The organism is Pseudacidobacterium ailaaui (assembly GCF_000688455.1).
Classification (GTDB): Bacteria; Acidobacteriota; Terriglobia; order Terriglobales; family Acidobacteriaceae; genus Pseudacidobacterium; species Pseudacidobacterium ailaaui.
Genome location: NZ_JIAL01000001.1, coordinates 1294042 through 2216787 on the forward strand (window position 1 = coordinate 1294042; position 922746 = coordinate 2216787).

The window sequence follows — 922746 nt, forward strand, 5'->3', positions numbered from 1 at the left end:
GCAGCAGCCATCCTCAATACTCCTTAAAAGAACTGGGATGCAGACTTAGGAGATTCGGTCGCCATGACTGGGAGGCTGTGAGATGACAAGAAAGCGGACCGCCGCAGAAGAGCGGTTTTTGGCCTGGTGCGGCACTCCGGGTGCAATTTGAAGCCCATGCCGTGCTGGAACCGTAACTACATCGTCGTCGAACTGCATGGTCAGCTCGCCTTCGAGCACGTAGAAGAATTGGCGCGAACGCGCATGTCGGTGGCGTTGCTCCTGCGCGCCGGGAGGCATACACTCTTCAATCACGCTGAGATTTTCGGTCCGCACCAGATGCCAGCCATCGCAGACTTCTCCCCAGATGTAATGCTCTGTGTTTGCGGTGCTCACGGTCTTGCTCATAGCGGAATGTTCCCGTGCTTCTTCGGCGGGTTCTTGTCGCGCTTGCCGTCGAGCATTTCGAGCGCGGTAATCAGGCGTCGGCGCGTTTCGTGCGGAAGAATGACGGCGTCCACGTATCCGCGCTCGGCTGCGATATATGGATTGGCAAACTGCTCGCGGAACTCACGTATCTTTTCAGCGCGCGCTGCGGCAAGGACCTCTTGTTTGCGCTCTTCGCTCAGCGGACCTTCTTTTGCCTCGGCCTCGGCAACCACCTGCGCAAGCTCGCGTCCATACACAATATTCACCGCACCTTCCGGCCCCATCACGGCGATCTCCGCTGTGGGCCATGCCAGGTTCACATCTGTGCGGATGTGCTTGGAACTCATGACGCAGTATGCGCCGCCATAGGCCTTGCGCGTGATGACGGTGAGCTTAGGCACGGTCGCCTCCGCAAAGGCAAAGAGCAGCTTGGCGCCATGGCGAATGATTCCGCCATACTCCTGCTGTGTGCCGGGAAGAAATCCAGGGACGTCTTCCAGCGTAATGAGTGGGATGTTGAAGGCATCACAGAAGCGCACAAAACGCGCTCCCTTGACGCTGGCGTCAATGTCAAGGACCCCGGCCAGAAATGCAGGCTGGTTGGCCACAATGCCCACAGGACGGCCATTCATACGGGCGAAGCCGACAACAATGTTGCGGGCAAAGTGCTCGTGCACCTCAAAGAAATAGCCGTCGTCTACAATGCGCGCGATGACCTGCTTCATGTCATAAGGCTGGTTTGACTCGGCGGGTACAATCGTATCCAGCTCGCGGTCGGCGCGGTCGATCGGGTCGCTGCATGGGCGACGCGGCGGATCTTCCAGATTGTTCGAGGGGACAAAGCCCAAAAGCTCACGAACCATGGCAAGGCACTCAGCGTCATCGTGCGCCATGAAGTGCGCCACGCCGGAGATCTCATTGTGCGTCATTGCGCCGCCCAGCTTTTCTTTGGTGACTTCCTCATGCGTAACGGTCTTGATCACGTCCGGACCGGTCACAAACATGTATGAAGTCTTGTCCACCATCAGCGTAAAGTCGGTAATGGCCGGGGAGTAGACTGCGCCGCCTGCGCAGGGACCAAGGATGGCTGATATTTGCGGCACGACGCCGCTGGCCAGCGTATTGCGCAGAAAAATATCAGCGTATCCGGCAAGCGAAACCACGCCTTCCTGAATGCGTGCTCCGCCGGAATCATTCAGTCCGATGATGGGAGCGCCGACGCGCATGGCCGTGTCCATGAGCTTGACGATTTTTGCCGCGTTGGCTTCAGAGAGGGAGCCGCCAAAAACGGTGAAGTCCTGCGCGAAGACAAAAACCGTGCGGCCATCGATCTTGCCGTATCCAGTGACAAAGCCATCGCCAGGGACACGCTTCTCGGCCATTCCGAAATCGGTGCAGCGGTGTGTGACCAGCTTGTCAGTTTCCTCAAACGTACCTTCGTCCAGCAGAAGATGGATGCGCTCGCGCGCTGAAAGCTTGCCTTCCCGGTGCTGGCGTTCGCGCCGCGCTTCGCCGCCACCCTCTTCCGCCAGACGGTTCCGGCGTTCCAGTTCTTCCAGCATCTCCGCTCGGAGGCTGTGGTTTGTGGTTTCCATGCACTGCGGATTATAGAGGAGACCGCGAAGGAATGTGCACGGTATATAAGAAATATCGAATATGCTAATATTATTGAAATGCCAGATACATTGCGTCGCTTTAAGGCCGAATTTTTCCAGGCGCTGGCCCATCCCACGCGCATTGCCATTCTTGAGCAGCTACGCGATGGTGAGCTTTCTGCCGGGGCGATCATTGAAAAACTGGGCATGGAGCAGGCGAATGTTTCGCAGCACCTTGCTGTCTTGCGCTCAAAACAGATTGTCGTAAACCGGAAGACGGGCAATCAGGTTTTCTATTCGGTGCGCGACCCTCTGATTATCGAGGTCCTTGACCTCATGCGGAAATATTTTCATGCCCATCTGAGCGAAGCGCTCACCATGCTGGAAGAGATGGAGGCCCATCGGTGAAATGGAAACACGAGTGGCTGCCGCACTCAATTCTCTGTCTTCGTGATTACTCTGTTTCGCAATTCCTACAGGACCTGGTGGCCGGAATCACAGTGGGCCTGGTGGCCCTGCCTTTGGCGATGGCTTTCGGCATTGCATCCGGCGTCACACCGCAAGCCGGCATGTATACCGCAGTTGTTGCCGGGTTCCTGATTTCAGCCCTGGGTGGCTCGCGCGTGCAGATTGGCGGGCCAACAGGAGCATTTGTCGTCATCGTCGCCGGGATCGTTGCGAAATTCGGCGTCTCCGGGCTTTCCCTGGTGACCCTCCTTGCCGGAGCATTGCTCGTCATCATGGGCGTCACCGGACTCGGGACCGCAGTCAAGTTTATTCCCCGTCCTGTGATCATCGGCTTCACCAATGGCATTGCGCTGCTGATTGCATCGACGCAAATCAAGGATTTTCTTGGCCTCAAGACGGGGCCTGTGCCCAGCGATTTTCTGAAGCGTATGCACGTGCTCATCGCGCATCTCAAGACGACCCAGTGGCAGACGGCCGCGGTAGGTTGCATCTCGCTGGCGATCATCATTCTGTGGCCGCGCTGGAACAAACGTGTCCCCGGGTCCATTCTGGCTTTGTTTGCCGCGACGCTTGCTGTGCCGCTGTTGCATCTTCCGGTAGAAACAATCGGCACCCGCTTCGGCGGAATCCCGCAAGGCTTTCCTCCCCTTACACTGCCTCACCTGCGTGCCGAGCAAATTCTTCCGCTACTGCCCTCGGCATTCACGGTCGCGATGCTGGCCGCAGTGGAAAGCCTGCTGTCGGCGGTCGTGGCTGACGGCATGAGCGGCAGCAGGCACAATTCGAATGTTGAGCTGGTGGCGCAAGGCGTGGCCAATCTGGCATCCCCACTCTTTGGCGGAATTCCCGCCACGGGTGCAATTGCGCGGACGGCCACCAACATCCGCTCAGGCGCACGGACGCCCGTTTCCGGAATGATTCACGCACTCACGTTGCTGGCGATTTTGCTGGTAGCTGCACCACTTGCGAAGTTTGTCCCACTGGCGGCCCTGGCAGCGGTGCTTTTTGTAGTTGCGTGGAACATGGGCGAGTGGCGCGAGATCGGCTCCATACTCCGGCTGGCGAAAACAGATGTCGCTGTGTGGCTGGCGACCTTTCTGCTTACGGTCGTTGCGGACCTGACGGTGGCTGTCGGCGTCGGAATGGCATTGGCGGCCCTGCTCTACATCTATCGCATTGCGGAAACGACCACTGTGGCCCCCGTCACGGAAGAATATCTGCGCGATGGGCAGGCCCATGTCCTGCAAGACAAAGAAATCCCGCCGAATGTTGCTATTCTGCGCATTCATGGACCATTTCTCTTTGGCACTACTGAGAAGCTGGCTGAAGCTACAGCAAATCTGAATGCATTCCCGGCGGTTGTGATTCTGCGCCTGCGGAATATGACGGCACTCGATGCGACCGGCCTGCACGCGCTGGAGACCTTTGCCGAGCGTCTGCACAAATCAGGCCGCACGCTGCTGCTCTGTGGTGCGCGCGAACAGCCTGCGGAATTGCTGGCCGCTTCAGAGTTCGTCGAACACATTGGACGAGAGAACATCCTTCCGCACGTGCAGGCAGCACTGGCGCGGGCCAGAGAAATCACCGAAGCCTTCAGCGGAGTCGGCCCCATCATGGCTGCGGAGTTAAGCCGGGTGTCTCTGTAAAAGGGGCGCAAAAAGCAGGTCCTTCGCTTCGGTCAGGATGACAAATATAACGTAAATAACTGAAAATAAACGATGTACTTTATTACAATGCTCATACAACCTATACACAGCCTCTAAGAATAGTGTTACATTATACAGGTTGTACGAAGAATCTACACGGAGACTACACACAACGGTGACGTAACTTCGATTGTGTAAAAGGCAGGAGGGTGTAAGGTGGCTTTGGCCTGACGAGCTAAAGCCGAACTTGAAAAGGAGCCTTACACCCATGGCGAAGATTGTATCGATCACCGAGCATTTTCAGCACTTCTTGACCAACCTGAAGGAGAGCTTCTGGGGCGACCTGGAGCAGAAGACGCAGGTGGCCTGGAAGCGATTTCTGGAAGCGGAATCGGAGCGGTTGCGCGATCAGTATGCAGTTTGGGACAGCTACGAACGGGGAACGCGCAAGCCGGGACAGTACCGTAACGGCTATTACGAGAGGGATTTTGTGACCCGCTTCGGCACCATCCGGCTGCGCGTGGCGCGGGCCCGCGGCAAGAGCTTTCTTCCCCGGGCGATGGAGAAGTTCCAACGCCGGGCGCCGGAGCTGGCCATACTCATCCGGGAGGCGTTTCTGCGCGGCATCTCTACCCGCCAGGTGGGTCGGCTGGTGGCCACTTTGACGGGCGAGACGATCAGTGCCCAGACCGTCTCGCGGCTGACGCGTGATCTGGATCAGGCGGTGCGGGAGTTTCATCGAGCCGCCCTGCAGGACGAATGGGCTTACCTGTTTCTGGATGGCGTGGCGTTGAAGGTGCGCCGGCCGGCGGGACGGCAGCATGTGCAGATGCTGGTGGCCTACGGCGTGCGCCGGGACGGCACCCGGCAACTGCTCGGCTTTCTGCGCACCCAGGGTGAGGGTCAGGCTCACTGGGAGGCGTTGCTTGAGGATCTCTACCGGCGCGGTCTGAAGGGCGACAAGCTGCTGCTGATCGTCACCGACGGCTGCCCCGGATTGGCTGCCGCCATCCAGACCGTCTATCCCCGCGTAGCCCATCAACGCTGCTGGGTGCACAAGATGCGCAATATCCTCGACAAGGTGCGCAAGCGCGACCATGATGCCGTCAAGCTGGATGCCCAGGCCATCTATCTGGCCGATAGCCGCCGTCAGGCCGAGGCTGCCGCGCGCGCCTTCAGCCGCCGCTGGCGCCGGGAATATCCCACCATGGTGCGGCAACTGGAACGCGATCTGCCCGACCTGCTGGTCTTCTACCATTTTCCCAAGCACCTGTGGCGCAAGCTGCGCACCACCAACATCATTGAACGCTGCTTCGTCGAAGTGCGTCGAAGAACCAGGCCCATGGTTTGCTTCGTCAACGTGCAGTCCGTGGACCGAATCATCTACTCCATCTTCCAGAGATTCAATCTGGAATGGAAAAACCGCACCCTCCGCGTATTTACACAAGCAGCTTGACGTCACCACACACAACGGAATCAACATCAGGATCTCTTCAGATGTTGATTCTGATTCGCCGCTGCCCCGCCGGGGCGTTCTTGACGGCAAATCTTCGCGCACGAGCCGCCGCTGACAGCTGTACTTGTGCGCTCTTGGAGTTGCGTATGTTCGATTGAGAATCGATGGAGAGTAATCATGTCAAACACGATTGTTTGTATATCTTGTGTCAAGTCAAAACAAACATTCCCTTGCGCCGCGAAAGATATGTACATAAGCCCCTTGTTTCGCAAGATGCTTTTATACGCGCAACAACTCCGGCCACAAAAGATTTTTATTCTATCGGCTGAATACGGACTTCTTAAGCCGGGCGACGTGATTGCCCCTTACGAAAAGACGCTCAAGACCATGAGCACCTCAGAAAGATCAGCATGGGCGGAGAAGGTTCTCTCAAGGCTTCGCCAGGAAGCAGACCTGCAAGTGGACAAGTTTATCTTCCTTGCAGGTGCGCCATACAGAGAGAACCTTGTGCGCCATATCAGGCACTATGAAGTGCCGATGGAAGGGTTGTCGCTTGGACGCCAACTTCAATGGCTGGCTGAGAGGCTGTGCACATGAGCGTATGCCAATTCCTACATGAGAGATTAAGGGAATTACCTCGTTTTAAGGCTGATTACGATCCTCGGGAAATTCCTGAAAACGGCCTGTACTTTGTCTTTGAGAAAGACGAGGCCGCGCATAACGGCGAACGCATCGTCAGAGTCGGGACGCATACAGGCCAAAACAACTTGCCGAAACGCCTGAAAGAACATCTCTACACGATGAACAAGGACCGCAGTATTTTCAGGAAGCATGTCGGCAGGTGTCTTCTTGCGCGGCTGGGTGACCCGTTTTTGGAATCCTGGGAAATCGACCTGACGACGCGACAAGCGCGTGCGAAGTTTGAGCACTTGGTCGATAGGGAAAGGCTGGATGAAGTCGAGCAGGAAGTCAGCGCCTACATGAACGCCAACTTTTCCTTTGTCGTTTTGCGTGTGGACAACAAGGCCGACAGGCTTGCGGCGGAGTCGGGCATTTTGAGCGTCATTGCCGCCTGCGACGGATGCCGCGCTTCGGATTCGTGGCTCGGACGGTATCACCCAAGCGCTGCAATACGCGAAAGCGGCCTGTGGAACATCCTGGGGCTTAAGGAAACGCCCATTACACAAGCCTTTGCAGAAAGGCTGACTTCCACTGGAGCCTTGTAGAAAACCGGGACGTAGACCTTGGCCACATCGGTTTACGCGATTACGGGTTGCGCCATTGAAGTTTCCGCTAATGGGTAGCGGCCAATACCGAAATGCGCGGCACTCGGATTCGATTCTCGTGCTTGCGCGTTTGGCAACGTCGTAAGACGACTGCATCCGCATCTCTTGAACCTCTTTCGAGACTCGAAATAACCGCGTCAAGGGGGGTCGTCGTCCGACTTCACCTTCACGTAGCACAGGAGGGGGATATCGGTGAGATCAACCAACCGAACCACATCCGAACGCGGTCGTTGCGCATGAGAACACGCCAGTACAGCGAAGTACCACTTGCTTTTTCTTCGTATGAACACCCACCCCAGGTTTTTGAAAGTATGGAACAATCACCGCACTAACTTGCCTTTACCTCGCCGTAAAACTTCCACTGCGTGTGGAAGTCTTTCGTCAGTTTCTGGTGGGTGAGGCTGGCGCGGATCATCTCAACAGGAATGCTGTTTTGTTTAAGCACTGCGTCGTGGAATTGCCGGTTGGTCATTTTCCCTGAACCGACAAGCTCCTTGTGCAGCGCATCAATCTGCATTCCGCCCAACAGATAGGCCGCCTGATAAAGCGGACCGTATCCGCCGCCCAGAGAGCGGCGCACCTCTCCGATGGCGGCCTGCTTTTCAAAGCCCACGCGGTCCACCAGCAGGTCAATGCATTGCTGCGGCGTCCATTTGCCGAGATGGAAATTCAGCGAGAAGATGATGCGGCCGCAGCGGTGCCGCCGCCATGCCAGCGCACCGACCCGCTCCTCCGGTGTGCGGTCAAAGCCGAGGTCCCATAGCAGCATCTCCCAGTACAGCGCCCAGCCTTCAACCAGAAACGGAGTGCCTCCGAAGGCCTGCCGGTAGGCCCGGAAGCGCTGCTCCATAAAGCCCTGAAGCTCGTGCCCAGGCAGCATCTCATGAAACACCGTGGCGTGGGACATGGCGATGTTATTTGCGCGCATGGTGGTGATGCGCTGCTCATAAGACATGGTGTTCGTCGGATAAGAAATTTGCAGTACTTCTCCGCCCAGGAAAAACGGCGAGACCAACTGCTGCTGCGGAGGAATCATCCTCATGCGCCAGGTCTCGCGTGCCAAAGGAGGAATGGTGACCAGATTGTTCTTGTCAAGAAAGTCCAGCGCCTGCAGGATGAACTTATGCGCGAGCTCGGTCTGTTTTCCGGGCTCTACATAAGTGTTCTTTACTTTTTCTAGCGCCTTCTTCCAGTCGTCGCCAAAACCCATCTCGCGCGAGGCCTTGATCATCTCCTTGTCGTTCCAGGCAAACTCTTTTTCCGCAATGGCGATGAGTTCCTCCGGCGTATAGGGAACCATGGCGAAATTCAGCTCGCGTATCAATGCGTCGCGGCCGATGGCGTGGCCGATAATGTCGCTGCTGTCACCTGGATGCGCCGAGGCCATCGATTGCTGATAGGCTTCTTCATCGCCTTCGCCGCTGGATGGAAGATTTTTTGCTTCAGGAGCAGGCCGCAGCCCGACCACTTTTTCTGAGAGAAACCTGCCATAGGCATCGAGCGCGGCATCGGCAGTCTTGTAGGGCTCTTCCGCCCACCAGGTAAACATGGGGTCATAGCCGTCGTAAAACTCAAACCAGTTGCGGAGCACATGGCGTAGGACCTGAAGGTTCTGCACAGCGCGGTTTGCGGCCTCGCGGCGGCGCTGGTAGGCAAGGCCTTTTGTGTCTTCTTTTCCATTGTTCAGGCTGGCTTCCAGATCTTTCTTCTTGTCTTTGCAGGCCTGTTCAATCTGTGCCAAAGTGGCCGCAGACTGCTTGCCGTCGATCGGCTCGATTGCGCGCTGCGCAAAGAAGAGCGCAATGATCGTGTCCGCAAAGGGAGTGTAAGGAGCAGCCTCGGCCTGGAACTGCGCGTCTTCCTCCATATGCGCCCGGACACGATCCAGATAATTGCGAAACAGAATGTAGTCCACACGCCCGTCTTCGCTCAGGCTGTCAAACGGTATGTCGTCCAGCCTGCCTTGCCACTCCTCATAAAATTTGCGCATTCGTTCGCGGGTCTGTTGCGCAAAGGGGATGCTGTAATAGCGCCGCAGCAGCTCCTCGTCCGCAGAGAAGCGTTCGATGTAAGGCCGCATCTCGCTTGAAGATGTATCTATCTCAGGGTTCGAGGCAGGTGTTGGTTTTGGCTCTGTGGACGCGAAGGCAAGCTTCGGTACAGTCATACTGAGCGCGGCTGCAGAAGGCACACTGCGAAGGAGGAAATTGCGACGAGTCGTCATGGCGTCTCCGGAAGAATAATTGTATACAATTTGAGATTCAATGACCCGCAAACTTTACGATATTCTGATTTTCAACCATGAAAGATCTTCTCCGGACTGTCGCGCCCCTTTTTACAGGCTGCCTGGTTCCTCTACTTTCCCTCTCAGCAGCAGCGCAGACACCGCGTCTACAGAAGACAGAGGCGCCGGCCACGCTGGTTCCGCTTGCGATGCACATCGGAGGCAGGGTGCTGGCAGTCAACAATGGGAAGGAGTACGAGTATCAGTGGCCGGGGACGTATTTTGAAACAGCCTTTCGTGGCAGAGAGGTCTACTTCCGCCTGGGAAAGGGCCGTGAAATTCTGCACGTCGTTGTGGACGGACAATCGCCCTTGGTCCTTACAAAACCGGCTCCTGGACTGTACCGGATATCGGGGCTGAAGGACGGCCCGCATCGGGTCCGTGTCCTGGTTGTTACGGAGAGCCAGGATGCGCCAAATTTCTTTGGTGGATTTGGAGCCATTGCCGGCGAAGAAGCACTTCCGCTGAAAAAGTCTTCACGGCAGATTGAGTTTATCGGCGATTCTCATACGGTCGGTTACGGAAATACCTCTCTCCAACGGGAATGCACGAACGAAGAGGTGTGGGCCACGACGGACACCTCACAGGCTTTCGGCGCGCTGATTGCCAGCCATTACAACGCTGATGATCAGATCAACGCGATTTCAGGACGCGGCATCGTCCGCAACTACAATGGCTTTGCAGCAGATACCCTGCCGCAAGCGTATCCCTATGTGCTGCTGGACAAAAAGCAGGAGTACCATGACCCATTGTGGAAACCACACATCATCGTGATTTCTTTAGGGACCAACGATTTTTCCACGCCGCTGAACCCAAGCGAAAAATGGAAGACCCGGGACGAACTTCACTCGGATTTCGAAGCAACCTACCTCCGCTTTCTTAAGCAGCTTCGGGCCAGGGACCCGGATGCTTTCTTCATCCTATGGGCCACGGACATGGCCCATGGCGAGATCGAATCGGAGGTGCAAAAGGTGGTGCAATTGGCCCAGGCGCAGGGCGAGGCCAGAATCGCTTTTTTGCCCGTCGACCATCTTCAGTTCAGTGGCTGCAACTGGCATCCCTCGCTTGCAGATGACAGGACGATCCGAGACAAGGTGGTGCAATTCATCGACGACCATCATCTTTGGCCGAAGGAATAGCTACGCGGGTTTCTTCTTTTCCACCAGCAGCAGGTGGTCACAAACCAGCACGGTCTCTCCCTTCTGGTTGATGACCTCGCAGTGTTCCACCACCATTCCATGATTGGGACGCTTTGCGTCTCCTCGCAGCTCCTGAATACTGACCGTCGCGCGCAATGTATCCCCGATAAACACGGGCCGGACAAAGCGCAGCCTGTCGTATCCATAGGAAATGGCGCGGGGGTTGATCTCTCCGGCAGTCATCCCTACAGCAATGCTGAAGACCAGCGTGCCGTGCGCAATACGCTGCTGAAAAGGTTGCGTCCTGCACCATTCGGCATCCATGTGGTGCGGATAGAAGTCCCCAGTCTGCCCGGCGTGCAGGACAATGTCTGTTTCCGTGATGGTTCGACCGCCGGTCTGACGTACCGCGTGAAGGGTATAGTCCTCAAAATATTTTTCAAAAACCATGGCTCGCCTCTTTCAAGAATCTTATCTTTATGAAAATTATTTTTGCATATAAAATGATAGGCGTTCGCATTCGTTCATACCCATGAGCCAGTCCATCACACTTCGGGGCATCACCTGGAACCACACACGCGGGCACCTGCCCATGGTGGCCACCGCACAGCGCTTTCATGAACTACACCCGGAGGTCTCTCTCATCTGGGAGGTGCGTTCTCTGCAGGCATTTGGGGACGCTCCCCTGAAAGAACTTGCCCGGCGATATGACCTGCTGGTGGTGGACCATCCCTTCATCGGACAGGCAGCCGAGCAGGGGCTGCTGTTGCCGCTCGATGTCTTTCTTCCGGCCGCATTTCTTGCAGACCAGGCGCAGAACTCCGTGGGAGCATCCCATGCCAGCTACCAATATGAGGGGCGGCAATGGGCGCTGGCCATCGACGCAGCCGCTCCGGTAAGTGGCTGGCGGCCGGACCTGTTGGAAAAATCTGGTGCTCGACCTCCCGCCAGCTGGGAGGACCTGCTGGAAATGGCCCGAGCAGGGCTGGTCCTCTTTCCCGCCGTTCCCATTGACAGCCTGATGCACTTCTATATGCTTTGCATCGCTTTAGGGGCAGAGCTGTTCAAGCAGGAGGGCCGTCTGGTGGAAGAAAATATCGGCGGCGAAGCCTTGCATCGGCTTCGGGAGCTTCTGCAACTCTGTGGGCCGGAATGTCTGCATCGTAATCCGATCACCGTCTGGGAAACCCTCGCCGCCAGTCATTCCGTTGCCTTTTGCCCCTTTGCCTATGGATATTCCAACTATGCCCGCACGGGTTATGCTGCGCAGGTCCTTGAATTTGGCGGACTGGTTCAGATGAATGGCGTGCCGCTTCGTTCGGTCCTCGGCGGCGCAGGGCTTGCCGTTTCGGCCCAGAGCACGAACCAGACCGCAGCGCTCCAATATGCACAGTTTGTGGCCAGCGAACGCTGTCAGCAAACGCTTTACTTTGATTCTGGCGGACAGCCGGGGCACCGCGGTGCATGGCTTGACGCAGAGACGAACCGTCGTTCCCACGGCTTCTTTTCAAGGACGCTCCCCGTCCTGGACGCTGCCTGTCTTCGGCCCCGTCATGCATGGTATCCATGCTTTCAGGAAGAGGCCGCAACCGTGGTACACCGATTTCTTGGCTCTGGCGGCAGTGAGATGCAGACCGTGCAGGAGCTGAACCATTTGTACCGGAAAAGCCGTGGAAGCAGGAGAGCATGAGACCTTTAGAAGGACTATTGATCGTCGATTTGAGCCAGTTTTTATCCGGACCTTCCGCCTCGCTGCGCCTCTCAGACCTGGGGGCGCGGGTCATCAAGATTGAACGGCCGCAGGGAGGCGACCTTTGCCGCCAGCTTTATATTTCCAATCTTGCTTTGGACGGTGACAGCACGCTTTTTCACTCCATTAACCGGAACAAGGAAAGCTTCGCCGCTGACCTGAAAAGTGAGGACGATCGAGAAAAACTGCGCTGCCTGCTTCGCCGCGCCGATGTAATGATCCACAATTTCCGTCCGGGTGTGATGGAAAGGCTGGGCTTTGATTATGAGGCGGTCCGCGCTCTGAATCCGCGCATCGTATACGCGGAAATTACTGGCTACGGCAAGGCCGGTCCCTGGCGCAACAAGCCGGGGCAGGACCTGCTGGTACAGGCGCTTTCCGGCCTGACTTGGCTAAGCGGAAATGCGGACCATCCGCCAGTGCCGTTTGGCATCGCCATTGCGGACCTATATGCGGGGGCGCATCTTGCCGAAGGCATCCTGGCCTGTCTGGTACGCCGCGGCATTACTGGTAAGGGAGGCCGGGTCGAGGTCAGTCTGCTTGAATCGATTCTTGACTTCCAATTTGAGGTCCTGACTACGTTTCTGAATGACGGCGGCAAACTGCCGCAGCGCAGCGCCATCAACAACGGCCATGCCTATCTGGGTGCGCCTTACGGCATTTACCAAACCGCAAGTGGCTATCTGGCCCTGGCCATGAACTCTGTTCCACGCCTGGGAGAACTGTTGGAATGCCCGGCCCTGCTTCAGTATTCCGACCCTCAGTCCCACTTTGAGAAACGGGACGAAATCAAACAGGTCCTCGCCGACCATCTGAAAAGTCGTTCCACAGAGTACTGGCTCTCCAAGCTGGAACCGGCAGATATCTGGTGCGCCGACGTACTCGGCTGGCCGCAGCTTGTGCAGCATGAGGCCTTTCAGGTCCTGGACATGGTGCAGGAGGTGTCTCGGGACGGCGGAGTGACCCTGAAGACGACCCGCTGCCCCATCCGAATTGATGGTGAAATCCTCAAAAGCAGTCGAGGCGCACCCCGTCTGGGCGAACAGACCGAGGAAATCACAAAAGAACTTATACTTGCACACGAGAAAAGCCGCGACCGCTAATTCATGAACGGAATGGCCCACGATGCGAAGAAAGATACAAACCAGTTACTCTGTTCCCGCTCTTGACAAAGGACTCGACATTCTGGAGGCGCTGGCCGCCGCGCAGACTCCACAATCACTTACGGAGATTGCCAAGACCCTGAAGCGCAGCCCGAGTGAGCTCTTCAGGATGCTGAACACGCTGGAGAAACGCGCCTATATCAGCCGCGACGTGGTTTCTGACCGCTACCGGCTCACGCTGAAACTTTATGAGCTGGCGCACACGCACTCTCCTGTGGACCAATTGCTCCGCGCCGCCACGCAACCCATGCGCGAGCTGGCGGAAAGCATCCGTGAATCCTGCCATCTGAGTGTGTTGAGCCGGCATATGCTCGTAGTCATCGCGCAGGAGGAAAGCCCTGAGCCGGTGCGGCTGTCCGTGGAGGTTGGCTATCGCGTGCAACCTTTGAATACAGCTTCAGGGCGGGTGCTGGTCGCCTTTCTGGAGCCGCAGGAACAGCAGTATTTCCTTGCCGGCGACGCCACGTATGCCGAAATGACCTCCTCAGAAAAGAAGGCCCTGCAGCGAGAGCTGGAACAGATCCGTGCCAACGGCCATCTGATGACCCTCAGCACACGCCGCACGGGCTATGACATCGCCTGCATTGTGGGGAATGCCCAGATTGGAGTCACAGCTGCCCTCGCTGTACCAGTGATTCCCGGCGGCACCAATGCCGGCAGAGAAAAACAGCTGGTCGCAGCCGTAAAAAAATGCGCACAACAGATTACTGCCTCCCTTGGGATCACTCAGTTTCCTGAAGGCTGACGGCCCGCGATGAAAAAACTGCTTTTCTGCCTTGGTCTTTGGCTGGCATATTCGCCCTTCGCGATACCGCAACAGACGGCGCCCGAAGGCCCTGCCGCCGACACGTCCTCTTTGCTGACAGGTGTGGCATGGTATCCGGAGCAGTGGCCCGAATCGCGATGGGAGACGGACTTGAGCCTGATGGAGGCCGCGCACATTCATCTGGTGCGCATCGGTGAGTTCGCCTGGAGCCGCATCGAACCACAGGAAGGCAGCTATGATCTGGACTGGATGGACCGGGCCATTGCGCTGGCAGCAAAGCACCATATTGTCACGGTGATCGGCACGCCAACCGATGCCCCTCCGGCCTGGATGACCCAGAGATATCCGGACATCCTGCGCGTAAACCTTAATGGCCAGCGCGATGAGCATGGCAACCGGCGCCAGTTTTCCTATACCAGTCCGCGCTATCTGGCCTTTTGCCGTAAAGTGGTCGAGCAACTGGGCCGGAGGTTTGGTCACAACCCGAATGTCATCGGCTGGCAGATTGGAAACGAATTTTCCTTCGACTCCTACGACAGCTACACAAAAAAACTCTTTCAGCAATGGCTGCGGGACAAGTACAAGACCCTCAGCGCACTGAACCAGCACTGGACCACCGCCTACTGGAGCCAGACCTATACTGCCTGGGAGCAGATTCCGCTGGAAGACACCCGGGGAAATCCTGGGCTGCTGCTGGACCACCGCCGGTTTGTAAGCGATGTGTGGCTCCATTTTGAGAACAACCAGATTGATGTGCTGCGTGCACAGATTACCCCTTGGCAATTCATTACGACCAATATTGGCGGCCTGGCCTGGAGCGACCGCTGGGACCACTACACCATCGCCCATCCGCTGGACCTGGCCTCCTGGGATGACTACGTGGGACAGGGCCAGGTGGACCCCTACAAGGACGGCGCCATGCACGACCTGATACGCGGGCTGAAGCAGAAGAACTTCTGGGTGATGGAAGCGCAGCCCGGCTTTGTAAACTGGGCGCCGATCAACAATGCTCTGGACCGCGGCGAAGTCCGCCGCATGGCGTGGGCCGCTGTAGGGCATGGCGCAGACGCCATCTGTTACTGGCAATGGCGCAGCGCCCTGAACGGGCAGGAACAATATCATGGAGCGCTGCTTGGCGCTGATGGAACGCCCAATCCTCTCTATACGGAAATCCAGCAGATTGGCGAAGAATTTCACCGCCTGGGACCGGAACTCTACGGGACCACTCCCCAGTCAGAGGTTGCCATTCTGCATGACTATGACAGCCGCTGGGCAATCGATTTTGAGCCCCATACGGCACGTTATGACCAGTTGCAGGTCCTGCTTGATTTCTACCGCCCTCTTCGCGACCAGGCCCAATCGGTGGACATAGTCCCTCCGGATGCGGACCTGGACCGCTATAAGCTGGTCGTGGCCCCCAGTCTGAATGTCATTCCGGACAAGTTAGGACAGCACTTACTCCGTTATGTTCAGCATGGAGGCCGTCTGGTGCTGGGGCCTCGCTCCGGCATGAAGGACGCATTCAATGCCCTCGATGTCCATCGTCAGCCTGGCCCTCTGGTCGCTCCGCTGGGCGGGCGCGTCGAGCAATATTACGCGCTGGAGGGTCCGGTTCCTGTGTCCGGAACATGGGGCACGGCCACTGCGGACATCTGGGCCGAGGCGCTCAGCACGCGTGATCCACAAACCCGCGTCCTGATGCGTTATGGCAAGAGCAATGGTTGGCTCGATGGCCAGCCTGCAGCCATCACCCGCCAGCTCGGCCAGGGCAGCATCACCTATCTTGGGACCCTGCTCGATGCCTCTGCAATGAATGCAGCCGTCCGCTGGATGCTGCACGGCAGCGGCGTACACCCAGTGTTCGGGCCGCTGCCCCACGGTGTAGAAGTGTGCCGCAGGACCCGACCGGGACATACCATCTTCATCCTCATCAACGAAAACCAGACACCTGTCACTGTTCCGCTTCCACATCCAATGAAAGACCTGCTCCACGCAGGTCCCTCATCGGCAAGAGTGGTTTTGCCTGTTCATGGAGTCGCCGTACTGGAAAGTAATCCCTAGAAGGTGAACCTTCCGGAAAATTCCATGATGCGCTGGTCGCCGGCGCCATTCACCGTCCCGAAAGAACCGCCGTTGGTCCCGCTCCATACCGTGGTCACCACTGTGTTGGGATGGTTGAAGACGTTAAACGCCTCGGCACGGAGCTTAAAATTGACCCGCTCCGTAAGGGGAAAGGTCTTGTCCGCCGCGACGTTGAAGGTAATGTCCTTCGGCCCGCGGATGGTTCCTGGTGAGGAGTCTCCAAACAGGCCATACGCCGGTGGCTGGAAAGCAGCAGGACTCACATAAGGCTTTGGATCAAATGGCTTGCCGCTGCCCGGATGTGTAATCTTTCCCACCAGGTTTGGCCGTGTTGCCAGACCCGTTCCCGCGGTGCCCAGGCTTGGGGTAATGGCAAACCCGCTTTCCAGCACAGCCAAACCCGAGGTCCCCCATCCGGAAAGAAGCTCCCGCGCAAACAGATTGCCGGAGTGACGGAAGAATGGCATCTGGTAGACCCAGGCCGAAGTAAAGACATGCGTGCGGTCAAAGTCCGGCAGACCGTAATCTGCGGCAAGGTTCCGCGGATTCTGCGGACTGGCCGCTTCGTCATAGCCTACCCCCGCGCCGTTCGCGCCCGGATTGCCGGGAATGACATTTGTCAGCGATTTGCTCCAGGTATATGCCAGATTCAGTTGCAGGTCGGTCAGGCGGTAGACCAGGCCCGTTTGCAGCGAGTTATAGTTTCCTGAACCTCCGCTGAATGAGCCGGACATGCTGGAATAGCCCGCGTAAGGACGGTAATACAGACTGGAAACCACACCGGTGTTCAGGCATGGATCAAACGAGTAATGCGTCACCGGCGGCCCGGCGTAAGTACCATACGCTCCGTTGGCAGGATTGGAAGCGCTGGCCGCGCAGCTTGGCGTGGTGGATGTGGACCCATTGACCGGGAAGTTGTAATCATACCCGCCCAGAGTGATGTGCCGGGTCACGCTTCCCGCATAAGCCACGCTGGCCACAGCATGAGGGGCCACTTCTCTTTCCACCGTAAGACTATAAGTGGAGGTCGCGACTGCGCGGGTCTGTAAACCAATCACGGAAAGTGAAGGAATCGGCGGTGCTCCAACCACCCCAATGGTTGGCTTGCTCAGCAGACTGTTATTGATGGTTGTGCTTTGCACATAAGGAGGGTTTGAGATGAGGTTGGCAATCTGTTCGTAAGCAACAGGGGTATAACCCAGACCATAACCGCCAAAGACAGAAGTTTTACCGTCATCGGTCAACTGATAGGCAAAACCGATGCGCGGACCCCAGTAGTTCTTGCTGCTGATAAAACCATACGGGGTCCCGCTCTGCCCGGAGAAAACCAGACCATTGGTGGGGTTGGCCACCGCGCCAGAGGCCGTCAGAGGCTGGTTGTTGGCATTCAGCGTTTCGTGGCCAGTGGTGCTGATGACCGGCGCCTCGGCCGGATTGAACGTCGCCGGGTTGAAATTTGTTACCTGAGCGCCGCTCATCGTCGTGGGCGCCAGGAAGGTCCACCGCAAACCCAGATTCAGGGTCAGGCGGGGCAATGCCTTCCAGTCGTCCTGAAAATAGGCCTCGGCCCAGCGGTTATGAAAGACGCCGCTGCGCTGCACGCTCGACTGCGTATAGCTGGTGTTCAGTCCCAGCAAATAATCTGCCGCGGGGTCGCCAGTGTGGATCCCCGTAAAACTGAAGTTCCCCATCGGGAAAGCATTGGCATTGGCCCGCCGAATGCCGAAAATGTAGAGCGCTCCGAATTGAAGCACATGATTGTTCTTCACCCAGCTCATGTCATCAGAGGCGATGCCCTCGCCCGTATGGTTGTAGTTGGGCTGCGCACCCACACCCAGCCACGCCCAGATGCCGGAAAGCGAAATGTCCGGAATCCGTCCCAAGGGGTCGGCGCCTGAAAACCGCTGCGCAATGCTGGCTCCGGCAGGCAGTGTGTAATCGGAGACCCCGAGCAGCCATTTGCTGTAGGTCTCGGCAATCTGCGCCGTATTGATGACGTTGGCAGAGACGTTGGTCTGCACCCGCAGCATGGCATTGAGACCACGACTGTAAACCTTTGATGTGGGTATGGGCGCAGGATCGTTATAGTTGCGCGGACGCAGGTCCAGCACCTCTTCCGACATCCAACGCCCGGTTACGATGTTCCTTTTCCCAATCCCCTGGTCGATTCTGTATGTTTGATCATTCTGCGTGTCGCTGTCCGTTCCGGTGTTGGTGTAGTTCACCGCAGCAAGATTGGCAGGGTTGGTTGCGTTTGGCAACGGCCAGTAGGCCTTCATCAGAGCCACCGCCGTCGGGTCCATGCAGGAGGCGGCAATCTGGTCCGGCCTGCCATCCGGTCCGTTGGTGATGCAGGTTGCCGGATTCAGCCCCTGGCTGGTCAGAAGGGCCTGACTGTTGGCATCAAGAACCAGCCCTTTCGCCGGCATCGTCGGACTCTGGCTGAAGTCTCCGTTGCGCATCGCCTGATAGAACATCGAGCGCGTGTGCGTACCATCGTAATGATGATTGACCCTCCACTCGCCCGCAGCAAAGAAATAGCTGTTCTTTGAGCGGTCGCTGTTATACACACCCGGAATCATGAGAGGACCTCCGAGTGCATAGCCGAAAATGTTGTAATGCAACGGCGTGTTTCCTGTGGTGGAGATAAACGGACGCGCCGTCGCAAACTGATTGTTGCGCAGATATTCGTATCCAGTCCCGTGAAAGGTATTGCCGCCGCTCTTGGTCTCTACCAGGATCTGTCCCGAGCCCGCCATGCCATAGCGTGCGCTGTAACTGCTCTTTAAAATACGGAATTCAGCAATGGCGTCCAGCTCCGGCACCACATTCACATTGAGCAGTCCGCTGGGGTCTGCATCGTAAACACCATCAATGGTGTAAGCAGACTTCTCCACCGATGATCCCCCCACAATCACCGCCGTCTGGCCCAGATATCCGCCGAACCCGTATTGCGGCAGACTGCCGCCGCCTGTAACAGCACTCACGCCGGGGACAATCTGCGCCAGGGTCTGGAAGTTCCGGCCATTGAGCATCAGGTTTGAGACCTCCTTGGCGCTGATGGTTCCTCCGCTCTCTGACGATTCCGTCTGCACCTGCACGGTATTGGCCTCTACCGTAATCTGCGTATTCACATCCCCTACCGCGAGCGACACGTCGACTCCCCGACGCTGGCCCGGGTCCAGATGAATGTTCTGGACCACACCCTGTTTGAAGCCTGGCCTGGAAACTGTCACCGTGTAATCTCCCCCGGGCAGAGCATCGGCCACATACACGCCCCTGTCTGAGGTCGTCAGCGTGCGGGTGAGCCTGGTGGCTTGATTGACCACCTGAACAGAGGCGCCGGGAACCATGGCTCCAGAAGAGTCTGTGACTGTGCCCTGGATCGCACCCAGGCTGGTGACCTGTGCTACCGCCGCTGTACAGATCACCAGCACAGGCAGCAAAGAGAGGTAATGAAGTTTGCGGCCGGCCTGATACTTCAAGATTTTATTCATAAAATAATTTTTCATATTGTCCCCGCATCAATTCCCTTCCTTATTTGCCCTGTCCCACTCTATCTTTCACAAAGATGGCCGTCACTTCTCAGTGACAGAGCTGAGCAATTCTGAAAAGAAATCTGGCATTCTGAGGAATTTTGGAGCACGATGAATTTCGTTCTCCAACCCGGCAAAAACTGTAGTACGTTGAAAATTGGGATGTCAATAGAAAATGTTTTTACTAATGAGAATTAGGATCCGACGAAGCCTTCCACTCCTCTGCCTGCCGCTATATGCGCTGCTTTATGTTTGCTCTGCGCCCCTCTTGCCGGCACAGGCCTCGCCGGGCGTCGCCTCCCGCATGGCACGGGTGGAGCGAGAGATCGAGCGAGGTCCTTTCCGTGCGGACTGGGCCTCGCTCGGGCGCTACACGGTCCCGGCCTGGTTTCAGGACGCCAAGTTCGGCATCTTCATCCACTGGGGCGTCTACTCCGTACCGGCCTTTGGCAATGAGTGGTATTCGCGCAATATGTACGTGCAGGGCTCTCCGGCCTACCTGCACCACATCGCAACCTATGGACCGCAGTCCCGTTTTGGCTATAAGGACTTTGTCCCCATGTTCAAGGCGGAAAAATTTGATGCGGACGCATGGGCCGCGCTCTTCCGCCGCGCCGGAGCAAAATATATCGTTCCTGTCGCCGAACACTGCGACGGCTTCCCCATGTATGCTTCTGACCTGACGCAATGGAACGCTCTGCGCATGGGGCCGAAGCGGGACATTCTGGGCGAGCTGGCCCGTGCGGCGCGAAAGGAAGGTCTGCACTTCGGTGCTTCCTCACACCGGGCCGAGCATTGGTGGTGGTATGACGGCGGAACTCAATTCGATTCCGATGTAAACAATCCCAGATTTGCCGGTCTGTACGGGCCCGCGCAGCCCATGAACCTGCCGGGAACGCCGAACAAGGGTGAACCCGACCCGGATCACCTGGAAAAATGGCTGCCGCCGGACCGGGCATTTCTGGAGGACTGGCTCGCCCGCACAACGGAGATCATTGATAAGTATCAGCCGGAGCTTCTCTATCTGGACTGGTGGGTCGGCCAGCCCGCCTTCCGGCCTTATCTTGAGAAGCTCGCAGCCTACTACTACAATCGCGCGGCCTCATCGAAGCAAGGGGTAGTACTGACTTACAAGCAGCATGATTTTCCGGAAAACGCGGCGGTGCTTGACATTGAACGGGGCAAACTGGACTCCCTGCGTCTGCTCCCCTGGCAGACAGACACCTCCCTCAGCATCCAGTCCTGGGGTTACGTCAAAGATGACCAATACAGAGACGCCCGGTCTTTGATCGACGAGCTGGTGGATGTCGTCAGCAAGAATGGCAACCTCCTTCTGAATGTCGGCCCGAAGGCCGATGGCACGATTCCCGAGCAGGCCCAGCATGTGCTTTTACAGATCGGTGACTGGCTCCGGCAGAACGGAGAGGCCATCTATGGCACACGTCCCTGGCTCGTTTTTGGTGAGGGACCGACCCAAGACGCAAACAGTACGGCCAAAGGCAAAGACATCAGGAATTACACCGCAGAAGACATTCGCTTCACCACAAAAGGCGGGACACTCTATGCCATTGCTCTGGGCTGGCCGCGCGGAGGAAAACTCATCATTCATACGCTTTGGAAGGGCACACCCTATTTGCGGCGTCCCATCTCACACGTCGATCTGCTGGGCTCTTCCAGCCCATTGCACTGGGAGCAGACTGCGACGGGCCTGGTGCTCGATCTGCCCGACCTGCCTCCCAACGATGCCGCCTATGTCTTCCGTATCCATATTCAAGGATGACTGCTGATGCACAGACTTTTTCTTACCCGGCGTAAGTTTCTCGCTCTTACGGCAGCCAGCGCCGTTGTGCCGCACCTGCGCGCCTTGACTCCCCAGGTCCACGTGCGTCTGCGAGAGTTCGGCTATGGCGACGTGCGCCTGACCGGAGGACCGCTCAAGGCGCAGTACGACCGCACCTTTGCCAGCTATCTTGCCCTTGAGAATGACCGTCTGCTCAAGGTCTACCGGCAGCGTGCAGGACTGCCGGCCCCTGGAGACGACATGGGCGGATGGTACGATGCCGACGGATTTGTTCCCGGGCACTCGCTGGGACAGTACATCTCAGGTATGTCGCGCTATGCCTGTACAACCGGAGAGCCGCTTGCTTACGCGAAAGTAAACCAGCTCGTTGCTGGCTTTGCCGCAACCCTGGGCAGCGACAATCATCCTTTTGCCAGCCCCGTGGCTTCCACCACTTGGCCCTGTTACATCCTCGACAAGCACGAAATTGGCCTGCTGGATGCCTTCCAGCTTGCGGGGGTCGAGCAGGCAAAGGAGCTTTTGCCGCGCGTGGTCCGGGGTGCGCTTCCGTATCTGCCAGACCACACCTATGACCGTGGTCCGCAAAGCCCGAAGAAGGCCCCCTACGATGAGACTTACATCCTCTCAGAAAATCTGTTCAACGTCTGGGAGGTGACCGGAGACCGTTTCTACTTTGACCTGGCCAAAAAATATCTTTTGAACACGGAATACTATCTTCCTCTGGCCCAGGGCAAAGACATTCTGCCCGGCAAACATGCTTACAGCCATGTCATCTCTCTGAGTTCGGCGGCCAAGGCGTATCTGGTGCTGGGCGATTCGGAGTATCTGGAAGCCATCCAAAATGCATGGCAGATGCTCGAAACCTCCCAGCGCTACGCCTCGGGTGGTTGGGGCCCCAACGAGACCTTCGTCAAGCCTCATGAAGGAAAGCTTTTTGAGAGCCTGACGACCACGCAGGACCACTTTGAGACTCCCTGCGGCTTCTATGCGCAGGCCAAACTGACACGTTACCTTCTGCGCTTTACCGCCGATGGCCGCTATGGCGACAGCCTGGAGCGCGCCCTCTACAATACCATTCTCGGCGCCCGAGACCCGGACGGCAGCGGAAACTACTTCTACTACTCCAGCTATCATCCCCTGGCACAGAAGGGCTATTACCAGAAGAAGTGGCCCTGCTGCTCCGGCACACTGGTCCAGGGCGTGGCCGACTATGTTCTGGATCTTTATTTCCACCACCCAGAAGGTGTTTTCGTAAACCTTTTTGCGCCCTCTCAGGTACGCTGGAGCTACGGCGGCATTCCTGTCAGGATCACGCAGAGCACTGCCTTTCCCTTTGGCGAAGAGGTCCGTCTCCATCTGGAAATGCCTGGCCAAGCTGAATTCTCCATTTCGCTTCGGGTCCCATTCTGGGCCAGAAGGCCGCCGGAGCTGCGCGTCAATGGAAAATCTGTGCAGGACGCTACGTTGCACAATGGGTTCCTTCACATCCGCCGCAAATGGAAGGACGGCGATACTCTGGACTACACACTTTCGCGCACGCTACGCGTGGAGGCCATTGACGATAAGCATCCGGAGACCGTCGCGCTTCTCTACGGTCCGCTCATGCTGGCGGCCGCAGCGCCACCAGCAGACCTGGCAGAAATCCCGCTGGACCTGCCCCGCAGCCTGAGGCCGCTCGCCGGCGCTGATTCGGTCTTTCTGTATGCTCTGCCGCAAACTGACGTTCAGCTCCGGCCCTGGTTCACACTGCAGGATGAGCGCTATACCACGTACTTCCGGTTACAAAAAGCACCCGCATGACCCCGTTTTGCTCGCGTGAAGGAGAAAATTTCTTCTGCGCTCTTCATGGATTGCCAGCGGTGGAAGAAGTGGTTTGGGCCGCGCTGGCTTTGTCTGATTTCGGATAGTAGCCGGTGCGTGTGCGTACGGTCAGCTTGCCGTGTTTCGGCGCACTGGCGACGACCTTGACCAGACGATATCCTCCCAGACTGGCGGGCTTGGTCGAGTGATACCCGATGGTGTATTGATTGCGGATGTCGCGCGCGACTTCAGCACAAATCTGGTCCACCTCAGAGAGGGAATGAGGAAAATAGGCCATTCCTCCGGTTTCTGTTGAGAGCAGTTGCAGGGCGCGTTTGGCCCGCCTCGCCTCGCGTCCTCCTCCGGAGTCACCAAAGAGCAGTCCAATGGAATAGACCACGGGGCCCTGCAGGTCCTGCACACGGCGGATGGTCTGCTCCAGGTTCAGACTGGAGGCGTTGTCCTCGCCATCGGTCACCACCAGAAGCACCTGTTTCGGACGCTTGGCTCCCTGGGCCAGATGGTCGGCCGAGGCCACAATGGCGTCGTATAAGGCCGTGCCTCCTTTGGAATCAATATGTGCAAGGCCGTCCTGGAGTTTATTGAGGGAGGAAGTGAAATCCTGGTCGATAAATGCCTCGTCAGAAAAATTGACGATGAAAGCTTCATCTTCCGGATTGGAAGCACGGACCAGGTCCAGGGCGGCAGAGTTCACGGCAGCGCGCTTGTCCCGCATGGAACCGGAATTATCAATGATGATGCCCATCGAAACAGGAATGTCCTGGTGCTGAAAAGAAGAGATGGTCTGGGGAACACCATCTTCAAAGACATGAAAATCGTCCTTGGTCAGATCATTCACCAGCCGCCCGTTGTCGTCGAGCACTGTGGCATTCAGGACCACTTCATCCACGTCGCGGCGGAAGGTGAAACCACCATGCTGTCCATGCTTCAGGTCCTCGGTGGAGGCGGCATTTCTTGCCGGATTGGCTGGATTGACCGGCTGGTTGTCTGCCGCATCGGGTGAAATGACGGGGTCGCGGTCCACATTCAGCGGAGGCTGCTGCTGTTGCGCAAACACGGGCAGCCACGCGACGAAGAAAAAAAAGAAGAAGAGGTTCCGCTTATTGCAAAGGCGCATAGTATCCGGTGCGAGCATGCACGGTCAGCTGGGGCAGTCCCGGAGGCGGCACCAGCTTTACTTTCAATTTACGCCACTTGCCATCTTTGCGGGGATCATCCGGTTTGTATCCGAGCACATATTCATTTCGCAACTCAGCACTGATTTTTTCTGCAATGTCTCCCATCTCGGACACATCGTCCACGCGAAAGAGACGGCCTCCTGTCTCGGAACAGATGTCATTCAGCAGGACCGGCCCCAACCGCTCCTCGGTGGTGGCTGCGTAAGGATCAAAGATGCCGATGGCGTAGATCTGCACGTTGGCCTCACGCACGGTGGCGCGTACCTCATTTTCGGTATAGCGGCTGCGGTTGTCTCCACCGTCGGAAACAATCAGCAAGGCCCTGCGTTCATATTTGGCCTGCTTCATCTTATTCAGACCGTAATAGATGGCATCCAGCAGGGCAGTTCGGTGCGCAGCGTGCACATTTGCCAGACGGGCCTCAATGTCCTGCGGGTTCGAGGTGAAGTCCTCAATCAGCTCCGGACGGTCATTGAATCCAATGACAAAAAATTCATCCTGAGGATTGGCCGTGTGCATGAACTGCAGGATAGAATCGCGTGCGCGGATGATCTTGTTGGCCATGCTGCCGCTCATATCAAAGATGATTCCGATGGAAACCGGCGCGTCTTCCTGCGAGAAAGTCTTGATGGTCTGGAGGCGGTTGTTTTCGTAAAGAAAGAAATTGCTCTTTTCCAGGCCCGTCACGAGGCGGTCCATTGGGTCGGTGACCGTTAAAGGGACCAGCACAAGATTCACATCCACGCGGATACGCTCTCCGCGCGAAGCGCTCATGGCGGCGTCACCCTCGACTGGCGGCGGCGGAGCATTGGCGTCTGGTTTGGGCGGAGGAGGCTGCACATGCACCGAATCTAATGAGTCTTCCTGAGCATGGGCCCGCGCCGGGAAAAATGCGGCAGGAAAAAGCGCGAAGAGCAGCAAAAATGCAGGGGCGGTCCGACAAACAATTCCTGCCCATCGAGCAGAAGTTTTTGCCGATTTGCGCCCTGGCACGAGCGCCATGACGTGCTTACCCCCGGGGTCTCTCTGTGCAAATGCTAGCACGCCCAGAAAAAGAGCGCTGCCAGACATTTCGATGACGCAGAAAGAAAAAGCGTTTGACCCGGAAAGACCAGAGCTTCACGCGCCCTTCTTGTCCACCCTCTGCGCCAGCGCAAATCGCCAGAAGGCAGCAGCCGGGCCCTCGGGAGCAGGCCCCAGCTTCCGCACCAGAGTGAGCTCACGCCATATCTCCAGGCCTTGCACTTCCACCCTGGCCACCGCGCCCAGACGCAGCGCCTTGGCCGCTGCCCATTCTGAGACAAATCCAAGCCCCAGTCCAGCCTCCACCCCGGAGAGAATGGCCTCACTGGAATCCAGTTCCATCGCAATCTGGAGCTGGCCCAGAGGCAAACCTGCCTTGCGGAAGGCCTGCTCGACCACCCGGCGCGAACCGGAACCCTGTTCCCGCAGCAGCAGCGGCACCTGGGCCAGAAAGGCCAGCGGAACGTTCCCCATCCCGCTCCACTCATGGCTGCGCGGCACAATCAGCACCATACGGTCATCCAGAAACTTTTCCGTATGGACCTCCTTTGACATGGGAGGCCCTTCAATCATACCCAGCGTAACGGACCCCTTCAGCAGCGAGGAGACAATCTGTTCCGTATTGCCGCTTACGACAGAAAGCGTGACCTTGGGATTGTCCCTGAGGAAAGCGCCCAGAATCCGGGGGAGGATGTACTGTGCGATGGTTGTCGACGCACCCAGGTGCAGCATACCGCTGACCTCACCCTCCAGCCGAAGCAGCGCCGTCTTTGCTTCCTCCAGCACACGGGCCGAGCGCTCAGCATATTTCAGGAGCAGCTTGCCGGCCGGTGTAAGCGCAATGCGCACTCCGCTGCGGTCAAACAGCCGTATCCCCAGCTCTTCTTCGAGCGCATGGATGTGCTGGCTCACCGCGGGCTGGCTCAGATGCAGCGCTTCGGAAGCCTTGCGGAAACTGGCCTGCGTGGCCACTGCGCGAAAGACCTTCAGACGAAAATTTTCCATGTTCTCCAGCACAAAGGCCCCGGATTGCCGGGGCCTCTGAGGTCATGACCGAAAAGCCGTTTTATACCGTAACTGCCTTGGCCGCTTCCGCCGGGGCTGCTGCGTTTGCCTTTACCTCGGTGGCCTTTTCATTTCCCGGCTTGCGGATGTCGATGCCGCCCTTGAAGAAGGCGCCGTCCTCAATCGAGATGCGCTGCGCAATCACATCGCCTGAAAGCGATCCTTCGCTGCGGATGTCCACACGGTCGCTGGCATTCACATTGCCGCGCACCTTGCCAAGCACCACGATTTCTCGCGCTGAGATGTTCGCCGTCACCTGTCCATTGCGGCCGACGGTCACCCGGTTTCCTGGCAGATTAATCGAGCCTTCCACCTTGCCGTCAATGTACAGCGATTCCGAGCCTGTGACTTCGCCTTTGATGATCAGGCTCTTGCCAATCGTCGCCTGGTCTGCGGAGGCCGATTGTGCCGCTGCGGGAGTGCTGCGTACGTTCTGTTCATAGCTGGGGGTTACGGGCGCGGCCGGACGAACTGGCTCACTGGGGGTTGATGAAGTATTTCCGCTCTGGTTTGGTTTCCACATCTGACTAAAGTTTCCTTTCTTCTCCTCTGAAGCTCACTCCGGGGTTCCCTCGCCCGGAATGTCGAACGTCGGACCTTGTTCCCATTCGAGAGATCTGCAAAAATCCCCCGAATCCGCGCAGTTGGCGCTGCCTGTCTGCATCTTAAACAGGGTTGCATGAAAAATGCACCCCATTGGCAATCTTTTTGTTGAAAGGGTGCTGAGATTGTCCTCCGTATCGAGCGCCTTTCCACCGGCTGGGCTACCCTCATTGTATGACTGACCGCGACCTCCTGCGCCAGATTGAGCGCGCCCCTGGCCAGAAAGCCGGATACAAGCAGCTTGTACGTGAGCTCGGTCTGGGGGGAGGCCGTGAACGCCGCCTGCTGCTCGAACAACTGGCCCGGTTGACTGCACGCGGCCAGCTTATCAAAATTGACCGGGAACAGTGGGCGGTCCCAAAACCCATGACACAGAAAGAGCACATGGTGGCCGGCCGCATGGACCTGCACCGTGATGGATATGGTTTTGTCCGCCCCAGCGGACGCAGCCGTACAGACGAAGAAGACATCTTCGTCCCCCCCAACGAACTGGGTGGGGCCATGCAGGGTGACCAGGTCCTGGTCGAACTCCTTCCCCCGCGGGCGGACGGACGCCGGCTGGGGCGTGTCCTGCGCGTGCTCACGCGGAACAATCCCACCGTTGTCGGGACCTTCCATTACGCACGCAGCGAGCGGGCGCAAGGACACTCCGTCGTCCCCCTGGATGGGCGCATGACCCAGCCCATTCTCATCCCCTTTGGAATGGAATTGCCTCCGGTGCTCCAGCCCACACCCCACCGCGTTTTAGGCAAAGAAGCGAAGCACCACCGCACCGGCGACGAGCTGGAAGGCATGGTCGTGGACGTGGAGGTCACCGAATGGCCCACAATGACCCGGCCGGCGCGCGGGCGCGTCATCGAGGTGCTGGGGGGCGAAGACGATTTCGGAGTGGATGTAGAGATTGTCATCCGCAAGCACCATCTGCCGCACGTCTTTCCCGAAAAGGTGCTCGAAGAGGCGCGGAGCGTTGCATTTCTGGAGCCTGAAACCATTCAGGCCCGACGCGATTTCCGTCACCTGCCCATCGTGACCATTGATGGCGAATCAGCCCGTGACTTTGATGATGCCGTTCTGGTGCGCGAACAAGACGATGGCAACTTCGAGTTGCAGGTGCACATTGCCGATGTTGCGCATTACGTGCGCCCAGGGACCGCATTGGACCTCGAAGCCCGTCTCCGCGGCAATTCCGTCTATTTCCCGGACCGTGCCATCCCCATGCTGCCGCAGGAGCTTTCCACAGACATTTGCAGCCTGCGCCCAAATGAGGACCGCCTGGTGCTTTCCTGCATCATGCAGATAGACAAACACGGCGAAATTCTGGGTTTTGAAATCGTCGAAGGCGTCATCCGTTCCGCTCGCCGCATGACCTATACCCAGGTCCATGCCATTCTCGAAAAAGACGAGGCCATGCGCGAACAGTTCCGCAATCTGGTCCCGGAATTTGAGCGTATGCAGCATCTGGCGCAGGTGCTGAACAAAAAACGCCAGCGGCGCGGCTCGATTGACTTTGACCTGCCCGAGCCCCTCATCGAGTTTGATGAATTTGGCGCGATGAAAAGCGTCACGCGCTCCGAGCGCAACTGGGCACACCGCCTGATTGAAGAATTCATGCTGGCCGCCAATGAATGCGTCGCCTCGTGGTTGCAACAGCAGGGTGTCGCCTCAATTTATCGCATCCACGAAAGACCAGAGCCCCGGCGCGTGGTGGAGTTTGAGGAGACGGCCGCCGCATTTGGCTACTCTCTCGGCATCGGAAACCTTCCGGTGCGCAAATTTCAGATCAAGTCGGAGCGCCGCGAACAGCGGGGACGCGGACGCAATCCCAGGCTGCACGAGGTCCCGGAGGAAATCAACGTGACGCCGCAGATGTATCAGCGCCTGACGGCAAAAATCGCCGGCAGGCCCGAGGAGCGCATTCTTTCCTACCTGATGCTGCGATCGTTGAAACAGGCCCGCTATAGTGAGAAAAATGAGGGCCACTTCGCGCTGGCTGCTTCATGCTACACGCATTTCACCTCACCCATCCGGCGCTACCCTGATCTGATCGTGCACCGCATTACCAAAGCGCTTCTGCATGAAAGAATCAGCGGCAAAGGTACGCTCCCTGCCAGTGGACCGCATGCGCCTCATGCCGTCGCAAGGTTTCCCCTGAGCGCCACGGACCGCGCCGCGGGCGAAGGCCTGGACAGCCACTCCCTGGCCAGCATTGCGCAGGAGAGCAGTGAAACAGAACGCCGCGCTGCCGATGCCGAACGCGAACTGGTTGAGTGGAAAAAGATCAAGTTTATGCAGGACCGCGTTGGTGAGGACTTCAACGCACTGGTCCTGACGCCAACCCGGTACGGCCTCTTCGTCGAGCTGGATGACCTTTTTATCGAGGGCCTGGTACCCATCCAGAGTCTCGGCCAGATGGACGGCGACTTCTACACGTATCGCGAAAACACACGGGAGATCATCGGCCAGCGCTGGGGACGCAAGTTCACCTTTGGCCAAAAGGTGCGCGTCATCCTCGACCGCGTGGATGCAAGGGAGCGAAGATTGCAGTTTTCCATTCTGGACGAAGGCCCCTCGCCCGGGGGGAAAGAACGCGCGCATTCGGCAGAAAAGAAGCCACGCAGACAGAAAAAAGCAAAACCCTTAGGACGAAAAAAACGACGCAAATAAGCAGAGGGCGGCATGTTCCCAGGCCGCCCTCGGTTTCCAGCTCCAGTCCTGATTTAGAACTGGAAGCTGGCTTTGAGTTGAATAATGCGCGGGGAAGCATCGCCGCCCAGACCATTGCCAAAGATGCTGGTTGGTGTGCTTACGACGCTGTTGATCTTTCCAAACAGCGGGCTGGAGATGTCACTCACCGGCTGCGCGAAGTTCGGATGGTTAAAGAGGTTGAAGAATTGCGCCCCCACATTCAGAGTGGCCCCTTCCCAGTGCGGGATGCCAAAACCCTTCTGCGCGGCAAAGTCCGTGTCCACATAATGCGGCCCAAAGAACTGGTTTCTCCTCTGGACATTGAACCCGGTGGGCGTGCTGAAGTCATTGACATCAAAGCAGGAAGTCCCTGCTCCGGTGGCCACATTGGCAACGGAGCTGGAGCTGCAGTGATGGTTCGGCGAGCCCGTCACAGCAGCGAACAGAGGACCATAGTAGTTCTGTCCCTCAAGCACCTGCCTGGTGGCCTGGTCGGTGATGGAAAATGGGAACCCCGTGTGATAGAAGACCGTTCCGCTAAATTGCCAGTGGTCGGTCAGCGCATGCGGCCCGCCCCAGTAGGGAAGCTGGACCACGTAGCTCCCGGTCAGATTATGGCGGACGTCATAGTCGGCGTTGCCATAGTTCTGGCTGAGGTCGTAGGGATTGTTCGGATTGCTGCTGTTGCCCGGATTAAAGGGCAGGAAACCGCCGTTGGAAATTTCGTCCAGGGCATGGCTGTAGGTGTAATTCAGCGTCACGGTCGCGTACTTTTCGCGATGGTTTGCCGTCACCACCAGTCCGTTGTAATTGGACGATGCTGCGCTCTGATAAAGCTGGACCTGGGCAAAGGACGGGGCCGGGGCCGACGCCGGCAGGCTGCCAAAACCATAGGCATTGGCGCTGTCATTGACAACAGGCTCATGATACCCGTGGTTCCCAACGTAGCCGATGGCCAGGGCCGTGTTATAAGGAAGCTGCCGTTCCAGCTGCACGCTCCACTCTTCATACTGCGGATACTGCATGTTCTGCATTCCGGAGACGAAGCTGGGGGCAGAGAACGTCGGGTTGGCTGCAGCAAGCGTATCGTAGCTGGCGCCCGTGGCAAAACCTGACCGGAAGGCGGCAGCATTGGCTGCGGCAATTTGCGATCCGCTGCCCGTAAGCGAGGGGTCCAGCAGCGCGCCAAAGATGGTGAAGTTCGGCTCCGTCGGCGGATTGGCAATCAGGCTGTCGGCCACGGTCCCCGGAAACACGTCGGCAAACATTCCGAAGCCTCCGCGCAGGACTGTGTTCTGCGAAAGAGACCAGTTGAACCCGATACGCGGCTCGACCATCACGTGCTGATAGCTATGGAAAACGCGGTGCTGGTTGGCAGAGATCAACTGGTTATACGGAGTACCGGTATCGGAGCTGAGTCCAAAAAAGTCCCCGTTGAAGCGCGCAAAAACATTCTTCAGGCTGATCGGGTTGGAGTTGTGCTCAATGCGGAGCCCCGCATTCAGCTTGAAGTTAGGACGGATGCTCCAGTCGTCCTGAATATATGCACCCAGTTGGTAGAAAGCCAGCGGCTGAGATTTGCTGAGCGGAAATGCCTGCTGCGTCAGATAAGCATATCCATTATCAAACGTATAGCCGGGGGCCGGACTTGCATTGGGTCCCAGGCCAATCAGCAGCGGCGCTGTGAACTCCATCGGGTCATAATCGCTGATATCATCGCGCCGGAAGGCAGCACCAAGCCGGATCGTGTGGCTTCCGCGGGTGATGTTCAGGTCGTCCAGAAAACCATATTGCGTGGCATTGCGCCCATTCGGAAAGAATCCGTACGGGTTGAGGGTCGTGAACTGGTCGGTATGGCCAGTGGTTTGATTCTGTGAATCCACGAACTCAAAGGTCCCCGGGAAGGCCGCCAGATTGGCTGCCGGGTCCGGCGCTTGGAAGATGGAGCGGTAATAGGACGCATTGAAGGTGAACTGGTTAATGATGTATGGCGAAAAGGTGTGCGTTTCTGCCAACTGGCCTTCATATTGTGGCTGATTGCTCACCAGGTTGAAGACCGGGTTGATGGGATCGGTAAAAGAAGGCTGGAAGCCTTTGTCCTGCTTATAGCGGACATACATTTTGTCGTTCGTGCCCAGGTTCCAGTCCACGCGCCCGGCCAGGATCCATTCATTCGCTCCGGAGGAAGCAGTCGAGCGGAAGGTGTTTACGTCCGGATTGACTCCGCCTGCATCGACAAAAGGCACTGCATTCACCGCTCCGGGAGCGTTGTTATACAGGGCAAACATCTTCTGATAGAAGGGAACCTCGCTCGGATTGTTTGCCGCAACCTGGCTCAGGATCCGGCTCTGATAAGAGGCGCTGGGAAGATAGACCGCCGTATTGGTGGGGAAGATCAGCCGGATGCCCTCGGTGTCCAGGAAGAAGAAGAGCTTGTCCTTCTTCACTGGGCCGCCAAGAGAAGCCGCCCACTGGTTTGCATTGTCAAAGGGCCGCTTGACTCCCTGCTGGTTATTGAAGTACTCATTGGCGTTCATGATGCGGCCATTCCACCAGTACACAAGGTTGCCGTGGAAGGCATTTGAACCTGAACGCGTAATTTCGTTCATCTTGGCTCCGCCCAGCCCTCCATATTGCGCAGCATAGGCATTGCTGATGACTGTGGCCTCGGCAATCTCATTGTTGCCCAGCAAAAGATTTGTGGCGCCGGAATTGTTGATGTTAAAGAAGGGATCGTTCTCGTCCGTGCCGTTGATCGTAAAGTTGTTGGATGTGGCCGGCAGACCAAAACTGGAGAAGTTGCCATAACCGAACAATCCATTGGTGGCCTGGGTAGTGGTGTTTATGATCGACCCGGGCGCCAGCTGCCCCATGAACGTCACATCATTGCCGGGGTTTGGCATGTTTTGGATCTGCTGCTGGTTAAAGCTGGTGGTAAGATTGGCGTCTTCAGTGTGGATCAAAGGCTCAGAGGTTGCGCTCACTTCCACGGTCTGCGCACTGGAGCCGACGCTCAGCTTCAGGTCTCCTGTCGTGATCGTGCCCGTATTCACGACTACCTGGACCGTCGTGTTCTGAAATCCTGCGGCCGAGGCCGTAATCTGGTAGCGTCCGGGTTTGAGCAGAGAGACACGATAAGAACCTGCGCTGTTGGTGCTTGCTTTCTGCACCGCGCCCGTATCCAGGCTCTTCACGGAAATCGTGGCGTTCGGCACAACTGCTCCGGTGGGGTCCGTAATCGTTCCCTGAATATCACCAGAGATGGACGTCTGGGCCACTGCCCGCTGCGTCCTGAAAGGAGTGACTATTCCGGAACCGAGCAGCAGGGCAAGTGTTGCCGCACAAGTGCTGAGACGGAATCTCAAGTTTACATTTCTCATAATACTGACTAAGGCAATATGATTGCCAAAAATAAAAGATTTAGCGTGGGATAGGCAAAAGTGATGTTAATTGCTTGATATTCGATAAATTAGTCATCACTTCCTCAGAGATATTTACTGGAAAGTTATCCTATGGACATCCTCATAATCCAGTTTTTTGTATATTTTCCTGCTTATGGGTTCCTGTTTCTATGAAATCTTATAGAATCCCATCCCCGGTGAGACGGGGGTTTCTTGCTCTGGAGCTTCCTTGCTTACAATGGGTCTAGAAGGACCTAACCATGGCACATACCGTTTTTTGCGCGCGCTACAAGCAGCAGATGGAAGGGCTGGAGGAACCGCCTTTCGACAGTGATTTCGGGAACAAGATCTACCATAACGTCTCAAAAAAGGCCTGGCAGGAGTGGCTGGAGCACCAAAAGATGCTGCTGAATGAATACCGTCTTCAGCCCTGGACGCCGCAGGCGCAGGAGTTTCTGGTGGAACAGATGGACCGCTATTTCTTTGGGGAAGGCTCGGAGCTGCCCAAAGAGTATGTGCCTCCCGCACGCTAGCGGCCTTCCGGACAAATCCCAGACGAAGGACTTCTTATGTTATCCACCGCACTTCAGGGCCGTGTTCGGATGCTCGAACGCGATGAGGTAGAAGGCGAAATTGCGGCCTTGTATGACAAGCTCTACGAGGAACGGGGCGTTGTTCCGAACATGTTCAAGACCGTGGCCCAGACGCCTGCTTTGGCGCTGGGATTTGCGGCCTTTCTCAAACCACTGATGTCGGACGGCGAACTTGCTGCCTGGTATAAGGAGCTGGTGGCGACCCGAGTGGCCTCCCTGAACCACTGCGAATACTGCATCTCGTCGCACCGTTTTCTGGCCCGGCTGCGCGGCGCTTCTGAGCAGCAGGTAGCAGCCGTGGACAGCTATGAAGACGGCCCCTTCACGGAAAAGGAAAAGGCAGGCCTTCGTTATGCAGACAAACTGCACCGCTCCGCTCACGCCATTGAGGACGTCGACTATGCCGAGGTCAAGAAGTATTTCTCTGACAAGGAACTGATTGAACTGACGGCCGTGGCAGCGGCCTTTGAATTTTTCCCCCGCTTTGTCTCAGCGCTCAAAGTCCCAGTGACGCCCCTTCCGCCGGAGACGGCCAGCTGATCATCCTTGAGCAAGGCCGACGGCCCGCTTAGTGCCAGCCAAAGGCACCCCGGAAGAGCTCAATTTCCGCAGTTTTGCCTCTTTCCAGATAGACAGAAAGAAGATCGAAGCGCACGGGCACGTCGTTCTGCGGAAGCTGCCGCAGGTAGTGCCGGGCCAGACGGCGCAGGGTGCGGCGCTTGTCCTCGTCTACTGCGGCCTCTGCCGTTGCGACGTCCCGCGTCGTGCGCGTCTTGACTTCGATGAAGCAGAGCGTGCCGCCCTCCCAGCCGATCAGGTCCAGGTCCCCCCGCAGCAGGCCAGCGCGCCATCCGCGCGCGGTGAGGACGTATCCCTGGCGGCGCAGATAGAAGTATGCGGCAAGTTCGCCATGCCGGCCGGTGGCCAGGTGCTCTGCTTCCCTGCGGCGGCGCGAAGCGGCAAAGACGAACTTCTCAAAAAGGCGGAGGCGGGTGCGTTCAAGCAAAGCCATCTGCCGCGATTATCTTGAAGGCAGAGGGCGCATGCCCAGAGCATTTCAAGGTGCTGCGCGACGCTTTCCTACACTTTGGTTTTCCCGGATGAAGTTTTTGAGGAGCTCGTACTGGTCGCTGGCGATATAGTCTACTCCGGCCTCAATCGCGGCCTTCCAGCGGACCTCGGCCGCATTCAATGAGCCGAAGTTGTACCCACTGAACCATCCATGGCAGCTTAGGTCCTGCTGATTGTCTACCCCGTCGAGGGTGTAGAAGCGGATCCACAGACCGTTCTGGTGTGCGTGTTCCACCAAGGCACGCAGGCGGAGGTCGTCGGCCCGGGTCCACTCCCCGGCCCTGGTTTGCCCACCCTGCTCGACGACACTCCACGGATTGTTCCACCACCGTCGATAGTTATTGGCCCGCTCTGGCTCCAGGGTTTCCGGCGGGGCCATGGGGTCCTCCTCATGGGTGTGCACCGCTCCAAAGACGAGGAGCTGGCCGCCCACGGGAATTTCGTGATAAAAGACCTTTTCCTGCGCGTCAGACTCGCCGGTAAGGACCAGAATGGGCCGCACGCTAAGCGGTTCTACTTTTGACTCTTCAGCCGTGCGCGGGGCCGTGGTGATCCAGTCCTGATATTCATGAAGCAAAGCCAGCACGGCACGGAGATGTTCCGGTTCCTCTGTCTTGAAGTCGAGATTGAGCGTAATCAGCGGCCAGTCGCCGTGATTGCCCTCCCGCAGTGCCTTCTCCACGATGGGCCGGACCCGCTCAAAAAAATATTGCTTCATCGTGGGTTCATGACCGCTCACGGGAATGCCATGCGTCACCACGGACCAGGATTTTCCTGTCTTTCTGTCGGTATACCAACCCAGGTCCTGTTCAATGGCCAGCGGAGTGCCTGCGGAAAGCGCCCTGTCGATGCGGTCCGCCCACCACTCATAATATGGGTAGCAATTGTGCGCATCCATGACCGAGCGGGCGCCGGGATGCGCCGCGTCCTGCGCGAAGAGTGAGGAGGCAAGAAGAACGGCAGCAGCAGTCATCGTGAACCTCTGCCGGCTTGCAGCAAACACATGGGCAACCTTCATCATCATTCTCTGCTTTCGGTGTAGTTCAGATAGATGGGATTTCCGAGAAGGACCAGCCTGCCTTCCGGGGTAACAACATCCGGACGCAGCCAGTGCTTCTTCCCATCTGCTTTCAAAGTCAATGCCAGCACTTGTTCCGTCTGCTGGATGTTTGTTTGCAGCGCATGGACCGGCTGGCCATCCAGCAGGAAGCGTAACAGGAGTCCCTGACACGCCACCAGATGCGCGGATATGGCAATTGTGGAATTTGCAGGCGCAGCCAGCGCGTCTCCCATCTTTGCCATCTGCTGATTGTCCGTGACCGAAACGTCGAGGATACGGTCGCGCGATGCGCTGAGGTCTACAAAAACATGGCCTTTGCGGATGGCGTCCAGCAGCGAAGGCACCGACAGATTGTCAGCATACACCACTGTTTCCGGACGGCCGATGGCATTGGTTTTTCCGGCCGGGATCTGTGCATTGTGATTATCGCTGCCTCCAATGGCAGTCACGCGCAGCCCCTGGTCCAGGTACTTCTCCCAGAAGCTGATACTTGCATGCGGACCATCTTCATCGCCGCCATTGACGGCCTCCATGACGTGGACCAGGCGCGGGTCAAACTGCTGCTGCGGGGTCCATCCGCAGCCCATGCATTCCTCTCCCGTGGGAGCATTCGGGTGGTTGATCGAAAGAATGGCGTGCAGTTTTTCCGCCCGCTCAAACAAGGTCCGCGTTGTGGTTGTATCTCCTACTCGGAAGTCGAAGAACTGGGTGGGTCCAAAAAGATTGGCGTGTCCCCAGAAGGTTGTAATCTCGCGTCCGGGAACAAAGAGCAGTTGGTCAAAGTAGGGCTGCAATTCGCGCAGAGCATCCTCGTGCGAATCCGTGTTATGGTCCGTGACTGCAATAAAGTCCAGTCCGCGCTCGCTGGCTGCTTGCGCGGTAAGAAACACGGGGCAGGGGACCTTGCGCCCGCTCTGGCTCAGGCAGCTTCCATCACTGTGCGCGGTGTGCATGTGCAGATCACCCCGATACCAGGCCGGCCCGTTGCGCAGGGGCTGGTCCGTAAACGACTCCTCCCCATCCTGACGGGCAAAATAGATGTCCGCTTCATACTGCGAAGTGGCGCCGGGGCGGATGTTGGGGACCCCGAGGATGAGCTTCCAGGTGCCGGGCAGAATGGGCCCCGGCAAATAAGACGGCGTGGCGTTGCTTTCGCTCACGGTGAAGGTGCTCTTGTTCCCGCCGCTCCATCCCCGGAAGCGCTGGGGGTCAAACAGACCCAGATCGATGGTCGTCCGCTGTTCATGCCCTGTGTAGTGAAATGTAACTGTAAGGGCTACAATTCCCGATGGAACGTCAAAGGGCACCATTTCATACGTATGGTTTTGTTTGCCTGTGATGGTCCCGCGCAGGACAATGTCTGGTCTCGGGGGAGACTGTGCGCAGGCAATGGAGGCAGCCAGCAAGCAAAAAAGTAGAGCAGAAACAGAGCGTATTTTCTTCATGATGAGAATCATGAAAATTCTAAGCCATGCTCAGGGAGCGTCCCTTCCTTACGCACAACAGATGCGGAAAGGACGGGACGCTCCGCTGCCTCAGAAAGAAAGCCGCAGCGCGAACTGCATGACGCGCGGATCTCCGGAGAGGGTAGTGATCTGACCAGCGGAACTACTGGTGATGTTCGTTCCGGGCTGTCCGAACTCCGGCGTGTTGGTTACGTTGAAGACCTCCCAGCGCGCCTCAAGATTGACGCGCTCGATCGGAATCTCACGCATCAGCGCCGCATCGAAGACGTTGATGTGCGGCCCGACCAGCGTATTGCGGCCGCTGTTGCCGAACTGGCCCGAAGGAGGTGCGGCATAAGCATCGGTGAGGCTGGAGGCGAGTTTGCCGCAGGCGCTGTTTTTCGAGATATAGAACCAACATGCCGGATCGCCCACAATATGCGGCTTGCCCACCAGGAAAGGTGTGGCCACTGCGTAGCCATAGGGATCAAGCGCATTGGCCAGCGTGCCCCCCGCGTTGACCGTGAAGGGATGCCCTGAATAAAAGGTGTAGACCCCAGAGGTATGAAAATCTCCGAAGATCCACGAGAGCGCGCCGTGGTTCAACATCGGCTTGCCATGTCCAAAAGGCAGCTCGTAAACATAGCTCACAGAGACACGGTTGCGGAAATCGAAGTCGCTGTTGCCATACCACATGGACGGGTTCCGCCCGTTTGGAGCGTCTCCGGAGTTGCTTTCCAGCTCCTCAGGGACGTCGTCCAGACTGTGCGAATAGGTGTAAGCGGCCTGGAAGCTCAATCCATTCTGGAAACGTCTTTTCAGGCTTGCCTGCAGGCCATTGTAATTGCCGTAACCAATCGCATCCGTATATTCAATCTGGCCAAAGTTGGCATAAGGAATGACCGGGACCGTCTGCCCAGAGCTGTTTTTGGTGGTCTGGACAGTATTGCCTTGAATGAACGGCTGGTTGTAGTCGCGGATAATGTCCAGATGCGTGGATTTGGTGCCGACATAGTCCACTTCCGCAGTCCAGGCATTGCCTACCGCGCGCTGGATGCCGAAGCTCCACTGCTGCACATACGGGGTTGGGTCATTGGAGTTCATGGCGCGGATATGAAATGCCGTGAGATTGTTCAGATTAATCGTTGAAGGGTCCAGATAATTCGAGGGGAAACCCTGCTGCGCAATCATCACCGGCGTCGTCGAAGTGGAGGCCGCCGACTGTGTTTTGTTAATCAGGTATGGAGGATTGAGCGAAAGCTGGTCTTCACTGCCATAGCGTTCAAAGACAGTGTAGTAGATGCCATAGCCACCGCGCAGGACCGTCTTCTGGTCAGGCGAATAGGCAAAACCAATCCGCGGACCAAAGTTCTTGTAATTTGGATTGACCAGAGAGCGCGACTTCAACCCTCCGGAACGGGCAAAGACCAGTGCTCCTGCCACGGGGTCGAAGTTCGCCATCTGTTCTTTTGCATTCAGCGCCGGCGTGGCGAACTCGTAGCGCAGGCCAAGGTTCAGCGTGAGTTGCGGCGTCACCTTCCAGTCATCCTCAAAGAAGCCCGAGAGCATCCACAGCCTCTGGTCCACAAAGTGGACATTTGTGAGCTGGTTGCTCTGCACCAGTCCGAGCAGACCATCTGCATACGGGAACCCTGTATTGGAAACGCACTGGCTGGACGCATTGCGCTGGCAAGTGAACTGTCCATTGAAGGTCAGATCGCCGCGCATTCCCGGCTCGTCCTGAAAAAGGTTCCGCATGGGCAGATAGAGCGAGGCCCCGACCTTGAAGGTGTGCGTACCGCGAGTGAGTGAAAGCGTGTCATTGTACTGGTACTGCTGCGGCACCTGCTGCTTGGGCAGAAAGTCGGGAGAACCAAGGAACGCCCCGATGGAGCCACTGAATGTGGTCAGCGGCACGCCACCGCCCACTGCTGGATTGATCGGAATACCGGGAACGTAGTCACCGGCATACTGCGTCAGCGCGAAGGGGTCCTGCTCGGCAAAGGCATAGTTGCGCACCCAGCCGAAGCGGAAGTCATTGACAAGATTCGGGCTGAAGATGTGCGTCCATCCCAGGACGAAACTATGGTTCTTCAGGTACTGCCTGCCCCAGGCTGAAGTGCTGCTGCCATCGGCCAGTCCGCCGAGATATCCGGGAATGAAGCGGAAGCGGTTGGAGTAGTTGTAGCGCGCAAAAACAGTGTCGTTGGACGAGGGCGTCCAGTCCACGCGGCCGTCATAGCTGTCCGTATTGTCCTGGGCCAGCGCATTGCGAAAGTAGTTGTTCGTTTCCGGGGTGAGGCCATTTACGGTGACATTGGGTTGCGGAAACAGTGCAATCAGTTTTGCGACGACTGGATCGATACGGGTCTGCGGGACCTGGTTATTGAGAAAAGGCTGTCCCGTCTGCGGATCATAAATGGTCGGATACTTGATGCCGATCTTTGCGCTGGTCGCCGGGCTGAAGTCGCCGATGCGTTCGTTGGGCAGCGGCACCGTGGAGGTACGCGTCACACCCTGTTTGATCCGTGTGCCTTCATAGTTAAAAAAGCCAAACAGCCGGTTTTTGATGAATGGACCACCGAGGCTGCCACCAAACTGGTTCTGATTGTTTTCCGGTTTACGCTGGCCATGCTGCTTGGTGAAGAAGTCCGTCGAGTCAAAATACTGGTTGCGCACATACTCGTAGGCCAGCCCGTGGATCTCATTCGTACCGCTTTTGGTATTTACCGAGACCACTGCCCCGGGAGCGCGTCCGTATTCAGCAGAGTAAGGGTTGGTGATGATGTTGAATTCTGCGATGACGTCCACCGAGGGATGGGCGGCCTCCGTGCTTAGCTCCTGCACGTTTTCTGAGAAGGTGTTGTTGTCAATGCCGTCCAGAATAAAGTTGTTCTGCAGCGAATGCACGCCGTTCACGTTGAAGTCGCCGGTGCGGCCCGCTGAAGTAGCGCCGCTCTGCTGGGTATAGCGAGAAATCTGCACGCCGGGCACGGTCCGCAGCAGGTCGTCCCAGTTGCGGAGATAAAGCGGAGTCTGCTCAATTGTATGCGCCCCAATCACGGTGCCGATCGAGGCATCATCCGGCGATAGCCCCTGGCCCTGAGCCTGCACCTCGACGGTCTGCTGTGCGGAGCCAACCTGAAGGGAAAAATCGCGGCGCCCCTTTTCTGCAACATTCAAAGTTACATTTTCTTCCACATTGCTGAAGCCGGCGGCCTCCACGCGCAGCGTGTACTGTCCAATCGGCAGGTTTTGGAAGGAATAGTATCCCGCATTGTCCGACTGGACTACGCGCTCGTATCCTGTAGCAGAATTTGTAGCTTTTATCGTTACATTTGGAATGGCTGCACCGCTCGGGTCCGTGACCAGTCCGGTCAGGCTGGCGGTATTCACCTGGGCGGGGAGAAACGCCGCGCCCAGCAGGGCCACAACGGCCAGAAAAACGTAACGATACCATGGCGGGGAACAGAACTTCTTCATGATGTGCCTCCTGAAGCAAAAACCACTGGATCCACGCACGCAGAGAAAGTGAGGACGTGCGCATAGAAACGCGTAAATTTACGCAGATATAGAAACGCTAAAGGTTAACTCTGAAAAAGTGGTGAAGGCAAGATGAATACGGAATGAATTTGTAAATAGACGGTGACAAAAAAGGGACCCTTACAATTTCTGCGAGCGCTGCACATCGCGCACACCGGCGACCCGCTTGAGCCCTTGCACCAGACGGTTCAGATGGCGTACATCCTCGGCCTCGACGACAAATTCCACGGTGGCATCATTGTTTGGGCCGGGCTTGGAGTCCACTGAGCGGATGTTCGTATTGTCGTCACTAATGACTGCCGTCATCTCCTTCAGCATTCCGGCACGGTCGTCACAGTAGACCGTCAGACGCACAGGATACGTTGTCTTTCGTCCCTGGGTCTCCTCTGCCGTGCGCGCCCACTCGACCGAGATCCGGCGGTCAGATTCATAGAGCAGGTTCTGCACATTCGGGCAGCTCCTGGCGTGGACTGCCACCCCCTTGCCACGAGTGACGTAGCCAATGATTTCCTCGCCGCGAATGGGGTTGCAACATCGCGCACGATAGACCAGAAGCTCATTCTGTCCTTCCACCTGGAGGGAATCTGTGCTGGTCCGCGATACGCGCCTGACCGTTTCTGAAGTCCCTGAGGCCGATACGGCGGTTTCCGTTTCCGGCGTCTGCTGCGAGGTAGACCCCGGCGACAGCCGGTTCAGCACCTGCCGCGCGGAGTATTTGCCAAAACCAATGGCGGCCAGCAGGTCACTCGGAGTGGCCATGCTGTAGTCTCGGGCCACCCGCTCATAGTCCGGCTCTTCAAATTTTGCCAGCGAGACTTTGTATTTGCGCGCTTCGCGCTCCAGCAGTTTTTTACCGATTTCAATCGCACGCTCGCGCTGGTGTTCATTCAGCCAGTGCTTGATCTTGTTGCGGGCGCGCGAACTTTTGACAAAAGTAAGCCAATCGCGGCTCGGTGTGTGTCCGTTCTGTGTGACAACTTCGACAATGTCTCCATTGCGCAGACGGGAGCGCAGCGGCACCATGCGACCATTCACCTTGGCCCCGACACAGGTATGGCCCACTTCCGTGTGGATGGCATAGGCAAAGTCCAGGGGCGTGGCGTCTTTGGGAAGCACCACAACCTTACCTTTGGGGGTAAAGGTGTAGACCTCTTCGGGATACAGGTCAATCTTGAGGGTCGAAAGAAACTCGTTCGGGTCGCTCATCTCGCGCTGCCACTCAACGAGCTGCCTTACCCAGGCCAGACGTTGCTCGTCCCGGGCGCTGATGGGCGAGCCGTCCTTATACTTCCAGTGCGCGGCAATCCCTTCTTCAGCGATGCGGTGCATCTCTTCGGTGCGGATCTGCACCTCGAACTGGTGCCCGCCTTCGCCCATCACCGTCGTATGCAGGGACTGGTACAGGTTCGGCCGCGGCATGGCGATAAAGTCCTTGATGCGCCCCGGCACAGGCCGCCAGATGCTGTGAATCAGGCCAAAGACGGCATAACAGTCCTGCACACTTTGCGTGATGACGCGCAGGGCCAGCAGATCATATACCTGGTCCACAGTAATGCGCTGCTTGACCAGCTTCTGATGAATGCTGTACAGGCGCTTGATGCGCCACTCCATGCGCGCCCGGATGTTGTGTTCCCGCAGCCTCTCCTGCAACAGCGCCTCCACGCCGGCAAGAAACTGCTCGCCTTCGCTGCGGCGCGCTTCCACTGCATCATGCACCTGCTGGTAGGCGTAGGGGTCCACGTATCGGAAAGCCAGATCTTCCAGCTCGCCGCGCACCTTGCCCATGCCCAGGCGGTGGGCCAGCGGCGCATAGATGTCCAGCGTCTCGCGCGCAATCACCTGTTGCTTTTCCGGGGGAAGGTGCTCCAGGGTACGCATGTTGTGCAGGCGGTCGGCAAGTTTAATCAGCACCACACGCACATCGCTGACCATGGCCAGCAGCATTTTGCGTACATTTTCGGCCTGACGGTCTTCCTTGTTGGCAAACTGGATCTTGTCAATTTTGGTGACGCCCTCGACGATATGTGCCACCTGCTCACCAAATTTGCTCGCAATCTCCGCCGTGGTGACGGGCGTGTCCTCTACGGCATCGTGCAGCAGTCCGGCGGCAATGGCGGTCGAATCCAGCTTCATCTCGGCCAGGACCACCGCAACCTCAAGTGGATGTAAAACAAAAGGCTCCCCGGAGGCCCGCCGCTGGCCTTTGTGGTGTTCCAGGCAGAACTCCCACGCTTTGCGGATGATCTCAGTATCGTCGTTGGGGCGATTGGCCCGGACCGTGGCAATCAGCTTCTGAAACTGGGGCGCAAAAGGATCGTGCGAAGCCGGGGCCGGAACGGGTTGGACCGACGCACTCTGCGCAGTTGCCATATCTGATTATATGCCGGGAAAATGGACCGCGTGGAAATGCCGCCGGCCGGCAGCAGCAGAAGCCGGATTCCCGAGGAGAGGCCCCACCCTGCCCTTATCCGCAGCAGCACTTTCCCCGGCGCGTCTCCCTGGCCTCAACGAGTACCAGAGGCACCAGCAGAAGCGCCGCGGCGGAGTCGGCCCAGGCCAGGCCCCAAAGGGCATTCAGGACCAAACCAGCCAGGGCAATCCATGCCAGAGATCCACATACCGAGCTCTGCGCAGCATCGGCCCGCAGGGAAGCACTCCCTGCTTTTGCAGCAAGAGCACGCTTTTTACGGCCCAGCCAGGGCATGACTGCGGCAGAAGCAGCCAGCAGGGCCATTCCTGCCCAGGAAGGCCGAGCGTGGGGAACGACTCCAGCCAGGGCAGCCATAGAACTGACCACGATAAAGACCGCCAGCAGAGAGAGAAGGGCTGCGGCCCGCCGTGCTGTCCGGTCCTCCTCATGTTCTCCCAGATAGAAGCGGCGCAGAACGATGGCCGCCGATAAGAGCTCGATGGCGCTGTCGCCCCCAAAGGCCAGCAGCGCGATGCTTTTCGCCTTCAGGCCAGAGGCCAGGGCCATACCAAATTCAAGGATCATCCAGGCCAGCGTCATCCATTGCAGGCGCAGCACAGCTGCCCGGGCAGAGAGGGCCTTCATGCAGCTGATTCTATACTTGAGCACGTGGACGCATGGACGGTCATGGCTGCCGGGCTGGCGCTGGTCCCCCTTTTGGGCATGGGCCTCTGGCAAAATGGGATGCGACGCTTTGTCCGGCAGCTTCCTCCGCTGGCTCGTCTGCTGTTCCCGGCGGTGTTTGTCCTACCCTATCTGCTGGTCACCCTGCCGCGGCACTGCTTTCATATCTGGTGGTTCCTGCTCTATACAGAACTGCCCGTCGCCGTTGGGCTCCTTCTGGCACTTGCTGCGCATCTGGATCCCGAGCAGAAAGGGCACTGGCTGGATGCTACCGTGCTTCTCTCTCTGGGGCTGGCCGCCGACCTGCGCTGGTTTGAAGCCGCATGGCCGCCCCGGCTTGTCGCCATGAATAAGCTGCTCCTGCTGGATGCCGGCCTTTATGGCTTCCATCTTGTCCGTTGCCTGCATGGTACTGGTCTTGATCTGCGCTGGCGGCTTTCAGACTGGAAGACCGGTATCCGGGAATTTTGCTTCTACGCACCGATGGCCATCCTCATGGGGCTGGCCATCGGCTTCCTGCACCTGCATCGTCAACCAGAACGTCCCTGGCTACTCCCCCTCGCCTGCATCTACACCTACCTTCTGATTGCTCTCCCGGAAGAGATCTTCTTTCGCGGCTGGATCCAGAACCTGCTGGAGCGCAGGACCGGACGAACAACGGCGCTGATGCTGACGGCAGCACTATTCGGACTGTCCCACTTCAACAAACGCGCGGCTCACTTCAACTGGCGCTATGTCCTGCTGGCAGCACTGGCCGGTGTGTTTTATGGACGCGCCTGGCGGGCCAGACGCCGCATTCCAGCCTCAGCCATCACTCATGCTCTCGTCGATGCGGTGTGGGGAGCATTTTTACAGTGATGCCAGATGGCCGCACAATCTCTTAAGCTAAAAACATGCTTGTTCTTGCTTCTGCATCGCCGCGCCGCCGTGAACTGCTGGCGCAGGCCGGCTTTTCGTTTACCGTACGTCCCTCCGCCATACCGGAGGAAATGCAGCCCGGAGAAAACCCGATTGCTTTCGCCATGCGCCTGGCCCGCGAAAAGGCCGACGCTGTGTTTAACGATCAAGCTGCCACCGAGACCCCAGAGGACCCTCTGCTCGTGCTGGGTGCAGATACGGTCGTCATTTCACCGTCCGGGGAGGTCCTGGGCAAACCTCTTGATGCCCAGGATGCTGCCCGCATGTTGCGCGCGCTTTCCGGTGCAACCCATGCGGTCGTGACTGGCGTTGCCCTGGTTTCACGTCTGGGAGCAGAAGTCGCCTCCGAGCTGACGTATGTGACAATGCAGACGCTCTCAGACAAGGAAATTGCCGCCTATATCGAAACGGGAGAGCCGATGGACAAGGCCGGCGCTTATGGCATCCAGGGGCGGGCCGCAGCTTGGATTCCGCGCATCCATGGCTGCTATTTCAATGTGGTCGGTCTGCCCCTGGCGCTGGTCGCGGCCATGCTGGAGGGCATACGGGACCGCTTGCGTGTGGAGACGGCACTCCTGGTCCGTCCCTAAAAATCCTCCCTTCTCCTCCGTCCTGTCCAGGACGTCTCCCGACCAAGGTCCCTAAGGGACTGCAGTAGGCCCATCGGTCATTGCATGGTCCGCCGGCACGTCCTCTCCAGACCAGATCCGCTTCTGTGTCCATGGGCGGGCTGGCGCCGTCCAGAAGGGGTCGGTGGGAGGCAGGCCGAGATGGAGCAGTCCCACCATACACAGATAAAGGCTTCCCGTAGAGATATATTTTTCGCCCAATTCCGGCTGGTGGCCAACCGCCCCGATCTGGAGCCACCCGTGCGCATCAAATGTGCCCGGCGCTTCGATCATCCTGCGGACCACAGCGGTCAGCGCCGAACGCACCGCTCCGGGATCCAGCGGGGCAGGGAGCTGGTGGAGCAAAGCCATTTCTGAGAGTGTCTGGAATGCACCGAAACGATAAGCGCTGGAGCGTCCCATCACTGGAAAGGTAGCATCGGGAGCAATCAAACGTTCCTGAATGACCGCATAGCGCTGCGCCCGTTCGAGCTCCACCGGATAGAGCCTGCCCAGCGGGTGCTGCTTTTCCGCACAGATGCGCAATACCGCGAGCAACATGGGATGGATGACATAGCTGTTGTAGTAGTCCCAATGGAAATGCGCGCCATCACCATACACGCCATCGCCCTTATACCACTCCATATGCTTGTGGACGGCGTATTCGATGGCGTTCTGGTTACACTCTCCGGTGAATTCCCAGAGCGCCGCTTCGATCGTTGCGCTAAAGAGCAGCCAGTTGCTCTCATAAGGATGGATCGTGCGCGTCTTTTTGAGTGCCGTGATGAGATGTGCCTTGTCGCCATCGCTCAGGTTCCCCCACAACTGCCTGGGCGCGCGCAGAAGGGCCAGTGCAAGAAAGGCTGCGTCCACTAAAGGCTGCTGGCCGTTGTCAAAGTTCATCGCGTCAGGTGAGGCAGGGTCCACGGCATGGGAAATTCCCTCGACTGCGAGCCGGATGTCATGCGCCCGCAACTTCCCCTCGGCGGTATCATCCGGTCCCAGTTCGAGCCATGGGGCCATTCCCGCCAGCAGACGACCCAGGGCCTCAAGATGTGTATAGGTGGCGCGGTCCGCCGGGCCTTCGACTGGCATGGTCTGCTTGAGCCTGTTCTCGCTGAGGGCTGTGAGCACAGGCCCGGCAATGCGCTGCATCACTGCTATCGAATCAGCGCGGTCTTCGGCCCCTGATCCGTCGGGCGGTGCGGTGCGGCTCTGGGACAATACCGAAAGCGCACAAAAGAATGCAGCCAATAGCCCGCACATGGCTGCACCAAAGCCGACTGTTCTCACGGAAGTCCCCGCAAAGTCGCGGTATCGCGTCCACCCAGCGGACCCAGCACGATCATCGTTCTGCACCTATCCAGTACTACTGGAAGCAGCGGACCTCACGCCATCATTTTTCGCGACACTGTCCTTGTGTCCGGTACAGGACGCCTTGCTCTGAGCGTGACAAGGACGCCTGCCAGCACCAGCAGCACACCCAGAAGCTGAAGCGCTGACAGGCGTTCGTCGGCCAGCAAAGCGCCAGCAATGAGTGCAATCACCGGATTGACATAGGCATAGCTGGCCACGCGGGAGGCCGGTTCATGCTCAATCAGCCACACATAGGCGGTATACGCCAGAATAGAAGCGGCAATCACCAGATAGGCCATGCAGGCCAGTATCCTGACGCGGAGAAGGACCTCTGCTCCGGGTACATGGCGCATCTCTCCTATGGCGACTGAGAGGAGCAGAAGCAAGGCCCCGCCGGTAGCCATCTGCCATCCTGCACTTGCGGTCGGTGGTTTTGGCAGAGCAAGCCGGCGCGACCACAGCGTGCCGCCTGCCCAGCAAAGCGTCCCTCCGGCCATGACAGCGATGGCCAGAGCAGAGGCGCGGCCCGCCGATGCCGTGCGCGATCCGCCAGCCAGAACAACCACTCCGGCAAACCCCAGCAGAATGCCAGCAATCGAGGGCACCGTCACCTTCTGCGTGCGCAAAAGGACCACCTCTCCGGCAAAGATCCATACCGGAATCATTGCCGAGATGACAGCAGCAATTCCGGAGGAGACCCGAACTTCTCCCCAGAACAGGGCCGCATACATGACGGTGAACATCAGGAAACCGAGTGCGCTGGCGTTGCGGATGGAGTACTTCGGGTATTGCGCTGCTCCTCGCAGATGGCTGTAGGCCACCAGCACCAGCCCGGCCAGAGTCATTCGGGACCCGGCAGCGAAGAACGGCGGCACATGGGCGACAAGGATGCGAATCGCCAGAAAGGAACCGCCCCAGAGAACATAAATTGCACCATAGGCCAGCAGCTTGCGGAGAGACATAGCTCAGGATACCGTCTCCCGTTTCTTGGAAGCGGTACCTTTTCTGTCCTCGCATACCTGTTCATCCACCAGTCGAATTCTTCAGCCTTCTGCTGACCTTAAAACCGGCCCACGCCATGATTTTTTTTTGTGACTGGATAACGAAGCCAGTCGTCCTACTGGCGGACAATTCACAACTACCGGAAATGACTGTGGACAGTTTCGCACTGCCCAGAATCTCCGGAAAGGAAGGACGCATGGCCTCTCAGCCTTTCAATGAAGATCACTTACGCAGACTGTTAGATCCAGGACACACGTTCGAGGCAAATGCTGAATCGCTGATACAGTCTACTGTCCACAGGGCACATCGGTATCTTGGGGTTCGTAACGTTCTCTCGCTGATATTTGGCCGCATCTGGCTTGCGCTTCTTGCCTTGTTTGCGCCAATGATCTCGCGACTTCACCGTCATCTCGCAGTCCAAAACACCTTCAGGAGGAATTAACTTCTATGCAAACAACCAACCAGGCTTGGCATTATCTTTCCGACCCAATTGTGGCTCTCGGTGACCGTTTCGCGGCAATTGCCCCAAATCTGCTGGGCGCACTTGTCCTTCTCCTTCTGGGATATTTGCTTGGCAAACTAACCGGCTGGATCGTACAGCGCTTTTTGCACCGATTGGGGTTTGACACCCTGGCTCAACGGGCCGGGATTCAAGAAATGCTGGAGCGGGCTGGCACACGACGCCATTCGTCTGATCTTCTTGGCGGCCTTGCCTTTGCCTTTGTATTTCTTGCCTTTACTCTATCAGCCGTGGATGCACTGGGACTGACAACTGCATCAGCAGCTGTGACTGAGATCCTACTTTTCTTCCCTCGACTCGCTGCGGCCCTTCTGTTGCTTATTCTAGGACTGGTAGTATCTCGCTGGCTGGCAAGTGGTGTGCGTAACATCGCAGACCGGGCTGGGGTGGAATATGCTTCTACATTGCAGCGCATTACAGAAGGCATCCTCATCTCTGTCGTAGTCTTGATCGCAATTGACCAGGTGGGGCTCCGCATCGCACTTCTGCATGAAGTCATTGTTGTCATTCTTCTTGCCCTCGGTTTGTCCATCGCCTTGTCCCTTGGTTTGGGGACACGTTCCTTATCTGGCGAGATGGTTTCAGGCGTGTATCTCCGTGATTTAATCCACAGCGGTGATCCCATCGAGTGGGAGAATCATCACGGCACAGTGGTCGAAGTAGGAACCGTGAAAACCACTTTACGGCTTTCGGATGGCCGCCTTCTGTCATTACCCAATTCGCGGCTCATCGCCGACCACTTGGTCATTGGGAGCGACAGGATCGAATCTGCCAGTCAGAAACTATGAACGACGGACCTGATGACCTGATACTCGTAAGACAGGCGCAGCAGGAACTCCCGTACCGGACAGCGGCCTTTGAACAGCTTATGTATCGCTATGCATCTCGTTTGCAGGCCGCTTGCCGATACTGGGTCCATAACCTTCATGACGCGGAAGACTTGGCGCAGGATATCATGCTCAAGCTCTTCTTTGAATTGCCCCGTTTTCGCGAGGAGTCCTCTTTTTCCACCTGGCTCTGGCGCATTGCCGCTAATCGCTGCATCGACCATTGCCGTAAACAAAAGCGAGAGGGAGTTACAGACTTGTCTCCTTCCGATTGCCTTCCCGGCAAGCAACGCCTCGAAAGTGAGGTATCCTCGCGCGTTGATGCAGAGCGCCTGATGGCAAAACTCGATGAATCCGAACGGATCGTGGTTACGTTGCGCATCTTTGGCGATCTTTCATTTGAAGAAATCGCTTCAGCATTACACATTGGACTCAGTGCCGCAAAAATGCGTTATTCGCGAGCACTGCAACGTCTGCGCTCCATGGTCGTTGAATAAGCCCCGTCTGGATGGGCCTATCTAACCCATCCAGACGGTCTTTGTGCGATTTACCTTTTTGGGCTTTCCCACTTTCTCCTACAGCTCAACGGCGAGGGCGACGGAATTTCCCCCACCCAGGCAAAGGGCCGCCACGCCCCGACGCGCGCCGCGCCGGGCCATCTCATAAATCAACGTCACCAGAATGCGCGCGCCGCTGGCCCCGATCGGATGTCCGATGGCCACCGAGCCGCCGTTGACGTTCACTTTGCTGTCCGGTATTCCCAGTTCGCGGGTGACGGCAATGGCCTGCACGGCAAAGGCCTCGTTCAGCTCAAAGAGGTCGACACTCTCCATGCTCCAGCCTGCTTTGGCAAGCACCTTCCGCACGCCGCTTACCGGAGCCATCATCACCCACTGCGGTTCGACCCCACTGGTGGCCTGCGCGCGGATGCGGACCATCGGTTCCAGCCCAAGGGCCTGTGCCCTGGCCGCCGACATGACGACCAGGGCCGCCGCAGCGTCATTCACTCCGGGAGCATTTCCTGCAGTCACCGTACCATCTTTCCTGAAGGCCGGCTTGAGCGCACGCAGTGCCTCAATGCTTGCATCCTCCCGCACCGACTCGTCCCGTTCAAAGACCGTAGATGTTCCATCTTTCTTCTTCGCCGGCAGCTCCACAGCAACCACCTCCGGGCGAAAGCGACCTTCCTTCCAGGCCTGTGCCGCCTTACGGTGCGAGTGCAGCGCATAAGCATCCTGCTCTTCCCGGCTGATTCCGTATTTCTCCGCTACATTCTCCGCCGTCTGGCCCATGTGGTAGTTGTTATAAACGTCCCACAGACCATCGTGAATCATGGCATCCACGACCCTGCCATCGCCCATGCGGAAGCCAGCGCGCGCCTGCGGTAAAAGATAGGGCGCATTCGTCATCGACTCCATTCCGCCGGCGACCACAATCTCTGCATTTGCCGTCTGAATCGCCTGTACCGCCAGGGCCACCGCCTTTAAGCCAGAGCCGCAGACCTTGTTGATGGTCAATGCTCCTACCGAGGAGGGTAGTCCGCCAAAGAGCGCCGCCTGCCGCGCCGGGTTTTGTCCCAGTCCCGCGGAAACCACGTTGCCCATGATGCACTCCTCCACCTGCGCAGGGTCTATTTTTGCGCGCTTTACAGCTTCGCGCACAGCAATTGCCCCCAGTTGCGTTGCGGAGAGGCCCGATAACGCACCCTGAAACTTTCCAACCGGCGTGCGCACTGCTGAGACAATCACTGCATCTTCCATCATCAAATCTCCACACCTTCCACAAATGGCGAACGGATGAAGATAGCAGACCGCCCGTGCAGCAATCAAAACCGGCCGGAAAGAATGAGCAGGACGCCGGCCTGCTGGATATAAGCAGGACAAAAGAAAGGCCTGTCTCTCTCCATGAGAAAACAGGCCTTCACAAGGATCTTGAACTCACCGGGGGGAACCAAAGGCATGGCCGAAAGTTCCACATCAGCACCAAATAGAGAAGGTGGGATGGGAAAAGGCAAAGACTGCGTGATGATTTCCTCTCGTTCTGTCTTTTCGAGAGGGAGCTGGCTCTCTCTTCCTATTTTTTCTACAGAAGAGAAATGGTCAGCAGGTGGATTCCCAGCAGCGAGAGGTTCAGCACGATGGGCAGTAAACCAGTCAGCATGGCTTTTTCTCCTTTCTTCCTGAAACAGGAATTTTTCGGTCTTACAGCACTGGGGTCGTCTCTTGACCGGCCCTCTTCCTCGGGGTCCATGGTCCAATGGAAGCACTTCGGGAAGCAGTCAAGCTGACCATGCCGGGCAGCCTGGCCCCCTTGCCCTCCCGAGGAAAATCCGGCAGCGCGGTGAAGTCGGTCTGCACAACTCCACAGAAATGGGTCCTGAGTCCTAGAGGGTCAGGGTCAGAAGAGTGATTCCGAGCAGCGTAAGAGTGATAACGATAGGCGTCATCGTATTCTCCTCCTTTCTCCCTTTTTGCAAAGGAAAATCAACTTCACCGCAAACCGAACCGGAAGAACATTGGAAAGCAATCATTAAGCAATGGTCAGGGTCAGCAGAGTGACGCCAAGCAGCGCAAGGCTAACAACGATGGGCAGCATGGACATTTCCTCCTTTCTTGCGATGTAGGGACGGGCAAGCTAGGTAACCAATTTTAGTAATATTATATTTAGTTACTTTCGCCACCATGCTTATTACCCTTTGCAATCTGTGGAAGTCAAGAAAAAACGTATCTCCAACAAAAAAATCCTGCTTTCGCTAGAGTTTTTGTTACCAGAGTAATAAAAATGAGTTTCGTATTACTTTTTTGTTGCGATAAGTAACCTGGCTGAGGTAACCTTGACCTCACCTGAAGAAAGGAGGATGTATGCATACTGTCTCTTCATATATTCCCGGCTCCTCTGAAACAGACCTCGGTAAGCCATACGCCAGACCTGAAATTGTGGAATACGGCTCTGTAGCACAGGTGACCAAAGCCAGCTGGCCCTTTGGAGTGCACGGTTTTCCTGAGCCGGAGCAGTCCAGTCTGTCCGTGGCCGTTACACTCGTCTAACTTCTGTTTTTGCTGAAGCTGTGCTTGCAGAATGCGCTATCTAGCCTTTGGTTCGTGCATAGAAAGCGATTTCGACCTAGGGCCACTGCCAACGGCGGAGAGTGCACCGGTGGTAGTGTCCCTACAGTTTTCTCGGGTCGCCGAGCTTCCTGTTCCTAGGGTCGCAAAGATCCGCACACACCGTGCGCAGGCCAGAGACATTGAGACTTTTGCTCAGGGCCACGATGTTTATCTGCAGATTGAGGGCCTGTTGCAGTTCCACCTGGAGTGGAAGCACGATGTCCTCTCCTGCGTTGCAACACCGGAGGCGAGCGACACGGTCGTCCGCTACTGGATCCTGCAACACGCTTTGCCTGTCTTTCTACTGCTGAGCGGTCGGGTGGACCTGCTCCATGCAGGTGCGGTCGTCATGGATGATTCTGTCGTGGGCTTTCTTGCTGAATCCGGCGTTGGTAAATCCACTTTAGTGGGCCATTTTCTCTCCTATGGTCATCAGCTATGTACGGATGAACATCTCGCCCTGGTCCGGGACAAAGAGGGGGCCGTGGCTCCGGCGATCCCCTATTACCGTCCGGGCAGGGACACAGAGGACCTGGGGAGATTTGTAGCTGGCTTTTCCCCTGAGCCACGCCCGTTGCGGGCCCTCTATCTGTTGCAGCCTGCCCCGGCGGAAGGCCCGGTGATGGTGGAAGAGTTGCGGGGAATAGCTGCGGCCTCTGTGCTTCTGGAATACAGCCAGTGCACCCTGGCCAATCCGAAGGTCCCTTCCTTCCGGCCCATTCTGCAGAGGCGTTTCGAGGACCTGACCCGGCTCTCTACCACCGTGCCTGTCCGGGTCTTGCGTGTGCCCAGAGCGCTCGATCGGCTTCCGGAAGTCTACCAGCACGTCTGCCAGGACCTTGGCCTGAAAGGAGCTGCGCATTGATCCGCTATGAGGTAGTCGGACTCCTTTACACCATGACCTGCCCGCTTACCTGTGCGCACTGCATCGTTGAATCGTCGCCGAAGGCCCAGGGCAAGATGAAAAAAGAGGTTGCCGAAGGCTATCTGCGGGTCATTCCTAAATACAGCGATACCGTCTGCTTCACAGGCGGAGAGCCATTTCTTTACTTCAACGAAGTGTTGGACCTTGTCCGGCAGGCCAAAGCCCTGGGCCTGAAGATCACCATGGTCTCCGGAGCAGGGTGGGTGCGCGTGGACAAGGCCGAAATTGCCCGCGAACGGGTTTCTCTGTTGAAGGAAGCAGGTTTGAACTCTCTGTGCATCAGTTGGGACGAGTACCATGAGGCCGGCGCCCCGCGAGAACAGCCCCTGCTGCTCGCTTCGCTGGCAAATGAATGCGGCCTGCAGGTCCTTGTGCGCAGCGTCATTCCCGCCACCTGCAATTATCAGGAGCAGGAAAAGGTCTTTGCCGGCATCCCGATCCACTATCAGCCGGTCAAACTGATCCAGCTTGGAGCGGCAAAAAAGCTGCCCAAAGAACAGTTTTATCAATATGACGGACTGCCCCGCGGGCGGTGCAGCGTGGTCTACTCACCCGCCATTGAGCCGGACGGCAATGTATATGCCTGCTGCGGTCCGGGAAGGTTCAGTCTTCCCTCGTCTCCGCTCATCCTGGGCAACACCAACCGGGAAGATCTGGACACCATCTTCGCCCGCGCTACAGCAGATCCTATCTTTGAGGCGCTTGCGTTGGTCGGCCCTTATGGCCTCCACGAAATTCTGAAGGACACGCCAGCGATGAAGGACCATTTTCATCCTCGGCGCCAGTACTCCAGTATCTGCGACCTCTGCATTGACATCTGCGACACGCCGGAACTGGTGGCCACGCTCCATGAGCGCATGAATGAGGCAGACTCGAAGGCCCTTCTGGTGGCCGCACGCCTTTGGTACGCGGAAAACCAGCGCCGGGAATCCTGTGGTCACGCTATTTCAAACGCCTGAGGTCAGAGATTTATGCTCGCAACCGCAAAGATCAAGGTCCCGGAAGGGGTCCTTTCCCAGTCACTCGAAAACGAAACCATTCTGCTGAATATGGACAGTGGCTTGTTCTTTGGATTGACCCCGGTTGCCAGCCGCATCTGGGCGCTGCTGGCCGCCGGACATACCCCGCTGGAGGTCCATCGGATGTTGCTGGAGGAATATCGCGTGGATCCCGCTGTCCTTGAACAGGACCTGGAAGACCTCCTGCACAGGCTGGCAGAAAAAGGTCTGATCCAGTACGTGGACGCCGCATAGAGGTCTGCGCCATGCCTCTCGATGAGTGCCGTCTTCTGCTTGCCTGCGTCCAGACTGCTTTGGGCCTTTCGCCACAAGAAGACGTATGCCTGTTGCTCGAACGGCCCTGCGACTGGGAGCGGTTCCTGGAGCTCGCAGGATGGCATGGAGTTGTGCCACTCGTCCATCTTTCTCTCAGAGAACAGGAGGCCGTACCCGCGGAGGTCCGCCAAAGACTGCACCGCTACTACACTCTGAACGCCCAGCGCTCTCTGCATCTGCTAGGGGCGCAGCTTCGCATCCACCAATGGATGACCGCGCGGGGGCTCCGCCTGGTTTCCTGGAAGGGGCCGATCATGGGAAAGCGGCTCTACGGAAACAACGCCTGGCGAGAGTCCTGCGATCTGGATTTTCTGGCCCACCCGAATGACTTTAAAAGGGTGCTCGAAGCATTCTTGCAGATGGGCTATGTTCACGGCGCTTCCCGCTGGACGGCTGAGCAGTTGTCCCGCTGGCATCAGGCCCAGCATGAAGCCAGGCTTTTCCATCCGGAAACACGTACCGCCGTCGAACTCCATGATGCCGTACTCCCGGAGTATTTTCTGCTAAAAAGGCTGAATGCGCCGGACCTGATCGTGCGTGCCCAGCCTTTGGAGGCACACGGTCATCTTCTCTGTCTCCAGCCCGAGGATGAGTTTCTTGCCCTGTGCGGGCACGGCACAAAACATAGCTGGGACCGCCTGAAGTGGATCTGTGACATAGTGCAGTTTCTGCGGACTTACGCCCATGCTCTGGATGCGCAGGCGCTGATGGACCATGCCCGGACCTATTGCTGCACAAATGTTGTGCTTCTGGGCACAGGTCTGGCCCAGGAACTTTTCCGTATCCCATTGCCACAGCCCCTTGAAAGCGCCTTGCAACGCCATCGCCTGATGCGCGGAGAGGCTGCACGGCTGGCCCAGCGCTTTCTCTCCGGAGGAATGGGCGCCGAGGATGACGCAGAGAGGTCCAGGCTGCATCTGGCCGTGATGCAGGGGCCGTTTTCTAAGGCAGGGTATCTCCTTCGCAAGCTGGTCTGGATCAACCCGGAGGTAATCCAGGATTATCGTTCGGACTGGCGCTGGCGCATTCGCTACTATTCCCGGAGGCTCCTGCACGTCACGGCCAAAGGGCTGCGGCTTATGCCGCGCTGAAGGACCGCCCTATGATTCCCCTGCAACGCATGTGGACGCTATTGCGGAAATTTCTCTCCCTACCGGGGGAAAGAAAATTGCAGCTTTTGCATTGCTGGCTGCTGCTTTGGGGCGTGCGAGGCGCTCTGCTGGTGTTGCCTTCGCAGGCCCTTCTGGCTTGGGCCAAGCGCAGCCTTCGTCCGGACCGCGTCTCCTCACCAGAAGAACGCAGGACAGAGGGCAGGAAACTTGCCGCGATGGTGGCCCGGTGCAGCCGTGCCGTGCCCGGGGCCAGATGCCTTGCCCGTGCACTCACCTTGCAGGTCCTGCTAGGCCATAGAGGACACTCCTGTGACCTGCACATCGGCGTCGCCCGCTCGCCTCGCGAAGGGTTTACTTCTCATGCCTGGATTGTGCTGGACGGCGAAGTGGTTCTGGGTGGCACCGGCGCTCCCCTCGCTTACCGTTCGATTCTGGTATCGGCCAGCAGCCGGACGCAGGCTTCCATACAGGGGTCCTAGTTGCGCCGCCGGTAGCGTATCTCAAACTCATATCCAGGATTGGGTGGAAACAGCCCGGCCACGTACCTCAGACGTTCGGCCAGGGCAGGCGCAGCCAGCAGAGGATACTCGCGCTCCCGCAGGTCCATGTAATCAAAGTCCATGGTGAGGGAAAGCATGTAAATGGCGATGACATCTGCAAAGGCCACCTCAAGAAAATAGCTCCTTGCCTTCTCATCTACAGGGCCGGGAGTGAGGGCGCGGCGGCGGTGCTCCCAGGCATCCTGGCTGGTCTCCCCGCGGACATCGCTTTGCACCTGCGCCCAGGCCAGGCTGCAAAAACCTTCCGGTACCCCGGCCTCCTCTACAAAATGACGGGCCACGTTGATAAAAAACTCAAAAGCCAGGGCAAAGCGGTCCTGCATCAGCCGCGTGGAAATGAAAATACATTCCGAGCTGCCAAAGCGGACATTGCGATGACAAATGGCGCGGTCACTCAGCTCCACCGAATACGCGGGCGCGACCAGTGCAGTATTTTCCTCACTGATGGCGAGAGGAACAAAATACCAAGCCCGCTGCTGCAGGGCCGAGGCCATCGAGGCAGGCACGGCCTGCACCATGTGCTCCAGCTCCTGCGCGGTCAGGTGGGTTTCTCCAAACTGCGTGTAGCAAAGACCATTGGGCGCCTGAAAGACCTGCGCGGTCTGCGCTACCTGATGTGCCGGCAGCAACTCAATCTGAGCGGTTTCAGCCATAGATTTACATTTATTCTAATGTGGGATGAACAACAGCAGGAATTTCGGCCTGGTGGCCAGCCTCTTACTCTCCATCTCCCTGGGTGTGGCGGCCTTCTTTGCTACTTGCTGTCTGGCGATTTTCGGCATCCTTTTTTATAACCTGGCCGGACACCGGGTAGACTTTGCAAACAGCTACAAATTCTTTGCGCTGCCCGCTGGAATCACCGTCCTGGGAATCAGTCTGGTGGTGCTTCTGGGTTCGTGGCTGCGGCGAAAATTGAGCAGGAGCTGATTCTATGGCAGTCGTTCCCATTTCCCTTGATGCCCTCTCCACACACACCCCCGAACAGGCGCGCCAGTGGTGCGCACAGCTCGAAGCCGGAGACATCCTCTATTTTCCCAGCACGCCCGTCCCGTTACCTCACGATGAAATCGACTTCTTGCTCGGCCAGCAGCAGACCGACAGCTCGCTGCATAAAAATATTGCCTACAAACCAAATCTGGACAAGCTAAGCGGTGTCGACACCAGTACCGCCGACGCGCAGGCCGTGAAACGCCTGCAGGAGGTCATGCGGCAATACTCGCAGCGCGTCACCGGCTTTCTGACACAGTTCCTCTCTCCTTACCAGTCCCGCTGGCAACTGGATTACGCCAGCTTCCGTCCGCAGGAAGAAGAAGGCCGGGACCTGCCTCTGCGCCGCCGGAATGATCTGCTGCACACCGATGCATTTCCCACCCGGCCGACCTATGGAGCACGCATTCTGCGCTTCTTTAACAACATCCATCCTTCGCGTACGCGTGACTGGGTCGTGAGCGATCCCTTTGCCGCCATCGTCAGACAGTTCGTCCCCCAACAGATTGCCCCGCGAAAAGATGGGCCTTTGGGCCGTTCGGCGAAGGTCCTGGGTCGAGCAATCGGACTGGGCGCCGCCATCCCATCGCTCAAACGCTCCCCTTATGACGACTTCATGATGCGCTTCCACAATTTCCTCAAAGAAAACTCGCGCTTTCAGGCCGAATGCCCGAAATACTCCTTCCATTTCCCCCCTGGTTCAAGCTGGATGGTCTACACCGATACCGTCCCCCATGCCGTGCTGGCCGGCCAATACGCTCTGGAGCAGACCTTTCTGGTAAAGCCGGAGGCCCTGGTCCGGCCGGAGATCTCCCCGCTCCGACTGCTGGAAGAGATCGCAGAGAGTCGGCTGGTGTAGCCGCCCTCAAGGCCCTCGGCTCCCTCCAGAAAAATCGTCTGGACCCGTCTAGCCAGGAGGAAGGATTCTGTATTAATCTAAATACGACTGATTTAGTCTTAATTTAAACCTCATCCCATCCATCTCTTAGGGATGCCTAAGGTCCGCGTGAAGCGGAAAGAATGAAGGCCCCCGCGGCAGTCTTTTGGCGAAGCACCGCGGAGGCCGGAGATCGACAACCCGAAGGCTGACGACTGTCTTTACTTTAGACCAGCCGGGCGCCTTCGGAAAGGAAAGGTGCCTGACTCATGAATTTTCGCTCTTTTCAGCTTGCCTCCATACGATTTGCCCTTTGGCTGCCGGTAGGATTTCTGCTTTGTCTGCTTTCCTGCTTTTTGCTGGCCGCGGCGCAGTGTGCCCAGGCACAGGGGCCCATGCCTGACACTTCTGTGGACGGAGCTTCAGCTCCGTGCACCGCTGAGGCCGGGGGACCTTCCCGAAGACTTTACGGGATGGTGACGGACCCATCAGGTGCGGGGGTGCCCCATGCCCAGATTGTTCTTGACTGCGGCAGTCTTCACATCACGGCTGCGGCCGACGCTACCGGGGCCTACTCGGTGCTGGCGCCCGCGGGCCGCTATCAGTTTTCTGCTGAAGCGCCCAACTTCGAGGTACTGCATCAGACGGTAACCATCGCGGACACGTCTGCGGGCACAGAAATGAATCCGGTACTGCAGCTTGGCCAGATGAAAAGCTCTGTCATCGTAACGGCCGGCAATGAATACGCGACAACAGCGACCAGCAGCGGCACGAAGACTGAGCTGCCGCTCAATGAAATTCCCCAGGCCATTACGGTCATCAACCGCGACCTGATGAACTCGCAGGATGTGGTCAAGCTCGATGACGCGCTTCGAAATGTCGCTGGAGTGATGCCGGGAGGTTATTACGATGGATGGGACTATTACCGGATCCGGGGCTTCGACGCCTCCTTTAACACCTATGTGGATGGCCTTCGTGGCGGCAATGGAATGATGGAGGAGACCTGGGGGCTGGAATCCATCGAAGTGCTGAAAGGGCCTTCCTCCGCGCTCTATGGACAAAGTGTGCTGGGTGGACTGGTGAATCTGGTCACTCGCAAGCCGGTACCGGAAAGCTTTGCTCATGTCCAGGTCACCGGCGGGTCCTTCAACTTTGTGGACCCTGCTATCGACGCCGGAATGCCGCTGAACACTTCCCGCACCTTGTACGGCCGCATGGTTGCGCTCTATCATTCTGCCGACACATTTGTGGACTACACCTATCGCCATCGCTATTATGTGGCCCCGTCTCTCACCTGGCATCCTTCCGCGGCCACCTACTTTACTCTTCTGGGCCGCGTGGAGCGGGACAATGGCCGGCAGCCCATGCCCTTGCCCGCCGATGGAACGGTGCTGCCCAATCCCAACGGACCGATTCCCATCAGCCGCTACATCGGAGAACTGGAGGCCCATGCCAACCAACTGGCCCAGGCCAACCAGCAGATTGGCTACCAGTTCAGCCATCAGTTTCACGAGCATCTTTCGCTGCACCAAAATGCACGCTTTGACTGGTACCAGCAGAATTGGAACCGCATCTACTACCCGGGTTATCTGGGAGCTGACCAGCGCACCCTCTATCGCTATCCGCTCAACTGGTACGGCCTCTGGCGCGATGATGAGGTGGACACGCATCTGGATGGACATGCCAGCTTCTGGGGCATGGAACACAGCGCCCTGGTTGGCTTTGACTTCTTCCGCAGTCCCGCGACCGCCATGGGCGAATCGATTGACTTCTCTGATCTGTCTCAGTACGAGCCGCTCGACCTCTTCGCCCCCGTCTATGGGGCCAATCCGGTGCGTCCGCTGTCTCTTTACACCACATCGAATACGGTGACCCAGTATGCCGGCACCTATGTGCAGGACCATATCGCCCTTCCCGGGCGCGTGACCATCACTGGAGGGGGCCGTCTGGATTTTGCGAAAAACGAGAGTAAAGGCTCTCCGAACCAGAACAGCACCGGGCTCACTCCGCGGCTGGGGATCACCTGGCAGGCCGTACCCTCAACGGCCCTTTATGCCAGCTTCAGCAAGTCTTTTCTGCCGCAATCCGGACAGGTATACAACGGGACGACAAGCGGCGCCTATCTGCCACCAGAGCGTGGCCAACAGTGGGAGGGAGGCCTGAAATCTTCTTTCTGGGACGGGAAGGCCCTGGCTACAATCGCGGTCTTCCAGCTCAACCGAAACAATGTCTCTACCACGGACCCGTCGCATCCGAACTTTTATCTTGTCACCGGTGAGCAGCGCAGCCGGGGCGTGGAATTTGAGGCCACACTCCACCCACTCACAGGCTGGAACCTCACCACAGCTTACTCCTACACAAATGCCGAGGTCCTGCATGATACAACCATCCCAGCGGGCACCCCGACCCTCAATGCACCCAGAAACATCTTCAATGTCTGGACAACGTATGAAATTCCGCGCGGATTCTTGCACGGTCTGCTCTTTGGCGTAGGCGGCCAGCACTACACTGACCAGGCCGGCGACCTGGAGAACAGCTTCCAGCTTCCCGGATATGGGCTGCTCAATGCATCCCTCAGCTATCATCATGGTCCGATGCAATGGCAAGTAAATGCGAACAACCTGACCGACAAGCGTTACTTCAGCGGATCATACAATGATCTTTACGTGAAGCCGGGTGAACCCCGCACCCTTCGCGGGACCATCTCCTGGAACTTCTGATTCCGAGAAACCCTGACCGCCACAGGAGCCGAGCGCCCTCCCCTTCGCGGGAGGAGCACTCTGCTCCTGTTTGTGTTTTTCGCCGCGGCCCTCATGCCCGGGCGATTTGCATCCGTGTAACATGTCCGTGTAAAACAACTTGAGAAGCGGCTGGCTCATCCAAGGGTAAAGTCGAGTCTGTCCTTCCCTAAGCTATATCCGGTTGCGACCTCCAGACCTGTGCCGCGAATGAGTGAAACGAAGAGTTTTTCCTACAGCTTTCAGGGCAACGGTGATGAGCAGGCCGCTGTCAACCTGACCAATTGTGACCGCGAACCCATCCGCATTCCCGGCAGTATTCAGGCCCATGGCTTTTTGCTGGGGTTGGACCACCGCAGTGATCGCCCCAGGGTCCTGCTGGCCAGCGAAAATGTGCCGGAGTATCTGGGCATCCCCCTGGACCGTGTGCTGGGCAGAGAGTTGCACGAGTTTCTTCCCTCTGAAATCGCTGCGTCCTTTGCCGAGGCCGAGACTGTTTCGGACGCTCGGATCGAGTCGCCCCGCTTCTGCGGGACCGTAGAACTTTCCTCGCAGCAGTTCCATGGAGTCAGCCACTGGACCGGCGGTCTTCGCATTCTGGAATTTGAAAAGGTTACCCCTGCCGCCGATGGCCGCGACTTGAACACCATCATTGCGGACTTTGTGACCGGACTGGAGCGGTGCCGGGAAGAAGAGGAGCTATGGCAGACCATTACCCGCCAGGTCCGGCAACTGACGGGCTTTGATCGGGTCCTGTTTTATTGCTTTGACGAAAACGGGCATGGAAATGTTCTGGCGGAAGAAAGGAACGACCGGCTTCCTTCCTATCTCGGTCTCCGCTTCCCGGCCAGTGACATACCCCGCCAGGCACGGGAACTATATGTCCTGAACCGGGTGCGTATTATCCCCGATGTTGAGTACCGGCCCTCGCCGTTGGTCTCCGCGGACCCATCCTTCGACCCGTCCAGACTGGACCTTTCGTTTTCCATGCTGCGCAGCGTTTCTCCCATCCACCGGGAATACATGCGGAACATGCGCACCCACTCTTCCATGTCAGTCTCGATCGTGATGGACGGACGCCTGTGGGGGCTGATCTCGGCCCATCATCGCGAAGCCAAAATGGTGCCTTATCTGGTGCGCTCCGCCTGTGACATTCTGGGCCGGATCCTGGCGACGCAACTGGCCGCCTTCCACAAGGCCCGGGAGATGGAGCACGCCATCCAATTGCAGAATGTTCATCGCCGGCTGCTGACCTACATGGCCGCGGGAGAAAACTACATTGACGGGCTGGCCAACCACGCCGATGAGCTGTGCGCGCTCACCGGGGCCAGGGGTGCAGCCATCATTGTGGGGGAACGGTGCGTCTGTCTGCGACAAACCCCGCCCCAGAAGGACGTCCTGGCCCTTTCCAACTGGCTCACTGACCGGCTGCAAAACAGCATCTTTGTTACGCATGAGCTGGGCTCGCTTTTTCCGGTGAGTGAAGGGCTGCGCACCCATGCCAGCGGCGTATTGGCCCTCTCGCTTTCCAAAATCCACCGGATGCATGTGCTCTGGTTCCGTCCGGAAATGGTGCAAACAGTCCACTGGGCCGGAGAACCAGACAAGGCGCCGGAAGTGGTGGACGGCGTGCTTCAGATCCACCCCCGACAATCCTTTGCTTCCTGGAAGGAGACGGTCCGCGGAAAATCCGAGCCGTGGAAGGCGGTCGAAGTAGAATCTGCACGGGACTTCCGCAATGCCGTGCTGGAAATCGTCCTGAAGAAGGCAGAAGAGCTGGCAGACATGGCCTTTGAGCTGGAGGTGGCAAACAAGGAGCTCGAAGCATTCTCCTATTCCGTTTCGCACGATCTGCGCGCACCCTTCCGGCACATCTCCGGCTTTGCCGAGCTGCTCTTGGCCAATGAAAACGAGCGCTTGAGCGAGCGCGGCCGCAGACACCTCGCTACGATTGCCGAATCGGCACAGTACGCCGGGATGCTGGTGGACAGCCTGTTGAACTTCTCCCGGCTTTCCCGCTCTCCGCTTGAGATGAAGCCTGTGGACATGCGCCTGCTGGTCGAAGACGTCTGGCGGGACATCCTCAAGCAGGAGGTGCTCGAACAAAAGGTCCTCTTTGAGGCCGCTGCGATGCCGGTTGTACAAACAGACCTGAACCTGATGCGCCAGGTCTGGTGGAACCTCTTGTCCAATGCTGTGAAATACTCCCGTAAGAAAGATCCCGCCATCATTCGCGTTGGCTTTGAACGCAAAAACGAAGAGCTGGTTTTTTCTGTCCATGACAACGGCATTGGCTTTGAAAACGAATATGCGCACAAACTCTTTGGTGTTTTTCAACGCCTGCACCGCCAGGAAGAATTTGAGGGCATTGGAATCGGCCTTGCCAATGTGCGCCGCATCATCACCCGCATGGGAGGCCGGACCTGGGCAGAGGGACGTCCTCAGCAAGGGGCCAGCTTCTCTTTCTCACTTCCGGCCTCGGCTGAAGTGACCGGGAACGGAGCAACAACAAAAAATAAAAGTACCAAGCACGAAAGTATATGAGCCTGTTGAAACCGATCCTCCTGGTGGAGGACAGCCTGAATGATATTGAATTGACTTTGGCGGCCCTGTCCCAGACCGGCCTCGCCAATGAAGTGGTTGTGACCCGCGATGGGGCCGAGGCCAGAGATTATCTCTTTCGCAAGGGGGCCTACCAGGACCGCCCTCCGGATTTGCCGATCGTTGTGCTTCTCGACCTGAAGCTGCCAAAAATTGACGGTCTGGAGCTGCTCCGCATCATCCGGGAAAATCCTGAAACCAAGAACCTGCCGGTCGTGATCCTGACCTCTTCCCGCGAAGAAAGAGATGTGGCAGCAGGATACGCTCTGGGCAGCAACGCCTATGTTGTAAAACCTGTGGCGTTCCATGAGTTCTTTAAAGCCATTCAGGACCTGGGGATCTTCTGGGCCGTTCTGAATGAACCCCCGCCGGGAGTCGCGAGGAAGAAAAAATGATGGGGCAAGAAGGGAATCCTTACCACCTGCTTTACATTGAGGACAACCCGCTGGACGTCGAGCTTGTGCTCGAAAGACTGCGCAGGTCGGGGCACCATTTTGATGCTGTGATCGCCAGCAGCCGTGCGGAGTTCGAGCAGCATTTTCAGGCGAACAACTTCGACCTGGTCCTGGCCGATTACGCCCTGCCCGACTTCGATGGTCTTTCTGCGCTGGCCATGGTGCGCGCACGCGACGAGCACCTGCCCTTCATTTTTGTCTCCGGGGTGCTGGGCGAAGATGTTGCCGTGGACACCCTGCACCGCGGCGCTACCGACTACGTACTCAAGCAGAAGCTGGACCGGCTGGCCCCGGCCATCCAGCGCGCCCTGGCAGAGTATGCCACCTTCTGCTCGCGGGAAAAGGCCGAGCATGACCTGCGCAAAGTCGAAGAGCGGTTTGAAAAGCTCACCAACAGTCTGCCCGCCATGGTCTGGACCAGCGACCAGGAGGGCCGGCTTACCTATACCAACCTGCTGTGGAAACAATGCATGGGAGAAGCCGCGTTCTGGCTGGAAGAAAGGCACATCCACCCCTCGGATTATGACCACTGCCTCCAGGTGTGGGAAGGGGCCCGGCAGCAGTCGCGGCCCTTTGAAATGGAATGCCGCTTTCGGCTGGCCCCGGCCCTCCATTATCACTGGCACATTGTGCGCGCGCTTCCCCTCGCCGTCAATGGACATCACCAGGAATGGTTGGGCACCTGCATTGATATCCAGGAGCAGAAAAGCCGCGATGCGGAACTGAAGACGGCCGAACGCCTGGCGCTCATCGGGCGCATGAGTTCGGTCATCGCGCATGAAATCAACAACCCGCTGGAAGCCCTTACCAACATTCTTTATCTTGTCAACTCAGACAAGACCTCGCCCGAGGAGGCCAAGGCCTATCTGGCCGATGCGCAGCATGAGTTGCTGCGCATCTCCGCGATTACCAAGCAGACGCTGGTCTGGTCCAGGGAAGAAAGCGCGCCCGTTGAGGTTTCAGCCGTGACGCTGATGGAAGAAGCCCTGAAGCTGTTTACCGGAAAACTGCGCAACAAAGGGCTGGCCGTACACAAGCACTTCCGCGGGACGCCCCGGATCCATGCTGTCCCGGGTGAGATCCGCCAGGTCTTAGTCAACCTCATCAGCAACGCCATCGACGCTACGCGGCCCGGAGGAAACATTCATCTGGCCGTCGAGCAGCCAGCTGGCTCCAGCTACGTGGAGTTTCATGTTCATGACGACGGCCACGGAATTGAGAACGCTCGCATGGAAGACCTCTTCCGTCCCTTCCAGACCACCAAAGGAAATCTGGGCAACGGGCTGGGGTTATATGTTTCCAAAGGCATCGTGGACCGGCACCATGGAGAGCTGAAGATCCTCTCCCAGCCCGGACACGGCACTCGGGCCGTGATGAGAATTCCCTGCGCAGCGTAAGGAGAGAGAGTGGAGATCCAGAAACTCAGAGAGGCCGTGCGGGAAGACCATGAGCGCGTGGAAAGAAGCTTTCCCATCCTGTCCCCATCTCTGACACTTTCCGCATATCGGGAGCTGCTCTCGCGGCTCTATGCGTTTGTCTCTTCGTGGGAAGATCTGGCCTGCTCCGCCCTTCCCGGAGAATGGAAGCAGCTGGCTAAGGCCCATGCGCGCGCCCCTCTGCTCGAACAGGACCTACGGACCCTCGGCATCTCGCCGGATGCAGACCTGCGTCCCGTGATGCCGCGCTTTACGGCGGTCCCGGAGCTGCTGGGCGGCATGTACGTCATGGAAGGCTCCCGGCTCGGCGGGCAGCACATCGCCCGGCATCTTGAGTCGAGATTCCAGGAAGAATTGCGCGGGGCCTGTCGCTACTTTCGCGGCTTTGGCACCGATACAGGGATGCACTGGCGCAATTTTCTGAAGAGGCTTGAGGCCCTCCCGGAGGAAGACACTCCCTCGGTCGTGCGCGGCGCAAAGGGCATGTTTACTGCCTTTGAACAGTGGGTCTGCGCCCGAAAGGCCTTGGCAGGCTGAAAGCCTGCACCTTTGGGGCGGCTGCGCGTCTTTGTCAGTCTTTACGCCGCGCCGATGAGCACTTTGGGCCCGGTGGCCTTGGGCACACCGCCCTGAGGCTCAATCGTTACCGCAAAGGCCTTGGCAGGAACGTCTTTCGGCAATGGGGGCAGAATCACGGTACCGTTTCCTCTGCTATCGGGAGAGAAGGTGCCGGCAGCGATGGGGTCTCCCTGAGGCGGCACCAGCCACAGCTCATAGACGCGGTCTGGCGGAAGTGCAGGCATGTTCTGCGCATAAAAGATGAGGCCGTGCTGCGGATGGTAGAAGACCCGTCCGGCTGGCTGCGGTTTTTCCGCCAGCGCGGTCAGCGTGACTTTCTGCGTCTCTCGGGCGTTGAGCAAATCCAGCACGGCACGGGCGCGCTCCACCTGCGCCTGCTGCGCCTCGGCGCGGGCGCGGTCCTGCTGCATCGTGGTCCGGAGCTGGTGCGCGTCCCAGGCAAAGAAGACGGCGAGCAATGCAAAGACTGCGGCGAAGGCCCAGCCAAAGGCGGGCCTGCTCCACCAGTAAACCCGCGGGGACGGCCCCTGCTTCTCAACAACAGCAGTCCGCGATTTCGTGCCATGGACCCGTTCCATGAGCTGGCGCTTTACATGGGCCGGGGGCTCCTGTTCCGGCAGCGTAAGGGCCACCAGAGAGACACGCTGCTGCGCCTGCGCGAGCTTTTCCCGGCACGCGGCACAGTTCTGAAGATGGGCCGACATCTCCGCGCGCTCGCCCTCGTCCAGGACGCCGAGCGCGTAGAGGTCAAAGTCCTCGTCGAATTGTGGATGCCCGTTCATCATTCAAAGGCCCGCCGCACGCTGGTCAGCGCCGTGCGCAGGCGTGTCTTCACCGTTCCTAAAGGTTGTCCCGTCTGGGCTGCAATTTCCGAGTGTGACAGTCCAGAAAAATATGCCAGTTCAAACAATTTGTTCTGCTCGTCCGGTAGCTGCGCCAGTGCGCTGCGCACACGGGCCACAATCTCTCCCTGCTCGGCTGCGGTGTCCTGCAGTCTCTGGCCGGAAGCGGCCCACGGCTCAGTCAGCTCGTCGAGCGTTTCATAGCGGGGCCGCCGCCTCAGATAGGAGATGGCCCGGTTCCGCGCCATCACCAGAAGCCACGACTGCAATGCGCCGCGTTCGGGGGAAAACCGCGATGCATTCTGCCACAAAAAGAAGAAGACGTCTTGCAGGACCTCTTCGGCTACAGTCTTGTCCTGCAAAATGCGCAGCAGCAGGGAAAAGACCGGACGGCTGTATCGGTCATATGCTTCGCTCAGCGCGGCCTCATCTCCGGATGCAATCCGGGCCATCAGACTTGCATCATCTGCATGGGGCCAGGAATTCTGCGCTTTCGTGGGCAAGCGAAGCCTCATCTCCTTGAGCGTACGTTCAGGATACATGATGAGATGCAGCGGGGAACATATGCCGGCATGGAGGCGCGTAAGCATAAGACTTTATCAAGCAAATTCGACCTTTATGTCATAGAAAAACTTTCCGACAATTTTTGAATGGCTGGAAAGAGGGTCCTCTCACATTCCAGCCATCCTGTCCGCCCTTAGTTTGGAAGCAGCACAGCATCCACAACGTGAATCACACCATTCGACTGATAGACGTCGGGGATGGTGACCGTGGCCGTTCCGCCCTTCTCGTCCTGTAAAACAATGTGTCCGCCCTGCATCATGGCCTTAAGGGTCTCGCCATTGACAGTTTTCAGCTCTGCGGTACCGTGGCCGGCCTTGATCATCTTTTTCAGCTCTGCGGAATTGATCTTGCCGGGCACTACGTGATACGTCAGCACCTTCGTCAGCTGGTCCTTGTTCTCAGGTTTCAGCAGATTGTCCACTGTACCCGCGGGCAGTTTTGCGAACGCCTCATTGGTTGGCGCAAACACGGTAAAAGGCCCTGGTCCTTCCAGCGTGTCCACCAGGCCTGCCGCCTTCACTGCCGCCACCAGAGTGGTGTGGTCCTTGGAATTGACGGCGTTCTGAATGATGTTCTTGGTGGGATACATCGGGGCGCCGCCAACCATAGGATCTTTCTGCGCAAAAAGTGTAGACGCAGCCAGTACTACAGCCAGCCCGTATGCTCCAAATTTCCATTTCTTCACTTGCGATCTCCTCTGTGAGTGAATTGCACTTCACTACCAATACGCAGAATGGCCCGGCATGGATTGCAGCCCAGCACGCAAAATATCGGCAAAAAAAAATTTCTTTTTTTCAATCCACTTGTGCATCGGCGGGCGTACTCCACACGTGATTTGCGACAAATCAAGCGCGCCGCAGATCACCAAATCCCACAAACATGAGGTGGCGCAATCGTGAAATCTGTAGATGATCTACTGAAACGGGGCGTGTCACGCCGCAGGTTTCTGGCAGGCGCTGGTGCTGGGGCCGGCGTAGCTGCCCTGACCCTGGCAAGCGGCTGTGGCGGAAGCAGCAGTTCCTCCAACCCAACCCCCACTCCAACCCCTACTCCGACCATCACCGACACAGACATTCTGAATTTCGCGCTCAACCTGGAATATCTGGAAGCTGAGTTCTATCTGCGCGCTGTCACCGGAGCGGGGCTTTCTTCTACCGATGCCGGATCGGGAGCTGGTTCCGTGACCGGCGGTTCGCAGGTGCCCTTCAAGACACCGGCGATCCAGCAATATGCACAGGAAATTGCGAACGATGAACTTGCACATGTGCGCTTCCTGCGCCAGGCGCTGGGGTCTTCGGCCGTACCCCGTCCTGCGATTGACCTGATGAACAGCTTCAACGCTGCGGCACAGGCCGCCGGTATCGGCTCTTCCTTCAACCCCTTTGCCGATGAAGACAGTTTCATCGTCGGTGCATTTGTTTTTGAAGACGTGGGCGTCACTGCATATCACGGCGCGGCCACTTTACTCTCCAGCTCCACCAACCTGGCTGCCGCGGCCGGCATCCTCGCCACAGAGGCCTATCACGCCGGAGAAATCCGCACGCTGATTACCCAGTTGGGCGGTGCATACCTGACCTATGCCAACCAGATCTCCGCGTTGCGTGCCAAAGCAGGTGGTGGTGCGGAAACGACCCTTTCCGCCAGCACCATCGTCAACGCCGACTCCAACTCGATTTCCTATGACCGCACGACCGACCAGGTACTGCACATTGTCTACCTGGCGCCCAGTCCCGGGGTCGTCAAAAGCGGCGGCTTCTTCCCCAACGGCCTGAACGGCACCATCACAGCGACAGCTTCCTAAAGGAGACAGGCGATGAGCACAATCGAAAAAGATTGCAACACCGTAGAAAATGGCAATGGATCTTCGCGCCGCTCCGCCATCCTGATGGGTGGGGCTGCGCTGGCGGGGCTGATGCTGGGCAGAAATGCTCTGGCGCAGTCTTCGAGCGTCTCTGATTCAGACATCCTGAACTTCGCCCTCAACCTTGAGTTTCTTGAGGCCCAGTTCTATACACTGGCAACCACCGGCCAAACCATCGATGTCGCCGCTGGAATTTCCATCAAAGGCGGCGATGGCAGCGCAGGGGGAACGGTCAAAGTCAAGGCCAACCCGATGGTCCCCTTTTCTGACCCTCTTCTGAAGCAGTTCGCAGCAGAGGTGGCCATGGACGAGCAAAACCATGTGAAGTTCCTGCAGCAGCAGTTGAGTACTTCCGCGGTTGCTATGCCCAACATTGATCTGCTCAACAGCTTCAATGCTCTGGCGCAGGCCGCGGGGCTCGGCTCCTCCTTCGACCCTTTTGCCAGCGACGTGAACTTCCTGCTGGGGGCCTTCATCTTTGAAGACGTAGGAGTGACCGCATATCAGGGGGCCGCTGGCCTTCTTTCCAGCAAGACCTTCCTGGACAAGGCCGTAGGCATCCACAACGTGGAGGCGTATCACGCGGCCGGCATCCGCACCCGCATCTTCCAGGCCGGGGCCACAGCACAGGCCGCCTCTCAGGCCATCGCGGCCACCCGGGCCAAGCTGGACGGCACCGGGAACGATGACATCGGAGTGGGTGTGACCAGCGGCGCGGCCACCATTGTGGACAACAACTCCATGGGCATGACCTATGCGCGCACCACCACGCAGGTGCTCAGCATCGTCTATGGTGGAGGCAGCGGCGGCGGTGCATTTTTCCCCAATGGCCTGAATGGAAAAATCAAGTAGACCAGAGCACCGGGCGCCGCTTGCATTTCCGGCGTCCGGACTGCCCCATCTCAATCTTTCATGACAACGTATCAGATCGAACGGGAACAACAAGTCTTCGGTACGCTATCGGAGGTCTTCGGCTTTTTCTCCAATGCCGAGAACCTTGCCGCTATCACACCGCCCTGGCTCGACTTTCATATCCTCACCCCCTTGCCCATCGAAATGAAGGAAGGGGCGCTGATTGCCTATTCTCTACGGGTCCATGGCATCCGCTTCCGCTGGCTGACGCGCATCGAGCGGTGGCAATCTCCTCTGGAATTTGTGGATGTGCAGCTCGAAGGCCCCTATCGCCTATGGAGACATACCCACTGCTTCATTCCTAATTCTGAAGGTGTGCTGGTCAAAGACTGTGTGGAGTTTGCGCTGCCCTTTGGAGTGCTGGGCCGGCTTGCCTATCATTTCCGGGTCTCACGCGATCTGAAAGAAATTTTCGATTACCGCGCACAGCAGATTGCCGAACGCTTTCCCCATCCCGGATAAAGCAGGCTGCACCCACAGAGACCGCGCCCACAGGCACCCTGTCAGAGACTCCGCGAATGCCCCGCCTTCGGGGATGCGGTGAGGACCGCTTTTCTTCGTCCCCGGTTCGGGGCCAGCAACTGCATCGTAATCCAGAAAGCAGGGAAGAGGAAGACCGTGGAGTTGGTGACCCACATAAATGCTCCGGCGGCCGCCTGGTCCGTAAGCGGATCCACACCCAAAAGCGGCGTTGTGACCGCATATGTGGGATAGACCACGCGCCCGGAAAAGCAGAGTGAAGCAGAGATAATGGTGTTGATCAGGTCAGAGGTCAGCAGATAGGGCAGAAGCATCCAGCTTAGTTTCTGCCGAGCGTCGGGCCACGGTCGAATGATGGGCCACCAGAAGAGAATGCTGGTGAAGAAGAAACAGGCATGCTCCAGGTTGTGCCAACTCTCTGACCGCAGGGCCAGCTCATAGGCAGCCGGAATGTGCCATCCGATGTAGGACAAGTTCATCAGCAGCCATGCTGGTTTCAGGCTGGTTAGGAGGTGCCCCAGTTTTTTCCACCATGCGGTCCGGAAAAGCGGTCCCAGGACACGGCGGATGACAGACCGAGGCAGTCCGCGTAGCAGCGGGACCTGTGGCAGCCCCAGCAGAAGCAGCGGCGGCGCTGCGGTCATGAACAGAAAATGCTGCCCCATGTGGGCGGAGAGTAATTGTCCGTCCAGGGTATCAAGAGGCGAAGCCACTGCCAGGAACAGCATAAACAGCCCCAGCAAAAAGCAGCCCAGCCGCCATACAGGAAACTGCCCGGGCCGGGTCTGTCCAATAAGCAGCCAGCCACGGAGATAAACGATCGCAGTCAGTAATAGAAGAAGGGTGGTCACCGGAGGGATGTTCCAGTTCAGCAGGGCGGATTGGAACTCTGGCGACATGCGAAGGGCTTTTTCTGCTCTTCCGCCCCAGCAAGCGAAGGGACAGAAGAGCAGCGGTTGGTTAGCGGCCTATCGGCCCAGCTGCGCCTGCGCCTGCTGGGCTGCGTTCACCGCCGCAGGACGGCCGGCTGGCTTTAGCGTTTCCAGAAACTGCACCAGCGCCGTGACTTCCGGTGGACTCAGGTTCTTGCCATAGGCGGGCATATTGCCGCCCCCTTGCAGCACCTGGCGGATCAACTGGTCTTCGGTCAACCGCGTGGCCACATCGTCGAGGGCCGGACCACGCTGTCCACCCTCTCCGCCAATCGAGTGGCAGTTACGGCACTGTTTGGCCTGGAAAACCACGGCCCCCTGTCGTTCCAGCGGAGTCTCACTGTGGACCAGCTTCTCTGGGACCGGATCACCGCTCCAGGCGTTCATGATGGGGCTCCATGGAGTATGCACCCCCAGGTGAGTAAAGATGCCCCACGAGACCGCAACCGTCACCAGCACCAGCACGGCAACCGGACGCCGGTGCCAGCTCTTCTCGCCAACTCCCGCAACAAAGGGCAGCGCCAGCAGGACTAGAATGCCGATGGCCGGGGCGATCAGCACAAACGGGGTCTCCATCTCCGGCGGCAGGTAAGAAAGCACCGCGAAGAGCCACAGGAAGAAAAAGTCCGGCTTGGGCGATGTCTGAATAATGGTCGGGTCCGGCTGCCCACCCGGTCCATAGGGGCCAAACACAAGGGCGCATAGCGCGACCGCAGCCAGAATGGCAGCAGAGAAGAACAGGTCTTTCCACAGCGCATCGGGAACAAACGGGACGCCATCCTTGTGCGTCAACTCGTTGTATTCCTGCAGGTAGGTCTCGCGGCGCACGATGCGTCCTGGCATGGGCCATTCATTGATGCCCAGCTTCAGCACCATCCACACATGCAGCCCGGTAAAGAGCAGCATGGCGCCCGGAATGACGAAGACATGCAGCGCAAAGAAGCGCGAAAGGGTCGCACCGGCAATGATGGGACCGCCCAGCAGAAGGTGCACCAGCGACCCGCCAATGACCGGCACCCGGCTCATAATGGAGGCGCCAATCCCCAGTCCCCAGTAGGCGTCCTGGTCAAAGCGCAGCACCTGCCCGGTAAAGGCCATGCCCAGCGTCATCAGAAGCAGGAAGACGCCCAGCACCCACGTCAGCTCTCGCGGGTATTTATATGCGCCAAACAGGAAGACCTGCGCCATATGGATGAGCACGACGGCGACCATGAAATTGGATCCCCATCCGTGCATGGCGCGTAGAAACCAGCCAAGATGAAGCTGGTTGTTCAGCTCATTCAGGGTCTGCCAGGCTTCGCTGCCGGAAGGCACGTAGATGATCGCCAGCAGGATTCCGGTGGCAATCTGCAGAAAGAGCAGCGTCATCGCGGCGCTGCCAAACACATACCACCAGCTCGCCGTGTTGCGCGGAACCGGATGCAGCGCGGCCTCTTTGACCGGCCCTTCCAGCTGAAGGCGGCTCTCAAACCAGTTGTAGACCTGCTTCAGCCGAGACATACCAGCTTCTCCTTCTGGTTCATGGCCTCATTGGCCAGGGTTGGCATCTGTCCGGCATTGATGTGCAGCTCGCCGCCCACAATCTTGTAATCGTACTGGAACAGCCCGCGCTCCGGAGGTCCCGACGCCCGGTCGCCATTGGCGTAATAAACACCACCGTGGCACGGGCACATAAACAGCTCGGACTGGGGAAACCAGCGCACCGGGCACCCCAGATGCGCGCAGTTGATGGCAAAGACCTGGAACTTATTTCCACTCAGGCGGCGCACCCAGCAGGGCGTCTTTGCCGTTTCGCCGTCCTGCGGACGCCGGAACGGATTGACAAACTCGGCCAGCCGCGTCTGTCCTTCAGGAAACTGGTTCAGGCTTCCGAGAGAAATCCACTGGTTGTAAGCGCCCTTGCGCTTCACCGGCGACAACAGGTATCCAATGACCGGAGTGGCAATGGCGATTCCCACGATCGCGTTCATCGCAATGCCGATCTTCATCAGAAGCGTCCGCCGTGTGACTTTCTTTTCTTCACTCATAACTTCTTCCCTGTTCCATCCTCTGCCTGCGGTGGATAAGGCTGTCCCGGTGTCTGCTGGCGCTGGCTGGCCATCCATGCCACCAGGTCGGTCACTTCCTGATCGCTCAAGGCGTGTCCGGGCTGCGCATTGCGCCAGTCCGGATGCCCCAGGTCAGGACGTCCAGCAATGATGATGGCGCGTAGCGCCTGGTCACTGATTAAGGCCAGAAAAGACCCGTCCGTGATCGAGCCGCCCTTGTTCGCCCCGGAAGCCGCAAGCGGCTGTGCTCCGGTCGAATGGCAGCGCGCACAGGCAGAAGCAAAAACCTGCTGTCCACGGGCCGCATCTCCCTGCTTGTTCGCCTGATATGGAGGCACCTCTGCTCCCTGCAGATACCCGGCTTTGAACCAGCGCGCCCGCATGCCCTTGACCAGCGCGTCTATCTGCGCATCCGTCAACATGCCACCTGCGCTCTGCGCAAAGGCCGGCATGAGTGTTCCTGCCTCACCATTCGCGATGACGTTGCGCAGTGTGCTTTCGTCCACAATGGCCTGGTATTCGGGATTGGCCAGAGCAAGGGCCGGCCCGTGCTGACCGTCCGCGCCGTGGCACCCGGAACAGTTCTGCGCGTAGAGGCGGTTGAAGTCGGTGACCTCATCCGGGCGGAGGTTTTCCGCACCAGTATGAGGTCCGGCCACAAAACGGCCGCATCCAGCAGCCAGAAACAGGCCCCCCAGCAGAATGGCCCCGCTGAAAAATTGTCGTGCATTCATGGGCGGCGGTCTTCTCCTTCTTCCACGTGCGGATGCAATCCGGACGCCTCAATTCCCATGCGCAGAACAAAAGGCATGGACTGGCTGGTATGGATCCGGCTCTGGTGCGCAACGACCCATCCGGCCACCAGACCATAGGTAAACTGCGAGATCAGAAACCATCCCCACTGGATGCGTTCATCAAAGGCCGGATTGATAATCCCCAGCGAGGCATGAAGGAGGCCGGTCCACAGCAGCGGAGCAATGATGCCGCCCAGAATGATGGGATGGCGCGGCAGCATCGGCAGCATGGCCCCGTAAAGCAGTCCAACCAGGATGCTGGCCGTAGCATGGATCACGATGGCGATGACCAGCGCCTGCGGGTGAAAGGCAGCAATCTCGGCCGTCGTCGGATGGGTCCAGTGGGCAACGCCGGCCCCGCCCAGCAGGTTCACCGGATACCAGATGCTGTGAAACCCGATGATCCCATAGAGCAGGGCTGGCACAATCATCGCCAGTCCGCCGGCAATGCCGCCCTTCAATCCGGAAAGCACCGGGTATGTCTCCAGAGGAAGGTGTGCGCGGTGCTCTTCCTTGATTTCAATGCGCGTCACATGCGTGCGCTCTGACTCGATTGTGACCTCGTGCTCGACCACAGGCACATCTTCATGTGCCTCGTGCGGCAGTACCTGGCGAAACCACCCTACGCAGGCAGTCACCAGCAGCACTGCGCCAAGGACGCTGACGGCTGCATGGGTCACCAGCCCGGCAAAGATCAGAGTGGCCCCAAAGGCAAGCACGATCGGCCACGCGGTTGGCGCAGGCAGATGGATCGTGTTGCCGGAATGACCGTGTTGTTCTTGCGGTTCCATAGATGCTTTTTCAAGGCTGGCCAAAACACCGGGGATTCAGCCTGGTGTATCAGCGCAGTCGTGCAAGGGGCCTCTGCCCCAGACAATCCTTGACCGCCTGTTCAGCGGCCGATGACGTAAACCACGGTGAAGACAACAATCCACACCGCATCCACAAAGTGCCAGTAAAGAGCAAGGACCTGGATGCGCTCCGCGTGCTCCTCACGCACATGTCCCGTTACAGTGAACAGAAGCACCACCAGCAGCGCAATCAGTCCCAGAATCACGTGCGAGGCGTGCAATCCAACCAAGGAGTAGAACGTGGTCCCAAACAGATTGGTGCTGATCGTCAACCCGTCCACTGTTATCAGCTTGTGCCATTCCACCCCGGTCCCGACCAGAAAGATCGTGCCCAGAGCAAAGGTCAACGCCCACCACAGGCCAAAGACCTTGATTTTTCCATGCTCCACCGCCCGCTCCGCCAGCCAGATGGTCAGACTGCTCGACAAAAGAAAGATGCTGTTCCATATCGGGACCTCCAGGACCTGCGGAGTCGGCCCGTACAGACTTTTGCCGAGGTTATAAATGTATGCGACGACGAAGATGGTGAAGATGGCCGACTCAGCAAGGATGAGGCAGAACATGGCGACGCGGCCCTTGGAGGGCTGCACCCATGCTTCGGCCTGCGCCTGTGCGACCGCTACGGAACTCATCACTCATATCTCCAGTCCGGGTCTTCCGGATGCTTGATGTCCCACAATGGACGGCGGCTGGTCACCACCGGATCTTCAGCAAAGTTGTAGGCCGGCGGCGGAGAGGGCGTTGCCCATTCCAGCGTCCAGGCATCCCAGGGATCGTTGCCCGCAGATTTTCCCTTGAAGTAGGAGTAAATCAGGTTGTAGGCAAAGACCAGGACGGCAATGGCCTGAATAAACCCGCCGATGGAAACGATAAAGTTCCAGGTCCCCCATCCACGGTCGGCTTCATAGGTGAAAATGGACCGGGGCATGCCCAGAATGCCAGGAATGTGCATCGTGTCAAACGTGACATGGAAGCCGATGACAAAGAGCCAGAAGTGCCACTTGCCCAGTTTTTCGCTCAGCATCCGCCCTGTGGCCTTGGGATACCAGTAATAGATGCCAGCAAAAATAGCGAAGACAATGGCCCCCACCAGTACATAGTGGAAATGCGCAATGACAAAGTAGGAGTTGTGCAACTGCCAGTTCCACGGGGCGACGGAAAGGATGATGCCGGTCAGCCCGGCAATCAGGAACTGGAAGAGAAATGCAGTGCAGAAAAGCATGGGGGTACTGAAACGGATTTTTCCGCCCCACATCGTCGCCACCCAGTTAAAAATCTTGATGCCGGTCGGAATACCCACCAACTGCGTGGAAAGCACAAAGAAGGCGTTCCCAACAGAGGTCATTCCGATGGAAAACATGTGGTGCGCCCAGACACCCAGACTCACAAACGCAATTCCTACCGAGGCCGCCACCATTGCCGGGTAGCCAAAGATCGCCTTGCGGGAAAATACGGGGATGACCTCATTGGCAATGGCAAAGCTCGGCAGCACCAGCACATAAACTTCCGGGTGCCCGAAGATCCAGAAGAAGTGGGCCCAGATCAGCGCCGAACCCCCGGCCTGCGTGTCAAAGAAGTGCCCGCCAAGATAGCGGTCGATCAGCAGCATCACCTGTGCCGCCGTCAGCGGCGTGACCGTAATCAGCGCCAGGAACGAGGTCACCATGTTCAGCCAGACAAACAAGGGCAGCCGCATCAGCGTCATCCCCTTGCAGCGCATGCAGAGCGCCGTGGCAATCACATTGATCGAAGCCCCGATGGTGCCGAAGCCGGTGATAATCAGCGAGAGCGCCCAGTAATCAGGAGCATGCCCAGGAGAAAAGGCGCGCTCGGTCAGAGGAGAATAGGCCCACCACATGGTGTCCGGCGCGCTGCCTGCTCCATAGAGGCCGTATCCGCCGATGAAGCTGTAGTAGAGCAGCAGACCGCCGAAGAAGGTCAGCCAGAAGCTCAAAGCATTCAGCCTCGGGAATGCCATGTCCCGCGCGCCCACCATGAGCGGAATCAGATAGTTGGCAAACCCGAAAATATAAGTCATGCCCACGAGAAAGACCATCGTGGTGCCATGCATCGTAAAGACCCGGTTGAAGACCTCCGGCGAGAGAAAATGCATCTCCGGCCGGATAAGCTGGATGCGGATCAGCATCGCCTCCACCCCGCCCACCAGCAGGAAGAAGATGGCGTACAGCATGTAGAGAATGCCTAGCTTCTTGTGGTCTACGGTGACCACCCAGTCATGCAGCCACGCAAGAAACGCGGTCTGCGACCACTGCCGCCTGGGCGCTGCGGCCCCGATTGCGCCTGGAACTGGAAATGTTGAATCTGCCATAATCTCTTCTCTGTCCTACCGCAATGTGGAAAGATAAGCGGTCACCTGGTCCAGCTGCTGGTCGCTCAACTGCATGGCCGGCATCAGCGATCCCGGCTTGAAGGTGTCCGGGTTCCGGATCCACTCCCGCAGATGGTCCGGCGTATTGCTCGTCGCCCCGGAGGCGAGGGTATCGCGGCTCATCAGGTGCGTCAGGTCCGGACCAAAGCGCCCCGTGGCCGCCGTGCCCGCAATGGTGTGGCAGTTCATGCACGCCTGCGTCTCAAACACATGCCGGCCCTCGGCAACCTTCGGATCATTCACCGCCTGCTGCTGCTGGTTCTTCACCCAGGCGGCAAATTGCTCGGGTGTATCTACATAGACGCGAAGCAGCATCTTGGCATGCTCCACACCGCAAAACTGCGCGCACTGCCCCACGTACAGCCCAGGGTGATGCGGATCAATCCACAGATGGTTCACCTTGTTGGGGACCAGGTCGGTCTTGCCGGAAAGCTGCGGCACCCAGAAGCTGTGCATCACATCTGCAGAAAGCAGGGTGAGATAGGTCGGCGTGGGGTGGTCCGCATCGCTCAGAGGCACATGCAGCTCATTCACAGCGTGGATCCCCAGCTTGGGATAATTGAACTCCCACCAGTACTGGTGTCCGACTACCGTCACATCCAGCGCAGACTTGGGCTTCGGCGCATCCTGGATCGCAAAGATGACCCGCGCCGTAGTCAGGAAGAGCACAACAACAATAAGGATGGGAATGACCGTCCAGGCCAGCTCAACCTGCGTGGACCCATAAATCTGCGCCGGCTCACTGGTGTCGTCCTGTCCGTGTTGGCGATAACGAAACGCCGCCCAGGCAATCAAGGACCCTACGGTAACAAAAATTCCGCCTGTAATGGCAATGACAAACAGAGACAACTCATAAATCGAGTTTGCAGGCGTCGAAGCAGGGGCAAATATGCTCGGCGTGGATTGTGGTCCCTCGGCAAAAATGGCCTGGCTCGCCAAAAACAGAAAAAGAAACAAAAACCATTTGACAGACCACTTCACGCATCGATAAGGTTCTGTGAGCATCGTTTCTTAAACTTCCTTCACCGCGCCTGATGGAGAGCGAAGACTGGATTTTGATGTGAAAAAGGACCAGTCCCTTCAAACAAAGGCGGAACCTCTGCAAAGAGACAGAATGGCTGCTCACATTCTGTAAGCAGCAGGAACCATTACTTATCTATCCTATCAGCAACGGAGTTTTTCTGCTCGCCGCGTCGAAGTCGGCACCGTTTCTTTGTGGATGAAACTTCTACCTCTCCGCAAGAGTTTTCATAAACAAAATATTCCTCGCAATCCGCCAGCATCAGGACGTTTCTTTTTCGCAGTCATTTCCGGACAAGCTTTCATTACAAATGGCGGTCCAAGAGTTGATCTTCCCGGAAGCTGCTTGAAAATTTGAAAGCGGACTATTTTTGTCGTATTTTAGGGAACATGGCGCTCAGCCTTTCCACTCTCCAAATGATTGAGAGGTACATCTAGGAATGACGATGGCTTTATGCACGGAACCGGCCGAGAAAGGCAGCGCCGCCCGTCGAGGACTGCTCTGGCGTCTGGTCCACCGTCCGCGCGAGACATTTCTGCGCCGCGCCCTCTTTCAGGTGCACCTTTGGGCAGGCATCGCGATTGGGCTGCTGACGACCATCGTGGGCATTTCCGGCAGCGCCATTGTTTATAAACACGATCTGGAAAGGCGCTTGACGCCTGCGCTTTACAGGACCACCAGCACTCCACGTCTTTCGGCCGATGCTTTAATGGCGCGCGCAGAAAATCTGCATCCAGGCTGGACCCTTGAATACGTCGCCACCGAAGAGGCATCCCCGTCGGCGCTCCCCGATCCGTGGATTCTGTATTTGGCCCCGCCGGGGAGCAAGTCTTTTGAAAAGGACGTGCTGGTGTACCTTGACCCCGGGACCGGAAAGGTCCTGGGTGAAACACGCCGGTCCACGGCGCTCCATCCGGCAAGTCTTATCGACTGGACCGCCGAGTTGCACTATCGCCTGCTTGCCGGAGAGACAGGGCTGGTGGTCAACGGAATTGGCGCGGCGCTCCTGTTTGTGTTGTGTGTGAGCGGCCTCATTCTCTGGTGGCCCGGACGGAAACACTGGCGGTCGCACCTGAAGGTCCACTGGCGCGCACGTTGGCCGCGCCTGAACTGGGACCTGCATAATGTCATCGGTCTGTGGACCACGCTGCCCCTTGCGGTGGAAGCGCTGACGGGAGTGCTTTTTTGTTTCTATCTGCCCACCGCCACACTGCTCGTCACTCTGCTGGGCGGAAATGCGCAGCAGCTCCGGGAATTGTTCTCTGCGCCGTTGTCTGCTGCTCCGCATACGCGGCAGGCCCTGGTCGAGCCCATGGTGAGGACTGCTCTTCGGGCGTATCCTGGTTCCTCGCTTTACGGCATCACACCTCCGGCAGATGCTTCCGGGTCTGTGCTCATACGCCTGGCCCCGCCCCACGCCGCAGACCGAGGCGACTTCATTCTGATGGCCTTCGACCAGTATTCGGGCCAGCTTCTGCGTCAGATGGATTCGCGCCAGATGGGATTTGCTGCGCGGGTCCTGCTCTTTATGGGACCGCTGCATTTCGGGTCATTTGCCGGCAATTTCTCCCGGATGGCCTGGGTCCTGCTCGGCCTCACTCCGGGCCTGCTCTTTTTCACCGGCTTCCTGATGTGGTGGAGGCGGGTACCGGCACGGCGCATCAGGCAGCAGTCCGTCCCATCTTAGACATAGCGCGAAGAGGGCTGCGCCGGGACGATACGTCGGCGTGAAAGACAAAACCAGGCCTGCGCAGCAATGATCTCGAATTCGGCAGACCGTAGTTCGACGATCTCCAGCTCCGGCTCCATGGCGAGGACCACTTCCCTTGCAGACCGGCGCGGAGGACCTACCTCCCGCGGCGGCCCTTCTGTGCTGCCAATCAAACTCAGCCACAGGCCGCCAGGGGCCAGCACAGCAGCCACCTGCTGGGCAAAGCGCCGCTGTTCCGCCGGATCATCGAAGACATGGAAGCAGCCGCGGTCAAACACAAATCGGAATGGGCCCTCGGGCGGCGGACTAGAGAGGATGTCCCAGACCAAAAACCGGCAACGGAGGGCGCGCCCTTCCATCTTTGCCTGCGCTCGTTGGACAGCGAGCGGTGCAATGTCCACCCCCAGAACATCAAAACCCCGCTCTGCCAGCCAGATGGCATTTGTGCCTGTGCCGGCCCCGATCTCAAGCGCTGGTCCAGGTGGGAGTCGACCCGAGGTGACAAATTCCATCAGCAAAGGGTCGGGCCGTCCCGTGTCCCAGGGCAGCTCTCCTCTGGCATAGCTCTCATTCCAGGATGCATGCGGCATCCTACCAATGTAGTTCCGGTATGGCTTCTGAGCAACCAAGACCAGACACCCTCAGCACTCAATCACATTCAGAGCCAGTCCCGCAAGCGAAGTCTCCTTGTAGCGCGACTGCATGTCTAATCCGGTGAGGTACATGGTCTTGATGACCTGGTCCAGCGAGACTTTGTGCTGCTCCGATTCATGCAGTGCGATGCGGCAGGCGTGGACGGCCTTCACCGAGGCCATGGCATTGCGTTCAATACAGGGAATCTGCACCAGCCCGCCAATCGGATCGCAGGTCATGCCCAGGTTGTGCTCCATCGCGATTTCCGCCGCGTGTTCAATCTGGCCATTGGTGCCCTTCATGGCCGCCACCAGGCCGCCTGCGGCCATGGAGCAGGCCACACCCACCTCGCCCTGGCAGCCGACCTCGGCGCCGCTGATGGAAGCATTCTCCTTATAAAGGACGCCGATTGCGGCCGAGGTCAGAAAATAACGCAGGATCCCTTCCTCGTCCGCTCCGGGAACAAAGTCGCAGTAATAACGCGCCACCGCCGGGACCACGCCCGCTGCCCCATTGGTAGGAGCAGTCACAACGCGGCCGCCAGCGGCATTTTCCTCATTCACTGCCATTGCATAGACGGTCACCCAGTCCAGCGGGGCCAGCGGGTCCACCGAGCCTTTCTCGCGCAATCGTGCAGCCAGCCGCGGAGCGCGTCGGCGCACGTTCAGTCCTCCGGGAAGAATGCCCTCTGTCTTCATGCCGCGCTCGATGCAGTCCTGCATCACGCTCCAGATATGCAGAATGCCCGACCGGACCTCTTCGCGCGGGCGCAGCGCGGCCTCATTCTCAAGCATCAGGTCCCAGATGCTGAGGCCCTTTTCCGCTGCCATCTGGAGAAGCTCGGCGGCGCTTCGAAAGGGAAAGGGCAGCGTTGCCGTCGTCATCGCTGTCGCGTTACCAGCACCCTCTGCATCGGAGACGATAAAGCCTCCGCCAATGGAAAAATAGACTTCGCTGGCCAGCAACGCCCCATCAGGGGAAAATGCGGAAAACCGCATCCCATTCGGATGCTGCGTCTTCGCCCCCTCCGGATACATCCGGTCGCGATGAAAAACCAGGTCGGTTTCTTCGCAGAAGGAGACCCGCTTGCTGCTCGCAAGCAGAATGCTGTGGCTGCTGTGAATCTCTCCCAGCTTCGGCCCAATGCTTTCCGGATCGATGGTGGAAGGTTCTTCACCAGAGAGGCCAAGCAGGACAGCGCGGTCCGTACCATGACCATGTCCCGTAAGGGCCAGCGAGCCGAACAGTTCGGCACAAACGCGACCGGTACGCTCCAGCGTTCCAGATTCCGCCAGACCGACAACAAAGCGCCGCGCCGCACGCATCGGCCCCATGGTGTGCGAGCTGGAAGGCCCGACCCCTACCTTGAACAAATCAAACAGGCTCGTTTTCACCCTACATTGTACGTCGTCTCGCAGAATGCTTTACAGCCATCTCATTCACCCGCAGATAGGAAGCCGCTGCCATAAAGCGCACGGCCGTCTTCTTGTCATTGAAGGCATTCATCAGGGCATCGTCTACATCTTTTCCATGGAATCCACCCAGAGCGCGCGCCGACGCCGCCCTCACAAAGTAGTCTTTATCGCCCAGGGCAGCGATAAAGTTCTTTTTGGTCTCTGGCGAATGGTCTTCCGCAAGCAGCGTTGCCGTCAGCACTCGCGCCGAATTGGCATGGTTGGATTTCACCATCAGTCGCGCGGCATCCAGACCAATGCCGAAAGGCCCCAGCAAGGCATAGGCCGCCTGCTTGGCGCCGATCCGGGCCAGCGCCGCAGGATCATGCAGGTCTTTGTTGGCCTCCCGCTCTCCACTCTTGATGAAAGAACTCTGCGTCCGCTGCTCTCCGGCAAGCACGCCATAAAGCACATTGGTCCCGGACGGATCATGCAGCTTCCACAGCGAAACAGCCGCGGCAAAATCCACCTCCGGGGCAGGATCGTCGAGCGCTTCGCGCAGGGCCGGGATCAGGTTTCTGTCTCCCGTCCCGCTGCTGGCGGCCACGGCGGCGACGCGCACATCCACATTCGTGTCCTTGAAGGAATCCTGCAGCAGCTTTTCCGATTGCCGCATTCCGCGCAGCGTGCCCAGTGCGTTCAAAGCATCAATGCGGACCTGCTCTTTCGGGTCCTTAAGCCCGTCTTCCAGCATCTTCCAGGCTGTCTTGGTCGCTGTTGCTGCATCCATCTTCACCGCAGGTTCGGACAAGGGCTGGTCCGGCTCTTCTCCGGCGTCGCCGACAATACCGGCATCGGCGTCCGCCGGCGGCTTCTGCTGTGGGTGGCTGGTCTGCGCAAATGAAGAGAGGGCAAGACAGACAAGACAAGCAGTGGTGAAACGAAAACGCATGGGCCTCCTTGCATGCACATCAGTATTCCAGAGCTTTGGCAATATGCCGAAAGTTTTTCCGCGCTCAGTTAAGATGCGCGAATTGTCTCCGGCGCGCTGGTTGCCGGGTGCTATACTCCAGCCGGAATCCTGAAAACATCATGCTTTTTAAGGCCCTGAGCGCAGCCGTTTATGGCATTGACGCCAACATCATTGATGTTGAAGTAGACTACTCCGGAATCAAGACCACAGAAGACCATTTCCATACCGTCGGCCTGCCTGATGCCGCCGTGCGTGAGAGCCGGGACCGCGTCCGCGCCGCCATCAAAAACTCCGGCTTCGATGTGCCTTCAACCCACATCACCATCAATCTGGCCCCCGCAGACATCAAGAAAGAAGGCTCCGGGTTTGACCTGCCCATGGCAGTCGGTATCCTGGGCGCCTATGGCGCATTACAGTTGCGCGACCTCAGCCAGTTCCTGCTGGTCGGCGAACTCGGCCTGGATGGCGCCTTGCGGCCTGTCTCCGGAATGTTGCCCATTGCTGTGGCCGCCCGCTCGCGCGGCATCCAGAACCTGGTCTTGCCGAAAGCCAATGCCCGCGAAGCCGGGGTCGTGGAAGGAGTGAATGTCTATCCGGTCGAGTCACTCCACCAGACCCTCGATCTGCTCAACGCCGCCGCCAACGGAGGCATCCACACCCCGCCTTTCCGCATGGCGGCCACCGAGATGCTGGGTGAGTTGCAGCACTTTCCATTGGACTACGCTGATGTCCGCGGCCAGCAGGGCGCCAAGCGCGCGCTGGAAGTTGCGGCCGCAGGCGGACACAATATTTTGATGATCGGGCCGCCCGGCTCCGGCAAGACGATGCTGGCCAAGCGCCTGCCTTCGATCCTCGCCCCGCTGACTTTTGATGAGGCCCTTGAAACGACAAAAATCCACTCTGTCGCCGGAGTGCTGGATGCCGAAGCCGGACTCGTCACCCAGCGCCCCTTCCGCGCGCCGCACCATACCATCTCGGACGCCGGATTGATCGGTGGCGGAGCGGTACCGCGTCCGGGGGAAGTCTCCCTTGCGCACAATGGCGTGCTGTTTCTTGATGAGTTGCCCGAGTTTCCCAGGAATGTGCTGGAAGTGATGCGGCAGCCGCTCGAAGACCGCCAGGTGGTCATTGCCCGCGCCTCTATGTCGCTGACCTTTCCCTCGGCCTTCATGCTGGCAGCAGCGATGAATCCCTGCCCCTGCGGCTACTTCAATGACAAATCGCGCGAATGCTCCTGCACGCCGCCCATGATCCAGCGCTATGTATCGAAAGTCTCAGGGCCGCTGCTGGACCGCATTGACATTCACATCGAAGTACCGGCGGTGCAATACCGTGAGCTGCGCGCGGGGGCGGCCAGCGAAAGCTCTGCTGCAATTCGCGCCAGAGTGCTCAAAGCGCGGTCCATTCAACGGGAACGCTTCTTTAAGGCGAAAGAGAAAATCTATTCGAACGCGCAGATGACCACGCGCCAGATCCGCACCTTCTGCGAACTCGGCCCCGACGCCGAGCGCCTGCTCGAACGCGCCATGCAGCAGCAGGGACTCACCGCCCGCGCCCACGACCGCATCCTGAAGGTGGCCCGCACCATCGCCGATCTCGAAGGGTCCCACTCCATCAGCGTGCCCCACATCGCCGAGGCCATCCAGTACAGAACACTGGACCGGAGCTACTGGAGCTGAAGCGAAACCATCTATGGTCCTGCGAAGACCAGATGAGGACCTGTTCATGCCCAGGCACCGGGCCGGTCGCCTAGGACGCTTTGTTTCGCCTTGGCAAATATCTCCGGCCAACAATTTCATATTCGCCGGAAAGGACCCGTGCAATGGCTTCCGGATAGGCCAGATGCTCCTGTTTGAGGATGCGCGAGGCCAGAGACTCCGCCGTGTCTTCATCGAGCACCGGAACGGTTTTTTGCAGCACGATGACGCCGTGGTCCAGCTCTTCGTCCACAAAATGCACAGTACAGCCGGAGACCCTGACGCCGTATTCCAGGGCCTGCCGCTGCGCGTCCAGCCCAGGAAAGGCCGGGAGCAGGGAAGGATGGATGTTCAGGATGCGCTGTGGAAAGGCGCGCACAAAATCTGGCGAGAGCAGGCGCATGTATCCCGCAAGACAAACCAGGTCCACTCTGTGCTCTCGCAGGCAGGCGATGATTTCCTCGTCATGCTCGGCACGCCTGCGGCCGCGGGCCTCAATGACCCGGGCCGGAAGGCCGCGTTCGGCCGCCACTGCGATGCCGGGCGCATCCGCTTTGTTTGAGATGACGATGGCAATGTCTGCACCGCGCAGTCTTCCTTCCGCAATGGAGTCAGCAATCGCCAGAAAGTTGGAGCCACGCCCGGAAAGCAGAATGCCCAGGCGCTGGGGCGCGCTCATTGGTAGATCACCTTGCGCTCGCCCTTAACGGTGCGTCCAATGACATAAAACTTCTCGTTGGCCCGCTCCAGGGTGGACTTGACCCGCTTGAATTTGTCCGCCGGTACCACACAGATCAGCCCGATGCCCATATTAAAGGTGCGCAGCATCTCTTCCTGCGGGACCCGGCCCAGCTCCTGGAGGTGCTCGAAGATTGGCAGGACCGGCCAGCTCCCCAGCTCGACCACAGCGGAGATGTTTTTCGGCAGGACCCGAGGAAGGTTCTCCGTAATGCCGCCGCCCGTGATGTGCGCCATACCGGTCACATGTTCGTTGGCGGTCAGCTTTTTGATCACGTTCAGGTAGCTGCGATGGACCTTCATCAGCGCGGCACCGGCCTTTTCCTTAAGAGCATTCACATACTGGTCGGCCTTGTATCCGGCCACTTCAAAAAACAGCTTGCGGGCCAGGGAGTAGCCGTTGGTATGCAGGCCGGTGGAAGGCAGTCCAATCAGAACGTCTCCGGCCTGAATGCCGGCCCCGGTGATGAGCTTGTCTTTTTCGACGATACCAACAATAAATCCAGCCAGATCATACTCACCATTGGCATAAAAGCCGGGCATTTGGGCCGTCTCTCCGCCAATCAGGGCGCAGCCATTGGCGCGGCAGGCATCGGCCAGGCCGCTGACAATTTTCTCAGTCACCGCTCCGTCGAGCTTGCCGGTGGCCAGGTAGTCGAGGAAGAACAATGGGCTGGCTCCCTGGACGGCAATGTCGTTGACGCAGTGATTGACCAGGTCGGCCCCGACGGTATGATGGATGCCCAGCTCGAAGGCCACTTTCAGCTTGGTGCCCACGCCATCCGCGCTGGAAACCAGTACGGGCTGCTTGTATCGTGCCGTATCCAGTTTGAAGAGGCCGCCAAAACCGCCGATTTCTCCTAAAACATTGCGGGTAAAGGTCTTCTGTGCGAGATACTTGATACGTTGTTTGGCCCGGTCACCGCTGGTGATGTCCACGCCGGCGTCGGCATAGGTCATGCTGGAAATTTGTTCTGGCAATGGTCCTTCCGTGAAAACAAGGTTGGGAAAAGCCAGTTTAGCACCTGCTCGGGGTCAAAAATACCTCGCTTCTCGGCGGAAAAGGGTGCAAAGCCTTTCCTGTTTTTCGGAATAAAAGTCTTTTCTGAGGGAAATTCCAGGGCTAGGCTAGTCGCAAGCGCAAATCTGCGCATTGGAGAGTACCGTGAAAATTCTGTTTCGTTTCCTCCTCCCTGCCGTCGTGGTGTGCCTGTCTGCCTCTTCCGCATTCGGCGCACAGAACCCTTTCGGTCCCGGCGACCCCTGCCCTCTGGGACACGTTAGCGCCGGACCGGGCGATCCCAATCCGCTGGGCCATATGGTCCCCGGACCGGGTGATCCGAACCCGCTGGGCCATTTTACCGAGTAGGACGGCGCCCAAAAAGTAGGCCCTTTTATGGGCTGAATGGACAGGTAATTTTAACCATGCTGTTCCTTGCGGAACATCGTAAGATTCGTGTATGCATTTCAACCTGCTGGACAATCTGCTCTGGGCCCTGAGCTTTGCCGGAAATGTTGTCCTGCTTGTTGTCCTGCTGATGAAGGAGCGGTGGAAGCAGTTTCCTGTCTTTACCTTTCTGATTGCTGATTTTGTAGCAGAGACCATCGCGCTCTTCCTGATCTATTCCTATGGATCGTTCCGGTGGTACACCATCATTTACTGGGCCACCTTTCTCCTCGATTTCCTTCTCCAGATTGCGTTGTTGTTTGAAATTGCCCGGATTGTGCTGCGTCCCACCGGCACATGGCTCCGGGACGCACGCTCTTCCTTTCTTCTATGGGCGGCCAGCGGGGCCATTGCCGCCCTGGCCCTCAGCTATGCAGTACGCCCTCCGGCGCAGTCCTGGCTGGCAGCGCTGGAGGTGCGCGCCATTCTCTTTACCAGCCTGTTGTTTTGCGAATTGTTCTTTGCCATGATGCTGGCCGCCCAGCGTCTGGGGTTGGTGTGGCGCAGCCATGTGATGCGGCTGGGGCAGGGACTGACTGCCTGGTCACTGGCGACGATGCTGGTCAATACCGCGCACAGCTACCTGGGCACCACCAACAAGCAGCTTTTTAATACGCTGGAGCATGTCCGGATCCTGGTCTATATTTTTGTAACAGCTTACTGGGCTGTAACCTTCTGGTCGCCAGAGCCGGAACGGCGGCCGCTTTCGCCGCAAATGCTGCAATATCTGGTTGCCTTACACGAAAAAGTGCAATACGATGCTTCCCAGGTTCGCGGTGCCCAAAATCCTCACTAAGAGCTGACTGTGGTTCCGATTCTGCTGCTGACATTCGTCGTTCTTCTGGCCGGGGGACTGGTCTGGTTACAGGTCAGTGCCCATCGCGCGGCCGCCAGGTCCTGGGAAGAGCTTGTTTCGCAGCTCCAGCACATCCCGCCGCGAGGGCTGGAAATTGTCGCCCTGGATTACATGGAACCGAAGCCCAACCAGTTGAAGCTGGAGCCGGAACATCTGTGGGCCCTGATTGGCGGCTTGGAGGGCCTGCGGGCGATGCGCCGCAACGCCAACCTGCTGATTGCGCTGGCGGCCTATGTGCAGCGCTGGAATTTTGACGAGGGCGTGATTGTGACCGAGCGGATGCGTCAGGATGCAATCCAGCTCAAACGCGCGCTCTTCCATATCCGCATGGAGAGGGTCCTGCGCCGCACGCCGCTGCGGACCCCTTTCTATCTTCAGCAGGCCGCATCCGCTTATTATCTGATGACGCGCCGGCTGCTGGCCCTCTATGCAACCAGCCACGCCGGGCTTCTGCCAGCACTCCGGGCAGCGATCTAGCCATTCTTTCTCTGCCCGTCCCGGTCCCAGGTATGCAAAAGATTTCACGGGTTTTTTGGACGAATCTGGTAGACTGGTAGCGCGTTAGAACCGACCGGGCAAACGCAGTACCTCGCCCACCAGCAAGATTCTGCCGGAAATTGGCTCCGTTCGCTCCAGCGCAATCCCAAACAGGAACAGCATCACATGGAACAAGGTACCGTAAAATGGTTTAACGACGCGAAGGGTTTCGGCTTTATTTCGCGGCAAAACGGCGAAGATGTCTTTGTACATTACTCCGCCATTGTCTCGAATGGCTTCAAGAGCCTTCAGGAGGGCCAGGCCGTTCAATTCAACGTCGTAAAGGGGCCGAAGGGCTGGCAGGCAGCGGACGTTCAGCCGCTCTAAGACGCGAAAGAACAAATTTCACTTGGATTTTTTATCAGAGGCGGGCCTGGCCCGCCTTCGCTTTATCTGGCCATCGAGGCTTCCAGCAGTTCGCGGTTGACGCGCGTCAGCCGGTTCACCACACGATAGCGGTCTCCGCGATAGACCGACCGTACGTGTTCGATGGGCTGGCCGCTCTGCACATAAGCAATCCGCGTAAACAGAAACGCGGGGTGGTTCTTTGCGGTCTTCAGCAGTTGCGCCTCCTGTTTTTTGGCAAACCCCACCTCGACCACCTCATCGGCAACCGCAATGTGGATCCCGTAGCTGCGGGACAACGCTTCATACAGCGAAGTAGAAGGATCGAAACGCTCCATCAGGTCCGGGCACAATCGCCGGGGCAGCGAGCAGTATTCAATGCCCAGCGGCAGCGCATCGGCCAGCCGAAGACGGGCCAGATGAAAGATCTCTTCCTCGGGCCCCAGACGCAGAGCATCGGCCACGTCCGGAGCCGGCTTGCGCACTTCAAACTTCAACACCCTGGTGGCCGGGACCCAGCCGCGCGCCTTCATGTCTTCCGTAAAAGAGAGAACCTGTCGGAAGTTTTTGTCTATCTTGATGCCAGAGACAAAGGTGCCTTTTCCCTGTTCGCTGTAAATGACGCCCAGCTCACAGAGGGACTTGATCGCCTGCCGGACAGTCATCGGGCTTACCCCCAGGGCCGACGCAATTTCCTGGGCAGAAGGCAAGGGTTCCCCCAGCTTGAAGACTCCGGCCTGAATCTGGCCCAACAAACGCTGCTGGATCTGGTGATAGAGGGGGATGACGCTTTCGCGGTCAAGTGGTGGCAGGGAAACCATTTCTGTTTGCGCGCTCTGGCTGACTTGACTATATAACACAAAGACGAGGCAATTTCCCAAAGAGAAATTCCTGCGGCCGGACCAATATGCAGGTACGGTCAAAAGGCCCTTGCGCAGGAAGCTGCACGAAACTTTTCAGAACTGTCCGGGTTACAAATGGCAGCGCCATTTCCGGCGCTGACCAAAATCCCAGCACTCTCTTGCCGGGCAGTGTTATACGTCCTTTCTTTCCGAGCGAGGAACCTTATTGATTCATCAAACGCGCGCTTCGCGCCAGGGGAAGACCGCGCCTGCAAGAGTCTGCGGAAGGAAGTGACCCACGATGTTACGCAAATCTTCTGGTAAGACGCTCCTGCTCTCAGTCCTTTCGGTCCCGCTTGCCCTCCTGCTGGTAAGTGGATGCGGCACCGCACCGTCTGGCTCCAACAGCTCCGGCGGCACCTCTTCCAATACTGCGCCGGCCTTTGTGATTGGTACCGATGCCCCACGCGCAGGGGTCACCTCGTTTTCCGTCCAGGTGATGAGCATCAACGCCCTGGACGCCCAAGGAAACAGCGTCTCCCTGCTCAGCGGATCGCCCACTGTGGACTTTGCCCGCTACAACGGCCTGCAGACCCTGCTGGATATGAATGACGTCCCGGCTGGCACCTACAACAGCATTGTGATTACGCTGGGAAGCGCCACCATTGGCTATCTCCAGACCCAGCAGGGTGCTCCTCCCACCATCCAGACCATGCCGGCCGTCCTGACGCAGTCCACCATCACTGAGACCCTCTCTTCGCCGCTGGTCGTGGCGCAAACCGGACCGGTCGGCATCCGGCTGGACTTTGACCTGTACAAATCCATCCAGGTCGACAGCAGCGGCCAGATCACGGGCCAGGTCACGCCCACCTTTGACGTAAAGGCCATTGGCCCCGATGACCCCGGCGCTTACATTGACGAGTTTGATGCCGGAGTGGTCAGCGTGAACGCCTCCGGGCAATCGTTCGTCATTCAGGGGCCGCACGGGAATCAGTTCACGGTCCAGGTGAATGGACAAACCGAATGGGACAATAACGAGAGCATCAATCAGCTTACAAGCAACAGCATCGTGCAAATCTCCGGCGTACTGGACCGCGCCGATTCCACCATTGATGCCGATGAGGTCGCCATCCTTTCGCAGGACGGCTTCTACGCATCCGGACAGATTACATATGTACAGCCCTCCAGCGGGACCGCTTCGAGTTTCGATCTTTATGTCCGCGGACTGCTGCCGGCCTCGACCGGTCTATCGCTGGGCCAGATTGCGCAGGTCAATCTTACCGGCAACGAAAAGTACTTCATCTACTGGATGCACAATCCGCTGAGCCAGTTCCTCTTCAACTCTGGCTCTCTGCTCCCCGGACAGCATGTCTCGATCGGAGGCCCGGCCAGCGGCGCCAGCAATCCGCAGGCAGTTACGGTCAAGCGCGTGGTGCTGCGCCACTGGGGCTATGTGGGAACGCTGGTCCCCAACAGCGTGAAGGGCAACACGTTCCAGATGAATGTGACGGGATTTGCCGGGCTGCTGGTGCCGGGGACCGTCACAGTCTACGTAACGGACGGTACGCACTACCGCGGCGGTCTGAACGGTCTCAATGACGTCAGTTCGGCGGCCACTGTCCGCGTGGTTGGCCTGCTCATCCGGGACCCGTTCTCCGGAAACCTGGTGCTGCTGGCCCACTATGTGGACGATATGGACTGAAACTCACGCCTGACAGGGCGTTCCTTGCCACTGAGGGCAGGAGCGCTCTGTCAGTTTTTTCTATGTGACTTTTGCGCGTCGCCAGCAAGGGTCGCGTCCCCCGCGCAGGCCAAAGCGCTCCTTAGACCTGGACCGCATGGGCAGGCACAATGGACGGCAGTCCGGCGGCCTCCACGGTGGCCTTCACCATGGCCTCAAATCCCATGCAGGAATTGAGCATCAGGTGGTACATCCGGTAGTCGTTCCATTCACGGTCATAGAAGCGGCGGACGTAGGCGGCGCGGCGCTTGTCTGTGGCCAGGATCTCCTGTTCGGCCTCATCCGCGTGGTCAGGAAAATTTTCCCGAAACCAGGCGACCTTGCGCTTCATGGAAGCATGAACAAAGACGTGGAAGACGCCGGGCATGGTGAGCAGGGCGGCCGTTGCGCCCCGTCCGACGATGACACAGTGGCCCGCCTTCACCTGCTCCTGAAAATATTCGCGTACGAATTTCACCATGCGTTCTGCGTCGAAGACGCTGCTCTCGTCCAGGGCAGGCAGACGCTCGATGGACCCATGCCAGAAGGCCTTTCCGAAGCGGTAATACCAGGGGTCGAGCCGCTCATCGCAGCTTTCGGCAAGTTTCTTGGTGATTCCGGCCTTGGCTGCAATTTCATCAATCAGGCACTGGTCAATCAGTTTCCAGTCAAGATATCGCGCCAGATGGTGCGCATAGGCCGCGCCCTGGCTGCCATATTCCCGTTCGACCGTGATGACCCGGATCATGCTTCGGCCCTCCGCGTTGCGTATCGTAGCACTGGCTGAGGGGATTTACAAAAGCTGCTTTTCTCTTTTTGAGCAGAGAAAAACCTGACCTCGCCTTAACTTCGCAGCTCGACCACCGTCGCCCCCGCGCCGCCTTCGGCCTGCGTAGGCTCGCTGATGGAAGCCACATGGGGATGCCGTTCCAGCATCGAGCGCAAGGCCCGGCGCAGGATGCCCATGCCGGTCCCGTGGACAATGCGGACGCGGGGTAGTCCGGCAAGATAGGCCCGATCAAGATACTTTTCCACCTCGTCGGTGGCCTCATCCACGGTCCGTCCGATGAGGTTGATCTCCGGGCGCAGGTCTTGGCTGGTATCTGCTACGGAAACGGACACACCACGCTTCCGCGCCGCTTCTATGGGACTTGGACGCGCAGCCAGGACCTCGGCGATCTCATCGCGGGCAATGCGCATTTTCATGGGGCCAACAGCGACTTCATAGGTATTGGCATCGATCTCGCGCTGCACGACCCCCATGCGGCCCAGGGTGCGCAGCTTGACGGTGTCTCCGGCAGCCACGTGACGGACGATGTGGGGCTGGGCGTGGCGGTCGCCTTTGTCTGCCCCGGTTTTGTCGGCCACGACAGCAGCGTGAAAACTCTCCTGAAACTCCCGTCGCAGTTTTGCAATGCGCTGCTCGGCCTGCTTTGAAAGCTTTTGCTGGGCCGCGCGGTCATCAAGGGCGCGGACGGTTTCTCTGGCGCGGAACTCGAAGTCTTTGAGGAGAGACTGGAGTTTCTGTTCCAGTTCGCGCACCTTGGCGCGCCACTCCTTCATGCCTTCTTGGGCCAGGCGGCTGCGTTCGCGGTTCAGCTCATATTCCAGATCGCGCACCCGCTTGCGCTCGGCTTCCAGCTCCTGTAATTGCTGATGGAGCCTGTCCAGAAAAGAGGCAATGTCCAGGGTCTGCGTGCTGAGCTGGGCCCGCGCCGCAGCAACGATCTCCGGCTGTAAACCAAGCCGCTGCGCGATGTTGATGCCTGCGGAGGCCCCGGGGACACCGAGGCGCAGTTCATAGGTAGGAGCAAGCGTCATTTCATCAAAGCCGACAGCGGTGTTGCGCACGCCGGGACGACTTGCGGCATAGACTTTGAGCGAGGTCAGATGGGTGGAGATGATGCTCCATGCCCCGGAACGGAGGAAGTGTTCTGCAATGGCGACGGCGAGCGCCGCCCCTTCTTCCGGGTCCGTCGCTGAACCCAACTCATCGAGCAGGACCAGCGAATGCGGTCCGGCAAGCTGCGCAATGTGGTTGAGATGGACGATGTGGGCGGAAAACGTAGAGAGGTCCTTCTCAATGGACTGTGCATCGCCAATATCGGCAAGCACCTGATGAAAGACCGGAAAGACCGCGTCTTCCGCGGGGACCGGCACTCCGGCCTGCGCCATGATGGCCAGCAGGCCCGCCGTCTTGAGCGAAACCGTCTTTCCTCCCGTGTTCGGGCCGCTGATGATGAGCTGCCGCTCGGAGCTGGAAAGTCCCAGGGTCATGGGGACGATGGCCTGACGTTCCGGGTGCTGAGAAGGGCCGGTCCGTAATCTTTTTTCAAGCAGGGGATGGCGCGCCTTCTTCAATTCCAGCTGCGCTTCCTGCTGCGGCGCAAAGCGCGGCTGCACGCAGGCAAAGTCTTTTGCAAACCGGGCGCGCGCCAGCAGCGTTTCCACCTCGGCCAAGATGGCCGCTCCCTGCTGGATGATGCCAGCATGGAAGCCAATCTGGCGCGTCATCTCAAGAAAAATTCGGTGGACCTCGGCCTGTTCGTCTTCGAGCAGGCGCACCAGGTCGTTGTTCAGCTCAATGGTTTCCAGCGGTTCCAGATAAACGGTCTGCCCGCTCGAACTGGCCCCGTGAATGACCCCCTGGACGCGGCGCTTCAGCTCGCTTTTGACCGGAATGACGAAGCGCTCGCCGCGGATGGTGATGAGGTCCTGCTGTGTGCTGCCTTCACTGGAAAGCCGCCGCAGTGCTGTATGGAGGCTCTCTTCAATGGCGCGCTGCTGCCGTTCCATTTCGCGCCGGATGCGCCTCAGTTCCGGGGATGCGTCGTCGGCCAACGTGCCGTCCGGGCCGATCTTCGCCCGCAGCGATTCCAGCAGGGGACCGAGGTCGGTGGAAAGCAGCGGAGCAGACAACTCCCGAAGACCCGCGACCTGCTCGCGCACGCGCTCGGGAGGCACGCGCATCAGTGCCGTCCAGGCCGTGATATCGGCGGCAAGGTCGAGTACCTTCAGGACCTCTTCAGACTCCAGCACTGCGCCTTCAATGCGCGCCTTGTTCAGAAGTTGTGTCGGGTCCAGCAAGGAACTGAGACCCGGGTGCACGCCCTCTTCCAGCAGCAGACGCATCTCGGCCACCAGAGCATGCTGTTGCTCGATCCATGCGCGGTCTGTGGAAGGCACCAGACCCAGGACCCAGGCGCGTCCCGTTGCAGAGACGGTATAGCCTGCCAGCAGGTCGAGAAATCTGTCCCACTCAAGCACCTGACGGCTATAATCGTCCACCTGGGACGGAATGTCTTTCACCCATGCCATATCTTCCATGGTAATCTTCGTGGGAACCGGCAGCGTCTTTCCTGCGTAGCAACGGATGGAGGTGGAACCCAATGTTCTGCTCTGGTTGTGGACAAGCCATGCAGGCCTTTGAACAGGTCTGCCCGCGATGCGGACGGCCCGTACCTCCGATGCCGGCGGCCCGCCCGGTCCCTTCTTCCCGCGTGCAACGTCATCTGCATCCCATGGCGACGCTCTGGATTGTCTGGGCCGTCTGGAACATGCTGGCCTGGATGATCGCGCTGCCGTTCTTTGCGGGCTTTATGGGCGGATGGCAGCATTGGGGTTCGCCGGGACATGGCTTCTATGCCTTTGGCCCTGGATTTCCCTTCATGCACATGATGTGGCTGCCCTGGGTCATCACTGCCACAGTGGTCCTTCGCTCGGCCCTGGCTGCTGCCACCGGGTTTGCTCTTCTCCGCCGCGCACCGTGGGGCCGCACGCTGGCCATCGTGACCGCTTTCCTGACGCTGATCAAACCAATCACCGGGACCATCCTGTCCATTTATACGCTGTGGGTGCTGCTGCCTTTTCCCTCCGGACAGGAGTATGAGCAGATGGCGGTGCATTAAGCTGCCGGTCATGGTCTCCATCATGGCCTCCATGAGGCCAGAAGCATCTCTTGGGCAAAGGCTGCGCGGTCCGGCACTCCACTCGGCCCCGCTACAATAAACACATGGAGTATCCTGTCACCCGCCTGCGCCGTCTGCGGTCGAGCGAAGCCATGCGCTCTTTTGTACGTGAGACCCACCTGGAGCCGGGTGCGCTTGTCTGTCCGCTTTTCATCTGTCCGGGAGAAGGTGTACGGAACCCCATCGCTTCCATGCCGGGGGTCTTCAATCTTTCCATCGACGAGGCCCTGAAGGAGGCAGAAAAGGCCGCCAGCCTGGGCATCGGAGGCTTACTGCTGTTTGGCCTGCCCGAGAGCAAGGACGAGCAAGGCTCCGGCGCATGGAGCGAAGACGGGATCGTGCAGCGTGCTCTTCGCGAGTTGAAAAAGAGCGCAGCGCTCCGGGACCTTCTGCTGCTTGCCGATGTTTGTCTCTGCGAATACACCTCGCACGGACACTGTGGTCTGGTGAAGAAGCAGGGCGAAGCATACGAGATTGAAAACGACTCCAGTGTGCGCCTGATTGCCCGCACCGCGGTTTCCCTCGCCCGGGCCGGTGCAGACATTGTGGCCCCAAGCGACATGATGGATGGTCGCGTGGCCGCGATCCGTGACGACCTCGACGAGGCGGGACTCGAAAAGGTCCCGATTCTTTCTTACGCCTCAAAGTTCGCCTCGGCCTTTTACGGCCCCTTCCGCGAGGCGGCAGATTCGGCCCCCCAGTTTGGCGACCGGCGCAGCTACCAGATGGATGGGGCAAACCTGCGCGAGGCCATGCGTGAAATTGAACTGGACCTGGCCGAAGGCGCAGACATGATCCTGATGAAGCCCGCCATGCCCTACCTCGATGTCATCCGCGCCGCGCGCGAGCGCTTTGACGTGCCCATCGGTGCCTATCAGGTCTCCGGCGAATACTCTATGCTGCAGGCCGCCTTTGCCAAAGGCTGGCTGGAACCCGAGCGGGCGATGATGGAATCGCTGCTCTCTATCCGCCGCGCCGGGGCGGGATTTATCGTGACGTACTTCGCCCTGGAAGCCGCGAAGTTGCTCGGTTAGACCCGGACCGGCAGGTGGGAGAAGCGGCCGTCAATACTCCCCCTGGACCACATTCAGCAGAGGCCCTCCGCTCATAAAGCGCAGCACCTGCTCGCCCGCAAACTGAAATGCACGCGGCATAAACAGCGGACTCGACCCACCGATATGCGGCGTCAGCAACAGGTTCGGCGCTTTCCACAATGGATGGCCGGGTGGCAGCGGCTCGGGATCGGTGACGTCGAGCGCGGCCCGGATGCGCTTTTCTTCAAGGGCCTTCACCAGGGCGCCAGTCTCGACCACCGGACCGCGGGCCGCATTGACCAGCAGCGCGCCCTGCTTCATTTTGGCAATCATCTCGGCGTTCATCAGGCCGCGGGTCTGCTGGGTGAAGGGTACAATCAGCACAACAATGTCGGCCAGCGGCAGCAGATGGGGCAGCTTGTCCACTGCTTCCACACCCGGACGGGCCGTGCGCGCAATGCGAAGGACATTCACCCCAAACGGAGACAGCCGCTCCTCAATCGAGCTCCCGATGGACCCATACCCTACAATCAGCACGGTCTTTCCTTCCAGCTCCTCAATCAGCACCGGAGGGTAAGGGCTGTGGTTTCCGCCGAAGACGGAATGGTAATGGGCATCGGCCAGCTCGCGCGTGATCCACTGCTGCTGCCGCTGCAGATCAAAATAAAACGGGAAGAATTTGGTCCAGGCGAGGATGGCGGCCACCGCCCACTCTGAAGTGGCGACGTTGTGGACGCCTTGTGCATCACAAAGCAGCGCGCCCTGCGGGACCAGACTGCGTAGCCAGTCCACTCCGGCCAGCAGCGACTGCACCACCTTCACCCCGCGCAGGTACGGGGCCACCGGCCCGGCCTGCCGCGGAAACAGGGGTGCAATCCAGAAGTCGATTTCCACCGGCGACGAAGGCTGCTCCGGTAAAACCACTATCTCCGCTTCAGCAGGAAGCTTGGCCAGAAGATCTTTGCTTGTCCAGTGTGGAACGCCGACCCTGATCATGCGCAGAAAATTCCCTCCTTCTCTGATGCTAAAGGAGATGTATTGGCAAAGACCGGGAGACGGCGGTCGCCGGAAGATTTTTTACTGCTTCTGATGAAAGATGGCGTTGTTGATGTCGGGCCAGAATTCCTTGAAGATGAACGTCATTCCATCCAGGCCGACATCGGTAAGCCAGTGCTGGCCGACTTTGGTCCAGGTGCGCTCCCTGTCCGGATAGTAGAGGCTGGAAATTCCGGAGGCGGCGCCGGCGCCGATGATCTCAGAAGCATTGAAGGTCTCATTGCCTGCATCAGTGCGTGTAATCAGGACCCGCGAAAACGAATAGGCCGTGCGCTTTACAATGCCACCGCGCCCCAGCGTGTAATAGCGGGAATCCTGCCGCAGGGCCGAGGGAAAGATGGCCTCGACCATATAATTTTCCACGGCCTGGTCGGCCAGCGTATGCCAGTAATAACGGCCATAGCCAACCGCGCCCTGATGAAATTCAGGATAGGAGTCCTGCGCCATGCTGATGCCTGCCAGGGCACCGGCAAAGATAAACGCCGAATAATCAAAGCTGTCTTCGGTCGCCGTGATGAATTTGTCTTTGGCCGACTGGGGAGGAAGTTTTTCATCGACAGATACGGACCGGAAATTCGGGATGACCCCCAGAATCCGTTTGGTCTGCTTGCCTTCCATACTGTCTGGAGTGCTCTGCTGTTGCGTCTGTGCAGCCGGCGCGTCAGGAAGTGCGCCCGCCGGGGATGCTGCCTGTCCAAAAGCAAGGCCTGCCCAGGCGAAAAAAGCCATGCCTGCAAGCTTTCTCACAAAACCACAAATGTACATGTGTTTTTAGACGGCAGGCGCCGGCCTTCGGGTGCAGAGAATTGCACAGCAAATCCTGTTATTTGAGGAATTTTGACAACGCCTCCAGTCCAGCCTCAATCGCCGGCAAGGGAACGGAGTAGCCAAAACGCACATGGCCTTCGCCCTGCGCTCCGAAGACCACGCCGGGGATGGTGGCCACATGCGCCTTTTCCAGCAGCAACGCAGCGGCCTTGCGGCTGTCCCTGTGGATCCTGGTAATCGACGGCATGGCATAGAACGCACCCGCAGGTGGATCGCATTCCAGGCCTAACGCATTGAGTCCCCGGACCAGCAGGTCGCGCCGCTGGCGGTATTCCTTCAGCCGGTCATCGAAGTAGCTCTGTGGCAGAGAGAGCGCTTCCAGCGCGGCCCACTGCGTTGGCGTGGAGACGCCGTTGGCCGAATAGAGCACCAGCTTGCGCAGCCCGGTCATGAACGGCTCCCTGGCTACGATGTAGCCGATGCGCCACCCGGTCATTCCGTAGCTCTTTGAAAAGGTGTAGGCAGTAATGGTGCGCTCCGCCATCCCGGGCAGCGATGCGATCGAAACATGTTCGCCTTCATACACCAGGTCCTCGTAGGCTTCATCGGCAATCACAATCAGGTTGTGTTTTTTGGCGAAGGCCGCGACTTCTTCAGCTTCCGCCCGGGAAAATACAATGCCTGTGGGGTTTTGCGGCGTGTTGTAGTAGATGGCTTTGGTGTGCGGAGTGGCGAACTCCTCAAGCGTCTTTGTAAGCCCGTTGCGGCGCGCCGTCGCGGTAGGCACCAACAGGGCGCGGGCCTGCGTTCCGGTCACCATGTCGCGAATGGGCGTCCAGTAGGGCGAAAACAGCAGCATGTCATCGCCGGGGTCCAGCACGGCCTGAAAGGCCACATAAAGGGCGTGCGCCCCTCCAGCGGTAATGAGCACATCATCACTGCTGACATGGAGCCGGTTGCGTCGTTTCAGTTTTTCTGCCAGCGCTTCACGCAGCACGGGAATGCCGGAAGAAGGAGCATACTTCGTCTTGTTTTCCACCAGGGCGCGGACCATGGCGAACTTTACCGCATCCGGTGTTTCAAAAAATGGCTCGCCCCCATGAAAAGCATGGACCGTCTGTCCGGCGGCACGCAGCTCCAGGACCTTATTGCGTATCTGAACAATATCAGAAAATCCGACTTCTTCCAGCCGTCTGGCCAGACGCAGGGTGTGTTTCTTCGTCGTCATGTTTGTTTCGTCCTCCCGGAATCCAGCGGGACTCTACAGCTTATCTGAAACCGGGAAAAAAAATGGAGGGAAATGGCCCGTCCCCGAAGCGAATGGTATGCTTCGCTGTATGCGACGCTCCTCGGTCTGGTTTCTGATTGCTGCGCTCTGGTTTGTCATCACCGTGGTCTCCACGGTGCGGCGCGTGTGGCCGCTGGCGGCGCTGCAGGGAGCGATTGCGCTCGTGTTTTTTCTGACGGGGACGTTTGTCCGGCGCCGCGAAAACCTCAGGTAGCCAGCGCTCCCGTATAGATGGCCATGCCGGCCACCGCATCCACTCCGATCTGGTCCAGAGCATCGATTTCCGCCTGCTCGCGAATGCCTCCGGCGACAATCAACTGCCGGTCGGTGAGCGCACGAAGGCGGCGTGCCGTTTCCAGGGGAAAGCCCTGCATGGTGCCCTCCGTGTCCACGTGCGTATAGAGAAAAGCGCCGCAAAAGGGCGAGAGGGCGAGCACGGCCTCGTCCGGGGTGATGGCGGCCTGTTCCTTCCATCCCCGGATCGCCACGCGGCCCGCTTTGGTATCAATGCTGGCTACGAATTGCTCCATACCAATGGCGCCTGCGATCTCCTGCGCGAGGGCAGTGTTGATCTGGGCCGGAAATAAGGCCGAACCGAAAATGACGCGCTTTGCACCGGCTGCCAGCAACTGCTTTGCGCGCTCCACAGTTGCGATGCCTCCGCCGACCTGACAGGGCAAGCGGCGAGCAATCTGCTCAATCAGCACTGCGTTGTCGCCCTGGCGCATGGCTGCGTCGAGGTCAATCAGCTGCACGATGGGGTAGGCAGAAAACTTCTCAATCCAGTATTCGAAGTCATCAAAGGCGAGTTTCAGCTTTTCGCCGCGGACAAGCTGGACGATACGGCCGCCCATCAGGTCAATGGAAGGAATCAGCATGGCAGCCTCACGGGAACGCCGCAGCGGGCGATCTCTGTTTTGAGTTCGCGGACATCGGCAATGCCGAAATGAAAGATGCTGGCCGCCAGGGCGGCATCGGCCTTGCCCTGAAGCAGCACATCGGCAAAGTGCTGCGCGTTGCCTGCGCCGCCTGAAGCGATGACGGGGATCTGCACCGCCTCACTGACCAGCGCCGTCAGCTCGCAGTCAAAACCGGAGCGGGTCCCGTCTGCATCCATTGAGGTGAGCAGGATCTCCCCGGCACCTCGCGATTCGGCCTCACGCGCCCATTCGATGACGTTGCGGCCTGTGGGCCTGCGTCCGCCGCTGATGAATACTTCGGCCCCTTTCACCGGGTCCCTGCTTTCCTTTGCGCGGCGCGCGTCAATCGCCACGATGACGGCCTGGGCACCGAAGCGCCCACCGATTTCTTCAATCAACTCAGGGCGCGCAATGGCGGCAGAATTGATGCTCACCTTGTCTGCGCCTGCGTCAAAGACAGCGGCAGCATCGTCCACGCTGCGGATGCCCCCACCGACCGTGAAAGGCACAAAAATCTGCTTCGCCGTTTTTCTTACTGTTTCGATAAGAGTACCGCGGCCCTGGTGCGTGGCCGTGATGTCGAGTAACACGATTTCATCAGCGCCCGCCTCGGCGTGGCGGCGCGCCAGTTCGGCAGGGTCGCCTGCATCCACAATGTCCACAAACTGCACGCCCTTGACGACGCGGCCCGCGTCCACGTCCAGACATGCGATGATGCGTTTGGTCAGCACAGATCAAAGCTCCACAAAGTTACGGAGAATGCGCAGGCCCGCTTCTCCTGATTTTTCCGGATGGAACTGCACGCCCATCACATTGCCGATTTCTACCGCAGCGGTAAAGGGGCCGCCGTAATCTGTAACCGCTACAGTGCCATTTGTGAGCGGAGCGCGGTAGGAGTGCGTGTAATAGACGAAGGTCCCGGACGAAATGCCGCGCAGCAGGCGGGAGGGCCGGACCTCAAGCGCATTCCAGCCCACGTGCGGTACCTTCAACCCCGCGGAAAAGCGCTCACACTGGCCCTTGCAGAGGCCCAGGCCCAGGGTCTGCGGCGATTCGGTACTGCCCTCAAAGAGCCATTGCAGACCAACGCAGATGCCGAGAAACGGTATCCCTTTGGCAATCTGTGCCTGCATGGCGGCCCTCAGCCCTTGCTTTTCCAGAAACTCCGTGGCGGCAAAGTGGCCCACACCGGGCAGGACGATTTTTTCCGCGCGCAGCACCCCATCCGCATCCTGCGTCACCCGAACATCGGCCCCTGCGGCATGGAGGGCCTTCATCACCGAGGTGAGGTTCCCGGCCTTGTAGTCTACGACAGCAATCACAGCAGCCCCTTTGTGCTGGGTAGCACGGCGCCCATTTGAACGTCCTTCATGCAGGCAAAGCGCAGGGCGCGCGCAAAGGCCTTGAAAAGCGCTTCCACTTTATGATGGTTGGAGCGGCCATACATCGTCTTCAGATGAACATTGGCCCGGGCGCCGCGGGCAAAACCCTCAAAGAAATCGTCCACCAGTTCCGATTGCAGGTCTCCCACCAGGCGTGTCTTCACCTTTGTGTCAATCACAGAGGCGACGCGACCGCTCAGGTCTACCGCGGCGATGCCCAGCGTTTCGTCCATGGTCATCAGGAAATAACCAGCACGCATGATGCCCTTTTTGTCGCCCAGGGCGCGATCAAAGGCCTCACCTAATGCAATGCCCACGTCTTCGACCGTGTGGTGCTGGTCTACGTCGAGGTCGCCTTTGCAGGAGAGATCAAGATCAAATGCCCCGTGGCGTGCAAAAAGCTCAAGCATATGGTCGAAGAAACGAATGCCAGTGCTGATTTTGTAGCGGCCTGCGCCTTCGATGGTAAGACGAAGGGCAATCTGCGTCTCAGCGGTCTTGCGGTGGATTTCTGCGGTGCGTTTCTTTTTGCTCATGCCTTCCATCCGATCTCAGCCAGCGATTCTTCGAGCGCTGCGATGCCTTTGCGTGTATGTTCGAGTACGCCGATGGTAATCCGTACGCAGCCTTCGCAGCCGGGGTCCGTCGAGCGGTCGCGCACCAAAACATCGCGTCGACGCATGGCAGCGACGAATTCCCGGTGCCTGGCGCCTATCTTTGTGAGTACGAAGTTTGCCTGCGAAGGCCAGTAGGGCAGACCCAGTCGGTCCAGGGCCGCAGTAAACAGGGCGCGACCCTCCCGTACCTGGGCCACATACCACTCCAGATAAGCATGGTCTTCCAGCGCGGCAGGCAGGCACGCAAGCGCCAACCCGTTTACGCTGTAAGGCGAAATCATGCGGCGGAGCCATTGCATCTGCTCGTGGCTGGCAATGAGTGCTCCCAGGCGTAGTCCAGCCAGCCCGTAAGCCTTGGAGAATGTGCGTGTTACAACAAGGTTCGGGGCGCGGCCCACCAGGTCCAGCACCGTCTCACCATAGAAATGGTAGTAGGCCTCATCGACCAGGACCATGGCCTGCGGGGCCCGCTCCAGCAGACGGAGAATTGTTCCACGTGGAACACTTTTCCCGGTAGGGCTGTTGGGGTTGGCCAGGGCAATCATCTTCGTTACGGAAGTAATGCGGCGGAAAAGTTCCTCCTCTGGGAAAGCAAAGTCCGCAGCGGCCGGAACAAAGACCATCCTGGCATCGGTGGAGGAACCGTAGACCTCATACATGGAATACGTCGGCACCGGAAGGAGAAACTCATCGCCCGCATCGAGGTAGGTCTGGCAGAGGACATGAATGGCTTCGTCCACACCGTTGGTGAGCAGGACCTGGTCTGGCATCACGCCGAGGTGCGCGGCCACCAGTTTTTCTGCGGGTCCGCGCTCGGGATATTTGGTGAGTTCGGCGCGGGAGATCCTGCCAAGTACTTCCAGCACGCGCGGGGAACAGGCAAGCGTGTTCTCGTTGAAGTCCAGGCGCACGCCTTCGCGCGAGCCCAGCGGCGGGTGATACTCCCTGGTGCGCAGGACGGCGGCGCGCGGCTTGATTCCCTCAGCCACGGGCGCCTCTTGCTCGGATGGCATCTGCATGTCCCTTTAATCCTTCGGCTTCCGCCAGTGTGATGGCCCGGGGCCCCAGGGTGAGCAGGGCCTTGCGGTCATACTTCTGCACGGTGATGATCTTTACAAAATCCTGAACACTCAGGCCGCCGCGCAAGCGCGCCAGGCCACCAGTCGGCAGAGTGTGGTTAGGCCCGGAGATATAGTCTCCCATCGGCTGCGCCGAATGGCGCCCGATAAAGACCGAACCCGCATTCCGGACCCACTCCAGATCGCGCTCCGAATCGACCGTGAGATGTTCCGGAGCGAGACTGTTGGTCAGGGCCCGCGCTTCTGCCACTGATTCGGTTACAAATATGACACCGTTGGCCTGCATGGCCTTTGCCGCGATGGGATTGCTCCGCACGCGCTGTTTGACTTCCGCGCTGACCTGCTTTGCCAGTTCTTTCTTGGTTGTAATCAAAATCGCCAGCGCGTCGGGGTCGTGCTCGGCCTGGGCGATGAGGTCGGTGGCAAACAATACCGGGTCGCCGCCTTCGCTGGTAATGACGATCTCGGTCGGTCCGGCGGGCATGTCTATGGCGCAATCAGAAGAAACGAGCTTCTTTGCCGCAGCAACATAAGCATTGCCGGGGCCAACGATCTTTTCAACGCGGGGAATGCTTTCTGTTCCATAAGCCAGGGCAGCAACAGCCTGGGCCCCGCCGATACGGTAAAACTCCCGGAGGCCAAGGAAGGCCGCTGCGGCCAGTGTTTCCTTGGCCGGCCTTGGAGAAACCACGGCAATGCGCTCGACGCCTGCCACCTGCGCGGGGATGGCGGTCATCAGAAGGGTCGAGGGCAGCGGATAGCGCCCACTGGGGACATAGCAGCCTACCGCGGTCAGAGGACGTATCCTCTGGCCTACGGTGAGACCGCGGACCTGCTCGAAGCTCCACTCTCTGGGTAATTGCTTCTGCGCAAAGCGGCGGATATGGCTTGCGGCCGTCTTCAGGGCCGCGCGGAAGGCAGGCGAGACTTCGTCCCAGGCCTGCTGCAGTTCCTGCTCGGAAATTCGTAACTGTGATTGTTCCGTAATGCCATCCAGGCGGGCCGCATAACGGCGAAGGGCAGCGTCTCCACCTTTGCGGACGGCCGCGAGGATGCGGCGGGCCACCGGAACAGCGTGTTCTTCCACACTGTTCCGGCGTTCCACAAGCTGTTGGACCAGCCTGTCGCGTCCTTTGGTGTACACGATGCGCATTACAGGACCACCTTGTTCAGCGGATATTCCACGATGCCAGTGGCGTTGGCGGCCTTGAGGCGAGGCAGCACATCGCGCACGACGCTCTCTTCCAGAATGGTGTTGACTGCGACCCAGGCGGGGTCGCTGAGCGCCGAGACCGTGGGCGAGGTCAACGCGGGCAACACGGAGAGGACGTTCGCCAGGTCGGTCTTCTGGACGTTCATCATCAGACCGACCTGTCCCTGGGCGGCGATGGCACCACGCAGCATGAGCGCGATATTGTCAATCTTCTCTTTTTTCCAGGGGTCTTCATAGCTCCGCGGATTGGCAATGAGGTGGGTCTCGCTTTCCATCACGGTGTCAATGATGCGGAGGCGGTTGGCGCGCAGTGAGCTTCCGGTCTCAGTGACTTCGACGATGGCATCGGCCAGGGTGGGCGGCTTGACCTCGGTCGCGCCCCAGCTGAATTCGACCTTGACCGGGACGTTTTTCTCGGCAAAGTATTTTCTGGTGACCTCGACCAGCTCCGTGGCAATGATTTTGCCAGCGAGGTCTTCGGCCTTCTGGTAAGGCGAATCATCGGGCACGGCCAGGACCCAGCGCACTTTCTGGCGGCTCTGCTTGGCATAGGTGAGGTTGATGATGCTTTTCACCTCGCGGCCGCTTTCGACGACCCAGTCAATTCCGGTGAGTCCGGCATCGAGCGCGCCGTGGTCCACGTAGCGGGCCATCTCCTGCGCGCGGACGAGGGTGCATTCGATTTCCGGATCATCAATGGCGGGAAAATAGGAGCGCCCGCTCGCATAGATGTTCCAGCCGGCACGTTGGAAAAGGGCAATGGTGGCATCCTGCAGGCTGCCTTTGGGAATTCCGAGCTTGAGTTTGTTTGCCATCAGCGGACCTCCTGGGCAGCATTGACTGCAATGGGCCGAGTGAAGCAGCTTACGGTGCCTTCGTGGCAGACCAGGCCGTCGCCCTCCACTTCCACACGGTAGAGCAAGGTATCGCGGTCGCAGTCTGTAGCGGCCTCGACGACGCGAAGGCGGTTGCCGCTGGTTTCACCTTTCATCCAGAGCTTCTGGCGGGTCCGGCTCCAGAATGTAACGAAGCCGGTTTCGAGGGTCTTCTGAAAGCTGGCTTCATTCTGGAAGCCGACCATCAGAACCTGCCCGGTCTTTGCGTCCTGCACGATTGCGGGGGCCAGACCGTCCATCTTGGCAAAATCAATGCTTGTGTCAGACATCTGCTTTTCCTCTTCTATCTTGCCGGGGGCCTGCGCCTGCGGGCAGATGCAAAAAGCCCGCCTGCGCTGGGCGCGTCGGCGGGCTTTTGGATTCCTTGATTTCCGGCTTTTACTTCAGGCCGTAAGGATTCGCCGACACGCTCGTCACGTGATGATGGTGATGACGATGATGGCGATGAATCCACATCTAGTAAAAAGCTACAGGTGCAGGGGGAAGATGTCAACCTTAGCAGGTGCCTCCGATACGGAAGTGTTCGAGTCCGGCACGGGCCGAGTGGGCCGTGATGGCAGCATTGATGTCGAGGGCAAGGGCCAGAGCAGCCCGGCCGTCCTCGCCAGAAACGGCGGGTGGTCTGCGCGTGCAGACAGATTCAAGAAACGACTCGATTTCCAGGCGCAAAGGCTCGGCCGGGGCGATCGAGGGCTTGCGCACTTGCAGGGCCGGGGCGAGTTCTTCCGGGGACCGGGGCTGCCGGGCAACATCAATCAGCAGCAGGTCCTGACGGGCATAGTCAATGGAAACATACTGGTGCGGCTGAAAGAAACGCAGCTTGCGCACACGCTCGGTACTGACGCGGCTGGCAGTGAAGTTGGCAACACAGCCGGAGGCAAATTCGACGCGAACATTGGCAATGTCTACCCGGGGCGAGAGGACAGGAAGGCCCACAGCATGGATGCTGGCAACCGGAGACTGCGCAAGCGTGAGAACGATGTCGAGATCATGAATCATCAGGTCGAGGACCACATCCACATCAAGCGAGCGCGGACTGAAGACGCTGAGGCGATGGACCTCAAAAAACATGGGACGGTCCAGGAACTGCTGGACGGCCATTACGGCGGGGTTGAAGCGCTCCAGATGACCCACCTGCAGGATGCGTCCGTTTTCCCGGGCCAGGCGGACCAGGTCCTCGGCCTCTTCAAGCGTGGCAGTCACAGGTTTTTCCACCAGTACATCCACGCCCTGGCGTAAAAAAGCAGCCGCAGTCCGGTAATGGTCCACGGTAGGAACACAGACAGAGGCGGCCTGGACTTTTGTCGTCTGGAGACACTCTTCCACGGATGTGTAGACGGGCACCCCCCACTCCTTTTCCAGCGAGGCAGCGCGGTCTGTGGCGGACTCGACAATGGCCGCCAGATGGACAGGAAGGCCGGAATACTCCAGGTCGCGGTAAATGCGCAGATGGTTGCGACCAAAGGCTCCTGCTCCACAAACGACGACGTTCTGGAGAGACGGGGTGACTATCGCGATGCTCCCTTCCCCTCGACCACCTGCAGGCAGCGGGAATAGAGTTCGAGCAATTGGTTTACATGGTCTTCCGGCCTGGGAGCGGAGGCGGCAACAAACCCGGTGGCGGGCGCGGAAGCACGGCCGATCCCTGTGGTGATGGCAACAAATTTCAGCAGATCAAGGGCGATGTCTTCATTGCGGCGCGCCCCGTTGACGGCAACGGATGGCTGGTCCATAAAAATTGAGTCCCTCCGATGCGATGCTATCAAAAAGCGGCGCCCTGTTCTGCGCGTGGAGCGGCAGGCTGGCCGCGTGCTTGCTTCTGCCAGCAATGCAGAGAGGAAGGCGCGGCGTGGAATGCATCGGGTTCACATCTGACCCAGAACGGCGCAGACCCGGCCAATGATGAACTTTGAGGGAAGCTCTTTGGGCCTGAGTTCCAGCAGCTCTACTGAGTGCTCCAGTTTTGCCGGACGCAGGACCAGGTGGCTCCCTTGCAGCGAGACATAGCGGATGAGGACCCCCGCACCCGAGTGCACAGCGTAGATGTTCGGCAGCGGAGGACGCCAAGGCGTCAGCGAAGTGTAATGGCGGTCGAGGACGAGGATGGCGTGCGGGAAGATGACCGGCATCATGGGACGGGCCTGGGAGTACTCGACACGAATGGCGAGAAAGCGGTCCCAGGAGCGGCGATCAGGAGAACGCCGGGAGACCAGGTGGTGCAGGAAACCAGAAGGTAACTGGATGAGTTCCAAAATGGAACTGGAATGGATGCGGGACTGATGAATGGCGGTGGCTTGGGCCACCAGGGGGACCCGGTCAAGGGATGCGGCAGGCTCCCGCACAGGAGTCCGGTGCACAAAATTTTCGATGTGCAGGTCCTGCGCGGCCAGGACCCGGTCGAGTGCGGCGAGACTGAGCTGGCGTTTTCCATGCAGAAAATTAGAGATATGCGCAGGATTGAGGCCTGTCTGCCGCGCAAGCAGCGTCCCGGTAAGCGTGCCGCGCTGAATGCGGCGCAGCAATTCGCGGCGGAGCTGCTCGTGTAGCTGAGAGACATTCATTGTGGAAATTTTTCTTAGAGCTATACATTGTGCGAGGGTGTGTTTGCTCAAAGAAAAGTAATTCTGATGCAGTCCCCTTTCTTTATGGAAACACCTGCGGGGAAGGATGCGTAAAATTCCGGTCCTTGCGGGGGAATGGTTGACCCGTATTTCCGGGGCAGATAGATTCTTTTTCACTTTCGCCCGAACTCAATCTGAAACCTGCCCATGCCCGGGGAGCGCTCCGGAAGGAGTCGTGTTTCTGCGCGCTGGACTGAAGGCGAGCGAAAGTGGATTGGCTGACCCTGATGATCTGCGTTTCTCTCTTTTTCCTGTTCCCGCGCACAGCGGGAAGATTTCTGCAGGGAACAACAGCGCGGCAGAACGCTGTGTTCTTTGCGTTGTTTTCTCTCTGCCTTGCTCTGAAAACCAGTCGCAAGCATTGCAGATACTGGAGACCCACACTATGTACATGGTGCTCAATCTGAAAGTGTGTGAGGGATGCGGCGGCCTCTGGCTGCGCATCCAGGAGTTGAACGAGGTCTATTGCGCGGTTTGCGCAGAAAAGCTGCGGGCATTTCCCAGACGGAAGACCCGGAGCGGGCGTCCCAGACGCCGCCCGCATCCTGCCGCGGCGGTGAAGGGAGGAGCACGATGAGCGCAGCGCTGGCATTGCCTTACGTCTGGGCCGAGACGGCCCGGGAACTCCCGCAGGACAATGGGATCGCCTTTTACAGAAGACGGACGGAGGAGCTTCTGCGGCGGTATGTCGTTGTTTCTCTGCAGACCGGACGGCTGCCTCTGGCGGTCGGCAACTGCGTGGTGCGAGGAAAGTCGTCGCACTACCGGATGCGGAGCTTTGAGGACGCGATTATTTTTCTATTTGACATCGAGAAGTGTCTGAAGCGGCTGGCTCCGATGGAGCAGGAACTGATCGCCCGGATCGCCATGCAGGAATACACGCAGGAAGAAACGGCGGGGCTGATGCGGGCCTCGGTCAGGACGGTGATGCGGAAATATCCGCAGGCGCTTGACAAGCTCTCGCAGATGTTTCTGGACTACGAACTGATGGAGTACTGAAAGATGCTGTCAAGGGCCCTCGGCTGTGGAAAATAACACAACCTACACATAAAACAGGAGATATTTTCTTGCTACGATTGTCAGGTCATTTCAGGCTGAAATGATATTCTGAACTTAAGAGTCAAGAAATCTGAAGGGAAGCAGCGATGACTGCTTCCCTTTTTGTTTTTCAGAACATGGCAAAGACAATCAGGGAAGAGGCGATGCAGGATGGGCCGGCGCTGTCGGATGGAAGCAGGTCCAGAAAAGCAGTAAAAGCGAAACACTTCAGAAAGGCCGCCAAAAACAAGGTGGAAAGCCATTATGAAATCATTCTGGAATCTCTTGCGGAAAAGGCATGTGCGGGCAGCATTCAACATGCAAGGATGTTGTTTGACCTGGGCGGAGTGAAAGATGAACTCGACGAAGCCAGCAAGGAACGGCGGCTGGGGCCGAGCCTGGGACGGCTCCTGCTGAAAGAAGCGGCTGCGTTCCGGAAGAGAAGAGAAGCTGAAAGAGCAGCGCGGGAGGCGGCCGCAGCTCTCGCCGCAGAGAGCGGTGGTGGACCGGGGCAAAAGCAGGAAGCGGCCCGCAGCATTGAACCCGTCACTGCATTGAACCGTCCAAATCCATCAAAAGATGTTCCTTAGACAGGTGCGCGTGATGCGAAAAAGCTTTGCTGAAACATGGATGAGATTGATGGCGCTGGCGGCGGCAGCCAGTGTCATGCTGCCGGGTCGAATCCAGGCACAAGTAAGTACAACCACGGTCCAGGGAGTGGTCTACCGCGCTGACGGAAGCCCGGCGACCGGGACGCTGATTGTAAGCTGGCCGGCATTTTCAACGGCGAACAATCAGGCCGTGGCAGCGGGCAGCGAGACGGTCCCCATTGGCCAGGACGGATTTGTGAGCGTAAACCTGGCCGCCAATGCAGGGGCTTCTCCCGCAGGGACCTACTATACGGCCATCTATCATCTGAATGACGGCACGGTGAACAAAGAGTACTGGGTGGTCCCGCAGGCGGCGAGTGCCTCGATTGCCTCTGTACGCGCGCAACTGGTACCGGCATCGGTGGCGGTGCAGAACGCGACCAAGCAGTATGTAGACGCCTCGATTGCTTCGCTTAGTGGGAACTATCTGCAACTGAGCGGGGGCAGTATGGTCGGCCCCCTGACCCTGGCCGGCGCCCCGGCAGCAGCCAATCAGGCCGCCACCAAGCAGTATGTAGACCAGGCGGTGCAAACGGCAGTGCCCTTGTCGGGCGGAAACATGACGGGAACACTGCGGACGCCAAATGCTGTTTCCAAATTACCGCGGGTGGATGTGCGGCACCCGGACTTTGCCGGGGGTGCAGACCCGACGGGGACCAACGATTCGACCGCAGCGTTTCAGGCGGCCATCAGTTTTGCCTTGTCCAACCCGATTGGCGCCAGTGGGGCCATACCGTGCATTTATGTCCCGGCAGGGCTGTATAAAATCAGCAACACGCTCAGGGTGCCATCCAACATTTGCATCAAGGGAGATGCAAGCGCGGAAAGCACGCTCCAACTGGTCTCTGCCAATACCAATCTGTTTACGGTCTACCAGGGGAGCTGTGCGGTGAATGCCACCTGTAATGGGCAGATCAGTGACCTGCAATTGTACGGCAATGGACATCTGAGCACCGGCACGCTGCTTGAAGTCGATGCCGCGGTACAGTTTCACATTGCCAATATCACCATGGCCAATCATGGCGGACGCGGCCTTCAGCTGAACAACAACAGTGAGCGTTTCCGGTCAGACAATCTGACCATTTCTTCTGTCCGCTGGCCCATCATTTTGTCCGGCGACATTAACGAAAGCTACTTTGTCAACACACAAATTATCAATCCGGGCGCAACCTTTGAACGCTATGGAGAAGAGTTCTATTGCTATGGCATCAACTGCCCCGGCAATAGCTACCCGACTGCGAACACGAGCAATCCGGCGCAGATAAGCCCCGATCCTCATGGGGCCATCACGGTGACCAAGGCCACAAATTACAGCTTCTATGGCGGCTCGATCAAACCGTTGAAGTATATGAGCGGCTTCCGGGTAAGCGGTTATGGGTCCATCAGGAATTTTTACCTGGAGGGCTTTCCTTATAACAATGAGCCAAGGCTGAATGCGGGCATTTATCTGGGCGGCGGGGTGATGGAAAAGACCACGCTGACCACGGCCTTGTCGTCCTCAGGGAACACGGCCTCCGTCCAGGACACCTCATGGATGCCCCAGTACTTTGAGAATGCGGCAGACATTGGCACAGGAGGTTCGCTTGGCGGCTCGGTGGTGTACTATGCGCTGCTGCCGCAGGACTATTCCTACGGCAGCACACAGCCATCGCAATATGCCGCAGGCGTGCAGCAGGGGCAGTTTGAAATTGTCCAGGTTGGGGGCTTCACAAAAGACGGGACCGTCCACATCTTGGCCAGGAACACCGCTGGTTCGACCGTGAGTGCGCCTGTGAATTGGCCTGCCGGTTCGATTCTGGAGGAGCTGCCGATTGGTTCTCATGGGAGTATCCATATCGAGGACACGCACGTGAACGCCATTCAGCCGCCGGGAAGCGGATACACAGACCATTGTGACCAGACAGGGACTTCTACCTGTGCGGAGATTGTTCTCGGCCCGGTGCCTGACGGGCTGATGGTGGGACGCGAGGGCGAACTCAATGCAATCGATGGATACGTGGGGGCGCTTGTTGACTTCAAGAACCTTGATATGTACGGCGGCAGCTATGCGCACCAGGCAGAGATCGCCGTCCATCGAGACCCTCAGGTGAACTTTGATGGTGCAAATTATGCACCGACCATTGAAAACGGAGAGGTGTTCGGGAGCAGCGGGGCCAGACTCAATCTTGGGGGAATCACAAACGGATATCTGACGGTACCGCTTTACGCCAATGGAAAGACCGCCCATCCTTACGTGAATGTTCCTGGAGCGGGAATCGCGTGGGACCCGGTAGCAGGACTGTTTCGTAAAAACGAGCAGCAAAGCAACCAAGGAACGCAAAATGGCGGCTGGATGGTGGGAACAAAGTTTGCCAGCAATTTTTGCTGGTTCGACACACCGCCGGCCGGGAGCAGCCAGTCGCTGAACCGGGTCTGTTTCCGCGGCTCCCCGAACAATGCGAATGGCGGGTATGAATACGATATCTGGAACGGGTCACAGTGGGTGAACGCCTTCACCGTTACGGGACAAAGCAATTCGACCGCGAATGTGGCCGTCACAGGCACGCTGGCGGCGGCGTCCCTCAATGGCGAGTTTACTGTGGATGGGAGCACGTATCCGACGCTCAATGCAGCATGGACGGCGGCGGTAAATGCGGCAAACTCTACCGGCCGCAACCAGACCGTGCGTCTGGGGCCGGGGACGTTTGCTGTGACATCGACGCTGGCAGAACCGTCCAATGGCACATGTGTGGACCTGATCGGATCTGGCGGGGCGAGTAGCGCTGCGGACAGCACAGTGAGCGCGACGACGCTGAATGTGACTTCCAACCTGAACGGAGACGTGATCTTTCTGGGCAATGCGGCACAGGCGCAGGGATGTGTTTTTAAGGACTTCACGGTCCTAGCCAATACCAACGCTACACATGGGCTGGAGTTGCAGTGGTTTCGCGGACTGCTGGTAGAAAACGTGGCAGTGAATGATACGACGGCCGAGGGCATCCTGCTGGGAGAAAGCTCGACGGCGAGTGGACACCAGGCTGGGTTCCTGATGCGGAACATCATGGTGAGCTACAGCGCTTCAGTGTTTACGCCGGCCAGCCGCCCTGCGTACGGGGTGCATTTGCAGAAGACGGCGATGGATGGGCATCTGGACACGGTACTGGTGCGGAATGCGCAGGTGGCAAGCATCTTTAACGAGGGCACGGGAAATACTGGATATATGGTCCACGGCTTCGGTTATCCCTACACCTGCACGACTGCGCCATGCAGCAATACGGCATCGAGCGCGTCGGCCAGCAATGCCTCGTATGCAACAAATTATGTGATTTACGACACGGGCGGGGCAGGCAGCGTGTGGACGGACACCTATGCTGACAGTCCGGCCATCGCGGCGTTTTACGTGGGCGCGAACGGGACGAACATCCACGGCGGGCACATCCAGTGGCCGGACACGACAAGCTTCCCCGCAGCGAACCTGGCGTATGTAGCAAATACGGTTACAAATGGGCTGGAGATCGCCGACATTGGATGTCTGGGGATGTCTTCGACCGCGAACTGGATCACCTATGCTGCCAGCTCGGGTGTGCCTCCGGCATTTGCCAGTGTGCACCATCTGACCGGGTGCGGCAATTATGCGCAGGCGCTGGAGCCGGAGACGACGACGGGATTCACTGGAGGGGGCGCGTCGAACAATGCTCCGGGAAATGGGGCCGTGGCCACGGTGTGGGCCGCCCCGAAGGCCGGGACATCCAACTACGAAGCCTATTCGGCACAGCTCTATAACGGATACCAGACCGATGTCTTTGAGGCGCATGTGGCCGGGCAGAACCCCTTCTTCAACGTGACCTATCAGGGGACCATCCGATCACAGGGTGGAATTGCTCTGTCAACCATCATCAATACAGCGTCTAGCTTGACGTTGACGGCGACCAATAAAAACGTGATTGCGAATGCAGCGGGCGGACCGCAGACGATTACGCTGCCGAGCTGCTACACGCAGTGGCCAGACAAGGCGCAGCCGACGGGCGAGGAGTTCACAATCGTCAAGTCTGACAGCAGCTCCAATGCTGTAACGCTGACGACGACCAGTTCCCAAACGATTAACTATTTGGGAGTGACGAGCACCTCACTGGCCATTACTTCGCCTGGAAAACGGACGCTGCTCTGCGGGCCGGACTATAACTGGTATGCCTATTAGCTGCCTGGGCCTGAGATCTCCGAAACCCGCACCTGTGCTTGATTCTGGACGCCCGGCTTTTTGCTCCCTTGCATGCGGACCGGCGGAAGCAAGGGCCGAGGGCAGCAGCAGCGAAGGGGCGTTCCTTTGTCTGGATTCTTCAACGATGGAATGGGTAGTTGTTTTTTATGGGAACTGCATGGAAAGGGGAGGACCATGATGAGGTGCTGCATCTGGGCGAGGTCTTCGAGGAGAGCCTCCCGCTGCTGTCGAATGCGCCGACGCCGCATTTTCTGTCAGAGGCGGTGCTGCGCATCCGCAACCGGGAGGGGAAACTGGTCCCGCTGCATCCGAACCCGGCGCAACTGGAGTTTGCGCGGCGTTGCGGGAGAGAAAACATCGTCCTGAAGTCGCGGCAGATGGGGATCAGCACCTGGGTGGCGGCCCGGTTTTTTCTAAAGACCATTACCCAGCCCGGCACGCTGACATTGCAGGTGGCGCACACGCAGGAAGCGGCAGAAGGGATCTTCCGCATTGTGCATCGGTTTCTCGAAAACCTTCCGCTCCGTATGCGGGTGGGGCCGTTGCGCACCTCACATGCCAGCGCGCGCCAGATTGTGTTCCCTGAAATTGACAGCGAGTATCGCGTGGAGACGGCAGGAGATGCGAATGCCGGCCGGGGGCTGACCATCCAGAACCTGCACTGCTCTGAGGTGGCGCGCTGGCCCGGCGATGCGTCCGAGATCCTGCAGGGGCTGCGGGCGGCGCTGCCTTCCACCGGCGAGCTGGTACTTGAGTCTACGCCAAACGGGGCCGAAGGGTGTTTCTGGGAGGAATGGAACAAAGCAGAAGAAACGGGAATGGTGCGGCACTTCTTTCCGTGGTGGTGGGAGCCGGCCTATCGCGCAGAGGCGGTGCCGGTGGAATCGTTGACGGAAGAAGAGCGCGAGCTGATGGAGCGGCACGGACTGGACTGTTCGCAGATCGGCTTCCGGCGCAGGATCCAGGCCGGGCTCCGCGGACTGGCAAAACAGGAGTATCCGGAAGATGCGCTGGAGTGCTTTCTGACCAGCGGGGAATGCTTCTTTGATGTGAAGGCCATTGATGCTCGGGCCAAAGAGGTCCCAGAGCCCATAGAAACGCGCCTGGGAGGGAGGCTACAGATATGGTTTCCTCCGGTACGGAGCAAAAGATACCTGGTCGCGGTGGACACGGCTGGCGGCGGCAGCGACGGCGATTACGCCGCCGCGCAGGTAATTGAACTGTCCTATGGACTGCAATGCGCAGAGTTGCAGGCCAGGCTGCCTCCGCTGGAGCTGGCGCAGCAGGTAACCGAGCTGGCGCGGGAATACAACAACGCGCTGGTGGTAGTCGAGCGGAACAACCACGGCTCGGGCGTACTTGCCTATCTGCACAGCGTGTGCCGGTATGGACGCATCTTTCAGCACAAGGGACAGGACGGGTGGCTGACCTCGCCCACAGAGCGTCCTTTTATGCTGAACCGGCTGGGTGCGGCCCTGGTTGAGACCCCGGAGATTTTTTCCAGCCGGAGATTGCTGCAGGAGTGCCGCAGTTTTGTGCGGCTGCCCAATGGCAAGGCCGGGGCAAAGAGCGGAGCGCATGATGATTGCGTGATGGCAATGGCTGTGGGTCTGGCGGCGCGCGAATTTGTGCACCTGGAATAAAAGTCTCCGGACGGTTCAGGAAAGAAAGGAGATGCCGGCAAAGACAGGTCCTTCAGGCGGCCGCGGGACGGCATGTGGACTTCTGTGCCAGACAACAAGCAGTACGCGCGTGCAGTTGGGCAAGCCGGAAGAACGACCTGTTGTTACAATCCGAAAGAAATGGAGGAGGATTGCCGGTCGTCGCAATACAGGCTGTGCGAAAGATGCGGGGCGGGGCGCAGAGCCATCTGATGCTCGGCGCGGACGGGCATCCCTATGTGGTGAAGTTTCAGAACAATCCGCAACATGTGCGGGTGTTGGCCAACGAGCTGCTGGGGACCAGGCTCGCAGCACTGGCAGGACTGAGTGTTCCGCCCTGCGACGTGATTGAAGTGAGCGAGTGGCTGATCCAAAACTCGGCGGACCTGGTCGTGGATTTTGGCCAGAGGCGGGAGCCTTGCCGCGCCGGACTGCAATTCGGGTCCCGACTGGTGGGCGGGCTGATGCCGGGACAGGTGATGGATTATCTGCCTGAGCCGCAGCTCACTGAGGTGAAGAACCTGCGCGAGTTTGCCGGAATGCTGGTGATCGACAAGTGGACGTGCAATGCCAATGGCCGGCAGGCCGTGTTCCTGAGGCGGCCGCGCGAGAAGCAGTACACGGCCACCTTTATTGACCAGGGATATTGCTTCAATGCGGGGGAGTGGAAATTCGCCGATGCTCCGCTACGCGGAGTGTATGCGCGAAACCTGGTCTACCGCGATGTTGTGAACTGGGAGAGCTTTGAGCCCTGGCTGACGCGGGTGGAGGAGATGGACCCGCAGCGGGTGTGGGCAGTGGCTGAGACGGTACCGCCTGAATGGTATGGCAGCGATGTGACAGAAATCGAGCGATTGATGGAACAATTGCTGGCAAGAAGAAAGCGCGTGCGGGAGTTGATTACACAATTTCGGGAATCCTCGCGAGGGCCTTTTCCAAACTGGATGAAGACACAGAAATTTGTGATGGATGGGCAGTTCACGGGGCCGAGTTGGGCCGATGAGGTCCGTGGTCCGGTCATGTGACGGCGGACAGCGAATCAGTTAAAAAGCTCTTTGCAGAATGGTGAAACGCAATCTCGATGAAGGAACGGTTGCAATGCGATTTCCTGCTGGTGCGGTATGTACCGGACCCGGTAAGGAATGAGTTTGTGAACATCGGCGTGCTGCTGCGTGAGGCGGGCCGCGCCGATGGCGCGTTGCTGCGTTTTACAAAGGACTGGGCACGGGTGCGCTGTGTGGACCCGGATGCGGACATCGAAATGCTGGAGGGGCTCGAAAGTGAGCTGCGGGAGAGGATCGGAGGGGAGCTGGCCCCGGGAAAACCGCTGATGCAGGTGCTGGAAGATTCGCTGTCGAATGCGATCCAGATCACACACCCGAAGGCGTACCTGGCCGAGTCCATGCAGGCGGGAATCGAAGATCTGATGCGCATTTATGTCGAGCCGCGCAAGCGGGAAGCGGCTGCGCGCAGGAGCGGCCGACAGGCGATCCATGCGCAGATGCGCTCGCAGTTTGAGCGTGCCGGCGTCTGGGACCTGATGCGCAAGCGCATTGCCGTCTCAGCCTATACCAGACCGGGAGATCCGCTGCGCATTGACTGCGGATACCGACCGAATGGCATCATCCGTATGTTTCACGCGGTCTCTCTGGAAGGAGACCCTGATTTGCCCAAGGTGCTGGCCTTCAGCGTCCCGACCATTCGCGAAGGGGTGGCGCGCGTAGAAAAAGCAGGGCTGGAGCTCACAGCGGTCGTCGAGCCGATTGCCGAGGTGAGCCATGATCGCAACGACCCGGAACGGGTGGAGCAATATCGCTTCGCCATCGAGACGATGGAAGCGCAGCAAATCCGCGTATTGACCGTGGGTGATCTTCCACGGATTGCCGAGACGGCGCGGCGTGAGCTGAGAGTGTAAACCGCGGGTCAACGATTGCTCGTCAGCGGTTTGGATTGAGTAAGAAACGAAATTTTGTGGTGGCAAAGGCATGGCTTTCGGGTCATGCCTTTTTCTTTGACCAAAAAGATCCCGGAGGTGAAGGCGTTGGGCATTACCGATTCGATTCAGAAGTTGTGGCGGCCAAAAGCTGCCGGAAGTACGGCGGAAACAGGCGGCACGGCCAGGCGCAGGACGCTGGCGCTGCCCTCCATCCTGACGCCCTACCGCGCGCCATCGCAGTCACTGCCGAAGCCGACGCCGGTGAATCTGCGGCGCTTTGCGGAAACACCGCTGGTACGCCGGGCCATCAATCTGCTCAAGGACCGCATTGCCAGCATGGACTGGCAGGTGAGGCTGAAGCGGGGATTCGCTTTGGCGGATGTTCCGGACGCGCAGCAGCGCATGCAGGTCCTGCGCCTGGTGCTGGAGGAACCAAATCCTGCGGACTCCTTCCGTACGCTGATGGAGCAGGTGCTCGAAGATGCGTTGGTGGGTGGTTTTGGCGCCATCGAGATGGAGCTGACCGGCGATCCGCAAAGGCCGGTCGAGATGTGGGCCGTCGATGGCGCCACAATCCAGATGGACCCCCATTGGGACGGAAATCCCGGGTCCGTGCGGTATGCGCAGACGACGGGGCTCCCGGGGGATGCGGGCCGCATTCCGCTGCGCGATGACCAGTTGCTCTATTTGCGGATGAACCCGCGATCGCACACACCCTTTGGACTGGGGCCGCTGGAGGTGGCCTTCGAGACAGTGAATTCGTTTCTGGCCGCACACCGTTTTGCCGGGAACCTGGCCAGCAACTCTGTGGTCCAGTATGCACTGTGGCTGAACGAGACGACGCCCGCCGAGCACGAACGCCTGATCCGCTGGTGGCAAGACGAGATTGAGGGCACCGGACGTGTTCCGCTGCTGAGCACAGAGCAGAAGCCCGAGGTGCTGCGCTTTGCCAATGGCACCGACGCCGACCTGCGGCTTGCCTGGCAGGAATTTTTGATTCGCATGGTGGCCAATGCCTTCGGGCTTCCGCCCATGCTGCTGGGGCTGGAACGCGAGGTCAACCGCACCACTGCTGCCGAGCAGGCCGACGAGGCCTTTCGCAGCGCAGTCGTGCCGCTGGCCAAGCTGCTGGCAGAGCAGCTGACGCGCGACCTGTTTGCAAAAAAGCTGGGTTGGCGTGAATTCGAGTTTGTCTTTAATGAGCTGGATGCCCCGGATGAAGTTGCAGAGATGCAGATCCAGACGGGGCTTCTAAAAGCCGGGGTCCTGACGGTAAACGAGGTTCGCGCCATGCGGGGGCTGGCCCCGTTGCCAGAGTAAGGAAGCGCAAGCCGGCAGAGGAGCGGGCCTTTTGGTCCCTGTCAGCGCAGGAAGAGCAAATCGAGAAGGCAAAGGAGGTGGAGCAAAATCTCTGTTCGCAAACAACTGAAGCAGTGCAAATACGAGTGATGGAGAGGGGATGAGACTGGAAGCAATGGCAATTGCCATGCCGGAGGTCGGCGAGCATCCAAACCGCGTCAGTTTTGAAGGGGTGCTGACGCTGGTGGATGAAGTCAGTACGCGGCCTCCCTCAGGCACACAGGGGCGGCGCGTGGTGCTCACCAAAAAAGCTGCAGAAGAGGCGCTGCCCTCGCTGCTGGGGATGGCGGTGGATTTTGCGCCGAAATGGGACCGGCACGATACGCGGGCCAAATGCGGAATCATCACGGAAGCAAACGTTGTGGGCAAAGAGCTGCGGGTGCGCGGCTACCTTTTTGGCCGCGATTTTCCTGACGTTGTGCAGCAGATTGCGGGCGCGGCCGCAGGCACGATGGGCATGTCCTATGAGCTGGCCGATGCACACGTCGCGGACCTGCGCGCCGAGATCTGGACGCTGACCAAGGCCACCTTTACCGGGGCGGCGATCCTGCTGCGCGAAAAGGCAGCCTATCAGAACACGTCTTTCCGGCTGGCCGACCGGCACCGGAGCAACAGCCGCCTGGCGCCGAGGGTGGCCGCAGAAACTTCATATTTTTATCAAAACGAAAGGGAGCGTAATGGAAACAGAAACTATGCTTGCTTCTCTGGGCGAAAGCATTGAGCGCCTGAATGCCGCAGCAGCGGCGCTGGAACGGACGGCCGCATGGATGGAGGAGACAGGCGCGGTGGGAAAGATTACGGCTGCGGTGGAGGGCCGTGAACAGGAGCTTCTGCGCAAACTGGAGGCCGCCGAGCAGCAGATTGCGGAATTACGCGCGCAGGCGCACCGCGCATCGCCTGCGCGGCAGACGGTCCCGGCATCCACCATGCAGTTGCTGGCCAAGCAGGGCCTCTCGACTGTGGATTCCATCCAGGCCGAGACGCTTGATGCTGCACTGACCGGGCTGAGCCTGGAGCAACGCATCGCCGTCAAGGCGCAGTTGATGCGCGCCGGTCTGCTGGCGCGCTAGGACAGCTCGGCGCTTGGCGTAAGCGGGCCTGCGAGTTGAAAGGCACACCCAAAACATGCCTGTTTCAGGCGGAAAGAAACTGAGGAATGAAAGCGAATTTCTACGATATCCACTCTGCTGCAGACTTTATCGGGCCTGGCGCCATCGAGGTCCCGTTTTATCAGACGGAGATCACCGACATTGTGCGCCGGCGCGGCATCTTCGGCCAGCGCATCAAGCAGGTCCCGGCCACGGGCCATCCTTCGCGCTTCTTTGAGGAAACGGGCATTCCTTCACCCGGGACCGCCGGTTTCGTAGACCCGCGCAACATTGTTGCCCCGGTTGTAAGCCCAACCCGCGTGGAACGCAGCGTGCCGCTCAAGGCGATTGTTGCGCAGCTCAATTACAACCTGTTTGATATTGAGCTGGGCACCCAGCAGAAGCAGTTCGCCTATCTGCAGGCCAAAGACCTGGTGGACACTGTGGAAGGTGTTCTGCACACGCATGACATTGCGCTGTGGAACGGCAATGATACCTCTCTCAGCAGTCCGACCACCACGCAGTACTTTGGCGCGGCCGCGCAGATTGCCGCAGGCGGCAACACGGTGACCATTGGTACCTCGCAGAGCATCGTGGATGGACTCAAGTCCACGGTGGCGCAGATGGTGTCAAACAGCAACTTCGCCGTGCGGCCCACGGCCATCTATGCCAATCCGGTGCTGCTCGACCTGATTGATCGCGAGATGAAGTCCGAGTTCAACGTGGTGCTGAACACGCGCGAAGTGGCTGGCTTCACCGTCAAGACCCTCTCGACCCAGGCCGGCGACCTGCCCCTGATTCCCGACTGGGCGCTGAGCTACACCGGCACGCCCGGATCCGGATCGGCCGTGCTTCCGGCATACATCGTGACCGAAGACATGATCGAGTACCACTGGCTGAGCGATCCAAACCCGCGCATCTTCCAACTGGGAGTGCCCGGTTCGCTGGCTTCGCAATATGTTGTGGTGAAGTTTGGCGGCGTGGTGGTAAAGGGCGCAAACTATGCGCACTATCAGGTGCTGGTAGACCGCTAGTCCACTGCGCCTCAGGCTGGCCTTCCGCGTTGAGGGCCAGCCTTGCTTCTTTTGGGCCGACCACTCCGATGAAAACGAGGACGACATGGGCTATCTGCAACCAACCGAATACACCAGCTACGGGCTTGCTGCCGACACCACCGATGACTGGATCACCCTGGCCTCGGCACTGATGGAAAACCATTGCCGCCGCGCAAGCTTGAATCCCACACAGTACACAGAGCGGCTGCGGCTAACCGCCGGCTCACAGACCGTGCGTCTCACCTATCTGCCGCTGGTGCCCATCGCACCGGCTACGTCTCCGTTTCTCAGTATTCAGGCGCGCTATGCACGCCCGCGACGCGGGCAATTGATCTGGCCCATGCAGGAGGAGATTGCCTGGGCCTTTGCTCTGCCCGGTAGCTGGACGCAGGTGGACCCTTCCACCGTGGACTTTGTCCCGGACACCGGCGAGATGGTCTTTCCCATGAATGTCTTTGGGCTTCCCTTCAATGAAGTGCAGGTGACCTACACCGCCGGACTGGCCACGATTCCCGATGCCGTCAAATCGGCCTGCGCGCTGATTGTGAAAAATGCGCAGTCCACTCCGGGGCTGAACATCAAGCGCAGCCGCTTAGACACTCTGCAGATGGACTATTTCTCCAGCTCATTAATTGACAGCACGGTAGAGGAACTGCTGCAGCCGTGGGTCGCCAACAGGTTAGGGTGAGCCATGAGCGATCTCAGTGTCCGGAACCCGAACTTCTCCCCGCTGCTGATGGCAGACTCGCTTCTGCGGGCTGCAGGCGGCATGAGCGTCTCTCTGCTTGTGGCCCCGGCCACTGGCGACAGCACTGATCCGGGACAGCTTGGCGTGGACCCGCCCAACTTTCAGCAGCTGGCCCTTTCTCCGGCCATCTTCCGGCAGGTGCGGGCGGCGATGAGTGAAGGACAGCTTCCGAAATATGAGCTGCTGGTCTCCGCCTCTGCCATACAGCAACAAGTGGGCGCGCTCCAGCTTACATCAGCCGATGCGTTGTTTGATTCTTCTGCGGGTGTGCTGGTCAACGGTGCGCCATACCTGATTGAATCGCGTTCTGTTTCCGAGGCGCTGGGAGAGGTGTATCTGTACCGGCTGCTGCTGCGGGAATCCCATGCGCTGAAACAGGCAGCAGATTAAAACCAGAAGCTGGCCCATCATCAGGACGATCCATCCATGGAAAATGCAAAAGACACTTTTTACATCACGCTCCGCAACCGTCTGGCAGCGCTGAATCCGCAGCGCGTCATTATGCTGCGCGGCGTGCAGCGTCCGGGAATTCTGCTGGAAGAGGCCGAGGCCCCCGCTGCGCAACCGCCCGGTGACGTCTTTGTGCTGCGCTGGACCTCCCTGAGCACAGATACGCAGCTGCCCGCCACGCTCGCGCAACTGACCTGCGAGGTCCACTACACAACCGGAGGCACCCAGACCAACAGCGGCCTCGACCGCGGACGTGCAATGGCGCAGATGGACGCAGAGCTGCTTTCCATCCTGCAACCTGCTTCAGCGCAGAAGATGGACTACGCGCAAGGCCCGGCAGCGCAGATGGAAACGCTGGTTTTCTGGAGCGCACCGGAGTTTTCTCCGCTCATCACTTCGCGGGAGCGGTTAACACGCGTGGCAAAGGTGAACGTCTTCGCATTCCAGGAGCCGGGTGAGCTATGAGTTCATCTACTGTTACAAATTTCATGGCGCTGCCTGTGGTCACGCGGCGTGTGCGCGCATATTTCGCCCCTGTAAACCGTGCTGTGCAAGTGCCCTCCATCTTTGACCCGGCGCAGAATGCGCAGTTTGCCCTCGACTCTCCCCCTGCGCCCTGGATAGACCTGGGCTGGATAGAAAACTTCGCGCGCAAGTCTACCAGCGCCATTGCAGCTCTGAACGGCGGTGTCCCCGCAACTACGCAATCTCAGGTACGGGAGAGTACAGGCGCTTTGGTGTCATTCCGCTTCAAGACCTGGAACAAGCTCACCATGGCGCTGGCCTGCGGCTCACAGCACATGAACCTGTTGCAACCGGCAAGCGGCAGCGCTGCGAATGGCTCCGGGTCCAAGGCCGTTCCTGCCGTCACCGTACAGTCCGGCTCAACTGCAACCTTCCTCGCGCTGAACGCAGCCGATACAGCGAACTTCAGTGCAGGGTCTCTCGTGGCCGTAGACCTGGACTACAGCGGGCAGACCGGGTTTGTCGGCAGTGGAGTTTCAGCGGCCTACATACGCAGCGCCGCGGCCGTCAACAACGATCCAGATTCCATCCGCCGCGTGACCTTCAACGTCGCGCGTGTTGCCCAGGTCACGTCCACAGGATTGACTCTGGCGCAGCCGCTGATTGCGGGCGTTCCAACTGCGGGAATGAAAGCGCAGCCCTTTCTTGGCTTTGTGGACCGCGAGGGCGGCAGCTTCTTTCAGGAGTGGTCCGCACTGTTCGTGATGCCCGGCGAGCAGGGCGAGCGCATTTTCTTTCACTATCCGCGCTTGCAGGCCATGCAGGGAGCACAGGAGGTCTGTGACAACCTTGCTCCGCCCCTCGGTCGGATGGCCCTGGATGCGGCCTTTCGTGCCCTGCCGGTCACGGACGCAAACGATGGCGAGCAGGTCGTCTGCTTCCGCAGCTTTCTGCCCGCGCCCATGACGCTTGTGTAAGGAGGAGACCGGTTGAAGCTGACCATTGATAATCTGGACGGCAAAGGCGCACTCGATTACACCAGCGCCCTGGCTGGAAAACCCTCGCTGCGCATTGAGCGCGAGTTGAACGCACCCAGCATCTGTTCTTTTGTCCTTGTACCTTCTGTCCTGGACCTTGCAGTTCCGCTCCGCTTTGGCAGGGTCGTAGTCTCAGATGACAGCGGGACTGTTCTCTTTACCGGATACATCGCTGTAGAGCCGGCGCTGGAGTTGGCCGGAGAAGGTCCGGCAGGCCCTGTCTATCAGGCGGTGGTCTCGGCCATCAGCGATGAGCTGCTGCTCGACATGCAGGGCGTTCCGCAAATGACCACTCTGTATGCCGAGCCAGCGGGAGAGGCCCTCCAGTCGTTTACCAGCGCAGTGGGGGCAGAGCAGTTTTCGCTCAACACCACGCAGGCCACGGGAGTTGCCGGAAGGTTCGTGGCGGAGCCTTCCGAGAAGTGGTCTACCAATGCTGGCCTTCTGGCATCGCACTCCCGCAACGCATATCGTGCCATGGCCGGCAGTGTCACGCTTGCGCCCATTGGCAGCACCACGCATTCATTAAGCGAGTCTGCTGGCACCCTGCAGATGGGCCGCCTGCAGGCTTCGCAGGTAAAAACGCTGGCCAATGACGTCACGGTCTGCGGCGAGGAGGAGCCCAGCGCCTACGTCACGGAAATTTTTCAGGGAGATGGCTCGACGACCCTCTTCGATCTGACCGAAGAGCCCTTCTTTCCGCCATCCTCCAAAACGCACCCTTTGGCAGACCTGTTTCAGGGGCCGTCCATCAACGCGTCCCTCTGGCAGGTCCAGGACCCTGGACAGCATCTCTCCCTCACGGCCAACGGTGTCACCTGTTCCGGAGGCAATGGCGCTGACGGACAGACCTTCGTATGCACCATCAGCAGCTTTGAGCTGGGCGGCTCGCTGGTCATCGAAGCAGGCGGCGTGCAATTCAGCAGCGGCAGCACTGGTGTGCTCAGCGGCCTTTATTCCGGCAGCGTCCTTTCCGCCAACTGCATCGCCGGTTTTCAGGTCACGCAGAACAACGGAAACAACTCGATTGCAGCCTTTGTCTCCGGGGCCGTTTCAGGAAATGCCTTCACACCCGTTGCCGGTCACGTTTACACGTTGCGCACACGCATCTATGCCAAAGAAATGCAGCGCGTCCTGCAGTCCTACTACTCTGTGGATGATACAGGCGTAAAACTGCGGGGCGGGACCGGGATTGCCTGTAATGTGAACTGCGTTCTTGAAGTGCAGGACACCACAAACGGTGTGGCGCAGACACCGGTGGTGCTCTATGACGGCACCCTGGCAGATGCTCCTGCCGTGGGCCTGTATGCGCCGCTAAACAGCGCCAGCCTCTTTTGCAGTATTCGCAGTATCACCATCACACAGCAGGGGCCGGAGTGGGTCACCAGTATTCCTCCCGGTGGCGGCACGGTCACGCGCCGCATTGGGACCACAGCCCAGGGCGCAGACTGCAAGATCGAACGCACGGGCAAGCTGCGGTTCTATACAACCAGCATTCCGCAGTCCGGTGAGTTGGTCTTTGTTTCATACCGGACGAAGCGTCGCGCCGTGGCCCGTCTGGCAAACAGCGTGGCGACCTCCTCCCAGGGGACCACGCAGATTCCGGCCACAGCGCGATGGCTGGGCACCGTGACCAATCCCAGACCGTTCAGCTCTGCGGACTGCGAGAACGCCGCTACCGCCATCCTCGATCTTGCCTCCAGCCGCGGGGCGGCATGGAAAGGCACCTACACCGGATGGAACTTTGAGACCCAGGGTGATGTCTGGCCCGGCGACCTGCTTGCCATCTCGGCAACCTCGTCCGGCATGGCGGCCAATGTTGTCGTGCGCAAAGTGCAGATCGAGATGCAGAATACGTCACCGCAACTGAACAAATACACGCTGTACTTCGCCAATGACTGGGCCGAGCCGCTGGCCATCAAAACTTCCTCCACGGTCCCGGCGGATGCCTGGCTTCCACAGCAGCCCCAAACCGCGGAGCCATTGAGTAATCTGCGCGACATGAGCGTGACTTCGGTAAGTTCATCGGCCATCCAGATCAATACAAACATGACACCGCCCGCTGGTGGCGGTTTCGAGGTGCGGCGCCGCGACTGGTCCTTCGGGCCGGGCACGGATTCGGACCTCGTGCTGCGCAGTCCGGTCAGTAATTTCACCATTCCGCGCGAAGCAGTGATGGAGCAGTATTACGTGCGGATGTATGACGGCTCCACTCCGCCGAACTATTCGCGCTTTTCCAGTGCGGTCTTTGTCAATGTGCCGCTGTAATCCTCTCTGAACAAAGGACCACCATGAATGTACCCACTAACCAACCTCAGTTCTTCTGGGCCGGGGCCGCAGCACTGTGGCTCTTTTCCGCTGCGGTAAGTGCAATGGATGCTCCGCGGCCCGACGACGGCCGTTTTTATCGCTGGCTCTACCGCTTTACCCACCTTCTTGCGGCGAATCTCGACAGGGCCTTTGGCGCAGTTTCAACCCAACAGAACACGGAGAAGAAATAAATGGCAAACATCCTTCTTGGCATTGAGCATGGTATCGAAGTGGCGGCAGAAGACATCTTAAAGTTTCTGACCAGTGCGAAAGAGCTGAGCAGCAAACTTGATCCGAACGCGATTGCCGGCCTTGGCGTATTGCTGGGTACGGTCGCCAAGGCAATGGAAGACGTGAGCGCGGCCGCTGCCAACCCCTTGAATCTTTCCCTGGATGCGACCACCGTCCAGGACCTGAAGGCGGTCTGGCCAGCAGTCGTGAAGTTCGCCGCCTCCATTGGAATCAAACTGTGAGCACCACCCATTCCAGTACGCCGGCTGCGCGTGCTGGAATGGGAAAACCGTTCGCTCCCTCTATAATCAATAGTTATGGAGCACGCCCCTCTTGTCGGCGTGGTGATGGGCAGCAAAAGCGATTATGAAGTGCTGAAGGCTGCCGTTGACCTGCTGAAAGAATTCTCAATTCCTTACGAAGTGCGAGTCGTCTCTGCCCATCGCACTCCCGATTGGCTTTTCCAGTATGCCTCTGAAGCGGAGACCCGAGGCCTGCGCGTCATCATCGCCGGGGCCGGAGGTGCGGCCCACCTGCCTGGAATGCTCGCAGCCAAGACGCTTGTCCCCGTGCTGGGTGTTCCCGTGCCTGCAACGATGCTTAACGGCATCGATTCGCTGCTCTCCATTGTGCAGATGCCGAAAGGCGTTCCGGTAGGGACGCTCGCCATTGGCCAGCCAGGTGCGGCCAATGCGGCCATTTTCGCAGCGGAGGTCCTGGCCACCACCGACCCTGCCCTGCGCCAGCGTCTGCGCGCCTGGCGTGAGGCCCGTACTCAGGAAGTGCTGGCCCAGGAGCTGCCGCAATGAGCGCTTTGCTTCCCGGTTCCACCATCGGCATCCTGGGCGGAGGACAGCTCGGCCGGATGACGGCCATGGCCGCCCGTTCGCTTGGATATCGCGTCCAGGTCATGGACCCCGACCCCTCCTGCCCCGCACGTTTTGTGGTCGATGCCTGCTTTGAAGGCGCATGGGACGATGCACGCGCCGCCGCCGACCTGGCCCGCGGCTCCGACGTCGTCACGCTGGAAATTGAGCAAGTCTCTCTGGCTTGCCTTGAAGCTGCGGCAAAATTCGCCCCGGTGCGGCCGGGCAGGGAAATGCTGCGCATCATCCAGGACCGCATTCTGCAGAAAACCTGGCTCTCGGAAAACGGCTTTCCTGTAGGCGAATTTCGCCCCATCCAGAGTGAAACAGATCTGCAAAACGCAGCCATCGCGCTGGGCGGACGGCTCTTTGTGAAAAGCGCGCGCGGCGGATACGATGGACGCAGCCAGGCCAAGATTGGTTTCGGCGAGAGCGCGCATTCCGGCCAGGCCGAAGTGGCTGAAACCTGGAAGCTGCTCGGAGAGCGTCCCGCCATTGCGGAAAAGGCGCTTGACCTCGACCGAGAGATCTCCGTCATGGTGGCCCGTGCCCCCAATGGAGAAACCAAGAGCTTTCCTGCGGCCACCAACCATCATGAGCGCCAGATTCTGGCCTGGAGCGTGATCCCTTCTTCGATTCCGGCGTCGCTGGAAGAGAAGGCGCAAAGGCTCGCCCGCAGCATCGCCGACAAAATGCACCTGGAAGGCATTCTCGCCGTCGAGATGTTTGTCACGCGCGATGACCGCCTGCTGGTCAATGAGCTTGCCCCGCGGCCCCACAACAGTTATCACGCCAGTGAGCGCGCCTGCGTCACCAGCCAGTTTGAGCAGATGGTGCGCGCCGTGTGTGACCTTCCATTGGGCGATACTTCTGTGGTTGTGCCGGCGGCCATTGTCAACCTGCTGGGCGATCTCTGGCTGGACCAGCAACCCCGCTTTGATCAGGCATTGCGCGTGCCGGGGGTGCGGCTGCATCTGTATGAAAAACACCAGCCGCGCAAGGGCCGCAAGATGGGCCACCTGTCCGCGGTAGGAAAGACCCCGGAAGAGGCCGTTCAGAGAGTGCTGGAGGCGAAGGACCTGCTGTAAAGGCAGTGTCCTTCACCTCGCGCAAGGATGTCGGGACCTACCCGATGTCTTCGTTCCAGTTTTCGAGGTACTTCTTCACCTCTGCCATGAATTTGCCCGCGTCCGCCCCGTCAATAATGCGGTGGTCGAAGCCCAGCGTCAGGTGGATCATGTGGCGGATGGCAATCGAATCGGTGCCGTCCTCATTCGTCACCACCGCAGGCTCCTTGAACAGGCCGCCGACACCGAGAATCGCACTCTCGGGCTGATTGATAATCGGAGTGCCAAACTGCTCACCAAAGATCCCGGGGTTGGTGATGGTGAAGGTGCCCGACCCGACCTCATCCGGCTTCAGCTTCTTGCTGCGGGCCCGCTCGGCCAGATCTGCAATGGCGCGGGCAATCCCCACAAAGCTGCGCTCCTCTGCCTGCTTAATTACGGGGACAATCAGGCCCCAGTCCAGAGCAACGGCAATGCCCAGATTGATGTTCTGGTGGTAGCGGATGGCATCGCCCTCCATCGAAGCATTGATGATGGGCATCTTGCGCAGCGTGGCGACCACAGCGCGCGAGATAAACGGCATATACGTCAACTTGACACCATTGCGCTGCTCATACTTCGACTTCTCTTTCTCACGGATCTTCACGATGCGCGTAAAGTCGATCTTGAAGACCGTGTGCACGTGCGCATTGGTACGCTTGGAATCCACCATGCGCTGCGCAATGATGGACCTCATCCGGCTCATCGGCACCAGCTCGCCCGGAAGCGCCGAGGTGACAGGAGCAGCAGGAGCAGCGGCCTTTGCTGCCGCGGGCGGGGCCGGTGCAGCAGAAGCAGAAGCGGACGCAGGAGCAGCAGCAGGGGTCGCGGCAGCGCCGTGCTTCTCAAGAAAGCCGAGCACGTCGTCCTTCGTGATGCGTCCACCTGCACCGGTTCCTGGCACCTGGGCCAGATCAAGGTTGTTTTCCTTGGCGATCTTGCGGACCAGCGGGGAAGAGCGCGGCGTCTCCTTCACCTCTGCAGATGCAGCCTGCGGAGCAGCAACCTCTGCCTTTGCCGGGGCCGGCGCCGCTGGGGCCGGGGCGGGCGCCGCCGGGCCGCTGCTCCCGCTTCTCCACCAATGACGCCGACAACGGTGTTGATCTGCACCGTCTGGCCTGCAGGGACCTTGATTTCCGTCAGCACACCGGCAGCAGGCGATGGGATCTCGGCGTCCACTTTGTCCGTGGAAATCTCAAAGAGGGGCTCGTCACGCTGGACCGTATCGCCCACCTGCTTGAGCCACTTGGTGATGGTGCCCTCAAAAATAGACTCTCCCATCTGCGGCATGATGACGTCGGTCTTTGCCTGTCCGTTGCCCGGGGCCGCAGAAGCAGGCGCGCTGGCTGTGGTCTCCGGACGGGCCTCTGCCGCGGGTGAAGCCGCAGGTGCCTGGGTCGGCGCAGCTTCGTTCGGCGCAGACGCAGCGGGGGACCCGGCCTCATCAATCACCGCAACCACGGTATTGATCTGCACCGTGGTACCTTCGGCGACCTTGATCTCCTTCAGCACGCCCGCAGCCGGCGAGGGAATCTCGGCGTCCACCTTGTCGGTGGAAATTTCAAAGAGCGGCTCGTCGCGCTGGACGCTGTCTCCCGGCTTCTTCAGCCACTTGGTAATGGTGCCTTCAAAAATAGATTCGCCCATCTGGGGCATGATGACATCAGTCGGCATCGGTTCCCTTTCCCTGTTTCATGCGCAAATATGGATTATAAATTCGGCAATCTGGCCGCGAAGTCCTGTGCTGACCAAACCTTTTAGTTTACGCGAAATGCGTTTCCTTCTCACCTGTGAGATGCTTCAGCTGCTTCGGAAAGGAGAGCGGCGTGTCCTGTGCAGGGCTGGCTGCGGGCGAGGGCAAAAGATCTTCCAGGGATTCCAGCCACAGGACCTGCTGTTCAAACACCTGCCCGAAATACCGGGCGACGGCATGCATCACACGTTCCATCGACGGTGCCGTGGCCGCCTCCAGCTCCATGCTGGTCACCTCACGGTCGGCAATCCCGCACGGGACGATTAGGTTGAAGTCCCGCAGGTCGGTCGTCACATTCAGCGCAAAGCCATGCGAGGTGATCCCGCGCGAAATATGCACTCCAATGGCAGCAATTTTCTTCTCCAGCACGGACCCGCCCGCCAGCGTCCAGACGCCGGTGCGGCCCGCAATGCGCTGCGTCGGAATGCCAAAATCGCCGCAGGCGCGGATCAGCACCTCTTCCACCTTGCGCACATATTCCACTGCGCCCAGACGCGGCGAGAAGCTGCGCAAATCAAAGATGGGATAGCCGACAAGCTGCCCCGGCCCGTGATAGGTCACATCGCCGCCGCGGTTGATCTCGTGCAGCTCTACCCCGCGCTTTGCCAGAAACTCATCGCTTGCCAGAATGTTTGCCCGGCTGGAGTTGCGCCCCAGCGTCAGCACCGGAGGATGTTCCAGCAACAGAAGCACATTCCCGGTGCGCTGCTGGTGCCGCAGTTCCACCAGCGTCTTCTGCAACGCAAGCCCGGTTGCGTAATCGAGGCGGCCGAGATCGAGGACAGAGAGGACCATGACTTCTTCTCAATGTGGGAGCTCTGAAACGGAAAGAGCAGTGAACATCACTCCGGCCGTGAGGTCCGCGCTTTCCGTTTCAAACCTTCGGCCCGGACCTTGACGCCTCCGGGCCCTTTCCCTTTAAACGTTGATGGCCATGCCCTCCACACTCCCGAAGGCGTCCAGCATGGCCTCTGACAGTGTTGGGTGCGCGTGGATGACATACATCATCTCTTCGACCGTGGCCTCCAGCTCCATGGCTGTGACGGCTTCGGCAATCAGCTCCGTGGCCTGCGGACCGATGATGTGCACGCCCAGGACCTCGCCGTACTTCGCATCGCTGACGATCTTGATAAAGCCCTCATGCGAATTGACAATGGTGGCCTTTGAGTTGCCCGTAAAAGGAAACTTGCCCACTTTGAGGTTCAGGCCCTTCTCTTTGGCCTGCGCCTCGGTCAGTCCGACGCTGCCAATCTGGGGTTCGGTGTAGGTGCAGGCCGGAATGCGCTGACGCTTGATGGGCCGCGCATATTTTCCTGCCACCTTCGCCGCCACCACCATTCCCGCCATCGCACCTACATGCGCAAGCTGGGGCAGTCCGGCCACGATGTCGCCAATCGCATAGACACCCGGCTCATCGGTCTGCATCCATTCATTGGTTTTGATAAACCCGCGCTCTGGCGCAATCTTGGTCTTTTCCAGCCCAATCTTTTCCGTCCGTGGAGCTCGTCCGACGGCCACCAGAACCTTTTCTGCCTCCTTGACCACCTGCTTGCCGTCCGAGGCCGTAAAGGTCACCTTGACGCCGGACTTTGTCTTCTCGACCTTCTCCACCTTTGCGCCTGTGTGCGTATCAATGCCGCGCTTGCGGAAGGCGCGCGCCAGTTCCTTGCTGATCTCCTCGTCCTCTGCCGGGACCAGACGCGGCAGATATTCCACCAGCGTGATCTCAGACCCAAAGCTGCGGAAGATCGAGGCAAATTCCACGCCGACAGCGCCGGCACCAATCACAATGAGCGATTTCGGGACCTGCGGCAGCGAAAGGATCTCAATGTTGGTCAGGATTTTGTCGTCCGCCTGAAGCCCAGGAAGCATCTTTGCATCCGACCCTGTCGCCAGCACCACGTTCTTGGTCTTTACCGTCGAGGTCTTTCCTGCAGCGTCCTTCACCTCAATCGAATGCACGCCATCCTTTGCCGGTCCGGTCAGACTGCCGAAGCCAGGGACCACCGTCACCTTGTTCTTCCGCATGAGGAAGTCGAGTCCCTTGGTGTGTTTGGCGATGATCTGGTTCTTGCGCTCCAGCACCGTCTTCCAGTTGATCTTCGCCTCGCCCTGGATCTCAATGCCATAGTCTTTGCCATGTTTCAGGTGGTCGAAGATTTCGGCATCAAAGAGCAGCGCCTTGGTCGGAATGCAGCCTACATGCAGGCAGGTGCCCCCGAGCTTGTCTGTTGCCTCAATGAGGGCGGTCTTCAAACCGAACTGTCCGGCGCGGATGGCACAGGTATACCCCGCCGGTCCTCCGCCGATAATTGCAATGTCATAAATGGTTTCTGCCAAGGGATGCTCCGTTCAAAAAGTGGAATCGGGTATGCAGGCGCACAAAACAGCGCCGAACTATTGATTCTATGCGAGAGCAAACGATTCATGCGAGTGGAGGGCGGGCTTTCCCGCTTGCCAGCCAGGCCGCTGCGGCCGTCCCTGCGCGGCCGAGGAACGCTGGCCGGGTCGTTACAATAGGAATGTCATGCTGCAACTTGCCGGCGCAGGCAAACGCTTTGGGCCAAAACTCCTTTTTGAAAACGCCAACTGGCTGATTACCCAGAACGAGCGCACGGCACTTGTTGGTGCCAACGGCACGGGGAAATCCACCCTGCTGAAGGTCCTGGCCGGACTGGATTCGCTCGACGATGGCAGCCTGAACCGCACCCGCGGCATGAGCATCGGCTATCTGCCGCAGGACGGCCTGGCTCTTTCCGGACGCACTGTTTTTGAAGAGTGCCTCTCGGTCTTTGAAGAACTTCGCGGCATGGAAGAGGAGCTGCACAGGCTCTCCGGCTCTCTGGCGGAACTCGACCCGGAGAGCAGCGCATACGCGGCGGCCGCTGAACGCTACTCCAACCTGAATGCGCGCTTCCATGCGCATGACGGCTATGCGCTCGACGCGCAGGTAGGCACCGTGCTCACCGGCCTGGGCTTCAGCAAGACGGACTGGACGCGGCGGACAGAAGAATTTTCCGGCGGGTGGCAGATGCGCATTGCACTGGCGAAGCTGCTGCTGCAAAAACCGGACCTGCTGCTGCTCGACGAACCGACGAACCATCTTGATCTGGAGACCCGCAACTGGCTCGAAGAATATCTGCGTGCGTATCCCAATGGCTTTGTCCTCATTTCGCATGACCGCTACTTTCTCGACGTCACCGTGAACAAAATCGTCGAAATCTGGAACAAGGGCCTCCACTTCTACTCCGGCAACTACGAGAAATATCTGCAACAGAAAGCCGAGCGGCGCGCCCAGCTGGAAGCTGCCTACCGCAACCAGCGCGAGCACATTGAGCACCTGGAGGCCTTCATCAACCGCTTTCGCTATCAGGCAACCAAGGCAAAGCAGGTCCAAAGCCGCATCAAGGAACTGGAAAGAATCGAGCGCATTGAGGTCCCGCAGGAAGAGCAGACCATCCACTTCCATTTTCCGCAGCCTGCGCCTTCAGGACGCACGGTGGTGGAAGTCTCTGGCCTCGCGAAAAGCTACGGAGAAAAGCAGGTCCTCACCGATGTGGGCTTTACCATCGAACGCGGCGACCGCGTGGCCCTCGTCGGCGCAAATGGTGCGGGCAAGTCCACGCTCATCCGCATGTTGTCCGGCCAGGAACCGCCCTCGTCAGGGCTCCTCAGGCTGGGGCACAACGTCATTGCCGACTATTTCGCACAGGACCAGTACAAGGTGCTTGACCCGGCAGCGCGCATGATCGACGACATTGGCCGTGTGGCCCCGCGCGTTCCCGAAACCGATTTGCGCAGCCTGCTCGGCTGCTTTCTCTTCTCCGGCGATGACGTCTTCAAACCGCTCGGCGTCCTTTCCGGCGGCGAGCGCAACCGCTACGCCCTGGCCCGCATCCTGGTCGGCCCGGCCAATTTCCTTCTGCTGGACGAACCGACAAACCACCTTGATCTGCGCGCCAAAGACGTCCTTCTCGACGCCGTCAGCAGGTTCACCGGTACCGTCGTCTTCGTCTCCCACGACCGCTACTTTATCGACAAGCTGGCCACACGCATCTTCGAGGTCGAAGGCGGACATGTGCATGTCTATCCGGGCAATTACGAGGACTACCTGTGGCGGAAGCAGAGCACTGTCCAGACAGAAGCGCCTGTGGCGGCGCTCCCCGCCTCATCTCCAGCCGCACCTGCATCGGGGCCGCCGGCGCCGGCGACGCAGGAAAAATCCCGCCGCCTGAACCCGATCCGCCTGCGCCAGATGCAGGAACGGCTTTCCTTCGTCGAAGAAGAAATTCCGCGCCTCGAAGCGGCCATTGCCGATACCGAGCAGGCCCTGGCAACGTTTGTCAGCGTGGAGGAAACCCACCGACTCACAGCGCAGCTTGAGGACCTGCGCAACCAGCACAAGCGACTTACAGCGGAGTGGGAAGAGCTGATGCTCCAGCTGGAAGAGCAGGCCGTCATCTGACTTACGCCCGTCTGCGCCAGAGACCCATCATCTGAAGGGCCAGCACCAGCAGCGCGCACCCGGCAAACACCATCACCCAGGGCAGATGCCGCTTCTCGACGGTCTGATATGCAATCCCGTGCGCCAGGGTCAGCGCAAAAGCACAATAGGCCCACCGCTGGAGCGACTTCCATCGCCGCGTGCCCAGCAACCGCAGCGAAAGGTCATTGGACAGCACAAGCAGCAGGAGAAAGAGCAGGGCCGCAGCCAGCCCTGTGTAATTGGCAAATCCAAAGAGCGTCTTCTGCACGGCAGGCGGATGCAATCTGCGGAAGAAATACATCCACATGCGCCCGCGCAGATGCACCGTAAGGCCGATGGCCGTGTGCCCAAGGGCCAGCAGACCGGCCCAGATGCCCACGTCGCGGCGCAGGTCAAAGCTCACCGGATTCGCCCTTCTCCGCAGCACATTCCAGGGCCCCAGCGCCAGCGAGGCCGCAAGAAACACCATCGCCGCATAGGCCGTGGCCAGGCTCAGGCGATGACGAAGGTCCGGCGGAGGCGTCGCTGCATACGCGATGGCCGCAATCGCAAAGGCCGTAAAGGCCAGCAGCAGGTGCCTGCGCCAGCGTCGCCTCCAGTACACCTTCATCCGGCCACCCACCGCACGCGCCAGCTCTTTTCTGCGGAGTGGAAAAGATACACGGCGAAGATGGTCATCAGCGGCTCCAGTGGATGCCGGAATCGCGCGTGCACCGTCACCAGGTAGTAGACCAGCGGCAGCAGGACAAAGGCCCAGGTAAACAAACCGGCCGCCGGAACACCTCGCTTCAGCGCCAGCGCCAGTCCCAAAAGCCCCACAATACTCGTGAACTGGAAGTTCAGCAGGCGGCCATATTCATCCAGTGGCCCTTCATCAAAAGGATGTGGCACCCCGAACCAGAAAAAGTACAGCCTCCGCAGGCAGAGGTTGAGAAAATGCACTGGGTCTTTGCGGATGTAGGCCTTCGCCAGCTCGCCGCGCCACTTTGCATACGCCAGCTCTCCCATGTGCCGGTAATGTTCCAGCTCGATGGGGTCCTGCGCCGGATGGTCGTATGCCATGAGCAGCCCAGTGGACTGCGGTCCATTGCCCAGGTAGAACTCCACGCCAAAGTTCCCGCGCATGGGAATGAAGTGATGAAAGGCGCGCCAGTTGCGGTAGGTCCAGGGAGCGATGCAGGCCAGAAACACCACTGTGGCCAGCATTGCATTTGCAAACTGTGCCCCAGGCCCTCCGCGCTGGTTCCTGTATCCAGCCACAATCCAGGCCCCATTGACGGGAAGAAACAGCAGCAACGATGGGTTGCTGAGCGCAATCAGCCCCCAAAGCAGCGCAAAGAGCAGCCATCGCCGCGTACTGGCTGCTGTCGCGGCCTCCTCCGGGGTCCCGCCAATGTTCCGCATCCGGAGCGACAGCGTCAGCACCCAGGCAAACAGAAAGGCCGTCAGCGTCATCTCCCAGATCCACTTCACCGCGTACTGCATCGCCGCCGGATACAGCGCCCAGAGCCAGGCCGACCAGCGCGTCACGCTTAGATTATTGAAGCAGCGCGCCGCAATCTCCCACACAAAGCGCACCATCAGCGCGTTCAGCAGGCAGTTGAGGGCAAGCAACACAAACGCCGACCGTGCCGTATAAATGCCAAACAGTTTGAAAACCGCCGCGATGATCAGGGGGTAAGCCGGACCGACCCAGGTCGTCGGCCCCGTGTGGCCGTGGAAAGGATCAGCAAAACCGTACCCGGTGACCAGGGCGCGGCCAATGCGGCCCATCTCCCACCCGAAGCTGAAGTGGTCCAGATAGGGACGGATGCGGTACATGTGCGCCAGAACCACATAGGCCAACCGCACCGCGAGCGCTACCCAAAAGAGACGGGAGGGCGCTGAATCAGGTCTTTTTTGCCGGGAAATCACTGCTCAAAATTGTAAATAATGGTTTGACCCTGACGCTGCGTCATCCCTGACCATCCTTTCTGGAGACAGTTTTATGAACCGAATCGTTGTGAACAGCAGCACTTCTCCCATGCGGATCCAGGAGTTTGCCCGCCGCACCGGAACCACGGTGCGCGCGCTGCATCACTATGACCGCCTGGGACTGCTGCGACCGCCGCGCACGCTCTCCGGCTACCGTTTGTATGGCGAACGCGAGCTGGTGCGCCTGCAGCAGATCACGACCCTGCGGTTCATCGGCTGCTCTCTGAAGGAAATCAAGGCCGCCCTCTCCGGACCCATTTCCTGCCTGGAAGAGGTCCTTGCCCTGCAGCACGAGGCGCTCAAGAGAAAGCGGAAGATGCTCGACCACGCCCTCCAGGCCGTGGAGCGGGCACAGAAGCTTCTTGCCCAAACCGGAAAGGCCGACTGGGAGGCCCTGAAACAAATCATCGAGGTGGTCCAAATGGAACAGAACAAGGAATGGATGAAGAAATACTTTACGCCGGAACAGTTGGCGGCGCTCCACGCGCGGCGCAATGCGGACCCGGAAGCCATCCGGCGCGGCGAAGAGGCCTGGGCAAAGCTGATTCCCGAGGTGGAAGCAGCCGCCCAGATGGGACTGGACCCCTCCAGTCCTGGGGCACGCACCCTCGCCCAGCGCTGGACCGATCTGGTGCGTGGTTTCACCGGAGGGGACGCCGGTATCCAGCAGGGCCTGAACCAGCTTTACGCCGACCAGCAGAACTGGCCACAGTCCTGGAAACGCCCCTATAGCGAGACGGCCGGCAGGTTCATCCACGCCGCCATGGAGGCTCATGGCCTGAGCTGCATGTAAAAGAAAAACGGCGTCCGGACCTCCGGGCGCCGTCTTTCTTGCCCTGCCGTGTTTCACAGCGGCTGCAGAAAGTCGGCCGCCACTGGGTTTTCATAGAGCGAGTAGTCGCGCGTCACCACTGTCAGCCCTGAGGGAGTCACAAAGTAGTTCCGGCGGTCTTCATTCTGGTCATAGCCGATCACAGTGCCCTCCGGCAGGTGCACGTCGCGGTCAATAATGGCCCGGCGGATGCGGCAATGCCTTCCGATATTCACATGCGAAAAAATAATGCTCGAATCCACTTCCGTGTAGGAATTCACGCGCACGTCCTGCGAAAGCACACTGTTGCGCACCAGCGCACCGGAGATAATGCATCCTGCAGAGACGATGGAATTGATGGCCATCCCCGTGCGCCCCGGCTCTCCGAAAACAAACTTCGCCGGCGGATACTGCCTCACCCTCGTGCGCATGGGCCAGTTTTTGTCGTAGAGATTGAAGATGGGTGAGACCGAGGCCACATCCATATTGGCTTCGTAGTAGGCGTCCAGCGTGCCTACATCTCTCCAGTAGAGGGCGTCCTGCTGGTTCTCATCCACAAAGTTGAAGGCGTACATCTTGTATTTGCCCAGCAGCGCGGGCAGGATGTTGTGCCCGAAATCATGCTTCGACGCCGGGTCTTCGGCGTCTTTGATCAGCGCGGGCAGAAGCACGTCCGTGTTAAACAGATAGATGCCCATCGAAGCATCAACCATCGCCGGGTTAAAAGGCGAGCGGATCTCGGTGGATTTTGGTTTCTCCTGGAAGCCGATGACTTCCCCAGACCGCGCTACCTCCACCACGCCGAAGCGAGAGACCTCCGACGGATCAATCGGCAGGGTGGCCAGAGTGACATCTGCGCCCGAGTCCAGATGCTGCTGCAGCATCTTGCCGTAGTCCATCTTATAGATGTGGTCGCCGGAAAGAATCAGGACATGTTTGGGCTGCTCCGACCCGATGGAGTAGATGTTCTGGTAAACAGCATCCGCCGTTCCCATATACCAGTTGGGGCTGACCCGCTGCATCGGCGGCAGGATCTCAATGAATTCCCCCAGCTCGTGCGCCACCACGCTCGTCCAGCCTTCGCGAATGTGCCGGTTCAGTGACAGCGCCTTGTACTGGGTCAGGATATAGACCTTGCGCAGCCCGGAGTTGATGCAATTGGAAAGCGTGATATCAATAATGCGATAGTTCCCGGCAAAAGGGACCGCCGGTTTTGCGCGATCGCGGGTAAGCGGGAAAAGGCGTTCGCCTGCGCCGCCCGCCAGAAGTACGCCCAGAGTGTCTTTCATCGGTTTGTGCCGCCCTTTGCTGGATTTGCGCTACAAGCAGTTATCTACCTTAAAACAGCGGTAGAGGGCAACCAAACCTTTACTCTGTGCTCCCATCATCATGCACGGCAATGCGGAGCGAGCGCAGAAAATGCACGTCCTGCGAGGAAAAGGTCCCGCTGCCTTCTGTCTGCTGGTCCTCGGCATTCGATGACTCAAATGCCGCTTCGGGTTGCTGTTCCAGCTCATTCAGGCCAATGGTGGCCTCCAGCATCAGAAGGACCTCAAAACCTTGTCTGCGAATGTCCTGCACGACGCCGGCAATGTGCTCCGATTCCGACACAGTTTCGTGAATGGCTTCTCCGAGTTGCTGAACGAGTTTACGCAGGTGGGCGTCCAAGATGCATCTCTCCGTTTCCGCAGGCGCGATGGCCTTACATTACTTCTGATGTCCACGAAGGGCAAGAAAGATTCGGGCAGGCTGCTAAACTTTTTTCATGGAGCCGAACACCGTCGGCCGCAAATTCGGAATCGGCGTCCGCGTCGCCTCAAAGATGCTCCTGGACCGCGCTGCGCGTTCCAGTCCACCTTCCCCGGCAGCGCAGGGCGCAAGCAGCCAGCCGCCTCTTTCTCAAGTGTACGCCCAGCGCGGCAAAGCTGTCGCCAGCGGGGCACGCCGTTTTGGCGGGGCCATCTGGAGGCCCTTTGCCCATGCCAGCGGCATCATCTGGCTCCAGATTACCGGCCTGTTCTTCTCCCTGTTTGCCATCGTCTTTGCCTCCAACGCCTACAAACTGCGCCAGGGCTGGGCCGCCGGCCCGGGACATGCCCGCTTCCTCACCTATTGCGCGGTCACCCTGCTCTTTGCCTGGTTCGCGTGCAGTTCGTTCTATCGCGCGGGCAAAAAGCAGAGGCGCGGACACCGCAGCTGAGGGCGGCATCCAGAAACACCCCCTCTGGTCTTCAGGCCCCTTTGGCTCGGAAGGCAAAAAATGCGCCTGCCAGCACGCAGAGAATGCCCCCCGCCTGCAGGGCAGAGAGCACACCGCCCGCCAGCCACACAGGAACGCCGCGGTACCGGTCCAAAAAGTACAACTCGGCCCCATAGACAAAGAGGAAGAGCGCGGCCATCTCCCCGGGGTACCGAGAACGCGGCAGCAGCAGGACCAGCACGACAAACAGCCCCAGGAGCACTGCCGCTTCATAAAGCTGCACCGGATGCAGGCGCACTCCCAGCGGCGTCCCGTACCACAGCCACGCCAGACGATGCTGATAGACCACTCCCCAGGGCGCGGTGGTAAGAGTGCCATAGCCCGATCCCCCCGCAAAGGCCCCCACCGCGCGGATGCCCAGGCCCAGGGCCGCTGCCGGGGCCACGCAGTCCAGCGTACGGCGCAGCGGCAAATGGTTCCAGAATATGTATCCGAAACAGATACAAATAGTCAGCAGAAGGCCCCCGTAAAACGCTGCGGGGCTGCGCACGGTCACCAGCCCCAGCATCCAGAACGGATGCGCCAGAAAGTCCCGCGGGTGTTCGAGCGCCAGCACCAGACGCGCACCCAGGAGCATGGTGAAAATGCCAGTCAGGCAGAGGTTCCAGGTCCTTTCCGGGTCCAGGGCCAGACGGCGCGCAGTCCACCCGGCCATCCACAGGGCCGCCAGGATGGAAAGCGCCACCAGGACACCTTCGGTGGGGACGGCGATAGCTCCGATCTGGAAGAGACGGGGATGCAAGGGCCTTCCGCGCGTAGGGGAAGCAGAGTACTTCCTGCTTTTGAAAACAAAACCGACCCGCGGGGCCGTGGAGCGATGCGCCGGTGAACCCGTCCTAAGACGGTGGGAACTCCCCGCGGTTCTTTAGGCATTCCGGACTGGCGGACACTGCTCACCGAACCGATTTGTCGAGTCGAGCTCCCTGTTCAATGAATGTAGGTTCAACCGGCATGGATCACAACCACCTGCTTTGCAGGCCGGTTTCTAACTGGATGCTAGCGGGTGTGGAACAGGATTGCAAGTCAGGCGGCTTTAGCCGATCTTGCGTTCCTCGCCCAATACGGAATCCAGCAGCCCCGTAAGTTTGCTGGCGCGGCTGCTGGCTGTCCCGGTCAGCTCCTGATACCGCGCCTCCAGGGTGGACAACTCATCGGCGATGTTCAATGCTGCCAGCACGGCCACGCGCAGCGAATCTACCGTCTTGCCCTGCGCGGCCACAGCACGCATCTTGGTGTCTACGATTTCCGCGAGCCTCTGGATATAGGCCGGGTCCTGTCCGCGCAGCCGGTAGGTTTGGTCGTAAATGTCCACGGTGACAAACCCTGTCGGGTCCTGCGGCTCTTGCTGGGAATGTGCCTTTCGCAACTGCTCTACTCCTGTTCCGGATTTCTCAGGCAGAAATTTCATCCAGTTGCTTCAACATACGCTCCACGCGCTGGCGCGCGGCCTCCCGTTCCTGTTCAAGGGCCCGCACCTGTTCCTGGGTCCGGCTCAGCTCCAGCGACTGTTCGTCCAGAAGCTGCTGCAGCGTGGCAGCATTCTGCTCTGCGGTGGCGCGCGCTTCGCGCTCTTTTTTCAACAGCTCAATGGTGCGCAGAACACGCTGTTCGAGCGCATTAAAATCATCGGCGGCAAGGGGAAGTTCAGCTTCTTTCAGTGCAACAGTGGACATCGGGTTACCTCTTTGACCTGGGGGAAATACAAAAGTGTTCTTCGCGCAGTATAGCTGGTTTTCCCCCCATAGGTCCGGCTGAAAATGCGCCCCATGCTGGCCGATGCCACTCATTGAATACTGCCTGCCTTCTCTTCCTGCAGCTTCAGCACCAGCAGTGTCATATCGTCGTGCTGGGGGGCGCCGGCCGTAAATCCATCGGCGGCGGCAAAGATGGTCTCCAGCAGCGTGCAGGCGGCCTGACCGTGCGCGCCGCGTGCAGCGGCAATCATGCGCTCCTCGCCCCACTCCTCATCTTCCTGGTTCATCGCCTCGCTGATGCCGTCGGTAAACAGCAGCAGCGCGTCGCCCGGGTACAGTTGCAGCCTCTGCTCCGTATAAGGAGCGGCGGGCAGCAGGCCGACGACAGGACCGTCCGGTTGCAGCCGCAGGACCTGTTGCCCGCGCAGCAGGACCGGCGGATTATGCCCCGCATTCACGCACTCCAGCACTCTTGTGGCCGGATCATAGGAGCCGAAGAAAAACGTGGCATAGCGGTTCGAGGCCGAGGCCTCATACACCAGCCGATTGACTTTGTGCATGAGCCTTGCAAAATCGCGCGGCCCGTCGAGCGTCACCCCGCGCAGAGAGGCGCGCAGGCTGGCCATCAGCAGCGCCGCAGAGATCCCCTTGCCGGAAACATCGCCTATCGCCAGCCCGACGCGGCCATCGCCAAGATCAATGACGTCGTAGTAGTCGCCGCCCACGCCCTGCGCCGGACGGCAGAAACCAGCAATGCTCGCTCCGGGGACCTGCGGCATCTCCTGCGGAAAGAGCCGCTCCTGCACCTCACGCGCGATCTCCATTTCGCGGTTCACGCGTTCACGTTGCGCGGCTTCAGCGGCCAGCGAGCGCGCCAGCTCACTTACTTCCAGCGCCAGCCCGGTCTGCGCGGCCACGGCCTGAAGCATTTTCATGTCCGCCGAAGAGTATGCCGCCTCCGAGCGCTTGGGCCCCAGCGCCATCACGCCCATCATGCCGTGGCGTCCCGGCAAGGGCAGCAGCAATTCAGCATTCAGTTGGTCCAGCGCAAAACGCTCCGCCGTACCGGCCATCAGATACCAGGCATCCGGGTCTTCGCGGTAAAGACGCGCCGGCTGGTGCGTGTTTGTCATATATCGCACTGCCGAGGCCTGCACCGGCAACGCCAGCCCGTCCTTTGCGGAAAGGCCGATACACTGCTGCAGCACGAACTGTTCCCCGCGCCGCAGAAGCATGGCGATCTGCCCTACGTGCAGCGTTTCTGCAATGCGCTTGGCGACGGTCTCAAGCAGCGGCTCGGTTTCTGTAAAGCGCCGGACCTCTTCAGCCAGATCATTCAGCACGCGCTCGGTGTCATAGGCCTCGCGGAAGAACCTCCGGTCAATCCATTGCTGCGCCCGCTTTTGCAGACCTGACCGCAGCAGCAGCACAATCACGAGAAACACCAGCACGCCGATGATGCCGCCGGCTCCCTGCTGCTTCTTCCCAAAGACAGGCAGCAGCAGCTCCACGGCCAGCACGCCGATCAGCGTAATCTGCACGACCCACAGCGTCGCCCGGGCCAGGGCATAACGTGCGCCCATGCGGATGAGGATGCGCACATCCATTGCGCGCTGCACGAGCACCACGTAGACCAGGGTAAAGGGCGCAAGCAGCAGGAACAGCACCCCCACATATGCAATCCAAAGCCGCTGCGGATCACTGGGCGTGATGCCAAAATGAGGCAGAAGAACAAAGATCAACAGCAGGGCCGTCAGGCCGGCTCCCATTCCCGCCGTCAGCACGCGCAACCTGCGCCGCGCATCTTCCGTGGATGCCGAGCGCAGCTTGTCCACCGTCAGCAGCAGATACAGCAGTACGCACATCAGGTTCAGGAAGTCCTGTACGTGTCCGGCCCACGTGGCCGCATGCGCCAGCCAGTCAGGATTGCCGCTGCCATAAAATTCCCCATAGGTGGCCGGCATTCCCACTGCAACACACAGTAGCAAAGGCACCAGCACCACCCATTTGAGCCACGGTATCTTCGCATCCAGGCGTGATGGCTCAGGAAAATAAATTCCAAACAGAAAAAGCGCAGGGGCCATGGCGCATTGCTGCAGAATGTACCAGACCTCCAGTGCATAGCCAGTCAGCCCGCTGGTAAGCCCGTGGCCGCTGAAGAAAATGACACTTGGCGCTGTGAGCAGCACCAGCAGCAGCCATGCGTTCCTTTCAAGCGGCTTGGCCAGCACCACCCAGAGGCCCATCAGCAAGCAGGCCAGCGAGACGGCAGAAAAGACCAACGTCTGGGCCCGAAACACCGCCGGAGAAGGAAGACGCGGGTCCTGGCGTAAGGTCACCAGAGTCACCACCGCTTCCCCCGTGCTTCCATCCCTGCGGCGGAAGCCGATGTCCATCATGTCGCCCGGGTGCGCACTGTTCAGTGTGCCGTCCCATTCGGCTGCCTGGTACGGAACACCGTTCAGCGACTGCAACACCGCCCCTTCCGGCACGCCCGCCGCGCGGGCCTCCGGCTGCACATCGCGGATGACAAGGTTGTCCCGGTTCAAGGAAAACGGATTGCGCACGTGGTCATCAGGATGCGCCGCGGCCGCCCATGTACTGAGCGCCAGCACCAGCCAGTACAGAAGACTGGCCACCCCATAAAGTCCCAGAAAAAACCACAGCAGGTTAGGAGATGTCTTTTTTACCTTCATCCGGTCTGGCCTTCATCCTACGCCCGCTGGCGCTTTCTTCGTATGAAACTTTTCCAGGGTCCACAGCAGCGGAGACACCTGCCCCAATCAATTCAGTCAAGGCCCTCCGAAGGACCTGGCCTGGGCCGCCCGCTATGGCAAAAACGGCTGCGTCCCTCCGGGGGTCCGCAGCCGCTGCAGAGAAGAACACTGTTTGCTCTCAGGCGCGAGACAGATACGCTCCTTCCGCCGTATCTACGCGGATCCGCTCGCCTTCATTGATGAACGGAGGCACCTGCACCACCAGTCCGGTTTCCGTCTTGGCCGGCTTGGTGACCGAAGAGGCCGTGGCCGACTTCAGTCCCGGCTCGGTCTCCACCACGGTCAGCTCCACGGTCGCCGGCAGTTCGATGCCCACCGGCTTTCCATCAAAAAAGGAGACGGTAATCTGAAGGTTGGGCGTCAGATATTCCACTGCATCGCCCAGCGTATCGCGCTTCAGATGCGTCTGCTCGTAGTTCTCCGTATTCATGAAATAGTAATCATCGCCGTCGTTGTAAAGAAACTCCATCGGCACCTCATCCACCACCACGCGGTCAATCGCGTCAGCAGAGCGGAAACGGTGCTCAAACATGGCCCCCGTGCGCAGATTGCGCAGCTTGGCCTGGATAAAAGCACGCAGGTTGCCTGGTGTGCGGTGCTCGACAGAAAACACCGCGTGTAGTTCATTGTTGTGCCGGATGATCATGCCCGGACGCATCTGTGTGGCGGGAATCGCCATAAAAAACTCCTTGCTCTTTGGTTCTGGGACCTTCTCAGGATGCGGGCGCTCAAGGCCACGCGGGAAAACTCTCCGAATATTGATTGTACCTTAGCGCTTTTACTCCAACAGGGCCGAGACCACTGCGGTCGCCGTCATCGCCGCCGTCTCTGCACGCAGAATGCGCGGACCCAGACTGACGGCCTTCCATCCTTCTGCATCAAACAGCGCCTCTTCCTCGGCCGTCCATCCTCCTTCCGGACCCACGGCCATGCGGATGGCCGGCATTTCCTCCCCCGCATTCCGCAGCGCCTCTTCCACGGCGTGACGCAGCGTCGTCGAGCGCTCCTGTTCGGCCAGAAGCAGCCGCACCGCTTCGGTGGCCTGGCGGGCGGCCGTCTTCAGCGGAACGACATCTTCAATCTGCGGAACGTCGGACCGCCGCGATTGCTGTGCGGCCTCCCGCGCGATGCGCCGCCAGCGTTCGACACGTTTTTCTGCCGACTGCACCAGGTGTTTTTCGCTGCGCCGCGCAACCATGGGGATGATCCGCTCGACGCCAAGCTCCGTCGCTTTTTCAATCGCCCATTCCATCCGGTCGAATTTGAAGACGGAAAGCAGCAGTGTCACCGGCAGCGCCGGATCGGCTTCTACCTCCGCAATCAGATTGAAGCGCACTGCATCGCCGCTGATGCCGGCAATCACGGCGTGCCACACGCGGTCTCCGGCCACAATGTCATATTCCGTGCCCGGCTGCGCGCGCAAAACGCGAATCAGGTGCGCGGCCTGTTCCCCGGTCAGCGAGGCCGTGCTTTCATTCCATGTATCGGCAATCCAGCGTCGACGTGTCATCTTCTCTTGATTCTCACAGAAACACGAAGGGGGACGCTCGGTGCGTCCCCCTTCTGTGTTGCCTGGAACGAAGTTATTTCTTTTTCGCAGGTTTCTTTGCTGCTTTCTTCGTTGCCTTTTTGGCTGCCTTTTTCGTTGCCATAGTTTCTATTCTCCCTGTTCGTGTACTGCGGAACTGCTTCGCCGCAGTTAACGAATGTATAGAGTGCTGTGAAACAAGTGTCAAGAAAAAAATAAAGGCAAAATCTCTTTGTGCTCCGCACCGAAACACGACGCAGCAGCGTTGCACATCTCACATCACGTGTGCGTGATGAAGCAGCATCAGCGCCACGCCTGAAACAATGTCATGCCACGCATGTGCCATCATTCCTGCGCGCAGACTCTTTCTGCCGATGGCCAATGCGCAGAACATCGCTCCATATGCGGTGATGGCAAGGATCCCTGCCACTCCTTCATATCCATGCGCCATGCCAAACAACAAAGAGGAAACCACCACACCCACCCACAGACGGTCCTTCAAGCTGGCAAACTGCTGGAGCAGATATCCGCGAAACACCAGCTCTTCACAGGTCCCGGCCGAGATGCTCAGGAGAATCCAAAGTGTCACTTCGGTCCCATTCCGCGGGGCCAGCAGCGCGAGCGTTTTCTGCGGAGAGGCGACATGAGCAAACTGCAGGAGCAGGCCAAGGACCGCCAGCACCATGCTGGCTGTAATCCAGAACGCAGCAGCAAGCAGCAGGTCTGTCTTCCACTCCGCGGCAGACGCGCGTCTTTCTCCCAGCAGTTTTCGCAAAGGCACACCGCGCAGCCGGATGCCCCACAGCACCAGCGCGGCCAGGACCCACTCCCACACCATCGTCAGCAGATACTGCAATCCATGGTGCTCTCCCGCATTCTGGCGCGCAGCGCGCTGCCCTCCCATCAGGGAGAAGAACAAGATTGGAGCAAGCAGCACCGCTGTGTGCCACCAGGGCGCCACCGGAGAGTACACTCTCTCACCAGGACTTCTGCCTGCGGCGCTCTCTTCCGGAAGGGGGAACACATCCGTTTCCATGTCTTGATGATAGACAGCCGCGCGCCCTTACCAGAAATAGGCGGCTTCAATCCTGGGCGTTCCCGGCTGCCCGCCGATGATCTCGGTGCTCAGGACAATCTCCATGTTCTGGCTGCTGCCTGCAGAGAAGCCCTTGGCCAGCGCATTGAGATATGCCGGCGTGGTCAGAAATTCTCCCGCCGCGATGGTCCCGCCTCGCGCGATCCCGGCCGCGACAATGGCCAGCTTTCCGGTCGTCGTGTCCAAAAAGCGCGCCACAATGGCGTAGTCGCGATAGTTGTTCGTGGCCTCCTGCTGCGTGCGGTCCACCAGCCACACCGGAGGCTGTTTGCTCGCAGCGTCTGCAATCCAGAACTTCGTCATCTCCGCGTTGTTGCCAAAGTGATAGCGCAGAGATTGGGTCAGACGCAGCGTCCAGGCATTATCAAATGCGCCGATGAAGACCGTCGGACCATTGCGCAGGTCGCTCAGCTCCGTCGTCCCCTCGCCCTTCAGGCTGTATTTTCTGCCATTGGCCTGCATCAGTCCTGCAATCTTCACAATCGCGCTCACGTCGTCCATGACTACCGCGCTCAGATTGTCCTTGAGCAGGCTCTGGCGGCTGGGGTCGGTCGCGTCCCGCAGGGCGATGACGGAATACTGGTTCTGGTCTGCGATGCACAGCAGGACGGGGTCTTGCGAATGCAGCACCGGCCCCCAGAAAACGTCCAGCGGCGAATGCTGCTCTGCCCGCCACAACAGTCCCGCTGCAAAAGCCAGCAGGGAGGCAAGGACAATTCCGGCCGTCCAGCGGGAAACGTGTCGCACATCTCTTCGCTCTGGAGAGGCCTGGCCCTCCGCAGCCGGAGCATCGTGCCGCTCCGGTTCTGTATGCTGCGCCTCGCCGGTCTTCTGCATCCACTGGAACTGGGGCACATAGGAGCCGGCCGGCAGCAGCACCCGCACTTCTTCCTCATGCCCCGGCTCCTGATAATACTGTGCGATCCGTTTGCGGATCTCCGCCGCCGTCACGCGGACAATCGGATCAGAAGAGGTGTCGTAGTCTGGCGCGCGACCAAAGATCTCGATGCCGAGCGTCCGTTCCTTCAGTAGCTCGGTTTCGCCCGCCAGCGTCTGCTGCGTTACAAAACGCAGAAAGGTAGGAAAGCGGCGACTATGGCTGAAGTAAGGACTGGCCAGCAGACGCTCTACCTGTTCCAGCACCGCTCTCTTCTCGGCCTCAGTCCATACCGGATGGCCCTCGGCAATCGAATCCGCCTGCATTTGCTTCCTTCAACCCGCCACAAAGGCCGATTATAGCGGACACGGCCTTCGACCGTACCTCCGGCTCCAAGTCCTTTCCTACAAGCATCTTCCAGCAGCTCTTAACGGTTAATTTTTCCGTATCGCTGCCGCAAGGAACTTCTCTCTTCTCTGTTTCGGCCCCTATAAAGCACTCCGGTCTTCAGAAAAAAATCGGAAGGCCCTTTATGGAGGCATGTCGATGCAGAAAACAACGATCAATCGAATCTGCCTGCTGTGCGTTCTCCCCCTGCTGCTCTCACTGGCAGTCGGCCGGGCGCTCGCACAGGTAGGTGCAGCATCTTTGAGCGGAATCGTACTGGACCAGAGTGGCGCAGTGGTCCCTGGCGCTGCCGTTTCGCTGCAGAACGCTCATAGCGGAGATCTGCGCATGGTGACCAGCAACGCATCCGGCGCATTCACCTTCGCCGCGCTCCCCAGCGGCGACTACAACCTCACCGTGGAAAGGACTGGCTTTTCCACCTTCGTCCGCAATGGCATTCATCTGGACCCGGGCGACAACCGCGCCGTCTCCGACATCCGGCTGAACGTCGGCAGCGCCACACAGACCGTCGCTGTTCAGGAGACCGTAGGCGGCATCCCTCTGGACAATGGTCAACTGAGCGCCACCATCAGCGCCAACCAGCTCGACCAGCTTTCCATTCAGGGGCGCGACGCGACCGAGCTGCTCAAGGTCCTCCCCGGCTTCGCCATCCGCAACCTTGGCCCCACCAACACCGCCCCGGATTTTTCGCAGGTGCAGATTGGCCAGCAGACCCCCTACGCCTCCGACGGTGCTCCGGTCGCTGGCATTACGCTCACACTGGATGGTGCCAACCTGACCGATGCCGGCAACTTCGGCGCCAATCTTCAGAACATCAATGACTCCATGGTCTCTGAGGTCCATGTGCAGACCTCAAACTTCGGCGCATCGCAGCCCAACGGTCCGGTGGTCATCACCGGAGTCACCAAAGCTGGCGGCCAGCATTATCACGGCTCACTGTATACCTTCGCCCGCGCGCCGCAACTGAATTCCAATGACTGGCTGGCGAACTTCAATGGCATTCCGCGCCCCGGCGACCGCTATGTCTATCCCGGAGCCACCTTCAGTGGTCCGGTTCCCCACAGCAGAAAACTGACCTTCTTCGCCGGCGCCGAATATGACGCCCAGCATGACATCTATGCATACGGCAGCGCTGGAAGCTCCATCATTCATGCCCTGGTCCCTACGGCCCAGATGCGCAAAGGCGACTTCAGCGCCTCCGAATTGCAAAACTATCTCGGCCCGAACTATCAGGGCGGTGCCTACGGCAACCTCACGAATGTTCCAACGGTTGCCAAAGACGGCTCCGCCATCACCAATGGGCAACTCCCCTCTGGACTGCTGGATCCCGGGGCCATGGCACTGATCAACAACCTGCTGCCGCTGCCCAATAAGCCGACCGGCACCGATGGCTACAACTACACGACGCAGAATCTGGTAAACAACAATCTCTGGCAGGCCACCGGACGCGTGGATGACGCCATCAACGAAAACAACCACCTCTTTGCTCGCTATACCTATGAGGAAGAGCGTCAGGGCCAGCCCCAGGTCCCTTATTATTCGCCTGGCGGTCCCATGGGCTCGGTCAACACGCCCGGAGGCGGTGTGCTGAATGACATTCACGTGCACACGGCGGCGGCCAACTATGTCACCATTTTTTCCTCCACCCTCACCAACGAACTCTCCGGCACCTTTGTCTATTTCACCCAGGCCTTTGACGCCAAGACGCCATCGGCACTCACCAGCGCGGCCATCCACTATCCCTACCAGGGCATCTACAACAACGGCAGCAAAAACTTCCCCCAGTTACAGGACTACGGCTATGATGGCCTTCCCCTTGCCATCCAGCCCGATTACTCCTACGGCTCGCCCTCGCTCAAGAAGTTCCAGCCCAGCCTGGGCGACAATCTGACCAAAGTCTGGGGGCAGCACACCGTAAAGACTGGCGTCTTTTTGGAGCGCATCACCAATAACCAGACCATTACCAACGGAGACTCCAACGGCGCCATCCGCATGTACTACTTTCCCCCTGCAGGCACTCCGTTCCATGACTACAACGGCCTCAACCCCGATGGCTCGCCGGCCTTTGGACCACAGTACTACACCAGCGGAAACTATCTGGCCAACTTTATGCAGGGCGAAGTCCAGAGCTTCGACCAGCAGAACTTCCTGCCTCGCACCAACCTCTATTTCTGGAACGTCGGCTTTTATGGTGAAGACACCTGGCGCATGCGCCCCAACTTTGTCCTGACCTATGGCCTGCGCGTAGAGCATCTCGGCGCTTGGCAGGATGCGCATGGCTTCGGCGCCGCTGTCTGGAATCCTGCCACGATCGCTGAACCGGCCTCACCACAAAACCCTCTGCCCGGTTTCACCTGGCATGCCCTGGATAAGTCCGTCCCCAACTCCGGCACTGGTTCGACTGCGCTCTTCTTTGAGCCGCGCGCGGGCTTTGCCTGGGACATCTTCGGCACGGGCAGGACTGTGCTGCGCGGCGGTTACGGCTCATACCGGATGCATGACTCCATTGTGGACGTGACCAATGCCTTCGCCAACTCCTCCGGCCTGCGTGAACCGAACCTCTTCGGCTTCGGCGGCGTCACCCTCGCCGGAATCAATACTTTGCATATGCCCATCACTGCTGGCGGCCTTGCCACCAGCACCTTCGGCCTGTATCGGGGAGACGATACAGAGCCAGTCACCAACAGTTACAGCGTGAGCTTTGCCCAGGAGCTGCCGCAAAAGGCCATCTTCCAGCTCACCTATGCCGGCAACAACAGCAACTCGCTCATGAACAATGGCTCCACCCAGTCTGTCGTGCTCAACAATCTGAATGCACTGCCCGTGGGCGCGCTCTATACACCGCATCCGGCGGGACTGGCCCCCGGCAAATGCGCCGCGGCCATCTGCACACCGCTGGAGGTGCAGGCCCTGCAGGCCAGCGATGTGCAGCTGTGGCGCCCTTATCCCGAATATCAGACCATCACCGTTCCCCGCCACAACACCTACGCAAACTACAACGCCCTGCAGGCCGTACTGCAACGGCAGTCGGGAAGGCTCAACTACGGATTCAACTACACCTGGTCCAAAGCGCTGGGCATCCTGGGCTCCGCGGCAAACTTTAACTGGACCGCGGCCATCGATCCCTTCAACATCCCCCACAACTATGGACCGATGAACTTCGACCATCGCCATATCTTCAACGCTACCTATTCCTATGCCCTCGGCAAATACGTGCAGCAGCCGGGCCTCGGACTGCTGGTCAACGGCTGGCTCATCTCCGGCATCACAGGAATACAGAGCGGTGGCAATATGCAGACCGGAATCAGTGCTAGCCCGGATTTCTACCTTTCCGGAAAACTTGGCCCCAATGGAGATCCAACCCAGCTCAGCGTCACCAACCAGGTCTTCCTCGGCACCCCGGACGTCAGCCTTCAGCCCGTCCTTAAATGTAATCCCGGCGCGGGTCTCGGCCGCCATCAGTACATCAATGGCAGTTGTTTCGGACTCCCGGAGATCGGGCACAACGGACAGTACATCCTCCCTTACGTCATGGGTCCGGCCTACTTCAACAGCGACCTTACGCTTGAAAAAAGCTTTGGCCTGGGAGGCGAGCGCGACCTCCACTTCCGCATCGCCGCCTTCAACTTTCTGAACCACCCGCTTAACAGCTTCGGGACCGGATACGCTTCACAGACCAATCTGACGCTTTCCGATCTCTCTCCGGGCGCAACGCCCTCCAGCGCAAAATATGATCCCGCCTCCGGCTTCGGCTTTGCGCCCTACAAACTTGGCCGGCGTCTGGTGGAGCTTTCCGCAAAATTCACCTTTTAACCTGTTGGGGCCGTCCTCACCGATGGCCCTCCTTTTTGGGATCTGTAACAATAACTGCAAATTCCGGAGCACCTGGACTTCAAGATGGCCCACCGCTTTTTTGCATCTCTATGCTGTTCTCTCTTCTTGTCTTTCACCGGCGTCGCCGCCTCGGCCCAAAGTACGGCCTTTGACCACATCACACAGACCCATGCGCTTCCCAATGGAGTGGACCTTCGCGACGGCGCTGCACGCATGGAGATCACCGCCCTGCGCGACAATGTTCTCCGCATCCGCATTTCGCAAACCGAGCAGCTTCCTGAGGACGCCTCCTGGGCCGTGCTCGATTCGGCACGGCACAGCACCGTTTCGGTGACCGCAGAAAACTCCGATGCCACCGTCGGCTTTGCTACTCGTTGGCTGCGGGTTGCCGTAGAGCGCAACACCGGAAGAATGACCATTCGTGACCGCGATGGCAATGTTCTCCAGCAGGACGCGCGGCCCGTCGAGTTTCATGGCAATGCCTTCCGCTTCTACAAGACAATGCCCCTCGATGAACACTACTTCGGACTGGGCGACAAGACCGGCCCTCTTGACCGCCGCGACCAGGCCTTTACCCTCTGGAACACCGACGCCTACGGCTTCCAGGAATCCACTGACCCGATCTATAAAAGCATCCCCTATTTCATGGGCTTCCGCTCAGGCCGCGCCTTTGGCGTCCTCATGGACAACACCTGGCGCAGCAGCTTTGACTTCGGCAAGCAGCTGCGCGATGTCTATTCCTACGGCGCGGAAAATGGCCCTCTGGACTGCTACTTCTTTTATGGCCCTGACCCGAAGCAGGTTGTGGAGACCTACGCCTGGCTCACCGGTACGCCCCCGCTTCCGCCCCTGTGGACCCTCGGCTTCCAACAGTCGCGCTACAGCTATGATTCCCAGGCGCGTGTCATGCAGATTGCAGACCGTCTGCGCAGCGACCAGATTCCCGCCGACGCTATCTATCTCGACATCGACTACCAGTACAAAAACCGCCCTTTTACCGTAGACAAGCAGCGCTTCCCAGACTTTTCTGGTATGGTCCAACAACTGAAGGCAAAACACTTCCACGTTGTTGCCATTACTGACCTGCACATCGCCAAGGCCCCAGGTGAGGACTACAGGCCCTATGACACAGGCATGGCGGGCGACGAGTTTGTGAAGAATCCGGACGGCTCGGTCTATACCGGCGTCGTCTGGCCCGGTCCCAGCGTCTTTCCCGACTTCACACGCCAGCAGACGCGCGCGTGGTGGGGCGGCCTTTATCACGACTTCTACCATCTGGGCATTGCCGGTTTCTGGAACGACATGAATGAGCCGGCCATCTTTGAGACCCCTACAAAAACCATGCCTCTCGACGTCGTGCATCGCATCGAGGAACCGGGATTCACAAAACGCACGGCCACCCATGCTGAAATCCATAATGTCTACGGCATGCAGAACACCCGCGGCACCTTTGAAGGACTCCTGCGGCTTGAGCCCAACCAGCGTCCCTTTGTACTCACGCGCGCCAGCTATGCCGGAGGTCAGCGCTATGCCGCCACCTGGACTGGCGACAACAGCAGCACCTGGAACCACCTGCGCCTGACCACCCCCATGCTGGAAAACCTGGGCCTGAGCGGCTTTGCCTTCAGCGGTGCAGACGTGGGCGGCTTTGCCGGCACTCCGCAAAAAGACCTCCTCACCAAATGGCTGGAGGTGGCCGCCTTTCAACCCATTGACCGCGACCACACAGAGAAGAACTCTGGTGACCAGGAACCCTGGGTCGGCGGCGCCGACGCGGAAGCCATCCGCAGACGGTACATTGAGGAGCGCTATCGCTTGATGCCATATCTCTATACGCTGGCCGAGGAAACCTCTCGCACCGGCCTGCCCATGGTGCGTCCGCTCTTTCTGGAATTTCCCGACGCCCTGCCGGACCGGCACCCCATCGACGTGGATGCCAGCGCCTCGCAGGAATTTCTCCTGGGCCCCGACCTCCTGATTGCCGGCGCCCCCTTTCCAGACAAAATGGACGATTACGACGTCGAATTTCCTTCTGCGCAGTGGTACAACTACTGGACCGGAGAGAAAGTAGGCAAACCCGCGGCCCTCAAAGGCAATGGCCAGCCGCAGAGCTCCTCCGGACCTGTACTGACCACTCGGGTCCGTCCCGACCTGGCCACGCTTCCTGTCTTCGTGCGCGGAGGTACCATCCTGCCCCTCGCCCCGCTTACGCAGAGCACCATGGACACGCCACAAGGCCCCCTCACGCTGCGCATCTACACCGGAGACCACTGTCACGGCAGCCTCTATCTCGACGACGGCACCACCTACAATTACCGCCGCGGCGAGTACCTCCGCATGGATTCCTCCTGCCAGCTCAACAGCACGGGACTCGAAGTCCATCTCGGCCCGCATCAGGGCAGCTATCCCGCCTGGTGGAAAGAGGTACGCATCGAGGTGTACGGCTGGTCTCCACAGAAGGACCAGGTTGCCGTCCAGAGCAGTACAGCGACGTTGCCTCTGGAAAAGTCCGTAAACTGCGTTTCCGTCACCGTACCGGACAACGGCCGCGGCGTGGACCTTCAGTTCCGTTAGAGCACACTGTGCTCATCTTGAGGTCATCGAAGGGGGTGCGGCATCCGGCGCGCTCCCCCAGTTCTGGTTCGGCGTGGGCCCCATCGTCAGCACCAGCGTAGCACCCTTGGCGATATCAGCATGGCTGAACCAGGGCTTGTTCCACGGTTTGCCATTCAAGGTTGCCGATTGAATATAAATGTTTCTGGATGAATTGTTTCTGGCTACGATCGTGAAATCCTTGCCATTGCCCATATGGATGACGGCGCGGCTGAAGATCGGGCTGCCCAGGATGTAGTCCGGACTCGAAGGGTCCACCGGATAGAACCCAAGCGCGCTCATCACATACCAAGACGAGGTTGCCCCCTGATCATCCATTCCCGGAAAAGCCAGTCCCGTGTGGTCGCTGCCATACATGAGTCTGAGGATGCGTCGCGTCAGCTCCTGCGTCTTCCATGGCTGCCCCGCCCAGTCATAATAGTAGGCTGCCTGCTGGTCCGGCTGGTTGCCCTGGACATACTGCCCGATCACCCCCGTGCAGTCGCGGCAGATCCCCTTTGCTGTGTATGGGGTCGTGAAAAATTCATCCAGCTTCGCGGCAAATTTCTCTCTTCCTCCCAGCAGGTCCATCAGGCCCTGAACATCATGCGGGACCAGCCATAGCGTGGACCATCCCGAAGCTTCCTTCATCATGAAGTTGTAATATGGCTCCCGCGGGTCGAAAGGTGATATCCAACTTCCATCTTCCGTTCTGCCGCGCATAAATCCGGTGGAAGGATCAAAGACATTCTTATAGTTGTGGGCGCGTTTCAGAAACATCGCGGCATCATCCGCTTTGCCCAGCTTCTGTGCATAGAGGGCCAGCGCATGGTCGTCCCAGCTATATTCAAGCGTCGTCGCCACTCCGGCCTTGCCATCCGCATACGGAGGACTGGGGTTCTCGTCCTTCGGAATGAAGTCTGAGATCCATCCCTTCTCCAGATATTCGGCCAGATAGGGCCGGGGACCATTCGGGTCCATTGCATTTTTGCGCAGATACTCATAGGCCGCGGCCCAATCAAATTGCAGTCCGCGCTCCCAGTCGCCCAGAAACATCAGGTCCGCATTGTCTCCGTGGAAAGACGTGCCCATGTAGCCTGTCTCGCGCGCAATGTCCAGTTGCGAACGCAGAATGTCGACCTTCGTTTCCGGTTCTAGCAGCGTCAGTAGCACCACCTGGTTCCGGCCCGTGTCCCACAGCGGCACCTGATCATAGCGGTCAAATTCGGCAGTATGCAGCTTTTTGTCTTCTCCGAAAAACCGCTCGCCTTTGCGCGCCAGCAGGTGCGGACTGGCAAAGGAGTGATACAGGCAGGAGTAGAACAGCATCTTCTCTTTTTCCGTACCACCCTCCACTTCAATTTGGTTCAGCTTTTTTGCCCATGCCGCCCTGGCCTCTTCCCGCACACGCTCGAAGTTCCAGCCAGGATCTTCTTGCTGGAGTCGTTGCTCAGCCATCTCATAGCTCAGGCCTGATGCCACCTTCATCAAGACCTGCTCGCCCTGCTTTGTGGCAAAGCGCAGATACGCCCCGGCAAAATGCCCTGAGATGCTGCGTTCCCCCGGCCTGACATCTGCCCACCCCAGAATGTCTCCCCGCTGCGGGTCTGAAGGCGGCTCCTGCCGGAAGGTCCCTGACATGCGGAATGGCCGCGAAAACTCCGCCACAAAATATCGGCTGCCATCTCGCGATTTCCCCCGCACCAGATGGTCATTCACAATCTCCACATCGCCGCCGCGCCGCCCCAGGTCCAGTAGGATGTGCGATTTCTCCGACTCTGGAAAGGTGAAGCGGAAAAGGGAAGTCCACGTGGTCGCCGTCACTTCCACCTGGACATCAAAGTCGTCCAGAGACACGCTGTAGTATCCGGGCGAGGACCTTTCTTTGCTCTTGTCATACACCGAGGCGCTGCGCTGCGGTGGCACCGTCCAGTCTCCTGTTACTGGCATCACGACCGGACCGCCTCGCACCCCGGTGCTGAACCCATAGATCATCCGGTTCGGGTAAAAGTATGGCGCGCGGACACCTGCCGGATATTCCAGGTCCAGATTTGCATTGATCGGCCCCGGGTCCGTTGCACCATGCGGCAGCACCGCATTCGGAGAAGTGAAGCCCGAATACAGCAGTTCCCCCGGTGGTGGAGCGTTTCCGATGAGCTTCTGCTCATCGAGCGGCGCCGTTCCCACCAGCCCGTTCACATAATCTACTGGCTTCTTCTGTTGCCCATAGAATCCCTGTCCTGCCAGCAATAAAGCAGCCAGCAACCCCCAACAGCACTTCCCCTGCATATGACCTCAATTCACCGGCTCCCCTTCCTGCCGGGACCAGCGCTCATTTCCAAAAGAAAAAGTCCCCTGCCGGAACCAGACCAATGTCGCGGCAAGGGACCCGGAAATCTCGTTCTAGAAACTGATCTTCCCTGAAATCTGAAGGATCCTCGGGAAGTTCTGCTGCGTCGGACCAACCGTTCCAAAACCGCTCCACCCGGAGGTGGGGCTATAGCTCGCCGGTCCATCTCCCGGATTGGTGTCCGGGCCGCCAAAGAGTACCGAGTTGAAGGCGTTGAATGCGTCCAGTCGAAGCTGGAAGTCCAGCTTGTCTGAGATCGGCACCGTCTTCTGCACGGAGGCGTCCAGGTTTGGCATAATCGGGTTCCGCACCTGTGCCGTGGTCCCCTTCAGATTCATCAGGCCCCATGCCGGAATACCCTGCCAGCAACTGGTATCGTTGCTGAACCAGCGTCCTTGTCCGACTGAGGTCCCGCCTGCCGGACGATAGCTCGTCCCCGGACACGTATACCACCAGCCCGTATTCACTCCTACAGGAAACCCGCTCTGAGCATTGAAGACGCTGCTCACAGTCCAGCCGCCAATCAGCGAGTCCACCAGTCGCGAAGCATTCGCCCCCCACATGCCCTTCCGACCAAACGGCAGGTCCCATACGCTGGTCAGCGAGTACACATGCGTGCGGTCCGTGCCCGCTAGCTGGTGGATCTGGAAGTAGTCCTGGAACGGCCACCCGTTCTGGTAACCGTCGCCATTCATCGTCTTCGAATACGTGTAGGCCATGTTGAAGGTCAGCCCGTGGCTGGCGCGTTTGGTCAGCTTTACCTCAAGTCCGTCATACCAATTCCGGCCCAGCGGAGCGTTGTATTGTCCCACCAGTCCCGTGCCGCCCGGCGAGCAATACTGCGACAGCGGCAGTATCAGCGCAATCGCCTCCACCGTCGAGGAGGTCCCGCACTGTCCCGGTCCGGAAATTCCCGGTACATTGAAGTACGGGTTCGGGACCTGCTGGTCCCAGATCTGCGGATTGGCCTGTGCCGCCTTCAACTGTGCCAGCGTCGCCGTCCCATTGATCCACAGGAAGGTGCGCAGACGGCTGCTGAAGTTTCCGGCATAGCGCGCATCGAGCACCATCGCCCACGGCAGCTCCCTCTGGATCCCAAACGAGAGGATCTGCTCCATCGGGACCTTGCGGTCCGGGAAGTCGACCTGTACGCCGCCATTGCCCAGGTCCGTGAGCAGTCCCAAACTGTTGCCTGTAGGCTTGATGAGTCCGCTTGCGAAGGGCTGCCCCGTCTGGAAGTAGTTGGTCGGGGTGTTCCCGCCATCCAGGGAGGTCGTGTAGTTCGTGGTCTGTGCCTCACCGATGCTCGAACCGCCCTCCAGCCCATAGGAGTACATCAGGCCCCATCCGCCGCGAACGACCGTCTTCGGATCCAGAACAAACGCAAAGCCAATGCGCGGCCCTACATCCGACCAGTCCGTGTCATATGCATCCCGGGACTGGCCGCCTGCTCCCGCAAACTGGACCCCGCCCAGCACCTGTTGCAGGGATGTGGGGTTAATACCTGCAGCCTGCCACGCCGCCACATTGGCTGCATTGGCTACATTGGCCTGATAGGTCGCGTCATTGGTCAGCGGATTGACGCAAGTCAGGCACATGCCCCGGTTCAGATGGTTGTAGCGCTCGCGTAACCCGCGCTGCACATCGTAGCGCAGACCCAGGTTCAGCGTCAGCCGATGGTTCACGCGCCAGTTGTCCTGGAAGTAGATCGCATAGACCGGATAACCTTCCATCAAGGAGTAGATCCAGTCAATGCCCCCGCCAGAAGGCAGTCCCAGATAAAACGATGCCAGCGAGGAACCGTTCGGCGTATTGGAAGAGCAGGTATTGGAGTTCCCGCTCCCCGGAACAATCGGATAGCAGTTTCCATTATGTGGATTGAACTGGGTCCACCCGGAGTTAAACCCAAAGTCGCCGTTCGGGTGACCGCCGCTATAAGGCCGTCCGCCATATTGGAACTCGTCGATCTCTCCGCCAAACTCCAGCGTATGCGCGCCCGCCGTCTTGGTCAGGTCCGCATTGAACGCATAGTTATTGGTCACATCTGAGTTGATCTGGTTGCCAAAGACCGTGTTCCCGCTCAGCAGCCCCGTGCCCCAGCCATCGCCCACGGTAAATTCCGGCAGATACTTGCCTGAAGTGGTGTCCGGCAGCGGCATCGCCAGCCCAATCGTGCTCGGGTCTGTCTGTTGTGAAAAATCGCCGTCCGGCGAGGATTCGTAGAAGCGGTCAAAAGCAATCTTGAAGTCTCCGACCAGCGTCGGCGAAAAGACATGCGTCAGGTCCTGCGTCGCCACCCAGTTCTGATGGATCCAGTTGATATTTCCATGCGAGGCGATCCCGGTCAGCCCGTTCTGGCTCCGGTTTTCATTGCCCTTCCAGTACAGGAAGTAGCTATACATCTTCGTCTTGTCCGTCAGGTTATAGTCCACCCTCACCTGCGGCTGGTTGTAGTTATATAGGTCCGGCGTATGCGCCAGATAGTTGGCCCCACGCGCCAGATTGTCAGTCCCCGGAATGTTCGGCAGCGGAATATATTTGAGTACCGCCGTGGCCGTGCTGTTGATCTGCGAGCCGGGAAGCGTGTTGTTCGGATACGGTGTCTGCACCACATGGTCGCTGCTGCAACTGGTCGCCGGACCTCCGTCCAGACACTGCGCCGTCCCCGGCTGGAAGATCGTCTCACCGTTCGGGAACTCCTGCGGGTCCATCTTCTGCACCAGTCCGAAATCCACTCCCGGGTTCCCGTTATATCCCGGCCGCAGATACGCAGGAGGGACATTGATCAGCGTGGAGCCGGCCAGCGACTGCCGATATCCCTCAAATCCGAAAAAGAAAAACAGCTTTTTGCGGATGATCGGTCCCCCTGCGGTGATCCACCATTGGTTTTGCACCTCGCCCTGCCGCGGAGACCCAGCCAGGTTGTTCTGGAAGGTGTTCGCATTCATGAACGACCCTTCATACGCATAGCGGGCACTGGCGTGATACTGGTCATCGCCGCCCTTCGTCACCACATTCACAATGCCGCCGCTCGTTCTTCCATATCGCGCATCGTAGGTCGTGGTCATGACATTTACTTCCTCGATGCTGTCAATGTTCGGCGAAACCGTCCATTCTCCCGGACTGTGATTGTCATACCCATACTGGCTGGTGATGTTTGTACCGTTCAGCGTGAACTGGTTGTTGCCGACAATGCCGCCGCCAATCGTGTAAGAGTTCGTCACGTCCCAGCCGCGCGTACCGGAATACCCACCCGTTCCAAACTGCGTCTGCGTAAACTGGCTGCCCGGTGTGGTCCCGATCAGCATGTACGACTGCCCGCCATTCAGCGGAACACTCTGCAGCGTGCGTTGGTCGATCACCGTTCCACCCGAGCCCGTCGTCGTCTCCAGTTGCGGCGGCGCTGTGTTCACCACCACCTGCTGGGCCACTGACCCCAGTTCTAGAGTGAAGTTCTGGTTGAAGGTCTGCGAAGCCAGCAGCAGCACCTTGTCCTGCACCGCCGTCTTGAAACCGTTTGCCTGTACAGTCACCGAATAGGTCCCCGGCAGCATGTAAGGAATGTAGTAAACACCCTTGCTGCTTGTCTGGACACTGTACGATGTGCCCGACGCAGTGTTCACTGCCGTCACCGTGGCGTTCGTCACCACCGCTCCGGAAGGGTCCGTGATGAGCCCTGTGAGCACAGAGCGGAATTCCTGTGCGCGTCCCGCAGCAAAAGACGAGAAAATTACGATTGCCAGAAACGCGGCCTTCCAACTGCCTATGCGCATGATCTGCCTCCAGTTACATCCTTGTTACGTTTTTGCTTTTGTATGGTAAGGATTCCATTCAACGATGGTAGCGATTCCACAAATCCAGCACCCTGAAGTTACGTGCTCGTTGCACTCTGTGGCAATATGTCAAATGACCTATTTACAAATAAGTCATTTGACATATCCTTATCTCAAACTGTCGTTGTGCGTCCGGCGCAAGCCGCAGATTCAAAAAGCATGAGGCCCCCGATCATGCGCTCGTCTTCATGGTTTCTTCTCACCGCCTGCACCGCTGCCGCCGCAGCGCTGTGGATCTGCTCCTGGCTCCGGCCCTTCTCCTCCGCCGCCCCCGTCCCTTGCTTGACCTATGACCTTCACTCCCCATCCAAGAACGAGTGGAAGCCCCTGGGCGGCAACTGGACCATCGGCGGCGGCACCGTCTCCAACCAGTCCTACGAACGCGGGGCCAAGCTGCTGACCGGCGCGCAGGACTGGCGCAATTACACCCTCACCGCGGAGATGAAATTCACCAGCCCCAATGCCGACATGGGGCTCGTCTTGCGTGTCCGCGATCCTGCAAAAGGTACTGACACCTACAGCGGCTACTACATCGGACTGCGTACTCTGGACGAAAGCCTGGTCATTGGCCGCTCTGATTTCGGATGGCGCGAAGCCCGCCCAGTTGCCGTACCGGGAGGCGTACAGCCCAATACCTGGTATCGGATGCGCGTCGTTGCCTATGACTGCAACCTCGCAGCCTCAGTACAAAATCTGGCCAGCGGCGCGACCGCCTGGATGGCCTTTGAGGAGCCGGGCTGCATCAGCAGCGGCCGCATTGGTCTTCGCTCCCTCAATCCCGGCGCCTTCTGGCGGAACATCCGTATTGCACCCGCCACCTGGAACGACTACCTCGACATCCAACGTCATGCCCCTTCCGTCGAGCACCCCGAAGATCTTCCTTCGCCGCCCTGGTGGACACCCGGGCACGTGACCGTCCTTTTCACCGGCATCCTCGCCGTCCTGCTGCTGTCCCAGCTCGTCTATTTTCGGCTCCGCCAGTGGAAGGTTCACACCATCGCCCAGGAACGTGAGCGCCTCGCACACGATATTCATGACACCATGGCGCAGAGCTTTGCCGGAATCGGCTACCAGATCCAGGGCATCTACCACAACATCACACATCGTGGTTCTGCGGACCTCTCCGAGATCGCAGAACAACTGAAGGTTTCCTATCAGTTGGTGCGCAGATGCCATGAAGAAGCCAGCCGGACCATCGCCATGCTGGGCTCGCCGCTGCCTTTTACCCGCGACCTTCTTGCCGCCCTGCGGGACATCGCCAGGACCCTGGCTGGAGACCGCATCCACGTGCTGGCCGAGTCCCTTGGACCCGTGAAACCCTTACCGTTGCGTCTGGCCGATGCCCTGCTACACATTGGCCGCGAGGCCATTGTCAATGCGGTCAACCACTCTGAGATGAATCTTCTTTTCCTGACCCTGGTTTACAGCAGAAATACTGTCGAGTTGGTGATTGAAGATGATGGCCGCGGCTTTGAGGTCCGCCCCGAGAGCACCGGTTTCGGCCTGCGGGGCATGCAGAAAAGGGCGCGGGACGTGGGCGCGGTTCTGCACATCCACAGCACGCCGGGAAAGGGCACAAGGGTGCACGTCATCGCACGCCTGCAACCGGAAAGGCCCCTGAAGCGCTTTTTCAGGAAGCTCCGCGGCAAGCTGCCGCCGGTCTCAGTGCCCGCCGCTGGTTAGCAAAGCGCTGCTGTAAAGTCCCTCTCGGGTTAGTCGGCCAGCTGGATCAGCCCGCGTTTGATGGCCGTTGTCACTGCCTCGGTCCGGTCGCTGGCGCCCAGCTTCACCAGACAGCTTGCCATGTGGTTGCGCGCCGTCTTGTCGCTGATGAAAAGCTGCTGCGCAATCTCCTTGTTCGTATGCCCTCGGGCCGCCAGCCTCAGTACTTCGATCTCCCGCTGCGTCAGCTCTTCCCGCGATACGATCTCCGCAAGACGGTCTTTGATCCTTTCCGGAAGATAGCGCTGATTGTCATGCACCATCTCGACGGCGCGCACAATTTCCGCCTGCGGCGTGCTTTTCAGCAGATACCCCATCGCCCCTGCCTGGAGCGCGCGGAGAATGTAATCGTCTGCCTCATAGTTCGTCAGCACCAGAATGCGCGTGTCCGGGCAGAGGCGCCGCAGTTCCATAATGCCTTCAACGCCCTCCATGTCCGGCATCCGCAGGTCCATCAGCACCACGTCGGGCGGCTGCTGCTTCACTTCCTCAATGGCTTCTGCTGCCGATTCCGCTGCCCCGGTTACAGTAATCTTCTCCTCGCTGTCCAGCATCGTGCGCAGCCCCACCCTCACAACAGGATGGTCGTCCACAATCAGCACCCGGATGGCATCCGGTCCCTTTCGCTGCCTCGCCATGCATGAGATTCTATCTCGCAGCAACCGCCCTCATCTTCCACCATACTGTTGCAGCCACTTCAGCTCTTCCCGCACCTTGATGTATCCGTGCCACGGATTTTTGCTCAGCGAATGGCCCTCACCCGGAAATACCAAAAAGGCATGAGGAATCCCCAGCGCCTCCAGCGCCCGCTCCATCAGCACATCTTCCAGATAGCTCACGCGGACGTCTGCATCCCCACCCACCAGATGTACAGGCGTCCTGACTTTGTTGAATTGAAACAAGGCCGCTTCTGACTGATAAAGGCCCGGGTCCTCCCACGGTCGTCCGCCCAGATACCAGGCATCGTCAAAGGTCAAATCGTCGTTGCCCCAGTTGGCCGCATGTTCGACTGCGCCGGCCCCGGTCACAGCGGCCCGGAAGCGCGTGGTCTGCGTAATCAGCCAGTTGGTCATGTAGCCGCCATAACTGTATCCGCCAATGGTCAGCCTCTCCGGATCGGCAATACCGTCCCGTACCAGCGCGTCCACTCCCTCCAGAATGTCCTTGCCCGGCCGCGACACCAGGTGCGGCGCAATTCCCAGCATGAAGCGGTCCCCATATCCGCTCGATCCACGGTAGTTTGGGCGGAAGACCAGCCACCCGTTGGCCGCTGCCAGTGTCGCCCAGTCATACCAGTCTGCGCCAAAGCGGTTGCCGTCCGCGTCTGCCGGGCCCCCATGAATCAGCGTCAGCATTGGCAGATGTTTTGCACCTTTCTTGCCCGGCGGATAAATCAGCACTCCCTCCACTGCGGTGCCATCCTCGGCCTTCCACCGGTACACGCTCCATTCCACCTGCGCCCGCTGCTGAAAGACAGGATTGAAGGCCGTCACCGCCTTGGCCTGCTCTAAAGCATGGCTTCCTTCTGCAAGAAAAACCTGGGTCGGCTCCGTCACCGTCGAGTGCAGCACCACAAGCCGCTGCCCTTGCCTTGCGGCATCCAGCCCGGAGTAAGTGCCGGCCAAACCCGGCACGGCCTCTGCCTTGTCTCCATCAATGGCGTACACCTGCTGTTCGGTGCCCAGTTGTCCCGTGGCCAGAAGCTGGCCATCTGCTGTGACCGTATAGCCTTCCCACGAGCCCTCAAAGCTGCTCCCCAGCCTTGCAATCTTTCCCGTACCGGGATCCAAAGCATAAAGCCGCCCCTGCACGTCCCGGTAGGGGCCCTCCACCGATCCACCCGCCGCGCGCACCAGAAAATACAGCCTCTTGCCCTCCGGAGACCAGCGCAGATTGCTCTCCAGCCCTTCATTGTGCGTCAGTTGCTGCACCGTCCCGCCCTGCATCTCCACCAGATACACCTCGGCTGCGTGCGGGTCTTCCATCCGGTGAGAGACGCTTTCCGTTTCAAACGCAATCTTCTCTCCATAAGGGGCAATCTCAGCAATGGCAAAATTGCTTCGCGCAATGACCTGCGCCGACGATGGCAGCGCCGACGCACCTTTCTCCTTCTTTTCATTCTCTGGCAATGAAACCTTTGTTGCTGCGTCCTTGGCCGCGTCCAGCCGAAGGGCCAGCAGAACATCGCCGCGCTCCTGCTCGCGCCACCGCACGACGTCCTTCCACTCCTGTTTCTGCTCCTGCTCCTGCGCCTCAGTCAACGGCTGCTGGACCGCGAACAGGATCCTGCTCCCATCGGGAGACCAGGCAAAGGCATGGGTCTCCAATTTTTCCCGATACAGCGGAAAGGCCTCGCCACCATCGGCCGCAATCGCCCACACACGCTCGGTCTCGTCCTTGTCCTTGTCCTCCTCATCCTCTCCGGTCAGCGGTCGCGAAGAGACAAATGCCAGATACTTCCCGTCCGGAGACCACTCCGGCCGCGCATCCGCTCCGCCTTCGGTCAGCAGCGCCAAGGCCCCGGTGCTCTGCCTCCAAAGCCACAGCTCCTCGCGGTAGCGGTTGTGGCGCCAGTCTGGAGCGGATATGGCCACCACCACCGCCTGCCCATCCGGAGAAATCTTCGCCGCACGAATTTCCGTCGTGCTCAGAAATTCATCCAGGGAAATCAGGGGCCGCGTCTGCTGTGCGCCTGCCGCGATGGCAAGCGCGCAAATGGCCCAGAAAATGGAGACAGCTTTGCGCATGGGTCTTCCGCCTGTTCTGCCGATTTTCCACCACGAGAGGGCCGGACCCCTGCAGCGAAAAACCGCACTCGGGCCAGTCCGGCCATGGTGAATCAGAAATCATACCGCAGTGAGAACTGCATGCGCCGCCCAAAGGAAAGCAGCGAACTGGCCACCCCCAGATTGCCGCTGCTGAGCGTGCTGCCAATCGATGCCGGATCAAAGCGCACCGTGTTGGTGACGTTGTATACCTCCCAGGCAAAGCGGAGGGTCCCGTACTCCTTCAGTCCCCAGCTCTTCCTCAGCCCTCAGGGTCCCGGCTGGAGAGGCCTCCCTCTTTCTCCTGGCTGGGTCCTGCTACTTCGGTTTGACCGCAATCACCTCAATCTCCACCAGCGCCGCGGGTGCGGCCAGCGCTGCCACCTGCATGGCGCTGCGGGCCGGTTTGTTGGGCTGGTCTTTTGTTCCGAAAAACTGCGAATACCCCTCCATGAATCCGGCAAAGTCCATCTTGCCGCCTTTGCCCGCATCTCCCGTCAGATACACGTGCATCATCACCACATCGCCCAGCGTGAGCTTCTGCGCCTCCAGCGCCTTCTGGATCTGCTGGAGAACATGGATGGTCTGCGTCTTCGTGTCCCCCGCTTCGCCATGCATCACGGAAGAATCAATCATGCCGCTCAGATACAGTGTGTCTCCTGCCGACACTCCCTGTGAGATGGGAAAGTTCGAGTTCGGCAACGGGATGCGCGTGGTCTGCGCCTTCGCTCCTGCGCTGCACAAGATTGTCATCATCCCCGCCGCAAACATGGCCCTCTTAAGCTGCACTCTCAGTCCCTCCCTTTTGCATCGCTGCACCAATCTGATGGATGGTCCGATAGGCGGAAAGCGCCGCACCCTCCTGCCATCCGATGAGTCTGCTCGTGTGGTCGCCGGCAAAGTACACCCGTCGGTCCGGAAGAATGATCCGCTGATAGATCTTCTCGTACTCCTCGTCCCGCCCGTGGATCCACGAACCATAGTTGTACGGAATCTCTCCCCAGTTCACATACACCGGGTTTTTCAGTTCCCGCGAATGCCCCGGATGCAGCTTCTCGATCGCTGCGCGCGAGGCCTCCAGCTTGGCCTGCATATTGGGCAACTTCCCAAACGGGGTCCCGTTCTCTATCGAATATCCGCCGATGATGATCCCCGTCTGCGAGAAGAAAGACGCGCTCGGATACCACACCACATCCACCGTCTGCTGCAAGTACGACAGGCCCCCATAGATGCTGTACTCCTGCTCCCAGAACCTCCGCGATTCCCACGCAATCTTGTAGCCCGAATCGTAGCTCACGCCTTCCAGCAGCGCCTTGATCTCCGGCGAAAAGTCTGCGTCCAGGTGCTTCACCACACTGAGGGGCATCGCGCAGATGCAATAGTCTCCCGTCACCGTTTCCATCTGCCCGGTCTTGGTATCGCGATACGTGACCGTGACCCCGCCCGACGATTGACGGATCCGTTTGACCTCCGCCCCGTACCGGACCACCTCTCCCAGCTTCTTCTCAAAGGCGGCAGGAATGCGGTCCATGCCCCCGATGGGCTGGAACATCGTTGCCTGCCAGTCAATCTGGTCTTCCACCAGCAGCCCGCGCCACAGGTCTGCATCGAGCAGCGCATGCATCGGCAGCGGGTCCTTTGGCTGCGGCTTTTCCGGCCCGGCCCCGGGATACACCTTGTATCCGGAGCGCAGCGACCCCCGGTAAACAAACTCCGGGTCCAGGTCGCCGTACTCGCGCAAGAACGCCATCATGCGCTCTTTGTCTTCGGCCGTCATCTCTTCATCAAGGGCGCCCTTTTTCAGGCTTTTCGCCAGCAGCTCGGCAACATGGCCGCGCGTATCATTCACCATCTGCCGCTGCTCGACCGCAGCGCCGCCATTCATCCGGTCAGACTGCAACAGCGTGCCCCGCGCCGTGTTTACCTCGACCTCCAGCGGAACGCCCAGCTCGCGGCAATATCCCAGCATGGTGGTGTGGATGGAAGGCAGACGCGCCGGGCCGGCATTGAAATAGTGGCCCTCCTCAAATTCGCACAGCTGCTCGGTGCCGTCTGCAAAACTCACCTTTGTCCCGCGGCGAATGCTCCAGTTCCTTCCCCCGACACGCTGCCGTGCTTCGAGCACCGTACAACGGTATCCCGCCTTGCCCAGCTCATAAGCGGAAACCAGGCCCGCAATGCCGCCGCCCAGGATCACCACCTTCGTACCCTTGCCGGCAACAGGCTGCAGCTTCTGCGCCTCAGCACCCGGCACCGGCAGCAGTCCCAGCTGCTGCATCACCAAAAAGGCAGCGCCGTATCCGCCGGCCTGCCCCACTCGCATCAGAAAGTCGCGTCGCGTCAGTCCCATATCAACTCCGTCTCTTGTTCAGCAGAAAGGGCGCCCCACCACTGCGGGCGTCCCTTCTGAAATCAGCCTGAGAGCGGCCCTCAGAAAATGATCTTCAGGCCCAGTTGTGTGTTGAATGGCTCACCTGCGCCTATGCCAGGAGCTCCGTTGTAGTCGCCAATCGTGTCATACAGAAGCCCCAGCTTCGACCCCACCGTGTTGATGGGAGGCGCAAAGTTGCTCTTGTTCAGCAGATTGAACATCTCCACGCGGAACTGCGTGTTCACGCGCTCGCCAATCGCCGTGTTCTTGAAGAAGGAAAGGTCCCACGATCCGTATCCCGGACCGTAATACTGGTTCCGTCGCGAGTCCCCAAAGGTATACTGGGCCGGGTCTGCAAACGCCGCCGGATTCAGCCACCGCTGCGTCGTGCTCGAATTGTGATGGATGCCCTGGTAGGGATTGCCCACCACATTGGCCCGCTGCACTCCCTCGTTGGTCCCGGTAGTATCACTCGATGACATCACGCTGAACGGTTGCCCGCCATGCAGAGACAGCAGCGAATTGGCCTGCCATCCCGATGTGAGCGCCTTCAGATGACTCGATCCCGGGATCTCATAGGAGAAGAACCCCACAAACGTATTCCGCGTATCGAAATCGCTGTTTCCGTAATCACCCTTGAAGTGATGGCTGTCCTGCGGCAGCGCACCACGGTAGGCCGTCACGATGTCCAGATTGTGGCTCCAGGTGTACATCAGGTTGGTGGTAAGCCCGTGCCAGCTCTGTGTCCGCAGCGTGGCCTGCAACGCGTTGTAATTTGAGGTCCCAATGCTCTCAATCTGGTTAATCGGATTGGTCCCCACCAGCGGATTGGCGCTCACCGAGCTTTGCACAAAGGTCGAGTACACTCCCGGAGTCACGCCCAACCCCGGGTCCACAAAGCTCTGGTTGATGTCCAGCAGGCTCAGCAAACGGCGGCCTTCGCTGCCTACATAGCCAATCTGCGCCACCATCTTGCTGCCCAGGCTCTGCTCCAGTTGCAGGTTGAAGTTCATGTTGTAGGCATTACGGAAGTTCTTGTCCACGGAGAACAGCGCGCACGGGCAGTCCGCATTGCTGCTGGTCGGAAACACTGGCACGCCGCTCTGGATCGGATGACTGCTCCCAATGTTCAAAGGCTGCACCGTCAGCACCGGACTCGGCCCGCTCGGATTTCCTTCCACGCCGTTCGGCGCCCCATTCCCCGGACGGTTGTCCAGAAACGGGTTCAGGTTGGGTGTATCAAAGTAAAAGCCAAACCCGCCGCGCACCACCGTGCTGTTCATCGCCTGGTAGGCAAACCCCAGGCGCGGGCTGAAGTTCAGCCAGCTTCTGTCATAGAGTGAGCTGATCTGCTGCCCCTGGAACACGATGCCGCCCAGTGATGGCCGAAAAACTGAGAGGTTTTTGTAGTCGTTGTGCAGCGGCCCTTCATAGTCATACCGGACGCCATAGTTAAAGGAAAATTTCGGTGTGATCTGCCATGCGTCCTGCGCAAACACATCAAAGGTGTTCACAAAAACCTGCCGGTCCGGGTTCCCAATGGCGATCGAAGACGCGGTGGGCGAGACATATCCCGCCATGAAATCGGCCAGCGGCAGCAGGTTTGTGTCTCCGCCGTAGGCAGCAAGGTCCGCGCTCGTCCACGGCCCCTGCGCTCCGTCGAAAGACAGCGCCCCCAGCGCGTGGCGGTGATAAAACTCATCTAACTGCGCCTGCCGGTACTCACCCCCGAACTTGAACTGGTGTTTTCCCACCGTCCAGGAAAGATCGTCCGTCAGGTGCCCGGTAATGTCGTTGCGTCCCTCCGGAGGCGTCATGCCTACGGGATCAAACTCTCCATTCAGCCCGATATTGATGTTGGGCGACCCGCTGAAAGGCGCTCCCGTCACCAGTCCCAGCGTGGCCGGTTCAAAGTCCGTTTCAAAATCATGGAAGACCTGGTTGAAGTAGTTCACCCCGGCCAGCACCTGGTTGGTCACGGCCGGCGTAAAGACATGGTTGTAGACCAGCGCATAATTCTGCACGTGGATCGGGGCCACTTCATAGTAAGGCTTCAGTACGGAACCGACCGGGGCCACCTGGTTGCCCTGTCCGCCAAACCAGTGCGCGGAAAGGCTGTTGCTCTCGTTGATCGTGTAGTCCAGCTTGATCAGCCCGTTGTAACTGTATCCATATTCCGGGTCCACGCTGGTGTAGTTGTTGCTTGTTGCCGGTCCATTCAGCGCATAGCTTGGCCACAGCCCTTTGGCGGAGCCGGTGCCGTTGATCAATGCCAGCGCCACCGGATTGACCGCAATCCCATGGTTGGCAAGGATCGCCTCGGCCTCCTGCTGATAAGCATGGGACGGCTCCGTCGCCTGTGCGGGAACGCCGATGACAAAGCGCTGCTTTTCAAAGGTCGTAAACCAGAAGAACTTGTCCTTGATAAAGGGGCCGCCTGCAGAAAACCCGAAGTTGTAATTGCGCACCTCCTGCTTGGTCGCCGTAAACGGGTTCTTCGCGCCCAGCGCCTCATTACGGTTGAAGTAATAGGCCGAGCCGTGCAGCCCGTTGGTCCCCGAGCGCAGGCTCAGATTGATCGTGCCGCCCGGGTTTCTGCCCGTTTCTGGCGGCGCCTGCGTCTGTGCAGAGAACTGCTCTACCGCATCAATCGGAAGCACAATGCCGGCAATCCCCGAGACGCCGCCCTGGTTCACCGCCGGTATGTTGTGCCAGAGGTCGTTGTTATCAATGCCGTCAATCTGCCAGTTCATCTGGTTGGCGCGCGTGCCATTCAGCGATCCATATCCGCCGCCCACATATCCGGCAAAGCCCGGCGTCAGTCCGATGAGCTGCGTGAAGTCGCGGCCATTCAGCGGAATGTCCTGCACCGCTTTCCCCTGTAAGACCGTCGTCTGTGTCGTGGACGTCGTGTCCAGCGTCAGCGCCGCCGCTGAGACCTCCACCGTTGTGGCCTGCGATGCCACCGTCAGCTTCATGGGCAGCGTGTAGAGGGTGCCCGCCGTCACCATCACCTTGCCCACCTTCAGCGTTTCAAATCCGCTGGCCGAGGCCGTCACCGTATAGCTGCCCAGCGGAAGGTCCTGAAAAACAAACTCGCCCGCGCTGGAACTGACCGTCGCATGGGAGACCTGGGTATCATCGGCCGTGGCCGTCACCTGCGCTCCGGCAATCGCAGCACCCGCCTGGTCGGTCACCACTCCGTTGATGCCTCCACGGAAGGTCTGCCCTCCTGCCGGATACCGCCAGAGGAACAGACCCGCAAACAAAATTGCCAGGAAATACAAACGTCTGGAAAAATCCATGCCCACCACCTCCAAAAGGGATGAAAGGTTTCAGTCTTTTTTCTGGAAGATCTACAGCTCAGCGGAAGAACGACAAGCGCGGCCGCTCCCAGGGAAATGCTTCCTTGGGATGACGCGCTGCATGAAACACCTGTGTGAGTTTCATACTTCCCACTTTGTGTGGACAGATTGGTTGTTTCAACAGAAAAACTGGCGCTATCGATAAAACAGCGGCACTGCCATAAAGAAAGCTAATCAAGGAAGCGGCGTTTCCCGACCGCACGCGCACCCAGCAGACCGCATACAAACCGCTCTTCTGTTTGCTTTTAAAGAAACCTGCCGGAGATGCCGATAACTCCGGCTTTTGAGGAGAGATAAATTTTCATGATTCGCAGCGATGCGGCCTGGTCCCCAGCCCCTCCAGCGCATCACAGGCCGCCGTAAGCCCGTCTTCCTGCTCCATCTCGCGCTGGATCTTTCGGGCGCGTTCCGCACTGCCCGCATCTTCCAGCAGCGCGCGCAAAACGCGCGCCACGCGCTCTGCCGTATAGTGCCTGCGCTGGATGATTTTCGCCACACCCATTCTGCGCACCCTCCGCGCATTATCAGGCTGATCATGGCTGTAGGGCATCACCACCATGGGACGGCCTGCGCGCATCGCCTGAGCCGTGGTCCCGATGCCGCCCTGATGCACAATGGCGCATGCGTGCGGAAACAGTCTTGAATAAGGAGCGTAGGGTGCAACACAGATGCTCTCAGGCAGCTGCGCTTTGGGCATGTTGGCCGGATCGCTTCCGGTAAGCAGCACCGCGCGCATGCCCAGCATCTGCGCGGCCCGCGCACTCTGCTCGTAGAAGTCGCCCGCATCCAGCACCGCCGCCGATCCCAGAGTAAACACGAGCGGCGGCGGCCCGGCAGCCAGAAAATCACCAAGGGTCGGCGGCAGCTCTGCCTTGCCTGCGTCCCCGTCATAGAAGACAAACCCCGTTACCTTTGTCTTTGCCGGCCAGTCCGGCTGGGGCGCTCCAAAGACGCGCGAGAACAAGGCCAGCACGAGTTGCCCAGAATGCTTCGCATCAAAGATCGGGTCCTTGCCCCGGCCCAGACCCAGCTCCCGCCGCAGTGCGTATACCGGCTCGGGCCAGCTGCGCGTTACCCGCCGCGCCACCCATGCCGTCAGATGTCCCAGCCAGGGCACGGCCAGCTGCGCCTTTGCCAGCGTCGGGAATGGCGGCAGCACTGGCGGATCATATGCAGAGAAAAAAGAGAACGGCGCCAGAACATAAGAGGCCCATGCAATGCCGGTCTTCTCAGCAACAACCGGCCCGGCATAGGCCAGCTCTCCGGTCACCATCAGGTCTGCGCCTCCATCGGCCTCTACCGCGCAGCGCAGGTCCTCATAGCTCTGCCGCAGCGCAGGGAAAAGAAACTTGCGCAGGCCATATTCGGTGCCCGTCTTCCGGTTATAGATCCTGGCAACAAGCTCCTTGTCCGTCTGGTCCTGGTCCGGACGCACCGGGAAAAACCCGATGCCCAGCGGCTCAATCTTGGGACGAAACATCTCTGGCACCGCCAGCACCGGGCGATGCCCGCGCCGCTTCATCTCCAGCGCAAGAGCAATCAACGGATTGACGTCGCCAAAAGTCCCGAAGGTTGAGAAGACAATGCGCATCTTCTTCGATATCACCTGCCACCAGCCCTTTGTCCTCCCGCGCACAGGCGCTCTGTCGTCCTGGGCGCCCCTGAGGGACCTGCATGACCCATCGTTTAATAGCTGGCCTCAAACCGATGAAAGCGCCGTTCCAGCTCCCATTCCTGCTGTGCCTTTTCGCTGGATTGGACAATTGCAGCGCAGGCCCCCATCGGGCTTTCACGTCCAAGCTGACCGCGGCATGGCGCCACAGGCTGCTCCAGTTTCTCCGGGGTCGAGGACTGCCACAGGCTGGCCCCGGGCAGGAAGCTGTGCTCGATGCTGGCCCGCGCCATCTGCTTCAGATCGCGGTAGTCCAGAGAATATGTAACCACAGCGCGTACATATTCATGCGTCAGATCAATGCGGGAAACACCCTCATCATCCGTAGACAATGCCACCGGCACTCCGTATCTGCGATAGATCCGGAATGGGTGGTCCTCGCCCTTGATGTTCAGAATCACGTCATTGCTGGTCAGGTTCACCTCTACCAGAACATGCTTTACCGCCATCTCCTTCAGCAGCGCATACGGCCTGCTCTCATACATCACGTCCACGCCGTGGCCGATGCGCTCGGCGCCCGCCACCTCGACCGCCGAACGGATATGAAAGCTCAGCCCGTCCGGAGGCACCATCCCCGGCGCCAGCTCGCCGGCGTGCAGCGTCACATGCACTTTCGGATAGAAGCGGTGCAGCACCGCAATCATGTCCATCTGCAGCTGGTAGTCCCTCATGCAGACAAAGCAGTCCTCCGGCTGTACCAGGTTGATGCCCACCACCTCCGGGTCCACCGAGGCGACTTCAAACCCCAGCAGGATCTGCGCAAACACTGCCTCCCGCGGCAGTCCGCGCAGTACCTGATAGATGTAGCGGACCTGGACCTTGCACGCGGGCTGCGCATCTTCTTTGCCGCAATGCTCACGCTGCTGCCGCGCCGCTTCGGCCTCATCGAAGAACGCCCGCGCAGCGGGAACAAAATTGCGGAACCCGGCTGCCAGCAGTTGCTCGCGATACTGCGCAAAGTCCGGCTGGAAGCCCACCTTGGCCGCCAGCACCGCCGCTGGTTTAAAGTCCGGCGTCTCCATCAGTTCCAGATACTGTTCGTTCTGCGATGCCGCGCGCGAGGCCACCTCATCAATCCACTCCGGTGTGTGGGCCTTGCTGGTGCCGCCAAACTTGTCAAAGGTGTTAAAGAAATGGTCATGCCCGGACTCGCCCGTCACCGGCACAAATGTGCGCATGGAAAAGGAGTCAATCAGCGCATCATAAAGCTTCTGGTCCTGCGGAACGGCGGCCGCAGAGACCTCGCCCGCTTTGCACGCTCCGTGCTCCGGACGCACAAATTCCAGCCTTACCGTGTCCACGCACAGACCGTCTTCGCCTGCGGCGCGGAGGAAGGACTCCGCATAGACGGCCCCGGAAAGATGCACATGCAGGTCGCCCCCCTTGGGCATTTCATAGAGAAATGCCCGCAGCGCCAACGGCCCCTCTTTGCGCGCCTCTTCAAAAGCACGCGCCGTCCGCTCCTCAGCATCTGCAACTCGGACTGGCCGCGCCGCCTGAGCAGCGGCCACAGCACACATCCATAAACACACAGCGAAGAATTGGCAGCGTTTGGCCCAATGCATTTACGATTTCCTTTTGGTGCGATTCATGACAAGTGTATGGTATTGGCGTCTTCTGGCGGTCCTCTTTTTCTTCCTGCCTGCTTCTGCCCAGTCCTGGCTCCGGCCCCTGGACCGGTTCCCCCTGAATGCCAGCCCGCTCACCATCCGTCAGCACGCGGAAGCGCAGAAGCCTTTCACCGTGGCCGGGGAGTGCGGCACCTTCGTCGGCCAGCAGGACGGCAGCTTCGAGGCCTGGATCTTCCCCGTCAAGCTGCTCAGCCACTTCCGCATTCAGGCCCAGATGCAGGACTATCCCATCCCCATCGACGTGAATGAGCAGGCCGCTGAAATCGAAGTCTCACCCGGCCACACCACCATTACCTACTCGCATGCCGCCTTCACCGTGCGGGAAGTCCTCTTCGCCACGCCCTGCACGCAGAACGGCACAGGCATCATGGCCCTCTTTCAGGTCGAGTCTGTTCGCCCCATCAAGCTGACTTTTTCCTTTACTCCGGAAGTCAAGCGCATGTGGCCCGCACCCAACTACAACGCGCCTTCTCCGGAATGGGTAAAACTGGGCCCCAGCGGTTACTACATCCTGCATACCGATTCCCCGGACCTGGCCGCGGCCATCGCCATGCCTGACGCGCAGCCCGGCATCCTTGCCCCCTACCAGGAGCGCCCCAGGTTCTGGCCGCTGCAATTTGTTTTAGACATAGACCCCAGGCACGATGCGGACAAATACTTTCCCCTGCTCATGGCCGTGGGCAACGATGAAACATCCGCAAAGGCCCCGGCGCTCACGGCGCAACTGGAGCGGCTCAGCGGGCAGGCCAGACAACTGTATTCGCAGACCGAGGACTACTACGACCATTTCTTTGACCAGCGCCTTACCGCTGAAACTCCCGACAGGAGCTTTGACGAGGCCCTGCGCTGGGCCGAGCTTTCCATTGACCAGCTCCGCGTGCGCCACGGCGAGGAAATCGGCCTCGTCGCAGGCTTCTATTCCTCCGGCGACTCCAACCGTCCCGGCTTCGGCTGGTTCTTTGGCCGCGATACTCTGTACACCCTCTACGCCGTCAATAGTTACGGCGACTTCGCCCTCACCCGCCAGGCCCTTGAATTCCTCATCCACCGCCAGCGCGCCGATGGCAAAATCATGCACGAATATTCACAGACCGCCGAGATGGTGGACTGGGCGCGATTTCCCTACGAATACGCCGCCGCCGACTCCACCCCACTCTTCCTCATGGCCATGGAAGATTACGTGAACACGAGCGGCGATGTGGACTTCCTCCGCCAGCATTGGGACTCGGTCGAGAAAGCATGGCAGTTCGAACGCACGCATGACAGCGACGGCGACGGCATCTATGACAATTCGCAGGGCACAGGCTGGGTCGAAAGCTGGCCGTCAGGAATGCCGCACCAGGAAATTTATCTCGCTGCCCTCGACCAGCAGGCCAGCGGCGCGTTTTCGCGCCTTGCGCGCATCATGGACCATCCGGATGCATCCAGCCAGGCCGCCGCCCGCGCGCAGAAGATCGCCAGCACCATCGAAGCAGAATACTCCGGGCCCATGTACGCTTTCAGCCGCAACGCCGATGGCTCGCTCGACAAAAGCGCGACCATCTATCCTGCCGTCGCCTGGTGGGACGGCCACTTCTCCCTGCAGCATCCGGATGCCATGTTCCGCCGCTGGGCCTCAGAGGAATTTTCTACCGACTGGGGCCTGCGCGATGTGGGCGACCGCGAGCCGTTCTATGACCCCATCAGCTATCACCAGGGCTCGGTTTGGCCGCTCTTCACCGGATGGGCCGCTCTGGCCGAATACCGCACTGGCCGCACGCTCTCCGGCTACGCGCACCTGATGCAGAATGCCGACCTCACCTGGGCGCAGGACCTCGGCGCGGTCACAGAGCTTCTCTCCGGAGCCTTCTTCCAGCCGCTGGGCCGCAGCACCACGCACCAGCTCTGGTCCTCCGCAATGGTCCTGACTCCTGCCATCCGCGGCCTCTTCGGCCTCGCCATCGATGCCGAGCACACGACCATCACCGTGACGCCGCACCTGCCCGCAGACTGGGACCACGCCACACTCCGCCATATCTCGGTTGGGGACCAAAGGACTGACCTCGAATTTCACCGCGAAGACGGCGCCTTGACCGTCCGCGCCAGTAACAGCAAGGTCAAACTGGCAGGGGAAAAAAACGGAGTGCTGCGCCTTGCTCTGCCTCCGGTTGAAGTGGGCGTCCCTCACGCGCTGCCTCTGCCCGGTGCGGAGACCCGACAACTGAAAGTCCTGAATCAGAAGCAAGACGCGCATTCTCTCACACTCGAACTCGAAGCCCAGGGCGGCAGCGCGTATGACTTGCCTCTGCGCCTGAACGGCCTGCACAGCCGGCCCCATGTGGAAGGGGCCAGCATCGCGCAGCCGGAGACGCCTTCTGCCCTTGGCCGTCTGCATGTGGTCTTTCCGGCAGGAGACGGATACCAACAACAGACCGTGCAGATCACATGGTGAGTCTTTGCTATACTAAGTGAGGTTGTTTGACGTCAGCTTGCCTCCAGAAGCGGTTCCGCCTGGGCAACTCGCCTTCTCAGACACACCACGCCGCGCGACAAGGCGGGGCGTTCCTTGGAATCTCCCCAAGGCCAGGTAGCTCAGTGGTAGAGCGCGGCCCTGAAAAGGCCGGCGTCGGCGGTTCGATCCCGTCCCTGGCCACCACCTGCACCCCATCCCAAGCACCCCATCCCAAGCACCCCATCCCAAAGACCTCCATCCCTGGCCGCGCTCTGTGTCGTGGCGCGCAGCGCCCAGACTAGGCCCGCGGCCCTGAAAAGGCCCCTTGTCGGCGGTTCGATCCCGTCCCTGGCCACCACCTGCACCCCATCCCAAAGACCTCCATCCCCGAGAGCACTGTTTAGAAAATCAGGATCTTACCTGTGAATCAGAGTCAGGGAGCGAGAAACTTCGATATTCGCTTTACTTCCACGAGGCCAGGAAATGGATAGCGACGCTCCTCCCTTGGGGCGGTTTGACGCCGTCACACTCCCACCATGCGCGCGCACTACGGCTTCAACAAAGGCAAGGCCAAGACCATGTCCTTTCGAGCCTCTTCCTTTTACCCGCTGCTCGAATATATGGCGGCTGATCTCTGCAGAAAATCCGGGCCCGTCATCTTCGACAATCAGTGTTGCAAGATCTTCGTTTGCGCTGAGTGTGATAAAGACGGTGCATGATGCTGGCAAATGATTTAGTTCATTATCCAGAAGATTGGCAATTACACGATGGAGAAGCGCCGCATCTGCCAATACCATAACAGGACCCGCACTGCGAAGATTGACCCTAAGCCCTTTTTCTGACATCGATGGCTCATACAGATCGATCATGACTCTCATCAGTTCATCAAGATCGACTTCTGTCAGAGACAGTCTCAGCGCATCGGCCTTTGCTTCAGCTACGTCGAGAGAAACATTCAGGTATTCCGTCAATCGATCCAATTCATCTATGGCCGAAACAAGGGGCTCGCTTTGCCCGGCCTTAAAGTCTCCACACAACGCTATCTCCAGCTTTCCACGAATCGCAGTTAATGGGCTGCGAAGGTCATGAGCTAGAGCCCCAGTAATGGTATGCAGTTGATGCATCGAACTTTCAATTCGATCCAGCATGTGGTTGAGCGTCTGGGCAAGATGCCCTATTTCATCGTTTCGCTTGCTGGTCGGGACTCTGCGGCTCAAATCAGATTGCCCAATTTGGGATGCAGCCTCGGTTATCTTGCGAACAAGGCCCAGCATACGTTTAGTAACAAAAAACACAATGGCTGAATCGAACAGAACAATCAGTAACCAGAGACAGAAAAATCGCAAGCGGAGATTCCTCAGTACACGCAATTCATCTCGCTCGGAAAGTCCGAGATAAATGCGACTCCCATCATCGAGTTGCACTGATGCGATTCGAAATGGAGAATCGAAACCTTTGACATGCAGGTCGTATGGAACTTCAGAAATGAACTTGCGCTCACGAATCGCTGCAAGATTTGCCAATCCATCCCCAGAGCCTACCCATAGCTTCAAAGCGCCGTCATTCCCGACTTGTAGAAAAAAAACGGAGTCGTTCTCATTGCTGTTCGAACGAAGCTTATAGGAAACCTCTCTGCTCGCAAGTTCTGCAACTTCGCCTACTACTCTGCTGTAGAGGCGATCCTTGGGCGTTCGCCCAGCCACATCACGGAGAACGGCAACTTCTCCCGTAAGCCATGCATCGCTTCTACTCTGAATATCATTCGCTATGAAGCGATGAAGCATAACAAAGATGAGCATGGTTCCCACTGCAAACGCAACCGTTCCCCAAAGAGAAATGTGCCATGCGGCGCTCCGCATAAGAGGATTAGCGGTCTTTGAGTACATATCCAATACCTCGTACGGTTCGGATGAGCGGTTCGCGGCCTTCTGTATCCACTTTGCCGCGCAAACGGTAGATATGCACATCAACAACGTTGGTGTTTGGCTGGAATCGCATTCCCCATACTTCGGAGAGCAGCATCGAGCGAGTGATGACACGACCCGCATGTCTACATAAATAAGCCAGAAGCACAAACTCCTGCGGGGTTAGATTTAGGACCTCTCCCCCGCGAGAAGCCCTACGATTGATGAAATCCAGTTCCAGATCCAGTACCCGGAGACGAGCTGCTTCTTCAATGGGAGCCGCATTGCGCCGCAAGAGATTGCGCAGTCTGGCCAACAATTCTGCCAGTGCAAAAGGCTTTGTCAGGTAGTCGTCTCCGCCTTGCTCCAGACCTTTGACTCTGTCATCCACTGATCTTCTGGCTGACAGTATTAATACTGGACTACGGATGCCGGATTGTCGGAGTTGGAGAATCAGATCAATGCCATCCTGATCCGGAAGTCCCAAATCAACAATGAGTCCGTCGTAGGCCTGCCTGGATGCCAACTGAGTTGCGGCACTCCCATTTTCTGCTGTATCTACTTCGTAGCCGGCCTCAACCAAAGATTGCTTGACAAAACTTGAAATCTCCGGTTCGTCCTCAACCAGTAGAAGTCGCATGATTCATGTTAAGCCATTTGATCCGCAATTCTCTTGCCTCGGAAGCCCTGAGGATCACGATTTGTTCATCATGCTTCACAGCATGATGGATCACCCCAAAAAACCGCCAATGCACAGGAGAGTCGAATCATGACTTCAGCCGCAAGATACGCAGGATAATAGATTTCTCAGGCCCGTACTTTCAATCATTTCTTCTTCCATGAACAAATCGTAATCCTATCCTCCCCCCTACAAGTGCTACCGAATGATCAATCTGCTCGTCTCATGGAGCAGCCATACTATGACAAAATATGAAGATTGTTCTCTCAAGCGTCGCCTGTCCAGCATCATCGTCGCTTCGTGGTTCGGCTTCTCCGGGTACAGAAAGGGTATGGAATGCCGGAAATTTGGGCTGGAGGTCGATTACCTATGACGACAGCGTATCTGAATCGCATTGCCACTGCCGTACCAGAACACGATATACATGACGCCTTCGTCGTCTTTGCAGAAAAGATGCTTGGCGATCAACGATTGCGTACGATCTTCCGACGCATGGCAAGCCGCGCCAATATTGCGCATCGCTACTCCTTCTTTGAGCCTCAGGAAGGATATGAAAAGTTCTTTTCACATGAAGTCAATGAGTCGTATCAACTTGGCAATCTGCCTAGTACCGCGCGGCGTATGGAGATTTTCGAGAAGAGCGCCCCTGTGCTCATGAAGATGGCCGTGGACCGTCTTGCGCTCAATGCACAGGAGCGAGCCGGCATAACACATGTCCTGGTGACCTGCTGCACCGGACTCTATGCTCCGGGGCTGGACTTTGAGATTGTCGATCATCTGGGGCTTTCCACAGACGTTGAACGAACCATGATCGGCTTCATGGGTTGCTATGCAGCGATCAATGCATTGAAGCTGGCACGGCATATCATACGTTCAGATCCTGAGGCCGGCGTTCTGATGCTCAATCTGGAGTTGTGCTCCCTGCATTTACAGGAGACACAGGAACTGGAGCAGGTGCTCTCCTTTCTGATCTTTGCCGATGGTGCGGCGGCGAGCCTGATAACTGCGCGTAATCAGGGCTTTGCTTTAGATAGCTTCAAAACAATCACCATACCTGGTACAAGGGGGTTAATTACATGGAAGATTCGTGGTCTCGGCTTTGACATGCTGCTCTCAGGACAAGTGCCAAGAGAATTAGGAAACGCGCTGCCTCAGAGCGGATTGATGGCCGAACGAGACGACATCCACCTGTGGGCAGTACATCCCGGCGGACGTTCTATTCTGGACGCCGTAGAGAAAGGATTAGAACTTCCTGCCGATGCGTTGAAGGCATCACGCGAAGTGTTGGCTTCCTTTGGCAATATGTCTTCAGCAACCATAATGTTTGTGTTACAGCGGATCATGCAGCAGGCGCGCCCTGGACAGCGTGGATGTGCGATGTCCTTTGGTCCGGGCCTGACTGCGGAAACGATGCGCTTCCATGCAGTCTAGTGCCAAAATCCATCTGCGTACTCAGACCCTTCTTCTCCAAGCATTGCGTTGGATGACCGGCTTGCCATCGGAGGCCAGGCTTGATTTCAATCACCGGGTCTCTCCTCACCAGTTGCCGGAACTAATGGATGGCGATTGTAGCTATGAAGATTTTTGTGATTGTCTGCGCAGCCTGGAGCAGGTGAATCGCTGGCTGTTAGGTTATCGACCAACATTGGCCTGGCTGAAGCGGCTGTCCCATGGATTGCCTCACCCCATACACATCGTCGACGTCGGTTGTGGCGGCGGCGATCTGCTGCGGAAGATTGCAGACTGGGCAGCGAAGGAAGGCGTTGCTGTCCAGCTTACTGGCATGGATCTGAATCCTTATTCTGCGCGAGTAGCAGCGGACTCCACTCCACAGAAATCTGGTATTACCTGGGTGACCGGCGATGCGCTGGCCTATCGGCCAGACAAGCCTGTCGATGTCATCGTGAGTTCACTGATGGCACATCATCTGGAAGACAGCGATATCGTTTTGCTGCTGCGATGGATGGAAGCGACGGCGCGACTAGGCTGGTTTATCAATGATCTGGAGCGGTCTGAGCATGCCTGTTTGATGTTCGCATGCATAGCGAAAGTGGTGAGATGGCATCCATTTGTGCGGCACGATGGGCCGGTATCTTTTAGGCGGGCCTTTCGAAAAGAGGATTGGATACATCTGCTGGCTGCGGCGGATGTACCTCAGGAGGCAATCACGATAGAACATTGGCGCCCGGGACGACTGTGTGTAGGGCGATGGAAATAAGGCTGATGGCTATACAGCGTCTGGTCTGTGCAGCAAGTGCCACCCAGCGCCTTCGCCCTTTTGGGACGCACCCCCTCATCTCAAATTCTCTGAGAGGCAAATCATGTCGACTTCTGCGCTAAGAGCACCCACCTCTTCCCGTTCCCGATTCAAGATGATTCTCTGGATTTCGCTTGGCCTTACTGTACTCTTTGTCTTCATTACCTCAGAGCTGCTACTCATCACCGACTATCCGATGTACCACGCCTACCGTTTACAGTTGATCGCCGACCGCGGTTTTCTCATTCCTCATACTATTGCTGGAATTCTTGCTCTTTTCATCGGCCCCATTAATTTCTCTTCGCGTATCCGAGAACGCCATACCCGACTGCACCGCGTCCTTGGCTGTATCTATACGATTTCTGTCTTTGTCGGCTCTTATACTGGGATTGCCCTCGCGGCTGGCAGGCCGGGGCTTCCCGGAACATCCATGCAGGCCGCTGCATGGATGGTGTGTACCACGGCAGCTTTTCTGGCCGCCCGCACTCGCCAGTTCACCATACACCGCCAATGGATGGCTCGCTCCTACGCCGTTACCTTTACCTTCATTTCCAGCCGCATACTGAATCTTTGGCCGGCCTACTGGAGACACCTTGGCGATGTCTTGTCCGCTGTTGGCGTGATCGCCTTCACACTTGCCTCGCTGCTAATCGTAGATATTGGTCTCGATTGGCGTGAACTTACCACCTGTCGTAACGAATCATCAGCCAATAGGTGTTACAAGAATTAACAGACAGACTTAGCCAGGGTCCCATTTCTAAAAGCTGGTCCCGACCAGGTCCGAGCTGATTACAGGTCCATAGCCACCGAGTTGTCCAACAATGACTGCCACCGCAGGCTCCTCTCCTTCCAGTACCCACACCCTCACGTCTTTTGGCTGTAGACCAAGTAGCCGCGCTATCAGTCTCACAAATCCGTTTATTTCCGGATGAATGCGAAACACTGTCGCAGGCAGGCCCTGCCCATTCAGGTACACGGTCTGCTCATCCTCTGGTGAGATTTGGAGCTGAATCAACCTTCCACCTCCGACTGGTGCCAGCATCCATACACGAAACGGTGTCGTATGGGAAGGAACATTCAGCAGCAATGTCCCTACCATACCGTTCGCGATGTCTTTCGGAAAATTCATATGCTTACTCTCGACGTGTGTCTTGCCATTCTTGTCCGTTGTGCGAATGATCACCATGCCGGTAGCAGCTTCTACTGTGAAATCAATGGGCCTTGTAAAGAACGGGCCTTCCTGGATGTGATGATTTCGCACCAATCGAAACGTACCCTGCTGCACATAGGTGGTCTCTTCATCATCGATCGAGCCATCAACAAAGCGATATGTCATGCGCATCGTCACCTCATCGCCTTGCACAACCTGCAAGAACTCCCCTCTGGCAATCGTTTTTCCATCCTCAGAGCGGGCCACCATGAATCTCTGCATGGGTCGTTGAATATGTCTCACTGGAATCTGTTCAGCAATGGCCACCATACCGATCGTCATCGCCCCCAAAATGACGATCAGGAATTTGTTTCTCCTCATGAAACACCTCGGTCTAACACCTTAGACGTCAAACGATTCCAGCTATATTGGATTCAATATGACGATTTAGACAGAATGGCCCGCCAAGCTGTTTTTTTGCGCGTCTACTAGAAGGATGGACTACAGGTTCACGGAATTTCCAATGACTAGGAGTGCCACTTTGCAAGAAGAAGTCCTCATCCTCGGTGGTGGAGTGGCAGGCTGCGCGGCTGCGATTGCGCTCGCTCAAAAAGGACGAAGCGTCACCCTCATCGAACGTGAGCGCACGCCGCGCCATAAGGTATGTGGGGAGTTTCTCAGTGGTGAGGCCCTCGAAGATCTGCATGCGCTCGGCATCGATGTCGTGTCACTTGGCGCCGTGCCGATCAATTACGTTCGCCTCGCAGCTGCACAGCGGGCCGCGGAAGCACCTTTGCCGTTTCCGGCCAAGTCGCTCACGCGCAAGGCGCTCGATAAAGCCCTCATCTCCAGGGCCATCGCCGTAGGAGTTCGAGTAGAGCTCGGTCGCAGCGTACAATCGCTCAACCGCACCGCAGCTAGTACATGGCAGGTAACTCTGGAGGATGGCTCTATACGTGAAGCTCCGACGGTCTTTCTCGCCACTGGCAAGCACGATCTCCGAGGTCACGCGCGTCCTAAGGACCCTCATCGGTGGGTTGCCTTCAAAATGTATTACCGGCTGTCTCCTGCTCAGGCGGATGATCTGGGCGACGCCTCTGAGCTTACGCTTTACTCCGGAGGCTACGGTGGCATTCAGCCTGTGGAAGATGGCATCACAAATTTTTGCTGTGTGGTGCAACGGCGGTATTTTGAGCGTGCCGGTCTTCGCTGGGAGGGTCTGATTGCAAATATGCAGAAGGACTGCCCCCACCTGGCTATGCGTCTCGCCGGAGCGCAACCGTTGCTCGATAAGCCGATAGCCATCACCCATATTCCGTATGGCTACCTCCGGCGCACAACTGAAGATAGCCTCTACTGCATTGGCGATCAGGCCGCCGTCATCCCATCGTTCACCGGCGATGGAATATCCGTTGCACTGCATACCGCCCGGTGTGCTGCCGCAGCCTATCTGGCCAGAGAGTCTTCGTCGGTCTTTCAACCAAAACTCCGTTCGGCAATGCTACCCCAGATGCGACTTGCCCAGGCTGCCGCGAATGGCTTAAACAACGCCCTTGCGCGCGCTGTGCTTCCGTTCTTTCTTCGCGTCTGGCCGGGTGCAATGCAGGTAACAGCCAGGCTCACCCGCGTCACCCAACCAGCTGCGCTTGCACCTTAGGCGTTCGCCAGTTGAACGGAAGCAGCAAAATCTGCTTAGGGGAGATAGGAAATGAAACTCTTCACAGTCTTTATTCTCACGGTCATACTTGCTCCTGGGGCTCACGCCCAGCGTCAAAGCTTCACTGTTGATCCCGATGCAAGTCAGGTCAGCATCACGCTCAATACAACCCACGAAGTCGTCCATGGAATGTTTCATATTCAATCTGGCCTGGTTGAATTTGACCGCAGCAGTTCTACGATGTCCGGCTCAGTGATTGTACTGGCGAACTCTGGGAAGACAGGGAACAGCAGCCGCGACAAGAAGATGGACAAGGACATTCTCAAGGTGGACCAATACACGAAGATTTCTTTTGCTCCTACAACCTTTGCCGGGACGATCGCGCCTTCAGGTAACTCAACCATTCAGGTCAGGGGTGTATTTACCTTGCTCGGCAATCCTCACGACCTGACGGTTCCCATGCAGATTCACATCGATGGCCCCAGGGCAACAGCAAGGGCGCAATTCACAATTCCTTATGTACAGTGGGGTCTCAGAAATCCGAGCTTCTTGTTCTGGAAAGCCGAGGATTACGTAGCGATTTCTCTGAATCTTGTCGGCAAGCTTTCCAACTAACAAATGGAGCACGCTGTTTCATCGCTATAACGGGCCTTTCCTTATCTGGAGGCTTTCCCAGACGGCAACACCCGCAAACACTTTCCTGGTCAACCCTCTTTTCTGCATCGAAATGCACATCGGAGCGAGGACAACGCTTTTCTGTATGTCTATTTCACCTTTTTGTTCAGAAAAGCCAGGATGTACCCTGAAATCGTCCCGGAATCCTCTTCCAGAGCAAAATGTCCTGAATCCACAAAGTGGATCTCGGCCTCAGGAACATCGCGCTTGAACGCTTCAGCGCCCGCCGGCAGGAAAATGGGATCATTTTTCCCCCACATCGCCAGCACCGGCGGCTTATATCTGCGCAGCGCTTCATGCCATTGCGGATATTGCTTTACATTGTTCTGGTAGTCATAGAACAGCGCAAGCTGGATCACATCATTGCCGGGACGGTCGAGCGTCATCTGGTCAAACATATAACTATCAGGACTCACATACTCCGGATGACTGTATCCCTGCGTGTACTGGTACTTCGTCACTTCAAGCGTGAGCAGGTCTCGAACCCTCTTCTCATTGGCCGGGCTTTTCTCTTTCCAATAGGGAATAATGGATTCGGCCCAGAAGGGGCTCAAGCCTTCTTCATATGCGTTGCCATTCTGCGTAATGATCGCCTGAATCCGCTCAGGGTGCCTCAGGAAAAGCCGAAACCCAATCGGAGAACCGTAGTCCTGGATATAAATGCTGTATTTGTTCACTCCAACCGAATCCAGGAAGCGGTCCATCACTTCCGCAATGTGGTCAAATGTGTAGTCAAACTGGTCGGAAGGCGGCTGGTCGCTGTAACCGAACCCCGGCATATCGGCGGCAATCACGTGATACTTTCCGGACAATTCCGGGATCAGGTCGCGGAACATGTGTGACGAAGATGGAAATCCATGCAGCAGCACAACGGTGTGACGAGACGGATCGCCTGCTTCCCGATAGAAAATCTTCACACCATCCACAGCTTGTGTCTTATATCGAATTTGTTTCATGCTTTGGCTCCTTTCACTTGCCAGCGCATTCAGTGCCATGATGAGGAACCCAATGCCAATGCCAATGCTAAGGTTCCATACAAATTTCATAATGTTGATCATCTTTCTTTCCGCAAGCTTCCCCGCTGTGGCCCGCAGGTAGAATGTGATTCATTCCCTCTCTGATTGGCCGTCCTAAGAAAATCCATTGTCGCCATTCTTCAGTTTGCGACCCAGCCTGACACGCATCCGGTCGAGTTGGTACTTACGTTTGCTATCTAGATGCCGACCAGTCGGTAAAGTTACAGAAAAATCCCTCAAAGGGAGACCTCAACGCACATGGCCGAAATTGCTGCTTTTCTGTCATGGCATGAAGTCACAGCCTCCGCTATCTTCATTCCTAAGAGGAAGAAATGATGAGCACTCCTTCACCCTACAACTCTTCTATTGCTGGCGTTAGTATTCCGGACTCCCAGCTAGCGCACGAAATTACAGAGTTCATACGGGATTCGGAAACAGAGCTGCTTTTCCACCACTCCAGCCGCGTCTACTATTTCGCCGCCTTGGCCGGAAAGCAGCGCGGCCTGGCCTTCGATCCGGAATTGCTTTACGCCAGCGCCATGTTTCATGACCTCGGCCTGATGCCGGACTACAGCAGTCCACAGGACCGCTTCGAAGTAGATGGAGCCAATGCCGCTCGCGACTTCCTGCAGGTGCGCGGAATCTCTCCAGAAGACCTCGGCATCGTGTGGACCGCCATCGCTTTGCATACCACACCTGGAATTCCGCAGTATATGCACCCCGTCATCGCGCTTGTCACCGCTGGCGTGGAAATGGATGTCCTCGGTCTCTCTTATGCGGAATACGAAGATGCGGTGCGCAATGCCATCGTCGCGCGTCATCCCAGGACCCCCCACTTCAAGGAGGACATCCTCCAGGCCTTCTACGATGGCATTCATCAAAAGCCAAAAACCACTTTTGGCAATGTCAAAGCCGATGTCCTCGCCGACAAAGACCCCGCCTTTCGACCCGGGAATTTCTGCCAAACCATCCGTAGTTCGCCCTGGGCCGGATAAGCCCTCTTCACGACCCGTAGCAGCGCGCTCTTACAATAAGAGGCGTATGCGCAGAGTCGTCATCAGCGGCCCTCCCCCTGTTCAGATTCTCGATGTAACCGGGCCGCTTGAGGTCTTTTCCTGTGCATCAGGCTATCAGGTACAGTTGGTCGCCTTTGACGACTCCGGCCATCTCCCCACCAGCCGTGGCTTCAGCCTCGCCGGGGCCATACCGCTTCAGCACATCTCCGGTCCCCTGGATACTCTTGTCATCGCAGGCGGTCCGGGCGCGGAAAATGGTCACTACGACGACACATATATCCGCTGGGTCGCGGCAATGGCGGCCCGTTCCCGACGCGTCGCTTCCATTTGCACCGGCGCTTTCGTCCTTGCAGCGGCCGGACTGCTCGACGGCAAAACTGCGGTCACTCACTGGAGCTTCTGCGATCGCTTTGCCCGCGAGTTTCCCAAAGTAAAGGTCCTCTCCGATCCCATTTTTCTTCGCGACGGGGCTGTCTATACCTCGGCCGGCATTACCTCAGGTATGGATCTCGCCCTCGCTCTGGTCGAAGAAGATCTTGGCCATCAGACCGCTTTGTCCATTGCGCGCCAGCTTGTCATGTTTCTTGTGCGTCCCGGCGGACAGGCGCAGTTCAGCCACATGCTCTTGCGGCAGGCAACAACCTTCAAGCCTCTGCGTGAGCTTCAGGTTTATATGCTTGAAAACCTCAAAGCCGACTTGTCCGTCGAAGCGCTTGCCGCGCGTATCGGAATGAGTCCACGCCACTTTTCCCGCGTCTGCTTGCGTGAGCTCAAGCTTAACCCCGGTCAGCTTGTGGACCATCTTCGCGTAGAGGCCGCCCAGCAGATGATCCATAGCTCTTCTCTCGGACTGAAAGAAATCGCTGATGTCTGCGGTTTCCGCTCACCCGATGTCATGCGGCGTGCTTTCCAGCGAGTGATCGGTATTACTGCTGCCGAGTATAGCGAAAGATTCACCCGCAGCTGACGTTGTTTCCACTCCGCTCATGGCTCCGAATACACCTGCCCCCTTCCTAGAGCCTGTTTCCCTGCTCCTGCTCCGAACACGCGCGTCAGGCAGATGTCAACATAGCCGTCGGAGCAGCTCCCGCGCTTAACCGACTGGTCGTACTTTTTATGGAAAGTTTTTTCTGTATCATATGTCGTGCCCGGTGCAGTCTCACCTTTACCGCCACCCGGGAAATGCGCAGCGCCCGCGCCGACTCATCGATCGTAAAATCATGGACTGCTCGCAACAAAAACACCTGCTGATACTTCAAAGGAAGACTCCGAATCGCTGTCCCCACTACCCTCAGCAGTTGTTGCTGTTCAAGATGTCTTGCCGGATCATATTTTGCGCCTGCCAGCAACGCCATAGGCGCCCCATCCGATGCCAGCTCGTCAATCGAATCCGATGGCATTCGCTTCGTTTTCCGCAGCCTCATCCGTGCTTCATTCAGAACAATGCTCAGCAGCCACGTGCCAAAGCTGGACTACATGCGAAACAGGCTGAGATTGCGAAAGGCCTTGATGCATGCCTCCTGCACCGCATCTTCTGCATCTGCATCATTCCGCAGCACAGAAAATGCCATCCTGTAGGCCGCCCGTTCATAAGGAACCATCAGTTCCTGAAAGCGTTCCTTTTCGCCACTCTGGATTGCGGCAATCAGATGGGCTTCGTTCCTCAGAATGCTTTCCTTCGTTTCTGCTGTCTGCTTCATTCTTCGTTCCTCTTCTTCTGTCCGAGGGCTTCAATCATTCGTGGAATGCTGGGCTTCTTGCCCATGCGTCCGCTCTGGATTTTGCTCTCATTTGGCCGTAACTCCTTTTCGGGTTTGCCCGGATTGCGCCGCACCTGCCTTCATACACCGCCATGCGACAAAACATGTATGATTGCTGCGTCCTGCGCAATCATCGCAATCCTGTGGCAGACAAAATTTACAAAGCTCATATGTTTCAACGTCGCTCTTCTAAAAAAAGGATGACCAGCAGGGGAGCAGAGAAAAAATCTGCCGGCCATCCTCAGGAAAACTGCGCCGTCACGCAGGTCTTCCCATCAGGCAAAATGGGAAGCTTAAACTTCAGGGGTTACCTGAATGCCCAAAGCACGCGCGACGCCCTCTCCATAAGCAGGGTCGGCCTTCAAACAGTTCCTGATATGGCGAAGCATGACCTCTTCAGAGGCTCCGCTTATCGCGCGGGCCGTGTTTTCAAACAACGTCTGCTGCTGGGCCGGTGTCATCTTACGGAACAGATTGCCCGGCTGCTCATAGTGGTCATCGTCCGCATAATGATCCCATCTGTCTGCATCTCCATGCAGTTCCAGTGCAGGCTCAGCATACTTCGGCTGGTTGTCCCATACACCTTGTGTGTTCGGGTTGTAGCTCACCGTTCCGCCCAGATTGCCATCCAACCGCATCGCGCCGTCCCGGTGATATGAGTGATGAAATGGACATCCTTTGGCAGAATTCACCGGTATCTGATTGAAATTCACGCCCAGCCGATAGCGCTGCGTGTCACCGTATGAGAACAACCGCGCCTGTAGCATCCGGTCCGGTGAGAACCCAATACCAGGCACAACATTTGCCGGTGAGAATGCCGCCTGCTCTACCTCTGCAAAATAATTTTCCGGATAGCGGTTCAGCTCCAGGACACCCACTTCCACCAGCGGGTAATCTGCTTTGGGCCACACCTTCGTCAGATCGAATGGATTGTGCTTGTGCTGCCTGGCCTGCTCTTCGCTCATGACCTGAATAAAGAGCGTCCAGCGTGGAAAATTCCCCGTGTCAATCGCGCTGAGCAGGTCCCGCCCATGTGTCTCCCGGTCTTGCGCCACCAGTGCTGCCGCCTTGGCATCTGAGAGGTTCTCAATGCCCTGCTGTGTGCGAAAATGAAACTTGACCCACACTCGCTGGTTGTCCGCATTGATCATGGAGAACGTGTGGCTCCCGAATCCATGCATGTGGCGGAAGCTCTTCGGGATTCCCCGTTCCGACATCACAATCGTCACCTGATGAAGCGCCTCAGGAAGACTTGTCCAGAAGTCCCAGTTGTTCTGCGCACTGCGCAGTCCGGTCCTCGGATCACGCTTGATCGCATGGTTCAGATCTGGAAATCGCAGCGGGTCGCGAAAGAAGAAGACTGGCGTGTTGTTCCCTACAATGTCCCAGTTCCCCTCTTCGGTATAAAACTTGATCGCGAATCCGCGAATGTCCCGCTCCGCATCAGCCGCACCGCGCTCCCCTGCAACGCTTGAAAACCGCACAAACAGAGGCGTCTGCTTTCCGATCTCCGAGAAAATCTTCGCCTTCGTATAGCGAGTAATGTCATGCGTCGTGGTGAATGTACCGTAAGCCCCCCATCCCTTTGCATGCATTCTCCGCTCTGGAATGACCTCGCGGTCAAAATGGGCCAGTTTTTCAATCAGCCATATGTCCTGCAAAAGTACGGGCCCGCGTGGACCCGCAGTGAGTGAGTTTGTATTATCGGCCACCGGCGCGCCGGTCGCATTCGTAAAGATTTTGTCTGCCATCGTCGTCCTCTCAGGTTCGTTGTTTTGTTCTTTCAGTGACCGGCTACCCTGGTTCGCCTTTCGACTAGTCAAAATGCCCGTAGTTTTCCATCTGCGCACCATAACAGGAGATACAGGATCGAAGATAGCTCTGCCAGGGTCCCATCACCATGACAGAAAAACTGCATTTTCGGACAACTCGTTTCTAGCAGCAGCTGCTTTCCGATATGATGTTGCGACCAGTCGGAAGTTTCAATTTCGCTGATCTGCTCTTCCACGAAGGGGGCTATGCCGCTGTTGGCATTCAGGGAATCGTCGAACGGGCGGGCATTGCTCTTCCGTGCCGCCTCTCTGGCGAATTTTCTCTTCAACAGCTGGGAAGGTGCCCTGATTAGAATGCGCACCCCAAAAAAGCACCATCCCTTGGCTTGAATTTCAACAGTTCCTCTTCGGCAAGCTTCTGCTTTGGTCTCCGCAGCTCTTGCCGGATCAGGTCATCAGGATGCGCCAAAATCTCACCCCGGTGAGGATTCGTTGTAACCTCTCCGCCTGGGTCTAAATCAACTCCGTAGACGAGGAGGATCTCCCATGTTCTTTCAGGCTCCGTCTATGCCACAAACGGACCATCAGGAAATCATCACCATGGTCTCCAGAGATACTACAACCGATGTAGGTGGGCCGGTCCGTTATCTCTCCACGCCTGCTCCTGAAGTGTCTTCCGTCATCCTCACCCTTCCCCCCGGAGGAAAAACCGACTGGATGACCCACCCTGTGCCAGGCTACATCTACATTCTGGAAGGTGAGTTGACCGTAGAGTTTGAGGATGGCCACCGTCTTCACTACCATGCCGGACAGGCCTTCATGCAGGCCCACACCCAATGGCACCGCGGAATCAATGAAGGCAAAACGCAGATGCGTTTTCTCGCCGTCTTTTTTGGTGAAAAAGGCACTCCTGTTGTCCTTCATCCCCCAAAAACGTCGCATTAAAAGCACTGTCTCTTCTTCCGTCCAGTCGGTTTTTTGTACCAGGTGTCTTTCTCTTTCCTGGTACATTTCTCCGGCTGGCCCCATAATGCCTTAACACCTTTTTATGCTGATCGAATTCAGATATAGCTGAAGATGCCGCCCCGCCGTTTGCAGACATCCTGCCTTTTTATCCAGGCGGTCTAGCGCCATCGCCCCCTCCAGCAGCGAGATCATCACGGCTGCCACTTCCTTGGGAACAATTTCAGGCTTAACTTCCTTCCGGCGCTGGCCTTCTTCCAACGTTCCCTCGATCAGCATCCTCCACTGCTTTAGCGCCTCTTTCGCGGCTTTTTTTAGTGCTGCATTGCCATCGTCGCTATCGGTAATGGTGTTCAGCAGCGGGCATCCGCCAGGAAAAGCAGGAAGGGAGACAACGTTCTCCAAATGGACCCTGAGTTTCGCAATAGCATCGGTTGCCGTGTCCATCCCAGCCATCCGGGCCTTGCTTGTTTCACTCCAGGCATGTTCAAAAGCGGCCACCGCCAGCTCTTCTTTTGTGGCGAAATGGCCGTATAGGCTGCCCTTCTCCAACCCAACCGCTTCTACAATGTCCTGCATCGAGCAGCCTTCATAGCCCTTCCGGTTAAAAAGCGGGGCCGCCTTCGCAATGATTCGTTTCCGGGTTTCTGCGCCTTTGCTCATATCGGTCTCAACTCGTCTGACTCTTTTAGTTTCACATGACGCAGTATTCCATATGGCTTCTGGTTCTCCAGGTTGCGCTCTCGATGCTGCACAGATATGGCGTTTCGTCTCCCTTTCCGCGCAGCACCATGCGCTATCCCTACCAGGGCAGTTCCTGTCCGTTGTGTACGAACTTGCCGCTCGGACCATCCGGTCCCAGCAAAGCATACACCACACTGGTCTTGGCGCCCTCTGCCACTTCCAATTGGGCGTACTGTGTGCCAAGCTCTGTCTTTACCCAACCAGGGTGTACCGAGTTCACCTTGATCTTCGTGTCCTTCATCTCGGCGGCAAGGTGCACCGTAAACTGGTTCAGCGCGGTCTTCGATGCGTTATAAGCAAATGCCTTCATCGGCGCAAATGGGGCTGTTCGGCATCGCTTGCAGGGTAAGCGAACCAAGAATGCTCGACAGATTTACAATCCGGCCTGCCGGACTCTTCTCCAGCAGAGGCAGAAACTCTCTCGTCACCGCAACTACCGAGAAGAGATTGGTCTGGAACACCCTCTGTGCAGCTCTTCCTCACTCGTCGTGATCGTGTGCGCGTTCAGCAAGCCTCCATCCCCGCCCATTCCCGCGTTGTTAATCAGAATATCGAGCTTCCCAAACTTATCGGTAACATAGGCCGCCGCTGCTTTGCGGTCCGCCTCCTTGTTCACGTCAAGGACAACCGGATAGGCCTCGATCCCCTCCGCCTTGAGCGTTTCCGCGGCTTCCTCCGCAGACGGTAGGTTCCTTGCACCCACCACAACTGTGACGTTCTTCTGCCCAAGCTGACGTGCTGTCTCCAGTCCTATTCCACGATTGACACCCGTAATGCGCGCTACCTTTCTATCCTTCGACATCATGTCCCTCCTGCTTATTCGATTGGGTTTTGTTTCCTGAGTTTAATAAAACGACCAGTCGGATGTTTGGAAGGTTATACTTTTGCACACTTCCCTGTGGTGGAGCGAAAGAAATTGCTTAAAGAAGAAGCCTTGTTGTTCTGCTCCGGCTTTCGTTGCGAAGATACAATCATGGGTGAGTGGAACAAAGAAGAACTCGTAGTCCAGTCCCTGAAATGCGCGCGCCCTCCCAAAGCAATCCGCTCCCATCGTCACCGCTCTTCTTGCCTACCATGAGAACAACGGCTTTTTCAGCAAATAGGAAGATGTTTGACCGGGATCAGGCTTGGTCCGTCTCGCAGGTTGTGCGTACCGGCGTGGGGCGCGGTCCCAAAGGCCCCTCGTCGGCGGTTCGGTCCCGTCCCTGGCCACCACCTGCACCCCATCCCAAAGACCCCCATCCCTGGCCGCGCCGTGTCCGCTCATGTACGCTCATTTAGACTACTGACACCCGATGCCCGTGCAACCCAATCTCCATCTCGACACTCTCCGCACACTCGTGGTGGCCCAGGAGCTTGGAAGTCTGGCGCAGGCTGCTGAGCAGCTTGGCCGCACGCCCTCAGCAATCAGCCTGCAAATGAAACGCCTCCAGGACGACCTTGGCATGGTCCTCTTCCGCAAGCATGGGCGTAATTTAGCTCTGACGGAAAATGGCGTGGTTGTGCTCGATTATGCGCGTCGGATTCTTGCCCTCAACGATGAGCTGCTCGACATCATCCAGGGGGCGGCCCTTGCGGGCGAAATTCGCCTGGGGTGTGCGCAGGATTTCGCCTCACTTCTTCCGCCGGTCCTGTCGCAGTTTTCTTTACTTTATCCGCGCATGAAGATCGAGCTTCGCATTGAAGGCAATACCGCTCTTGCCGACGCGGTTGAGGCATCCCAGATTGATTTTGCAGTCGTCATCGGACAGGAAGGCCGCGCCGCAGCCCAGACCATAGGTCATCTTGACCTGATGTGGATTGCCGCATCAGGCTTTGCTTTGCCACAAGATCAGCCGTTGCCCTTGGCTGCTCTTGGCCCGCAGTGTATCTTCCGCAAGCGCATGATCCAGCACCTCGATGAACGGGGGATACCGTATCGCATTGCTGCCACCAGTCCCAGCCTTGATGGTCTCTGGGCTTCCTTACTCGGTGGTCTTGGTGTTACGGCGCGTACTGCGCTGAATCTTCCAGACGGTCTGATTGCCTCTGGCTCGCTCTCTTCACTGCCTGAGCTTGGAAAGCTGCCCGTGACCCTGCAAAGGGGCGCCCGTTCTTCCAGCAAGGCCATGGACCGCATGGCCGACCTTCTCTTACAGTCGCTCCAGTTGGCCCTGGCATCCCGCTCCAATCGGAAGGCTCATGCGCATCAGAACAACAGCGTCATCGACATTTCTGCCAGCCCCAGGCGGAAACGTAAATTGCGCTCAACCATGGGTTGAGAAGAATCAAATTGTGCCGCCCTTGGTTGATTGCTACATTGGCCGCATGAAGACCAGATATTTCTCGCTTCTTCTTTTTCTCTCCATGGCGACCCTCGCTGCTGCGGCACAATCTCCTTCCCCCGCCGCTCGAAAATCTCCTTCCATTGTTGGCACATGGGTGCTGACCGCTGCGTACAAAATACTTCCCGATGGCATGCACGCTTCTGATTACGGAGATCATCCGCAGGGCCTTGTGATCTTTACCTCCGACGGCCATTACTCGGTTCAAATCTATCGTGCAACGCGTCTGAAGTTTTCCTCGGGAGATAAATTCAAGGGGACCGCTGAGGAATACAAACAGGCCTGTCTCAGTACGAGCGTCCACTTCGGAACTTACACTCTGGACCCTGTAAATCATACAATCACCTTCCACATTGAACATGCTTCCTTTCCCAATGAGGATGGCACCACACAAGTACGCCCTTATCAAATGAGCGGAAGCGAGCTTTCCTGGAAGGTTGCACCGAGACCCGACGGCTCTGTTCCGGTCACAGTGCTGCGCCGCTTTCCATAGAACGATGGTCCTCATGGAAACTCCAGCCCGCGCCACGAGGATGCACCGGGCTTTGGACCCGGTGACATCTCGATCCCCCAAAAGGTGGCTTCAGCCCGGCCTGTTGCCAGCGGCAGAGGCACCCGACTCCTGCATCATGGCCGCTTGGTCCCTTTTTCTTTTCGCTACGTTTCCTGAAAACTCTCAGTGATACCGTTCCAGCCAATATGCATAGGGCGGAGGCAAGGTCGTCCATGCGGCTTTCTCCACCCCCAATGCCTTCGCGGCCATGTAAGGCCAGTGTGGGTTCACCAACAAGGGCCGCCCAAGCGTAACCAGGTCGACCTTCTCTTCGCGGATTAAGCCATCGGCCTCCTCAGGCTGCGAAATATACCAGCTGGTCGTCACCGGTAGGCCTGTCGCACGGCGGACCGTCTGAGCAATATCAGCAAGAAGATGCGGCGCCCACGGGACCCTGGCCTGTGGCGTATTAAAACCGATGGACAGGTCCACCAGGTCCAGGCCCTCTTGCTTCATCTTCTTCAACAGCGCAATGGATTCCTCCAGCATCTCCTGGTCATGTTTTGGATCATCGTACTCCACCACACTCAGCCGCACAGTGAGCGGGCGGTCTTCTGGCCAAACCTTCCGCACGGCACAGAAAGTTTCCAGCAAATAGCGCGCGCGGTTTTCTGCACTGCCGCCATATGCGTCCGTGCGCCGGTTTGAAAGAGCAGAAAAAAAGTTTTGCGCCAGATATCCATGAGCAAAATGCAGTTGCATCCACTCGATGCCAAGATCTCGGGCTCGGATCGTGGCCTGGACCATATCTCCCTGCACACGCGCGATCTCTGCAACGCTCATCTCTTCCGGTACGCGCGGCCGGTTCCCTCCAAAGGCCACCGCTGAAGGAGCAATGGTCCTCCACGAGTTTGGCTCTCCTTGCGGGATATGATCGTCCCCTTCCCATGGACGGTTTGCCGATGCCTTACGTCCTGCGTGGGCCAGTTGTATCCCTGAGATGGCTCCCCACTTTTTGATTTCAGCCAGGACCGGAACCAAGGCTTCAGCCTGCGCGTCATTCCACAGTCCCAGGTCGGCCCAGGTAATGCGTCCCTCCGGGGAGATGGCCGTAGCTTCAAGAATGACAACGGCCGCCCCGCCCCTGGCCAGTGATCCATAGTGCACATAGTGCCAATCATTGGCCTTGCCGTCCTGTGCCATGTACTGACACATCGGTGAAACCACAATCCTGTTGCGCAGCTTTGCACTTTTTAAAGAATATGGGTCAAAAAGTCCTGCCATGCAGAAAAACAGCTTCCTCCTTCATAAAAAGGTATCTTCTGTTCTATGGATGCCAGAGCTGCCATAAAGTTCTAAATTTTGTTGTACTTACATTTTTGTCCTATACTTACAGAAAAGTAAGCATCATGAAATTGCGTCGCCACAAATACTACGAGCTTCATACAGGCTGCTCCGTCGAGGCATGTTTGGAGGTCATTGGCGGAAAGTGGAAAGGCGTGATCCTTTATCATCTGATGACCGCCCCTTCGGGCGTTCTCCGCTTCAGTGAAATGCAAAGACTCAAGCCTGAACTCAGCCCTCGCATCCTTACCGCACAACTCCGTGAACTCGAAGCCGATGGCGTCATCGTGCGCAAGGTCTATCCTGTTGTCCCTCCGCGTGTTGAGTATTCTCTGTCAAAGGCCGGAGAGTCGCTCCGCCCGCTGATCATGGCCATGCAAAAATGGGGCGATGCCTACCTTCTGCGCAGTCGTGCACCTTTGGGTCGCAATGCTGTTTCAGGCAAGGCCCCTCGTCAGAACGGGGTGAAGAAAGAAAAAATGCCTTTGCGCAATCAGCAATGACGTACCTCTACTGGATGCCGGCTCCTCCGCATCTCTGTTTCTGCCAAAGGTTGCCCCGGGCGGGCAAAAAACTTTTCTTTTCAGCTTCCAACCACGAGGCTCGCAACATCCTCAAAGAAAGCGTGTCACAACTACACGTGGGATGAGGGGACCCCACAGGAAGAAAGAAAGGCGCCAGGACGTTTCCTCGGAAGATCCACCGGCGAAGGATGCCTGGCAAGGTGCATTGTGAAAGCAAACGTAAAACGACTCCTTCAGATCTTTGTCCTCATCGTCTTCGCCGCAGGCCTCTCGGCCTCGGCCCGCGCACAGGTCAGTATCGGCATCTCGGTACGCATTGGTCCGCCGCCGCTTCCCGTCTACGAACAGCCATTCTGCCCCGGACCAAACTACATCTGGGTGCCCGGCTACTGGGCCTGGGACGGCTACGATTATTACTGGGTGCCTGGGACCTGGGTGCTTGCGCCGCAGCCCGGTTACCTCTGGACCCCCGGATACTGGGGTTGGAACGCCGGCTTTTATGTCTGGCATCCCGGATACTGGGGACCCCACATCGGCTTCTATGGCGGGATTAACTACGGTTACGGATACTTCGGCACAGGTTATGAGGGCGGTTACTGGCGTGGCGGTACCTTCTTCTACAACACGGCCATCAATCGCGTGAATACGACCGTCATCCGGAATGTGTACGTGAACAAGACCGTCATCAACAATGTGAATGTCACCCGCGTCAGCTACAACGGCGGACAGGGCGGCATCCAGGCGCGTCCGACGCCGCAGGAAATGGTGGCCGAGCGCGAACGTCACATCGGTCCTACCCAGGTCCAGCAGACCCATGCGCAGATGGCCCGCCAGGTGCCCGGCAACTTCTATAAGCAGAACCACGGCGCTCCGGTGGCCGCAGCTCTGGCCCGGCCCGCAACCTCGGTCAATGCTTTCCACCGCGATGCGGTACCCGCGCGCAATGCCTCCATGCCGGCCAAGAACAACCACATGCAAATGAACCGGCCCGGCTACACGGCCACTCCGCAGAACCGTCCGCAGAACATGCAACGGCCGATGCAGCAGGCCAACCGCCCGCAGCCTGAGAACCGTCCGCAGAATTACCAGCAACATCCGCAGAGCTTCCCGCAACAGCACCAGGAAGTCCGGCCGGCTCCGCAGATGGAACGTCCTCAGCCCCAGACGAGGCCGCAGGAGTACCACCCGGCCCCGCAGCAGATGCATCCGGAGAACCGCCCGGCCCCCGAAGCCCGTCCTCAGCCTCATGACGAGCCCCACGGCGGAGGCAGGTTCGGCCGCTAACATCCACCTGCAACAGAAAAGGCCCGGATTCGACCCCGGGCCTTCTTCTTGTCTGCAGTTTCCTTCTGACTGACTTCTTCTGAAAAATTTCCTTCTGACTTCTTTCCGATGTCCCCTCAGATCCTCATCGGCATAATGATGTAACGATATTTGTATTCGTCCGATCCGTCTTCCGGACGCATCTGTCCGGCAGACTGGGCGTCTTTAAATTCCAGCCGGACCTCTCCTGTGTTGCCTACGGCCTTCAGAAAATCCAGCAGGTATGAGGAATTGAACCCGACCACCAAAGGATCAAAGTGGTATGGCGTCTCAATCACGTCTTCGGATTCTCCTGCATCGGTCGATGAAGAGGAGATGCGCAGTTCGTTCTGCTCCAGCCGTATTTTGATGGCCCCGGAGCGCTCATCGGCAAACTGGGCCACACGCTGGATGGAGCTGGTCAGGTCCTCACTCCGCACCACGACAAATTTGTTGTTATCGCGCGGCATCACCGCCTCGTAATTCGGAAACTGACCTGTCAGCTTGCGGCTGGTCAGCGTGCGATGGCCGATGCGGAAGAACAGCGTCTGCTCATCATCAGCAAATTCCAGATACTCGTCTTCGCTCACGGACAGCAGCGATTGCAGCTCCTGCAGCGCCTTGCGCGGAATCAGCGTGCGCTTCTCGCCGCTGATATTGGAGAGTGTCTCTCCCGATTTCTCAATATGTGCCAGACGATGCCCGTCCGTCGCTACCATGGTCAGGCTCTCCGCCTTGAGCACCAGCAAAGCGCCGTTCAATGTATAGCGTGATTCCTCATTCGAGATGGCGAAGATGGTCTTTGAAATAAGGTTTTTCAGGGAAGAAGTCGGAATCCGGGTCAGGCTTGTCTCGGGAAACTCCGGCACCTGCGGAAAATTGGCCCGCGCCATGCCCACCATTTTCGTATTGGAGCGGCCCGCGCGGATCTGCACCCAGTGGTTTTCCAGCAGCTTGATGGAGATATCACCGTCCCCCAGCAGCTTGATATAGTCATACAGCTTACGTGCTGGAATCGTGCAGGAACCAGGCTTCTTTACTTTGGCCGCGCACGAGGTCTTCATGCTCTGGTCCAGGTCAGTGCCCGTGATGGTGAGCCGGTCGTTGTCCGCCTCCAGCAGAAAGTTGGAAAGGATCGGAATCGTCGTCTTGCGCTCAACTACGCTCTGCGTTGCTGTAAGCTCGCGCAACAACTCCTGCCTGCTGACGCTGATCTCCATCGCTCCCTGCGCTGTCTGTTTTTCCTGCTCCAAGCCTACGCCAGGCATACTTTGCCCCCTTTAGGGATTTGCCTCAATTTACACTACTGCGCGCAAAAGAATGAAGCGCACAGCCCTTTGGCATTCATTCTATTGATAAACAGCTTGAATTGTATCTGCGGAAAAACTGGGGCTGCGGAGGAAAATTTTCTGCGGGTCCTCGATTGCGCTGCGGTGCGAGTAAGGCTTTGATGAAACAAAATGACAGTTTTAACCAGCAGCCGCAGCAGATGGCTGCGGAAATGTGGAAAGATGTCCCGAAATCAATCCCTACAGCGGCATCCATCGGTACCTGTTTTAGAAAACCCGTCCCGAAAAAACGCAAAACTTGGATGAACGGACAAAAACACGGCAAAGCGTACCGCAATCTCCGCAACTCACACAGCCCGCATGGAAAACCCGATGTGGAAAGCTGCGTCTCACCGTGGAAACTGCGTCCCCGTGCAAGCCGTACAGGGGTCTCATGCACACCAGAAATCCACGGTTGTCGCAAAATCCGCAGCTTCCACAGTGCCGCAATTTGCCAGCGCTTATTCTTGTTTTGGGTGGTGCAGAAAAAAGGCCGCAGCGCGCGGAAGGCAAGGATTGCAACCATCTGCTGCCGCCTTGGCGCAGAAGGTCAAAGGTGCAGCGCTGCTTCAAGAAAGATGCAGCGTTCCCTCTGTTTCTCTGCCAGGACCGGCCGGCTTTCTGTCTAGCGACAGAGGAACACGGCAGAAAAAAAAAGAGGAGGGCCCTGGGAAACAGCAAGCGCTGCTCGCGCAAAAAGACGTGTGTCTTTATGGGAGAAGATGAGGAGAGAGTCAGAACAGGCAAAAATACCGTATCGGGGTATGTTACCCACTGAGCGTGAAAGGAAAGTCAGTGTACGCCCAGCATGTCAAGCAGCGTATCAAAGTCTTCCAGTCGCGAATATTCAATAATGACGCGGCCCCTGCCGTTCTTGTCTTCGATGGTGACCTTCATGCCGAGGGCCCTCTGAAGCAGGTCGCGGGCCTCCCGGACATTCGGATCAAGAGGTTCTTTCACCTTTTCTTCTCTTTTTTTCTGCTGCTCAGGGGTGAGGATATTCTGGATATAGGTTTCCGTCTGCCGTACAGAAAGGGAGAGCGCAGTGATCTTCCGCGCGGCTTCCAGGATCGACTGGGGGTCTTCAAGCGCCAGAAGGGCGCGGGCGTGTCCAAAACTGAGCTGACCGTTCTCGACTTTCTCCTGGACCTCGGGAGGAAGACGAAGAAGTCGCAGGAAATTGGCAATGGTGGCACGGTCCTTGCCCGTGCAGAGCGCCATCTGCTCCTGTGTAAACCGGAACTCGCGGCCCAGCCGGTCGAAGGCGCGGGCCTGCTCCATGGGATTGAGGTCGCTGCGCTGGAGGTTTTCGACGATGGTCATCTGCATGGCCTGCTCGTCGGAGACCTGGCGCACAATGGCAGGAACTGTCTTTTTACCGGCCTTCTGTGAAGCCAGCCAGCGCCGTTCCCCGGCAATCAGCTGGAAGCGACCATCGGGCAAGGGGCGGACGACGATGGGCTGCACAACTCCAGTGGCGGCAATCGACTGCGCGAGCTCCGCCAGCTGCTGTTCGTCCACCTGGCTGCGCGTCTGGTAGGGATTGCGTTCAATATCGCCCACTGGAATTTCGCGCGGCTTTCCGGTGGCTTCTTCCACGGTCGGCACGGCGTCCTGCCCAGTGGGGGTCCCAGAGTGCAGGCGGGGCAGCAGAGACTCAAGCCCCTTGCCAAGGGCGCGGCGTTTGGGAGCGTCGGTGGTTGTGCTCATCTTTGTGACCTCAGGATAGGATTTTCGCGAAAGCAGACGGGCCGGCCCTTACGCATACGGCCAGAAGCGCACCTCTTTTTTCTCTCGTTTGGCACCCGCATCTTTTCGTTCTCTGGCGCGAGGGCTTTCCATGCCGTTCCTTTGCAGGATCTCCTCGGCCAGGTTGCGATAGCTTTCTGCTCCGCGCGAGCGCTCGTCATATAACAGGACCGGCTTGCCATAGCTGGGGGCCTCGGCCAGGCGCACATTGCGGGGAATGGCTGTCTTGAGCAGCTTGTCCTTAAAAAATTCGCGCAGATTTTCGGTGACCTGTTGGGCCAGATTGGTGCGGTCATCATACATGGTGAGCAGGACACCTTCAATTTCAAGCTTCGGATTGAGGCCTGCCTTGACACGTTCGAGCGTCTGCATCAGCTCACTGATGCCTTCGAGAGCGAAATATTCAGCCTGCATAGGCACCAGGAGAGCATCGGCGGCAACCAGAGCATTCAGCGTCAGAAGGTCAAGCGCCGGAGGACAATCCAGGACCACGAAGTCGTACTGGTCTCGGACCGGAGCCAATGCTGTTTTCAGGCGGTCTGAGCGGTTGTCCTGCTGCACCAGCTCGACATTGGCCCCAATCAGGTTCTTGCTGGAGGGGACCAACTTCAGCGTCTCGATCTCTGTCGGCAGCAAGGCGTCGGCCAAGTCTGCCTCGCCCAGGAGAATGTCATAAGTGGATTTTCGCTCCTCATTCCGGGCAAAGCCATAACCACCAGTGGAGTTGGCCTGCGGGTCGCAGTCAATCAGAAGGCACCGAAGGCCTTCCAGGGCAAGCGCGGCCGCAAGATTGATTGCAGTGGTGGTTTTGCCGACCCCGCCCTTCTGGTTCACAACCGCCAGTACTTTTCCCATGACACCTTTGGGAAAAGACTAATGGCTGGGGGTGGAGAAGTTCAATCTCAGCCGCTGTGAAGAACTGGTACCAAATTGTGGAAGACTGAGGGGAGCGTCCAGGAAGAACCTTGTAAATTCATGAAAATAAATTAGATAAATGCCAAATTTTGAGGTCGCCAGGTTTTAGCAACCATTTGGGACCGGTGGAAAACTTCTGAGTGTTCCACGTGGAACAATGCCGCTATTTGCATCTCCCTGCGTGCGGGTTTCCTCGTGCCAGAAGGTTTTCAAAGCTGCCTGGGCCGGTCCTAATCAGGGCGAAAATGTTCCACGTGGAACATTTTGAGTGTATTACGCGGGGCGATGATCTGGAAGGCAATTCTTAGTTCCCGAGTGTTCCACGTGGAACACTCGAAATGCCAAATCGGAGACCAAGGCGTTCTGTTTTAGCGAAGAAAAGGCAAAATTGTTCCACGTGGAACAATTTTGGCCCTCTTAGGAAGGTCCAGAGGGAATTTCGTTAAGTCTTGGAGTGTCTACGAAAGGGAAAGGGTTTGCCAGGGACACCTTGCTCACATCCGATGGCCTCATGGGATTGTTCCACGTGGAACAATCCGCTGGCGCTTCGCGGCCCCAAAATCTTTGCAGCGCAGAAATGTTCCACGTGGAACATTTTCTGAGGGCAAGCTGGGTTGTTTCCATGGAAATGCTCGCGGAGGTCTTTCCCTCCTACAGCTTTTCTGTGGCCGCGCGGCAAAGAGAAGGCAAAATTGTTCCACGTGGAACAATTTCAGGGCTTTCGTCCTAACAGAAGTACACGCTGCTCCGATCCCGGAAGCGAAATGAATCTATCCCAGGCGATTTCGGGTAACAAGTCCTTGAGCTTTTGTGCGGCAGACAAGGTCGTCATCGGGGCCAGCCACCCTCCGGGGGCCACTTTATCGGCTGCCAGCCGACAGGCATCCTCCATTTTGTCGACTGCCCGGAGAGTGACCGCGTCCCATTTCCTCTCAAGGGCCTCGACCCGGCCAGCATGGACCTCGGCATTGGAGAGTTCCAGGGTCCGGACGGTTTCCCGAAGAAATGCCGCCTTTTTGTTCTGGGATTCTGCCAGAGTCACGCGAAGCTCCGGGCGGCATAGGGCCATGGGCACCCCGGGAAACCCGGCCCCAGAGCCAAAATCCAGAAGCGTAGGAATGCCTGCGGGCAAAGAACGCGCGGCTGCAATGCACTCGGCAAAGTGCCGCTGTACGATTTCCTGCGGAGTACGGACAGCGGTGAGGTTCAGGCGGGCATTCCACTTCATCAGCAGGTCGAGATAGGCCCCAAAACGGGCGAGCACCTCAGGAGGCAGCGATCCAACGCCGGTCTTTTGAAGGACTTCCTGGATCATCGCGCGATCGATTCCCGAACCTCGCGCGGCCTCCATGCGCGGGCAGCATCCACAAAAGCAGCAAAGATGGCCCGGGACTCGGCCTTCTGCTCAAAGCTCCGCTCCGGATGCCATTGCACACCCAGAACATAGTGGCTGCCCCGCTGCTCGACCGCTTCAATGGTCCCGTCGGGCGCCATGGCGATGACCTCCAGGCCATCCCCCGGCACGGCGATGGCCTGGTGATGACTGCTATTTACGGCGAGGGTCTGAGGAAGTCCTGCCAGACGCTGGGCCCCTGCTGCAATTTCGACCGGATGGGCTTCCAGGACTTCACGTCCTGCCTTGTGCTGGACCGCGGTTGCCAGATGCTGAACCAGGGTCCCGCCTTTCCAAACATTCAGAGATTGTGTCCCGTAGCAGATGCCCAGAAGGGGTTTGTGCAGATGAAAGGCATCCTGAAGCAGCAGCTCATCTATGGCTTCCCGGGCCGGGTCTGCTGCGGCGCACTCCGGAACAGGGCTTTGCCCGTATTTCTGCGGATTCAGGTCGGCCGGACTTCCTGGCAGCAGGACGCCGGAGCAGGAAAACACCAGATTGGCCACCTCGGCTGGCGGGGCAAGCAGGGAAATTCGCACGGGAAGTCCTCCAGCGGCCTCGACGGCGTGGGCATATTGCGGCCAGCTCCGCTGGTTGTATTCCAGCTGTGTGGAGTTCGGCTCCGGGATGGCGATGCGCGGACGGTCCTGGTTCATACAATGCTCTCCGGCGAGGGAGACAGTTCTTCCAGTGAGGGCTGCGCGGGTTCCCGCAAATAGGAGTGCGCATAATAAAGATGCGCAATTTTGTCCCGGAGCCGCTGGGTAAGCTGTTCAAGGTCACGCATGGAGTAAGACGACGTGTCGATCGGCTCGCCAATGGCCAGGGTGACAGGAACAGGATAAAACTGTCCTGTGTGGACAGGCAAAAGCTCATGCGTACCGACCAGGGCCATGGGGACGATGGGGACCTGCGCGCGCAGCGCCATGAAGGCTGGTCCATTTAGAAAAGGTTGGAGGTGGCCATCTTCACTGCGGCCCCCCTCGGGGAAGATAAACAGAGGCATTCCGGACTTCAGTGTTTTGACCGCGCTGCCCAGGCTTGCAATTGAGGCCCGCGGATTGTCCACGTTCACGGCCACCTGCCCGGAGCGCCGCAGGTGCCAGCCGATAAAAGGCAGCTTCCAGAGGTCATGCCGCGCCACAATCCGGAATTGAAAAGGAAGCGAGCTGAAGATGACCGGCGTGTCCATGTAAGAGAGATGATTGCAGGCATACACGGCAACAGGATGCCTGCGCAGATGTTCCGCTCCGACGACGGTGACGGGCACCGCGCTGATCCAGACCGAGACACGCGCCCAAAGCTGCGCAATCCTGTGCTGGAGGCGGCCATGCTTTTCAAACAGGGAAGCAAGGAGGGAAAGACTACCGAAAAACGCCGTTGCAGCAAAAAAAGCGGGTGCCTGCACACAGTTGGAAAAAAGGCGGTTGATGAGGGGCAGTTTTCGGGGCCGAGGGCCAAGAGGATGGACGATCACTGTGCCAGCTCCGCCCGCAGTTTCCCGACCAGGTAGACGGACCCGGTGCCGACGATGAGCCCCGAGGCAGGGACCATCTCCTGTGCATACCTGAGGGCCGTGCCTGCATCGGGCATCGCTTCATAGGCTGCGCCGGTGGCCTGCGCGGCAGCTTCCAACTCCGCCATGTCGGCTGCGCGGGGAGAATCAACAACCGAGAGCAGGACACGGTCAAAAAGAGGAAACAGGATTTGGGCCATCTCGAAGACGGGCTTGTCTTTCAGGCAGCCAAAGATGAGTACGCGGGGCTGTTCGCTGGTCTGGGCCAGGGCCGCGCGCAAGGCCCAGGCGCCGGCCGGGTTGTGGCCGACATCCAGCAGGATGCGTGCTCCAGAAATGGAGCGAAAAGACTCCAGACGTCCGGGCCAACGTGTATTTTGGACGCCCTCGGCAATCTGCGCGGGCGTCATTCTGTAACCGTGATGGTTGCTTAATTCAACAGCGGCGGCGATGGCCAGGGCCAGGTTCCGCTGCTGGTGCTGGCCGGCCAGCGGGGAGGCAATCTCGACCTGCTCGCCCAGGAGCTGTAGCGGATAAGGACCGGAGGCAACGGAGCGAGGAGGCAGATACTCTGCCGCATTGACGCCGCGCACCTTCAGGGCGGTGGCCACTTCGCCCAGCACCTGGTTGGCCTCTGGGTGCTGCGGCAGGGTGACCATGACACCGCCAGACCGCAGAATGCCTGCTTTTTCCCGTGCGATGGCGCTGATGGTAGGGCCAAGCCATTCGGTGTGGTCCAGAGAAATATCGGTGATGATGGAAAGCAGCGGATCGACGATGTTGGTGGCATCCAACCTGCCGCCCATGCCTACTTCGAGCACGGCGATGTCGAGTTTGGCCTGCGCAAAGGCGGAGAAGGCGAGGGCGGTCATGGTCTCAAAAAAGCTGGGTGGATGGGGCAGCCTGCCTTCATGCACGAGCCGGCGCGCCACATCGTCCACGGTGAAGTAAAGGCGGGCAAAGTCATCATCGCTGATCTCTGCCCCGTGAATGCGGACGCGCTCGTTGACGCGGACCAGGTGCGGCGAGGTGTAGAGGCCGGTACGGTATCCAGCGGCCTGGAGGATGGAAGCCAGTGTGGCCGAGGTCGAGCCCTTGCCGTTGGTCCCGGCAATCAGGACGGAGGGGAATTTACGCTCGGGATGCCCGAGTGCCTCGGCGAGCACGCGCATGTGTTCCAGATCGAACTTGCGCCGCCGCTGTCCCGGTGCAGAATGGAGCTCTCCAGCGAGCGCAAACAGGCTTTCAATGGCTGCCGCGTAGGACATGGTTTGATTTTAGTGGATTGCATTTATCGGCATCCCTGGTTTGCTGCCGAGGGCAGGGTGAGGAAAGTGATGCTGGCAGGCGGAAGGAGCAGAACGCCAGCCGAGACAGGACGGCCGTCCAATGCGGGAAGAGAGCCGTCTGGGGAGGCATGCAGCGGCGCTCCATTGAGCCAAACCTCGGTCGAATCGAGGGCAGGTGCGGTAAGGGTATAACGTTTTGCAGGGACGGGGATGCGGAGGCCCTGCTGCTGCGAAGTACTGGTATTCAATGCGAGGAGAGCAACGCCACCTGAGCGGTCCTTCAAACAATGGGCGTAGAGGCGCAGGGACCCTTGCGACGACGTGCCGGGATCGAGGACGACGGTGCCCATGGTCCGTTTCCAAAGCAGGGCGGCCCAGTAATTCGGCTTGGGCGTGAAGGTATTTTCCGTAAGGAGGCCGTAATCGCTGGCTGCCAGAGTGTTGTGCATGACGACCTGCACGCCTTTGCGGGCCAGGGCGCCGAGCTGGTTGAGGAAACGGAACGTATCCGCAAACTGGCCGGCAATCGGGTCGCCACCGCAGGCGGCCTCGGCAGTTTCCGTAAGCCAAAGCGGTTTGCCGGGCAGGTATGTCTGCTGGAGTTGCTGGTAGAAGGCCTCAGCGGTATTGGTCCGGTCAAGCCACTCGGCGGAGAGGGCCTGGCTGAGAGGGATGCCGGCGCCGCAGCGACGGGAGACCGCGCCATAAAAGTGATAGGAGAAGGCATCGTAGACCGGACCGGTGGCCTTCATCAGGTCCTCGGTGCGCAGCATTTTCAACGAGAGATTTCCTGGTGTGAGCGGCACGCCCTCGCCGGTGCCGCTGGGTCCTAAAAAGATGGTTTCTGGAGATTCCCTGCGCAGAAAGGCGCGAAAAAGACGGACGTCCTTGGCGTAGTCTTCCGGTCCATAGTGGGGCGGTGCGCCGCCGATTCCGGCGAAATTCGGCTCATTCATAAATTCCATTGCTGCAATTTGTGTATGAAGATGTCGGGTGTAATCGAGGAGCGCCCGGGCCTGGTCCGGCATCCAGAGACCGTTCGCATCCCGGGTGCCGGCACTGACGGCCGCGGAGGTGACAAGCTTTGCCTGGACTGCGCGGGAGAACTCGACGACGCTTCTCCACTCGGCCCGGGTGAGGACGCTGGCAAAGCCGCGGGGGGGCTGCTGCGGCGCAGGCGCATCCTTGTCCTGAAAGTAGGTGCTGTTGGCCCAGGTCCCGCTGACGCGCATGTAGGAAGGGGCCAGTGCCGCAGCGAGCCTGCGCAGGCGGGAGTTGTTCAAATCAATGGGTGGACGATACTCAAAGAGGTCAGACGGCAGGCCGGGGGCTGGTCCTGCTGCGTGGCGGCAGCAGTGACGGGACCCTGAGCAGAAGAGGGATAGGGTTTCCAGAAACGGCCTCCGGTGACCTCGACCATCTCGACGTTGAAAGACAGAAAGCGCGGACTGACGGTGCCCAGTGTGGGCATGGTAGCAGGGGAAAGATCCGTCTGCGCCCTGAGCGAAAGGGCGATGATGAACAGAAAGGCGAGAGAAAGAAAAGACTGGTACCTCGGTGTTCTCATGTCTGGATGATCTTCTCCGGGCACCATCGTACACCCCAGCAGGCTTAGAGGGCCCTTGAGTACCGCGGGAGGGGACAGGACGGCGGCGCGTTCCCCGAGCCTACTCGCGGTAGACTTCGACATCATCCAGGCCAGCCACGTCGCCCCCGCCGGGGAGTCCCTCGATGCGAATGGTATCGCCGGGGGCAAGAGGAAGAGGCCCGGTGATGTGCCGGGTGGAGGTGTTGCCGTCCATTTTGGAAGAAGGCAGCGTGTCATCTGCGGCCCACGCATCCATGAGCTTGCCATTTAAGTACAGGCGGAAATGCGCAACGCCGGTGTTCAAATCAAAATACTGTGCGGCCAGAGCGTAGCGGCCCGCATTGCCCTGAAACTGAAACGACGCCGAGCAGCCGCTGGTCCGGTTGCAGGCCACGGCCTTTCCGCCGGAGGCTGTTTCCCAGGGGGTGACGTTGACGGGTGTGTAGCCGTCAAGCTGCATGGATTCGGCTTCGATGCGGCCGGGATGGTGTCCGACGCGGCCTTTTTCGTCAGCGATGCCGGAGGTCCTCTGGAACCACTCGCAGATGGCATCGCGCCAGACGATGGCATGGCCCGCCTGATAGGTGAGCCGCTTGAGGACTTCGGCGTAGCGCTCCTCATCCACGCGGCCTTTGAGTGTCTGCCACTGCTGGACGAGATGGGCTGCATCTTCGGCGCCCTGGTAATGGGTGTCAAAGATGTGCTGGATGACGGTCTGGCCAGAATGCAGCTTTTCGGTATAGGGAACGTGGTGCATGAAGAGCAGCAGGTTGTCCGGACATGTTTTGAGCGACTCATACATGGCGGCAACGGGCCGATGATACTGGCCGATGTAGCCGGTGCCGGTGGCGACGGTGCGGTCCATGCCAATGCCTTGGTGGTCAGCGCGGAACCACTGGCCCCAGCCGTTGCGCTCGGCCGATTCAATGCCGGGTCCGTAGTGCGAGCCGAGGATGTCGGTCATGGTGCCTGCGCCCAGCGGTCCGGTATAGCTCTCATAGATGTGCCAGGAGGCGAGCTGCATGGCGGTGATGGTGCGGACCACCTGCGGGTCATTGCCGAAGGTGAGGCGCGTCCACTCTTCGGCGATCTGCTGCGCACTCAGGTCGGGGTCCCAGGCCAGCCGCGCGAACCCGTAAAGATTGGCCATGGCCAATGGATGGCCGAGCCAGTTGGGGTCTAGCCCCACGTTCGCAACGGCGACCATTCCACCCAGCGGGCGGTGAAAGGTCTTTCCCGCAATCAGGTCTTTGACGGGTGTGCCTGCGCGGTCCGCATGGAGGTCAAAGTCGAGCACCTCTTTCCACATGGGAACCAGAAAGCACAGATGACGCTGCTGTCCGGTATACTCCTGCGTGACCTGCACTTCCATGGCTTCGCTGGTGTGCTCAAGAGCGCCGAGCAGTGGCGAGACCGGCTCGCGCGTCTGGAAGTCGATGGGGCCGTGTTTGATCTGGAGCACGACGTTGCTGTCGAAGCGCCCATCAAGGGGATGGAAGATGTCATAGGCGGCGCGGGCGCGGTCGGCCTTCGGGTCGCGCCAATCCAGATGATGGTTGTAGACAAAGGTGCGGTATAGCACGATGCCGCCGTGAGGCCGGAGGGCGCGGGCCAGGGTATTGGCCGCATCCGCAGGCGAGCGGCCATAGTGCGAGGGGCCGAGCTGGCCCTCGGAGTCGGCCTTGACGGTAAATCCGGCAAAGTCGGGGATGAGGGAGTAGATTTCATCTGCCTTGCTGCGCCACCAGGCCGCAACCTGCGGGTCGAGCGGATCGAAAGTGCTGAGATGGCCGATGGTCTGCGGGCTGGCCATGCTGACAGAAAGGGCCAGGCGCACACCCCAGGGGCGGAAGGCGTCGGCGATGCGGGCAAGCTCGCGCAAGCTGCTGCTGGAAAGCACATCCGGAGCGGCATTGACGTTGTTCACATTGCAGCCGTTGATGCCGACCGAGGCCAGCAGGCGCGCGTATTCGGCTGCGCGGGTGAGATCGGTGCGGACGTGGCCCTGGTTGAAGAAGACGGAGCGGCCCGCGTATCCGCGCTCGATGCTGCCATCGGGATTGTCCCATTGGTCGACCCAGCGGATGGGAGCAGAGGGGACCTCGCGGTCGTCCAGGTGGCTGAGGTCTTGCTGCTGTGCGATGCGGCGGAGGAGCGCGAAGGTCCCGTAAAGGACGCCGCGGCTGTTTGCCCCGATAATCAGGACCTGGCTGCGTCCGCGCTGGCGGAGCGCTTTGAGCCAGAAGCCATCGCCGCCCATGGAGGCAGGCGTGAGCCAGGGAAAGTACTTCTGCGCTTCTGTAACTGTGACGAGTACAAATGCGTCCTCCGAACGGGGGACGTCCGTCACGGGCACTTCCCTGCCGAGCATCCCGCGCAGTCCTCGCTGGAGTTCGGAGGCGGCGCTTTGCGCCACGAGGCTGTGGTCGAGCAGGACGATGGAGTGCGGCAGCCAGACATCGGCCGGCTGATTTTCAACCGGGGCGTAGCGGAGCCAGGCGGCCTGGCCGGATTCGGCAGACAAGTGATGGACCAAGGCGAAGACGAGCAGCAGGCAGAGGAGACGGAGAAAGCGAGGAGCGGTCATCTGGTTAAAGCGATTTACTGAGCATGATTTCCTCTGGGGTGAAGGGCTGTCAATGCGTGGGGAAGAGGCGGGGTGGGAAATTCGGGAAAGAAGGAGCTTGTCAAGGGATTCTGTAAGCGCTTACACTGGGTCGCCAGAACCCAAAAAGGAGAGTCCTTCCCCATGTCTTTTCTCAAAGCGGCCGCTTTGGCAGCCGTATGTTCCTTCGCCCTAGCCTTTGGCCAGACGAACCCTCCGCTGCATGTTTCCTGGCCTGCAACTTACACGAACCCCCTAACGCTGAGGACGGCAAATGGGCCAGCGGAGAGCTGCCCGGACCCGGCGATCATCAAGCAGAGACAGAGCGGGTTTGACACCTGGTATTTGTACTGCACGGGTGATCCGCTCAACTCTGCTGATGTGGATGCTAACGGCAATCTCAGGCCGCATCTGATTCTGCAATTCAAGTCCTATGACCTGGTGCACTGGACGTATCTCAGCGATGCGTTCCAGAAGACCCCGGCATGGGTGGGAACAGCGACGGCGCAACTGTGGGCGCCGGCGGTGAAGCACTTCAACGGCAAATATTACCTGTACTACGTGGCGCCGAACACGATGCAGGGTGGCAGCGCCATTGGGGTAGCGACGAGCGCGAGTCCGGCGGGGCCGTGGGTGGACAGCGGCGCACCGGTGGTGGCGCCGGAGAACAATCCTTATAACAACGCGCCGGGGCGGGCGGTGATTGATCCGGACGTGATCGAAGACAATGCAGGGCAACGCTACATTGCCTATGGCAGCTTTAACGGCGGCATCAGCATTCGCAAGCTCTCGGCAGACGGGTTGACCTCAGACCCGGCCTCAGAGCAGCAGCTTGCGATTGACAACTACTACGAGGGGGCGAACTTCTGGAAGCACGATGGGTACTACTACCTGATGGTTTCCGCGTCCACATGCTGCGATGGTCCGCTGAGTGGGTACAGTGTGCGGGTAGGACGGGCGTTGACGCCGCTGGGTCCTTTTGTTGACAAGAACGGGGTGTCACTGAACACCTTTGCTCCGGGCGGGACGTTTGTGATTGCGGCCAATGGCAACCACTGGGGCGGGCCGGGAGGCAATGTGGTTTTTACCGACGACTCAGGGCAGGACTATATGCTGTACCACGCCGTAGACCTGAATGCGCCCTATTTTGATGGATTTCCGGGGGTGACGCGGCGGCCTGCACTGATTGATCCAATTGACTGGGTGGACGGATGGCCGGTGGTGCGCGGCGGACTTTATGCTTCTGCCGGGAAGCAGCCTGCTCCGGCGGCGCAGCCGTGGCAGTACAACACATATGTTGCGAAGGACGAGACAGTGATGGACCTTCCGGGACAGAAGATTGCCGCCTTGTCCGATGAGTTCAACAGCATGACGCTCTCGCCGCAATGGCACTTTGTGCATCCGCAGGCCAACAATACCTATACGCTGACGGGCAGTGCGTATGAGGTGCAGACGCAAGGGCCGGATGAAGCTTCAGACCCGGCGCAGGTTTCGATTCTGGCAGAGCCGGTGCCGGCAACGGGCGACTGGATGGTGGAAACGAAGGTGACGACGAGCGTGCCGTTTGACAACTCGTGCTGCTACAACTACGCGCAGGGGGCGCTGTTCATCTATCTGAATGACCAGAACAGCATCAAGCTGGATGTGGTGCCGATCTGGGACACGCGGCAAGTGGAGTTTGGCAAGCAGGTGGGTCCGGTGCCGCAGAATTATCCAACGTATGACCATCAGGTGGTGGGACCTCCATCGACGACAACGTGGCTGCGCATTGTGCGGCGGGGGCATGGAGATGCAGGCGAACTGTATACCGCCTACAGCTCTAACGACGGAGAGCATTGGGTGAAGGGGGGTACGTGGCAGCACCAGCTTGGGTCGAGCGCGCAGATCGGGATCTCGGCGGAGAATACGGCCGGCTTCACGATGGATTTTGATTATGTGCGGGTGTACCGGCTGAAATAAGGCCATCCAGGGCAGGATGCGGGGCCTGGCATTGCTGACAAGGCCGGGCCCCTGCACGGACCCGGCCCCGAGGGTTGAATTCGACCGCATGGCGGGGTGGAGTGTAGCATTTTTCTCTCATGAGGACGGGCTCTTTTGCGGAAAAGGGGATGCTGGCAACCGGCGCGCTGATTGGGGCTGCGGGCATCGGGATGCAGTTTTATTTCATGATGCAGGTCCCAGGCGTTTCACGGGCAGAAGCAGTGGTGCGCTTTTTCAGCTTCTTTACGATTCTGACGAACCTGCTGGTGACTGTGGGATATCTGGCGCCGCTGCTGGCACCGGGGACGGCGGTGGGAAGGGTGATGGCCCGAGCGGCGGTGCGTGGGGGGACCCTGGTCTATATCGTCGTGGTGGGAGTGGTGTACAACCTGCTTCTGCGGCAGCTTTATCATCCGAAGGGATGGGCAAAGGCGGCCGATGTTCTGGTGCATGACGCTGCTCCTGTTTTCTACCTTCTCTACTGGCTCCTGTTTGCCAGGAAGGCGGGGCTGCGTGCGGCCCATGCGGGCAAGTGGCTGCTGTATCCGCTGGCCTACCTGATCTATACGATGCTACGCGGTGCGGTCGTGGGGTATTATCCATATCCATTTGTGGACGCAGCGGTGCTGGGGTATGCGCGGGTGCTGATGAATGCGGCGGGACTGACGGCCGTCTTCTGGGTGCTGGGACTCATGGTGGTGGCCGCCGCCCGAGGGGCTGCGGACTAATCCGGAGTTTGCTGCGGGACGGTGCGCTGGGGCCGGAGGGTCAGTTGTCCAGAGGGGTGGTCAGCATATATTTCCATACGTTTTCAAAATCGGGAAAAAGGGTCGAGTTGTGGTGCATTTTCGTGGGCAGGTCGTTGACGAGGATCTGATGCGTTCCCACGATGGATGTGCCGGGGCTGACCATGAGGGGCTGAGGCTTGGTCAGATGCATGAGGGCCATGCAGTTGGCAATCTGATGGTCCACATTGAAGGGGTCGTGCAGGTTGAGAAAGGCGAAGAAATGGGAGGGCGGCGTTTCACTGCTGCGTGAAAGCCAGGGCGCAGGCCGATGCAGTTCATCCATGTAGTCCTGCGGGCCGGAGAACATGAGCACACGGTCCACGCGGAACAGCTGCCCGATGTAGGCGGCGTGGCCGGAACCCTGAGAATGGCCGGCGACGATGATGCGGTCCCAGGCAGGCTGGCCATCATGCACGAACTGCTCCCAGCCGCCAGAAGGGTCGTTCCTGACCAGATAAACCAGCAGCTTCCGGAACCTGTTCAGAATGGAGTTGGCGGGGTCGACTTCGACTTCGTCACTCACGGAGGCGCCGGAGAGGATCTCTTCGCGGTAGTGGGTAAAGGCGGACGGGTCGGAACTGTGGGCGCAGACCACGGTGATGACGTTGTTCTCGTAGTCGAGGCTGATGACGTGATAGCCCCATTGGGCCAGGATTGTGTCCATCTCCAGATTGCTGGTGGTTTTGCTGCGGGTACCGACCAGGAAGAGGACGAGCCGGTGGCGCGGTACGGCGCGGGGGTCGTAGAGGGCCAGATGCGGGGCATGGACCATCTCGATGCCGGGTCCGGTCAGGGCGGGGTCGATACGGAGGACTTCTGTCTCCGCGTGCAGGGGGAGTTGTTCCACGAACAGGGCCAGAAGCAAGGCAAGGAAGATGCGGGCAGAGATGTGTTTCGCCATCAGGGAACGCAACCTTTGTGCCGGATATAAGCCAGAATCGTAGCACACTCCCAGAAAGATGAGGCCCGCGAGGACGATGGGCGTAAGGACCAACAGCGCTTTTTCCTGCCAGGTCGTCTTTGGGAGCCGGCTGTGCACAACAATGCGCAAGCGCCTTTTGCGCATGGGCAGGAGAGGAGACAGGTGCCGGTCATAGCGGCGGGGGCGAGGGTCTACCGTTCAGGTCGCAGGCGCGCCAGAGATACCAGCTTGCCACCGAGCGCCAGGGGCGCCACTTTTCAGCGCGGCGGAGCATTTCTTTGGGCAGGGCCAGCATGGTGGCGTCAAACGGCCTGTTCTTCGGCAATCTGTTGAAGGTCAGGGCGAAGCCCTTGCGGACGCCGTAGTCGGTGACGGGGAAGACATCGGGGCGGCCGAGGCGGAAGATGAGCAGCATCTGGACGGTCCAGACACCGATGCCGCGCACCTGCGTCAGTCTTTCCACGATTTCCTCATCACTCATGCGGCGGATGGCGGCAAGCGTGGGAACGGTGCCATCCAGAGTTTTGGCGGCGAGGTCGCGCAAGGCCTTCATTTTGCTGGCCGAGAGTCCGGCCAAGCGGAGCATGTCGTCGCTGGCCGTAAGAAGGTGCTCGGGGCTGGGGTGGACCTCTCCAAACAAGGTGAGCAGGCGTTTTAGAATCGCTGCGGCGGCCTTTCCGTGAAGCTGCTGGAAGATGATGGATTCCAGCAGCGCTTCAAAGGGGGAGTGCTGGCTTTTGAGCCGCAGGGCGAACGGGCCGGCCCGCTGGATGAGGAGGCCGAGTTTCGGATCGGCGGCGGAGAGTTCGCGGCAGGCGAGTGCGGCATCGTATCGTACAGGGCGGCGTCCGTCAGTCATGACAAGGAGAGTGTACTTGAAAAGAGAAGAAATGGCGAAGAGTTCCAGCCCGGGTGCGATCGAACGCGGCTTTCTGGCGTGCGGACGGGAATTGCAGGAAGGCCGGGAGGTGGTGGTGCGGTCGCCGTGGGACCAGAGCGTGGTGGGCACGGTACGGGAGGCAAGTCATGGGGCCGTGATGGAAGCTGTGGGCAGCCTGGAGCGGTCATTGGCGGCGACGCGTAAACTTTCAGCGCATGAACGGAAGCGTATCCTGCTGGCCGTAGCGGAGAAGATCGCGGCGCAGAAGGAGGAGCTTGCGCGGCTGATTGTGGCCGAAGCAGGCAAACCGTTGAAGGCGGCGCGGGTGGAAGTTGAGAGGGCGGTGTTGACCTACACCACGGCGGCCGAAGAGGCGGTGCGCATGACGGGCGAGGTGCTGCCGCTGGACCTGCTGAAGGGAAATGAGGGCCGGTGGGGAATGGTACGGCGGTTTCCGGCTGGACCAGTATTTGCGATTACGCCGTTTAACTTTCCGCTGAACCTGGTGGCGCACAAGCTGGCCCCGGCAGTGGCGGTGGGGTGCCCGGTGCTGTTGAAGCCTGCTCCGCAGACGCCCTTGAGTGCACTGAGGCTGGGCGACTTTCTGCTGGAGGCGGGCTGGCCGGCCGAGGCGCTGGCGGTGATGTTGTTGTCCAACGAAGACGCGGAATTTTTGCTGGAGCAGGAGGAGCGGCTGAAGGTGCTGAGCTTTACCGGCAGCGCAAAGGTGGGTTGGAAACTGAAGCAGAAAGCGGCGAAGAAGCGCGTGCTGCTGGAGCTGGGAGGGAATGCGGCAATGGTGGTCCACGGAGACTGGGGCGATGTGGAGGGTGTCGCGAAGAAGGCCGTACTGGCCGGCACCAGCTATGCGGGGCAGAGCTGCATCTCAGTCCAGCGTGTGTATGTGGAGCGCGCGGTGTTTGACGATTTTGTTGCGCAGGCGGTGAAACAGGCGGGGAGGCTGGTGCTGGGGGACCCGGCGAATGAGGAAACCGATGTCGGGCCGGTGATTCGCGAGTCTGACGCAGAGCGGATTGAAAGCTGGGTGGACGAGGCCCGCGCGGGGGGCGTGACGGTGCTTGCCGGCGGCTCGCGCGAAGGCTGCGTAGTAGAGCCGACGCTGCTGACGGGCACGCGGCGCGGAATGAAGGTGCTCGATGAAGAGGTATTTGCGCCGGTGTTGGCGATCGAACCCTACGATGATTTCAATGCGGTCCTGGATGAGGTAAACCACTCGCCGTATGGATTGCAGGCCGGGCTCTTTACGCGCGACGTGGGGCGGATTTTCCGGGCGTATGAAACGCTCGACGTGGGCGGCCTGATTGTGGGCGATACGCCGACGTGGCGGATTGATCCGATGCCCTACGGCGGGGTGAAGGACTCCGGGCTGGGCCGCGAAGGCGTGCGCTACGCCATGGACGAGATGACCGAGCCGAAGCTGCTGGTGATGGCGGTGTGACGCTCGATTCAAAGGGTGAAGTATGATTTGGTTATGGCCACAATCCACATCTCGGAAGGAGAGGCGGTGCGCGATTTTGCCGGACTGCTGGCCCGGGTGCGCGCGGGCGCCGAGGTGGTCATTGAAAATGGTCCCATTGCTGTAGCTGTCCTGCATGCTCCGGTCCCACCGGCACGTTCTCTCACGGAATGCATTGCGTTGCTGCCGGAAGATTCGAAAGCCACCATCGATGAAGATTTTGCCAGGGACGTGGAATCGGCCGTGGAGGCCCATCGCGAGCCGTTGCATCCTCCAACATGGGACTGATTCTGGATTCCAGTGTTTTGATTGGCGCTGAGCGTAAAGGCCAGAATGCGCGCCAGGCCCTGACTGCGATTTTCCATCAGGTAGGCGGGGTGGAGGTCGCTGTCTCTGTCGTTACGATCATGGAGCTGGCGCATGGAGCAGCCCGCGCCGATAGTCCGGCACGTAAGGCAAACCGGCAGCAATTTCTAGAGGAACTTTTACTGGCCTTGCCTGTCTATCCCATCACCACATCCATTGCGCTTCGCGCGGGACAAATTGACGGTGAGAATGCGGCCAAGGGAGTCCGGCTGGCGCTTTCAGACCTATTGATTGGAGTCACCGCGCTGCAACTTGGATATCGTGTGGCGACCTCGAATGTGAGGCATTTCGGCCTGGTGCCCGGTCTCGATCTTGTACAGCTTTAGAATTTAAGACGATGGCCAGGAAACCTAGAGAAAGTGTGGTCCCGCTGGGGCCGGCGACGGAGCTGATTTACAACGACTGGTATCCGGCGATGCGCAGCGAGGGGTTGCGCGGCAAGGAGCTGGCGACCACGGTACTAATGGGCATTCCGATGGTGCTGGGGCGGCGTGCGGACGGGCGCATTTTTGCCATGCGCGACCTTTGTCCGCACCGGGGGATTCCCTTGTCCTATGGGTGGTTTGATGGTCAAAAGCTGACCTGCAAGTATCACGGATGGTCGTTTGAGCCGTGCAGTGGGCAGTGCGTGGAGATTCCGTCGCTGACCAGCCGCGACACACTGGACCCGAAGCGGATCTATGGAACGGCCTTTCCCTGCCAGGAGCGCGACGGGTATGCGTGGGTCTATGTGCCGGGGCCGGGAAAGGGACGGGTGACGAACGGGGATGCACTGCCGCCAGTCCCGGAGCTGCCGAAGTTCAGCGCGAAGTTCCGCAGCCAGCATCTGACGGCGGATCTGCCGTGCAATGTAGACCACGGCATTATCGGGCTGATGGACCCGGCGCATGGGCCGTTTGTGCACCAGTCCTGGTGGTGGCGCAAGCAGGCGAGCATCCACGAGAAGGAAAAGCACTTTGAGCCGATTGAGCAGGGTTTCCGGATGGCCTCCCATACGCCTTCGGCCAACAGCGCGCCTTACAAGCTGCTGGGGGTCTACGGGGAGGCCATCACGACGACGATTGATTTTGTGCTGCCGAACCGGCGGTATGAGACGATCCGCGCCGGAGATAAATGGTTTTCCAGTATCACAACTGTAACACCAACAGTTACGAATGCGTGCAGGATCGATGTATATGCGGCGTGGAACGTGTTTTATCACGTTCCATTTGTAACTGCCATTGCTACGTTTTTTGGACGACGATTTGTGGCCCAGGACCAGGTGACGATGGTGCAGCAGGCCGAGGGACTGAAGCATGATCCGGCGCTGATGCTGATTGATGACGCAGACCGTCCGGCGAAGTGGTATTTCGCGCTGAAACAGGCGCGTCTGGAGGCAGAAAAAACAGGTACGCCGATGAAGCACCCGATGGACGGCCCGGTGACGCTGCATTGGCGGAGCTAAAGAGCGCCACGATGAGGGGCCGTTTGTGAGGGGAATTCGCCGTGCATCAATAATAGTCGGCGCAGCTCAGATAGTAACCGCAGCGGGTGCAGACGAGCTTGCAGCGGTGCCCGGTAAGCCGGGTGGAGCAGTTTGGGCAGTAAACAGAATGGTGCTGCGGAGCGGGGGCCTCAGGCGGGTCCTGCGGGCGGGGCGGAAGAGCAGGGTTTTCCGAAGATGGGTAGCGAAGCATCATAGCAAGGTTAGCGCATTTTTCTCAGCCTGGGTGAGAGAAGACATGGGCCGGGGAAAAAGAACGGCATCGAAACAGGAAGCAGATTCGACGCTGAACGGCGGCGTTGATATGCTCAAAGTCGCAGAGTGATGAAATTCCGCGTCCTCGGCGCGGGACACGCAAGAAAATTTCTACCTTGAAAAGGAGCAATCCATGGAACGTACGGCGAGTGCTGTGTGGAAAGGCGGCCTGAAAGACGGCAAAGGCGTAATTTCAACCCAGAGCGGGGTACTGAAGGAGACACAGTACTCCTTTAGCACGCGGTTTGAGAGCGGAACAGGCACAAATCCGGAGGAGCTGATTGCAGCGGCCCATGCCGGGTGCTTTACGATGGCGCTGAGTGCGCAACTCAGCAATGCGAACCTTACGCCGGAGTCGTTGGAGACAACTGCCGCGGTGAAGTTTGAGAAGACGGACGCCGGGTTCACCATTACGGCCATCCATCTGACGACGCGGGCCAAGGTGCCGGGCGCCAGCCAGGAGGCCTTTGATACCGCCGCGGAGAACGCCAAGAAGGGCTGCCCGATATCGAGGCTCTTCCAGGGAAACACGGAGATCACCCTGGACGCGAAGCTGGTCTAAGGGCCGGGGACCTATGCCCTGTTCCTTGTGCTGCCTGATGAGGAACGGGGCAAGGCGGCTTACGCGGTAGTCTCCTGGCTGTGGGAGCGGACGTAATCGCGCAGTTCGCGGTTCAGGCTGGTGGCCTGCCGCACTCCCTGTTCCAACAACTGGTGCCATTGCTGCGCGGGGCCTTCGAGGCCGGCGGTGCCGAGCAAATAGCTGGTCTGAAGGATGATTTCAAGCGCGTTGCTCAGATCATGAAGCAGGCGGCGGATGTGGCTGGCCTGTTCGGCGGGAATCGAAGGCACAGAACCGGGGCTGAAGCTGGACATAGATTTGACTGCTCTCTTTCTTGTTTGTGATGCGATGATAGCGCAAGGCGAGTGAAGCGAGAGCCGATGTTTGACACATTCTGCCTGACTCCGTAATCTAAGAATTGCTGCTTCTCTTCCTACCCTTTGCCGAAGTGGCGGAATTGGCAGACGCGCATGGTTCAGGTCCATGTACCCGCAAGGGTGTGGGGGTTCGAGTCCCTTCTTCGGCACCATAGGCCCGTTCCGGGCTTGGCCCATCAGGAAAACAACGGGAAATGAAAATAGATCCAGAAACGGGGCGCGGATGGCGCTGCGGTTTCCTTTGCTTGGGAAATCAGACCGGACATGGGAAGTGTGGCGGAGCAGAAGCGCGATGGTAAAAAACTAAGCGGTGCACACCGGGGAGCGAGGAGAGCAAGTGGTATGCACCGGAAGGTCTTTTGGGAAGTAAGATCTGTGGGCTACAGCTTCTTTTTCAGGTCCCAGGCCATATTTTTATGGGCGGCGACCATGGTCTTGTTTTTGAGCACGGCGGCCTGGAACTTCTTGTCCTGTGTGTCTTTGGCCTCATCCTTGTATTCATCGTAGACCTTGGCGTGGTCGCTCAACATCTGGTCAATGTACTCCTTGTCGAAGTCTGATCCAGAAAGGCCGTTGAGTTTGTTCCAGGCCTTCTGGCCGTCTTCATCGAGGTCTGCAGGTGGCGTAACGCCCCAGGATTCAGCGAAGGGCCGGAAGTTTGCGGCCATGATTTTATGTTCCTTCACCATCTTGTTGGCGTAGGCTTTTACGGCCGGATTGGTGGCTTTCTGTTGTGCCAGTTCGCTGAGCTTCACCTCGTCGACATCGGCCTGGCTGACTTTCGCCAGAAATTTCTTGTCATCGTCGGACTGGGCGATGGCGTGGATGGGGAGAAGTGTTGCAGCTCCGCTGAGAGTCAGGGTCAAGCAACATAATGCTTTTTTCATTTTCATTGGATTGTCTCCATAACAGCTGTGGGTTTTGCGGGGAACACGAAGGTCGTTCCCTTCTGTAGGAGCGCAGGTCAAGAAAACAGGTTGCACGCTGATGCTGGAATGTTGGCCAAAAGAATGTCGCGGATGCAGAAGGCAACAGGAGAGTGACGGACAAGACCAGGAGGGACAACGGTTCAGCGTCTGCGCGAGGGCCTTTCAAAGAGGCCGGAAGAAGCCAGAGTGTGGACCATGTGCTGCACGAGGGGAGCAGGGTTTCGCCGGAGAAAAGCGAGGCCGATCTCGGAGCGAATGCGCTCGCGGGTGAGCGGAAGAACCACAAGGGAGCTTTTGTGGCGGCGGGCAATTTCCTGGGGCACGATGGCAACACCGACCCCGGCGGAGACCAGGGCCAGGACGGTTTCCATTTCCGAGGCCTCCTGTACGATGCGGGGAGTAAAGCCTGACTTGCGGCAAAGGCCCGTCCAGTGCTGAAAAAAGGCGGGGGCCTGCCGTTCACAGTAGGAAACAAACGGCTCCTTTTCCAGGTCGCGGAGAGAAAATTTCTGTTTCTCCCGAAGGGGATGCTGCCGGGAAAACACGACAGCGAAGGGTTCACTGAAGAGAGGAAAGATTTCGATGTCTGGTTCGTGGAGCGGCAGTCGTACGACACCGATGTCGATTCTGTGATCACGGAGAGCGTCAATCTGCTGCACGGTAGGAATGTTTTTCAGCGAGAGGGCGACTTTGGGAAAGGCCTTGTGGAAGATCTGGGTCATGCGCGGAATGACCGGGTGAGTTGCAGAGGCCACAAAACCAATTCTGAGCGTACCGATGGAACCTTTCGCGCTACTGCGGGCCCGGTGCCGGATGGCATCGGCGTGGTCGAGGAGCCGAACGACATCATCGAGAATTTCCTGGCCGGTTGCAGACAACCGGACGTTCCGGCGATCGCGAAGAAAGAGTCTGGTTTCAAGCTCCTCTTCCAGCAGGCGGATTTGGTGGCTGAGAGCAGGTTGGGAGATGTGCAGTCGATTTGCGGCCCGGCTGAAGCTGAGGGACTCGGCAACTGCAACAAATGCCCGCAGGTGGTTCAGATTCATGCTCATGATTGTGTGCTTGTTGAGGTCGTCGGGGACCTCCATTGCAAGGATACAAGCATAACAAAAATGAATGACAGCATATCAATCTTTGCATAAAAGAAGCAGAAACCTTTTGGTCCCCTGTAGTGTCTGGACGGATGTGACCCCGGAAGATCCGGGCGGGAAAGGAAAGCCATGAGGACAGACATCGAGCAGGATGCCGAAACCAGTCAGCAAAGGCCAGAACAAGGGGAGGAACAAGGTGTGAGTCGGCGGGCATTTCTGGGCGCTGCTGCTGTGGCGGGTGCGGGAGCGGCCCTTCAGGCGATTGCACAGACGCGGACGGAACTCGAGCGGGGACGCGCGGGAAGCAGTGCTTCAGACCCCGGTCCGGAAAACACTGTTTTGCTGAAGGCGAATCCGGACGCGAACCTGCCGCCGTTTACAGACCGGGGAAATATGCATCCCATCTGGTACTCGTTCGATCTGACACAGAAGCGTCTCCAGGCGGGGGGATGGACGCATCAGGTGACGTCGCGCGAGATCTCGCAGTCGCGGGAGCTGGCGGGCGTCAATATGCGGCTGACGGCCGGATCGTTCCGCGAGCTGCACTGGCACCTGGCGGATGAATGGGCCATCATGCTGACGGGAAGGGCGCGCATTAGCGTGATGCAGCCGGACGGAAAGATGTTTCTGGACGATGTGGGTCCGGGAGACTTGTGGTATTTTCCGGCTGGTTATCCGCATTCCATTCAGGGATTGGAAGGGGACGGATGTGAGTTTCTTCTGGTCTTTGATCAGGGAGACTTCTCAGAGGACGACACATTTCTTCTTTCCGAGTTTCTTGCCCACACGCCTCCGGAGGTCGTGGAGAAAAATACAGGCTGGACGCGCCAGGAGTGGGACCGGCTGCCCCAGACGGCCCTGTACATTTTTGAGGCTGCACTGCCCGGTCCGCTCGAAGAAGAAAGGCGTTTTCTGGGAAAACACCTGGAGGAAGAAAACCGGTACACCTTCCGGATGGGGGCCATGCCGCCGAGTTTTGCAGATGCTCATGGCAGTGTGCGGATTGTGGATGCAACAAATTTTTCCGTAGCAAGAAACATTGCGGCGGCCATGGTGAGCATTCAGCCGGGTGGAATCCGGGAGATGCACTGGCATCCAAATGCGAGCGAGTGGCAGTACTGGATCAAAGGCCAGGGCCGGATGACGGTGGTCGGAACGGAAGCCAAGGCGCGGACGATGGATTTTCGCGCCAATGATGTTGGCTTTGTGCCCGCCATGGCGGGCCACTCAATCGAAAATACGGGAACAGAAGAGCTGATTTTTCTGGAGATGTTCAAGGCATCGCGGTACCAGGACATTTCCCTGAATCAATGGATGTCCCGGATGCCGGATTCCATGGCAAAGGCGCATCTCAGGCTGCCGCTTTCCACGATTCGCCGCGCGCCCCAGGAGCGTGTTCCGATCCTTCCCCGGTGAGCAGAGAGACGGGACCTGATGCGCGCAAAATGTTGAGCCAAACAGGGGACGTGCATCAGGCCGCACCGAAGCGCAGGTAAGCCGAGGCAAGTAAAGCTGGATGAGCCAAGGCAAACATTCGACTGTGTCCAGCGGAGAGGAGCCGGACTTTGGCGGACCTGATGCGCGCACTGGCGCGACCTGGGTTTCTCCTGCGGAAAGGGGCATCTGTTCCTCATTCCTGCCTGCAAAGACTGTGCCAGCTTTAGTGGCTGGCGGTGCGGGTGTCGGAGGCGGCGCTGAGGATGTCTGTGATCGACGATGCATCGAGCTGATAGAGAATGTCTTCCCCCTGCCGGCGGGCAAGATCGTCCTTACCTGAGGTTGCAATCTGAATGCGCTCGACGCGCTTTCCGCCATCCGATGTCACGGAGAGCTCAATCTCCGGACGAGTGAATCCGGAGTGTACGAGCTTGCTTGCGGTGAGATCGCGCAGCTTTTCAACCAGGGACCCCATACGGACGCTGTCCATGCTTTTGCCTCCGGACGACCATGTGGAACCATTGCGGGTGAAGAGGAAGTCTTTGGCGCCGTCGTGGATTTCAATCTTTTCCGGTACGGCTTCTCCAAAGTCGAAGAGCTTTTTGCTGCGGAAGTCATCGAGGGCCTTTTCGACGGCCTGACCCAGGGCGGCATCTACTTTGTAGGCCCCTTCGAGGACGCTGGACCTGGCGTAATCGTTGTCTTTCTCTTTGCGGACCTCAAGCGTCTGACGGTCTGTATCGGTGATGAGCGTGACAGTTGCGACAGGAGCGGCCTGTGCAAATTTTGCAGAGACGTTGGCGGAGGTCATGGTCTGGCCCGATGCGATGGTGCTGCCGGTGAGTGTGGAGACAAGGTTGTCTACGGCAAAGGTGTCTGTGCGGAGTGGACGGGGACGGACGATCTGCCAGTCCTGCTTTTGCCGGACAAATACGATGTCCTGCGAGTTCCTGTGCAGTTCGACCTGACGGACTTTGTCTGCATTCAGGTCCAGCAGGTGCTTGTCGCGCAGATCATCGAGGTCTTTATCAAGACTGCTTTTCACATAGCTGGCGATGGTGAACAGACGGGGGTCTCCGGAAAGCATGGCGTAAACATCGCTTCCAGACGGGGTCGTATCGCCAAAGAGCAGCTTCCAGGCCGCTTTATTTTTGGCCTGGATGTCCACTTCGAGAGCAGGAGTCCTGATTCCATAGGCTGCAAGTGCAGCGGGCGAAGAGTGGTCTTCGAGAATACGATCGGGGACCAGAGGCGAGAGGGCCGAGAGCATGGAAGAGACAGTGTCCTGATCGGCGCGAAACGTCTGGGGACTACGAATTTGCCACTGTCCGGAGGGAGCTTTGACGAGCGTGATGGCCGGTGCGTCTTTTCTGTGGACCGTCAACTGCTCGATGGAGGACGGGTCCAGGGTGAGCACAGCGGACGGAGCAGCGGCATCGAGGGTGCTGTTCCGTGCAGAGGTCTTGTGGTGCTGCGACCAGAAGAGAAGACCACAGAGAATGGCCAGAACACCTGTTGCGAGAACCAAACGACGGACGCTCATAAGCACAAAAGGACTTCTTCTATCGTCTCTTCCACCACACCAGCAACCCGGCAACAACAACCAGAAGGGGAAGCCCGAACTGGCTGGTGAAGCGCACACGGCCCAATTGTGCGCGGGTCATGGTGATGCGCCGGTCATCGCGCTCTTTGGGGCGGATGGAAATCAGGTCTTCATCGGAGGTCAGCCAGTTGACTGCGTTCAAGGCGAGGTCTCCGTTGCCATTAAAGCCAAGAAAACGGTTTGCGGCCCAGCTGGAGCTTCCGGTAACAACAAACCTGCCCTGCAAATTCTCTTTGCCTGTGTTGTAGGTCCCGGCTGCGGCCAGCGGGAAGGGGCCCTTTTTGTTTTTCGGGTCATCCACGTTCACGGCCGCAGAGGAGAGGTTTGTGGTGGCAAGGCTCGTGCTGGAGGAACCGAACAGTTCTTCGACGCTGGTCTTGCTGGTGTCTTTGATTTGCAGAGAGCGGGCAAGAGGAAGGCCGACGGCCGTGCCCTTCAGGTCATTCACAATGGGATGAAAGCTGTAGCTGGTCACCAGGGCCACCTGCGGGCCGAGTCCCGCCAACTGGCCAATGGGGTTCAGGTCGAGGACCAGGTCCTGATCCAGGGTGATGCCCCAGGAGCTGAGGAGGTCAGCCAGAGCAGTGTTGGGGTCAATTTGTGAGCGGCCCAACTGGAAGGGCGGATCCAGCATGAAGAAGGCGCGTCCGCCATTTTCCACATATTTCCGGATGGCATCCACAGCAGACGGCTGATAGTCATGCGTTGGTCCGGCGATGACGATGGCGGTGCAATTGCCGGGGACCTCGGCCTTTTGCAGAAGGTTGATGGTCTGTGACTGATAGCCGTCCTTAGAGAGCAGGTCCCGGAAGCGGGAAAAGCCGTCGCGCTCGGTGTCATCGATCTGGTGTTCGCCGCTTCCGGTGGCGAAGCATACCGTGCGGGCCTCGCCCTTGATGGCAAGAATCAAGGCCCCGGTAATGCCTTCTTCCGTCATGCTTTTGGCGGTCTCTTTTCTGTCACCCATCTGCACGACGGCCGTGCCAAAGTCACGGACACCATCCTGCCGCGCCAACTGAGGGTCCTTGTCCGGGTCCACATACTTGATGTGCACGCGCGGCGACAGATCGGCGTATTCGTCAAGAAGGTCTTTTCCATCGCGGAAACGCGAACTCTGGTTGAAGTAGGTAATGGTGACGTCTTGTTTCAGTCCGCTGATGATCTTGCGGGTCTGGGCGGACAGGCTGTAGCGTTTGTTTGCAGTCGTATCCAGAGACTTGTTGTAGCGGTTGGCCAGAACGTTGAGGGCAACAACAATGGCCAAGACCAGCAGCACGTAGATGGACACGTAGGCAGCGTATTTTGTCTGTCTTGCTTTGAGCCACTGTTTCTCCATCTACGACCTCCAGCGCAGGGACTCAAGAGAACGCGCGGTCAGGAAGAGTCCCAGAAAGATTCCGGTGAGATAGAAAACGACGTCTCTGGAGGCGAGGACGCCTTTGGCAAAAGAATCAAAGTGCGTCAGTACGGAAAGATAGGACAGGACCGAAGCCCAGGTGGCGGACTCGTATCCGCTGACCCAGTCGCTCACCCAGAGAAGAAGACAGATGCCAAAGGTAAGGGCGCCGGCAATGATCTGGTTTTTGGTCAGGGTGGAAAGAAAGGTGCCAAGCGCCAGCAGCAGGCCGGCCTGTAAGAGAAGGCCCAGATAGCCGGCGGCGAGCGGCTTCCAGTCTGGATTGCCGTAAACAAAGAGGAAGGCGAAGTCGGCTGCGGTGAACAGCAGCAGGCAGGTGTAGAGGACCAGGGCCGCGAGCCATTTACCAAGGATGATTTCCATGTCCCGGACCGGAGATGTGGCCAGCAGCTCAAAGGTGCCAGACCGCTTTTCTTCCGCGAAGAGCCGCATGGTAATCATGGGGATGAAAAAGAGGCCCACGACACTGACGTTGGAGAGCAGGGGCCGCACAATCTGCTCATTGACATTCATGGGGAAGCTGGATCCGCGCAGCTGCATTTCGATGCCTTCAATGACAAAGAAACCAAGCGCATTCCAGAAGAAGAAACCAAAGATCAAACCGAACATCGTCAGCAGAAGATAAGCGATGGGAGAGGCAAAGTAGCTTCTCAGCTCCTTCTGGCAGATGGTCCAGATATTTCTCATGCGTTTGACTCTTTCGTAGTGTCTTCGGGAAGGAAAGAATTCTCCTTTCCGGTCAGTTCGAGGAAGATTTCCTCCAGAGAGAGTGCAGACCCGCGCAGCTCATTGAGGTCCCAGCCGGATTCGACGACGGCGCGGGCCAGGTCGCCGCGGACCAGTTTTCCGCGCTGGCCCTCGATTTCCACCTGCAGACCATGGTCTTTGTGGGGCCGGCAGATGGCCTTGTGGACCCCGGGGACCTGCTCAAGCTTCTGCTGCACGGCCGCGGCATCCAGTGTGCCGTTGCGCCCTCTGATTTCAAGAAGAAGCAACTCAGCACCACGGGCCCTGGCCTGCAGGTCATGGACCGAGTCAATGGCGATCAATTTGCCTTTGTTGATGATGATGACCTGCTCGCAGGTCTGCTCAACCTCGGGCAGGATGTGGGTGCTGAGAATAATGGTGTGGTCGCCGGCGAGGCTTTTGATGAGGTCCCGCGTCTCATTGATCTGCTTGGGGTCCAGGCCGGCGGTGGGCTCATCGAGAATGAGCACGTCAGGGTCATGAAGAATGGCCTGGGCCAGACCCACCCGTTGCCGGTAGCCTTTGGAAAGTTTTCCGAGCAGTTTGCTGCGAACATCACCGATAAAGCAGCGTCCGCAAACAAAGTCCACGCGCTTTTCCAGCTCTGCGCCCGAGAGGCCCTTGAGCTTTCCTGCAAAGCGCAGATATTCAGCGGTCTCCATTTCCGGGTAGATCGGCGGAGTCTCAGGAAGATAGCCGATGCGCCGTTTGACTTCCATCGGATTCTTGAGGACATCGAAGCCGGCCACATTCGCCGTGCCTGCCGTGGGAGGCAGAAAGCAGGTGAGAATGCGCATGGTTGTGGTTTTTCCAGCGCCATTGGGACCGAGGAAACCGACCACCTGTCCTTTGGAGACAGAAAACGTGATGTTATCAATGGCTGTGGTGTGAGCGTATCTTTTTGTAAGACCTTGGACCGCAATCATCGTTCACAATTTATGGACGTTTCGCGCAGGATGATTGGTATCAGACCCGATACAGGAACATCCTAAAAACAGCCTTTTTCTCATGTCAATGGAAGGGGTGCGATGCGCGAAAGCGGGGCGACCCACGGCACGCGCCGTCACGTGCCGTGTGCGAGGAGCTAACTGAGGATGCCCAGTCGGCGGGCGGTCTTTTCCAGCGTTTCCAGCGCCTGGTCAAGATGCTGGCGCGTGTGCTCGCTGGTCATGATGGTGCGAATGCGCGCCTTGCCCTCGGGCACGGTGGGAAAGGCGATTCCCGTGGCCATGACGCCTGCATCAAAGAGGGCGCGTGAGAACTCCATTGTCTTCTTGCCATCGCCAATGATGATGGGGGTAATTGGGGTTTCGCTTGCCGGTGTTGTTTTACCGCCGATGTCAAATCCGATGCGGCCCAGCTCTGCTTTAAAGTAGCGGGTGTTGTCCCACAGGCGCTCCATGCGCTCCGGCTCGCTTTCCAGCAGGTCAAAGGCGGCAATGCAGGTGGCCGCCACCGCGGGGGGATGCGAGGTCGAGAACAGAAACGGACGGGCGCGATGGTAAAGATAATCAATCAGGTCGCGGCTCCCGCATACGTAGCCGCCTAGTGCGCCGATGGCTTTGGAGAGCGTGCCGACCTGCACGTCCACACGGCCGTGGCAATGGAAGTGGTCTACAGACCCGCGTCCGTTGCGGCCTAGAACGCCGGAGGCGTGCGCGTCGTCCACCATCATAATGGCGCCGTATTTCTCGGCCAGGTCGCAGAGTTTGTCCACAGGTCCGATGTCGCCGTCCATGGAAAAGACGCCATCCGTAATGATGAGCTTGCGCCCAGGCTCATGGGCCACTTCCTGCAGAAGCTCTTCAGCATGGTCCACGTCTCTGTGGCGGAAGACTTTGATTTTCGCGCGTGAGAGCCGGGCGCCATCAATAATGCTGGCGTGGTTCAGCTCATCGGAGATGATGAAGTCCTCTTTGCCCAGGATGGAGGAGACGGTGCCGGCATTGGCGGTGAATCCACTCTGGAAGACGACACAGGCCTCGACGTTTTTGAAGCGGGCAATTTTTTCTTCCAGCTCCATGTGGACCTTCATGGTGCCTGCAATCGTGCGCACTGCGCCGGAGCCGACGCCATATTTCCTGGTTGCCTCAATGGCGGCCTCGCGCAGCTTCGGATGGTCACAGAGGCCCAGATAATTATTGGAGGCAAGGTTGATGACCTTTCTGCCGTCATAGGTGCAGACGGGGGCCTGCACATCTTCCAGCACGCGGAGTCTGAAGTAGGTGCCTTTTTGTCTGAGTTCATCAAGAGCGGCGGTCAGGTGCTTCAATTGCGGACGCTGGGAGAGTGCTGTGGACATAAAAATTTGCCTCACTTTACGAAAAATAGGCCAACCTAGCATCCTATCGTGGAGGGGTGTGGAGGGCGCAAGCGGGCCCCATAAGGAGAAAAGATGATCCGCAGAAAACAGAGTCCATTCATCGCACTTCTGCTCGCGGTTGTTCTGGGCACAGGATGCCACAAGAACGACAAGCCGAATCCGGAAACGCCACCAGCCAACACACCGGCGGCGGCACAGCCTGCCGCACCCGAACAGAGTGCGCCGAATGCAGCGCAGGCACCACAAACGCAGCCTGCTCCATCGCCGCAGGGGGCGCAGCTTTCTCCTGCGCAGTCGCAGGCGACGACCTCAGTTCCGGGACAGGCGGCCCCTGCTGGGGCCCCGGTGCAGGCGCAGTCACCAGCAGCGGCGCCTCTGCCAGTGGTCCCGGCAGGAACAGTGCTGCGCGTGCGCATGAACCAGACTATCAATGTGAAACACGCGTCCTCGGGCGAACCTTTCTCGGGTACCGTGGTTGACCCGATTCTGGTGGATGGCAACACGGTGGTCCCGGCGGGATCGACGGCCGAAGGCATTGTGGTGCGCGCGCACAAACGGGGCCGCTTTAAGGGAGCATCGGTGCTCCAGCTCACCCTGACTGGCCTGAATGTCAACGGGCAGCACTATCGCATTGAGACCAGCAGCCTGACGCGCACCAAGAAAGGAAAAGGCAAGCGCACCGCGGCCTTTATCGGCGGAGGCAGCGGCCTCGGCATGTTAATTGGCGGCGTGGCCACGGGCGGCGTCGGCCTCGTAGTCGGCGGCCTGGCCGGAGCTGGCGCAGGCACCGGGGTCGCAGCCTTTACCGGCAACAAAGACATCACCATTCCGGCCGAATCGGTGGTGAGCTTCCGCCTGGCCAATTCTGTCCACCTGCGCTGAAAGCTGTCTACGGGCGCGCCCATTCAGGCCCTTCTCCGGGGCTTGAATGGGTTCTTGCGACAACGTCTGTGAAGTGTGTGCGGTTGTCTCCATGCGCTGGCCCTCCGGTGGGCAGCGCATGGGGCCGATGGCCCCGATTCAGGCCTGGTGCGGGTTTTCCGCGCCAGGAGCTATGGGGCAGAGCTGCGGTGTTCGCCGGTCCTCAGGTCCAGGGCAAAGGGAAGGTCTTTGTCTGTCATCAGGTCCCAGCCCAGGCCGTGGAGTGTGTCTCCTGCAATCTCTGTAATCTGCACGCCTTCCCAGGAGAGGCGCTGAGATTCCCAGGCCCTTCCTTCGCGTCCCCAGGCGAAGATGGCGTGATGGCCGACGAAGAGCAGGAGCTGGTGGTCCGGTAAGGAGCGGACTTCCAGCACCGGGCGCCAGGGGACCATCTGCCACTCTTCGGGCTGCAGCGTATGGATGAGGTAAACGTAGCCTCCGGAGGCAGCGCAGAGCCAGTCTGGATGAGGGCAGCTCCACAGGCCATGTGGCACTGACGGATCGGCAAAGCCTCGGGCGCAGGTGGCCAGAAAGGGCGCTCCGGTGGCGGGCCGGACCAACAGCTGCAGGGCACCGCGTTCGACCTCCTCCACCTGTTGCGGGTAGACGAACTGTCGCGCGGGAGCAATCAGCGGAGGCCGGTCGAGGACCTCGGCCGACCAGCGGTGCGGAAACTCGGGATGAAGGAGGGCGCTCATTGCGAGAGAAACCGCTCCACTCGCTCCCGTACGCTGGCCACATGGGTGGGAAGCGCGCACTGGCTGCCTTCTTCCATGAGGGGAATGAGCTTGTCGAACTCAGGGCCGGAGTGTGCTCCGGTGAGCGCGATGCGCACGGGATGAAAGAGGTCCTTCCCTTTGGCTCCGGTTTCTGCCTTGATGCTGTTCATCCAGCTTTTAAAGACCTCCGGAGTGAGCGGTGCGGCATTTTCGCGGAGGCGCTGGGCAAAGGCGGCCAGGACCCTCTGTGCGGATTCCGTCTGAAGAATGGCCGTATTCTCCGGGTCAGTGCGGGCGGCCTCCACATCCAGATGAAAGAGAAAACGCGCTTTGTCTGGCAGCTGTTCCAGGCAGTCGACCGAAGGCAGAAAGAGCGCTACGAGTTTCGCGAACCAGGCCCCGATCTGCTGCTCAGCGTGGTCCTGGGCCGGCAACCAGCCAGATTTTTCAAAATACGGCCATGCCAGATGGAGAAGGCGCGCCGGGTCGGCCAGCTTGAGGTAATGCCGGTTCAGCCAGTGGAGCTTGTCGAAATCAAAGACCGCCGGGGAGGCCGTGACGCGCTCCAGCCGGAACTCGTGGACCAGTTCCTCAGCGGTAAAGGTCTCGCGTGTGCCACCCTCGGGGCCCCATCCGAGGAGGGCAAGATAATTGACCAGCGCTTCGGGCAGGATGCCCATCTCCCGGAAGCTGGCAATCGAGGTAGCGCCATGCCGCTTGGAGAGGCGTTCGCGGTCGCTGCCCAGGATGGTGGAAAGGTGCGCGAACTCCGGTACCGGCCATCCGAAGGCCTCATAGATGGCCACCTGTTTGGGCGTGTTGGAGATGTGGTCGTCGCCGCGAATGACGTGCGTGATCTGCATCAGGGCATCATCGATGGTGACAACATAGTTATAGACCGGCACGCCGCTGGAGCGGACCAGGATGGGGTCAGAGACGGTCTCATGGGGAAACGCGACCTCGCCGCGCACGATGTCATGGAAGCGCAGGGGTTTTTCCGGAATGCGCAGGCGCACGGCGAAAGGGGCGCCTGCTGCGGCGCGGGCCTCGGAGTCCTGCGGGGAGAGGGCGCGGCACTTGCCGGAATAGACCTGTGGGCGGTGTTCAGCAATCGCCTTCTGGCGCTCGGCCTCCAGCTCTTCCGGAGTGCAGAAGCAGCGGTAGGCCTTGCCTTCGCGCAGGAGCTGTTCTGTGTGGCTGCGATAAATCTCAAGACGCTCCGATTGACGGTAGGGCCCATGCGGACCACCGACCTCTGGGCCTTCATCCCAGGAAAGGCCGAGCCAGCGCAGGTCCTCGATGAGCTGGGTTTCGTGCTCTTCCCTGCTACGCTCCACATCCGTATCTTCAATGCGGAGGATGAATTTGCCCCCGGTATGACGGGCCACCAGCCAGTTATAAAGCGCCGTGCGCGCATTGCCTACATGCAGCAGTCCGGTGGGCGAAGGCGCAAACCGGACGCGCGTCTCCTTCTTTTCCATAGCTGATTTGAGGGTATCAGGACGGGCCCACCGGCAGCCACGCAGGTCTCCCCATTCGGTGGGGACGACACTTGGCGGATTGTGCCCAACTTCCGTCTTACAGATGGGGCAAGGAGGGAGTCTCCGTTTCGGCGCCTTCAGTCATCTCCGGAACAGAGGTCTGGGTGCGCGGGGAGGCAGCCACCAGGCCGAAGATAATCAGCAGTGAGACGGCCAGCAGGACGAATTCGATGAACTTCAGCATGAGACCTCATTCCAGCATGGCGGCCAGCAGAGCCGTACGCGGCGCCAGGTGTTCGAGCAGAATAGATTCGTGCGCGGCATGTGCGCCTTCTCCCACCGCTCCCATTCCATCGAGAGTGGGGACACCGAGCGCGGAGGTGAAGTTGCCATCGGAGCCGCCTCCGGTGGCTGCTTCCTGCAAATCGAATCCAAGCGCGCGGGCATGGGCAGCGGCCCGACGGAACAGTGCGACTGTACCGGGAGTACGCTCCATCGGAGGACGGTTCAGTCCGCCTTCCACGTGCAGCGTACACTTGTTATCAAAGACGCGCAGGGAACGAAAATGTTTCTCCAAGCGTGCGGCATCTCTGGCCCTCGCGATGCGGACATCCACTTCAGCATGGGCCTCGGCTGCTACAACATTGGATCGCGTGCCGCCCTGAATGGTTCCAATATTTACGGTAGTGCCGCGTTTTAAATCAGTAAAACCGGTGATACGCAAGGCCTGCCGCGCCAGTTCAGTGATGGCGCTGTGTCCACGCTCGAAATCCACACCGCTGTGTGCGGCCACGCCCTTTACGCTCACGCGATAATTGCCAATTCCCTTCCGCGCCGTCTTGTATGCGCCTTCGAGTCCCTGTGCAGGCTCAAGGACATAGACGGCTTCTGCTTTTGCGGCCAGCCTTTCGGTGACCGGACGTGATGTTGTGCTACCCACTTCCTCGTCGCTGTTGAGCAACAGGATGACCGGACGGCGGAGCCGCTTCTGTTCGTCCAGGATGGAGAGGGCCGTCAGCGCCATTGCCACTCCGGCCTTCATGTCCAGAACACCCGGTCCCCAGGCGCGCCCTTTGGCGATGCGGAAGGGCATACTCTTTAGTGTCCCCAGGGGCCAGACCGTATCGAGATGTCCGAGCAAAAGAATGGGCTTGCGTGTGCTTTTTTCCGGGCCGAAGCGGGCCTCAAGCAGGTCGCCAAAACGCTTCTGCCGATGAAGGCGGACACGGCCACCCCGATGCCTGCATTGCTCTGCGACAAAGGCAACACAGCGGTCCACGGCAGGCTTGTGGTCGCTGGGCGACTCGATTTCAACGAAAGCGCAGACCAGGCCGAGCAGTTCTTTCTGTCGGGCGCGGGCGGCCTTCAGAAGGGTATCCGTAGAGTAACTAGCTTTTGGTTCAATCATTTACTGCCTATATACATTTTTGGATGCGATGCGGTTCCGCCACGATGGTGTGGCAAAAATACAACAGCGAAACTTTCGGGTCCCAAAGTAGTCTATGTCGTTGTTGAGAAAAAACAGCAGAAAAAATTGTCCGGGAGTTCTTTTTGCCAGACCCATTGTTGCATTATGAGCAGACGATTGCTGCTCCGGTTGCATTTTCCGGTATCGGGCTGCACAGCGGGGCGGCGGTACGGATGCGTCTGCTGCCTGCTCCTGCGGGTTCCGGAATCGTTTTTCGACGGACGGACCTGGACAATTTTGAAATTCCGGCGACCTGCCGTAACGTTGCCAAGGTCAGCTATGCCACGAGCCTGATGCGCCAGAGTGTGCTGATCTCGACGACGGAGCATCTGCTTTCCGCGCTGATTGGCAGAGGCATCGACAACGTCATTGTGGAGCTGGACAATCTGGAGCTTCCCATCCTGGACGGCAGCGCCCTGCCGTACATTGAGGCTTTCGAGCAGGTAGGCGTCAAGACGCAGCGCAGAAAACGCGAGTATCTGCGGATCCTGAAAAAAGTAGAGGTGCGCGAGGGGGACAAGTTCATTGGGGTGTATCCGGGCGAGGGCTACAGTGTTTCGTATCATATCGATTTCCCCACCCCGATTGGACAACAGGCCTTTACTGTAGACCTGGCGGCGGGCTGCTACGGAACACAGATTGCACCGGCGCGCACCTTTGGCTTCAAGGAAGACGAGCAGATGCTGCGCAATATGGGGCTGATCCGCGGCGTTTCCGAATCGAGCGCCGTCATTCTGACGCGGCAGGGCGTTGTGAACGGGCCGCTGCGTTTTGCAGACGAATTTGTCCGCCACAAGGTGCTGGACCTGATCGGCGATCTGGCGCTGGCCGGACACCAGATTCTGGGCCGCGTCGTGGCCGAGCGTGCCGGGCACGCGATGCACACGGCCCTGGTGGCAAAGCTGCTGAAAGACCGCTCGGCGTGGAGACTGGTGACCCTGGCCCCGGAAAAGGCAAAAGAAAAACCGCTGCCGGTGCGGCCTGCTTCTTTGGTCACGGCCTGAGAGTTCCCGTCACTTTCTATCCTCCTTCCGTCTGCTTTTCCTGCATTTCCGCCTGTAGGGGATAAATGCGGCGAATTGTCCGTACAAATTTTCTCCATAGTCGCAAAAAAGGGTTGATTCCGCAGCTGGTCTCCACAAATAAATGAGTCAGCAGCGGGACAATTTCTTCCACACCTTCCTGCATCTTTCCCGCGCTGATGATTCGTTTTCAAGGGGGCACATGCTGGTCAAAACACGCAGGATTTTTGTCTTTTTCGCGGTCATGTTTGTATCGGTGGGGACTTGCTTTTCTCTACCTCCGGCCGTCCATCATCCGCTGGACGCGCTCACGCCGGGCGAATACTGGGCGGTGTACAAGATCCTGCGTGCGGACGGGCACGTGGAAGAGAAGACCATTTTTGCCAGCATCCTGCTGCATGAGCCTGACAAAAAATATGTGCTTGGCTGGAAGCCGGGCGATGCGATCGAGCGAAAGGCCGATGTGGTGCTCTTTGACAAAGGCAAGTCGTATGAGGCGCTGGTGGACATCTCCGGTAACAAGGTCGAGTCCTTCCGGGAGCTTAAAGATGCGCAGGCGCCGTTTACAGACGATGAGATGCATGAGGTGGAAGAGGCCATCAAGCATGATCCGCGCATCGTGGAGGCACTCAAGAAGCGCGGCATCACGGACCTGAAGCTGGTGCACTGTTATGCGGTGCCGGCGGGGCACGTAGGGCTGCCGGAGCAAGACGGACGGCGGATCGGATGGGGCGGCTGCGCTTATATTGAAGGCGCTACGGGAATGTGGGACCGAGAAGTGGGCGGCATTTTTTTCACCGTAGACATGAATGCAAAGAAGATCGTCCGCTTCAGCGATTACGGGGCCGTGCCGATGCCCGCACCTTCCAATGACTACGATGCCGATGGAGGGCCGGCGCTTCCCAACACGCAGCCGATCCTGGTGTTGCAGCCTTCGGGCCCGAGCTTTGTGGTGCATGATGGCGAGGTGTCCTGGCAGAACTGGCACTTCCGCTTCCGGCTGGATCCGCGCGTGGGCACGGTGCTGAATCTGGTATCGCTGGAGGACCAGGGCCGGCGGCGCTCTGTGATGTACGAGGGCTCACTTTCTGAGTTGTATGTGCCATACCAAGACCCAGAGGAGACATGGAACTCCCACGTATTTATTGATGCTGGTGAGTACTTCATGTATGACGGCGTTGGCACGATCAAGCCCTTGCAGGCGGGGATCGATTGTCCAGCCTACGCGACGTTTTTCAGCGCCACGTTTTACGACGCAAGCGGGAAACCGATTGTGCGTCCACAGATGGCCTGTCTGTTTGAGCGCACAGCGGGAGATCCGGCGTGGCGGCACCACGATGACACAGGAGTGTTTGGCCGTCCCAGCCGGGAGCTGGTGCTGCGGACGGTGGCCACTGTCGGCAATTATGACTACATTCTGGACTGGCGCTTTGAGCAGGACGGATCGATCAAGGTCGCCGTGGGAGCGACAGGGATCCTGGAAGTAAAACCGGTCAAAGACCAGAGTGCCGAAGGGCCGCTCTCCGATGGGATTGCCGCAAAGGATGAACAGGGTAAGGAGGTGGAGTTTGGGCAGTTAGTGGCGCCGGGGGTCGACGGCGTGGACCATGACCACTTCTTCAGCTATCGGCTGGACCTGGATGTGGATGGCACAGAAAACTCCTTCATGGCCGACCGACTGGTCCCTTATCCTCTGCCCGCGAACAATCCCAGTCCGCGGCGGGTGATCTGGGCGATGCAGCCGACGATGGTGCGGACAGAAGGCGAGGCGATGATGGACGTGGACCTGAAGCATCCGGCGATGTGGCGCTTTGTGAACCACCATGTGCATGATCCCTACGGTTATCCGACAGGCTTTGAGATCATGGCGGGGGAAACGGCGGCATCCCTGCTGCCTGACACGGAATGGCCGCAGAAGCGGGCCGGATTTTCTTCCCACCAGCTATGGGTCACACCTTATGACCGCAATGAGTTTTATGCAGGCGGCACGTATGTGGTGAACAGCAAGGGGAGCGATGGTCTTCAGGCCTGGGTAAAGAAAAACCGCAGCATCGAAGACAGAGACATTGTTGCCTGGTATACGGTGGGCTTCCACCATGTGCCGCGTCCGGAGGACTGGCCACAGATGCCAGTGATGTGGCATGACTTCATCCTCCGGCCATTTCACTTTTTCCCGAAGAACCCGGGAATGGACCTCCCGATGACTCCATAGATCGAGCCGGGAGAAAGAAAAAAGGACAGGGCAGAAACAGGGGCGCGACGGAAAGTCCGCCGGCATCGCGGGGTCCGCCATGCGCGGGCCACAGGAGAGTTCTACCCAAATTCCGATGGAGGTGCGGTCATGACGAACTTCAAGCTGTCCCAGCGCTTGCTGAGTGTTTTCGTGCTGAGCAGCATCGCCATTCTCTCGAACGCGCGAGGGCAGTCCACGTATGGATCGATTGTAGGTACGGTGAAGGATGCGACAGGCGCTTTGGTGAGTGGAGCACAGGTGCTTCTTACCAACACAGGGACGGGGGCCGTGTATAACGCCTCGACAGACGAGGAAGGAAGCTATGCAATTGTCAATCTGAATGCCGGTAGATACGAAATTGTGCTGATGGCGACCGGCTTTGAACAGGTGAAATTTTCCGACGTGGATTTGCAGGCGCGGGAGACCAAGCGTGTGGACGCTACGCTGCATCCCGGGGCATCGAGCGAAACGGTGGTGGTGCAGGGGGCCAGCACGGGAGTGATTACGACGGACGTTTCGAACATTGCAGCGACAAAAACGGGCCGAGAACTGGTAGACCTTCCGGTGGCGATCTATTCGCGATCGGCCGGCTCGACCAGTCCGATCTCAACGCTGACGACGGAGCCGGGCGTGCAGACTGACAGCAGCGGAGGGCTGGCCATTGCCGGGACCACTCCAGCGCTGATGTCTTACACCATTGATGGAATCAGCAGCGTGAATGTGGAGACCAGCGGGCCGATCAATGAGCTGTTCCCCTCCTTCAACTCCATCTCGGAAATCCGCGTAAGCGAAAACAACAACAATGCGGAATTCAGCGGCGTGGCGGACGTGACGACGACTTCAAGAAGCGGCACGAATGATTATCACGGAGGGATTTTTGAAAACCATGAGAACACGATCCTGGAGGCGGGCAATCCTTTTGTGGCTACGAAACCGAAATTGATCATGAACGATTTCGGAGGGTTCGCGGGCGGGCCGTTGAGCTTTCCCAAGCTGTACGATGGCCATAACAGGACCTTCTTTTTCGCCAGCTACGAAGGACTGCGGCTGCCCAAGGAAGACCCGATTGTGACCAGTGTGCCTTCCAATGAAATGCGCGCTGGGAACCTGTGCGACTATCTATCGAGCCAGGGCATAGCACAGGTGTATGAGCCGGACGGTGTGACGCCGATTCCCTGTAGCACGGTGCCCGTCTCTACAGTGGCTGCTCAGGCGATGAAACTGCTGATGCCGGTGGCAAACACCGGAGATGCGGCAGCATACCAGAAGAACTACCGCACCAATTTTCCTACCCCTGTTTCCAGCAACCAGGGGGACCTACGTCTGGACCAGACGATCTCCTCCAAGCAATCCATCTTTGCCCGGTTTACCTTCAAAAACCGGCAGGTGACGACAGCGCCCGTGGTCGATTGCCAGGGATTTTGCGCCACGGCCGGATCGCTGGCAACCGGGGCCTTCAGCCAGCCGGAGACAGACCAGGGAGTGACCGCAGCCTACAACTATACGTTCACCCCTGCCCTGCTCAACGAATTGCGCGCCGGCTTCAATGGAATGCATACGCGTACCAGCATGAATACTGCGCTGACTTCCGCGGAGTATCTGAAGAGCGTAGGGATCACAGGTATTCCGCAACCGGATGAGATCCCGGAGGTACCAAATCTCACCATTACCGGATTCATGCCTACAGGAGGGGGAAACCCGTCCCTGCAGCGGAGCAACATCGTGCAGGTCCTGGACAATCTGACATGGACAAAGCACGGGCACACCTTCAAGTTTGGCGAAGAGTTCCGGCGACTGACCGACCATGATGACAATGTTTTCGGAAGCTGGCGTTCGGGGCAGTATGTCTTTGACGGGTCCTCAAATGTGGGCCAGGCGATCGGTGATCCCTTTACGTCTTTTCTGCTGGGATATCCGGACTACACGATCCTGGCACAGGTGAACAATCCGGCGATGAACGGGCTGGGCCACTCGTATGCGTTTTTTGCGCAGGACGACTGGAAGATCACACCCAGCCTGACGATCAATTATGGTCTTCGCTGGGAGTTGCATCCTCCTTTGAAGGACACCTCCTACAATACGGCGGCGTTTCTGCCGGACTATTTCCAGAATGGGGTCCACGGGGCCGTGGTGGTGCCGAATGAAAAGGCGCTGAGTTATACGCAGCCCGGCTTTGCGGCGTCCATTGCACCGACGCCGATTTTGACGGCAAAGCAGGCGGGGATTCCAGAGACCCTGCGCTATACGGACAAAACTGACTTTGGGCCGCGCATAGGATTCGCCTGGCGTCCGCATGGAAATGACCGGATGGTGGTGCGCGGCGGGTGGGGAAGGTTTATTGAGCAGCCACTGGGCTTCTCGCTTGTTTCCGGATGGGCGGTGAGCGCAAGCTATGTTGCTTACTATGGGCAGGATTATGATGGAAGCGGTCATCCGTCCCTGGCCTTCCCCTCGCCTTTTCCGACGAACCTGAACCAGCCGGGCGGGGCCTCTTTCCAGTATGCTTTCCCAATCCATTACAAAGACCCTACCGTGGAGCAATGGAACCTTACCGTCGAACAGGACCTGGGGCACAGCATTGGTTTGCGTCTTTCCTATACGGGAAGCCACGGGTCGAACCTGGAAACGATGGTGGACCTGAACCAGGTGCCGGCCAACACCGTAGGGTATGCGGTGGCCGGAGCGCAGAGGCCGTATCCATTGTGGGGTTTTATTCAGAGCGTGATCAATGGCGCGGAGAGCAATTACAACGCTGCTACGGTGTCCGTGGAACGGCATTTTTCCAACGGTCTTCAGTTCCAGAGCAGCTATGTGTGGACGCGCGACCTTTCCAATGCTGCTGGGGCAAACCCCACGGCCTTTGCTGGTGCTGGAGGCAATATGGCGTCGGACCGTTTTCATCTTGGACTGGACTACGGCAATGTGGCCTATGACCGCCGCCATCGCTTTCTGACGACGTACCTCTATGAGCTTCCATTTGGGAAAAACAAGCCGTTTCTTCATCAAAGCGGCATCGTGCGCGGCCTTGCCGGAGGGTGGCAATGGGGAGGCGTGGTGATCTTGCAGTCCGGCCCCTTTCTGACGCCCTATCAGGTGACGACGGACCCGGCGGGTACAAATATGCTGACCAACGTGGGCTACACGCGGGCCAATCTTGTGCCGAATGTTCCGATGTATCTGCATCACGTGACAACGGCCGAAGGCGATCCGGCCTATCTGAACCCAGATGCCTTTGCGGACCCGCCGAACAACAGCGGCACATTCGGGAACGCGGCTGTGGGCAGTGTGATTGGCCTGGGGACGGAAGCGGTGGCGATGTCCCTGATGAAGTCAGTGTCTGTGCGGGAGAAGACCACGGTACAGTTTGGGGCCGAGGTGTCAAACCTGTTCAATCACCGCAATTACGATGTGCCGGACATGAATGTGGATGATGGTCCGGGCGCATTTGGCGTGATCACTTCCCTGCAGACGGCAGAGGGTGCAGGACCGCGCATTGTGCAGCTTTCAGCAAGGGTAAATTTTTAGTCCGCAGCAGGGTGCGCTTCGGACGGGACTATTTTTTGTGCCCGGAGAAGGCCTGCATCAGCACCAGAGCGAAGGTCCAGAGCAGAAAGGTCATCACAAGACCGGCGCCAATCCAGTAGATGGCGTTGGCAAATTGTCTTGCGAGACCTTTCCGGCTGGGCAGAGAGGGTCGTCTGGCCATCGTTGTTTTCCTCACTCCCGGGGCATTCCGGCTAGTTTTCAAATTCATCCAGACGCGGCGGCAGAACGTCCTTTTCACGCGCAATCCAGACGTAGAGCGTAGGCAGCATGAAGATGCTCATGACGAGGTCCGCAATCAGGCCACCGACGATGACGATGGCAAACGGGCGCTGGGAGTCTGATCCGATGCCGTGCGACATGGCGGCAGGCAGCAGTCCAAGCGTGGCCACAAGCATGGTCATGAGAATCGGACGCAGGCGCAGGACGGCGCCTTCAATGGCCGATTCTTCAATGGAATGGCCGCGGGCGCGCAGTTGGTTGATGTATTCGAGCATGATGACGCCGGTCTGCACGGAGACGCCAAAAAGGGCCAGGAAACCAACTCCGGAGGAAACACTGAAGTTCGTGCCTGTGATGAGAAGGGCAAGCAGTCCGCCGATACGGGCCAGCGCGACATTGGCCAGGATCAGCATGGCCCACTTGAAGGACTGATACATGGTGTACAGGATGATGAAGATCAACAGCACCGTAAGCGGCACGATGATAAGCAGCCGGGCCTCGGCGCGTTTTTCGCTCTGGTATTCGCCTTCCCAGCCGATGTGGTATCCGCGAGGGAGCCTGACCTGCTGGTTGACTTTGGCGATGGCTTCTTCCACGGCGCCGCCCAGGTCCCGCCCGCGCACACTGTACTTGATGGCGACATAACGCTGGTTGTTTTCACGATAGATTTCTGAGCCTTCATCGGCCTCGTGGACGGTGCAGAGCTGCGCCAGCGAAACCCGCTCGCCTGAGGGTGAGAGGAGGCGGATGTTGTTGATGGCATCCTGCGTATCACGGTACTGTGGCAGATAGCGCAGCACCAGGTCATAGCGGGCTTCTCCGCGCAGGACCTGGGTGAGCGCGTTGCCTCCCACGGCGGTCTGGATGGCGTCCTGCACATCGGCCACGTTGATGCCCCAGCGCGCGGCGGCCTTGCGGTCTACGGTGTAATCGAGGTCGGGCTGGCCGGTCACCTGGAAGACGCCGAGGTCGGTGATTCCCCTGACATGGCCCATGATTGCGGCCACTTCTTCGGCCTTCTGTTCGAGCAGGTGAAGGTCGTCGCCATAGATCTTGGTGGCAAGCTGGCCTTTGACGCCGCTGACCGCCTCTTCCATGTTGTCTTCAATCGGCTGGGAAAAGCCCCAGATGACACCGGGAAACTGTTTCTCCAACTGGTAGCTCATGGCGGCAATCAGTTCGTCCTTGTTCTTGTGGAAGAGGGGACGCCACTGCTCTTTTGGCTTCAGGTCGACAAAGTATTCGGTATTGAAGAAGCCGGTATGGTCTGTTCCGTCATCGGGGCGGCCGGTCTGGCTGGTGCACTGGGTCACCTCCGGGAAGGAGCAGAGCAGACGCCGCGCTTCATTGGCGACGCGTACACCCTCACTTGGCCCTGCGCTTTGCAGCAAAGTGCCGCGCACCCACAATGCGCCTTCATCCAGATGGGGCAGAAACTCTGAGCCGATGACGCCGCCAAAGGCAAGATAGATGGCCAGGAAGAGGCCAACGACGCCGGCGCCAATGGTGAAGCTGCGATGATGGATGGCCCAGTGGACGCTCCTGCGGTAGCGCACGGTAAGGAAGTCCATGACCGGGTTGTGCCACTCTTTTGCCCCCTTACGAAAAAGAAAGCTGGCCAGCACGGGAGCGATCACCATGGAGAACAACAGCGCGCCGAGCAGGGCGAAGGCGACGGTCCATGCCATGGGTTTGAAGAGGCGGCCTTCAACGGCCTGGAGCGTAAAGATGGGAAGGTAGGCGGAGATGATGATGCCGATGGCGTAGAAGACGGGCCTCTGCACCTCATGCGCGGCCTCGGCAATTTTTTCGATGGGCCGCCTTCCGTTTTCATTCTTGTGGCCAAGGTGGCGGACGATGTTTTCCACCATCACGACCGCGCCGTCCACAACCATGCCGAAGTCCAGTGCGCCCAAGGAAAGCAGGTTGGCGGGGATGTGCTTCAGGTCCAGGCAAATGGCGGCAAACAGGAGTGAAAAAGGAATGGTGAGCGCCACAATGAAGGCGCCACGCACATTCCCTAAAAAGAGAAACAGGATGATGACAACAAGAATGATGCCTTCGGTGAGGTTGTGCAGCACGGTGTGGGTGGTGAAGTGCATCAGGTCGCTGCGATCAATAAAGGGGACGAGCTTCACGCCCTGGGGAAGAATATGGTCGTTCAGCTCCTGGACTTTCTTATGGATGCCTTCGAGCACGGGGTCGGCATCGGCACCCTTCTGGAGCAGGGCGATGCCGGAGACGACATCGTCGTTGTCAATGATTTTTCCGTCTTCGCGGTGATAGGCACGGCCAAACTGGCCGAGGCGGATCTTCGGCCCCTGGGTCACGACGGCGATGTCTTTTACGCGGATGGCGGTGCCGTTTTTGGTGGTGATGACGGTGTTCTCAATGTCCTGAATGTCACGCACCAGGCCGACTTCGCGGATGTTGATCTGCTGCAGGCCGGATTCAATAAAGCTGCCGCCGCCGTTGGCATTATTATTGGTCAGCTGCTGCTCTACCTGGGCGATGCTCAGACCGTAGGAGACAAGCTTGTCCGGGTCCAGGCGCACCTGATACTCGCGGGTAGGGCCACCGAAATCATTTGTGTCCACCACGCCGGGGACTGATTTCAGGTTCTTGTCTACGACCCAGTCTTCGAGAGACTTTAGCTCCATCACGTCGTACTGGGGATTGGTGCTTTCGAGCGTATAGAAATAGATCTGGCCTACGGGGCTCCAGTCGGTGCCCATCTGGGGGACAACGCCGGCCGGCAGGGTGACCTGGGAAAGCCGTTCCAGGACGCGCTCGCGGTTTTCAAAGTCGGTGGTCTCTTCGCCGAAGACCAGTTCCACAGTGGAGAGGCCGAAGAGGGACCAGGAGCGGACATGGGCCACACCGGGGATGCCATTCATGGCAATCTCAATCGGAATGGTGACCTGCTGCTCAATCTGTTCCGCGGAGATGCCGGGCCACTGGGCAATGATGTCCACATAGTTGTTGGCCACGTCGGGATAGGCCTCGACAGGCAGGCGTTTGAAGGAGACAATCCCCCAGGCGAAGAGCAGGACCCCAATGGCCAGCACGAGAAAACGGTTCTGGAGCGCGAAATCAACCACCTTGCGGATCATTGCGCCTCCACGGTCTCTTCCAATTGCAGTGCGCTGTTTACGATCTGCTGGCCGGGTTGGATTCCGGAGAGGACCTCAAGCTGGCCGCCGGGCAGTGTTTTGCCGATATTGACTTCGACCCTCTGGAACTGGCCATTGCCGGCCGGAACAAAGACCCACTCGCGGTCGTGCAGGTGGAGGATGGCAGTCGAAGGCACAACGGCGTGGAGCTCTTTTTGCCTGCTTTCCAACGTTGCGGTCACGAACATGCCCAGGCGGAGAAGGTTGCCCGGATTGGGGACTTCGATGCGCACCTTGGCCGTGCGGATGGTGGGATCCAGGACCGGTCCGATGTCGCTGATATGGCCAGTCAGCACCTTATCGGGATATGCGTTGAGGTGGACCTGCGCCCTCTGCCCTAACTGTATTTTGGGCAGGTCATTTTCGTAGACATCACAGAGGATCCAGACAGTAGAGAGGTCAGCAATGGTGAAGACGTTCGGGGTCCCGGAGTAGGTGACACCCGCCGCAGCGGCATTGGTGACATTTTGGGCAACGATGACGCCCGAGATGGGCGCATAAACGTTGACGATGCTGGAGGGGTGGTCCTTCTTGACGCCAAGCGTTTCCAGCTGCTGCTCGGCCGCATTCAGATCGGCCTTGGCGTCATTCTCTGTGTCTTCGGCCTGTTCCAGCATTCCGAGAGAAATGGCCCCGTGGGCATAGAGGTCCTTGGCGCGGACATAGGCCTTGTTGGCCAGCAGCTCGTCGTTTGCGGCCTTGAGGTATGTATCGTAGGCATTGGTGATGTCCGGGCTTTGGACGCGCAGCAGCAGGTCGCCCTTTTTGACGTAGTCATCGAGGCGCGCGCGAATGTCCACGACGCGGCCGCTGGCAAGGGAAATGACGGGGACTTCGCGGGAGATGTCGGGATTGACGGTACCGGTGACGTTCAGCGTATTGACGTCTTCGATCTGCCCGGCGGCGGTGAGCGGGTACTGCTCGGGATGGTCGACCCGGACCAGACCGCGATTGCTGGTTTCAATCACCTGCGCATGCGGAGGCGCCCCATCGGCAGGGTTGAACTTCTTTTCACATGCGGTCAGAGCAAGGCAGATGGCGAGGCCGCCACCGAGTTGCAAGGCCCGGGTTTTCATCACTGGAGCACCTCACGTCCTACGGCAAGATTCAATTGGCCCGCCGCCGCAAGATACGAGCCGACGAGCTGCAGATAAGCCATCTGCACATTGCGGTAATCGCTTTGCGCATTCAGGAAGTCCATCAGGGAGGCCCCGCCGTGCTGCCAGGCATACGTGACCGTGTCGCGGACGCGCACAGCCTGCGCCAGATATTTTTCCCGGTAAGGCCGCAGCAGAAGGAGACTGCTGTTGACCTGGGTGTAGGCCGAGTCCACATCGCTGAAGACCTGCGCGCGGGTGGCGTCTGCCAGCTGCTGGTTGCGGTCAATGTCCAGCAGCGTGCGTTGTTTTTCGCCCTGGTTGCGGTCAAAGATGCGCAGCGGAATGCTGACGCTCAGTCCCAGTGTCTGGTTGGCATTGGGATTGTTGGTGGAGGCGTTCCAGGTGTACCAGCCGCTGAAGGTAGGGTCAGTGGAACCATTGGCCACAGCCAGCTTATGATTGGTTTCGGCCTGCTGCACAGACTGGAGGGCAGCGCGGAGGTCGGGGCGATTGTCGAGAGCCATCTGGTGGAAGGCCTGAAGGGGCTGCAACTGGTCAGAGAAATCGAAATTGCCCTGGACATCGAACTGGTCTACAGGGGTCCGGTCGTCCAGCAATTGAAGCAGCTGGATCTTCGCCGTGCGCAGGTTGACCTCTGCGGTCTGGAGGTCAGATTCATACTGCACACGCTGTAGCTCGATACGGTCGAGGTCAATCTGCGCCAGGTCTCCGCTTTGGAAGCGGGCACGGCTGATGTCGATGATTTTGTCGTAGTAGGCCAGCTCCTGACGGGCGAGGTCCACGATGGCCTTTGCCTGGAGCGTCTGGACGAAGGCGAGCCGGAGGTTGAAGAGCAGATTGCGTTCCAGGTCCTCATGCTGCGAGGAAGCGATCTGGGTCCCTTCCTGTGCGCTTTGAAGGCGCAGCTCACGCTTGTGGTCGCGCTCATGCAGGTAGCTGAGGGTGGGCACAATGAAGGTGCCATTCAGAGGCTGCCAGATTCCTTTGTTGGGAGCAATCTGGGTGCCATCGGCGGTGAGGCTGAAGGTGGGGTTGGGCCGCAGGTAGGCCGTGGTCTCTTCGGCCTTCATCTCCTGCACGTTCAGGGCGTCAGCCTTCAGTGTGGGGTTGGCGGCCTCGAACTTGTCTCGTACCTGCTCCCAGGTGTAGCGGGTCTGGGCGCAGGATGGACGTCCGCAGAGCAGCATACCGGCAAGCACAGCGAAACAGAGGAACAGATGGGCTGGTGTGGACTTTGTGTGGTTCATGATGCTGCTCAAAAACATTTGTCAACGGGGCGGAGCAAAGCCGCCATTCCGAAACCGGGCAGAGAAGAAAGATGTCTCTTGTAGGGTAGGGTCAGGAAAAATCCTTGAACATCCTATCTTTCAGGTGCCGCAGGCTATCTTTTGGTCTGGCTGCTGTTCCCGCTGGTGCGGTGTGGAGTGAAATAACAGAAGAGATGCTTTCCTTCCTGTTTCAAGGCAACCGGAAATCTGTCCTGGCGAGGGCCGTGTTCCTCATCGCGGCCATTGCGTTTGTGGATTGGCGCTCCACCAACGAGTTGCCCCTGGGGTTCCTGTATCTGCTGCCGATGCTGCTGGTCGGCCGTGTGCTGGCGCCCTGGCAGATTGCTGTGTTTGCGGGCCTCTGCACCTATCTGACAGAGGCGTTTGACGCATTTGTGTGGAGCTTTGCTACGGGCATGCCCCGCGACGTGCTGTATTTTGCTGCCTTTTTCAGCGTGGGGCTGTTTGTCTGCGAGAGCAACCGCAACCGGCAGATCGTGATGCGGCACCTTCACGCCATAGAGCAGGAGCGAGATTCGCGGCGTGATGCAGAAGAACAATTGAAGATACTGGTGGAAAGCAGTCCGGCGGCAATTCTCACCGCCGACTCAGAGGGGCGAGTATTGATGGCCAATGAAGCGGCACACCGGATGCTGGGACGAATGCCGGGGTCACTGGCGGGACGGTCGTTGCATCAGTACTTCCCTGCTCTGTCGAACATCTGCCGACGCGAACCGGACCGGCCCCTGTTCCGCGCCGTAATGCGGACGCGCGGACAGCGTGACGATGGCGAAGTGTTCCTGGCCGACATCTGTTTTTCCACGTATCACACAAACGCCGGCCCAAGACTGGCGGCGATGGTGCTGGACACATCGGAAGAACTGCGCAGTCAGGAGGAGTCCAGCCTGCAGCAGCTACTGGCCGGGTCGCGTATTGCTGTGGGTGCGGTTTCCCATGAGATACGAAATGTATGCGGTGCGATCGCGCTGGTGCACCAGAACCTTCTGCGCAGTGGGTTGTTGACGGACAACCAGGACTTTGAGGCCTTGGGAAGCCTGGTGCTGGCGCTGGAGCGCATTGCGGACGTGGACCTGAGGCAATCCTCGGCGCGGACGGCAGAGGTGGACCTGGCTGCTGTGCTCGATGATTTCCGGATTGTCATCGGGCCATCGCTGCGGGAAGAAGAGATTGAAGGTAGCTGGGAGATTGCGCCGGAGCTCCCTCTGGTATGGGCCGACCGACCTTGCCTGATGCAGGTGCTGCTGAACCTGGCAACGAACAGCATCCGCGCCCTGGACGGAAGAGAAAACAAGGCGGTGCGGGTGGCAGCGCGGGCCGAGGGACATCGCGTGGTGGTTGAATTTACAGACAATGCAGGCGGAGTGCCGCATCCTGAGCAACTGTTCCGGCCCTTCCAGCAGAGCGCCGAATCTACGGGCCTTGGGCTGTATCTTTCCCGCGCCTTTATGCGTTCCTTTGGAGGAGAACTGCGTTACCAGCCAGTAGCGGATGGGGCCTGCTTTGTGCTGGAGTTGACGGCAGTTCCGGCACCGGAGAAGAGCCTGTGAAAACAGCCATCTCCATTTTGCTGGTGGACGATCATGCGCTGTTCCGGGAGAGCCTGGTGCGGCTGCTCAAAAGCGAGGCCGGTTTTGAGGTCGTGGGGCATTGCGCGACGATCGGTGAATCCCTGCGGTATCTGGACAAGGAAAAGGTGGACGTAGTTCTGCTGGACTATGACCTGGGAGAAGAGGCGGGGACAGACCTGCTCAAAGACCTTGCTTCGCGCAGAGAGACGGCCCGAGTGCTGATGGTAACGGCGGGCATGACGCCAGGAACCACACGCAGCGCGCTGGAGGCGGGTGTGGCGGGGATCCTGTGGAAACACAGCGCTCCGGAACAGTTGATCGAGGCCATTCGTCGGGTGGCCAAAGGCGAGGTGTGGCTGGACCGCGACACCATGCAAGTCTTACTGGCAACAGAGGAGACGACCGCCGGGCCACGGCCCTCCTCGCCACATCTGACGCCGCGGCAGCGCGAGGTGCTGCGGGGAATTCTGGACGGATTGACCAACAAGGAAATCGCAGTGAAAACGCAGAGTTCCGAGAGCGCAGTCAAGGCGGTCATCCAGGAGCTCTTCCACAAGGCAGGAGTGCGCACCCGCAGTCAACTGGTACGCGTTGCCTTTGAAAAACATGCCCGGGACTGGCTGGAAGAGAAATGAGGGCCGACCTGGTTTCTGTATTTCAGGACGCGTGACCCGGACAACGCCGGCGCAGGAGTCAGTGTCCATAGCCGCCTTCACTGGAGGAGACCTTGCCGCGGAACATCCAGTAGACGACAGCAAAGTAGGTGAGGGCGAGGAGCATCCCGAAACTCCACCAGGCCAGGCCCACCCGGATGGCGTGTGCTCCGGAAAGTGCTTCGGAAAGGGTAATGCTGCGTGCGGGGTCTGCTGAAGATGGCAGAAGCACAGGGTACAATCCTGCCGCAGCCCCCACCAGCATCAAGATCAAATAAGCGCAGGAAGAAAGGAATGCGGCAAGGGGTCTGCCTTTACTGGACCAGAGGCGCATGCCCAGAAGGGAAAACAGGACCATGAGCGGCACAGCAAATAGCAAGGGATGGGCCTTGTAGTTTGCCAGAGTGCCGGGCCGGACCCAGATGGTGGCAGGCAGGCCCAGCAGCGTGAGAAAAAGCAGGCCCACCCAGGCGTGCCTGGCCCATTTGTTCGCGCGCTCTTCCAGAAGCCCCGTGGCCTTGAGGGCCAGATAGAGACTGCCATGCATGGTGAGGGCGATGAGGGCCAACGCTCCGCCCATGACGGTATACCAGTCGAGAATTCCCGGTTGCGGTCCGATACGCCAATTGGTCCAGAGCGGAAGAAAGAAATATCTGTCTGCCCCGAGAGGCACCCCGCGGACAACGTTGGCCAGGGCCACACCGAAAAAGAAGGCAAGCAATGCGCTGGAAGCAAAAAACAGACCATCAAAGAAGCTGCGCCAGACGGTGCTGTCTACGTGCGCGCGCAGCTCGATGCCGAGTCCCCGTAGAATCAGCAGCCAGAGAACGATCATCAGGGGCAGATAGAAGCCGCTGAAAGCAGATGCGTAAAGAAGCGGGAATGCGAAATACAGAGTTCCGCCAGCAGCAAGAAGCCAAACCTCATTTCCGTCCCAGACTGGACCGATGGAACGAAGCATGACGCGGCGGTCCTCTTCGCTATGCGCCAGCGGAGAGAGGATGCCGATTCCAATGTCAAAGCCATCGAGGACAACATACGCTGCAAGCATGATGGCCACAAGCCAGAACCAGAGGGTCCCCATCCTGTTTCTCCTTTCTTTTAAGCGGTGAGGCTGCTGGCCACCGGAGTGGCGATGCCGGGACCGGTGCGGATAAAACGATAGACCAGTACGATCCAGAGGATCGAGAGCACACTATACATGCCGAGAAAGCCAAGCAGAGTAAACAGGGCGTTGCCGGAAGAAACATGGAGGGAATATCCCTGTGAGGTGCGGAGCAGCCCGTAAACCAGCCATGGCTGGCGGCCGATTTCGGCAGTCATCCATCCGGCCGTATTGGCGATGTAGGGCAGAGGAAAGCTTAACAAAAGCGGCCACAGCACCCAGCGCGTCTGGTAGAGGCGGCCGCGCCATAACAGGAAGGCAGCGATGCTCATCAGCAGCGCAAAGTAGGTCCCGAGGCCGGCCATGATGTGATAGCTGTAAAAGAGCAGAGGCAGCGTGGTTGGCCACTGATCGGGTGGGAACTCGTCCAGACCTTTGACTTCGGCCGATGTTGTTCCATAGATGAGGAAGCTGAGCACATCATTGGCGACCAACGGATTATCAATGCGTTTTTGCTCATAGTCGGGCTGCCCCAGAATCACAATCGGTGCTCCCTTTTCTGTGTGAAACAGACCTTCCATGCCAGCAACGGCAGCTGGCTGGTGCCTCGCCATGTAGCGCCCATGCAGGTCACCGGTGGGAAAGATCTGTGCGATGCAGGAGATGACTCCGGCCGTGACCCCGATGCGGAGAAAGGTCCTGCCGAAAGCAAGGTCGCGACCTTCGAGCAGATAAAAAGCCCCGACTGCGGACATGACAAACGCCGCAGTAACCACAGCGCCGCACATATTGTGCGCATACTGCAGCCAGGCCCAGGGATTCAGAAGAAGTTTCCAGAAGCTTGTGAGTTCAAAAGTGCCGTCCGGCAGCAGGCGGTACGCGACAGGGTGCTGCATCCAGGCATCGGTAACAATAATGAAGAAACCTGAGATCCAGGAGCCAAGCCATACCATGCAGGCCGAGGCCCAGTGGGCCCAGCGAGGCAGGCGTTTTTCTCCGAAGAGAAAGAGGCCGAGAAAGGTGGATTCCAGAAAGAAGGAAAAGACGCCTTCCATGGCCAGAGGCTGGCCAATGATGCTGCCGGTCCGGCGTGAAAACTCCGACCAGTTGGTGCCGAACTGGAACTCCATCGGGATACCGGTGACCACGCCCAGCAGAAAGTTGACGGCAAAGATCTTTGCCCAGAAGCGTGCTGCCTGCGCAGCATGCTCATCGTGGCTGCGCAAGGCGAGTGTCTTTAAAACCACAATGAGCAGGGCCAGTCCCATGGTCAACTGCGGGAAGAGATAGTGATACGTGATGGTGAAGGCAAAGTGGATCCGGTGCAGGAGCAGTGCGTTCATTTTTACCTCACGCTTGCGGTTCCTGTTGCTGCCTGGGCGCGCTGCCCAGGCAGGGTCCTGTGAACGAGCGAAAGACCTAAGGGAGAAGCCTCTTTTTTTCCGGTGCCGGGCACGCATCCTTAAGGCCCAGGGAGCGCAAGATGGACATGGCCGGGCACCAGTTGGTGAAGGCCGATTGCAGCAGATTGAGGCCGACAAATGCGGTCAGCCATAACCAGCGCTGCGATACCCAGTGGGCCAGCGCCAGGGAGAACAAGATCATCATACCTGCAAGAAGACGAAGGCTGCGTTCCAGATTCATGCAGTAGCTCCTTTTGTGAACGGTTGAGAAGAATGTGGGTTTCGTGCGTGCAACATGAAATAAAGCACCGGCACGGCCAGACGAGAGAGCAGGGTGGAGGCCACCTCGCCTGCAATCAGGGAGAGTGCGAGGCCCTGAAAGATGGGGTCAGTGAGAATCACTCCGGCCCCGACAACCACGGCGGCGGCCGTCAGAAGCATGGGGCGGAAGCGGACGGCCCCGGCATCCACCACGGCCTCAGCCAGAGGCAGGCCCTGGCGTCGACGTAATTCAATGAAGTCAACAAGGATAATGGAGTTGCGGACAATGATTCCGGCCCCGGCGATGAACCCGATCATGGAGGTGGCGGTAAAAAATGCGCCCGTCATAGCATGTGCCGGCAGGATACCGACCAGCGTCAGCGGGATGGGGGCCATGATGATCAGCGGAACCGCGAAAGAACGGAACCAGCCCACAAGGAGCACATAAAGAAGCACGAGCACGACGGCGAAGGCCAGGCCCAGATCGCGGAAGACCTCGATGGTGATATGCCATTCCCCGTCCCACTTCATGGCGTAGTGGTCGGTGGATTCCGGCTGGTTGGCATTGTAGCGGGCCAGCGTATATCCGGCCGGGAGTTTCAGCGCATCGAGCTGCTTGTTCATCTTCAGGATGGCGTAGACGGGACTCTCCTCATCCCCGGAGACGTCGCCGGTCACATACACCACACGGCGCAGGTTCTTGTGGTAGATGGAGGGCCCAAGGGTGGTCTGCCGTACATTCACGAGTTCGCGCAGAGAGACCAGAGTGCCGTCCGAGCTGCGCAGTTGGATACTTTCCAGGGCCTGCTCCGAGGAGCGTTCTGGACGGGAGAATTCCACTACGAGCGGGACCATTTCTCTTGTGTTCTGCGTGTGCAGCAGACCGGCCGGGGCGCCGGAAACGGCCAGAGACAGGGCCTGAGTGACATCTGAGACAGAGATGCCATGTAAGGCGGCCTTGGCCGCATCGACCTGCATGATGAGTTTGGGCTGTGGATCTTCCACATACCAGTCGGTGTCCACGACTCCGGGCGTGCTCGCAAAGATGGCTTTCACTTTACGGGCCAGCTGGATCTGGCCGCTGAGGTCCGGGCCATAGATTTCAGCAACCAGGGTCTGGATGACGGGAGGTCCGGGCGGGACCTCGCTGACCTGAACGCGGCCGCCATAGGCGGCGGCAATCTTTACCAGTTCCGGACGCAGGCGTTTGGCAAGCTGGTGGCTTTGCAGTCGGCGCTGGTTGGCGGGCAGCAGGTTGACCTGGATGTCGGCATGGTTGGCGTCCTGCCGCATGTAGTAGTGGCGCACCAGTCCATTGAAGTTGTAGGGGCCGGACGTTCCGGCATAGATCTGGTAGTCCAAAACTTCAGGCTGCTGGCCAAGATAGCTGCCGAGGGCCTGCGCCACGCGCGTAGTTTGCTCAAGGGGAGTGCCGTCGGGCATGTTCAGGACAACCTGAAATTCACTCTTGTTGTCGAAAGGCAGCATTTTGACCAGGACCAGATGGAGCGGTACCAGGGCCATGGCCAACAGCAGCAGGGAGACGACCCCAGCCAGAAAAATCCAGCGGGTGCGCCTGTTGTAAATCAAAGGGGACATGATGCGGCGGTAGAGCCGTGTGGTCCAGCCTTCCTGCTGCCCTGCTCTTTTGTCAGAGGATTGCAGATGGCTGCCCAGCAGCCGGAGCGCCGCCCAGGGAGACACCACAAATGCCACCAGAAGAGAAAAGAGCATGGCGGCCGAGGCCCCTACGGGAATGGGGCGCATATACGGCCCCATGAGGCCATGCACAAAGGCCATCGGCAGAATCGCCGCGATGACGGCGAACGTCGCCAGGATGGTGGGATTTCCTACTTCTGCGACGGACTCAATGGCCACCTCCTTCAGCGGCCGGCCTGCATTCTGCGGCAGGCGGAAGTGGCGCACCATGTTTTCCACGATCACGATGGCATCATCCACAAGAATGCCGATGCTGAAGATGAGGGCGAAGAGGGTGACGCGGTTCAGCGTGTAGCCAAGGAAATAGAAGACGGCCAGGGTGAGCGCAAGCGTGACAGGGATGGCCAGCAATACAACCCCGGATTCCCTCCATCCCAGGGCAAGCGCCATCAGCAGGGTGACGGAAAAGGTGGCCAGCAGAAGATGTTCGAGCAGAGTGTCCGACTTTTGTTTGGCCGTAACCCCGTAGTCCCGTGTGGTTGTGATGTGCAGGTCAGCGGGGAGCGAGCTGCCCTGCATCTCCTGTACTCGCCGGAGCACGGCATTGGCAATGACGGTGGCGTTTGTGCCTTTACGTTTGGCCACGGTGATGGTCACTGCAGGCCATTGCTGCGGTCCTCCGCCGGCCTTGGCCGTGCCAAAAAGTACGTAGTTGGAAGGCTCTGCCGGGCCGTCAAGGATTTGACTGGCAACGTCGCGCAGTGAAACGGGACGGCCGTGGTCTACGGCCAGCACCGTATCACCCACCTCCTGGCTGCTGGAGAAGAAATTTCCTGCATCAACACGAATGAGCCGGTTGTCCTGCGCAAACTGTCCAGCATCCACCCGGGCATTGGCGGCCTGCAAGTGTGCGAGTACTGAGGCTGGAGAGATGCCGTAAGCGGCCAGTTTTCCACTGTCAAGAAGAACGCGTACTTCCCGCGGCTGCCCCCCAATGACGTCGGTCTCGGCGACATCCGGAATCTGGCGGACCTGGAACTGCACCTCATCGGCAAATTGGCGAAGCTGGCCAGCATCGTAATGCTCTCCCCAAAGGGTCAGCGACAGGATGGGTACATCGTCGATCGAGCGGGCGCGGACCAGCGGCCGGGAGGCTTCCGGCGGAAGGTGCTCCTGGCCGGAGTTGAGCTTCTCATCAACCCGGACGAGGGCCTCCTGCTGGGGAGTGCCGACGAGAAAGCGGACCACCACCAGGCTCTTCCCTGCGCTTGAGGTCGAGTACACATACTCAACGCCGGGGACCTCGTGCATGAGGCCCTCAATTGGGACCGTGACCCGCTGCTCGATTTCAGCCGGAGAGGCCCCGGGCATGGTCGTGATGATGTCGAGCATCGGGACGACGATCTGCGGCTCTTCTTCTCGCGGAATGGCGAGAATGGCCCATAGGCCCAGCATCAACGATGCGAGGACAAGGAGTGGTGTCAGCGGGGACGGAAGAAATGTGCGGGCCAGACGACCGGCCACGCCCAGCTTCTGGGTCATTGCAGCACCTCAATCTTCTTCCCAGAGAGGTCTTGGTCGCCGGGGGCATCCACGAGGGTTTCGCCAGAATTGAGCCCGGAGAGGACGGAGACGGACCCATCCGAGGTATTCCCTGTGGTGACATAGCGCAATTGTGCAGTTCCCTGCGCGTCCACCACGTAGACGTAAGACAGGGACCCTCGGGTCACCAGCGCCGTCTCCGGGATCGTGATGACGGTGTGCGTTCCATTCGCAATCCATGCGGAGGCGAACATGCCCGGCTTCAGTCCTGGGGAGGGAGGCAGATTGAGCTTGACAACAAAACTCCGGGTGGAGGGGTCGGCAGCCGGAACGGTGCGGTCGACCGTGGCTGTGATTTTGTTTGCGCCCGCTCCTGGGACCTCTACCGGGACACTCTGGCCCGGATGCACAGCAGCGATCAGCGACTCATCCACGTGAATGTCGAGTTGCAACGGCCCTGCTTTGTCCAGTTGCAGCAGGGGTGCTCCGGGCAGGGCGAGCGTGCCCGGGTCTGCGAGCCGGAGGGTGATCACACCGGCAAAAGGAGCACGCAGATGAGCATGGTCCTGCTCGGTTCTTGCGGCCTGCAGCACGGCCTGGGCGGCCTGGACCTGCGCCTTCAAGGCGGAGAGGCGCTGCTGCGCTGCCTGCGCGTGTTTTTCCACCTCATCGAACTCCTGCGGGCTGACGCTTTTCTCCTGTTGCAGAAGCTTGTAACGCGCCAGAGTGCCCACGGCCAGGTCGGCCTCTGATTGCGCGGCCTGTTGCTGGTCCCGGGCAGCAGCCAGGGCGGCCTGCGCCTGGGCCGTGCCGGCGCGGAGGGTCTGGTCATCAAGAACCAGCAGCAGTTGTCCGGCATGTACAGTGTCTCCTTCGCGCACCAGAACATTCAGGATGCGGGCGGAGATTTGGGCCGAGATGACGGCCGTGTCTCGGGCATGAATGGTTCCCGTCACACGCACCCACTGCGGCGCTTCGACTGCGCGGCTCTGGACTTCATGAGCGCGGACGACAGAAGACGCAGACGAGGAGGCCGGGGAAGGTCCATGACAACCCAGGCCGGACAGCAAGGCAAGGGAGGAAAAGAGAACGGCTTTCATTGCAGGTCCTCCGTGGATCCAGGCGTGAGAGATCCGGTCGCATAAAGCAACCGGGCATGCGCCATCGCGTTGTTGTACACAGCAAACCAATATTGGTTCTGGTTCTGCCGCTGCGCATCTTCGGCGCGCAACAGATCGGTGATGGTGGCCAGTCCGGCCTCATAGCGGTTGCGCGTGATGCGCAGTGCCTCAGCGGCCTGTTCCAGGGCGGCCTGCGCGGTCTCCAGTGAACGGGCCGCGGTCTGCTGCTGGGAGTGGGCGCGGCTGATGGCCAGGCGGAGCTGTTGTTCCGCAGCCTGCAGGTTGGCCTGCGCTTTGCGCTGCAGCGCGACCTGTTCTGCCAGGTCCGCACGTTTTGCCAGAGGCAGAATGTCCAGGTCCATGCGGACACCCACCACCCAGTTGTTTCCGCCGGGTCCGGCAAAAGAGGGGCGGTCCATTTCCCAGGTCCCATAAGTTTTGATCTCCGGGGCAAAGCTGGCTTTCGCAGCTTTCACCGCAGCGTGCTGGGCGGAAAGCCCTTCGTCCAGGGCGCGAAGATCGGGACGTGCCTTGAGCCCGGAAGCGATTTCATCGGCGAGTACGCCAGCGGGGAAATGGCGGGGCACAATCGGTTGCAGGGCAGGGCGTGGAACAAGAGGATGACCGATGGCGGTTTCCAGTTCCGACCAGGCCGTGTCCAGATCGCCCTCAGCGGCAATCCGATCCTGGCGCCTCTGGGCCAGATTGACCTGCGCAGCCATAAGGTCAGATTCGACGGCCAGGCCAGCCCTGACCCGAGTTTGTACCGTATCCAGCAGGGCCTGTGCCGTGTCACACTCATGGTCCGCCAGCTCGGATTGCTTCTGCGCATAAAGCACTGACTGATACGCCTGCACGACGTCGAGGACGACCCGCTGTTGGACGGCACCATCCTGAGCGGCAGCACCCTTTCGGGCAAAATCGGAAGAGCGGACCTGGTCTTCCGTCTTCAGCCAGTCAAAAACAGTCCAGGTGCCGGTGAATCGGGTGGCGAAGTTTCCCAGGGGAGAGGGGCGGTTGAGCGCGTCCAGTGCGAAGTCAGATTGGGTAAAGCGCTGCTGCCGCAGTCTGGTGCCGAAAGCATAGACCGGGTCATTGCCGCGCGTCGCGTCCTCGGTGAAGTCCAGACGGGGAAAGAGCGCGGTGCGGGCGAGTGCAGCGCGCGCCTCGGCCAGACTGACGTCGGCGCGGGAGGCAGCGGTCAGCGGACTTTGTTCCAGTGCAAGGCGGACGGCCTGTGGCAGGGTCAAAGTCTCCTGCTGGCCCTTGGCCGCGGCCACCCCCAGCAGGAAGCTCCAAGCAAGTAGACCTGTCAATCTTTGGATGTTCACTCTACACCTGTCCTCTGCAGTGCGGGCACCCGGAGCGGTGATCTGCTCACGGAGGGCCGCACTTCTGCTGAAAAGTGTTGTTCACCCGAACAAAGACAAAAGCGGGAAAAACGTTACAGAAAAATTTCAAAGCGGGTGCGGCGAAGACGGGTGCTGAAGCAGGCGCAGATACTCTTCCGTAAGCTGACGCCGGAGCGCGGCGCCCAGGTGGTCTTTTGTCGGCAGGTCCAGCGAACGGCAGCGGTCTATGGCCCTCTTCAGGTCCTGAATAAACAGCACACACTGTGGACAGGCCTCAATGTGGTCCTGGAGCTCGGTGCAATCTTTTTGAGGCAGCCGGCCGTCGAGATAGTCCGAGAGATTGGCAAAGATTTCGTGGCAGGCCGGTACACGTCCGGAACGCTGGCTCCTGGATTTTGCACTGCGTTTGCGGGCCGTCTTTCCGGACGTGGACCGATGACGGGAGAGTTGCTGGCGCACAAGCAGCCGTGCCCGATGCAGACGTACGCGGACGGTCCCGGGCTTCAGAGAGAGCACTTGCGCAATCTGCTCCGTATCGAGGTCCTCCATATCATGGAGCACAAGCACGATACGGTAGGGCAGTGGAAGGCCGAGGACCGCTTCCTGTACCGTCTTCAGGTCCTGCCTCCGAATCGACTCCGACTCCGGGTCTGAGGAGGCCCCAGTGCGCAAGGCCTCCAGTTCATCTTTGTCGGGCATCAGCTCTTCGAGGGTGAGAAGGCGCAATGGATGCGGGGACTTGCGCCGCTTCCGCCAGCAGCGGCGTTTGGCCGCTGTATAGAGCCAGACAGAAAGGGCACGGGGCTCCCGTATCTTTGCCAGATGTGGAAGTGAGCTGACCAGCACGTCCTGCATGGTGTCTTCTGCGTCCTGATGGTGCCCGCAGATTTTCATGCTGAAAGAGAAAAGGGTCTGCTGCAGGAGCCGGATGGCCTCCTGAACATTCTGAGGGCCGGGTTTCTGTAAATAGGTGACTGCCTGCTCCAGCTCCGGACGCATAAACCTCAAAGTTGCTTCAGGTTTTTGAGAAGCAATTGCCTCTTCTATTGTGTCAGGCACTCTCTTGTGAGGCAAAAGAGCATCTCGGAGAGGTGGTAAGCACCACTTATAAGACATCCAGAATCGCGATTGGACGGCCGGACCGAAGGGGGCGAAACTGGGTCCAGAAAAGAGAGGTAGAGCCATGAAAACGATGAAGACTTCCATCCTGTCCCTCCTGGTGCTTGCACCTTTTGCTGCGCAGGCAGCTGTACAACCGCGCACAGCGCATATCGTGATCGAGTCGCCAGACACCCGGCCAGTGCTGGCGGAGGCGCATCCGGAAGCAATGTACTTATATGACACGAGCGACGGGAAGACTGTCTTGTATGTCGAGGCAGAAAATGGCCATGTGCTGGATGCCCTGGATGTCACAGACCCGGGACATATCCGGAGGCTTGCGCAAACAGAAGTCGCCGCAGCAGGTGCTTATGACTTTGTCGCGCCCGCCGGGTCCCAGGCTGTACTGGTCCGCTATCGGGATGGATCGGGGACAGCCCTGCTCCAGCTGAAGCGGTATACAAACCCCACATTGGAGCCGCTCCCTGATGCAGGAAGCTACACAAAGGCGGAGCCTTTCGGAGAAAGCGGCCTGCTGCTCTTTTCCCCGGACCGGTCCACCGGAGATGCCGGCAGGCGTTTTTCCCAGGCCCATACCTGCAAAGTCGTGGACACTCGCGGACCTCTCCAGTCCGTGCTGCTGGCGACAGTACCCGATGTGCGCCAGAGAGTATTGAAGAGCGATACAGGCACATTGTTTCTGCTCACCGGGGAGGGCGTAACGGTCATCCGCAGGCCGCGTGTCGAAGAGGAGCACCAGATTGCGGCCGAGGCGCAATAAGCCATGACCTGCCGTCGAACCGGCACCCGATCCTTATCCCTTATAAGGAATTGCGATTGGACAGGTGTTCCACGTGGAACACATCTTGAAATCAAAAGATGCGATGGGAATGAAGGAAGAGAGATGAATGATCCAGCTGCACTCCATGAGCAACCAGTGCATCGCCTGAGTTTGCGTCAGAGGCTATTTGTTGGCCTGCTTCTTCTGCTGGGGGTAGTGCTCTCCTGGCTGATTGTCCGCTATGTAGACCCGACGACGGCCCAGTCGTCTCGGGTCTTTAACCAATCGCTTGAGGTCCGGGGATGAGCAGCAGCCAGAGCAGTCAACTGATTGCCGTCAGGCTGGTCCGGGCCCATGCAATCGCGGCTTTTTTCGGGCTCGTGGTCTCGGCCCTGTTTGGCCTGGCAGTATCGGTCAAATTCCACGTACCTGGGTTCCTGGGTGGTCATGGCTGGGACACCTGGGGGCGGCTCCGCTATGACCACACGCAGGGGATCCTTTACGCCTGGCTGGGGAACGCTTTTCTCGCATTTCTTTACTATGCGGCCCCGTTGTTGACCCGAAGGCCGATCACCAGCGTACGGCTGGGGTGGACGATTTTCTGGCTGTGGAACCTGGCCGCTGTATGTGGAGGATGGAGTCTGGTGTTGGCCGGACAGGGCCAGCCACTGGAATGGGCCGAATTTCCACTGGCGGTCGCGGCCGTGATCGAGCTGTGTCTGTTACTGCTGGTGGTCCAGTTCGGGCTGCCGTTCTGGAAGTGCGATGCCTCGGAACTCTATGTTTCCGGATGGTATTTCCTGGGCGGGCTGACTTTTACTGCGCTGGCGTATCCGGTAGGCAATATCCTGCCGCATCTGTTGCCTGGCGCGATGGGCGCAGCGTTCAGCGGACTCTGGATCCACGATGCCGTGGGGGTCTTTGTGACTCCTCTGGCGACAGCCATTGCATACTTTGTAATTCCAGCGGTGACCCGCAAGCCCATCTACAGCCATTTCTACTCGATGATTGGTTTCTGGCTGCTGTTTCTGGTTTATCCGCTGAACGGCATCCATCATTATGTTTACTCCTCGCTGCCGATGGGGGCACAACATGCTTCAGAAGTGGCATCCATCTATCAGGGCATTGATGTCATTCTGGTGGTCACCAACCTTCTGCTTTCCCTTGTGATTGCGAAGGACGGGGCGGTGGCGCGGGACATCCCTCTGCGTTTTGTGTGGACCAGCGTGGTGCTTTATCTGGTGGTGAGCATCCAGGGGTCCATCCAGGCGGTGATGGCGTTCAACAGCTATATTCATTTCACCGACTGGGTCATTGGTCATTCACATCTGGCCATGATTGGCTTTGCCTCCTTTGCTGCGATGGGCGGGCTGGCCCATGTATGGCAGAGGGTCCCCGGGGTGCGTCTCAACCAGCGCGCGCTGGCATGGTCATACTGGCTGCTGGTGATTGGGTTGGGACTAATGGTGCTGGACCTGACCGCAGCCGGTCTGGTCCAGGCCGATCTATGGCGCCAGCATCTGCCCTGGATGGAGTCGGTGCGCACCTCCCGGAGCTACTGGGTCTTCCGAAGCTTTGATGGGGGCCTGTTGCTTGCTGGCTTCGTCCTGTTTGGTGCAAGCTTCTTCAGCGGAGAGCGCAGCAAAGAGGCTGCTCCAGGCTGGACCGCGCCTGAGTACGGAAGTCCGGGCACGCAGAGGGCCGACATCTGGATCCGCCTGGCGAATGGGGCGACCTTTGGTGCTGGTCTGGTCTTCTTCGTCCTTTCCTTTCTTGCGCTCGGGGTCTTTCCGGCCATACGGTTACACCGAAAAATCGTCGAGACAACACCCTCCGGAGTGCGCGTTGGCCTGTCGGCCGAGGAAAAGCACGGCGAGGTCCTTTATGGCGAGAATGGTTGCGCCTATTGTCATACCGAGCAGGTGCGCTTTACGCCCGCCGACCGCTGGCGCTTTGGCCGACCGACGGAAGCATGGGAGACGCAAGAGGAGTATCCGCAGATGTGGGGCACGCGACGGATCGGGCCGGACCTCGCGCGTGAATCCGGAAAGCGTACAAAGGACTGGCAACTGGTCCATCTTTATGATCCGCGCTACGTAGTCCCCGATTCTGTGATGCCAGGGTATCCGTGGCTCTTCCAGGGTGGTCCGGACCGGCCTACCAAGGATGCTCTTGACCTGATTGCTTATGTGGAGTCGCTCGGGCGAGCAGCAGCACAAGCCGCAAAGGACGAGAGGGCCGCTCCTGCTGCCGGCAACGCAAGTGTTGCATGGATGCCGATGCAAGTGCATGACGATACCCGGAATTTTCCCGCAGAAGAACTGGAGGAGGGCCGGGCCGTGTATCTGGCAAACTGCTCAGGCTGTCATGGAGCGGATGGACGTGCCGATTCTCCCGGCGGGCGCGCCTTGCGTCCTGTGGCATTCAATTTGAGGGGTTTTCTGTTAAAGCCAGAAACCGTCTGGAGCGCTCTGCAGAATGGCGTGCCAGGTACGGCCATGCCGGCATGGAACGATCTGCCCCCGGCGCAGTTCAAGGCTGTTGGCGAATATGTGCAGACACTGGCCCGTGTTTCGGATTTGCCTGCGGACGAGCTCTGGGCCTCAACCGAGGTCCTGATGGAAGCAGGCAAGCGCATTTTTGAGACCCACTGTGTACGTTGTCACGGTGAGTCCGGAGGAGGGGACGGCCCGGATGCAGCCCAATTTCTTCCCCGGCCTGCAAACTTTCACGAGATGTTGCCTTCCTATGACGGAGGAGCGCGGGCGATCCATGAAGGAGTGCCGGGCAGCGGGATGCCGGCGTGGCCGCTGCTGACCCCGGCCGAGATCCAGGCGGTGACCTACTACATTCGCTCGCTGTATCAGGGACCCAGTCCGTCTGCGCCGGCAACTGTGAAAGGCGTCACGCACGCTCAGATGGGAATGGAGATGGAGCCATGATTGCCGGTCTGATCGGGGCCATTACGGCCCTTCTCCTGCTGTTTATTTTCTGGCGCGGCCGGTCTTCCAATCTGAAGGAGCGCTTTGAACGTCCCAAATTTCAATTCCTGAAGAACCTTGGGGTCGCCAGGTCTGGTCAGGAAGCACAACAACACAAAACCGAACAGGAGAAAACACATGCAAAACATGAGCCGTAGGACATTTGTGTCCTCAGCAACAGCAGGACTTGCGGCGCTGGGCGCTCTTTCTTCCGCAGCGGAGGGCCATGCTCAATTGGTCTGGACGTCAAAGAACTGGAAGCTGGCTGAGTTTGAAACCTTGCTCCGCGAGCCAGCGCGCATCCGGCAGGTCTATGACGTGACCCAGATCGGCGAGGGAAAGTTCCTCAACAATATCAAGAACTCATTGAATGGATTGCGCTTTGGCTTCAATGTTCCGGCTACGCAGATCAAGGTCGTGGGTGCGCTTCATGGTCCGGCGAACCTGCTGAACTACGACGATTTTATCTGGGAAAAATATGAGATCGGCGCATGGCTGAAGGTAAATGATCCTGCCACCGGCAAGCCTGCCGTCAGGAACCCGTTTTTCAAGAGCACAGTAAGCAACAAGAGTGAGGACCTGAGCAGGCTGAATGACAAGAACTCGTTTTATCAGGACACCAGTATGGAGACGCTGCAAGCGCGCGGGGTGACGTTTCTCAGCTGCCACACAGCGACGGAGGAGCAGGCACGTGTGCTGATCCAGAGGAACAACTGGGCAAAGGACCCGGAAGAGATTGTCCGCGAAATGCTGTCTCACATCCTTCCGGGAGTCCTGGTTGTGGCTTCCATGGTGGCCGCGATTGCATTGCTTCAGGCGGAAGGACACTACACGTACATCACAGTTTAAGGACCAGCAAAGGACGCAAAGACAATGATGAATCTGTTTCGAGCTTCTCTGGCATTGGCTTCTGTATTTTCCAGTGCCGTATATGGGTTTTCACAGGTTGCGCCTCCCTGGAGCCAGGGGGCCAATAATCCCGCCATCCAGAAAGGATATGAATTTCATGTGGCGGACATCGACAATGTGCCGGACCTTCATGGCAATCCTGCCGATGCGCAATTGGTGCTCTTTATCGGCGGAAACCAGTTTTTTGTCTTGCCCAGGCTCATTGCGGCCTTTGAGCAGAGACACCCCGAACTGCGCGGACATATTTTCTATGAGACGCTGCCGCCGGGCATCCTGCGGAAACAGATGGCCGCAGACGGCATCCTGACGCTGGGCAACCTCACCTTGCAGGTGAAGCCTGACGTGTATGAAGCAGGAGCGCGGGTGCTGCAGGAAATGCAGAAAGACGGCCAGGTGCAGGACGTTGTGGAATACGCGACGAACGATCTGGAAATTATGGTGCGTGCGGGCAATCCCAAAGGCATCCATTCATTGAATGACCTGGGACGCCCTGATGTACGCCTGTCCATGCCCAATCCCGAATGGGAAGGCGTGGCAAAGCAGATTGCCGCATCGCTGCGCAAAGCTGGCGGCGAGCCTCTGTACAAGAGTGTGTATGAGGACAAAGTAAAGAGCGGAGACACCAGGCTGACCGAGATCCACCACCGCCAGACACCGATGAGGATCCTGAGCGGGCAACTGGATGCAGGCGTGACCTGGAGCTCGGAGGTCCGCTTTCAGGAAAGCATCCACAATCCTATCGAGGGAGTCGCGATTCCGGCAGAACAGAACACGACGGCCATCTACGCTGCCGGAAAGGTCCGGAATGCTCCGCATCCGGAAAATGCGGCGTTGTGGCTTGAGTTCCTGAAGAGCGATGAGGCGCAGGCCATCTATCACGAATACGGCTTCCGCCCGGCAGCAGCCCATTCGGAGGGCAAGTGAGATGGTCGGAGTGAACCGCACCGTCGCCATGCTGGTTGTGTGGTTGGGGATTTCTCTTCTGTGCCTGTCCGGTGTCGGATGTTCGCGGAGTAGAACGCAAAGGTCCGCCGGACAGGCGTCCCCGGCAGAAAACAGGGCAGGGGAAATGCAAATTGTGCAGCAAGGCAAGAAGATTTTTGATGAGACCCCGAAGTATGCGGGCCAGTATGTGGGCAACAAGCTGTCCTGCAATGATTGCCACATTCAGAGTGGGACGGCGGCTTATGCTGCACCCATGATTGACCTGGCGGGACTCTTCCCGATGTATAACAAGCGCGCCGGGCATGTGATTTCGCTGCAAAACCGCATCCAGGAGTGTTTTGCGCGCAGCGAGGCAGGCAGGCCGCCCGCCGAAGACAGTCCAGAGATGCAGGCACTGGTGGCTTACGTCCGGTGGCTGTCGCGGGACCAGGTGAAGGGAAGGCCTTATCCGGGACGTGGGCTGGTAAAACTGCCGCCGCTGGAAGGGGACCCGGTGCGAGGCAAGGCCGTCTATGCCCGGGAGTGTGCCGGATGTCATGGAAGCGACGGTGCCGGCGTGCCCCCGGTACTGCCGGCAGTGTGGGGGCCGGACTCCTTCAACGACGGCGCGGGGATGAATGATCCCAACAAGATGGCAGCATTTGTGATCCATAACATGCCGCAGAACCACCCGGGGACGCTGACCCCGCAGGAGGCCTATGATGTCTCGGCATTCATTCACACCATGCCGCGGCCGAAGTTCAATCCAGCCTATAAAAACTATTAAATCGGGGACAGGAGCGGCCCATTTTTGATGGGCTGCGGGCCGGTCCAAGAAAACAGTTGACAATCGCAGAGGCGGTCTTCTAAAGTTGCGTTCGTCTGGAAACGATACCAAAAGGATTGGTATCGTTTCCAGATGCGAGAGACGAAAGGGGACGGCAAAAGATCGAATTTATCCGCTCATGCCGCCCTGAGACAGCGGACTCAAGACCTCTGGAGGTTGTGGGATGCAACGCCTTATCCATCAAGGTGCGCGCCTGTGTATGGCGCATACCGCGCTTCTTCTGTGTGTGCTGTTCCTGCAGTTCTGCACCGTACGGACCCTTCACGCACAGGCAAACGCCGGAATTACCGGCACCGTCACGGATTCGACCGGCGCCGTGATTGCGGGTGCCCAGATCACGATTACCAACCAATCCACTGGAGTGCAAAACCACGCTGTGACCAGTAGCTCGGGGACCTATACGGTCACGGGCCTGATCCCGGGCGCATATTCGGTTGAGGTGAATGCAGGGGGGTTTAAAACCTTCAGGATCAACAATATCAACGTGGAAGTCAGCACTACGGCCACCATCAACGCGACGCTGGCCACCGGAGAAACGTCAGAAACGGTGGAAGTCACGGCGAATCCGATTGCCCTGAACACGACCTCGCCCCAGCTTGGATCCACGATTGAGCCGACTGTGGTCAAGGCCCTGCCGGTCGAGGTCTCAGGCCGCGGACGTCAGGTAGACCAGCTGCAGTTTCTTGCCCCTGGTGTTACCGGCAACACCTTCTCGCACCGTGTGAATGGCGGCGTGGATTTCGAGCAGGAGATTGTCTACAACGGTGTTCCTGCGCCCCAGCCGGAGACCGAAGGATATACAACCAACTTCAATCCACCGTACGAAATGGTGCAGGAGTTCCGGGTCGAACGGTCCACTTTTTCCGCACAGTTCGGTTTAGGGCAAGGGGCGCTGACCTATCAGATGGCCTCGGGAACGAACCGGTATCATGGTGATCTGTTTGAGATCAACCGCAACAGCTTGTTTGACTCAGTCGGTTTCTTTAACGAAAAGGCGCAGGGCGGCAATGGCCAGGTCCCGGTGGACCATGAAAATAACTATGGTTTCACCGTAGGCGGTCCCATCTGGATCCCGAAGGTCTACGACGGCCATAACCGCACGTTTGGGCATTACAGCCAGGAATGGTACAAGCAGAACAACGAAAACACGGGAATCTCCACCGTTCCCAGCGCGCTTGAAAAGACCGGCGATTTCACGGATTTTGTAGACGGCGGCACGGGCCAGCAGATTCCGATTTTTGATCCGACGACGGGCAAGCAGTTTATGGGGCTGAAGAACGGAGTTCCAACGCCCAACGTGATTCCTTCCAACAGGATCAGCGGCAATTCGCAGTCCTTGCTGCAATACCTGCCTAACCCAGACCGTCCGGGTACGGGAATTGGCGGCCTGGACAGCAACAAAAGCTATGCCCCGTTCATCAACCCACATATTCAGCATGTTTGGGGATTCACAATCGACCAGGTCCTGACTCCGACGCAGGGACTGCACTACAGTCAATGGCGGAACAGCTTCAGCAATTACAGCTTTGATTACAGCCCGTTTGTGATTGCTCCGAATCCGCTGAACAGCATGAAGTTTGAGCCAGCACTAGGCAGCGGATTCCTGCTGACCTACAACAACACGGTCACACCCAATCTCGTCATGACGGCGGGCTTTGGGTGGATTGGCGAGATCAACAACCAGTTCAACATCACCAAGTACAGCTTTCCTGCGATTGCCGAGGGGGTGATTCCGCCCAATATCACCTTTGACGGACAGCATGCACCAACGAGCTGGGGTACCAGCGGCGCATGGCTGCAGTCGATTAACCGCAAGCTGGGACTGGCCCTGGTCAACAACTGGTTGTGGACCAAAGGCCGCAACACATTTAACATCGGCGGCGAATGGCGGCGTTCCTACCAGGACGACAACGAAGAGCAAACAGCAGGCGGACACTTTGCCTTCAGCCATCTGGAGACGGCCGATCCGAACAACCTGGACACGACGGGCAGCTCGTTTGCCAGCTACCTGCTGGGTCTGCCGGACTCGGCCAATCGCAGCAACTCGCAAGAGCTGCGTCTGCGCAACATGGACCTGTCGCCCTACATTCAGGACGACATCAAACTGACTCCAAAGCTGACGTTGAACCTCGGACTGCGTTGGGACATTCAGGTGCCGTTCACCGAAATGCATAACAATGTGGTCTTCTTTGATCCGAACAATCCGCGCACCAATCCGGCAGCAGGCGGACTTCCGGGTGCTTTGACAAAATTTGGGAACTGCACCGGGTGCGCCGGCTATGACCGTGCCTATATTCACTGGGGACATTTCGGGCCGCGGCTAGGCATGGCTTACCAGATCAACGACAAAACCGTGCTGCAGGCAGGCTACAGCGTTGCCTTCCTGAACGGCGGCGCGTATGAATACGGGACCAGCAAGGTGGCGGTGAACTATGGGAACCTCCTGGTAGGGTCCTTCGCCCAGAGTTCGACCGGGACCAATGTTTCCGCATACGGCAGCTGGGACACCCGCACGATGCCGAATCCCGGGCCGACGCCTTTCAGCCCCACGCTCGGCATTGGAGGTGTGCAGATTGATGCCTTCAGCTCGACAGACGGCTTTGCTCCCTACAGCCAGCAGTGGAACGTCAATGTGCAGCGCGAACTGCCTTATGACATCTTTCTGACCGCGGCCTGGGTAGGCAACCGGGAAATCCATTTGCCCAGCCAGTTGAATTCCATCAACCAGCTGGATCCGAAATACTTTGCTCTGGGTAATGATCTAAACCTGAGTTTCGCCGATGGTTCAGCACAGGCCAAGGGCTATCAGATGCCTTATCCGAATTTTGCCAATGATTTTGGCTCGGCGGCGACGGTAGCGCAGGCCCTGGTGCCGTATCCACAATATGGATTCATCTTCAACAACTTTGAAGGCTATGGCACAGCGTATTACCAGAGCGCGCAGCTCCAGGTGGAAAAGCGGTTCACGCATGGGCTTGCATTCCTGGCTGGATATACGATTGCGCGTGAATACAACAACACGAGCAGCGGGTTCACCAGCTTTATTTCGAATGCGCTGAACAAATACAACCAGAAACTGGAGTGGGCGCCCACCAGTGGTGCGCCTCCGCAGACCCTGAAAGTCAGCGGTACCTATGAGCTGCCGATTGGTCCCGGCAAGCGTTTCTTCAACAACAAGGGAGTGACCGGACAGATCCTGGGTGGCTGGCAGGTGGGCTGGATCACGGATTATGAGTCAGGCACTCCGTTTGGTGTATACCAGAACCTGTCCTTCCCCTATCCAAACGGGGGTGGGGAACGCCCGAACAGGAACCCTGCCGTAAAGCTCAGCACGGCTTCCTACAACCGCGAGAGAGACTACTTCCTGGGCAAGATCAGTTCCGCCCAGATCTTCAACCCGAGCGCCTTTACTGCCGCTCCGCTGTTTACGCTGGGCAACTCCATACGGAACTATAACGAACTCCGCAACCCCGCCTACTATAACGAAGATGCCAACGTCCGGAAGCACTTTTACTTTGGCGAGCGCTTCCAGGGCATCCTGCAGGTGGACTACTTCAACCTGTTCAACCGCGTGCAATTTAATGGGCCAGACAACAACATCAGTGATGGCACATTCGGGCTGGCGCAAAATGCGGGCCAGAACAATAGCAACCGGCAAGGACAGGTGATGTTCCGGCTGGAGTTTTAACGGGCAACGGACGCTGGCCGGGGCCTTTGTGGTCAGCGTCTTTCCACCATGAAACACTTGCCTCCATGCCGGACCGTCCACCACGGTCCGGCCCTTTCTTTCTTGCACATGCTGAGTTGGGTCAGAAATAATGGCACAGCGATGAATCCCCGGAAATCTGTGGTGCTTCTATTTTTCTGCTGTCTGCTTCTGGCGGCCCGCTTCTGCTGCGCGCAAACTGCGGAAGAGGAAGTGACGCCGCAGGTGCAATCGCTTTATGAACAGGCCAAAGCAGCGCAGCAGCGTGGAGACAATAGCACGGCGATCCAGAAATACCGCGCGATGGTGAAGCTGGCACCACATCTTGCGCCGGCCTACAACAATCTGGGGATGCTGTATTTCAATGAGGGCGATTATCCTCATGCGGTGCAGGCGCTGGAACAAGGGCTGAGACTCAACCCTGCGATGCCGACGGCCTCGGCGCTGCTGGGGCTGAGCTATGCACAGATGGGTGAAGACTCCAAGGCCGAGCCGCTGCTGGAAGCGGCAGTCCGCGCCAATCCAAACGACGATACGGCAACCATGGCGCTGGCGCACACGCTGGTCAATCTGAAGCGCCTGGATGATGCTATACCGTATTTAAGAAGCTATCTTGACCGCCATCCAAAAGACCAGCAGGCTTGGTATCTGCTGGGTAAGACCTATCTTCAGCTTTCAGAAGACGCTCTGGGACGCATCAACCAGATTGATCCCGACTCGGCCATGGCCCATATGGTTGCGGGTGAAATTGATGAGAGCATGAAGAACTACGATGGTGCACTTGTGGAATACAAGAAGGCCATCGACCTTGCTCCAAAACAGCCGGGGATGCATGAGCACATGGGGAATGTCTTTTGGGTGACGGGAAAGTGGGAGTCAGCACAGGCGGAGTTCCGGGCCGAACTGGCGAACAATCCAGGCAACTGCACCGTGCGCTGGAAGCTGGCCAATGCCATGCTGGAAGCGAATGCTTCCCCGCAGGAGGCCCTGACGGAAGTCAATCAGGCGATTGAGCGGTGCCCTGGCCTGATGCAGGCGCATGTGGACCGCGCGCGTGCGCTCATCAAGCTGGGCAAGCCAGACGAAGCACTTGCGGACCTGCTTCTGGCAGAAAAAGATTCTCCTGACGAGCCTTCCATCCACTTCCTTCTCTCTTCGGTATACAAGGCCGAGGGCAAGACTGCCGAGGCCCTGCAGGAGATACGTACCTACGGCCGCTTGCAGAGGCAGGCCAGCGAGGCCGTAGCGCAACAGGCAAGCGATGCAATTTCCATCAAAAACAGTGCACATTAGGGCCTTCGCAGCCGTGGCGGGTCTTGGATGCGTCCTGAGTGCTGCTGCACAGATGGGAGGCGTAAGCACAGGAGCTGCTGCTGCTCCGGTTTATGATGCCGAGCACCGGCCCATTACCGCAGGCGGGTTTGTAGACCACGGTCCGATTGTCTTTAGAGACATCACGAAAGAATCAGGGCTGGCGTCATGGCAGCATGTGGTTGGCACTCCGGAAAAGAAGTATATTGTCGAGTCGCTCGGCAGTGGTGTGGCGCTGCTCGATTATGACAACGATGGTTGGCTGGACATTTATCTGGTAAACGGCTCAACTTACGATGCAATGAGCGGAAAGGCGCCCCCGCCCCATGCTGCGCTCTTTCACAACAACCACGACGGAACGTTTACCAACGTTGCTGAGAGGGCCGGAGTCACGAATGATCGCTGGGGCGTCGGCGTAGCTGTGGGCGACTATGACAATGACGGCTGGCCGGACCTTTACGTCACCAACGTGGGCAAAAACCGTCTTTACCACAACAACCACGACGGCACATTTACCGACGTTGCAGAAAAGGCCGGAGTGGCCCTCGGTACATGGTCCACCAGCCCTACGTTTGGTGATTATGATGGCGACGGGCGGCTCGACCTCTTTGTTCCCGGATATACCAAATACGACTTCAGCAATCCACCCGCACCGGGTGCAACCTCCGTGGTCTCAAACACGTGTCAGTATCGCGGAGTACCAGTCTTCTGCGGTCCGCGCGGATTGAAGGGCGAGCAAGACCATCTGTTTCATAACAACGGAGATGGTACGTTCACCGACGTGAGTGTAAAGGCAGGTGTAGCCGATGCACCGGGATATTACGGTCTGGTCTCGCTCTTTGTCGATCTGAATGATGACGGCAGGCCCGATCTCTTAGTGGCCAACGACTCTACTCCGAACTATCTGTATCGCAACAAAGGCGACGGCACATTTGAGGACATCAGTTTTGAATCAGGCTACGCTGTGAACAATGATGGCCGGGAAACTGCCAGCATGGGCATTGCAGTCGGCGATTCTCTGAATCGCGGACGACTCGACATTCTGAACACGACCTTTTCCGATGACTACAAGGTGCTGTATCGAAACAATGGTGATTTTGATTTTACGGATGTCAGCAGTGAGGCGGGCATCGCAAAGGCCACCATACCGTTTCTAAGCTGGGGCGATGGCTTGATTGACTATGATAACGACGGATGGAAGGACATCTTTATCGCCAGTGGCCATGTTTATCCGCAGGCCGACCAGAACGACTGGGGTACCAGCGTGGCCGAGCGGCCGTTGCTCTTCAGGAACCTGGGCAATGGAAAGTTCGAGCTTGTTCCGCCTGTCAAAGGTACAGGACTCGCCGATGTCATTCGCGCCCGGGGCGCCGCTTTCGGGGACCTCTTCAATGATGGCAAGGTGGATGTTGTCATCAATAATGTAGATGGTCCGCCGACGCTGCTGCGCAATGTAAGCGACGACCACCATCACTGGATAGAATGCAGGCTTATTGGAGGGCCGAAGGGTCCGCGCGATGCGGTGGGAGCTGTGGTTTACCTTACAGCAGGAAAGATCAGGCAGCGAGGAGATGTTCTGAGCGGAGGCAGCTTCGCCTCATCGAATGATCCGCGTGTCCACTTTGGGCTTGGCGATGCCGACAAGATTGAGGACTTCGAAGTCCGCTGGCCGGATGGTGTACGGGAGAAGCTTTCTCCACCGGAGGTAGACCACATTTCTATCATTGAAGAAGGCAAGGGCATTCTGAAGGTGCAGAAGTGAGGCAGGACCGAATAGCACTCTGGCTTCTTCTCGTTCTTGCCGCAGGGGCATTCGCGCAGGAAACAGCCACGCCCGTCCGCGAAGCTGATGCAGTTTGCGCGCGGTGTCATCGGGACATTTTCAATGCATACCTGCAAACACCCATGGCCAATGCAAGCGGCGTTGCGATGGACAAGGCCATTCCCGGCGTGCTTGACCATAAGGCCTCGGGCACCGTTTACCGAGTGTTTGTTCAGGACGGAAACCTCATCCTGCAAATCCCGAAGACCGACAGTGAGTTCCGGCTGGAGTATTTCCTCGGCTCCGGACATTTGGGAACCACGTATCTTTACTCCATCCACGGCCACTTATTTGAATCACCGATCGCCTGGTACGCTGCTTCGCATTCGTATGACATGAAACCTGGTTTGGAAGGCGTAACTGCAATGCCACCCGCACTTCCCATGCAGGCAAGCTGCCTGCGTTGCCACATGAGCGCCGTGCAGAAGAGCGATGCAGGGACGATCAACTACTATGCCGGGCCGGCATTTGAGCATACGGGCATCACCTGTGAGGGGTGCCATGGAGACACCCAACAGCATGTGAGCAGCAACGGCAAGGGCCCGGTCGTCAATCCGGCAAAGCTGGATGCGGCGCGGCGCGATTCAGTCTGCATCAGTTGTCATCTGGAAGGGGACGTTTCTGTCGAAAAAGCAGGGCGTTCTTCCCTCGACTATAAACCTGGAGACAACATCGCTGATTTTCTGACTTACTTTGTCTATCAGGGGAAGAACCTGACCGAGCGCGGCGTCAGCGAGGTGGAGCAACTCGGCATGAGCCGTTGCAAGCGCGCCAGCGGAGACAGGATGTCCTGCACCAGTTGCCACGATCCGCATGTTTCGCCTGCGCCTGAGGAAAAAGCAGCCTTTTACCGGAAGAAATGTCTGGCTTGCCATACGGATGCGGCCTTCGCATCTTCCCATCACCCTGAGGAGCCTGACTGCACCCAATGTCATATGCCGCGCAGCAGCGCAGAAAACATTCCCCATGTTGCATGGACGGACCATCGCATCCGGAAAATTCCGGACAAAGTGGTCATGGCTGACCTGGACAATGGGGAGGAGCTTGTTCCCGTCTTCTCTCCGGAGGCAAACCAGCGCGACCTTGCGATGGCGTATTTTCAGGCTGCCATGGAGGGCAATGCAGCGCTGCATACGACTGCCCTGAATCTGCTTGAAAAGATCAGAGCTGGACTTTCAGACGACCTCGAAGCGCTTGCCGCCCTTGCGCTCGAAAGCGAGCGTCAGGGTGACTACAAACAGGCCGCGGATCTTTTCCGGGAGATACTCAAACGCGACCCGCAAAATCTTACCGCGCTTTCGAACCTCGGTACGCTTGAGGCCAGAGACGGCCATCTGCCAAGCGCCCTTATCTTCCTGAAACAGGCCTTCAGCCGGAACGAGAACATTGTGGGGCTGGCAAAAAATCTGGCGCAGGTGCAATGCATGAAGGGAGACGCAGCCTCTGCCAAGGCCACTCTGCAGGCGACCCTGCAATACAATCCAGGCCTTCCGGATGTGCAGCAGATGATCAAGCATCTTCAGTCCTGCGGCGACGCAAGGTCTGAAAAGAAACAGACGCAATGATAAGGCTGCTCCAATGCGGTGCTGTTCTGCTCTTCTGTGCACGGCTGGCGGCTGCCCAGTCTGACCCCCTGGCGAGCGCACACTCGCTTTTGGACCAGAAACAATTCATGCAGGCAGAAGCGCTCCTGCGCGGCTATCTCGCGGCACATCCCGCATCGGCGGATGCGCACTTTCTTCTTGGATACACCCTCTTCCGTGAAGGGCACCCCAGGGAATCCTTGGCTGAATTTACAGAAGGGGCAAAATACGAGCGCCCGAAAGCGGCGGACCTGAAGGTTGTGGCGGCCGACTATGTTCTTCTTGGCAGCTTTACCGATGCTGACAAGTGGCTGACGCTCGTCACAAAAGAAACACCAGAGGACGCAGATGCCTGGTATCTGCTGGGCCGCACCAAATATAACGAGAACCGCTTTGAGGAAGCCATTGAGAGCTTTCAGAGGACGCTGGCGCTTCGTCCGCATGACATCAAAGCAGAGAACAATATGGGACTCTCCTATCAGGGGCTGGACCAGACAGATGCGGCGAGAAAAGCATACGAAACGGCCATTGCCTGGCAGAAGGATGCATCCGCGAAAGATGCGCAGCCCTTTCTGAACCTGGGCAGCCTGTTGATGGAGCAAGACCAGCCTTCGCAGGCGTTGCCTTATCTGGAAGAGGCCGCTGTGCTGGCCCCGCACAACCCAAAGGTGCTGGAACAGCTTGGCCGGGCCTATGAACTGCTGGCCATGCATGGAAAGGCGGCAGAGGTCCTGGAACGGGCGGTGAGTCTTGCGCCCAATGCTTCTGCTCTGCATTACAGGCTGGGCCAGGTTTATCGCCATATGGGCAAGACGCAGCAGGCAGAGCAGCAGTTTGCCATCTGTGCCAAGCTGAACAGCACTCACTCTTCCGTGGAAACGCCCAATCCGGCGGAGCAGAAGTAGGGCTGCGGCGCTGCGGGAAGTTTTGGCCTGGGGACGACGAAGGACTGCGAAAGCCGCAGGGCGGAGCTTTTTTTCAACCATCCGGTGGAAGACAACGATCTGCGGCCGTAGCGATAATGAGCACCCGTAGCCAGTTCCTTTTTGCAGGTCATTCATTCATGTTTTCTTGTCCGTCTTTACGTCATCGGTGGAGGAGGTTCTATCTTGCAGTCTGCACGCTCGGTGTTTTTCTGCCTGTATTGTGGGCCTATGCCCAGCAGGCGGCATCACCTCCCATGTATGGTGGCAGTAAGGCGGCAGCCCCTATGGGCGGTTCCTCCACGGCCGGTGTATTTGCACCGGTCCTTGATTCTGAAAAGCGGCCCATCACCGCTGGTGGATTCGTAAAGAATGGGCCGGTCATTTTCGAGGACATCTCAGATAAGGCCGGGCTGACGGTGTGGCGCCATAAAATGGGCACCCCGCAGAAGACCTTCATTCTTGAGACCACCGGCTCCGGGGCCTGCCTGCTGGATTACGACCATGATGGATGGATCGACATTTATCTGGTAAACGGGTCCACCTATGAGGCTCTGGATGGCAATACGGAGCCGCCTCATGCAGCGCTCTTTCACAACAATCATGACGGGACGTTCACCGATGTTTCTGCAAAGGCAGGCGTGACCAACGACCGCTGGGGGTACGGTTGCGCCGTAGGCGATTATGACAACGATGGCTGGCCAGATCTTTATGTGACCAACTTTGGAAAGAACCGCCTCTTTCACAACAACCACGACGGCACCTTTACTGACGTTGCCGAAAAGGCAGGCGTCACACTCGGTAACTGGTCCACGGGAGCAAGTTTTGGCGATTTTGACGGCGATGGACGGCTGGACCTCTTTGTGCCTGGATATATCCATTACGACATCCAGCATCCACCGGTCCCAGGTTCGGCCGTGGTCGGTTTTGGATATTGCCAGTATCGGGGTGTGCCTGTGATGTGCGGACCGCGAGGCCTTGAAGGAGAGCCAGACCATTTATTTCATAACAACGGGGATGGCACATTTACGGATGTAAGTGAGAAGGCTGGTGTGGGCGATAAGAACCGCTACTACGGTTTCTCTTCGACTTTTGTGGATGTGAACAACGACGGCAAGGTAGACCTAGTGGTTGCCAACGATTCCACGCCGAACTACCTCTACATCAACCGGGGCGATGGCACATTTGAAGATGCGAGTTTTTATTCCGGTTTTGCGCTAAACCAGGATGCTCGTGAGACCGCATCCATGGGACTTGGAGTCGGAGACTATCTCAACAACGGGCGAGTGGACCTATACACCACGACCTTTTCTGACGATTACAAGACACTGTTCCGCAATGAAGGCGATGGGAACTTTTCCGAAATTACTCCGCAGATGGGGATCGCAGAAATCACGTTCCCTTTTCTGAGCTGGGCCACCGAGTTCATTGACTATGACAACGACGGTTGGAAAGACATTATGACGATCAGCGGCCATGTCTATCCACAGGCCGATGAAAACAACTGGGGCACAACCTTTGCCGAGCGTCCGCTGCTGTTCCACAACGTTGACCATGGCAGGAAGTTTGATGTGGTACCGGCAGTAGAAGGGACCGGGCTGGCGGATGTGATTCCGGGGCGCGGGGCCGCCTTCGGGGACCTCTTTAACGACGGGCGGATAGATGTGGTTGTGAATTGCATCGACCACACGCCCGTGCTGCTGCGCAATGTGAACGCCGATACGAACCACTGGGTCGCTCTGGTCCTCGAAGGTGGGCCGAAGGGGCCTCGCGACGCAATTGGCGCCACGGTATATCTGCGTGCGGGAGGCATCCGGCAGCGCGGGGACGTGATGAGCGGCGGCAGCTACGAGTCCTCCAATGATCAGAGGCTGCATTTCGGACTGGGACAGGCGACGACGGTCGAAGACGTGGAAATCCACTGGCCGGACGGGACTGTGGAACACCTTTCTGTGCCGAGTGTGGATCGTTTTTTCATGGTCGAAGAAGGAAAAGGGATCGTGCCCAGCGTTTATGACAGCGTTGTGGGGAAAGGCGTCTCCGGCACTGCTCCGGAGCGGGCGGCGAAACGGTGAGGCGTGGAAGGAGCAGAAACAGATACTGCCATGAAAAAGATCAGAGGCGTGTTTTCCATCACCGCAGCCTTTTTGCTGGCTGGTCATCTCGTTTCATCGCCGGCCGCCAGCCCGCAACAAGACCAGGCCAGCATCCAGAAAGCATATTCCAATCGTATCAGTAAAAGTTACAATTTTCGCTTTGGCAAAGACAAGCCCTTCGTGCCCGGGAACGCCGAAAGCCAACGCGGAGGATTTATCCAGCCAGGGGCCTTTCCTACGGCGGAGTATTGTGCGCATTGCCACCAGGAAGCGTACCAGCAATGGCGTCAGGCGCTGCACTCCAATTCCTTCCGCACTCCGTTTTATCGCACCAGCGTCAATCTTCTGATCCGCACGAAGGGCATTGAATTTTCCCGCCATTGCGACAGCTGCCATAATCCCATTGCGGTACTGTCTGGCGCGCTAACCGAAGATTCGCATGTGGACCGCAAGTTTGATGCGGATGGACTGACCTGCATGACGTGCCATTCGATCCAGGGGTTGCAATCCACCAATGGCAATGGAGGCTTTGTCATGGGCATTCCCGCAGTCATGGTGGATGAGAAGGGAAACCGTGTTCCCGGCGAGGTGCCTTATGAGGAAATTTTGAAGCATACTGACCGACATGCCGAAGCAGTGATGAAAGACTTCTACCGCACGCCGGAGTTCTGTGCAGCGTGCCACAAGGCGAACCTGCCGGAAACGCTCAACGACTACAAGTTTGTGCGTGCATTTACAACCTATGACGAATGGCAGAACTCAAAGTTTTCGCAAAGGAATCCGCTGACTTTTTATCCAGGCGATTTTACGACCTGTCAGGGATGCCACATGAAACGCGAGCCCAATAAGCTTCCGGACTACGGTGCGAAGCACGGAACGTTTGCCTCGCACCGATGGCTGGCAGGGAATACTGCGGTGCCTTTCTATTACGGCTTTGATGAGCAGCTGGAAAAAACGATCGAATTTCTGCGCTCGGGGAACTATCTTAACGTAGATATTTTTGGTATCCGGGTGTCAGGCAAGGAGAAACTGATTGCTCCGCTGGGCTCGGTTCCCTTCCACATAAACCCCGGCGATGTTCTGGAGACCTTTGTTGTGATCCAGAACCGGGGAATCGGCCACTCACTGCTTCCTGAAGTACGCGATCTCTATGAAGCCTGGGTGGAATTTACGGTGAGGGACGCCAGAGGAAAAGACGTCTACCACAGCGGCTTTCTGAAGCCGGATGGCTCCCTGGATGAGCATGCCCATAGCTTTACCAACCGGCCCGTGACGGCAAAGGGTGAGTTTGTGGACAACCACAAGGTATGGCTCATCCGTTCGGTGGCGTTTGATAATACCGTGCCTGCCGGAGGGGCTTCTCTGGTACGCTACCAATTTCGCCTTCCCGCTGACATACGAGGAAGCATCACCTTAACAGCCAGAGTGAACTACCGCCACCTTCGTCAGAGTTACCTGAACAACGTTTTCGGCAAAGAGCATCCGGCATATCCGGTGATCGAGCTGGCCAGCCGAACACGGACATTGCGGATTGGCAGCAACCTGCCGGAAAAGCCGGACCCCAGGGACAATCCGGACTGGATGCGCTGGAACAATCTAGGGATTTCCTATCTGGACCAGCTACCGGGAGTGGGTTTTCCGCCAGTCCGCACCGGCCATTATGCCGACGCCATCCAGGCCTTTGCTGAGGTAGTGAAGCTACGTCCTGACTATGCTGACGGATACACGAATATTGCGCTGACCGATATTGAGTGGGAGAAATACGACTCGGCGAGGAATGCGCTGGACCGGGCACTCTCGCTGAATCCGGACAGTGCCCGCGCACTGTACTACATGGCACTGGTGGAGCGGCGCACCGGCCATCCGGATGCAGAGATGGCTGACTTGAAGAAGGTGGTAGAACAGTATCCACAGTCGCGCGATGCCCGGCGTGAGCTGGGAATCACTTATTATCAGCAGCACAACTATACTGCCACCATAGAGCAGTTTGAAAAGCTGCAGGAGATTGACCCCGACGATCTTGCTGCCCATTACAACTTGTCCATTTTGTATCGGCGAATGGGCTGGAAGGACAAGGCGGCGCAGCAGCAGGCGATGTTTGTGACCAGGAAGTTTGATCCGAACTCGCCTACGTATTCTCTTACCTTCCTCCGCAATCACCCTGAGATCTCCAGCGAGAGCATTCCGTGGCACATGCACACAAGCCAGCCTCATGAAGGGGGGATATGTCCCCCCTGGCACCGATGGGGGGACAGGGTTACGGGAATCCAGGGGGCGGGAGTTATCAATGAGAAGTCCCCTGTTGCTGGTGCTCTTCTTTGCATGGTTCCCCGGTCTGTGCCGCGCGACAAGTGGGTGCCCATGGATCAACCAGGCGACGGCCCTGGGCGCATTGGGGACCCGTGAGGATTTGCCTGGGGCAAGCGCAGAGACGGGTCCTGCATCCTGCTATTTCGCTTATCACGATGGGAAGACTACCCGCGAGCTTCGTATCACGGTAGAAGATGCCGCAGTCCCGGAGCGGGCCTGGATGGCGGCCATGAAAACCCAGTGTGGCGCTCGAAGGATGGTTCTGCGCGCCATTGGCAATGAAGCGATCATGTGCTGGACCGGGCGATACGGGACAGGAGCGAGGGTTCTGGGGCGTGTTCGGGACAAGATCTTCACGATTGATATCAAGACCAGTGAAGAGAAGGCCTCGGAGATGAGCGAAGAAATCCTCGCTGAGAAGGCACGGCTTGTTGCCGAACAGGTATCCGGGAACCTGTTTTGATTCCTTCCAACGCGGGGAATGCGCCCTATCTGGGACTTTACTGGCGGAGGGAGAGGGATTCGAACCCCCGTTACCCTTTCGGGTAAAGCGGTTTTCAAGACCGCCTGTTTCAACCACTCACACATCCCTCCGCGAAAGGGAAAGTTTTCAGGCCATGGAAACGGGCAAGCGGACCCTTGCGGACCCTTCCGGATCCTAACTCTCATTGTACGATGCTCGGGCGCTCTTCTGGCGACCACAGGTTCGATAAAGGCCGCCAGGGCAGACAGAGGTCTGGCGCATCCTCCCGGTCTGGGAAAGTTGGAAGCCAGGTCCCTATTTAGGAAATAGCCCACGTTTCTTCCTGAGAAAAAAGACTTAAATTTTCCCCCCAAAAAAGGCTCTCTAGGATAGAGTGAAAGGACTCTATTGTGGAAATTCTGGCAAACCGGAGGCAGGGGACGCCAGGCCGGGAGGTTTCTGCTTTTTCGAGAAAGCGGGGACCGGCCGAAGGTCATGCCCGGCGCGTTGTGAGCTTCCAGGATGCAGACTGAGATGGACAATCCACAAAATTCAATGGAAGAGGAAGACGCCATGAACGCAGACGCTGAATTGGCACGCGACATTGCACGCCTGTATTCGTGGGCGAATGTAGAAGACGCTGCATATCACAGTTTTACCCGCAGGCGAAAGCCGCACTCCAATCGCAGCGGACCGTCCGTTGAGGAGCATGCCTCGGAGAAGATGGAACCGAAGGTGAGAATGGATTCTCACCACCTTGGGGAAGAGCCGGTGGGGACGCAGACAGCAGAAAAAGCGGTCCTTACGTCCGCAGCGCCGGTGGTTGAACCGATGCCGACCCCGGCGGTCCCTCCTCCGGCCTTCACCCACCTTCCTTCCCATGAGCAGGCATCGGTACCCGTAACCATGCCCTGGCAGGAAACAGCTTCCACCCCGGTATCGGTGGCCGTGTACTCGCTGGCGGGCGGAGTGGGAAAGACCACCCTTTGCGCAAACCTGGGCAGGATCCTTTGCTCGCTCGGCGAGCAGGTGCTGCTGGTGGATGCATCCGGATGCGGCCTTTTGCCTTTTTACTTTGGCGCCAGTGATTTCCGTCCGGGGCTGCGCACCTTCAAGGACCCGCAGCAGAGGTATGCTCCGGTCCGGGTGCTGGGGGCAGAGCAGATCACGCCGGAATGGTTTGAGTCCCAGGTGAAGCCGGCAATGCAGAATACGCAGCGGGTCATCTTTGATCTTGGACCGGCATCGGTCGAGGTCCTGCCGCAGGTCCTGGAAATGAGCTCTGTGGTGCTGATTCCGGTGCTTTCGGACTTAAATTCGATTCTGACGATTTCACGCATTGAGGCGGGGCTGAAGAAGATGCGCGCAGCGTCGCATACCATCCCTGCGCCCTATTATGTGTTCAATGAATTTGACGAGCAGAACCCGATTGACCAGAAGGCGCGCGCCCTGGTGAAGCGCCAGGTCGGCGAGCGGCTCCTGCCGTGGTCCATCCGCTACAGTACGGTCGTGGCCAACGCCATCGCCGACCGGATGACCGTCGCCGACCACGCGCCAGATTCGGCCGTGACCCACGACTTCATGGAGGTGGCCTCCTGGTTGCGGGTAACGGCCCCGGTGGCTGAACTTTCCGCCGCGGCCCACAGGCGGTGGAGTGAGCAATGAGATGGGTGCTGGGATACTGGAACTCTCTTGGCACCCGGTCCAGCCTTTTTGCCGCCCTGGCGCGCTACACCGTCTACGCCATCCTCTTATTTCTGGCTTTTGAGTGCATTACGATCCGGTTTAACTGGCCGGAGCAACTGGTCCTGGGCACGCTGACCATCCTGCTCACGTATGCGATCCATCGCATCTCGGATGCAGAGGTGGTCACGCTGGCCCTGATGTTTGCTTCCATGCTGGCGACCGCGCGCTATGCCTACTGGCGCGTTGCGACGGTGGTGGAAGCCGTGGCCAAGCAGGGGGGCGAGCTGGGATGGGCAAACATTTTCTTCATGCTGGTCCTGCTGTCGGCAGAGTTTTATGCCTTCAGCATCCTGTTTCTTGGTTACATCCAGACCATCCGCCCGCTGCGCCGTCGCCCGGTACCGCTGCCCAGAGACATTGACCAGTGGCCGCATGTGGATGTTCTGATTCCCACCTATAACGAGCCTCTTGCCGTGGTGCGCAGCACGGCCTTTGCCGCATTGAATATGGATTATCCGGAAGACAAGCTGCATGTGTATGTTCTGGATGACGGGCGGCGGGAGGAGTTCCGGAAATTCTGCGAAGAGGCCGGTGTCGGCTACATCATCCGCAAGGACAACAAACACGCGAAGGCGGGGAACATCAACCATGCGCTGACGCTGCTCGATTCGCCGTATGTCGCGATTTTTGATTGCGACCATGTGCCGACACGCAGCTTTCTGCAGGTGACGCTGGGCTGGTTTCTGAAGGACAAGAAGCTGGGCATGTTGCAGACCCCGCACTTTTTCTATTCTCCGGACCCATTCGAGCGGAACCTGCACCAGTTTATGTCCATCCCGAACGAGGGGGAGTTGTTTTACGGGGTGGTGCAGGATGGAAATGACCTATGGAATGCGACCTTCTTCTGTGGTTCCTGTGCCGTGCTGCGACGGGAAGCCCTTGAGCAGATTGGCGGCATCGCCACAGAAACGGTGACCGAGGATGCCCATACCTCACTGCGCATGCAGATCCATGGATGGAACACGGCCTATATCAACATCCCGCAGGCGGCCGGTCTGGCGACGGAGAGCCTTTCCAGCCACGTCGGGCAGCGCATCCGCTGGGCGCGCGGCATGGTGCAGGTCATGCGCACGGACAATCCGTTGTTTGCCAAGGGGCTGAAGTGGCCGCAGCGTCTCTGCTATTTCAATGCCATGATCCACTTCCTGTATGCCGGCCCGCGGCTGGTTTTTCTGACTGCGCCGCTGGTCTACATGCTGCTGGGCAGGATCAATATTCCCGGCTACTGGATTGCCATTGCTGCTTACGCTCTGCCTCATCTTTTTCTGGCCAACGTGACCAACTTTCGGGTGCAGGGCAAGTTCCGGCATTCTTTCTGGAACGAGGTGTATGAGACGGTACTGGCGCCATATATTCTGGGCCCTACCTTGCTGGCGCTGGTCAATCCGAAGCTGGGCAAGTTCAATGTGACGGCCAAGGGAGGCATTGTCCGGCGGAGCTATTTCGACAAGAGAATCGCCTTACCTTACATCACTCTGATTCTGCTGAATGTGCTGGCGCTGCTGATTGCCCCCATCCGGTATTTCTACTGGAATGCGGGCCATCCAGGCACGGTCATCATGAATGTTGTCTGGGTGCTTTTCAATATGGTCATTATCGGGACGGCAAATGCTGTGGCTTATGAATCAAGGCAGGTGCGCAGAGACGTGCGCATTTCGCTGAAGATGCCGGTGCAGATCAAGCTGGCCGACGGCAGGAGCTTTTTTGGCGAGACAGTGGACATCTCCCGCGGGGGGACCAAAGTAAAGCTGGAAGTGCCCTTGACGCTGCCGGCCGGGAGCCGTCTGCGCATCGTTTATCCGTTGCGCGGGCAGGAGGCGGAACTGCCTGCCAATGTCGTCAAGGGCGAGGGGCTGGACCTTCGGCTGCATCATGCTGAGCTTTCGCTCGAAGAGGAGGAGATGCTGACGCTGGTGCTTTATTCCGGCGCGGACACCTGGCTGAGCCGCAGCGAACAACGCGAGCCAGACAGACCGATGCGCAGCTTTCTGCGTCTGGTGCGGCTGTCCGTAAAAGGTGTGGCGCTGGCGCTGAAGGCGGTCGTGCCTTCAGGACGGGGAGCGCGCCTGAAAGCGGCGCGGGCCGAGGCGGCCATTTTGCTGACGGCGGTGCTGGCGGGCGGTTGCCTGTTCACCAGAGCACAGACCACACCTGCGCCTGCGGGCCCGACGGAGGGCACCTTTCACAGCATTTTTTCCCTCAAAGACATGGGGGTCCCGGAGGCGGTCGTCTTCCGCGGCGTGGCTTCAGGGCGGAACATCCCCTTTTCGCTGCCCCAGACCGATATTCCTCAACAGGCGTCGCTCAAGCTGCAGTATGCCTTTTCGCCGGGCCTGATTCCGCAGATGAGTCATCTGAGCGTGCTGCTGAATGGGACGCTGGTGGCCACGGTGCCCGTCCCGCAGAACAAGGACATCGAAAGTAACCAGACCGTGACGATTCCGCTGCCCGCTGAGCTGCTGGTCCGCAATAATGTGCTGGCCTTTCAGTTTGTAGGGCACTATACCCAGCAATGTGAAGATCCGGCCAATACCACGCTGTGGGCGCGGGTGGAAAACAGCTCGCAGGTAGAGGTCTCCGGGACGCTGCTTCCGCTGGCCGATGATCTGAAGATCCTGCCGCTGCCGTTTTATGACGGGGCCGTCAGCAGCACCTCTTCTTCGGTTCCCTTTGCCTTTGCCTCTTCAACGGCAGACCCGGCCGTCCAGCAGGCGGCCGGTATTGTGGCCTCATGGTTCGGGGTTGCGGCAAAGTCGCGGCCGCTCTCCTTTCCGGTGAGCACTGGAGACATTTTGCCGAAGGGAAACGTGGTCCTGTTTGCGGACAGTTTTTCTGATCTGCCACCGGGGCTGAACGTCAATGGCGACGGTGCTCTGGTAGCAGTGCGGGCCAATCCGAATGACCCTTATGGAAAAGTGCTGATTGTGGCAGGAAACAGTGGCGAGCAGCTGCTGGCGGCGGCAAGAGCGCTGGCGCTGGGCAACTCTCTGCTCCAGGGCAGGACGGCGAACATCTCGCAGATACAGCTGCCCCCGGCAAGGAAAGAGGACGATGCGCCTCTGTGGCTGAAGGCGGGACAGACCAACTCCTTGTGGGACTATGCCACCGATACTGAGCTGCAAAGCGACGGCTCCGGACCCATGGCGGTCTATCTGCGCGTTCCTCCAGACCTTTACTTTGGCGACCGGCAGGACGTCCCGATGCATGTGGACTACCGCTACAACGCCATCTCGCTGGCAAACGCCTCAACGCTGCGGATTACGGCCAACGGTGGTCTGGTAAACGAGCTGCCGCTGCCGCATGAGAACAATCCGAAGAAGACGCTCGCCTACGATGCCGCAATCCCGGTGGTGAACCTGCGACCGTTCGCCAACACGTTTCTGTTCAATTTCTATTTCCAGATTGCGAAGATGGGGAACTGCCAGGACACGCCGCCGATCAATCTGCAGGGGGCCATCCTGCGCAGCAGCTATGTGGACCTGCGGGGGATCCAGCATTGGGCTGCGATGCCCAACCTGGAACTGTTTGCCAATGCCGGCTTTCCTTTTACGCGCTTTGCCGACCTTTCGCAGACGCGGATCATTCTTCCCGCGCAGCCGAGCCAGCAGGAGATGGAGGCCTATCTGATGCTGCTGGCCTACTTCGGGGAGCAGACGGGGTATCCGGCGCTGCGGGTGAGCACCGGAGACGCTGCCAAAATGGGGGGAGACGAGGACTATTTGGTGTTGGGAACGGCCGGCGACCAGCCCGCCTTTGCACGCCTGAATGAACAGCTTCCGGTGCGGGTCCAGGACGGCGGACTGACGGTCCGGGACACGGGCGGGATGTTTGCTGCCATCAAGCGGGCCTGGTGGCAGGTGGCCGAGATGCGTCCGGACTGGTGGTGGAAGCTGGGCCGCTATGATCATGATGGCCTGATTGAAAGCCTGAGTCAGGCCCCGGAGACGCTGCTGCAGGGGATTGAATCGCCCTGGAAGCCGCACCGGTCGGTGGTGACGATTACCTTCCGCGACAATGATGCGGTCGGCGCCTTTGCGGCGGCCTTCTGGAAGGCGTCCATGTCGGGGGACATCAGTGAGTCGGTGAGCGTGCTGCATGGAAAGCAGTTCAGCTCCTACCGGCTGGGCGAGCGTTACTATCATGTGGGAGACCTGCCCCTGTGGGATCGCATCCGCTATATGCTTCGGAGCTTCCCCTGGCTGATTGTGGTCCTTACGTTTGTACTCGGACTTTTCATTGTTCCCTGGACGAAGTTGTGGCTGGACCGGCGCGCGCAGGCGCGTTTGGAGGCAAAGAACGTATGAAGCGGTGGTGGGTGCTGACGGCCCTGTTCTTTTTGCTTCGTGGGGACCTTCCGGCAGAAACGGGCTGGTCCTTGTGGGACGCATACGCTGCCAGTTTTATCAGCCCGCAGGGACGGGTGATTGATGCGGACCGCAATGCCATGACCACATCGGAGGGCCAGAGCTATGCGATGTTCTTTTCGCTGGTGGCCAACGATCGGGCAACCTTTGACCGCGTGCTGGGCTGGACGGAGAAAAACCTGGCCAGCGGCGATCTAGGGCGGCAACTGCCGGCCTGGAGCTGGGGCACCAAGAAAGACGGGTCCATGGGCGTGCTGGACCCCAATTCGGCCTCTGATGCGGACCTGTGGATGGCCTACACGCTGTTGGAGGCCGGACGGCTATGGAAAAATCCCTCTTATTCCCAAAAGGGAGGGGCGCTACTTTCGGTCATTTCCAGCCAGGAGGTCGACCATGTGCCGGGAATCGGACCGGTCCTGTTGCCGGGAAAGGTGGGTTTTCATCCCGCGGCGGAACAATGGTTTCTCAACCCGAGCTATCTGCCTCTGCCGGTCCTGCTGGGGGCCGCGCATTATGCACCCCGGGGCTCCTGGAAGCAAATGGCCGCAGCGCTTCCGGTGTGGTTGAAACAGGCCAGTCCGGCCGGGTTTGCGATGGATTGGGTAGAATGCGATGGCAAAGGTGTATTTCCGGCAGCGGTCCCGGGAGACCCTGCCGCCAGCGCCAAGGGTAGCTACGATGCGATCCGGGTCTATTTGTGGGCCGGGATGGCAGCCGATGAGATGCCGCAGAAGGCGCCACTGCTCGAAGATTTTGCCGCGATGGCGCAATATGTGAAGGCCCACGGGGCGCCCCCCGAGAGTGTTGCGCCGGATGGCCATGTTTTAAGCACGGCCGCCCCGCCGGGTTTTCTGGCGGCGATTTCCCCATTTCTGTTCAGTACAGGAGACCGCGTGACCGCGGAGACGCTGCTGCGCAATGTAAAGGCGCAGGTCTCGTCTTCGACAGGTTTGCTGGGAGAGCCGGCGCGGTATTACGACCAGAACCTGGCGCTTTTTGCGCTGGGATGGTATGAAAAACGCTTCCGGTTTGCGCCGGATGGAACGCTGAGGCCCGTATGGAAAAAATGACCCGCCACATCCTCCGTACGTTTACATTCACTGCCGCGCTGGCATTGCCGATGGGGATGTCCGTGCAGTTGCTGGCGCAGTCCGCTGCCGAAAAGGCGTTGCTTGAAAAGGCGCAGAAGCTGGCGGCGAGCGGGCATCCGGAGATGGCGGCGCAGACTTGGGAACAGGTGCTGCTGGCCGACCCCAACAATCGCGAGGCGCTGGCCGGCATCGCCCGGGCAGAGATGCAGCTGGGCAAGGCGGCCGAGGCCAGGCGGTATCTGGACCGTTTGCGGGCCAATGGCGGAAGCCAGCAGGAGATCAACCAGATCCTGCAGGTCCAGCGTGTGCAGCCGCGTTCCGAGCGCCTGGAAGAGGCGGGCCGTCTGGCGCAGGAAGGCAATTATGCCGGGGCGATGCAGATTTACCGGGAGGTTTTTGGAAACAAGCCCCCGGCGGGCGATGTTGCGCTGGCCTATTACGATACGGAGGCCGCAATTCCCTCCGAGCGCGGCCATGCCATTGAGGGGCTGCGCAGTCTGATGAAGCAGTTTCCCGGAGACTCCCGGTATGCCATCACGCTGGGGCGGGTGCTGACGTATGATCCGAAGACCCGCGCCGAAGGGATGGCCATCCTTCGGCAATACCCGCAGGTACAGGCGGCGCAGGCAGCGCTGCACCAGGCCGAGGCGTGGAATGCGCAAGGGGCCAGTACGGCAAATACCTTGACTGCGGGCCAGGAGGCGGCACCGCCGCGTCCGGCCGGAAACCCGCTGGAGGCGGCCGCCTACCGCGCGCTGAACAGCGGACAACTGGATGAGGCCCGGGAGAAATTTCAGGAGCTGCTGGCCAAGCAGCCGCGCAACGCCCAGGCCCTGGCGGGGATGGGATATCTTTCCATGCGGCAGCAGGATTTTGTCTCGGCCAGTGATTATTTTGAGCGGGCGCGCGCAGCCGGGGCTCATGGCCTGGAGAGTGCCATCAGCAATGCGCATTTCTGGCAGAAGATGACCGAGGCGGGCAATGAGCTGGGCAATGGCCACACGGAGGCGGCCATTGCTGCCTATCACGCAGCGCTGGCGCTCAAACCGAACAGCGTGGACGCGCTGGTTGGACTGGGAAGCGCCTTCCAGCAGGCCGGAGAGTATACCGATGCCGCGCAGACTCTGGACAAGGCCGTGCGGCAGGACCCACAGCGGGCCGACGCATGGCGCAACCTGTTACTGGTGGAAAGCGCAGCCAACGATCCTCAGGGGGTCGCCGATGCCAATACCCGCATTCCGCGCAATGTGCGGGCGCAGTTAAGCAGCGATCCGGACTATCTGCGCGTGCTGGCGCAGGCCTATCAGGCCCTGGGCCGCAAGGCCGATGCGGACAAGGTGATCTCCGAAGCACTGGCCCTGCCTTTCCCCAATGAAGGACGGGACATGCCGGTGTCCAAACAGCTACAGTATGCGGGGCTGCTGCTGGCAGCCAAGCGCTATGCACCTGCCATCCGGCTTTACCGCCAGGTGGTGGCGCAGGACCCGGAGAATGCCAGCGCCTGGCGCGCTCTGATTGCGGCCGAGCATGAAAGCAACCAGGATGAAGAAGCGCTGACCACGATCGGACAGATGCCGCAAACGCTGCTTGAACAGCAGCAGAATGATCCTGATTTTCTGGTGCTGGTCGGCTCGGTCTATCAGTCGCGGCACGATTATGGACGGGCAGCGAAATATCTGGAAAAGGCATTGACGGTGAATCCCAACGCTCCGCCGGGTGTTGCGCTGCAACTGGCGGACGTATACGCCGCGCAGGGGGCTACGCAGAAGGCGTACAACATTTACCGCAGCGAGCTGGACCAGGACCAGAGCAACCAGCAGGCGTGGCGTGGGCTGCTGAATGCCTTGCATCAGTCCGGGCGCGACCGCGAGGCGTTGCGGCAGATGGCCTCGATTCCGGAGGCCACCCGGCTGCGTCTGGAGGCCGACCCAGGTTATCTCCAGACGTTGGCTGCGATTGAGGTCTCAACCGGACAGGCCCAGGCCGCACTCAGGCATTTTCAGCGCGTGCTGGACATCTATCACGACCAGAACCAGGACGTACCCGTCGGCACGCAGATCCAATATGGCTGGGTGCTGTTGAAGGCCGGGGACGACCGGAGGCTGTATGCACTGGTTTCCAGCCTGGCCGATACGCCAGAGATGACCGATGAGCAGCAGGCGGATTTTCACAATCTATGGGCGGCCTGGAGCATGGAACGCGCCAACGCCCTGCTGGCCGCCGGTGATCAGCGGCGCGCGCTGGCCATTCTCCAGACTGCGGCCCAGGCCTTTCCCGCAAACAAACAGGTCTCCGCAGCCCTGGCCGGGGCCTATCTGAAGGCCGGAGATGCCCGGCAGGCGGTGGCGATTTATGCCTCCATGGACATGGAACATGCCACGCTGGCCCAGTATCAGGGCGCCATTGGCGCGGCGCTGGCCGCCCGGGACATGAAGCACGCGCAGGATTGGCTGGAGGCGGCCCTCGCGCAATACAAACATGACCCAGCCATTCTGAAGATGGCCGCCCAGTACGAGCAGGCACGGGGAAATTCTGAGCGCGCAGCGGCCTATTATCGCGCCGCCCTGGACGCCATGGGACCGGGGCCGCAGCACGACCTTCTTTCCCCTTCCGGGCCTTCCGCGACACAGCAACTGATGCAATTGCTGGCCCCGGCGGGACGTGCGGCGGTTTCCGTGCCGGATGAGACCCTTCAGCATGGTGTCGATGTTTCCTGGCAGAACGCTCCCAGCGAAACGACGCCGACCCTGGGTGATTTCGCAGAGACAGAGGCCGCCCAGACGGCCCCGGTGGGGAACGTGGAGCAGAACACGGCGACCCTGGACCGTTTTTCTGCCGGTGTGAACGAGGTCCCTCATGCGGCGGACCGAAATGCGGTCGATGTGGCTTCGGCCATACCGGCAGTCCCGGATGAGGCGCGGACTTCTGCCCGCATCGAATACCTGCGTCCGGCCCCGGCGGGCATGGCCTCTGTGCAGCCTGCAGCCGCGGCGCAGCAGGTACCCACCTACCGTCATCTGGGTTTCAGCAACGATCCCAATCCGGCGAGCCGTTTACAGGCCGCGGTGCAGGAGATGAATGGCCAGGCGCAGGAACCGGATTCCGGTGTCCCGGCCCCAGTGGAGCCCGCTCCGCAGAAAGACCTGCTGAGCACGCCCGCGTCCTCAGCAAAGACAAGCGAATTGCCTCCCCTTACCGGCCCCGCGCCGGCGCGAGCCGTGCGTCCCAGGACGGAGCGGGAGCAGATCGAAGACCAGTTGGCGATGATCCAGGGAGCTTCGAGCGGCTGGATCGGAGGCTCCTCCGGGGTGGACTATCGCAGCGGCCAGCCGGGATTTGACCGTTTGGCAAATTACACGACGCAGATTGAAAGCTCTGGAATGATCGCCCCGAACGTGCGCGCTACGGTCATCGCCCGTCCGGTGCTTCTGGATTCGGGCTCGGCCACCAGCACCACCACGTTTCAGCAGGGCACTCTGCCTGCAAATACGCTGCCCTATCTGCAATCGGCGGCGGGAATTGGCGGCGAGTTTCAATTGCGCGCCCCCTCTTTCGGGCTGAGTCTCGGATATACGCCGCATGGCTTTCTGATTGAGAACACCATCGGCAGCGTTTATGTCCACCCGCCACAATCGCATTTCACGCTCAACTTTGACCGTGCTCCTATTTTGGACACGCAACTCTCCTATGCCGGGCTGCGCGATCTTGGCAGCAAGGGGCCCACATATCTGGGCAATGTATGGGGTGGGGTTGTGGCCAATGGCGGGGAGCTACAGCTTGCCTTCGGAGATGCCCGCTCCGGATGGTATATCCAGGGCGGTGGACAGTACATTACCGGAAAACATGTGCAGGACAATCGCCGGATGGACGGAGATGCGGGGGCCTACTGGCAGGTCTGGCAGCATCCTGACTACGGTACGCTAACGCTGGGCACGAACTTCTTTGGAATGCACTATGACCATAACCTGCGCTACTTTACGTATGGGCAGGGTGGATACTTCAGTCCAGCGGCCTACATGCTGGCAGGCGTGCCCTTTACGTTCAACGGACACCACGGCCCACGCTTCCACTACCGGGTGATGGGCAGCTTTGGTGTGCAGGCGTTTCAGGAAAATTCCACGCCCTACTATCCGCTGGACCCCGCCATCCAGTACGCCCGGGACAATCCTTACTATCCGGAGAACACGAGCGTCAGCGGGAACTATAGCCTGGATGCAGAAGGCGCATATGCCATTGCAGAAAAGTGGTATGTGGGCGGGTATCTGAACTTTAACAATACGCGGGACTACGCAGAGAACAAAGTCGGCTTTTATGTGCGCTATCTCTTCCGTCCGCAGCCGACCGGGGAAAACGGCCCGACGGGCCTCTTCCCGATCCAGGGCCTGCGCCCGCTTCAAGTGCCATAGACCAGTGCCGTGTGCCGCCCCTGTCTCAGAGGCGAGCCGCGCGGAGGATTTTTGTGTGGCTGCAATTCGGCGATGCGCAGTGTTGAAGGATTCCGGGGCAGCATCGTATGAGTAAGAGTGGGTGGTCCGCTTCTGGTGGACCTGCCGGACCGCCCGCAGTCTATGGAAACAGCAATGGCCCCAGCTCCACAGACCGAAGCCCTGCCCGTTGTAGAACGCGACGGTTATCGCTTTCCTCCTGGCCTTGCCTACAACCTTCCGCTGTATGTTTTGCGGCGCTTTTTCAAAGTCGGCAATCCGATTCGGCTTTTTGAATACCTGGCGGAGACCTACGGGCCACATTCCTATTACCGGATTGGTCCCAGCCATGTCGTCGTGCTGCAGGACCCTGAGATGGTGCGGGAAGTGCTGATTGTGCAGCCGCAGAATTTCATCAAGGAGCGTACACAGCGGCGGATGAAGATCCTGCTGGGTGAGGGCCTCATTACCGCCGATGGAGAAGCCCATAAACGGCAGCGGCGCATTGTGGCCCCGGCCTTCCATCGTCAGCGCATTCAGGCCTACGCCGGCATGATGGTGGACCGCGCCGTCGTGATGCGGGAGCAATGGAGACCGGGGACGGAGATCGATGTGGCCGCAGAGATGATGCGGCTGGCGCTGCAAATCGTGGCGCGCACGCTGTTTGATACCGATGTTACGTCCGACGTGCAGCGCATCAACGACGAGGTCAACGCCATTATGCGGCTGTACAACTTTCTGGTGGCGCTGCCTCGGGCTGAGATCTTGCTCAACCTGCCGGTCCCTGGGTTGATGCGTTTCCGGCGCGCGCGTCGACGTCTGGACGAGGTGGTCTATCGCATGATTGCGGAGCACCGCCGCTCCGGTAAAGACTCAGGGGACCTGCTTTCCATGCTGCTGGCTTCAAGAGACGACGAGGCGGACCATTCCGGTATGAGTAACAGGCAGCTTCGCGACGAGGTGCTGACCATCTTTCTGGCTGGATATGAGACGGTCGCCAACGCGCTGGCCTGGACCTGGCTGCTGCTGGCAGAGAACCCGGATGCAGAGCGCCGACTGCATGAGGAACTGGACGAGGTCCTGCAAGGCAGGGTGCCGCAGCTTTCCGATATTCCCAATCTGCGCTATTGCGAAATGGTCCTGGCGGAGTCGATGCGTCTGTATCCGCCAGCCTGGGCGATGGGGCGTCAGGCCATCCGCGACGTGGAGCTCGGCCCCTACCGGCTGCCGGCCGGATGCTATGTTTTCTTCAGCCAGTACATCATCCAGCGGCGCGCGGAATATTTTCCCGATCCCCTGAAGTTCGATCCTGGACGTTTCACCCCTGAACAGAAGCAGCAACGTCCGCGGTTTGCTTATTTTCCTTTTGGTGGAGGAAGCCGGCAGTGTATTGGCGAGTCCTTCGCGTGGATGGAGGCCGTGCTGATTCTGGCGACGATGGCGCAGCGCTGGCGTCTGCGTCTGGTTCCTGGGCAGCGCATTGAGGTGCAGCCGAAGATCACGCTGCGTCCGAAGTATGGGGTCCGCGTGGTCCCGGAGCTGCGCTGAGCTGCCGGAACGGCAGAGGTCACTGTTGCCTCGGGACGATTTGGTCCAGCGCTGCCTGAAGGTGCAGGCAGACCAGGTCCATGTCCGCCTCTGAGAGGCGGTTGTAAAAGGGCAGCGCGAGTGTGCGCTGGCCCACATGTTCGGTCGTGGGCAGGGGTTGGGCCGGAAGGATGCTGCGATAGGCAGGCTGCAGATGTACTGGGGCGAAGTATCGGGCACAGCCGATGCCTGCGGCATGAAGAAGACGATAGACCGTGTCTCGGTCTGAGGGGCCGAAGGTGTCGGCGAGCCGGACCACATAGACAAACCAGCTCATACGTCCGCCAGGGAAGTCCAGCGGCGGCAGAATGAGGCGGGGATCACGACGCAGGCGCTGGTGATATCGCCCGGCCACTGCTTCACGTGCAGCGAGCATGCTTTCCAGGCGCCGCATCTGGCTGCAACCCAGAGCACAGGCCATTTCGGACAGGCGGTAGTTATAGCCCACGCGCCCATGCTCAAGCCACTCGCGGGAATCGTATCGGCCCTGGTTGCGAAGGGCGCGGCACTCCCGGGCCACCTCAGGGTGCGGTGTGAGGACCATGCCGCCTTCGCCGGTGGTGATCTGCTTGTTGGGGTAGAAGGCGAAGACGGAGGCATCAGCAAACGAGCCGGCCTTTTTCCCCTGATACTCTGCACCCAGGGCCTCGCAGGCGTCTTCGATGACCCTCAGGCGGTGTTTGCGGGCGAGGGCGAGCAGGGCGTCCATCGGTGCCGGGCGGCCAAAGGTGTGGACCACGAGGATGGCGCGGGTGCGGGGTGTGATGGCCGCTTCAACACGGGCCGGATCAAGATTCAGGGTCGCGGCTTCAATGTCTACAAAGACAGGCTTCGCTCCTACAAAGCAGACGGCGTTAGCAGCGGCAATAAATGTGAATGAGGGCAGGATGACTTCATCGCCTGCACCGATGCCGAGGGCGAGAAGGGCCAGATGGAGTCCGGCTGTGCCGGAGCTGACGGCCACAGCATAGGGCAGTCCGATGTATTCGGAAAAGAGTGTTTCAAATTCCTCCTGCCTGGGGCCGATGCTCAGGCGGGTACTGCGCAGCACAGAGAGCACGGCTTCGATGTCTGGGTCCTGGAGGTCTGGCTGCGAGAGAGGGACCTTCATGCCGTCTCCAAGATGTGACCGCGTTTGAACAGAAGTGTTTCTGGCCCCGGGAGGGTGGTCAGCACCTGGACGATGCGTTCGGCGGCATGGCCGTCTCCATAAGGATTGGTCATTGTCTGAATGGCCCGGAGAAAATCGGAAGACTGCGCCTGCCGGACCTTTTCAAGAATGGACCCTGCGTCCGGAGCGGCATCAAGAACGTTGGGACCGTGCTCGCGGCCCTGCTGTCGCATTCCCACATTGATGGTGGGCAGAGCAAACGATCCGGATTCCATGATGCCGCTGCTCGAATTGCCAATCATGAGGTGGACGCAACGCAGAAGGCCCCAGTAGGTGACCGCGGGAAGATTGATGAAGAGACGGCCATGTCCGCGCTGGTGAAGAAAGCTCCTGGTGCGTTCGATGAGATGGCGGCTCCCCGCATCGGCATTGGGGTAGCAGAAGAGGACCTGGTCGGGCAGAGCAGCCAGCGCTTCAAACAAGGCACTGGTCTCACTGGTGGTGTCGCGCAGCAGGGTCACCGGATGATAGGCGACGAGCACTGTGGGTACGGAGAGGTCGAGGTTGAGGGCCTGTTCCAGTTCCTCACGGGAAGGCAGGCGGCTGCGGCGGAGATGGTCAAGTGAAGGCGCTCCGGCACGATGAACGCGCCACGGCTCCTCGCCCATACGGATGACACGCTGGCGGGCGAGTTCGGTCGAGGTGAAATGGATGTGCGCCATTTTGGTGAGGGCGTTGCGGACGGCGTCATCAATGGCCCCTTCGCTGACCTCTCCACCTTCGATGTGCGCGATGGGAATGCGAAGGGCGAGCGCGACGGAGGCAGGCGCAAGCATCTCGTAGCGGTCGGCAATCAGCAGAAGCAGATCGGGGCGCATCTGTCCCAGCACGTCGGCCAGGGAAAGGATGCCGACGCCGATGCTCTTGGCCATGCCGATGTCGGTGTCTGAGCTGAGCAGGCATTCGAGCCGGGCCGCGATAGGAAAGCCATCGGCCTCAATTTCGCTGACGGTGCAGCCAAATTCGGGAGAGAGGTGCGCGGCGAGCACGATCAGTTTCAGGTCCACGCCGGGATGGGCCTGGAGGTCTTTGAGCGGCCAGTACAGATGGCTGTAATCAGCGCGGGAAGTTGTGATGACTGCGATTCGTTTCATGATGTGGGGACCTTTTGCAACAGGTCTGCGCTGGGGCGGTATTCGGGAACCAGGGCGGTAAGGGACTGAAGGAGCAGACCCAGGTCCCGCGTGCGGAGGGCCTGCTCCAGAGCATCCATCCGGAGCTGAAGCTCGGTTTCAGGCATCGAGCGGAAGAGAACACGCCGGAGGGTACCCTCTGGCTCTGTCTCAAGCGATTCGTCTTCCGAGAGCAGGGACTCCTGAAGCTTTTCACCGGGACGGAGCTGGGTGTAGAGGATCTCGACCGGGCGGTGATGTTTTTCCATCAGGAAGCGGGCCAGCTCTTCAATGCGGTGCGGGCCATTGAGTGGAGGAACCAGGACCGTGGAGTGCACGGACAGGGCCGCCGCGGCCTGAAGCAGGGAGACGGCTTCGGAAAGGGTCATGAAGTAGCGTGCTGCCTGTGGATGTGTAATGGTAACGGGGCCACCGCTGGCGATCTGTTTTTCAAAAAGCGGCACGACACTGCCGGAAGATCCAAGAACATTCCCCAGGCGGACGGCCTTGGCCTGTGTGCGGGAGTGGTTTGCGAGTACGAGAAGCTCGGCCACCCGTTTGGTTGCACCCATGACGCTGCAAGGGCCGGCGGCCTTGTCCGTCGAGAGCAGAATGAGCTGCTCTGCCCCATAGCGCGCAGTGGCGCGGAGGACCGATTGCGTGCCCAGAACATTCGTATACGCCGCAGTGAAGGCGTTCTTTTCCATCAGAGGAACGTGTTTGCAGGCAGCGGCATGGAAGACGACCTGAGGGCGGAATGCGGAAAAGACCTCTTCCAGCAGGGCCTCATTGCAGACATCACCGACCAGGCTGTGATGGCCGTCTCCCAGGTGCGAATCGAGATCGTAGATGCTTTTTTCTGAGGAGTCGAGCAAGACAAGGGCGGCCGGATTGAGATGCCTGCAGGCCTGGGCCAGGGAAGAGCCGATGCAGCCCCCCGCTCCGGTGATGAGAATGCGCTTTCCCGCCAGGGCCTTGCGGACCGTCACCGGACAGACGGTGATGGGGGGCCGGCGGAGGAACTCTTCCCAGTAGAATGGAATCTCAGTCATGCTTTGTACCACAGGCAGTCAGGCAAGCCTCCGCGGAGACATGGATCCAGTGCCCTCTCTTGAATTTTATCGGTCCCATCCCGAATTGCGGCGCGAAGGAAAAAGCTGATGACAGTGACGTTGCTGTCCGCTGTGGAGCAGCTTGCGCTGCTCCGGCAAAAAAAGATCTCTCCGCTGGAGCTGGTGGAAGAGCACATCACCCGCATCGCAAAGCTGGACCCCGTACTGAACGCGTTTGCCGACTTTGATGCTGACAGGGTGCGGAAGCAGGCGCGTGCGGTAAAGCAGGGCGTCCTCAGTGGACTTCCTGTCACCATTAAGGCCTCCATCGAAACAGCGGGACACCGCTGCGAGATTGGCAGCGTGCTGCTTCGGGGGCAGGTGCCGAAGCAGAGCGCTGTCGTGGTGGACCGTTTGTGCGAGGCGGGAGCCATGGTGCTGGGAACGACCAATTGTCCTGAGCTGCTGATGGCCTATGAGACAGACAATCTGCTGTATGGCAGGACAAACAATCCGTGGGACACCTCCCGCACCCCGGGCGGATCGAGCGGAGGCGAAGCGGCGGCCATTGCTGCGGGGCTTTCGGCCGCGGGGCTGGGCAGTGACAGCGGCGGATCGGTGCGGGAGCCAGCGCATTTTTCCGGAATCTGCGCGCTCAAGCCAACGCCGGGACGCATTCCCTCCGCGGGGCATCTGCCGCCATGCACGGGACCGTTTTCAAGCCTGGGGGCCATCGGACCTATGGCGCGCACCATCGCTGATGTTCAATTGCTGTTTGATGTCCTGGCCGGACAAGACCCATGCGATCCAACGGGCGCGCCGGTGGCGCGAAAATCCGTCCCCTGGGAAGAGGCGCGAGAGCTGTCGATTGGATGGTTGGAAGAGGACGGTCTCGTTCCAGTGACGGCGGAGACGCGGCAGGCCGTGCGGGACGCCGCTACCGCGCTCGAACGGAGGGGCTTTCGCGTGAAACCGTTCCGCCCGTCCGTGCTGGAGGCGGCGCGAAGGCTCTGGGACATCTTTTTTGTACAGTGCGGCGCCATGTTCTATGGGCCGCTGATTGCCGGGCGCGAAAACGAACTCAGCCCGGTCTTCCAGGACTTTCTTGCTATTGCGGGATCGAGGCCGCCCCTGTCGGCTGGTTCCCTGCTTCAGGCATGGTCAGAGTGCGATGGAGTGCGCCGGCGTTTTTTGGAGGAGATGCGCGAATGTCCCCTGCTGCTTTTGCCGGTCTGCTCCATCCCGGCCTTTCGGCATGGAGAGAGACAGTGGACGGTGGAAGGCAAACCGCTGGCCTATCTGGATGCCATGCGGTTTACGCAGTGGTTCAATCTGCTGGCATCCCCGGCCGCGGTGGTCCCGGTGGGGCAGTCTCCGGAGGGCCTGCCCATTGGCGTCCAGATAGCGGGCCGGCCCTATGAGGACGAGCGGGTGCTGGCAGTGGCCGCCGTGCTGGACAGTGAATTTGGCTATCGGCCGCCTCCGCTAGGCTGAGAGGACGCCGGCAGCATAGGTTCTGACTGCACGGGTCCGTAATGGAACTGGTAAAGCTGCCTGCGGTCACCGGATTCAAAGCGGTTGTTCCAGTCAAGCTGATAGCGCATGGACCCGTTGTCTTCCGGATAATGCTCGCTGGAGGGATACGGGTAGCGGCCCATACCATGGAAAGGCAGTGCGGCAACGGTGAAAGGCATGGCTTCATAGAAGTCCATGTCCTTCACGAATCCATTGGCATAGAAGAAGTAGTCACGCTTCCATCCAGGTGGAAGCGGGGGCAGGGGTGCGGTGCTGAATTCCGCATCGATGTCTTCGCCGCTGCCAAAGACGACATATTTGTCATCGATGTGCCGGAGCAGCGGTGTCACGTCCCCATAGCGGGTATAACTGCCCCGCTGCCACTGGAAAGGCCCGGTGGCGCTGATGTGGTCATAGCGGTAGGTCAGATCTCCGGGCGTGGCGCCTTCGATCTGCTGCGGATATCCACGGAAGGCGAGATGGGCCGAAGCCAGTGGCAGCTCGGTCTTGCGCACCTGAGCAGGGCCTTCCGGTCCGTTGTCCACCAGTACCTGGTCCCAGTAAATCTGGAGATTGGTCCGGATGCGGATGCGATGCACGCCTTCAGGCAGTCGATGCGTGAGGTCTACGACGATGGTGCGCGGAAGACCGGCGGGAAAGCCCATGTCATTCACAATGCGCTTCCAGCTTCCATCCGGCATCTGCGCTTCCACATAGGGGGAAACAGGCTGAAGTCCCGCCTGCCAGGCGGCATACATGGAGCTGGCGCTGAAGTACTCAATATAGCCGCGCATGAAAAGTCGCAGAGGGTTGCGCACAGACCAGTCGCCCAGGTCCAGGGTGAGGGTATGCAGGTTGGCGTATCCGGCGTACTGAAGATTGGTGAAGTCCCGCACGTACTGATGATCGGCGCGACTCAAGAGAGAGAGGACGTCGCGTCCCTGATCGTCCCATGCTCCGGCCAGCTGATGTGTCTGCGGGCTGGCAAGGACGGGCCTTCCGGAGGCAAAGGGAGGATCATTGAGAAAGCGCTCATCGGGATAGACTTCCGTATTCGCCGGGTGGTCGATGGCGACGAGGCGCAGCTGGTCAATGTAGTTGATCTCCTCCATCGGCTCGCCAAAGCGGAGGCTGAGGAAGCCGTTGCGGGGCCTGAGCTGGGAGCCATCGACTTTGACCCACTCATCGGGGTCCGGGTGGTTCGTCGAGGTCGGGGAGGTCCAGTGTCCGATGACAGCAGCACCGATGACGTCGGTGACAAATTCATATCCGCTGCCGTTCCAGGCAAAGAGCACCGGGCAGGAGCTGCCGCGGCGGTCCAGTTCTTCGAGGACCTGCGGTTTGTTTGCGGCCACATCCAGCTCGTCCTGCGGAACTCCAGTGGGCCAGAGCAGGCGCACGACATCGGCTTCGGTTGCCTGCCCAAGTCCGGCAAGGACCTCCAGCGGTCCCTGGCCCAGATAGCCGCTGCCCCCGGCAACTTCAAATTTCTGCACCTGTCCGTTGGCAAAGACCTCGACTTTGGTCCCGATGGCGGACTTGTTGTCATTCAGGCCGGCAAGCACGATGCGCAGAGAATGATTGCGGTTACCGCCATCATTGTGCAGCACCAGTGGCGGGGCGTTCCACTGCGTCACGATGAGGTCGGCGGCACCGTCGCCGTCCACGTCGGCAGCAATCAGAGAGCGGGGGTTGGAAAGCCTGATTTTGTCCGCACCCACAGCAGCGGTCACGTCCTCAAAGCCCTGGGGACCGCGGTTCCGCCAGACGCGCAGGGCCGGGCCCCCGGAGGTCTGGACGATGGCGGCCAGATCAAGCCAGCCATCGTTGTCGATGTCCAGTGCCGTAATTCCCCAGGCCGCGGAGATGCCATCGGCGGGCAGGGGGACGCGCTCAAACTGCTTGCCCTTCACGTTTTTCCAGAGGCTTACGCCGGGTGTTCCGGAGTGTGTGAGCGCGACGTCCATCCATCCATCTTTGTTGAAGTCGAAGACATACAGACCGCGCGTGGCCGGGAGCGGGTCGGGATATAACGGGACGGCCCGGAAAGCACCTTCGCGCTGGTTCTCATAGAGGACCGGGGCGGGAGCTGTTCCGGTGACGAGAAGGTCTACGGCGCGGTCATTATTGATGTCCGAAAGCATGGCGGACGTCGTATCTTGTGTCCCTGCCAGGCCCGTGGGGCCGGTCCACTCCGTAAAAGTGGAGTTGCCGTTATTGCGCCAGAGCACATTCGGGCCCTTTCCCTCAGAGAGCGCAGTTCCGGTGATGAAGAGATCGAGGTCACCGTCATGGTCGAAATCCACAAAAGTGAGGCCGGCGGGGTGATTGAGCTGGGAGATGCCTACAGAAGAAGTAACGTCAGAGAATTTTCCATGGCCCAGATTGTGGAACAGGACCACGCGATCGCTCAGGGCCACGGCCAGGTCTGGCAGCTTGTCGTTGTCGTAATCTCCGACGGCGCAGGCAATGCCGTGTCCGGAAAGCGCAAGGCCGGCCTGTTCTGCGGGAAATTCCGTCAGCGGACCGCTGGGCGAGGGGCGGTAGATGTGCAGGGCGTGGTCTCCGTCGGCCATTGCGACGATGTCTTTTTCTCCCTTGCCGAAGAGGTCAAGCACGCAGGAGCCGCCCACAGGGCCGTTGGGCGGAGCAGGAGCAGCCGAAGGTGCTTCCTGCTGGGCCACAAAGCGGACGGGAATCATCGGGGCCGCCGCCCGCTCCGGGGCGAGCATGTCCAGGGCGGTGGCATAGTGGCCCTGTTCTCCGTAGGTGACGGTAAAGGGTGTGCCGATCTTCGTCTGCGTGATGGTCTGGAACCGCTTCAGGTGCTGCCGCGCTTCGGCAACACGGCCGGAGCGCTGCAGGGCGCTGGCAAGTCCAAACTGGGCGGAAGCGTGAAGCGGGTTCAGTTTCAGAGCAGACTCAAACTGTTGAATGGCGCTGGGATAGTCTCTTAAGTTCAGATAGACCGAGCCAAGATAGTAGTGGCTATCGGCATCGTCAGGGTCAAGCTGGATGGCGTGCTGGAAGTCCTTGACGGCCTGTGCCGGGTTGTCGCCGGTCATATGCGTCAGCCCGAGACTGTACCAGATGTGGACGTTGTCGGGGTCCAGAGAGGCGGCCTTGAGGAAGGCCGCTTCGGCCTCCGGGAGCTTGCGCAGATAGAGCAGGGCGATCCCCTGGTTGATGATGGGTACGGGAGAGGCGGGGTCCAGCTTATGGGCCTCTGTGAATTTGTCCAGAGCTTTTTCCAGAAGCTGCTGGTTCATGAGGGCAACACCAGCATTATTGATTTTTGCCGCAGCCAGGGTGTTCTGGCTGGACGCCTGGGTCTGGGCGCGTCCTGCCCCTTGTGCACAACATGCCAGCAGGGTCAATAAAATCAAGAGGAAGGAAAAAGGCATCTGGGAAAAAGGCGTTCTACTATATCTGGACATGAGTCAAGGCGGAATGGATGGGCATCGCCGCGTTCGATTATACTTGACAGGAACGTGAACAGAGGACCGGATGCGTGAGAGTGGTTTCTTCCACCTCAAAACGGCCACTCAGCATGGAAACCAGAGCATCCAGCAAAGAGGCGCCAGTGCAGCAGTACGTCGAACGGGTCATTGATCTCATCGAGCCGGAAAGCAATCACATCTACAATCTGTCTGCTGAAGAAGCCAGACGCCTTCTGCTTGAGGGGCCGCCCGAGGCCGTCCGCAATATCCACGGGTCGTTTGCCCTGATTGCCCGGGCGGGCAAGACGGTGAAGATGGCGCGCTCTCTGGACCGCCCGATGCGCTACTTCCTGGCCAAGCACCACGACGGCCCGATCCTGGTGGTGGCGGCGCGCATGGACACGATCTACCAGTGGCTGCAAAAAGAGGGACTCGACCAGCAATTTCATCCCAGCTACACGCGTATGGTCCCGGCACATTATGTCGTGGAGATCCAGCTTGTCGGCTGCCCGGACCCAGACCCGGTGTATACCCGCTTCTTTACCCCACAGCAGGGGGCCCTGCCGCCAGATGTAGACCGGATTGGAGAGTTGTATCTCTCTGCGCTGGCCCAGGAGATCGCGCAGTGGCTGGACCGTGTGCCGGCACAGGAGCCGGTGGGTGTATGCTTTTCCGGCGGCATTGACAGCGGCAGCGTCTTTCTCACGGCATACCATGTGATGCGGAAGCGCGGCATGAACCTGGCCCGTCTGAAGGCCTTCGTGCTGGACCTGGGAGGCGGGCCGGACCTGCAGCAGGCGCGCGCCTTCTTGGACGCCCTTGATCTGGGGCTGTTTCTGGAGCCGGTGGAGGCCGACGCTTCGTCGCTCGATGTGCGGGAGACGATCCGGATTGTAGAGGACTATAAGCCGCTGGACATCGAATCAGCCACGATGGCAATCGCACTTTTTCGCGGCATCCGCCAGAGGTATCCGGAGTGGCGCTACATGCTGGACGGCGATGGCGGGGACGAAAACCTGAAGGACTATCCCATTGAAGAAAACCCGGAGCTGACCATTCGCAGCGTTGTGAACAACATGATGCTGTACCAGGAGGGGTGGGGCGTCGGGAAAATCAAGCATTCGCTCACGTACAGCGGAGGGCTGAGCCGTTCCTATACCAGAAGCTACGCTCCGGCACGGCATTTCGGCTTCCACAGCTTCAGCCCCTATACGCGGCCCGATGTGGTGGCCATTGCCGAGGCCATTCCGTTTGTCCAGTTGACGGACTACAGCGTGGAGCGTCTCTACGAGCTGAAAGGCGAAATTGTTTCCCGCGGCATCGAGAAGCTCACCGGAATGAAGATGCCGGTGTTTCCGAAGCGGCGTTTCCAGCACGGAGCTTTGCCAGCCGAAGCCTTGCGCCAGAAGCTGCCCTTCCGCGAGGCAGAATACCGGCGGCAGTTTCTCTCGCTCTATCAGTAAGCCAATGACCGAAAGGCCAGGGTATCCGGAGCGGCCTGCGGAGCGGGACCGCTGGGTGGTTTCGCTGCGTCCCGAACGGCCGCATCTTGACCCAGAGAGGCCCTATGCATCTCTGGTGGAAGAGGAGTGTTCCGCCTCTGGCGCCGTTGTACCGGTCGCGACCATCTTCCTGACCAACCGTGAATGTCCCTGGCGTTGCGTGATGTGCGACCTGTGGCGAAACACTCTAGCGGAGACGCTCCCGGTCGGATCCATTCCCCGGCAGATGGATTTTGCCCTTTCGCAGTTGCCGCCCGCCAAGCAGATCAAGCTATACAACAGCGGAAGCTTTTTTGATCCCCGCGCCATTCCTCCGCAGGACCATCCGGCGATTGCCGAACGCGCGCGCCAGTTTGAGAGGACGATCGTCGAGTGTCATCCGGCGCTGGTGGGCGAGGCGAGTGTGCGCTTCCAGCAGATGCTGGGCAGGCCGCTGGAAGTGGCGATGGGGCTGGAGACGGCCCATCCCGAGGTGCTGGAACGGCTGAACAAGCGTATGACTCTGGGCCAGTTCTCTGCGGCTGCGGAATTTCTGCATACGCATGGGATCGCCCTTCGGGTCTTTGTTCTGGTACAGCCGCCCTTTCTGCGGCCGGAAGAGGCCCTCCTATGGGCTGGACGCTCGGTGGAGTTCGCCTTTGACTGCGGCGCCACGGCAGTCACGCTGATTCCCACACGTGCGGGCAACGGCGCGATGGAAAAACTGGCGGTGATGGGGGAATTTACACCGCCATCTCTTGCGGTGCTGGAGCAGGCCTCTCTCCAGGCACTTGCGATGCGACGGGGGCGTGTCTTCGTGGACCTGTGGGACATCGAGAAGCGGGCCGACTTGTGTGTGCATTGTCTGGATCGCCGCATCGAACGGTTGCACCGGCAGAACCTGACCCAGCAGGCGGCGCCCTCTGTTTTCTGCGACAACTGCGGAGGAACGAGTTGAGGAAGAGATTTGACCTGGCCATCGTTGGCTCAGGCTTCGCTGGATCTCTGACGGCCATGATCGCGCGGCGCCTGGGAAGGTCTGTCATTCTGCTGGAGCGGGGAAAGCATCCGCGTTTCGCGATTGGGGAATCGTCCACACCGCTCGCCAATCTTCTGTTGGAAGAGATCGCGGAGCGCTATGATCTGCCGGCCATCAGGCCGCTGAGTAAGTGGGGTACCTGGCAGCAGGCTTGCCCGGAGCTTCCCTGCGGGCTGAAGCGCGGCTTTACGTTCTATCATCATGTTCTCGGACAACCGGATGCACCGGACCCGGAGCACAAACGGCAACTGCTGGTGGCCGCCAGCCCGCATGACCGGATTGCGGACACGCACTGGTATCGCGCGGACTTTGACGATTTTCTGCTGCGGCAGGCGCAGAAGCTCGGCGCGGAATACCTCGATGAAACCGTGATGCAGTCGGTGGTCCTGCTTCCGGACGCAGTTGAGCTGAATGGTGCGCGGCACGGCCATTCTGTCAGCATTGAGGCAGAATTTCTGGTGGACGCGAGCGGTCCGCGCGGCTTTCTGCACAGGATGCTCGGGCTGCCCGAGGAGCGGTTTCCGGATTATCCTGCGACGCAGGCGCTGTACAGCCACTTCTCCGGCGTGAAAAGACGCGACGCCATTGCGCCGGAGAAGGAAACGCCGCCGTATCCGGTGGAGGATGCGGCCGTGCACCACATCTTTTCCGGCGGCTGGGTCTGGATGCTGCGGTTTAACAATGGTCGCGTGAGCGCCGGGGTCGCGGCCACAGAGAAGCTGGCCGCGGAGTTACAACTGCATCAGGGTGAAGCGGCATGGCATCGTTTGCTTGAAAGACTACCTTCACTCCAGGAGCAGTTTGCCGCTGCGCGCTGTGAAGAGACCTTTTATTACACGCCGCGGCTGGCCTTTCTTTCCGGCGTGATGCATGGGGAAAGATGGGCGATGCTGCCCTCGGCAGCGGGCTTCGTCGATCCGCTCCTGTCTACCGGATTTCCGCTGACGCTGCTGGGCGTACTGCGGCTGGCAGAGATTTTCGCGGAATGCAGCAGGACCTCCTCAGCACGCCAGGCCATGTTGCAGGACTATGCGGGAAGGACCTATGCCGAACTCCATGCCACAGCGCGCCTGATTGCCGCGCTCTATGCGAATATGGATTGCTTCGAGGTCTTTTCTGCACTGAGCCTGCTGTATTTTGCGGCTGCAAGCTATTCAGAGACGGCGCGACGGTTGCAAAAGCCGGAGCTGGCGCAGTCGTTTCTCCTCTACGACCGGCCCGATTTTGGTCCGAAATGCGAGGAAATTCTCAAGCGTGCGCGGGGGCCGGCCTCCGAGGAAGAAAAGGCCGCTCTGGTGCAGGATGTGCTCCGGGCCATCGAACCGCTGGATGTGGCCGGACTTTGCCGCACTGACCGGAGAAACTGGTATCCGGTAGAGGCCGAGGACCTCCTGCGGGCCGCGAGCAAAGTAGAGGCCAGCAAGGACGAGATTGTTGCGCTGCTGCGCCGGTCAGGTTTCGAAGCCCTGCCTCTTTAAGGATGAGAGGGGGCGGAGGGAGAGAACAGGACCGGGTGGGATTCCACGATGCCCTGGCCTTCCTTCAGTGTGATGGACTGGTTCGGCTGAATGTTGGTGAAAGATTCCTTTTTGCCACTGGGCCAGACGATGTCCACGCTGACCGGGCCGTCCTCCCCGGGGCGTCCTAGCCCGAAGGTCACCGGCAGCTCGCTTTGTGACAAATAGCTGGACCCGTCCTTGACCATGGCAAAGAGGCGCTGACCGCGGCTGTTGCGCACGGTGATCTTTGCGCCGATACCGTCGCGGTTAGACCTGGTGCCGATGGTGGTGATCCGCAGCACATCATTCTGGTTGCCATTGTCATTGCGAAACAGCTTTGCCGGACCATTGCTGGTGGTGAGGACCAGATCAAGGTCGCCGTCATTGTCATAGTCCAGGTAGGCTGCCCCCCGCGCCACAATGGGCTGGCGCAGCGCGCTGCCCACCTTGTCCGTGACATTCTCAAATTTTCCATTGCCTCTGTTGTGAAAGAGCAGAGGAGGCTCAGCATAGTGGATGGAAGGGGTCACACTGCTGACATCGTCGGCAACGTGGCCATTGGCGGCAAAGATGTCGGGCAGGCCATCGAGGTCATAGTCGAAGAAAAATGTGCTGAAAGTAAGGGAACTAAGCGAGGCGGGGCCGAGTCCGTCGGTCATGGCATTGTCTACGAAAAGACCAGAGCCGTCATTTTTGTATAAAGCAAGGCCTTCATTGGCGAAGTTGCCAATAAGAAGGCCCTGATGTCCGGAGAGGTCGTAGTCCGCGGCATCGGCCCCCATTCCGGCGCGCGCCTTGCCCGCATCGCTGAAGGCCACGCCGACGGTAAAGGCCTCATCCGTGAAGGTGCCGTTGTGGTTGTTATGGTAGAGCTTGTTGGGCTGCGTGTCATTGGAGACAAACAGGTCCGGCCAGCCATCATTGTCATAATCCAGAAGGGCCACACCCAGGGACTTGCTCGTAGGGTCATAAAGGCCGGCCTTTCTGGTCACATCCTCAAACCGGCCATTGCCCAGATTGTGGAAGAGTGTGGCGCTCTGGCCTTTGTACAGCTCAGGCGTGCAGTAGGACTTGTGTCTGCCGTCGAGCGTGCAGTACTGGTCCGTTTCCTGTGACCATTGGACATAGTGGGCCACATAGAGGTCCAGCTTGCCGTCCTTGTCGTAGTCAAACCAGACCGCACCGGTCGCAAAGCCGGGATCGCGAACACCGGCCCGGGCGGTGACATCCACAAAATGACCATTGCCCTGGTTGTGGAAGAGGTGGTTTCCGTCAAGCGCTGTGATATAGAGGTCGTCGTAGCCGTCGTTGTCATAGTCGGCAGCGGCGCAGCCCATACCGTACATCTGAACAGCGAGGCCCGCCTGCTGCGTCACGTCGGTAAATGTGCCGTCATGATTGTTGTGGTAGAGGGCGGGATAGGATTTTTTGCCGGTCCCATGTCCCGGCCAGTCCATGGAGTTGACAAAGAGAATGTCCTGCCAGCCGTCATGGTCGTAGTCAAAGACGCAGACACCACTGCCCATCGTTTCCGGCAGATATTTCTTCCCGAAGGCCCCGCTGTTATGAACAAAACGGATGCCGGCCTGCGCGGTCACATCCGTAAATCGAATGGGCCCGGAGGGACGCGGTGCGGGCTGTGTGACGGATGCTGAGGGCAGAGGCGAGGTCTGCGGTGCGTGGGCCGAGACCGGTGGCTGAGATTGCTCCCGAGAGGCAGAAGAGGAGGGAGATTGCCTGCAGCCTGAGGCTGAAATCAGAAAAGCGGCCAACGGCAGAATGGTCCACGCACGTACAGACATGAAAGAAGCGTCCTTTGGTGAAGTCTTTCCCTAACAGATTATGTGGCCAGAACGGGTTTTGCATCTTTGCGGTGCACGACCCACATCTCAACCAGCATGGCCACCGGGCCCACCAGAAAGAGCGCATAGAGCGGCGCATAGATGCTCTGGTCCAGGCGCAGGAGAAATTCGACAAATGCAACACAGAAGGCCACGATGCTTTGACCGATGCGGGAGCGCACAGTGGTTTTTGGGTCCGTAATCATGAAGAAGATGAAGAGCTGATATTCCGGTCCCGTGATGGGGGAAATCTCTGACTGCCAGGGATCATGGGTGATCCAGGCCCGCAGAAAAGCAAAGGCGAGGAAAGAGACGACATAGGTGGCGCAGATATGAAAGCGGCGGTGCGTGGCAATGATGATCGTGCCCAGAAGCCAGATTACGAGCACAGCGGCAAGATTATTGCCCCACTGGATGCTGAGCGTGGCAACAGACTCCGATGCCAGAAAGAGCATTGCACAGATGCCGAAGTTCGAGGGGTTCCAGATATGACGGCCCTGGAAGCGCAGCACATATTTTGAGGTGATGGCGATCATCGCGCACAGCATATAGGGCCACATGGCGGGCGAGCGCAGCAGGATGCCTACGCTGATGCCGGTAATGTACGCGCTGGCCAGGTGCGGCCATTTCTTAAGAAAGATGCGCCCCAGTACGACCTCTGTGGCCATGCTGGTGCCGATGGCGAGCAGGGTCTTCTGGTAGCTTTCCAGGATGCCAAAACCCAGATGGCCCACCAGCAGGATCAGCGTGATGAAGAGAGGCGGGACAAAGCGCGAGTCGAGGTGCAGCCGGTGTTTCCGGCGGGGCGTGGCTGGCACAGTCATGGCCGGGACGCTCATTGGGGCTCCTTGATTGTATAAAGTTTCCCGGGGACAAGGCTGGTCAAAGTCTGGATTTGGCCGGAAGGCCAGCGTACGACGGCCTTTTCGATTTCCGGATGACTGCCCAGTCCAAAGTGCAGGCGGCGGTCATTCTGTGCTGCAAAGCCGCACCCTCCGGAGACCTCCTGGACCTGTTGCTGGCCGTTCCAGTACAGGGTGACTTCGGCGCCGATGGCGCTGCGATTGCTCTTTGTGCCTTCGAGGGCAAATTCAATCCACTGGTTCTGCGGCACCACGGTGTTTTTGTAGACCAGCAGAGGGCCACGCTGGTTGGCGACGACGACGTCGAGAACGCCGCGGTTCCACAAGTCGGCCATGGCGACCGAACGTCCATCGTGGGTGTCGGTTACGCCCACGGCCTGGGCCACATCCAGGAACTTGCCTGCTCCGTCGTTGATCCAGACATGCTTCTGCTGATATCCGGAGAGGCTGCGTCCGTTCATCGCCGGCCAATCTTTGGCGTCGGAGATGATGCTGGAGTTGCCGCCGGCGATCTTCGAGAAGTCATACCAATAGCTGCGCGACGGATCGAGGGAGACATAGCCGTTGGTGAGGAACAGGTCGAGGGTGCCGTCATTGTTCAGGTCGCCGAACTGCGCACCGAAGCTCCAGCCGCCCAGCTCCACACCCATGTCGCGGGCAAGGTTCTCAAATTGAATGTCGTTGCCGAAGGAGCCTTCCTTGGGTACCCACAGATTGTTGCCTTGGATGAGGACGCCCTCCTCCGAGATGTTGGACACATAGACGGAATAGCGGCCCTGGTTGAGGATGTCGCCGAAGGCCACATTCATGCCGCTTTTCGGAGCAAAGCCCACGCCCGTTTTTTCCCCTGCCTCGTGGAACCGTCGGCCATCGTTGAGGTAGAGTTCAGAGACGCCATAGTCGTTGGCGATGAAGAGGTCCTGATGGCCTGTACCGCGCAGATCGGCTGCGCCCGCCGCCAGCGCCCAGCGCCGGCTGGAAATGCCGACCTGAGCACTCACCTCTTCAAATCTTCCGTTGCCCAGGTTGTGGAAGAGATATTTCCGACCGCCGTTTTTGGCGTACTCGAAGCTGTCGGGCATCATTTTTGTGTTTTGCAGGTGCCAAAGGTCTACGTTCTCCGGATAGTAGCCGCCGACGAACAGGTCCAGCAGGCCATCGCCATCGTAGTCAAACCAGACGGCCGTGTTGGCATTGATCCAGGCCGGGAGGCCGGCCTGCGCGCTGACGCGGGTAAAGCCCTTGCCCTGGTCATTGTGGAAGAGTTCGGGCCTTCCCCACTTGATGAGGAAGAGGTCTTCGTAGCCATCATTGTCGTAGTCGCCCCAAACGGCACCCATGGAAACGCCGGTGCCGGGCTGGTTTACATCGGCAATACCCATCTGTTCGGCAACATCTCTGAAAGTGCCGTCATGCAGATTGCGATAGAGATGGTTTTTACTGCCCTCCTTGCTGTTGGTGACATAAATGTCCGGCCAGCCATCGCGGTCAAAGTCCACGATGGAAACCGAGGCCCCCATCGAAGCGACCTCAGGCATGATGGGGTCAAGCTTGGCGTCGAGGGTCGGTCCCTGATGGATGAAGTCAATGCCGGAGGCGTGCGAAACCTCCTCCAGAGAGAAGCCGTAACGTGCCAGGGCGGCGCTTCGTTCAAGAACAGCGGCGGAGGCCTTTCTGGCCGAGAGACGCCGGACCACAACCGGCGTGAGCAGCATACCGATAAACAAGACGGTAACAATGGTTCGTGCAATGGGGACGCGCTTCATGGCTCCGCGTGACTCCTCAGGGCGTGAGCAAAGGACTCCGGCGTAACATAACGGGTCTGCCAGTTCTGCCAGTCTTCTTTGTGATGTTGATACTCCCAGTCCTCTTCAAGGCCGCGCGGGGCCGCGTCGTAAAGCGTCCGGGCATGGTAAGGATACGGCAGAACGGTGCGGGAGTTGGTGGAGTTATAGTCACCGTCCTTGACCCAGCCGTCGCCGGCGATGATGAAATCGCGTACCCAGCCTGCAGGCGGCGGTGGTGGCGCGGCAAAGCGCAGGGCCAGCTCATCGCCTGCATTCATGATGACGTATCGGTCATCCACCTGGGAGAGCAGCGGACGCACGTCACCGTAGCGGGTGTAATAGCCTGCGAGGTCGCGCCAGATCTGCGTACTGGCGAGCAGGTGGTCGTAGTCCGGTATCTCCGGCGAGGACGCGTTGGCCTGCCGGACGACCGAGTATCCGCGATAACGCAGCTCAGCAACGGAAGGGGCAAGTCTGGTGATCCGGACCGCAGCGCCGGGAATTCCTCTGGCCCACTCGATGCGGTCCCAGTAGATTTCAAGGTTGGTGCGCAGGCGCAGATGATGCGGCGTTCCTGGGGGAAAGATCCCGGTGAGGTCAATCAGGCAGGTCTTGTTGCGCCCGGCCGGGAAGCCCAGGTTTGGTCTTACGGTCTTCCAGCCGCCACGGCCATCGGGGACCTCCAGACTCAGGGGACGGGGCGCTTCGTGGTGGCCTTGGGCCATGGCGATGTTGAGGGAGGAATCCGAGGGATGCAGCCAGCCTTGTGCGATGAGCCACACCGCTCCTGTTTCCGGAAAGTCTGGGCCAAGATCGATCTCTACGTAGTGGTCGCGCGTGACCCCCTGATATTGTCCGCGTCCGAAATTGTCGAGATATTTCCCATCGAGGGACCGGAGGATGCTGGTGACATCATTGTTGTTGTCGTCCACGGCGCGCGCGATTGGCTGCGGTTCGGCTGTGGTGGTCACGGCCAGCCGTACGGGAGGAACTGCGTAGCGCTCATCGGCAAAGATCTCCGTCCCGACGGGATGGTCCACGGCCATCAGTTGCAGATAGTCGTAGTAGTAGGTCTCCCAGAGTTCGTCGGTAATGCGGAGATCGTAAAAGCCATTGCGGGGAACCAATTGTTCGCCGCCGATCTTATACCACTCCTGGGTCGCCGCAACGCGGGCAGGGCCAAGGGCATTGATGCGAAGGCCCAGTGCCGATCCCCATGGGGCAGTGTCTTTCACAAAGGCCATCTGATGGCCGTTGTATGCGAAGAGAAAGGGGCAGGAACCCTTCAGCCGCTGCTCGGTCAGGACCTGCTGGTCGGCCTTGAGGGCAAACTCGGCGCGCACCGAGCCATTGGGCCAGACAATTCTGGCCACATCTACTCCGGGCTGGACGCCCAGGCCAAAGTGCAGTTCCGGGCCCGTGATGGGCTGCCGCTGCACCTGCAGTCCGGAGCGGACCTCGATGTCTCCGCCAATCCCAAAGGAGTTGACGCGCTGGTCGCCCGTGGTCTGGCGGGCGCGGGGACGGATGATCTGCCAGTGATAGGCCTTTGTGCCGCGGTTCCATCCTGTGAGGGGGGCGCCTGTAGGAGAGAGCTGTAACAGATCGAGCCGGCCATTTCCCTCAAGATCGGCAGCAGCAAAGGTCCGCGCCGGAGCGCCCGCGCCCGGCAGAAGAGAGAAATGGCCCTGGGCATCCTGGAGCCAGAGAAGAGTGCGTTGTGGCATCGCCACGGATGCAAGCAGGAGGTCTACTGCCCCATTGTTGTCAAAGTCCCCAGCCTGCAGGCGTACCGGGTGTGCCAGGGTCCCGGCCGCGTCTGGGACCTGGGCGATCTGAGTCGTTTTCCAGTGCGGGTCGTCATCTTCCTGCCAGAGGGAGACGATGGCGCCGTCTTCGCGTACTGCCAGCAGCGCAAAGGTGTCCGGGTCTGGAATGCAGCCTGCAGCGAGCGCCTTCAGATGTCCGAAGCCCGTTGGCACCGGTTGCTCATGAAAGCGGCCGGAACGGTCATTGAGGAAGACGTGGAGCTGTCCGGCGCCGTCCAGGAATGCGGCGTCAGGGTTTCCGTCCCCATTGAGGTCGGCCCAGACAAACTGCTGGATGCCGGAGACACCGGCAAAGGGATGCATCGGCTGAAAGGTGCCATCGCCATTGTTGCGCAGAACGGTGGGTAGACCGCTGGCGCTGCCGAGGACCACATCCAGGTCTCCGTCGGCCTCGATGTCTGCGGCCCACGCTCCGGTGTAGGCAGCCGAGAGGACGGAGGCAGGCAGATGGGTCTGCGTGGTCACGTCTGTAAACCTGGCAGCGGCATCCTGGCGTATCCAGCGCAGGCCGCCGGCCCCGGCGAGCACCAGGTCGGTTTTGAAATCGTAGTTGAAATCGATCGGCAGAACACCTTCTGGCGAAGGGGACGTTTTTTTGCTGCCGGGAAAGGGCATGGAAACACCAGTGGCCAGGTGGAGCTGCTGCGCATTGGCCACGGCGAGGGTGGGATTGCCGGAGCCATCCAGAGAGATGGCCCCGATCCAGTCCCATGGCCCGGCAGGGAGCGCGGCAACGGCTTGTGTGTCGAAAGAAAGTGCTGTATCCGGGGCAGCAGGATGAAATTCAGGTGTGGCCAGCCGCAGGAAATGGGTGAAGGGGACCGCTTCTTCTCCGGGCTGCGGCTTGATCTGTGCGAGGCTGGAGCGAAATTCCGGGACCTGCATCAGCACATTGCGGAGAAAAATCGAACGCATGGCCGCCGAATGGGGCTCCGGGCCGGATGCGGCGGCCTTCAACGCTGCCAGCTGCTGCTGGACGTCCTCGGGCCAGCCGGCGGACTGCGCAGAGATTTTGTCGATGGCCGTATGCAGGGTGGCCGTATCGCCCCGCTTGGCGGAGATGCGGGCAAGCTCAAGCAGGGCGGCCAGGTTCTCTGGCTGGGCCGCGACAATCTGCTGCATGAGCTTTTCAAAGTCGGCGTCGCTGCCTGGGGCACCCTGACGTTCGGTTTCCTGGGCCAGCAGATAAAGGGCGCGCAGATTGTGAGGGTTGAGGTGTACGGCCTGCTGCAGATCGGAGATGGCTTTGGGGGAGTTGCCCCGTTCGCTCTCAAGCAACCCCAGCAGATACTGGATGCGGTCATCGCCGGGGGCCAGCGAATGGGCGCGCTCCAGCCGCTGGCTGGCGGCATCAAAATTGCGCTGGCGCAGGGCGAGGATGCCCCAGTTGGCCCAGGCGGCAGGCTCGCCGGGCACCATCTGCGCGGCCTGGGAAAGGGTGGCCTCGGCCCGTACATCATCGCCCACGTCAAGCGCAGCCAGGCCCACATAAAAAGTGCGGACAAAACTGGCATAGGTTTCTGAACCCGGCGATGGCAGACGAGAATGACAGCCCCAGAGAAACACAAGCAAAGAAAGCAGGAGAGGCAAAGAACAGAAGGGCCTGCAACTTTCTTCAAGCCGGGTGATGACGCATGTGTGGGATCGGGCGGACCTCATGTAATTTTTTATTCTCAATGTTCCGGCAAACACTTCGCAACGGGCCGCACTCTGTGATGTGAGGAACCTTCCAGACTAAAGCCTACAGGTGGCCTCGTCTTCCATAGATAGATAGAGAAAAATCTCCACCGAAAGTTGGTTGACGGCAGCAGGGAGCGATATGAAATGCTGGGCCAACTTATGAAGAAAATCCTGTTCTCTTTTTGCCTTATGGCATTGGCAGGCCAGCTCTGCGCCCAGGAAAACTTTTATGAACGGTGGGAAGCCAGGACCTCACGGACGCAATCCAGGCAGCCTTCCTGGTCAGTGCCGGTCGTCGCGCCATATCCGATGCTGATCCAGGTCTTCCGCGCCGATTTCACGCGACAGGTCACTCCTACGCATACCGAGACGTGGAATTATGGAGGCAGCCGGGGCCTGAACCTGGTGCCTGGTTTCAACAGCGAATTTGATTTTTACTATCCGCCTTATATCCAGCACAACTCGGCCGCGAAAGACGGCTTCGGAGATGTGGGTTTTCTGTACAAGTACCGCTTCTTTTCCGGCAATGAGCAGCATGGGAACTACATGCTGAGCGCCCAGGTGTCGGCAACGATTCCTACGGGTAGCTACAGCAATGGCAGTCCTGATGCTTCGGTCTCCCCAGCGCTGCTGGCGGGCAAGGGCTTCGGACGCTTCGATGTCATCTCCACGCTGGGTGGATCTCTGCCTACGGGGGACACGGCAAAGATTGGCCGTACTGTGGCATGGAATACAGTTGCGCAGTACCATCTGGGCAAATATCTGTGGCCGGAAGTGGAATCGAATGCGACATGGTTCTACCAGGGAAAGAACGATGGCAAGATGCAGAATTTTCTGACTCCGGGGCTAATGACCAGCCGCTTTAAGTTCTTCCCCAACGATAAAAAGAGCCGCACAGGGATTGCTGTTGGAGCGGGAATGCAGATTGCCACTTCGCACTTCCATGCATACAACCACAATCTTGTGTTTACCGGCCGGTTCATTTTCTGAATTTGGGCAGGAGCTCCAGGTTGAAGCAGACATACAACTTTTGATGGATGCGGACAGTCTGCCGAATGTCTACACTTGTGGCGGACGGAAGCGTGATGGCCCCGGACCGGGGAAAGTGAAATCAGGGAAAGCGAAAGTGAGCAGTCTTCAGAAAAGCCGAAAGCCGGCAAGAGCAGTGGTCGCTCTTCTCCAGGTGCTGTTCATTGCTGGATTGCTGGTGCTGTGGGACATCGGAGCCAGAAGAGAGCCCGGACATCTTCTGCCCACACCATGGGGCACGGTCGAGGGCATTCTGGACCTGGTGCGCCACAATCTGCTGCTCAAATATGTCGTGGCTTCGCTGTTCCGCGTGACCTGGGGCTTTGTGCTGGCTGCGGCGCTGGCGATCCCGCTGGGACTGGCCATCGGCTGGTACAAGAGGGCAGAGATGGCACTAAATCCGATCGTGCAGATCCTGCGTCCGATTTCGCCGCTGGCGTGGATCCCGATTGCGATTCTGTGGTTCGGCGTAGGCGATCTTGCGGCCATCTTTCTCATCTTTGTCGGGTCATTTTTGCCCCTGTTGCTGTCGGCCATCCAAGCCACGCGGAGTGTACCGGCGGTTCACATCCATGCGGGACGGAATTTTGGCCTCAAGCCGGGCCGGCTGATTGCCCAGGTCATCTTTCCCGCTGTATTACCGCAATTGCTGGTTGGGTTGCGCATCACTCTTGGCGTGGCGTGGCTGGTCGTGGTCGCGGCCGAGATGATTGCGGTGAATTCAGGTCTGGGATTTCTGATTGTCGATGCGCGAAACGCCGGAAACCGTTATGACCTGGTGGTTGCCGGTATGGTCATGATTGGCGTCATTGGACTGCTGCTCGATGCGGGAATGCGTTCGCTGGGAAGGTTGAAGTCATTCCGCTGGAGTTATTCCGAGGATTGAGACTGTGCTTGTAAAAGAAACTACTGTTCCTAAAACTGCGTTGAAGACCAAGCTTTGCGTTGAGAATGTGAGCGTCACCTTTCAGCGCGACAAAGACCAGGTCCATGTACTTGAAAATGTGAGCCTGGAGGTGGGCGATGGCGAGTTTGTCTGCCTGGTTGGCCCTTCCGGATGCGGAAAGACCACCCTGCTGAATGCTATGGCTGGGTTTCTTGCGCCCACGGCAGGAGAGATCCGCGTGGACGGCGAAGTGGTGCAGGGGCCGGACCCGCGCCGTATCTTTGTCTTTCAGGAGCGGGGTGTTTTTCCCTGGCTTACGGTCGAAGGCAACATCGGCTTTGGGCTCTTCAGATTGTCCCGGGCGGAGCGCGAACAGCGCATCGCCCACTACGTGAAGATGGTCGGACTCCAGGGCTTTGAAAAGGCCTATCCCAGCGAGCTTTCCGGAGGAATGAAGCAGAGGCTGGAAGTCGCGCGCGCCCTGGCCGTGAATCCGGACATGCTGTTTCTGGATGAGCCATTCGGCGCGCTGGACTCGATTACGCGGCTGGTGATGCGTAAGGAACTGCTGCGCATCTGGGAGGCCGAGCGAAAGACGATCATCTTTGTGACGCATGATATTGACGAGGCCGTGCAGCTTGCCGATCGGGTGGTGGTGATGAGCTCGCGTCCGGCGACGATCCAGCAAATTGTGGACATCGACATTCCGCATCCGCGCAATCTCAGTTCGGCACGCTATCTGGAGCTGCGTGACGGAATCTTTCAACAGATTGGACTGGCGCACCAGATATGATCGGGACTGGTCAACAGCAAAGATGGGAAAGGTTTCTGTGGCCCGTGCTGGCCACTGGAGCGCTGTTGCTGCTCTGGCATTATGGAGTGCTCTGGAGCGGCACGCGGGTCTTCCCCTCCCCACATGATGTCGAGAAAGGCATGGGTGAACTTCTGCGCCACCATGTTCTGTGGGCCGACATACGAGACTCGCTGCGGCGCGTGGCCCTTGGCTTCGGGCTTTCTGTTCTGGCGGGCATCCCGGTGGGCCTGTTGCTGGGCTGGTATCCGGCGGCCAACGAGGTCGTGAATCCGGTCATGCAAGTGCTGCGCCCCATCAGCCCGATTGCTTGGATTCCTGTGGCCATCATCTTTTTTGGCGTGGGAGACAAGGCGGCCATCTTCCTTATTTTTCTGGGTTCCTTCTTTCCGATTGTGGTTGCCTGCATCAACGGCGTTTCCAATGTGCCGGCCATCTACCGGCGTGCGGGGCGCAACTTTGGCCTGACCCCGGCGCAGATTCTGGCCCGAGTGGTCTTCCCGGCGGCATTGCCACAGGTCCTGACCGGGCTGCGTATCGCGCTGGGCATTGCCTGGCTGGTGGTGGTGGCGGCAGAGATGATTGCTGTTGACTCCGGTCTGGGCTTTCTGGTGATTGATTCCCGCAATTCCGGAAAACGCTACGACCTGGTGGTGGCCGCCATTCTCATGATTGGCGTCATCGGTCTGGTCCTCGATACGGCCTTCCGCAGCCTGGAGAAGATGAGAGCAGTGCGATGGGGGTTTCGCAATGAATCCTAAACGAATTGCCATTCTGGGGCTGGCCTCATGGCTGGTCCTGATTACGGCCCTCCATGGATATCTCAATGTGAACTGGGGGGCGGTGCTTAATGACTTCCGTCCGCCGGAGAAGCGCAAGGTCGTGGTGGCGTATCTTCCTGTCACCTGCCAGCTTACCTGTCCGGTGACCGACTATATCTCAAAGTTTTCCGAAAGCGGTGAGATCTTTCTGCCCCGGATGTTTCAGGGTTTTCCCGAGATCAAAGAAGCGTTGATTTCCAATAAGGTGCAGGCGGCGTTTATTGTGGCGCCCCTGGCCATTGCGCTGGTCGCGCAAGGCGTCCCGATTAAGGTGGTCTACCTGGGCCATCGTTACGGGAGCGCGCTGGTGGTCAGCAAAAATGGACCGGTAAAACAGTTCACCGACCTGAAGGGCCGCACGGTTGCCATTCCCAGCCGCTTTTCCGATGAAAGGCTCATCCTGTTCCGCGCCATGAAGATCTGGGGAATGAAGCCAGGTGACATTCATATGGTAGAGATGGCACCCCCCGATGTCTCCGGTGCGCTGGCCGCAGGCGCGATTGATGGTTTTGTCATGGGCGAACCTTTTCCTTCCCAGGCGGAGATGGCAGGCTACGGCAAGGTGCTCTTCCAAGCGCGGGACTACTGGCCTGACTATATGTCCTGCATACTTGTGGTTCGCCAGGACCTGATTGACAAGCGTCCTGAGGCCGTCCAGGTGCTGGTCGACGGGATTGCGCGCTCCGGTCTATGGCTGGACAAGGGCAAACGTTACCGGGAAGACGCAGCGGACTTTGTAGGGCGCTACTACTATAACCAGAAGCCTGCCCTGCTGCGCTGGGCCCTGACCAAGCCGATGGACCGCGTCGTCTATTCTCCGCTGGCTCCGAGGAAAGCGGACTTTGACCTGGTGCGCGACCTGATGATGGAAACCGGCGTGCTGAATAAGAAGATAGAGTTTTCTGACTACACAGATACTCGTTTTTCAGACAAAGCCACGATGCAGACGCCCTGGAAGTATGAGCCGGGGATCGCCGCGGCCAATTAGCCGTTCCGGTAAGGAGGAGATATGTTACGCAGACACTTTCTTCAATTCATTGGCGCTGCCGGAGCAACGGGCCTGGCTGCGGCCGCAAAGCTGCACAGCGGGGAGGCCCGTTCCGTCGAGTACGCGGTCAGGGGCTTTACCTGCATCACCTGCGCCGTAGGTCTGGAGACCCTTCTGCAACAGAAGAAGGGCGTCCTTTCCGCCAAGGCAAGTTATCCGAATGCATCGGTCAGCATCCGCTTTGACCCGGAAAAGGTCACCGAGGAGCAACTGAAGGGCTACATCGCCGAGATGGGCTTTACTGCTACTCCAAAACACGCCTAGCTGCAGAAAGGGACCCCGTGACGGACTACTTGCGCATCGCTAAGGGGCTCATGCAGGACCTTTCCCTGCTGCACAGACCCGTAGCGGTATGCTTCACCGATGCCGTACCCGATGGTGTCCCGCAATATCCGGAGCGGGTCCCCGCAGGATGCCGTTTCTGGCAGGAAGGCGCTACGGCCAGCTTTGCGACCTCTGCCGTGGACCATGCCCTCTGCGCCATTGGAACCTATACGCACAACCTACAAGCCGGGCCAGCACAGCAGCAGGAACTGATGGCGGCGCTTCAGCTCTTCCGCGAACTTGATTACGTGCGGGAAGAAGACGTCGCCGCGCTTCCTGTGCTTCAAAAAAGTCCTAGGTATGTTCTTTATGCTCCGCTGGATGAGGCGAGGGTACGGCCCGATGTTGTGCTGTTGTTTGTGAACGCAAGCCAGGCGCTGCTGCTTTCAGAAGCGGTGCAGCAGGTGGAGCAGGGCCATGCTCCCGCCATGGGAAGGCCGGCATGTGCGGTGGTCCCTCAGGTGGCCAACACCGGACGGGCGGCGGTAAGCATGGGATGCTGCGGTGCGCGCGCATATCTGGATGTCCTGCGCGAGGACACGATGCTGTTTGCATTGCCGGGCGCAACTCTTGAGGCCTATGCCCAGCGGGTCGAGGTGCTGGCCGCGGCCAATCGGACGTTGTCCCGCTTTCATCAGATCAGGCAGCGGGAGCTGGCCGCAGGGAGACGGCCTTCCATCGAAGAACTGGTGGTCCAGGTCCAGACCCTGTAAGCAGCGTCTGGACCTGCTGTTTGCTGCGTCCTATTCGGGCAGCGTGACTGTGCCCTTCATTTCAAAGGTTCCGGCCACTGTTGGTGCTCCTGTGTTCGGCTGACCGCCTCCGGCAGAGACAGAGTACTTGCCTTCCGGAACGATGATCTTGCCGTCCTCAGTCACCATGCTCAGGTCACGCGGCTTCAACTCAAAGTGAACGGTCTCCGACTGGCCGGGGTTGAGATGCACGCGCCGGAAGCCGCGCAGCGCGCGAATGGGAGCGCCCTTCACATCCGGGAAGCTGAGATAGAGCTGGGCCACTTCGTCCCCTGCTACCTTGCCGGTATTGGTGACGGTCACCTCAGCAGTCAGCGGCTGGCCTGCAGTTACGCTGTCCGGCAACTTGAGGTTGCTGTAGGAAAAGGTGGTATAGCTCAATCCGTATCCAAAGGGATAGAGCGGCGTTCCCTCAAAGTAGCGATACGTGCGCCCCTTCATGTCATAGCTCTCGAAAGGCGGAAGCTGGTCCACGCCGGTGTAGAACGTCACCGGGAGGCGTCCGGCCGGATTGTTCTTGCCGGAAAGCGTTTCGGCAACGGCCGTCCCGCCCTCTTCGCCCGGATACCACGCATCGAGGATGGCATTCACGTGTTCTTTGGCCCAGTTGACGGAGAGCGCGCTGCCATTGGTCAGCACCAGCACGACCGGCTTCCCGGTGGCCACCAGGGCCTCCAGAAGGTCTTCCTCGGGCTTAGGAAGGTCGAGGCTGGTGCGGTCGCCACCCTTAAAGCCGGGCTCACTGACCTGCATCTCTTCACCTTCGAGTTCACTGGTGATGCCAAGGACGGCAATGACGACACCGGCGTTCTGCGCTGCTGTGATGGCCTCAGGTTGCGGCCTCATGTCCACTTTGGACCAGACCAGTTGCGCTGCCGGTGTTTCCTGCTCCGGCGGCGTGTATTCCACGCGGAGCGTGGAGGGCCTTCCGGCCTCCAGATGGACACGGCCCAGCTTGGCTTCGCTGGCATCACCGCTATAGGAAGAGGTGACATTTTTTCCGTCGAGCTGGATGCGGAAAAACCCGTTTGCCTTAAGGCCCAGATTGTAGTCACCCGTCGCCGGCGCGGTCAGTGTGCCTTCCCAGCGTATGGCCAGAGGGTGGACCTGGGCCACCTCGGCAGGGAGGGGCTGTGCAGAAACATCGATCGTCGAGACGTTCCGCTCAGCCAGCGGCTTCATGGCTTCGGGCCGGTTGATGTTCGTCATATCGAGCCTGGAAAAGCTCTCTTTGATGCCGCCCAATGCCGAGGCTGGTACCGGATCTGCATCGTGGTTGAGGAACTGTGTTCCGGGAACATACTGGATCGTGCTGGAGGCAAACTCCTTTCGCAGTCCTTCAAGAATGGAGACCGTATGCGTAGGGATGCCGTTGTAATTGCCCAGAAGCACCCGGGTCTGGCTTGCGAGTGGACCGATGACGGCAATCCTGAGGCCGCTGGTCTTCAGCGGCAGCGTTCCGTCATTCTTCAGCAGCACCATGGACTCGTCGGCGATCCTGCGCGCCAGTTCGCGATGCGCAGGGCTGTTCAGCTCTTCGGGGTCGATCTTCGTATAGGACACCATCTCCGGAGGGTCGAACATGCCGAGCTTCATGCGGGCGGTAAAGAGCCGGACAAGGGCGCGGTCGATGTCGCTCTCCTTGAGGTAACCTTCGTGGACGGCATCGAGATAGGGCTTGTAGTCGTGATCGTCCTTCACTTTGAAGGTGAAGTCTACACACTCATTGTCCATTCCACGTTGCAGGCTGATGGCCGAGGCCTGCGCCTGGGTCGGTTTGAAGTGATGGTTCTGGTAGATGTCTATCACTGCACCGCAGTCTGAAACCACGTAGCCGCCAAACTTCCACTTGCCGCGCAGCTGGTCCTGCAGCAGAAACTGATTGGCGCAGGCAGGCTCGCCGTTGATGCTGTTGTAGGCGCACATCACAGAACCGGCCTGGGCCTCCGTGACCGTGGCGCGGAAGGCAGGCAGGTAAGTGTCCAGCTCATCGTGCTTGCTCACAGTCACGTCCGCAACATGGCGGGTCGGCTCCGGACCGCTGTGTACGGCGAAGTGTTTCGGCGTGGAGATGACGCGGTAGTATTTCGGGTCTGTGCCCTGCATTCCGGTCACGAAGGCCACGCCCATGCGCGCGGTCAGGAAGGGGTCTTCACCGTAGGTTTCCTGTCCGCGGCCCCAGCGCGGGTCACGGAAGATGTTGATGTTGGGTGCCCAGAAATCGAGGCCGTGAAAGATGGAGCTGTTGCCGCCATTGGCCTGGACCTCCTTAGCATGAACAATGCGGCCCTCGGTGCCAATGACGACTGCCATCTTGTGGATGGCGTCTGGGTCAAAGGTAGCGGCAAGGCCGACAGGTTCAGGAAATTCTGTTGTGCCATTGACCGCTACTCCATGCAGCGCCTCACTCCACCAGTCGTAGGCGGGGACATGCAGACGAGGAATGGCGCGCGCCTGATTGACAAGCTGCGAGGCCTTTTCTTCAAGCGTCATGCGCTTTACCAGATCAGCTGCACGCTCTTCCGGCGGCAGGGCCGGATTCAAATAAGCGGGTGTTTGCTGCGCGAAGCTGCAGCGGCAGCAAAGCAGGCACAGCACAACGACCGCGGCTTGACGGAACTGGCGTATCCGAGAAAAAGCAGAGTTCCACCGAAAAGCAGACTGTTTCTGATGGTGCACGAATGTCTCTCCTGAGTTTGAGGCAGATTTCATTTCCAGAAATGGACCCAACCACTGATACTAAATTGATTTTCTTCTGTCAAATTAAAGCCAACGCTGCAACCTTTCCTCCTGGATTTCTAAGACAACCCGGTCCGTAAGAGTTCCCGGCAGGCTTTGAGGATTTGGTTTGCTCAAGACAGAGGCCGGAAAGGAGAAGACCGGTCCGAAAGCGTGGTTTTGTGTGAGCCGAGGCAGGGAGGTTTTCAGCCCGAGACCTTGCTCCTGCCTCTGCATCTGCGGGCAAGAAAGCGGCGTCTGCGCAGCTCCCACAGACCGGGGGTGATCACCAGCCACACCAGAGAAGCAAGGACGAGGCACAGAGCAGAATGCAGCCGCGGCAGCAGCTGCCAGAGGGTCCAGCCGAACAGAGACAGACCCACGCACCCCAGAGCGGCACCGGCGGCGTCGCTGGCAGCAGCCATCCTGCCGCGTAGCGTACCGTCTTTCCCGATGGCGCGCTTTTTTCTGCGCTCGTGCGACTCAATCAGACTCGCACCGGCAGGAAAAATTGCAGGAAAGGCCAGGAACAAGCCGCCGATCTCCGGGCCATAGCGTTTGGCCACCAGGCCAGCCAGCAGACTGCAGAGGCCGCCAAAGAGAAAACGCAGAAGATACTCGTGTGGTTTCGATTCCCGGAGTGCGGACGTGCGGATCTCAATCATCGGGCCGTGGCCATGGAAAAGAGTCCTGCGGTAGAAAAACTCACGACAAACCAGAGCGGCATCAGGAGGACCGTGGTCCACAGTGTGCTGGTCTTCCAGCGGCGCAAGGTCCAGCTCACCATGGCTGCATACACAAGAAAACCAAGCGCTCCGGGGACCATGGAACGTGCCTCAAGCGCAGCAGCATTTCTGCCCTCATGGACAATCGTCAGGGTGAGGGTGGCGAGGGCAATGGAAGGGGCGGCCCCGAAAAGTCCTGCGAAGCTTTTCGGCCTCAGCACGTCGGCCAGCATGGCGAAGAGAGTGACCAGAGTGCCGCCCAGAAGAAAACGGTACAGGGATTCCTGCATGTTTACCTCAATGCTTTGCGGGATTTCTGGATGAGTTTCATGGCGGTATCGTGTCCGCGAACGCCGAGCAGGCGGTATTTCTTTCCTTCCAGGTTGTGATAGTTCACAAAGAACTGTTCCAGCTCCGTAATCCAGTGCTCGGGAAGATCACCGAAGCGTTTGATCCGCGCGTATTCATGGGTCACGGCAGCCACGGCCAGCAGGCGGTCATTTCGCAGCCTTTTCTTGCCATCCAGCTGTTCCCCTTCGATGACGCCGATCAGACGTGAGCCTACGCAGATACCAGGGTAGGCCGGCTCGTCCATGAGCAGTAGCACGTCGAGCGGATCTCCATCTTCGGCCCTGGTGCGTGGCAGAAAACCGAAGTCATAAGGAAAGACCATGCCTGCCGGCAGAACACTTTTCAGAATGAAGATTTTCTGTTCGGGATCGAATGCGAATTTATTGCGGCTCTTTCTGGGGGTTTCGACCACAACCTGTAGAAGATGGCCCTTCTTGTCCAGAGGAGCAAGACGGACTGGATCTGCCAGCGCCTTCATCGTGCCTCCGTTGGTGAAAAATGGGCGCTGGCTTCAGGAAAAACGACCCCTGAGGTGGCCACGCCACACAGCCTTAGAGGCGGAATCTTAGCTGAACGTTGCAGGGGCGCGGCATTCAGCAAGTGCAGGACGTCGCTGGTTTTGACAGCTTGGACGATGCAACAGGAATTTTTTTCTCTCATAAAAAAGATTGCTGAGAGCATTCATCTTCTTTTTATGTTGTTGAACTAGCTAATGCACAGGGGTATAAATTCACGCAAGCTGAGCAGGGCACATCAATGAATGATGGTGCTCTCCGACAGCTGACGGCGGTTTCCGAACCAGATGGCCCCGGAAACGACAGGAGTGCAAGATGAGATACGCAAAAGCAATTTTTATGTTGCTGTTCCTTGCCAGTGCCCAGCAGCTCACGCCCATCGGATTTGCACAGCAAACACTCGGACGGATCAACGGGACCGTCAGTGATCCTTCGGGCGCTGTTATCAAGCAAACATCCGTAACTGTTACCAATATGCAGACAGGCGCAGTCCGCAAAGTGCAGACGCAAAGCAATGGGACCTATGTCGTGCAGGACCTGCCCATTGGTATGTACAGCCTGACTTTTGAACATGAGGGATTTTCCACGGAAAACATCTCCAATATTGCTGTAAAGGCGGACCGTTCGGTGACGCTGAATGTGCAGCTGAAACCAGGTTCGGTAAGCACCTCCGTGGAAGTCCTGGCGACACCTCTGCTGAACTCAGTCGATACCACCAATGGCTATGTGCTCGACAGTGGACAAATTTCCGCATTACCTCTGGGGACTGGAAGCTTCACGCAACTGGCGACCTTAAGCCCTGGGGTCAGCGCCGATTTCCTCTCCGATACCGGCACGAACACTGGACTGGGGAACCAGAACATCTGGGCCAACGGTCAACGCCTCTCCAGCAACACCTTCACATTTAATGGCGTAATGGCCAACAATCTGTTCAATGGCGCATCTTCAAGCCAGGTAAGCGCGAACCGTGCGGTGCTCAATACAGGCGAATCGTTCCAGAACGGAGGGACCATCCGGACCAACACCTCTATCTACGATGCGATTGGAGAGGCATTACCGACGCCACCGCAGGAGACCATCGCAGAGATGCGGGTAAATACCTCCATGTTTGATGTCTCTCAGGGAGACACAGCGGGCGCGCACATTGATGTCACGACAAAGTCGGGAAGCAATCAGTTTCATGGGGCGCTGTTTGGTACCTTTGGGAATGCAGCGCTCAATGCAGACCCATTCTTCTATAAACAAAACAGCCTGCCCACGCCAGACCTGCACCGTTATGACGCAGGCGCGGGACTTGGCGGCCCCATCAAAAAAGACAAGCTGTTTTTCTACGCGGCCTACCAATATACACGCGCCCGCGACCAGTTGAACTCTTTGAGTCAGTTCCATGTGCCCAGCTCGCTCACGGACGACCGCAGCGCCTCGGGGCTGCAGCCCTTGGTTGTGCAGGCGGGGCTGCCCGCGTCCACGCAGATTGATCCGGTGGCCCTTAAGTTTTTGCAGGCAAAGGTAGGGAGCGCCTATCTGATTCCATCGCCGACTACATCAGACCCGAATGCAGCCTACAACGTCACCATTGCAGGTCCTGCGTCCCGGTTTCAGGCCGACCGCGCATTGCTGAATATGGACTACGACATTACTAAAAGCGACACACTGACCGGGAAATATTATTACCAGCACGATCCTACCGAAAGCCCTTACTCAAGCACACCTCTGCTCGGCTTTCCGCAGACCTTCAATTCCGGAAGCCAGACATTTGCGCTGGAAAATACAAAGATCTTCGGCCCGAACCTCTCCTGGGACGCGACATTTGGTTTCCTGCGGATGGTTGTCGGGTCTTATACGGCCCAGCCCTTCGGGCCAGATGCGGTAGGCATCAACGTGTTCGGCAGTCCTTATCTTCCGGCGGTAAGTGCAAGAAATTTTGATACGAACGGGAACACGCTTGACATCGGCCCCAGCTCGAATTTTGCGAATACGGGCTTTGCGCAGAACACGTTTGAAGGCACGTCCAATCTGAACTGGGTCCTGGGCCACCATACCCTGACCTTTGGTGCGAACTACGATTTCACGCAGCTCAATATTCTGAACCGGGCCAACCAGGTAGCAACCCTGGGTTTTAACTCGCTCAAAAATTTTCTTCAAGGCGCCCCGCTGCGCTCTTCCAGCAGTGCCTATTTTGTAGGACCTACGAATCGCTACTATCGGGCCCCGCAGGTAGGGGCGTATGCGCAGGACAAATGGCAGGTGACGCCAAAGCTTACGATGACTGCGGGCATTCGTTATGACTACGATGCCGGCCTCTACGAGAAGTTTGGCCATCTGGTGAATTTCGACCCCAGTAAGTACCAATACGACCTCTCTACGGACACCATCACGAACAGTGGCCTTATTGTTGCTGCCAATAACAAGCAATATGCAACTCCCGGGGCCAGCAAGTCCACGCTGACCCAGCGGCAATGGGGCCTTGCGCCTCGCGTTGGACTGGCATACAGCCCGAGACCCAACATTGTCTGGCGGGCGGGATTCGGCATCTACTACGACCGCGGCGAATACTTTACCAATTTCTCTCCCAGTGCGGGGTTTGGATTCAACGGACCCTTTGGCGTGACCCTGCAGCCGCCTTTTGTGCAGCAAGTCACTTCGACTTCTTCGAGCACCTTTGAGAATCCTTTTGGCACGACGCCTCCGGTGGTGGATACGAATCCGGCGGACTTTATCAAGAACTTGCCAAATCAGCAGGCCCTGGAAAATGGCGCAACACCGTATCTGTTCGGCGCCTACGCTTTGAACAACAAGCTGCCATACACCGAAAACTGGAGTCTGGACTGGCAGTGGCAACTGCGCTCCGACATCGCAGTCACCATTGGTTACACCGGCAATCACGGAGTGCGGCAAACGATCCCGCTACCTTTCAATGAGCCGGAAGTGGCAACACCTTCGCATCCGGTCAATGGCCAGATCTATTCCTATGGCTATAACGCAACCGATGCGGCGGGAAACGTGCTGCTTTCCGAGCCTTACAATACCTCGACCGGAGGCAATACGGACCTGCGCGCTCCCTATATCGGCTATAGCCCCAACTCGGTGGCGTGGACGACAGCCGGAATCTCACATTACAACGCACTTCTGGCGTCGGCCCAGAAGACCTTTAAAAATGGCCTGAATTTCCTTGTTTCCTACACCTGGTCCCATGCGCTGGATGAGAGCAGCGGTTATGGCTTGTTCTATAACGGCAATGATCCGAGAAATCTGCGTTCAGGGTACGGGTCTTCTGATTTTGACCGCACCCATGTCGTGACAGCCAGTTATACCTATATGTTGCCGAAGTTTGTAAGGAGCAATTCTCTGGTAAGCAAAGTGGTGAATGGATGGGGCATGACTGGCATCGTCACATTTCAAAGCGGTCAACCTTATAACGTCTATGACTTCAGCGGTACGGTAGGTAGTATTTTCTTCGCCTCCAATGATTTTCTTACCAATCCAATTCTTCCGCTCTACCCCGGAGTGAGTCCTCATCAGGCACTTACCGGACACAGCGGTGCATTTGCCAACTTCAACGGCCAGACGGTCAATCCGCAGAACGTAGCTTTTAAGCCGAGCGCATTTACGTACCCTACACTGCAGCCCGGAGAATCGGGTGTTCCTCCCTGCGGGCCAACCACGGCCGGCACCATTGCGTGCGATACCTATGAATCCACATTTGCCACTGGCGGCCGCAACATCTTCCGCGGCGCCTTCCAGAAACGAGCAGATGTGTCCATCTTTAAGGAAGTGCAGTTTCGGGACCAGATTTCGGTGCGATTGGGTATGGATGTATTCAACGTCAGCAATACCCCGAGTTTCGACACACCGGGAAACAACTTCACCGGATCAGACTTCAACGACCCTCCAGGAATAACGCCCCTTGGTCCGGGAGCGGACCCGGCAACCTTCAGCAGTCAGGGGGTTGGCGTCATTACGAATCCGCTGGGGAGCCCCAGGCAGGTGCAGTTTACGGGCAGGGTCAGCTTTTAAAGAAGCCTGTCGCAAGGGGCAACCTCCCTGCGCGGAGATTTCACAAGAAGGCACCGCTCCAGTCCCCGCAAGAGTGTGACACCTGCGTCATGCAGGCACTCAAAGAACTTATCAAACATCAAAAAAATTGTGCTCCGGAGCCTGGACCCGCCAGCCTATACTGAGGTGTTTCGTCGTTTGTTTTGAATGCGCTTTATCAAGGCAGATCACTGGTGCTGAGGGGTCGCCGGAGAAGATATGTTTCGGTCGTTGCCATTTTGCCTAATCATGGGTCTTGCTCTGGGGCTCTATGGACAGGCAACGAATTCTGTTTCCCCGCGATCTCTGGTCCTTGTTCCTGCTCTGGTGGAAGAGGCACCGGGGAAAATTGCGTACGGACTTTCTGCGGGAGACTTTTTGGTCAAGGACAATGGTATCGAGCAGCGGGTCCAACTTGATCCTGAAGCCGAAATGCGTCCGATTTCCTTGCTGGTCCTGATTCAGACCGGACACAACGCAGCAGCCCAGTTCCATAAATTCAGTCATCTTGATGCCCTGCTGGACAGTATTCTCGTCCATCCCGAGGACCAGGTGGCCTTGGTTACTTTTGATGGCACGCCACACCTGGTCCGCGGTTTTGCGGCAGACTCTGACGATACGGCGAGCGCATTGAGCTCGATAGGACCCGGGAATGCGGAAGCTGCATTATTTGACGCCGTGCATCTGGCCGTGCGTGCGTTCAAAGGCGTCCCAGATGAAAATCGCCGGGTCGTCCTGCTGATCGCAGACGGACATGATCATGGCAGCAACCTATCTGATACGGCATCTCTTATCCGAGACGTTTCTGCCAGCGACCTTTCAATTTACAGTCTGTGCTACTCTCCCTCGCACCGGGACTTTCTCGGTACGCTCCGCTCACTGAACCCCCTGGCGATGACCGCCAGCCTGATGCAGCGGAACGCGGCAGATGCGCTGGCGCAGCTGACCGGCGGAGATTTTTACCGCTTCGATTCAGAAAAGGAGTTCGAAGACCGCGTCCTTGAAATCGCCAATCATATTCACAATGCATACAGCCTTGAGTTTCGACCCAGCAATCCACAGCCAGGCTTTCATTCTTTGCAGGTTGCATTGAGAAATGTAAGGGCGAATGTTGTTGCTGCGCGGAGTGGCTATTGGCTTCTTCCATCGTCTCCCTCAAAAGGCGCGGGAGGAGTGCAATGAAGCGTGAATCCAGGCACCGGGTCGTGGAAAGAGAGGCCCTTGCTCCTGCAGATGGCATGGTCTTATCGGAAGTACAGAACGGCCGCTTGCGGCAACGTTCGCCCTATCGACTGCTGGTCGTACTGCTCTTTCTGGCCGCGGCGGTCGTCGTCTGGGGGACCCGCTACAAAGTGTCCCTGTACCACTCGCAGCCGCACCACGCATTGCAGGGGACCGTCGCCAAGCTATGGCTGGGACCTCGTTCCGCTTCCTCTGTTTTGCTGAGCAGGGGTCCACACCACGGAATTGACGTCTGTCCTTTTACACTGCTTGTACTGCATCTTCCGCAACAAGCAAGTCCTTTGGGCCTTTCAGCGGATGCCGCCCTCCTTCTCGTGATTTTTCCTCCCCTCTGCTCACTGCGCGCACCTCCTTCTTCTCAGCTTCTTTGAGGGCCTTTTGCCGGGGCATATTGCTGAAGATTGATCAGCGAATGCTCGCAGCAACTGTTTTGTTGGAAAGCTTTCTCCATGAAGGAGTGCGGTCATGTACTTCATTTGGGTCTTGCTGGGCATGGTCCTCGTTGCCCTTATTTACTCGGCCTGCCAAGTATGGAAGCCCCGGAAACGCAGGCTGCCGGACTGCGTTTATCCTCTCTCGGCGGAGCTGGATCCGGCACTGTCTCGGGGCCATTCAGGAAGCCGTCCCGCGGTGAAGTGGATCGGGATGAATGATTTTCAGATACTGGCCTCCCGCCTGGATGCTCTGATTGTGATTGATTTTCGACCGGAGCAGGAAAAGCGGCCTTTGCCTCCGGAAGTAAAGCATGTTTTGCCAGTCTCTCCCGGGCAAGCGATCCGGGTGCTTGCTTCTGTGCCGCCGGAGTACTCGGTTGTCTTGTGTGGCGGATCTGATTTTTGCACCTTTATGGCTTCCGCCATCCGCAACCTGAAGGGGTTTGCCCCTGTTTACGCCTTGAAAGATCCACCGGACCGAAAGGAGGCAGCTTAGATGAATTGAGGATTTTTATCTGTCCAAACGGTGATGTTGAAAACGACTTCAGCGAAACGAGGAGAAAACCATGAATCTGACCCTACACCGCCTCACGGTATTTTTCAGAGGAGTGATGGCTGCAATCCTTTGTGTTCTATGGGCAGGAGCTGTTCTTACTGCGCGGGCACAGTCCCAGGGGTATTCCAGTTCCAGCGATTACAAGGCCTGGATGAGCGAAGACATCGACGGAAGTTCTGCGGGATACGGTGCTTCTGCAGCACCGCAATATGGTCAAAACAACGGACAGACTTCCTATGAGAGCCGTTGGAGCCACGTGGCGTTTGAGGCCGGCGGCGGTTTTACCGCTCCGATTGGCAACGACCATCCTTATGTTACTTATGGCGGTAATTTCAGAGTGGGCGCCGGTTGGAACTTTACCAGCAAGTTCGGGGCCCTGATTGAATATGAGTTTCACTCGAACAAGATCCCCGGGGCCACTCTGGCGGCCGTTGGCGCACCGGGCGGCCATGTGCACACCTGGGGATTCAGCGTTGACCCCATCTACAACTACTCGATTACCAGCAAGTTTGGAGGCTATGTTACTGGCGGAGGCGGGTTCTATCGCAAGGTGACCATCTTTACCTCACCGCAGCCAGTTGAGTTTTGTGATTATTTCTATGGTTATTGCGGTTATGGCTATCAGAATGTCACCATCGGGCACTTTTCCAGCAATCAAGGGGGCCTGAATATCGGCACTGGATTCACTTGGAAAGCATTCGGTCCTGACAGCAAGGCCAAACTCTACGCTGAGGCGCGCTATCTTTGGGTGGATTCGCCGCGGGCCAGCGCCCATCAGCAAGGCACGGGGACCGAAGGGCTGATTCCTGTGACCTTTGGAATCCGCTTTTAGGCATTCTGAAGCGCAGGGCGCCTGAAGGAAAGACTTTCGAGGAGGTTGTTTCTGCCCAATGAAGAGAGCAAAACTCTGGGGCCGGCGTATTTCCCTGGCAGGGGCCCTGTTCTGCCTGGGTCTGGTCGGGTGCGGCATTCACGTCAACAACACAAGTACGACCGCCCCGCAGCAGCCCCCTCCCAGCCAGCCTCCTCCGGTTGCAGGGCAAAGCGGCTCGGTGACGATCAGCCCGCAGTATGTGGCCCTGCTGCCGGGAGAAAAACAGCACTTTACGGCGGTTGCGCAGGGCGGCGGTACTCTGCAATGGTCAGTCAATGGCATTGCCGGCGGCAATGCCTCGGTTGGGGTCGTGGACAGCGAGGGAAACTACACGGCCCCATCAACGTTGCAGTTAAGCACGAATGTCACCATCACGGCTGCCCTGGCCTCGTCCCCTCAAGCCAATGATGCGACGGCGGTCGTTTCGATTATTGATCCCGGCATTGTGACTGCCACGCAGAACCCGCAGGTGGCTACATATTCCATCTATCTTCCCGCACCGGGAAGCGTCAGCATAAAATTTGGCCCGGATACGAATTATGGCCTGGTGACCTGGCAACAGTCGACGCCCTCTCCGAATGGCGGTGAGGTCAGCATTTACGTGGCCGGCATGAAGGGGCAGACGCTGTATCACATGCAGGCGCAGGTCACGCTGAACGATGGGGCCTCCCTCACCGATCGCGATCATGTGTTTCCCACGGGAACGCCGCCGATAACGGCCCCAGTCTCTGCCTCCACCTCCAACGGAGAGACGCCGCAGCCCGGAATTGAAATGTTCGATACCCTCATTCCGTATGAAAGCGCGCAGGCATTTGCCACAGACCTGCAAGGCAATGTTATCTGGACCTACAGTTACAGTGACGGGACCAGGATGGACGCAATCCAGCCGATCAAGCTGCTGCCGAACGGGCATTTTCTTGTGCTGATTTCCTATGCTTCTTCGATTGCGCTGAAAGGGGCCAAAATTCTGCCCGGTACGGTAGACGCCGTCCGCGAGGTAGACCTTGCAGGGAACACGGTCCGCGAGGTGACACAATCGGCGCTGGCGTCCGCGCTGGCCGCCAAGGGATATACGTTTGCTTTGGGAAGCCTGCATCATGACGTCCTCGCCTTACCCAATGGACATTGGGTCTTACTTGCGACGGTCAGCAAGACATTTGAAAATCTTCCTGGTTATCCTGGCACTACGAATGTGCTGGGAGATGTGCTTGTGGACCTGGACCAGAACAACCAACCGGTCTGGGTATGGAACTCCTTTGATCATCTGGACGTGGACCGGCATCCGTATCTTTTTCCAGACTGGACCCACAGCAACTCGCTGCTGTACTCCAGTGATGATCATGATCTTCTTCTTTCTGTGCGCCATCAGAACTGGATCATCAAAATTGATTATGCCGATGGCCAGGGATCAGGCAGGGTGCTGTGGCGTCTGGGCGAGGGCGGAGACTTTAAGCTGATAGGCGGGACAGACCCCACAGACTGGTTTTATGCGCAGCACGGCCCAGACTTCTTCAGCCCCAACACCTCGGGGGTCTTCCGCCTGGGAGTCATGGACAATGGAGACGATCGGGAATTTCCGGGCGGCATTCTCTGCGGCACGCAAGGTGCTCCGGCATGTTACTCCAGTGCTCCCGTCTACCAGATCGACGAATCGGCGATGACGGCCACGCTTCTTTCTCACTACACTTTGCCGGCAAATCTTTACAGCTACTTCGGAGGGAATGTACAGGACCTCGCAAATGGCGACCTGAAGGCCGATTTCTGCGCCACTACAGGAGGCTCACTGGTCCAGGAGCTGAATATGGATGGTCCATCGCCGCAGGTGGTCTGGCAGGCGCGGACGAGAGGCACGGTACAGTACCGGACAGAAAGGCTGCCGAGCCTCTATCCGGGAGTCCAGTGGTAGGCTGCGGCCCCAGCCCAGACCCAGACCAACCCAGACCAGGGCGGGCCTTTTTTATGCCAGGATAAGGACTGAAAGGTGCTTGACGCGCCTCCATCGGACATCCACGCGATGATGCTCTTCTCTCATCTTCGCTGGCCCGAACGCTCTTCATCGTTTATTCAAATGAATTTCATGGCGCATTCATTTGGATTGCAGCGGTGCATTTTTAAATGCAGACAGGAATCCAAATCTTTCAAAGGGTCCTGTCCTGTCTGTGCGCTGTTTCACTTCCATAAGAAACCAACGGCTACCGTTTTGCATTGGGGCGATGGCGCTGATGGTGTTTTTCTGGGGTGTCCTCTATAAAACTTCTCTGTATCACCCAGCAAAAGACAGGCAAGCAGCCGTTCCTCCGGCCAAGCTGTTGTCTGAGGCGGAACGTACTTCGGCGGCCCGCGCAGACGTTGCTCCATGGCTTCCTTCTGTTAGCGGGGATGGAATTGTGGCTGCTGCGGTTCTCATTTTCCTGCTGTCGGATGTGGAATCCGCGCGTTCGCGCTTTGCTGTGTTGCGGGCAAAAACACCGGCAAAGCCTCCCTCTTTGGTCCCCATTTCGGGGAGTTATTTTTTCCGTCCTCCTCCTTTTTCCCGCGCCTGATTGTCTCTCTTTCTTCGCATAGCAGCTTTGTAAGGCTTGCTCTTGCCAGAGGTTTTGTTTTCTGCCCGGGTGAAGCCTGAAGAGCTGGCTGACAGTGCGGTTGATGCATCGCGGGGTAAGCATCAAGAGCCATTTCTGTCCGATGTCTTTTCTGGTTTTGGAGGATGAAGTGCGTAAGTTTCAGTATGTCTCTTTTCTGTCGTTGTTCCTGGGGTTTGTGTTCAGTTTTGTGCCAGCATTGACGGCCCAGACGGCCAGCATCGCGGGCCGGGTAACGGACCCATCATCGGCTGCGGTCCCGGAAGCAACGGTCGTGCTGCTGCCGGCCACAGGTGCAGCGCCATGGAAGACCACGACAGATGCCAATGGCCAATACATGTTTACTGGTGTTGCGCCAGGCAGTTATTCGCTTCAGGCGACGAAGACAGGCTTCGCGAACTTTCGCAAGGACAACCTTCGGCTGATCGCTAGTCAAGTCCTGACGGTGGATGTGGCGCTCTCACTCACGGCGGTCGGAGAGTCCGTCATTGTGCATGGGGACGTGTTGAACGGCGTCACGCCCGCACCCACGCAGACCGAAGTTTTCCAGAGTAGCCAAAGCGTCCGTGTGCTCGACCGCAAGAAAATCGAGGTACTCGGGCCGGTGGCCGGCGCGGCCCAGATCATTTCCCTGACGCCAGGTGCCGACATCAATGGCTATGGAAACACTGGCGCTACTAAATACACGATCACCCTGAACGGGCTGAACCAGGGTTGGGGCGGCTACGGCGGCTACACAGGCGGCGGCGCACTGGCTGTAACCTTTGATGGTGTGCCGATCATGGACCCGGCGACGGGGTTGTGGCAATCCGACACAATTCCTGAAAACCGCATGGTCCAGAATGCGACGGTGACCTATGGGCCGGGGCCTGCGGTGGGACGGTGGTACACAAACATTGGCGGAGCAGTGGAATTTACACCGATTCAGCCGACGGCCCGTCCCCACGCGGATGTATTTCTCACCGACGGCAGCTACTTTCAGAAGAGTGCGGTTGTGAATTTGGCCAGCGGATTATGGAATGGCTGGTCGACTGTCCTTTCGCTGGGGGGCGGCAGCGGCAATGATTATCGGCGCAGCCCGGACGGCTTTAAGAACCCGGCCAAGGACCTGGAGATCTTTTCCAAGACCATTAAGACCTATGGGGACGATAGTTTCGAGCTCGGTGGCTATTATGCCCATAGCGGCGGTTACCGCTCGCAGGTGATTCCGACTACGCCGCAGCCTGGCCTCACAATGGACGGAACGCCCAACACGGTCCAGTATAGCCAGCAGACTTCAGGCTTCTACAGTACGCTGCCTTATGCCAGCTACTGGAAATACGACACAAACGATATGGCGCTGATTTATGCACGGCAGAACCTCCGCCTGGATGAAAACACCTCTCTGCAGAACCTGGGGTGGTTTATGCGCATTGACCGCACCCACTATCGGACGAACGACATCTACAGCTTGGGGCCGCAGGAAGAGGAGTGGAACAATCCGCACACAGACACGATTGGTGACCAGTTGCTGTGGAGCAAAAAGATAGGGAGCATGAATCATCTGTGGGCAGGGGGATACTTTCTTCATGCGCTCTATAACACGCGCAATAATTTCTTCAATACAACCAATGGAGGCAGCAAGACAACAGTCAATATCGGAGGCAAAGTGCGTGATGGCTGGTTTGATCAGGACGACTTCGCGCTGCTGCTTCAGGATGATTTTCGCCCGGTAAGCTGGCTGCGGTTGACTCCGGGCCTGCGATATGTCGGCTTCCAGACTGGCTATTCGAACCACGTATTGCAGGACTATCGCCTGGCCTCTGGAGTGGTCTTGTCACAGCGGGATTGCACAAACTTTTATAGCGGCACGCCAGGCAATACAAAAGACCAGGGCGCGAACTGCGGAGCGCAGGAGAACCGGAGCGGCGTTGAACCCTCGATCGACGCCAACATACTGGTAAGACCCTGGTTGACCCTTTATGGCGGCTATCAAGAGGCGCTGAAGGCCCCGCAGATGGGCGGAGGCGGCGGGCTGTTCCAGAGCGTGGATCCTTCGAGCTATTTGCTGGCCCGGGACCGCTACTATCAGGCTGGATTCAAGGTCCACTTTGAAGGAAATCAGGCCCTGAATACCTTCCTCGTCGGTTCTTCGTTTTTTCATCACAACTATGCCAACCAGGAAATTGACGTGACCCTGGGCAATGGTGACACCATCGCGAACGGGGGGACTTCGTCTTACCACGGCGTCAATATGTTTATAGAAGACGACCCCATTTCAAACCTGCATCTGTTCAGCAATGCAAGTTTGCAGCGTGCCGTCTATACCTCCTTCGTTACGGGAGCGCCCACGGTAGCGGCTGGAGGCGCGGCCTACAATGGCCTGCCTGTTCCCTATGTGCCGGCCTCAACCTTTAACATCGGGGCCTACTATCAGTTCAAAATCTCACAGGTGCCGGTGCGCCCCATGGTTGCATTTCAGGGTGTGGGAAGACAGGCCATCTTTAATAATGTGACCGTTCTGCCCAGCAGTCAGACCATGAAGGGTTATGGGACACTCAATTTTGGCCTGTCGGCCCCATATCGGCGGTTTGAGCTGGACGTGACTGGCGTGAACCTTACCGATAACAAGTACAACGCGTATGAATGGATCTCGTCGGGCGGCTACTTCGGGACGCCAACCAGCGGATATATCCTGGCTTATCCGGGGGCTCCTGCGACTGTGTTTGCGACCTTGGGAATCCACTTCTAAATTTCCATAGAACAAAAACTGTGTATCCAGGCGAAGTTTGAGTAGTAGGAAAGAGCGAGCGTCTGGATGCACAGATATATGAAATTTATCCCCTTTGATTTTGCGGGACAACACCGGAGTCTGGACTCCTGGCCATGACGGAAAGCATCTGGTCCGGAAGCCCAGACTTGCTAATCGAAATCAGGTAAAGCCGGCTGACGGAAACCGGGCAAAAATTAGGTATGGTTTGGGAAGCTTCTTTGCTGGCCCGCCGGGGTCGGATCGTGGAAGATGGTAGGCACGAGCGGATTCGAACCGCTGACCTCTACCGTGTCAAGGTAGCGCTCTAACCAACTGAGCTACGCGCCTGTTTGCAAGGGGAGGACTTGCTGCTTTCATGATAGCAAGTTTTGACCGAAAAAACAGGGCCGAAGGGGAAATCTCCGCGCTGCTGTTCTTCGGCAAACAAAGCCTTGAGTTTCTGCGGTATAGTCATTAGAGGAATGGCTTCCAAGGTCCAGGTAAGCGCAAGACCGGAGCAAAAGTCCTCCGGTGTCCCTTATTTAGCACTCATTCTGGGATGGCTGGTCCCCGGTCTGGGGCACGTTGTTACCAGGCACTGGGTCCGTGCGCTGTTGCTCTTTACTTCCATCACAGCCATGTTCATTCTTGGTCTTCTGATGCAGGGCAAGCTGTACCATGCCAACACAGGGGACACGCTGGAGATGCTTGGTTTTGCCGGTGATCTGGGCGGTGGAGCGCTTTACATCCTCGGACGTATTTTTGATTTCGGACATGGGGCCATCCAGATCGCTACGGCCGATTATGGAACGAAATTCATTGTGGTCAGTGGTCTTCTGAACGTCATCTCGGCAGTCGATGCGCACAATCTCTCGATTGGCAGGAAGCCCTCATGTTAGCGCTTTCGCATTTTTCCAGTGTTCTGCTTTTTGCCACGTTCGCTTCTGTTGTCTTCGGAATCACGCAGCGGGCTACGCCTAAAGCCATGTTCCGTTATGGACTCTACTGCTGGGCGCTCTTTGTTGGCTCGGTCATTGTCGCGAGCTGGCTGATGTGGTTCATCCGGCGTTAAGCCTGTCTTTGCCCGCCTTCGTCCCGCTCTGTTAGTCTAGGGAGTTTCATTTTCAGAACGGAGTCGTACTCGATATGGCCTTTCCATTTAAGGGCGTGGATTTCATCGGCTTTGACGCCCTTCTCAGCGAAGAGGAGCGCCTGACGCGCGATACCGCCCGTCAGTTCATTGAAGACAACCTCATCCCCATCATTGAAGAATGCAACCGCGAAGGTCGCTTTCCACGCGAGCTTGTGCCGCAAATGGGCCAACTCGGCTTCTTTGGCGCCAATCTGCACGGATACGGCTGTGCCGGAATGTCCAACGTGGAATACGGACTGGTGATGCAGGAGTTTGAAAGGGGCGACTCAGGCGTGCGCAGCTTTGTTAGCGTGCAATCGGCCCTGGTCATGTATCCCATCTATACTTTCGGCTCCGATGAGCAGAAGGACTACTGGCTTCCTTTGCTGGCCCGGGGGGAAAAGCTCGGCTGCTTCGGATTAACGGAGCCTGATTTCGGGTCCAATCCTGGCGGGATGAGGACGCGCGCCCGCAAAGTGGGCGATGAGTACATCCTGAACGGCGAAAAGATGTGGATCACCTCCGGGACCATCTCCGATGTTGCAGTCATTTGGGCCAAGGTGGACGACGAGGACGGTCGTGTACGCGGATTCCTGGTAGAGACGGACCGTCCGGGGTTTTCGGCCTACGATGTTCATGGAAAATGGTCGCTGCGCGCCTCGGTCACTTCGGGGCTTTCGCTGCAGGACGTGCATGTTCCAGTGAGCAACCTGCTACCCGGGACCGATGGCCTGAAGTCGGCGCTGATGTGTCTGAACCAAGCGCGGTACGGCATCGGCTGGGGGGCCATCGGCGCCGCGATGTCCTGCTATGACACGGCGCTGCAATACGCGCAGGTGCGCAAGCAGTTTCGCGACCAGCCGATTGCCAGCCACCAGCTTGTGCAGGAGAAGCTGACCTGGATGATTACGGAGATCACCAAGGCGCAGCTGCTTTCGCTCCAGGTGGGCCGCCTGAAGGATGCAGGCAAGGCCGAACACCAGCACATTTCCATGGCCAAACGGAACAATGTGTGGATGGCGCTTGAGTGCGCGCGGCTGGCACGCGACATCCTTGGCGGTAACGGCATTACCGACGACTACCCGATCATGCGCCACATGATGAACCTTGAATCCGTAAAAACTTATGAAGGGACGCATGATATTCATACGCTGATCATCGGCCAAAGCATCACCGGAATTCCCGCGTATTAACTCAAGCTTTCCCTTTGCATGCAGCGAAGGATCCAAAGGGCATGGCGGGCAGCAGGAGGTCTTACCGCCTTCTGCGGCCCGAATGGATGCCCTATGGATTTCTTCCGCTACGCGGCATCAGGAAACCATGCGCCACATGTCTCAGAGACAGCAACTTAGCTTAGATGGCCCATCTTCCCATCCTGGTAGTCCTGTACTGCCTGCATGATTTCATCCCGGGTGTTCATGACAAACGGGCCGTAACTAAAGACCGGCTCGTGGATTGGTTCTCCGCTCAGGAGCAGAAGCGTGGTGTCCTCTTTTGCTTCCAAATGGATCGCCGTTCCCTCCGGGCTGAGCGTGGCGATCTTTGCCTCGCCCCGGATGGAGTCTACGCCATTGAGTACCAGGTCGCCCTTCAGCAGGACCACCCCGGTATTGTGGCCTGCGGGAATTTGCAGCTCGACCTTGGTCCCCGCCTTGAGACGCACATCAAAAACATTCACCGGAGTGAAAGTCTGGGCGGGGCCTTTGGTTCCCTGCAATTCTCCGGCAATCACGCGGACATAGGAGCCATTGCCGAAATCTACAGAAGGAATCTGCTCTTTTGTGATTCCCTGATAGCGCGGCTGAGACATCTTTACGGCTTTCGGCAGATTCACCCAGAGCTGCACCACCTCGAAGGTGCCGCCATTTTTTGCGAACTCCTTTTCATGCATCTCTTCATGCACGACGCCAGAGGCAGCGGTCATCCATTGCACATCGCCCGGAAAGATGGTCCCGGAGTGGCCGGCAGAGTCACGGTGTTCGAGCGCACCTTGATAGACAATCGTGACCGTCTCAAAGCCACGGTGCGGGTGCTCGCCAACGCCATGCGACTGGGGCGAGGGCGGAAAGTGTTGCGGGCCGGCATAGTCTAGCATCAGAAACGGATTGATCTCGTCTCGCAGGCCGTTGGATGGAAAGAGATTGCGCACCGGGAAGCCGTCCCCTACCCAGTGGTTGGATCCTGGTCCGTAGACGCCCAGGACAGTTTTTCTTGCAGACATGGTTTGCTCCTTTACTTCTTACTTCTCTGTGCTGCACTGAGGCCGAGCCGGCGCAGCAAATTCACTAACGTTTTGCGTTCGTCTATGGAGAGGCCGCCCACAGCATCTTCCATGGCCTGCCTGTGGTTGGCAAAGGCCGCCTGGATGAGGGAACTCCCTTTCGGCGTAAGAGCAATCAGGCGTGTGCGGCCATCACCCACGGCAGGTCTGCGCTCCACCAGCCCCTTTGTTTCCAGGCGGTTGATGGCCGCGGTCATGGACCCGCTGGTAAGCAGGACCTTCTGGCCCAACTGACCGATCGTGAGGGGTCCCTTATGCAAGAGCGCTTCGAGCACCCCGAAGTCGCTGTAGGCCATGCCCAGACCAGCGATGCTGCGCAAAGCATGGGCTTCCACGGAATGGAAGGCCTTCCAGAGCACCAGCCAAAGGTGGATTCCGCTGGCGTCAGTCGTCGGTGTTTGGGTGGTGGGCCGCATTTCTCTTGATATCAAGATGTTTGTGCGGCTCAAAGGATTCAAATCGGTCTTAAGGGGCCGGGACCCAGCGTGGTCCCGAGGGGTCGTCGTGGAATGTTTTCATCCAGCGCAACTGCTTCCTGCTGGATGGTTTCTAATAAGAAAAGACAGAACGAAAGAGGGCCGCGCCGCAGTCGTTTTTCGTCTTTCTCTTATGCATCTTCCTAAGCCCCAGAGACAGCCCGAGCTTGATGCCCTGCGAGGGTTGTTTCTCGTCTGGATGACGCTGACGCACCTGCCGACGCGCTTCAGCGATTTTGTGAACCAGCCCATCGGCTATGTTTCTTCGGCCGAAGGTTTTGTCTTTCTTTCCGCCATGCTGGTAGGCCGCGTATACATGCGCAAGGCTTTGGAGGATGGAGCGGCCCTGCGGGCGACCTTGTGGAAGCGGTCGCTGCGGATCTACGCTTACCATCTGCTGATGCTGGCGCTGGCCTTTACGGTGGCGGCGGCCTACGCGGTAAGGACCCACCGCGCCGCCATCTATAATCTGCTGGATTTCTACATTGCCCATCCGGTGGTGGCCGTGGCCGGATCCGTGCTGCTGCTCTATTGTCCGCCGCTGCTGGACATTCTTCCGATGTATGTGATTTTTCTGTTTTTCTCGCCACTGGTGCTGACCTGGGCCGTCAGACGAGGGTGGGGCTGGATTCTGGCAGGGAGCATGGCTTTCTGGCTCTTTGCACAATTTGGATTGCGCGACGCCGTCCACAATGTGATTGTTCACCTCACGCACCTGCCGATTCCCCTACAGGAGACCGGGGCCTTTAATCTGTTTGCCTGGCAGGCGGTCTGGATTGCCGGCCTGTGGCTGGGTTCGAAGTCTGCACTGGGCGAAATGCCGCTCCGGCGCATTCCCGGCCAGGTGGTTGCCGTGTGCGCGGTGGTTTGTCTTTTCTTTATTGGGGTCCGTCATAGCTGGCTGGGACCGCACCTGACCCAGCAGGCGTTGGGGATGAAGCTGGACAAGTGGCAGATTGGCCCGCTGCGGGTGATGAATCTTGTCACCTTTACAGTGGTCTTTTACTGGCTGCGCAAATATGTACTGCGGCTGGTGGCCATTGAGCCGTTTTTGACGTTGGGGAAGGCCTCACTGCACGTCTTTTGCGCCCATGTCTTCTTTGTCTTTGTTGGATTGGCGCTGCTGGTGAATGATGTACCGGAGTTGCATGGCTGGCCTGCCGTCATACTGCTGGCGGGCACTTTTGCCGGTCTGATCCTGGTTGCGGTGCGTGAAGTGCGCAACCAGAGAGCAAAAAAGCACAGGCTGGAGCAGGAGAAACAGCGCAAACAGCAGGCGGCCCCGGTCTTCCATTAGGGCCGCGTCCGGTCTACTGGTTGACCCCGCTGGCCAGAAAGCCTCCATCCACCACCAGTACCTGTCCGGTAACGTAGGAAGCGGCATCGGAGGCCAGATAGATGGCCGCGCCGACGACCTCCTCAGTTTTGCCGAAGCGGCCCATGGGCGTGCGCATCAGCAGCTCCTTGCCGCGCGGGGTACTGTCGAGCAATTGTGCATTGAGCGCGGTGCGGAAGACCCCGGGGGCGATCGCGTTGACCAGTACCCCATGCCGCGACCACTCGACAGCAAGCGAACGGGTGAGCGAGGCCACAGCGGCCTTGCTGGCGGCATAAGCGGCCACTTCAGAGAGCGCGACAAAGCTGTTCAGCGAGGCGATATTGATGATGCGCCCGTAGCCGCGCTGGAGCATATGCCTTCCAAAGATCTGGCAGGCGCGCAGGGTCCCGGTAAGGTTTGTGTCCAGGATGCTCTGCCACTCATCTTCAGGAAAATCAAGAGTGGGCGCGCGCTTGATTTTCCCGGCGCAGTTGATGAGGATGTCCGCTTTGCCGAAATGTTCCAGCGTCTGCCGGAGAAGGTCTTCCAGCGAGGCGCGGTCGCTGACGTCCGAGGGCACGCGCAGGGTGCGCCGGCCCCGGGCCTCGATTTCGTTTGCTGTCTCTTCAAGTTGTTCCTTGCGGCGCGCTGAGGCGATAACATCAGCGCCGGCCTCGGCCAGGCCAAGACTCAGGGCACGGCCAATGCCTGAGGTCCCCCCGATGACGACGGCCGTCTTTCCTTCCAGACTGAGTGGATGGTTCATGCTTCTGGACCTTTCCCCAAAAATACCGGAGCGATGTGCCGCGCATAGAGGTTTTCCTTCACATTGCGGGCCACGATTGGCTCATTCGCCTCCAGCAGATCAAGATAACGGTTGCCCATTTTTGCGGCAATCTTAAAGCCAACGTGCAGAAGCTGGCGGAAGCTGCTGTTATAGGCCGGAGAGCGGGGATCATGACGCAGCGCCGAGGTGTACTGCTCAGGGGACCACTGCGCGACCTCCCTGGGCGCAGGCAGCTTTGCCGGATCAATATCAATGACCGTTGCATAGGGCGCACAAAGCTCCTGGCGATGATCGAATGCCTGGGCGTAAATCTCTTTGGCCAGCGCAAGTCCATCGCCGCCTGCCTCGGCCAGGCCGATGAGTTCTTCCAGCCAGGTGGTGCCTGCGGTCTTCAGGTGGACCCCGGCATTGAACTTTTTGAGGGTGCGGTGGATGGGCGCGTAGATGGAAAATTTGTCGCTCCCCGAGTGCACGCTCAGCTTTAGGTTCTGAGGCAGTCCGTAATGCCGCACGGCATAGGCGATGGCGGCGATGTCGAGGGCGAATTCTCGCTCAAATTGGGCCACGTCGCCCACATAGTCCACACCCTTGTTGAAGCGACCGCTGAACTTCGGAGCGATGGTCTGGAGGGGGATTTTTTCATCTGCGGCGGCAGCAAGAATAATGAGCAGCTCGGCAGGTGTTTGCGGGGAATCGGTTTCGTCCATGGAGACTTCCGTAATGAAGCTGCCTGCGCCTTTGGCGGCCTCGATTTTGCGGTAGATTGCGGCGGCCTGCTGGATGGCGGCAAGAAATTTGTTGGCCACCTGCTCCAGGAACTCGCGGGTGATGAGGAGCGGCTCTTGAATGCCTGCGACCCGGACCTCGCCGAGCAGCTCAGGGTGGCGCCGGATGAATGCGTCCACGGCAGACTTTTCCGCTGGTTTGCCAATCTCTTCGGCGACATCAATGGTGTAGAAGTCGCAGGCGGGCAGAAAGCGGTCCACCGTGGCCATGCCAATATGGTCGGCATCGCAGAAGTAGGGCAGCTTCCAGCCCAGGGCCTGTACGGCAGCATCGGCGGCAGCGCGGGTGGAGGCCGGTCCTGAACCAATGATGGTGTGCTCGCGGTTCGATTTGTTCCAGACTGGTATGACCTCTATGCCGGCCTGGAAGGCCTGGAGGCAGGCAGAGAGCTGCGCTTTGGCCTGGTGCGCAAACCGGTCGCCTGTCCCGATGGAATACTTCGGCAGCGTGAGTGAATGGCCCATGTGGAATGCTCCTGAAAAGTTTTATGAGTGAAACCGCCCGCGATCGGCCCAAAGGCCCAAACCAGGATTGGAAATGAAAAAGATCTCCTCGCCGTTGACGGTGTTCTGGCCGTTTTTAAGGGTGTCCGGGTTGTAACGTGCCGTCATGCTGGCGAGGTCGCCATAACGGAACCCGGCACTCTCGATCTCTTCCCGGGTCAGATGCCCAGGACAGTATGTAATGTGAAAACGGCCCTCAGAAGAGCCGTGAATCAGGTGTGCCGCGGCGCTCAGGTCAGAGGCCAACTCCGGGTCTTTTTCGACCGCGGCCAGAGTGGCAGGCGTTCCGCAGTAACCATATCTGCGGATGAGCCGGTCAATGGCCGGGTCTTCGCCAAATTCCTTAACCCCAGGGGCCAGGATGATGAGCTCCCCGCCATCGGCCAGGGCCATGCGCGTGCGGTAGATGGCCTTATTGCCCAGCCAGGTGCTTTTAAACTCATGAGGTTCAAGATAAACGACCGCTTTCTGTATGGGCCGTTCGAGCATCTCGAAGTTGACTTGCAGACTGAGGTCTGCAGCGCGATGGAAGCACTCTTTGTCGTCACCGACAAACAGACCGCGCACGACCAGATGGCCTTCTGGGTCGCGGCCGACCACGGTGTGGACATAGACCAGAGGGACGTCTTTCAGGAAATGGTCTGAAGCGTAATTGAGCACCTGGCGGACAGGGTTGTCTGCGCGGCCCATGATACGCTCCATGCCATAAACAGCGCCGAGATAGTGGCTGCGGTTGATGCCTTCGCGGCCGCCGGTGCCGACCAGAATGTTTTTGTTGTAGTTGGCCATGCCGATGACTTCATGCGGTACCACCTGGCCGATCGAGAGGACGAGGTCAAATTCTCCACTGGCAATCAGCTTGTTGACCTGCGCCGGCCACGCATAGTTCAGCTTGCCTTCGGATTTTTCATGAATGAATTCTGCCGGGACCTCACCAAGGGTGACGATGTCGGTCCGCCAGTTGTGGGCGCGAAAAAGCGACAGCGGGACCTCACCAAACATGCGCGCGATGGCGGCCGGGGACATGGGCGAATGGGTGCCCAGAGCAGGCAGAATGGCCTTCAGGTGGTCGCCGTAATATTCCCACACGTAGCGCGTCAGTTCGCCGGCGCGGGAGTGGGCGCGGGTCTGGTCAGGAGGGACGACGAGCACTTTCCGGCGAGGACCAAGCGAGTCCAGCGCCTGAAAGAGCATTTCCTTCAACTGCGGAGAGGTGAAACTGGCCGTGCTGTTTCCGGCGCTGAGAAAGAGACCCATGGCTTCCACAGTCAGTGTACGCCGAATGTAAGTGGTATGACCACTCAAAGCAAACGATATTTTTCTGCCCGTTTCGGGGAGTGGAACGGAGCAGCGCGTGAGAGGGGAATTTTTATCAAAAACAGGAAGAGTGAATACAATCAAAATTTGCTGTCATCTTATTCGCTGGCAAGAGATTTTCTGATTGGCCCGTTCGCGCATAACCCGTCGTGATTTGCTGCGCAATGCTGGCGCCTCCAGCGTGCTTGCCCTCGGTGTTCCGGTCATGGGGCAGAACCAGGCGCAGCCTCCGGCCGTGAAGCCGGGCCAGCAGCCGCAGACCGAACAAGAAGCAGCGCAGCAGTATCAGCGGGGTGTGGGGGTCTTCATCAACCGCCCGCTGACGCAGGTCTCCAGGCAGGCCGAGGCCTTGCTGGACGATCTGGAAGGCCGGGGATGCGATTACTTCTACAACGAGGCGCATCCGAAGACCGGGCTGGTGCGCGACCGCGCTCCGGCCGAGGGACGGTCACTGGGGCGGGTGGCCAGCATTGCCGCGACGGGGTTTGGCCTGACGGCGCTATGCATTGCCGCCAAACGCAACTATCTGCCGAAGCTGCAATGTGAAGAACGTGTTGAGAAGACGCTGGCCTTTTTGTTAGAAGATTGCCCGCATGAACACGGATTTTTGTATCACTTTATTGACATGGAAAGCGGCCAGAGGATGTTTGGCAGCGAGCTTTCCTCAATTGACACCGCACTGCTGTTGTGCGGGGTGCTGACCTGCCGCCAATACTTTGCCGGCAATGCCCGGATTGAGGCGCTGGCTACGACCTTCTACCGGCGCATTGACTGGCAATGGATGCTGAACGGCGGGACGACGCTTTCCATGGGCTGGCTGCCGGACCTGGGATTTTTGAAGCACCGCTGGGACATCTACTCCGAGCTGATGACCATGTATCTGCTGGCCATTGGCTCGCCCACCCATCCGATTCCGGCCGAGACGTGGAATGTGCTGCAAAGGCCATTGGTGCAGTTCGGCGGCATCAATTACATCAGCGGACTGGCGCCGCTGTTTATCCACCAATATGCCCATGCCTGGTGCGATTACCGCAATCAGCGGGACCTGCACGCCAACTACTTCACCAATTCGATTGCGGCGACGCGCGTCCACCAGCTCTGGTGCCTGACGCTGGGAGGCAAGTTTCCCTGGATGGACCAGGACCTGTGGGGCATTACCGCATCGGACTCGCGCGAAGGATATCGCGTCTGGGGCGGTCCGCCGGCCATCGGACCGCTGGACGGTACGGTCGTGCCGTGCGCCTGCGCCGGATCGCTGCCGTTTCTGCCCGCCGAGTGCTCGCACGTGCTGCTGACCATTCGGGAGAAATATGGTGCCCGGGCATGGACACGGTATGGATTTGTGGATGCATTCCATCCCAAGGCCAACTGGTACGCTCCGGACATTCTGGGGATTGACCAGGGCATCAGTGTGCTGATGGCAGAAAATCTGCGCACCGGCTTTGTATGGGAGCAGTTCATGAAGAACCGTGAAGTGGCCCACGCCATGCGTGAGGTCCAGTTTCATCCCGACCCGGATGTGAATTCGCAGGTGCTATAGAGGGGGATACTTCCCTGCAAAGTGTGTCTTTCAGGCAACAGAGAGTTCTTTCCTATACATCGAAGAAATGAGAACAGGTCCTGCCCGGTCCGCCTTGGGTTGCGAAAGAAGGTGTAAAGACAACCCGCGCATGGTCGATGAACCTTTCAAGCGGCAAAGCGGGAGCGGCGGGGCAAAAGGCAGGGGAGTAAGTCAATGCGGGTCTTCAGGATGCAGCCAAACCAGCCAGAATCGGAAGGAGCGCAGAGGCTTCCAGAGGCAACCAGGGACCTGCTGCGGGCCAACCAGTTGATTGCAATCGGACAACTGGCCGGGTCCATTGCGCATGAGATCAACAATCCACTGGAAGCCATTGCCAATCTTCTTTACCTGATGGAACAGGACAAAGACCTCTCCACGCAATCCAGGTCTTATTTAAAGCTGGCGGAACAGGAGCTCGGGCGGGTCATTCAAATCAGCAAACAGACCCTGAATTTTTATCGGGAAACGCCGTCTCCGGTCACGATGCAGGTGAGCGACCTGATGGAGGAAGTACTGGTGCTTTACTCGCGGCGGCTCCAGGAAAAGCAGATTCAGCTGCACCGCAGATATCATCCGCAGCAAAAGGTGGCGCTTTTCCCCGGGGAGATGCGACAGGTCTTTGCCAATCTGGTGGCGAATGCAGTGGAGGCCTGTCCGCGTGGTGGTGGACTCTGGCTGCGCGTGCATCCGACGGTCATGGGCAATGGGCAGCGGGGCGTGCGTGTGACGGTTGCGGACAATGGCAGCGGTATGGACCCTGCTTTGCTGCGCAAGATAGGCAGGCCCTTTTTTACGACCAAGGGGCAGCAGGGGACGGGCCTGGGCCTGTGGGTGACTATGTCGATTCTGTCGAGAAATGGCAGTAAGCTGCGTGTCCGCTCGCATACTGGGGCAGAGCGTCACGGAACCGTCTTCAGCATCCTGATACCGGCCGAAGCAGCCACAGTATCCCACCGAGAAAGTATGTGCCATCTTCCCCGGTGGCGTGTCGCCAGCTAATCTTCGAGAAGTTGCCCATCGGGAGGACTGCCCGAGCAGAATGGAGAATGGCCGCGTGCCCTTGCCATCGGCCTTTCGAGCCAATTGACTTTGGGCGAAAATTCCCTTATCCTGAAATCCTTGCGCAGTTCCGTATTTGTCCGCCTGTGGGTACAGGACAAGGCGGTGAAAGAAATTCGGAAGTATCCCGACTCATTGAGACTGCGCCAACCCTCACGCGAACAGAGACTGTCCGGCCGTGGGAATTTGTGACCATGGCCCGGTTGCGTGGGCGAAAAGCGTTTCTACGCAGAGATTTAGCTGGAGATAAGGAAGATGGCGACGTACATTCCGAGCGCGAAGGAAATCAGCCGCAAATGGTTCGTGCTGGACGCAAATGGCAAGACCCTGGGGCGTCTGGCGACCGAGGCTGCCCGTGTGCTCAGCGGCAAAAGGAACCCCAGATACACGCCCTTTATCGATATGGGAGATCACGTCATCGTGATCAATGCTGAGAAGGTCCGGTTGACCGGGCTGAAGAGCCAGAGCAAGATTTACCGTCGCTACACCGGGTTTCCCGGCGGTCTGCGCGAGGAATCCTTTGTGCGCCTACTGGAGCGTAAGCCGGAAAAGATTGTGGAAGAGGCGATCAAGGGAATGCTGCCCAAGACCAGGCTGGGCCGCCGGATGGCTTCCAAGCTGAACGTGTATCGCGGTGACCAGCACCCGCATCAGGCCCAGAAGCCTGAGGTGCTGGAAGTCAAGGCATAAGGATTCGGATTTTAAAGGACAACCATGGCAGATTTGGTCCAGTATTACGGAACGGGGCGGCGCAAGGCGGCAATTGCCCGCGTGTTTCTGCGTCCCGGAAGCGGCGATTTCAAGGTCAACGATAAGCCATTTGAGACATATTTTGTTACCGAGCAGCAGCGCGTATCGGCAAAGCGGCCTCTGGTCCTTACTGAAACGGCGAACACGTTTGATGTTGTCGTGCGGGTCAGTGGCGGCGGAGTGGCGGCCCAGGCCGATGCAGTCAAGATGGGCATTGCCCGTGCTCTGCTGGAGTTTAATGCGGAACTGCGCAAGACGGTGAAGGCCGATGGCCTGCTTACGCGGGATGCTCGTGTGAAGGAGCGCAAGAAGTATGGCCAGAAGGGCGCCCGCAAGCGCTTCCAGTTCAGCAAGCGCTAGTGCGCTGCGCTGGTGGACCAGTGAGAGTGAGGCCTTGGCAGCTGAAGGTTGCCGGGGCCGTTGGTGTCTGCCAGGAACCAGGTTTTTGAGCAAGTAAATCTTCCCAAATAGGGGAATCAATCCCGGCCCTCAACTGCCGGGATGCAATCCACGAAGGAGGCTGTTTGGCCACAATCACCATGAAGGAGCTGCTCGAAGCGGGCGTCCACTTCGGGCATCAGACAAAACGCTGGGACCCTCGCATGAAGGAATACATCTTCGGCGAACGGAACGGCATTTACATCATCGACCTGCAGAAGACCCTGAAGATGTTCAAGGATGCGGCGCGCTATGTGACGGAAGTTGCCGCCCAGGGCAAGATCATTCTGTTTGTCGGCACCAAGCGGCAGGCGCAGGACGCCATCGCTGAAGAAGCCACGCGCTGCGGCATGTTCTATGTGAACAACCGCTGGCTGGGTGGTTTGCTGACCAACTGGGTGACAGTGCAGAAGTCGGTCAAGCGCCTTCAGGAACTGGATGAGATGGCCACGGACGGCCGCTACGAACTGCTGACGAAGAAGGAAGTCATTCGGCTGGAGCGCGAGCGCAAGCACCTTCAGGCAAACCTGGCCGGTATCAAGAACATGAAGCGTCTGCCCGACGCCCTGTTTGTGATCGACTCCAACAACGAGGCCATTGCCGTGAAGGAAGCCCGCAAGCTGGGCATTCCTGTGGTTGCTGTGGTGGACACCAACTGTGACCCGACGGTGGTGGATTATGTGATTCCGGGCAACGATGACGCTCTGCGTGCCATCCGGTTGTTCGCCTCAAAGATTGCGGATTCGGTGATCGAAGGCGTGCAGCTTGTAGGCGACAAGCAGTTTGCGGAAGCTGTAGGCGGTACGGCGGCGGAGACCCAGGCAGAGGGCGAAGGTGCGGTGGAAAACATCACGGCCAGCAGCTCGGAGTATGACGAAGATGTGGACCTGGAGGCGGCTCTAAGCGGTGTAATCCGCAAATCTCCCTCCGTGGTCAGCTCATTGGATGAGGCTGAGGCGGCCGAAAGCAGCTACTGAAGATCCGGACCAGACTCAGGATGCCTGAAAGCGTGGCTGCGGTAGACATGGGCCACGCTTTCGTTGTGTCTGGATCTTTTCGCTTTCCTGATGGGACGAAGAGAAAAGCAGCTCCTCCGTTCCGTTGTTACGCGGCTCCGGTCGGAATGGCAAACTGAAATCATATCGCTCAGGAACGACCATCGTGAATGGTCCGGTGCGCGATATAGAAAGATTGGGAAAAGGGAATGGCAACTGTGACTGAAAAAATTGATGCAAAGCTGGTGAAGGACCTGCGCGAGAAGTCGGGTGCGCCCATGGGTGACTGCCTGAAGGCCCTGCAGGAAGCCAAGGGCAATATGGAAGAGGCGTTTGTAATTCTGCGCAAGCGCGGAATGGCCTCGGCCCAGAAAAAGGCCTCGCGCACCACAAATGAAGGTGCGGTGGGCACCTACATCCATGCCGGGGGCAAGATCGGCGTGCTGGTGGAAGTCAATTGCGAGAGCGACTTTGTGGCCCGCACCGCGGACTTTCAGGAGCTTCTGAAGGACATTGCCATGCACATTGCGGCAACCGACCCGCGCTATATCCGCCGCGAAGACGTAACGGCAGAAGACCTGGAGCGCGAGAAGGAGATCTTCCGTGCGCAGGCGGCCGAGACGGGCAAGCCTGCTCCGGTGATTGAAAAGATCGTGGAGGGCAAGATGAGCAAGTTCTATGAGGAAGTGTGCCTGCTCGAACAGCCCTTCATCAAGGACCAGACCGTTTCCATCAAGGACCTGATTGCGCAGAAGGTAGGCAAGCTGGGTGAGAACATCACCGTCCGGCGCTTTGCCCGCTTCAAGGTCGGAGACCCGAACTGGACTGTGGCACAGACCAAAGCTACGGCCACGGAAGAACAGCAATAACCGCAGGACCGTTCCTGGTCCGACAGCAGGACCGCGCACTCTCTCTTGTTTCCGCGAGCAAGGCAGAGGGGAGCGGTCCTACTGCTTTTGCGGGGTTCAGAGAATGTAGCGGGAAAGGTCCTGGTCTTTCACAATGGACGCGACCATCTGGCGGACATACTCTGCGCCGACGAGGGCCACTTTTTCCGTGCCGGATTCCGTTTCACGGTCTACGATCGGCAGCGGGACGGTGGCGCCGTTGTCCATCTCCTTGCCGTCGTTCTTTTCTTTTGCGGCCTTCATCAGGTCCGGTGCGAGGAAGCTGATCTCGTCCAGCACGCGTTCCATGATGGTGTGCAGGCGGCGCGCACCGATGTTTTCTGTTGTTTCATTTACGCGGAAGGCGAAGCGGGCCATCTCCTCGATGGCGTCGGGCGTAAATTCGAGCTTCAGTCCCTCGGTCTCAAGCAGTGCCGTGTATTGCTTGGTGAGCGAGGACTTCGGCTCGGTCAGGATGCGGACAAAGTCCTCAACGGTGAGCGATTGCAGCTCCACGCGAATGGGGAAGCGTCCCTGCAATTCCGGAATCAGGTCGCTGGGCTTGGAGACGTGGAAGGCCCCGGCGGCGATGAAGAGGATATGGTCTGTGCGCACCATGCCGTAGCGTGTGTTCACGGTGGTGCCTTCGACGATAGGCAGGATGTCACGCTGCACACCTTCGCGGGAGACGTCCGGGCCGTGTCCGCCTTCTCGTCCGGCGATCTTGTCAATTTCGTCAAGAAAGACGATGCCTGAATTTTCCACGCGCTCAACGGCGATACGTGTGACCTGGTCCATGTCCACCAGACGGTTTTCTTCCTCCTGCACCAGGTACTCGAAGGCCTCGGCCACCTTCATTTTGCGCTTTTTCGTACGCTGGCCAAAGAGGTTGGGCAGCACGTCTTTCAGGTTGATGTCCATCTCCTCCACACCCTGACTGGAGATGATCTCGAAGGCGGGCATATTGCGCTCGCGCACATCAATTTCTACCGTGCGGTCATCCAGCTTGCCCTCGCGGAACTGCTGACGCAGTTTTTCTCTTGTGCGCTGGTGTGAGTCAGAGGAGAGGGCGGTGCTCGTGCTCTGCTCTGCGCCCTGCGCTGCCGCTGCCGGTGCTGGTGGAGGAAGCAGCAGGTCCAGCAGGCGCTCTTCCGCGTTCAGCTCGGCCTTGTCTTCGACCTCTTCCAGCTTCTCCTCGCGCACCATGTCAATGGCAATCTCCACCAGGTCTCGCACGATGGATTCAACGTCGCGGCCCACATAGCCGACCTCAGTGAATTTGGAAGCCTCAACTTTGAGGAAGGGAGAGTTGGTCAGCTTGGCCAGCCGCCGCGCAATTTCAGTCTTGCCCACGCCGGTAGGCCCGATCATGATGATGTTCTTGGGCATGATCTCCTCGGCAAGGTCCGGGGGCAGCTTCTGGCGGCGCATACGGTTGCGCAATGCGATGGCGACGGCGCGTTTGGCCGCCTTCTGGCCGACGACGTATTTGTCCAACTCGGCAACGATCTCGCGCGGCGTCAGCTCTTCGAGCGCCAGCTCCTGGTCTTCAGCAGTTCCGGGTAAATAAATGGCCATGTGCCTGCTCCTTTCTGAGAGGCGCGCAGAAATTAAGCGTGCAGTTCTTCGATGGTGATCTGGTCGTTGGTGTAGATGCAGATCTGACCGGCAATGCGCAGTGATTTTTCGGCAATCTCGCGGGCGGACAGCTCTGTGTTCTGATACAGCGCACGCGCAGCGGCCAGAGCATACGATCCGCCGCTGCCGATGGCTGCGATGCCCTCGTCCGGCTCAATGACGTCCCCAGATCCACTGATGAGAAACGTCTGGTTGGGATCAGAGACGATCAGCAGCGCCTGCAGATTGCGCAGAATTTTGTCCGTGCGCCAGTCTTTGGCCAGCTCTACGGCAGCGCGGCCAACATTACCGGCATATTGTTCCAGCTTGGATTCAAACCGGCTGAAGAGTGAGAATGCGTCGGCAGTGGAGCCGGCGAATCCAGCCAGGATCTTGTCCTGATAAAGGCGGCGGATTTTTCTGGCCGAGTGTTTGATGACCGACTCGCCCAGCGTTACCTGTCCGTCCGCAGCCATCACGACGCTGCCGTTGCGGCGGACGCAGACGACCGTAGTAGAGCGAATACGCGGAGATGAGGCGGATACTTCCAGGCCACCGGAAGGTGTGCCCGCTGAGGACTTTGAATTCGACATGCTCAAATTCAAGTATAAGATAGCGTGCTTGAATTTGTCCGTTCCGGGCCGATGCAGGCCGCGGCCCTGCTGCCGTGCATGGCGCGCACGCGAGGCAGGGCCTGGCGGTCTGGATCAGGCGCCAGCTTGCCTGGCGGCAAATTCACCGATGAAAGGCAGTTTGAAGAATTCTCCCTTGCTTGCCTTCAGAATGGCCATCAGCCAGGCGAGGAAGAAGACCACGGCGATGCCCAGGTCGACCAGCACAAAAAGAAGCCCAATCAGGGGAACGACATGCAGCACGACCTGAAGGACCATGGTGGCCATCCACACAACAAACCAGGCCACATGCAAAGCAATGCACTGGATAGCATGGAATTTGACCAGACGCATCTTGTTGTAAGGCTCCATCACCAGAAAGACAATGGCGGGGATGATGGTGATGTAGGAGATGGCGGCGGCAGCATTGGCGGAGAGGCCACCGGCTGCGGCCGGCGTGACGGGAACAGCAGCGGTCCCGCCTCCGGTGGAAGCAGCAGCAGCCGCGCTGATGGGTGATCCACAAAAACCGCAGAATGTGGCCTGGGGGCTGACCTCGTTATGACACGAAGGGCACTGCATAGGATGGTTCTCCTGGAGTTGAAAATTTCTAAGGACTGAGCGGGGGGACCTGTCTCGGAACGCCAACAGCATACGCCTGTTTCAGCACGGTGAGCAGAAATTTTTCCCGGACTGTCCTTTGCGCTCTCAGAGATAGTTCCTGATGCGCGGCAGCCGTTTCATGGCATATTTTCGTGCCGGCCTGTGGAGAAGGGCCCTGCGAATCTGGGGTATTCTGCTATCAGGCACGAAGAGAGCAGGACATTTCCAATGAGCAGCCTATCTCTACGCGATCCGGATGTGATTGGGACGCTTACCGTTGCCGCGCTCTTCCTCGCTGGCGCGGGGGCCTGGTTGCTGTTGAGAAAACGGCCCAGTGCGGAGGAAATGGAACGTACGCGGCGGTCCTATCTGGTCAATCATGGCCGCATTATTGACGGCACTTTGCTGGATATTGCGGAGGTCGGGCCGGAAGAGGCCGGCCGACCAGCGGGGATGCATCTCATCCTTTACAAGTATGAAATCGGGGGCGTCGAGTATGAATGCTCCCAGGACGTGACCGCGCTGCGCGATATCGTGAACATCCATGACTGCCGTATCGGATTTCCCTGCTCGGTCCGCTACGACACGCACAGGCCGGAAAACAGCATTGTGGTTGCTGAGAACTGGAGCGGACTGCGGGACGCGGCCAGTCCTCTTTCCCTGCTGCGGCCGTTGCCGCGGCGCGTGCGCACCTGGCGGCCGACCAGATAAACTAGGCTCATGCATGTTCATGGCGCGCCTACGGGCAAAATGAAGCGCGTCCTGCGCCTTTCCTTGCTGGCGACGCTGGCTTATGTGGTCCTCACCTTTGCTGCCGGACTGCGCGCGCATTCCCTGGCCCTGATCTCCGAGGCCGGACACAATATTTCCGATGCCCTGGCGCTGCTGCTTTCCTTTGTGGCGGTCTATTTTCAAGGACGTCCGGCGACCGATGAGAAGACCTTTGGCTACCAGCGGGCCGGAGTGCTGGCCGGTTTTGTCAACGCGCTTTCGCTGATTGTGATCGCGGTGCTTCTGGGCATCGAGGCGGTCCACCGCCTGAGTGCTCCCGTGCAGGTGCAGCCCCGTCTGATGATGATGGTGGCCGCTGCCGGCGTGCTGATGAACGGCGTGATTGCCGCCCTGCTTTCGCGGGTCAATACCGATGTGAACATCCGCAGCGCCTTCATCCATATGCTGGGAGACACGCTTTCGACCGCTGCTGTGATTGCCGGCGGTGCGGCCATCCTCTGGACCGGCAGCACCTGGATTGATCCCGTCCTGTCACTGGGAATTGCCGCCCTGATCCTGTGGTCTTCGGTGGCCATCGTGCGCGAGACGCTGAACATCCTCCTTGAAGGAACGCCGCGCGGTATGTCCCTGTCAGAGATCCGCAAGGAGCTACAGAAGATTGAGGGCGTTGAGGACGTCCATGATCTGCACGTATGGAGCCTGGGTTCGCAGACGCATGCTCTGGCCAGTCATGTGACCATTGCCGACATTCCCCCCTCAGAGAGCGGACGGATTCTCACCCAGATCAAAGTGGTCCTGCATGAGCGCTTTCACATTGATCACACCACCATTCAGTTTGAAAATGCCGGATGCGAGGTGACGCATGGATGTGTGATGGCGGTAGATGCCTTTCATGCCCATTCCCATCATGGCCATGGCCACTGATGGCCCCCAGTTCTATCCGACCGGAGAAGAATTCATTGCGATTGTTCTAGGGCTTTGTCCGGCTGGGCATGATAAAGCTCCTCCACACGCTGCAGCGTGTCAATCTCCTGCACGGGTTTGTCGTTCCGGATGCGCAGGATGCGTGGAAAGCGCAGTGCAAAGCCGCTGTCGTGGCGGTCTGAACGCATAATGTTGTTAAATGCGACTTCCAGGACCACCAACGGCTCCACGGTGCGGAAGTGGCCGTGGTCTTCGAGCGTGTGTGCCTTAAAAAAGTGTGAAAGCTGCTCGATCTCGGCGTCGGTAAGACCAGAATAGGCCTTGCCGATGTTTTTCAGGCGATCCCCATCGCGGACGGCAAAAGTGTAGTCGCTCAACACGCCAGCGCGTCGGCCGTGGCCGTATTCGGCCGCGGTCACCACCACATCCAGCGTCGCCAGCTCGCGCTTCAGCTTGAGCCACGCCAGTCCGCGGCGGCCGGGCTGATAGGCACTGTTCCGGTCTTTGATCATGATGCCCTCATTGCCGCGTTCGCGCGCCTGGGTGTAAGCGCGCTCCAGTTGCTCTGCGCTTTCCAGCTGCATCGCCGGGGCCAGCAGCAGGCGTGGACATGGCGCGGGAGGGGCCTCAAACAGGGCCGCCTGTCCTTGCGGACGGACGTGCGATGTGGCGGGAGCGAGGCGCTTCACCAGCGTTTCCAGTGCCTGCCGACGCTCACGGAGTGGCCGCTCCAGAAGCAGCTCGCCGCCGAGGGAAAGCAAGTCGAATGCAATCCATACCACGGGAACACGTTCCCGCAACTCCTGTGCGACGCGCTTGCGCCCGAGGCGCTGCTGTAAGGAAGTAAAAGGCAGGGCGCGGTTTCCGGCGGGGTTCCAGGCGACAATCTCTCCATCCAGGATGACTGGCTCTGTGATTTGCGCGAAGGCCTCCACCAGCTCGGGAAAGCTCTCACTGATGTCTTCCCGGTTGCGGGAAAAAAGCGCGACGCGGCCCGGCTGGCCCGGATCGCCGCAATGCAGCTGCGCGCGGATACCGTCATACTTGTCTTCTACCTGCGCTTCGCGGATGGCCTCTGTGGGCCGTGTCTGGTGGCCGCCATGCTCTGCGCGCACCTCTTCCGTAAACCGCTCCAGCGCCTCTTCCACGGTGGCGACAGGGCTGGCGAGCATGAATCCCAGCGGATGGAAGAGACGCATTCTTGCCTGGTCCACGGTTCCGGAAATGGCCCGGACTGTGACCTCAGCAAGGTCGCCGGTGAGCATGAGGGCGCGGCGCACCTGCGAGAGATCTGCGTTATAGGCCCGGGCGATGGCCTCTTCGACAAGGCTTTGCTTTACGCCGATGCGCATATCGCCGGTGACGAGCTTGATCAGGTATTTTGCTTCAAGAGGCGTCGCCCGGCCCAGCAGGTCAAGGAGCAGGCGCATCCTGGATGCCGTCCCGCTGGCCGAGGCAATTTGGGCAAAACTCTGCTCCAGCTCCTCCATCGTAAGCGCTTGAGCGCAAGGGGGCTTCCGGGAGTTTGCCAGAAGTTCCTCGGCGGCCGCGCCCAGGTCGCCGTGGCGGCGATAGGCGGCAGAGAGCGTTTCGGGGTCGGCCCCGGTCAGCTCGGCAAGGGCCTTGGACAGCAGCGAGCCGCCCACCTGGAGGGTGCGGCTGTCGGCTTCGGCAAAGGGCCTTCCGGAAAGATAGAGCGCGGTCCGGCCCGCGTCCCGGGCAGAGAGCTGCCTGAGGGAATCCACCATGAGGTCGCGCTTTTCCAGCTTCCGGGATGTGGAGGCCAGCGACTGGCACAATCGGGCGAATTGCAGGAAGCTGGCACTCATGGTCCTCCGCGACAAAGGGGGAAATCTGGTTCTGCGTTAAAATAATAAAGATGCAACTGGCCTTGACCAACGACGCACTCCTCTAGCGGCAGCCAGCCGCCCATACCCGAGCCGCCCATATCTTTGTTCGTCTTTTTTGGAAACCCATCGAACCCCCTTGAGAGAAAGCTTGTATGTTTGAACGTCTGGACCAGATTGCCGCCCGCTACGAAGAGCTCGGCGAACAGCTCGCCTTGCCCGAAGTTGTCTCCGATCCGCAAAAATACCAGAAGATTGCCAAGCAGCACCGCGAGCTGGAGCCGGTGGTCGAGAAATACCGCGAATACCGGCAGGTGCAGAGCGGCATCAGCGATGCCAAGGCCATGCTGAATGAAAGTGATGCAGAGATCCGCGCCATGGCCAGTGAGGAGCTGGCCGCACTCGAACAGCGCCTGCCCAAAATAGAAGAGGACCTGAAGCTGCTGCTGCTGCCAAAGGACCCGAACGACGAAAAAAACGTCATTCTGGAAATCCGCGCCGGGACCGGCGGTGATGAGGCCTCCCTGTTTGCAGCCGAGGTCTTCCGTATGTACTCGCGTTTTGCCGAGCAGCACCGGTGGAAGGTGGAGGTGCTTTCCAGCTCGGAGTCTTCCGTGGGCGGATTGAAGGAAGTCATCGCCATTATTGAAGGCGACCACGTTTATTCGCAGTTGAAGTATGAGAGCGGTGTGCACCGCGTGCAGCGCGTGCCCGCTACGGAAACGCAGGGCCGCGTGCACACCTCCGCGGTGACCGTCGCCGTGCTGCCGGAGGCCGAAGAGGTGGACATCAAGATTGAAGCCAAGGACATCCGCATTGACACTTTCTGCTCTTCCGGCCCGGGAGGCCAGTCCGTCAATACGACCTATTCGGCCGTCCGGATTACGCACCTGCCGACCAATACGGTTGTAAGCTGCCAGGACGAAAAGTCCCAGATTAAAAACCGCGAGAAGGCGATGCGTGTGCTGCGCGCCCGTCTTTATGAGGTGGAAATGGAAAAGCAGCAGCAGGCGCTGGCCAAGGAGCGCAAGCAGCAGGTCGGCTCCGGTGACCGCAGCGAGAAGATCCGCACCTACAACTTTCCGCAGAACCGGCTTACCGACCATCGTATCGGACTGACCATTCACCAGCTGGCTGATGTGATGGAGGGCAAGCTCCAGCCTGTGATTGATGCCCTGATTGCGCATTTCAACGCGGAGCGGCTGAAGGCAGAGACAGCTTCTGCGGCGTAACGACTGGGACGCGCTAAGATGTCAGGCAATCTTAGATTGGACGCTGCGCTCGCCCAGGGTGCAGCCCGGTTAGAGCGGGTTTCCGCGGAGCCGCGGCGAGATGCGGAGCTGCTCCTTATGGAAGCACTCCAATGCACTCGGGCATTTCTGCTTACGTACCCGGAAGCGGTCCTCACCAGCGACCAGGCGGTAATCTACGAGCGCTGGCTGTGCCGCCGCGCACGACAGGAACCCATCCAGTACATTCTGGGCCGGCAGGATTTTTTCGGACTTACCTTTACAGTTACGCCGGATGTGCTCATTCCACGACCGGAAACCGAGCACCTGGTGGAGGCGCTGCTCAAGCGTTTGCCCCACGACCGCCCTCTGCGCATCGCCGACGTAGGCACCGGCTCGGGGGCCATTGCCGTGGCGCTCGCCGTCCACCTGCCTCGCGCGCAGATTACGGCACTGGACATCTCCCGGGCGGCCTTGGCCGTTGCACAGCAGAATGCCGCGGCCCACTCGGTTGCAGACCAGGTCCGCTTTGTTGTCTCTGACCTGCTGGACGCTGTCGGTGGCGAAACCTACGATGCCGTCGTCTCGAATCCTCCCTATGTGGCGGAAACAGACCGGGAAACGCTCGAAGCACAGGTGCGCGACTACGAGCCGCACCAGGCGCTGTTTGCCGGCCGTTCCGGTCTGGAGATTTACGAACGGCTGGTCCCCCAGGCGCGCGGGCGGTTAGTTCCCGACGGATGGCTGGCGCTGGAGATTGGATATGGGCAACAGAACGCACTGCTGCGTCTGCTTTCCGGTTGGAAACAGGTGGCCTTTCTTCCGGACCTGCAGGGTATTCCGCGGGTCGCCTGCGCCCAGCGATAGGCATACACTAAAACCATGACCACAGCAGCACTTGCCACTGAATCGCTTACGCACCAACAGAAACTCGACCGTCTTGCCGAAGTCGCCATCCGTGTCGGCCTGGGCCTGGAGCGCGGACAGGAACTTGTAATGACGGCATCGCTCGACGCTCTTCCGCTGGTGCGGCGTATCACCGAACATGCTTACCGCGCGGGGGCTTCCTTGGTCACGACGCTTTTCAGCGATGATGAAGCTACATTGATGCGTTACCGTTTCGCTCCGGATGAGAGCTTTGACCGTGCTCCGGGGTGGCTCTATGACGGGATGGGCGCGGCCTTCAAAAGCGGTGCGGCGCGGCTGGCCGTGGCCGGGACCAATCCATCGCTGCTCTCCAATGAAGATCCGGACAAAGTCGGACGCGCCAATCGTGCTGTTTCCCAGGCCTATCGTCCTGCTCTGGAACTGATTACGCGGCACGAGATTAACTGGACGATCGTCGCCAGCGCCACGCCTGCCTGGGCCGCAGCCGTCTTTCCCGAGGACACGCCGGAGATTGCTCTTGAAAAGCTATGGGACGCCATCTTCCGCGCCTCACGGGTCGATGTGGCCGATCCCGTCGCAGCCTGGAAGCAGCACGACGCTACCCTGCACAAGCGCGCTGATTTCCTGAACCACAAGCGCTACTCTGCCCTGCAATACCGCGGCCCGGGTACGGACTTCCGCCTGGGGCTGGCCGATGACCACCTGTGGCTCGGTGGTGGAACCACTGCGGGGAATGGTCTTTATTGCATTCCGAATATGCCGACCGAGGAGGTCTTTACCACTCCGCATAAGGACCGCGCCGACGGCGTGGTGACCGCCACCAAGCCGCTCTCTCACCAGGGGACAATGATCGAGGGCATCCAGGTACGCTTTGAAAAAGGCCGGATCGTCGAGGCCCGCGCGACCAAAGGGCAGGAAGTCCTGCAAAAACTGATCGACACGGACGAAGGAGCGCGCCGCCTGGGAGAAGTGGCGCTGGTGCCGCACTCCTCACCGATTGCATCGAGCGGACTGCTCTTTTTCAATACTCTGTTTGACGAGAATGCTGCCTGCCATATCGCACTGGGACAGGCTTACAGCTCATGCCTGCGCGACGGTGACAATCTCTCTCCGGAACAGTTGGCCGCACGCGGCGCAAACAGCAGTCTGATTCATGTGGACTGGATGATTGGCTCCGACAAGCTCGATATTGACGGCATCACCGCCTCAGGAGTGGCAGAGCCGCTGATGCGTCAGGGAGAGTGGGTATAAGGGCCGCATCTTCTGATACACTGGAAAAAGCTTGCAGAACAAAGCCAGTCCGCCCGGACTGGCCTGCATCTTCGGGGAGTGGCTCAGCCTGGTAGAGCACCTGGTTCGGGACCAGGGGGTCGGAGGTTCAAATCCTCTCTCCCCGACCATTCTTTTCCACGATAACCTTCATCGATCAAGTAGTCTTTTGTGCTGGATTTCCCCTGAGGCGGTATGTCCGGAGTGTTATCTTGCCTGCGGCGTCAATCAGAAGCCGAAGATCGATCGCGAATCCTCCCATTTTTGGAAGATTGAATACAAAAAGGTGTCGTTTCCACCGAAGCTATCAACTAAAGAACTACATATATAGATAACTTTTCATATGGCAAGGTAATTGCAAAGTAAATAGCTATATTTCAATTTCCCCCACGGCTTCGAAATCGTTTATTCCGCTCGTCTTCTGGAGGAACTGCCTATGTTACGCCGCCTATTTACGACGGTCTTGTTTTTGAGCGTAGCCTGTGTGTCCTTTTGGGCAAAGGCACAAACAACAGCCACACTCACGGGGGTGGTTACTGATCCCACTGGGGCGGTAATCCCAAACGTGACGGTTGAGATTACAAATCCCGCGACTGGGATCAGCTTTAAAGCTGTTACCAACTCTGCCGGATCCTATCGCATTGCCAATATTCCTCCAGGTCCCGGCTATCAATTGGTCTTTACCAGTCAGGGCTTTTCCCCTTATCGGGTGGACAACGTTTATGTGAACGTAGCCAGCACTGGGACGCAGAATGCTCAACTGACTCCGGGACAGCAGGTTGAGATTACTGTCAATGCCGGGGAGGGCGCGACTCTCAACACAGAAGATGCCTCCATTGGCAATAACGTGCAGGTTTCCAAGTTGAATGAATTGCCCGTCCAGAACCGACTCTCTCCTACCGCGTTGTTAACGCTGGAACCAGGCATCACTCTTACGGGCGCGACGACTGGTGCACGCGTAGACCAGAACAACATCACAGTGGACGGACTGGATGTGAATGACTTTGGCACCGGGAATTTCGGGTCCATTGTGGCAAATGCTCCCGTGGATTCTGTGCAGGAATTTCGTGGCACCGTAGGGGGTTACACCGCTAATAGCGGGCCCAGCGGAGGGGGACAATTTCAGCTTGTCACGAAAAGCGGCAGTAATCAGTGGCACGGGCAGGCAAACCTCTACCATCGTGACAATTCAACGACCGCGAATGACTGGTTTAACGACCTGGCCGGTCTGCGTGCTCCGAAACTGGTACAAAACCAGTTTGGTGGCTCACTGGGCGGACCCATCAAGCACGACAAAGCATTTTTCTTTTTCGACTATTACAACTCGCGCATCGCGCGTGCTGCTGCAACGCTGCGCACAGTGCCTCTGGCCTCCTATCTTGCAGGAAATGTCTCTTACATTAACAACAATCCTGGGTGCACTTACAGTAGTCGGCAAAATACAACGCCGAACTGTATCAGCTCGTTGACCCCTGCGCAGGTACAGGCACTCGATCCGGCCGGGATCGGAGAAAGTCCGGCGCTGTTCAGCCTCTTGAAGTCCCGGTATCCCGCGGTCAATGATCCAACTGCCGGAGATGGCATCAACACAGGTGGCTATCGATTCAATGCTCCGGAACCCCAATACATTACCTCTTACGTAGGCAAGATCAATTACAACTTGACCAGCCGGATCAACCTCTGGGGCCGAGGTACGGTCTCCCGGGAAAACCAGGTCAATTCCGTAGCGCAATTCCCAGGTCTTCCACCAGCTGCACAATTTGTGGACCGCAGCTATGCTTACGTCGTAGGCATGGATTGGCAGATTTCTCCGAATAAAGTCAATCAGTTCACATACGGTGCGACGGTGCAGGACTGGAGTTTCCCACGTCCGCAGAACCCCCTGGGGATTAATCAGATAGGTTTTTCCAGTGGAGTGACCACTCTTTTGGACAGTCCTTACTCCAGTCCTTCTAATTCACAGAGCCGTCATATTCCGATTCCTCAGATTCAGGACAATTTGAGCTGGAACCTGGGACGGCACTCGCTCTCGATTGGCGGCACTTACAAATGGATTACGGAAACCAGCAACACGGTCCTCGACTACAACTCTTACACAATTGGTTTAGGCGGTGAAGTGCAGGGCCTGGATGCTTCCATGCGTCCTGCGAATCTGCTGCGGCCTAGTTCTACGGCGCAGGTGACCTATGACAGTGCCTTTACCGCAGCTCTGGGCAGAGTCGGATCTGTGGCTACAACTGTGAACTATGATGCGGCGGGCAATCCGCTGCCGCAAGGGACCGGTGCAAGACAAAATTACAAGTATTACCAGACGCTGGTATACGTAAGTGATAGCTGGAAAATCACCCCGCACTTTACCCTGACCTATGGGCTGAATTATCAGTATTTCTCTGTGCCCTATGAAACAAACGGACTTGAAACCGTGCAGACCATGGGTTTTGACAAATACATGAGCGCACGTGTGGCGCAGAGCGCTGCCGGCATCAGCGGCCCCGGGTGTCATTCCCTTCATCACCTATGTACTCGGAGGCCCCAAGAATCACGGCCCCGCTTTGTACAACCGCGACCCCAAAAACTTTGGTCCGCGGGTGGCCTTTGCCTGGAACCCGAAATTTGACGAAAAGAGCGTCTTTAGCGGCGGTTTCGGGATTGTGTACGATCGTACCATCGTCAGTGCCGTGCAGTACCAGCAGGTCCAGTACTCCTATCTGTTTCAGCAGAACTTTACCCAAAACTATGGCAATGGGACGGACCCGAGGAACTCTGTAAGGACCGACCCGCGTTATGACGCACCACCGGCTGCTCCTGTTCCGGCAACGCCCAGGCCGCCTTTCCAGCCGTATGTCGATGCAACCGGGACCCCATATGGGTTGCAGAATGGAGGTGCTTTCAATGAAACGGTCGATCCTAACCTGAAGACCCCTTACTCCATGACCCTTAGCTTCAACTTCCAGCATCAGTTTCCGGGTTCTACGCTGATGCGAATTGGCTATGCCGGTCGTCTTGGTCGACGGCTTCTGGCGCAGGCAGATGCGAACCAGTTGGTAGAGTTTCCAGACAAGGCCTCTGGTCAGTTGATGTCTCAGGCCATGGGAAATGTTACGAAGGAGCTTCGCGCCGGTGCCGATCCCACGAACCTTCCTGCAGAGCCATGGTTTGAAAACCAATTTGCACCGGGTGCTGGTGTGGCCAACGGTTATCCCAATAACACGTCGTACATCGCCAGTGCGTTGCAGTCGCTCATGTTTAAAGGAGATTTTGCCGACACAATCCAGGCGCTCTCCGGAGGGCTGGGCTACAACGTTGGTATGGGTGCACAGTTCTCTGAGAACACCTTTTACACCAACAAAGGGTTTTCCACTTATCACGGTCTGCTGGTCAGCGTGCAGAAAAATCTGACCCGCGGCCTGCAGTTTGATGCCAACTATACCTGGTCGCATTCCATAGATAACGTGTCCGTGATCGCGAACAGTCCTGCGCTTGGCGGCTACGGTTTTGTATGCGACGTACTGCGGCCTCGCGCTTGCCGTGGAAACTCTGATTTTGATACGACACATTATCTCAACGGAGATTTCACCTACTCGCTGCCCTTCGGACGCGGGCGGGCCTTCGGAGGCAACATCCCCTGGGCGCTGAACGAGCTGATTGGTGGATGGGACCTGAGCGGCCTTGCTTACTGGCATAGCGGTACTGCTTACTCCACGGTTTCCAGTGCCTTCGTGGCTGGTTATGCCAACAATGCGCCTGCCATCTTTAATGGAGATGTCGGTGCCCTGCGGCATAAGATCCACAAGACATCCGGTGGACAGCTCTTTCTCTATGCGGACCCGCAGGCGGCAGTCAACGCCTTCCAGGGCCCGATTGGGTTTGAGATTGGAAGCCGCAACTCCCTTCGCGGACCTCAGTATTTCGACCTGGATTCCGGACTGGCCAAGACCTTTGCGCTCTGGCCAGACCGCGGATTGAACCTCAAGTTCAGGGCGGATGCATTCAACGTTCTCAACCATCCAAACTTCAGTTCGCCAGGCACAAATACCAATTACGATGACATTACACAGGCGAGCAATTTTGGCCAGTTGACGTCCATGAATGGAAGCCCTCGCGTCATGCAGCTGTCGGTGCGGGTGGAGTTCTGAGACATAAAATGCAGCCATCCCCATAAGCTGGGGAAGGTGGATTGGCAAAGCAGCCGTGGTCCGGGCCTGCCTCTTGTTTGAGGGGCGGGCCTATTTCTTTGGTGAAACTTGGGAAATGGAAGAGGAGATTGACAGTGCTGGTGCGGGGATGGTACTTTTCGAATGCTTGCGCAATCGTTTGCGCAGGCGGCGCCTATTTTTGTCGTACGCGCGCACCATCACGGGAGCAGAACTACAGGCGCGACGACGGTAGGTGGCTTAAAAGAAAGCAGCTTTCAAGGAGAGTCCGATGCAAAAGAGTCCTTTCCGTTATTTCCCTGCGCAAAACACAGCCAAGAGATCTGCCTGGGCCGCGTTGCTGCTGTTTGCGCTCGCATGGTTTTCACCAGCGGTGATGCAGGCGCAGTTCCGCGGATCGTTGCGTGGTGTCGTCACAGATCCGCAGGGCGCTGTGATTCCAGGTGCTACGGTCACGCTCGCGAACAAAGACACTGGCCAGAACCAGACGGCCACCACCGACAATAACGGATTTTATATTTTCAACGGCCTGGCGCCGGCGAATTACAGCCTAACCGTAGATGCCACCGGGTTTAAGCAGAAGGTGCTCGAGCATGTACAGCTCATTCCGGAACAATTGAACTCGCTGAATGTTCAGCTTGAGGTGGGCGGAGCGGCGCAGACGGTCACTGTCAGCGGGACAACTCAGGCCCTGGATTATGAAACGGCGACAGTGAGCGCCACGGTGAACAGCAATCAGATCCAACACTTGCCGTCGTTCAACCGCGACATCTTTCAGCTTGCACAATTGACGCCGGGGGTCTTCGGCGACGGTTCGCAGGCCGGCGGGGGAGGGACGTTCAATCTGCCGGGCAACCAGGGACCAGGGGGCAGCGGCAACGGGCAGGCAGGCATTTTTGCAACAGAAAACGGTCCGCAAATCCAGACGCGAGGCGGACAGTATGAAACCAATGGCATTTCGGTAGACGGAATCAGCACGGTCAGCGCGGTGTGGGGTGGGACTTCCGTCATTACGCCGAGTGAAGACTCGGTTGACAGCATGAAGGTCGTCTCCAATAGTTATGACGCGGAAAACGGGCGCTTCAGCGGCGCACAGATTGAAATCACGTCGAAGAGCGGCACCAATGACCTGCATGGGAGCGCGTTCTTCAAGATGTCGCGGCCGGGCCTGAATGCTTATCAGAGGTGGAATGGCGTCAGTTCCAATATTCCGGGCACGGCGGCCGAGCGCGGTGTGAACCGAGACAATGACCGGTTCAACAATTATGGCGGCAGCCTGGGCGGTCCAATCTGGAAGGACAGGATCTTTGCCTTCTTCAACTGGGAGAGCAGTCCATTGTCGGCAACCAACACGGCGCAGGGCTGGTATGAGACTTCACAGTTTGACAAACTGACTGGGATTGCTCCGATCGCGTCGAAGTACCTGCAGTATCCGGGTGAGGCCGTGTCGGCGACCGGAATCTTGCAGCGTACGTGCGCGTCCATCGGCCTGCAGGAGGGTGTGAACTGCGCCACTACCTCGCAGGGTCTTGACGTGGGTTCTCCGCTGAAGAATGGGGTGGGGATGCAGGACCTGAGCTATGGCGGCAACTCAAACATGCCCGGCGTTGGCAGTGGTCTGGATGGTGTTGCGGACCTGGCGTACTTCAACTCGATCAATCCTTCCAACACCTCGCAGAACCAGTACAACGGGCGTCTGGATGCGAATGTCACCCAAAAGGACCATGTGGCGTTTGCGATTTACTGGGTCCCGGTCAATTCAACCTTTTACAACGGGCCGGTGCGCTCTGCCAACCTATGGCACCATTCGCAGGTGAACGATGCATTTTCGCTGATCTGGAACCATACATTTTCGCCTACGTTGCTGAACCAGGCGCGCGCCAATGCCGCTGGATGGCGATGGAACGAGGTTGCGACAAATCCGCAGGAACCGTTTGGTTTGCCGCAGGACAACATTGACAATATTGGGAGCATTGGAAACCAGGGCGGCTTCCAGTTTTTTGGCGCTCCGGGACCGTCCAACTTCAACCAATGGACCTACAGCTACAGCGATGTGCTGACCAAGGTGATTGGCGGACACAGCATCAAGATGGGCGGGGAGCTGACGCGGCTCTATTATCTGAACAATCCGGTCTATGCGGCGCGGCCCAGCTTCAATTTCCATAACCTGTGGGACTTTGCCAATGATGCACCATATTTTGAAAGCGGACAGTTCGATTCCAAAACCGGCGTTCCTTTCGGCAACCGGCAGGACAACCGCGAAAACCTGTGGGGCTTTTTTGTGCAGGATGATTACAAGGTCCGGCCGAACCTGACCATCAACCTGGGTCTGCGCTGGTCTTATTTCGGAGCGTTCTATTCCAAGGAGAACAATCTGGGAATTCTCCGTTTTGGCAGCGGCGCCGATCCTCTGGACGGGCTGAATATCAAGATTGGAGGAGGGATTTACACGCCGCAAAAGAACAACTGGGGGCCACAGGTTGGCTTTGCCTGGCAGCCCAAGCAAGGCAATGGGAACATCGTGGTCCGTGGCGGCTTTGGTATCAACTATAACCAGAATGAAATTGCCATTACGGCCAACGGCAATGGCAATCCGCCATTCGTGGTGCAGGCGAACTATAGCTGCAACTATCCTTATACGAACAACCCTTCGTGCTCAGGCACGGGGATTGTGTATCAGACCGCGAGCGACATCCATTCCTTGTTTGGCTACGCGCCGAACCCGAATGCGATTACGAATTTTGGTCCTGATAATCTGCCGCTTCCTGGGGCCTCACCGATTTTTGTTACCGGGTTCCTGTCCAATCCGAAGACCATCGCGAATTATCACTATTCTCTGGACACGCAGTACCAATTGCCTTTCAATCTAGTGGCATCGCTGGGATATCAGGGGAGCCAGACACGCCACCTGCTGGTGCAGAACAACTGGAACGCCATTGCCGCGGCCCGGGGCCTGGCGCTGAACCCGAAGGTCAACTTTCTGGACTTTTACCAGAACACGGGGACCGGAAACTACAACGCGATGATTGCGACGCTCAACCACACCTTTGCCCACAACTTCCAGGCGGAGGTGATGTATACATGGGCGAAAGCGATGGATGAAAACTCCGGGCCTTATTCGGAGGACTTCTATCCTTACGACACCCATGCGGCGTATGGACGGTCGGACTACAACGTGGCCAATGCTGTGAAGATCTTCGGTCTGTGGCAGCCAGTCTTTTTCCACGGCAGCCATAGCTGGCTGGAGAAGGTGGCCGGCGGGTGGTCGCTGAGCGGCATCTGGAACTGGCACACAGGGTTTCCGTGGAACCCAGTCTATAACGCAACCGGAAGTCTGTATTATCCGGGAAGCGGTTATGGACAACTGCGGCCCGCGGCCAGATTGGGTGGATATGGAAGCAGCACCAGCAACAAAGTCTTCCAGCAGGCCACGAACCCCAATTTTGGCGGAGATGGAACCAAGTACTTCCCTGGTCCGACGTATGTTGCTGCTACGGGGTCCTCGTTCCTGGATACGGTGCCCGCGCCGCTGCCGGGGATCCAGAGAAACAGCTTGAACGGACCAAATTACAACGACGTGGATGCCAGTCTGAGCAAGGCCTTTGGTCTGCCAAATATGCCGATTCTGGGCGAAAACGCCAGGTTTGAAGTCCGCGCCGACGCATACAACCTGTTCAACAAAACAAACATTAACCCATCTTCGATTGACACCAATCTGGGATCGGTGAATCCGGATGGCTCCGTTTCACCCAATGCTGATTTCGGTGTGGCCGGTTCAGCTTTGGGCAGCCGGACGGTGCAGATCCAGGCACGGTTCAGCTTCTGATGAGCCTCCTTTCGTAGGGTGCGTCGCAAAGGCGCGCCCTTATTTTTCTTTCACCAGGCATCTGTGGGACGTACTTGCCTTTGTGTGCACAGGAGAGATCAGTTTGAGATTTTGGCGTTTATCCGTGGCTGTTCTGGCCCTGGAAGCTTTGCTTCTGCCAACGCACTGCATTTTCGCCCAGGAGCGAGTGGAGATCCATGCACAGGACCAAACCACGCCGTTGCCTCATTTCTGGGAAACCATGTTCGGCTCAGGGCGGGCGAACCTTACGCTGCGCGAGAGCTACCGCGAAGACCTGCGCGCGGTCAAAAAGATTACCGGTTTTCAATATGTGCGTTTTCACGCGATCCTGCATGATGAAAACGGCGTCTATAACGAGGACGAGCACGGGGACCCGGTCTACAACTTCCAGTATGTAGACCAGATCTATGACGGGCTGCTGAAGAACGGAGTGCGTCCGGTGGTGGAGATCAGCTTTATGCCGAAGAAGCTGGCGGCCAATCCGGACGCGCTGCACCCCTTCTGGTACAAGCAGAACGTTTCACCGCCAAAGAGCATGGAGCGGTGGGACGATTTGATCCGGCACTTTGCACAGCATCTGGTGGAGCGCTACGGCATCGCGGAAGTTTCGCAGTGGTACTTCGAGGTGTGGAATGAGCCGAACATTGATTTTTGGGGCGGGGTGCCACGCCAACGTTCGTATTTTGAGCTGTATGCGCACACGGCGCGCGCGCTCAAGGAGGTGAGTCCGCGCCTGCGTGTGGGCGGCCCAGCGACGGCGGCGGCAGCCTGGGTGCCGGATTTTCTGAAGTTCGCCTCAGAAAACCATGTGCCGGTCGATTTTGTCTCCACGCATGGATACGCAGATGATACGGTCGAGGACCTGTTTGGAACACACGAACAGGTCCCCATGGATGACCGCGTATGTCGGGCTGTGGCCAAGGTGAAGAGGGAGATCAAAGCATCGGCCATGCCGGGACTTCCGCTGCTGTGGACGGAGTGGAATGTGCCGGGCGAGATGGAGGCGCGCGACACAATCTATGTGGGACCCGCCCTGGCCAACACGATTCGCGAATGCGCAGGCGAAGGTGTGGAGGCGATGTCGTTCTGGACATTTTCCGACGTATTTGAGGAAAACGGACCGATTCCTGCTCCACTGACGGGACAATTTGGTCTGCGGGCCGAGGGCGGCATCAACAAGCCAAGCTTTTATGCTTTTGCGCTGCTGCATCAGCTCGGGGACCGACTGCTGCCGAATCCGGCCAAGGACGTGCTGGTGACGAAGACCGCGGAGGGTGGCTTGGCCGTGGCGGCATGGAACCTGGTGGACCCAGGAGAGCAGGGCGCAGCGAGGCAGATGACGCTGGTCTTTGACGGTGTGCGCCCGGATGCTCCGGTCACCATCCAGCGGGTCGATGAGGACCACGGCAATGTGCTGAAAGCGTATGCGGCGATGGGAAGGCCGGTGTATCTGACTACAGCGCAGGTGGAGGAATTAAACCGCGAAACCGCCCTGGGGCCCCCGGAAGAGCGTAGGCTGGACCATGGCAGACTGACGCTGGATTTGGGGCCGAATGCACTGGTGCTGATGAAGATTGCAAGATGAAGAACGTGAGCGTGTCCGTATGAAAGACCTTTTTCGTTTTGGCTCTTTTGCTTTGTTGTTGTGTTCCGTAGTTTCTGCCTTTGCTGACCGGAACGATTCGCAGCAGGTTTTCTTTGAGAACAGCCTTTCGCCGGATGCTTATTTCTACAGCGAGGGCCGGGTCTCGGCCCGAGCACATTACGGCTGGTGGACGGCAAACTGCCGGTCGAAACACAGGAGTTCATCAGCGGGCCCAACGCCCTGGAGCTGCAATGGCAATCGATGCCGAACGGCGGGTGGGACGCCGAGATCAAACTCTATGTTTGGCGTAATCGCACGGTGGACTTCACTGGTGACAGTCTCTTCCTGTGGCTGTATGCCAAGGATGGCATCCGCGCTCAAGACCTTCCCCGGATCGCACTGGTAGACCTGGACAACAATTTTACGGCGCAGCTCTCTTTGGGCGGGTTTACTCACGATCTTGCGGCTGGCAAGTGGACGCGGGTGCGTATCCCGATGGCGAAGTTCAAAAGCGCATCCATGCGCCCTTTTCATCCCGAGCGGACAAGCACTCTTGTGCTGGCCCAGGGCGAGGGGGACGCCACACCGCACACTTTGGACATAGATGACATCCGTATCGAAAACGCAACGCCGGAGGGCGGGCCTGCTCCAGCGGCGCCGCGGCTGGTGGAAGCCAGGGGGTGGGAGCGGCATGTAGACCTTCGGTGGGAGGCCGAGGACGGGCCCACGGTGGCGCAGTATGTGATCTACCGATCGCTTCGCGGCGGACCGTTCCGGCCGATCGGGGTGCAGCGGAACGGGGTCCACCGGTATGCGGACTACCTGGGTGATCCTCATGCCACGGCATCGTATCGGGTCTCGGCGCGGACGTCGTCACTGCGAGAGTCGGCGCTGTCGAATGTTCTTACGGCCTCCACGCATCCGATGACCGACGAGGAGCTGCTGACGATGGTGCAGGAGGCCTCGTTCCGCTACTACTGGGAGGCCAATGAGCCGCATTCGGGCATGGCGCGGGAAAACACTCCGGGCGACGATGACATCATTGCGCTTGGGGCAAGCGGCTTCGGCGTGATGGCGATGATCGTGGGCGCGGAGCGCGGGTTTGCTCCGCGGGAGCAGATTGTGGACCGGCTCCTACAGATCACGGACTTTCTCGCCCGTGCTGACCGCTTTCATGGCGCATGGCCGCATTTCCTCAGCGGACGGACCGGCCATGCGGTGGGAGTGTTTGACATCTTCGATGACGGCGCGGACCTGGTGGAGACTTCTTTCCTGATGCAAGGGCTGCTGGCTGCGCGGCAGTACTTCGGTGCTGCGAATGCGAAGGAGCAGCGGCTGCGGGAAAACATCACCAGGCTGTGGCAAGGCATTGAGTGGGACTGGTTCCGGGCCACGCCAAAGAGAGATGCCCTCTACTGGCACTGGTCGCCGGACTATGCCTTCCATATTGCCAACCGCCTGGAAGGCTGGAACGAGGTCATGATTACCTACATGCTGGCCATTGCTTCGCCCACGCATCCGGTACCGCCCAGCCTGTACTACACAGGCTATACAGCAGAGGGCACCGACCATGTGTACGGAGAAAAGCACACATACTTTGGTATCCAGTTGGACATGAACTATGTACCTGGATCGCCGGGGCCGCTCTTCTTCACCCAGTACTCCTATATGGGATACGATCCGCGCGGATGGCGGGACAAGTATGCAGACTATTTTGTCAACAACCGCAATGAGGCGCTGGTGAGCCAGGCATACAGCATCGCCAATCCACTGCATTGGAAAGGATACGGCGCGGACTGCTGGGGATTGACGGCCGTGGATGGGCCGGAAGGCTACCGCGAATACAAGCCATTTACAGAAGATGATGGCACGATTGCTCCCACTGGCGCAGTCAGCTCCTATGCGTATACACCACAGCAGTCATTGCTGGCCATCCGGCACTTCTACCGCGACCTGGGTGCGCAGCTATGGGACATCTATGGTTTCCGCGACGCCTTCAATCAACAGCAGGACTGGTATTCAGGCATTACGATGGGACTGAACCAGGCCCCGATGACAGTGATGATTGAGAACGGACGCACGGGCCTGGTGTGGCGAAATTTCATGGCCAATCCGGAGATCAGGAAAATGCAGCAGGCAATTGGGCTCAAGCGCGAGGGAACAGAAGCCGGCTCCGCTCCGTAGGAGAAGTAGATGACCACCAACCATGCGAACGCTGTTGCAAGACCGCGCCTGAAGGAGCTGGCCCGCCATCTGGGTCTTTCTGAGGCCACGGTTTCGCGTGTGCTGAATGGGGCGGCGAAGGAGCATCGCATTTCCAAAGAGACGCAGGAGCGGGTGAAGAAGGCGGCGGCGCAGTTCAACTACACGGCCAACACACTGGCCCGGGGCCTGCGCAGCAGGCAGAGCAGGACGATCGGCATCATGGTGCCGGAGATCAGCGAAGGATATTCGACCGCCGTGTTGGGCGGCGTAGAGGATGTGCTGCTCAATTCCGGATATTTCTATTTTGTCGTAAGCCACCGTCACCGCGCGGAACTCCTGCGGGAGTATCCGTCTCTGCTGCTGGCGCGGGCGGTCGAAGGAATGATTGCAGTGGACTCGGCACTGGAAGAGGACCTCCCGATTCCTGTGGTGGCCGTGGCCGGACATCACCGGCGGCCGTCGGTGGTGAACATTGAACTGGACCATCTGCTGGCGGCGCGCTATGCACTGGAGCATTTGCAGCGGCTGGGGCACAAAAAAATCGCCTTCATCAAAGGACAGCGCTCCAGTTCAGACACTCTGGTACGCTGGCGGGCCATTACAAAAGTGGCCGCAGAGACAGGCATTGAGATCAACGAGCACCTGGTGGCGCAACTGGAAAGTGACGTCCCCGGATCGGAGCCGGGAAAAGCGGCAACGGTGCGTCTGCTTGAACGGGGAGAGCCTTTCACGGCCATCTTTGCTTTCAATGACCTCACAGCGATCGGCGCCATTAGTGTGCTGCGCGAAATGGGGGTCCGCGTGCCGGAGCATGTTTCCGTGGTGGGGTTCGATGATATTCCGGGCGCGGCGACGAACATGCCGCCGCTGACCACGGTACGGCAGCCCATGCAGGAGATGGGGCGTGTGGCCGCCACTACGCTGCTGCGGATGATCCAGGGAGGCAGGCAGGAGTGGCCGAAAAGCCCGATCCGAATCCTGCCTGCATTTGTGGAGCGGCAGTCTACTGCACCTGCCGTTGCCAGCAAACCGAAAGCTTAAAGAAAAAGGAGCCTCTCTTGTTGCCTTCATTGTTTCGTACTGTGGTTCTGGGGCTGGGTGCAGCGCTGGTCTCCGGCGCGGCAGCGCAGAGCGTGCAGCCATCCAACCAGCAGCTCGCTTCGCCGGAAGTTGAGCGGAAAGTGGATGCGCTGCTGAAGCAGATGACCCTTGAGGAGAAGCTGGGGCAACTGGTGCAATACAACGATGCCGGGCATATTGCAGCGACAGCAGCACAACTGGCCATCAATCCTGAGGCGAAGGAACAGGTGGACGCGATGCAGCTGGCCGCCGAGGGCAGGCTCGGGTCCATGCTGAACACGGTCGGCGCGGAGCATACCAACGCATTCCAGCGCGCGGCCGTCGAGAAGAGCCGCCTGCATATTCCGCTGCTCTTTGGCGCTGACATCATCCATGGCTTTCGCACCATCTATCCGGAGCCGCTGGGACTGGCAGCAACCTTTGACCCGGAGCTGGTGAGAGAGTTGTCGCGCATGTCGGCCGAAGAGGCCACGACGGCAGGCATCCGCTGGTTTTATTCGCCCATGGTAGACATCTCACGGGATGCGCGATGGGGCCGCACGGCAGAGGGTGCTGGCGAGGACCCCTATCTGGGCGCAGCGATGGCCCGCGCCTACGTGCAGGGCTACCAGCAGGACGATTTGTCCAAACCGGACAGCGTGGCTGCTTGCGTGAAACACTTTGCTGCGTATGGCGCAGTGGAGGCGGGACGCGAGTACAACGCGACGGACATGTCGGACATCCGGCTGCGGCAAGTGTATCTACCGCCCTATCAGGCGGCCGTGGAGGCCGGGGCCGCGACCATCATGAGCGCTTTCAATGCGCTGAATGGCGTGCCGGCAACGGCAAATCCATACCTCCTGCAGCAGATTCTGCGCAAAGAATGGGGATTCAACGGCTTTGTCGTCAGCGACTACACCGCCGTCATGGAATTACAGAACCATGGCATTGCGCTCACCCCGGCGGAGGCGGCCCGCAAGGCGATTCTGGCCGGAGTAGATGTGGACATGATGTCCCACTACTATGACACGCAGCTGCCGGAGCTGGTCCGCACCGGGCAGGTCCCCATGAGTGTAGTGGATGAAGCAGTGAGGCGCGTGCTGCGCGTCAAGTTTGCTCTAGGCCTGTTTGAGCACCCTTATGCGCGGGGGACGGAGGTGACCTCTGCTGTGCCCGAACATCGCGCCCTGGTGCGGCGCGCGGCGGAAGAATCGTTTGTCCTGCTTAAAAACGAGCAGGACACGCTGCCTCTTGCAAAGAAGGCCCTGAAGATTGCACTGATTGGTCCGCTGGGCGACGATCCGCTCCAGATGCTGGGCGCGTGGTCAGGCGGCCCGGAACTGCGCGAAGTGGTCACCGTGCGCGCGGCGCTGGAAGCGCGTGCAAAACAATATGGTGGCAGCCTCACCGTCGTGAAGGGGACAGAGATCCAGGGCACCTCCAATGCGGGGTTTGCCCAGTCCGTGCAGGCGGCCCGGCAGGCCGACGTGGTGGTGATGGCGCTGGGAGAATCAGGGACGATGAGCGGCGAGGCCGGTTCCCGCGCTTTTCTGGGCCTGCCCGGAAACCAGGAGTCGCTGCTGGAGGCCGTGGCGCAGACGGGGCGTCCGGTGGTGCTGCTGGTCTTTTCGGGGCGGCCGCTGGAGCTGAGACAGGCAGCGCGTCATGCGGCCGCGGTCCTCGAAGTGTGGTTTCCCGGAACAGAGGCGGGCAATGCCATTGCCGATGTTCTCTATGGAGATGTGTCGCCCAGCGGCAAGCTGCCCATGAGCTTTCCGTGGACGGTGGGCCAGGAGCCGCTGTACTACAACCAGTTTCCGACAGGGCGGCCGCCTGCCCCGGGCATGGACCTGACGCAGCCTCCGGGACCGGACTCTCGCTTTGTTTCGCGCTACATCGATGCTCCGAATGCCGCGCTCTTTCCCTTTGGATTTGGCCTGAGCTATACCCGGTTTTCTTATAGCAAGGTCACGCTTTCCCGCAGGGCGGTGCCGCTCAGTGAGGCCACACGCGAGGACGCAAAAAAGCTGATTACTGCAACTGTTACGGTTACAAATACAGGAGACCGCGAAGCCACAGAAGTGGTCCAGTGCTATGTGCGCAACCTGGGAGCGAGTGTGGAACAGCCAGTACGCAGCCTGGAAGGCTTCCGACGGGTGACGTTGAAGCCCGGAGAAGCAAAGGTGGTTTCGTTTGATCTGGGCTTTCCCGAGCTTGCGTTCTACAACAAGGACAGCAGGAAGGTCATCGAACCGACGCACTACACGGTCTGGATCGGAGGGAGCTCGCTGGCCAATCAGGAAGCCAGCTTTGACATTACATCGGATGCGGGGGCCGGACACACTCCTGGCCGCTGAGTGACCAGAGGCCGAGCGGCCGCGGGCTTTTGGCCGGCGGCCTCCTCCGGCGCATCTTGTTTGCGGATAAATCTCTTCCTGCGAACAGGCAGGAAGGCAATCAGGCCGCTTCCTCGCCCTTGACGGTCACTTTAATGTGGGCCGTAACTTCACGATGCAGCCGGACCGGGATGAGGAACTCACCCACGGACTTGAGCGGTTCGTCGAGCTGGACCTTGCGGCGATCAATATTGAAGCCCTTGGCTTCCAGCGCCTGCGCGATGTCTGCCGATGTGACCGAGCCAAAAAGGTGATCATGCTCACCCACCTTGCGCTCGAAGACCAGAGCAACCTCATTGAGTTGAGCAAGAAGCTGTTCGGCCTCTGCCTTTTCCCGTGCGGAGCGGCGCACGGCGGCGGCCTTCATCTGCTCGATGACGGCCTTGTTGGCGGGCGTCGCTTCCAGGGCGAGCTTTTTAGGCAAAAGGTAGTTGCGGCCATAGCCGTCGGCCACCTTCACCACGTCACCGCGGTGGCCCAGGTTGTGAATGTCTTCTTTTAAAATGACTTCCATTGCAAAATCTCCAAAGAACGCTGGCAGCGCCGGACCGGCGCGCTGATGGGCTGACAACCTGCGCAGCAGGCGCTGGCCCGCAAAATACCTAGTACTTTACGGCAAAGGGCAACAGCGCAATGTTGCGCGCCTGTTTGATGGCCCGCGTCAGGCGGCGCTGATGCGTAGTGCAGACGCCGGTCAGGCGGCGGGGGACGATCTTACCGCGCTCGGCCACAAACTGCTTCAGCAGATTGACATCGCGGTATGAGATGGCGTCAATTTTTTCGGTGCAGAACTTGCACACCTTTTTCCGGCGGAAGAACTTCCGCGCACCTGGTGCTGCTGCGGCACCGGCTGCCGGGGCGGCGGCGGCGGCGCGCGGCGCTGCAGTTGCCGTTACATTCTGTGTGGTTTCGTCAGACATAATTCCTACCTTTTCTCCTGTGTCCCTGCCATAGGGCGGGGCACACTGTTCCTGATGGTGCTTTACGCGCTGGCCTGGGCTGCTTCTGCCGCCGGAGCTTCAGCGGCTTCCGGAGCAGGGGCCGGCTCGGCGCTGAGCTTCCTGCGCTGGGCGCGGATGGCCTTGATCTTGTCCAGGCGCTTCTGTTCTTCGTCCATACGCACGGTGATGAACTTGATCACCTGTTCAGAGACGCGGAGACGGCGCTCCAGCTCGTGCACCAGCTCTCCATCGGCATCAATGGTCATCAGAACATAATTGCCTTCGCTGAATTTGCGTACCAGATAGGCCAGCTTGCGCCGTCCGAGTTTTTCCGTCGAACGGACGGTCCCGCCGCCATTGGTCACCGTGGCTTCAAAGCCGGAAACCAGCTTGTCCAGCTCTTCGTCCTGCACATCGGGCCGGACGATATACATCACTTCATAAAAGCGTTGCATCGTTTCTCTCTTCTCTGCCGCCGCGTCTGCGGTTGCAACCGCGGAGCTCACAAATTTTCATTCCGCCTGGCTGTTTGGCTCCCGGCGGTTTAACTCGTTCATCGCAGCCGTAATGCCTTGCGACACAATCATCTCCACTGCTCTGGCCGCCTTATCGAGCACCGGATCCAGCTCGGCCAGATCTGCCTTCCGCATGGGCGTCAGCAGATAATCCTTTCCCCGGCGACCGTCCGTCTCACCCGGTCTGGGCCCGACGCCGATCCGGACCCGCGCCCATTCCTGTGTTCGCAGGGCGCCGTTGATGGACTTTGCGCCGTTGTGGCCGCCATCGCTGCCGCCAGTCCGCACGCGAATCGTTCCCAGAGGCAGCGCCAGCTCGTCATAGACCACAACCAGATCTTTCGCCGGGTCCACCTCCAGCTCGCGTACCAGCTCCTCTACGGAAATCCCGCTGAGGTTCATATAGGTCTCCGGCTTGGCCAGGACCACTTCGCGTCCCCCCAGCCGGATGGTTGCTGTTACCGCCCGGCACCGACGATTGATCACCTGCACGCCGAAGTTGTCTGCGATGCGATCAATCGCCAAAAACCCGGCGTTGTGCGGCGTGAACTGATACTCAATTCCGGGATTACCCAGACCGACGACCAGAAACACGCCTGATTCCACCTGCAATTACTTCTTCGCCTCGCCCTCGGTCGATTCCTGCTTGCCCTTCTTGGCCACTTCAGGCTCAACGGGAGTGGCCGCAGCCCCCGCTTCCGCAGTCGCCGGCACCTCTTCCTTCACAGAGACGATATGGGCCACGGTGGCGTTTTCGTCGGTGAGGAACTTCAGCTTGCCGGCGTGAGGCAGGTCAGAGACGCGCAGCACGTCGCCAAAAGCAAGGTTAGTAATGTCTACATCAATATGGCTCGGGATGTCTCCCGGAAGGCACTCGACTTCCACTTCGCGCAGCACCTGGTCCAGAATGCCGCCCTGGGTCTTGACGCCGACCGGCACGCCTACAAGTTGGATCGGCACTTCCACACGGATGGCCTTGTCCATCGCAATGCGCTTGAAGTCAATGTGGAGCAGGGAGCCTTTCACCGGCTCATACTGCCAGTCCACAATCATGGCCTTGGCCTTCTTGGCGCCAATTTCCAGGTCGAAGATCGAGTTGTGGCCGGCCTCGGAGTGCAAAATGCGAAGGATCTGCTTAGGGTCGACTTCCACGGCCACAGAAGGCTCCTGCGCGCCATACACCACAGCAGGGATCTTTCCTTTGGCGCGCACGCGGCGGGCCGCATTCTTGTTGAACCTGCCCTCGCGGGGGGTTGCTGTAACGACTTCCTGTGTAATCATGCTTTCCTTTCCCTTCGGGCACGGAGAAAAAAGTTCCTTTTCTCGTCGCTCCCTTTGGACTGCCCGGGCAGCCCGGTTTCAAATGTTTCGCCCTTAAGGCCGCGGCCCTGGCCCACGGCCCTGCGAAATCAGAATCTGTTTCCGCGGGCACATACAAGCGGCAGCCATACTAGCTGAACAACGTACTCACGCTCGTTTCCATGTGGATGTTCTCAATCGCTGCGCCTAACAGGCCGGCCACTGAGAGCACCCGGATCTTGGACACCTTTTTTGCCTCTTCACTCAAAGGAATGGAGTCGGTGACCACCACTTCCTCAAGTCTGGAATTGGCAATGCGCTCCACGGCCTGCCCGGAGAGCACGGCGTGTGAAGCCCCGGCATAGACCCTGGTGGCGCCCTTTTCCAGCAGCGCGTCCACGGTTTTCACCAGAGTGCCGGCAGTGTCAATAATGTCGTCAATGATCAGACACGTCCTTCCCTGAACATCTCCGATCACGTGCATCACTTCCGTCACATTGATGTCCGTCCGGCGCTTGTCCACAATCGCCAGAGGGACCCCCATTTTGGTTGCGAAGTGGCGCGCACGTTCTACGCCTCCCGCATCGGGTGAAACCACGGTCAGGTCTGGCAGGTCCAGTTCCTTAAAATGACTCACCATCACCGGACTGGCGAACACATGGTCCACCGGAATATTGAAAAAACCCTGGATCTGCGCTGCATGCAGGTCCATGAACAAAGCGCGGTTGGCCCCCGCCGTCGTCAGCAGGTCCGCCACCAGCTTGGACGAAATGGCCACCCGCGGACGGTCCTTCCGGTCCTGCCGGGCATAGCCATAATAGGGGACCACCACGGTAATTCTGCCGGCCGAAGCGCGCTTCAGCGCGTCAATCATAATCAGCAGCTCGACCAGGTGCTGGTCCACCGGATAGCACGTCGGCTGGACCACAAACACATCCGCGCCGCGCACATTTTCAAGCAGCTGGAAGTAGACCTCTCCATCGGAGAAGCGCTGCATTCTGGTTTCTCCCAGCGTCACCCCGATGTGCTTGCATATGTCCAGGGCAAGCTGGTGGTTGGCCGAACCGGAAAAGATCTTAAACCGGCGGCCTTCATGAAACCCGCGTGGCCGTTTGCGCTCTGCCGTTGGCTTTCCTCGTCCGTCCGAGGGTTCTTTTCCTGCAGCGGACGCAATGTCTTCTACCGGTGCTTCGTTCTTCACAAGAACCTCCCAAGCTGGTTTGCGTTGGTTGTCCTCATGCTGGCCATCTGCAAAAACCGGCCAGCGGCTTCTCAATCGGTTGTCCTGCTGCCCCATGATCGTTGGCCCTGAGGCAGCAGAAGCCAAAACTGGCTGGGCGACTAGGATTCGAACCTAGACAAAGTGCTCCAAAGGCACTTGACCTACCATTAGTCGATCGCCCAGTAACAAAACTTTTTACCGCCACAGCACTCGACCTACGGGCACCCATTCTGGCCAGCATTGGGCCGGAATGGGCAGGAAAGGCACTTGACCTACCATGAGTCGATCGCCCAGTAACAAAACTTTTTACAGCCACAGCACTCGACCTACGGGTCTCAGCGCGTTTCCACCATGGTCTGCCAATACTCCCGGCGAGACAACGTCTTCGTCCGCAAACAGGCCGTACCTTGTCCGGCCAGGGCCTCTTCCGCCTTTCGAGCTGCCTCCTCCGTCTGATAGAGGCCGAAAACAGCCGAGCCTGAGCCAGAGAGTGCTGCATACACAGCCCCTGGTTCCAGAATGCGCTTGATTTCTCCGAGAAAGGGATACTGACGGAAGACGACCTTTTCAAAATCGTTTTCAATCCCGGTCCGGACAAGCGCGAGAAGAGGATCCTCGGGCCGGCCTTCTTCTGTGAAGAAGGCACCGGAAAGGCCCGCGCTCAAGACGCGGCCTAACTCTTTGAGTCTATCGAAGTTGGCCTCTGCGGTCAATTGCTTCCCTTCTGTAAGGTCCCACTCCTGAAAAGCCAGCGGGGTGGAGACCCCGATGGAAGGCAGGGCCACGACGCAATGGATCGGTTCCAGATCGGGCATCGGATAGACCTCCTCGCCCCGGCCCAGGCCAAGAACGGTGCCTCCAATCAGGAAGAGCGGGACATCGGAGCCAACGGCGGCGGCGATTTCCAGGCGCTCGGCACCGGAAAACTGGCGCCGCAGCTCCCGTTCCAGGCCTATCAGGGCCGCTACCGCATTGGCTGACCCTGCCCCGAGGCCTCCCTGCACCGGAAGCCCTTTCTCAATATGCACGCTGACCTCGGCGGAAAATTCGGGGAGCAGCCGCTTCATTGCCTGGTCGAGCATCTTCCAGACCGTGTTGCGCGAGTCTGTAGGAACACGGGCATCATTGGATGTGAGGAGGACCCTGTTCTGCTCGGAGGGGTTTGCCTCTACTGTGACGACATCATGGGCTTCCAGGGTCTGGTAAAGGGTCACCAGTTCATGAAAGCCATCCGGACGCGGAGGTCCAATGGCCAGCCCCAGGTTGATCTTGGAAAATGAGCGGACACTCGTAGCCATGCAGATAAGGATTGTAAAGGCTAGGCCCTGTCACTCATAGCGGAGCGCCTCAATGGGATCAAGGTTCGCCGCTTTCCATGCCGGATAAATGCCGAAGACCAGCCCGATGAGACATGAGACGGTAAAGCCCACCATGGCCCAGAGGCTGGACATGCTGGCCGGCAGGGCGCTCACCAGAAAACGTATCAGCAGGGTCATGATGCCGCCGGCAAAGATGCCAATCACACCTCCGATGGCACACAGCGTGACTGCCTCAATGGTGAACTGGAGCAGAATGTTCCGTTTCGTTGCGCCAATCGCCTTGCGCACGCCAATTTCGCGCGTCCGCTCGGTGACCGAGACCAGCATGATGTTCATGACGCCAACCCCACCGACCATGAGTCCCACGCTGGAAACGGCAACCATGAAGATGGCAAGGCCGCCAGTGAGCTGGTTCCATAGGCGCGTGAGCGAATCGGGTGCAAAGATCTCAAAATCATCCGGCTGCTCCACCCGCACTTTGCGGCGGCGGCGCAGCAGCTCGCGGATCTCATCTTCTACCAGCGTGCGGTTGCGCTGATCGTCAAATTTCACGCTTACCCAGACCCCGCCATTGACGGCGTCTTCTGGATGCAGCTTCATAAAGGTGCCAATCGGAAAGAAGGCCGCATTGTCCTCCTGGTTGCGTCCGCCGCCGAAGACCTGCTTCTGCTTGTTGAAGACGCCGATGACCGTAAAGACGCTGCCCTCGATTTCCACTTCCTTTCCCAGGGCGCTGGCATTGCCAAAGAGGGTTTCGGCCGTGTCATAACCCAGGATCGTGACATTGGCGCGGCGGTCGGCCTCTTCCTGCGTCCAGACGCGGCCTTCCTTAAAGCTGAGATCGGCCACATCGGCAATGGCCGTGCTGTCCCCTTGCAGCATGACGCCCTGGGCCTTTTTGTTGCCGTACTTTACGCCAATGATGCCGGCCTGGAAGATGGGGTTGACGTGGCGCACGCCGCCATCGGCCGCCACTACATGAGGGAGCTGGCTGATGGCGGCAACATCATCAAAGGTGAGTCGTTTTCGCGCCAGCATTTCGGCCGTGGGACGCACACCAATGACCGGCATATGAAAGACCCACAGGACATTTGTTCCCAGAGAATTGACCCACTGCTGCACATTGTTGTTCAGGCCGTTGATGACGGACGAGATCGTGATCACCGTGGTGACGCCGATGACAATTCCGAGAATCGTCAGCCCGGACCGCAGCTTGTTGGCGCGCAGGGTCTCCAGGGCCATGCGCACGGCTTCACGCGAATCTGTGATTCTCATAGCTCCGACCTCAGCGCCACGATGGGGTCCAGCATTGCTGCCTTGCGCGCCGGATACACCCCGAAGAAGATACCAACGCCGCCTGAGACAAACAGCGCCAGCAGTACGGACCAGACCTGAATGTCGGAAGGGAAGCCGATGGCCAGCGTCACCATTTTGGCCACGCCTGCACCGCACAGCACCCCAATGGCCCCGCCAATCAGCGACATGGTGGCCGACTCAATCAGGAATTGCAGCAGAATGTCGGTATAGCGTGCGCCCAGCGCCTTGCGCACGCCAATTTCGCGTGTCCGCTCGGTCACGCTCACCAGCATGATGTTCATAATGACGATGCCGCCGACGACCAGGGAGATAGAAGCAATGCCAATCACGACAAAGAAAAACGTCTGGCTGATGCTGGTCCACAGGCCCACGAAGGTTGCGTTGGTGTCCAGGGAAAAGCTGTCCTCGGCCCCCGGCGCGTCGTGCCGCCGGGAACGCAGGATGGCGCGGGCCTCGTCAGAAGCGCGGTCAAGCGCAGCGCCCACTGACCCGGCCTTCACATAAATGATGATGCTCTTGTTGGTGCCATATTTGCGCTGGTACGTGGTAATGGGCACGGCGACATAATTGTCCTGGCTGACGCCCAGGGTCTTTCCTTGCCGTTCCCCGACGCCAATCACCGTGTACGGTTCGCCGTCCACGCGGATCTCTTTGCCCAGCGGATCGGTGTCTGGCATCAGGTTGTCTACAATGTCATATCCAATAATGGCGGTATGGGTCGCATATTGCTCGTCGGTTGGAGTGAAGCTGCGGCCCAGCACCACATTCAGATTGGAAAGCGCCGGCATGTTCCAGCTCCAACCGCGGATGTTTGTGTCTGTACTGGAATGCGATCCGTAGACGACCTTGCCTGTGGTGCTTTGCAGCGCCCCCACATCCACACAGGATTTGCAGAGGTCGCGGATGGCCTGGTAGTCCTCAAGATGAATGTCCTTGCGCTTTTGGTATTTCTCGTATTCTTCGTAGCTAAAGATGACGGAAGGCTGCTTGCTCAGCGTAAAAACGTCGGCCCCATAGCTGTATACCTTGGTGGCGACATACTTGTTCACGCCATTCGTCAGCGTAATGACGGCAATGACGGACGCTACTCCAATCACCACACCAATGAGGGTAAGAATGGAGCGCAGCTTGTTCGCCCACAGCGATTGGAGCGCAATCTTAATGGCCTCAATGAATTCCACAACGAGGGTCCTGGTTCCGCTGGAAAGACCGGCGTGTTCTTAAGCATACGCTATGCAGCGGTGCGGAGACACGCCTCATCATGGAGGAATACGCAGGCGGGGACGGTTTCGTTCCCTCCCGCCGCGCTCAGTGCTCGTGCTGCATGACTACGGCGGCCACGAAGGCATCCAGGGCGGAACTCTGGCTGCCTGCGCTTCCGGCGTCAAACGGTCCGGACCAGACCTGTCCAAATTCATGGTCCGGTCCTTGGGCATGTTCCCAGATGCTCTCTGCATTGGCCCGGGCAAACTTCGCATAACGGGGATTGGGAAATACCGCATCGAGCGCCATCAGGTTGCGCACAAAGATGCCTTTGAACTGCACCCCGTCGGCCCCGCAGTTGGGCTCACAGGTGTCGTGCAGGATGCCGTTGGCGTCGGTCAGGTGCGTAAGCGCGGCATCGGCAACCGCCTGCGCCGCTGCGGGAAGCGAGGGGTCCGGAGCAGCGCGATACAGCTCGGTCAGCCCTCCCAGAATGACACCCTGGTTATAGGTCCAGGTGTTCTGCTGGTTGTTATGGCACGATGAATCCAACCCATCATTGATGAGCTTCTGCTGGTTGATCATGCCGGAGTTGCTGAACCACTCCCACTCCTTCCGCGCCCAGGCCAGATATTGTCCGCGCTGGTCGGCCGTTGCCCGGCGCGCCAGATGGGCAGCCACGGAAAGAAAGAGTTCATTGGCGATGGCGTTCTTGTATTGCCTGTCCTTGTTCCACCAGATGCCGCCGCCGCAGGTCGAGTCCCAGCCTGTGGTCATGTCAGAAAAAATGGCCGCGGCCATTGCCAGATATTCCGGTCTTTGGGTCAGGTCATAGACGTCCACCCAGGCCAGCGCCCACCAGCCTTCATCGTCATAGTATTTGTTGAGGAACTGGGCGGAGGTCTTCTGGGCCTGCGTGAAGGTATTGGAAAAAACCGGCAGAAATTCCCGGCTGTGCGCCGCACGCGAGTAGTTGGCCAGGACCGTGATGGCGTTGGCGGCGTTCCACCAGCCTGTGGTCTGATAAAGTCCCGTCTCCGGCGCATACCAGGATTGCAGGGTCCGGATGCCGTCGCGGGCCTGTTCCAGCAGGTCCGGAGCAGGCTGCTGTGCGCAGGCGGCAAAGGGTGCGGCAAGCAGGATGGCGGAAAGAAGCAAGCGGGGGAGGGCCACCGTGTCTCCTTATGGGAACGTTTCCATCTACGCAGAAAGACTAGCCCCGGGCCAGAGGAATGTCAATCCATGCTTCCAGGAGCAAGGCTGGGGCTCCATGCATGTCAAATCTCATGTAGGCTTTTGCTCAGAAATGAATTTCTCAGCCGTCGAAATTGCGCAGCTTCAGGACCGCTACACGGCGCTGTGGCATGAGCAGGATGCTGTGATGCCGGAAGAGGACCTGCCGGCGGATTTTCTGAAAACGGTCGTGGCCCAGCATCGGGCAAATTTTGAGTTGTGGCATACCGAGGACCGGGCGCGGACTCCGGACGCGACAGACCACGATCTTGCTGCAGTAAAGCGGGCGATTGACCGCATCAACCAGAGACGCAATGATTTGGCCGAGCGCTGCGATCTGCTGCTGCTGGAGGCCCTTGACCGGCTTGGTCTGCCCAGGCCGGATGCGGAGCTGCATTCAGAAAGTCCCGGACTCATGATTGACCGGCTCTCCATCCTGGCGCTCAAGCTCTTCCATACGAAAGAGGAAATCCACCGCGCGGGCGCTCCAGAGGGCCATGCCGAGCGGAATCGCCAGCGCTATGCCATTCTGCAGCAGCAGCGCGAAGACCTGGTCGGCTGTCTGGACCGTCTCTGGCAGCAGACCCTGGGTGGCGAGCGTCGCTTCAAACTCTACCGGCAGCTCAAGATGTACAACGATCCGGCGCTGAATCCGGCGGTGTATCAGAGCAGGCAGAAGGAAAAATGAATGCGGTTGGAGTGAAGAGAGAACCAGGCGGGACACCTGAGATTTGACTCTGGCCCCGCTTCTGCGTATAAAAACGAGTTCAACGGGAAAATTTCCCACATGTGCGCGCACTAGCACGGCATGTTTCAATAAAAATCAGGGAAAATCATTAAGTATGCAAGAGATTCGTCAGGCTGGTTCCCCCCGGCGCAACGCCCGTGCCGTTGCCAGCCAGGGACACTCGACCATCGGCAAAGACCATGAGCAGGCACTCAAGCTGTATCAGGGCGCGGTACAACTGATGCAGGAGTCCAGGTTTGATAAAGCGCGCGCTGCGTTTGAGAAGCTGTTGCCGGTAGCGCCTCCGGAGCTGGTGGAGCGGACAAAGGTCTACCTTGCCGCCTGCGAGCGCCAGATGCGGCAGGAGCGCCGCTCCTTTGCGACGCTGGGTGAAGAGTATGATTACGCCATCTCTCTTCTGAACACGGGTGACTATGAAGAGGCGCGCGATCATCTGGAGGGTATTCTCAGAAAAGATCAGAACGCTGATTTTGCCCATTATGGCCTTGCCGTCCTGAACAGCATGACGGGTCAGGCAGAAGAATGCCTGGAGCATCTGGCCGCGGCCATTCAGTTGAATCCGCAAAACCGCATCATGGCCCGCACGGACTCCGACTTTCAGGACATGGCGGATGATCCGCGTTTTACTGAGCTGCTCTATCCGGAAGCGCCGTGAGAGGGGCGCACCGCATCCGCGTCACCTGCAGAACAGGAGCGCGCGCTGTTGAAGCCTACACCAGTCATGCATTCTGCCCTTTCCGCATCTGCGCCTGAAGCGGCCCCTTCGCCGGCACAGGCAGGGCTGCGGGTGGTGGCCCTCGGCGGGGGCACCGGTCTTTCTACGCTGCTGCGAGGGCTGAAAAAATATGCCCCGCCGGCAGGTGCACCCGCGGAAGATCATTCCGGGCCAATTCGCGACCTGGCGGCGGTGGTTACGGTCACCGACGATGGAGGGTCCAGCGGACGCCTGCGCAAGGACTTCAACATGCTTCCTCCGGGCGACCTGCGCAACTGCATGGTGGCGCTCTCTGAGGACGAGCACCTGCTTTCCCGCCTATTCAGTCACCGGTTTCAGTCTGGAGGCGATCTCGAAGGCCACAGCTTCGGTAATCTTTTCGTGATTGCGCTCACCGAGATGACCGGGGACTTTGCAGAAGCGGTCCGGCTTTCGGCGGAGATCCTGGCCACGCGCGGGCATATTTATCCGGCGACCACGGCCAACGTCACTTTGGCCGCAGAGATGGACGATGGCGAGATCGTGCGCGGAGAAACCAGAATCACGGCGTGTCGGAAGCAGATTGTTGAGCTGACCATGGAGCCGCCGGATGCGGCGCCCCTGCCGGAGACGCTGCATGCGATTGCTCATGCCGACCTGATTACGGTCGGGCCTGGCTCTCTCTATACCAGTGTCATCACAAACCTGCTGGTGCGGGGAATCCCGGAGGCCCTGGCCCAGGCGCGGGGCCTGCGTGTCTACATCTGCAACCTGATGACCCAGGCCAATGAAAGCCTGCATCTCACAGCATCGCAGCACATCGAGCGCATCTATGAACACACTGGGATGCCGGTTTTTGATTACGCACTCATCCATACGGGTGAGGTCTCAGAAGTGCTGCGGCAGCGCTACGCTGCAGAAGGGGCCGAGCCAATCCGCCCCGACATTGAGCGGATTGAAGCCATGGGGATCCGCTGCATCACCGGCGATTTTGCTGCTGAAGGCGATGTTCTGCGTCATGATTCCGAGCGCGTGGCCAAGCAGGTCCTGGATCTGGCGCTCAAAGCCAGGGCCGGGCGCTGAGTGCCTTTGCTGTACTGAGAGGGTATTTCTCCCTGTGCTTCTAAAATAGATTGCTGTGACGGCTATATCTGGGCTCCCTGTCCTGAACAACACAGTCCATTCGCATGAGAGTTTCCGCGCTTCGCAGGAGCTGGAGAAAAGGCTGCGGGCCGTGGTCCGCGGCGAGGTGCGTTTTGATGCCGGCTCCCGTGCGCTGTACGCGACCGATGCCTCCAACTATCGGCAGGTGCCGATTGGGCTGGTGGTTCCGCGGGACGCAGAGGACGTCATCGCTGCCCTGGCCTGTTGTCGCGAATTTGGCGCCCCGGTATTGGCGCGGGGTGGAGGGACGAGTCTGGCTGGACAGTGCTGTAACGTTGCCGTGGTGCTTGATTTTTCCAAGTACATGCGCGGCATCCACTGGCTTGATCCGGAGAGGAAGCTGGCGCATGTGGAGCCTGGCATCGTGCTGGACCGTGTCCGTGAAGCGGCCGAGGAGCACCATCTGACCTTTGCCCCGGACCCGGCCACCCACAGCCGGTGCACGCTGGGAGGCATGATTGGCAACAACTCCTGCGGCGTCCATGCCCTGATGGGCGGCAAGACGGTGGACAACATTCATTCGCTCGATGTGCTGCTGTATGACGGGACGCGCATGACGGTCGGCGCGACGCCGGAAGAGGAGCTGCAAGCCATCATGGCTGCAGGCGGCCGCAGGGGCGAAATCTATGCGGGGCTGCGCCGTATCCGTGACCAGTATGCGGAGCTGGTCCGCCAGAAGTTTCCACGCATTCCGCGCCGCGTTTCTGGATACAACCTGGACGAACTGCTACCGGAAAACGGCTTTCATGTAGCGCGTGCTCTGGTGGGGACCGAAGGGACCTGTGTGACCGTGCTGGGGGCCACGCTGCATCTGACGCCCAGCCCTCCGCACCGCCGCCTGGTGGGACTCGGCTTCGCCGACCCCTTCATCGCGGCCGACCATGTTCCGTTTGTGCTGGAATGGAAGCCCATCGGGCTGGAGGGCTTCGATGGAATGCTGGTGGACTTCATGCGCCGCAAGCGATTGGCGCTGGATGACATCACGCTACTGCCGGAAGGTCGCGGCCATCTGCTGGTCGAGTTCGGAGGCTGGACGCCGGAAGATGCCGAGGCCCAGGTCGATCGCTTTCTGACAGCAGTCAAGGAAGTCCCCACGCAGGCGCGCCGGTATACACAGGAAGAAGCGCCGCGGGTCTGGCATGTGCGCGAATCGGCGCTTGGCTCAACGGTATTTGTTCCCGGTGAGCCGCACGGATGGGAAGGCTGGGAGGACTCTGCTGTTCCGCCGGAAAAGCTGGGCGCGTATCTGCGGGAAATTTTTCATCTCCTGGACGAGTTTGGCTATCGCACGCCGATGTATGGGCATTTCGGGCAGGGCTGCGTGCATATGCGCATCAATTTTGACCTGGAGAGCGGGGCGGGCATTGGCAAATTCCGCGCCTTCCTCGACCGCGCAACGGACATCGTTCTGAAGCACGGAGGCTCGATCTCCGGCGAGCACGGTGATGGGCAGGCGCGCGGGGCGCTTTTGCCAAAGATGTTTGGCCCGGAGCTGATGCAGGCCTTCCGCGAATTCAAGGCGCTGTGGGACCCCGAAAACAGGATGAACCCCGGCAAGATGGTCGATCCGGTTGCCGTCTATGAGCCGCACGAAAATCTGCGCCTGGGGGCGGGCCATCGTCCGGCAAAACCAGAGACCTACTTCCAGTTTCCCCAGGACCAAGGCTCATTTGGCGAGGCCACGCTGCGCTGTGTGGGAGTGGGAGCATGCCGGAAGCAGGGGCCGGGAACGATGTGCCCGAGCTATATGGCGACGCGCGAAGAGATGCACTCTACGCGCGGACGCGCGCATCTTTTGTGGGAGGCGCTCGAAGGCGGAGTGCTCACGAAGGGATGGGACGACGACCACGTGCGGGAAGCTCTGGACCTGTGCCTTTCCTGCAAGGCCTGCAAGAGGGAGTGCCCCGTCAACGTGGACATCGCAACATACAAGGCCGAGTTCCTGGCCCACTATTATGAGCGCCACCGCCACCCCCTGCGCGACTATGCCTTCGGGTTCATGGACCGCTGGGCACATCTGGCTTCGGTGCTTCCTGGTCTCACGCCGCGGCTTGCAAACCTGCCGCTACGGCTGCCCGGTGTGAGTGACATGGCCAAGGGCCTGCTTGGCATCGCTCCACAGCGCAGGCTGCCGCGTTTTGCACCCCGCAGCTACCAGAGCGGATTGAGAGAAAACAACCGTCCTGCGCAGGTGCTACTGTGGCCTGATACCTGGAACAACTACTACCATCCAGAGGTGCTTGCTGCCGCCCGCCAGGTGCTTGAGGATGCCGGATTCTCTGTTACCAGCCCGAAACGGCATGTCTGCTGCGGGCGGCCTTTGTACGACTTCGGATTTCTTCGCCAGGCCCGCGCTTATCTGGAAAACACCCTGCGCCTCTTCGCCCGGGAGATTGATGCCGGAATGCCTTTTGTCTTTCTGGAGCCGAGCTGCGCCAGCGTCTTCCGCGATGAGCTGCAGAATTTTTTCCCGTCCGATGCGCGCGCCCGGCGGCTGGGAGAGCAGTCTTTGCTGCTCAGCGAGTTTCTGGTCCGGCACGCGCGGGAATACCGACCACCCTCGCTGGCCGGCAGACGCATCCTGCTGCATGGCCACTGTCACCACAAATCGCTGATGAAGATGAGAGATGAAGTGGCGCTGCTCCATGCGGCGGGCGCCGAAGTCGAGCTGCTTGATTCAGGATGCTGCGGCATGGCCGGCCCATTCGGTTTTGAGAGGGAAAAGTACGAGATTTCGCAGGCGCTCGGCGAGCGTGTCCTGCTGCCGGCCGTGCGTCAGGCGGCCCCGGAGACCTGGATCGTGAGCGACGGCTTCAGTTGCCGCGAGCAGGTGGCGCAGAGCACAGAGCGGCGTGCTCTGCACCTGGCCGAGGTGCTGGCGGCGGGATCGCGCTGAGAGGCCGTGCCGTTTGGCCGATGCAGTCGGGCGGTATATCATCAGAAATTGGGGTGTTACTCCCCCGCGATTCCGGCACAGACCCTCAAGCCTGCTTTTCGTTCCAGTCATCTGAACGCTCCAGCCGCAAGAGGGAAAGTGTGCAAAGCAGGCATTAGGGTGATGCGAGCAAAGACAGCGGTCGTACTGGGCGCCCAGTGGGGCGATGAAGGCAAGGGCAAGATTGTAGACGTGCTTTCCGGCGGATTTTCTGCCGTGGCGCGCTATGCCGGCGGGCACAATGCCGGCCACACGGTCATCATTGGTGGTCAGAAGTTTATTCTGCAGCTGATTCCCTGCGGCATTCTGCGTCCTGGCTGCAAGGCCGTCATCGGCAATGGCGTGGTGCTGGACCCCATGGCCTTCCTAAAGGAAGTGGGCAAGCTGCGCGAACTGGGCGTGGACGTGGACCGGCATCTGTTTGTCTCCAACCGCGCACAGGTCATTCTGGAATACCATCGCATGATCGAGCTGGCGGCCGAGAGTGCTCCCGGACGGCAGAAGATCGGCACGACCAGCCGCGGCATTGGCCCTGCGTATGAAGACAAGATGGCCCGCAATGGCCTGCGCGTGGTGGACCTGCTGAATACCAATCTGCTGAAGACGCACATTGAAAACGCCTGCCACGAGAAAAACACGATTGCGAATGCGCTCTTTGGGGCCAAGCCCCTCGATCCCGCCAAGATGTACGATGAGTACGCCAAGGCGGCCGAGCAAATTGCTCCCTTTGTGACCGATACGGCTGCGCTGCTGAACAAGACCATCAGCGAAGGCGGCAGCGTGATGTTCGAGGGTGCGCAGGGAACCATGCTCGACATCGACCACGGAACGTATCCGTTTGTGACTTCGTCGTCGGCGACTGCAGGCGGGGCCGTTACCGGCACCGGGGTGGGGCCGACGAAGATCGGCACCGTGATTGGCGTGACCAAAGCCTATGTTACGCGGGTGGGCGAAGGGCCTTTTCCGACGGAAATCTTTGACGGCGCCGGCGAAACGCTGCGCGCCCGCGGGCAGGAGTTCGGCGCGGTGACCGGGCGTCCGCGGCGCTGCGGATGGCTCGACCTGCCGCTGCTGCGCTACTCCAACCAGATCAACGGGACCGAGTGGCTGGTTGTCACGAAGCTCGACGTGCTCGACACCCTGGAAGAAATTCCGGTCTGCACCGGTTACAAGATCAACGGCAAGCTGGTGGAGACGATGCCGGCCGATGTCCGTGGACTGGAAGCCATTGAGCCTGTCTATACCAGGCTGAAAGGCTGGCAGTCCTCAACCGAAGGCATTACGGAGTTTGAGAAGCTGCCAAGGCTGGCGCAGGAGTATCTGCGTTTTCTGGAGAAAGAGTCGGGGGCAAAAATCGGAATGATCTCCACCGGCCCGGACCGCGACCAGACCATGCTGCTGCCGGAGTTTGCTGCGGCGCTCGCAGAAATACGCGGATAACGGGAAACGGTCCCGAAGCTGGCGGCAATTCCTACTGAAGGACGGTTACGCCGGAAGCATTGGCCTGCTCGTGCGCATGGTAGGATGAGCGCACCAGCGGGCCGGACTCCACATGGCGGAAGCCCATCTTGAGCGCCTCCTGCTTCATGAAAGCGAACTCATCCGGAGTATAGTAGCGGGCCATGGGCAGGTGGTCCCTGGAGGGCCGCAGGTATTGCCCGATGGTAAGCACATCGGTCCCCACTGCCGCCAGGTCGCGGTAGACCTGCAAGAGCTCCTCCATCTCCTCACCCAGGCCAACCATCACGCCGGATTTGGTGGTAATCGTCGGGTCCTGCTCCTTGGCGTATTCGAGCAGGCGAAGCGTACGCTCATATCGTGCGCCCGAGCGGACTGCGCGATAGAGCCGCGGTACGGTTTCGGTGTTATGGTTAAGGATCTCCGGACGTGCTGCAACGACCGTACGGATGGCCTCTTCATTTCCCTGAAAGTCGGGAACCAGCACTTCCACCTGGCATCCGGGTGCCTGTTTGCGGATCTCCTCGATCACCATGGCGAAGGCGCGCGCGCCGCCGAGGATATCGTCGTCGCGATTCACGCTGGTGATCACAGCAAACTTCAGTCCCAAAGTCGCGACCGCTTCGGCCACACGGCGCGGCTCATCAAAGTCAATGGCGTCGGGACGGCCCTTGGGTACGGCGCAGAAGCCGCATCGCCGCGTACAAGTGTTGCCCAGCATCATGAAGGTGGCCGTGCGATGGTTCCAGCATTCGCCGATATTCGGGCAATGGGCCGACTCGCAGACCGTATGCAGATGGAGGCTGCGCGCCAGCTTCTTAAGATCGTGATAGTTGTCGCCCATCGGGGCGCGGGCCTTCAGCCATTCAGGCTTGGGGGCGGGCTTGCGGGGAGCAAGATCAATCTGTACCAGTTCGACGGCTGTGGCCATGGCAACCTTCTATTGTACAAGGTCATTCGGACGGGCCTTTTTTCTCGGGCAGTACAGGGAAAGAAAAGCGCGGGTAATAAACCAGGTCCATCGTGGCGCGGCCTTCTTTGATATGGAAAGCCTGGTCCACTGCAACATGGGAAAAGACCTGCGTGGTCTTTGAGACGGGCCAGAAAATCTCCAGTTTCTCAATGGAAGCGGCCTTGCCCACTCCAATATGCTGGCGCAGGGGATTTCCTCCAAAACTGGAGCCATATCCCACGGTGCGATACACATGACGTACCGTGCCCTGATCGCGGAAGGTCAGCGCAATGCGTGCTCCAAAGGCTGCGCGGTTGGTCTGTACGCCTTCCAGCTTGAGTGTGATCCAGTGGTTACCGTGTCCGGGATTGCGATAGAGGACCGGCTGGTAGGTGTCGCCGGGAAATGCGCCGCCCATCTCTTCAATGACGTCTTCGTTGCCGTTGTTTTCGATGTCGGCAAAGGCGATGCCATGGCCTTTCTGCAGGTGGCCAAATCCGCCTGATGTTGTCACATCCTGAAAGTCCTTGCCGTTGTGGTTGCGAAACATGCGATTGGGAAGCAGTGCTTCATATTCCGGCTCTCCGGTACCGAGATAAATGTCGAGCCAGCCATCGTTGTCGAGATCGCCAAAGTTTGCGCCCATGGGAAGGATGGCGCGGTCAAGATGTGCTTCCTTTGCGACTTCTCTGAATGTTCCATCGTGATGGTTGAGATAAAGACGCGGCGTGCCAGCGCGAAAAGGGTTTCCAACTTCAAAGGCCCCTACGTCGTTCAGAGTGAAAGCGTAATAGCCAAGGTCAACGATATCGGGCCATCCGTCGTTGTTGTAGTCGAAAAACCACGCAGCAAAATGGTCGCCATGGTCTGACAGCTGCGCCTGCGCCGTCACATCCGTAAATCTGCAATTGCCTCCGGGAGCGGTCTCGTTGCGAAAGAGATGGTTGTCGCCGCCCTTGACGGAGACATAAAGGTCCGGGCGCCCGTCGTTGTTGTAGTCTCCCCAGGCCACGCCCTTTACATATCCGAGGTTGGCCAGCCCGCACTGCGCGCCCATTTCCGTGAATGTACCGTCGTGGTTGTTGTGGAAAAGCAGCGACGGTCGCGATTCGCGGCCGATGAAGAGGTCGAGCCAGCCGTCATTGTCATAATCCGCCCAGGCCGCCGTCTGCGTAGGTCCGTTGTAGAGCAGCCCTGCTTCCTCTGTGACATCATCGAATGTTCCGTTGCCGTTGTTTTTCAAAAGCGACACAGGATATTCGCCGAACTTGTCCCACCATCCCCCGCGCAAGACCAACACATCAGGATGGCCGTCATTGTTGTAGTCGGTCTCCACGATGTTGAGGCCGCCGAGTTCGCCGATGAGGCCTGCCTGGCGGGTGCGATCGCTGAAAGTCCCATCGCCGTTATTGTGGAAGAAGCGTATCTGGTCCAGCGGACCGGACGAGGAAAGCACCACATCCAGCAGGCCGTCGCCATCAAAATCGTCCACAAGGATGCCCCCGGCATGTTCTGTTACTCCCAGGTTCGCCTGCGGGGCCACATCTGGAAATTCACCAATGTCATCTTCAGAGGCAAAGCGGCTTTCCGGAACGAGCCACTGCTTGGGTACCTTCGCCGGATACTGTCCCAACTGCATGTAAGCAATGTTCAACAGCCATCGAGAAATGTCGTCCTTCGCATCATGCTGCAGAAGCCAGGTGTATTCGCGCACCGCGCCTTCGGCCCCGCGCGTCCGCATATGCACGCCTGTGCCTTTGATGGGGAAAATGCAGGACTTCTGCATGTGCATGTCATTACAGTTTTCTTGCTCGCCCAGACGCAGATAGGCGATGGCAAGACTTCTGTGCCAGTCGCGCTCGGCTTCGGGAGGCAGACGCAGGCCGCGCTGGCGGACGAAGCTGCCAAGCTGTTCGAGTTCGTCGACCGACGCGGCGCTGTCTCCGGCGCGCAAAAGCTCTTTGCCCAGTTCCAGACGAACGGTGAACTGTTGTTCCGGGGTCAGGTCTTTCTGTAACAGTGCGCGATAGTATCGCGTGCGCTCGGAAGGCTTGTTCGGATCGCTCTTCCAGTCGCTCTGCGCATAGATCCGGCGGAGCCGCGCCTCCATCTTCGCTGTTCCCGGCGACTGATAGAACCCCGCCTGCTGTGGCACCGCGGCCGCAGCCGCTCCGATGGCAAGGGAAAGGAACAGCGCGTAACGCATCAATCGAACTTTAGCACTGATGCAGCCATTATCGCAGCCGCTCCAGCACTTCCGGCCGCACCAGGTAGAGAAAGAAGATCAGGTTCACCACCACCATGACGATTAGCTGCGCCTGGTGGAACCGGAAGACCATATATGTCCCATAACACAGAGAAAGGAACGCGGCGGACAGGGCCAGCGCCCAGCCCCATCGCCGTTGCTGCAGCAGGCCGCTGGCCGCAGCAGCAAAAAGCGCACACACGATAATGACCATCCAGGGAAAGCGGTGTGTGATGACTCCAAACAGTCCGATGCCGCACAGCAGCAGCAGCCACAGTGCGATGACGGCCATTCCTGGAAGTGGACCTGAGATTTCTTTGTTCATAACGTATGCAGGTAAGCCAGAAGCGCCTGCAACTGCTCCTCGTCCATCGTATTCCCCATGGCGGGCATCATGCCGCGACCATGCTCAATGATATCGGTCACCCGATCATCGTTCGCAGGAGCACCGTTGCGCAGATATTTCTTTCGATACAGCCCAAAGAGCCCCGGCCCGTTCAGGCCGGAGGTGCTGTCTACACGATGGCAGCGTGCGCAGCGTCCCACAAAGACCTGCCTGCCTTGCGCTTCCAAGGGAGTGAGCTGGTCCAGCGGCTTGGATGGCGGCAGAGAGGGGCCGCATCCCAGCGCCGCCAGGACCATCAGCAAAACAAACCACCATTGCATGCGAAGCAAGCCAGGACCACCTTCTGATATCTTTACCGGATTTCGTCCAGAAACTGAAGCACCCGTTTCAGGACCAGCGTCGTCGCGGCTTCATCGTAGGAGGGAAGACTGCTGTCGGTAAAGATGTGTCCTTTACCCGGATAGAGGAACAACTCTGCCGCATTCGCATTGGCTACGAGTTTGCGTGCGGCAAACAGATCGCCGCCGTCCATAAAGACCTTGTCGGTGTCGTAGGCGTGGATCTGGACCGGCACGTGCAGCGGCCAGTAGGGGCCAAACTGGGACACCGGGGCGCATCCGTGAAAGAAGAGCGCTCCGGCCGCTCCCCGGCGGGTCTGCGCCAGTTTCTGAGCAGGCAGTACGCCGAGTGAAAAGCCAGCGTAAACCAGGTTTTCCGGCAGCATGTCGGCGGCCCGTACCCCGCGTTCCACAATGGCCTGGATCCCGATTTTCATCGCATAGTGAAGCCCGCCCTTCATCTCTTCAAAGATGCGGCCTTCGTAAAGGTCAGGGACATGTACGGTGTGGCCCGCCTGCCTGAGTCTTTCAGCGAACCTCAGGACGCCGGCTGTGCGCCCGTGCGCATGATGGAATAGCAGTACTTCGGCCAAGTTGGTCTTCTTTTCGGGGCTTTGAATCTTACAGTAGTGCGCGGAAGTCTCTCATTATTTCATGTTCAGAAGAATTTCTTTGGCGCAGATCCAAAGGGGGGTTAAAACGAAAGTAACGTCATCGGCCCTCGTTTTCAGCTAAATTTAAGCGATGCGTGGACCTGGTTTGATGAATCTGCGTTCCAAAATGTTCCACGTGGAACATTTTGAGTAAAGAACCAAATCTCCTGTCTCGGCCCAACGCTTGCTCCAATTCCAATATGGACGATTCCAGCTCGCAGCGTGGGGGAATGTTCCACGTGGAACATTTTATTGTGCCAGCGGAGGCGCACAATCGCAAAACTCAGTTCCCTGCGGCAATGGCCTCCGCGATCCTGTCCATGGCCTCGCGGGTGGTGTCTGTTCCGGGTGAGTGCTGATTGCACAGAATGGAAAACACCAGGGTGCGCCCGCTGGCAGCAATCAGATACCCACTTAAACTGCGCACCTCCGCCAGTGTTCCGGTCTTGGCAAAAATTCTGCCCTTGAGCGGGCTGGTTTGAAAACGGTTGGCGAGAGTGCCATCGACTCCTCCCACTGGTAACGACGAGCGGTAAACATCGCTCCAGGGCTGGTGTGCCGCATAGAGCAACAGAGTGGTGGCTGCGCGTGGCGTAATGACGTCCTGTGGTGAAAGTCCGCTTCCATCCACGAAGAAAAAATCCTCCGGAGAGACCCCGGCCGAGATGAGAAACTGCCGCACCACGCGCGCTCCCTGCGCAATCGAGCCGTCGTCGCCCTCGGCCTTGCCCAGGATGCGCAGGAGCATTTCGGCGTGCAGGTTCTGGCTCACTTTATTGACTACCGTCACAAGCTGGCCCAGTGGGGGCGAGGAGCGTTGGGCCACAATCTGTGCGCCTGCGGGTGGAGAGAAAGGCAGTTGCTTGTCCGTCCAGGGCCTTAGCGTAAGCGGCTGGTGGGTCTCTGCTGTAAAGTCCGTGGTATCTCCTGAGAGCCGGTGGGCCACCTGGACCAGGCCCGATGCGGGAATGCCCTTGGCCTCCAGTGCCTGCACAAAGGCCTGTCCGGCGAACCGGGCCGGGTCCTGTACGGCGATTCCGTATTCCTGCTGTTTGCTGCCCTCCGGGAGAGAGCCATAAATGCGCAGCAGGCGCTGGTCTACCTGCCGGTCCAGGCCCAGGTGCGGCTGCGGGCCCATCGGCGCGGTGACTGCTTCATTTTTGAGCAAGGTCGAGTCGTCCGGCAGCGCAGGGTCCCAGGCAGGAATGACCTCATCGCCTGCCCTGACTCCGGGACGGACCGTCAGCAGCCGCGCGTTGTCATTAAATGCCAGCGCGGAGACCGGCGCACCATAGTCCCACATCAGGTCGTCCTGCCCCCAGCCCTGCCCATAGCGCTCGTAAACGAAGAGACTGTCGTCGGCAACCAGGGTCCCGTCGAGTGCCCGGATTCCTTTCTCCGCCACCTGGCTGGCTAGCTCTTCAAGCGGTTGCAGTGCATCTGGCGAGAACTCGGTGTGACTGCTATAGGGGTAGGTCCGGCCGGAAAGCGAAGGGTCTCCGCCGCCGATAAGGCGCAGCGAACCGTGCAGATGTCCGGCGGGGTCTACCGGACCTTCAGCCACGACATAGGTGTTCAGACGGAAATCCGGTCCCAGCAGGGCGAGCGCAGCGGCCGTAGTAAAGAGCTTTGCATTGGATGCGGGCTGGAAGTACTGCTTGTCGTTCAGTGCGTAGACCGGCGTACCATCCAGTCGGACCACGGAGATGCCCCAGTGTGCGCGCGCCACCATCGGGTCACTCAGAATGGCCTGGACCTGCTGCGCCAGAGACTTTGGCTTCGCATGATGTCGCGTCTTTCCGCAGACCGGCAGCGTAGAGCCAAGAACCATCAGGCAGGCGAGGAAGGAGTGGAGGGCCTTCGTGAGCATTTTTGTCCTTGCCGCGAAGTGTAGCATTTTCCTATGGGCTTTACGCGGCGAGAAGAACTCTGCTGGAAGGTGCGGGGCCGCTCTCTGATGCTGGGCAGGCGGACGCTGGTCATGGGCGTGCTCAACGTGACCCCCGACTCCTTCTCTGACGGTGGGCGATTTTCGGACCCAGATGCTGCCATTGCCTATGGCCTGCGGATGCTGGAGGAGGGTGCCGACATCCTCGACATTGGCGGCGAGTCCACCCGCCCCGGTCGCGCTCAGGCCCTCTCTGCCGGTGAAGAGCAGGAGCGCGTCCTTCCGGTCCTGGAAGGCATTCTGAAGGCCCGGCCGGATGCCGTCGTTTCTGTGGACACCTACCGGGCATCTACGGCCCGGGCCGCGGTGCTGGCCGGAGCGGAAATCATCAATGACGTCAGCGGATTTCTCTGGGACCCGGAGATGGCCGCGACCTGCGCACAACTGAGGTGCGGCGTCGTACTCATGCACACCCGCGGCAGGCCGGAGGAGTGGAACCAGCTTGCCTCTCTTGCTCATTGCGAGGTCCTGCCCCTGGTCCTGCGCGGGCTGCGGGAGAGAATGCAGGCCGCCCTGGCGGCAGGCGTTGCGGAAGAGAACATCGTCCTCGATCCGGGATATGGGTTTGGCAAACGCCTTGACGAGAACTGGCCCCTGCTGGCCGGGCAGGACCGCCTTTTGGAGCTTGGACGGCCTCTGCTGGCCGGGGTATCACGAAAGTCGTTCCTGGCTGCTGCGCTGGGCCCTTTCTACAGGCAGAAGGATGTTCCGGTAGATCAGCGGCTCCATGCCACCGTCGCGGCTTCTACGGCAGCCATCCTGGCCGGGGCCTCTCTTGTGCGCGTGCACGATGTCCGTCCTGTTGCTGAGGCGGCGCGGGTGGCGGATGCCATTCTGGACGCCGCAGACAACGCAGCCACGCACCCGGGCTGCCGATAGGATGTGCTAGTGCTTTTCCCGCTCACCGGCATCGTGCATACGGCTGGCCTCAAAGCTGACGATTTTCCATTGCCCCAGCCTTCGGTTGTAGACCCGGGTATAGCGGTACTTTCCGCTGATGTCGCGCGAGCCATTGGTGCCGGTCAGATCCGCACGCGAGGTGACGACGGCAGTATCGCCATAGATGCGAACCTTCATGTCATTGAGGTCCAGCGACGTGATGTGAAGCGTCCCGGCGCGGCGTAAAGCCAGGGCCTCGGCCTTGGTTTCGATGGTGCCATTGGCGCTGATGCCGATGTAGTCCTCGGCCAGCAGCCGGTCCATCACACTCACGTCGTTGTTCAGTTGCGCCTGGCGCCATTGCATCTCCAGCGCCTCGATCTCTTTGTGTGCTTCACGCCCGCCGTGGTGCGGCAGAGAAGCCATGGCCGACTGGGGAGCGAGCCAGAGCCAGGCCGCGAGAAGAAAGAACAGGCCCCCCACGTCTTTCATGGCTGAAAGTGAGGTGCGGACGCGAAAAAATGTGCGCATGTGCGTATCGGATGTTATTCCGGATTTCCGCTGTGAGTCAAAAAGAAATTCCAGAGCGACCATTTTCGACTTTGAATGCGGAATCCAGTGGACTGGATGGAAACCAGTCAGCATATTCTCTTGGACGCGGCCCGCTGCGGTTCCGTGGTATTCGCCCGGCCCCGCTGCTTCCTGTTTAGGCAAGGCTGCGCGTCGCCAGGTCCACCGTGACCTGATCATCCGGGGTCTTGGTGGTGGCCCCATCATAGGCCGGGTGGTATTCCACGCGCAGGGTCTGCGGATTCACAACCACCCTCAGATAGCCATAATTTGTATCGTCATAACTCTCCAGCGTCAGCGAGCTGTCAATCGGATACGGCGTGCGTATCGGACTTCCATTGACATCTGTGCGCATTTTGGCCAGCGCATGGCCACCGTTTCCGCATACAAGATAGGGGACCTGCATATTGTTCACCCTCCGCGTGTAGCGCTGGTAGTTGTGGGCGTGTCCGGAAAAGACAGCGTGGGGCCAGAAGCCGGCCGCCTGCGCCGCTGTATCCAGGTCCTGCGACATCCGCGGGCTCCCGCCGTGATTGGTCCCGCCTGTATAGGGCGGATGATGGACCGCAACAATCACCGCTCCGGCGTAGTTTTCCGTCCTGCATCGGGACAGCGCCGCCTGCAGAAAGTTGAGCTGCACATCACTCAGAGGCCGCGTGCCGCCTTCGCTGGAAATCACTCCGGGGTCTTCCAGCACATTCGAGTACAGGCCGAGAATGCGCACAAAGGGCGCATCCAGGGTAAAGTACACTCCCGGCGCTGTCATCGCCGTGCGCAGCAGGCCCCCCGCTTCACTGGTGTGGGTGGGCGAACTGGCGCAGAAGTTGCGTAGAAAGGCATCGAGTGAAGGAGCGGAGTCGCCGGAATAGACCAGTCCATCATGGTTGCCGGCAATGGCGATGATCGGCCCCTGGTAGTTCCGATATGGCTCATAGAACTGGTCGTAATAGTATTTCGCCTCCCCGAAGCTGTAGACCACATCGCCCAGGTGGAAGAAGAAAGAGGGAACGTCGGCCGGATTGGATTCACTGAAATCGGAGACCATTTTGTCGGCCACCAGTGACTGGGTTTGGGGACCGATGACGCTGCCTGTGTCTCCCACAGAGTGAAAGACAATCTGCCCTGCCTGCTGGAGCGTACTTACTTTGGCCGCGCCCTGGCTCCCATAGACCTCCTCCAGCGTCAGCACCGGTTCCGTGGCTCCTCCGCGCGCTGTGGGAATGGGCTGCACCAGGCTGTTGTTGACCTTCTTGTAGAGGCCGGAGTCGGACGGGTGCGGCGTTTTGAAAGACGAAGGGTCTGGACTGGGCTGTGGTTGCCCGAAGACCGGGTCCGTCGCATCAAGAGTGGGCGAAGGGGTTGGCCTTTTCTCAGGGTGGGATTTTTTAGGGTGGGACGGTTTTTGAGAGTGGTGCGGCGGTGAGTGTTTTTTCATGGAAGTGCTTCTGGATTTAAGATGCTCAACCCTGAAGATACGCCCATCGTCATAGTGAAAGTCATGAAAAAAACGTGACACGTGTTCTATGGAGAAGGTTGCGCACTCTGCCGATGAAAGTGCTAAGAAAATTTGGCGGAATCAAAGAAGTCTCTTGTACTTTATGGAATTTTCATACATCACTAAACCAGGAAGAATGACTTTCCCGAGGAAAGAGGGTCCTTTTCGATAGGTGCTTTCCTCAGGCAGGAAGCAAGGAGGAAGTCAACGATGGTGCCAGAAGACCATGCCCTGCGCCAGTTCTTTCATGAAGTAGTGGGCGAGTGCTACAGCGAATATCTCCGCATGGAGGACAACGAAATTGCCGCCTATGTTGCAGATCTGCTGACGGATTTCTGCTCCGCTGACCGGTTGTATCCCATCCGGGACGCTGAAGGCCGGCGGCTGAGGGACGTAGGAGAGATGCTACTGGCATCTGATCCGGTGAACGGTACGGCCGCATCGTTTAATGTGGAGCGGCGCATCCGCAAGCATATCGGTGATTACGCACTCTTCTGCACAGGCATGTATCCGGAGGCGGTCCACAAATGGCGGGAAAACGAAAGCGCCAATCTGTACGAGATGATTCGCACCGGCAAGGAGAGCTACTACATCGTCTCTCAGTTTGACCTCTTTGAATATGCGGAGGAGGCCCCGCTTTTCGGACGCCTTTCAGAAAACTTTGAAAGCTGTATGTATGGTCTGAACTACGTGCGGGAGGAACTGGAGCGCAGGCTGCCGGGACGGCCGAATCCCGGCCAGAAATTTCTGATGTGATGGAAGCACAACCGGTACAGAAATGAAAGCCGCCTGGTCTGGCGGCTTTCGTCTTCATACCTGCATGATTTCGGCTTCCTTCTTTTTGGCCATCTCATCCATGCGTTTGATTTCCTCATCGGTGAGCTTCTGGATCTCTTCAAGCGAACGCTTCTCTTCGTCTTCTGAGATCTTCTTTTCCTTCGCTGCCTTCTTAATCAGCTCATTCCCATCGCGGCGGATATTGCGCACCGCAGTCTTGTGATCTTCCAGCACACGGCTTAGGTGTTTTACCACTTCCCGCCGGCGTTCTTCAGTCATGGGCGGCACAGGTACGCGGATGATCTTGCCATCGTTCTGGGGGTTAAAACCCAGGTCTGAGGCACGCAGGGCCTTTTCAATCTCGGCCAGAATGCTCACGTCCCAGGGCTGGATCACAATCGTGTTGGCGTCGGGAGTGTTCAACTGCGCCACCTGGTTCAGCGGAGTGGGCGTGCCATAGTACTCGACCTTGACCTGGTCGAGCATGGCCACGTTCGCCCGTCCGGTGCGGGTGGAGGCCAGATGCGCCTGAAAGTCCTTGACTGCCTTGTCCATGCGCGTCTTCAGTTGCTGATGCACTTCCTTGAGGGCCGGAATGCCGGCCATAACTGAAACTGCCATTGTCTTCTTCCTTTGAAATAAGAAGCTGCAAAAGCAGTATTTTACTTGTCAGACGGGGCCAGCGTCATCTGCCTGCCTGACTAGGGCTTGTCTTGCGTGTCTGCATCGTCGTCCTCCACCAATACCGCCGATGCTCCCATCAGATTAAAGCTCACTGCGGCCTGTCCGTCGGGCTGGAAGGTGATGCGCAAAGGCTCGCGCTGCCAGACGGGGGGCCCGCAAGCGCCAGCAGAGTGGCTGGACGGGTCCCAGGGGCCGAGCTTTTTGGCCAGCACTGGTTTACGCGCTGCCACCTGCGCCACAACGGCATACAACTGGCGTCCGCTGGCGGAGAGGCCGCAATAGGCAGCATAATCGCGAAACCAGGAAACACGGGAGACGGCCGGGTCGTAGTCCGGAAGCCTGACGGCGGTGATGTGTCCGGTGGACCGGTCTACAAGCAGCCACGGACCGCGCTGCCATATCCATTGCCCGGATTTGTCACCTGGCAGCGCATCGTTCAAGCGGAGTGCGCGGCGCACGGCAAAGGTGCGGTCGGTCACGTCGTGGACCTCGCCCGTAGTCCATTCCTTCAGTTTTCCATCTACCAAAAGGGGGCGCACGCGCAGCTCTTTCTCATCAGCGTTGGCTCCGGCTGGGTCGCCTTGCACCGAATAGGGCACCCGTCGCACCGTTCCCAGGCCCACAGTGTGAGACTTTGAAACTGCGAATGCAGAAATTGCAATCAGAAAGCAGAGGAGGAGCAACGGCCGGGTCATGCCCTTACAGGCTAGGGGCCGGAAAAAGCAATTCCAAGTTACGGAAGTGACTTGACGGACAGCGGGCAGCAGCAGGCCGTTTCGGAGTAAAGTATCGGCAATGAGGAAACACTGGGTATGGTGGGCCGCCGGAGTGGCCGTGCTGGTCCTTGTTTTCTACCCCAAGGAACTGATGGTTGTGCCTGCCTATCGTGTGACGCTGGAGGACCAGTTTGGCAAGCCGCTGGTCCATGCTGGGGTCAGCGAACTGTGGCAGCAGACCTCGGCAGAACGTCAGGAGAACCTGGCCCAGGCTTTTACCAACGCTCAGGGGGTGGTTGAGTTTCCAGAGCGCGCAATCCGCGCGTCCCTGGCCCGGCGCATGGTGGGATGCTTTGCGTACCTTGCCCGCGAGGGGCTGGCCGCAACCTGCGGTAACCGGTGGTCCATCACGGCAGCAGGGGACTACAAGGAGCTGGACCGCACGGAAACGGTGACCGGGATCTTCAGGAAAGAACACTCGCTGGTGCTGACGCTGAAGCAGTGCGACCTGAATGAGCCTGGGGTCTGCTAGCGACGGGACTGATACAATCATCAGTTCACTATGCCAGTTTCACCTGTACTGCTGGTCCACGGAGGCGCGTGGGCCATTCCCGATGAGATGACGGAAGCGCACGAACGCGGCGTCCGCCGCGCCCTTGAAGCCGGCCATGCGCAGCTGGCCCGCGGAGGCCATGCCCTGGATGCGGTGGAGGCTGCCGTCGCCGTTCTGGAGGACGACGATACCTTCGACGCCGGACGAGGCAGCTTTCTCACCCGGGACGGGCGTGTCCAGATGGATGCGTTGCTGATGGATGGTGCGACGATGCGCGCCGGCGGCGTGGCCTGCGTGGAACGGTTGCGCAACCCAATCCACGCGGCGCGTCTGGTGCTGGAAAAAAGCCCGCACGTTTACTTCGTCGGACCGGGCGCCGAGGAGTTCGCGCAATCGCATGGAATGGAGCTCATCCAGAATTCCGAGCTGGTGCTGGAGCGCGAACAAAGGCGTCTAAAAGAAGCGCAGGCCAAGGAGCGCGCCGGACTGCCTGACCTTACCTTTGCCGGTGACGATAAGTCCCCGGAAACTGCCGCGCATCTTGCCTCCCATGACACAGTAGGTGCGGTGGCCCTGGATGAAAAGGGAAATCTGGCTGCCGCCACTTCGACGGGAGGCACCCTGAACAAGGCCCCGGGCCGTGTAGGGGATTCCTCGCTTATCGGATGCGGATGCTACGCCGACAATCTGAGCGCTGCCGTGTCGCTGACAGGATGGGGTGAACCCGTCATGAAGCTGGTCTTAGGAAAATGGGCCACGGACCGTGTGCAGCAGGGCCGTTCGCCGGAACAGGTGGCGCCGGAGGCCATCGCTTATCTTTACAAACGTATGGGCGGACACGGCGGCATCATTCTGCTGGACCCAAACGGCCGGTATGGTCTGGCCCACAATACTCCGCGGATGGCCTGGGGAATTTATGATGCGCAGGGGATACGGACAGGGACCGCCATCGAATAGCGTCTACGGAGGGACGAAACAGAGGCCCTCGCCGGAACGAGGGCCTCTGTTTGCAGGGAGAAACCTGTTACTCAGTCGCGGCTTCGACGGCCACAAAACGACCAAGGTTTCCGCGGTCTACGAATTTGACGATGCCGTCAATCTTAGCGAAGAGCGTATCGTCACTGCCGCGGCCCACATTGCGGCCAGGCTTAATGCGTGTTCCGCGCTGGCGGACGATGATGGACCCGCCAGTGACGAACTGGCCGCCGAAGGCCTTCACACCAAGCCGCTGCGCATTGGAATCGCGGCCGTTACTGGAGCTTCCACCGCCTTTTTTATGTGCCATTTGCTAATCCCTCGTATCAAAAATCTGGGCGCAGCCTGTGCTACGCGGTATAGGTGTTGCCGTCCACCTGAATTTCGTTGATGCGGACCTGGGTGAATGCCTGGCGGTGCCCCTGCAGCTTTTTGTACTGCTTCTTCCGTTTGTAGTGGAAGACCAGGACCTTGTCACCACGTCCTTCACCGAGCACCGTAGCCACCACTTTGGCAGAAGAAGGCTTTGCTACTTGTCCTGCGTCTCCGGAGACGGCCAGTACATCACTGAACTCAATCGCGCCATTTTCGCCCGCAGCGGTTTTCTCAATCTTCACCACGTCGCCGGGTGCGACACGATATTGCTTACCACCTGTGCGGATGACCGCGTACATAAATCCTCCAGCGCCTGGCTACAGGCGCGCAAACTTATTGAAAAATGGGCAGATACATGCTTGCCTCGCAATCATCTGATGCGTCATCAGGAAGTGCGCAAAGCCTTAGGCGCGCACGAGGCAACAGGCAGGACCGCCAAACCAGATTAGTTTACTGGTTTCCGCGTCCAAGGTCAATTCAGAACGGCATTCGCGCTGAAAAGATCAGACCGTGGTCGTAGCTGTGGTAGGCAGAGGTGGCAATCTGCATTCCCGCTCCCAGAGTAAGCCCGACCCGGTGGTGGAGCGGCCAGCGGGACACAATCCCGGGCGTGACAAAGTTCTGGACCTTTCCGTCATTCGGGCCGCCCTTGAAGAAGGTGGAATTAAATTCCGTCTCCGGCCACCAGTGCGGATTCGCCTTCCATTGCAGCGTGGTGTTCCAGGCAATGGGGCGACCCAGTTTGTCTGCGTTGGCGACGGGCAGGGTAGCGCCCAGCGTAGATTGCACATCAAAGCGGCCGAAGCCTTTGCCGCCGGCCAGAGTGGGCGAGATGGTCGCATCGGTGCTTCCATTGCTGTAGCTTCCGGTCGGAATGCTTCCTCCTAGGAAGGCAGTCAAGATGGCATTGTGGGCCTCTTCATTGCTTGCGTAAAAGCGGTACTTCATGACAAAGGAAACGTCGCCGAAGCCGTCTTTCGCGGTGGGTGCGTTGTGCTGAATATAAGGAGGCACGTTCAGCAGCAGTTCGATCCGCCGCGCGGGGATCAGCTCCAGGCCCTTACCACCGCCGTAGTTCCAGGTGTCTGTATGCTTCGGCGTAATCTGACGGTTAAAGTCCGTGCGGAACTCCTGCTCCAGGCGCGGTGTAACAGTGGCCAGTGGAGTGACCCAGTGAGGTTGCTCGGACTGGGTACGGCTGACCCTCTGCTGCCAGCGGTCAACAAACGATTGCTGCGCATTCGCAGAAAACAGGGTGCAGACGGAAAGCAGGACGAGAAAAACTTTCTGGTGGAAGTTTTGCAAACTTAATCTCCCGGGAAGACTTAAAACGATTCTATACAAATTGAATCGTTATTCATGCATCATTTCAGCTTGTTTTCGATTGTTTGTCGCTATAGCGAAATGGAGAGGCCCTGCACACTACACAATTTGGGCGCCAAGTGGCATTCTGGAAGCGTCGAATCCTGCGTCTTGAGCGCATCTCCGAAATGTAGTCAGGCCAGACTACCCCAACCGCGACAAAGGACAAATGCATGTCTCCATCGCACGACTCCGAAGGATCCAGACCCGTATTCGGGAAATTTACCCGGCGTTCGTTTCTCACCCAGCTGGGTGCTGCCGGACTTGCTGTCACGACGGCGCCGCTGGCCAACGCTGCTCCGGCCGCCCCGCAGGCGGAAGCAGAGACTGCCACGACCATTCCTGGTGCCGTACCTGTCACGCTTAAGGTCAATGGGCAGGTGCACAGGCTGATGCTGGAGCCGCGGGTGACGCTGCTGGATGCACTGCGAGAAAATCTCCAGCTCCCTGGCACCAAGAAGGGATGCGACCATGGCCAGTGCGGTGCCTGTACGGTCCACGTGAATGGACGGCGCGTGAACTCGTGCCTGAGTTTTGCCATCATGCACCAGGAGGATGAAATCACCACGGTGGAAGGGCTGGCGCAGAATGGCGAGCTGCATCCGATTCAGGCAGCGTTTATCGAGCACGATGGCTATCAGTGCGGCTACTGTACCTCGGGGCAGATCATGTCTGCGACGGCCTTGCTGAAGGAGCCTGTCGGCAAGGAAGACAGCGATGTGCGCGAGGCCATGTCCGGCAACATCTGCCGCTGTGGCGCGTACAACAATATTGTTGCCGCCGTGCAGCAGGTGCGGCGCTCGGCCTGAAAGGAGAAGTGGCGATGCAGAGCTTTGAATATCGTCAGGCAAAATCGCTGGACCTGGCCGTCCAGAACGCCGGACAAACAACGCGCTTTATTGCAGGCGGCACGACCCTGGTGGACCTGATGAAGCTCAATGTGGAGAGACCGGCTTCGATCATCGACATCCATGGCCTGCCCCTTGACCGTATTGAGACCACGTCTGAAGGCGGGCTGAGGATTGGTGCCTTGGTCCGCAACAGTGACCTTGCCTGGAATGAGGAGGTAAAGCAGCGGTATCCGGTGCTTTCTGAGGCGCTGCTTTCCGGAGCGTCTCCGCAATTGCGAAATATGGCGACGACCGGCGGCAATCTGTTGCAACGGACGCGGTGTTACTACTTCCGTGACACAAATTACAAGTGCAATAAGCGCGAACCCGGCTCGGGTTGTTCCGCCATCGACGGACATCACCGCATTCATGCCATTCTGGGCACGAGCGAGCACTGCATTGCAACACATCCGTCTGATATGGCAGTGGCGATGATGGCGCTTGAGGCCACGGTACATACACGCGGGGCCAAGGGGGAGCGCAACATCGCGCTCAATGATTTTTATCTTGTTCCGGGCACGACACCGGAGAAAGAAAATGTGCTGGAGCCAGGCGAGCTGATTACTGCCGTTACGCTGCCAAAGCTGCCGCCCGGGACAAAGTCGCATTATCTGAAGCTGCGCGACCGGGCTTCCTATGAGTTTGCGCTGGCTTCAGCGGCAGTTGTCATCCAGACCCACGGCGGAAAGGTCCAGTTTGTGCGCGTGGCCCTCGGAGGGGTTGGGACGAAACCGTGGCGGTCCAGAGAGGCCGAGCAGGAGCTGCACGGACGCGAGGCGAACGAGCGCACTTTTCGCGCTGCGGCAGAAGCGGCGCTGAAACCGGCAAAGCCATTGCGCGACAACGCATTCAAGGTAGAGCTGGCCAAGCGTGTCCTGGTCCGCGCCTTGCAGACAGCAACCCAAACCGCGTGAGGAAAAGATGAGCACATCCATCATCGGAGCAGCAGTCGCCAGGGTGGACGGCAGGCTGAAGGTCAGCGGAGCGGCGCGCTATGCCGTAGACCATCCACTCGAAAACATGGCGTATGGCGCGGGTGTCTTCAGCACCATTGCGAATGGAAAAATTGTCCGCATCGACACCTCTGAGGCGGAAACGATGCCCGGGGTGATTGCCATTCTGCATCATGGCAATGCGGACCCCATCTACCGTCCGGCCGGGCAGTTTGAACACAGCCGTGCCAGCGAAGCGCGGCCTCCTTTTGAAGACGACCGTGTTTACTACTATGGCCAATTTGTAGCTGTTGTGGTTGCAAATACGCTTGAGCAGGCGCAGGACGCGGCTGCGCGCGTGCGGGTGAGCTATGCGGAAGAAAAGCCGCTGGTACGTTTGGAAGACGCGCCCTTAGGAGAACAGGTGGCCAGCTACTCGCGCGGGAATGCAGAGGGTGCCTTTGCCAGCGCCCCGGTGCAGATTGATGAGACCTACACGACGCCGGCCGAGACCCACAATCCAATGGAGATGCACGGCACCATTGCGGTGTGGAATGGCGACAAGGTCACTCTCTATGAAACAACGCAGGGTGTGGTGAACCACCAGCAGGTCATGTCCGAGATGCTGGGCATTCCGCTGGAAAATATTCATGTCATCTCCCCGTTCTGTGGGTCGGGTTTCGGAGGCAAGCTCTTTCCCTGGCCGCATTCCATGCTGGCGGCGATTGCGGCGCGAAGAGTAAAGCGTCCGGTAAAGCTGTATGTGCCGCGTGCGATGATGTTCACAACGGTGGGTCATCGCCCCTTCACCAAACAAAGGATGCGTTTGGGGGCAACCAGAGACGGCAAGCTGCTTTCCATACAGCACGAGGTACTCTCAACCACCTCGAAGGTCGATACATACGTTGAACATTGCACAGCGGCCACGCCCATGCTCTATAGCTGCCCGAATGTAAAAGCGGTGCAGCATGTGGTGCCGTTGCATATTGGTACGCCCACGCCCATGCGTGGTCCCGGCACAGTTCCCGGGCTGTTTCCACTGGAGTCAGCGATGGACGAGCTTGCCATCAAGCTGGAGATGGACCCCCTGGAGCTGCGCCTGCGCAATTATGCGGAGAAAGACGAAAGCCAGGACCTGCCATTTTCCGGTAAGCACTTGCGCGAGGCGTATCAGGCGGGAGCAGAGCGCTTTGGATGGAGCAAACGCAATCCGAAAGTCGGTTCGATGCGCAACGGCAATCTGGTACTGGGATGGGGCATGGCCACGGCCACGTGGCATGCGGGCCGCGGCGGAGCGACCGTGCGCGTCCGCCTGAATGCAGACGGCACCGCACGCGCTTCCAGTGCGACCCAGGACATCGGGACGGGGACCTATACGGTCATTGCCCAAGCGGTTGCGGACAAGACAGGAATCCCTCTGGACAAGATCGAAGTCGTACTGGGCGACAGTTCGCTTCCTCCCGGACCCATGTCTGGTGGCTCTACGGCAACGGCCTCGGTGATGCCTGCTGTGGCGGGCGCAACAAGCAATGCCGTCAACACGCTCATTCAGATAGCGCAGCGCACACCGGGCTCACCCTTTTATGTAAAGGAAACGCCGGGCGGCGATCCTCCTGCTCTGAAGATGACCCGAGGGTATATCCATGCAGCGGACAAAGCGCCTGACAGTGGCGTGCCCTTCCATGAAATTCTGGCCATGCGCAGACTGAGCGGGATTGACGGCGAAGCCAGGACGGGGCCTTCTGAAGAGATGCGCAAATTTTCCGGCCACAGTTTTGGCTCGCATTTCTGTGAAGTGACCTGGGACCCTGGTATTGCGCGTCTACGCGTTTCCCGCTGGGTGACGGTGATGGACGCCGGCCGCATCATCAATCAGAAGACGGCCAGAAACCAGATCCTGGGGGGCGTGGTGATGGGTATCGGTATGGCGCTGTTTGAAGAGACGTTTTATGATCCGCGCAACGGGAAGCCGCTCAATAACAACTTTGCCGACTATCTGGTTGCCACCAACGCTGATGTTCCGCAAATGGAGTGCATCTTCGTCGAATATCCCGATCTGAATCTCAATGAATACGGTGCACGCGGCGTGGGTGAGATCGGTTTGGCGGGCGTGGCTTCTGCGCTGACCATGGCTGTCTATCATGCCACAGGGGTCCGTGTGCGCAATCTGCCGGTCCGGATTGAGGACCTGCTCGAACATGCGTAGCCAGCACGGGGAAGGTTGAGCGGGGCGGAGTGCCTGCTTTCGGAGCCTGAACAGATTTGCTGCGACGTTACGGTGACTTCATCGACCATGTCTGAATTGAAGCAGATCGTCTCCCTCTGGCGCGCCGCGAAGGCGCGCGGCGAGGAGGTGTGCGTGGCCACAGTAGTCAGGACGGAAGGTCCGTCCTACCGCAAGGCCGGCGCACGTATGTTGCTTACCCGCAGCGGACAGCGCGCGGGCACCATCAGCGGCGGATGCCTGGAGGGCGAGGTCTCGAAAAAGGCATGGTGGCTTACCCAAGATGGGCCGACGGTGCAGCGCTATAGCAGCTTTTTTGATGATGATTCTCCTCTGCCCTATGGTTCCGGCTGCGGGGGAACGGTGTATGTTCAGCTTGAACGGGGAGCTGCGGCCCGTGCCGTGCTGGACGCCATGGAGGCCAGCTTCACAGAGCGGCGCGCATTCGTATCTGTCATTGATACAGATACCGGGGAGACCCAGATGGTGCAGCTAGGCAACGGCACCATCTTGTTTGGGGACAGCCAGCAGGCAGCAGATCTCGCCGAGCGGGCGCTTCGTCAACGCTGTTCCTTCTATGCTCCAGAAGTGCCGCACCGATTTGTGGAATATGCTGCACCTCCAGCGGCCCTGACCATCTTCGGCGCAGGCGATGACGCCAGGCCCCTATCAGAATTTGCCGAGAGCATTGGCTGGCATGTGATCATCGCCGACGGCCGCTCGCACCTGGCCAGGAAAGAGCGCTTTCCCGCGGCCAGCCGCGTGCACGTGCTTGATTATGCATCGGCCGCGCCGCTCCGGGAGCTGGACCCTGATCCGGAGAACGCTTATGTTCTGATGACCCACAGCTATGAGCAGGACCGCGCGCTTCTGCGCGAGCTGTTGCCGTTGGCGCCGAAATATCTCGGCGTTCTTGGCCCGCGGGCGCGTACGGAACGCCTGGTCTCCGAGGTCGGGCCTTCCATCGATCTCACCCCGGAAGAGTGCATGGACCGCCTGCATGCTCCTGTGGGATTTGATCTGGGCGCCCACTCCCCGGAAGGGATCGCTCTGGCCATTGCTGCTGAGATCTTTGCGACATTCGAGGGCCGGATGGCAAACAAGTTTGCAGTGCAGAACGCCCTCTGATGGCCCCGCCGATCCAATGGTCCACGCGCAGGCGCGACGGACTAGTGTGCTGCTGACGGGGCGATTTCTTTTGGCGTTACCTCACCCTTTCCTTCCAGAATCGAATAGAGGCGGTCCACAGCCAGATTGCTGAGCCTGTCTTGGGTGCCGGATGGCCAGCGAATTTCCACCTGATCAACTTTGGTGGCCGTTCCCAGTCCGAAATGGACGCGCAGATCATTCTGCGAGAGATAGCTGCCTCCGCTGCGGACTTCATCGGTCTGGGTCACCTTTCCTGCGGTAATGGTGATGCGGGCGCCGAGGGCGAGACGGTTGCTCTTGGTCCCGGCAAGTTCAAAGCTGATCCAATGGTTGTCGGGCACGCCCTGGTTGCGGAGAACCATTGGCTTGCCATCGATGTCTGAAACGACCACATCCATCTGGCCGTCGTTGAAGAGATCGGCCACGGCCAGCCCGCGGCTGACCCGGGGTTGCTGAAGAGCAGGGCCGGCCTGCAGACTGGCATCACAGAAGGTGCCGTCGTGCTGGTTCATGAAAAGATTTTTGGGCTGGCGGTAGCGCGCTCCGGAAGGAAGTGAATCCACCTGGGGGTAGACCTGGCCATTGACGGAGATGAGATCGACCCAACCATCATTGTCAAGGTCTACGAAGGCATCTCCCCACTTGACCCAGGGCAGCGAGGGCAGACCGACCCCGGCGTCATAGGAAACATCGCTGAAGTCATCATTGCCGTTGTTCTTGTAGAGGGCATTGTTTTCGTCGGCAAAATTGGTGACGTAAATGGAGAAGCGTCCGCTGTGGTCGTAGTCGCCGACAGTGACGCCCATAGAGCCCTGCTCGGAGCCGTCGGCACTGACGGCGGTCCCGGATTCAAGCCCAATCTCAGTAAATTTTCCATGGCCGTCGTTTCTGTAGAGAAAATTTGGCGTTGAGTCATTGGCGACGTAGATGTCCGGACGACCGGTGTGATTGAAGTCTGACCAGATGACGCCAAGACCGAAATATCCATTGGGATCATCCACGCCTGCGGCCTTTGAGACATCAGTAAAGGTGCCATCGCCATTGTTGTGAAAAAGGGAGTCGCCCGCCCCTTTCAGTCCGCGGGGACCGCACTGCACATCAATGCCGCGATATTTGCAGGTAGGCGCCTTGCCGAATCCGGGAAGGTCGTTCAGTTTGAAGTCCACATAATTTGTGACCATCAGGTCTACAAATCCGTCGCCGTCGTAATCTCCGAAGGCCGCGCCGGTAGACCAGCGGCCATCAGCGACGCCAGCCTGTTTGGTGACGTCGGTAAAGGTGCCGTCTCCGTTGTTGCGGTAGAGGACATTGCCTCCGAGGCAGGTGACGTAGATGTCGGGCCAGCCATCGTTGTTATAGTCGCCGACGGCCCCGCCCATGGCAAAGCATGGAGTGGCAACCCCGGCCCGGGTGGAGACGTCGGTAAAGGTGCCGTCGTGATTGTTGTGGTAGAGTGCGCTGCGGGCCTTTTCACCTTTGAGGGCCATGTCCACGGTAGGCGCATTGGTGAAGTAGATGTCCGGCCATCCATCGCGGTCGTAATCGAGGATGAGCACGCCACCGCTCATGGATTCGACGATGTATTTCTTTTCCGGAGCAGAAAGGTGCCGGAAGGTGATGCCGGCCTTGTCGGTGATGTCTACTAGCTGAGGCACGGGGCGGTCTTTGCAGACGCGGGTTTTCACGCCGGGAGGCGGAGGCGAGGCAGGACTGTGCGCCTGGGCAATCAGGCTGGCAGTCCATGCGGCTTGAAGCAGGCAGGCAATCAGAGGGCGGAGATGGATGGGCACGAATCCTATTGTTGCCAGCCAGGGCCTTGCCTGCAAGTGGCGACGGAAAGCGAGGGTCCCTGTACCGTGCGTTTCTCTGCTGCAGCAGACGGCCTGAATCATGTATCGTTTTGGGTGTGGAAGTGAAAGCGGTTTCATTCAAACGAGGGACACATGGACAGGCGTGATTTTATGAAAGCCAGCGGAGCGTTGCTGGCAGGGGCTGCAGTAGCCAGGCATGGGTTTGCGCAGCATGAGAAGCAAACACACGGAGGTCGTTTGGTGCTGGCCATCAACCGTGGCTGGCGCTATCATCCGAAATTTGTCGAGGGCGGCCATGAGGCGCAATTTGACGATTCAGGCTTTGATCGGGTGGTCGTGCCGCATACCAATGTCCGGCTGCCCTGGCATGGTTTCGATGACAAAGAATATGAATTTGTCTCCTTATATCGGAGAAAGTTCCGTCTGCCCGCGGAGGCGCGGGGAAAGCATGTGTTTGTGGATTTTGAGGGGGTGATGACCGCCTCGACGGTCTGGATCAATGGTCAGCGTCTGGGCGAATACAAAGGGGGATACACTCCATTTTCCTTTGAACTGACGCAGCATGTGGATTTTGATGGAGAAAATGTACTGGCCGTGGATGTGGATTCGACTGAGCGGCCCGATATTCCTCCTTTTGGATACCGGATCGATTATTTGACTTTTGGCGGAATCTATCGCGAGGTCGCGCTGCGCATCGTGCCCTCAACATTCATCGAGAACATTTTTGCCCAACCCAAAGACGTTCTGAGCGGAAGCCCTTCCCTGGATGTGCTGTGCTATGTGCAGTCCCTGGAGCCGGAGAGCGGGGCGCTCCAGCTCGAAGCCCTGCTGCTCGATGGCGATCACACCATCGCAAAGGCGACGCAGACGGTCTCTGCGCCAGGGGCCGTCGGCGAATCTGTGCCTTATACGGTTACATTTGCAAAGCTGAAGGGCATCGAGCTATGGGACCTCAACCATCCAAAGCTTTACACCGTCAAGATACGGATGCTGCGCAACGGCCAGATCATCGATGAAGATTCGCGGCGGACCGGCTTCCGCCATGCCGAATTTACAGACCATGGATTTGAGCTGAACGGCAGGGTCATCAAGCTGCGCGGCCTGGACCGGCACCAGACGTTTCCCTTTGTGGGGCAGGCCATGCCGGCACGGGTGCAGCGGCGCGATGCATATATTCTGCGCAAACAATTGCATTGCAATATTGTGCGCACTTCGCACTATCCGCAATCGCGGCATTTTCTGGATGCCTGCGATGAGTACGGGCTGCTGGTGCTTGAAGAGATTCCCGGCTGGCAGCATATTGGCGATCAGGCGTGGCAGGACCTTTCGGTGGACAATGTAAGCCGCATGATCCGACGCGACTGGAACCACCCTTCGATTGTGTTGTGGGGGGTGCGCATCAACGAGTCGCGCGACAATCACGACTTTTATACGCGCACCAACGCCATGGCGCATCGGCTCGATCCGACGCGGCAGACTGGCGGTATCCGCTATTTCCAGGAGTCGGAATTTCTTGAAGATGTGTTTACGATGAATGATTTTGGATGGCCGCTGAAACCGCCGAACCATCCGCGCTATCTGAACACGGAGTTTGTGGGGCACACTTATCCGGTCAAGACGGTCGATGACGACGAGCGGCACCGGGAGCACACCATCCGCCATGCGCGCGTGCATGATCAGCTGGCCTCCAACCCACAGTATGCGGGCGGCATTGGCTGGTGCGCCTTTGATTACAATACGCACGATGACTTTGGAGCAGGCGACCGCATCTGTTACCACGGCGTCATGGACATCTTCCGCGAGCCGAAACCGGCGGCAGGCTTTTACAAATCGCAGTGTGATCCGGAAGAGGAAATTGTGCTGGAGCCGGCCTTTCATTGGGCCTCCAGCGATGAGGCCACGCGCTTCAGCATCGCCATGGTCTGCTCCAACTGTGACCATCTGAAGTGGTATGTCCGAAACGGAGACGAATGGAAGCTGGCGGCGGAGACCGACCCTGACCACGAACAATTTCCGCACCTGAAGTATGCGCCCTTCAGCCTGGACCTGACCAAGGTGCGGCATCCCTGGGGGGACCTGCGCATTGATGGATATCTGAAGGGCAAGCAGGTCATCTCCCGGACTTTTTCAGGCCGTGGCGTGGACCGCAGATTTTCTCTGCGTGCCGATGATCAGGAACTGCTGGCCGATGGAGCCGATACAACGCGCGTTGTGATGCGGGTGACAGATGAATTTGATGCCATCCGTCCCTATGCCAACGATGCGATTGTGCTGACGCTGGAGGGCCCGGCCGAGCTCATCGGAGACAATCCGTTTGCTTTGTTTGGCGGGCAGGGTGCAGTGTGGGTCCGGGCCAAAGAAGAAGCAGGCACGGTACGGCTGACGGCCCGGCATCCAAGGCTGGGGACGCAGACGGTGGAAATTGCCGTGCGTCCCGCGGCCCAGGAGCAGGCCTGAGCGCGGTCTGAGGCCGTCCTGCATCAGATTTCTCTAACCTATCCTCCATTTTTCCGGCCCAGGTTTTGCATTCTTCACCTCAGTGAGGAATGAGATGCAGACCCTGGGCCTTTCCATGATTGTGCGCAACGGGGCCGAAGATCTCCGGCAGTGTCTGGCCAGCGTGCGGCCCGTGGTGCAGCAGATGGTGATTGTGGACACTGGGTCTACGGACGACTCCCCGGAGGTGGCCCGGGAGTTTGGCGCCGAGCTCGTGTGTGTTCCCTGGACAAACCATTATGCCGAAGCGAGGAATCGATCACTGAAGCACATACGGACGGACTGGGTGCTGGTGCTCGATGCCGATGAGGAGCTCTCAGAAGAGGCGCGGAGCGGGATCCCGTCTTTGCTCGATTGCGGCGGGCAGGTGGGAGGGTTTGCCCTCCAGCAGCGCAATTATCTGAGGCAGCGATATGTGCATTCGCTGGGGGTGCTTTCGCGCGAGATCGCCGGCAGCCATCCGCGGGCCACTGGAATGGGGGCCAAGTCTTTTATTGATAATCCCATCTGCAGATTGTTCCGCCGCCATCCGGAGATTTTCTTTGAAGGCCGGATCCATGAGATTGTGGAGAACCGTTTCCCGCGGGCCGGTTTCACTCTCACCCTTACTGGCTTTGTCATCCACCACTTCGGCCATCTGGCCGAAAAGGAGCGTCACCTTGAAAAGCAGGTGCGCTACCGTGAGATTCTCCGTCTGGCGCTTGAGGAGGCCCCGGGCGACAGCCGCTTATGGGTGCAGCTTGCCATCACAGAAGAGGTGCATTTTCGGAACAGCGACGAGGCGCTGCGGTGTTATCAGAAGGCAGCCAGCCTGGGGTATCCCCGGGCAGATGCCTGGGTAGGGATGGCGCAGATTTTGCAGAGAAAGGGAGAGAAGGAGGCTTCGCTTGCTGCGTTGGCGCACCTTGCCGACCAGGGGGACGAGGGGGTCCTGAAGCGGGAGTTGAGCGGCGACGCGCTGCACGATCTGGGGCGACTCGAAGAGGCCCGGCAGATGTACGCCTCTGCACTCAAGCGCACGCGGGAAGACCGGACGGCCTGCGCAACGGGCAGGGACGCGCAGATTGAAAGCAAGCTGGGTTATGTGGAAGTGCGCCTGGGAATGCATCGGCAGGGATTGAGAAGGTTACGTCGGGCCGTGGCGGCATGTCCCGGTCTGGCGGACCAGCATGACCGCCTGATCAAGGCCCTGGTGCTGATGGCGCGGGAGGCCGAGGCGGCCGAGGCGGCAGAAGCGGCGCTGCGCGATTGCATGCAGGAGAGGTTTGTGTCGCGCGCAGCGGCGCTTTATCTTCGCGCCGGGCAAACCAGGGAAGCCGAGCGGGTCCTGGGCCTGGGGCACAATGCCTTTCCTCATTCTGGGCAATTGCAGGCGTTGTCGGCCTCGATGGGAGCGCCTGCCGCGAGCAAGGAGTAAACCATTGGCAAATTATCTGATTTCCATCATGCGGCCGCCGGGCTATCTGCACAGCGAGGCCTTTCGCGAAGTGGCCGAGACGCTGCTCTGTGGGTTGCGCAATCTTGGGCACCGGGCGGCCATTGCGGAAAACACGGTGGACCCGCAGGTGACCAATATTGTGCTAGGGGCGCACCTGCTTACGGAAAGAGACGGCCGCAGCCTGCCTCCAGGCACGATTCTTTATAACCTGGAGCAGCTTGGCTCCCCGCATCTGCGGGAAGCCTACTACGCGCTGGCGGAGCGTTACCAGATCTGGGACTACAGCCCGATCAACCTGGCCCTGTGGCAGCAGCGACGCTGTTTGTTTCCGCCACAACTGGTGGAGATCGGGTATACGCCGGAGCTCAGGCGTATTGCTGCTGCGGAGCAGCAGGACATTGATGTGTTGTTCTATGGCTCGATGAATGAGCACCGGCTTGCCGTCCTGCGCCGGCTGCAAGAGGCGGGCGCACGTGTTCATGCCGTGTTTGGCGTGTATGGCCGGGAACGGGACGCACTGATTGCACGGGCAAAGATTGTCCTGAACATGCATTGCTACCAGGCCCGGCTGTTTGAGGTGGTGCGGGTCTCCTATCTGCTGGCAAATGGAAAAGCGGTGGTCAGCGAGAGTGCCTGTGATATGGGAGAGTACGAAAAGGCGATTGCCGTCTTTCCCTATGAGGAGCTGGCAGAGGGTTGTTTGGAGCTGCTGCGGGACGAACGGAGGAGAAGAGAGCTGGAAGAGCAGGGCCGCGAATTTTTTTGCAGGCGGCCCATGACCGATATTCTCCGCAGGGTGTTGCCGCCAGCACAAAGGCCGGAGGACGAGCTGCGCACGCTGTATCTGGACATGGTGCAGAAGTGCCTCATCAACGTAATTTACGAAGACCCCAACCAGAGCCAGTGGGCACCGGCGCAGTATGACCGTCAATTGCGCGAATATGGCAGGGACTGGCCCCTGCTGGCCCACAGTATGATTGGCAATGCAAGAATGAGCCAGCTGCGTCAGGCAGTGGAGGCTGTTCTTCAGCAAGGAGTGCCGGGGGACCTGATCGAGACCGGTGTCTGGAGGGGCGGGGCCTGCATTCTGATGCGTGCGGTCCTGAAGGCCTATGGAGTCACCGACAGGCGAGTCTGGGTAGCCGACTCATTCTGCGGATTGCCGCAGCCGGCACCGGGAGTGGAGGCCGATGCAGGAGACATGCACCATACGTTCAAGGAGCTGGCGGTCCCACTGGAGCAGGTCAAGGCCAACTTTGCCAAATACGGGCTGCTGGACGACCAGGTGTGTTTTCTGAAGGGATGGTTTTCCGAAACATTACCCACCGCCCCAATCGAACGGCTTGCCATCCTGCGACTGGATGGAGACATGTATGGCTCTACCATGGATGCTCTGACCAGTCTTTATGACAAGGTCTCCGAGGGAGGTTTCGTGATTGTGGATGATTTTGGCGCCGTGCGCGGCTGTCAGCAGGCGGTCATGGAATTTCGCTCTGCGCGAGGGATTACAGATCCGATCCTCAATATAGATGGATACGGGGTCTTCTGGCGGAAAGGCGCAGGCGCGGGGAGGACGCCTACGGTTTAAGATCGAAGATTGGTCCTGCTCTTCTGTCAGGGAGGTATTGCGGATGGCGTGGAGGCGGATGGTCCTGCTGGCGGTATTCCTGCCGGCCCTGCTCAAACCTGCGCAGGCGGAAACCATTGCGCTTCGTGATGGATGGCAGGTGCAGTCGGCGTGTGCATTGCAGGCCGAAGGCCCGCGGATCTCGACAGAGAGGTTTCGTCCCCAGGGCTGGTATCGGACGAGCGTGCCGGCGACGGTGCTGGCAGTCCAGGTCCATGCGGGTGTCATCCGGCAGCCTTATTTTGGCACGAACCTGCGCGCAATCCCGGGTACTACGTATCCGGTCGGGCATAACTTTGCCAATCTGCCCATGCCGGAAGGCAGTCCTTACCGGTGCGGATGGTGGTACCGCAGAGAATTCGTGGTCCCATCAGCGGGAAAAGGGCGCACTTGGTGGCTGCGTTTTGCTGGCATCAACTACCGTGCAGATCTCTGGATCAACGGCAGGCGTCTTGCGGACTCCTCACAGGTGGCCGGTGCATATCGCACTTATGAATGGAACGTGACGGACGCGGTGGTGTACGGCAGGCCGAATGTTCTTGCTGTGGAGGTCTTTGCGCCGACCGAGAAGGACCTCGGCATCAACTGGGTAGACTGGAACCCGTGTCCGCCGGACAAGGACATGGGCTTGTGGGGTGCGGTGGATTTGGTGACGAGCGGCCCAGTGGCACTGCGTTCACCGATGGCGGTCACGCATTTTCCGGGCGCGTCCCTCAGGCGTGCCGACCTGACCGTCTATGCGGAGCTCCAGAATGCAGCGCGGCGCCCGGTGCACGGAGTGGTGAGCGGGACGGTGGCAGGAATCCGGATTGAGCAGGCGGTGGACCTCAAGCCGGAGGAAGCCAAGACGATTGTCTTTGATCCTGGGAAATACACGCAGCTCCAGATAAAAGACCCGCAGCTTTGGTGGCCTTATCCGATGGGCAGGCCGCATCTGGAAGTGCTGGACCTGAAATTTGTGACCGGCGGTAGAGTTTCCGATGAGCAGAGGGTGCGTTTTGGTCTTCGTGAGATCACGTCGGAGCTCACTGACCAGGGACATCGGCTTTTTCGCGTGAATGGCCGCCCGCTGCTGGTCCGCGGCGCAGGATGGTCCCCGGACATGCTGCTGCGGCAGGACCCGGACCGATTGCGTGAGGAGCTGATGCTGGTGCGCGACATGTACCTGAACACCATCCGGCTGGAAGGAAAGCTGGAAACCGAAGACTTCTTCCGCCTGGCCGATGAGCAGGGCATTCTTGTGATGTTGGGCTGGTGCTGCTGCGACCAGTGGGAGCACTGGGACAAATGGACCCCGGAAAACTATCAGGTGGCCAAAGAGTCATTGCGTTCGCAGATGCTGCGCATCCGCAGCCATCCCAGCTTGCTGGTGTGGCTGAATGGGAGCGACAATCCTCCTCCCGCCGATGTGGAGCGGATGTATCTGGAGGTGGAGGCACAGACGCACTGGCCAAACCCGGTGCTGTCATCGGCGTCTGCGCGGGCCACCTCGGTGACTGGTCCCAGTGGCGTAAAGATGACCGGTCCGTATGACTATGTAGCTCCCTCCTACTGGTACATGGACAAAGGAAGTCACGGCGGGCCTGGGGCTTCAATACGGAGACCGGTCCCGGGCCTGCGATTCCCAGCCTCAGCAGCCTGAACAAGTTTCTGCCTGCGGCCCAGTTGTGGCCGCCGCACAGTCCATCATGGGACCTGCACAACGGCGGAGGAAAGTTCAGGACGCTCGACGTTTTCAACGAGGCCATGGATGCCACCTATGGTACGCCGCGCAATGTGCAGGAGTATGTGCGCATCGCGCAGACCATGGCCTACGATGGCGAACGAGCGATGTTTGAAGCGTATGCGCGCAACAAATACACGTCCACGGGCGTGATCCAGTGGATGCTGAACAATGCATGGCCTTCCAACATCTGGCATCTGTATGACTACTATCTCGATGCAGGGGGAGGATACTACGGAACAAAGAAGGCCTGTGAGCCGCTCCACGTGCAATATTCTTATGATGATCACAGCATTGTGGTCGTCAACAGCACGTACCAGGCATCCCCGTCGCTCCGGGTGAAGGCCACTGTGTATGACATTGGTCTAAAGAAGCTGTTTGAACAGCAAGCAGGGGTGCGCGTGGCGGCGGATGCCTCGCAGCGTGCTGTGCTGGTCCCGGATTCTGTCTTTTCTGAGGGTTCGAGTTTGTACTTTGTGGACCTGTCTTTGAGCAAGGAGTCAGGGGAGACCATCAGCCGCAATTTCTACTGGGTACCCTCGACCTTAACCCGGTTTGACTGGCAGAAGACAGACTATACGCATACGCCTGCGGCCCAGCATGAAGACATGCAGGCCCTGGCCCATCTGCCGGACGCCAAAGTGAAGGCGGAAGTCCAGGTTGTTTCTTCCGGCGGAAAGGAACGCATTGCACTGGGCCTGCACAACGTATCGAACGCACTGGCTTTTCAGGTGGTGGCCACGTTGCGTGACGCTTATGGAGCGGACATCACTCCGGCCGTTTGGTCAGACAACTATCTTGCCCTGTTGCCGGGCGAGTCGCGCGTCCTCTCCATTCAGCTGCCTGCTCATGTTCCCAAAGATGCAGTCGTTGTTGTGTCCGGATGGAACATTCCGAAGCAGACCCTCGCAATCAGGTAAGGCGATGAGACTCTTTACGGCCTTGGCCCTTGATCCGGAAACGGCAGAGGGGCTGCGCGCGTATGTGGCCGGCTTACGGCAAAAGTTTCCTCTCCTGAAATGGGCGCTTCCCGACGGCTGGCACGTCACGTTGCAGTTTCTGGGTGAAGGCCGAGAAGACAGCTACGCCGCAATCGTAAAAGAATTACGTGGAGTCTGTGCCGCGCCGGTGAAAGTGCGGCTGGGCCGGCCTGATTTTTTTGCGAGGGCCGGGATCTTTCACGTTGCCGTCGAAAGAACAGAATCGCTGCTTGCACTTTATGGGAAGACGACCGCGGCCTTGGCGCGCTGTGGCTTTGCTCCGGAAGCGCGACCTTACACACCGCACATTACCCTGGCACGGAGGAGAGGCGGCGCGCCCTCTTCGGACTTCCGACGATTGCAACTGGAAGTGGAGAAAAACGCCACCGTGAAATTCTCATCATTTGTAGCGCATGAATTTTTGTTGTACCAGAGTTTCACCGGGGGACCGGTGTCCCGATACGAAGTGCGCGAGCGGTTCCCACTGTTGTAATCTGCATGGCAAGCCTATGTCAGAAACAGCAAAGCATCTAGGGAAAATCAACCCTTCTGTGCCATGGAAGGAGCTGGTGCGCCGTCGCTGGGACGTCATCATTGTTGGCGCGGGGCACAATGGTCTTGCCTGTGCCGCGTATCTGGCTGGCGCCGGTATGCGCGTACTGGTGCTTGAAGCGCGAGAGCGCGTTGGCGGCGCATGCACGATGGAGGAGCCATTTCCTGGGGTGCGCATGTCTCCATGTGCCTATCTGGCCGGGTTGCTGCATCCACGGGTGGTAGAAGAGCTGAACCTGCCGCAGCGAGGATTTCGCTGGACGCCAGCGGTCAACGGCCTGTTTGTGCCATTTCTGGACGGAACAAGTGTCCAGCTTTGGGATGACGATGCCAGATGCGAGGAGGAAATCCGCCGGTTTAGTTTCCGCGATGTCGATGGCTGGAAGGCCATGTGCGATGTGATTCGCCGATTGCGTGATGCGCTGCGCCCCGCAGGAGATGGGGACCTGTGGATTGGCGAGGCACCCACACGGGAGCAGATTGAAGAGCGCCTGGGTCATGATGAAGAAGCCAAAAAAGTGCTCTTTCACTGGTCGATGGCCGAGTTTGTCGAGCACTATCTGCAGGATGAGCGTCTGCAGGTAGCCCTTCTCGGGCAGGGGGTCATCGGTACCCATGCCAGTCCATTCGACCCTGGCACGGCATCCATTCGTTTCCATCACTCCTCCGGACGCCTGGGTGGGATGCCGGGCATGTGGGGTTACGTGAAAGGAGGCATGGGGATGGTGTCCTTCTATTTTTGCGATGCGGCCCGGGAGGCGGGTGCCGTGGTAGCGACAGGTGTCCCCGTGGCTGCGATGGTGCCGGGCGAAGGGGTGCTGCTCATGGGAGGCGAGCACATAGCTGCTTCTGTTGTGGTTTCAAATGCAGACCCCAGGCGCGCGCTTGCCATGCTAGGGGACGCGGCCGATCCTGCATGGAAGGCCAGGGTCGAATCCATCCCCATGGAAGGCTGTACCGTAAAGCTGAATGTGCTGCTTCGTGAGTTGCCCAATTTCCATGCGCGTCCGGGTACGTGGGAGCCACACCACTTCGGGCAGATCAATGCACCGCTTTCCAAAGTGGAATGGAAGCAGGGGTTTGCGGCGGCCGAAGCGGGCCGGCTTCCGGAACATCTGTGGTGCGAATTGTATTTCCAGAGCGTGCACGATGACAGCGTCGCCCCCTCAGGCCTGCATACGATGAGCATCTTTGCCCAGTATGTTCCCTACCGGTTCGCAGAGGGGACCTGGGAGACGCGGCGTGATGAGGTCCGCAGGCTGGCCTTTGCTTCGCTGGCCAGGTTCTGCAGCAATCTTCCCGCCGCTGTGGTGGATGCACAGGTGCTGGGACCTCCTGACATTGAAGAAAAAGTGGGCCTCACCGGTGGACATATCTTTCAGGGAGAGTGTCTGCCGCCATATCTGTGGGCCAACCGCCTGAGCGCGCGGACCCCGATGCAAGGCCTGTATCTTTGCGGAGCGTGCACGCATCCGGGAGGCAGCGTCATCGGCATCAATGGGCGCAATGCGGCGATGGCGGTGCTGCAGGACCTACAGGCATCCTGCAAATAATTGTGGTTTTTGGATGGACCAGCCGGTATGCTGGCGCGAAGGCCTGCATGGACGAGAAGCCCACATCCAGCCTTGTGCGCGAGCTCACTTTCCGCGACCTCGTACTCTTCTATCTGGCCGGCGGGTTAAGCCTGCGCTGGATCGCGACGGCGGCAGCAGCCGGGCCCAGTACAGTCCTCGTCTGGATCTTTGCCTGCTGTTTTTTCTTTGTGCCACTGGCCGGCAGCGTGATGGAGCTTTCTGCGCGCTGGCCGCAGGAAGGAGGCCTGTATGTGTGGACCCAGCGGGCCTTTGGCGATTTTGCGGGGTTCCTCGCGGCCTGGACATACTGGATGAGCAACCTGCCTTACTTTCCCGCCGTACTGTATTTTGGCGCAGGCAGCGCGTTGTTTGCAGTTGGAAGGCACGGACAGCATCTGGCCAGCAGCAGGACCTACTATCTGCTCTTTGCGCTGGGATGGCTGGCCGTGATCACCGGACTGAACATCCTTGGACTGAAGCAGGGCAAGTGGCTGAACAACATCTGTGCGATGGGAGCGTGGACCTCAGTCACAGTGTTAGTCGTGCTGGCCTCTGTGGCGGCGAGCACGCACGGCGTGGCCACAGATTTTTCACTGCGCCATCTTCTTCCGCATCCCGACCTGCGGAATGCCATCTTCTGGTCCACCATTTTCTTTGCCTTTGGCGGCTGCGAAACGGGCTCGTTTATGGGTGAGGAGATCCAGGATGCGCGGCGTACCATTCCGCGGGCGCTCCTCTTTGCGGGCGCTGTGATGACGCTCAGCTATATGGCCGGTACCGTGGCCATGCTTGTGGCGCTGCCCAGTTCCTCGATCAGCGGAGTGCAGGGTTTTGCTCGCGCCATTGAGTCCCTCAGCGCTGAATTACAGTTGCGGTGGCTGGTTGTTCCGGTGATGGGGCTGATTGTCCTGAACAGCGTCGGCGGGGCGGCTGCGTTTTTGTCGTCCACCTCGCGACTGCCCTTTGTGGCCGGGATAGACCGGTATCTGCCCTCCGCATTTGGCCGCATCCATCGGCGCTGGCGGACGCCCTGGGTGGCGATCGGCGTCTATGGACTGGCCGGGATGCTGTGCGCACTGCTCAGTCAGGCGGGGAGTACGGTGCGCAGCGCGTATGACGTCATGGTGAGCATGTCCATCCTTACCTATTTCATTCCTTTTCTGTTTCTTTTTGCCTCCATGATCCGTCTGCAATGCGGGGCCATTCCTGCGAGCGCCATCCGCATTCCGGGAGGCAGACCGGCTGCGGTAGTGCTGGCCTCCATTGGCTTGCTGACCACGCTGCTGACCATTGTGCTGTCCATTGTTCCTCCGGATGAGGAGCCGCACAAGCTGCTGGCGATGGCCAAGGTGATCGGCTCCACGCTGTTTCTGGTAGGGGCCGGAGTGGTTGTGTATCTTGCTTCAGCGCAAAGGCGAAAGCAAACCGCGTGACTGCTCGGACCTTGCATTGTCCCTGCGAAGTTTGGCTTACTTCGCAGGGATGGGAAGGACCAGGTGCGAGGGGTGCTGGGCCGAGCCATAGATGCGCTGGGTGGCCGGTTTGTAGTCAGAGGGCGAGGCGGTCATGATGTTGGGCACAAAGGTTTGCGGGTTGCGGTCGTAGAGTGGAAACCACGTGCTCTGCACCTGCACCATGATGCGGTGTCCTTTCAGGAAGACGTGGTCGGCACCGTGCAGGCTGAACTTGTATTCTTCCGGCTGGTTTGCGGGAATGGCTTCAGGGTGCTCATAGCTCTTGCGGTAGCGGCCGCGGAAGATTTCGTCGGCAATCATCAACTCTGCCCCGGACATTTTGCCCAGCGAGGGATCGTCGGGATAGACATCGATCAGCTTGACGACCCAGTCAGAATCGGTGCCAGAGGTAGAGGCAAAAAGGTCTGCGACAACGTCGCCGGTAACCGTAACATCATGGTCAAGAACAGGCGTCGTCCAAGTGGCGATGTCTTTGCGGTTGCCCAGAAAGCGCTGGTCCTGGACAAGCCAGGTGTACCATCCTGAGCCTCCAGGGGCGTAGGTGGCTTCAATGGGACGCCGGCGGTAAGGCACAGGGTCCGCAGGGTCTGAGACATAGCTGAGGAAGCTGGATGCATCATCGCCCTTTGGCTTGTCGAAGCTGAGCGAGCCATCCGATGCAAGATAAAGGTCGCGCTCAACCGACTCCTTCGGGGGCCAGTGGCTGTAGCGCATCCAGCGATTGGTCCCGGTCTGGAAAGACGCGGTGTCCTCCAGGTCGAAGCTGCCTTCATCTTTGAGGTAGTGCGCAAAGAAGGGGGCTTCGATCTGCGCGCGAAACTGGTCGGTGGTGGCGGCGCCAAAATCCAGGTCTCCGAGATGGCGCGTCGTGCGCGCCCATTCTCCGTGGTTCCAAGGGCCGAGGACGAGAAAGACTTCGTGGTGCGCATCATGCGGCTTGAGAGCTGCGTACTCGGCCTGCGGGCCCCACATGTCTTCCTGGTCCCACCACCCGCCGACTTCGAGGGTCGGCACGTTTACTTTGGTCAGGTGGGTCTCCACGGCGCGCACCTGCCAGTAATGGTCATAAGCGGGGTGGTCGAGGAATCCCTGCCAGGTGGGCAGCACACCGACATTTGCTCTCCTGATATCGCCGGCAAGGGAGCCGGCGGAGAGGAAGAAATCATAGGCGTCTTCCTTCAGCTTGCTGAAGGCGTTTTCTTTGCTGGTCTCAAGGCCAATGGCATAGTCATATCCATAACTCTGGCGCCATGCGCCATTGTGGAAGAAATCGTCGCCGATCCAGAGGTTGGTCATGGGGGCCTGCGGCGAGATGGCTTTCACCGCCGGATGCGGGTCGATGCCGGACTCGATGGCTAGAAAGCCGGGATAGGAAATGCCTAGCACGCCGACGCGACCATTGTTGTCAGGGACATTTTTGATGAGCCAGGCGACCGTGTCGTAGGCGTCGGTGGTTTCGTCAATCCAGTTTTCGTTTGGGGAGTTGGGGTCGTGGTGGTCTGCAATGGGGCGGTTCATCAGGAACTTGCCCTCAGAGCCATAGCGTCCACGGATGTCTTCCATGACAAAGATGTAACCGCTCTGCGCCAGCTCAGTGTAGCGGGAGTTGATGGAATCAGAAGTGGAGCCGTCTACGCCGTAGGGTGTGCGCTGCATCAGGAAGGGAAGGGGCCGGTTCGTGTCCGTGGGGCGCAGGATGACAGCATGAAGGCGGACCCCGTCCCGCATCGGAATCATGACTTCCTCGCGGCTGTAAGGACGGAAATGGTTATGCTCCGGTTGACCGCTGATGCGGGTAGCAGTAGATTCTTCTTTGCCGTGGGGGCCTTCGACGATGTAACGGAGACCGCGGACCTCCCCGCCTGCTCCAGTGAGGAAGACAAAACGCGCCTTGTTTTCCGGCGCAGTAAAGACGTTCTGTGAGATGGCGTGCAGCGGCGTGCGCGGGATACGGCGGCCTTCAAGAGCAAGGTCCTGCCCTTCCTGGAAAAAGGAGTAGACAATCTCCGGCTCCGCATCGTCGCGATACTGGCCAACGTATTTACCGGATGATTGCGGATAGGCCAGGGGTGCGGAGCAAAGAGAGGAAGCCAGAAGGAGGGCGGCGAAACTGTGGCGGAGATCCATAAAGAAGAAACATAGCAGAATGCATCGAGAAAGCAGCGATTTTTCCTGGCGCGGGGCAAAACAAGTGCCAACCGTTTGTCTGTGGCACTGACAAGGGCAATCTTTGGTAATCTGTGCAGCCAGCCGGGGGCCGGGGTAGGGTAGAGGCACGCTTTGAGCCATGCGTGTTCTTCTTTGCCTTTGTCTCATATCAGGCGTGACCTTTGCCGGGACTGCGCGGAAGTGCTATGCCCCGGAGGAGGCGCTTCATCACGCGAACCAGGACGTGTGCATCCAGGCGCATGTCTATGATGTGGTGGAAATGGCCGATGGCACACGCTTTCTGGATGTTTGCCGGCCAGAGCTTCCGGATGGTTCCTGCCGGTTTACCATTCTGAGCCGGAAAAGGGACCGTAAGCAGGTGGGCGATCTGGAGGGTTACCGCGGGCAGGACATCACCATCCGGGGCACTGTCCATGCTTCCGAGTCCCAGGGAGTTCTGCTGCTGAATGATGCCCGGCAGTTCCACGGAGGGAAAGAACATTTTGAACCCAATCCGGCTTTGCTGCACGGCTTCTCAGCAGAGAATGGGGGGCCGGCTTTTTCTGATCCCGCAACACGAGGAGGCGGACGCCGCCGCAGTGTCTTCAAGACCGCACATTAATTCTGAAGGAAGGGGTTGGATTCGGCTTCTTCTTCGATGGTCGTAGCCGGTCCATGGCCGGGAACCACCCGGGTCTTTCCGGGAAGAACGAGCAGGCGGTCATGGATCGAGCGCAGGATTTTACGGTGGTCTCCTCCGGGGAGGTCTGTTCTCCCGATGGATCCGGCAAAAAGGGTATCGCCCGCGATGAGGAGATCCTGCGGCTGAAAGTAGAGGCAGATGCTTCCGGGGGTGTGGCCGGGGGTATGCAGAATCTGGGCCGGGTACTGTTCCAGCCCGATGATGAGGGCATCTTCGGCGCTGGCATCGGGTGGGGCCACGTCGGGGGTGGGTACGCCCAGCCATCCGGCCTGCATTTCCATCATCTGCAGGAGCGGGAGGTCATTCTGGTTGAGCAGGATGGGGGCCCCGGTGGCCTGTTTGAGCTTCTGCGCGCCGCCCACGTGGTCAATGTGCGCGTGGGTCACCACAATCTGCTTCAGTTTGAGGCGATGCAGGCGTAGCCGTTCCAGAATACGGGAGATCTCATCGCCGGGATCAATGACCAGGGCTTCGCCTGTATTTTCATCGCCCACGATGGTGCAGTTGCACTGGAGGATCCCGACGGGGAAGGTTTCCAGAATCATGCAAAATCCTTATGGGACCGGGGGCATGAAGGACGCGAACCGGTCGCTTCGGCCCCTGCACGCGGTCATCAACTGAACATTTCCTTTACTTTGGAAAACAGGCTGCGGGAGGTGGGCTTGTTTTCCACGGTGAGCGATTCGGAGAGCTGGCGCAGGAGCTCCTTCTGCACTTTCGTGAGCTTCTTCGGGGTCTGCACCACGACCTGGACGATGAGGTCTCCCCGTCCATGTTCATTGAGGTAGGGAATGCCCTTGCCGCGGATGCGGAATTCCTGCCCGCTCTGCGTGCCCTCGGGTATGCGGAGGACGGTATCTCCTTCGAGGGTCGGAATGCTGATCTCATCGCCCAGTGCTGCCTGTGGGAAGGACACCGGGACCACACAATGCAGATCATTGCCGTCGCGCTCAAAAAAGGCGTGCGGCTTGACCGAGAGCAAAATATAAAGGTCGCCGGAGGGGCCGCCATAGCGTCCCGCATCACCCTCTCCCTGATAGCGGATCCGCGTGCCCTCTTCCACCCCGGCAGGAACGGTGACCTGGATGGTGCGCTGGCGTTCGACACGGCCATCGCCGCGACAGGTGCGGCATGGGTCAGAGATGACGGTGCCGGAGCCGGAGCAGGCCGAACAGGTGCGGGCGATGGAGAAGAAGCCCTGCTGAAAGCGGACCTGGCCGCGGCCCTGGCACTGTGGGCAGACGGACGGTCCGCGCCCGTCGGCGGTGCCGGTGCCGTGGCAGCTTTCGCAGGCCTCCATGCGGCGGACGGTGACCTGGGTCTCCTTGCCGAAGACGGCGTCTTCGAATTCGATGGTCAGGTCCACTCGAACGTCGCGTCCCCGCTGGGCGCGCGAAGCACGGCGACCGCCCCCGCCCATGTTGAAGACCTCACCAAAGAAGTCCCCAAAGATGTCGCCCAGGTCCGGCATACCGGCGAAGGGGTCGCCATTGGAGGCAGCTGCACCACTGACGCCCGCATGGCCATAGCGGTCATAGGCGGCGCGCTTTTGCGGGTCTGAGAGCACCTGGTAGGCCTCGCTGCACTCCTTGAACTTCTCTTCCGCCTCCTTGTTTCCCGGATTGCGGTCCGGGTGGTACTTCATGGCGAGCTTGCGATAGGCGGCCTTCAGCTCCTGTTCAGAGGCGCTGCGGGAGACACCCAGAATTTCGTAATAATCGGCTTTTGTCACGTTGGATGTCCGGCTCATGCTTCTTTCTGCTGCGGATTGCTGACGACACGGACAAGGGCCGGCCGCAGCAGCCGCTCCTTCATACGATATCCGCGACGGACTTCTTCAAAGACCTGATGGTCCGGAAGGTCGGCGCGCTCGACTGTCTCCAGGGCCTCATGAAGGTGGGGATTGAACACGGTACCGACAGCTTCCACGGGCTGCACCTGGAGTGAGCGCAGGGCCTCTTCCATCTGCCGGACGATCAATTCCACGCCCGCGCGAAGCTGTTCGACCGTCCCGGAGGACTTGAGCGCGAGCTGAAAATTGTCCAGCACGGGGAGGAACTGCTCGACCGCACTGGCGGTGGCGAAATCGCGGAATTCCGCACGCTCCCGGGCCTCACGCTTGCGGTAATTTTCAAATTCGGCCTGGAGACGGGCAAGGCGGTCTACCAACGAGTCGCGCTCGGCCTTCAGGCGGTCATATTCCTCTTGTGGAACATGAGATGTTTCCACGGGCACGATGGGTTCAGGCTGCGTGTTTTCCGCGGTGCTGGCCTGCTGGTCCTCCGGAGCTGTCTGCGGGGCTGTTGTCTGGGGTGCTTCGACTATTTTCCTGCTCATATTTCAACCTTTACGCGGGCACGCGAGGGCGCCCGGAATCTGAATTCCTTCTGATGTTCCAGATGCTACTGCGGAGGCTGGAAGATCCTGTCTGAAAGCTGGGCGATATAGGAGACGGCGTTGATCGTCTCCTGATAGCGCATGCGGGTCGGACCAATCACAGCAACGGCGCCGAAGTGGCTTCCATCCAGCCGCGCAGGTGCGCCAATGAGCACCAAGTCCTGCATTTCCGGTAGGGTCTCTTCGAGCCCCACCACGACGCGGACGGTCTGCTGGCGGGCGTCTACGTAGGCATTCAGCAACTCGACGACCCGCTGCCTGGTTTCCAGGGCGCGCAGCAACTGCTGCAGGCGTTCGCGGTCCAGTTCGCTGGCCAGCAGATTGGCCACGCCCTCGACAAAAAGGCTCTGCCCGCTGGCATCGGTATGCAAGGCGCCCTTACGGTAAAGTTCGCCAAGAGAGCGCATCAGTCGGTCGTACTCGTTCCGTTCCTGTTCCATGCGTCGGACCAGCTCGGCCCGGATGCGCTCCATGGACCAGCCGTGGAAGTTCTCGTTGAGGAAGCGCGCGGCCAGCTCCAGTTCTGCCTGGCCCAGGTCATGGTCGAGGACCAGAACACGGTCCAGTACCAGGCCGGCCTTTGTGACGACCACGGCGAGGACGCGCCCGGCTGTGAGGCGGCTGAAGTGGATATGCTCCAGCGCGTGGAGGTCGGTGACTGGGGCCAGGGCCACGCCGACGCCGCTCGAAATCAGGGCCAGCACATGAGAGGTGCGCTCCAGGAACTGCTGGCTGCTGGTGATGCCGGCAAAGCTGTCCTCAATCTGCTCCTGCCTTTGCGGCGTGAGCGGCGCAGAGGCGGTGGTATGAGGAAGCTGGGAGACGTAGAAGCGGAAGGCGCGGGCCGTGGGAATCCGCCCGGCGGAGGTGTGAGGCTGCTCCAGTAGTCCGGCCTCGTCAAGGGAGGCCATGACGTTGCGGATCGTGGCAGCGCTCATGCCTTCCTTCTCGCCGCATTTGCGCGCAACGGCCTGCGAGGCCACTGGTTCTCCGGTGGCGATATAGATTTCGATGACGGCGTTGAGCACCTGCCGGTCACGCGGGCTGATCCGCAGCTCGGAAGACATGGTTTCCATGGACCACTTTTGGGTGGTCTCCTCCACTTTTTATTTTAAAGCAAGATGAGAGGCCGCAAGGTTTCACAGTTTGCAGGGGAGCGATTTGAAGGGGTCAAGTTTCCCGGTTCTGCGCTGTCTTTCGTTTCCTCGACCGTGAAATAATAGGGTTTCGGAACTTCCGCGCAGGGGTTGATGCATGGCTGCCTATCTTCTGGTTTTATTTGCGATTGTGAGCCGTTATGTGGTGGCGTCGCACCATGACTGGCTGAACTTTACTGCTATTGGCGGGTCGCTGCTGTTTTTCGGCGCGCGACGTCCGCTGGGACAGATGGTCCTTCCCCTGGCTGCTTTGATGGTGACCGACTATTTCATGACCGTCTCCTATTACAGCTATCCCTTCCATGCACAGGACTATCTGGTGACCTGGGCGTGGTATGCGGCGGTGATGGTCCTGGGACGCCTGCTGCTGCACCACCGGGTCTCCGCCGGAAGGGTAGCGGCGGCGGTGGTCCTTTCCTCGACGACCTTTTTTCTGGCCAGCAACTTTGCGGCATGGTCCATGCTGCAAGGGCTGTACCCGCGCAGCTTTGGCGGTCTGATGACGGCCTATGGCGCTGGACTGCCTTTCTACCGGAATGATCTGCTTTCGACCGCTTTGGTGACCGGACTCGCTTTTGGCCTGCCCGCGCTGGCGCACCGCTGGTCCGCCCTCCACTCGGCCGAAGGGCGGCACGTGGCCTGAGCGGTCTTCGTCTTTGCCCGGCGCAGCGTAGCTTTGCGAATATTTCCCGTGCCGCGTGTTTGTTGTACCTTCAGGCTTAGAGATGGAGAGTATGGTCAGCTTTACCGTTCGCATGCGTTTTGCAGAAAAAGACCGCGAGAAGATCAGTGAGGTCCTTAAGGAGCTGGCCCCTGCTTCCCGCCAGGAGCCGGGCTGCATCACATACATTCCACACTGGGTGGACGGCGAGGCCTGCACAGTGCTTATCTACGAACAGTACAAGGACGAGGCCGCTTTGGAGGCGCACCGTGCGACCCCTCACTTCCAGCAATATGCAATTGGCGGCCTGTACCAGATGATGCTGGAGCGCTCGGTAGAAAACCTGGTTGCGGTCATCTGATGCCGCACATGACCCGGGGAGACCAGACCGCGGTCATTCAAAGGGCGTTGCCCCGGATACCACAGCAGCCTGGCCGGAACGCTGGACCCAGTGCCCATTGTGTTTTTCCAGATAAATCCATTCTCCCTGACTGCACAGATTTCCGCACCAGTCGAGCTGGTAGACCAGGGCCGCGCGCTGCCTGGAATCAAAGTAAACATCACTAAAAAATGTGATTCCTGGGTAACCGGCATACTTTTGTTGCAGCGCGGAGCTGGCTGCGGCCGTGCCCAGTGTCTGCTTCATCTCGCTGATCTCGGCGGCAGAAAGCAGTGTGTAAGGCCGGTCGAGATGGAAGTGCCGGCCGAGCGTGAGCCTCTGATATTTGCGGGCATGGAAGTCCGCCAGCGCCTCTTGGAATGGCCGGGGATTGTCAGCCGGGGGCCTGAGCGCCGCATCCGGAGACAGCTTCGGGTTCATATCATCAATGTTGATTGTGGTGTCCGCGATGGCCCAGCGCTGATTGTGGTCCGGGCCCAAATTGGCCAGAACGGCGCCGGGCATCAGAAGCGAGTAGATGGCATAGACGTCCTGCTGGCGGGAGGCGTGGAGTGGGACCTGGCCCCGAAGTGGCCCCGCGAACAGGACAAGCAAGACCGCAATGGCCGGACGGAGAGTCATCATCCTATGATGCTGCAGGCCCGCTTCAGGGCAAATGCAGCGAGCACGTATTTTTCAAGCAACCCAATGCAGACCGCATCGTCTCAATGCGCGTCGGCGGTGTCCCAGGGCGTGGCCCCACGCGGAATGGGTTTCGTGTCGCGTCCTTTGACGCGATCGTAAAAGTAGTCCGTACTGGTGGTGCCAATCGACTCGTTGTAGTAGCTGGGTGCTCCAATGGCCTCCTTCAGCTCTTCGCTGAAACGGTGCAGGGCCTTCAGATGGTCGGCCGTGGCGGTGATTTCCAGACGGCTGGTTTTGAGAAACTTCTGGAAGCCGCGATCGAGCAGGTGTGCAATTTCGCCTCCCAGCACGATGCCCGGACCTTCCACAATGGAAGCGATATTGCCGTTGCGCGCGAGGATGGCGGCGCAGCCATTTTTCTCCACCCGGTATTGTCCTGCGACCCCGGACGCCTCACGGACATCAAACTGGAAGCTGCGAAGGTTCGCGAGGGCCTCGTCGAAAGTGGTCTGTTTTGTTTTTCTTGGCATAGTGTCAGGACGCGGCAAAGACCAGACTTGTTAAACTGGATGCAGGCTGCCGCTGTTTTCACTCTCGCACACTTTTGCGGCGCGCTGCAACGTATTGAATGATGGCAACCATGACACAATCGCTGGGGGCGACGCTGCTGGATCGCATCGGGAACACGCCCTTGCTGCGTTTGGAGCGCATTACCGCGCATCTGTCCGGGGTCCAGGTCCTGGGCAAGGCGGAGTGGGCCAATCCGGGCGGCTCTGTGAAGGACCGCGCGGCGTCTTCCATTGTGACGGCGGCCATCAGGCAGGGAAGATTAGGCCAAGGCCAGCACCTGCTGGACGCCACGAGCGGGAACACGGGCATCGCCTATGCCATGTTGGGCGCGGCGATGGGCTTTCCGGTGACGCTCTGCGTGCCCGCGAATGTGTCCCCGGAACGCAAGCGCATTCTGAAGGCCTATGGTGCAAACGTGGTCTGGACCGATCCTGGCGACGGCTCTGACGGTGCCATTCGCAAGGCGCGGGAGATGGCGGCCTCGGAGCCGGAAAAGTATTACTATGCCGACCAGTATGGCAATGACGCCAACTGGCAGGCGCACTATCGCACGACGGCCATTGAAATCTGGGAGCAGACGGCCGGACAGCTCACGCATTTTGTGGCCGGGTTGGGCACCAGCGGCACATTTGTCGGAACCACGCGGCGTCTGAAAGAATTGAATCCAGCAGTACAGTGCATCTCCATGCAGCCCGATTCGCCGTTTCATGGCCTGGAAGGGCTGAAGCACATGGCGACGGCGATTGTCCCGAAGATTTACGACGCATCGCTGGCCGACCGTGACCTGGAAATGCCGACCGAGACCGCTTACCGCATGGCCAAGCGGCTGGCGCGGACCGAGGGCCTGCTGGTGGGCGTATCGGCAGCCGGAGCGGTGGCTGCAGCGCTGCAAATTGCAGAAGAAGAGGCGGCCCGAGGCCGCGAGGCGATGATCGTGACCATCCTGCCGGATTCGGCAGACAAGTATCTCAGCGAACGCTTCTGGGAGGAAGAGTAAAAGCAATGCTGAAGCTCAGCGGACCAATCTACAACGCACTGCGGAAACATGGTGAAGAAACCTATCCGCATGAGTGTTGCGGTGTGCTGCTGGGCCGCTCCCATGAGGGCGTCAATGAGGTGGTGGAGGCCGTCCGGGCCGGCAATACCCGCACCGATTCGGCGCACAACCGCTACAGCATCGCCCCGCAGGAGCTGGTGCGCATCCAGCGGCAGGGGCGCGAGCGCGGTCTGGACATCGTAGGCTTCTACCACTCGCACCCGGACCATCCGGCGCAGTGGTCAGCGACAGACTTTGCGGAAGCCCACTGGCTCGGCTGCTCCTATGTGATTACTGCAGTCGAGAAAGGCATTGCAAAACAGACCAACTCGTTCCTGTTAACGGGAACGACCGAGGAAAACAAGTCCTTTGAGGACGAGGTCATTCAGGTAGAGGAACTGGTAGCGGAACGATGTTGACCGCCGGGTCACCCCGCTCCCTGCGCAGAGGCGTCCGTGCCTGCTGTGTCTGCTTCCATGAAATGGACCGAAGAAAGGATTTGTACTCTCATGAAGATTTTCATACCTACCCCATTGCGCGCCTATGTGAACAAGCAGGATGCTGTGCAGGTGGATGCAAAGACCGTTGGTGAGGCGCTGCAGGTGCTTACTGAGCAGCATCCCGACCTGAAGAAGCACCTCTACTCGGACGAAGGCAAACTGCGGGCCTTTGTCAACGTGTATCTGAATGACGAAGATGTGCGGTATCTGCCCGAGAAAGAAGCCACCAGCGTAAAGGAAGAAGATTCGCTTTCGATCATCCCTTCCATCGCAGGCGGGTACTAGGCCCTCCAGGCAATCACGCTTCGGCGTATCATTTTGGGAGAAATTTCATGCCAACATGCACAGAAGAAACGGTGGCCCAGCCACAGCTTACAAATGAAGAAATCGCCCGCTATTCGCGGCACCTGATTCTGCCCGAAGTCGGCCTGGAAGGGCAGAAAAAGCTGAAGGCGGCAAAGGTCCTCTGCGTCGGTACCGGCGGACTCGGCGCGCCGCTTGCCTACTATCTTGCCGCAGCCGGCATCGGGACGCTTGGTCTGGTGGACTTTGACAAAGTGGATGAGAGCAATCTTCAGCGCCAGATCATCCACAGCACCAAAGATGTGGGCCGCCCCAAGATTGACTCGGCGGCAGAAAAGCTCCAGGCGCTGAATCCGTATCTGAAGATTGTGAAGCATGAGACGATGCTCACCAGCGCCAACGCACTTGAGATTATCAAGGACTACGACATCGTTGCCGATGGCACCGACAACTTCCCCACGCGCTACCTGGTCAATGACGCCTGCGTGCTCAGCGGCAAACCCAATGCGTACGCCTCGATCTTCCGCTTTGAAGGGCAGGCCAGTGTCTTTGCCACCGAAGAGGGCCCGTGCTACCGCTGCCTTTATCCTGAGCCGCCACCACCAGGACTTGTTCCCTCCTGCGCAGAGGGCGGTGTGCTCGGTATTCTGCCCGGGCTGCTTGGGGTGATTCAGGCAACGGAGGTCATCAAGCTGGTCCTCGGCAAGGGTGAGCCACTCATTGGCCGCCTGCTGCTGGTCGATGCACTGGGAATGAAGTTCCGCGAACTGAAGCTGCGCAAAAATCCAGACTGCCCAGTCTGCGGAACGCATCCGACTGTGAAAAAATTAATTGATTACCAGCAATTCTGCGGGATTGTTCCCGAAGAAGAAGTGAAGGCGGCACCTGTGCAAAACGGCATTCCACAAATTACACCCAAAGAATTGAAGCAGCGTCTCGACGCGGGAGAGAACATCTTTGTCCTCGACGTGCGTGAGCCGCATGAATACCAGATTGTGAACATCGGCGCCTCCCTGATTCCGTTGGGCGAGCTACCGAACCGCATCAGTGAACTTGACCCCAACCGCGAGATCGTTGTCCATTGCAAGTCGGGTGGACGCAGCCAGAAGGCGGCCGAGTTCCTGCAGAAGAGCGGATTTAAAAACGTGTCCAACCTGGCCGGCGGCATCACTGCGTGGGCCAATGATGTAGATCCCAAGCTGCCAAAATATTAAGGCAGTTTTGCATCGGCCAGTGTGGGCGGCACATTGAGATAGAAGTGTCCGCCCCACAGGGCATCGTTCTTCTCTTTGCCGGTCAGGACTGGTTTTCCTCCGTTCAGCTCCCGCGCCACGGGGTCGTTCCAGATGGCCCCTACGTCTACTTTGGCCGGAGTTTTCGCCACCAGGTTATGGTTCAGCCGCCTCTGCTTGTTCACATAGGCCTCGATGACGCGGGCCGCCAGACGGCCAGCGAGGCGGCCGTGCTCTCCTGCTTCAAAGAGTGTGCAGACGACAATGTCAGGATTGCGTCGCGGGGTAAAGCCGACAAACCACGCGTTGTCGTGAACGGAGTGCGAATGTCCCAGCCGCGCGGCCAGGGCATTGCTCATCGTCTGCGCGCTGCCGGTCTTGCCGGCAAAATCAATTCCTTCCAGGTGTGCGCTGGGGTCAGTTCCGGCGGGACTCATGACCTCGACCATGGCATCGGTGATGGTCTCCCAGCTTTGCGGATCGAGGGGGACAACTTTGTCCCCGGAGCCGGGGTAGGTGTCCAGAATGGCCTTCCGGTAATCGGGAGGCAGCTCATCAGGAAACACGATATGGGGACGTTTCAGGACGCCGCCGGAGGCAATGCCTCCGATGGCGCGGGCCATTTGAATTGGCGTAGCGGCCACGGCGCCCTGGCCGATGCCCACCGAGATGGTCTCTCCGGCAAACCATTTCTGGTGAAAGTTGCGCATCTTCCACTCTTCTGAAGGCATGGTGCCGGCCGCTTCATTGGGAAGGTCCACGCCGGTCTTTTCTCCGAGGCCGAAGGCATGTGCCCATTTTGCGATCTTCTCGATGCCCAGCTTTTCTGCCAGCGTGTAGAAGAAGACGTCGCAGGACTGGTAAATCCCCTTGGTGATATTCACTTCGCCGTGGCCGCCATGGACCCAGCACTTAAAGTAGCGTCCGTAGAAGACCGCGCCGCCGCTGCAATGGACATTGAGGTCCTGCGCCACACCTTCTTCAAGACCAGCGGCAGCCATGATGATCTTGAAGGTGGAACCGGGAGCAAGCTGGGCCTGAATGGCCTTGTTCAGCAGAGGATGCTCAGGGTCTGTGATGAGTTTGTTCCATTCCTCGCGTCCGATGCGGACAGCAAAGTCGTTGGGATCAAAAGCGGGCCTGCTGACCAGGGCCAGGATTTCGCCGGTGTGCGGGTCGATGGCGATGATGGAGCCGTTATGGCCCTCCAGGGCGTTTTCTGCTGCGCGCTGAATATCAATGTCAATCGTAAGCCGGAGGCTTTTGCCGGGGACGGCATGTTCGGTGCCCAGCTTCCCGACCTCACGTCCGTGGCTGTCCACGATCACGTCGCGCGATCCGTCCTGTCCGCGAAGAATTGCGTCATAGGACTGCTCGACACCGGACTTGCCGACCACGTCGCCCGGCTCGTAATAAGCGTAACGTGGGTCGTTCAGCATCTCCTCGCTGACCTCACCCACATAGCCAATCAGGTGTGCGGCAAATCCGTCTTTGGGGTAGAGGCGGCGCTGCTCCTCGACTGTTTCCAGTTCGGGGAACTCATCGCGGTGGGCCTCAATGAACTCCTGCTCATCCGGCGTAATGTCCTGCTTGAGGGGCAGCGGCTGATACTTGGGCGCCGTCTGGTATTTCTTCAGAATGGCCTCAATCTGGTCTACGGTCATGTGGAGGCCACGGGCGATGCGCGGAAGGTCTGACATGTAGTCATGTCCCTGCTCGCGCACCAGGAAGCAGGAGACTGAGGGATAGTTGTCCACCAGAAGGCGGCCCTCGCGGTCAAAGATCTTTCCGCGCGGAGCCAGAATGGGGACTTTGCGGATACGGTTGGCCTCGGCCAGAGCACGGTAATTTTCCGCCCCCACCACCTGTAATCGCCAAAGCCCGAAAATGAGGACCAGAAAAATGCCCACAATCGCGTACTGGACGACAGTGAGTTTGAGAGATGGGAGCTTCTCTTCCCGGTTGAGCATGGTGGGCAACTTCTACCTTCAGGATACCCGGAAACCGGAGTCACCGGCGCTGTTTCTTTGCCCCGCGGGATCAACTTTGGCGCGACAGGGTTTGTTTGCGTTGTGTACTCTGGGTGGGACTGCGACCCATGAAGCTTTATCGAACAACCCGCGGGGTGCTGGTCGAGGAACAAGGGCGGTTTTTCCCGCTCCATGTTGGGGGGTGGGACGAGCTCATTGCCGGGGGCGACCTGCAGGCAGCGGCCCGCGCCGCAATCGGGGGCAGGCCCGCAGATGGACCGGGTCCGGGTACAGTCCTTGCTCCTATCGAGGGCCAGGAGGTATGGGCCGCTGGCGTTACCTACTATCGCAGCCGCGACGCCCGCATGGAAGAAGCAAAAGATGCCGGAGGGGGTGGCTTTTACGACCGTGTTTACACGGCAGAGCGTCCGGAGCTCTTCTTCAAGGCCACCGGTTCACGGGTTGTCGGACCGGGCGGGCCGGTGCGCATTCGTTCCGATGCATCGTGGTCGGTCCCCGAGCCGGAATGGGTGGTCCTGCTGGGGCCGGATGGCAAGATCATGGGCCACACGATTGGTAACGATATGAGTTCGCGCGATATCGAGGGGGAAAATCCGCTCTACCTGCCCCAGGCAAAGATCTATACCGGAAGCTGCGCCCTGGGGCCGTGTATTCTGCTGGATTCGGCCCCACTTGCGAAGGAGACCGGGATTTTTCTGGAGATCGAACGGCAGGGAGAAACGGCATTTTCCGGGAAAACCACGCTCGCCGCCATGAAACGGGAGCTGCAGGAACTTGTCGCATATCTGTTCCGCGACAATAGCTTTCCCCACGGCGTTTTTCTGATGACGGGCACCGGGATTGTTCCGGATGCGACATTTACTCTGCAACGTGGAGACGTGGTCCGCATCCGGATGGACGGTATTGGCACGCTGGAAAATCCAGTGGCCTGATGCGCAAACAGGACGCGGCTATTTCTGCAGGGCCTGCCGGATGGCGGCTTCGGCCAGAGGCGCCATGATTTCATATCCTCGGGCAGTCGGATGGACCCCATCGGAAGAAAGCCCGGGGCGCATTCCACCGCTGGCGTCGGCCATGGCCGAGTAGTAATCAAGATAGACCAGTCCCTCCCTGTCGCATAAATCCTTGAGCATCTGGTTCACCTGACGGATTTCTTCCGCGGGCTGAATGCCGGGTCTCCAGGGATAGGCGGCAGCGGGAAGGATGGATGCGATGACCATCCGGATGCCGTTGGCCCTGGCGATAGCAGACATCGAAGCAAAGTTATCGAGAATCATCTGCGGCGAAGAGGGGCCGGTGTTCCCCGCAATATCGTTGGTCCCTGCCAGCACCACTACCACAGCAGGATGCAGATGGACCACGTCCTGCTGAAAGCGCACGAGCATCTGCGGAGTGGTCTGGCCGCTGATGCCGCGGTTGACGTAGTGTTTGTCCGGAAAGAAAACGCCGGTGAGTCGTCCCCAGGCATCGGTGATGGAGTCGCCGTAGAAGACCACGCGCGGAGCTCCGGCGGAGACGGCAGGGAGTGCGGCATTTTCCTCCCGATAGCGGGCAAGCCCTGCCCAGTCGTCCAGTTTCGCACGCATCTGCTCCATCTGTTTACAGTCGCAGGCAGTAGAGGACTGCGGCGTCTGCGCAGGAAGTCCTGGCGTGCCGATGAAAGCAAAACAGCAAAGGGTCACTTTCCAGCAAAAGGATTTTTTCATTCCGCCATTATCGCTCCAGGACGTTGACCTATGCCTGTGCTACCAGATGGCTGATGTGGCTATTCCTCGACCACGGCCTTGACCAGGTTCCGCGGGCTGTCCACGTCGACGCCATGCAGGATGGCAGTGTGGTAGGCAAAGAGCTGGAGGGGCACCACTTCGAGAATGGTCAGCAGATACTCACTGGCGTTGGGGACGGAAACCGTGAAGTGCGCGATCCGGGGCACTTCGTCATCACCTTCCGTGGCGACGGCGATGATCTCTGCTCCCTGTGCCTGCATGTCTTTCATCAATTGCACCGTCTTTTCATAGCGCAGGACGGAGTCCGGGTCATTGCGGTCCTGGGTGGCCAGCATGAGGAGAGGGGCATCTTTGGTGACCAGCGCATTGGGACCATGCTTTAGTTCTCCTGCGGGGTAGCCTTCGGCCTGGACATAGGCGGACTCCTTCAGCTTGAGGGCGCCTTCACGAGCGATGGCGTAGTGGATCCCGCGTCCCAGAAAGAGAAACCCCTTCGCGCCTTTTGTCTGGGTGGCGATGTTGAGCAACTGCTCGTCCCATTGCGCAAGGGCGCCTTCAAGCAGCCCCGGGAGTTCTTTTAGCTGTTCGATATGCGTGGAGACAGAGTGGGTCGTCATGCGTCCACGAAGACGGGCCATCGCAAGCGTCAGCAGATAGAGCACGGCAAGCTGCGTGGTAAAGCTTTTTGTGGCGGGGATGGCCTTTTCTTTGCCGGCCACGGTTGGAAGAGAAGCATCGGCTTCTCGCGCCATCGTGGAAGCGGGGTTATTGGTAATGGCCACGGTGGAAAGGCCGCGCGATCGGCCTTCGCGCAAGGCCGCGAGTGTATCGGCGGTTTCGCCAGACTGCGAGATGACGATGACGCCAGGGTCCTGGAGCGTATGCGTTGAGCGATAGCAGTATTCGCTGGCGTACTCTACGTCCACGGTAAGCCCTGCCAGGTCTTCGAGCATAATTTCCCCGGCCAGCCCGGCATGGCGGCTGGAGCCGCTGGCGGCGATCACAATACGCTGGTGCCCGCGCAAAGCATCGGCCACGGCAGCAAATGCTTCAGGGGCGAGCGTCTGGTCTGAAACATAGTTCTGAATCGTGGCTGACAATGCTTCTGGCTGCTCATAAATCTCACGCAGCATTGCATGGGGAAAGGTTCGAGACATGGCTTTATTTTCTCTTAAAAGCAACCTGTATGGACAGCTATACCGCTAAAAATTTCTGCAAAAAAAAGAAGGCGCGGAAAACTCCGCGCCGCGATGGAAGCAAGACTTCTGTCAGAAGGAATACTTGAGGGCCAGCTGGATATGGCGCTCGGTGGAGGTGGTGCCGGTAATCTGCCCGAATGAAGAAGCCGTTACGTTGTTGTTGGGGGCCTGATAACTGGCGATGTTGAAGGCGTTGAAGAAGTCGCCGCGGAAGTTGAGCGTGTGCTCCTTCCATAGGGCGAAGGACTTGGACACCGACATGTCAATCTGCTCAAAACCGGGGCCGCGCAGTGACATCGGCCGGACGTTACCGAAGGTATTGCTGGGCTGGGCGCTGAAAACGCAAGGCTGTCCCAGCGAGTTAATGACCTGGTCTGACGCACACGCCGTGCCCTGGAGCGCCGTGCCCCAATACGCATTCAGGGTACGATTGCGTACATGCAGAGGCAGGTTCTGATTCGGGCGCGCCGAGCCGGTGAAGGCAAATACCTTGCTTGAGTAGTTGGCCGGAGAGCTGGCGGTGACGGGGAAGGCCGTATAGGTCACGTTCGTGCCTGACAGCTTCCAGCCGCCAATCACCGCATCCAGTACGCGGTTCATATTGCCGCCAAACTGCTTTCCGCGGCCAAAGGGAAGGTCATAGGTCCCGGTGACGCTCAATGCATGACGAATGTCAAAGCCGGCCGGGCCCCATTCCGCAGCCATGTCATAGGCATTCTGTTGATAATATTGGCCACTGATATTGGAAACGCCGTAGTAGCCAAAGCTGTCGGTCAGAGATTTTGCATAGGTGTAGTTGGCTGTAAGTTCCAGGCCTGCCGTCAGGCGCTGCCGGTAAATGGCCTGCAGGGCATTGTAGTTGCTGGCGGCATTTGTGGCACTGATTTTGATGACGCCACTCTGGCCCACGATGTTGGCATAGGGGGCCGTTGCTCCCGGATAGGGCAGCTGGTTGCCCCAGTAGGGGTTGGTGAGATGGTGTCCAAGAATGCCGACATATCCCACTTGCAGAGAGGAAGCCGAACTGACCTCATACTCTGTGGTCAGGGTAACTTCCTGTGTGGAGGAGGGCTTCATGTTTTTGGGCCACACGTAGAAGGTCGTGGTGGGCGGTGTGGTAGTGGGGAAACCATTGGATGCCTGATAGTAGACACCCGGATTGTATGTGCTGCCGGACCCGCTCGGCGCTGTTCCCTGCTCTTCAAAGTCCGTATGGAAGGGCGGGTTTTGGGTCAGGCGGAGGTTGGCTCCCATGCCCTCAAAATAGCTGGTAATTCCATAGCCGCCGCGGATGACCCAGCGCGGAGTAAATTGCCAGGCAAAGCCAAAACGCGGCTGTACCTGCGCATAGTAAGGATCATAGAGAGCGCGGCTGTTTCCATCCACGCCGGCATATTCAATCTGCTTGGTCGTCATATTGATGTTTGCCATCTTGTTGTTGACCTCATAGATGGGCTGGTCATACTCCCAGCGGACGCCAAGGTTCAGGGTAAAGGAGGGGGTGACTTTGAAATCGTCCTGGACGAAGATGCCGTCACGCCACTGGCGCTGGCCGGTCAGGCCCGTGACGTTGCCAATGGCGACGTCATAGGAGCGGTCCAGAAGGAAATCGGCAAAAGGATAGGGATTGGCCGAACCTGGCAGGGAGGAGTACTGGCCGTTGTAATTGAAGGAGCCCAGCTCACCATCATTCCCCGGATAGAAGCTGTTCTGCTGATAACGGGTGAACTGCACACCAAACTTAAAGAGATGACGCCCCTTTTGCCAGGTGAGGTTGTCGGCATACTCAAAGACGTTGTCCACAAAGACCTCCGGCGTCGGGTTGGTGCCAAAGCTTTGCGGATATCCGGTGGTGTTGCTGGTGGAGAAGGACTGCAGGCTGAAGCCCTGTGTCAGTTGTGCTTTGCTGGGGATGCCGACCTTGGCGTTTCCATCAAACCCAAAGATGCCGCTGGGATCGGTGGTGACGCCGCTGTTGAACTGGATGCGCGCATAGGAGGCGCGTGCATAGTTGACGACGGCAGGAGAAAAGGTATGTGTCCAGGTGATGTTTCCCAGATGGTCAGGATAGTTGGATGCGCTGGGGAAGATGACCGGGACCGGATCGCTGACGGTCGCATTCTGCGCATATCCCTGCGAGTAACGCGAAGAGATGACGTCCTTGTCGCGCAGGTGCCAGTCAATTTTCACATCGCCCTGATCATTGCGCACGAAGGTGTTGCTGGGGCCGACATAGTTGTTAAAAATGCCCAGTGGGTCTGTGGTTGCATTGTTGGGCGAGGGGTACGCCTCCGGATGTGCAGCAAGAAACAGCGCCACCGGGTTGTTCACCGGTATCTGGTTATTGGGATAGGGAGTTGGCTGGCCATTGGTAAGGTGCTGCGTATCATAAAGCTGAATGCCCTTGACGGTCAGCAGTGACGAAAGATCTCCCTTGAGAAACGCCGGAGGCGCAAGACTGAAGGTGGACTGGCCGCCGGTATGCTCCCGCACACCCTGATAATCCACAAAGAAGAAGAGCTTGTCCTTCACGATGGGGCCACCAAAGGTGCCGCCAAAGATGGTTTGGGTGTAGGGGTTCTTGGCGATGGGAACTACGTTGTTCTTGTTCGTCCAGCTATTGGCATCCAGATTGTAATTCTGCAGAAAGCCAAAGGCGCTGCCGTGGAAGCTGTTGCTTCCGCTTTTCATCACCATAACGACTTCCCCGCCATTCACATTGCCGAACTCGGCATTGGCGTTCGAGGAGATGACACGCACCTGGTCCAGAGCGTCCGGGCTGGGGCTATAGCCGATCGTATTGTTGATGTTTTCATTGATTTCCTGCCCGTCCAGCAGGTAGTTGTTGGATTGCTGGCGGCTGCCGTTGACATTCGGCTCATTGGTGTCCTGCGTCGAGCGCTCAGTGGAGTTTGCGGTGCCGAAGGAGCCATAGCCGGTGGAGACGGCGCCGGGAGTGAAGACGGTGATCTGCGCAAAGTCGCGGCCATTCAGCGGCACGCTGTTGATGGTGTTTTCCGTGAAGGTGGCGCCATTGGTGGCATTTTCCGTCTGCAGGATGGGCTGATAGTCTTCACTGACGGTAACGGTGGTGCTGGCCTGGCCTACGCTGAGAGGAATGTCAATCTTGGCCACCTGATCAATTTCCAGAGAAAACGGGCCATAAGTTGCAGTCTCGAAGCCCGGGGCCTCCACGGTGAGCTTGTACTGCCCAATCTGAAGAAAGCGGATCGAGTATTCGCCAGCCTGATTGGTGGTGGTTTCCGTGTTGACTCCGGTTGCCACATTGGTCGCCGTGACTTTTGCTCCGGACACAATCGCGCCGCTGGGGTCGGTGACGGTCCCGCGTACAGAACCTGTCACGGTCTGGGCCATTGCCGGCAAACAGGGCAACAGCAGGATACATATCAGCAACAGCGGCCATAGCGAACGGCGTATGGATGCTTGCATAGAATCGGACCTCCGGTTTGAGGAAAGATGTTGGACATCGCCGCAACGGGACTTGCGCCCGTTTCTGCAGCAGGAATTTTTAGGAGGCCGTTTTTTGAGTAGACGACCCCCTGGATTTCACTTAATGTATAGACAACTGTACTGTCTAGCAACAAAAAAGCGCAAGCAGACGAAAATTTATCTCCCCGATAAAGCGTGGTTTGCGGCGGTGAAACCAGGCGGGGTCAGTTTTTTATGGCTTCAAGGAAGCGTGTCGTGATCCAACCGGGTTGGGTGATGGCGGCACCCACGACAACGGCAAAGGCCCCAAGGTCCAGTGCTTTCCGCACATCCTCGGGAGAGCGGAGATGTCCTTCCACAATGACGGGAATCCTGAGGGATTTGACCAGCTGCGCCACCAGTTCCCAGTCCACTGAGCGCCTGCCTGCGGTTTCCGGCGTGTATCCATACATGGTTGTGGCTACGGCGGCGGCGCCGGCCTGCTCGGCAGCCAGTGCTTCTGGAAGCGTTGCGATGTCGGCCAGCACGGGCGTGTGCAGTTCGCTGGCGATGCGGTGGACCATCTCCGGCCACGGTCCCAGGGTCGTCGGGCGGTTGGAGCTGCAATCGACTCCGATCACGTCGGCGCCAGCAAGGGCGACGGAGCGGGCGGAGGCGAAGTCCGGGGTAATCAGCGGTTGGCCCTGGCGAAAGTGCTTCAGGATCCCGATGATGGGCAGCGAAGTCGCTGTGCGGAAGGCGGCAATGTGTTCCGGGCCGTTGGCGCGCAGGCCGCCTGCTCCGGCACTGAGCACGGAGAGGGCGATGCGCCGCAAAGTTTCGGTGTGGTCAAGAGGATCTCCGGGAAATGCCTGGACCGATACAATGAGTTTATTTTTTAAGCTGGCCGGAAATGCGGCTGGTAGTGTCATATATAGCTGCCGGGGATGAATGCATCTTAAATGATTCCGTCACTTCGGCAATCCGCAAGGACTGAGGGGAACAAAGTGGTCAAGGGCCGTACACCAAGCCAGGTAAGTTTTCATCCATTGGACAAAAACGGTTTCATCCCGCTCTATTACCAGATCCAACGCGCTCTGATGGAGAAAATCCAGTCCGGAGAGCTCTCCGAGGGCGATCCGCTTGCTTCCGAGGAAGAACTTTCTCGCCAGTATCAGGTGAGCCGTATGACGGCGCGTCAGGCGCTGCATGGGCTGAAAACCAGCGGCTACGCTTTCAGCGAAAAGGGCCGGGGCACCTTTGTGACGCGACCGAAGCTGGAAAAGAACATCATGCATTTGCAGGGGTTTACCGAGGAGATGCGGCAGCGCGGCATGAAACCAAGTTCCCGTCTGTTAGAGCAGGCCGTGATCACTCCGAATGATGACCTGGCCCAGCGGCTCAAGCTTGAGAAGGATGACAAAGTGCTGCATCTGCGCCGCCTGCGCCTGGCAGACGGGACCCCCATGGCCATCGAGGATTCACATATTCCGCTCAAGCACTTTCCCGGGCTTGAGCGTCTGGATTTTTCCCGGCACTCCCTTTACCAGACGCTGCGTGAGCGCTACGGCGTGCGCGTGGGCTACGCCGATGAAACCATTGAGGCGCTGGCCGCCACCAAGCAGGAGGCCGAATTGCTGACGATTCCTCGCAAGGCCAGCATTCTTTCCATCACGCGCGTGATCATGACCACACAGGAGACGCCGGTCGAAGCGGCCTGCTCGCGTTATCGTGGCGATCGCTACCGCGCTTCCATCCGGGTTCCGATGACGGCCATTGAATGATCGGCTGAACAAGCATGAAGGAGTGGGACGCGATTGTCGTCGGTGCTGGTCCCGCAGGCTGCGCCTGTGCCTATGACCTTGCCATCCGCGGGAGGTCTGTTCTGCTGCTGGACAGGGCGGTCTTTCCGCGCCGGAAGGCGTGTGCCGGCGGTCTGACTGTCAAGACGCTGCGCGCTCTGCGGTATCCCGTGTCGCCTGTGGTGCGCTGCAATGTCCAGAAGATTCATCTGGAGCGACCCGGTTACGCGCCCATGGTGGTGCGAAGTGGCAAGACCATCTGTGTAATGACGGTGCGCGAAGAGCTGGACGCCTACTGCCTCAGAAAAACGCTGGAGGCCGGGGCCAGCCTACAGAAGATTCACAGCATCCAGCGCATTGTCCGGGATGCACGTGGTGTTTCAGTTGTCACGCCGGAAGGTGAATGGCGGGGCCGTTTTCTGATAGGGGCCGATGGAGCAAACAGTACGGTGCGCCGTCTCATAGGCGATACGGGCTGGTTTCGCAGAGGCTTTGCTTTAGAGGCGCACGTTGTCACGGGCGAGCAAGACACAGGCCTGGTTTTTGATTTCTCCCCGGTCGAGAATGGGTACGGGTGGGTCTTTCCCAAAGGAGACCACCTGAACATCGGGCTGTATGCGGCAGGTCCTGTGTTGGGAATGGGCCGAAGCAAGCTGGCTGACTACATTGCCGGCCGTTCCGGCGCTGGGGCCAAGGCGGCAGACTTTTCCGGGCAGCATCTTGGATTCGGGGCCGCAGGGCACTCCCCGGCTGAGGACCGCGTGTTTCTGGTGGGAGATGCCGGGGGATTTGCCGATCCGCTGACCGGGGAGGGTATCTACGGCGCTGTTGTCAGTGGACAGGCTGCGGCTTCTGCGGTCCTGTCCGCCCTGGAACATGGCGTCGATGCGAAAGAGAGCTTTGTCGCGCTCACAGCAAAGCTGCGGGCCAATCTTGGCCTTGCCGAGCGGCTGGCAGCTTCTTTCTACCGACAGCCTGAAAATGGCCTCCGTGCGATGCGTCTCCCGCTTGTCCGCAGTGCGGTGCTGCGCAGTTATGCGGAGGGGTTCAATCTGTTCCGGATTACAAAAATGGTACGCCGCGTTTTCCCGTCCATTGCGGGCGAGCGGGGATGACATCCGGGAAAAATCTGTGCATGGTATGTGTGCGGCTTGATATGCTTCAAGCAGTGAAGCTGAAAGACCTCCCTCTTCCTAAACTCTGTTTTTCTGCAACGTTGGGGCTGCTGCTGGTTCCCGGCGGCTGTATGCGGAAGCCCTCTGCCGAGAATCCTGAAGCGGCAAAACAAGCACAACAGGCCCAGGCCAGCAAAAAGGCCCAGATGGATGCTGCGCGGGAAACCCTGGATGCGGTACCGCCTCCGGCAAAAAGCCGTTATATGGCGGTCCATGAGGCTGCCAACTGGAACAATCCATTTCTGATTGTGGGCAGTGAGAACCTTACGCTCCGCGTGGAGTATCCCGACCCGGTGCATAGCAACGCATTGCCCAGTACGATGCTGAAGCCGGCCAGGGCGCGCCGTCAGGAGCTGACGATTCGCATCGCCGACCTCCCCGACGCGCTCAGCTCGCTGCCTGCCGAGGAATGGCCCTACGGAAGAGTGGTGGCGGTGGAAGAAGACCCGGCCGAGACCCCCTCGAACCGTCTCCAGGTGCGCAGAAACATTGAGACGACGGTACAGATGCTGAACAATCTGGGTGTGGTCGTTTACGAGTGGCCCTTCAAGGGCTGAGTCAGCGGACCAGACGAAGCGATGGCGGCTGGCGTTTTGCCCGATGGAGAGTCGCTCTAGTGTTGCTGTGCACAACGGCCAGCTTTTCGCGGTCCAGGATCTTGCGCAATTGGTTGCGGGCGTGCGTTGCCCAGGGACCGATAGGGTCCAGTTTTAGATAGGCCGTCCAGTGGCGCAGTGCTTTTCTCCGCTGGCCGGTCCGCTCATAGGCAAGGGCCAGGTTGTAGTGGGCGTCCGCATAGGTAGGCACCAGGCGAATGGCGGTGGTGTAGGCTTCAATCGCTTCGGGCAGCTTCTTCAGCTCATCCAGAACATTGCCCAGATCAAAATAGGCCAGAGCATATTCCGGGTCCGCCAGAGTGGCCTGACGATAGAGGTGTTCAGCCTCGGTGAACTCGCGCTGATGATAAAAAATCGTGCCCAGGTTGATGCTGGCGGGCGCATGAGAAGGATCGAGGGCAAGAATTTCGTGATAGATGCGGACTGCGTCGCCGGTCTTACCCGTCTCCTCGCACCGTACCGCCTCCAGAAAAAGACGGGTTGTCTGGGCTTCCCGCTGGGTGGGGGTCAGAATGGAACCGCTCACGTTGGCGGGATCATGGCTATGCTCGCCGTCAAAATCAAAGACAAACTGGCGGGCAATGGGTTCCATGATGACGCCGGAGTGCCGGAAGATGAGCCGGGACCCGCGCCGCACGGTGCTGGCCTCAAGCAGAGGATTGGCCATTCCGGAGACTGAGCGCATGGCAGAGATCGAGGCGCGGATACTGGCCGCAGAGAGGCGCGTGGCGCGAAGGTCGCGCAGCTTGCGCAACTGGACAAGGTCCTGAAAGCTATAAGTTTCCCTGGGAGCTATAAGTCCGCTGCGCTCCCATCCGCGCAACTGCCTGGGATGGATGCGCAGGATGCGCAGCACATCCTGACGGCTATATCCAGTCACAAACCGCGTCTCCCCCTGTTCTGAGGCGATTATGCGTTGTCAAGGAAAAACACACAAGGGGTTGTATATGAAAATCAGTGGATAACCAGGTACTGAATCCGAATCCCAACCCCCTTTCCCAGGCGCTTTGGCCGTTCAGGGCCATCCATAGGTGGAATTTCCGCTTGAAAAGCGTATTGAAATACGATAACGTTCCATCCACTTCAGTAATCCGCAGGAAGGCGCTGTTGAGGTCCCCTGCGTAAACCAGGACGGAAGGGAGAATTGCATGTTCGTAATTATCTGGTGGATCATCGTCGGCCTGATTGCAGGATGGATCACCGGCAAGATCATGAAGGGTAGCGGCTATGGTGCGCTGATGGACATTGTCATCGGCATCATCGGGGCGCTGATTGGCGGATTCATTATGCGCCAGCTGGGCTTCGCAGGCCAGGGAGGCATGATTTACACCATTCTGGTGGCTGTGCTGGGCGCAGTCATCCTCACCCTGTTGCTGCGGCTGATCTCCGGGAGAAGAGCCACCTAGCCGCGCTCTTTTCCCTGCGAAATTTTTCGGGGCAGACGTGTCCGGACCTGTCTGCCCCGTTTCTGTGTTCTTGTTGCTGCTTAACTGGAAAGGCCCAGCTTGCGGAAGGCCGCTTCTGCCTTCGCAGCAACGGCCTCAGAGTTTTCTTCGAGCGAGTAGTGGATTTCAAGCACTCCGGCGGGGGTCCGAGGAGCGGACCGCAGTTCGCTCATGGTCTCTTCCCATGGCACTGTACCGTCGCCCGGCCAGAGGTGCTCATCGCGACCGCCTTTGTTGTCGTGCAGATGCGATGAGTAAATGTGCGGGCGTAGTTCGCTGAGGACGGGAGCAACGCCCTCCCCAAGGTGTGCGTGTCCAACGTCAAGGCAGACGCCGATGTCGCCAAAGTGGCCCACATTGAGGATTTCCAGAATATTTTGCGGCTGGGTCACCTCGTTCTGGATGTTCTCAACCAGCAGCTTGACGCCCAGGGGGTTGGCAAAAGCCCGGAGATGTTCCAGCGCGGTGAGCGAATTTTCCAGCGACCGCGTATTCCAGGTGTCCTCTCGCTCGCCCAGATGGAGGATGAGATAACGGAAGGGGACCTGCTCGGCGACCTCCAGCGCTCGCTTGATTTCATCCATGGCCTCGACACGCCGTGATTTTTCCGGGTGGATGACATTGACGGCTGGTGCACCGCCGCGTCCCATCTCCAGGTCGGGGAAGAGAGGTGCATGCATGGAGAAGGGTTCCACCGGGTTGGATTTGAACCAGTCGGCCATCTCCCGAACATGGGCACGGCTGGTGTAGTCAAAGTGCTGCCGGGCCGCAAAAAGCTCTACACCCTGTGCCCCGGCGCGGGCAAAGAGTTCCAGAAATCCAGGATGCAAACGGTGGCGCAGGAAGATGTGCGTGGAAATGACCTTAAGCATATGAAGGCAGTGCGTGTGCTGTTTCTATCTTCTCATTAAACCGGAGGCGCACCGTCCACGATGTGCACACCTGCCGGAGGCTGGAAAAGAAAAGCGCTGTCCGGGGCCGGAGCATTCGGGACCTCGTCACTGAAGAGAAAAGTGTTGACAATGCCATCCGTCTCCTCAATCCGCATGGACTGAATGGTACCGTCTGCACGCGCGGTAATGGAGACCGAGGCGATGCGCTGTTCCATCCCTTTGGGAACACCCATGAGGACATAGCTTCCATTTTCTGCCGGAGCCAGGCGCAGGGAGCCGAGCTCCTTCTCAAGCTGCGTATGTCCCAGCAGAAAGCGCAAGGGAGAGCGGAGGTCGTCGAGTTTTTTTACCGGAACCCGCGGGACCTCCGTGTCTCCGGGAGAATAAAAGTAGGCATTGTGCCCATCCAGCACAAAGAGCTTGCCGGCTGGGGTGGAATAGGTCCAGCGCATTTTCTGCGGCTTTTTCAGCAGGAGTACTCCGCTTTCGCTACGGTGCATGCCCATCCCATCGAACTTCTGCGTAAAGTGTACGGACAGAGAATGCAGCGAATTGTAGTGCCGGTCTACGACGGCTGCGAAAGCTTGCGGGCTAACAACCTGGGCATGCACACGCGAAGAAAGGCAAAGTGCAGCGAGCAGCAGAAGCCCACGTCGCTTTGCCGAGAAGCACAGGCGATGTCCTGCGCCTTGCCATCGGCTTTCCCGCTTTTGCCGGCCCATTTTCTCGTATTCTGTTAAATTTTTCAAAAATAAGGACCTGAGAAGAATGATGGAAAAAAGCGGCGTTCCGGCCGGAGATGGCACTCGAATGCGGTCCTCTCCGCGGAGCTTTCTTACGGGCGAACCTGGCCGCCCGGGGGGGCATACGAAGTAGGCCCTACTGGATCGGTACCGTACAGTTAGTGCCCCCCGCCGGATCGGCTTTAATTTCCCCGGTCATATCAATACAGAAGCCGCGGTGCCCGGTTTTGCCTACGGCCTGAGGGACCGCAGTGGCCTCATAGCTGGTGTACATGTCCTGATTATTCACCGTGGTTTTCTGGCAGTTGGTGATGTTGAAGGTGTATCCAGCCTTGGAGCCGGAGGCCAGATCGCGCTGAAGTAATTGTGCACTTTGCGCACTGGGAGGCCCGGCGCTGGCGTCACCGCCAAGGGCCTGCAGGGAGCAGGCAAAGCCATTGGCTGGGTAGTTGGTCTGGTACTGGATCTCCGCCTGATAGATGGCGCGCAGGGACTGGATGGCCGAAGTCTCGTTGGCCTGGCTGCGAAGATTGAGCATATTCGGGATAGCAATGAGCATGAGGATGAGCATGATGGAGATAACAATGAGCAGCTCCATCAAGGTGAACCCAGACTCAGGAAGGTTGCATCCGTCATACCGCCTGCGGCGCGGGGAAAGAGATTGGGTCAGCAGAGTGATCAAAGATTTGTGCATGTTGGGTGATACTTTCCGCCTGTCGAGAGAAATGCTAAATGAATAAGACGCGCAACGCCAGCCAAGCGCTCCATCAAAGGGCCTGGGATGCAGAATTCCGAAACTGGCCAGGCTGGACGCTGGCAGCGAACAGGAGTCCCCATCGCCCGTATGGTTTTCTGGAGCAATCGAGGAGATTGAAATACGGAATTCCATACATAAAAGCGGTGCTCTCTGCAGCCTGTATTTACGATTTCGTAAATATACTCATCTGCAAACTATTCTTTTTGAGCACTTTGCACTCTCATTTCAACGCAGTTAACGGTTTGGTACATCTGTTGCATAGTTCATTATTAGTTTAAAGGGCTGCGGCATTCGTTGTCCGTAGGTTCCGTATTCACACAAGTCAATTTTTTGCCGTAGTTCCTGGGACAGGGGGAAATGGTATGAAGAGTTGTTCTTGTGGGCGGCGCCTTCAGGCGCTCATCTTTGGCCTTGTGTTTCTCTCGTTCTGTTGGTTTCTGCCAACGCAAACGGCTTCCGCGCAAAATGTATATGCGGCAATCCACGGTACGGTGTCTGACCCTACCGGCGCGGTGATCCCGAATGCTAATGTCACGGTACTCAACACCAGTACGGGGATATCTTCCCAGCAGACGACCGATAGCAAGGGCTACTACATTTTCCCGCAGCTGGCCATTGGCGGCCCGTATTCGATTACGATCTCTGTTTCCGGGTTTCAGACATTCAAGGTTGCTGGACTGACGTTGCAGCTCAATGATAATCGCGAGGTCAATGCGGTCCTCAGGCCGGGCGAGGTCTCGCAAAGTGTAGAAGTGAATGCTGCGGCCGTACAGGTAGAAACCTCGGATTCTCAGGTAAAGGACACAATTACGGGCAGCCAGATTGTCCAGCTTCCTTTGCTGGGCCGTGATGCCACGGTCCTGCAAAAGATCAGCCCGGGCACGGTCGAGTCCTCAGACCGTTTTGGCAATTATTCGGCGAATGGGTCCCAGACCCAGGAAAACAGTTATTTGCTGGATGGGGCCGACGTCAACGATGCGCCTCTTCAGACCCAGGCACTCATTATCAATCCGGACGCAATTCAAGAGGTCACTTTTGTAACGGGCACGCAGAACCCGGAGTATAACCGCAATTCAGGCGCCATTATTAACCAGACGATCAAGAGCGGCACCAATTCTTTCCATGGAGATGCCTTCGAGTTTTACCGGGACACCTTCCTCAACAATGGAAACTACTTTTCTACTTCAAGGCCTGTATTTCACCAGAACCTTTTCGGAGGGACGCTGGGTGGTCCGGTCCTCAGAAACCGGTTGTTCTTTTTTCTCGCTTACCAGGGACTGCGGAATGCAACAGCGGCCACAACCGTCACGAGTGTGCCGACAGATGCGCAGCTGGGACGGAACAGCTCTGGCTATGCAGACCTGACCAACGACAACAATGTTGCGAACAATGGGACCAACGGCACGGTAGGACTGACGTCAAACCCCCTTCCCTTTGCTTTGCAGGGACCGAATGGGACCTGCCTGGCGGGGACACCGTGGAACAGTTGTTTTTCGGGGCCTGCGATCCATGTGCCGGTCACAAATTTCAACTCCATCTCTTCGACCTTGCTCAATAAATATGTGCCTTCTCCGAACTACAACGGGGCCTTTTATAACTTCAACGCCGCCAGTACGGCAGGCGCGGACCAAGGAGTGGTGCGGGTCGACGCAAAGCTGACGGACAACGATGCCCTGTGGGCCTCAAGCATCTTTCAGTCCAATCCCAGCGTCAACGCGCTGCCGTTTACGGGCGCTACCCTGCCGGGGTTTGCTCAGGATGCTGCACGGCACATCAAGATATTCAGCGCTTCGTGGACGCATACCTTCAACCCCACGACTTTAAATGAGCTGCGGGCCGGGTATTATCGCTTTAATTTCGCCGCGGTCGAACCAGTGGCGGTCCAGCCGCCTTCGAGTCTCGGGTTCCAGATTAACCCGCAGAATCCAGCGGCCGCTTCGATTCCGAAGATTAGTGTCACGGGATACTTTACGCTCGGTTTCAGCAACAATGGACCGCAGCCCCGGCTGGATGCAAACGAAGACTATGCTGACAATTTCACCAAGATTGTCGGAAACCATAATCTGATGTTTGGAGCGCATGTGGAGCGCTTTACGGTGCACAATCCGTTTTATGCCAACCTGAACGGGAATTACGGCTTTAGCGGCAGCGGCGCCTTTACCTCAGGCGATCCCTTGCTGGATTTTCTGGTGGGTATTCCCAGCTCATACGCGCAGGGTTCGGGTGCGGAGATTGATGCCCGCTCGTGGGAGATCTACGGCTACGCGCAGGACAACTGGAAAATCAATAGCTCGTTTACGTTGAATTTTGGCACCGGGTACGACATTGAGACCCCATTCGCCAACCTGCAATACGGAGGAAAAGCAGTCATCTGCTTTACGCCGGGTGCGCAATCCAAGGTATTTCCCACGGCCCAGCCGAGCCTGCTTTATCCTGGCGACCCCGGTTGCAACAACATGGGTGGTGCGACTACAAAATACGACCATTTTTCTCCTCGCGTGGGTTTCGTATGGTCGCCCTCAGGAGAGGCAGGATGGCTGACGGGTCCATCCGGAGCACACAAATTTTCAGTTCGCGGTGGATTTGGCTTGTACTTCAATCGGGATTCGGAAGAGGCCCAGTTGCAGAACCTGGAAGATCCTCCCTTTGGGACCACCAGCACCGGGGCCACAGATGTGGGCGGCAGCCCGAGTTTTGCCAATCCTTTCCAGGACGTTGCAGGACGAGCGGGCATGTCGGAACCAAACAAATTTCCTTACAGCTTCCCCACTGCCGGACAGACCATCAACTTTTCGCAGTTTGTGCCTTATGATCTGAGCACCATCTCGCCTTCCTACGATGTTCCGTATGCCTATAACATGATGCTTCAGATACAGCGGGAACTGCCCGGCAATCAGGTGTTGACGGTTGGCTACATCGGGTCACTCGGGCGGCATCTGGTCAGGGCATATGAAGCGGACCAGATTACTCCAAGTGGACATGCCGCCGCCGTGGCAGCTTGTAATGCCATGGGAGAAAGTTCCTGCTTGTCCAACCTGGCGGCACACCTTTCTTTAACGGCCCCGCAATGGTTTACTGAAACCTCAGGGAATTTCCTCTCAGTCGGGCAGGTCCGTACCGATGGCTCCTCCAATTACCACTCGCTGCAGGCGAGCCTGAATAAGCAGCTAAGTCATGGTCTGTATTACATCCTGTCTTACACATACAGCCATGCTCTGGACAATGGGTCCAGCTTTGAAAGTTCAGGCTTTGCCAACGGCAATGACCTTGCAGGTACAAACTGGGTTCCGGGGTTCCAGTATCTTAGCTATGGAAACTCGGAGTATGACGCACGGCATCGTTTTGTAGCGGCCTATGGTTATACCGTACCGCTGCCCCAGTCCTGGAAGGAAAACTACTTTGTAAACGAAATCCTGGGTGGATGGAACCTCTCTGGCATCACCACGCTTCAAACCGGGAACCCGGTTTCGATCGGTGATATTGGGCTGAACTCGTCGCTGTATTGTAATGATGCCAGTTTTGCCTTCTACGCCTGCCCTGATACACCTGTGACCTCGACCTTCCACATTGCTGTAAAAAACCCGCGGTCGGCCGGCAATTACTGGTTTGACCCCTCTGTATTTTCGCCCGAACCTCTGGGCACCTTCGGAAATGTGAAGAGGAATTTCTTCCATGGTCCTGGATTCAATTACACGAACATGGCCCTCTTCAAAGACTTTCCTTTGGGCCGTGCGGACAGCCCCAGGTATATCCAGTTACGGCTGGAGAGCTTTAACGTCTTCAACCATGCAAACTTTGCCGGGCCAGACGGGAATCTAACGGACGGTCCGCTGTTTGGAAAAATCACTTCTGTGATTACTCCGGTGGCGGACGGTGGCGCGGGAGATCCGCAACCAGGCCGTGCAGTGCAACTGGCTGCGAAGATCTATTTCTGAAGCCTGATCAGGGATGGAGTGCGGATCGAGGACGGCGATCAGCACTCCAACTGACTGCGCGTGAGTTTGACGCCGTCCAGACGGCCGAGCAGGGTGACGGCGACCAGCTCCGGCTGGAAGAGCTGGTTAGCCATCGCCATGACCTGATCTTCTGTAATGGACTCGACGCGGTCCAAAATCTCCTGCATACCAAAGAAATGGTCGAAATACATCTGCTGGCGCGCCAGGTTGGACATGCGCGACATCGAGCTTTCGAGTGAGAGCAGCAGGTTGCCCTTGAGCTGGTCTTTGGCGCGACGGAGCTCGTCGGAAGGCAGCGGTTCGGTCTTGAGGCGGCGGAACTGCTCCATGACCAACTGCACCACCTGGATGGCGCGGTCGGCCGATGTGCCAGCGTAAACACAGAGTGAGCCTGTGTCCCGGTATGGGTTCAGGTCGCTGTAAATGGAGTAGGCCAGGCCGCGTTCTTCGCGCACGGTCTGGAAGAGGCGCGAACTCATGCCCCCGCCCAGGATGGTATTCAGCACCAGAGTGGCATAGCGGGTTTCATCAGCGATGGGCGGAGCAGGCACGCCCAGGCAGAGCTGTACCTGTTCCAGGGCCTTCTTGTTCCTGAGGATGATGCGGGCCGCCGTACGGGGCGGGGCCTGTGCCGTCACAGGGGTCCCGGCAGGCAGCGATTCAAAGCGGCGGGTGACCTGCTCGACGAAAGCGTCATGGTCGATGTTTCCCGCGGCGGAAAAGATCATATTGCCGCCATGGAAGCGCTGTCCGTAAAAATCAAAGAGCGTGTCACGCTCAAAACGGCGCACGGTCTCGCGGGTGCCAAGGATCGGGCGCCCCAGCGGATGGTCTTTCCAGAAGTTCTGCGTAAAGATTTCATGGACGAGATAGTCAGGGTTGTCCTCGTCCATCTTGATTTCTTCAAGGATCACGCCGCGTTCACGGGAGATTTCATCGCTGGAGAAGACAGGATTGAGCACCAGGTCGGAGAGGATGTCGAGGGCGACCGGGACGTGCTCGTCGAGGACCTTGATGTTGAAGCAGACCGTCTCCTTGCCGGTAAAAGCATCAAGATTGCCGCCGATGGCGTCCACTTCGCGAGCAATCAACTGTGCGGAGCGGGACTTGGTACCTTTAAAGACCATGTGCTCCACGAAATGGGAGATTCCATTGATCTCCGGTGTCTCGTGACGAGAGCCGGTGCGGATCCATACGCCCATGGCGACGGAGCGGATGTGTCCCATCTTCTCGGTGAGGATGGTCAGCCCGTTGGGCAGGGTGGTACGGCGGATATTGCGTTCGTTGTCCATCGTGCTTTACATGGATGCTGCCGGGGCGTCAGGGAGATTCGGTGAAGGTTGCGTTATGCTGTCTCTATATGCCGCCGGGCAGGAAAAACTCTGTTACTATTTTAGACGCTCCGGCATCCCCTGCGTTCCAGACTCTTTTTGGCCTTAATTTTCAACAACTTGCACAGCTAACCCAAGGGCTTTCCGCCCCGAACTACCGGACCAGACAGCTTGCCGATGCTCTCTATCGTCAGTGGGTTGAAAGCCTGGATGAGGTCTCTACATGGCCCAGATCACTGCGCGAATCCCTGGCCGCAGCCGGATATCGCGTCGGATTGCCGCAGATTGTGGAGGTGTTCCGGTCCGTGGACGGAACAGAGCGCTATCTGATTGCTGCGGGTGATGGTCAGACGGTGGAGACAGTCTGGATGCCGGAGGGTGATGGCGGCGAGCAGGGCGATGGATCCGAGGCGCAGAATGATTTCCGGCGGGCAACGATCTGCGTCTCCAGCCAGATTGGCTGTGCAGTGAACTGCCAGTTCTGCCTGACAGCCAAGCTGGGCATCCTGCGCAATCTTACAGCAGGAGAGATTGCCGGGCAGGTGGTGGCCGTACTGAAGCGGCAGAGGTTTGCGATCGGCAGGCAGCGCATCAATCTTGTTTTTATGGGAATGGGTGAGCCGTTCCTGAACTATGACGAGCTGATGGCGGCTGTGCGTCTGCTGGTGGAAGAAGTCGGCATCCCGGAATCACGGATGACCGTTTCCACTTCAGGGATTGTGCCGGGCATTCTGCGCTTTGCACAGGAGAAGGTGAGGCCGAAGCTGGCGATCTCACTCAATGCACCAAATGACGGGATACGTTCGGAAATCATGCCCATTACCCGCAAGTGGAAGATTGCCGAGATCATAGAAGCAGTGCGGCAGGTCCCGCTGCGGCCCAAAGAAAAGATCACCTTTGAATATGTACTTCTAGGGGGACGGAATGATCGTCTGTCAGACGCCGATGAGGTGGTGCGCCTGGTGCGGAAAGCCAACCTCCCTCTGAAGGTGAACCTGATTGTCTGGAACCCAGGGCCGGAGATGCCGTTCCATATGTCGGATGCGGAGACAGTCGCACAGTTTCAGCAGCGCATTCGGGCGGGCGGTGTTCCGGCCTATGTCCGACGCCCTCGCGGTCGGGACATTTATGCCGCTTGCGGGCAGTTGAAGCGGACCGTGGAACTGTGAGGAAATGCCGCTCCTGCCCTAAGGAGAACTCTGCGGGTGCCTGTCAGCTGCGGCTGCGCAGATGGGTGAGGTCCTCCGGAGTATCCAGATCGAAGGCGCCTTCTGGGAAGTCCACGAAAGGGCTTTGCTGGTGATCGCGAGCGATGATCAGACGCGCGCCTGTATCTCCCGTGATTGCCTTCAGTTCAGCGAACAGCGTTCGGTGGAAGATGGCCGGGACGCCGAGCCGGTCCGCATAGCGGGCGGCGGTGACGGGAGCACCGGACTGCCGACTCAATTTCAGAAGAGACTGAAGGACCCCAAGCGAAAGATACGGCTGGTCGGAGAGCAGAAGAAGGACCCGCTCTGGCTGGGCCTTCTCGATGGCCTCGACGCCGCAGCGCAGGGAAGAACCCATTCCTGTGGACCATTTCGGGTTGACGACAGAGAGCACATCGAGGTCCTGGAGCGTCTTCCGCATCTGCGCGGCCTGAAAGCCGAGCACCACGACGACAGGAGAGGTGCCGGCCTCCAGGGCCAGGCGGGCCGAGCGGTGAAGCAGCGTTTCGCCATGAAGTTGCAAAAGCTGTTTTGGCTGTCCCAGACGAGCAGAGGCCCCGGCGGCAAGCACAATGGCGGCACACTCAGACATAAGACGCGGCCTGGTGGTCGAGCCTGCTGCGCAACTTCTGCATGGTATCCAGATAAAAGGCCAGATTGTGCAGCGTATTCAGTACTGCGGCCAGCGGTTCCTGGGAGGCCATCAGGTGACGGAGATAGGCGCGGGTATAGCGCTGGCAGACCATACAGGAGCATTGAGGATCCGGGGGGCCTGGTCTTCGGCGAAGCGGCGGTTCTTGATGTTAAGACGGCCTTCGGAGGTAAAAAGGAGGCCATGGCGGGCGGCTCGTGTGGGCAGCACGCAGTCCATCATGTCCACCCCCATTTCTGCATACTCCACGATTTCATCCGGATAGCCTACGCCCATGACATAACGGGGCTTGTCCTTGGGCAGAAGAGGCAATGTTTCAGCGATGATTTCTCGTGTCAGATCACGCGGTTCGCCCACGCTAAGGCCACCGATGGCGTAGCCGGGGAAGTCCATCTCGACGAGGCGCTCGGCTGCTTCGCGGCGCAGGTCTTTGAACATGCCGCCCTGCACGATGCCGAAGAGGCTGGGCATGGCGGAAGGGACCACCTCATCTCCCCAGGGGCGCTCTTGCCTGTGTGCGTCAAAATGGCGTTTGCTGCGCGCGGCCCAGCGCAGGGTGAGGTCAAGGGACGCGCGGGCGCGGTGGTACTCTGCCGGGTACTCGGTGCATTCATCGAAGGCCATGACAATGTCAGATCCGAGCGCAATCTGCACGTCCATGGAGTGTTCCGGCGAAAAAAAGTGCAGGCTTCCATCGAGGTGCGAACGAAATGCAACACCGTCTTCGCCGACTTTGCGTAGTTCATTCAGGCTGAAGACCTGGAAGCCGCCCGAATCGGTAAGAATGGGCCGGTGCCAACTCATAAAGCGATGCAGGCCGCCTAGACGCCGGATGAGTTCGTGCCCGGGACGCAGATAAAGGTGATACGTGTTGCTGAGGATGATCTGCGCGTGCAGCTCTTCGAGTAAGTGCTGCGGGACGGCCTTGACCGAGGCGACAGTGCCGACAGGCATGAAAACGGGTGTCTCGACTGCGCCATGCGGCAGCAGCATGGTGGCCCGGCGCGCTGTCCCCTGGGTGGAATGCAAATGGAACGTTAAGGACACTGAGAAAATTGTAGCGGGGATTGAACCCGGGTAGCGAAGGGGTTAATCTTCAGACTATGGTTCCCGTCTTTCCATCTGCTGTCAGGCGTTTCTGTCGCCGCTAAAGTCTGCGGTTTTTGGGCCTATTTTTTCCATTTTTCAGATTTTCAGGAAGGTCGATATGAGGACCCGTAGAACAGGTGTTTTTGCCGGAGTGTTGTTTCTGGCTGCGCTTTTTGCCACCGCTCAGGCCGTGGACACTCACTGGAGAGAGGAGCTTCTGCAATGGCGCGAGCAGCGGGCCAGGCAGCTTTCTGCTCCGGATGGCTGGCTGAGCCTGGTGGGGCTGGAATGGCTGAAACCTGGGCCGAATTCCTTTGGGTCGGCGGCAGACAACCGCCTTCGGCTGCAAGCACCGGTGGATCCGCATCTGGGGGTACTGGAGTTGCGCGGACAGCAGGTGTTTCTTTCCGCTCCTGCGTCCTCGCTGCTTGTGGATGGCGCCCCGGCGAGTCCGGGAAAAATCGAGACCGATGGCAGTCATCCTACGATCATGAGGGCCGGCACGCTGACACTTCTGGTGATCCATCGCGGCGACCGCTACGCACTGCGCATCAAGGACTCTCAGGCAGAGACCCGTATCCACTTTCAGGGGCTTCACTGGTATGCTCCGGACCCGCATTATCGCATTCTGGCAACGTGGGTTCCCTTCCACCCACCGCAAGAGGAAGCCATTCCGACCATCATCGGAACGACGCTGAAGCTGCCGGTACCGGGCATCGCGGAATTTACACTGGATGGACAGGCAGTGCAGCTAGAGCCGGTCCTGGAGGAGCCGGAGGCCCGACAGCTTTTCTTCATTCTGCGCGATACGACGAGCCGCTCCACGACTTATGGCGCAGCGCGTTTTCTTTATACAGATTTTCCGGACCACGGCCTTGATCATCCCGGACATCTGGTGTTGGATTTTAACCGGCTGCAGAATCCTCCCTGTGCCTATACTCCCTATGCGACCTGCCCGTTGCCTCCGGCAAGAAACAGGCTTTCGATCGCATTGCCGGCAGGAGAGATGCGCTATTCGCACTGAAGCAGCAAGCCATGAAAGCAAGGGGCTAGGGTTGCGGAGATGAGGGCGCGGAAGGGGAGGTAGTTCCTGGGCTGGAGCTGAAGGGGCTGGAAGTACTGCCCGATGCTCCGCTGCTTCCTGGGGTAGAAGAGCTGCTCCCGTTCAGATTAGTAGTTCCTCCGAAGAAATTGGCCCGCTGCATCTCTTCCAGAGGATCGTAAACGAACTCCCACTCGTTGTAATGCTTCTGTTGTTTGTACTCCTTGATGGAAGCCTTTTCCAGAGGGATGGCCACGCCCACAATCGGTGTTCCTCCGAAGGTCTGGCTCCCGCCGGAGCTGGAGCTGCCGCTGCTGGGAGAACTGCTGCCGGGCGAGGAAGTCCCTGCTGTACTGCTGTTCCCATTTCCAGCAGAAGAGGAACCGTCGGAGGAGCTGGAGTTGCTGCCGTCAGAGGATGTCGTGCTGCTGGACGAGGACGTCGGAGACGAGCTGAAGAGACCCGAAGGGCTTTGCTGGATACTGCCAAATCCCGTCCCCTGCGGCGTGCCTCCCAGGACGCTGCTGCCCGCCGTCCCGGTATTGGAGAGTGGTTGACCGAAGAGCCCCATAGCTTTTACATGCGCCTGGCCAAAACGGATGACCTTCCAGTCATCTTTACCGGTCATCGGGTCCAGGTAGCGCTTGCGCAGAAAGCGGATGTTATTTGTGTTCGTCAGTTCATCGATGGAGCCCAGATAGCGCCCGAACCTCCGGTAGTAGAGCCGGATGGCCTGACGGTATTGCAGACCGCGGTGAATCAGCTCCTCTTCCTTGTCCCGGCGAATGGCGGCAGCAATGCGCGGCGCAGCCACGGCCAGAGCTATCAGGATGAGCGCCACCATGAAGATGACGGCAAGCAGGATGAACCCTGATTCTCTGTTTGCGGATTGGTGCGGGCGGCCCATAAGGAAGTTTGCGGTCAATTCTGTGTCAACGGCAGCGGTTGTGCATTGTGGTAGGGGATGTCTTCAATCTCCACAGAGAACGGGTTGATCTTCAGCACCCGATAGCGGTGGTCGACCACATCGCCTTCTGAGGCAATGAAGACGTCATCCCCATGGAGCAGAAAGGCCTTGCGTGTTCCGTCCTTGTGCGCCTCATAGCCGAAGAATTTCAAATCAATGGGCGGAGGGGGGGGCGGCCCCTGCGGAAGCTGCGCTGCGCGCTGGCTGGGACGGATGGGAGCATGGACCCGTTCAATGACGGGAGGCGCAGAGAACTGAGAAAAGATGTTGCGTCCCGTGCCGGTGTATTCGAGTGACTCGGCCTGGGCCATCCACTCTGGATGCAGTGTCGGGTCGAGGTTGCCCCCTGCTCCGGGAAGCTTTGTAGCGGCGTGCTCGCCCGTTGTTGCGCGGGCCACAGCAGCGGGGGGCGTGGGCCGCGCCGCGGAAGGCGCAGGCGGGGGAGCTGGGCTTCCTCCGAAGAAATCCACCAGGAAGCGGACCAGCAACACGAGTACGACTGCACCCAGGACGCCGGCGAGCACGACCTTTTTTTTGTCTTCCGAACCAACTTTCAGGGCCATTCAGCGCACCTCCGGAGGGCCGAGCAGTGCGGCCTCTGCATGAGACTGCGCCGGTTCAAGCGTGGCCGGGGGCAGTCCGCTGCCGGAGCGCAGGTACGTGGTCATGCGCAGACGCACATTGACCAAACCGCCTTGCTGCCCATTGAATGCAATCTGGTTGATGATGAAGAAGACGTGATTTTTATCGCGTTCAATCCCATTGATGAACCGCATCAGTGGAGCATATTCGCCGCTCAGGCTGGCATCAATGCGGACTTCGGTCAATCCGTTGATGGCTGGAGAAGGCGTGTATTGCGCGCGGGTGAGCCGGACGCTGTTTTTGGCCGCCAGAGCACCCAGCTCACCGGCCATCGTGGAATAGTTAGGCGAAATCCTCTGATCAAAGAACTTGTCTGCATCGGTACGCGCCTGGTCCACCTTCTTGGGAAGGCCCTCCAGGTGCGACATCTGCGCCTGCAGCTGCATGTAAGTCATGTGCAGGGACCCATATTCTTCTGATTGGTCAGAGCCGGCGTCATGCCAGGCGAAGAAGAGCCGGGTCAGCAGAAACAGGTCAAGGGCCAGAAGGATGGCCACACCGGCCACATGCAGATGAAGCAGGGTAAAGAAACGGCGCAGGTTCATTCCGCCGCTCCTTTCCGTGATTGCCGTGCATCCGGGGGCAGGGTCTCGCCCGCGGAGGAAAGCGGACGGTAATCGGCCAGGATGTCAAAATTTACATCGTTCGACGCGCTTACGGGCATGGACTGGCTGGTCTGGTTGGATGTGGCCAGTGCTTCTCCGGCCAGCCGCGGAGAAGCGAAGTGCCTGGACCGCTCCAGGTTCTTTACCAGTTCGAGGGCCCGCTCGCGCTGTCCGGTGACCCTCATGCGGATGGTGACCCGTCCATCGGGCGACATCTGCGGGTCAATACTCTGTACCTGCACTCCGGCAGGCAGCACAGTTTCAAGGTCTGTCATCGTGGCCGTCCAGGAGAAGGACTTTTGCCGGAAGAGTCCATTCAGGAAATCCGATTGCTCCAGGACGGCGGCATTCTGCGGCTGGCGCATGAGCGCCTGGTAGCTTTGCTGCTGGCGCTGGAGCTGTTCCACGCGTTCCTGCATCGCGCGCACGTGGGCCGTGGCCGCGGCGGCGCGCTGTTTTTCAAGGTGCTGGAGCCAAGCCAGGGGCAGGGCGAGCGCGGCAAGGATGAACATCCACAGGCGCAGACGGGTGTAGATGGGACGCAGCTCGACATAAGGCCGCGAAGCGAGATTGATCGTGATGCGCATTCAGCCTGCCAGCGCTCCTATGACCCCGGCCAGAAAGCACCGGGGAAGGTCTTTGGATTCAGCCACTGCAGCGGCAGGGACCAGGTCGCGGATACGAAACTGCTCCTGCTCCAGAATACGCGCCAGCCCGGCCGCCCCGCCGGGACCGGCGTAAAAGATTTCCTGCGGAGTTGTGGCCAGAGTGTCCTCAAAGTAGGCGAGTGATACGGCCACCGCCTGACGCAGGTCCTCTGCCTGTCGCGCCTCCTCCGCCGGAAGGTCCAGGCTGCGATGCAGCAGGAGTTCTTCTCCCCGTGTGATGGCGGTCGTAACCGAATGACCATTCCGATTGACCACCAGGGCCGGGTCTGGCTGCGTCAACGCCGCCAGAGAAGCCAGTGTGGCGGGAAGGACCGCGCCCGGTTCAAGCCCCGCCCTACGGGCCACTTCTTCATATTCTGCCAGCACAGCCTGCGGCATGGCGGTCACCAGAACATGGGCCTCTTCGGCCGTCTGCCGCATCACCTGATAGCTGATGGCGGCGTCATCGGTATCAAAGGGAACAAGTTTCCGCAGGCGGAAACGCACGACTGCAAGGGCCTCGGCCGGCTTTGCCGGGAGCGTATCGAAATCAAGCAGCAGGACCCGGGCCGCAGCATCCGGGACCACGAGCGTGAGATTTCTTTCGCGCGATCCGAGGTCCTCAACTGCGCGCCGGAGCGCGGCGGCGGCCGCGGCCTTGTCAGCCAGGTTGGCGGCTTTCAGCGAAGGCGCAAGGGCGCCTTCCGGAAGCGGGACAAACGCCGCCGCAGGCTGGCCGGCCTGCGCCAGGTGCGCGGCCACAATGCCCTGCGGCAGAAACTCGCAGGCAAGCGGCGGGCGGCGATGTGTGTCTGGCATCAGGAAGGAGAAGGCCATCAGCGTGTTGCCTCAATAAATGTAACTTTGTTGATTTCCTTGAGCGTAGTGATCCCGCGCCGCACGCGGTCCAGAGCCGACTCGCGCAGAAAACGCATTCCTTCTTTCGCTGCCAGTTTCCGCACTTCGGAGCTGGGTTTTTTGTCCAGAATCATCTCGCGGATCGGATCGGTCAGGTCAAGCAGTTCGTGGATGGCCGTCCGTCCGCGATAGCCTGTGCCGCCGCATTCTATACAGCCTGCGCCTTCGCGGAAATCAAAGTCACGCCACTCGGCGGGATCCAGTCCGCTGTTGATGAGGGTCTCTTCGTCGTAGCGCACCGTGTGGCCACAGTATTCGCAGATGGTGCGCACAAGCCGCTGGGCCAGAATGCAGTTGAGCGCAGAAATGAAGTTATACGGCTCCACGCCCATGTTCAGGAACCGTCCCAGCACGTCGAAGACATTGTTGGCGTGGACAGTGGTAAAGACAAGGTGTCCGGTCAGTGCAGAGTTGATGGCAATCTGTGCCGTCTCCTGGTCGCGGATTTCGCCGACCAGGATCTTGTCCGGGTCGTGGCGCAGAATGGAGCGCAGGCCGCGGGCAAAAGTGAGGCCCTTCTTTTCATTGACCGGAATCTGCGTGACGCCGCGAATCTGGTACTCGACCGGGTCCTCAATGGTGATGATTTTGTCTTCATCGCTCTTGATTTCATTGAGCGCAGCATAGAGCGTGGTCGTTTTGCCCGAGCCAGTGGGCCCGGTGACGAGCACCATTCCGTAAGGCTCACGAATGTAGCGGCGGAAGCGCCGGAGGTCGTCTTCAGCGAAGCCGACGACATCGAGGGTAAGACGGCGGAACTTCTCGCTCATGGACTCTTTGTCGAGCACGCGGAGCACGGCATTTTCGCCGTGCACGGTCGGCATGATGGAGACGCGGAAGTCAATCAGGCGGCCCTTGTAACGTACGCGAAAACGGCCGTCCTGCGGCACGCGGCGTTCGGCGATGTCGAGCTCACTCATGACCTTGATGCGGGAAAGGATGGTCGAATGGTGTTCGCGGGCGATGGGCGCCATTGCCTGCTGCAGCACGCCATCAATGCGATATTTGACGATGACGCCGTCATCGTAGGTCTCGATGTGAATGTCTGAGGCGCGGCGTTCGAGCGCGGTGAAGATGGTGGTGTCCACCAGGCGGATGATGGGGCTGATGTCTTCCTCGGTGGTCAGCTTTTCGATGGTAAGATTTTCGTCCGCATTGTCTTCGCTGGAGAGCACATCGAAGGTCAGACCTTCGGATGCTTCTTCCAGAACGCGCTGTGACTGCTCGGTCTTTTTGAGCAGGTCCGTAATCTGCGATAGCGTGGCCACGCGGGTGACAATGCGCTGGCCGAGGAGGCTTGAAATCTCGTCGAGCACCATGAGGCGGCTGGGGTCGCTGACGGCGATCACCAGCCGGTCTTCCATTTGCTCAAGCGGAACGAAATTGTAGCGAAACATCATGTCCACGGGCACGGTGCGGAACAGGTCGTGCTGGATGCGGAAATGCTTCAGGTCTACAAATTCGCAGTGGTAGCGCGCAGCCAGACGCCTGGCGTGCTCTGCTTCGTCCTGCTCCACGGGAATGAATGCTGGTGCCTGTGCCATAGTACGTCCTTATGTCTGAAAGCCACTTGCCTGGCTGAGGGAGATGATGGGCAGATAGAGCGCGATGAGAATGATGACAACCACCACGCCCATCACAATCAGGATGGCGGGCTCAATGAGCGAAAGCGAAGCAGTCAGCGCGGTCTGCACATCTTCTTCGAAAAATTCAGCTACGGAATTGAGCATCTGCGGCAAGGCCCCGGTGGACTCGCCGACTTCGATCATCTCAGTGGAAAGCTCAGGGAAGACCCGGGTCCCTTCCAGGCTCCGCGCCAGGCTTTTGCCCTCGCGCACGCTGGTGACGGAGGAGAACACGGCCTTTGCAATGCGCTTGCTGGAGATCGAACGTGCTGCGGTTTCCAGCGAGGGCACCAGAGGAAGACCGCCAGAGAGCAGCGTGGAGAGGGTGCGGGCAAAGAGCGCCACCTGATACTTGAGCCAGATCTTCCCGAAGATGGGAAGACGAATGCGTACACTGTCGATGCGTTCCGCGCCAGAGTCTGTGCGACTCCAGCGGAAGAGGAGATAGCCGATGAGGGCAAGCGCTGGGAGCACGTAGAACACATATTTCTGCGCCGCATTGCCCAGCGCCAGCAGATACAGCGTAATGGAAGGCAGTTTGGTGCCAATCTGGTCGTAAAGCTGGGCAAAGCGGGGGACCACGAAGCTGATGAGAAAGATAAACAGTCCGAAGACAAGAGTAATCAGCAGTGCCGGATAAATCAGCGAGGCCTGGAGCTTTTTTCTGAAGGCCAGAGACACGCGCTGGAAGGCCAGATAGCGCCCGAGGACCTCTTCGAGATTGCCGCTGCGCTCGCCGGCCAGCAGCGTGGTGGTATAAATCAGGGGAAAGCCACCCTGTGCCTCAAAGGCCGCGGAGATGGATTCGCCGGTGCGCACGCGCGCGGCCACATTCTGCAACTGCGCCGCAAAGGCGGTGTTTTTTTGGTTTTTGGCCAGCATTTCAAGCGAGCCCAGAATGGGCAGGCCGGCGCGAATCAGCGTGAGGAACTGCTGGTTGAAAATCAGAAACGTCTCAAGTTTGACCTTTTTGCGGACCGTGGACAGCCCTCGCGGCTTGACCGAATAGACATAGTAGCCGGCTTGGGCAAAGCGCTGGCGCAGCTCCTCAGCGGAGGCAGCCGACTGCACCTGCTCCTGCACGTGTCCGCGCTCATCGGCCAGCTTGATGACAAACTCTGCCATGTTCTACCAAAATACCAGTTTTGCAGGCCGGACTCGCCTTTTGGAACTCTGTTTCCAGAGGGGCTTGGGGCCGCTTTTCAGGGTCTAATGAAAAGGACGCGCGAGGGGCCGGTTCCGCTCATTTTCTGGCAGGAAGTTGGCCCAGCTTGCCGATCCGGCCATGCGGACCAACGGCCCAGGGCAGGCTCAGTGCATTCCAGTTGCCGCTGTCAAGGGGCTGCCAGGTCTTGCCGCCATCGTAGCTGATATCGGAGCCATTGGTGCCGACGGCGATCCATAGCGCCTTCTTAAAATCGCCCACGGAGGCCGACTCTGGAACGATCTGGACCGCAGAGCGGTAGCCGCCGGGAGGTTTAGCGGCCGGCGTCCAGGTCCGGGTGGTTTCGTCCCACCAGGCAGCGGTACCCTGCCGCTCATCAGGACGGGTGTAATCTCCTCCCACGGCCACTGCATGATGGATGGTTTCATCTCCGTCAAGAACAGCAAGCGAGAAGACCCCGGCCGCGCTGCCGGAAGCCAAGGGAAGCCGCGTCGAAGCCACCCTCCAGTGGAGCCAGCAACGGGCCGGTTCGCGGTGATACGTCCTGGGGTCGCACTCGCTTTGTCCGGCAAAAACATAGGGGCCGGCCCTTCCTCCGGTGCCGAACCAGTAGATAAAGTTCCCGTCATCCAGAGAATGAAGCACCTGTGCGGCAAAGACGATCGAGGAGTTGCTTGCGGCAAAGGCGCCTACGCTGGAGGGGTCGGCGGCCAGCCCCGGGACCGTCGAGGAAGTGACGCGGGCCCAGTGCTGGCCCCCATCGCTGGTGCGGAGAAGGGTCAGGGACCCCCTTACGGCATCCCCAAGGATGATGCCCTGCCGTTCGTTGGCGAACTCGACGGCGTCCCAGAAGCCGTCCTTGTCGGGGTTCGTGTAGAGCAAGATCCAGTGTGAGCATCCGTCGGTGGTTTTGTAGAGACGAGACTGGTCACCGGGGCCGCTGGACATCACGATGGCAGTTTGTGCGTCCCGGGCCCAGACGCCGCGGAAGTCGAGCTTTTCAGCCCCCGGTGGCATGGCGCAGCTCTGCCACATGTAGCCGCCGTCTTCTGTGCGCAGGACGGTCCCGTTCGTTCCGCTGGCCCAGGCAACGCCGCCGCCGACTGCATAGATGCCGCGCAGACCCGCCGTGGTGCCGCTGTTTTGCATCTCCCACGGGCCGGACTTAGGGGCCTGCGCGGGGGCAATGACTGAGAAAAGGACGAAGGCCAGAAGCGAGGAGGCCGCCCTACTGGTTGATGTCTTCAAAAGCAAACCTTCCCAGATAAAAAGGATGCGAAACCTGCGGCTTATTGTCGACAGGATTTACGGGATAGGTGTCTGGCGTGTTTGTGGGAAATCCCCAGACCTTCCCCGTGCGCATATCAATGACCACGCGGCCATAAAGCTGTTTGCTGCCGTCGGGTGCGCGCAGCATTTGGGTCCCGGGCTCAAAATAGTACGGATAAGGCGCCATGGAGAAAGATTGCGCCCGCACCGGATGGGGCGCCAGATAAGGCCGGAGGGCAATGACCACCAGTGCCATCGCAATGATCAGCAGCAGAAGATTCGTAAAGATGTTTCGTTGCATGGGCCGGCTTCCCTCCATTCTCTCCGCCTTCTACTTTGGCCGGACGGCCTCGACCAGCGCAAGGAATTTCTCCAGCTCCTCGGGCAAGGGTGCGGAAAGTTCCAGGACCTTTCCCGTGCGGGGATGTGCAAAGGACAGCTCTGCGGCATGAAGAAAGTTCCGGTCCAGGACCACGGGCGCAGGTACGGGCTGCTCCTTGCGGCGGCCCGGTGGGGCGGCGATGCGCGCTGGGGCTCCGTAGAGCGTGTCCCCGACAATGGGGTGCCCGAGGGAGGCAAGATGCACGCGGATTTGATGGGTCCGTCCCGTCTCGATCCGCACACGGACCAGGGTGAATTTTCCCAGACCCGACTCGATGCGCCGCAGTACTTCATAGTGCGAGATGGCGACGCGGCCGCCGGTGGAGCGGCGTGTGGTCATGCGCGTCCGGCGGACCAGATCGCGACTGATGGCGGCATGGATGGTGCCGGTGTCCTGCTTGAGGTGGCCGTGCACCAAAGCGATGTAGGTTTTGCGGACCTGCCGGCGGGAGAACATCTCCGCCAGCTTGAGGTGGGTGGCATCATTGCGGGCAATCACAATCAGCCCGCTGGTCTGTTTGTCCAGACGGTGCACAATCCCGGGGCGGAGCTCTCCGCCGGCGGAGGAGAGCTGGCGGTAATGGTGCAGCAGGGCGTTGACCAGTGTGCCGCGGTTCCGCACCTCCTCGGTCGCGCCTGACCCGGCATGGACCATCATTCCAGCCGGTTTATTGATGACGGAAAGGTCAGCATCCTCGTAAACAATCTCTAGTGGAATCTCTTCGGCAAACGCCCGCAGCGGTGGGGGTACCGGGTCCCCCAGGACTTCCACCCGCTCGCCTCCGCGCAATTTATAAGAGGGCCGTGGCGTCTTACCATCCAGCAAGACCTGGTTCTGGGAAAGCAACATCTGCACCCGCGAGCGGGAGATGCCGGAAAGCTGGGTGGTCAGCCAGGCGTCCAGGCGCTGGCCTGCGGCTTCCGGCGGGACAATTGAAACGGTCTGCGGCATGAAAGAACATGATAACGGGGCGTCCGGTCATGGGACCTTCCGTGAGGGAGGGCCTCTTTATTTCATCTATCAACGTTCTTTATGCTGGCCATGGACCTCCGGCCCGGGTTATAAGCTGTATAAACAAGCCCTTTTGCCAAGCAAATCAGAAGAGGAAGTTGTGCGTGCATGGACTTTGAGCAGTTGAAGACCTTCCTGGAAGTAAGCCGGCTGAAAAGCTTTTCCCGGGCAGCCGATAAGCTGGGCGTGACCCAGCCTGCGATTTCGGCGCAGATCCGCTCCCTGGAAAATGAAGTCGGGGCCCGTTTGTTTGATCGCGATGGCGGAAAGGTCACCTTCACCGCTGCCGGACGCCTCTTTGAGCCATTTGCCGAGCATTGCCTCCAGGCCTCGAACCACATCATGGTGGCCATTGGGGAGCTGCACCGCTCGCCACGCGGGGAGATCTCCATCAGCGCCAACGAGGCCACCAGTCTTTATGTGCTGCCGGTGGTGTTTGCCCAATTCAAAAAGCAATACACCCGCGTAAACCTGTCGATTGTACGTGCCGACCGCTCCCGGACACTGGAGGCGGTCCTGAATCGGGAGGTGGATTTTGGGGTCGTTTCGCTGCCGGTGAAGGACCCTCGTCTGCTCATTGAGGTCATTCACAAGGATGAGCTGGCGCTGGTGGTCCCCAAGACGCATCCGCTGGTCAATCGTGAGCAGATCAAGTTTGCGGAGCTGCTCCAGTATCCCTTGCTGCTGCCGAAGCATGGCCGCCAGCGCGAGCAGATTGACGATCTTTTCCGGACGCACGATGTCCACCCGCGAGTGGCCATGGAAGTGGATTCAAGCGAGCTGTTGAAGCGACTGATCGGCGCTGGCCTGGGAATGGGTTTTCTGCCCCGGTCCAATGTTCGCGATGACGAGCGGGCCGGGCTTTTGAAGATGCTGAAGGTGGAGGGCGTGCGGCTGAGCCGCGAACTGGCGCTGGTCTTCAGAAAAGACAAAACCCTGACGCGCGCAGCACAGGCTTTTCTGGAAATTGCGACGGGAAGGGCCAGACCGATTCTGCTCCAGGCGGGGCAAAAACCGAGATGAAGGAGAGGCCGGGAAGCATGAGGACGCCGTGTGGCCTCTTCCCCCAGTGCTGATTACCTGGCTTCTTCCAGGCGGTAGGAAAACTCCTCAATCACGGGGTTGGTCAGCACTTCTCTGGCGATTCGTTCTACTTCCGCTTTGGCGGTGCCGGCGTCAAGAGAGCCATCCAGGTCCAGAACAAAATATTTTCCCTGACGGACGTCCTGGATTCCCTGATACTGCATCTTTTTGAGTGCATTGTGGATGGTCTGCCCCTGAGGGTCGAGCACCGTCCGCTTGAGCGTCACATAGACATGGGCCTTCATGATTTGTGATTATAAAGCGCCGGGCGTGGTACCGCGCGTGGTCATCGAACTCTAACAGGAATTGCGTACACTGGAAACGAATGGTCAATTATCTGGAACTCCCGATTGGTGACAAGGTCCCCGAGGTGATCAACAGCGTGATTGAGATCCCTTTTGAGGGCATTAACAAGTACGAGTACGACAAGCAGCTGCATGTCTTCCGTCTCGACCGCAACCTGTATTCGCCTGTGCATTATCCCGGTGACTATGGTTTTATTCCTTCAACCTTAAGCGACGACGGCGATCCGCTGGACGTGCTGGTGCTGGTCGATGCTCCCAGCTTTCCCGGCTGCGTGATGCAGGTCCGCCCGATTGGCCTGCTGGAGATGATGGACCAGGGGGTCCTGGATGAAAAGGTCCTTGCTGTAGGCCGGAACAATCCGCGCTACAAGGACGTCTGGAATTACTCAGAGATCTATCCGCACATGCTCAAGGAGATTACGCACTTCTTTTCCATCTACAAAGACCTGGAAGGCAAACGCGTGGAGATCCGCGGATGGCATGATGCCTCCTATGCCCGCGACCGGGTCCTGCGTGCGGCGGAGAACTTTGTAAACAATAAAGAAAAAAAGCAGGCTGAGGCGACAAAACGGTAATCCGGGCGGGTGCCGTTTCCCATGCCCCGGCCCGGCCAGATTGCTGGGCCGGGCAGCCCGGGCGTATGTACGGACCATGCGGGTCCATACCGATACAAAACAGTTGGGCTGTTTAAAGTGCTGTGCTTCCTTTCTAGCTCAGGTTGACTTGTGACTGAAGCTCAATTTCCAGGCGACACGTTTGCGGCGCCGTTCGCCAGCAACGGCGCATGTTCAGTCCAATCGCTGGCTTACCCACTCTATCTCACTTTAGGCTCTGCTTGCGGCTTTTTGCCATTTCTTCCATGGGCGGTTTTCCTTAGGAGCGTTTATGGAGTATGCCGTGGTGCTCGGCAACTTCAGTTTTTTGCGTGAATTTCAGGTCGAATTTCCGGTCAAAACCAATGCTGCCGGAAACCACACCGGCAACGTTTCCTCGGGAGATCTGAGATTTTTCCAGAACGAGCTGCGCATTGTGGATCGTGCCGCTGGCGCTCCACTGGTCGAAGTGTTCGAGCACTGCGGGAGTGGCGCCCAGCGAACCCTGTCTCCAGTCCCACTGGAAGCTGCCCTGGGCAGAGTGCTGCAAGTCTTCAGCCGAGTATCCCGAAAGGCTAAGGTGCATTTGCAGACCCACGGTGCCCGATGCTCGTTCCCCGTGCCATAGGTTGGCGATGGCCGTTGCACTGGCATGGGTCAATTGCGCGTCGAAGCTGTAGAGCGGCACGTCGGATGCATCCAGCGTTCCGGTGGCGTGGAGAACACCGTTGAGGGCATGGCCGTCCAGGGAAAGAAACTGTACCCTGCGTCCTGCAATCCGCAGATGGCTGCTTGCCTCATGCACGGCCAGCGGTCCCAGAGTGAAGGTGTTGGTCTCAACAGTACCCTCCAGCGACGGCCACTGGGGCCGGTCGTGTTCCAGCCGGGCGAGGATCTGCTGCAGGAATTCATTGTGCTCCCCCGCCCCGAGAAGCGCCGATTGCAGAGAGGCGGCGTCCAGTTGCTGTGCCGTAAGGAGAAACTGTGGTGTGCAGCTCTGGCCGGAGCAGCGCAAGGGTAAGGTCAGGGCCAAAGTGAAGGGGACCTTCTGGAACACGGCCGACACAGGAGAGAAGACGATCTGCGATGGGGAAAAGACTGCCTGCGCAGAGAGCACCTCAACCGGTCCGGAAAGAAACGCGGCCCGGTACAGAGTATTTTTGAAGTAAAGAACGCCCTGGGTGGAGGCCGTCGGTACAGGATTTTCTGAAATGCTGATGGGCTGTACCCAGGGGCCCTGCACCGTCAGATTCATCTCTGCGCTGCCCTGGGGAGCAAGTGCTGGCAGGATGCCGGATGCCAGATGCAGTCCTGCTGCTAGAGGACGAAGGCGCGCAACGGATGCAGTCCCTTGGAGGGTAAGGGTAAACCCTGAAGAACGAAAGCTGCCGGACAGGTTCAGAGGAGCGGACCCGCCAAGGGAAAGAGCGGCAGTCTCAAGCTGGAGCGATGCGGGAGATGGTGGAGGCGCCATCGCCTTCTTTTTTCTGCGCGGGGCCGGCTGGACCGGTGGCGAAACGAGATGCAGAGTCGGGAAGATGAGCGGGGCATCCATCTGTGGGAGGCGGAAGGACAAATGCTCGACAGAGATGGATCCGGAAAGCTGATGGGCATAGTCCAGGTCTCCCTGCACCGTACCTGAAACCTGAACAGAGGCGGCAAAGCTGTTGCGGACCAGCCGCAGGGCGGACAGAGCAAAGGCCGCCGGTACATCCTGGACGTGAAGATGAAGGGCCGGAGCGGGGTGCTCGACGTCCGGGACTGAGCCGGTCAGCAGCAGGTGACCGCCGTGGATGGGCCAGAAGCAGGTCAGATCATGGAGGGCATGCTGCGGCTGCTGGTAGGCACCTTGGCAGGTGGCGTCCACCTGAAAAGGCTCCAGAGGGGAAAACTCCTGCCGGTGGATGTCCGTCATGCGGATGCGTGTTTTGAACTGCGGCGCGGCAATGCTGCCGGTAATGTCACCTGTCATTTCAAGGTCCCCGCGCCAGCCAGATTCAGTGCCAAAGAGAAGGCGGCTAATCTGCCCGAGCGGTGCGCTGGTCCACTCAGCGTGAAGATGGACGGGCATATTGCCCAGTTCGGTGGCCCGCTGGAGGGAGCCTTCCACGCGCAGGGTCCCGGTATCGGCCAGGTCCAGATCAATGTCAGTGCGCACAGGTTGGGCCTCCAGCCGGATACGCCATTCGTCAGGATTTTCCAGCCACATGGCAAAGTCTGCGTTCAAAAGAGAGAAGGGCTTCTTCTCCTCCCCGATCTTGAAGTTTACGCGCGTGTTGGTGGCTTCAATATAGGGAAAGCGCGGCGACTGGCCCGCGTGCCTTTGTGCTGTGGGCGCATTGGGAATGTGTGAGGCCTGAAGGAGGACGGTCCCAAGGTTCCATCGCCCGGAAGCATCCCGGACAATGTTGACGCTGGCCTGGTCCAGGCTGATCCGTCCGATTTCGAGACGCCCTCGCCAGAGCGAGCTCAGCCGGATGGAGGCGTCCACGCTGGGGGCGCGCAGCGCCGGCTCGGCGCCGAAGGAAGGGTCCTCTTCCACGATAAAGTCGCCCAGCTCAAGGCCGGGACGCGGCAGCAGGCGCAGAGTCACCGAAGAAAGATGGACCGGACGGCCAATGGCGCGGCTGATGGCGGCGGCGATCTGGCCCTGGTAGCGGTCCAGATTGATCAGGGGCGGCAGAACGATGGCAAGCGCCAGCATTGCAACTGCGGCAAGGAAGATCCAGAATTTTTTTGGCGGCTTACCGTGGGTCTGGCTCATGATGCTCACTGCTGATTGCAACATATCATCCCGTAAAGATGAAATGGCGCTACTGTAGAGGTATGCCTGTTGCCGCCATGACCATCGAAGTCCGGATCGAGAGTGCCCAGTCGCTCAAGGACCGAAGGCAGGTGGTGCGCAGCCTGAAAGAGAGGCTGCGGAACGGATTTAACGTTTCCGTTGCGGAGATGGACCAGGCCATAACCTGGCAGTCGGCCACCCTCGGCGTGGCCGCTATTTCCAACTCGCGTTCGTATCTTTCCGGACTGATGCAACAGGTGGAAGAGACCGCCGTGCGCCTGGCCGGCGAGCTGGGGGCGCAGGTGGCAGACATCTGGTGGGAGTATCTGGAAGACTAGACCCCCTATTTTCGGGAATTTCCTCGTCTCCTTTGCACCTCTCGTCAGGCAAGCCTCGAAATCCGCCCCTCAAGTCTGATATTCTCAATCGTTTAACCAGGGGAAGCAGGAAATGCCGGAGCAACGGGCGCGTAAATATCATCAGGACCGCGTAGCGGAGACGCTACGCGAGGAGATCGGGGCCATGATTGAAGGTGAACTCTCCGACCCTCGCATCAGCTTTGCCTATGTCAGCCAGGTATTGCTGAATCCGGGTGGGAAGTCGGCGCAGATCTATGTGGCCGTGGATGGGGGCGTGAAGGAAGAAGAAGAAACGCTGGAAGGGTTGATGGCAGCGCGCGGATATATCCGGCATGAACTGCTGGAGCGCATGGGCGTGCGCCACGTACCCGATCTGGTCTTTCATATTGATCGGTCGGAGAAGATGAAGGCCCGGATTGATGAGCTTCTGGGAAGGGTGAGGAAAAGGAGCAAGACAGGCGGGGACTAAGAGCGTCTCGCGGGGAAACAGGAAAGCAGTATGGCAGAAAGGCACAATATCCACGCTGTACTGGATGCGATTGAGCGCGGCCGGAGATTTCTGGTGACGGCGCATGCGCGTCCTGATGGCGACGCCATCGGGTCCATGCTGGCCTGTGCCTCGATTCTGGAGCAGCTCGGCAAGCGTGCCGAGATGGTCTCCTGCGACCGCGTTCCGCTGATCTACCGCTTTCTGCCCTGTTCTTCTGCCATCCGGCAGATGGCGCGCGTGGAAGGCGAGTACGATGCCGTGATTCTGCTTGAATGCGATGGCATTGAACGTTCGCGTCTCCAGGGGCTGGAGGGGCGGTTTCTCATCAACATTGACCATCACTCCAGCGGAAAGGCCTTTGCCAACATCAACTGGATTGATCCGGAAGCCTGCGCCGTGGCGGAGATGGTCTACGAACTGGCCATGATGGCCGGAGCGCGCATGACTCCGGAGATGGCCACCTGTCTTTACACCGCGTTGCTTACCGACACGGGACAGTTCTGTTACGACGGCACCGACGCCCGCACCTTTGACCTGGCGGCGGAACTGGTGCGGCATGGGGCCAATGCTGCGGCTATCGCGCGGGACGTCTATTTTTCCCGGCCTACATCGAAGATGCTGCTGCTGGGGGCGGCGCTGTCCAATCTGCGACGGGAGGGACGCATTGCCTGGATGTGGGTGACGCACGAAGACATGCTGCGCACCCATGCAGCAGAAGAGGACTGCGAAGGACTGGTGAACTATGCCATCGCCATTGCCGGGGTGGATGTGGCCATCTTTCTGCGCGAGCTGCCTAATCATCGCGTCCGGCTTTCCCTGCGCAGCAAGGGCAAAGTCAATGTGGCCCATATTGCGGAGGCCTTCGGCGGCGGGGGACACCCCCATGCCAGCGGATGCACTCTGGACGGCCCGCTACCGGACGCTACCGGCATGATCCTGGCTGTGGCCCGTAAGATGCTTAGCCGGGCAGTCCACGAGGTCGCCTGACCAAATCTGATAGGCTAGCTTCGGAAGTAATTCGCCGGAAATCCATAAAAACGAACGTGCCGATTCCGAAAAGCCTCAAGACGCTGCGAACTGCGCCCACGACGCTCCTGAGCCGGTTTCCTTTCCTGGGAACTGCCCTGGAGACGGCCACACTTTTCCTGTTTACTGCCTTTTTCCTGTTTTACGGACTCGTGCCCATCTTCGGAGGGGACGGCATCGGGCTGGTGGGTGCCGATGAGCCCCGCTACGCGCAGGTGGCGCGGGAGATGCTGGCGCGGCACGACTACATCACGCCCATTCTCTATGGCAGACCCTGGCTGGAAAAGCCCGCGCTTTATTACTGGCGTGCGATGTTTTCCTTCCGTGAGTTCGGAGTGCATGACTGGTCAGCGCGCCTGCCTTCGGCCAGCTTTGCCTTTGTCCTCATTGTTCTGATTTATCTGCATATGCGCCGCTTCCGCCCTGGCGGGCAACTGGATGCAGCACTGCTGACGGCCTCCTGCGCGGCGATACTCAGCTTTGCCCGCGGCGCCTCGACGGACATGCAATTGGCGGCGCCCTTCTGTATTGGAATGCTGGGCTGGTACGCATGGTATGAAACTGGCAGCAAGTTCTGGCTCTTTGATCTTTACTTTTTTGTAGGAGCGGCCACATTGGCCAAAGGGCCCGTGGCCCCGTTTCTTGCCATTGTCATCATCACCATCTTTGCGGCGCTCAGAAAAGAGTGGTCCCTGCTGCGACGAAGCGTCTGGTGGCCAGGCATCGGGTTGTATTTCGCCATGGTGCTGCCGTGGTTTATCGCCGTGCAGAAGCGCAATCCTAACTTTCTGCGCGTTTTCTTTCTGGAACACAATATTGAGCGCTTTGCCACCAACCGTTTTGAGCACGAGCAGCACTTCTGGTACTACATCCCTGTCATTCTCCTGGGTCTGATGCCGTGGGCCGTCATCGCGATTGCCGCGCTGACTGACGCGGTGAAGGACTCAATTGCGGAATGGAAGGCCCGCCGGGCCAAGCACCACTACATGGGCCATCCGCGCGCCGGGGATGCCTTTCCGGAGTTTCTCGTACTTTGGGCGCTGATTCCGATTGTCTTTTTCACGTTTTCAGAATCCAAGCTGCCGGGCTACGTGCTTCCCTCCATCCCTCCGCTCACGATTCTCAGCGGGGATTATCTGAACCGGATGCGCGCCCGGGGCCTCCGGCCGTGGCTGCTGATTCTGCATGGGGTGGTCGTGGGGCTGCTGACCGTGCTCGTTCTGCTGCTGCCGCGGCTCATTCAGCATCCGGACCAGATGCCACCGGGAGCGGCGCTCTTTGCGGCAGGGACTACCGGGTTTGCCGCCACGATCTTCATCCTCATTACCACGGAGCGCTTTGGGCTGAAGCGGCTGCGCATCGCCACCATGGTGCCCATCATCATTCTGGTGCTCTTTTTGTATGGCATCGGACCTTTCTTCGGATTGGGCGAGGTAAAGTCTACCAAAGGCACCGTCCAGCTCATTGACTTCACTTACTCGGCGCGGCCGCTGGCCCGGATGCTGGAGCAGATTGTTCCCCCCGACGGCACGGTGGCGGTCTACAAGGTGCGGCGAGACATGGAGTATGGACTCTCTTTTTATCGCAACAGGAAAACGGTGAATTATGAGAGCGACGGGGTCCCGCCAGAACAACATATTCTTGTGGTCCGGGCGTCTTATGTGGACGAGTTGCGTCAAAAACTGAAGGGGAGGCGCTATGAGCCACTCTTCGTGTATCCTGCTCAGAACCTGGTCATCTATATGGTTGCTGCGCAATAAGATTGGCGCGGAGAAAGGCCCTGGCACGAGCGGCATGGTGCAGCGGCCATTTCTTTCAGGACCAGCAGAGACAACGTGAGTTCGGCATTACAGCTTGAGATCCTCGATCTGCGGCACTTTTCGGCCAACAGTCTGCGGCCTGTGCTCGAAGAAGAGAGCCGTGTCTGGAGCGAGCGTCTGCACTGGGACTACCGCTCCTCAGCCGACCTTCTGCTGCAATACCTTGATTCGCGCATTCTTCCTGGCTACGTGGCCCTGGAAAACGGCCGGATTGCCGGATATGCCTTTTGTGTTTATGAAGACCACAAGGCCATTATCGGGGACGTCTTTACCCTTCCGCATGTTTCGCCCGGGGTGGCCGAGGAGCTCCTCCGCCATCTGCTCGAACTGCTCCAGCATTCGCCCGGGATTGATCGGATTGAGTCCCAGCTGCTGCTGCATCGGCACGGGCTGCATGAGGACATCTTCCGGCGCGCGGGGTTCCGGCTCTTCCGCCGCCTCTTCATGGAACTGGACCTCTCCGCGTTTCGTCCGCTTCCGTCGCCGCCTCTGCCTGAAGGCCTGGAGCTGCTTCCCTGGCAGGAGAGCGACTATCACCCCTCCGGCCAACTGATTGCCGAGGCCTATGAGGGGCATCTGGACAGCTACATTAACGACCAGTACCGGACGGTCAGCGGATCGCTCCGCTTTCTGCATAACATTGTGCGCTTTCCCGGGTGCGGCCTCTTCGATGCGCAGTCCTCACGCACGGTCGTCCGGGTCAGCGACCATTCTCTGGCCGGAGTGCTGCTTTGCTCCCGGGTGCGCGAAGACGTGGCCCACATCACCCAGGTCTGCGTGTCGAAGCGCCTGCGGCGGCATGGCCTGGGGCTGCACCTGATCCAGGCCTGCGCGGAAAATCTGCGCCGGAGAGGCTTTGCCGCCTTGACGCTGACCGTGACGGAAGAGAATACCAGTGCGCTGGAACTGTATCGCCGCATCGGCTTTATAGAGAAGCACGCCTTTGACGCTCTGGTCTGGGACCGTCCCCGCCGCTGAACGCGCACACTGTAGAATGGGTTGTTCTCTTTGAGGAAATTCACCTTTCGAGGTATTCAGTGCGCCGCATCGCTGCTTTTGTGTTTCTCTGCTGGTCTGTCTGGCAACTTCCTGCCCATGCGCAAAAACAATGGTCTGTAGCAGACATCTTTACCGGCCGCGTCCAGACCGGCCGCCCTCCGGCGGAAATGTCCTGGGCGCCGGATGGCAAGCGCGCCATCTATATTGGCGACAACGGCGACATGATGCAGATGGACGCCGCCACGGGAAAGACCAGCAAGCTGCTGGATCACGAGAAGCTTGCCCCCATCATGAACGTCCAGCTTGGGGAAAAGGACCGCGACCATCGTGCGCGCTATGGCGAGCCGGACTACATCTGGGCCCCGGATTCGCAGCATCTGCTGTTTGACACCAATGGCACGCTCTGGCTCTATGACCTGAAGAGCGGCACAGGTATGGAAGTGGGCCAGACGGGCCAGGGCAGCGGGGATGACCCGAAGTTCTCGCCCAATGGGCAGTACATCTCCTATCTGCATGATCACAACCTCTACGTGGGCAGGCCCTCCGGACAGGCCGTGGCCCTGACCAGTACGCATGAGCCGACCCTGCTGAATGGCGAGGTGGACTGGGTCTATCTGGAAGAGCTGGACGTGCGTAGCAATTACTTCTGGTCACCAGACTCCAGGCAGATTGCCTATCTGCAAATGGACGAGGCGTCAGTGCCGCAGTACCCCATCGTGGACTGGATCCCCACGCATGCGAGTGTGGACGAGCAGCGGTATCCCCAGCCCGGAGACCCGAATCCTGGCGTGCGCGTGGGGGTGGTGAGCATCAACGGCGGCAAGACCACATGGATCCGGGTCCCCTTCGACCAGGGCAATGACTATGTCCCCCGCTTTGGATGGGTGGACCCTCATGTGGTCTGGATCGAGGTGCTGACGCGCGACCACAAGCACCTGAATCTGTACTTTGCGGACACGCGCACCGGAGACTCGCGGCTGGTACTGGCACAGAATGACGACAGGTTCTTCGACGAGGCCTACGATGTGCACTTTTTTGCTCCGGGCGAGTTCCTCATCACCAGCTGGCGCGACGGACACACCCACATGTACCGCTATACCTATGTCGCGTCGAACCCGCTGGCGGGCGAAGCGGAACTGGCCGGAGAGCTGGAAAAGGGTGATTACGAGGTCAGCTCTGTTAAGTCCATCGATTTGACGACGCGCACGGTCTATTACGTCTCCAATGAGGGTGATCCTCGTCAGCAACAGATCTGGAGCGTGAAGCTCGATGGTTCACAGAAACAAAAGGTCTCTTCCTCCGAGGGCTATCACGATCCGGACTTTGCCGAAGGCACCTCTACTTACTTTGATCATGCCTCCTCACTGATGACGCCGCCTTCCTTCAGCTTGTGCCATGCCGAGGGCGCATCCTGCCAGACCATCTGGAGGGGCAAATTGCCGGAAGGATATGAGCTTGTGAAGCCGGAGATGCTGGAGCTGAAGGCTGCGGACGGAAAAACCATCCTCTATGCTTCTCTGCTGCTGCCGAAGAAGAGCAGCGGTCCGGGAAGTGTGCCGCTGATCAACAATCCTTACGGCGGCCCTCATGCGCAGACTGTGCGCGATAGCTGGGGCGGGGCCATGTTCTTTTTTGACCAGCTTCTGGCCCAGCAGGGCTTTGCTGTGCTGCATGTGGACAACCGAGGGATGGGTGGCCGCGGACGCGATTTTGAACAGGCCGCCTACCGAAACTTCGGTCCGGTGCAGTTGAGCGACCAGCTCGCTGCGCTGGACCAGGTGCTGGCCCGGTATCCGCAACTCGATAGAAACCGTCTGGGATGGTGGGGTTGGAGCTGGGGTGGCACCTTTACTCTGAATGCACTATCGCACGCAGACCGCTTTCGTGCGGGAGTTTCTGTGGCTCCGGTAACAGACTTCCGCAACTACGATTCCATTTACACCGAGCGCTATCTTGGCCTGCCTGAGCAGAACAAGGAGGCCTACGATGCGGCCTCGGCCTTGGAGAGTGCGAAAAACCTCAAAGGGCGTCTGCTTCTGGTCCACGGGACAGGCGACGACAATGTGCACTTTGCCAACTCGATCCAGTACATCCAGAAGCTGATTGATGCAAAGATTGCGTATGATTTTCAGCCCTATCCGCGCAAGACACACTCAATTGCCGGACCGGTAGCGCACACGCACCTTTTCGAGCGCATCCTATGGCAGTTTGAGACATATCTGAAACCAACAGGAGCAGCCCAGTGAGTCATCCCGCAGAGCGCGCCGATTCGCATGATCTGGTGCGTGGACGCACCCATCTCGGCGACTTTGAACTGACCGTGCTGAGTGACGGATTTTATTTTCTCGATGGCGGGGCGATGTTTGGTGTGGTCCCGAAGACCATGTGGGAAAAGCGCGTCCCGGCGGATGAGCAGAACCGTATTCTGCTCGGCCTGAACACGGTCGTGGTGCGCACCGGAAAGCAGACCGTTGCCATTGAGACCGGAATTGGCAACAAGCTCAGTGAAAAACACCGGCAGATCTTTGGTGCACAGCAAAAGCTGCCCTCCGCCTTTGCTGCTGCTGGGATCCGGCCGGAAGATGTAGATGTGGTCATCAACTCGCATCTCCATTTTGACCACTGCGGATGGAACACCACGCGTACTGCAGACGGACGCATCCTTCCGACTTTCCCCAATGCGCGCTATTTTGCGCATCGCGGCGAAGTCGAGCATGGGCACCTGCAACTGGAGCGGGACGCTGTCAGCTATATCAGCGCCAACTATGATCCTCTGATTGAAAGCGGGCAGATGACGCTGCTCGACCTCAGACGAGGAGAAGTCCGCGAGATTGTGCCGGGCATCTCAGTCGAACTGTTCCCTGGACACACCGCGCAGCTGATGGCTGTGCATATCGAGTCAGGCGGCAGCCACGCCTGCTATATTTCGGATTTAATTCCCACCAGTGTCCACCTCGATATCACCTGGGTGATGGGCTATGACCTTGATCCGCTGACCTGCATTGAGGAGCGGAAACGCTTCTATGCGCGGGCCATTCCGGAGCAATGGCTTGTGCTGTTTACCCATGACCATCACACACCCTTTGGCCATCTTCGCTGGAATGACAAGGGCAAACCGGTCATGAAAGGGACTTGATCCCACCACCTTCCCGATGGCGGGAGATCATTCGTAGGCCAAGGCGTCGATGGGGTCTTTTCGCGCCGCCTTCAGGGCAGGATAAAGTGCGCCCAGGATGGACCCTGTAAAGGCAATGAGGGCAGCGTTGATGCGCCATCCCGGAGTGAGCGGAAAGGGGATGGTGGGGAACCGGTAACTCAGCCCCAGCTTCACCAGATAGGTCAGCGCAATGCCCAGCAGGATCCCGGCCAGGGAGACCAGGGCCGCCTCGCGAAGAATGACATGAGCGATATAGGACCGTGAGGCGCCAAGAGACTTCAGGATCCCGATCTCGCGGGTGCGTTCCATGACCGCCGTGTACATGGTCTGGAAGACCACAATGAAGCCCACAATCACTGCGATCCCGATGACGCTGTTCAGGGCCGGGGTAAAGCCCGGCAGATGTTCTGGTGTCATCAGGGACATCCATTCCTGGATGGTCTGTACCTGATACTGGCCCAAGCCGGGAACGGCCAGAATTTCCTTCCGGATGGTCTCCTGGTTTTTGAGGTCATCGCTCTTGATGTAGAACAGAGAAGCGTTGTCGGGATTTCCCATCAGAGCGCCCAGAGTGTGGATGGGCAGGAACTTGCGGCCACCTTTGCCGTGCTCAACGATACCGCAGATGCGGAAGGGATGGTCCTTGATGCGGATGATGTCGCCGACATGATGACCATGGTCAGCACGGGCGTACACGTCGTCCACAATCACGTCGTTTGCACCCTGAAACGGACCTCCGGCAAGAAAGACAAAGGGGCGCAGAGCATTAAAGCTCTGGTAGTCAATGCCCCAAAGGGTTTCCACCGATCCGGCCATATTGAAATCTGTGATGACAGGCGCAGCGACGGCAACATGGGGCAGCTTTGCGAGCACATCGGCAATTTTTGCCGGGACCGGAGCGCCGCCCACGCCCGTGACGAAACTTGCATTCGGCGGACGCACGATGATGTCTGCCCCGATGCCTCCGGTCTGGTTTCTGGCGTTGGAGACCTGTCCAATCATGATGCCGACGATCGAAAGAATCATGACGACTTCAACGGCAACGGCAAAAACGCCAATCAGGGTACGGAGCGGGCGGTGCAGCAGATTGCCGAGGACAAGCTTGTTCATGGAGACATCCTGAGGTAAAGGTCCGCTGTTCCCAGGGAAACAGCAGTGGGTCCTGCAAAATTTGAGTGTAACAAAGTGAGAAATGCTGCCGATTAGAGAGAAAAGGCCTTAAAAAGGGGCGAAAGATGCGGTCTGGGTGATATCAAAACGTAACAAATTGCAGAAATTACCCGATTTTTCTTTGACTTGTCGAGGCAGGAGTTTTATGGTTTGCACTAGAGGCTGGGCAAAATCCTGGCCGCGATAGTGTTTCGACCCCAGCAAGACTGCATGAGACTGTAGGCATGGGTCAGTTCGGCGAAGATTTACGCAAAGAACGCGAATCGCGCGGCATCACCCTGGAAAGCATCACGGATGCCACCAAAATCAGCAGTCGTCATCTGCTGGCCCTCGAAGAGGGGCAGTTTGATCTGCTGCCCGGCGGTGTCTTCAACAAGGGAATTGTGCGCAATTATGCCCGCGCAGTTGGTCTGGACGAGAATGTCTGGGTCGAGCGTTTTCTTTCTGCGTACCGGGAAAGCGGACACCTCAAAGACGAGGACGTCAACTGGATTGAGTTTGCCGAAAATGTCAGCAAGACCCGCCATGTAGAGACGGTCCGTTCCGGGCAGCGGCTGCGCTGGACCGGCGTGGTCGTGCTGCTGGTGCTGCTCTCTGTTCTCGGATGGTTTGTCTGGCGTTATGTGAGCGGACGCATTGCCACGGCCAACCTACGCCGGGTCCATTCCATGACCACTTCGGCCGCCATGCTTCTGACCCCGCAGCGCGGGCAGCCCAGCTGAGGGGCTGTTTTCCTCATCGCTGGTTGCCGTAAACTCATCTCCATGCCCCCGGCGAAAACCTCGCATGGCCCGGCAGACGTGACGGCGGCCACGCAGAAGTGGCGCATGTTGCGCTCGCTGTCCTGTGGTAACAAATTTGAAAATGCTGCGCGTGCGCAAGGCGCCACACTGGTCGCCGGTGTGGATGAGGTGGGCCGAGGGGCGCTCTTTGGATGCGTGGTGGCTGCGGCCGTCATCCTGCCGGAGAACACCCGCATTCGCGGCCTGCGCGATTCCAAGCAGCTCCTTCGTAAAGACCGCGAGCGCCTGGCAAGGCTGGTGGAGGAAAAAGCCATTGCGTTTGCGATTGAAGAGGTCGATGTGGAGACCATTGACCGCATCAACATCTACCAGGCCTCCCGGCTGGCGATGACGGGAGCTGTGGCAAGGCTGATGCCCCAGCCAGACCATCTTTTGATTGATGCCATGCGGCTGGATCTGCCCTGCGCACAGACCAGCATCATCTATGGGGATTCTCTTTCGATCTCCATTGCCGCGGCCTCGGTGCTGGCCAAGGTCTACCGAGACCAGCGCATGCGAGAGCTGCACGAAGTCTATCCTCAATACGGACTGGCCTCACACAAGGGCTACAGTACGCCTGAGCATCTGGCAGCGCTTGAAAAATACGGTCCCACGCCACTGCACCGCAGGAGCTTCCGACCGGTGGCGCAGTTCAGGCTCCCCTGGGACGCTCCATCGGAATCCATTTCCACCGACACAGCGACGGTGCCAGCAGAGGGCGGCGCCTGCTGATTTGCCCCATGATGTGCGGGGACGGCAAAATAAAATCAGCAGACCTCTTCCATTCAGCACGGATGAAAAGACCCTTCCAGAGCACGATATTTTTTTTGATTTTGATGGGTGTGGTTTCTTCCCTGGATCGTGCGGCAGGGCAAAGCGCCCCGGAAAGTCCAGACAAAATCTGGCATGGCAAAAGCGCCCAGGAGCTGAGCCGGTCACTGCCCACGCTTCCCGGCGCCGCCCTTTCCCTGGATGCGGCGCATGAGTACACGCTGGCCGAGCTGGTGGACCTGGCCGAAGAACATGATCCTGAGACGCGGGTGGCCTGGCAGCAGGCCAAGGCCCGCGCGGCCGCGCTAGGCATCGCACGGAGCGCATGGTATCCGGTAATTGCTGCCGTGGCCGTGGCCAACACGACGCGCACGCGGGTCCTGTTTGCTTCCGATTTTTATCGCCAGACCTATGGCACGTTTTCACCTGAGGTGCACCTGGAGTATCTGATCTTCGACTTCGGCGGGAGAAGCGGCGCAGTGGAGGCAGCAAAGGCCAACCTTCTCGCCGCCAATCTTGCCTTTAATGACACGCACCGGAAGACCATCTTTGCAGTGATGGCGGCCTACTACCGCCTGCTGAATGCCATGGGACAGCGGGCGGCTGCCGAGGTCAGCCTGAAGAATGCGCAGGCCGTAAAGGAAGACGCCGAAGAACGCCTGAAGCACGGGCTGGCCACAAGGCCCGATGTGCTGGAGGCAGAAGCGGTGGCGGCCCAGGCCGAATATGATCTGCAGGCGGCCACGGGGGCCGAGGAGATCGCGCACGGAGACCTGGCAACGGCGATGGGGCTTCCGCCGGGAACACCATTTCATGTCCAGGACATCAGCAAGCTCAGTCTGCCTGTGAGCCTGGCCGACTCCGTCGATGCTGCTATGACCCGGGCCCTCGAACAACGGCCGGACCTGCAGGCCCAATTTGCGCGGCTCAAGGCGGCCGACGCCGCCATCCGGCAGGCGCGTTCCAGCGATTTTCCCTCATTAAGTCTGAACGGGGACGGCGGTTCTGCGCGTCAGTTTGGCGTCCAGGATACGCTGCCTTCCGCTTATGCCGGTGGTGAGACCTGGAACGTGAGCCTCTCGCTGCGATGGACAATATTTGACGGAACGCGGCGTGAGCATGAAGTGGCGCAGGCGAGGGCGGAAAGAGCGGCCACGCTGGCCGAAATCGAGGCGACGCGGGACCGTATTTCCAATCAGGTCTGGGCGGCGTATTCCAATCTGAAGACAGCCGAGCGGCAACAGCAGGCGGCCGCAGCGCTGCTGGCAGCAGCCAATGAGTCCTATGCTGCGGCGCGCGAATCCTACAGCTATGGGGTCCGGAATCTGCTGGATGTGATTGCCGCCCAGAAGGCGCTGGCGCAGGCCGCCTCAGAAGATGTGTCTGCCCGGGCGCAGCTTCTGCTGCAATCGGCAAATCTCGCTTTTCAAACGGGGGACCTCATATACCTGCCGCCGGGCAAGATAGGACCATGAAAGAAGAGAGAAAAATCGAACGAAGGTCGGCGGCGGCAAAACCGTTTGCTGACCAGGGAAACGTCACAGGTATGCTGGCAGCGATGTCTGGCGTGCTTTTTTTTACCGTCGGATGCGGGCATGCTCCCACCTTCAGCATTCTGGGGTCATTTTTCCCGGCCTGGCTGTTCTGCATTGCTGCTGGTATTTTGCTGGCGGCGTTGTGTTATGGGCTTTTCGTCCGTCTGCAGATGGCCGGTGAAATCCGGCCTGCGATTCTGGTCTATCCCTGCCTGGCAGCATTTTTTGCTTTCACACTTTGGTTAATGTTTTTTCGCTGAGTACGATAGGTGCCTATGACTGAAGAAAACCGCCGCCGCACCGGACGCGCGATCAGCGTGGCTGCGATCGTGTGCGCCGTGATCACTGGCATGCTGGTCCTGCGCGAGACGACGGAAAATCCGCGCACAGACGATGCGGAGGTGTTCGCCAACTTTATAGGAGTCGCACCGGTTGTCAGCGGACCCATCATGAAGCTGAACGTCGCTGACAACCAGCAGGTGAAACAGGGTGATCTGCTTTTTGATATCGATGAGCGGCCCTATGCCTATGCTCTTGCCCGCGCCAAAGCCGAGCAGGCCTCATTGGAAGGGGAGATTGTCGATGAGGGTCGCACCATTGCTTCGCAGCGAAGTGCAGTGGATGTGGCCCAGGCAAACACCCGGAGCGCGGAGGCCAATGTGGCACGTGCCGCAGCTTCTATGAATGAGGCAAAGGCCGAGGTCTCCCACGCCAAGGCCGTCGTGGACCAAGCGGCGGCTGATCTGGCGTATGTAACGAACAACCTGCACCGTATTGAACCGCTGCTGGCCAAACAATACGTGACCGTGGACCAAGTAGACCAGGCGCGGACCCTGGTAGCCACCAGACAGCAGGCGCTTGAGCAGGCGCGCTCCCAACTGGCGCTCTCGCAGGCGAGGCTAGATTCGGCCGCGGCCCAGTACCGCCAGGCACAGGCCATTCTGGAACAGAGCCATCAGCAGGTGGCCCAGGCCGCCCATGCCGTCACAACGCTAGAGCCGCTGGTGGCACAGCGCCAGGCGCGTAGCTCGGCCATCGATATGGCCCAGTACAATCTGGACAACTGCCGCTATTACGCCCCTTTTGACGGACGGGTCACAAACCTGACCATCTCTGAGGGCGCGTATGCTCATGCCGGACAACAGGTCTTTACGCTGATTGATACGCGCACCTGGTGGGCCGTCGCCAATTTCCGTGAGACCCAACTGAAGCACATCCGCCCCGGGATGAAGGCCGATGTGTACGTCATGTCGCGACCGAATGTCCGTCTGCACGGGGTTGTAGACAGCATCGGCTACGGCGTGACTCCGGATGCAGACATTGTAGGAAGGCTTTCCCCGGGGCTGCCTGACGTGCAGCGCACGCTGAACTGGGTCCATCTGGCCTCGCGTTTTCCTGTCCGTGTGCGGATTGAAGATGCCCCCTCGGATTTGCTGCGCCTGAGCGAGTCCGCTGTGGTGGTGATACGGGGTAAATAAAGTGGTGGAGATACAGGGTCAATAAAAGTGGTGGAGATACAGGGTCAATAAAAGTGGTGGAGATACAGGGTAAATAAAGAAGATGGCCACTGCGGTTGCAGCCCCACGTACGGACACTCGGAGCTTTGCCGCATGGTTTGCGGACTTTCTGAGGCAGGAACTGGCGCCCTATCCGGGGCGAGGTTTGATGGTGGCCCGCATGGTGATTGCCGCCACCCTGACCATGGTCCTGGTGATGACCTTCCGTATTCCAGGCGGGGCCACTGGACCGCTGTATGCCTTTCTGATCTCACGGGAGAACCTGGTGTCCACGGCCCGTTCAGCTTTCAAAGTTGTGCTGGCCTTCGGAGTGGGAGGCGCCTTTGTACCGCTGGGTGCGGCGATGTTTGCCTCCATGCCGCTGACGCATTTCCTGTGGGAGGCGGCGAGCATCTTTCTGATCTTTTTTCTGATTCGCACGCTCGGAGACTACAGCGTGGCCAGCGGCGTAGGACTGATGGCGACCTCAGCCATCGCCATCTGGTATCTGCCTGGCCCGGCTGAGCTGAATGTGGAGCGGTCGCTCTGGCAGGTGGCCGCGCCCACTCTGGGCGCGATGGTCACCTTCCTGGTGGAGGCGGTCTTCCATGCCTTCCGCAAGGAAGACCAGCTTCAGACCGGATTACAGTCGCGCCTCCAGGCGCTCGAAGATCTGTTGCACAGCTATGCGCAGGGCCGTCCTGCCGCCCCGCAGACAGTCCGCAGCCTAACACAATATGCCATGGTGGGGGTGGGTTCTTTGCGCCGTCTGCTGGCGCACTCCAACCAGACGCCGCATGAGCTGGCGCGCATGACTGCCCTGGTCTCCATCGTGGGGCGGTCAATGGACTTTGCGGCGGCCATGCTGCATGCCCATCCTATGGTCCCGCCGGAAGACAGGCCGCTGGCGGAGAAGATGGCGCAGCAGCTTGCTGCCGTCCGGCAGTGCCTCCGCAGCGGCTGCGTGCCCGCGGTCCCGGAGGTCCGGGCCGAGGGGGCGCGTATTGTGCTGCTCAAGGAACTGGAGCAGATGATTGCGCTGATTCCGCGTGTCTTTGAAGGCTCCATTTCTCTTGAAGAATTTCGCGCATTTGCCCATGTTCCTGCCGAGAAAACGAGGGTCTTTGTCCGCGATGCCTTTTCCAATCCCGAACATGTGAAGTTTGCTCTAAGCGGCTGTTTGGCGGGAATGCTCTGCTATGTCTTCTACATGGGCCTGGGATGGCCCGGTCTTTCTACATCGGTGACCACCTGTGTGCTGACGGCGCTCTCCAACATCGGGGCGTCGAGGCAAAAGCAGATGCTGCGTCTGGCGGGGGCGGTCATCGGTGGATTTGTATTCGGGCTGGGCGCGCAGGTCTTTGTCCTTCCTTGGCTTGACTCGATTGCCGGGTTCGCCGTGCTCTTTGCTGCTGTTTCCGCCGTCGCTGCCTGGATTGCTACAGCCAGTCCGCGGCTTTCCTATTGCGGACTCCAGATTGCGCTTGCCTTTTACCTGATTCACGTCAATGACTTTACCGTGCAGACCTCGCTCACGATTGGACGGGACCGCGCAATTGGCGTGCTGTTGGGTATTGGGATGATGTGGCTGGTCTTTGAACGCCTCCAGCCGCGCACTGCGGTGGCCCAGATGGTTGCAAGCTTCACGGGAAATCTGCGCCTGATGGCCGATCTGACTACGCTGAAGGTTGCGCCCACCCATGCGGCGTCCATTGCTCGTGCCCGCCGGATGCGAGACCAGATTGTTGCGAATTTTACCGCTGTCCACGCCCAGGCCGATGCCGTACCGTTTGAGATTGGCCCGCGCCGGGCCATACACATGGCCGCACGCGACCGCATTCGCCGATGGCAGTCCATGCTGCGCACCTTTTACCTGCTGGACCTTGCCCTGCTGCAATACCGCATCTTCGGTCAACTGGACCAGCTTCCGGAGGAGATACGGAACGGCCTTGAGGAGTTCCATCAGTCCTGCGCGGGAATCCTGACGGAGATGGCGGCCCATCTCGAAATGCAGCGTGAGGAGGTGGCCGGGCCTTTCGCGGCAGGCATCCAAATGCCTGTGCTGCCAAAGTCTCTCAAGTACCACGGGACTTCGCCCCAGGCCGGCAGTATTGCCTCGATCACGCGCGAGATGACCGAGCTGCTGGAGCGCATCCGCGGCGAGATGCTGCAGGCCCCGCTCTTTGCTCTTGAGTAGCTGGAGTGTAAGGAACCTGATATTCGTTTTCCGCTGGAGTTAAGCTATTGTCCCCAGCAGCTCGTCCAGTAGAGGCACTTCCTCCTCGGGAATATCCTCTACCTTCCCCTTGTTTGGCCAGTTGATCTGGTTCAGCTTCGCGTGTACCTGGTCGCACATTACGATCTGGATTGGCCAATCCTCCGGACTGTGGTACAGGCCGATCTCGTACAGGTTCGGGTCTGTTTCCGGATTCACTGTTAGCCGATACTTGGCTTGCTGCGGGTTCTTCTGGATGAGAAACGCCAGACGGCTCATGAGCAGGTCCTGAAACTCCTGACGGCTGAGCGTTGTTTTCGCTCCGCGGTACGGGATGGACATCCCCAAGGTTGGGATTTTCCTGCTGCTGGGCCGCCAGACCCTTACCATATTGCTCATAAACATCCTCCCATGTTCCCGCACGCTGGATAGTTCCAGGCACTGGGGAAACTTTGTCGGAAGCAACACGCCCATGAATTGAGATGATGCGTACCGGCCAGCGAGCACCCTGCCTGCTATAAAGGCTTCCGTCTACTTCAAAATGGCTGGTCACATTGTAGTGGGAATAAAGCCAGTTGAAAAATACGCGATCCGCGTTGCTCACTCCACCGGCAGCCTTGTCCGCGCCTAGAATGAGCACAGCTTTGCCGTCGTCCTTCATGGCCTCAAGGGAACGCGCTGCAATTAGATGGTCAATCTTCCCCAGCTTATAGCCGTCTACGATGGCCTTTTCCTTGAGTGAACCGAAAGGCGGATTCGCCACAACAGCATCCACGCTTTTTGGAGCAATCTGCGGATTCTGAGCGTCCACCTCGGTAACGTGAAACCCTTGGGATTTAAGACTAGCTGCTCGCTGTGGGTTTAGTTCATTGGCAAATACATTGTTCGGCGAAGCAGTAATGAGCAGCATCCCATTTCCGGCGGTCGGCTCATACACGGTTGTGCTCTTATCGATGCCTGCCAGACGGTCGGCAAGAAAAGCCAAGGGCGCGGGGGTGGAATAAGCCTGGTTCTGAATGCTGGTAGAGGTGCGAACATTCAGGCTTGGCTGGCTCTCATAAAGCTTGACTAGCTTATCAAATACCTCTCTATCGTCATTCCCGGATGCAGCGATTTCCCGAGCATGGCGAACGATGGCAGATTCAAGCGCCTCTTGCGCCTCCTTCATGCGCGAATCAGAAACCGAACCGCCATCAAACTTCATCACCTGAGCACGCAGCATCAGGTTGTTTTTCGGCATCTCTCCTGCCGCAATCCGTTCGTAGAGATAGGTTGTAAGGTCTTTTGCTCCAGAGGCAGCAGCGCTGGGATTCTGCTTCGGATTTTCTACTGGGCTGGATTCTGAATGGGGTTCTCCTCGTCCTCCGGAAGAGGATAGCCCACGCTCTTCAGGTACTCGCGCACCTTCTGTGCCCTGGTCTGATACGGATGGCTGAGATAAATCTCCATTGACTTGTTGAGAATTTCTTTCCTCCTGTCCAGAGGAATTTCGTCCAGCTTGCGCAGACGCTCTTTCGAGTCCATCAATATATTCCTTTTCCGTTAGAGATGATCCAAAAGCGGACAGAGTCCAGCCCCTTGCGGTAAGCTGGAAAGGAGTTTTTTCCGGGCGCCCCGGGGCTGTGCGACAATAACTAAGTACGGAGGAAGTTCCTGCGCCAGGCGCAGGAGAGGATTCCATCATGCTGGACAATCTGCTTAAACCCGAGCACCTGCTGCTGATTCTTGCCATTGCTTTGCTGATCTTTGGTCCTTCCAAATTGCCTGGACTGGGCAAGGGACTGGGCGAGGCCTTCCGCGGCTTCAAGGAAGGCATTAAAGGGAGTGGTGGCTCTGAGAGCGAAAAACAGGAAAACGCTGCCAAGTCTGAAGCAACCACCGCGCAGACCAAATAGACCCAGACCTATACCCAGACATCGACCTGTAAGTACGCAGGGGGACGGAAGGGCCGCAGTCTCCCTCGCATCGATTCGCCAGCTTCCTGTCTACTTTCTTTGCACCCCGGAATCCATGGTTTCCCGCATGACTCTGCGCGAAGGTGCTTCTTTGGGTGTGGCCTGCGCCATCTCCAGAGCGTCGTCAACGTTTCGGGCAATGTGGATGAGTGCCCGGTTCTCCGGTCGAATGAAGCCCTGCTGGACGCCATGGTCCAGGAAGGCCAGAAACCCGTCAAAGTATCCGTTGATGTTCAATAGAATGCAGGGCTTCTGATGGATCCTGAGCTGTGCCCAGGTCACGATTTCGATGAACTCATCGAGGGTGCCGTATCCACCGGGGAGGGCGATGAAGGCATCAGCATGGTCTGACATAAGGGCCTTGCGCTCGTGCATGGTTTTGACAATATGAAGTCTGGTCAGGCCTTGGTGTGCGATTTCACGGTCCATCAGGACGTCAGGCATGACGCCGATGACCTCGGCGCCGCCTTCGAGTGCAGCGTCCGCCAGCACACCCATCAGTCCGACAGTCGCGCCGCCATAGACCAGGCCCATGCCAGCAGCAGCGATGTTGCGGCCCAGCTCTTTCGCAGCCTGAACATAAGCAGGCCCAGCTCCATTTGCCGAGCCGCAGAAGACGCAGATGCGGAATGGTTGGGAGGAAGGCATCAGGATGAGTGTAGCGTGACTGCGGCGGTGCTGCATGGGCCGCCCTCGGCCCGGATGGAGATACACTGGTAGAAGGGAACTCCTACCGAAACAGACTCCGAGAAAGCATTTGCAGCAGCTACTGGACAAGTTGAATCCGCAGCAGAGGGCCGCGGTAGAGGCCGTCGACGGCCCGGTTCTGATTCTTGCCGGCGCAGGATCAGGGAAAACACGTGTCATTACGCATCGCATCGCATATCTGATTGGGGAGCGCGGCGTGGCCCCGGATGCGGTCCTGGCCGTGACCTTCACCAACAAGGCCGCTGCCGAGATGGGCGAGCGTGTCGAGAAGCTCATCGGCCACTCGACGCTGGCCAAGCCGCTGATTGCCACGTTTCATTCCTTTTGCGTACGAATGCTGCGGCGGGACATTGAGGCCCTGCGCGTGGGCAATGAAGGACTGACGAAGACCTTCGCCATCTACGACGAAAACGATCAACAAAATCTGGTGAAGCAGATCATGCGGCGCATGGGCCTCGACGACAAGCAATTGACGCCGCGCGTGGTGCTTTCGCGCATCTCCTGGGCAAAGAACCACATGATGGATCCGCAGGAATATTTTCTGCAGTCGGCCGACCCCGTCAGCGAAAAAGTGGCGCACATCTTTGAGGCCTACAGGAAAGAGCTGCGCAAGAACAATGCCGTGGACTTTGACGATCTGCTGCTGGAGGCGGTGCGGCTGCTGAAGGTCTCTGCCGAAGTACGAGAGAAATATAATCGGCGCTATCGCTATCTGCTGATTGATGAGTACCAGGACACCAACCGTCCGCAGTATGAGCTGATGAAGCTGCTGGCAGGCGAGGCGAAAAATGTCTGTGTGGTGGGCGATGAAGACCAGAGCATCTACTCCTGGCGCGGCGCCGACATCCGCAACATTCTTGAGTTTGAGAAAGACTTTCCGAATGCGAAGGTCATTCGCCTGGAGCAGAACTATCGCTCGACGCAGGTCATTCTGGAAGCTGCCGGGGCGGTCGTGGCGCGCAATTCGCAGCGCAAGGGCAAACGCCTGTGGACGGCGCGCGAGGGCGGCACCAAGATTGGCTACTACGAGGCCCCGGACGGTGAAAACGAAGCGCTGTTTATTGCCGATTACATCCAGAAATATCTGCGCAAGGCCGGGCAGGAGCAGGAGGATGTTCGCATTGCCGTGCTCTATCGCACAAACTCGCAGTCCCGCCTGATTGAAGAAGCGCTGCGGCGGTATGGGATCAGCTACACCATGGTCGGGGGCTTTTCCTTCTATGAGCGCGCAGAAATCAAAGACCTGCTGAGTTATCTGAAGCTGGTACAGAACCCGCATGATTCCATTGCCTTGCAGCGCGTCATCAATGTTCCGGCACGCGGCATTGGCAAGGCGACCCTGGAGACCCTGGAACGCATTGCTCTGGAAACCGGGACCAGCACCTGGACGGCAATGGAGCGCGCGCTCGCAGAAAGACTTGTCCCCACACGGGCCTGCATTGCTCTGGACAGCTTCCGCAAGCTGATTGAAGACGCGCGGGCCATGCTGGCAGGACAATTTGCCGAGAAGCTGACAGCGGACATCGCAGAAGAGGCCGCGCCTGCATCCGACGAAGACACGAGCTTTGATTTTGGCACCGAAGACCAGCATGGCTTTGCATTTTCCGACGATGTCTCCTTCAACCCTTTTGAAGAAAGTTCAGGGTTGAAGGGTGAGATTGAGGAGATGGTTGAGGACAGGAAAGTCCCTGAGTTTCGCCAGCCAGGAGACGCGGCCACTCTGCCAGAGCTGATCCGCTTCATCATTGACCGCAGCGGATATATCCGCGCGCTGGAGGAAGAAGGGACTCCCGAGGCGTTCTCACGGATTGAAAACCTGAAGGAGCTGGCCAATGCGGCCCAGGATGCACAGGAGCGCGGCGAGACCCTGGATGAATTTCTGGACCACGCGGCACTTGTAAGCGACGCCGATCAGTATGATGCCAATGCGCGTGTCACGCTGATGACGCTGCACTCGGCCAAAGGCCTGGAGTTTCCTCTGGTGTTGCTGGCCGGGATGGAAGAGGGCCTATTTCCGCACTCACGAACGCTGAATGATCCGGAGCAGATGGAAGAGGAGCGCCGCCTTGCCTACGTTGGCATGACGCGGGCAATGGATGCACTGGTTCTGACGAGGGCGCGATATCGCAGGCGCTATGGGAATGACATGCCGGAAGCTTCGATGCCATCGCGATTTCTGGAAGAAGTGCCCCCACATCTGCTCGAAGACCTGAGTGGAGGGCAGCGTCCGGCAGCAAGCTGGGGCGGATACGCGGCTTCCTATACGCAGCAGCCTTCATGGATGCGCCGCCGCACTTCCAGCGACGATTTCGAGGGCAGCCGTCATTACAACTACGAGGACGAAGACCAGCGTCCGGCGCAGCGGGGCCGCGGTGAAGACTCCTTCGATAACATTGCGCAGTTTTTCGGGGCGCGCGGAAAGTCCGCCGTCCCGCGGCCCGTGGTGGAAGCTGCGGGGCCAAAGAGCACTTCCGGGCTGAAGAGCGGGCAACGCGTACGTCACCCCAAGTATGGCGAAGGCGTCGTCTTCCGGCGCGAGGGGGATGGGGAAGACGCCAAAGTCACGGTACAATTTACAAGGTTCGGTGTGAAAAAGCTGGTGGAAAAATTCGCCCAGCTGGAACGGCTATAGATGCAGGTCTTTCTACTCCGCTCAGAGCGGAAACACGCTGAGGTGGTGTGGAACAGGACCTTGTTTTAAGGAGAAGAATGGCAAATACAAAGAAGGTTGAGAACAAAGAGGAACGTAAAAAGCTGAAGCGTGCGGCGCGCAAGAAGGCAGCCCCCAAGGCAAAACGCACCACACCGCGTGGCTCGAACAAGAAGAAGGTAAGGAAACTGGCGCGCGGCCAGAGCAAGAGATAGTCCGTACTGTGCCTGTCCTGCGGAATTTTTTTCGCGGGACAGGCCCGGAGCAGGTACACTCCCCTCAGAGAAATGTCCGCAGGAGCCGACCCTGTCGCACCAAGTTTTCGCCCGGAAATCCATCGACAAGCTCATCAGCGATTCGGAAGCGCCCGAGCACAGCCTGAAGAAAACGCTGGGGCCGTGGTCTCTTACGGCGCTGGGCATTGGCGCAGTCATCGGCTCGGGCATCTTCACCGTCATCGGCACAGCCATTGCCGGCGAGCAGTTTGATGCTTCTTCCATCCTGAACACGCCGGTGCTGGACTATCTGGTGCATCATACCGCCCTGGTGGGGCGTCCCGGCGCCGGACCGGCGCTGGCCCTTTCCCTGGTCCTGGTGGCGATTGTCTGTGCCTTTACCGGCCTTTGCTATGCTGAGCTTGCTTCGATGATCCCGATTGCCGGATCAGCCTATACCTACACGTACGCCACGCTGGGCGAACTGGTTGCCTGGATCATCGGCTGGGACCTGATTCTGGAGTACGCCTTCTCCAACATGGCAGTGTGCGTCGGCTTTGCCGCGCACATTGTGGACTTGATGGACTGGCTCGGCATTCATCCATCGGCGCGATGGATCTCGCCGGCCTATCTTCCCAGCGGACTCCAGGACTTCCACGGGAACACCCTCTATGCGCCCGGATGGCACTTCGGTTTTAACTGGCCGGCATTTCTCATCGTCATGCTCCTGACCGTGGTGCTGGTGCGGGGCATCCGCGAGTCGGCGGAGACGAACAACGTGATGGTGCTGCTGAAGATTGCGGCCATCCTGATCTTCATTGCCTTCGGCGCACACTTTGTACACCCGTCGAACTGGCATCCATTTTCTCCCAATGGTTGGTCCGGACTTCTGACCGGCGGCTCCATCATCTTTTTCACCTACATTGGCTTTGATTCTGTTTCGACGGCGGCCGAGGAATGCAGGAACCCGCAGCGCGATGTGCCGATCGGCATCCTGGCGACGCTGTTGATCTGCACGCTGCTTTATATTGGGGTGGCGGTCGTTCTGACCGGGCTGGTCAAATGGAACACGCTGGTCGGCGATGCTGCTCCGGTGGTGAACACGCTACGCAAGCTCTCTGCAATGAACCATAGCGCGACCCTGCACTGGGGGCGCCTGGTGATCCTTATCGGTGCATTGCTGGGCATGATCTCGTCCATTCTGGTCTTCCAGATCGGGCAGGCGCGCGTCTGGTTTGCCATGTCCCGTGATCGCCTGCTGCCCGCGGTCTTTTCGAAGGTACATCCGCGTTACCGGACGCCGGCGGTCTCCACGTGGGTGGCCGGGATCGTCGTCGGGCTGCCGGCCGGATTGCTGGACATCGGCACCTTCTCTGACCTGTCAAACATCGGTACGCTTTTCGCATTTGTACTGGTCTCGGCCGGTGTGCTGATTCTGCGCTATAAGGACCCGCATCGGCACCGCAGCTTCCGCTGTCCCGGTGGTCCGGTCTTCCCGGTGCTCAGCATTCTCTTTTGTGTGCTGCTGATGGCTGGATTGCCGATCATGACTTGGCTGCGTTTCTTTATCTGGCTGGCGATTGGCCTGGTGATCTATTTCAGTTACAGCCGCAAGCGCAGCGAGTTCTGTCCGGAAGGCCCTGGGAAGTGACGCCGTCTGCCACAGCTTCCTTTCTGCGCCGTCTGCCCAAGGCCGAGCTGCATCTGCATCTGGAAGGGACCATCGCACCGGAGACGCTGGTGGAACTGAGCCGCAGACATGATCCTGAACCGCTGACGCTGGCGCAGGCCGAGGCGCTGTATCAGTACACGGACTTTACAGGCTTTTTGATGGCCTTCAAGGCCGTCTCAGATCGTCTGCGTACCCCGGAAGACTACGAGTTGATCACCTTCAGAATGGCTGAGCAGCTTGCAGCGCAGGGCATCGTCCATGCCGAGGTCTATGTTGCCGTGGGGGTCATCTACTTCTGGGGGCGTTCAGAGTTTGAGCCGCTGTTTGCGGGCATGGAACGCGCCCGTCTGCTGGCTGAAAGGGACTTTGGCCTGAGCCTGTTCTGGATCTTTGATGCCGTGCGTCATTTCGGCGTCGAGCCTGCCGCGCGCGTCTTCCGTAAGGCCGCCGAGATGAGGCGGGAATACCCCAGTATTGTGGGGATTGGTATTGGCGGAGATGAACGCCGCGGCCCCGCCGAGCTTTTTCGTGGTCTTTACAGTGAAGCGCGCGATGCCGGACTGCATCTGACCGTCCATGCCGGGGAAGCCGTAGGGCCGGAAAGCATCTGGGGAGCGCTGAATCTCGGGGCAGAGCGGCTGGGCCATGCGTTGACCGCCATCGAAGACCCAGAGCTAGTGCATGTGCTTGCCGAACGCCAGATTCCGGTGGAGATCTGCATGACCTCCAACCTGCGCACGGGCTGCTGTGCGCGCCTTCAGGACCATCCGGTGCGGCGATATTTTGATTCCGGCCTGCTGGTTACTCTGAACTCGGATGATCCGGCGATGTTTGGCAGCAATCTGGAAGGGGAGTTTCTTCTGGCCCACCAGGAGTTTGGCTTTACTGAGGAGCATCTGCGTGAGCTTGCGGCCAATTCGATTGAGGCCAGTTTTCTTCCGGCAGAGCAAAAAGTGCGCTGGTTACATCAAATCGAACAGAGCATTGAATGAGATATGGATCGCTGCCGATACGCACAATAATAGCGAAGTGCGCTATCATGACGGCATGAAGCCATTCAAGGAAAGGCTTTTTCGGTCGGGAAAGAAGGCTGAAGTGATTGTTATACCGTGTCTTAGGAAAAAGGACGAATCTGCTGTTGCCCTGAAGGCCATTGGCTGGAGTTCTGTAGCGCTCGGAGTGGTCGCCCTGGGTCTCTATGTTGGCCGCGAACTGCGTCAGCGGTACAAATTTAACCGGCGCACGCCGTATGATATGTATTCTCACGCCGGGGACCAGATGGCTGCGGCAGAATATGGCGTAGGGGTGTAAACACTCTGTCCTGGCGTTCCTGTGCAATCCATAGCAGACACAAAAGGCCCCGTTTCCTCCGGGGCCCTTTTCGTGTCTGGCCTTGCTTTACCTGGCCGCCAGCTGCCGCAGCACGTACTGCAGAATCCCGCCATTCTCGTAGTAAAGAATTTCCTGCGGTGTATCGATGCGCACCCGGGTCTCGAACTCTTTGACTTTGCCATCGGGTGAGGTGGCCCGGACCTTGAGGATGCGTCCATGGGCAAATTTTGCGTCAAGCAGCGCCTTCAACCCAGGAAAGTCATAGACTTCTTCGCCGGTGAGGCCCAGGCCTTCCGCATTCTGCCCGTCTACAAACTGGAGCGGGAGGATGCCCATGCCGACCAGGTTGGAACGGTGAATGCGTTCATAGCTTTCGGCAATCACAGCGCGCACACCCAGCAGGCGGGGACCTTTGGCGGCCCAGTCACGCGAGGAGCCGGAGCCGTATTCCTTCCCGGCCAGGATGATCAGCGGCACTCGGCGTTCGGCGTATTTCACGCTGGCGTCGTAAATGCTCATCTGTTCGCCCTCGGGCAGCAGGCGCGTCACTCCGCCTTCGGTTCCCGGAGCGAGCTTGTTGCGCAGGCGAACATTGGCGAAGGTGCCGCGCACCATGACTTCATGGTTACCACGGCGCGAGCCGTAGGAGTTAAAGTCTGCTGGCTTTACCCCATGTTCGGTCAGGTACTTGCCGGCAGGTGAGTTCGGTTTGATCGAACCAGCTGGAGAGATGTGGTCTGTAGTGACGCTGTCGCCCAGAACGGCCAGTACGCGCGCGCCATGAATGTCTTCTACGGGCACAGGTTTTGCAGGCATCCCGTCAAAGTAGGGGGCTTTGCGGATATAGGTGGAGTCCGCCTCCCACTGGTAGACGTTTCCGCCCGGAAACTGAAGTCCCTGCCAGTTGCTGTCGCCTTGTGTGACGGTGGCGTATTCCTTGCGGAAGCCATCGGAATCCACGCAGGCAGCGATGGTATCGGCGACCTCCTTCTGGGTTGGCCAGATGTCTTTGAGATAGACCGGCTGTCCGTCCCTGCCCTTGCCCAGAGGTTCTTTCTCAAGGTCCACGTCAATCCGTCCGGCCAGCGCATAGGCGACCACAAGTGGAGGCGACATCAGATAGTTGGCGCGGACATCGGAGTTGATGCGGCCTTCAAAATTCCGGTTTCCGCTCAGTACGGAGACCGCCACCAGACCGTGATCTTCGATGGCCTTGGATACGTCCGTCGGCAAAGGCCCGGAGTTTCCAATGCAAGTGGTGCAGCCATATCCCACAACATTGAAGCGCAGCTTTTCAAGATACGGCAGCAGGCCGGACTTCTCGTAATAATCCGTCACTACGCGCGAGCCCGGGGCCAGAGAGGTCTTCACCCAGGGTGGCACGCTCAGGCCCTTCTCGACCGCCTTTTTGGCCAGAATTCCGGCCGCCAGCATGACCGAGGGGTTCGAAGTATTGGTGCAGCTTGTGATCGCGGCGATGACGATGGAGCCGTGGTCCAGATATTTGTCCACGTCCACACCAAAGCGTTCTTTCACCGTAGTGATGGGTCCGGTCTCATGCGTACCCGCAGCAGCGTCCACGCTCTCGGCCGGATGGCCACCCTCGCCTTCCCAGCGCAGCACCTGGCGGACGCCATTCTTGTCCGCATTGGGGCCGAGCAGGTTGGGAAGCTGTTTTTTGAAGTTGGCTCCTGCCTCGCTCAGACGCACGCGGTCCTGAGGGCGCTTGGGGCCGGCCACGCTTGGCTCTACAGTGGCCAGGTCCAGCGAGATGGTCTGCGAATATTCGGCTTCCGGTGAGCTGGCGGTGTGGAAGAGTCCCTGTTCCTTGTAGTAGGCCTCGACCAGCTGGATCTGCTCCTCGCTGCGGCCGGTGAGACGCAGGTAGCGCAGGGTCTCGGCGTCCACTGGGAAGATGCCGCAGGTCGCGCCATATTCGGGGGCCATATTGCCGATGGTGGCGCGGTCCGCCAGCGGAAGTTCGCTGACGCCCGGGCCGTAGAACTCGACGAACTTACCCACTACGCCGAGTTTGCGCAGCATCTCAGTCACGGTCAGCACCAGGTCGGTGGCTGTCGCTCCTTCACGCAGCTTGCCGGTCAGCTTGAAGCCGACCACCTGCGGCACCAGCATGGAAACCGGCTGTCCGAGCATGGCCGCCTCGGCCTCAATACCACCGACGCCCCAGCCAAGAACGCCCAGACCGTTAATCATGGTTGTGTGTGAATCCGTTCCGACCAGCGTGTCAGGGTAGGCCAGCGGCTTTTCGCCGTTTGTGGTGAAGACCACACGGGCCAGGTACTCCAGGTTGACCTGATGGCAGATGCCCATGCCCGGAGGAACCACTGAGAAATTGCGAAAGGCCGACTGCCCCCACTTGAGGAAGGCATACCGCTCGCGGTTGCGCTGGAACTCCAGCATGGTATTGAGTTCGTACGATTTCGGCGTTCCGAACTCGTCCACCTGCACGGAGTGGTCAATGACCAGCTCGGCGGGCTGTAGCGGATTGATCTTCTGTGGGTCGCCGCCCAGTTGCTTCATGGCGTCACGCATTGCAGCCAGGTCCACAATCGCAGGGACACCCGTAAAGTCCTGCATCAGAACACGCGCAGGCATGTAGGCAATTTCGCGCGAGGGTTCGGCCTTCGGGTCCCACTTGGCGAGAAACTCAATGTCCTCGGCAGTCACGCTTTTGCCGTCCTCCTGCCGGAGCAGGTTTTCCAGCAGAATGCGCAGGCTATAGGGCAGACGCGCAAGGTTTACACCGGCCTTTTCGAGCGCGTCGAGGCGGAAGATCTCATAGGTACGGTTGCCGGACTTCAACTCCGACCGGCTGCCAAAACTGTTTCCAACCTGGCTCATAAATGTCCTTTCTATTGTGGCGAAGAGCAATGTTCCGCATCCGCGCGAGCGGCCGCGAGCGCTGCATGGGCCTGCTGCGCGCAGAAAAATACAATCTTCAGGGTGAGTCAGCGGACTGGCCGTCGTCCACGGTCCGGGCGGCCGCGACGAAAACGCTTCAGGCGTGGCGGGACGAGGTTCATGACTCTGAGATTATTTTAGCGCGGCGGCCGCGCCTCGGGCGCTGGGTAGGCCCTCAATCAAACCTCGGCAGGGGAAGCTGTTTTTATCCGATGTCCGGCCAAGGCAAAGAAAAGCACAACCAGGTAGCACACCAGCGGGACGAAGAAGGCGCGCTGGATACTGGCCATGTCCGAAATGCGGCCCATGACGGCCGGAAAGACCGCTCCACCCAGGATGGCCATTACTTCCATGGAGGCCCCGCGTTTGGTATACGGGCCAAGATGCCGGATGCTCAGTGCAAAAATCGTCGGAAACATGATTGAGTGGAAGAAGCCCAGCAGCACGATTCCGCCCAGGGCCAGCGGGCCATGCAGAAAGATGACGGGCAGCACACAAAGCAGACAGCTTCCGGCAAAGGCCGCGAGCATGTGCGCAGGCTGGATTTTCTTCATCAATGCTGACCCCGCAAAGCGGCCCAGCATGAAGCCCAGAAGATGCAGCTTGAGGTAATTGGCGGCAGAGGTGTCTAGTGTGCCCGGCTGGGTGTGTTGTACGTAGCGGATCACGAAGCTGGCCACGCCCACCTGCGCCCCAACATAGCAGAACTGTGCGGCCACACCCCAAAGTAGATGAGGAAAGGCAAAAATGCCGGAAAAACGGGGCGATTCCTCTTCGGCCTGCTCTTCCTGGATTTCTGGTAACCGGGCCGACCAAAACACCATCGCCATTAGGAGAAAAATGGCCACAATGAGGAGATAAGGAAGGCGGACCACGTCCGTCTCAGAGGCCGTGGCCTTGTGCGCTCGGGAAAGAATCAGGGCCGATCCGAAGATGGGGGTCACCACCGCGCCCACCGCATTAAAGGACTGCGCCAGATTCAGGCGCCGTTCCGCCGACTGTGGCGGTCCCAAAAAGGTCACATAAGGGTTGGCAGAGACTTCCAGAAAAGACTGCCCGCACGCCATAATGAACAGCGCCAACAAAAAGACCCAATAGGTCCGCATAGCGGCCGCAGGGAGAAATAGGAGTGCGCCCGTGGCGCAGATGATCAGTCCGCACACGATACCGCGCTGGTAGCCGATGCGCTCCATCAGCCTTCCGGCGGGCCAGGCAGCCAGGCAATAGCCGCCAAAGAAGGCCACCTGCACAAACGACGACTGGAAGTCCGTGAGATGAAAGGCGCCCTTCAGGTGCGGAATGAGAATATCGTTCAGATTGACGCCCACCGCCCATAGAAAGAACAGGCTGGTGACCAGGACCAAAGGGGCGATGAAACGCCGCTCAGTCAATGGGCCACCGGTTTGCGGTGGATGAGGAGACGAGATGCGCGTGATCGCCATTGGTGCTGATTATTCTCCGGCCACTACAGGATTCACCAGTTGTCCCAATCCTGCAACTTCGCACGTAACCGTCTCTCCAGGCTTCAGCCAGCGCTGCGGGGTGCGGCCCAGGCCCACGCCTGCTGGAGTGCCGGTGCTGATGATGTCTCCCGGAAGCAGGGGCACAATCGAGGAAAGATATGCAATCAGATCGGGCAGCTTGAAGATCAGTTCCTGAGTATTTGAGTGCTGCAGCAGCTCCCCATCAATAGACAGCCGGATGTCCAGAGCGTGCGGATCAGGAATTTCGTCTTTGGTGACAATTGCCGGGCCGAGGGGCGCAAAGGTCGGAAAGCTTTTGCCCAGGACCCACTGGGAAGTTGCGAGCTGCACATCGCGGGCGCTTACGTCATTCAGAATGGTGTAGCCAAAGACATAGTCCAGCCAGTTTTCCCTGGCAATGCGATGACCGTCCCTGCCAATGACACAGGCAAATTCCACCTCGTAATCCGGTTGGGAAGAAATGGAAGGAAGCCGGATGGCCTCGCCATGGCCCACCAGCGCAGTCGGCAGCTTTAAGAACACAGTGGGGACCTTCGGGACCTCCATCCTCGACTCCACCGCGTGGTCGCGATAGTTCAGCCCGATGCAGAAGATGCGCGGAGGATCTGGAATCGGGGCCAGCAGCCGCACCTCATCGAGAGAAAAACGCGAGCTGGCAGACTGCGCCAGATCTTCTGCTGTGCGAATGGCCTCTTCGCCGCCCAGAACCAGTGAGTGAATGCTGCGAAAACGGGAAGAAAGATCAACAGCCGTATTGTTCAGTAGCGCGCCGGGGCGAGGATTTCCATCGCTCCCGGCAAAGGTGACCAGTCTCATCTTTTAACTCCAGACACGTCCTGAGGGATAAGCATAATCGCGCAGCGTCTCCGGATAAATCTCTGCGCTGTAGCCGGGCTTTTCCGGCAACTGATAGTGTGCGTTGCGGATCCGGACCGGGTCCGTAAAGTGCTCGTGCAGATGGTCGACAAACTCGGTCACACGGTCCTCAAGCGTCGTGGAAACACGCAGGTAGTCAAACGCTGAGAGGTGCTGCACATATTCACAGAGTCCTACACCGCCCGCATGGGGACAAACCGGAATGTTGAACTTGGCCGCCAGCAGAATCACGGCAAGGTTTTCATTGACTCCGGCCAGCCGACAACTGTCAATCTGGCAGAAGTCCAGTGCCCCGGCCTGCATGAGCTGTTTAAACATCACCCGGTTATGGCAATGCTCACCGGTGGCAATGCGCACCTGCGGCACCTCGCGCCGGATACGGGCATGGCCCAGAATGTCGTCCGGGCTGGTCGGTTCTTCCATCCACCAGGGATGGACTTCAGCCAGCGCGCGTGTGCGTTCAATGGCTTCAGAAACGTCCCACTTCTGGTTGGCATCCATCATCAGTCGGCGGTCGGGGCCAATTTTGCTGCGTACCAAACGCGCGCGGCGCAGATCATCTTCGGGCCGGCCGCCCACCTTGAGCTTGAAATGCGTCCAGCCCTCGGCCAGCGCCTCATCGCACAGGCGCTCGATCTTTTCATCGCTGAAACCGAACCATCCCACCGATGTTGTGTAGGCCGGATAGCCGGTCTGCTGCAGGCGCTTGAGTCTTTCCTCCATGCCGGGGCGGCGTTCCCGGAGCAACTGCGTCGCCTCAGCAGGGGTGAGGGCGTCGCTGAGATAGCGGAAATCGATGGTGCGAACAATCTCTTCGGCCTCCATCTCTGCCAGCAGCCTCCATAGCGGCTTGCCTTGCACTCGCGCGTAGAGGTCCCAGACAGCGTTGATGAGGGCCCCGGTGGCCAGATGGATGACGCCCTTTTCCGGGCCCAGCCAGCGGAACTGGCTGTCTGAGGTCAGCTCGCGGTAAAACGCTCCCAGGTCATCTGTAATTGAGGAAAGAGGGCGGCCGACGGCATAACGGGAAAGATATTTGAGCGCTTCCACGCAAAGCTCAGTGCCGCGGCCCAGGGTAAAGGTAAGTCCATATCCGCTGGGTCCGTGGTCTGTTTCCAAAATGCAGTAGGCGGCTGAGTAATCAGGATCCACGTTGACCGCGTCGGAGCCGATGTGTTCCCGCGAGGTGGGGAAGCGCAGGTCAATCACTTGGGCGCGGATGATCTTAAGGTCACTCAAATGAAATTTTTCTCCTTATGCTAAGCGGCAGTCCATCCGCCGTCGATTGTCAGCAGGGACCCGGTCATGAATTCGGCCTCATCAGAGCAGAGATAGCGCACCATGGAGGCGACCTCTTCTGGCTTGCCCATGCGGCCGATTGGCTGCCGGGCATTCAGTTCGGCGATCATCGTTTCCTTTTCATGGGCGTGATACTTTTCGAGATAGCCTTCCACAAAGGGCGTGTACACCGTACCGGGACAGATGCAGTTGACGCGCAGCTCTTTGGGATAGTCCACGGCAAGCTGGCGCGTCATGGCGACCACGGCCCCTTTGGTAGTGCAGTAGGCAAAGCGCTGTTTCACGCCCACCAGCCCGGCCACCGATCCGATGTTCACGATCGAGCCGCGGCGTTCAAGCAGCAGAGGAAGCATGGCCCGCGTGACCAGATAAACAGATTTCACGTTGACCTCCATCAGGCGGTCAAAGTCGTTCTCCTCTACATGGGCAATGTTGCCGACATGCGCGATCCCGGCGTTGTTCACCAGAATGTCAAGCCTGGCAAGCTGCGCGGCGACAGCCTCAATGGAAGCGCGGCGGGTCACATCCATCTGTACGGCCTGAGCATGAGGCAGCGCGCTGGCAAGCTGCTGTGCTTTGGCAAGGTTGATGTCGGCAATCGTGACCGACGCACCGGCGCGGACCAGCTCCCGGCATGTGGCTTCACCAATGCCGCTGGCGCCTCCGGTGACAAGTGCGTGCTTCCCGTCAAGACGGAATGCCTCTTTAGCTTCGCTCATCGAAAGTTGATTCCTTTTTCTTGAATACGCTGTTGGGCCTTTTTCAGAATTTCCGCCGAAGGGACCTGTGAAGACAGGGCCTCAGTGGCCACGTCGTTCAGGACCTCAGCAAAGGCCGGGAGATTGCGGCTGCGCGGAAGTCTGCGCGCGCCCAGCGAGACTTCTTCGATCCTGCGGTAGGCCGGGGCCCGCTTCTGCAACTCAGGATTGCGCCAGGTGGAAAGCCGCACCCCGACCGTACCATGCTTTACGATTCCCAGGTCCAGTTCCGGCTGGGTAAGGAAATGGAGGAAGTCATAAGCGGCCTGCTTGTGCTTTGATCCCGTCCCGATGCCCATGGTCCAGAAGACAGAAAGCGAGGCAGCGGGCCTGCCTTCTGCTGCCGGGATGGGCGCGATGCCGACCCTGCCATTCAACGCAGAGCCTGGGCGGTCACATCTTGCCGCAAAGCCGAACCAGTTGACCATCATCGCCACTTTGCCTGAGAGAAAGACGTCGCCGGAGCGTGTGGAATCGTATTTTTCTGCCTCGGGGTAGCACATGGAGGCATCGCGAATGGTGTTGCGGTAGAAGTCCAGTGCAGCTACAGCCTCTGGCGTGTTCAGCAGCGCATTGCCATTTTCGTCTTCAAATTCACCGCCCCGGCTCCACAGTTGCAGGGCAAAATCATAGAGCGTATTGTGCCCGTCAGGAAATGCCGCGAACAGGGTGCCATAAAGGCCCTCTGCGGGCCGGGTGAAGAAGCGGGCCATGTCACTGAACTGTTTCCAGGTGGTGGGCGGATTTAAGTCGTAACCGTATTGGTTACGAAATGCTTGTTGCTCCTTTGGGGCCTCAAAAAGGTCTCGCCGGTAGATCAAGCACTCCGGTCCATCATGCCATGGAATCGAATAGAGGCTGTCTCCGAAGTACAACGGCTCCACGATCGACCGTGCCCAGCCCTGCGGCCAGTCCGGGACGGGTTTTTGCTGCATGTAAGGGGTCAGGTCTTCGAGCGCACCTTGGCCTGCGGCCTCGGCCAGCCAGTCTGTCGTGATATAGCCAATGTCCCATGTCCCGTTACGCAGGCCTTCTTTCTCAAAGAGTTCGGCGTATAGTTTGTGCAGGTCGAGGGGCACCGGATCAAACTCGACCTCCGCATGTTGCGCACGGTAGAGGGCGATTTCTTCGGCGAGCGCATTCTCAAAGTCAGAGAACTCACGGACGGCAATACGAAGACGTGTCTGGGGCATGGTTTACCTCGGGAGCGGGACTCCATCGCGTTCACTGGAAAGATAGGCAGCTTCGACTGTACGCATCGTGTCAATGGCGTCTTCCACGCTGGTCGGCAGCGTCTGTGCCTGACCGGAAAAAAAGGCCTGGAGTGAACCCATCGAGCCGATGAAGGCATCGGGAAACCAGTTTCCTCCGATGGACACACTGTGCCACGCGCCGCCGCGGCGGGCAATGCTGAGTGTGTCCGGCTTCCCCTTTGGATAATCCAGGTTTACGCCCATGACTGCGCGCAGCGCGCCCTCGGTACCTTCCCACTGCACATAGCTTTGCTGGGAACCCTCATACTGGTGGCCATGGTTGGTGGAGATGTAGACGCGCTTCCATTCGCCGTAATCCAGCATCAGGAGGCTTTTGGTGGCGGCAAGTCCTGGCGTCAGAGGATTGCGCACCGTCCGGGCCAGCACACGCTGCGGGTTCCCAAACCAGGAGCGCACCAAGTCCACATAATGGATGCTGTGATAGAGAATCTCCAGACGCGGAGCTTGAGCCAGAAAGGTCCACAGGTCCCACGGCATGTAAACATGGACCATCACTTCCATGTCATGGATTTCGCCCAGGAGTCCAGCTTCACAAGCACGTTTGGCCGCCAGCATGACCGGAGCAAAACGCAGCTGAAAATTGACCGCTGCCGTCAGGCCCTTCCTGCGGCATACAGCCAGGATCTGCTCCGCCTCGACCAGAGTGTTTCCCATCGGCTTCTGGATGAGCACTGCGGAGCCGTCGGGCAGATGCGGCAGCACATCCAGAATCGCGCCTGCGGGCACTGCAACATCAAAAACACTGCCTTGGGGCGACTTCCTGATTGCTTCTGCAATCGAAGTTACCGCCACAGGGACAGCGAATTTCTCGGCCACCTGTGTGGCGCGCTCCTGACTTGCATCTACCAGGGCCGCCACCGGAATTCCGGCTTTCTGATAGGCGGGCAGATGGGCATCGTGGACAATACTGCCTGCCCCAATCACCACCACAGGAAGAGGGTTTTTCGGAAAGGGTGGAGCAGTGTCCCTGAGGACCTGCTGCACCTGGGTTTCAAAGTCGGAGCTCATCGGGACCCAATGTTTACAATTTCTATAAATAAAAATCTACATTTGTCAATAAAAGCCAAGAGGGAGCCTACTTTGCTGGTATCAATCGGAAGCTGTAGGCGTATTCGCCCGGCGCCTTTTGGGGCAAATCCAGATGCAGGCCATCCTGCTGCTGCTCAAACCGGATGGCGGCATGAGAACCGAGCAGCGAAACCGAGGCCACTTTGAATCCGCTGCCGGTGCCTAACGAATGAATCACCAGATGTCTGTCAGAGGGCCATCCCAGCGCGATAGCGTACAGGGTATTGCCTTTTCTGGTGAATCGGATGTCCTGAGGGGTATAAGGCTGGGTAGCGGTGTCGTGAAACGAGCCGGCGACCACTTTGGTGGGGCCTTCACCATAGATGGTCCAGGGACGCGTGCCATAGATGGCCTCACCGTTTACCTTCAGCCATGCGCCCATACTGCGCAGAATACCGACCGCCTCTTCCGGAATGGTCCCGTCCGGCTTAGGGCCGATATTGAGCAGCAGATTGCCATTTTTGCTGACGATGTCCACCAGTTGCCAGACAAGGCTTTCCGGCGATTTGTAAGTGTCGCCCTTGACGTAGCCCCAGGACTTGTCACTTACCGAGGTGTCCGTCTGCCAGTGCTGCGGGCGGACATGGTCCAGTTGTCCGCGCTCAATATCAAGGACGGTGGTGCCGTCCGGGAAAGCATCATTTTTACGGAAGAGCACTACCTGCTGGCCCTTTTGGGCCGCCTGGTTGTAATAGAAAGCGGCAAAGCGCTTCAGGTAGGGCTGGAAGGTGTCCTGCTCGACCCACCAGTCAAAGTAGACAAGCTCGGGATGATAGCGCTCCACAATCTCGGCGCTGCGTGCAAGCCAGTCATCGAGGTAGGCGTTGTCCGGGTGGCCGGTGCCATTCTTTTCCGGGTCAATGCCAACGTGCGCGGGGCCATAAAACGAGGCATATTTCGGGTCCTGCACGTCAGAGGGGAATTCGCGTCCTCCGTTCATGAACCAGTAGTGTTCGGCGCGGTGTGAGGAGGCGCCGAAGTGCAGTCCTTCAGCCAGGATGGCCGACCGCAGCTCGCCGATGATGTCGCGGTGCGGTCCCATCTTTGCCGCATTCCAGTCACTCAGCTCTGACTGGTACATCTGGAAACCGTCATGGTGTTCGGCCACGGGAATTACATACTTTGCGCCGGATTCCTTAAAGAGGGCGGCCCAGGCCTTGGGATCAAAACGCTCCGCGTGGAACATGGGGATGAAGTCTTTGTATCCAAACTTGGTCTGCGGGCCGTAGGTTTCTACCTGGTGCTTGAACTCCGGCGTACCCTGGCGGTACATATTGCGCGGATACCATTCATTTCCGAAGGCCGGCACAGAGTAGACTCCCCAGTGAATGAAGATTCCGAATTTCGCATCCTGATACCAGGCCGGGATTTTGTATCCCTTCAGCGAGTCCCAGTCGGGCTGGAACGGACCTTCCTTTGCGGTTTTATCCACGGTGGCCAAAAACGATTGCCGTGTCTGGTTGAATTGGCTGACAGACTTCTGCCAGATCAGATCGTCGCGGTCAGGTTGTTGCGCGAATGCCGGGGCCGTAAGCGTGAGAAACGCAGCCATCCAGACCAGGGGCAGCCCTTTTGCGGGGCGGGAAGCTTTCATTTGGTCTCTCCAGGAAGACGAAAAACAATTGCCCTCTTTTTATACGCTAAAACAGCTTTTGATGAACAATTCCTGAAAGAGAAAATGCTTTTTTGCCCCCGGCCTCCACGCGATGCCCGAGGGTTTACAATTTCTGCTAATAAAAATCCTGCTTTTTCAGGACATGCACGTTGAAGACGATCAAGCGACGCTACCCAACCCCGGCCCTGGAAAAGGGGCTCGATATTCTTGAGTTGTTTGCCCATGAGCCTGCCGGGCTTACGAAAAGCGAGGTTGCTCGGCGGCTGAACCGCACAGTTTCGGAGATCTTCCGGATGCTGCTCTGTCTGGAGGAGCGTGGCTACATTGCCCGTTCGGAGGAAGATGAGCGCTTCCGGCTGACGCTCAAGATGTTCCGCATGTCGCTGGAGTATCCGCCGACCAAGCGGCTGGTATCAGAAGCGTTGCCCATCATGCAGGAAGTGGTGCATCAGATCCACCAGTCCTGCCACCTGGGAGTGCTGGAGGCCGGGCAGGTCGTCATTGTGGCGCAGGCCGATTCGCCAATCAGCCCCGGTTTCTACGTCAAGGCCGGCTCGGTTGTGGACCTGATGCATGCCGCTACCGGGCACGTGATCCTGGCCCACCTGCCCTCGGAAGCGCGCAACCGGGCGATTGAGACCTGGCAGGTGCGCACCGGGCATAAAGTTCCGCGGGACCTGGACGAGCATCTGGCAAAGATCAAGGCCCAGGGATATGAGGAGCGGGACAGCTATGAGATCCGCGGAGTCATCAACATCAGCTATCCGGTGCTGGATGAGCGCGGGAATGCAGTAGCAGCCCTCACGGTGCCGTATCTGGCCCGGATTGAAGACCCGACGACGCCAAAGCATGTCCGTAACGCCTTGCAGGAGGCCAGCGTCAAACTGACTGAGGCGATTGGAGGATTGGCCCACCCCGCGGTGCAGGGAGAAAAGAAGGCCGGGAAGAGATAGGGCTGGACCCAGCGCGCAGTCCGTCTTCGCTTAGCTCCGTGACCTGTATGTTCACCATTTGGTTGGCGGGAAGCGGAGCATGGATCTCCACACGAACAAAGTTGTCGGAAAGGGCTGGGGTGGTCGTATGGCCCCGGGCTTCCAGTGTGACCACACTCAAGGTTTGTCCGAGCTGAGATCGCCGGAAAGCAAGGGTTTTTTCTGCAATCAACCTGCGCAGTGCGGACATGCGCTCCTCAACAGCAGCGGCGGGAACGGGACATTCGCTGTGCAGCGCCGCAGCGGGCGTTCCCGGACGCGCCGAGAATGGAAAAAGATGCAGATAAGTAAAGGGCTGGGCGGCGATGAAATCATAGCTTTCCTGGAACAGCGTATCTGTTTCTCCGGGAAAGCCGATCATCACATCCGCGCCGATGCCCGCATCGGGCATCAGGGAATGGATACGGGCAAGTTTTTCTGCGTAGTGCCAGGGGCGGTAGCGGCGATGCATCCGGCGCAGCATGGTGTCTGATCCGGATTGCAGAGGAAGGTGCGCATGGCGGGCGAGCCTGCCCGTAGGCGCATATTGTGCGTAAATTGCCAGCAGTTCCGGTGTCCAGTCCATGGGCTCAATCGAGCTGAGGCGGAGCCGTGGCAGGGGCGTTTGTTCGAGGACCGCGGCAACAAGGTCTACGAAGCGCTGCTGCGGAGACAGATCGCGTCCCCATCGGCCAAGATTGATGCCGGAAAGCACCAGCTCCTGACCTCCGGCCTGCACAAAGCGATGGACAGCGGCGAGGCATTCTGCGAGTGGCAGCGAGCGGCTGGGGCCGCGGGTTTCCGGAATGATGCAGAAAGAGCAGCGATTGGCGCAGCCGTCCTGGACCTTCAGGTTAGGACGGGTCTGCTGCGAATCTTCTGCGAAGGGAAGCACAGAAAGTTCGGCATGGGCGAACTCCGGATCATGCAGAATGGGGACGGTATGAGTCAGCCGGGCCAGGGGCACAAAGTCCGAAGGCGCTGAGCTTTCTGGCACAACCAGCGACTTGTGGCTGTTGCCGATGACAACGCTGACGCCCTTGAGGGCGGCCACCTCATGAGGAGCGCGCTGGGCGTAACAGCCGGTGACGATGATCTTTGCCTGAGGATTCTTGCGATGCACGCGGCGGATGAAGGCGCGCGCCTCGCGGTCGGCTTCTGCCGTTACGCTGCATGTGTTGACGACGACGATCCGGGCGCTTGAAAGATCACTGGCGGAAGAGAGGCCGCGTCGGCGCAGTCCGGCAGCAATGGCCTCTCCATCGGAGCGGCTGGCGCGGCACCCGAAGTTCTCGACGTGATATCCTTCCACATGTTAAGTGTAACAACCGGACGGGAGTGCCTGCGCTGGGTCCGGAGTGCCCCATCCCAACCACCGACAGGAGTACCTATGAAACGGCGTATTTTGCTTGTGGATGATGAACTGGCGATTCTGCTGACGCTCAAGGCCGTGCTGGAAATCAACGGGTTTGAGGTGGAAACGGCGGCCTCCGCCCGCGAAGCAAAATCCAAGATCAAAAGCGGCCAGTATCACATGGTGATTACCGACATGCGCATGGAAAGCGAGACCTCTGGTCTGGATGTGGTTCAGGCGGCGCGAAAAGCTCCCTATCGCCCCGCCGTCGCTATGCTGACGGCCTATCCTGCGGCGGGCTCTGAGATGGAAGAAGGTGCCGATGAGGTGCTGGTAAAACCAATGAATACGCAGGACCTTCTGGTGCAGATTGAGGCGCTTTTGGTGACGCATGAGGACAAGAAGCATGTCCGCAGCGAAAGGGATCTGGCCCTGGCCGGAACAGCCAGAGAGACAGGAACGAAAAAGAGCACTGCCAAGGCCAGCAGATAGGGCCGTCCTGACTCCCGCACAAAACATCGGAGTGTAACGAGATCCTGAGGCCATCGCTACAGTGCTCACGGCTTTGTTTTTCTGTCCTCTTTGGCTTCACGCTGCCAATCGTCCGTTACATTTCAGCAGGTGGGTTCGATTTTGGGACCGCAGGGTCGGCCTGTAGTGTGCGCATGCAGCCGATTGGATGAAGGGCCTTCTGAGGGGCGAGGAAAGCCCGTCTGCGAACAAGCAAAGAACATAATAAGAAGAAAAAAGATATAGCACTGCATACTCCAATCAGGCATCCATAGTGTGGCGATGAATCCACTGATAAAGACCAACCGCGGCAGATAGCCCTTCAAGGACATCATTAAATAGGCGATCATGACCAGGTATGCTGTCATGCCCAGCACGCCGGAATCCGCAACGATACTAAAAATAGAAACTGCGTTGGTGCTTTTTGTAAAAACAGCAGGATAAGCCTGGGCCACCAGCGCCCCATACTGCCGTGCGCCAAAACCAATGAACAAATGGATGGGGTTCGAGGCGCATAGCCTCAAAAAGTAAAGAATGTGAAAGATGCGCTCGTCCAGAGACGCATAAGAAAATGCCTGACTTTGAAGTGCCTCAGGGTGCGAATAGATGCTGAAGCCGAGATACAGACTGCCGATGACAGATACAAGAAGCAGCCCTGTAAGCTTTAGCTGGAAGAATCTGCGATTGCGAAAAAGATAGAAGACGAAAAGTCCGGCAAGCACGCCTTTTGACGCGGTCAAGAAAATGGATCCAATGTAGACGAATTTTAATATCTTCCACCTGCTGCCCAGCATTTGTGTCTGTTGCATCCATAGCTCAAGCAGTAAAAGTGAAATGAGTATCAGCAAACCTAACTCCTGAGATTCTGCAAAGGTCCCGCCCCATTTGGGGACAAAAAAGACCTTTGAGCCAATCTCAACCCAGGATTGCGATAGGATTTCTTTACCGATTTGCGTGGTCCACTGAGATGGAAAGTTGACTGCAAACGCAAGGTCTCCTCCAATCAGCAGGATCAATTCCATCAGGCCAGGAAAAAGGAAGCTGCTTTAAAGCAGAGAGTCTGCACTCTCCGAAAACGGCATGTAGACTGGCCAGGACCAGGGGAGGCGCAAATACAAATTGAAGCACGACCCTGCTGATACCACCCAGCATCTCTCCCTCCTCCAGCCGGGGCGCGATCAGGGCATTTATCAGCGTGCAAAGCACATACACAAGTGCAAAACCTGTGAAATAGAGGCACAGGTGGAGATATTTGCGGTCAAATCGTAAGGTATTTGGATTGATGAACAAACGAAGAAGAAGAGACAGGAGGGCAATCAGGAGCAAAACCCCATATTCAGGGTAGGGCCAAATGGCACTGGGTAGGAACACCTTCACCTGTTTCGCTTCAACCAGTGCAAAAAGGACTGCAAGGGTCCATAAGGCCGACATAGTCTGGCGGATCAATGGCACTCCTCGACTACCGGGCAAAACTTTGCAAGGGAAATGGACTGAGGAGATTCGTCTGCTGCGATCACGCTGTGCCCCATATTCCTGGAATTTTCCTTCAAAAAACCTCAATCCGTCCTTGGAGTGTTGCCTTACAGATTCCGTGCTGCGGCCGCGTCGCAGCAGTGCGAGCAGCCATCCACCACAAAGGTGGTGCATTGCTACAGCGAATACAACAAGGGTAACCGATGCTTGGGTAGTAGAAGATGGTCGAACCTGAGTCCGTGACTTCGGGCCCGGTCCTGGCCGCCCCAGAGAAGTCCTGGGGCTTACCAGGATGATGGGTGGCCAGTTTGCGGGTCACCCTCACCGCGGCCGCCTGCTGCTAGCAGTCGGAGTCCGCGGTCCGGCTCTTCGTCGGAGCCGAACCTGAAGTCTCTGAGTCAAGTCACGAGCATCTCGGCCTTAGATCGCCTGGGGACCGCGCACGGGCGATGGAGCGCTGCCTGGAGGCAGGCTGCGCCTCTTCTGAAAGCACTGGCGACATAGAACAGGGCGTCCCTGGGTGGGCTTGAACGGGACGGTGGTCTCGGCCCCGCATTCAGAACAGACGGTCCGGGTTTCTGTGCGGGCAGTCACTGTTCCTGCGGTACGTTTGGCCTTGCATTGTTTGCAGCGTTTTGGGAGGTTTCGAAACTGCTTGTCATGGAAGAAGAGCTGTTCGCCTGCGGTAAAAACAAATTCATTCCCACAGTCCACACACTTAAGAATTCTGTCCGTGAAGTCCATCTTGGCGGAACCTCCGCCCGCTCTCCGGAGAGCGCAGGGATATGTTTCACAACAAAGACAGCTTGACTTGTGAAGGGGCCCATGCCGCGGTGAAGGCGGCGCATGCCAGAGACTGAAACCGGACTGGCAGGCATGCCGAAGGTGCATGCCGATCGGACTGCTGACTGCTTCTGTTTGGTGCGTCCCCGGGGCGCTTGACAGCGGCCTGCGGGGACTGTTTCTAACGGAGAGTGTTAATCCTGCTCTTTGCGGGCCTTCTTGCGGTTCCGCTTGCGCGCCAGGGCTTCCTTCATGCGGCGCTTTTCACCTGGCTTCAGATAAAAGGAGTGACGCTTTACTTCTTTAATAATGTCCTCCTGCTGCACTTTGCGCTTAAAGCGGCGCAAGGCATTCTCAAGCGGTTCGCCTTCCTGTACACGAACCTCTGCCAAAGGGACTACACCTCCAGACTTGCCCTGATAGGGCTTCTACCAGATTACCGGACGGGGTGCTGTTTTGCCTAGAGTGGATTTTCAGGGGCGGGAAAGAGGCAGGCCCGGACGGGTCCGGGCCTGGAAGAAAGGGGGAAGCGCTTTTTAGAACTCGAAGTGAAGCCCGTACTGGATCGTGCGCGAGTTTGCGCTGCCCAGCAGGCCGCTCGATGTTCCGAAGCCGGTTTGCAGGTCCTGGTGCGTCACGACGTTGTTGGACGCACTGCAAGGGTTATAGGCGGTCTTTCCCGTGGAATCGGTGAAGGACGGGCCGCAGTTGAGGCCGGCAATCGGCGATCCCTGGGAGAGAGACGACGGGTTGAAATTGGGATGGTTGAAGAGGTTGAAGAAGTCCATCTGGAACTTGATGTTCAACTTCTCAAATGCCTGCCAGTTTTTGCGGACCGAGAAGTCTGTGTCGTTGTAATTGGGACCGCCACAGAAGCCGCGCGGCTCCATGTTGCTGGGGATGGTGCCCAACTGATAGCCAATCAGAGTAAAGGCCCCGGGATTGATGATGGTGTTGCCGTGGCGTCCGGAGACACAGCTCTGCCCGGTGACGAGCGGACGGAGCGGGCTGGTGAAGCCGGTTTCGACCAGCGCGCCGTTCTGGTTGAGCTGGCTGGTGGTGCCAGAGGCCAGGTTGCTTACGTTCTCATGCGCTCCCTGGAAGATGGTGAAGTTGTTTCCGTTTTGGGCCGCGATGATGCTGGTCATCTCCCAGCCGCCAAGGACCCCACGCTCTACCCAGTTTGCACCCTGGAGTTTGGGCAGGAAGTAGGTGACGTTGGCGATGAACATATTGGGACGGTTTACGTCTGAAGTTCCATAGTCCAGACGAGGATCCGTGTAGTAGGTCCGGGCCTGAGAGCCGATCCCGCCGCTGGAGTCGTCAATCTGCACATCGGCCAGGGCGTGAGACCAGGTGTAGGCCGCACCCAGCTGGAGGGCATTGCCCACGCGGCTTTGCAGCATGATCTGCAGGCCGTTGTAATTGGAGCTTCCGCCGCGCGACCAGTAAGTGAGCGTGCCGTTATTGCCGCCTGCCGGGTAAGGACGCAGAAGATTGGTGGCCGTGCCGCTGTTGGCGAAGGTTGCAGCCATCCAGTTCTGCGGCGCGATGGAGTTCAAGTCATAGACGTTGGTGAGGTGGATGCCGCGGTTGCCCACATAGCCGATCTGGAAAGTCGTATTACGGGCCAACGCCTGTTCGACAGTGAAGTTCCACTGCCAGGAGTTGGGGATGACCGGGCTGGGGTCTTTGCCACCGGTGGGGCTTGCCGTGCCAGAGATGCTGGAAGGTGTGGCCCCATCCAGGGTGCGGGGATAGGCGCTCGTGGTCAAGGCAAAGGGAGCATTGGCCACCAGCGTATACTCTGAAACCCGCTCCCGCTGATAGAACTGGCCGGCGCCAATGCGGAAGACGGTCTGCCCGTTGCCGAAAGGATCAAAGATCATGCCGACACGCGGAGCAAAGTTGTGGTAGCCATTGCGGACCAGTGCTCGGTCCGGTCCTGGGGTGCCGCTGCTGAAATTGGTCCCGAACTGCTTGTTGGCTGCCCCGCAGGGGTCCTGGCCAGGGGCCACCCAGAGGCCATTGCAGGCGTCGGAGGCAGGCTTGCTCGGGTCATACAAGAAGGGCTGGAAGCTCGTGATCTGGTCGTTGGGTTGATAAGGCTGCAGTAACAGCGAATACCGGACCCCGTAGCTCAGGGTGAGCCGGGGTGTAAGCTTCCAGGTGTCGCCGGCGTAAAACTCATAATCGCGCCAGCGCAACTGGGCCCGGATGTTCGTGGAGGTCTCGCCGATATTGAAGACGTTGCCGGTCAGTTCGAGATTGGCCAGGGTATCACCGGTGTCAATGCCGCCGCTGGAAGTCGCCGGTCCACCTACGTTGGGACGTTCCCCGCTGGCACTGTTCACGTCTTCATTTTTGCCATTAAAGCCAAGGAAGGCCCCAAACTTCAGGGCATGTTGTCCCTTGATCCAAGTGAGGTCGTCACGGAAGCTGTAGAGGTCCAGCTCATTCTGCCACGGGGCCTGCATACTGGTGGTTCCGCCATAGACCCCGAAGTTGACCTGCGGCACGCCTTGTTTGGAGTGCTTAAGGGATTCAGGATAAAGCGTGGGAACGGCCGCCGTGACCTGCGCCAGCAAACCAGGGTTCGTCCCTCCGGGGGTGATCTGGATGCGGTTGTTGGAGTAGTTGAAGGCCGCATCATTGACCAGGGTGCTGCTGATGGTCGAGGTCCAGTGGGCAGTGATGGATTTGGAGGGCTGCGCCCAATTGCTGTTCAGCGCAGGATAAACGGTGTCTCCCCAGTAGCCGGCATTAAATGCGGGGTTGGACCAGGTGTCCTGCGTGTAGCGGCCCATAATGTGGTTGGAGTGGTTCAGGTCGTAATCAATGCGGACGTTTTCCTGCCGCCAGAAGAGGCCCGTGGGCAGAGACTCAGACCAGTTCTGGCCATTGGAGTTCAGCGCCCCGTTGGGGGTGTTGGGCAGCGGCAGCATCTGCAGCATGGTCGCGGTGGCTGGATCGACCGCGTTCAGCTTGAGTGGTCCGGCCATGTCGGCAGCGGGCACATGGCTGAAGTCAGGATAGCCGGCGGTATTGCAGCCCAGGGTTGAAAAGTCTCCGGCGCGTTCAGCAGCCGTAGGCACGCAGGCGCTCACCTGACGGCCCTTGATCCAGTGGTTCCATTCCTCGGACCAGAAGAAGAAGAGCTTGTCTCGCTTGATGGGTCCGCCGAGCGAATATCCCCAGTCATTGCGGCGGTCTTTCGCCTTGCCATTCAGGGGAAGCCCCTGGCCTGCTGTAGGGGCCGTGAAGTAATCGTAGGCATCCAGCGCATCGTTGCGGCCGCTATAGAACGCCGTGCCGTGGAAGGCATTGCTGCCGCTGCGGGTGACGATACTGATGACTCCGCCGGATGCCTGTCCGTATTCCGGGCCATAGCTGTTGGTCAGCATCTTGAACTCGGCGATGGCATCATCGGACGGATAGATGAGGATGGTGCGGTTGGAGCCAACGTCGTTGTTGTTCACTCCATCTACCAGGAAAAGGTTGTTTGTGGTGGGATTGCCGTTGATGGACATGTCTACGCCACCGTTCAGCCCCTTTCCGGTGTTCTGGAAGTTGTTGGCGGCAGAGACACCGGGCTGAAGTTGTGTCAGCTCAACGAAGTTGCGCCCATTCAGCGGGAGCTCGCGGACCTGAGTGCCATCGACCACCTCGCCAAGCGAGGCGCTGTCGGTCTGGACCTGAATGGCGTTGGCCTGGACGGTGATGGACTCACTGACGCTGCCCAGCTCAAGCTGCGGATTGACGTTGGTGGTGGTGGCTACGTGGACCACGACGTTCTTCGTGACCGATTCCTTAAAGTTCGGGGCCTTGACATCCACGGTGTAGGTGGATTCCGGCAGCTCCGGAACCGTGTATCCGCCCTGAGAGTCGGTCGTGACGGTGTAGACCTTGCTGGTTGCCGTGTTGGTGATGGTAACGGTTGCGTTTGGGACAGCAGCGCCACTGGAATCGGTAACGGTGCCGCTAATGGCCCCGGTGATCTTCTGCGCAAGCGCCGGACGCCACAGGAAGATGGCAGTCAGGCAGGCAAACACGAGCAAAGAACGGGAACGTCTCATATTTCTGGCCTCCTGTATCTGTACCTGGAAGGCATACCCTCCCGGTTTGGACGGGATGCCTTCTAAGTTGATTACCTGTATAGACTTACGAACTGTGTTTGACTTTTCATTCCAAGTCCGCGGAGTTCATTTTGTTTATCCGCGAAAAGTTTATGCAATGCGTGAAATGCATTTACTAAACGGTTTGAGCACAGCATCGATGCCGATACAAACCGCGCTGTCCATTAAGCCTGTTGAAAGATTCGACTGTCAAGCGAAAAAAGGAATCCAGGGGCCTGAGGGGACCGATAGTGTAGCTGGGACAGGCTGGTTTCTTCCTGTTCCGGCAGGTTTCTGGGCGGCATTCCAGGCTGGAGAGGCAGGGGAGGTGAGTGGGGACAATGGGAGGAAGTGGGCGGGGGATTTGTTCCTGCGATATACTGGCGCGACATCTATTTTTGTTCTGAGGAAAGACTTTGCAATGAATGGGAAAACGTTTGCTATCGCTTGTGGGCTGGCTGCGTCTCTGCTGGTCCCTGCGGCCTTCGGTCAGGGCTCTCCCGTATTGACGGTCCATGTGGACAAGACCGCGGCCAAAGTCAGCCCCATGCTCTACGGCCTGATGACCGAGGAGATCAACTACTCCTATGATGGCGGTCTTTATGCCGAAATGGTCCGAAACCGTACTTTTCGCAGCGACTGGTCGGGCATCCGGTACTGGTATCTGGTCGAAGGCGGCAAGGCTGCCGTCAAGATGTCCATCGACAAGGAGACCGGGCCCAGCAAAGCACTGGATGCCAGCCTGCGGTTGGACATTCAGCAGGCCGATGAAAAGAACAGGGCCGGGGTGCTCAATGAAGGGTACTGGGGTTTTGCTCTTCGTCCCAATACGACGTATGAAGGCTCTTTTTATGCAAAGGCCGATTCGGCTGCTCTTGGTCCGGTGACCGTCAGCCTGGTCCAAAATCAGAGCAATCGGGTTGTAGCCAGCGCAACGGTTGCCGGCATTGGAACAGACTGGAAGCAGTACCACTACACGCTGAAGACGGGCGCCATCCAGCCTTCTGCGGAAAACCATCTGGAGATTACGGTGGGGCATCCAGGAACACTGTGGCTCAACCTGGTCTCGCTTTTTCCACCGACCTACCACGACCGGCCCAATGGAAACCGGGTGGACCTAATGGAACTGCTGGCGGCCATGCACCCGCAGTTTTTGCGCTTTCCAGGCGGCAATTATCTGGAAGGCAACCACATTTCCGAGCGCTTTGAATGGAAAAAGACCATCGGCCCTCTGGTGGACCGTCCGACCCACCCCAGTCCCTGGGGATACCACTCCTCCGATGGAATGGGGCTGCTTGAATTTCTAGAGTGGTGCGAAGACCTGCACATGCAGCCGGTTTTGGCAGTGTATGCGGGTTACTCCCTGGAAGGGGAACATGTAAATCCCGGAGCAGATCTTGAGCCTTATATTCAGGATGCTCTGGACGAGATCGAATATGTGACAGGAGATACAAGCACCAAATGGGGTGCCGAGCGGGCCAGAGACGGGCACCCGCAGCCCTTTAAGCTGACGTATGTTGAGATCGGTAACGAGGACTGGTTTGACCGCTCTGGCAGCTACGACGCCCGCTATGCGCAGTTCTACAAGGCCATCAAGGCGAAATATCCTGATTTGCAGCTGATTGCCACCGCCCCGGTAAAGGGCATCCGTCCGGACGTCCTTGATGAGCACTATTATCTGCGCGCCACGCAGTTTTTCCACGATGCCAACCATTACGACAAGACGGACCGCAATGGTCCCAAAATCTTTGTAGGCGAATGGGCCACGCGCGAAGGTTCTCCGACGCCCAATTTTGGCGCCGCCCTGGGCGATGCGGCCTGGATGACGGGCATGGAGCGCAACAGCGACATCGTCATTATGGCCTCCTACGCGCCGCTTCTGGTCAACGTCAACGGGATGCAGTGGGAGACGGACCTGATTGGCTATGATGCGCTGCGCAGCTACGGGTCCCCGAGCTACTACGCACAGGTGATGTTTGCCAGTCATCTGGGAGACGAGCGGCCCGAGGCATCGTTTGAGGGCGTAGATACGGCGAATCCAAAGCTTTTTTATTCGGTCACGAAAGACACCCGAAAAAAACGACTTTACGTGAAGCTGGTCAATGCTTACTCGACTGCACAGAGTGTGGAAATCAGGCTGGATGGAGCACATCTGGCCCGGACCGGAAGAGTGACTACTTTGAGCGCTCCAGGAACCCAGGCCACGAATACGATTGATGCACCGAAGAATCTTGTTCCGGCAGAAACTACGCTGAAAGACGTCAGCAGTGATTTCCGCCACACCCTGCCGGCGTACTCCATCCAGGTGCTGGAACTGGACCTGCAATAGGGCCGGATACGACCCCTTGTTTGTTAAAGGGCATGGCGTCGGCCGTGCCTTTTCTTTTTTCCCTCGCTGCGAGAGGAAGGGAGGAAGAGGGCTTTGATTTCGTGAAAAGGGGCCGAGTCCGGACTGAAGGCGGAATCGAGAAACGAAAGAAACGAAATCGTCTTTTCCACATCTAAGTAAGTGGGAACCGAAAATTCCGGACGCGGGGAGTGTATGATAAAAAGCCCGTCCGTGATATCCTGTAAGTCTTTGGTGGACGTGCGCCTTTTTCCCGCGACCCGATTGCTCCGGGACATGCCTAATATGGCCTCAACCGCACCCCGTCCGCTCCAGGCAAAAGCAATAGGATCCGAAATTTTTCCCGGGAGAAACCCGTTTGGCGATGGAACACAAGTACGAGGATGACATCCAGAAACTGATTGATACAGGCAAGGAAAAGGGTTACCTGACCTATGGGGAAGTCAATGACCTGATTCCGAATGACCTGAACTCTCCTGATGATCTCGATGATCTGATTACCACCATCGGGACACAGGGCATTGATCTGCTTGACGAGGGCAGCCCCAAGTTTGGCGGTGGCTACGAGGAAGGCGAGGAAGGCGAAGATGTAGAGCTTGACCTGACTCCGGGCGCGCTGGAAAAGACCAACGACCCGGTCCGCATGTACCTGCGCGAGATGGGTACAGTGCCGCTGTTGACGCGCGAGGGCGAGGTTGAGATCGCAAAGCGCATTGAGCGCGGGCAACTGCGCGTCATGAAGGCCATTTCCCGCTCGCCAATCGTGATCCGCGAGATTGTCGCCCTGGGTGAGGACCTGAAGCGGGGTGTGCGCAACATCAAGGAAGTGGTGATCTTTGACGAGGAAGAGATCACCGAAGAGGTCTTGCAGGCGCGGGTCAAGCAGACCGTCGCAAAGATTGACACCCTGGTGAAACATCAGAAGAAGGCCGCGCAGCTTGAAGAAAAGCTGGCAGCAATTGCCGGACAGAAGAGCAAAGCAAAGGAACAACGCAAGCTCCGCTGGGCCATCGCCCGTGAGCGGATCTATGGCCATCGCATCATCCGTGAGCTGAAGTATACGAACCAGGAACGCAAGCGGCTGCTTGACAAAGTGAACAAAACAGTGGACTCGATGCGCATGCTCGAACGGCAGATCAAGTCCCTGGACCAGAAATATGAGGCCTCAAAGAGCGAAGAACTGAAGAAGGAATACCGCCGTCAGCAGAAAAACTGCAAGATCGACCTCGAAAAGCTGGAGCAGGAAGCCGGAGTGACCCTGGCCGAGCTGAAGCGTACGCAGCGTGAAATGATTCAGGGCGACATGGATGCCGAGCAGGCCAAGCGGGAGCTGATTGAGGCCAACCTGCGCCTGGTCGTCTCCATTGCAAAGAAATATACCAACCGCGGCCTGCAGTTCCTGGACCTCATTCAGGAAGGCAACATCGGCCTGATGAAGGCTGTCGACAAGTTTGAATACCGTCGCGGTTACAAGTTTTCGACCTATGCTACCTGGTGGATCCGCCAAGCCATTACCCGCGCCATTGCCGACCAGGCCCGCACGATCCGCATTCCAGTGCATATGATCGAAACAATCAATAAGCTCATCCGCACGTCACGCCAATTGGTGCAGGAACTTGGCCGGGAGCCTACCTCGGAAGAAATTGCCAAGCGCATGGACATCCCGGTGGCCAAGGTCCGTAAGGTGCTCAAGATTGCACAGGAGCCGATCTCGCTTGAAACGCCGATTGGCGAGGAAGAGGATTCCCATCTGGGCGACTTCATCGAAGACCGCATGGCCGTTTCGCCGTCCGATGCAGTCATCAGCGTGAACCTGAAAGAATACACCTCGCAGGTGCTGCGCACGTTGACGCCAAGGGAAGAGCGGGTGATCAAGATGCGCTTTGGTCTTGAAGATGGCTCCGAGCACACGCTGGAAGAAGTGGGCCAGAGCTTTCAGGTGACGCGCGAACGCATCCGCCAGATTGAAGCCAAGGCGCTGCGCAAGCTGCGGCATCCTTCCCGCTCGCGGAAGCTGCGCGCGTTTGTCGACGCTGTCGAAGAATAGTCCGGCCTAAAGAAAGAATATGCAGACCCCGCTCAGGCAGCGGGGTCAGTTTTTTGCGCGGTGTTGCGACGTTTTAAGGCTGAGGAGCCAGCAGCAATGACAGAGGAATACTGTTGGCCATGGCAGCGTATCCGGCGGGCGAGGGATGCAGATGATCTCCGGAGTCGTAGGCCGGGAGAAGACGCTCCGGATGGACGGGGTCGCGCATGATCTGGTCGAAATCGACGATGGCATCGAATTGGCCCGAAGCGCGGATCCAAGCGTTGACTGCCTGCCGGTCGGCCTCATTTGCAGCAGTAGGATGGTAGTAGCTGGATCCACCAAAGGGCAGGATCGTAGCGCCGATCACGCGAATGTTGTGCATGTGTGCCCGCAGAATGATCTGCTTGTAGGCGCTGAGAATGCTCTGTACAAGCGCCTGGTGCTGCGCGGGGGCAGCATCGGTCTGGCGCGTGAGCGTACCGATGTCATTGATGCCCTCAAGCACGATCAGCGTGCGAACGCCGGTCTGCGCAATAACATCATGGTCCAGCCGTGCCATGGCGTTTGGACCGAGCCCGTCCTCAAGCAGCCGGTTGCCTCCGATGCCCAGATTCAGGACCGCAATGTTTGCGGCCTGCTGTGTGGTTTGCAGTCTGCGTGCCAGTACGTCGGTCCAGCGGTCATTTCCGTTCGTTGTGGCGCCATGGCCGTCTGTAATGGAATCGCCTAGGGCCACGGTAGCAGAGGCGTTCGAGGATGCGGCGACATCGAGCCCGGCGATGTAGTACCAGTGGTCTGTGGTCTGTGAGCCATGAAGCTCAGGTGCGGCAACCTGGTCCCCATGCACAAAATAGGAGGTGGCGCGAGATCCGGGATGGCCGGTTTGCTCGGCCGGAGGCTGGTCGGTGTGCAGAGTGATGGCCACGTCCGACAAGGGTGGGACAGAAAAAGAAACTGTGTCGGATACATATTCTGCGCCTGCGGGGATGATCACCTCCGTTGCTCCAGAAAAGGTGAGTGCCTTGTCGCTTGTCGGCTGGATCCGGCTTGAAGAGGGTGAGACGGGCAGCGCCAGATGCACTGCGGTCAAATGAAGCGGGGTCTTTCCGAAGCGGTTGGAAAGCCGCAGCCGGAGCTTGCTGCCGCCGATCGAGAGATGCACGATCTGGCGCAGAGTCATGTCCTCGGCATCCTGGGGACTGAGTGCATTGCGCGGCTCCACCAGCTGCTGTGCCGCCGCCCATGTGCCTACCCAGTGGTCCTGTGCCAGGCAAAATACCGGTGCTGCAAAGAGCAGAAATGCGACTGTAAGGACGTAATTACGCGCTTTGCAGGGATTCAGGTCAAGGATGCATGTCGGCAACATGCATCCATTGTGTCATTCACCCTTTATGGGCTCAATCCTGTTTGCCACAATGTCGAACAAATGTCCATAACTCCATGCTTAGTCCAGGACCAAGGCCTCTTCACGGTCTCGTACCTTAAGCAAAAGGTGCAGAATCACCGCATTGAGAAGCGCCAGACCGCCATCGGTCAGAAGGCTGGACCATGCGGCTCCATGCCATCCATGAACAGGAATCAGGTAAAGATTCAACAAAAAATTAAACACACTTGCGACAACTTGGGCTGCGGTCCTGTAATTTTGTAACCCCGAACCCGTCAACGCGCAGCCATTGATGAGATGGATTCCGCGGAAAATTGGGATCCAGCACAGCCAGCGCAAAGCTTCTACGCTGTCCTGAAAGCCGTGGCCCAACACCTTCGGTAGCAATGGTGCAGCCAAGAACATGCCCAATGCAACAGCGGCACCTACAGTAACTACGCGCGCCAGCAGTTTGTTTGACAACTCTGCCGCCGAGGAGAGGCTCTCTTTGCCACGCTGGAAAAACTTCGGAATCGCGGCGGCCTGGATGGAAGAAATCGGCGTAGTGGCAATATCCACAATCCGATACGCCATCGTGTAAATGCCATTGGCCCTGTCCATTCCATAATGGCCGAGCATGGTCTTGTCCAAATCGTTGTAGACCGCCGTCGTGGATCCGGCAAAGGCAAAGCCTAAGCCCTCACTGATATTTCCAATCCAATTGGAAATGGAAACCCTGGGCATCCCGATTTGAAAACTTACCAGGCCGAAAGCCAGAAGTGCCGTAATGCCAGAAACAATGACTGACATGATGCTCCATTGCCGTGCCGTCGAATGCCTCTCAATCACGAACAGTACCCCGACTGCAATCAGCCGCGCAGCGTGAGTGACGGCATTAACTAGCGCGGTCAGCTTCAGCTTCTGAAATGCCTGGAAGACCCTGCCTGCCTCGACTGCGAGCTGCTGGAAAAAGCAGTTTGCAATGCCTGCAAAAACGATCAGATTCGCGCTTTCCGGCTTGAGTGCCTTTCGTCCCAGAAGTGTGATTCCACCAATTAGTAGTGTCCCGACAGTCAACAGCGTCAGGAGCACGCTTCCCCAGTAAGGCGCAAACTTTGAGCGGTCGATGGAAACATAGCGCAGCAGAACGGTACCGCTACCAAGCGCGCTGTATTGAGATGCAATCATAGCGAGCGCGAATGCAGCTACATAAATGCCGTATTCACGCGGCCCCAGCAGGCGCGCCAGCAGGACAAACGTAAAGCCCTGCATGATGATTCCAGTGCCGGTGCCGGCCATTACCCAGCCGGCGTTTCTCGCCATAGAACTTCTCTTTACTTTTAAACATTCCTGCTTAAGAAAATCCATGCGGTAATTTTCTTCCCGTTAAGTAGAGTCATTTTGGATGCACTCATCACATATCAAGCTCTGCTCAAAAATTTTAAAGATGTTGCCATGTTTCCTGAAAGAAGAGTGATCAAGACTACTGGACCATTGGACCCTTTAGCTAAAAGTTAAGAAACGTATGACTCGTCTTACCGTGGAAGATGCCTTCAGTACTACCCGAGATCAGTGACTTATTTCAGAACATCTGTCCTCCGAAACGGAAACGCCGATAGGTCTCTCAGGAACTCCACTCCTCATTTGAGAGTGCTGAGAGGCCACGAGCATGAAAACTCTTATAACTTGGCCGGTCATTTTCATCATCGTTGGTTGTGGAACTGTTTCGACGCAAACTTATGTTTCCAAATCGACATCTTCTTCAGCGGCATCGAGCTGGTTTGAATGTAATCAATACAGTAATGCAGATTCCCTTGGGATTAACATCAATAACTTAAGTTTTTCTGCATTGCAAAGTCCAAATCTTGTGGATGCACTACAGCAGTCGCATGTTGGGTGGATTCGGATTTCTTTGTTTTGGGCCTGGATTGAACGCCAGCCAGGCAACTTTGATTGGCGGGACGTGGACACTGGCTTGGCCATTCTTGCGAATTCGCATATTAACGTCCTTTTAACCCTTGCTGGACCAACCCCCTGTTGGGCTTTAACTGCCACCCCTGGCTGTATCGCCCCAGCTTATGTGGTTCCACCAACAGAGGAGTGGGCCAATTTTGTTAGACAAGCTGTATTGCGATATCACAATCAAGTTCATTATTGGGAAATCTGGAACGAACCAGATCTTTTCGAGGGCCTGAATGTGTTAGACCCAACATCTCGCTTACTTCAGTACCGGGACAACATTCTCGTTCCTGCGGCCCAGGCAATCCATCAAATTGATTCCAGTGCCAAAGTTGTTGCTCCTGCTCTTGCCGCAATTCCATCAGCTAATACCGCAAAGGGGCCTGAACTGGAGTCAGCATTGTCGTTGTTATTTGCGAATTCCGTTGGGAGCCTGGTGGATGTGATTTCGCTGCACTCCTACTATCCAGAGAGTTCTGTGGCCAAAGTTTTGACAATCCAGAATGTTTTGAACGCAACGGGAACCTCAGCAAAACCTTTATGGATTACGGAAGAAGGCGATGGAACGCTGAATATCCAGTCGGGTCAAACTGTTCAGGCAGATCAGGCGGAATTTATGAACAATGAAATTGACGCCGAAAAAAAAACTGCCAACATAGAAAAAGTGTTTTGGTTTGCACTTACGGACAGCCCAAATATAAATGGGCAACATGTGGATGACTATGGATTAATTAATAATCAGGATTATATAACATATAGCTGGACACCGAGGCCAACATTTACATTATTACGAACCGTGATTCAGCAAGCGTGCAGCAATAACTAATGCTAAATACTATTGGTCTGATAAAAAATGCGTAGATAGGATGGAACAATCGCGCTGTTAACAGGCAGGTTGCATCAGTCTGACATTGCTGGAGTGAACATTGCAATGCTTTGCCATCGGGAACGCCGTTATTTCCAGCGCAACAGTATTGATCCTCCCAGAATTTTCGCAGAAGCTTTGTATTGCCATCGATAGGGTTTAGAAGGTACAAAAAGGTATGTAGTAGCCCGTCAACACCTGTATGACGTCATAGGCTGTCAGCGGATCTAACGGTCGTCAACCTGGAGGGAAGGAGGAAAACGCCTCCGGCGTTTTCCTCCTTCCCTCCACAACCAACTTCAGCTAATTTCGTATTTACCAACGTGCGAAAGTGGGGGGGCGGGTTAAGGTCAAATTGCGATGGATCGAGAAGGTGGACTGGCTGTTTGTCTTCAGTTGCGCGGCGCACAACCTGCTCCGGTTGCCAAAGCTGATGGCCCAACCTTCAGCAAGCCTCAGGCCGCAGTGTGCCTGAGGCCTGGCCCAGAGCCTCGGGCATGATTCCCAAAGTCCCAAAACACCCCTATCAACACGGGCCAGAACCCCACTGCAAATAGATTTCAGACGGAAGGAAACAAATATCACCAGCAAAGACGCACTAATCAGACGAATTTCAACGAGTTCTTAGACAATACCAGGTCTTATCTTATCCTGCGTTCTTTTTACAGTGCTTGAAGATAAGGTCTTTGGGCAGAATTGCGAAAGCGAAGTGTCTCCTCATCGAGTGCTTTGTAAAAATTCTTCTCGAGATCAAGAAAATGAGCTTCCCATGTCCAATGAGTTAATACAAAATCACGACTCTTTCGACCAAGTTCGTCGCGGCGTTTTGAGTCATTGAGTAGATAAAGTACAGCTTCAGCAAATTCCCGGGGATGGCGTGCTTCAAAGAAGTGCTCTCCAGGTCGAGCACCGATCCCCTCATTGGCTACTGGAGTCGCCACGACAGCCTTTCCACAAGCAAAATATTCAATAAGTTTATTTTGCATACCGCCAGCTGCAAGCATGGGATTAATACAAACAGTCGCGGACCGGATCATGGCCCCCACATCGCTTACAGTACCCGTTACAGCAATACTGTCCTTACCATTTAACCGACGTATTGCAGAAACTGGATCTCGGCCTTGAATGATCAACTCAGCAGAAGGAAAACGGCTGAGAATTGTTGGCCAGCACTTCTCAATAAACCAAAGGATTGCCTGTACATTTGGGGTATAGAACATCGATCCGGAGAAGACAACTCTACCCGGAACAATATCATCAGGTGTGGCGGGGTAAAAACGGCATATGTCCGTGCCGTGAGCACCATATATCCAATTCGCGATCTCCGCTATGCCTTGACGACGGCATTCTGCCATGATCGCTCTTACATCTCGAGGTCCGATAAGTACTGAACGAGTGAAGCGCTTCCAGATCTGTGTCTCATATCTGCGCATCAAGTTCAGTTCTATACCATAAATAAGCTTTCCGAGTAGGCTCTTCTGTTTTCTATAAATTCGTTTGGTATTTAGGGTTTGGGAAAGCTGCATGGCGAGAAAGCTGACGACTGGATGACCAATCTTTTTGCTAAGGCAGTCAGCACTAAGGTTATTATCAATTACCTCAGCGGACCTCAGATAGTAGATATAGACAATATCATAAGCACCCGCAAGAATCCCAAGACGAACATCTCTATGAAGTGCCTTGTTGTAAAAAATGCTGACTTGTAGGGGAAGCCCTTTGAACAGACCTAGAAGAATGCCAAAAAGCTTTTGAAGCCTACCTTGTGGATAAATATTTACGGCATGGCATGAGGTTGTTAACCAGTCCCGTTGCATCTCCGTGAGGAAGCCATCTGTATCAAGTGTAAATAGGTCGACGTTATGACCACGACTTGCCAAAAAGCTTATAAGATGAGCTACGGTAAGCTGGTCACCACGCATCATCGGAAAGGGCATTCGACTGTATATTAAGGCAATCCTCAACCGACGTGGGGCCTGCTTGACCTCCATGATTTTGGGGAGATCCTCTGTTTTCTTCATTACCAGTCTCAACCCTCTACTTCAGCATATTGGCAAAGTAGCTTCGTTTGCCGTAGGACATTGATATCGAGAATGCGATCCGTTTTCAAGCAATAATTGTGGGCTATACTCCGGGTATCAATGACAAGATCGAATTGCTCAGATTCTGCCTGTTCACGGGAGATGAGCACCTTCTGCAATACCGGCAAATGCGAAAAAGCGTAACCAAGATTCTGACCTATTAACTTTTCCGGCTCAACGCAGGGGTCATGAATAGAAAGATTGTAGCCGGCCTGGAGTAGCTTTCGGGCCAGATCCACATTGGGACTTTCCCGAAGATCGTCACTGTCCAGCTTGAAGGAAAGACCCAGCATTAGTATTTTTGAGCCAGGGCGAAGGTGGCGTGAGCATAGCTCGAAGGCAAAGTGTTTGTGGGCCTCATTCGACCGCAAAATGGAATCAATGAGGTGCGTGTGTGCTCCTATATCGCCTGACAGATGCTGTAGTGCGCGAACATCCTTTGGTAAACAAGAACCGCCGAATGGTCCTCCGGGACGCAGATAATTAGAGGAAATGTTAAGCTTTGTATCTGAAATGAATATTTTATGAACGAGTTCTGTATTAATGCCAAGTTTTACACATACGCGCCCGATTTCATTTGCAAAGGCGATCTTAAGAGCATGAAAACTATTATCAACAAATTTGGTTATCTCAGCTTCACGATAATTGGTATAGAAAACTGGCGCCTGTAGTCCAGAATTTATAAGTTCGAGGTTTCTGCATGGCTTGGCATCTTTTGTGCCGATAACAATTTTCGGAGGGTTAAAAAAATCACTGATTGCAATTGACTCACGGAGGAATTCGGGGTTATAAACAAGCTCTACATTGTCGAGATTGTTTCCAAAGAACTGTTCGAAGATCGGCTGAATGAGTTCTTCCATTGTCCCAGGTCGAACGGTTGAGCGATAGACTACCGTCAAAACCTCGTCCCGCGTCTTCCCAATACACGTAGCGATTTGACGCGTTACCTCAATGATGAACTTCATATCATGGGATCCATCCGGGGCGCTCGGAGTGCCTACGCATACAATCGCCATGGCACAACTATTCAATTGATCCCTGGCATCTGTGGTGGCGCAAAGGAGGCCACGAGAAACTGCTTTCTCTACCAATTCCGGCAACCCTGGCTCTGTAATTGGGGACCGCCCAGAATTAACAATTTTGACTTTTTCCTCATTCGTATCCACCCCCAATACCTGATGCCCCTGGTGAGCGAGGCAGGCAGCAGAAGTTATTCCAACATAACCTAATCCAAAAACAGCGATTTTCAATGGCTCCTCCTAGATCTAGACGAAGAGTTATGCTCATTGCTTTGATTTCATGACTTCAGGCAGTCAACATAGCAGAGAAGCAGAATGCGATGTGTTTTTCCGTTCAGATTAAGCTAAAACGACATGCAAAATAAATTATTGCTATAGATAATTAAGTACATAACGCATGATAGGGGGAATATTCAAACAACCGATCGAAGGAGGCCCATATACTCAAGCCGACTAAAAGTATGACTCAAAATCGATAAACTGAAGCAGAAGCGGCGGCCGCCAGAAGAGAATTGATGTTAACAGCAATATTCCGTGTATAACTGAACGGCACATAAATAATATCATCAGCTTGCAACTGAAAATCCGAATGGCGGCCCTTCTGCATAGCACTTAAGGGTAACTTTATCACCACATACTCTCCATTTGGACCTTTTCTTATAAGCTTTGTGCTCGATGGGACAGCGCTTGGTTGCGTGCCTCCCGCGAGTGACACTGCTTGCAATACACTCAATTTGGAGTCATTTGTCGTCATAGGGAATCCTCCAGGACGCCCAACATCGCCTAGAACATAGACGATTTCTGCTTTGGGTACGTTTACAATGTCGCCCGGATAAACATAAACGCTGGTATCAAGCGCTTTCGATGATTGATTTGAATAGAAATATTTTATTTTCTCTTTGGTAGATCGGCGTTCTATCGTGATATTTCTGTCCGCAAGATCGGTAATTCCTCCAGCCATGGCCAGTACTTCAACCACAGACCGCGGTGTACCGATTGGATAACTCCCTGGAGAATGAACTTGGCCCATGATGGTTACATTTTGAGTAGCGGGCTGATCAATCAGCACCGTCACATGGGGATTTAGGAAATAGCCCTTTTTTATAAGCTGATCCCTGATTGCAAGAGCTGCTTCTGCAGGGGTCAATCCGGCAACCTTAACCTCACCACCCACCATTAATGATACGTTGCCGGAGTCAGTGACTCTAACGCTCTGTTCAAGTTCAGGAGCTTCGAGCACTTTAATATGGATCAGATCGGCCGGGCCGATTTTGATGCTTTCATCCTGAGCATAACCACATGCCACACACAAGAGCATTACCAGCCAAAGGCTAACGATTCGCATCATTACCCTCCTGGCGGTAATCGTATTTTCCGCCGCCATAGTACCCGTAATATCCGTAATATGCTGCCGATCTGGAAGAAACGAAATTGAGCACAACTCCTAGATTCGGGTTAGTCTGGTCTTTCGCATGTTGCAATAATGTCTTGTAACCGCGCTCCAGCGCAATTCGCGAAGTGGCTCCCACCCTAGCCAGGAGAATGGTGGCATCAACAAGCTCTTCAAGGATCTGTGCATCCGTAACTGGCAGTACTGGTGGGCAATCAATCAAAATGAAATCGTACATGGAGCGCCAGCTCTCAACAAGACGACGCATCTGATCAGATCCGATGAGTTCAGATGGATACGGTGGCGTCGGACCAGCAGCCAGTACATGCAAACCCAGAAGTTCCGGATTTAGCAAAACCGGCTTAAATTCAGCCTGCGCATCCGCAAGCAACAAACTCAACCCACCAGCAGCAGGATCCAGTTTGAGGCGAGTCCGATAAACCGGTCGGCGCATATCGGCCTCGACCAGCAACACCTTCCTTCCATATTGCGCCATCACGATAGAAAGGCCTAATGCAGTTGTCGACTTGCCTTCACCCGGACTTGGGCTGGTAATAAGGATGACCTGGGGTGGCCTACCGCTTCGCGATATCAGAATTGAGGAGCGCAGACTGCGAACAGCTTCATGATAGGCCGAAAATCTTGAATCCTGCTTAAACAGCGCCTCCCCATGCTCTGAAGCTGAAGAGTGCGGAAGAATTCCAAGTAAGCGCAGGCCCATTGCTTCAATTTCTTCGATGCCTTGTATTTTATTATCGGAAGCTTCGGAAAAGAACGCCGCAAAAATGCCTAAAATAAACCCACCCACAACACCCGCGGGAAGTATCAAGAGCACTTTCGGAGAACTCGGATCTGATGGGGGACTGGCCTTATCTACGATGGTCACATTTGAAGAATGCAATCCTTCTAGGATGCCAGCTTCCTTCAGGCGCTTTAAAAGATCCTGATACAGCTCTTCGCTCTGATTGGCTTCCCTTTCAAGGATGGCATATTCAATTGCCTTGTCATTTAATTTCTCAGCAGCAGCGCGATCAGCGTTATAGGCCCGCTGTGCTCCTTCCAGTGTAGAACGCGCCACTTCAGCATCATTTTTAGCGCGTTCGCTGATGCGGGCGATTTCATCATGCAGAGACTGACGGACCTTAGCCAGAGATGCCTTTTCCTCAATGAGCTTAGGATATTGAGGACCATAAACAGATGAATCCTGCGCAAGCTGTGCTTCAATCGTCGCTTCCTGGGCGCGCAACTGATGAATGAGATCGAGCGAGGTAGTTACTCCCATACTGCTTGAGCCAGCCAACGAGGTACCGGACAACTCGGATATTAATTCCGGATCTCCGGTCTTGACTATTTTGTATACCGATTCCTTGACCACCTCATTCAGCTGCGCCTGAGAAAGCTGTGCCGTAGACGTTTGTAACCGGTCTAGGACCGGGCTATAGATGATCGGCTTGCCCTGCAAGTCTGATGCACCCACTCCGAATAGCCCCGTCTCTTTTTGCATCGCAACGACCCGAGAGGCCAGGTCTTCACTCTGCTTTCTCAAATCACCTAATTGCCCAGTAAGCCAATCTGAGATTTGGCTGGTGGCCTTGTATTTTGTCTGGAATGTGAAGTCAATCAATGCCTGCACCAGGTGGTTCACCACTGCAGACGCGACTTTTGGGTCTGGATTTGTGTAGCTTACTTCAATTAGGCGAGTTCCTGACGTTACTTTGACCTTGAGATGATCCTGAAATACTTTGAGTGCATGTGCCCTCCGTCGTGGCGAGTTTTCCAGAGAAGCGCCTGCCGGATCTCCCGGGCCGCTCGGACTAATTAAGCGCAATGCCGCACGAATGATGCTGAATTTGGACTTAAAATCTGCATTTTGTTCGAGATTTAATTCTTGAATTACCTGCAATGCCAGCGTGTCTGACTGCAAAATACTCGCCTGCGTTTGCAACTCAATATTTTGCGTAAGAGAATCTCCGCCTCCGCCCAGAGCAGAACCCATCAAATCGCCCAAGTCAAGGTTTTCCGAGGAAGGCTTCTGAAGCTGAATTACGCCTTTCGCCTCATATCTTCTTGTCATGAAAATACAGGCCAGCAAAGCCAGAGCCACTACCGCTGCGAATGTGGCGAGAAAGACGTTGCGTCTGCGCCGCAGTATATTTACAAAGTCCTGTAATGACAGTTCTTTTTCAGAGACAGTATTCACTCTTCAGATTCCGTGGGGGGCTAGATTGATGACAACTTGGCCTAATTGTAACAGCATTAATCAGAATCTCTTTCACAATACATTTATATTTCGTCAATAAATGGATATCATATTCCGCCTACTATCCCTACTTCATGCAGGCGCTATGAACAAGTCCTTGAAGCGACAGAAACGCAGGTCGGGGTTTCCATGAAAAAGTTTTAAAGTCGCTGTTATCAATCAGTCCATAATGGTTCGTATGCGTGCCGGACCCATTGGTGCTGTCCGTTAATGCAAACCAGAATACTTTTTGTGCATTGCCGTGCGTAATCACGGTATTCAACTGGTCTGTTAGAAACTGGGCTTGCTTTGATTCAGCAAAGTTCAAATTGTCCAGACTCTTCAGGTTGCTCATTGCAATTCCTAGCTGGACCGTGTGAAGTCCTGCCTCTGTAATCCAGATAGGCTTGCTGTTCATTTCCATTCCAAGCATTGCATTGTGCACGAAAATTGCTTTCTGGTTAATATCTTCAGGATAGTAGGAGTGGAAAGACACAATATCGACCAAGTGCGCCCCCGCACCTTTCATCACCATCGTGAATGCATGGATCAGGTCTGGTCCCATACCCGTGTGCCCAGAAGGGATTGCGGCAAAAGCAGGTGCAACCACCTTCGCATTCGGATCAGCGCTATGGACCGCCTCCGCCCCCGGTATAAGTATGTCGTCTCTGTACTGGACAAGGCGCTGCGTTGCATCAGGCAGATCAATAGACTGAATCAAGTCGGGTTCGTTCCAGATTTCCCAATAGTGCACTTGATGACTGTATCTTTGTACAACAGCTGTAACAAATGCGGTCCACTCCTTTACCGGCGGTATCGTGTTTCTTGGAGATGTGCAGTTGGTGTTCGTTCCAAAGGCCCAACATGGCACCGGTCCTGTAATCGTAATCAGAACGGACATATGAGCAGCCTGGAGTTTGCTCAAACCCTGGTCTATCTCCTGCCAGTTAAATACACCTCTCTGGCGTTCTGTCCATCCCCAAAAGATACTGACCCTGACCCATCCTGCGCCGCTTTGGCTTAGGGCGGAAATGACCTGGTCAGAATTTAACGATGGAAACCCGATGTTATTCACGTTGATCCCGATCGCACCGGAGCGCCCGGAAGAGTCACATTGAAACTGAGGCTCTTTACCTCCGGTCCCGGAAGCGGATGACGCCATGCCATCTCGGAAGGCAAAACAGGCCATGACGAGCACCAATGCCGCTCTTGCCAGCGAAGCCTGCACGGATTGCCTTTTAAGAAATAAGGAAAGGGCATTCACTGTGGTTCATTCCCTCCATTCTCTTGCTGACACGGGTCAACGCTTTGCGTTGCGGTGCAAGACGGGCGGTTGATCAGAAAGTTGTTGGAATGAAAGCCATGCGCGCACCTTGCCCGTGTTGCGCTCAAAGCAATAATACATGACCCAGGAGATAGAAAGGACAATTATGCAGATCGCAGAGACCTTGATTAAAGAGACCAGAGTGATTGCCCACGGCTGCCAAACCGGCATAAGCAGGGCCGAAATAAAAACAAGCAACGGATAATGGACCAGATACAAGGTGTAAGACATGGATGAAAGGCCATGTGCGGAGGAGCGGTACAGGCCAGAGTCGCATGGCTCCTGCGCGTGCAGCACCGTCCACAAAAAAATTGAGAATATGAATCCTAGAACAACATCACTGAGCAGCAGTACAGGTTTGAATTTTATTTCAAGAAACATTGTCAGCAAGACTAATGTTCCGGAGATAGTCATTGCGGCCCTTCTCCAACGCGAAGGTATCGACAAGGGCAGCAAGGCAACTGCCACTCCCAACAACCATATGGAAAAATATCCGGAAATTCTCCATCCGAAAAATACCAGCAGAAGCAGCAGGACTAGGCCAGTCTTTACGCGCACCCGCGGGGAGTTTGACGCCATACAGATCGTGACAAGCAGTGGAAAGGCAATGTAATACCAGAATTCATAGGAAAGGCTCCATAAAGGAATGTTGGTACCGAAAGGAAATGTCAAATTTCATGCAAAAAAAAGACATTCCCAAGGAACACCGGAATCGTTGTCCGCGCGGCAAGCCCCGGAGCAATGTCAGTCCCGCTCAGACCGCTGTAAAGATTGTGGGCCCCGTGCCAAACGTGCATTCCGATTCCGTCCAGCGCCCCTCCAAGCAGAAGTGCAGGAAGCAGAACGACCCATAATATCGTAAGCCGTTGTTTTAAATATGGGCGCCAGAGAAAGCTGTTCTTTCTCATGGACCGCAATACGCTGCCTCCCACCAGATAACCGCTCAAGACAAAAAATACAATCACGGCCAGATGGCCTGTTGTTACATAGCCAAACCATAACTGGCTGACACGCCAATGTGTAATCATCATGGGTTCTGGAACAGAAGCAGGAGCCGACTGGAAGGTTTCTGTTTTCCCTACCAGGACATTGCGCAAGCCAGCCTTTAGAAAAATCGAGCGGGTATGGCTCAGAAACACGAATAGTGCAGCAAGGCCTCTGAGGGCATCCATGTGCACGGAAGCTTTGGAGACGGTGTTCATTGTTCCTGCGGGTGTCCCCATGCAAGAGACCTCCATTCAACATAGGTGTAAAGGCAGAAGGTCTACTGAAAGGTGTAAAGGCAGAAGGTCCGCTGCAAGCTGGTCTCGTATGTCAATTCTTTTCTGTGCAGTGCTTCATGCATCAGGCCGCTGAGGTGTCCGCAGCGTTGATCCTTGCATGGACAATCTCGTGGGCTTCCGGGAGTTTTGCGGCGCGTCGTACCTGCTTGTATTGCTTATACAAAGCTGCAGCCGTAAAAATCCCTACCCATCCCCCCGGGTTTACCACACCGCCGCTCATCGTCAGCACCAGGGCACATGCAGACAGAACAAAGAAGCGGTTGGGAACAGAAAGCTGCCCCAGAAGCTTCCAGATAAAGTACAGAACCAGGATGCTGCCCAGCAGTCCAAGGTCAATCCATATTTCCCAGAACTGGGAAGCGATCAGCTTCTTTGCGACTGAACGTTCTGAGAGCGCAATGTTGATCATGTCACGTTCAGCCTCTACCGAACCGCTGGCCACATCCAGGCCGTATTGAATCAGCATCCCAGAGCCTCCGAAACCAGTTCCGAACAATGGTTGGTGCCGAAGGGCCTGGGCGGCAATCAGAGGCGGCGCCAGCTCTCTCTGGAAGAAGCTGGATGTCTTACCATATGTGGTGGTGGCGGCTATAATGCCGGGAACAATCAGGATGGCAAGGAGCGCACTGATACTCAGCCCGATCATCCGTGCTTTTGGGACAAGCTCCTGGATGGGCAGCTCCAGAACAAAGAAGAGAAAGGCCACAAACAAGCAGACAAGGATGGTCGGCGAGCGGACCACAACAAATCCTGCGGCAGCCAGCAGCATGGCTGCACCGAATCGCCAGGCTCGATATTTACGACCCGAAAGAAACCAGAAAAGAATGCCGTAGCCGGTAGAGATGCCCAGGATCGAAGGCTCAGTGGCCAGGAAGCATGGTCTTATCCCTCCATACTCCGTGATATCGCGTGTCGCATAATTGTAGAGGTTCTCACTCTGCCAACCATTGACGGCCTGTCTAAAAGCATCGCTCACAGGCTTCAGGCCTGCGTGGACCTCCAACGTCGCCCCCAAAATCAAGATGCACGCCATCAACAGAAAGAAGCGGGAGGTCCGTTTCAGTCCCATCCTGCTGACCCCAACAAAGGTGGCGAAGGCAATCACCATGGAATACAGAAAAAGACCCGATGAGAGGATGTGCTGGGGCAGATCATGGTCGGCAAAGGAGGTAATGATGGCCATCACCAGGAGAACCACACCTAACCATCCATAGGTCGTGATTGTGGTAAAGGAAATGCTGTGAGCATTGGCAATCAATATCCCTACGGCGCCCACAATACAAAGTACGAATGGCACCAGCAGCTTTCCACCGGGGGCCAGCGCAATTGTGGTATGCAGGCCGAAGAAAATCAGAAAAAGCGAGAATTCGGTGACTAAAAGCTTCATGGATTTGACACCAGCTGTTCAGGATGCCCTTGTCGTTCGCTTGTGTTTCACAATGTAGATAAGGCAACTCCAGGCTTCAACATTACGGCATCATGCCGGAGGGTTGGCCTTTTAACCGTTCGAGTTCTTTATATTTTCGCCAGCCAGCAATGGCAGACGGAAGAGTTGCAATTATCATACAGGGTGCGGCAAACTGGAGCGCAATTTTGAAGCGCCACATTACAGCCAAAACAATCAGCATCGGCAGGCACATCAGGCATGGGAATACGATATTTTCCATGGCAAACTCGCGAATCGGCAGCTCTTTTGGAAGCGTGCGGCTGAAGTTATAGACAAAATTGGTCAGGATGCCTGTGACTGCGCCGATGGCCGTTCCCCAGGCGACTCCGATGGCGCCGATGAACTTTGCGAGTACGATGCTTGCAATAAGATTTGTGACGCCTTCGACAAAGGGGCTTAAGTAGACTTTCCGCTGCATCCCTGCTGCCAACAAATAGATTGAGTAAGGATCTGCTGAATAGCGAACGGCATTTGCAAAGATCAAAACTACAAAAATAGGAATGCCAGCCATGGCCACCTGGGGGCCTACCCATGCGCGGAACGCTGGATGCACTGGGAGGACTGCCCAACATGCGGAAACGAACAGGAGTATGGTCACAAGATAGGACGTACACTTTAGCGCTGTAGCCAGGCCCTGTCCATCTCCTTTTGCATTGTATTTTGTAAATACCTGGAGCAGAGGTGAAGTTACTGAATGAAAGAATCCCGTAAAAAGAGACACCACATTCGCGCTTACGCCGTATCCAGCAACATTTCGGAAGTCATAAATTCCCACAATGGTGGTATCGAGTCCTCGGATCAGTAGCATTCCTAGCGACCATGCCGATGAACTCAGACAGTAGGAGACCAATTCCCGACGCATTGCTGTATGAGCACCAGACAGATGTAGATGCCATCCGCGGCAAAACCATCGAAAAACGATGTAATGCAAGACATATCCAGCCATGCTAGCCAGGAAATAAGCGCCAGCAACGCTGGTCAGACTGTGTGTTTTTTGGGCTACGAGGATTAAAACAAGGGCCAGAAATCCCTTGGACACCAAAGTGATCCCGGCAGGGATATCATTACGTTGCAAGCCTACGAATACACCGAGAAATGCAGAGAATGGCAGACCAAGAGCCAAGGCACCGCCCACGCAGGTCAGCATGGTTCTTGCGGTTCCGACCATGCCATGATTGATCGTTTTGAATATGAAAGGCATTCCATAGGCTGTTGCAGCAATCACAATTAAAGCCAAAAGCGCCAGTGCTATAAGAATCTGCAAGCCACTGGCAAGCACTTCCTCTGCTTCCTTCTGGCAATCTCGGGCCAGTGCGTGCGTTACAAAGCGCCCCACCGCTATCTGTACACCGAAGTTCAAAAAGTTCACATACGCCGCCAACTGAAGCACTAAAACCCAGAGGGAAAATTCCAGTGGATTGAAGATCCGCACAAAAAAGTAGGGCAGCACCAATGCGATAACCGCGGAGGCACCACCGCTGACAACATTCGAAAGAGCATTCTTTATGAACCGTCGTGTGCCTGATAGCATTCTGTAGTGGGTTCCTGTGTTGGTAACTGTTAAAAACTCGCCTTTTGGAGACTGCGCTGCGAGATTGTATCAAAGCAGATACTCAGCTAGGGTAGTAAAGCCAATCATGAAAAAAGAGGAAGAATCGAAATCCCCCGTTTGTGAAACCAATGCTACGCTTAGCGAACGTATCTACCGTCTATCTTCCATTTTTCACCGCATCTGGACAATCATCCGTTATAGGCCTTTTTTTCCACTCTCTGGGGCCTCGCTCGCGAATTATCCATCCTATGCTAACTATGTAGTTGCAGGTCAGCCAGCCCGGCTCGTAAAGCGATATAATCCAGCAACCCGCAAGTGGGAGCGTGAAGTCCGTAGCAAGGGCAAGGCAAATTTGTAGCACTGGCGTCAATGTGTCTTGTCATCGGGTGGCGATCCATTTCTTGGTGGCGAAGTCGAAAGTCTTCACAAGTTTCGCAGGGCTCCCAACTACCATGGAGAATGGAGGAAAGCTTTTCGTCACAACGGAACGAGCGCCCACAATACAGTGATCCCCTAAGGTCACTCCAGGCAAAATGGTGCAGCCAAAGCCCACAAAACATCTTCTCCCAATTTTCACAGGACCTTTGGATGTGAGCTTCTGCTCCATAATGGGTGGTCCGAATGGATCAAAGCCATGCTCACAGTCGGTCAAATGTACGTGTTCACTGGGAACCGCACCATCACCAATCTCAATACAGTCCATAGCATGGATTTGCACCCATCGACCGATATAAATATCATCACCGATGATAATTCTTCCATTGAGGGGAACTCCTGCATAATCCTTTAAAGCAGACAGGACAGCAAATCTGCCAATTCTCGTCTTTTCACCTATATAAATTTGTGATGGACCGATGATCCAACGCGGCCTCCGAATCCCGGAGGTTTTTCCGATTGTCATGCCGCGTGGTTGATACAAGATCCGTCGCGCGAGAGACTTTAACCAGGATTTCAAGAATACCTCCATATCAAAGATGCTTAGTCAGCATGGCTGGCGCGCCAGCGACGATGAAATAGGTTTGCTGCCAGGTTGCGGAGCGGCCGAGTGGCGTTTTTTACTGCCGGAACACGGTTCTCCAGCATCAGACCGCACTGGCGAAGGTTGAGATAGATCAGTCCGGGGAGGACAGCACGCCAGACATCTTGAGGAAGGCGTGCGCGTAGTTCGTTGTTAAAACGCCGCATGGGCAGCGCCCAGTCCAACCATGTAGGGGTGAAACCGTCCGTGCGGCCGAAGCGGTGGATATAGTGCCCGAAGGCCTGCGCTTCTCTTTCGAGCAAGACCTCCTCCACCTCAAGATGGTCCCCATAAAGGAGGGTGAGGGCCACAAAAAGCCAGTCTGCTGCATAGATGTGCAGGCCCGCGGGAACGCTTGCCCGCAAAGCCTCGGTGCGATAGACCCCGTAGAGACGGCCGCAGCTGTCCATTAGCATGAACAGCCGCTTGATTCTCTCCGCCGGCGTTCCGGTCAGCGGGCCCGTGTCCGCCGCGAGCTTTCTTTCTCCAGAAGGAGAGAAATAGATGATCTTTGAGACGCTGCAGACGGCCTTGGGGTTGGCGTCAAGCAGGGCAATGTTCTCCTCGGCAAAGCGGGGAAGCCAGATATCATCGTGCGTGGCCCACATGAAGTAAGGGGTTTGTGCGCGCTCAAGGGTAATGCGAAAGTTCTCGTTCCAGCTGACCGTCTCGGCGTTGCGGTAATACTGCACACGTTGGTCGCGTCTGGCGTATGCAGCACAGATTTCGGCCGTGCCGTCGGTCGAAGCATTGTCATTCAGGACGAGCACGAAATCCGTAAAGGTCTGCTGCAGCAGGTTCTCAATGGAGCGCGCGAGCAGATTTGCGCCATTATACACAGGAAGTCCAATCGTTAACTTGGTCATGTTCTTTCCTTCTGGGCCTGAGATATGGTGGCCGCATGGAGTATGCGGATCCATTGCTCCAGGGTTTTGGCGAGGTCTGCTTTGGCAAAATCCTGAGGATAGATGCTGGTGTATTCAAAGGAATCCGGGTCCGGATCAGGACCATCCGGCCGAATCACGCGGCATGGCCTGCCCGTGACTCTTTCGGCCACCTGGGCGCACAGTTCCGCAAACGCCAGTACGCTCATGGAGTCTTTTCCTATGGGGTTGACGGCAGAAAACGGAAGAGGGTCTTCATGTTGATGCAACCACCCGTGGACGACCGAGGCAATGTCCTGGGCGCCTACAAAATTGCGTCTTTGCAGACCGCGCGAGGCCAGCGTGATGGTCCCTTTCACCACTGCTTCCCGGGGAAAACCAAAGGGGATGAGCGCCCAACGCCTGAAGCGCGACGTGTCTGGAGGAATGCCGAAGACAGCACAAGGCCGAAGCACCAGCACACAGAAATCAGACGACGCAGCGCGGCGCAGTATCTGTTCAGATGCAAAATGTGCAATCGCATAATCATGGAGCGGGTTGGGTGGAGTGGTCTCGTTAATGGTTCCATAAAATGGCCCGTAAATATGCGCTGAAGAGACATAAGCAAAGCGCTTAACGCCGGCGGATTTGGCTTTTTTCACAAGGGCGGCCATTCCCTGGGTCGCCTGACGAAACGCGCGGCCAGCATCCAGGAAGTCTTCATCCACGATCCCGGAGCAGTGCACTAACGTGCTGCTTCCGTCCAAATCAAGCGCTGCAATACTGTCTGGATCGGAGAGATCCACATGGCGGTCGTGAGCATTCCCCCGGCCGCAGGTAAGGACAGGATGCTCATGAACGATCCGGTGATAGACTGCTGCGCCAATGAGTCCAGTGTGGCCCAAGAATGCAACTTTCATATCGCCACCTCAAAGGAGTCCGCGTAAAGATTCCATGCCATGATAAACAGGGTCGAAATCAGGGTTGCCAGCATCTTTCTGCGAAATATGTTCTACCGGCAAAGGCCATTGAATGGAAAAACGAGGATCATTAAATCGAATACCACGCTCCTGGTCTGGGGAGTAGGGCGAGGAAACAAGATAAAAGACTTCCGTGTTGGCATCCAGCGTTATGAATCCGTGAGCGCACCCGCGAGGGATATAAAGCATGGTGTGGTTTGCGGCAGTAAGTTCGACACCAAACCATTGACCAAACGTGGATGAGTCAGGTCTTAAATCCAGCGCAACATCATAGAGCGCCCCAGATGTGCAGCGTACCAGCTTTACTTCTGCTGCTGCTCCCAGCTGGTAGTGCATTCCTCGCAATGTTCCCTTATTGATGCTGAGTGATGCATTGGCTTGTACAAATCTTGTTTCCAGTCTGTGGGCGGAAAACTCGGACTCGCAGAAAAGCCGGGCAAAAAAACCTCGGGAGTCACAGCGCTCCTCGGGACGGATTACAAAAACGCCCTGAATTGGTGTTTCCTGAAATATCATGCTCTCTCTATATAGCGTTGGATTTGTTCCAGCGAGACTTCGCGTGCATTTTCTCCGGCATTCACTCGACGATACCATTCCGCTGTCCATTCAAGCGCCTTGTGCGCTGTGAGGGCCGGTCGCCAATGGAGCGAGGCTGTTGCGAGACTGGCGTCAAGAGACAATACTGGCATTTCCGCAAAAACGGGGTCTTTCGATGCGACCCATCCGTGGGATGCCCCAAGGGACCTGGCCATGATGTCAGCCACCTGCGAAACCGTCAGCTCGTCCCCTGCGGAAGGCCCGAAGTTTAAAGCCTTAGGCAGATCTTTGTTCCCCGAAGACAATGCTTCAAGAAATACGAGGTAGCCAGCCAGAGGTTCAAGGACATGCTGCCAAGGGCGCGTAGCGTTCGGATAACGCAGTTCTACAGGCCTCCCTGTCATGACGGCTCTCCAGACATCAGGAATCAGCCTGTCCTCGGACCAGTCTCCGCCGCCTATTACATTCCCAGCGCGTGCAGTTGCTACTTCCACTCCAAGATCAGTGAAGTAACTATGCGTCCAGCTTGCAGTGACAAGCTCAGCCGCAGCTTTTGAAGCAGAATATGGATCGTGGCCTCCCAGTGGATCGTTTTCTGAAAAAGGCTTTCCGGTGGAAGTATTCCGATAGACTTTGTCTGTAGTAATAATAAGCACTGCTTTGAGACCTGGCGTTCCCCGCAAGGATTCAAGAAAATTGGCCGTCCCCATCACATTGACCGCAAACGTCTCCAATGGATCACGGTATGAGCGTCGGACCAGCGGCTGTGCTGCCATATGTATGGCGATCGTTGGTTGAAATGACTTTATTGCATGCCTGACAACATTCCGATCGCGAATGTCCCCAAACTCCGACGCTGACTTTTGAAAGGGGCTTAGAAGTTCAAAAAGGTTGGGTTGAGACAATGGCGGTAAAGAGAGGCCATACACTTCGGCGCCCATTTTTTCCAGCCACAGCGAGAGCCATGCTCCTTTAAAACCAGAATGACCAGTCAAAAAAACCCGCTGACTGGACCAGAAATCCTGCGCAGGCAGGCGGCTTACTTCCAGATTTTCCATGGTGCATTGCCCTTTTGCCATAGTTCCTCTAAATAATTTTTGTCACGCAGCGTGTCCATCGGCTGCCAAAACCCATCGTGTTTAAAGGCATCCAGTTGGCCGTCCCGCGCCAGTCCCTCAAGAGGCTCTTTTTCCCATACAGTAGAATCCCCCGCAATACGTTGGATCACGCTGGGCTCCAATACGAAGAAACCCGCATTGATTCGCGCTCCCTCATCGCTGGGTTTTTCAGCAAAGCGCACCACGCGGTCACCCTCAGTGACCACGACTCCATAGCGGCTAGGAGGCCGAACTGCAGTCAGTGTAGCTTCATGGCCGCCACGCTTGTGGAACGCTATGAGAGCGGAGATGTCCAGATCAGCCAGTCCGTCTCCATAGGTCATGCAAAAGGGTTCATTTGGAGAGAGCAGATGCCCAATGCGCCGCAGCCGCCCGCCCGTCATGCTCTCTGCTCCGGTATCTACAAGGGTGACAGACCACGGTGGAAGATAGTTGTTTCCGAGATAATCAACTCTTCCACGGCTGAGATTAATCTTTACGTCGGACCGGTGCAGGACAAAATTGGCAAAATACTCCTTAATTACGTATCCCTTATATCCCAGGCAGATAATAAAGTCATGAATGCCGAAGTGGGAGTAAATCATCATGATATGCCACAGTATCGGCTGTCCACCTATCTCTACCATAGGCTTTGGTTTTATCTGTGTCTCCTCGGCAAGCCTTGTGCCGAGCCCACCTGCAAGAATGACTGCTTGCACTTTACCCCCTTCTGGAAACTACCTATATAACGTTAACCTGCTTTTCGATGAAAAGCGGCTGAACCGGCATTTACGAGCAGCCTTGTGTGATACTGCTGGATTTCTCGGAATCACCTGGAATGAATGTTTGAACGCCACTTAAAATCAATCATCAATGAGCGAAACAGGCGAAACAAAGGACTGAACGAAATCATGCAAATTACCACCAGAAAACAGCATATTGCATATTCCTGCAGATTCCGCCGCTTTCATATCTGATTCTTTGTCACCTATGAGAACACTTGCCTCTTTTCTGACTTCCCAAACTCGTAAAAGATCTAAAATCATTCCAGGGGCCGGCTTTCGGCATTCTGAAATCTGCCGATAAGGTTCTTTAATACCATCAGGATGATATGGACAATAGCGAATGTCATCAATCGTTCCACCAAACTGCTGGACTTCCCCTACGATTTGATGATGCAGGGCCTGGACATCACTTTCCGTAAAGAATCCTTTTGCAACGCCTGCCTGATTGGTAACCACGAATGCGTGGAATCCTGAATCTGTCGCGAGTCGAAGAGCTTCTTTTGCCCCAGGAAGCCATTGAAAACGATCCCGTGTTCCGACCCATCCCAAGTCTTCGTTCAGAACCCCATCACGGTCGAAAAATATAGCTGGTCTTAGTAGACGCGATCGCAGCTCACGTTGTGAGCGCTCATAATCTTCCGGAATGCCAATATCAATAAAATAACCTCGTGCGATTCTTCCTGATAACCGGTTATCTTTGGCCAGCTTTGGAAGAACGTCACGTTCGAGTGAACAATTTGATTTCAGGTAGTTAAAAACACCCTTGTTAAATATGTAAATGCCGCTACTAATCAGTCCGTCCCTGGTTCGCTCAGTTTTTTCATGGAAGGCTACAACCTTAGAATCCCGCAGTTCCACTGTCCCGTATCGGCCGCAGTCAGCCATGTGCCGGAGCAGAATACTTCCAATGCCGTAATGATCTTGACGTTCATAATCAGCAAAAAACCTTGCAAGATTTGTGTCAAACCAAGAATCGCCATTAATCAGGAGAAAGGTATCGTCCAGGAGTTCGCGAGCATACCACAATGCCCCACCCGTGCCGGCCGGTGACGGTTCAACGGAAAGACGGATTTTTAGTGGCTTCGGAAGCGTGGAAATGACCTCTTGGCAAAAAGCTTTTACGGCCTCAGATCTATAACCTGCCAGTAAGACAACATCATCAATTCCAAAACGAACCAGCTCGCGCAGAATCCAAGCAAGAAAAGGTCTTCCGCCACAACTTAAAAGCGGCTTAGGTGTTTGGGCGGTCAAAGAACCCAGGCGGATACCCAGACCTCCTACAAGGACGGCGCATTGGCGGGGAATCGTCATGGAAGCTCTAAATCTCCGCTTTGCGTTGAAATATTTTGGCCTCAACAATGCCACACACCATGTGCGCAGCTGTCAGGTGAATCTGCTGAATGATTGCTGTTTTCTGAGAAGGGACCGCTAGAAGAATATCGCAAAGACCCGACATCGGTCCACCTTGTTTTCCTGTAAAACCAATGGTTTTCAGGCCGCGAGACCTTGCAGCAGCCAGCGCAGTAAGCACATTTGGCGATTTTCCTGATGTCGAAATGCCCAGGAAAACATCCCCGGGGACGCCTAAACCCAGTACCTGCCGCTCAAATACTTTTTCATATCCGTAGTCATTGCCTACTGCGGTCAACACCGATGTATCAGTAGTCAAAGCAATGGCTGGAAGAGGAGCACGATCAAAAAAAAGCCTCGAAATAAATTCGCCTGCGATATGCTGCGCATCCGCTGCGCTGCCACCGTTGCCTGCAACAAGCAGTTTGTGCCCGCTCCGAAAAGCCTCAGTGATTGCATTTGCAATCTCCAGGACGGAGTCCGTGCAGGTTTTTTCTCCTACAAACGCTTGAAGCGCCCTAAATGATTCTTCGCAATAAGAGGTTACAAATTCTGCATCGGACATATCCATGATTCTGCTCCGCTTGTGGTTAAATGCAGGTCCTCTGCATGGCCCCCCGATTCGTTGAGCGCGCGTATTACTGATACCCTTTTTTCGGGCGGGACCAAAAACATGATAAAACCACCACCACCGGCTCCAGAGACTTTTCCGGCGAGAGCTCCGGCATCGAGAGCTGCCATCATCATGCGCTCAATTTCGGGCGTAGTTACACCGGATGCAGTCTCTTTTTTTGCCAGCCATGAGCGCTCTAATATTTCGGCCATCTTCATGATATTTCCACGTAACAATGCCTGCTTCATCTCAATAGCGTCGGATTTTAACTGATGAAGTCCTTCAAGAGTGCTGGTCTTCTTCTCAGTCATACCTTGACGTTGCTGGTCAATAATGTTTTCAGAGCTTCTGGATATGCCCGAAAAGCAGGTAACTAGGGACGTCTCCAGTTCATTCTGCACAGATCTGGAGATGCGGAGCGGGTTGACAATGACGCGATCGCCCGCCATGAACTCAAGATAATTAATCCCGCCGAATGACGCGGCGTATTGGTCTTGTTTGCCTCCAGCCAGTTTAAGATCAATTCTCTCGATTTCAAATGCCAGATGCGCCACTTCATAAGGCCCCAACGGAAGCTCTAATAAGGCCCGAAAGGCCTCTACGAGTGCAACTACAAGAGCTGATGAGGAACCGAGTCCAGAACCTGCAGGAGCATCCACGGACGTGCGGACAGTGATAGCCAGCGGGCGCCCACCGCCAAACTCAGAAACCATCCTTCGATACACGGCGGCATGAAGGGGAAGGCGCGTATCCTGGATAGCCTCCATATCAAGAGGAAATGCTTCGTTTATGTTCAAGTCGCTGGCTACAAAACGGATTTTCCAATCGTCCGAAGGCTGGATAAATGTATAAGCGTGTCGATCAATAGTAAGATTCAGAACCGCGCCACCATAGTCCTCAGAATAAGGACTAACGTCCGTTCCGCCACCAGCCAGTCCCAGACGAAGCGGCGCGCGGCTCCTGATTTTATACTGCGGCTGTCCAGCACCGATCGTCTCAACATTTCGAGCCAGCGAATGGACAAATCGCGATGGTTTTTCAATCTCTTTAACGAAATCGCTCATCTTCTTCACCTATGGCTGATTCATACAAGGCAGGCGCCCAGATGGCCTCTCAAATATTAGTGCCAGAATTGACCGACACTTCAGAAACCTGCAATATCTTGCATGTTTGTACCCTTTCCACTTCTCGCATTCGCAGCATAAAAGGATAACTTGGTGTTAATTCACAGCCCGTAACTGTTTGATCTTCTTGGCCAATCTGGTACCGCGGTCTTGCCAGTTAAAAGAGTGTGCACAACTTTCCCAGCAGCGTTTCTGGAGTGCATTCAAATAAGGGATATCATCTATGGATTTCACGATTGCATCCACGAGTTCTTCCATGGTTTCACGGGCGATAAAATCATGATCAGGATCAATGGGAAGCCCGGCAACCTGAGATCTGACGGTAGCTACAGGAAGTCCAGCAAAAATATAATAGAGGTACTTGTGCTTAAATCCACCACCTACGTCATCAGGCATTAAGCCAATCCTTCCTTCTGTAAGATAGGCCCGGACGTCGTCTACTCTTCCTGTAAATTTACAAAATGAAAATCGAGCAGACATTTCATTGATAAATGTTTCAGGCGCACGGCCTACGATCAGAATGTCAATCCCAGCCTTTCGGAAAGGGTCTTCAGCCAGTTGGAGAAAGCGCCTCAGATTGGCCTGCTTGGCGATCCAGTCGAAGGCCCCCACAATAATGACACGTTTTGGACGCTGTTGGGTTAAAGGAGCAACGGGAGTAATTTCGCCATCATAAGCAGGGGTCAGCGTAATAGTTGCCTTTCCTGGAGAGTCATTCTCATAGAGCTGCTTGTCTTCGTCTGTATTTACTACGATGAGGTCACAAGCTGCGACGAGATCTTTCTCGAGTCGCAGCGCTTTACGAGCATCCATCATGAGAACTGCACGCATGATTGGATCCCTCATGCTTCGGGCAACATCGAATCTCAAGTTTGATTCATAATTATGAGAGATATAGATGATTAAAGGACGATTTCCGTTAACTGCAATACATTTTTTTATGAAAGGCAAGACCCAACCCATAGCAAAATAATCAATGATTACAAAATCAGGGCCGGTTTGCATCGCCTTCATGACTGCCTGGATGAACTCCGCGCTCTTGTGGCGATAGGAGTCACTGTGATATTTGGTCAGCAGACTAAGAGCTCGTACCTTCTTTTTTAAACGGACACTACTTACTTCGAGTCCCGGCAGAGTCACACCTCGTGCAGAAGCCCTTTCGAAGGCGACCAGAACCCCTTGAGCTCCATTCTCCAAAACCCCTCTAAGAAGCCCATTCGAATAAATAAGCAGGCCACTTTCAGGGTTAAATGGTACTTCCTTCATAATCCAGACAAATCTCATCGGTCGAATTTTCTTTTAAGGTTTAGGGCAAACAGAGTTTATATGAAACTCTGTTTGCTGTAGTTTGAATAAAACCTATACTTGATAATGACGCACCGATGGCAATGATAAAAATGACATTAAGAAATTTTGTGATAGGTGTTCCCACTCTGCGCGCCAATTAAATGTATCTGTAGACCAACTGATCCAGCAACCTGCTATTCCGATCTTTTTAGACCGTTGGGGGATTAGGGAAATGCGTGTTCCATTTTCTGCCACTCCGAAACGCTCGTAGTATTGAGTCGGCATGGGGCCTAAGAAGCTGCACTCGATGCATTTAAAGCTGACTTGCGGTATGGCTGTATTGTTTTGATGCTGAAACTGCGTCTGACTCACTGCTGACCAGTCTTTTCCAATGATAAAGTGTGTAAAGGCGGGCAATTCTTGGTTGCCTGCCCAGGAATCAACTATCAGCAGGCCCTTTCCTGGAACCAACCGAACAGCGCGGCCCACAATCACTCCCGCGTGTTTGTATCCGTCGTGCCATGCCGTGAAAGTCAGAGAGTTTTGGTCGGCATGATCACAAGGCAGTTTATATGCGTATCCTCGCCGACCAACCCGGAAAGAGCCCCAGAACTCGATTGGTTCCAGTTGCCCTACTGTGGGGCCATTGTGCGAATGTGCCGAGCGTGACCACTCTCTTGCCTTGCCTGCGCTATAGGTCGGAACTCCCGGGTCTACGATGAGTCTTTCGCCCTGAACTGATAATTCCAAAGACAGAAAGTCTGCATGAGCATGGCCGGGATTGTCATCAGGGCCACAAGGACCGAAATCAAAAACGACACTGTCCTTTCCGGAAGCCATCCGGACATACCCGGTATCGGGGAGTTCATTTTTTACCCGGCCATTCAGGGAATTCGCGGACCTTTCCAGGATGTTTGCCGGCATCGGCGCTTCCCCCATCCAACTATCATTAAACAGAGCAATTTCTCCATCCGGATGAGTCATTGCATGAACCGCCTGTTCTGCTTCAACAGATATTCGGCTGACAAGTTGGCTAACAGTAGGAGGCAGGACCCCGCTGTCGCGAAGAATACGGAGATCAAGCAGAGCGAGGACATGATACATGGGGCAACGTTCGGCTGGCCCGCCATCAGGCAGGAATTGTTGATGAATGAGCCGAACCAACGGCTTCGCCATCCGCGGAGAGAGTTTATCTACGTTGCTGGCACTAGCCAGCATTATCAGACTCACGTAGTTTTTAAATAGGTGATTGTATTGAAGATCCCGTTCTAAATTCGCGGAGACAAATGCTGCTCCCAGTTTAATTTCTTCAACCATCAGATTGATAACATGACTTGTATCTGCTTGTTCCATGTCTATGCCGGAAGCTGCTGTCAGGCTGAGACAGGTAAGTAAATTGATGATCCTGTGTGAGACTGAATAAGGATGCCACACGTCGCGAAAGACGCCGCGTTCAGACCAGGGATTTTGAATATGCATGCTGGTCAGAAGAGAATGAGCAATCTCCAATCCAGCACGAACATTACACTTAAAAATCGGCACTAGATATCCCATATAGGCGAGATTCATCCGCCAGAGACGATTGTTTCCCTCGCCTAGATCTTGGCGCCATTTCACCTGGGACAGTGATCCGAAATCGACCGTTCTATTCAGCAGGGTGAATTTCCCTTTGGCAATGTCTTCAAAAAAATCTCCATGTACAGCGGCCTGCAGTTGTATAACATGTTTCGCTGCCGATGCAAGCCGTGGAGACTCCGGAAGCGGGTTTGGCATCTTTTGTGCAGCCTTTAGATAATGCCGGTGCGCAACTTGTGGCCACTTCTCCATCAGCAGGAATTGGCCGCGGCAATAGAAGCGCCATCCCCACTGCTTGAACGTCAGATGTCGGGCGGTCCGGATTATCAGGCCGATAGACATTTATAGCCTATGCCTCCACCGAAATTGCGCGACCACACCTCAATGAATCGAGCACTAGAATGGTCGCCAGACTCGATTCAACAAATGACTGCTCATTTACTGGGGGATTACCTGATATGACACCCTCGATAAAAGCCTTGATTTGTGCAGCATGGCCTTTGTCCTGGGCCACGGAAGATTTTTTCAAAACCTGTTTTCCACTGGAAACAATCGTGACTTCACGAAAATTCTCAATCCGGCATACAGAGCCACCCTTGTAACATTCGATCAACTCTTTGCTAAATCTGGTGTCCCCCAAGGTGGTATATGCGATTACAGCTAAGCTGCCGTCTGCAAAGCGCAGACTAACAGCAACGTCCTCACATAAACCTCGCGAAGCTTCCGCTGCTTGAGCATCCACTGAAACAAGTCTGGTTCCGACCAGGTCCATGGCTAAGTCGACAAAGTGGCAGAGCTCACCAAGTATGCGTCCTTGCCCCTCATCTGTATCTCGCTGCCAGCTTTCCGGTGCCAATTGCCCTGCATTCACTCGAATAAACACCATGCTCTTGCCTGGCTTAGAGCTTAAATACTTTTTTACTTCTGCTACTTGCGGTGCAAACCTGCGGTTAAAACCAACCATAAAAAAACCAGGGGCTTCATTACGGGCATTCACGATACATTCAAGTTCCGCAAAGTTGAGGGCCAAAGGTTTTTCGACAAAGACGCTCTTGCCCGATTCAAGTGCCTGCACAACCAAACGCGCGTGCGATGAATGCGGAGTAGTAATCACGACACCTTTGATCTCTGGATTCTTTAAAATCTCATCAATTTCAGTCGCCGCGTTTGCAAATCCGAAGCGCTCACCTGCTCCTTGAGAAGACACTCCCCGGCTTGTAACCAATGTATGAAGGATGACCCGAGGGTCTTTTCTAAGAGCAGGAAGGATCATAGTTTTTGCAAAATTTCCAGCTCCAATTGAACCCAAGACACAGGGAGCACCTTCCGTTTTCTGCGCGGGTCTGAGGACTGTTTTCCGTTCGGGTCTCTTTGTGGATTGCTGATAATTAAGGACGACTCCTAAATGCGGCTCAGTGCCATCCAGCACCATCGCATATGCCTCGTCTGCACGCTCAAATTCAAACCGGTGAGTAATGAGAGATTTCACATCCAGCCGCGGAGAAATCGAAGGCGACATTAGCCGGGTGACTTCTCTCAGGTTTTCATGCTCAGTCCAGCGCACATACCCCAGGGGATACTTCATATGTTTGTTTTCATAGTCGCGGTCATAGCGCCCAGGTCCATAGGATCGAGAAACAACAATATTTAACTCTTTCTGCATGAATGGGCGATAAGGAAACTCAGTGCCCGTAATGCCAACTAAACATACTGTTGCTCGGTCTCGCGCAATTTCCGCAGCAGTTTCAAACGGCTCACTTGACTGCGTCGCAGCGGCAATCAGGACTTTGTCGCATCCAATGCCACGAGTAATATCCAGAATGTTTTCCTGCGGACTGCCGCTGCCAAGCTGGATGGTCGCTTCTGCTCCATTGGCTTTCGCCAGTTCGAGGCGCCGGGAATTGTAATCGAGAACAATCACCCGGCCGCCACCAAGCCTCGCTATTTGCGCAGCAACCTGTCCCACGAGTCCTGCACCGATGATTGCGACGACGTCCCCCAACTGCACAGAAGCAAGCCGTACAGCATGCATCGCGATGGAGCAGATAGTACTGAAGCATGCCTCTTCCGCAGGAACATCGTTTGGGACCGGGACCACAAGATTCCCGGGAACGACATTAAATTCTGCATGGTTTGCAATGCCTGCTCCCGCCATGGCTACAATTTGCCCAATCGTATATTGGCCTTCCAGTCCAGGGCCCACCTCCGCGACAACTCCTGCTGCGGAGTATCCAAGTGGCAACGGTTCGTCCAGTCGCGCCACAACAGATTTCAGAGTTGCGATTGCTCCATCTCGGCCCACTTTGTCGAGCACCTTTTTTACGAGATCGGGCCGTGCTTTTGCCTTAGCAACTATGTTGGATTGGGCAAAACCAACCATTTGACGTTCTGTCCCGGCGGAAATCAGAGAGCATAAGGTGCGGACCAGCAGTGTATTGGGCTGAACCCCCGGATCGGGAACAGTTTTAATTCTGAGTTTTCCTCCACGCGCATTCTGAACGACTTGCTTCAATGGCAATCTCCCTGCTCGCTAGCTATTAACCTAATTCGCCTTGCAAAAAGTTGTATCAGGCATTATTGACATCAAGACACATGGGTCGGGTTCAACCAAGGTGAGAAATAAATTTAAATGTTCAGATACTTTTTTTAAGGGATCGAATGCTCCCATAAAAAGGGGCTAGTTCAAGGTTGCATTTATCATAATCGATATCAGAGGTAATCTCATCTGGTTTTTGTCTGTCCGAACCTGCATGGAATTTTCTCTCTGCTTGAGGAAAATCATTCATCTATTTGTAAATCACGGCTAAATTCTTCTGATAAGACTGCTACATGGCATTCCGGGGCCGTTCGGGAAAGGTGGGTTGGTAGACGATCGAGCGCCAAATGTGAAGCCCGAGTGTTGTCCTGCCCCCTCTTCAGCGCACCCAAACACAGATTTTCCGCATCCTTTATGATGTGAGACGGAAACTGGGCCACGGAAGCCCGTAAATTTTCACCAAGCCAGTTTGAAGGAGGAATGCTTTGGCACACGAAGTTCCACCCCTACCCTATGACTATGCCGCTCTCGAACCTCATATCGACGAAGCGACCATGAAGCTCCACCACGACAAGCACCATCAGGCCTACGTCACAAACCTGAATGCTGCCATTGAAAAACATCCGGATCTGGCAAAGCACTCGGCAGAGGACCTGCTGCGCAACATCAACAATGTGCCGGAAGACGTCCGCACTGCCGTGCGCAACAACGGTGGTGGCCATGTGAACCACACCATGTTTTGGCAGATCATGAAGCCCAATGGCGGCGGTGAGCCCACTGGAAAAATCGCCGAACAAATCAAAAAGGACTTTGGCGACTTTGAGTCCTTCAAAAAGCAGTTCAACGAAACTACGGCCAAACAGTTCGGCTCCGGTTGGGGCTGGCTTATCTGGGACGGCGGCAAACTGAAAATCATGACGACCGCCAATCAGGATTCGCCCCTGATGCAGGGCCACTATCCGATTCTTGGAAATGACGTCTGGGAGCACGCCTACTATCTCAAATACCAGAACCGCCGCCCGGAGTATCTGGCCGCATGGTGGAACGTCGTCAACTGGGACGAAATCAATAAGCGATTCGAACAGGCGCAGAAATAGTCGTTCTCTGCTCCTCCGGACCCCTTCGGCTGGCTGTTCGCCATAGGCTTACGGCCAGCCCGGAAGGGCGCTCATGCTGTTTTGTTCGCATGCGGAGGCTCTTGCTGTCCGTACAGGTCGTCGTCCCCCGCGTCTTTCCCCGGATTTTCGGGTTTGTAAAAAACAGGAGGACCTTGCTCCTGCAATGAATTTTGCGAAAATTTTGTTTTGCGGCACGATGGTTATTTCCTCAGCGGCCTTTGCGCAGACGCTCTCTCCTGGCACTGCGACCTACCGAATCGAACAAAACGGAAAAGAGCTGGGCAACGCCAGCTATACCATTCAGAGCACGCCCAGGACGTATCTCATTACCTCGAACGGGAAGATGACCCTGGGCAAATTCAGTTATGCCTTTTCAAATACGCAGAAGCTGGACACAGCTCTGAACCTGATCACCGATCAGCTCAGCGGGGTGGTGAATGGCAAGGCCGTGAGCTTTCATGCCGCTTCTGATCCTACCGGGCGCCAGTTTCAGCTCGATATCTCAGCCAACGGACAGCAACAGCAGAACAAGGTAGACCGCGATGCCAATACCGTTCTGCTCACGGACCTGGACCCCGCAGCCTATTCTCTTCTCACACAGGTGGCACTCCGCAACCCCAAGGACGCCTGGGCGCTGATTCCAAAAGAAAATGGCTTTCTGGTTCCGGTCCAATTCACCAGGATGGAAGACACCAAGGCGACTTACCAGGGGCAGACCCTGATGGTGCATCACACAAGCGCTGCTGTCAGCACCCAGAATGCGATTACTGTTGAGCTTTTCTATTCCGAAGATGGGCAGCTGCTGGAAGCCGACCTGCCCGAGCAGAATTTCGATGTGATTCGCGACCAATTTCGGCTGCTACACCGTCCTAAGCCGCCGGCCCCGCCCCATGGACAGCCTCCTCAGCCGCCTCCAGGGCAGACCTCGACTCAGCCGCAGCAGCCATGAGGGTTCGCCGCCAAAACTGAGAAACACAAATGCCCCGGAATTGGACCGGGGCATTTGCAGTTTCTGGAGGAGGGTTTAAGCGCGTTCAATTTCCTTCAGGCGGGCGGCCTTGCCGCGGAGTTCGCGCAGATAAAAGAGCTTGGCGCGGCGTACGCGGCTGGAGCGGACCTTCTCGACCTTGTCGATGACCTTGGAGTTGAAGGGGAAGATGCGCTCGACACCCTGACCAAAGCTCATCTTGCGGACGGTGAAGCTGCCCTGCGGCCCATTCTTGCGGGCAATCACAATGCCCTCAAAAGCCTGGAGGCGTTCCTTGTCGCCTTCTTTGATCTTGACCTGTACGCGCACCGTATCGCCGGGGACAAAATGAGGCAGGTCCGTGCGGTTCAGTTTCTCGGCAAGGCGCTGCATGACGGGATGAATAGACATGGTTCTTTCCTGCAAATGAAGTCAGAACTTTCAGTTTACACGAAAAAGAGCGGTTCTGCACGAGAGGGACCTTGGTACAGCAGGAACCGGATCAGGCTTTCAAGCTGGAATTCCAACCTCGGACCCCGGTACTTGTGATACTGGGCGCGTTGGAGCCAAGTTTCACCCTCCGCTGAAAATCCTAGAGGCGGCCACCATGACAGCGGCGCGCGCTCCCGGAGTAGAGAACGAGTCCGGTTCGCTGGAGGTGGGCAAGCGCGCAGACGTGCTGCTGCATGCCAACCCGCTGGCCGAAATGCGCAACACGCGTGCTATAGGGCGAATAGTCGCTGCCGAAGTCGTTTCCGACCCCTCTTCTCTTTGCCAGAGGGTCGGGTTTGGGCCTTAGAAGGAAGGTCCTTTAACGGTCAACAGAAAGGCCCGGTCCTCTTCCGTCAGCGTCGCATTCTCCAGCAGGTCCGGCCGGTTCAGCAAAGTTTTTCTAAGCGCCTGTTCTCGGCGCCAGCGACGGATCTGCTCGTGGTTTCCACTGGAAAGCACCTCCGGGACCACAAGTCCGCGAAACTCCGCCGGCCGGGTATAGTGCGGATAATCCAGAAGTCCCCCTGAACCGTGTGTGGAGCGAGGCGGCCCGGTTTCGTCTTGCGGACAGGCAGCATCAGATTGGCCGAAACTCTCATAGGCGCTGGATGCTTCGTTGCCCAGCACTCCGGGGATGAGCCGCATGGTGGCATCAAGAACAACGGCAGCGGCCAGTTCGCCTCCGGAAAGCACATAATCGCCAATGGAAAGCTCCCGGTCGCAGAAAAGCTCGTTCACCCGTTCATCCACCCCCTCATAACGCCCGCAGATGAGAACAATACGCTCCAGTTTCGCCAGTTCGCGGGCCGTTGCCTGAGTAAACTTTCTCCCTTGGGCGGAAAGCAGGATGACGCTTTCAATTTGCGGATTGCGTTCGTCTTTTGCGGAAACTCCCAGTGATTCGATGGCTTCGCCCAGCGGCTCCGGTTTCAGGACCATGCCTTCCCCGCCACCGAATGGGCGGTCGTCCACCGTGCGGTGGCGGTCATGAGCAAAGTCGCGCAGATTATGGGCTTCAACGGAAAGCAGACCGCCGGCAATGGCGCGCCGTAGTACACCATGGGAAAAGATGCCTGAAAAGAAATCAGGGAAGATGGTGATGACGTCAAAGCGCATAAATTAACGTTTTCTCTTTCTATTGTAGAGACCACCCGCACCTTCAAAGGCACCTTGACTCACCTTGCTGACTTGCGGAGAGTGCTGTATGGTGGCCTATACTTTTCAGGACGGCATCCGTTATGCAGCAACGCGCGACGCGCAAAAAAGCCCCGGAAACGGCAGCCATTCCCGACAAGCTGTATTTTCGCATTGGCGAAGTGGCGAGATTGTGTCGTGTGCAAACCTACGTGCTGCGCTTCTGGGAGTCAGAATTTCCGCAATTAAAACCAAACAAAAGCGGAACCGGACAGCGCCTTTACCGCAAACGAGATGTTGAACTGGCGCTGAAGATCAAACGCCTGCTTCATGAAGAGGGCTATACCATCGCCGGCGCGCGGCAGGTGCTGCAAACCGAATCACGCGAAGCCAGAAAGCATGCCCCGCAACCGGAACTTCCTTTGAACAAGGAAACCAGCCAGAACCAGCAGAAGCTGGAGCGCCTGCGCGCGGAATTAAAAGATTTGTTGGGGATGCTTTCTGCCAGGGTTCCCGTAGCCACGCGAAACACAGCAAAGACAAAAAAGGGAGCCGCTTCTTCCGCGCCGAACTTGTTCGGTGAGTAACAGGTGGATTCAGTCCCGCAAATATGCCGGGACTTCCGGATCAATCTTTCCGCTGGACATGAAACGTTCCACGGCCTGCATGACGCATCCCTGCCCGCATAGGTGATACATGTCCGGATTCCGGCTTTCTGCAATGTTCCAGGGGAGCAGGGTAAAGCGCTGGGCAGGCTGGCCTTCCTCAAAGCAGGGAACATCTCCGAGCATCACCATCCACCAGTGATTGGCACCGCCCTTTTTCTTGCCGCATATGTCGCAGGTAAAGGAAACATCCCAAACCATTTTCTGACCCCCGTTACGAATGGCGTAGCACTAAAGTACTCCAGAACTGGTATAAATTTCCCTTATTTTAAAGAAAGAAAAAAGAAAAAACTCTCAAATTCACGATAAGCTAGGCCTCAAGTGCCCTGATTGGGCGCATCCTAAAGCATACCTATTGTGTTTCCAAAGAGGCAGAATTCCTATGCAGTGCCCAGAATGCAATGCATCGCGGTTGCGGCTCTCGAAGTTTCGCACGGGAGATGTGGGCCGGCTATTGCTCTTGCAGTATCCGCTGCGCTGTCGGGAGTGTCGCGCGCGCTTCTATGTTCTGCTGCCTCATGCGGTAAGGCTGGCGAGGTCGCACAGCCATGAACACCGCCAGCCTGCGTCCCGCTGACCAGGGCACGCAGCATCCATCTGCTCTCTGCTTCCGCACGGGAAGAAATATGTCAAAAGGGGCAGAAGCTCGGTGCATCTGCCCCTGGAAGCAACGTCAGGTTAAATGCTTCTGCGCGCCTGTCTTTCTCTCTCCACGCCGTCCAGCGCCGCCCAAAGTGAGGCCGAAATCTGCTCTACCGCGGAAAGGGCCTTCTCAGTTGCTCCCGGGTCTTGTTCGAGTTCCTGAGCAATCAGCTCGCGCCAGACATTTGCATGGTGAATGTCTGCTGTTTGGTGCAGGGTGAAGTAGCGGACAGTAGCGCTGTCAGCGCCGTAATGCTCTTTGAGACCACAGGCTTTCTCTCGGGCGATGGCGGGCACGCGCGATTCATAGGCATAAAATGCAGCGAGCGCGGCCGCTGTGGCCCCTTCTTCCGCGATCTTTCGGAAGGAGGCGATCAGTGCCTTTGTTTCTGGCTGCAGTGTGCGGCTGCGGACCGCAGACTCGTCCGCGCCCATGCCCCGGGCGAAATCCATCCAGAGGTCGCTGTGGGCGCGGCCATCCGGAGAGGTGATGCCTTCCTCGTCCGCCAGATTCGAGGCCACCATGCGCCGCGCAGGCCCATCTGCCAGTCGCGCATGAAGCGCACTCAGAGATGCGGGGAAGGCCGATACGTGATGCCAGTACTCGGCAGCATATTCGCGCAGGTCCTCGCGCGTCAGTTCGCCTGCCGTCCAGGCGGTGTAAAACGGATGTTTCAACAGGTCATAGCGCTCCATGCGCTCTTCGGCCTGCGCAAAAAATCTGTTGGTCAGGGTTTCCACAGCAGCCTCCTCCGATGAATGATGATGAATGCAGTGTAACGGTTAAGCCTCAATCACGGCGACTTTCGCTTTTTTCCCCACACGTACAATGATCCGGACCGGGCGCCTGGCTACTTCAATAAATTTTTCCGTGGACAATGTGCCGTCCAGGTGCACTCCCGCGGCAACCTGCTTCTCAGCTTCTGTGCGTGAGTTCTTCATGCCCAGCGCCACCAGCAGACGGGCCACGTTGACACGGACAGGGGTCCCGGCATCGGAGGGAAGATCGCCAGACATCACGCTGGAAAGCGGCACAGCCACCTCTTCGGTAATCGCAGCGGCATCCCTTTGCTGGAAGAGCCGTGACCAATGCTCGCCTGCTTCACCGGCCACCGCTGGCGAGTAGAACCCTGCGACAATTGTGTAGGCCAGCTTCTTCTTGGCTTCCATGGGGTGCAGCTTGCCGTCGGCCACATCGGCCTGCATTCTTTCAATCTCTGATTGACGCAGGTCGGTCAGCAGCGTCCAGTAGCGCCACATCAGGTCATCACTGATGGACATGAGCTTGCCATACATCTCCTGCGGAGGTTCATGCACGCCGATGGCGTTGCCCAGCGATTTGGACATCTTCTGTACGCCGTCCAGTCCTTCAATGATCGGCGTCATCAGGACAATCTGCGGTTGCTGTCCAAAATCACGCTGGAGTTCGCGCCCGGCAAGGAGGTTGAATTTCTGGTCGGTGCCCCCCAATTCCACATCTGCCTTGAGCGCCACCGAGTCGTAGCCCTGCATCAGCGGATACAAAAGTTCATGCAGAGAGATCGGCTGCTCTTCCTGAAAGCGTTTGTGAAAATCTTCGCGTTCCAGCATCTGGGAGACGGTGAACTTTGCCGCCAGGCGGATGACCCCTTCAAATCCCAGCCGGTCCAGCCATTCTGAGTTGAAACGGACCTCGGTTTTTTCGCGGTCAAGGATGCGGAAGACCTGGTCAGTGTAGGTCTTGGCGTTCCGTGTGATTTCCTCGCGGGTGAGGGGTTTGCGTGTAGCAGAGCGGCCGGTGGGATCGCCAATGAGGGCGGTGAAATCGCCAACCAGAAAGATGACCTGATGGCCGAGGTCCTGAAAGTGCTTCAGCTTGCGCATGAGCACGGTATGGCCCAGATGCAGGTCCGGGGCCGTTGGGTCAAACCCTGCTTTGATGCGCAGAGGGGTCCCCGTTTGGCGCGACTTTTCAAGACGCTCTCTGAGGTCGGCAACGCGAATGATCTCCGCCGCGCCTTTTTGAAGCAGGTCAAGCTGCTCATCTGCAGAAAGAAAACTGGACATGGTTTTTTCCCAGTATAAAGAAGCCCGCCGAACGACACCTCAATCGCAGGCTGCTTGACAACGGGCAAAGACGCCGCTAGTCTGGGTGCCGTCTGGAGTGGTAACGATTCCAGCATTGCATTTCCCTGGACCACCACGGACCGTTGTCTGGAGACTGATCATGCCTCGTTTCTCCAAAAGTGTTTTTTCTGCCCTCGCTGCATCCGCTCTCACAATCGGCAGCGCCGCGCAGACCATGCAGGCGCCTGACATCACCAAAGAGCCGACACTTTACGTCGTCCCCTACGCGCACCTCGATACGCAGTGGCGCTGGGAGTTTCCGCAAGTCATCAGCGAATATTTGCTGAAGACCATGCGCGTGAACTTCGACTACATCCAGAAATATCCGCATTACGTCTTCAACTGGACCGGCTCCAACCGCTACCGCCTGATGAAGGAGTACTACCCAAACGACTACGAAAAGATGAAGGAGTATGTCGAGAAGGGCAATTGGTTTCCGGCTGGCTCTTCTGTCGAAGAAGGCGATGTAAATCTGCCCAGTGCCGAGTCCATTTTTCGCCAGGTGCTCTACGGCAACACATATTTTCGGAAGGAATTCGGCAAGGCCAGCAATGAATATATGCTGCCCGACTGCTTTGGATTTCCCGCCTCCCTGCCGACCATCCTTGCTCATGCGGGCGTGAAAGGATTTTCCACCCAGAAGCTGAACTCCGGCTGGCAGCCGGCCCCGCAGGTCGGGGGGCCAGATTCGCCGGAGCACACGCCGGAGGGCATCCCCTTCAATGTGGGACTGTGGGAAGGGCCGGACGGCTCTACGGTGATGGCTGCGCTCAACCCCGGCGGATATGGCAGCCAGATCAGCACGGACCTGAGCAAAGAGCCGCCTGCGGGAAGCCGTGAGCAGGACTGGGTCCGACGCATCCACCTTGATGGCAGCGTCACAGGTGTCTTTGCCGATTACCACTACATCGGCACGGGCGACATCGGCGGTGCGGTCAATGAGGAATCCGTCAAACTACTGGAGGCCATGGTCACGCAGGGCATGGCTGTTCTTCCTGGTGATGGCCCCGCTCCTGTGCGCATGGGTGATGGTCCTGTGCATGTGATCTCGTCGGCGGCCGACCAGATGTTTAACGACATCAAGCCGGAGATGCAGTCCCGGATGCCGCGTTACAAGGGCGATCTGGAACTCATCAACCACTCCGCCGGGTCGCTGACTTCCGAGGCGTATCATAAGCGCTGGAACCGCGAGAACGAGCTGCTGGCCGATGCCGCGGAGAAAGCCTCCGTTGCTGCTGACTGGATGGGCGGACGGCCTTATCCACAAAAGCGCCTGAACGATGCCTGGACGCTGGTCATGGGCGGCCAATTTCATGACACAGCGGCAGGCACAGCAACGCCGCGCGCGTATGAGTTTGCCTGGAACGACGATGTGATTGCGTTGAACCAGTTTGCAGGCGTCCTCACCAGCGCGACGCAGGCCATCGCATCTGGCCTGAACACACAGGAGACCAAAGGCGTCCCCGTCGTCGTTTACAATCCGCTAAATCTTGAGCGCGAAGATGTCGTCGAGGCCACGCTGCATTTTCGAGGAGCGCAGCCAAAGGCCGTCCGCGTGACCGGGCCGGATGGCAAAGAAGTTCCGTCGCAGGTGGAGAACGGCAAGGTGTTGTTTCTCGCCAAGGCTCCTTCGGTTGGATACGCGGTCTACGACGTGCGTCCCGCTTCTGCTGCCCGGCCTTCCTCTGAACTGAAAGTCACAGCAGACTCGCTCGAAAATGCGCGTTACAGGGTCCGATTGAACAAGGATGGCGACGTCAGTAGCATCTTCGACAAGAAGCTCAACAAAGAGCTGCTTTCTTCGCCGATGCGCCTTGCCATCTCCACCGATGCACCGCACATGTGGCCTGCATGGAACATGGATTTTGATCAGGAACAGGCCGCTCCTCGCTCCTATGTCAGCGGCCCGGCAAAGGTCCGCATTGTGGAAAGCGGTCCGGTGCGTGTGGCCATCGAAGTCTCGCGTGAAACAGAAGGCTCAAAGTTTGTGCAGACCGTCAGCCTTTCTGCCGGTGATGCCGGCAATCGTGTGGAATTTGGCGAAGCAATTGATTGGCGTACGCTCTCGGCAAACCTGAAGGCGGTCTTTCCGCTGACGGCCAGCAATAAAATGGCCACCTATAACTGGGAAGTCGGCACGATCCAGCGCCCCAATGCATACGAGCGCCAGTTTGAGGTGGCCTCGCACCACTGGATTGATCTGACCGATGATAGCGGTGCGTTTGGTGCAACGATTTTGACCGGCCCCAAGAACGGTTCGGACAAGCGCGATGACCACACCATTCGCCTGACACTGCTGCGCTCACCCGGTTATCGTCCGGAAGATAAGCGCCACGCATATTCTGACCAGCAGAACCAGGACTGGGGACACCACGAAATTCTCTTCGGTCTGGCTGGGCACGAAGGCGACTGGCGGCAGGCGCAGACGGACTGGCAGGGCTATCGCCTGAGCTCTCCGCTCATCGCATTTGAGACGGAGAAGCATCCTGGGACGCTGGGCCGCACCTTTTCGCTGGTAAGCATCAGCAATCCGCGCATTCGCGTCCTCGCCCTCAAGAAGGCCGAGACGGGCGATGAATACATTCTGCGTATCGTGGAGCTCGATGGCCGGCCGCAGGAAAATGTGCAGGTAAAATTTGCTGGGCCTATCACCGAGGCCCGCGAGGTCAACGGACAAGAGCAGCCGCTTGGTCCGGCAACCGTGACAGATGGAGCGCTGCAAACGTCCTTCAAGCCGTATGAGCCGCGTACCTTCGCGCTGAAGCTGGGCCCGCCTCCGGCACATCTCGACGGCGTGCAGTCGCAGCCGGTCACATTGAAGTATGACCTTGCCGCCGCAAGCAATGACGACACAAAAACGGAAGGTGGCTTTGACACCAAAGGCAATGCTCTGCCTGCGGAAATGCTGCCAACAGAACTGCCCTTCCATGGAGTCACGTTCCAGCTTGCTCCCGCAGGAACAGGCAAGCCGGACGCGGTCATTGCTCAGGGACAGACCATCCAGTTGCCCGCCGGAAACTACAACAAGGTATACATCCTGGCCGCCTCCGATGACGGAGACCAGAAAGCCACCTTTGAGGTTGGCGGCAAAGCGGAGCAGCTCACAATCCAAAATTGGGGCGGTTTCATTGGCCAGTGGGACACCCGCCTCTGGAAACCCGCACCTGATACCGTGACGGTACGTCAGTTCCGCAACGGCGCGACAAAAGAGGTCGCCCTGCGCAAAGACTGGGCGGTCTCCGCAAACCATGCCACCTGGGACCTGAACGACCGCGGCTCGCCCGACTGGTCGCCGCGCTATCCGGAGGACTATCTCGGCCTCCGTCCGGGCTACATCAAGCGGGCTGAGGTGGGATGGTACGCCTCGCACCACCACACGCCGGAGGGACTGAACGAGCCGTATCAGTACAGTTATCTGTTTGCCTACGGGATCCCGCTACCACCGCACACGACCACGCTGAAGCTGCCTGCGAATGACAAAGTGCGCATTCTGGCAATTTCCGTGGCGCATGAAGGTCCCAGCGTCACTGCCGTGCAGCCACTCTATGACACGCTCAAGGAGGGCAGTCAAGTTCAGCCGGAGGAGTAATTGCGGCTTTTGTGTCCCCATGCTTTGGCACGACCAGGAAAGCATGGGGACTGCAGGGGCGCCTCCACCCAGGCAGGCTTGGTAAGCCTGAGGGCAAAGGCGAAGCTACTCCGGATGGGACCGGTGGTGGTTGCTGCTCAGATGGCCGCCACGACCGTAAGCAGTAAAACTGTCACCAGCCACCAGCCAACGACAGCCGCCGCTGCTTTGCCGCGTGCCACTTTTGCCACAATGGCCACACCGATCACGCTCAGGACCAGGGACCAGATCTCAAAAACATCCAGGTGTGTGCAGAAGGTCCAGAGCCAGCGCGGAGCATCGCTGCTGAGATAGAAGCCGATGTTTGTTCCTACGGAGTTCTGCAATTCAAAGGAATCCGGTGCCAGTCCGGCAAACAAAGAGATGACGGCAAGAATGTACTTCAGGTTGAGGACCAGGCTTGCATACATGTGTACGGCAAAAATCTGACCATATTTTGCTGTGCCTCCAAAGCCAAAGTTCACCGTGGCCCAGACCAGAAGAGACATGATGGCCGTGAAAAGAAGTGCAAAGGCCCAGTAGGCATAGGTCACAGCGGCCGTAATTTTGGCCGAGATGGCCTTCGTGGTTTCGGCCTGTTCCGGTGGCATCTGTGAAAAGCGTTCTTCCTGTTTCGGGTTCTGGTGCAGATTATTTTCAAAGACCCTCTCCCATCCCACCTTGGTCTGCACCGCGAAGGCGAAGAGAACGCTCATCACGATGAGAATGATCAGCGGGCCCCACCAGGAAGACTTGCGCAGAATGTCCGTAAATGTCTTTGTCGGCGCTACGAAAGTGTCTACAATGCGCTGTCCTTCGCTTAAGGGTATAAGTGCGGGTTGCGAAATTGCGTCTGCCACAAATGCCTCCATGCAACAGCAAGCTGCTTCAGCGCGATTGTACCCTGAAGCCCGCGGCCGGCGATGAAAAATCTGTCTGGCCCCGACGAGCGGTCTGCCTGACCTGTAGGGAAAGGGGGAACCCAATTGAATACTTTTGTCCTTCGGCCCTCTGGGGTACTCTGTAAAAGCTCTTGGAACCCTCCGCGGTCCCAACCAATGCGTTGTCTTTCTTTTTTCCTTGTCGCCGCCCTGCTCGCGAGCCAAGGGAGTTCTGCCTTTGCCGCCGGAAAGAGGCACCATCGTGCGCACGGGGCTGCGCACCGGCATATCCGCCACTCGCACCATGCCGCGCTTGTGACCAGCGAAGATTCTCCCCATGCCACGATCGCAGAGGTGCCGTTGAGACATGCAAAACTGCCGCTGCTGCCTCCACTAAAAGGGTCCCGCGCTTCCCTGGTCCGTCAGAACGAGCGAGCAGAGGCGGAGGGACTGGAACGGATTGAAGATGATGGACAACTGAATGAACTGCGCCGGACCCACGCCCTGGTAGCGCTGCCGGCTGGCGTGCCGCTCCGTGTGAATCCGGAGCTTCCGGCAAACCGGCGTTACTGCCGTCCATGGACGGCGCGCTTTCTGGCCGATCTGGCGAGAGTCCACTATGCGCGGTTTCACCGTCCATTACAGGTCAACTCCGCCGTGCGCACGGTGGAGTATCAGCGTCGACTCATAGAAATCAATGGCAATGCCGCTCCGGCCGATGGCGACATCGCCTCCCCGCACCTGACCGGGGCCACAATCGATATCGCCAAGAAGGGGCTCTCGCTTTCAGAGATTGCCTGGATGCGCGCTTACCTGCTGCCCCTGCAAACCGCCGGAAAGATTGACGTGGAGGAAGAGTTCTACCAGGCCTGCTTTCATATCACCGTGTATAAGTCCTATGCTTCCTCCAGACCAGGAACGCCGCAGCACAGAAACAGCAGCACACTGCTGGCAGCCGGCGTGCCATAGCGCTCCCATGGCAGGTCTGGAGGAGACGGCTGCTATTTGACCCGCAGTGCCTTCATGGGCTGGACCATGGAGGCACGCAGCGCGGGCACGATGCAGGCAAGAAAAGCCACCACAAGCAGTAACAGGCAGGCTGCAAGCAGCAGGAGGGGACTGCCCGCAGCTCCTTCCATCCAGTGCGCCATCAGGCCGCGGAAACCAAAGCTCAGCCCGAGACCCACCAGGACGCCGGCCCCTACACTGACGGATGCAGTCGCCAGAACATTTTGCACAATGTGCCGCCGCTGCGCACCCATGGCCATACGAATGCCAAATTCATTGGTCCTCTGGGAGACGCTGTAGGAAACAACGCTGTAAAGTCCTACGCTGGCCAGCAGCAGGGCAAGCGCGGAAAAGGTGGTGGAGAGGAAGGCAACCAGGCGTCCGCGCGCCCATTCTGGTTCATGCTCTACCCGGTCTGTCAGCGGAATCACTGGATAGCTGACCTGCTGTGCAGGGTTGACCTCGGCCACCCGCCGCCGCACGGCTTGTTCGACCGCGAGCGGCGATCCCTGGGTCCGGATAAGAAGCTGGCCGATGTCCACCATATAAAAAGAGAAGGGGAAATAGATTTCTGGCCTGGCGGGGCTGTCCAGGCCATTGTTGCGCGCATCCCCCACGACCCCGATAATCTGCGCCCAGCTGTCGCTTCCGTCCACGGTGAGGACGGCCGGCGGACTGCCGGTCAGCTTGGGCACACGGACGGAATGGCCCAGCACATCGCCGCCGGGGAAGTAACGTCTGACAAAGGCCTTGTTCACGATAGCCAGCCGCGCTCCCCGGCTGGCCTCGGTCGGGTCCCATAGCCGGCCCTGGAGCAGCGGAATGCGCAACTGCTGGAAAAATTCCGGACTGACGAAGTTGACATTGACCAGCTCTCCTCCCGTATCTCCACGGCCAAGAATTTCTGCTGGGAAGTTCCATTCACTGGAGGGAGGGCTAATCAGGGCCAGGGAAACCGACTCGACGCCGGGGATCCCGGCCACGCTGTCGCGCAACTGCTGGAAGTAGGTGGCCCGCGACTCCCATGTGGTGTATGCACCCTTATGGATAGGAATGCTGTAATTGGCAGTGTGGCTGGGATCGTAGCCCAGGTCGGTTTTCATCAACTGGCGGAAGCCCACTAGACCGGCCGCTGCCGCGGTAATCAGGACCAGTGCAAGCGCCATCTGCCCGGCGACCAGGACCCCGTGGATCCGCTTTCCGGCCACGCTGCCGGCCGCCTTGGAGGTGTTGGCCTGCATCACCTCGCGTATCTGCGGTCGGGCCAATTGCAGAGCGGGAAAAAGCCCGAAGAACATGCTGGTCAGCAGGGCGATGAAAATGCTGAAGACCAGGACGGGAAAGTTGATCGGAATATGGATGCCCCGCGGGAAGAGTTCAAATGGCAGCAGTGAAGCAAGATAGGGCGCGACGCCATACGTGATGAGGACTCCCGCCACAGCCCCCGTCAGGCCGAGGATCGTGGCTTCCGTCAGGAGCTGGCGGACAATGCGCCGGGTGCTGGCGCCCACCGCTGCGCGTATGGCAAATTCATGCTGGCGGGCCGAGCCGCGCGCCAACAGAAGCACGGAAACATTGACACAGGCGATGACCAGCAGCAGCAGGACCGCGGCGAAAAGTATAGAAAGCGTGTTGCCAAGAGAGCGCTGGAAACGCTCGTTAATACCAATGACCTCCGCCTTCATTCCTTCGAGCATCGAATGAGGATGGTCATGGATCATCTGCTGAAAGATGCCCAGCAGTTCGGTATCGGCCTGTGCGCGGCTCACGCCGGGCTTCAGACGGACCACCGTCATGTAGCTCCTGCGGTTGGATTGGCTGGTGTCCAGCGGAGCATAGACGTCGGCATCCCACCAGGTGAAGTTCTGCGGCATGACTCCAAGAATGGTGTAGGCCTTGCCATTGACGCGCAGGCTCTGTCCCAGCACCGCAGGATTGCTATTGAACCGCCGCTTCCAATACTGGTAGCTCAGTACGGCCACGGGCTGCTGGACGTCCGAGGGCAGAAAGACGCGGCCGAGCATCGCCGGAACTCCGAAGAAGGGAAAGGCATTTCCGGAAAGAAAGACCATGTCCACGTCCTGCGGGATGTCCGTGGTGGTATCGGCCTGCCACTCTTCCTCCATTTCCACCACGTCTTCCACGGAACGGGCCTGGCGCAGCTGAGCAATCTGCTCGCGGTAGATGAGGGGGGTGTATTCAAAGTCAGTTTTTGCCCGAATGTTGTACTGTACGATACGGTCTGCATCGCGATAGGGAAACGGATGCAGAAGTACACGATAGATCACGCTGAAGACGGCCACAGTGGCCGCGATTCCCAGCGCAAGCGAGAAAACGGCAGTGAAAGCGAAGCCAGGGTGTTTCCACAACTGGCGCAAAGCAAAACGAATGTCTTGGAGGAGTATCGCCACGGCGCCTCTGTATGAAGAAGAAATTGGACCGCAGACTGAGTGACTCTAAGTTTAAATGATTTTTTTGTTTCGGAAAGGGGAGTGGAAGCCTTTCCGAGCCTGGGCAGGTTTTCCATAGCATCTTCCACCAGCAAGTCGGACGATGAGGTCCATCTTGTGGACTACTTGCCAATGCAAAAAGTGGAAAAAATGAGGTTCAGGATGTCGTCCGGAGTGGTTTCGCCAGTCAACGAATCCAGATGCCGCAGGGCGCTATACAAGTCAAGCAGCAGCATCTCATGCGGGATCTTCTCAGCCACAGCTTTGCGTGCCGACGCAAGAGAATCCAGTGCGCCTGTGACCGCCTGGTGCTGGCGGGCGCTGGTCAGCATTGCGTCTTCCTGCGCGGGGCCCGGACCATGCAGCCAGGCCAGAAGGGCCTCCCGTAATGCTGCAATGCCCTCGCCGGTGAGGGCCGAAGTACGCACCGCTTGCACCCGGGGCGGGAGCCGGAGCTCTGGCAGTCCGATTTGAAGGTCACATTTGTTGATCGCCACCAGGGCACGCCGGTCCTCCAGTGAAGTGAGCAGGTCCATCTCCTCCTGGCTGAGGGGAACAGAGGCGTCCAGCACCACCAGCACAAGGTCCGCTTGGGCAAGCGCCTCCCGCGATTTCTCAATTCCGATTTTTTCGGCTTCATCGGAGGCCTCACGCAGGCCCGCCGTGTCGATCAGCTCAATCGGAATGCCGCCAATCGAGACGCGCTCCGTCACCAGGTCGCGCGTGGTCCCGGGCGTGGCTGTAACGATGGCTCGCTCGCGCTCGACCAATCGGTTGAAGAGCGAAGACTTGCCCACATTCGGCCGTCCGACAATGGCCAGGGCCAGCCCGGAGTGTATGATACGGCCCTGTTCAAAGGATCGGCCTAGTTCATGCAGAGGCGCAGCGATGGCTTCGATGCGACGAAGGATGTCAGGATCCTGGGCCACATCCACATCGTCTTCGGCAAAATCAATGCCGGCTTCCAGGACCGCAATGAATTCCACCAGCTTCTGCTTGATAGGGCGCACACGGCGAGACAACGCGCCATCCAATTGCTGCGCGGCGACCCGGGCCTGATACAGCGTCTGCGATTCGATAAGGTCGCGGACGGCCTCCGCCTGGGTCAGATCGATGCGTCCAGAAAGGAAGGCCCGCTCGGTAAATTCACCGGGACGGGCCAGTCGTGCGCCCTGTGCAAGCGAGTTGCGGACGAGCAGGTCCAGGATGACCGGCGAGCCGTGCGCCGCAATCTCAACAAGATCTTCACCCGTATAAGAGTGCGGCCCTGCGAAAAAGGTCACCAGGGCCTCATCAAGCTTGGTCTGGGTTACCGGGTCCAGAATCGCAGCAAACCGGGCGCGGGCGTGCTCCAAGTCCCCGCGCAGCTTTAGCAAAGGAGTTGCAATCTCAACCGCGCGCGGACCAGAAAGCCGCACAATGCCAATGCCTCCGCGACCGGGTGGAGTGGAAATGGCGACGATGGTTTCGTTGGTGTCTGCTTGCACAGCTTTTTACGTATCTACCCTTTGCCCTGCGCGTGCCCTTTGGGATAGGCCACCACATATCGGCGCAGTCCCTCGCCGCTGGAAGCAGTTTCGAGGTCCTCATAATCGCGGAAGACCAGATGCAACAGGCGGCGCTCGCGGGAACTCATCGGTGCGAAACTGAAGGGTTGTCCGGTGCGCCGCACCTTGTCCGCTGCGGTTTCAGCTGCAAGTTTCAGCTCTTTGGCCCGCAGGGCCTTGAAGTTGTTTGCGTCAAAAGAGACTTTTTCATGCTCATCGGCCTCAAGCCGGAGAATCTTGGCCGCAATATGCTCCAACGCGCGCAGAAGCTCGCCTCCTCGCTGTGTCAGCAAATATGCATCCGGGCCGGCAAGTTCTACATAGATCTCGCGTGCTTCCAGGCCGTCAGGGTCGGCCGCGCCAGATCCGGCCGTGATTTTGTACTTGACCCGTAAACCACCCAGGGTGGTGAGATTTTTGAGAAATGCGGCGATCTGCTGGGCCGCAGCGAAGTAATCAGCAATGGGCATCGGGTTAAGTATCTCATTGCGGATGTTTTGGCGACAATGCCGGACCTGGGCAAGACTGACTGCCTGCAAAGAAGAGCCACAGTTTGTTTATGCAGAAACAAACTTCTGGTTCTCCGCCTCATCTTAAGGATACGTCTGTTTCCTCTGAGGAGGACCCACGCAATGAAACAATATCTGCTACGTTCCTTGGTCCTGCCCTTGGCCTGCCTGCTGCTGGCGGGAGGCTTTTCTCGCGCGCAGGCCCAGTCCCGCTTAAGTGATAAAGACGTAGAGCACCTGATGGCCAATCTGCACGACGATGTGAAATCCTTCCGTCCTGTCTTCGATGCTGCGGTCAAAAAGAGCCCCATTCGCCGAACCAGTCAGGAAAAAGATGCGCGTCAGTTGGTCAAACAGTTTGAACGGCAGACGGGCGCGATGCTGGCAACCTTTAAGGACAAAAAGAAGGCTGATGGTGCCTTCCAGACGGTCGTGGGTACCGCACAGCAAGTCGATGGCGTTGTCCGTCAACTCGGCCCGCAGTCGCCTGCGGCCCCAGCCTGGGCGCGCGTCCAGGGGGATTTGAATGCACTCTACCCCGCGTTTGGCATGACAGCGCCAGTCTCTTATTAGTGCAAGGGCTGGGATTTATTTTCCTGCTCCTCCGTAAACGGAGGGCTCTCCCAGGCTGCCTTTCGGTGGAAGGTGTCGAATGTACAGGACCATCTTCCACATGTCCTCATCGGAAAATAAGCCCTGCGCCGGAGGCATCCCTGAGGGCATGATTCCGTTCTGAATGATCCACTTCAGCTGCCCATCGGAATAAGACTGCACTTCCCTTGAGTCCAGAGAAGGCACCGGCGGCGAAACTGTGTCTGCAAAAGGGACGCCAGTGTTCTGCCCATCCAGCCCATGACAGACGGAGCAATATTGCGTGAAGGCCTGCCGTCCTTCGTCCACATTTTCTGCGGTTGCTGGAAACGGGTTCCTGTCGTGGCTTCCGCCGACGGTGATGGAATGTTTCACCCAAGAGACGAAAGTGGTTTCCAGCGCGCTCGGTTTGGAAGCCTTGCAACCACAAAAGGCCCCTGCTGCGACCGCTACGCAAGCGGCCCAAAAGATCCCTTTCAATGCGCCTCCCTAGGCAGAAAACTCTATGCACATTCTTTCATTCGTACCGTGCCAAAGCGCAAATCCTTGCAATAACATCAAAAGGCAAACAGATGCTCGAAGGAGTTCCAAGCCGGACGGCCTTGGGTGTTGCGCGCAGACGCGCCGCGCACCAGTTGCTGGACGACCATCCTCTGGTCCTGAACGATCCTCTCGCCGTCCCCATCCTGGGGCCGGGCGCTGCCGACCGTATCCGCGCGAATGCGGAAAAGGACCGCCAACCTTTTTCTCTCGCCATGCGGGCCTTTGTAGTGGCCCGCAGCCGGTATGCGGAGGACCATCTCTACCAGGCTGTGCTGAAAAATGTGCGGCAGTATGTTGTGCTGGGCGCGGGTCTGGACACCTTCGCCTATCGGAATCCTCTTTCTGCGGAGCAGCTCAGGGTCTATGAGGTGGACCATGCGGCAACGCAGCAGTGGAAGCGCAGGCTTTTGGCCTCAGCCAACATTCGCGTTCCGAGAACATTGGCATTTGCTTCTGTGGATTTCGAACGCCAGACTCTGGAGGAAGGTCTGGCCGCTGCTGGATTTTGTTCCGAGCAACCCGCCTTCTTCTCATGGTTGGGAGTTACCCCCTATCTCACATTGAAGGCCTTTCGCTCCACCCTCCGTTTCATCGCATCGCGTCCTCCCGGTACTGGCGTCACCTTTGAATACGCCATGCCCCGCGAATCACTGACGTTCCAGGGAAAACTGGCCTTGGATCTGATTGCTGCCCGGGTAGAAAAAGCAGGAGAGCCATTCCGCCTTTTCTTTACGCCGGAGCAGATGCGCGATGAGCTCGACGATGCGGGTTTTAGCACAGTCGAAGGACTTTCATGCAGAGAAATCAATGTCCGCTATTTTCAGGGACGCAGAGATGGACTCCGCTTGTATGGGGAAGCTGCAAAACTGACCACCGCATGGGTGTAATCGGCTATGCGGGTCCTTGTGCACAGCCGAAAACAATAGCATCAGCGCCAGTGCCCTTCTACAAAGACCCATCCGCCGCGGCGAGCCACCCAATGTCCCGGGACCCAGACCGCACGAGGACGAGGTGGCAGCACATAATGTCCCGGCACCCAGACATACCGCACACCATCCCAGCGGTGATAGCCAGCAACCCATACGTAGCCAGGGTGCGGCGGAGGGCCTGGATGCTCCACCACAACCGGGGGTGGCGCAACACGAACAATGACCTGCGCAAACGAAGGCGCGGTCAAGGCAAAGGCGAGAACTCCAGCAAGGGCGATTTTCTTCATGAGGTCTTGTCTCTCCCAAAGAGAGAACACAAACTTTTCCGCGGAGTTGCACAAAAATGGCCCGCATCTTTTTTGTGGAACAGCCTCCAAGGTCTTTCTGACCACCGCGACTGCGGCATAATCAAACTATGCCCCTTCTTTGGAAACCAGAAAGCTGGCCACAGCGGCTGGCCGAACTTGAAGCGCGTTCAGGCGACTTGAAAGAAGTCCCCCTGCGGCGCGATGTGCGCTCACTTGGCATGTTGCTGGGTGAGGTGCTGCGGGAGCAGGCCGGTGAAGAGCTTTATGAAAAAGTGGAAGATCTGCGCACCACTGCGATCCGGCGCCGTGAAGCCCAGGCCGCAGGCAATGCTTCTGAAGCGGAAAAGCTGATGCAGCACTCGGTACGGAGCATTGCAGAGGTTTCTGTGGAGCGGGCCTATCAGCTCAGCCGCGCCTTCGCGTTTTATTTCGAGCTGATCAATCTTGCTGAAACCAACCATCGAAAACGCCGCCGGCTTTCCCTGCAATTGAGCGGAGGCGCCGAGGTGCAGCGTGGTTCTTTGCGCGGCACGCTTCAGGAGATGAAGCGGGTCGGCATTACAGCCAATGAGGCGCTGGACTGGCTGCGTCGCATCTTTATTGTGCCGGTCTTCACAGCGCACCCAACAGAAGTTGCCCGCCGGTCGGTGCTCTTCAAGCGCCGCAGGATTGGCGAATTTCTGGAGCAGCTGGACCGCATTCCTCTTCCTGACGAAGAAATTGCCCGTTTGGAAGAAGAGCTGCTGGCAGAGATTACAGCACTTTGGCAGACCGATGAGGTCCGCAGCCGCCGCCCCACGGTGAACGATGAAATCAAGATGGGATTGGACTACTACGACGTCTCCATCTTTGCAACGCTGCCCAAACTGTATGAAGAGGTCTCTGCAGCGCTCGCCAGTGTTTATGGCATGGATGTAGACATCTCCGATCTGCCGCTGCTGCTGGGTTTCGGGTCCTGGATTGGCGGCGACCGGGACGGAAATCCGTTTGTTACCCCGCAGGTCACCCTGGAGGCCATTCGCGCGGCCCGCACTCGCTTGCTGGCTTATTACGAAAAGCAGGTACAGCTCATCATTGACCTGCTGACGACCTCAGCGCAGCAGTTGCCGATCAGCGAAGAGCTGAGCCAGCGTCTGTATGGGTATCTGTCAGAGCTGCGCACCGGGACGCAGCAGGTCTTTGGCGCGCGCTTTGAGTATGAGATGTATCGCCGCTTCATGGTCTGCGTGCATGCCCGCCTGTTGCGCACCGCAGGCAAAGAGCCGCAGGACACCGACAGCCTGGAGGCTGCACTGGGCACCCTGCCGGCCTATTGCAATGCGCAGGAGTTTCTCGACGACCTGCTGATTCTGCGGCGCAGCCTGGCCGCAAATCAGGGACTGCGTCTGGCCCGCACCCTGGTGGACCCGCTCGTGCTTCTGGTGCGCACCTTTGGGCTGCACCTACACACGTTGGACATCCGCCAGCACGCGCGTCTGCATAAAAAGGCGCTTGAGGAGGCGTCTGCCTGGTGTGCTGGCAGCGTCACTGTTCCGCACACCCTGAGCCGCGAAAGCGCTGATGTGATCAATACCCTGCGTGCCGTAGCGGAAATCAAGCGCGGATGCAGCCCAGAAGCCGTGCGGCAGTACGTCATCAGCGGAGCCAGCGGGATCGAGGACATCGTAGGGGTGCTCTGGCTGGCGCGCCTCGGCGGCGTGGAGGTGGCAGGAAATGGCAGCGACCCGGGACTCATGCCGGTGCCGCTTTTCGAGTCGATTGAAGACCTCCGCAACGCTCCTCAGGTCTGCCGTAAACTATGGAACTTGCCCGAATACCGCAACCTGCTTGCTTCCTGGAACAACACACAGGAGATCATGCTGGGCTATTCTGACTCAAACAAAGATGGAGGGATGCTCACCAGCACGTGGGAGATCTTCCGCGCGCATCGTGCTTTACATGAAGTGGCCCGTGAGTGCGGTATCAAATTAAGGCTCTTTCATGGGCGCGGCGGCACCGTTGGACGTGGTGGGGGCCCGACCCACCGCTCCATTTACGCCCAACCGATGGGGGCCTTCGAGGGCCAGATCCGGATCACCGAACAGGGCGAGGTGCTCAACTGGAAATACTCTGACGTGGTACTCGCAGAGCGCAATCTGGAACTGATGATTGCCGCCTCTCTCGATGCGCTGGCCCGCCCCAATGCACTGGACCCCAATGGACACCAGTCCGGTGTGCTGCTGCCCGAGTGGGAAAAGGCCTTCGATGAATTATCAGAGACGGCCTTCCATTTCTACCGTGAGCAGATCATTGGCGATCCCGAAGTCTTTGAGTATTTTCAGCTGGCCACACCTGTTGGCGAACTGGAACATGCGCGCATTGGTTCGCGTCCTGCGCGGCGTAGCGGCAAACGCAGTTTTGCCGACCTGCGCGCCATCCCCTGGGTCTTTGGATGGACGCAAAGCCGGCTGCTGGTTCCTGGATGGTTCGGTGTAGGTCATGCCATCGAACAGTACACCCAGAGGCACACGGATGGCCTGAAGCTGTTGCGTGACATGATGGCCGAGTTTCCTCTATTTATTGACCTTGTCCGCAATGTAGAGATGGCGATGGCCAAAGCCGACCTGGGGATCGCCTCGCTCTATGCTTCGCTTGTGCCCGACCCGGCCATGCGGGAGCGCGTCTTTTCCAAGATTGAAGCTGAATTCCAGCGCACGATGAGTGCCGTGCTTGCCATCACGCAGCAGAAGGAACTGCTTGAGAACAACCAGGTGCTGGCGCGCTCCATCCGTTTACGGAATCCCTACGTTGACCCGATGAGCCTTATCCAGGTGGACCTGCTGCGCCGCAAACGCGCCGGCGAGGACACGGACGAGATCAATCGCGCCATCGCTGGGACCATCAATGGTATCTCAGCAGGACTGCGCAACACGGGCTGATTTTCATGCCTGCTGCATCTCATAGTCAGCGGTCTCGGTCGCATCCGTATCGCGCTTCTGGCCCATTGCATTTAGCAGCAGCGTGAACGCAAGCGATATCATAAGGTTCAGCAGGAGTGCCGGAATGGCGGCATACACCGCAAGTGTGTGTCCACCCATGTGCAAGGGATAGACAGAGCTTTTCAGGTCCCGTGCCCAGGCCATGCCTGTGCCTGCCGCCATGCCAGCAATCCAGCCGAGGAAAAGCGCGGTTCCCCGAAACCAGCGTGTGAACAGCCCCAGAATCACGGCAGGGAAGATCTGCGCGATCCAGATGCCGCCCAGCAGTTGCAGTTCGATCGCATACTGCGCGCGCACGAAGAGGACAAAGACCAGCGCCCCAATTTTTAAGAACAGAGAGACCAGCTTGGCCTGCGTGGCCTCCTGCCGCGGCGTCATGGATCGGCGGACCATCTCTCCGTAAAGGTTGCGTGTGAACAGATTGGCAGCGGCAATCGACATGATGGCAGCCGGGACCAGCGCGCCGATTCCAATTGCAGCCAGGCAGAACCCGGCAAACCACTCCGGAAACAGATGCACAAAAAGCAGCGGCACGGCGCTGGAGGTGTCTGCAGTGTGGATGCCTGCCGCAAGAGCAAAATAGCCAAGCAGGGCGATCAGTGCAAGCAGCAGGTTATACGCCGGTAGAAGCGCCGCGTTCCGTTTGATGACCCGACCGCTCGAAGAGCTGAGCACTCCGGTCGCCGTGTGGGGATACAGCACGATGGCTAGCGCTGAGCCAAAGGCAAGAGTGGCATAGCTCCAATATTGGGAGGGTTGCAGAAGGATTGAGGCGGGCGGCCGTTTTCGGGCCAGCTCGGCTGCGGCCGCGGAAAAGACATGCGCATAACCGCCAAGCTTTGCCGGTATGAGCAAGACCGCCGCAGCCACCATGATGTAAAGCATGATGTCTTTGACAATGGCAATGACAGCGGGAGCGCGCAGGCCGCTGGAATAGGTGTAAGCAGCCAGAATGACGAAGGCCGCAATCAGGGGCCATTCACCTTTCAGCCCCAGGGCCGAGATGACCTCCTGCATGCCGACAAGCTGGAGGGCAATATAAGGCATGGTTGCCAGGATTCCGGTAAGCGCGACGGCCATGGCCAGAGGACGATGCCCGAATCGGCCGCGGACAAAATCAGCAAGTGTCACATATCCGCGACGATGGCAGACCTGCCAAAGACGGGGCAGCACCAGCATCATGTAGGGATACAGCAGAATGCAGTAAGGAATGGCGAAAAAACCGGGAGCACCGGTCCCGTACATAGCTGCGGGGACAGCGATGACCGTATATGCGGTGTAGAAGTCCCCGCCGATCAGGAACCAGGTGATGAGTGTGCCAAAGCGTCGTCCAGCCAGGCCCCATTCTTCTAGGCTGTGCAGACTGGCCCGTCTCCAGCGGGCGGCCCAGAAGCCAGCGATGGTCACCAGCAGGAAGCAGGCGCAGAAGATTCCAGTTGCGATCACGTGCAGGGAAGAGGTCATTTTCGTTGGCGCTGTTTGTCATCATGCTACCAGCGAAGGGGTGGTGGGTCGTAAATTCAATTCCGAGGGACCGGCGCGCCGCAGCGGCTGCAAAATCTTACTCCGGCCACAAGGGGCGCCCCGCAGGAGGTGCAGTTCACCGTTACGGGTGGTGCCGAGGACACCGCAGCCGTTGTGCCAGTGGCGACGCTTTGCAGGCTTGCAGCAAGCAGCGCGGCCTGCTCTGCATTGTACTGGCGTACACGCCCAGGCATAAAAAAGCATTCAATCACGCCAAGGATGGCCGTGATTCCCGTCCAGAAAAAGAGCAGGTAGAGGATCCCCAATCCATTACGGCGCAGATAAAAATGATGCGCACCGAAGCCCCCCAGGAACAAGGCCAGCAGCACACCGACGACCTCATCTTTTTGGATCGCCGACATCTGCGCATAAAAGACCACACGCTGCTGGTCATTCAGGCTTCCGGCGATGGCTGGAATGGTGGTCATAGTCCTGGCTCCTTACCTGCTCATCCACGATGATAAATACGTGCGACAGGTTGGGTCGGTTCCGTCCAGCTAAGCATAATGCCCTAAGAGACTTCTCCGATCAGCTCCGGGCAGGCATGCCGCCCCGACCAGCGCCGAGGCCCCAAGACATCCGTCGGGCACGGGCGCAGCTGTTTGCATGGGGTCCTACTCCACCGTCACCGATTTCGCCAGGTTTCTCGGCTGGTCTACATCGCAGCCGCGGCGGACGGCGATATGGTACGCGAGCAGTTGCAGCGGGATAACATCGAGCACGGGCAGCAGCAGCTCCGGGGCCTGCGGTACATAGAGCACATGGTCGGCGACATGCGGAATTTCTTCATCTTCTCTGACGGCCACGGCAATCACTTTCCCGGATCGGGCGGTGACTTCCTGAATGTTGGAGAGGGTCTTTTCGTAGCGCAGACGGGAGTCGCGATTGCTTCGGTCCTGTGTGGCCAGCACGACGACGGGCAGCTTTTCATCAATCAGGGCGTTGGGGCCGTGCTTCATTTCTCCAGCTGGATAGCCTTCAGCGTGGATGTAGGAGATTTCCTTCAGCTTCAGAGCACCTTCCAGCGCGATGGGGTAATGAATACCACGTCCCAGAAAGAGGAAGTCGGAAGCAGTCGAGTAAGTGCGGGCAAGCTGCTCGCATGGCCCATCGATGGTGCGTAAGACTTCTTCGACTTTACCCGGAAGCAGCGTGAGTTCTTCAAGCAGCGCTCGGCTTTCATCGGCGGAGATGGTCCCGCGCGATTGCGCCAGATGCACGGCAAAGAGAAAGAGCGCGACCAGTTGCGCGGTGAATGCTTTGGTCGACGCGACGCCGATCTCCGGGCCGGCGTGGGTATAGATGACGCCGTGGGCTTCGCGGGTAATCATCGCCCCGACGACGTTGCAAATGGCGATGGTCCTGGATCCTTTCGCGATCATCTCGCGTTGTGCGGCCAGGGTATCGGCCGTTTCCCCTGATTGCGTAATCAGCAGGCCAAGCGCGTTCGGGTCGGCAATGGGGTCGCGGTAGCGGTATTCGCTGGCATAATCCACCTCGACAGGCAAGCGGGCAAGGCGCTCGATCATGAACTTTCCGGCGGTAGCGGCATGCCAGCTCGTGCCGCAGGCGGCGATGTGGATGCGGGTGGCGCGGCGGAAATCTTCTTCCGTCAGCTTCATTTCAGAGAGAAAGACCTTTCCTGTGTCCAGCGAGATACGGCCCAGCGTGGTGTCGCGGATGGCACGCGGCTGCTCGAAGATTTCCTTGAGCATAAAGTGCTTGTAGCCGCCCTTTTCCGCCTGGATCGGGTCCCACAGAATGCGCTGCACTGGCCGCTCAATGTGGTTGCCTTCAAAGTCGGTGAGGCGGACGCCTTCGGGGGTGAGCACGGCCATGTCGCCATCGGCCAGGAAGTAAAGATTGCGCGTGTGGTGCAGAATTCCCGGTACGTCCGAGGCGACGAAGTATTCCCCTTCGCCAAGACCGATGACGGCCGGAGGGCCGAACCGTGCGGCAACAATCTTGTTTGGCTCGTCGGCGCAGATCACGACAAGGGCAAAGGCCCCGGTCAGGCGGCGGACAGCGCGGCGCACAGACTCTTCGAGCACCATGTTCTTGCCGGTCTGCGCCGCGGAGGCCATTTCCTGCTCAATGAGGTGGGCAATGATCTCGGTATCTGTTTCGGTGATAAATTTGTGGCCTTCGGCGATGAGTTCCTGCTTGAGCGCCAGGTAGTTTTCCACGATGCCGTTATGCACGACGACGATGCGGCCGGTGCAGTCGCGGTGCGGATGGGCGTTTTCCTCCGTAGGACGGCCGTGGGTGGCCCAGCGCGTGTGCCCGATGCCGTAGGTCCCCTCTACAGGACGCTCGTGCAGCACCTCTTCGAGCTTGCGGAGCTTGCCCGGTGCCCGGCGCAGTTCAAGGCCACGACTGCCGCCGACGGCGATTCCGGCTGAGTCATAGCCGCGGTATTCCAGGCGGCGAAGCCCTTCAAGAATAACGGGGACGACTGGTTTGGGGCCGATATATCCGACGATTCCGCACATAACTGCATTGTACGGTAGCAATTCTGATGCCAGAACAGGCCGTCAAAGCCCCATCCTTGGGCAGGCGAAAGCACTCCAGACCCCAAGGACCTTGGGGGTCAACCTTCTGGTGGAGGGCCAATGCACGGCCCTTCTTTGATGTACTCTGTTGCGCATGAAAAAGATGCCTTCTTTGGCCTGCCTCTTTTCATCGTTTGCTCTGCTCGGCCTCATGGTCCTGCTGCCCTATCGCATCCTGGCCCAAAAGGATGCGGCGCGCGGGACCCCAGTCAATCCTGACCCTGCGGCCTCACCGATGCCGAGGCTGGTGGAGAAAGACGGGCGCTTTGCGCTGCTGGTGGAGGGCAAGCCGTATATGGTTTTGGGTGGGCAGATCAATAACTCAAGCGCATGGCCTGCAACCCTGCCCGAAGTCTGGCCGCTGCTGGAGAAGATGCACGCCAATACAGTCGAGGCGCCGGTGTACTGGGAGCAGATGGAGCCCAGGCCCGGTACGTTCGACTTTACCAATGTTGATGCGCTCGTCATGCAGGCGCGGCAGCACTATATGCATCTGGTGCTGCTGTGGTTTGGAACCTGGAAGAACGGCAAGATGCACTATGTTCCCGAATGGATGAAGACGGACATCATGCATTATCCACGCATGATCAACGAGCGCGGTGAGCCGATTGATGTGCTTTCGCCCAATGCTCCCGCAAACCTGGAGGCTGATCAACGCGCCTTCACGGCGCTGATGCGCCACGTGCGCGAGATCGACAGCGAGCAGCATACGGTACTGCTGGTGCAGGTAGAAAACGAGTCGGGTTCGATTGGGGCGGTCCGTGATTTTTCGTCTATAGCGCAGAAACAGTTCGACGGACCGGTGCCGACAGACTTGGTGAAAGCGCTGGGCAAACGTCCCGGCACGTGGAAGGAAGTCTTCGGGCCAGACGCAGATGAGAGTTTTGCCGCGTATTCTGTAGCGCACTACATCGACCAGGTGGCGCAGGCGGGCAAGACACAGTATCCGCTACCGATGTACTGCAATGTGTGGCTGGGGTCCCGGCAGCAGGTCCCCGGAATTCATTATCCGAGCGGCGGCGCGGTACCGCACATGCTGGACATATGGAAGGCGACCGCGCACGCCATCGACATGATCGGGCCGGACATCTATATCGATGACTCGCAGATGTACCGGCAGGTGCTCGATGCCTACGGACGCCGGGACAATGCAATGTGGGTCCCCGAGACCGGAGGCGGCGACGATTACGGCCGCTACTTCTTCTACGCGCTGGGGCACGGGGCGATCGGGTTTTCTCCCTTCGGAATGGACCAGACGGGGTGGACCTACGGGCCAGAGGAGTATCCCAGGCTGCACAGCCAGAACTACGCACTGCTGGGGCCGATGGACCGCGAGATCGCCGCATGGAACTTTGAGGGCAAACTGAAGACAGCGGTCGAAGAGCCGGGCCTGCCGAGCACGACCCTGGACTTTGGCAAATGGAAGGCAACCGTGGGCTTCGGGCTTCCACAATGGGGAGAGGCGCGCGCGACCGGCAGCAAAGAGCACGATGGGCGCGCTTTGATTGTGCAGATTGCCGAAGACGAATTTCTGGTGACGGGATTTGATGCGCGCGTGCAGTTTCAGCTCGCCGACCCCAATGGGCGTGAGCATATGCAATTTCTTCGCGTAGAAGAAGGCCGGTACGAGGACGGGCAATGGAAGATGTCGCGTTTGTGGAATGGCGACCAGACAGACTATGGGCTGAACTTCAGCCGTCAGGGGGCGCGCGTGGTGAGGGTGTTTCTGGGAACCTATTAGGGTGTAGGACCGGAGGCGCTTATTCTATAGCTGCACCTTATGAATGGGCAGGAGCGTGTATCCAAGCGTCGTTGGCTGAACCACGAGCCGCTGCTGGTCTTTGGCCTGGCGCTGGCTGCGCTTTATTTCACGCGCGACCTGCTCATCCCGTTCGCAATGGCGCTGACGCTGAATTTTCTTCTGGCGCCCGCCGTGATCCAACTGGAAAAGCTGAGGTTCCGGCGGGTCCCTGCGGTGGTGCTGGTGGTCATGATGGCATCAGCGGTGCTGGGCGGAGTCGGATGGGTAGTGGCGCGCCAGCTGCTGGATGTGGCCAGCGATCTGCCCAATTACCATGCCAACATCGATGACAAGCTGGCGCGTATCCATGCGCCGACCACCGGCCCGATTGCCAATGCCATCAATGGCCTGAAGTCGCTCACTCAGGAGCTTTCCGGGACCCCCGCGCCTAAGCCGCTTCCCCCTCCGGAGACAGAAAAAACACGCCGCAGCAGACGTGCGCGCGAAGCCGAAGCGCAGAAGGCCGAAGCACAGCAAACTCCGCAGCCGGTGGTTGTGGTCCCGCCGCCGGTGAGCGAGTGGGCCTACGCGCAGCAGATTTTGAAGCCAGTCATCAAGCCCTTGGGCATGATGGGCATGGTCTTTGTCTTTACCGTTTACATGCTGTTGAAACGCGAAGACCTGCGCAATCGCGTATTGCTGCTGGCCGGAATGGGACGCCTGAATGTGATGACGCAGGCGCTGAATGACGCGGCCACCCGTATCAGCAGCTATTTGCTGCTGAATGTACTGGTGAATGCCAGCTATGGTCTGGTCTTTGGTGCAGGGTTGTTTCTCCTGCATGTCCCGAATGCAACGCTATGGGGGGTGTTGCTGGCCATCCTGCGCATGGTGCCGTACGTGGGCATGATTCTGGGCGGCGGACTGCCAATTGCCTTTGCCTTTGCGGTCTTTCCCGGATGGTGGACGCCGCTGATGGTGCTGGCCTTTTTTGTCGTACTGGAAGTGGCAGTCAGCAATTTCATTGAGCCGTGGCTCTATGGCAGCCATACAGGGATCTCTCCGCTGGCGCTGGTCATCACGGCCATGGTGTGGACGCTGCTATGGGGAATCCCGGGACTCGTGCTTTCAACCCCGCTGACCGTATGCCTGATTGTGATGGGCCGCTATGTTCCGCAGATGGCCTTCCTGCATATTCTGCTGGGTGATGAAGCGCAGCTTGCCCCAGAGGCCCATTTTTATGAGCGCCTGCTGGCCATGGACCAGGCCGAGGCGCACCACATCGCAGACAAATTTCTGGAAGGGCATGATCTGGTCCATCTCTACGACGAGGTGGTGCTGCCCGCACTTAGTTTGGCTGAGCAGGACCGCCACAAAGGGCTCTTAGACGAGACGCGCAGCACCTTCCTCTTCCAGAGTGCGGCCGAGCTGGTGGCGGAGCTGACAGATTACCAGACGCCCTTGTCCCACGAGAGCAGCGCGCCGCCGCAAGCACGGGAGTGTCCCGTCGTCTGTGTGCCGGCCCACGATCAGGCCGACGAGCTGGCTGCCGTGATGCTGGCTCAGTTGCTGGAGCGGCAGGGACATAAGACCATCCTGCTGCAAGCACATGCTCTGACGCCGGAAATTCTGGGGCGTCTGGCCGAGGAGTCGGGGACGGCAGTCTGCATCTCCGCACTGCCGCCCTTTGCCTTTGTCCATGCACGCTCGCTGTGCCAACTCGTAAGGCAGGCCCTGCCTGAGAACCGGATCCTGATTGGCCTATGGGGAGCGCAGGGCAATCCGGAGATATTGCGCGAGCGCTTTGGAGCGGCCCGGCCGGATGGTGTGGCCACAACGCTCTCCGGAGCAATGCGCCTGGCGCGGAAGTGTGAAGAGACAGTGCCTGTCAACGCTGCTCAGAAAATTGTCTGAGGAAGTCTCTGGATTCGTGAAATGCCTGGCTGCTTCGTCAGTCCTTGTGTCCGCCCCGGTAGAAGTGCCGCTTTCCATTTAGGATAAAAAGCATCGCCATGAATCAAATGCGTCCGGTGTGGGCGGAGATCTCGCGCCTGCGCCTGCTGGCCAACTGGAAGTTGTTGTGTGCGGCCGCCCCTGCTGGGAGCGAGCTTGTGGCTGTGCTGAAGGCCAACGCCTATGGCCACGGAGCGCTGCTGTGCGGGCCGGTGCTGGCCGCAGCCGGCGTGCGCTGGTTCGGCGTCACTTGCGTGGAAGAGGGAATAGCGCTACGCAGGGAATGTCCGGATGCGCGCATTCTGGTCATGTCCGGCTTCTGGGAAGGAGAAGCCGAGGCGCTCATCGAGCACCGGCTGACGCCCCAGGTGTGGGAGGGCTTTCACTTTGAACTCCTACAAAAGGCCGCGCAGGGCCACGCAGTGGCTGTGCACCTTGAAATTGATACCGGAATGTCGCGGCAGGGCGTGCGCTCGACAGAGAATCTAAAGAAGCTGCTTGCCCGCTATGGCGGAGGCTCCCCAGTAAAAATCGAAGGCGTGATGACGCACTTCTCAGCGCCAGAGGTGCTCGAACCGGAGACGGTCCGCGAGCAGGTGGACCGCCTCGATGCCGCGCTCGAAGTCCTTCGCCGGCAGGGAATCAGGCCAGACTACATCCACGGAGGCAACTCAGCAACGGTGCTCGCAGCACAGCATCGCGAGGCGCTGGCGGCATTGGCCGGAAGATATGGCGCGCGCTTGATGCTGCGGCCGGGGATCGCCCTCTATGGCTATCCGCCGCGATTTGTGCCGGTGACAACGCATCCGCCCTTTACGCCGGTGCTCGCATGGAAGACGCGCATCGTCTCTCTGAGAGAGATCGAGGCAGGTGCCCCGGTCGGATACAACATGACCTTCCGGGCAGAGAGACCATTGCGTCTGGCGCTCATCCCGGTGGGGTATGCGGACGGACTCAACCGGCTGCTTTCTAACCGCGGACAGGCGCTGGTGCGCGGCAAAAAGGTGCGCATCGCAGGGCGGGTCTCCATGGACCAGACCATTTTGGATGTAACCGATGTGCCCGGCGTCACCATTGGAGATGAGGTCGCGCTCATTGGTGAGCAGAGCAGCGAGCGCATCACCGCATTCGACCTTGCTGACGCTACTGGGACCATCCCTTACGAAGTGACCTGCGCCATCAGCGCGCGCGTGCCGCGCCTTCTGGTTGATTAAACTAAAAGCATGCTTCGCAACTGGTATGCGCGCTGGATGTATGCGTGGGAGACCGAGCTGACAACGCGCGACGAAAACAGGGTCGTGCGCCCCATGGAATGGGGTTTTGAATGGCTGGAGGACGTGCTGCGCAAACGGGGGCAGAGCCCCGCGCAAATGCCGCCCGGTCCAGTTGCCGCTGAACAGCGTATGGTCGCGCTGAACGAATGGATTGTTCGTAACAGTGACAGTTTCTTTTCCTATGCCCCGCCCACGGACTACCGGCTGGAAATGCGCCTTCCAGAATTGTTCCCCACAAATGTCCGTCCGGAAACACTGGCACAAGATGCAAAGCTGAAGGCACAGGCGGCGGCAGGGAAGCTGAAACCCGCGCCGTTTTTACGCTTTACTTCGCCCGTGCGCACGCCCTATCCGGAAAACGACCTGGTGAATGCGCGATGGTATCCGGCTCCGGTAGAAAAACAGGCAGGCAAACCAAAGCAGGCCATGATCGTCATGCCGCAGTGGAATGCGGACGCTTTCAGCCATAATGCGCTGTGCTCGCTTTTTAACCGCTTTGGGATCTCCGCTCTGCGGCTGAGCAAGCCCTATCACGACATCCGCCGACCTGCGGAGCTCGAACGCTCCGATTACGCTGTCAGTTCCAATATCGGGCGGACCATCTCTGCGCTTCGGCAGGCCGTGGTCGACATTCGTTGCTGTGTGGACTGGCTGGAGGCGCAGGGCTATGAGCAGTTCGGGATCCTGGGCACCAGCCTTGGCTCCTGCTACGCCTTCATTGCCAGTGCGCACGATGAGCGACTATACGTGAATGCCTTCAACCACGCCTCGACGTCCTTTGGCGATGTGGTCTGGACAGGCCAGAGTACGCGGCACATTCGCAAGGCCTTTGAAGATGCCGGCATGACGCAGCAGAGGTTGCACCGGTTGTGGTCGTCCATCAGCCCTGTCTCCTACATGGAGCGCTTTGCGTCAATGTCGAAGAAGGTCCTCGTCATCCATGCAACCTATGACCTGACTTTCCTGCGCGAATACTCCATCGAGGTCCTGCGCAGCTTCTCTGAGTTGGGCGTAGACTTCGTCTCCAAAGTGCTGCCCTGCGGGCACTACACCACCGGCGAGACGCCCTTCAAGTTCCTGGACGGATGGTATATGGGGTCCTTTGTATACCAGGCGTTTCGAGGGCTGGCGGGTTCGTATGCCGCACATGGGGCCGAGCGTCAAAAGTCGCCATCCGGCCAGAAACAAGCCAGCATGGAAAAAGAGCTTATCTCGCGTTAAAGTACCGGGATCGGGCCAAAAGAAACCGCGGAGGTTGAAGGAAGGGTGCTCCTCACCCGGAACATGCGGGACTTTCGGGCGAGCGCGTCACATGGTCTGTGCGCCGTATACGCTTTCCCAAACAAGACGGCATCTTGAGGCGATACAATCAGAGCATGTCCGACCGCATGTCTTTGCCGCTTTCGCAGGCCGATCCTGAGATCGCCGCTGCCGTTGAGAATGAAGTCCGCCGCCAGCATGAAGGGCTGGAGATGATCGCCTCAGAGAACTTCGTCAGCGAGGCTGTTCTGGAAGCAGCGGGCACTGTCTTTACCAACAAATACGCAGAGGGCTATCCCGGTCGCCGCTATTATGGCGGCTGCGAGTTCGCAGACGTGGTGGAGAACCTGGCCCGTGATCGTGTGAAGCAGCTCTTTGGTGCCGAACATACCAATGTACAGCCGCATTCCGGCTCGCAGGCCAATGCCGCAGCGTACATGGCCGTCCTCAGTCCCGGGGATACGATTCTCGGCCTCGATCTTGCCCACGGCGGCCATCTGACCCACGGGCACAAGCTGAATTTTTCCGGCAAGCTTTATCGCGTGGTCTCCTATGGCGTGCGCAAGGACACCGAAGTGATTGACTATGACGAACTGGAGCAGATTGCTGCGCGCGAGAAGCCGAAGGTGATTGTGGGCGGAGGCAGCGCCTATCCGCGCATCTTCGATTTTCCACGCATGCGCCAGATTGCTGATAAGGTCGGCGCGCTCCTCATCGTAGACATGGCACACTTTGCCGGGCTCGTTGCCGGAGGCGCGCATCCTTCGCCGGTACCGCACGCGCACATCGTCACCAGCACTACGCATAAGACGCTGCGCGGTCCGCGCTCAGGGCTCGTCCTCTCAAAGCAGGAGTTTGCAGCCGCGATTGACAAGTCCGTCTTTCCCGGGCAGCAGGGAGGTCCGCTGGTCCACATCATGGCCGCGAAGGCTGTTGCCTTCCGCGAAGCCCTTCAGCCCGATTTCAAGCAGTACGCACAGCAGATCGTTGCCAATGCGCGCGTCCTGGCCGAAACCCTTCAGGCCGAGGGGTTCCGCATCATCTCTGGCGGAACAGATACGCATCTGATGCTGGTGGACGTCTTCTCGAAGGGAATGCTGGGCAGTGAAGCAGAAGCCGCACTGGGTGAGGCCGGCATTACGGTCAACAAAAATGCGATCCCCTTTGATACGAATCCGCCGCTCAAGCCTTCGGGCATCCGCATCGGAACGCCAGCGCTCACCACGCGCGGCATGAAGGAAGCTGAAATGCGCACCATCGGCAAATGGATCACCGAGGCCCTGAACGGGCGCAACAATCCGCAGACGCTCAAGCGCATTCGCGGACAGGTTCTCGAACTCGCCGAACAGTTTCCGCTCTATGGCTGGCTGCGTCAACCGGCCGTGGTGGCATAACTACTCAATGGCCTAACTTTTCTTAAGGAAACATCCGCGTGACCCATTCGATCTCCCGGCGCAGCTTCATCAAAGAAGCTGCGCTCGTTTCATTGGCGGCAGAGGCCGGATTGGCAGGAGCAAAGACCATTCCGGAAAAGCAGCTTCTCTTTGTCGGCACGCAGACAGGACCGGCAAGCAAGGGCATCTATGCATTTGCATGGGATGCGAACAGCGGCTCACTCCATGAACTTGGGCTGGCCGCCGAGAGCGACAACCCTACGTTCCTGGCCCTGTCGCCAGACAACAAACGGCTCTATGCGGCCAACGAAATCAATGAATATCAGGGCGCCAAGAGCGGCGCCATCAGCGGATTTACCGTGGACCGCGCTGCCGCAAAGCTCATTCCACTCAATACGGTCCCTTCCACGGCCTCCGGCCCTTGTCATGTGGCCGTAGATGCAACAGGACACACCGTCCTCTGCGCGAATTACAGCGGAGGCGGTGCGGCCTCCTTCCACGCCGATGCGCAGGGACATCTGAGCGAGGCCGTGTCCGAATTTCATTACCACGGACACAGCGTGGTGGCCGACCGGCAGGAAGCGCCTCATGCGCACCGCGCCACGGTTTCGCCGGACAACCGTTTCGTCTATATCAATGACCTTGGGCTGGACTGCATCCACATCTACCGGCTCGATGCAGCCACATCGAAGCTGATGCCAAATCCTTCCGTGTTGCAGTGGACGGCGAAGCCCGGCTCCGGTCCGCGCGCGCTGCGCTTTCATCCCAACGGCAAATGGGCCTTCTGCATCCATGAACTCGCCTGCGCGCTGGAGGTGCTCAAGTGGGAACCACATTCTGGCGCGCTTACGTCAATCCATCGCGTGGACCTTCTGCCCAAAGACTACCACCAGCCTTCGCTTGCATCTGAGGTCGTCTTTGACCGCCAGGGGAAGTTCGCCTATGCAGCCGTCCGGGGATACGACCACATCATGACCTGGGCCATCGACCCGGTTTCCGCAACGCTTACACTGCTCGACCGCACCTCGGCCGGGGGCAGGACGCCGCGTCATATCGCCATGGATCCGACGGACAGCTGGCTGCTGGTAGCAAATCAGGACTCAGACAACATCGCCGTCATCCGCAGAGACAAGCAGACAGGCAAACTACAGAAGGCGGGCGAGAGCTACCCTCAGGTAAAACCGCAGTGCCTGGTTTTTATCTAAAATGAGGCTGCTTGTCATGCCCCGGAAAGGAATGCGGCTTTGGACGAAATGTTGAAGCTTCCGTTTTCTGTTTTCGCAGTTTCGTTGGCTTCTCTTTGGCTCGCAGTACAGATGGGCAGTTTTATCGCCAACAGATTTCGCCCCATAAAGGACGATGAGAGGAGCGATCTCGACTTAGTCATCAGCGCAAGCCTCACATTGCTCGCTCTCATCATCGGCTTCACCTTTTCCATGGCTGTGAGCCGATATGACCAGCGCAAGAATTACGAGGAAGAAGAAGCGAACGCCATCGGTACCGAGTATCTTCGTGCCGATCTGCTGCCTCCTGCGGGGGCCGAAAGGGTCCGCGGGCTGCTCTTGCAGTATCTTGACCAGCGACTTTTGTTCTATACAGTGCGCGATGCTTCCAGGCTGAAGGGAATCGACACGGAGACGGCAAGACTTCAGGCTGCCATGTGGTCCGCCGTCCAGAGCGCCGCGGGAGCACAGCCTACCCCACCGGTGGCACTGGCTGTTATGGGAATGAATGATGTACTCAACCGGCAGGGATATACGCAGGCCGCCTGGTGGAATCGCATTCCGTTAGCAGCTTGGGTCCTGATGTTCACGCTTGCAGTTTGCTGTTGTCTGCTGATCGGTTATGGCGCACACCGCAGAGGAAATCTCTTCTTCATGGTCCTCCCGTTTCTCGTGGCGATGGCCTTCTTTCTCATTGCTGACATTGACAGTCCACGCTATGGCGTCATCCGCGTGGCACCGCAAAATCTGATGAGTCTGTCACAGTCCTTGCAGGCGCACTAACCAGGCCTGCTTTCCGGCCCCCTGCCTGCAGGTCCCATCTGCCTAGGCGCGCAAGGACAGTGCTGCCGTGTTTCTACCAAAGATGCGCCGCAGCCAATGCGACAGTCCCGACAGGGCAAGGACAGATTGCTGCGCGCGGAGCTGCTGGTTTTCCGCGATCAGCTCCTGCACCTGCTCACGCAGATCATCCACCTCCAGGATGCAGTGGCGCAGATAGGTCGAGGCTGAAAGCCCTGCATCCGCTGCGCGAAGCCTTAGCAGCTTTTGTTCTGCATCGGTCATGCGTACCGAAAGTGTTGTGGTCCGTGGTACCAGCGCAGCGGGCTTCTTTCCCGCAGGCACAATGGCCGCACTTTCTGCCAGTACTTGTTTGAATGGAGCAGTCTTCTGCTTTACTGGCGCAGATTTCTTTGGCGATGTGCAGCGTCTTTTGGGGGCCGAAGCCTTCGGCTCCTTCGCAGAAGCGGTCCGGGGACGGCGGGCCTCTTCATAGGAAAGTTCACGGACCTCTGAGGTCTCCGGCTGCGCCTGTGCCGCAGTCCAGGCCTGAAAGCGGCTGACAATGGTGCTGATGTCTTCTACTGCCGATTGGGTGCTCATGGGGCGAGTGTAAGGCTGGAGAAGCGAGGAAACAGAGTGATTTGCAGCTAAAGTAAGTCCCCCTGTTCCATTTTGGAACAGGGGGATGCGATTCCGGGAACATTGGAAAGCAGTGGGGCCTCCAGCACAAGCGAATCTATGTGCCTTCTGACCAGCTCGCCAGATACTCCTCTTGCTCTGGAGTCAGCCGGTCAATGCCGATGCCCATCGCGTCCAGCTTCAGGCGGGCAACGCGCTTGTCCAGCTCCTGCGGGACTGCATAGACTTTCTTTTCCAGGCTGGCATGGTTCTTTACCAGATACTCGGCCGAGAGGGCCTGGTTGGCAAAGCTCATGTCCATCACGGAAGCCGGATGGCCTTCCGCCGAAGCAAGATTAATCAGGCGGCCTTCGCCCAGCAGATAAATCTTGCGCCCGTCGCGCAGTGCGTATTCATCCACAAAGTCGCGGGTGGCGCGCTTGGAGGAGGCAATGCGCTCCAGTGCAGGGATGTCAATTTCAACATTGAAGTGACCAGAGTTGGCGACAATCGCACCATTCTTCATCACCTCAAAGTGTTCCTGGCGGATGACGCTCTTGTTGCCCGTGACGGTGACAAAGACATCGCCCTGCTTTGCCGCCTCCATCATCGTCATCACGCGGAAGCCGTCCATCACGGCCTCCAGGGCCTTGGTCGGGTCTACTTCCGTCACAATGACCTCGGCGCCCATGCCGCGTGCGCGCATGGCCAGACCGCGTCCACACCAGCCATATCCGGCAACGACGAACTTGGCCCCGGCCAGCAGCACGTTTGTACAGCGGATGACACCGTCAATGGTGGACTGGCCCGTGCCATAGCGGTTGTCAAACATATGCTTGGTCAGCGCATCGTTGACGGCAATCACGGGATAGCGCAGCACGCCATCTTTGGACATGGCGCGCAGGCGGATCACGCCCGTCGTCGTCTCTTCGGTGCCGGCGATCACGCCTTCCAGAGCATCCTGGCGCTTGGTGTGTAACAAATGCACAAGGTCACACCCGTCATCCATGGTGAGGTGCGGTTTGTGGTCAATCGCGGCAAGGATGTGGGAATAGTAGCTGTCGTTGTCCTCGCCCTTGATGGCGTAGGTCTGAATATTGAAGTCGCGCGCCAGGGATGCCGCGACATCATCCTGTGTCGAAAGCGGATTCGAGGCGCAGAGGGCTACGTCAGCGCCGCCATCGCGCAGTGTAATCATCAGGTTCGCGGTCTCGGTCGTCACGTGGAGGCAGGCCGCAATGCGGATTCCTTTGAGCGGCTGGTTCTTAATGAATTCCTTGCGGATGGTCTGCAGAACGGGCATGGATTGGTTGGCCCATTCGATGCGCTTGCGTCCCTGGTCTGCCAGGTCTAGGTTTTTTACATGGTGCTGTGTTGCGATGGTTGTTGCCATAGATTCTCCAAGGCCTGTGAATGACGATGTCTAGAAGGCCGCTTGAGTACACCTATGAGGATATCATCGGAGGTGAGCGGTCGATTGCCCTAAATCCTGGGCAATCCGACCCGCAGGATGAGAAAGTGGTCTCAAAACAGCTCCAACTGACTCCCCGGCAGATGACGCGGATCTCCCGCGCGCTGGCCGATCCACACCGCTATGAAATTCTGAAGAAAATTGCAGAAAAGCAATGGGAAGGCGTTCGGGTCGCTGGCGGCGCGCGCTGAAGGACAAGCGGCATTCTCTGCTGGGGACTGCCCTTCTGCGAAGCGTAGTGGAGTGGCCTCTCAGCGGGAAGACCGCTCCAGTTCGAGCAGCGTTTTCTTCCGCTCCAGCCCCCATCGGTACCCGGTAAGGGTACCATCGCTCCCAATCACACGATGGCAGGGGACGACCACTGCGACGGGATTGGCAGCACAGGCGCGTGCCACCGCCCGTATGGCCCTCGGCTGGCCAATCTCTTGTGCAATCTGTGAGTAGGTGCGGGTTTCCCCGCGAGGGATGCGTCGGAGGGCCTCCCACACACGGCGCTGGAACGCGGTGGCGCGAACATCCAGCGGCAGTTCCAGCGCTACAGGATGTTCGGTCATCTGTGCCAGGATTTTCTGTACCGTTACGCCCAGACCCTCCGTGTCCCGTTGAAGCGTCGCCAGAGGAAAGCGCGAGGCCAGCTCATCTTCAAGCTCACTCGCAAGGGAGCCAAATGCGATGGCACACAGGCCCAGTTCAGTTGCCGCTACCAGCATCTTTCCCAGGGGAGAATCAACAATGGTGTAGTGGATCGTGATGTCCCTGCCGCCTTTACGGTATTCCGTCGGGGTCATGCCAAGGTGCGCCTCGGCTGATTCATAAAGACGGCTGCTGGACGCAAAGCCCGCCTCGTAAAGGGCCGTGGTCACGCTGTCCCGCCCCAGGAGTCTTTGGCGGAAGCGCTCCATCCGCCGCGCCTGCTGATACTGGCGGGGTGAGATGCCGAGGTACTTCCGGAAGAGCCGCTGCGAGTGAAAAGCGCTCAACCCTAGAATGCTGCCGAGTTTTTTAAGCTGAATGGTGCAGTCCAGGTTCTCTTCGATGTAATCGCAGGCCATCGTCAATATGCGGATCTCGGGACGCTGCTGGTTCGGCAGGCACCGCTTGCAGGCGCGGTATCCGGCGCACTCGGCCAGCTCGCAGGTGGCGAAGAATTCCACTGAGGCCCGTGAGGGCCTGCGGCTCGGGCAGGAAGGACGGCAATAAATCCCCGTGCTCCGCACCGCATAAACAAAGAGCATATCGGCAGAAGCTTGTCGCGATTCCACCATCTGCCATGCCTGCTCCCAAACCTGAATGCCGCCCATCGTACCCTCGCTTTCGTTCAGGTTTTGATCTTCGCGCACAGGAATCAGTACGTCACTCCGAATTTTGCGGTCAAACTTTTGATTTGTCACTTCAGATGCCGGGCTTGATACGGTCCTCTGCGCTGAGGGGGGCAGCCAGCGCTGCATCCCGAAAAGGAGAAAACCTGAACAAAAAGGCAGACCCTGAGGTCTGCCTTTGATCTTTCGGTGTGTCTGCCCTTTCACAGAGCGAAAGTGCAGAACGACCGGCCCATCCCTACTTGACCGCTTCCACCTTCAACCCGGCCTGTTCGCGCAGAGCTTCGGCCTTGTCGGTGGCTTCCCAGGTAAAGTCCTTTTCGTTGCGGCCAAAGTGGCCATAAGCTGCGGTCTTCTGGTAAATGGGACGGCGCAGGTTCAGGCTCTCAATGATGCCCTTGGGGGTCAAAGAGAAGTTGGCGCGGACCAGCTCTTCGAGCTTTCTTGCCTCGATTTTGCCCGTGCCAAATGTCTCTACCAGAACGCTGACCGGCTCGGCCACGCCGATGGCATAGGCAAGCTGTACCTCGCAGCGGTCGGCCAGGCCTGCGGCCACGATGTTCTTGGCAATATAGCGGGCCATGTAAGCGGCAGAGCGGTCCACCTTTGTCGGGTCCTTTCCGCTGAAGGCGCCGCCGCCGTGACGCCCCATTCCTCCGTAAGTATCAACAATGATCTTGCGTCCGGTGAGGCCGGAATCGCCCATCGGTCCGCCAATGACAAAGCGTCCAGTGGGATTGATATGGTATTTGGTATTTTCATCCAGAAGGCCCGCCGGCAGCACGGCCTGGATGACGTTCTTCAGGATGTCAGCACGCAGTTCTTCGTTCGTGACCGTCTCCGCGTGCTGGGTGGAGATTACGACTGCGTCAATGCGGGTCGGTTTGCCTTCGGCGTTGTACTCCACCGTGACCTGGCTCTTGCCATCCGGGCGCAGATAAGGCAGCTTGCCGCTTTTGCGTACGGCACTCAACTGGCGGGTGAGCTTATGCGCCCAGGAGATGGGGGCAGGCATCAGCTCGTCGGTCTCGTTGGTGGCATAACCAAACATCATGCCCTGGTCGCCAGCGCCGCCCGTGTCCACGCCCATGGCGATGTCGCCCGACTGCTTATTGATCGAAGAGATGACCGCACAGGTGTTCGAATCAAAGCCATAAAGGGCATTGTCATAACCGATGGCTGCGACCACGCCGCGCACCAGCGTCTGGAAATCGACATAGGCCCGGGTCGTAATTTCGCCCGCAATGACAACAAGACCGGTTGCAGTAAGAGTCTCGCAGGCCACGCGGCTGTAGGGGTCCTGTTCCAGACATGCATCAAGAATGGCATCAGAAATCTGGTCGGCAATTTTGTCTGGATGGCCTTCGGTTACGGATTCTGAGGTGAATAAAAACCTGTCGCGTGCGGACAATCGAGTTTCTCCCTTAAAGTGCGATGGGGCCGCCGCCCGCAAAGCACAAAGCAGGCAATTGGCACCTTTATGATGGTACAAGACCCGAAGCGGGGAGGGCAAAGCATCCCAGTCAATGGGGTGCGGGCGCTGCTCAGCGGGAAGATTCGGTACTAAACGGCAATCTACCCGGAGTTTGGGTCCGCGGAAGGCCTCGCGCCTGTCTTGAGAGACGGGGCACGGATGAAAAGGCGGCGACCGTGGGCCGCGGCTTCCTCGTCTGAATGGAGCGCAGTATTCTTATCATCGTGCGCGGAAAAAGCAAACCGTTGCCTGTTACCGGCGAGCAGGCATTCATCGCCTCGGTCCGCAGGCGCGCGGGCGGCTCAGGCCATGTGCGCACCGGCATCGGGGACGACTGCGCGGTTCTCCGCGCCCCTCAGGGCAGCGAAATTCTGGTGACGACGGATTTTTCTTTGGAGCAGGTGCACTTCCGCCGCGACTGGCACCCTCCAGAATCAGCCGGGCACCGTTGCCTGGCCCGTGGGCTGAGCGATCTGGCTGCCATGGGGGCCAGGCCGCTGGCGGCCTTTCTTTCGCTGGCCCTTCCGCCGGAATGCACCGGTGCCTGGGCCCGCCGATTTCTAAATGGGCTGCTCTCACTGGCCCGGCGGCACAAGGTCCCTCTGGCTGGCGGCGATACGGCGCAATCGCCCACGGGCCGCCCGGAAGGGCTGGTCCTGGCCGATATTGTTCTGATTGGGGCGGCCCCTCAGGGGGCGGCGCTGTTGCGCTCCGGGGCCCGGGCCGGAGACATTCTTTACCTGACCGGGGCGCTGGGCGGAGCTGCGGCCGAGCTGCTGGCCCTGGGCCGCGCACCCGAGGCTTTTCAGAGGCAGACCCGTGCCGTCGCCGGGCATCCGCACCTGTATCCTATGCCGCGCCTGGGCATCGGGGCAGCATTGCTGGCCGGGAAAATGGCCACCGCGGCCATCGATGTGAGCGACGGTCTTTCCACAGACCTCGCGCACCTTTGTGACGAGTCCGGCCTGGCCGCCGAGATTCACGAATCCGCACTGCCCATCCACCCGCTGGCCCGTAAGGCCGAGGCCGATGGGTGGGTGCCCTCGGCCCTGCATCTGGCCCTGAATGGCGGCGAAGACTACGAATTGCTCTTTACCGCTCCTCCCGAAAAAAAAATCCCCTCACGTCTCGCCGGAGTTTCCATTCATGCCATCGGTGCGATGACCCGGCGTGACCGGGGGAAACCGCGCATCACCCTCACTCGGCCGGATGGAAAGCGCATGCAGGTGCGCGCCTCCGGATGGGAACACTTCGTTACAAGTCGCAGGTAGATTGAATTTTTAGTAAATATCTAAGTAAGCAACTTTCCCGAAGATGCTGCATCCTTTTCTTGAGGAGGCAGTATCTTTTTTATGGAACAGCAGGTAGTATGCTCTGCTGTGCGCAGGGAGTGTTCTCTGCGCCCAGCTCCATTGTCCTATCTCATTGTCCTTGTTGGATTAATTCTTTTCTTCTTCCCTCTCCGTCAGACGCAGGCACAGGCCGTCTATGGTTCCGTTTTTGGAACCGTGACGGACAGCACCGGGGCCGTTGTCCCGAATGCAACTGTGACGGTGACAGATGTTAGCAAAGGCACCTCCCAGCAGGTGCAAACCAATGCAAGTGGTAACTATACAGTAACCCATCTGATTCCTGATACCTATAAGATCACAGTGGCCGCATCCGGTTTTGCGCAGGCTGAAGCTGACGGGATTGCAGTCGCTGCGGACACCTCACCGCAGGTCAATCTGACGCTCCAGCCAGCCGGGGCCGCGCAGACGGTCACGGTCACGACCGAGGCGCCGCCGCTCAAGACCGACCGCGCCGATGTGGCCCAGGTGCTGGACAGCCGCCAGATCCAGGACCTTCCAAATCTGGACCGCAACTTCAGCCAGTTCACCCTTTTGACCCCCGGTGTACAGAGGGCCAGCTTCAATATTGCTCCCACTGAAAACCCGCAGGGAACCGTGGCCACTGAGAGCAATGGCAGCAACTATGGTACTGTGGGCTGGCTGCTGGATGGCACAGACAATCGCGAGCCGGTGTTGGGACTGATTGTGATTAATCCCACGCTGGACTCGATCAGCGAGATGAAGGTCACCTCACAGGACTATCCGGCAGAATTTGGCGGGGCTGTCGGTGGTATCGTAACGGCGCAGACGCGCTCCGGCAGCAACACGTTGCATGGCGATGTCTTCGAGTTCCGCCGCAGCGATGCGCAGGAGGCCCGAGACCCCTTTACACAGTACCAGCGTGATCCGGTAACGGGGCGCTTCATTCCAAGCTCGCTGTATAACCAGTTTGGCGGCTCGCTGGGCGGTCCTGTCCTCAAGGACAAGGCCTTTTTCTTCCTGGACTATCAGGGCGTGCGGCAGCGCGTAGGAACTTCGGTTCAGCAGAACGTGCCCAGCATGACGGTGCGCAATACCTGCCTGACCGGCACGGGGACCTGCGACCTGAGCGAGTACGCGAGACAGATCTATGACCCGAACACCGGGCAGACCTATGCTGCCAATGCAGTCCCCGCCTCGGCCATTTCTCCGCAGGCCATCAACCTGCTCAAGCAGCTGCCTGCTCCGCAGAGCTCGGGCATTGTGAATAACTATGTGGCTTCAGGGAACGGCAGCAACAATGGCGACCAGGCGGACCTCCGGCTGGACCATCAGGTGACCGCCAATCTGCACGCCTTTGGACGCTATGATTATGCCAACTACCGACTCTTTGGTGCGCCCGTCTTTGGTTTGGCTGGCGGCACGGGATTCGGAATTGGAAATACTACCGGCAATGACCAGGTGCAGAACCAGAGCGTGGCCGCAGGCTTTGACTGGGCCATTCACCCCAACTTGCTGACCGACTTCCGCTTCGGTTTTCTTGACTACCATGTCTCCCAGAACAAGTACGACGTGGGGACGACTCCGGCCACAGCGGCCGGCATTCCGAATCTGAACACCGGCGCGGCGGACACCTCCGGCTCACCCTCCTATGACTTTCTGGACGGCACCCTTTCCAACTTTGGTACGCAGGGCTGCAATTGCCCGCTGCTGGAAAGCGAGCAGGTCTTCCAGTTGGTCAATAACTGGACAAAGATTGTAGGCAACCACTCCTTCCGTTTCGGTGGGGACATCCGTTACGCCTTCAACCTGCGTAACGCCAGCGACTACAACCGATCCGGACAACTGACCTTCAGCCAGCAGTCTACGGTGGTGACGGACGCCTCAGGAAATGTCGTGCCGGGTTCAGGCTCTGACCTGGCCTCGCTGCTATTGGGGGACGTAGGTCAGTTCCAGCGATTTGACGTCTACAGCAACACAGCAGCCAACCGGCAGAAGCGTGGCGCTTTTTATGCGCAGGATGACTGGCGTATCCGGCCCAACTTTACGCTGAATTATGGCGTCCGCTGGGACATTGTCTTTCCGGAGACCGTCAATCGCCCGGGCATGGGCGGATTCACGGACATGAGCACCGGCAATATCCGCGTGGCCGGATTCGGCCCCTATGGCACCAACGCCAACGAGAATGTAGACCTCACCAACCTGGGCGGCCATCTGGGTTTCGCCTGGCAGGCCAAGCCGGGGACCGTCTTCCGCGGTGCTGTAGCGCAGGTCTATGACGATGTTGGCTTCTTCGGCACCATCTTCGGCAGCGTGCTCACACACAACATCCCCGTCGTAAACGTGGAGAACAATAATCAGGCTTCCACCATCCACGGGGTGGCTTATACGCTGACCTCTATTCCGGCCAAGCCGGCGCCGTTTGTCATTCCTTCCAATGGATTGATTCCGATTCCAGCCAACGTCAGTCCGCAGGTACGGCCGAATACGCTGGTTCTGCCCAAGGTGGACCAATGGAACCTGAGCCTCCAGCAACAGATCACCAACAACATGACCCTGACCCTGGCCTATGTAGGCAATGTGGCCGAGCGCATCTACCCGGGTGAGACGTACGGTTTCAACATGAATGAACCGGTACTGCCCACTACCCCGGCACAGCTTGCTGACCGCGATGCGCGGCGGCCCTACTACAACCGCTTCACCAATACGTACCTTGGCCAGACGGTCCTCTGCTGCAGCCAGGACATTACCTCGGTCGCGCCTTCCGCACGCGCAAATTACAACTCGCTGCAAACGACCCTGGAGAAGCGTTTCTCCAGCGGAGTGCAATTTGTGGCGAACTACACCTGGTCCAAAGCCATGAACTATGGCTCGACTTACTTCGCCCAGAATCCCCGGGTGGAGTATGGTCCTACAGACACCAACCGCAATCACGTCTTTGTTCTGAGCGGACTCTATGAGCTGCCCTTTGGCAAAAACAAGCCATGGCTGAACACCAGCAACCGTTGGATCAATTACGCTGTGGGTGGCTGGCAGCTTGCCGGTACGACCACCTGGGAGAGCGGCCTTCCCTTTACTCCGACATATGCCGAGTGCGCCCAGGACCAGGACATCGACACGAACTTCAGCACCCCTGGAGCATCAAGCGACTGTCGTCCGGATAAGGTTCCGGGAGGCTCCATTGCCATGCAGGTAGGCTCCCTGAATCCGGCAACACACAGTCGCAGCTACTTTTCTCCCGTGGCTGCGCTCACGTCCGCTGGTGCCTCTTCCGGACCCTTTGTGCGCCCGGCTTTTGGCACCATCGGCAATATCGGAAGAAATTCCTTCCGTGGGCCGAATGACTACTTTGCCGATGCCTCACTGTTCAAGAACTTCGATATTACGGAGCGCGTGAAGGGGCAGTTCCAGTTCCAGGCATTTAACGTCTTTAACCATGTTCCGCTTGGCTTGCCGAGCGCGTCCGATGCGCGCTGCATTGACTGCTCGGCCGGTGGCGTCATCACCAGTGTGGACGGCGCCATCTATGGCAGTGGGCAACCATACATGCGCCAGTTGCAGTTCGGGGCGCGTGTGCAGTTCTAAGCAGCTTCCTTCCCGCCATGCAGCCTTTCCTGCGTGGCGGGATTTTCTTTGATTCCTCTTTTCGGGCCAGGGACGCCCGGTCTTTAGCCGCTGCATCTGTATCTTGGCCCCGGGGCCTTTCTATCTATCGACGACTCCGAGGAACGTTGTGACCATGTCGCTGGAAGTTTCGCATGGAAGGCAGGATGTCGTCTGAAGAAATGACTTATAAGTTTAGATATAGATCTATGATATTTCCCGCGATATCTTTTCAAGAAAACTTTACTTCTTTGCTGGGCATTCCTGCCGCAACCACAGACAAACAAAACTCCATCTAACTCTCTGCAAGTTAGCGAAAATATCTCCATTTCTTCGGAAAACAGGGAAGGTGACTTATGAAAATCCTGGCATCCGTTCTTCTAAGTATACTTCCATGCATGGCGGCCGCGCAGGCTGCGCCTCAGGCGCAGAGTAAATATACCGGGAGTATCTCCTATACCGGGATTTATACATATCAAAACTTCAATCACGATAGTATTTATGGGGCAACCTCCCAGAACCTGGCCGGTTGGGGCATTACTCCGGAGATCAATTTCACCAGGCATTTTGGCTTTCAGGGGGACTTTGTTACCTCGTACTCGACCGATTCCATTCCTAGCCTGACGCAGTTCACCGTGGCTGCGGGTCCACGCTATACGATGAATCCTTACTGGAAAGGCACGCCGTTTTTCTTTGGCGAAGCAGGCGAGACCCGTATCTCTTACGGCAATTTTGGCGGCAATCATCATCCTGCTGTTGACTGGGAGCCGACGGCATCGGCTGGCATTGGATTTGACGTGAACCTGACGCCGCGCTTCGGACTACAGTTCGTTCCTGCTGAGTGGATGGGGCAGCGTCTGGACTATAACGGCGAATGGCAGAACAACTTCATGGCGCGTTTCGGCTTTGTCTTCAATTTCCGCAGACCATAATTCCCGATTCCAATATTTTTTATTTTTTATCGAGACGCGCTTTGGCTTGGGCCTGTCGTCCGGGGTGGGGTTGCCTTATGTTTTCAGCCCGCCCAGGACCTGCCTGGCAATGGTGGCCAGCTGCATGTTGGAAGTGCCCTCATAGATCTTGCCAATCTTTGCGTCCCGGTAGAACTTTTCCACTGGATAGTCTTTGACAAATCCGTAGCCGCCATAAATCTCAACCGCCTGGCTGGCGACGCGCTCCGCAACCTGGGAAGCATAATACTTGGCCATGGCGGCTTCCCGGACAAAGCTCTGCTTGGCATCCTTAAGTCGTGCTGCGTTGTAAACAAGCAGGCGGGCCGCTTCAATCTCCGTTGCCATCTCTGCCAGCGCAAACTGCACTGCCTGAAACTCCGCAATCGGCCTTCCAAACTGTTTCCGCTCCAGCGCATATTTTGCCGCACAGTTCCATGCACCCTCTGCCAGTCCAAGCATCTGCGCGCCAATGCCGATCCGGCCCTCATTGAGCGTTTCAATGGCGATCTTGTATCCCTTGCCCGGCTCGCCAAGCACATTCTGGACGGGCACGCGGCAGTCCTCAAGCACCAGCTCGCAGGTAGAGGAAGCGCGGATGCCCAGTTTGTCTTCTTTTTTCCCGACAGAAAAGCCAGGCGTGTCCTTCTCGACCAGAAAGGCCGTAATCCCCTTGTATCCGGCAGCAGGATCCAGAGTCGCAAAGAGGATGAAGATCCCCGCCTCCCGAGCGTTCGTGATCCAGAGTTTTTGCCCGTTCAGTACATAGTGTTCCCCACGTCGTTCCGCACGCATCTTCAGGGCAAACGCATCGGAGCCTGAGCCGGCCTCAGAGAGTGCATAGGCCCCTACGGTCTCAGTAGCCAGTCGCGGCAGGTAGGTTTTCTGTTGTTCAAGGGTGCCCCAGTGCAGAAGCGCATTCACGCAGAGGGTGTTCTGCACATCCACCAGCACGCCAACCGCCGGGTCCACGGAAGAGATTTCTTCTACGGCCAGGACGGCCTCAAAAAAAGTGCCGCCGCTGCCGCCATACTCTGCGGGCACCTCAATGCCCATCAGCCCCAGGCTGAAAAGTTGTGGCAGTAGCTCCGGGGCCAGATGCTGCTCTTCATCCATTTGGCGCACCAGCGGACCAATGGTCTGCCGCGCAAACTCGCGCACTGTGGAGCGAAAGAGCTCTTCGTCTTCATTGAGTTGCGTCAGTGGAACAGCTTCAGACATAGGAAACGATTGAGTGTAGCAGAAACCCTCGCCCGCTGCCGCCTCCCTGAGAAAATGGAGACAGAGGTCCTATGCCGGAACTTCCCGAAGTCGAAACGGTCGCCCGCGGTGTGCATGAGCGTGTGCGCGGGAATGTAATTGAGTCGGCCTGGTTCAGTTCCATGCCGGAACCATTCAAGACCAAACCGGCCGCTATGGTCCGCTTGCTGACGGGGAAGAAGATTGATCGCGTATATCGTGTCGGCAAGCACATCGTTTTCGACCTGTCGCAGCAGACGCAATGGATCGTGCATCTGGGCATGACCGGACGTTTGCTGGTCTGCGACCCCGTCGCCGCCATTCCAAAACACACACACGCCATTTTGCGGCTCAGCTCCGGCCGTGAGTTGCGGTTCGTGGATGCACGTCGCTTCGGACGGCTGGAAGCCCGGAAGAATGACCCCTTTACCGGTCCCGGCAGGGAACCTCTTACCATTTCCCCCGAGGACTTCGCCGCCCTCTTCCGCGGGCGAAAGACCAGCATCAAAGCTGCGCTTCTGGACCAGAAGCTGCTGCATGGCGTAGGCAATATCTATGCGGATGAGGGCCTCTTCCGCGCCGGAATCCGTCCCACACGACGCGCTGGGCGTCTGGGCCGCGAGCAGCTGTTCCGGCTGCATGGCGCACTGCAGTCTGTGCTTAGGGAGGCCATCCGTCTGGGAGGATCTTCGGTGTCAGACTATGTGGATGCCGAGGGAGTCAAAGGCTTCTTCCAGCTTGAGCATAAGGTCTATCTCCGGGGCGGCAGGCCCTGTCTGGTCTGCGGTACTGAGATTCGTAGGACGCTCCTGGCCGGTCGCGGGACCCATTATTGCCCCACCTGCCAAAGATAGACTTATGAATTTATGAAACGAAACTGAAGGTCATCTTCCATAAAATGGAGATCTTTGTCCGCACTTGGGGCGCAAGTGCTTGATTCTGTTCAGAACGCATTCCGGCATAAAAATTGCTTATACAAGTAATGCCAGCGACGTATAGCAAGAAAGAGATTCTCCGGCTGGCGAGAGTCGGAGCCAATGGAAGCTGTCGGCCCGAGCCGGAGTTGTCACCCGCCGCCCCACGCGGACGGGCTTTCAGGGAGGCCAGTGATTGGCCATCATAAAGAAAGGGCCGTAAGGAAGCGGCCCTTTCTTTTTTCCCATTGGTGGCATCCGGGCACTTGCCAGTTTCATCTATAATGGGTAGTATTGTCTTTGCCTATCGAGCGGCTGATGCCGGAAATGTTCCGGAAAGTTCGCCGCGTTTCTCGACAGTCAACATTTCAAAGTGGCGCGTATCATCGGAATGGCGTTTCTCTAACCGCCCTGAAGGTGAAACACCCAAGGTACAGCGATACCGAGTTGAAAGACAGTATTACGAACTCCGCGAAACAATTCATGACCGGCCCGGGATTCTCTTTGCCTTTGCAAAGCAGACGGCCGCATTCATGGACGCGAAGGGATTGAACCATTTGCATTCCCGGCATCTCCAATAAACGAAAGCAGCAGCGGCTTTCCGCCGGAAACACGCTGTAAATGAATGTCAACGCACCAGGAAGTGCAAGCATGACAACAGAACAGAACCAGCCCCAGGCGCAGCCCTCCGCGGAGGACGCGCAGGGGCAGCAGCACCGTCGCCGGCGCCGCAGGCGCAAAGGCGGAAAAGGGCCATCGAATCCCCAGGCGAATGGCCAGCAAAACCAGCAACAGCAGGGACAAAACCCGAAGTTTGCCGGAAAAAAACGCTTCTTCCAAAAGAACAACAACAGCAACGGCAACGGCAGCGGACAGGGCGGCGGACGCCGTCGGAACAAACAGCGCAGGCAGCAGGCCTTTGTCGGTCCGATGGACCACAGCTACCGCGCTGTCAACGGCAATCTTGCGGACGGGCCGCCTTCCACGATTGAATTTCGCAATGGAAATGGGAACGGCTTCCATCCAGCGGCCGATCCGGGCGTAATGCCGGAGCCTCCGGCCGCTTCCGTGCGGGAAGATGCGCCCACACGCATCTTCTGTTTCATCGAAGACCTGTTCTTCCTGGCCAAAATTCAGGAGACAGCGCGCAAGTTGGGCGTCAAGGTCGGCTTTGTCAAGGCGGAAAAAGACATTGTTTCCCGTCTGGCTGATGTGGCCGAAGAAGAGAGGCCCTCGCTGATTGTCTTTGATCTGAATAACGCCAATGCCAAGCCGCTGACGTTGATTCCCAAGCTGCGGACCAAGCTCAAGCGCGGGACCTCGATCATCGGCTTTCTCTCGCATTTGCAGGGCGACCTCAAGATGAAGGCGCAGGAGGCCGGCTGCGACATGGTGATGCCGCGCTCGGCCTTCTCGCAGAATCTGCCGAACCTGCTGCGCCGCCACGGCCTACAGGAAGAGGAGATGGACGCGCTCGAAGCTTAGAAAACCCGGTTTTTCCTTGAGATACAGGGGCCAAAGGCAGCCAGGCGGGAGTAAAATGCTTGCGCATCTCGCGTGGCGGCCTGTTTTGGCCCCAGATCAGATCTTCTTGCAGGGACCGGACAGGTCACACCGCGCAACTTCCCACATTGCGAGGTCCCTATGCATACGGTCCAGAAAGCGCTTCTGCTTCCACTGACCTTCGCACTGCTTTCCGGGTGCCAGCGCCATTCCACTTCAGAGAAGTTTTACCTGGTCTCCAACAATCTGAGACTCACCTACTGGCAGACCGCCGCATCTGGGTTCAACCGGGCAGCGGCGCAATACCACGTGAAGGCCTTTGTTGTGGGACCAGACAACTACGATCCGCAGGCGGAGCTTACGGCATTGCAGAACGCCATTGCTGCCCGGCCCGCCGGGATCCTCATCTCAGTTGCCGATGCGGCCAGTTTTACGCCTGCGATCAACTCTGCAATGGATGCGGGCATTCCCGTCATCACGATGGATTCCGATGCTCCGCACAGCCACAGGTTGTTTTTTATCGGGACGAACAATCTGGAAGCAGGACATCTGGGCGGTCAGCGTGTCGTAGACAAACTTCCCGGAGGAAAGGGCAATGTGGTCTTTTTCACCATGCCCGGCCAGCCCAATCTGGACGAGCGCTTCAAGGGCTATCAGGACATCTTTAGCGAGCATCCGGGAATCCGCACCGTGGAGGTAGTGGACATCAAGGGACAGCCCACAGCGGCCTTCGACAAGACCCAGCAATATCTCGCAAAGACTGGGGCCGACCGCATCGACGCATTCATCTGTCTGGAAGCCTCGGCGGGCAGGGAAGTCGGCGCCGTCCTTGCAGACCACAAAGTCACCGACCGCTTGGTGGTGGCCATGGACGTCGACCCGGACACCCTGGGCCTGATCCGGAGCGGAGTCATTGACGCCACAGTGGCGCAGAAGCCTTACACCATGGGGTATTTTGGGCTGAAGGCGCTGGACCAGATCTACCATGACGGCCCGAAGAGCTTCCGCAGCGATTACAGCGTCGATGTGTTTTCGCCTTTTCCTGTGTTTGTGGATACCGGCACGGCCGTTGTAGACAAGGTAAATGTCGATCTGTACGCAGACTCATTGGCACAGGCAAACAGGTAAGGGCGGCGTTGCCCCATACGGAGTGCCGTCCCTTCCCGACCTGGATCCTGACTGGGTGCTGCTGCAGGGCAGCTTAAAAGTCATAGCGCAGTGAGAACTGCTGCTTTCTGGACTGCACCAGGGTGGAGCTGTAGATGCCGAATCCAGCGCCGCTGGTGACCTGGATGTTCAGCCCGCCCAGGCTGCTGACAGCACTGGTATCAAAGCGGGCAGAGTTGGTTACGTTGAAGACCTCCCAGGCAAAATGCAGGGACTGTTCGTGGACCGTCTTCCAGGTCTTGGCCAGGCTGGCGTCCGGCTCAAAGTAGCCATCGCCGCGGAAGGCATTGCGGCTGCCTTCTTCGCCGGGATAGGGATATCTGAGAGGAAAGCCCGTGGCGATCCCATTGTTCAGGGAATTGGGATCAGCGAAGACCTCCGGCAGACCATTCAGCAGGTGCTTATGGATCTTAATGGGGCCGGTGACCACGGCGAAAGACGGCTGCTGATAGTTCGTTGCGTAGCTGAGTGGAGGAAGAATGCTGAACGGCAGCCCGCTGGACAGGCGAAGAATGCCAGAGAGCGTCCAGCCGCCAATCACAGCATCTGCCGCGCGATTGACGCCAGAGCCAAATGGTTTGCCCTGGCCGAATGGCAACGGATAAATGAAATTGCCCGTCAGCAGATGGCGGACATCAAAATCAGAGACCGCCCGGATGCCCTTCGGGTTAAAACTGTTCGTAATGTAGCTGAAGCTGCCACCGGCGGTTGTAAACTCACTCGAACGTTCTGTGTCAGACCCCATGTCAATGGATTTGGCCAGGGCATAACTGAAGTCGAACGTCAGCCCCGAGCTGCTGACCCGGCGCAAGGTCAACTGCATCGCGTGGTAGTCGCTATTCCCAATGGACGACCAGGCGTATAAGGAAGAAAACTGGCGCTGATAGAAGCGGGTGGTAATGTTGCCCTGTGCGTCTTCATACGGGCCGCAGCCCAGTCCTCCCGCGCCCTGGTTGGGATCGCAGAAGGCATCGAGGACGGCCAAAGCATAGGAATCGTTTCCGACCGCGGCATTGCCCTGATAGACATTTGTGTAAATGTTTTGAGTGGCGCTCATTCCATTGGTCGCCAGCCAGGGAAACATGTCTTCCCAGTAAGGGATGGCGGCAACATTGGTCTGACCGGCATAAGTGGCCTGGGCCAGCAGTTTTCCTGCCTGAAAATAATCCATTCCTGACTTCGGGTCCACCAGGTCAAGCGGTTCGGCCAGATCAAGCTGCTGCAGCAGGTGGCGTCCAAAGGTGCCTACGTAGTTGGCTTCCAGAGAAAGTCCATGCGAGAGCTCTCTCTGGATGGAGAAGTCCGCCGTGACCGTATACGGGGTCTTGATTTTATTGTCCACACCCCAGGTGATGGCAAGGCCAGTGTTGACGTTGTTGGGGGGTGTGTAAGGGTATTGAATGACGGATGGGATATTCACACCCTGTAGCGGTGGAATCGAGGTCAGACTGGTGAACCGGGGCGCATTATCAATGCCGTACTGGCCGGCAGGATTGGTGATCTGGGTCTGTAATCCGAAGGAACCAAACTGCGCGAAGGTGTCCACAATGCCCTGTCCGAAGTGGTCAAAGAACATGCCTCCGCCGAACCGGATCGAAGTCTTATTGTCCGGCGCAATCACAAAGGACGCGCGCGGAGCAATGTTCTTGTAGGACATGCTCCAGTACGAAGCCTTGCCATTGGCTTTGCCTGAAGGCGCAAAGGCCAGATCGGGCTGGTCTGTAACGCCACGGAGCATCTGGGTGTAGCGGTTGACAAACCATTGGTGTGTGTCAATCGTGGGCTGTATCTGTTGTCCGTGGACTTCATACGGAGGTTGGAGAAATACCTGCCGGATCCCGAACGTGAAGGTCACATTCGGCTGGAGCTTCCACTGGTCCTGAATGTAATACTCAAGTTCGTTGGAGTGGTAGGTAAGGCTGATGGGCACTCCTTCGGCGATGGTTGTGCCGCTCTGGCCGCCTCTTGCAACGCTGAAGTTGTATTGGCCCTGAATGAAGGGGATCAGTCCAGTGAGCAGTCCAATCTCTTCGTTGTAAGTGGTTTGGTCTCCGGTATCCACGGCAGGATATCCGAAGGCCGCCGGATCGAGGCTGCTGCCGCTACCGGCAATCGAGCCGCCGCCGCTGAGCCATTGAATGTTCAGGCTGGCAAAGCCATAGGAGTTGCTGTTCGTCTGCGAGTAGTTCGTGATGCCGCGCCAGTTGGCGCCAAAGGACAAGGTATGGTTTCCGTGGGTCCAGCTTGCGTTATCAATGACGTTGTGTACGGGGACATGGATGATTGTGCTGCAGCTTTCCGCTGTGGGTGCTGAGACGGTGCGGAGGGTCTGCACATAGGCCCCGCAGTCCAGCCCTGCATTGCTATAGCCCTGCCGCGTATATCCGTAACGGAGATCATTGACCAGGTTGTTGGTGATGGTCCAGGTGTCGCCTGCCGCCAGCCCCTTGGTATTGTCGCGCAAAGTGTGCGAGGGAGGCTGGCCCGGAAACTGGAGCACATCCAGAGTGGTGTCATCCTGCAGGTTGCCCCGGAAGAACAACTGTTGGCGCGAGGACGGCGCCCAGTCCAGACGAACAATGGTGGTGTTCAGGTTCTGAGGGTTGGGCGAGGAGAAGCTGAAAGACCCCAGGTTGAGGCCGTCCCCCAGGGCCGCTCCGTTGGCGGTCGGATATCCCTGAAGGAGCTGCAGAATATGCGGGTCGTCCCCCGGTCCCCAGGGGCAGGTTCCATTGGCGGAACAATTGGGGTCCATAACGGCGATCTGCGCAGGATTGAGTTTTACGTTGTTTCCATTACTTTGATAGATGATGTAGCCCTCTTTCAGGGTCTGGGTGGGCGTTTCCCGTAGGACCTGCTGGTTCTCGCGGATATGGGAGGCCTCATAGTTTCCAAAAAAGAAGAGCTTCTGCTTGAGGATGGGGCCGCCCAGATCAAAACCATAGGTATTGCGGATGTATTTCCCGGGAGCATTCGGTTCGCCGCTCGCCAGTTCGGCCTGCTTATTGAACCAGTCATTGGCAGCGGTCGCCGTATTGCGATTGTATTCATACACGCCGCCATGGAACTGGTCTGTCCCGCGTTTGGTGATCAGATTGATCTGCGCTCCTGCGGCGCGGCCCTGGTCAGAATTGGCCATGGCCGTGGTGACGCGGAACTCATCCACCGAATCGAGGGTCTCGCGGAGCACTCCAGTAAAGGCATAGCCGAGCTTCTGATCATTATCATCCAGTCCATCCATGGTAATGTTGCCCTGGTCCGAGCGCACCCCATTGACTGCGCCGGTGCGGCTGTCATTGCTGACATCGACCTGATGCCCCAGATAGAGCACACCGGGCTGAAGACTGAGCAGGTCTGGCACATTGCGATCAATCATGGGCAGTGACTGGATGACCTGATTGTTGACCGCATTGCCAAGGCTCGCATCCGAGGTGTTGAGCGTTTCGGTTTCCGCCGATACATTCACCGTCTGTGAAACAGACTGCAAGGTCATCTGAAAATCAATGGTGGCGGGCTTGCTGACCAGAAGGCTGCCGACCTTGCTCTGGTCTCCGAAGCCTGCGGCGCTCACCTTTACCGTCCAGGTGCCAGGGGCCAGTTGCTGGAACTGATATTCGCCATGCGCGTTGGTCGTGGTGCTGAGGGTCTGCCCTGTTGCGTCGCGTGTGATGGTGACTGAAGCGCCGGGCAAGAGTGCGCCACTGGCGTCGGTGACCACCCCGCTGAGGGAGGTTGTTGCCTGCTGCGCTCTGCCGGTCTGGATGAGAAAGAAGAACGCCGTGAATGCCACAAGGGCAAAGGACAAAACCTGCCGCTTCATAACGCCTCCGAAGAAGAGCCCAGTTTGGGTGGACCATTAACTGCGAAATTACTGGCCCCTTTTTTCTTTGCACGGCAGTATGCGCCTGAATGGCAGGAGAATCAACAGCAAAATAAATCGTTTCAAAATTTTATGCGGTGGAACACTTATTGACCCTGGCCCTCTTCTTTAGCTACCTGGTTAATAATCTTTTGGACAAAGACCACGCGGATATTCACGTGGCGCGCCAGGTCGGGGACAAATTCGGTGATGAAGTTCCCGATGGGGTCCGTGGCCAGCGCAACGCCGTAGCGCGACGAGGCGGCGGCCCATCCCGTTTCGCGGTAGGGCACGTAGGCATCGCTGATGGCCTCTTCAATCGCGCCTCCCACCACGGTCGCATAGTTGAACATCCCCTGCCCGGTGTCGCTCTGCGTCCAGACAATCTGATAGATACAGTGCGCGATGCGTCGTTTATAAGAGGCATTTGGCATACGGTGGTAGTGCGGGTCCTGGTGTGCGATCGAGGGGATCAGAAAGGTGCCGAAAAACTCATTGGTCATGTCCTGGGTAAAGGAAACTCCGCTCAGTTTCGCCCAACCCTTGATACCCGGCCCGTAGGCCGAATGCGAATCTGAGGCCACGGAGATGGCAGAAAGCCCGCCAATGGTCAGCAGGTTAAAAGGATCAATCACGTCTTTCACCGCCAGATGCGCCTTCTCCCGCGGAGTCATGGGTCGCGGCTCGGCTGAATTCAGAAACCTCTGGAAGGGATCAAAGGTGGGACCGCAGCTCATGCCCGGAGTCGCGGCCGGTTTGGACTGCGTCTGCGAGCATTGGGGTTGCTGCCCGGGAAAGGGCGGACGAGGTGAGTCGGCAGATTTGGGCACCTCGGGAGCGTCGGGCGGAAAGCTCTGTCCGCTTCCGGATACGGAAATCATTGTGGAAGATGGGGCGTCCGGCAGCTCTGCCTGGGCAAAAAGAGGGTCTCGCGCCCCGAAAATGAAAGGCACAAGGAAGCAGGCCATCCTGAAGGAAGTAAAGGAGCAAAGGCCGGAATCCTTCCGGCGAAACCACCGCATATCTCTTTGACGTATGGGAAGGCCCCAGGGCTAAGGCTGAGGTCCCCGATGTTTATGGAAGATTTTAGCGCGCACATCGGGCCAGAACTCGGCCCATAAGTTCCCCGCTGCCTCACCCAGCAGTGAGTAGCCCCAGGTCTGGAACACGACCGAAGTGTTGGCGCTCGGTTGTGGGTAGTAGGCACGGGTCAGAGCAGAAGCCATTCCATGGCCGAAGACCACCGAGTTGTTGAATCCGCTGCTGCCGTTGTCGCGCTGCGTAATGAAGACGCGCGAGGCGGCATAGACCGCACGTTGCCTCACACTGCCCTCCTGTTTGCGGAAATAGCGAGGGTCTTCACGCAGGAGCGCGGGCAGCATACCATCGGAAAACGTGCGCATGCTCAGGTCTCGCAGCGCGGCTGCGCCCAGCCGCTGCCCAAAGGCGCCGGAATCGGAGCCGTACTTTGGGTGTCCATCCACGAGCTGCTCCCATCCAGAGGAAAGGAATGTGGAGAACCATCCGCTCGGCCGCAGCTCTTCATGCACCGGAAACAGCAGCTTGTCCTTTGCATACAACGGAGGAATCTTCTCGCCTGGTTCCACGACATCAGACCATTTCTGCGCAGCATTCTCTGCAGGGGCATTCACCAGCGTCTGCTGGGGGAAGGCGGACGCTGCGGAAAAAAACAGCAAAAAAGAACAGGCATGAAGAGATCTCGTCAGATTTGGCATGTCCATCAAGGCAACAACCCATTGGAAGGCAGAATGCTCTAGGAGGATGTATCGCCTTCAGGTAGCGGAAACGGTAACGTCTTTGGCACCTGTGCGGCTGCAACTGGTTGACCCCTGTGCAACACGGCAAGCACACTGGGAAGGAGGTGGCCCCGATGGCAGACAACCCGGGCAAGTTTGAAGAGTTCGGGCGTAAAGTAGATGCGCGCGTCCAGCAGTTAACGCCCCGCCTGGAAGAAGAAGTGAAAAAGATCATTGCATATCTCAATGATGAAGTGGTGCCCAAAGTGAGGCAGGACTCATCGGAAGCCGTGCGTGCGCTGGCCGAACAGCTGCGCCGGCTGGCAGACCATCTGGAACGGAGATAGCCGCTGAATGGACATCACGCAGAAAGGCCCTCTGCTGGTCCTGGCCGCTGGATTGCTCGCGGTTGGTTGCTCACACAAAAAACAGGTTGCAGTCTATACGCCGCCTCCGCCAGCCATCGCCCAGCCATCGCCGGCAGCGACAACTCGGGGCGCATCTTCCGGTACGGCGGCCCCTGCAGCCGGCAGCAGTCTTCCGAACACGGCTTCCATCGCGGAAGCCGCGGACAGCAGCGTGGATGCCGATTTTGTGGCCACTCATAAGCCGATTTATTCCGAAACAGGAATGGCAAGCTGGTATGGTCCGCCATATCACAACCATCGCGGTGCGAATGGTCAGATTTACGATCAGAATGCGCTTTCGGCAGCGCATCGTACCTTGCCCATGGGGTCACTCATCCGTGTGACCAATCTGCAGACCGGCCAGTCGGCCATCATGCGCATTACAGACCGTGGACCCTTTGTCCCCGACCGGTTTCTGGACCTCTCCGTTGCTTCGGCAAAGGCCGTGGGGGTCTGGAGGCCGGGGACTGCGAAAGTCCGCATGGACGTCTACGCAGCGCCCCGACCGATTGAAGATGGTGGCCGCTGGTGCGTACAGATTGGCGCCTTCAGCAAAGAGAAAGACGCGGTGAAGCTTGAAGAGCATCTGGAACGGAAATATCACACCGCAAACGTCATTGAGTTTGCCGGACCCACCGGGCACTGGGTGCGCATCCGTCCGCAGAATGACGACAAAAAACGCGCCATGGAGATTGCAAAGGAACTGAGACCGGAAGAAGGCGAAGCCTACCTCGTACGGCTGGATTAGCGGCCGCATCCGGGCCGGTTTCAGCCAGTGGGTCCAACATGCTAGACTCACACGTTTGCCATGAGCTACGAAAATATTCTTCTTGAAATGCGCGGGGCCGCGGCCCTGATTACGCTAAACCGCCCCAAAGTTCTCAATGCGCTGAACTCTGCCCTGCTGCATGAGCTCGATACAGCGCTGGCCTCTCTGGCCGCCGATCCGCAGGTCCGCGCCATTCTTTTGACAGGTGCTGGCGAAAGGGCCTTTGCCGCCGGTGCAGACATTCAGGAGTTGGCAAAGCTTTCCGCCCTGGAAGGGCAACAGCTTGCGCTGCGCGGCCAGCGCATTCTGGACCGGCTGCAGCATTGCGGCAAGCCGGTGATTGCCTGCGTCAACGGCTTTGCCTTGGGCGGCGGCTGCGAGCTGGCCATGGCTTGCACCTTGCGCATTGCCAGTGAGACAGCGAAATTCGGACAGCCCGAAGTAAAGCTCGGCCTGATTCCCGGATATGGCGGCTCCCAGCGGTTGCCTCGGCTGATTGGCAAGGGTGCGGCCCTGAAGCTGCTGTTGACCGGGGAAATGATTTCTGCTGCTGACGCCCTCCGTCTGGGCCTGGTCGAAGAGGTGGTCGCACCTGGCCAGTTGCTCCTGCGCGGAGAAGAGATCGCGCAGGCCATTGCCGCTGCTGCTCCCGTTGCCGTGGCCCGATGCATGGAAGCGGTCCACACCGGACTGGACCTTCCGTTGCATCAGGCGCTGGAGCTGGAAGCTTCGCTCTTTGGTTTGTGCTGCGGTACCGAAGACAAGGCCGAAGGGACCGGAGCGTTTCTCGAAAAGCGGCCGGCCTTGTGGAAAGGCAGATAGCCGGTCGAGCGGCGGCCCCTGTCCCGTTGTCGAGGGGGGACCTCGGCCCCGCTAGCTGTTCAGCGTTTCCTGCAGTTTATTGATCATCCGGTTCAGGTCTTTATCGGCGCGCCGCTGGTCTTCAATCTTGGCAATCGAATGCATGACCGTGGTGTGGTGCTTGCCGCCAAACTGTCGTCCGATCTCCGGCAGTGAGGCCTCTGTCATGCTTTTGGCCAGATACATGGCGATCTGGCGGGGCACGACGACGGCACGCGAGTTGTTCTTCTGCTTGAGCTCGGCGACCCTCATGCCGAACTGCTCGGCGACGGCGCGCTGGATAGCCTCAATGGTGATCTTGCGTACCTGTGTGTCGATAAACTGCTTGAGGCACTGCTGCGCGGCCGGCAGCGTAATCTCCACACCGCTCATGCTGCACCAGGCAAACAGGCGGGTCAGCGCCCCTTCCAGCTCACGCACATTCGTGCGCACGTTGGAGGCGATGAAGAGAGCAACATCCGTAGGCAGCGCGACATTGTCGCTTTCGGCCTTCTTCTGCAGGATGGCGACCTTGGTTTCCAGGTCTGGTGGTTGAATGTCGGCAATCAGACCCCATTCAAACCGCGAGCGCAGGCGGTCTTCAATCTCGGCCAGCTCCTTGGGCGGACGGTCCGAGGCGATGACGATCTGCTTCATGTTCTCGTGCAGCGTGTTGAATGTGTGGAAGAACTCTTCCTGTGTGCGTTCCTTCTGGGCCAGGAACTGGATGTCGTCAATCAGCAGCAGGTCCACGGAGCGGAACTTGTCGCGGAAGCTCGTCATCCGGTCATAGCGCAGCGAGTTGATCATCTCATTGGTGAATTTTTCACTGGTGACGTAGCAGATGGAGGCCTGCGGGTCGCGCCGCTTGACTTCATGGCCAATGGCATGCATCAGGTGCGTCTTGCCCATTCCTACGCCGCCATAGAGAAACAGCGGATTATAGGCCTTTGAGGGCCGCTCTGCGACGGCCTCGGCTGCGGCGCGCGCAAACTGGTTGCCAGAGCCAATGACAAAGGCGTCAAAGGTATAGCGCGGATTCAACTGTGCCGCCGTGGACCAGTCGAACTTCTTCTGCATCGGTCCGGAGGCGTGCACCCCACGATGGCCCTCCTGGGGCGCAGCAGGGGAGTGCGCAGGCACCGGGGCAAAGCCGCCATCTTCGCGTACACGCACCAGGGCCGGATCTTCCTCCGGCGTCACAAAGACCACCTCGTCGAATTCCATCTGCAGGTTGTCGATGGCTTCCTGGATGAGGTCCCCGTACCGGTCCCCAACGTGATGAAACTCGGGTGTCGGAATTCTTACATAAAGCTTTTTGCCATTGATATGGCTGAAGCGGGTCGGTTTCAGCCAGGTATCAAAAGACTGCCGGTTGATCTTCTTCTCAAGTGCCCCGAGGATCCGCACCCACGGGTTGAGTGTGGCAGGAGCTGTAGCAACAAAAGACATCACACTTCCTTTTGGCACCATCCTGCTGCCGAGAATGATCTGTCCGCCGCCCTGGCCATGCTACGAAAAACAGAGTCCCCGCTCCGGAGGCTGGGGGCTCCGGCAGAGATGCTCTGGGTGATGCCAGAAGCTGGTGTGAGAGGACCTTTTCCACTCACGGCGCGATCTTGAGACAGCAACAAGACGTGCAGAAAAATCTCTTGTGAACGTTGCCGATAGTAGCACAATTCCGAGGCCCTGGAGCTGTAGTTTCCATGCAAATTTTGTGCGGGCAGTGAAGTTGCACCATGGGTTGTGAAAAATGAGGATTTTCCAGCAACTTTTGCAGTGACCATGGTGTTTGAGATATACTCAGAAATTGCTGTACAGGCCAGTTTTTTGCCCTGTGTACGGCCTTCATTGTTTCATTGAAGATTTTTTTGAGGAGCGCACTTCCATGCCGAAGCGCACATTTCAACCCAACCGCCGCCGCCGTTCCAAGACACACGGCTTTCGCACCCGCATGAAGACCAAGAGCGGTGCCGCCGTTTTGTCCCGCCGCCGCGCGAAGGGCCGTCATCGCGTCGCTGTCAGCGCAGGCTATCGCGACTAGTTTTCGTTCCCTCTTCTTTTGCAAACGCCGGTCTTCCGGAAACCAGACAAAAAGCCATGCTGGACAAAGCTTCTGATCCGACGCCGCGTAGCCTGCGCGGCGCACGTCTCAGCAAGCATGCAGACTACCAGCGCGTCTACAAGCAGAGCAGGAAACACTTCTCTGCCTCAATGACCTATTTTTTCCGTCTGCGCGAGGCTGGCTTCCATACCGGACCGCGTATCGGCCTGACCGCCGGACGTGTACTGGGCAAGGCCGTCGAGCGTAATCGCATCAAACGCCGGATGCGAGAGGCCGTGCGGGCCAGCCTCGGCCATCTGCGCTGCAATGTGGATGTGGTGCTGCATCCGCGCAGAAGTGTTTTGGAGATCGAGTTTTCCCGACTCCGCGAGGAGGTGGCCGCCATTTTTACGCGCATCGAGGCCGCAGCCAGGTCGAAGCAGAGGGGCGAATGACTTCTCGTCGGCCTCTCCGCTCTGTCGCCTTCTCGGCTGCGCAGGCTTTTTATAAGCTTGTTCTCTCACCGGTGCTGCACGCTGGCGCTGGCATGTCCGGCGGGGCCTGCCGCTTTCAGCCTACATGCTCGGAATATGCAGCCCTGGCCATGCATGAGCATGGGCTGCTGCGTGGCGGGTGGATGGCCGTGCGGCGGCTGCTGCGCTGTCATCCTGGTTGCGCCGGTGGATACGATCCGGTTCCGCAGAGGCGGCAAAGCCAGTTACCATAAAAGAAACGCTGAAGTTCCACAGGAAGTATCTCTTGGCAGAAATCCAAAATCCGAACCAGCAGGGCGGCGGGCAGGACTCGAAGTCTTTGCTCACCTTTACTGTCATCTTTTTTGTGCTCTTTCTGGGCCTGCAGTTTTTTCTGAAGCCAAAGCCGCCAGCCGCAAACCCGGCACAGCAGGCGCCCGCCACCAGCAGGATGCAGCCGTCTGCACCTGCATCTGCGGCCGCCCAGACGACGGCCACGGCCGGCCCGGTGACCCAGGCCGCCTCAGAGTCCACCACCGTGGTCGAAAACAATCTCTACCGCATCACCTTTAGCAATCGCGGTGCGCAGGTCACGTCCTGGGTGCTTAAAAAGTACAAGGATGACGAAGGCAATCCACTGGACCTGGTGAACCATGAGGCGGCAGCAAAGTACGGTTACCCCCTCTCGCTCTATACCTATGACGCAAATCTGCGCGGGCAGCTCCAGCAGGCGCTTTATGTGCCTTCAGCGGTAGGTGCTCTCCATGCACCCGGCACACTGAGCTTTGAATATGCCTTCGGAGGTCTTACCGTACGCAAGACCTTCCGGTTCGATGCAAGCTATGTCATCCATGCCGAAGTTTCCGTCCTGCAGAATGGCGCGCCGGTCGAGGCGCTGCTCTGCTGGCCGGCGGGCTTTGGTGACCAGGACTCTCTGCCCCACTACGCCAGCGCTACGCTGGACATCGCACAGAATGGGAAAGCAGAACAGCAGACCAGCAAGAAAATCTCCGGAGGGGCCACGCTGCGCGGACCTTTTGATTGGGCCGGGGTCAGCGATCTCTACTTTGCGGCCATCTTTTTGCCGGAAAACCCTAAAGACCTTGATCTGGTCACGCTGCACAATACCATCTCTGTCCCCAGAAATCGCAAGAATCCGGACCCTCGGCAGACCGATCAGGCTCCGGTTCTGGGCGCAGCCATGGGGGCCGCGCAGCCTTACAGCGTGCGCCTCTTTGCGGGACCCAAATCGCTGGATGTTCTGGCTTCGGTGCCAACCAGCGGCGTGAGCCTGGAAAAAACGGTCAATTTTGGCATGTGGGGTATCATCTCCAAGCCCCTGTTTCTGGCCCTCCGGTTCCTCTATGAGCATGTGGTGCCCAACTGGGGCTGGGCCATTCTGATTCTCACCTTTGTGCTGAACCTGGCCATGCTGCCCACGCGCTTCCAGATGATGAAGTCCTCGCTCAAAATGCAGCGCATCCAGCCGCAGATTGAGGCCATCAAGGCCAAATATGCCAAGTACAAAGCCACGGACCCGCGCCGCCAGGAGATGAACCGTGAGGTCTTCGAACTGCAGCGCCGCGAAGGCGTGAACATGTTCGGCGGCTGTATTCCGATGCTGATCCAGTGGCCCCTGCTGTTTGCCTTCTACCGAATGCTGGGCAACGTGATTGAACTGCGGCAGGCGCACTGGCTCTGGCTGCCAGACCTCTCCTCCCCGGACCCGCTCCACATTCTGCCGCTCTTCTTCATCGTGTCCATGTTTCTGGTGCAGTGGCTCACGCCTTCTCCGGGTGTGGATCCGGCGCAGCAGCGCATGATGGCCTTTACGATGCCTGCCGTCTTCGGATTTATGACCTGGAACGTCGGCTCTGGCCTTGCTCTTTACTGGGCAGGCAGCAACATTCTGGGCATCATGCAGCAGATGCTGATAAACCGTACCACTCTGGGCAAGGAGATGCGTGCTTTGGCACTGAAGCGCGCCGCCCGGCGCACCGGCAAACCCGCCCTGGCCCGACGATAGTTTGTTTTGTCGCCCGCCACAGGCGGCCAGCAGAAGAACGCTGCTGACGCCTGTGCGATGTCGCTTGCCCTTCCAATGGCCATGGCCGCGCTGCGGATTGCTTGCCTTCCGTCCCTCCACTGCACAAAAAATGAAATCAATCGTGGGCCTTCCCGGTTTGCCACGCTTCGCGGGAGAATCCGAGTCCGCCGAACTACCTTCTAGACTGTTGATCCTTTGATGATGAACGAATAAGTAAATTTAATTCGTCGGTTCATTTTTCGTAATTCCTCTCGACGTGTAGGCCAGCGGAGATTTAATATCCGGTTCGAGCGTCAGGAAATACGCCGTCCATGAGATGGCGATCGAAGTGAATGACGCACGAGTACTTTTTCCGAGGAGTCTCTATGGCAATGACGCAAAGGGCGTTCCTGCGCCTTTTTTCGGTCTTTTTTTGTATCACTGTTCTCGGGCTTGGTCTCCCTGCAGCCCGGGGACAAGCCACGGCTACCGCCAGCATTACCGGAATGGTGACTGACCAGACAGGTGCCGCTGTGGCAGGTGCAAAGATCGTCGTAACCAACAATGGAACCAATGCACAGCGCGAAACCACCAGCAACGGCTCTGGTGAGTATCGTTTTGATCTGCTCCCGGCCGGCACTTATCAGGTAGAAGTTCAGGGCAGCGGATTTAATCCTGCAGTTGTGAAAGATCTGCATCTTCTGGTGGGAACAACGCTTACGGTCAACGTTCCTCTGAGTGCCGGTTCGGTCTCGCAAACCATTGAGGTTAGCGCGGGAAACCAGTTGATGGACACGGAAAAAACCGATGTTTCCACCGCTGTGACGCAAAGGCAGATTGAGGAACTTCCGCTCAACGGTCGTGATTTTGCCAATCTCGCCATTCTTGCTCCTGGCGTCAAAATGGTCGACAGCTATGACCCGACGAAGAACCGCTATGCGGTCTACGCCGTCAATGGTTCTTCCGGGCGGAACACCAATACCACGGTGAACGGCATCGACAATAAAGACAACACCGTAGGTGGCGCTGTCATGCAGCTCCCGCTGGAGGCGGTCGAGGAATTTAACATCAGCCCGAACCGCTTTTCTGCCGCGAATGGGCGCAGCGAGGGAGCGGCCCTGAACGTGGTAACCAAATCAGGCACGAACCAGTTTCATGGCAGTTTATATGGCTTTTTTCGCTCGCAGGATTTCCAGACCAACAACTATTTTGCAGAAAAAGGCAATCAGCCCAAACCAGATTACAGCCGTCAGCAATATGGTGGCTCGCTGGGCGGCCCCATTCGCAGAGACAAGGACTTTGGTTTCTTCGCCTATGAGGGGCTGAGGGAACGTTCCAGCCTCTCGGTAAATCCTGATTCCTATGATGAGCTGGTGGCGGCGGCCAGCAGTGGTGTCTTCAACCCGGCTCCGCAGCCTGCCCATACCATTCCCACTCCTTATGATGACAAGCGTTACAACGGGCGCATTGACCATGCCTTCAGCCAGAATGAGCGTGCCTTCGTTAGCTACATTGCTCAAGACAACAAAAGCAACAATGATCAGTCCACGGCACAGAACGATCTGACCGAAGGCAACTTCACAATTAACGACCTGATCTTAACCAACTTCACTCTGAACTCCATTTTGTCTTCCAGCGTAGTGAATAACTTTACGGCTGGTTTCCAGTATTGGAACAACCTGATTGACTCCAAGCTGCGTGCTCCTCTGGTTACGTTTCCGGACGGCACCAGTTTCGGCACCAATGCAAACGTTCCCCAAAAGTCCAGCCAGCATAAGTTCCAATTCCGAGATGATATTTCCTTCACGCATTCGGCCCACACCTGGCGTGCCGGGGTGGATTTTGTTTACGAGCCGCAGGTCGGTGGTTTCTTTGAGAACAATCCCACCCCGGAATTTGACTTCTACGACAGTCCGCAGAACATCCTCACGAACAAGAGCAAATATCCGCAGGGTTTTGCCACCCCTGGCATCGTCATCGGCATGACCGGTACTTCCGGCGATCCTTCCTTTAACCTTTCGCCGAAGATGCTGGGCCTCTATGTGCAGGACGACTGGAAGGTCACTTCCAGACTTCTTTTGAATCTTGGCATCCGTTATGACCGGGACATTGATACCTATGGCATCCAAAAGCAGGCGCACAGCCGTACTGTGCAGGAGTTGTTCGCTGCTGCGGCCACTGGTGTTCCGACCGTGCCCGCCGCACACAACAATAACAACTACAACCTTGGCTACGTTCCGGATCTGAGTTATATCGGCGGTACCTATACAGGACTGCCCAAAAACGATGACCTGGACATCAGCCCCCGGATCGGTTTTTCTTATGATCTGCTGGGGAATGCGCGGTTTGTAGTGCATGGTGGATACGGTCTGTACTATGGGCAGACCTTCGAGAACATTCCGCTCTTCATGCTTCAGCAGGCAAACAATACTGTGTTTGCAAATACCTTCAGTATTACGTGCGATTCTCCGGGCAATCCTGCCTGCAATGACATCGTTCCGGGCACCGGAGTTCCGCTTTACCAGTACCGTTATGGTGTGGACCCGATGCCGGTCATTCCACCGGCCTCATACAACCTTGCGCCCGGATCGACGGGGCGTCTGATGGACCCCCATTATCGCAATCCCTACACGCAGCAGATAAACTTTGGCTTCCAGGTCGCGCCGAACACTCATTCCGTCGTCGAAATCGATTACGTACAGGCGCGAGGACTTCACGAAAACAAGACGGTCAATATCAATCCGCGCGAATATTTTGTGAGCGGAAAACCACGTCCCTTTTCTGCAGCTTTTGCCGCAGCGGGTGTTCCAGTTCTTGGCCGCATTGCAGACGAGCAGGCCATTGGCCGGTCTTATTATGACGGCCTTAACCTGAGCTATCGTCAGCAGAACTGGAAGCGGATCAGCACCGTCATCAACTACACTTGGTCCAAGGCGCTGGCTTTTGAAGGCAGCCCTGCGGCATTTCGGAATACTGCTACAAACCCATTCCTCGGGCAGTTCCGGCGGAAGGATTACGGTCCGGCCCCGAACGATGAAACACATCATCTCACGGCTGCCGGTACCATTTCGCTGCCGTGGAGGATCAGCATCTCGCCCATGTTTCAAATCGGCTCTGGTCGCCCCGTGGATGTGATTTCCAGCAGCGACCAGTGGGGGATTGGCAGTGGCCGCGGCAGCGCCCATGCAATTGTTCCCAAAGGTGCGAAGCATGACTTTTCTGGACTGACGGCCTTGTTTGGTCAGAATGGCAGTGTTTATGGCAGCACCACGTATGTCTCTTGTCTCCAGGCCGGCACCTGCGAGGAGGTCAGCTATGATTCGTTCCGCGGCCAGACCTTTATTCAGCTCGATGCCAGGTTCGCAAAGACAGTTACCATTGCCGACCGCTACAACGTCGAGATGTTCTTCCAGGGATTTGACCTGACGAACCGCGCCAATTTTGGTGGAAATCTGCAGGGCGATATGAACTCGGTAGATCCCACAGATCCTTCCAGCTTCCTCAAGCCCACGGACTTCATCACGCCGAACAGCACGGTCATTCCGCGCTCCTTCACCGGTGAATTCGGGGCCAGGTTCAGCTTCTGATCCCGTACAGCGGATAGATTGCGGCCCGCCTGACAAGGCGGGCCTTTTGCTTTGCTTTACAATCGCGGCATGATTGCGCATTTACGCGGACGTCTTCTTTTGAAAACTCCAGGCCGGGTGATTGTCGAGGCCGGAGGCGTAGGCTATGAGGTTACGATTAGCATTCCCACGTTCACTGCGCTTCCTGCAGAAGGCGCTGAAGTGGCGCTGCACATTTACACGCAGGTGCGCGAGGACCTGCTGGCGCTCTTTGGCTTTCTTGCGCTGGACGAAAAGCGTCTCTTTGAACGCCTGATTACCGTCTCTGGAGTCGGCCCGAAACTCGCCGTGACCATCCTCAGCGGTCTCAGTCCGGAGCGTACCGTTGCCGCCATCCGCGGGCAGGACCACGCCACGCTTACCCGCATCCCCGGTGTAGGAAAAAAGCTTGCCGAGCGTCTGGTGGTCGAGCTCAAGGACAAGCTGGAGGACATGGCCGCTGCCCCGGCCCCGGCCCCGGCAGGTCCGGCTGCAGAGGACGTACTCTCTGCCCTGGTCAATCTCGGCTACCAGCGGCCCGCCGCGCAAAAAGCCATTGAAACGGCAATAGCGAAAAAACCCGCCGCAGGCGAGAGCTTCGATGAGCTGTTCCGTATGGCCCTGCAGGTCATCCGATGAGGTGTTGGCCCGATGCCGCCGTCATGCGTATTTTTGCGGCCTTCAGGGCCAAATCCAACCGGCCCTTCGTCTTCTTCCAATGAACATCTGGGTCTCTGTGGTTAGAATCCGGCGCAAAGAAAAGGGCGCCCGAGGGCGCCCCTGAATGAATCTGGACTTTCTCAGAAGCTGTAGCGCATGGCTACCTGAATCACCCGTGCATCTGGCAACAGCCCGCTGAAGCGGGTCTGCGTGATACTGCTGGCTGCGCTGCCTTGCAGTCCGTTGTTCGGGTTTCCGAAGGAAGGGTGGTTGAGCAGGTTGAAAGCATCGGCCCGCACCTGAAGGGAGGATTCATGGAAGGGAATTGCAAAGCTCTTGAAGAGTGAGACGTCCAGCCGGTTGAACCCCGGGCCGTTGACCGATTGCCGTCCCGGTGGCCCGAAAGGCAGAGTTCCGGCATGGCTAATGTCAATCAGGTTATGGGTTGGATCGTCTGGTCCGTTATAGGCTTGTGGCGGATTTTTGAAGGCACACGGGTTGTACCAGGCCTGCAAGGTGCGTGTCTTCGCGGCACAGACAAATTGTGGCTGTGTCGCCGGGTCTGCGCTGCCACCGGCCCCAAAGGGATCGCTGATGCGGACCGGATAGCTGCTGCCCTGATTGGACGAGTTCAGGAAAATCGGCGTCCCCGTCTGCACCTGGAAGATAAGGCTGGTCTTCCAGCCGCCCAGAACGGCATTGCTGACGCCACCGTGGTTCAGGAATCGCTTGCCAACGCCAAAGGGAAGCTCATACTGGGGAGAAAAGGTAAAGCGGTTCCGGACGTCCTGCGTACATGCGCCATAGTCATAGCGGAAACCAAGAAAATTCGGATTGCGATATCCGCCATACTGCGACTGGCCAATGGGGCCGAAGGCATCGTCCAGGCAGTGTGACCACGTGTATCCGGCAAGGAAGTAAAGACCATGGGAATAGGTCTTTTCCATCTTGGCTTGAAGAGAATCATAGCGGCCGATTCCCGTATTTCTCACCAGTACAACCCCGAAATCGTGGAACGGCTGGTAATCCTGCCCGTTGGCCCCGCGAGGAATCACGCCCGGATACTGGTTGGCATTGTAGCTTACCCGCAGGTGCCGCGACTGGTTTCCCTGGTAGTCAATGGTGAAGGAAAGCGTGTTGGTAAGAGAGTGCTGGAAGCTGAGGTTATAAGCAACGTTGTACGCGCTCGTATCATTCTGGTCCTGCGCGTAGATCGTAGGCAGGTTGGCAAAATTGACCAATCCGCCATTGGGTGCATTCAGGGCTTCGCTAAAGCCCGTCTCCAGTGTCTGCCCGTTGGTTGGGCATGTAATCTCACCATTCACATTCTGGCAGACATCCGGGTTGGGAATGAAGTTTGCATTTACGTTAAAAGGAGCGTTGTTGCCCAGGTTGAGACCCAGACCAATGTTCTCCAGCCCGCCATAGAAGACACCTCCGCCTGCGCGTACGACGGTCTTGTCGTCCAGCAGATAGGCCAGCCCCACGCGAGGCGCAAAGTTCAACTTCTGAGGGTTCACCAGGTATTTGTTTGACGTGTATTGCACCGTGATCTTGTCCGCAGCAAAGGCCTGGAGCAGTTGTGATGGCATAGGATAGTTCCGCTGTGAGCTCGGGACCAGATACGTGCCGCTGCCCTGGTTCATCCCGGCATAATTTCCAATGAAGTTGGCCTGATGGTCAAAGGCCTCGCGCATCGGCTGTGTATATTCCCAACGCAGTCCCAGATTCAGCGTAAGCCGCGGTGTCACCTTCCAGTCGTCCTGCGCGTAGGCGGCCTCATACCATTGCACATTGGTGACAGGAGTAATGCTGGTGATCGAGGAACTGTTCATCAGATCCAGCAGAAAGTCGGCCACCCCGGATCCAGTAACCACCGTAGGCTGTCCCGGGTCAGACGTGTAGGTGCCAGAGAAATTTTCACTGCCCAGGCCGTTCGGGGGCTGCAGCCCGTAGAAGCGGATGTGCTGGAAACTCACGCCGGTCTTGAACGTATGCCTTCCCCACACCTTCGAGATGTTGTCCATCAGCTCAAGCACATTCTGCTTTTCATCGGAAGGGACGTATCCCGCCACGCCGACGCTGTTGATATATCCCCCAAAGCTGATGTCCGGCATACCGCCCAGGTTCTTGCCAAAGGGTATGCCGCCCATGCCCAGTTCTGCCGCAACATTACGGTTGGCGTTGTATTGCAGATAAGCTGCATGGAGCCAGTTATACCCGGCGCGAAACTCATTGGAGAATGTGGGCGAGAAGAAATGCGTCTCGCTGATGACGCCGCTCTTGCCATAATTGGAGTTCTGCCCGCCTGTGCCGAAGCCTCCACCGTCCAGAATGCCCAGCGGAGGTGTATAGGTTGTGGGGTTATTCGAATAGCTGTACCGTCCAAAGGCCTGGTCTGACTGCGAAGGGTTATAGTCTACGCGCGCGTCATATTGCGTTGTGTTGTTCGTGAAAAATGAGGCCGGAATCGTGTAGTTATTAAAGACCTGGTGAGGGGCCCCCTGGTTTGGTTCAGGAAAGAGCTTCAGAATGCGCTGTGCGATCGGATTCAGTTGCCCCGGGCAAATTACATTCTGCACGCCATTGCAGCTCAGATAGCGCTGCACCGTACCCGGGGGTTCTGGCTGTCCAGCCGCCGGAGTTGAGTTTCCACCTACCTGATACAACGCGATCGATCCGTTTCCCTCCGTATTGTTCGGGTCCAGCATCTCTGTAAAGTCGCCGTTGCGGATTGCATCTGTAGGTACGGTGTTGTTCGGCGATGCCGGGACATAGGACGAAATACGCGTCCCCTGTCCATCTGCAAAGAAAAACAGCTTGTTGCGCCAGAAGGGGCCGCCAAGGGTCGCGCCAAACTGGTTCTGATGGTAGGCCGTGCGGCCGCTGTTGAAATAGTCAATGGCGGCCATTTTGTCGCTGCGGAAATATTCCCACAGGCTGCCGTGGAACTGGTTGGTTCCAGATTTGATGGATGCGTTAATCGCCGCCCCGGTGGAATGTCCCAGCTCAGCGCTGTAATCGCTGCTCTGGACCTTGAATTCTGCCAGCGCATCCGGCGGCGGCCGCACCGAATAGGTCGCTCCATTCAGAAAGTCCTGCATGTTGGAATTGTTGTCCACGCCATCCAGAATGAAGTTGTTCTGCGAGACGCGGTTGCCGTTTGAAGTAAAGTCCCCCGCGCCCGCCACCTGGCGGAAGCCCTGGTTCGGAGCAGCCACACCCGTCGTCAACTGCGCAATAAAGACATAGTTGCGACCATCCAAGGGCGTGTCATTGATGACCTGTGTGGAAAAGACCTGGCCTGTGGAAGCGTCTTCGGTCTGAAGCACAGGCGTCGAAGTCACCGTCACGGTTTCCGTTGCCGCCCCGGGCTTCAGCGTCATGTTGACCGCCACCCGCTGGCTGACATCTACCTGAATGTCCTCGCGCTTGGCCGTCTCAAAACCGGCTGCGGAAACAGCCAGCGAGTAGTGGCCGATCTTGATCGGAGTGAAGACGTAGAACCCGCTGGAATCGGTCTTCCGCGTCAGTTGCAGGCCAGTGGCCAGGTCGGTAATCGTTACTTCGGCCCCGGGGACCACTGCGCCACTTGAATCCTGTATGGTGCCGCTGATGGCGCCCTGGTCCACCTGACCAAAGAGCGATGGATACGCTGCGCAGAGGCACAGCACGGCAATGAGTGTCCGGATCAGACGTCCGGCTCGATGCGTCCCAAGGGCATACATAGGCCCAGTCTCCTTTAGAAAGCGTTTTCACCCTCCCCTAGAATCTGTCTGCCTGTATAGGGTGGTGAGGCTGATGTGCAAAATATGAACACATTCCCAAACGTTTCACAAGCAAATAATGAAATTTATTCACGAATGAAAAACAAGATCGCACATCACCGCTGGAATGGGCTGATCTCCCGGGTGGGATATTTTTCTGGACGAAGCAACTGGAGGAGCGCTGGGGGAAGGCAGGCTTTCTTCGGAAAGCCGACCGAAGAAGTGGGAGTGGGGTGCGGCATGGACTGCTTAAATTCCATGCCGCAGTGCCGAGATCGCTTTGGGCTAAAAGCCCATGATGTTATAGCCGCAATCTACATAGATGGTTTCGCCGGTCACGCCGCTGGCCAGGTCTGAAGCCAGATACAGGGCCGTGCCGCCAACCTCAGACTGCTCGACGTTGCGTCCCAGCGGGGAGCGCTCGGCGTGGGCCTTGAGCATGTCGCCCAGTCCGCCGATGCCGCGCGCAGCCAGGGTCTTGATAGGGCCGGCCGAGATGGCGTTTACGCGGATGTTGTGCTTGCCCAGGTCGGCGGCCAGATAGCGCACCGTTGCTTCCAGTGCCGCTTTGGCCACGCCCATCACATTGTAGTGGGGGACCACTTTCTCTGCGCCGTAGTATGTTAGCGTCATGATGCTGCCGCCCTCGGTCATCAGCGGGGCCGCGGCGCGGCTCAGCGCAATCAGGGAATACACGCTTACATCATGCGCCACCCGGAAGCCTTCGCGTGAAGTCTGAAGAAAGTCGTTCTTCAGCTCGTCGGCCGGAGCATAGGCGATGCTGTGCACCAGCGTATGGATCCGGCCGTAGCGCGTCTTCAGCTGCTCGAAGACCTGCGTAATTTCCGCATCGTTTGCTACATCGCACTGGAAAGCCTGGGCCCCGGGCAGTTCGGCAATCAGGTTTTCTGCTTCCGCCTTCAGCCGTTCGTTCTGGTAGCCAATGGCAAGCTGAGCGCCGGCCTCGTGCAGCTTCTGCACAATGGCCCAGGCGATGCTGCGTTTGTTGGCGACTCCAAAGACAACGGCAACACGGTCCTTCAGATTCAGCATGAGATTTCCTTCCCTCCACAACATCCGGAAACAGCTTCCGGAAATCAAAACATCTGTAAGAATATCAGCCGCCCAGGTCCACAAGCGTCACTCCGCCCATGGGACTGCCCAGAAAACGCTCTCCCATTTTGCGGAACTTTTCGGTGGAATCCGTTGCAAAGAAGCGGCGCTCTCCGGCACCCTGCACTCTGCTGCCCTGGAGTGCCGCGGCCACCTGCTGCGCCGTCACATCGGCGGAATCCAGCACCTTCAGCGATGGCGTCACGCGCTCAATCTCCTTCCGCAGCAGCGGATAGTGTGTGCATCCCAGCACCAGCGTGTCGGCACACATCTGCGCCTGGGCTGCCTCTTGCTGTAGCTCGGCAAGATAGATGCGCAGGACCTCGCGCGTTACCGGATGCTCGATCCATCCCTCTTCGACCAATGGGACGAGCAGCGGACAGGCCTTTTCATAAGCGCGCAGGCCGCGTTCCCGGCAGGCCAGAGAATAGGCGTGGCTCTGCACTGTAGCAGCGGTGGCGATGACCAGCACATCTCCCGTCTGGGAAGCGGACTTTGCCGCATTGGCCCCGGTTTCGACCACGCCGAGCACGGGGACCGGAACGGCAGCTTTGATGGCTTCAAGGGCCAGCGCGCTGGCCGTGTTGCAGGCAATGACCAGAAACTCCGCACCCTGTTCTTCAACCAGAAAATGCGCGCTGGATACGGCATACCGCGCAATGGTGGCCTGCGACTTCGAGCCGTAGGGCAGACGTGCCGTATCGCCCAGATAGATGTAGTCTGCGGCGGGAAGCTGCCGGAGCAGCGCGTGCAGCACGGTCAGGCCGCCCACGCCGGAGTCAAAGACGCCGATCCTCATGATTGCGGCGCTCCCGTTTCGTAAGTTCGAGTAAGGTCGGCATGCCCGGCCAGAGTGTCTTTCTGCCGGCCATTGACCAGAAAGCGTACCTGCGTGATTTGCGGAAGATTGGCGTGCAGCGTGGCGATCATGGAAAGCAGCGTCAGCGTCTCGGGTTCTATCCCTGAGGGCTGGGCCTGCACAAACGCCTCATCCAGATTGACCACGGCCATGACGCCTTTTTGCCGCAGCAGTGGCATTAGAAAGACCTCATCCACTCCGGAAGCGCTGGGGACGGGATGCGGGGAGTTCGGTGCAGCATACTCTTCCAACAGTTTCTGCAACAGCACGCGGGCGCGGGCGTTCGGGTCCCTGGGCATCGGAAAGCTGCGCTCCACCGGAATGAGCGATCCATCCGCGTCATTGGCCACCAGCAGCTGGATCTTCTCGACCGGGGCATTCAGCGGGGCACTGGAAGGAAGGCTGTTCGCCGCTGCCACCAGACGGTCATGCGCCCGTTCGCGAAGGCGGATGAGCACAACCGCCATGATGACCGCCGCAAGCAACATGGCCCAGAACAGCGCACGCTGGATGCGGGGAATCATGGCTGCGGCCTCCAGTCGTTCTTCCACTGCGTCAGTGCCGATACCAGCGCATCCACAATCTTCTTCTGATAATTTCCGTCGCTCAGCGGAGCGTTTCTGGCATTGGCCACCTCAACGGCCACCGCAGGACAGGCAAAGCTGTCCATTGGCTGCAGGGCGGTCCGGCCCAGGATCACCGGCACAGACACGTGCGCCAGGGCCGAGTTGATCTCAGAAGAGAGCCGCAGGCTCTGCGTCACAAACGCTGCCTGTGCCGTGTGCCAAGGCAAAAACTGCACGCGGGGCGCTGGCGCCAGCGATGAGGTGAACAGATGCACCCCGTTCCCCGTTCCTGTGGCATGGAGCGTGATACAGGCTTCGGCCAGAGCGTGGTTGGCTGCTTCCGCACGTGCCTGTAAGGGGACCGCTGCATCTGTGTCGCGAGTCATCACGACCTGGACGCCCTGCGCCGCAAGGGCGCTGCGCAGACGCAGCGCCAGCGTCAGGACCACGTCTTTTTCAGCCAGGGTGTCACTCAATCGTGCTCCGGGGTCGCTGCCCCCATGCGCCGCGTCCAGAACGACTACATACTGCGGTTGCACCGGCACCCTGGCCGCGGGTGGAATGGAGGGAAGCGCCGTCTGCTGCGCGGACAGCAAAGGAGCGCAGAGCAGGCAGAGGCAAAAAATTCGTAATTTCCTAGTCCAGTGGATAGATTGCAAGGCCACTCAACAGTTTAGGGAAAAAGTCCGTCGATTTCTGCGGCATCACTTCACCCGCAAAGGCCACCTCGCGCAGCTGCGGCATCGTGACCGGATTCATCAGGAAGGCCGCATCAGCGTCGCCGCGCAGCACCTGCTCGATTGCCTCGCCCGCATCGCGCAGATAGCGCAGATGGGTCTGCTCGCGCACTGCCTCAGCGGTCAGTCCCAGCAGCTTTTCAAGCACTACGCCGTGCAGTTGCGCCACGTCAAGCTGGCGCTGCCGCTCGGAAAGCCCGCTCAGGGCCTTTGCCATGGCTTCCGGCTTTGCCGTCAGAAGGTGGCTGCCGTCTTTGGTTACGGCGATGAAGGCCGTCTTGCCCTTTCCTGCCTCGGCCAGCTTCGTCGTCAGGGCACTGGCATCGGTCCGCTCCGTCGGCTGCACCTCAAAGAACTCTTTGGCTTTTTCCAGAAATGCGGCGGCCGCAAACCCTTCCAGTCCGAAGACGACGCGATGTGTAGGCAGAATCACCAGCCCTTCGGCGTCCATATTGACAAAGGTCATCATCACCGCAGCTTCCGGATAGGGCGGCTGCGGCAGGGAGTTGGTGCTCCGCTCGCTCGTCACCGGTTGCGCCGGGGCGTGCTCCTTGGAGTAGTTCAGCGCGGTTTCGTAACGATGGTGTCCATCGGCGATGATGAGTTTCTTGTCGGCCAGCGCGCTGATCAGAATGTTGATGGTGTTCGGGTCACTGATCTTCCATACGCGGTGCAGCACATCATATTCATCGGTCACCTCGATGTCCGGCACGGCCTCTTCAGAGAAAAGCAGCTTCTCGGCGGTCAGGCCTGGGTCCGAATACAGCATGAAGATCTGCCCGAAGTGCGCGCGCGTGGCCCGCAGCAGGTTCAGACGGTCGGATTTTGGTTTCGAAAGCGTCTGCTCATGGCGAAAGACCACGCCCTCGCTGTAATCATGCAGCCCCCCCAGTGCGATAAAGCCGCGCCGCTCCAGGGTCCTGCCATTGGCTCCCGGTACGGTAAACTTCTGCGAATAGGCAAAGACACACGGCTCCTGCTCCTGCATCAGGACCCCGCTCTCGCGCCATGCCCTGAAGTCACGCGCCGCCCGTGTATAGACGTCCCCGGTTTCCTTGCCATCAAATAGCTCCGGCAGGCCCAGAATGATCCGCACCAGATTGTACGGGCTCTTCTGGTAGTAGGCCTGCTGCATGGCCGGGGTGATCTTGTCGTAAGGCTGCGTCACGCAGTCCTGCACGCGGACAAGGGCTGGGTTATAACGAAGGGCGCGAAACGGATAAATACGGGCCATGCGAACGGTCGTGGATCTCCCGGAGTTTGGATTTGGATATGGTTCTGGAAAGAGTGGTCCTGTCTGCATTGTATCCCACGGAAATGCGCACGGGGCCTCTCCGGAACCAGGCATAAGAAAATCCAATGCCTCATCACAATTCCCTCTTGGACGCAACCGCCGGACGCCTGTCAGCCTGAGAAGTGTATGGCGAAGAACCTCTTTTTTTCTGGCATCATTCTGGCTGCATGTGGCCTGCTGTCGCCGCCTCTGGCCCTGGCCGCCGGACTGGCCTATGGCCTTCTGCTGCGGCATCCCGATTCTCCGGAGAGCAAGAACCTGGCAAAGTTTCTCCTTCAGGCCAGCGTTGTCTGCCTGGGTTTTGGCATGGACCTGACGGAGGTCGTCCGTGCCGGGCGCTCGGGATTTCTGTACACTGCCGTGGGTATCATCTTTGCTCTGGCCCTGGGTACCCTGATGGGCCGCCTCCTGCGTGTCGGCCCGACCCAGTCCTTCCTGATCGCGGCCGGGACCGCCATCTGCGGCGGCAGCGCCATTGCCGCTCTCGGCCCGGTGACAAATGCCAGCGAAGAAGAGATGGCCGTCTCCCTGGGCACCGTCTTTGTCCTCAACTCCGTGGCCCTCTTTCTCTTTCCTCCCATCGGGGCCGCCCTGCATCTGGGCCAGACGCAGTTTGGACTCTGGTCTGCCCTGGCCATCCATGACACCAGCTCTGTGGTTGGGGCCGCCGCCCGCTACGGGGCCATCGCCCTGGCCATCGGGACCACCGTCAAGCTGGCGCGCGCCCTCTGGATCGTTCCCGTTGCCATGATCACGGCCGCAGTCAAACGGAGCGGGGCCCGGGTCCAATTGCCCTGGTTCATTCTTTATTTCTGTGCTGCCGCGGTCCTGAATACTTATCTTCCTCGTCTGCACGTGGTCTATCAATCGGCGTATCACTTGGGCAAAGTGGGACTCGCTGTCACACTCTTCCTGATTGGTACCGGGATCACCCCCAGACGCTCAAACAGGCCGGCTTCCGGCCCATGCTGCAGGGACTTCTTTTGTGGATTGTGGTGGCCGGGCTTTCTCTGCTGGCCATCGCACGGGGCATCATTCATCTGTAGCATGACCGGGCTTCGCCCTCTGGTGCGCACGCCCTCGGCTCAACCCTGGATTGATTGTGCCGATAAGCAGAGCAGAGGTATCTTCTGCCCATGCCCCCGCTACTGTCTGAGGACAATGAATCCTACCCGCTGGCCCTGCGGGCCTCTTCTGAAGGCTTCTGGGAATGGGATCTGAAAACTGGGCAGGTGCGTTACTCTTCCCGCTGGCAGAGTATGGCAGGGGAAGAAACAGGGCCGTTTTGCGCTCGTCTGGAACATTGGCTCGGCCGCGTGCATCCGGAGGACCGTCCGCGTCTGGAAGCCGAACTGAGGGCGCTGGCAGCGTTCAAGTCCCGGGGCTTTCACTATGAGCACCGTCTTCGCCACCGGCAGGGTCACTGGCTCTGGGTTGTGGCCCGCGGCCTGGTTGACCGCAATGCCGGCCTTGCCGGAGGCTCACTGGCGGACCACACAGCGCGCCGCACCTCAGACCCTCTGACCGGCCTGCCCAACCGTCTGTTTTTTCTCGAAAGGCTGGAGCAACGGGTACGAGAGGCCAGCAGCCAAAAAGCATGGGACTTCGCCCTGGTCAGCATCAACCTTGAGCGCTACCGCATTGTTGCCGAGGGCCTGGGCTTTGCTGCCGGCGACATGCTGTTGATGGAATCCTCCCGGCGCATCGCCAATGTCCTGCAAGGAGCGCATCTTACCGCACGCGCTTCGGAAACCGAATTCTATGTCCTTCTCGAAGGCATTCACAGCAAACTGGAAGCGCTGCAGAGGGCCGCGCTCCTGCAGCAGGAGCTGTCCCGTCCCTTATTCCTGCGGGGAAAGAAAATCAGCATTACTTCCTGGACCGGCGTGGCCATGGCCACCCCGGAATATTCCCGGACAGAAGACCTTCTCCGCGATGCCAGCCTGGCCATGGAAAAGGCCAGGTCTTCCGGCAGCTCCCGTCCCGTCTGCTTCTCCCGGGGAATGCGCGAGCAGGCCCTGCGCCGGCTCCAGCTTGAGGCCGAGTTACGCAATGCCATCGAGTCCGGTGAGTTGGTGCTCCACTACCAGCCGGAGATTGACCTCAGGACCGGCCAGGTCGCCGGATTGGAGGCCCTGGTACGCTGGCAGCATCCGGAACGCGGCCTTGTTCCTCCAGCGGACTTTATCCCGATTGCAGAAGAGACGGGCCTGATCCTGCCCCTGGGCGACTGGGTGCTCAGGCAGGTCTGTCGCCAGCTTGCTGCATGGCGTGCCCTTGCCGGAGACTGGTTGGACCTCCGCATCAACATCAATCTTTCTGCCCGCCAGTTCAGCCAGCCTGATCTGGTCGAGCGCATTGCTGCCGTCCTTGAAGACGCCGGCGTCCCCGCCCGCCATGTCGGCATTGAAATGACCGAAAGCAGTCTGATGGCCGACTCTGAGACCGCCTTTCGGACCATGCAGCAATTGCGCCGGCTCGGGGTCAGCCTGCACATGGATGATTTCGGGACTGGTTACAGCTCACTCAACCACCTGCACCGCTTTCCCTTTGACACGCTCAAGATTGACCGCTCCTTCGTCCAGCGCATGACCAGTCAGAAGGGGCCGCAGGAGATCGTAAGCGCGATCATCCATCTGGCCCATGCCCTCAAAATGAGCATCATCGCCGAAGGCATCGAAAATGCCAGCCAGATGCAGTTGCTCCAGTCCTTGGGCTGTCATTTCGGCCAGGGATACTACTTTGCCAAACCCCTCTCCGCTGACGCCATTACCGCCATTCTTGCCTCCCAGGCCACCGGACAGGCCCCGGCTATGCTGCGCTTTGTGAATTAGACGCCTGCGGTCATCTCCAGCCAGAAGAAGTATGGATCCCGAAGGCATGGGAGACCTGGGCCAGCTCTGACTGCACTTTTTCCCATTGTGCGGTCACTTTCGGGCTCACCTGCACCTGCCGGACGATCCGGTCCAGCTCTTCGGCGCTGTTCATGGTGTTTTCCACCGCCACATCGCCCTTCCGTGTCTTTTTAAACTCTTCCAGCATCTGGCCGGTCTGTTTTTCAAAGTCCTGGGCCAGCTTTCTGGCGTCCTTCTCCTGGCTTGTCCGTCGGATGGTGCTCTTCTTCAGCTCGTTCTCAAAGCCGGAAAGAAAGCTCTTCGTATCATCGTGAAGGTTGCGCATCATGGCTTCTACGTCACGGTCGCTCACACGCTGCGCCGGACTTGGCAAGGCCCATGGGCCGGCCATCCCGCCCAGAACGGCGGCGAAAAGCCACAGACGCACCATCTTTTTTCTCATCTCCTGAACACCCCTGTCTTCAACGATCAATGCTCTCCTTTTCCATACGATGCAGGCAGCGGATTGCTGATATCCTGACGGTCGGCCTTTTGTCGCATCGAAACCGAAAGTATAAACCCATGACGGCCCGTTTCCACTCGGCGCTCCTTTTAGAGGTCATCGACCTGCTGGGGACCTTTGTCTTTGCGGTTGAGGGCGCAATGGCCGCCGCCCAGAACGGTCTGGACCTGCTCGGCCTGATGGTATTGGCCTTTGCCACAGCGCTCGGCGGCGGCATCCTCCGCGATTTACTCATCGGTTCGGTTCCTCCCAACTCCATCCGCGACTGGCGTTACCCTGCCACGGCCTTCGCCGGCGCCGCATTGGTCTTTTTTGAGACGGGACTGGTGACCCATTTTCCCTCGTCCCTGCTGCTCACCCTTGATGCCGCTGGTCTGTCGCTCTTTGCTGCAGCCGGGGCCGCCAAGGCCCTTGACTTCAACATCCATCCATTTCTGGCCGTCCTGATGGGTGGACTGACAGGGGTTGGCGGCGGCACCATCCGGGACATGCTGCTGGCGCACATCCCCAATGTGCTGCGCTCTGATGTTTATGCTGCGGCGGCCCTGGCCGGGGCCGCCGTCATGGTCCTTGCCCTGGAACTGAAGGCCCGCCCGGCCCTGGCCACCCCGCTGGGAATTGCCGCCTGTTTTTTACTGCGCATGGTTGCTGTATGGAGACACTGGAACCTGCCCCGGGTCGCGGTCCATTGACCAGGCAGACCGGGCCGACTGAATCCTCCCCGTCCAACTCCGGTTGGAGACGAAAACCATCCCTCAGGTGCAAGACACACTCCATTGGCTTTTCGTAAGGTGCCACATAGCTCACACGCACCAGCAAAGAAAAAAGTAAGGGCAGGATCTCGATTTTTTTTTGGCAAGCCCGGATTGGCGGAGGAAGCTTTGTACAATCGCATCTCTCGCAGTGCGGCACTCGCACTCTTATATCTATTTCCCCTTGTGCTCCCGGCAATGATGGATGCCCAGCAACTGGCTACGGCCAGCCTGTATGGAACGGTCACTGATCCCGCCGGAAAGGCGGTGGCCCAGGCAGTCGTTTTACTCACGAATCTGGCCCAGGGCACGACAAGGTCTTATACAACGCAGGATGACGGATCGTTTTCCTTCACCACGCTGGAAACGGCCCGCTACCATCTGGACGTAACGGCGAAATCCGGATTTGCTCCATATCAGCAGACGGTGGACCTTGCCGTTGGACAGGAGTTACGCCTTCCCATCGAACTGCGCATCGCCTCCGACCAGACCCAGGTTGCGGTCAGCGCAGAAAGCCTGCCTTCCATCAATACCACTACATCGGTCATTGGCGGTGTGATTACTGCCCGGCAAATGGACAATCTTCCGCTGAATGGCAGGAATTACCTTGAGCTTTCCCTCCTTGTCCCAGGCAATACACTGGCCCCCAATTTTGACCCGACCAAGGAACACACCGTCGTCATCTCCTCTGCCGGACAGTTGGGCCGCGGAGGAAATGTGACCGTGGATGGCGCAGACAATAATGACGATGTTGTCGGAGGCTCGCTGGTCAATATTCCGGAGGATGCGGTCCAGGAGTTTCAGATAGCGACCAACCGCTTTTCCGCGACGCTGGGTCGTTCCGGGTCTTCCGTGATTAACGTCGTCACTCGGCAGGGGGGTAACCTGCTGCACGGTGGTGCGGGCTTCTATGAGCGTGATAAGGTCCTGCAGGGGCTGCCCGCCACCTATGACCCGAGCATTGGCATTACGCCTCCGTTTCACCGCCAGCAGTATGCCGGCGACATCGGCGGCCCCATTCGGCGTGACAAGGCCTGGTGGTTCATCGCCATGGAAGACCGGCAGCAGCTCGGTGCAGACCTGGTCGGGGTCCGGAACACGCAGGCCAGGACCATCAATCGAGTCTTTGCCACGGCTCCCCTGCATGATTATCTGACTACCGAAAGGCTGGACTGGCAGATATCCGATCGCGACCGCATCGGCTTCCGCGAGTCGCTGGAGCTGGAAGATGATCTCAGCCAGAGTGAGCTGGACCGCGCCCTGGGCACGGCAGCATACCGCCAGAACGCTGAGAACCACTTGCAAGGCCTGATTGCTGACTGGGTCCACGTCTTCAGTCCAGCCCTGATTCATCGGCTCAGCTTGCAGAGAACAATTTCCTCAACAAGACTTTGCCCACTTCGACAGCGCCGCAGATTAGCTACCCAGACCTGGACGATGGAGCGACCTATCGCGTGCCTCAGCAGACCAGGCAGTTCCGCCTGCAGGCAGACGATACGCTCACCTGGACCAGGCACAGCCACTCGCTCAGCTTGGGTGGTGGCCTGCAAAGCATTGACGCCGACTTCAACCTGGGTGTCTTCCAGCAGGGAAACATTCAGGCCGTGGAAGACTTTCCTGACTTTGACCGCAATCGGGACGGCAAGGTAGATGACAACGATCTGCTCTTTGCCGTGGCCCTCCGCAGCTCCACACCCACCCGACCCCTGCTTTTGCCGGACAATGACAACTACCACATTTACGTTTTTGTCCAGGATGACTGGAAGGCCGCAAGCCGCCTGACGCTCAACCTGGGTCTGCGCTGGGAAATGGACACCAACCTCAATAACCTCAGTTGGTATCCCAACCGCAATCCTCTCGTGCAGTCCTTCTATCAGGGGACGCGTCATCGCGACTACGACAACTTTGGACCACGTGTGGGTTTCAACTACGCACCCAATCCGCGTCTGAGCATTCACGGCGGCTATGGCATCTACTATGACCGCATCATTCTGGAGGTCATGTCACTGGAGAAAGGCTTTGATGGGCGGGCACTTGCGCTGAATGTGACCGCCGGAAACGCCATCACCGACCAGAACGGAAACCCTGTTTACCTGAATCCCGACGGGACCTTCCGTTCTGGCGCCCCGGAGCTCCTTTCCAGTCCATTCAGCGGATTCCTGCTCGCAGGCGCAGGCTCGACCGGGATCGACATCATCAACAATCGATTGCGCAATCCGATGGTGCAGCAGTGGAACCTGGGCATCGAACAGCAGATAGGCGAAGGACTGGTCTTCAAGCTCGACGGCATCCATAACCTGGGCACGCGGTTCATCATTGGACGCCCGGTTGGCTCCGTTTACAATCCTGTGACCCAGGGGCCGGACAGCGTTACCGACCTGGAATCAGCCGTGAACACCAAATACGACGGGCTGTGGCTGAGTGTCCGCCAAAGGCTGGGCCGCTATGGGGAGTTCGATGCAGCATACACCTGGGCCAAGGCCTACAATTACGCCAACGACGACCAGATTCCATTCAACTATTCCCCCATCGATCCTGACGACCTGCATCGTGAGTATGGTCCTCCACCCAATGACCAGCGACATCGCGTCGTCTTTTCCGGCGTTGCAAATCTTCCCGGGAAGCTTCGTTTTTCGCCGATATGGACCATCGCCTCCGGTGTCCCCATGGACATCCTTCTTCCGGATGGCACCGAGCGCGTGCCCAACATGCAGCGCAATGCCGGAGGAAGGCAATTTCATACAGCGGCGCAGCTGAATGCCTTTATTCAAAAAACCAATGCGGCTGGTGGTGTTTACGAGACAACACCTGGTTCCACCGGCTACGTGATGCTGCCCATGGTCAGCGAGAATGCCCATTTTGACGACAGCTTCAATGCACTCGATTTTCGTCTTGACCGCACCTTTGCCTTCAGCGACCGCCTGCTGCTGGACATGATCGGCGAGGCATTCAATATCTTCAACGTCACCAATATTCTGGGTACCAGTAATCTCAACTACTCTGGTTTTGCCAATACGCTGGCACCCGACAGCGGGAATCCTGGATTCTCCTCAAGCTTTGGCAAGCCAGTCAGCACAGCAGGCGGGGTCTTCGGCTCCGGAGGTCCCCGTGCCTTTCAACTGGCCGCAAGGCTCAGGTTCTGATGCAAAAAGAATGCATGGCGGTCCAAGATGGCCCATATCAAACTTCAGGAAGGCATCTACCGGCAGATGGCAGACCGGGTCGTGCGCTTGGGTTACACACAGCCAGGACGGGAAAAACCCTTCCCGACAGATTACTAACAGATCACTGATGGATGGAGAAATTATGCCAATCGCAAAGACTCAGATGGAGCCGATGTTTCTTCCCGGTGTCGAGCAGCACCCGCAGCCCAGCCCCTACCGCGATCTGATCGAGGCCGCCCAGACCAACGGTGCCGAGTACTGGCAGATCTGGAACCTTCTGGCTTTCCGTCCGCAGGCCTCCGCGCACCTGGCGCGCTTTTCTCATGCCATCATGCACGAGCCGGCGCCGCTCTCCTCCGCGCTGCGCGAACTCATCGCCGCCTACACGTCATCGCTGAACCACTGTGAGTTCTGCATGAAGGCCCATGCCGGTGTTGCCGGGCATTTGTATGGAGATCAGGAGTTTGTCTGGAGCGTTCTGCGCGATCCTGACCGCTCCAACCTCGAAGAAAAAGACAAAGCGCTGCTGCGTTTCGTAAAAAAAGTCACTCTTGCGCCGGCATCCATTACGGCCGAGGATGCCGCGGCGCTACGCTCCCTGGGCTGGAGTGACGATGCCATCTATTACGCCATCTTTGCCAGTGCTCTTTTCAATTTCTACAACCGGATTGTTTCTTCCAGCGGCGTGCATCCGGTTTCCGACCAAGCCTTTCAGAAGCTTTCCAGGCGGATGGCTGACAAGGGATATATCAGAGACTGAACCAAGAGACTGAACCAGACGAAAAAGACCTCCGCCGGGCAGTTCCATCTCGGTAGTCCCAGGCTCGGTAGTCACAGGGTCCGATAAACAAAAGAATTTCCGGGGGGGAGGGTAAAGGGTAAAGAGAAACCCCTGAAAACTAGATGACTTCCTTGTGGAAGAGGTCGTCTTTTTCTTCGCAAGGCGTGTAGACACACCCAACGGCGCACCCGATCAGCATCGCAACGCCCACTGTGATGAGAATCGCGGGCAGGAAGTCACTCAGATGCGACAGGTGGTTTAATACATCGTGCATTTTCAGGAACCACATAAATCTTACACAGCTCCTATGCCTTTACAGCTCCTGCTCTCTTAGAACCCGGAACTGCTTGGAGGGTTTTCTTCTGCCTTTTATCATGCGCTTGCTTCTGCGCAGGGACCAAGAGAAAAGTTTTCCCCGGGACCCAGTTTGCCCACGATGGGAAAGACGTTCCAGAATGGCAGAAAGTTGGTTTCCCACCGGGCCCGGCCCCGTGGACCGTTTTCTGTTGTCCTACACCCGGCTGCATTCGGCCTGTGTCCGTGAATTTTCTGTAAAAGCGGCTTTTTTTCATGGACTTGCGGTAGAGCCTCGCTGTCCGTTCCCGATATGCTTCCATCTGCTCGTTCCCCGTTCAATGAACCTCAGGAGGCAATCATTCATGCGAATGCGCAGCATTTTTTTGCGCGTCATCTTTTCTGGATTGGTTCTGCTGGCCGTGTTGGGTCGCCTTCAGGCGCAGTCCGTACAGGGCAGCGTGCTGGGTACGGTGAGGGACTCAGCCGGGGCCGTAGTTTCCGGCGCAACCGTCCATCTCATCAACCAGCAGGAAGGCTCTACCCGCGAAACAGTTTCCAATACCTCGGGCGACTACCAGTTTGCCAATGTGAAGGCTGGGACCTATACCGTAGAGATCGAGCAGAGCGGCTTTGAGAAGTGGTCTGCCGTTGGCGTCGTTTTGGCTGCTCGCCAGCAGCTCCGGGTCGATGCCGTGCTGGTGGTGGGCAGTGTCCAGCAGGAGGTGCAGGTTTCCGGCGAAAGCATCAGCACCATTGACACGGACACCCCCTCAATTAACGCGGTCTACTCCACTGCCGATGTCGACAATCTTCCCGTAAACACGCGCGCCAGCGCCAGCGGCACCAGTCCCTTGAACATTGTCGCCACCCTCCCCGGCGTACAGCCGGACAGCAATCCATCCAACGGCTTTTCTCTCCAGGGTGGCCTGCCTTTTCAAACGGAGGTGTCCGTCGACGGCATCACCGTGCAGAGCGCAACCGGCAACACGCCGATTGGCGACGCCTTCCCCTCCAGTGAATCCATCTCAGAGCTGCGCGCCGATGGCGCCATGAACAACGCCGAGTTCGGGCAGCCCGGGGAAATCACTGTGACCACCAAAGGGGGCACCAATAACATCCACGGCTCGGCCTACTGGTATCACCAGAATGCGGCCTTCAATGCCATTCCTTATACCTACCCCACCACGACCGTGAAGCCAAAATTGATCGGCAATACCTTTGGCGCCAGCTTTGGCGGCCCCGTTGTGCTTCCACATCTGTATGACGGCCATGACCGTACATTTATCTATGGCGCTTATGAGGGATGGCGGCATCCTGCACAGACGCCGGAAGAGTTCAAAGTGCCCAGCACCCTGATGAAACAGGGCGATTTTTCCAAGTACTCCTCGGCAGGATTTACCGGGCTGAACAACCCCTTTCAGGGTGGCAGCTACGGCACCAAACTTCCTTCCATCAATTCCGCGGCGCAGAAGCTGCTTTCCTTCTATCCCGACCCCAATGTAGGGGACCCTACCAGCTATACCGATGATGGAACAGCCAACTATATCGTCAACAAGGACTCCAGCGGACATTCGGATCAGTTCGACATTCGCGCCGACCAGTACTTTGGCTCAAACCAGAAGTTCCTTCTCTGGGGAAGGTTTACCTGGAAGGACTTTCCGATCAACAATCCTGAGCCGCTCAATGTCCCTTCGGCCCAGAATGCCAATCAGTCGCGGGTGCTCAAGATCAGCGCCAACTGGACCATGACACCGCACATCGTGAATGAAACCGGCTTTGGTTTTACCCTCTTCTCCAGCGGGCAGAGCAACAGTTTTGACGGAAAGGCATTTACGCAGGGCCTTGGATTGCAGGGCCTCCAGAACCTTTTCTACAACGGCATTCCTGAGCTGGACTTCAACAATATCAGCGCCCTCAATGCCGATCGGCTCACCTCCATCACCAAGTCCCGCACCTTTGTCTACACCGATGCCCTCACGTGGCTGAAAGGCAACCACGAGATCAAATTCGGCGCTGACATCCGGACGCTGGAGGCCATCACGCCCCTCGGCTTCAACGGGGCTGATAATTATGGCACCTTCCAGTTCAACAGCTCCAACAGCACAGGCATGTTTACCGGCGTGGACTTCGCCGATTTCCTCCTCGGCCTGCCCAATCAAACCTTCTACGATGTCGTGCATCAGGACAATGACGGCCGCTCGGTCCACTATCACTTCTTTGCCCAGGACCAGTGGAAGACCAGCCCGGACCTCACCCTCAGCTATGGTCTTCGCTATGAGTTGCATCCCGGCTACTACGATGTGGGAGGCGACATCGGCAACTTCGATCCCAGTCTGCCCCTGGCCGGACGCGCCATCTACCCCAACGGCAAAGCTGGTTTGCTCGCGCAGAGCTTCCTGGCCAGTGCCAATGCCTGCGATCCGGACGGCATCCATTTCACCAACAACGCCATCGTCAATGGCGCACCCTGTATGCCGGTGCTGACCAATGGTCAGGCCGGCTATCCGGCCGGGCTGAAGAAATATCCGCACCTGCGCTTTATGCCTCGCTTCGGCTTCGCCTGGCGTCCCTTTCATGACGACAAGACCGCGCTTCGCGGCGGCTTCGGAATGTACAACATCACCTTGCTGGGGCCAACTTCTACTCCCTTACCGGAACGCTTCAGGCCCAGACCTCGCAATATACCAACACCTACAACAGCACCACCCACGCCATCGGCTACCAGTGGCCGGTCATTTACTCCGGTGCCGGAAATGGAGGCTGTTCCAACTGCTATGGCACGGACTACTTCGGCACCGCCAACAGCACCAACTGGAAAGACCCTTACACGGAGCAGTGGTCGCTCAGCCTGGACCACGATTTCGGCTCTGGCTACGGTGCACGCCTCTCCTACATCGGCTCAGAGACCCATCAGCTCGTATGGGCGCCGGATGAAAATAGTCTGCCCTTCTCAAGCACCATCTCAGCAAACTTCCAGCCCTTGAGCGCGCGCCTCTTTCCCAACTGGGGACGCATCAATACCCGCGCCACGGGGGCCAATGAAAGCTACCACTCTCTTCAGGCTGAGTTCGAGCATCGCTTCCAGAGCGGCTTCCAGCTCGACTCCGCCTGGACCTATGCAAAAGCGCTGGCCGACAACCAGGGACCGTCCAACACCAGCTTTGCCGGGGAAAGCGGCGGCGGTCGGGCCACTTCCATCCTGGACCGCCACGCCGACTTCGGAAATGTCTATGGAACTCGTCGCCATCGCTGGAATACAACGATGGTCTATGACCTCCCCTTCGGGCGCGGACGCCAGTTCGGCACCGGCATTTCCCGTCTGGCTGATTCGGTCGTCGGAGGCTGGCGGCTTGCCACCATCTTTCTCTGGCAGAGCGGACCTTTCGAGTCGCCCTATTTCCCAAGCGGACAGGGCGACCCCTCAGGGACCGGATCCGGCCTGAACAGCTCGGCTTCAGGCTTTGATGGCGGCCATCGAAACCAGCATCCTGACCGTGTGGCCGGGGTCAGCGCTCGTCCTCAGCACCAGACGAAAATGGACTGGGTCAACGCCGCGGCCTTTACCTGTCCCGGCTATCCTGCATGGCAGCCGGGAACGGCCTGCACCACCGGCAGCGGCTCCGGTCCGGTCCCCAATCCCATCGGTCGCTTCGGAAATGCCCAGGTGGGTTCCGTGGTGGGCCCCGGCACGGTCAATCTCTCGGCCGGCCTGAGCAAGACCTTCTCCATCACCGAGCGGCTTAAGCTGCGGGCCGAGGGTACCTTTACCAACGTCCTCAACCACACCAACCTCAGCGATCCCAACATGAACATCAGCTCGCCCAGTTTCGGGTTGATTTCAAGTGCCATCAGCTCCGACTTTGGTGGCGCCCGCTCCGGACAGGTCTCCATGCGTCTGGACTTCTGATTGCTCTTGCAGCGGAGGGACACCCATGCCCCTCCGCTCATTGGCAAGTCCTTGGGGCAGAAGGCTATGATTTTCTTACATGCCCGATACTGAATTACAGCTTGACCAGCTTCTCACCGAGTCCCGCAACCCGGCCACCGCCAACCTCGACCAGCTCTCCACCCTTGAACTGATTCAGACCATGCACGGCGCAGACCGTGAGGTGCTCGACGCCGTTGGCCGCGAGCTTCCCAACATTGCCCGCGCCGTGGATGCCATCGTCGCCCGCATCGATGAGGGCGGACGGCTCTTTTATCTTGGTGCCGGCACCTCAGGCCGGCTCGGCGTCCTCGATGCCTCCGAGTGTCCGCCTACTTACAACACATCGCCAGAGCTGGTGCAGGGGATCATTGCCGGCGGCGATGTCGCCCTTCGGCGTTCCGTCGAACGCGCCGAAGATGATTCCGAACAAGGCGCCAAGGACCTGGCCCAGCGCGGTTTTTGCGCCAACGACGTTCTGGTAGGCATTGCCGCCAGCGGACGCACGCCGTATGTTCTTGGTGGTGTGGAACACGCGCGGAAATTGGGCGCCGCTACCATCGGTCTGAGCTGCGCCCCCGGCTCCCAGTTGCAGAAGCGTGTGGACATCGCCATCACCCCTGCTGTCGGACCCGAGGTGGTCACCGGCTCCACCCGCATGAAGGCCGGCACGGCGACCAAGCTGGTGCTCAATATGCTTTCCACCGCATCGTTGGTGCGTCTGGGCTACGTCTACGGCAACCTCATGGTCAACGTGCAGCCTACCAATGTAAAACTCACCGACCGGGCCACCCGCATCATCGTTCTTCTTACCGGAATCTCCTATGAGGAGGCCGCCGTGCTGCTTCGCGAAGCGGGAGCAGTGAAAACCGCCGTGGTGATGCAAAAGCTGGGTCTGTCTCGCCAGGAGGCCGAGGCCCGGCTCAAGGCCGCCCGGGGCAGGCTCCGCGTGGCACTGGAACAGAAGGGCAGCGTCTCCTGAAACAGACCCGTGTCAAGTGCCTGTTTCCAGCTTTTCTCCCGAAAGCATTCATGATGAGAGGCTTATTTTCTCTCGTCTTCTGTCAGGGAATTTGCCCCCATTTTGTTATTCTGGATTGAGATGGCCTTGCCAGGGACAACCGCAGCACAAACGGCCACGTCTGGACTGTAAACCGTTTCCTTTCACGAATTTACATTTAAGTCTAGAATTATCAAGAATTTACCGAAATCATTTCACGCAAAGTCCTTATTTTTGAAGAATTTGCAAGTTTTCTGCGGTGCTTCTGGCAGAAGGCGCGTCAACCCAACTGTCGTCCTGATTTAAGGGCCACTGTCCGCCGGATTTCTGTTTTGCGGGCAGTATCGTGTTCGAGCAGCTCGCCGACCAGCATGTAGTAACCATCGTCTTCCCGCGTTTTGCCTGTGCCGCGCTGAATGGTCCCGGTGAAGGAATACCAGACACCATGGACCTGCCGGGTGGTGAAACTCAGTTGCTGGCCGCGCAAAGACGTCTGGTCAAAAAAGAAGGTGAGCGGTGTTCCCTGGTCACTCTCGCCGTCTCCCAGGCGGGAGATATACCCGCTCAGGTCGCCAAACTGGATCGTAATTTCGACAAACTCCCCCGGCCTGCCCAGCATGTATTCGCCGGAGGCGTCTTCGGGAAGCAGCGGGCTGCCCCTGACCGGCTTCACAACAATCGGATGGTCGGAAGTACTGGGGTCTCCGCGATGATGCAGCTTGGGAGCATCTGCCGTCTGGGCATGAATACTGGCAACGCAAAGCAGCCATACCAGAGATGGAGTGCGCCATTTCATGCGTGCTTGCCGGAGCGGCCGCCCCACGTCCGCATTGAGAACGTGGGGCCCAGGCCTATTGTCCCTTTCTGCGAGCAGCCTCGAATTCATCTCCGGGCTGCCAGCCGATTTCTTTCGGCAGTGAGAGTGCCTCCCATCCCAGAATGAACCCAAACTGCGCCATCCTGGCATCGCCGCGGAAGTCCATCTCGGGGCGATATTCATCGGATGGCTGATGATAGCGGTGCGCTACATAATCTTCCAGTTGCTGCTTGCCCCACTCCGGGTCGTGGTGGCCTTCGAAGGTGGTCCCTTCTCCAATGGAAAAGGCGGGGACGCCGACGCGGGCAAAGCTGAAGTGGTCGGAGCGATAGTAATGTCCGGCGCCGGGGAACTGGTCCGGCTGGATGGTCAGATGGAAGGCCTTCGCGGTCTTTTCCACCTCGGGATAGAAAGAGGTCCGCTCTGCCCCGCTGACCTCGGTCGAGGTCGGAATGCCAATGGGAATCAACATGTCATAGTTCAGGTCCAGGGCAATCTGGGAGGCAGGAACGGGAGGATGCATTCCCAGCCACTGGGAACCGAGGAGTCCCTGCTCCTCGGCCGTGACGGAGGCAAAATACACGCTGTGCGGCGGTTTTGTTTCCGACCAGGCGCGGGCCAGTTCGAGCAGAATGCCGCAGCCTGTTCCGTTGTCCGCTGCTCCGTTGTAGATGTTGTCGCCCTTGGCGTTGGGGTCGATCCCCAGGTGGTCATAGTGCGCCGAGTAGAGGACGGCCTGCCCCGGCTGCGCTCCGGGAAGCTCGGCGACCACATTGTCTGACTCATAATGGCGCACTTTGCTTGCAATATGCGCTTTGAAGCGGACAGGCAGTTCTACGGCGTGGAAGCCGCGCTGGCCGGCTTTGGCAATCTCATCGTCGACGCTGCCCATGCCTGCTGCGGTGAAGAGCTTCTGCGCCACATCGTGCTGGATCCAGGCTGCGGCCTTCAGCGTAGCCGTAGGGTCGCCCTGCAGGTACGATTTTTCGATGGCCTGCGAATCGCGCACCACCTGCCAGGGGTAGCTGGCCAGATCGGTGCGATGGATGATCAGCACACCGATGGCGCCCAGACGCGAGGCTTCCTCATATTTGTAGGTCCAGCGGCCGTAGTAGGTGAGGGCCTTGCCTTTGAAGAAGCGGTCATCGTCAGAGGGAGGCTCATTCACGATGACCAGAAGGACTTTGCCCTTGACGTCTACACCGGCATAGTCGTTCCAATGGTATTCGGGAGCATCAATGCCATAGCCTACAAAAACAATAGGCGCGTCAATGTCCGCAGATTCCTGTCCGCTCTGGTCCTTGGCCACCCAGTCGCTGCTGTAGGCAAGGGAAATGGGTTGCCCGTTTGCGGGGAGGAACTCAGCGGTGGTCTGGTCTTCGATGGTGTGGACGGCGTAGAGCGGGACTTTCTGGAAGTAGGTTCCGTTGTCGCCCGCTGGCTTCAGCCCGTCGAGCGCGAATTGTGTGGCGATATATTCGGCGGCAAGCTCACCGCCGCGCTGGCCCGGACCGCGTCCTTCAAGCAGGTCGCTGGCAAGGAAACGCACGTGGGCGCGTATCTTCTCCGGGTCAATGCTTTCAGCGGCCCGGCGTGCTGGTTCCGGCACTCCGGGAATGGCCGGGACCTGCAACTGACCAAGGGCAGGCACTGTGAAAACTGCCACAGAAAAAAGAGACAATAAACGGACGAACTGCGTCATTGATGCTCCTGAGAAGAGAGTGGGGGACAACCAACTATTTTGCTACAAAACCAGATGCATTGAGCACGTACAATCGCTTCAGCACCTTTCGGGTCAGTCCGGTCAGCGGAAATTCCGGAAGGTCCTGCGTCCGGATCCAGCGGCGCAGCCGGTCTCCTACCGGGAGCCGGGGATCGTCCGGGCCGAGAGCAAAGATGTCCACGGAATAATGGGTGACCGTGATCGAGTGGCGGGTCCGGAGAAGCGGGCGGCCTTTGCCGGGCAGGGTCTCCTCCAGCTGTGGCAGTTCCCACATGCCGGCCATCAGTGAGGCATCGTGGGGCCGCTGCTCCAGCAGGACCTCTTCTCCCCGCTTCACGAATGCGTAGCAGACATGCTTCCGTAGCGCGGCCTTTTTCGGGGCCACGGGATGCTCGCCGCGGGTGCGGCACAGCTTCTGTACCACGCACTGGAGGCACAGAGGGTTCTTCGGCAGACACACAGTTGCCCCCAGTTCCATCATGGCCTGGTTGAAGTCTCCGGGCCGGACGGGGTCCAGAAGGGCCTGCGCTTTGGCAGCGATGGCCTCGCCAGAAGAAGACAGCCTCTGGATGACGCGCTCGACATTGCCATCGACCACGGCGACCGCTTCGCCAAAGGCGATGCTGGCGATGGCGGCGGAGGTATAGACGCCGATCCCGGGCAGCGTTTGTAATGCAGCACGGCTCTGCGGAATGCTGCCGTCCAGCTCGGTCACAATGACCTTTGCCGCCTTGTGCATCATGCGGGCGCGGCGGTAGTAGCCCAGCCCGCTCCACCGCGCAAGGACCTCTTCTTCCTTTGCTTTGGCCAGATCTTGCACGGTGGGAAACCGTTCCATAAAGCGCGCATAGTGGTCGAGGACGGCATTGACGCGGGTCTGTTGCAGCATGATCTCGGAGACCCAGATGGCATAAGGATCACGGGTGCGCCGCCAGGGAAGGTCGCGGGCATGCGCGTCATACCAGGCCAGGAGCAGGCGGCGAAATTGACGGACTTGTGCTGCAGAAAAGAGAGTGCCGCCCATGTCTGGATTGTAACGGTCTGAATCCCCACGGTTGTATACACTCGCTATGTATGCGCGTGGCGTATTTTCCGGACTCTTTCCATGAGGTCAATGGAGTGGCCCATACCAGCCGCCACTTTGAGGCCTTCGTCCGTCGGAAAAACCTGCCTTTCCTGTGTGTGCGGGCCGGAAGTCGCCGTCCGCTTCTGTTGACGGAAGGCCAGCTCACGACGCTGGAGTTGCCCCGCGGCCCTCTTTCTTTCGGCCTGGAAAAGGACCTGCGGTTTGATCTTGGATTCTTCCGCCATCTCCCGCTCGTGGCGCGTGCGCTGCGTGAGTTCCGGCCTGATGTGGTCCACATTACCGGACCCAGCGATTTTGGGTTCATGGGTGTGCTTTTGGCAAACCATTACCATCTGCCTCTGGTGGCGGCCTGGCACACCAATGTGCATGAATACGCGGCCAGAAGGGCGGGATGGTTTCTTGGAAAGCTGCCACAGGTGGCCCGGCAGCAAGCATCTACAGCAATCGAAGAGATCAGCTTTTTTCTGGGCGCAAAGTTTTATTCCCTTGCCCGTCTTCTTTTTGCGCCCAACCCGCAATTGTGCCAGTTGCTGGAGACGGCCACCGGACGCCCCTGCAAACTGATGCCGCGCGGGATTGATACGGACCTGTTTTCGCCTGCTCGCCGCAGCCGTGCGCCCGATGATAAGGATTTTGTGCTCGGCTTCGTGGGCCGGCTGTCTGTTGAGAAAAATGTTGCGCTGCTGGTCAGCATTCGCCAGCAGTTAATTGCCGCCGGGGTCTCCAACTTCCGCTTCCTGGTTGTGGGCCATGGCGCAGAAGAAGCTTGGCTGCGCCAGCAACTACCCAATGCGGAATTTCCAGGTGTGTTACGCGGAGAAGCCCTGGCGCGTGCCTATGCGGACATGGACCTCTTCGTATTCCCCTCGCACACTGACACCTTCGGCAATGTGGTGCTCGAAGCGTTGTCCTCCGGAGTACCGGCGGTGGTCACGCCCGATGGTGGTCCGCGCTATATCGTCAAAGAGCGAGAAACCGGATTTGTGGCCCAAGATGAAGACTTTGTCGGCGTGATTCTTCATCTGATGCGACACCCGCACCTGCACCAGAAGATGCGGCACGCAGCCCGGAGCGATGCCCTGGGCGCCTCCTGGGATTCCGTTTTTGAAAGCGTCTACGCCAGCTACGCCCTGGCCCTCCGTAAAACCGGGGAAGGCATCTGGCCTTGGACCGGGATGAGAGACCGCGACTAGCGGTCTGCCGCAGTGCTCTTTGCGGTTTCGATGACCCGGTCCACGATACGTACCTTCGGAAGCAGGCCCGAGGCTTGCACGTGGTACCTCAGTCCGGAAGCCATGCCGATGCGCACAGGGCAGAAAGGCCCGGAGCGGGATTTCTCATGGTTCGGTCCAATATTTCTTCTCTGCGAATTTCTTACTGCGGGCTGCTTTGTCGGGCTGGCTTTTACGCTATACTTCTGGAACTTTGGATAAGGAAGTGATTCGCGGAGTGAATTTCACGGCGGCCTTGCCACCAGGTTTTGTGGTGGTCCCGCCCAACCCTATGATGCAATACTCCGCGATGATGGCACGGATGCGTGGGATTCCTCAGCCCTTGAGCATGTTTCTGCTTCTGCCTCCCGGCTCCCAGCTCAGCCAGTTCACGCCTGCGCTGGTGGCCATAGAGGAACTGGACCCGGGGACGGCGCAGCTGGCCATGATGGGAATACAGAACCTTGAATCGCCGGATGTGGCTTGGGGGCTGGCGCAGTCCTTACAGGTGCAATCTGTATTCAACTTTACGGCGATGAGGCAACTGACCCTGCAGATGGGAACAGGCTGGTGCAGGGAGTTTGATGCGGTGGGCATGCCGCCTTTTCATGTGGCGATCCATGCGCTGGTGATGTTGGTGCCCGGACCGCAGTCTTCAGTAAAGGTGATGGTCATGGTACACACGCAGCGATGGAGTGAATTTCTGGCGCCGTGCCTTCAACTCATTGGCGGCATGAGCATCACCGGCGGCAATCCACAACCTGCTTCTGTGGTTGCCATTGCAGATCCCAGGCACCCCGATCAGGTGCAATTGAACATCATCAATCCCAGGACTGAGCAGCAGATGCCAGTGATGTCTGTGCCTGCGGGCGCAATTTACAACGTCACCATTCATATGGACGATCACTCCGTCCATGTAAATGGCAGCATACAAGGGGCCGGAATTGCGGTGGGCGAGCATAGCCTTGCTTCCACTGCGGTCCGCCCGGAAAAGGAGACAGACCGATGACAGAGGGCGGGGGAACGAGCGGGACTTATGTAGGAGGCGGCATAACAGGCACCGGGATTGCGGTGGGCGCCGGGGCATCTGCGAGCGTTTCCGTGCAGAATGCAGCAGACCAGCAGCAGCTGATCAAACTGATTGAGGACCTGACGGCGGAAATTCAGAGGTCCTCAATCCCTGATGCAATGAAAAGCACAATTGTAGAGAATGTTGTGCAGCCGATGAAAGAAGACGTAAAGGCCCCGGAGGCAAAGAGCAGGCTGGAATCAGGGTTGGAAAAGCTGAATTTGCTGATCAAGGCCTCCGGCGCCGCACAGACCGAGCTGGCGACCATTGGCACCATCGCCGGAATGATAGCGAAATTCGGGGGTATTGCCTTTCATACCGTGGCGCCATTTCTGGCTGGAATCGTCTCCTGATGCGGTCATGCGTCTTTCCCAGGGGCGGAACGCGGGCCGCAGCGGGCCCTGCCTGGGGCCATTGCGGCGGTTGTTTATTTCAAGGCGTTTATACTGAAACTTCGTCCATTGGCGGAACATTTCCTGAGAGCCGGAGCGAGGTTTGCAGCAAGCAGAGATAGGAATTGTCGGGGGCAGCGGCCTTTACGCCATGCCCGGTCTTACAAATACACGCGAGGAACGCGTAGAAACACCTTTCGGTGAACCAAGCGACGCCTTCATTCTTGGCGAATTGGAAGGCCGCAAGGTCGCTTTTCTGGCGAGGCATGGGCGAGGGCATAAACTGCTTCCCTCTGAGCTGAATTTTCGCGCCAATATCTATGCACTAAAGAAGCTCGGCGTGGAGCGCATCATTTCTGTCTCTGCGGTCGGTTCACTGAAGCAAGAGCACAAGCCGACGGACTTTGTGGTCCCCGACCAATTCATTGACCGCACTTTTCACCGTGAATCTACCTTCTTTGGAAACGGAATCGTGGCCCACGTGGCCTTTGGCGATCCGGTCTGCGCGACCGTGGCCAGGGCGGTGGCTGATGGATGCGCCGCTTCCGGCGTAGTAGGCAAGTGGGGCGGCACGTATGTCTGCATGGAAGGGCCGCAGTTTTCTACGCGGGCCGAATCAAACCTCTACCGCAGCTGGGGCGCGGACGTGATTGGGATGACCAACCTGCAGGAAGCCAAACTCGCCCGCGAAGCAGAGATTTGCTATGCCACGATGGCGATGGTGACCGACTACGACTGCTGGCATGAAGGCCACGATGATGTGACCGTGGATCAGATTCTTGCTGTTCTGAACCAGAATGCGGCCAATGCGGCAAAGGTGGTACGCGCAGCGGTGGCTGCGATGCCCAAAGAACGCAAGTGCGCATGTGCGACGGCGCTCCAGTATGCCATCATCACGAACCCGGCTGCGGTCCCGGCGGAAACACGGGAGCGGCTTGACCTGATTGTCGGGAAATACCTGAAGAAAGATTAAGGACAGAAAACTGTATGGCAATCCTTGTAGTGGGCAGTGTTGCGTTTGACAGCATCGAAACGCCTTCCGGAAAGGCCGAGCGCTGTTTGGGTGGGGCGGCAACATACTTTTCGCTGGCCGCAAGCTATTTTACGGATGTCCGCGTGATTGCCGTGGTCGGAGAAGACTTTACTGCGAAAGAGGAAGATGTGCTGCAGCGGCGCGGTATTGATACGCGCGGGCTGGAACACGTCAAGGGGAAGAGCTTCTTCTGGCGCGGCTCGTATATGAAGGACCTGAATGAGGCGCAGACGCACGAGACCCAGCTGAACGTCTTTGAGAAATTCACACCGAAAATTCCTGCTGCATATGCCGACTCAGAATTCCTCTTCCTTGCCAATATTGATCCCGTATTGCAGGAAAATGTTCGCAACCAGGTGCCGAACGTGCGAATGGTTTGTGGCGATACGATGAACTATTGGATTACCGGCCATCGCGAAAACCTGGAGAAAGTGCTGAAGGGCCTGGATGGGTTGCTGATTAATGATGGCGAAGCAAAACTGCTGGCCAACGACAATAATCTGGTGCGTGCGGCCCGGAAGATCCTGGCCATGGGGCCGAAAAGCCTCATCGTCAAGCACGGAGAATATGGCGCAACGGCATTTTTCAGCGACCGGATCTTTCCCGGAGAGAAGACGCACCTCGCCCTGCCTTTCCGCGCGCCCGCGCTGCCGTTGAGTGAAGTGGTGGATCCTACGGGAGCGGGAGATTCCTTTGCCGGAGGATTTTTTGGTTATCTGGCTTCCCAGGCGGAAGTAACTCCGGCATCGTTCAAGCGTGCTATGTTCTACGGCGGCGTCATGGGTTCGTTTGCAGTGGAGCGGTTCGGCACCGAACGTCTCCAGGACCTGACGCGTGAAGAAATTGACCAGCGATTTGCGTTGTTCCGCGAGTTGTCACACCTTGACTGATTCTGCAACGGAAAGGGCCGCTCTACGGAGTGAGACATGGCTTGTGGCCTGTGCGTCTCTTGCCTTGTCTCTCATGGCGCTGTCGTACTGTTTTCCGCGCGGCATGTTGTTGCTGTATGGCGACGCAGTGGCGCATCTGCATATTGCCCGGCGGATCTTCGACTCGCTCGATCCGGGATACAAGCAGCTAGGGTCGGTCTGGCTGCCTTTGCCGCATCTTCTGCTGGTCCCCTTTGTGCAGAAAATGTCCTGGTGGCAGACGGGGTTGGCCGGGGCCTGGCCTTCGATGGCGTACTATGTGCTGGGATGCGCAGGCATTTACCGGCTCGTCCGCATGTGGCTCCAGCCTGGGACGGCCCTGATTGCTGTGGCCTTTTATGCCCTGAATCCTGGACTGCTTTACATGCAGACCACGGCCATGACGGAACCGCTCTTTCTGGCCGAGATGATTTGGAGCGTGCTCCTGCTGGTGGAACATGTCCGTACACTCAAGGCAGGGGAGTTCCATCGGGCATCGCGCCTGCTGATTTTTCTTGGCCTGGTGCTGATTTGCGCTGTCTACACGCGGTACGACGGATGGATCTTGGCTTTCTTCACATGGCTGATTGCATTGTGCAATCTGCGCCACCACTGGCGCAGTCGCGCAGGCGGCGCGTTCCTGCTGTTCACCGCAATGTTGGTCTTTGCTCCGCTGTTATGGATGGCCTATAACGCGCGTCAGTTTGGCGATCCGCTGGACTTTATGCGCGGGCCCTACTCTGCAAAAGCCATTGAACAGCGCACGGCCACGCCCGGAGCGCCGCATTATCCCGGATGGCACAGCATGAGAGTCGCCGCGCTGTACTTCCTGAAAGCAGCAGAACTCGGCGCAGCGCCCATTCGCTTTGCAAACCTTCTGCTCTGGCTGAGTGCTGCCGGGACCGTGGCTGCCATATGGAAATGGCGCGAGCAGCAGATCACGCCCGTGCTGCTTTTCTGGGTGCCGCTGCCATTTTACGCATACTCCATCGCATATGGCTCAGTGCCTATCTTTATTCCATTGTGGTGGCCGCATTCCTGGTACAACTCGCGTTATGGAATGGAAATGCTGCCAGCCTTTGCTGTTTTTCTGGCTTTCCTGGCCGCATGGCTGGTCCGGCAATGGCCTTGGGGGCGGCGATGGGTGGGAGCGGCAGCACTGCTGCTGGCCATTGCGGACAGTCTTACGCTGATGCGTGGGACCCCCATTGTTCTGGCTGAAGCTTACGCCAATTCGCGCACCCGTATTCCTTATGAGGAGTCGCTGGCAGAAGCGCTGAAGGCGCTGCCGCAGCAGGGCATGATTCTGATGTATACGTCGGAGCATATTGGCGCATTGCAGCGGGCCGGCATTCCACTGAAGCAGACCATCAATGAAACCGACTACTATCAGTGGCCTGCGGCCTTGCAGCATCCGGGCCAGGCTGCGAGCATCGTTGTTGCTACCGACCAGGACGCGGTTGCAAAGGCGGTGGCCGCACATCCGGAAGGGCTGACGCTGGTTAACGTTGTGTGTTCCACCGGACAGCCCTGCGCGCGCATTTACCTTGCAAAGTGATAGCATCACGCTCAAACAGCCATGATGATCGAAGCCCCCGAACACATGCTGAGTTTTAGTGCCCTCGAAGAGGCCGTCCTGACCGGAGGAGTGGCAGGACGCCTGCTGCTTGCTGCATTTCTTGGCGGAGTCATCGGGATTGATCGTGAGTATCATCACAAGGCCTCCGGTGTCAGGACCAATCTGCTGATCTGCTTTGGCGCAGCGTTGTTTACCTTTCTCTCCTCTGTGATTGCTGGAGAAAACAGCACGAACCGTGGTCAGATTGCCTCGAACATCGTCCAGGGAATCGGCTTTCTGGGAGCGGGGCTTATCCTGCATAATCGGGACCGCATCAGCGGGCTGACAAGCGCGGCCACGGTATGGGCCGTAGCATCGATTGGCATGGCCTGCGGGGCCGGGTTGTATATTCCCGCGGTGTTTTCTGCAGTCTTGGTGCTGGTGGCGCTGGAAGGTGTGGGGCTTCTGGAGCGTAAGGCGAATCTGAAGCTCTATTCTGTTCTGTATGAGGCGCGCGGACGCGATCCGGTGAAGATGTCTACGGCCATCCTTCATGCCATGGACAAGATGAAGCGCAGGCTGGGGCCGTTGGAGCAGCAGAACATTGGGGAATTGAACCGGCTCTGCTTTACAGTCTTTGCCACGCGCAAAATGCATGACCGATTGCAGGCGGCCTTGAATGCTTCGCCCGCAATTGACGAAATATTGGTGTTTCCCAATGTGGAGGATGATTGATTCCCTTTGTAAAGGCCCATGCCTGCGGCAATGATTTTCTGGTAATTGAGACCAAGCATGTCAGTGCGGACCGGCAGCGCGAGACCGCCATCCGCCTGTGCCAGCGCAATACAGGAATCGGCGCCGACGGCGTAGAGTATCTGGAATGGACCGGAGACCGCGCAGGAAAAATCAGGCTCTTCAATGCGGACGGTTCGATTGCCGAGCTTTCCGGAAACGGCACCCGCTGCGTGGCCGCCTGGATGGCGCATGAAAAGGGACTTCAGCACAGAGACACCATTTTGCTGGAAACCGATGCAGGGCCGCGTGAGTGTCAGATTATCGAACGTGAAGGCAGTGGCTACCAGATTGCTTCGCGCATGGGCGTGCCCAAGATCAGCCCGCGCCAGGTAAACCTGAAAGGCCAGCAGATAGAGGGCATCGCCGTCTCTATTGGCAATCCGCATTTTGTGGTCTTTGTGCAGGATACCTCTTTCCTTGTGGCAGGCCGCAGCTGGCAGGAGGTTGGTCACGATCTCTGCTTTCACCCTGATTTTCCGCAGCAGACCAATGTTGAATTTGTGCATGTGGTCCGCGCAGATGAGATCGAGTTTCGGATTTATGAGCGCGGCGTGGGGCCCACAACTTCTTCCGGCACCGGGACCTGTGCCTCAGCCGTGGCCGCCATTGCGCATCGGGGCGGAGCCAGGCACCTTTTGGTCCGCGCGCAAGGGGGTGAGCAGCGGGTGGAGTGGGACGGCAGCACCGAAGTCCTGTTGACCGGACCGGCGCATCTGATTGCGCAAGGCGAGGCGTTCTAGATGCTGAAGCCCGCCGCAGTAGCGCCCGATGCACGCGTGGCCGTGATTGCTCCGGCGAGTTCATCGAAGCCAGAGCGCCTGGCGCGTGGTCTGGAGGCTTTGCGCGCGCGTGGATACGATGCCGAATTTGGACAGTTCGCGCAGGGACGGCTGGCCCCTTACTTTTCCGGAACAGTCGAAGAGCGGCTTGCTGACCTGCATGCGGCCTTTGCTGACCCCGAAGTGCAGGCCATCTTCTGTACCCGTGGCGGTTACGGATCAAATTATCTGCTTGAAGACATTGACCTCGACATCATCCGCGAAAACCCAAAGCCACTCTTTGGCTACAGTGACATGACCGCTGTGCAGACGTGGCTTCTTGACCAGACCGGACTGGTCGCCTTTCATGGCCCCATGGTTGCCGCCGATTTCGCAGTCAGCGGCGGTGTGCATGATCTGAGCCTGGATGCCGCCCTGGATGGAGACCTGATCGTTGCTGGCGCAGCCGAGGGGCTGCGTGTGCTCAAGCCGGGACGGGCGCGCGGCGTGATGTATGGCGGTTGCCTAAGCATCCTGACCTCTTGCCTGGGCACACGCTTTGCGCCGCAGACAGAAGGAAAGCTGCTCTTTCTGGAAGATATAGGCGCAAAACCTTACCAGATAGACCGAATGCTGCGGCAGATGGTGCTCGCTGGAAAATTTGATGGCGTCTGCGGGTTCATTTTTGGAGAGATGCTGGATTGCGCATCTCCCGGAGCACCGGCGGACCTGGTGGAACAAGTCATTTTGCGCGTACTTGACTGGTTCGACGGTCCGATAGCAATCGGATTACGCTCGGGCCACGTCTCACACAGCAATGTGACCCTTCCGTTCGGGATTGAGGCTGAATTGGTCCTTGAAGACGCCCCGCTCTTGCGCTACCTCGAACCAGCAGTGCAGTCTGAGTAAAGAAATGCAAAACAAACACATTCATCTCATCGGAATCTGCGGCACGGCGATGGCTTCTTTGGCCGGACTCTTGCAGCTGAAGGGACATCATGTCACTGGATCCGACGATGCAGCCTATCCGCCCATGTCTGACCTGCTCTCCAGTCTGCGGATTCCCGTTGCCGAACCATTCTCAGAGGAAAACCTGAAGCCGCATCCCGATCTGGTCATCATTGGAAACGCAATTTCTCGCGGCAATGTTGAGCTGGAGTATGTGCTGGACCAGCGCATCCCGTTCACCTCTCTCGCCGCGCTGATGCATCACGAATTTCTGCGCGGACGTGAATCGCTTGTCGTTGCCGGGACGCACGGTAAGACGACGACGACTTCCATGCTGGCGTGGATCTATGAGGTCGCTTCGCGCCAGCAGCCGGAGCTTGCTCCGTCGTTTCTGATTGGCGGCGTGGCGGAAAATTTTGGCGCCAGCTTTCAGCTGCGCGAGGGCCGGCCGTTCATCATCGAAGGTGATGAGTATGACACGGCCTTCTTCGACAAAGGCCCAAAATTCATGCACTACTTCCCGGACGCGCTGATTCTTACGCACGTCGAGTTCGATCATGCGGACATTTACCGCGATCTCGACCAGGTAAAGACCGCCTTTAAGCGCCTGGTGAACCTGGTGCCGCGACGGGGGCGCATCGTCGCCTATGATGGTGCTGCGAATGTCTCCGAATGCGTGGCGCGTGCCTTTTGCAAAGTGGAGCGGTATGGTTTTGCACCAGACGCAACTTGGCGCATCACAGACCTTCATTTTGCTGAGGGCCAGACCCGGTGGAAGGTCCAGCATGAAGGCATGCCCTTCGCGGAGCTGGCTCTGAACATGGCTGGCGAACACAATGCGCTGAATGCAACGGCTGCAGCGGCGCTGGCGGCCGGGCAGGGAGTCTCCCTCGCAGCAATTCAGGAGGCCCTGATCACTTTTCAAAGCGTCAAACGAAGACTTGAGGTGCGCGCCGTGGTGGATGGCATCACCATCATTGATGACTTTGCACACCATCCCACGGCTGTCCGTGAGACGCTGCGGGCCTTGCGCACTGCTTATCCTGGATCGCGCCTCTGGGCCGTCCTCGAACCGCGTTCAAATACTCTGCGCCGCAATGTCTTCGAGCGCGAGCTGGTAGAGAGCCTTTCGCTTGCGGACCGCATCGTTTTGTCAGGGGTCTATAGGCAGGAGAGTATTCCCGAACAGGAACGGCTGCATCCGGAAACAGTGGTGGCCGGGCTCAGGCAATCGGGGAAAGAGGCCGTGCTCCTGGCGAATGCCGACGCGATTGTGCAAGCCATCGCTCCAGAGCTTCGCTCCGGCGATGTCGTTGCCATTCTCTCGAATGGCGGGTTTGAAGGAATCTATGACAAACTGCCGCAAGCGCTGGAGAACAAGGCACTGGTCCGTTCATAAGTCATGCTTGCCACCTTTGCTGTTCTGTTTACATATCTTTTCTTTGGAATTCCTGCTGCGGTCGTCGGTCTGCCCTGGACGCTGATGTCCGGGGACATTTCCATGCTTTACCGCTGGGCCATGTGGATCGCCAGGACTGGCCTCCGGGTTGCCGGGATCCAGGTTAAAGCAGAGGGGCTGGAGCGGCTGGATCCCCGGCAGCGGTATATTTTCATGTCCAATCATGTCTCGAACCTTGATCCCCCGGTACTGCTGCCACTCATTCCCGGACGTACGTCTGTCTTTCTGAAGCGGGCATTGATGAAGATCCCGGTCCTGGGATATGCCATGCAGCTCGGCAACTTCGTTCCCGTAGACCGCGACGGGCGCGTGGAGAGCGCAAAGCAAAGCGTGGAAAAGGGAAGAGAAGTGCTTGCCTCAGGGTTACATATGACCACCTTTGTCGAGGGGACGCGCTCTCCGGATGGCCGCTTGCTTCCTTTCAAGAAAGGGCCGTTCTATCTTGCCATGGAGGCGGGTGTTCCCGTAGTGCCGGTTTCGATTTCCGGAACAGAAAGCATGATGAAAAAGGGAAGCATCCGCATCACTCCGGGGACAGCGCGAGTGGTCTTTCATCCGCCACTCTGGCCGAAGGAATATACCTCGCGTGAAGATTTGATGGCCGCCGTTCGAGCAGCCATTGCCTCCGGACTGCCGGAATGGATGCGCTAGGGCGGCGGGGGCGGTGTGGTCCGGGCCACAATTTTTTGATTTGGGTTGGGCCACGCTAGGTCCGACGAATAGGTGATGAGATTCTGTGCAGGAGTGTCAGGCCTTAGCAGCCAAACCCTGCGTCCGGGAAAGGCTTGGATCAGCTTTCTGTCATTGTCAGGATCCATGCTGCGCGCCCAGAGGATGCGCTGGCTGTTCAGGTCAGCGCCGTTATAGACCCATTCCTGCACACCAGGATGGTCGAGTGAATACTGCACCAGACACAAATGCTTGCCCGGGTAGTGCTGCAAAAGATGTTCCACCTTCTGCCTTTCCATCGAGGCATAGCGAGGTTCCGCAGGCAGCGGGCTTTTCATCCAGTTTTCGTAGAAGATGTTGGCAGTGAGCAGAAGCTGGGCCAGCACCCATCCCCGTACAAGGTCAGTGCCATGCCAGCAACGGACCTGGATTCTACGCAAAGTAAACAACCCTAGTGCAATCAGAGTAAGAAAGACGGCCGCGGCAGGCGCTCCATATTGAGGGTAAGGATACCAGGCCATCAGCGCCAGCACAGTCAGAAAGCCTGCAAAGGAGAATGCAAGCGAGGCGAAGGGCGAGTGCTTACGGACCGCGGCAACAAGGCCCAGCAGCAGCAGGAGACCATTTCCGGCAAAGAAAACGCGGTAATAGGCCTTTACTTTTAACCGCAGAAACTGCATCGGATGGCGGGTGACCATGCGATAGGTGCTCATCTCCCAATGGGTGTAGAAATTTCGCATGGAGTCATGGTGATAGACAGGAACGGGCCGTGGGCGCGAGAAAATGAAGGGTCCTGTGATGTGGTACTGCTCATAGTTCACTACGTAAGGAAAAAGCAGAGGGTGGCCAGTCCCGCGCCAGTTGTAGTAACAGAGCCAGCCAAAGGTGAACAGGAGCATGAGCAATGGTGTTGCGACAAGCCTGATGAGGGCCTTCCATCCTGTGCGGCGGAGCATCCACAGCAGCGGCAGCAAAGCCGGAAGCGAGACCATGCAACCCTCATACGGCCGGGTCAGGAGGAAGGTGCACAGCCCGATGCCGAGCGGAAGCGTAGAAGCAGCCGTGCGGTGGTGATAGATTCGGGGGATACTGCCGATGACGAGCGCCCCGGCAGCCGCCGTCAGTCCGAGGCAAAAATAATTGTCAAACCAGTGGTTCCAGTCCAGGCAAACACTCATTGCGATGAGCGCAGCTGCCAGCCCGTACTGTCGAGGCAGCCATCCGGAGACGGCCCAATCCACTAGAGCGCAAAAAAGCGCAGAGGTGAGCAGCACTGCGATCCATGGGGACCCCAGGAGCTGCCCTACGGCAAGCGCCAGGCCTGTTCCAGGTAGATACATGGACTGATAGGAGGGCCAGACGTTTACATGGAAGGTCTCAAATGCCGCGGGCACCGGCGGTGGAGGATTGGTGAGGCGTCCATGCGCGAAGGTGTCCGCTGCGAGAAGGTAGCTGAATTCATCATGCAGCAAAGGTGTCGGGAGAGGCTCAACCGGCAGCAGTGCCAGACGGACCAGGATGGCTGCGGCAAAAATCATCCAGAAGCAAAGTGCAGGACGCCGGCTGATAGATTTCAGAGCAGTTTCCATTCGGCTGGCAAGACAAAGCCAGGCCTTCCAGCGGGATGCGACCAACGCCATGCCGACGACAAAGGCCTCAAGCAGGAGATAATGCAGGGACGACTGAAACATTAAACAAACATCTCCGGCAAACAGTTCTTGAGGGAGCGAGGAAAATCGCCCTTCCGTGCGCCAGAGCACATGCGTTCGGATGCCGGATGCGCACTTAGAAAAGACGCAAAGACTGCCTGTAGCGTTTAGATGCAGAGAGGTTGCGAAGCACGAAGGGGGAAAAAGAATCGCTGTCAGGAAGCGAGCGCGGTCATCTGAGGCTCGAAAAAGCGCTCGACGGCGGAAAGAATGGCTTCGCCGCTCCGTGACTCGTAGATCGATTTGCGCAGGGAGGCCCCACCTGGAACTCCATGAGTAAACCAGGAGGCGAATTGCTTCATCTTGCCCACTGTTTCCGGATGGCTTTCCTCAAGTAGCATCTGGAAGTAGGTGCGAATCATCCGATAGCGATCAAAGACGGTAGGTACATCGTAGTGCCCGGTTGCTGTGTACTGGGCAATCTGGCGGAAAATCCAGGGGTTGGATGGGGCCGCACGGCCAATCATGACTGCATTGCACCCGGTTTGGGCCACCAGGGCGCAGGCATCTTCCGGAGTGCGGACATCTCCATTGCCAATCACAGGAATACGGACGGCATCCTTGACTTGGGCGATGTATTCCCAGCGGGCCTGTCCGGAGTACCCCTGTTCACGCGTGCGCGCATGGAGGGCCACGGCCTGGAGACCGCATCCTTCGGCCATACGGGCCAGTTCCACGCAAATGATGTTGGAGTCGTTCCATCCCAGGCGGAATTTCACCGTAAATGGGATGGACACAGCGGCGCGAACTGCCGTGAAGATCCTTTCAATCAGGGGAAGATCGCGCAGAAGTCCACTGCCGCCATTGCAGGAAACCACGCGCTTGGCAGGACAGCCCAGGTTCAGATCGACCATGTCAAAACCAGTGTCCTGTACGATACGGGCTGCGTCGGCCAAGGTCTCCGGATTTGAGCCGAACAACTGCGCAGAAATAGGATGTTCGTCCTCGTAAAAAGTCAGATAGCGCTTGCGTTTGGACTCACGCATCCGAGTAAGACCGTCCGCCGAGGTGAACTCGGTCATGATCAGTCCACAGCCTGATTGCTGATTGGTGATCTCGGATTCTACGGACGTCCCCGGGGCGGCCTGAGAGGAAAAGACGCTGGCATTGCGGATGAAGCGGCGAAATACAGTGTCTGTGACGCCAGCCATGGGGGCAAGAACGGTAGCCGGGGCCACCGTAATCGCGCCTATCTGTACAGACGCAGGAACCCGCACGCCTGGCGGCATGGTGTGTTCGCGCGGATTGTCCCAGTGTTTCTGCATAGCAAAGCCTCCGGCAAGCGGAGGCTTTTGTGTCTTGTAAACTCTTCGTTTTGTTTACTTTGCTGAAGTCTCCGCTTTGGCGTACTTGCGGCGGAAGCGCTCCACGCGACCGGCTGTATCCACCAGCTTCTGTTTGCCTGTAAAGAAAGGATGGCAATTGGAGCAGATTTCGAGGTGGATATCTCCCTTATGGGTCGAGCGCGTGGTAAAGCTGTGCCCACAGGCACAAACTACACGGATTTCCTGATAATTTGGATGAATTCCTGGCTTTGGCATGATTCGAAAAACCTTTCCCTGCAAACTCTTATTTTACGGGGAGAACATAAATTCCGCAAATAGGCAAGATCCACACCCCGAGGCGTGGAATCTCTGCCAAAGCCGGGAGTAAAACCATAAGTTCAGGATGCCAGGGCGATCACCTCGGGCTCTTGGGCAGCCATTCGTCCCGCCCGTCGAGGCACAAGATGGATTCCGGTACCCGAGTCTTTTTGAATCACGAAGTGCTCCGAGCAGGTCCCGCAAAGCCAGTAATGTTCCAGGCGCCGCGGTGCATCCGGGGTTTCTTCGGTAACATCAAAAACGAAAATCCGCCCCTCCCGCAGGTAATGAAGCGGCTTTGCGCACTCAGGATTTGCGCAATTGTTGACCATGATTTCATCTCCCCAAACATTCCTGCGCGTCACCGTGCTTGCGCGGGAGCAATTGAGCCTTTGGACTGGCTGGAGAGGTCTTTTCTCCAACGGACTGCAGACTTCTTACAAAAAGTGTGATGCCCGCAGGTTACAGGCGGGTTTGTTCATGGATAAAAATCTGAGAAAATCCGTCCCGGTCCTTCAAAGACAAAGCCCGGAAGCTGGCGCAGGGCCAATTGGATGGCTGTGAGAGAATAGAAAGTTCGTCTGAACGCCAGAAAGATATGCCGATTCTTCGTTCTGCTTTTATTGCTCTTTCCCAGAATGCCTCTCTCAGAAAGTTCGCCGAGCAGTCAGAAATGGGTCGCCGGATGTCCTCGCGTTTTGTTGCAGGCATGGAGATCCAGGACGTTGTGCGTGCCGCCAAGGAATTGGCGGACCTGGGGATCGCTTCCACATTGGACAGCCTGGGGGAAAACGTAACGACCCCGGGGGAGGCGCGGCGCTCGGGTGAGGTGTACCACCGGCTGCTGGACGCCATCGAGAGCCAGAAGCTGAATGCCAATGTGAGCCTGAAACTCACGCAGATGGGAATGGACCTTGATCCCGGGCTGGCGGAAGAAATTGTGGCTGAGCTGGTACAACATGCGGTCGCTGCCAATACCTTTGTCCGGGTGGATATGGAAGGCAGCCAGTACACGCAGGCAACCATCGACATGGTCCGCAGGATCCATGCCCTCCCGGGCAATCGAGGCCATGTGGGAGTCGTGATTCAGGCTTATCTTTACCGCAGCGCGCAGGACATTCGGACGCTGACCGGGGAGGGCATCCGCATCCGCCTTTGTAAAGGGGCCTACAAGGAGCCTGCGAGCCTTGCTTTTCCGGAAAAGAAGGACGTGGATGCAAACTTTGTAAAGCTGATGCAGCTTTTGCTGACCAGCGGGCTGTATCACGGGATCGCCACGCATGATGAGCAGATGATTGCCGCTACAAAGCAGTTTGTCCGCGAGCACGGGCTGGACCCCAGGTCTTTCGAGTTCCAGATGCTGTATGGCATCCGCCGGGACCTGCAGCGGTCGCTGGTGAAGGAAGGCTTTCCGATGCGGGTATACGTTCCTTTCGGTACCGAGTGGTATCCCTATTTCATGCGCCGACTGGCGGAACGTCCTGCAAATGCGCTGTTTATCGCCAAAAATCTGTTCAAGAAATAAAAAGGATCAGGCCTGAACGGAGTCCTTTGCGGAAAGTGGAGCGCGAATCTCTTCCAGCATAGAGATCAGCTCTCCAAGTTTTTCTTTGTTCAAGCCCTGCAGGACCTCTTTCGCATGGTTGCATACCACGGGGTCTAACTCTTCCAGCAGGTCCATCCCCCGCGGCGAGATGCGTGTGTAAATGACCCGACGGTCTTTGGGGTCCCGCTTTCGGCGCACGAGCCGCATTTTCTGCAGGCGAGTCAGCAACCGGGTGATGTCGGGGTCACTGCTAATCAGACGTTCCCCGATGTCTGAACATCGCAGGCCTCCATTTCCGGCACCACGCAGAATACGCAGTACGTTGTATTGCGTAGGAGTAATGCCTAAGGGTTTCAGCGTCTGCTGAAGGTGATACTGGATCCGGTCGGCCGTCCTGAGAATGTTGAGCACCGCTTCTTCTTCCTGGCTGGCGAAGGGGCGGGACTGCTTGATTTCTGCCTGAAGAGTGCTGCCCATACATGCCTTTATAAATCAATGAAGACCAGGGGCGCCCCTAAACCGTGATTTACAGTCCTTGCGCCGACCTGCTGCGGAGTACGACTACCGGAAACTGCGTGAAGATCTCGCGTAAACGCAAGATGTTTTCCTCAGTGTGGACCTCTTCACCGGTAAACACATTGATAAATGCAGCAGGTGTATGATCGGGCAGCCTGATTTGCGCTTTCCCCCACGCATCCTTCAGCGGCAGGCTGCTTCGCATCTGCATCATGGAGCAGGCAAAGCGAGGAACAACAGCAAGAACCGCCTGCTGCGTACTCCTGTCCAGTCGGAGAAAGGCAATCGCATTTTCCTGCCGGTCCAGTTCAATCTCCAGAGGGAGATAGTCTCCACGGCGGAAAAGGGAATGGAGTTCGTTCCTGACAGAGAGGGCGCGGTGCATGGTCCACAGCTTGATACGGCCATCCGGCAAGTTCCGCAATACGTCGGCGCAAACAGCGGCAGGGCCTTCGCTTTCCGCCTGCTGAAGCAATTGCTCCAATGCCTTCATGCGCTGGGCAAAATCGACGGGACGCCGGTTGTCGGGGTCCACAAGAGTAAGGTCCCACAATTCAGAACCCTGGTAGAAGTCCGGAACTCCGGGCGAGCATACTTTCAGGACCACTTGTGCAAGGGAATTCAGTGCGCCAAAGAACTGCACGGGAGGCAGGAAAGACAGGAGCGTGTGAACAAACCGTGTCTCCTGCATACGGCCCTGAGGCAGCAGAATGGTTTCAAGAAACTTATGCACAGCATCCAGATACTCGGGGTCCGGGTTGGTCCAACTGACATTGACCTTGGCTTCGCTGAGGGCCTTGGTGCAGTATTCCTTGATGCGGTCAAGAAATTGCTTTCTGTCCTCGGTGGTTTCCATACGCCAGGGCCATGCACCCACGATCGTCTGGTAAATCAGATACTCTTCGTTTGTGTCGGGAGCCACGCGGCCATCCGGAAGCTTTTGTTTGTGCGCAGCGTTCATGCGCATCCAGCGCCGCACCATCGAGGCCCACTGCGAGGGCATTTCTGACAAGACATTCAGACGGTTGCGCACATCTTCGCTTCGCTTGGTGTCATGCGTAGATGTGGTCAGCATGGAATCAGGGGACTTTTGCAGCCGTTCCAGGTTGGCGGCGTGAAAAAGCTCAGGACTGAGGCCAAAGGCTTTGATGGAGCTGCCAACTTCATTCGAGGAAACAAAGCGCGTATAAACATAAAATGCGGTATCCTCTACTCCTTTGGCCATGACAGGTCCGGTGAGCTGCTGGAACTTCAAAGCAAAGTGCAGCCGCGCCGGATATTTTTCATCTTCATGGTCGCCCAGCCGGAGCGTGCTTTCCAGAAAATCAAAGGCCGACTCTGCCACATCAGGGTTGCGATGTTTGGCGCGTTCGATGGCCTGATGAATGAAGGCGAGGTCGCGCTCTGTATACTGGCCGCGGTCGTCAATGTATGTGCGGTATACCGGGAAACAGGCAATGGTTTCGCGAATGACGCGCTCCAGAATGCTCTCCGTATAATCTCTGGCGCGGCGGTCGCTCGCAGCCAGATGGTCCAGCAGGTTGGTCAGGACATAAATCTCGCTGGAAAGGGAGGTCTGCATGACCTTGAGCTTGCAGCGGTAGATCAGCTCGTCAGGGTCGATTTCTTTGCCCACAATCCTGGCGTAGAGCGTCGTGAATTTGGCTGCGTTGCGCGGTTCGATAAAAACCTGATTGGCAAGGTGGAGAAAGTCGTAACCGGTCGTGCCTCGCACCGGCCATTCCTGCGGGAGGACTTCGCGCGGTTCCAGGATTTTTTCAACGACGGTATAGAGAGGGCCTTGACTGCGCGTCCAGTCATAGCCGCGCAGGGCCTCTCGCAGTTCTACCTCCAGGCCGCTGGCAGTAAGCTCGCCCTGAGGTTCGGGACCGAAACACTGACCGGCAATGCAAAGCAGTTGCAGGCGGATCAGGTACTGACGGGGATTGAACATACCATCGCAATGATCAATCCGCAGGCCCGTGACTTCTCCAGTAGCGATCATGCGTCTCACCAGACGGTGGGTCGCCGCAAAACAGGAGGGGTCTTCCTGGCGAAGACCAACCAGGTCATTGACATCAAAAAAACGGCGGTAATTGATTTCTTCCGACGAGACACGCCAGTAGGCAAGTCGATAGGGCTGCATCTCCAGCAGGGCATGGAGGTGGTCAAAGCTGCGTGGGTCTCCCTCCACGCCATTCACCCGCTCGATGGCGCGCAGGATGACAGGCCGGATTTCATCCGAACCCAGGGCCTTCAAAAGACGGGGCTTGAGCTCGCGTAGCTGCTGCTGCCGCTGTGCGATCAATCCTGCATCTGAGGAGTCATTTGGAGGGATGTGCGCTAGTTCCTGCAAAAGATCGCGAAACCATCCGGGCACGCCGTCCCTTTGGTCTTCCTCTTCAGGAAAAAGTATGGGGATCGAACGTGGAGCAAGAGGAAAAGAATGGTCATAGTAGGTGACCTTGAGGAGTCCATCCTGCATGGCGACCTGTATTTTTTTACTCTCCAGCTCTTCTCCATACTGGTTGCCTAAAACAGGGATCAGAAGCTTTCCGCGCATGTCAGGACGGATGGGGTCCCAGTCAATATCGAAAAAAGTGGCATATTCAGAGGTGCGGCCGTTTTCCAGCACGTCCTGCCACCATGCCGACTCGTTTCCTACGCCCATGTGGTTCGGCACGATGTCCAGCAGCAGCCCCATCCCATACTCCCGCAGAAGGGCGCTCATGCGATGGAAGCCTTCTTCCCCTCCCAGCATCTGGTTGATGCGGTCATGCCGGGTCACATCATAGCCGTGGGTGCTTCCGCTGCGGGCTTCAAAGATGGGTGACGAATACAGATCACTGATGCCCAGATTTTTGAGATAGGGCAGAATGCCTTCGACGTCCTTAAATTGAAAGCCGGAGTGCATCTGGACGCGGTAGGTGGATTTCGGCACGCGCGCGTCCCGATGCACCATATCAAAAATGCAATCCTGTACTTTCGACATAAGTTTTTCTGGGTGTAGCGATGAATACTGCCGTTAGGATGCAGAAAGAGGAAGATGAGTTGATTGATGTTCTCTGATTGCGGCGCACTTTACGAAACTTGTACACTCCGCTCACAATAGAAAGGAAGACTTAAGAAATGAGGAACACCGATGCCCCTTTCCGGAGAAGCCATCCGATTGATGAACTACATTGATGATGTAACGGTTACGCTGCGGCGACTGCTGTCTCTGGCCCAGACGCTTCCTCCGGAGGAGCGCAAACGCGTCGGTGAATACCTGAAAAATGCCCAGCCCAATATCAATACGGTGATTCAGGCCCTGGAAGGAAAGTAGATTTCCCTCGCTTCAAGCGAGGCGAAGATGTTCTCCATAAGACTTTTATTGTGCGGCCGCGGCAGGTTGTGCTTCTACAGCCGGTTGCGGCGGCAGCAGGGAAACTTCTTCTGAGATGCTCATGCCAGCGCGGCGCAATAACTGCGCGACAACGGCCTTGTTCAGGCGTGTAGCATCGTACTCCACACGGATGGTCTTCTGGTCTTCTTTTAACTGGATGCGGCGGATGCCATAGACTTCGCTCATGTTGCCAAGAGCGAACATTGCGGCCTCGGAAGGATGCTGTTCGTAGCGAAAGAGAACGTCAACCGTGGTCATACACTCATGATAGCAGTTAGCACTTTTTGCATTTGGCCAGAATGGCCTTCTGTAAGCGCTGGCGCAGATCGTTGGGGAGCTCGTAGAGTTCGTGGCTGCGGTAGATTTCAATGGTCTTGCGCGTCGTGTTCAGGGTGACCACACAGTGTTCACAACCGCGCAGATGTTCTTCCAGTTCAGCGCGCAACGAAGCCGAGACCCGGTCTTCGATCAGGTCATCCAACATCGCAATAAACTCTGTGCAGGTCACTTTGCACCATCCCTTTTGTTTTTGCGGAAATAACGGCTCAGCCGTTCCCGCAACTGCAACCGCGCCCGCAACAAGCGCGATTTTACCGCCGGGACACTCAGTCCCAGCGTTTCTGCGGTCTCTTCTGTCGAGAGGCCTTCAACGTCTCGTAGCACAAACACCACTCTGAATCCCGGAGGAAGTCCCTGAATGGTCTTGCGCAGAATCTCAGCCAGCTCCGATTGGCTGTATTGCTGCTCCGGGTCTGGTCCCCAGTCGGCCAGATCGCGGGGCATGGACCCTTCGTCTGTTTCTACATCCTCGTCAATGGAAACCATACGTCCGGTGCGCCGCTTGCGCAGACGCATCAGGGCTTCGTTTACAGCAATGCGTACCAGCCACGTATAAAACTTCGAGTTTCCCTGGAACTGGTCCAGTTTCTCGTAGGCCTTTAAAAAGGCGTCCTGCACTACATCTTCGGCGTCCTCGCGGTTCTGGGTGATGTGCTGGGCAATCCGGAAGACCTGGCGGTCATATTGTTTCACCAGCTTCTCGAACGCCTCGACATCTCCTTCCCGCGCCCGGTTGACGAGCAGAACGTCCGGGTGGACCTCTTCGGTCCCTTGTGTTTGGATGTCTGGCATGACAGATGGCTTCAGGAACTTCGACCTTTCCTAACCGGAGCGTTGCGGCAAAGAAGAATGCACAGGCCCCAAGACTCCTTTTCTATAGTAAATGCGTGGAAAGAAAAGGGCCAAAAGCACGGCAGCAAAGCAGCATCATTTGCGAATAAGGAACGCCTTGAATCTCCTTCGATAACACTGCGCAACATTTGCCTCCATTTCGTCTTAGCATGAATACAGGCGGAAGAATGCAGAGGTTCGTGAAAGAGGGAGTTGCAGGCTGGTTGCGGATTGGGATGCTGATGGTCCTTGCTGTTCTGGTGTCCGGAACATGCTGGCCCCAGACGGCTTCATCCTCCACCCATAAGAAACATAAGGCCACGGCAACCGCCCCGCGGTCTGGCAAACACGGTGCGAGCCATGTGGTGCGCAAGACAACAAGCCCCGCGCGGAGCAAACACACTCCACACCGAAGACGGCGGCCTCTCTCTGCGCGGGCCAGGGCCAAGAGCCACAAGCTGCAACAGGCGTTCGTGGCTTCGTCCCAGCTTCGGCCCATGGCACAGCAACTGGCGGTGATGCGCACTCCTGCGGCATATGCTGGTGTAACGGCCTATGCGCGTGCGCACACCGGTGAAGCATCGGCTGCGGCATACATTGCGCTGGGCCATGCTTATCTGCTCGACCACAGATATCCGGAAGCAGTGCAGGCCTTCCGTCAGGCCAATCTCCAGGGCAATGCACTGGATGATTACGCCGATTACCTTGAAGCGCAGGCCGACCTGCAATCCAACAATTTGCCCCAGGCGGAAACGATCCTGAGCGGCTTTGCGCAGAAGCACCCAGACAGTATCTTTGTTCCCAGCATTCCGGTACTTCAAGCGAACCTTTTCCTGCAGGAGGGGGACCCTCAGGCAGCGCTGCGGGTCCTGAACGCTCACCAGAGTGAGGCGATTGCCAATCATGCTGACTATCAACTGGCCCTGGCGAAGGCGTATCAGATGGCGGGCCGGTCTACGGAAGCGGCCCAGATGTTTCGCAGGGTCTTTCTGGGCTTTCCTCTGAGTAACGAAGCAGCCATTGCCAAGACGCAGCTTTCCGCGATGGGTGCGACCTCCTCACTTACGGTGGAGGAGCGCAGCCGCCACGCCGATGCTCTCTACAAGGCTGGCCGCTTCAGCGATGCGGCGGAAGAATATCGCGCCCTGGCCCAGGACCCCGCAGTGACCGACGGCCTGAAGGACGCCCTGCTGGTTGCGGCCGCGCACTGCGACTACAAACTCAAGCGTCTGAATAAGGAAGAGCTGGACCACATACCGGACAGTCAAGACGAAACGGGAGCGCGCCGCATGTATCTGCTGGTGGAGTATGCTCGCGACAAAGACGACGGGGAGACGCAGCGCAACCTCGTTTTGCAGATGGAGCAGCGCTTTCCGCAAAGCCCGTGGCTGGCAGAAGCCCTCTATTCCAGCGGCAATATGTATCTGCTGCGCAAGGACTATCCCACGGCCATTGCATACTATGGCGAGCTGGCACGGCGCTTCCCACGCCATCCTTATGCTCCCAGCGCACACTGGCGTGCGGCCTGGCTCAACTATCGTATCCGACAATATTCTGAAGCTGCGCGGCTGATGGACGAGCAGATTGCGGTCTATCACGGGGGAAAAGAGATTCCTTCGGCCCTTTACTGGCGCGGCCGCATCTACCAAGACCAGGAGCGCCGGCCAGAGATGGCTGCGGCCTATTATCGGACGGTGGCGCGCGTCTATCGCCATTACTATTATGCGACCCTGGCCCAGCAGCGGCTTGAGGAGCTGGGCAGCGTAAAGTCCGCCTCGCTGGCATTTCTGGATGAGATGCACCCGGAGGCCATCCCCGAACTTTCCGATGACGTCCCCGAGGACGATCCGCATGTGGTGCGCGCGCGTCTGCTGGCCAATGCCGGATTGAACGAATATATTGCGCCGGAAATCCAGGCCGCCGATGGTAGCCAAGCATGGGGAGCTTTGGCCGAGGCCAAAATCTACGCCTCCTATGGAGAGACGTGGCGCGCCATGCGGGCGATGAAGCGGGCCGTGCCCTTTTATGCTTCCGCACCCCTGGACGCGCTGCCCATGGAATACTGGCGCATTCTCTTCCCTCAGGCCTACTGGTCTACCATCAAGGCAGAATCAGAGAAGAATGGCCTGGACCCGTATATGGTGGCATCGCTGATCCGGCAAGAGTCAGAGTTCAATCCCAATGCCATCTCGCGCGCCAATGCTTATGGGTTGATGCAGCTTCTGCCTTCGGTGGGTAGAAGCATGGCGAAGGAGGAGGGTATCCGGCATTTCACTGCCAATGATCTGCTGGACCCGGTCCTGAATATCCGCCTGGGGACCCGCTATTTACGGCAGGTACTGGACAAGTTCCATGACCAGCCGGAATACACCTTTGCTGCCTACAACGCCGGGGAAAATCGCGTGACCGACTGGCAGAGCATGGGCAGCTATAGCGGAATGGATGAATTTGTCGAATCCATTCCCTTCACAGAAACACGCGAATATGTGCAGGCCATTCTGCGTAATGAGGAAATCTACCGCGAACTGGACCATGCTATGGCCGCGCAGGCTAAATCCATTTCCAGATAGAAGAGCAGCGCCTCTTCGCCAGAACGGGATATAAGGGAGTGTAGTTGTCATCTGATGTCCATGGCCAAGACGATTCGAACCAAACTCTCAGGGTTCAACCTGCTGAATAATCCGCGCCTGAACAAAGGTACGGCTTTTACGGAACAGGAGCGGGATATCTTCAGCCTCCACGGGTTGCTGCCGCCACACGTCGGCTCGCTGGAAGACCAGATGCAGCGCCGCAAGCAGGTACTGGACGGACTGGCCACAAATTTTGAAAAGTACAGTTACATGCGCGACCTTCAGGACACGAATGAGACCCTTTTCTATGCCCTCCTGTCGCGTTACATTGAAGAGCTGCTGCCGATTGTTTATACACCAACGGTAGGGGAAGGCTGCCAGCGTTTTAGTGAGATCTGGCGCAAGCCGCGCGGACTCTTCCTGAGCTATCCAAACCGGCACCGCATCGAACAGATCCTCTCCCACCCGCGCTATGACTGCATTCGCTGCATCGTTGTGAGTGATGGCGAACGTATCCTTGGCCTCGGCGACCAGGGGGCCGGAGGCATGGGCATTCCTATCGGCAAAATGGCGCTGTACACGGCCCTCGGCGGGATCCATCCTGAGCACTGCCTGCCGGTCCTGCTCGACGTGGGGACTGACAACGAAGAGCGTCTGAAGAATCCGATCTATATCGGCTGGCGCCACCAGCGTATTCGCGGGCAGGAATACGACGATTTTGTGGACGCTTTTGTGTCGGTGGTCCAAAAGCGCTGGCCCCATATCCTGTTGCAGTGGGAAGATTTTGCCGGGGCGAATGCTGCCCGTCTTCTTGCGCGCTATCGCGACCAGATCTGCACCTTCAATGACGATATTCAGGGAACGGCAGCCGTTGCTGCGGCGACGCTTCTTTCTGCAGTGAACGTCACAGGTGTTCCGCTGAAAGACCAGCGGATTGTGATTTTCGGGTTCGGTACTGCGGGGATTGGCATCGCCACTCTGCTGATTGCAGAAATGCGGCAGCAAGGCCTGAGCGCAGAAGAGGCCCTTCAGCATTTGTATGCGATTGATCGAGGAGGCCTGCTGGTGGAAGGTGGCAAGGACATCCGGACCGAGCAGCTTCCCTTTGTACGCAAAAGAGAAGAGGTGCTGGGATGGCGACTGTCCCATGCCAGCGAGATTCGGCTTACAGATGTCATCCGAAATGCAAAGCCCACGGTGTTGATTGGGGTCTCTGGTCAGCAAGGGGCCTTTAGTGAGGATGCGGTCCGCGCCATGGCGAAACATGCAGCACGGCCCATCATCTTTCCTCTGTCAAACCCGACTTCGCGAAGTGAAGCCACTCCGCAGCAATTGTTGGAATGGACCGAGGGCCGCGCCATCGTAGGCACCGGAAGTCCATTTCCTCCTGTGGAATGGAATGGCAGGCGCATCCAGATTGACCAGACGAACAACTCATATATTTTCCCAGGGTTGGCGCTGGGGATCATTGCCTGCGGAGCGCAGCGGGTTTCTGACGGAATGATTATGGCTGCTTCCGCTGCGCTTGCCGGCCTGTCACCTACTCTGCAGGACAAGAACGGAAGATTACTGCCGCCCCTTGCAGAGTCGCGCAGGGTAAGCCGCGTGGTCGCCGAGGCCGTGGGCAGGCAGGCCCTGGCAGAGGGACTGGCGGGCGTAAAAGACGAAGCTGCCTTTCTTACAGCGCTGGAAGCCGAGATCTGGGAGCCCGCTTATCTGCCCTATGAGCGGGAGGTTTGACCCCTGCGAAAGTCAGGACCGTTCCGGGCGCTGAAAGTCTCCGCTTTTGCCGCCGGTTTTCTTTTCCAGCCGGATGTTTTGAATGACGATGCCTTTGTCCAGCGCTTTGCACATATCGTAGATGGTGAGCGCAGCAACGGATGCAGCCGTGAGTGCCTCCATCTCCACCCCGGTCGGCGCTGTTGTGGCAACGCTGCTGCGGATGGAAATTCCATCTGCGGTAGTCTCTGTCTGTACGTCAACAAAAGTCAGCGGCAGCGGATGGCACATGGGGACGAGATCAGCTGTCTTTTTTGCTGCCTGGATACCGGCAAAGCGCGCAACCTCAAGCGGATTCCCCTTGGGATTGTCCGGAAGGGCTGCCAGGACCTTTGGTGAAAGCGCAACAAATGCCGACGCAACGGCCTCACGGCGCGAGGCAGATTTGCTGCTCACGTCCACCATTCGGGCGCTGCCGGAGGAGTCAAAGTGCGAGAGTTTGGCCACGGAAAGATTGTAAATTCCCAGAGAAAGAAGCGCGGCCCTCTGCCTCGCACTTTGCAGAAGTGCCTGGAGGGCCTGCTACCACCGCTCTACTGGCGCTCGAACGGGTCCTTTTTCTGGCGGTTGTAAGGAATGGGTTTGCCTGCTTCCACGCCAGGGCTGGGCCGGGCTTCGCTGTCCTGCTCCGGCTGCAGGCCGTCCGGCCCTGCAGCGGTGGGAGAACCCGGTACCGGAGGCTGCCCGGTAGCGGGAGCAGTGCTGGCCATCTGCGGCTTTCCTGTGGTCGTCTCGTCTGACACGTGCTGCCAGGTAGCATGCAGTTTATTGGTGCGTCCGGTTTCGCAGCCGGAGGCGAGGAGAAGCGTTGCGCCGGCCAGCATGGTTGCGTGAACGAGAGAGAACTTCATCCAGAATGTCCTTTCAGGCAGGGAATTTCGGGCGCAACCAGTGTAATCGTTGCGAGGGACTTCTGGGGAGGTCATGGTTTCGGTCCGGAAAAATCAGGCCAGGGCCGAACGCAGAGGGGCGGCATATTTTTCCGGCAATGGCCGCGTCTCCATCTTTCCATTCACTGCTACATGCGTGGTCTCCGCTTCGGCCAGCAATTGCGGACCTTCTTCTGTTGGCCTGAGGAGGCGATAGGCAAACCGGACCACAGTAGAACGCAGTGCAGAAAGACGTGTTTCCACGGTAAGCAGCTCGTCATAGCGGGCCGGGGACTTGTAGCGGCAGGTCGCCTCCACGACTGGCAGATGACAGTCGTCCACAACTTCCATCTGCTTGTACTCAAACCCTAACTGGCGGAGAAATTCGACGCGGCCCATTTCAAACCAGACGAAATAATTGGCATGATAGACAACGCCCATCTGGTCCGTCTCGGCATAGCGCACCCGAAAAGTCGTGCTGGAGGTATGTGGCATCCGGTCTAACTGCGCCTCCGCGCCACTTCCTGATAGACTTCGATGTACTCACTGCTGGGTTTTGCCCAGGAATAGTCCTGCTTCATACCGTTGCGCATCAGCGTTCGCCAGGCCGTCTTGTCTTTGAAGACGGTCAGAGCACGCTGGACGGCCTGAAGGTAATCATCGGCCGCATAGTTGGCAAATTTAAAGCCGGTCCCGGTGTGCGTCTGTGGGTCCCATTCTTCAATGGTGTCGTCCAGTCCTCCGGTGGCGCGTACCACGGGGACGGTTCCGTACTTCAGGCTGTAAATCTGGTTCAGGCCGCAGGGTTCATACCGCGATGGCATGAGGTAAATATCAGCGCCGGCTTCAATTTTATGGGCCAGCGTTTCATCGTAGGTAATACGAACAGAAATTTTCTCCGGAAAGCGTTCGTGCAGGGAGCGGAAGAGGTTTTCATAATATGGTTCGCCTGTACCCAACACAACCAGAAAGATGTTTTCAAAAGTAAGCCGCTCGATGATCTGGGCGGTAAGGTCAAAACCTTTCTGCGTGGCCAGGCGGGAAACAATCCCCAGCACCGCCGTATCTTCTGACAGGTGGGGCGCGCCAAAGGCATGGAGCAGATCGCGTTTACACTCGGCCTTTCCTTCCAGGTCCTCGATGGAGTAGTGTGCGGCAATCCTGCCATCCGTGGCCGGGTCCCATTTGCTGTAATCCACACCATTGAGAATGCCGCGGAGGTCAGAAGCGCGCTTGTGCAGCACCCCTTCCAGTCCATGGCCAAACTCTGGCGTCTGGATCTCTTCCGCATATTTGTGGCTCACAGTGGTCAGCATGTCTGCATAAACAATGCCGCCCTTGAGGAAATTAAAGGAGTCGTAAAACTCGACTTTTTCCGGGGTAAAGATGTCCCACGGCAAAAGCAGACGTTCCACCGTGACCGGAGGGAAGAGGCCATGGTATCCGGCATTGTGGATGGTAAGCACCGTGCCGACGTTGCGCAGTAGAGGATCGAAGTAATAGACAGTCCGCAGATAGACGGGCAGCAGGGAAGTCTGCCAGTCATGCACGTGAAAGATGTCTGGTATGCCAAGCTGCTTACTGGCTTCGAGTACCGCTCGGCAAAAGAGGCCAAAGCGTTCCCAATTGTCAGGGTAATCGCCCGCTGGAGTAGCATAAGGAGACTCGCGGTCGAAAAGCTCCGGACAATCGATAAAGAAATACTGCACGCCATCGCGCTTTCCGCCATCCACAACGGCCGCAAAGCGGTTGTAATACTGGAAGGGAATTGTGAGGCTGGGCAGGGCAATCTTTTTTTCAGGAAAATGCTCGCGGACCTGACGGTAAAAAGGAAGATAGACGGTGACCTGATGGCCTTTCCGCGCGATTTCGCGTGGCAGAGAGCCGATCACGTCGGCAAGTCCCCCGGTCTTGATAAAAGGCAGGCATTCTGACGCGGCAAAGACAATATGCATGTGTGCGGCGGTCTCCTGTTCGTAGGATCGTTTACATGCCTGATAGCAGTCTAAACTTTTCTAAACAACAACTTTGATAAGATGCCGCAGAAAGCAAAATTAGGGCAGAATTTTCTTACGGACCGCAGCGCGTGCCGGCGCATCGTGGAGGCCTTGGGCGATATTTCCAATGCCACCGTGGTCGAGATCGGTCCTGGTAAGGCTGCCATCACTGAACTGCTTGCGCAGACTGCCGGGGAACTGTTGGCTGTGGAGCTGGATCGCGATCTGGCAGCGAGACTGCGCGGGCAGTTTGCTCAACTGCATCATGTCCAGATCATCGAACAAGACATCCTGGCAGTAGATCTTGCCACTCTGCGACGAGGCGAGGGAAAGCTGGTCGTGGTCGGAAACCTGCCTTATTACATTACATCGGACATTCTGCTGCATCTGTTTCGCCATCATACGACCATTTCACGAGCTGTTGTGATGATGCAGCGCGAGGTAGCAGACCGGGTCGCAGCTGCGCCGGGGTCGCGCGACTATGGGCTGTTATCAGCCACGGCACAGATGTATGGGCAGGTTGAGAGAGTGATGACGCTGCCTCCGGGTGCATTTTCGCCACCTCCGCAGGTCTATTCAAGCGTGCTGCGGTTGACGTTTGCACCGCGTTTTACGGCACTGAATGTAGATGCTGAAGGGTTTCTCCTATTCCTGAGAATGGCCTTTGCACAGAAGCGCAAGACCCTGCTCAATAATCTCCGCGCAGCCGGGTATGAGCAGGCGGAGCTGAGGGGAGCGGCCGAAAAGGCCCGGGTATCGTTGCAGGCACGGGCCGAGGCGGTCGGCCTTAAGGAAATGGCAGAGCTTTATCGCGCATTGCGGCCTTATCAAGCACCTTAGCATCTCATTCTTCCGCGGCTGAATGAATGGCGGTCCACAATTCTTTGATTCCTGCTCCGGTCTTGGCCGAGCACAGCAGCAGATCGTCGATCTGCAGGCCTTCGCGCAAAACAGATTTTGCCTTCGCGCGCCCGTTCCCTGAGAGCCGATCGGCCTTGGTCCCGACGACCAGAAAGCGACGACCCACGTTTCTGAGGAATGCAATCAGTTGTGCATCGCTGTTTTGCGGAGGGACATTGCTGTCCACCAGACACAGACAAAGCGCAAGTGCCGGTCGTGCGGTGAGGTAGGGCTCAATGAATTTCGGCCATCCGGCGGCTATGGATTTTGAAATTCTGGCATAGCCATATCCGGGAAGGTCAGAAAAATACAATTGCGGCTGCTGACGCTGGGGCGAATCGGTGATGGAAAAAAAGTTGATCGCGCGTGTACGTCCCGGGGTGGAGGAGACATGAGCAAGCTTTGTTCCCAGCAGCGCATTCAGCAGGCTGGACTTTCCTACGTTGGAGCGGCCCAGGAAGGCGATTTCCGGCACCGTAGGAGCCGGAAATTGCTCTGGCGAGGTGGCCGAGAGCAGAAATTTTGCGTAAATGCGCTTCATGCAAAGAAAAGTATAAGGGCCCGGCCCGCAGCGTGCAGGACTGAGGACTTCTGGACGGACAGTGTCTCGGGGCTTGCTGGCCAATCCAGCCTTGTCTGTTGAGTCCCTGATATCTTGAGAAAGGATGGACCACCAAAGACGTTTGCGCGCCTTGCGTAAGAAAATGCGGGAACAGAAACTGGACTCTGTTCTGATTACCCACCTTCCGGATGTTCGCTATCTTTGCGGCTTTACAGGGTCCAATGCGGCCCTTGCCGTGACGCAGGAACGGGCCGTGCTGTTCACTGATGGACGCTACACTGCACAGGCAAAGCTTGAAACCACTGGCGCGCGCGTAGTGATTGCGGCAAAATCTGCACTTGGCGAAGCATGCTCCTGGATAGAAAAATCCGGGGCCCGGCGGGCCTTTTATGATCCGCAGAACACAACGGTGGCCGCGCTCGGACTGATGCGCGAAGCAGTCAGCAGGCGCAGGCAGCAGACATTTTTCCAGCCACTCGAAAGACCGCTGACCATGGACTTACGCATGGTCAAGGATGCCGAGGAGCTGCTCGTCATGGAAAAAGCGGCGCTGCTCGGCTGCCATCTTTTTGAAGCCGTATTGCCGCATCTGCAGCCCGGCGTGCCGGAAATCGAAGTTGCCGCGACGCTGGAGTTTTTTGCCCGGAGTCTGGGAGCGGAGGGAATGTCTTTTGAAACAATCGTGGCCTCAGGAAAACGGTCGGCTTTTCCCCACGGCCGGGCGACGGAAAAGAGACTTCCACGCAGAGGATTTGTGACGCTCGATTTCGGTGTTATCCTCAATGGTTATTGCTCAGACATGACGCGGACGGTCTATCTGGGCAGGCCCTCAAAGGCCGAGCAAGACGCCTATGATGCCGTACTTGCGGCACAGGAGGCGGCAGTATCGGCGGTGGGTCCCGGTATTGCCTGCGGCGAAGTGGATGAGGCCGCACGCCAAGTGCTTCGTAATGCGGGCCTGGACCAATACTTTACGCACTCCACCGGACACGGAGTAGGCATAGAAATCCATGAGCTTCCTCGTGTGGCTGCAAAGCAGGACCAGGTGCTGATGCCGGGGATGGTGGTTACAATTGAGCCTGGTATTTATATTGAAGGAAAATTTGGTATCCGTATCGAAGACATGGTGGCGGTAACAAAATCGGGTGCCAGGGTCCTGACTCCTGCACCCAAGGCCATGATCCAATTATGATGCGGTAAAGCTAGCGAGACAGACAAAATGAATGCTGATGAAATGAAGCAACTGAAGGAACTGATTGAGTTCCTGAGAGAGAACAAGATTGGCGAATTTGACATGGAGCGGGGCGACCTGAAGGTGCGCGTGAAGTTCGCACAGGAAGGGGCGCCTGCCAGCCTGGCCAGTCTGGCGCCTTTTTTGGCGGCTGCTCCGGCCACTGCGCCTGTTCCGGCCTCTCTGCCGGCGGTCCAAGCCAGCACTCCGGCGGCACCGGCCCCTGCGGCTGCACCAGCTTCGGTAGCGCAAAGCGAGGATGCTTCGCTGCACGTGGTGAAGTCGCCCATTGTAGGCACGTTCTATGAGTCTCCTTCCCCGGGTGCCTCTGCTTTCGTAAAAATTGGCGACCAGGTAGAGCAGGGGCAGGTCCTATGCATTATTGAAGCCATGAAGTTGATGAACGAAATTGAATCGGATGCAGCGGGCGAAGTGGTAAAGCGATTTGTAGAGAATGGCCAGCCCGTTGAGTATGGTCAGCCGTTGTTTGCGCTGAAGCCAAGATAGGTCCGGATGGTCCGCCAGACTACTACAAAAACAAGCACTTCAACACCACGTTTGAATTGACCTTTTATGTTTCGGAAAGTATTGATCGCCAATCGAGGCGAAATTGCACTGCGCGTCATCTGTGCCTGCAAAGAGATGGGCATTCGCACCGTGGCCGTCTACAGCGAGGCCGACCGCAATTCATTGCACGTGCGTTTTGCTGATGAGGCCATCTGTATCGGCCCCCCGCGCTCTGCAGAAAGCTATCTCAATGTTCCGGCGGTCATCAGCGCTGCGGAGATCGCCGATGTGGATGCGATCCATCCCGGCTATGGGCTGCTGAGCGAAAACGCAAACTTTGCGGAAGTATGCCGCGCGTCGAACATCAAGTTTATCGGCCCTCCGCCGGAAGTGACGCGCCTGATGGGTGAGAAGGAAAAGGCGCGGCAGGCCATGAAAAAGGCCAAAGTGCCCATTCTTCCCGGTTCCGACGGCGTCATCCAGAGCGAGCAGGAGGCCCTGGAGTGGGCCAAGTCGGTCGGGTTTCCCGTGATCTTAAAGGCCTCTGCCGGCGGCGGAGGACGCGGGATGCGTGTTGTGCGCTCGGCCGAGGAGCTGCCCGGTCTCTTTCATGCCGCCCAGACCGAAGCGGCCAATGCCTTTGGCAACGGCGACCTCTACATGGAGAAATTTATTGAGCGCCCGCGTCATATCGAATTTCAGGTCCTGGCCGATGAGCATGGGAATGTAATGTCTCTGGGGGAACGGGAGTGCTCCATCCAACGCCGCCATCAGAAGCTGATTGAAGAGGCGCCCTCCCTTCAAGTCAGCCAGAAACTGCGCGACGAAATTGGCAAAACACTCAAGCGCTCCCTGGAAGCTGTGGGCTACCAGAACGCAGGAACAGTCGAGTTCCTGATGGATGAAGGTGGCAAGTTGTACTTCATTGAGATGAACACGCGCATCCAGGTCGAGCATCCGGTGACGGAAATGATTACCGGTATCGATCTGGTCAAAGCGCAGTTGCGCATCGCTGCCGGGGAGAAGCTGTCCAGTATCGTTCCGGACCCGGTTACCATTCGCGGACACGCGATTGAATGCCGCATTAACGCCGAGCATCCGGAGAAATTTACACCCTCCGCGGGGAAGATTACTGCCTTCAATCTTCCGGGAGGTAACGGTGTTCGCGTCGACACGGCGCAGTATGCCGAAGGCTATGTGCCTCCATACTACGATTCGTTGATTGCCAAACTGATTACCTACGGCAAGGACCGCGAAGAGGCCATGGCGCGGATGCGGCGTGCTCTGGACATGTTTGTGGTCGAGGGGATCCACACGACGGTCCCCTTGCATCGCGGTATCTTTCAGGACCAGGACTTCCGCGAAGGGAAATTTGATACCAAGTTTATGGAGCGGTATTTCGAGCGGAAGAAACAGAGTGGCCATTAAGCATGGACAATCGATCAAGGATTCCACACGGCTGATGGCCGAAGATACGTATGAGTCCTGAGTATACCGTGCTCCATGTGGGTAAGTTCTATCCGCCCCATAACGGGGGCATAGAGACGCATGTGCGGGACCTGGCTGTACGGCAGGCGGGCAGGTTTCGGGTGCGCGTCCTGGTTTCCAACGACGTCCGGCGCACGGAACACGCAGTGCTCGAAGGTGTTTCCGTGACCCGGCTGGCGCGCTGGGGGACCATAGCTTCCATGCCGGTTTGTCCGGGCATGATTCAGGCGATTCGACGTTCCCCGGCAGATCTGGTGCACATCCATGTACCCAATCCTGGCGCGGCGTTCGCCTATCTGCAGAGCGGCCATCGTGGCAAGCTCATCCTGACGCACCATGCAGATACGTTGGGACGCAAATTCCTGCGTAAACTAAGTGACCGCTTTGTACGGACTGCAATGGACCGTGCCGCAGTGATTATCGCTACGTCGCAAAGATATCTGCAGTCTTCTCCGGAATTGGCCCCATACCGGGACAAATGCCGGGTGATTCCCTTAGGAATTGACTTCCGGCAGGTGACTGTCCCCCCGGAACCGGGGACCAAGCCGGAGCCCACGCTGGAAGGTCCGCTGGTTCTGGCGATCGGCCGCCTTGTTCCCTACAAAGGCTTTGATGTTCTCATTCGCGCGATGCAGTCCGTGGATGCGCAATTGATTTTGATCGGAACAGGACCACAGGGGCCCCAGCTGCAATCTCTGATTGACAGCAGGAATCTTGGGCATAAGGTGAAGATGCTGGGGCGCGTCAGCGATTTGAGGCCCTACATGCAGGCTGCCTCCATATTTGTCATGCCATCGGTCACGCGGGCCGAAGCCTTTGGCCTCGTCCAACTGGAGGCGATGGCGGCCGGACTTCCGGTCATCAATACAGAGATTGATTCAGGAGTGCCAGAGGTTTCGCTTCATGGCGAGACCGGACTCACCGTGCCTCCTGGCGACGAATCCTCTCTGGCCGAAGCGATGCAATTGCTATTACACCGGCCGGACCTTCGCGAGCAATACGGCAAGGCCGCAAAGGAGCGCGTTCTTAAGGAGTACTCCGTGGAGAAAATGGCGGAGCGAACGCTCGCGGTTTACGAAGAGGTCCTGGGTCTGCATGCATCAGCCCGATAAGGCCTGCGCCACAGACTCATTGTGGCCCGGTCCAGCCCCTCCGATTTTTTCTCGCAGGAGCCGAAACGACATGGCCAGATCGCACCCAGGCAGACGTGGGGCCTAGCTTAGCTGCTGCAAAAGATCCAGGGTCTTGTTGGCACAACTCCGCCAATTGTACTTGAGCGCCCGTTGCCGAATTTCCTCCCGGTCCAGCGTCCCCCCGGTCAAAGCCTTACGGATCTGGTGGGCGATACTGTGCGGGTCAAGCGGGTCTACGAACAGCGAAATGCCCTCGAAAATCTCTCTGAGAGAACCTTGTCCGGAAACAATCGTGGGACAACGCAGATAGGCAGCCTCCAAAGGAGGAAGGCCGAAGCCCTCGTATTTTGAGGGAAAAACGAAGCAGGCCGCAGAGTGATACAAGGCCTTCAGCTCTTCGTCCTTGACATACCCGATTCTCTTGATATTCCCTTCGACATCGGCCACCTCACCAAACACACCATCTGTGCGGCCTCCAGCCAGGACCAGTGGATAGCGCATGTCTCTCAGGTCCTTCATTGCACTTGCCAGTGCAGACAGGTTTTTATTGGGATTTTGAGAACCTACAGCAAGAACATATCGGTGACGATCGATTCCGTGCCGTGAAAACACGGTTTCATCTGCCTGTAGTCGATCTACATGTTCGCCGCCGAGATAGGTAACGGTAATCTTTTCCGGAGGCACATGGGTCCAGTGGACCAGCTCTGCTTTGGAAAACTCCGATACCGTTAGAATATGTTTCGCCTTTTTTGCGAGCAGTCCGTGCAGGATCCGGTACCAACTTCGGTATGCCAGGGAATAGCCTTCAGGAGCTGCCCATACGGCCGCGTCATGGATCGTGATCACGTGGCGAGGATAGCTGAGCGGGGCGCCTCCGCAAGGAGTGAAGAGCAGATCTCCCTCGCAGAAGCGCGGCAAATCAAGCTGCTCCCACGCATGTCCCCGACGTTGCCCGACTTTACGCATGCGAATGCATTGATAAGGGGGCAAATCTGCGGCATCAGGCGGTACCAGCAGTTCCAAGACGACAGGGGGCTTCGTGCTCTCTGAAAGAATCAGGTCCATTTCTCTCAGTAGTTCACGGGCGTAACGCTGTACTCCAGTTACAGGCGCGGCCAGGAAGCGGCCATTAATTTTGATGGCATTCATGAAGCAGGCCCGCCATTTTCGAGGGAGCTATTCCCGAGGTCAGAATGTCCGGAGGCGAGGCAGAGAGCAGGGCCAGCTTGAATGGATTTACTTGCAAGGTCTCCAGACGGACGTGATGGGTATACGCAAAGAACCAGACCGGCCCACATGACAGGAAATGTGCAATCCGGAACGCCAAAGATCATGGCCAGAATGACTCCAACAACGGACCACCTGGCCCATTGCTTGGACATGGGCGTATTTTTCAGCAGACGGGCAATCATGAAGAAAAACAGCGTAGATCCCACGACGCCGACATTACTAAGAAGCATCGTGAGCAGACTGGATGGCCGGTTACTGCCAAGGCCAACACCCAAACCATGAGTCATGCCTGTCAATTGCAGAGCATAAAGATCAGAGGCAGCCCGAGACACAAACGAAACCGATGCACCCTTATCAACCGTAAAGTGCAGAATTTCCTCGCGAATGGTTGGTACACCGAAGACGGTCAGTACAACCAAAACCACAGGGGCTAGGACGATCAAGACCCTCTTCAGAACGGTCAAGTTAAGATGCCAAGGGAGGCGATAAGGGGGGCGTGCCAAGAGGAGGCACGGAACAACAAGCGCCATAGCGGCCAGCGAACCAGAGGACAAGACAATCATGGTGCCCATGAGACTGACAAAGAACTTCATGTACGAGCGCCCATTCAAAAGTATGTCCGCGAGATACCCCACGGCAAACATGCAAAGAGAAGCGCCAGCCATGGATGGTTCTGAAAACGTCCCTGGGACCCGCAGCGGCCCCGGGGTCATATCGAGGTCTGTCACGTAATAACCAGGATTGTTCCGAATCAGCTTATCAACAAAAAAGTCCACCCCCGCGGATTTAAAGACCGCCTGAACAAAGACATAACTGACCAGGAGATAAAAAGCCAAGTCAAAGGATTGTTCCAATGTGCGATCAGAGCTTTCCTTTGCGGTAACGGCGATATAGACCACGGCCAAGTCAATGATTAAAAAAAACGACTGGACAACATTACTGAACTTGAATGAGAGTGGGGGCCTGACAAAGAGGCCTGCATCAATCCCCTGGGAAGGATCGTAGACTGGGACCCCCGCAAAAAGGTGCGGGAGAATGATTGCGCCCAAGATCGCAACCGCTGCAAACAATGTCATTGTCAATCTGCCTTGAAAGCCCCTTCGTGTTCGGGAGGTCTGGACCCAAGAGAGGAACCTTTGGGCCATGAGCAGGATTCCAATCAAATAGAACGGCTGAAGCCCCCGTTTTCCAAAATTGACCACGGAGCCGGCCCCGAAAATACTTGAAACAATCAGCAGACCGGAAAGCTTCTCTGGTTTCTTCTTGAAGAAGTACAAACCGAGAAAGAGAAAGATGATTCCAAGCAATGTAGGCATCTCATGCCACCTGCCCACAATAGTCGAAAGCACACAGAAGAAATAGCGGATCGAAGCCGGACCGCATGTGCTGCGGGGTCTTTCTAAGGAAGCACAAGCCCGTCATCATCTCCCCCAGTATCCTTCCAGGCGCCCCTTTAGCGTCGCCCAATAGAGAGCGGCTCCCGGGCTACGACGGGCGAGAGCGAGCAGCCATCCGCCAGCGGGACGCGCACACGTATAGAGTGAATAGCTCAAGGGGAGTTTATGCTTGCGCAACAGATGTCCCAATCCTATGCCGTAGCTCCGTGCGCGGCTCCGGGCCGATTCCGAGAAGTCCTGGGTTTTATCGGGGTGATAGATGGTCAACTCCTGTGCAAACCATCCTCTGCTTCCTGCCGCCAGCAATCGAAAGACGCAATCGGACTCCTCGCCTGATCCGAATCGCGTTCCCGCCCCAAGGCCAAGCGACTCGTCAAATCCGTGCACTGCACGCAGGGCATGCGCCCGGAAAAACAGCGTAAAAGAGATGCCGGTACGGAGAACATTCCTTGGCTTGATTTCACAGGAGGCCGGCATCCAGCGGTTCGAGGTGGGTCTTAACTCTTCAGTCCTGGCACACCCAGACAGGAAATCATACTCTGGATGCGACGCGAACCAGATTTTTACTTTGTGCAGCGTATCACTCGGATACCAGCAGTCGTCATCAGGAAAAGCAATCAGCTCCCCCCTGGCAACGGTCAATCCCTTGTTCCGTGCACGAGACAGGCCCGGTTCCGAGCGAAGGTGTTGGATCTCGAAATGCGATTGCCATGTCTCCACAATGGGAGCCAGCCGGTCATCCAGGTTCTGGTCCACAAGGACCACTTCAAAATCCCGGTATGACTGTTCCTTCAGTGTGGCAAAAAGACGGGCCAATTCCTCGGTCCGGTCCTTGGTGGCGACAATCAATGAGAAGTCCGGCATATCCACCTCAGGACAGTGGCACATGGAGGCCGTCCAGCAGCTTCTCCCACAATATTTTCTGGCGCGAATCTGCAATCAAACAAAAAAACCTCACTTGGGTCCAGGTGAAAGCAAAGTCTACCTTCCAAGATAATGGAACACCTTCGCCACCTGCTTCAGATCGGTATCTTCGGGATTATCGGTATAGACAGTGATTTCCGCTGAACGGATCTCGGGAAATGTTCGGCACAGCGTCCGCCACTTGTTTGCCGTCACATCGTTCAGAATTTTACCGGTACAGCGTCCGGAACGATCAAATTCCAGTGTGGTTGCGATGTATCCATCCAGGGCCAGCATCTGCACCACAGCTTCAGCAATGGGTTGCAGGCTGGATGTAGCCAGGTAAATTCTGGATCCGTTTCTTCGCGCTTCCAACAATGCGTCACGGACCGGCACTGAGATCCTCTCGGCCATCGCAGCCTGCACATAAGACTGGGCAGACTTTGTCAACTCTTCGATGGACCAGCCGCGCAAGGATCGGACCAGCTGTTCCCGGGCAAAATCGCGGCCAGCGAGGCGATTCGCCATCTGACCCAGGCGACTGCGTAAAAGTCGGTTGCGGGCGACAAGGTAAGGAGAAAACGGAAGTGACGCGAGATAGCCGTGGGTCGTGTTTTCAAGAATGAGTGTTCCGCACAGATCTGCAATCACAACTTTCATGGAGCGCCCTAGCTCTCTATTTTAACGACAGCAGAAGGCCGGGACGCTGGAGTCTGCCACGGCAACATGGCCAGCATGATGACCAGCAGTACCATGTAGGAAATCAAGGTGGCCCAGCTTGCTCCTAACCCTCCATATCGCGGAATCAGATAGAAATTTGCTCCGATGTTCACCGCTGCAGCGGAGGCGGTGGCAATCAACACACGCCTGGACATACCCCATGCCACCAGGGTCACTCCGCAGAAGGAGGTCACAAAATCCAGAGGCAGGGCCAGAATCAGGATTGCAACCATCGGCGCGCCCTGCGCAAAATTTTGACCATAGATTCCGACGATGATTTTTCGGCTGAAATGCATTACAAGCAAAGCAGGCAGAGTCCCAGCCAAAAAGAGGCCCACCAGGTAGGACCTTAGCTTTTTGCCACTTCGATTTTCCGGAGAGACCTCTGCGATGCGTGGATAGAGGCTCGTGGTCAGCAGATAGTAGACCCCTAGCAATGCTGTGAGCAGGCGGTAGGCGCTGTTGTATAGGCCCACCTGCTGCAGATTGGTCAGCGCGCCCAGCAACAGGGAATCAATATTATTAAAGGCCTGGTTGCATGCGAGCGCTGCACCCAGCACCAGGACCGCTTTCCAGCGAGTATCTGTGACGATGTCCGGGGGCAAAGCTGTTGCCCTGTCAGGACCCTGTTGGAACGTGCGGCCGGTTTGCCATCTGGAGTAGGCAGCACTGCCGGCATATCCGATCCCCGCCGCCACAGGGATGGCCCAGCGGGGGTCGGCCCCAAAGAAGACCGCAAGGACCAGGGCCGCCAGCGACAAGACGCTGATCAGTGCTCTTGACATCGACAAGGATCCATACCGCTTGGCGCCCCAGAGCACCCAATCCAGGGAAAGACAGTACGGGGCCACGGCAAGCGCATAAAGGGACACCATCAGCCGCGCATCCTGCGGTATGGGCCCAGCGATCGCGTAGATCAGTCCGAGAGGGACGGCGATCAGGGCAAGGAGCTTTCGCTTGGCCTGCATCCGTTGCCGGACCGGGGTCACCTTATCCGGCCAGGCTGCAATGAGTCTGGCCCCGATATGACGGGCCCCAGCGTCTATACCCAGCGCAATGTAGATGGCCATGGTTTGCGCAAGGGCCAGACTGCCAAGCGTGGAGACACCAAACTTTCTGCTCACCAGAATCAGCGTGAGCATCGTGCAAATCCGGGCGGACCCTTCGCCGATTGCGAGCAGCGCACTTCCGGCGGCCACACCCATGAGATTTCTGAGTTTCTCTTTCAGCATTCGGAATCTGTATCCACAGGGAACAAGAGGCCTGCATGCGCTGCCGGATTGAAGAAGACAGGCAAAGCCAGCGACTTGAGCCACAGATGAAAGCTGTCGGCCTCTCGCCACGAAATGGCCAACGCAGGAATCAGATATCATTCTAAAATGAGGCCGGCATGGTCACGCCGGGCGCAGCAGTCTGAAGGTCCCATCTTGGAAAAAGAATATGGGTCCTGATGCTTGCCTTGCTGATGGCCCATTCCAACAGAAATGCTTTCTGAAAATCACCGACCGAAACCAAATGAATCTGAATGTTCCGCTTCTTTATACCTACAAAACACGAATGAACAATTATCGCGGACTATTGGGTTACCTGTCGCTGGACCTTGTCCCTCTTCTGCTTGTGGTTGGCATCACATCTTTGCAGGACGTGAGCAACATATTGCTGCTCTTCCTACTTTGGCTGACTCTGTATGAGATTGGTTATCTGTTCAACGACCTGAAAGACCGTCATCGGGCAGGAGAACTGGACCGTACTCCAGGTCCGGTTTCGGGGAACTGGTATTTGCCCGCAATTCCCCGACTCGTCCTGGCTGCGGTGATTGTCTGGGGCGTAGCCCTGAGGATGGGCTGGACAAAGGCGGTTATGGCGGTGGGGCTGAATCTCTTTGTGCTTGCTCTCCTGTTCTGCCATTCCTCCGATTTTGTCAGACGGCATTTTCCGGGCAGGCTGATTACCTTTTTGGCCCTGGCCTTGTTCAAATATTCTCCAGCTTTGGTTCCTGTTACAGGTGCGATCAAAGGCGCGAGCGCGCTTCTGATGATCTTTTTGTTTTATGGAATGGCCCGTGTGCTGAACTACACTCTGCGAAAGTTTGGCAATGAAAATGTGGGGCTGTCACCGCGAGCTCAAACCAAAATGCAGTTAGGGATCCTGACCATCTTTTCTCCATTGGCCTTTTTCCCGTATGCTTCAGCGGATCGTGCCATTCTGCTCCAGGCCAGGGTCCTTTGGATTTACTTTTTCGCCATCACTCTCCTTTCTCTGATGGCTTTTTTCCTGAGGCGTCAACTTGCCGGCAGAAGTTAGCTGACGTGTCCTGAACGAGGCTTTGGTCTGCGCTGATCGTGGCCGCCTTTCCAATTCCACCGGGCGACGAGAGGTGTCCTTTCCAAATGTGGTTTGCGCTGGGTCCGGGGCCGCAGCAAGTCCATTGGGCCAAAGCGGGGACTTGGGCATCGAGACCAATGCAACCAGCGCGCGCTTCACACATTGCCCTGGCGCATCTGTTCGGCCAGATATTCTGAGGCGCGCATGGCCAGGGCCAAGATCGTTAGAGTAGGGTTTTGCCATCCTCCGCTGACGAAGCATCCGCCGTCCACTACGAACAGATTTTTGATGTCATGGCTCTGGTTCCATTTGTTCAGGACGCTGGTTTTCGGATCATCGCCCATACGGCAGGTGCCCAGTTCATGAATGCTGTAGCCGGGCGGGTTGGGCTCATAGTTCTTGGTCAGGACTTCAAAACCTGCGGCCTCGGCCATGGCAACACTGGTGTTCACGGCATCGCGCGCCATGTTGAATTCATTATCGGTATATTTTGTGTCGATATGAAGTGCCGGAATGCCCCAGGCATCGACAACGTGAGGATCGATACTGACGTGGTTCTCATAGCGGGCCAGAACTTCGCCCATGATGGAGGTGGCGAAGCCGCTGCCATGGTAACTCTCCAGCTTTTGCTCCAGCTCTTCTCCATACGCAGCAAAATTGCGGGGATCCATCGGTCCCAGGCTGCTGTAAACGTTCAACGCATAGCCACGAAGAAAATCTGGGGCCTTTGTATCGAGATTCCGGAAGCGCGGGACCAGTGCTGCGCCGCCGATCATTTCCGGAGTGGCCTTCCCATCGCGGGCTTCCGGCACGGAGCAGACAATTCCCGGTCCATATACCTGATCAATCAGGTAATGTCCAAGGACCCCGCTTGAATTGGCCAGTTTTGAATTCAACAGCAGACGGGTGCTCTCCAGTGTTCCCGCGGCCAGCACCACGACGTGTGCCTTTACCGACATCTCCCTCCGTGAATGCCGCTCTACGAAATGGACCTCATTGACCAGGCCGGTGTTTTTGTCTACTCCTAGCTCACGCACCACAACGTTGGGTATGGCTTTTAATTTCCCCGTGGCAAAGGCGTCTGGCAGTAGCAGATTTACAGAACTGGCGAGTCCGTTGACTCCCAGGGACCGCCTTCCCTTGCAGACCGGAACGCCAAGTTTTTTCCCCGCAGCGATGAAACGCTTCATGCACTCCGTCCAGGGAGAATCGTCAGGAACAAAATTACCGTCAGGATACTGAGGCAGACCGTCTTTGGCCCCTGTTACGCGAAAGATCTGCTCGACCCGGGAATAGTATGGGTCCACGTCCGCCAGGCTGATCGGCCAGTCGTCGCCATAGCCGTCATGGGACTTCGCTTTGAATTCGTAATCGCTCAGGCGGAAAGACTGCCGCGACCAGAAGAGCGAGCGTCCTCCAAACAACCGCACGCGGACCCAGTTATAAGGATGCTGAGGGTTGTAGGTGTAGGGCACCTCCTGCTCATCGACCCAGGTATTGGCGTTAAATTCATTCGCCTGAAAGATATGCGGCACTTTGCCAGGCTCTTTAAAGCCGCGATAAGGCAGAGCATAGGCGGGCTTCCATTCAGTATCTTTGGTGGGGTCAGGAATCGGTCCGGCATTGAGCATCAGGCAGGAGATGCCCTTTTCCGTGAGCACCTTCGCCGCCATCCCACCCGAGTGGCCAGAGCCAATAATCAACACATCTACCTTTTCTTCCGCCATTCCATCCTCTCGTGGTTTTCCGGGTACTTCGTGTGCGTATCTTCAGGCATGGTGCCTGGGAGCGGTGTTCTGACAGGCCTTTTCTCCCTCGCGTTTCATGTCCGGATCCACGGGATACCAGTAAACACCCTGGTCGGGAGGCTGTTGGCCCATTGCCTTGGCCGCGGCGGCCCATGCCTGGGAGTTGATAGTGGCCGTGCGGATGTCACTATGGGCCACATTGATAAACCGCTCATAGGGTTCCCTGGGCGGATGGTCGGTCATCCAGGTCCTGAGCCAGGGACGGATCAACTGGTCTGCCTCCTCGGCCGAAGCGGAAGCAAATGGCTTTCCGAAACGGTGACGCGACTCGGTGTCGAGCCTGTCAAGACCGGACTGGTAGATCGACTGCTGCTCACGGGGTGATGCGCCAATCAGAAAATCCAGAAACTCCGGGGCCCCGGCTTCTATGGCGCCGGGATAGCCTTTGCGGGCGGGCATCAGGACCTCACTCAGCCGTCGCAACGTAGCAAATTGAGTGTTTGTGAAAAAACGGGTACTGGTTCCAGCAACAGCGTCGGGAGCAATCTGTCGGATGGCATCAGGCTTAATTTCGGACAGGCCGCGCATCCACGGTACGGGCCCCGGCGCGGTCGGATTCGGCGGTGGAGTGGAAGGCGCTACTGCATTGGTCTGTTGCGCGAGCATGGCCTTTGCGCCCACGGAGGCCGCCATCAGTCCCTTCATGAAATCACGCCGTTGCATTGAGGGTCCTGCTCCTTCTACATGAGTAGTGAAGGTCCGGTCTGCCGGAAAATGTCAGAAAGCTACCTCATGAAATGGAAACCTTACCATTTCTAAACATTTTCCTGTTGATTTCACCTTCGGTTGATGAGGTTATAGCCATTTTGCAGGATTTGCAAGCCATGGGTGTCTGCTTCTTCCGCTGATGATGCGTCTCCCTTGCCTGCGCCTGGAGGATTCCCCCGCTAAACCTCTGCAATTGTCGGGATGTGGGCAGAAATGAGAAACTACAGTACCCGGCTCTACGTCTTTATCTGAAGCTCCTTATTAGATTGGAAATGCATGTCTTTTTTCTCTTCCCGCCGATGGTCTACGCCAGCGGTCTTTCTTTGGATACTCGGAAGCTGCTTCACGTGGGCGGCAGCACAGGACGTTTCGAAAGCTTCCCCATTGCCTGATGCTCCGAGTGTTGTTCCGCAAACAGCCCCGGTGCCAGCGCAGAAATCGCAGCAGGACCAAGCTGCCGATGATCTGAAGCGGGAAGAGAAACAGCGGATTCTGGGTATCATGCCTGAATTCAACATGATGGACAATGCGCAGGCCCCACCGCTGAGCGCCCGGCAGAAGTTCCACCTCTTTTGGAAAAGCTCCACCGATCCCTTCGTATTTCTGATTACGGGGATGGATGCGGGAATCAGCCAGGCCGAAGACGACTTTCCGGAATACGGACAGGGGGCAGAAGGGTATTTCAAGCGCTTTGGGGCATCTTATGCCGATAGTTTCGACGGAAACCTCTGGGGAAATGCCATTCTTCCTGTTTTGCTCCATGAAGACCCGAGGTATTTTCGCATGGGAAGTGGTCCGGTAGGGCGGCGTATTCTGCACGCAGCGCTTTCGACGGTATGGTGCCGCCGGGACAATGGCACCTGGGGGCCGAACTATGCCAATGTTGGAGGGAACATCATCGGCGGGGCCATTGCCAATACCTACTATCCGGAATCGGACCGCGGCCTGGGCCTGACCTTTGGCAGGGCGCTGACGGTGACCGCAGAAGGCGCCATCGGCGCGCAGCTGATCGAGTTCTGGCCTGATATTTCGCGAAAGTATTTTCACAAGCGGAGCCATGCGGACAGCACGGTTGCATCGCAGGACCGGGCTTCTCCACCAGGAAAGAGCAATCCCTGAAGCTCCCTTTCTCGACAGCAGCTCGTCGGGCACGGGCAGAGATTGAGCCGGGTATGATAGCGTTATCATCAGGTCCGAAAACCCATGAAGCTGCGTATCGCGAACTGTGTCTGCTCTCTGTTCTTTTTCATTCTTCCCCTGACTGTCCAAGCGGCGTCCCATACCGTGGTTTTTTATGAAAACGGCTTCCCCGTGGCGGACTCGCCGACGGTCAGCGCATCTGTGCTGCACACTGCTTTCGTCCATGCCGAGTTTGCATCTGCCGCGCAGCTGGATGAGGCCCTGGAAAATCCTGAGACGGACCTTCTTGTGTTGCCTTATGGGTCCGCTTATCCAGAAGCCGCGTGGCCTGCAATTCTGCGATATCTGGACCGCGGCGGAAATCTGCTAGTGCTGGGAGGAAAGCCGTTTACGCAAGCAGCATATTCCACCGCTACAGGATGGAAGCTCCGGGCACCGAGTGTTGCGGCCTCGCTGGAACTCTTGATTCACGATTATCAGGAGACGCCCGGATCGGAGGGACTGCACTTTGAGGCAAATCATGATGTCCAGCCTGAAATCACAGCCTTTGCGTGGAAGCACGCCTTTAGTCCTGTGGTCCGGCTTTCCGTCATCAACAAATACAGCGATGGTGGGACGACAGGGGACAATGATGCCGAGATTACGACACTCGCCTGGGGGGTAAAAGACGGCCACAAACTGGCGGCCCCGGTCTTTGAAGTCGACCACAACCGTTACCGGTTTGCTGGCGGACGCTGGATCTTTGTGGCCTGTGATCCGGATGCTTCCTTCTTTACCGGGACACAGGACCTGCAAATCCTGGCCAAGCTTGCCACGCGTCAGAATGACCGCTTCACGTTGCGTCCGAGGCTGCCATTGTTTTTGCCTGGAGAAGCCTTGGAATTGCAATACGACGGGCCCTCGGCTGGTGACCAGCTACAGATTAAAGTCACAGCGGAGGAAGGCGGCAAACCTGTCATGGTGATCGTGCCTGCCGAAGCTTCGCATCCCATTGTTTTGCCCCCGGATGCGGCTTCAGGCACTGGACTGCATGTGATCGAAGCGACGCTGCTGCGCAATGGCACGCCATTGCGCACCTATCACAGCGGGTTCTGGATGCGCGACTGGAATTATCTGCTTTCGGGTCCGAAGCTGGGTGTGGGCCCCGATTACTTCACGCTCGATGGCAGACCTTTGCCTGTCGTGGGCACAACCTACATGTCCAGCGATGTGCAACGCATGTATCTCATCAAGCCGAATGCGTATGTCTGGGACCGCGATATGGCCCAGATCCACGGCGATGGCCTGAACATGATTCGCACTGGTCTGTGGACCGCCTGGGAGCCGCTGCTGAATTCCAATGGAGAAGTAAGCGAAGCGGCACTGCGGACGATTGAGGCGTTTTTGATGTGCGCACGCCACAATCATCTTCCGGTGCAGTTCAATCTTTTCTCCTTTTATCCGGGAAATTTTGGCGGCCAGAATGGGTATCTGGACCCTGTCGGACTCCACGCGCAGGAGGTCTTCGTGCGATCGCTGGCCGACCGTTTTCATGCCGTCCCGTTTTTGGCCTGGGACTTGATCAACGAGCCGAGCGCGAACGGGAACTTGTGGCGCGAGCTTCCGCAGGGCGATGTTTTTGAACAAAAGGCATGGCGTGAGTGGCTGGCGAAGCGTTATCCCGACCAGGCAGTGTTGCTGGATGATTGGGCCGAGCCCGCGCTGGGCATAGGACGCGACTTGCAGTTGCAGCCGACGACCGCTTCTCCTGAGGTTGCCGCGCAGGACCCGCTGGCGCTGCCGAAGGCCGGAGCCTGGAGCTTTGACCCGGTACGTTCGGGCTATAATCCGCTGAAGGTCTACGACTACTCTCTGTTTACCCAGGATGTGTTTGCGGACTGGGTCAAGCGGATCAGAAAAACCATTCGTGAGAGCGGATCCCAGCAGTTAATCACAGTCGGGCAGGAAGAGAATGGCGTTGCTGGCCGGCTTTCTCCGGCTTTCTACTCATCGCTGATTGACTTCACGTCCGACCACACCTGGTGGGACTTCGATGCGATTCTGTGGGCATCCTTGGCGGCAAAGTTTCCTGGCAAGCCGATGCTGATTCAGGAGACAGGCGAGCAGCGCCGTCTGACGCAGCGGGACCACTTGCGCTTCAGCGCCCAGATTGAGGGCTGGCAACTGGAGCGCAAGATTGCCACGGCCTTTGCCCAGGGCGCGGGAGCACTCGAATGGGTATGGAACGTGAACGCCTACATGGCCAATGACAATGAGATCCCGATTGGTGCCATACGTCCGGATGGGACGGAAAAACCCGAGGCGCGTGTACTGGAAGATTATGCTGCGTTCGTTGCAAAAAGTCCGCAAAGTTTTACGCGTATTGAGCCTCCAGCGGTGACCATTGTGACCTCACAGGCATTGCAGTATAGCGGGCAGGATGAATTGGCGCTCTCCGTACAGACCCATGCCCTGCGCGCTCTCTGTTATTACAACCATACCCCGGCACGGATGCTTCCGGAGGGCCGTCTGGCGGAACTTGGACAGCCGAAGCTGGTCATCCTGCCGGCATCGCAGGTGCTTGCCGATGCTGCGTGGCAGCAATTGCTGGATTATGTCAGCAAAGGTGGTATGCTTCTGGTCTCCGGTCCGGTCTTAAGGAATGAACACTGGCAAAAGGTGGACCGGCTCGGTGCTCTGGGCTTAAAGGCAGATCTCGTGCCGCTTTCCGTGCGCCAGTCTGAATTGCAATTGCCGGGGCAGTCGCCCCTCATCGTGTCTTATCCAGGCCGCGTGCAGCAATCGCCGGTGGAGGTGCTGCGCTTTGCCGATGGGCACTCGGTGCAGATCATTTCCCATGGCCGGGGACAAATTCTTTGGGCCTCAGATCCGGTGGAGATGGGCGAAGGGTATCAGCCGACGGCCGCACTCTATGCATACGCATTGAAGCAGGCCGAAATTCCACCTTCCTTCCGCGGAACGCTTTCGCCCGGAGTGCTGGCCTTTCCTACCGTGTTGGAAGATGCCGTCCTCTATAGTTTTTCCAACGAATCCCTGGAAGACCAGAGCGTCGACATTCAGGACACGGTGAGCGGAGGGCGGTTGAAATTCACATTGGCGGCGCAACGTGGCGGATTAGTGTTGTTAAGCAAGAAGGGAGGCAAAGTGCTCGCTGCTTCCGGAGCGGTCCAGGACCTGAAATAGCCCGTGATTTCATTCCCATGGTCCGCGGTCCTCGCTGCGGTGCTCAGGGGCCAGAGGTTTCATGCGCCGGCCCCGAATTACGCTGGCTGGCTTTGATTTGCTTATAGATGGCCAGCTCACGGTTGGCATCATCTGTGCGGCCAGAGCGCCGATAGGCGGACTGCAATTGGTAATGAATATAGTCAGCCGAAGGATCGAGCTTTTCAGCAGCTTCCAGATGCTCGATTGCTTCAGGAACGCGATTGTTTTCAAGCAGGGTCTTGCCGAGTTCATATTGGGCCTGAAAGTAGTCTGGTTTTTGGGCCACTACTTTTTCGAGCAAGGTAAGTGCTTCGTCGCGTTGGGCAGTTTCAAGAAGCGCATAAGCCAGGTCGTATTCGGTGTCTGGGTCGTTCGGGTTGATTTTTAACTCTTCCCGCAATTCCGGAATCGCATCGGAGGGGTGGCCCAGCCGAATGAGCGTTGCTCCTGTTTCATAGTGGACGCGGGGCATGGCAGGGTTTTCAGCTGAAATTCTGCGGAAACAAGGGACGGCCTGGGCATAGTTCTCTGCTGTTGTGTAGAGCTGGCAGACCAGAAAGCGGATACCGGGCTCCAGATCGCGGGCCGAAAGCGTATCGGCAATCTGGCTGGCGCGGGACTGCTGGCCGGTCCGGGCCAGAGAAAAGGCCCACGCATATGCAGTCCGTGTGTCCTGCAGCGTCAGGTCAGGAATGAGAGAGAACTGTGAGGCTGCATCTGAGAATTTTTCCAAAGAAAACAAAGACATGGCCAGCATGAGGCGGGCCGTCTGGTCGCCGGGGTCGGTCTTCGTGACCTGAGTCAGCGCGCTCATGGCCTTCGAGTAATTTTCAAGGCGAAAGGCAGCAACGCCCAGGTTCCGTAGCAGTCCAGGGACTGCCGGGTCCCATGTTTCTGCTTCTTCAAAGTGCTGGAGTGCCTCTTGGTACCGTTGCTGGCGGGCCTCGGCCGTGCCCCAATCATTGAATCCAGTACTGATTACTTCGCGGAGCTGTTGTTCTCTGGTGCCAAGCTGCTTGTGCTGTGTAGGCGTGAGGTGAGGGTCTTTCAGAGCAGAATGGACCTCCTGCATCTCGCGGAGGGCCTCGTCGGTAAGCCTCTGGGCTGCAACCCCTACCTTGGTCGGGTCTCCTGAGTTTTTCGCCATTTCTTCTGTGCGGAGAAGCTGTTGCAGGTCCGCAGCCTGATACGCGGGCAGGGGAAGCCCGACAAGCAAAAAACCGGTTGCCATGCAGAGAAGCCTCATCGGCTTGCTTCGTACTGTGTAATCCGCAGGTAAGAGCTGTGGCATGGAATTCATTCCGGGCGGCTGGGACAAACCGGGCCCTGTCCGGAAGCTGTCTTCTATTCTGCAATAGCGAGCCTTGGATTGCGATGGTCCATAAAAAATCAATCACTTACGAAACTTTTTTCCAAAAAAGTCGTATCCAACGGGTACGAAAAACTTTGAAGCCCCGAAGAATGAGCACTCATCAAAGAACCAAATCAGGCCAAAGCGCCTGGCAGCCAGCAGAGGTTACAGGTTTTTCGTTACTACATAAGTGATGTACGGATGTCGTGCGGAGTTATATTTGAGTAACCCTGCCGATGTAAATTTTCATTCGAGGATAAGGTTTGAGGCCCGTCGTGGAAAGTAAAAGCACAATCGTTCTTGCAACATTATTTATGGCTTCCCTTCTGACTGCATGCGGCAAGCCTGCCCAGTCCGCCAGTGCGGCAGCACAAGGCGGAGGTCCGCAGGCCCTTCCCGTGCAGACGGAAGTGGTCACGCTCCAGCCGGTGCCGCGTATGGATGAATATGTTTCCACCATCAAATCGCGTCGTTCCGCGACCATCAATCCGCGTGTTTCCGGGAACCTGGTCAGCATCAGCGTGCGTTCTGGCGACCACGTGAAGACCGGGCAGGTGATGATGGTGATTGATCCTGTGCAGCAGGAGGCCACGGTACAGTCGCTGAAGGCCACCGAACAGCAGAAGCTTGCTGTTTACCAGTACAACCAGGTGGAGGTGGAACGCCAGCGCAAGCTTTTTCAGGAAGGCGTGACCAGCCGGGACGCGCTGGACCAGGCAGAGCAGGCATACCGCAATTCCAAGGCCGATTATGAGGCGGCGGTCAATTCGCGTCAGGCCGGGGAGAAGGAACTGGGTTTCTATACCATCCGCGCGCCCTTTGATGGGGTCGTGGGAGACATTCCGGTCCACGTGGGTGATTACGTTTCATCCTCCACGCTCCTCACTACCGTCGATGAAAACCGCGATCTGGAAGCGTATATCTACATTCCCACGGAACGTGCGCATGAGGTACACACAGGGCTGCCTGTAGTGATTGCCGACAACAGCGGAAGAGAAATTGAGCGCACTGCCATTGACTTTGTCTCGCCGCAGGTCGATGACCAGCTTCAGGGAATCCTGGCAAAGGCGCCCGTGCATTCCCCACAGTTGCGTACCGAGCAGCTGGTCAAGGCCCGGGTCATCTGGTCGACTGCGCCTGCTCCGGTCGTGCCGGTGCTTGCGGTGACTCGCATCGGCGGCCAGGCCTTTGTCTATGTGGTTGCCGACCAGGGCGGAAAATATTTCGCCAGGCAGCGTGCCGTAAAACTTGGCGACACTGTCGGCAACAGCTATGCCGTAGAGGGCGGCCTGAACCAGGGGGACAAGGTCATCATCTCAGGAACGCAGTTCCTGGTGGATGGGGCGCCGGTCCAACCCTTGGGATAAGCGGTCCGGTTTCTTCCTGGTATCGTGAGGCGGCTGCAAGGCTGAAGCACGGAGAAATGATGGATATCGTGCGTCACGGCCCCGGGCACGACGTCCGCCCAGCATGACTGGTTTCAAGTGGGGTTTGCGAGGGTTTTCGCGTGGTAGATTTTTTTATTCATCGTCCGGTATTTGCGACCGTTTGCGCGCTGCTGATTATTCTGGCCGGCGCTGCTGTCATTCCGACGTTACCGATTTCCTTGTATCCACAGCTGGCTCCGCCCCAGGTGACGGTAACGAGCAACTATGTAGGTGCCAATGCGCAGGTCGTGGAGTCGGCCGTTACGATTCCACTGGAGCAGCAGATCAATGGCGTCGAGGGGATGCACTATATGACCTCGACCAGCTCCAATGACGGCACCAGCAGTATCAACGTTACGTTTAACACCGGCTACGATCTGAACATCGCTGCGGTGGACGTCCAGAACCGCGTAAACACTGCGCAGGGGCGTTTGCCTCAGGAAATTAAAAATACTGGCATCACCATTACCAAGGCAAATCCTAACTTTGTGTTTGCCGCCGGTTTTTATTCCCCCGATGGGAGCCTTTCGAATCAATACATTTCGAACTATCTGGATGTTTACGTCAAAGATCCGCTGAAGCGCATCAAGGGCGTGGGCGACGTGGTGATTTTCGGTGAGCGCAAATATGCAATGCGCATCTGGCTGGACCCCTCCAAGCTGGCAGCACGCGGGCTCACGGCCACCGATGTCATCAATGCCATCCAGGAGCAGAACATTGAAATACCCTCAGGCCAATTAGGACGTCCGCCTGCTCCCAAGGACCAGGACTTCCAGATTACGCTGCGCGTCGTCGGACGGCTCAGTGATCCTAAGGAATTTGAGCAGATCATTCTGAAGAGCACACCGAATGGACTGGTCCAGCTGAAAGATGTCGGCCATGCCGAGCTGGGAGCGGAGACCTATGACAGCAATCTGGAATATAGCGGACACCAGGCCATCGGTATCGGTGTACAGCAGCTCTCCGATGCGAATGCGCTCGATGTGGACAAGGCAGCCAAGGCCGCCCTGGCAGAGCTGGCCAAGTCCTTCCCTCCGGGAATGAAATACGTCATCGCCTTTGATACGACGACGGTCATCGGCGATTCGATCAAGGAGGTCATCTCGACACTGGAAGAGGCGATTGTCATCGTGATCGCCGTGATCTTCCTCTTCCTTCTGGACTGGCGAGCCACGGTCATCCCTGCCATTACCATCCCTGTCTCTCTGGTAGGGACCTTCGCCTTTATCAAGGCCTTCGGCTTTTCGATCAACTCTCTCACCATGTTTGGCATCATTCTGGCAACCGGCCTGGTGGTCGATGATGCCATCGTCGTGATCGAAAACGTACAGCGGCACATCTCCCTGGAGCATTGCGATCCGCACAAGGCCACCTCCGAGGCCATGGCCGAGGTCACCAGCGCTGTGATTGCCACCTCGCTGGTGCTGATTTCGGTCTTTGTTCCGGTATCGTTCTTCCCCGGCACCACAGGCATTCTTTATAAGCAGTTCGCGATGACGATTGCATTTTCCATCGCGATTTCAGCCTTCAACGCGCTGACACTTTCCCCGGCCCTGGCCGCGCTGTTTTTACGGGGCGAAGAGGAAAAGTACAAAATGCTGGACTGGACCCGCGTTCGTTTTCTTGCAAATGGCTATGCGGCCTTTGTGCGCGGAGTGGAAGGGTTCATCCTGTGGTTGGGCCGGACGTATGCCCGGGTCATTCACGTAACGCTGAAGCTGCGCTACATTGTGCTTCTGCTCTTCTTTGCGGGCATTGCGGCCACGGTCTACATGTATCGAACGGTCCCGACCGGGTTCATTCCGCAGGAAGACCAGAATTATCTGATTTGCGTGGTGCAGACGCCTCCGGGGGCCTCGCTGAACTATACAACGGAGCTTTCACATCGCGCAGAGCAGGTGATTTTGCAGGACCCAGACGTATTCGGAACCTTTGCCGTGCCCGGCTTCAGCTTGTCGGGCGGAAGTGCACCCAACTATGGGCTAATTTTTGTCCCCCTCAAGCCGATTGATGAGCGCCGCGGGAGTTCGCACAGTGCCTCAGCAGTGGCGCAAAGACTTTCGCCGAAACTTTTCGGGGTCCCCGGTGGCATTATCGCGGTCTTTGAGCCTCCTGCAGTGCAGGGCATTGGCAGCTTCGGCGGGTTTGAGTTTCAGCTACAGGACACCGGACGCAACACCCTCCAGGACCTGGACATGGTTGCCCATAAGATTGTGGCTGCAAGCCGCCAGCGCAAAGACCTGACCGGCCTGTTTACCAGCTATACCGCAAACGATCCGCAGCTTTTGCTGCAAATTGATCGTGAAAAGGCCAAGGCCATCGGTGTACCAATCAGCGAGGTCACCAATGCGCTGAACGTTTATATGGGGTCGGAGTACATCAATGACTTTGACTTCAATAACCGGTCCTATCGCGTCTATATTCAGGCCGACCAGCCGTTCCGCATGAAGCCGAGCGATTTGCGGCAGTTTTATGTGCGAGCAAGCAACGGCAGTATGGTGCCTCTGGATAACATCGTCCGTATTTCGCAGACTTCTGGCCCGCAGGTGATTTATCACTTCAACATGTTCCGCTCGGCGGAGATTGATGGTTCTGCGGCCCCCGGCTACAGTTCCAGCCAGGGACTGAAAGCCATGCAGGAGCTGTTTGAGCAAAACAAACTGCAGGGCATGACGTATTCCTGGAGCGGTCTGGCACTCGAAGAAGTCGAATCCCAGGGCAAAGCCATCATTATCTTCGGGCTGGGGATCATCGTCGTATATCTCACACTGGCGGCGCAGTATGAAAGCTTCGCGCTGCCTTTCATCATCATGCTCTCCGTGCCAATGGCCGTGCTCGGCGCTCTGGGCCTGATTTCTTTCCGCGGGTTCCCGAACGATGTCTATGTGCAGATTGGACTTCTGATGCTGGTGGGACTTGCGGCCAAGAACGCCATCCTGATCGTGGAGTTTGCCGAGCAGTTGCGCGAGCACGGACGCTCCATTATGGATGCGGCGATTGAGGCGGCAGAACTGCGACTGCGGCCCATTCTGATGACTTCCATTGCGTTCATTCTCGGGGTACTTCCTCTTTACTTTGCGACCGGTGCAGGCGCCAAAGGAAGAAATTCGGTGGGAACCGTCATCGTGGGTGGCATGGTCGTCTCAACCTTTCTGAATCTGATCTTCATTCCGGTTTTGTATGTCCTGCTCAGCACGCTGCTTAGCAAGATGAAACGTCAGAGGCGGAGACCGGAAGGCTGCGAGGAAGAGACGATCGGCGAGGAGAGCGCCGCCGTATCTTCTTAAAACTTAAAGCCGGGGGAGTGGCGTCTTTTCTGGTCTGCGCCTTGTCTAAGGCGGACGCCCTCCCTGCCTCCACGCAAGAAGTCGCTGCCTGTCCGGGGACGGATTAAGATATACTAGATTCTTGGGAATTCTATCCAGAACGCGCATTGGCGTTCCTTTAAGGCATTTCCCCAAAAAGCAGAACAGGATTGAAAGGAAATTGTACCCGTGCTGATGATTCGTTTAGCGCGATTTGGCGCTCGCAAGCAGCCCTATTATCGTGTAGTCGTGATTGAGAAGGACCGTGCCCGTAATGGGCGTTCGGTGGAAGTCGTGGGGACCTACAACCCACGGACCAACCCTGCAACCGTGGACCTGAAACGCGAGCGGATTGATTACTGGACCAGCAAAGGCGCACAGCTCTCAGAAACCGTTGAGAAGCTTTTGAAGACCGCCGCAGCCTAAAGGTAACTTACTAAAGTAATACCTAAAAGGATGCACCAGAAAGCGCTATCCTCCCCCGCCGCAAACTGTTACTATGAGCCAGCTTAAGACATTGAAAAACATGCACTAAGCGGGGGCAAGGAATGACGCAGGCACAAAAACCAGACAATATGCAGGAATTGGTCACAGAGATCGCGAAGGCTCTGGTGGACGACCCGGGTGCGGTTGTTGTTGAGGCTGTGGAAAAGGAAGAAGGCACGGTGTTGAAGCTCCGTGTTGCTCCTTCCGATGTTGGAAAGGTGATTGGGAAGCAGGGACGCACGGCCCGTTCGATGCGTACGATCCTTGGTGCTGTCAGTATGAAGCACCACCACCGCTACACGCTGGACATCCTTGAAGAGCACAAGCAGCAGGCTGGTCCTGGAGATCGTTCTCAGAATGGCAGCCAGGCCGAGTAGTTCTCTCTGATTTCCCCTTTCAGAGTCATGGACCACCGTCCATCATGGATTGTAGTCGCACACATTGTCCGTCCCCAGGGGCGGCGTGGCGAGGTCCTTGCCGATGTGCATACGGACTTTCCGGAGCGCTTTGGTGAGCGGCAGACGCTGACGCTGGTGAACGCGAAGAATGAAGCGGTGCGTCAGGTGATGTTGACAGCGTTTTGGCTTCATAAGGGGCGGGTGGTCCTGAAGTTTTCGGGAATTGAATCCATCTCTGACGCTGAGGCGTTGCGCGGCCTCGACGTGGCGATTTCCTTTGAGCAGCGCGCTCCTCTGGAAGAGGGTTCTTACTACATTTCTGATCTGATTGGTTGTGAGGTTTGGCACGAGGGCCGGAGCATCGGCAAGATTGTGGCTGTGGACCGTGAAACTACGGATGCGCCATTGCTGGTCCTGAAGCCTGAGAGATCGTTGTCCTCAATGCCGTCGAGGAGCGACGAAGAGCTGCTGGTTCCATTCGCAAAAGCCTATTTGCGCAACGTGGACATCGAAGGCAAGTCCATTGAGATGAAATTGCCAGAAGGTCTGTTGGAGATCAACGCAGAAAACAGGAAATCAGATGGACGGTCTGACCGCGCAGACTCATTTACAAAAATTGATTCAAGATAAACCCATGGAGGTGAAGGCCAGTCGTAAAGTTGATGATGGACGCTCACCTGCCCGGAGAGCGGTCTTCAGAATCGTTTTCCTCTGCGGTCCAGTCTAAATTTCCAGATGCAGTCCCTTTTATTCTGCTTTGAGAGGACCCTACACGATGGCCGAAACGGCGCCGCAATACCGCTGGATCGAAGGACAAGGAAACGCATTTGGAGCGCCGGGGCTGGAGCCTCGATGGACTTCCAGTGCAAAGGACGCGGTGGGGACAGCGTATTCCTCATCCAGCCGCGCCTGGTACACCGTTTCCCATGGCATTCTGAACGAAGTCTATTACCCCACCATTGACCGTCCGCAAATCCGGGACATGCAGTTGCTGGTGACGGACGGGGAGACCTTTTTCCACGAAGAGCGGCGGGACCTTCATCACGAATTTGAATATATAGACGCGGATTCGCTGGCGGTACGTGTTCGGAACCGCGACATCGAAGGGCGTTACTCCATCACGAAAGAAATCATCAACGACCCCCACTACCCCGTAGTATTGACGCGCGTGCGCATGGAAGGCGACGCCAGCCTGTTACGGCGACTCAAGGTGTATGCATTGCTTTCGCCGCATATTGAAGGCGGTGGGATGGGGAACAGTGCCCGCGTGGCTGATGTTGCGGGGAGCCGCGTTCTGATTGCCTGGAAGAACCACACTTCTCTGGTCCTGGCTGCCGATTGCGGGTTTTCGCGCGCCAGTTGTGGCTATGTGGGCGCGAGTGACGGATGGCAGGACCTGAAGCAGAACTTCCGGATGGACTGGGAATTCGGCTCAGCGTTGGATGGGAATGTGGCCGTGATGGGGGAAGTCCACTGCGCTGCGGATGGTCTTAGGGAAGGGGAGCTTGCTTTCACCCTTGCGCTGGGGTTTGGTGATGGGCACCATGCGGCGCTGGCTGTCACGATGGCGGCTTTGGCCAAGCCGTTTGAGGACCACCTGAGGCGCTTTATTGAACAGTGGCACCGGGCAGCCAGTCCCCGCGAATTGGCCGCCAGTGCTGGGGATGGCGGCCGGCTGATGCAGATTAGCCACAATATCATCCTTGCCCATGAAGACAAGACCTATGGCGGAGCATTTATTGCCTCTGCTTCCATTCCCTGGGGATACGCCAAGGGCGATGATGACCTGGGAGGATACCATCTGGTCTGGACGCGGGACATGGTGCAGAGCGCTACGGCGCTGCTGGCCTGCGGCCGCATAGAAACGGCCCGGCGCGCACTGGTTTATCTGGCCTGCACCCAGAAGCCGGATGGCGGCTTTGCGCAAAATTTCTGGATCGACGGCACGCCTTACTGGACGGGTATCCAGCTCGATGAAGTGGCCTTCCCGATCATTCTGGCGTGGCGCTTGTGGAAGCTGGATGGCCTGGGAAAGTTTGACGTGGTTCCGTTTGTGGAGCGTGCAGCGGGTTTTCTGGTGCGATACGCTCCGGTGACCCAGCAGGAGCGATGGGAAGAGGCAGCAGGATATTCGCCTTCAACCCTCGCCGCTGTCATTTCTGCGTTGGTATGCGCGGCAGAGATCGCACGCGCGCACGGTTCCGTGGAACTTGCGCAATTCCTTGAAGAGCACGCGGACTGGCTTGAAAGCCATCTGGAAGACTGGACGGTGACCAACAACGGTGTGCTGCATCCGGAAGTGAAGCGGCATTACATGCGAATTCGTCCGCCGGAATGCGGAGAACCCTATGCGCATGAAGAGTGCGGTACCGAGATGGTCCGCATCGCCAATGGCAAGCCAGGGGAGAATAACGAGTACCAGGCGCGCGAAATTATCGATGCCGGCTTTCTTGAGCTTGTGCGCTATGGCGTCCGCCGGGCCGATGATCCTCTGGTCGTGGATTCATTAAAGGTTGTGGATCATGTGCTAAAAGTAGAGACGCCGAAGGGGCCATGCTGGTACCGCTACAACCATGATGGATATGGCCAGCGTGAAGATGGCGGGCCATTCCTGGGCTTTGGCAAAGGGCGTCCTTGGCCCCTGCTGGTTGGTGAGCGGGCGCATTATGAGCTGGCTGCGGGGGGAGACTTTAAGTCCCTGATTGCCACCATGGAACGCTTTGCTTCTGAAGGAGGCATGCTGCCCGAACAGATATGGGAGGAACCGGACAGATATGGCCTGATTTGCGGAGGACCAGCAGGTTCAGCCATGCCTCTGGTATGGGCCCATGCCGAGTACTTGAAGTTATTGCGTTCGGTCACCGACGGAAGGGTCTTCGACCGCATCTCTATAGTAGAGGCGCGCTACCGGGAAAGGCGCAAAAGCCAGATTGAGGTCTTCAAGCTGCGTCGGCCTCTGCGAAGGATTGCGGCAGGAAAGACGCTGAGGATCACGGCGCAGGAGCGATTTCAGGTGGTGTGGAGTACAGATGGGTGGAAGACGCGGCAGTCCATCCTTAGTTCAACCGTAGGCTATGCCGGATCGTATGCAGACATCCCGACCGCCCAAAAACAGAACGGGACCATTTCATTTACCCTGTTCTGGACAGAGAGGCAGCAGTGGGAAGGCCGGAACTTTGATGTGCAGCTGGAGGAGGGGGCCTGGCCGGCGGGCACGCCTTCTGCTACACGGTAGCCAGCCATCATCAGCGCTAATATGGCGAATAAAAAGCAGTGATTTTCTGTTTTGCGCGGCATGGGTAACAATGGATAAAGAAAAGCGAATTTCCTGTAGCAACAAATCGGGCCGTCATCCTGACATAAGAGAAATTTTTGGGAGCGTGAACAAAGGTCATGAGCGAAATTGATCAACTTTCTATCAATACACTTCGTTTTTTAGCTGTAGATGCCGTAGAAAAGGCGAAAAGCGGGCACCCTGGCGCCCCTCTGGGCGATGCTCCGATGGCATACCTGCTCTTTCACAAGTACATGCGGCACAACCCCGCGAATTCGCACTGGTCCAATCGCGACCGCTTTGTGCTTTCCAACGGACACGCTTCCGCGCTGCTTTATGGCCTGTTGCATCTTTCCGGATACAAGGTCAGTCTGGAGGACCTGCAGCAGTTTCGCCAGTGGGGGTCAAACACCCCGGGGCACCCGGAGAGGGGAGATACAGACGGGGTGGAGGTGACCACCGGTCCCCTGGGACAAGGCTTTGCCATGGGTGTAGGCCTGGCTGCTGCAGAAAAACATCTGGCTGCTGTTTACAACCGTCCCGGATTTGACATCGTCGACCATTACACCTATGGAATCTGTTCCGATGGGGACCTGATGGAGGGGATCTCGCATGAGGCGGCCTCTCTGGCCGGGACTCTGGGGCTGGGCAAGCTGATTTATCTCTATGATGACAACCTGATCTCCCTGGACGGCCCAACCGATCTTTCCTATACAGAGGACGTTTTGAAGCGCTTTGAAGCCTATCACTGGCACGTGCAGATGGTGCAGGATGGCAATGATCTGGAAGCGCTGGGCAAGGCCATAGAAGCGGCGAAGGCGGTGAAGGACAAGCCGTCGTTGATTGCCGTGCGCACCATTATCGGTTACGGAAGCCCCCTGGCCGGAACAAACAAGGTCCACGGCGAAGCGATGGGCGCTGAAAATGTCAAAAAGACCAAAGAGGCGCTGGGCTGGCCTGCGGACAAGACCTTCTATGTGCCGGAAGAGGCCAGGAAGAACTGGCTGACGATTGTCGATCGCGGCAAGAAGGCCGAAGCAGAATGGAATGCGCTCTTTGCTGAGTATAAGAAGCAGTATCCGGAGCTGGCGGCCGAGTTTGAGCGCACACAGGCGGGCAAGCTTCGGGAGGGTTGGGAGAAGACCATTCCCGTGTTTCCTTCCGACAAGCCTGTGGCCACACGCAACGCCGGCAACGTCGTGATGAATGCCATCGCCAAGCAGGTGCCGGAGCTGATTGGTGGCGCGGCCGACCTGACGGCCTCAACCAAGACCATCGTGAAGGACGGCGGAAATTTCCATCTGGATGCGAAGGGTGTGAACATCTGGTATGGTGTGCGCGAGTTCGGAATGTGCGCCATTGTGAACGGAATGGCGGCACACGGCGGCGTCATTCCTTACGGGTCCACTTTCTTTGTCTTTACTGATTACGCCAAACCTGCGCTGCGCATGGCGGCCATCATGCACGTGCACTCGCTTTTCATCTTTACGCATGATTCGATTGCGCTCGGTGAGGACGGACCGACGCACCAGCCCATCGAACACTTGATGGCCTTGCGCGCTGTGCCGCACTTGACGGACTTTCGTCCGGCAGATGCAAATGAGACGGCTGCTGCATGGCGGCTGGCGCTGGAGCGCAACAGCCCGTCCTTTATGGCGCTTTCGCGGCAGGACCTTCCAGTGCTCGATGCCGCGACACACAACATCTATGACGGCGTCAAGCATGGCGCTTATATCGTGGAAAAGGGCGGCGATTCCCCAGATTTGCTGATTGTGGCCACCGGGTCAGAGTTGTGGCCTGCGCTTGAGGCCGCGACTGCGCTGAAAAAGGACGGGATTACCGCGCGTGTTGTGTCCATGCCGAGCTGGAAGCTCTTTGAAGAGCAGAGCGAGGAGTACAAGTCGTCGATCTTCCCCGATCATTTGCCCAAGCTTGCCGTGGAGGCGGGCAGCCCGATTGGCTGGTGGAAGTATGTAGGCCGCCATGGTGACGTGATTGGCCTGGAACGGTTCGGCGCTTCGGCCCCCGGCAAAGTGGTCCTGGAAAAACTTGGGTTCAGCGCGACGAACATTGCTGCTCGCGGCAAGGCCCTGCTGGATCGTGTCCGTAAAACGGAAGCCGCCATGGCAGGAAAGTAAATCTATGAAACTGGTGATTGCAGCCGACCACGCGGGCTTTCCCCTCAAAGAGGAGGTCCGCGGCTATCTGGAGCGCCTGGGGCATGAGGTTGTTGATCTGGGCGCTTACAATACAGAGCCATCGGATTATCCCGATTTTGCTGAGGCCGTGGGCAAGGCGCTGGCAGCAGGACGGGCCGAGCGCGGCATCCTGATCTGCGGTAGCGGTGTTGGTGTCTGTGTCGCGGCCAACAAGATGCCGGGCATCCGTGCGGCGATGTGCCATGATACCTATTCGGCGCATCAGGGAGTAGAGCACGATGATATGAATGTCCTGGTGCTGGGGGCGAGAATTATCGGCCCGGCCCTGGCGTTTGATCTGGTTTCGTCTTACCTGAATGCGCGTTTTCAAAAACAGGAAGAGCGTTTTGTGCGCCGCTTGAACAAGGTCAAGGCCATAGAGGCGCGCTACATGCCGGAGGCGGCGAAGCTGGAGAGTCACGCCGCAAAATAAGTGTTTTTGTCTTCTGGGCGCGGTCAGAACATGAAGTCCTGGCATTCCGTTGTTGGGGTTTGTTGGCCGCTATGCTCCTTAGAGTGAGAAGGCAGAAATACGAGGCCAAAACGAAAGGCAACGCATCACTACGCCGGGAGTGGGGATGGCAACCATCAGCACAATTTTGTGGGATGTGGGCGGGGTCCTGCTGACGAATGGCTGGGACCATCACGAGCGTGCGGCAGTGCTGTCTCATTTTGGAGTGGACCGCGAGGCGTTTGAGCAGCGTCATCCAGAAGCCAACGATGCATGGGAAAAGGGCCTCATTTCGGTTGAGGAGTATTTGAGCCGGACGGTCTTTGATGGTCCGCGTCAGTTCACGCCCGGGGACTTTGTGGAAGCGATGAAGGCGCAGTCGAAGCGGCTTGACGACAGCGCACTCGGAATCCTCGCGGACCTGGCAGCATCAGACACTGTAACGCTGGGAATGCTGAACAATGAGGCGCGCGAGCTGAATGATTTCCGGATCCAGAAGTTTCATTTAACAGATTACTTTGATCTGTTTCTCAGCTCGTGCTACGTAGGTCTTCGCAAGCCGGATGCGCGGATCTTCCGGCTGGCCTGTGACGTATTGCAGCGAAAACCGGAAGAGATGGCTTTTGTCGATGATCGGCCTGCAAATGTGCAGGCAGCAAAAGATATCGGGATGCACGGGATTGTGTATGAAGGCGCAGAGAAATTGAAGTTGGAACTGATGGACCTGGGCCTGTTGCAGTGGGCGTAGGGAAAGGACGCTTGAGGTTTTCGCGTAGAACGGGGAAGTGAAGGTTTTTCTCACTCCGCTGTGCTCCGTTCTGGATGACAAACGTTTCGCTGATTCTGAAGATTGGGAGGATTTTATGGAGCTGGGCATCATTGGTCTGGGAAAAATGGGTGGCAATATGGCAGAGCGTCTGCGTCTGGCTGGCCATAAGGTAGTTGGGTTTGACTTTAACGCCGATGCAGTGAAGAAGCTGACAGATGCTGGCTCCCTGGGGGTTTCGTCTCTGGAAGACCTGGTGAAGAACCTCTCTGCGCCGCGCGCCATCTGGATCATGGTGCCCTCAGGCGACCCGGTAGACCAGACCATTGCCAAGCTTGAGCCGCTGATGCAGAAGGGCGACACGTTCATTGATGGCGGCAATTCCAATTACAAGGATTCCCAGCGTCGTTACGCTGCGCTGAAGGCCAAAGGCTTCAACTTCGTGGATGTCGGCACGTCCGGAGGCGTGTGGGGCCTGAAAGAGGGCTACAGCATGATGATTGGCGGTGACAAGGAGCCAGTCGAGCGGCTGCGTCCGATCTTTGAAGCCCTGGCTCCGGCAAAAGACAAGGGCTGGGGTCATGTTGGTCCCGCCGGCGCCGGCCACTTTGTCAAGATGGTCCACAACGGCATTGAATACGGAATGATGCAGGCCTATGCAGAAGGTTTTTCCATCATGGGCCACAAGAAGGAGCTGAACCTTGATCTGCCGCAAATCGCAGAAATATGGCGCTATGGCAGCGTCGTGCGTTCATGGCTGCTTGATTTGACGGCCGAAGCGCTGGCCAAAAATCCGACCCTCGATGGTCTGGAAGCGTATGTGGCCGATTCGGGTGAGGGACGCTGGACGGTCTTTGAGGCCATTGATCTGAATGTTTCAGCCCCTGTGATCACCGAATCACTCATCCGGCGCATCCGTTCGCGCGAAGAGAACAATTTCACCGACCGTATGCTGGCAATCATGCGCAATGCCTTTGGTGGACACGCGGTCAAGACCGAGAAATAGGAGCAAGTCATGGCGACGGCAACTGAAGTCAGGGTCGCACCTGAAGATGTGCAGGCGGCAGCAAGGCGCAGCGAGCGGATTCCGGACCCGGCAGTAGTGGTCATCTTTGGGGCCTCCGGGGACCTGACCAAGCGTAAGCTTCTGCCCGCTCTCTTTCATCTGGAGCAGCAGGGACTCCTTCCGGCTGAGTTTTCGATTGTGGGCGTGGCCCGCCGCGACCTTAAATCCAGCTTTGCTGCTGATATGAAAGACGGCATCCTGAAATACGGTGGCGGCAAGCCGGACGATAGCACCCTCGACAGTTTCATCGGCAAGGTGGAATACCATGCCATGAATTTTGACGATGACAAGGGTTATATCGAATTAAAGTCGCTGCTTGAAACCATTGACAAAGAGCGCGGGACGCAAGGCAACCGGCTCTTCTATCTTGCCGTTGCGCCTGAATACTTTGCTGACATCATTAATCGTCTGGGCGAACACGGGATGGCGCATCCGGAAAAAGGGTATGCGCGCGTCATTATTGAAAAGCCCTTCGGCCACGACCTGAAATCGGCTAAAGAACTGAATGATGATGTCAACCGCGTCTTTGACGAAGACCAGATCTTCCGCATCGATCACTATCTGGGCAAAGAGACGGTGCAGAACATCCTGGTCTTTCGCTTTGCCAATGGCATTTTCGAGCCCATCTGGAACCGCAATTACATTGACCATGTACAGATTACGGCGGCCGAGAGTATTGGCATCGAAGGCCGCGGGCCGTTTTATGAGAAGGCCGGCGCGCTGCGCGATGTCGTGCAGAACCACATGATGGAGCTGCTCTCATTCGTGGCCATGGAGCCGCCGGTTTCGTTTGAGGCCAATGCGGTGCGGGGAGAAAAGGTCAAGGTATGGCGGGCAATTAAACAGATCCCGATAGAAAACACCGTGCGCGGCCAGTACGCTCTGGGCATGGTGGATGGCCAACAGGTGCAGGGTTACCGCGAGGAAGACCGCGTAGACCCGAACTCCACCACGGAAACATTTGCCGCACTTAAGCTGGAGATTGAAAACTGGCGATGGGCCGGGGTGCCGTTTTACCTGCGCGCGGGCAAGCGATTGGCCAAGCGGGTGACGGAGATCATGATCCAGTTCAAGCAGCCCCCGCTGCTGTTGTTTGACCGCTTGGGTGGCGGCCCGTGCAATGAAATCCAACCCAATATTCTGACCATCCGGATTCAGCCGGATGAAGGTATCTCCTTGCGGTTTGGCGCAAAGGTCCCAGGGCCGGACACGAATGTTTGCCCCGTAGTGATGGATTTTCAATACGCGTCGGCCTTCGGGGTCAATTCTGCAAACGGCTATGAGCGGCTGCTGCTCGATGCCATGCTGGGAGACCAGACACTCTTCGCTCATCGTGATGGCGTGGAGGCGACCTGGGCGCTCTTCACTCCGGTGCTGGAGGCGTGGGCGAAATCGAAGCCGAGGGACTTCCCGAATTACACCAGTGGAACCTGGGGGCCGAAGGCCGCCGACGGGCTGATTGGACGCGACGGTCGGAAATGGCACCAGCTCTGAGCATCCCGCACAAACAGTGACGAAAAAATGCCGAGAAAAATCCTAGTTGAATATCGTGTTTCTGATGGACCAGACCTTCTGGCCCGTGCTGCGGCGGAACATTTTTTGAAAACGGTCCAGGAGGCCGTTGCCGCGCAAGGGAAGGCCCGCATCGCCATCTCCGGCGGCAGCACGCCGAAGCGCACGTTTGAACTGCTGGCAAATCCTGAGGAAAGATTTCTGCAGGCCATGCCGTGGGACAGGCTGGAGCTTTACTGGGTAGATGAGCGTACGGTCCCGCCTACCGATCAAGACAGCAATTACCGCATGACGCGCGAGGCGCTGCTTGAAAAGGTCCCCCTGAAACCAGAGCAGGTCTTTCGCATGGAAGGGGAACTCGATCCGGAAGAAGCCGCGGCGCGATATGAGTCGCTGATCCGTAACAACTTCCGGCTGGAAGGTGCAGAAGTGCCACGGTTTGACCTTGTCCAGCTTGGCATGGGCGATGATGGCCACACCGCATCGCTCTTTCCTCACACGCAGGCGATCCATGAATTGGGGCGGATTGTGGTGGCGAACCACGTTCCGCAAAAAGACACCTGGCGCATTACGCTGACCTGGCCCGTGCTGATTGAAGCAAGCGAAGTCTTCTTCCTGATCGGTGGCAAGGACAAGGCGGAGCCGCTGCACCGTGTGCTGCAGGGGCCTTATGATCCGGAAACATTGCCGTCGCAGCTGGTTCGTCCGAAGAGCGGCAAGCTGCTTCTGCTTCTCGACAAGGATGCGGCAGCGCTGTTGCCCGCGCCCGGCCCAGATGGGCGAGGAACACTGGAGATAGAACGATGATTCTGGCCGGAGACGTGGGCGGGACAAAAGTCCACCTGGCACTTTTTGGTTTTGAAAAGGGTGAGCTGACGCACGTTCGAGACGAAAAATTTCCTGCCCAGGAGTATTCAGGACTCGAAGTCATTGTGCGCCGGTTTCTTGAAGAGAGCAATCATCCTGAAGTCACGGCAGCATGTTTCGGTGTTCCGGGCCCGGTGCGTCAGGGAAGGCTGAAGCTGACCAATCTGCCCTGGGTGCTGGACAGCCGTGAATTATCAAAAGACCTCGATATTCAGCATCTGTTTCTTATCAATGATCTTGAAGCGAACGGCTATGGGATTCCGGAGCTGCATCCGGAGCAGATTTATGTTTTGAGTGAAGGAGACCCATCCGCAGTAGGGAACCGGGGGCTGGTCTCTGCCGGTACCGGACTGGGTGAGGCGATCCTGGTTTGGAATGGGCGGACACACGTGCCGATGGCTTCAGAAGGCGGGCACTGCGATTTTGCTCCGCGCAACGAAATCGAGATTGATCTGTTGCGCTATTTGCAGCGCAAGCTCAAAGGCCGCGTCAGTTATGAGCGGGTTGTTTCCGGCATTGGATTGCAGAACATCTATGCCTTTTTGCGCGACGAAAAGAAGATGGACGAGCCGGCGTGGCTGCGCGAGCGCATGGAACAGGAAGACCCGAATGCAGTGATTGGCGAGCTCGGCGAAAGCGGCGAAAATGAGCTGTGCGCCAGGACACTGGACATTTTTGTTGCTGCATACGGCGCCGAAGCCGGAAACCTGGCGCTGAAGGCCCTGACCATCGGTGGAGTTTATCTCGGTGGCGGCATTGCACCGAAGATTCTGAAGAAAATGAAAGAAGGGGCCTTCCTGAAGGCATTTACGGACAAAGGCCGTCTCAGCGATCTGCTGGTACATACTCCGGTCCGCATCATTCTGGAAAGCCGCGCTGCGCTGATGGGCGCTGCAGCTTATGCCGAAGCCAGGGCTGCTGAGATCAGCGGACAGTCTGTACGAGCTGCCTCTGTTCAGTTTTCCTGAATCCATCCGGGGCGCAGTGCGTCTCTTTATGTGTAGTGAGTTATGAAGACTGGCCACTTTGTTTCGAGACTCGGGATCTTTGCAGCAGTCTTTGCCTCCCTGTTGTTGCTCCCCGGACGTGCTCTGGCCCATGCAGTGCTGGTGTCTTCCTCGCCGTCCGCTCATGCTTCAGTCAAAGGACCCGAGATTGCAATCCATCTCAAATTCAATTCACGCATTGATGGCGCGCACTCGCGTCTGTATCTGGTGGGACCGGATGGCAAGGTGAAGACGCTGGTGCTAGAAGTGCAGTCCGCTCCCGACGCGCTTTCTGCACAGAGCATCAAACTGGGCGCAGGAGAGTACATCATCCGCTGGCAGGCGCTGGCTTCTGACGGTCATATTACGCGCGGGGAAATCCCGTTCACTGTCCAATAGAATTTTGATCTGGCTACTCCGAGACTTCGACCTGCTGTCAGTTCTGTTGCGCGCGGCAACGCTGGCATTGGAATCGCTGACTCTCGGCGGATTTGCGTTTCTGGTTTTTGTCGGCCGGCCATCCGGAATGGACCGTGAACATCTGCGCAGATTGCGGAGGGCAACGGCCTGGTCTGCTTTTGCTCTGGCCTTTGCTGAAATCCTTTCCCTTGCCACCAGCGCGGCCATTCTGACTGGGGGCTCTGGTTTCAGCTTTCGCGATGTTCTGTCAGCAGATTTTTTTCTGCTGGGATTGGTCCTGACGCTCAGCGCTGTGGCGCTGTTCTTTCTGCTGCGGTTGCAATCGGAAAAGGCCCTGTTTGTCGGTGCTGTGCCCGCATTCTTGGTACTGATGGCCTCTGTGGGAATGAGTCACGCGGCAGCGCGGCTGGAGCATCGCGGGCCCCTGCTTGTCCTGACGGCCCTGCACCATGTCGGCACTGCGGCGTGGATTGGCGCGATGCCATATCTGCTTCTCGCGCTGCGAAGGCAAGGCTGCGATCTGGTGGCTGCGCGTTGTACCCGGCGATTTTCAGCCATGGCAATTGTGAGTGTGGCGTTGCTTCTGCTGGGGGGTACCGGCATGGCATGGTTGTATGTTGGTTCGTTGCAGGGCCTGTATGGTACCAGCTACGGCGTCATGCTGATGGCAAAGGTTTATCTACTGTTGGTCATTCTTGGTCTTGGGGCCGGAAATTTCTTTCTGGCGCGTCAGATGGAACGCAGCCCTGCTCCGCTGCTGGTGCGGTTACGGCGCTTCAGTGAGGCAGAGATTGGCCTGGGATTCACGGCGATTCTGACCGCGGCCTCGATGACCTCGCAGCCTCCGGCGGTGGACCTTACGCAGGACCGGCTTACCAGGCACGAGATTGTGGAGCGCATGCGATGGGAGTGGCCGCGTCTGACCAGCCCTCCCCTGAAGGCGCTTGCACCGCCTACGCCGCTGAGTGTCGCAGTGCGGGAATCTACGTTTACTGGCGGCAGCGAGAGCGATGCGAATGATCGCGCATGGAGCGAGTACAACCATCACTGGGCCGGATTGATTGTGCTCGCGGCGGGATTGTTAGCATTCCTGGCGCGATGGCGTCTTCCCGGCGCGCGGCACTGGCCGCTTCTGTTTCTGGGACTGTCGGTTTTTATTCTGCTGCGCGCCGATCCGGAGAACTGGCCGTTGGGGCCGCGTCCGTTCTGGGCCAGCTTTACCGGGCCGGATGTGCTGGAGCACCGCATCTATGCGGTGCTGATTGCAGCCTTTGCCTTTTTTGAGTGGGCGGTGGAGACGGGCAGGCTGAAATCGCAATGGGCCACGTATATTTTCCCTTTGCTCTGCGCTGCGGGAGGCGCCCTTTTACTGACGCACCAGCACGCTCTGGGAAACATCAAGGAAGAGATGCTGGCCGAAATGAGTCATACTCCAATCGCCCTGCTGGGGGCGACGGCTGGGTGGGGGCGCTGGCTGGAATTGCGCCTTCCGGACCGGCGTCAATCCCGCATTGCTTCTTTCGTGTGGCCTATCTGTCTGGTATTGGTGGGGCTGGTCTTGCTTGACTATCGCGAATCCTGAACGGACAATCTTCTGTTGTGTTTGCGATATCGTAAAGAACAGGGCTTTCACGCACTCCGCAAAAGTACAGCTTTGTCTCTAGAAGGAGATCCTATGCCGCGATGTTTTCGTCCGTTTTTTGCCACTGCCTGTCTTGTCTTTGGCACACTCTTTATCCAGACCGCGCATGCGCAGCGTCTTCCTCAAACCGTCCGTCCGGAACACTACAGTCTCACGCTGACTCCTGATCTGAAAAACGCTACATTTACGGGAAAGGAAAAGATCGACGTTGTGATTTCCCAGCCCGTGGATGCAATTACGCTGAATGCGGCTGAGATCAAGTTCCAGAGCGTCAAAACAACACTGAACGGAAAGGTGCTGGAGGCCGCAGTTTCCCAAGATGCTGCAAAGGAGCAGGCGACCTTTGATTTTCACCAGAAGCTGCCCGCGGGCCATCTCACGCTCGACATTGAATACTCCGGCATCCTGAACAACGAGCTGCGCGGTTTTTATCTTTCCAAAACAGCAAAACGCAATTACGCTGTGACGCAGTTTGAGCCTACGGATGCACGCCGCGCCTTTCCATCCTTCGATGAGCCGGCCTTCAAGGCCAAGTTTGACGTAGCGCTGGTTGTCGATAAAGGCGATACGGCAATTTCGAACACCAACATCGTTTCCGATACGCCGGGTCCCGGCGAGGAGAAGCACACTCTCAAATTTGCGACCACGCCCAAGATGTCCACCTACCTGGTGGCCTTTCTTGTCGGCGACTTTCAGTGCACCTCCGGCGAGAGCGATGGCGTACCGATCCGAGGTTGCGCCACTCCGGACAAAGTGGAGCTGACGAAATATGCGGTGAAGGCCGCTGAGTTTGTGCTGCACTATTACGACAACTATTTTGGCATCAAGTATCCCATGCCCAAGCTGGACATGATTGCGCTGCCCGATTTTGAAGCGGGTGCCATGGAAAACTTCGGCGCGATCACCTATCGCGAAACCGACCTGCTGCTGGATGAAAAAAATGCATCGGTTGGCGCGAAAAAGAATGTGGCAGCCGTGGTTGCGCACGAAATGGCCCACCAGTGGTTTGGCGATATGGTCACCATGCAGTGGTGGAACAACCTTTGGCTGAATGAAGGTTTCGCCACGTGGATGGAAAACAAGCCCGTAGCAGCCTGGCACCCGGAGTGGCACATCCCGCAGGACGTGGCCCAGCAGTTGAACAGCACGCTGAACCTGGATGCGCAGCGTACGACACGCACGATTCGGGCCAAGGCTGATACACCGGATGAGATCAACCAGATGTTTGACGGCATTACTTACGGAAAGGCCGGAGCGGTGTTGCTGATGGTCGAGAATTATCTCGGCGAAGAGACCTTTCGTAAAGGCGTGCACAATTATCTGGCAGCACACATGTATGGCAATGCTACGGCAGAGGATTTCTGGAACGCGCAGACCGCGACAAGCCATAAACCTGTGGACAAAATCATGGAAAGCTTTGTCGTCCAGCCCGGTGAGCCGATCCTGACTTTCGGCGCCCCCCAGGGCGGTCAGGTGTCCGTGCAGCAGCAGCGCTTCTTCCTGAATCCCAGCGTGAAAGCAGATCAGGCCCAGTCCTGGACAGTACCGGTCTGCATGAAAACAGAAAGCGGAGAAGGAAGCTGTGAGGTGATTTCCTCTGCCCAGCAGACGCTCAAGGCCCGCAGGCAAAGTTTTTCTTCGCCAATGCTGCAGGAAAGGGATACTACCGCAGCACATATCCCTCGGATGTATACGAAAAGATCGTTTCCAACGTAGAAACGGGACTTACGCCGGAGGAACGCATCACACTGCTGGGCGATGTATGGGCACAGGTGCGCGCCAACAAAATGGCTGTGGGTGACTATCTGAATCTGGCCGCTGCGGTGAAAAACGACAGCAGCGCTTCCGTAGTGGAAACAGCGTTGAGTGCTGTGGGCACGATTGATGACCAGATCGCCTCTACGGAAGAAGAGCACAAGGCGCTGGCTGCTTGGGTGCGGAAGGAGTTTAAGCCGGCCTATGAGAAGCTGGGTGCTGCTTCCGACGCAGACGAGCCGGAAAAGAAAGAGCTGCGTGCGGCGTTGTTTGGGGCGCTTGGCACGATTGGAGAAGATCCTGAAATTATCTCTGAAGCAAAGCAGATTGCTCAGAGGTATCTGACAGATCCTGCTTCCGTTGAGCCGACCCTGGCACAGACGGCAACTGGGATTGCCGCTGAACATGGAGACCAGGCGTTCTTCGACCAGTTGCAGAAAATCTACGAGACCTCCTCAAATCCGCAGGTGCAGGAACATGCGCTGCGTATGCTGGCCATCTTCAAGGACCCTTCTCTTGAGCGGCGGACCCTGGATTACACCGTGTCAGACAAAGTACGGAACCAGGACGCAGCGATTGAGTTTTTGATTATGCTTCACGGACAGCAAACACGCGATGAGGCCTGGCAGTACATCCAGCAGAACTGGGACAAGGTCAAGGCGCAGCTTACAACTTCCATGGGGGCCTATCTGGTGGGAGCCACTGGGAGCTTTTGCAGTGCCCAGGCGCGTGACCAAGTAGTGGATTTCTTCTCCACACATAAGGTCCCCGCGTCGGACAGGTCATTGGCGCGCGCAAAAGACCAGATCAATGACTGCATTGAATTGCGTAGCGAGCAGGGGCCAAAACTGAAAGAGTGGATCGCGGCGCAGAAGTAAGGATGAGCAGCGACCACAATACGTATTGCTTCCCAATGTTAGAAAGCGGGCCGGAGCGCGTCTCCGGCCTCTTCTTTTTGGGTTGCGGTAAAAACGCGGGAAATTCCACGCAGAATCTGCTTTTTGGGGAACTGGCTATCCTCCAGGGCGAAAAAGATCTCGCCTGCGCGTTGTGTTTGTGGACGGTAATACCAACGCTTCAATAGACACAGGTGATCGGAAACGGTCTCACTGGACAACTTGGTTTTGTTGTTTTCCGATTCAAGCAGTGCAATGGCATGGTCCAGGCGTTCCTGTAATCCATCGTGTGAAGTCAATTGCACAGGGGCCGCAAGCGGCACTGCTTCTACAGCTACCGGCGCCAGATAGAGCGATGTAGATCTTGAGCGCTCATGATGCAGCCGCATTCCTGTTACAGGGTAGCGCGCTGGACCGGTGAGCACTCCATTTGAGAGCAGAAAGAGTGCAACACTTTCCGGCTCAGCAGAAGGCTGCAGGATCAATGCCCGCATGTTTGATAATTGCTGCACCGCAGGGGAGACCAGGGATACAACGGCCTCGACTTTTTGCAGCTTTGCATGAAGCTGAGCGGCCCTTTCAAATTCCAGCGCGGCCGATGCGCCATCGCGTTCTGCTAAAAGTTTCTCAATCAGGTTTGCCCCCCGCGTCTTGAGAAAGGCATGGATCCTGGCCGCCTCTTCACCGTACCGTTCGTCTGTACAGCCCTTAAAGCAGGGAGCAAGGCACATCTTCATTTCCGAATAAATGCAGCCAGGAAAGGCGGGGTCGGGGTGCAGGTCTTCATGGCAGCGGCGTAGCAGGAAGAGGTTCAGGGTCTCGTCCATAAATTTCTCCGCGGCCGCGCGAGAGGGAAACGGGCCGAAGAGATTGTCTCTTCCCGCTTTTGTAATTCGATTGGTTACATATAACCGAGGATAAGCGTTTTCCATTGCCATGCGCAGAAAGTATGGCGCCCGCAGGTGCATGCGTTTGCGCACAGTTGCACCAAAGACCTGTGCGGAAACGCGATAGAGCAGCAGCAGAGACTCGAAGTCCGACCCCGTGACCGAGTATTCGATACGCGCAATTTTTTCTGTCAGCCGCAGGCGTTTTGATTGCGTTGGACGCGCATCAAGAAAGCGCGCCAATCGACGGCGCAGGTTAGGCGTGCGGCTTACGTAGGGTTCAGCTCGTTCATCGTCGGCAAAAAGGGCAAAGACTCCGCCCTGAGACGGGACCTGTGCCAGGGCGGACTTCGGTTCTGCCGGATTGAAAGCTATGGAGTTCGCAAACATCGGGTCTGGTTTGATTATTCTCTGGTTGCAATGGCGCCGTCTACAAAGCCTCGTGCAACCAGAGGCGAGGCTGCCCGAGGGTTGGCGGGTTTGGTTCCTCTTCATCATTTCCACAAACTGCCTGGCTTCTGTTTCCTGCTACCATCGCGGCATGAAGAAGCTGATCCTTTTGTCTTTGGTTTTGTTGGTTTCATCCTCGGCCTTTGCGAAAACCCATCACCGGCACCATCGCCATCGGGCGCATCATTCTTATCATCAGGCACAATAGTCCGTAGCACGTCTTCTGTGGTACTGTTCGGCTATGAGTGAAGACATCCGCTACCCCATAGGGGGATTTTCCGGCCCCGTGCAGCAGACACCGGAGCAACGTCGTGCTTCCATTGCGGTGCTGGCAGCATTGCCGGAGAACCTGCGCTCTGCCGTGAGTGGTCTGACTGATGCGCAACTGGATACGCCATATCGCGAAGGGGGCTGGACCGTTCGGCAGCTCGTCCATCATGTGGCGGACAGTCACGTGAACGCCTATGTGCGTATCCGGTTGGCCCTCACAGAGGATTGGCCCGCCATAAAAGTCTATGACCAAAAGCTTTGGGCGAACCTGCCTGATGCCAGGTCGCTTCCGGTCGAGGTCTCTCTGGACCTTCTGGACGCGCTGCACAGGCGCTGGACAACATTGCTGGAATCTTTGACGGACCCGCAATGGGAGCGCGGGTATGTCCATCCCGAGAATGGCCGCCAAAGGATTGCTGAGGTGGTTCAAATGTACGACTGGCACTCGCGCCACCACGTCGCGCACATTACTGAATTACGCAAACGTAACGGCTGGTAATAGAAAAGTGCTTGCCCGGGCCAGGGTGGGGAAGCATAGTGTTGCTCATGCCGACTGCCACAAACCAGATTTCACCGGCGGAGCTCGCCTGCGCAATGGAAGCCTTTCTGGCCGCACATCCATCATCCTCAGTCCTGGAAGAGGGTCGCGTCCTGTTTGACATGCAAACAGCGCGCTACTCGGTTTCTGCAGTCCACGGGCGCTGTGTCATCCAGTTCTGGTCAGAAGAACGCAACATCGTCCGCACGGTGACAGGAATCAGCACACGTAAGGAGATGCTGCGTCTGGAGACCCGGCGTTTCGGCCAGACCCGGTCCCAGATGCTGGAACTGGTTTCCACCTCCGATCGGCGCACGCCAACGGTTCGCGAGACCACGCGCAAACGCTATGTGCGCCTGTTGGAGCGGGTGCTGGTCCGGTCCTTTCCTGACGCCAAGATCGGTGAGATGCGCACTGCGATGGACCTGGAGCACAGCTTTGGCCCAGCCTATGCCCGTGCAACCCTTCTTCTGGGGCAGAAGGCGTGGGCCATCATAGCGGTGAACGGTGAGGAGCCGGAGTCTACCATCGACGGCATCCTCACGGTGGGTATTTTATGGCTTGACTACTGCCGCAGGCATAGCGGAAGCCGTCGCATCTTTCAGGGATTGAAGGTCATTGTTCCTCCGGGCGCGGAACAGGCCACACGCGCGCGCATGGCCTGGATGAATCCAGCACTGGCAACCTGGGAGTTATACACGCTGCAAGAGCATTCAGAGGAGCTTCAGAGCGTCCCTCTGGAGGAAGGCAATCTTGAAACAAGGCTGGTGCAGGCCTTCGATCCGGCGCGCGTGAAAGAGCGGATGCAGGGCGCCATTGATTCTGTGCTAGCTCTGCTGCCATCCTCGATGCGCCAGCGAACGGAAGTATGCGCCATCAGCACTTCTGAGATTAGCTTTCGGCTTCATGGCCTGGAATTTGCCCGGGCCCGCCGCACTCTGGCGGCTGGTTCCTTTCATCATCAGGATGCCATTTCCTTCGGAGCGGGAAGAAATGAGACACCTCTGACTCCGGAATCAGAGGTCCTGTTTGGTGAGCTTATGCAGCGCCTCTGTGAGGGACGCAGTGCAAATGGCAGCGTACTGCATCCACTTTATCGCCTGCAGCCGGAACGTTGGCTGGAGTCTGAATTGAGAAAGAGCATCGGTGAAGTGGAACCTTCTTTACGGGAAGAGGTTGTCTATTCGCAGGTACCTGCGTTTTCCGCCGGTGACCGGGGCATGATTGATCTGTTGGGGATCACCCGGTCTGGCCGCCTGGCCGTGCTTGAGGTCAAGGCCGATGAAGATCTGCACCTGCCCTTGCAGGCTCTCGATTACTGGATACGAGTGCGGAGTGTCCATGCCGATGGAGAGCTGCGCAGGCATGGGTATTTCCCGCAGCTTGAGATTGCGGACCGGCCGCCACTGCTGATCCTTGTCGCCCCGGCCTTGCGGATTCACCCCGCAAATGAAACGGTTTTGCGTTCTCTGAAACCCGAAGTCGAGTGGACTTTGGCGGCCCTGGATGAACACTGGCGGCAGCGACTGAAGGTCATTTTTAGGAGGAAGAGCCATCCGCAGCCATTTCCGGATTGCTGAAAACGGATGAAATTGGACAGAATTTCGATGTATACTCTTGCCAACAGCGGCAAACCGTTGTGAGAGGTGCGTCTTCAGCAGTCGGCGTGTAGCACATCGGCTATCCGGGACTTCGGCGTGGAGAGCAATTGTACGCGTCCTGCGAAGTCCGATGGACGACCTGTGCTGCGCCTTGTTTCCCGCCTCCTGCCGCCTCTGTGGTGATCCTCTTACGCAATTTTCCCGCCTGCCTGTTTGTCATTCCTGTTGGAACCAGCTCCCGCAACAATATGGAAACCTTTGTGCTGTCTGTGGTGAGGCCCTTGGTGCCCAGGGATTTGACTCCTCTGCCAGGGACCTTTTGTGCCGGCTGTGCCGAATGGAGCAGCCCGCCTTTGTAAAGGCAGTGGCGCATGGTCTGTATCAAGGGCGGTTGCGGGAATTGATCCATCTCTTGAAGTATGAGGGGATGCGTCCGGTGGCCGAGAGGCTGGGCGCTTTGATTGCCTTGCAGGTAATGCTTTTGGAAAATCTGCCCCAGCAGATGACGGTCGTGCCCGTGCCGCTTTTCGCAGCCAAGCGCAGACAACGGCGTTTTAATCAGGCCGAGCTGCTGGCCCATTCCGCTGTAAGGGTTTTAAAGCAACAACGTTCTGACGTGCACTGGACCATAGCTGCCGGCTTGCTGGAAAGGCGGCGAGCCACAGAAAGCCAGGCGGGGCTGACCCCGCACCAGCGTCGTGCCAACGTGCGCGGCGCTTTTTTTGTTGCGCAACCGGAAAAAGTAAAGGAGAAAGACGTTCTTCTGCTGGACGACATTTACACCACCGGGGCCACGGCACGGGCCTGTGCTCAGACTTTACGCCGTGCTGGGGCACGAAGTGTCTGGGTGGCCACAGTGGCCCGCGCACAGCGGCAAGAGATGGTGGAAGTCCCCATGCAGCAAGATGTGGCGTTCTGGAGTTCAGGTTTTGTTCCTGCGGCCCGCAGTGCCTAGCACATCGGGCTGTCCTCATTTCATCTCTGGATTGACGGAGGAGAGAAATGTCTTTGGGAAAGGCCATGATTCACGCGCGTAAACAGAAGCACGTCACTGTTCCACGTGAGGAGGTGCGGGTCCATGCCAGCAAGGTGATGCAGTCACCGGTACTGGTGCTGAACGCATCCTATGAGCCCATTAACATTTGCGGCGCGCGCCGGGCGCTGGTACTGGTCCTCAAGGGCGTTGCCAAAACGGAAGAAGAGCAGGGTGCCACGCTTCATGCAGCGCGTGTGCGTATGCCTCTGCCTTCGGTCATCCGTCTGCTCGAATACCGTCGCATTCCGCACCAGACCAGAGCGCTGTCGCGAAAAAATATTCTTCTGCGTGACCGGAACACCTGCCAGTATTGCGGCATTGTGCTGCCTGCCTCTGAGCTTACGCTGGACCATGTCATTCCGCGTTCGCGCGGCGGAACATCTACCTGGGAAAACCTGGTTGCATGCTGCCATGCCTGTAACCGCAAAAAGGGAAATCTGCTGCTGCATGAGCTAGACGATATGAAGCTGCTGCGCGAGCCGCGCCCATTTACCTTGCACACAAGCAGACATATTATGCGGATGATCGGGCACAGCGATCTGAAGTGGAGAAAGTATCTCTACTACTAGACCAGCGGCGATATTGAGATTCGCCTGTGAAAGGACCGTCATCCGCAGCGTCCGTCATTTCCCGGAGGCTTTACGGATCTCGTTTTTTATCTGCTCGGAAACATCCGCGGGTAGATCTGGCATGGCCCCGGGTTGCGAGGCGACCCATGCTCCCCAGCGGTTCCCCGCTTCGTTCAGAACCTGCAAAGGAGCACCCTGAAGGAAGTAATGTACCAGGGCTGCCGTGAATGCATCCCCTGCACCAACGGTGTCCCTTACATTTGCGGGAAGGCCGAAATGACGGTCATGTCCGTCGCGGGTCACCAGCAGGCTTCCTTCCGCGCCCATCGTAATGCAGACAAGCTGGAGCGGGAAATGGTTGAGTAGCAGCAGCGCTCCCCGGTGCAGGGAAGATTCGTCTGTACCGCTCTCAGCGGCAAGCCCCAGCAGAGACAGCACCTGCGGCATTTCTGCATCATTCAGCTTTACACAGGTCGCCTTTTCGAGCGAGCGGGCGATGACGGCTCCATCAAAAAAAGGTCTCCGCAGATTGACGTCAAAAATGCGCACGCACGTCGGCATCGTGGCATCAAGAAAGGCGTGAATGGTTTCCCGTGAGACAGGACTGCGCTGGGCCAGCGTACCAAAACACACTGCATGAACACGCCGGGCCAATGCACTCCACTCCGGAGTCCATTGCAGGTAGTCCCATGCGACGGGTTGGTGAATTACGTACTCCGGCTGTCCCTCGCGCAAAGCTACAGAGACAGTTCCGGTCGGATGGTCGGCATCGGTCTGCAGGTAGCTGGTATCAGCGGACAATGCTGCCAGACGCGACAAGGCCTCCTGTCCTGCTTCATCTGGGCCAATACTGCTGGCGATAATGCCGTGATTGCCAAGTCGTGCTGCCATCACGGCGAAATTTGCTGGCGCTCCGCCAAGCTGCCTCCCAGTCGGCAGCAGGTCCCATAGCAGCTCGCCTAGGCCTGCAATGCAATACTGCTGACTCACTGCTTTTCTCCCGTAGAGGCAAGCAACTGCTGCATTTTCAGATATACCGCGTTGGTCCAGCCAAAACCGACCTGATTGCCTTTATAGCCTGTAGCAATGCTCATTTCCGAGGAGCCATGCACAACGTCATATTTTTCGCGCAGCGTGTGATCGCGGGCAAAATTTTCCAGAATCGTGCGGCTGAATTTTTCTGAGATGCGTCGGGCATCGGAGATGTCTCCCACCTTCTCCAGTCCGGCAATCGCAATCCATGTAGGAGGCGCCCAGCCATAGGGCAGGTCCCACTGCGTGCCGGAATCATACGTGCTCATGGCCAGGCCTCCGGACTGCTCAAACCAGTGCAGCGCCTTCTCTACCCCCTGTTGCTGGGTGGCGTCTGCCACTCCTGCCCATAGCGGATAAAAGGTCGTCAGATAGCGGTAAGTCGATTGCTGATGGGTTTCGAAATCGTAATCAAAATACATGCCCTCTTTCGCGTTCCAAAGGTATTTGTTCATGGCCGTCCTACGCCTCTCGGCCTGTGCATTCCATCGCTTGGCTTCGACGGGGTTGCCCAGCTTTTGCGCCATCCAGGCCAGGTCGCGCTCGTATTTATAAAGCAGGCTGTTGAGGCAGACAGGCGCATAGTGATGTGTGGCGCCGCTGAACGGACCAAAGCGAAAGCTCGGATCATATCCAGATTCGCGCATGGCGCGGTCCCCTTTGTAAAAGTCTTTGGAGAGCCAGTGCCCCTCGACGTGGGCCCGCGCGCAAACCACTGACGCTTGCACATCGCAGCTGATGGCCGCAAGTTTCGCCTTCTCAGCAGCATCCGGGTGGTCCGGTGCTTCCACCAGAAAGTCGGTATGTATCTCGGGATGCGCCAGGAGCCAGCGAATCACGTCGGGATAATAGGTGGAGTCATCTTCCTGTTCGGGCACCGGGCCTTCGCCGAGATCATCATAGCGGGCCAGGCCAGTATCTCCTGCGCGATGGAAGTCTTCAAGCCACAGGTCGTGGTCGCGCACAGCATAGGAGTATGCTCGTGCCAGCCATGTATCCCGTTGTTTTCCGGCCCTGTCCGCCTCGTAGACATCGCGAACCATGGAGGAGAGAAACGGTGGCTGGGAGCGCGTGAGATAGTATGTGCGGTTTGCATTCAGAATGCTTCCGTAATGCTCGATCTCGTAAAAAAAGTTTTCTACCATGCCTCGGGCCAGGTCCACACGATGGTCGTGCAGCAGTCCCAGCAGAATGAAGTAGCTGTCCCACCCATACATCTCATTGAATCGTCCGCCGGGGACGACATAGGGGTTCGGCAGATACAGAAGTCCTGGCGTCCGGATCGAACGCGGATCAATTTCTCCGATATGGGTAATTCGCTTTGGCAGACGTTCCACATCGACGTTGCATTGTGTGTGAAGCGCTGCTACCTGGGCAGGCATCGGCACATCCTGAGGCAGGTACAATACCGGTGCCGCCTTTACTTTTGGATCAACCAGAGAGTGGCAATCCAGCATCGAGCGGGTCAGTGTGTCCCACGTGTGCGCAATATAATCCTGGATCTGGGCGGCCTGCTGCTCAGGTTTCTCTTCCGTTAACTGTGCTGACAGGGGCGACAAGCAGAACAGCACCACAAACAGCAAAGTTCCCAGGCGCCTGGCAACGCATCCAACACCGGGCCCAAAAGATGCCTCTAAGCATTGCGTGGACTGAAACAGTCGTGGAAAGGCCTTTACGTGCAAGATCAAAACTCCTCTTACAATTCTGTCCGGACAACAAAAAAGCATAGCCGCTCGCGGCGCATCTTGCTATGGTCCGGGATCATTTTTTTTCTCCTGCTTCTTTGTGCCGGCGTCGTCATTGAAGTCCTTCTTCACCGTTCTGGACCGGTTTTACGTCAGCGCGTGATCGAAACACTCAGCGCCCGTTTCGACAGCCGCGTTGAACTGGAGCAGTTTCATGTCTACTTTCTGAATGGGTTTCAGGTCCGCGGATCAGGGTTAAAACTCTGGCCTAATCAAGTCCCTGCAGACCAGCCGCTTTTTGCAGTGGAGGAATTCAGCTTCCATACCGGATGGACTGGGCTTTTCCATTCTCCAATGACGATTGGGCTGGTACACCTGAAAGGGCTTTCCATCCATCTTCCGCCCAAACAGGAAAGACACAACCTGCCCCGGATGTCCGGAGAAAACGCCAGTAAGACCAAAATTTTCGTGGAGAAAATCCAGGTAGACCGTGCCAGGCTTGTGCTGGGTACAAACAAGCCCGGCAAGGTCCCTCTTGATTTCGACATTCGGGACCTGCAATTGCTGTCCGTCGGTGCGGGACAACCGATGCACTTCCATGCGGTCCTGACGAACCCTAAACCGATCGGCGACATTGATTCCAGTGGGCATTTCGGCCCATTTCATGCGGACGACCCCGGCGATTCTCCGGTAGATGGCATTTATAGTTTTACTCACGCTGATCTGAACTCGATAAAAGGTATTGGCGGCATTTTGTCGTCGCATGGAAAATACGCCGGTACTCTCGACAACATCGTCGTAGATGGTGAGACCGACACACCCGATTTTGAAGTAGACAGCGGAAATCACCCCATGCCCCTGCACACGAAATTTCATGCCATTGTGGATGGGACCAACGGGGACACGTATCTACAACCCGTGGATGCGATGCTGGTCCGCACGCATATCCTTGCCCGCGGAGAGGTCGTAAAGGCCCCCCAGGGTGGTCACAATATCAGGCTCGACGTAGCCGTAGGCCCCGCGCACATGGAGGACGTCCTCAAGCTTGCAGTCAGCACCCTGCCTCCGTTGATGAGCGGTGATCTGAAGATGAAGACAAAATTCTTTCTGCCTCCTGGCCCTGACTCAGTGACACAAAAACTTCAGTTGAATGGGAACTTCTCAGTGTCCAATGTTACTTTTGCCAGCGACAAAGTACAGTCGAAAGTGGACGAACTGAGTTTGCGGAGCCAGGGCCGCGCAAAAGAAGCAAAGCAGGTCAGCAGTAACGGGCCTGAATCCATTCAGTCGCAGTTAAGTGGGCAGTTTCAACTTGCAAATGGCAAAGCCATCTTTCCCAGCCTGAATTTCAATGTTCCCGGGGCCGCCATCAACCTTCAGGGACTGTATACGATGGATGGCAAAGAGTATGACTTTCACGGGAAAGCGCGGCTGACTGCGAAGGTCTCACAGCTCACTACAGGCTGGAAGTCCATCCTGCTCAAACCCGTAGATCCCTTCTTTTCAAAAAATGGAGCAGGCACGGAGGTGCCCATCCGAATTACCGGTACGCGAAATTCTCCCAAGTTCAGCCTGGATTTTGGACACAAAGAGAAGCATTGAAAGTTGGCAAGAAAGGATAAATGCATTTTCTGTTCGGAATGGACAGAACAAATTGCAACCGTCACCGGACCGATGAACCGTGGAGCTGGATACAAAGTAGAATGATGTTTCTCAGCCAATGTAGCTGAGAAAGTAGAAATCTTTATTTTCGGGAGAGCCAGATGGAACGTGTTACGAAAAAGATTCTGGGCCTGCTCATTGTTCTTGCATTGAGTACGGGCCTTCAGGGGCAGACTTCATCCCCCAACCATACCCCATGGTGGAAAGGTGCAGTCTTCTATGAGATTTATCCACGCAGCTTCCAGGATTCGAACAATGATGGCATCGGTGATCTGAATGGAATCACGGAACGCCTGGATTATCTGAAGTCTCTAGGAGTGGATGCCATCTGGCTAACACCCATCTATCCTTCTCCGCAGGTAGATTTTGGATATGACATCTCCAACTATGAAGATATTGATCCTCAATATGGCACTCTGAAGGACTTTGACCATTTGGTTGCAGAGGCGAAAAAGCGGAATATCCGCATCATCATGGACCTGGTGCTGAACCACACATCCGACAAGCATCCCTGGTTTATCGAGTCGAGCAGCTCAAAGACAAACCCGAAACGAGACTGGTATGTTTGGCGCGACGGTAAGGGTCCGGGAGAGCCGCCGAACAACTGGGAATCGCTGTTTGGCCACTCGGCATGGCAATATGATCCGAAAACCGGGCAGTATTATTACCACAAATTTTACATTCAGCAGCCAGACCTGAACTGGAACAATCCAGAAGTACGCAAAGCCATGTATGACGTCGAGCGGTTTTGGATCAATCGTGGAGTTGCCGGCTTCCGACTGGATGCTATTACTACTTTGTTTGAAGACCCACAGCTTCGCGATGAACAGGTCATCAAGGGTGCCGACGGCAGACCTGTGATCAACGCCTATGGTGATCCCGAGCTGGATGACGCCCGCACTAATAATCTTCCTGAGGTCCACGATGTTCTGCGCGAGCTTCGTGAGGTGGCTGACAGTTACAAAGGCCGTGATGTTGTACTCATCGGAGAAACGTATCTTCGCAGTGTAGACGACCTGCGGAAAATGTACGGCACGCATCATGATGAGTTGCAGCTTCCGATGGACATGCAGATTGGCTTTATCAATAAGTTCGATGTTGCGCTGTTTCGTCAGCGCATCAATGAAGCGCAGAACGACATCGACGGGAACGAGCCGCTGATTGTTTTCGATAATCATGACAACCCACGCTGGGACCGCTACGGAGACGGCAAGTATCACGATGATATTGGCCGCGTCATCGCGACGGTGCTTTTTGCCACGCGGGGCAGCGCCATGTTCTATTACGGTGACGAAATCGGCATGGTCACGACTCCTCCTACACGGAAAGAGGACGTCAAGGACCCCATCGGCATCACCGGATGGCCGAAGGAAAAGGGCCGCGATGGCGAGCGTACCCCCATGCAGTGGACGGACGGGCCGAACGCTGGATTCACCGGTGCAGACGTAAAACCCTGGCTGCCGATTCCGCCGAGTTACAAGACGGTGAATGTACAGGCCGAGTCAAAAGACCCAAATTCGATGCTGAACTGGTACAAGAAGATGATCGAGCTGCGGCGTACAGTTCCGGCACTGCGCTATGGCAACAACATCATGCTCAATCCCAGTGACAATCAGGTGCTCTCCTGGTTGCGAGTTGCACCGGGCCAGGCGCCGGTGGTCGTTGCGTGCAACTTTACGCCTAAGCCACAAAAGGTCCATTTCGACCTGACGGCACAGGGCATTGCGGGCAAACACGCAAAGACCCTCATCAAAACACCAGCAGCGGCCGATCCTTCTTCGCTGGACGACGTGGAATTACCGCCCTTCGGGGTCTATGTTGGAGAAGTCGAATAGGGCCAGGCAGCTGATTTCTTCTTAGCTTGTCGAGGATGCGCGTGGTGCGCGAATCATGCGGCTGTCATCGTGAGATGGCAGCCGTTGTTTCTTTGGGACGTCTCCCGTCAAGGACCTCCAAAAAAATTTGACAAGAACTAGACAGCAACTTAACGCCAGGCCTGCATACGGATGCGTACCTTTGCTTGCGTAGGGAGGAAACACCATGCAGCCGATGACAAAAATGCTGGTCCTCGCGGCGGCTCTGGTCAGTACGAGCGCTGCTTTCGCATCCACGAACACAACTGTCAATATTCCCTTCAGCTTTGAGACACATGGCAGGACCTATCCGGCCGGCAAATATGAGGTCAGGCTTGATCTGAACCAGAATGTCATCACGCTCAGCAGCCGCACGGACACGAAATCCTCGTTGATGTGGACGGCTTCTCCCGCAGATTTTGGTCCGCAGATGCCCCTGTTGTCACTAAAGTTCGACAACAACGACGATGGCACACATGCACTGCAGCGCATCCGTTTGGGTTCGCGGACCACACCGGTACTGGACGCACGTGAGCATCACTCTGCCCAGCGCGAAGTGTCGATCACTGGCGGACGGTAGTAGCAACCACCCCTTCCAGGAAAGGGCCTGTGTCTTCATGCTCCGATGCAGGCCCTCTTTTTTTGCCTACAGGCCCCGCACCCTGGGAGCAAGATACTCCGGCCCTGCCGGATCCAAAACACATTCCCGAACGATGTCCTCTATCGCTGCCATGGCGGCATCATCCAGCTTCCATCCCAGTACCTCCCGCACGGGCGACAGTTGTTCTGGACGCTTGGCGCCCCAAAGTGCTGCGCTGATTCCAGGACGGTCAAGCACCCAGCGCATGGCCAGGTGCAGCACGCGTTTGCCGTAATTTTCCTGAGCAAATTTGTCCAGGAGCGCCACAGCGTTCAGATACTGCTCGTAGCGCGGCTGCTGGAACTTCGGGTCTACCCTGCGAATATCTCCTACGGGAAATTCTGTGGATGCTGTAAGCCGCCCGGCAAGCAGGCTGCGACAAAGTGGACTGTAGACGATCAGAGCAACAGTATGCTCCCGGCACCAGGGCACAACCGTATGTTCGATTTCGCGCTCAAAAATGTTGTAGGGCGGCTGATTGGAGTGCAGCGGGGCGGCCTCGCTGAAGACCCGCATCTGTGCCGCTGAAAAATTACTGACGCCGATTGCGCGGATCTTTCCCTCCTCGTAGAACTCGCGCATCACTGCGGCTGGTTCTTCAACTGGCACCAGCGTGTCTGGCCAGTGAATCTGGTACAGATCAATGTAGTCGGTCCTCAGGCGGCGAAGTGAATCTTCCAGTTCCCTCCGCAGCCGCGCCGGTGTTGCATTGGCATAGACCCCGCTCTCGTTCCACTCCAGACCTGCTTTGGTGGCAACGTAGAATGTGTCGCGTTTTCCGTGCTGCCGTATGGCCTTGCCCACAATTTCTTCTGCGCGGCCGTGTCCATAAATGGGCGCCGTATCGATCAGGCGGATACCGCAGTCCAATGCGGTAAGACAAGTAGCGATTGCATCTTTCTCCGGGACATCACCCCACTCGCTGCCGCCAATCGCCCATGTGCCCAATCCGATGCGCGAAACTGGCTGGTTGTTCAGAAGGAACTGTTCCATAAGCAAACAGATTACAATGCCGTCGGGCGCGAAAACGCCTTCATCGAAGGAGGATATGTGCAGGAGATCTCACGGCGGTCGTTTCTCAAGGCCGGTTGCGCAGCAGCGGCTGCGTTTGGAATGGGTGGGGCACGGGTATTTGCCAACCCGCTTGGATTGCCCATTGGGCTACAACTTTACAGTGTGCGCGCTCTGCTTCCCAAAGATTACCTGGGAACGCTCAAGCAGCTTGCCGCCATCGGATACAAAGAAGTGGAAGCTGCGGGATTCTTTGATCATCGTGCTTTGGACGTAAAAAAGGCCATGGCCGATGCAGGACTGCGCTGCGTCAGCGCACATTACCCCATGCCGGTGCTGCAAAAAGACCCGGAGGGCACTCTGCACTACGCAAAGACACTGGGCCTTGAATATATTGTTTGTTCTTCGCCTTCTGTTGCAGATCCATCTGCCGGCAGGCATGAACTTACGGCCGACGACTGGCGCTGGAACGCTGAACAGCTTAACCGCTTTGGAAGACAATTCAAGGCAGAGGGCATTCGCATGGGATATCACAACCATACCCCTGAGTTCCGCGACCTTGGCGGGGGAAGGGTTGGTTACGATGTGCTGCTCAAGGACACCGACCCTGCTCTGGTGACATTTGAAATGGACTGCGCATGGGTCGTAGCTGGCGGAAGAAATCCAGTGGACTACCTGCATCAATATCCCGACCGCATTTCCATGCTGCATATCAAGGACTTGAAGCCCGTCATCGGAGATCCTATGCAGCGCACCTCGACCGTCCTGGGGAAGGGGACCATTGATTACAAACCCATCTTTGCCGCCGCGAAAAAAGCGAACATCAAGCATTATTTTGTGGAGCAGGAGGAGTTTGACGGCGATCCGCTCGACGAGCTTCGCCAGGACTATCGGTATCTGCACGATTTACACTAAAACGAAAGCATCTTTTGCAAGGAGATTTCATCAGGTGTCCCAACGCACCTTCAGCATCATCAAGCCAGACGCGGTCCGCAAGGGCCATTCCGGGGCCATCCTCGCCGAGATTGAAAAGGCGGGGTTCAAGCTCATTGCCATTAAAAAGCTTTCCATCTCAAAGACCCAGGCGGAAGGCTTCTATTATGTCCACAAGGAACGCCCATTCTTTGGCTCCTTGACGGACTTCATGTCTTCAGGACCGATTTTCGTCATGGTGCTGGAGAAGGACAACGCCATCGCCGACCTGCGCAAACTGATGGGCGCAACCAACCCGGCGAACGCCGAGGAAGGGACCATCCGCAAAAAGTTCGCGGCTTCGATTGAAGAAAACGCCATCCATGGGTCAGACGGAGAAGACACGGCCAAGTTTGAAATTGGCTACTTTTTTGCTGGTTACGAACTCGTCTGAAAAGAGACAGCCTTCCTGCGTCCCACATCTCGATGAGGTGTGGGACGTACTCTATTCCACGGGCTTGTTAAAAAACATTGCGGCCTGTTCCGCACGCGGCGGCCGGGTAAAAGCGCTTACCAGGACCAGGCACAACACAGCCGCAATCAGGGCAGGAAAGATGGCATCGCGCTCGGCCAGGACTGCGGGCAGGTGATGGTGCACGAAGCCAGTGTCCCAGAAGACAGTGATAAAGGTTCCGGCAAAAATTGCGCTCACCGCTCCGGCAGCATTTGCTCTTTTGGAATAGAAGGCCGCCAGGATCACCGGCGTGAGCGCGGCTGAATAGACCGTATAAGCGTAAAGCGTCTTTTGCAGGACAGATCCGGTATGCAGCGCCTGGTACAGCGCCCAGATTCCAAGAAACACCACCATCAGCCGCGAGATAATCAAAATGCGTTTGTTTGAGGCGTCCGGCGCAATGTAGCGCACAAAAATATCATTCACAAGGTTTGTTGCCGGGGAAAAAAGAAAATTGTTTGCCGTGGAGATGATTTTGGCAAAGATTGCGCCCATCAGCAGTGCACCCAGCAGCCCGGGCAGACTGTGCAGAGCAGTAAAGGCCAGGATTGCACGAGGAAAGGGCGAAGCATGGTTTTTGATGGCCATCACATGGCCGAGCATGGCCAGCAGAACGATGACGGTTTCAAGGACCACTGTCCCGATGACCCATCCAACCACTGCAACTCGCGCATCCTTCTCTGACTTGGCCGAGAAAAATTTCTGATACATGGCCTGGTTTCCCAGCATCAGCAAGCAGGTTGGCAGAAACAACTCCATGGCGCGGAGAAAAGACCCGGAACCCAGAGGCCGGAAATGGGAGGCAGGCAGCGCGGTATGGAAGCCGCTCCACCCTCCAGCCATATGCAGCAGAACAGGAAATGCCATCAACAGGGTTACGGTCGCAAGCAGACCGATGACGACGTCCATATATGCCACAGAAGACATTCCGGCAATTGCGGTAAACACAATGACAAAAATGGCAATGATGTATTTGCCCAGGTCCGGCGTAATGACTGTCGGGAAGATAAGGCTCAGGATATCTCCGCCGCCGATCAGCTGATAGCTGGTAATGGCGGTGTAGGCAAATAGTACGGCGATGACTCCGAGCACACGGGCCAGCTGGTTGTAGCGGGCCTCCAGCAGGTCGGGAATGGTGAACTGGGCCGACCTCCGCGCACGAGGCGCAATGAAATAAATCAGCAGCAGTCCGGCCCATCCGCCGGCGCCCTGCCATAGCGCCACAATCCCGTTGTTATAGGCATTCTCCGCGCCGCCCAGCAGGGAACCAGACCCGATCCATGACGATAGCAGCGTGAAGATCAGCACAAATGCGGGCAGCGAGCGCCCGGCAACCAGATAATCAGCCTTTGTCTTCACTTTTCCCAGGCGCGTTAGCGAGACAACAAGCAGGGTAAGAATGATGGCGCCGACAATCGCGGCGTACAGATGACTCATGGTCTTCCTTTTTCAGGCGTAAGCGACAGTGTACGGGGAAATCCCGGGAAGAGGAAGCGAGGTGGATGGCAGAGGGCCTGTCCGGAGCAGAAAAGCTGCCGGCGCAGTTCTTTGCTGTACCATGTTGCGAGGATGGAAACGCAGAAGGAAGATTGGTTTGCCCGTTATCCCAGTCTGCGTGGCAGGACGGTTCTTGTTACCGGCGGTGGCTCTGGCATTGGGGCTTCGATTGTGGAGCATTTTGCGTATCAGGGGGCCAGGACGGTTTTTCTCGATGTGGCCGAGCAGGCAGCGAAATCCTTGGCAGCTGCGCTGGCAACACGTGTAGAATACGCCCCGGTCTTCCTGCACTGTGATCTCACGAACATCCAGGCCTTGCAGGCGGCAATCAAGAAGGCCGAAGAACTAGTGGGCCCGATCGAGGTCCTGGTCAACAATGCAGCGAATGATGAACGCCACAAGTGGGACGAGGTGACTCCCGCATACTGGGACAGAATGATGGACGTAAATCTCCGGCATCAGTTCTTCACCATGCAGGCAGTAGCGCCGGGCATGAAGTCGCACGGAAAGGGGTCCATGATTAATTTAAGTTCCATATCGTGGATGGTTCCCAGCACGGGCCTGCCCGTATATGTCACGGCGAAAGCAGGCATCGTGGGACTTACGAGGACGATGTCGCGCGAACTCGGTCCTTTCGGAATTCGGGTGAACTGCGTGCTGCCGGGCGCGATTCTCACCGAAAAACAGGTCCGTCTCTGGTGGACCTCGGAATACAGGGAGAAAATCATGACCAGCCAAAGCATCAGGCGTCAACTTATGCCCGCAGATGTGGCCCGGCTTGTCCTTTTCCTGGCCTCGGACGACTCTTCGGCCATCACCGGTCAGAGCCACATTGTAGACGGCGGCTGGGTCTGACCGGTATGGATCTGGCTGGTTTCAGTTGAAGGTCTATTTTTCTGTCCTCTGTGCAAATTCCTCACGCGAAGAGAACTTGCGCACCAGCAGCGGCATGACGAACAGAATCGCAAAGACTGTTGTGAGCATTCCGCCCACCACCACACGGGCCAGAGGCTGTTGCGCCTGTGCTCCGATACCATTGGAGACGGCAGCGGGCAGAAGCCCAAGGCCGGCCGCCATGCACGCCATGACCACCGGACGCATCTCGTCCAGGCAGCCCTTTTCAAGGCCGTGGTCAAAGCCTTCTTCTCTCTGGGCGCGGCGGATTCCGGAAAGAAACACAACGGCTCCCAATGTGGCCACGCCAGTCAGAGACGTAAAACCAACGGCAGCCGAGATGCTGAATGAGGTGCGGGTAAGGAAGAGCGCAAGGATCCCTCCGATGGCCGCGAAGGGCAAAGTCGCCACCACGATGAAGGCATCGCGCCAGGTACGAAACTGGATGTAAAGCAGCACCAGAATCACGCCCAGGCTGACCGGAATGATGTAAGCGAGGCGGCGCTGTTCCTTTTGCAGGCTGTCAAATTCGCCCGCCCAGGTGTAGTTATATCCGCTGGGCAGCTTTACCTTGTCGGCAAGCTGCTGTTTCAGGTCCTGCATCGTGCTGGCCAGGTCACGGCCGCGGACGCTGAATTTAATTGGGATATAGCGTCGTCCGCCTTCGTGATAGATCATAAAAGCGCCATTCCGGATGCTGACATCGGCAATCATTCCAAGCTGCACCTGGCTTCCATCCGGCGTAGGCAAAAGGATCTTGCTGATGGCTTCTGGCGTATCGCGGAACTGCGGAGAGTATCGTACTGCGAAGTCGAAGCGGCGGTCGCCATCAATGATCTGTGTTACCGGAGCACCGCCGACCGCGGCTTGCACCACATTGTTCACATCCTGCGCCTGAAGCCCATATCGCGCTGCCTTGCTGCGATCGATCGAAACCATCAGGCTGGGCTGGCCAGTGACCTTGAAGACGCCGATGTCGGTCACTCCCTGCACATGACTCATCACGTCTTCAATCTGGTTTGCAAGGCGTGTCAGTTCGTCAAAATCATTGCCAAAGAGCTTGAGTGAGTTCTCTCCCTTTACCCCGGACATCGCCTCTTCCACATTGTCCTGGATGTTCTGAGAGAAGTTGAAATCCACCCCCGGATACTGCTCAAAGTCATGCCCGATGGCTGCTATCAGTTTTTCTTTGTCCCCATGAAACTGCGGACGCCACGCATCGGTAGGTTTCAGACTGGCGAGAAATTCAATATTGTTAAAGGTGCTTACGTCTGTTCCATCATCGGGGCGGCCCATCTGAGAAACCACCTGGGTCACTTCAGGATAAGAACGCAGCGTGGCCCGGATCTTGTCAGCCAGCTTTTCTGACTGCTGAAAGGAGATGTCCTGTTGCAGCGTGGCGCGGATCCACAGATTGCCTTCTTCCAGAGCGGGCATAAACTCACCGCCGACAAATTTGAAGAGAACAACGGCTGCAAGCAGTGATCCCAGAGCGACCATCCAGGCTGTCCTGCTGAATTTCAGAGCACGCCTCAGACCATGGTCATAATGCCGACGGAAGAACCCGCTGAGCCATGTTTCCTCCTTGGCATCGATTCTGGCCTCTTTCGGGACTGCAAAGGACCCGAGCACTGGGGCAAACACCAGTGCAAAAATCAGTGCTCCTGTCAGTGCAAAACCGTAGGTAACAGACATCGGGGCGAAGATCTTGCCGGGAACGCCCTGCATGGTAAAGAGCGGAATAAACGCAACAAGGATGATGAGCGTGGCAAAGAGGACCGGCTTGGCCGCATCCTCCACACCTTCCATGATGAGTTCGCCTGCTTCTTCTCCCGGTACCCGGCGTGAAATCTTGCGATAGACGCTCTCCAGCACGACGATCGATGCGTCGACCAGAATGCCGAAGTCAATGGCGCCAATCGAGATCAGGTTTGCCGAGTGGTCGGTGAGCACCATCATGGCGAAAGAAAAGAGCACCGCAAAGGGGATGGTGATGGCGGCAATCGCCGTGATGCGAAGGTCCCCCAGCATACTCAGGAGCACCAGGGTCACCAAAATCAATCCCGTGATGATGACGTGACGGACGGTCCTGGTTGTCGTGTTGATGAGGTTCGTTCGGTCGTAGATGGTCTGGATCTTCATGCCCGGAGGCAGAAGGTTCCCCGTATTCAGCTCCTTGATCTTTTCCCGCAGCCCGGCCAATGCTGGAAGGGACTTTTCCCCTTTCTGGAGAAGAACAATGCCTTCTACGATGTCCGGCTGTTCGTCAAAGCCAACCTTGCCGAGGCGGGGCTGGTGCCCCTCCTCCACATTGGCAACATCTTTTAACAGGACGGGCACTCCGTTTCGTTCGGCGATGACGATGTTCTCCATATCGGCAATGGAGTGCAGCAGTCCTATGCCGCGCACGTTGACGCTCTGGCTGCCTAGGGTGAGGTAATTGCCGCCGGCATTCGCATTGCTGTTCTGGATGGCGTTGAGGACCTGGGTCATCGTCACGCCGTAAGCCAGCAGTTTGTTCGGGTCGACTTCCGCCTGGTATTGGCGAGTCGTGCCGCCAAACGTGGCCACGTCAATGATGCCCGGCACCTGCTTGATTTCGCGCACCACAAACCAGTCCTGTACGGCCTTTAGCTCATTGAGCGTATAACCAGGGCCTGTAAGCTGATAGCGATAAATCTCGCCAATGGGCGACTCGGGTGAAAGCTGGGGCTGCAGGTTGTTCGGCAGGTTTACAGATTGCAGCCGGTTTAGCGCCTCCTGGCGGTCTGTAAAGTAATCGCTGTCAAAGGTGAAATAGAGTTTTACATCGCTCAGGCCGAAAATGCTGATGGAGCGTATCTGTTCAAGATGCGGCGTGCCATTCAGTCCTGCTTCAATAGGAATGGTGACCTGCTGCTCCATTTCTTCCGCAGACCAAGACGGGTTCTGCGTAATAAACTCGACCATGGGCGGCGAAGGGTCCGGGTAGGCCTCAATATCGAGATGCAGAAACGCGATCGTTCCACCTGCCAGCGAGGTAATGAAGACGATAAGGACGATGTTGCGGTAACGCAGTAGAGTCCGGATAAGCCCCTGCATCTTATTGCACTCCCGCTTCGCGCAGAAGTTCTGCGCCTGTGCTTACCACCATTTCGCCGTCTTGCAGGCCATGGGTTACTTCCACATCGTTCTGGTGCGTCTCGCCCAGTTCCACATCGCGCCGGGCATACTTGTGGTCTGGCGTGGCCACAAAGACATAGTTCTTTACCCCATCACGGATGACCGCCGTTGAGGGGACTACGATGGCTTCGCGTTTCAGGTTAGCAACGGAAATCGTTGCATACATCTGCGGTTTGTATTTGTGCCCCGGATTGGACAGCACGACCCGTACCTTCAAGGTAAGAGTTGTGGGGTCTACTGAATCGGAAATGTTGTCAATCACTCCGGTGCGCACCTCTCCCGGATATCCATTGACGCGCACTTCCACAGGCTGGCCACGGCGCACCGCATCCACGTCGCGCGGATAAAGATCGCCGACCACCCAGATCGAATCAATGTTGGCAATGGTTGCGATGGCCGTGGCATTGTCCAGCGAACGCTGCATCTCTCCCGGAGCAGTGTCCACATCCAGCACAACGCCGCTGATCGGCGAGCGCAGCGGAAGGTCTGACGAGGTGTCATTTTCTGAAAAGCCAAGGTTATGCAGGGCTTGCCGTGTGCGCTCCAGCTCAGCATGGTCGGCATCATCCAGCGCCTTCATATCGTCATAGTCCTTCTGTGCCAGCACTTCGTGTTGGAGCAGCTCTTTGGCCCGTTGCAATTGCAGGTCGGCCCGGGCAGCTTCAATCCTGGCCTTTTCATAGTCGGAGCGCGCCTGCGCTGCGTCGCTGCTCTGGATGGTTCCGATTGGCTGACCTTTGCTGACTTCCTGCCCGGGCAGTACTTTCAGGCTCAGAATGCGTCCACTCACCGGCGGATACACATGCACTACATTGGTCGGGTTTGCCATCAGGCGGGCCGGCAGGTCCAGCCGGTCCGTGACCTGCTCCATATGGACCGTCACCGTGTTGACGACATCTTTGCTCGGAGCAGGCGCAGGTCCCTGGGCCTCATCGGGATGCCTGCAGCCGGCAAGCGAAAGCGAGCAGAACAGCAAAAAGCAGATATTCTTTTTCATGGAACAATCTCCGTAGCGGCGGCAAAGCTGAGTTGGTGCACGGCAAGCCACACCTGCACATTGGCATTCAATGCATCCAGGTGGACCTGCCGGTAGTCGCGCAGTGCATCCAGATAATCGAGCAAAGTGGCGCCTCCATGGCGGTAGCTGTATTCCAGGTTGTCGCGTACTCGCTCGGATTCCTGCACATAATGGCCGTTGTAACGCTGCGCTACATGCAAGGCCGCCTCATATGCGGCCCATGCCTGGTCCACATCGTTGATGACCTGGTTCCGCGCCGCAACCTCAGCAAAGCGGCTGGACTGTGCCTCATAGCGCGTGCGCTGCTTTTCTCCCTGATTTCGGTCGAAAATGCGCAGCGGAATACTCACCTGAAATCCGGCGCTGTTATAGGTGCCGGACCTTTCATATTCACCCCCCAGCGTTGGGTCAGTCGTTGCCATGGCATCCGCAAGTTTCACATTGGCATCGGCCAGGTGTACGGACTGTTCCGCCGCCAGGTAATCTGGCCTGGACTGGAGCGCCTCCTGTTCAATCTGGGAGAGCGGCACAGTGATGGCCGGCGGGTCCAGCGTACCCGTGATGTCGAAGGTATCGGTGGGCTTGTCTGCTCCCAGCAGTAGCTGGAGCTGGTCGCTCGCCTGGGTCAGATTGAGGCGGGCATTGTCATCATCGGCTTCAAACTCGGCCAGTTGTAAATCAATACGGTCAAAATCCGTTGCGCTGATGTCGCCTGCCTGCAGGCGCGCCCGGCTCAGCTCGACCGTTTTGCGATAGCTGTCCAGATTGTCTTCAGCAATTTTGTAGGCTGCTTTGGCTGCCAGCATCTGCGTAAAGGCCTGCTTGACGGCAAGAATGGTCTGCCGCTCCGCGTCCCGGTACTGGCTTTGGGTCACCTCGGTCGTGGAGCGGGCCACGTCCAGCCGCCAGCGCCTCTTCTCGCCGCGCTCAAAAAGGCGGCTGACGTTTGCTGCATAGGAGTACGGACTGGCTGGATTACTCGCCGGCAGGCTCACGTCAGCGCCAGAAAGGGTAAAGCTAGGGTTCTGCCGCAGGCCGGCGGTAATTTCGCTGGCTTTGGTTGCCATCACATGCTGCTGTCCGGAAAGCAGAGTCGGATTTTTGGTGCGCGCAATGTCAATCGCCTGCTGTAAGGTCAAAGGCGCCGTCGGAGTCTGTGCCATCAGCAGCGTAGTCCATAGAAAAATCGCACTGCTGCCTAGAGATCGTTTCATGCATACACCTGTTTGCCTGGATCGAATGCAACTTTCGTGAAGCTGAGGGAAGAAAGGTATCAGTAAGAGATAAGGAAATCAGAAAGAGGACGGCGGAGGACGGTTGGCCATCTCGCGCAGGTTTCCATCAAGCGGCCGTGCCTCGGCATCGACTGGCCTGAGCCACGCCAAAATTCGTTGATGGGGAAAAGTATGGAGGTCCTGAAGCTGGATCAGCAGCAGGGCAAATTCCGCTGGCTGGTCGTGCATCGGCAGAATCTCTGTCCGTCTGCCCGTGTGCTCGATCTCAGACGATACCATCATCGCCTGCAAGTCGTCGGAGAGAGAAACAACCGGCAGCAAGACCAGGATAAGCATGCCCAGCGCGACACACTGAACGCGCAGACTAGGCATCCTGCACGAAGGGTGGCGTTTGCGGCTTCCCTTCAGCCACAGGAGCAGCAGCGCCATGGAGATGGCCATCCACGCCAGATTGAAAAAGATTTCCACGCGGCTAGCGTCATTCTACCTGAAGCTGTCCCTGCCTGCTGCAAATCCACCGGGAAGTAAAGTGTGCGACCTTCCCGCAAATCCGCATATCGGAGAAGGTATGTCGCAGGACGAAGACCACAAAAAAGTGAAGGCCCCCGGACTTCAGGGGCCTTCGTACAGTAGAGTCAACCCTGTGCGGTAGGGGATTAGTACATATCACCCATTCCGCCGCCGTGTCCGGCAGGAGCCGGAGTCTTCGGCTCAGGGATCTCCGAGACCATGGCCTCTGTGGTCAGCATCAGTCCCGCAATGGAGGCCGCATTCTGCAGAGCAGTGCGGGTCACCTTGGTCGGGTCAATGACGCCGGCCTTGACCAGGTCTTCGTAAACACCGGTTCCAGCGTTGTAGCCGAAGTTCGGGTCTTTGTTTTCGCTGATTTTGCCTACCACTACAGCGCCTTCTTCGCCAGCGTTGCCAACAATCTGGCGCAGCGGCTCCTCAATGGCGCGGCGAACGATCTGGGCGCCGATCTTCTCATCGCCTTCGAGCTTCGCAATCAGCTCATCGACGTCCTTTGCGCAGCGGACCAGTGCGACACCGCCGCCCGGAACAATGCCCTCTTCCACGGCAGCGCGGGTAGCGTGCATCGCGTCCTCCACGCGGGCCTTTTTCTCCTTCATCTCGGTCTCAGTGGCTGCACCGACCTTGATGACGGCAACGCCGCCGACCAGCTTCGCAAGCCGCTCCTGGAGCTTCTCGCGGTCATAGTCTGAGGTCGTCTTCTCAATCTGGCTGCGGATTTCCTTCACACGGCCTTCGATTGCCTTGGAATCTCCGCGGCCTTCGACGATCGTGGTGTTGTCCTTGTCAATCGTGACGCGCTTGGCGCGGCCAAGGTCCTCAATCTTGATGTTCTCAAGCTTGATCCCCAGGTCTTCGGTGATGGCTTTGCCACCAGTCAGGATGGCAATGTCACCCAACATGGCCTTGCGGCGGTCGCCAAAGCCGGGGGCCTTCACGGCGGCCACATTCAGCGTCCCACGCAGTTTGTTCACCACCAGGGTCGCCAGCGCCTCGCCTTCCACATCCTCGGCAATAATCACGAGCGGCTTGCCGTTGCGGGCAACCTGCTCCAGAAGAGGCAGAAGGTCCTTCATCGAGCTGATCTTTTTCTCATAGATCAGAATGTAAGGATCTTCGAGGACGGCCTCCATGCGGTCCGGGTCGGTGACGAAGTAGGGGCTGAGGTAGCCGCGGTCAAACTGCATACCTTCGACCACTTCAAGCTGGGTCTCCATCGTCTTCGACTCTTCCACGGTGATGACGCCGTCTTTGCCGACCTTCTTCATGGCCTCGGCGATGATGGTGCCAATCGTGGCATCGCTGTTGGCCGAGATGGTGCCCACCTGGGCAATCATGTCTCCGGAAACCGGCTTGGAGAGCTTGGAGAGCGCGCCGCCCGTAACGTTGCCATTCTCATCGCGCTTGCCGACAATGGCTTCCACAGCTTTATCAATGCCGCGCTTCAGCGCCATCGGGTTTGCTCCGGCCGCAACCGTTTTTACGCCCTCGCGATAAATGGCCTGGGCCAGTACGGTCGCCGTAGTGGTGCCGTCACCGGCAACATCGGAGGTCTTGGATGCAACCTCGCGGACCATCTGCGCGCCCATGTTTTCGAGGGGGTCCTTCAGCTCGATTTCCTTGGCCACGGTCACGCCGTCTTTGGTGATGGTCGGCGAACCAAATTTCTTTTCGATGACGACGTTGCGGCCCTTCGGACCGAGCGTCACCTTGACTGCGTCGGCCAGAGTGTTCACGCCGCGCAGAATCGCCTGACGCGAATCTTCTCCATGCAGGATCTGCTTTGCCATTTTTCAATTCTCCTTACAACTGGGAGCTGAGGCTCCGTTGAATTCACACATGTCGGGTCCAGGGGTGCGATGAAAACCGCCTCCTCCTGAACAGGGCATTCCTACTTCTTGAGGATGCCGAGGACTTCGTCCTCACGCATGATCAGGAACTCCTCACCGTCAATCTTGATCTCGGTGCCGGAGTATTTGCCGAAGAGAACGCGGTCGCCTGGTTTTACATCCAGCGGGAAGAGCTTCCCTTCTTCGTTCTGCTTGCCCTTGCCCACAGCGATGACCTCGCCTTCCTGGGGCTTTTCTTTCGCTGTGTCCGGGATGATGATGCCGCCCCTTACGGTCTCGGACTCTTCCACGCGCCGGACCAGGATGCGGTCATGCAGCGGAGTAAAGGTCGTGGCTACGCTAGCTGTTGCTGTTGCCATTGCGGTGCTTCTCCTTTGCGCGAGGTTCGAATGCTCGCGGTTTTTTGAATGCTGAAATGACGTAATTCTTGAGAGTGGGCGATGTGCTGGCTGAAGTTTTAGCACTATCACTCTCCGACTGCTAATGTAGAGAAGGAGCCGGTTGTTTGTCAAGGCGGCTTGATTAAAATATGAGTCAATTTCGCTCACATAATCTTCAAAAAGACGGCTGCCGCCCTGCTTGCCGATCACAACGCCACCTCCCATGCACCTCCCATGTCCGACCATAGGGGTGACTTCCGCGTGATTTTCGTAACATCGGCTCGTGATTTCTATTGATTTTTGGATAAAAAATTCTTAAAATAAGAGAGTTTTGTGACTTCCCGGCGGGTCTGCTGGTAGCACGCTGTTCCTGCCTTCGCCGGAGATTCTGCACGTCACCTTACTTGCTAGGGGTAAAAATTAGAAATGGCAAAACGTCGTGGCAATCCAAACTGGGGCAAACCAGAGCCCATCGGTCCGGTTGTGCCTACTGTGACTTCCTTCGAACAGATTGTGAAGGAATACAAGCTCACTCCAGACCAGTATGTTCGCTCGACTCGCCTGCGCGAGTGGGCGCGCCGCAACCGCAACTCGAAGTATATTCCTGAGGCGCTCCTGGAAGCCTGGGGTTTTGAGATCGAGTCTTCCTTGTAAGTCTGGAACCCAAAATATCTGGAAACGCCGCCCAACTGGGGCGGCGTTTCTCATTTCTGCCTGGGTTTCTTTTGCAGATTCAAAGCATACTCCATGGCCCAAATGGCCCCGGGACGCATATACATGCTTGCCCGGTACATGCCATCTTCATCGTAGGCCTCTGGCGTGCGGAAAAAGTATCCCCGGTCGCGCCACACCACATCGTATACTCCCTGGGCGGTTTTGAAGGCCTCGTCCCTCATACCTTCTGTAATCATGTGGGAGGCAAGGCCAAAGGTCGTGCCCGTCCAAACTTCGCTGACCTGAGGATTACTCTTCAGCATCTCGCCATTTGCGCCAATCCCATTCACTGCTCCCATCTGTCCATTCCCGAAGAGCATGACGTTGTAGTTATACACACGTCTTAGCGCAGAGAGCCGCATCTTTTTGGGCACCAGGTCGCCCAGCCCCGTCAGGTTGGCGTACCATTGCCCGGCGAGCTGTTCTGCCATGATGTCGGTGTGATATTCACTGTTGGTGTCGTAGTTGAAATAAGTTCCGTTCCAGAGTTTCTTGATGTAGGCCGTCTGGGCCTTCTTAAACATTGCGTTGTATTGGGCTGCGCTTCCGGGGTCTCCTACTCTCTGCGCAATCTCGGCGGTCGCGCGCAGAGCGGCCAGATAGAGTCCGCCGCTATAGGCGCTTTCGCCGTTGGCAATCCAGTCGTCATAGGTCTGGTCCGGGAAGCCACCATTTTCAATCAGACCATCCCCGTCCTTGTCGTATTGCTGCAGGTGCTCCATGGCCTGCTGGATGGAACTCCATGCATACTGCAGCAAGGCCAGGTCCTTGCTGCCGGTCAGCACATAATCGCGCCAGAGCAGCAGCACGTACTTGCTGTTCAGGTCCCTCCAATTGGAAACGTCCTGGTAGTTGTATTGGTTGACGTTCACAAAAGGATCTTCCTGTGGCGCCCCAAGATCATGCGGGGCCGCTCCAGCGGTCTTTCGTTCCATGGTGACAAATTTGTGCTCATGTTGCGCCTTCCATGCCCATAGGTACTTTTGCGGATTGCTTTCAGCGATCGTATCGGTGTATTCCCGCATGACCTGTTTCTCAATCTCCGGCCAGAACAGGATCAGAGGAAAAGACCCGTAGAACCGGACATCGAGTGTGCCATAAAACACGTAATCAAAGCACTCAAGAAAGCTGAAAGTGTCTTCATCTTTGGTGGCCGTGTGTGCCGGATTTCCGATGCCATCCAGTTCATGGGCCCAGACCGTCCCTCCGTCGGCGAGGATATACATTTCGTTGAAAAGTTCGCCGCGGTACCAGAGCGGTGTGGATTCGTCTTCCACATAGGGTTTTTGCCAGGCGTCAATGGCACGGCTCCAGTTTTCATCTTCGGCGAGGGCGGTTTTGGCAATCTGCCAGGCATGCGTGCCCTCTGCGCCAAAGAACTTGGTGTAATGCCGCACCCATTTCCGGCCTCCGCCAAACTGGACCAAGGGAAGGTCCCAGGCCACAGCCATCGGTACGATCTTTTTCTCCCCGGGAGCAAGCGTAAAGCGGACCGCAATGGCCCCGGCAATCTCTTCGCCGCTCGATGCCACGTCCGGAGCTGCATTTGGGAGGCGTCCGTCTTCTGAAAAAGGCCGCCAGACCTCGGCCCCCGGACTCTGCGGGTAAAAGGTGGTCAGATAGGTCACTTCCATGTCGGGAGTGGTTTTTGCTGCAATGGCAAATTGTCCGTCCCACTCGTCGCGTACCGCCCCGCTGCGGATACGGTCAAAAACGATGCCTTCCACCGAACCCCCGGAGACATCTTCTGAGACATAGCGGTTTTTGTCTTGGTTGCTGAGTGCTCCGCTGAAGCCACCGGATACATCGCGGAACCAGCCCACCATGTTGGTCCAGGAAAAGAGCAGAGAGACAGTGACCGGCTTTTCCGAAGGGTTCTCGGCATACCAGTTGTAGAGGGCCACCGGATAACTGGATTCCTTGTAGTTGTTGGGAAGCAAGGGGGAAAACTGCTCGACGGTCAGCTGGATGCCCAGCTCTTTCGGATCATAGGTAAACCATGATTTCGGGTAGAGGGCTGCATATTCTCCCGCTCCAGCCGGATAGGACCAGTTCCAGGAGGAAAGCTCTCCGTGAAGCGGCTTCCCGGTAGAGAGGACGATGGCTTTTCCCGTCTCGCCTTCTGGTTGGACAAAGACAGCAAACTGGTCTGCCGGCACATTTTCGTATTTATGGACCCCGGCTTTCACGTGCCATCGCTCGAAGTTGCCGCGATAACTACGGGAAAAGGTCCCGGCACCAAAGCCGCCCACTGGGGCCCCCTGCCAGTAACCGTCGTCAATCAGTGTGGGCAATGAGGGCTTTCTTCCACCGGGATTGGGAGGCGGCACACCGATGCCAATTTTCCAAGCGGCCTTTGGGACATGATCGTCTGCCTGCAAAGACAAACAGGTGACCAGGGCAAAAAATATCGTCCAGATAAAACGTTTGACTGACATGGTTCTGCTGTTTCCGATGCCGCCATCTTACAGGTTGTTTCCATGCCGGAGCCAGCCTGTGCACGGGCGCATGTGGATTAGGTGTCTCATATCGGGGCCGCAGCACGCAAGCTAATGAGAGAATTGTTTACGAATGCTGTTCCGTTTTGTGACATTTGCAATCTGTTGCACATTCGTTGCCGGCTGCGGCTATCACACCCCGCAATCGGCCGCGCACCTCCCTTCCTCAGTCCATACTCTGGCTGTCCCCACGTTCGCCAATCATACGCAGTCCTTTCACACGGAAATTGCGTTTACGAACGCAGTGGTTCGGGAATGGACCAGCCGCACCTCATACCGCGTGCTGGCCACGGACAAGCCAGACGCCGGGGATGCGATTCTGGAGGGCGCCATTAACGATTTTCAGGTTGTTCCCCTCACTTATAATATTCAGACGGGCCAGTCATCCAGCTACCTGATTACCATCCGCGCCAGCGTAAAGCTCCTGGACCGCAACAAGCGCGTCCTCTATCAAAACAACCATTACACCTTTCGCCAGCAGTACCAGACCACGCAGGACCTGGTCAGTTTTATCCAGGAAGACCCCGCCGCCATCCAGCGTCTTGCGCGGGACTTTGCGCAGTCTCTGGTCTCGGATATTCTGGAGTCCTTCTGACATGGGTGCAGGCTTCGCTTCCACGGACCGCTTTCTCGCCGAAGTACGGAGCAACAAACTCCGCGCTGGATATGTGCTGATTGGCGATGAAATCTTCCTTTATGAGCGCTGTCGCCGCGCCGTGCTGAAGGCCTTTGTTCCGCCAGAGTTACGCGATTTCTGCCTCTCAGAGATAGACCTCGGCGAGACGACGGTCTTTGCTGCTCTTGACCGCGCACAGACCCCCTCACTGATGGCCCCCTTTCAGGTGCTTTTTGTCCGTAACCTGAAGCAGCTCTACACGAGGGGGGCAAAAAAAGAGGAGTTTGCCGCGTTGGACGCCTATTTTCGCTCCCCCAATCCTCAGGCGGTACTCCTTTTTGTGGCCGACCACATCCGCATCCCCTCGGACCCGCGCCGCATGGACATGGAAGACAAAAATCGATACGAGCGTATTCGAGAAACGCTGGGAGAGCATTGCGGCATGGTCGAATTGGCGCGGGTGGATGAGGCCGATGCCCTGCGCTGGCTCTTGTCAGAAGCCGCAAGCCAGCAGATCCATCTGGAACAGGACGCGGCCCGCGAACTGGTAGACGCGCTTGGTGCGGACATGATGCTGATTGCCAATGAGTTTGAGAAGCTCGCGTTATATGTAGGTCTGAAAAAGCAGATCACGCTGGGTGACGTGGAGACCATGGTGCTTGCCGCCAAGCAGCGGTCCCTTTACGAGTTGACCGATGCTATTTCCGCCAAGGACAAAAACCGGGCGTTGGCGTTGCTTGAAGGGTTGCTGAATGCATCCGATGGAGGGGAAGAATCAGCGATTGGGCATCTTTATATGCTGGCGCGGACCTTCCGTCAGATGCTGGTCATTCTGGAAAAGAACGTCCGCGACCCGCGCGCCATCTGGCAGGCCCTGTGGCAGGGCTTCCGCATTCCGCCCTTTGCGGCGGAAGAACTTATCCGGCAGGCCCGCCGCTACAAATCCAAACGCGAACTGACTCGCGCCCTGCGCCTGATAGCCCGGGCGGATCTGGAGCTGCGCTCTCAGCCTCCAGACAAGAAGCTGGTGCTGGAAAGGCTGGTGATGGACCTGGCAAGTGCGTCGAAGGAGGCCTCTCCTGATGCGGCCTCCATCCAGTACGCCATGGACTTCTGAAGTGTTCAGTGTCCCATCGCCTCGCCTGGAGGCTTCCTCATCGCAGGTGGTTTGCGCATGATGAAGGGCAGCGGAACCAGACAGGCAATGATGATACTGAGTCCCCAGAAGGCATTCACGTAGCTGAGCATGGACGACTGCTGGACCAGCATCTGATAGGCGTGTCCCAAGGCAGCCTGTGTGGCCTGGTCGGAATTTTGCCCCAGTCGCATCAGGGACTGTTTTGTCGTTTCCAGGAAATCCAGATAGCGCGGGCTGCCCGCGACTACATTGGCCCCCAACGCCGACTGGTGCACCTGCTGCGTCCGCTGGAGAAATGTCGTCAGCAGCGCCGTGCCCACGCTTCCGCCCAGGTTCCTCGCGAAGTTGGAGAAGCTCGAAATCTGGTTGTTCTTATTGAACGGTACTCCAACATAGTTCAATGTGCTGATGGGAATGAACACAAAGGCAAGCCCGCTCACTTGAAACATACGCCACAAAATGATCGTGCCAAAGCTGGTTTCAAGGTCCAGTCGCGTAAGGTTGTAAAGCCCTAGGGCCGTAATGGCGTAACCGATGGAGACAAGCAGGCGGGCGTCCATTTTGCTGACCAGTCGTCCGGCAATCGGCATCATGACCATCATGACGAGCGCTGCCGGGGAGAGTGCCATCCCGGCCAGCTCGGCCGTATAGCCCATCAGCACCTGCAGAAACTGCGGAATCAGTACCGTAGTTCCAAAAAGCACCATTCCCAGGATGAACTGCAAAAAGATTGCGGTGCCGAAGTTACGGACCTTCAGCAGTTTCAGATCGACAACCGGGTCTTCATGGTTCCATTCCCAGACGGCAAACGTGATCAGCGCACAGAGAGCAATGATGAAGAAAACCGTGATTTTCGTATCGCCAAACCAGTCCTTTTCCTGGCCCTTGTCAAGAACGAACTCCAGGCAACCGACTCCCAGGCAGATGAGGCCGAGTCCGACCGAATCCACTTTTCTGATTTTCTTTTGTTCTTCCTTAAGATACGGCGGATCTTCCACCATGCGCTGGCTCAGAAAAAGGGAAAGGGCGCCGAAGGGGATATTGATAAAGAAGATCCAGTGCCAATTGAAGTTGTCGGTGATCCATCCTCCCAGGGTCGGGCCGATGGCCGGCGCCACCACGACAGCCATCCCATAAACGGCAAAGGCCTGTCCCCGTTTGCTGACCGGAAAGGTGTCTGCCAGAATGGCCTGCTCGCTGGGAGCGAGTCCTCCACCTCCTGCGCCCTGCAGGACCCGGGCCAGAATCAGCATCGGGAGCGACTGGGCAATACCGCACAGGAAGGAACAGATCGTAAACAGCAGCACGCAGGCCATGTAAAAGCGCTTGCGTCCAAAGCGTGTGGCCAGCCAGCCAGAGATGGGCAGCACCACGGCACTCGAAACCAGATAACTGGTAAGCACCCATGTCGCCTCCTCCTGGCTTGCACCCAGCGAACCAGCCATGTGCGGCAGCGCCACATTGGCAATGGAGGTGTCGAGCACCTCCATAAAAGTGGCAATCGTAACGGTGAGTGCTACCAGCCAGGGGTTATGCTTCGGCTTCCAGTTGTGATAGTCAATCTGGTGGTCAGACACGCAGGAACCGCCATCTCCTCATGGAATGAATGCTCTTGGAGATTACACATAGACTAACAGGAGCCACCCTTGCCCCGTCTATGGCTGCGGGCCAAAGCAAAAGTCTGAAGGCCCGGACTCCCCGGGCCTTCGTCACTCCGCACTTTCCCTCCAGTTATGTCGTCGGACGCGGCTGGACCGCGATGAACTGGGCAGGAACATAAGTCGTTGAGCTGCACAGGTTGGTTCGCGTGCAGGAGGGCAATTGGGGATTGATCGTCTGCCCGGTGTCAGCCGGGGAGGACGTGGAGGTGTCCACAAAATGCACCAGGTTGTCGCCGGAGGTGCTCACGAAGAACGTCGAGCCGTCCGGACTGAAGGCCCCCGCAATCGGGGCCTGCGCTCCGCTTGCCAGCTGGATCTTCTGGACAGTTCCGGCCGATCCCGGAGTGCTCGGGATCTCATAAGCCGGTAGAATCCCGCTGGCATTGCTTGCGCTGTAGGTCACAAAAGCCAGCGAGGAATCCTGAGAGGGTACGATGCCCGTGATTTCGGTGGGAGTAATACCCAGCGCTGCCTGCATCCATGTTGTGTTGAACTTCAGCGGTGCACCGGTAGTGGCATCCGGACACGCTCCCGTCGGCGGGCCGGGCGGTACTGAAGCGCTTCCCGATGCAGGGAACTGGATGTCTGTGATCTGCCCGGTGGAGGCCGCCGCGCCCAATACATGACTACCGTTATACGTGGAAGCCAGGTGGTCTGTGGCCGCAGCTACATTGTCTGCCGGCGGATAATAAGGCGCCTGTCCGTCCGTCGTATTTTTGTTGTAGCAGAAACTCCGCGCCGTGGTGGCGGAAACCCCTGTCATATAAAAGCCCACGCTTGGAACTGTTACGGCAACATCCGGTGAACAGAAAGGGTCATAGCTTCCGCTGCCGTTGTTATTGTTCAGATTGCAATTGCCTCCCTGGCCGGAGGAAAGCGTGTAAGTGTGCCATCCGGTCTGGGTGTTGTAAATGTAAAGGTTGTTCGGCCCTACCAGGTACAGGTTCTTTCCATCTGGAGAATATTTGGCCTTGGTCGCCAGACCCTGCGTGCTGGTAAAGGAGCTGCCGCTGCTGCTGTATTTATACAGATAAATGATCTGGTTGATCTGGTCGTTGATGACCACCGTTGAGCTGTCGGGAGAAACAGCCAGCACGACGCCAGGAACATTGGGATCTTCTTTTGTCAGCGAGCTGGTTGTAGCGCTGACAATCATCAGTTCGTGATAACTGCCGAAGTACAGGTTTTGTCCATTCTGGTCCAGGACCATGGAGTTCGGGATGTAAGGCAGCTTCACCGGGGCTGGCGTTCCTGTGGCCACCAGGTCGACGGGGGTGAAGTATTGTGACTGCGAAGAAGCCAGCCAGAGTTTTGAACTGCTTCGTCCCGGGGTTTTCACAAACACAGGATTGCTCGTGACCGGCAGGCCTGTGCCAAGCTGGCCAATGATGTTAATGGGTGCCGGGTTGCAGGTTCCGGGCTGGCAGATGGCCGTGACCGTTGCCGTAGCCGGATAGCTGGGGGTAATTCCGCCTGCGCTGCTTACGCTGATGTCTTTGGGCTGTGTCGAGGCGAAATCCAGGGAAAGCCCTCCGATGGTCGCACCGGTTGTGTCCGTGATGGTTGTGCTGAGCGTCGGAACAGAGCTGGCGCTGACGCTCACAGGAGTGGGGTATCCCGTGGACCCATTCAGCGCGAGGGAGATGTTTTTGGGCGGGCAGGTGAAGAAGTATCCGGCTGCCGAGGTCACGCTCGAAAGCGTCGCGTTGATGACGGTTGATCCGGGCAGGTGCGCTGTGGCCACGCCGTTGACCGTGCCTGCGGCGGAAGTGTCGCTGATGTTGGTAATCGAGACGATCGTCGAATCCACCGGAGTGTAAGTGACGGTCCCCACGTAACTGGAGTTGATTGGGTTGCCCTCACTGTCGTAAACCACAGTGCTGCTCGTCAGCGGCTCAGCCAGAGTGTTGTTCTGCGAAACGCAGGAGGTCTGTGATCCGATCGTGATAGCAGAAATCGGTGGGTGGACATAGACGTAGACCGGGTTGCTGGTCACAGCGGACGCGCTGGCAGTCACCTGGGCCACTCCCGGTTGTGTCGCCGGCGTGCAGATGGTGAAGTCCGGAATACCAGAGGGACTGTGGCGGTTCCAGGTGCCGGCGCAAAGCTGGCCTGTGCTCGGATTGATGTCCACAAGGTTGAGATTTGTGGACCCATAAACATAGTGGGCAACACTGACCGTCCCGCCGTTGCAGTTATATCCGGTCGGAGAGTTTACCTGACCAATCTGTCCGTAGGAGAGCGAAATGCCAGTCGTGGCCGGTCCCAGGATGATATGGTCCAGGTCCGTGACCTTCTCACCGTATCCGTGTCCATTCTTGACGCAATAGTTGTTGGGATTCGTGCCACCACAGCCTGCAATGGAGATGCCGACAGGAACAGAAAAGACGATGACTGCAATCAGGGCGAAAAACCGCTGCATGAAACCTCCCCGTCTGTATATGGACTTGCCAGCCAGACGGTTGTCACTGCCGGAAGCTGACGCCTCCGGCAGCCCTCTTATGAAAGATAAAATCCTGAAGTTTGAGTGTAAAAGCTGGCAGGAAGATGAGCAAGCGGCAGAATCATGAAGAAGCAAGAGGCAATACCATCCGTACCACCGTGCCCTGGGCGATCCGGCTGCGTACCCGGAGCCAACCCCGGTGCCGGTCCACGATCTCTTTTGAGATCCAAAGCCCTAGTCCTGTGCCTACGTCTTTCTTGGTTGTAAAGAACGGCTCAAAGATTTTCTTCAGTACCTCCCGCGTCATGCCCTGGCCGCTGTCGGCGACCAGGACGGACACGCCATCTTCGCGGCTTCCGTTCCTGAAAAAAGCATTCTGCTTTACCCGGATCCGAATCTCCCCGCCAGGTTTTGAGGCATCGGCCGAATTCATAATCAGGTTCGAAAGCACTTGCCGGATCTCGCCTGGAACTCCATTGATTTGAACGGGTTGCAGCTTCAAGGTGACGGAAAGGCCGCGGTTCCTCAAGTGGGGCGTTAAGATCGAGACCACCTGCTCCACCTCGGCCGCCAGGTCAAACTGCTGCGGCGAGAGAGGCGCGCGATAAAAATTCAGGGTCTGACGCGCAATATGGGCCACGCGCTGCAATTCCTGGTCTGCCCCGCTCAGCAGTTGTGCCAGCTCTCCGGTGGCCTGGCTCCGGGCAAGAAAAACCAGATTCGTCAACGCTTCCAGTGGATTATTAATTTCATGCGCTATCGTTGCCGCCAGTCTCCCCGCTGCTGCCAGCTTTTCGGTGCGCCGCAGCAGTTCTTCACTGCGCTTCTGGGTTGTCAGATCGGCCAGAAATACCGCCATCTGATAGTCTTCCGTCCGTCCATGCGGGTTCAGGACCGTGATGCCTGCGAGCACCTCAACCGTGGACCCGTCTTTTTTCGTGCAGGTGGTTTCAAACAGTTCGCGCTGCAGCGTGTGTTGCTGCAGGCCGGCGTGGGCCTTGCTGAGTGGCGGACAGATCGTCTGCAGTGTGCGCTTTTCTGATGCTAGGAGACCTGCCTCAAATCCCAGCATGTGCTCGGCCGCCTCATTGGCATAGAGGACCTGTCCCTGGACGTCACAAAGGAACAGTCCCATCGGCATGGCCTCTACCAGCCGGTCAAACCGCTGTTTGCTGGTGCGCAGGGCCTCTTCCATGGCCCGCTGAGAGCGGCGTGTTGCCGCTTCACAGATCTCGCGCTGGATGGCAGGCACCAGTCTGGCGAGGTTCTGTTTGCTCACATAATCATTTGCGCCAGCACGCATGGCCTCCACCGCCGTCTCTTCTGAGATGACGCCGGACATCATGATGAAGGGGATGTCCTGGTCCAGAGAACGCAGCAGTTTCAGGGCCTCCGGGCCGCTGAAGCTGGGAAGCTTGTAGTCTGCTAAGACGATGTCCGGCGGAGAAGACTGGCGCAGCAGCTCTTCCATCTCCTGTGCCGTGTCTACCCTCCGCAACCTTACGCTCAGGCCCTCTCGCTTCAGATGCCTTTCGAGAAGGAAAGCATCATCCGGGTTGTCCTCGACCAGCAGAATTGAAATGGGTCTCTGGTTTAACTCAGTGGCGGACATTCGTTCAGCACCAACCAATACATTCCCAGCTGCTGGGTCGCCTGGGCAAAATCTGCAAAATTTACGGGTTTGCGGATGTAACTGTTCACGCCGAGCTGATAGCTGCGCACTACGTCCCGCTCTTCATCCGAGGAGGTCAGCACGACCACTGGAAGCATGCGTGTTGTGTCGCTTTCTCGGATCCGCCGGAGGACCTCCAGACCGTCTACCTTCGGCAGTTTCAGATCAAGCAGCACGACCTGCGGACGGACAGCGTCCTCTCCGAGCAGGACCTCGATGGCCTCTTCTCCATCGCGGGCCACCCGGATTTCGTTGGCAATATTGGCCTTCTTCAGGGCGCGGATCGTCAACAACTCATGATCGGGGTCATCTTCAACAAGCAGAATGGTTCGCATATTTGATGGCATAACGATTGTTTACCTGTTCGTCCGGGAATTGGGCAGATAGCACTCAGGATAAGCTAAACCAGAAGGTCGCGCCACGGCCCACCTCCCCATGCGCGCGCATGTGTCCGTGATGGCGGCGGATGACGCGGGCGACCGTAGCCAGTCCAATACCGGAGCCTTTAAAGTCCTTGTCGCCATGAAGGCGGTTAAAGGCGCCAAAGAGACGGTCTGCATATTGCATGTCAAAACCGGCGCCATTGTCGCGGACAAACCAGGCTTGTTCCTGCTCGTCCCATCCGAACCGGATCTCTGCCACCGGGATCTTCGATGTAAATTTAACGGCATTGTCAAAAAGGTTCTCCAGGGCCACACGTACCAGTCGCGGATCTCCCTCGGCGGTCTTGCCTTCTTCGATGAAGAAATGTATCTCCCGGTTTGGATGCGCCTGCTGGAGGGTCTCAGCAATGGAATTTGCCATGGCGCTGATATCAAAGGGCTCGCGTACCAGCTCTGCGCGGGTCACCCGGGAAAGCTGGAGCAGGGCATCAATCAACTGGCCCATCCGCTGGACGCCCGTGCGTACGCGCCGGATATAGTCCCGCCCCACGTCGTCCACGATTCCGGCATAGTCTTCTTCGAGCGCCAGGCTAAACCCATCGATGGTGCGCAGAGGAGCGCGCAGGTCATGGGAGACTGAGTAGCTGAACGCTTCCAGCTCGCGGTTGATGGTCTCTAGTTCGGCCGTACGGATTCTTACCCGCTCCTCCAGCGTCTCGTTCAGGCGCTGGATTTCCTCCGCCCGCTGCTCGCTCTCGCGGCGCGCCAGCGCTGCTTCCTCTGCCGCTGCTTCCGTCTGGATGCGCAGGTCCCGCTCCCGCGCAATATAACGGTACAGTACGAGGGCCAGCAGAAGGTCCAGCAGGGAGGTGAAAGCAAAGCTCAGCCGCGCGCTCAGGATCGACCGTTGCCCCGAGGAAAGACGGTTGGCCAGCAAATGCTCTTCCTCGGCCAGCATGGCTTCAGAAAGCCGTCGAAACTTCCCCATGACCCTGGAGTCTGAAGCCAGAAAACTCTGTACTTCTTTCTCGCTGAGAGGGTGCGATTGGCGGGCAGAGATCATCGCCCCATAGGCCGCATTCATCTCATCGACAATGCCGCGCATCGCGGCCACATTTTGCTGCTGGACTGGGTTGTCGGCGGTAAATTCCTCGACCGTGGCCATCCCGTCAGGCAGGTCTTCCAGTGCGGAATGATAGGTTTGTACATAGCGCTGGTCTCCAGAAAGCAGGTATCCGCGCACGGATGTCTGCACTTCATTCGCATCGGCCGAAAGTTTCTCCACCTGGCTGATGACCTGCCGCGTGTGCTGGATCCATGACTGGCTCCGCACGACGACGTTCATCGAATAAAAGGCGATCCACGTGTTAAAGGCGATGATTGCAATGGCGGTAAATCCAATCGCGGGCGCTAAAACTCGGTTGGTCGGTTTTTTCTTCATGCGTAGGTTTCATTGTAGGGGTATGGAGATGCAGAAAAAACGGGTGACGGACACGCATCACGTCACCCGCATGTTGTGCTACAGACTTACTTGGCTGCGGCAGCCGCGTTAATAAATGACAGTCCTTTGGGTATGCCCAGCCCAGTCACGTTGTCCCATCCCTGGGTGACCATCAGGGAGGTGTCTGTGCCAAAGCTCAGATCCACGATTTCTCCGGTCCCCTCCAGGTTCCACGCGGCACTGTAATACTGCGTGGTTGCATAGAGCGGCGCCAGAAGGGAGTCGGAAGAGTAGTAGGTGGCTCCCTGCGAATTAAAGATGATTCCCGCAACGTTTGTGGGGCTTGCGACGGGAACGATGTCCTGGATCGCCGACGAGGGCAGATGGTAGAGAAGAGGCGCCGCTTGTCCCAGCGACTTGCCCGCCTTCTGCTCTGCTATGGCCCAGATGGCGGAAAAGATAGGACAGGCAAGACTGGTACCGCCAATTCCGGCCTGCGCCTGTCCATTTTCTACAAACACCACACCGGTATAAGGATCGGCCAGCGCAGAGATGTCCGGTTCCTGCCGCCCTGTTCCGGAGAAAGACTTCTGCCACCAGGGTTTGCTGATGAAAGTGCTTTCGCCTCCGCCTGCTCCTCCTAAAAAGCCGTAAATCAGAGGCGGATCAAAAACGCTGTCCAGTGCCGCGGAGAGGATCGCGGCATTGTTTCCCCACCCGACTTCCGCGCCAGTCGTGCTTCCGTTGGGAATGCCGATGCTGGTGCCTCCGATGGCTGTCACGTATTCTGAGGTGGCCGGATACGACTGTCCACCCCCGCTCGGCGATCCGGTGCCTTCATCGCCCCCATCGCCGCTTGAAAAATTCACGGCAATTCCGGCAGCTGCCGCCGCTTTCAGGACCTGCTCAAACCCTGCAACGGTATGTGCACCGAAAAGCGCTTCAGGATACCCATAGCTGTTGGAAATGATGTTGCCCAGCTTGTGCGTCCGTGCATAGTCAATTCCATATTCGAGTTCCTCCCAGTCCTGCGTAGGCATGATTTCAATGATGATGTTTGCCTCAGGAGCGATGGAGTGCACCCATTCCACGTCCAGCGAAGCCTCACCCTGCCAGTTCTCGTACAACAGGGCCAGTTGCGTCGGCTTGCCGTCCGGATACACCACCTTAAAGTTCGATGAGGTGATCGCCGGCAGGCCGCTGAGCTGCGAGAACATCTTCAGGTCGCTGGTCAGCAGATTTCCGTCTGTCGGGCCGTCCACGATAACGATGGTTTGACCTTTGCCGGTGAGGCCGGCTTTGTAGGCGGCAGTGAGTCCGTAGTGCTGTTGCAGCTGCGATGGCGTCCAGCTGCAAATCAACCCATTCTGGGCGTACAGGTTGCCATAATACTGGCCCACGGGCAGGGACGCCCCCTTCGTCGTGAGCGTAATGGGAGCAGGATTTTGGAAGCAGTTGTTGGTGGCAATTGCAGCAAAGCCTCCCGTGCTGGCTTGTAAGGCTGCCATTCGTCTGGCTGGGAGCGTCCTTGCATTTCCCGTTCTGGGGTCGGTCTGAAATTTCACAAAAGGCCGCATGGGAAAGCCTGTCAGCCCGGTAATGCCCTCAATCAGGGCGCCAGCCGGACCTTGCAGCTGCGCCGAAGTCATATTGGCATGAAAGACCTGTCCCTGCCGCTCCAGCTCGTGGATCTGTGTGTGAAATGCACTCTCCACGCTCGATGCAGGGCCATGCACGCGAATGGAAAGATTGTCCGGACTGATGGAGAGAATGGACAACCCCTGGGCCTTTAATTCTTTGGTCACAGTTTCCACATCTGCCGCAGAGGGGCCGTACTTTGCAATGTCGCTGTTGCTCAGCCATTGATGATAAGTGGGAGAGCCAGGCGTGTAGAGTCCCCGTAGCACTTGATCAAATGCGCCCTGGTTGCGCATCTTCAAATGCACGGTAAAAGTCAGAGGTTGTGTCGGTTGGACAGGGCCATGGTCGGAAGAAACGCGGACCACCTGTGGACGTTCGATGACGGCTTGTGAGTGGATCACTGGAGCAGACAGAACGGCGCTGCCAGCCAGCAGCACCCACGTGGGGAGGTGTGCTTTCTGCAACATAATGAGGTTCATCTCCTGTGTAGATAGGGGACAGGCAATTACGTCTGCAAACGTGCATCGCCAGACGCAGGAAGAACAGGAAGAACGATTTTCGGAACCTTGAGAATCGGCAGAAGGCCGGAAAGTACGACAACGAGAGACGTTGAAATTTCGTTTCTATCTCATTACAGCAGTGTGTATCACTCTGGCATAGCTATCGACAGGTCGTCAACTCTTCGGCGAGAAAGTGATGTGGTCTCCAACAGGGCCAAAAGATGGAGATAAGAAAAAGGTCTCAACCCCACGTTCAGCCCCTGAGAATCGGGACCATCCTGGCCCAGTCCGACAATAAGGCCAGTCCCTGACAATCGCCCCCCGTCTTGATTACTGCGCCGGCATGTATTTCTCAAACCATGCCAACGCGCGTTCAAGGACGTCAATTCTGTGTTCGCGTGAGACGAAGCCGTGGCCTTCATTGGGATAAACCACCAGCTCCGTCGGTACGTGCTCATCGCGCAGGGCGTGCCAGAACTCGAAGGACTGCGGCGCTGGGCATTCGCCATCGCGGTCCCCGACCACGACCAGCGTCGGCGTCTTTACCTTCTTGATGAAGTTAATGGCTGAGCTTTTGGCATAGACGGCCGGGTCGTCATAGACAGAGGCTCCAAAAAAGGGAATCATCCACTGATCAATGGAGTTCTCGCCATAATAGCTCTGCCAGTTCGAGATGCCTGCCCCGGCAACGGCCGCCTGGAAGCGGTCTGTCTGCGTGACAGCGAACATGGTCATGAATCCGCCATAGCTCCATCCGGTAATGCCAACGCGGTGGGGATCAATCGAATATTTCTTTGTGACGGTGTCCACTCCGGCAAGGATGTCGCGCAGATCGCCATAGCCGAAGTCCTTGCGGTTGGCCTGGGTAAACTTCTCACCCTGTCCATAGCTGCCCCGCGGATTCGGCATGAGCACAAAGTATCCCAGCGCAGAAAAAGGAGCTCCGCCAAAGCCTGCTCCAGGCCAGCGCGGGACCACTGCCGAGGAGGGCCCGCCGTGGACCATGACCACCAGAGGGTATTTCTTGCCTGGGTCGTAATTCGCAGGCTCAATCAGCCAGCCCTGGATGTGGTAGCCCTCGTTGTCCCACTCCACGGAATCGGCCTTGCCCCACGCTGGTTTAAGGCCGTCATTGTAATGGGTGATCTGCTTCAGATTGTCCAGTGTGCCGGCCCACACCTCTGGTGGGTGTGAAAATGAGCTGCGTATCAGGGCGATGGGGTGGTCTTCTGTATCAGCGATAGAGAGGCTCATCATCTGCTGCCCGGAGCCGATGCCATCTGGAAGCGTCAGGCTGTGGTCTTCCATGACCTGTTGCGAGTCCACATCATACGCAAAAAGATGCGAGGCCCCTCCGGTAATTTCTGTTACCCCCAGAATATTTCCCTGCACCCACTGGATCCATACCGGAGTCGCTTTGCGGTCCGGAGTCACATCTTTGGGCTCTCCTCCAGTTGAGGAAACAACATAAATGTCTCCACCTGTCACGCCCTGGTCGGACATCAGGCCGCTGATGAATGCGATCTGTGAGCCATCCGGCGACCAACGCGGAACGGCAATCTGCAGACCGTGAATTGGGCTGGAGGCCTTGTCAGGGTCCACAAGGATGCTGGGGTCAAAGCCGGCACGGCCCCCTGCGACCGGACTGCTCCCGGGCATGAAAGGCTGGGTATAAAGCTTAGCTACCCACCAGTTGTTTTCTCCCGGAGGAGGCGCTGCAACATACGCCAGCCTCTTTGTGTCTGGAGACCAGTCAAACTCATAGACGTGCAGGTTGGCCGGGGTCACCTGCGAAAGCTCTCCGTTCTGGGCGTCCACGGCCGCCACACGCTGGATTTCAAGCCCCTCTACCCCAATCACCCCCGAAGGCGGTTTCATGGCCGCCAGCGCACCGGCTGGCCGAGTTGCTCCCTCTACATAAAGCAGGCTGACATACTTGCCATCCGGTGACCATTGAAGATCATGGGCGAATCCATGAAGTGAAGCCAGCAGGTGCGCCGGAGTATTGGATCCTGGCTCGGCTAGATAGAGGCCTTCCTGATGCTCGCTGTTGCAATTAGAGAGAAATGCCAGTTTCTTTGAGTCCGGAGACCAGGCAATGTCGTTTTCGCTGCCTTTCTGGCCGCCAGCACATGCCGTAATGCGATGGACAGCTTCTGGATTGGAGAGCGGGGCGAAGTCTACCTCTGAGCCGCCTTCTTTGCTGCTGACCGTCCAGGCGATCCATTGGCCGTCAGGAGAAATGGCGGTCTGGCGTGGAGAGCGGACTGCCTCCAGCTGCGTGATGAGTTCCGTGATCCGCGGGTCCTGGGCCGGGGAACCCGGGGTCTTCTGGGCAAAAACTGTGGCTGAGGAGAGCAATACAAAGGCGGAAATCCACTTGCAAAAGGCCATGATGCGGAATGGTAGCAGAATCTGCCAGTCAGGGAGATAGAGCCAGGTCAGCAGGACAGTGAAATTGCGTTAATCTGAGCGTCCATCTGAGGGAGACAAGCGGTCCCCTGCCAGGATTTCTGCTCCAGAAAGAGGCCAGAGACCGAAGGTCGATCAGAAGAATGGGAAATCCGCTGAAAAATTCACATGTTTGTTGACGCCGCATTGGGGAATTGATACTCTAAGGAGGTTCTGTGAGTGTGTTTTCCAGTGCAGGTTGCCTGGAAAGCGCAAAGAAGCGATCCACCAGTTTTGCAGAGTTGGGGCCGCCAAAGGAAAGACAGGCCTGAGGTAAGATCTGCAGACCCCATCGAACTCACAGGGATGGGCGAATCGCATCGGCGCCTGCGACACCTTTCGCCTTGAAAGGCCATGCGGGCCGGAACCAGCGAAACGGAATCGGCTTTCTTTCAGGGAACGTGCGGTCACCGTCGCGGTTCTTGTCTGGGACGAACTAGAGCGGACGCGAAAACAGCAGCTTTGGGTCTGCGCGCGATGGGATGCGGGCTTTTCTTGCCCGAAGACAGGCATGCGCGCGGGGTTGTTGTGCGTCTGAAGGAAAGTTTTTTTGAGTTGGTAAGGAGTCTGGATTGCCTACATTCAGTCAGCTCGTGAGGAAAGGGCGCACTGCCCCGAAATATAAGACGGCCTCGCCGGCCCTGCAGGCCTGCCCGCAGCGGCGCGGCGTCTGCACCCGCGTTTATACGCAGACGCCCAAGAAGCCGAACTCGGCACTGCGCAAGGTGGCGCGTGTCCGCCTGACGAACGGCATCGAAGTGACCTCGTATATCCCCGGTGAGGGCCACAACCTGCAGGAGCACTCGATTGTGCTCATCCGTGGTGGCCGTGTGAAGGACCTGCCGGGTGTGCGTTATCACATCATCCGCGGCACGCTTGACTCTGTCGGCGTGGCCAAGCGTACGCAGTCGCGCTCCAAGTATGGGGCCAAGCGCGCCAAGGGCGGCGCTGCTGCAGGCGGCAAGAAGTAGGTCGGTCGCCCGGGCAGGTGCGCCTGGGGCGCAAGGGTTCAGTATGGATTTTCCCGGACGCCTGGCGTCAAGGGGTTTCCTGAAAGCGAAGAAGGTTAAAAGGTTTTATGCCGAGAAAAGGTCACATTGCGAAGCGTGAGGTAGCGGCCGACCCGGTCTACAGCTCAACGCTGGTTACAAAATTCATCAACTCGATGATGTGGGACGGCAAGAAGTCCACGGCGCAGACGATTTTCTATACCGCCATGAAGAACCTGGAGCAAAAGGGTGGCGATGAGGCCCTCAAGCTCTTCAAGAAGGCGGTAGAAAACTGCAAGCCTGTTCTGGAAGTGAAGACCCGCCGCGTGGGCGGCGCAAACTATCAGGTCCCGGTAGAGGTCAATCCGGACCGGCGTACTTCGCTGGCCATCCGCTGGCTGATTACCTATGGGCGTCAGCGCGGTGAAAAGGGCATGATCGACAAGCTGACCAATGAGTTGCTTGATGCTGCCAACGGACGTGGCGGCGCAATCAAGAAGAAGGAAGATGTGCACCGTATGGCCGAGGCCAACAAGGCCTTTGCTCACTACCGCTGGTGAGCGGCTGTTCGCGCTGTGCTGTGGCGCCTCTGGCGCATGAGGACGGGAGTCAAAGACGGCTCCCGGGAAAGAAATCTGAACCTCGGACCGCTTAGGGTCCGGGAGAACTAGAGAGAATTTACTGTGGCTCGCCAAGTACCGTTAACTCGTTGCCGGAACATCGGAATCATGGCGCATATTGACGCCGGAAAGACAACGACGACCGAGCGCATTCTGTTTTACACGGGCATTACGCACCGCATCGGCGAAGTGCATGAAGGCACGGCGACGATGGACTATATGGAGCAGGAGCAGGAGCGCGGAATCACCATTACTTCTGCCGCCACCACCTGCTTCTGGAACAACTACCGTATCAATATTATTGATACGCCCGGACACGTGGACTTTACTGCCGAGGTGGAGCGGTCCCTGCGTGTGCTGGATGGTGCAGTCGCCCTGTTTGACTCGGTTTCCGGTGTCCAGCCCCAGACGGAAACGGTATGGCGCCAGGGTGATAAATACAAGGTCCCGCGGCTGTGTTTTGTCAATAAAATGGACAAGGCCGGCGCCGACTTTGAGCATGTGATTGAGACCATCCGCAAGCGTCTCGGGGCCCGTCCGGTGGCGATTCAGATCCCGATTGGCGCAGAGTCGAACTTTAAAGGTGTAGTGGACCTCATCGAGATGCGCGCCATTCTCTGGCACGATGAGACGATGGGCGCGAAATACTCAGTGGAACCGGTCCCTGCCGATCTTCAAAAGAAGGCCGAGGCCTTCCGCATGCAGTTGATTGAGACTGTCGCCGAGAATGATGACGACATGCTGCATAAGTTCCTTGAGGGAGAGACCCCGACCCCTGAGGAGCTGAAGAAGGCGCTGCGCAAGGCCACGATTGACATGAAGGTCTTCCCGGTCCTTTGCGGTTCGGCCTTTAAGAACAAAGGCGTGCAGACCCTGCTCGATGCTGTGGTGGATTATCTGCCCAGTCCGCTCGATATTCCGCCGGTCCAGGGCGTAGACCCGCATGATACATCGGTGGTGTTGACCCGCGAGACCAGCGACGATGCTCCGTTTGCCGCGTTGGCCTTCAAGCTGATAAACGATCCATTCGGCAAGCTGAGCTTTATTCGTGTCTACTCGGGTTCGTTGAAGACCGGAGACACGGTCCTCAACCCGCGCACGGGCAAGACCGAGCGCGTGGGGCGTTTGGTGAAGATGCATGCCAACAAGCGCGAGGACATTACGGAGATCCTGGCTGGCGATATCTGCGCCTGTGTTGGTCTGAAGGAGATCAAGACGGGTGACACGCTCTGCGTGCCTTCTGCTCCAATTGCGCTTGGTGCCATTGATTTTCCTGAGCCGGTGATTTCCGTTGCCATCGAGCCGAAGACCAAGGGCGACCAGGAGAAGATGGCTCTGGCGCTGGCCAAGCTGGCTGACGAAGACCCGACCTTCAAGGTCCGCACCGATCAGGAGTCGGGCCAGACCATCATCAGCGGTATGGGCGAGTTGCACCTGGAGATTCTGGTGGACCGCCTGAAGCGCGAGCATAAGGTGGAAGCCAATGTGGGCGAGCCGAAGGTCGCCTTCCGTGAGACCATCCGCAAGTCGGCTGAGGCTGAAGGGAAATACATTCGTCAGACCGGTGGCTCGGGCAACTACGGACACGTCAAGATCCGTATTGAGCCGAACGAGCCGGGCAAGGGCTACGAATTCATCGATGAAATTAAAGGCGGTGTTGTTCCCCGCGAGTATATCAAGCCGGTCGACCAGGGCATTCGCGAGGCCGCGCAGGGTGGTGTGCTGGCCGGTTATGAAATGGTGGACTTTAAGGTGACGCTGTTTGACGGCAGCTACCACGAAGTGGACTCCAACGAAATGGCCTTCAAAATTGCCGGATCAATGGCCTTTAAAGAGGCGGCCAAGAAGGCAAACCCGGTGCTGCTTGAGCCGGTCATGGCCGTCGAGGTCACGGTCCCGGAAGAGCATATGGGGACCATCATCGGCGACATCAACTCGCGGCGTGGCCGGATTGAGGGGATGGAACACGTAGGCGGATCGCAGGTCATCAAGGCCATGGTGCCGCTCAAGGAGATGTTCGGATACGTGAACGACATTCGCTCTTCGACGCAGGGCCGCGCTTCATACACCATGCAGTTTGCCCGCTATGAAGAGGCGCCACGCATGATTTCCGAGGAGATCATCGGGCGGAACCAGGGCAAGTAGGTTTAAATTTCAGGCCGGACTGCATTTCGGGTCCGGTGAATTTTTGAGAAATCAGAGTCATACGAGAGAGGACGAAGGGACATGGCGAAGGAGAAATTTGACCGGTCGAAGCCGCACGTAAATGTAGGGACGATCGGGCACATTGATCATGGGAAGACGACGTTGACGGCGGCGATCACGAAGGTGTTGTCGAAGCACAACCCGAACATCAAGTTCCGCTCGTTTGACACGATTGACAATGCTCCTGAGGAGCGGGAGCGAGGGATCACGATTGCGACGGCGCACGTGGAATATGAGACGCCGAACCGGCACTATGCGCACGTGGACTGCCCTGGTCACGCGGACTACATCAAGAATATGATCACGGGTGCGGCGCAGATGGACGGTGCGATTCTGGTGGTGGCGGCGACCGACGGTCCGATGCCGCAGACCAAGGAGCACGTGCTGTTGGCGCGGCAGGTGGGTGTTCCGTACATTGTGGTGTTTCTGAACAAGTGCGATGCGGTAGAAGACCCGGAGCTGATTGATCTGGTGGAGATGGAAGTCCGGGAGCTGCTGAACAAGTACAACTTTCCTGGGGACGATGTACCGGTGATCCGTGGCTCGGCATTGGGTGCATTGAATGGGGAAGAGAAGTGGGAGAAGTCGATCGATGAGCTGATGGAGGCGGTGGACAAGAATGTGCCGCTGCCGCAGCGAGCGGTGGACCAGCCGTTTCTGATGCCGATAGAAGACATTTTTTCGATTTCTGGGCGTGGGACGGTAGTGACTGGAAGGATCGAGCGCGGGAAGGTGAAGGTAGGCGAGGAAGTGGAGATTGTGGGCTTCCGGGAGACGCGCAAGACGGTGGTGACGGGCGTAGAGATGTTCAAGAAGCAGCTGGATGAGGGGCTGGCTGGGGACAACGCTGGGTTGCTGCTGCGTGGCACGGCGAAGGACGAGGTGGAGCGAGGGATGGTGCTGGCCAAGCCGGGATCGATCACACCGCACACGAAGTTCAAGGCCGAGGTGTATGTGCTGTCGAAGGAAGAGGGAGGGCGGCACACGCCGTTCTTCAACGGGTATCGGCCGCAGTTTTACTTCCGGACGACGGACGTGACGGGGGTGGCGCATCTGCCAGCAGGGACCGAGATGGTGATGCCTGGGGACAATATCGCGCTGGAGATTGAGCTGATTACGCCGGTGGCGATGGAGAAGGGCCTGCGGTTTGCGATCCGTGAAGGTGGACGCACGGTCGGTGCCGGCACCATCACCGAGATCCTCCAGTAAATTTGCTCCTGCGGTTCTAAGACGGAAAATGAAGCAGAGTGAGTCGGCGAAGAGGACCTCTTCGCCGGCTCAGAAAGATTGAAGCGAAAATGGTTGGACAGAGAATACGCATTCGGCTGAAGGCCTATGACTACCGGGTGCTCGATACCTCGACGGGCGAGATTGTAGACACCGCGAAGCGTACGGGTGCACAGGTGGCCGGGCCGATTCCCTTGCCGACGATCAAGAACAAGTATTGCGTGCTGCGTTCGCCGCACGTGGACAAGAAGTCACGCGAAGCCTTTGAGATCCGCACCCACAAGCGGCTGATTGACATTCTGGAGCCGACCCAGCAGACGGTAGATGCTCTGATGAAGCTGGACCTGCCTGCCGGTGTGGATGTAGAGATCAAGGCGTTCGAAAAGTAAGGACTGGCCGTCCGGACGGCTGCCGGTCTGTAGCGCAGTTGGTGGACGAGTAAAAATGCCTTCAGTGGCTGCGCCTTTGCGCAGACATGATGGGGAGAGAAGACAATGGCAGTTACAGGAATCATTGGCAAAAAGATCGGAATGACACAGGTCTTCGACGAGAAGGGCGAGGTCCATCCGATCACGGTTTTGCAGGCCGGTCCCTGCGTCATTACGCAGTTGAAGACGGCCGCCAGGGACGGATACGACGCGGCACAGATTGGCCTGGTGGAGTTTGTGAAGGCTTCCCGGGTAACCAAGCCGATGCAGGGGCACTTTGCGAAGAACAATGTTCCTCCGGTCAAGATCGTGAAAGAGGTCCCGGTGGAGTTGGCGGCCGCAAAGAAAGCCGAAGACGGCCAGGAGGGCGCCAACGGACCCAAGGCTGGCGACAAGGTCCTGGTGGACATCTTCGCAGACGAAAAGTATGTCGACGTGGTGGGGACCAGCAAAGGGCGAGGGTTTGCCGGTGTCGTTCGGCGGCATCACTTTGGGGGAGGCCCCAAGTCGCACGGGCACATGTTCCAGGTGCAGGGTTCCATCGGTGCGTCTTCATTTCCATCTCGGGTTTTCCCCGGCCAGCGTATGCCTGGGCATATGGGAGTGGACCGCGTGACGGTGCGCAATCTGCGCATTCGCGGGATTGACCTTGACGAAAACCTGATTATGGTTGAGGGCGCCGTGCCCGGGCCCCGCGATGGATACGTGGTGATTACCAAGGCCAAGGCCCCGCCGCGCGAGCGCCGTGGATTTGCCGGCTCGGGTACCGTGGATCCGCTGAAGGCGTCCAAGAAGGCTTCGGCAAAGAAGAAATAGCACTGGCCGTCGCTTAAGATGCGGCCCGCAGGTCGTATTTTGAGGACAGGCGCTAGCACCGGACCAGATGTCCGGGCTTGAAAGAGAAGACGATGGCAAACATTGATGTTTTCGATCTCGGTGGACAGAAAGTTGGCTCTCTGGAGCTGGCCGACGAAGTCTTTGCGCCGAGCAATGTAAATGAGGCGCTTCTATGGGAAGCGGTGAAGCATTATCGTGCTTCGCTGCGCCAGGGCACCCATGCGACGAAAAACCGCAAGCTCGTCTCGGGCTCAGGGAAAAAGCTCTGGAAGCAAAAAGGCACTGGCCGTGCGCGGATCGGTTCGATTCGTTCGCCTCTGTGGCGGCATGGCGGGACCGTGCATGGTCCGCAGCCCCGTTCCTACGACTACGCTTTCCCGAAGAAGAAGCTGCTGGGGGCCCTGCGCGCTGCGCTGGCGGCCAAGCTGCAGGATGGTCAGATTACAGTCGTCGAAAGCCTAGACCTCAAGGAGCCAAAAGCAAAGCTTTATCGCCAGGCCCTGAACAAGCTTGAGGCGAAGAAAACAGCGCTTCTGGTGGAGAACAGCAAAGAGCTCAGCCCGAACACGATTCTGGGCTCCCGGAATCTCAAGGGCGTGGAACTGGTGCTCAACAACGAAGTGCATCCCTATGATCTGCTTCGGTACGAACGGGCCATCTTTTCCCGGACTGCTCTTGAACAGTTGCAGGATGCGCTGAAAAAGACGGTCTCCCGGCGCAGAAAGGCGGAGGTAGCCTAATGCCGACAACTTATACAGTGATTCGCCGTCCGTTGATTACCGAGCGGGCGCTGGGCGCCAAAGAGACCGAAGACACTCTGGTCTTTGAAGTCGCGCCTAAGGCAACCAAGAACCAGATCAAGCAGGCTGTCGAGGCGCTTTTTAAGGTGAAGGTCTCTACAGTCAGAACGGCCAACTATCCGGGCAAGGAGCGCCGTCGTGGGCGGTTTGCCGGATATCGTCCGGACTGGAAGAAGGCATATGTTCGCCTCCAGGCCGGCGAGAAAATGCCAGAGTACATTGACAACCTGTAAGAAAAGGCCGCCAGCTTGGAGCTTCTGGCTTTTCGCTGGTGCGCGGCCCATCAAAAATTTGAGTAGTTAGCAAGAAGAACGAGCTGCTGTCTCCGGATATTGGAGACCGGCAGCTAGAAGCTAAGAGCTTAAAGATGCCGATCAAGACATACAGACCGATCACACCGACGCTGCGGTTCCAGACCACGCTGGTGAATGATGACATCACCGCGGAGAAGCCATATAAACCGCTGGTCGTCATTCGCAAGCGCACTGGCGGGCGTCGCAATTCGGGCGACATCACCATTCGTCATCATGGCGGAGGTCACAAGCGCAAGCTGCGCCTGATTGACTTCAAGCGCGACAAGTTTGGTGTTCCCGGCAAAGTGGCCACGATCGAATACGACCCCAACCGTTCCGCCCGCATTGCTCTGATTAGCTATGCAGACGGTGAGAAGCGCTACATCTTGCAGCCGGTCGGCCTCAAGGTCGGCCAGACCGTCATGAGCGGACCGGATGCCGACATCCTGGTGGGAAATGCTTTGCCTTTGCGTCATATCCCCGCCGGCACCACGGTACATAATATTGAGCTCCGCCCCGGCAAAGGCGCGCAGATGGCGCGTTCGGCCGGAGCGCAGGCCCAGCTGGTGGCCAAGGAAGGGGACTACGCCCTGTTGAAGCTGCCTTCGGGGGAGACCCGGCGGGTGCTGGTGGATTGCATGGCCACCATCGGCCAGGTGGGCAATACGGACCACGAGAACGTCTCGATCGGCAAAGCGGGAAGGAATCGCTGGAAGGGGATCCGTCCGACCAACCGGGGTGTCTCGATGAACCCAGTAGACCACCCGCACGGCGGCGGCGAGGGCAAGACCTCCGGCGGACGTCATCCTGTGACGCCGTGGGGCCAGCCGACCCGTGGCTACAAGACCCGCAATAACAAGCGGACCGACGCGTTTATCGTCAGCCGCCGCAGCAAGTAAGGTTTCCAAGAGGACTTCAAATGGCACGGTCAACGAAAAAAGGCCCGTTTGCAGACGGGCACCTGGTGGAAAAGATCGAAGCGATGAACCGGGCAAATGACAAAAAGGTCATTCGCACCTGGTCGCGCCGTTCAACGATCCATCCTGAGTTTGTGGGGCACACCATTGCAGTGCACAACGGGAAAAAGTTCGTCCCGGTTTATGTGACGGAGAACATGGTGGGACATAAGCTGGGTGAGTTTGCGGCCACACGCACGTTCAAAGGCCACTCGGCAAAGGCTGCAGAAACGGCAGCCAAGGCGAAGTAACTGAAGAAGGTTTGAGGCAAGCCAATGCAATTGGACACACGGGAATTCCGGGCTGAAGCGCGCTTCCAGCGGGTATCGCCGCAAAAGGCGCGCCTGGTGCTCGATCTGATTAAGGGCCGTGGCGTCGAAGAGGCGCTGAATACGGTGGCCTTTACCAAGAAGGCTGTGGCTCCCATGGTGGAGAAGGTGCTGCGTTCGGCCATCCAGAACGCCAACTATCTGAGCCAGGAGCAGGGGCTTGATGTAGATGTCGATCATCTCTACGTCAAGCAGGCGATTGCGAACGAAGGTCCCCGCATGAAGCGGATCCGCCCGGCCCCCATGGGTCGCGCCTACCGCTATCAGCGGCGCCTGTCGCACATCATCATCTCTGTGGCGGAACGCAGGCAGGACGGCCTTGTGCAGACCGTAGAGGCCGAAGCCGCTCCGGCCGCTCCTGTGAAGAAAAAAGCGGCCAAGAAGTCCCCGGCCAAGAAGGCGGCCGCGAAGAAGGCTGTGACCAAAAAGGCTGCGGCAAAGAAAAAGGCGGAGTAGGGGGCGAGAGGGAATTATGGGACAGAAAGTCCATCCTTACGGATTTCGGATCGGCATTAACAAGCCGTGGCGTTCACGCTGGTTTGTCGAGCGTGACTATGACAAGCTGCTCGTCGAAGATGTCCAGCTCAAAAAGGAGCTGAAGGAAAAGCTCAAGGCAGCGGGCGTCAGCTCCGTTGAGATCGAGCGTCCGGGCAACAAGCTGCGCATCATGATCCGCACCGCGCGGCCCGGCATCATCATCGGGCGCAAGGGTGCTGAGATCGAAAAGCTCAAGGTGGACCTGCAGAAGCGGACCAATCGTGAGGTCTTCATCGACATCCTTGAGGTGAACAAGCCTGAGCTGGACGCGCAATTGGTGGCTGAAAGCATTGCTCTTCAGCTGGAGAAACGCGTCGGCTTCCGCCGCGCCATGCGCAAGGCCGTGGATTCGGCGCTGCGCTTTGGCTGCAAGGGGATCAAGGTCCGCGTCTCTGGCCGCCTGAATGGCGCAGAAATCGCCCGCTCCGAGTGGTACCTGCAGGGCCGTCTGCCGCTGCACACCCTGCGCGCTGATATTGATTATGGATTTGCCGAGGCGCGCACGACTTATGGTGTGATCGGCGTGAAGACATGGATTTATCGCGGCGACATCTATCAGCAGAGAAGGCGCGAACCGCAGGCGGTCGTGGGGACGTCGGTATTTTAAAAGGCAGCTTTTCGCCCCTGGCTTTTAGCTGGACGTGGCCGGAAGGCTGATAGAAGCAGTGGAAGGAAAAGATCAGCTGATAGAGCTAGAAGCTAGCGGCTAACAGCGAATCGCTATCTGAGGGTTTCATTATGTTGATGCCAAAGAAGGTCAAGTATCGCAAGCAGCAGAAGGGCAAGATGCGTGGTAAGGCATGGCGTGGCTCCGAGCTGTCATTTGGGGACTATGGCCTGAAGGTGCTGGAGTGCGGTTACATTACCGACCGCCAGATTGAAGCAAGTCGTATTGCGATGACGCGCTTTATTAAGCGCGGCGGCAAGGTCTGGATCCGTATTTTCCCGGACAAGCCGATTACCAAGAAGCCGGCCGAAGTCCGAATGGGGTCCGGCAAAGGCCCACTCGACCACTGGGTAGCAGTCGTGCGTCCCGGGAAAATCCTGTTTGAGATGGAAGGGGTTGCGCCCGACGTGGCCGCTGAGGCCATGCGCCTGGCCGCCAACAAGCTGCCGCTGAAGACCCGTTTTGTGCAACGCCATTCGGTGCAGGCTGTAGTAGCGGCAAAGTAAAGATTTTGGGGAGACGCGGCCTGCAGGGGCCGTTGTCCCGGAGAGAAGACGAAGAAGATGGAACTCGAAAAGATTCGCAACCTGAGCGACAGCGAGCTGCGCGTCGAGGAGCAGAAGGCGGCCGAACAGCTGTTCCGCCTGCGCTTTCAGATGAAGCTCGGCCAGAACGAAGGCGTGAAGAAGCTGCGCGAACTGAAGAAAGACATTGCGCGCATCAAGACCATCGCCCGCGAGCGGGAGCTGGGCCTGCATGGCGCTGCTCCAAAGGCCGAGTCCAGTGCACCTGCCAAGCCGGCGAAAAAGAAGTCTACAAAGAAGGAGGCCCGCTAAGTCATGGCCACAGTCACCACACAGAGCGAGCCCCGCAGGGAATCACGCCGTCAGGAGAAGGTCGGCACAGTGGTTTCGACCAAGATGCAGAAGACGATTGTCGTCGAAGTGGAAGTGCGCAAGGCGCACCCAAAATATAAGCGCATCGTCCGGCTCAGCAAAAAGTTCTATGCGCATGATGAGCAGAACTCGGCGCGCGTGGGCGATCTGGTCCGCATTCGCGAAACACGCCCGCTGAGCAAGTTGAAGCGCTGGCAGTTGGAAGAGATCATCCGGCGCTCCGCGCTGGCACAAGTTGAAGAGGAAGTCCCGGTCGCTGAGTAAGCGCCGCCACCAGGAAGTAAGGAGAGAACATCATGGCAGTGCAGATGAGGACCATGCTTGAGGTCGCCGACAATTCCGGCGCGCGCAAGCTGCAAATGATCCTGCCGCTCGGCGGCTCGACCGGCAGCAAGGCCGGACTCGGTGATGTAATCACTGCGGCCGTCAAAGAGGCTTCGCCTGATGGACAGGTGAAAAAAGGTAAAGTAGTAAAGGCCGTGATCGTGCGCACGCGCAAAGAGACGCGCCGCCGCGACGGGACCTACATCCGCTTTGATTCCAATGCCGCTGTGCTGATTAATGAAGCAGGCGAGCCTGTGGGAACGCGCGTCTTTGGCCCTGTGGCCCGCGAGCTGCGCGAAAAGAAATTTCTGAAGATTGTTTCGCTTGCCCCCGAAGTTCTTTGATCCGGGGCAGATGAGATAAAGAGGACCTTTATGAGTTTGAACATTCAACGCAATGACACGGTCGAAGTGATCGCGGGCAGCGACAAGGGAAAGCGCGGCCGCGTGCTGCGTGTCTTCCCGGACAAAGACCGCATTCTGGTGGAGCATGTGCGTGTGGTGAAGAAGAACGTGCGTCCCAACCCGCAGCGGAACATCAAGGGCGGGATTGCTGAGCAGGAAGCCCCCATCCACATCTCCAATGTGCTTTTGGTCTGTCCCGGCTGCGGCCCCACCCGTGTCGGGCACAAGTTTGAAGGCGAAACCAAAGTCCGGATCTGCCGCAAGTGCGGTCAGACGCTGGCGGTAAAAAAGAAGTAAGGCTTACCATTTCGGCAAAGCGCCCTGCGGGGCAATTGACTACCCTCCGTAACGGTATACGGCTGATGCCACTCCGAGACCGGAGAAGAAAGAGAAGAAGCAAACATGGCAGCAAGATTGAAAGAAAAGTACCAGAAGGAAATTAAGCCCGCCCTCCAGAAAGAGCTCGGGCTTGAAAACCCGATGGCGGTCCCGAAGATTGAAAAGATCGTCCTGAATATGGGACTGGGCGAGGCCACCCAGAACAACAAGCTGCTCGACCCGCTGGTTGCTGATCTGGCGGCCATCACCGGACAGAAACCGGTGCTGACCAGGGCGAAAAAGTCCATTGCCGCCTTCAAAGTCCGCTCGGGTATGGCCATAGGGGCCATGGTGACCCTGCGTGGCGATGCGATGTACGAATTTCTGGACCGTTTGATTACTGTCGCTCTGCCCCGTGTGCGCGACTTCCGCGGCGTCTCCACCCGCAGCTTTGATGGACGTGGCAATTACACGCTCGGCCTGCGCGACCAGTTGATCTTTGCTGAGATTGACTATGCGAAAGTAGAGAAGTTGAAAGGCATGAACGTCACCATCGTCACCACGGCGAAGGACGACAACTCGGCGCGCGCACTGCTGCGGCAGTTCGGGATGCCGTTCCGCCAGACGGCGTAAGAGAGTGAGGACCTAAGATTATGGCAACGACCGCAAAGAGAGTCAAAGACGCGCGCAAGCCGAAGTTTTCTTCCCGCAAGCACAATCGTTGTAAGTTGTGCGGGCGTCCGCGGGCCTACCTGCGCAAGTTCGGGATGTGCCGTCTGTGCTTCCGTCAGCTTGCGCTCAAGGGAGAGATCCCCGGCGTCGTGAAGTCAAGCTGGTAAGGACGACGCGCCCTGCGCGATGCGTCTGCGACGTAAACAAATTCTGACTGGTTGACGAAGAAGTCAACGGTCACAAACCATTCCCGCAGGTTCTCTGGGAATCCGGAGCGAACGGGGGATGAAGGAGAAACGATGAGTTTTACCGATCCGGTAGCAGATTTTCTGACGCGTCTGCGCAATGCGATTCATGCGCGTCATCAGAAGCTGGATGTTCCGGCCTCAAAGCTGAAGACGGAGATTGCCCGCATCCTTAAGGAAGAGGGCTATATCGCCAACTACAAGACCTCGGAGGAAAATGGCCGGGCTGTTCTGCGCGTGTACCTGAAGTATGGGGCAAACAACGAGGCTGCCATCCGGGACCTCACCCGTGTTTCCCGTCCGGGTTGCCGTGTCTATGTTGGCCGGGATGAGATCAAGCGTGTCCAGGGTGGTCTTGGCATCAACATTCTCACCACTCCTCGGGGGGTGATGACCGGCAAGCAGGCCCGCAAGGAAGGCGTGGGCGGCGAAATTCTCTGCGAAGTCTGGTGATTCTTGCCGGGACTGCGCACAACGCGCCAGAGTCACGCTTGGGCGCACTTCGGCCGGCTGCATCGGATGCTTGCAGAGGAATCGGTGCAGGATGCGCGGAGTGAAAGCCGCGCGTGGAACGGGTAAAAGCACTGGACTTTTCGTCCGGTGATGAAGGTAGAGAGGGCTTTGGCCCCTAAGGCGGGCATGACCCGCCGGAGCTGCAGTGGAACGGATGGGCCAATCTCATCCGGGACTCGCAAGCCATAAGGATTCAAAAATGTCACGTATTGGAAAAAAGCCGATTCCATTGCCCCAGGGAGTCAAGTACTCCGTTCAGGGCAATGTTGTGGTTGTGGAGGGCCCCAAGGGGAGGCTCGAACAGCGGATTCCGGAAGGGATCAAGCTGCTGACCAAGGACGGTCACATCGTCGCAGAGCGCGAAAGTGAGGCGCAGGCAGCCATTCACGGACTTACCCGTGCCCTGGTCGCCAACGCGGTCGAAGGTGTGACCAAAGGATGGTCCAAAGACCTCGATATTGTCGGCATCGGTTACCGCGTCGAGATGAAGGGCAAGGACACGGTGGTCTTCACGCTGGGGTATTCGCACCCGATCGAGTTCCCGCTGCCATCAGGCATCACCGCTGCCATTGATCCAAAGCAGACCCGCATTACCATCAGCGGCATTGACCGTCAGAAGGTCGGCCAGGTGGCCGCCGACATGCGTGCACTGCGCAAGCCTGACCCGTACAAAAACAAGGGTGTGCGCTATGCGGATGAGAAACTGAAGAAGAAGGCCGGAAAGGCCGGAGCGAAGTAGCAGCTGACCGCCCGCTTCGGGCCGTGAACACGGCCTCGAAGCCAAAGGCCGGTGGCTGATTCAACCGAACGTGGCCGCAGGGCGGCCCCGCTTTTAGGAAGGACGAAAGACCATGATTTCGCAAAAGAACAGGGACGAGATTCGTCGGCGCATCCATGCCCGCATCCGTGAGAAGGTGGCCGGTACGCCGGAGCGCCCTCGCCTCAGCGTTTACCGCTCGCTCAATCATATTTATGCTCAGGTCATTGATGACACCCAGGGTGTTACGGTGGCCTCGGCATCCAGCAAGGCGGCAAAGCTGAAGACCGGCGGCAATGTGGCTGCGGCCAAAGAAGTCGGGAAACTGGTGGCCGAACGCGCCCAGGAAAAAGGGATTAAAAAGGTTGTTTTTGACCGTGGCGGCTATCTCTATCACGGCCGCATCAAGGCGCTGGCGGATGCAGCGCGCGAGGCAGGGCTGGAGTTCTAAGGGGATACAGGTTCCTCGACTCCGCTCCGCTCGGGCAGCATGCAAGACAGCGCCCGGGATGACAGGGATTACAGGAAGGAAATCAGGAAGCGAATGGCAACACTGAGAAAAAAATTGGATGCCGGGCAGTACAACCTGAAAGACCAGGTGGTCGCCATTAACCGTGTGACCAAAGTGGTCAAGGGCGGTAAGAACATGTCTTTTGCTGCTCTGGTTGTCGTGGGTGACCCCGCCTCCGGCGTCGTGGGATACGGGTCCGGCAAAGCAAAGGAAGTGCCGCAGGCGATCCGCAAAGGCATTGAGTCGGCAAAGAAAAACCTGATCCGCGTCAACCTGACCGAGACCACGATCCCGCACCAGGTGCTGGGGCGCTTCGGCTCCGGACAGGTGCTGCTCAAGCCTGCCCCGGAAGGTACCGGCGTGATTGCAGGAGGTGCGGTGCGCGCGGTGATGACTTCGGCTGGCGTGCAGAATGTGCTGACCAAGAGCCTGGGTACGGCAAACCCGCACAACGTGATCAAGGCCACCTTTGACGCTCTGGCACAACTGCGCGACCGCCAGGAAGTGGCCCAGGTCCGCGGCAAGCAGGTTGAGGAGTTATAGTCATGGCAGAGACCAAGGCAAAGATCAAAATTCAGTACTACCGGTCGTCCATTCAGGCGCCTGTGAAGCATAAGAAGGTCGTCAAGGGCCTCGGCTTCACCCGCCTTCATCAGATTGTGGAGCGCGAGGACACGCCTTCCATTCGGGGGATGGTCAAAGCGGTGCCGCATCTGGTACGAATCGTACAGAACTAGCCGTCCAGGCTAAAGATGCCTTCGGGCAAAAAACAAATCCTTCGTAAGCACCCAGAACGGTATCCCGATGGAGTTGCGGAGGAAATACAATGCGAGTCGGTGCGAGGGCACACCTCCCCGGCGTATAGCGAGGACACAGATGAATCTTTCCAATCTCAGGGCGCCGAAGAAGGCGAACCGAAATCGCAAGCGTGTGGGGCGTGGTATGGGCTCCGGACATGGCAAGACCTCTACCCGCGGACACAAAGGCCAGGGCTCCCGTTCCGGTTCGAGCCTGATGCGTGGTTTTGAAGGCGGCCAGATGCCGCTCCACCGCCGTCTGCCCAAGCGCGGCTTTACCAACATCTTCCGTATCGAATACAACACGCTGAATTTGGACCGTCTGGTTGAGCTGGGCGAGACTGAGCTGACGCTGGAGTTTTTTGAGAAGAAGGGACTGATTAAGAAAAAGAATGGTCTGCTCAAAATCCTGGGTAACGGCGAGCTGACCGGCCCGATTACCGTGCACGCCCATAAGTTCTCAAAATCTGCTCAGGAAAAGATTGAGAAAGCAGGCGGTAAGGCCATTCTGGTAGCCTAAAGAGCTGAGGGCCGGGTCCGGCCCTCCGGGTGTCTGTATTCATGCTTGAAAAATTCGCCAACATCTTCCGCATCCCTGACCTGCGCAAGCGAGTTCTGTTTACCATGGCCATGCTTGCCGTCTACCGCCTGGGATCGTTTATTCCTACGCCGGGTGTCAATACCACAGCGCTCGAGCAGTTCTTCGATCTGCAAGGGGGAAGCGCACTCGGCCTGGTCAACCTGTTCAGCGGCGGAAACCTGCGCCGCCTCACGGTCTTTGCCCTGGGCATCATGCCTTACATCACGGCCTCCATCATCTTCCAGCTGCTGACCGTGGTCTACGAGCCGCTGGCCCGCCTTCAGAAGGAAGGCGAGCTGGGCCGTCGCAAAATCACCCAGTGGACGCGCTATATGACTGTGGGGCTGGGCATTGTCCAGTCGCTCGCCATTGCGCTCACACTGTCGCACGGTGCTGGAGGATTGCAGCTGGTGCTCAATCCTGGCCCGGGGTTCGTTTTGATGACCGTCATTACCTTGACCACAGGCACTACCTTCATCATGTGGCTGGGTGAGCAGATTACCGACCGCGGCATCGGCAATGGGATGAGTCTGCTGATTTTTGCCGGTATCGTCGTCGGTCTCCCGCGTGGGATTCAAGAGCTGGTTGAGACGGCGCGCTCAGAAAAGTTTGGTCCCTTTACTGTGCCGGCGCTCGTTCTTCTGGTTGCGGCCATGGTCGCCGTTGTGGTCTTCATCGTTTTTGTAGAGCGCAGTGAGCGCCGCATCCCAGTGCAATATGCCAAGCGCATTGTCGGGCGCAGGATGATGGGTGGCCAGTCCACGCATTTGCCGCTGCGGGTCAACTCCGGTGGAGTGATGCCGATCATTTTTGCCGCATCCGTACTCTCGGCCCCGCTGCTCTTTGCTCAGTCCTCGTTCGTTCGTAACAGCGCGGTGTTGACGCGTATCTTTGATGCCCTCCATGCAGGCGAGCCCTGGTATGAGTTTCTCTACATGGTCGCCATCATCTTCTTTGCATATTTTTATATTTCCATTGTCTTTCGTCCGGATGACATTGCGGACAACATGCGAAAGTATGGGGGCTTTATTCCCGGAATTCGTCCCGGCAAGCGCACCTCGGATTTCATCAACGATATTCTTACCCGCATCACCCTGGTCGGCGCCCTTTACCTCATCGTGGTTGCAATCATTCCGCAGATCCTGATTAGCGGAATTCATCTCAACCACTTGTGGCTGGTCGGTCCGCTCTTCGAGCATATGCCGCTCTGGGTGACGAATGGCCTTGGCTTCAACTTCTATTTTGGCGGCACCTCGCTGCTGATCGTCGTCGGCGTTGCCATGGACACCGTCAATCAGGTGGAATCCCAGCTCATCATGCGCCACTACGAAGGCTTCACGCCGCGCAGCGGACGGATTCGCGGAAGGCGGGCCTGGTAAGTGGCGGTAGCCGTGGGTGAAAAGCACAGAGAAGTTGGAAAGTCGGGGACCGTCGTTCCCGGTCCTGTCCTGCTTCTTGGCGCACCGGGTGTTGGTAAGGGAACACAGGCCCAGGCCATCATGGCGGCCTGGGGCATTCCGCAGATTTCCACTGGCGATATCCTTCGGTCGAACGTGTCCGGGGGCACCGAGCTGGGCAAAAAGGCCCGGGCCCTCATGGATCGCGGAGAGCTTGTTCCCGACGACCTGGTCAACCAAATGGTTGCCGACCGCCTGCAGCTCCCCGACACGGCGAAGGGCTATATTCTGGATGGTTTCCCGCGCACGCTGGGCCAGGCAGAGTGGCTTGACAGTTATCTGGCGGAACGGTCCGGCGGACTGCCCGTGGTTGCTGTCAGTATCAAAGTAGGTTATACTCAGTTATTGCGCCGTATTACCGGAAGGCGCAACTGTCCAGTCTGCAAGAGCATTTATAACATCTACTTGCAGCCGCCCAAAGTGGATACGCTGTGCGATCTCGATGGCACGCCGCTGGCGCGGCGCTCGGATGACACTGAAGAGGTATTTGAGGAGCGGATGCGCACCTACGAGTCGCTGACTGCTCCGGTCATCGAGCACTATCGTGCCTGCGGGCGTTTTCAGGAAGTGGACGGAGAATTGCCGGTGGACGCAGTGACGGCCGCAGTCATGGCTGCTGTTCTGCGCTTAAGAGGGGCAGCCAGCTGATGGCCATCGTGATTAAGACTCCACAGGAAGTGGAGAAGATGCGGCGTGCAGGTGCAGTGGTCCGGGAGGTCCTGGAGTATGTCCGGGGTTTTGTGAAGCCTGGTGCTACCACGATGGATCTGGAGGGTGCGGCCGTCCGGAAGATGGAAGAGCTGGGCGTAAAGCCTGCTTTTAAGGGGTATCACGGATATCCCTGCGTGCTCTGCACCTCGGTCAATAGTGAGGTGGTCCACGGGATTCCCTCGGCCAAGCGGGTCTTGCGCGAAGGCGACATTGTTTCGATTGATACCGGGGTGGTTCTGGACGGCTACTATGGCGATTCCGCAATCACGGTTCCGGTGGGTGAAAAGATTGCTCCCCGTGCCCAGCGCCTTCTGGATGTGACCAGGACTTCGCTGGAGAGCGGGATTCAGGCAGTCAGGCCGGGGGCGACGCTGGGCGACATTGGCGCTGCGGTGCAGCAAGTGGTAGAGGCCGGTGGATTCAGCGTGGTGCGTGAATTTGTTGGCCACGGCATCGGCACCTCGCTTCACGAAGACCCCCAGGTGCCAAACTTTGGCCGCCGTGGGCAGGGTCTGAAGCTGCGGGAGGGGATGGTTCTTTGTATTGAACCGATGGTCAACTCCGGCAGTCCGGATGTGCAGGTGCTCGAAGACGGATGGACGGCGGTGACGCAGGACGGCAGTTTGAGCGCACATTTTGAGCACACAGTGGCGGTCACCAGTGATGGTGCTGTGGTGCTGACAGAGTAGGGATTCTTAGGTGCTGGCGAAAGGCCGGCAGAGGCGGGATTAAGGATTGTCCAAGGAAGACGCGATTGAGGTCATGGCAACCGTCCTTGAGACGTTGCCCAATGCGATGTTCAAGGTGGAGCTTGAAAACAAGCATCAGGTTCTGGCGCATGTCTCCGGCCGCATGAGAAAAAACTTTATTCGCATCCTTCCCGGAGACAGGGTGGCGGTAGAGTTGAGCCCCTACGACCTGACGCGTGGGCGTATTGTCTATCGATATAAATAGCTTGAGGCCGTGGGCTTCTGGCCATTGGCCGGAGCAGGCGGCAGGAAGAAAATCAGGCCAAGTACTGAGAGCTGGGAGCTGGATTTATGAAGGTTCGTGCATCCGTAAAGAAGATTTGTGACAAGTGCAAGATTATTCATCGCCGTGGCGTCGTGCGCGTGATTTGCGAAAACTCAAAGCACAAGCAGCGCCAGGGTTGAAGGGAAATACGCCTCCCAGCCAGGGAAAGCTGAGGGCTGGAGGCAAACGCCAGGCAGGACCAGGAAGTGGTGGGGCTAGTTAGCCGGGAAAGGCTTGCGATGAACCCCATGGTCCATTCATGCCTGGAACCACTGCCGTGCTCGAAGAGGGCGGCATAACTGCTCCGGAGCAGTCGGGAGCATTTCTTAAAGAAGGGAACCATGGCACGTATTGCAGGCGTTGATCTGCCCCGCCAAAAGCAGGCCAGGATCGCGCTCACTTACATCTACGGCATCGGGAACCCTCGCGCGCTGAGAATTCTGGAAAAGGCGAACGTGGATCCGTTCAAGAAAATCCAGGACCTCGGCGAAGACGAGGTCAACCGCATCCGCCAGGTCATCGAAGACGAAGGCGCGGTCGAAGGCGACCTGCGCAAAGATGTCGCGATGCACATCAAGCGGTTGATTGACATTCAGTCCTATCGCGGACTGCGGCACCGCCGCAGCCTCCCGGTGCGCGGACAGCGCACACATACCAATGCCCGCACCCGTAAGGGGCCGCGTAAGGGCACGATAGCGAACAAGAAGAAAGCGACGGCGAAGACCTAATGGCAAAAGCACAGCAGGGCGCCGGAAAGGCCGCCAAGAACAAGAAATTCAAGAAGCGCGAACGCAAGAATGTGCCCTATGGTGTGGTGCACATTCAGGCTTCGTTCAACAATACCATCGTTACCATTACCGACCAGCAGGGCAATACGCTCTCCTGGAAGAGCTCCGGTTCGCTGGGTTTTCGAGGGTCGCGTAAGGGCACGCCGTTTGCGGCCCAGCAGGCGGCCATCAACGCGGCCAATCAGGCCCGGGAACACGGCCTCCGTGCGGCCGATGTGCGCGTTGCCGGCCCCGGTTCTGGCCGGGAATCGGCCATTCGTGCGTTGGCAGCAGCAGGAATTGAGGTGCGCTCCATCCGCGACGTCACCCCGATTCCGCACAACGGCTGCCGTCCGCCCAAGCGCCGCAGAGTGTAAGCAGATCAACGCTGCGGACCCTGCAGCTACGATAAAATCCGGGCATGGGGACAAAACATCCTCATGCCTGCAAACCAGCAGGCAGGCGATCCAGGCAAATGCCGATCGCGGCCTGTGGACTGGGACGAAGCGCCTGCCAGCGCGTAAACCAGTCGGCCCCGAAATGGAAGGAGAAAAGAATTGGCACGTTATACCGGTGCAGTTTGCCGCCTTTGCCGCCGCGAAGGCATGAAACTTTTTCTGAAGGGCACCAAGTGCACTTCAGACAAGTGTCCGATTGAAAAGCGCAATTTCGCCCCCGGCCAGCATGGCCGTGACCGCAAGGCGAAGGTCGTAGGCTACGGCCTCCAGCTTCGTGAAAAGCAGAAGGCCAAGCGGATCTACTTCACGCTTGAGGGACAGTTCCGTAAGTACTATGAGAAGGCCGCCCGCTCCCAGGGCGTCACCGGCGAACTGCTTTTGCAGCAGTTGGAGCGTCGTCTGGACAATGTTGCCTTCCGTCTTGGTTTTGCTGCTTCGCGCCGTCAGGCCCGCCAGCTTGTCCGTCACGGGCACATCGAGGTCAATGGCCGCAAGGTGAATATTCCGTCATTTCAGGTAAACGTGGGTGACGAAATCAAGGTGCGCCCCAACAGCCAGAAGCTGACAGTGGTGGAAACCTCGCGTGAGTTTGCCAGCCATCAGCCTGCTCCGGCTTGGCTCTCGGTCGACCACGCCAACCTTTCCGGAAAAGTACTGGCCCTGCCCAAACGGGAAGACATTCAGCTGCCGGTCAATGAACAGTTGATTGTGGAGTTGTATAGCAAGTAAAAGTAACAGGACCTTGTGCGTTCGTCTCTGCTGGAAGCAGCCTCATCCATCGGGGACAAACGACTGAAACAAACACTCTTGAAGGAGAGAAAACAGACGTAGACATTGCAGAGTGCTTCGCAGGTCACGTCAGGAAGAAGCGAAACGATATGCTTTGGAGAGGATTTCAAAAGCCGAAACGGTTGGCGGTGGATACAGACACCCTGACCAACACCTATGGGAAGTTCAGCGCCCAGCCTTTTGAGCGGGGCTTCGGGACCACCATTGGCAATGCTCTGCGCCGGACCCTGCTTTCCTCGATTGAAGGCGCAGCCGTTACCGCCGTCAAAATTGAAGGCGTCCTGCACGAGTTCCAGTCCATTACCGGAGTCGTCGAGGATGCGACCGACATCATTCTGAACCTGAAGCAGATTCCCTTCAAGCTCAACGGCGAAGGCCCGAAGGCGCTTTATCTGCGCGCCGACCAGCCCGGGGTCGTTACTTCAGGCATGATTGAGGCCGACGGCGACGTGGAAATCCTCGATAAAGATATCTACATCGCGACGGTGAGCGAAGGCGGCAAGCTGGACATGGAAATGCGCCTGAAGCGTGGGCGCGGCTATGTCTCTGCCGACAAAAACTTTGACTCCGACCTTGGCATTGGATTTATCCCGGTCGACTCGGTCCACTCTCCTGTGCGCAAGGTCAACTTTACCGTGGATGCGGCGCGTCTCGGCCAGATTACGGATTACGACAAGCTCACCCTGGAAGTCTGGACGAACGGCACTGTCCTTCCCGCCGATGCCATCGGCCTTGCAGCCAAGCTGCTCAAGGACCACATGAGCATCTTCATCAACTTTGAGGAAGAGATCGAGGCCGAGCAGCAGGCCGAAGAGGGCCGCGTGCAGTTGCGGAATGACAATCTGAACCGCTCGGTTGAAGAGCTGGAGCTGAGCGTGCGCAGCTACAACTGCCTGAAGAACGCCAATATCCAGACCATCGGCGAGCTGGTGCAGAAGACCGAGGCCGAAATGCTGAAGACCAAGAACTTCGGCCGCAAATCTCTGAATGAGATCAAGGAAATCCTGGCTCAGATGGGACTTTCCCTTGGTATGAAGATTGACGAGCACGGGAACGCAGTACCGGGACCAACCAGTGTGTTGCCTTCCGCACAGCTTGCCGCCAGCCGCTACAACCGCTTTGACGAAGAAGAAGGGCTGGACGAGGCGGACATTCCGCTCCAGTCCGAACCCGAAAACTTTTAGTAGTTTTATCGTTTGCCCCCGGTCTGCCTTTTAAGGGCCGGGGACAAACTCTCAGAACGAATCACTGGATTTAGAGAGACAGCCATGCGCCATCGCAATGCAGGATTTAAACTCGGACGCAATACCAGCCATCGCCGCGCCCTTCTGCGCAACCTGGCTACGTCCGTCATTCTCGAAGACCGTGTAGAGACCACCGTAGCCAAGGCGAAGGCCGTGCGTCCACACGTCGAAAGACTCATTACTCTGGGCAAGAAGGGAGACCTGCACGCACGGCGTCAGGCCCTCGCTTATCTCCAGACCCGCGACGCGGTGACGCGTCTTTTTGACACTGTGGCTCCTCGCTACGGCGACCGTAACGGTGGCTATCTGCGCATTGTCCGCCGTGGCTTCCAGCGGGGTGATGGTGCAGAAAAGGCCTTCATCGAGCTTCTCGGCGCTGAAGCCGTTCTCGATGAAAAGCGCCAGAAGCGCGCCGAAGCCCGCCAGAAGCGCCGCGAAGAGCTGCAAAAGGCCATGGAGGCCGAGCAGCAGCAGTCCGAAGGCGGCGAGCAGGCATAAACATCTCCTTCCTTCCGGAAGGTCCACACCCAACGCGCCCTCAAAAAAGGGCGCGTTTTTTGTTCTGCTTGATGGTTGCTGACAGGCTTGTTCTAGACCGATACGGTTGCAAGCGATGCAATGACGCAGTTCCGCCCCCGGTGTTTGGCCGTATACAGGGCACGGTCTGCATTCCTTAGCAGGTCGACCAGAGAGGTGCCATTTTCGGGGTAGATCGCAATGCCAATCGAGACGGTAGTCTCCCGCAGGTTCTCTCCTCGGAAGCGCAGTTGCTGGTTCTGGACCCGCCGGCGGATCTGTTCCGCACGTTCCCGGGCCGCTTCGGCCCCGGTTTCCGGAAGAATAATGACAAACTCCTCGCCCCCATAGCGGCAGATAATGTCCTCCGCACGGACCGAGTTCCGGAAGATCTCCGCTGTTTCCCGCAGCACGTAATCTCCGGCATCGTGCCCATAGGTGTCATTAAAGTGTTTGAAGTGGTCCACATCAATCATCAGGACGGCCAGTTCGGTCCGGCTCCTTGCGGCCCGGCGGATCTCCCGGTCCAGCGAGATTTCCATGAAATGACGGTTGAAAAGATTGGTCAGCCCATCGCGCACCGACTGGTGTTCCAGTCTGGCGCGCAGGGCGAGGCTGGCGAAGTAGAGCGCCGAGACCTTGGCGATACTTTTGAGCGCCTCCATGCGGGACTCCATCAGGCCCTCGTAGTCCTCGGAGACAGGTTCGACATAAAGGACGCCCAGCGTGTCTCCATGTGCCGCCAGCGGCATACAGAGATAGCTCTTCGGGGGTGGGCCGGCAAAGTGCTCGCATTCGATTTGTGAATGGGCATGACGCCGCCAGCGGTCTTGTCCGCTGCGCAGTCCGCAACAGGCGTTGGGTGGAAAACCTTCTAGGATATGGCCGGTTTCTCCTGAAGTTGCAGCCACCTCTACCAGTTGCCGGGAATTATTGATCATCAGCAGGGCAATTTTCGCCGAGGGCAGAAGCTGAGAACACCAGCGCACGGCCACCTGATAGGCTTGCGTCAGATTGGTGCAGAGTTGCAGCTCTTCCCGCGCGGAAGCCAGAAGGCCTGCTTCGCGGGCACTTTGTTCCATCAGCCGTATGGTTGCAGACAACCGTGCATTGGTCTCGGAAATTTCCGCTTCGTACCGTAAGCGCTGCAAAGCATCGCGGATGAGCAGCAGAAAAAGCATCAGGACCACAACCAGAGAAACCAAAAGCAGCACCGCTCCCGCGCTCAGACTACGATACGCTCCCCGCTGGAAGTCGTCTCTCCTTTGTCGCAGCAGGGTGTTTTCATCCGCCTGCATCCGGACCATGGAGTCCCGGCAACTCAACAATTGGTCCTCTTCAGCCTTGCTTTGTGCCTCACTCGGGTCGGCTGGCAGGTCTTCAACAAGCTTTTTCAGATCTTCCGTACAGCGATGCAGCTCCCGGGCGCGCGCAGTTTGGGCCGGATTGTCCGCCACCAGGTCTTCCAGGTGGCCGGTTCCCGCCTCCAGCAGCCCGGCGGCGGCCTGTGCACCATGCAGGTTTGACTCATCTTTTGTGGCGAAATACAGCCTGCTCAGCAACTCCACCCGGTCCAGACGTTGTGCATTTCCCTGCAGTACTGAGAGCACTTCATGCGAATGCTCTTCCCAGTCGCGCGCAGCCAGAAGATGCTTGGAGGTAAGATAGGCAATTAACGCTGCCGCGCACAGGAAAAGAATGGCCCCCACTGCTCCCAGAATGAGCAGGATCATGGTCCGTCCTTTCGAGGAAAAGGGGAGACGTTGCAAGGTCCAATCAATCCTGGCACAAGTTTATAGCACCTGACGCAGGCCAATACAGGAAATTTGGCCGTTTCCATCGGACGCAAGGGCCGAATCGGGAAGTGTGTCCGGGCCCGATTTCAGTCTGGGAGGCAAAGGCCTCTTTGTACCCGGTGTTACACTGGAACGTTTTCCTTATGGCCAAATCCGCATCTCTTCCGTCCGCCGGTCCCTTACGTGTTGCCGATGACATTACAAAGCTCATGGGGCAGACTCCCGTCCTGCGCCTGCGCCGCATGGCCACACCGGAAACCGCCGACCTTTTTGCCAAACTGGAGTTTCTCAATCCAGGCGGCAGCGTCAAAGACCGCGCCGCGCTGGGGATGATTCTCGATGCTGAGGCCCGCGGCGTCCTCAAACCCGGGGCCACCATTGTTGAGGCAACGGCCGGAAACACCGGCGTAGGCCTGGCGCTGGTGGGTGTAAATCGCGGGTATAAGGTCATCTTGTTTGTCCCTGAAGGATACGCGGAAGAAAAATGTATGCTCATGCGCGGATTTGGTGCGACGGTGGTCCGTACCCCGGAGGCTGAAGGGATGAGTGGGGCCATCCGTCAGGCCCTGGCCCTGGCCCGCTCCCATCCGGACGTCTTTCCTGCCCTGCAGTTTGAGAATGAAGCCAACCCGCGCTTTCACTACGAAACAACTGCCCGCGAACTTTGGGAGCAGATGGAGGGCCGGATTGATGCCTTTGTTGCTGGCGTCGGCACCGGGGGCACGTTCTCCGGGATTGCGCGCTATCTCAAAGAGAAGGACCCTGAAATCTATACCGTTGCGGTCGAAACGGAAGGCTCCGTCCTGCAGGGCGGCGAACCAGGCCCCCATAAAGTAGAAGGAATCGGGGTCTCATTTGTGCCAAAGACCTTTGACCGTAGTGTTGCCGACGAAATTGTCCGTGTCATGGATGCAGAGGCATTCGCCATGGTAAGGCGGCTGGCCGCAGAAGAGGGCGTGCTTGCAGGATCAAGCGCGGGAGCAAACGTCCATGCTGCTCTTCATGTGGCGCGTCGGATGGGTCCGGGCAAGCGCGTGATCACCATCGTGCCGGATTCGGCCGAGCGCTATCTTTCCAAAAAGATATTTGACGTTTAACCATTCTGGATTCCGGCCTCTCTCGCCCCGGATGTGCGGTGTTTAAATGGGAGAAGGGCTGGCCTATCATTCCCCGCAGCGGGAAGAGACAGCGGGAATCAGGCGTCCAAAGGAAACGCAACCTACAATGACAAAACGGAATTTTGGATTTTCTACACGGGCCGTTCACGATGGACAGGCACCCGATCCTCAGACCGGGGCCGTCAACGTACCACTCTATCTCACTTCCACCTACGCGCAGGAGGAGGTCGGCAAGCATAAAGGCTGGGACTACTCCCGGGCCGGCAATCCCACACGCGATGCTTTGGAGGCCAGCCTGGCGTCTCTCGAAGGCGGAGCGAATGCGTGTGTCTTCGGTAGCGGCATGGCTGCCATCATGGCGCTGGTGACTCTGCTCCGCACCGGAGACCATGTTGTTTGTGGAGAAAATGTCTATGGCGGCACTACCCGGCTTTTCAACCAGATTGTCGTCAACTACGGGATTGAATTCACTTATGTGGACACCTCCGACCCTGAGAATGTGCGCCGCGCCATTCGTCCCACGACAAAGCTCGTGCACATTGAAACGCCCACCAATCCGCTGATGACTCTGACCGATATCCGGGCCGTTGCGGACATCTGCCATGAGCACGGCATCGACATGAGCGTCGACAACACCTTCATGTCGCCCTTTTTGCAGCGGCCGATTGAGCTTGGCGCCGATATCGTAATGCACTCAACGACCAAGTTCCTCAATGGGCACAGTGATGGGCTGGGAGGGGTCCTGGTGGGCACCCGTCCTGAGCATAAGGAGAAGTTTGGTTTCGTGCAGAAGTCTACGGGGGGAATTCTCTCTCCCTTCGAGTGCTGGCTGGTCCTCCGCGGAGTCAAGACCCTGGCCGTGCGGATGAAGCAGCACGATGAGAACGGACGCAAAGTCGCCGCCTTTCTGGCGCAGCACAAAAAGGTAAAAAAGGTCTTCTATCCCGGACTGCCTCAGCATCCGCAGCATGAGCTGGCCAAACGCCAGTCGTATGGATTTGGCTCCATGATGTCCTTTGAGCTGGAGTCCTTTGAGGCAGCCAAGGAATTGCTCCGCAGTGTGCGCCTGTGCATCCTGGGCGAATCCCTTGGCGGGGTGGAGACCCTGATCTCCCACCCTGCAACCATGACCCACGCCGCCACTGGGGCTGCAATGCGCGCCAGACTGGGCATTACCGATGGCCTTGTGCGTCTTTCCGTCGGAATTGAAGATGCAGACGATCTGATTGCCGACCTGGACCAGGCCCTGGCAAAGCTGTGAAGAAGGCCCTCATCTCCTGGAGCAGCGGCAAGGACAGTGCCTGGACGCTGCATGTCCTGCGGCAGTCAAGGGAGTATCAAGCCGTCGGCCTGCTCACCACGCTGAACGCCGCATTCGACCGCGTGGCCATGCACAGTACCCGCCGCGCCGTTCTTGAGGCCCAGGCCGCGGCGGCCGGTCTGCCTCTCTGGACGGTTCCGCTGCCCTGGCCCTGCTCGAACGAGCAATACGAACTGGCCATGCAAAATGCCTGTGCCAGGGCCGTGTCCGAAGGCATCGAAGTCATGGCCTTTGGCGACCTATTTCTTGAAGACGTCCGCCGCTATCGGGAAGAGCGGCTTGCCGGCACAGGTCTGACGCCGATATTTCCTCTGTGGGGCGAAAATACACATCAACTGGCTGAAGCCATGGTTTCTGCCGGCCTCAGGGCCCGCGTCGTCTGCCTCGACCCACGCAAGCTGCCCCGCCGTTATGCCGGGCGTGATTATGATGCCGCGTTGCTTCGCGATCTTCCTGCCGATGTTGACCCTTGCGGAGAAAACGGCGAATTCCATACCTGCGTCTATGCCGGACCGTTCTTTCAGAAGGAAATCAAAATAGGGACTGGAGAAGTCGTCGAGAGAGAGGGGTTTGTGTTCGCAGATGTGGTCCTGGACCGCTGATCCTGCCCCATCCTTCTCTGTAGGGCAGAGAAGGATGGGCATACGGTGAGACGGGACCTACCTGTCCCAGTCATCATCGTCATGGTGTTTGTACCAGCCATAATGATGGCCGTGGTCATGCGGATACCAGCCTCGGTCCTCTCGGTCATCGCCATAAGGACGGTCATAGCGCGGTACCCAATGGCCGCGGTAGACCCAGTGTCCGGGCACCCAGACCGCGCCTGCATCATATCCCGGTACCCAGAGATACCCGGGCCCAGGGCAGGGAGGAGCATATGCCGGAACCGCAACCACCGGAGCGCCTATCTGCACTGAGATACCTACCTGTGCCTGTGTCTGAACATCTGAAAACAGAACAAAGGCCACAGCCAGGATCCATGTACCAGCAATTCGTTTCATCTTCAACCTCCTCATCTTCCTGCATAGGGATAAGACAGACGATTTTCAAAGAAGTTGCGGAGATTCGGTTTTCAAACAAGCTGCGTATTTTTCCCATCGATGGTCCACAAAACAAAATTTTGGGACAGCATCTTTTGCGCTCCTGTCTGCATCGCGCCAGGCAAATCCTGTATACAAAAATTCTGCGGAAATTAGACTGGAAGAAAAGCAAACAAACCATCAGGAGCCGTATTCTGTCCACACAGTTGCAACCCCAGACGGTCGCCCCTTCACGCCCTCTCTGCGTGGATTTGGACGGGACCCTGGTCAAAAGTGACACTCTGGCCGATTCTTTGTTACTGCTTCTTCGGACGCATCCTTTGCTTTTTCTGCGGGCCTTCGGCTGGGCCTTCAAAGGGAAAGCGGCGCTCAAGGCCCAGGTCAGCCGATATGTCTCTCTGGATGCTTCCCGCCTGCCCTACAACCGGCCGCTGCTCGCATTTCTTGAACAGGAACATGGCCGGGGACGCAGCATTTTTCTTGTCACGGGTGCCGACGGCAGGCTCGCGGACCAAATCACGGCCTATCTTCCGCTCTTTCACGGGGTGCTCGCCAGTGACGGGCATACGAACCTCACAGGGGTCCGGAAACTTGCCCGACTGCGCCAGCAGTTTGCCCAAGATGGGTTTGATTACGTGGGGAATGCCTGGTCAGACCTTCCCGTCCTCAGCCATGCCGGCGAGGCCATGCTGGCCAACCCGCATCCCGGACTTGCTGCCCGCCTGCGTTCGCGCAATATTCGTGTGGGCCGGGTGTTTCGCGACCGGCCATCCTTGGCAAGCGCTTTGTTCCGCGCCCTCCGCCCCCATCAGTGGGCCAAAAATGTTCTCGTGATTGTTCCGCTTCTGCTGGCGCATACCCTGCATCCGGTCCTGGTATTCCGCGCGCTGCTTGCCTTCACATGCTTCTGTTGCTGCGCTTCGGCCAGCTACATCATCAATGATCTGCTGGACCTGGAAGCCGACCGGCACCATGCCACCAAACGCTATCGCCCCTTTGCGGCCGGGGACCTCCAGGCCTCTACCGGCATTGTCATCGCCATGGTCCTTTTACTGGCTTCTTTTCTCTCGGCTGCGCGGCTGCTTCCGGGGGCATTTGCTGCATGGCTTGCCCTGTATCTGATGGCCACCCTGGGTTATTCGCTTGCGCTCAAGCGGGTCGCACTGGTGGATGTCGTGCTGCTTGCCGGGCTTTATACGCTGCGTCTGGTGGCGGGCGGCGCGGCAACAGAGACTCCCGTTTCCGCATGGCTGGCTGCCTTCTCCGTATTTTTCTTTTTCAGTCTTGCCCTGGTCAAACGATTCAGTGAGCTCGAAAATCTGCGCGAGCAGGGCCGCAGCATCGCCCATGGACGCGGCTATCTGGTCTCGGATGCCTTCCAGTTGCGCAGCTTTGGCACATCCAGCGGATACGCCGCGCTGGTCGTTTTTGCCCTCTACATCAATGGAAGCAAAGTGGCCTCCCTGTACCGGCATCCGGCGCGCATGTGGTGGATTCTGCCTCTGCTTCTGTTCTGGATCAGCCGCGTCTGGCTGCTGGCCTCGCGCGGGGAAATGCATGAAGACCCCGTGATCTTTGCGCTCACTGACCGGATGAGCCTGCTGATTGGCCTCGCCGTGCTGCTCATTGCCGTCATGGCTGCGCTCTGATGTGGTCAGACCACTTATTTTTGAATCGACCCGGGTTCGCCCGCATCTAAAAGTTTTATAGTCCTGCAAGGCTGAATGGTTCGGCCTTTCTTTGATGTCGGCCGTCTCCATTTAGAATGGAAGGTTGTTTGACCGTCTGGGCCGGCTCGGGCCAATGCAATGTCATAGTTTCGAGTAGGTTTTCATTCAAGAGGATTACTATCTACTTTTTTGAAGAGATGATCAGGTCCGGAAAAGCTGACAGCGGCGAAGTTGAGGTTGTGCACAGGCTGCCAGCCGGACCAGAGTCTTAGCGCCTCGGGACGGTAGGGTGTTTGCACACCCGTACTGGCGGGCCGCAGGAGAGATGAAGGGACTATGTGGATTGTTCGCCTCGCGCTGCGACGGCCTTATACATTTGCTGTCTTTGCCCTGCTCTTGATGATTCTGGGTCCGGTGGCCATTCTGCGCACACCCACGGACATCTTTCCCAATATTGATATCCCTGTGGTGGCCATGGTCTGGAACTACACCGGACTTTCTCCAGAACAGATGGCCCAGCGCATCGTCTACCAGAGCGAGCGCACGCTGACGACCACGGTCAATGACATTGAGCACATCGAATCGCAATCGCTCAATGGAATGGGCATCATCAAGATCTACTTTCAGCCTAAAGTCAACATCGCCATGGCCGTGGCCCAGGTCACTGCCATCGGTCAGACACAGTTGCGCCAGTTGCCGCAGGGCACCACTCCTCCGCTCATCCTGCAATACAGCGCTTCCAGTGTTCCCATTCTCCAGCTCGGCATTTCTGGCGAAGGGCTTTCCGAGCAGCAACTGAATGACTATGCATTGAACTTCATCCGGACCCAGCTGGTCACTGTGGATGGTGCCGGAATCCCGTATCCGTATGGCGGCAAGCAGCGGCAGATCCAGGTGGACATTGATGCGCAGAAGCTTCAGGCAAAAGGGCTCTCCCCTGCGGACATCACCAGCACCATCGCCAATCAGAACCTGATTCTTCCCTCCGGTACTACCAAAATCGGGATGTTTGAATATCAGGTGGAGACCAACAGCGCCCCGAAAACCGTGCAGGAGCTGAATGATCTTCCCATCCGCGCCGTCAACGGTGGCATCGTATATATCCGCGACGTTGCCCATGTTCGCGATGGCTTTCCTCCCCAGACCAACATTGTCCGTGTGGACGGCCAGCGCTCCTCGCTTTTGAGCATCATTAAGACCGGCGATGCTTCCACCCTGGACATCGTCAAGGGCATCCGGGCCAAGATTCCCATCATCAAGTCACAGCTTCCCCCTCAGCTCAGGATTGTTCCGCTCGCCGACCAGTCCATTTTTGTGCGCGCTGCCATCAGCGGGGTCGTCCGGGAGGCGCTGATTGCTGCCTGCCTGACGGCCATCATGATCCTGGTCTTTCTGGGCAGTTGGCGAAGCACGCTGATTATTGCCGTCTCCATCCCGCTCTCCATCCTTACCTCGATCATCGTTTTAAGCGCCCTGGGTGAAACGATTAACATCATGACGCTGGGAGGACTGGCGCTGGCGGTCGGCATCCTGGTCGACGATGCTACGGTCGAGATTGAGAACATCAACCGGAACCTGGAGCAGGGGAAGGCCATCGAGCAGGCCATCCTCGATGGTGCCGCGCAGATTGCCCTTCCCGCCTTTGTGGCGACCATCTCCATCTGTATCGTCTTTGTTCCGATGTTCTTTCTCACCGGCGTGGCGCGGTATCTTTTCGTGCCGCTGGCAGAAGCCGTCATCTTTGCCATGCTGGCCTCTTATCTGCTCTCCCGCACCGTCGTTCCCACGATGGCCAAGTATCTGCTGCGTGAGCATGATGATGACGAGATGGAGCGCCGTCAGAACAGCAGAAACCCCTTTGTCCGGTTTCAGATGGCCTTTGAGCGCGGCTTTGAGAAATTCCGTCACGGCTACTATGCAATTCTGCAGATGTGCGTGGCGCATGCCGGACTGTTCCTGGCCGGATTCCTCCTCTTTGCTCTTGCCTCGGCGGCCCTGCTTTTCCCGTTCCTGGGGCAGGACTTCTTCCCCAAAGTCGATGCGGGGCAGTTCAAAATCCACCTTCGCGCCCACACCGGCACCCGGATTGAGGAAACAGCCCGGCTCTGCGATGAGGTGGACCGCACGATCCGCGAAGTCATTCCCAAGGACGAGCTGGTCACCATCATTGATAACATTGGACTGCCCTACAGCGGCATCAACACCACCTACAGCAACTCTGCCACCATCGGCCCTGCCGACGCCGACATCCAGGTCTCTCTGGCCGAACATCATCATCCCACTGATGCGTATGTGCAGAAGCTTCGCGCTGTTCTGGCCGAACGCTTTCCCGGGGTCATTTTTTATGAGCTGCCCACGGACATGGTCACCCAGATCCTCAACTTCGGCCTGCCAGCGCCGATTGATATCCAGATCGTTGGGCCGGACCTGCAGGGCAATCGCGCCTTCGCCGAGCAGATGCTGAACCGCATCAAATATGTTCCCGGCACCGCAGACATGCGCATCCAGCAGCCCTTCAATAATCCCAATCTGAATGTTGATGTGGACCGCACCAAGGCCGGGCAGATCGGCCTCACCCAGTCCAACGTGGCCCAGAGCCTGCTGGTGGCCACCAGTGGAAGCTTCCAGACTTCGCCCAATTTCTGGCTGAACCCCAAGACGGGCGTCAGCTACAGCATCGCCGTCCAGGCCCCGCAGTACACTCTGGACACGATGCAGGACCTGCGCAATATCCCGATTACTCCCAACGGAGCCGACAGCACCACTGCGCAGACGGCGCAGAGTAACGGGGCCGGCAGTCCGCCCGTGGCCACTCCGTCCCCGATGGGGGCAAAGCCGATACAGATTCTGGGCAACCTGGCTGACATTACCCCGGGTTCAGAGTTGGGGACCGAATCACACTACAACATTGCCCCTGTCATTGATATCTATGGCAACGTCGTCAACAGCGATCTTGCCAGCGTCAATAAGCAGATCGAGCAGATCATTGCTCAGATGAAAAGCAAGCTGCCCCGCGGATCGCAGGTGATTGTGCGTGGTCAGGTCCAGACCATGCGCAGTTCTTTTATCGGGCTTCTCGGTGGCCTGGTCTTCTCCATTCTGCTGGTGTACCTGCTGATTGTGGTCAACTTCCAGTCCTGGCTGGACCCGCTGATTGTTATCTCGGCCCTGCCTGCCGCGCTGTCCGGCATCGTCTGGTTTCTTTTCATCACGCATACGCGCATCAGCGTACCGGCGCTCACCGGGGCCATCATGTGTATGGGGGTGGCCACATCCAACTCCATCCTGGTCATCAGCTTTGCTCGTGAGCGTCTGGAAGAGAATGTCGGGGACGCTCCGGCCGCTGCGCTGGCTGCTGGTTTCACCCGCTTCCGTCCCGTCATCATGACGGCCCTGGCCATGATTATCGGTATGGGACCCATGGCCCTGGGGCTAGGCGATGGCGGTGAGCAGAACGCCCCTCTGGGACGTGCTGTGATCGGGGGACTCCTGTTCGCAACCGTTTCAACCCTGTTCTTCGTGCCCACCTTCTTCAGCGCCATTCATGGCTGGCTGGAGGGCCGGAGGCGCAAAAAACAAAAGACAGCGGAAGGAAAGCACTATGAGTAACACGTCGCAAGAGCAGCAGGCACGGCCTCTTTCCCGAGGCAAAGCGGGCATCCTGCTGTTTGTGTTTCTTGCTGTCGCGGTCGGTATCGCCATTGCGGGCATTCTTCCTCGCCTGCGTGACCGCAAAGAATTGCGCCAGCAGACCAGTGAGCTGGCCGCGCCCACGGTCTTGGTGGCCGCTCCCCAGTTGGGTGCGCCTTCTGAGGAGGTCGTGCTGCCCGGCAATATCTTTGCCTACGTGGATTCCCCCATCTATGCGCGCACCAGCGGCTATCTGCGCAAGTGGTATTTTGACATCGGCGCGCACGTGCGAAAAGGCCAGCTTCTGGCGGAAATCGAAAGCCCGGAAGTCGACCAGCAGCTGGCGCAGGCCAGGGCCGACCTGCTTACGGCCGAGGCCAATGCAAAATATGCCCAGATGACGGCTTCGCGCTATCAGGACCTGGTGAAGAGCAATGCCGTTTCCCGTCAGGACACGGAAAACTTTACCACCCAGGCCGCTGCCACCAATACCCAGGTCAAATCGGCACTCGCCAATGTTCAGCGCCTTGAGCAGTTGGTCTCCTTTGAAAAAATCTATGCCCCATTTGACGGTGTAGTGACCGCGCGTGGCGTGGACATTGGCCAGCTCATTGATGCAGGCGCCAACAAGGAGCTCTTTCATCTTTCCGATGAACACATCCTTCGCGTCTATGTGAACGTGCCCCAGCTCTACTCGCTGGCCTGCAAACCAGGGGTTACGGCCGACCTCACGTTTGTGGAGTATCCTGGCCGTACCTTCCAGGGAAGGATCGTGCGTACTGCCAAGGCCATTGATCCCACCTCCCGCACGCTGCTCGTTGAAGTAGATGTGGACAATCGCAGCGGGGACCTGGTCCCTGGGGCCTACGCGCAGGTCCACTTCAAGCTGCAAAGCCCCGTCCGCTCCCTCATCGTTCCCGTGCCCGCTCTGCTCTTCCGTTCAGAAGGACTGCGCGTGGCCATTGTGCAGGACAATAAGGCCCGACTGGTGCCCATTACCATTGGCCGTGACGATGGCCGCGTCGTCGAAGTCACAGCTGGACTGCATCCCGAGGACCAGGTCATCCAGGACCCGCCCGATTCCATTGTGGATGGTGAGCCGGTCCGCATCGTGCAGCCCGGTCAGCAGCAAAAGAGCGGAGGCGAGTAGGCATGGGGCCTTGCTGGTCTTTCCAAAAGTTGTCCTTGCGTCCAGGCAGCCTGGCAGCTTGGCTCACGGCCGTTCTTCTTCCTCTGGCCGGGTGCACCGTCGGACCGAACTATAAGCGTCCTGCTCCGCTTGCGCCTCCGCCTCCGGCGTTTAAGGAGGCCGTGCCGCCCCCGGGTATCCCCAATGGAGGATGGAAACAGGCGCAGCCCAATGACCAGTCTTTGCGCGGCAAGTGGTGGGAGATCTACAACGACCCGCAACTGAATGCTCTGGAAGAGAAAGTAGCCGTCTCCAACCAGACGCTCCGTGCCGCCATGGAGCAGTATTTTGCTGCTCGTGCCGCGGTGCAGACCTATCGCGCCAGTTATTTCCCCACTCTCAGCGCCGGACCATCCATCACCCGGCAACACCTTTCCAGCAACCGTCCTACCGCGGTCCCAGGCGCTGTCAGCCAGTACAACGATTTCGCGCTTTCCGGCCAGGCAAGCTGGGAGCCAGACCTCTGGGGACAGGTCCGGCGCAGCGTGGAATCGGCGCGCGCCACGGCCCAGGCCTCTGCCGCCGATCTTGCCAATGTGGAGTTGAGCCTCCGCTCTGAGCTGGCGCTCGATTACTTTGAGATGCGCGGCCTCGACCTGCAAAAGCAGTTGCTCGATCACACCGTTGCTTCCTACGAAGACTATCTCAAGCTCACCCAGATCCGCTTCCAGGGAGGCGTCGCCACAGAGGCGGATGTTGCCCTGGCCCGGACGCAGCTGGAAACCACCCGCGCACAGGACATCGACGTAGGGGTGGCCCGCGCACAGTATGAGCATGCCATCGCCACCCTCATCGGGCAGACCGCATCCAGCTTCAGCCTGCCTCCGTTACCCCTGGATCGAACGCTTCCACAAGTGCCTCTGATTGTGCCCTCGGAGCTGCTGGAGCGCCGCCCGGATATCGCCGCGGCTGAACGCCGTGCCGATGCCGCCAATGCGCAGATTGGCATTGCCATCTCTGCCTACTATCCAACCATCACCCTCTCCGGAGCCGGAGGCTTTGAGAGCCGCAGTCCGGGCACCTGGATCCAGGGTCCCAGTGCGCTCTGGTCTCTGGGCGCCTCAGCTTCCGAACTCCTCTTTGATGCGGGCCGTCGCCATGCGCTTACAGAAGAGGCACGCGCCAACTATGAGGTCACTGTCGCCAATTACCGTCAGAGTGTCCTCAATGCCTTCCAGGAAGTTGAAGACAATCTTGCCGCCCTGCGCATCCTCAATCAGGAGGCCGCGACTCAGGCCGCCGCTGTTCAGGCCGCCCAGCGCTCCCTGGAACTCAGCACTCGTCGCTACAAGCAGGGGCTGGTAGATTATCTGGAAGTCATCACCGCGCAGGCTGCACTTCTGGCGAATCAGCGTACCCAGGCCGACATCACCACGCGCCAGTTTGCCGCCAGTGCGCAACTGATTAAGGCCCTCGGCGGAGGCTGGAACACCTCCCAGCTTCCGAATCCATAAGCGCTTTCCGTCCAGGCTGTTATGAACGGCCTGGACGGGACGGAATGACTTTCTTCTCTGCTCCTTCGTCCATTAAGGTAGAAATCCATGCGGCCACTTTTCACGCTTCGGCTGTCTTCCCTTCTGGTCCTGTCTCTTTTGCCCTCTGTCTTCGCACAGCAGCCAAGTACGCCGGTCCGCGTCTTTGAATCACCTGAGGGCCAAACCGCTCCCGCCACGGCCCCTGCCACGGTCCAGGTGCGGCCCGGGATCGAGCTCATACAGGCACGTCCTCTGGATACCCAGGCGCTTTCCTCCCGCAAAAGCTCCTACACATTCACCGTGCAGCCCGGAGACTGGATGGACACCGGCGTCGAGGTCGTACCCGGTGACCATCTGGACTTTTCTGCTTCCGGCACCCTCACGCTCTCGGATCAGCGCTCTTCAGCACCCGATGGCGTGGCCCGCGGCTGGAAGGACCTCTTGCGGCAATTTCCTCTCAACAGCGCGAATGCCGGCGCTCTCATCGGACGCATCAGCAGCAATGCGGCCTCTGTGCCTTTTCTCATCGGCGCGCGCAAACAGATGGACGTCACGATGAGCGGGAAGCTCTATCTCAGCGCAAATCTCAGCAGCGACCTTTCCGCCGACGGAAGCTATTCGGTCAAAATCAAACTCTCGAAATCACAGGCGGCCGCCACTCCCGCCGCTTCCGTGGACCTGGGGCAGCTTCTCTCCCCGGACCTCTTCAGCCAGATTCCGCGCCGCGTGCAGGATGAGCAGGGCCACCCCGGCGACATGGTGAACTTTGCCATCATCGGAACCAAAGACCAGGTACAAAAGGCCTTTCAGGCCGCTGGATGGACCGCCGTGGACAAGACCACACAGGACGCCATTTTGCACGGTCTTCTGGCCACCCTTTCGCATGAGGCATATCTGCAAATGCCGATGAGCACCCTTTACCTCTTCGGACGCCCGCAGGACCTCTCCTATGCCCGTGCGGATCCGATTGCTGTCGCTGCCGACCGCCACCACCTCCGCGTCTGGCAGAGTACAGAAACTGTGGATGGCAGGCCCCTCTGGGTTGGCTCGGCGACCCACGATCATGGCTTTGAGAAAGACCAGCGCAACGGCGGCATCACGCACCATATTGACCCGAATATTGATGCTGAGCGCGACTTCATCCAGCAGAGTTTTGCCGCTGCCGGAGTATTGGCTGGCGCCGCCTACGTCACCCCCTCCGATCCGCTGAAGGAAGCACGCACGGCCACCGGCGGCAGCTTCCATTCCGACGGCCGCATCGTGGTCATGATGCTGCGCTGAAAAAAGCGAAAGGGCGACTTCTCTTGCGAGTCATCGCCCTTTCTTTCCGATTTTTCAGAGATCTGGTACGGCCCCCAGTTCACAGCTCCCTGTCATCACTTCAGTACGACCGGAGCCACAGGTCTTTCGGCCTGCACTTTCCATGGTCCCTCTGATGTAATGCCGCTGCGTAAGCCCCAGGCGTCCCAAAAACCAGTCAGTCTCCTGACAGTTTCGGCTGGGCCCGTTTCCGGTCCCAGCGTGGATGGCCTGTCTGCCTTCTCCTTTACTGGAAGATCTCTCTTCCGGTGATTTGAAGCATACTCCCGTTCTGGACGAATACAAGGGGGATCGAAAATTTTCTGCTGTGGAAATAGAGTCCTTTCTGTGGAGAACTGCTCCTGTACACGCCATGCTGCAAACTAAATCCCGTGACAGATGGGAGAGCCTTTCCCGATCCAGAAGCAGCAAAACTCATTGTGACAGCACCAGAACCACTGGCACCCCTCGCCCATCATGTGAGGACGCGGTTTCCCTTCCTCGGGGAAGGGAAAAGGAGCAGGCTCTTTCAACGCGTCCTGCTGGGTGGAAATGGCATACTGCTCGCCGCTGGTTGTATTGGCCAGCGCCACCACCTGGTCGCCCTCGATCACAAGAAAGGAACTTGCCACAGAATCCGGTTTCTTCATCGCAGGGTCCGCTGCTTCGCAGGTTTTCAGAGGTGCTGTATCCTGGTGGGCAGCCAGGGCCGCCTTTACTGCCGTCAGGCACGAGCGTAGATAAATTTTTATCGGTGATCGGACACTCTGTTTTGCTTCCAGTTCCTGAGTACTGGAAGTTTCGGCGCGTAGCACTGGAGAGACAAAACAGAAAAGCAGCAACAGAGAAAACAACTTTTTTTGAGACATGTTCCTCCTCAGATGTGACACCGCTTGTCACGGCGATATAGTGAGGAGCAAGGGCGGTACGTAACAAATTTCCTGCACCCTATGGCCACAGAAAAATGTCATAAAGTACAGAAGTAAAGTACAGAAGCAGGAGGTTGCACCCAGATGAGCACAGCAAAGCTGCTGCTACTCGCAGGAGATTACGTGGAGGACTACGAGATCATGGTGCCTTTCCAGGCCCTTCAGATGGTTGGACACACAGTCCATGCTGTCTGTCCGGACAAGAAAGCGGGCCAGACCGTGCGCACCGCCATCCATGACTTTGAAGGTGACCAGACATATTCTGAAAAGCGCGGACACAACTTTGCCCTGAATGCGACGTTCTCTGAGGTCCGGGCCGAAGACTACGACGGGCTGGTCATCCCCGGTGGCCGCGCGCCCGAATATCTGCGCCTGAACAAACGTGTGCTGGAGATCGTCCGCCACTTCGCAGAGGCAGGGAAGCCCATCGCCGCCATCTGCCACGGGGCGCAGTTGTTGGCTGCCGCAGGAGTCATCAAAGGCAAACAAGTGAGCGCCTACCCGGCATGTTCGCCTGAAGTGCGGCTGGCCGGCGGAGAATACGTGGACCTCTCCATGACCGATGCCATCGCTGATGGCAATCTGGTGACGGCGCCAGCCTGGCCTGCGCATCCAGAATGGCTCAAAAAGTTTCACGCCGTGCTTAAGGCCCATCTGGCTTCCAAGGAGCAACCGGTAGGGGCAAAGAAGTAGCTCCTGCCGTTTCCGTGCAAGAGATCGCTGCCCGCAGCAGGATCCGCGGCCTGTTCTGCGGTCGCTGTTTCCTGAAAGCAGAAGGCCCGCTCCGGAGAGAGCGGGCCTTGGCTCTGGAGGGTCCTTCTTTCAGAGCGAACTCATGTTCTGCAGGAACTCGGCATTGTTGCGTGCCTTGCCCAGCTTGTCTACCAGCAGTTCCATCGCTTCCACTGGAGACAGCGGGTTCAGCACCTTGCGCAGTACCCAGATACGTTGCAGGTCTTCTTTGGGAATCAGCAGCTCTTCCTTACGGGTGCCGGAGCGCTGGATATCAATGGCTGGGAAGACGCGCTTGTCTACGAGCTTGCGGTCGAGGATGATTTCCATGTTGCCTGTGCCCTTGAATTCTTCAAAGATCACTTCATCCATACGCGAACCCGTGTCCACCAGGGCCGTAGCGATGATGGTCAGCGAGCCGCCTTCCTCAATGTTGCGCGCTGCACCAAAGAAGCGCTTCGGCCGCTGGAGGGCGTTGGAGTCCACACCGCCGGAAAGCACCTTGCCCGAGGGCGGGACAATGGTGTTGTAGGCGCGCGCAAGCCGCGTAATCGAGTCCAGCAGGATGACGACATCACGCTTGTGCTCGACCAGTCGCTTGGCCTTTTCAATCACCATTTCCGCGACCTGTACGTGGCGCGCCGCCGGTTCATCGAAGGTCGAGCTGATGACTTCGCCCTTCACCGAGCGCTGCATGTCGGTCACTTCCTCAGGCCGCTCGTCAATGAGCAGCACAATCAGCACGACTTCCGGATGGTTCGCGGTGATGGAGTTGGCGATGGACTGCAGCAGCATCGTTTTGCCGGTGCGCGGCGGGGCAACAATCAGTCCGCGCTGCCCTTTGCCGATCGGAGTGAGCAGGTCCATGACCCGCCCGCTGATGTTGTCGCGGACAGTCTCCATCTTGATCCGCTCTTCTGGGTAGAGCGGCGTCAGATTATCGAAGAGGATCTTGTTGCGTGTTTCCTCGGGCGATTCAAAGTTGATGGCCTCGATCTTGACCAGTGCAAAGTACTTTTCGCCCTCATGCGGAGGACGGACGTTGCCGCTGATCGTGTCGCCGGTCTTCAGATCAAATTTGCGGATCTGGGACGGCGATACGTAAATATCGTCAGGACCAGGCAGATAGTTATAGTCCGGGGAGCGGAGAAAGCCATAGCCGTCAGGCAGAATTTCCAGCACGCCCTCGGCGAAGATGTGCCCTTCTTTTTCGCTCTGTGCCTGAAGGATCTTGAAGATCAGGTCCTGTTTGCGCAGGCCGCTGGCACCCGGAATCTCAAGCTGGCGGGCAATCTTGCTCAGCTCTGTTATGTTTTTTTCTTTCAGTTCGGAGATGGTCATTGTCACCTACGGAGGGTCAGATGGTATTGGGAAGGTTGTTTACCGGAAGGAATTCATGTTGACGTTGCAGAATCTATGAAAACACAAAAAGCCAGCAGGGTGCGGCTTATGCCGCACGACGCTGCTGGGCCGGTGTTTTCTGGTCCGCTGCCACAACGGAGGCCACAGGGTTCTCATGCCGAAAGCGGACCATGACATCGTTCATGGTGTCCTGTACACGCGTATTCGGCTTGTGCAGCTTGCGGGTGGCCTTAGAAGCCAGCTGGCAGAGCTGATAACGGTTGGAAACATGGGTCAAAGCCCCAAAAACCAGTTCAGAACGCATGGTATTTCTCCCTTTATATGAAGCAGATGCTACGGTCCGGGCTTCAAATCGTAAGCAGTGGACCGCCGGGCGGAAACGCGCAGCAATTGCGGCTGGTTTTCGTTTCGCTGTCCCGGAAACTCTAACAAATTAGACGCGCCAGCAAGCGTCTTTGGTCACAAAAATTATTTCTTTCACTCCGGCCCCTTCTCAGTGGCCGGACGCAACCCGGCATGCGTCAAGTTAGGGCCAAGTCACGGTTTGTGCTGCTTTTGTAAACCAGGGCCCGTTTGTTCTTCTTTGAGAAGGTCCCTGTCATGGCGGACTGGTCTGGCCTTGCTTGCCCAGTCGCTCAGATGCATGAACGGCACTTTTCAACTTAAATCGCATCGGGCAGCAGGTCAATACTTTTTTTATTGGCCATATATATTTTTCTTCCGGAAATGGAAATCTTTCCATCCCTGCAGACCAGGCTTCCCGATCGAATGCATCTCTTTCAGATTCAATTGCTTAGCAGGAAACCATGACCCATGCATACGAATCGCGTCTTTCCGGTCTTGGGAGCAAAATGTTCCACGTGGAACACTTTTTGCATTGGGGACGCTGCTGGGCCGGCCCTGCTGCCCGTCCGGGCCAAATCCGGTATACTGGCGCGTTCGCTTATGAAGATTCTGGTTTGCATCAAACAGGTGCCGCAAAAGGACGCTCCGCTGAAGCTCAACGAGGCGGGGACATGGATTCGGGAAGATGTTTCCTATGAGGTCAATGAGCCGGATGCCTATGCGCTCGAAGAGGCCCTCCGCCAGAAGGAAAAGCACGGCGGCGAAGTCGTTGTCATCACCGCAGGCCCCGCGCGGGCGCAGCAGGTGCTGCGGGAGGCCTTGGCCAAGGGCGCTGACCGTGCCATTCATCTGGAAGACGACAGATTTGTTCACCTGGATTCCGTCAACACGGCGCGCGCCATTGCCGCGGCCATTGCCGAGGAGAACTTCGATCTGATCGTGACCGGCCTGCAATCGGACGATTTCGGAGCGGCACAAACCGGCGTCCTGTTGGCCGAAGTCCTCGGACTTCCGCACGCTACCATCATCATCGGCATTGAAAAGACCGACTCCGGACTGCGCCTGAAGCGTGAGCTGGAGGCCGGGCACTACCAGTGGATTGATATGCCAATGCCGGCGGTGCTCACGATCCAGAGCGGCATCAACAAGCTGCGTTATGCCTCGCTCATCGGCATCAAGCAGGCCAAAACCAAGCCTCTGCGCAAGGTCACATGGGTTGAAGTCGAACCGAAGCTCGGCCAAAACCTCCAGCAAATTGAGCGTCTCTATGTTCCGGTAAAGCAGAAAAAGACGGAGATGGTCGAAGGGCCTCCGGCGGAAGCAGCCCGCAAGGTCGTGGAATATCTCAAAAACACAGCAAGGGTACTCTAGTTCATGCTTTAATGTTGTGCATAGTTATTTTCAAGGAATTTTGAGTCGTTTATGGCCAATCTGAACATTCCTGAAGAAGAACGCAATCTTACTCCGGCGGAGATTGAGGCGCTTGATAAGCGCCGCCAGTGGGGACTGACCCTGCAAGTCATCGGCGGACAGTTCGCCTTTTTTGCCGTGCTGCTCACCTTGTGGTCCGGGCAGGATGCAACCTACTCGCCTGCCGGAATCCATCCGATGGTCTACTATGACATCTTTGCTGCCGTCATGGCCGTGGTCTTTGGCCTGTGGGGCACGCTCCTCAAGCGCGGACGCCAGGAGTTTGCAAGCTATTAGCGGTCGGTAGAAAACCGGTCAGCACGCCCTCGGCGTATGGGCAAAAGCGGTCAGCAATCCAAGGGGGAGCTCCGGCTCCCCTTAAGGCGCGTATGGCAGACACAATTCTTGTCGTCGCAGAGCAGCGGGAAAGCAAACTCAACCGCGTCTCGTTTGAGACCATTGCCGCCGCGCAGTCCATCTCCAGAGAAACTGGATGGGGCGTTGAAGTGGTGCTGACCGGAAGCGGCATCGCATCACTTGCGCAGGAGCTTGCGCAGAAGTCCGTTGCGCGTGTTTATGTGCTGGAGGCCGCCTCACTGGCCGCTTACACCTCCGATGCATATGTCTTTGCACTGAAGCAGTTCATTCAGCAAAAGCAGCCGAAGCTGGTGCTCTTTCCGCACACCTATCAGGTGCGCGATTTCGCGCCGCGTCTGGCGCTGGCTCTGGACCGCGCGCTGGTCTCCGACACCATCGGCTACAAGTATGAAAATGGCAAACTGCTCTTTACCCGGCAGATGTTTCAGGGGAAGTTTGCTGCTGATGTTTCCTTTGCCGGAGACGCGCCCTGGCTGGCCACCATCCAGATTGGGGCCTTTCGTGGCGACCAGGCTGTGGCCGGCACGGCCCCGGTAGAACATGTTGCTGCTGCGGAAACCACACCTCGCGTCACCCCGCATGAGGTCTTTCAGGAGGCCAAACAGGCCGTGGACCTCTCGCAGGCCGAGGTCATCGTCGCCGTCGGACGCGGCATCAAGGAGCAGAAAAACCTTGCCCTGGCCGAAGAGCTGGCCAAAACGCTAGGCGGAGAGGTGGCCGCCTCACGCCCCATCTGCGACAACGGCTGGCTCCCGCTGGAGCGGCAAATAGGCTCGTCGGGCCAGACAGTTGCACCCAAGCTTTACTTTGCCCTTGGCATCAGCGGCGCGATTCAGCACATTGTCGGGATGAAAGGCTCACGCACGATTGTCGCCGTCAACAAAGACCCTGAAGCGCCCATCTTTGAAATTGCCGATGTCGGGGTCGTCGGGAACCTTTTCGAGATTGTTCCTGCATTGACTGAAGAGATCAAGAAGACCAAAGCGTAGTGCTTCTTTTTCCCATGGTCTCCATGCCGCTGCAAGCCCAGGGCCTGAAGGGGGCCGAAACAGAAACAGGCAAGGCCGTGCATGGGCCCGAAGCCGGGCGAAGAAAACATGGGAGAGGTCCTGGAGACCCCTCAAGAGAAGGCCCGGTGCAGGCGATTGCTCAAAGCCGATTGCTTCAAGTACAACGATCAGTCCGGGCCCTGCGCACAGCGCATGTCCCGGGACGGGCAGTCTTATGATTACCTTTCGCAAACCTCTCGAAGGCATAGAGCGTCCGCAGATGGAGGCCGATGTGGTCATCATCGGCGGAGGTCCGGCCGGAATGGCCTGTGCGCTGCGTCTTGCGCAGCTCATCGATGAGCACAACGCGCACCATCCTGACGCGCAGCTCTCCAAAGACAACATCTACGTGCTGGAGAAGGCGCGCGAGGTGGGCCAGCACTGCCTCTCCGGTGCGCTGCTGGATCCGCGCTCGATGCGCGAGCTGCTGCCCGGCTTCGAGAGTGAAGCGCCGCTCGACGCTGAGGTCACCAAGGAATCAGTCTATTTCTTCAGCAAAGACAAGGCGCGCAAGCTGCCCATCGTCCCTCCACCTCTGCGCGACCATGGGAACTACGTCATTTCGCTCAACAAATTCGTCAAGTGGATGGGCCAGAAGGTCGAAGAAGCTGGCATTACCGTCTTTACCGGATTCGCTGGCTCCGCGCTTCTGTTTGAAGATGACAGTCGGGACCCGGAGCTGGCGCGTGTCATCGGCGTGCGCACGGACGATAAGGGCGTAGACAAGCATGGCCAGCCGAAAGCAAATTTTGAGCCGGGATATGACCTTCGCGCCAAAGTTACGGTCCTTGCTGAGGGAACACGCGGCAACTGCGCCAGGCAGCTGATTGAGCGCCTCGGTCTTGAAGATCCCGAGCACGCGCAAACCTACGGCCTTGGCGTCAAAGAGCTCTGGGAGGTCCCCGCAGGGCGCGTCGCCAAAGGCGAGGTCATTTACACGCTCGGCTGGCCGCTGACGACAAAAGAATATGGCGGCGCCTGGATCTACGGCGTCAGCGACACGCAAATCTCGCTTGGCCACGTCACCGGACTCGATTACGAAGATCCGCGTGTGGACCCTCATCACGCCCTCCAGTCCTTCAAGGAGCACCCGTTGATGCGCCGCCTTCTGGAAGGCGGAAAGATGCTGCGTTACGGCGCGAAGTCTCTTCCTTATGGCGGATGGCTGACCATTCCGCGCATCTACGGCAATGGATGGATGCTGTTGGGCGACTCGGCCAGCTTTCTGAATTCGCAGCGGCTCAAGGGCATCCATCTCGCCATCAAGACTGGGATGCTCGCCGCAGAGACCGCCTTCGACGCACTGGTGTCCGGCGACAGCTCTGCCGATACGCTGAGTGAATACAAAGCATCCCTGGATGCAAGCTGGGTACGCGACGAGCTATACCCGGTCCGCAACTTCCATCAGGCCTTCGAGCACGGGCGTGTGGAGGGCATCCTCAAGGCCGGAATCCAGTTTGTATTGCGCGGCAGCAATCTTGGCCCCGATTCAAAGAATGAAGCAGGCCATCTGCGTCTGAGACCGCTCGATGAACTGGGCAGCTGGCCCGGCGATCGCGCGCCAATTCTCTACAATGCAAAGGGTGACGGCAAGCTGACCTTTGATCGGCTCACCGATGTCTACCACTCCGGCACGCGCCATGAGGATGACCAGCCCACGCATCTTGTCGTCGCTGACCTGAACATCTGTAACACGCGCTGTATCGAGGAATATGGCAGCCCCTGCCAGTATTTTTGCCCGGCGGCCGTCTATGAGATGGTCGAGTCATCGGAATCGCCTTCGGGCAAGGAACTGCACATTAACTTTGCCAACTGCGTCCATTGCAAGACCTGCGACATCATGGACCCCTACCAGATCATTTACTGGGTCCCTCCCGAGGGAGGCGGCGGCCCAAATTATGATGGGATGTAACACCGGCGGCGGGCCAGAGTCGCTTCACGGAATTGTATGCCTTCGATCCTCATTCGCGTTGCAACCAACAACGACGTTCCTGCGCTCACAGATCTGATTGAGCGCTCGGTGCGTGAGCTGCAGGCAGGCTGGTACTCTCCGGAGCAGATCGAGGCCGCCGTACATTCTGTTTTCGGTGTGGACACGCAGCTCATTGCTGACCGTACCTACTATGTTGCCGAGATGGATGAGGAGATGGCCGGATGTGGAGGCTGGAGTCAACGCGGCACCCTCTGTGGGGCAAGCCACTTTGGCCATTTTCGAAACGATGTTCTGCTTGACCCAGCACGCGATCCTGCGCGTATCCGGGCCTTCTTTACCCATCCCGGCTTTGCGCGCAGGGGCGTGGGTAGTGCGTTGCTCAAACATTGCGAAAAGGCCGCACGTCAGGCCGGATTCAAGACCCTGGAGATGGCCGCGACGCTGCCCGGTGTTCCGCTCTATGCGGCCCATGGCTATCAGGTGCTGGACTGCTTCGAGGTCCCGCTGCCCGGTGGTCTGAGCATTTCCGTGAAAAGGATGGCAAAAAAGATCATGGTGCCGGACCAAGTGCCGGATTGATTTTTTATCGGACCCGGTTTCGGGCGCGCCACAAGGCCCCCATCACAGGGTCCACAGCTTCCGGCAGCATCTGGACCATGGGCAGACTCTGATGAATTGCGGCAATCATGCTTTCCCGCACAAAGCCCACACTTTTCAGAATGCCACCGACATAGGCCACACGGGGCATGGGCGCATCTGGATCGAGGGCGCGCAGCCGGCGGACAGCATGAGTGGCGCATTCGCCCAGAATGCGTCCGCCCAGGTCCAGCACTTCCAGCGCCACCGCATCGCCCGCCTCCGCACATGCAACCACCAAAGGCGCGAGCTGAGAAAAGTCCGGCGTAGGCGTGCTGTGGGCCTTATTGACGATGTCGCCCAGGGTCGAGGCACCCCAGAAATGCATCACACGCTCCAGGATCATCGTAGGCCGCTCAAAGTCGTGCGCGCGGCAGGCGGCCCTGAGCGCCTCCAGCCCAATCCAGTAGCCGGACCCTTCATCGCCCAGGACCGGGCCCCATCCGCCTACATTAAAGGTTTCTCCTGTGCTTGTCCGCCCCAGAATGTTTGATCCCGTGCCGCCGATGACCAGCACGCCCGCCTGTCCGGGAAAGGCAGCATCGAGTGCCGTGGCCTCATCGCCGCAGACCAGGATCTCTCCCCCGGCATATTTTGAGATGAGCTGCTGCATCCATTCCCGGGTCTGCGGCAGACGGACTCCGGCCGTCCCCACGCAGGAGACAGCAATCTCTTTCAGGTTGATGCCGCTCTGGCGCGCGATCTCCCGCAACAGGGCGCGCATGTTGGCTTCCGCCTGTTCCGCCGAGACGCGCAGCGGTTTGATGCTTCCGGCTTGCGCGCGGGCCAGGATGCGGTTCTCATCGGCGAGGGCGCAGTCGGTCTTCGTGCCGCCTGCGTCGAATCCTAAATAATAGGCCATCGTTTTCGAGTGTTTCTTTATTGCAGGGCCGCTTCTGTGAGGGCGGTGGAAAGTATGTTCAGGCTGCCGTCCGTTGGGGGCGCCGTCAGCCGCAGAATTTTTGCGATAAATGGATAGACATTCACATTTTCAAAAGGCTTCAGCGTGACTCCGGGACGAATGTCGGGGCCGCTGGCATAAAAGATGGCTTTCATCTCGGGCATCTCGCGCGGATCATATCCGTGCACACCCAGGTTGGGAGCATGGTCCTCTGCGCCCGCAGGGGGGCCGTGTGCACGGATGGCATACGGTCCTTCGGCAACTACCACCGGGTCTCCGATGCGCGGATTGTCATTGTAGTGCAGCCATGCGGGCACATGCGCGCGCCGGTAGACCATGAATTTTCCATCTGCGGCCTTCAGCTTCTGGTAGACCCGCTCGGCGTCTGAGTCCGCATTGGCATAGAGCAGGGAACCAACTGTAATCAGATGAGAGAGGTCCGCATACTGGTCCAAGGTGATCCAGTCGCCTTCACGCTTGGCCATGCCGTGGTCGCTCACAACAATGAGGTCAATCGGAAGGTGCAGCGCCTCCAGCCCCTCGTGCAGCTTTCCTACCATCTCGTCCACATGTTTGACCGCATCGGCCACCTGTGGAGAGTCCGGGCCGTATTGGTGTCCGGCATGGTCTACGTTTGAAAAATAAAGGGTGATGAAGTGGGGCCGCTGGTCTTCTGGCAATTTGAGCCACGCCAGCACCTGTGCGATTCGCTTGTCATCAGGGAACCGGTCATCGAAGTGCAGATAATATGTGGGGCGCACGCCTCCGATGGCCGCCTCCGAGCCCGGCCAGAAGAAGCAGGCTGCGCGCATCCCCTGCTGCTCGGCCAGCACCCACAGCGGAGTGCCTCCGTACCAGGAGCCATCTGTGCTGCTTTTGGGGTCGTTGTAGGCATAGCGCTCCTGCCGCTGCGGGTCGTAAAAGCTCATGGCGACAATGCCATGATGCTCCGGATAAAGCCCCGTCACCAGCGTGTAATGATTGGGAAAAGTCAACGAAGGATACGATGGGAGCATTCCGTCCGGCGCGCTGGCCCCGTGCCGGGCCAGATCGAGCAGGTGCACAGCACCATATTTCTTCGCATAGTCGTAGCGGAAGCCATCCAGCGAAACCAGCACCACGTAATGTTTTTGTTCCTGGACCAGTGCATTCGGGCCGTGGTCTACCGTGATGACCGGGGCAATCTGCTGCGCGGCCGCAGGGAGCGCCAGAACAAGGAAAGAGAGCAACAGCCGGAGGTGTTTCATGGGCTTCGTCTACTCCCATAAGAGTAATGGATGGCGGCCCCTGTTATCATCCCTGTTACAGGTTTTCAGCAGTTTGCGCACTGAGAGGGAGGGCGCACATCGATGCCTAAAAGCCATTTCCGTACTTTAGGAGTTTTTCTTATGGCTGCTTCCACCATGACCGGCATTTCAGAAACCGCGAAATTGAAGGTGCCGGAGATCCGCTACGAAAGCTACACCTTACCCAATGGCCTCCAGGTCATCCTTTCTGAGGACCATCGCCTGCCCATTGTTGGAGTGGACATCTGGTATCACGTAGGCCCCATGAATGAGCGCGCCGGCCGTACTGGCTTTGCCCACCTCTTTGAACACATGATGTTTGAAGGCTCGAAACATGTCGGCGAGAAGGCGCACTTCAAATATCTTGAGGCCGCTGGTGCCTCTGACATCAACGGCACCACTTCCTTTGACCGCACCAACTACTTTGAGACCCTGCCTTCCAATCAACTGGAGCTGGCCTTGTGGCTGGAAAGCGACCGCATGGGCTTTCTTCTGGATACGCTCGACCGCGAGAAGCTGACCAATCAGCGCGATGTGGTCCGCAATGAGCGCCGCCAGAGCATCGAAAACCAGCCTTACGGTCTGGTGGACGAGGCCCTGATGCACGCGCTGTTTCCCGCCGACCATCCTTATCACGCCGATGTCATTGGTTCGCATGCCGACATTGAGGCCGCGCGCCTGGAAGACGTCCGCGAGTTCTTCAAGCTTTACTATGCGCCCAACAATGCCACCATTGCCATTGCGGGCGATTTCGACCCGGCAAAGACGAAGGCGCTGATTGAGAAATATTTCGGCCCCATTCCCAAAGGTCCGGACGTGCCAAAGGTCCAGGTGACCACGCCACCCATCACCGCAGAAAAGCGCCTCACGGTCACCGACAAGGTGCAGTTGCCCAAGGTCCTGTTTGCGTGGCTCACGCCTCCGGCCTTTGCGCCCGGGGATGCTGAAGGAGATGCCGCCGCCTACGTCCTTGGCGGAGGGAAGACCAGCCGGCTTTATCAGAAGCTGGTCTATCAGCAGCAGATTGCCCAGTCCGTGGCCTGCTACAACCAGTCCCAGGCGCTCCAGTCCTGGACGACCTGCGAGCTGGTGGCCCGCCCCGGCGTGACTCCGGAGCAGCTGGAAAAGGCAGCCAACGAAGTCATCGAGGAGTTCCTGCAGAACGGCCCCACACAGGCGGAAATCGAGCGCGCCCGGATTGTCACCCAGTCGGGCCGGATCCGCGGCCTCCAGCGCGTGGGTGGCTTTGGCGGTATCGCCGATACCCTCAATTACTACAACCAATACACGGGTGATCCCGGCTACCTGCCTAAAGATCTGGCCCGCTACGATGCCCTGACGCCGCAAAGCGTGCAGCAGTTCGCGCAGGCGCATCTGAAGCAGGACCAGCGCGTCACCGTCTATGGGGTCCCCGGCCCGAAAGTCGTACAGGACGTCCCTCGCAGCCCCGCGGATACAGATGCAAATGTAAAGATCACGCCGGAATATTCGCCGGAGTTTGAGGCCGCCCAGGCATGGCGCAAGACGCCGCCCCAGCCCGGTCCGCTGCCAAGGCCCACCCTGCCTGAGCCGAAGGTCTTCGCTCTTTCCAATGGCCTGAAAGTCTATCTTGTTGAGTCGCACAACCTGCCGGTCTTCAGCGCGTCCCTGGTGACGCTGGGCGGCAGTGAAGGAGACTCGGTACAAAAGCCGGGCGTGGCTGCCTTCGCCAACGCCATGCTGACGGAAGGTACGGCCAGCCGCAGTTCCACAAAAATTGCAGACGATGCCGATCAGATTGGGGCCAGGCTTGCCAAGAACGCCTCCAGTGACCTTGCCTATGTGCAGATTAGCGCCCTGAGCAACGTCACCGGTCCGGCGCTCGACCTGCTCTCTGACGTGGTCCTGCATCCGGCCTTCAGCGATGAAGAGATTGAGCGCATCCGCAAGCAGCGCCTCACCTCGCTTTTGCAGATGAAGGACCAACCCGTCCAGATTGCCTTTTCCGTGGCCAACCGGGCCATCTACGGCAGCGACAGCCCCTATGGGTATCGCAGCATCGGCACGGAAGCCTCGCTGAAGGCCATTACCCGAGACGATCTGGCCAGCTTCTGGAAGGCGCGTTATGCGCCGTCGGACTCCGCCCTGGTCTTTGCCGGAGACCTGACCGAGAAGCAGGCCCGTGACCTGGCCGAGAAATACTTCGGCTCCTGGTCGGCGAAGGGCGCGGCTGCCCAGCCGCCTGCGGCCCCGGCTCCTCCACAGCGTCACGTGATTCTGGTGGACATGCCTGGCGCTCCGCAGACCGCCATTTGGGCCGCCGGGGTCGGAGCTCCCCGCTCGACGCCGGACTATGCGCCGCTGAATGTCGTCAACACCATGCTGGGCGGACTCTTCTCCAGCCGCATCAATATGAACCTGCGGGAGGAGCATGGATATACCTATGGCGCCTTCAGCATGTTCCAGTTCCTGCGCGGTCCCGGGCCTTTCCTCGCCGGGGCCTCGGTGCGCACCGATGTGACCGGGCCTGCCCTCCATGAGCTGGCTTCTGAGCTGGAGCGCATCCGCACCACGCCGCTCTCAGCAGAGGAGCTGAAGATGTCCCGGGACTACCTGATCCGTTCTGTGCCCGGTGACTTCGAGACCGTAGAAGAGACCGCAGGTAGAATGGCGGACATCTTTACCTACAACCTGCCGCTCGATTATTACCGTACGTATCCGGCCAGGATCGAAGCCGTCACTTCCGAACAGGCCGCTGCGGCCGCGCTCAAATATATCCACCCAGAGAACATGGTCTTTGTGGCCGTAGGCGACAAGGACAAGATCCGGCCCCAGATTGAAAAACTCAACCTGGGCCCGATTGAAGAGTGGACCACCGATGTTGAGCTGGTAAAAAAGTAGAATTTCCTCCCCTGAGGCCGCACGGCTCTCAGGGGAGAGATCTTCAGCGTTCAGAAAGTTCGATCTGGATCCGCGTGTCTTTCGGAAAGGTAAGTTCGCTTCCGCGCGCAATCCAGCGCTTGTAAACAGACTTTGCCAGCGCATAGCAGGCAAAGCCCATAGAAACCTGCTTATTGGCTGCCGCCATGCCGGCAACGCGGGCCATCAGGCCAAAGCCATTGCCGGTCACTCCGTTTTTTACCACGTTGTCATTGTCCCCCTCCGCCACGCTGGCTGCCAGCAGCCCCAGCACCAGGGGAGCAACGTATTTGTCCGGGCCGCCGGTGGCCTTGGCGCCGCCTTCGGAGTCAATCTGGACATTTTGTCTGCGGTCGGTCTCTGAGCTGATCATGCGGCCGTGGACCACCTGGTCAGTCCCAGCAGACGCCGTTCCGCTTTGGGGGGATTCAAGCCGGGGTCCAGGCTTCGGCACAGGCGCAGCCGCCGTCTGCGGCAGCTCCACACGGCGGAAGGTGAAGCGCAGCTTGCCATTACGCGCAAATCGGCGCGCTGGTCTGGCTTGCAATACCACCCCTTCCAGATGTGTTCCCTCCGGCAACAGTACCTGCTTTTTCGTGCTGTCGAGCAGGGGCCTGGTCAGCACGGCGTCAATCGGCTGGCCCTGCCGGGCCGTCGCCGAGCTCAGGTCCTGCGTCAGTCGTGCTTCAATTAGCCCCGTCAAAGGTTTCTTCCCGGGCGGCTGCACCGGCAGCGGAGTATAAGGGGCCTTTTGCGGAATGCGCAGCGGAGCAGTCAGATCGGCATCAAACTGGGTGCCGGGCCAGATGCGCTGCGGATGGTAAGGAAGCTGGGAGAAGAGAATCCGCAACAGGCGGTCGGTCTTTCCCGGCTGCCGCACCTGGTCCAGTGCCTCCTGCTCCTGCTGTTTTACTGCCTCCTCTGCCTGCTGCTTCAGGGACTTCTTGCCGGCCTTCATCTTCACCACCGTTCCGTCCCGCTGCGTCACCTGGGTCGCGATGGGGAGCGTTTCGCCATCAGGCAGCGTAATCGCGTCAAAGCGCAGCTCAGGTTTCCGTAATGGAGTGAAGTCTCCATTCAGCAGCGCGTCTGCCCGCTCCTTGCCCCGGACCGGCTGGGTTGCGATGACCGATCCGCTGACTTTCGTGTTGACTGGCAGGACCTCGCGGTCTACAAGGTAAACGGGTGCAATCAAATGGCCTTCGACTTTTGTGCCCGTATCGATAAGATAGCGCCGGTCCACCTGAATGCGCAGCGGGACACCCGCGGGGACGATAGCGTCCTGCGCGCGGCAGCAGAAGGCCCCGCCGCAGGCGAGCAAAGACAAGACGAGGGAACAGGACAGTTTGGAAGGCATCTGCTCTTTGGACGAACCAGAGCCTGAATATAGAGCGCCAAGCTTAAATCGAGATGAACGAAGTGGGACGTGCCCACCCCGACCGCCGCTGGAAAGTCATCCAGGCAGCAGAAAGGCGCTCGCGCTGATGAGGACCCCGATGGCCCCGAAGATCATCCCAGCAAACCAGAACAGCCGCTGGCGGGTCAGCAGTGTGATGGAGGTGATGACCAGAGCAACCTCCAGCAGCACTTCGCCCAGATCAAAGCGGCCCCCGCGCCGTTCTGCTCGCCGCACCTCGGATTCCAGTTCATGGGCCTTGTCCTGTTCTTCGCCCAGGTCACCGGCCCATTTGCTCATGTGTTGCTTGTAATTTTCGATGAGCTTTTCTGCATTTTGGTCATGCGTTGCCAGCGTGGCAAGCAGGTCGGCGGTCAGTTGTGTCTCATTCTGACGGATCTTCTTTGCCTGGTATTCGTTCCACTGGTCGCTGGCTTTGGCCTGCGCCAGGATCGCTTCTGAGTGTGTCCGGTGGCCAAGCACCGTTGCCACGGCGACAAGCACCGCCAGCAGACTCATGGTAAAGGTCACAGGGCGCAGGCTGCGGTCTTTTTCTGCCTGCTCATGATGTTCGTGCAATTCGTGTACTTCGTCCGGTTCCATAGGGTCCTTGCAGAAAGTAAAAATCGCTGCTTTGCGGCTGGGGCGGAATCAGGAGGCCGTTCTGCGCAGCGCCGCTCGCAGCAGGCCCAGCTTTTGCGCCTGCTCCGGATCAGCCTTCATGCGTGCCAGTGCCTCCTGGACCAGCGCGATGAAAATCCCGAGAAAAAGCCCAGCCAGGGCAGCAAGAAGCGTAATCAGGCCGCGCTTGGGAAAGGATTTATAGTCCGGGACCGTCGCCGGGTCCACGACCTGGATCAGTGCGCCCTCACGGGCCTCGTCCAGCTTGGCCAGCTCGTACTGCCGCGCCAGGATATCAAAGATGGTTTCGTAATACTTTACATCTCGATACTTGCGTACGTATTCCAGACCGGCCTCTGGCACCTTCCCCTTGGGAACAATCAGGCCGGCGCTTCCCGCATCCGTGTTGCCGCCCAGCTGGGCCAGTTGCGCTCGCAGCGCGTCCAGCTCCTTTTGCGTCTGGACCAGTTCGGCATTCTGGTCGGTGGCATAGCTCTTCATGGCCTGCAGCTGGACTTCTTTGGCCGCAATCTGCGCGCGGAGTGACGCCGCAGACTCAATCAACGCGCGCGCCTGGCTGTCCATCTGGATCATGCCCGTCTTCTGCTGTGTTTCCTTCAGGGCTTCTTCTGCATTGGCAAGGTTGTCCTTGGCCTGTTCCAGTTGCTGCTCAAAAAAGAGCCTGCGCTGCGCCGCCTCTCCGATGGCCAGGTGCTGGGACAGCCGCCTGTACTCATCGACATATGCATTGGCCATCTCTGCAGCACGCCTGGGGTCATGGTCCTCAACGGAGATCGTAATCAGATTGTCTTTTGTGTCCGCTTCCACTTTGGCATGACTTTCAAAGGCCTTGCGCGCGGCTGAAAGATATTTCTCGTGGTACTCCTGCATCAGATGGAAGCGATCAATCATGGCATCTTCCACGGTGCGGCTCTTGAACATCGCCACATACATCTCATTGGGGTCTCTCAGTCCCATGCTGGAGCCGGCGAAGGCGCCCAGAGAACCAAGTGATCCAAGCTGGGACATAAAAGAAGAAGCCAGCGAGGAATTCTGCTGCGGAGGCAATACCACCGTCTTGGCCGTGTAGCTTTTGGGAAGAAAAAGGCAGACGATGAAGGCAAGGAGCGCAAGGCCTACAGTGGTCTTTACGATCGTCCACTTCCGCCTGGCCAGAACGATGAGCAAATCAAGAAGGGACATCGTCTCATCCTGGGAAGGATGTATCTGGGGCCGTTGACGATGGCTGGCTGCTGCTCCTGCCTGACTTCTTCGGTGGTCGTGTTCATTCGCTGCCAGTCGGGGACCGTATCTTTCTCAGGCTACCAGAAACTGGATGGCAGGCAAGACGCCAGCAGGCGGTTTATACGTCTTTGCCCGGATGTCCGGTGACGTCGCCCATGCCGTCTGTGTCCGCGGTGTGCCCGTGCGTCGCCCAAAGGATCGCAGCCAGAAACACCAGAGCGAAAAGAAGGAGGACTCCCACTGTGTTGGGCATAAACATACCTCCTGCATCCATAAGAGATCTCCAAAGCTCCGCTGGGTTATCCTTATGCGTGATTTCATTTCCATGCCATGACATTTCCGCTTTTTCCTGCCGGTAATGCATGTCCGCAAAAGGAGAGATTGGCCCCCGGGGCCGTCTTTCTGCACGGATTTGCCCTCCGAGAGGAGACCTCCATCCTCACGGCCCTCAGGCAAATTACTGCCGAGGCCCCATTCCGGCACATGCTTACCCCCGGAGGTCGCCGCATGTCCGTGGCCATGACAAACTGTGGCCCCCTTGGCTGGATCTCAGACCGGTCCGGCTATCGCTATGGCCCCGTCGATCCGGAAAGCGGAAAAAGATGGCCCGCCATGCCGGAGGCGTTTCTTCGCCTCGCCATCGATGCCGCGAACGAGGCGGGCTTTCCTTCATTTCGGCCCGATGCCTGCCTGGTCAACCGCTATGAGGCAGGAACAAAACTCTCTCTGCACCAGGACAGGGACGAGCGTGACTTCTCCCAGCCTATCGTCTCTGTTTCTCTCGGGATCCCCGCGGTTTTTCTCTTTGGTGGAGAGAAGCGCGCCGACAAAGCAGAACGCATCCCGGTCGCGCATGGCGATGTGATTGTCTGGGGCGGCCCTGCTCGCCTGCGTTTTCATGGTGTTCTTCCCCTGAAGGCCGCGGTCCATCCGGTCTGCGGTCCGTACCGCATTAACCTCACCTTTCGCAAAGCAGGATAAAGCGTGGCAGAATGCTGTTCATGAAGGTCCATCAAGGTGTTCTTGCTGCATTGCTTCTGCTGCTCCCCGGTCCTGTGCTCCGTGCGCAGGATGCTTCCGTCAGCATCCGCAAGGTGCTCGCCGCCCAGGTAGCGGCCTGGAATCGTGGCGATCTTCCTGCTTTCATGCAGGGTTATAAAAATGCGCCGGACACTACCTTTATCGGCCGGAGCATTCAGTATGGATGGCAGCAGGTCCTGGACCGCTATCAGCGTAGTTACCCAACAAAAGAGAACATGGGAACGCTGGATTTTTCTGAGATTCAGGTCCGTCCGCTCGGGCCGGACTACGCCGTGGTTACGGGCAAATATCATCTGGCCCGCAGCGCCGCAGGCGGAGGAGAGGCAAGTGGTATTTTTTCGCTGGTCTGGGAAAAAACCGCGCAAGGATGGAAGATCATCCTGGACCACACCAGTTAGCCGGTCTGGATTACTGGTTTTTTACCGCATTCTTTGCCAATACCCGCTCCACCATGCTCTCCACATCGTGCAGGAAGCCTGTACGCTCCTCCTGGGGCTCTTCCTGGGGATGGAGGGCAAGGGCCAGATCATTCCAGCGCATCAGGGTCTTCATGGGAGAATGAGAAAACTCCCGGGCCGCCTCCGGCAATAGGAAATAAACCATCAATGTCAGCAGGGACAAGAAGGTGGCCACGTCTCCGATGAGGAAAATCGCCGGGGTGGCATTGTCTGGTCCGGGGGAAAAGTACGCGATATCGGCCAGCGCCAGCATCACCAGCCCCACACAGGTCCCGAAGATGCGGCTGCGCAGCGAAAATCCCAGAGCATGGGCGGCCAGCAGCAGGAATGCCAGCAGGCAAAGCTCCAGGGCGCACCATCCGGTCGCAATCTGAAGCAGGATGGAGTCCAGATGGTTGCTGTGCGAATGGAAAAAGGAGGGCAGCACGACCGCACAGGAGAGAAGAAGAGAGACCAGCAGGACCCAACGGAAAACGATATTGCCCACGTGAGTCAGACCGGGCAGGGGCGCGATGATATGTTGGAAAATCTCGCGCAGGGCGAAAAGCAGGGCCCCAAAGCCCAGCAGAGCTGCGGTCCAGCGAACATCGTAAAAAGTTGCGGTAAGAGAAGTGGCCCAAGCCGGATGATGGAAAGAAATGGCCACGCTGATGGCCGCCGCCAGCGTGCGGATGCCCAGCAAGATGCCCAGGGACAAGGAGAGCAGGCGGCCCCTGGCCCGGAAATATCCAGCCAGGACCAGCAGCCAGAGACAGAATTCCAGGCTATTGGCCAACTGGTCTGGCGAGCTTTGGGCCAAAAACGTCATCTTTTCGAACGGTCCATCTCTCGTGCTCTTTTTGCCGCCAAATATTACTCTGACTCACTAGAGTAATAGGGAAGTCCAGCAGAGACAAGGACGTCAATCAGCCAGATCTTCCTTAAGTAATTGCACCCCCTTACTAAGGGGACCCTTACTCTGCGAGAGAGGAAATCTCGACCCCGGTGAGTGCTATAATTTAGTAAGAAATTACGGGCAGAAACCTCTTCGCTATCAATCTGTTACCTGAGTCTGGCCGGGTCTGGCCGCGAGGGGCTGCTCACCGGAGTTCCATGTCCACCAAAGAGCTTGCCGTTTCAACGACTTCCCTGAATGATCTGGAGCCGTCTTCCTCCCCAGCCAATGGCCACAAGGCGGCCAATGGTCAGGAAAAGAACTACACAGGAGAGAACATCAAGGTCCTTGAGGGGCTGGAAGCGGTCCGCCTGCGCCCGGCCATGTATATCGGTTCTACCGGTGAAATGGGCCTGCATCACCTTGTGTATGAGGTCGTGGACAACTCTGTGGATGAGGCGCTGGCCGGGTATGCGAAGAAGATTGACGTCATCATCCATGTAGACAACTCGATTACGGTCATTGACGATGGCCGCGGCATACCCGTGGATGAGATGACTTTGCCAAATGGCGAAAAGATGCCCGCCGTGCAGGTGGTGCTTACCAAATTGCATGCTGGCGGAAAATTTGACTCTTCTACGTATAAAGTTTCCGGCGGCTTGCATGGCGTGGGCGTCTCCTGCGTCAATGCCCTCAGCGAAGAGTTTGATGTCGAGATCTGGCGCGACGGCCACACCTACGAGCAGGACTACGAACGCGGTCTGCCTGTGTCACCGCTGCGGCAGACTGGTACGTCAAAGAAGCGGGGCACGAAAGTACATTTCCTGCCCGACAAGACCATTTTCACCACCACAGAGTATAACTACGACACTCTGGCCCAGCGGCTGCGCGAACTGGCCTTTCTGAACAAGGGGCTGGAGATTACGCTGACCGATGAACGGACTACCGATCCCAAGACCGGCGAGGCAAAGCGGGCCGAGTTCAAATACGTGGGCGGCATTGCCGAGTTTGTGAAGCACCTGAATAAGGGCAAGCAGGTGCTGCATGATAAGCCGATTGTGATGGAGGCGCTGCGCGACGGCGTGGACATGGAAATCGCGCTCCAATACAACGATGGCTACTCGGAGACGGTCTTTTCCTTTGCCAATAACATCAACACCGTGGATGGCGGCACGCATCTTTCCGGCTTCCGTACAGCGCTGACGCGCACCATTAATGCCATCGGCCAGCAGATGGGCCTGTTCAAGGACGTGAAGGAGAACCTCTCTGGAGACGATGTACGCGAAGGGCTGGTGGCCGTCATCAGCGTAAAACTGCCGCAGCCGCAGTTTGAAGGGCAGACCAAAGGCAAGCTCAATTCTGATATTGCCGGGACCGTCCAGGCCCTGGTGAACGAGAAACTGGGCATGTTCCTGGAACAGAATCCGCCCATTGCCCGCCGCATCATCAATAAAGCCATTGAAGCTGCCCGCGCCCGCGAAGCGGCCCGGAAGGCCCGCGATCTGACCCGTCGCAAAGGCGCGCTCGACTCCGGCGGTCTTCCTGGCAAGCTGGCCGATTGCAGTGAACGCCAGCCCGAGCGCTGCGAGCTATACCTGGTCGAGGGTGAATCCGCAGGCGGGACCGCTAAACAGGGCCGCGACCGCCGCTTCCAGGCCATCCTGCCGCTCAAGGGAAAAATTCTCAACGTGGAAAAGGCCCGCTATGACAAGATGCTGGGCCATGAGGAAATCCGCGCCATGATCACGGCGCTGGGCACAGGGATCGGCAAGGACGATTTTGACGCCTCCAAGCTGCGTTACGGCAAGATTATTCTGATGACCGACGCCGACGTGGACGGATCGCATATCCGCACGCTGCTGCTCACCTTCTTCTTCCGCCACATGAACGAGCTGATTAAGCGCGGGCATGTTTACATTGCGCAGCCGCCGCTCTATCGCATCAAGAAAGGCAAGTTCGAGCAGTATATTAAGGACGACCGCGAATTTGTCCGGGTTATGGTCAAGCGCGCCTCAGACGGAATGATTGTCCGTCACGGTGAAAACGCCACCAGGCTGGAAGGTGCGGCGCTGACGAAGTTTATTGGCCAGTTGAATGAGTATCTGGGCTTCTTTGATAAGGTCAATAAGCGGATCCGTAACGAAGAAGTGACCGGGCTCTTTGCCAGGCTTTTTGCCCATGAAGGGAAAGAGCCGGTCCGGCGCAGCGACTTTGAGGGCGATGCAAAGGTCGCACCGCCCAAGCTGGCCCAGTTGTATGACGAGTTGAAGAAGATAGAGAAAAAATATCAGTTTAAGTCGCTGGACAGGCCCGCTTATGATGAGGAACACCAGACCTGGTCGCTCATCTTCCATGATGCGCAGGGGGCCGAGCGCAGAATGGACTGGGCCTTTGCCTCTGCACCGGAAACGCGCCAGATGCTCGCCAAATATGCGCAGATCAAGGACGCGATGGAGCCGCCTTTTCTCATCGAATATGCGGGCAAAGCTGCACAGGCTGAACCGGACCCGGAAGAAAGCGAAGGTGAAACCACCGGCGAGGCCGAGGCGGGCAGACCCGCACCCAAACGTGCCGGACGCGCTTCGCATGATCCGGTGGAGAAGCAGACCCCGCGGGAGCTGTTTGAGTACGTGATTGAGCAGGGCCGCCGCGACTACCAGGTCCAGCGATACAAAGGGCTGGGCGAGATGACGGCCGAGCAGTTGTGGGAAACCACGATGGACCCCGAACGCCGCACTCTGCTCAAGGTCAAGCTCGAAGACATTGCCGAGACGGAGACCATCTTTGCCACGCTCATGGGTGAAGACGTCGAAGCCCGCCGCAAGTTTATTGAGGACAACGCTCTGGATGTAAAAAACCTGGACATCTGAGAAACGTCACCGGCAGCGGCCTCGGGAGAGACTGGGCATGATCAAGAACACTCTCTGCGCCGGCATTCTTCTTGCGAGCGTGGCTTGTCTTGTTTTTGTCCGTGTGCCGATGGCGGCCCAGTCCTCCCCCGACCCCGAGTTTGAAACCGGAGTGGCCCTCATCCATCAGGGGAGGCTGGCCGAGGCCGTCCCCCACTTGCAGCGTGCTCCGGGACTTGCAGCGCGCTTCAACCTGGCGCTCTGCTATGTTGGACTCGGCGAGTACGACCAGGCCATCGGCCTGCTGGAAGCTATGCAGTCTTCCGGATATGGCGGTGCGCGACTCAAAAATCTGCTGGCGCAGGCCTATCTCGGAGAAGGGAAGACGGAGCAGGCGCTGGAGGCATTTCATGGTGCCGTAGCGCTGGCCCCCAAAGACGAAAAGCTCTACGCCTTCCTCGCCGATGCCTGCACGGACCAGAAGAATTTTTCTCTTGGCTTGCAGGTAGTCAGCGAAGGACTCAAGAACCTTCCCGAATCGGCCCGTCTGCATTATGAAAAGGCAATGTTTCTGGCCCAGACCGGAAATGATGTGGAATCGCAGGCGGAATTTTCCCGGGCGGCCGGACTCGCTCCCGGAACAAGTCTTGCGTATCTTGCCCTGACGCAGAAAAACCTCTTTGCCGGCAGCGTCCCCGAAGCCATTCGTACAGCCCGCGCGGGCATCCGTGCCGGAAATAACGACCCCGTGTTGCTTGATCTGTTGGCCGAGGTGCTGATCCACGCAGGAGCGGTCCCCGGGCAGCCCGAGTTTGATGAAGCACAGACGCTGCTTGAACGTGCTGTCGCGCTGAAGCCGGGCTACTCGACGGCACAGATTGCTCTGGGCAAACTGTATTTGATGGAAGACCGGCCGCGGGACGCGGTCACCCACCTTGAGATTGGCCGTCGCCTGGAGCCGCGCAACCGGGCCGTGTATACGAGTTTGGCCGAAGCCTACCGCAAGCTCGGAGACAGAGAAAAGTCCCGGCAGATGATGGATGCACTGGGCCGGTTGATGGCCGGTCAGAGATAAACGGAGGGCGCGCCCTACAATCCAGCCCGCAGCCAGCTTTCGGCTAGACGACGACGGCGGCGTTCTGTAGCGCCGCAACCACCTCGCTGATGGCTACCTCTTCGCTGGATGCCGTGGCCCGGGTCACAAGTTCTACCTTGCCTTCGGCGGTCTTTTTCCCAACATTGATGCGATAGGGGACGCCAATGAGGTCGGCGTCCTTGAACTTGACTCCGGCGCGTTCATCGCGATCATCCAGCAGCACATCAAATCCGGCTGCCTCCAGCTCGGTGGCAATCCGTTCGCCTGTTGCCAGCAGGGTTGCATCTGCCGCGTTGGTGATGGTTACAACTACGTCAAACGGAGCAATGGAGCGCGGCAGCCAGAAGCCGTTGGCGTCGTGGTTCTGCTCCACGCAGGCGGTCAGAATGCGTTCAATGCCGATGCCATAGCTGCCCATGATGGGCGTGACTTCCTTGCCGTTTTGGTCGAGTACACGCGCGCCCATGCTCTCGGAATATCTGTAACCCAGCTTGAAGATGTGTCCGATTTCGACCGCCTTGGCCACCTTCAGCGGCTGGCCGCAGCGGGGGCAGCCTTCGCCCTCGGCCACGTTGCGTACATCGGCAGCCAGGGTCCATCGGAAGTCGCGGCCTGGGGTGACATTGCGGTAGTGGTAATCGAGCTTGTTGGCTCCGCAGACCATGTTCTGGCGGCCTTCGAGCGCATGGTCCAGAATGACGGCGAGGCCCTCCTCATCCAGGGACTGCGCCGGTGTCAGACCGATCGGGCCCAGAAATCCTGCCGGCCCGTGCAGGTATTGTTCCAGTTCTTCGGCCTGCATCGGGCGCAGGTCAGAAGCCTGGACAAGAGCGAGCAGCTTGGTTTCGTTCACCTGGTGGTCGCCGCGCAGAAAGACCGCCACCGGGCGCCAAGCCGGTTCGCCCTGGGTGCTCTTCCTCTCGGCCATATAGGCGACGCACTTGATGTCCTGCGCCTCGGAAATGCCGAAGAATTTTGCTACATCGGCCACGGCTGCAATGCCCGGAGTATGGACCAGTTCCGGTTTGCCGTCGCCGACCGGGGCAAGCTCTGTGACGGGAGCAAGGCGCGAGGTGGCCTTTTCCAGATTGGCAGCGTAATGGCATTTTGCGCAGCTCGCAATCAGGTCTTCGCCAGCGTCGGTGTAGACCATGAACTCCTGCGACTGCGATCCACCCATCGCGCCGGAGTCGGCCTCAACGGCGACAAAGCCCAGGCCGCAGCGCGTAAAGATGGTGCGATAGGCCTGGTCGTGCAGGTCGTAGCTTTTGTCCAGACCGGCGGCGTCGAGGTCGAAGGAGTAGCTGTCCTTCATGATGAACTGTCGCACGCGCAGCAGGCCGGATTTCGGACGCGGTTCATCGCGGAATTTGGTCTGGATCTGATACCAGATCTGCGGAAGCTGCTTATAGCTGCGCAGCTCATTGCGGGCGATGGCGGTCATGACCTCTTCATGCGTCATGCCCAGGCAGAGCCATGCTCCCTTGCGGTCCTGGAGCCGGAACATGTTCTGCCCCATGCCCGTCCAGCGTCCGCTTTCCTGCCACAGCTCGGCCGGATGCAGCGTGGGCAACAGAAACTCCTGCCCGATCTTGTCCATCTCCTCGCGCACGATGCCGATGATCTTTTGAATGGAGCGGTGCCCAAGAAAAAGATACGAATAGATGCCTGCCCCAAGCTGGCGGATGTATCCGGCGCGGACAAGGAACCTGTGGCTGGGGACCTCGGCATCTGCCGGAGCTTCCCGGAGAGTAGGAACAAAAAGCCTGGACCAACGGTGCATGATGTGCGCTTTCTGGATGTGAGGGTAAAGTTTTATTCTAACCGGCATCGCGGCGCGTTGATAGCTTCCGGCCGCCGCAGGCGCATTCTCTCCATGCGACAATAGAGTTGGAACCGCCATGAAATCCCAAACGTCTTCTGTGGCCCCCCAGGCTGCCACTGTTACGCCGGAGCTGCTGGCCCAGCACAGCATCACTCCGGAAGAATATGACCGCATTGTGGCCGCCCTGGGACGCACTCCCAGCCTGACCGAGCTTGGTATTTACTCGGTGATGTGGAGCGAGCATTGTTCGTACAAGTCGTCGCGCGTGCACCTGAAGCGTCTGCCTACCAAAAGCGACCGCGTCGTGCAGGGCCCGGGCGAGAATGCCGGGATCATTGACGTGGGCGATGGCTGGGCGTGCGCCTTCAAGATCGAGTCGCATAACCATCCTTCCTATATTGAGCCGTATCAGGGCGCGGCCACCGGGGTGGGAGGTATCCTGCGCGACATCTTTACCATGGGCGCGCGCCCGCTGGCCGTCATGGATTCGCTGCGCTTTGGGCCCCTCCGCGACGATGGCAAAACCCCGCGCGAGACCATCCACAAAAACCATTCCATCCTGGAAGGCGTGGTCCACGGCATCGCTGGATACGGCAACTGCTTCGGCGTGCCCAATCTTGGCGGCGAGACGCGCTTTGAGGAGTGCTATTCGGGCAATCCGCTGGTCAATGCCTTCGCCCTGGGTCTGGTCCGGCGCGATGAGATTTTCTATGCCAAAGCGACCGGTATCGGGAATCCTGTGATTTACGTGGGGGCCAAGACCGGGCGCGATGGCATTCACGGGGCAACGATGGCCAGCGAGGAGTTCAAGGAAGGCTCCGAGCAGAAGCGGCCCAACGTACAGGTTGGCGACCCGTTCATGGAAAAGCTGCTGCTGGAGGCCTGCCTGGAAGCCATGAAAACAGGCGCCATCGTCGGCATTCAGGACATGGGCGCAGCCGGTCTTACCTGTTCCACCTGCGAGATGGGAGCGCGTGGCGGCGTAGGCCTGGAAGTCGAACTCGACCACGTGCCGCAGCGCGAAACGGGCATGACGGCCTACGAGATCATGCTGAGCGAATCGCAGGAGCGCATGTTGCTGGTGGCCGACAAGGGCCGCGAACAGGAAGTGCTCGATGTCTTTGCCAAATGGGGACTCGACGCCACCATCGTCGGCACCGTGATTGCTGAGCCGCGCCTGCGCATCCTGCATCATGGCGAACTGGTCGCAGACATTCCGAACCAGTCGCTGACCGATGACGCTCCGGTATACCACCGTCCAGTGGGAACATGGAAAGCGCCCGTTCCACAAGGGCCGACGAAAAGCGCGTTTGAGAAGCTCGGTTACGAAGACAAGGTTTCATCGCGGGACTATACCGCAGACCTGCGCACGCTGCTTGCCTCAGCGAACATCTGCTCCAAGCGTTGGGTGCATGAGCAGTACGACTCGATGGTACAGACCAACACGGTGCAAGGCCCCGGCGGAGAGGCCGGCGTCATGCGCATCAAGGGCACAAAGCGCGGTCTGGCTATGGCGCTCGATGGCAACGGGCGCTGGTGTTATCTCAATCCGACGCTCGGCGCAAAGCACGCCGTTGCGGAAGCCGCCCGCAAAGTCGCCTGTACCGGGGCGACTCCGATTGCAGCCACGAATTGCCTGAACTTTGGCAATCCGGAAAAGCCGGAGATCATGGCCCAGCTTTCTGCTGCGATTGACGGCATCGCGGAGGCCTGTACTGCGCTGGGGACGCCCATTACCGGAGGCAACGTCTCGCTATACAACGAGACGCGCGGCGAAGGCATTTATCCGACCCCTGTGCTGGGCATCGTTGGCCTGATCGAAGACATTACCAAGACCGTTTCTGCTTCATGGAAGCAAGCAGGCGATGCCGTGCTGTGGATTACAGGGGCGAAGCTGCCCCCCAGCGAAGAGCGCCTGCGCGAGTTTGGCTCATCTGAGTATGCCAAGACGGTTCTCGGCGAAGTCTGGGGAACGCCGCCATCGCTGGATCTGGCTGCGGAAGCCGCCCTGCATCAGTGCCTCGCTGAACTGGCCCATGCTGGTTTGCTGCATTCAGCCAGCGACATCTCTGACGGCGGCATCGCTGTCGCGCTCGCAGAAGCCGGATTCGGCAATGGCGTCGGCGTGCATGTAGAGCTTACGCAGGCTCCGGACCTTCCGCTTGCCTGGACCTTATTTCATGAGACGGCAACACAGGTGATTGTTTCCTGTGCGCAGGTTTCCGTCGAGAAAGTCAAGGCAGTCGTCGGAAAATACCCTGAATTGCTGGTTGCAAATCTTGGGGAAACCGTGAAAGATAGCTTCCGCATCCAGGTCCAGGGAATGACAGTGATTGACGAACGTATTTCCGGGTTGCAGCATGTCTGGTCTCATGCACTGGAATCTGCCTTGCACGAAGAGGTGTTGGCGTGAAACACCTCATGGTCGAAGGCATTCCGGGGGAAATCATGCGGCCCGCAGTAAGGGGCGGTGAGGTTGCGTCTTGCCGTGCCCGCGGCACTGACAAGCTGCGCGAAGAGTGCGGCGTCGTCGCCATCCATGGGCATCCTGACGCAGCGCGTCAGGCATATCTTGGCCTTTACGCGCTCCAGCATCGCGGGCAGGAATCTGCCGGAATCGCCACGGCGGACGGCACCAATCTCTTCAATATTAAGGGCATGGGGCTGGTGGCGGACATATTCACGGAAGAAGTCCTCTCCAAGCTCACCGGAGAGATGGCCATTGGCCACACGCGCTACTCTACCACCGGCGACTCGGCGCTGCTGAATGCGCAGCCCATCCGCGTGGACTCCACCAGGGGCCTCATTGCCATTGCGCACAATGGCAATCTGGTGAACCTGGGCAATGTGCGTGCAAAGCTGGAGCGCGAAGGCGCATTCTTCCAGACCACCAGTGATTCGGAAATCATTGTCCAGCTCATCGCGCATTCCAAAGCCAGCACGCTGGTCGAGGCCATCGCCGACTCGTTGCGTCAGGTCGACGGCGCCTTCTCCATCGTGATGATGACGCGCGACCGCATCTTTGCCGCCCGCGATCCGCGCGGTTTCCGCCCGCTTTCGATGGGCCGCATCGAGAACCCGGACGGGCCGGACACGATTGTCTTTGCCTCCGAGACCTGCGCCTTCGACCTGCTGCGCGCAAAGTTTGAGCGCGACGTGAAGCCAGGCGAGCTGGTCATGGTCACAAAAGACGGCGTGACTTCCGTCCAGTATGCCAGCGGAATTCCGCAGTCAAGCTGCATCTTTGAGCACGTCTACTTTGCGCGACCGGACAGCAAAATCTACAACCGCTGGGTGCAGGAGAGCCGCGAAGAGATGGGCCGCCAGCTGGCGCGCGAATCACACGTAGAGGCCGACCTGGTCGTTCCCGTTCCGGACAGCGGTGTGACTGCGGCCATCGGCTATGCGGCCGAAAGCGGCATCCCGTTTCGCTTCGGGCTGATTCGCAACCACTACGTCGGGCGTACCTTTATCGAGCCTGAGCAGCGCGTGCGCGACTTCGGCGTAAAGCTCAAGCTGAATCCGGTGCGCAATTTGCTTGAGGGCAAGCGCATCATCCTGATTGATGACTCCATCATTCGCGGCACCACCAGCCGCAAAATCGTGCGTATGGTGCGTGCGGCGGGTGCAAAGGAAGTCCATATGCGCATCAGTTGTCCGCCGACCACCTCGCCCTGTTTTTATGGCGTAGACACTCCGCGCAAAAAAGAGCTGATTGCAGCCAACAACTCCATCGAAGAGATCCGCCAGTTTATTGAGGCCGACTCGCTTGCCTATTTGTCGCTGCCTGGGTTACAAAAGGCCTGCGATGGCGGCGAGGGCAACCGCTTCTGCGTTGCCTGTTATACCGGCGAATATCCAACAAGCTGGGTGGATGTCCAGGAGGTCCTGCCGGCGGCAGCGTCCAGATAACGCTGCCCGGCCGCGCAACCTTTGTTCGCTTCCTGCCTTCCCACACACTTGGAGGTGCATGGGATGCCAGCAAAAAAGAAGTCCGGCAGCAGAAAGTACAGTCCGGCGGCCTCAAGATCGGTCGAGCGTGAGATGCGCGCCATGAAAGAGGGCAAGCTGAAGAGCGGCCGCAGCGGAAAGAAAGTCACTGACCCCAAACAGGCCATTGCCATCGGTCTTTCTGAAGCGAGGAAGAAGGGGGCCAAGGTGCCCGCCCCGGCCAAAAAGGCAAGCACAAAGAAGGGCCCCTCAAAGAAGAACTCCAGCGCCAAGAAGAAATCTGCGCAAAAATAGTCTCCTCAGCAAGAAGAGAGAAAGAAGCGGTGCACCCGCACTCTGTGTCCGGCAGGTGCACATGGAGGGTCTTTAATCGTTCTTTGTCGAGGGCGCCGTCGAGGAGGTACTCTTTTCAGACCCGGCCGCCGCAGGCTTCTCTGCAGAAGCACTGCTGTCCGTTGTATTTGTATTGGAGCGCTTGCCGCTTCCATTTTTTCCGGCGTAGTCGGTCACATACCATCCGGAGCCTTTAAACTGCACGGCCGGGGCAGAGAGCAGACGTTCCACTTGCCCCTTGCACACCGGGCATTCTTTTTCCTCGGGATCGCTGAAGCTCTTGATTTTCTCAAAAACATGCCCGCAGGCATTGCATTGATATTCATACAAAGGCACGTTTCTTACTCCTCACACAATCGTCCGTAATGTATTTTGATGCGCGAATGAAGCAGGACCTGTTTGGTTGCCCCATTCAGCAAACTCGGGTGCCTCTTTCGTCCATTTTGCGAAAGGGCAAATAGAATCTCACTTCCCGCCGGAATGGCGTGTAGCGGCTTCGTTTTTCGTTTCAGCCAGCGCCTGGTCAATCAGCTCATACAAGCGGCTGCGGTCGACGACCTCCACAAATGGAGTGCCGCTGGTCTTATTGGTCACAATCCAGATCGTTGGCGTGTGCTGGATGCCGATGCTTTGGCCGAGATCATAGTCGGCCTTGACCAGCGCGGCCAGTTTGCCCTGGGGGTCTACGGCAAAAGGAAACGCCAGATTGTGCTGCTGCGCGAATTTCTGGGCGAAGTTGCGCAGGTCGTCCTGCGTAGTAATGCTTGGCTGATTGGCAAAGACCGCATCCCGGAATTCATCACCCAGCTTCTTCGACTTCGTGTCAAACCAGCGCGCATCAACGGCGGCATCAAAGCTCCAGGTGTGGAAGGGCAGCGGAAAGTCATGCCGCACCCAGGGGATGTGGTATTTCGCCGCGGCCTCCTTCAACAGCGGGTTCGCGCGTGCGCAATCCGGACACTCCATGTCCTCAAATTCATAGATCGCCACCCTCGCCCCTGCGGGCGGACGCAGCGCCTTTGCATTGTGCACCGGCGTTGTTTCCGTCTGTGGATTGGAGAACTGCGCTCTGGCCGGAACAATGGCCAGAAGCGCCGCAAACAGAGCGGCCCATGTTCTGTGTCTGAATCGCATAAAAGAAGCCTGTACCCTCTATTTTAACGGAGACGCCATACGCTTCTCCGCCTGCGCTATTCTGTGGGCATGGATTGCATCTTCTGCCAGATTGTCGCCGGGGCCGTCCCCTCAAAGAAGGCGTATGAGGATGAGCAGATTTACGCCTTTGCCGATATTGATCCGCGCGCCCCGGTCCACCTTCTGCTTGTGCCCAAAAAGCACATCCCATCGCTGGCGCAGACGACGGAGGCCGACGCGTCGCTGCTGGGGCATCTTCAGGCCACAGCGGCCCGGCTCGCCCAGGAACATGGTCTGGACAAAGGTTATCGCACGGTCATGAATACCGGCCCGGAAGGCGGGCAGACCGTCTCCCACCTACATCTGCATCTACTTGGCGGTCGCCAGATGCACTGGCCCCCGGGCTAGCCAGAAGTCCTACCGCCGGCCCAGGTTGATATTGAGCTGCATCGCGCGTCCGCCGGCCGTATTCACTGCCGAGAGCGAGAAGAGGCTGGCTTCGCGCGACCGGTGTCGAAAGACGTAGTCGCCAATCAGATATCCGAAGGTGCTCCCAACAATCACGTCTGAAGGGAAGTGTTCGCGCGCGAGCACGCGTGAGGCCGAGACCGCCGTAGCCAATGAGTAAACGGCGATTTTCGTGGCTGGCGTGTTGTACTGCCCGGCCACAATCCGGGCAAAGGACCATGCCACCATGCAGTGGTTTGAGGGCATGGACTGTCCGTCGGGCCAGGTGCGCGTTCCATGCGGCCAGAAGCGCCCGGTGCCATCGCCCTGGTTGGGCCGCTCACGGTCGATGGCGTACTTCAGTCCCTCGTTCAGCAGGACCGCGTCCAGGGTGGCCTCGCCGGCCAAAACAGACGACTCCTGCAGGTAGTCATTGTGCGTTCCCGCACCTACAAAATATCCAATCACGGGCGCCGCTGTCGGCCCGTAAAGGCCCGCAACGTCAGAAAACTTCTTGAATTTGTCCTCGCGGTCCGGATGCACGCCCAGCTCCCGCATCATGTGCGCGTCATAGTCGATCGAAAGCCCGGTTGCCATCCCGAAGGGCGCAATCCATAGCAGGTCTGCACGGTCCATGCGGAAAGGACTGGTCACGATGCCCAGTTCGTCCTGCGCCACATGGACCACGCATGGTTTCAGATGGTGCAGAGAGCAGTCATCGCCCTGCTGCTGGGCAAGCAGAGCGCTTGCCCAGCCCAGGCCGGCAAGCAGCGCGAAAATCCTGAAATTCATAGAAAATTTGAGAGTATCACGGGGCGGGTTTGACCCCCCGGATTTCCCGCTGGTAGACTTCATGTATCTACGCAGGCAGCCCTTTCTCTGCGATTGCCTGCGATGTTTCCTGCCCAGAAGGATTTCTTAAGGACCGAGTGGATACACAGACACGTCACGCGCTCAAACAGGACAGTTTCGTACAGGCAACCGCTACCAGCCTTTCCTGGCTGGAAGAGCACCGTGCCACCGTCATCCGGACCTCCATCGTGGTGGTGGTCCTTGTGGGCCTCTTTTTTGCCGGTCTGGTGCTTTACAATCACCGCTCGGAGCGTGCGCAACTGCTATTTGGGCAGGCCATGGACATCTATACCACTCCACTGGCCCAACCCGGACAGCCCGCCGAACCCGGCGTCAAGACCTATGCTTCCGCTGCGGAAAGAGCAAAGGCGGCCTATCCTCTTTTTGAGCAAGTGGCCAACCAGTATGGATGGTTTGCCGTCGGCGCCAATGCCCGCTACCTGGCCGGAATGGCGGCCCTGGACATGGGTCAGTCCTCGACCGGCGAGGAGGAGCTGAAAAAAGCTGCTGCTTCCCATGACGCCAACGTGGCCTCTCTGGCCCGGCTCGCTCTGGCGGGCATTGATCACCAGACGGGACGCGATGCTGAGGCCATCCAGTTGTATCAGCAGTTGATCGCAAAGCCGACTACCGTGGTCCCGGCCAGCCTTGCCAAGCTCCAGCTTGCCGCCCTCTATGAGTCCACCCGGCCGGAAGAGGCAAAGAAGCTCTATGCGGAGATCAAGGACCAGGACAAGGGCACGGCCGCCGGGCAAATCGCGGCACAGAAGCTCCAGGGCGCCGTGGCCGTACCTCAGCAATGACCGGGTCTGTCTCTGCTCCGTTCCGTTTTTGAGCGCAGGCCTGTCCTGCCGCGTCTTCTTACATAGAAGAAGATGAGTACGCTTGAGGCACAGGCCGCTGTCTGGTTTTACACTCAACCTGTATTGAATACTCAGGAAGATACAGGAGCAGTCATCACCTCGCTCGTCGCAGAATATGCGACGATGCTCTATCGTGTGGCCTTTTCTGTTACGCGCAATGCGGCGGAAGCCGAAGACATTGTGCAGGACACCTTCCTGCGTGTACTCAGGCACCAGGAAAAGGTCCGGGAAATCCGTGACCCGCGTGTCTGGCTTGTGCGGATTGCCTGGAACCTGGCCCTGGACCGTAAGCGCCGCGCCAAAACACGTCCGGAAACCGAAGACCTTGACGATCACGCGCGGCAGCTGACGGCAACCGAGCGCCTCGCCGAAGATGAGGTCATTTCCTCGCAGGAGTGTGCCCGGATCCTGGACCTGATTGACCGTCTTCCGGACAAAGAGCGTCAGGCGCTGCTGCTCTCCGCTGTGGAAGAGTTGTCCACTGCGGAAATTGCATCCATCTGCTCCACAACGGAATCTTCCATCCGTTCCCGGATCTTTCGCGCTCGCAAGGAACTGGCTTTGCTTCTGGCCAGAGAAAGAGGTGGCCAATGAAATCGGACCTGGAAAAAAAACTGGATGCGGCGCTTTGCCGCGTTACCCGTGTACAGCCGCCACCGGGCCTGGAAGACCGTGTCCGCGTCCGCCTGGAGCTTGAATCCATGCGGATGAAGAAAAGACCCTCGTTCCGTCTGCGCCAATTTTTTCGGGTCCCCGGCCGGTCTTTGCTGCCTTGGCCGCTGTGGCCGGATGTGCCCTGATCGTGGCAGGAAGCGTGCAGCATTCGCGCCAGCGGGCGCTGGAAGGCGCGGTGCCTCCGGCGGGAATTCATCTGGCTGCGCCGGACACTGGCATGGGAGCCGCCTCCGGTGCCCGGATCTCTCCCCAGCCGATCGTAGCCCCCGGCAACAACCGTGCCCGTTCGGAACGCAAGGTAGGCAGCGGAAGGGCACTCGTCCGTAAGGATGCCCACAAACCCGCTGGCGTCCTGGTTCCGGAATCGCCGGGACACCGGCCCTGAGGTCTTCGGCACACTAGTTCGACAGGGCCTCGAAGATCATGTGCAGTACGGCCAGTGCGGCTGCGCCGATGAATGCTGCTCCAAAGCTGTTCACCTGGAAGCCCGGAACCACGGCGCTGGCCATCTTCAGAATCAACGCATTGATGACCAGAAAGAACAGCCCCAGCGTAAGGATCCCCAGCGGCAGTGTAATGAGCTTCAGAAAAAATCCCAGAGTGACATTCAGAAGGCCAATCACAATCACCGCAATCAGCGCGGAGGGCAGATTCAGCACCCTGAAGCCGGGCACCAGCCAGGCCACAATCAGCAGACACAAAGCATCAAGAAACCATCTCAGCAACAAATGCAGCATTCCAGTGTACTTCCCTCTGGCCGAAGTGGCCTGTATCAGCGTAGCCTGCGGAGGCCTTCCCAGAAAAGCCGTGCAGGACTGATACAGAGGATGCAAAACCGGGGCTAAACGATGTGTTTTCCGCTGCGGTGTCGTTTGTCCGTGTACATGGCCTGGTCCGCGCGGTTCAGAAGGTCCTCTAGAGAAGTACGCTCATCGGTTTCACAAATTGCGGTACCCGTGCTCAGGGAAAGATGGATGCTTCCGTTGCCAGCGGCACTGTATTGATCCAGTGCAGTGCGGATCCTCTGCTGGATCTCGTCCGGGCCTTGCTCCCCGGTCCCAAAAATAGCAAATTCATCGCCTCCAATGCGCGCGACCACATCGGATTCGCGGGCGACCTCGCGCAGCACCTGGGCCGCGGTCCATAGCAGGCGGTCTCCAGCGTCATGGCCAAAAGCATCATTGGTCTGCTTCAGATTATCGAGGTCCGCATACAGGACCCAGGAGAAACTTCTGGATCGCCGCGCGACGGAAAGCAGCTTCGTTGCCAGGACCATGAATCCACGCCGGTTGTACAGCCCGGTCAGATCATCAATCAGCAGAAGCTGCTGGATCTTTTCATTGGCTGTTCTCAGCTCCGCCGTGCGCTCCAAGACTTGTTTTTCCAGGCTGGAGTAGATCCGTACATTTTCAAGGGCCACGGCCGTCGTGTCGGCCAGCGCCTGCAAGACCCTGACCTGGCCTTCGGAGGGTCTGTAAGGTTGCGCCCAGTATGCGCCGATCGCACCCAGAGGGTCCAGAGTGCGAATCGGGACCATGGCCAGACTGCGCACAAACGTAGGGCGATAGGCCTCCTGGGGAATGCGGGGGTCCTCAAAGATGTCAGGAACGATGACGGCTTGGCGCTTCAGCATCACCCATCCACTGATGCAGGCGCTCATCGGAAATCGCGACCCCTTCCATAGAGGACCAATGGCCTCTTCGTCGACATAGTGGCACTGGTCTCCTTCGCGGAACACAAAGGTTGCCCCATCGGCCCCCGTGAGCTTGCGGGCCGCCTGCCGTACAATCTCCAGAATTCGGTCCAGGTCGCGGGCCAGGGAAAGCTGTTGAATCACATCCACCAGTTGCTCCATGGCCTGGGTATAGTTGAATTGCTCGTTGAGGCCTTGGGCCTGCATGGAGAGATACTGCTCCTCAGGAATCAATCGTGCGCCGGGGGATGCTCTATAAGGGTATCGCGCCTGAGGCAAAAGAAAAACAGCTATTTTGTGGCCTGTTGGATCCGCAAGGTGCGCACACAGGTGGCTCGGCCACCCGGTTTCCTTACTTGTCGGACTTCAGCTCCACAGAAACCAGGTTGCGGACCGACCGCGCAGGACGCCTGTCTTCGGAGACCACTAGACGGAATGGGCCAATCTTTGCGTCCAGAGGTTTTCCGTCCATCGTATCGGCCACAATCACATCGCCGGGATGAAAATCAGGCTCAGCTTCGGCCAGCGCCAGGATTGCCTTGTAGCCGTCCGATCCCGTTGCCACCACATATTGCGAAAGCACCTTGCCCCGCACCTCGTGCCCTGTCGGGGCGCCCACCTGCTTCAATAGCTCTATCAGCGGCACGCCGGAGTACGTTTCGTCCTGGTTCGTATGGGGATCGTGCACGGTGACCGTTTGATGAGGAAGAGATTGCAGCGATTCCCTGGAAAAAGACGCCTGCTGGCTGCCATTCTGCACTCTGAGCGTTTGCGCGCAGAGTGAAAGGGAAACCACGCTGATCCAGAGCAGAAGCAAAGGTGTTCGCATCAGGGCCATCCTGGGGCAGGAAATCGACAACTAGAATCATAAACGAGTCTTGTACCAGTCTCCTTGCTTTTGCCGGCACTCCCAAGGACTTTCTCTGCCGCTTTTTCGTGCAGCGCTTTTCCGGTCGCCGCTGCTTGGCTCTATACTAGAAGCATGTCCATCGTGCGCAACATCGCGGCCATCAGCAAGGGAATGAGCATCACCTTTAAGGAGATGTTCCAGCCGACCGAGGTAGAAAACTACCCCGACGGCCCCGGCCCCACGCGCGGCGCTGTCCTGCAGGACCGCTTCCGCGGAGCGCATGTGCTCCAGCGCGACGAAAACGGCCTGGAAAAGTGCGTCGCCTGTTTTCTCTGCGCGGCCGCCTGCCCCTCCAACTGTATCTACATTGAGGCCGCCGAGAACACCGCCGAAAACCGCATCTCCAGCTCCGAGCGCTACGCCAAGGTCTACAACATTGATTACAACCGCTGTATCTTTTGCGGATACTGCGTCGAGGCCTGCCCCACCGACGCCATCACCCACGGACACGGCTTTGAGTTGGCCAGCCTGAACGCCACCAACCTCGTCATGCGGAAAGAGGACATGCTGGTGCCGGCCGTCGGTATGCCCGGCGAGCTGGCTGCCCACTCGGATTCGGTGAAGTAAAGCGCCATTCCGCCCCCCAAAATGCCGCTTGCCTGAAGACGGCTCCTCTTCTCCGTTCCCGAGCCATTAACATGGATGCGGGCCTTCAGGGCCCCGTTTTGAAAGAAGACCGGGGAACCAGACGGCAAAAGGTCCGGACAAGAAACCGTCCGGTATGACAACGCACAGCGAACATGGCCACTTTTCTTGACATCCTGAAAGAGCGCGTCATCGTCTACGACGGCGCCATGGGCACCAACATCCAGGCCCATGCGCCCACCGTAGACGACTACTGGGGTAAAGAGGGCTGCAATGAGCTGCTCGTCCTCAGCCGTCCGGACATCATCCGCAGCATCCATGCCAGTTTTTTTGAGGTGGGCTGCGATGTGGTTGAGACCGACAGCTTCGGCTCCACGCGCATCGTCCTGGCCGAGTACGATCTTCAGGACAAGACCCGCGAGCTGAACATTGCCGCCGCAAAACTGGCCAAAGAAGTCGCCCTGCAGTTTACTACCCCGGAAAAGCCGCGTTTCGTTGCCGGCTCCATCGGTCCTACCACCAAGCTGCCATCGCTCGGCCACATCACTTACGACGATATGGCCGAAGCCTATCGCGAGCAGGCCGAGGCGCTCATTGAAGGTGGCGTGGACATCCTGCTGATTGAAACCAGTCAGGACCTCCTCCAGGCCAAGATCGCGCTTGCCGCCTGCCAGGACGCCCAGCGCAAGATGGGCAGGGAGCTGCCCATCCAGATGCAGGTGACGCTCGAAGCCACGGGCACCATGCTTCTCGGCTCGGAGATTGGTGCGGCGCTGGCGGTCCTTGAATGCTTTGACCCGGCCATCATCGGCCTGAACTGCGCCACCGGTCCGGCCGAGATGAACGATGCTGTGCGCTTCCTCTGCCAGAATGCTACCCGGCCCATCAGCGTGCTGCCCAATGCAGGTCTGCCGCAGAACGAGGGCGGACGTGCCGTCTACAAGCTCACTCCCGAAGAGCTGGCCGCTTACCACAAGCGCTTTGTCACCGAATACGGCGTACAGGTTGTCGGCGGGTGCTGCGGCACCACTCCGGCGCACCTGAGGGCAGTCGTCGAAGCAGTGGAGCATGCCGCGCCGGCCCCCAGAAGTGTAAGGCCCCAGGCCGTCGCCGCCAGCGCCTTCTCCGCCGTTCCGCTGGAAGTGGACGGCCAGCCCGTCATTGTGGCGGAGGAGATGAACACCACCACACGCATGGCACACTTCCGTGACATGGTGCGGGCCGGCGACTACGACGGCATCCTGGCCTTGGCCAAGCGCCTGGCTGCTGAGGGGTCCCAGATGCTCGACCTCTGCTGCGCCATCGTGGGCGAAGATGAAAAAGGCTACATGAACGCGGTGCTTGAGAAGATCGCCACCCGCGTCCCCGCTCCGATTGTGGTGGACTCGACCGAGGCCGACGTCATTGAGGAGGCCCTGAAGCGCATCCCCGGCAAGCCCGTCATTAACTCCATCAATCTTGAGGACGGGGAAAAGCGCACCAGCAAGGTGCTGCCTATGGCGCGCCGCTATGGAGCGGCCGTGGTGGCGCTCACCATTGATGAGGAGGGCATGGCGCTCACCGCCGACAAGAAGGTCGCCATCGCCAAACGCATCTATGACCTGGCCACAAAGAAATACGGCCTGCGCGGCATTGACCTGATCTTTGATCCACTCACCCTGCCCATCTCCACCGGGCAGGAAGAGTACCGCACCGCCGGAATGGAGACGCTTGAGGCCGTGCGCCGCATCAAGCAGGAGCTGCCCGAGGCCAAGACCATCCTTGGCGTCAGCAACATCAGCTTCGGCCTCAGTGCCTACGCCCGACGTGTGCTCAACAGCGTCTTTCTCAAGGAGGCCGTAGACCGCGGACTCGACGCTGCCATCGTCAACTACTCGAAGATTTACCCTCTCTACAAGATCCCCGAGCGCGAGGTTGAACTTGCCCGCAGGTTGATCTTCCGCGATGAATCCGAGGGTGACCCGCTTCAGGTCTACATGGCCCACTTCAGCGGACTCGACAAGAGCGCTGCCGCCAGCGAAGAGGTCGCCATCGAGTCCCTCAGCACGGAAGAAAAGCTCAAGCAGCTGATCATTCGCGGCGAGCGCTCTATCGGCCAGGGCAGCGCCAAGCAGACGCTCGAAGAGGTGCTTGAAAAAGCGCTGGAAACCTATACGCCATTGGACCTCATCAACACCGTCCTGCTGGATGGCATGAAGACCGTCGGCGACCTCTTCGGTGCACGCAAGATGCAGCTTCCTTCAGTGCTCGATTCGGCCGCCACCATGAAGGCCGCTGTCGCCTATCTTGAGCCGAAGATGGAAAAGATGGAAGGTGCGCAGAAAGGGACCATCGTCCTTGCCACCGTCAAGGGCGACGTCCACGACATCGGCAAGAACCTTGTGGACATCATTCTCTCCAATAACGGCTTTAAGGTCGTCAACCTGGGCATCAAGCAGCCGGCCGACGCCATCATCAAGGCCGCGCAGGAGCATCATGCCGACGCCATCGGACTCAGCGGCCTGCTCGTCAAGTCCACTCTGGAGATGAAGTACGTCATCCAGGACCTGGAACGCCTTGCCATGGAAACGCCCGTCATCTGCGGAGGTGCCGCCCTCACCCGTAAGTATGTTGAGGACGACCTGCGCCGCGAATACTCCTCCGCCGTTTTCTATGCAGAGGACGCCTTCGCCGGACTGCACGTCATGACCGACCTCACCACCGAAGACGAAGAGGCCCGCAAAAAGCGCCTGGAAGACGGCAAGACCGTCAAGGTCTTCACGAAAGTTACCGTGACGGAGGAGGCGGCCGCACCGGCGGAGGTCAGCACAGCGCGCTCCACCTGGGTCAGCGATGCTCCCGACGTGCCCACGCCGCCCTTCTATGGTGTGCGCGTCAAAAAAGACTTCTGCCTCGATGAAGTCTTCGCCTACATCAATGAAACTGCGCTCTTCAAAAACCAGTGGCAGCTCAAGACGGCCTCCGCCACGGATTACATCCGTCTGGTTGAGGAAAAGTACCGCCCCATCCTGGAAGACTTAAAGAAGGAGATCAAGTCCAAAGACTGGTTCCATCCAAAACTCGTCTACGGTTTCTTCCCCGCCCAGGCCGATGGCAACGATCTCGTCGTCTATGCCCCGGTGGACCCCACCACCAGTACGCCCAAAGAGCGCCTGCGCATCACCTTTCCGCGCCAGCGTGATGGCCGCAAGCTGTCCATTGCCGACTTCTTCCTGCCCAAGGATTCGGGCCGTTTCGATGTCGTCGGCTTCTCCGTAGTCACCATCGGCGACCGCGCCAGCCAGGTCACCAAAGAGCTGTTTGAAGCCGGCGACTTCACCCGTTACCTTTATGTCCACGGCCTGAGCGTGGAAACCGCCGAGGCCTTGGCCGAACTGGCCCACAAGCTCATCCGCCAGGAGCTTGGCATTGCCGGCGAGGACTCCCCGAAGATCAAAGACCTCTTCCACCAGAAATATCGCGGATCGCGCTACTCTTTCGGGTACCCGGCCTGCCCCAACCTCGAAGACCAGACCAAAATCTTCGACCTTCTTGAGCCGGAAAAGAACATCGGCGTCCGCCTCACCGAAGGCTTCCACCTCGAACCGGAGCAGAGCACCAACGCCATCATCGTCCATCATCCGCAGGCCAAATACTTCGTCGTCTAGCATGGTCAGGGAGCTTTGGGTGCTCCACTCCAAGCTTCCGCTGCCGATCTGCTTGGCGAAAGCAAGCTCCTTTGCATGAAGGTGCCGTGCCCGGTCCTTTGCGTCTCCATGCCTTCAGTGGGGGAGTGCTGATGAGGTCGGATCATCCAGGGTGAAGTGCCAAAACGTTCATCCAGCCCAGCTATTGGATACCCACAGAGCAACGATTCTGCTATCCTCACGCCAGTATGGCCCCCCTCAGGATCCTGCACGTTTGTAGCCGCGACCTCATCCGCGAGTTGCGCGATGAAATCCTTCAACTGCATGGCTATCAGGTCGTCTCCACCCTTTCCGTGCAGGAGGCAGAATCCCTCTACCGGCAGTCCCCGTTCGACCTTGTCCTCGTGGATGTAGAAGGGGATGGGCGCATTCCGATTGCCGAAAAACTCTGCGAAGATGTCCGCAGGATCCATCCCGACCAGAAAGTGGCTTTCGTCTGCAATTATCGCGTGGCAGACAGCAGCGACTGTCCCGACGAGATCATCCGCAGCGAATTCAACCCTCAGGCCCTGGTCGAAGGGGTCAAAACAGTACTCGGTTAAAAAATTCTGATTTCAACAGAAAAAGTGCCGAGAATTACCCCTGATTTTGAAACAATAGAAATAGAGAGAGTTTTCTCGAAAGAGGGGACCTTCCATCTCGTTTGCATTGCCAATCCGTTAGGCGAGCTTCGCTAACCTCTTTCTTAAGAGGAATTTAGAAAAAATCATCGAACGATTCGCCGGCGAGAGGCCATCAGGCCCCGCCGTTTTTGTTTTTCGGTCGGCATTGGGTTTCAGGCGACCCCTCGCACCCAGGAGGTGGAGATTCGATCATCGCTAACTCTTTTCTTAAGAGGAATTTAGAAAAAATCATCGAACGATTCGCTGGCGGGAGCCCATCAGGCCCCGCCGTTTTTGTTTTTGGAGGAAAAGCATGACCATGCAGGAAGCATTTCTTCAGAAGGCCTGTCAGGCTGCAAGGGCCGCCGGGCACATCTTCCCCGAGTATGCCGCTTGTGAAGCCGCTCTTGAGTCCGGGTGGGGACTCTCTCTTCTTGCCACGGAGGCAAATAACCTCTTCGGCCAGAAACAGGCGCATCCGCCGCTTCCCGGCACAGAAACCATTGCTCTGCCCACGCGGGAATACCTTCATGGCACATGGAGCACTGTCCAGGCTTACTGGGTGAAATTTCCTGACTGGCAGGCCTGTTTCGCAGAGCGGATGCGTCGATTACGGACCCTCGCTTCGGGCTGGCCCCATTATGCGGCGGCGCTGTCTGCCCGGACCGGGGAGGAATTTATTCAGGAGGTTTCAAAGAGCTGGTCCACGGACCCGCACCGGGCAGGCAAGGTCCTGTCGGTTTATGACCACCACGGGGCAGTGTTTCAAAAGGCTTAGTCCTTGCGGGCCTGGATGCGGTCGCGAACCAGGGACAGATAAGCCACAGCTCCCAGAAACGTTACCCCCGAGCAGGTCTTCAGCGCGAGATGGAATGAATGGGTCTTGTCCAGAAGCCATCCTGTCAACCATGGCGCAGCCGAGGCAAACAGAAAACTTGCGAAATTCTGTGCCGCCCCCACCCTGGCTACCAGATGTGCAGGCGTGGCGGTCTGCACCAGTCCCCAGGCTGACGTCCCGGCAAAATGGATAAAGAAGAGCGCCATCCCGATGACGGCCGCTGCCCCCCAAGCAGTGGCCGCGTGCGGGACCAGCAGGGTGCATGTGGCCGAGCAGAGCATCCCTGCAACAATCAGGCCTTTGCGGCTGTGCAAGGGATCGCGCCCTCGCCCCACCAGCGTGTCGGCCACTGCTCCATTCACCAGCATCCCGGCCGAGCCCATTAGGAAAGGCAGTGCCGCCAGCCATCCCGCGGCTTTCAGGCTTACTTGATGGGCCGCCTCAAGATAGCCCGGTACCCATGTCAGATAGAGCCATGCCGTGTAATTGATTCCGCTGAATCCCAGCATCATTCCCCAGAGGGTGCGCTGTCGCAGCAGCCCCCAGACGTCCCGAGCCAGAGAAGCCCTCTCCTGAAAGCGAGTGCCATCATCCTGGGGAGATTTCGCAGGATAGACGGGCCACCAAACCAGCGCCACCACGACCCCCAGGGCTCCGATTCCCAAGAACATGCTGCGCCACCCGGAAGTCAACAGAAGCAGCGTCAAGACTGGAGGGGCCACTGCCTGTCCCAGCGTGGTCGAAGCGTTCAGGACGCCCATCGGCAGCCCACGCTCTGGCTCCGCATACCAGTCGCGAATGACTTTGACGCCTCCGGGCAGAAACGGTGCTTCGCCCGCTCCCAACCCGATGCGGGTGCCCGCCAGTGTCGCAAAGCCGGAGACGGTTCCGGTCGCCATCTGCGCTGCCGACCACAACAGCATACTCAGGCCCAGGACCGGCCGCGGGCCGGAGCGGTCCAGCAACCAGCCCGCCGGAAGCTGTGCCAGACCATAGGCAATAGAAAACGCAGAAAACAGCGCCCCGATCTGCGTTGCAGAAAGATGGAGCTCTCCCCGTAGCGTCGTATTGGCGACAGAAAGCGCACTGCGGTCCAGAAAATTGACGATTCCGCCCAGAACAAGCAGAGCCAGGATGGCCGCGCGCAGGGGGTGAGATCGCTGCATTCTAGATGAAGATAGCAGGTAGGCCCCGTTCTCTTTTGCGCGCGGAGAAGGAGGAAGGGCCAGAAATCAATCGCACGGAGGTCTCCCAAACTAAGGCGGCCGAAACCATGTCTCCTCGACGGCCATTGCTGGCCGACGGTCCAGCCTCTGCCGTCGATCAGGATTGCGTGTGGTCTAAAATAGATGGAGCGGGCAGCCGGGCGGTCGCTGCCGTCATGCACATGCGTGACGGGAGAGGAAAGTCCGAACTCCGCAGGGCAGTGTGCCGGATAACGTCCGGGATTCAGGCGTCAAGGCCTGAAGACGGCCAGTGCCACAGAAAACATACCGCCTGCGCCGCAAGGCACAGGTAAGGGTGAAAAGGTGCGGTAAGAGCGCACCGCTTCGACGGTAACGCCGAAGGCAGGGTAAACCCCACACGGAGCAAGACCAAATAGGGAGGGATGCGCGGCAAGACCCGTTCCGCCGCGCGGCGTTTCGGCCCGGAGCGCCAGCGAGGGTCATCCAGACTGGCGGCCATGTGCCGCTAAGTGGAGCGGAAACCTCCGGGTAGGTCGCTTGAGCGCCGCAGCAATGCGTCGCCTAGAGGAATGACCGTCCTTGACAGAATTCGGCTTACAGGCTGCTTGCAAATACGGCCCTGCTTCTCCTGACCGAGAGCAGGGCCTTCCCGTGCTGAGGCGTATGCTGTGCTGGAGCCGTCTTTTTGGCTCCGCCCAGTTGCGCCAACCCGGTCGAATCAGTTGAAATACCTCTGACATGAACCAAAAAAAGCTGGTCTTTCTTTTTCCCGGACAAGGATCGCAGACCGTCGGCATGGGTCGCGATCTTTACGAGAAGTTTGCCATCGCGAAACAGACCTTTGAGGAGGCCGACGACGCCCTGAGGTTTTCGCTCTCCAAGCTCTGCTTTGAGGGGCCTGAAGAGCAGCTTCGCCTGACCGAGTTCACACAGCCGGCCATCTTCACCGTCTCAATTGCCGCACAGCGCGTCCTGGCTGAGAAGGGTATTCTGCCAAGTTTTGCCGCAGGCCATTCACTCGGCGAGTACTCGGCCAATGTTGCAGCGGGCGTGCTCTCGTTTGCTGACGCAGTAAAGACTCTGCGCAACCGCGGACGCTACATGCAGGAAGCCGTGCCGGCCGGGCAGGGCGCCATGGCAGCAGTTCTTGGTCTTGGCGCAGAAGCGGTCGTTGAGGTCTGCGCCAGGGCCGCCAGGGAGACCGCAGCCATCGTCTCGGCAGCCAACCTGAACTCGCCGGAGCAGACGGTCATCTCCGGCGCCGTTGCTGCCGTGGAGCGGGCCGCGGCTCTTGCCAAGGAGGCCGGGGCCAAGCGTGCTGTGATGCTTCCAGTGAGCGCGCCCTTCCACTGTGCGCTCATGCAGCCCGCGCAGGACCGCCTCGCCGAGGACCTGCGCCGTCTGAACTTTTCTGCGCCCAAAGTGCCCATTGTCACCAACGTAGATGCAGCGCTCGTCACGGAAGCTGGCCCGCTGTGCGATGCGCTGGTCCGCCAGGTGACCGGCTCTGTGCGCTGGGTCGAGTCGGTCCGCCTGCTGACAGAACAGAAGCCGACGCATTTCCTTGAAGTAGGCCCGGGGAAGGTCCTCTGCGGGCTGCTACGCCAGATAGACCGCAGCCAGACGGCCCTGAATGTGGAAGATACGGCAAGCCTGGAAAAGGCCCTCGCTGCTCTGGAAGCCTGAGCACCCCCTCAGAGGATGGCAACAGGAAAAGGCCCATCCCATGCGGCTTGCGGACAGGGCCTTTGGAGCAAGACGTTTTTACTTGACGGTCAGGGCAAGTTGCAGGTTGTGTGTGGTGACCTGCCCGCCATTATTTGAGTAAGCAGTCACCGTAAGCGTGTAAGATCCGGCCGGAGTACCGGCATTTGCTGCTGGGGGATGGTTCAGGTATCCCCAGCGCGCATTACATGCTGAAAGCCCCGAGGCGCAGACCAGCAGAAGCAGAGGAAGCGCCAGCATCCGCAGCCCGGAGCGGCGCAGCCGCAGAAGCAGCCACGCTCCCGGCAGGGCCAGTGCATATGCGATCTGAGAAGCCCTTTCGCCCAGCGGAAGACCCTGGTTTCGGGCCCCCGAATAAGCGGAGGTCTGGATCTGGAGTGTACTCAGGGCGGAGGCGCCGTTCAAAGGCGTCACGATCTGTGGCGTAAATGTTGCTGAAGAACCATTCGGCAGTCCGGAGATCGAGAGCGTCACGGACTGGGTGAAGGACGCGCTGCTCGGCGTGATTGTGAGGACCACCGTGCCATAATCGCCAGGATTCAGAGAGAGGGAAGTGGGGCTTGCGGTTATGGAGAAATCCGGCAATGTGCCCGTGTCTTCCGCGTGCAGGTTTGCTCCTGCAGAGGCGGAGGCGGCATGGCTGCTGTCGCCCGAATAGACGGCGGTGATCTGCTTTACGCTGGCAGGAGGCGCGTCTACGGTCAGATCTGCCGTACCATCTTCTTTCAGAAACACAGAACCCAGAGATGTGGTCCCGCTCACAAAGCTAACGGTGCCGCCGGAAACCGCGCTCCCGGTCGGGTCCTGGACCTTGACCGAAAGCGTCGTTTTTCCTCCATCTTTTGCTACGGAAAGACTGGTGCGTGTTGCAATGGTCTGACCGTGGCCGTGCGGAAGCACCAGTACAAGCGCCAGCAAAGCAAACATGGCGGCCGGAAACTTCCTGAAAATGTTACGTGACTGCAAACTCATTCGTCCGGTTCTCTACCCTTTTGAGCGGAAATCTTGTAATACCCAATTGTATCTGTGCGGCGCAAAAACGGCGATGCCCGCAGCCCGGCATTTGTTAGACGCTGAGGGCAGAATTTGGCGATGACCGGTATCTGGGAAGCGCCGGAATACTATAGACTGCGGTCAGACAATGGATGCATCTCTGGAACAGCTCTTTCATCTTCAGCACGTAGACCTGGAAATCTCGCAGTTGCAAAAGGCCATCGCTGCCTTGCCGCGGCATCTGGCCGCTCTGGAAGAACGGTTGCGTGTGCAGAAGTCGGCCGTGGAGGAAGCAGGCAGGGCCATCCAGGCCGAAGAGGCAAAGCGACGGCGCATGGAAAGCGACATTCAGGACCAGCAGCAGAAAATCGCAAAATTCCGCGAGCAGTCCGGCAGCGTCAAGACCAACGAGCAGTTTCACGCTCTCCAGCATGAGATTTCCTTTGCAGAGAATGAAATTCGCCGTCTGGAAGACGCCGAACTGGAGAGTATGGAGCAGTCGGAGCGTCTGGAAGCGGTGCTGCGGGAGGCGAAGCAGGAACTGGAGCGGCAGACGGCATTGATTGAGCAGGAAAAAGAATCGGCCCGTGCGGAAATTACCCAGAAACAGCAACGGCTGGAAGCCTTGCAACAGGAACGCGAGGCCCTGCGCAGCCAGTTTGAGCCAGACCTGTTGGCCGACTACGACCGCATCACCGCCTCGCGCACAACGGCAGTGGCCAAGGTGAAGGACCAGCGCTGCCTGGGATGCCAGATGTTCCTTCGGCCCCAGATGTGGAACCAGGTGCGGCAGGGCGCACGCATGCATTGCGAGAGTTGTGGACGCCTGCTCTATTACGAGTCGGTCGCTGACCCAGCCGGCCAGTATGCGGACGATCAGCCCCGATGGAACGGGCCGACAGCATGAAGCGCATCGCCATTGATATGGATGAGGTGCTTGCCGATACGCTTTCAGAGCATGTGGCGCGCTACAACCGCGATTTCCAGGAGGCCATTTCGAAGGCCGATCTTGAGGGCCGCTGGCTATGGGAGATTGTTCCTGTGGAGAGGCATGCCCAGCTTGAGGCGTATCTGCGCTCTGAGGATTTCTTTGAAGACCTGCCCGTCATGCCTGACAGCCAGCGTGTTGTGAAGGCTTTGACGCAGAAGTACGAGGTCTTTATCGCGAGCGCAGCCATGGAGTTTCCGAACTCCTTTGGCCCGAAGTACCGCTGGCTGCGCCGCTATTTCCCCTTCTTGCCCCCGACACACTTTGTTTTCTGCGGTGACAAGGGCATTCTGGATGCGGATTTTCTCATCGATGACCAGCCCCGCCAGTTGCTGCGCTTTCGCGGCAAAGGTATTTTGTTTTCTGCCCCGCATAATCTGCGGGTCACGGGCTTTCAGCGTGTCCATGGCTGGCTGGAGGTCGAAAAGCTGCTTTTGTAAATCTTTTATGCTTTCCGCTTCCGTCTTTTCCTCACCTGGCGCAGTCCCAGGTAAATCAGGACAGCAAAAACTGCGCAGAGCAGGGCGAGCAGCGCAGCCGAGTGCTGACGCGCCAGGTCATGCACCATCGTGACGATTTGCGGGCCATAGCGGATGACCAGGAGCGCTTCCACGGTAAAACGGACCAGTCGGCCCAGAAACACCGCTGCCAGGAAATCGCGCAGATGCATCTCAAAAACGCCGGCGCCAAAGACGAAGAGCTTCCAGGGCGTGGGGGGTGGGAGCATGGAAGGCACAAAGACGGCGAAAAATTCCTGCTTCTCAAAGCGGTCGCGCAACTGCTCAAAACGCTGCCGGTCGACCCGTTTCAGCAGGAAAAGTTCACCACCTGCCCGCCCCAGAAAAAAGGGCAGAAGGCCGCCGATCGATGAGCCGATGGCGGCCATGATGGAGTAAAGATAGAAGTGCCTGGGATCGGCCCATACATATCCGGAGATGATGAGGTCCATGGGGACGGGGATGGTGCTGGAATCGAGCAGGGCCAGCACGCCCGCTCCCCAGAATCCGAGTGGCTTCAGTACGGCGACAAGCCAGGCGCTGAATTTCAAAAAGAGGGCTGAAAGACGTTTCAAGACGGTCTACTGTTTCCTGTGTTGGAAGGGATTTCATGCGTCTCCGTTCCGGCCAGCAGGCCCAGGGCGTGGGAGAGCAATGGAAGTATGGCCAGCAATGAGGTCGCCGCTCCGCGCGGGCTTCCCGGTAGATTGACAATGAGCGACTGGCCCCGGATTCCGCACACGGCACGGCTGAGGGCGGCAAAAGGGGTCTCCTTGCGGCCTTCCAGGCGCATCACCTCAGCAAGGCCGTCCAGCAGGCGGTCGCACATTTTCTGCGTGGCTTCCGGGGTGACGTCCCGCGGCGCAACTCCGGTCCCTCCCGTGGTGACGACCAGTTCGGCCTCGCTGCAACAGCTCCGGAGTGCGTTTTCGATGGCTGGCTGCTCATCTGGAACAGTGAGCTTGCACACGGTCACAAATCCGTGGGCTGCCAGAAGCTCGGTGACGGCCGGGCCGGAGAGGTCCTGGCGGGTCCCTGCAAAGCAGGAATCACTGACGGTAATCACGGCTGCCTTCGGCATACTTTTCTGATTGTAACGGGAGGACCTTCGAGCACTACCGTTTCTCTTCGCGCTGAGTCAAACTGATAGATTTTTCCCCTCTATGTGAGAGAATGAAGAGATACAGGAAAATCCGGCCGGCGGCCTGAACCGTTTCCGAATGCCCATTACCGAAGTCCCAACCAATCCATCTGGTGCTCCCCCAGAGCCGCCACGAACTCGCCGAACTCAGCAATACGAGCACCTTGAGCGGCACGAGCTGCTTCAGGTCATGGATGAGCTGCAGGATGAGCGTGCTCGTGCCCGCCTGCGGGAGGTCTTCTGGGTCTCCATTATTATTCACCTGGTCGTCTTTTGGTTCCTCGCTTATGGGCCGAAATATGTTTTCCACCAGGTGAAAGTAGTCGATCCGTTTACTGTTTTGAAGGAACGGGAAAAGCAGCTTACATACCTGGACCTGCCACCGGACATGCAGAAGCCGGTGAAGCCCAGGCGGTCTGATGTGATCTCTGATAAGGACCGCGTCGCCCAGACAAAACATCCGACGCTGGACCGCAAGACCCTGGAAGAGCTGGAGGCCATGAAGCGTGCTGGTCCGCCCGCTCCCCAGCCAGCACAGAAGCCGGGAGAGACGCCCCAGGCCCCTGCACCACAACAGGCACAGGCTTCACCGCCGCCGCAGCCGATGCCGCAGGCCCGACAGACGCCGCCTGCGCAGCCTTTGCGGCAGAGCGAGCAGGCCCAGCTTGAGGCCCCTGCTCCCAAACCGGCCCCAACCCAGCCAAACTTCAATACGGGAGGTATGACTGCGGGCCAGGCCATCCAGCAGGCAGCGCGCAATGCCATCCGGTCCGGCCAGCTCGGCGGAGGCGGTGATATGGGTGCCAATGCTCCCTCAGCGCATCCCGGGGTAAACGGAGCGGTAGATATTCTTAGCGACACGATGGGTGTGGACTTCGGCCCCTACATCCGCCGTATTATTTACGACACAGAGCGTTCCTGGTGGCCCATCATCCCGGAATCGGCGCGTCCGCCCATCTCCAAGCAGGGCAAGGTCGGCATACGTTTCAAGATCATGCCGGACGGGAGCGTAAAGGAGATGGTCCTGGAACTGCCCTCGGGCGATGTGGCCCTGGACCGCGCCGCGTGGGGAGGCATTACCGGTGCATCACCCTACCCCCCATTGCCGAAGGAATTCAAGGGGCCATTTCTGGAGCTGCGCTTCCTCTTCCTCTATAACATCAAGCCTGGAGACGAGTGAGCTTGCCGGTGCAGACAGATTGCCTGCCTGCGCCACAGGCACGCTGACTGCAGACGGTCTCTTTCGCTAATCTAGGCAAAGTGGAACTCTTTGGTGAGCACCGCAAGCGCCAGATCTTTGGTCTGCTGATCATCGCGGCCCTTGTGCTGGCGATCGCGTTTCTGCGTGCTCCGGCGCACACAATTTTTCCGCATGGATGGTGGCACGTTTGGTAGATCCACTCCTGATTGTTCTTGCCGGACCGACGGCCAGCGGCAAGACCACGCTTTCGCTCTATCTGGCGGAACGCCTGCCCTGCGAGATTGTCAGTTGCGATTCGGTGGCCATCTATCGCGAGATGGAGATTGGTACAGCCAAGCCGGACAAAGCAGACCGCGAGCGGATTCCTCATCACCTGATTGACGTGATTGATCCCACCGGGCACTACACAGCGGGCGATTACAGCCGCGATGCACGTCGCGTTTTAAGAGAAATTATTGCCCGCGGGCGTGTCCCGGTCGTCACCGGAGGGACCGGTTTTTATCTGCGCGCACTCACAGAAGGGCTTTTTGCCGGACCGCAGCGTTCGGAATCGCTGCGTGAGCGTCTCCGGCGCAGCGCAGAAAAGCATGGCCGCGGATGGCTCTATCAGTTGCTGATGCGGCTTGACCCCATCTCCGCCGAGCGGATCCATCCCAATGACACGCCGAAGCTGGTACGCGCAATCGAGGTCTGCATTGCTGGCCGTCAGCCGATGTCTGAAGCCTGGAAGGAGGGCAGGGACCCTCTGAAGGGATTTCGCATTGTTCGCATTGGTCTGGAACCGGACCGGGACCGACTCTATGGACGGATTGATCAACGTGCAGCGGCCATGTTCCAGAATGGCCTGGTTGAGGAAACAAGAAGGCTGCTCGAAAAGTATGGCGACGCGCGGCCCTTTGACTCCCTTGGATATAAGCAGGCCAAGGCGCTTCTGCGCAACGAAGTCCGCGAAGCCGATGCCATTGCGCAGGCGCAGCAAGGTCATCGCAATTATGCCAAACGCCAATTGACCTGGTTTCGGCGCGAACCAGACATCTTCTGGCTGCGCGGCTTTGGAGATGAAACGCGGGTGCAGAGAAGGGTCGTGGAATTGATAGAAGAAGCCGGAAGCAACCAGCACGCCGGAGGCCCGCACATGGGCCAGTCGCACTGATACACTAGGATGTTTTGCACCACTTAAGGAGAAACCATGCCACAGACGATGCAGGCGCTGGTCAAGCCTGCTCCGCAGCCTGGAATTGAAGTACGCGAAGTGCCTTTGCCTGTTTTTGGCCCCTCCGATGTTCTGGTCAAGGTAGAGGCGGCATCGGTTTGCGGCACGGACCTGCACATCTACAACTGGGACCCCTGGGCGCAGGGACGGATCCATCCTCCCCTGATCCCCGGGCATGAGTTTTGCGGCATTGTTGCCGCTGTTGGAAGCGATGTGACGACGGTCAAGGAAGGCGATTTCGTTTCAGCAGAGATGCATGTGGCTTGCGGCAAGTGCCTGCAATGCCGCACCGGGCAGGCGCACATCTGTCAGTACGTGAAAATCATCGGGGTAGATGCGAACGGCGCTTTTGCAGAATATGTAACAATTCCTGAGACGAATCTCTGGAAACTCGACCCCTCGCTGCCCCGCGAGTATGCTTCCATTCTGGACCCACTGGGCAACGCCGTGCACACCGTACTCGCCGGTGAAATTGCAGCCAAGACCGTGGCTGTGGTGGGCTGCGGCCCCATCGGACTGTTTTCCATCGCTGTGGCGCAGGCCTGTGGAGCAGCTTCAGTCTACGCTCTGGAGGTCAATGAGCACCGGCGCGTGCTGGCAAAAAAGATGGGTGCAACCAGAGTGCTGAATCCGGCGACCGATGATGTCCATCAGGTGGTCCTTCAGGAGACGAATGGTCTTGGCGTTGATGTGGTCCTGGAAATGTCCGGGCACCCAGATGCCATGCGGCTGGGCTTCCGCATCCTGCGCACCGGAGGCCGCGTCTCGCTGCTGGGGATTCCTTCTCGCCCGGTAGAGTTTGATTTTGCCAGCGACGTCATCTTCAAAGGCGCTGTGGTGCAGGGCATTAACGGCCGCAAGATGTATGAGACCTGGTACCAGATGGAAGCGCTGCTGAAGGCCGGGAAGCTGGACCTTTCCCCGGTCATCACGCATCGCTTACCTATGCATGATTTCGCCAAAGGCATGGATCTGCTCAAAAGCGGTGAAGCCAGCAAGATCGTGCTGTTCCCGAAGGCATAAGTATGGAAGTCTCCCCGAGACGGTTACGTCCTTGAGCAGCGAAAATACCGGCCCGAGAGCACCTCTGGCAAAAGGCAGAATTTCCGATTACGGTCGTGGCCACAAACCACATCTGCGCGGTACGTTGCATATCATTTATTCTCAAACTAAACCATGTCTCAGGATGCTATCCCAAAATTAAGCGGCTACAGTGAGGCTGCTCTGGACCTGGCCTTTGCGGAGTTGACACGGGAGGTCGAGTCTTCGGCGCAGGCGCTCAATTCTCCTGAAAGCGTTGAACAGTTCCGTCTGCAATGGTTAGGACGTAAGCAGGGCCGGCTGAAGCTCATCAGCGATGCGTGGCTTAAGTCCGCGCCCGTAGAGGCAAAAAAGCCCCTCGGACAGCGCTTTAACCAGCTCAAGGCGCAGATTGAAGAGCGCCTGGAGCGTGCCTCAGGAGCCAGCGCTCGGTTCGCGCTCGATGCTGAGGGGATCGACGTCACTTTGCCCGGAACCCGCCGCGCGCTCGGCCCCGAGCATCCGCTGATCAAGACCATGCATGAGATGGTTGCTGTCTTTAAGCGCATGGGGTATTCGGTGGGCGTAGGTCCTGAGGTGGAAACGGACTATTACAACTTCGAGTCCCTGAATTTCCCCCCCAATCATCCAGCGCGTGACACGCAGGACACGCTCGTCATCGCCGGCCAGGAACGGAAACCGCTGCGGGACCGGCTGCTCATGCGCACGCATACTTCGCCTGTGCAGATTCGTACCATGGAGCAGCAGCCGCCGCCCGTACGCATCGTGATTCCCGGGAAAGTACACCGCAACGACGAGGCCGATGCCACGCACTCCCCCATCTTCCACCAGATCGAGGGCCTGTGCGTCGACACAAACATCACCTTTTCCGATCTCAAAGGCACGCTCGACCATGCCATGAAGGAGTTTTTTGGATCGAGCGTAAAAACGCGCTTCTTCCCCTCGTTCTTTCCATTTACGGAACCCAGCGCCGATGTGCAGATTAGTTGTCCTTTCTGCGGAGGTAAAGGCTGCCGCAAGTGCAAGCATTCGGGTTGGATTGAGCTGCTTGGCTGCGGCATGGTGGACCCAGCGGTCTTCGGCTTTGTGCAGCAGAAGCAGCCTGCTTATGACCCGAAAAAAATCTCTGGGTTCGCCTTTGGCATGGGTGTAGATCGTATTGCCATGATGAAATACGGCATCAGCGACATTGGCCTGTTGTATTCCGGAGATGTACGTTTTCTGGAGCAATTTGCGTGAAGCAGAGAGGCAGCGCTTTGCAGGTGCTTCCGCCAGTGCGCCGCGTCAGCATTTTGGTGCTGACGTGCAGAGGTGACTCTTAGGTTGAAATCAGATGGCCGTTCCCGCTCCGGTCCGCAGATGGTATGAGCTGGAAAATACAAATGGAACTGGCCTGGACTGGTCTTCAGGCCAAGGGTGATAAGGGAACTACGAAAACAAAGTTATGAAGTGGATAGGATGCAGAACGGGACGAAGAAGCGTCCTGGATTGCTGACTTACAGACTCGTGGACTCGCTATGAAGATTCTCTCCAACTGGATTCGCTCGTATCTACCCGAACTGTCCGTCTCAGACCGCCAGCTTGCCGACGACCTCACCTTACGGGGCATCGCGGTCGAAGGTGTGTTTGATCTTGGGGCGCATGGCTCCCTCTTTGAGATGGACATTACTACGAACCGCGTGGATGCGATGAACCACTATGGCATTGCTCGCGAGGCTGCAACCATCTACGGACTGAAGCTGAAACCGCTTGATGATGCGGTCAAAGAACTGTCATCCCGGCCGGATCAAAGTGGAGCCACGGGAGCTGCATTTCCCATCTGCATTGAAGAGCCTGCGCTCTGCGGTCGCTTCACCGCGCGTGTGCTGCGTAACGTCAAGATTACGCAATCCACTGGGATTGTGGCCGAGCGCTTCCGTCTTCTTGAGCAAAAGCTCATCTCGAACGCGGTAGACGCGACGAACTATGTCACGCTGGCCATGGGCCATCCCACCCATGCCTTTGACCTGGACAAGCTCGAAGGCGGAATCATCCTGCGACGTGCCCGCAAAGGTGAAAAGCTGCGTACGCTGGACGGCATCGAGCGCACCCTCGATCCCGATGATCTGGTCGTGGCTGATGAGAAGAAGGCCCTGGCCCTTGCCGGTGTCATGGGGGGCTGGGACACGATGATTACCCCCGAGACGAAGAACATCCTGGTTGAGGCGGCATGGTTTGATCCCTGGACGGTGCGGCGCAGCTCCAAGCGGCATCTTCTGCATACAGACGCTTCGCACCGCTTTGAGCGCGGGGCGGACTTCAACGCTCCGCCCGTGGCCTCGGCGCTTGTCAGCCGCATCATTCTTGAAAGCGGCGGTGAAATCGAAGGCGACTTCGTGGATGTAATTGTTGCGGAGGCTGAGGCACGCACCGCGAAACGTCCTGCCATCAGCTTCGCTCTGCACGAGGCCCATCGTATTCTTGGTGCCACAGAAGATCCGCAGGGCATTACGGCTGAAATGGCAGAGAGCATTCTGACGGGCCTCGGTTGCAGGCTAGAAAAGAATGGGGCCTCACACCAGGCCACCGTGCAAAACCTCGATCCATCACGCGCAATCTCCATCGGGTCGGTGCCTTCACCTGCCGAATACCAGGTCGTGCTCCCGAGCTGGCGCCTTGATCTGGAACGCGAGATTGATCTCATCGAAGAAATCGCGCGCGTCTACGGATACAACCGCTTCCGAAACACGCTGCCGGCTTTTGCCGGTTCTGTCATCGAGCTCCCCACGGCAGAAAAGGAGTCTGTCGTACGCCGCACTTTGCTGGCGCTGGGTTGGACTGAAGCCATCTCCAGCACCTTCTGCTCTGCAAACGACGCTGTCATCTTTGCACCGCAGCCCAACTCGGCTGTGCCCATGGGGAACCCGCTGAGCGAAGAGGCCGGAATGCTGCGCCCGTCGCTTGTTCCGGGAATGCTTACCATGCTTACACACAATCTCAACCGCGATGTGGAAGATGTAATGCTCTTTGAGATGGGGGCGGTCTTTTCTGGTTCGACCGACCGCGTGGAAGAGAAAACGGCGCTCGCCATCGGCGCCTCTGGCCGGTTACCGCTCGAAGGCCCGCAGCAGTCTTCACGTGCGCTGGATTTTTATGACGTCAAAGGCAGCGTGGAAGAATTGCTCGGCAAGTTCGCCGCGAAGTCCCTCTACTTTGACCGCTTCCCATCCGACTCAGGTCTCATGCCTGCATGGCTCCATCCGGGCCGCTCGGCCCGGGCCGTCATCGATGGGGCCACGGTCGGTTACTTTGGCGAACTGCATCCGGCAGAAGCGCAGCGTCGCAAATTCAAGCAAACCGTCTACCTGGGAGAGTTCTCTCTGGACCGCCTTTTCCGGCAAAGCCTGCGTCAAGCTGTGATGCGGGAGCTGTCGCGGTTCCAGGCTGTCCGCCGGGACTTTTCTTTTATTTTTGCCGATACGGTTTCTTTTGCGCAGATTGCCGATGCGCTTGCAGCATTGAAGATCTCCGAGTTGCAGCGCTTTGATCCGAAGGAAATCCTGCGCGACAAGGATGGCAAGCGCGTCCCCGCAGGGCACTTCTCACTGCTGTTGCGTGCTGTTTTTCAGGCGCAGGACCGTACTTTGCAGGAAGAAGAGCTTCAGGGATGGTCCCAGCGCATCATTGCGGCGCTGGAGCGATTAGGCGGAAAACTTCGGGCGTAAAGAAAAACGGGGACCCGTCGGGTCCCCGGGGTTGTCCCAGGAAGATGTGTTGCCTTTTTTGATCAGCTGCGGTAGACGATCCGGCCTTCGCTGATGGTGAAAACCACTTTTCCTGTAAGGGTCCACCCATCAAAAGGTGTGTTTTTTGACTTCGATTTTGTATCGGACGCGCGGAAGGTCCACTGCTTTTTTGGATCAAAGATGATCACATCAGCAAAGGACCCAACAACCAGACTGCCGCGCCCTTTGAGGTTCAGGAGGCCAGCCGGTTGGGTGCTCAGAAGGGCGAGTACGCGCGAGAGCGGAAGCTTGTGCTTCTGGTGAAGAAAAGCGATCGTCAGGCCCAGGGCGGTTTCAAGGCCGGTGATGCCATTGGGGGCACGCTCGAATTCCTGTTCTTTCTCATGCGCAGCATGAGGAGCATGGTCGGTGGCTATGGCATCTACGGTGCCTTCAATGATGCCTTCGAGCATCGCCTGGCGGTCAGCTTCGGAGCGCAGGGGTGGATTCATCTTCGCATGCGTGTTGTACTCACCGACTGCTTCTTCATTCAGCACAAAGTGATGTGGCGCGACTTCGCAGGTAACGTGCAGGCCGTTGCGGCGGGCACGGCGCACGGCATCGAGGGCGCGGGCCGTGGAAAGATGGGCAACATGCAGGTGTGGCCGCGCATCCTTCAGTTCCGCAACCAGCCGAATGTCGCGCTCGACCAGGCCAAACTCGGCCTCGGCGGGCATCCCACGCAGCCCCAGCCGGAACGCCAGGGCACCGGCATTCATGGAGCAGCCTCCGGTCATGCGGGTGTCTTCGGCATGCTGGATGACGGGCAGTCCAGCGCGTGCGGCAGCTGCAAGTGCCTGGCGCATGATGGAGTCACCAAGAATTGGTTTGCCGTCATCGGTTACGGCCACAGCGCCCGCCCCCTTGAGTGCACCATATTCGGTCAGGGCCTCGCCCATGCTTCCGCGTGTAGCGGCTGCGATGGGGAAGACGCGAATCTGGGCACCGCGTTCGGGGGCCTGCATCCAGCGGGTGATTTCCGGCGAGTCATTTACGGGCGTCGTGTTGGGCATGGCGCAGACGCTGGTGAAGCCACCGGCGGCTGCCGCCGTGGTGCCTGAAGCGATGGTCTCCTTATATCCCTGCCCTGGTTCGCGCAAATGGACGTGAATGTCGACGAGTCCGGGCGCAACCGTCAGCCCTTTGGCAGAGATGATCTCTGCGCCTTCCTGTTTCAGCTTGCCCGGAGCTTCTACGGCGGCCACGCGGCCATCCTTCAGCAGAAGGTCGCGCGGGGAGTCCACGCCCGAAGAGGGATCAATCAGATGGCCTCCACGGATGAGAATTGGTTTCATCGCGATGCTTTTCCTTTGCTTGTGAGCGCGCGCACCAGCAGCGCCATGCGGATGGCGACCCCGTTCCGCACCTGTTCGGCGATCGCGGACTGCGGGCCATCGGCCACTTCGCTTGTAATTTCGAGTCCGCGGATGATGGGACCGGGGTGCAGGATGAGTGCTTTCGGAGCATAGGCAGCCATGCGCCCGGAATCTGCCTGATAGCGCAGCTTGTATTCTTCAAGGTCGAGGTTCAGTCCAGCCAGCCGCTCGGCCTGGATGCGCAGCATCATGACCACCTGCGACTGTTTTAGCGCTTTTTCAAAATCACGCTCAATGGAGATGCCCGGACCGGCCGCGGCAGCAGTGTCCGGAAGGAGGGCCGATGGACCGCAGAGGACCACATGTGCTCCCAGGCGCGGCAGCAGAAGCATATTGGAGCGGGCCACCCGGCTATGAAAGATGTCTCCGCAGATGGTGACCGTCAGGCCCTTCAGCGTAGCGGGAGAAAGCGGACCAGAGGCCTTTGCACCAAGGAGATGGGGGAGATGGGCCAGAATGGTTCGCAGGTCAAGGAGCGCCTGCGAGGGGTGCTCATGCATTCCGTCTCCTGCATTCAGAACAGGCAATCCGGTGGCGCGCGAGAGCACATAGGGCGCGCCGGAGTTGGGATGCCGCAGGATAATGCATTCGGCCCCAAGCGCCCGCAGGGTGATGCCGGTATCTTTGAGCGATTCGCCCTTTTCAATGCTCGAAGAAAGTGCACTGACCAGAACGGTGTCCGCTCCAAGCTGTTTGGCCGCCAGCTCAAAGGAGGTGCGCGTGCGGGTACTCGACTCGTAAAACAGCAAAGAGACGCGACGTTTGAAAAGCCGCTGCATCCGCTTGGAGGGGTCCTCTTTTTCAAGAACAGAGGCGAGCTTCAGGATGCTGCTGACCTCTTCAAGGGGCAGGTCCGTAACAGAAAGAAGGGAGCCCGGGTGATGGGAAGTGTTTTGTTCCTGGTCAGGCAGAGGTGTCTTGCGCGGCGTCGCTTTTGATTTCGGCATGAGTTGCAATCAGAAACTTTAAGAGATCTTGGCTGCACATTACGGAAGACCCCTCGGTCCTTCAAGCGGAAGAGCCGAAGGTCCTGACAGGAGACGACACCGTGGACCGTTTTAGTCCAGGCGTTCCACCAGCACCACCTGCTCGTCATTGTCCACTTCGCGCAGCTTCACTTCCACAATTTCGCGGTCCGTAGTCTGGATGGTCCTGCCGACGAAGCTGGCTTCAATCGGAAGCTCGCGGTGCCCGCGGTCAATCAGCACCAGGAGCTGGACCCGGCGCGGGCGACCGTGGTCAAAGAGGGCATCCATTGCGGCCCGCACGGTGCGGCCGGTATAAAGCACGTCGTCCACCAGCACCACATTGCGTCCGTTAACGTCAAAACCAAGGTCCCCTGGATTCACCACGGGCCGGACATCTTTGGTGGAAAGGTCGTCGCGGTAGAAGCTGATATCGAGTACGCCCACATCGACCGGCTGTTTTTCAATTTGGCCAATGAGCGTACCCAGGCGCTGGGCCAGCGGGACGCCGCGGCGCTTGACGCCAACCAGACCGAGGTTTTCACTCCCGTTGTTCTTTTCGATGATTTCGTGGGCAAGCCGCACCAGAGTCCGTTCGATTTCAGACGCGGACAGGATACGGCCCTTCTCCCGCAGCACGGGTGTTTGGCTTGTTTGTGGTCCTGACATAGGGGCTCTTGCCGATGATACGCAGAAGCGGCCATGTGGAGCAAGAGAGGGCTGCGCGCGGCGGCCAATCATTCATTTGGGGACAACCGCTGCCGCGCCCCCATCATGCGCGCACCCAGCACTCCTCCTATGGCAGAGAAGGCAATCATCATGATTGCGGCAAACGAAGACATCATCAACACCATGGCGGCGTGTCCGTCGGGAGAGAGCCAAAAGTGCAGAAACCAGGGAATCTGCTGGGCTGCGTCAGGGTTCTGGCGGGCCATCTGCTCGGTCATCTGCTGGGTCATGGTGTTCAGGCGCTGGTCAATGCGTGCTCCGTGGTGCAAACCATAACGCTCCAGTACCATGCCAACCCCGTCAATCAGGCTTGCGCTGAACGCGGAAAGCAGTCCGGTCAACATACCAATCCGCCAACCCGTACCGCTGTTCATTGCATCCATGGTTTTTTTGCGGTACAGTGCAACGGTGCAAAAGCCTCCGGCCAGCAGCCAGAGGATCCCGAAATCCCAAAGAGAGCTGAGCAGGCCGACAGGAAGCGCCAGCATCAGAGCGGCCTGCACTGCCGGCCGCCATTCAATGTTTTGGGTGGCGCGGGCAGGGATGCCTGCCATTTGCGTACGGTAAACCGGCTGTTCTTCTCCAATCTCCAGGCGCAACTGGGGGCCCCGCAATGCGGGCAGAAAATTTCAGTGGAGCTGATGGCATTGCCACATCGGTGACAGACCGGATCCATAATTCGACCCTATCGCACTGGCCGAGGGAATGGCAATGTGGAGGAGGAAAACTTACTGGCTCTGCGCCGTGCCCTCTTCGTTCTCGGGAAGTTCCAGCTCCACAAGTGTGAATCGGGTTTTGCCGCCCTGTTCTTCCAGGTCCACGATGTGCTGGTGGTTTTTGGACCCGGCGCGGAGGCTTAGCCCACTTTCGCTGTGGTGAATGCCTTCCTGGCCGTGTCCGCGGCATGTGAGTCCGTCGCGCGTGGCAATCGGCGTGCCTACCGGAGAGTCTCCCTTGCACTCGATCACGTCACCGAAGCGCCCCAGGGCCTTGCGATAATAGGCCAGTACTTTGTCCTGGGCATCGGGCGTTTGATAGGGCACGGCTTTCACGCGCAGCTGCCATTTTCCAAAACCCATTTGCACATCAGCAGAGTTATTCTCGGAATCCGATACTGCCTCGGCCCCTGGATAAACCGGCAAGCCGACATCGGCCGCCGTGATTTCATTGGTACGAACATGCAGGCCGCCAACCGGCGTTTCAATCTTTACCGTTTTGTCTTCACCGTTTTTCGTTTTGTCCACTTGAACGCGGCATCCGGTTGCAGCGACTACCGCCATGGCCAAAGCAGACAGGGCCCGCTTTTTCATGCGACCTCTTCTTTCTCCTCAATGATTGAAGATACGCTGTGGATACAGGTGATGTTCCCGGGAAGGCATGAGTGCACTACTTTCAGTGCAGGTTTTGTGGAGAGGACCGTGGTTCCAGTCTCTTAAGGCCTTAGGGTGGCTGCGCCCGCCGGGAGCATGTGGAGAGGAAATGCAGAGAATTTTGGCAACCTAAGCCGCACTGCGTAATCTAAAAGAGAAGCCAAGAGACTGCATTCAAAGGATTTTTATCGTAATGCGCCATCGAAAGCGGATTGCCTGGGGGATGTGGCTGTTTTGTTCCGCGATTCCAGGACTTGTTGCCCAGAGCAATCCGTACAGCTCTGCAGCCAACCCTTACTACGGGAGCGTCCAGTCTGTTCCCTACACCCCAGAGACGAGGCAGCTTTCACTTGACGATGCCATTCGGATGGGGATCGAGAACAATCTGGCTTTAACGCTGGCACGCGAGAGCCAGAAGGCGGCTGAGGCGCAGACCGCACAAACGCTGAATGTCCTGCTGCCTAACATTTCTGTGAATGGTGGAACCGGTATTCACCAGTTTAATCTGCAAGCCCAGGGGTTCCGTCCTGGCCTTCTGTCTTCTTTTGCCGCATTGGTGCCTTCCTCTGAAGCGGTCAATTTTCCGTTCATCGTGAAAGTGGACATCACGCAGGGGCAGGCTAATCTTTCCCAGACGCTTTTCAACTGGGCAGGGTGGGACCTGTATCAGGCAGCAAAGGCCAGCGCCCGTTCGGCTTATTACAATGCGCAGTCCTCGCGCGGGCTGGTTGTGCTCCATGTGGGAACGGCCTATCTTCAGGTGCTGGCGGACCAGGCCCAGCTTGACTATGCAAAATCGCTGCTCCGTTCCAGTGAAACGCTCCTTTATCACGCAGTGGAAGAGCACAAAGCGGGAACTGCAGCCAATCTGGATGAGTTGCGTGCCCGCGTACAGTACCAGACCCAGCAGCAGAGCGTGACGGCCGCTGAGAACAGACTGGAAAAAGATGAAATTGCTTTGAAGCGGGAAATTGGCATGGACCCGCGACAAAAAATCCAGCTGACGGAAGCCTCTCCATTCTCTGAGCTGGATGTCATCAGCATCGAAGAGGCAAAACGAGAAGCCTATGCCAGCCGTCAGGACTATCAGTCGCTTCTGCAGCAACTGCGTTTTGCTGAAATGGAGCGCAAGGCGGCAACCCATGAACGATTTCCTACGCTGAGCTTTAACGGGAACTATGGTGTGACTGGTATTTCTGGCGGCCCTTATCACGGGACCTTCGCCGCTGTGGCTTCACTCAATATACCGGTCTTTCAGGAGGCGAAATTCCGAGGAGACCGCGACCTGACCGAAGCGCAGCTGAGCAGTATCCGCTCCCAGCTTGCGGACCTGCGCAACAAGATTGACCAGCAGTTACGCGACAGCCTGCTGGACCTTCAGTCCACGGCCGATCTGGTGCGTGTGGCCCGCAGCAATGTTGATCTGGCCACGACGGCGCTGCAGCAGACAATGGACCGTTTTCAGGCCGGGGTGGATGACAGCCTACCCGTCGTAGATGCACAGGCCACTCTTGCGCAGGCCCAGGCACAATACGTAGACAGTGTGCGACAGTTTAATCTGGCCAAGCTGGGGCTGGCCCGTAATCTTGGCATCATCGACACGCAGTATAAGGCCTATCTGCAGGGCGGGGCGCCGGCAGGTATCAAACGCCCCTGAATGGTTTGGTGGCTTGGTTCAGGAGCCGGATTCCTGGACGGATTTTTTCAAATACCACGGAATGTTAATCACGATAATCCTCTGATTGCCCTTTACCAGCAGGATCAGCTTGAGCAAGTTGGCGCGCTGGTTATGGAGCAGGTTTTCCCACCAGTGCTGTACCACCAGTTCCGGCACCAGGACTGCAATCTGACGGTCAGGATATTTCTTTTCCTGGGCAAGCACATGTTCGACCAGGGGCTGGACAAAAAAGCGATAGGGGGACTTGATGGTAATCAGTTCAGGGGCCGGGAGTCCCGCCTGTTGGACCGGCTTCAAAACCTTATCATTCCAGACCTCGCAGATACTGTCTTCGTCATCGCCACAATCCACGTGCACCACTTCTACCTCTGGCGACATCATCAGCGCGAAGCGCAGGCCTTTTTCGCTGATGCGGTTCCATTTGTCTACCGGAAGAATGACGCGTGGAGGGCGTAGCCCCTCAACCACCAGGCTGCCGGGTTCGGCTGTTTCCTGTTGCACGCGCAGGTAATGTCTGTGCACGGCACGCATGATGAGAATCAACAAAGGCACGAGAAGGGCGGTGACCCACGCTCCCTCGGCGAACTTTGCTACCAGCACTACCAAGAGGGTAAGACCGGTTGCGGCTGCCCCGATACCGTTGACGATCATGCGTCCTTTTGCATGGCCCTGCCTGCGCCAGTGCATGACCATTCCTGCCTGAGAGAGAGTAAAGGCCAGAAATGCGCCAATGGCATACAAGGGGATCAGCCGGTCTGTGACTCCTCCAAACAGAACCAGGAGCGCGGCGGTGAAGAAAACCAGGGCGATCACTCCATGCGAATAGAGCAGTCTGCGCCCACGCAGGATGAAGACATGGGGGAGATAATTTCGCAGGGCAATGGCCCGCGCCAGGCGTGGGAAATCTGCAAAAGCCGTGTTGGCGGAAAGGGCCAGGACCAGCAGGATCGAACCGATGGTCACGTAATAAAAGACACCTTTGCCCGCCACGGCGGCCGTCAGTTGAGACAGCACGCTTTGATATCCCGGGCCCGCTGGAGGTGTGGCCCCGATGCCATAGGCCCGGCAAAGCAGCGCGATGCCGGCCAGAAGGAGAATCAGCAATGCGATGATGATGGTGAGTGTGAGCTTTGCGTTTTTTGTGCGCGGATTACGGAAAGCCATGACGCCATTGCTTACCGCCTCCACCCCGGTCATTGCAGTACAGCCGCTGGAGAAGACCTTCAGAAGGAGCCAGAGAGTCAGAGAGGCCGTGGCTTGAGGTAGCCGGGGAGGCGCGACCACAGGGCGGGGATGCCCCCCCTGGGCCAGCGCATGAATGCCACCGAGGACGATCACAGCCAGCAGAGTGAGAACGAAGGCGCAGGTGGGCAGCATAAAGGCAACACCCGTGTCCCGGACTCCACGAAGATTGATGATCGTCAGCAGGGCGAGGATACCAAGGCAGAGCGCCAGTATATGCGGTTGCAGGCTGGGGACCGCGGACACCAGGGCGCCGACTCCGGCAGAAATGCCTACGGCTGCGGTCAGAATGTAGTCAATCATCAGGGCCGCTGCGGCGAGCAGGCCGGCGCTTTCTCCCAGGTTTTCTGTAGCAACGGTATAAGACCCGCCGCCCTGAGGATAGGCCTCGATCGTCTGCCGGTAGGAGAAATACACAATGATCAGCAGCGCAATAATGGCGAGGCTGACCGGAACGATATAGTGCACGCCGGCCACTCCCAAAGGAATCAGCAAGGTGAGCGCCGCTTCGGGTCCATAAGCTGCCGAGCTGAGCGCGTCCAGCCCGAAGATCGGGATTCCGGCCGCGGGGCCAATTTGTTCCGCGCGTTCTTCTGAGGTTGCCAGAGGGCGTCCAAAAAGAAGGTCAAAGGTCCTCATAAAGACGAAACTATCGTATCCGTTTGAAAGAAAGATTGAGAGAAAAGCATGATGCTCTCAGCACATGAGATGCTGGTTCAGGCCGGAATTCTGCGCCGGATCCATGACTGTGCTGGTCGCTCGATGAATTTCATCGTCAAAAGGGCCGCTGCAATCAGGAGCAGATAGCTGATCCAGGGATCAAACATCTCCATGTGCGTATTTCTGAGGACATTGGATTTGTGGATGATCTCCCACAGATTGAAATGCAGGATGTAAAGGCAGTAGCTCGCCTGTCCTACGGCAACAAATGGGGCGAAACCAAAGAAGCGGGCCAGGAAATTTGTTCCCGCCAAACCGAGGATGGCCAGAGCAAAGAGCGGCATCAATAGGCCGTCATGCATCATGGCATAGGGCATGTGGTCGCCGTAATAAAGGACGGCATACAATCCGGCGATTCCAACCAGACCAAGCCACAGACGGGCCCGCGAGTCACGCGCAATGAGCGCATCCACGTCCGCCAATACGATTCCAAACAAAAACGATGGGACATGTGGCGGAGGAGAGAATTTGAGGGCCCGGATCCAAAAACCATCGGTGTAGCGGCCGGGGTGCGGACCATCCGGGTGGAAAATTGTGTAGAGTGCCGGCAGCAGCATCCCCGCCATCCATAAAAGCGCCAACATTCCTAAGAGGCCGCGCCAGTGCTTTGGCCTGCGCCAGACAACCACTGCGGGAAAGATGAGATAGAAGAACGCTTCTGTACACATGGTCCATGCCGGAGTGTTCCAGAACGTTGCCAGCTTCGGGACCCACCCCTGCAGAAGGAAAGGTGTGAGTGCCGCGCCAAGGGTGAACTCGCCCCGCGTCCGCACATGCCATTCCTCCACCAGCATTCCCACCGACACCAGGAGAGCGAAAAGGTAGACAGGATATAAACGCGAGAGCCGCGCCAGCCAGAAGTGCTTTGCCTGGAACTGTCCCTGCTGTGCCCGATCACTGTAGTTGTAGGCGAGGATGAACCCGGACATCAACAGAAAGAAACTCACCGAGGTGTAGCCGTTGTCCACAATCGGCGCAAATGGACCAAACCATTTTGGGTTGGAGAAGTGAAAAAAAACGATATTCAGTGCGGCAAAGGCCCTCAGGCCGGAGAGTGCTGGCAGCCTCGGCTTGCTGATTTTTCTGGAGGGCTTTTCTGAGGAAAAAGATGGTTGGGTCCTGGCTTCGGGCATTTCCAGCACCGCAGCCCGCGTTTCCGCGATGTGCGGTTGTGCGCTCAGGCAGTCACCAGTGAGCCGACTTTCTCCCCGCAAATCACGCGGCGGATGTTTCCCGGCTGGTTGAGGTTGAAGATAATCATGGGCAAATTGTTGTCTTTGCACAGGCTTACCGCGGTGGTGTCCATTACTTTTAACCCCAGCCGCAGAATTTCCATGTACGTAATCTGCTCAAATTTCACTGCATCGGTTTTGATGACCGGGTCAGCATCATAGATGCCCTCGACCTTGGTCGCTTTTAATAAGACGTCGGCCTTGATCTCCATGGCGCGCAGGGAGGCCGCAGTATCTGTGGAAAAGTATGGATTTCCTGTTCCTGCAGCGAAAATCACTACCCGGCCCTTTTCGAGGTGCCGGATGGCGCGGCGGCGGATATATGGCTCGCAGACCTGGGGCATCTCAATGGCAGACATGACGCGCGCATGGACACCCTTCTTCTCAAGGGCATCCTGAATGGCCAGTGCATTAATGACCGTGGCCAGCATCCCCATGTGGTCGGCCGAGACGCGGTCCATGTCCCTGGCCTGGTCCACGCCACGGAAGAAGTTGCCGCCGCCCACGACGATGCCGACGTCGACGCCCATCTGGCGTACTTCAGCGATCTCGCCCGCAATTTCATGGATACGGCTTCCGTCCACGCCAAAGCCGCGTCCGGCGGCCAGCGCTTCTCCTGAGAGCTTCAAAACCACGCGCTTGTACATTCTCTTTGAGTATCGCATGGGGTAGGGAATGGAGCGAAGCGGCTGTACAAGATGACGGAACGCCCCGGGCCCTTCTGGCGGCATCGCGCAGGCTATATCATTACCGCTTTCGGCGGCAATGATTCGGATGGATACGTGCTCATCGGCGCACGCGTTGCCGGCGATACCTTGCCTCGCCCGGTCAATGTCACTACCCCTTCAGGATATACCCCGGCAAGCCATCCAGACTCAGCCTATTTTACTCAGGTCATAGGTCTCGAAGAACCCGCTGGTGTTGCCGGTGCCGGTTATACCAGCATCCAGCAGCAGTAAATACCACCGTGCACAATTCCACCTGGCGGTATACTCGCCCCATGGGCCAGCATCTGTTTGATCTGATTCGCCAGGGAAAGACCGCAGAAATTGCCGATCTGGTCAACGCACAGCCCCAGGTAGCGTATTCGCGGGATGCGCAGGGTATCTCAGCCCTGATGCTTGCCGTGTATACGCAGCAGCCGGTCGTCCGCGACTTTTTGCTCACACATTGCGGCGAACTCGATGTGTTCGAAGCTGCTGCTGTGGGAGACTGCGCCCGTCTGCAAGCTTTGATCGCCCGGGACGCGATGCAGGCCCGCGCCATTTCTCCTGATGGATGGACGCCGCTGCATCTGGCAGCGGCTTTTTCGACGGCAGAGGCCGTAACCTTGCTGGTCGAGCACGGAGCACATATACACCAGGTTTCGCACAACCCGCTGCGGAACCAGCCGCTCCATGCTTGTGTGTCTTTAAACCAATCTGTGGCCACGCTGTCCGCACTTGTGGAAGCGGGCGCGGATGTGAATGCTACCCAGCATGGAGGATTTACTCCCCTGATTCAGGCCGCTGCCGCCGGGAAAAGGGAGATGGCCGCAATCCTGCTCAGAAATGGAGCCAACCCGGCAGCAAGATGCGACCAAGGTAAGGCTGCCATCGATTATGCCCGTGAGCGCGCGCACCGCGACATTGTGGAGTTATTGGAGAAGCATAGGGAGCAGGATCAACAGCTTACCATTCGCTGACCCCGCAGAATGGTCTCAATGACCTCTCCGTTCGGAGAGAGGACTGTGATATCGGCCGTCCGTCCTGGCTGCAGTGCGCCGATTTGTGAATCCAGCCCAGTCATACGCGCGGGGTTCCGCGTGGCAAGGCTTGCTGCTGTAGCCATGTCTACGCCTGTAAATTCGGCAAAGTTGCGCACGCCTCGATCCAGAGTCAGCGTGCTGCCTGCCAGAGTGTCTTCGCCAACGATGCACTTGCCATTCTTTACGCGGACATCAAGTTCGCCCAGTTTGTAGCTGCCGTCCGGCATTCCGGTGGCGCTCATGGCGTCCGTGATCAGGATCGCGCGGTCTGCGCCCTTTTCTTTCCAGAACATGCGCACCACAGCAGGATGAACGTGAAGGCCGTCGCAGATGATCTCAGCAAACAAGTCGTCACGGTCAAGAACAACTCCCAGAATGCCGGGATCGCGATGGTCGAAGCGCCGCATGGCGTTGAAGGTATGTGTTGCTGACGTCGCCCCGGCGTGGATGCCGCGCAGTGCATCGTCCATGCCTGCGTTGCTGTGTCCCAGGCTTACGCGCACGCCCAGAGAGACAGCCCGTTCGATCACTTCGATGGCCCCGGGAAGCTCCGGCGCGATCGTCATCAGGCGGATGTGGCCTTCGGCGGCCTCCCACATGCGATCGAAGAGCGGAACGGAAGGCTGCTGCAGGTCCTGTTCCGGGTGCGCACCCTTTTTGGAATGGGAGATGAATGGGCCTTCGATATGGATCCCAACCGGCCGGGCCCCTTTCAGGTCCTTGCCCATCAGCTTTGCCAGTCCATGGAGCGATTTCAGCGTTGCGTCCACCGGTGCCGTGACCGTAGTTGCGAAGTAAGAACCAACACCATGCGCAGAGAGAAAACTTCCCACCGTGTTCAGCGCACCTTCGCTCGCTTCCATCACATCGCTTCCTGCGCTGCCGTGAATGTGTACGTCAAAGTAGGCCGGGACCAGCACGGCCCCGGGAAAATCATGCCGCGGCCCCTCAGGAAGCGGTGCTTCGGCAAGGGATACAATGCTCGTGATGGTCCCATCTTCGACGGTCACGATGGGATGAGGGACCGTTTGGTCCGGGGTCAGAAGCTTTTCTGCAGTCAGGATGTATCGCATGAGATGGGTCTTTCTTGTATAGCTGTATAGTCTACTACTTTTCTTTGTCAGCAAATGAAAAAGAAGATTTTACGCATAGGTATACACCTTTCTACTTCAGGGGGTGTGTACATGGCGGCCGAGAGGGCGCAGGCCATCGGGGCAAACACCTTTCAGATTTTCTCTTCCAGTCCGCGTATGTGGCGCCCGGCACGGATTGATCCGGCTCACTCTGAGCGCATGCACGAGCTGCGGCAAAGATATGGCTGCACGCCGCTGGTGATCCATACCAGTTATCTGGTGAACTTATGCAGTCAGTCAGAAGAGGTCAGGGGCAAGTCCATCGTTGCGTTTCATGGGGAAATCGAACGCGCGCTGGCGCTTGGGGCAGAGTACCTGGTCCTTCATCCCGGATCCTGGCGCGGCCTGACGCGTGACGAAGGTCTGCGGCTGGCGGCCGAGTCCATTGAACGGGCCTTGGAGGGGCTGGACTGGCAGGCCAGGAACTTCCGGATTCTGATTGAAAACACGGCCGGGGCCGAGTTTTCTTTGGGTGGCAGCTTTGAGCAGGTTGCCGAACTGATGCATCGCCTGCGGAATGTGGCCCCTGTGGGAGTGTGTCTTGACACCTGCCATACGCATGTGTCGGGATATGACATTGTCAGTCAGCAAGGTTATGAGGACACGGTCGAAAAGATCGAAAAGACGATTGGGCTGGAAAACGTCCGAGTGTGGCACACCAATGACGCGAAGGCCGCGCGCGGATCGAAGCTCGACCGCCACGAGCATATTGGGGAAGGCATGATTGGTGCAGAGGCGTTCCGGCGCCTTTTACAGGACGGCCGCTTTGCCCACTGTGCTTTTATTGCGGAAACGCCGCTCGATGATCCAGATGACGACGCGCGGAATGTCGCCAGGCTGAAGGGGCTCGCCGGAGTGACGCGAAAGGCGGAGATGGAATAAGCGGGTCCGGTACCGGAGGAAGATATGAGGGCTTTTCGAGGGCGCTGTGCCTTGTTTTTGTGTATGGGCATGGCTGGTTTCATGCCTGCGCAGGAGCATGTCACGGCGGCCCGCGCCGATGGCCAGAAGACGCCTCTGATGGTGTATCGCGCGGACATACCGGCAGGTGCCTGTGCGCCGTTGGCCGTCATCTCCCACGGGGCGGGCGGCACGGAGGAAGGGTACACGTATCTGGCAAAGGCACTGGAACAGAATGGCTGGATGGTCCTCGTGATGGGACATCGCGAGAGCGGGCCACAGGCGCTGCGGCGAGAGATTTTTTCACATGGAATCCATAGCGGCGTGGAAGCATTGGTAACGGATGCCGATGCGGAAACAAGACGGCTGCTTGACGTGGGGGCGGCCTTGAGCTGGGCAGAAAAGCAGTGTCGTCCACCATATCGTGTCCTGCTGGGGCATTCGATGGGCTCTTCGACCGTCATGCTGGAAGCAGGGGCGCGGAATCGGATTGGTATTCCTGCGCCACCGGCAGGGCAGGACCGCTTCGATGCTTATGTGGCGCTTTCTCCGGAAGGGCCGGGAATTGTCTTTCCGGACCAGGCCTGGAGCAGCATTCACAAACCCATGCTGGTCCTTACCGGGACGCGCGACCAGTCCCTTAAGGGAGGGCCGAAGTCCCGGCAAATTCCCTGGCAGGAGCTTCCCGGAACAGGCCGAAGGGGTTGCCAGTGGATGGGAGTGGTTGACGGCGCCACCCATATGAACTTTGCCGGCGAAGGTTTTGGCGCAGACCGCGTGACGCCATTGGTCAACGAAACAGTAGTACAGTTTTTATCCGAGGCCAGAAGCGGAAATTGTCCTCTGCCGCCGCAACATGCAGGGATGATTCTTCGGGCAAAGTAGGGAAGCCGGGTGCTCGCCGTTAAAATAAATTCATGTCGTCGAGCAAGCCTGAATCTGCGGCTGCATCAGCCGTAAAAGAGTATCGTTACAATCCGGCAGAGATTGAGCCACGATGGCAGGAGAGATGGGCCGCACAGCCTGATCTGTACGCCACCGAGTCTGCTTCCAGCGGCAAGCCCAAGTATTACGTGCTGGAGATGCTGCCGTATCCTTCGGGGCAGCTTCATATGGGGCACGTGCGCAACTACTCGATTGGTGATGCGCTTGCCCGCTATATGTGGATGCAGGGCCATAATGTGCTGCATCCGATGGGCTGGGACGCCTTCGGTCTGCCTGCAGAAAACGCAGCACTCAAGAACAACACGCCTCCGCGTGAATGGACGCTGAACAATATCGCTGCCATGAAGCGTCAGATGCAGCGTCTTGGTTTCAGCTATGACTGGCGCAATGAAGTCACCACCTGCCTGCCTGAATACTACCGCTGGAACCAGTGGTTCTTCATCCGCATGTTTGAGAAGGGCCTTGCTTATCGCAAAAAGAGCAAGGTGAACTGGTGCCCGGAATGTGCGACGGTGCTGGCCAATGAGCAGGTAGTAAACGGACGCTGCTGGCGGCACGAGGAGACAGTTGTCGAGCAGCGCGACCTGGAGCAGTGGTTCCTGCGCATCACAAGCTACGCGCAGGAGCTGCTGGACGATCTGGAGAAGCTGGATGGCTGGCCGGAAAAGGTCCGCACCATGCAGCGCAACTGGATTGGCCGCAGTGAAGGTGCCGAGGTCGAGTTTGCGGTGGAAGACGCCGCGACTGTGCCCGAAGAGGAACAATCCGAACGGAAGAGGGGCACGGCAGTGCTGCCCGCGCGGGAAAACGCGAAGACATCCGGCAGGATCACGGTCTTCACTACACGCATCGATACGATTTTTGGCGCAACCAGCATTCAGCTTGCGCCGGAGCATGCACTGGTGAAGGAGTTTGCCGCGCGCGACCCGAAACTCGCAGATGAAGTCAGCGCATTACTCGAACAGCAGAAGAAGGCGCGCGAGGCGGGAGACATCGGCGAGATTGAGAAGCACGGCGTCTTTACCGGCCACTACGCTGTAAATCCGTTTACTGGCGAGAGGCTGCCCATCTGGGTTGCGAACTACATTCTGGCCGACTACGGGACCGGTGCGATCATGTCTGTGCCTGCGCACGATGAGCGCGATTACGAATTCGCAAAAAAATACGGGTTAGAGGTTCGCGTTGTCATCCTGCCGCGCCGCAATGGCGAAGCCCAGGAAAACGGACAGGAAGACGCCATGCTTCCATTCACCAGCGAAGAGAGCCTGCTGATTAATTCTGGCGAATTCAATACGCTCGGCTGCCGCGAGGCACAACAGAAGATGGCCGCATATGCGCAAGAAAAGGGTTTTGGCCGGCCGACCGTGACCTTCCGCTTGAAGGACTGGGGCGTGAGCCGGCAACGCTATTGGGGCACGCCAATTCCGATGCTTTACTGCGAAAAGGACGGCATTGTTCCTGTACCGGATGACCAGTTGCCGGTGCTGCTGCCGAACAATGTTGAGATTACGCAGCAGGGCGGTTCACCGCTCGGCAAACTGGCAGAATTTATCCATGCAACCTGCCCGAAGTGCGGAGGACCTGCGCGGCGCGAGACTGACACGATGGACACCTTTGTGGACTCATCCTGGTATTTTTATCGCTATACCAGCGCAAAGTATGACAAAGGGCCTTTTGATACGGCCACGGCAGCATACTGGTTCCCGATAGACCAATACATTGGCGGCGTAGAACATGCCATCCTGCACCTGATCTATTCGCGCTTCTGGACAAAGGTGATGCGCGACCTCGGGCTCATCAAAAACGATGAGCCGGTCACCCGCCTCTTTACACAGGGCATGGTGATTAAGAACGGCGCGAAGATGTCCAAATCCAAGGGCAATGTGGTGTCGCCCGATGATATGGTGGCCCGCTATGGCGCAGACGCGACACGCATGTATGCGCTGTTCGCTGCACCTCCTGATCGCGATCTGGACTGGCAGGAAGATGGCGTGGCCGGAGTCAGCCGTTTCCTCGCCAAGGTCTATCGCTTTGTGATGAAGCACGCGGAGACGGCACGTTCTGTATCAGTGGCAGATACGAATGCTGGGGACGCGACTTCGCAGGCCCTGCTCAGAAAGCTGCACCAGACCATCGGCAAAATTACGGAAGACTTTGCCGGACGCTGGCACTTTAATACCTGCATTGCCGCCATTATGGAGCTGGTGAACACGTTGACTGCGGCCGAAGAGGAAATCAGCACAGGCAAGGTATCGGCGGGTGTCGTCAAGACGCTGCTGGAAAATCTTGTGTTGCTGCTCGCCCCGTTTGCGCCGTATCTGGCGGCGGAGTTGTGGGAGGGGCTGGGGCAGAAGCAGAACCTCTTACGCGCGCCGTGGCCCAAATACGATGAGGCCCTGGCCCGTGAAGAGGAGATGGAAATTCCGGTACAGGTAAATGGCAAGCTGCGCGCAGTGGTGAAAATTGCTGCTGGAGCCGACCAGGAAACGATGCGCGAGGCGGTGAAGTCCGACACCAAAGTGCAGGCCGCCACACGGGGAAAAGAGATTGTGAAGGTCATCGTCGTTCCCGGCAAACTGGTCAATCTTGTTGTGAAGTAGGATGGCCGACACGCAACGAGTACGCGGCACGCAATCGCTCGTTCACACCTTTGCCGGGTGCTGGCGGCGCCCTTCTCTGCTGCTATGGGAGCTTGCATGGCGCTGGCTCTTCGGCATTCCCGCGCTGGCGTTGGTTGGCTTCCAGGCATGGCGCATCTACTCTGCAACTTCAAGCCAGCTTGAGACCACAGGGATCTTTCAATTTTCGCTTCAGGACCCGATGCGCGCCGCGGTCATGATCGCAGACGCATTCGCTGTTCTGTGGCCGCCGGTGTTCCATGTTTTGCTGTGGCTTGCGCCGGTATTGGCGGTGGGTTGGGCCATTGCGTCGGGCATAGGGCGCAATCTTGTCTTGCGCTGCTACGATCCTTTATTGCCGAAGCGGCCTGCGTCCCTGATGCTGCTTCAACTGCTTCGCATCATTGCGCTTGTCGGCACATTTGCAGGATGGTTCGCCGCAGTCCATTGGGCGGCCGGCTACGCACTTTCCGGGGCTGAGCCGAGCCTGGTGCTTTATTTTGCGCTGGTCATCTGCCTGTCGCTCGGAATCTTTACGTTGTGGGCATTGCTGAGTTGGGTCTTTTCGATTGCGCCTCTGCTGCTTTTGCTGGAGGACTGTAGCATTGTCAGCAGCCTGCTGCATGGCCTTCGTCTGGGTCCGCTCACAGGCAAGCTGGTGGAAGTGAACCTTGTGATGGGCATCATCAAACTGGCGCTGATTGTCCTGGCCATGGTGATGTCCGCCTCGCCGCTGCCGTTTGCTACCGTCATGCAGGGTACGGAGCTTTATATCTGGTGGGCAATTGTCTCGCTTCTGTATTTTGCGGCGTCGGATTTCTTTCAGGTAGCGCGGTTGGTTGCATTTATTCAGTTCTGGCGATTGTCTGTGCCTTCTGACGCAACTTCTTCACCAACTCCTGCCGCCTCAAAGTAAACTGGAGTGTGGACACATCTTCGATCGTCATCCTCGATTTCGGATCTCAATACACACAACTCATCGCGCGACGCATCCGCGAGCAGAATGTCTTTTCTGTTGTCCTGCCCTGCACGGCGAAACTGGAAGAGATAGAGAGCTATAAGCCGCTGGGCATTATTCTTTCCGGCGGCCCCAGCTCGGTGTATGACTCCGACGCGCCGCCTGCCGACCCGGCTGTGCTCACGCTGGGCAGGCCTGTGTTGGGCATCTGCTATGGGCTGCAATTTATCACGCACCACCTGGGCGGAAAGGTGCGTCCTGCTGAAAAACGTGAGTATGGGCATGCTGAGGTCTCGATCGTCGATCCGGCAACGCCGCTTTTCAGCGGACTTCCGGCTTCGCTCCAGGTCTGGATGTCCCATGGTGACGAAGCGCTGGACCTGCCTGAGGGTTTTCATCTGACGGCAAAAACATCGAACGCCGTTGCGGGCATCGCGAACCCAGAAAAGAAGATCTGGGCGGTACAGTTTCATCCTGAGGTGCACCACACACCGCGCGGCGCGGAGCTTCTGCGCAATTTCCTTTTTCACATCTGCAAGGCGAAACCCGACTGGACCCCGGAGCACTTTATCCAGTCCACGGTCTCTGCCATTCGGGAGAAAGTGGGGGAGGGCCACGCCATCTGTGCGCTCTCAGGCGGAGTGGATTCTTCGGTTGCTGCTGTACTCGTCCATCGCGCGATTGGCGACCGTCTGACCTGCGTCTTTGTAGACAACGGTGTGCTGCGCAAAAACGAGTTTTTTAAAGTACAGGAGAACCTGCGCGGCAAGCTTGGGCTAAATCTGGTTGCAGTGGACGCCAGCGGACGCTTCCTGGCCAAACTTGCTGGCGTGACTGATCCTGAGACCAAGCGGAAGATCATCGGCAATGAATTTATCGCGGTCTTCGATGACGAAGCGCACCGCATCGCGCAGCAGACCGGTGGAGTGGACTGGCTTGTGCAGGGCACGCTCTATCCTGATGTGATTGAGTCTTCGTCGGTCAAGGGCCCATCGCAGACCATCAAGAGCCACCATAACGTCGGCGGCCTGCCGGAGACGATGAAGCTCAAACTGATTGAGCCATTGCGGGATTTGTTTAAGGATGAAGTCCGGCGCATTGGCCGCGACCTCGGAATGCCGGATGAGATCCTCCAGCGGCAGCCCTTTCCCGGACCGGGGCTTGCGGTGCGCATTCTGGGCGAGATCACTCCTGAGCGCGTGGCGCTTTTGCAGGAAGCCGATGACATCGTCGTGACGGAAATCAAAGCCGCAGGACTCTACCAGCAGATCTGGCAGTCCTTTGCGGTCCTGCTGCCTGTCAAAAGCGTCGGCGTCATGGGCGACCAGCGCACGTATGCCTATACCTGCGCCATCCGCGCTGTGCACTCTGAGGATGGAATGACGGCCGATTGGGTGCCTCTGCCCTATGATGTGCTCAAGAAGATCTCCAGCCGCATTGTGAATGAGGTTCGCGGCATTAACCGCGTCGTATACGACATTACGTCGAAGCCACCAGGAACCATTGAGTGGGAGTGATCTTCCGTTGGTTGAAATGACCAGACAAATTCCCTCTGGCATAATGGCTAGCTGGAGGGAAATTCCATGACCATTGCCGAGGTATTGCTGGCGGACTTCGATACCGAAATTTCAAACACGCGCCGGACCCTGGAACGTGTCCCCGAAAACCTTGCGGACTACAGGCCGCACGAGAAGTCCATGCCGATGGGTCGGCTGGCCATGCATTGCGCCACTATTCCGATTTTTGGCTTGTACATCATCGAGGATGATTCGATGGACCTGGCTGCAAGAAACCGCCCTCAAGTAGACCTGACCTTTCGTTCTACCGCAGACTGTCTGGCGCAGTTAGAGGATGCTGCTGCAAAGTGCCGGAAGGCCCTTACATCGGCCAGCGATGAACATCTTCAGAAGACATGGCTCTTCAAGTGGGGAGACCAGGTGATCTCCAATTCCTCGCGTGTGCAGACTTTCCGACAGATGTGCTTCAATCACATGGTCCACCATGTAGCGCAGTTGGGTGTTTATCTCCGCCTGAATCACCTGGCAGTTCCGGCGCTGTATGGACCCTCGGCTGATGAGCAATGGTCTCCAAAATAGGCACGTTGTCAGAACGACTTGCGCGGAAAGGTTATGCGGGGAGTAATTTTCCTCCCCGCATGTCTCAGGAACTCACTTCTCAGAACGATTCGACCTCATATAGGGCAGAAGCATGGGGGGCAAGTTTTACTTTCATCCATGCCGCTGCTCCCAGATTTTTCTTCTGCCAGAGGTCGCGGACCCGATAGCGGGCTTTCATCAGACCGAGTTGCTTCCAGGTGTAAGAGGTCTCCTGCGGCTGGTCGCTGATGTTGAAGACAGCGACATAGTGTTTTCTGTCCGAATCTTCGGCCGTCCACACAATTTCTGTCTGTGTCTGGACCGCTGGGTGGTTGTTGCGGGAATGTTGGTCAACGGCGATCACCTCGGGGTTCGTCAGCAAGGATTCAGTGAAGCTGTCCATCTGGGTCAGGTTGGCTCCCAGAATCAGTGGGGAGCGCGCAATACACCACAGTGTGACCAGCGTCTGGGCTTCATCTTTTGTCAGACGCGAGTGGCGCGGCTGGCCCCATCCAGCATTGGGGCCGAGGTAGCCAAGAGGCAGCATGTCGGCGTCAGGCCAGTGGCCTGGTTCTACGTAGGATGACCACACGGCCAGGTTTTTGAACTGCCGTTTGACAGGCTGAGGAAATGTGTTCGTATCGCTTTCCGGTTTGCTCCAGAGGTCCCAGACGTCGTTTGAGATGCGCCACATCTGCGCATATTGGCGCACGTCGGCTGCTTCAGAAACAGGTGTAGGACCAGGGGAAAGGCTCAGCACGATGGGGCGGCCGCTTTTTTTCAAAGCCGCACTCATCATGTGCACCTCATTTGCCTGGTAGGGCGAAGAGATGCAGTCTACTTTGAGAAAGTCCACACCCCAGTCGGCGTAAAGTTTCGCAAGTGAATCATAATAAGCCTGCGCCGCGGCGTTGTTCTTCAGTCCGTAGTTGTCCGGGTTCCAGGCGCAGAGGTCGGAAGGATTGGCCGCATCCGCGGCATGAAATTGCGAGCCTGCGATGGGCAGGTTTTTGGCCACCGCCTCTTTAGGAATTCCGCGAATGATGTGAATGCCAAACTTCAGGCCGAGGGCGTGCACAGAACCGGCAATGGCCTTGAGACCTGCCCCGTGCGCGCTGGATGGGAAGCGATTAGGGGCCGGGACGTAGCGGCCATAGCTGTCGAGTGTATATCCTTGGTCAGCACCTGACTTGCCGGCATTTTCAGGATGTTGGAGATACCATCCTTCATCAATGACGACATACTTCCAGCCAAATTGTTTCAGGTGCTGGTTGAGCCAATCAACATTGGCCTTGAACTGTTCCTCAGAGATGGTGAGGCCGTATGCGTCCCAACTGTTCCAACCCATGGGCGGTGTGGGCGCCAGTCTCTGGTTTTCCTGCGCAGGAAGCACAGCAGAGCAGAGAAGACAGAGAAAAACAAGAAGAGATGACCAACGGTGCACGTAGAGACCTCGCTTAGAGAACGTTTTCCTGCCGCCTCAACATTGTACTCAGGGACGCGGTCGAGACAATCGCATCACGCATCACCGCCCGTCCTCCTGTATAGTCATAATTTCCGGGTTGATCTATGCAGGTTTTTGTCATTCTTCCAGCAGCAGGATTAGGCACACGCATGGCAGCGGGCCAGCCCAAACAGTTTCTTGAGCTGGCAGGGGTGCCGATTCTCATCCACAGCCTGCGCGCTTTTGCGCAGGTCCCGCAGGTGACGGCCATTTATGTGGCCGTACGGGCCAGCGAGCAGGAACGTGTGGAAGCGCAGATAAAAGAGCACGGTTTTGCGAAAAGGGTCCGTATTGTCACCGGCGGAGACACACGGCAGGAAAGCGTGGCCAACGCCCTGAAGGCGATTGCATGTTCTGATGAGGACATTGTTCTGGTCCATGACGCCGTGCGTCCGCTGATTGATGCTGCGACAATCTCGCGGACCATCGAGGCGGTAGAAAAGCATAATGCAGCCATTGTGGGGCTGCCTGCGATTGACACCATCAAGCAGGTGGAGCGGACGGCAGCCGGCGCCATCATCACGGCAACCATTCCCAGGGAATATATCGTACAGGCACAGACTCCGCAGGGTTTCCGGTGTGGTCTGCTCAAGCGCGCCTTCGCAGAAGCGCTCAGCGATGGCTTTGTAGGAACGGACGAGGCCAGCATTGTCGAGCGTGCGGGCGCACAGGTCTTCGTCGTTCCCGGTTCGGCTGCAAATATCAAGATCACCCAGCCGGGGGACCTTGAGCTGGCTGAGTTTTATCTTTCACGCCAGTAGCCTTGTACATTAGGAAGAGAACAGGATGAATATGCGCATTGGATATGGCTGGGATTCACATGCCTTCAAAGCGGGCGTGCCCCTAAAAATTGGCGGCGTTTCGATTGAGCACCCGGAAGGGCTGGCCGGTCACTCAGACGGCGATGTATTGCTCCATGCCATTACCGATGCCCTGCTGGGTGCTGTTTCAGCCGGCGACATCGGCAGTTTTTTCCCCCCGGGCGACCCGCGATGGAAAGGGGCTGATTCGGCCATCTTTCTGAATCTTGCTCTGGAAGAAATCCAGAATGCCGGCTACCGCATCGTGAATGTTGACACGACCCTGGTGCTGGCAGCACCCAAGATCTCTCCGATTGCCGGCGAACTCCGGGAGCATGTGGCCCAGCTTCTGGATGTGAAACCCAGCGCCGTCAGCATCAAAGCAAAGACGCCGGAAGGGTTGAATGCAGACCATGTGGCCCAGGCCCATGCCGTTGTGCTTCTGGAAAAAGTGGAAGATCCTTCAGAATTGAAGAGCATGAGTGAAGTGATTGAAAGCCAGAAGCAATTGGAAGATGTAGTCCGGGACCTTGTGAGCCAGGTGCATGGCTCACCTCTGGAGCGTAAAAAGACCTTCGACACCGAAGACATTACATAAAGTCGGGCGCCTGCGGAAATTTTATTGGGCTGCTGTTAGCTGGCGGAGCAGCTGCTCACGTTTTTGCGCAAGAACTACCGAAGGGTCTCCCTGCGCCTGGATGCGCCCTTGCTCCAACAGCAGAACTTCTGCTTTGGTCTGAAAGGCCTCGACCAGATCATGCGAGACATACAGGACTGCGGTTTGGCTTTTGCTTAGCCAGGAAGAAAGGTCCTCCAGGATCGATGCTTTCAGCGCTCCATCCAGTCCTGTAAAAGGCTCATCGAGAAGAAGCAGTGCAGGACGCGGGGCCAGAGAGCGGGCCAGCGCCACTCGTTGGTATTCTCCGCCAGATAGCCGGGAGGGCATCCGGTCGGCAAGACTTTCAATCCGAAAGAGCGACAGCATCTCCTGGACGCGTGATTCGCGCTCTTTTTGTGGCACCCGCACCAGGCCGAAACCGATGTTTTTCCGGACACTCATGTGGGGAAAGAGTGCAGGCTGTTGGGTAAGAAACCCGATGCCGCGATGCCCGGGCGGGACCGATACACGATGTGCCGTGTCGAGCAGGAGCCGGTTTCTTAGCAAAATACGACCATTTTCCGGAGTCATGAGGCCGGCAAGGATGCGAAGGACCGTGCTCTTTCCGGCCCCCGACGGCCCAAAAAGAATGGTCCAGGCTGCCGAAAGATGAAATTCCGCTTCCAGATGAAGGCCGCCAATGTGGTGGGTGATCCTGGCCTGCAGCAATGCTTCTTCAGCCACGGCTTGCCTGCTTTCTCATGCTGGAGACGGCTGTAAGTGCAAGCAGCGCAATCATCAACAGGAAGAAGGCAGTATGGTTGGCTTGCGCATATCGGAAGTCCTGGACCTGGTCATAGATGCTGATGGAAAGCGTGCGCGTCGCACCGGGAATGTCGCCTCCAATCATAAGCACCACGCCAAATTCGCCGACCGTGTGTGCAAAGCAAAGAATGGCCGCAGAAAACAAAGATCGTCTGGTAAGGGGCAGCAAAACAGCGTAGAGCGTGCGCAGGGCAGAGGCCCCCAGCAGGCGGGCAGCATCCAGAATTTCTGGTCCAATCCCCAGAAAACCCGTGGTGACAGGCTGCACAGCAAAGGGCAGGCTGTAGATCATGGAACCGATGACCAGCCCTTTGAAGGAGAAGGCCAGAGGATGTCCGGTGAGATGAATCCAGAAACGGCCAAAGGACGTTCGAGGTCCGAGCAGTACCAGCAAATAGAAGCCAAGTACGGTCGGGGGAAGAATTAACGGCAGCGTGGCAATGGCTTCAATGACCACCTTCCATCGCGCTTTGCCAAATGCTAACCACCATGACAATGGCACGGCCACACACAGCAGCAGCGCTGTTGTCACGGTGGCAAGTTTCAGGGTCAGCCAGAGGGCCTGGGTGTCCATACCGGAATGCGATAGGACATTTTATCCTGCTTTACCTGCTGACCACGATGATGGTAAAGCTGCCGGGAAGTACGGGAGGACGCGGGCGCGGGTTCTCCGGCGTAGCTGCCGGGCGCGGGCCGAACTCGGCCGCTACCAGGTAGATCTTCCCGGTTTTTGTATCGAGCGCCATCGTGCGAGCACTACGCTGTGTGTTGACGTTCTCAAGGACGGTGTATGAGTCCGGAGAGTTTTGATGGACCACGGTCAGCGTGCCTTCCCCATTTGAGCTGAATGCGTTGCCCGTCCTGGGATCAAAGGCTGCGGCATCCGGGCCGTCTCCGATTTCTGGTGTTGCGACGACCTTTCCGCTCAGCGCATCCACGACGGCCATCTTCTTTCCATCACACACAGAAAAGAGACGGTCATGGGCTATATCGATTGCGTTTCCTGAAGGCGAGTCGCAGGTAGGCCACTCGGCCAGTAGTGCATGGGTTTTGGCATCCAGATGCGCCATTTCGTTTTTGTCTTCAATATTGACGAAGACAGAGCCTTTACCGTCGGCTACAGGAAACTCCGGCTTGCCGGGAAGCGGGACCGTGGCAACGACCTTTTTTGTTTTTGTATCAATTACAGTTGCATTTTTGCTGCGACCGTTAAACGCCCATACAGTATGTGTGTAAGGCTCATAGAGAATCCCGTCGGGATTTGTACCGGCGGGTATGGTCTGCGTGATGGTATTGGTCTTGCGGTTAAAGACGGCGACCGCATTCGCAGCGCCATCGCTGATGTAGCCCTCATTGCTATCAGGGTCGAAGGCCACCCCATGCGTTCCATGCAGTCCTGTTATGTCTGCCACTTGCTGGCCAGACGATGGATTGACCACCATGACATGATTACCGCGCGTGATGTAAAGGAGTTCCGACTGCGGGTCCACGGCCAGATAGTCCCATCCGCCATCGCCGCCAATTTTCCATTTTGTCTGTACATGGTATGGACCTTGCGCCCAGGATGCTGTGCTGCCTGCAAGCACGAACGCCAACAGAAGGCCCACGGCCAGATTCCCTATGGTTTGCCGCCGCATAAATTTTTCCTTTCTGAAGCAAAACTGGTTCCGCACCTGACTCTACTTTGCTTTGCTTAAAATGCCCTGAACGCTTCAGGAACGAGATATATTGAAACAAATCCAGAATTGGATTCGTCCTGAATACTTACTTTCCATTAGGAGGACATGGACTTTGGACCTACCATCAAGAAAGCTTGCCGCAATCTTACTTGGAATCTCGTTGAGCGGGGCCGCATCTTTCTCCATTGCCCAGGAAAAGAAGCCTGATGAGCCGCAAAAGGCGGAACATGAAAATGCAAAGGAGCAGGAGAGCATTCCACCGGAAAAGAGCTCGGTGACGCACCACGACATTACCCTGAATGGAAGGACCATCCATTACACGGCAACAGCCGGGACGCTGTTGATCCGCAACGACGACGATAAGCCGTATGGAAGTATTTTTTATGTGGCCTATACCGAAGATGGTGCGGACCCAAAGACGCGCCCTCTCACCTTCCTGTACAACGGTGGTCCTGGCTCTGCGTCGCTCTGGCTGCACATGGGGTCGTTCGGTCCTGTCCGGGTGGAGACTTCCAGTCCTGCTGCTACAGGCGGGCCGCCGTACCAGATTGTTCCCAACCAATACAGTCTCTTGGACAAAACCGATCTCGTATTCATTTATGCTCCTCTGACTGGATATTCCCGGGCCGTAGGCAAGGGCACGCCCAAGGACTTTACCGGGGTAGACCAGGACTTGAAAGCCTTTGACAAGTTCATTCAGCGTTACATAACCGTAAACCAGCGCTGGAATTCGCCCAAAGTGCTCTTTGGTGAATCTTATGGGACCACGCGCTCGGCCGGGCTGTCGGCAGTCTTAGAGGAGCATGGTGTGGCGTTGAATGGAATCGTGCTGCTTTCATCGATTCTGAATTACGGAGAACTGGCTCCCGGAATGGATATGCAGTACATTGTCAACCTGCCTACTTATGCAGCCATCGCCTGGTATCACAACAAGCTAAAAAACAAGCCCGCTGACATGAAAGCGTTTCTGAACGATGTGCGTGCTTTTGCACGTGGCGAGTACTCAGAGGCCCTGGCAGAAGGTGATCAGCTGCCTCCAGCGCAATTTGATGCGATAGCGGCCAAGGTAGCAGAATATACCGGCCTGAGCACGCAATATGTCAAGGAGGCCAAGCTGCGCATCTCGCCCTTCCGTTTCCGGAAAGAGCTGCTGCGGGATGAGGGCGACATTCTGGGTCGATATGATGCCCGCTTTGAGGGCACGGACGTAGACAATGCCGGAGAGTTTCCGGGATACGATCCCTCCGATACCGGAATTACCGGCGCCTTTGTTGCCGCAGAACATGACTATCTTGCGCGCGAGCTGAAGTATGAAACTACGGATGAATACCGGCCTAGTGCCAATTCGATTGGTGAATGGGACTGGCATCATCGCGGAGCCGGGTCCGGGCGCAGTTTTGGCGGTCAGCAGGCCATGCCCTATGTGGCTGGAGATTTGGCCGATACAATGCGAAAGAACCCCAGGCTGAAGGTGCTTTCTGCCAATGGGTACTTCGATCTGGCCACGCCATTCTTTGCCACGGAATACGATCTGTCCCACATGATGCTGACGCCGGATCTGGCAAAGAATGTGGAATTTACCTACTACCCGTCTGGACACATGGTGTATCTGAATATTGAGGCCCTCAAAGAGTTCAGAAAAGATCTGGAGAGTTTTTACTCCGGACTGACCCACTGAAGGCTTTCCAGTTTGCTTTTTCTCCATCAAGGGGCCAGAGTCTGAAGAGACCGGCCCCTTTGCTCTCAGGCCTCAGCGAAAAATGAAAGCAGGTGCATTGCGATAGACTGGCATGTTTCCTTCCTCGCGGAACTTACATCCAACAAGAGAAGTCAAAATAAACTGAGGCGAAAAATGGACCAGAAACAATCCGATGCTCTTGTATTTTTTGGTGCGACCGGCGATTTGGCTTACAAACAGATATTTCCCGCGCTGCAAAGGCTGGCCAAGCGCGGACGTTTACATGGCCCGGTGATCGGAGTAGCAAAGGCCGGTTGGACTTTGGACCAACTGAAGGCCCGGGCAAAAGACAGCGTGGAGAAGCACGGTGGAGCAGATCCGGAGGGCCTGCCGGTATTGCTGGAAAAGTTGCGCTATGTGGATGGCGACTATAACGATAGCGCAACATTTGCACAGGTCCGCAAAGAGCTGGGAGAGGCAAAATGTCCACTGCATTATCTGGCCATTCCGCCAAGCCTGTTCGGGAAGGTGATTGATCAGCTCCGGGACTCCGGTTGCGCCAGCGGCGCAAGGATTGTTGTGGAGAAGCCATTTGGACATGATCTGGAATCGGCCCGTGCTCTGACCGCGGAAATCCATCGTGTTTTTGGTGAAGAGAACATCTTCCGTATTGATCACTATCTGGGGAAAAATTCCGTCCAGAATGTCATCTTCTTCCGGTTCGCCAATCTGTTCCTTGAGCCTATCTGGAACCGCCAATATGTGGAGAGTGTGCAAATTACGATGGCTGAGAGCTTCGGCATCCAGGGCCGAGGCGCTTTTTATGATGGAGTGGGTGCGATTCGCGACGTGGTGCAGAACCACTTAATGCAGGTGGTCAGCAATATTGCTATGGAGCCGCCTCCGAACCCGGACGTGGAAGCGCTGCGGGACGAGCGCGTGAAGGTGCTCAAAAGCGTACAGACGCTGGACAAAGACCATCTGGTACTGGGCCAGTTTGAGGGATACCAGAATGAGCCCGGAGTGAAGCCTGGATCCAAGGTAGAGACATTTGCTGCCATGCGGCTGCATATCAACTCCTGGCGATGGCGCGACGTACCCTTCTTCATCCGCACCGGAAAGTTGCTGCCAGTCACAGCGACCGAGGTGATTGCCAGACTGCGGCAGACGCCTCCGGTCTTTTCAGAAGACCTGCCTCCTCAGAATTATGTGCGTTTTCGTTTGGGCCCTGTTCCGCTGATAGCCATTGGCGGATCGGTAAAGGAGGCAGGCGACCGTCTGCGCGGATGCATGGTGGAGCTTGAGGCAGAGCAGGAGTGCGGCACAGACAACCTGCTTCCTTATGAAGAGCTGTTGGATGACGCGATGCGTGGAAATCCGGCATGGTTTGCGCGCGAAGATTATGTGGAAGAAGCTTGGCGCATTTTCGATACAGTGCTGAAAGACCGTCCTGAGGTCCATCCATACCGGCCCGGAACATGGGGTCCGGAGGCAGCAGATGGCCTGACCAAGGACTTCGGTGGATGGTCGAACCCAAAATAAGTTCCGGGGCAGCAGCAGATTCAGGCTCCTGCCCACACAGACCTTTAATCCGTGGCGGGATATAGCTCGGTCGACTCTCCATCGGAAGCCATCCAACGGTCCATCAGGGTCTGGGCGCAGCGGGCGCCGCAGAGATGTTTGACTGCTGAATCATGGGACAAAAGCAGGTTCCAGGGGACGATGCGAAGCTGGGGCAGACTGTCCCCATCGGGCATGGGCGAAACCCGCTCTGCCCATGCCAGCCACCAGTCTTCAGACTCTTCGCTCTTCTCTTTACCGCAAACATCGCAATGGAAGGTTTCCGTAAAGGCCATGTTTTGTTCTCCGCCCAAGGGCTGTGGGCAAGGTAGCACAGGTTTTAATCGGCAGCCACTGTTTTATGCCGGGGCTTTCTTGCCGGAAGTTTCACGTTTGGCGTCTCGCTGCCCTTCGGGATATCGTCCGTCGTGGCCTTGCCTTCCGCAACCCTGATAAAGAAGTCCTGTGCGCTGAAGGGAGGAAGAGATTTGCCCAGGGTCGTTTCGCGCAGGCGGAAATATTTACCATCGCCCAGCAAAATGCGGGTCTTCATGGTATCAACCAGATAGGCCGAAAGAATTTCGTTGCGCAGCCGGGCACGAAGCTGAGGGTCCTTGATGGGAAAGACGACCTCACAGCGTTCAAAGAGATTGCGCGGCATCCAATCTGCGCTGCCGCAATAGATCTCTTCTTCGCCGCCATTGGCGAAATAGAAGATGCGGCTGTGTTCGAGAAAGCGTCCTACGATGGAGCGTACCTGGATATTGTCGCTGATGCCTTTCAGGCCGGGCCGTAGTGCGCAGATGCCGCGCACAATGAGGTCAATTCTTACCCCAGCCTGGGAGGCGGCGTATAGGGCCTCGATGACGCTTTGTTCCAACAGCGAATTCATCTTGGCGATGATGCGGGCCGGCCGTCCGGCTTTGGCATGTTCTGTTTCGCGGGCAATCAGGCGGATGAAATTTTCAGCCAGGGTAAGAGGAGCCACAAGCAGCGGAGCATAGTCGTCTGACTCAGAGTGCGCCGTGAGGTAGTTAAAAACACTGTGAACGCCGGCCGTGATGGCCGGGTCAGATGTCAGCAGACTGATATCGGTATAGAAGCGGGCGGTGTTGGGGTTATAGTTCCCGGTCCCGAGATGCGCATAGCGGCGGATGATCCCGTCGGGATCGCGACGCACCAGAAGCGCCAGCTTGCAGTGGGTCTTCAGGCCCACAATGCCGTGAAAGACCTGTACCCCAGCATCTTCCATCTCACGCGCCCAGCGGATGTTGGAGGCTTCATCAAAGCGGGCAGTCAGTTCGACGACCACCGTCACCTCCTTGCTCTGCGCGGCTTCAATGAGTGCGCTAAAGATGGCCGAATCCGAGCTAGTGCGGTAGAGGGTCTGTTTGATGGAAATCACATTCGGATCCGAGGCGCCGGATTCGATAAAACTGACCACGCCATCATAGGAATCATAAGGATGGTGCAGCAGGATGTCTCGGTGACGAAGCTCATCGAACAGGTCTGCCGATTTGCGGTTCAGCCGCAGTTCGTGGGGCACGAAGGGTGGATACTTCAGGTCCGGCCGCGGAGTGTCGCTATACAGGTTCATCAGGCGCGAAAGGTTTACCGGGCCGTCGGTACGATAGACCTGGGACTCATCCAGTTCAAAATTCATGCGCAGGCGGTCGATGATCTCCGGATCGGCACTTTGTTCAATTTCAAGACGCACGGCGTCGCCCTTACGACGGTTGTGCAGCTCCGAGCGGACGGTTTCCAGCAGGGAACGCGCTTCTTCTTCCTGGAAATAGAGATTGCTGTTGCGGGTGACGCGAAAGGCCGCTTTGGAAAGGATTTCGTATCCGCGATACATGCCTGCGGCCTGGCGTTCAATCAGGTCGTGCAGAAAGATGAAGTCGTGCGTACCATGGCCCGAGGGCAGCGGCACGAGTCGGGGCAGGGCGCGCGGCACTGTGACCACTCCCAGCACCGGTCCGACTGTGGTTTTGCGTTTGCGCCGCAGCAAAAGGGCGATGCAGAGGGCCTTGTTCAACACGCGAGGGAAAGGGTGGGCCGGATCAATCGTTACTGGAGTCAGCAGAGGGTCCACTTCACGCAGGTAAAAGGCCGTGGCGGAATCCCGGGCAGCCTCGTCCATCTCGTGCCAGCCCAGTACCCGTACCCCGGCCTGGCGCAGAGCAGGCTGAAGCTGCTGGTTCCAGCACTGATATTGCTCAGCGACAAAGGCCTGCATGTCCTGGTTCAACTGGTCCAGGGTCTGTTGCGGCGTCAGACCGTCGGGGCCGGCTTCGGTATAACCGTCTTCAATCCGCTGCAATAATCCTGCAACGCGGATCTCGACAAACTCATCCAGATTGCTGGCGGTAATGGCCAGAAACTTCACCCGTTCGAGCAAGGGATTGGATGGATCCTGGGCCTCTTCAAGGACTCGCCGGTTAAATTGCATCCAGGATTCATCTCTGCCTATCAAAAGACTTTGTTGTTTGGAGCGGGTGTTCATAGAAGTCACAGATTCAGATGCAAAGTTTACAGAAGAAACAAACCATCCGTGATGAACAGAAAGAGAAAACCGGGCCATTCCGGTCTGAGTTTGACGCAAGCATGGTCTATCAACGAGGATAAAGGTATTTGCGGGGGTACGTCATCATGGGAGAACAGGGTTGTAGCGAGATACTGGCCCAGGACACTGCAACAAGACTTTTCCAGACCGCGGCGCTGTTGGTGGGAAATGAGAGCGAGGCTGTTCGCCTGGTCGAAGAAGCCATTGCCGGCGTTGAGGTGGATCCGTGTGCCGAAGGGGAAGCTGCCCGTGAGCAAGTGCAGAATGAGGTCGTAAGGGCGGCCATTCGCCTGTTGAGCCAGCGGGAGCCTCAGGCTTTCGTTGCTTCCGGACTGGAAGCGGGTGGTCCGGCAGGATGCATTGAAGGTGATGACTTTACCGCAGCAGGCTTGTCGCAAGAGCAATGGCACGATCTATTGGAAGGGGAAGGCCGAGGCCGCCTGCGGAAATGGCTGGAACACCTTCCGGCGGTCCAGCGTACGATCTTTGTCGAACGGGCGATGCTTCGTCATGACAATGCCGCGATTGCAGCCCATCTTCGCGCAGGGGGCGGAAGCGCTGCCGCAGGATGGACCCCGGAAAAGGTAAGCGGGCTGTTTCGTCAGGCGTTGTGTTCCCTGGCGACATCTCTGGTGCAGGCGGGGGCGGTGCAACCCGCCTGATGTCCTTAAACTCTTTGTTCTTCGTATTTTTTGAACACTTTCCGCACCTTCCTGCATCCAAAAGACCGTAATCTTCTTAGGTAAGATTTCTCCTCGGGACAAAGGTGAACTGTTTCGTGCAGATGATTGCAAATTACTGGCGGAGTGCAGTCCTTGGGCTGCTTTTGCTGTCTTTGGGCGCCTCTGTTGCCCATGCGCAGGACCAATCGCTGCCAACTCCGTTCCAGATACCGTCGGCCCAGCAGGGTGGCAGCGGTTTTCAAGGCAGCGTGATGCAGCAAAAGTCTACGGAGGCGGTACTGCCCCTGTCGTTGGACGATGCCATCCAGCGCGGATTGAAATACAACCTGGGTGTGGTCCTAAGCAATCAGAACACGCTTTCTGCCAGTGGGTCTCGCCTTCAAGAGTTGCAGGCGCTTTTGCCGGTTGCGAACGCTTCCTTGAAAGAGTCCGTGCAACAGGTCAATCTGGCGGCCGAAGGATTGCGGATCCCGGGGTTTCCAACCATTATTGGTCCCTTTGGATACACCGATGCAAGGCTTTCGCTGAACTGGTCTTTGATCAACGTGGCTTCATTGCAGAATTATCTGGCTGCCAAGCACAATTTTCAGAGTGCGAAACTGTCTGCCCAGGATGCCCGGGACATGGTGGTGCTGACGGTAGGGAATGCGTACCTTTTGGTCATCGCCGATAAGGCCAGAGTGGAAAGCACCCAGGCACAGGTCAATACAGCCAAGGTTTCTCTCGACCAGGCCGTACAAAACCATCAGGCCGGAACAGCCCCGCTGTTAGATGAGCTGCGTGCACGAGTGGATTATCAGACCCAGCAGCAGGCGCTGATCACAGCACAGAATCAATACGAAAAGGACAAGATTGCCCTGGCGCGCGTCATCGGCCTTCCGCTGGAACAAAAATTTGAGCTGACGGACACCGCGCCCTATGCAGCTCTGGATGATGTCGATCCAGAGTCGGCGGTGAAGCAGGCCCTGGAAAATCGCAGCGACCTCAAGGCAATGCAGGAGCAGCTGGAGGCCGCGAAAAAAGCGCGTGCAGCAGCGACGGCCGAGCGCCTTCCCACCGTCAGTTTTGCAGGTGATTACGGTGACATTGGTCCTACGCTGGGCCACTCTCATGGTACGGGAGACGCTACCGGGACTCTTTCCGTTCCCGTTCTCGAAGAAGGTAAGCTACGGGGAGATGCCAGGCAGGCCCAGTCGCAGCTGGACTCGAAGCGGGCCCAGCTCAGCGACCTGCAGGGGCAAATCAGCGCCGATGTGCGGGACAGCATCCTGGACATCAGAACGGCCCAGAAACAGGTGGAAGTTGCACGCAGTAATGTGCAACTGGCCAGTGAAGCATTGAGCGAGGCACAGCAGCGGTATGCAGCCGGTGTGTCCGACAATCTCGCCGTCTCCCAGGCGCAGCAGTCCGTTGCTCAGGCAAATGATCAGTTAGTAAGCAGCCTTTACCAGCACAATCTCGCCAAGCTTTCACTGGCGCGCGCCCTGGGTCTGGCTGAAAAGAACTATAAGAGTTACGTCGGAGGAAAGTAACGTGGCGGAGCAGACCACAGTACAACCCGTGGAAACAAACCAGATAGACCAGCCAGAAGATGAGCAAAAACAGAAACCCCGGCGACGGTTCATCATTATCGGCATTGCTGCGATTGCTGTAGTCGTGGCACTGCTCTGGTGGTGGCATTCCACTTATTACGAGGACACAGATGACGCACAGGTTTCCGGTCACCTCATCCAGATCAGCTCTCGCATTGCCGGGCACGTCATCAAGGTCAACGTAGAGGAAAACCAGTACGTCGAAGCGGGGTCCGTCATTGCAGAGCTCGATCCGAAGGATTTTGAGACCGCGGTGCAGCAGGACGAGGCCAATCTGGCGGCGGCGGAAGCCACCTATGAGGCTGCGAAGGTGAATGTGCCTGTCATTCATGTGAGCACTGGCAGCAATCTGTCTTCGGCCAGCGCGGATGTCTCCAGCGCCCAGGCACAGGTCATCCAAGCGCAGCGTCAGCTCCAGGCCTCTCAGGCGGCGGTTGCTCAGGCTGATGCCAATTACAGGAAGGCACAGGCCGATCTGGACCGCTACACTCCTCTGGTGCAACGCGATGTGATTTCAAAGCAACAGTACGATGCGGCAGTCGCCACTGCCAATGCGGACAAGGCCGCCCTGGAGCAGGCCCAGGCCAATCTGGAAGCAGCACAGGCTGCGGTCCGGGTAGCCCGGGACAAAGTCGCAGCCGCGCAGGCATCGTACAGGAATGCCCAGACTGGACCGCAGCAGGTGGCCATCCAGAAGGCAAAGGCCGACCAGGCAGCGGCCCAGGTGGACCAGGCCCGAGCGGCCCTGGAGCAGGCGAAGTTGAACCTGAGCTATACCAAAATCGTTGCTCCTGTGGCAGGCATCATCACCAAAAAGAGTGTGGAAGTAGGACAGAACGTAAGCGTTGGCCAGAACATGGCAACACTGGTCTCCTTGGATGATGTGTGGATTACAGCCAACTTTAAGGAGACCCAGCTTGCCCACATGCGCCCGGGGCAGCCGGTCACCATCAGTGTCGATGCTTACGGCGGCCGCAAATACGATGGCAAAGTTACACAGATTGGGGGAGCGACCGGCTCTGTGCTCAGCCTTTTCCCTCCGGAAAATGCCACTGGAAACTATGTGAAGGTGGTGCAGCGTATTCCCGTACGCATTGACCTGACGGACCACAAGCAGAATTCTGATCATCTGCTCCGTCCTGGGATGTCTGTTATCCCTAAGGTGAAAGTGAAATAAAACGCGCTTTGTCCCAGGGGGGAGCACTCCTGGGACAAACTGCTCTGTAAATATCCCTCTCATTTTTCCTGTTTGTACCCTCGCAAAAGCCTCTCTCTGCGCATCTAAATAACAAATTGGAGGGATTTGAGCATGAGTAGCAAGACTGCCCTGAAGGAAGTGCCTTCTACTGACAAAAAGACGGATCGCATCACACCCCACTGGCGCCAGTCCGCCAAGGAAGTGCAAAAGTTTGGTACGGTCATCCGTGATTTGCCGATTGGCATCAGTGAGGATGCGCGGCGAGAGATCACGGGCCGCCTCAATGTGCTTCTTGCAGACACTGCCAGTTTGCGCGACCTTTATAAAAAGGCGCACTGGCATGTAAGCGGGCCTACTTTCTATCAGCTTCATTTACTTTTTGATAAGCACTTTGAGCAGCAGGTAGAGCTGGTAGACCTTTTGGCCGAACGGATTCAGATTCTGGGCGGTGTCAGTATTGCAATGGCGCATGATATTGCCGAAACCACCCGGCTGGAGCGTCCTCCGAAGGGAAGAGAAGAGGTTCCGGTATTGATTTCACGGTTGTTGGAGGCCCATAAGATCATTCTGGAAGATGCCAGAAAACTGGCGGAAAAGGCCTCAGATCTTGGAGATGAAGGTACCAATGATTTGCTCATCAGCGACGTTGTGCGTACCAATGAGCTCCAGGTGTGGTTCTTAAGTGAGCACCTTGTGGAAATGCCTCTGGTGTTTGCAGACTGAATGTTGTCTGAGCGATTTCTTGGAGCTAGAGAGGTTCGTTAGCGGTAAATCATTGGGGTGCTATGCATCCATCCTCTATCAACAGATGCCGGTCTTCAGGCCGGCATCTGTTTTCTGACACACAAAATTTCCTGCGAATCCAAAGATACAGAATTGTCATGGAGAGTTCTCGCAGGTCTTGGATTCTCCTGCAACCAGATGGACCCAACGCTCAATTTCTGTGCTTTTTGGTTGGGGTTCCCTGACGGGAAGGGGTCCTCCGCTCGCCAGTGCGTGGGTCCTTTGGGCCATGAAATCAAGCATCTCTTGAAGGCCCTCTGATGCCTTGACGTAGGCTGCCATTTCTTCGTCGGTCCTTTCTGTGATTTGTTTGCGAGCATATTCCTGTAGGCTTGACGACGAAGCTTCCGCCGGGACCGCTGGAACAAGGCCAAATGGTTTCAAGGCGGGAAGCGCCAGGCTATCAAAACGGATCTGTTTGCGCCGCAAGAGCTCCAAGGCCAGGCTTTGTGCCAGCTCCATATAGGTTCGATTGATGGAATCATAAGCTGGCTTTTCCCGGGAAAACATTTCAGCCAGCGCTGCGAGGGTGGAATCCATGGCCTGGGCCATTTTTCTGGTATTTCGCTGCTGGATCCACTGGACCAGAAGATTGCCGGAATGCTGCAAAGCTTCAGGGGCAAAGCCGGTTCCCGGCAGTTGCTGAATTCCCGCCAGAGCGCTCCCTAGATTTGTAGCGGACTGGGCCACAGTTTCCTTTGTTTTGGGGCCCGCAAATTCAGCCAGGGTTTGGGAAAATTCGCTCAGAGATTCTGCCATCTCAGACCGCTTTTTTAATTCTTCCTGTATGGATTCAAGTTGCGTAAGGTCTTGCTGGGAAAGAGGCACGGCGAAAAATGCACTTTGCAGTCGTTCGAGTTCTGCTTGCTGTGCAACGGTTACAGTCAGGGCCATATAAAAATCCCGAAGCTCCTGCGCAGTCTGTGACATGTGCACAGCGACTTTGCGCGTGTTTTCCACAGACTGGCAGGAAAGCAGCAAGGGCAGCAGGAAAAGGGCGAATTTTCGGCGTCCTGACGCAGATTTTGGCAGAAATTGCGGCCAGATTTTTGTCATGAGGCATGATAGAGCAAACCGCTTCCAGTGGAATTGCGGCACATGTCTGGAGTGTGTTAATCTTTGATTCTGTACGACTCTTTCAGCAGACGCAGAAGTGTCTCACGAAATTGGAGTATGTGGCTGATCGGGCTGGCGTAGCTCAGCTGGTAGAGCATCTGATTTGTAATCAGAGGGTCGGGGGTTCAAATCCCTTCGCCAGCTCCAGGATCCCAGCCTCGTAAGGCGCGATTCCGCAGTCATTCCACCTGACAGCGTCCTGTTTCAGGCCGGAGCATGTTTCAGGCTTCGCTGAAGAGGGCTGGCGTCTGGATAAGGGCTGAGGGGATCGAAGGATGGATGCACAGGTGGCCGAGTGGTTAATGGCAGCAGACTGTAAATCTGCCGCTCCTTGGAGCTACGGAGGTTCGAATCCTCCCCTGTGCACCACGAAAGCTTAAGAGGGAAGCGGGTGTTGACCATGCGTGTGCAGGGGGCTCGGCGCAAAGCAGTAGCGCTCCTTGCTTTGGCGGTGCTCGCGGCCCTGGCATGGATGACGATGGGTCCCGGCAGGGTTCGGATGTTGGTTTTTGTCCTGCTGGGAGGCTTTGCTCTTCGCATTCTGTTGACCGCGCGTTCGGGATACGATGAAGAAGGGCAGTGTGAGTCGATGGATCATGGCGGAGTACGCGCTGGGTTGCGCGGCAAGGCCGGAGGGTGATAGCCCTCCAATCAAAGGGCTGATGTAGCTCAGTTGGTAGAGCACTCCCTTGGTAAGGGAGAGGTCACCGGTTCAATCCCGGTCATCAGCTCCATAAGTTTAGTTGTTCGCTTCTGGCCCTTGGCCTTTTGCCTGTATGCGGTCGCCTATGTTGGCGGCCCTTGCTGTGTGTTTTGCCGTGAACGGGCCGGAAGTGAACGGCAGGCAGCCAGAAGCTGCAGTAGGCGCGGGAGTAACTCAGTGGTAGAGTCACAGCCTTCCAAGCTGTTGGTCGCGGGTTCGATTCCCGTCTCCCGCTCCAGAAGTTGATAGACGGAGTACGCGACGGGCATGTTCGAACAGGCGGTCATTCCAGTTCAGGATGAGAAGAATTTTGCTGAGGTGGAGCGGGCGCTGGAAGAGGCCTTTGCTCCGGAAAATGTTGCGAAGTTTCTTCGTCAGTTGGAAAAGGCAAAACTGCGGGCGCGGCAGTTCGAAGCAATCCTGGCGCATGGGTTGCTGGGAGAGCAGACGCCGGCCCGGTATGGAGCGCTGGGGGATTCGGATCGAGGATTGATCCGAGAAAAGTATCTCGTAATGGTAGAGAAGGTGGCCCCGGAGCTGCGCGCAAAATTTCTGAAGGTGTACGCGTATTATTGAGGATTTTGTTACTGCTCCGGAACCTGCATCCTGCGGCTATATGGTGATGTGGGAGTTTCAGGTGCGTCCGGGATGCGAAGATGCTTTTTTGCAGGCCTATGCGCCGGACGGAATCTGGGCCAGGTTCTTCCGCAGGTCCCCGGAGTTTCTGGGGTTGGATTTAATGCGAAGCTCCCGGCATCCAGCGCGGTTTTTTACTCTGGATGCCTGGACTTCGGAGGCGGCATTTCGCAGCTTTTGCGAGGAAAACGGCGAAAGCTACGAAAGGTTGGACGTGAAATTGGCAGGATTGACGGAATGGGAGCGCCGCATTGGCGCATTCCCCTCCGAGTAAATTGAGGAGACTCGCAAGATGGCGAAGGAGAAATTTGACCGGTCGAAGCCGCACGTAAATGTAGGGACGATCGGGCACATTGATCATGGGAAGACGACGTTGACGGCGGCGATCACGAAGGTGTTGTCGAAGCACAACCCGAACATCAAGTTCCGCTCGTTTGACACGATTGACAATGCTCCTGAGGAGCGGGAGCGAGGGATCACGATTGCGACGGCGCACGTGGAATATGAGACGCCGAACCGGCACTATGCGCACGTGGACTGCCCTGGTCACGCGGACTACATCAAGAATATGATCACGGGTGCGGCGCAGATGGACGGTGCGATTCTGGTGGTGGCGGCGACCGACGGTCCGATGCCGCAGACCAAGGAGCACGTGCTGTTGGCGCGGCAGGTGGGTGTTCCGTACATTGTGGTGTTTCTGAACAAGTGCGATGCGGTAGAAGACCCGGAGCTGATTGATCTGGTGGAGATGGAAGTCCGGGAGCTGCTGAACAAGTACAACTTTCCTGGGGACGATGTACCGGTGATCCGTGGCTCGGCATTGGGTGCATTGAATGGGGAAGAGAAGTGGGAGAAGTCGATCGATGAGCTGATGGAGGCGGTGGACAAGAATGTGCCGCTGCCGCAGCGAGCGGTGGACCAGCCGTTTCTGATGCCGATAGAAGACATTTTTTCGATTTCTGGGCGTGGGACGGTAGTGACTGGAAGGATCGAGCGCGGGAAGGTGAAGGTAGGCGAGGAAGTGGAGATTGTGGGCTTCCGGGAGACGCGCAAGACGGTGGTGACGGGCGTAGAGATGTTCAAGAAGCAGCTGGATGAGGGGCTGGCTGGGGACAACGCTGGGTTGCTGCTGCGTGGCACGGCGAAGGACGAGGTGGAGCGAGGGATGGTGCTGGCCAAGCCGGGATCGATCACACCGCACACGAAGTTCAAGGCCGAGGTGTATGTGCTGTCGAAGGAAGAGGGAGGGCGGCACACGCCGTTCTTCAACGGGTATCGGCCGCAGTTTTACTTCCGGACGACGGACGTGACGGGGGTGGCGCATCTGCCAGCAGGGACCGAGATGGTGATGCCTGGGGACAATATCGCGCTGGAGATTGAGCTGATTACGCCGGTGGCGATGGAGAAGGGCCTGCGGTTTGCGATCCGTGAAGGTGGACGCACGGTCGGTGCCGGCACCATCACCGAGATCCTCCAGTAAATTTGCAAGCGAGCGGGCCGGCCGGTCAAGCGTTGCTGGCCCGCAAAAGCTGCGAAGGTGGAAAGGGCCGGGGACTTCAGTCCCCGGAACCGATGATCAGGAAAAGAGGGCCTTTGGCCCGAAGATTCTCGGAAGCACGTCTTTCGGTAATCAGTTAGGATAAAAAGATGCGTGAGATTGTGACATTGCAATGCAGCGAGTGCAAGGAGCGCAATTACTCGACGACGAAGAACAAGAAGACAACTACAGGGCGTCTTGAGTTCTCGAAGTTCTGTAAGCGTTGCCGCAAGCACACGCCGCATAAAGAAACGAAGTAAGGATAAGCGTCCAGGTGTGGGCGTCCAGAGGCGCAACCACGCATGGGCAAATCTAGCAGACAGGGGCGTAAGCTCAACGGTTAAACTGCCGGTCTCCAAAACCGGACTTGGGGGTTCGAATCCCTCCGCCCCTGCCAAATTGTGAACCAGAAAGATGCGGCATGGCCGCAGAGGTTGGGCGACATGCCCGTAGCGGAAAAGAAAAAGTCCATGGCAAAGGCAGCTGCATTGGCCACAAACGAGAGCGGCGAACCAAATCGCGTTGGGAATTATCTCACCCGGGCGACTGATTTTCTGAAAGACGTGCGCAATGAAATGCGCAAAGTGGTCACTCCTTCACGCTCTGAAGTACAATCCACGACAACCGTAGTGATTGTGACCGTGTTTGTCTTTGCCGCATACTTTTACGTGATTGATTCCATTTTTGGCAATGCCCTCAAGTGGCTGTTGCACTGGCTGGGTGGTACGCAATAAGCGGGTTGAAAGAAGGAACATGGCGGAAGAGATCCAAAACGAAGCTACCGGGGCGGGCACTCCCGGACAACTCGAGCCACCAGCCAACGAGCGTTTCAAGTGGTACATCATCCATGCGTACTCTGGTTTTGAGCGCAAGGTGAAAGAGTCCATCGAAAGCCGTGTCCAGGCTTTTGGCCTTCAGAACAAAATTGGCCGCGTGATGATCCCGACTGAGCCGGTCACCGAAATCATTAACGGGAAAAAGCGCACGGTCGAAAGGGTGTTTCTGCCAGGATATGTTCTGGTCGAGATGGACCTCGACAATGACCTGTGGCATGTCATTAAGAACACACCCCGTGTCACTGGCTTTCTCGGAACGGGCGATAGCCCCGTAGCGCTGAGTGAGGAAGAGGTCAGTTCCATTCTTTTCCGCACAGAAGTCGCCAAAGAAAAGCCGCGGCTTAAGGTCAAGTTTGAGAAAAATGAATCGGTCCGGATTACCGAGGGTCCATTTGCCAATTTCAATGGCGTTGTGGATGAGGTCAATGAAGACCGCGAAACCCTCAAGGTAATGGTCACCATCTTCGGCCGATCCACTCCGGTTGAACTTGAGTTCAACAAGGTGGAGAAAGTGGTTTAAGGCAGCTTTTAGCTTTTAGCTGTCAGCGGTTTGCTTTCAGCTTAAAAGTTGCCGGTGAAGTAAGCAGACACAGGAGCCTTCTACCTCCGGGATGCTCTGCAGCGAAATTCATGAATCGGACAAATGAGTTACTGGCAAAAGCCAGTAGCAGCCGTAGAAAGGTTTTTGAACAATGCCTCCAGCAACAGGAAAGAAAGTCCAGACACAAGTAAAGCTCCAGATTGAAGCCGGAAAAGCAACGCCTGCGCCTCCGGTAGGCCCGGCGCTGGGTCAGGCCCAGGTCAACATTATGGAGTTCTGCAAGCAGTTCAACGCCCGTACTCAGAACAAAGAGATGGCCGGTCTCATCATTCCGGTGGTCATCACCGTATATCAGGACCGCAGCTTCACGTTTGTCACCAAGACCCCTCCAGCCTCTGTGCTGCTTAAGAAGGCAGCCAATCTGGCCAAAGGGTCAGGCACCCCCAACAAGAACAAGGTGGGCAAGGTCACCGAGGCCCAGGTGCTTGAAATCGCAAAGCAGAAAATGCCTGACCTCAATGCTGCTTCGATTGAGGCAGCCGTGAAGAGTATCAAGGGGACGGCCCGTTCTATGGGGATTGAAGTCACGGCTTGACCCACATTCAATCGACAAAAAGCTCCTCTGGATGCAGAGGAGCTTTTCTTTTTAGGGGAAATATCGGCTTTTCTACACTGTGACGGCTTCGCTCTGGGCGACACGTTCTGCGTCGAGCACAGTTCCGATTGCATGAATCACGGATGCCACCCGGACAACCGCTAAAATCGTCTCTTCTGTCACGCCTTTCTCCCGCACAACCTTCTCGTGCGAATCGATGCACTTGCCGCAGCCATTGATGGCGGAAACGGCCAGTGACCAAAGCTCAAAGTCGTTGTGGTCCACTCCATGGGTCCGCATGACATTCATGCGCAGGCGGGCCGGCATGGTTGCGTACTTTTCATTCGACGTCAGATGCAGAAAGCGGTAGTAGATATTGTTCATTCCCATCACAGAAGCAGCGGCCTTCGCTGCTTCCAGGGCTTGCTGGGAGAGCTGCTTTGCGCCTTCGTCCAGGGAGGCCGCGGTCAGATCAGGATTTCGGGTGGCAATGGCGCTGGCCACCACTGTTCCCCAAAGCTGCTGCGGGGTCAGTTCTGTATTCTGGCGCACCAGGCTGGAGTAATTCAGTTTCAGATCTTTGGCATGACTGGGTAGGGAATCAATCAGAGAATCGAGTTGCATGAAGGAACCTCTCCTTGGCGCAGTGACAGATTATGGAAAAACGGCGGGGCCTGGGCCCCGCCTGAGATGGATGGACCGCCTGACCTAGACTGTCAAGGTTGCTTCGCCCTTCTGCCAGTTGCAGGGGCAGAGTTCATCGGTTTGCAGGGCATCAAGCACGCGCAGGACCTCCTGCGGATTGCGGCCTACGGAAAGATCGGTGACGTAGACGAAGCGGATGATGTTCTCAGGATCCACGATAAAGGTTGCGCGCTGTGCTACACCTGCCTCGGGATCGAGGATGCCAAGCTGTTCGCAAAGGTCGCGCTTAACATCGGCCAGCATGGGGAAAGGCAGGTCCTTGAGGTCTTCATGGTTATTGCGCCAGGCCAGGTGGACAAATTCCGAGTCCACGCTACCGCCCAGAATCTGTGCATCGCGGTCAGCAAATTCCTGGTTCAGCTTGCCAAAAGCGGCAATTTCCGTCGGACAGACGAAGGTGAAGTCCTTGGGCCAGAAGAAGTAGACCTTCCACTTGCCGGGATAACTTTCGTGAGTAATGGTTTCAAATGCATTGTTTTTGTCAGTACTGACCGTTGCCGTTACAGAAAAGGCAGGGAACTTCTCGCCTACACCAAGCATGGATGACTCCTTGAATAACAGGTTTGGTATGAATTGAAGAAAAACTTACGATATTTTTTGCTGGCAGGCAGCGCACAGACCGAGTACGTCTACGGCATAACGCTGCGCCAAAAATCCACCTGGAAGCGTTCCGGTCTTTTCGGAAAGTCCCAGATCGTCTGCGTCAATATCAAAGATGGCCTTGCAGGATGTGCAGACCAGATGATGATGCGGCTTGCTGTTGGTTTCCACGCGCAATGAGCCGTGATGCAGGCTCACTTCGCGAAAAATTCCACTCTCCAAAAAGAGATGAATGTTCTTGTAAACCGTTGCTAAGGAAATCGAAGGGATCCGGCGTTTCACACGCGCATAGACCTCTTCCGGGCTGGGATGCCCGTGCATACTCTTAAGGACTTCAAAGAGGACCTGCCGCTGATGCGTTACCGCAAGTCCAGCGCGTTCGCAGATATCTCTGAATTCCCTGCTTTCGACCGCATTCATCACTTTCTATTAAACGATAATAATTATCGTTTGTCAAAAACGTTGGTCCAGCAAAGGCCACAGGCGCGGCGCACGTGTCAGGGGGTCCTTCCCAACCGCTAACTTTGTTCTAAGGGTATGTCTTTCATGCTTTAGTTCGGCTTTTTACTTCGACCGAATCTTTCATCCACAGGACGCCGTCCCCGAAAGCCTGCATCCACGGTATGCCAGAAGTCGATGCGAGGCTCGCCCATCTTCCAGCAGAGAAGAACGACCTCATCGTTGAGAATGCAGGGAAAATCAAGCAGGCCGGTTTCAAGGTCTTTGACCTGCACGCCGATGGCTTGGATCTCGGCGACAGCGTCTTTGGCTCGGCGCACCAGGGTTTCTGCCTCAGCCCTTTGCCGGGTCACAGAAAGGATGTCCACCATCAGGCCCCCAGAGAGAAAAATCCGGTGGCGCAGCTGCTGCAGTTGCCCTTCGATCGCCTCTGCAGCCTTTTTGCTTTCGATCGCGCGCTTCAGCAGCGATTCAAGCAGGGGAAGCAACGACTGCGCCTCGTCCAGTGTGAACGTCTTCATACTTCCAGCATACGGTCCAGAGCTACGCGCGCCCAATGCTTTACTTCGCTGCGGACCCGGATCTGGTTGACGACACGGCCTTCCACCAGGTTTTCGAGTGCCCAGGCCAAGTGTTGCGGGCTAATCCGATACATGGTGGTGCAGAGGCAGCCGGTATCGTCAAGGGTTATGATTTTCTTTCCCTTTGGCGCAAACTCTCGGGCAAGACGGTTGACCAGATGAATCTCAGTGCCGATGGCAAACATGGTCCCCTCGGGTGCTTCGCTGACGAGCTGAATCAGGCGCTCGGTGGACCCCGTAGCATCAGCTTTCTGACAAACCTCCCAGCGACACTCCGGGTGCACAATCACCTGGATTCCGGGATATTTTGTGCGCACTTTGTCGACATGCTCTGGCAGAAAGCGCTGATGTACGGAGCAATGGCCCTTCCAGAGGATGATTCTGGCTTTGCGCAGATGGTCGAGGGTCAGACCGCCGTGAATCTGGTAGGGGTCCCATACGGCCATTTCCTGTAGCGGAATACCCATTGCAAAGGCGGTATTGCGTCCCAGGTGTTGATCAGGCAAAAACAGGATCTTGCCGGCACGCCCGAAGGCCCATTGAAAAGCGCGGGCCGCATTGGAGGAGGTGCAGACCAGCCCGCCGCGTTCCCCGCAAAATGCTTTGATGGCCGCCGTCGAATTCATGTATGTGAGGGGAAGGATCTCTTCCGGTTTGAGCCCGGCTGCCATCAAAGAGTCCCAGCAATCCTCGACCTGGCTGATTTCAGCCATGTCTGCCATGGAACAACCGGCGTTCAAATCGGGCAGGACGACCTGTTGGCCCTCGCGTCCAAGCACATCGGCGCTTTCAGCCATAAAGTGCACGCCGCAAAAGACGATATACTTGGCCGGGGTCTCGGCCGCAATTTTTGAGAGTTTATAAGAGTCGCCGGTGTAATCGGCAAATTGAATGACTTCATCGCGTTGGTAGTGATGGCCCAGCAAAACCGTGGTCTTTCCCAGTTTTCTGCGTGCCGCAGCGATGCGCCCGTCCATAGTATGGTCCGGCTGCGCCAGATAGTTTTCCAGAGAGCAAATTTCCTGCGCTGGTTCAGCAGGGGTCGTCAAAACTTCTTCCGCAAGTGTGCTCAATTCCTTTTCCGCCTTCAGTCCGGTTGTCCGGACGGGGATGTTGAAAGCCATACAGATTGCAGTGGATTCGCTACGGCAGGCCGTCCAACCCACGGGGATGTTGCAATCCTGTGATCTCGTATCTATTGATGTGCCTTTTACAGAAACGTCACAAAAGTCATGCCGCTTCTGAGGCTGAATCAATACAATTATTTTAATACAGTTGAAATATTTGTTCTGGAAGCGTCTTTCTCGAGCGATAGAAGGCAGGTGAGGAGTCCAGTGAAAGGGGGCCGGGGTCCGGAGATCCTCGCTTGGTCGTCCATAAAACGCGAGTGCGGGGCCCCAGGCCCTGGAAGTTGCGGTCTCTTATTTGTGGGCAGTCCCTGGAGATGAGTATCATAAGAGGCATCGAATGCACTTTGGCGACTCCATCTTCATTTTCCTGCTGGCATTGGTCCTGTTCGGTCCCAAAAAGCTGCCTGAGATTGGCCGGCAGATCGGCAAACTTCTGGCCGAGTTTCGCCGCGCCAGCAACGAATTCAAGATGCAGATCGATGAAGAGTTGCGGGCGATGGAGCATGAAGAGCGCCAGAAGCAACTGGAGAAGGCCGCCGAAGAAGCGAGAAAAAAACAGCTTCCTGAAGAGCAGGAAAAGACGCTGACGATTCTGCCTCCATCGAGCGGAGTAACCGTGACCGCCGAGTCTCCCTATGTCAATATGCCGAAGTCCGAAATTGCCGCAGAGTATCTGGAGGCACTGGCCAAAGAAGAGCAGACACAGCAGGCAGCGGCTTTAAACGGCGACAACCCACAGACATCCCAGGAAAGCGAGCAGGCCCCAATCCACCATGGCTGATCTAGTGGACCGCGCACGGGCCGCGGTATCGGAACGCGCAGAACTTCCCGGCATGACCCTCCTCGAACACCTGGAGGAATTGCGAAAACGGATTATCCGGGCAGCGATTTATCTCGTCCTCGGATTTTTTGTGGCTTACGGGCTCCACGAGAGAATTTATGGCTACATGGAAAAGCCCATCATTTTTGCTTTGCAGCGGCACCATCTGCCGACGCAATTGAATTATCACAACCCGATTGATGGCTTTAACCTGTACCTGAAAATCAGCTTTATGGCTGGGTGCATTCTGGCTTCGCCATTTGTGCTTTATGAGGTGTGGAAGTTCATCTCGCCTGGACTTTATCAGCATGAAAAGCGCTATGTAACACCTTTCATGATCTCTACCGTTGGCCTCTTTCTGGCTGGCGCTTATTTTGGCTACCACTGGGTCTTTCCTGGATCGCTTGATTTTCTCTTTACCTTCAATAAAGATTTCAATCCGCTGATTGAGATCAATGAATATACTGACCTCTTTCTGACGGTCATTCTTGGTCTGGGAATCACGTTTGAACTGCCGATTCTGGTGATGTTTCTCGCGCTTTTCGGGATCGTGAATGCAAAGTTTCTGCTCAAGAACATTCGCTACGCAGTTCTGATTATCTTCATCATTGCGGCCATCATCACACCTACTCCAGACGTGTTGACAATGTGTGTCTTTGCCACACCGATGCTGGTTTTGTATCTGATTAGTATCGGTGTTGCTTATATGGTCCATCCCGCCCGCCGCAAACGAAAGGCCGGAGCGGCATGATGGCAAGGCGGAGGTGGGAGAAAAAGGCAGCGCGCTGCTTCATAATTTTGGGTCTGCTTTTGCTCGACCTTTCCGCCAGTCATGCTCGGACTGAGGAAGGCGCATTCAATGGGCTCCGTGCACTGGAATATACGCGTCAGTTTGTTTCCATCGGGCCCCGCTGGGTGGGCAGTCCTGGACATGCGAGGGCAGAGGCGTTTCTGAAGCACCAGTTTGCAAAAGACAATCTTGAGTCAGATTCGTTTATTTCCAATACTCCGGTCGGCCCCCAGCAGATGACGAATTACATCGTCCGGTTTCCCGGGAAAAAAGATGGTGTGATTGTTCTGGCTTCACATTATGAGACGAACTATCCGCTGCGGAATATCCATTATGTTGGTGCCAATGATGGCGGGTCTTCAACCGGACTGCTTCTTGAATTAGCAAACCATCTTCGTGGTCACGCGCGGGAGGGATACAGCGTGTGGCTGGTTTTTCTGGATGGCGAAGAGGCCTTCCGGCAGTGGTCAGACACAGACAGTACCTATGGCAGCAGGCATCTGGCCGCAAAATGGCAGAACGATGGTACTCTCAAGCGCATCAAAGCATTCATTGTGCTTGACATGATTGGCGACAAGGACCTGAATATCCAACGGGATTCCAATTCCACAGGATGGCTGCTGGACATCATCCAGCGTGCAGCCGCCAAATATGGGGACCAGTCATATTTCTTTGAAGAGCGAACGAGTGACTTAGATGACCACATTCCATTTGTTCGTCGCGGTGTTCCTTCCGCCGATGTGATTGATCTCGACTATGGATACCAGAACTCCTTTTGGCACACGGAGCAGGACACGATGGACAAAATCAGCGCGAAGAGCCTTTCCATTGTAGGGAACACCATGCTGGAAACGATCCGGCTTCTGGACCAGCATTGATGATTGCCGGGGCAACTCTTTCCTACTGGATCTGGTTCCATGTGCTTGTGGCCGTACTGTTGTTTGTAGATCTGGCCATACTACATCGCGGACAGCATTCCCTGCGGCTCCGTGCGGCATGGGGTTGGACCATTTTTCTGGCAACACTGGCCTGCGGCTTTGCGATTTTTCTTTCCAAGACCCAAGGCCATCAGCATGGACTGGAATTTTTCTCCGGATACCTGATTGAAGGCTCGCTCAGCATTGACAATCTTTTTGTCTTTCTCATGCTGTTCCGGGCGCTGCGGCTGGATGCAGAAGAGCAGCACCGGGTGCTTTTGTGGGGAGTGTTGGGCGCCATTCTGATGCGGGCCTTGTTTATCGCCGTCGGCGTGTCGCTGCTGAACCGGTTTGCCTGGATCCATTATGTCTTTGGCGCATTTCTGCTGTATGCCGCCATCCGCCTGATGCGTGAAAAGCCAGAGAAAGAATCCAGCCCAGGCGTTCTGACGTGGCTCCAACGTCGGAACCTGCGAGGCATTACAGACCGCGGCGATCAAGGCGTCCAGTTGAAGATGCCTGCGCTTCTATTCGTGATTCTGGCCATAGAAGCAACCGATCTGATCTTTGCGCTTGATTCCATCCCGGCAGTTCTGGCGATTACCCGCGATCCTTTTATTGTGTATACATCGAATATTTTTGCAATCCTTGGATTGCGATCGCTGTATTACGTCCTTGCCGGGCTTCTCAGTAAACTTCGTCTTCTGCATTATGGCCTTGCAGTTGTGCTGGCATTTGTGTCGCTGAAGATGCTTCTTGCTGAGTGGATTGAGGTCCCTGTGACAATCTCGCTTGCTGTCATTCTGTTTGTCCTTGCCGTGTTTGCTGTTGCCAGCAAGCTGGTCTCCACAAAGAAGTCCGCTGATGTCTGAAGGACCGGTGCGGCTGCCGGTACTGTGCCCTCCAGCAGCGCGGCCTGTCGATTGCAAAAGTTTCAGTAAGAGGACTTGATGTTATAGGTCAGTCCCATGATGAACTGGAAAGAATTTCGTTTTGTCGGCGGAATCGTTGCAGGCGGATCGTTCAGATAGGAATCGGTTGTTCCCAGGGTGAAACTGAGATTCTTGTAAGTTGGAAAACTAAGAGTGTCCGTTTCCGTCACAGAATAAGCGTGCAGGTCGTTCCAGCCCGGGATATAGAGAAGCTGTTGATTCCATACCATGCCTTTTGGCAGTTTTCGGTTGTAATTCGCGCCGAACGTAGAGGCAATCAAATTGATTTCTGCCTGCGCCGGAGGCACGACATTGAAGAAGGCCTGCCTCTCGTATTGCGCTGTCGCCTTCAGGTCCAGTTGTTGTTTGGCATCTTTGATTGGCGTCCAGCCGAAGCCGCCACCATAGATCTGTTGCAGCTCCAGGCTCTGGCTGTAGTTGTGGTCGAAGGAGACCATGCCCAGGGCGTATACTCTTGGCGAAAAATATTCATCGCGTTCCGCATCGACATGCAAAATTGAGTTTTTCGTATAAGAAGACGGAACTAGTGTCCCATCTGCTGCACGATACGCAGGCTGGGTAATTTTCCCATAGGACTGTGCATAGTTGATCGCGGTGCGGTTGCTTGGATCCAGCCAGCTCAACGTAGGGACGACGCGAACTAGGTTTAGGGCGCCGGAAAAAGTGTACTGGTTCTGCGTAGCAGAGACGATGGTTGTGCCCGCCGTAGCTCCGCCATTCCATCCCTGCAGGAAGCCCGGGTGACCACGAAATTGTTTGTCAAAGGTGGTTTGATCCACTACAACCTGCACGTTCTTGACTGGAATGGGGGGAATGGTTGCGGTAGCAGATTGCACGATAATCTGCTGATTTTCAACCGATGCGGTCCCGATAGGAAAATTCGGCGGCAGATGGTGGTCCTTGATCCTGACGCCCTTTTCGAGGACCACGACATTTTGTGCCGTATGCAGCTCCTTGATCTTGTCCCATCCGATATTGATGTCGCCAAGAATGTCTGAGTGGAAGACGACCGTATCACCGAGTGCACGCACAAATTTTCCAGACAACTGGTCGCCGTTCGTGAAGACAACAATATCGGCTTGTTTTGACTGCCCGTATAACAAGCGGCCATCCAAGCAGCCGAAAAAGAACACGGCGAAGACCGCCCATGTCAAAGGCCGGCTTTTCCAGGAGAGCAAAGACAGCATACTGGAACCTCATTTCTAAGAGTTTTTACACCGTTCTTACAAGGAGTTACGAACAGACACAAGTCTCAGCAACACGGGAGACAGGGCAGGAAAGTACAGCAGATGGTTCTACAAAAATCATATCGTGTTGCTGCAGACTCTGGTATGACACATTTGGCACCTTTCCGGATGAGAAAGGCAGACCATCTAAAATAGAGAAGGACACGACTCACAGACTAGGTTGCGGGACGCCGTAAAGCAAAACAATTAAGGATACGATGACACGAAACGAGGCCCTCGATTTTTTTCTCTCCAGCGACCTGATTGGCCTGGGTATTGATGCAGACGAAGCGCGCAGAAGGGTCCATCCCGAGAACGTGGTGACCTATTTTCTGGAAGAGGACGGGGCAGCCCCTCTGCAAAAGCTTCCTGAAAATGGCGGAATCTGTATCCGGTCTGGACTGGATGAAGAGCTGCTTCACAGTCTTCGCAGGGTCTGTAGTTCCCTGACCCTACGCGCTTCTGCATCTGAGGTCCTTTCTTATGCAAAGCGTCATCGTCTGGATCTCAATGAAGCCCTGGTTCGGCTTTCCGATGCCGGGCTGGATTCGATTACTGACGAAGACCTGCCTGCAGACGAATGGCTGCGCTTACACCGTGCAGCGCATGGGGCCGGAATGAAGACCGTAGCATCGTATGTCTTCGGAGCCGGTGAACCTTTGGAAGCGCGGGTGGACTTTCTTGATACAGTCCGCCGGATCCAGGAAGAGACGGGGGGATTTGTGGCCCTGGCACCCATCAGTTATGCGCCAGTCCGGCAACTGGATGCTCCCACGGGGGTGGAGTATCTGAAGATGATAGCCATTGCACGGCTGTATCTGCCTGAGATTGAGCATATTCAGGCGAGCTCCATTTCGCAGGGCCCCAAAATGGTGCAACTGGCTTTGCGGTTTGGCGCAGACGATGCCGGTGTTGTGCCTCCTGGCATCACTGAGCAAGACCTGCGTCGCATGATACGAGATGCAGGATTCCGGCCAGTGCAAAGGGACCTCTTGTATCGAATGGTGATGTTAGGTTAGTTTTTCCGTGTCTCGTAGAATATCCATGAAACGATAGTGGAGACAAAGCACTGCTGACCCCGACTGCAATCCCTGTTCTGCTGGGCCAACTGAACCAGCACAGCCTGGCACATTATTTGCGCTCGCATTATGCCGACCGCACATTTGAGCACCTATACCGCTGGAACTGGTTCGACACCATGCTGCTGGTTCCGTATTTTGCGGTGATGATTGTGCTGGCCTTCTACGGATTGCATCGCTACCAGCTCGTCTATCTGTATTACAAGCACCGCAAGAATGCGGCCAAGGATCCGCCGAAGCGATTTGCACAGCTTCCGCGAGTCACCATCCAGCTGCCGATTTTTAACGAGCAGTTTGTGATTGACAGGCTGATTGACGCCTGCTGTAAGCTCGACTACCCTCAGGAGCTTCTTGAAATTCAGGTTCTCGATGATTCTACGGACGAAACCAAAGAAGTAGCCAGAAACCTGGTGGAACAATACAGGCAAGCGGGGAACCCTATCGTTTACATCCATCGTGAGGACCGCCAGGGGTTTAAGGCGGGGGCCCTGGACCATGGCATGAAAACTGCCACCGGTGAGTTTATTGCCATTTTTGACGCGGATTTTGTCCCTCCTCATGACTGGCTCATGAATGTCATCCATCATTTTGCGGAGCCGGATGTGGGCATGGTCCAAACGCGATGGACACATCTCAATCGCGATTACAGCTTTCTCACTCAGGTGGAGGCCATTCTGCTGGATGGACACTTTGTACTCGAACATGGCGGGCGGTCCCGGGCACAGGTGTTCTTCAATTTCAATGGAACGGCAGGGATGTGGCGCCGCAAGGCAATTGAAGAGGCCGGCGGCTGGCAGCATGACACGCTTACGGAAGATACGGACCTCAGTTATCGGGCGCAATTGAAGGGGTGGCGCTTCAAATATCTCCAGCATGTAGAGTGTCCGGCGGAGGTGCCTATCGAGATGACGGCCTTTAAGACGCAGCAGGCTCGCTGGGCCAAGGGGTTGATCCAGACTTCAAAAAAGATTCTGCCGCGGGTCTTTCAGAGTGAGGCGCCGTTTCATACCAAGCTGGAGGCATGGTATCACCTGACGGCCAATATCAGTTATCCGTTGATGGTGGTGCTTTCCACTCTTCTGATGCCAGCCATGATCATCCGCTTTTATCAGGGATGGTTCCAGATGTTGCTGATTGACGTGCCGCTCTTTATGGCGTCAACGTTTTCGATTTCGTCCTTCTATTTGGTGTCGCAGAAGGAACTCTTCCCACGCACCTGGTTCAAGACATTTCTTTATCTGCCTTTTCTGATGGCGCTGGGGATTGGACTCACCGTGACCAATACAGTTGCTGTGATGGAGGCATTGCTGGGAATCCAGAGTGCGTTCAAACGCACTCCGAAATACCGGGTACAAAGACGCGGTGAGAAGTCGAAGGCAGCAAAATATCGGAAAAGGCTGGGCATCGTTCCCTGGATCGAGCTGCTGATCGGATGTTATTTCGCTATGACGATCTGGTATGCCATCAGCAATGAAAACTACTTTACTGTGCCTTTTCTTTTCATTTTTGTGATGGGCTACTGGTATACCGGCCTGCTTTCTTTGTTACAAGGGCGTTTTGAACGTCTGCGGGGCGGAGCCGGGCTGGAGGAGTCATCGCCGAAACCATTTCCCGTGGGTGTGTAGCGTTTAGGAAGCAGGCACCAGGCTGGCCGGCAACTCAAATGGATGAATGTTACCGGGGCCTGCAATGCGGGCCTTCATTAAGGCGCTCTCTGCTTCACGAAAGACAACCAGCGGCAGTCTTCCCCGACTATTGGCGATACCAATGCTGACAGTCGCTGGGATCACATCGCGATGAATGTGGTAGGGTTTCGACAAGACAGACTGCTGTAAACGCCGCGCCAGAGCTATGGCCTGCTCGGTCGTGCATCCTGGAAGCCCGATGAGGAAATCATCGCTTCCGCAACGGCCAAGCACATCATAGCTGCGCATATAACGTTTCAGGCGTTGCGTTAGTTCTTTCAGAATTGCATCACCGGCGGCATAACCATATTGATGGTTGATTTCTGAAAATCCATCCAGGTCAAGAAGCATGACGCAAAGCGGTGTGCGTAGCCGCTGCGCCCGGTCTGTTTCCTGAAAAAGTTGCCGCATGGTTGCTTCGCGATTCAACAATCCAGTCAGAGGATCGTGAGAAACACGGAAATGCAGGGAATTGGTCTGCTCCTGCATCTCACGATAAAAATGCTGTACTCGTTCCGCAGTCCGGACACGGACCAGAAGGTCGACTTCGTTCACCGGCTTCAGCAGAAAATCATCCACGCAGGCATTCATGGCCAAGGTGACCACTTCATGGTCAGGAGCATGACTCAGGAGCATCATCCATGCGTGGTAGGGACGCGTACGCCGCTTAATTTCCGCTATGACTTCGATTCCCTTCATCGCAGGAAGATTGTTGTCCAGAATGGCGATTGTAGGGGCATCAGGCGCGAGCAGACGCCGAAAGCATTCAGCGCCGTCCTCAATCATTTCCACCGTGTATTTCCAGTTCGTAAGCATCCCGGCGAGGTGGCCGGCGGCTTCCTTGTCTGGTTCAGCCAATAAGATGGTGGGGCGGATTGGAGATGGGTCTTGCATGCAAGCGCCTTCGTTTACAGCTCCATATCGGACAAATCTCACTCCCCCGTAAACCTGTTCCAGTAAGATGCAGAATCTGTCGAACAAAAGGCGAAACTTGGGCTGGGAGAAAATTTTTCCCTGAATTTCTGAAAAAATGCGCAAAAATTTACACAATCAGCCAACGGGATCGCCCAAATTTTGCATCCCTATTACAGCAAGGATTCCAAAAAAGTTGAAGATATTCTGGGCTGAAAGAATCGCTTCTCGTTTTCCTGGAACTCATCGCGCGAAAGCGTAATGTCTTAACCCATAAACGCTGGAGTCAGTCATGCTTCCCGCCATCACCACTACGCATGCCGTTCCGCAAAGGCTTCTGTCTGCCCGCGTTGATCGTTCGCGCACACTCATGGTTTTCTGCCATCACTGTTGCCAGGTGCTTGGCTGCGCGGAGGCGCCAGGGGACCGGGAACGCCTACGAGCTGCTCACATCTGCAAAGAAAAGCTGATCGACCAGCAACCGGCCGCAGCGCTGCCTTTTAGCTAAAGCTGGGCTGGAAACAGCCCCTCCATACAACTAATAGTCGACGTGCATCCGTATCGAAGGCACCCAAACCGGGCCGCGGTCCCGGTTATATCCGGGATTGTCAATGTGGGTCAGACCCAGCGCAAAATAGAGGCCGCGCCAGGTGTGCCAGTTGTAGTAGCTTTCCACAATATTTTCACGGCCATAATGGAGCCTTCCATCGCCTAACAGGAAGCCGAGGCCACCATATTTCAGGTAGTTCTGGTGGTCCCGTTTGATGGCGTTGGAGACAAAGGCCACTCCGATCTTGTCTACAGGACGGCCCCAACGGACCCCCTGAAGATCGCCGCCAAAAGAAACGGTTTGGCCTACTTCTGTATAGGCAAACGATTCATGCTGGTCTTCATTCCATCCAAAGCGGCTAAAGATGCGGAAGTCTTCTGTGATTTCCTGTTCATTGTTCCAGCCAAAGCCATATTTCACCGCTCCGAAGTGTTCATGTTTCGTGATTTCCGGTGAGGGATCTTCGCCATTCAGATAAGCCTGGACGGCCTCTCGGTAATTGCCCATATGCGCATGGTTTACATAGCTCAGGATGCGCGTTACTCCTTTGCGTCCAGGAATGAAGGAGTGGCGGAGCTCAACCTCCATGTTCTGACCGCTGGCGCGAGAGAAGGCCCAGTCCAGGTCAATACCATTGGCGACAACAGGCATGGCCGCGATTCCATAACGTGCGCTCCAGTTGCGGTCGTCGTATTCGGCGACTGCCGCAACGGTATAGCCTCGCGTATCGGCGGCATAGTCCCATGCCCCATTGTTATCTATGGTCCAGTTCGTAAACTGAAGGTGGCTGTCGCTCCCGACAGAGTTGATGTCAAAGACATCGGGCAAACTCAGTTTGCCGATGCGGAACTCGAACCGGCGCACTGGGACCTGCGTGGCCAGTGAAAAAGGTCCGCGGTCGGCCTCGGTGGTTTCCCGGCTAAGGCCAATTGTCTGATGAATTTCACCGCGTGCGAGATATGGTTTGGAGCTCAGGTTCGGGTTGCGGACAACGTCCAGGTTGGTAAATCCGGCAAGTCCCAGGGCCTCGCTGAGTCCACGTCCTCCGGCGCTCTCGAAGTCTACGATGAAGTCCGTGTTATAGCGGACATGCTGATGGGGCTGATATCCCAAAAAGAGCGTCCCCAGCAGGGAGGTCTTGTACTCGCCTGCTCCATGGAGACTGTTTGGGCCTTGATAAGGCGAGTGAAAAGGCGGGTGGGCCTGAAAAATGATATTGGTTTGGCCTGAGATCCACCATGGTGCAGTGTTGCTATGAGGAAACATCGTGATCTCAGGAGCATCTGGAATCTGGCGTTCTTCTGGAGACACCCCCGCTTCGCTCGACGGGCTGCGTTGCGAAAACAGGTCGATTGCGATTCCCCGCTGCTGCTGGGGGACAGGAGCGGCAGGAAGCGTGGACGAAGTCTGTGCGCCCGCATACGGCGGACACAAAATCAGGAAAAAAATAAAAAATTCTTTGCGCAAAAAAGTCTCCAGGTGTGAAAGCCAGCGGACCTTACACTTCCATCCGATCTTTCACCACAAAGATTGCACTTGTGTTACAGCGATCGAAGGGCCAGGCACAGGACGGGCCCAGGCTCGTCCTGCTCCTGGGAAAACTCAAACGCGCAGAGGTCTGTGTCCATCCAGACACAGGCCAGAGGCTGCGCGGGATTCCCTGTCTCAATCCAGATACATGACAACATGCTGTTCTGGGTATTCAGAATCATCGCATCCTCCTTTCCTCGGCGTGTTTCCGGGAACACCGGAGAATGCCTCCCGCGGTCACGCCGGGCAGTTGTTTGTACTTCGGTCCGTCATCATTTGAATTCGGGGACGTTCCCTCCGCAGAGGGTTTGTCCTCTCTTTTATAACATATCCCCCTATGGTATAGAGCGCAAAAAAAAAGAGGACCTCATGTCCTCGCAGCACGTTGAAGTTTAGGGTCGGGCTATTTTTGCATTGCAGGGCCGCCCGGCGGAGCGTGTTCTGCCGTCTTGGGAACAAAGGGCGCAGGCATGGTATTGCCGCGATGACAGGTCCCGCAAGTTACAGTCTTCATTTCCGGAGTCGCGTCGGGATCGTTAATGGTAGACAGGTATTTCTGATTAATGGTCTGTGTCATGGCAATCATCGTCCGGGCGATGGCCTTGTCCGGTTTGGCGTCCGAGGCAAAATCTGGCCGATGGGTCTGCTCGTTGACTTCATGACAGAAGCTGCAATGCACTCCAAGCGCCTGCGAGTAGCTGCCCATCAACTTCATCAATTCTTCGGGCGATATGTCTTTGGGAAGTACCTGGAGGTTGGTCGGTTTCGGCATGGACATGTGGGGGCGGGGCTGTGCGGGCATCTCTTGAGCAGCCAGGGAAATGCTGAGCAGGAACATCGTGGCGGTGACGGCGAAAGCGCACTTCATCGAGGTCTCCATAAGCCTTATGGCAGGTGAGCAAGGTGTCCGTGAAAAGGAACCCCACCCTTGTGTTCAGACCAAGGTCTGCTGCCCAAGTATACGGACGAACGGGAGAAAAGTTTAGAACTTTCGTGAAATGTATGGATTGCCCGGGATAAGGAAGCGTGCCAGGCGGTCCTTGGCATGGCGGATTCCGACACGGGGCGTCACCATGAGTTCCTCCGGTTGATATCCGTCATCCTCAATTCTGAGGTCAGAGGACGTGCTGGTTACATCCACTCCGTTGTGGGAGGACCGGGTAATGTCCAGCGCCTGACAGAGGCGTCCCGGGCCTGAGGCGAGAAGCCGGGATTTCGCCACAGAGGGAAGATGGCGCAGTTTGGCCATGATTTCCGTTCCGTCCAGAGGCTCAAGTGCGCGGATAAGGACACACCCGGCCTGCCCTTCTGGCTCACAGGAAACATTCAGGCAATAGTACATTCCATAGATGAAGTAGACATAAGCCACTCCTGGCAGGCCAAAAAGGACAGCATTTCGTGACGTACGTCCGGCCGAGGCGTGGGCGGCCGGATCATCCAGCCCAAAATAGGCCTCCGTTTCCACGATACGTCCAGAAAGCCTTTGTCCCTGGTAGTCGCGGACGAGGACCTTTCCCAGAAGGTTTTTGGCAGTCACTTCTGGCGAATGCTCATAGAAGGACCGCGGGAGAAGAGAGACAACCTTATTGGTGGCTGACATATCCGACTAAAGAAGTTGAGGAGAGGAAGAATGCATCGCTTGAAAAAGATTGTTACACGGACAGCGGTCGTTTGGACGATGGCCATTTTGGCGGTGACGGCCTATAGTCAGGAAACCGCGGCCTCAGGCCAGATTCCCTCAGGTACGAAGCTGACTGTGCGCACGACTACCGAGCTCAGCTCGGCAACAGCAGAGGCGGGCCAGACCTGGAGTGGCACGCTGGTCAATGAAATCCGGTCAGGAAATAAGGTTCTTGCTCCAGCCGGTTCGAGTGTGAGCGGAACCATTCTCGAAGCAAAATCATCCGGGCGGTTGCATAAACCCGGGATTCTGTCTCTGCAGGTTACCTCAGTCAACGGCATTCCCGTAAATACGGACACGTTGACTCGCGATGGTGAGGGACATACCAAAAGCAATGTAGCCAAGATTGGCGGAGGTGCTGCCGCTGGGGCCATTCTAGGCGGGCTGATTGGTGGTGGCAAGGGAGCGGCCATCGGTACCTTAGCCGGGGCCGGCGCAGGCACTGCAGGTGCGGCGGCCACAGGCAAGCGAGAAGCAAAGATCACCGCCGAAACGGCCCTGACGTTCACAGTGCAATGACGAAAGAGGAAAGAAGACGAGGTGTGAAGGCGGCCATGGACCGCCTTCTTTATTTTTGGATGCTTTTCAGGGTCTCCAACACCTCTTCGGCATGACCTTCAGGTTTGACCTTCGGAAAGACCTTGAGCAGCGTGCGGTCCGGGCCAATCAAAAAAGTCGTCCGTTCAATTCCTTTTACTTTCTTCCCGTACATGTTCTTTTCTTTAAGAACACCAAACAGATTGCAGACTTTTTCGTCTACATCAGCAAGAAGGGGGTAGGGTAAATCATATTTTGCCTTGAATTTGGCCTGGGCCTTCGGCGTATCGCGTGAGATGCCGAGCACGACTGCGCCGGCCTTCTGGATTTTTTTAAAGACATCGCGAAAGCCACAGGCCTCAATCGTACAGCCTGGTGTATCGGCGCGTGGATAAAAAAACAATACGACCGGAGTTCCGGCGTAATCTGAAAGGTGGATGGTTTTCTCCTGGTCATCCAGGAGAGCAAAATCAGGAACTATGTCGTTGACTTCCATAGGTCAGTCCTTGCGCCGGAATCAAGGTCCGGGACAGAATGATTGTTTCGCAAAAGGCCAGCGCGTGTCACGAATGCACTTGCGGACAGGGGCATTTTGCCTGGTTTTTCTCTGTTCGGCCCTGGGGTATGGCCAGTATCAGGGGCCGATGTCGAAGGACACGAACTCCTCGCCAACACTCCGCGCAACGGCGGTCTTTGAATGGACTGGGGAACTGGCGAATCCAAAGGCAGGTAGGCTGGTCCCCATTGCAGTTTGGGACGGGCAGCAATACCAGCCTGGAGGCGTCTACCTCGCCCAGCCGGAGCCATTGACCGTAGAATCCGGCACACTCTATGAGCTTGAAAAGGCCGGAATGCCGCAAGGTACATTTCAGGTCAAGAGCGCGGAGCAGCTGTCCGGCTCATGGATCGGCCTGGGATCAGTCAAGCTGCAACTGGCGGCTGCCAAGCCGCGACGCCCCATGTCAAAATACCCGCCGCAGGTGGTGAAAGAAGGTGCCCAGGCGCAGACAAACACGCAGCAGGCCAAGACCACTCCGGAAAGTGTACCTTCGGCCACAACGCCAAAGGAGGATCCGGATCGGCCTACTCTACACCGACGGGACACAGGTGACACAAGCGCGGAGCAGATGCCTTCCACTTCTTCATCGGACAGCGATCGACCGACGTTGCACCGTCACGATACAGACAGCACAAGTTCCGGTACTTCTGGCGATGATCCTGACCGGCCGACTCTGCACCGAAGAACAAACCCTGGTAATCCAGGCGCACCGGTTACATCGGTAAGCAGTCCTGATCCTGACCGTCCCAAACTGCGTTATGGTAAGCCGGAAACACAAGAGGGGCTGGTGGAGCCTTCAAAATTGGAGGGTCTTCCTGCGGACCTAGAGCAGATGGCCGCTATTTCTGACGTGAAGCAGACAGAGCCGCATTCTTTTGCCCACACCTGGTATGATCCGGCCGACGAGAGCAGGATGAAGGCAGCTATGGAGCAGCTTGCACAGAAGGCGCTGGCTGCGGAGAACCAAGCAACGGCAGCAATTCCAGAAAATGTGTCAGGAGCAAAGAGCAGGTCAAAGAGAAAATCTTCTCCGGAAGCACCGTTGCCTATGCTGACAGAGGAAAGCTTCCATGCCTTTGAGCTTTCCTGGAGCAGCGGTGTTACTGCTGTTTTTAGTGCGCAGGCGGTACAAGATGGTCGTACACAATACATCACGCTGATTGCGCAGCCGGACTTTGAGGGCCAGCCGCAGATCATTTTCAAACAGATCACCAGCGACGACCGCCTGGACGTGACTCCCCGCTTGAGGCTAGTGGATGCTGTGGATTGCGATGGTGACGGACGAGCAGAGTTAGTTTTTGAGCTGCGAGGAGTGTCGGGCAGGGAATTCGGCATCTACAGCATTACAAACCGCAGTGTCACGCAGGTTTTCCATACCGGTCCACAGTCCTGAAAGCCTGACGGCGTATTTCGATGAGGCCGCCGGGAATATCGAGGCCTGGTTTGATCCGGTCAATAGAATTTCTTTTTCGTAACTCGGGTGTTGAGGACTATAATCGCAAGTCAAAGGCTGGGGCTGCCCGGGTCCCAGTTGATCTTGTAACCCAGGCCCCCTTCTGAAGCCTCGCAAGGAGGCGAAGATGCGCAGCTTTCATCATCCGCCGGCCATCACGGCCGTAACGCTCGCAGCAGTTCTTGCATTTAGCTCTGCAGGGCAAACGCCGCACTCCTATCTCGCCATTGGCAGCTATGCACAACAACCGCCTGTCCGGTCCGATGACGCACCGCATTTTGTTCTGAGCGCAGAAATGCAGGGAGACTTGCTGATGGCACGCCAGAGATATGTTGCCGCTCTGGATGCTTACCGTCAGGGGCCGTCGGATTCAGCAGTACTCTGGAACAAGATGGGAATTGCGAACCATCACATGTTCAACCTGAAAGCTGCCGAAAATGACTACCGCGAGGCATTAAAGCTGAATCCCCGATATGCAGAGGCCTGGAACAATCTTGGCGCCGTCTATTACGGCGAAAAGAAGTACCATGACGCCGAAAAGGCCTATCGAAAGGCCTTGAAGATATCTCCAAAATCGGCCACCTTTTACAGCAATCTGGGAACTGCCTATATCGCTGAGGGGAAATACAAGAAGGGCGCCGATGCCTATCGTACTGCGTTGTCGCTGGATCCCAACGTCTTCAGCGGAGATCCCGCAGCAAAAATTCCTGAGGCCGGCCCCACGAAAGAGATGGCATACCTGAATTATCTTCTGGCAAAGGCCTACGCCGAGGCGGGACGTAAAGATGAAGCGATCTATTACTTGCGCAAGGCCCTGGATGAAGGATTCAGCGACCGCAAAAAGATCCTGGAGGAAAAAGAGTTTGCAGGCCTGCGAGATGATCCCGAGTTCCAGCACATGATGACAGCACCACGTTAGTCCTCTGCCTGTGCCGGTGTATTCTGATTGCGGTGAAGACTGCAATCAGCGTTTCCAAAGAAGACTATCTCAAGGCCATTCTTGAAGCCGAAAGTGAAGGCCAGACGGTCATTTCGGCAACGCTGGCGCACTGGCTGAAAGTCTCTCCGCCTGCGGTTTCCATGGCCCTGCGCAGGCTCAAGCGAGACGGATATGTGGATGTAAAAAACGATGGCATCATCCGTTTAACACCCAAAGGACGCGAGGCGGCCTATCGTACAGCACTCCGTCATCATCTGGTGGAGCGCATGTTATCAGAGATCTTCGGGATGCCGTGGTATGAGGTGCATGACGAAGCTGAGCGTCTGGAGCATGCCGTCTCGGCTGCTTTTGAAGCGCGTCTGCTTGAAAAACTTGGAGAAAAGGGCACTTGCCCTCATGGCAATTCCGTCCTGCCGGAGACCCCAACGCAGCGCAACAGACAGGGAATCCAGATGCTTTCTACAGCCCGCGAGGACGCCGATTACACAGTATGCAGTCTGTACGAGCGCGATCCGGAGCTTTTGCGGTTCCTGCATCAGGTAGGAATTGAACCAGGCGGCCGAGTGCGAATCGTTCGGAAGAATTATGATCAGACGGTGGCCATCGAGACGCCGAGCGGCGCCTTCACGATTGGTGCTCCGGCAGCGGACAAGGTCTGGGTGAAGAAACGGCGTCCCAAAACATAATCTCCACCTTTGGATGGAGTGCTTGTTCCTACTCAGGCTGTGTACTATTCCTTTAAGTCACACAGATGCCGACCCGCGCACAACTTTGGAAGACCTGCTCTCTTGGGCTGCTCATTCTGTGGGGACTGCAGGTCTTTGCGCTTGATCCGCGTTATGCCCTGGAGCATTACGGATATCAGGCATGGCAGACCGATGAAGGTCTGCCGCAGAACACGGTCCATGCCGTTCTGCAGACCCGTGACGGCTTTATGTGGTTTGCAACCGAGGCCGGCCTGGTCCGCTTCGATGGGGCACAATTCACCGTTTTCGATAAGTCCAATACGTCACAACTGGCAAGCGGAGTCATCAACAGTCTGTTTGAGGACACGCAGGGGCGGCTCTGGATGGGTACTGCAAATGGCCTGGTGATGTACAAAAACCGGCAGTTCCAGGCCTTTCATGAAGAAGACGGCCTCCCTGTGGGTACGGTTTTTTCGGTCTATCAGGACCACAAAGGTGAAATATGGGGGATTACAGCTGGTGGCGTTGCACGCTATGAAAACGGCCATTTTGTAAAGCTCAATGGAGTGCCTGCAGCCAGTCTTATGGCCGAAGCTCCAGATGGAGAGATGGTCTTTGGGACCGCGGATGGCGTTTGGAACTCGGAAGCCAGACACCTTCTCTTTGGGGAACAACCCCAGGCCCTCGTCTATGATCACCGGGGCCGCCTTTGGGCCGGCATGAGGCAAGGACTCAAGTTGCTGCTGCCGGGGAAAGGATGGCATGACTTTGCGCTTCCAGCTTCGTTGGGGGCAGATGTGATGAGCCTATGGTCCAGCAGCAACGGGCACCTCTGGATCGGCACGGCGAAGGGGCTCGGGGAGTTTGATGGTAATGCAGTGCATGTCTTTCTGGAAAATGACCGCATCTCTGCTCTTTTTGGGGACCGCGAAGGGGCAATCTGGGCTGCCACCGGCCATGGAATTGCACGGGTTGTTTCCGGAAGGGTGGATGTGCTGACTTCACAACAGGGGCTTTCCAGCAACCAGGCCCTTGCATTTTATGAAGACCGCGAAGGAAGTCTGTGGATCGGCACCGAGGCAGGTGGAGTGTGTATTCTGCGCGATCGCAAATTTACGACCTTTACCTCGCGGGATGGGTTGACTGATGACCTGGTGCGCTCCGTTTTTCAGGCCCGGAATGGGACCGTCTATGTTGGCACGAACGGCGGAGGCGTCGACGTATACAGAAACGGAAAACTCTCAGCACTGCCTGAGCAGGGCCGCCTTTCCAGCCAGGTCGCGCTTGCCCTGGCCGATGATGCACAGGGGAATCTCTGGGTGGGAACCCCGGATGGTCTGAACCGCATCCGTCCCGGCGGGACCAGGCTCTTCACCTCCGCAGATGGACTCGCGGACGACTTTGTGCGGTCTCTTTTTGTGGACCGAGAGGGTGCGCTTTGGATTGGCACTCGAAGGGGCCTCACGCGCTATAAGGACGGAAGGTTCACTTCATGGTCTGCGATGGATGGCCTGGGAAGTGACTTGGTAGGGGCCGTCATTCAGGACAAGGATGGCAGCTACTGGATTGCTACACTCGGCGGACTGACGCATTTTGCCGGGGAGCAATTCACCAACTATGCCCTGCCTGAAGCCGTTACAGCGCTTTATCAGGACGCGGAAGGCACATTGTGGATTGGCACCAATGGTGGCGGACTGCTGGCCCGCGAGGACGGAAAATGGATCCGGTTCCCCTCTGCGCGCTCCCACCTGCCGCCAGATATCTACGGCATTCTTGAAGACAATCGCCAGGACCTGTGGCTAGGCACAAATAAAGGCATCTATCGCGTGAGCAAGCTCGATCTGCATCATCTTGCAGCAGGCGTCTTGCCGCAACTTCATCCGGAGGTTTATGGGACCAGCGATGGGATGCGCATCAGTGAATGCAGCAGTGGAGGGCATCCGGCAGCCTGGAAGACACAGGACGGAATGCTCTGGTTCAGCACCCTGCGCGGTGTTTCTGTTGTTGATCCAGCGCGCATGCCGATCAATCATGTTGCTCCACTGGTTGCCATCGAAGACGTACTCGTGGATGATCAGCCCTTGCCATTGTCTTTTACAGGCGAAATTGCTCCCGGACACACGCGTTTTGCTTTCCAATATGCAGGACTGAGCTTTACTGCTCCGCAAAAGGTCCGCTTCCGGTACAGACTGGATGGTGTGGACCGCGACTGGGTCGATGCAGGAACCCGACGGACTGCTTACTATACCAACGTTCCCCCCGGAGAGCATCGATTTCATGTTCTGGCCTGCAATAACGATGGCGTCTGGAGTGAGGAAGCTGCGGTGTTTGCTTTCCGTCTTCGGCCCCGCTTCTATCAGACCTGGTGGTTTTATCTGCTACTCGTGCTTCTGCTTGGTTTTCTGGTCTATGGTGTTTACCGCTGGCGTGTGCGCCATGTCGAATCGAGCTTTCGTGCAGTCCTTGCGGAACGCAATCGGATTGCGCGGGAGATCCATGACACGCTCGCACAGGGCTTTGTCGCTGTTTCTGTGCAGTTGGAAGTTGTTGCACGCCTGCTCAATACCTCTGTGGATGCTGCCCGCGAACATCTGGAGCAGGCGCGCGCCCTGACCCGGGACTGCATCCAGGAAGCGCGCAGCTCCATCTGGAATTTGCGCTCACAAGGGGCTTCGCAGGATGATCTGGCAGCCAGCATTACTAATATCGCTGAGCGTATGACCGCAAACGCCAGTGTGAAAACCCGTATTCTTGTCCACGGAACGCGCCGTCCGGTCGCCCCACCAATCGCAGCGGAGCTTACCCGGATTGCGCAGGAGGCCATCACAAACGCCTTGCGTCACGCACATGCTGAGTGCATTGAGATTGCTTTACTCTTTGAGGAAAGGTCGCTTTGCGTGTCGATTAAAGACAATGGCCGCGGTTTTGAAAATCATCCCGAAAGATTTCGGGACAATGGTCATTTTGGTCTGACCGGAATGCAGGAACGTGCCGCGCAACTCAAAGGGAAGTTTGCTGTGATCAGCACCAAAGGAGAAGGCACGGAAGTAAGGATCGAAGTGCCAATTTAGCTTACAGAAAGCCAAGGGCCTGAAAGGGCCTTTCTTGCTGAGTGGAGTGAACCATTTATGACCGAGACCATACGCATCATGGTTGTGGACGACCATCACATAGTGCGGCAGGGGCTGGTCGCCTTGATCGGAACCATACCAGGTATGTTGGTTGTTGCCGAGGCCGCAGATGGCGAGCAGGCCGTCGAGACCTATCGAAAATGCAAACCGGACGTTACGTTGATGGACCTGCGGCTGCCCAGAAAAAGCGGCGTCGAAGCCATTCAGCAAATCCGGGAAGAATTTCCCGCTGCGCGGGTCATTGTGCTCACGACCTTTGATGGTGACGAGGACATCTATCGCGCCCTTCAGGCCGGAGCAAAAGGCTATCTGCTGAAGGGAATGAGCACCGAAGAGCTGACCGAGGCCATTCGCACCGTACACGCAGGGAAATCGCGTATCCCCGCCATTGTTGCCGAGCGATTGGCAAGCAGGATGGGCGGGCCGTCCCTTACGGCGCGCGAACTGGAAGTGCTCAGACGCATCGTGCGAGGCCGTAGCAATAAAGAAATTGCTGGAGACCTCTTCATCTCAGAAGCAACGGTAAAGACACACATCAACAGTATTCTCAGCAAACTGGGAGTCGGCGACAGAACGCAGGCTGCAACGACGGCCTTGCAGCGGGGGATTGTGCATCTTGACTAAAACAATGAAAAGAATCTGTCTGGTGCTGGCGTGTTTTTTGACCGCATCGGGCCTGCTCCTGGCCCAGGGTATTTGGCGCGCGGCGACGGATGCTGAGCTGAAAGCATGGGTTCCAGCGCGTGCGCCCGTTGTGCAGGAACGGATTGAGACAGAGTTCCGCACTGCTTCCGGCATTACAAACGGGAGAGGAAAATACATTGCAGGGGTGGTGTTGATCACTGCCGGATATTCAGCGGAAGGAAAGTACTCCCATTTTTTGATTACGCAGGTGCCGCTGAAGATTGGCAATGCACGACTCGGTCCCGGTGAGTACCTGATTGGCTGGAAGCACCATGCAGAAGACTCGCTGAGCGTCAGCATTTACGAAGCGGCCAGCGGTAAACTGCTGGGCGAAGTGGAAGCCGTCAGGAATGCATCGATTACTCGCGTGGAGTCTTTCCGCATCTGGCCTCCAGGCGACAAGTCCCTGATGCAGATCGGTCGTTTTACCTTTCCATACCAAATCGAGAACTGAACCCATGCTTTTGCCTATGTCCCCGAGAGCAAACGAAATGTAGGCCAAAGCGGTCGTGATTTTACTTTTTCCCGATCTGCTCTAAATTAAAACCACCTATGCCAGATGCAAAGACCCGCAAGCTTCTGCACGCACTCGAACAAAACTGGCAGGCAGAAATTCGTGGTGCCTGCACCTATCGGGCGCTGGCCCAACGTGAAGACGATCCCGTACGGCAAAAGACCCTGGAACATCTGGCCCAGGCAGAGGAAAAACATGCTGCTCTCTGGGCCAGGCGGATTCAGGATCTGGGTGGGGCGGAGCCCGTGTATCGTGGGAGCCCGTCTGGAGACGCCGACTCTATCGTCAACCGTCTCGGCGGTGTGGACATGGCCCTTCGGCGCCTGGAAATTGATGAGAGCCGCGACATTGCCCGCTACGGTCAGCAGTTAAAAGAACTTGGAGATGGGCCCAGTGTCTCCATCCTTGAGCGTGTGATTGAAGATGAACGCGAACACTACCAGGAATTGAGTACCCTGATCCGCAACCGCTATCCCCGGAGTGCCATCCAGACCCCGGATGCAAAAGCTCAACTGGAAGAGCTGCTGGCCAAACGAGGCGGTCAGGGAAGAAAGGCGGCTGGATGGATAGGAGATGCGATTTACGGCGTAAATGATGGACTTGGCGCGATCTTCGGCATCGTTTCAGGCGTTTCCGGTGCTACGCTCGGCAATAGTCATTATGTGCTGTTGGCTGGAATTGCGGGAATGATCGCCAGCGCCCTTTCTATGGGTTCCGGGGCCTATCTGGCAGCCAAGAGCGAAAGAGAGATTTATGAGGCCGAGGTTGAACGTGAACGCGAAGCCATCCGGATGAATGGGCCCGAGGCCCGCGAGCTGCTTTCGCTCTATTACCAGGTCAAAGGCATTCCGTCAGAGGATGCGGACCATATTGTGGAGCACCTTGCCCGGGATGAGGCCCAGTTTCTTCGCGCACTCGCGGCCGAAAGGCTCAATGCAACGGAGGAGGCGCTGCCCCAACCCTTCGTCTCAGCCTTTTCAGGGGCTGCTTCGACGGCTGTGGGTGCTTTTATCCCCATCGTCCCCTTTTTCTTTCTTACGGGATATCCCGCCGTCTTCCTTTCGGCTGCGGTTTCGCTTGCCGCACACTTTGCTGTCGGCGCGGCCAAATCTCTCATCACCGTGCGTTCCTGGTGGAGCAGCGGTCTTGAGATGACCCTGGTAGGGGCGGTGGAAGGCATTGTGACCTATGTGATTGGCATTGGACTAGGGCACGTTGGTGCATGAAGAGACGTGCCGCCCACGCGCCAAACGCGCACGCCTCATTCTTTGTCTGCTTTTAACCCGAGGGCTTGCAGATATCCAGGATTGAGGTGGCTGTTGGAAAACTGCACCTTTTTCAGCAGATCATCAAAGGCCTCCTGGGCCTCTTCTACCGAGGGACGTGCAGCAATCCGTTTTTCGGCATTTCCTGTTCCGGCAGGTAGCTTGGCAAATGCGATGATCTCGTCCCAGTGTTTTGGCCGGTCAAATGTCACAACAGAGGAAGTTGCATCCATCTTTTTATAGGGCCAGAAGCACCAGCCTACGTGATTGGCCTCAAGTGTCTTTACGAATGCGGCAATCCACTCGTCCTTGTTCTCGCCGGACTCCCCTAACCAGATGGGCACATGGTATTTGTTGCGAAAATCGAGATATTCCTGAATCACGCTTACATCGGTGGGTGACCAGTATTTATGGAAGGTGTACATGACGTTGGAATCAAAGGGCGGCCCAAAGACTTTAAAGTTTGTGTCCCACTGCGCCCCGCCCAAAATCACAACATGGTTTTTGTCCACGGAGCGCACCGCTGCCACGAGTTTTCGATAAACCGGCTCCAGGTCAGGATTGTACTGCTGCAGCCGGGGATAATGCGGGACAGGCTCATTCAGGAGATCGTAGCCCAGCACAATCGGCTCGTTCCTGTAGCGGGCGGCAATTCTATGCCAGATGGCGGCCGTATGCTCCTGCGCCTCCTTGCTGCGGTAAAGCCAGGGGTAACCCCAGCTGTCGTCGATGTTCGACCCTGTTTGTCCGCCTGGCGCGCAATGCAGGTCCAGAATTAGGTAAATGCCGTCCTTTTTGGCCCAGGCCACAAGGCGATCGAGCAAACGGAAGCCCTCGGCCTGGTCGCTGTCAAAAAACTTCCAGTGCAGCGGGACACGGACAGAATTGAAGCCGCTCTTTTTGATCAGGTCGATGTCGTTCTGGGTAATGTAGTTTTCGCGCCACTGCTCCCAGAATGCCCTGGCTTTCTCAGGGCCGATCAGCTCATAGCTCAACTCTTCAATTTCCCGGGGAGACTGCGGCCCTCCGTCGAAGTGGAACATATACCCCTCTGGCTCAAACCAGTTGCCTAAATTGGTCCCCCGCAGCAAGAGCGGCTTCCCTTGAGCATCCACTAGATCCGGGCCATGGGTGTGGACAAAACCGCGCTGTGCCCAAAGAGGCAGACCGGGGACGGTAAGCAGAGACAAGCAGAAGAAAGCAGTCTTCAGAAATTTCATGATGGCGGAAGCATATAGGAAAACAAATCGTTTGTCTTGTGACTGAGTCGGGAGACCCTGCCCTCCGTTTGGGGCCTCTAAGTTTTCCCGTTTTGGTACTAGTTTCCCCAAATGGGTCCTGCGCACCCTCAGAATCCTTCTGCCTTCTTTACTTTTTGATCGTCAAAAGTCAACTTTCTTAGCAGGGAACTCGTCTTCCCTTAAGAAAAGCTTAAGAGACATTTCCCGCCAGCGAAGAGTGGCGGCTTACATTTCCGAGGAGAACCATCAACCCACGCCACCACAATGATGGCTAAAGCGACTTTGTGCTCAGATTCGTGTTTTGAGACAGAGTAGATTTGCGGAAGGCCCTAAGTGAAGTTACGATTCATAGCGTTCTTTTTTTGTTTCATCGAACTATGTGCTCTTTCCATTGCGCTTGAACAGAAGGCCCATGCATATGTGGATCCGGGTTCTGGCCTGTTGATCTTTCAGGTAGCGGGCTCTATGTTGACTGGCGCATGTTTCGTGCTTCGAAAGAAGCTGCGCAGCCTTCTCCATTTGGGGCCGTCAATCAAGGACACCGAGCAAAACCAGGCTCGGGAAGGTGAGGCACAGGACAGTGGTGCGGACGTTCCCCGCTGAAGGTCAGCAGATTGCTACGTTTCGAGACCCCGCAGGCTCACTACGCATAGAAAAAGACCGTGTGCTTCGTGTGCTCCACAGTGACTATGCAGATTCTGTTCTTGGGTTTGTCCGCTCTGCCACGGGCGAGGCCTGGGCCGACTCTGGCCGCTTGGTTCGCACAACAATCTTGCCGGAGACAGAAGCGGATGGTGGGCGGATCGTGGAACATCCGCGCATCTTTTTCCCCTCGTATCCGTGGGAATGGACCCCAGGGCAGTGGATTGCTGCTGGCGATCTGACCCTGGACCTTTGCGAAGACCTGCTGGCAAACGGTCTGATTTTGAAAGACGCAACCCCGTTGAATGTCTTGTTTGATGGCCCTCACCCGGTTTTTGTAGATGTGGCCTCGGTGGAACGCCGCGATCCGGAAAGCCCGGTCTGGATGGCATGGGCACAGTTTGTGCGCACATTTCTTCTGCCGCTGGCGGCCTATAAATATCTGGGATGGCCGCTTGCCGCCAGTGTGCAGAAGCGGGATGGATATGAACCGGCGGATTTGTATCCCCACCTTTCCTTTTTGCAGCGCTGGTGTACTTCTTTGCGGTCGCTGGTGACGATGCCGCACCTGCTCGAAGCTCGCCAAAGTTCCTCCAGACCTGCTGTATCGGCACGGAAATGGAAACAATCGCCGGACGTGGCTCTGGCTGTATTGCGCCGGAACCTGCGATTTTTGCGCAGAGCACTGCACTCGCTTTCTCCGGAAAAATTTGCATCGCGCTGGAGCACGTATCCGGAAAATGCAGCGCATTACAGCGCAGAAGACCACTCGGCAAAGCAGCGATTTGTGTGCGATGCCCTACTGAAGACCTGCCCATCGACTGTACTGGACATTGGAGCCAATACAGGAACATATTCGCGCATTGCAGCCAGCCTGGGGGCGCGCGTCGTGGCGATGGACTCAGACGCCCAGGCCTGTGAACGGAATTGGCGTGATGCACAGGCGCAAAAGCTCTCTGTCCAGCCATTGGTGGCCGACGTGGCCCGCCCCACACCTGCGGTCGGCTGGCGTAATGCGGAATCACTTTCGCTTCTGGACCGTGCGCGCGGGCGTTTTGATTGTGTTCTGGTTTTGGGGCTTGTCCATCATCTGCTTCTGGCCGACCAGCTTCCACTAGGAGAAATCGCGCAGTTGTTGCGGGACGTGACCAAAAAATGGCTGATTGTGGAGTGGGTCCCCTCCGCAGATCCCAAGTTTCAGGAACTGCTTCGCGGCAGAGACCATCTTTACAATCATCTGAATGAAGAACGATTCCAGGAGGCATTCAGCAGGTTTTTTGCGTTTCCGCTGCGTGAA

General features: G+C 57.9%; 789 protein-coding genes, 11 tRNA genes, 2 other RNA genes and 9 pseudogenes (2 of these 811 cut by a window edge). 438 read left to right on the forward strand and 373 right to left on the reverse strand.

Translation table 11 applies throughout. The features are described 5' to 3' along the window. The 3 genes in view from N655_RS0105690 to N655_RS0105700 are tightly spaced (at most 34 nt apart) and all read right to left on the reverse strand, a layout consistent with a single transcriptional unit that may run on beyond the window. Positions 1-11, reverse strand: partial view of a DUF3175 domain-containing protein gene (locus N655_RS0105690; RefSeq protein ID WP_026442209.1) — the 5' end (the start) only. The gene continues 259 nt to the left of window position 1, outside the view; 11 of the gene's 270 nt are visible here — the first part of the coding sequence; it begins with the start codon at positions 9-11; its stop codon lies off the left edge, out of view. A 34-nt stretch (positions 12-45) separates the two neighbouring features. Beyond that, the gene (locus N655_RS0105695) at positions 46-387 is read right to left on the reverse strand and encodes a cupin domain-containing protein (protein ID WP_026442210.1); all 342 of its coding nucleotides are present in this window, start codon (positions 385-387) and stop codon (positions 46-48) included. Next, positions 384-2003 (reverse strand): acyl-CoA carboxylase subunit beta, encoded by a 1620-nt coding sequence (locus N655_RS0105700; protein WP_026442211.1) that lies wholly within the window; start codon positions 2001-2003, stop codon positions 384-386. The genes N655_RS0105695 and N655_RS0105700 overlap by 4 nt, the downstream gene beginning before the upstream one ends. Positions 2004-2081: 78 nt before the next feature. Here N655_RS0105700 and N655_RS0105705 point away from each other — a divergent pair, with 78 nt between their 5' ends. From N655_RS0105705 to N655_RS17530, 5 genes are all read left to right on the forward strand, one after another. Next, entirely contained in the window at positions 2082-2411 is a 330-nt protein-coding gene (locus N655_RS0105705) for an ArsR/SmtB family transcription factor (RefSeq protein ID WP_026442212.1), read from the forward strand. Then, positions 2408-4117: a SulP family inorganic anion transporter gene (locus N655_RS0105710; protein WP_026442213.1), complete on the forward strand. Its 1710-nt coding sequence runs from the start codon at positions 2408-2410 to the stop codon at positions 4115-4117. Before N655_RS0105705 ends, N655_RS0105710 begins: the two co-directional genes overlap by 4 nt. A 268-nt stretch (positions 4118-4385) precedes the next feature. Continuing rightward, the gene (locus tag N655_RS0105715) at positions 4386-5573 is read left to right on the forward strand and encodes an IS256 family transposase (protein WP_026441353.1); all 1188 of its coding nucleotides are present in this window, start codon (positions 4386-4388) and stop codon (positions 5571-5573) included. 177 nt (positions 5574-5750) lie between these two features. Next, entirely contained in the window at positions 5751-6170 is a 420-nt protein-coding gene (locus tag N655_RS0105720) for a DUF6884 domain-containing protein (protein WP_044934056.1), read from the forward strand. Further along, positions 6167-6799, forward strand: coding sequence for a GIY-YIG domain-containing protein (locus N655_RS17530; protein ID WP_044934058.1), 633 nt, complete (start codon positions 6167-6169; stop codon positions 6797-6799). The genes N655_RS0105720 and N655_RS17530 overlap by 4 nt, the downstream gene beginning before the upstream one ends. Positions 6800-7187: 388 nt before the next feature. Here the strand turns inward: N655_RS17530 and N655_RS17535 are convergent, their stop codons facing one another. Continuing rightward, on the reverse strand, positions 7188-9083 hold the full coding sequence (locus N655_RS17535) for a DUF885 family protein (protein WP_202900319.1): 1896 nt from the start codon (positions 9081-9083) through the stop codon (positions 7188-7190). A gap of 77 nt (positions 9084-9160) precedes the next feature. On the opposite strand from N655_RS17535, the gene N655_RS0105735 reads away from it, so the two are divergent. Continuing rightward, positions 9161-10282 carry an SGNH/GDSL hydrolase family protein gene (locus N655_RS0105735; RefSeq protein WP_044934059.1) on the forward strand — a complete coding sequence of 374 codons (1122 nt, stop codon included), beginning with the start codon at positions 9161-9163 and terminating at the stop codon, positions 10280-10282. Here N655_RS0105735 and N655_RS0105740 read toward each other — a convergent pair whose 3' ends face one another. After that, the gene (locus N655_RS0105740) at positions 10283-10732 is read right to left on the reverse strand and encodes a MaoC family dehydratase (RefSeq protein ID WP_026442216.1); all 450 of its coding nucleotides are present in this window, start codon (positions 10730-10732) and stop codon (positions 10283-10285) included. It lies immediately after the preceding gene. An 82-nt stretch (positions 10733-10814) separates the two neighbouring features. Between N655_RS0105740 and N655_RS0105745 the strand changes: the two genes are divergently transcribed. The 4 genes from N655_RS0105745 to N655_RS0105760 are packed head-to-tail and all read left to right on the forward strand — an operon-like array spanning position 10815 to position 16022. After that, positions 10815-11972, forward strand: a complete 1158-nt coding sequence (locus N655_RS0105745) for an ABC transporter substrate-binding protein (protein WP_026442217.1) — start codon at positions 10815-10817, stop codon at positions 11970-11972. After that, on the forward strand, positions 11969-13135 hold the full coding sequence (locus N655_RS0105750; RefSeq protein WP_026442218.1) for a CaiB/BaiF CoA transferase family protein: 1167 nt from the start codon (positions 11969-11971) through the stop codon (positions 13133-13135). Before N655_RS0105745 ends, N655_RS0105750 begins: the two co-directional genes overlap by 4 nt. A 22-nt stretch (positions 13136-13157) precedes the next feature. Then, on the forward strand, positions 13158-13940 hold the full coding sequence (locus N655_RS0105755; RefSeq protein WP_026442219.1) for an IclR family transcriptional regulator: 783 nt from the start codon (positions 13158-13160) through the stop codon (positions 13938-13940). Positions 13941-13949: 9 nt separating this feature from the next. Further along, on the forward strand, positions 13950-16022 hold the full coding sequence (locus N655_RS0105760; protein WP_026442220.1) for a beta-galactosidase: 2073 nt from the start codon (positions 13950-13952) through the stop codon (positions 16020-16022). Here the strand turns inward: N655_RS0105760 and N655_RS0105765 are convergent. Next, the gene (locus N655_RS0105765) at positions 16019-19540 is read right to left on the reverse strand and encodes a TonB-dependent receptor (protein ID WP_162173503.1); all 3522 of its coding nucleotides are present in this window, start codon (positions 19538-19540) and stop codon (positions 16019-16021) included. The two genes, N655_RS0105760 and N655_RS0105765, sit on opposite strands and share 4 nt — an antisense overlap. Before the next feature lie 226 nt (positions 19541-19766). On the opposite strand from N655_RS0105765, the gene N655_RS17540 reads away from it, so the two are divergent. Next, positions 19767-21359: an alpha-L-fucosidase gene (locus tag N655_RS17540; protein ID WP_044934062.1), complete on the forward strand. Its 1593-nt coding sequence runs from the start codon at positions 19767-19769 to the stop codon at positions 21357-21359. Positions 21360-21365: 6 nt separating this feature from the next. Next, complete coding sequence (locus N655_RS0105775) at positions 21366-23180, forward strand: beta-L-arabinofuranosidase domain-containing protein (RefSeq protein WP_026442222.1); 1815 nt, start codon at positions 21366-21368, stop codon at positions 23178-23180. Positions 23181-23223: 43 nt separating this feature from the next. Here N655_RS0105775 and N655_RS17545 read toward each other — a convergent pair whose 3' ends face one another. From N655_RS17545 to N655_RS17550, 4 genes are all read right to left on the reverse strand, one after another. After that, positions 23224-24258 carry a VWA domain-containing protein gene (locus N655_RS17545; RefSeq protein WP_238324525.1) on the reverse strand — a complete coding sequence of 345 codons (1035 nt, stop codon included), beginning with the start codon at positions 24256-24258 and terminating at the stop codon, positions 23224-23226. Between the two features lie 43 nt (positions 24259-24301). Continuing rightward, entirely contained in the window at positions 24302-25381 is a 1080-nt protein-coding gene (locus N655_RS0105785) for a VWA domain-containing protein (protein ID WP_081823597.1), read from the reverse strand. 117 nt (positions 25382-25498) lie between these two features. Then, positions 25499-26407 carry a LysR substrate-binding domain-containing protein gene (locus N655_RS0105790; RefSeq protein ID WP_026442224.1) on the reverse strand — a complete coding sequence of 303 codons (909 nt, stop codon included), beginning with the start codon at positions 26405-26407 and terminating at the stop codon, positions 25499-25501. Positions 26408-26468: 61 nt separating this feature from the next. Further along, positions 26469-26990 (reverse strand): bactofilin family protein, encoded by a 522-nt coding sequence (locus N655_RS17550; RefSeq protein ID WP_044934065.1) that lies wholly within the window; start codon positions 26988-26990, stop codon positions 26469-26471. A 254-nt stretch (positions 26991-27244) separates the two neighbouring features. Here N655_RS17550 and N655_RS17555 point away from each other — a divergent pair, with 254 nt between their 5' ends. Then, positions 27245-29734: a VacB/RNase II family 3'-5' exoribonuclease gene (locus N655_RS17555; RefSeq protein WP_044934067.1), complete on the forward strand. Its 2490-nt coding sequence runs from the start codon at positions 27245-27247 to the stop codon at positions 29732-29734. Between the two features lie 53 nt (positions 29735-29787). Here N655_RS17555 and N655_RS0105805 read toward each other — a convergent pair whose 3' ends face one another. Continuing rightward, complete coding sequence (locus tag N655_RS0105805; RefSeq protein ID WP_162173504.1) at positions 29788-33120, reverse strand: TonB-dependent receptor; 3333 nt, start codon at positions 33118-33120, stop codon at positions 29788-29790. A gap of 296 nt (positions 33121-33416) precedes the next feature. On the opposite strand from N655_RS0105805, the gene N655_RS0105810 reads away from it, so the two are divergent. Continuing rightward, the gene (locus N655_RS0105810) at positions 33417-33689 is read left to right on the forward strand and encodes an oxidative damage protection protein (protein WP_026442226.1); all 273 of its coding nucleotides are present in this window, start codon (positions 33417-33419) and stop codon (positions 33687-33689) included. 36 nt (positions 33690-33725) lie between these two features. Beyond that, positions 33726-34289, forward strand: coding sequence for a carboxymuconolactone decarboxylase family protein (locus N655_RS0105815; protein ID WP_026442227.1), 564 nt, complete (start codon positions 33726-33728; stop codon positions 34287-34289). 28 nt (positions 34290-34317) lie between these two features. Here the strand turns inward: N655_RS0105815 and N655_RS17560 are convergent, their stop codons facing one another. The 6 genes from N655_RS17560 to N655_RS0105845 all read right to left on the reverse strand — a co-directional run bounded on the left by N655_RS17560 (position 34318) and on the right by N655_RS0105845 (position 43923). Further along, on the reverse strand, positions 34318-34761 hold the full coding sequence (locus N655_RS17560; RefSeq protein WP_049961281.1) for a YraN family protein: 444 nt from the start codon (positions 34759-34761) through the stop codon (positions 34318-34320). A 45-nt stretch (positions 34762-34806) separates the two neighbouring features. Next, entirely contained in the window at positions 34807-35844 is a 1038-nt protein-coding gene (locus tag N655_RS17565; RefSeq protein ID WP_238324527.1) for a PI-PLC domain-containing protein, read from the reverse strand. Further along, on the reverse strand, positions 35841-37325 hold the full coding sequence (locus N655_RS0105830) for a CehA/McbA family metallohydrolase (RefSeq protein ID WP_026442228.1): 1485 nt from the start codon (positions 37323-37325) through the stop codon (positions 35841-35843). Before N655_RS0105830 ends, N655_RS17565 begins: the two co-directional genes overlap by 4 nt. Positions 37326-37415: 90 nt before the next feature. Continuing rightward, positions 37416-40808 carry a TonB-dependent receptor gene (locus tag N655_RS0105835; RefSeq protein ID WP_081823599.1) on the reverse strand — a complete coding sequence of 1131 codons (3393 nt, stop codon included), beginning with the start codon at positions 40806-40808 and terminating at the stop codon, positions 37416-37418. A gap of 180 nt (positions 40809-40988) precedes the next feature. Next, a complete protein-coding gene (locus N655_RS0105840) occupies positions 40989-43238 on the reverse strand; it encodes a RelA/SpoT family protein (protein ID WP_026442230.1) in 2250 nt (749 codons plus the stop codon). A gap of 94 nt (positions 43239-43332) precedes the next feature. Continuing rightward, positions 43333-43923 (reverse strand): cation diffusion facilitator family transporter, encoded by a 591-nt coding sequence (locus N655_RS0105845; RefSeq protein ID WP_026443858.1) that lies wholly within the window; start codon positions 43921-43923, stop codon positions 43333-43335. Between the two features lie 24 nt (positions 43924-43947). On the opposite strand from N655_RS0105845, the gene N655_RS0105850 reads away from it, so the two are divergent. Beyond that, positions 43948-44820 carry a CPBP family intramembrane glutamic endopeptidase gene (locus N655_RS0105850; RefSeq protein WP_155987520.1) on the forward strand — a complete coding sequence of 291 codons (873 nt, stop codon included), beginning with the start codon at positions 43948-43950 and terminating at the stop codon, positions 44818-44820. A gap of 35 nt (positions 44821-44855) precedes the next feature. Next, the gene (locus N655_RS17570; protein WP_044934073.1) at positions 44856-45470 is read left to right on the forward strand and encodes a Maf family protein; all 615 of its coding nucleotides are present in this window, start codon (positions 44856-44858) and stop codon (positions 45468-45470) included. A gap of 51 nt (positions 45471-45521) precedes the next feature. Here N655_RS17570 and N655_RS0105860 read toward each other — a convergent pair whose 3' ends face one another. Together N655_RS0105860 and N655_RS17575 are read right to left on the reverse strand one after the other, a co-directional pair. Continuing rightward, positions 45522-46781 (reverse strand): DUF2264 domain-containing protein, encoded by a 1260-nt coding sequence (locus tag N655_RS0105860; protein ID WP_202900320.1) that lies wholly within the window; start codon positions 46779-46781, stop codon positions 45522-45524. Between the two features lie 95 nt (positions 46782-46876). Then, positions 46877-47806 (reverse strand): EamA family transporter, encoded by a 930-nt coding sequence (locus N655_RS17575; protein WP_049961282.1) that lies wholly within the window; start codon positions 47804-47806, stop codon positions 46877-46879. Between the two features lie 487 nt (positions 47807-48293). Here N655_RS17575 and N655_RS0105875 point away from each other — a divergent pair, with 487 nt between their 5' ends. Beyond that, the gene (locus N655_RS0105875) at positions 48294-49154 is read left to right on the forward strand and encodes a mechanosensitive ion channel family protein (protein WP_026442234.1); all 861 of its coding nucleotides are present in this window, start codon (positions 48294-48296) and stop codon (positions 49152-49154) included. After that, a complete protein-coding gene (locus tag N655_RS0105880) occupies positions 49151-49690 on the forward strand; it encodes an RNA polymerase sigma factor (RefSeq protein WP_026442235.1) in 540 nt (179 codons plus the stop codon). The genes N655_RS0105875 and N655_RS0105880 overlap by 4 nt, the downstream gene beginning before the upstream one ends. 78 nt (positions 49691-49768) lie before the next feature. On the opposite strand, the gene N655_RS0105885 is transcribed toward N655_RS0105880, so the two are convergent. Beyond that, positions 49769-50956, reverse strand: a complete 1188-nt coding sequence (locus tag N655_RS0105885; RefSeq protein WP_490327958.1) for an acetyl-CoA C-acetyltransferase — start codon at positions 50954-50956, stop codon at positions 49769-49771. Positions 50957-52054: 1098 nt separating this feature from the next. Between N655_RS0105885 and N655_RS0105900 the strand changes: the two genes are divergently transcribed. The 6 genes from N655_RS0105900 (at position 52055) to N655_RS17580 (ending at position 56150) form a co-directional block, all read left to right on the forward strand. Then, the gene (locus N655_RS0105900) at positions 52055-52240 is read left to right on the forward strand and encodes a hypothetical protein (RefSeq protein WP_026442238.1); all 186 of its coding nucleotides are present in this window, start codon (positions 52055-52057) and stop codon (positions 52238-52240) included. Between the two features lie 109 nt (positions 52241-52349). Then, positions 52350-53165 carry a hypothetical protein gene (locus N655_RS0105905; protein ID WP_155987521.1) on the forward strand — a complete coding sequence of 272 codons (816 nt, stop codon included), beginning with the start codon at positions 52350-52352 and terminating at the stop codon, positions 53163-53165. Further along, entirely contained in the window at positions 53162-54184 is a 1023-nt protein-coding gene (locus tag N655_RS0105910) for a radical SAM protein (protein ID WP_026442240.1), read from the forward strand. Before N655_RS0105905 ends, N655_RS0105910 begins: the two co-directional genes overlap by 4 nt. A gap of 12 nt (positions 54185-54196) precedes the next feature. Beyond that, the gene (locus N655_RS0105915) at positions 54197-54478 is read left to right on the forward strand and encodes a PqqD family protein (RefSeq protein ID WP_026442241.1); all 282 of its coding nucleotides are present in this window, start codon (positions 54197-54199) and stop codon (positions 54476-54478) included. Between the two features lie 11 nt (positions 54479-54489). Continuing rightward, a complete protein-coding gene (locus N655_RS0105920) occupies positions 54490-55650 on the forward strand; it encodes a nucleotidyltransferase domain-containing protein (protein WP_026442242.1) in 1161 nt (386 codons plus the stop codon). An 11-nt stretch (positions 55651-55661) separates the two neighbouring features. After that, entirely contained in the window at positions 55662-56150 is a 489-nt protein-coding gene (locus N655_RS17580; protein ID WP_049961283.1) for a lasso peptide biosynthesis B2 protein, read from the forward strand. On the opposite strand, the gene N655_RS0105930 is transcribed toward N655_RS17580, so the two are convergent. Continuing rightward, complete coding sequence (locus tag N655_RS0105930) at positions 56147-56884, reverse strand: hypothetical protein (RefSeq protein WP_026442243.1); 738 nt, start codon at positions 56882-56884, stop codon at positions 56147-56149. The two genes, N655_RS17580 and N655_RS0105930, sit on opposite strands and share 4 nt — an antisense overlap. A gap of 52 nt (positions 56885-56936) precedes the next feature. Between N655_RS0105930 and N655_RS17585 the strand changes: the two genes are divergently transcribed. The 7 genes from N655_RS17585 (at position 56937) to N655_RS19730 (ending at position 65862) form a co-directional block, all read left to right on the forward strand. Then, positions 56937-57158 (forward strand): hypothetical protein, encoded by a 222-nt coding sequence (locus tag N655_RS17585; RefSeq protein ID WP_162173507.1) that lies wholly within the window; start codon positions 56937-56939, stop codon positions 57156-57158. 4 nt (positions 57159-57162) lie between these two features. Then, the gene (locus tag N655_RS0105940) at positions 57163-58077 is read left to right on the forward strand and encodes a Kdo hydroxylase family protein (RefSeq protein ID WP_026442244.1); all 915 of its coding nucleotides are present in this window, start codon (positions 57163-57165) and stop codon (positions 58075-58077) included. Positions 58078-58364: 287 nt separating this feature from the next. Then, positions 58365-60815 (forward strand): TonB-dependent siderophore receptor, encoded by a 2451-nt coding sequence (locus N655_RS0105945; protein ID WP_026442245.1) that lies wholly within the window; start codon positions 58365-58367, stop codon positions 60813-60815. Between the two features lie 228 nt (positions 60816-61043). Further along, positions 61044-63377 (forward strand): ATP-binding protein, encoded by a 2334-nt coding sequence (locus N655_RS17590; RefSeq protein WP_044934079.1) that lies wholly within the window; start codon positions 61044-61046, stop codon positions 63375-63377. Then, positions 63374-63829, forward strand: coding sequence for a response regulator (locus tag N655_RS0105955; RefSeq protein WP_202900321.1), 456 nt, complete (start codon positions 63374-63376; stop codon positions 63827-63829). Before N655_RS17590 ends, N655_RS0105955 begins: the two co-directional genes overlap by 4 nt. After that, the gene (locus tag N655_RS17595; RefSeq protein WP_081823600.1) at positions 63826-65286 is read left to right on the forward strand and encodes an ATP-binding protein; all 1461 of its coding nucleotides are present in this window, start codon (positions 63826-63828) and stop codon (positions 65284-65286) included. The genes N655_RS0105955 and N655_RS17595 overlap by 4 nt, the downstream gene beginning before the upstream one ends. A gap of 9 nt (positions 65287-65295) precedes the next feature. Further along, on the forward strand, positions 65296-65862 hold the full coding sequence (locus tag N655_RS19730) for a biliverdin-producing heme oxygenase (protein WP_049961285.1): 567 nt from the start codon (positions 65296-65298) through the stop codon (positions 65860-65862). A 41-nt stretch (positions 65863-65903) separates the two neighbouring features. Here the strand turns inward: N655_RS19730 and N655_RS19735 are convergent, their stop codons facing one another. The 3 genes from N655_RS19735 to N655_RS0105980 all read right to left on the reverse strand — a co-directional run bounded on the left by N655_RS19735 (position 65904) and on the right by N655_RS0105980 (position 67995). Then, a complete protein-coding gene (locus N655_RS19735) occupies positions 65904-66689 on the reverse strand; it encodes an anti-sigma factor (RefSeq protein WP_026442248.1) in 786 nt (261 codons plus the stop codon). Further along, a complete protein-coding gene (locus N655_RS0105975) occupies positions 66686-67288 on the reverse strand; it encodes a sigma-70 family RNA polymerase sigma factor (RefSeq protein ID WP_238324529.1) in 603 nt (200 codons plus the stop codon). Before N655_RS0105975 ends, N655_RS19735 begins: the two co-directional genes overlap by 4 nt. A gap of 155 nt (positions 67289-67443) precedes the next feature. Further along, a complete protein-coding gene (locus N655_RS0105980) occupies positions 67444-67995 on the reverse strand; it encodes a fasciclin domain-containing protein (RefSeq protein ID WP_026442250.1) in 552 nt (183 codons plus the stop codon). Positions 67996-68205: 210 nt separating this feature from the next. On the opposite strand from N655_RS0105980, the gene N655_RS0105990 reads away from it, so the two are divergent. The 3 genes from N655_RS0105990 to N655_RS0106000 are packed head-to-tail and all read left to right on the forward strand — an operon-like array spanning position 68206 to position 70545. Continuing rightward, positions 68206-69111, forward strand: a complete 906-nt coding sequence (locus N655_RS0105990; protein WP_202900322.1) for a ferritin-like domain-containing protein — start codon at positions 68206-68208, stop codon at positions 69109-69111. 12 nt (positions 69112-69123) lie between these two features. Beyond that, positions 69124-70023, forward strand: a complete 900-nt coding sequence (locus N655_RS0105995; protein ID WP_026442252.1) for a ferritin-like domain-containing protein — start codon at positions 69124-69126, stop codon at positions 70021-70023. Between the two features lie 60 nt (positions 70024-70083). Further along, positions 70084-70545 carry an SRPBCC family protein gene (locus tag N655_RS0106000; protein WP_026442253.1) on the forward strand — a complete coding sequence of 154 codons (462 nt, stop codon included), beginning with the start codon at positions 70084-70086 and terminating at the stop codon, positions 70543-70545. Between the two features lie 41 nt (positions 70546-70586). On the opposite strand, the gene N655_RS0106005 is transcribed toward N655_RS0106000, so the two are convergent. From N655_RS0106005 to coxB, 8 genes are all read right to left on the reverse strand, one after another. Continuing rightward, positions 70587-71462, reverse strand: coding sequence for a cytochrome c oxidase assembly protein (locus N655_RS0106005; RefSeq protein WP_026442254.1), 876 nt, complete (start codon positions 71460-71462; stop codon positions 70587-70589). A 69-nt stretch (positions 71463-71531) separates the two neighbouring features. Beyond that, positions 71532-72995, reverse strand: coding sequence for a cytochrome b N-terminal domain-containing protein (locus N655_RS0106010; protein WP_026442255.1), 1464 nt, complete (start codon positions 72993-72995; stop codon positions 71532-71534). Beyond that, positions 72983-73522, reverse strand: a complete 540-nt coding sequence (locus tag N655_RS17610) for a QcrA and Rieske domain-containing protein (RefSeq protein ID WP_044934082.1) — start codon at positions 73520-73522, stop codon at positions 72983-72985. The genes N655_RS0106010 and N655_RS17610 overlap by 13 nt, the downstream gene beginning before the upstream one ends. After that, positions 73519-74277: a c-type cytochrome gene (locus N655_RS17615; RefSeq protein ID WP_049961287.1), complete on the reverse strand. Its 759-nt coding sequence runs from the start codon at positions 74275-74277 to the stop codon at positions 73519-73521. Before N655_RS17615 ends, N655_RS17610 begins: the two co-directional genes overlap by 4 nt. Next, on the reverse strand, positions 74274-75128 hold the full coding sequence (locus N655_RS0106025) for a hypothetical protein (protein ID WP_026442256.1): 855 nt from the start codon (positions 75126-75128) through the stop codon (positions 74274-74276). The genes N655_RS17615 and N655_RS0106025 overlap by 4 nt, the downstream gene beginning before the upstream one ends. Positions 75129-75229: 101 nt before the next feature. Then, a complete protein-coding gene (locus tag N655_RS0106030; RefSeq protein ID WP_026442257.1) occupies positions 75230-75820 on the reverse strand; it encodes a cytochrome c oxidase subunit 3 in 591 nt (196 codons plus the stop codon). Continuing rightward, positions 75820-77517 carry a cytochrome c oxidase subunit I gene (gene ctaD, locus N655_RS0106035; protein ID WP_026442258.1) on the reverse strand — a complete coding sequence of 566 codons (1698 nt, stop codon included), beginning with the start codon at positions 77515-77517 and terminating at the stop codon, positions 75820-75822. The genes N655_RS0106030 and ctaD overlap by 1 nt, the downstream gene beginning before the upstream one ends. 15 nt (positions 77518-77532) lie before the next feature. Then, on the reverse strand, positions 77533-78558 hold the full coding sequence (gene coxB, locus N655_RS0106040) for a cytochrome c oxidase subunit II (protein WP_238324532.1): 1026 nt from the start codon (positions 78556-78558) through the stop codon (positions 77533-77535). A 479-nt stretch (positions 78559-79037) separates the two neighbouring features. Between coxB and N655_RS0106045 the strand changes: the two genes are divergently transcribed. Then, positions 79038-80285: a PepSY-associated TM helix domain-containing protein gene (locus N655_RS0106045; protein WP_026442260.1), complete on the forward strand. Its 1248-nt coding sequence runs from the start codon at positions 79038-79040 to the stop codon at positions 80283-80285. Here the strand turns inward: N655_RS0106045 and N655_RS0106050 are convergent. Genes N655_RS0106050 through N655_RS17620 form a run of 3 tightly spaced genes read right to left on the reverse strand, consistent with a single transcriptional unit; the run spans position 80282 to position 83288 of the window. Then, on the reverse strand, positions 80282-80899 hold the full coding sequence (locus tag N655_RS0106050) for a class I SAM-dependent methyltransferase (protein ID WP_026442261.1): 618 nt from the start codon (positions 80897-80899) through the stop codon (positions 80282-80284). The genes N655_RS0106045 and N655_RS0106050 overlap by 4 nt on opposite strands. Before the next feature lie 51 nt (positions 80900-80950). Next, complete coding sequence (locus N655_RS0106055) at positions 80951-82336, reverse strand: L-serine ammonia-lyase (protein ID WP_026442262.1); 1386 nt, start codon at positions 82334-82336, stop codon at positions 80951-80953. Between the two features lies 1 nt (position 82337). Then, complete coding sequence (locus N655_RS17620) at positions 82338-83288, reverse strand: HEAT repeat domain-containing protein (protein ID WP_049961288.1); 951 nt, start codon at positions 83286-83288, stop codon at positions 82338-82340. Between the two features lie 140 nt (positions 83289-83428). Here N655_RS17620 and N655_RS0106065 point away from each other — a divergent pair, with 140 nt between their 5' ends. Continuing rightward, entirely contained in the window at positions 83429-84988 is a 1560-nt protein-coding gene (locus tag N655_RS0106065; RefSeq protein WP_026442263.1) for a YifB family Mg chelatase-like AAA ATPase, read from the forward strand. Between the two features lie 70 nt (positions 84989-85058). Here N655_RS0106065 and purN read toward each other — a convergent pair whose 3' ends face one another. Together purN and purM are read right to left on the reverse strand one after the other, a co-directional pair. Next, positions 85059-85685, reverse strand: coding sequence for a phosphoribosylglycinamide formyltransferase (purN, locus tag N655_RS0106070; protein ID WP_026442264.1), 627 nt, complete (start codon positions 85683-85685; stop codon positions 85059-85061). Continuing rightward, positions 85682-86704, reverse strand: coding sequence for a phosphoribosylformylglycinamidine cyclo-ligase (gene purM / locus N655_RS17625; RefSeq protein ID WP_044934084.1), 1023 nt, complete (start codon positions 86702-86704; stop codon positions 85682-85684). The genes purN and purM overlap by 4 nt, the downstream gene beginning before the upstream one ends. Before the next feature lie 205 nt (positions 86705-86909). Here purM and N655_RS0106085 point away from each other — a divergent pair, with 205 nt between their 5' ends. The 4 genes from N655_RS0106085 to N655_RS0106105 all read left to right on the forward strand — a co-directional run bounded on the left by N655_RS0106085 (position 86910) and on the right by N655_RS0106105 (position 88911). Further along, positions 86910-87113 carry a hypothetical protein gene (locus N655_RS0106085; RefSeq protein WP_155987522.1) on the forward strand — a complete coding sequence of 68 codons (204 nt, stop codon included), beginning with the start codon at positions 86910-86912 and terminating at the stop codon, positions 87111-87113. A 91-nt stretch (positions 87114-87204) separates the two neighbouring features. Beyond that, positions 87205-87987, forward strand: a complete 783-nt coding sequence (locus tag N655_RS0106090) for a hypothetical protein (RefSeq protein ID WP_026442267.1) — start codon at positions 87205-87207, stop codon at positions 87985-87987. Between the two features lie 9 nt (positions 87988-87996). Beyond that, positions 87997-88524, forward strand: coding sequence for a hypothetical protein (locus N655_RS0106095; RefSeq protein WP_026442268.1), 528 nt, complete (start codon positions 87997-87999; stop codon positions 88522-88524). Positions 88525-88710: 186 nt separating this feature from the next. Beyond that, complete coding sequence (locus N655_RS0106105; protein WP_026442269.1) at positions 88711-88911, forward strand: cold-shock protein; 201 nt, start codon at positions 88711-88713, stop codon at positions 88909-88911. Between the two features lie 62 nt (positions 88912-88973). Here the strand turns inward: N655_RS0106105 and N655_RS17630 are convergent, their stop codons facing one another. Then, positions 88974-89750, reverse strand: a complete 777-nt coding sequence (locus tag N655_RS17630; protein ID WP_044935373.1) for a GntR family transcriptional regulator — start codon at positions 89748-89750, stop codon at positions 88974-88976. A gap of 322 nt (positions 89751-90072) precedes the next feature. On the opposite strand from N655_RS17630, the gene N655_RS0106115 reads away from it, so the two are divergent. Continuing rightward, positions 90073-91473 carry a DUF4382 domain-containing protein gene (locus tag N655_RS0106115; protein WP_026442270.1) on the forward strand — a complete coding sequence of 467 codons (1401 nt, stop codon included), beginning with the start codon at positions 90073-90075 and terminating at the stop codon, positions 91471-91473. Between the two features lie 121 nt (positions 91474-91594). Here the strand turns inward: N655_RS0106115 and N655_RS0106120 are convergent, their stop codons facing one another. Continuing rightward, on the reverse strand, positions 91595-92239 hold the full coding sequence (locus N655_RS0106120; protein ID WP_026442271.1) for a cytidylate kinase-like family protein: 645 nt from the start codon (positions 92237-92239) through the stop codon (positions 91595-91597). A gap of 95 nt (positions 92240-92334) precedes the next feature. After that, entirely contained in the window at positions 92335-94809 is a 2475-nt protein-coding gene (locus N655_RS0106125; RefSeq protein ID WP_044935375.1) for an endonuclease MutS2, read from the reverse strand. Between the two features lie 71 nt (positions 94810-94880). Here N655_RS0106125 and N655_RS0106130 point away from each other — a divergent pair, with 71 nt between their 5' ends. Both N655_RS0106130 and hemB read left to right on the forward strand, forming a co-directional pair. After that, a complete protein-coding gene (locus N655_RS0106130) occupies positions 94881-95399 on the forward strand; it encodes a zinc ribbon domain-containing protein (protein WP_155987523.1) in 519 nt (172 codons plus the stop codon). Between the two features lie 104 nt (positions 95400-95503). Continuing rightward, positions 95504-96493, forward strand: coding sequence for a porphobilinogen synthase (hemB, locus tag N655_RS0106135; protein ID WP_026442274.1), 990 nt, complete (start codon positions 95504-95506; stop codon positions 96491-96493). A gap of 30 nt (positions 96494-96523) precedes the next feature. On the opposite strand, the gene N655_RS0106140 is transcribed toward hemB, so the two are convergent. From N655_RS0106140 to N655_RS0106150, 3 genes are all read right to left on the reverse strand, one after another. Then, positions 96524-97489, reverse strand: a complete 966-nt coding sequence (locus tag N655_RS0106140) for a 2-hydroxyacid dehydrogenase (protein WP_049961291.1) — start codon at positions 97487-97489, stop codon at positions 96524-96526. Positions 97490-97570: 81 nt separating this feature from the next. After that, entirely contained in the window at positions 97571-98278 is a 708-nt protein-coding gene (locus tag N655_RS17635) for a hypothetical protein (RefSeq protein WP_044934087.1), read from the reverse strand. A 94-nt stretch (positions 98279-98372) separates the two neighbouring features. After that, complete coding sequence (locus N655_RS0106150; protein WP_044934089.1) at positions 98373-99545, reverse strand: pyridoxal phosphate-dependent aminotransferase; 1173 nt, start codon at positions 99543-99545, stop codon at positions 98373-98375. A 109-nt stretch (positions 99546-99654) separates the two neighbouring features. Here N655_RS0106150 and N655_RS20530 point away from each other — a divergent pair, with 109 nt between their 5' ends. Next, a complete protein-coding gene (locus N655_RS20530; RefSeq protein WP_155987524.1) occupies positions 99655-99819 on the forward strand; it encodes a hypothetical protein in 165 nt (54 codons plus the stop codon). Here the strand turns inward: N655_RS20530 and N655_RS0106160 are convergent. From N655_RS0106160 to N655_RS0106210, 11 genes are all read right to left on the reverse strand, one after another. After that, positions 99812-100483: a 1-(5-phosphoribosyl)-5-[(5-phosphoribosylamino)methylideneamino]imidazole-4-carboxamide isomerase gene (locus tag N655_RS0106160; protein WP_026442278.1), complete on the reverse strand. Its 672-nt coding sequence runs from the start codon at positions 100481-100483 to the stop codon at positions 99812-99814. The genes N655_RS20530 and N655_RS0106160 overlap by 8 nt on opposite strands. Further along, the gene (hisF, locus tag N655_RS0106165) at positions 100477-101256 is read right to left on the reverse strand and encodes an imidazole glycerol phosphate synthase subunit HisF (protein WP_026442279.1); all 780 of its coding nucleotides are present in this window, start codon (positions 101254-101256) and stop codon (positions 100477-100479) included. Before hisF ends, N655_RS0106160 begins: the two co-directional genes overlap by 7 nt. Positions 101257-101259: 3 nt before the next feature. Further along, entirely contained in the window at positions 101260-101847 is a 588-nt protein-coding gene (gene hisH, locus N655_RS0106170) for an imidazole glycerol phosphate synthase subunit HisH (protein ID WP_026442280.1), read from the reverse strand. Continuing rightward, positions 101844-102443, reverse strand: coding sequence for an imidazoleglycerol-phosphate dehydratase HisB (hisB, locus tag N655_RS0106175; RefSeq protein WP_026442281.1), 600 nt, complete (start codon positions 102441-102443; stop codon positions 101844-101846). Before hisB ends, hisH begins: the two co-directional genes overlap by 4 nt. Continuing rightward, positions 102440-103537: a histidinol-phosphate transaminase gene (gene hisC / locus N655_RS0106180; protein WP_044935381.1), complete on the reverse strand. Its 1098-nt coding sequence runs from the start codon at positions 103535-103537 to the stop codon at positions 102440-102442. The genes hisB and hisC overlap by 4 nt, the downstream gene beginning before the upstream one ends. Continuing rightward, complete coding sequence (hisD, locus tag N655_RS0106185; RefSeq protein WP_026442283.1) at positions 103506-104756, reverse strand: histidinol dehydrogenase; 1251 nt, start codon at positions 104754-104756, stop codon at positions 103506-103508. The genes hisC and hisD overlap by 32 nt, the downstream gene beginning before the upstream one ends. Next, positions 104756-105631, reverse strand: coding sequence for an ATP phosphoribosyltransferase (gene hisG / locus N655_RS0106190; protein ID WP_026442284.1), 876 nt, complete (start codon positions 105629-105631; stop codon positions 104756-104758). Before hisG ends, hisD begins: the two co-directional genes overlap by 1 nt. Continuing rightward, positions 105631-105981, reverse strand: a complete 351-nt coding sequence (hisI, locus tag N655_RS0106195) for a phosphoribosyl-AMP cyclohydrolase (protein WP_026442285.1) — start codon at positions 105979-105981, stop codon at positions 105631-105633. The genes hisG and hisI overlap by 1 nt, the downstream gene beginning before the upstream one ends. 226 nt (positions 105982-106207) lie before the next feature. Then, positions 106208-107230 carry a Gfo/Idh/MocA family oxidoreductase gene (locus N655_RS0106200; protein ID WP_432757652.1) on the reverse strand — a complete coding sequence of 341 codons (1023 nt, stop codon included), beginning with the start codon at positions 107228-107230 and terminating at the stop codon, positions 106208-106210. Continuing rightward, a complete protein-coding gene (locus tag N655_RS0106205; protein ID WP_026442287.1) occupies positions 107221-107445 on the reverse strand; it encodes a hypothetical protein in 225 nt (74 codons plus the stop codon). Before N655_RS0106205 ends, N655_RS0106200 begins: the two co-directional genes overlap by 10 nt. 132 nt (positions 107446-107577) lie before the next feature. Continuing rightward, on the reverse strand, positions 107578-108273 hold the full coding sequence (locus N655_RS0106210; RefSeq protein ID WP_026442288.1) for a helix-turn-helix domain-containing protein: 696 nt from the start codon (positions 108271-108273) through the stop codon (positions 107578-107580). A 235-nt stretch (positions 108274-108508) separates the two neighbouring features. On the opposite strand from N655_RS0106210, the gene N655_RS0106215 reads away from it, so the two are divergent. From N655_RS0106215 to purK, 20 genes are all read left to right on the forward strand, one after another. After that, positions 108509-108910 (forward strand): hypothetical protein, encoded by a 402-nt coding sequence (locus N655_RS0106215; protein ID WP_026442289.1) that lies wholly within the window; start codon positions 108509-108511, stop codon positions 108908-108910. Then, entirely contained in the window at positions 108907-109332 is a 426-nt protein-coding gene (locus N655_RS0106220; RefSeq protein WP_026442290.1) for an RNA polymerase sigma factor, read from the forward strand. The genes N655_RS0106215 and N655_RS0106220 overlap by 4 nt, the downstream gene beginning before the upstream one ends. Positions 109333-109508: 176 nt before the next feature. Next, positions 109509-109961: a hypothetical protein gene (locus tag N655_RS0106225; protein ID WP_155987525.1), complete on the forward strand. Its 453-nt coding sequence runs from the start codon at positions 109509-109511 to the stop codon at positions 109959-109961. Further along, entirely contained in the window at positions 109951-114198 is a 4248-nt protein-coding gene (locus N655_RS0106230; protein ID WP_081823602.1) for a glycosyl hydrolase family 28-related protein, read from the forward strand. The genes N655_RS0106225 and N655_RS0106230 overlap by 11 nt, the downstream gene beginning before the upstream one ends. A gap of 167 nt (positions 114199-114365) precedes the next feature. Next, positions 114366-115862 carry a terminase large subunit gene (locus tag N655_RS17640; protein WP_044934093.1) on the forward strand — a complete coding sequence of 499 codons (1497 nt, stop codon included), beginning with the start codon at positions 114366-114368 and terminating at the stop codon, positions 115860-115862. 170 nt (positions 115863-116032) lie between these two features. Beyond that, positions 116033-116905 carry a HipA domain-containing protein gene (locus N655_RS17645; RefSeq protein WP_238324534.1) on the forward strand — a complete coding sequence of 291 codons (873 nt, stop codon included), beginning with the start codon at positions 116033-116035 and terminating at the stop codon, positions 116903-116905. A 56-nt stretch (positions 116906-116961) separates the two neighbouring features. Beyond that, entirely contained in the window at positions 116962-117795 is an 834-nt protein-coding gene (locus tag N655_RS0106250; RefSeq protein ID WP_026442293.1) for a DUF3037 domain-containing protein, read from the forward strand. 84 nt (positions 117796-117879) lie between these two features. Continuing rightward, on the forward strand, positions 117880-119136 hold the full coding sequence (locus N655_RS17650; protein WP_081823603.1) for a phage portal protein: 1257 nt from the start codon (positions 117880-117882) through the stop codon (positions 119134-119136). A gap of 139 nt (positions 119137-119275) precedes the next feature. Further along, positions 119276-119896: a hypothetical protein gene (locus N655_RS17655; protein ID WP_202900323.1), complete on the forward strand. Its 621-nt coding sequence runs from the start codon at positions 119276-119278 to the stop codon at positions 119894-119896. Further along, the gene (locus N655_RS0106265) at positions 119868-120245 is read left to right on the forward strand and encodes a hypothetical protein (protein ID WP_238324536.1); all 378 of its coding nucleotides are present in this window, start codon (positions 119868-119870) and stop codon (positions 120243-120245) included. The genes N655_RS17655 and N655_RS0106265 overlap by 29 nt, the downstream gene beginning before the upstream one ends. 86 nt (positions 120246-120331) lie before the next feature. After that, entirely contained in the window at positions 120332-121297 is a 966-nt protein-coding gene (locus N655_RS0106270; protein WP_026442295.1) for a hypothetical protein, read from the forward strand. Between the two features lie 85 nt (positions 121298-121382). After that, positions 121383-122006, forward strand: coding sequence for a hypothetical protein (locus N655_RS0106275; RefSeq protein ID WP_026442296.1), 624 nt, complete (start codon positions 121383-121385; stop codon positions 122004-122006). Between the two features lie 3 nt (positions 122007-122009). Then, entirely contained in the window at positions 122010-122456 is a 447-nt protein-coding gene (locus N655_RS0106280; RefSeq protein ID WP_026442297.1) for a hypothetical protein, read from the forward strand. A 36-nt stretch (positions 122457-122492) separates the two neighbouring features. Further along, positions 122493-122981 carry a hypothetical protein gene (locus tag N655_RS0106285; protein WP_026442298.1) on the forward strand — a complete coding sequence of 163 codons (489 nt, stop codon included), beginning with the start codon at positions 122493-122495 and terminating at the stop codon, positions 122979-122981. Then, positions 122978-123958 (forward strand): hypothetical protein, encoded by a 981-nt coding sequence (locus tag N655_RS0106290; protein ID WP_026442299.1) that lies wholly within the window; start codon positions 122978-122980, stop codon positions 123956-123958. Before N655_RS0106285 ends, N655_RS0106290 begins: the two co-directional genes overlap by 4 nt. Before the next feature lie 12 nt (positions 123959-123970). Then, on the forward strand, positions 123971-126286 hold the full coding sequence (locus tag N655_RS0106295) for a hypothetical protein (RefSeq protein WP_026442300.1): 2316 nt from the start codon (positions 123971-123973) through the stop codon (positions 126284-126286). 23 nt (positions 126287-126309) lie between these two features. Beyond that, the gene (locus N655_RS0106300) at positions 126310-126519 is read left to right on the forward strand and encodes a hypothetical protein (RefSeq protein WP_026442301.1); all 210 of its coding nucleotides are present in this window, start codon (positions 126310-126312) and stop codon (positions 126517-126519) included. Beyond that, positions 126520-126801: a hypothetical protein gene (locus tag N655_RS0106305; RefSeq protein ID WP_026442302.1), complete on the forward strand. Its 282-nt coding sequence runs from the start codon at positions 126520-126522 to the stop codon at positions 126799-126801. 75 nt (positions 126802-126876) lie between these two features. Beyond that, positions 126877-127368, forward strand: coding sequence for a 5-(carboxyamino)imidazole ribonucleotide mutase (gene purE, locus N655_RS0106310; protein WP_026442303.1), 492 nt, complete (start codon positions 126877-126879; stop codon positions 127366-127368). Next, positions 127365-128513, forward strand: coding sequence for a 5-(carboxyamino)imidazole ribonucleotide synthase (purK, locus tag N655_RS0106315; RefSeq protein WP_026442304.1), 1149 nt, complete (start codon positions 127365-127367; stop codon positions 128511-128513). Before purE ends, purK begins: the two co-directional genes overlap by 4 nt. A 37-nt stretch (positions 128514-128550) precedes the next feature. Here the strand turns inward: purK and sucB are convergent. From sucB to lpdA, 3 genes and pseudogenes are all read right to left on the reverse strand, one after another. Continuing rightward, a pseudogene (gene sucB / locus N655_RS21175) lies at positions 128551-130205 on the reverse strand (2-oxoglutarate dehydrogenase, E2 component, dihydrolipoamide succinyltransferase). Positions 130206-130293: 88 nt separating this feature from the next. After that, on the reverse strand, positions 130294-131079 hold the full coding sequence (gene lipB / locus N655_RS0106325; protein ID WP_026442305.1) for a lipoyl(octanoyl) transferase LipB: 786 nt from the start codon (positions 131077-131079) through the stop codon (positions 130294-130296). Positions 131080-131202: 123 nt separating this feature from the next. After that, on the reverse strand, positions 131203-132624 hold the full coding sequence (gene lpdA, locus N655_RS0106330) for a dihydrolipoyl dehydrogenase (RefSeq protein WP_026442306.1): 1422 nt from the start codon (positions 132622-132624) through the stop codon (positions 131203-131205). A 187-nt stretch (positions 132625-132811) separates the two neighbouring features. Here lpdA and N655_RS0106335 point away from each other — a divergent pair, with 187 nt between their 5' ends. After that, positions 132812-134749 carry an ABC-F family ATP-binding cassette domain-containing protein gene (locus N655_RS0106335; RefSeq protein WP_026442307.1) on the forward strand — a complete coding sequence of 646 codons (1938 nt, stop codon included), beginning with the start codon at positions 132812-132814 and terminating at the stop codon, positions 134747-134749. A gap of 1 nt (position 134750) precedes the next feature. Here the strand turns inward: N655_RS0106335 and N655_RS0106340 are convergent, their stop codons facing one another. Next, positions 134751-135380: a ferric reductase-like transmembrane domain-containing protein gene (locus N655_RS0106340; protein WP_026442308.1), complete on the reverse strand. Its 630-nt coding sequence runs from the start codon at positions 135378-135380 to the stop codon at positions 134751-134753. Continuing rightward, entirely contained in the window at positions 135377-136591 is a 1215-nt protein-coding gene (locus N655_RS0106345) for a hypothetical protein (protein WP_238324538.1), read from the reverse strand. The genes N655_RS0106340 and N655_RS0106345 overlap by 4 nt, the downstream gene beginning before the upstream one ends. Before the next feature lie 166 nt (positions 136592-136757). On the opposite strand from N655_RS0106345, the gene N655_RS17665 reads away from it, so the two are divergent. Beyond that, entirely contained in the window at positions 136758-137537 is a 780-nt protein-coding gene (locus tag N655_RS17665) for a MerR family transcriptional regulator (RefSeq protein WP_044934096.1), read from the forward strand. Between the two features lie 53 nt (positions 137538-137590). Here the strand turns inward: N655_RS17665 and glgC are convergent, their stop codons facing one another. Together glgC and N655_RS0106360 are read right to left on the reverse strand one after the other, a co-directional pair. Continuing rightward, a complete protein-coding gene (gene glgC / locus N655_RS0106355) occupies positions 137591-138844 on the reverse strand; it encodes a glucose-1-phosphate adenylyltransferase (protein WP_026442310.1) in 1254 nt (417 codons plus the stop codon). A gap of 79 nt (positions 138845-138923) precedes the next feature. Beyond that, positions 138924-139223 carry a hypothetical protein gene (locus N655_RS0106360; RefSeq protein WP_026442311.1) on the reverse strand — a complete coding sequence of 100 codons (300 nt, stop codon included), beginning with the start codon at positions 139221-139223 and terminating at the stop codon, positions 138924-138926. 97 nt (positions 139224-139320) lie between these two features. Here N655_RS0106360 and N655_RS0106365 point away from each other — a divergent pair, with 97 nt between their 5' ends. Next, positions 139321-139755: a hypothetical protein gene (locus tag N655_RS0106365; protein ID WP_026442312.1), complete on the forward strand. Its 435-nt coding sequence runs from the start codon at positions 139321-139323 to the stop codon at positions 139753-139755. A 31-nt stretch (positions 139756-139786) separates the two neighbouring features. Here N655_RS0106365 and N655_RS19740 read toward each other — a convergent pair whose 3' ends face one another. From N655_RS19740 to N655_RS0106410, 9 genes are all read right to left on the reverse strand, one after another. Next, entirely contained in the window at positions 139787-140557 is a 771-nt protein-coding gene (locus N655_RS19740; RefSeq protein ID WP_026442313.1) for a prolipoprotein diacylglyceryl transferase, read from the reverse strand. A 50-nt stretch (positions 140558-140607) separates the two neighbouring features. Continuing rightward, positions 140608-140798: non-coding RNA, 6S RNA (gene ssrS / locus N655_RS20065), on the reverse strand. Between the two features lie 50 nt (positions 140799-140848). Then, positions 140849-141223, reverse strand: a complete 375-nt coding sequence (locus N655_RS0106375) for a cell division protein ZapA (protein ID WP_081823604.1) — start codon at positions 141221-141223, stop codon at positions 140849-140851. Further along, positions 141207-141488: a hypothetical protein gene (locus N655_RS0106380; protein ID WP_044935394.1), complete on the reverse strand. Its 282-nt coding sequence runs from the start codon at positions 141486-141488 to the stop codon at positions 141207-141209. The genes N655_RS0106375 and N655_RS0106380 overlap by 17 nt, the downstream gene beginning before the upstream one ends. A 110-nt stretch (positions 141489-141598) precedes the next feature. Then, entirely contained in the window at positions 141599-144205 is a 2607-nt protein-coding gene (locus N655_RS0106385) for a SpoIIE family protein phosphatase (protein ID WP_026442316.1), read from the reverse strand. Positions 144206-144404: 199 nt separating this feature from the next. After that, entirely contained in the window at positions 144405-144965 is a 561-nt protein-coding gene (gene efp / locus N655_RS0106390; RefSeq protein ID WP_026442317.1) for an elongation factor P, read from the reverse strand. A 99-nt stretch (positions 144966-145064) separates the two neighbouring features. Then, positions 145065-145796 (reverse strand): 16S rRNA (uracil(1498)-N(3))-methyltransferase, encoded by a 732-nt coding sequence (locus N655_RS0106395; protein WP_026443859.1) that lies wholly within the window; start codon positions 145794-145796, stop codon positions 145065-145067. A 292-nt stretch (positions 145797-146088) separates the two neighbouring features. Beyond that, entirely contained in the window at positions 146089-146787 is a 699-nt protein-coding gene (locus tag N655_RS20255) for a CPBP family intramembrane glutamic endopeptidase (RefSeq protein WP_162173509.1), read from the reverse strand. A gap of 90 nt (positions 146788-146877) precedes the next feature. Next, the gene (locus N655_RS0106410; protein ID WP_026442318.1) at positions 146878-148113 is read right to left on the reverse strand and encodes a hypothetical protein; all 1236 of its coding nucleotides are present in this window, start codon (positions 148111-148113) and stop codon (positions 146878-146880) included. 220 nt (positions 148114-148333) lie between these two features. On the opposite strand from N655_RS0106410, the gene N655_RS0106415 reads away from it, so the two are divergent. Then, a complete protein-coding gene (locus N655_RS0106415) occupies positions 148334-152008 on the forward strand; it encodes a carboxypeptidase-like regulatory domain-containing protein (RefSeq protein ID WP_026442319.1) in 3675 nt (1224 codons plus the stop codon). An 84-nt stretch (positions 152009-152092) separates the two neighbouring features. Further along, entirely contained in the window at positions 152093-154603 is a 2511-nt protein-coding gene (locus N655_RS17685) for a glycoside hydrolase family 31 protein (RefSeq protein ID WP_044934104.1), read from the forward strand. A gap of 12 nt (positions 154604-154615) precedes the next feature. Here N655_RS17685 and N655_RS17690 read toward each other — a convergent pair whose 3' ends face one another. After that, entirely contained in the window at positions 154616-156886 is a 2271-nt protein-coding gene (locus N655_RS17690; RefSeq protein WP_044935400.1) for a GH92 family glycosyl hydrolase, read from the reverse strand. Between the two features lie 138 nt (positions 156887-157024). Then, the gene (locus N655_RS0106430; RefSeq protein WP_026442320.1) at positions 157025-160744 is read right to left on the reverse strand and encodes an outer membrane beta-barrel protein; all 3720 of its coding nucleotides are present in this window, start codon (positions 160742-160744) and stop codon (positions 157025-157027) included. Between the two features lie 219 nt (positions 160745-160963). Between N655_RS0106430 and N655_RS0106435 the strand changes: the two genes are divergently transcribed. After that, entirely contained in the window at positions 160964-162487 is a 1524-nt protein-coding gene (locus tag N655_RS0106435; RefSeq protein ID WP_162173510.1) for a 3-keto-alpha-glucoside-1,2-lyase-like domain-containing protein, read from the forward strand. Positions 162488-162516: 29 nt separating this feature from the next. Here N655_RS0106435 and N655_RS0106440 read toward each other — a convergent pair whose 3' ends face one another. The 7 genes from N655_RS0106440 to N655_RS0106480 all read right to left on the reverse strand — a co-directional run bounded on the left by N655_RS0106440 (position 162517) and on the right by N655_RS0106480 (position 174264). Beyond that, on the reverse strand, positions 162517-163164 hold the full coding sequence (locus N655_RS0106440) for a response regulator transcription factor (RefSeq protein ID WP_026442322.1): 648 nt from the start codon (positions 163162-163164) through the stop codon (positions 162517-162519). 30 nt (positions 163165-163194) lie between these two features. Continuing rightward, entirely contained in the window at positions 163195-165273 is a 2079-nt protein-coding gene (locus N655_RS0106445; RefSeq protein WP_026442323.1) for a S9 family peptidase, read from the reverse strand. Positions 165274-165609: 336 nt separating this feature from the next. Then, positions 165610-166080 (reverse strand): Rid family hydrolase, encoded by a 471-nt coding sequence (locus N655_RS0106455; protein WP_026442324.1) that lies wholly within the window; start codon positions 166078-166080, stop codon positions 165610-165612. Next, positions 166070-167641 (reverse strand): flavin monoamine oxidase family protein, encoded by a 1572-nt coding sequence (locus N655_RS0106460; protein ID WP_026442325.1) that lies wholly within the window; start codon positions 167639-167641, stop codon positions 166070-166072. Before N655_RS0106460 ends, N655_RS0106455 begins: the two co-directional genes overlap by 11 nt. Before the next feature lie 80 nt (positions 167642-167721). Then, positions 167722-170967 carry a TonB-dependent receptor gene (locus tag N655_RS0106465; protein WP_026442326.1) on the reverse strand — a complete coding sequence of 1082 codons (3246 nt, stop codon included), beginning with the start codon at positions 170965-170967 and terminating at the stop codon, positions 167722-167724. A gap of 361 nt (positions 170968-171328) precedes the next feature. After that, a complete protein-coding gene (locus N655_RS0106475) occupies positions 171329-172618 on the reverse strand; it encodes a nucleotide disphospho-sugar-binding domain-containing protein (protein WP_026442328.1) in 1290 nt (429 codons plus the stop codon). Between the two features lie 95 nt (positions 172619-172713). Continuing rightward, on the reverse strand, positions 172714-174264 hold the full coding sequence (locus tag N655_RS0106480; protein WP_026442329.1) for an adenosine deaminase family protein: 1551 nt from the start codon (positions 174262-174264) through the stop codon (positions 172714-172716). Positions 174265-174289: 25 nt separating this feature from the next. Between N655_RS0106480 and N655_RS17695 the strand changes: the two genes are divergently transcribed. Both N655_RS17695 and N655_RS0106490 read left to right on the forward strand, forming a co-directional pair. Next, positions 174290-176761 (forward strand): amylo-alpha-1,6-glucosidase, encoded by a 2472-nt coding sequence (locus tag N655_RS17695; protein WP_202900324.1) that lies wholly within the window; start codon positions 174290-174292, stop codon positions 176759-176761. A 129-nt stretch (positions 176762-176890) separates the two neighbouring features. Beyond that, positions 176891-176965 (forward strand) — tRNA-Phe (locus tag N655_RS0106490). 212 nt (positions 176966-177177) lie between these two features. Here the strand turns inward: N655_RS0106490 and N655_RS0106495 are convergent. Both N655_RS0106495 and N655_RS0106500 read right to left on the reverse strand, forming a co-directional pair. After that, entirely contained in the window at positions 177178-178560 is a 1383-nt protein-coding gene (locus N655_RS0106495; protein WP_238324541.1) for a HAMP domain-containing sensor histidine kinase, read from the reverse strand. Between the two features lie 67 nt (positions 178561-178627). After that, the gene (locus N655_RS0106500; protein ID WP_026442331.1) at positions 178628-179305 is read right to left on the reverse strand and encodes a winged helix-turn-helix domain-containing protein; all 678 of its coding nucleotides are present in this window, start codon (positions 179303-179305) and stop codon (positions 178628-178630) included. 408 nt (positions 179306-179713) lie between these two features. Here N655_RS0106500 and N655_RS0106505 point away from each other — a divergent pair, with 408 nt between their 5' ends. The 3 genes from N655_RS0106505 to N655_RS17700 all read left to right on the forward strand — a co-directional run bounded on the left by N655_RS0106505 (position 179714) and on the right by N655_RS17700 (position 182331). After that, positions 179714-180775: a type III polyketide synthase gene (locus tag N655_RS0106505; protein ID WP_026442332.1), complete on the forward strand. Its 1062-nt coding sequence runs from the start codon at positions 179714-179716 to the stop codon at positions 180773-180775. Further along, positions 180765-181562, forward strand: a complete 798-nt coding sequence (locus tag N655_RS0106510; RefSeq protein WP_238324542.1) for a methyltransferase domain-containing protein — start codon at positions 180765-180767, stop codon at positions 181560-181562. Before N655_RS0106505 ends, N655_RS0106510 begins: the two co-directional genes overlap by 11 nt. Positions 181563-181665: 103 nt before the next feature. Further along, complete coding sequence (locus N655_RS17700) at positions 181666-182331, forward strand: DUF2306 domain-containing protein (RefSeq protein ID WP_044934110.1); 666 nt, start codon at positions 181666-181668, stop codon at positions 182329-182331. A gap of 27 nt (positions 182332-182358) precedes the next feature. Here N655_RS17700 and N655_RS0106520 read toward each other — a convergent pair whose 3' ends face one another. After that, positions 182359-183132 carry a hypothetical protein gene (locus N655_RS0106520; RefSeq protein WP_155987527.1) on the reverse strand — a complete coding sequence of 258 codons (774 nt, stop codon included), beginning with the start codon at positions 183130-183132 and terminating at the stop codon, positions 182359-182361. Between the two features lie 160 nt (positions 183133-183292). Between N655_RS0106520 and N655_RS0106525 the strand changes: the two genes are divergently transcribed. After that, a complete protein-coding gene (locus N655_RS0106525; protein ID WP_026442335.1) occupies positions 183293-184408 on the forward strand; it encodes an NAD(P)/FAD-dependent oxidoreductase in 1116 nt (371 codons plus the stop codon). 51 nt (positions 184409-184459) lie between these two features. Continuing rightward, positions 184460-185023: a YceI family protein gene (locus N655_RS0106530; protein ID WP_026442336.1), complete on the forward strand. Its 564-nt coding sequence runs from the start codon at positions 184460-184462 to the stop codon at positions 185021-185023. Between the two features lie 149 nt (positions 185024-185172). Here N655_RS0106530 and N655_RS0106535 read toward each other — a convergent pair whose 3' ends face one another. Further along, positions 185173-186141 carry an alpha/beta fold hydrolase gene (locus tag N655_RS0106535; RefSeq protein WP_238324544.1) on the reverse strand — a complete coding sequence of 323 codons (969 nt, stop codon included), beginning with the start codon at positions 186139-186141 and terminating at the stop codon, positions 185173-185175. A gap of 290 nt (positions 186142-186431) precedes the next feature. Between N655_RS0106535 and N655_RS0106540 the strand changes: the two genes are divergently transcribed. Together N655_RS0106540 and N655_RS0106545 are read left to right on the forward strand one after the other, a co-directional pair. Continuing rightward, positions 186432-187094, forward strand: a complete 663-nt coding sequence (locus N655_RS0106540) for an HD domain-containing protein (protein ID WP_026442338.1) — start codon at positions 186432-186434, stop codon at positions 187092-187094. Between the two features lie 46 nt (positions 187095-187140). Beyond that, complete coding sequence (locus N655_RS0106545) at positions 187141-188082, forward strand: GlxA family transcriptional regulator (protein ID WP_026442339.1); 942 nt, start codon at positions 187141-187143, stop codon at positions 188080-188082. An 85-nt stretch (positions 188083-188167) separates the two neighbouring features. Here the strand turns inward: N655_RS0106545 and N655_RS19750 are convergent. The 3 genes and pseudogenes from N655_RS19750 to N655_RS0106560 all read right to left on the reverse strand — a co-directional run. Next, a pseudogene (locus tag N655_RS19750) lies at positions 188168-188575 on the reverse strand (sigma-70 family RNA polymerase sigma factor); the annotation flags it as partial. A gap of 12 nt (positions 188576-188587) precedes the next feature. Beyond that, positions 188588-188815 carry a sigma factor gene (locus N655_RS19755; protein WP_049961295.1) on the reverse strand — a complete coding sequence of 76 codons (228 nt, stop codon included), beginning with the start codon at positions 188813-188815 and terminating at the stop codon, positions 188588-188590. Between the two features lie 353 nt (positions 188816-189168). Beyond that, a complete protein-coding gene (locus N655_RS0106560) occupies positions 189169-190626 on the reverse strand; it encodes a catalase (RefSeq protein ID WP_026442340.1) in 1458 nt (485 codons plus the stop codon). A gap of 567 nt (positions 190627-191193) precedes the next feature. Here N655_RS0106560 and N655_RS17710 point away from each other — a divergent pair. Beyond that, on the forward strand, positions 191194-191592 hold the full coding sequence (locus N655_RS17710) for a cupin domain-containing protein (protein WP_044934112.1): 399 nt from the start codon (positions 191194-191196) through the stop codon (positions 191590-191592). Between the two features lie 90 nt (positions 191593-191682). Here the strand turns inward: N655_RS17710 and N655_RS0106575 are convergent, their stop codons facing one another. The 4 genes from N655_RS0106575 to N655_RS21000 are packed head-to-tail and all read right to left on the reverse strand — an operon-like array spanning position 191683 to position 193159. Beyond that, positions 191683-192480: a TetR/AcrR family transcriptional regulator gene (locus N655_RS0106575; RefSeq protein WP_081823609.1), complete on the reverse strand. Its 798-nt coding sequence runs from the start codon at positions 192478-192480 to the stop codon at positions 191683-191685. Then, complete coding sequence (locus N655_RS20990; protein WP_251067936.1) at positions 192413-192664, reverse strand: SDR family NAD(P)-dependent oxidoreductase; 252 nt, start codon at positions 192662-192664, stop codon at positions 192413-192415. Before N655_RS20990 ends, N655_RS0106575 begins: the two co-directional genes overlap by 68 nt. Next, positions 192645-192815 carry an SDR family NAD(P)-dependent oxidoreductase gene (locus tag N655_RS20995; RefSeq protein WP_349509470.1) on the reverse strand — a complete coding sequence of 57 codons (171 nt, stop codon included), beginning with the start codon at positions 192813-192815 and terminating at the stop codon, positions 192645-192647. Before N655_RS20995 ends, N655_RS20990 begins: the two co-directional genes overlap by 20 nt. Beyond that, positions 192788-193159, reverse strand: coding sequence for an SDR family NAD(P)-dependent oxidoreductase (locus tag N655_RS21000; RefSeq protein WP_251067938.1), 372 nt, complete (start codon positions 193157-193159; stop codon positions 192788-192790). The genes N655_RS20995 and N655_RS21000 overlap by 28 nt, the downstream gene beginning before the upstream one ends. 490 nt (positions 193160-193649) lie before the next feature. On the opposite strand from N655_RS21000, the gene N655_RS17720 reads away from it, so the two are divergent. Together N655_RS17720 and N655_RS0106600 are read left to right on the forward strand one after the other, a co-directional pair. Beyond that, the gene (locus tag N655_RS17720) at positions 193650-194615 is read left to right on the forward strand and encodes a LysR substrate-binding domain-containing protein (RefSeq protein WP_069955810.1); all 966 of its coding nucleotides are present in this window, start codon (positions 193650-193652) and stop codon (positions 194613-194615) included. Positions 194616-194628: 13 nt separating this feature from the next. Next, positions 194629-195171: a lipocalin-like domain-containing protein gene (locus tag N655_RS0106600; protein ID WP_162173511.1), complete on the forward strand. Its 543-nt coding sequence runs from the start codon at positions 194629-194631 to the stop codon at positions 195169-195171. Positions 195172-195354: 183 nt separating this feature from the next. Here the strand turns inward: N655_RS0106600 and N655_RS0106605 are convergent, their stop codons facing one another. Further along, the gene (locus N655_RS0106605) at positions 195355-196455 is read right to left on the reverse strand and encodes an NADH:flavin oxidoreductase/NADH oxidase (protein WP_026442345.1); all 1101 of its coding nucleotides are present in this window, start codon (positions 196453-196455) and stop codon (positions 195355-195357) included. A 125-nt stretch (positions 196456-196580) separates the two neighbouring features. On the opposite strand from N655_RS0106605, the gene N655_RS17725 reads away from it, so the two are divergent. Continuing rightward, positions 196581-197018: a winged helix-turn-helix transcriptional regulator gene (locus N655_RS17725; RefSeq protein WP_044934115.1), complete on the forward strand. Its 438-nt coding sequence runs from the start codon at positions 196581-196583 to the stop codon at positions 197016-197018. A gap of 228 nt (positions 197019-197246) precedes the next feature. Next, a complete protein-coding gene (locus tag N655_RS19760) occupies positions 197247-198323 on the forward strand; it encodes a YXWGXW repeat-containing protein (RefSeq protein ID WP_049961297.1) in 1077 nt (358 codons plus the stop codon). Between the two features lie 116 nt (positions 198324-198439). Here the strand turns inward: N655_RS19760 and dnaN are convergent, their stop codons facing one another. The 11 genes from dnaN to N655_RS0106670 all read right to left on the reverse strand — a co-directional run bounded on the left by dnaN (position 198440) and on the right by N655_RS0106670 (position 210706). Further along, on the reverse strand, positions 198440-199609 hold the full coding sequence (gene dnaN / locus N655_RS0106620) for a DNA polymerase III subunit beta (RefSeq protein ID WP_049961298.1): 1170 nt from the start codon (positions 199607-199609) through the stop codon (positions 198440-198442). A gap of 76 nt (positions 199610-199685) precedes the next feature. Continuing rightward, on the reverse strand, positions 199686-200195 hold the full coding sequence (locus N655_RS20535; protein ID WP_155987530.1) for a hypothetical protein: 510 nt from the start codon (positions 200193-200195) through the stop codon (positions 199686-199688). Positions 200196-200461: 266 nt separating this feature from the next. Next, complete coding sequence (locus tag N655_RS0106630; RefSeq protein WP_026442348.1) at positions 200462-201379, reverse strand: ParB/RepB/Spo0J family partition protein; 918 nt, start codon at positions 201377-201379, stop codon at positions 200462-200464. Positions 201380-201427: 48 nt separating this feature from the next. Next, a complete protein-coding gene (locus N655_RS0106635; protein ID WP_026442349.1) occupies positions 201428-202273 on the reverse strand; it encodes a ParA family protein in 846 nt (281 codons plus the stop codon). 772 nt (positions 202274-203045) lie between these two features. Then, positions 203046-203684, reverse strand: coding sequence for a 16S rRNA (guanine(527)-N(7))-methyltransferase RsmG (gene rsmG / locus N655_RS17740; RefSeq protein ID WP_081823611.1), 639 nt, complete (start codon positions 203682-203684; stop codon positions 203046-203048). Further along, positions 203645-204382: a gamma-glutamyl-gamma-aminobutyrate hydrolase family protein gene (locus tag N655_RS0106650; RefSeq protein ID WP_044934119.1), complete on the reverse strand. Its 738-nt coding sequence runs from the start codon at positions 204380-204382 to the stop codon at positions 203645-203647. Before N655_RS0106650 ends, rsmG begins: the two co-directional genes overlap by 40 nt. Continuing rightward, positions 204379-205203, reverse strand: coding sequence for a lysophospholipid acyltransferase family protein (locus N655_RS0106655; RefSeq protein ID WP_238324548.1), 825 nt, complete (start codon positions 205201-205203; stop codon positions 204379-204381). The genes N655_RS0106650 and N655_RS0106655 overlap by 4 nt, the downstream gene beginning before the upstream one ends. Further along, positions 205200-206510, reverse strand: a complete 1311-nt coding sequence (locus tag N655_RS0106660) for a bifunctional folylpolyglutamate synthase/dihydrofolate synthase (protein ID WP_026442352.1) — start codon at positions 206508-206510, stop codon at positions 205200-205202. Before N655_RS0106660 ends, N655_RS0106655 begins: the two co-directional genes overlap by 4 nt. A gap of 23 nt (positions 206511-206533) precedes the next feature. Further along, positions 206534-207814: a hypothetical protein gene (locus N655_RS17745; RefSeq protein ID WP_049961300.1), complete on the reverse strand. Its 1281-nt coding sequence runs from the start codon at positions 207812-207814 to the stop codon at positions 206534-206536. Next, positions 207811-208098 carry a hypothetical protein gene (locus N655_RS20870; protein ID WP_238324549.1) on the reverse strand — a complete coding sequence of 96 codons (288 nt, stop codon included), beginning with the start codon at positions 208096-208098 and terminating at the stop codon, positions 207811-207813. The genes N655_RS17745 and N655_RS20870 overlap by 4 nt, the downstream gene beginning before the upstream one ends. Positions 208099-208198: 100 nt before the next feature. Then, entirely contained in the window at positions 208199-210706 is a 2508-nt protein-coding gene (locus N655_RS0106670) for an alpha-glucuronidase family glycosyl hydrolase (RefSeq protein WP_069955811.1), read from the reverse strand. A gap of 162 nt (positions 210707-210868) precedes the next feature. Between N655_RS0106670 and N655_RS0106675 the strand changes: the two genes are divergently transcribed. Further along, on the forward strand, positions 210869-212683 hold the full coding sequence (locus N655_RS0106675; RefSeq protein WP_081823612.1) for a glycoside hydrolase family 43 protein: 1815 nt from the start codon (positions 210869-210871) through the stop codon (positions 212681-212683). Between the two features lie 149 nt (positions 212684-212832). Next, entirely contained in the window at positions 212833-213432 is a 600-nt protein-coding gene (locus tag N655_RS0106680; protein ID WP_155987531.1) for a Pr6Pr family membrane protein, read from the forward strand. A gap of 40 nt (positions 213433-213472) precedes the next feature. Here the strand turns inward: N655_RS0106680 and N655_RS19770 are convergent, their stop codons facing one another. Both N655_RS19770 and N655_RS0106690 read right to left on the reverse strand, forming a co-directional pair. Then, positions 213473-214543 (reverse strand): BPSS1187 family protein, encoded by a 1071-nt coding sequence (locus tag N655_RS19770; protein ID WP_155987532.1) that lies wholly within the window; start codon positions 214541-214543, stop codon positions 213473-213475. Between the two features lie 40 nt (positions 214544-214583). Beyond that, positions 214584-215273 carry a DNA-3-methyladenine glycosylase family protein gene (locus N655_RS0106690; protein WP_026442356.1) on the reverse strand — a complete coding sequence of 230 codons (690 nt, stop codon included), beginning with the start codon at positions 215271-215273 and terminating at the stop codon, positions 214584-214586. Positions 215274-215304: 31 nt separating this feature from the next. On the opposite strand from N655_RS0106690, the gene N655_RS0106695 reads away from it, so the two are divergent. The 5 genes from N655_RS0106695 to N655_RS0106720 all read left to right on the forward strand — a co-directional run bounded on the left by N655_RS0106695 (position 215305) and on the right by N655_RS0106720 (position 219437). Then, positions 215305-216753, forward strand: a complete 1449-nt coding sequence (locus N655_RS0106695; RefSeq protein WP_026442357.1) for an aldehyde dehydrogenase family protein — start codon at positions 215305-215307, stop codon at positions 216751-216753. Between the two features lie 33 nt (positions 216754-216786). After that, positions 216787-217059 (forward strand): hypothetical protein, encoded by a 273-nt coding sequence (locus N655_RS0106700; protein ID WP_026442358.1) that lies wholly within the window; start codon positions 216787-216789, stop codon positions 217057-217059. Beyond that, a complete protein-coding gene (locus N655_RS0106705) occupies positions 217050-217463 on the forward strand; it encodes a PIN domain-containing protein (protein WP_026442359.1) in 414 nt (137 codons plus the stop codon). Before N655_RS0106700 ends, N655_RS0106705 begins: the two co-directional genes overlap by 10 nt. 11 nt (positions 217464-217474) lie before the next feature. Continuing rightward, a complete protein-coding gene (locus N655_RS0106710) occupies positions 217475-218581 on the forward strand; it encodes a Rieske 2Fe-2S domain-containing protein (protein ID WP_044934121.1) in 1107 nt (368 codons plus the stop codon). A gap of 427 nt (positions 218582-219008) precedes the next feature. Continuing rightward, positions 219009-219437, forward strand: coding sequence for an OsmC family protein (locus tag N655_RS0106720; RefSeq protein WP_026442362.1), 429 nt, complete (start codon positions 219009-219011; stop codon positions 219435-219437). Between the two features lie 59 nt (positions 219438-219496). Here the strand turns inward: N655_RS0106720 and N655_RS0106725 are convergent, their stop codons facing one another. Further along, positions 219497-219751: a hypothetical protein gene (locus tag N655_RS0106725; RefSeq protein ID WP_026442363.1), complete on the reverse strand. Its 255-nt coding sequence runs from the start codon at positions 219749-219751 to the stop codon at positions 219497-219499. Positions 219752-219879: 128 nt separating this feature from the next. Here N655_RS0106725 and N655_RS0106730 point away from each other — a divergent pair. Next, positions 219880-219966 (forward strand) — tRNA-Leu (locus N655_RS0106730). Between the two features lie 228 nt (positions 219967-220194). Here the strand turns inward: N655_RS0106730 and N655_RS0106735 are convergent. Together N655_RS0106735 and N655_RS17755 are read right to left on the reverse strand one after the other, a co-directional pair. Beyond that, on the reverse strand, positions 220195-220707 hold the full coding sequence (locus tag N655_RS0106735) for a DUF4142 domain-containing protein (RefSeq protein ID WP_026442364.1): 513 nt from the start codon (positions 220705-220707) through the stop codon (positions 220195-220197). Between the two features lie 176 nt (positions 220708-220883). Next, a complete protein-coding gene (locus tag N655_RS17755; RefSeq protein WP_049961303.1) occupies positions 220884-221795 on the reverse strand; it encodes a LysR family transcriptional regulator in 912 nt (303 codons plus the stop codon). A 168-nt stretch (positions 221796-221963) separates the two neighbouring features. Between N655_RS17755 and N655_RS0106745 the strand changes: the two genes are divergently transcribed. Then, complete coding sequence (locus tag N655_RS0106745) at positions 221964-223250, forward strand: cupin domain-containing protein (protein WP_049961304.1); 1287 nt, start codon at positions 221964-221966, stop codon at positions 223248-223250. A gap of 244 nt (positions 223251-223494) precedes the next feature. Here N655_RS0106745 and N655_RS0106750 read toward each other — a convergent pair whose 3' ends face one another. The 5 genes from N655_RS0106750 to N655_RS0106770 form a co-directional block, all read right to left on the reverse strand. Next, complete coding sequence (locus tag N655_RS0106750; RefSeq protein WP_026442366.1) at positions 223495-224814, reverse strand: DUF4340 domain-containing protein; 1320 nt, start codon at positions 224812-224814, stop codon at positions 223495-223497. A 19-nt stretch (positions 224815-224833) separates the two neighbouring features. Beyond that, complete coding sequence (locus N655_RS0106755; protein WP_026442367.1) at positions 224834-226210, reverse strand: GldG family protein; 1377 nt, start codon at positions 226208-226210, stop codon at positions 224834-224836. Further along, entirely contained in the window at positions 226211-226978 is a 768-nt protein-coding gene (locus N655_RS0106760; protein WP_026442368.1) for an ABC transporter permease, read from the reverse strand. Next, a complete protein-coding gene (locus N655_RS0106765) occupies positions 226975-227964 on the reverse strand; it encodes an ABC transporter ATP-binding protein (RefSeq protein ID WP_026442369.1) in 990 nt (329 codons plus the stop codon). The genes N655_RS0106760 and N655_RS0106765 overlap by 4 nt, the downstream gene beginning before the upstream one ends. Before the next feature lie 158 nt (positions 227965-228122). Continuing rightward, a complete protein-coding gene (locus N655_RS0106770) occupies positions 228123-229340 on the reverse strand; it encodes a glycine C-acetyltransferase (protein WP_044934123.1) in 1218 nt (405 codons plus the stop codon). 93 nt (positions 229341-229433) lie between these two features. Between N655_RS0106770 and N655_RS17760 the strand changes: the two genes are divergently transcribed. Next, a complete protein-coding gene (locus N655_RS17760; protein ID WP_049961305.1) occupies positions 229434-230243 on the forward strand; it encodes a hypothetical protein in 810 nt (269 codons plus the stop codon). Between the two features lie 170 nt (positions 230244-230413). Here N655_RS17760 and N655_RS0106780 read toward each other — a convergent pair whose 3' ends face one another. The 4 genes from N655_RS0106780 to N655_RS0106795 form a co-directional block, all read right to left on the reverse strand. Beyond that, positions 230414-230980, reverse strand: a complete 567-nt coding sequence (locus N655_RS0106780) for a hypothetical protein (RefSeq protein WP_026442371.1) — start codon at positions 230978-230980, stop codon at positions 230414-230416. Next, on the reverse strand, positions 230977-232482 hold the full coding sequence (gene gltX / locus N655_RS0106785) for a glutamate--tRNA ligase (RefSeq protein WP_026442372.1): 1506 nt from the start codon (positions 232480-232482) through the stop codon (positions 230977-230979). The genes N655_RS0106780 and gltX overlap by 4 nt, the downstream gene beginning before the upstream one ends. Positions 232483-232579: 97 nt before the next feature. Further along, positions 232580-232726: a hypothetical protein gene (locus N655_RS20540; protein WP_155987533.1), complete on the reverse strand. Its 147-nt coding sequence runs from the start codon at positions 232724-232726 to the stop codon at positions 232580-232582. 6 nt (positions 232727-232732) lie between these two features. Further along, positions 232733-233890 carry a M20 family metallopeptidase gene (locus N655_RS0106795; RefSeq protein ID WP_049961306.1) on the reverse strand — a complete coding sequence of 386 codons (1158 nt, stop codon included), beginning with the start codon at positions 233888-233890 and terminating at the stop codon, positions 232733-232735. A gap of 143 nt (positions 233891-234033) precedes the next feature. Here N655_RS0106795 and lpxC point away from each other — a divergent pair, with 143 nt between their 5' ends. From lpxC to N655_RS0106820, 3 genes are all read left to right on the forward strand, one after another. Further along, on the forward strand, positions 234034-234954 hold the full coding sequence (lpxC, locus tag N655_RS0106805) for a UDP-3-O-acyl-N-acetylglucosamine deacetylase (protein WP_069955813.1): 921 nt from the start codon (positions 234034-234036) through the stop codon (positions 234952-234954). A gap of 142 nt (positions 234955-235096) precedes the next feature. Further along, positions 235097-237184 (forward strand): copper amine oxidase, encoded by a 2088-nt coding sequence (locus N655_RS0106815; RefSeq protein WP_026442375.1) that lies wholly within the window; start codon positions 235097-235099, stop codon positions 237182-237184. Positions 237185-237313: 129 nt separating this feature from the next. Beyond that, on the forward strand, positions 237314-240730 hold the full coding sequence (locus N655_RS0106820) for a TonB-dependent receptor (protein ID WP_026442376.1): 3417 nt from the start codon (positions 237314-237316) through the stop codon (positions 240728-240730). A 28-nt stretch (positions 240731-240758) separates the two neighbouring features. Here N655_RS0106820 and N655_RS20545 read toward each other — a convergent pair whose 3' ends face one another. Genes N655_RS20545 through N655_RS0106840 form a run of 4 tightly spaced genes read right to left on the reverse strand, consistent with a single transcriptional unit; the run spans position 240759 to position 246511 of the window. Next, positions 240759-240911 (reverse strand): hypothetical protein, encoded by a 153-nt coding sequence (locus N655_RS20545; protein ID WP_155987534.1) that lies wholly within the window; start codon positions 240909-240911, stop codon positions 240759-240761. 31 nt (positions 240912-240942) lie between these two features. Then, positions 240943-244083 carry a CusA/CzcA family heavy metal efflux RND transporter gene (locus tag N655_RS0106830; protein ID WP_026442377.1) on the reverse strand — a complete coding sequence of 1047 codons (3141 nt, stop codon included), beginning with the start codon at positions 244081-244083 and terminating at the stop codon, positions 240943-240945. Further along, positions 244080-245219 carry an efflux RND transporter periplasmic adaptor subunit gene (locus tag N655_RS0106835; protein WP_044934127.1) on the reverse strand — a complete coding sequence of 380 codons (1140 nt, stop codon included), beginning with the start codon at positions 245217-245219 and terminating at the stop codon, positions 244080-244082. The genes N655_RS0106830 and N655_RS0106835 overlap by 4 nt, the downstream gene beginning before the upstream one ends. Beyond that, entirely contained in the window at positions 245219-246511 is a 1293-nt protein-coding gene (locus N655_RS0106840) for a TolC family protein (RefSeq protein WP_044935439.1), read from the reverse strand. Before N655_RS0106840 ends, N655_RS0106835 begins: the two co-directional genes overlap by 1 nt. A gap of 194 nt (positions 246512-246705) precedes the next feature. On the opposite strand from N655_RS0106840, the gene N655_RS0106845 reads away from it, so the two are divergent. After that, positions 246706-248100 (forward strand): sensor histidine kinase, encoded by a 1395-nt coding sequence (locus N655_RS0106845; RefSeq protein WP_026442380.1) that lies wholly within the window; start codon positions 246706-246708, stop codon positions 248098-248100. After that, on the forward strand, positions 248097-248756 hold the full coding sequence (locus tag N655_RS0106850) for a response regulator transcription factor (protein WP_026442381.1): 660 nt from the start codon (positions 248097-248099) through the stop codon (positions 248754-248756). The genes N655_RS0106845 and N655_RS0106850 overlap by 4 nt, the downstream gene beginning before the upstream one ends. A gap of 58 nt (positions 248757-248814) precedes the next feature. Here N655_RS0106850 and cydB read toward each other — a convergent pair whose 3' ends face one another. The 7 genes from cydB to N655_RS0106885 all read right to left on the reverse strand — a co-directional run bounded on the left by cydB (position 248815) and on the right by N655_RS0106885 (position 258216). Beyond that, positions 248815-249858 (reverse strand): cytochrome d ubiquinol oxidase subunit II, encoded by a 1044-nt coding sequence (cydB, locus tag N655_RS0106855; protein ID WP_026442382.1) that lies wholly within the window; start codon positions 249856-249858, stop codon positions 248815-248817. A gap of 17 nt (positions 249859-249875) precedes the next feature. Beyond that, complete coding sequence (locus N655_RS0106860; protein ID WP_026442383.1) at positions 249876-251222, reverse strand: cytochrome ubiquinol oxidase subunit I; 1347 nt, start codon at positions 251220-251222, stop codon at positions 249876-249878. A 76-nt stretch (positions 251223-251298) separates the two neighbouring features. Further along, the gene (locus N655_RS0106865) at positions 251299-251523 is read right to left on the reverse strand and encodes a YgaP family membrane protein (RefSeq protein ID WP_026442384.1); all 225 of its coding nucleotides are present in this window, start codon (positions 251521-251523) and stop codon (positions 251299-251301) included. Continuing rightward, positions 251520-254744 carry an efflux RND transporter permease subunit gene (locus N655_RS17765; RefSeq protein WP_044934129.1) on the reverse strand — a complete coding sequence of 1075 codons (3225 nt, stop codon included), beginning with the start codon at positions 254742-254744 and terminating at the stop codon, positions 251520-251522. The genes N655_RS0106865 and N655_RS17765 overlap by 4 nt, the downstream gene beginning before the upstream one ends. After that, positions 254741-255844: an efflux RND transporter periplasmic adaptor subunit gene (locus tag N655_RS0106875; protein WP_026442385.1), complete on the reverse strand. Its 1104-nt coding sequence runs from the start codon at positions 255842-255844 to the stop codon at positions 254741-254743. Before N655_RS0106875 ends, N655_RS17765 begins: the two co-directional genes overlap by 4 nt. Next, positions 255841-257196, reverse strand: coding sequence for a TolC family protein (locus tag N655_RS0106880; RefSeq protein WP_081823614.1), 1356 nt, complete (start codon positions 257194-257196; stop codon positions 255841-255843). The genes N655_RS0106875 and N655_RS0106880 overlap by 4 nt, the downstream gene beginning before the upstream one ends. 126 nt (positions 257197-257322) lie before the next feature. Next, the gene (locus N655_RS0106885; protein WP_026442387.1) at positions 257323-258216 is read right to left on the reverse strand and encodes a sigma-70 family RNA polymerase sigma factor; all 894 of its coding nucleotides are present in this window, start codon (positions 258214-258216) and stop codon (positions 257323-257325) included. Between the two features lie 184 nt (positions 258217-258400). On the opposite strand from N655_RS0106885, the gene N655_RS0106890 reads away from it, so the two are divergent. The 15 genes from N655_RS0106890 to N655_RS0106965 all read left to right on the forward strand — a co-directional run bounded on the left by N655_RS0106890 (position 258401) and on the right by N655_RS0106965 (position 278971). Continuing rightward, positions 258401-259096 (forward strand): hypothetical protein, encoded by a 696-nt coding sequence (locus N655_RS0106890; RefSeq protein ID WP_026442388.1) that lies wholly within the window; start codon positions 258401-258403, stop codon positions 259094-259096. A 123-nt stretch (positions 259097-259219) separates the two neighbouring features. Further along, positions 259220-259402, forward strand: a complete 183-nt coding sequence (locus tag N655_RS0106895; RefSeq protein ID WP_026442389.1) for a hypothetical protein — start codon at positions 259220-259222, stop codon at positions 259400-259402. Continuing rightward, a complete protein-coding gene (locus N655_RS20260) occupies positions 259399-262038 on the forward strand; it encodes a cbb3-type cytochrome c oxidase subunit I (protein ID WP_081823617.1) in 2640 nt (879 codons plus the stop codon). Before N655_RS0106895 ends, N655_RS20260 begins: the two co-directional genes overlap by 4 nt. Continuing rightward, positions 262035-262235 carry a hypothetical protein gene (locus N655_RS0106910; protein ID WP_026442390.1) on the forward strand — a complete coding sequence of 67 codons (201 nt, stop codon included), beginning with the start codon at positions 262035-262037 and terminating at the stop codon, positions 262233-262235. Before N655_RS20260 ends, N655_RS0106910 begins: the two co-directional genes overlap by 4 nt. Further along, positions 262225-262926: a hypothetical protein gene (locus N655_RS0106915; protein WP_026442391.1), complete on the forward strand. Its 702-nt coding sequence runs from the start codon at positions 262225-262227 to the stop codon at positions 262924-262926. The genes N655_RS0106910 and N655_RS0106915 overlap by 11 nt, the downstream gene beginning before the upstream one ends. Before the next feature lie 24 nt (positions 262927-262950). After that, entirely contained in the window at positions 262951-263910 is a 960-nt protein-coding gene (locus tag N655_RS0106920) for a substrate-binding domain-containing protein (protein ID WP_155987535.1), read from the forward strand. A gap of 145 nt (positions 263911-264055) precedes the next feature. Next, on the forward strand, positions 264056-264697 hold the full coding sequence (locus N655_RS0106925) for a c-type cytochrome (RefSeq protein WP_238324550.1): 642 nt from the start codon (positions 264056-264058) through the stop codon (positions 264695-264697). A gap of 223 nt (positions 264698-264920) precedes the next feature. Further along, the gene (locus N655_RS0106930) at positions 264921-268445 is read left to right on the forward strand and encodes a TonB-dependent receptor domain-containing protein (protein ID WP_026442394.1); all 3525 of its coding nucleotides are present in this window, start codon (positions 264921-264923) and stop codon (positions 268443-268445) included. Between the two features lie 141 nt (positions 268446-268586). After that, positions 268587-269756, forward strand: coding sequence for a tetratricopeptide repeat protein (locus N655_RS0106935; protein ID WP_026442395.1), 1170 nt, complete (start codon positions 268587-268589; stop codon positions 269754-269756). A gap of 52 nt (positions 269757-269808) precedes the next feature. Next, positions 269809-271536: a CRTAC1 family protein gene (locus N655_RS0106940; protein ID WP_049961520.1), complete on the forward strand. Its 1728-nt coding sequence runs from the start codon at positions 269809-269811 to the stop codon at positions 271534-271536. Then, the gene (locus tag N655_RS0106945; protein ID WP_026442397.1) at positions 271533-273161 is read left to right on the forward strand and encodes a cytochrome c3 family protein; all 1629 of its coding nucleotides are present in this window, start codon (positions 271533-271535) and stop codon (positions 273159-273161) included. The genes N655_RS0106940 and N655_RS0106945 overlap by 4 nt, the downstream gene beginning before the upstream one ends. Then, the gene (locus N655_RS0106950) at positions 273158-274084 is read left to right on the forward strand and encodes a tetratricopeptide repeat protein (RefSeq protein WP_026442398.1); all 927 of its coding nucleotides are present in this window, start codon (positions 273158-273160) and stop codon (positions 274082-274084) included. Before N655_RS0106945 ends, N655_RS0106950 begins: the two co-directional genes overlap by 4 nt. A gap of 305 nt (positions 274085-274389) precedes the next feature. Then, on the forward strand, positions 274390-276177 hold the full coding sequence (locus tag N655_RS17780; protein ID WP_049961307.1) for a CRTAC1 family protein: 1788 nt from the start codon (positions 274390-274392) through the stop codon (positions 276175-276177). Positions 276178-276207: 30 nt separating this feature from the next. After that, a complete protein-coding gene (locus N655_RS17785) occupies positions 276208-278604 on the forward strand; it encodes a tetratricopeptide repeat protein (RefSeq protein ID WP_049961308.1) in 2397 nt (798 codons plus the stop codon). Positions 278605-278608: 4 nt separating this feature from the next. Continuing rightward, on the forward strand, positions 278609-278971 hold the full coding sequence (locus N655_RS0106965) for a hypothetical protein (protein WP_155987536.1): 363 nt from the start codon (positions 278609-278611) through the stop codon (positions 278969-278971). Positions 278972-279012: 41 nt separating this feature from the next. Here the strand turns inward: N655_RS0106965 and N655_RS0106970 are convergent. Next, positions 279013-279102, reverse strand: a tRNA-Ser gene (locus tag N655_RS0106970). Between the two features lie 442 nt (positions 279103-279544). Here N655_RS0106970 and N655_RS0106975 point away from each other — a divergent pair. The 5 genes from N655_RS0106975 to N655_RS0107000 all read left to right on the forward strand — a co-directional run bounded on the left by N655_RS0106975 (position 279545) and on the right by N655_RS0107000 (position 292144). After that, complete coding sequence (locus N655_RS0106975; RefSeq protein ID WP_162173513.1) at positions 279545-280636, forward strand: cellulose synthase operon protein YhjQ/BcsQ; 1092 nt, start codon at positions 279545-279547, stop codon at positions 280634-280636. Beyond that, the gene (gene bcsA / locus N655_RS0106980; protein WP_026442401.1) at positions 280633-285021 is read left to right on the forward strand and encodes a UDP-forming cellulose synthase catalytic subunit; all 4389 of its coding nucleotides are present in this window, start codon (positions 280633-280635) and stop codon (positions 285019-285021) included. The genes N655_RS0106975 and bcsA overlap by 4 nt, the downstream gene beginning before the upstream one ends. Then, positions 285018-286151 carry a cellulose synthase complex periplasmic endoglucanase BcsZ gene (bcsZ, locus tag N655_RS0106985; protein ID WP_026442402.1) on the forward strand — a complete coding sequence of 378 codons (1134 nt, stop codon included), beginning with the start codon at positions 285018-285020 and terminating at the stop codon, positions 286149-286151. The genes bcsA and bcsZ overlap by 4 nt, the downstream gene beginning before the upstream one ends. Next, positions 286148-290578 (forward strand): cellulose biosynthesis protein BcsC, encoded by a 4431-nt coding sequence (locus tag N655_RS0106990; RefSeq protein ID WP_162173514.1) that lies wholly within the window; start codon positions 286148-286150, stop codon positions 290576-290578. Before bcsZ ends, N655_RS0106990 begins: the two co-directional genes overlap by 4 nt. 117 nt (positions 290579-290695) lie before the next feature. After that, on the forward strand, positions 290696-292144 hold the full coding sequence (locus N655_RS0107000; RefSeq protein ID WP_349509471.1) for a cytochrome P450: 1449 nt from the start codon (positions 290696-290698) through the stop codon (positions 292142-292144). Between the two features lie 19 nt (positions 292145-292163). Here N655_RS0107000 and N655_RS0107005 read toward each other — a convergent pair whose 3' ends face one another. From N655_RS0107005 to N655_RS17790, 3 genes are read right to left on the reverse strand one after another with little or no spacing between them, the layout of a single operon-like run. Beyond that, positions 292164-293294 carry a DegT/DnrJ/EryC1/StrS family aminotransferase gene (locus N655_RS0107005; RefSeq protein WP_026442405.1) on the reverse strand — a complete coding sequence of 377 codons (1131 nt, stop codon included), beginning with the start codon at positions 293292-293294 and terminating at the stop codon, positions 292164-292166. Next, positions 293291-294448: a UDP-N-acetylglucosamine 2-epimerase gene (gene neuC / locus N655_RS0107010; protein ID WP_026442406.1), complete on the reverse strand. Its 1158-nt coding sequence runs from the start codon at positions 294446-294448 to the stop codon at positions 293291-293293. The genes N655_RS0107005 and neuC overlap by 4 nt, the downstream gene beginning before the upstream one ends. Next, positions 294445-295518, reverse strand: a complete 1074-nt coding sequence (locus tag N655_RS17790; RefSeq protein WP_049961309.1) for a polysaccharide biosynthesis protein — start codon at positions 295516-295518, stop codon at positions 294445-294447. Before N655_RS17790 ends, neuC begins: the two co-directional genes overlap by 4 nt. 108 nt (positions 295519-295626) lie before the next feature. Here N655_RS17790 and N655_RS0107020 point away from each other — a divergent pair, with 108 nt between their 5' ends. Further along, entirely contained in the window at positions 295627-297012 is a 1386-nt protein-coding gene (locus tag N655_RS0107020; RefSeq protein ID WP_026442407.1) for an amidase, read from the forward strand. Here the strand turns inward: N655_RS0107020 and N655_RS17795 are convergent. Next, positions 296988-300419: a CRTAC1 family protein gene (locus N655_RS17795; protein WP_238324551.1), complete on the reverse strand. Its 3432-nt coding sequence runs from the start codon at positions 300417-300419 to the stop codon at positions 296988-296990. The genes N655_RS0107020 and N655_RS17795 overlap by 25 nt on opposite strands. Before the next feature lie 164 nt (positions 300420-300583). Here N655_RS17795 and N655_RS0107030 point away from each other — a divergent pair, with 164 nt between their 5' ends. From N655_RS0107030 to N655_RS0107040, 3 genes are read left to right on the forward strand one after another with little or no spacing between them, the layout of a single operon-like run. Next, complete coding sequence (locus N655_RS0107030) at positions 300584-301936, forward strand: asparagine synthase-related protein (RefSeq protein WP_044935462.1); 1353 nt, start codon at positions 300584-300586, stop codon at positions 301934-301936. 4 nt (positions 301937-301940) lie between these two features. Continuing rightward, a complete protein-coding gene (locus N655_RS0107035) occupies positions 301941-302912 on the forward strand; it encodes an archaeosine biosynthesis radical SAM protein RaSEA (protein ID WP_026442409.1) in 972 nt (323 codons plus the stop codon). Then, positions 302909-304471, forward strand: coding sequence for an NAD(P)/FAD-dependent oxidoreductase (locus N655_RS0107040; RefSeq protein WP_026442410.1), 1563 nt, complete (start codon positions 302909-302911; stop codon positions 304469-304471). Before N655_RS0107035 ends, N655_RS0107040 begins: the two co-directional genes overlap by 4 nt. On the opposite strand, the gene N655_RS17800 is transcribed toward N655_RS0107040, so the two are convergent. Genes N655_RS17800 through N655_RS0107060 form a run of 4 tightly spaced genes read right to left on the reverse strand, consistent with a single transcriptional unit; the run spans position 304468 to position 312402 of the window. Beyond that, positions 304468-306294 (reverse strand): CRTAC1 family protein, encoded by a 1827-nt coding sequence (locus N655_RS17800; protein ID WP_049961310.1) that lies wholly within the window; start codon positions 306292-306294, stop codon positions 304468-304470. The genes N655_RS0107040 and N655_RS17800 overlap by 4 nt on opposite strands. Before the next feature lie 38 nt (positions 306295-306332). Further along, positions 306333-307172: an RnfABCDGE type electron transport complex subunit D gene (locus N655_RS0107050; protein ID WP_026442411.1), complete on the reverse strand. Its 840-nt coding sequence runs from the start codon at positions 307170-307172 to the stop codon at positions 306333-306335. Further along, complete coding sequence (locus tag N655_RS0107055) at positions 307169-308962, reverse strand: CRTAC1 family protein (RefSeq protein WP_026442412.1); 1794 nt, start codon at positions 308960-308962, stop codon at positions 307169-307171. Before N655_RS0107055 ends, N655_RS0107050 begins: the two co-directional genes overlap by 4 nt. Beyond that, positions 308959-312402: a CRTAC1 family protein gene (locus N655_RS0107060; protein WP_049961311.1), complete on the reverse strand. Its 3444-nt coding sequence runs from the start codon at positions 312400-312402 to the stop codon at positions 308959-308961. Before N655_RS0107060 ends, N655_RS0107055 begins: the two co-directional genes overlap by 4 nt. Positions 312403-312651: 249 nt before the next feature. Between N655_RS0107060 and N655_RS0107065 the strand changes: the two genes are divergently transcribed. The 7 genes from N655_RS0107065 (at position 312652) to N655_RS0107095 (ending at position 318124) form a co-directional block, all read left to right on the forward strand. Next, on the forward strand, positions 312652-313482 hold the full coding sequence (locus tag N655_RS0107065) for a hypothetical protein (protein WP_155987537.1): 831 nt from the start codon (positions 312652-312654) through the stop codon (positions 313480-313482). A 175-nt stretch (positions 313483-313657) separates the two neighbouring features. Continuing rightward, positions 313658-314407 carry an ABC transporter permease gene (locus N655_RS0107070; protein ID WP_026442415.1) on the forward strand — a complete coding sequence of 250 codons (750 nt, stop codon included), beginning with the start codon at positions 313658-313660 and terminating at the stop codon, positions 314405-314407. Positions 314408-314474: 67 nt separating this feature from the next. Next, the gene (locus N655_RS0107075) at positions 314475-315200 is read left to right on the forward strand and encodes an ABC transporter ATP-binding protein (RefSeq protein ID WP_202900325.1); all 726 of its coding nucleotides are present in this window, start codon (positions 314475-314477) and stop codon (positions 315198-315200) included. Positions 315201-315244: 44 nt separating this feature from the next. Then, a complete protein-coding gene (locus N655_RS0107080) occupies positions 315245-315979 on the forward strand; it encodes an ABC transporter permease (protein ID WP_202900326.1) in 735 nt (244 codons plus the stop codon). Further along, the gene (locus N655_RS0107085) at positions 315969-317027 is read left to right on the forward strand and encodes an ABC transporter substrate-binding protein (RefSeq protein ID WP_026442418.1); all 1059 of its coding nucleotides are present in this window, start codon (positions 315969-315971) and stop codon (positions 317025-317027) included. Before N655_RS0107080 ends, N655_RS0107085 begins: the two co-directional genes overlap by 11 nt. A 21-nt stretch (positions 317028-317048) precedes the next feature. Beyond that, positions 317049-317351 (forward strand): cation transporter, encoded by a 303-nt coding sequence (locus tag N655_RS0107090; protein ID WP_026442419.1) that lies wholly within the window; start codon positions 317049-317051, stop codon positions 317349-317351. 17 nt (positions 317352-317368) lie between these two features. Next, positions 317369-318124 (forward strand): DUF169 domain-containing protein, encoded by a 756-nt coding sequence (locus N655_RS0107095; protein WP_026442420.1) that lies wholly within the window; start codon positions 317369-317371, stop codon positions 318122-318124. Between the two features lie 30 nt (positions 318125-318154). Here the strand turns inward: N655_RS0107095 and N655_RS0107100 are convergent, their stop codons facing one another. From N655_RS0107100 to N655_RS0107115, 4 genes are all read right to left on the reverse strand, one after another. After that, on the reverse strand, positions 318155-320842 hold the full coding sequence (locus N655_RS0107100) for a glycoside hydrolase family 3 C-terminal domain-containing protein (protein WP_238324552.1): 2688 nt from the start codon (positions 320840-320842) through the stop codon (positions 318155-318157). Positions 320843-321087: 245 nt separating this feature from the next. Beyond that, on the reverse strand, positions 321088-321546 hold the full coding sequence (locus tag N655_RS17805; RefSeq protein ID WP_044934137.1) for a DUF3147 family protein: 459 nt from the start codon (positions 321544-321546) through the stop codon (positions 321088-321090). Next, positions 321543-321896, reverse strand: coding sequence for a DUF3147 family protein (locus N655_RS0107110; protein ID WP_026442422.1), 354 nt, complete (start codon positions 321894-321896; stop codon positions 321543-321545). Before N655_RS0107110 ends, N655_RS17805 begins: the two co-directional genes overlap by 4 nt. 2 nt (positions 321897-321898) lie before the next feature. Beyond that, positions 321899-322435 (reverse strand): inorganic diphosphatase, encoded by a 537-nt coding sequence (locus N655_RS0107115; protein ID WP_044934140.1) that lies wholly within the window; start codon positions 322433-322435, stop codon positions 321899-321901. 352 nt (positions 322436-322787) lie between these two features. Here N655_RS0107115 and N655_RS0107125 point away from each other — a divergent pair, with 352 nt between their 5' ends. The 7 genes from N655_RS0107125 to N655_RS17810 all read left to right on the forward strand — a co-directional run bounded on the left by N655_RS0107125 (position 322788) and on the right by N655_RS17810 (position 334926). Further along, positions 322788-326489: a TonB-dependent receptor domain-containing protein gene (locus tag N655_RS0107125; RefSeq protein ID WP_026442424.1), complete on the forward strand. Its 3702-nt coding sequence runs from the start codon at positions 322788-322790 to the stop codon at positions 326487-326489. 237 nt (positions 326490-326726) lie between these two features. Continuing rightward, the gene (locus N655_RS0107130) at positions 326727-327689 is read left to right on the forward strand and encodes a VWA domain-containing protein (RefSeq protein WP_081823620.1); all 963 of its coding nucleotides are present in this window, start codon (positions 326727-326729) and stop codon (positions 327687-327689) included. Beyond that, positions 327686-328120 (forward strand): hypothetical protein, encoded by a 435-nt coding sequence (locus N655_RS0107135; protein WP_026442426.1) that lies wholly within the window; start codon positions 327686-327688, stop codon positions 328118-328120. Before N655_RS0107130 ends, N655_RS0107135 begins: the two co-directional genes overlap by 4 nt. 94 nt (positions 328121-328214) lie before the next feature. Then, positions 328215-328679 (forward strand): hypothetical protein, encoded by a 465-nt coding sequence (locus N655_RS0107140; RefSeq protein ID WP_026442427.1) that lies wholly within the window; start codon positions 328215-328217, stop codon positions 328677-328679. Positions 328680-328749: 70 nt separating this feature from the next. Next, complete coding sequence (locus N655_RS0107145; RefSeq protein ID WP_026442428.1) at positions 328750-329571, forward strand: hypothetical protein; 822 nt, start codon at positions 328750-328752, stop codon at positions 329569-329571. A gap of 58 nt (positions 329572-329629) precedes the next feature. Further along, the gene (locus tag N655_RS0107150) at positions 329630-331519 is read left to right on the forward strand and encodes an aryl-sulfate sulfotransferase (protein WP_026442429.1); all 1890 of its coding nucleotides are present in this window, start codon (positions 329630-329632) and stop codon (positions 331517-331519) included. 806 nt (positions 331520-332325) lie between these two features. Next, positions 332326-334926, forward strand: a complete 2601-nt coding sequence (locus N655_RS17810) for a TonB-dependent receptor (RefSeq protein WP_162173515.1) — start codon at positions 332326-332328, stop codon at positions 334924-334926. Positions 334927-335197: 271 nt separating this feature from the next. Here the strand turns inward: N655_RS17810 and N655_RS0107170 are convergent. Next, positions 335198-335274: transfer RNA gene (locus tag N655_RS0107170), tRNA-Val, on the reverse strand. 134 nt (positions 335275-335408) lie between these two features. Here N655_RS0107170 and N655_RS0107175 point away from each other — a divergent pair. The 3 genes from N655_RS0107175 (at position 335409) to N655_RS0107185 (ending at position 337251) form a co-directional block, all read left to right on the forward strand. After that, positions 335409-335825 carry a DUF6677 family protein gene (locus N655_RS0107175; RefSeq protein ID WP_026442431.1) on the forward strand — a complete coding sequence of 139 codons (417 nt, stop codon included), beginning with the start codon at positions 335409-335411 and terminating at the stop codon, positions 335823-335825. Next, positions 335819-335998 (forward strand): hypothetical protein, encoded by a 180-nt coding sequence (locus N655_RS0107180; protein WP_026442432.1) that lies wholly within the window; start codon positions 335819-335821, stop codon positions 335996-335998. Before N655_RS0107175 ends, N655_RS0107180 begins: the two co-directional genes overlap by 7 nt. A 74-nt stretch (positions 335999-336072) precedes the next feature. Further along, on the forward strand, positions 336073-337251 hold the full coding sequence (locus tag N655_RS0107185) for an acyl-CoA dehydrogenase family protein (RefSeq protein WP_026442433.1): 1179 nt from the start codon (positions 336073-336075) through the stop codon (positions 337249-337251). 155 nt (positions 337252-337406) lie between these two features. Here the strand turns inward: N655_RS0107185 and N655_RS0107190 are convergent, their stop codons facing one another. After that, on the reverse strand, positions 337407-338279 hold the full coding sequence (locus N655_RS0107190; protein ID WP_026442434.1) for a pirin family protein: 873 nt from the start codon (positions 338277-338279) through the stop codon (positions 337407-337409). An 11-nt stretch (positions 338280-338290) separates the two neighbouring features. Continuing rightward, positions 338291-338755, reverse strand: a complete 465-nt coding sequence (locus N655_RS0107195; RefSeq protein WP_026442435.1) for a MarR family winged helix-turn-helix transcriptional regulator — start codon at positions 338753-338755, stop codon at positions 338291-338293. A 193-nt stretch (positions 338756-338948) separates the two neighbouring features. Here N655_RS0107195 and opgC point away from each other — a divergent pair, with 193 nt between their 5' ends. Continuing rightward, entirely contained in the window at positions 338949-340112 is a 1164-nt protein-coding gene (gene opgC, locus N655_RS17815; protein WP_044934145.1) for an OpgC domain-containing protein, read from the forward strand. Between the two features lie 13 nt (positions 340113-340125). On the opposite strand, the gene N655_RS0107205 is transcribed toward opgC, so the two are convergent. The 3 genes from N655_RS0107205 to N655_RS0107215 are packed head-to-tail and all read right to left on the reverse strand — an operon-like array spanning position 340126 to position 343514. Further along, entirely contained in the window at positions 340126-340899 is a 774-nt protein-coding gene (locus N655_RS0107205) for an SDR family NAD(P)-dependent oxidoreductase (RefSeq protein WP_026442436.1), read from the reverse strand. Beyond that, positions 340896-342170 carry a tagaturonate epimerase family protein gene (locus N655_RS0107210; RefSeq protein ID WP_026442437.1) on the reverse strand — a complete coding sequence of 425 codons (1275 nt, stop codon included), beginning with the start codon at positions 342168-342170 and terminating at the stop codon, positions 340896-340898. The genes N655_RS0107205 and N655_RS0107210 overlap by 4 nt, the downstream gene beginning before the upstream one ends. 21 nt (positions 342171-342191) lie before the next feature. After that, positions 342192-343514, reverse strand: a complete 1323-nt coding sequence (locus tag N655_RS0107215) for a nickel-dependent putative hexonate epimerase (RefSeq protein WP_238324553.1) — start codon at positions 343512-343514, stop codon at positions 342192-342194. 136 nt (positions 343515-343650) lie between these two features. Here N655_RS0107215 and N655_RS17820 point away from each other — a divergent pair, with 136 nt between their 5' ends. From N655_RS17820 to tsf, 6 genes are all read left to right on the forward strand, one after another. Continuing rightward, positions 343651-345066 carry a glucoamylase family protein gene (locus N655_RS17820; RefSeq protein WP_238324554.1) on the forward strand — a complete coding sequence of 472 codons (1416 nt, stop codon included), beginning with the start codon at positions 343651-343653 and terminating at the stop codon, positions 345064-345066. 195 nt (positions 345067-345261) lie between these two features. Beyond that, entirely contained in the window at positions 345262-346086 is an 825-nt protein-coding gene (locus N655_RS17825; protein WP_049961313.1) for a sensor histidine kinase, read from the forward strand. Between the two features lie 315 nt (positions 346087-346401). Then, positions 346402-346836: a 50S ribosomal protein L13 gene (gene rplM, locus N655_RS0107230; protein WP_026442439.1), complete on the forward strand. Its 435-nt coding sequence runs from the start codon at positions 346402-346404 to the stop codon at positions 346834-346836. 24 nt (positions 346837-346860) lie between these two features. Then, a complete protein-coding gene (gene rpsI, locus N655_RS0107235) occupies positions 346861-347256 on the forward strand; it encodes a 30S ribosomal protein S9 (RefSeq protein ID WP_026442440.1) in 396 nt (131 codons plus the stop codon). Positions 347257-347420: 164 nt separating this feature from the next. Then, positions 347421-348311, forward strand: coding sequence for a 30S ribosomal protein S2 (rpsB, locus tag N655_RS0107240; RefSeq protein WP_026442441.1), 891 nt, complete (start codon positions 347421-347423; stop codon positions 348309-348311). A gap of 227 nt (positions 348312-348538) precedes the next feature. Next, complete coding sequence (gene tsf / locus N655_RS0107245) at positions 348539-349198, forward strand: translation elongation factor Ts (protein ID WP_026442442.1); 660 nt, start codon at positions 348539-348541, stop codon at positions 349196-349198. A 96-nt stretch (positions 349199-349294) separates the two neighbouring features. On the opposite strand, the gene hslU is transcribed toward tsf, so the two are convergent. The 3 genes from hslU to N655_RS0107260 form a co-directional block, all read right to left on the reverse strand. Then, positions 349295-350794, reverse strand: coding sequence for an ATP-dependent protease ATPase subunit HslU (hslU, locus tag N655_RS0107250; RefSeq protein WP_026442443.1), 1500 nt, complete (start codon positions 350792-350794; stop codon positions 349295-349297). 32 nt (positions 350795-350826) lie between these two features. Then, positions 350827-351426: an ATP-dependent protease subunit HslV gene (gene hslV, locus N655_RS0107255; protein ID WP_081823623.1), complete on the reverse strand. Its 600-nt coding sequence runs from the start codon at positions 351424-351426 to the stop codon at positions 350827-350829. 114 nt (positions 351427-351540) lie between these two features. After that, positions 351541-352026 carry a magnetosome magnetite crystal formation protein family gene (locus N655_RS0107260; protein ID WP_026442445.1) on the reverse strand — a complete coding sequence of 162 codons (486 nt, stop codon included), beginning with the start codon at positions 352024-352026 and terminating at the stop codon, positions 351541-351543. Between the two features lie 249 nt (positions 352027-352275). Between N655_RS0107260 and N655_RS0107265 the strand changes: the two genes are divergently transcribed. Together N655_RS0107265 and N655_RS0107270 are read left to right on the forward strand one after the other, a co-directional pair. After that, positions 352276-352758 (forward strand): DUF3592 domain-containing protein, encoded by a 483-nt coding sequence (locus tag N655_RS0107265; RefSeq protein WP_026442446.1) that lies wholly within the window; start codon positions 352276-352278, stop codon positions 352756-352758. Positions 352759-352767: 9 nt separating this feature from the next. Continuing rightward, positions 352768-353703, forward strand: a complete 936-nt coding sequence (locus tag N655_RS0107270; RefSeq protein ID WP_026442447.1) for a cation diffusion facilitator family transporter — start codon at positions 352768-352770, stop codon at positions 353701-353703. 32 nt (positions 353704-353735) lie between these two features. Here N655_RS0107270 and N655_RS0107275 read toward each other — a convergent pair whose 3' ends face one another. Further along, complete coding sequence (locus tag N655_RS0107275) at positions 353736-355532, reverse strand: ATP-dependent DNA ligase (RefSeq protein WP_026442448.1); 1797 nt, start codon at positions 355530-355532, stop codon at positions 353736-353738. 173 nt (positions 355533-355705) lie between these two features. On the opposite strand from N655_RS0107275, the gene prfA reads away from it, so the two are divergent. The 11 genes from prfA (at position 355706) to bglX (ending at position 374143) form a co-directional block, all read left to right on the forward strand. Then, entirely contained in the window at positions 355706-356782 is a 1077-nt protein-coding gene (gene prfA, locus N655_RS0107280; protein ID WP_026442449.1) for a peptide chain release factor 1, read from the forward strand. A gap of 18 nt (positions 356783-356800) precedes the next feature. Then, complete coding sequence (gene prmC / locus N655_RS0107285; RefSeq protein ID WP_026442450.1) at positions 356801-357646, forward strand: peptide chain release factor N(5)-glutamine methyltransferase; 846 nt, start codon at positions 356801-356803, stop codon at positions 357644-357646. Between the two features lie 15 nt (positions 357647-357661). Next, entirely contained in the window at positions 357662-358918 is a 1257-nt protein-coding gene (locus N655_RS0107290) for an aminopeptidase (RefSeq protein WP_026442451.1), read from the forward strand. A gap of 72 nt (positions 358919-358990) precedes the next feature. Then, positions 358991-359067: transfer RNA gene (locus N655_RS0107295), tRNA-Pro, on the forward strand. Positions 359068-359372: 305 nt separating this feature from the next. Then, entirely contained in the window at positions 359373-361553 is a 2181-nt protein-coding gene (locus tag N655_RS0107300; protein ID WP_081823624.1) for a TonB-dependent receptor, read from the forward strand. Beyond that, a complete protein-coding gene (locus tag N655_RS0107305; RefSeq protein WP_026442453.1) occupies positions 361489-363072 on the forward strand; it encodes an outer membrane beta-barrel protein in 1584 nt (527 codons plus the stop codon). The genes N655_RS0107300 and N655_RS0107305 overlap by 65 nt, the downstream gene beginning before the upstream one ends. 289 nt (positions 363073-363361) lie before the next feature. Beyond that, positions 363362-366916, forward strand: a complete 3555-nt coding sequence (locus N655_RS17830) for an outer membrane beta-barrel protein (RefSeq protein ID WP_049961314.1) — start codon at positions 363362-363364, stop codon at positions 366914-366916. A 124-nt stretch (positions 366917-367040) separates the two neighbouring features. Further along, a complete protein-coding gene (locus N655_RS0107315; protein WP_049961315.1) occupies positions 367041-368522 on the forward strand; it encodes a GH39 family glycosyl hydrolase in 1482 nt (493 codons plus the stop codon). Between the two features lie 186 nt (positions 368523-368708). Next, positions 368709-370706: a glucoamylase family protein gene (locus N655_RS17835; protein ID WP_049961316.1), complete on the forward strand. Its 1998-nt coding sequence runs from the start codon at positions 368709-368711 to the stop codon at positions 370704-370706. A gap of 9 nt (positions 370707-370715) precedes the next feature. Further along, positions 370716-371768: a LacI family DNA-binding transcriptional regulator gene (locus N655_RS0107325; RefSeq protein WP_026442455.1), complete on the forward strand. Its 1053-nt coding sequence runs from the start codon at positions 370716-370718 to the stop codon at positions 371766-371768. 20 nt (positions 371769-371788) lie between these two features. After that, positions 371789-374143 (forward strand): beta-glucosidase BglX, encoded by a 2355-nt coding sequence (gene bglX / locus N655_RS17840; protein WP_081823798.1) that lies wholly within the window; start codon positions 371789-371791, stop codon positions 374141-374143. A 100-nt stretch (positions 374144-374243) separates the two neighbouring features. Here the strand turns inward: bglX and rplI are convergent, their stop codons facing one another. The 11 genes from rplI to N655_RS17845 all read right to left on the reverse strand — a co-directional run bounded on the left by rplI (position 374244) and on the right by N655_RS17845 (position 383171). Next, positions 374244-374696, reverse strand: coding sequence for a 50S ribosomal protein L9 (gene rplI / locus N655_RS0107335; protein ID WP_026442456.1), 453 nt, complete (start codon positions 374694-374696; stop codon positions 374244-374246). Positions 374697-374784: 88 nt separating this feature from the next. Further along, positions 374785-375102 (reverse strand): 30S ribosomal protein S18, encoded by a 318-nt coding sequence (rpsR, locus tag N655_RS21025; protein WP_026442457.1) that lies wholly within the window; start codon positions 375100-375102, stop codon positions 374785-374787. Between the two features lie 62 nt (positions 375103-375164). Beyond that, positions 375165-375578 (reverse strand): 30S ribosomal protein S6, encoded by a 414-nt coding sequence (gene rpsF, locus N655_RS0107345; protein WP_026442458.1) that lies wholly within the window; start codon positions 375576-375578, stop codon positions 375165-375167. A gap of 57 nt (positions 375579-375635) precedes the next feature. After that, on the reverse strand, positions 375636-376244 hold the full coding sequence (pth, locus tag N655_RS0107350; RefSeq protein WP_349509506.1) for an aminoacyl-tRNA hydrolase: 609 nt from the start codon (positions 376242-376244) through the stop codon (positions 375636-375638). Positions 376245-376250: 6 nt separating this feature from the next. After that, a complete protein-coding gene (locus N655_RS0107355; RefSeq protein ID WP_026442460.1) occupies positions 376251-376919 on the reverse strand; it encodes a 50S ribosomal protein L25 in 669 nt (222 codons plus the stop codon). A 169-nt stretch (positions 376920-377088) separates the two neighbouring features. Continuing rightward, the gene (locus N655_RS0107360; RefSeq protein ID WP_202900363.1) at positions 377089-378111 is read right to left on the reverse strand and encodes a ribose-phosphate diphosphokinase; all 1023 of its coding nucleotides are present in this window, start codon (positions 378109-378111) and stop codon (positions 377089-377091) included. Between the two features lie 156 nt (positions 378112-378267). Further along, positions 378268-378341, reverse strand: a tRNA-Gln gene (locus tag N655_RS0107365). A gap of 153 nt (positions 378342-378494) precedes the next feature. Then, positions 378495-379457 carry a 4-(cytidine 5'-diphospho)-2-C-methyl-D-erythritol kinase gene (gene ispE / locus N655_RS0107370; protein WP_026442462.1) on the reverse strand — a complete coding sequence of 321 codons (963 nt, stop codon included), beginning with the start codon at positions 379455-379457 and terminating at the stop codon, positions 378495-378497. 30 nt (positions 379458-379487) lie between these two features. Then, positions 379488-380753 carry an ABC transporter permease gene (locus N655_RS0107375; RefSeq protein ID WP_026442463.1) on the reverse strand — a complete coding sequence of 422 codons (1266 nt, stop codon included), beginning with the start codon at positions 380751-380753 and terminating at the stop codon, positions 379488-379490. Beyond that, complete coding sequence (locus tag N655_RS0107380) at positions 380750-381976, reverse strand: ABC transporter permease (RefSeq protein WP_026442464.1); 1227 nt, start codon at positions 381974-381976, stop codon at positions 380750-380752. Before N655_RS0107380 ends, N655_RS0107375 begins: the two co-directional genes overlap by 4 nt. Before the next feature lie 127 nt (positions 381977-382103). Further along, positions 382104-383171 (reverse strand): glycoside hydrolase family 76 protein, encoded by a 1068-nt coding sequence (locus N655_RS17845; protein ID WP_238324571.1) that lies wholly within the window; start codon positions 383169-383171, stop codon positions 382104-382106. A 133-nt stretch (positions 383172-383304) separates the two neighbouring features. On the opposite strand from N655_RS17845, the gene N655_RS0107390 reads away from it, so the two are divergent. The 5 genes from N655_RS0107390 to N655_RS0107410 all read left to right on the forward strand — a co-directional run bounded on the left by N655_RS0107390 (position 383305) and on the right by N655_RS0107410 (position 390212). Further along, entirely contained in the window at positions 383305-383919 is a 615-nt protein-coding gene (locus N655_RS0107390) for a DUF4254 domain-containing protein (protein WP_026442465.1), read from the forward strand. A gap of 154 nt (positions 383920-384073) precedes the next feature. Then, on the forward strand, positions 384074-384634 hold the full coding sequence (locus N655_RS0107395; protein WP_026442466.1) for a TPR end-of-group domain-containing protein: 561 nt from the start codon (positions 384074-384076) through the stop codon (positions 384632-384634). 66 nt (positions 384635-384700) lie between these two features. Next, positions 384701-385756 carry a gluconeogenesis factor YvcK family protein gene (locus N655_RS0107400; protein ID WP_026442467.1) on the forward strand — a complete coding sequence of 352 codons (1056 nt, stop codon included), beginning with the start codon at positions 384701-384703 and terminating at the stop codon, positions 385754-385756. Between the two features lie 55 nt (positions 385757-385811). Continuing rightward, on the forward strand, positions 385812-388733 hold the full coding sequence (locus N655_RS0107405; protein ID WP_026442468.1) for an FAD-binding and (Fe-S)-binding domain-containing protein: 2922 nt from the start codon (positions 385812-385814) through the stop codon (positions 388731-388733). A 162-nt stretch (positions 388734-388895) separates the two neighbouring features. Next, complete coding sequence (locus N655_RS0107410) at positions 388896-390212, forward strand: adenylosuccinate synthase (RefSeq protein ID WP_044934153.1); 1317 nt, start codon at positions 388896-388898, stop codon at positions 390210-390212. 31 nt (positions 390213-390243) lie between these two features. Here N655_RS0107410 and lipA read toward each other — a convergent pair whose 3' ends face one another. The 6 genes from lipA to dacB form a co-directional block, all read right to left on the reverse strand. Beyond that, positions 390244-391161: a lipoyl synthase gene (gene lipA / locus N655_RS0107415; RefSeq protein ID WP_026442470.1), complete on the reverse strand. Its 918-nt coding sequence runs from the start codon at positions 391159-391161 to the stop codon at positions 390244-390246. Between the two features lie 22 nt (positions 391162-391183). Then, complete coding sequence (locus tag N655_RS17850; protein WP_049961317.1) at positions 391184-393388, reverse strand: CRTAC1 family protein; 2205 nt, start codon at positions 393386-393388, stop codon at positions 391184-391186. A 28-nt stretch (positions 393389-393416) separates the two neighbouring features. Next, positions 393417-393719: a DUF2127 domain-containing protein gene (locus tag N655_RS0107425; RefSeq protein ID WP_162173517.1), complete on the reverse strand. Its 303-nt coding sequence runs from the start codon at positions 393717-393719 to the stop codon at positions 393417-393419. A 29-nt stretch (positions 393720-393748) separates the two neighbouring features. Beyond that, positions 393749-394093, reverse strand: a complete 345-nt coding sequence (locus tag N655_RS0107430; protein WP_026442472.1) for a c-type cytochrome — start codon at positions 394091-394093, stop codon at positions 393749-393751. 32 nt (positions 394094-394125) lie between these two features. Next, a complete protein-coding gene (locus N655_RS0107435; protein WP_081823626.1) occupies positions 394126-394731 on the reverse strand; it encodes a dienelactone hydrolase family protein in 606 nt (201 codons plus the stop codon). 316 nt (positions 394732-395047) lie between these two features. Further along, positions 395048-396634: a D-alanyl-D-alanine carboxypeptidase/D-alanyl-D-alanine endopeptidase gene (gene dacB, locus N655_RS17855; protein ID WP_049961318.1), complete on the reverse strand. Its 1587-nt coding sequence runs from the start codon at positions 396632-396634 to the stop codon at positions 395048-395050. Between the two features lie 33 nt (positions 396635-396667). Here dacB and folP point away from each other — a divergent pair, with 33 nt between their 5' ends. Then, positions 396668-397591 carry a dihydropteroate synthase gene (gene folP / locus N655_RS17860; RefSeq protein WP_044934156.1) on the forward strand — a complete coding sequence of 308 codons (924 nt, stop codon included), beginning with the start codon at positions 396668-396670 and terminating at the stop codon, positions 397589-397591. A 6-nt stretch (positions 397592-397597) separates the two neighbouring features. On the opposite strand, the gene N655_RS17865 is transcribed toward folP, so the two are convergent. Further along, a complete protein-coding gene (locus tag N655_RS17865) occupies positions 397598-398122 on the reverse strand; it encodes a nuclear transport factor 2 family protein (protein ID WP_162173518.1) in 525 nt (174 codons plus the stop codon). A 175-nt stretch (positions 398123-398297) separates the two neighbouring features. Then, positions 398298-399596: a metallophosphoesterase family protein gene (locus N655_RS17870; RefSeq protein WP_049961320.1), complete on the reverse strand. Its 1299-nt coding sequence runs from the start codon at positions 399594-399596 to the stop codon at positions 398298-398300. Positions 399597-399866: 270 nt separating this feature from the next. Here N655_RS17870 and N655_RS0107460 point away from each other — a divergent pair, with 270 nt between their 5' ends. Next, positions 399867-400412, forward strand: coding sequence for a hypothetical protein (locus tag N655_RS0107460; protein ID WP_026442474.1), 546 nt, complete (start codon positions 399867-399869; stop codon positions 400410-400412). 54 nt (positions 400413-400466) lie between these two features. Here the strand turns inward: N655_RS0107460 and frr are convergent, their stop codons facing one another. After that, positions 400467-401054 carry a ribosome recycling factor gene (gene frr / locus N655_RS0107465; RefSeq protein ID WP_026442475.1) on the reverse strand — a complete coding sequence of 196 codons (588 nt, stop codon included), beginning with the start codon at positions 401052-401054 and terminating at the stop codon, positions 400467-400469. 80 nt (positions 401055-401134) lie between these two features. Further along, entirely contained in the window at positions 401135-401812 is a 678-nt protein-coding gene (locus N655_RS17875; protein WP_044934159.1) for a hypothetical protein, read from the reverse strand. A gap of 100 nt (positions 401813-401912) precedes the next feature. Here N655_RS17875 and N655_RS0107475 point away from each other — a divergent pair, with 100 nt between their 5' ends. Together N655_RS0107475 and N655_RS0107480 are read left to right on the forward strand one after the other, a co-directional pair. Then, complete coding sequence (locus N655_RS0107475; RefSeq protein ID WP_026442476.1) at positions 401913-402365, forward strand: hypothetical protein; 453 nt, start codon at positions 401913-401915, stop codon at positions 402363-402365. Positions 402366-402395: 30 nt separating this feature from the next. Beyond that, positions 402396-403343, forward strand: a complete 948-nt coding sequence (locus tag N655_RS0107480; RefSeq protein WP_026442477.1) for an isoaspartyl peptidase/L-asparaginase — start codon at positions 402396-402398, stop codon at positions 403341-403343. A gap of 67 nt (positions 403344-403410) precedes the next feature. Here N655_RS0107480 and rpmA read toward each other — a convergent pair whose 3' ends face one another. From rpmA to N655_RS0107495, 3 genes are all read right to left on the reverse strand, one after another. After that, complete coding sequence (gene rpmA / locus N655_RS0107485) at positions 403411-403671, reverse strand: 50S ribosomal protein L27 (protein WP_026442478.1); 261 nt, start codon at positions 403669-403671, stop codon at positions 403411-403413. Positions 403672-403711: 40 nt separating this feature from the next. After that, positions 403712-404035 (reverse strand): 50S ribosomal protein L21, encoded by a 324-nt coding sequence (rplU, locus tag N655_RS0107490; protein WP_026442479.1) that lies wholly within the window; start codon positions 404033-404035, stop codon positions 403712-403714. A 178-nt stretch (positions 404036-404213) separates the two neighbouring features. Further along, positions 404214-405041 carry a hypothetical protein gene (locus tag N655_RS0107495; protein ID WP_026442480.1) on the reverse strand — a complete coding sequence of 276 codons (828 nt, stop codon included), beginning with the start codon at positions 405039-405041 and terminating at the stop codon, positions 404214-404216. A 230-nt stretch (positions 405042-405271) separates the two neighbouring features. Between N655_RS0107495 and N655_RS0107500 the strand changes: the two genes are divergently transcribed. The 4 genes from N655_RS0107500 to N655_RS17880 all read left to right on the forward strand — a co-directional run bounded on the left by N655_RS0107500 (position 405272) and on the right by N655_RS17880 (position 410272). Then, positions 405272-405907, forward strand: a complete 636-nt coding sequence (locus N655_RS0107500; protein ID WP_026442481.1) for a (2Fe-2S)-binding protein — start codon at positions 405272-405274, stop codon at positions 405905-405907. Between the two features lie 14 nt (positions 405908-405921). Beyond that, the gene (locus N655_RS0107505; RefSeq protein WP_026442482.1) at positions 405922-406902 is read left to right on the forward strand and encodes an FAD binding domain-containing protein; all 981 of its coding nucleotides are present in this window, start codon (positions 405922-405924) and stop codon (positions 406900-406902) included. A 7-nt stretch (positions 406903-406909) separates the two neighbouring features. Beyond that, on the forward strand, positions 406910-409126 hold the full coding sequence (locus tag N655_RS0107510; RefSeq protein WP_026442483.1) for a xanthine dehydrogenase family protein molybdopterin-binding subunit: 2217 nt from the start codon (positions 406910-406912) through the stop codon (positions 409124-409126). Positions 409127-409213: 87 nt separating this feature from the next. Further along, complete coding sequence (locus tag N655_RS17880) at positions 409214-410272, forward strand: XdhC family protein (protein WP_044934162.1); 1059 nt, start codon at positions 409214-409216, stop codon at positions 410270-410272. A gap of 41 nt (positions 410273-410313) precedes the next feature. Here N655_RS17880 and N655_RS0107520 read toward each other — a convergent pair whose 3' ends face one another. Beyond that, positions 410314-412083, reverse strand: coding sequence for a CRTAC1 family protein (locus N655_RS0107520; RefSeq protein ID WP_238324573.1), 1770 nt, complete (start codon positions 412081-412083; stop codon positions 410314-410316). A gap of 153 nt (positions 412084-412236) precedes the next feature. Here N655_RS0107520 and N655_RS0107525 point away from each other — a divergent pair, with 153 nt between their 5' ends. From N655_RS0107525 to N655_RS0107555, 8 genes are all read left to right on the forward strand, one after another. Continuing rightward, positions 412237-414561, forward strand: a complete 2325-nt coding sequence (locus N655_RS0107525) for a glycoside hydrolase family 2 protein (RefSeq protein ID WP_026442485.1) — start codon at positions 412237-412239, stop codon at positions 414559-414561. Positions 414562-414655: 94 nt separating this feature from the next. Further along, a complete protein-coding gene (locus N655_RS19775) occupies positions 414656-416017 on the forward strand; it encodes a glycosyltransferase (protein ID WP_026442486.1) in 1362 nt (453 codons plus the stop codon). Positions 416018-416021: 4 nt separating this feature from the next. After that, the gene (locus N655_RS21180) at positions 416022-417626 is read left to right on the forward strand and encodes a TylF/MycF family methyltransferase (RefSeq protein WP_202900327.1); all 1605 of its coding nucleotides are present in this window, start codon (positions 416022-416024) and stop codon (positions 417624-417626) included. Between the two features lie 43 nt (positions 417627-417669). Further along, the gene (locus N655_RS19780) at positions 417670-419307 is read left to right on the forward strand and encodes a glycoside hydrolase family 2 protein (RefSeq protein ID WP_162173519.1); all 1638 of its coding nucleotides are present in this window, start codon (positions 417670-417672) and stop codon (positions 419305-419307) included. 104 nt (positions 419308-419411) lie between these two features. Then, the gene (locus N655_RS19785) at positions 419412-420308 is read left to right on the forward strand and encodes a glycoside hydrolase family 2 protein (RefSeq protein WP_162173520.1); all 897 of its coding nucleotides are present in this window, start codon (positions 419412-419414) and stop codon (positions 420306-420308) included. A 4-nt stretch (positions 420309-420312) separates the two neighbouring features. After that, on the forward strand, positions 420313-420861 hold the full coding sequence (thpR, locus tag N655_RS0107545) for an RNA 2',3'-cyclic phosphodiesterase (RefSeq protein WP_026442487.1): 549 nt from the start codon (positions 420313-420315) through the stop codon (positions 420859-420861). A gap of 16 nt (positions 420862-420877) precedes the next feature. Further along, a complete protein-coding gene (locus tag N655_RS0107550) occupies positions 420878-422473 on the forward strand; it encodes a phytoene desaturase family protein (protein WP_044934164.1) in 1596 nt (531 codons plus the stop codon). A gap of 47 nt (positions 422474-422520) precedes the next feature. Then, positions 422521-423927, forward strand: a complete 1407-nt coding sequence (locus N655_RS0107555; protein ID WP_155987544.1) for an APC family permease — start codon at positions 422521-422523, stop codon at positions 423925-423927. A 36-nt stretch (positions 423928-423963) separates the two neighbouring features. On the opposite strand, the gene N655_RS17900 is transcribed toward N655_RS0107555, so the two are convergent. Continuing rightward, the gene (locus tag N655_RS17900) at positions 423964-426096 is read right to left on the reverse strand and encodes a CocE/NonD family hydrolase (protein WP_049961323.1); all 2133 of its coding nucleotides are present in this window, start codon (positions 426094-426096) and stop codon (positions 423964-423966) included. Between the two features lie 160 nt (positions 426097-426256). Here N655_RS17900 and N655_RS0107565 point away from each other — a divergent pair, with 160 nt between their 5' ends. Continuing rightward, positions 426257-426739, forward strand: coding sequence for a hypothetical protein (locus N655_RS0107565; RefSeq protein WP_026442490.1), 483 nt, complete (start codon positions 426257-426259; stop codon positions 426737-426739). Here the strand turns inward: N655_RS0107565 and N655_RS0107570 are convergent. The 4 genes from N655_RS0107570 to hrcA form a co-directional block, all read right to left on the reverse strand. Then, entirely contained in the window at positions 426736-427365 is a 630-nt protein-coding gene (locus N655_RS0107570; protein ID WP_026442491.1) for an MBL fold metallo-hydrolase, read from the reverse strand. The two genes, N655_RS0107565 and N655_RS0107570, sit on opposite strands and share 4 nt — an antisense overlap. A 68-nt stretch (positions 427366-427433) precedes the next feature. Continuing rightward, on the reverse strand, positions 427434-428570 hold the full coding sequence (dnaJ, locus tag N655_RS0107575) for a molecular chaperone DnaJ (RefSeq protein ID WP_026442492.1): 1137 nt from the start codon (positions 428568-428570) through the stop codon (positions 427434-427436). Next, positions 428567-429157 (reverse strand): nucleotide exchange factor GrpE, encoded by a 591-nt coding sequence (locus N655_RS0107580; RefSeq protein WP_026442493.1) that lies wholly within the window; start codon positions 429155-429157, stop codon positions 428567-428569. Before N655_RS0107580 ends, dnaJ begins: the two co-directional genes overlap by 4 nt. Before the next feature lie 65 nt (positions 429158-429222). Beyond that, the gene (gene hrcA / locus N655_RS0107585; protein WP_026442494.1) at positions 429223-430284 is read right to left on the reverse strand and encodes a heat-inducible transcriptional repressor HrcA; all 1062 of its coding nucleotides are present in this window, start codon (positions 430282-430284) and stop codon (positions 429223-429225) included. A gap of 187 nt (positions 430285-430471) precedes the next feature. On the opposite strand from hrcA, the gene N655_RS0107590 reads away from it, so the two are divergent. Together N655_RS0107590 and N655_RS0107595 are read left to right on the forward strand one after the other, a co-directional pair. After that, on the forward strand, positions 430472-431017 hold the full coding sequence (locus tag N655_RS0107590; protein WP_026442495.1) for a DUF6580 family putative transport protein: 546 nt from the start codon (positions 430472-430474) through the stop codon (positions 431015-431017). Positions 431018-431108: 91 nt separating this feature from the next. After that, the gene (locus tag N655_RS0107595) at positions 431109-431396 is read left to right on the forward strand and encodes a putative quinol monooxygenase (RefSeq protein WP_026442496.1); all 288 of its coding nucleotides are present in this window, start codon (positions 431109-431111) and stop codon (positions 431394-431396) included. A gap of 33 nt (positions 431397-431429) precedes the next feature. On the opposite strand, the gene N655_RS0107600 is transcribed toward N655_RS0107595, so the two are convergent. Both N655_RS0107600 and N655_RS17905 read right to left on the reverse strand, forming a co-directional pair. After that, positions 431430-432059, reverse strand: coding sequence for a hypothetical protein (locus N655_RS0107600; RefSeq protein WP_026442497.1), 630 nt, complete (start codon positions 432057-432059; stop codon positions 431430-431432). Positions 432060-432139: 80 nt separating this feature from the next. Then, positions 432140-432589: a hypothetical protein gene (locus tag N655_RS17905; RefSeq protein WP_044934171.1), complete on the reverse strand. Its 450-nt coding sequence runs from the start codon at positions 432587-432589 to the stop codon at positions 432140-432142. A gap of 98 nt (positions 432590-432687) precedes the next feature. Here N655_RS17905 and N655_RS0107610 point away from each other — a divergent pair, with 98 nt between their 5' ends. The 4 genes from N655_RS0107610 (at position 432688) to moeB (ending at position 435682) form a co-directional block, all read left to right on the forward strand. Then, complete coding sequence (locus tag N655_RS0107610; RefSeq protein WP_432757644.1) at positions 432688-433626, forward strand: PLP-dependent cysteine synthase family protein; 939 nt, start codon at positions 432688-432690, stop codon at positions 433624-433626. A gap of 5 nt (positions 433627-433631) precedes the next feature. Then, the gene (locus N655_RS0107615; protein WP_026442499.1) at positions 433632-434084 is read left to right on the forward strand and encodes a M67 family metallopeptidase; all 453 of its coding nucleotides are present in this window, start codon (positions 433632-433634) and stop codon (positions 434082-434084) included. A gap of 90 nt (positions 434085-434174) precedes the next feature. Then, positions 434175-434450, forward strand: a complete 276-nt coding sequence (locus N655_RS0107620; protein ID WP_026442500.1) for a ubiquitin-like small modifier protein 1 — start codon at positions 434175-434177, stop codon at positions 434448-434450. A gap of 47 nt (positions 434451-434497) precedes the next feature. Beyond that, positions 434498-435682 carry a molybdopterin-synthase adenylyltransferase MoeB gene (gene moeB / locus N655_RS0107625; protein WP_026442501.1) on the forward strand — a complete coding sequence of 395 codons (1185 nt, stop codon included), beginning with the start codon at positions 434498-434500 and terminating at the stop codon, positions 435680-435682. Here moeB and mrdA read toward each other — a convergent pair. Next, on the reverse strand, positions 435679-437670 hold the full coding sequence (mrdA, locus tag N655_RS0107630; protein ID WP_044934174.1) for a penicillin-binding protein 2: 1992 nt from the start codon (positions 437668-437670) through the stop codon (positions 435679-435681). The genes moeB and mrdA overlap by 4 nt on opposite strands. Before the next feature lie 128 nt (positions 437671-437798). On the opposite strand from mrdA, the gene N655_RS0107635 reads away from it, so the two are divergent. Continuing rightward, on the forward strand, positions 437799-438623 hold the full coding sequence (locus N655_RS0107635; protein WP_026442503.1) for a fumarylacetoacetate hydrolase family protein: 825 nt from the start codon (positions 437799-437801) through the stop codon (positions 438621-438623). An 18-nt stretch (positions 438624-438641) separates the two neighbouring features. Here the strand turns inward: N655_RS0107635 and N655_RS0107640 are convergent, their stop codons facing one another. From N655_RS0107640 to N655_RS0107655, 4 genes are all read right to left on the reverse strand, one after another. Continuing rightward, positions 438642-439277, reverse strand: coding sequence for an SGNH/GDSL hydrolase family protein (locus tag N655_RS0107640; RefSeq protein ID WP_026442504.1), 636 nt, complete (start codon positions 439275-439277; stop codon positions 438642-438644). Between the two features lie 179 nt (positions 439278-439456). Next, positions 439457-440575 (reverse strand): SIS domain-containing protein, encoded by a 1119-nt coding sequence (locus N655_RS0107645; RefSeq protein ID WP_026442505.1) that lies wholly within the window; start codon positions 440573-440575, stop codon positions 439457-439459. A gap of 111 nt (positions 440576-440686) precedes the next feature. Next, positions 440687-444067, reverse strand: a complete 3381-nt coding sequence (locus N655_RS0107650; RefSeq protein ID WP_044934178.1) for a TonB-dependent receptor domain-containing protein — start codon at positions 444065-444067, stop codon at positions 440687-440689. A 224-nt stretch (positions 444068-444291) separates the two neighbouring features. Then, positions 444292-444978: an N-acetylmannosamine-6-phosphate 2-epimerase gene (locus N655_RS0107655; protein WP_026442507.1), complete on the reverse strand. Its 687-nt coding sequence runs from the start codon at positions 444976-444978 to the stop codon at positions 444292-444294. Between the two features lie 30 nt (positions 444979-445008). Between N655_RS0107655 and N655_RS0107660 the strand changes: the two genes are divergently transcribed. The 3 genes from N655_RS0107660 to N655_RS0107670 are packed head-to-tail and all read left to right on the forward strand — an operon-like array spanning position 445009 to position 447580. Next, entirely contained in the window at positions 445009-445830 is an 822-nt protein-coding gene (locus N655_RS0107660; protein ID WP_081823632.1) for a GntR family transcriptional regulator, read from the forward strand. A 14-nt stretch (positions 445831-445844) separates the two neighbouring features. Next, entirely contained in the window at positions 445845-446963 is a 1119-nt protein-coding gene (locus tag N655_RS17910; protein WP_049961325.1) for a geranylgeranyl reductase family protein, read from the forward strand. 20 nt (positions 446964-446983) lie between these two features. Further along, positions 446984-447580: a hypothetical protein gene (locus tag N655_RS0107670; RefSeq protein WP_155987545.1), complete on the forward strand. Its 597-nt coding sequence runs from the start codon at positions 446984-446986 to the stop codon at positions 447578-447580. 1 nt (position 447581) lies between these two features. On the opposite strand, the gene N655_RS17915 is transcribed toward N655_RS0107670, so the two are convergent. Further along, entirely contained in the window at positions 447582-448520 is a 939-nt protein-coding gene (locus N655_RS17915; protein WP_044934181.1) for a tetratricopeptide repeat protein, read from the reverse strand. A gap of 268 nt (positions 448521-448788) precedes the next feature. Here N655_RS17915 and N655_RS0107680 point away from each other — a divergent pair, with 268 nt between their 5' ends. Then, positions 448789-449046, forward strand: coding sequence for a GlsB/YeaQ/YmgE family stress response membrane protein (locus N655_RS0107680; RefSeq protein WP_026442510.1), 258 nt, complete (start codon positions 448789-448791; stop codon positions 449044-449046). Between the two features lie 80 nt (positions 449047-449126). Here N655_RS0107680 and N655_RS0107685 read toward each other — a convergent pair whose 3' ends face one another. The 3 genes from N655_RS0107685 to N655_RS0107695 form a co-directional block, all read right to left on the reverse strand. Continuing rightward, positions 449127-449957, reverse strand: a complete 831-nt coding sequence (locus N655_RS0107685) for a sugar phosphate isomerase/epimerase family protein (RefSeq protein ID WP_026442511.1) — start codon at positions 449955-449957, stop codon at positions 449127-449129. Between the two features lie 35 nt (positions 449958-449992). After that, positions 449993-450700 (reverse strand): LolA family protein, encoded by a 708-nt coding sequence (locus N655_RS0107690; RefSeq protein WP_081823801.1) that lies wholly within the window; start codon positions 450698-450700, stop codon positions 449993-449995. A 157-nt stretch (positions 450701-450857) separates the two neighbouring features. Then, positions 450858-451415 carry a type IV pilin protein gene (locus N655_RS0107695; protein ID WP_026442513.1) on the reverse strand — a complete coding sequence of 186 codons (558 nt, stop codon included), beginning with the start codon at positions 451413-451415 and terminating at the stop codon, positions 450858-450860. 425 nt (positions 451416-451840) lie between these two features. Between N655_RS0107695 and N655_RS17920 the strand changes: the two genes are divergently transcribed. Next, a complete protein-coding gene (locus tag N655_RS17920; protein ID WP_049961327.1) occupies positions 451841-455413 on the forward strand; it encodes an outer membrane beta-barrel protein in 3573 nt (1190 codons plus the stop codon). Between the two features lie 38 nt (positions 455414-455451). On the opposite strand, the gene N655_RS0107705 is transcribed toward N655_RS17920, so the two are convergent. After that, on the reverse strand, positions 455452-456726 hold the full coding sequence (locus N655_RS0107705) for a M16 family metallopeptidase (RefSeq protein ID WP_026442514.1): 1275 nt from the start codon (positions 456724-456726) through the stop codon (positions 455452-455454). Between the two features lie 41 nt (positions 456727-456767). Between N655_RS0107705 and rlmN the strand changes: the two genes are divergently transcribed. Continuing rightward, entirely contained in the window at positions 456768-457934 is a 1167-nt protein-coding gene (rlmN, locus tag N655_RS0107710; protein ID WP_238324584.1) for a dual-specificity RNA methyltransferase RlmN, read from the forward strand. A gap of 43 nt (positions 457935-457977) precedes the next feature. Here the strand turns inward: rlmN and N655_RS0107715 are convergent, their stop codons facing one another. Both N655_RS0107715 and tgt read right to left on the reverse strand, forming a co-directional pair. After that, positions 457978-458565, reverse strand: coding sequence for a nucleotidyltransferase family protein (locus N655_RS0107715; RefSeq protein ID WP_026442516.1), 588 nt, complete (start codon positions 458563-458565; stop codon positions 457978-457980). Beyond that, positions 458558-459618, reverse strand: a pseudogene (gene tgt, locus N655_RS17925) (tRNA guanosine(34) transglycosylase Tgt). Before tgt ends, N655_RS0107715 begins: the two are co-directional and overlap by 8 nt. A gap of 214 nt (positions 459619-459832) precedes the next feature. Here tgt and N655_RS0107725 point away from each other — a divergent pair. Further along, positions 459833-460738: a DUF1684 domain-containing protein gene (locus N655_RS0107725; RefSeq protein WP_026442517.1), complete on the forward strand. Its 906-nt coding sequence runs from the start codon at positions 459833-459835 to the stop codon at positions 460736-460738. A 25-nt stretch (positions 460739-460763) separates the two neighbouring features. On the opposite strand, the gene N655_RS0107730 is transcribed toward N655_RS0107725, so the two are convergent. From N655_RS0107730 to N655_RS0107775, 10 genes are all read right to left on the reverse strand, one after another. Then, positions 460764-461663 (reverse strand): type II secretion system protein, encoded by a 900-nt coding sequence (locus N655_RS0107730; RefSeq protein WP_026442518.1) that lies wholly within the window; start codon positions 461661-461663, stop codon positions 460764-460766. 14 nt (positions 461664-461677) lie between these two features. Next, complete coding sequence (locus N655_RS0107735; protein WP_026442519.1) at positions 461678-462286, reverse strand: hypothetical protein; 609 nt, start codon at positions 462284-462286, stop codon at positions 461678-461680. Continuing rightward, positions 462287-462910, reverse strand: a complete 624-nt coding sequence (locus N655_RS0107740; RefSeq protein WP_026442520.1) for a hypothetical protein — start codon at positions 462908-462910, stop codon at positions 462287-462289. After that, on the reverse strand, positions 462907-463557 hold the full coding sequence (locus tag N655_RS17930; RefSeq protein ID WP_049961328.1) for a PilN domain-containing protein: 651 nt from the start codon (positions 463555-463557) through the stop codon (positions 462907-462909). The genes N655_RS0107740 and N655_RS17930 overlap by 4 nt, the downstream gene beginning before the upstream one ends. Further along, the gene (locus N655_RS0107750; protein ID WP_044934184.1) at positions 463558-464454 is read right to left on the reverse strand and encodes a hypothetical protein; all 897 of its coding nucleotides are present in this window, start codon (positions 464452-464454) and stop codon (positions 463558-463560) included. Continuing rightward, positions 464454-466079: a GspE/PulE family protein gene (locus N655_RS0107755; protein WP_026442522.1), complete on the reverse strand. Its 1626-nt coding sequence runs from the start codon at positions 466077-466079 to the stop codon at positions 464454-464456. Before N655_RS0107755 ends, N655_RS0107750 begins: the two co-directional genes overlap by 1 nt. A gap of 9 nt (positions 466080-466088) precedes the next feature. Further along, a complete protein-coding gene (locus N655_RS0107760; RefSeq protein ID WP_026442523.1) occupies positions 466089-467285 on the reverse strand; it encodes a type II secretion system F family protein in 1197 nt (398 codons plus the stop codon). A gap of 118 nt (positions 467286-467403) precedes the next feature. Continuing rightward, the gene (locus N655_RS0107765) at positions 467404-468573 is read right to left on the reverse strand and encodes a WD40/YVTN/BNR-like repeat-containing protein (RefSeq protein WP_026442524.1); all 1170 of its coding nucleotides are present in this window, start codon (positions 468571-468573) and stop codon (positions 467404-467406) included. Next, positions 468554-468895, reverse strand: coding sequence for a hypothetical protein (locus N655_RS0107770; protein ID WP_026442525.1), 342 nt, complete (start codon positions 468893-468895; stop codon positions 468554-468556). The genes N655_RS0107765 and N655_RS0107770 overlap by 20 nt, the downstream gene beginning before the upstream one ends. A gap of 30 nt (positions 468896-468925) precedes the next feature. Continuing rightward, positions 468926-469927: an RluA family pseudouridine synthase gene (locus tag N655_RS0107775; protein WP_026442526.1), complete on the reverse strand. Its 1002-nt coding sequence runs from the start codon at positions 469925-469927 to the stop codon at positions 468926-468928. A gap of 168 nt (positions 469928-470095) precedes the next feature. Between N655_RS0107775 and N655_RS17935 the strand changes: the two genes are divergently transcribed. After that, entirely contained in the window at positions 470096-471010 is a 915-nt protein-coding gene (locus N655_RS17935) for a LysR family transcriptional regulator (protein ID WP_044934187.1), read from the forward strand. A 53-nt stretch (positions 471011-471063) separates the two neighbouring features. On the opposite strand, the gene purS is transcribed toward N655_RS17935, so the two are convergent. After that, on the reverse strand, positions 471064-471315 hold the full coding sequence (gene purS, locus N655_RS0107785) for a phosphoribosylformylglycinamidine synthase subunit PurS (protein ID WP_026442527.1): 252 nt from the start codon (positions 471313-471315) through the stop codon (positions 471064-471066). Between the two features lie 80 nt (positions 471316-471395). Here purS and N655_RS0107790 point away from each other — a divergent pair, with 80 nt between their 5' ends. After that, the gene (locus N655_RS0107790) at positions 471396-471950 is read left to right on the forward strand and encodes an inorganic diphosphatase (RefSeq protein WP_026442528.1); all 555 of its coding nucleotides are present in this window, start codon (positions 471396-471398) and stop codon (positions 471948-471950) included. A 298-nt stretch (positions 471951-472248) separates the two neighbouring features. Here N655_RS0107790 and N655_RS0107795 read toward each other — a convergent pair whose 3' ends face one another. Then, entirely contained in the window at positions 472249-474732 is a 2484-nt protein-coding gene (locus tag N655_RS0107795; RefSeq protein ID WP_026442529.1) for an AsmA family protein, read from the reverse strand. A 62-nt stretch (positions 474733-474794) separates the two neighbouring features. On the opposite strand from N655_RS0107795, the gene N655_RS0107800 reads away from it, so the two are divergent. The 7 genes from N655_RS0107800 to N655_RS0107830 all read left to right on the forward strand — a co-directional run bounded on the left by N655_RS0107800 (position 474795) and on the right by N655_RS0107830 (position 482583). Next, positions 474795-475091: a DUF503 domain-containing protein gene (locus N655_RS0107800; RefSeq protein ID WP_026442530.1), complete on the forward strand. Its 297-nt coding sequence runs from the start codon at positions 474795-474797 to the stop codon at positions 475089-475091. Between the two features lie 112 nt (positions 475092-475203). Further along, entirely contained in the window at positions 475204-475581 is a 378-nt protein-coding gene (rbfA, locus tag N655_RS0107805) for a 30S ribosome-binding factor RbfA (RefSeq protein WP_026442531.1), read from the forward strand. 30 nt (positions 475582-475611) lie between these two features. Beyond that, positions 475612-476589: a DHH family phosphoesterase gene (locus N655_RS17940; protein ID WP_044934192.1), complete on the forward strand. Its 978-nt coding sequence runs from the start codon at positions 475612-475614 to the stop codon at positions 476587-476589. Between the two features lie 56 nt (positions 476590-476645). Next, on the forward strand, positions 476646-478388 hold the full coding sequence (locus N655_RS0107815) for an ArnT family glycosyltransferase (RefSeq protein ID WP_049961330.1): 1743 nt from the start codon (positions 476646-476648) through the stop codon (positions 478386-478388). A gap of 75 nt (positions 478389-478463) precedes the next feature. Beyond that, positions 478464-479426, forward strand: a complete 963-nt coding sequence (locus N655_RS0107820; RefSeq protein WP_026442533.1) for a GNAT family N-acetyltransferase — start codon at positions 478464-478466, stop codon at positions 479424-479426. Positions 479427-479485: 59 nt separating this feature from the next. Beyond that, on the forward strand, positions 479486-481693 hold the full coding sequence (locus tag N655_RS17945) for a S9 family peptidase (protein WP_155987546.1): 2208 nt from the start codon (positions 479486-479488) through the stop codon (positions 481691-481693). Continuing rightward, positions 481690-482583, forward strand: a complete 894-nt coding sequence (locus tag N655_RS0107830) for an MBL fold metallo-hydrolase (protein WP_026442534.1) — start codon at positions 481690-481692, stop codon at positions 482581-482583. Before N655_RS17945 ends, N655_RS0107830 begins: the two co-directional genes overlap by 4 nt. 27 nt (positions 482584-482610) lie before the next feature. Here N655_RS0107830 and N655_RS0107835 read toward each other — a convergent pair whose 3' ends face one another. After that, positions 482611-483714: an ABC transporter permease gene (locus N655_RS0107835; protein ID WP_026442535.1), complete on the reverse strand. Its 1104-nt coding sequence runs from the start codon at positions 483712-483714 to the stop codon at positions 482611-482613. Positions 483715-483998: 284 nt separating this feature from the next. On the opposite strand from N655_RS0107835, the gene N655_RS19790 reads away from it, so the two are divergent. The 6 genes from N655_RS19790 to N655_RS0107865 all read left to right on the forward strand — a co-directional run bounded on the left by N655_RS19790 (position 483999) and on the right by N655_RS0107865 (position 490555). Further along, positions 483999-484496 (forward strand): helix-turn-helix domain-containing protein, encoded by a 498-nt coding sequence (locus N655_RS19790; protein ID WP_049961331.1) that lies wholly within the window; start codon positions 483999-484001, stop codon positions 484494-484496. Positions 484497-484538: 42 nt separating this feature from the next. After that, on the forward strand, positions 484539-485288 hold the full coding sequence (gene rnhB / locus N655_RS17955; RefSeq protein ID WP_044934198.1) for a ribonuclease HII: 750 nt from the start codon (positions 484539-484541) through the stop codon (positions 485286-485288). Positions 485289-485350: 62 nt separating this feature from the next. Further along, entirely contained in the window at positions 485351-486802 is a 1452-nt protein-coding gene (locus tag N655_RS0107850) for a TolC family protein (protein ID WP_238324586.1), read from the forward strand. Continuing rightward, a complete protein-coding gene (locus N655_RS0107855) occupies positions 486799-487122 on the forward strand; it encodes a YtcA family lipoprotein (protein ID WP_238324587.1) in 324 nt (107 codons plus the stop codon). Before N655_RS0107850 ends, N655_RS0107855 begins: the two co-directional genes overlap by 4 nt. Positions 487123-487137: 15 nt before the next feature. Next, on the forward strand, positions 487138-488340 hold the full coding sequence (locus N655_RS0107860) for an efflux RND transporter periplasmic adaptor subunit (RefSeq protein ID WP_026442538.1): 1203 nt from the start codon (positions 487138-487140) through the stop codon (positions 488338-488340). An 82-nt stretch (positions 488341-488422) separates the two neighbouring features. Next, on the forward strand, positions 488423-490555 hold the full coding sequence (locus N655_RS0107865) for an FUSC family protein (RefSeq protein WP_026442539.1): 2133 nt from the start codon (positions 488423-488425) through the stop codon (positions 490553-490555). Here N655_RS0107865 and N655_RS17960 read toward each other — a convergent pair. Together N655_RS17960 and N655_RS19795 are read right to left on the reverse strand one after the other, a co-directional pair. After that, positions 490479-491813: an SAM-dependent methyltransferase gene (locus N655_RS17960; RefSeq protein ID WP_026442540.1), complete on the reverse strand. Its 1335-nt coding sequence runs from the start codon at positions 491811-491813 to the stop codon at positions 490479-490481. The genes N655_RS0107865 and N655_RS17960 overlap by 77 nt on opposite strands. Before the next feature lie 86 nt (positions 491814-491899). Continuing rightward, the gene (locus N655_RS19795) at positions 491900-492097 is read right to left on the reverse strand and encodes a hypothetical protein (protein ID WP_026442541.1); all 198 of its coding nucleotides are present in this window, start codon (positions 492095-492097) and stop codon (positions 491900-491902) included. Positions 492098-492255: 158 nt separating this feature from the next. On the opposite strand from N655_RS19795, the gene tatA reads away from it, so the two are divergent. Beyond that, positions 492256-492468, forward strand: coding sequence for a twin-arginine translocase TatA/TatE family subunit (tatA, locus tag N655_RS17965; protein WP_044934203.1), 213 nt, complete (start codon positions 492256-492258; stop codon positions 492466-492468). A gap of 90 nt (positions 492469-492558) precedes the next feature. On the opposite strand, the gene N655_RS0107890 is transcribed toward tatA, so the two are convergent. After that, positions 492559-493212: a TIGR00730 family Rossman fold protein gene (locus N655_RS0107890; RefSeq protein WP_049961332.1), complete on the reverse strand. Its 654-nt coding sequence runs from the start codon at positions 493210-493212 to the stop codon at positions 492559-492561. 73 nt (positions 493213-493285) lie between these two features. On the opposite strand from N655_RS0107890, the gene N655_RS0107895 reads away from it, so the two are divergent. The 5 genes from N655_RS0107895 (at position 493286) to N655_RS20875 (ending at position 499084) form a co-directional block, all read left to right on the forward strand. Further along, entirely contained in the window at positions 493286-495868 is a 2583-nt protein-coding gene (locus tag N655_RS0107895) for an ATP-dependent helicase (RefSeq protein ID WP_026442543.1), read from the forward strand. A gap of 77 nt (positions 495869-495945) precedes the next feature. Next, positions 495946-496101, forward strand: coding sequence for a hypothetical protein (locus N655_RS20750; protein WP_202900328.1), 156 nt, complete (start codon positions 495946-495948; stop codon positions 496099-496101). A gap of 133 nt (positions 496102-496234) precedes the next feature. Next, a complete protein-coding gene (locus tag N655_RS0107910; protein ID WP_285222259.1) occupies positions 496235-497752 on the forward strand; it encodes an amino acid permease in 1518 nt (505 codons plus the stop codon). Beyond that, on the forward strand, positions 497749-498765 hold the full coding sequence (add, locus tag N655_RS0107915; RefSeq protein ID WP_049961333.1) for an adenosine deaminase: 1017 nt from the start codon (positions 497749-497751) through the stop codon (positions 498763-498765). Before N655_RS0107910 ends, add begins: the two co-directional genes overlap by 4 nt. Continuing rightward, entirely contained in the window at positions 498758-499084 is a 327-nt protein-coding gene (locus N655_RS20875) for a hypothetical protein (RefSeq protein WP_238324589.1), read from the forward strand. The genes add and N655_RS20875 overlap by 8 nt, the downstream gene beginning before the upstream one ends. 87 nt (positions 499085-499171) lie before the next feature. On the opposite strand, the gene acnA is transcribed toward N655_RS20875, so the two are convergent. From acnA to N655_RS0107960, 8 genes are all read right to left on the reverse strand, one after another. Further along, positions 499172-501967 (reverse strand): aconitate hydratase AcnA, encoded by a 2796-nt coding sequence (gene acnA / locus N655_RS0107925; RefSeq protein WP_026442548.1) that lies wholly within the window; start codon positions 501965-501967, stop codon positions 499172-499174. Positions 501968-502206: 239 nt separating this feature from the next. Continuing rightward, positions 502207-503469 (reverse strand): L-fucose:H+ symporter permease, encoded by a 1263-nt coding sequence (fucP, locus tag N655_RS17970; protein ID WP_049961334.1) that lies wholly within the window; start codon positions 503467-503469, stop codon positions 502207-502209. Positions 503470-503478: 9 nt separating this feature from the next. Next, positions 503479-504327: a fumarylacetoacetate hydrolase family protein gene (locus N655_RS0107935; protein WP_026442549.1), complete on the reverse strand. Its 849-nt coding sequence runs from the start codon at positions 504325-504327 to the stop codon at positions 503479-503481. Between the two features lie 3 nt (positions 504328-504330). After that, complete coding sequence (locus N655_RS0107940; protein WP_026442550.1) at positions 504331-505626, reverse strand: enolase C-terminal domain-like protein; 1296 nt, start codon at positions 505624-505626, stop codon at positions 504331-504333. 20 nt (positions 505627-505646) lie between these two features. After that, positions 505647-506405 (reverse strand): SDR family NAD(P)-dependent oxidoreductase, encoded by a 759-nt coding sequence (locus tag N655_RS0107945; RefSeq protein ID WP_026442551.1) that lies wholly within the window; start codon positions 506403-506405, stop codon positions 505647-505649. Continuing rightward, complete coding sequence (locus tag N655_RS0107950; RefSeq protein WP_026442552.1) at positions 506402-507637, reverse strand: ABC transporter substrate-binding protein; 1236 nt, start codon at positions 507635-507637, stop codon at positions 506402-506404. Before N655_RS0107950 ends, N655_RS0107945 begins: the two co-directional genes overlap by 4 nt. A gap of 3 nt (positions 507638-507640) precedes the next feature. After that, complete coding sequence (locus N655_RS0107955) at positions 507641-508726, reverse strand: Gfo/Idh/MocA family protein (RefSeq protein ID WP_044934211.1); 1086 nt, start codon at positions 508724-508726, stop codon at positions 507641-507643. 67 nt (positions 508727-508793) lie between these two features. Beyond that, positions 508794-510380 carry an alpha-L-fucosidase gene (locus tag N655_RS0107960; RefSeq protein WP_026442554.1) on the reverse strand — a complete coding sequence of 529 codons (1587 nt, stop codon included), beginning with the start codon at positions 510378-510380 and terminating at the stop codon, positions 508794-508796. Between the two features lie 170 nt (positions 510381-510550). On the opposite strand from N655_RS0107960, the gene N655_RS0107965 reads away from it, so the two are divergent. Beyond that, positions 510551-511354, forward strand: a complete 804-nt coding sequence (locus tag N655_RS0107965; protein ID WP_026442555.1) for an IclR family transcriptional regulator — start codon at positions 510551-510553, stop codon at positions 511352-511354. Here N655_RS0107965 and mtaB read toward each other — a convergent pair. Beyond that, complete coding sequence (mtaB, locus tag N655_RS17975; RefSeq protein ID WP_069955816.1) at positions 511281-512684, reverse strand: tRNA (N(6)-L-threonylcarbamoyladenosine(37)-C(2))-methylthiotransferase MtaB; 1404 nt, start codon at positions 512682-512684, stop codon at positions 511281-511283. The two genes, N655_RS0107965 and mtaB, sit on opposite strands and share 74 nt — an antisense overlap. 78 nt (positions 512685-512762) lie before the next feature. Here mtaB and N655_RS17980 point away from each other — a divergent pair, with 78 nt between their 5' ends. Further along, on the forward strand, positions 512763-513218 hold the full coding sequence (locus N655_RS17980; protein ID WP_044934214.1) for a response regulator: 456 nt from the start codon (positions 512763-512765) through the stop codon (positions 513216-513218). 122 nt (positions 513219-513340) lie between these two features. Here the strand turns inward: N655_RS17980 and N655_RS0107980 are convergent, their stop codons facing one another. The 4 genes from N655_RS0107980 to N655_RS17990 form a co-directional block, all read right to left on the reverse strand. Continuing rightward, positions 513341-514258 (reverse strand): hypothetical protein, encoded by a 918-nt coding sequence (locus tag N655_RS0107980; RefSeq protein ID WP_238324591.1) that lies wholly within the window; start codon positions 514256-514258, stop codon positions 513341-513343. A gap of 871 nt (positions 514259-515129) precedes the next feature. Continuing rightward, positions 515130-515600, reverse strand: a complete 471-nt coding sequence (locus tag N655_RS17985; protein WP_349509473.1) for a zinc-ribbon domain containing protein — start codon at positions 515598-515600, stop codon at positions 515130-515132. An 86-nt stretch (positions 515601-515686) separates the two neighbouring features. Next, complete coding sequence (rpsU, locus tag N655_RS0107995; protein ID WP_026442558.1) at positions 515687-515884, reverse strand: 30S ribosomal protein S21; 198 nt, start codon at positions 515882-515884, stop codon at positions 515687-515689. A 144-nt stretch (positions 515885-516028) separates the two neighbouring features. After that, on the reverse strand, positions 516029-519568 hold the full coding sequence (locus N655_RS17990) for a TonB-dependent receptor (RefSeq protein ID WP_049961335.1): 3540 nt from the start codon (positions 519566-519568) through the stop codon (positions 516029-516031). 460 nt (positions 519569-520028) lie between these two features. On the opposite strand from N655_RS17990, the gene N655_RS0108005 reads away from it, so the two are divergent. Together N655_RS0108005 and rpoD are read left to right on the forward strand one after the other, a co-directional pair. After that, on the forward strand, positions 520029-521936 hold the full coding sequence (locus N655_RS0108005; protein WP_026442559.1) for an alpha-L-arabinofuranosidase C-terminal domain-containing protein: 1908 nt from the start codon (positions 520029-520031) through the stop codon (positions 521934-521936). Positions 521937-522318: 382 nt separating this feature from the next. Continuing rightward, positions 522319-524001, forward strand: a complete 1683-nt coding sequence (rpoD, locus tag N655_RS0108015; protein ID WP_044934220.1) for an RNA polymerase sigma factor RpoD — start codon at positions 522319-522321, stop codon at positions 523999-524001. 73 nt (positions 524002-524074) lie between these two features. On the opposite strand, the gene N655_RS0108020 is transcribed toward rpoD, so the two are convergent. Then, entirely contained in the window at positions 524075-525349 is a 1275-nt protein-coding gene (locus N655_RS0108020) for an SGNH/GDSL hydrolase family protein (protein WP_049961336.1), read from the reverse strand. Positions 525350-525427: 78 nt separating this feature from the next. After that, positions 525428-526669 (reverse strand): flippase, encoded by a 1242-nt coding sequence (locus N655_RS0108025; RefSeq protein ID WP_026442563.1) that lies wholly within the window; start codon positions 526667-526669, stop codon positions 525428-525430. Positions 526670-527015: 346 nt separating this feature from the next. On the opposite strand from N655_RS0108025, the gene N655_RS20265 reads away from it, so the two are divergent. Then, positions 527016-528131 carry a glycosyl hydrolase gene (locus tag N655_RS20265; RefSeq protein ID WP_081823635.1) on the forward strand — a complete coding sequence of 372 codons (1116 nt, stop codon included), beginning with the start codon at positions 527016-527018 and terminating at the stop codon, positions 528129-528131. Positions 528132-528516: 385 nt separating this feature from the next. Next, positions 528517-528645 (forward strand): annotated as a pseudogene (locus tag N655_RS20755) (IS5-like element ISCARN71 family transposase); the annotation flags it as partial. A gap of 187 nt (positions 528646-528832) precedes the next feature. Here N655_RS20755 and N655_RS17995 read toward each other — a convergent pair. The 21 genes from N655_RS17995 to N655_RS0108135 form a co-directional block, all read right to left on the reverse strand. Further along, entirely contained in the window at positions 528833-530188 is a 1356-nt protein-coding gene (locus N655_RS17995; protein ID WP_044934223.1) for a glycosyltransferase, read from the reverse strand. An 8-nt stretch (positions 530189-530196) separates the two neighbouring features. After that, positions 530197-531498, reverse strand: coding sequence for a nucleotide sugar dehydrogenase (locus N655_RS18000; RefSeq protein WP_044934226.1), 1302 nt, complete (start codon positions 531496-531498; stop codon positions 530197-530199). A 235-nt stretch (positions 531499-531733) separates the two neighbouring features. Continuing rightward, on the reverse strand, positions 531734-532615 hold the full coding sequence (locus N655_RS0108045) for a polysaccharide biosynthesis/export family protein (RefSeq protein ID WP_026442565.1): 882 nt from the start codon (positions 532613-532615) through the stop codon (positions 531734-531736). Then, a complete protein-coding gene (locus N655_RS0108050; protein WP_026442566.1) occupies positions 532599-534857 on the reverse strand; it encodes a GumC family protein in 2259 nt (752 codons plus the stop codon). The genes N655_RS0108045 and N655_RS0108050 overlap by 17 nt, the downstream gene beginning before the upstream one ends. A 127-nt stretch (positions 534858-534984) precedes the next feature. After that, positions 534985-536124 carry a glycosyl hydrolase gene (locus N655_RS0108055; RefSeq protein WP_162173522.1) on the reverse strand — a complete coding sequence of 380 codons (1140 nt, stop codon included), beginning with the start codon at positions 536122-536124 and terminating at the stop codon, positions 534985-534987. Positions 536125-536196: 72 nt separating this feature from the next. Next, positions 536197-536892 carry an acyltransferase family protein gene (locus N655_RS21010; RefSeq protein WP_026442568.1) on the reverse strand — a complete coding sequence of 232 codons (696 nt, stop codon included), beginning with the start codon at positions 536890-536892 and terminating at the stop codon, positions 536197-536199. Continuing rightward, complete coding sequence (locus N655_RS21015; protein ID WP_026442569.1) at positions 536889-537422, reverse strand: acyltransferase family protein; 534 nt, start codon at positions 537420-537422, stop codon at positions 536889-536891. Before N655_RS21015 ends, N655_RS21010 begins: the two co-directional genes overlap by 4 nt. A gap of 142 nt (positions 537423-537564) precedes the next feature. After that, the gene (locus N655_RS0108070; RefSeq protein WP_026442570.1) at positions 537565-538890 is read right to left on the reverse strand and encodes a hypothetical protein; all 1326 of its coding nucleotides are present in this window, start codon (positions 538888-538890) and stop codon (positions 537565-537567) included. Positions 538891-538972: 82 nt separating this feature from the next. After that, the gene (locus N655_RS0108075) at positions 538973-540481 is read right to left on the reverse strand and encodes an MATE family efflux transporter (protein ID WP_026442571.1); all 1509 of its coding nucleotides are present in this window, start codon (positions 540479-540481) and stop codon (positions 538973-538975) included. A gap of 400 nt (positions 540482-540881) precedes the next feature. Next, the gene (locus N655_RS19810; protein WP_162173523.1) at positions 540882-541457 is read right to left on the reverse strand and encodes an acyltransferase; all 576 of its coding nucleotides are present in this window, start codon (positions 541455-541457) and stop codon (positions 540882-540884) included. Positions 541458-541480: 23 nt separating this feature from the next. Further along, complete coding sequence (locus N655_RS19815) at positions 541481-542386, reverse strand: glycosyltransferase family 2 protein (protein ID WP_049961338.1); 906 nt, start codon at positions 542384-542386, stop codon at positions 541481-541483. Further along, positions 542383-543303, reverse strand: coding sequence for an NAD-dependent epimerase/dehydratase family protein (locus tag N655_RS0108090; protein WP_026442572.1), 921 nt, complete (start codon positions 543301-543303; stop codon positions 542383-542385). The genes N655_RS19815 and N655_RS0108090 overlap by 4 nt, the downstream gene beginning before the upstream one ends. 9 nt (positions 543304-543312) lie before the next feature. After that, complete coding sequence (gene rfbC, locus N655_RS0108095; RefSeq protein WP_349509474.1) at positions 543313-543969, reverse strand: dTDP-4-dehydrorhamnose 3,5-epimerase; 657 nt, start codon at positions 543967-543969, stop codon at positions 543313-543315. Continuing rightward, a complete protein-coding gene (gene rfbG / locus N655_RS0108100) occupies positions 543876-544979 on the reverse strand; it encodes a CDP-glucose 4,6-dehydratase (RefSeq protein WP_238324593.1) in 1104 nt (367 codons plus the stop codon). The genes rfbC and rfbG overlap by 94 nt, the downstream gene beginning before the upstream one ends. After that, complete coding sequence (gene rfbF / locus N655_RS0108105) at positions 544940-545716, reverse strand: glucose-1-phosphate cytidylyltransferase (RefSeq protein ID WP_026442575.1); 777 nt, start codon at positions 545714-545716, stop codon at positions 544940-544942. The genes rfbG and rfbF overlap by 40 nt, the downstream gene beginning before the upstream one ends. Positions 545717-545860: 144 nt before the next feature. Next, a complete protein-coding gene (locus N655_RS0108110) occupies positions 545861-547093 on the reverse strand; it encodes an HAD-IIIA family hydrolase (protein ID WP_026442576.1) in 1233 nt (410 codons plus the stop codon). 7 nt (positions 547094-547100) lie between these two features. Then, positions 547101-547703 (reverse strand): D-sedoheptulose 7-phosphate isomerase, encoded by a 603-nt coding sequence (locus tag N655_RS0108115; protein ID WP_026442577.1) that lies wholly within the window; start codon positions 547701-547703, stop codon positions 547101-547103. Continuing rightward, positions 547676-548809, reverse strand: coding sequence for a GHMP family kinase ATP-binding protein (locus N655_RS0108120; RefSeq protein ID WP_081823639.1), 1134 nt, complete (start codon positions 548807-548809; stop codon positions 547676-547678). Before N655_RS0108120 ends, N655_RS0108115 begins: the two co-directional genes overlap by 28 nt. 156 nt (positions 548810-548965) lie before the next feature. Further along, complete coding sequence (locus tag N655_RS0108125) at positions 548966-550153, reverse strand: glycosyltransferase (RefSeq protein ID WP_026442579.1); 1188 nt, start codon at positions 550151-550153, stop codon at positions 548966-548968. A 75-nt stretch (positions 550154-550228) separates the two neighbouring features. Further along, positions 550229-552073 carry a heparinase II/III domain-containing protein gene (locus N655_RS0108130; RefSeq protein ID WP_026442580.1) on the reverse strand — a complete coding sequence of 615 codons (1845 nt, stop codon included), beginning with the start codon at positions 552071-552073 and terminating at the stop codon, positions 550229-550231. Between the two features lie 7 nt (positions 552074-552080). Continuing rightward, a complete protein-coding gene (locus N655_RS0108135) occupies positions 552081-554243 on the reverse strand; it encodes a bi-domain-containing oxidoreductase (protein ID WP_026442581.1) in 2163 nt (720 codons plus the stop codon). A gap of 509 nt (positions 554244-554752) precedes the next feature. Between N655_RS0108135 and N655_RS0108145 the strand changes: the two genes are divergently transcribed. Then, positions 554753-555364 (forward strand): superoxide dismutase, encoded by a 612-nt coding sequence (locus tag N655_RS0108145; RefSeq protein ID WP_026442582.1) that lies wholly within the window; start codon positions 554753-554755, stop codon positions 555362-555364. Positions 555365-555548: 184 nt separating this feature from the next. After that, positions 555549-556334: a hypothetical protein gene (locus tag N655_RS0108155; protein WP_026442583.1), complete on the forward strand. Its 786-nt coding sequence runs from the start codon at positions 555549-555551 to the stop codon at positions 556332-556334. Between the two features lie 75 nt (positions 556335-556409). Here the strand turns inward: N655_RS0108155 and rplS are convergent, their stop codons facing one another. Beyond that, positions 556410-556763 carry a 50S ribosomal protein L19 gene (gene rplS, locus N655_RS0108160; RefSeq protein WP_026442584.1) on the reverse strand — a complete coding sequence of 118 codons (354 nt, stop codon included), beginning with the start codon at positions 556761-556763 and terminating at the stop codon, positions 556410-556412. 172 nt (positions 556764-556935) lie between these two features. On the opposite strand from rplS, the gene N655_RS0108165 reads away from it, so the two are divergent. Then, positions 556936-557151: an amidohydrolase family protein gene (locus tag N655_RS0108165; RefSeq protein ID WP_285222260.1), complete on the forward strand. Its 216-nt coding sequence runs from the start codon at positions 556936-556938 to the stop codon at positions 557149-557151. On the opposite strand, the gene trmD is transcribed toward N655_RS0108165, so the two are convergent. After that, a complete protein-coding gene (gene trmD / locus N655_RS0108170; RefSeq protein ID WP_026442586.1) occupies positions 557148-557960 on the reverse strand; it encodes a tRNA (guanosine(37)-N1)-methyltransferase TrmD in 813 nt (270 codons plus the stop codon). The genes N655_RS0108165 and trmD overlap by 4 nt on opposite strands. Before the next feature lie 122 nt (positions 557961-558082). On the opposite strand from trmD, the gene N655_RS20270 reads away from it, so the two are divergent. After that, complete coding sequence (locus tag N655_RS20270) at positions 558083-558565, forward strand: MerR family transcriptional regulator (RefSeq protein ID WP_044934234.1); 483 nt, start codon at positions 558083-558085, stop codon at positions 558563-558565. A 9-nt stretch (positions 558566-558574) separates the two neighbouring features. Here the strand turns inward: N655_RS20270 and N655_RS0108180 are convergent, their stop codons facing one another. The 3 genes from N655_RS0108180 to tyrS form a co-directional block, all read right to left on the reverse strand. Continuing rightward, positions 558575-558844 (reverse strand): hypothetical protein, encoded by a 270-nt coding sequence (locus tag N655_RS0108180; protein ID WP_026442587.1) that lies wholly within the window; start codon positions 558842-558844, stop codon positions 558575-558577. 477 nt (positions 558845-559321) lie between these two features. Further along, on the reverse strand, positions 559322-560026 hold the full coding sequence (locus N655_RS0108185; protein WP_026442588.1) for a CADD family putative folate metabolism protein: 705 nt from the start codon (positions 560024-560026) through the stop codon (positions 559322-559324). 42 nt (positions 560027-560068) lie between these two features. Next, positions 560069-561331 (reverse strand): tyrosine--tRNA ligase, encoded by a 1263-nt coding sequence (gene tyrS / locus N655_RS0108190; protein ID WP_026442589.1) that lies wholly within the window; start codon positions 561329-561331, stop codon positions 560069-560071. Between the two features lie 160 nt (positions 561332-561491). Here tyrS and N655_RS18025 point away from each other — a divergent pair, with 160 nt between their 5' ends. Further along, positions 561492-564980 (forward strand): alpha-mannosidase, encoded by a 3489-nt coding sequence (locus N655_RS18025; protein WP_081823640.1) that lies wholly within the window; start codon positions 561492-561494, stop codon positions 564978-564980. Positions 564981-565117: 137 nt separating this feature from the next. Here the strand turns inward: N655_RS18025 and N655_RS0108200 are convergent, their stop codons facing one another. Continuing rightward, positions 565118-565858: a YIP1 family protein gene (locus N655_RS0108200; RefSeq protein ID WP_162173524.1), complete on the reverse strand. Its 741-nt coding sequence runs from the start codon at positions 565856-565858 to the stop codon at positions 565118-565120. Positions 565859-566056: 198 nt separating this feature from the next. Here N655_RS0108200 and N655_RS20275 point away from each other — a divergent pair, with 198 nt between their 5' ends. Continuing rightward, the gene (locus N655_RS20275; RefSeq protein ID WP_026442591.1) at positions 566057-566848 is read left to right on the forward strand and encodes a DUF5715 family protein; all 792 of its coding nucleotides are present in this window, start codon (positions 566057-566059) and stop codon (positions 566846-566848) included. Positions 566849-566880: 32 nt separating this feature from the next. Here the strand turns inward: N655_RS20275 and N655_RS0108210 are convergent, their stop codons facing one another. From N655_RS0108210 to N655_RS18030, 3 genes are all read right to left on the reverse strand, one after another. Continuing rightward, complete coding sequence (locus N655_RS0108210) at positions 566881-569298, reverse strand: ABC transporter permease (RefSeq protein ID WP_044934242.1); 2418 nt, start codon at positions 569296-569298, stop codon at positions 566881-566883. Positions 569299-569459: 161 nt separating this feature from the next. After that, entirely contained in the window at positions 569460-570824 is a 1365-nt protein-coding gene (gene mnmE / locus N655_RS0108215; protein WP_026442593.1) for a tRNA uridine-5-carboxymethylaminomethyl(34) synthesis GTPase MnmE, read from the reverse strand. A 14-nt stretch (positions 570825-570838) separates the two neighbouring features. Then, positions 570839-571354, reverse strand: a complete 516-nt coding sequence (locus N655_RS18030; RefSeq protein ID WP_044935573.1) for a Jag family protein — start codon at positions 571352-571354, stop codon at positions 570839-570841. A gap of 162 nt (positions 571355-571516) precedes the next feature. Here N655_RS18030 and N655_RS0108225 point away from each other — a divergent pair, with 162 nt between their 5' ends. Then, on the forward strand, positions 571517-571966 hold the full coding sequence (locus tag N655_RS0108225; protein ID WP_026442594.1) for a hypothetical protein: 450 nt from the start codon (positions 571517-571519) through the stop codon (positions 571964-571966). A 15-nt stretch (positions 571967-571981) separates the two neighbouring features. Here the strand turns inward: N655_RS0108225 and N655_RS18035 are convergent, their stop codons facing one another. Beyond that, positions 571982-572464, reverse strand: a complete 483-nt coding sequence (locus N655_RS18035; RefSeq protein ID WP_238324595.1) for a c-type cytochrome — start codon at positions 572462-572464, stop codon at positions 571982-571984. 92 nt (positions 572465-572556) lie between these two features. On the opposite strand from N655_RS18035, the gene N655_RS0108235 reads away from it, so the two are divergent. Then, positions 572557-573414, forward strand: coding sequence for a class I SAM-dependent methyltransferase (locus N655_RS0108235; RefSeq protein ID WP_026442595.1), 858 nt, complete (start codon positions 572557-572559; stop codon positions 573412-573414). A gap of 41 nt (positions 573415-573455) precedes the next feature. On the opposite strand, the gene N655_RS0108240 is transcribed toward N655_RS0108235, so the two are convergent. After that, on the reverse strand, positions 573456-573743 hold the full coding sequence (locus tag N655_RS0108240) for a YXWGXW repeat-containing protein (protein ID WP_026442596.1): 288 nt from the start codon (positions 573741-573743) through the stop codon (positions 573456-573458). A 128-nt stretch (positions 573744-573871) separates the two neighbouring features. Between N655_RS0108240 and N655_RS0108245 the strand changes: the two genes are divergently transcribed. Further along, positions 573872-576682 (forward strand): phosphoenolpyruvate carboxylase, encoded by a 2811-nt coding sequence (locus N655_RS0108245; RefSeq protein WP_026442597.1) that lies wholly within the window; start codon positions 573872-573874, stop codon positions 576680-576682. Positions 576683-576685: 3 nt separating this feature from the next. On the opposite strand, the gene mctP is transcribed toward N655_RS0108245, so the two are convergent. From mctP to glmS, 3 genes are all read right to left on the reverse strand, one after another. Then, entirely contained in the window at positions 576686-578206 is a 1521-nt protein-coding gene (gene mctP / locus N655_RS0108250) for a monocarboxylate uptake permease MctP (protein ID WP_044934245.1), read from the reverse strand. A gap of 56 nt (positions 578207-578262) precedes the next feature. Then, complete coding sequence (locus tag N655_RS18040; RefSeq protein WP_044934248.1) at positions 578263-578694, reverse strand: NINE protein; 432 nt, start codon at positions 578692-578694, stop codon at positions 578263-578265. A gap of 186 nt (positions 578695-578880) precedes the next feature. Continuing rightward, positions 578881-580758, reverse strand: a complete 1878-nt coding sequence (gene glmS / locus N655_RS0108260) for a glutamine--fructose-6-phosphate transaminase (isomerizing) (protein ID WP_026442599.1) — start codon at positions 580756-580758, stop codon at positions 578881-578883. Positions 580759-580921: 163 nt separating this feature from the next. Between glmS and N655_RS0108265 the strand changes: the two genes are divergently transcribed. From N655_RS0108265 to N655_RS0108295, 7 genes are all read left to right on the forward strand, one after another. Further along, the gene (locus N655_RS0108265; RefSeq protein ID WP_202900329.1) at positions 580922-582559 is read left to right on the forward strand and encodes a GH35 family beta-galactosidase; all 1638 of its coding nucleotides are present in this window, start codon (positions 580922-580924) and stop codon (positions 582557-582559) included. Positions 582560-582598: 39 nt separating this feature from the next. Beyond that, positions 582599-584473, forward strand: a complete 1875-nt coding sequence (locus tag N655_RS18045; RefSeq protein WP_044934251.1) for an AI-2E family transporter — start codon at positions 582599-582601, stop codon at positions 584471-584473. A gap of 98 nt (positions 584474-584571) precedes the next feature. Then, complete coding sequence (gene alr / locus N655_RS0108275) at positions 584572-585726, forward strand: alanine racemase (protein WP_044934254.1); 1155 nt, start codon at positions 584572-584574, stop codon at positions 585724-585726. A gap of 9 nt (positions 585727-585735) precedes the next feature. Next, positions 585736-587007, forward strand: coding sequence for an alpha/beta fold hydrolase (locus N655_RS0108280; protein WP_026442602.1), 1272 nt, complete (start codon positions 585736-585738; stop codon positions 587005-587007). Between the two features lie 155 nt (positions 587008-587162). Next, positions 587163-588440 carry a serine hydroxymethyltransferase gene (glyA, locus tag N655_RS0108285; RefSeq protein ID WP_026442603.1) on the forward strand — a complete coding sequence of 426 codons (1278 nt, stop codon included), beginning with the start codon at positions 587163-587165 and terminating at the stop codon, positions 588438-588440. Positions 588441-588478: 38 nt separating this feature from the next. Beyond that, on the forward strand, positions 588479-589645 hold the full coding sequence (locus N655_RS0108290) for a lactonase family protein (RefSeq protein WP_044934258.1): 1167 nt from the start codon (positions 588479-588481) through the stop codon (positions 589643-589645). A 111-nt stretch (positions 589646-589756) separates the two neighbouring features. Further along, positions 589757-590446, forward strand: coding sequence for a bestrophin-like domain (locus N655_RS0108295; RefSeq protein ID WP_238324597.1), 690 nt, complete (start codon positions 589757-589759; stop codon positions 590444-590446). Between the two features lie 42 nt (positions 590447-590488). Here N655_RS0108295 and N655_RS0108300 read toward each other — a convergent pair whose 3' ends face one another. Then, on the reverse strand, positions 590489-591046 hold the full coding sequence (locus N655_RS0108300) for a plasmid mobilization protein (protein ID WP_026442606.1): 558 nt from the start codon (positions 591044-591046) through the stop codon (positions 590489-590491). 136 nt (positions 591047-591182) lie between these two features. Then, positions 591183-592457: an adenosylhomocysteinase gene (ahcY, locus tag N655_RS0108305; protein ID WP_026442607.1), complete on the reverse strand. Its 1275-nt coding sequence runs from the start codon at positions 592455-592457 to the stop codon at positions 591183-591185. Between the two features lie 26 nt (positions 592458-592483). Between ahcY and N655_RS0108310 the strand changes: the two genes are divergently transcribed. Continuing rightward, the gene (locus tag N655_RS0108310; RefSeq protein WP_026442608.1) at positions 592484-592726 is read left to right on the forward strand and encodes a hypothetical protein; all 243 of its coding nucleotides are present in this window, start codon (positions 592484-592486) and stop codon (positions 592724-592726) included. Positions 592727-592786: 60 nt separating this feature from the next. Here N655_RS0108310 and ada read toward each other — a convergent pair whose 3' ends face one another. Continuing rightward, positions 592787-593926 (reverse strand): bifunctional DNA-binding transcriptional regulator/O6-methylguanine-DNA methyltransferase Ada, encoded by a 1140-nt coding sequence (gene ada, locus N655_RS0108315; RefSeq protein ID WP_238324599.1) that lies wholly within the window; start codon positions 593924-593926, stop codon positions 592787-592789. A gap of 166 nt (positions 593927-594092) precedes the next feature. Continuing rightward, positions 594093-595265 carry a methionine adenosyltransferase gene (gene metK, locus N655_RS0108320; protein WP_026442610.1) on the reverse strand — a complete coding sequence of 391 codons (1173 nt, stop codon included), beginning with the start codon at positions 595263-595265 and terminating at the stop codon, positions 594093-594095. Positions 595266-595573: 308 nt separating this feature from the next. Between metK and thiL the strand changes: the two genes are divergently transcribed. From thiL to N655_RS0108340, 3 genes are all read left to right on the forward strand, one after another. Continuing rightward, a complete protein-coding gene (thiL, locus tag N655_RS0108325) occupies positions 595574-596599 on the forward strand; it encodes a thiamine-phosphate kinase (RefSeq protein ID WP_238324601.1) in 1026 nt (341 codons plus the stop codon). A gap of 81 nt (positions 596600-596680) precedes the next feature. Continuing rightward, positions 596681-600223, forward strand: coding sequence for a TonB-dependent receptor (locus tag N655_RS0108330; RefSeq protein ID WP_081823643.1), 3543 nt, complete (start codon positions 596681-596683; stop codon positions 600221-600223). 416 nt (positions 600224-600639) lie between these two features. Next, entirely contained in the window at positions 600640-601173 is a 534-nt protein-coding gene (locus N655_RS0108340; protein WP_026442613.1) for a hypothetical protein, read from the forward strand. A 75-nt stretch (positions 601174-601248) separates the two neighbouring features. Here N655_RS0108340 and N655_RS0108345 read toward each other — a convergent pair whose 3' ends face one another. Next, positions 601249-602412: an acyl-CoA dehydrogenase gene (locus tag N655_RS0108345; protein WP_026442614.1), complete on the reverse strand. Its 1164-nt coding sequence runs from the start codon at positions 602410-602412 to the stop codon at positions 601249-601251. Positions 602413-602483: 71 nt separating this feature from the next. Here N655_RS0108345 and N655_RS0108350 point away from each other — a divergent pair, with 71 nt between their 5' ends. From N655_RS0108350 to N655_RS0108365, 3 genes are all read left to right on the forward strand, one after another. Next, a complete protein-coding gene (locus N655_RS0108350; RefSeq protein WP_026442615.1) occupies positions 602484-603284 on the forward strand; it encodes a DNA-formamidopyrimidine glycosylase in 801 nt (266 codons plus the stop codon). A gap of 711 nt (positions 603285-603995) precedes the next feature. After that, positions 603996-604829, forward strand: a complete 834-nt coding sequence (locus tag N655_RS20280; protein WP_049961342.1) for a response regulator — start codon at positions 603996-603998, stop codon at positions 604827-604829. Between the two features lie 159 nt (positions 604830-604988). Further along, complete coding sequence (locus tag N655_RS0108365) at positions 604989-605975, forward strand: substrate-binding domain-containing protein (protein WP_026442617.1); 987 nt, start codon at positions 604989-604991, stop codon at positions 605973-605975. Between the two features lie 73 nt (positions 605976-606048). Here N655_RS0108365 and N655_RS0108370 read toward each other — a convergent pair whose 3' ends face one another. From N655_RS0108370 to N655_RS19825, 3 genes are all read right to left on the reverse strand, one after another. After that, entirely contained in the window at positions 606049-609834 is a 3786-nt protein-coding gene (locus N655_RS0108370; protein ID WP_044934265.1) for a TonB-dependent receptor, read from the reverse strand. Positions 609835-609980: 146 nt separating this feature from the next. Beyond that, the gene (locus N655_RS0108375; RefSeq protein WP_155987549.1) at positions 609981-610826 is read right to left on the reverse strand and encodes a hypothetical protein; all 846 of its coding nucleotides are present in this window, start codon (positions 610824-610826) and stop codon (positions 609981-609983) included. A gap of 99 nt (positions 610827-610925) precedes the next feature. Further along, positions 610926-611525 (reverse strand): hypothetical protein, encoded by a 600-nt coding sequence (locus tag N655_RS19825; RefSeq protein ID WP_155987550.1) that lies wholly within the window; start codon positions 611523-611525, stop codon positions 610926-610928. A gap of 239 nt (positions 611526-611764) precedes the next feature. Between N655_RS19825 and N655_RS18060 the strand changes: the two genes are divergently transcribed. From N655_RS18060 to N655_RS0108395, 3 genes are read left to right on the forward strand one after another with little or no spacing between them, the layout of a single operon-like run. Further along, positions 611765-611977, forward strand: a complete 213-nt coding sequence (locus N655_RS18060; RefSeq protein WP_044934268.1) for a hypothetical protein — start codon at positions 611765-611767, stop codon at positions 611975-611977. Between the two features lie 7 nt (positions 611978-611984). Further along, complete coding sequence (locus N655_RS18065; RefSeq protein ID WP_044934271.1) at positions 611985-612785, forward strand: septal ring lytic transglycosylase RlpA family protein; 801 nt, start codon at positions 611985-611987, stop codon at positions 612783-612785. Positions 612786-612845: 60 nt separating this feature from the next. Beyond that, positions 612846-613628 (forward strand): enoyl-CoA hydratase-related protein, encoded by a 783-nt coding sequence (locus tag N655_RS0108395; protein WP_026442621.1) that lies wholly within the window; start codon positions 612846-612848, stop codon positions 613626-613628. Positions 613629-613679: 51 nt separating this feature from the next. Here the strand turns inward: N655_RS0108395 and dnaA are convergent, their stop codons facing one another. Next, positions 613680-615098: a chromosomal replication initiator protein DnaA gene (gene dnaA, locus N655_RS0108400; protein WP_026442622.1), complete on the reverse strand. Its 1419-nt coding sequence runs from the start codon at positions 615096-615098 to the stop codon at positions 613680-613682. A 436-nt stretch (positions 615099-615534) separates the two neighbouring features. Here dnaA and rpmH point away from each other — a divergent pair, with 436 nt between their 5' ends. From rpmH to ruvA, 6 genes are all read left to right on the forward strand, one after another. Further along, positions 615535-615690, forward strand: coding sequence for a 50S ribosomal protein L34 (gene rpmH / locus N655_RS0108410; protein ID WP_026442624.1), 156 nt, complete (start codon positions 615535-615537; stop codon positions 615688-615690). A 56-nt stretch (positions 615691-615746) separates the two neighbouring features. After that, positions 615747-616145 (forward strand): ribonuclease P protein component, encoded by a 399-nt coding sequence (gene rnpA / locus N655_RS0108415; protein WP_026442625.1) that lies wholly within the window; start codon positions 615747-615749, stop codon positions 616143-616145. Beyond that, positions 616142-616417 (forward strand): membrane protein insertion efficiency factor YidD, encoded by a 276-nt coding sequence (yidD, locus tag N655_RS0108420; RefSeq protein WP_026442626.1) that lies wholly within the window; start codon positions 616142-616144, stop codon positions 616415-616417. Before rnpA ends, yidD begins: the two co-directional genes overlap by 4 nt. Positions 616418-616449: 32 nt before the next feature. Next, positions 616450-618189, forward strand: a complete 1740-nt coding sequence (yidC, locus tag N655_RS0108425; RefSeq protein ID WP_026442627.1) for a membrane protein insertase YidC — start codon at positions 616450-616452, stop codon at positions 618187-618189. Positions 618190-618575: 386 nt separating this feature from the next. Next, the gene (locus tag N655_RS0108430; RefSeq protein WP_238324603.1) at positions 618576-621776 is read left to right on the forward strand and encodes an outer membrane beta-barrel protein; all 3201 of its coding nucleotides are present in this window, start codon (positions 618576-618578) and stop codon (positions 621774-621776) included. Between the two features lie 69 nt (positions 621777-621845). After that, a complete protein-coding gene (ruvA, locus tag N655_RS0108435; RefSeq protein WP_026442629.1) occupies positions 621846-622433 on the forward strand; it encodes a Holliday junction branch migration protein RuvA in 588 nt (195 codons plus the stop codon). Positions 622434-622594: 161 nt separating this feature from the next. On the opposite strand, the gene N655_RS0108440 is transcribed toward ruvA, so the two are convergent. The 6 genes from N655_RS0108440 to N655_RS0108465 all read right to left on the reverse strand — a co-directional run bounded on the left by N655_RS0108440 (position 622595) and on the right by N655_RS0108465 (position 630730). Further along, complete coding sequence (locus tag N655_RS0108440) at positions 622595-626182, reverse strand: TonB-dependent receptor (protein ID WP_026442630.1); 3588 nt, start codon at positions 626180-626182, stop codon at positions 622595-622597. Positions 626183-626506: 324 nt separating this feature from the next. Then, positions 626507-627274, reverse strand: coding sequence for an enoyl-ACP reductase FabI (locus tag N655_RS0108445; RefSeq protein ID WP_026442631.1), 768 nt, complete (start codon positions 627272-627274; stop codon positions 626507-626509). A 64-nt stretch (positions 627275-627338) separates the two neighbouring features. After that, positions 627339-628133 (reverse strand): glutamate racemase, encoded by a 795-nt coding sequence (gene murI / locus N655_RS0108450; RefSeq protein WP_044934275.1) that lies wholly within the window; start codon positions 628131-628133, stop codon positions 627339-627341. Beyond that, positions 628130-628717: a GerMN domain-containing protein gene (locus N655_RS0108455; RefSeq protein ID WP_026442633.1), complete on the reverse strand. Its 588-nt coding sequence runs from the start codon at positions 628715-628717 to the stop codon at positions 628130-628132. The genes murI and N655_RS0108455 overlap by 4 nt, the downstream gene beginning before the upstream one ends. Beyond that, positions 628714-629355 carry an N-acetylmuramoyl-L-alanine amidase family protein gene (locus tag N655_RS19830; protein WP_026442634.1) on the reverse strand — a complete coding sequence of 214 codons (642 nt, stop codon included), beginning with the start codon at positions 629353-629355 and terminating at the stop codon, positions 628714-628716. The genes N655_RS0108455 and N655_RS19830 overlap by 4 nt, the downstream gene beginning before the upstream one ends. A gap of 40 nt (positions 629356-629395) precedes the next feature. Then, complete coding sequence (locus tag N655_RS0108465) at positions 629396-630730, reverse strand: DUF1015 domain-containing protein (RefSeq protein WP_026442635.1); 1335 nt, start codon at positions 630728-630730, stop codon at positions 629396-629398. 186 nt (positions 630731-630916) lie between these two features. On the opposite strand from N655_RS0108465, the gene N655_RS18075 reads away from it, so the two are divergent. After that, positions 630917-632011 (forward strand): YeiH family protein, encoded by a 1095-nt coding sequence (locus N655_RS18075; RefSeq protein WP_238324605.1) that lies wholly within the window; start codon positions 630917-630919, stop codon positions 632009-632011. Then, positions 631927-633624 (forward strand): putative bifunctional diguanylate cyclase/phosphodiesterase, encoded by a 1698-nt coding sequence (locus N655_RS18080; RefSeq protein ID WP_049961344.1) that lies wholly within the window; start codon positions 631927-631929, stop codon positions 633622-633624. The genes N655_RS18075 and N655_RS18080 overlap by 85 nt, the downstream gene beginning before the upstream one ends. A gap of 10 nt (positions 633625-633634) precedes the next feature. Here N655_RS18080 and N655_RS0108480 read toward each other — a convergent pair whose 3' ends face one another. Next, positions 633635-634087: a hypothetical protein gene (locus N655_RS0108480; RefSeq protein WP_026442636.1), complete on the reverse strand. Its 453-nt coding sequence runs from the start codon at positions 634085-634087 to the stop codon at positions 633635-633637. A 119-nt stretch (positions 634088-634206) separates the two neighbouring features. Here N655_RS0108480 and N655_RS0108485 point away from each other — a divergent pair, with 119 nt between their 5' ends. From N655_RS0108485 to N655_RS20285, 4 genes and pseudogenes are all read left to right on the forward strand, one after another. Continuing rightward, entirely contained in the window at positions 634207-634839 is a 633-nt protein-coding gene (locus N655_RS0108485; RefSeq protein ID WP_026442637.1) for a trimeric intracellular cation channel family protein, read from the forward strand. A 261-nt stretch (positions 634840-635100) separates the two neighbouring features. Then, positions 635101-635955: pseudogene (locus N655_RS21230) on the forward strand (carboxypeptidase-like regulatory domain-containing protein); the annotation flags it as partial. Between the two features lie 335 nt (positions 635956-636290). Further along, on the forward strand, positions 636291-638042 hold the full coding sequence (locus tag N655_RS20680) for a TonB-dependent receptor domain-containing protein (protein ID WP_162173526.1): 1752 nt from the start codon (positions 636291-636293) through the stop codon (positions 638040-638042). A 163-nt stretch (positions 638043-638205) separates the two neighbouring features. Next, positions 638206-638823, forward strand: a complete 618-nt coding sequence (locus N655_RS20285) for a peroxidase-related enzyme (RefSeq protein ID WP_162173527.1) — start codon at positions 638206-638208, stop codon at positions 638821-638823. Between the two features lie 139 nt (positions 638824-638962). Here the strand turns inward: N655_RS20285 and N655_RS20550 are convergent, their stop codons facing one another. After that, positions 638963-639118: a hypothetical protein gene (locus N655_RS20550; protein WP_155987552.1), complete on the reverse strand. Its 156-nt coding sequence runs from the start codon at positions 639116-639118 to the stop codon at positions 638963-638965. A gap of 391 nt (positions 639119-639509) precedes the next feature. Between N655_RS20550 and N655_RS18090 the strand changes: the two are divergent. After that, positions 639510-643048: pseudogene (locus N655_RS18090) on the forward strand (carboxypeptidase-like regulatory domain-containing protein). A gap of 79 nt (positions 643049-643127) precedes the next feature. Further along, complete coding sequence (murQ, locus tag N655_RS0108525) at positions 643128-644048, forward strand: N-acetylmuramic acid 6-phosphate etherase (protein ID WP_026442640.1); 921 nt, start codon at positions 643128-643130, stop codon at positions 644046-644048. 298 nt (positions 644049-644346) lie between these two features. Here the strand turns inward: murQ and N655_RS0108530 are convergent, their stop codons facing one another. Genes N655_RS0108530 through N655_RS18095 form a run of 3 tightly spaced genes read right to left on the reverse strand, consistent with a single transcriptional unit; the run spans position 644347 to position 647630 of the window. Beyond that, entirely contained in the window at positions 644347-644862 is a 516-nt protein-coding gene (locus N655_RS0108530; RefSeq protein WP_026442641.1) for a hypothetical protein, read from the reverse strand. A gap of 55 nt (positions 644863-644917) precedes the next feature. After that, positions 644918-646585 carry a M28 family peptidase gene (locus N655_RS0108535; RefSeq protein WP_026442642.1) on the reverse strand — a complete coding sequence of 556 codons (1668 nt, stop codon included), beginning with the start codon at positions 646583-646585 and terminating at the stop codon, positions 644918-644920. 34 nt (positions 646586-646619) lie between these two features. Then, positions 646620-647630, reverse strand: coding sequence for an A/G-specific adenine glycosylase (locus tag N655_RS18095; protein ID WP_044934279.1), 1011 nt, complete (start codon positions 647628-647630; stop codon positions 646620-646622). A gap of 50 nt (positions 647631-647680) precedes the next feature. On the opposite strand from N655_RS18095, the gene N655_RS18100 reads away from it, so the two are divergent. The 11 genes from N655_RS18100 to N655_RS0108605 all read left to right on the forward strand — a co-directional run bounded on the left by N655_RS18100 (position 647681) and on the right by N655_RS0108605 (position 658475). Then, positions 647681-648886, forward strand: coding sequence for a glycosyltransferase (locus N655_RS18100; RefSeq protein ID WP_044934281.1), 1206 nt, complete (start codon positions 647681-647683; stop codon positions 648884-648886). A 244-nt stretch (positions 648887-649130) separates the two neighbouring features. After that, positions 649131-649913 (forward strand): hypothetical protein, encoded by a 783-nt coding sequence (locus N655_RS0108560; RefSeq protein ID WP_162173528.1) that lies wholly within the window; start codon positions 649131-649133, stop codon positions 649911-649913. After that, positions 649910-650326, forward strand: coding sequence for a hypothetical protein (locus N655_RS0108565; protein ID WP_026442644.1), 417 nt, complete (start codon positions 649910-649912; stop codon positions 650324-650326). The genes N655_RS0108560 and N655_RS0108565 overlap by 4 nt, the downstream gene beginning before the upstream one ends. A 142-nt stretch (positions 650327-650468) precedes the next feature. Then, positions 650469-651338, forward strand: a complete 870-nt coding sequence (gene mtnP, locus N655_RS0108570; protein WP_026442645.1) for an S-methyl-5'-thioadenosine phosphorylase — start codon at positions 650469-650471, stop codon at positions 651336-651338. Between the two features lie 14 nt (positions 651339-651352). Continuing rightward, positions 651353-652288, forward strand: coding sequence for a PfkB family carbohydrate kinase (locus tag N655_RS0108575; protein ID WP_026442646.1), 936 nt, complete (start codon positions 651353-651355; stop codon positions 652286-652288). A gap of 43 nt (positions 652289-652331) precedes the next feature. Further along, complete coding sequence (locus N655_RS0108580) at positions 652332-653864, forward strand: ArnT family glycosyltransferase (protein ID WP_238324609.1); 1533 nt, start codon at positions 652332-652334, stop codon at positions 653862-653864. 21 nt (positions 653865-653885) lie between these two features. Then, complete coding sequence (locus N655_RS19835; protein ID WP_026442648.1) at positions 653886-654599, forward strand: MgtC/SapB family protein; 714 nt, start codon at positions 653886-653888, stop codon at positions 654597-654599. Continuing rightward, complete coding sequence (dapF, locus tag N655_RS0108590) at positions 654596-655399, forward strand: diaminopimelate epimerase (protein WP_026442649.1); 804 nt, start codon at positions 654596-654598, stop codon at positions 655397-655399. Before N655_RS19835 ends, dapF begins: the two co-directional genes overlap by 4 nt. Beyond that, the gene (locus N655_RS0108595; protein ID WP_026442650.1) at positions 655400-656326 is read left to right on the forward strand and encodes a S66 peptidase family protein; all 927 of its coding nucleotides are present in this window, start codon (positions 655400-655402) and stop codon (positions 656324-656326) included. 4 nt (positions 656327-656330) lie between these two features. Then, positions 656331-657764, forward strand: a complete 1434-nt coding sequence (mpl, locus tag N655_RS0108600; RefSeq protein WP_026442651.1) for a UDP-N-acetylmuramate:L-alanyl-gamma-D-glutamyl-meso-diaminopimelate ligase — start codon at positions 656331-656333, stop codon at positions 657762-657764. 3 nt (positions 657765-657767) lie between these two features. Further along, positions 657768-658475, forward strand: coding sequence for a lysophospholipid acyltransferase family protein (locus N655_RS0108605; RefSeq protein WP_026442652.1), 708 nt, complete (start codon positions 657768-657770; stop codon positions 658473-658475). Here N655_RS0108605 and N655_RS0108610 read toward each other — a convergent pair. From N655_RS0108610 to rpmE, 3 genes are all read right to left on the reverse strand, one after another. Then, positions 658472-660184, reverse strand: a complete 1713-nt coding sequence (locus N655_RS0108610) for a hypothetical protein (protein WP_026442653.1) — start codon at positions 660182-660184, stop codon at positions 658472-658474. The genes N655_RS0108605 and N655_RS0108610 overlap by 4 nt on opposite strands. A gap of 173 nt (positions 660185-660357) precedes the next feature. After that, entirely contained in the window at positions 660358-661467 is a 1110-nt protein-coding gene (gene dusB, locus N655_RS18110) for a tRNA dihydrouridine synthase DusB (RefSeq protein ID WP_044934287.1), read from the reverse strand. A 54-nt stretch (positions 661468-661521) separates the two neighbouring features. Further along, positions 661522-661743, reverse strand: a complete 222-nt coding sequence (gene rpmE / locus N655_RS0108620) for a 50S ribosomal protein L31 (RefSeq protein WP_026442654.1) — start codon at positions 661741-661743, stop codon at positions 661522-661524. Positions 661744-662383: 640 nt separating this feature from the next. On the opposite strand from rpmE, the gene N655_RS0108630 reads away from it, so the two are divergent. Further along, entirely contained in the window at positions 662384-663310 is a 927-nt protein-coding gene (locus N655_RS0108630) for a proline dehydrogenase family protein (RefSeq protein WP_081823647.1), read from the forward strand. Between the two features lie 6 nt (positions 663311-663316). On the opposite strand, the gene N655_RS0108635 is transcribed toward N655_RS0108630, so the two are convergent. Then, on the reverse strand, positions 663317-663808 hold the full coding sequence (locus tag N655_RS0108635; RefSeq protein WP_044934289.1) for a MarR family winged helix-turn-helix transcriptional regulator: 492 nt from the start codon (positions 663806-663808) through the stop codon (positions 663317-663319). 49 nt (positions 663809-663857) lie between these two features. After that, on the reverse strand, positions 663858-666839 hold the full coding sequence (gene treY, locus N655_RS0108640) for a malto-oligosyltrehalose synthase (protein ID WP_049961345.1): 2982 nt from the start codon (positions 666837-666839) through the stop codon (positions 663858-663860). 150 nt (positions 666840-666989) lie between these two features. On the opposite strand from treY, the gene N655_RS0108645 reads away from it, so the two are divergent. Continuing rightward, a complete protein-coding gene (locus tag N655_RS0108645; protein WP_026442659.1) occupies positions 666990-667172 on the forward strand; it encodes a hypothetical protein in 183 nt (60 codons plus the stop codon). A gap of 45 nt (positions 667173-667217) precedes the next feature. On the opposite strand, the gene N655_RS0108650 is transcribed toward N655_RS0108645, so the two are convergent. From N655_RS0108650 to N655_RS0108660, 3 genes are read right to left on the reverse strand one after another with little or no spacing between them, the layout of a single operon-like run. Beyond that, on the reverse strand, positions 667218-667490 hold the full coding sequence (locus N655_RS0108650) for a hypothetical protein (protein WP_026442660.1): 273 nt from the start codon (positions 667488-667490) through the stop codon (positions 667218-667220). A 16-nt stretch (positions 667491-667506) separates the two neighbouring features. Continuing rightward, entirely contained in the window at positions 667507-667740 is a 234-nt protein-coding gene (locus N655_RS0108655; protein WP_026442661.1) for an anti-sigma factor family protein, read from the reverse strand. After that, on the reverse strand, positions 667737-668363 hold the full coding sequence (locus N655_RS0108660; protein WP_026442662.1) for a sigma-70 family RNA polymerase sigma factor: 627 nt from the start codon (positions 668361-668363) through the stop codon (positions 667737-667739). The genes N655_RS0108655 and N655_RS0108660 overlap by 4 nt, the downstream gene beginning before the upstream one ends. 239 nt (positions 668364-668602) lie before the next feature. Between N655_RS0108660 and N655_RS18115 the strand changes: the two genes are divergently transcribed. After that, positions 668603-670972 carry a lytic transglycosylase domain-containing protein gene (locus N655_RS18115; protein ID WP_238324610.1) on the forward strand — a complete coding sequence of 790 codons (2370 nt, stop codon included), beginning with the start codon at positions 668603-668605 and terminating at the stop codon, positions 670970-670972. A gap of 60 nt (positions 670973-671032) precedes the next feature. After that, complete coding sequence (locus tag N655_RS0108670; protein WP_081823803.1) at positions 671033-672712, forward strand: NAD-dependent malic enzyme; 1680 nt, start codon at positions 671033-671035, stop codon at positions 672710-672712. 12 nt (positions 672713-672724) lie between these two features. Here N655_RS0108670 and moaC read toward each other — a convergent pair whose 3' ends face one another. The 4 genes from moaC to glgA all read right to left on the reverse strand — a co-directional run bounded on the left by moaC (position 672725) and on the right by glgA (position 675575). Next, positions 672725-673198 (reverse strand): cyclic pyranopterin monophosphate synthase MoaC, encoded by a 474-nt coding sequence (moaC, locus tag N655_RS0108675; RefSeq protein ID WP_026442664.1) that lies wholly within the window; start codon positions 673196-673198, stop codon positions 672725-672727. A gap of 86 nt (positions 673199-673284) precedes the next feature. Next, positions 673285-673602 (reverse strand): hypothetical protein, encoded by a 318-nt coding sequence (locus N655_RS0108680; protein WP_026442665.1) that lies wholly within the window; start codon positions 673600-673602, stop codon positions 673285-673287. Positions 673603-673695: 93 nt separating this feature from the next. After that, positions 673696-674115 (reverse strand): acyl-CoA thioesterase, encoded by a 420-nt coding sequence (locus N655_RS0108685; RefSeq protein ID WP_026442666.1) that lies wholly within the window; start codon positions 674113-674115, stop codon positions 673696-673698. Between the two features lie 5 nt (positions 674116-674120). After that, on the reverse strand, positions 674121-675575 hold the full coding sequence (glgA, locus tag N655_RS0108690; RefSeq protein ID WP_026442667.1) for a glycogen synthase GlgA: 1455 nt from the start codon (positions 675573-675575) through the stop codon (positions 674121-674123). Between the two features lie 81 nt (positions 675576-675656). On the opposite strand from glgA, the gene rsmA reads away from it, so the two are divergent. Next, entirely contained in the window at positions 675657-676457 is an 801-nt protein-coding gene (gene rsmA / locus N655_RS0108695; RefSeq protein ID WP_026442668.1) for a 16S rRNA (adenine(1518)-N(6)/adenine(1519)-N(6))-dimethyltransferase RsmA, read from the forward strand. A 4-nt stretch (positions 676458-676461) separates the two neighbouring features. Here the strand turns inward: rsmA and yihA are convergent, their stop codons facing one another. After that, positions 676462-677058, reverse strand: a complete 597-nt coding sequence (gene yihA / locus N655_RS0108700) for a ribosome biogenesis GTP-binding protein YihA/YsxC (protein ID WP_026442669.1) — start codon at positions 677056-677058, stop codon at positions 676462-676464. Between the two features lie 124 nt (positions 677059-677182). Here yihA and N655_RS0108705 point away from each other — a divergent pair, with 124 nt between their 5' ends. The 4 genes from N655_RS0108705 (at position 677183) to N655_RS0108720 (ending at position 681417) form a co-directional block, all read left to right on the forward strand. Then, positions 677183-678271: a M24 family metallopeptidase gene (locus N655_RS0108705; RefSeq protein WP_026442670.1), complete on the forward strand. Its 1089-nt coding sequence runs from the start codon at positions 677183-677185 to the stop codon at positions 678269-678271. Between the two features lie 42 nt (positions 678272-678313). Further along, positions 678314-678817: an acetyl-CoA carboxylase biotin carboxyl carrier protein gene (accB, locus tag N655_RS0108710; protein WP_349509475.1), complete on the forward strand. Its 504-nt coding sequence runs from the start codon at positions 678314-678316 to the stop codon at positions 678815-678817. A gap of 66 nt (positions 678818-678883) precedes the next feature. After that, positions 678884-680245 (forward strand): acetyl-CoA carboxylase biotin carboxylase subunit, encoded by a 1362-nt coding sequence (gene accC / locus N655_RS0108715; RefSeq protein WP_026442672.1) that lies wholly within the window; start codon positions 678884-678886, stop codon positions 680243-680245. Between the two features lie 50 nt (positions 680246-680295). Beyond that, a complete protein-coding gene (locus N655_RS0108720; RefSeq protein WP_026442673.1) occupies positions 680296-681417 on the forward strand; it encodes a glycosyltransferase in 1122 nt (373 codons plus the stop codon). 102 nt (positions 681418-681519) lie between these two features. Here N655_RS0108720 and N655_RS18120 read toward each other — a convergent pair whose 3' ends face one another. The 5 genes from N655_RS18120 to N655_RS0108745 all read right to left on the reverse strand — a co-directional run bounded on the left by N655_RS18120 (position 681520) and on the right by N655_RS0108745 (position 686920). Continuing rightward, positions 681520-682587, reverse strand: coding sequence for a glycosyltransferase family 4 protein (locus N655_RS18120; RefSeq protein WP_044934298.1), 1068 nt, complete (start codon positions 682585-682587; stop codon positions 681520-681522). Further along, entirely contained in the window at positions 682584-683984 is a 1401-nt protein-coding gene (locus tag N655_RS0108730) for a hypothetical protein (RefSeq protein ID WP_044934301.1), read from the reverse strand. Before N655_RS0108730 ends, N655_RS18120 begins: the two co-directional genes overlap by 4 nt. A 105-nt stretch (positions 683985-684089) precedes the next feature. Further along, positions 684090-684929, reverse strand: coding sequence for a glycosyltransferase family 2 protein (locus tag N655_RS0108735; protein ID WP_044935605.1), 840 nt, complete (start codon positions 684927-684929; stop codon positions 684090-684092). A gap of 117 nt (positions 684930-685046) precedes the next feature. After that, positions 685047-685628 (reverse strand): HAD family hydrolase, encoded by a 582-nt coding sequence (locus N655_RS0108740; protein WP_026442676.1) that lies wholly within the window; start codon positions 685626-685628, stop codon positions 685047-685049. A gap of 8 nt (positions 685629-685636) precedes the next feature. Continuing rightward, positions 685637-686920 (reverse strand): flippase, encoded by a 1284-nt coding sequence (locus N655_RS0108745; protein WP_162173529.1) that lies wholly within the window; start codon positions 686918-686920, stop codon positions 685637-685639. 283 nt (positions 686921-687203) lie between these two features. On the opposite strand from N655_RS0108745, the gene N655_RS0108755 reads away from it, so the two are divergent. Next, the gene (locus N655_RS0108755; protein WP_026442678.1) at positions 687204-687992 is read left to right on the forward strand and encodes a hypothetical protein; all 789 of its coding nucleotides are present in this window, start codon (positions 687204-687206) and stop codon (positions 687990-687992) included. 176 nt (positions 687993-688168) lie between these two features. Here the strand turns inward: N655_RS0108755 and N655_RS0108760 are convergent, their stop codons facing one another. Continuing rightward, positions 688169-689740 (reverse strand): GMC oxidoreductase, encoded by a 1572-nt coding sequence (locus N655_RS0108760; protein WP_026442679.1) that lies wholly within the window; start codon positions 689738-689740, stop codon positions 688169-688171. A gap of 42 nt (positions 689741-689782) precedes the next feature. Continuing rightward, on the reverse strand, positions 689783-690484 hold the full coding sequence (locus tag N655_RS19840; protein ID WP_049961346.1) for a gluconate 2-dehydrogenase subunit 3 family protein: 702 nt from the start codon (positions 690482-690484) through the stop codon (positions 689783-689785). 468 nt (positions 690485-690952) lie between these two features. Here N655_RS19840 and N655_RS18130 point away from each other — a divergent pair, with 468 nt between their 5' ends. Both N655_RS18130 and N655_RS0108785 read left to right on the forward strand, forming a co-directional pair. Next, on the forward strand, positions 690953-691648 hold the full coding sequence (locus N655_RS18130) for a hypothetical protein (protein ID WP_162173530.1): 696 nt from the start codon (positions 690953-690955) through the stop codon (positions 691646-691648). An 84-nt stretch (positions 691649-691732) separates the two neighbouring features. Continuing rightward, positions 691733-694852 (forward strand): glycoside hydrolase 5 family protein, encoded by a 3120-nt coding sequence (locus N655_RS0108785; RefSeq protein ID WP_026442680.1) that lies wholly within the window; start codon positions 691733-691735, stop codon positions 694850-694852. A gap of 43 nt (positions 694853-694895) precedes the next feature. Here N655_RS0108785 and N655_RS18135 read toward each other — a convergent pair whose 3' ends face one another. After that, positions 694896-696104, reverse strand: a complete 1209-nt coding sequence (locus tag N655_RS18135) for a tetratricopeptide repeat protein (RefSeq protein ID WP_049961348.1) — start codon at positions 696102-696104, stop codon at positions 694896-694898. A 434-nt stretch (positions 696105-696538) separates the two neighbouring features. On the opposite strand from N655_RS18135, the gene N655_RS0108795 reads away from it, so the two are divergent. From N655_RS0108795 to N655_RS20900, 17 genes and pseudogenes are all read left to right on the forward strand, one after another. Then, positions 696539-697591, forward strand: coding sequence for an efflux RND transporter periplasmic adaptor subunit (locus N655_RS0108795; RefSeq protein WP_044934304.1), 1053 nt, complete (start codon positions 696539-696541; stop codon positions 697589-697591). Between the two features lie 140 nt (positions 697592-697731). Beyond that, complete coding sequence (locus N655_RS18140) at positions 697732-700938, forward strand: efflux RND transporter permease subunit (protein ID WP_044934307.1); 3207 nt, start codon at positions 697732-697734, stop codon at positions 700936-700938. A 213-nt stretch (positions 700939-701151) separates the two neighbouring features. Continuing rightward, positions 701152-701382, forward strand: coding sequence for a 30S ribosomal protein S16 (gene rpsP, locus N655_RS0108805; RefSeq protein WP_044935616.1), 231 nt, complete (start codon positions 701152-701154; stop codon positions 701380-701382). Between the two features lie 122 nt (positions 701383-701504). After that, positions 701505-701819, forward strand: coding sequence for a KH domain-containing protein (locus N655_RS18145; protein ID WP_202900330.1), 315 nt, complete (start codon positions 701505-701507; stop codon positions 701817-701819). 27 nt (positions 701820-701846) lie between these two features. Beyond that, positions 701847-702470 (forward strand): ribosome maturation factor RimM, encoded by a 624-nt coding sequence (gene rimM / locus N655_RS18150; RefSeq protein WP_044934311.1) that lies wholly within the window; start codon positions 701847-701849, stop codon positions 702468-702470. A 145-nt stretch (positions 702471-702615) separates the two neighbouring features. Continuing rightward, complete coding sequence (locus tag N655_RS18155; RefSeq protein ID WP_044934313.1) at positions 702616-705075, forward strand: glycoside hydrolase family 15 protein; 2460 nt, start codon at positions 702616-702618, stop codon at positions 705073-705075. Between the two features lie 158 nt (positions 705076-705233). Beyond that, entirely contained in the window at positions 705234-707252 is a 2019-nt protein-coding gene (gene tkt / locus N655_RS18160; RefSeq protein WP_044934315.1) for a transketolase, read from the forward strand. A 4-nt stretch (positions 707253-707256) separates the two neighbouring features. Further along, complete coding sequence (gene rpiB, locus N655_RS0108830) at positions 707257-707745, forward strand: ribose 5-phosphate isomerase B (protein ID WP_026442683.1); 489 nt, start codon at positions 707257-707259, stop codon at positions 707743-707745. Between the two features lie 145 nt (positions 707746-707890). Next, positions 707891-708511: an HAD family hydrolase gene (locus N655_RS0108835; protein WP_026442684.1), complete on the forward strand. Its 621-nt coding sequence runs from the start codon at positions 707891-707893 to the stop codon at positions 708509-708511. A gap of 115 nt (positions 708512-708626) precedes the next feature. Continuing rightward, positions 708627-709535: a phosphogluconate dehydrogenase (NAD(+)-dependent, decarboxylating) gene (gnd, locus tag N655_RS0108840; protein WP_026442685.1), complete on the forward strand. Its 909-nt coding sequence runs from the start codon at positions 708627-708629 to the stop codon at positions 709533-709535. A gap of 9 nt (positions 709536-709544) precedes the next feature. After that, the gene (zwf, locus tag N655_RS0108845; RefSeq protein WP_026442686.1) at positions 709545-711089 is read left to right on the forward strand and encodes a glucose-6-phosphate dehydrogenase; all 1545 of its coding nucleotides are present in this window, start codon (positions 709545-709547) and stop codon (positions 711087-711089) included. A 27-nt stretch (positions 711090-711116) separates the two neighbouring features. Beyond that, positions 711117-711914 (forward strand): 6-phosphogluconolactonase, encoded by a 798-nt coding sequence (gene pgl / locus N655_RS0108850; RefSeq protein WP_026442687.1) that lies wholly within the window; start codon positions 711117-711119, stop codon positions 711912-711914. Then, positions 711911-712942, forward strand: coding sequence for a glucokinase (gene glk, locus N655_RS0108855; RefSeq protein ID WP_026442688.1), 1032 nt, complete (start codon positions 711911-711913; stop codon positions 712940-712942). Before pgl ends, glk begins: the two co-directional genes overlap by 4 nt. A 42-nt stretch (positions 712943-712984) precedes the next feature. Beyond that, a complete protein-coding gene (locus N655_RS0108860) occupies positions 712985-713359 on the forward strand; it encodes a copper resistance CopC family protein (RefSeq protein ID WP_044934318.1) in 375 nt (124 codons plus the stop codon). A gap of 4 nt (positions 713360-713363) precedes the next feature. Further along, positions 713364-714962, forward strand: a complete 1599-nt coding sequence (locus N655_RS0108865; RefSeq protein ID WP_049961349.1) for a copper resistance D family protein — start codon at positions 713364-713366, stop codon at positions 714960-714962. A gap of 93 nt (positions 714963-715055) precedes the next feature. After that, the gene (locus N655_RS20895) at positions 715056-716738 is read left to right on the forward strand and encodes a M1 family metallopeptidase (RefSeq protein WP_238324611.1); all 1683 of its coding nucleotides are present in this window, start codon (positions 715056-715058) and stop codon (positions 716736-716738) included. Then, positions 716714-717655 (forward strand): annotated as a pseudogene (locus tag N655_RS20900) (ERAP1-like C-terminal domain-containing protein); the annotation flags it as partial. The gene N655_RS20895 and the pseudogene N655_RS20900, both read left to right, overlap by 25 nt. A gap of 38 nt (positions 717656-717693) precedes the next feature. Here N655_RS20900 and N655_RS18170 read toward each other — a convergent pair. Next, the gene (locus tag N655_RS18170) at positions 717694-718950 is read right to left on the reverse strand and encodes an excinuclease ABC subunit UvrC (protein ID WP_044934320.1); all 1257 of its coding nucleotides are present in this window, start codon (positions 718948-718950) and stop codon (positions 717694-717696) included. Between the two features lie 301 nt (positions 718951-719251). Between N655_RS18170 and N655_RS0108880 the strand changes: the two genes are divergently transcribed. From N655_RS0108880 to N655_RS0108895, 5 genes and pseudogenes are all read left to right on the forward strand, one after another. Beyond that, complete coding sequence (locus tag N655_RS0108880; protein WP_026442691.1) at positions 719252-719779, forward strand: YfiT family bacillithiol transferase; 528 nt, start codon at positions 719252-719254, stop codon at positions 719777-719779. A 47-nt stretch (positions 719780-719826) separates the two neighbouring features. Further along, the gene (locus tag N655_RS0108885; protein ID WP_026442692.1) at positions 719827-721398 is read left to right on the forward strand and encodes a PDDEXK family nuclease; all 1572 of its coding nucleotides are present in this window, start codon (positions 719827-719829) and stop codon (positions 721396-721398) included. Between the two features lie 151 nt (positions 721399-721549). Continuing rightward, a pseudogene (locus N655_RS21185) lies at positions 721550-721741 on the forward strand (double zinc ribbon domain-containing protein); the annotation flags it as partial. A 15-nt stretch (positions 721742-721756) separates the two neighbouring features. Beyond that, a complete protein-coding gene (locus tag N655_RS18175; RefSeq protein ID WP_049961350.1) occupies positions 721757-722374 on the forward strand; it encodes a ComF family protein in 618 nt (205 codons plus the stop codon). Between the two features lie 47 nt (positions 722375-722421). Continuing rightward, a complete protein-coding gene (locus N655_RS0108895; protein ID WP_026442693.1) occupies positions 722422-723024 on the forward strand; it encodes an HNH endonuclease in 603 nt (200 codons plus the stop codon). Positions 723025-723078: 54 nt separating this feature from the next. On the opposite strand, the gene N655_RS0108900 is transcribed toward N655_RS0108895, so the two are convergent. Together N655_RS0108900 and N655_RS18180 are read right to left on the reverse strand one after the other, a co-directional pair. Beyond that, positions 723079-724014, reverse strand: coding sequence for a carbohydrate kinase family protein (locus N655_RS0108900; protein ID WP_026442694.1), 936 nt, complete (start codon positions 724012-724014; stop codon positions 723079-723081). Then, positions 724011-725615 carry an alpha,alpha-trehalase gene (locus N655_RS18180; protein ID WP_238324612.1) on the reverse strand — a complete coding sequence of 535 codons (1605 nt, stop codon included), beginning with the start codon at positions 725613-725615 and terminating at the stop codon, positions 724011-724013. Before N655_RS18180 ends, N655_RS0108900 begins: the two co-directional genes overlap by 4 nt. 285 nt (positions 725616-725900) lie before the next feature. Between N655_RS18180 and N655_RS0108910 the strand changes: the two genes are divergently transcribed. The 3 genes from N655_RS0108910 (at position 725901) to N655_RS0108920 (ending at position 729836) form a co-directional block, all read left to right on the forward strand. After that, the gene (locus tag N655_RS0108910; RefSeq protein WP_238324614.1) at positions 725901-727343 is read left to right on the forward strand and encodes an AsmA-like C-terminal region-containing protein; all 1443 of its coding nucleotides are present in this window, start codon (positions 725901-725903) and stop codon (positions 727341-727343) included. 161 nt (positions 727344-727504) lie between these two features. Next, the gene (locus tag N655_RS0108915; protein WP_026442696.1) at positions 727505-729238 is read left to right on the forward strand and encodes a glycoside hydrolase family 13 protein; all 1734 of its coding nucleotides are present in this window, start codon (positions 727505-727507) and stop codon (positions 729236-729238) included. Between the two features lie 205 nt (positions 729239-729443). Further along, positions 729444-729836, forward strand: a complete 393-nt coding sequence (locus N655_RS0108920; protein WP_026442697.1) for a hypothetical protein — start codon at positions 729444-729446, stop codon at positions 729834-729836. A gap of 66 nt (positions 729837-729902) precedes the next feature. Here the strand turns inward: N655_RS0108920 and N655_RS0108925 are convergent, their stop codons facing one another. Then, positions 729903-730889, reverse strand: a complete 987-nt coding sequence (locus tag N655_RS0108925) for an aldo/keto reductase (protein WP_026442698.1) — start codon at positions 730887-730889, stop codon at positions 729903-729905. A 57-nt stretch (positions 730890-730946) separates the two neighbouring features. Here N655_RS0108925 and N655_RS18185 point away from each other — a divergent pair, with 57 nt between their 5' ends. Together N655_RS18185 and ndk are read left to right on the forward strand one after the other, a co-directional pair. After that, positions 730947-731822 (forward strand): sugar phosphate isomerase/epimerase family protein, encoded by an 876-nt coding sequence (locus N655_RS18185; RefSeq protein WP_162173531.1) that lies wholly within the window; start codon positions 730947-730949, stop codon positions 731820-731822. A 34-nt stretch (positions 731823-731856) separates the two neighbouring features. Next, a complete protein-coding gene (ndk, locus tag N655_RS0108935) occupies positions 731857-732273 on the forward strand; it encodes a nucleoside-diphosphate kinase (protein WP_026442699.1) in 417 nt (138 codons plus the stop codon). Positions 732274-732324: 51 nt separating this feature from the next. Here the strand turns inward: ndk and N655_RS0108940 are convergent, their stop codons facing one another. Beyond that, a complete protein-coding gene (locus N655_RS0108940) occupies positions 732325-733770 on the reverse strand; it encodes a sodium:solute symporter family protein (protein ID WP_026442700.1) in 1446 nt (481 codons plus the stop codon). 132 nt (positions 733771-733902) lie between these two features. On the opposite strand from N655_RS0108940, the gene N655_RS0108945 reads away from it, so the two are divergent. Next, positions 733903-734685: an SDR family NAD(P)-dependent oxidoreductase gene (locus N655_RS0108945; RefSeq protein WP_026442701.1), complete on the forward strand. Its 783-nt coding sequence runs from the start codon at positions 733903-733905 to the stop codon at positions 734683-734685. A 33-nt stretch (positions 734686-734718) separates the two neighbouring features. Here N655_RS0108945 and N655_RS0108950 read toward each other — a convergent pair whose 3' ends face one another. The 6 genes from N655_RS0108950 to N655_RS0108975 form a co-directional block, all read right to left on the reverse strand. Beyond that, positions 734719-737805: a CusA/CzcA family heavy metal efflux RND transporter gene (locus N655_RS0108950; protein ID WP_026442702.1), complete on the reverse strand. Its 3087-nt coding sequence runs from the start codon at positions 737803-737805 to the stop codon at positions 734719-734721. Position 737806: 1 nt separating this feature from the next. Then, positions 737807-738883, reverse strand: a complete 1077-nt coding sequence (locus N655_RS0108955) for an efflux RND transporter periplasmic adaptor subunit (protein WP_044934324.1) — start codon at positions 738881-738883, stop codon at positions 737807-737809. After that, positions 738880-740118, reverse strand: coding sequence for a TolC family protein (locus N655_RS0108960; protein WP_044934326.1), 1239 nt, complete (start codon positions 740116-740118; stop codon positions 738880-738882). Before N655_RS0108960 ends, N655_RS0108955 begins: the two co-directional genes overlap by 4 nt. A gap of 78 nt (positions 740119-740196) precedes the next feature. Next, positions 740197-740568: a hypothetical protein gene (locus tag N655_RS0108965; protein WP_238324616.1), complete on the reverse strand. Its 372-nt coding sequence runs from the start codon at positions 740566-740568 to the stop codon at positions 740197-740199. A 227-nt stretch (positions 740569-740795) separates the two neighbouring features. Next, complete coding sequence (gene groL / locus N655_RS0108970) at positions 740796-742460, reverse strand: chaperonin GroEL (RefSeq protein WP_026442706.1); 1665 nt, start codon at positions 742458-742460, stop codon at positions 740796-740798. Between the two features lie 101 nt (positions 742461-742561). Beyond that, on the reverse strand, positions 742562-742879 hold the full coding sequence (locus N655_RS0108975) for a co-chaperone GroES (RefSeq protein ID WP_026442707.1): 318 nt from the start codon (positions 742877-742879) through the stop codon (positions 742562-742564). Positions 742880-743326: 447 nt separating this feature from the next. On the opposite strand from N655_RS0108975, the gene N655_RS0108980 reads away from it, so the two are divergent. Further along, positions 743327-743554 carry a hypothetical protein gene (locus N655_RS0108980; protein WP_026442708.1) on the forward strand — a complete coding sequence of 76 codons (228 nt, stop codon included), beginning with the start codon at positions 743327-743329 and terminating at the stop codon, positions 743552-743554. Positions 743555-743604: 50 nt separating this feature from the next. Here the strand turns inward: N655_RS0108980 and N655_RS18190 are convergent, their stop codons facing one another. Continuing rightward, positions 743605-746052, reverse strand: a complete 2448-nt coding sequence (locus N655_RS18190) for a GH116 family glycosyl hydrolase (protein ID WP_049961352.1) — start codon at positions 746050-746052, stop codon at positions 743605-743607. Positions 746053-746185: 133 nt separating this feature from the next. Here N655_RS18190 and lptE point away from each other — a divergent pair, with 133 nt between their 5' ends. Both lptE and holA read left to right on the forward strand, forming a co-directional pair. Further along, positions 746186-746707 (forward strand): LPS assembly lipoprotein LptE, encoded by a 522-nt coding sequence (gene lptE / locus N655_RS0108990; RefSeq protein WP_044934327.1) that lies wholly within the window; start codon positions 746186-746188, stop codon positions 746705-746707. A gap of 1 nt (position 746708) precedes the next feature. Beyond that, positions 746709-747845, forward strand: a complete 1137-nt coding sequence (holA, locus tag N655_RS0108995) for a DNA polymerase III subunit delta (protein ID WP_026442710.1) — start codon at positions 746709-746711, stop codon at positions 747843-747845. Positions 747846-747850: 5 nt separating this feature from the next. On the opposite strand, the gene N655_RS0109000 is transcribed toward holA, so the two are convergent. The 7 genes from N655_RS0109000 to N655_RS0109035 form a co-directional block, all read right to left on the reverse strand. Then, complete coding sequence (locus N655_RS0109000; protein WP_026442711.1) at positions 747851-749443, reverse strand: DHA2 family efflux MFS transporter permease subunit; 1593 nt, start codon at positions 749441-749443, stop codon at positions 747851-747853. 154 nt (positions 749444-749597) lie between these two features. Continuing rightward, positions 749598-751949, reverse strand: a complete 2352-nt coding sequence (locus tag N655_RS0109005) for a hypothetical protein (RefSeq protein ID WP_026442712.1) — start codon at positions 751947-751949, stop codon at positions 749598-749600. 142 nt (positions 751950-752091) lie between these two features. Continuing rightward, the gene (locus tag N655_RS0109015) at positions 752092-753582 is read right to left on the reverse strand and encodes a hybrid sensor histidine kinase/response regulator (RefSeq protein ID WP_026442713.1); all 1491 of its coding nucleotides are present in this window, start codon (positions 753580-753582) and stop codon (positions 752092-752094) included. After that, on the reverse strand, positions 753564-753977 hold the full coding sequence (locus N655_RS0109020; protein ID WP_238324617.1) for a response regulator: 414 nt from the start codon (positions 753975-753977) through the stop codon (positions 753564-753566). Before N655_RS0109020 ends, N655_RS0109015 begins: the two co-directional genes overlap by 19 nt. Before the next feature lie 55 nt (positions 753978-754032). Further along, positions 754033-755466: a sensor histidine kinase gene (locus tag N655_RS0109025; RefSeq protein ID WP_026442715.1), complete on the reverse strand. Its 1434-nt coding sequence runs from the start codon at positions 755464-755466 to the stop codon at positions 754033-754035. 86 nt (positions 755467-755552) lie between these two features. Beyond that, on the reverse strand, positions 755553-757574 hold the full coding sequence (locus N655_RS0109030) for a S53 family peptidase (RefSeq protein ID WP_162173532.1): 2022 nt from the start codon (positions 757572-757574) through the stop codon (positions 755553-755555). A gap of 363 nt (positions 757575-757937) precedes the next feature. Further along, the gene (locus tag N655_RS0109035) at positions 757938-760001 is read right to left on the reverse strand and encodes a S9 family peptidase (RefSeq protein ID WP_049961353.1); all 2064 of its coding nucleotides are present in this window, start codon (positions 759999-760001) and stop codon (positions 757938-757940) included. 629 nt (positions 760002-760630) lie between these two features. On the opposite strand from N655_RS0109035, the gene rpsL reads away from it, so the two are divergent. The 35 genes from rpsL (at position 760631) to rplQ (ending at position 782901) form a co-directional block, all read left to right on the forward strand. Continuing rightward, the gene (gene rpsL / locus N655_RS0109040; RefSeq protein ID WP_026442718.1) at positions 760631-761029 is read left to right on the forward strand and encodes a 30S ribosomal protein S12; all 399 of its coding nucleotides are present in this window, start codon (positions 760631-760633) and stop codon (positions 761027-761029) included. Between the two features lie 107 nt (positions 761030-761136). Then, positions 761137-761607: a 30S ribosomal protein S7 gene (gene rpsG / locus N655_RS0109045; protein WP_026442719.1), complete on the forward strand. Its 471-nt coding sequence runs from the start codon at positions 761137-761139 to the stop codon at positions 761605-761607. 123 nt (positions 761608-761730) lie between these two features. Continuing rightward, a complete protein-coding gene (gene fusA, locus N655_RS0109050) occupies positions 761731-763812 on the forward strand; it encodes an elongation factor G (RefSeq protein WP_026442720.1) in 2082 nt (693 codons plus the stop codon). Positions 763813-763893: 81 nt separating this feature from the next. Beyond that, complete coding sequence (tuf, locus tag N655_RS0109055; RefSeq protein ID WP_026442721.1) at positions 763894-765081, forward strand: elongation factor Tu; 1188 nt, start codon at positions 763894-763896, stop codon at positions 765079-765081. An 89-nt stretch (positions 765082-765170) separates the two neighbouring features. Next, positions 765171-765488, forward strand: a complete 318-nt coding sequence (gene rpsJ / locus N655_RS0109060; protein WP_026442722.1) for a 30S ribosomal protein S10 — start codon at positions 765171-765173, stop codon at positions 765486-765488. Between the two features lie 105 nt (positions 765489-765593). Beyond that, positions 765594-766343, forward strand: a complete 750-nt coding sequence (gene rplC, locus N655_RS0109065; protein ID WP_026442723.1) for a 50S ribosomal protein L3 — start codon at positions 765594-765596, stop codon at positions 766341-766343. 92 nt (positions 766344-766435) lie between these two features. After that, entirely contained in the window at positions 766436-767104 is a 669-nt protein-coding gene (rplD, locus tag N655_RS0109070; RefSeq protein WP_026442724.1) for a 50S ribosomal protein L4, read from the forward strand. Beyond that, a complete protein-coding gene (locus N655_RS0109075) occupies positions 767104-767397 on the forward strand; it encodes a 50S ribosomal protein L23 (protein WP_026442725.1) in 294 nt (97 codons plus the stop codon). The genes rplD and N655_RS0109075 overlap by 1 nt, the downstream gene beginning before the upstream one ends. A 134-nt stretch (positions 767398-767531) precedes the next feature. Next, on the forward strand, positions 767532-768356 hold the full coding sequence (gene rplB / locus N655_RS0109080; protein ID WP_026442726.1) for a 50S ribosomal protein L2: 825 nt from the start codon (positions 767532-767534) through the stop codon (positions 768354-768356). 20 nt (positions 768357-768376) lie between these two features. Beyond that, the gene (rpsS, locus tag N655_RS0109085) at positions 768377-768664 is read left to right on the forward strand and encodes a 30S ribosomal protein S19 (protein ID WP_026442727.1); all 288 of its coding nucleotides are present in this window, start codon (positions 768377-768379) and stop codon (positions 768662-768664) included. A 24-nt stretch (positions 768665-768688) separates the two neighbouring features. After that, a complete protein-coding gene (gene rplV / locus N655_RS0109090; protein WP_026442728.1) occupies positions 768689-769198 on the forward strand; it encodes a 50S ribosomal protein L22 in 510 nt (169 codons plus the stop codon). Between the two features lie 16 nt (positions 769199-769214). Further along, the gene (gene rpsC / locus N655_RS0109095) at positions 769215-769886 is read left to right on the forward strand and encodes a 30S ribosomal protein S3 (RefSeq protein ID WP_026442729.1); all 672 of its coding nucleotides are present in this window, start codon (positions 769215-769217) and stop codon (positions 769884-769886) included. Positions 769887-770017: 131 nt separating this feature from the next. After that, on the forward strand, positions 770018-770452 hold the full coding sequence (gene rplP, locus N655_RS0109100) for a 50S ribosomal protein L16 (RefSeq protein WP_026442730.1): 435 nt from the start codon (positions 770018-770020) through the stop codon (positions 770450-770452). 57 nt (positions 770453-770509) lie between these two features. Then, positions 770510-770782 carry a 50S ribosomal protein L29 gene (rpmC, locus tag N655_RS0109105; protein ID WP_026442731.1) on the forward strand — a complete coding sequence of 91 codons (273 nt, stop codon included), beginning with the start codon at positions 770510-770512 and terminating at the stop codon, positions 770780-770782. Positions 770783-770785: 3 nt separating this feature from the next. Further along, positions 770786-771106 (forward strand): 30S ribosomal protein S17, encoded by a 321-nt coding sequence (gene rpsQ, locus N655_RS0109110; protein ID WP_026442732.1) that lies wholly within the window; start codon positions 770786-770788, stop codon positions 771104-771106. Between the two features lie 32 nt (positions 771107-771138). Further along, the gene (gene rplN, locus N655_RS0109115; protein ID WP_026442733.1) at positions 771139-771510 is read left to right on the forward strand and encodes a 50S ribosomal protein L14; all 372 of its coding nucleotides are present in this window, start codon (positions 771139-771141) and stop codon (positions 771508-771510) included. Between the two features lie 30 nt (positions 771511-771540). Next, entirely contained in the window at positions 771541-771867 is a 327-nt protein-coding gene (gene rplX / locus N655_RS0109120) for a 50S ribosomal protein L24 (protein ID WP_044934330.1), read from the forward strand. A 105-nt stretch (positions 771868-771972) separates the two neighbouring features. Then, positions 771973-772521: a 50S ribosomal protein L5 gene (rplE, locus tag N655_RS0109125; RefSeq protein ID WP_026442735.1), complete on the forward strand. Its 549-nt coding sequence runs from the start codon at positions 771973-771975 to the stop codon at positions 772519-772521. A gap of 20 nt (positions 772522-772541) precedes the next feature. Then, positions 772542-772727 (forward strand): type Z 30S ribosomal protein S14, encoded by a 186-nt coding sequence (locus N655_RS20290; RefSeq protein ID WP_081823652.1) that lies wholly within the window; start codon positions 772542-772544, stop codon positions 772725-772727. Between the two features lie 132 nt (positions 772728-772859). After that, on the forward strand, positions 772860-773258 hold the full coding sequence (rpsH, locus tag N655_RS0109130; protein ID WP_026442736.1) for a 30S ribosomal protein S8: 399 nt from the start codon (positions 772860-772862) through the stop codon (positions 773256-773258). Positions 773259-773517: 259 nt separating this feature from the next. Then, complete coding sequence (gene rplF / locus N655_RS0109135) at positions 773518-774057, forward strand: 50S ribosomal protein L6 (protein WP_026442737.1); 540 nt, start codon at positions 773518-773520, stop codon at positions 774055-774057. Between the two features lie 112 nt (positions 774058-774169). Further along, positions 774170-774526, forward strand: a complete 357-nt coding sequence (rplR, locus tag N655_RS0109140; RefSeq protein ID WP_026442738.1) for a 50S ribosomal protein L18 — start codon at positions 774170-774172, stop codon at positions 774524-774526. A 93-nt stretch (positions 774527-774619) separates the two neighbouring features. Continuing rightward, positions 774620-775129, forward strand: coding sequence for a 30S ribosomal protein S5 (gene rpsE, locus N655_RS0109145; RefSeq protein ID WP_026442739.1), 510 nt, complete (start codon positions 774620-774622; stop codon positions 775127-775129). Between the two features lie 2 nt (positions 775130-775131). After that, positions 775132-775323, forward strand: a complete 192-nt coding sequence (rpmD, locus tag N655_RS0109150; protein WP_026442740.1) for a 50S ribosomal protein L30 — start codon at positions 775132-775134, stop codon at positions 775321-775323. A gap of 139 nt (positions 775324-775462) precedes the next feature. Then, complete coding sequence (gene rplO / locus N655_RS0109155; protein ID WP_026442741.1) at positions 775463-775903, forward strand: 50S ribosomal protein L15; 441 nt, start codon at positions 775463-775465, stop codon at positions 775901-775903. 41 nt (positions 775904-775944) lie between these two features. After that, positions 775945-777342 carry a preprotein translocase subunit SecY gene (gene secY / locus N655_RS0109160; protein WP_026442742.1) on the forward strand — a complete coding sequence of 466 codons (1398 nt, stop codon included), beginning with the start codon at positions 775945-775947 and terminating at the stop codon, positions 777340-777342. Next, positions 777343-778068 carry an adenylate kinase gene (locus N655_RS0109165; protein WP_238324620.1) on the forward strand — a complete coding sequence of 242 codons (726 nt, stop codon included), beginning with the start codon at positions 777343-777345 and terminating at the stop codon, positions 778066-778068. Further along, entirely contained in the window at positions 778068-778820 is a 753-nt protein-coding gene (gene map / locus N655_RS0109170; RefSeq protein WP_026442744.1) for a type I methionyl aminopeptidase, read from the forward strand. Before N655_RS0109165 ends, map begins: the two co-directional genes overlap by 1 nt. A gap of 46 nt (positions 778821-778866) precedes the next feature. Further along, a complete protein-coding gene (gene infA, locus N655_RS0109175; RefSeq protein ID WP_026442745.1) occupies positions 778867-779085 on the forward strand; it encodes a translation initiation factor IF-1 in 219 nt (72 codons plus the stop codon). Positions 779086-779171: 86 nt separating this feature from the next. Next, positions 779172-779285 (forward strand): 50S ribosomal protein L36, encoded by a 114-nt coding sequence (rpmJ, locus tag N655_RS20295; protein WP_081823653.1) that lies wholly within the window; start codon positions 779172-779174, stop codon positions 779283-779285. Between the two features lie 201 nt (positions 779286-779486). Continuing rightward, positions 779487-779873, forward strand: coding sequence for a 30S ribosomal protein S13 (gene rpsM, locus N655_RS0109180; protein ID WP_026442746.1), 387 nt, complete (start codon positions 779487-779489; stop codon positions 779871-779873). Then, positions 779873-780289 (forward strand): 30S ribosomal protein S11, encoded by a 417-nt coding sequence (rpsK, locus tag N655_RS0109185; RefSeq protein ID WP_026442747.1) that lies wholly within the window; start codon positions 779873-779875, stop codon positions 780287-780289. The genes rpsM and rpsK overlap by 1 nt, the downstream gene beginning before the upstream one ends. 180 nt (positions 780290-780469) lie before the next feature. Continuing rightward, on the forward strand, positions 780470-781099 hold the full coding sequence (rpsD, locus tag N655_RS0109190; RefSeq protein ID WP_026442748.1) for a 30S ribosomal protein S4: 630 nt from the start codon (positions 780470-780472) through the stop codon (positions 781097-781099). Positions 781100-781248: 149 nt separating this feature from the next. Beyond that, the gene (locus N655_RS0109195; protein WP_026442749.1) at positions 781249-782343 is read left to right on the forward strand and encodes a DNA-directed RNA polymerase subunit alpha; all 1095 of its coding nucleotides are present in this window, start codon (positions 781249-781251) and stop codon (positions 782341-782343) included. A gap of 84 nt (positions 782344-782427) precedes the next feature. Next, complete coding sequence (gene rplQ / locus N655_RS0109200; protein ID WP_026442750.1) at positions 782428-782901, forward strand: 50S ribosomal protein L17; 474 nt, start codon at positions 782428-782430, stop codon at positions 782899-782901. 92 nt (positions 782902-782993) lie between these two features. On the opposite strand, the gene N655_RS0109205 is transcribed toward rplQ, so the two are convergent. Continuing rightward, on the reverse strand, positions 782994-784652 hold the full coding sequence (locus N655_RS0109205) for a GGDEF domain-containing protein (protein ID WP_026442751.1): 1659 nt from the start codon (positions 784650-784652) through the stop codon (positions 782994-782996). 206 nt (positions 784653-784858) lie between these two features. On the opposite strand from N655_RS0109205, the gene cysK reads away from it, so the two are divergent. The 3 genes from cysK to N655_RS0109220 all read left to right on the forward strand — a co-directional run bounded on the left by cysK (position 784859) and on the right by N655_RS0109220 (position 787756). Further along, positions 784859-785812 carry a cysteine synthase A gene (gene cysK, locus N655_RS0109210; protein WP_044934331.1) on the forward strand — a complete coding sequence of 318 codons (954 nt, stop codon included), beginning with the start codon at positions 784859-784861 and terminating at the stop codon, positions 785810-785812. 127 nt (positions 785813-785939) lie between these two features. After that, positions 785940-787094 (forward strand): trans-sulfuration enzyme family protein, encoded by a 1155-nt coding sequence (locus N655_RS0109215; RefSeq protein ID WP_026442753.1) that lies wholly within the window; start codon positions 785940-785942, stop codon positions 787092-787094. Further along, entirely contained in the window at positions 787091-787756 is a 666-nt protein-coding gene (locus N655_RS0109220) for a Dph6-related ATP pyrophosphatase (RefSeq protein WP_026442754.1), read from the forward strand. The genes N655_RS0109215 and N655_RS0109220 overlap by 4 nt, the downstream gene beginning before the upstream one ends. Positions 787757-787813: 57 nt before the next feature. Here the strand turns inward: N655_RS0109220 and N655_RS19845 are convergent, their stop codons facing one another. Further along, positions 787814-788155, reverse strand: a complete 342-nt coding sequence (locus N655_RS19845; RefSeq protein ID WP_049961354.1) for a hypothetical protein — start codon at positions 788153-788155, stop codon at positions 787814-787816. Positions 788156-788400: 245 nt separating this feature from the next. Between N655_RS19845 and N655_RS0109230 the strand changes: the two genes are divergently transcribed. The 5 genes from N655_RS0109230 to N655_RS19850 all read left to right on the forward strand — a co-directional run bounded on the left by N655_RS0109230 (position 788401) and on the right by N655_RS19850 (position 797439). Then, positions 788401-789843, forward strand: a complete 1443-nt coding sequence (locus N655_RS0109230) for a UbiA family prenyltransferase (RefSeq protein WP_026442755.1) — start codon at positions 788401-788403, stop codon at positions 789841-789843. A 357-nt stretch (positions 789844-790200) separates the two neighbouring features. Further along, a complete protein-coding gene (locus N655_RS0109235) occupies positions 790201-793473 on the forward strand; it encodes an efflux RND transporter permease subunit (RefSeq protein ID WP_026442756.1) in 3273 nt (1090 codons plus the stop codon). Next, entirely contained in the window at positions 793466-794644 is a 1179-nt protein-coding gene (locus N655_RS18200; protein ID WP_044934333.1) for an efflux RND transporter periplasmic adaptor subunit, read from the forward strand. Before N655_RS0109235 ends, N655_RS18200 begins: the two co-directional genes overlap by 8 nt. 35 nt (positions 794645-794679) lie before the next feature. Continuing rightward, entirely contained in the window at positions 794680-796137 is a 1458-nt protein-coding gene (locus N655_RS0109245; protein ID WP_026442757.1) for an efflux transporter outer membrane subunit, read from the forward strand. A gap of 87 nt (positions 796138-796224) precedes the next feature. Beyond that, positions 796225-797439 carry an LssY C-terminal domain-containing protein gene (locus N655_RS19850; RefSeq protein WP_049961355.1) on the forward strand — a complete coding sequence of 405 codons (1215 nt, stop codon included), beginning with the start codon at positions 796225-796227 and terminating at the stop codon, positions 797437-797439. A gap of 401 nt (positions 797440-797840) precedes the next feature. Here the strand turns inward: N655_RS19850 and N655_RS0109255 are convergent, their stop codons facing one another. After that, a complete protein-coding gene (locus N655_RS0109255; RefSeq protein ID WP_026442758.1) occupies positions 797841-798326 on the reverse strand; it encodes a hypothetical protein in 486 nt (161 codons plus the stop codon). Between the two features lie 144 nt (positions 798327-798470). Between N655_RS0109255 and N655_RS0109260 the strand changes: the two genes are divergently transcribed. Continuing rightward, the gene (locus N655_RS0109260) at positions 798471-799079 is read left to right on the forward strand and encodes a DJ-1/PfpI family protein (protein WP_026442759.1); all 609 of its coding nucleotides are present in this window, start codon (positions 798471-798473) and stop codon (positions 799077-799079) included. 129 nt (positions 799080-799208) lie between these two features. Here N655_RS0109260 and rho read toward each other — a convergent pair whose 3' ends face one another. Further along, positions 799209-800459 (reverse strand): transcription termination factor Rho, encoded by a 1251-nt coding sequence (gene rho / locus N655_RS0109265; RefSeq protein ID WP_026442760.1) that lies wholly within the window; start codon positions 800457-800459, stop codon positions 799209-799211. A gap of 106 nt (positions 800460-800565) precedes the next feature. Then, positions 800566-800784 (reverse strand): hypothetical protein, encoded by a 219-nt coding sequence (locus N655_RS0109270; RefSeq protein ID WP_026442761.1) that lies wholly within the window; start codon positions 800782-800784, stop codon positions 800566-800568. 509 nt (positions 800785-801293) lie between these two features. On the opposite strand from N655_RS0109270, the gene N655_RS0109280 reads away from it, so the two are divergent. From N655_RS0109280 to N655_RS0109305, 5 genes are all read left to right on the forward strand, one after another. After that, entirely contained in the window at positions 801294-802196 is a 903-nt protein-coding gene (locus N655_RS0109280) for an electron transfer flavoprotein subunit beta/FixA family protein (protein WP_238324622.1), read from the forward strand. A gap of 51 nt (positions 802197-802247) precedes the next feature. After that, on the forward strand, positions 802248-802532 hold the full coding sequence (locus N655_RS0109285; RefSeq protein ID WP_026442763.1) for a hypothetical protein: 285 nt from the start codon (positions 802248-802250) through the stop codon (positions 802530-802532). Positions 802533-802624: 92 nt separating this feature from the next. After that, positions 802625-803602, forward strand: a complete 978-nt coding sequence (locus tag N655_RS0109290) for an electron transfer flavoprotein subunit alpha/FixB family protein (RefSeq protein ID WP_026442764.1) — start codon at positions 802625-802627, stop codon at positions 803600-803602. Between the two features lie 235 nt (positions 803603-803837). Then, positions 803838-805574, forward strand: coding sequence for an electron transfer flavoprotein-ubiquinone oxidoreductase (locus N655_RS0109300; protein ID WP_026442766.1), 1737 nt, complete (start codon positions 803838-803840; stop codon positions 805572-805574). A gap of 36 nt (positions 805575-805610) precedes the next feature. Continuing rightward, on the forward strand, positions 805611-806174 hold the full coding sequence (locus N655_RS0109305) for a GNAT family N-acetyltransferase (protein WP_026442767.1): 564 nt from the start codon (positions 805611-805613) through the stop codon (positions 806172-806174). Positions 806175-806178: 4 nt separating this feature from the next. Here N655_RS0109305 and N655_RS0109310 read toward each other — a convergent pair whose 3' ends face one another. After that, positions 806179-807093, reverse strand: a complete 915-nt coding sequence (locus tag N655_RS0109310) for an N-acetylglucosamine kinase (RefSeq protein ID WP_026442768.1) — start codon at positions 807091-807093, stop codon at positions 806179-806181. Positions 807094-807110: 17 nt separating this feature from the next. Then, on the reverse strand, positions 807111-808379 hold the full coding sequence (locus N655_RS0109315) for an alkaline phosphatase family protein (protein ID WP_026442769.1): 1269 nt from the start codon (positions 808377-808379) through the stop codon (positions 807111-807113). Between the two features lie 141 nt (positions 808380-808520). On the opposite strand from N655_RS0109315, the gene N655_RS0109320 reads away from it, so the two are divergent. After that, positions 808521-811298: a M16 family metallopeptidase gene (locus N655_RS0109320; protein ID WP_044934338.1), complete on the forward strand. Its 2778-nt coding sequence runs from the start codon at positions 808521-808523 to the stop codon at positions 811296-811298. A 43-nt stretch (positions 811299-811341) separates the two neighbouring features. Here the strand turns inward: N655_RS0109320 and N655_RS0109325 are convergent, their stop codons facing one another. The 4 genes from N655_RS0109325 to N655_RS21030 all read right to left on the reverse strand — a co-directional run bounded on the left by N655_RS0109325 (position 811342) and on the right by N655_RS21030 (position 814831). Next, positions 811342-812673 (reverse strand): hypothetical protein, encoded by a 1332-nt coding sequence (locus N655_RS0109325; RefSeq protein WP_026442771.1) that lies wholly within the window; start codon positions 812671-812673, stop codon positions 811342-811344. Between the two features lie 96 nt (positions 812674-812769). After that, positions 812770-813315 (reverse strand): DUF4337 domain-containing protein, encoded by a 546-nt coding sequence (locus N655_RS0109330; RefSeq protein ID WP_026442772.1) that lies wholly within the window; start codon positions 813313-813315, stop codon positions 812770-812772. Positions 813316-813363: 48 nt separating this feature from the next. Then, complete coding sequence (locus N655_RS0109335) at positions 813364-814536, reverse strand: GumC family protein (RefSeq protein WP_069955817.1); 1173 nt, start codon at positions 814534-814536, stop codon at positions 813364-813366. 160 nt (positions 814537-814696) lie between these two features. Beyond that, a complete protein-coding gene (locus N655_RS21030; RefSeq protein WP_285222251.1) occupies positions 814697-814831 on the reverse strand; it encodes a hypothetical protein in 135 nt (44 codons plus the stop codon). A 77-nt stretch (positions 814832-814908) separates the two neighbouring features. On the opposite strand from N655_RS21030, the gene alkB reads away from it, so the two are divergent. Both alkB and N655_RS0109350 read left to right on the forward strand, forming a co-directional pair. Continuing rightward, on the forward strand, positions 814909-815559 hold the full coding sequence (alkB, locus tag N655_RS0109345; RefSeq protein WP_026442774.1) for a DNA oxidative demethylase AlkB: 651 nt from the start codon (positions 814909-814911) through the stop codon (positions 815557-815559). A gap of 20 nt (positions 815560-815579) precedes the next feature. Further along, positions 815580-816017 (forward strand): YybH family protein, encoded by a 438-nt coding sequence (locus N655_RS0109350; RefSeq protein WP_044935643.1) that lies wholly within the window; start codon positions 815580-815582, stop codon positions 816015-816017. A 10-nt stretch (positions 816018-816027) separates the two neighbouring features. On the opposite strand, the gene N655_RS0109355 is transcribed toward N655_RS0109350, so the two are convergent. Further along, the gene (locus N655_RS0109355; RefSeq protein ID WP_026442776.1) at positions 816028-816885 is read right to left on the reverse strand and encodes a hypothetical protein; all 858 of its coding nucleotides are present in this window, start codon (positions 816883-816885) and stop codon (positions 816028-816030) included. A 284-nt stretch (positions 816886-817169) separates the two neighbouring features. Between N655_RS0109355 and gyrB the strand changes: the two genes are divergently transcribed. Then, positions 817170-819821: a DNA topoisomerase (ATP-hydrolyzing) subunit B gene (gene gyrB / locus N655_RS0109360; RefSeq protein ID WP_026442777.1), complete on the forward strand. Its 2652-nt coding sequence runs from the start codon at positions 817170-817172 to the stop codon at positions 819819-819821. 37 nt (positions 819822-819858) lie between these two features. After that, positions 819859-820875 carry a tetratricopeptide repeat protein gene (locus tag N655_RS0109365; RefSeq protein ID WP_026442778.1) on the forward strand — a complete coding sequence of 339 codons (1017 nt, stop codon included), beginning with the start codon at positions 819859-819861 and terminating at the stop codon, positions 820873-820875. A 43-nt stretch (positions 820876-820918) separates the two neighbouring features. On the opposite strand, the gene N655_RS0109370 is transcribed toward N655_RS0109365, so the two are convergent. Then, positions 820919-822679, reverse strand: a complete 1761-nt coding sequence (locus N655_RS0109370; protein ID WP_026442779.1) for a proline--tRNA ligase — start codon at positions 822677-822679, stop codon at positions 820919-820921. Between the two features lie 118 nt (positions 822680-822797). On the opposite strand from N655_RS0109370, the gene purL reads away from it, so the two are divergent. The 3 genes from purL (at position 822798) to N655_RS0109385 (ending at position 826966) form a co-directional block, all read left to right on the forward strand. Continuing rightward, the gene (gene purL, locus N655_RS0109375) at positions 822798-825134 is read left to right on the forward strand and encodes a phosphoribosylformylglycinamidine synthase subunit PurL (protein ID WP_044934341.1); all 2337 of its coding nucleotides are present in this window, start codon (positions 822798-822800) and stop codon (positions 825132-825134) included. Positions 825135-825169: 35 nt separating this feature from the next. Then, a complete protein-coding gene (gene purF / locus N655_RS0109380) occupies positions 825170-826633 on the forward strand; it encodes an amidophosphoribosyltransferase (RefSeq protein ID WP_044935646.1) in 1464 nt (487 codons plus the stop codon). Positions 826634-826696: 63 nt separating this feature from the next. Continuing rightward, positions 826697-826966 carry a DUF6496 domain-containing protein gene (locus N655_RS0109385; protein ID WP_026442782.1) on the forward strand — a complete coding sequence of 90 codons (270 nt, stop codon included), beginning with the start codon at positions 826697-826699 and terminating at the stop codon, positions 826964-826966. A gap of 72 nt (positions 826967-827038) precedes the next feature. On the opposite strand, the gene N655_RS18210 is transcribed toward N655_RS0109385, so the two are convergent. Beyond that, entirely contained in the window at positions 827039-827341 is a 303-nt protein-coding gene (locus tag N655_RS18210; RefSeq protein ID WP_044934343.1) for an FmdB family zinc ribbon protein, read from the reverse strand. Positions 827342-827470: 129 nt separating this feature from the next. Continuing rightward, complete coding sequence (locus tag N655_RS0109395; protein ID WP_026442783.1) at positions 827471-828139, reverse strand: DsbA family protein; 669 nt, start codon at positions 828137-828139, stop codon at positions 827471-827473. Positions 828140-828208: 69 nt separating this feature from the next. Here N655_RS0109395 and N655_RS0109400 point away from each other — a divergent pair, with 69 nt between their 5' ends. Then, positions 828209-828547, forward strand: coding sequence for a histidine triad nucleotide-binding protein (locus tag N655_RS0109400; protein WP_026442784.1), 339 nt, complete (start codon positions 828209-828211; stop codon positions 828545-828547). A 9-nt stretch (positions 828548-828556) separates the two neighbouring features. On the opposite strand, the gene N655_RS0109405 is transcribed toward N655_RS0109400, so the two are convergent. After that, entirely contained in the window at positions 828557-829378 is an 822-nt protein-coding gene (locus N655_RS0109405; protein ID WP_162173533.1) for a phosphatase PAP2 family protein, read from the reverse strand. Positions 829379-829515: 137 nt separating this feature from the next. Between N655_RS0109405 and N655_RS18215 the strand changes: the two genes are divergently transcribed. The 4 genes from N655_RS18215 to N655_RS0109425 all read left to right on the forward strand — a co-directional run bounded on the left by N655_RS18215 (position 829516) and on the right by N655_RS0109425 (position 831361). Then, a complete protein-coding gene (locus tag N655_RS18215; protein WP_044934345.1) occupies positions 829516-830241 on the forward strand; it encodes a hypothetical protein in 726 nt (241 codons plus the stop codon). 72 nt (positions 830242-830313) lie between these two features. Beyond that, positions 830314-830895, forward strand: a complete 582-nt coding sequence (locus N655_RS0109415) for an RNA polymerase sigma factor (RefSeq protein ID WP_044934348.1) — start codon at positions 830314-830316, stop codon at positions 830893-830895. Further along, positions 830892-831101, forward strand: a complete 210-nt coding sequence (locus N655_RS0109420) for a hypothetical protein (protein WP_026442787.1) — start codon at positions 830892-830894, stop codon at positions 831099-831101. Before N655_RS0109415 ends, N655_RS0109420 begins: the two co-directional genes overlap by 4 nt. Before the next feature lie 14 nt (positions 831102-831115). Further along, on the forward strand, positions 831116-831361 hold the full coding sequence (locus N655_RS0109425; RefSeq protein WP_026442788.1) for a hypothetical protein: 246 nt from the start codon (positions 831116-831118) through the stop codon (positions 831359-831361). 13 nt (positions 831362-831374) lie between these two features. Here N655_RS0109425 and N655_RS0109430 read toward each other — a convergent pair whose 3' ends face one another. The 3 genes from N655_RS0109430 to N655_RS0109440 form a co-directional block, all read right to left on the reverse strand. Then, entirely contained in the window at positions 831375-831713 is a 339-nt protein-coding gene (locus N655_RS0109430) for a phage holin family protein (RefSeq protein WP_026442789.1), read from the reverse strand. Between the two features lie 104 nt (positions 831714-831817). Then, positions 831818-832876, reverse strand: coding sequence for a sensor domain-containing diguanylate cyclase (locus N655_RS0109435; RefSeq protein WP_026442790.1), 1059 nt, complete (start codon positions 832874-832876; stop codon positions 831818-831820). A 145-nt stretch (positions 832877-833021) separates the two neighbouring features. Next, positions 833022-833498, reverse strand: a complete 477-nt coding sequence (locus N655_RS0109440; RefSeq protein ID WP_026442791.1) for a molybdopterin-dependent oxidoreductase — start codon at positions 833496-833498, stop codon at positions 833022-833024. A 153-nt stretch (positions 833499-833651) separates the two neighbouring features. Here N655_RS0109440 and nuoI point away from each other — a divergent pair, with 153 nt between their 5' ends. From nuoI to N655_RS0109460, 4 genes are all read left to right on the forward strand, one after another. Then, a complete protein-coding gene (nuoI, locus tag N655_RS0109445) occupies positions 833652-834146 on the forward strand; it encodes an NADH-quinone oxidoreductase subunit NuoI (protein WP_026442792.1) in 495 nt (164 codons plus the stop codon). A 173-nt stretch (positions 834147-834319) separates the two neighbouring features. Then, positions 834320-837811: a methionine synthase gene (gene metH / locus N655_RS0109450; RefSeq protein WP_026442793.1), complete on the forward strand. Its 3492-nt coding sequence runs from the start codon at positions 834320-834322 to the stop codon at positions 837809-837811. Between the two features lie 227 nt (positions 837812-838038). Next, positions 838039-838392, forward strand: coding sequence for a response regulator (locus N655_RS0109455; protein ID WP_026442794.1), 354 nt, complete (start codon positions 838039-838041; stop codon positions 838390-838392). A gap of 373 nt (positions 838393-838765) precedes the next feature. After that, on the forward strand, positions 838766-839230 hold the full coding sequence (locus N655_RS0109460; RefSeq protein ID WP_044934350.1) for a glucosaminidase domain-containing protein: 465 nt from the start codon (positions 838766-838768) through the stop codon (positions 839228-839230). Here the strand turns inward: N655_RS0109460 and N655_RS0109465 are convergent. After that, on the reverse strand, positions 839227-840456 hold the full coding sequence (locus N655_RS0109465) for an MFS transporter (protein ID WP_044934352.1): 1230 nt from the start codon (positions 840454-840456) through the stop codon (positions 839227-839229). The genes N655_RS0109460 and N655_RS0109465 overlap by 4 nt on opposite strands. 188 nt (positions 840457-840644) lie before the next feature. Here N655_RS0109465 and rnpB point away from each other — a divergent pair. Beyond that, positions 840645-841090: RNase P RNA component class A (gene rnpB / locus N655_RS20040), an RNA gene on the forward strand. 125 nt (positions 841091-841215) lie between these two features. Beyond that, positions 841216-842163 carry an ACP S-malonyltransferase gene (gene fabD / locus N655_RS0109475; RefSeq protein ID WP_026442798.1) on the forward strand — a complete coding sequence of 316 codons (948 nt, stop codon included), beginning with the start codon at positions 841216-841218 and terminating at the stop codon, positions 842161-842163. A gap of 78 nt (positions 842164-842241) precedes the next feature. On the opposite strand, the gene N655_RS0109480 is transcribed toward fabD, so the two are convergent. After that, positions 842242-843174 carry a lipo-invert putative C-terminal anchoring domain-containing protein gene (locus tag N655_RS0109480; RefSeq protein ID WP_081823657.1) on the reverse strand — a complete coding sequence of 311 codons (933 nt, stop codon included), beginning with the start codon at positions 843172-843174 and terminating at the stop codon, positions 842242-842244. Between the two features lie 169 nt (positions 843175-843343). On the opposite strand from N655_RS0109480, the gene N655_RS18220 reads away from it, so the two are divergent. Both N655_RS18220 and N655_RS0109490 read left to right on the forward strand, forming a co-directional pair. Continuing rightward, complete coding sequence (locus tag N655_RS18220; protein WP_044934355.1) at positions 843344-844102, forward strand: zinc ribbon domain-containing protein; 759 nt, start codon at positions 843344-843346, stop codon at positions 844100-844102. Continuing rightward, positions 844099-844623 (forward strand): 5' nucleotidase, NT5C type, encoded by a 525-nt coding sequence (locus tag N655_RS0109490; protein WP_026442800.1) that lies wholly within the window; start codon positions 844099-844101, stop codon positions 844621-844623. Before N655_RS18220 ends, N655_RS0109490 begins: the two co-directional genes overlap by 4 nt. Positions 844624-844628: 5 nt before the next feature. Here the strand turns inward: N655_RS0109490 and N655_RS0109495 are convergent, their stop codons facing one another. Together N655_RS0109495 and N655_RS0109500 are read right to left on the reverse strand one after the other, a co-directional pair. Then, positions 844629-845255 carry a YqaA family protein gene (locus N655_RS0109495; protein ID WP_044934357.1) on the reverse strand — a complete coding sequence of 209 codons (627 nt, stop codon included), beginning with the start codon at positions 845253-845255 and terminating at the stop codon, positions 844629-844631. After that, complete coding sequence (locus tag N655_RS0109500) at positions 845252-845761, reverse strand: MogA/MoaB family molybdenum cofactor biosynthesis protein (RefSeq protein WP_026442802.1); 510 nt, start codon at positions 845759-845761, stop codon at positions 845252-845254. The genes N655_RS0109495 and N655_RS0109500 overlap by 4 nt, the downstream gene beginning before the upstream one ends. A gap of 139 nt (positions 845762-845900) precedes the next feature. Here N655_RS0109500 and N655_RS21035 point away from each other — a divergent pair, with 139 nt between their 5' ends. The 5 genes from N655_RS21035 (at position 845901) to N655_RS0109530 (ending at position 852980) form a co-directional block, all read left to right on the forward strand. Continuing rightward, positions 845901-847001, forward strand: a complete 1101-nt coding sequence (locus N655_RS21035; RefSeq protein WP_026442803.1) for an energy transducer TonB family protein — start codon at positions 845901-845903, stop codon at positions 846999-847001. A gap of 199 nt (positions 847002-847200) precedes the next feature. Further along, on the forward strand, positions 847201-848175 hold the full coding sequence (gene miaA, locus N655_RS18225) for a tRNA (adenosine(37)-N6)-dimethylallyltransferase MiaA (RefSeq protein WP_349509508.1): 975 nt from the start codon (positions 847201-847203) through the stop codon (positions 848173-848175). A 36-nt stretch (positions 848176-848211) separates the two neighbouring features. Then, positions 848212-849258: an L-threonine 3-dehydrogenase gene (gene tdh / locus N655_RS0109520; protein ID WP_026442804.1), complete on the forward strand. Its 1047-nt coding sequence runs from the start codon at positions 848212-848214 to the stop codon at positions 849256-849258. A gap of 153 nt (positions 849259-849411) precedes the next feature. Continuing rightward, positions 849412-850515, forward strand: coding sequence for a phenylalanine--tRNA ligase subunit alpha (gene pheS / locus N655_RS0109525; protein ID WP_026442805.1), 1104 nt, complete (start codon positions 849412-849414; stop codon positions 850513-850515). Between the two features lie 278 nt (positions 850516-850793). After that, a complete protein-coding gene (locus tag N655_RS0109530; RefSeq protein ID WP_026442806.1) occupies positions 850794-852980 on the forward strand; it encodes a phenylalanine--tRNA ligase subunit beta in 2187 nt (728 codons plus the stop codon). Positions 852981-853042: 62 nt separating this feature from the next. Here the strand turns inward: N655_RS0109530 and N655_RS0109535 are convergent, their stop codons facing one another. The 6 genes and pseudogenes from N655_RS0109535 to N655_RS0109555 all read right to left on the reverse strand — a co-directional run bounded on the left by N655_RS0109535 (position 853043) and on the right by N655_RS0109555 (position 857420). Then, the gene (locus N655_RS0109535; RefSeq protein ID WP_026442807.1) at positions 853043-854335 is read right to left on the reverse strand and encodes a dihydroorotase; all 1293 of its coding nucleotides are present in this window, start codon (positions 854333-854335) and stop codon (positions 853043-853045) included. Continuing rightward, entirely contained in the window at positions 854332-855363 is a 1032-nt protein-coding gene (locus N655_RS0109540) for an aspartate carbamoyltransferase catalytic subunit (protein WP_081823658.1), read from the reverse strand. Before N655_RS0109540 ends, N655_RS0109535 begins: the two co-directional genes overlap by 4 nt. Positions 855364-855474: 111 nt before the next feature. Further along, positions 855475-856050, reverse strand: a complete 576-nt coding sequence (gene pyrR, locus N655_RS0109545; RefSeq protein WP_026442809.1) for a bifunctional pyr operon transcriptional regulator/uracil phosphoribosyltransferase PyrR — start codon at positions 856048-856050, stop codon at positions 855475-855477. A 68-nt stretch (positions 856051-856118) separates the two neighbouring features. Then, complete coding sequence (locus N655_RS0109550) at positions 856119-856709, reverse strand: hypothetical protein (RefSeq protein ID WP_026442810.1); 591 nt, start codon at positions 856707-856709, stop codon at positions 856119-856121. Positions 856710-856714: 5 nt separating this feature from the next. Further along, positions 856715-856786 (reverse strand): annotated as a pseudogene (locus N655_RS21190) (zinc-ribbon domain-containing protein); the annotation flags it as partial. 52 nt (positions 856787-856838) lie between these two features. After that, positions 856839-857420: a hypothetical protein gene (locus N655_RS0109555; protein WP_026442811.1), complete on the reverse strand. Its 582-nt coding sequence runs from the start codon at positions 857418-857420 to the stop codon at positions 856839-856841. A gap of 253 nt (positions 857421-857673) precedes the next feature. Here N655_RS0109555 and N655_RS18230 point away from each other — a divergent pair, with 253 nt between their 5' ends. Then, entirely contained in the window at positions 857674-859137 is a 1464-nt protein-coding gene (locus N655_RS18230; RefSeq protein WP_049961357.1) for a TolC family protein, read from the forward strand. A gap of 18 nt (positions 859138-859155) precedes the next feature. Here the strand turns inward: N655_RS18230 and N655_RS0109565 are convergent, their stop codons facing one another. The 3 genes from N655_RS0109565 to pyrH form a co-directional block, all read right to left on the reverse strand. Continuing rightward, on the reverse strand, positions 859156-861039 hold the full coding sequence (locus tag N655_RS0109565) for an APC family permease (protein WP_026442812.1): 1884 nt from the start codon (positions 861037-861039) through the stop codon (positions 859156-859158). Positions 861040-861116: 77 nt separating this feature from the next. Beyond that, positions 861117-862253: an acyltransferase family protein gene (locus N655_RS0109570; RefSeq protein WP_044934361.1), complete on the reverse strand. Its 1137-nt coding sequence runs from the start codon at positions 862251-862253 to the stop codon at positions 861117-861119. A 44-nt stretch (positions 862254-862297) separates the two neighbouring features. Then, positions 862298-862999 carry a UMP kinase gene (gene pyrH, locus N655_RS0109575; protein ID WP_026442814.1) on the reverse strand — a complete coding sequence of 234 codons (702 nt, stop codon included), beginning with the start codon at positions 862997-862999 and terminating at the stop codon, positions 862298-862300. Between the two features lie 51 nt (positions 863000-863050). Between pyrH and N655_RS0109580 the strand changes: the two genes are divergently transcribed. After that, positions 863051-863311, forward strand: coding sequence for a hypothetical protein (locus tag N655_RS0109580; protein ID WP_026442815.1), 261 nt, complete (start codon positions 863051-863053; stop codon positions 863309-863311). A 41-nt stretch (positions 863312-863352) separates the two neighbouring features. Next, the gene (locus N655_RS18235) at positions 863353-864036 is read left to right on the forward strand and encodes an ankyrin repeat domain-containing protein (RefSeq protein WP_044934363.1); all 684 of its coding nucleotides are present in this window, start codon (positions 863353-863355) and stop codon (positions 864034-864036) included. On the opposite strand, the gene nagA is transcribed toward N655_RS18235, so the two are convergent. Further along, entirely contained in the window at positions 864015-865172 is a 1158-nt protein-coding gene (nagA, locus tag N655_RS0109590; protein ID WP_026442816.1) for an N-acetylglucosamine-6-phosphate deacetylase, read from the reverse strand. The two genes, N655_RS18235 and nagA, sit on opposite strands and share 22 nt — an antisense overlap. Before the next feature lie 54 nt (positions 865173-865226). Here nagA and N655_RS0109595 point away from each other — a divergent pair, with 54 nt between their 5' ends. The 6 genes from N655_RS0109595 (at position 865227) to N655_RS0109620 (ending at position 872749) form a co-directional block, all read left to right on the forward strand. Then, positions 865227-866114, forward strand: coding sequence for a deoxyribonuclease IV (locus N655_RS0109595; RefSeq protein ID WP_026442817.1), 888 nt, complete (start codon positions 865227-865229; stop codon positions 866112-866114). A 24-nt stretch (positions 866115-866138) separates the two neighbouring features. Beyond that, positions 866139-867017 (forward strand): alpha/beta hydrolase family protein, encoded by an 879-nt coding sequence (locus N655_RS18240; protein ID WP_044934365.1) that lies wholly within the window; start codon positions 866139-866141, stop codon positions 867015-867017. Between the two features lie 32 nt (positions 867018-867049). Further along, positions 867050-869677, forward strand: a complete 2628-nt coding sequence (leuS, locus tag N655_RS0109605; RefSeq protein WP_026442818.1) for a leucine--tRNA ligase — start codon at positions 867050-867052, stop codon at positions 869675-869677. 1 nt (position 869678) lies between these two features. Next, positions 869679-870611, forward strand: a complete 933-nt coding sequence (locus N655_RS18245; protein WP_044934368.1) for a hypothetical protein — start codon at positions 869679-869681, stop codon at positions 870609-870611. A gap of 8 nt (positions 870612-870619) precedes the next feature. After that, entirely contained in the window at positions 870620-872170 is a 1551-nt protein-coding gene (gene guaA, locus N655_RS0109615) for a glutamine-hydrolyzing GMP synthase (protein WP_026442819.1), read from the forward strand. 66 nt (positions 872171-872236) lie between these two features. Beyond that, entirely contained in the window at positions 872237-872749 is a 513-nt protein-coding gene (locus tag N655_RS0109620; protein WP_026442820.1) for a DinB family protein, read from the forward strand. 79 nt (positions 872750-872828) lie between these two features. Here N655_RS0109620 and N655_RS0109625 read toward each other — a convergent pair whose 3' ends face one another. Then, a complete protein-coding gene (locus N655_RS0109625) occupies positions 872829-874193 on the reverse strand; it encodes a glycoside hydrolase family 27 protein (protein ID WP_026442821.1) in 1365 nt (454 codons plus the stop codon). A gap of 125 nt (positions 874194-874318) precedes the next feature. Here N655_RS0109625 and ispD point away from each other — a divergent pair, with 125 nt between their 5' ends. Beyond that, complete coding sequence (gene ispD, locus N655_RS0109630) at positions 874319-875014, forward strand: 2-C-methyl-D-erythritol 4-phosphate cytidylyltransferase (RefSeq protein WP_026442822.1); 696 nt, start codon at positions 874319-874321, stop codon at positions 875012-875014. 25 nt (positions 875015-875039) lie between these two features. After that, the gene (gene ispF, locus N655_RS0109635; protein WP_026442823.1) at positions 875040-875651 is read left to right on the forward strand and encodes a 2-C-methyl-D-erythritol 2,4-cyclodiphosphate synthase; all 612 of its coding nucleotides are present in this window, start codon (positions 875040-875042) and stop codon (positions 875649-875651) included. A 21-nt stretch (positions 875652-875672) separates the two neighbouring features. Here ispF and N655_RS18250 read toward each other — a convergent pair whose 3' ends face one another. The 3 genes from N655_RS18250 to N655_RS0109650 are packed head-to-tail and all read right to left on the reverse strand — an operon-like array spanning position 875673 to position 878113. Beyond that, a complete protein-coding gene (locus N655_RS18250) occupies positions 875673-876395 on the reverse strand; it encodes an ATP-binding cassette domain-containing protein (protein ID WP_049961359.1) in 723 nt (240 codons plus the stop codon). Then, entirely contained in the window at positions 876388-877050 is a 663-nt protein-coding gene (modB, locus tag N655_RS0109645) for a molybdate ABC transporter permease subunit (protein WP_026442824.1), read from the reverse strand. Before modB ends, N655_RS18250 begins: the two co-directional genes overlap by 8 nt. 31 nt (positions 877051-877081) lie before the next feature. After that, positions 877082-878113 (reverse strand): YncE family protein, encoded by a 1032-nt coding sequence (locus N655_RS0109650; protein ID WP_044934370.1) that lies wholly within the window; start codon positions 878111-878113, stop codon positions 877082-877084. Positions 878114-878267: 154 nt separating this feature from the next. Between N655_RS0109650 and N655_RS0109655 the strand changes: the two genes are divergently transcribed. Together N655_RS0109655 and zwf (N655_RS0109665) are read left to right on the forward strand one after the other, a co-directional pair. Then, positions 878268-879833, forward strand: a complete 1566-nt coding sequence (locus N655_RS0109655; RefSeq protein ID WP_026442826.1) for a S10 family peptidase — start codon at positions 878268-878270, stop codon at positions 879831-879833. A 174-nt stretch (positions 879834-880007) separates the two neighbouring features. Then, positions 880008-881375: a glucose-6-phosphate dehydrogenase gene (gene zwf / locus N655_RS0109665; RefSeq protein ID WP_026442827.1), complete on the forward strand. Its 1368-nt coding sequence runs from the start codon at positions 880008-880010 to the stop codon at positions 881373-881375. Between the two features lie 44 nt (positions 881376-881419). Here the strand turns inward: zwf (N655_RS0109665) and N655_RS0109670 are convergent, their stop codons facing one another. Both N655_RS0109670 and ppk1 read right to left on the reverse strand, forming a co-directional pair. Continuing rightward, positions 881420-881689 carry a hypothetical protein gene (locus tag N655_RS0109670; protein ID WP_026442828.1) on the reverse strand — a complete coding sequence of 90 codons (270 nt, stop codon included), beginning with the start codon at positions 881687-881689 and terminating at the stop codon, positions 881420-881422. Between the two features lie 44 nt (positions 881690-881733). After that, on the reverse strand, positions 881734-883977 hold the full coding sequence (gene ppk1, locus N655_RS0109675; RefSeq protein ID WP_081823662.1) for a polyphosphate kinase 1: 2244 nt from the start codon (positions 883975-883977) through the stop codon (positions 881734-881736). 68 nt (positions 883978-884045) lie between these two features. Between ppk1 and N655_RS0109680 the strand changes: the two genes are divergently transcribed. The 4 genes from N655_RS0109680 to N655_RS0109695 all read left to right on the forward strand — a co-directional run bounded on the left by N655_RS0109680 (position 884046) and on the right by N655_RS0109695 (position 888155). After that, positions 884046-884621, forward strand: a complete 576-nt coding sequence (locus N655_RS0109680; protein ID WP_026442830.1) for a hypothetical protein — start codon at positions 884046-884048, stop codon at positions 884619-884621. A gap of 122 nt (positions 884622-884743) precedes the next feature. Further along, positions 884744-886174, forward strand: coding sequence for a TolC family protein (locus N655_RS0109685; RefSeq protein ID WP_026442831.1), 1431 nt, complete (start codon positions 884744-884746; stop codon positions 886172-886174). A 1-nt stretch (position 886175) separates the two neighbouring features. Then, entirely contained in the window at positions 886176-887411 is a 1236-nt protein-coding gene (locus tag N655_RS0109690; RefSeq protein ID WP_044934372.1) for an HlyD family secretion protein, read from the forward strand. Between the two features lie 132 nt (positions 887412-887543). Next, the gene (locus N655_RS0109695; RefSeq protein ID WP_026442833.1) at positions 887544-888155 is read left to right on the forward strand and encodes a Dps family protein; all 612 of its coding nucleotides are present in this window, start codon (positions 887544-887546) and stop codon (positions 888153-888155) included. 156 nt (positions 888156-888311) lie between these two features. Here the strand turns inward: N655_RS0109695 and N655_RS0109700 are convergent, their stop codons facing one another. Continuing rightward, positions 888312-889145: a hypothetical protein gene (locus N655_RS0109700; protein ID WP_238324631.1), complete on the reverse strand. Its 834-nt coding sequence runs from the start codon at positions 889143-889145 to the stop codon at positions 888312-888314. 257 nt (positions 889146-889402) lie between these two features. Between N655_RS0109700 and N655_RS0109705 the strand changes: the two genes are divergently transcribed. The 13 genes from N655_RS0109705 (at position 889403) to rplK (ending at position 894179) form a co-directional block, all read left to right on the forward strand. After that, positions 889403-889478 (forward strand) — tRNA-Thr (locus N655_RS0109705). Between the two features lie 134 nt (positions 889479-889612). Continuing rightward, a tRNA-Tyr gene (locus tag N655_RS0109710) sits at positions 889613-889700 on the forward strand. A 31-nt stretch (positions 889701-889731) separates the two neighbouring features. After that, entirely contained in the window at positions 889732-889971 is a 240-nt protein-coding gene (locus N655_RS18255) for a hypothetical protein (protein ID WP_044934376.1), read from the forward strand. Between the two features lie 18 nt (positions 889972-889989). Next, positions 889990-890065 (forward strand) — tRNA-Thr (locus N655_RS0109720). A 132-nt stretch (positions 890066-890197) separates the two neighbouring features. Beyond that, positions 890198-890272 (forward strand) — tRNA-Gly (locus N655_RS0109725). Positions 890273-890301: 29 nt separating this feature from the next. Then, positions 890302-890610 carry a hypothetical protein gene (locus N655_RS0109730; protein ID WP_026442835.1) on the forward strand — a complete coding sequence of 103 codons (309 nt, stop codon included), beginning with the start codon at positions 890302-890304 and terminating at the stop codon, positions 890608-890610. Positions 890611-890656: 46 nt separating this feature from the next. After that, entirely contained in the window at positions 890657-890944 is a 288-nt protein-coding gene (locus tag N655_RS0109735; RefSeq protein WP_026442836.1) for a putative quinol monooxygenase, read from the forward strand. A gap of 18 nt (positions 890945-890962) precedes the next feature. Continuing rightward, positions 890963-892150, forward strand: a complete 1188-nt coding sequence (gene tuf / locus N655_RS0109740; RefSeq protein ID WP_026442721.1) for an elongation factor Tu — start codon at positions 890963-890965, stop codon at positions 892148-892150. A gap of 167 nt (positions 892151-892317) precedes the next feature. Next, on the forward strand, positions 892318-892467 hold the full coding sequence (rpmG, locus tag N655_RS20305; RefSeq protein ID WP_081823663.1) for a 50S ribosomal protein L33: 150 nt from the start codon (positions 892318-892320) through the stop codon (positions 892465-892467). A 61-nt stretch (positions 892468-892528) separates the two neighbouring features. Beyond that, positions 892529-892604: transfer RNA gene (locus tag N655_RS0109745), tRNA-Trp, on the forward strand. Between the two features lie 73 nt (positions 892605-892677). Further along, a complete protein-coding gene (gene secE, locus N655_RS20310) occupies positions 892678-892941 on the forward strand; it encodes a preprotein translocase subunit SecE (protein WP_026442837.1) in 264 nt (87 codons plus the stop codon). A 19-nt stretch (positions 892942-892960) separates the two neighbouring features. Beyond that, positions 892961-893563, forward strand: a complete 603-nt coding sequence (gene nusG, locus N655_RS0109755; RefSeq protein ID WP_026442838.1) for a transcription termination/antitermination protein NusG — start codon at positions 892961-892963, stop codon at positions 893561-893563. 172 nt (positions 893564-893735) lie between these two features. Continuing rightward, on the forward strand, positions 893736-894179 hold the full coding sequence (rplK, locus tag N655_RS0109760; RefSeq protein ID WP_026442839.1) for a 50S ribosomal protein L11: 444 nt from the start codon (positions 893736-893738) through the stop codon (positions 894177-894179). Positions 894180-894251: 72 nt separating this feature from the next. On the opposite strand, the gene ahpD is transcribed toward rplK, so the two are convergent. From ahpD to nadA, 5 genes are all read right to left on the reverse strand, one after another. Then, entirely contained in the window at positions 894252-894803 is a 552-nt protein-coding gene (gene ahpD / locus N655_RS0109765; RefSeq protein WP_026442840.1) for an alkylhydroperoxidase, AhpD family, read from the reverse strand. 84 nt (positions 894804-894887) lie between these two features. Beyond that, the gene (locus N655_RS0109770; RefSeq protein ID WP_026442841.1) at positions 894888-895424 is read right to left on the reverse strand and encodes a peroxiredoxin; all 537 of its coding nucleotides are present in this window, start codon (positions 895422-895424) and stop codon (positions 894888-894890) included. Between the two features lie 45 nt (positions 895425-895469). Further along, positions 895470-895904 carry a Fur family transcriptional regulator gene (locus tag N655_RS0109775; protein ID WP_026442842.1) on the reverse strand — a complete coding sequence of 145 codons (435 nt, stop codon included), beginning with the start codon at positions 895902-895904 and terminating at the stop codon, positions 895470-895472. Positions 895905-896035: 131 nt separating this feature from the next. Continuing rightward, positions 896036-896464 (reverse strand): DUF2203 domain-containing protein, encoded by a 429-nt coding sequence (locus tag N655_RS0109780; protein WP_026442843.1) that lies wholly within the window; start codon positions 896462-896464, stop codon positions 896036-896038. Then, positions 896461-897648, reverse strand: a complete 1188-nt coding sequence (gene nadA, locus N655_RS0109785) for a quinolinate synthase NadA (RefSeq protein ID WP_081823664.1) — start codon at positions 897646-897648, stop codon at positions 896461-896463. The genes N655_RS0109780 and nadA overlap by 4 nt, the downstream gene beginning before the upstream one ends. Before the next feature lie 343 nt (positions 897649-897991). Between nadA and N655_RS21040 the strand changes: the two genes are divergently transcribed. The 4 genes from N655_RS21040 to N655_RS0109805 are packed head-to-tail and all read left to right on the forward strand — an operon-like array spanning position 897992 to position 901053. After that, positions 897992-898435 carry a Sec-independent protein translocase subunit TatA/TatB gene (locus N655_RS21040; protein ID WP_049961360.1) on the forward strand — a complete coding sequence of 148 codons (444 nt, stop codon included), beginning with the start codon at positions 897992-897994 and terminating at the stop codon, positions 898433-898435. Continuing rightward, the gene (gene tatC / locus N655_RS0109795; RefSeq protein WP_026442845.1) at positions 898428-899225 is read left to right on the forward strand and encodes a twin-arginine translocase subunit TatC; all 798 of its coding nucleotides are present in this window, start codon (positions 898428-898430) and stop codon (positions 899223-899225) included. Before N655_RS21040 ends, tatC begins: the two co-directional genes overlap by 8 nt. Positions 899226-899272: 47 nt before the next feature. After that, positions 899273-900142: a M28 family peptidase gene (locus N655_RS0109800; protein WP_238324633.1), complete on the forward strand. Its 870-nt coding sequence runs from the start codon at positions 899273-899275 to the stop codon at positions 900140-900142. Next, positions 900142-901053 (forward strand): TerC/Alx family metal homeostasis membrane protein, encoded by a 912-nt coding sequence (locus tag N655_RS0109805; RefSeq protein ID WP_049961361.1) that lies wholly within the window; start codon positions 900142-900144, stop codon positions 901051-901053. The genes N655_RS0109800 and N655_RS0109805 overlap by 1 nt, the downstream gene beginning before the upstream one ends. Positions 901054-901115: 62 nt before the next feature. On the opposite strand, the gene N655_RS18265 is transcribed toward N655_RS0109805, so the two are convergent. After that, entirely contained in the window at positions 901116-902321 is a 1206-nt protein-coding gene (locus N655_RS18265) for a DUF481 domain-containing protein (protein ID WP_049961362.1), read from the reverse strand. A gap of 257 nt (positions 902322-902578) precedes the next feature. Between N655_RS18265 and N655_RS0109815 the strand changes: the two genes are divergently transcribed. Then, positions 902579-903379 (forward strand): hypothetical protein, encoded by an 801-nt coding sequence (locus N655_RS0109815; RefSeq protein WP_026442848.1) that lies wholly within the window; start codon positions 902579-902581, stop codon positions 903377-903379. A 116-nt stretch (positions 903380-903495) separates the two neighbouring features. Beyond that, on the forward strand, positions 903496-905064 hold the full coding sequence (locus tag N655_RS0109820) for a cellulose synthase family protein (RefSeq protein WP_238324642.1): 1569 nt from the start codon (positions 903496-903498) through the stop codon (positions 905062-905064). A gap of 3 nt (positions 905065-905067) precedes the next feature. Here the strand turns inward: N655_RS0109820 and N655_RS0109825 are convergent, their stop codons facing one another. The 5 genes from N655_RS0109825 to N655_RS0109850 all read right to left on the reverse strand — a co-directional run bounded on the left by N655_RS0109825 (position 905068) and on the right by N655_RS0109850 (position 909716). After that, positions 905068-906018, reverse strand: coding sequence for a GGDEF domain-containing response regulator (locus N655_RS0109825; RefSeq protein WP_155987558.1), 951 nt, complete (start codon positions 906016-906018; stop codon positions 905068-905070). Positions 906019-906574: 556 nt separating this feature from the next. Next, positions 906575-908053: a carbohydrate porin gene (locus N655_RS18270; RefSeq protein ID WP_349509476.1), complete on the reverse strand. Its 1479-nt coding sequence runs from the start codon at positions 908051-908053 to the stop codon at positions 906575-906577. Between the two features lie 74 nt (positions 908054-908127). After that, positions 908128-908298, reverse strand: a complete 171-nt coding sequence (locus N655_RS20555) for a hypothetical protein (RefSeq protein ID WP_155987559.1) — start codon at positions 908296-908298, stop codon at positions 908128-908130. Between the two features lie 221 nt (positions 908299-908519). Then, positions 908520-908984, reverse strand: coding sequence for a c-type cytochrome (locus N655_RS18275; protein ID WP_049961363.1), 465 nt, complete (start codon positions 908982-908984; stop codon positions 908520-908522). Positions 908985-909098: 114 nt separating this feature from the next. Then, entirely contained in the window at positions 909099-909716 is a 618-nt protein-coding gene (locus tag N655_RS0109850; RefSeq protein WP_026442852.1) for a DNA-3-methyladenine glycosylase, read from the reverse strand. Positions 909717-909746: 30 nt separating this feature from the next. Here N655_RS0109850 and N655_RS20760 point away from each other — a divergent pair, with 30 nt between their 5' ends. Further along, the gene (locus N655_RS20760; RefSeq protein ID WP_026442853.1) at positions 909747-910316 is read left to right on the forward strand and encodes a hypothetical protein; all 570 of its coding nucleotides are present in this window, start codon (positions 909747-909749) and stop codon (positions 910314-910316) included. A 49-nt stretch (positions 910317-910365) separates the two neighbouring features. On the opposite strand, the gene bcp is transcribed toward N655_RS20760, so the two are convergent. Next, entirely contained in the window at positions 910366-910830 is a 465-nt protein-coding gene (gene bcp / locus N655_RS0109860) for a thioredoxin-dependent thiol peroxidase (protein WP_026442854.1), read from the reverse strand. Between the two features lie 64 nt (positions 910831-910894). On the opposite strand from bcp, the gene N655_RS0109865 reads away from it, so the two are divergent. The 7 genes from N655_RS0109865 to N655_RS20315 all read left to right on the forward strand — a co-directional run bounded on the left by N655_RS0109865 (position 910895) and on the right by N655_RS20315 (position 919527). Then, positions 910895-912286: a hypothetical protein gene (locus tag N655_RS0109865; protein WP_155987560.1), complete on the forward strand. Its 1392-nt coding sequence runs from the start codon at positions 910895-910897 to the stop codon at positions 912284-912286. 187 nt (positions 912287-912473) lie between these two features. Continuing rightward, positions 912474-913265 (forward strand): tetratricopeptide repeat protein, encoded by a 792-nt coding sequence (locus N655_RS0109870; protein WP_026442856.1) that lies wholly within the window; start codon positions 912474-912476, stop codon positions 913263-913265. A 32-nt stretch (positions 913266-913297) separates the two neighbouring features. Further along, the gene (locus N655_RS0109875; protein WP_238324646.1) at positions 913298-913972 is read left to right on the forward strand and encodes a metal-dependent transcriptional regulator; all 675 of its coding nucleotides are present in this window, start codon (positions 913298-913300) and stop codon (positions 913970-913972) included. Between the two features lie 65 nt (positions 913973-914037). Then, entirely contained in the window at positions 914038-917043 is a 3006-nt protein-coding gene (locus tag N655_RS0109880; protein ID WP_026442858.1) for a sensor histidine kinase, read from the forward strand. 57 nt (positions 917044-917100) lie between these two features. After that, entirely contained in the window at positions 917101-917727 is a 627-nt protein-coding gene (locus N655_RS0109885; RefSeq protein ID WP_026442859.1) for a response regulator, read from the forward strand. A gap of 4 nt (positions 917728-917731) precedes the next feature. Then, positions 917732-918241, forward strand: coding sequence for a hypothetical protein (locus N655_RS0109890; protein WP_026442860.1), 510 nt, complete (start codon positions 917732-917734; stop codon positions 918239-918241). Between the two features lie 98 nt (positions 918242-918339). Next, positions 918340-919527: a VIT1/CCC1 transporter family protein gene (locus N655_RS20315; RefSeq protein WP_026442861.1), complete on the forward strand. Its 1188-nt coding sequence runs from the start codon at positions 918340-918342 to the stop codon at positions 919525-919527. 35 nt (positions 919528-919562) lie between these two features. Here N655_RS20315 and N655_RS0109900 read toward each other — a convergent pair whose 3' ends face one another. Beyond that, positions 919563-920756: a glycoside hydrolase family 5 protein gene (locus N655_RS0109900; RefSeq protein ID WP_238324648.1), complete on the reverse strand. Its 1194-nt coding sequence runs from the start codon at positions 920754-920756 to the stop codon at positions 919563-919565. A gap of 634 nt (positions 920757-921390) precedes the next feature. On the opposite strand from N655_RS0109900, the gene N655_RS0109910 reads away from it, so the two are divergent. Then, positions 921391-922746, forward strand: the 5' portion of a protein-coding gene (locus tag N655_RS0109910; RefSeq protein ID WP_155987561.1) for a class I SAM-dependent methyltransferase. Its footprint extends 45 nt past the window's final position; only the first 1356 of its 1401 coding nucleotides appear in the window; its start codon is at positions 921391-921393; the stop codon falls past the right edge of the window.

Coding starts and splice junctions, on each gene's coding strand:
- N655_RS0105695 (WP_026442210.1), bottom strand. CDS start 387: ATGAGCAAGACCGTGAGCACCGCAAACACAGAGCATTACATCTGGGGA.
- N655_RS0105700 (WP_026442211.1), bottom strand. CDS start 2,003: ATGGAAACCACAAACCACAGCCTCCGAGCGGAGATGCTGGAAGAACTG.
- N655_RS0105705 (WP_026442212.1), top strand. CDS start 2,082: ATGCCAGATACATTGCGTCGCTTTAAGGCCGAATTTTTCCAGGCGCTG.
- N655_RS0105715 (WP_026441353.1), top strand. CDS start 4,386: ATGGCGAAGATTGTATCGATCACCGAGCATTTTCAGCACTTCTTGACC.
- N655_RS0105720 (WP_044934056.1), top strand. CDS start 5,751: ATGTCAAACACGATTGTTTGTATATCTTGTGTCAAGTCAAAACAAACA.
- N655_RS17530 (WP_044934058.1), top strand. CDS start 6,167: ATGAGCGTATGCCAATTCCTACATGAGAGATTAAGGGAATTACCTCGT.
- N655_RS17535 (WP_202900319.1), bottom strand. CDS start 9,083: ATGACGACTCGTCGCAATTTCCTCCTTCGCAGTGTGCCTTCTGCAGCC.
- N655_RS0105735 (WP_044934059.1), top strand. CDS start 9,161: ATGAAAGATCTTCTCCGGACTGTCGCGCCCCTTTTTACAGGCTGCCTG.
- N655_RS0105740 (WP_026442216.1), bottom strand. CDS start 10,732: ATGGTTTTTGAAAAATATTTTGAGGACTATACCCTTCACGCGGTACGT.
- N655_RS0105745 (WP_026442217.1), top strand. CDS start 10,815: ATGAGCCAGTCCATCACACTTCGGGGCATCACCTGGAACCACACACGC.
- N655_RS0105750 (WP_026442218.1), top strand. CDS start 11,969: ATGAGACCTTTAGAAGGACTATTGATCGTCGATTTGAGCCAGTTTTTA.
- N655_RS0105755 (WP_026442219.1), top strand. CDS start 13,158: ATGCGAAGAAAGATACAAACCAGTTACTCTGTTCCCGCTCTTGACAAA.
- N655_RS0105760 (WP_026442220.1), top strand. CDS start 13,950: ATGAAAAAACTGCTTTTCTGCCTTGGTCTTTGGCTGGCATATTCGCCC.
- N655_RS0105765 (WP_162173503.1), bottom strand. CDS start 19,540: ATGAATAAAATCTTGAAGTATCAGGCCGGCCGCAAACTTCATTACCTC.
- N655_RS17540 (WP_044934062.1), top strand. CDS start 19,767: ATGAGAATTAGGATCCGACGAAGCCTTCCACTCCTCTGCCTGCCGCTA.
- N655_RS0105775 (WP_026442222.1), top strand. CDS start 21,366: ATGCACAGACTTTTTCTTACCCGGCGTAAGTTTCTCGCTCTTACGGCA.
- N655_RS0105785 (WP_081823597.1), bottom strand. CDS start 25,381: ATGGCGCTCGTGCCAGGGCGCAAATCGGCAAAAACTTCTGCTCGATGG.
- N655_RS0105790 (WP_026442224.1), bottom strand. CDS start 26,407: ATGGAAAATTTTCGTCTGAAGGTCTTTCGCGCAGTGGCCACGCAGGCC.
- N655_RS17550 (WP_044934065.1), bottom strand. CDS start 26,990: ATGTGGAAACCAAACCAGAGCGGAAATACTTCATCAACCCCCAGTGAG.
- N655_RS17555 (WP_044934067.1), top strand. CDS start 27,245: ATGACTGACCGCGACCTCCTGCGCCAGATTGAGCGCGCCCCTGGCCAG.
- N655_RS0105810 (WP_026442226.1), top strand. CDS start 33,417: ATGGCACATACCGTTTTTTGCGCGCGCTACAAGCAGCAGATGGAAGGG.
- N655_RS0105815 (WP_026442227.1), top strand. CDS start 33,726: ATGTTATCCACCGCACTTCAGGGCCGTGTTCGGATGCTCGAACGCGAT.
- N655_RS17560 (WP_049961281.1), bottom strand. CDS start 34,761: ATGGCTTTGCTTGAACGCACCCGCCTCCGCCTTTTTGAGAAGTTCGTC.
- N655_RS17565 (WP_238324527.1), bottom strand. CDS start 35,844: ATGATGATGAAGGTTGCCCATGTGTTTGCTGCAAGCCGGCAGAGGTTC.
- N655_RS0105830 (WP_026442228.1), bottom strand. CDS start 37,325: ATGAAGAAAATACGCTCTGTTTCTGCTCTACTTTTTTGCTTGCTGGCT.
- N655_RS0105835 (WP_081823599.1), bottom strand. CDS start 40,808: ATGAAGAAGTTCTGTTCCCCGCCATGGTATCGTTACGTTTTTCTGGCC.
- N655_RS0105840 (WP_026442230.1), bottom strand. CDS start 43,238: ATGGCAACTGCGCAGAGTGCGTCGGTCCAACCCGTTCCGGCCCCGGCT.
- N655_RS0105845 (WP_026443858.1), bottom strand. CDS start 43,923: ATGAAGGCCCTCTCTGCCCGGGCAGCTGTGCTGCGCCTGCAATGGATG.
- N655_RS17570 (WP_044934073.1), top strand. CDS start 44,856: ATGCTTGTTCTTGCTTCTGCATCGCCGCGCCGCCGTGAACTGCTGGCG.
- N655_RS17575 (WP_049961282.1), bottom strand. CDS start 47,806: ATGTCTCTCCGCAAGCTGCTGGCCTATGGTGCAATTTATGTTCTCTGG.
- N655_RS0105875 (WP_026442234.1), top strand. CDS start 48,294: ATGCAAACAACCAACCAGGCTTGGCATTATCTTTCCGACCCAATTGTG.
- N655_RS0105880 (WP_026442235.1), top strand. CDS start 49,151: ATGAACGACGGACCTGATGACCTGATACTCGTAAGACAGGCGCAGCAG.
- N655_RS0105885 (WP_490327958.1), bottom strand. CDS start 50,956: ATGATGGAAGATGCAGTGATTGTCTCAGCAGTGCGCACGCCGGTTGGA.
- N655_RS0105900 (WP_026442238.1), top strand. CDS start 52,055: ATGCATACTGTCTCTTCATATATTCCCGGCTCCTCTGAAACAGACCTC.
- N655_RS0105915 (WP_026442241.1), top strand. CDS start 54,197: ATGCTCGCAACCGCAAAGATCAAGGTCCCGGAAGGGGTCCTTTCCCAG.
- N655_RS0105920 (WP_026442242.1), top strand. CDS start 54,490: ATGCCTCTCGATGAGTGCCGTCTTCTGCTTGCCTGCGTCCAGACTGCT.
- N655_RS17580 (WP_049961283.1), top strand. CDS start 55,662: ATGATTCCCCTGCAACGCATGTGGACGCTATTGCGGAAATTTCTCTCC.
- N655_RS0105930 (WP_026442243.1), bottom strand. CDS start 56,884: ATGGCTGAAACCGCTCAGATTGAGTTGCTGCCGGCACATCAGGTAGCG.
- N655_RS0105940 (WP_026442244.1), top strand. CDS start 57,163: ATGGCAGTCGTTCCCATTTCCCTTGATGCCCTCTCCACACACACCCCC.
- N655_RS0105945 (WP_026442245.1), top strand. CDS start 58,365: ATGAATTTTCGCTCTTTTCAGCTTGCCTCCATACGATTTGCCCTTTGG.
- N655_RS17590 (WP_044934079.1), top strand. CDS start 61,044: ATGAGTGAAACGAAGAGTTTTTCCTACAGCTTTCAGGGCAACGGTGAT.
- N655_RS0105955 (WP_202900321.1), top strand. CDS start 63,374: ATGAGCCTGTTGAAACCGATCCTCCTGGTGGAGGACAGCCTGAATGAT.
- N655_RS17595 (WP_081823600.1), top strand. CDS start 63,826: ATGATGGGGCAAGAAGGGAATCCTTACCACCTGCTTTACATTGAGGAC.
- N655_RS19735 (WP_026442248.1), bottom strand. CDS start 66,689: ATGATGAACGGGCATCCACAATTCGACGAGGACTTTGACCTCTACGCG.
- N655_RS0105975 (WP_238324529.1), bottom strand. CDS start 67,288: ATGTATCCTGAACGTACGCTCAAGGAGATGAGGCTTCGCTTGCCCACG.
- N655_RS0105995 (WP_026442252.1), top strand. CDS start 69,124: ATGAGCACAATCGAAAAAGATTGCAACACCGTAGAAAATGGCAATGGA.
- N655_RS0106000 (WP_026442253.1), top strand. CDS start 70,084: ATGACAACGTATCAGATCGAACGGGAACAACAAGTCTTCGGTACGCTA.
- N655_RS0106005 (WP_026442254.1), bottom strand. CDS start 71,462: ATGTCGCCAGAGTTCCAATCCGCCCTGCTGAACTGGAACATCCCTCCG.
- N655_RS0106010 (WP_026442255.1), bottom strand. CDS start 72,995: ATGTCTCGGCTGAAGCAGGTCTACAACTGGTTTGAGAGCCGCCTTCAG.
- N655_RS17610 (WP_044934082.1), bottom strand. CDS start 73,522: ATGAGTGAAGAAAAGAAAGTCACACGGCGGACGCTTCTGATGAAGATC.
- N655_RS17615 (WP_049961287.1), bottom strand. CDS start 74,277: ATGAATGCACGACAATTTTTCAGCGGGGCCATTCTGCTGGGGGGCCTG.
- N655_RS0106025 (WP_026442256.1), bottom strand. CDS start 75,128: ATGGAACCGCAAGAACAACACGGTCATTCCGGCAACACGATCCATCTG.
- N655_RS0106030 (WP_026442257.1), bottom strand. CDS start 75,820: ATGAGTTCCGTAGCGGTCGCACAGGCGCAGGCCGAAGCATGGGTGCAG.
- ctaD (WP_026442258.1), bottom strand. CDS start 77,517: ATGGCAGATTCAACATTTCCAGTTCCAGGCGCAATCGGGGCCGCAGCG.
- N655_RS0106045 (WP_026442260.1), top strand. CDS start 79,038: ATGACGATGGCTTTATGCACGGAACCGGCCGAGAAAGGCAGCGCCGCC.
- N655_RS0106050 (WP_026442261.1), bottom strand. CDS start 80,899: ATGCCGCATGCATCCTGGAATGAGAGCTATGCCAGAGGAGAGCTGCCC.
- N655_RS17620 (WP_049961288.1), bottom strand. CDS start 83,288: ATGCGTTTTCGTTTCACCACTGCTTGTCTTGTCTGTCTTGCCCTCTCT.
- N655_RS0106065 (WP_026442263.1), top strand. CDS start 83,429: ATGCTTTTTAAGGCCCTGAGCGCAGCCGTTTATGGCATTGACGCCAAC.
- purN (WP_026442264.1), bottom strand. CDS start 85,685: ATGAGCGCGCCCCAGCGCCTGGGCATTCTGCTTTCCGGGCGTGGCTCC.
- purM (WP_044934084.1), bottom strand. CDS start 86,704: ATGACCTATGCCGACGCCGGCGTGGACATCACCAGCGGTGACCGGGCC.
- N655_RS0106090 (WP_026442267.1), top strand. CDS start 87,205: ATGCATTTCAACCTGCTGGACAATCTGCTCTGGGCCCTGAGCTTTGCC.
- N655_RS0106105 (WP_026442269.1), top strand. CDS start 88,711: ATGGAACAAGGTACCGTAAAATGGTTTAACGACGCGAAGGGTTTCGGC.
- N655_RS17630 (WP_044935373.1), bottom strand. CDS start 89,750: ATGGTTTCCCTGCCACCACTTGACCGCGAAAGCGTCATCCCCCTCTAT.
- N655_RS0106115 (WP_026442270.1), top strand. CDS start 90,073: ATGTTACGCAAATCTTCTGGTAAGACGCTCCTGCTCTCAGTCCTTTCG.
- N655_RS0106120 (WP_026442271.1), bottom strand. CDS start 92,239: ATGATCCGGGTCATCACGGTCGAACGGGAATATGGCAGCCAGGGCGCG.
- N655_RS0106125 (WP_044935375.1), bottom strand. CDS start 94,809: ATGGCATGGGTGAAAGACATTCCGTCCCAGGTGGACGATTATAGCCGT.
- N655_RS0106130 (WP_155987523.1), top strand. CDS start 94,881: ATGTTCTGCTCTGGTTGTGGACAAGCCATGCAGGCCTTTGAACAGGTC.
- hemB (WP_026442274.1), top strand. CDS start 95,504: ATGGAGTATCCTGTCACCCGCCTGCGCCGTCTGCGGTCGAGCGAAGCC.
- N655_RS0106140 (WP_049961291.1), bottom strand. CDS start 97,489: ATGATCAGGGTCGGCGTTCCACACTGGACAAGCAAAGATCTTCTGGCC.
- N655_RS17635 (WP_044934087.1), bottom strand. CDS start 98,278: ATGGCTTTTTTCGCCTGGGCAGGCCTTGCTTTTGGACAGGCAGCATCC.
- N655_RS0106150 (WP_044934089.1), bottom strand. CDS start 99,545: ATGACGACGAAGAAACACACCCTGCGTCTGGCCAGACGGCTGGAAGAA.
- N655_RS20530 (WP_155987524.1), top strand. CDS start 99,655: ATGCGACGCTCCTCGGTCTGGTTTCTGATTGCTGCGCTCTGGTTTGTC.
- N655_RS0106160 (WP_026442278.1), bottom strand. CDS start 100,483: ATGCTGATTCCTTCCATTGACCTGATGGGCGGCCGTATCGTCCAGCTT.
- hisB (WP_026442281.1), bottom strand. CDS start 102,443: ATGAGCAAAAAGAAACGCACCGCAGAAATCCACCGCAAGACCGCTGAG.
- hisC (WP_044935381.1), bottom strand. CDS start 103,537: ATGCCATCCGAGCAAGAGGCGCCCGTGGCTGAGGGAATCAAGCCGCGC.
- hisD (WP_026442283.1), bottom strand. CDS start 104,756: ATGCGCATCGTGTACACCAAAGGACGCGACAGGCTGGTCCAACAGCTT.
- hisG (WP_026442284.1), bottom strand. CDS start 105,631: ATGGCAAACAAACTCAAGCTCGGAATTCCCAAAGGCAGCCTGCAGGAT.
- hisI (WP_026442285.1), bottom strand. CDS start 105,981: ATGTCTGACACAAGCATTGATTTTGCCAAGATGGACGGTCTGGCCCCC.
- N655_RS0106205 (WP_026442287.1), bottom strand. CDS start 107,445: ATGGACCAGCCATCCGTTGCCGTCAACGGGGCGCGCCGCAATGAAGAC.
- N655_RS0106210 (WP_026442288.1), bottom strand. CDS start 108,273: ATGAATGTCTCTCAGCTACACGAGCAGCTCCGCCGCGAATTGCTGCGC.
- N655_RS0106220 (WP_026442290.1), top strand. CDS start 108,907: ATGAGCGCAGCGCTGGCATTGCCTTACGTCTGGGCCGAGACGGCCCGG.
- N655_RS0106225 (WP_155987525.1), top strand. CDS start 109,509: ATGGCAAAGACAATCAGGGAAGAGGCGATGCAGGATGGGCCGGCGCTG.
- N655_RS0106230 (WP_081823602.1), top strand. CDS start 109,951: ATGTTCCTTAGACAGGTGCGCGTGATGCGAAAAAGCTTTGCTGAAACA.
- N655_RS17640 (WP_044934093.1), top strand. CDS start 114,366: ATGGGAACTGCATGGAAAGGGGAGGACCATGATGAGGTGCTGCATCTG.
- N655_RS0106250 (WP_026442293.1), top strand. CDS start 116,962: ATGAAGGAACGGTTGCAATGCGATTTCCTGCTGGTGCGGTATGTACCG.
- N655_RS17650 (WP_081823603.1), top strand. CDS start 117,880: ATGCCTTTTTCTTTGACCAAAAAGATCCCGGAGGTGAAGGCGTTGGGC.
- N655_RS17655 (WP_202900323.1), top strand. CDS start 119,276: ATGAGACTGGAAGCAATGGCAATTGCCATGCCGGAGGTCGGCGAGCAT.
- N655_RS0106265 (WP_238324536.1), top strand. CDS start 119,868: ATGCTTGCTTCTCTGGGCGAAAGCATTGAGCGCCTGAATGCCGCAGCA.
- N655_RS0106270 (WP_026442295.1), top strand. CDS start 120,332: ATGAAAGCGAATTTCTACGATATCCACTCTGCTGCAGACTTTATCGGG.
- N655_RS0106275 (WP_026442296.1), top strand. CDS start 121,383: ATGGGCTATCTGCAACCAACCGAATACACCAGCTACGGGCTTGCTGCC.
- N655_RS0106280 (WP_026442297.1), top strand. CDS start 122,010: ATGAGCGATCTCAGTGTCCGGAACCCGAACTTCTCCCCGCTGCTGATG.
- N655_RS0106285 (WP_026442298.1), top strand. CDS start 122,493: ATGGAAAATGCAAAAGACACTTTTTACATCACGCTCCGCAACCGTCTG.
- N655_RS0106290 (WP_026442299.1), top strand. CDS start 122,978: ATGAGTTCATCTACTGTTACAAATTTCATGGCGCTGCCTGTGGTCACG.
- N655_RS0106300 (WP_026442301.1), top strand. CDS start 126,310: ATGAATGTACCCACTAACCAACCTCAGTTCTTCTGGGCCGGGGCCGCA.
- N655_RS0106305 (WP_026442302.1), top strand. CDS start 126,520: ATGGCAAACATCCTTCTTGGCATTGAGCATGGTATCGAAGTGGCGGCA.
- purE (WP_026442303.1), top strand. CDS start 126,877: ATGGAGCACGCCCCTCTTGTCGGCGTGGTGATGGGCAGCAAAAGCGAT.
- purK (WP_026442304.1), top strand. CDS start 127,365: ATGAGCGCTTTGCTTCCCGGTTCCACCATCGGCATCCTGGGCGGAGGA.
- lipB (WP_026442305.1), bottom strand. CDS start 131,079: ATGGTCCTCTCTGTCCTCGATCTCGGCCGCCTCGATTACGCAACCGGG.
- N655_RS0106335 (WP_026442307.1), top strand. CDS start 132,812: ATGCTGCAACTTGCCGGCGCAGGCAAACGCTTTGGGCCAAAACTCCTT.
- N655_RS0106340 (WP_026442308.1), bottom strand. CDS start 135,380: ATGAAGGTGTACTGGAGGCGACGCTGGCGCAGGCACCTGCTGCTGGCC.
- N655_RS0106345 (WP_238324538.1), bottom strand. CDS start 136,591: ATGTACCGCATCCGTCCCTATCTGGACCACTTCAGCTTCGGGTGGGAG.
- N655_RS17665 (WP_044934096.1), top strand. CDS start 136,758: ATGAACCGAATCGTTGTGAACAGCAGCACTTCTCCCATGCGGATCCAG.
- glgC (WP_026442310.1), bottom strand. CDS start 138,844: ATGAAAGACACTCTGGGCGTACTTCTGGCGGGCGGCGCAGGCGAACGC.
- N655_RS0106365 (WP_026442312.1), top strand. CDS start 139,321: ATGGAGCCGAACACCGTCGGCCGCAAATTCGGAATCGGCGTCCGCGTC.
- N655_RS0106375 (WP_081823604.1), bottom strand. CDS start 141,223: ATGAAATTTCTGCCTGAGAAATCCGGAACAGGAGTAGAGCAGTTGCGA.
- N655_RS0106380 (WP_044935394.1), bottom strand. CDS start 141,488: ATGTCCACTGTTGCACTGAAAGAAGCTGAACTTCCCCTTGCCGCCGAT.
- N655_RS0106385 (WP_026442316.1), bottom strand. CDS start 144,205: ATGAAGGTAAAAAAGACATCTCCTAACCTGCTGTGGTTTTTTCTGGGA.
- efp (WP_026442317.1), bottom strand. CDS start 144,965: ATGGCGATTCCCGCCACACAGATGCGTCCGGGCATGATCATCCGGCAC.
- N655_RS0106395 (WP_026443859.1), bottom strand. CDS start 145,796: ATGACACGTCGACGCTGGATTGCCGATACATGGAATGAAAGCACGGCC.
- N655_RS0106410 (WP_026442318.1), bottom strand. CDS start 148,113: ATGCAGGCGGATTCGATTGCCGAGGGCCATCCGGTATGGACTGAGGCC.
- N655_RS0106415 (WP_026442319.1), top strand. CDS start 148,334: ATGCAGAAAACAACGATCAATCGAATCTGCCTGCTGTGCGTTCTCCCC.
- N655_RS17685 (WP_044934104.1), top strand. CDS start 152,093: ATGGCCCACCGCTTTTTTGCATCTCTATGCTGTTCTCTCTTCTTGTCT.
- N655_RS0106430 (WP_026442320.1), bottom strand. CDS start 160,744: ATGCGCATAGGCAGTTGGAAGGCCGCGTTTCTGGCAATCGTAATTTTC.
- N655_RS0106435 (WP_162173510.1), top strand. CDS start 160,964: ATGAGGCCCCCGATCATGCGCTCGTCTTCATGGTTTCTTCTCACCGCC.
- N655_RS0106440 (WP_026442322.1), bottom strand. CDS start 163,164: ATGGCGAGGCAGCGAAAGGGACCGGATGCCATCCGGGTGCTGATTGTG.
- N655_RS0106445 (WP_026442323.1), bottom strand. CDS start 165,273: ATGCGCAAAGCTGTCTCCATTTTCTGGGCCATTTGCGCGCTTGCCATC.
- N655_RS0106460 (WP_026442325.1), bottom strand. CDS start 167,641: ATGGGACTGACGCGACGCGACTTTCTGATGCGAGTGGGGCAGGCCGGC.
- N655_RS0106465 (WP_026442326.1), bottom strand. CDS start 170,967: ATGGATTTTTCCAGACGTTTGTATTTCCTGGCAATTTTGTTTGCGGGT.
- N655_RS0106475 (WP_026442328.1), bottom strand. CDS start 172,618: ATGCGCATTGTCTTCTCAACCTTCGGGACTTTTGGCGACGTCAATCCG.
- N655_RS0106480 (WP_026442329.1), bottom strand. CDS start 174,264: ATGCATTGGGCCAAACGCTGCCAATTCTTCGCTGTGTGTTTATGGATG.
- N655_RS17695 (WP_202900324.1), top strand. CDS start 174,290: ATGACAAGTGTATGGTATTGGCGTCTTCTGGCGGTCCTCTTTTTCTTC.
- N655_RS0106495 (WP_238324541.1), bottom strand. CDS start 178,560: ATGCTCATCTTTGTTATGCTTCATCGCTTCATAGCGAATGATATTCAG.
- N655_RS0106500 (WP_026442331.1), bottom strand. CDS start 179,305: ATGCGACTTCTACTGGTTGAGGACGAACCGGAGATTTCAAGTTTTGTC.
- N655_RS0106505 (WP_026442332.1), top strand. CDS start 179,714: ATGACGACAGCGTATCTGAATCGCATTGCCACTGCCGTACCAGAACAC.
- N655_RS0106510 (WP_238324542.1), top strand. CDS start 180,765: ATGCAGTCTAGTGCCAAAATCCATCTGCGTACTCAGACCCTTCTTCTC.
- N655_RS17700 (WP_044934110.1), top strand. CDS start 181,666: ATGTCGACTTCTGCGCTAAGAGCACCCACCTCTTCCCGTTCCCGATTC.
- N655_RS0106520 (WP_155987527.1), bottom strand. CDS start 183,132: ATGAGGAGAAACAAATTCCTGATCGTCATTTTGGGGGCGATGACGATC.
- N655_RS0106530 (WP_026442336.1), top strand. CDS start 184,460: ATGAAACTCTTCACAGTCTTTATTCTCACGGTCATACTTGCTCCTGGG.
- N655_RS0106535 (WP_238324544.1), bottom strand. CDS start 186,141: ATGATCAACATTATGAAATTTGTATGGAACCTTAGCATTGGCATTGGC.
- N655_RS0106540 (WP_026442338.1), top strand. CDS start 186,432: ATGATGAGCACTCCTTCACCCTACAACTCTTCTATTGCTGGCGTTAGT.
- N655_RS0106545 (WP_026442339.1), top strand. CDS start 187,141: ATGCGCAGAGTCGTCATCAGCGGCCCTCCCCCTGTTCAGATTCTCGAT.
- N655_RS19755 (WP_049961295.1), bottom strand. CDS start 188,815: ATGAAGCAGACAGCAGAAACGAAGGAAAGCATTCTGAGGAACGAAGCC.
- N655_RS0106560 (WP_026442340.1), bottom strand. CDS start 190,626: ATGGCAGACAAAATCTTTACGAATGCGACCGGCGCGCCGGTGGCCGAT.
- N655_RS17710 (WP_044934112.1), top strand. CDS start 191,194: ATGTTCTTTCAGGCTCCGTCTATGCCACAAACGGACCATCAGGAAATC.
- N655_RS0106575 (WP_081823609.1), bottom strand. CDS start 192,480: ATGCTTTGCTGGGACCGGATGGTCCGAGCGGCAAGTTCGTACACAACG.
- N655_RS20990 (WP_251067936.1), bottom strand. CDS start 192,664: ATGAAGGCATTTGCTTATAACGCATCGAAGACCGCGCTGAACCAGTTT.
- N655_RS21000 (WP_251067938.1), bottom strand. CDS start 193,159: ATGATGTCGAAGGATAGAAAGGTAGCGCGCATTACGGGTGTCAATCGT.
- N655_RS17720 (WP_069955810.1), top strand. CDS start 193,650: ATGCCCGTGCAACCCAATCTCCATCTCGACACTCTCCGCACACTCGTG.
- N655_RS0106605 (WP_026442345.1), bottom strand. CDS start 196,455: ATGGCAGGACTTTTTGACCCATATTCTTTAAAAAGTGCAAAGCTGCGC.
- N655_RS17725 (WP_044934115.1), top strand. CDS start 196,581: ATGAAATTGCGTCGCCACAAATACTACGAGCTTCATACAGGCTGCTCC.
- dnaN (WP_049961298.1), bottom strand. CDS start 199,609: ATGCCTGGCGTAGGCTTGGAGCAGGAAAAACAGACAGCGCAGGGAGCG.
- N655_RS20535 (WP_155987530.1), bottom strand. CDS start 200,195: ATGGTTGCAATCCTTGCCTTCCGCGCGCTGCGGCCTTTTTTCTGCACC.
- N655_RS0106630 (WP_026442348.1), bottom strand. CDS start 201,379: ATGAGCACAACCACCGACGCTCCCAAACGCCGCGCCCTTGGCAAGGGG.
- N655_RS0106635 (WP_026442349.1), bottom strand. CDS start 202,273: ATGGGAAAAGTACTGGCGGTTGTGAACCAGAAGGGCGGGGTCGGCAAA.
- rsmG (WP_081823611.1), bottom strand. CDS start 203,684: ATGGAGGCCGCGCGAGGTTCGGGAATCGATCGCGCGATGATCCAGGAA.
- N655_RS0106650 (WP_044934119.1), bottom strand. CDS start 204,382: ATGAACCAGGACCGTCCGCGCATCGCCATCCCGGAGCCGAACTCCACA.
- N655_RS0106660 (WP_026442352.1), bottom strand. CDS start 206,510: ATGTCCTACGCGGCAGCCATTGAAAGCCTGTTTGCGCTCGCTGGAGAG.
- N655_RS20870 (WP_238324549.1), bottom strand. CDS start 208,098: ATGAGAACACCGAGGTACCAGTCTTTTCTTTCTCTCGCCTTTCTGTTC.
- N655_RS0106670 (WP_069955811.1), bottom strand. CDS start 210,706: ATGACCGCTCCTCGCTTTCTCCGTCTCCTCTGCCTGCTGCTCGTCTTC.
- N655_RS0106675 (WP_081823612.1), top strand. CDS start 210,869: ATGTCTTTTCTCAAAGCGGCCGCTTTGGCAGCCGTATGTTCCTTCGCC.
- N655_RS0106680 (WP_155987531.1), top strand. CDS start 212,833: ATGCTGGCAACCGGCGCGCTGATTGGGGCTGCGGGCATCGGGATGCAG.
- N655_RS0106690 (WP_026442356.1), bottom strand. CDS start 215,273: ATGACTGACGGACGCCGCCCTGTACGATACGATGCCGCACTCGCCTGC.
- N655_RS0106695 (WP_026442357.1), top strand. CDS start 215,305: ATGGCGAAGAGTTCCAGCCCGGGTGCGATCGAACGCGGCTTTCTGGCG.
- N655_RS0106700 (WP_026442358.1), top strand. CDS start 216,787: ATGGCCACAATCCACATCTCGGAAGGAGAGGCGGTGCGCGATTTTGCC.
- N655_RS0106705 (WP_026442359.1), top strand. CDS start 217,050: ATGGGACTGATTCTGGATTCCAGTGTTTTGATTGGCGCTGAGCGTAAA.
- N655_RS0106710 (WP_044934121.1), top strand. CDS start 217,475: ATGGCCAGGAAACCTAGAGAAAGTGTGGTCCCGCTGGGGCCGGCGACG.
- N655_RS0106720 (WP_026442362.1), top strand. CDS start 219,009: ATGGAACGTACGGCGAGTGCTGTGTGGAAAGGCGGCCTGAAAGACGGC.
- N655_RS0106725 (WP_026442363.1), bottom strand. CDS start 219,751: ATGTCCAGCTTCAGCCCCGGTTCTGTGCCTTCGATTCCCGCCGAACAG.
- N655_RS0106735 (WP_026442364.1), bottom strand. CDS start 220,707: ATGAAAATGAAAAAAGCATTATGTTGCTTGACCCTGACTCTCAGCGGA.
- N655_RS17755 (WP_049961303.1), bottom strand. CDS start 221,795: ATGAGCATGAATCTGAACCACCTGCGGGCATTTGTTGCAGTTGCCGAG.
- N655_RS0106745 (WP_049961304.1), top strand. CDS start 221,964: ATGAGGACAGACATCGAGCAGGATGCCGAAACCAGTCAGCAAAGGCCA.
- N655_RS0106750 (WP_026442366.1), bottom strand. CDS start 224,814: ATGAGCGTCCGTCGTTTGGTTCTCGCAACAGGTGTTCTGGCCATTCTC.
- N655_RS0106755 (WP_026442367.1), bottom strand. CDS start 226,210: ATGGAGAAACAGTGGCTCAAAGCAAGACAGACAAAATACGCTGCCTAC.
- N655_RS0106760 (WP_026442368.1), bottom strand. CDS start 226,978: ATGAGAAATATCTGGACCATCTGCCAGAAGGAGCTGAGAAGCTACTTT.
- N655_RS0106765 (WP_026442369.1), bottom strand. CDS start 227,964: ATGATTGCGGTCCAAGGTCTTACAAAAAGATACGCTCACACCACAGCC.
- N655_RS0106770 (WP_044934123.1), bottom strand. CDS start 229,340: ATGTCCACAGCACTCTCCCAGCGTCCGCAATTGAAGCACCTGACCGCC.
- N655_RS17760 (WP_049961305.1), top strand. CDS start 229,434: ATGATCCGCAGAAAACAGAGTCCATTCATCGCACTTCTGCTCGCGGTT.
- N655_RS0106780 (WP_026442371.1), bottom strand. CDS start 230,980: ATGAGCGCCCTCCTTCATCCCGAGTTTCCGCACCGCTGGTCGGCCGAG.
- gltX (WP_026442372.1), bottom strand. CDS start 232,482: ATGGAAAAGAAGGAGACGCGCGTCCGGTTTGCGCCTTCGCCCACCGGA.
- N655_RS20540 (WP_155987533.1), bottom strand. CDS start 232,726: ATGCTGAAGTTCATCGAATTCGTCCTGCTGGCCGTCTCACTGCTGATT.
- N655_RS0106795 (WP_049961306.1), bottom strand. CDS start 233,890: ATGATTGAACCAAAAGCTAGTTACTCTACGGATACCCTTCTGAAGGCC.
- N655_RS0106815 (WP_026442375.1), top strand. CDS start 235,097: ATGAGTCAGCAGCGGGACAATTTCTTCCACACCTTCCTGCATCTTTCC.
- N655_RS0106820 (WP_026442376.1), top strand. CDS start 237,314: ATGACGAACTTCAAGCTGTCCCAGCGCTTGCTGAGTGTTTTCGTGCTG.
- N655_RS20545 (WP_155987534.1), bottom strand. CDS start 240,911: ATGGCCAGACGACCCTCTCTGCCCAGCCGGAAAGGTCTCGCAAGACAA.
- N655_RS0106830 (WP_026442377.1), bottom strand. CDS start 244,083: ATGATCCGCAAGGTGGTTGATTTCGCGCTCCAGAACCGTTTTCTCGTG.
- N655_RS0106835 (WP_044934127.1), bottom strand. CDS start 245,219: ATGAAAACCCGGGCCTTGCAACTCGGTGGCGGCCTCGCCATCTGCCTT.
- N655_RS0106840 (WP_044935439.1), bottom strand. CDS start 246,511: ATGAACCACACAAAGTCCACACCAGCCCATCTGTTCCTCTGTTTCGCT.
- N655_RS0106845 (WP_026442380.1), top strand. CDS start 246,706: ATGCTTTCCTTCCTGTTTCAAGGCAACCGGAAATCTGTCCTGGCGAGG.
- cydB (WP_026442382.1), bottom strand. CDS start 249,858: ATGGGGACCCTCTGGTTCTGGCTTGTGGCCATCATGCTTGCAGCGTAT.
- N655_RS0106860 (WP_026442383.1), bottom strand. CDS start 251,222: ATGAACGCACTGCTCCTGCACCGGATCCACTTTGCCTTCACCATCACG.
- N655_RS0106865 (WP_026442384.1), bottom strand. CDS start 251,523: ATGAATCTGGAACGCAGCCTTCGTCTTCTTGCAGGTATGATGATCTTG.
- N655_RS17765 (WP_044934129.1), bottom strand. CDS start 254,744: ATGACCCAGAAGCTGGGCGTGGCCGGTCGTCTGGCCCGCACATTTCTT.
- N655_RS0106875 (WP_026442385.1), bottom strand. CDS start 255,844: ATGAAAGCCGTTCTCTTTTCCTCCCTTGCCTTGCTGTCCGGCCTGGGT.
- N655_RS0106885 (WP_026442387.1), bottom strand. CDS start 258,216: ATGCGTCCGGAGCTGGAGCAGGCAGTCACCTATTTACAGAAACCCGGC.
- N655_RS0106890 (WP_026442388.1), top strand. CDS start 258,401: ATGAAAACGATGAAGACTTCCATCCTGTCCCTCCTGGTGCTTGCACCT.
- N655_RS0106895 (WP_026442389.1), top strand. CDS start 259,220: ATGAATGATCCAGCTGCACTCCATGAGCAACCAGTGCATCGCCTGAGT.
- N655_RS20260 (WP_081823617.1), top strand. CDS start 259,399: ATGAGCAGCAGCCAGAGCAGTCAACTGATTGCCGTCAGGCTGGTCCGG.
- N655_RS0106910 (WP_026442390.1), top strand. CDS start 262,035: ATGATTGCCGGTCTGATCGGGGCCATTACGGCCCTTCTCCTGCTGTTT.
- N655_RS0106915 (WP_026442391.1), top strand. CDS start 262,225: ATGAGCCGTAGGACATTTGTGTCCTCAGCAACAGCAGGACTTGCGGCG.
- N655_RS0106920 (WP_155987535.1), top strand. CDS start 262,951: ATGATGAATCTGTTTCGAGCTTCTCTGGCATTGGCTTCTGTATTTTCC.
- N655_RS0106925 (WP_238324550.1), top strand. CDS start 264,056: ATGCAAATTGTGCAGCAAGGCAAGAAGATTTTTGATGAGACCCCGAAG.
- N655_RS0106930 (WP_026442394.1), top strand. CDS start 264,921: ATGCAACGCCTTATCCATCAAGGTGCGCGCCTGTGTATGGCGCATACC.
- N655_RS0106935 (WP_026442395.1), top strand. CDS start 268,587: ATGAATCCCCGGAAATCTGTGGTGCTTCTATTTTTCTGCTGTCTGCTT.
- N655_RS0106940 (WP_049961520.1), top strand. CDS start 269,809: ATGGGAGGCGTAAGCACAGGAGCTGCTGCTGCTCCGGTTTATGATGCC.
- N655_RS0106950 (WP_026442398.1), top strand. CDS start 273,158: ATGATAAGGCTGCTCCAATGCGGTGCTGTTCTGCTCTTCTGTGCACGG.
- N655_RS17780 (WP_049961307.1), top strand. CDS start 274,390: ATGGGCGGTTCCTCCACGGCCGGTGTATTTGCACCGGTCCTTGATTCT.
- N655_RS17785 (WP_049961308.1), top strand. CDS start 276,208: ATGAAAAAGATCAGAGGCGTGTTTTCCATCACCGCAGCCTTTTTGCTG.
- N655_RS0106975 (WP_162173513.1), top strand. CDS start 279,545: ATGAACGCAGACGCTGAATTGGCACGCGACATTGCACGCCTGTATTCG.
- bcsA (WP_026442401.1), top strand. CDS start 280,633: ATGAGATGGGTGCTGGGATACTGGAACTCTCTTGGCACCCGGTCCAGC.
- bcsZ (WP_026442402.1), top strand. CDS start 285,018: ATGAAGCGGTGGTGGGTGCTGACGGCCCTGTTCTTTTTGCTTCGTGGG.
- N655_RS0106990 (WP_162173514.1), top strand. CDS start 286,148: ATGACCCGCCACATCCTCCGTACGTTTACATTCACTGCCGCGCTGGCA.
- N655_RS0107005 (WP_026442405.1), bottom strand. CDS start 293,294: ATGAAGGTCCCTCTCTCGCAGCCAGACCTCCAGGACCCAGACATCGAA.
- neuC (WP_026442406.1), bottom strand. CDS start 294,448: ATGAAACGAATCGCAGTCATCACAACTTCCCGCGCTGATTACAGCCAT.
- N655_RS17790 (WP_049961309.1), bottom strand. CDS start 295,518: ATGACTGAGATTCCATTCTACTGGGAAGAGTTCCTCCGCCGGCCCCCC.
- N655_RS0107020 (WP_026442407.1), top strand. CDS start 295,627: ATGACAGTGACGTTGCTGTCCGCTGTGGAGCAGCTTGCGCTGCTCCGG.
- N655_RS0107030 (WP_044935462.1), top strand. CDS start 300,584: ATGGAAACCAGAGCATCCAGCAAAGAGGCGCCAGTGCAGCAGTACGTC.
- N655_RS0107035 (WP_026442409.1), top strand. CDS start 301,941: ATGACCGAAAGGCCAGGGTATCCGGAGCGGCCTGCGGAGCGGGACCGC.
- N655_RS17800 (WP_049961310.1), bottom strand. CDS start 306,294: ATGTCTGTACGTGCGTGGACCATTCTGCCGTTGGCCGCTTTTCTGATT.
- N655_RS0107050 (WP_026442411.1), bottom strand. CDS start 307,172: ATGAGCGTCCCGGCCATGACTGTGCCAGCCACGCCCCGCCGGAAACAC.
- N655_RS0107055 (WP_026442412.1), bottom strand. CDS start 308,962: ATGAAGCGCGTCCCCATTGCACGAACCATTGTTACCGTCTTGTTTATC.
- N655_RS0107065 (WP_155987537.1), top strand. CDS start 312,652: ATGAAGAAAATCCTGTTCTCTTTTTGCCTTATGGCATTGGCAGGCCAG.
- N655_RS0107085 (WP_026442418.1), top strand. CDS start 315,969: ATGAATCCTAAACGAATTGCCATTCTGGGGCTGGCCTCATGGCTGGTC.
- N655_RS0107090 (WP_026442419.1), top strand. CDS start 317,049: ATGTTACGCAGACACTTTCTTCAATTCATTGGCGCTGCCGGAGCAACG.
- N655_RS17805 (WP_044934137.1), bottom strand. CDS start 321,546: ATGATTGAGATCCGCACGTCCGCACTCCGGGAATCGAAACCACACGAG.
- N655_RS0107110 (WP_026442422.1), bottom strand. CDS start 321,896: ATGCAGGAATCCCTGTACCGTTTTCTTCTGGGCGGCACTCTGGTCACT.
- N655_RS0107115 (WP_044934140.1), bottom strand. CDS start 322,435: ATGAAGGCGCTGGCAGATCCAGTCCGTCTTGCTCCTCTGGACAAGAAG.
- N655_RS0107125 (WP_026442424.1), top strand. CDS start 322,788: ATGAGATACGCAAAAGCAATTTTTATGTTGCTGTTCCTTGCCAGTGCC.
- N655_RS0107130 (WP_081823620.1), top strand. CDS start 326,727: ATGTTTCGGTCGTTGCCATTTTGCCTAATCATGGGTCTTGCTCTGGGG.
- N655_RS0107135 (WP_026442426.1), top strand. CDS start 327,686: ATGAAGCGTGAATCCAGGCACCGGGTCGTGGAAAGAGAGGCCCTTGCT.
- N655_RS0107140 (WP_026442427.1), top strand. CDS start 328,215: ATGTACTTCATTTGGGTCTTGCTGGGCATGGTCCTCGTTGCCCTTATT.
- N655_RS0107145 (WP_026442428.1), top strand. CDS start 328,750: ATGAATCTGACCCTACACCGCCTCACGGTATTTTTCAGAGGAGTGATG.
- N655_RS0107150 (WP_026442429.1), top strand. CDS start 329,630: ATGAAGAGAGCAAAACTCTGGGGCCGGCGTATTTCCCTGGCAGGGGCC.
- N655_RS0107175 (WP_026442431.1), top strand. CDS start 335,409: ATGGCTTCCAAGGTCCAGGTAAGCGCAAGACCGGAGCAAAAGTCCTCC.
- N655_RS0107180 (WP_026442432.1), top strand. CDS start 335,819: ATGTTAGCGCTTTCGCATTTTTCCAGTGTTCTGCTTTTTGCCACGTTC.
- N655_RS0107185 (WP_026442433.1), top strand. CDS start 336,073: ATGGCCTTTCCATTTAAGGGCGTGGATTTCATCGGCTTTGACGCCCTT.
- N655_RS0107190 (WP_026442434.1), bottom strand. CDS start 338,279: ATGTCTGCAAGAAAAACTGTCCTGGGCGTCTACGGACCAGGATCCAAC.
- N655_RS0107195 (WP_026442435.1), bottom strand. CDS start 338,755: ATGCGGCCCACCACCCAAACACCGACGACTGACGCCAGCGGAATCCAC.
- opgC (WP_044934145.1), top strand. CDS start 338,949: ATGCATCTTCCTAAGCCCCAGAGACAGCCCGAGCTTGATGCCCTGCGA.
- N655_RS0107205 (WP_026442436.1), bottom strand. CDS start 340,899: ATGAACCATCCACTCAGTCTGGAAGGAAAGACGGCCGTCGTCATCGGG.
- N655_RS0107210 (WP_026442437.1), bottom strand. CDS start 342,170: ATGGGCCATTCACTCACGCTGCCGAAGTATTCCATCGGGACAGGCGAC.
- N655_RS17825 (WP_049961313.1), top strand. CDS start 345,262: ATGCGGGTCTTCAGGATGCAGCCAAACCAGCCAGAATCGGAAGGAGCG.
- rplM (WP_026442439.1), top strand. CDS start 346,402: ATGGCGACGTACATTCCGAGCGCGAAGGAAATCAGCCGCAAATGGTTC.
- rpsI (WP_026442440.1), top strand. CDS start 346,861: ATGGCAGATTTGGTCCAGTATTACGGAACGGGGCGGCGCAAGGCGGCA.
- tsf (WP_026442442.1), top strand. CDS start 348,539: ATGGCAACTGTGACTGAAAAAATTGATGCAAAGCTGGTGAAGGACCTG.
- hslU (WP_026442443.1), bottom strand. CDS start 350,794: ATGGCCATTTATTTACCCGGAACTGCTGAAGACCAGGAGCTGGCGCTC.
- hslV (WP_081823623.1), bottom strand. CDS start 351,426: ATGTCGAATTCAAAGTCCTCAGCGGGCACACCTTCCGGTGGCCTGGAA.
- N655_RS0107260 (WP_026442445.1), bottom strand. CDS start 352,026: ATGCAGTGCCCTTCGTGTCATAACGAGGTCAGCCCCCAGGCCACATTC.
- N655_RS0107265 (WP_026442446.1), top strand. CDS start 352,276: ATGAGCAGCCTATCTCTACGCGATCCGGATGTGATTGGGACGCTTACC.
- N655_RS0107270 (WP_026442447.1), top strand. CDS start 352,768: ATGCATGTTCATGGCGCGCCTACGGGCAAAATGAAGCGCGTCCTGCGC.
- N655_RS0107275 (WP_026442448.1), bottom strand. CDS start 355,532: ATGAGTGCCAGCTTCCTGCAATTCGCCCGATTGTGCCAGTCGCTGGCC.
- prfA (WP_026442449.1), top strand. CDS start 355,706: ATGTTTGAACGTCTGGACCAGATTGCCGCCCGCTACGAAGAGCTCGGC.
- prmC (WP_026442450.1), top strand. CDS start 356,801: ATGTCAGGCAATCTTAGATTGGACGCTGCGCTCGCCCAGGGTGCAGCC.
- N655_RS0107290 (WP_026442451.1), top strand. CDS start 357,662: ATGACCACAGCAGCACTTGCCACTGAATCGCTTACGCACCAACAGAAA.
- N655_RS0107300 (WP_081823624.1), top strand. CDS start 359,373: ATGTTACGCCGCCTATTTACGACGGTCTTGTTTTTGAGCGTAGCCTGT.
- N655_RS17830 (WP_049961314.1), top strand. CDS start 363,362: ATGCAAAAGAGTCCTTTCCGTTATTTCCCTGCGCAAAACACAGCCAAG.
- N655_RS0107325 (WP_026442455.1), top strand. CDS start 370,716: ATGACCACCAACCATGCGAACGCTGTTGCAAGACCGCGCCTGAAGGAG.
- rplI (WP_026442456.1), bottom strand. CDS start 374,696: ATGGAAGTCATTTTAAAAGAAGACATTCACAACCTGGGCCACCGCGGT.
- rpsR (WP_026442457.1), bottom strand. CDS start 375,102: ATGTCTGACGAAACCACACAGAATGTAACGGCAACTGCAGCGCCGCGC.
- rpsF (WP_026442458.1), bottom strand. CDS start 375,578: ATGCAACGCTTTTATGAAGTGATGTATATCGTCCGGCCCGATGTGCAG.
- N655_RS0107355 (WP_026442460.1), bottom strand. CDS start 376,919: ATGATTACACAGGAAGTCGTTACAGCAACCCCCCGCGAGGGCAGGTTC.
- ispE (WP_026442462.1), bottom strand. CDS start 379,457: ATGGCTACGAGTGTCCGCTCATTTTCCAAGATCAACCTGGGGCTGGCC.
- N655_RS0107375 (WP_026442463.1), bottom strand. CDS start 380,753: ATGAGAATCACAGATTCGCGTGAAGCCGTGCGCATGGCCCTGGAGACC.
- N655_RS0107390 (WP_026442465.1), top strand. CDS start 383,305: ATGAATTTCTCAGCCGTCGAAATTGCGCAGCTTCAGGACCGCTACACG.
- N655_RS0107395 (WP_026442466.1), top strand. CDS start 384,074: ATGCAAGAGATTCGTCAGGCTGGTTCCCCCCGGCGCAACGCCCGTGCC.
- N655_RS0107400 (WP_026442467.1), top strand. CDS start 384,701: ATGCATTCTGCCCTTTCCGCATCTGCGCCTGAAGCGGCCCCTTCGCCG.
- N655_RS0107410 (WP_044934153.1), top strand. CDS start 388,896: ATGCGAGCAAAGACAGCGGTCGTACTGGGCGCCCAGTGGGGCGATGAA.
- lipA (WP_026442470.1), bottom strand. CDS start 391,161: ATGGCCACAGCCGTCGAACTGGTACAGATTGATCTTGCTCCCCGCAAG.
- N655_RS17850 (WP_049961317.1), bottom strand. CDS start 393,388: ATGCGTTACGCGCTGTTCCTTTCCCTTGCCATCGGAGCGGCTGCGGCC.
- N655_RS0107425 (WP_162173517.1), bottom strand. CDS start 393,719: ATGGCCGTCATCGCACTGTGGCTGCTGCTGCTGTGCGGCATCGGACTG.
- N655_RS0107430 (WP_026442472.1), bottom strand. CDS start 394,093: ATGCAATGGTGGTTTGTTTTGCTGATGGTCCTGGCGGCGCTGGGATGC.
- dacB (WP_049961318.1), bottom strand. CDS start 396,634: ATGCTCACGAAGGCCCTCCACTCCTTCCTCGCCTGCCTGATGGTTCTT.
- folP (WP_044934156.1), top strand. CDS start 396,668: ATGGGCTTTACGCGGCGAGAAGAACTCTGCTGGAAGGTGCGGGGCCGC.
- N655_RS17865 (WP_162173518.1), bottom strand. CDS start 398,122: ATGCGCACATTTTTTCGCGTCCGCACCTCACTTTCAGCCATGAAAGAC.
- N655_RS17870 (WP_049961320.1), bottom strand. CDS start 399,596: ATGAAAAAACACTCACCGCCGCACCACTCTCAAAAACCGTCCCACCCT.
- N655_RS0107460 (WP_026442474.1), top strand. CDS start 399,867: ATGGTGCCAGAAGACCATGCCCTGCGCCAGTTCTTTCATGAAGTAGTG.
- frr (WP_026442475.1), bottom strand. CDS start 401,054: ATGGCAGTTTCAGTTATGGCCGGCATTCCGGCCCTCAAGGAAGTGCAT.
- N655_RS17875 (WP_044934159.1), bottom strand. CDS start 401,812: ATGACCCGGCCGTTGCTCCTCCTCTGCTTTCTGATTGCAATTTCTGCA.
- N655_RS0107475 (WP_026442476.1), top strand. CDS start 401,913: ATGAGGAAACACTGGGTATGGTGGGCCGCCGGAGTGGCCGTGCTGGTC.
- N655_RS0107480 (WP_026442477.1), top strand. CDS start 402,396: ATGCCAGTTTCACCTGTACTGCTGGTCCACGGAGGCGCGTGGGCCATT.
- rpmA (WP_026442478.1), bottom strand. CDS start 403,671: ATGGCACATAAAAAAGGCGGTGGAAGCTCCAGTAACGGCCGCGATTCC.
- rplU (WP_026442479.1), bottom strand. CDS start 404,035: ATGTACGCGGTCATCCGCACAGGTGGTAAGCAATATCGTGTCGCACCC.
- N655_RS0107500 (WP_026442481.1), top strand. CDS start 405,272: ATGTCTCCATCGCACGACTCCGAAGGATCCAGACCCGTATTCGGGAAA.
- N655_RS0107505 (WP_026442482.1), top strand. CDS start 405,922: ATGCAGAGCTTTGAATATCGTCAGGCAAAATCGCTGGACCTGGCCGTC.
- N655_RS0107510 (WP_026442483.1), top strand. CDS start 406,910: ATGAGCACATCCATCATCGGAGCAGCAGTCGCCAGGGTGGACGGCAGG.
- N655_RS17880 (WP_044934162.1), top strand. CDS start 409,214: ATGTCTGAATTGAAGCAGATCGTCTCCCTCTGGCGCGCCGCGAAGGCG.
- N655_RS0107525 (WP_026442485.1), top strand. CDS start 412,237: ATGGACAGGCGTGATTTTATGAAAGCCAGCGGAGCGTTGCTGGCAGGG.
- N655_RS19775 (WP_026442486.1), top strand. CDS start 414,656: ATGCAGACCCTGGGCCTTTCCATGATTGTGCGCAACGGGGCCGAAGAT.
- N655_RS19780 (WP_162173519.1), top strand. CDS start 417,670: ATGGCGTGGAGGCGGATGGTCCTGCTGGCGGTATTCCTGCCGGCCCTG.
- N655_RS19785 (WP_162173520.1), top strand. CDS start 419,412: ATGGATGCCACCTATGGTACGCCGCGCAATGTGCAGGAGTATGTGCGC.
- thpR (WP_026442487.1), top strand. CDS start 420,313: ATGAGACTCTTTACGGCCTTGGCCCTTGATCCGGAAACGGCAGAGGGG.
- N655_RS0107550 (WP_044934164.1), top strand. CDS start 420,878: ATGTCAGAAACAGCAAAGCATCTAGGGAAAATCAACCCTTCTGTGCCA.
- N655_RS0107555 (WP_155987544.1), top strand. CDS start 422,521: ATGGACGAGAAGCCCACATCCAGCCTTGTGCGCGAGCTCACTTTCCGC.
- N655_RS17900 (WP_049961323.1), bottom strand. CDS start 426,096: ATGGATCTCCGCCACAGTTTCGCCGCCCTCCTTCTGGCTTCCTCTCTT.
- N655_RS0107565 (WP_026442490.1), top strand. CDS start 426,257: ATGCGTGTTCTTCTTTGCCTTTGTCTCATATCAGGCGTGACCTTTGCC.
- N655_RS0107570 (WP_026442491.1), bottom strand. CDS start 427,365: ATGATTCTGGAAACCTTCCCCGTCGGGATCCTCCAGTGCAACTGCACC.
- dnaJ (WP_026442492.1), bottom strand. CDS start 428,570: ATGAGCCGGACATCCAACGTGACAAAAGCCGATTATTACGAAATTCTG.
- N655_RS0107580 (WP_026442493.1), bottom strand. CDS start 429,157: ATGAGCAGGAAAATAGTCGAAGCACCCCAGACAACAGCCCCGCAGACA.
- hrcA (WP_026442494.1), bottom strand. CDS start 430,284: ATGTCTTCCGAGCTGCGGATCAGCCCGCGTGACCGGCAGGTGCTCAAC.
- N655_RS0107590 (WP_026442495.1), top strand. CDS start 430,472: ATGGCTGCCTATCTTCTGGTTTTATTTGCGATTGTGAGCCGTTATGTG.
- N655_RS0107595 (WP_026442496.1), top strand. CDS start 431,109: ATGGTCAGCTTTACCGTTCGCATGCGTTTTGCAGAAAAAGACCGCGAG.
- N655_RS0107600 (WP_026442497.1), bottom strand. CDS start 432,059: ATGATGACTCTCCGTCCGGCCATTGCGGTCTTGCTTGTCCTGTTCGCG.
- N655_RS17905 (WP_044934171.1), bottom strand. CDS start 432,589: ATGCCAAGAAAAACAAAACAGACCACTTTCGACGAGGCCCTCGCGAAC.
- N655_RS0107610 (WP_432757644.1), top strand. CDS start 432,688: ATGATGGCAACCATGACACAATCGCTGGGGGCGACGCTGCTGGATCGC.
- N655_RS0107615 (WP_026442499.1), top strand. CDS start 433,632: ATGCTGAAGCTCAGCGGACCAATCTACAACGCACTGCGGAAACATGGT.
- N655_RS0107620 (WP_026442500.1), top strand. CDS start 434,175: ATGAAGATTTTCATACCTACCCCATTGCGCGCCTATGTGAACAAGCAG.
- moeB (WP_026442501.1), top strand. CDS start 434,498: ATGCCAACATGCACAGAAGAAACGGTGGCCCAGCCACAGCTTACAAAT.
- mrdA (WP_044934174.1), bottom strand. CDS start 437,670: ATGCTCAACCGGGAAGAGAAGCTCCCATCTCTCAAACTCACTGTCGTC.
- N655_RS0107635 (WP_026442503.1), top strand. CDS start 437,799: ATGAAGCTTTATCGAACAACCCGCGGGGTGCTGGTCGAGGAACAAGGG.
- N655_RS0107640 (WP_026442504.1), bottom strand. CDS start 439,277: ATGCGTGCGAAACTGGACGACTGGGCAGGGCTTGCCCGCTATCGGGAG.
- N655_RS0107645 (WP_026442505.1), bottom strand. CDS start 440,575: ATGTCTCGAACCTTTCCCCATGCAATGCTGCGTGAGATTTATGAGCAG.
- N655_RS0107650 (WP_044934178.1), bottom strand. CDS start 444,067: ATGCAAGCATCCATACGCCGTTCGCTATGGCCGCTGTTGCTGATATGT.
- N655_RS0107655 (WP_026442507.1), bottom strand. CDS start 444,978: ATGACACTACCAGCCGCATTTCCGGCCAGCTTAAAAAATAAACTCATT.
- N655_RS0107660 (WP_081823632.1), top strand. CDS start 445,009: ATGATTCCGTCACTTCGGCAATCCGCAAGGACTGAGGGGAACAAAGTG.
- N655_RS17910 (WP_049961325.1), top strand. CDS start 445,845: ATGAAGGAGTGGGACGCGATTGTCGTCGGTGCTGGTCCCGCAGGCTGC.
- N655_RS0107670 (WP_155987545.1), top strand. CDS start 446,984: ATGGTATGTGTGCGGCTTGATATGCTTCAAGCAGTGAAGCTGAAAGAC.
- N655_RS0107680 (WP_026442510.1), top strand. CDS start 448,789: ATGTTCGTAATTATCTGGTGGATCATCGTCGGCCTGATTGCAGGATGG.
- N655_RS0107685 (WP_026442511.1), bottom strand. CDS start 449,957: ATGCTTAAGGTCATTTCCACGCACATCTTCCTGCGCCACCGTTTGCAT.
- N655_RS0107690 (WP_081823801.1), bottom strand. CDS start 450,700: ATGGGCCGGCAAAAGCGGGAAAGCCGATGGCAAGGCGCAGGACATCGC.
- N655_RS0107695 (WP_026442513.1), bottom strand. CDS start 451,415: ATGCACAAATCTTTGATCACTCTGCTGACCCAATCTCTTTCCCCGCGC.
- N655_RS17920 (WP_049961327.1), top strand. CDS start 451,841: ATGAAGAGTTGTTCTTGTGGGCGGCGCCTTCAGGCGCTCATCTTTGGC.
- N655_RS0107705 (WP_026442514.1), bottom strand. CDS start 456,726: ATGGACAACGAACGCAATATCCGCCGTACCACCCTGCCCAACGGGCTG.
- N655_RS0107715 (WP_026442516.1), bottom strand. CDS start 458,565: ATGTCTGAGTGTGCCGCCATTGTGCTTGCCGCCGGGGCCTCTGCTCGT.
- N655_RS0107725 (WP_026442517.1), top strand. CDS start 459,833: ATGAGGACCCGTAGAACAGGTGTTTTTGCCGGAGTGTTGTTTCTGGCT.
- N655_RS0107730 (WP_026442518.1), bottom strand. CDS start 461,663: ATGGGCCGCCCGCACCAATCCGCAAACAGAGAATCAGGGTTCATCCTG.
- N655_RS0107735 (WP_026442519.1), bottom strand. CDS start 462,286: ATGGCCCTGAAAGTTGGTTCGGAAGACAAAAAAAAGGTCGTGCTCGCC.
- N655_RS0107740 (WP_026442520.1), bottom strand. CDS start 462,910: ATGAACCTGCGCCGTTTCTTTACCCTGCTTCATCTGCATGTGGCCGGT.
- N655_RS17930 (WP_049961328.1), bottom strand. CDS start 463,557: ATGCGCATCACGATCAATCTCGCTTCGCGGCCTTATGTCGAGCTGCGT.
- N655_RS0107750 (WP_044934184.1), bottom strand. CDS start 464,454: ATGGCCTTCTCCTTCCTGATGCCAGACACACATCGCCGCCCGCCGCTT.
- N655_RS0107755 (WP_026442522.1), bottom strand. CDS start 466,079: ATGGCACAGGCACCAGCATTCATTCCCGTGGAGCAGGACGAAGCAGAG.
- N655_RS0107760 (WP_026442523.1), bottom strand. CDS start 467,285: ATGGCAGAGTTTGTCATCAAGCTGGCCGATGAGCGCGGACACGTGCAG.
- N655_RS0107770 (WP_026442525.1), bottom strand. CDS start 468,895: ATGCAACGAAACATCTTTACGAATCTTCTGCTGCTGATCATTGCGATG.
- N655_RS0107775 (WP_026442526.1), bottom strand. CDS start 469,927: ATGCCGCAGACCGTTTCAATTGTCCCGCCGGAAGCCGCAGGCCAGCGC.
- N655_RS17935 (WP_044934187.1), top strand. CDS start 470,096: ATGGACTTTGAGCAGTTGAAGACCTTCCTGGAAGTAAGCCGGCTGAAA.
- purS (WP_026442527.1), bottom strand. CDS start 471,315: ATGAAGGCCCATGTCTATGTGACGCTCAAGCGGACGGTGCTCGACCCT.
- N655_RS0107790 (WP_026442528.1), top strand. CDS start 471,396: ATGGTCAATTATCTGGAACTCCCGATTGGTGACAAGGTCCCCGAGGTG.
- N655_RS0107795 (WP_026442529.1), bottom strand. CDS start 474,732: ATGAGCCAGACCCACGGTAAGCCGCCAAAAAAATTCTGGATCTTCCTT.
- N655_RS0107800 (WP_026442530.1), top strand. CDS start 474,795: ATGCCTGTTGCCGCCATGACCATCGAAGTCCGGATCGAGAGTGCCCAG.
- rbfA (WP_026442531.1), top strand. CDS start 475,204: ATGCCGGAGCAACGGGCGCGTAAATATCATCAGGACCGCGTAGCGGAG.
- N655_RS17940 (WP_044934192.1), top strand. CDS start 475,612: ATGGCAGAAAGGCACAATATCCACGCTGTACTGGATGCGATTGAGCGC.
- N655_RS0107835 (WP_026442535.1), bottom strand. CDS start 483,714: ATGAACAAGCTTGTCCTCGGCAATCTGCTGCACCGCCCGCTCCGTACC.
- N655_RS19790 (WP_049961331.1), top strand. CDS start 483,999: ATGGGTCAGTTCGGCGAAGATTTACGCAAAGAACGCGAATCGCGCGGC.
- rnhB (WP_044934198.1), top strand. CDS start 484,539: ATGCCCCCGGCGAAAACCTCGCATGGCCCGGCAGACGTGACGGCGGCC.
- N655_RS0107850 (WP_238324586.1), top strand. CDS start 485,351: ATGAAAAGACCCTTCCAGAGCACGATATTTTTTTTGATTTTGATGGGT.
- N655_RS0107855 (WP_238324587.1), top strand. CDS start 486,799: ATGAAAGAAGAGAGAAAAATCGAACGAAGGTCGGCGGCGGCAAAACCG.
- N655_RS0107860 (WP_026442538.1), top strand. CDS start 487,138: ATGACTGAAGAAAACCGCCGCCGCACCGGACGCGCGATCAGCGTGGCT.
- N655_RS0107865 (WP_026442539.1), top strand. CDS start 488,423: ATGGCCACTGCGGTTGCAGCCCCACGTACGGACACTCGGAGCTTTGCC.
- N655_RS17960 (WP_026442540.1), bottom strand. CDS start 491,813: ATGCCGAAAAACAACCTGATGCTGCGTGCTCAGGTGATGAAGTTTGAT.
- N655_RS19795 (WP_026442541.1), bottom strand. CDS start 492,097: ATGGACTCGAAAGAGCGTCTGCGCAAGCTGGACGAAATTCCTCTGGAC.
- tatA (WP_044934203.1), top strand. CDS start 492,256: ATGCTGGACAATCTGCTTAAACCCGAGCACCTGCTGCTGATTCTTGCC.
- N655_RS0107890 (WP_049961332.1), bottom strand. CDS start 493,212: ATGCAGCACCGCCGCAGTCACGCTACACTCATCCTGATGCCTTCCTCC.
- N655_RS20750 (WP_202900328.1), top strand. CDS start 495,946: ATGGCAAATACAAAGAAGGTTGAGAACAAAGAGGAACGTAAAAAGCTG.
- acnA (WP_026442548.1), bottom strand. CDS start 501,967: ATGAGCCAGGTTGGAAACAGTTTTGGCAGCCGGTCGGAGTTGAAGTCC.
- fucP (WP_049961334.1), bottom strand. CDS start 503,469: ATGGCGATCACGCGCATCTCGTCTCCTCATCCACCGCAAACCGGTGGC.
- N655_RS0107935 (WP_026442549.1), bottom strand. CDS start 504,327: ATGAGACTGGTCACCTTTGCCGGGAGCGATGGAAATCCTCGCCCCGGC.
- N655_RS0107945 (WP_026442551.1), bottom strand. CDS start 506,405: ATGAGCGAAGCTAAAGAGGCATTCCGTCTTGACGGGAAGCACGCACTT.
- N655_RS0107950 (WP_026442552.1), bottom strand. CDS start 507,637: ATGCCCCAGACACGTCTTCGTATTGCCGTCCGTGAGTTCTCTGACTTT.
- N655_RS0107955 (WP_044934211.1), bottom strand. CDS start 508,726: ATGAGCTCCGACTTTGAAACCCAGGTGCAGCAGGTCCTCAGGGACACT.
- N655_RS0107960 (WP_026442554.1), bottom strand. CDS start 510,380: ATGAAAGCTTCCCGCCCCGCAAAAGGGCTGCCCCTGGTCTGGATGGCT.
- N655_RS17980 (WP_044934214.1), top strand. CDS start 512,763: ATGAAACGGCGTATTTTGCTTGTGGATGATGAACTGGCGATTCTGCTG.
- N655_RS0107980 (WP_238324591.1), bottom strand. CDS start 514,258: ATGGAATTGATCCTGCTGATTGGAGGAGACCTTGCGTTTGCAGTCAAC.
- N655_RS17985 (WP_349509473.1), bottom strand. CDS start 515,600: ATGCACCTTCGGCATGCCTGCCAGTCCGGTTTCAGTCTCTGGCATGCG.
- N655_RS17990 (WP_049961335.1), bottom strand. CDS start 519,568: ATGAGACGTTCCCGTTCTTTGCTCGTGTTTGCCTGCCTGACTGCCATC.
- N655_RS0108005 (WP_026442559.1), top strand. CDS start 520,029: ATGAATGGGAAAACGTTTGCTATCGCTTGTGGGCTGGCTGCGTCTCTG.
- rpoD (WP_044934220.1), top strand. CDS start 522,319: ATGGAACACAAGTACGAGGATGACATCCAGAAACTGATTGATACAGGC.
- N655_RS0108020 (WP_049961336.1), bottom strand. CDS start 525,349: ATGTTGCCGACATGCATCCTTGACCTGAATCCCTGCAAAGCGCGTAAT.
- N655_RS0108025 (WP_026442563.1), bottom strand. CDS start 526,669: ATGGCGAGAAACGCCGGCTGGGTAATGGCCGGCACCGGCACTGGAATC.
- N655_RS20265 (WP_081823635.1), top strand. CDS start 527,016: ATGAAAACTCTTATAACTTGGCCGGTCATTTTCATCATCGTTGGTTGT.
- N655_RS17995 (WP_044934223.1), bottom strand. CDS start 530,188: ATGAAGAAAACAGAGGATCTCCCCAAAATCATGGAGGTCAAGCAGGCC.
- N655_RS0108045 (WP_026442565.1), bottom strand. CDS start 532,615: ATGATGCGAATCGTTAGCCTTTGGCTGGTAATGCTCTTGTGTGTGGCA.
- N655_RS21015 (WP_026442569.1), bottom strand. CDS start 537,422: ATGAACACCGTCTCCAAAGCTTCCGTGCACATGGATGCCCTCAGAGGC.
- N655_RS0108070 (WP_026442570.1), bottom strand. CDS start 538,890: ATGAAGCTTTTAGTCACCGAATTCTCGCTTTTTCTGATTTTCTTCGGC.
- N655_RS0108075 (WP_026442571.1), bottom strand. CDS start 540,481: ATGCTATCAGGCACACGACGGTTCATAAAGAATGCTCTTTCGAATGTT.
- N655_RS19815 (WP_049961338.1), bottom strand. CDS start 542,386: ATGACCAAGTTAACGATTGGACTTCCTGTGTATAATGGCGCAAATCTG.
- N655_RS0108090 (WP_026442572.1), bottom strand. CDS start 543,303: ATGAAAGTTGCATTCTTGGGCCACACTGGACTCATTGGCGCAGCAGTC.
- rfbC (WP_349509474.1), bottom strand. CDS start 543,969: ATGGACAGCGGAATGGTATCGTCGAGTGAATGCCGGAGAAAATGCACG.
- rfbG (WP_238324593.1), bottom strand. CDS start 544,979: ATGGCAAAAGGGCAATGCACCATGGAAAATCTGGAAGTAAGCCGCCTG.
- N655_RS0108110 (WP_026442576.1), bottom strand. CDS start 547,093: ATGACGATTCCCCGCCAATGCGCCGTCCTTGTAGGAGGTCTGGGTATC.
- N655_RS0108115 (WP_026442577.1), bottom strand. CDS start 547,703: ATGGATATGTCCGATGCAGAATTTGTAACCTCTTATTGCGAAGAATCA.
- N655_RS0108120 (WP_081823639.1), bottom strand. CDS start 548,809: ATGAGCGATTTCGTTAAAGAGATTGAAAAACCATCGCGATTTGTCCAT.
- N655_RS0108125 (WP_026442579.1), bottom strand. CDS start 550,153: ATGAGATTTGTCTGGATTATGAAGGAAGTACCATTTAACCCTGAAAGT.
- N655_RS0108130 (WP_026442580.1), bottom strand. CDS start 552,073: ATGTCTATCGGCCTGATAATCCGGACCGCCCGACATCTGACGTTCAAG.
- N655_RS0108155 (WP_026442583.1), top strand. CDS start 555,549: ATGAATTTTGCGAAAATTTTGTTTTGCGGCACGATGGTTATTTCCTCA.
- rplS (WP_026442584.1), bottom strand. CDS start 556,763: ATGTCTATTCATCCCGTCATGCAGCGCCTTGCCGAGAAACTGAACCGC.
- trmD (WP_026442586.1), bottom strand. CDS start 557,960: ATGCGCTTTGACGTCATCACCATCTTCCCTGATTTCTTTTCAGGCATC.
- N655_RS20270 (WP_044934234.1), top strand. CDS start 558,083: ATGCAGCAACGCGCGACGCGCAAAAAAGCCCCGGAAACGGCAGCCATT.
- N655_RS0108180 (WP_026442587.1), bottom strand. CDS start 558,844: ATGGTTTGGGATGTTTCCTTTACCTGCGACATATGCGGCAAGAAAAAG.
- tyrS (WP_026442589.1), bottom strand. CDS start 561,331: ATGTCCAGTTTTCTTTCTGCAGATGAGCAGCTTGACCTGCTTCAAAAA.
- N655_RS18025 (WP_081823640.1), top strand. CDS start 561,492: ATGCCTCGTTTCTCCAAAAGTGTTTTTTCTGCCCTCGCTGCATCCGCT.
- N655_RS20275 (WP_026442591.1), top strand. CDS start 566,057: ATGCGTTGTCTTTCTTTTTTCCTTGTCGCCGCCCTGCTCGCGAGCCAA.
- N655_RS18030 (WP_044935573.1), bottom strand. CDS start 571,354: ATGCCCATTGCTGATTACTTCGCTGCGGCCCAGCAGATCGCCGCATTT.
- N655_RS0108225 (WP_026442594.1), top strand. CDS start 571,517: ATGAAACAATATCTGCTACGTTCCTTGGTCCTGCCCTTGGCCTGCCTG.
- N655_RS0108235 (WP_026442595.1), top strand. CDS start 572,557: ATGCTCGAAGGAGTTCCAAGCCGGACGGCCTTGGGTGTTGCGCGCAGA.
- N655_RS0108240 (WP_026442596.1), bottom strand. CDS start 573,743: ATGAAGAAAATCGCCCTTGCTGGAGTTCTCGCCTTTGCCTTGACCGCG.
- N655_RS0108245 (WP_026442597.1), top strand. CDS start 573,872: ATGCCCCTTCTTTGGAAACCAGAAAGCTGGCCACAGCGGCTGGCCGAA.
- mctP (WP_044934245.1), bottom strand. CDS start 578,206: ATGACCTCTTCCCTGCACGTGATCGCAACTGGAATCTTCTGCGCCTGC.
- N655_RS18040 (WP_044934248.1), bottom strand. CDS start 578,694: ATGACCACCATTCCAGCCATCGCCGGAAGCCTGAATGACCAGCAGCGT.
- glmS (WP_026442599.1), bottom strand. CDS start 580,758: ATGTGCGGAATCGTCGGATATATCGGCCCCAAACCAGTCGTCCCCGTT.
- N655_RS0108265 (WP_202900329.1), top strand. CDS start 580,922: ATGCCTTCTTTGGCCTGCCTCTTTTCATCGTTTGCTCTGCTCGGCCTC.
- N655_RS18045 (WP_044934251.1), top strand. CDS start 582,599: ATGAATGGGCAGGAGCGTGTATCCAAGCGTCGTTGGCTGAACCACGAG.
- alr (WP_044934254.1), top strand. CDS start 584,572: ATGAATCAAATGCGTCCGGTGTGGGCGGAGATCTCGCGCCTGCGCCTG.
- N655_RS0108280 (WP_026442602.1), top strand. CDS start 585,736: ATGCTTCGCAACTGGTATGCGCGCTGGATGTATGCGTGGGAGACCGAG.
- glyA (WP_026442603.1), top strand. CDS start 587,163: ATGTCCGACCGCATGTCTTTGCCGCTTTCGCAGGCCGATCCTGAGATC.
- N655_RS0108295 (WP_238324597.1), top strand. CDS start 589,757: ATGGGCAGTTTTATCGCCAACAGATTTCGCCCCATAAAGGACGATGAG.
- N655_RS0108300 (WP_026442606.1), bottom strand. CDS start 591,046: ATGAGCACCCAATCGGCAGTAGAAGACATCAGCACCATTGTCAGCCGC.
- ahcY (WP_026442607.1), bottom strand. CDS start 592,457: ATGGCAACAACCATCGCAACACAGCACCATGTAAAAAACCTAGACCTG.
- N655_RS0108310 (WP_026442608.1), top strand. CDS start 592,484: ATGTCTAGAAGGCCGCTTGAGTACACCTATGAGGATATCATCGGAGGT.
- N655_RS0108330 (WP_081823643.1), top strand. CDS start 596,681: ATGGAACAGCAGGTAGTATGCTCTGCTGTGCGCAGGGAGTGTTCTCTG.
- N655_RS0108340 (WP_026442613.1), top strand. CDS start 600,640: ATGGCGGCCGCGCAGGCTGCGCCTCAGGCGCAGAGTAAATATACCGGG.
- N655_RS0108345 (WP_026442614.1), bottom strand. CDS start 602,412: ATGTCTGAAGCTGTTCCACTGACGCAACTCAATGAAGACGAAGAGCTC.
- N655_RS0108350 (WP_026442615.1), top strand. CDS start 602,484: ATGCCGGAACTTCCCGAAGTCGAAACGGTCGCCCGCGGTGTGCATGAG.
- N655_RS20280 (WP_049961342.1), top strand. CDS start 603,996: ATGACAACAGAACAGAACCAGCCCCAGGCGCAGCCCTCCGCGGAGGAC.
- N655_RS0108365 (WP_026442617.1), top strand. CDS start 604,989: ATGCATACGGTCCAGAAAGCGCTTCTGCTTCCACTGACCTTCGCACTG.
- N655_RS0108370 (WP_044934265.1), bottom strand. CDS start 609,834: ATGAAGCGGCAGGTTTTGTCCTTTGCCCTTGTGGCATTCACGGCGTTC.
- N655_RS18060 (WP_044934268.1), top strand. CDS start 611,765: ATGGCAGACAACCCGGGCAAGTTTGAAGAGTTCGGGCGTAAAGTAGAT.
- N655_RS18065 (WP_044934271.1), top strand. CDS start 611,985: ATGGACATCACGCAGAAAGGCCCTCTGCTGGTCCTGGCCGCTGGATTG.
- N655_RS0108395 (WP_026442621.1), top strand. CDS start 612,846: ATGAGCTACGAAAATATTCTTCTTGAAATGCGCGGGGCCGCGGCCCTG.
- dnaA (WP_026442622.1), bottom strand. CDS start 615,098: ATGTCTTTTGTTGCTACAGCTCCTGCCACACTCAACCCGTGGGTGCGG.
- rpmH (WP_026442624.1), top strand. CDS start 615,535: ATGCCGAAGCGCACATTTCAACCCAACCGCCGCCGCCGTTCCAAGACA.
- rnpA (WP_026442625.1), top strand. CDS start 615,747: ATGCTGGACAAAGCTTCTGATCCGACGCCGCGTAGCCTGCGCGGCGCA.
- yidD (WP_026442626.1), top strand. CDS start 616,142: ATGACTTCTCGTCGGCCTCTCCGCTCTGTCGCCTTCTCGGCTGCGCAG.
- N655_RS0108430 (WP_238324603.1), top strand. CDS start 618,576: ATGGCAATGACGCAAAGGGCGTTCCTGCGCCTTTTTTCGGTCTTTTTT.
- ruvA (WP_026442629.1), top strand. CDS start 621,846: ATGATTGCGCATTTACGCGGACGTCTTCTTTTGAAAACTCCAGGCCGG.
- N655_RS0108440 (WP_026442630.1), bottom strand. CDS start 626,182: ATGTATGCCCTTGGGACGCATCGAGCCGGACGTCTGATCCGGACACTC.
- N655_RS0108445 (WP_026442631.1), bottom strand. CDS start 627,274: ATGCTGAATCTGAAGGACCGTGTTGCCGTTGTCTTTGGAGTCGCCAAC.
- murI (WP_044934275.1), bottom strand. CDS start 628,133: ATGAGGATCGGCGTCTTTGACTCCGGCGTGGGCGGCCTGACCGTGCTG.
- N655_RS0108455 (WP_026442633.1), bottom strand. CDS start 628,717: ATGATTCCCCGCATCCAGCGTGCGCTGTTCTGGGCCATGTTGCTTGCG.
- N655_RS0108465 (WP_026442635.1), bottom strand. CDS start 630,730: ATGGCCCGTATTTATCCGTTTCGCGCCCTTCGTTATAACCCAGCCCTT.
- N655_RS18075 (WP_238324605.1), top strand. CDS start 630,917: ATGGCGAAGAACCTCTTTTTTTCTGGCATCATTCTGGCTGCATGTGGC.
- N655_RS18080 (WP_049961344.1), top strand. CDS start 631,927: ATGCCCCCGCTACTGTCTGAGGACAATGAATCCTACCCGCTGGCCCTG.
- N655_RS0108480 (WP_026442636.1), bottom strand. CDS start 634,087: ATGAGAAAAAAGATGGTGCGTCTGTGGCTTTTCGCCGCCGTTCTGGGC.
- N655_RS0108485 (WP_026442637.1), top strand. CDS start 634,207: ATGACGGCCCGTTTCCACTCGGCGCTCCTTTTAGAGGTCATCGACCTG.
- N655_RS20285 (WP_162173527.1), top strand. CDS start 638,206: ATGCCAATCGCAAAGACTCAGATGGAGCCGATGTTTCTTCCCGGTGTC.
- N655_RS20550 (WP_155987552.1), bottom strand. CDS start 639,118: ATGCACGATGTATTAAACCACCTGTCGCATCTGAGTGACTTCCTGCCC.
- murQ (WP_026442640.1), top strand. CDS start 643,128: ATGCCCGATACTGAATTACAGCTTGACCAGCTTCTCACCGAGTCCCGC.
- N655_RS0108530 (WP_026442641.1), bottom strand. CDS start 644,862: ATGAAATGGCGCACTCCATCTCTGGTATGGCTGCTTTGCGTTGCCAGT.
- N655_RS0108535 (WP_026442642.1), bottom strand. CDS start 646,585: ATGACGCAGTTCGTCCGTTTATTGTCTCTTTTTTCTGTGGCAGTTTTC.
- N655_RS18095 (WP_044934279.1), bottom strand. CDS start 647,630: ATGGGCGGCACTCTCTTTTCTGCAGCACAAGTCCGTCAATTTCGCCGC.
- N655_RS18100 (WP_044934281.1), top strand. CDS start 647,681: ATGCGCGTGGCGTATTTTCCGGACTCTTTCCATGAGGTCAATGGAGTG.
- N655_RS0108565 (WP_026442644.1), top strand. CDS start 649,910: ATGACAGAGGGCGGGGGAACGAGCGGGACTTATGTAGGAGGCGGCATA.
- N655_RS0108575 (WP_026442646.1), top strand. CDS start 651,353: ATGGCAATCCTTGTAGTGGGCAGTGTTGCGTTTGACAGCATCGAAACG.
- N655_RS19835 (WP_026442648.1), top strand. CDS start 653,886: ATGATGATCGAAGCCCCCGAACACATGCTGAGTTTTAGTGCCCTCGAA.
- N655_RS0108595 (WP_026442650.1), top strand. CDS start 655,400: ATGCTGAAGCCCGCCGCAGTAGCGCCCGATGCACGCGTGGCCGTGATT.
- mpl (WP_026442651.1), top strand. CDS start 656,331: ATGCAAAACAAACACATTCATCTCATCGGAATCTGCGGCACGGCGATG.
- N655_RS0108605 (WP_026442652.1), top strand. CDS start 657,768: ATGCTTGCCACCTTTGCTGTTCTGTTTACATATCTTTTCTTTGGAATT.
- N655_RS0108610 (WP_026442653.1), bottom strand. CDS start 660,184: ATGTTTCAGTCGTCCCTGCATTATCTCCTGCTTGAGGCCTTTGTCGTC.
- dusB (WP_044934287.1), bottom strand. CDS start 661,467: ATGCAGAAACACTGGGACAATCCGCGCGAACACACCATGCCGCCAGGC.
- rpmE (WP_026442654.1), bottom strand. CDS start 661,743: ATGCCAAAGCCAGGAATTCATCCAAATTATCAGGAAATCCGTGTAGTT.
- N655_RS0108630 (WP_081823647.1), top strand. CDS start 662,384: ATGCCGATTCTTCGTTCTGCTTTTATTGCTCTTTCCCAGAATGCCTCT.
- N655_RS0108635 (WP_044934289.1), bottom strand. CDS start 663,808: ATGGGCAGCACTCTTCAGGCAGAAATCAAGCAGTCCCGCCCCTTCGCC.
- treY (WP_049961345.1), bottom strand. CDS start 666,839: ATGTCGAAAGTACAGGATTGCATTTTTGATATGGTGCATCGGGACGCG.
- N655_RS0108645 (WP_026442659.1), top strand. CDS start 666,990: ATGCCCCTTTCCGGAGAAGCCATCCGATTGATGAACTACATTGATGAT.
- N655_RS0108650 (WP_026442660.1), bottom strand. CDS start 667,490: ATGACCACGGTTGACGTTCTCTTTCGCTACGAACAGCATCCTTCCGAG.
- N655_RS0108660 (WP_026442662.1), bottom strand. CDS start 668,363: ATGCCAGACATCCAAACACAAGGGACCGAAGAGGTCCACCCGGACGTT.
- N655_RS0108670 (WP_081823803.1), top strand. CDS start 671,033: ATGGCCAAGACGATTCGAACCAAACTCTCAGGGTTCAACCTGCTGAAT.
- N655_RS0108680 (WP_026442665.1), bottom strand. CDS start 673,602: ATGAAGTTCTCTCTCGTTCACGCAACCATGCTGGCCGGCGCAACGCTT.
- N655_RS0108685 (WP_026442666.1), bottom strand. CDS start 674,115: ATGCCACATACCTCCAGCACGACTTTTCGGGTGCGCTATGCCGAGACG.
- glgA (WP_026442667.1), bottom strand. CDS start 675,575: ATGCATATTGTCTTTGCCGCGTCAGAATGCCTGCCTTTTATCAAGACC.
- rsmA (WP_026442668.1), top strand. CDS start 675,657: ATGCCGCAGAAAGCAAAATTAGGGCAGAATTTTCTTACGGACCGCAGC.
- yihA (WP_026442669.1), bottom strand. CDS start 677,058: ATGAAGCGCATTTACGCAAAATTTCTGCTCTCGGCCACCTCGCCAGAG.
- N655_RS0108705 (WP_026442670.1), top strand. CDS start 677,183: ATGGACCACCAAAGACGTTTGCGCGCCTTGCGTAAGAAAATGCGGGAA.
- accB (WP_349509475.1), top strand. CDS start 678,314: ATGAAGCAACTGAAGGAACTGATTGAGTTCCTGAGAGAGAACAAGATT.
- accC (WP_026442672.1), top strand. CDS start 678,884: ATGTTTCGGAAAGTATTGATCGCCAATCGAGGCGAAATTGCACTGCGC.
- N655_RS0108720 (WP_026442673.1), top strand. CDS start 680,296: ATGAGTCCTGAGTATACCGTGCTCCATGTGGGTAAGTTCTATCCGCCC.
- N655_RS18120 (WP_044934298.1), bottom strand. CDS start 682,587: ATGAATGCCATCAAAATTAATGGCCGCTTCCTGGCCGCGCCTGTAACT.
- N655_RS0108730 (WP_044934301.1), bottom strand. CDS start 683,984: ATGCCTACATTGCTTGGAATCATCTTTCTCTTTCTCGGTTTGTACTTC.
- N655_RS0108735 (WP_044935605.1), bottom strand. CDS start 684,929: ATGCCGGACTTCTCATTGATTGTCGCCACCAAGGACCGGACCGAGGAA.
- N655_RS0108740 (WP_026442676.1), bottom strand. CDS start 685,628: ATGAAAGTTGTGATTGCAGATCTGTGCGGAACACTCATTCTTGAAAAC.
- N655_RS0108745 (WP_162173529.1), bottom strand. CDS start 686,920: ATGCTGAAAGAGAAACTCAGAAATCTCATGGGTGTGGCCGCCGGAAGT.
- N655_RS0108755 (WP_026442678.1), top strand. CDS start 687,204: ATGAATCTGAATGTTCCGCTTCTTTATACCTACAAAACACGAATGAAC.
- N655_RS0108760 (WP_026442679.1), bottom strand. CDS start 689,740: ATGGCGGAAGAAAAGGTAGATGTGTTGATTATTGGCTCTGGCCACTCG.
- N655_RS19840 (WP_049961346.1), bottom strand. CDS start 690,484: ATGCAACGGCGTGATTTCATGAAGGGACTGATGGCGGCCTCCGTGGGC.
- N655_RS0108785 (WP_026442680.1), top strand. CDS start 691,733: ATGAAGCTGCGTATCGCGAACTGTGTCTGCTCTCTGTTCTTTTTCATT.
- N655_RS18135 (WP_049961348.1), bottom strand. CDS start 696,104: ATGGCAACCGGTTTTTTGCTTGTCGGGCTTCCCCTGCCCGCGTATCAG.
- N655_RS0108795 (WP_044934304.1), top strand. CDS start 696,539: ATGGCTTCCCTTCTGACTGCATGCGGCAAGCCTGCCCAGTCCGCCAGT.
- rpsP (WP_044935616.1), top strand. CDS start 701,152: ATGATTCGTTTAGCGCGATTTGGCGCTCGCAAGCAGCCCTATTATCGT.
- N655_RS18145 (WP_202900330.1), top strand. CDS start 701,505: ATGACGCAGGCACAAAAACCAGACAATATGCAGGAATTGGTCACAGAG.
- rimM (WP_044934311.1), top strand. CDS start 701,847: ATGGACCACCGTCCATCATGGATTGTAGTCGCACACATTGTCCGTCCC.
- N655_RS18155 (WP_044934313.1), top strand. CDS start 702,616: ATGGCCGAAACGGCGCCGCAATACCGCTGGATCGAAGGACAAGGAAAC.
- tkt (WP_044934315.1), top strand. CDS start 705,234: ATGAGCGAAATTGATCAACTTTCTATCAATACACTTCGTTTTTTAGCT.
- rpiB (WP_026442683.1), top strand. CDS start 707,257: ATGAAACTGGTGATTGCAGCCGACCACGCGGGCTTTCCCCTCAAAGAG.
- N655_RS0108835 (WP_026442684.1), top strand. CDS start 707,891: ATGGCAACCATCAGCACAATTTTGTGGGATGTGGGCGGGGTCCTGCTG.
- gnd (WP_026442685.1), top strand. CDS start 708,627: ATGGAGCTGGGCATCATTGGTCTGGGAAAAATGGGTGGCAATATGGCA.
- zwf (WP_026442686.1), top strand. CDS start 709,545: ATGGCGACGGCAACTGAAGTCAGGGTCGCACCTGAAGATGTGCAGGCG.
- pgl (WP_026442687.1), top strand. CDS start 711,117: ATGCCGAGAAAAATCCTAGTTGAATATCGTGTTTCTGATGGACCAGAC.
- glk (WP_026442688.1), top strand. CDS start 711,911: ATGATTCTGGCCGGAGACGTGGGCGGGACAAAAGTCCACCTGGCACTT.
- N655_RS0108860 (WP_044934318.1), top strand. CDS start 712,985: ATGAAGACTGGCCACTTTGTTTCGAGACTCGGGATCTTTGCAGCAGTC.
- N655_RS20895 (WP_238324611.1), top strand. CDS start 715,056: ATGCCGCGATGTTTTCGTCCGTTTTTTGCCACTGCCTGTCTTGTCTTT.
- N655_RS18170 (WP_044934320.1), bottom strand. CDS start 718,950: ATGTTTGCGAACTCCATAGCTTTCAATCCGGCAGAACCGAAGTCCGCC.
- N655_RS0108880 (WP_026442691.1), top strand. CDS start 719,252: ATGAGTGAAGACATCCGCTACCCCATAGGGGGATTTTCCGGCCCCGTG.
- N655_RS0108885 (WP_026442692.1), top strand. CDS start 719,827: ATGCCGACTGCCACAAACCAGATTTCACCGGCGGAGCTCGCCTGCGCA.
- N655_RS18175 (WP_049961350.1), top strand. CDS start 721,757: ATGGAGCAGCCCGCCTTTGTAAAGGCAGTGGCGCATGGTCTGTATCAA.
- N655_RS0108895 (WP_026442693.1), top strand. CDS start 722,422: ATGTCTTTGGGAAAGGCCATGATTCACGCGCGTAAACAGAAGCACGTC.
- N655_RS0108915 (WP_026442696.1), top strand. CDS start 727,505: ATGGAACGTGTTACGAAAAAGATTCTGGGCCTGCTCATTGTTCTTGCA.
- N655_RS0108920 (WP_026442697.1), top strand. CDS start 729,444: ATGCAGCCGATGACAAAAATGCTGGTCCTCGCGGCGGCTCTGGTCAGT.
- N655_RS0108925 (WP_026442698.1), bottom strand. CDS start 730,889: ATGGAACAGTTCCTTCTGAACAACCAGCCAGTTTCGCGCATCGGATTG.
- N655_RS0108940 (WP_026442700.1), bottom strand. CDS start 733,770: ATGAGTCATCTGTACGCCGCGATTGTCGGCGCCATCATTCTTACCCTG.
- N655_RS0108945 (WP_026442701.1), top strand. CDS start 733,903: ATGGAAACGCAGAAGGAAGATTGGTTTGCCCGTTATCCCAGTCTGCGT.
- N655_RS0108950 (WP_026442702.1), bottom strand. CDS start 737,805: ATGCAGGGGCTTATCCGGACTCTACTGCGTTACCGCAACATCGTCCTT.
- N655_RS0108955 (WP_044934324.1), bottom strand. CDS start 738,883: ATGAAAAAGAATATCTGCTTTTTGCTGTTCTGCTCGCTTTCGCTTGCC.
- N655_RS0108960 (WP_044934326.1), bottom strand. CDS start 740,118: ATGAAACGATCTCTAGGCAGCAGTGCGATTTTTCTATGGACTACGCTG.
- N655_RS0108965 (WP_238324616.1), bottom strand. CDS start 740,568: ATGGCGCTGCTGCTCCTGTGGCTGAAGGGAAGCCGCAAACGCCACCCT.
- groL (WP_026442706.1), bottom strand. CDS start 742,460: ATGGCAAAGCAGATCCTGCATGGAGAAGATTCGCGTCAGGCGATTCTG.
- N655_RS0108975 (WP_026442707.1), bottom strand. CDS start 742,879: ATGGCAACAGCAACAGCTAGCGTAGCCACGACCTTTACTCCGCTGCAT.
- N655_RS0108980 (WP_026442708.1), top strand. CDS start 743,327: ATGGCAAAACGTCGTGGCAATCCAAACTGGGGCAAACCAGAGCCCATC.
- N655_RS18190 (WP_049961352.1), bottom strand. CDS start 746,052: ATGTCAGTCAAACGTTTTATCTGGACGATATTTTTTGCCCTGGTCACC.
- lptE (WP_044934327.1), top strand. CDS start 746,186: ATGCTGTTCCGTTTTGTGACATTTGCAATCTGTTGCACATTCGTTGCC.
- holA (WP_026442710.1), top strand. CDS start 746,709: ATGGGTGCAGGCTTCGCTTCCACGGACCGCTTTCTCGCCGAAGTACGG.
- N655_RS0109005 (WP_026442712.1), bottom strand. CDS start 751,949: ATGCAGCGGTTTTTCGCCCTGATTGCAGTCATCGTCTTTTCTGTTCCT.
- N655_RS0109015 (WP_026442713.1), bottom strand. CDS start 753,582: ATGTCCGCCACTGAGTTAAACCAGAGACCCATTTCAATTCTGCTGGTC.
- N655_RS0109020 (WP_238324617.1), bottom strand. CDS start 753,977: ATGCGAACCATTCTGCTTGTTGAAGATGACCCCGATCATGAGTTGTTG.
- N655_RS0109025 (WP_026442715.1), bottom strand. CDS start 755,466: ATGAAGAAAAAACCGACCAACCGAGTTTTAGCGCCCGCGATTGGATTT.
- N655_RS0109030 (WP_162173532.1), bottom strand. CDS start 757,574: ATGTTGCAGAAAGCACACCTCCCCACGTGGGTGCTGCTGGCTGGCAGC.
- N655_RS0109035 (WP_049961353.1), bottom strand. CDS start 760,001: ATGGCCTTTTGCAAGTGGATTTCCGCCTTTGTATTGCTCTCCTCAGCC.
- rpsG (WP_026442719.1), top strand. CDS start 761,137: ATGCCGAGAAAAGGTCACATTGCGAAGCGTGAGGTAGCGGCCGACCCG.
- tuf (WP_026442721.1), top strand. CDS start 763,894: ATGGCGAAGGAGAAATTTGACCGGTCGAAGCCGCACGTAAATGTAGGG.
- rpsJ (WP_026442722.1), top strand. CDS start 765,171: ATGGTTGGACAGAGAATACGCATTCGGCTGAAGGCCTATGACTACCGG.
- rplC (WP_026442723.1), top strand. CDS start 765,594: ATGGCAGTTACAGGAATCATTGGCAAAAAGATCGGAATGACACAGGTC.
- rplD (WP_026442724.1), top strand. CDS start 766,436: ATGGCAAACATTGATGTTTTCGATCTCGGTGGACAGAAAGTTGGCTCT.
- N655_RS0109075 (WP_026442725.1), top strand. CDS start 767,104: ATGCCGACAACTTATACAGTGATTCGCCGTCCGTTGATTACCGAGCGG.
- rplB (WP_026442726.1), top strand. CDS start 767,532: ATGCCGATCAAGACATACAGACCGATCACACCGACGCTGCGGTTCCAG.
- rpsS (WP_026442727.1), top strand. CDS start 768,377: ATGGCACGGTCAACGAAAAAAGGCCCGTTTGCAGACGGGCACCTGGTG.
- rplV (WP_026442728.1), top strand. CDS start 768,689: ATGCAATTGGACACACGGGAATTCCGGGCTGAAGCGCGCTTCCAGCGG.
- rpsC (WP_026442729.1), top strand. CDS start 769,215: ATGGGACAGAAAGTCCATCCTTACGGATTTCGGATCGGCATTAACAAG.
- rplP (WP_026442730.1), top strand. CDS start 770,018: ATGTTGATGCCAAAGAAGGTCAAGTATCGCAAGCAGCAGAAGGGCAAG.
- rpmC (WP_026442731.1), top strand. CDS start 770,510: ATGGAACTCGAAAAGATTCGCAACCTGAGCGACAGCGAGCTGCGCGTC.
- rpsQ (WP_026442732.1), top strand. CDS start 770,786: ATGGCCACAGTCACCACACAGAGCGAGCCCCGCAGGGAATCACGCCGT.
- rplN (WP_026442733.1), top strand. CDS start 771,139: ATGGCAGTGCAGATGAGGACCATGCTTGAGGTCGCCGACAATTCCGGC.
- rplX (WP_044934330.1), top strand. CDS start 771,541: ATGAGTTTGAACATTCAACGCAATGACACGGTCGAAGTGATCGCGGGC.
- rplE (WP_026442735.1), top strand. CDS start 771,973: ATGGCAGCAAGATTGAAAGAAAAGTACCAGAAGGAAATTAAGCCCGCC.
- N655_RS20290 (WP_081823652.1), top strand. CDS start 772,542: ATGGCAACGACCGCAAAGAGAGTCAAAGACGCGCGCAAGCCGAAGTTT.
- rpsH (WP_026442736.1), top strand. CDS start 772,860: ATGAGTTTTACCGATCCGGTAGCAGATTTTCTGACGCGTCTGCGCAAT.
- rplF (WP_026442737.1), top strand. CDS start 773,518: ATGTCACGTATTGGAAAAAAGCCGATTCCATTGCCCCAGGGAGTCAAG.
- rplR (WP_026442738.1), top strand. CDS start 774,170: ATGATTTCGCAAAAGAACAGGGACGAGATTCGTCGGCGCATCCATGCC.
- rpsE (WP_026442739.1), top strand. CDS start 774,620: ATGGCAACACTGAGAAAAAAATTGGATGCCGGGCAGTACAACCTGAAA.
- rpmD (WP_026442740.1), top strand. CDS start 775,132: ATGGCAGAGACCAAGGCAAAGATCAAAATTCAGTACTACCGGTCGTCC.
- rplO (WP_026442741.1), top strand. CDS start 775,463: ATGAATCTTTCCAATCTCAGGGCGCCGAAGAAGGCGAACCGAAATCGC.
- secY (WP_026442742.1), top strand. CDS start 775,945: ATGCTTGAAAAATTCGCCAACATCTTCCGCATCCCTGACCTGCGCAAG.
- map (WP_026442744.1), top strand. CDS start 778,068: ATGGCCATCGTGATTAAGACTCCACAGGAAGTGGAGAAGATGCGGCGT.
- rpmJ (WP_081823653.1), top strand. CDS start 779,172: ATGAAGGTTCGTGCATCCGTAAAGAAGATTTGTGACAAGTGCAAGATT.
- rpsM (WP_026442746.1), top strand. CDS start 779,487: ATGGCACGTATTGCAGGCGTTGATCTGCCCCGCCAAAAGCAGGCCAGG.
- rpsK (WP_026442747.1), top strand. CDS start 779,873: ATGGCAAAAGCACAGCAGGGCGCCGGAAAGGCCGCCAAGAACAAGAAA.
- N655_RS0109195 (WP_026442749.1), top strand. CDS start 781,249: ATGCTTTGGAGAGGATTTCAAAAGCCGAAACGGTTGGCGGTGGATACA.
- rplQ (WP_026442750.1), top strand. CDS start 782,428: ATGCGCCATCGCAATGCAGGATTTAAACTCGGACGCAATACCAGCCAT.
- N655_RS0109205 (WP_026442751.1), bottom strand. CDS start 784,652: ATGATCCTGCTCATTCTGGGAGCAGTGGGGGCCATTCTTTTCCTGTGC.
- cysK (WP_044934331.1), top strand. CDS start 784,859: ATGGCCAAATCCGCATCTCTTCCGTCCGCCGGTCCCTTACGTGTTGCC.
- N655_RS0109215 (WP_026442753.1), top strand. CDS start 785,940: ATGACAAAACGGAATTTTGGATTTTCTACACGGGCCGTTCACGATGGA.
- N655_RS19845 (WP_049961354.1), bottom strand. CDS start 788,155: ATGAAACGAATTGCTGGTACATGGATCCTGGCTGTGGCCTTTGTTCTG.
- N655_RS0109235 (WP_026442756.1), top strand. CDS start 790,201: ATGTGGATTGTTCGCCTCGCGCTGCGACGGCCTTATACATTTGCTGTC.
- N655_RS18200 (WP_044934333.1), top strand. CDS start 793,466: ATGAGTAACACGTCGCAAGAGCAGCAGGCACGGCCTCTTTCCCGAGGC.
- N655_RS19850 (WP_049961355.1), top strand. CDS start 796,225: ATGCGGCCACTTTTCACGCTTCGGCTGTCTTCCCTTCTGGTCCTGTCT.
- N655_RS0109255 (WP_026442758.1), bottom strand. CDS start 798,326: ATGTCTCAAAAAAAGTTGTTTTCTCTGTTGCTGCTTTTCTGTTTTGTC.
- N655_RS0109260 (WP_026442759.1), top strand. CDS start 798,471: ATGAGCACAGCAAAGCTGCTGCTACTCGCAGGAGATTACGTGGAGGAC.
- rho (WP_026442760.1), bottom strand. CDS start 800,459: ATGACCATCTCCGAACTGAAAGAAAAAAACATAACAGAGCTGAGCAAG.
- N655_RS0109270 (WP_026442761.1), bottom strand. CDS start 800,784: ATGCGTTCTGAACTGGTTTTTGGGGCTTTGACCCATGTTTCCAACCGT.
- N655_RS0109280 (WP_238324622.1), top strand. CDS start 801,294: ATGCATACGAATCGCGTCTTTCCGGTCTTGGGAGCAAAATGTTCCACG.
- N655_RS0109285 (WP_026442763.1), top strand. CDS start 802,248: ATGGCCAATCTGAACATTCCTGAAGAAGAACGCAATCTTACTCCGGCG.
- N655_RS0109290 (WP_026442764.1), top strand. CDS start 802,625: ATGGCAGACACAATTCTTGTCGTCGCAGAGCAGCGGGAAAGCAAACTC.
- N655_RS0109300 (WP_026442766.1), top strand. CDS start 803,838: ATGATTACCTTTCGCAAACCTCTCGAAGGCATAGAGCGTCCGCAGATG.
- N655_RS0109305 (WP_026442767.1), top strand. CDS start 805,611: ATGCCTTCGATCCTCATTCGCGTTGCAACCAACAACGACGTTCCTGCG.
- N655_RS0109310 (WP_026442768.1), bottom strand. CDS start 807,093: ATGGCCTATTATTTAGGATTCGACGCAGGCGGCACGAAGACCGACTGC.
- N655_RS0109315 (WP_026442769.1), bottom strand. CDS start 808,379: ATGAAACACCTCCGGCTGTTGCTCTCTTTCCTTGTTCTGGCGCTCCCT.
- N655_RS0109320 (WP_044934338.1), top strand. CDS start 808,521: ATGGCTGCTTCCACCATGACCGGCATTTCAGAAACCGCGAAATTGAAG.
- N655_RS0109325 (WP_026442771.1), bottom strand. CDS start 812,673: ATGCCTTCCAAACTGTCCTGTTCCCTCGTCTTGTCTTTGCTCGCCTGC.
- N655_RS0109330 (WP_026442772.1), bottom strand. CDS start 813,315: ATGGAACCGGACGAAGTACACGAATTGCACGAACATCATGAGCAGGCA.
- N655_RS0109335 (WP_069955817.1), bottom strand. CDS start 814,536: ATGTCCCTTCTTGATTTGCTCATCGTTCTGGCCAGGCGGAAGTGGACG.
- N655_RS21030 (WP_285222251.1), bottom strand. CDS start 814,831: ATGCCCAACACAGTGGGAGTCCTCCTTCTTTTCGCTCTGGTGTTTCTG.
- alkB (WP_026442774.1), top strand. CDS start 814,909: ATGACATTTCCGCTTTTTCCTGCCGGTAATGCATGTCCGCAAAAGGAG.
- N655_RS0109350 (WP_044935643.1), top strand. CDS start 815,580: ATGAAGGTCCATCAAGGTGTTCTTGCTGCATTGCTTCTGCTGCTCCCC.
- N655_RS0109355 (WP_026442776.1), bottom strand. CDS start 816,885: ATGACGTTTTTGGCCCAAAGCTCGCCAGACCAGTTGGCCAATAGCCTG.
- gyrB (WP_026442777.1), top strand. CDS start 817,170: ATGTCCACCAAAGAGCTTGCCGTTTCAACGACTTCCCTGAATGATCTG.
- N655_RS0109365 (WP_026442778.1), top strand. CDS start 819,859: ATGATCAAGAACACTCTCTGCGCCGGCATTCTTCTTGCGAGCGTGGCT.
- N655_RS0109370 (WP_026442779.1), bottom strand. CDS start 822,679: ATGCACCGTTGGTCCAGGCTTTTTGTTCCTACTCTCCGGGAAGCTCCG.
- purL (WP_044934341.1), top strand. CDS start 822,798: ATGAAATCCCAAACGTCTTCTGTGGCCCCCCAGGCTGCCACTGTTACG.
- purF (WP_044935646.1), top strand. CDS start 825,170: ATGCGGCCCGCAGTAAGGGGCGGTGAGGTTGCGTCTTGCCGTGCCCGC.
- N655_RS0109385 (WP_026442782.1), top strand. CDS start 826,697: ATGCCAGCAAAAAAGAAGTCCGGCAGCAGAAAGTACAGTCCGGCGGCC.
- N655_RS0109395 (WP_026442783.1), bottom strand. CDS start 828,139: ATGCGATTCAGACACAGAACATGGGCCGCTCTGTTTGCGGCGCTTCTG.
- N655_RS0109400 (WP_026442784.1), top strand. CDS start 828,209: ATGGATTGCATCTTCTGCCAGATTGTCGCCGGGGCCGTCCCCTCAAAG.
- N655_RS0109405 (WP_162173533.1), bottom strand. CDS start 829,378: ATGAATTTCAGGATTTTCGCGCTGCTTGCCGGCCTGGGCTGGGCAAGC.
- N655_RS0109415 (WP_044934348.1), top strand. CDS start 830,314: ATGAGTACGCTTGAGGCACAGGCCGCTGTCTGGTTTTACACTCAACCT.
- N655_RS0109420 (WP_026442787.1), top strand. CDS start 830,892: ATGAAATCGGACCTGGAAAAAAAACTGGATGCGGCGCTTTGCCGCGTT.
- N655_RS0109430 (WP_026442789.1), bottom strand. CDS start 831,713: ATGCTGCATTTGTTGCTGAGATGGTTTCTTGATGCTTTGTGTCTGCTG.
- N655_RS0109435 (WP_026442790.1), bottom strand. CDS start 832,876: ATGCAGGCCCAAGGCCTCAACGAGCAATTCAACTATACCCAGGCCATG.
- N655_RS0109440 (WP_026442791.1), bottom strand. CDS start 833,498: ATGCGAACACCTTTGCTTCTGCTCTGGATCAGCGTGGTTTCCCTTTCA.
- nuoI (WP_026442792.1), top strand. CDS start 833,652: ATGTCCATCGTGCGCAACATCGCGGCCATCAGCAAGGGAATGAGCATC.
- metH (WP_026442793.1), top strand. CDS start 834,320: ATGGCCACTTTTCTTGACATCCTGAAAGAGCGCGTCATCGTCTACGAC.
- N655_RS0109455 (WP_026442794.1), top strand. CDS start 838,039: ATGGCCCCCCTCAGGATCCTGCACGTTTGTAGCCGCGACCTCATCCGC.
- N655_RS0109460 (WP_044934350.1), top strand. CDS start 838,766: ATGACCATGCAGGAAGCATTTCTTCAGAAGGCCTGTCAGGCTGCAAGG.
- N655_RS0109465 (WP_044934352.1), bottom strand. CDS start 840,456: ATGCAGCGATCTCACCCCCTGCGCGCGGCCATCCTGGCTCTGCTTGTT.
- fabD (WP_026442798.1), top strand. CDS start 841,216: ATGAACCAAAAAAAGCTGGTCTTTCTTTTTCCCGGACAAGGATCGCAG.
- N655_RS0109480 (WP_081823657.1), bottom strand. CDS start 843,174: ATGAGTTTGCAGTCACGTAACATTTTCAGGAAGTTTCCGGCCGCCATG.
- N655_RS18220 (WP_044934355.1), top strand. CDS start 843,344: ATGGATGCATCTCTGGAACAGCTCTTTCATCTTCAGCACGTAGACCTG.
- N655_RS0109490 (WP_026442800.1), top strand. CDS start 844,099: ATGAAGCGCATCGCCATTGATATGGATGAGGTGCTTGCCGATACGCTT.
- N655_RS0109500 (WP_026442802.1), bottom strand. CDS start 845,761: ATGCCGAAGGCAGCCGTGATTACCGTCAGTGATTCCTGCTTTGCAGGG.
- N655_RS21035 (WP_026442803.1), top strand. CDS start 845,901: ATGCCCATTACCGAAGTCCCAACCAATCCATCTGGTGCTCCCCCAGAG.
- tdh (WP_026442804.1), top strand. CDS start 848,212: ATGCCACAGACGATGCAGGCGCTGGTCAAGCCTGCTCCGCAGCCTGGA.
- pheS (WP_026442805.1), top strand. CDS start 849,412: ATGTCTCAGGATGCTATCCCAAAATTAAGCGGCTACAGTGAGGCTGCT.
- N655_RS0109530 (WP_026442806.1), top strand. CDS start 850,794: ATGAAGATTCTCTCCAACTGGATTCGCTCGTATCTACCCGAACTGTCC.
- N655_RS0109535 (WP_026442807.1), bottom strand. CDS start 854,335: ATGAAACCAATTCTCATCCGTGGAGGCCATCTGATTGATCCCTCTTCG.
- N655_RS0109540 (WP_081823658.1), bottom strand. CDS start 855,363: ATGCCGAAATCAAAAGCGACGCCGCGCAAGACACCTCTGCCTGACCAG.
- pyrR (WP_026442809.1), bottom strand. CDS start 856,050: ATGTCAGGACCACAAACAAGCCAAACACCCGTGCTGCGGGAGAAGGGC.
- N655_RS0109555 (WP_026442811.1), bottom strand. CDS start 857,420: ATGAAAAAGCGGGCCCTGTCTGCTTTGGCCATGGCGGTAGTCGCTGCA.
- N655_RS18230 (WP_049961357.1), top strand. CDS start 857,674: ATGCGCCATCGAAAGCGGATTGCCTGGGGGATGTGGCTGTTTTGTTCC.
- N655_RS0109565 (WP_026442812.1), bottom strand. CDS start 861,039: ATGAGGACCTTTGACCTTCTTTTTGGACGCCCTCTGGCAACCTCAGAA.
- N655_RS0109570 (WP_044934361.1), bottom strand. CDS start 862,253: ATGCCCGAAGCCAGGACCCAACCATCTTTTTCCTCAGAAAAGCCCTCC.
- pyrH (WP_026442814.1), bottom strand. CDS start 862,999: ATGTACAAGCGCGTGGTTTTGAAGCTCTCAGGAGAAGCGCTGGCCGCC.
- N655_RS0109580 (WP_026442815.1), top strand. CDS start 863,051: ATGACGGAACGCCCCGGGCCCTTCTGGCGGCATCGCGCAGGCTATATC.
- N655_RS18235 (WP_044934363.1), top strand. CDS start 863,353: ATGGGCCAGCATCTGTTTGATCTGATTCGCCAGGGAAAGACCGCAGAA.
- nagA (WP_026442816.1), bottom strand. CDS start 865,172: ATGCGATACATCCTGACTGCAGAAAAGCTTCTGACCCCGGACCAAACG.
- N655_RS0109595 (WP_026442817.1), top strand. CDS start 865,227: ATGAAAAAGAAGATTTTACGCATAGGTATACACCTTTCTACTTCAGGG.
- N655_RS18240 (WP_044934365.1), top strand. CDS start 866,139: ATGAGGGCTTTTCGAGGGCGCTGTGCCTTGTTTTTGTGTATGGGCATG.
- leuS (WP_026442818.1), top strand. CDS start 867,050: ATGTCGTCGAGCAAGCCTGAATCTGCGGCTGCATCAGCCGTAAAAGAG.
- N655_RS18245 (WP_044934368.1), top strand. CDS start 869,679: ATGGCCGACACGCAACGAGTACGCGGCACGCAATCGCTCGTTCACACC.
- N655_RS0109620 (WP_026442820.1), top strand. CDS start 872,237: ATGACCATTGCCGAGGTATTGCTGGCGGACTTCGATACCGAAATTTCA.
- ispD (WP_026442822.1), top strand. CDS start 874,319: ATGCAGGTTTTTGTCATTCTTCCAGCAGCAGGATTAGGCACACGCATG.
- ispF (WP_026442823.1), top strand. CDS start 875,040: ATGAATATGCGCATTGGATATGGCTGGGATTCACATGCCTTCAAAGCG.
- modB (WP_026442824.1), bottom strand. CDS start 877,050: ATGGACACCCAGGCCCTCTGGCTGACCCTGAAACTTGCCACCGTGACA.
- N655_RS0109650 (WP_044934370.1), bottom strand. CDS start 878,113: ATGCGGCGGCAAACCATAGGGAATCTGGCCGTGGGCCTTCTGTTGGCG.
- zwf (WP_026442827.1), top strand. CDS start 880,008: ATGGACCAGAAACAATCCGATGCTCTTGTATTTTTTGGTGCGACCGGC.
- N655_RS0109670 (WP_026442828.1), bottom strand. CDS start 881,689: ATGGCCTTTACGGAAACCTTCCATTGCGATGTTTGCGGTAAAGAGAAG.
- ppk1 (WP_081823662.1), bottom strand. CDS start 883,977: ATGGCCCGGTTTTCTCTTTCTGTTCATCACGGATGGTTTGTTTCTTCT.
- N655_RS0109680 (WP_026442830.1), top strand. CDS start 884,046: ATGGGAGAACAGGGTTGTAGCGAGATACTGGCCCAGGACACTGCAACA.
- N655_RS0109685 (WP_026442831.1), top strand. CDS start 884,744: ATGATTGCAAATTACTGGCGGAGTGCAGTCCTTGGGCTGCTTTTGCTG.
- N655_RS0109695 (WP_026442833.1), top strand. CDS start 887,544: ATGAGTAGCAAGACTGCCCTGAAGGAAGTGCCTTCTACTGACAAAAAG.
- N655_RS0109700 (WP_238324631.1), bottom strand. CDS start 889,145: ATGTCACAGACTGCGCAGGAGCTTCGGGATTTTTATATGGCCCTGACT.
- N655_RS18255 (WP_044934376.1), top strand. CDS start 889,732: ATGCGTGTGCAGGGGGCTCGGCGCAAAGCAGTAGCGCTCCTTGCTTTG.
- N655_RS0109730 (WP_026442835.1), top strand. CDS start 890,302: ATGTTCGAACAGGCGGTCATTCCAGTTCAGGATGAGAAGAATTTTGCT.
- N655_RS0109735 (WP_026442836.1), top strand. CDS start 890,657: ATGTGGGAGTTTCAGGTGCGTCCGGGATGCGAAGATGCTTTTTTGCAG.
- tuf (WP_026442721.1), top strand. CDS start 890,963: ATGGCGAAGGAGAAATTTGACCGGTCGAAGCCGCACGTAAATGTAGGG.
- rpmG (WP_081823663.1), top strand. CDS start 892,318: ATGCGTGAGATTGTGACATTGCAATGCAGCGAGTGCAAGGAGCGCAAT.
- secE (WP_026442837.1), top strand. CDS start 892,678: ATGGCAAAGGCAGCTGCATTGGCCACAAACGAGAGCGGCGAACCAAAT.
- nusG (WP_026442838.1), top strand. CDS start 892,961: ATGGCGGAAGAGATCCAAAACGAAGCTACCGGGGCGGGCACTCCCGGA.
- rplK (WP_026442839.1), top strand. CDS start 893,736: ATGCCTCCAGCAACAGGAAAGAAAGTCCAGACACAAGTAAAGCTCCAG.
- ahpD (WP_026442840.1), bottom strand. CDS start 894,803: ATGCAACTCGATTCTCTGATTGATTCCCTACCCAGTCATGCCAAAGAT.
- N655_RS0109770 (WP_026442841.1), bottom strand. CDS start 895,424: ATGCTTGGTGTAGGCGAGAAGTTCCCTGCCTTTTCTGTAACGGCAACG.
- N655_RS0109775 (WP_026442842.1), bottom strand. CDS start 895,904: ATGAATGCGGTCGAAAGCAGGGAATTCAGAGATATCTGCGAACGCGCT.
- N655_RS0109780 (WP_026442843.1), bottom strand. CDS start 896,464: ATGAAGACGTTCACACTGGACGAGGCGCAGTCGTTGCTTCCCCTGCTT.
- nadA (WP_081823664.1), bottom strand. CDS start 897,648: ATGGCTTTCAACATCCCCGTCCGGACAACCGGACTGAAGGCGGAAAAG.
- N655_RS21040 (WP_049961360.1), top strand. CDS start 897,992: ATGCACTTTGGCGACTCCATCTTCATTTTCCTGCTGGCATTGGTCCTG.
- tatC (WP_026442845.1), top strand. CDS start 898,428: ATGGCTGATCTAGTGGACCGCGCACGGGCCGCGGTATCGGAACGCGCA.
- N655_RS0109805 (WP_049961361.1), top strand. CDS start 900,142: ATGATTGCCGGGGCAACTCTTTCCTACTGGATCTGGTTCCATGTGCTT.
- N655_RS18265 (WP_049961362.1), bottom strand. CDS start 902,321: ATGCTGTCTTTGCTCTCCTGGAAAAGCCGGCCTTTGACATGGGCGGTC.
- N655_RS0109815 (WP_026442848.1), top strand. CDS start 902,579: ATGACACGAAACGAGGCCCTCGATTTTTTTCTCTCCAGCGACCTGATT.
- N655_RS0109825 (WP_155987558.1), bottom strand. CDS start 906,018: ATGCAAGACCCATCTCCAATCCGCCCCACCATCTTATTGGCTGAACCA.
- N655_RS20555 (WP_155987559.1), bottom strand. CDS start 908,298: ATGATTCTGAATACCCAGAACAGCATGTTGTCATGTATCTGGATTGAG.
- N655_RS18275 (WP_049961363.1), bottom strand. CDS start 908,984: ATGAAGTGCGCTTTCGCCGTCACCGCCACGATGTTCCTGCTCAGCATT.
- N655_RS0109850 (WP_026442852.1), bottom strand. CDS start 909,716: ATGTCAGCCACCAATAAGGTTGTCTCTCTTCTCCCGCGGTCCTTCTAT.
- N655_RS20760 (WP_026442853.1), top strand. CDS start 909,747: ATGCATCGCTTGAAAAAGATTGTTACACGGACAGCGGTCGTTTGGACG.
- bcp (WP_026442854.1), bottom strand. CDS start 910,830: ATGGAAGTCAACGACATAGTTCCTGATTTTGCTCTCCTGGATGACCAG.
- N655_RS0109870 (WP_026442856.1), top strand. CDS start 912,474: ATGCGCAGCTTTCATCATCCGCCGGCCATCACGGCCGTAACGCTCGCA.
- N655_RS0109880 (WP_026442858.1), top strand. CDS start 914,038: ATGCCGACCCGCGCACAACTTTGGAAGACCTGCTCTCTTGGGCTGCTC.
- N655_RS0109885 (WP_026442859.1), top strand. CDS start 917,101: ATGACCGAGACCATACGCATCATGGTTGTGGACGACCATCACATAGTG.
- N655_RS0109890 (WP_026442860.1), top strand. CDS start 917,732: ATGAAAAGAATCTGTCTGGTGCTGGCGTGTTTTTTGACCGCATCGGGC.
- N655_RS20315 (WP_026442861.1), top strand. CDS start 918,340: ATGCCAGATGCAAAGACCCGCAAGCTTCTGCACGCACTCGAACAAAAC.